Annotated in this window: 780 protein-coding genes, 31 tRNA genes, 9 rRNA genes, 14 pseudogenes, 7 riboswitches and 2 other annotated features (2 of these 843 only partly in view); of the genes and pseudogenes, 663 read left to right on the top strand and 171 right to left on the bottom strand. The window is 46.3% G+C overall.

Annotated features, from left to right (window positions below; genetic code table 11):
• Positions 1-306: the 3' portion of a GNAT family N-acetyltransferase gene (locus tag ACWGXJ_RS23095; RefSeq protein WP_039271600.1), read on the top strand. The gene continues 189 nt to the left of window position 1, outside the view; only the last 306 of its 495 coding nucleotides appear in the window; its start codon lies off the left edge, out of view; its stop codon occupies positions 304-306.
• A 96-nt stretch (positions 307-402) separates the two neighbouring features.
• Here ACWGXJ_RS23095 and ACWGXJ_RS23090 read toward each other — a convergent pair whose 3' ends face one another.
• Positions 403-951: a GNAT family N-acetyltransferase gene (locus tag ACWGXJ_RS23090; RefSeq protein WP_028540721.1), complete on the bottom strand. Its 549-nt coding sequence runs from the start codon at positions 949-951 to the stop codon at positions 403-405.
• Between the two features lie 84 nt (positions 952-1,035).
• The gene (locus ACWGXJ_RS23085) at positions 1,036-1,761 is read right to left on the bottom strand and encodes a hypothetical protein (RefSeq protein ID WP_039271598.1); all 726 of its coding nucleotides are present in this window, start codon (positions 1,759-1,761) and stop codon (positions 1,036-1,038) included.
• Between the two features lie 207 nt (positions 1,762-1,968).
• Between ACWGXJ_RS23085 and ACWGXJ_RS23080 the strand changes: the two genes are divergently transcribed.
• Complete coding sequence (locus ACWGXJ_RS23080; protein ID WP_250266836.1) at positions 1,969-3,648, top strand: glutamine--tRNA ligase/YqeY domain fusion protein; 1,680 nt, start codon at positions 1,969-1,971, stop codon at positions 3,646-3,648.
• Positions 3,649-3,828: 180 nt separating this feature from the next.
• Here ACWGXJ_RS23080 and ACWGXJ_RS23075 read toward each other — a convergent pair.
• Positions 3,829-5,051: pseudogene (locus ACWGXJ_RS23075) on the bottom strand (MFS transporter).
• A 197-nt stretch (positions 5,052-5,248) separates the two neighbouring features.
• Between ACWGXJ_RS23075 and mobA the strand changes: the two are divergent.
• Together mobA and ACWGXJ_RS23065 are read left to right on the top strand one after the other, a co-directional pair.
• Positions 5,249-5,929, top strand: coding sequence for a molybdenum cofactor guanylyltransferase (gene mobA, locus ACWGXJ_RS23070; RefSeq protein ID WP_039271594.1), 681 nt, complete (start codon positions 5,249-5,251; stop codon positions 5,927-5,929).
• Between the two features lie 85 nt (positions 5,930-6,014).
• Positions 6,015-6,629, top strand: a complete 615-nt coding sequence (locus tag ACWGXJ_RS23065; RefSeq protein ID WP_039271593.1) for a LysE/ArgO family amino acid transporter — start codon at positions 6,015-6,017, stop codon at positions 6,627-6,629.
• Between the two features lie 11 nt (positions 6,630-6,640).
• Here the strand turns inward: ACWGXJ_RS23065 and ACWGXJ_RS23060 are convergent, their stop codons facing one another.
• Together ACWGXJ_RS23060 and ACWGXJ_RS23055 are read right to left on the bottom strand one after the other, a co-directional pair.
• Positions 6,641-6,901 carry a DUF3592 domain-containing protein gene (locus ACWGXJ_RS23060; RefSeq protein WP_452567660.1) on the bottom strand — a complete coding sequence of 87 codons (261 nt, stop codon included), beginning with the start codon at positions 6,899-6,901 and terminating at the stop codon, positions 6,641-6,643.
• Between the two features lie 94 nt (positions 6,902-6,995).
• Positions 6,996-7,181 (bottom strand): annotated as a pseudogene (locus ACWGXJ_RS23055) (VOC family protein); the annotation flags it as partial.
• A 2-nt stretch (positions 7,182-7,183) separates the two neighbouring features.
• On the opposite strand from ACWGXJ_RS23055, the pseudogene ACWGXJ_RS23050 reads away from it, so the two are divergent.
• A pseudogene (locus ACWGXJ_RS23050) lies at positions 7,184-7,380 on the top strand (Lrp/AsnC ligand binding domain-containing protein); the annotation flags it as partial.
• Positions 7,381-7,484: 104 nt separating this feature from the next.
• On the opposite strand, the gene ACWGXJ_RS23045 reads toward ACWGXJ_RS23050, so the two are convergent.
• Genes ACWGXJ_RS23045 through ACWGXJ_RS23030 form a run of 4 tightly spaced genes read right to left on the bottom strand, consistent with a single transcriptional unit; the run spans position 7,485 to position 9,767 of the window.
• Positions 7,485-8,417: a 1-phosphofructokinase family hexose kinase gene (locus ACWGXJ_RS23045; protein WP_452567659.1), complete on the bottom strand. Its 933-nt coding sequence runs from the start codon at positions 8,415-8,417 to the stop codon at positions 7,485-7,487.
• 56 nt (positions 8,418-8,473) lie between these two features.
• On the bottom strand, positions 8,474-8,788 hold the full coding sequence (locus ACWGXJ_RS23040) for a DMT family transporter (RefSeq protein ID WP_013312355.1): 315 nt from the start codon (positions 8,786-8,788) through the stop codon (positions 8,474-8,476).
• Positions 8,788-9,129 carry a DMT family transporter gene (locus ACWGXJ_RS23035; protein ID WP_452567658.1) on the bottom strand — a complete coding sequence of 114 codons (342 nt, stop codon included), beginning with the start codon at positions 9,127-9,129 and terminating at the stop codon, positions 8,788-8,790. Before ACWGXJ_RS23035 ends, ACWGXJ_RS23040 begins: the two co-directional genes overlap by 1 nt.
• A 44-nt stretch (positions 9,130-9,173) precedes the next feature.
• Positions 9,174-9,767 (bottom strand): TetR/AcrR family transcriptional regulator, encoded by a 594-nt coding sequence (locus tag ACWGXJ_RS23030; RefSeq protein WP_348623754.1) that lies wholly within the window; start codon positions 9,765-9,767, stop codon positions 9,174-9,176.
• A 205-nt stretch (positions 9,768-9,972) separates the two neighbouring features.
• Here ACWGXJ_RS23030 and cls point away from each other — a divergent pair, with 205 nt between their 5' ends.
• Complete coding sequence (gene cls / locus ACWGXJ_RS23025; RefSeq protein ID WP_039271582.1) at positions 9,973-11,484, top strand: cardiolipin synthase; 1,512 nt, start codon at positions 9,973-9,975, stop codon at positions 11,482-11,484.
• Between the two features lie 34 nt (positions 11,485-11,518).
• Here cls and ACWGXJ_RS23020 read toward each other — a convergent pair whose 3' ends face one another.
• Positions 11,519-13,015, bottom strand: coding sequence for a phospholipase D family protein (locus ACWGXJ_RS23020; RefSeq protein ID WP_452567657.1), 1,497 nt, complete (start codon positions 13,013-13,015; stop codon positions 11,519-11,521).
• A 235-nt stretch (positions 13,016-13,250) separates the two neighbouring features.
• On the opposite strand from ACWGXJ_RS23020, the gene ACWGXJ_RS23015 reads away from it, so the two are divergent.
• From ACWGXJ_RS23015 to metK, 57 genes are all read left to right on the top strand, one after another.
• The gene (locus tag ACWGXJ_RS23015; protein WP_452567656.1) at positions 13,251-13,676 is read left to right on the top strand and encodes a DMT family transporter; all 426 of its coding nucleotides are present in this window, start codon (positions 13,251-13,253) and stop codon (positions 13,674-13,676) included.
• A 59-nt stretch (positions 13,677-13,735) separates the two neighbouring features.
• Positions 13,736-14,440, top strand: a complete 705-nt coding sequence (locus tag ACWGXJ_RS23010; RefSeq protein WP_452567655.1) for a Crp/Fnr family transcriptional regulator — start codon at positions 13,736-13,738, stop codon at positions 14,438-14,440.
• 56 nt (positions 14,441-14,496) lie between these two features.
• Complete coding sequence (locus ACWGXJ_RS23005; RefSeq protein ID WP_322158843.1) at positions 14,497-14,988, top strand: DMT family transporter; 492 nt, start codon at positions 14,497-14,499, stop codon at positions 14,986-14,988.
• Between the two features lie 349 nt (positions 14,989-15,337).
• Entirely contained in the window at positions 15,338-16,438 is a 1,101-nt protein-coding gene (gene fni, locus ACWGXJ_RS23000; RefSeq protein WP_452567654.1) for a type 2 isopentenyl-diphosphate Delta-isomerase, read from the top strand.
• Positions 16,435-16,926: a GNAT family N-acetyltransferase gene (locus ACWGXJ_RS22995; protein WP_452567653.1), complete on the top strand. Its 492-nt coding sequence runs from the start codon at positions 16,435-16,437 to the stop codon at positions 16,924-16,926. The genes fni and ACWGXJ_RS22995 overlap by 4 nt, the downstream gene beginning before the upstream one ends.
• A gap of 133 nt (positions 16,927-17,059) precedes the next feature.
• Complete coding sequence (gene ychF / locus ACWGXJ_RS22990) at positions 17,060-18,160, top strand: redox-regulated ATPase YchF (RefSeq protein ID WP_039271572.1); 1,101 nt, start codon at positions 17,060-17,062, stop codon at positions 18,158-18,160.
• A gap of 271 nt (positions 18,161-18,431) precedes the next feature.
• Positions 18,432-19,499, top strand: a complete 1,068-nt coding sequence (prfA, locus tag ACWGXJ_RS22985) for a peptide chain release factor 1 (protein WP_013312344.1) — start codon at positions 18,432-18,434, stop codon at positions 19,497-19,499.
• 3 nt (positions 19,500-19,502) lie between these two features.
• Positions 19,503-20,402, top strand: a complete 900-nt coding sequence (gene prmC / locus ACWGXJ_RS22980; RefSeq protein ID WP_452567652.1) for a peptide chain release factor N(5)-glutamine methyltransferase — start codon at positions 19,503-19,505, stop codon at positions 20,400-20,402.
• Between the two features lie 75 nt (positions 20,403-20,477).
• Positions 20,478-21,671: an FtsW/RodA/SpoVE family cell cycle protein gene (locus tag ACWGXJ_RS22975; protein WP_446675408.1), complete on the top strand. Its 1,194-nt coding sequence runs from the start codon at positions 20,478-20,480 to the stop codon at positions 21,669-21,671.
• Between the two features lie 256 nt (positions 21,672-21,927).
• Positions 21,928-22,620 (top strand): stage II sporulation protein R, encoded by a 693-nt coding sequence (gene spoIIR / locus ACWGXJ_RS22970; RefSeq protein WP_039271565.1) that lies wholly within the window; start codon positions 21,928-21,930, stop codon positions 22,618-22,620.
• A 155-nt stretch (positions 22,621-22,775) separates the two neighbouring features.
• Positions 22,776-24,023 (top strand): L-threonylcarbamoyladenylate synthase, encoded by a 1,248-nt coding sequence (locus ACWGXJ_RS22965; RefSeq protein WP_452567651.1) that lies wholly within the window; start codon positions 22,776-22,778, stop codon positions 24,021-24,023.
• 142 nt (positions 24,024-24,165) lie between these two features.
• Positions 24,166-24,726 (top strand): manganese efflux pump MntP, encoded by a 561-nt coding sequence (locus ACWGXJ_RS22960; protein WP_023990719.1) that lies wholly within the window; start codon positions 24,166-24,168, stop codon positions 24,724-24,726.
• Between the two features lie 104 nt (positions 24,727-24,830).
• The gene (locus ACWGXJ_RS22955; protein WP_452567650.1) at positions 24,831-25,415 is read left to right on the top strand and encodes a low molecular weight protein arginine phosphatase; all 585 of its coding nucleotides are present in this window, start codon (positions 24,831-24,833) and stop codon (positions 25,413-25,415) included.
• A gap of 78 nt (positions 25,416-25,493) precedes the next feature.
• Positions 25,494-25,575: riboswitch (ZMP/ZTP riboswitch) on the top strand.
• Positions 25,576-25,795: 220 nt separating this feature from the next.
• Positions 25,796-26,383 (top strand): TIGR01440 family protein, encoded by a 588-nt coding sequence (locus ACWGXJ_RS22950; protein ID WP_250268973.1) that lies wholly within the window; start codon positions 25,796-25,798, stop codon positions 26,381-26,383.
• Between the two features lie 120 nt (positions 26,384-26,503).
• Complete coding sequence (locus ACWGXJ_RS22945; protein ID WP_013312336.1) at positions 26,504-27,754, top strand: serine hydroxymethyltransferase; 1,251 nt, start codon at positions 26,504-26,506, stop codon at positions 27,752-27,754.
• Positions 27,755-27,928: 174 nt separating this feature from the next.
• Complete coding sequence (locus tag ACWGXJ_RS22940; RefSeq protein ID WP_061832037.1) at positions 27,929-28,810, top strand: carbohydrate ABC transporter permease; 882 nt, start codon at positions 27,929-27,931, stop codon at positions 28,808-28,810.
• Positions 28,810-29,646, top strand: a complete 837-nt coding sequence (locus ACWGXJ_RS22935; RefSeq protein WP_069290545.1) for a carbohydrate ABC transporter permease — start codon at positions 28,810-28,812, stop codon at positions 29,644-29,646. The genes ACWGXJ_RS22940 and ACWGXJ_RS22935 overlap by 1 nt, the downstream gene beginning before the upstream one ends.
• Positions 29,647-29,661: 15 nt before the next feature.
• Positions 29,662-30,927, top strand: a complete 1,266-nt coding sequence (locus ACWGXJ_RS22930; protein WP_452567649.1) for an ABC transporter substrate-binding protein — start codon at positions 29,662-29,664, stop codon at positions 30,925-30,927.
• Positions 30,928-31,108: 181 nt separating this feature from the next.
• Complete coding sequence (locus ACWGXJ_RS22925) at positions 31,109-32,854, top strand: ABC transporter ATP-binding protein (protein ID WP_452567648.1); 1,746 nt, start codon at positions 31,109-31,111, stop codon at positions 32,852-32,854.
• A gap of 17 nt (positions 32,855-32,871) precedes the next feature.
• On the top strand, positions 32,872-33,588 hold the full coding sequence (locus ACWGXJ_RS22920) for a S8 family serine peptidase (protein ID WP_254326146.1): 717 nt from the start codon (positions 32,872-32,874) through the stop codon (positions 33,586-33,588).
• A complete protein-coding gene (locus tag ACWGXJ_RS22915; RefSeq protein ID WP_452567647.1) occupies positions 33,585-35,726 on the top strand; it encodes a radical SAM peptide maturase, CXXX-repeat target family in 2,142 nt (713 codons plus the stop codon). Before ACWGXJ_RS22920 ends, ACWGXJ_RS22915 begins: the two co-directional genes overlap by 4 nt.
• Before the next feature lie 26 nt (positions 35,727-35,752).
• Complete coding sequence (locus ACWGXJ_RS22910; RefSeq protein ID WP_254326144.1) at positions 35,753-36,049, top strand: CXXX repeat peptide modification system protein; 297 nt, start codon at positions 35,753-35,755, stop codon at positions 36,047-36,049.
• Positions 36,050-36,491: 442 nt separating this feature from the next.
• Positions 36,492-37,121: a uracil phosphoribosyltransferase gene (upp, locus tag ACWGXJ_RS22905; protein WP_013312332.1), complete on the top strand. Its 630-nt coding sequence runs from the start codon at positions 36,492-36,494 to the stop codon at positions 37,119-37,121.
• A 110-nt stretch (positions 37,122-37,231) separates the two neighbouring features.
• Positions 37,232-38,401 carry a non-hydrolyzing UDP-N-acetylglucosamine 2-epimerase gene (wecB, locus tag ACWGXJ_RS22900; RefSeq protein WP_452567646.1) on the top strand — a complete coding sequence of 390 codons (1,170 nt, stop codon included), beginning with the start codon at positions 37,232-37,234 and terminating at the stop codon, positions 38,399-38,401.
• A 171-nt stretch (positions 38,402-38,572) separates the two neighbouring features.
• Positions 38,573-38,827 (top strand): AtpZ/AtpI family protein, encoded by a 255-nt coding sequence (locus tag ACWGXJ_RS22895; RefSeq protein ID WP_322172860.1) that lies wholly within the window; start codon positions 38,573-38,575, stop codon positions 38,825-38,827.
• Positions 38,820-39,200, top strand: a complete 381-nt coding sequence (locus tag ACWGXJ_RS22890; RefSeq protein WP_103047404.1) for an ATP synthase subunit I — start codon at positions 38,820-38,822, stop codon at positions 39,198-39,200. The genes ACWGXJ_RS22895 and ACWGXJ_RS22890 overlap by 8 nt, the downstream gene beginning before the upstream one ends.
• A 29-nt stretch (positions 39,201-39,229) precedes the next feature.
• Complete coding sequence (gene atpB, locus ACWGXJ_RS22885) at positions 39,230-40,054, top strand: F0F1 ATP synthase subunit A (protein ID WP_103047405.1); 825 nt, start codon at positions 39,230-39,232, stop codon at positions 40,052-40,054.
• A 103-nt stretch (positions 40,055-40,157) separates the two neighbouring features.
• A complete protein-coding gene (gene atpE, locus ACWGXJ_RS22880) occupies positions 40,158-40,382 on the top strand; it encodes a F0F1 ATP synthase subunit C (RefSeq protein ID WP_025683777.1) in 225 nt (74 codons plus the stop codon).
• Between the two features lie 113 nt (positions 40,383-40,495).
• Positions 40,496-40,984, top strand: coding sequence for a F0F1 ATP synthase subunit B (gene atpF, locus ACWGXJ_RS22875; RefSeq protein WP_023990709.1), 489 nt, complete (start codon positions 40,496-40,498; stop codon positions 40,982-40,984).
• On the top strand, positions 40,981-41,526 hold the full coding sequence (locus ACWGXJ_RS22870) for a F0F1 ATP synthase subunit delta (protein WP_061832042.1): 546 nt from the start codon (positions 40,981-40,983) through the stop codon (positions 41,524-41,526). Before atpF ends, ACWGXJ_RS22870 begins: the two co-directional genes overlap by 4 nt.
• 19 nt (positions 41,527-41,545) lie before the next feature.
• The gene (gene atpA, locus ACWGXJ_RS22865; RefSeq protein ID WP_013312325.1) at positions 41,546-43,060 is read left to right on the top strand and encodes a F0F1 ATP synthase subunit alpha; all 1,515 of its coding nucleotides are present in this window, start codon (positions 41,546-41,548) and stop codon (positions 43,058-43,060) included.
• Between the two features lie 218 nt (positions 43,061-43,278).
• Positions 43,279-44,145: an ATP synthase F1 subunit gamma gene (gene atpG / locus ACWGXJ_RS22860; protein WP_039271553.1), complete on the top strand. Its 867-nt coding sequence runs from the start codon at positions 43,279-43,281 to the stop codon at positions 44,143-44,145.
• 120 nt (positions 44,146-44,265) lie between these two features.
• Positions 44,266-45,666, top strand: a complete 1,401-nt coding sequence (gene atpD / locus ACWGXJ_RS22855) for a F0F1 ATP synthase subunit beta (protein WP_013312323.1) — start codon at positions 44,266-44,268, stop codon at positions 45,664-45,666.
• Between the two features lie 69 nt (positions 45,667-45,735).
• On the top strand, positions 45,736-46,149 hold the full coding sequence (locus ACWGXJ_RS22850; RefSeq protein ID WP_013312322.1) for a F0F1 ATP synthase subunit epsilon: 414 nt from the start codon (positions 45,736-45,738) through the stop codon (positions 46,147-46,149).
• Positions 46,150-46,494: 345 nt separating this feature from the next.
• Positions 46,495-46,746, top strand: coding sequence for a DUF1146 family protein (locus tag ACWGXJ_RS22845; protein WP_013373430.1), 252 nt, complete (start codon positions 46,495-46,497; stop codon positions 46,744-46,746).
• A 323-nt stretch (positions 46,747-47,069) separates the two neighbouring features.
• Positions 47,070-48,425: a UDP-N-acetylglucosamine 1-carboxyvinyltransferase gene (gene murA / locus ACWGXJ_RS22840; RefSeq protein ID WP_013312320.1), complete on the top strand. Its 1,356-nt coding sequence runs from the start codon at positions 47,070-47,072 to the stop codon at positions 48,423-48,425.
• A 226-nt stretch (positions 48,426-48,651) separates the two neighbouring features.
• The gene (spoIID, locus tag ACWGXJ_RS22835; RefSeq protein ID WP_452567645.1) at positions 48,652-50,091 is read left to right on the top strand and encodes a stage II sporulation protein D; all 1,440 of its coding nucleotides are present in this window, start codon (positions 48,652-48,654) and stop codon (positions 50,089-50,091) included.
• A gap of 70 nt (positions 50,092-50,161) precedes the next feature.
• The gene (locus ACWGXJ_RS22830; RefSeq protein ID WP_165177735.1) at positions 50,162-50,902 is read left to right on the top strand and encodes a M23 family metallopeptidase; all 741 of its coding nucleotides are present in this window, start codon (positions 50,162-50,164) and stop codon (positions 50,900-50,902) included.
• A gap of 201 nt (positions 50,903-51,103) precedes the next feature.
• Positions 51,104-51,391 carry a sporulation transcriptional regulator SpoIIID gene (gene spoIIID / locus ACWGXJ_RS22825; protein WP_007432737.1) on the top strand — a complete coding sequence of 96 codons (288 nt, stop codon included), beginning with the start codon at positions 51,104-51,106 and terminating at the stop codon, positions 51,389-51,391.
• A gap of 170 nt (positions 51,392-51,561) precedes the next feature.
• Positions 51,562-52,560 carry a rod shape-determining protein gene (gene mreB, locus ACWGXJ_RS22820; RefSeq protein ID WP_023990703.1) on the top strand — a complete coding sequence of 333 codons (999 nt, stop codon included), beginning with the start codon at positions 51,562-51,564 and terminating at the stop codon, positions 52,558-52,560.
• A 104-nt stretch (positions 52,561-52,664) separates the two neighbouring features.
• Complete coding sequence (locus tag ACWGXJ_RS22815; protein ID WP_103047410.1) at positions 52,665-53,549, top strand: flagellar hook-basal body protein; 885 nt, start codon at positions 52,665-52,667, stop codon at positions 53,547-53,549.
• A 13-nt stretch (positions 53,550-53,562) separates the two neighbouring features.
• On the top strand, positions 53,563-54,390 hold the full coding sequence (locus ACWGXJ_RS22810) for a flagellar hook-basal body protein (RefSeq protein WP_134902232.1): 828 nt from the start codon (positions 53,563-53,565) through the stop codon (positions 54,388-54,390).
• A gap of 10 nt (positions 54,391-54,400) precedes the next feature.
• A complete protein-coding gene (locus ACWGXJ_RS22805) occupies positions 54,401-54,613 on the top strand; it encodes a DNA-directed RNA polymerase subunit beta (RefSeq protein ID WP_061831651.1) in 213 nt (70 codons plus the stop codon).
• 899 nt (positions 54,614-55,512) lie between these two features.
• Complete coding sequence (gene fabZ / locus ACWGXJ_RS22800) at positions 55,513-55,959, top strand: 3-hydroxyacyl-ACP dehydratase FabZ (protein ID WP_013312312.1); 447 nt, start codon at positions 55,513-55,515, stop codon at positions 55,957-55,959.
• A 98-nt stretch (positions 55,960-56,057) separates the two neighbouring features.
• On the top strand, positions 56,058-57,776 hold the full coding sequence (locus tag ACWGXJ_RS22795; protein ID WP_452567644.1) for a phospho-sugar mutase: 1,719 nt from the start codon (positions 56,058-56,060) through the stop codon (positions 57,774-57,776).
• Between the two features lie 259 nt (positions 57,777-58,035).
• Positions 58,036-60,051, top strand: a complete 2,016-nt coding sequence (locus ACWGXJ_RS22790; protein WP_452567643.1) for a DUF5693 family protein — start codon at positions 58,036-58,038, stop codon at positions 60,049-60,051.
• A complete protein-coding gene (csaB, locus tag ACWGXJ_RS22785; RefSeq protein ID WP_250266820.1) occupies positions 60,027-61,163 on the top strand; it encodes a polysaccharide pyruvyl transferase CsaB in 1,137 nt (378 codons plus the stop codon). The genes ACWGXJ_RS22790 and csaB overlap by 25 nt, the downstream gene beginning before the upstream one ends.
• Positions 61,164-61,171: 8 nt before the next feature.
• Positions 61,172-61,933, top strand: coding sequence for a WecB/TagA/CpsF family glycosyltransferase (locus tag ACWGXJ_RS22780; protein ID WP_250266819.1), 762 nt, complete (start codon positions 61,172-61,174; stop codon positions 61,931-61,933).
• 137 nt (positions 61,934-62,070) lie between these two features.
• Positions 62,071-63,201, top strand: coding sequence for a glycosyltransferase family 4 protein (locus tag ACWGXJ_RS22775; protein ID WP_013312307.1), 1,131 nt, complete (start codon positions 62,071-62,073; stop codon positions 63,199-63,201).
• Between the two features lie 190 nt (positions 63,202-63,391).
• Positions 63,392-67,411: an S-layer homology domain-containing protein gene (locus tag ACWGXJ_RS22770; protein WP_250266818.1), complete on the top strand. Its 4,020-nt coding sequence runs from the start codon at positions 63,392-63,394 to the stop codon at positions 67,409-67,411.
• A gap of 352 nt (positions 67,412-67,763) precedes the next feature.
• Positions 67,764-70,901: an efflux RND transporter permease subunit gene (locus ACWGXJ_RS22765; protein WP_250266817.1), complete on the top strand. Its 3,138-nt coding sequence runs from the start codon at positions 67,764-67,766 to the stop codon at positions 70,899-70,901.
• A 19-nt stretch (positions 70,902-70,920) separates the two neighbouring features.
• Entirely contained in the window at positions 70,921-72,267 is a 1,347-nt protein-coding gene (locus ACWGXJ_RS22760) for an efflux RND transporter periplasmic adaptor subunit (RefSeq protein ID WP_452567642.1), read from the top strand.
• 544 nt (positions 72,268-72,811) lie between these two features.
• Positions 72,812-75,181 (top strand): copper amine oxidase N-terminal domain-containing protein, encoded by a 2,370-nt coding sequence (locus tag ACWGXJ_RS22755; protein ID WP_452567641.1) that lies wholly within the window; start codon positions 72,812-72,814, stop codon positions 75,179-75,181.
• Between the two features lie 99 nt (positions 75,182-75,280).
• Positions 75,281-76,819, top strand: coding sequence for a stalk domain-containing protein (locus ACWGXJ_RS22750; RefSeq protein WP_452567640.1), 1,539 nt, complete (start codon positions 75,281-75,283; stop codon positions 76,817-76,819).
• A gap of 45 nt (positions 76,820-76,864) precedes the next feature.
• A complete protein-coding gene (locus ACWGXJ_RS22745) occupies positions 76,865-77,443 on the top strand; it encodes a hypothetical protein (protein ID WP_452567639.1) in 579 nt (192 codons plus the stop codon).
• 142 nt (positions 77,444-77,585) lie between these two features.
• Positions 77,586-77,876 carry an alpha/beta-type small acid-soluble spore protein gene (locus tag ACWGXJ_RS22740; RefSeq protein WP_254328262.1) on the top strand — a complete coding sequence of 97 codons (291 nt, stop codon included), beginning with the start codon at positions 77,586-77,588 and terminating at the stop codon, positions 77,874-77,876.
• 331 nt (positions 77,877-78,207) lie between these two features.
• Entirely contained in the window at positions 78,208-79,410 is a 1,203-nt protein-coding gene (gene metK, locus ACWGXJ_RS22735) for a methionine adenosyltransferase (protein WP_013312298.1), read from the top strand.
• A gap of 128 nt (positions 79,411-79,538) precedes the next feature.
• Here the strand turns inward: metK and ACWGXJ_RS22730 are convergent, their stop codons facing one another.
• From ACWGXJ_RS22730 to ACWGXJ_RS22720, 3 genes are read right to left on the bottom strand one after another with little or no spacing between them, the layout of a single operon-like run.
• Complete coding sequence (locus tag ACWGXJ_RS22730) at positions 79,539-80,441, bottom strand: TetR/AcrR family transcriptional regulator (RefSeq protein ID WP_254326130.1); 903 nt, start codon at positions 80,439-80,441, stop codon at positions 79,539-79,541.
• 55 nt (positions 80,442-80,496) lie between these two features.
• Complete coding sequence (locus ACWGXJ_RS22725; RefSeq protein ID WP_254326129.1) at positions 80,497-83,613, bottom strand: efflux RND transporter permease subunit; 3,117 nt, start codon at positions 83,611-83,613, stop codon at positions 80,497-80,499.
• Positions 83,610-85,019 (bottom strand): efflux RND transporter periplasmic adaptor subunit, encoded by a 1,410-nt coding sequence (locus ACWGXJ_RS22720; RefSeq protein WP_254326128.1) that lies wholly within the window; start codon positions 85,017-85,019, stop codon positions 83,610-83,612. The genes ACWGXJ_RS22725 and ACWGXJ_RS22720 overlap by 4 nt, the downstream gene beginning before the upstream one ends.
• Positions 85,020-85,285: 266 nt before the next feature.
• On the opposite strand from ACWGXJ_RS22720, the gene ACWGXJ_RS22715 reads away from it, so the two are divergent.
• From ACWGXJ_RS22715 to ACWGXJ_RS22565, 31 genes are all read left to right on the top strand, one after another.
• On the top strand, positions 85,286-88,003 hold the full coding sequence (locus ACWGXJ_RS22715) for a stalk domain-containing protein (RefSeq protein ID WP_452567638.1): 2,718 nt from the start codon (positions 85,286-85,288) through the stop codon (positions 88,001-88,003).
• Positions 88,004-88,050: 47 nt separating this feature from the next.
• A complete protein-coding gene (locus ACWGXJ_RS22710; protein ID WP_013312293.1) occupies positions 88,051-89,211 on the top strand; it encodes a sensor histidine kinase in 1,161 nt (386 codons plus the stop codon).
• Between the two features lie 4 nt (positions 89,212-89,215).
• A complete protein-coding gene (locus ACWGXJ_RS22705) occupies positions 89,216-89,938 on the top strand; it encodes a response regulator (protein ID WP_007432713.1) in 723 nt (240 codons plus the stop codon).
• A 169-nt stretch (positions 89,939-90,107) separates the two neighbouring features.
• Positions 90,108-90,548, top strand: coding sequence for a hypothetical protein (locus tag ACWGXJ_RS22700; protein ID WP_061831630.1), 441 nt, complete (start codon positions 90,108-90,110; stop codon positions 90,546-90,548).
• Between the two features lie 200 nt (positions 90,549-90,748).
• Positions 90,749-92,863, top strand: coding sequence for a helicase-related protein (locus ACWGXJ_RS22695; RefSeq protein ID WP_452567637.1), 2,115 nt, complete (start codon positions 90,749-90,751; stop codon positions 92,861-92,863).
• A gap of 347 nt (positions 92,864-93,210) precedes the next feature.
• The gene (locus ACWGXJ_RS22690; protein WP_452567944.1) at positions 93,211-93,777 is read left to right on the top strand and encodes a ComF family protein; all 567 of its coding nucleotides are present in this window, start codon (positions 93,211-93,213) and stop codon (positions 93,775-93,777) included.
• 383 nt (positions 93,778-94,160) lie between these two features.
• Positions 94,161-94,631: a LysM peptidoglycan-binding domain-containing protein gene (locus tag ACWGXJ_RS22685; protein ID WP_452567636.1), complete on the top strand. Its 471-nt coding sequence runs from the start codon at positions 94,161-94,163 to the stop codon at positions 94,629-94,631.
• Positions 94,632-95,374: 743 nt separating this feature from the next.
• Complete coding sequence (locus ACWGXJ_RS22680) at positions 95,375-95,785, top strand: TIGR03826 family flagellar region protein (protein ID WP_044648603.1); 411 nt, start codon at positions 95,375-95,377, stop codon at positions 95,783-95,785.
• A 195-nt stretch (positions 95,786-95,980) separates the two neighbouring features.
• Positions 95,981-96,256: a flagellar biosynthesis anti-sigma factor FlgM gene (gene flgM / locus ACWGXJ_RS22675; RefSeq protein ID WP_039271505.1), complete on the top strand. Its 276-nt coding sequence runs from the start codon at positions 95,981-95,983 to the stop codon at positions 96,254-96,256.
• Between the two features lie 10 nt (positions 96,257-96,266).
• Positions 96,267-96,767: a flagellar protein FlgN gene (locus ACWGXJ_RS22670; protein WP_235306498.1), complete on the top strand. Its 501-nt coding sequence runs from the start codon at positions 96,267-96,269 to the stop codon at positions 96,765-96,767.
• Positions 96,768-96,785: 18 nt separating this feature from the next.
• Positions 96,786-98,354, top strand: coding sequence for a flagellar hook-associated protein FlgK (gene flgK, locus ACWGXJ_RS22665; protein ID WP_452567635.1), 1,569 nt, complete (start codon positions 96,786-96,788; stop codon positions 98,352-98,354).
• Positions 98,355-98,415: 61 nt separating this feature from the next.
• Positions 98,416-99,336: a flagellar hook-associated protein FlgL gene (gene flgL, locus ACWGXJ_RS22660; RefSeq protein WP_250266804.1), complete on the top strand. Its 921-nt coding sequence runs from the start codon at positions 98,416-98,418 to the stop codon at positions 99,334-99,336.
• A gap of 17 nt (positions 99,337-99,353) precedes the next feature.
• Positions 99,354-99,923 carry a DUF6470 family protein gene (locus ACWGXJ_RS22655; RefSeq protein WP_250266803.1) on the top strand — a complete coding sequence of 190 codons (570 nt, stop codon included), beginning with the start codon at positions 99,354-99,356 and terminating at the stop codon, positions 99,921-99,923.
• A gap of 93 nt (positions 99,924-100,016) precedes the next feature.
• Entirely contained in the window at positions 100,017-100,469 is a 453-nt protein-coding gene (fliW, locus tag ACWGXJ_RS22650) for a flagellar assembly protein FliW (protein WP_250266802.1), read from the top strand.
• A gap of 2 nt (positions 100,470-100,471) precedes the next feature.
• A complete protein-coding gene (gene csrA / locus ACWGXJ_RS22645) occupies positions 100,472-100,711 on the top strand; it encodes a carbon storage regulator CsrA (RefSeq protein ID WP_029514583.1) in 240 nt (79 codons plus the stop codon).
• Between the two features lie 151 nt (positions 100,712-100,862).
• The gene (locus ACWGXJ_RS22640) at positions 100,863-101,678 is read left to right on the top strand and encodes a flagellin N-terminal helical domain-containing protein (RefSeq protein ID WP_250266801.1); all 816 of its coding nucleotides are present in this window, start codon (positions 100,863-100,865) and stop codon (positions 101,676-101,678) included.
• A gap of 172 nt (positions 101,679-101,850) precedes the next feature.
• Positions 101,851-103,740 (top strand): glycosyltransferase, encoded by a 1,890-nt coding sequence (locus tag ACWGXJ_RS22635; RefSeq protein WP_452567634.1) that lies wholly within the window; start codon positions 101,851-101,853, stop codon positions 103,738-103,740.
• Positions 103,741-103,767: 27 nt separating this feature from the next.
• Complete coding sequence (locus tag ACWGXJ_RS22630) at positions 103,768-104,880, top strand: glycosyltransferase (RefSeq protein ID WP_250266799.1); 1,113 nt, start codon at positions 103,768-103,770, stop codon at positions 104,878-104,880.
• Between the two features lie 13 nt (positions 104,881-104,893).
• Positions 104,894-106,072: a class I SAM-dependent methyltransferase gene (locus tag ACWGXJ_RS22625; protein ID WP_250266798.1), complete on the top strand. Its 1,179-nt coding sequence runs from the start codon at positions 104,894-104,896 to the stop codon at positions 106,070-106,072.
• A gap of 61 nt (positions 106,073-106,133) precedes the next feature.
• Complete coding sequence (gene rfbF / locus ACWGXJ_RS22620) at positions 106,134-106,919, top strand: glucose-1-phosphate cytidylyltransferase (RefSeq protein ID WP_250266797.1); 786 nt, start codon at positions 106,134-106,136, stop codon at positions 106,917-106,919.
• Positions 106,920-106,949: 30 nt separating this feature from the next.
• Positions 106,950-107,645 (top strand): LbetaH domain-containing protein, encoded by a 696-nt coding sequence (locus tag ACWGXJ_RS22615; RefSeq protein WP_250266796.1) that lies wholly within the window; start codon positions 106,950-106,952, stop codon positions 107,643-107,645.
• 2 nt (positions 107,646-107,647) lie between these two features.
• A complete protein-coding gene (locus ACWGXJ_RS22610; protein WP_250268972.1) occupies positions 107,648-108,544 on the top strand; it encodes an NAD-dependent epimerase/dehydratase family protein in 897 nt (298 codons plus the stop codon).
• A 280-nt stretch (positions 108,545-108,824) separates the two neighbouring features.
• Positions 108,825-109,898: an FkbM family methyltransferase gene (locus ACWGXJ_RS22605; protein WP_235306486.1), complete on the top strand. Its 1,074-nt coding sequence runs from the start codon at positions 108,825-108,827 to the stop codon at positions 109,896-109,898.
• Positions 109,899-110,315: 417 nt separating this feature from the next.
• Positions 110,316-110,891, top strand: a complete 576-nt coding sequence (gene rfbC / locus ACWGXJ_RS22600; protein WP_235306485.1) for a dTDP-4-dehydrorhamnose 3,5-epimerase — start codon at positions 110,316-110,318, stop codon at positions 110,889-110,891.
• Complete coding sequence (locus tag ACWGXJ_RS22595; RefSeq protein ID WP_235306484.1) at positions 110,884-112,704, top strand: glycosyltransferase family 2 protein; 1,821 nt, start codon at positions 110,884-110,886, stop codon at positions 112,702-112,704. Before rfbC (ACWGXJ_RS22600) ends, ACWGXJ_RS22595 begins: the two co-directional genes overlap by 8 nt.
• Before the next feature lie 40 nt (positions 112,705-112,744).
• On the top strand, positions 112,745-113,836 hold the full coding sequence (gene rfbG, locus ACWGXJ_RS22590; RefSeq protein ID WP_235306483.1) for a CDP-glucose 4,6-dehydratase: 1,092 nt from the start codon (positions 112,745-112,747) through the stop codon (positions 113,834-113,836).
• A 255-nt stretch (positions 113,837-114,091) separates the two neighbouring features.
• A complete protein-coding gene (locus ACWGXJ_RS22585) occupies positions 114,092-114,481 on the top strand; it encodes a flagellar protein FlaG (RefSeq protein ID WP_165146235.1) in 390 nt (129 codons plus the stop codon).
• 12 nt (positions 114,482-114,493) lie between these two features.
• Entirely contained in the window at positions 114,494-115,996 is a 1,503-nt protein-coding gene (fliD, locus tag ACWGXJ_RS22580) for a flagellar filament capping protein FliD (RefSeq protein ID WP_250266794.1), read from the top strand.
• Between the two features lie 20 nt (positions 115,997-116,016).
• Entirely contained in the window at positions 116,017-116,409 is a 393-nt protein-coding gene (gene fliS, locus ACWGXJ_RS22575) for a flagellar export chaperone FliS (protein ID WP_235306481.1), read from the top strand.
• A gap of 3 nt (positions 116,410-116,412) precedes the next feature.
• A complete protein-coding gene (locus ACWGXJ_RS22570; protein ID WP_235306480.1) occupies positions 116,413-116,751 on the top strand; it encodes a hypothetical protein in 339 nt (112 codons plus the stop codon).
• A gap of 356 nt (positions 116,752-117,107) precedes the next feature.
• Positions 117,108-117,305, top strand: coding sequence for a cold shock domain-containing protein (locus ACWGXJ_RS22565; protein WP_013312263.1), 198 nt, complete (start codon positions 117,108-117,110; stop codon positions 117,303-117,305).
• 158 nt (positions 117,306-117,463) lie between these two features.
• Here the strand turns inward: ACWGXJ_RS22565 and ACWGXJ_RS22560 are convergent.
• Positions 117,464-128,538 (bottom strand): annotated as a pseudogene (locus ACWGXJ_RS22560) (DUF7507 domain-containing protein).
• A 435-nt stretch (positions 128,539-128,973) separates the two neighbouring features.
• On the opposite strand from ACWGXJ_RS22560, the gene hpf reads away from it, so the two are divergent.
• The 4 genes from hpf to ACWGXJ_RS22540 all read left to right on the top strand — a co-directional run bounded on the left by hpf (position 128,974) and on the right by ACWGXJ_RS22540 (position 134,966).
• Positions 128,974-129,534 carry a ribosome hibernation-promoting factor, HPF/YfiA family gene (gene hpf / locus ACWGXJ_RS22555; protein WP_013312261.1) on the top strand — a complete coding sequence of 187 codons (561 nt, stop codon included), beginning with the start codon at positions 128,974-128,976 and terminating at the stop codon, positions 129,532-129,534.
• Positions 129,535-129,946: 412 nt separating this feature from the next.
• A complete protein-coding gene (gene secA / locus ACWGXJ_RS22550; RefSeq protein WP_250260285.1) occupies positions 129,947-132,397 on the top strand; it encodes a preprotein translocase subunit SecA in 2,451 nt (816 codons plus the stop codon).
• A gap of 458 nt (positions 132,398-132,855) precedes the next feature.
• Positions 132,856-133,969, top strand: a protein-coding gene (gene prfB / locus ACWGXJ_RS22545) for a peptide chain release factor 2 (RefSeq protein WP_452567633.1) whose coding sequence is annotated in 2 segments (ribosomal slippage) — positions 132,856-132,927 and positions 132,929-133,969 — 1,113 coding nt in all. Because the reading frame shifts where the segments join, the coding sequence is not laid out codon by codon here.
• A 97-nt stretch (positions 133,970-134,066) separates the two neighbouring features.
• The gene (locus ACWGXJ_RS22540; RefSeq protein WP_069290526.1) at positions 134,067-134,966 is read left to right on the top strand and encodes a YitT family protein; all 900 of its coding nucleotides are present in this window, start codon (positions 134,067-134,069) and stop codon (positions 134,964-134,966) included.
• Between the two features lie 94 nt (positions 134,967-135,060).
• Here ACWGXJ_RS22540 and ACWGXJ_RS22535 read toward each other — a convergent pair whose 3' ends face one another.
• Positions 135,061-135,981, bottom strand: coding sequence for an SMP-30/gluconolactonase/LRE family protein (locus ACWGXJ_RS22535; RefSeq protein WP_452567632.1), 921 nt, complete (start codon positions 135,979-135,981; stop codon positions 135,061-135,063).
• A 416-nt stretch (positions 135,982-136,397) separates the two neighbouring features.
• Here ACWGXJ_RS22535 and argC point away from each other — a divergent pair, with 416 nt between their 5' ends.
• The 13 genes from argC to ACWGXJ_RS22470 all read left to right on the top strand — a co-directional run bounded on the left by argC (position 136,398) and on the right by ACWGXJ_RS22470 (position 152,754).
• Positions 136,398-137,447: an N-acetyl-gamma-glutamyl-phosphate reductase gene (gene argC, locus ACWGXJ_RS22530; RefSeq protein WP_452567631.1), complete on the top strand. Its 1,050-nt coding sequence runs from the start codon at positions 136,398-136,400 to the stop codon at positions 137,445-137,447.
• 103 nt (positions 137,448-137,550) lie between these two features.
• Positions 137,551-138,777, top strand: a complete 1,227-nt coding sequence (argJ, locus tag ACWGXJ_RS22525; protein WP_250260288.1) for a bifunctional glutamate N-acetyltransferase/amino-acid acetyltransferase ArgJ — start codon at positions 137,551-137,553, stop codon at positions 138,775-138,777.
• A gap of 118 nt (positions 138,778-138,895) precedes the next feature.
• Entirely contained in the window at positions 138,896-139,735 is an 840-nt protein-coding gene (argB, locus tag ACWGXJ_RS22520) for an acetylglutamate kinase (protein ID WP_061829941.1), read from the top strand.
• A gap of 53 nt (positions 139,736-139,788) precedes the next feature.
• Positions 139,789-141,051, top strand: coding sequence for an acetylornithine transaminase (locus ACWGXJ_RS22515; protein WP_452567630.1), 1,263 nt, complete (start codon positions 139,789-139,791; stop codon positions 141,049-141,051).
• Between the two features lie 48 nt (positions 141,052-141,099).
• Entirely contained in the window at positions 141,100-142,056 is a 957-nt protein-coding gene (gene argF, locus ACWGXJ_RS22510) for an ornithine carbamoyltransferase (RefSeq protein ID WP_452567629.1), read from the top strand.
• 63 nt (positions 142,057-142,119) lie between these two features.
• Positions 142,120-143,355, top strand: a complete 1,236-nt coding sequence (locus ACWGXJ_RS22505; protein WP_452567628.1) for an argininosuccinate synthase — start codon at positions 142,120-142,122, stop codon at positions 143,353-143,355.
• Between the two features lie 86 nt (positions 143,356-143,441).
• Positions 143,442-144,854, top strand: coding sequence for an argininosuccinate lyase (gene argH / locus ACWGXJ_RS22500; protein ID WP_013312248.1), 1,413 nt, complete (start codon positions 143,442-143,444; stop codon positions 144,852-144,854).
• 447 nt (positions 144,855-145,301) lie between these two features.
• Complete coding sequence (locus ACWGXJ_RS22495) at positions 145,302-145,553, top strand: hypothetical protein (RefSeq protein ID WP_452567627.1); 252 nt, start codon at positions 145,302-145,304, stop codon at positions 145,551-145,553.
• Positions 145,546-148,005 carry a glycosyltransferase family 2 protein gene (locus ACWGXJ_RS22490; protein WP_069290519.1) on the top strand — a complete coding sequence of 820 codons (2,460 nt, stop codon included), beginning with the start codon at positions 145,546-145,548 and terminating at the stop codon, positions 148,003-148,005. Before ACWGXJ_RS22495 ends, ACWGXJ_RS22490 begins: the two co-directional genes overlap by 8 nt.
• Positions 148,006-148,028: 23 nt before the next feature.
• On the top strand, positions 148,029-149,036 hold the full coding sequence (locus tag ACWGXJ_RS22485) for a glycosyltransferase family 2 protein (RefSeq protein WP_025721702.1): 1,008 nt from the start codon (positions 148,029-148,031) through the stop codon (positions 149,034-149,036).
• Complete coding sequence (locus ACWGXJ_RS22480) at positions 148,999-149,418, top strand: GtrA family protein (protein WP_025721701.1); 420 nt, start codon at positions 148,999-149,001, stop codon at positions 149,416-149,418. Before ACWGXJ_RS22485 ends, ACWGXJ_RS22480 begins: the two co-directional genes overlap by 38 nt.
• A complete protein-coding gene (locus tag ACWGXJ_RS22475) occupies positions 149,415-151,016 on the top strand; it encodes an ArnT family glycosyltransferase (RefSeq protein ID WP_452567626.1) in 1,602 nt (533 codons plus the stop codon). Before ACWGXJ_RS22480 ends, ACWGXJ_RS22475 begins: the two co-directional genes overlap by 4 nt.
• A gap of 103 nt (positions 151,017-151,119) precedes the next feature.
• The gene (locus ACWGXJ_RS22470) at positions 151,120-152,754 is read left to right on the top strand and encodes a hypothetical protein (RefSeq protein ID WP_452567625.1); all 1,635 of its coding nucleotides are present in this window, start codon (positions 151,120-151,122) and stop codon (positions 152,752-152,754) included.
• A 74-nt stretch (positions 152,755-152,828) separates the two neighbouring features.
• On the opposite strand, the gene ACWGXJ_RS22465 is transcribed toward ACWGXJ_RS22470, so the two are convergent.
• The gene (locus ACWGXJ_RS22465) at positions 152,829-153,617 is read right to left on the bottom strand and encodes an alpha/beta hydrolase (protein WP_452567624.1); all 789 of its coding nucleotides are present in this window, start codon (positions 153,615-153,617) and stop codon (positions 152,829-152,831) included.
• Positions 153,618-153,882: 265 nt separating this feature from the next.
• Between ACWGXJ_RS22465 and ACWGXJ_RS22460 the strand changes: the two genes are divergently transcribed.
• Positions 153,883-155,040 carry an S-layer homology domain-containing protein gene (locus ACWGXJ_RS22460; RefSeq protein WP_452567623.1) on the top strand — a complete coding sequence of 386 codons (1,158 nt, stop codon included), beginning with the start codon at positions 153,883-153,885 and terminating at the stop codon, positions 155,038-155,040.
• 71 nt (positions 155,041-155,111) lie between these two features.
• On the opposite strand, the gene ACWGXJ_RS22455 is transcribed toward ACWGXJ_RS22460, so the two are convergent.
• A complete protein-coding gene (locus ACWGXJ_RS22455; protein ID WP_452567622.1) occupies positions 155,112-156,530 on the bottom strand; it encodes a VanW family protein in 1,419 nt (472 codons plus the stop codon).
• A gap of 223 nt (positions 156,531-156,753) precedes the next feature.
• On the opposite strand from ACWGXJ_RS22455, the gene ftsE reads away from it, so the two are divergent.
• The 8 genes from ftsE to ACWGXJ_RS22415 all read left to right on the top strand — a co-directional run bounded on the left by ftsE (position 156,754) and on the right by ACWGXJ_RS22415 (position 168,626).
• Complete coding sequence (gene ftsE, locus ACWGXJ_RS22450) at positions 156,754-157,440, top strand: cell division ATP-binding protein FtsE (RefSeq protein ID WP_023990620.1); 687 nt, start codon at positions 156,754-156,756, stop codon at positions 157,438-157,440.
• Positions 157,430-158,347, top strand: coding sequence for a permease-like cell division protein FtsX (gene ftsX, locus ACWGXJ_RS22445; protein WP_013312238.1), 918 nt, complete (start codon positions 157,430-157,432; stop codon positions 158,345-158,347). The genes ftsE and ftsX overlap by 11 nt, the downstream gene beginning before the upstream one ends.
• An 85-nt stretch (positions 158,348-158,432) precedes the next feature.
• Positions 158,433-159,716: a peptidoglycan DD-metalloendopeptidase family protein gene (locus ACWGXJ_RS22440; RefSeq protein ID WP_452567621.1), complete on the top strand. Its 1,284-nt coding sequence runs from the start codon at positions 158,433-158,435 to the stop codon at positions 159,714-159,716.
• A 206-nt stretch (positions 159,717-159,922) separates the two neighbouring features.
• Positions 159,923-161,389 (top strand): S41 family peptidase, encoded by a 1,467-nt coding sequence (locus ACWGXJ_RS22435; RefSeq protein WP_061829953.1) that lies wholly within the window; start codon positions 159,923-159,925, stop codon positions 161,387-161,389.
• Positions 161,390-161,553: 164 nt separating this feature from the next.
• Positions 161,554-162,870, top strand: a complete 1,317-nt coding sequence (locus ACWGXJ_RS22430) for a PDZ domain-containing protein (RefSeq protein ID WP_134902711.1) — start codon at positions 161,554-161,556, stop codon at positions 162,868-162,870.
• 177 nt (positions 162,871-163,047) lie between these two features.
• Positions 163,048-163,605 (top strand): class I SAM-dependent methyltransferase, encoded by a 558-nt coding sequence (locus tag ACWGXJ_RS22425; protein WP_061829955.1) that lies wholly within the window; start codon positions 163,048-163,050, stop codon positions 163,603-163,605.
• Between the two features lie 273 nt (positions 163,606-163,878).
• The gene (locus ACWGXJ_RS22420) at positions 163,879-164,262 is read left to right on the top strand and encodes a hypothetical protein (protein WP_069290511.1); all 384 of its coding nucleotides are present in this window, start codon (positions 163,879-163,881) and stop codon (positions 164,260-164,262) included.
• A 302-nt stretch (positions 164,263-164,564) separates the two neighbouring features.
• Positions 164,565-168,626 (top strand): glycosyl hydrolase, encoded by a 4,062-nt coding sequence (locus ACWGXJ_RS22415; protein ID WP_452567620.1) that lies wholly within the window; start codon positions 164,565-164,567, stop codon positions 168,624-168,626.
• A 766-nt stretch (positions 168,627-169,392) separates the two neighbouring features.
• Here ACWGXJ_RS22415 and ACWGXJ_RS22410 read toward each other — a convergent pair.
• Entirely contained in the window at positions 169,393-169,773 is a 381-nt protein-coding gene (locus ACWGXJ_RS22410; RefSeq protein ID WP_452567619.1) for a helix-turn-helix domain-containing protein, read from the bottom strand.
• Positions 169,774-170,030: 257 nt separating this feature from the next.
• Here ACWGXJ_RS22410 and ACWGXJ_RS22405 point away from each other — a divergent pair, with 257 nt between their 5' ends.
• Positions 170,031-171,413, top strand: coding sequence for a DNA-binding protein (locus ACWGXJ_RS22405; protein WP_452567618.1), 1,383 nt, complete (start codon positions 170,031-170,033; stop codon positions 171,411-171,413).
• 232 nt (positions 171,414-171,645) lie between these two features.
• The gene (locus ACWGXJ_RS22400; protein ID WP_235306458.1) at positions 171,646-171,873 is read left to right on the top strand and encodes a Spo0E family sporulation regulatory protein-aspartic acid phosphatase; all 228 of its coding nucleotides are present in this window, start codon (positions 171,646-171,648) and stop codon (positions 171,871-171,873) included.
• Between the two features lie 233 nt (positions 171,874-172,106).
• Here the strand turns inward: ACWGXJ_RS22400 and ACWGXJ_RS22395 are convergent, their stop codons facing one another.
• Positions 172,107-172,922, bottom strand: coding sequence for a flagellar motor protein MotB (locus ACWGXJ_RS22395; RefSeq protein WP_013312222.1), 816 nt, complete (start codon positions 172,920-172,922; stop codon positions 172,107-172,109).
• Positions 172,906-173,733, bottom strand: a complete 828-nt coding sequence (locus tag ACWGXJ_RS22390) for a flagellar motor protein (protein ID WP_013312221.1) — start codon at positions 173,731-173,733, stop codon at positions 172,906-172,908. Before ACWGXJ_RS22390 ends, ACWGXJ_RS22395 begins: the two co-directional genes overlap by 17 nt.
• Positions 173,734-173,941: 208 nt before the next feature.
• On the opposite strand from ACWGXJ_RS22390, the gene uvrB reads away from it, so the two are divergent.
• From uvrB to ACWGXJ_RS22375, 3 genes are all read left to right on the top strand, one after another.
• On the top strand, positions 173,942-175,933 hold the full coding sequence (gene uvrB, locus ACWGXJ_RS22385; RefSeq protein WP_452567617.1) for an excinuclease ABC subunit UvrB: 1,992 nt from the start codon (positions 173,942-173,944) through the stop codon (positions 175,931-175,933).
• A gap of 171 nt (positions 175,934-176,104) precedes the next feature.
• Complete coding sequence (gene uvrA / locus ACWGXJ_RS22380; protein WP_430151737.1) at positions 176,105-178,966, top strand: excinuclease ABC subunit UvrA; 2,862 nt, start codon at positions 176,105-176,107, stop codon at positions 178,964-178,966.
• A gap of 410 nt (positions 178,967-179,376) precedes the next feature.
• Positions 179,377-180,588: a hypothetical protein gene (locus ACWGXJ_RS22375; protein WP_322172736.1), complete on the top strand. Its 1,212-nt coding sequence runs from the start codon at positions 179,377-179,379 to the stop codon at positions 180,586-180,588.
• A gap of 111 nt (positions 180,589-180,699) precedes the next feature.
• Here the strand turns inward: ACWGXJ_RS22375 and ACWGXJ_RS22370 are convergent, their stop codons facing one another.
• Entirely contained in the window at positions 180,700-182,325 is a 1,626-nt protein-coding gene (locus ACWGXJ_RS22370) for a nitrite/sulfite reductase (RefSeq protein WP_322172734.1), read from the bottom strand.
• A gap of 359 nt (positions 182,326-182,684) precedes the next feature.
• On the opposite strand from ACWGXJ_RS22370, the gene ACWGXJ_RS22365 reads away from it, so the two are divergent.
• The 5 genes from ACWGXJ_RS22365 (at position 182,685) to galU (ending at position 190,535) form a co-directional block, all read left to right on the top strand.
• Entirely contained in the window at positions 182,685-183,929 is a 1,245-nt protein-coding gene (locus tag ACWGXJ_RS22365; RefSeq protein ID WP_452567616.1) for a S1C family serine protease, read from the top strand.
• A 49-nt stretch (positions 183,930-183,978) separates the two neighbouring features.
• Entirely contained in the window at positions 183,979-185,892 is a 1,914-nt protein-coding gene (locus tag ACWGXJ_RS22360; protein WP_452567615.1) for a stalk domain-containing protein, read from the top strand.
• 193 nt (positions 185,893-186,085) lie between these two features.
• Complete coding sequence (locus ACWGXJ_RS22355) at positions 186,086-186,526, top strand: GNAT family N-acetyltransferase (protein WP_061829971.1); 441 nt, start codon at positions 186,086-186,088, stop codon at positions 186,524-186,526.
• 423 nt (positions 186,527-186,949) lie between these two features.
• Entirely contained in the window at positions 186,950-189,460 is a 2,511-nt protein-coding gene (locus ACWGXJ_RS22350; RefSeq protein WP_185156289.1) for a U32 family peptidase, read from the top strand.
• 193 nt (positions 189,461-189,653) lie between these two features.
• Positions 189,654-190,535, top strand: coding sequence for a UTP--glucose-1-phosphate uridylyltransferase GalU (gene galU, locus ACWGXJ_RS22345; protein ID WP_013312210.1), 882 nt, complete (start codon positions 189,654-189,656; stop codon positions 190,533-190,535).
• A gap of 83 nt (positions 190,536-190,618) precedes the next feature.
• Here galU and ACWGXJ_RS22340 read toward each other — a convergent pair whose 3' ends face one another.
• Positions 190,619-193,072 carry an O-antigen ligase family protein gene (locus tag ACWGXJ_RS22340; protein ID WP_452567614.1) on the bottom strand — a complete coding sequence of 818 codons (2,454 nt, stop codon included), beginning with the start codon at positions 193,070-193,072 and terminating at the stop codon, positions 190,619-190,621.
• A gap of 117 nt (positions 193,073-193,189) precedes the next feature.
• Here ACWGXJ_RS22340 and ACWGXJ_RS22335 point away from each other — a divergent pair, with 117 nt between their 5' ends.
• The 97 genes from ACWGXJ_RS22335 (at position 193,190) to ACWGXJ_RS21855 (ending at position 283,347) form a co-directional block, all read left to right on the top strand.
• Positions 193,190-193,981 (top strand): ABC transporter permease, encoded by a 792-nt coding sequence (locus ACWGXJ_RS22335; protein ID WP_452567613.1) that lies wholly within the window; start codon positions 193,190-193,192, stop codon positions 193,979-193,981.
• Between the two features lies 1 nt (position 193,982).
• The gene (locus tag ACWGXJ_RS22330) at positions 193,983-195,296 is read left to right on the top strand and encodes an ABC transporter ATP-binding protein (RefSeq protein ID WP_452567612.1); all 1,314 of its coding nucleotides are present in this window, start codon (positions 193,983-193,985) and stop codon (positions 195,294-195,296) included.
• Positions 195,289-196,194, top strand: a complete 906-nt coding sequence (locus tag ACWGXJ_RS22325; RefSeq protein ID WP_452567611.1) for a class I SAM-dependent methyltransferase — start codon at positions 195,289-195,291, stop codon at positions 196,192-196,194. Before ACWGXJ_RS22330 ends, ACWGXJ_RS22325 begins: the two co-directional genes overlap by 8 nt.
• A gap of 21 nt (positions 196,195-196,215) precedes the next feature.
• Complete coding sequence (locus ACWGXJ_RS22320) at positions 196,216-197,745, top strand: coiled-coil domain-containing protein (protein WP_452567610.1); 1,530 nt, start codon at positions 196,216-196,218, stop codon at positions 197,743-197,745.
• Positions 197,746-197,783: 38 nt separating this feature from the next.
• On the top strand, positions 197,784-200,012 hold the full coding sequence (locus tag ACWGXJ_RS22315) for a glycoside hydrolase family 99-like domain-containing protein (protein WP_452567943.1): 2,229 nt from the start codon (positions 197,784-197,786) through the stop codon (positions 200,010-200,012).
• A gap of 17 nt (positions 200,013-200,029) precedes the next feature.
• Positions 200,030-200,977 (top strand): glycosyltransferase family 2 protein, encoded by a 948-nt coding sequence (locus ACWGXJ_RS22310; protein WP_452567609.1) that lies wholly within the window; start codon positions 200,030-200,032, stop codon positions 200,975-200,977.
• A gap of 21 nt (positions 200,978-200,998) precedes the next feature.
• Positions 200,999-201,742, top strand: coding sequence for a sugar phosphate nucleotidyltransferase (locus ACWGXJ_RS22305; protein WP_452567608.1), 744 nt, complete (start codon positions 200,999-201,001; stop codon positions 201,740-201,742).
• A gap of 14 nt (positions 201,743-201,756) precedes the next feature.
• Entirely contained in the window at positions 201,757-202,296 is a 540-nt protein-coding gene (gene rfbC / locus ACWGXJ_RS22300; protein ID WP_452567607.1) for a dTDP-4-dehydrorhamnose 3,5-epimerase, read from the top strand.
• 43 nt (positions 202,297-202,339) lie between these two features.
• Complete coding sequence (locus tag ACWGXJ_RS22295; protein ID WP_452567606.1) at positions 202,340-204,442, top strand: DUF3329 domain-containing protein; 2,103 nt, start codon at positions 202,340-202,342, stop codon at positions 204,440-204,442.
• A gap of 35 nt (positions 204,443-204,477) precedes the next feature.
• Positions 204,478-205,449, top strand: a complete 972-nt coding sequence (locus ACWGXJ_RS22290) for a glycosyltransferase family 2 protein (protein ID WP_452567605.1) — start codon at positions 204,478-204,480, stop codon at positions 205,447-205,449.
• Positions 205,446-205,877: a GtrA family protein gene (locus tag ACWGXJ_RS22285; protein WP_452567604.1), complete on the top strand. Its 432-nt coding sequence runs from the start codon at positions 205,446-205,448 to the stop codon at positions 205,875-205,877. Before ACWGXJ_RS22290 ends, ACWGXJ_RS22285 begins: the two co-directional genes overlap by 4 nt.
• Before the next feature lie 15 nt (positions 205,878-205,892).
• The gene (gene rfbB / locus ACWGXJ_RS22280; protein ID WP_452567603.1) at positions 205,893-206,912 is read left to right on the top strand and encodes a dTDP-glucose 4,6-dehydratase; all 1,020 of its coding nucleotides are present in this window, start codon (positions 205,893-205,895) and stop codon (positions 206,910-206,912) included.
• A gap of 1 nt (position 206,913) precedes the next feature.
• Positions 206,914-207,789, top strand: coding sequence for a dTDP-4-dehydrorhamnose reductase (gene rfbD, locus ACWGXJ_RS22275; protein WP_452567602.1), 876 nt, complete (start codon positions 206,914-206,916; stop codon positions 207,787-207,789).
• Positions 207,790-207,917: 128 nt separating this feature from the next.
• Positions 207,918-208,154 (top strand): hypothetical protein, encoded by a 237-nt coding sequence (locus ACWGXJ_RS22270; RefSeq protein ID WP_452567601.1) that lies wholly within the window; start codon positions 207,918-207,920, stop codon positions 208,152-208,154.
• Positions 208,155-208,397: 243 nt separating this feature from the next.
• On the top strand, positions 208,398-208,490 hold the full coding sequence (locus ACWGXJ_RS22265) for a putative holin-like toxin (RefSeq protein WP_219727884.1): 93 nt from the start codon (positions 208,398-208,400) through the stop codon (positions 208,488-208,490).
• 370 nt (positions 208,491-208,860) lie between these two features.
• A complete protein-coding gene (locus ACWGXJ_RS22260) occupies positions 208,861-209,769 on the top strand; it encodes a glycosyltransferase family 2 protein (protein ID WP_348620727.1) in 909 nt (302 codons plus the stop codon).
• Positions 209,766-211,166: an undecaprenyl-phosphate glucose phosphotransferase gene (locus ACWGXJ_RS22255; protein WP_235306439.1), complete on the top strand. Its 1,401-nt coding sequence runs from the start codon at positions 209,766-209,768 to the stop codon at positions 211,164-211,166. Before ACWGXJ_RS22260 ends, ACWGXJ_RS22255 begins: the two co-directional genes overlap by 4 nt.
• 106 nt (positions 211,167-211,272) lie before the next feature.
• Positions 211,273-212,145: a phosphatidylinositol-specific phospholipase C/glycerophosphodiester phosphodiesterase family protein gene (locus ACWGXJ_RS22250; protein ID WP_452567600.1), complete on the top strand. Its 873-nt coding sequence runs from the start codon at positions 211,273-211,275 to the stop codon at positions 212,143-212,145.
• A 126-nt stretch (positions 212,146-212,271) separates the two neighbouring features.
• Positions 212,272-212,982, top strand: coding sequence for a heptaprenylglyceryl phosphate synthase (locus ACWGXJ_RS22245; protein WP_250266764.1), 711 nt, complete (start codon positions 212,272-212,274; stop codon positions 212,980-212,982).
• A gap of 41 nt (positions 212,983-213,023) precedes the next feature.
• Positions 213,024-215,348 (top strand): DNA helicase PcrA, encoded by a 2,325-nt coding sequence (gene pcrA, locus ACWGXJ_RS22240; RefSeq protein ID WP_069290489.1) that lies wholly within the window; start codon positions 213,024-213,026, stop codon positions 215,346-215,348.
• Positions 215,349-215,438: 90 nt separating this feature from the next.
• On the top strand, positions 215,439-217,454 hold the full coding sequence (gene ligA, locus ACWGXJ_RS22235; protein WP_452567599.1) for an NAD-dependent DNA ligase LigA: 2,016 nt from the start codon (positions 215,439-215,441) through the stop codon (positions 217,452-217,454).
• A gap of 378 nt (positions 217,455-217,832) precedes the next feature.
• Positions 217,833-219,388, top strand: a 16S ribosomal RNA gene (locus ACWGXJ_RS22230).
• A gap of 97 nt (positions 219,389-219,485) precedes the next feature.
• Positions 219,486-219,561: transfer RNA gene (locus ACWGXJ_RS22225), tRNA-Ala, on the top strand.
• A 242-nt stretch (positions 219,562-219,803) separates the two neighbouring features.
• Positions 219,804-222,729 (top strand): 23S ribosomal RNA (locus ACWGXJ_RS22220).
• Positions 222,730-222,805: 76 nt separating this feature from the next.
• Positions 222,806-222,922 (top strand): 5S ribosomal RNA (rrf, locus tag ACWGXJ_RS22215).
• The 16S, 23S and 5S rRNA genes sit together here with 1 tRNA gene alongside, the layout of an rRNA operon.
• A 162-nt stretch (positions 222,923-223,084) precedes the next feature.
• A complete protein-coding gene (locus tag ACWGXJ_RS22210) occupies positions 223,085-224,272 on the top strand; it encodes a GNAT family N-acetyltransferase (RefSeq protein WP_452567598.1) in 1,188 nt (395 codons plus the stop codon).
• Positions 224,273-224,809: 537 nt separating this feature from the next.
• Positions 224,810-225,274, top strand: a complete 465-nt coding sequence (locus ACWGXJ_RS22205; RefSeq protein ID WP_013312188.1) for a CtsR family transcriptional regulator — start codon at positions 224,810-224,812, stop codon at positions 225,272-225,274.
• A 69-nt stretch (positions 225,275-225,343) separates the two neighbouring features.
• Positions 225,344-225,868 carry a UvrB/UvrC motif-containing protein gene (locus ACWGXJ_RS22200; RefSeq protein ID WP_023990574.1) on the top strand — a complete coding sequence of 175 codons (525 nt, stop codon included), beginning with the start codon at positions 225,344-225,346 and terminating at the stop codon, positions 225,866-225,868.
• A gap of 28 nt (positions 225,869-225,896) precedes the next feature.
• The gene (locus ACWGXJ_RS22195; RefSeq protein ID WP_039274956.1) at positions 225,897-226,961 is read left to right on the top strand and encodes a protein arginine kinase; all 1,065 of its coding nucleotides are present in this window, start codon (positions 225,897-225,899) and stop codon (positions 226,959-226,961) included.
• A 44-nt stretch (positions 226,962-227,005) separates the two neighbouring features.
• Positions 227,006-229,450, top strand: coding sequence for an ATP-dependent protease ATP-binding subunit ClpC (gene clpC / locus ACWGXJ_RS22190; RefSeq protein ID WP_023990572.1), 2,445 nt, complete (start codon positions 227,006-227,008; stop codon positions 229,448-229,450).
• Positions 229,451-229,690: 240 nt separating this feature from the next.
• On the top strand, positions 229,691-231,064 hold the full coding sequence (gene radA, locus ACWGXJ_RS22185) for a DNA repair protein RadA (protein ID WP_013312184.1): 1,374 nt from the start codon (positions 229,691-229,693) through the stop codon (positions 231,062-231,064).
• 12 nt (positions 231,065-231,076) lie between these two features.
• Positions 231,077-232,153, top strand: a complete 1,077-nt coding sequence (disA, locus tag ACWGXJ_RS22180) for a DNA integrity scanning diadenylate cyclase DisA (RefSeq protein ID WP_013312183.1) — start codon at positions 231,077-231,079, stop codon at positions 232,151-232,153.
• A gap of 54 nt (positions 232,154-232,207) precedes the next feature.
• The gene (gene pssA / locus ACWGXJ_RS22175) at positions 232,208-232,954 is read left to right on the top strand and encodes a CDP-diacylglycerol--serine O-phosphatidyltransferase (protein ID WP_025723803.1); all 747 of its coding nucleotides are present in this window, start codon (positions 232,208-232,210) and stop codon (positions 232,952-232,954) included.
• Between the two features lie 194 nt (positions 232,955-233,148).
• Positions 233,149-234,234, top strand: coding sequence for a PIN/TRAM domain-containing protein (locus tag ACWGXJ_RS22170; RefSeq protein ID WP_039274953.1), 1,086 nt, complete (start codon positions 233,149-233,151; stop codon positions 234,232-234,234).
• 69 nt (positions 234,235-234,303) lie between these two features.
• Entirely contained in the window at positions 234,304-235,002 is a 699-nt protein-coding gene (gene ispD / locus ACWGXJ_RS22165) for a 2-C-methyl-D-erythritol 4-phosphate cytidylyltransferase (protein WP_061831389.1), read from the top strand.
• Positions 234,999-235,475, top strand: coding sequence for a 2-C-methyl-D-erythritol 2,4-cyclodiphosphate synthase (gene ispF, locus ACWGXJ_RS22160; RefSeq protein WP_452567597.1), 477 nt, complete (start codon positions 234,999-235,001; stop codon positions 235,473-235,475). The genes ispD and ispF overlap by 4 nt, the downstream gene beginning before the upstream one ends.
• Positions 235,476-235,514: 39 nt before the next feature.
• Positions 235,515-236,975 carry a glutamate--tRNA ligase gene (gene gltX / locus ACWGXJ_RS22155; RefSeq protein WP_452567596.1) on the top strand — a complete coding sequence of 487 codons (1,461 nt, stop codon included), beginning with the start codon at positions 235,515-235,517 and terminating at the stop codon, positions 236,973-236,975.
• Between the two features lie 486 nt (positions 236,976-237,461).
• A complete protein-coding gene (gene cysE, locus ACWGXJ_RS22150) occupies positions 237,462-238,142 on the top strand; it encodes a serine O-acetyltransferase (protein ID WP_235306431.1) in 681 nt (226 codons plus the stop codon).
• Between the two features lie 24 nt (positions 238,143-238,166).
• Positions 238,167-239,570: a cysteine--tRNA ligase gene (gene cysS, locus ACWGXJ_RS22145; protein WP_452567595.1), complete on the top strand. Its 1,404-nt coding sequence runs from the start codon at positions 238,167-238,169 to the stop codon at positions 239,568-239,570.
• The gene (locus tag ACWGXJ_RS22140) at positions 239,567-240,025 is read left to right on the top strand and encodes a Mini-ribonuclease 3 (RefSeq protein WP_069290482.1); all 459 of its coding nucleotides are present in this window, start codon (positions 239,567-239,569) and stop codon (positions 240,023-240,025) included. Before cysS ends, ACWGXJ_RS22140 begins: the two co-directional genes overlap by 4 nt.
• Before the next feature lie 55 nt (positions 240,026-240,080).
• A complete protein-coding gene (gene rlmB / locus ACWGXJ_RS22135; protein WP_013312173.1) occupies positions 240,081-240,827 on the top strand; it encodes a 23S rRNA (guanosine(2251)-2'-O)-methyltransferase RlmB in 747 nt (248 codons plus the stop codon).
• A 4-nt stretch (positions 240,828-240,831) separates the two neighbouring features.
• Positions 240,832-241,353: an NYN domain-containing protein gene (locus ACWGXJ_RS22130; protein ID WP_007432599.1), complete on the top strand. Its 522-nt coding sequence runs from the start codon at positions 240,832-240,834 to the stop codon at positions 241,351-241,353.
• A 162-nt stretch (positions 241,354-241,515) separates the two neighbouring features.
• The gene (gene sigH, locus ACWGXJ_RS22125; RefSeq protein ID WP_016324748.1) at positions 241,516-242,160 is read left to right on the top strand and encodes an RNA polymerase sporulation sigma factor SigH; all 645 of its coding nucleotides are present in this window, start codon (positions 241,516-241,518) and stop codon (positions 242,158-242,160) included.
• A gap of 334 nt (positions 242,161-242,494) precedes the next feature.
• Positions 242,495-242,644 carry a 50S ribosomal protein L33 gene (gene rpmG / locus ACWGXJ_RS22120; RefSeq protein ID WP_023990562.1) on the top strand — a complete coding sequence of 50 codons (150 nt, stop codon included), beginning with the start codon at positions 242,495-242,497 and terminating at the stop codon, positions 242,642-242,644.
• Between the two features lie 20 nt (positions 242,645-242,664).
• Entirely contained in the window at positions 242,665-242,856 is a 192-nt protein-coding gene (gene secE, locus ACWGXJ_RS22115; RefSeq protein WP_013312170.1) for a preprotein translocase subunit SecE, read from the top strand.
• A 22-nt stretch (positions 242,857-242,878) separates the two neighbouring features.
• Positions 242,879-243,412: a transcription termination/antitermination protein NusG gene (nusG, locus tag ACWGXJ_RS22110; RefSeq protein WP_007432596.1), complete on the top strand. Its 534-nt coding sequence runs from the start codon at positions 242,879-242,881 to the stop codon at positions 243,410-243,412.
• 73 nt (positions 243,413-243,485) lie between these two features.
• A complete protein-coding gene (gene rplK / locus ACWGXJ_RS22105) occupies positions 243,486-243,911 on the top strand; it encodes a 50S ribosomal protein L11 (protein WP_007432595.1) in 426 nt (141 codons plus the stop codon).
• Positions 243,912-243,998: 87 nt separating this feature from the next.
• The gene (gene rplA, locus ACWGXJ_RS22100) at positions 243,999-244,691 is read left to right on the top strand and encodes a 50S ribosomal protein L1 (RefSeq protein WP_013312169.1); all 693 of its coding nucleotides are present in this window, start codon (positions 243,999-244,001) and stop codon (positions 244,689-244,691) included.
• A gap of 68 nt (positions 244,692-244,759) precedes the next feature.
• Positions 244,760-244,911, top strand: a sequence feature (ribosomal protein L10 leader region).
• 74 nt (positions 244,912-244,985) lie between these two features.
• Positions 244,986-245,489, top strand: coding sequence for a 50S ribosomal protein L10 (rplJ, locus tag ACWGXJ_RS22095; protein ID WP_013312168.1), 504 nt, complete (start codon positions 244,986-244,988; stop codon positions 245,487-245,489).
• A gap of 68 nt (positions 245,490-245,557) precedes the next feature.
• Entirely contained in the window at positions 245,558-245,923 is a 366-nt protein-coding gene (rplL, locus tag ACWGXJ_RS22090) for a 50S ribosomal protein L7/L12 (protein WP_010348819.1), read from the top strand.
• Positions 245,924-246,071: 148 nt separating this feature from the next.
• Positions 246,072-246,674, top strand: a complete 603-nt coding sequence (locus ACWGXJ_RS22085; protein ID WP_061831395.1) for a class I SAM-dependent methyltransferase — start codon at positions 246,072-246,074, stop codon at positions 246,672-246,674.
• A gap of 356 nt (positions 246,675-247,030) precedes the next feature.
• Complete coding sequence (gene rpoB, locus ACWGXJ_RS22080) at positions 247,031-250,576, top strand: DNA-directed RNA polymerase subunit beta (RefSeq protein WP_250260335.1); 3,546 nt, start codon at positions 247,031-247,033, stop codon at positions 250,574-250,576.
• Positions 250,577-250,716: 140 nt separating this feature from the next.
• Positions 250,717-254,331: a DNA-directed RNA polymerase subunit beta' gene (gene rpoC, locus ACWGXJ_RS22075; RefSeq protein ID WP_029514492.1), complete on the top strand. Its 3,615-nt coding sequence runs from the start codon at positions 250,717-250,719 to the stop codon at positions 254,329-254,331.
• Positions 254,332-254,547: 216 nt separating this feature from the next.
• Positions 254,548-254,799: a ribosomal L7Ae/L30e/S12e/Gadd45 family protein gene (locus ACWGXJ_RS22070; RefSeq protein WP_007432588.1), complete on the top strand. Its 252-nt coding sequence runs from the start codon at positions 254,548-254,550 to the stop codon at positions 254,797-254,799.
• 144 nt (positions 254,800-254,943) lie between these two features.
• Positions 254,944-255,366, top strand: a complete 423-nt coding sequence (rpsL, locus tag ACWGXJ_RS22065) for a 30S ribosomal protein S12 (protein ID WP_007432587.1) — start codon at positions 254,944-254,946, stop codon at positions 255,364-255,366.
• A 50-nt stretch (positions 255,367-255,416) separates the two neighbouring features.
• Positions 255,417-255,887 (top strand): 30S ribosomal protein S7, encoded by a 471-nt coding sequence (gene rpsG / locus ACWGXJ_RS22060; RefSeq protein ID WP_007432586.1) that lies wholly within the window; start codon positions 255,417-255,419, stop codon positions 255,885-255,887.
• Positions 255,888-255,934: 47 nt separating this feature from the next.
• Entirely contained in the window at positions 255,935-258,013 is a 2,079-nt protein-coding gene (gene fusA, locus ACWGXJ_RS22055; RefSeq protein ID WP_029514491.1) for an elongation factor G, read from the top strand.
• A gap of 94 nt (positions 258,014-258,107) precedes the next feature.
• Positions 258,108-259,298, top strand: coding sequence for an elongation factor Tu (tuf, locus tag ACWGXJ_RS22050; RefSeq protein ID WP_023990558.1), 1,191 nt, complete (start codon positions 258,108-258,110; stop codon positions 259,296-259,298).
• Positions 259,299-259,636: 338 nt separating this feature from the next.
• On the top strand, positions 259,637-259,945 hold the full coding sequence (gene rpsJ, locus ACWGXJ_RS22045) for a 30S ribosomal protein S10 (RefSeq protein ID WP_005544556.1): 309 nt from the start codon (positions 259,637-259,639) through the stop codon (positions 259,943-259,945).
• Between the two features lie 32 nt (positions 259,946-259,977).
• Positions 259,978-260,601: a 50S ribosomal protein L3 gene (rplC, locus tag ACWGXJ_RS22040; protein ID WP_013312161.1), complete on the top strand. Its 624-nt coding sequence runs from the start codon at positions 259,978-259,980 to the stop codon at positions 260,599-260,601.
• Positions 260,602-260,627: 26 nt separating this feature from the next.
• A complete protein-coding gene (rplD, locus tag ACWGXJ_RS22035) occupies positions 260,628-261,251 on the top strand; it encodes a 50S ribosomal protein L4 (protein ID WP_013312160.1) in 624 nt (207 codons plus the stop codon).
• Positions 261,251-261,541 (top strand): 50S ribosomal protein L23, encoded by a 291-nt coding sequence (rplW, locus tag ACWGXJ_RS22030; protein WP_013312159.1) that lies wholly within the window; start codon positions 261,251-261,253, stop codon positions 261,539-261,541. Before rplD ends, rplW begins: the two co-directional genes overlap by 1 nt.
• A gap of 30 nt (positions 261,542-261,571) precedes the next feature.
• The gene (rplB, locus tag ACWGXJ_RS22025) at positions 261,572-262,402 is read left to right on the top strand and encodes a 50S ribosomal protein L2 (protein WP_013312158.1); all 831 of its coding nucleotides are present in this window, start codon (positions 261,572-261,574) and stop codon (positions 262,400-262,402) included.
• A gap of 72 nt (positions 262,403-262,474) precedes the next feature.
• Positions 262,475-262,753 (top strand): 30S ribosomal protein S19, encoded by a 279-nt coding sequence (gene rpsS / locus ACWGXJ_RS22020; protein WP_007432579.1) that lies wholly within the window; start codon positions 262,475-262,477, stop codon positions 262,751-262,753.
• Between the two features lie 36 nt (positions 262,754-262,789).
• A complete protein-coding gene (gene rplV / locus ACWGXJ_RS22015) occupies positions 262,790-263,122 on the top strand; it encodes a 50S ribosomal protein L22 (protein WP_013312157.1) in 333 nt (110 codons plus the stop codon).
• A gap of 13 nt (positions 263,123-263,135) precedes the next feature.
• Positions 263,136-263,801, top strand: coding sequence for a 30S ribosomal protein S3 (gene rpsC / locus ACWGXJ_RS22010; RefSeq protein ID WP_013312156.1), 666 nt, complete (start codon positions 263,136-263,138; stop codon positions 263,799-263,801).
• A 2-nt stretch (positions 263,802-263,803) separates the two neighbouring features.
• A complete protein-coding gene (gene rplP, locus ACWGXJ_RS22005) occupies positions 263,804-264,238 on the top strand; it encodes a 50S ribosomal protein L16 (protein WP_007432576.1) in 435 nt (144 codons plus the stop codon).
• Positions 264,228-264,425 carry a 50S ribosomal protein L29 gene (rpmC, locus tag ACWGXJ_RS22000; RefSeq protein ID WP_007432575.1) on the top strand — a complete coding sequence of 66 codons (198 nt, stop codon included), beginning with the start codon at positions 264,228-264,230 and terminating at the stop codon, positions 264,423-264,425. The genes rplP and rpmC overlap by 11 nt, the downstream gene beginning before the upstream one ends.
• Positions 264,426-264,475: 50 nt before the next feature.
• Complete coding sequence (gene rpsQ, locus ACWGXJ_RS21995) at positions 264,476-264,739, top strand: 30S ribosomal protein S17 (protein WP_007432574.1); 264 nt, start codon at positions 264,476-264,478, stop codon at positions 264,737-264,739.
• A 34-nt stretch (positions 264,740-264,773) separates the two neighbouring features.
• Positions 264,774-265,142 (top strand): 50S ribosomal protein L14, encoded by a 369-nt coding sequence (gene rplN, locus ACWGXJ_RS21990; RefSeq protein ID WP_007432573.1) that lies wholly within the window; start codon positions 264,774-264,776, stop codon positions 265,140-265,142.
• 36 nt (positions 265,143-265,178) lie between these two features.
• The gene (gene rplX / locus ACWGXJ_RS21985) at positions 265,179-265,532 is read left to right on the top strand and encodes a 50S ribosomal protein L24 (protein WP_013312155.1); all 354 of its coding nucleotides are present in this window, start codon (positions 265,179-265,181) and stop codon (positions 265,530-265,532) included.
• 31 nt (positions 265,533-265,563) lie between these two features.
• A complete protein-coding gene (gene rplE, locus ACWGXJ_RS21980; RefSeq protein WP_007432571.1) occupies positions 265,564-266,109 on the top strand; it encodes a 50S ribosomal protein L5 in 546 nt (181 codons plus the stop codon).
• A 76-nt stretch (positions 266,110-266,185) separates the two neighbouring features.
• Positions 266,186-266,371 (top strand): type Z 30S ribosomal protein S14, encoded by a 186-nt coding sequence (locus ACWGXJ_RS21975; RefSeq protein WP_010348808.1) that lies wholly within the window; start codon positions 266,186-266,188, stop codon positions 266,369-266,371.
• A 32-nt stretch (positions 266,372-266,403) separates the two neighbouring features.
• On the top strand, positions 266,404-266,802 hold the full coding sequence (gene rpsH, locus ACWGXJ_RS21970; protein ID WP_007432570.1) for a 30S ribosomal protein S8: 399 nt from the start codon (positions 266,404-266,406) through the stop codon (positions 266,800-266,802).
• Between the two features lie 33 nt (positions 266,803-266,835).
• Entirely contained in the window at positions 266,836-267,378 is a 543-nt protein-coding gene (gene rplF / locus ACWGXJ_RS21965) for a 50S ribosomal protein L6 (RefSeq protein ID WP_013312152.1), read from the top strand.
• Positions 267,379-267,493: 115 nt separating this feature from the next.
• On the top strand, positions 267,494-267,862 hold the full coding sequence (rplR, locus tag ACWGXJ_RS21960) for a 50S ribosomal protein L18 (RefSeq protein WP_007432568.1): 369 nt from the start codon (positions 267,494-267,496) through the stop codon (positions 267,860-267,862).
• A 27-nt stretch (positions 267,863-267,889) separates the two neighbouring features.
• The gene (gene rpsE, locus ACWGXJ_RS21955) at positions 267,890-268,387 is read left to right on the top strand and encodes a 30S ribosomal protein S5 (RefSeq protein WP_013312151.1); all 498 of its coding nucleotides are present in this window, start codon (positions 267,890-267,892) and stop codon (positions 268,385-268,387) included.
• Positions 268,388-268,399: 12 nt separating this feature from the next.
• Positions 268,400-268,585, top strand: coding sequence for a 50S ribosomal protein L30 (gene rpmD, locus ACWGXJ_RS21950; protein ID WP_013312150.1), 186 nt, complete (start codon positions 268,400-268,402; stop codon positions 268,583-268,585).
• A 43-nt stretch (positions 268,586-268,628) separates the two neighbouring features.
• Complete coding sequence (gene rplO, locus ACWGXJ_RS21945) at positions 268,629-269,069, top strand: 50S ribosomal protein L15 (RefSeq protein ID WP_013312149.1); 441 nt, start codon at positions 268,629-268,631, stop codon at positions 269,067-269,069.
• Entirely contained in the window at positions 269,069-270,367 is a 1,299-nt protein-coding gene (gene secY / locus ACWGXJ_RS21940; RefSeq protein WP_061831397.1) for a preprotein translocase subunit SecY, read from the top strand. Before rplO ends, secY begins: the two co-directional genes overlap by 1 nt.
• 90 nt (positions 270,368-270,457) lie before the next feature.
• On the top strand, positions 270,458-271,102 hold the full coding sequence (locus tag ACWGXJ_RS21935) for an adenylate kinase (protein WP_061831398.1): 645 nt from the start codon (positions 270,458-270,460) through the stop codon (positions 271,100-271,102).
• 5 nt (positions 271,103-271,107) lie between these two features.
• On the top strand, positions 271,108-271,647 hold the full coding sequence (locus ACWGXJ_RS21930) for a M24 family metallopeptidase (RefSeq protein ID WP_452567594.1): 540 nt from the start codon (positions 271,108-271,110) through the stop codon (positions 271,645-271,647).
• 9 nt (positions 271,648-271,656) lie between these two features.
• Positions 271,657-271,965, top strand: a complete 309-nt coding sequence (locus ACWGXJ_RS21925) for a KOW domain-containing RNA-binding protein (protein ID WP_013312145.1) — start codon at positions 271,657-271,659, stop codon at positions 271,963-271,965.
• A gap of 2 nt (positions 271,966-271,967) precedes the next feature.
• Positions 271,968-272,183 carry a translation initiation factor IF-1 gene (infA, locus tag ACWGXJ_RS21920; protein WP_006212898.1) on the top strand — a complete coding sequence of 72 codons (216 nt, stop codon included), beginning with the start codon at positions 271,968-271,970 and terminating at the stop codon, positions 272,181-272,183.
• 118 nt (positions 272,184-272,301) lie between these two features.
• On the top strand, positions 272,302-272,415 hold the full coding sequence (rpmJ, locus tag ACWGXJ_RS21915) for a 50S ribosomal protein L36 (RefSeq protein ID WP_003333770.1): 114 nt from the start codon (positions 272,302-272,304) through the stop codon (positions 272,413-272,415).
• A 21-nt stretch (positions 272,416-272,436) separates the two neighbouring features.
• Positions 272,437-272,805, top strand: a complete 369-nt coding sequence (rpsM, locus tag ACWGXJ_RS21910; RefSeq protein WP_007432560.1) for a 30S ribosomal protein S13 — start codon at positions 272,437-272,439, stop codon at positions 272,803-272,805.
• Between the two features lie 19 nt (positions 272,806-272,824).
• Entirely contained in the window at positions 272,825-273,220 is a 396-nt protein-coding gene (rpsK, locus tag ACWGXJ_RS21905; RefSeq protein WP_013312144.1) for a 30S ribosomal protein S11, read from the top strand.
• Between the two features lie 135 nt (positions 273,221-273,355).
• A complete protein-coding gene (locus ACWGXJ_RS21900) occupies positions 273,356-274,300 on the top strand; it encodes a DNA-directed RNA polymerase subunit alpha (protein WP_007432558.1) in 945 nt (314 codons plus the stop codon).
• 34 nt (positions 274,301-274,334) lie between these two features.
• Positions 274,335-274,700: a 50S ribosomal protein L17 gene (gene rplQ / locus ACWGXJ_RS21895; protein WP_013312143.1), complete on the top strand. Its 366-nt coding sequence runs from the start codon at positions 274,335-274,337 to the stop codon at positions 274,698-274,700.
• Between the two features lie 151 nt (positions 274,701-274,851).
• On the top strand, positions 274,852-275,637 hold the full coding sequence (gene truA, locus ACWGXJ_RS21890) for a tRNA pseudouridine(38-40) synthase TruA (protein ID WP_061831400.1): 786 nt from the start codon (positions 274,852-274,854) through the stop codon (positions 275,635-275,637).
• 183 nt (positions 275,638-275,820) lie between these two features.
• Entirely contained in the window at positions 275,821-276,258 is a 438-nt protein-coding gene (gene rplM, locus ACWGXJ_RS21885; RefSeq protein WP_013312141.1) for a 50S ribosomal protein L13, read from the top strand.
• Positions 276,259-276,278: 20 nt separating this feature from the next.
• The gene (rpsI, locus tag ACWGXJ_RS21880; protein WP_013312140.1) at positions 276,279-276,671 is read left to right on the top strand and encodes a 30S ribosomal protein S9; all 393 of its coding nucleotides are present in this window, start codon (positions 276,279-276,281) and stop codon (positions 276,669-276,671) included.
• Positions 276,672-277,918: 1,247 nt separating this feature from the next.
• Positions 277,919-278,611, top strand: a complete 693-nt coding sequence (locus ACWGXJ_RS21875) for a phosphoadenylyl-sulfate reductase (RefSeq protein ID WP_452567593.1) — start codon at positions 277,919-277,921, stop codon at positions 278,609-278,611.
• Positions 278,612-278,664: 53 nt separating this feature from the next.
• Complete coding sequence (sat, locus tag ACWGXJ_RS21870) at positions 278,665-279,834, top strand: sulfate adenylyltransferase (protein WP_452567592.1); 1,170 nt, start codon at positions 278,665-278,667, stop codon at positions 279,832-279,834.
• Between the two features lie 68 nt (positions 279,835-279,902).
• The gene (gene cwlD, locus ACWGXJ_RS21865) at positions 279,903-280,679 is read left to right on the top strand and encodes an N-acetylmuramoyl-L-alanine amidase CwlD (protein ID WP_061831403.1); all 777 of its coding nucleotides are present in this window, start codon (positions 279,903-279,905) and stop codon (positions 280,677-280,679) included.
• 59 nt (positions 280,680-280,738) lie between these two features.
• Positions 280,739-281,845 (top strand): Mrp/NBP35 family ATP-binding protein, encoded by a 1,107-nt coding sequence (locus tag ACWGXJ_RS21860; RefSeq protein WP_069290480.1) that lies wholly within the window; start codon positions 280,739-280,741, stop codon positions 281,843-281,845.
• 141 nt (positions 281,846-281,986) lie between these two features.
• Positions 281,987-283,347, top strand: a protein-coding gene (locus ACWGXJ_RS21855) for an IS1182 family transposase (RefSeq protein ID WP_452567247.1) whose coding sequence is annotated in 2 segments (ribosomal slippage) — positions 281,987-282,545 and positions 282,545-283,347 — 1,362 coding nt in all. Because the reading frame shifts where the segments join, the coding sequence is not laid out codon by codon here.
• A 114-nt stretch (positions 283,348-283,461) separates the two neighbouring features.
• On the opposite strand, the gene gerD is transcribed toward ACWGXJ_RS21855, so the two are convergent.
• Both gerD and pdaB read right to left on the bottom strand, forming a co-directional pair.
• Positions 283,462-284,208 (bottom strand): spore germination lipoprotein GerD, encoded by a 747-nt coding sequence (gene gerD / locus ACWGXJ_RS21850; protein ID WP_254327565.1) that lies wholly within the window; start codon positions 284,206-284,208, stop codon positions 283,462-283,464.
• 106 nt (positions 284,209-284,314) lie between these two features.
• Entirely contained in the window at positions 284,315-285,094 is a 780-nt protein-coding gene (pdaB, locus tag ACWGXJ_RS21845; protein WP_061831406.1) for a polysaccharide deacetylase family sporulation protein PdaB, read from the bottom strand.
• 98 nt (positions 285,095-285,192) lie between these two features.
• On the opposite strand from pdaB, the gene ACWGXJ_RS21840 reads away from it, so the two are divergent.
• The 33 genes and pseudogenes from ACWGXJ_RS21840 (at position 285,193) to ACWGXJ_RS21680 (ending at position 347,821) form a co-directional block, all read left to right on the top strand.
• Entirely contained in the window at positions 285,193-285,807 is a 615-nt protein-coding gene (locus ACWGXJ_RS21840; protein ID WP_452567591.1) for a stage II sporulation protein M, read from the top strand.
• 192 nt (positions 285,808-285,999) lie between these two features.
• Positions 286,000-286,230 carry a hypothetical protein gene (locus tag ACWGXJ_RS21835; protein ID WP_013312131.1) on the top strand — a complete coding sequence of 77 codons (231 nt, stop codon included), beginning with the start codon at positions 286,000-286,002 and terminating at the stop codon, positions 286,228-286,230.
• Positions 286,231-286,650: 420 nt separating this feature from the next.
• A 16S ribosomal RNA gene (locus ACWGXJ_RS21830) occupies positions 286,651-288,206 on the top strand.
• A gap of 103 nt (positions 288,207-288,309) precedes the next feature.
• Positions 288,310-288,426, top strand: a 5S ribosomal RNA gene (rrf, locus tag ACWGXJ_RS21825).
• A 38-nt stretch (positions 288,427-288,464) separates the two neighbouring features.
• Positions 288,465-288,541, top strand: a tRNA-Ile gene (locus ACWGXJ_RS21820).
• 21 nt (positions 288,542-288,562) lie between these two features.
• A tRNA-Ala gene (locus ACWGXJ_RS21815) sits at positions 288,563-288,638 on the top strand.
• Between the two features lie 180 nt (positions 288,639-288,818).
• A 23S ribosomal RNA gene (locus ACWGXJ_RS21810) occupies positions 288,819-291,744 on the top strand.
• A gap of 77 nt (positions 291,745-291,821) precedes the next feature.
• Positions 291,822-291,938 (top strand): 5S ribosomal RNA (gene rrf, locus ACWGXJ_RS21805).
• A gap of 19 nt (positions 291,939-291,957) precedes the next feature.
• Positions 291,958-292,033, top strand: a tRNA-Asn gene (locus ACWGXJ_RS21800).
• Between the two features lie 3 nt (positions 292,034-292,036).
• Positions 292,037-292,109, top strand: a tRNA-Thr gene (locus ACWGXJ_RS21795).
• 11 nt (positions 292,110-292,120) lie between these two features.
• A tRNA-Glu gene (locus ACWGXJ_RS21790) sits at positions 292,121-292,192 on the top strand.
• Positions 292,193-292,203: 11 nt separating this feature from the next.
• Positions 292,204-292,279: transfer RNA gene (locus ACWGXJ_RS21785), tRNA-Val, on the top strand.
• 55 nt (positions 292,280-292,334) lie between these two features.
• Positions 292,335-292,409: transfer RNA gene (locus ACWGXJ_RS21780), tRNA-Gln, on the top strand.
• Between the two features lie 4 nt (positions 292,410-292,413).
• Positions 292,414-292,489 (top strand) — tRNA-Lys (locus tag ACWGXJ_RS21775).
• Between the two features lie 11 nt (positions 292,490-292,500).
• Positions 292,501-292,581, top strand: a tRNA-Leu gene (locus ACWGXJ_RS21770).
• 10 nt (positions 292,582-292,591) lie between these two features.
• Positions 292,592-292,666: transfer RNA gene (locus tag ACWGXJ_RS21765), tRNA-Gly, on the top strand.
• A gap of 5 nt (positions 292,667-292,671) precedes the next feature.
• Positions 292,672-292,748 (top strand) — tRNA-Arg (locus ACWGXJ_RS21760).
• 20 nt (positions 292,749-292,768) lie between these two features.
• Positions 292,769-292,842 (top strand) — tRNA-Pro (locus tag ACWGXJ_RS21755).
• A gap of 9 nt (positions 292,843-292,851) precedes the next feature.
• Positions 292,852-292,922: transfer RNA gene (locus tag ACWGXJ_RS21750), tRNA-Gly, on the top strand.
• Positions 292,923-293,659: 737 nt separating this feature from the next.
• A complete protein-coding gene (gene ppc / locus ACWGXJ_RS21745; protein WP_452567590.1) occupies positions 293,660-296,452 on the top strand; it encodes a phosphoenolpyruvate carboxylase in 2,793 nt (930 codons plus the stop codon).
• Positions 296,453-296,643: 191 nt separating this feature from the next.
• Positions 296,644-297,210: an RNA polymerase sigma factor SigW gene (gene sigW / locus ACWGXJ_RS21740; protein WP_016818747.1), complete on the top strand. Its 567-nt coding sequence runs from the start codon at positions 296,644-296,646 to the stop codon at positions 297,208-297,210.
• Between the two features lie 150 nt (positions 297,211-297,360).
• A complete protein-coding gene (locus tag ACWGXJ_RS21735) occupies positions 297,361-297,984 on the top strand; it encodes an anti-sigma factor (protein WP_013312128.1) in 624 nt (207 codons plus the stop codon).
• 221 nt (positions 297,985-298,205) lie between these two features.
• Positions 298,206-299,039, top strand: a complete 834-nt coding sequence (cdaA, locus tag ACWGXJ_RS21730; RefSeq protein WP_013312127.1) for a diadenylate cyclase CdaA — start codon at positions 298,206-298,208, stop codon at positions 299,037-299,039.
• On the top strand, positions 299,036-300,505 hold the full coding sequence (locus ACWGXJ_RS21725; RefSeq protein WP_452567589.1) for a CdaR family protein: 1,470 nt from the start codon (positions 299,036-299,038) through the stop codon (positions 300,503-300,505). The genes cdaA and ACWGXJ_RS21725 overlap by 4 nt, the downstream gene beginning before the upstream one ends.
• A gap of 60 nt (positions 300,506-300,565) precedes the next feature.
• Positions 300,566-301,906: a phosphoglucosamine mutase gene (glmM, locus tag ACWGXJ_RS21720; protein WP_013312125.1), complete on the top strand. Its 1,341-nt coding sequence runs from the start codon at positions 300,566-300,568 to the stop codon at positions 301,904-301,906.
• Between the two features lie 631 nt (positions 301,907-302,537).
• On the top strand, positions 302,538-304,370 hold the full coding sequence (glmS, locus tag ACWGXJ_RS21715; protein ID WP_061832056.1) for a glutamine--fructose-6-phosphate transaminase (isomerizing): 1,833 nt from the start codon (positions 302,538-302,540) through the stop codon (positions 304,368-304,370).
• Between the two features lie 188 nt (positions 304,371-304,558).
• The gene (locus ACWGXJ_RS21710) at positions 304,559-304,873 is read left to right on the top strand and encodes a helix-turn-helix domain-containing protein (protein WP_452567588.1); all 315 of its coding nucleotides are present in this window, start codon (positions 304,559-304,561) and stop codon (positions 304,871-304,873) included.
• A gap of 1,784 nt (positions 304,874-306,657) precedes the next feature.
• Positions 306,658-307,541: pseudogene (locus ACWGXJ_RS21705) on the top strand (aminotransferase class III-fold pyridoxal phosphate-dependent enzyme); the annotation flags it as partial.
• 576 nt (positions 307,542-308,117) lie between these two features.
• A complete protein-coding gene (locus ACWGXJ_RS21700; RefSeq protein WP_452567587.1) occupies positions 308,118-323,102 on the top strand; it encodes an amino acid adenylation domain-containing protein in 14,985 nt (4,994 codons plus the stop codon).
• Positions 323,103-323,256: 154 nt separating this feature from the next.
• On the top strand, positions 323,257-326,565 hold the full coding sequence (locus ACWGXJ_RS21695) for a non-ribosomal peptide synthetase (protein ID WP_452567586.1): 3,309 nt from the start codon (positions 323,257-323,259) through the stop codon (positions 326,563-326,565).
• The gene (locus ACWGXJ_RS21690; protein ID WP_452567585.1) at positions 326,555-328,381 is read left to right on the top strand and encodes an ABC transporter ATP-binding protein; all 1,827 of its coding nucleotides are present in this window, start codon (positions 326,555-326,557) and stop codon (positions 328,379-328,381) included. Before ACWGXJ_RS21695 ends, ACWGXJ_RS21690 begins: the two co-directional genes overlap by 11 nt.
• Entirely contained in the window at positions 328,378-330,111 is a 1,734-nt protein-coding gene (locus ACWGXJ_RS21685) for an ABC transporter ATP-binding protein (RefSeq protein ID WP_452567584.1), read from the top strand. The genes ACWGXJ_RS21690 and ACWGXJ_RS21685 overlap by 4 nt, the downstream gene beginning before the upstream one ends.
• Before the next feature lie 229 nt (positions 330,112-330,340).
• Complete coding sequence (locus ACWGXJ_RS21680; protein WP_452567583.1) at positions 330,341-347,821, top strand: non-ribosomal peptide synthase/polyketide synthase; 17,481 nt, start codon at positions 330,341-330,343, stop codon at positions 347,819-347,821.
• A 1,020-nt stretch (positions 347,822-348,841) separates the two neighbouring features.
• On the opposite strand, the gene bglS is transcribed toward ACWGXJ_RS21680, so the two are convergent.
• Positions 348,842-349,555, bottom strand: coding sequence for a beta-glucanase (gene bglS / locus ACWGXJ_RS21675; protein WP_414126420.1), 714 nt, complete (start codon positions 349,553-349,555; stop codon positions 348,842-348,844).
• A gap of 386 nt (positions 349,556-349,941) precedes the next feature.
• Here bglS and ACWGXJ_RS21670 point away from each other — a divergent pair, with 386 nt between their 5' ends.
• The 6 genes from ACWGXJ_RS21670 (at position 349,942) to ACWGXJ_RS21645 (ending at position 357,333) form a co-directional block, all read left to right on the top strand.
• Positions 349,942-351,288 (top strand): cellulase family glycosylhydrolase, encoded by a 1,347-nt coding sequence (locus ACWGXJ_RS21670; protein WP_414126419.1) that lies wholly within the window; start codon positions 349,942-349,944, stop codon positions 351,286-351,288.
• A 306-nt stretch (positions 351,289-351,594) separates the two neighbouring features.
• A complete protein-coding gene (locus ACWGXJ_RS21665; RefSeq protein ID WP_414126418.1) occupies positions 351,595-352,572 on the top strand; it encodes a LacI family DNA-binding transcriptional regulator in 978 nt (325 codons plus the stop codon).
• Between the two features lie 164 nt (positions 352,573-352,736).
• Positions 352,737-354,062 (top strand): ABC transporter substrate-binding protein, encoded by a 1,326-nt coding sequence (locus tag ACWGXJ_RS21660; protein ID WP_414126417.1) that lies wholly within the window; start codon positions 352,737-352,739, stop codon positions 354,060-354,062.
• Between the two features lie 61 nt (positions 354,063-354,123).
• Positions 354,124-355,008 carry a carbohydrate ABC transporter permease gene (locus ACWGXJ_RS21655; RefSeq protein WP_414126416.1) on the top strand — a complete coding sequence of 295 codons (885 nt, stop codon included), beginning with the start codon at positions 354,124-354,126 and terminating at the stop codon, positions 355,006-355,008.
• Positions 355,008-355,835 (top strand): carbohydrate ABC transporter permease, encoded by an 828-nt coding sequence (locus tag ACWGXJ_RS21650; protein WP_069290469.1) that lies wholly within the window; start codon positions 355,008-355,010, stop codon positions 355,833-355,835. The genes ACWGXJ_RS21655 and ACWGXJ_RS21650 overlap by 1 nt, the downstream gene beginning before the upstream one ends.
• Positions 355,836-355,917: 82 nt before the next feature.
• Positions 355,918-357,333 carry a glycoside hydrolase family 32 protein gene (locus tag ACWGXJ_RS21645; protein WP_250260356.1) on the top strand — a complete coding sequence of 472 codons (1,416 nt, stop codon included), beginning with the start codon at positions 355,918-355,920 and terminating at the stop codon, positions 357,331-357,333.
• Between the two features lie 75 nt (positions 357,334-357,408).
• On the opposite strand, the gene ACWGXJ_RS21640 is transcribed toward ACWGXJ_RS21645, so the two are convergent.
• Positions 357,409-358,608: a macrolide family glycosyltransferase gene (locus tag ACWGXJ_RS21640; protein ID WP_250260357.1), complete on the bottom strand. Its 1,200-nt coding sequence runs from the start codon at positions 358,606-358,608 to the stop codon at positions 357,409-357,411.
• A gap of 202 nt (positions 358,609-358,810) precedes the next feature.
• On the opposite strand from ACWGXJ_RS21640, the gene ACWGXJ_RS21635 reads away from it, so the two are divergent.
• From ACWGXJ_RS21635 to ACWGXJ_RS21600, 8 genes are all read left to right on the top strand, one after another.
• Positions 358,811-359,005 carry an H-type small acid-soluble spore protein gene (locus ACWGXJ_RS21635; protein WP_061828963.1) on the top strand — a complete coding sequence of 65 codons (195 nt, stop codon included), beginning with the start codon at positions 358,811-358,813 and terminating at the stop codon, positions 359,003-359,005.
• A 19-nt stretch (positions 359,006-359,024) separates the two neighbouring features.
• A complete protein-coding gene (locus ACWGXJ_RS21630) occupies positions 359,025-359,195 on the top strand; it encodes a hypothetical protein (RefSeq protein ID WP_165179260.1) in 171 nt (56 codons plus the stop codon).
• Positions 359,196-359,445: 250 nt separating this feature from the next.
• A complete protein-coding gene (locus tag ACWGXJ_RS21625; RefSeq protein WP_250266738.1) occupies positions 359,446-360,678 on the top strand; it encodes a sensor histidine kinase in 1,233 nt (410 codons plus the stop codon).
• On the top strand, positions 360,675-361,325 hold the full coding sequence (locus tag ACWGXJ_RS21620) for a response regulator transcription factor (protein WP_322161437.1): 651 nt from the start codon (positions 360,675-360,677) through the stop codon (positions 361,323-361,325). Before ACWGXJ_RS21625 ends, ACWGXJ_RS21620 begins: the two co-directional genes overlap by 4 nt.
• A gap of 201 nt (positions 361,326-361,526) precedes the next feature.
• On the top strand, positions 361,527-362,918 hold the full coding sequence (locus ACWGXJ_RS21615; RefSeq protein ID WP_452567942.1) for an efflux RND transporter periplasmic adaptor subunit: 1,392 nt from the start codon (positions 361,527-361,529) through the stop codon (positions 362,916-362,918).
• Positions 362,915-366,025, top strand: a complete 3,111-nt coding sequence (locus tag ACWGXJ_RS21610; RefSeq protein ID WP_452567582.1) for an efflux RND transporter permease subunit — start codon at positions 362,915-362,917, stop codon at positions 366,023-366,025. Before ACWGXJ_RS21615 ends, ACWGXJ_RS21610 begins: the two co-directional genes overlap by 4 nt.
• Before the next feature lie 174 nt (positions 366,026-366,199).
• A complete protein-coding gene (locus ACWGXJ_RS21605; protein WP_069290461.1) occupies positions 366,200-366,661 on the top strand; it encodes a MarR family winged helix-turn-helix transcriptional regulator in 462 nt (153 codons plus the stop codon).
• Complete coding sequence (locus ACWGXJ_RS21600) at positions 366,648-367,685, top strand: threonine aldolase family protein (RefSeq protein ID WP_250266734.1); 1,038 nt, start codon at positions 366,648-366,650, stop codon at positions 367,683-367,685. The genes ACWGXJ_RS21605 and ACWGXJ_RS21600 overlap by 14 nt, the downstream gene beginning before the upstream one ends.
• A 225-nt stretch (positions 367,686-367,910) precedes the next feature.
• On the opposite strand, the gene ACWGXJ_RS21595 is transcribed toward ACWGXJ_RS21600, so the two are convergent.
• Positions 367,911-368,750, bottom strand: coding sequence for an AraC family transcriptional regulator (locus tag ACWGXJ_RS21595; RefSeq protein WP_452567581.1), 840 nt, complete (start codon positions 368,748-368,750; stop codon positions 367,911-367,913).
• 188 nt (positions 368,751-368,938) lie between these two features.
• On the opposite strand from ACWGXJ_RS21595, the gene ACWGXJ_RS21590 reads away from it, so the two are divergent.
• The gene (locus ACWGXJ_RS21590) at positions 368,939-372,247 is read left to right on the top strand and encodes a pectinesterase family protein (protein WP_452567580.1); all 3,309 of its coding nucleotides are present in this window, start codon (positions 368,939-368,941) and stop codon (positions 372,245-372,247) included.
• Positions 372,248-372,436: 189 nt separating this feature from the next.
• On the top strand, positions 372,437-373,654 hold the full coding sequence (locus ACWGXJ_RS21585; RefSeq protein ID WP_061828955.1) for a macrolide family glycosyltransferase: 1,218 nt from the start codon (positions 372,437-372,439) through the stop codon (positions 373,652-373,654).
• Between the two features lie 7 nt (positions 373,655-373,661).
• Here the strand turns inward: ACWGXJ_RS21585 and ACWGXJ_RS21580 are convergent, their stop codons facing one another.
• The 3 genes from ACWGXJ_RS21580 to ACWGXJ_RS21570 all read right to left on the bottom strand — a co-directional run bounded on the left by ACWGXJ_RS21580 (position 373,662) and on the right by ACWGXJ_RS21570 (position 376,838).
• Positions 373,662-374,888 (bottom strand): sugar efflux transporter, encoded by a 1,227-nt coding sequence (locus ACWGXJ_RS21580; RefSeq protein WP_061828954.1) that lies wholly within the window; start codon positions 374,886-374,888, stop codon positions 373,662-373,664.
• A 182-nt stretch (positions 374,889-375,070) separates the two neighbouring features.
• Positions 375,071-375,244, bottom strand: coding sequence for a helix-turn-helix domain-containing protein (locus tag ACWGXJ_RS21575; RefSeq protein ID WP_231109398.1), 174 nt, complete (start codon positions 375,242-375,244; stop codon positions 375,071-375,073).
• Positions 375,245-375,332: 88 nt separating this feature from the next.
• Positions 375,333-376,838 (bottom strand): alpha/beta hydrolase family protein, encoded by a 1,506-nt coding sequence (locus ACWGXJ_RS21570; protein ID WP_061828953.1) that lies wholly within the window; start codon positions 376,836-376,838, stop codon positions 375,333-375,335.
• 113 nt (positions 376,839-376,951) lie between these two features.
• Between ACWGXJ_RS21570 and ACWGXJ_RS21565 the strand changes: the two genes are divergently transcribed.
• Entirely contained in the window at positions 376,952-377,125 is a 174-nt protein-coding gene (locus tag ACWGXJ_RS21565; protein WP_452567579.1) for a hypothetical protein, read from the top strand.
• A gap of 12 nt (positions 377,126-377,137) precedes the next feature.
• Here ACWGXJ_RS21565 and ACWGXJ_RS21560 read toward each other — a convergent pair whose 3' ends face one another.
• Both ACWGXJ_RS21560 and ACWGXJ_RS21555 read right to left on the bottom strand, forming a co-directional pair.
• Positions 377,138-377,911 carry an alpha/beta fold hydrolase gene (locus tag ACWGXJ_RS21560; RefSeq protein WP_440723449.1) on the bottom strand — a complete coding sequence of 258 codons (774 nt, stop codon included), beginning with the start codon at positions 377,909-377,911 and terminating at the stop codon, positions 377,138-377,140.
• Entirely contained in the window at positions 377,868-378,515 is a 648-nt protein-coding gene (locus tag ACWGXJ_RS21555) for a methyltransferase domain-containing protein (RefSeq protein WP_452567941.1), read from the bottom strand. The genes ACWGXJ_RS21560 and ACWGXJ_RS21555 overlap by 44 nt, the downstream gene beginning before the upstream one ends.
• A gap of 154 nt (positions 378,516-378,669) precedes the next feature.
• On the opposite strand from ACWGXJ_RS21555, the gene ACWGXJ_RS21550 reads away from it, so the two are divergent.
• From ACWGXJ_RS21550 to arsC, 4 genes are all read left to right on the top strand, one after another.
• Complete coding sequence (locus ACWGXJ_RS21550; protein ID WP_452567578.1) at positions 378,670-380,259, top strand: alkaline phosphatase family protein; 1,590 nt, start codon at positions 378,670-378,672, stop codon at positions 380,257-380,259.
• Positions 380,260-380,338: 79 nt separating this feature from the next.
• Entirely contained in the window at positions 380,339-380,692 is a 354-nt protein-coding gene (locus ACWGXJ_RS21545; RefSeq protein WP_322161419.1) for an ArsR/SmtB family transcription factor, read from the top strand.
• Positions 380,693-380,780: 88 nt separating this feature from the next.
• A complete protein-coding gene (locus tag ACWGXJ_RS21540; RefSeq protein ID WP_302055486.1) occupies positions 380,781-382,070 on the top strand; it encodes an arsenic transporter in 1,290 nt (429 codons plus the stop codon).
• 25 nt (positions 382,071-382,095) lie between these two features.
• Positions 382,096-382,515, top strand: a complete 420-nt coding sequence (gene arsC, locus ACWGXJ_RS21535) for an arsenate reductase (thioredoxin) (protein ID WP_061828947.1) — start codon at positions 382,096-382,098, stop codon at positions 382,513-382,515.
• A gap of 41 nt (positions 382,516-382,556) precedes the next feature.
• On the opposite strand, the gene ACWGXJ_RS21530 is transcribed toward arsC, so the two are convergent.
• Positions 382,557-382,952 carry a winged helix-turn-helix transcriptional regulator gene (locus tag ACWGXJ_RS21530; protein WP_013373192.1) on the bottom strand — a complete coding sequence of 132 codons (396 nt, stop codon included), beginning with the start codon at positions 382,950-382,952 and terminating at the stop codon, positions 382,557-382,559.
• Positions 382,953-383,113: 161 nt separating this feature from the next.
• On the opposite strand from ACWGXJ_RS21530, the gene ACWGXJ_RS21525 reads away from it, so the two are divergent.
• Positions 383,114-383,674: an NAD(P)H oxidoreductase gene (locus ACWGXJ_RS21525; protein ID WP_452567577.1), complete on the top strand. Its 561-nt coding sequence runs from the start codon at positions 383,114-383,116 to the stop codon at positions 383,672-383,674.
• A 96-nt stretch (positions 383,675-383,770) separates the two neighbouring features.
• On the opposite strand, the gene ACWGXJ_RS21520 is transcribed toward ACWGXJ_RS21525, so the two are convergent.
• The 3 genes from ACWGXJ_RS21520 to ACWGXJ_RS21510 all read right to left on the bottom strand — a co-directional run bounded on the left by ACWGXJ_RS21520 (position 383,771) and on the right by ACWGXJ_RS21510 (position 386,991).
• Positions 383,771-385,021: an ABC transporter permease gene (locus tag ACWGXJ_RS21520; protein WP_452567576.1), complete on the bottom strand. Its 1,251-nt coding sequence runs from the start codon at positions 385,019-385,021 to the stop codon at positions 383,771-383,773.
• Positions 385,005-386,324: an HlyD family secretion protein gene (locus tag ACWGXJ_RS21515; RefSeq protein WP_452567575.1), complete on the bottom strand. Its 1,320-nt coding sequence runs from the start codon at positions 386,322-386,324 to the stop codon at positions 385,005-385,007. The genes ACWGXJ_RS21520 and ACWGXJ_RS21515 overlap by 17 nt, the downstream gene beginning before the upstream one ends.
• Before the next feature lie 133 nt (positions 386,325-386,457).
• Positions 386,458-386,991, bottom strand: a complete 534-nt coding sequence (locus ACWGXJ_RS21510; RefSeq protein WP_452567574.1) for a MarR family winged helix-turn-helix transcriptional regulator — start codon at positions 386,989-386,991, stop codon at positions 386,458-386,460.
• A 239-nt stretch (positions 386,992-387,230) separates the two neighbouring features.
• On the opposite strand from ACWGXJ_RS21510, the gene ACWGXJ_RS21505 reads away from it, so the two are divergent.
• Positions 387,231-388,406 (top strand): alanyl-tRNA editing protein, encoded by a 1,176-nt coding sequence (locus ACWGXJ_RS21505; RefSeq protein ID WP_452567573.1) that lies wholly within the window; start codon positions 387,231-387,233, stop codon positions 388,404-388,406.
• A 12-nt stretch (positions 388,407-388,418) separates the two neighbouring features.
• Here ACWGXJ_RS21505 and ACWGXJ_RS21500 read toward each other — a convergent pair whose 3' ends face one another.
• A complete protein-coding gene (locus ACWGXJ_RS21500) occupies positions 388,419-389,120 on the bottom strand; it encodes a YoaK family protein (protein ID WP_452567572.1) in 702 nt (233 codons plus the stop codon).
• 193 nt (positions 389,121-389,313) lie between these two features.
• Positions 389,314-389,832 (bottom strand): DJ-1/PfpI family protein, encoded by a 519-nt coding sequence (locus ACWGXJ_RS21495; protein WP_452567571.1) that lies wholly within the window; start codon positions 389,830-389,832, stop codon positions 389,314-389,316.
• Positions 389,833-389,981: 149 nt separating this feature from the next.
• Between ACWGXJ_RS21495 and ACWGXJ_RS21490 the strand changes: the two genes are divergently transcribed.
• Positions 389,982-390,374, top strand: a complete 393-nt coding sequence (locus ACWGXJ_RS21490; protein WP_039273904.1) for a winged helix-turn-helix transcriptional regulator — start codon at positions 389,982-389,984, stop codon at positions 390,372-390,374.
• A gap of 170 nt (positions 390,375-390,544) precedes the next feature.
• Here the strand turns inward: ACWGXJ_RS21490 and ACWGXJ_RS21485 are convergent, their stop codons facing one another.
• Entirely contained in the window at positions 390,545-390,880 is a 336-nt protein-coding gene (locus ACWGXJ_RS21485; protein ID WP_023990392.1) for a winged helix-turn-helix transcriptional regulator, read from the bottom strand.
• A 251-nt stretch (positions 390,881-391,131) separates the two neighbouring features.
• Between ACWGXJ_RS21485 and ACWGXJ_RS21480 the strand changes: the two genes are divergently transcribed.
• The 6 genes from ACWGXJ_RS21480 (at position 391,132) to ACWGXJ_RS21455 (ending at position 399,562) form a co-directional block, all read left to right on the top strand.
• Entirely contained in the window at positions 391,132-392,229 is a 1,098-nt protein-coding gene (locus ACWGXJ_RS21480; protein ID WP_452567570.1) for an FAD-dependent monooxygenase, read from the top strand.
• 81 nt (positions 392,230-392,310) lie between these two features.
• Complete coding sequence (locus tag ACWGXJ_RS21475; protein ID WP_446675586.1) at positions 392,311-393,075, top strand: GTP cyclohydrolase II; 765 nt, start codon at positions 392,311-392,313, stop codon at positions 393,073-393,075.
• Positions 393,072-394,172, top strand: coding sequence for a bifunctional diaminohydroxyphosphoribosylaminopyrimidine deaminase/5-amino-6-(5-phosphoribosylamino)uracil reductase RibD (gene ribD / locus ACWGXJ_RS21470; RefSeq protein ID WP_452567569.1), 1,101 nt, complete (start codon positions 393,072-393,074; stop codon positions 394,170-394,172). Before ACWGXJ_RS21475 ends, ribD begins: the two co-directional genes overlap by 4 nt.
• 523 nt (positions 394,173-394,695) lie before the next feature.
• Positions 394,696-397,614, top strand: coding sequence for a glycosyl hydrolase (locus ACWGXJ_RS21465; protein ID WP_452567568.1), 2,919 nt, complete (start codon positions 394,696-394,698; stop codon positions 397,612-397,614).
• Between the two features lie 346 nt (positions 397,615-397,960).
• Positions 397,961-398,083: a hypothetical protein gene (locus tag ACWGXJ_RS21460; RefSeq protein WP_348620648.1), complete on the top strand. Its 123-nt coding sequence runs from the start codon at positions 397,961-397,963 to the stop codon at positions 398,081-398,083.
• A 360-nt stretch (positions 398,084-398,443) separates the two neighbouring features.
• Positions 398,444-399,562, top strand: coding sequence for a slipin family protein (locus ACWGXJ_RS21455; protein WP_039273914.1), 1,119 nt, complete (start codon positions 398,444-398,446; stop codon positions 399,560-399,562).
• Positions 399,563-399,622: 60 nt separating this feature from the next.
• Here the strand turns inward: ACWGXJ_RS21455 and ACWGXJ_RS21450 are convergent, their stop codons facing one another.
• Positions 399,623-400,036 (bottom strand): chemotaxis protein CheW, encoded by a 414-nt coding sequence (locus tag ACWGXJ_RS21450; protein ID WP_452567567.1) that lies wholly within the window; start codon positions 400,034-400,036, stop codon positions 399,623-399,625.
• A gap of 275 nt (positions 400,037-400,311) precedes the next feature.
• Here ACWGXJ_RS21450 and ACWGXJ_RS21445 point away from each other — a divergent pair, with 275 nt between their 5' ends.
• The 15 genes from ACWGXJ_RS21445 (at position 400,312) to ACWGXJ_RS21375 (ending at position 413,789) form a co-directional block, all read left to right on the top strand.
• Positions 400,312-401,247 (top strand): sugar-binding transcriptional regulator, encoded by a 936-nt coding sequence (locus ACWGXJ_RS21445; RefSeq protein WP_023990386.1) that lies wholly within the window; start codon positions 400,312-400,314, stop codon positions 401,245-401,247.
• 208 nt (positions 401,248-401,455) lie between these two features.
• Positions 401,456-402,118, top strand: coding sequence for a deoxyribose-phosphate aldolase (gene deoC / locus ACWGXJ_RS21440; RefSeq protein WP_039273921.1), 663 nt, complete (start codon positions 401,456-401,458; stop codon positions 402,116-402,118).
• A 30-nt stretch (positions 402,119-402,148) separates the two neighbouring features.
• Positions 402,149-402,544, top strand: a complete 396-nt coding sequence (locus ACWGXJ_RS21435; RefSeq protein WP_023990384.1) for a cytidine deaminase — start codon at positions 402,149-402,151, stop codon at positions 402,542-402,544.
• Positions 402,545-402,619: 75 nt separating this feature from the next.
• Positions 402,620-403,798 carry a NupC/NupG family nucleoside CNT transporter gene (locus ACWGXJ_RS21430; protein WP_235306383.1) on the top strand — a complete coding sequence of 393 codons (1,179 nt, stop codon included), beginning with the start codon at positions 402,620-402,622 and terminating at the stop codon, positions 403,796-403,798.
• Positions 403,799-403,827: 29 nt separating this feature from the next.
• Complete coding sequence (gene deoB, locus ACWGXJ_RS21425; protein WP_190298005.1) at positions 403,828-405,012, top strand: phosphopentomutase; 1,185 nt, start codon at positions 403,828-403,830, stop codon at positions 405,010-405,012.
• 88 nt (positions 405,013-405,100) lie between these two features.
• The gene (deoD, locus tag ACWGXJ_RS21420) at positions 405,101-405,808 is read left to right on the top strand and encodes a purine-nucleoside phosphorylase (protein WP_013312036.1); all 708 of its coding nucleotides are present in this window, start codon (positions 405,101-405,103) and stop codon (positions 405,806-405,808) included.
• Between the two features lie 32 nt (positions 405,809-405,840).
• A complete protein-coding gene (locus ACWGXJ_RS21415; RefSeq protein ID WP_452567566.1) occupies positions 405,841-407,142 on the top strand; it encodes a pyrimidine-nucleoside phosphorylase in 1,302 nt (433 codons plus the stop codon).
• Positions 407,143-407,277: 135 nt separating this feature from the next.
• Positions 407,278-407,562: a hypothetical protein gene (locus ACWGXJ_RS21410; RefSeq protein ID WP_452567565.1), complete on the top strand. Its 285-nt coding sequence runs from the start codon at positions 407,278-407,280 to the stop codon at positions 407,560-407,562.
• Positions 407,547-407,867, top strand: coding sequence for a leucine-rich repeat domain-containing protein (locus tag ACWGXJ_RS21405; RefSeq protein WP_452567564.1), 321 nt, complete (start codon positions 407,547-407,549; stop codon positions 407,865-407,867). Before ACWGXJ_RS21410 ends, ACWGXJ_RS21405 begins: the two co-directional genes overlap by 16 nt.
• 27 nt (positions 407,868-407,894) lie before the next feature.
• Positions 407,895-408,389 (top strand): hypothetical protein, encoded by a 495-nt coding sequence (locus ACWGXJ_RS21400; RefSeq protein WP_452567563.1) that lies wholly within the window; start codon positions 407,895-407,897, stop codon positions 408,387-408,389.
• Positions 408,390-408,505: 116 nt separating this feature from the next.
• Positions 408,506-409,189 (top strand): hypothetical protein, encoded by a 684-nt coding sequence (locus ACWGXJ_RS21395; RefSeq protein ID WP_452567562.1) that lies wholly within the window; start codon positions 408,506-408,508, stop codon positions 409,187-409,189.
• A gap of 362 nt (positions 409,190-409,551) precedes the next feature.
• The gene (locus tag ACWGXJ_RS21390; RefSeq protein WP_235306377.1) at positions 409,552-410,616 is read left to right on the top strand and encodes a sulfate ABC transporter substrate-binding protein; all 1,065 of its coding nucleotides are present in this window, start codon (positions 409,552-409,554) and stop codon (positions 410,614-410,616) included.
• A 78-nt stretch (positions 410,617-410,694) separates the two neighbouring features.
• The gene (gene cysT / locus ACWGXJ_RS21385; RefSeq protein ID WP_235306376.1) at positions 410,695-411,528 is read left to right on the top strand and encodes a sulfate ABC transporter permease subunit CysT; all 834 of its coding nucleotides are present in this window, start codon (positions 410,695-410,697) and stop codon (positions 411,526-411,528) included.
• A 92-nt stretch (positions 411,529-411,620) separates the two neighbouring features.
• Complete coding sequence (cysW, locus tag ACWGXJ_RS21380; protein WP_452567561.1) at positions 411,621-412,496, top strand: sulfate ABC transporter permease subunit CysW; 876 nt, start codon at positions 411,621-411,623, stop codon at positions 412,494-412,496.
• Positions 412,497-412,658: 162 nt separating this feature from the next.
• The gene (locus ACWGXJ_RS21375) at positions 412,659-413,789 is read left to right on the top strand and encodes an aminotransferase class V-fold PLP-dependent enzyme (RefSeq protein ID WP_452567560.1); all 1,131 of its coding nucleotides are present in this window, start codon (positions 412,659-412,661) and stop codon (positions 413,787-413,789) included.
• 87 nt (positions 413,790-413,876) lie between these two features.
• On the opposite strand, the gene phnE (ACWGXJ_RS21370) is transcribed toward ACWGXJ_RS21375, so the two are convergent.
• From phnE (ACWGXJ_RS21370) to ACWGXJ_RS21355, 4 genes are all read right to left on the bottom strand, one after another.
• Positions 413,877-414,674, bottom strand: coding sequence for a phosphonate ABC transporter, permease protein PhnE (gene phnE, locus ACWGXJ_RS21370; protein ID WP_446675594.1), 798 nt, complete (start codon positions 414,672-414,674; stop codon positions 413,877-413,879).
• A complete protein-coding gene (gene phnE / locus ACWGXJ_RS21365; protein WP_322161381.1) occupies positions 414,671-415,525 on the bottom strand; it encodes a phosphonate ABC transporter, permease protein PhnE in 855 nt (284 codons plus the stop codon). Before phnE (ACWGXJ_RS21365) ends, phnE (ACWGXJ_RS21370) begins: the two co-directional genes overlap by 4 nt.
• The gene (phnC, locus tag ACWGXJ_RS21360) at positions 415,522-416,292 is read right to left on the bottom strand and encodes a phosphonate ABC transporter ATP-binding protein (protein WP_039273947.1); all 771 of its coding nucleotides are present in this window, start codon (positions 416,290-416,292) and stop codon (positions 415,522-415,524) included. Before phnC ends, phnE (ACWGXJ_RS21365) begins: the two co-directional genes overlap by 4 nt.
• A 133-nt stretch (positions 416,293-416,425) precedes the next feature.
• Positions 416,426-417,394 (bottom strand): phosphate/phosphite/phosphonate ABC transporter substrate-binding protein, encoded by a 969-nt coding sequence (locus ACWGXJ_RS21355; RefSeq protein WP_025722520.1) that lies wholly within the window; start codon positions 417,392-417,394, stop codon positions 416,426-416,428.
• A gap of 257 nt (positions 417,395-417,651) precedes the next feature.
• On the opposite strand from ACWGXJ_RS21355, the gene ACWGXJ_RS21350 reads away from it, so the two are divergent.
• From ACWGXJ_RS21350 to ACWGXJ_RS21335, 4 genes are all read left to right on the top strand, one after another.
• Positions 417,652-419,562, top strand: coding sequence for a bifunctional 2',3'-cyclic-nucleotide 2'-phosphodiesterase/3'-nucleotidase (locus ACWGXJ_RS21350; RefSeq protein ID WP_452567559.1), 1,911 nt, complete (start codon positions 417,652-417,654; stop codon positions 419,560-419,562).
• A 246-nt stretch (positions 419,563-419,808) separates the two neighbouring features.
• Complete coding sequence (locus tag ACWGXJ_RS21345; protein ID WP_452567558.1) at positions 419,809-421,215, top strand: DNA-binding protein; 1,407 nt, start codon at positions 419,809-419,811, stop codon at positions 421,213-421,215.
• Positions 421,216-421,412: 197 nt separating this feature from the next.
• Positions 421,413-422,222 (top strand): bifunctional hydroxymethylpyrimidine kinase/phosphomethylpyrimidine kinase, encoded by an 810-nt coding sequence (thiD, locus tag ACWGXJ_RS21340; RefSeq protein ID WP_013312022.1) that lies wholly within the window; start codon positions 421,413-421,415, stop codon positions 422,220-422,222.
• 237 nt (positions 422,223-422,459) lie between these two features.
• Positions 422,460-424,157, top strand: coding sequence for a M3 family oligoendopeptidase (locus ACWGXJ_RS21335; RefSeq protein WP_452567557.1), 1,698 nt, complete (start codon positions 422,460-422,462; stop codon positions 424,155-424,157).
• Between the two features lie 88 nt (positions 424,158-424,245).
• Here ACWGXJ_RS21335 and ACWGXJ_RS21330 read toward each other — a convergent pair whose 3' ends face one another.
• Positions 424,246-425,217 carry a ring-cleaving dioxygenase gene (locus tag ACWGXJ_RS21330; protein ID WP_061828937.1) on the bottom strand — a complete coding sequence of 324 codons (972 nt, stop codon included), beginning with the start codon at positions 425,215-425,217 and terminating at the stop codon, positions 424,246-424,248.
• A 250-nt stretch (positions 425,218-425,467) separates the two neighbouring features.
• Between ACWGXJ_RS21330 and ACWGXJ_RS21325 the strand changes: the two are divergent.
• A pseudogene (locus ACWGXJ_RS21325) lies at positions 425,468-425,998 on the top strand (GNAT family N-acetyltransferase).
• Between the two features lie 111 nt (positions 425,999-426,109).
• On the opposite strand, the gene ACWGXJ_RS21320 reads toward ACWGXJ_RS21325, so the two are convergent.
• The 7 genes and pseudogenes from ACWGXJ_RS21320 to ACWGXJ_RS21290 form a co-directional block, all read right to left on the bottom strand.
• Complete coding sequence (locus tag ACWGXJ_RS21320; RefSeq protein ID WP_452567556.1) at positions 426,110-428,662, bottom strand: ABC transporter permease; 2,553 nt, start codon at positions 428,660-428,662, stop codon at positions 426,110-426,112.
• Positions 428,646-429,323, bottom strand: coding sequence for an ABC transporter ATP-binding protein (locus tag ACWGXJ_RS21315; protein WP_336078235.1), 678 nt, complete (start codon positions 429,321-429,323; stop codon positions 428,646-428,648). The genes ACWGXJ_RS21320 and ACWGXJ_RS21315 overlap by 17 nt, the downstream gene beginning before the upstream one ends.
• Positions 429,324-429,448: 125 nt before the next feature.
• A pseudogene (locus ACWGXJ_RS21310) lies at positions 429,449-429,974 on the bottom strand (sensor histidine kinase); the annotation flags it as partial.
• A 309-nt stretch (positions 429,975-430,283) separates the two neighbouring features.
• Complete coding sequence (locus tag ACWGXJ_RS21305) at positions 430,284-432,842, bottom strand: ABC transporter permease (RefSeq protein WP_452567555.1); 2,559 nt, start codon at positions 432,840-432,842, stop codon at positions 430,284-430,286.
• Positions 432,839-433,516 carry an ABC transporter ATP-binding protein gene (locus ACWGXJ_RS21300; protein WP_452567554.1) on the bottom strand — a complete coding sequence of 226 codons (678 nt, stop codon included), beginning with the start codon at positions 433,514-433,516 and terminating at the stop codon, positions 432,839-432,841. Before ACWGXJ_RS21300 ends, ACWGXJ_RS21305 begins: the two co-directional genes overlap by 4 nt.
• 109 nt (positions 433,517-433,625) lie before the next feature.
• On the bottom strand, positions 433,626-434,543 hold the full coding sequence (locus ACWGXJ_RS21295) for a sensor histidine kinase (protein WP_452567940.1): 918 nt from the start codon (positions 434,541-434,543) through the stop codon (positions 433,626-433,628).
• Positions 434,540-435,217, bottom strand: coding sequence for a response regulator transcription factor (locus ACWGXJ_RS21290; protein WP_452567939.1), 678 nt, complete (start codon positions 435,215-435,217; stop codon positions 434,540-434,542). Before ACWGXJ_RS21290 ends, ACWGXJ_RS21295 begins: the two co-directional genes overlap by 4 nt.
• A gap of 325 nt (positions 435,218-435,542) precedes the next feature.
• Here ACWGXJ_RS21290 and ACWGXJ_RS21285 point away from each other — a divergent pair, with 325 nt between their 5' ends.
• The 7 genes from ACWGXJ_RS21285 (at position 435,543) to ACWGXJ_RS21255 (ending at position 441,563) form a co-directional block, all read left to right on the top strand.
• Complete coding sequence (locus tag ACWGXJ_RS21285; RefSeq protein WP_129550005.1) at positions 435,543-436,496, top strand: ABC transporter permease; 954 nt, start codon at positions 435,543-435,545, stop codon at positions 436,494-436,496.
• Positions 436,486-437,436, top strand: coding sequence for an iron chelate uptake ABC transporter family permease subunit (locus ACWGXJ_RS21280; protein WP_209940458.1), 951 nt, complete (start codon positions 436,486-436,488; stop codon positions 437,434-437,436). Before ACWGXJ_RS21285 ends, ACWGXJ_RS21280 begins: the two co-directional genes overlap by 11 nt.
• Positions 437,430-438,188: an iron ABC transporter ATP-binding protein gene (locus ACWGXJ_RS21275; RefSeq protein WP_452567553.1), complete on the top strand. Its 759-nt coding sequence runs from the start codon at positions 437,430-437,432 to the stop codon at positions 438,186-438,188. Before ACWGXJ_RS21280 ends, ACWGXJ_RS21275 begins: the two co-directional genes overlap by 7 nt.
• 12 nt (positions 438,189-438,200) lie before the next feature.
• On the top strand, positions 438,201-439,181 hold the full coding sequence (locus tag ACWGXJ_RS21270; RefSeq protein WP_061828929.1) for a siderophore ABC transporter substrate-binding protein: 981 nt from the start codon (positions 438,201-438,203) through the stop codon (positions 439,179-439,181).
• 33 nt (positions 439,182-439,214) lie between these two features.
• The gene (locus tag ACWGXJ_RS21265) at positions 439,215-439,958 is read left to right on the top strand and encodes an alpha/beta hydrolase (protein WP_452567552.1); all 744 of its coding nucleotides are present in this window, start codon (positions 439,215-439,217) and stop codon (positions 439,956-439,958) included.
• 156 nt (positions 439,959-440,114) lie between these two features.
• Positions 440,115-441,026: an aldo/keto reductase gene (locus tag ACWGXJ_RS21260; RefSeq protein ID WP_452567551.1), complete on the top strand. Its 912-nt coding sequence runs from the start codon at positions 440,115-440,117 to the stop codon at positions 441,024-441,026.
• A gap of 210 nt (positions 441,027-441,236) precedes the next feature.
• On the top strand, positions 441,237-441,563 hold the full coding sequence (locus ACWGXJ_RS21255) for a thioredoxin family protein (RefSeq protein WP_025721930.1): 327 nt from the start codon (positions 441,237-441,239) through the stop codon (positions 441,561-441,563).
• A gap of 134 nt (positions 441,564-441,697) precedes the next feature.
• Here ACWGXJ_RS21255 and bacA read toward each other — a convergent pair whose 3' ends face one another.
• Together bacA and ACWGXJ_RS21245 are read right to left on the bottom strand one after the other, a co-directional pair.
• Positions 441,698-442,495 carry an undecaprenyl-diphosphate phosphatase gene (gene bacA, locus ACWGXJ_RS21250; RefSeq protein WP_081112421.1) on the bottom strand — a complete coding sequence of 266 codons (798 nt, stop codon included), beginning with the start codon at positions 442,493-442,495 and terminating at the stop codon, positions 441,698-441,700.
• A 128-nt stretch (positions 442,496-442,623) separates the two neighbouring features.
• On the bottom strand, positions 442,624-443,994 hold the full coding sequence (locus tag ACWGXJ_RS21245) for a hemolysin family protein (RefSeq protein ID WP_069292024.1): 1,371 nt from the start codon (positions 443,992-443,994) through the stop codon (positions 442,624-442,626).
• A gap of 224 nt (positions 443,995-444,218) precedes the next feature.
• Between ACWGXJ_RS21245 and ACWGXJ_RS21240 the strand changes: the two genes are divergently transcribed.
• The 29 genes from ACWGXJ_RS21240 to ACWGXJ_RS21100 all read left to right on the top strand — a co-directional run bounded on the left by ACWGXJ_RS21240 (position 444,219) and on the right by ACWGXJ_RS21100 (position 482,143).
• Positions 444,219-445,019 carry a DUF1836 domain-containing protein gene (locus ACWGXJ_RS21240; RefSeq protein ID WP_254350666.1) on the top strand — a complete coding sequence of 267 codons (801 nt, stop codon included), beginning with the start codon at positions 444,219-444,221 and terminating at the stop codon, positions 445,017-445,019.
• A 204-nt stretch (positions 445,020-445,223) separates the two neighbouring features.
• Positions 445,224-446,165 carry a glycosyltransferase family 2 protein gene (locus ACWGXJ_RS21235; RefSeq protein WP_235309915.1) on the top strand — a complete coding sequence of 314 codons (942 nt, stop codon included), beginning with the start codon at positions 445,224-445,226 and terminating at the stop codon, positions 446,163-446,165.
• A 39-nt stretch (positions 446,166-446,204) separates the two neighbouring features.
• Positions 446,205-447,158, top strand: coding sequence for a glycosyltransferase family 2 protein (locus tag ACWGXJ_RS21230; RefSeq protein WP_322174868.1), 954 nt, complete (start codon positions 446,205-446,207; stop codon positions 447,156-447,158).
• A gap of 72 nt (positions 447,159-447,230) precedes the next feature.
• Positions 447,231-448,610 carry a lipopolysaccharide biosynthesis protein gene (locus ACWGXJ_RS21225; RefSeq protein WP_023990346.1) on the top strand — a complete coding sequence of 460 codons (1,380 nt, stop codon included), beginning with the start codon at positions 447,231-447,233 and terminating at the stop codon, positions 448,608-448,610.
• Positions 448,585-449,559 (top strand): polysaccharide pyruvyl transferase family protein, encoded by a 975-nt coding sequence (locus ACWGXJ_RS21220; RefSeq protein ID WP_023990345.1) that lies wholly within the window; start codon positions 448,585-448,587, stop codon positions 449,557-449,559. The genes ACWGXJ_RS21225 and ACWGXJ_RS21220 overlap by 26 nt, the downstream gene beginning before the upstream one ends.
• 299 nt (positions 449,560-449,858) lie before the next feature.
• A complete protein-coding gene (gene def / locus ACWGXJ_RS21215; protein ID WP_452567550.1) occupies positions 449,859-450,440 on the top strand; it encodes a peptide deformylase in 582 nt (193 codons plus the stop codon).
• A gap of 161 nt (positions 450,441-450,601) precedes the next feature.
• The gene (locus ACWGXJ_RS21210; protein ID WP_254329510.1) at positions 450,602-452,392 is read left to right on the top strand and encodes a cache domain-containing sensor histidine kinase; all 1,791 of its coding nucleotides are present in this window, start codon (positions 450,602-450,604) and stop codon (positions 452,390-452,392) included.
• On the top strand, positions 452,385-454,046 hold the full coding sequence (locus ACWGXJ_RS21205; protein ID WP_452567549.1) for a response regulator: 1,662 nt from the start codon (positions 452,385-452,387) through the stop codon (positions 454,044-454,046). Before ACWGXJ_RS21210 ends, ACWGXJ_RS21205 begins: the two co-directional genes overlap by 8 nt.
• 402 nt (positions 454,047-454,448) lie before the next feature.
• Positions 454,449-455,855, top strand: coding sequence for a cytochrome ubiquinol oxidase subunit I (locus tag ACWGXJ_RS21200; protein WP_069290415.1), 1,407 nt, complete (start codon positions 454,449-454,451; stop codon positions 455,853-455,855).
• Positions 455,842-456,855, top strand: coding sequence for a cytochrome d ubiquinol oxidase subunit II (cydB, locus tag ACWGXJ_RS21195; RefSeq protein ID WP_061828918.1), 1,014 nt, complete (start codon positions 455,842-455,844; stop codon positions 456,853-456,855). The genes ACWGXJ_RS21200 and cydB overlap by 14 nt, the downstream gene beginning before the upstream one ends.
• Entirely contained in the window at positions 456,855-458,615 is a 1,761-nt protein-coding gene (gene cydD / locus ACWGXJ_RS21190; protein ID WP_452567548.1) for a thiol reductant ABC exporter subunit CydD, read from the top strand. The genes cydB and cydD overlap by 1 nt, the downstream gene beginning before the upstream one ends.
• Positions 458,596-460,362: a thiol reductant ABC exporter subunit CydC gene (gene cydC, locus ACWGXJ_RS21185; RefSeq protein WP_452567547.1), complete on the top strand. Its 1,767-nt coding sequence runs from the start codon at positions 458,596-458,598 to the stop codon at positions 460,360-460,362. Before cydD ends, cydC begins: the two co-directional genes overlap by 20 nt.
• 55 nt (positions 460,363-460,417) lie before the next feature.
• On the top strand, positions 460,418-460,801 hold the full coding sequence (locus tag ACWGXJ_RS21180) for a cupredoxin domain-containing protein (protein ID WP_452567546.1): 384 nt from the start codon (positions 460,418-460,420) through the stop codon (positions 460,799-460,801).
• Between the two features lie 445 nt (positions 460,802-461,246).
• Positions 461,247-462,260, top strand: a complete 1,014-nt coding sequence (locus tag ACWGXJ_RS21175; RefSeq protein WP_446675610.1) for an ABC transporter permease — start codon at positions 461,247-461,249, stop codon at positions 462,258-462,260.
• Positions 462,261-462,275: 15 nt separating this feature from the next.
• The gene (locus ACWGXJ_RS21170) at positions 462,276-463,178 is read left to right on the top strand and encodes a carbohydrate ABC transporter permease (protein ID WP_023990333.1); all 903 of its coding nucleotides are present in this window, start codon (positions 462,276-462,278) and stop codon (positions 463,176-463,178) included.
• 74 nt (positions 463,179-463,252) lie between these two features.
• Positions 463,253-464,947, top strand: coding sequence for an ABC transporter substrate-binding protein (locus ACWGXJ_RS21165; RefSeq protein WP_348620615.1), 1,695 nt, complete (start codon positions 463,253-463,255; stop codon positions 464,945-464,947).
• A 106-nt stretch (positions 464,948-465,053) separates the two neighbouring features.
• Entirely contained in the window at positions 465,054-467,531 is a 2,478-nt protein-coding gene (locus ACWGXJ_RS21160) for a glycoside hydrolase family 95 protein (RefSeq protein ID WP_452567545.1), read from the top strand.
• The gene (locus ACWGXJ_RS21155; protein ID WP_061828910.1) at positions 467,528-468,874 is read left to right on the top strand and encodes a GH1 family beta-glucosidase; all 1,347 of its coding nucleotides are present in this window, start codon (positions 467,528-467,530) and stop codon (positions 468,872-468,874) included. The genes ACWGXJ_RS21160 and ACWGXJ_RS21155 overlap by 4 nt, the downstream gene beginning before the upstream one ends.
• A gap of 225 nt (positions 468,875-469,099) precedes the next feature.
• Complete coding sequence (locus tag ACWGXJ_RS21150; RefSeq protein WP_061828909.1) at positions 469,100-469,348, top strand: hypothetical protein; 249 nt, start codon at positions 469,100-469,102, stop codon at positions 469,346-469,348.
• A 346-nt stretch (positions 469,349-469,694) separates the two neighbouring features.
• Positions 469,695-470,678 carry a ubiquinol oxidase subunit II gene (gene cyoA, locus ACWGXJ_RS21145; RefSeq protein WP_061828908.1) on the top strand — a complete coding sequence of 328 codons (984 nt, stop codon included), beginning with the start codon at positions 469,695-469,697 and terminating at the stop codon, positions 470,676-470,678.
• Positions 470,679-470,703: 25 nt separating this feature from the next.
• Entirely contained in the window at positions 470,704-472,680 is a 1,977-nt protein-coding gene (locus tag ACWGXJ_RS21140; protein WP_235309930.1) for a cbb3-type cytochrome c oxidase subunit I, read from the top strand.
• Positions 472,680-473,288, top strand: a complete 609-nt coding sequence (gene cyoC / locus ACWGXJ_RS21135) for a cytochrome o ubiquinol oxidase subunit III (RefSeq protein ID WP_023990327.1) — start codon at positions 472,680-472,682, stop codon at positions 473,286-473,288. Before ACWGXJ_RS21140 ends, cyoC begins: the two co-directional genes overlap by 1 nt.
• Positions 473,289-473,624, top strand: coding sequence for a cytochrome o ubiquinol oxidase subunit IV (gene cyoD / locus ACWGXJ_RS21130; protein WP_013311980.1), 336 nt, complete (start codon positions 473,289-473,291; stop codon positions 473,622-473,624).
• 202 nt (positions 473,625-473,826) lie between these two features.
• Complete coding sequence (locus tag ACWGXJ_RS21125) at positions 473,827-474,948, top strand: NADH:flavin oxidoreductase (protein WP_322174744.1); 1,122 nt, start codon at positions 473,827-473,829, stop codon at positions 474,946-474,948.
• 158 nt (positions 474,949-475,106) lie between these two features.
• Positions 475,107-475,475, top strand: coding sequence for an ArsR/SmtB family transcription factor (locus tag ACWGXJ_RS21120; RefSeq protein ID WP_007432172.1), 369 nt, complete (start codon positions 475,107-475,109; stop codon positions 475,473-475,475).
• A 186-nt stretch (positions 475,476-475,661) separates the two neighbouring features.
• Complete coding sequence (locus tag ACWGXJ_RS21115) at positions 475,662-478,094, top strand: heavy metal translocating P-type ATPase (RefSeq protein WP_452567544.1); 2,433 nt, start codon at positions 475,662-475,664, stop codon at positions 478,092-478,094.
• Positions 478,095-478,401: 307 nt separating this feature from the next.
• On the top strand, positions 478,402-479,853 hold the full coding sequence (locus ACWGXJ_RS21110; RefSeq protein ID WP_452567543.1) for a PEP-utilizing protein: 1,452 nt from the start codon (positions 478,402-478,404) through the stop codon (positions 479,851-479,853).
• Positions 479,854-479,889: 36 nt separating this feature from the next.
• Positions 479,890-480,087 carry a hypothetical protein gene (locus ACWGXJ_RS21105; protein ID WP_322174755.1) on the top strand — a complete coding sequence of 66 codons (198 nt, stop codon included), beginning with the start codon at positions 479,890-479,892 and terminating at the stop codon, positions 480,085-480,087.
• A gap of 73 nt (positions 480,088-480,160) precedes the next feature.
• Positions 480,161-482,143 carry a heavy metal translocating P-type ATPase gene (locus tag ACWGXJ_RS21100; protein ID WP_452567938.1) on the top strand — a complete coding sequence of 661 codons (1,983 nt, stop codon included), beginning with the start codon at positions 480,161-480,163 and terminating at the stop codon, positions 482,141-482,143.
• A gap of 100 nt (positions 482,144-482,243) precedes the next feature.
• Here the strand turns inward: ACWGXJ_RS21100 and ACWGXJ_RS21095 are convergent, their stop codons facing one another.
• Complete coding sequence (locus ACWGXJ_RS21095; RefSeq protein WP_452567542.1) at positions 482,244-483,767, bottom strand: DHA2 family efflux MFS transporter permease subunit; 1,524 nt, start codon at positions 483,765-483,767, stop codon at positions 482,244-482,246.
• A 9-nt stretch (positions 483,768-483,776) separates the two neighbouring features.
• Positions 483,777-484,412 carry an HlyD family secretion protein gene (locus ACWGXJ_RS21090; RefSeq protein WP_025724158.1) on the bottom strand — a complete coding sequence of 212 codons (636 nt, stop codon included), beginning with the start codon at positions 484,410-484,412 and terminating at the stop codon, positions 483,777-483,779.
• 132 nt (positions 484,413-484,544) lie between these two features.
• On the opposite strand from ACWGXJ_RS21090, the gene ACWGXJ_RS21085 reads away from it, so the two are divergent.
• Together ACWGXJ_RS21085 and ACWGXJ_RS21080 are read left to right on the top strand one after the other, a co-directional pair.
• On the top strand, positions 484,545-485,099 hold the full coding sequence (locus ACWGXJ_RS21085) for an NAD(P)H-dependent oxidoreductase (protein WP_061828901.1): 555 nt from the start codon (positions 484,545-484,547) through the stop codon (positions 485,097-485,099).
• Between the two features lie 10 nt (positions 485,100-485,109).
• Positions 485,110-485,571: a hypothetical protein gene (locus ACWGXJ_RS21080; protein ID WP_452567541.1), complete on the top strand. Its 462-nt coding sequence runs from the start codon at positions 485,110-485,112 to the stop codon at positions 485,569-485,571.
• Between the two features lie 81 nt (positions 485,572-485,652).
• Here the strand turns inward: ACWGXJ_RS21080 and ACWGXJ_RS21075 are convergent, their stop codons facing one another.
• The gene (locus tag ACWGXJ_RS21075; RefSeq protein WP_061828899.1) at positions 485,653-486,384 is read right to left on the bottom strand and encodes a ZIP family metal transporter; all 732 of its coding nucleotides are present in this window, start codon (positions 486,382-486,384) and stop codon (positions 485,653-485,655) included.
• A 281-nt stretch (positions 486,385-486,665) separates the two neighbouring features.
• Between ACWGXJ_RS21075 and trxB the strand changes: the two genes are divergently transcribed.
• Both trxB and ACWGXJ_RS21065 read left to right on the top strand, forming a co-directional pair.
• Entirely contained in the window at positions 486,666-487,607 is a 942-nt protein-coding gene (gene trxB / locus ACWGXJ_RS21070; RefSeq protein WP_452567540.1) for a thioredoxin-disulfide reductase, read from the top strand.
• Between the two features lie 58 nt (positions 487,608-487,665).
• Complete coding sequence (locus ACWGXJ_RS21065) at positions 487,666-487,896, top strand: glutaredoxin family protein (protein ID WP_254350683.1); 231 nt, start codon at positions 487,666-487,668, stop codon at positions 487,894-487,896.
• A 180-nt stretch (positions 487,897-488,076) separates the two neighbouring features.
• On the opposite strand, the gene ACWGXJ_RS21060 is transcribed toward ACWGXJ_RS21065, so the two are convergent.
• Positions 488,077-489,249 carry an ROK family protein gene (locus tag ACWGXJ_RS21060; RefSeq protein WP_452567539.1) on the bottom strand — a complete coding sequence of 391 codons (1,173 nt, stop codon included), beginning with the start codon at positions 489,247-489,249 and terminating at the stop codon, positions 488,077-488,079.
• Between the two features lie 134 nt (positions 489,250-489,383).
• Between ACWGXJ_RS21060 and xylA the strand changes: the two genes are divergently transcribed.
• Positions 489,384-490,700 carry a xylose isomerase gene (xylA, locus tag ACWGXJ_RS21055; protein ID WP_013311966.1) on the top strand — a complete coding sequence of 439 codons (1,317 nt, stop codon included), beginning with the start codon at positions 489,384-489,386 and terminating at the stop codon, positions 490,698-490,700.
• Between the two features lie 57 nt (positions 490,701-490,757).
• Positions 490,758-492,281, top strand: coding sequence for a xylulokinase (gene xylB / locus ACWGXJ_RS21050; RefSeq protein WP_452567538.1), 1,524 nt, complete (start codon positions 490,758-490,760; stop codon positions 492,279-492,281).
• A 91-nt stretch (positions 492,282-492,372) separates the two neighbouring features.
• On the opposite strand, the gene ACWGXJ_RS21045 is transcribed toward xylB, so the two are convergent.
• Genes ACWGXJ_RS21045 through ACWGXJ_RS21035 form a run of 3 tightly spaced genes read right to left on the bottom strand, consistent with a single transcriptional unit; the run spans position 492,373 to position 494,831 of the window.
• Complete coding sequence (locus ACWGXJ_RS21045) at positions 492,373-492,549, bottom strand: FeoB-associated Cys-rich membrane protein (RefSeq protein ID WP_452567537.1); 177 nt, start codon at positions 492,547-492,549, stop codon at positions 492,373-492,375.
• Positions 492,550-492,585: 36 nt separating this feature from the next.
• Positions 492,586-494,595: a ferrous iron transport protein B gene (feoB, locus tag ACWGXJ_RS21040; protein WP_452567536.1), complete on the bottom strand. Its 2,010-nt coding sequence runs from the start codon at positions 494,593-494,595 to the stop codon at positions 492,586-492,588.
• Positions 494,586-494,831, bottom strand: a complete 246-nt coding sequence (locus ACWGXJ_RS21035) for a FeoA family protein (RefSeq protein WP_016820309.1) — start codon at positions 494,829-494,831, stop codon at positions 494,586-494,588. Before ACWGXJ_RS21035 ends, feoB begins: the two co-directional genes overlap by 10 nt.
• 280 nt (positions 494,832-495,111) lie before the next feature.
• On the opposite strand from ACWGXJ_RS21035, the gene ACWGXJ_RS21030 reads away from it, so the two are divergent.
• On the top strand, positions 495,112-496,239 hold the full coding sequence (locus ACWGXJ_RS21030; RefSeq protein WP_165179339.1) for a transglutaminase domain-containing protein: 1,128 nt from the start codon (positions 495,112-495,114) through the stop codon (positions 496,237-496,239).
• A gap of 47 nt (positions 496,240-496,286) precedes the next feature.
• Entirely contained in the window at positions 496,287-497,663 is a 1,377-nt protein-coding gene (locus ACWGXJ_RS21025; protein ID WP_069290396.1) for an MFS transporter, read from the top strand.
• Between the two features lie 118 nt (positions 497,664-497,781).
• Here ACWGXJ_RS21025 and ACWGXJ_RS21020 read toward each other — a convergent pair whose 3' ends face one another.
• Positions 497,782-499,248, bottom strand: a complete 1,467-nt coding sequence (locus tag ACWGXJ_RS21020) for an amino acid permease (RefSeq protein ID WP_069290395.1) — start codon at positions 499,246-499,248, stop codon at positions 497,782-497,784.
• A 134-nt stretch (positions 499,249-499,382) separates the two neighbouring features.
• A riboswitch (Lysine riboswitch) is annotated at positions 499,383-499,585 on the bottom strand.
• 121 nt (positions 499,586-499,706) lie between these two features.
• Positions 499,707-500,840 (bottom strand): virulence factor, encoded by a 1,134-nt coding sequence (locus tag ACWGXJ_RS21015; protein WP_250266684.1) that lies wholly within the window; start codon positions 500,838-500,840, stop codon positions 499,707-499,709.
• A 416-nt stretch (positions 500,841-501,256) separates the two neighbouring features.
• Between ACWGXJ_RS21015 and ACWGXJ_RS21010 the strand changes: the two genes are divergently transcribed.
• From ACWGXJ_RS21010 to ACWGXJ_RS20995, 4 genes are all read left to right on the top strand, one after another.
• The gene (locus ACWGXJ_RS21010; RefSeq protein ID WP_061831486.1) at positions 501,257-502,603 is read left to right on the top strand and encodes a cytochrome ubiquinol oxidase subunit I; all 1,347 of its coding nucleotides are present in this window, start codon (positions 501,257-501,259) and stop codon (positions 502,601-502,603) included.
• A complete protein-coding gene (locus ACWGXJ_RS21005) occupies positions 502,600-503,631 on the top strand; it encodes a cytochrome d ubiquinol oxidase subunit II (protein ID WP_452567535.1) in 1,032 nt (343 codons plus the stop codon). The genes ACWGXJ_RS21010 and ACWGXJ_RS21005 overlap by 4 nt, the downstream gene beginning before the upstream one ends.
• A gap of 6 nt (positions 503,632-503,637) precedes the next feature.
• On the top strand, positions 503,638-503,748 hold the full coding sequence (gene cydS, locus ACWGXJ_RS21000) for a cytochrome bd oxidase small subunit CydS (RefSeq protein ID WP_414126406.1): 111 nt from the start codon (positions 503,638-503,640) through the stop codon (positions 503,746-503,748).
• Between the two features lie 210 nt (positions 503,749-503,958).
• The gene (locus tag ACWGXJ_RS20995; protein ID WP_452567534.1) at positions 503,959-504,969 is read left to right on the top strand and encodes an MBL fold metallo-hydrolase; all 1,011 of its coding nucleotides are present in this window, start codon (positions 503,959-503,961) and stop codon (positions 504,967-504,969) included.
• Positions 504,970-505,188: 219 nt separating this feature from the next.
• Here the strand turns inward: ACWGXJ_RS20995 and isdG are convergent, their stop codons facing one another.
• From isdG to ACWGXJ_RS20975, 4 genes are read right to left on the bottom strand one after another with little or no spacing between them, the layout of a single operon-like run.
• Positions 505,189-505,542, bottom strand: a complete 354-nt coding sequence (gene isdG / locus ACWGXJ_RS20990; protein ID WP_452567533.1) for a heme oxygenase — start codon at positions 505,540-505,542, stop codon at positions 505,189-505,191.
• 1 nt (position 505,543) lies between these two features.
• Complete coding sequence (locus ACWGXJ_RS20985; protein WP_165179347.1) at positions 505,544-506,335, bottom strand: ABC transporter ATP-binding protein; 792 nt, start codon at positions 506,333-506,335, stop codon at positions 505,544-505,546.
• On the bottom strand, positions 506,332-507,330 hold the full coding sequence (locus ACWGXJ_RS20980) for a FecCD family ABC transporter permease (RefSeq protein ID WP_452567532.1): 999 nt from the start codon (positions 507,328-507,330) through the stop codon (positions 506,332-506,334). Before ACWGXJ_RS20980 ends, ACWGXJ_RS20985 begins: the two co-directional genes overlap by 4 nt.
• Positions 507,331-507,339: 9 nt before the next feature.
• Positions 507,340-508,320 carry an ABC transporter substrate-binding protein gene (locus tag ACWGXJ_RS20975; protein WP_452567531.1) on the bottom strand — a complete coding sequence of 327 codons (981 nt, stop codon included), beginning with the start codon at positions 508,318-508,320 and terminating at the stop codon, positions 507,340-507,342.
• 398 nt (positions 508,321-508,718) lie between these two features.
• Between ACWGXJ_RS20975 and isdC the strand changes: the two genes are divergently transcribed.
• The 8 genes from isdC (at position 508,719) to ACWGXJ_RS20935 (ending at position 519,183) form a co-directional block, all read left to right on the top strand.
• On the top strand, positions 508,719-509,234 hold the full coding sequence (gene isdC, locus ACWGXJ_RS20970) for a heme uptake protein IsdC (RefSeq protein WP_322174810.1): 516 nt from the start codon (positions 508,719-508,721) through the stop codon (positions 509,232-509,234).
• Positions 509,235-509,306: 72 nt separating this feature from the next.
• Positions 509,307-509,774 (top strand): NEAT domain-containing protein, encoded by a 468-nt coding sequence (locus ACWGXJ_RS20965; protein WP_025718712.1) that lies wholly within the window; start codon positions 509,307-509,309, stop codon positions 509,772-509,774.
• Between the two features lie 32 nt (positions 509,775-509,806).
• Entirely contained in the window at positions 509,807-510,304 is a 498-nt protein-coding gene (locus ACWGXJ_RS20960) for an NEAT domain-containing protein (RefSeq protein ID WP_452567530.1), read from the top strand.
• Between the two features lie 89 nt (positions 510,305-510,393).
• Positions 510,394-514,386, top strand: coding sequence for an NEAT domain-containing protein (locus ACWGXJ_RS20955; RefSeq protein ID WP_452567529.1), 3,993 nt, complete (start codon positions 510,394-510,396; stop codon positions 514,384-514,386).
• A gap of 158 nt (positions 514,387-514,544) precedes the next feature.
• Positions 514,545-515,504, top strand: coding sequence for a heme ABC transporter substrate-binding protein IsdE (isdE, locus tag ACWGXJ_RS20950; RefSeq protein ID WP_061831475.1), 960 nt, complete (start codon positions 514,545-514,547; stop codon positions 515,502-515,504).
• Between the two features lie 14 nt (positions 515,505-515,518).
• Positions 515,519-516,502 carry a FecCD family ABC transporter permease gene (locus tag ACWGXJ_RS20945; protein WP_069290386.1) on the top strand — a complete coding sequence of 328 codons (984 nt, stop codon included), beginning with the start codon at positions 515,519-515,521 and terminating at the stop codon, positions 516,500-516,502.
• Entirely contained in the window at positions 516,492-517,271 is a 780-nt protein-coding gene (locus tag ACWGXJ_RS20940; RefSeq protein WP_254350696.1) for an ABC transporter ATP-binding protein, read from the top strand. The genes ACWGXJ_RS20945 and ACWGXJ_RS20940 overlap by 11 nt, the downstream gene beginning before the upstream one ends.
• A gap of 283 nt (positions 517,272-517,554) precedes the next feature.
• Positions 517,555-519,183: an ABC-F family ATP-binding cassette domain-containing protein gene (locus tag ACWGXJ_RS20935; RefSeq protein WP_061831472.1), complete on the top strand. Its 1,629-nt coding sequence runs from the start codon at positions 517,555-517,557 to the stop codon at positions 519,181-519,183.
• Between the two features lie 156 nt (positions 519,184-519,339).
• Here ACWGXJ_RS20935 and ACWGXJ_RS20930 read toward each other — a convergent pair whose 3' ends face one another.
• Positions 519,340-519,525 carry a hypothetical protein gene (locus ACWGXJ_RS20930; RefSeq protein ID WP_029517162.1) on the bottom strand — a complete coding sequence of 62 codons (186 nt, stop codon included), beginning with the start codon at positions 519,523-519,525 and terminating at the stop codon, positions 519,340-519,342.
• Between the two features lie 410 nt (positions 519,526-519,935).
• Between ACWGXJ_RS20930 and ACWGXJ_RS20925 the strand changes: the two genes are divergently transcribed.
• Complete coding sequence (locus ACWGXJ_RS20925) at positions 519,936-520,805, top strand: cation diffusion facilitator family transporter (protein WP_452567528.1); 870 nt, start codon at positions 519,936-519,938, stop codon at positions 520,803-520,805.
• A 191-nt stretch (positions 520,806-520,996) separates the two neighbouring features.
• A complete protein-coding gene (locus ACWGXJ_RS20920; protein ID WP_452567527.1) occupies positions 520,997-522,163 on the top strand; it encodes a C40 family peptidase in 1,167 nt (388 codons plus the stop codon).
• A 125-nt stretch (positions 522,164-522,288) separates the two neighbouring features.
• On the opposite strand, the gene ACWGXJ_RS20915 is transcribed toward ACWGXJ_RS20920, so the two are convergent.
• On the bottom strand, positions 522,289-522,456 hold the full coding sequence (locus ACWGXJ_RS20915; protein ID WP_028541846.1) for a DUF1328 domain-containing protein: 168 nt from the start codon (positions 522,454-522,456) through the stop codon (positions 522,289-522,291).
• A gap of 260 nt (positions 522,457-522,716) precedes the next feature.
• Between ACWGXJ_RS20915 and ACWGXJ_RS20910 the strand changes: the two genes are divergently transcribed.
• The 11 genes from ACWGXJ_RS20910 to ACWGXJ_RS20860 all read left to right on the top strand — a co-directional run bounded on the left by ACWGXJ_RS20910 (position 522,717) and on the right by ACWGXJ_RS20860 (position 534,764).
• Entirely contained in the window at positions 522,717-523,238 is a 522-nt protein-coding gene (locus ACWGXJ_RS20910) for a DUF948 domain-containing protein (protein WP_069290384.1), read from the top strand.
• A gap of 51 nt (positions 523,239-523,289) precedes the next feature.
• Positions 523,290-523,808, top strand: coding sequence for a hypothetical protein (locus ACWGXJ_RS20905; RefSeq protein ID WP_452567526.1), 519 nt, complete (start codon positions 523,290-523,292; stop codon positions 523,806-523,808).
• Between the two features lie 96 nt (positions 523,809-523,904).
• The gene (locus ACWGXJ_RS20900; RefSeq protein WP_023990277.1) at positions 523,905-524,246 is read left to right on the top strand and encodes a general stress protein; all 342 of its coding nucleotides are present in this window, start codon (positions 523,905-523,907) and stop codon (positions 524,244-524,246) included.
• Between the two features lie 235 nt (positions 524,247-524,481).
• Complete coding sequence (locus tag ACWGXJ_RS20895) at positions 524,482-525,663, top strand: PP2C family protein-serine/threonine phosphatase (RefSeq protein ID WP_028541849.1); 1,182 nt, start codon at positions 524,482-524,484, stop codon at positions 525,661-525,663.
• Positions 525,647-529,366: a response regulator gene (locus tag ACWGXJ_RS20890; RefSeq protein ID WP_452567525.1), complete on the top strand. Its 3,720-nt coding sequence runs from the start codon at positions 525,647-525,649 to the stop codon at positions 529,364-529,366. The genes ACWGXJ_RS20895 and ACWGXJ_RS20890 overlap by 17 nt, the downstream gene beginning before the upstream one ends.
• Positions 529,367-529,445: 79 nt before the next feature.
• The gene (locus ACWGXJ_RS20885; RefSeq protein ID WP_235309957.1) at positions 529,446-530,315 is read left to right on the top strand and encodes a CheR family methyltransferase; all 870 of its coding nucleotides are present in this window, start codon (positions 529,446-529,448) and stop codon (positions 530,313-530,315) included.
• A gap of 19 nt (positions 530,316-530,334) precedes the next feature.
• Positions 530,335-532,005: a response regulator gene (locus ACWGXJ_RS20880; protein ID WP_452567524.1), complete on the top strand. Its 1,671-nt coding sequence runs from the start codon at positions 530,335-530,337 to the stop codon at positions 532,003-532,005.
• A 99-nt stretch (positions 532,006-532,104) separates the two neighbouring features.
• Entirely contained in the window at positions 532,105-532,443 is a 339-nt protein-coding gene (locus ACWGXJ_RS20875; protein ID WP_023990272.1) for an STAS domain-containing protein, read from the top strand.
• 18 nt (positions 532,444-532,461) lie between these two features.
• Positions 532,462-532,914: an anti-sigma B factor RsbW gene (gene rsbW / locus ACWGXJ_RS20870; RefSeq protein ID WP_061831463.1), complete on the top strand. Its 453-nt coding sequence runs from the start codon at positions 532,462-532,464 to the stop codon at positions 532,912-532,914.
• Entirely contained in the window at positions 532,911-533,684 is a 774-nt protein-coding gene (locus ACWGXJ_RS20865) for a sigma-70 family RNA polymerase sigma factor (protein ID WP_013311929.1), read from the top strand. Before rsbW ends, ACWGXJ_RS20865 begins: the two co-directional genes overlap by 4 nt.
• A 120-nt stretch (positions 533,685-533,804) precedes the next feature.
• Positions 533,805-534,764 carry a magnesium transporter CorA family protein gene (locus tag ACWGXJ_RS20860; RefSeq protein WP_452567523.1) on the top strand — a complete coding sequence of 320 codons (960 nt, stop codon included), beginning with the start codon at positions 533,805-533,807 and terminating at the stop codon, positions 534,762-534,764.
• A gap of 115 nt (positions 534,765-534,879) precedes the next feature.
• Here ACWGXJ_RS20860 and ACWGXJ_RS20855 read toward each other — a convergent pair whose 3' ends face one another.
• The 4 genes from ACWGXJ_RS20855 to ACWGXJ_RS20840 form a co-directional block, all read right to left on the bottom strand.
• Positions 534,880-535,356 carry a DUF5665 domain-containing protein gene (locus ACWGXJ_RS20855; RefSeq protein WP_250260433.1) on the bottom strand — a complete coding sequence of 159 codons (477 nt, stop codon included), beginning with the start codon at positions 535,354-535,356 and terminating at the stop codon, positions 534,880-534,882.
• 91 nt (positions 535,357-535,447) lie between these two features.
• Positions 535,448-535,849, bottom strand: a complete 402-nt coding sequence (locus ACWGXJ_RS20850) for a YtxH domain-containing protein (protein ID WP_023990268.1) — start codon at positions 535,847-535,849, stop codon at positions 535,448-535,450.
• Positions 535,850-535,899: 50 nt separating this feature from the next.
• Positions 535,900-536,157 carry a GlsB/YeaQ/YmgE family stress response membrane protein gene (locus ACWGXJ_RS20845; RefSeq protein WP_452567522.1) on the bottom strand — a complete coding sequence of 86 codons (258 nt, stop codon included), beginning with the start codon at positions 536,155-536,157 and terminating at the stop codon, positions 535,900-535,902.
• A 136-nt stretch (positions 536,158-536,293) separates the two neighbouring features.
• Positions 536,294-536,998, bottom strand: a complete 705-nt coding sequence (locus ACWGXJ_RS20840) for a phosphatase PAP2 family protein (protein ID WP_452567521.1) — start codon at positions 536,996-536,998, stop codon at positions 536,294-536,296.
• Positions 536,999-537,229: 231 nt separating this feature from the next.
• Here ACWGXJ_RS20840 and ACWGXJ_RS20835 point away from each other — a divergent pair, with 231 nt between their 5' ends.
• Together ACWGXJ_RS20835 and ACWGXJ_RS20830 are read left to right on the top strand one after the other, a co-directional pair.
• A complete protein-coding gene (locus tag ACWGXJ_RS20835) occupies positions 537,230-537,436 on the top strand; it encodes a pirin family protein (RefSeq protein ID WP_452567520.1) in 207 nt (68 codons plus the stop codon).
• A complete protein-coding gene (locus ACWGXJ_RS20830) occupies positions 537,372-537,947 on the top strand; it encodes a pirin family protein (protein WP_452567519.1) in 576 nt (191 codons plus the stop codon). The genes ACWGXJ_RS20835 and ACWGXJ_RS20830 overlap by 65 nt, the downstream gene beginning before the upstream one ends.
• A 196-nt stretch (positions 537,948-538,143) precedes the next feature.
• Here the strand turns inward: ACWGXJ_RS20830 and ACWGXJ_RS20825 are convergent, their stop codons facing one another.
• Positions 538,144-538,371: a DUF1128 domain-containing protein gene (locus ACWGXJ_RS20825; RefSeq protein WP_013373034.1), complete on the bottom strand. Its 228-nt coding sequence runs from the start codon at positions 538,369-538,371 to the stop codon at positions 538,144-538,146.
• A gap of 120 nt (positions 538,372-538,491) precedes the next feature.
• Here ACWGXJ_RS20825 and yyaC point away from each other — a divergent pair, with 120 nt between their 5' ends.
• Both yyaC and ACWGXJ_RS20815 read left to right on the top strand, forming a co-directional pair.
• Complete coding sequence (gene yyaC, locus ACWGXJ_RS20820) at positions 538,492-539,082, top strand: spore protease YyaC (RefSeq protein ID WP_023990265.1); 591 nt, start codon at positions 538,492-538,494, stop codon at positions 539,080-539,082.
• A gap of 88 nt (positions 539,083-539,170) precedes the next feature.
• Positions 539,171-539,965, top strand: coding sequence for an alpha/beta fold hydrolase (locus tag ACWGXJ_RS20815; RefSeq protein WP_452567518.1), 795 nt, complete (start codon positions 539,171-539,173; stop codon positions 539,963-539,965).
• 94 nt (positions 539,966-540,059) lie between these two features.
• On the opposite strand, the gene ACWGXJ_RS20810 is transcribed toward ACWGXJ_RS20815, so the two are convergent.
• On the bottom strand, positions 540,060-540,626 hold the full coding sequence (locus ACWGXJ_RS20810) for a pyridoxamine 5'-phosphate oxidase family protein (RefSeq protein ID WP_061831457.1): 567 nt from the start codon (positions 540,624-540,626) through the stop codon (positions 540,060-540,062).
• A 392-nt stretch (positions 540,627-541,018) separates the two neighbouring features.
• Here ACWGXJ_RS20810 and ACWGXJ_RS20805 point away from each other — a divergent pair, with 392 nt between their 5' ends.
• Both ACWGXJ_RS20805 and ACWGXJ_RS20800 read left to right on the top strand, forming a co-directional pair.
• Positions 541,019-541,675: a DUF6483 family protein gene (locus ACWGXJ_RS20805; protein ID WP_061831456.1), complete on the top strand. Its 657-nt coding sequence runs from the start codon at positions 541,019-541,021 to the stop codon at positions 541,673-541,675.
• The gene (locus ACWGXJ_RS20800; protein ID WP_025721769.1) at positions 541,662-542,876 is read left to right on the top strand and encodes a class I SAM-dependent methyltransferase; all 1,215 of its coding nucleotides are present in this window, start codon (positions 541,662-541,664) and stop codon (positions 542,874-542,876) included. Before ACWGXJ_RS20805 ends, ACWGXJ_RS20800 begins: the two co-directional genes overlap by 14 nt.
• Positions 542,877-542,956: 80 nt before the next feature.
• On the opposite strand, the gene ACWGXJ_RS20795 is transcribed toward ACWGXJ_RS20800, so the two are convergent.
• Positions 542,957-543,280 carry a hypothetical protein gene (locus ACWGXJ_RS20795; protein ID WP_013311916.1) on the bottom strand — a complete coding sequence of 108 codons (324 nt, stop codon included), beginning with the start codon at positions 543,278-543,280 and terminating at the stop codon, positions 542,957-542,959.
• A 144-nt stretch (positions 543,281-543,424) separates the two neighbouring features.
• Between ACWGXJ_RS20795 and ACWGXJ_RS20790 the strand changes: the two genes are divergently transcribed.
• The 32 genes from ACWGXJ_RS20790 (at position 543,425) to ACWGXJ_RS20635 (ending at position 563,387) form a co-directional block, all read left to right on the top strand.
• The gene (locus ACWGXJ_RS20790; protein WP_069290373.1) at positions 543,425-544,039 is read left to right on the top strand and encodes a DedA family protein; all 615 of its coding nucleotides are present in this window, start codon (positions 543,425-543,427) and stop codon (positions 544,037-544,039) included.
• A gap of 1 nt (position 544,040) precedes the next feature.
• Positions 544,041-544,610, top strand: coding sequence for a thioredoxin family protein (locus tag ACWGXJ_RS20785; RefSeq protein ID WP_061831455.1), 570 nt, complete (start codon positions 544,041-544,043; stop codon positions 544,608-544,610).
• 3 nt (positions 544,611-544,613) lie between these two features.
• On the top strand, positions 544,614-545,243 hold the full coding sequence (locus tag ACWGXJ_RS20780) for an MBL fold metallo-hydrolase (RefSeq protein WP_061831454.1): 630 nt from the start codon (positions 544,614-544,616) through the stop codon (positions 545,241-545,243).
• A gap of 242 nt (positions 545,244-545,485) precedes the next feature.
• On the top strand, positions 545,486-545,695 hold the full coding sequence (locus ACWGXJ_RS20775; protein ID WP_061831453.1) for a hypothetical protein: 210 nt from the start codon (positions 545,486-545,488) through the stop codon (positions 545,693-545,695).
• 80 nt (positions 545,696-545,775) lie between these two features.
• Positions 545,776-546,159, top strand: a complete 384-nt coding sequence (locus ACWGXJ_RS20770) for an ATPase (protein ID WP_452567517.1) — start codon at positions 545,776-545,778, stop codon at positions 546,157-546,159.
• A gap of 304 nt (positions 546,160-546,463) precedes the next feature.
• Positions 546,464-546,751 carry an Asp-tRNA(Asn)/Glu-tRNA(Gln) amidotransferase subunit GatC gene (gene gatC / locus ACWGXJ_RS20765; RefSeq protein WP_013311910.1) on the top strand — a complete coding sequence of 96 codons (288 nt, stop codon included), beginning with the start codon at positions 546,464-546,466 and terminating at the stop codon, positions 546,749-546,751.
• 27 nt (positions 546,752-546,778) lie between these two features.
• Entirely contained in the window at positions 546,779-548,236 is a 1,458-nt protein-coding gene (gatA, locus tag ACWGXJ_RS20760) for an Asp-tRNA(Asn)/Glu-tRNA(Gln) amidotransferase subunit GatA (RefSeq protein ID WP_023990257.1), read from the top strand.
• Positions 548,237-548,262: 26 nt separating this feature from the next.
• Positions 548,263-549,708 carry an Asp-tRNA(Asn)/Glu-tRNA(Gln) amidotransferase subunit GatB gene (gatB, locus tag ACWGXJ_RS20755; protein ID WP_013311908.1) on the top strand — a complete coding sequence of 482 codons (1,446 nt, stop codon included), beginning with the start codon at positions 548,263-548,265 and terminating at the stop codon, positions 549,706-549,708.
• Positions 549,709-549,839: 131 nt separating this feature from the next.
• Complete coding sequence (locus tag ACWGXJ_RS20750; RefSeq protein ID WP_452567516.1) at positions 549,840-550,301, top strand: GNAT family N-acetyltransferase; 462 nt, start codon at positions 549,840-549,842, stop codon at positions 550,299-550,301.
• Between the two features lie 98 nt (positions 550,302-550,399).
• Positions 550,400-551,113: an MgtC/SapB family protein gene (locus tag ACWGXJ_RS20745; RefSeq protein ID WP_254327111.1), complete on the top strand. Its 714-nt coding sequence runs from the start codon at positions 550,400-550,402 to the stop codon at positions 551,111-551,113.
• Positions 551,114-551,196: 83 nt separating this feature from the next.
• Positions 551,197-551,850 carry a hypothetical protein gene (locus tag ACWGXJ_RS20740; protein ID WP_254327112.1) on the top strand — a complete coding sequence of 218 codons (654 nt, stop codon included), beginning with the start codon at positions 551,197-551,199 and terminating at the stop codon, positions 551,848-551,850.
• A gap of 7 nt (positions 551,851-551,857) precedes the next feature.
• Entirely contained in the window at positions 551,858-553,261 is a 1,404-nt protein-coding gene (locus tag ACWGXJ_RS20735; protein WP_452567515.1) for a DUF4097 family beta strand repeat-containing protein, read from the top strand.
• 108 nt (positions 553,262-553,369) lie between these two features.
• A complete protein-coding gene (locus ACWGXJ_RS20730) occupies positions 553,370-553,801 on the top strand; it encodes a Fur family transcriptional regulator (protein WP_013311903.1) in 432 nt (143 codons plus the stop codon).
• 152 nt (positions 553,802-553,953) lie between these two features.
• Entirely contained in the window at positions 553,954-555,672 is a 1,719-nt protein-coding gene (locus ACWGXJ_RS20725) for a glycosyl hydrolase family 18 protein (RefSeq protein WP_452567514.1), read from the top strand.
• Between the two features lie 112 nt (positions 555,673-555,784).
• Positions 555,785-556,663, top strand: coding sequence for a nucleotidyltransferase-like protein (locus tag ACWGXJ_RS20720; RefSeq protein ID WP_452567513.1), 879 nt, complete (start codon positions 555,785-555,787; stop codon positions 556,661-556,663).
• A 452-nt stretch (positions 556,664-557,115) separates the two neighbouring features.
• Positions 557,116-558,671 (top strand): 16S ribosomal RNA (locus ACWGXJ_RS20715).
• Positions 558,672-558,981: 310 nt separating this feature from the next.
• Positions 558,982-561,909: ribosomal RNA gene (locus tag ACWGXJ_RS20710) — 23S ribosomal RNA — on the top strand.
• 68 nt (positions 561,910-561,977) lie between these two features.
• A tRNA-Asn gene (locus ACWGXJ_RS20705) sits at positions 561,978-562,053 on the top strand.
• Between the two features lie 3 nt (positions 562,054-562,056).
• A tRNA-Ser gene (locus ACWGXJ_RS20700) sits at positions 562,057-562,148 on the top strand.
• 17 nt (positions 562,149-562,165) lie between these two features.
• Positions 562,166-562,237 (top strand) — tRNA-Glu (locus ACWGXJ_RS20695).
• 68 nt (positions 562,238-562,305) lie between these two features.
• Positions 562,306-562,381 (top strand) — tRNA-Val (locus tag ACWGXJ_RS20690).
• Positions 562,382-562,407: 26 nt separating this feature from the next.
• Positions 562,408-562,484: transfer RNA gene (locus ACWGXJ_RS20685), tRNA-Met, on the top strand.
• A gap of 15 nt (positions 562,485-562,499) precedes the next feature.
• A tRNA-Asp gene (locus ACWGXJ_RS20680) sits at positions 562,500-562,576 on the top strand.
• Between the two features lie 37 nt (positions 562,577-562,613).
• Positions 562,614-562,686 (top strand) — tRNA-Phe (locus ACWGXJ_RS20675).
• Positions 562,687-562,708: 22 nt separating this feature from the next.
• Positions 562,709-562,784: transfer RNA gene (locus tag ACWGXJ_RS20670), tRNA-Thr, on the top strand.
• Positions 562,785-562,789: 5 nt separating this feature from the next.
• Positions 562,790-562,875 (top strand) — tRNA-Tyr (locus ACWGXJ_RS20665).
• A 7-nt stretch (positions 562,876-562,882) separates the two neighbouring features.
• Positions 562,883-562,956, top strand: a tRNA-Trp gene (locus ACWGXJ_RS20660).
• Positions 562,957-562,973: 17 nt separating this feature from the next.
• A tRNA-His gene (locus ACWGXJ_RS20655) sits at positions 562,974-563,046 on the top strand.
• 10 nt (positions 563,047-563,056) lie between these two features.
• Positions 563,057-563,131: transfer RNA gene (locus ACWGXJ_RS20650), tRNA-Gln, on the top strand.
• 7 nt (positions 563,132-563,138) lie between these two features.
• Positions 563,139-563,210 (top strand) — tRNA-Gly (locus tag ACWGXJ_RS20645).
• Between the two features lie 12 nt (positions 563,211-563,222).
• Positions 563,223-563,297, top strand: a tRNA-Cys gene (locus ACWGXJ_RS20640).
• 11 nt (positions 563,298-563,308) lie between these two features.
• A tRNA-Leu gene (locus ACWGXJ_RS20635) sits at positions 563,309-563,387 on the top strand.
• A gap of 256 nt (positions 563,388-563,643) precedes the next feature.
• Here the strand turns inward: ACWGXJ_RS20635 and ACWGXJ_RS20630 are convergent.
• Both ACWGXJ_RS20630 and ACWGXJ_RS20625 read right to left on the bottom strand, forming a co-directional pair.
• Complete coding sequence (locus ACWGXJ_RS20630) at positions 563,644-564,141, bottom strand: tyrosine-type recombinase/integrase (protein WP_452567512.1); 498 nt, start codon at positions 564,139-564,141, stop codon at positions 563,644-563,646.
• 685 nt (positions 564,142-564,826) lie between these two features.
• Positions 564,827-565,042, bottom strand: coding sequence for a hypothetical protein (locus ACWGXJ_RS20625; protein ID WP_025718898.1), 216 nt, complete (start codon positions 565,040-565,042; stop codon positions 564,827-564,829).
• A 219-nt stretch (positions 565,043-565,261) separates the two neighbouring features.
• Here ACWGXJ_RS20625 and ACWGXJ_RS20620 point away from each other — a divergent pair, with 219 nt between their 5' ends.
• From ACWGXJ_RS20620 to ACWGXJ_RS20555, 14 genes are all read left to right on the top strand, one after another.
• On the top strand, positions 565,262-565,783 hold the full coding sequence (locus ACWGXJ_RS20620; RefSeq protein WP_061829906.1) for a MarR family transcriptional regulator: 522 nt from the start codon (positions 565,262-565,264) through the stop codon (positions 565,781-565,783).
• Positions 565,764-566,540 (top strand): Fe-S cluster assembly ATPase SufC, encoded by a 777-nt coding sequence (gene sufC, locus ACWGXJ_RS20615; RefSeq protein ID WP_023990247.1) that lies wholly within the window; start codon positions 565,764-565,766, stop codon positions 566,538-566,540. The genes ACWGXJ_RS20620 and sufC overlap by 20 nt, the downstream gene beginning before the upstream one ends.
• A gap of 23 nt (positions 566,541-566,563) precedes the next feature.
• Positions 566,564-567,871 (top strand): Fe-S cluster assembly protein SufD, encoded by a 1,308-nt coding sequence (gene sufD / locus ACWGXJ_RS20610; RefSeq protein WP_425325611.1) that lies wholly within the window; start codon positions 566,564-566,566, stop codon positions 567,869-567,871.
• 43 nt (positions 567,872-567,914) lie between these two features.
• Positions 567,915-569,312, top strand: coding sequence for a Fe-S cluster assembly protein SufB (gene sufB, locus ACWGXJ_RS20605; protein ID WP_023990245.1), 1,398 nt, complete (start codon positions 567,915-567,917; stop codon positions 569,310-569,312).
• A 321-nt stretch (positions 569,313-569,633) separates the two neighbouring features.
• Positions 569,634-569,873 carry a NifU family protein gene (locus ACWGXJ_RS20600; RefSeq protein WP_013373004.1) on the top strand — a complete coding sequence of 80 codons (240 nt, stop codon included), beginning with the start codon at positions 569,634-569,636 and terminating at the stop codon, positions 569,871-569,873.
• Positions 569,874-570,187: 314 nt separating this feature from the next.
• Positions 570,188-570,739 (top strand): TetR/AcrR family transcriptional regulator, encoded by a 552-nt coding sequence (locus tag ACWGXJ_RS20595; RefSeq protein ID WP_039272741.1) that lies wholly within the window; start codon positions 570,188-570,190, stop codon positions 570,737-570,739.
• A 153-nt stretch (positions 570,740-570,892) separates the two neighbouring features.
• The gene (locus ACWGXJ_RS20590) at positions 570,893-572,119 is read left to right on the top strand and encodes an MFS transporter (RefSeq protein WP_061829901.1); all 1,227 of its coding nucleotides are present in this window, start codon (positions 570,893-570,895) and stop codon (positions 572,117-572,119) included.
• A gap of 127 nt (positions 572,120-572,246) precedes the next feature.
• Positions 572,247-572,558, top strand: coding sequence for a LiaF transmembrane domain-containing protein (locus ACWGXJ_RS20585; RefSeq protein ID WP_013311898.1), 312 nt, complete (start codon positions 572,247-572,249; stop codon positions 572,556-572,558).
• Positions 572,559-572,650: 92 nt separating this feature from the next.
• Positions 572,651-573,322, top strand: a complete 672-nt coding sequence (locus ACWGXJ_RS20580) for a PspA/IM30 family protein (RefSeq protein ID WP_013311897.1) — start codon at positions 572,651-572,653, stop codon at positions 573,320-573,322.
• A gap of 7 nt (positions 573,323-573,329) precedes the next feature.
• Complete coding sequence (locus ACWGXJ_RS20575; protein ID WP_013311896.1) at positions 573,330-573,818, top strand: PspC domain-containing protein; 489 nt, start codon at positions 573,330-573,332, stop codon at positions 573,816-573,818.
• Entirely contained in the window at positions 573,818-574,522 is a 705-nt protein-coding gene (locus ACWGXJ_RS20570) for a PspA/IM30 family protein (RefSeq protein WP_348620576.1), read from the top strand. Before ACWGXJ_RS20575 ends, ACWGXJ_RS20570 begins: the two co-directional genes overlap by 1 nt.
• 149 nt (positions 574,523-574,671) lie before the next feature.
• Positions 574,672-575,319, top strand: coding sequence for a cell wall-active antibiotics response protein LiaF (liaF, locus tag ACWGXJ_RS20565; RefSeq protein ID WP_076294256.1), 648 nt, complete (start codon positions 574,672-574,674; stop codon positions 575,317-575,319).
• A 16-nt stretch (positions 575,320-575,335) separates the two neighbouring features.
• Positions 575,336-576,415 (top strand): sensor histidine kinase, encoded by a 1,080-nt coding sequence (locus ACWGXJ_RS20560; protein ID WP_023990236.1) that lies wholly within the window; start codon positions 575,336-575,338, stop codon positions 576,413-576,415.
• A complete protein-coding gene (locus ACWGXJ_RS20555; RefSeq protein ID WP_013372995.1) occupies positions 576,393-577,043 on the top strand; it encodes a response regulator in 651 nt (216 codons plus the stop codon). Before ACWGXJ_RS20560 ends, ACWGXJ_RS20555 begins: the two co-directional genes overlap by 23 nt.
• 71 nt (positions 577,044-577,114) lie before the next feature.
• Here ACWGXJ_RS20555 and ACWGXJ_RS20550 read toward each other — a convergent pair whose 3' ends face one another.
• Positions 577,115-577,579: a hypothetical protein gene (locus ACWGXJ_RS20550; protein WP_452567511.1), complete on the bottom strand. Its 465-nt coding sequence runs from the start codon at positions 577,577-577,579 to the stop codon at positions 577,115-577,117.
• A 247-nt stretch (positions 577,580-577,826) separates the two neighbouring features.
• Here ACWGXJ_RS20550 and ACWGXJ_RS20545 point away from each other — a divergent pair, with 247 nt between their 5' ends.
• The 3 genes from ACWGXJ_RS20545 (at position 577,827) to ACWGXJ_RS20535 (ending at position 582,223) form a co-directional block, all read left to right on the top strand.
• A complete protein-coding gene (locus tag ACWGXJ_RS20545; protein WP_452567510.1) occupies positions 577,827-578,591 on the top strand; it encodes a YwmB family TATA-box binding protein in 765 nt (254 codons plus the stop codon).
• A 186-nt stretch (positions 578,592-578,777) separates the two neighbouring features.
• Positions 578,778-580,334, top strand: a complete 1,557-nt coding sequence (gene zwf / locus ACWGXJ_RS20540; protein WP_235308389.1) for a glucose-6-phosphate dehydrogenase — start codon at positions 578,778-578,780, stop codon at positions 580,332-580,334.
• 308 nt (positions 580,335-580,642) lie between these two features.
• Entirely contained in the window at positions 580,643-582,223 is a 1,581-nt protein-coding gene (locus ACWGXJ_RS20535; protein WP_013311888.1) for a peptide chain release factor 3, read from the top strand.
• A 150-nt stretch (positions 582,224-582,373) separates the two neighbouring features.
• Here the strand turns inward: ACWGXJ_RS20535 and ACWGXJ_RS20530 are convergent, their stop codons facing one another.
• The gene (locus ACWGXJ_RS20530; RefSeq protein ID WP_016819939.1) at positions 582,374-582,607 is read right to left on the bottom strand and encodes a small acid-soluble spore protein SspI; all 234 of its coding nucleotides are present in this window, start codon (positions 582,605-582,607) and stop codon (positions 582,374-582,376) included.
• A 160-nt stretch (positions 582,608-582,767) separates the two neighbouring features.
• Between ACWGXJ_RS20530 and ACWGXJ_RS20525 the strand changes: the two are divergent.
• The 5 genes and pseudogenes from ACWGXJ_RS20525 to ACWGXJ_RS20505 form a co-directional block, all read left to right on the top strand.
• Positions 582,768-583,433, top strand: a pseudogene (locus ACWGXJ_RS20525) (potassium channel family protein); the annotation flags it as partial.
• A 78-nt stretch (positions 583,434-583,511) separates the two neighbouring features.
• Entirely contained in the window at positions 583,512-584,300 is a 789-nt protein-coding gene (locus ACWGXJ_RS20520; RefSeq protein WP_452567509.1) for a TrmH family RNA methyltransferase, read from the top strand.
• 649 nt (positions 584,301-584,949) lie between these two features.
• Positions 584,950-585,267, top strand: coding sequence for a thioredoxin (gene trxA, locus ACWGXJ_RS20515; RefSeq protein ID WP_452567508.1), 318 nt, complete (start codon positions 584,950-584,952; stop codon positions 585,265-585,267).
• A 478-nt stretch (positions 585,268-585,745) separates the two neighbouring features.
• The gene (locus ACWGXJ_RS20510) at positions 585,746-585,985 is read left to right on the top strand and encodes an FAD-dependent oxidoreductase (RefSeq protein WP_452567937.1); all 240 of its coding nucleotides are present in this window, start codon (positions 585,746-585,748) and stop codon (positions 585,983-585,985) included.
• Between the two features lie 470 nt (positions 585,986-586,455).
• Positions 586,456-586,782, top strand: coding sequence for a thioredoxin family protein (locus tag ACWGXJ_RS20505; RefSeq protein WP_250266651.1), 327 nt, complete (start codon positions 586,456-586,458; stop codon positions 586,780-586,782).
• A 163-nt stretch (positions 586,783-586,945) separates the two neighbouring features.
• On the opposite strand, the gene ACWGXJ_RS20500 is transcribed toward ACWGXJ_RS20505, so the two are convergent.
• The 3 genes from ACWGXJ_RS20500 to ACWGXJ_RS20490 form a co-directional block, all read right to left on the bottom strand.
• A complete protein-coding gene (locus ACWGXJ_RS20500) occupies positions 586,946-587,116 on the bottom strand; it encodes a hypothetical protein (protein WP_452567507.1) in 171 nt (56 codons plus the stop codon).
• 26 nt (positions 587,117-587,142) lie between these two features.
• Positions 587,143-587,520 carry a DUF4158 domain-containing protein gene (locus tag ACWGXJ_RS20495; RefSeq protein WP_452567506.1) on the bottom strand — a complete coding sequence of 126 codons (378 nt, stop codon included), beginning with the start codon at positions 587,518-587,520 and terminating at the stop codon, positions 587,143-587,145.
• Between the two features lie 273 nt (positions 587,521-587,793).
• Positions 587,794-588,207 (bottom strand): Lrp/AsnC family transcriptional regulator, encoded by a 414-nt coding sequence (locus tag ACWGXJ_RS20490; protein ID WP_323873126.1) that lies wholly within the window; start codon positions 588,205-588,207, stop codon positions 587,794-587,796.
• Between the two features lie 143 nt (positions 588,208-588,350).
• Here ACWGXJ_RS20490 and ACWGXJ_RS20485 point away from each other — a divergent pair, with 143 nt between their 5' ends.
• The 4 genes from ACWGXJ_RS20485 (at position 588,351) to ACWGXJ_RS20470 (ending at position 592,316) form a co-directional block, all read left to right on the top strand.
• A complete protein-coding gene (locus ACWGXJ_RS20485) occupies positions 588,351-589,115 on the top strand; it encodes an MBL fold metallo-hydrolase (RefSeq protein ID WP_061829888.1) in 765 nt (254 codons plus the stop codon).
• A 186-nt stretch (positions 589,116-589,301) separates the two neighbouring features.
• Positions 589,302-590,486 (top strand): MFS transporter, encoded by a 1,185-nt coding sequence (locus ACWGXJ_RS20480; RefSeq protein WP_058830615.1) that lies wholly within the window; start codon positions 589,302-589,304, stop codon positions 590,484-590,486.
• A 134-nt stretch (positions 590,487-590,620) separates the two neighbouring features.
• Positions 590,621-591,133: a GNAT family N-acetyltransferase gene (locus ACWGXJ_RS20475; protein WP_103048882.1), complete on the top strand. Its 513-nt coding sequence runs from the start codon at positions 590,621-590,623 to the stop codon at positions 591,131-591,133.
• 697 nt (positions 591,134-591,830) lie between these two features.
• Positions 591,831-592,316, top strand: coding sequence for an OsmC family protein (locus ACWGXJ_RS20470; RefSeq protein ID WP_250266648.1), 486 nt, complete (start codon positions 591,831-591,833; stop codon positions 592,314-592,316).
• A 134-nt stretch (positions 592,317-592,450) separates the two neighbouring features.
• Here the strand turns inward: ACWGXJ_RS20470 and ACWGXJ_RS20465 are convergent, their stop codons facing one another.
• Positions 592,451-593,119 (bottom strand): ArsR/SmtB family transcription factor, encoded by a 669-nt coding sequence (locus ACWGXJ_RS20465; RefSeq protein ID WP_307353118.1) that lies wholly within the window; start codon positions 593,117-593,119, stop codon positions 592,451-592,453.
• A 497-nt stretch (positions 593,120-593,616) separates the two neighbouring features.
• Between ACWGXJ_RS20465 and ACWGXJ_RS20460 the strand changes: the two genes are divergently transcribed.
• The 18 genes from ACWGXJ_RS20460 to yunB all read left to right on the top strand — a co-directional run bounded on the left by ACWGXJ_RS20460 (position 593,617) and on the right by yunB (position 614,461).
• Positions 593,617-594,033, top strand: coding sequence for a cytochrome c biogenesis CcdA family protein (locus ACWGXJ_RS20460; protein ID WP_452567936.1), 417 nt, complete (start codon positions 593,617-593,619; stop codon positions 594,031-594,033).
• Positions 594,034-594,267: 234 nt separating this feature from the next.
• Positions 594,268-594,546 carry a rhodanese-like domain-containing protein gene (locus ACWGXJ_RS20455; protein ID WP_416145632.1) on the top strand — a complete coding sequence of 93 codons (279 nt, stop codon included), beginning with the start codon at positions 594,268-594,270 and terminating at the stop codon, positions 594,544-594,546.
• Between the two features lie 1,270 nt (positions 594,547-595,816).
• Positions 595,817-597,256: a 6-phospho-beta-glucosidase gene (locus ACWGXJ_RS20450; RefSeq protein ID WP_452567505.1), complete on the top strand. Its 1,440-nt coding sequence runs from the start codon at positions 595,817-595,819 to the stop codon at positions 597,254-597,256.
• A 276-nt stretch (positions 597,257-597,532) separates the two neighbouring features.
• On the top strand, positions 597,533-598,363 hold the full coding sequence (gene licT / locus ACWGXJ_RS20445) for a BglG family transcription antiterminator LicT (protein WP_446676000.1): 831 nt from the start codon (positions 597,533-597,535) through the stop codon (positions 598,361-598,363).
• A gap of 250 nt (positions 598,364-598,613) precedes the next feature.
• Positions 598,614-600,503 carry a beta-glucoside-specific PTS transporter subunit IIABC gene (locus ACWGXJ_RS20440; protein ID WP_452567504.1) on the top strand — a complete coding sequence of 630 codons (1,890 nt, stop codon included), beginning with the start codon at positions 598,614-598,616 and terminating at the stop codon, positions 600,501-600,503.
• A gap of 220 nt (positions 600,504-600,723) precedes the next feature.
• Positions 600,724-602,214 carry an alanine/glycine:cation symporter family protein gene (locus ACWGXJ_RS20435; protein ID WP_452567503.1) on the top strand — a complete coding sequence of 497 codons (1,491 nt, stop codon included), beginning with the start codon at positions 600,724-600,726 and terminating at the stop codon, positions 602,212-602,214.
• A 189-nt stretch (positions 602,215-602,403) separates the two neighbouring features.
• On the top strand, positions 602,404-603,009 hold the full coding sequence (locus tag ACWGXJ_RS20430) for a bifunctional transcriptional activator/DNA repair enzyme AdaA (protein WP_452567502.1): 606 nt from the start codon (positions 602,404-602,406) through the stop codon (positions 603,007-603,009).
• The gene (locus ACWGXJ_RS20425) at positions 602,990-603,532 is read left to right on the top strand and encodes a methylated-DNA--[protein]-cysteine S-methyltransferase (protein ID WP_452567501.1); all 543 of its coding nucleotides are present in this window, start codon (positions 602,990-602,992) and stop codon (positions 603,530-603,532) included. Before ACWGXJ_RS20430 ends, ACWGXJ_RS20425 begins: the two co-directional genes overlap by 20 nt.
• Positions 603,522-604,337: a radical SAM protein gene (locus ACWGXJ_RS20420; RefSeq protein WP_452567500.1), complete on the top strand. Its 816-nt coding sequence runs from the start codon at positions 603,522-603,524 to the stop codon at positions 604,335-604,337. The genes ACWGXJ_RS20425 and ACWGXJ_RS20420 overlap by 11 nt, the downstream gene beginning before the upstream one ends.
• 63 nt (positions 604,338-604,400) lie before the next feature.
• Positions 604,401-605,018: a DNA-3-methyladenine glycosylase family protein gene (locus tag ACWGXJ_RS20415; RefSeq protein WP_452567499.1), complete on the top strand. Its 618-nt coding sequence runs from the start codon at positions 604,401-604,403 to the stop codon at positions 605,016-605,018.
• 19 nt (positions 605,019-605,037) lie between these two features.
• The gene (locus ACWGXJ_RS20410; RefSeq protein ID WP_452567935.1) at positions 605,038-605,727 is read left to right on the top strand and encodes a DNA alkylation repair protein; all 690 of its coding nucleotides are present in this window, start codon (positions 605,038-605,040) and stop codon (positions 605,725-605,727) included.
• A 68-nt stretch (positions 605,728-605,795) separates the two neighbouring features.
• Entirely contained in the window at positions 605,796-607,391 is a 1,596-nt protein-coding gene (locus ACWGXJ_RS20405; RefSeq protein ID WP_452567498.1) for a response regulator transcription factor, read from the top strand.
• Between the two features lie 23 nt (positions 607,392-607,414).
• The gene (locus tag ACWGXJ_RS20400; protein WP_452567497.1) at positions 607,415-609,271 is read left to right on the top strand and encodes a histidine kinase; all 1,857 of its coding nucleotides are present in this window, start codon (positions 607,415-607,417) and stop codon (positions 609,269-609,271) included.
• 99 nt (positions 609,272-609,370) lie between these two features.
• Entirely contained in the window at positions 609,371-610,735 is a 1,365-nt protein-coding gene (locus ACWGXJ_RS20395; protein WP_452567496.1) for an ABC transporter substrate-binding protein, read from the top strand.
• A gap of 32 nt (positions 610,736-610,767) precedes the next feature.
• Positions 610,768-611,670, top strand: coding sequence for a carbohydrate ABC transporter permease (locus ACWGXJ_RS20390; RefSeq protein ID WP_069290350.1), 903 nt, complete (start codon positions 610,768-610,770; stop codon positions 611,668-611,670).
• Positions 611,671-611,672: 2 nt separating this feature from the next.
• On the top strand, positions 611,673-612,509 hold the full coding sequence (locus tag ACWGXJ_RS20385) for a carbohydrate ABC transporter permease (protein WP_452567495.1): 837 nt from the start codon (positions 611,673-611,675) through the stop codon (positions 612,507-612,509).
• Between the two features lie 83 nt (positions 612,510-612,592).
• Positions 612,593-613,525: an aldo/keto reductase gene (locus tag ACWGXJ_RS20380; protein WP_452567494.1), complete on the top strand. Its 933-nt coding sequence runs from the start codon at positions 612,593-612,595 to the stop codon at positions 613,523-613,525.
• A 129-nt stretch (positions 613,526-613,654) separates the two neighbouring features.
• A complete protein-coding gene (gene yunB, locus ACWGXJ_RS20375; protein ID WP_416381856.1) occupies positions 613,655-614,461 on the top strand; it encodes a sporulation protein YunB in 807 nt (268 codons plus the stop codon).
• Between the two features lie 46 nt (positions 614,462-614,507).
• Here yunB and ACWGXJ_RS20370 read toward each other — a convergent pair whose 3' ends face one another.
• Entirely contained in the window at positions 614,508-615,614 is a 1,107-nt protein-coding gene (locus ACWGXJ_RS20370) for a M23 family metallopeptidase (RefSeq protein WP_452567493.1), read from the bottom strand.
• Positions 615,615-615,861: 247 nt separating this feature from the next.
• Between ACWGXJ_RS20370 and lipA the strand changes: the two genes are divergently transcribed.
• Together lipA and ACWGXJ_RS20360 are read left to right on the top strand one after the other, a co-directional pair.
• On the top strand, positions 615,862-616,764 hold the full coding sequence (lipA, locus tag ACWGXJ_RS20365) for a lipoyl synthase (RefSeq protein WP_069290345.1): 903 nt from the start codon (positions 615,862-615,864) through the stop codon (positions 616,762-616,764).
• A gap of 24 nt (positions 616,765-616,788) precedes the next feature.
• Entirely contained in the window at positions 616,789-617,640 is an 852-nt protein-coding gene (locus tag ACWGXJ_RS20360; protein ID WP_452567492.1) for a YutD-like domain-containing protein, read from the top strand.
• A gap of 58 nt (positions 617,641-617,698) precedes the next feature.
• Here ACWGXJ_RS20360 and ACWGXJ_RS20355 read toward each other — a convergent pair whose 3' ends face one another.
• Together ACWGXJ_RS20355 and ylbJ are read right to left on the bottom strand one after the other, a co-directional pair.
• On the bottom strand, positions 617,699-618,502 hold the full coding sequence (locus ACWGXJ_RS20355; protein ID WP_013372943.1) for an NAD kinase: 804 nt from the start codon (positions 618,500-618,502) through the stop codon (positions 617,699-617,701).
• Between the two features lie 66 nt (positions 618,503-618,568).
• On the bottom strand, positions 618,569-619,867 hold the full coding sequence (gene ylbJ / locus ACWGXJ_RS20350) for a sporulation integral membrane protein YlbJ (protein ID WP_452567491.1): 1,299 nt from the start codon (positions 619,865-619,867) through the stop codon (positions 618,569-618,571).
• A 411-nt stretch (positions 619,868-620,278) separates the two neighbouring features.
• Here ylbJ and ACWGXJ_RS20345 point away from each other — a divergent pair, with 411 nt between their 5' ends.
• Positions 620,279-620,656 (top strand): globin domain-containing protein, encoded by a 378-nt coding sequence (locus ACWGXJ_RS20345; protein WP_023990208.1) that lies wholly within the window; start codon positions 620,279-620,281, stop codon positions 620,654-620,656.
• A gap of 42 nt (positions 620,657-620,698) precedes the next feature.
• Entirely contained in the window at positions 620,699-621,409 is a 711-nt protein-coding gene (locus tag ACWGXJ_RS20340) for a DUF2225 domain-containing protein (RefSeq protein WP_172828271.1), read from the top strand.
• Positions 621,410-621,501: 92 nt separating this feature from the next.
• Here ACWGXJ_RS20340 and ACWGXJ_RS20335 read toward each other — a convergent pair whose 3' ends face one another.
• Positions 621,502-621,738: a hypothetical protein gene (locus tag ACWGXJ_RS20335; protein ID WP_023990206.1), complete on the bottom strand. Its 237-nt coding sequence runs from the start codon at positions 621,736-621,738 to the stop codon at positions 621,502-621,504.
• Positions 621,735-621,905, bottom strand: a complete 171-nt coding sequence (locus ACWGXJ_RS20330) for a YycC family protein (RefSeq protein ID WP_013311864.1) — start codon at positions 621,903-621,905, stop codon at positions 621,735-621,737. The genes ACWGXJ_RS20335 and ACWGXJ_RS20330 overlap by 4 nt, the downstream gene beginning before the upstream one ends.
• A gap of 97 nt (positions 621,906-622,002) precedes the next feature.
• Here ACWGXJ_RS20330 and ACWGXJ_RS20325 point away from each other — a divergent pair, with 97 nt between their 5' ends.
• Positions 622,003-623,790, top strand: coding sequence for a M3 family oligoendopeptidase (locus ACWGXJ_RS20325; protein ID WP_452567490.1), 1,788 nt, complete (start codon positions 622,003-622,005; stop codon positions 623,788-623,790).
• Between the two features lie 454 nt (positions 623,791-624,244).
• Positions 624,245-624,646 carry a hypothetical protein gene (locus ACWGXJ_RS20320; RefSeq protein ID WP_013311862.1) on the top strand — a complete coding sequence of 134 codons (402 nt, stop codon included), beginning with the start codon at positions 624,245-624,247 and terminating at the stop codon, positions 624,644-624,646.
• Between the two features lie 121 nt (positions 624,647-624,767).
• On the opposite strand, the gene ACWGXJ_RS20315 is transcribed toward ACWGXJ_RS20320, so the two are convergent.
• Positions 624,768-625,004, bottom strand: a complete 237-nt coding sequence (locus ACWGXJ_RS20315; RefSeq protein WP_013311861.1) for an alpha/beta-type small acid-soluble spore protein — start codon at positions 625,002-625,004, stop codon at positions 624,768-624,770.
• Positions 625,005-625,094: 90 nt separating this feature from the next.
• Positions 625,095-626,060: an aldose epimerase family protein gene (locus ACWGXJ_RS20310; protein ID WP_452567489.1), complete on the bottom strand. Its 966-nt coding sequence runs from the start codon at positions 626,058-626,060 to the stop codon at positions 625,095-625,097.
• A 450-nt stretch (positions 626,061-626,510) separates the two neighbouring features.
• Here ACWGXJ_RS20310 and trpS point away from each other — a divergent pair, with 450 nt between their 5' ends.
• Entirely contained in the window at positions 626,511-627,500 is a 990-nt protein-coding gene (gene trpS / locus ACWGXJ_RS20305; protein ID WP_061829859.1) for a tryptophan--tRNA ligase, read from the top strand.
• Between the two features lie 43 nt (positions 627,501-627,543).
• Here the strand turns inward: trpS and ACWGXJ_RS20300 are convergent, their stop codons facing one another.
• Positions 627,544-627,711 (bottom strand): hypothetical protein, encoded by a 168-nt coding sequence (locus ACWGXJ_RS20300; protein WP_007431986.1) that lies wholly within the window; start codon positions 627,709-627,711, stop codon positions 627,544-627,546.
• 121 nt (positions 627,712-627,832) lie between these two features.
• On the opposite strand from ACWGXJ_RS20300, the gene ACWGXJ_RS20295 reads away from it, so the two are divergent.
• On the top strand, positions 627,833-628,054 hold the full coding sequence (locus ACWGXJ_RS20295; RefSeq protein ID WP_013311857.1) for an alpha/beta-type small acid-soluble spore protein: 222 nt from the start codon (positions 627,833-627,835) through the stop codon (positions 628,052-628,054).
• Positions 628,055-628,306: 252 nt separating this feature from the next.
• Here ACWGXJ_RS20295 and ACWGXJ_RS20290 read toward each other — a convergent pair whose 3' ends face one another.
• Entirely contained in the window at positions 628,307-629,290 is a 984-nt protein-coding gene (locus ACWGXJ_RS20290) for a metal-dependent hydrolase (protein WP_254350144.1), read from the bottom strand.
• 203 nt (positions 629,291-629,493) lie between these two features.
• Here ACWGXJ_RS20290 and cyoE point away from each other — a divergent pair, with 203 nt between their 5' ends.
• Positions 629,494-630,438, top strand: coding sequence for a heme o synthase (gene cyoE / locus ACWGXJ_RS20285; RefSeq protein ID WP_013311855.1), 945 nt, complete (start codon positions 629,494-629,496; stop codon positions 630,436-630,438).
• A 90-nt stretch (positions 630,439-630,528) separates the two neighbouring features.
• On the opposite strand, the gene ACWGXJ_RS20280 is transcribed toward cyoE, so the two are convergent.
• Positions 630,529-630,873: a toprim domain-containing protein gene (locus ACWGXJ_RS20280; RefSeq protein ID WP_235308411.1), complete on the bottom strand. Its 345-nt coding sequence runs from the start codon at positions 630,871-630,873 to the stop codon at positions 630,529-630,531.
• Positions 630,874-631,292: 419 nt separating this feature from the next.
• Positions 631,293-632,465 (bottom strand): MFS transporter, encoded by a 1,173-nt coding sequence (locus ACWGXJ_RS20275; protein WP_254326701.1) that lies wholly within the window; start codon positions 632,463-632,465, stop codon positions 631,293-631,295.
• 223 nt (positions 632,466-632,688) lie between these two features.
• Between ACWGXJ_RS20275 and ACWGXJ_RS20270 the strand changes: the two genes are divergently transcribed.
• The 7 genes from ACWGXJ_RS20270 to ACWGXJ_RS20240 all read left to right on the top strand — a co-directional run bounded on the left by ACWGXJ_RS20270 (position 632,689) and on the right by ACWGXJ_RS20240 (position 641,834).
• Positions 632,689-633,171 carry a hypothetical protein gene (locus tag ACWGXJ_RS20270; RefSeq protein WP_071558288.1) on the top strand — a complete coding sequence of 161 codons (483 nt, stop codon included), beginning with the start codon at positions 632,689-632,691 and terminating at the stop codon, positions 633,169-633,171.
• Positions 633,172-633,187: 16 nt separating this feature from the next.
• The gene (locus ACWGXJ_RS20265; protein ID WP_452567488.1) at positions 633,188-634,339 is read left to right on the top strand and encodes a transglutaminase domain-containing protein; all 1,152 of its coding nucleotides are present in this window, start codon (positions 633,188-633,190) and stop codon (positions 634,337-634,339) included.
• Between the two features lie 20 nt (positions 634,340-634,359).
• Positions 634,360-636,441 (top strand): peptidoglycan D,D-transpeptidase FtsI family protein, encoded by a 2,082-nt coding sequence (locus tag ACWGXJ_RS20260; RefSeq protein WP_452567487.1) that lies wholly within the window; start codon positions 634,360-634,362, stop codon positions 636,439-636,441.
• A 178-nt stretch (positions 636,442-636,619) separates the two neighbouring features.
• A complete protein-coding gene (locus ACWGXJ_RS20255; RefSeq protein WP_452567934.1) occupies positions 636,620-638,698 on the top strand; it encodes a peptidoglycan D,D-transpeptidase FtsI family protein in 2,079 nt (692 codons plus the stop codon).
• An 82-nt stretch (positions 638,699-638,780) separates the two neighbouring features.
• On the top strand, positions 638,781-639,530 hold the full coding sequence (locus tag ACWGXJ_RS20250; RefSeq protein WP_061829851.1) for a Cof-type HAD-IIB family hydrolase: 750 nt from the start codon (positions 638,781-638,783) through the stop codon (positions 639,528-639,530).
• A 51-nt stretch (positions 639,531-639,581) separates the two neighbouring features.
• Complete coding sequence (locus tag ACWGXJ_RS20245; protein WP_061829850.1) at positions 639,582-640,061, top strand: DUF456 domain-containing protein; 480 nt, start codon at positions 639,582-639,584, stop codon at positions 640,059-640,061.
• A gap of 138 nt (positions 640,062-640,199) precedes the next feature.
• Positions 640,200-641,834 (top strand): putative polysaccharide biosynthesis protein, encoded by a 1,635-nt coding sequence (locus tag ACWGXJ_RS20240; protein ID WP_023990189.1) that lies wholly within the window; start codon positions 640,200-640,202, stop codon positions 641,832-641,834.
• 17 nt (positions 641,835-641,851) lie between these two features.
• On the opposite strand, the gene ACWGXJ_RS20235 is transcribed toward ACWGXJ_RS20240, so the two are convergent.
• Positions 641,852-643,141: a DUF2515 family protein gene (locus tag ACWGXJ_RS20235; protein ID WP_235308419.1), complete on the bottom strand. Its 1,290-nt coding sequence runs from the start codon at positions 643,139-643,141 to the stop codon at positions 641,852-641,854.
• A gap of 141 nt (positions 643,142-643,282) precedes the next feature.
• On the opposite strand from ACWGXJ_RS20235, the pseudogene ACWGXJ_RS20230 reads away from it, so the two are divergent.
• The 9 genes and pseudogenes from ACWGXJ_RS20230 to ACWGXJ_RS20190 form a co-directional block, all read left to right on the top strand.
• Positions 643,283-643,363: pseudogene (locus tag ACWGXJ_RS20230) on the top strand (hypothetical protein); the annotation flags it as partial.
• Between the two features lie 13 nt (positions 643,364-643,376).
• Positions 643,377-643,721, top strand: a complete 345-nt coding sequence (locus tag ACWGXJ_RS20225) for a thioredoxin family protein (RefSeq protein WP_025723593.1) — start codon at positions 643,377-643,379, stop codon at positions 643,719-643,721.
• Positions 643,722-643,936: 215 nt separating this feature from the next.
• Positions 643,937-644,866, top strand: a complete 930-nt coding sequence (locus ACWGXJ_RS20220) for a COX15/CtaA family protein (protein ID WP_165179076.1) — start codon at positions 643,937-643,939, stop codon at positions 644,864-644,866.
• Positions 644,867-644,995: 129 nt separating this feature from the next.
• The gene (locus ACWGXJ_RS20215) at positions 644,996-646,762 is read left to right on the top strand and encodes a UbiD family decarboxylase (protein ID WP_452567486.1); all 1,767 of its coding nucleotides are present in this window, start codon (positions 644,996-644,998) and stop codon (positions 646,760-646,762) included.
• Between the two features lie 51 nt (positions 646,763-646,813).
• On the top strand, positions 646,814-647,539 hold the full coding sequence (locus tag ACWGXJ_RS20210) for a Cthe_2314 family HEPN domain-containing protein (RefSeq protein WP_452567485.1): 726 nt from the start codon (positions 646,814-646,816) through the stop codon (positions 647,537-647,539).
• Positions 647,540-647,664: 125 nt separating this feature from the next.
• Positions 647,665-647,804: riboswitch (SAM riboswitch) on the top strand.
• 136 nt (positions 647,805-647,940) lie between these two features.
• Positions 647,941-648,963: a methionine ABC transporter ATP-binding protein gene (locus ACWGXJ_RS20205; protein WP_452567484.1), complete on the top strand. Its 1,023-nt coding sequence runs from the start codon at positions 647,941-647,943 to the stop codon at positions 648,961-648,963.
• The gene (locus ACWGXJ_RS20200) at positions 648,960-649,628 is read left to right on the top strand and encodes a methionine ABC transporter permease (protein ID WP_013311839.1); all 669 of its coding nucleotides are present in this window, start codon (positions 648,960-648,962) and stop codon (positions 649,626-649,628) included. Before ACWGXJ_RS20205 ends, ACWGXJ_RS20200 begins: the two co-directional genes overlap by 4 nt.
• A gap of 74 nt (positions 649,629-649,702) precedes the next feature.
• A complete protein-coding gene (locus ACWGXJ_RS20195; protein WP_452567483.1) occupies positions 649,703-650,545 on the top strand; it encodes a MetQ/NlpA family ABC transporter substrate-binding protein in 843 nt (280 codons plus the stop codon).
• Positions 650,546-650,689: 144 nt separating this feature from the next.
• Positions 650,690-651,454, top strand: coding sequence for an SDR family oxidoreductase (locus ACWGXJ_RS20190; RefSeq protein ID WP_250260474.1), 765 nt, complete (start codon positions 650,690-650,692; stop codon positions 651,452-651,454).
• A 92-nt stretch (positions 651,455-651,546) separates the two neighbouring features.
• On the opposite strand, the gene ACWGXJ_RS20185 is transcribed toward ACWGXJ_RS20190, so the two are convergent.
• A complete protein-coding gene (locus ACWGXJ_RS20185; protein WP_013311836.1) occupies positions 651,547-651,792 on the bottom strand; it encodes a NifU family protein in 246 nt (81 codons plus the stop codon).
• Between the two features lie 87 nt (positions 651,793-651,879).
• On the opposite strand from ACWGXJ_RS20185, the gene ACWGXJ_RS20180 reads away from it, so the two are divergent.
• The gene (locus ACWGXJ_RS20180) at positions 651,880-652,137 is read left to right on the top strand and encodes a YuzB family protein (RefSeq protein ID WP_023990179.1); all 258 of its coding nucleotides are present in this window, start codon (positions 651,880-651,882) and stop codon (positions 652,135-652,137) included.
• A 117-nt stretch (positions 652,138-652,254) separates the two neighbouring features.
• Here ACWGXJ_RS20180 and ACWGXJ_RS20175 read toward each other — a convergent pair whose 3' ends face one another.
• Both ACWGXJ_RS20175 and mqnE read right to left on the bottom strand, forming a co-directional pair.
• Complete coding sequence (locus tag ACWGXJ_RS20175; RefSeq protein ID WP_061829841.1) at positions 652,255-653,322, bottom strand: NAD(P)/FAD-dependent oxidoreductase; 1,068 nt, start codon at positions 653,320-653,322, stop codon at positions 652,255-652,257.
• A 204-nt stretch (positions 653,323-653,526) separates the two neighbouring features.
• Positions 653,527-654,633: an aminofutalosine synthase MqnE gene (gene mqnE / locus ACWGXJ_RS20170; protein WP_023990177.1), complete on the bottom strand. Its 1,107-nt coding sequence runs from the start codon at positions 654,631-654,633 to the stop codon at positions 653,527-653,529.
• A gap of 372 nt (positions 654,634-655,005) precedes the next feature.
• Between mqnE and ACWGXJ_RS20165 the strand changes: the two genes are divergently transcribed.
• From ACWGXJ_RS20165 to ACWGXJ_RS20145, 5 genes are all read left to right on the top strand, one after another.
• Positions 655,006-655,365 (top strand): HesB/IscA family protein, encoded by a 360-nt coding sequence (locus ACWGXJ_RS20165; protein ID WP_452567482.1) that lies wholly within the window; start codon positions 655,006-655,008, stop codon positions 655,363-655,365.
• Between the two features lie 423 nt (positions 655,366-655,788).
• Positions 655,789-657,093, top strand: a complete 1,305-nt coding sequence (locus tag ACWGXJ_RS20160) for a radical SAM protein (protein ID WP_452567481.1) — start codon at positions 655,789-655,791, stop codon at positions 657,091-657,093.
• A 258-nt stretch (positions 657,094-657,351) separates the two neighbouring features.
• Positions 657,352-657,960 carry a response regulator transcription factor gene (locus tag ACWGXJ_RS20155; RefSeq protein ID WP_104497972.1) on the top strand — a complete coding sequence of 203 codons (609 nt, stop codon included), beginning with the start codon at positions 657,352-657,354 and terminating at the stop codon, positions 657,958-657,960.
• Positions 657,961-658,162: 202 nt separating this feature from the next.
• Positions 658,163-659,740 (top strand): ABC transporter ATP-binding protein, encoded by a 1,578-nt coding sequence (locus tag ACWGXJ_RS20150; protein WP_452567480.1) that lies wholly within the window; start codon positions 658,163-658,165, stop codon positions 659,738-659,740.
• Between the two features lie 407 nt (positions 659,741-660,147).
• Positions 660,148-661,725 carry a sigma-70 family RNA polymerase sigma factor gene (locus tag ACWGXJ_RS20145; protein ID WP_452567479.1) on the top strand — a complete coding sequence of 526 codons (1,578 nt, stop codon included), beginning with the start codon at positions 660,148-660,150 and terminating at the stop codon, positions 661,723-661,725.
• A 239-nt stretch (positions 661,726-661,964) separates the two neighbouring features.
• Here ACWGXJ_RS20145 and ACWGXJ_RS20140 read toward each other — a convergent pair whose 3' ends face one another.
• Positions 661,965-662,843, bottom strand: coding sequence for a LysR family transcriptional regulator (locus ACWGXJ_RS20140; RefSeq protein WP_069290331.1), 879 nt, complete (start codon positions 662,841-662,843; stop codon positions 661,965-661,967).
• 148 nt (positions 662,844-662,991) lie between these two features.
• Between ACWGXJ_RS20140 and ACWGXJ_RS20135 the strand changes: the two genes are divergently transcribed.
• From ACWGXJ_RS20135 to ACWGXJ_RS20115, 5 genes are all read left to right on the top strand, one after another.
• On the top strand, positions 662,992-663,909 hold the full coding sequence (locus ACWGXJ_RS20135; protein ID WP_452567478.1) for a DMT family transporter: 918 nt from the start codon (positions 662,992-662,994) through the stop codon (positions 663,907-663,909).
• 685 nt (positions 663,910-664,594) lie between these two features.
• The gene (locus ACWGXJ_RS20130) at positions 664,595-666,361 is read left to right on the top strand and encodes an RICIN domain-containing protein (protein WP_452567477.1); all 1,767 of its coding nucleotides are present in this window, start codon (positions 664,595-664,597) and stop codon (positions 666,359-666,361) included.
• 282 nt (positions 666,362-666,643) lie between these two features.
• Positions 666,644-666,970, top strand: a complete 327-nt coding sequence (locus ACWGXJ_RS20125) for a hypothetical protein (protein WP_322173156.1) — start codon at positions 666,644-666,646, stop codon at positions 666,968-666,970.
• Between the two features lie 18 nt (positions 666,971-666,988).
• Complete coding sequence (locus tag ACWGXJ_RS20120; RefSeq protein ID WP_013311821.1) at positions 666,989-667,279, top strand: hypothetical protein; 291 nt, start codon at positions 666,989-666,991, stop codon at positions 667,277-667,279.
• 313 nt (positions 667,280-667,592) lie between these two features.
• Positions 667,593-667,913 carry a hypothetical protein gene (locus tag ACWGXJ_RS20115; protein ID WP_014277849.1) on the top strand — a complete coding sequence of 107 codons (321 nt, stop codon included), beginning with the start codon at positions 667,593-667,595 and terminating at the stop codon, positions 667,911-667,913.
• Between the two features lie 157 nt (positions 667,914-668,070).
• Here ACWGXJ_RS20115 and ACWGXJ_RS20110 read toward each other — a convergent pair whose 3' ends face one another.
• The 3 genes from ACWGXJ_RS20110 to ACWGXJ_RS20100 all read right to left on the bottom strand — a co-directional run bounded on the left by ACWGXJ_RS20110 (position 668,071) and on the right by ACWGXJ_RS20100 (position 670,037).
• Complete coding sequence (locus tag ACWGXJ_RS20110; RefSeq protein ID WP_452567476.1) at positions 668,071-668,928, bottom strand: 1,4-dihydroxy-6-naphthoate synthase; 858 nt, start codon at positions 668,926-668,928, stop codon at positions 668,071-668,073.
• The gene (locus tag ACWGXJ_RS20105; protein WP_452567933.1) at positions 668,929-669,591 is read right to left on the bottom strand and encodes a futalosine hydrolase; all 663 of its coding nucleotides are present in this window, start codon (positions 669,589-669,591) and stop codon (positions 668,929-668,931) included.
• 200 nt (positions 669,592-669,791) lie between these two features.
• A complete protein-coding gene (locus tag ACWGXJ_RS20100) occupies positions 669,792-670,037 on the bottom strand; it encodes a hypothetical protein (RefSeq protein ID WP_007431922.1) in 246 nt (81 codons plus the stop codon).
• 312 nt (positions 670,038-670,349) lie between these two features.
• Here ACWGXJ_RS20100 and ppk1 point away from each other — a divergent pair, with 312 nt between their 5' ends.
• Positions 670,350-672,458, top strand: coding sequence for a polyphosphate kinase 1 (ppk1, locus tag ACWGXJ_RS20095; protein WP_235308432.1), 2,109 nt, complete (start codon positions 670,350-670,352; stop codon positions 672,456-672,458).
• On the opposite strand, the gene ACWGXJ_RS20090 is transcribed toward ppk1, so the two are convergent.
• A complete protein-coding gene (locus tag ACWGXJ_RS20090; protein WP_069290324.1) occupies positions 672,418-673,953 on the bottom strand; it encodes a Ppx/GppA phosphatase family protein in 1,536 nt (511 codons plus the stop codon). The two genes, ppk1 and ACWGXJ_RS20090, sit on opposite strands and share 41 nt — an antisense overlap.
• Before the next feature lie 217 nt (positions 673,954-674,170).
• Here ACWGXJ_RS20090 and ACWGXJ_RS20085 point away from each other — a divergent pair, with 217 nt between their 5' ends.
• Both ACWGXJ_RS20085 and sda read left to right on the top strand, forming a co-directional pair.
• Positions 674,171-674,827, top strand: coding sequence for a YheC/YheD family protein (locus ACWGXJ_RS20085; RefSeq protein WP_452567475.1), 657 nt, complete (start codon positions 674,171-674,173; stop codon positions 674,825-674,827).
• Between the two features lie 282 nt (positions 674,828-675,109).
• Positions 675,110-675,253: a sporulation histidine kinase inhibitor Sda gene (gene sda, locus ACWGXJ_RS20080; protein ID WP_007431918.1), complete on the top strand. Its 144-nt coding sequence runs from the start codon at positions 675,110-675,112 to the stop codon at positions 675,251-675,253.
• A gap of 160 nt (positions 675,254-675,413) precedes the next feature.
• Here sda and ACWGXJ_RS20075 read toward each other — a convergent pair whose 3' ends face one another.
• Positions 675,414-676,418, bottom strand: coding sequence for an NAD(P)/FAD-dependent oxidoreductase (locus ACWGXJ_RS20075; RefSeq protein ID WP_023990157.1), 1,005 nt, complete (start codon positions 676,416-676,418; stop codon positions 675,414-675,416).
• Between the two features lie 244 nt (positions 676,419-676,662).
• On the opposite strand from ACWGXJ_RS20075, the gene ACWGXJ_RS20070 reads away from it, so the two are divergent.
• Entirely contained in the window at positions 676,663-677,853 is a 1,191-nt protein-coding gene (locus ACWGXJ_RS20070) for an NAD(P)/FAD-dependent oxidoreductase (protein WP_452567474.1), read from the top strand.
• A 202-nt stretch (positions 677,854-678,055) separates the two neighbouring features.
• Here ACWGXJ_RS20070 and hemQ read toward each other — a convergent pair whose 3' ends face one another.
• Positions 678,056-678,835 (bottom strand): hydrogen peroxide-dependent heme synthase, encoded by a 780-nt coding sequence (gene hemQ, locus ACWGXJ_RS20065; protein WP_061830116.1) that lies wholly within the window; start codon positions 678,833-678,835, stop codon positions 678,056-678,058.
• A 345-nt stretch (positions 678,836-679,180) separates the two neighbouring features.
• Between hemQ and ACWGXJ_RS20060 the strand changes: the two genes are divergently transcribed.
• The 4 genes from ACWGXJ_RS20060 to uvrC all read left to right on the top strand — a co-directional run bounded on the left by ACWGXJ_RS20060 (position 679,181) and on the right by uvrC (position 684,374).
• Positions 679,181-680,698, top strand: a complete 1,518-nt coding sequence (locus tag ACWGXJ_RS20060; RefSeq protein WP_061830115.1) for a replication initiation and membrane attachment family protein — start codon at positions 679,181-679,183, stop codon at positions 680,696-680,698.
• Positions 680,699-680,738: 40 nt separating this feature from the next.
• Complete coding sequence (dnaI, locus tag ACWGXJ_RS20055; protein WP_452567473.1) at positions 680,739-681,686, top strand: primosomal protein DnaI; 948 nt, start codon at positions 680,739-680,741, stop codon at positions 681,684-681,686.
• Between the two features lie 125 nt (positions 681,687-681,811).
• Positions 681,812-682,129: a thioredoxin gene (trxA, locus tag ACWGXJ_RS20050; RefSeq protein ID WP_010347861.1), complete on the top strand. Its 318-nt coding sequence runs from the start codon at positions 681,812-681,814 to the stop codon at positions 682,127-682,129.
• 160 nt (positions 682,130-682,289) lie between these two features.
• On the top strand, positions 682,290-684,374 hold the full coding sequence (uvrC, locus tag ACWGXJ_RS20045; protein WP_446675978.1) for an excinuclease ABC subunit UvrC: 2,085 nt from the start codon (positions 682,290-682,292) through the stop codon (positions 684,372-684,374).
• On the opposite strand, the gene ACWGXJ_RS20040 is transcribed toward uvrC, so the two are convergent.
• Positions 684,343-686,073, bottom strand: a complete 1,731-nt coding sequence (locus tag ACWGXJ_RS20040) for a CPBP family intramembrane glutamic endopeptidase (RefSeq protein WP_452567472.1) — start codon at positions 686,071-686,073, stop codon at positions 684,343-684,345. The genes uvrC and ACWGXJ_RS20040 overlap by 32 nt on opposite strands.
• Positions 686,074-686,334: 261 nt before the next feature.
• Positions 686,335-686,487: riboswitch (cyclic di-AMP (ydaO/yuaA leader) on the top strand.
• 407 nt (positions 686,488-686,894) lie between these two features.
• Here ACWGXJ_RS20040 and ACWGXJ_RS20035 point away from each other — a divergent pair.
• Both ACWGXJ_RS20035 and ACWGXJ_RS20030 read left to right on the top strand, forming a co-directional pair.
• The gene (locus ACWGXJ_RS20035; RefSeq protein ID WP_452567471.1) at positions 686,895-688,235 is read left to right on the top strand and encodes a TrkH family potassium uptake protein; all 1,341 of its coding nucleotides are present in this window, start codon (positions 686,895-686,897) and stop codon (positions 688,233-688,235) included.
• 193 nt (positions 688,236-688,428) lie between these two features.
• Complete coding sequence (locus ACWGXJ_RS20030; RefSeq protein WP_452567470.1) at positions 688,429-689,106, top strand: potassium channel family protein; 678 nt, start codon at positions 688,429-688,431, stop codon at positions 689,104-689,106.
• Positions 689,107-689,111: 5 nt separating this feature from the next.
• Here ACWGXJ_RS20030 and ACWGXJ_RS20025 read toward each other — a convergent pair whose 3' ends face one another.
• Positions 689,112-690,017: a LysR family transcriptional regulator gene (locus ACWGXJ_RS20025; protein ID WP_028541456.1), complete on the bottom strand. Its 906-nt coding sequence runs from the start codon at positions 690,015-690,017 to the stop codon at positions 689,112-689,114.
• A 227-nt stretch (positions 690,018-690,244) separates the two neighbouring features.
• On the opposite strand from ACWGXJ_RS20025, the gene ACWGXJ_RS20020 reads away from it, so the two are divergent.
• The 9 genes from ACWGXJ_RS20020 to ACWGXJ_RS19980 all read left to right on the top strand — a co-directional run bounded on the left by ACWGXJ_RS20020 (position 690,245) and on the right by ACWGXJ_RS19980 (position 699,851).
• A complete protein-coding gene (locus tag ACWGXJ_RS20020) occupies positions 690,245-690,919 on the top strand; it encodes a succinate dehydrogenase cytochrome b558 subunit (RefSeq protein WP_061830110.1) in 675 nt (224 codons plus the stop codon).
• A gap of 92 nt (positions 690,920-691,011) precedes the next feature.
• Complete coding sequence (gene sdhA / locus ACWGXJ_RS20015) at positions 691,012-692,757, top strand: succinate dehydrogenase flavoprotein subunit (RefSeq protein ID WP_061830109.1); 1,746 nt, start codon at positions 691,012-691,014, stop codon at positions 692,755-692,757.
• Between the two features lie 19 nt (positions 692,758-692,776).
• Complete coding sequence (gene sdhB / locus ACWGXJ_RS20010) at positions 692,777-693,544, top strand: succinate dehydrogenase iron-sulfur subunit (RefSeq protein WP_013311795.1); 768 nt, start codon at positions 692,777-692,779, stop codon at positions 693,542-693,544.
• Between the two features lie 161 nt (positions 693,545-693,705).
• Positions 693,706-694,515 carry an aminoglycoside N(3)-acetyltransferase gene (locus ACWGXJ_RS20005; RefSeq protein ID WP_254329222.1) on the top strand — a complete coding sequence of 270 codons (810 nt, stop codon included), beginning with the start codon at positions 693,706-693,708 and terminating at the stop codon, positions 694,513-694,515.
• Positions 694,516-694,580: 65 nt separating this feature from the next.
• Positions 694,581-695,525, top strand: a complete 945-nt coding sequence (locus ACWGXJ_RS20000) for a metallophosphoesterase (RefSeq protein WP_250266607.1) — start codon at positions 694,581-694,583, stop codon at positions 695,523-695,525.
• Between the two features lie 105 nt (positions 695,526-695,630).
• Positions 695,631-696,371: a metallophosphoesterase family protein gene (locus tag ACWGXJ_RS19995; RefSeq protein WP_452567469.1), complete on the top strand. Its 741-nt coding sequence runs from the start codon at positions 695,631-695,633 to the stop codon at positions 696,369-696,371.
• A gap of 51 nt (positions 696,372-696,422) precedes the next feature.
• Positions 696,423-697,031 carry a GNAT family N-acetyltransferase gene (locus ACWGXJ_RS19990; RefSeq protein WP_165179098.1) on the top strand — a complete coding sequence of 203 codons (609 nt, stop codon included), beginning with the start codon at positions 696,423-696,425 and terminating at the stop codon, positions 697,029-697,031.
• Between the two features lie 182 nt (positions 697,032-697,213).
• A complete protein-coding gene (locus tag ACWGXJ_RS19985) occupies positions 697,214-698,218 on the top strand; it encodes a helix-turn-helix transcriptional regulator (RefSeq protein WP_452567468.1) in 1,005 nt (334 codons plus the stop codon).
• Between the two features lie 181 nt (positions 698,219-698,399).
• Positions 698,400-699,851 carry an MFS transporter gene (locus ACWGXJ_RS19980; protein WP_452567467.1) on the top strand — a complete coding sequence of 484 codons (1,452 nt, stop codon included), beginning with the start codon at positions 698,400-698,402 and terminating at the stop codon, positions 699,849-699,851.
• Between the two features lie 97 nt (positions 699,852-699,948).
• Here the strand turns inward: ACWGXJ_RS19980 and ACWGXJ_RS19975 are convergent, their stop codons facing one another.
• On the bottom strand, positions 699,949-700,836 hold the full coding sequence (locus tag ACWGXJ_RS19975; protein ID WP_452567466.1) for an NAD-dependent epimerase/dehydratase family protein: 888 nt from the start codon (positions 700,834-700,836) through the stop codon (positions 699,949-699,951).
• A 97-nt stretch (positions 700,837-700,933) separates the two neighbouring features.
• On the opposite strand from ACWGXJ_RS19975, the gene ACWGXJ_RS19970 reads away from it, so the two are divergent.
• Positions 700,934-701,689: an alpha/beta fold hydrolase gene (locus ACWGXJ_RS19970; RefSeq protein ID WP_069290312.1), complete on the top strand. Its 756-nt coding sequence runs from the start codon at positions 700,934-700,936 to the stop codon at positions 701,687-701,689.
• A gap of 173 nt (positions 701,690-701,862) precedes the next feature.
• On the opposite strand, the gene ACWGXJ_RS19965 is transcribed toward ACWGXJ_RS19970, so the two are convergent.
• From ACWGXJ_RS19965 to ACWGXJ_RS19955, 3 genes are all read right to left on the bottom strand, one after another.
• On the bottom strand, positions 701,863-702,603 hold the full coding sequence (locus ACWGXJ_RS19965; RefSeq protein WP_452567465.1) for a GTP pyrophosphokinase: 741 nt from the start codon (positions 702,601-702,603) through the stop codon (positions 701,863-701,865).
• Positions 702,604-702,758: 155 nt separating this feature from the next.
• The gene (locus ACWGXJ_RS19960) at positions 702,759-703,568 is read right to left on the bottom strand and encodes a histidinol-phosphatase (protein WP_235308446.1); all 810 of its coding nucleotides are present in this window, start codon (positions 703,566-703,568) and stop codon (positions 702,759-702,761) included.
• A 60-nt stretch (positions 703,569-703,628) separates the two neighbouring features.
• Positions 703,629-704,531, bottom strand: coding sequence for a LysR family transcriptional regulator (locus tag ACWGXJ_RS19955; protein WP_023990132.1), 903 nt, complete (start codon positions 704,529-704,531; stop codon positions 703,629-703,631).
• Positions 704,532-704,961: 430 nt separating this feature from the next.
• Here ACWGXJ_RS19955 and ACWGXJ_RS19950 point away from each other — a divergent pair, with 430 nt between their 5' ends.
• The 5 genes from ACWGXJ_RS19950 to ACWGXJ_RS19930 all read left to right on the top strand — a co-directional run bounded on the left by ACWGXJ_RS19950 (position 704,962) and on the right by ACWGXJ_RS19930 (position 709,744).
• Positions 704,962-705,420, top strand: a complete 459-nt coding sequence (locus tag ACWGXJ_RS19950; protein WP_061830098.1) for a chemotaxis protein CheX — start codon at positions 704,962-704,964, stop codon at positions 705,418-705,420.
• Between the two features lie 39 nt (positions 705,421-705,459).
• On the top strand, positions 705,460-706,239 hold the full coding sequence (locus tag ACWGXJ_RS19945) for an SDR family NAD(P)-dependent oxidoreductase (protein ID WP_254329216.1): 780 nt from the start codon (positions 705,460-705,462) through the stop codon (positions 706,237-706,239).
• 122 nt (positions 706,240-706,361) lie between these two features.
• Positions 706,362-707,753, top strand: a complete 1,392-nt coding sequence (locus ACWGXJ_RS19940; RefSeq protein WP_061830094.1) for a DEAD/DEAH box helicase — start codon at positions 706,362-706,364, stop codon at positions 707,751-707,753.
• 18 nt (positions 707,754-707,771) lie between these two features.
• A complete protein-coding gene (locus tag ACWGXJ_RS19935) occupies positions 707,772-708,518 on the top strand; it encodes an ABC transporter ATP-binding protein (protein WP_013311782.1) in 747 nt (248 codons plus the stop codon).
• A gap of 2 nt (positions 708,519-708,520) precedes the next feature.
• Positions 708,521-709,744 (top strand): ABC transporter permease, encoded by a 1,224-nt coding sequence (locus tag ACWGXJ_RS19930; RefSeq protein WP_061830125.1) that lies wholly within the window; start codon positions 708,521-708,523, stop codon positions 709,742-709,744.
• 116 nt (positions 709,745-709,860) lie between these two features.
• On the opposite strand, the gene ACWGXJ_RS19925 is transcribed toward ACWGXJ_RS19930, so the two are convergent.
• Entirely contained in the window at positions 709,861-709,977 is a 117-nt protein-coding gene (locus ACWGXJ_RS19925) for a YjcZ family sporulation protein (RefSeq protein ID WP_216637468.1), read from the bottom strand.
• A 206-nt stretch (positions 709,978-710,183) separates the two neighbouring features.
• On the opposite strand from ACWGXJ_RS19925, the gene ACWGXJ_RS19920 reads away from it, so the two are divergent.
• The gene (locus tag ACWGXJ_RS19920) at positions 710,184-711,461 is read left to right on the top strand and encodes an ATP-binding protein (protein ID WP_452567464.1); all 1,278 of its coding nucleotides are present in this window, start codon (positions 710,184-710,186) and stop codon (positions 711,459-711,461) included.
• A gap of 101 nt (positions 711,462-711,562) precedes the next feature.
• Here ACWGXJ_RS19920 and ACWGXJ_RS19915 read toward each other — a convergent pair whose 3' ends face one another.
• Positions 711,563-712,861, bottom strand: coding sequence for an aminotransferase class I/II-fold pyridoxal phosphate-dependent enzyme (locus ACWGXJ_RS19915; RefSeq protein ID WP_452567463.1), 1,299 nt, complete (start codon positions 712,859-712,861; stop codon positions 711,563-711,565).
• Between the two features lie 179 nt (positions 712,862-713,040).
• On the opposite strand from ACWGXJ_RS19915, the gene ACWGXJ_RS19910 reads away from it, so the two are divergent.
• Positions 713,041-713,826 carry a helix-turn-helix domain-containing protein gene (locus ACWGXJ_RS19910; protein WP_061830088.1) on the top strand — a complete coding sequence of 262 codons (786 nt, stop codon included), beginning with the start codon at positions 713,041-713,043 and terminating at the stop codon, positions 713,824-713,826.
• 171 nt (positions 713,827-713,997) lie between these two features.
• Here ACWGXJ_RS19910 and asd read toward each other — a convergent pair whose 3' ends face one another.
• The gene (gene asd / locus ACWGXJ_RS19905) at positions 713,998-714,795 is read right to left on the bottom strand and encodes an archaetidylserine decarboxylase (RefSeq protein WP_061830087.1); all 798 of its coding nucleotides are present in this window, start codon (positions 714,793-714,795) and stop codon (positions 713,998-714,000) included.
• An 88-nt stretch (positions 714,796-714,883) separates the two neighbouring features.
• A complete protein-coding gene (locus ACWGXJ_RS19900; protein WP_452567462.1) occupies positions 714,884-716,011 on the bottom strand; it encodes a YheC/YheD family endospore coat-associated protein in 1,128 nt (375 codons plus the stop codon).
• A 205-nt stretch (positions 716,012-716,216) separates the two neighbouring features.
• Between ACWGXJ_RS19900 and ACWGXJ_RS19895 the strand changes: the two genes are divergently transcribed.
• Together ACWGXJ_RS19895 and ACWGXJ_RS19890 are read left to right on the top strand one after the other, a co-directional pair.
• Positions 716,217-717,380, top strand: a complete 1,164-nt coding sequence (locus tag ACWGXJ_RS19895; protein ID WP_250260497.1) for a glycosyltransferase family 4 protein — start codon at positions 716,217-716,219, stop codon at positions 717,378-717,380.
• Between the two features lie 113 nt (positions 717,381-717,493).
• Positions 717,494-718,273 carry a WIAG-tail domain gene (locus ACWGXJ_RS19890; protein ID WP_452567461.1) on the top strand — a complete coding sequence of 260 codons (780 nt, stop codon included), beginning with the start codon at positions 717,494-717,496 and terminating at the stop codon, positions 718,271-718,273.
• 130 nt (positions 718,274-718,403) lie between these two features.
• Here the strand turns inward: ACWGXJ_RS19890 and ACWGXJ_RS19885 are convergent, their stop codons facing one another.
• Positions 718,404-720,203, bottom strand: a complete 1,800-nt coding sequence (locus ACWGXJ_RS19885) for a M4 family metallopeptidase (protein ID WP_452567460.1) — start codon at positions 720,201-720,203, stop codon at positions 718,404-718,406.
• 466 nt (positions 720,204-720,669) lie between these two features.
• Positions 720,670-722,448: a M4 family metallopeptidase gene (locus tag ACWGXJ_RS19880; RefSeq protein ID WP_452567459.1), complete on the bottom strand. Its 1,779-nt coding sequence runs from the start codon at positions 722,446-722,448 to the stop codon at positions 720,670-720,672.
• A gap of 560 nt (positions 722,449-723,008) precedes the next feature.
• Here ACWGXJ_RS19880 and ACWGXJ_RS19875 point away from each other — a divergent pair.
• The 18 genes from ACWGXJ_RS19875 to ACWGXJ_RS19790 all read left to right on the top strand — a co-directional run bounded on the left by ACWGXJ_RS19875 (position 723,009) and on the right by ACWGXJ_RS19790 (position 739,468).
• Complete coding sequence (locus ACWGXJ_RS19875) at positions 723,009-723,947, top strand: glycosyltransferase family 2 protein (RefSeq protein ID WP_452567458.1); 939 nt, start codon at positions 723,009-723,011, stop codon at positions 723,945-723,947.
• Positions 723,944-724,879, top strand: a complete 936-nt coding sequence (locus tag ACWGXJ_RS19870; protein ID WP_452567457.1) for a glycosyltransferase family 2 protein — start codon at positions 723,944-723,946, stop codon at positions 724,877-724,879. Before ACWGXJ_RS19875 ends, ACWGXJ_RS19870 begins: the two co-directional genes overlap by 4 nt.
• On the top strand, positions 724,876-725,676 hold the full coding sequence (locus tag ACWGXJ_RS19865) for a glycosyltransferase (protein ID WP_440723134.1): 801 nt from the start codon (positions 724,876-724,878) through the stop codon (positions 725,674-725,676). Before ACWGXJ_RS19870 ends, ACWGXJ_RS19865 begins: the two co-directional genes overlap by 4 nt.
• Positions 725,673-726,404 carry a sugar phosphate nucleotidyltransferase gene (locus tag ACWGXJ_RS19860; RefSeq protein WP_440723133.1) on the top strand — a complete coding sequence of 244 codons (732 nt, stop codon included), beginning with the start codon at positions 725,673-725,675 and terminating at the stop codon, positions 726,402-726,404. Before ACWGXJ_RS19865 ends, ACWGXJ_RS19860 begins: the two co-directional genes overlap by 4 nt.
• A gap of 72 nt (positions 726,405-726,476) precedes the next feature.
• A complete protein-coding gene (locus ACWGXJ_RS19855) occupies positions 726,477-727,937 on the top strand; it encodes a glycosyltransferase family 2 protein (RefSeq protein ID WP_452567456.1) in 1,461 nt (486 codons plus the stop codon).
• Positions 727,938-728,056: 119 nt separating this feature from the next.
• Positions 728,057-728,344 (top strand): hypothetical protein, encoded by a 288-nt coding sequence (locus tag ACWGXJ_RS19850; protein WP_013311765.1) that lies wholly within the window; start codon positions 728,057-728,059, stop codon positions 728,342-728,344.
• Positions 728,345-728,373: 29 nt separating this feature from the next.
• Complete coding sequence (locus tag ACWGXJ_RS19845; RefSeq protein WP_029518277.1) at positions 728,374-728,706, top strand: hypothetical protein; 333 nt, start codon at positions 728,374-728,376, stop codon at positions 728,704-728,706.
• Entirely contained in the window at positions 728,706-729,056 is a 351-nt protein-coding gene (locus tag ACWGXJ_RS19840; protein ID WP_250266586.1) for a hypothetical protein, read from the top strand. Before ACWGXJ_RS19845 ends, ACWGXJ_RS19840 begins: the two co-directional genes overlap by 1 nt.
• On the top strand, positions 729,004-729,363 hold the full coding sequence (locus ACWGXJ_RS19835; protein WP_061830076.1) for a FliH/SctL family protein: 360 nt from the start codon (positions 729,004-729,006) through the stop codon (positions 729,361-729,363). Before ACWGXJ_RS19840 ends, ACWGXJ_RS19835 begins: the two co-directional genes overlap by 53 nt.
• A 181-nt stretch (positions 729,364-729,544) precedes the next feature.
• Entirely contained in the window at positions 729,545-730,636 is a 1,092-nt protein-coding gene (locus ACWGXJ_RS19830; protein WP_061830075.1) for a CgeB family protein, read from the top strand.
• A 33-nt stretch (positions 730,637-730,669) separates the two neighbouring features.
• On the top strand, positions 730,670-731,803 hold the full coding sequence (locus ACWGXJ_RS19825) for a CgeB family protein (RefSeq protein WP_452567455.1): 1,134 nt from the start codon (positions 730,670-730,672) through the stop codon (positions 731,801-731,803).
• Between the two features lie 60 nt (positions 731,804-731,863).
• Positions 731,864-733,525 (top strand): glycosyltransferase, encoded by a 1,662-nt coding sequence (locus tag ACWGXJ_RS19820; RefSeq protein ID WP_452567454.1) that lies wholly within the window; start codon positions 731,864-731,866, stop codon positions 733,523-733,525.
• Between the two features lie 121 nt (positions 733,526-733,646).
• On the top strand, positions 733,647-734,738 hold the full coding sequence (gene wecB / locus ACWGXJ_RS19815) for a non-hydrolyzing UDP-N-acetylglucosamine 2-epimerase (RefSeq protein WP_452567453.1): 1,092 nt from the start codon (positions 733,647-733,649) through the stop codon (positions 734,736-734,738).
• Positions 734,731-735,717 carry a polysaccharide biosynthesis protein gene (locus tag ACWGXJ_RS19810; protein ID WP_235308463.1) on the top strand — a complete coding sequence of 329 codons (987 nt, stop codon included), beginning with the start codon at positions 734,731-734,733 and terminating at the stop codon, positions 735,715-735,717. Before wecB (ACWGXJ_RS19815) ends, ACWGXJ_RS19810 begins: the two co-directional genes overlap by 8 nt.
• Positions 735,714-736,568, top strand: a complete 855-nt coding sequence (locus tag ACWGXJ_RS19805; RefSeq protein WP_061830070.1) for a dTDP-4-dehydrorhamnose reductase family protein — start codon at positions 735,714-735,716, stop codon at positions 736,566-736,568. Before ACWGXJ_RS19810 ends, ACWGXJ_RS19805 begins: the two co-directional genes overlap by 4 nt.
• Complete coding sequence (locus ACWGXJ_RS19800) at positions 736,529-737,527, top strand: NAD-dependent epimerase/dehydratase family protein (RefSeq protein ID WP_452567452.1); 999 nt, start codon at positions 736,529-736,531, stop codon at positions 737,525-737,527. The genes ACWGXJ_RS19805 and ACWGXJ_RS19800 overlap by 40 nt, the downstream gene beginning before the upstream one ends.
• Positions 737,524-738,240 (top strand): glycosyltransferase, encoded by a 717-nt coding sequence (locus ACWGXJ_RS19795; RefSeq protein ID WP_061830068.1) that lies wholly within the window; start codon positions 737,524-737,526, stop codon positions 738,238-738,240. The genes ACWGXJ_RS19800 and ACWGXJ_RS19795 overlap by 4 nt, the downstream gene beginning before the upstream one ends.
• Positions 738,241-738,268: 28 nt before the next feature.
• The gene (locus ACWGXJ_RS19790; RefSeq protein WP_250260502.1) at positions 738,269-739,468 is read left to right on the top strand and encodes a glycosyltransferase; all 1,200 of its coding nucleotides are present in this window, start codon (positions 738,269-738,271) and stop codon (positions 739,466-739,468) included.
• Here the strand turns inward: ACWGXJ_RS19790 and ACWGXJ_RS19785 are convergent.
• Positions 739,465-739,851 carry a hypothetical protein gene (locus tag ACWGXJ_RS19785; RefSeq protein WP_452567451.1) on the bottom strand — a complete coding sequence of 129 codons (387 nt, stop codon included), beginning with the start codon at positions 739,849-739,851 and terminating at the stop codon, positions 739,465-739,467. The genes ACWGXJ_RS19790 and ACWGXJ_RS19785 overlap by 4 nt on opposite strands.
• A 160-nt stretch (positions 739,852-740,011) precedes the next feature.
• Between ACWGXJ_RS19785 and ACWGXJ_RS19780 the strand changes: the two genes are divergently transcribed.
• From ACWGXJ_RS19780 to ACWGXJ_RS19765, 4 genes are read left to right on the top strand one after another with little or no spacing between them, the layout of a single operon-like run.
• Positions 740,012-741,253 carry a sialidase family protein gene (locus tag ACWGXJ_RS19780; RefSeq protein ID WP_452567450.1) on the top strand — a complete coding sequence of 414 codons (1,242 nt, stop codon included), beginning with the start codon at positions 740,012-740,014 and terminating at the stop codon, positions 741,251-741,253.
• Positions 741,253-742,479, top strand: a complete 1,227-nt coding sequence (locus ACWGXJ_RS19775; protein WP_452567449.1) for a sialidase family protein — start codon at positions 741,253-741,255, stop codon at positions 742,477-742,479. The genes ACWGXJ_RS19780 and ACWGXJ_RS19775 overlap by 1 nt, the downstream gene beginning before the upstream one ends.
• 33 nt (positions 742,480-742,512) lie before the next feature.
• Positions 742,513-743,733 (top strand): glycosyltransferase family 4 protein, encoded by a 1,221-nt coding sequence (locus ACWGXJ_RS19770; RefSeq protein ID WP_452567448.1) that lies wholly within the window; start codon positions 742,513-742,515, stop codon positions 743,731-743,733.
• Between the two features lie 32 nt (positions 743,734-743,765).
• Complete coding sequence (locus ACWGXJ_RS19765) at positions 743,766-743,939, top strand: hypothetical protein (RefSeq protein WP_452567447.1); 174 nt, start codon at positions 743,766-743,768, stop codon at positions 743,937-743,939.
• Between the two features lie 87 nt (positions 743,940-744,026).
• Here ACWGXJ_RS19765 and ACWGXJ_RS19760 read toward each other — a convergent pair whose 3' ends face one another.
• Both ACWGXJ_RS19760 and ACWGXJ_RS19755 read right to left on the bottom strand, forming a co-directional pair.
• Positions 744,027-744,422 (bottom strand): hypothetical protein, encoded by a 396-nt coding sequence (locus ACWGXJ_RS19760; RefSeq protein ID WP_446676123.1) that lies wholly within the window; start codon positions 744,420-744,422, stop codon positions 744,027-744,029.
• A 25-nt stretch (positions 744,423-744,447) separates the two neighbouring features.
• Positions 744,448-744,795 (bottom strand): hypothetical protein, encoded by a 348-nt coding sequence (locus ACWGXJ_RS19755; protein WP_452567446.1) that lies wholly within the window; start codon positions 744,793-744,795, stop codon positions 744,448-744,450.
• Positions 744,796-745,031: 236 nt separating this feature from the next.
• Here ACWGXJ_RS19755 and ACWGXJ_RS19750 point away from each other — a divergent pair, with 236 nt between their 5' ends.
• From ACWGXJ_RS19750 to ACWGXJ_RS19740, 3 genes are all read left to right on the top strand, one after another.
• On the top strand, positions 745,032-745,679 hold the full coding sequence (locus tag ACWGXJ_RS19750) for a DUF1796 family putative cysteine peptidase (protein WP_446676125.1): 648 nt from the start codon (positions 745,032-745,034) through the stop codon (positions 745,677-745,679).
• On the top strand, positions 745,672-746,298 hold the full coding sequence (locus ACWGXJ_RS19745; protein WP_452567445.1) for a DUF1796 family putative cysteine peptidase: 627 nt from the start codon (positions 745,672-745,674) through the stop codon (positions 746,296-746,298). The genes ACWGXJ_RS19750 and ACWGXJ_RS19745 overlap by 8 nt, the downstream gene beginning before the upstream one ends.
• A gap of 131 nt (positions 746,299-746,429) precedes the next feature.
• Positions 746,430-747,362 (top strand): NAD-dependent epimerase/dehydratase family protein, encoded by a 933-nt coding sequence (locus tag ACWGXJ_RS19740; RefSeq protein WP_061830060.1) that lies wholly within the window; start codon positions 746,430-746,432, stop codon positions 747,360-747,362.
• A gap of 68 nt (positions 747,363-747,430) precedes the next feature.
• On the opposite strand, the gene ACWGXJ_RS19735 is transcribed toward ACWGXJ_RS19740, so the two are convergent.
• The 5 genes from ACWGXJ_RS19735 to ACWGXJ_RS19715 form a co-directional block, all read right to left on the bottom strand.
• Positions 747,431-747,757: a PTS sugar transporter subunit IIB gene (locus ACWGXJ_RS19735; RefSeq protein WP_061830059.1), complete on the bottom strand. Its 327-nt coding sequence runs from the start codon at positions 747,755-747,757 to the stop codon at positions 747,431-747,433.
• 30 nt (positions 747,758-747,787) lie between these two features.
• The gene (locus ACWGXJ_RS19730; RefSeq protein ID WP_452567444.1) at positions 747,788-749,224 is read right to left on the bottom strand and encodes a glycoside hydrolase family 1 protein; all 1,437 of its coding nucleotides are present in this window, start codon (positions 749,222-749,224) and stop codon (positions 747,788-747,790) included.
• A gap of 70 nt (positions 749,225-749,294) precedes the next feature.
• On the bottom strand, positions 749,295-750,590 hold the full coding sequence (locus ACWGXJ_RS19725; protein ID WP_061830057.1) for a PTS sugar transporter subunit IIC: 1,296 nt from the start codon (positions 750,588-750,590) through the stop codon (positions 749,295-749,297).
• A gap of 18 nt (positions 750,591-750,608) precedes the next feature.
• On the bottom strand, positions 750,609-750,932 hold the full coding sequence (locus ACWGXJ_RS19720) for a PTS lactose/cellobiose transporter subunit IIA (protein WP_223822139.1): 324 nt from the start codon (positions 750,930-750,932) through the stop codon (positions 750,609-750,611).
• Positions 750,933-751,100: 168 nt separating this feature from the next.
• Positions 751,101-753,026 (bottom strand): BglG family transcription antiterminator, encoded by a 1,926-nt coding sequence (locus ACWGXJ_RS19715; protein WP_452567443.1) that lies wholly within the window; start codon positions 753,024-753,026, stop codon positions 751,101-751,103.
• Positions 753,027-753,184: 158 nt separating this feature from the next.
• Between ACWGXJ_RS19715 and ACWGXJ_RS19710 the strand changes: the two genes are divergently transcribed.
• Both ACWGXJ_RS19710 and ACWGXJ_RS19705 read left to right on the top strand, forming a co-directional pair.
• Positions 753,185-753,589, top strand: a complete 405-nt coding sequence (locus ACWGXJ_RS19710) for an Rrf2 family transcriptional regulator (protein WP_061830056.1) — start codon at positions 753,185-753,187, stop codon at positions 753,587-753,589.
• A gap of 106 nt (positions 753,590-753,695) precedes the next feature.
• Positions 753,696-754,601: an NAD(P)/FAD-dependent oxidoreductase gene (locus ACWGXJ_RS19705; RefSeq protein WP_061830055.1), complete on the top strand. Its 906-nt coding sequence runs from the start codon at positions 753,696-753,698 to the stop codon at positions 754,599-754,601.
• Between the two features lie 112 nt (positions 754,602-754,713).
• Here the strand turns inward: ACWGXJ_RS19705 and ACWGXJ_RS19700 are convergent, their stop codons facing one another.
• Positions 754,714-755,742 (bottom strand): LacI family DNA-binding transcriptional regulator, encoded by a 1,029-nt coding sequence (locus ACWGXJ_RS19700; RefSeq protein WP_061830054.1) that lies wholly within the window; start codon positions 755,740-755,742, stop codon positions 754,714-754,716.
• Between the two features lie 246 nt (positions 755,743-755,988).
• Here ACWGXJ_RS19700 and ACWGXJ_RS19695 point away from each other — a divergent pair, with 246 nt between their 5' ends.
• The 4 genes from ACWGXJ_RS19695 to ACWGXJ_RS19680 are packed head-to-tail and all read left to right on the top strand — an operon-like array spanning position 755,989 to position 761,317.
• Positions 755,989-757,269, top strand: a complete 1,281-nt coding sequence (locus ACWGXJ_RS19695; RefSeq protein WP_452567442.1) for an apiosidase-like domain-containing protein — start codon at positions 755,989-755,991, stop codon at positions 757,267-757,269.
• Between the two features lie 33 nt (positions 757,270-757,302).
• A complete protein-coding gene (locus tag ACWGXJ_RS19690; RefSeq protein WP_452567441.1) occupies positions 757,303-758,337 on the top strand; it encodes a Gfo/Idh/MocA family protein in 1,035 nt (344 codons plus the stop codon).
• A gap of 11 nt (positions 758,338-758,348) precedes the next feature.
• On the top strand, positions 758,349-759,458 hold the full coding sequence (gene eutH / locus ACWGXJ_RS19685) for an ethanolamine utilization protein EutH (protein WP_452567440.1): 1,110 nt from the start codon (positions 758,349-758,351) through the stop codon (positions 759,456-759,458).
• Positions 759,459-759,463: 5 nt separating this feature from the next.
• Positions 759,464-761,317, top strand: a complete 1,854-nt coding sequence (locus ACWGXJ_RS19680) for a beta-glucoside-specific PTS transporter subunit IIABC (protein ID WP_254350266.1) — start codon at positions 759,464-759,466, stop codon at positions 761,315-761,317.
• Between the two features lie 83 nt (positions 761,318-761,400).
• On the opposite strand, the gene ACWGXJ_RS19675 is transcribed toward ACWGXJ_RS19680, so the two are convergent.
• From ACWGXJ_RS19675 to ACWGXJ_RS19660, 4 genes are all read right to left on the bottom strand, one after another.
• Positions 761,401-762,495, bottom strand: coding sequence for a glycosyltransferase family 4 protein (locus ACWGXJ_RS19675; protein WP_250260513.1), 1,095 nt, complete (start codon positions 762,493-762,495; stop codon positions 761,401-761,403).
• Positions 762,496-762,546: 51 nt separating this feature from the next.
• Complete coding sequence (locus ACWGXJ_RS19670; protein ID WP_069290281.1) at positions 762,547-763,641, bottom strand: tetratricopeptide repeat-containing glycosyltransferase; 1,095 nt, start codon at positions 763,639-763,641, stop codon at positions 762,547-762,549.
• Between the two features lie 58 nt (positions 763,642-763,699).
• Positions 763,700-764,791 (bottom strand): glycosyltransferase, encoded by a 1,092-nt coding sequence (locus ACWGXJ_RS19665; RefSeq protein WP_452567439.1) that lies wholly within the window; start codon positions 764,789-764,791, stop codon positions 763,700-763,702.
• Between the two features lie 191 nt (positions 764,792-764,982).
• Positions 764,983-766,287, bottom strand: a complete 1,305-nt coding sequence (locus ACWGXJ_RS19660) for an NTTRR-F1 domain (RefSeq protein ID WP_452567438.1) — start codon at positions 766,285-766,287, stop codon at positions 764,983-764,985.
• Positions 766,288-766,724: 437 nt separating this feature from the next.
• Between ACWGXJ_RS19660 and ACWGXJ_RS19655 the strand changes: the two genes are divergently transcribed.
• The 4 genes from ACWGXJ_RS19655 to ACWGXJ_RS19640 are packed head-to-tail and all read left to right on the top strand — an operon-like array spanning position 766,725 to position 770,891.
• A complete protein-coding gene (locus tag ACWGXJ_RS19655) occupies positions 766,725-767,840 on the top strand; it encodes an ABC transporter ATP-binding protein (RefSeq protein WP_452567437.1) in 1,116 nt (371 codons plus the stop codon).
• Positions 767,837-768,559 (top strand): ABC transporter permease, encoded by a 723-nt coding sequence (locus ACWGXJ_RS19650; protein WP_013311725.1) that lies wholly within the window; start codon positions 767,837-767,839, stop codon positions 768,557-768,559. The genes ACWGXJ_RS19655 and ACWGXJ_RS19650 overlap by 4 nt, the downstream gene beginning before the upstream one ends.
• Before the next feature lie 5 nt (positions 768,560-768,564).
• The gene (locus ACWGXJ_RS19645) at positions 768,565-769,956 is read left to right on the top strand and encodes a GldG family protein (protein WP_452567436.1); all 1,392 of its coding nucleotides are present in this window, start codon (positions 768,565-768,567) and stop codon (positions 769,954-769,956) included.
• The gene (locus ACWGXJ_RS19640) at positions 769,953-770,891 is read left to right on the top strand and encodes a DUF4340 domain-containing protein (protein ID WP_254350196.1); all 939 of its coding nucleotides are present in this window, start codon (positions 769,953-769,955) and stop codon (positions 770,889-770,891) included. Before ACWGXJ_RS19645 ends, ACWGXJ_RS19640 begins: the two co-directional genes overlap by 4 nt.
• A gap of 73 nt (positions 770,892-770,964) precedes the next feature.
• On the opposite strand, the gene ACWGXJ_RS19635 is transcribed toward ACWGXJ_RS19640, so the two are convergent.
• Complete coding sequence (locus tag ACWGXJ_RS19635; protein WP_223822138.1) at positions 770,965-771,162, bottom strand: YvrJ family protein; 198 nt, start codon at positions 771,160-771,162, stop codon at positions 770,965-770,967.
• A gap of 192 nt (positions 771,163-771,354) precedes the next feature.
• Between ACWGXJ_RS19635 and ACWGXJ_RS19630 the strand changes: the two genes are divergently transcribed.
• From ACWGXJ_RS19630 to ACWGXJ_RS19620, 3 genes and pseudogenes are all read left to right on the top strand, one after another.
• Positions 771,355-771,711: a hypothetical protein gene (locus ACWGXJ_RS19630; RefSeq protein ID WP_069290276.1), complete on the top strand. Its 357-nt coding sequence runs from the start codon at positions 771,355-771,357 to the stop codon at positions 771,709-771,711.
• Entirely contained in the window at positions 771,654-771,881 is a 228-nt protein-coding gene (locus tag ACWGXJ_RS19625) for a helix-turn-helix domain-containing protein (protein ID WP_081112418.1), read from the top strand. Before ACWGXJ_RS19630 ends, ACWGXJ_RS19625 begins: the two co-directional genes overlap by 58 nt.
• 75 nt (positions 771,882-771,956) lie before the next feature.
• Positions 771,957-772,624: pseudogene (locus tag ACWGXJ_RS19620) on the top strand (hypothetical protein).
• 115 nt (positions 772,625-772,739) lie between these two features.
• Here the strand turns inward: ACWGXJ_RS19620 and ACWGXJ_RS19615 are convergent.
• A complete protein-coding gene (locus ACWGXJ_RS19615; protein WP_069290274.1) occupies positions 772,740-774,317 on the bottom strand; it encodes an esterase/lipase family protein in 1,578 nt (525 codons plus the stop codon).
• A gap of 195 nt (positions 774,318-774,512) precedes the next feature.
• Here ACWGXJ_RS19615 and ACWGXJ_RS19610 point away from each other — a divergent pair, with 195 nt between their 5' ends.
• Positions 774,513-775,508: a YhcN/YlaJ family sporulation lipoprotein gene (locus tag ACWGXJ_RS19610; protein ID WP_452567435.1), complete on the top strand. Its 996-nt coding sequence runs from the start codon at positions 774,513-774,515 to the stop codon at positions 775,506-775,508.
• A gap of 105 nt (positions 775,509-775,613) precedes the next feature.
• Here the strand turns inward: ACWGXJ_RS19610 and nagA are convergent, their stop codons facing one another.
• The 3 genes from nagA to ACWGXJ_RS19595 are packed head-to-tail and all read right to left on the bottom strand — an operon-like array spanning position 775,614 to position 778,427.
• Positions 775,614-776,834 carry an N-acetylglucosamine-6-phosphate deacetylase gene (gene nagA / locus ACWGXJ_RS19605; protein ID WP_254329181.1) on the bottom strand — a complete coding sequence of 407 codons (1,221 nt, stop codon included), beginning with the start codon at positions 776,832-776,834 and terminating at the stop codon, positions 775,614-775,616.
• Positions 776,831-777,559, bottom strand: coding sequence for a glucosamine-6-phosphate deaminase (gene nagB / locus ACWGXJ_RS19600; protein WP_069290271.1), 729 nt, complete (start codon positions 777,557-777,559; stop codon positions 776,831-776,833). Before nagB ends, nagA begins: the two co-directional genes overlap by 4 nt.
• Before the next feature lies 1 nt (position 777,560).
• On the bottom strand, positions 777,561-778,427 hold the full coding sequence (locus ACWGXJ_RS19595) for a MurR/RpiR family transcriptional regulator (protein WP_452567434.1): 867 nt from the start codon (positions 778,425-778,427) through the stop codon (positions 777,561-777,563).
• 357 nt (positions 778,428-778,784) lie between these two features.
• Here ACWGXJ_RS19595 and ACWGXJ_RS19590 point away from each other — a divergent pair, with 357 nt between their 5' ends.
• The 12 genes from ACWGXJ_RS19590 to ACWGXJ_RS19535 all read left to right on the top strand — a co-directional run bounded on the left by ACWGXJ_RS19590 (position 778,785) and on the right by ACWGXJ_RS19535 (position 791,138).
• Positions 778,785-779,063, top strand: a complete 279-nt coding sequence (locus ACWGXJ_RS19590; RefSeq protein ID WP_235308490.1) for an acyl carrier protein — start codon at positions 778,785-778,787, stop codon at positions 779,061-779,063.
• A gap of 49 nt (positions 779,064-779,112) precedes the next feature.
• Positions 779,113-780,306, top strand: coding sequence for a radical SAM/SPASM domain-containing protein (locus ACWGXJ_RS19585; RefSeq protein ID WP_061828875.1), 1,194 nt, complete (start codon positions 779,113-779,115; stop codon positions 780,304-780,306).
• A 55-nt stretch (positions 780,307-780,361) separates the two neighbouring features.
• Entirely contained in the window at positions 780,362-781,738 is a 1,377-nt protein-coding gene (locus ACWGXJ_RS19580; RefSeq protein WP_452567433.1) for a peptide ligase PGM1-related protein, read from the top strand.
• A gap of 17 nt (positions 781,739-781,755) precedes the next feature.
• Positions 781,756-782,001: an acyl carrier protein gene (locus ACWGXJ_RS19575; RefSeq protein ID WP_013311710.1), complete on the top strand. Its 246-nt coding sequence runs from the start codon at positions 781,756-781,758 to the stop codon at positions 781,999-782,001.
• Between the two features lie 37 nt (positions 782,002-782,038).
• Positions 782,039-783,124, top strand: a complete 1,086-nt coding sequence (locus tag ACWGXJ_RS19570; RefSeq protein WP_452567432.1) for a hypothetical protein — start codon at positions 782,039-782,041, stop codon at positions 783,122-783,124.
• A 71-nt stretch (positions 783,125-783,195) separates the two neighbouring features.
• Positions 783,196-784,188, top strand: coding sequence for an ABC transporter ATP-binding protein (locus ACWGXJ_RS19565; protein WP_061828872.1), 993 nt, complete (start codon positions 783,196-783,198; stop codon positions 784,186-784,188).
• Positions 784,178-784,984 carry an ABC transporter permease gene (locus ACWGXJ_RS19560; protein WP_061828871.1) on the top strand — a complete coding sequence of 269 codons (807 nt, stop codon included), beginning with the start codon at positions 784,178-784,180 and terminating at the stop codon, positions 784,982-784,984. The genes ACWGXJ_RS19565 and ACWGXJ_RS19560 overlap by 11 nt, the downstream gene beginning before the upstream one ends.
• Position 784,985: 1 nt before the next feature.
• Positions 784,986-785,798, top strand: coding sequence for an ABC transporter permease (locus ACWGXJ_RS19555; RefSeq protein WP_061828870.1), 813 nt, complete (start codon positions 784,986-784,988; stop codon positions 785,796-785,798).
• A gap of 49 nt (positions 785,799-785,847) precedes the next feature.
• On the top strand, positions 785,848-787,380 hold the full coding sequence (locus ACWGXJ_RS19550; protein WP_452567431.1) for a hypothetical protein: 1,533 nt from the start codon (positions 785,848-785,850) through the stop codon (positions 787,378-787,380).
• Between the two features lie 17 nt (positions 787,381-787,397).
• Positions 787,398-788,558, top strand: a complete 1,161-nt coding sequence (locus ACWGXJ_RS19545; RefSeq protein WP_452567430.1) for a UDP-glucuronosyltransferase — start codon at positions 787,398-787,400, stop codon at positions 788,556-788,558.
• Entirely contained in the window at positions 788,555-789,643 is a 1,089-nt protein-coding gene (locus ACWGXJ_RS19540; protein WP_452567429.1) for a Gfo/Idh/MocA family protein, read from the top strand. The genes ACWGXJ_RS19545 and ACWGXJ_RS19540 overlap by 4 nt, the downstream gene beginning before the upstream one ends.
• Before the next feature lie 82 nt (positions 789,644-789,725).
• Positions 789,726-791,138, top strand: coding sequence for a type III PLP-dependent enzyme (locus ACWGXJ_RS19535; protein WP_452567932.1), 1,413 nt, complete (start codon positions 789,726-789,728; stop codon positions 791,136-791,138).
• 91 nt (positions 791,139-791,229) lie between these two features.
• On the opposite strand, the gene ACWGXJ_RS19530 is transcribed toward ACWGXJ_RS19535, so the two are convergent.
• Genes ACWGXJ_RS19530 through efeO form a run of 3 tightly spaced genes read right to left on the bottom strand, consistent with a single transcriptional unit; the run spans position 791,230 to position 795,322 of the window.
• Positions 791,230-793,053 carry an FTR1 family iron permease gene (locus ACWGXJ_RS19530; protein WP_452567428.1) on the bottom strand — a complete coding sequence of 608 codons (1,824 nt, stop codon included), beginning with the start codon at positions 793,051-793,053 and terminating at the stop codon, positions 791,230-791,232.
• A 24-nt stretch (positions 793,054-793,077) separates the two neighbouring features.
• A complete protein-coding gene (efeB, locus tag ACWGXJ_RS19525; RefSeq protein ID WP_452567427.1) occupies positions 793,078-794,442 on the bottom strand; it encodes an iron uptake transporter deferrochelatase/peroxidase subunit in 1,365 nt (454 codons plus the stop codon).
• Between the two features lie 4 nt (positions 794,443-794,446).
• On the bottom strand, positions 794,447-795,322 hold the full coding sequence (gene efeO, locus ACWGXJ_RS19520) for an iron uptake system protein EfeO (protein WP_452567426.1): 876 nt from the start codon (positions 795,320-795,322) through the stop codon (positions 794,447-794,449).
• A gap of 306 nt (positions 795,323-795,628) precedes the next feature.
• On the opposite strand from efeO, the gene ACWGXJ_RS19515 reads away from it, so the two are divergent.
• The 5 genes from ACWGXJ_RS19515 (at position 795,629) to ACWGXJ_RS19495 (ending at position 798,236) form a co-directional block, all read left to right on the top strand.
• Positions 795,629-795,856 carry a helix-turn-helix domain-containing protein gene (locus ACWGXJ_RS19515; protein WP_007431813.1) on the top strand — a complete coding sequence of 76 codons (228 nt, stop codon included), beginning with the start codon at positions 795,629-795,631 and terminating at the stop codon, positions 795,854-795,856.
• Positions 795,857-796,320: 464 nt separating this feature from the next.
• Complete coding sequence (locus ACWGXJ_RS19510; RefSeq protein ID WP_235308509.1) at positions 796,321-796,803, top strand: hypothetical protein; 483 nt, start codon at positions 796,321-796,323, stop codon at positions 796,801-796,803.
• Positions 796,804-796,945: 142 nt separating this feature from the next.
• Entirely contained in the window at positions 796,946-797,437 is a 492-nt protein-coding gene (locus ACWGXJ_RS19505) for a hypothetical protein (protein ID WP_013311697.1), read from the top strand.
• 85 nt (positions 797,438-797,522) lie between these two features.
• On the top strand, positions 797,523-797,786 hold the full coding sequence (locus ACWGXJ_RS19500; protein WP_235308511.1) for a hypothetical protein: 264 nt from the start codon (positions 797,523-797,525) through the stop codon (positions 797,784-797,786).
• A gap of 63 nt (positions 797,787-797,849) precedes the next feature.
• A complete protein-coding gene (locus ACWGXJ_RS19495) occupies positions 797,850-798,236 on the top strand; it encodes a hypothetical protein (RefSeq protein ID WP_452567425.1) in 387 nt (128 codons plus the stop codon).
• Between the two features lie 70 nt (positions 798,237-798,306).
• On the opposite strand, the gene ACWGXJ_RS19490 is transcribed toward ACWGXJ_RS19495, so the two are convergent.
• From ACWGXJ_RS19490 to ACWGXJ_RS19470, 5 genes and pseudogenes are all read right to left on the bottom strand, one after another.
• A complete protein-coding gene (locus tag ACWGXJ_RS19490) occupies positions 798,307-798,921 on the bottom strand; it encodes a methyltransferase domain-containing protein (RefSeq protein ID WP_250260534.1) in 615 nt (204 codons plus the stop codon).
• Between the two features lie 123 nt (positions 798,922-799,044).
• Positions 799,045-799,176 (bottom strand): annotated as a pseudogene (locus ACWGXJ_RS19485) (putative RNA methyltransferase); the annotation flags it as partial.
• Between the two features lie 245 nt (positions 799,177-799,421).
• A complete protein-coding gene (locus ACWGXJ_RS19480; protein ID WP_452567424.1) occupies positions 799,422-800,777 on the bottom strand; it encodes a dipeptidase in 1,356 nt (451 codons plus the stop codon).
• A gap of 191 nt (positions 800,778-800,968) precedes the next feature.
• On the bottom strand, positions 800,969-801,145 hold the full coding sequence (locus ACWGXJ_RS19475) for a YjfB family protein (protein ID WP_235308518.1): 177 nt from the start codon (positions 801,143-801,145) through the stop codon (positions 800,969-800,971).
• A gap of 56 nt (positions 801,146-801,201) precedes the next feature.
• Positions 801,202-803,181, bottom strand: a complete 1,980-nt coding sequence (locus ACWGXJ_RS19470) for a methyl-accepting chemotaxis protein (RefSeq protein ID WP_452567423.1) — start codon at positions 803,179-803,181, stop codon at positions 801,202-801,204.
• A 164-nt stretch (positions 803,182-803,345) separates the two neighbouring features.
• Here ACWGXJ_RS19470 and ACWGXJ_RS19465 point away from each other — a divergent pair, with 164 nt between their 5' ends.
• A complete protein-coding gene (locus tag ACWGXJ_RS19465; protein ID WP_446676149.1) occupies positions 803,346-803,762 on the top strand; it encodes a hypothetical protein in 417 nt (138 codons plus the stop codon).
• Positions 803,763-803,985: 223 nt separating this feature from the next.
• Here the strand turns inward: ACWGXJ_RS19465 and ACWGXJ_RS19460 are convergent, their stop codons facing one another.
• Together ACWGXJ_RS19460 and ACWGXJ_RS19455 are read right to left on the bottom strand one after the other, a co-directional pair.
• Entirely contained in the window at positions 803,986-805,113 is a 1,128-nt protein-coding gene (locus ACWGXJ_RS19460; protein WP_452567422.1) for a GDSL-type esterase/lipase family protein, read from the bottom strand.
• Positions 805,114-805,372: 259 nt separating this feature from the next.
• Positions 805,373-806,086: a GT-D fold domain-containing glycosyltransferase gene (locus tag ACWGXJ_RS19455; RefSeq protein WP_452567421.1), complete on the bottom strand. Its 714-nt coding sequence runs from the start codon at positions 806,084-806,086 to the stop codon at positions 805,373-805,375.
• A gap of 216 nt (positions 806,087-806,302) precedes the next feature.
• Between ACWGXJ_RS19455 and ACWGXJ_RS19450 the strand changes: the two genes are divergently transcribed.
• The 5 genes from ACWGXJ_RS19450 to ACWGXJ_RS19430 are packed head-to-tail and all read left to right on the top strand — an operon-like array spanning position 806,303 to position 811,342.
• Positions 806,303-807,010, top strand: a complete 708-nt coding sequence (locus tag ACWGXJ_RS19450; protein WP_452567420.1) for a glycosyltransferase family A protein — start codon at positions 806,303-806,305, stop codon at positions 807,008-807,010.
• 19 nt (positions 807,011-807,029) lie between these two features.
• Positions 807,030-808,010, top strand: coding sequence for a polysaccharide biosynthesis protein (locus tag ACWGXJ_RS19445; RefSeq protein ID WP_452567419.1), 981 nt, complete (start codon positions 807,030-807,032; stop codon positions 808,008-808,010).
• A 2-nt stretch (positions 808,011-808,012) separates the two neighbouring features.
• A complete protein-coding gene (locus ACWGXJ_RS19440) occupies positions 808,013-809,362 on the top strand; it encodes a nucleotide sugar dehydrogenase (RefSeq protein WP_442434764.1) in 1,350 nt (449 codons plus the stop codon).
• Positions 809,355-810,230 carry a class I SAM-dependent methyltransferase gene (locus tag ACWGXJ_RS19435; RefSeq protein ID WP_452567931.1) on the top strand — a complete coding sequence of 292 codons (876 nt, stop codon included), beginning with the start codon at positions 809,355-809,357 and terminating at the stop codon, positions 810,228-810,230. The genes ACWGXJ_RS19440 and ACWGXJ_RS19435 overlap by 8 nt, the downstream gene beginning before the upstream one ends.
• The gene (locus ACWGXJ_RS19430; RefSeq protein WP_452567418.1) at positions 810,227-811,342 is read left to right on the top strand and encodes a tetratricopeptide repeat-containing glycosyltransferase family 2 protein; all 1,116 of its coding nucleotides are present in this window, start codon (positions 810,227-810,229) and stop codon (positions 811,340-811,342) included. Before ACWGXJ_RS19435 ends, ACWGXJ_RS19430 begins: the two co-directional genes overlap by 4 nt.
• Here the strand turns inward: ACWGXJ_RS19430 and ACWGXJ_RS19425 are convergent.
• Positions 811,334-812,212 carry a DUF72 domain-containing protein gene (locus ACWGXJ_RS19425; protein WP_235308535.1) on the bottom strand — a complete coding sequence of 293 codons (879 nt, stop codon included), beginning with the start codon at positions 812,210-812,212 and terminating at the stop codon, positions 811,334-811,336. The two genes, ACWGXJ_RS19430 and ACWGXJ_RS19425, sit on opposite strands and share 9 nt — an antisense overlap.
• A 343-nt stretch (positions 812,213-812,555) precedes the next feature.
• Between ACWGXJ_RS19425 and ACWGXJ_RS19420 the strand changes: the two genes are divergently transcribed.
• From ACWGXJ_RS19420 to ACWGXJ_RS19400, 5 genes are all read left to right on the top strand, one after another.
• The gene (locus ACWGXJ_RS19420; RefSeq protein ID WP_235308537.1) at positions 812,556-813,341 is read left to right on the top strand and encodes a class I SAM-dependent methyltransferase; all 786 of its coding nucleotides are present in this window, start codon (positions 812,556-812,558) and stop codon (positions 813,339-813,341) included.
• A gap of 22 nt (positions 813,342-813,363) precedes the next feature.
• Positions 813,364-814,374 (top strand): MBL fold metallo-hydrolase, encoded by a 1,011-nt coding sequence (locus ACWGXJ_RS19415; protein WP_452567417.1) that lies wholly within the window; start codon positions 813,364-813,366, stop codon positions 814,372-814,374.
• A gap of 76 nt (positions 814,375-814,450) precedes the next feature.
• Positions 814,451-815,086: an NAD(P)-dependent oxidoreductase gene (locus tag ACWGXJ_RS19410; RefSeq protein ID WP_452567930.1), complete on the top strand. Its 636-nt coding sequence runs from the start codon at positions 814,451-814,453 to the stop codon at positions 815,084-815,086.
• Positions 815,087-815,306: 220 nt separating this feature from the next.
• Positions 815,307-815,945, top strand: coding sequence for a TetR/AcrR family transcriptional regulator (locus ACWGXJ_RS19405; RefSeq protein WP_250266543.1), 639 nt, complete (start codon positions 815,307-815,309; stop codon positions 815,943-815,945).
• A 105-nt stretch (positions 815,946-816,050) separates the two neighbouring features.
• Positions 816,051-816,842, top strand: coding sequence for an SDR family NAD(P)-dependent oxidoreductase (locus ACWGXJ_RS19400; protein WP_250266542.1), 792 nt, complete (start codon positions 816,051-816,053; stop codon positions 816,840-816,842).
• Between the two features lie 143 nt (positions 816,843-816,985).
• Here ACWGXJ_RS19400 and ACWGXJ_RS19395 read toward each other — a convergent pair whose 3' ends face one another.
• Both ACWGXJ_RS19395 and ACWGXJ_RS19390 read right to left on the bottom strand, forming a co-directional pair.
• Positions 816,986-817,423, bottom strand: a complete 438-nt coding sequence (locus ACWGXJ_RS19395; RefSeq protein WP_250260547.1) for a GNAT family N-acetyltransferase — start codon at positions 817,421-817,423, stop codon at positions 816,986-816,988.
• Between the two features lie 77 nt (positions 817,424-817,500).
• Positions 817,501-818,058, bottom strand: coding sequence for a phosphatidylglycerophosphatase A family protein (locus ACWGXJ_RS19390; RefSeq protein WP_039272599.1), 558 nt, complete (start codon positions 818,056-818,058; stop codon positions 817,501-817,503).
• A 151-nt stretch (positions 818,059-818,209) separates the two neighbouring features.
• Between ACWGXJ_RS19390 and ACWGXJ_RS19385 the strand changes: the two genes are divergently transcribed.
• The 3 genes from ACWGXJ_RS19385 to ACWGXJ_RS19375 all read left to right on the top strand — a co-directional run bounded on the left by ACWGXJ_RS19385 (position 818,210) and on the right by ACWGXJ_RS19375 (position 820,754).
• A complete protein-coding gene (locus ACWGXJ_RS19385; protein WP_023990027.1) occupies positions 818,210-819,268 on the top strand; it encodes a GerMN domain-containing protein in 1,059 nt (352 codons plus the stop codon).
• Between the two features lie 92 nt (positions 819,269-819,360).
• Entirely contained in the window at positions 819,361-820,122 is a 762-nt protein-coding gene (rph, locus tag ACWGXJ_RS19380; RefSeq protein ID WP_013311675.1) for a ribonuclease PH, read from the top strand.
• Positions 820,122-820,754, top strand: coding sequence for an XTP/dITP diphosphatase (locus ACWGXJ_RS19375; protein ID WP_452567416.1), 633 nt, complete (start codon positions 820,122-820,124; stop codon positions 820,752-820,754). The genes rph and ACWGXJ_RS19375 overlap by 1 nt, the downstream gene beginning before the upstream one ends.
• A gap of 169 nt (positions 820,755-820,923) precedes the next feature.
• Here ACWGXJ_RS19375 and asnB read toward each other — a convergent pair whose 3' ends face one another.
• Positions 820,924-822,768 (bottom strand): asparagine synthase (glutamine-hydrolyzing), encoded by a 1,845-nt coding sequence (gene asnB / locus ACWGXJ_RS19370; RefSeq protein ID WP_069290243.1) that lies wholly within the window; start codon positions 822,766-822,768, stop codon positions 820,924-820,926.
• Positions 822,769-822,931: 163 nt separating this feature from the next.
• Here asnB and ACWGXJ_RS19365 point away from each other — a divergent pair, with 163 nt between their 5' ends.
• On the top strand, positions 822,932-823,291 hold the full coding sequence (locus ACWGXJ_RS19365; protein ID WP_452567415.1) for a hypothetical protein: 360 nt from the start codon (positions 822,932-822,934) through the stop codon (positions 823,289-823,291).
• Between the two features lie 319 nt (positions 823,292-823,610).
• Here the strand turns inward: ACWGXJ_RS19365 and ACWGXJ_RS19360 are convergent, their stop codons facing one another.
• A complete protein-coding gene (locus ACWGXJ_RS19360; protein ID WP_016324668.1) occupies positions 823,611-823,904 on the bottom strand; it encodes a DUF4870 domain-containing protein in 294 nt (97 codons plus the stop codon).
• Positions 823,905-824,078: 174 nt separating this feature from the next.
• On the opposite strand from ACWGXJ_RS19360, the gene ACWGXJ_RS19355 reads away from it, so the two are divergent.
• The 3 genes from ACWGXJ_RS19355 to ACWGXJ_RS19345 all read left to right on the top strand — a co-directional run bounded on the left by ACWGXJ_RS19355 (position 824,079) and on the right by ACWGXJ_RS19345 (position 826,724).
• A tRNA-Arg gene (locus ACWGXJ_RS19355) sits at positions 824,079-824,152 on the top strand.
• 413 nt (positions 824,153-824,565) lie between these two features.
• Positions 824,566-825,489: an IS4 family transposase gene (locus ACWGXJ_RS19350; protein ID WP_452567414.1), complete on the top strand. Its 924-nt coding sequence runs from the start codon at positions 824,566-824,568 to the stop codon at positions 825,487-825,489.
• 332 nt (positions 825,490-825,821) lie between these two features.
• The gene (locus ACWGXJ_RS19345; protein WP_069290241.1) at positions 825,822-826,724 is read left to right on the top strand and encodes a PhzF family isomerase; all 903 of its coding nucleotides are present in this window, start codon (positions 825,822-825,824) and stop codon (positions 826,722-826,724) included.
• A 163-nt stretch (positions 826,725-826,887) separates the two neighbouring features.
• On the opposite strand, the gene ACWGXJ_RS19340 is transcribed toward ACWGXJ_RS19345, so the two are convergent.
• The gene (locus tag ACWGXJ_RS19340) at positions 826,888-828,231 is read right to left on the bottom strand and encodes a 6-phospho-beta-glucosidase (RefSeq protein ID WP_013311670.1); all 1,344 of its coding nucleotides are present in this window, start codon (positions 828,229-828,231) and stop codon (positions 826,888-826,890) included.
• 186 nt (positions 828,232-828,417) lie between these two features.
• Here ACWGXJ_RS19340 and ACWGXJ_RS19335 point away from each other — a divergent pair, with 186 nt between their 5' ends.
• The 3 genes from ACWGXJ_RS19335 to ACWGXJ_RS19325 all read left to right on the top strand — a co-directional run bounded on the left by ACWGXJ_RS19335 (position 828,418) and on the right by ACWGXJ_RS19325 (position 831,435).
• Entirely contained in the window at positions 828,418-829,392 is a 975-nt protein-coding gene (locus ACWGXJ_RS19335) for a LacI family DNA-binding transcriptional regulator (protein WP_061828852.1), read from the top strand.
• Positions 829,393-829,532: 140 nt separating this feature from the next.
• Positions 829,533-830,969, top strand: a complete 1,437-nt coding sequence (locus ACWGXJ_RS19330) for a helix-turn-helix domain-containing protein (protein WP_452567413.1) — start codon at positions 829,533-829,535, stop codon at positions 830,967-830,969.
• 298 nt (positions 830,970-831,267) lie between these two features.
• Positions 831,268-831,435: an aspartyl-phosphate phosphatase Spo0E family protein gene (locus ACWGXJ_RS19325; protein ID WP_080682975.1), complete on the top strand. Its 168-nt coding sequence runs from the start codon at positions 831,268-831,270 to the stop codon at positions 831,433-831,435.
• On the opposite strand, the gene thiE is transcribed toward ACWGXJ_RS19325, so the two are convergent.
• The 5 genes from thiE to ACWGXJ_RS19300 form a co-directional block, all read right to left on the bottom strand.
• The gene (gene thiE, locus ACWGXJ_RS19320; RefSeq protein ID WP_452567412.1) at positions 831,380-832,093 is read right to left on the bottom strand and encodes a thiamine phosphate synthase; all 714 of its coding nucleotides are present in this window, start codon (positions 832,091-832,093) and stop codon (positions 831,380-831,382) included. The two genes, ACWGXJ_RS19325 and thiE, sit on opposite strands and share 56 nt — an antisense overlap.
• Positions 832,090-832,920 carry a bifunctional hydroxymethylpyrimidine kinase/phosphomethylpyrimidine kinase gene (gene thiD, locus ACWGXJ_RS19315; RefSeq protein ID WP_452567411.1) on the bottom strand — a complete coding sequence of 277 codons (831 nt, stop codon included), beginning with the start codon at positions 832,918-832,920 and terminating at the stop codon, positions 832,090-832,092. The genes thiE and thiD (ACWGXJ_RS19315) overlap by 4 nt, the downstream gene beginning before the upstream one ends.
• Positions 832,917-833,759, bottom strand: a complete 843-nt coding sequence (thiM, locus tag ACWGXJ_RS19310) for a hydroxyethylthiazole kinase (RefSeq protein ID WP_452567410.1) — start codon at positions 833,757-833,759, stop codon at positions 832,917-832,919. The genes thiD (ACWGXJ_RS19315) and thiM overlap by 4 nt, the downstream gene beginning before the upstream one ends.
• Positions 833,760-833,833: 74 nt before the next feature.
• Positions 833,834-834,523 carry a thiaminase II gene (gene tenA, locus ACWGXJ_RS19305; RefSeq protein ID WP_452567409.1) on the bottom strand — a complete coding sequence of 230 codons (690 nt, stop codon included), beginning with the start codon at positions 834,521-834,523 and terminating at the stop codon, positions 833,834-833,836.
• A 138-nt stretch (positions 834,524-834,661) separates the two neighbouring features.
• A riboswitch (TPP riboswitch) is annotated at positions 834,662-834,764 on the bottom strand.
• Between the two features lie 92 nt (positions 834,765-834,856).
• Positions 834,857-836,578 carry an oxaloacetate-decarboxylating malate dehydrogenase gene (locus tag ACWGXJ_RS19300; RefSeq protein ID WP_440723107.1) on the bottom strand — a complete coding sequence of 574 codons (1,722 nt, stop codon included), beginning with the start codon at positions 836,576-836,578 and terminating at the stop codon, positions 834,857-834,859.
• 397 nt (positions 836,579-836,975) lie between these two features.
• Here ACWGXJ_RS19300 and ACWGXJ_RS19295 point away from each other — a divergent pair, with 397 nt between their 5' ends.
• Genes ACWGXJ_RS19295 through ACWGXJ_RS19280 form a run of 4 tightly spaced genes read left to right on the top strand, consistent with a single transcriptional unit; the run spans position 836,976 to position 841,448 of the window.
• The gene (locus ACWGXJ_RS19295; RefSeq protein ID WP_061828845.1) at positions 836,976-838,097 is read left to right on the top strand and encodes a glycosyltransferase; all 1,122 of its coding nucleotides are present in this window, start codon (positions 836,976-836,978) and stop codon (positions 838,095-838,097) included.
• Positions 838,098-838,101: 4 nt separating this feature from the next.
• Positions 838,102-839,367, top strand: a complete 1,266-nt coding sequence (locus ACWGXJ_RS19290; RefSeq protein WP_452567408.1) for a transporter — start codon at positions 838,102-838,104, stop codon at positions 839,365-839,367.
• Complete coding sequence (locus ACWGXJ_RS19285) at positions 839,351-840,577, top strand: glycosyltransferase family 4 protein (RefSeq protein ID WP_452567407.1); 1,227 nt, start codon at positions 839,351-839,353, stop codon at positions 840,575-840,577. The genes ACWGXJ_RS19290 and ACWGXJ_RS19285 overlap by 17 nt, the downstream gene beginning before the upstream one ends.
• Positions 840,537-841,448, top strand: a complete 912-nt coding sequence (locus tag ACWGXJ_RS19280; protein WP_452567406.1) for a glycosyltransferase family 2 protein — start codon at positions 840,537-840,539, stop codon at positions 841,446-841,448. The genes ACWGXJ_RS19285 and ACWGXJ_RS19280 overlap by 41 nt, the downstream gene beginning before the upstream one ends.
• Here the strand turns inward: ACWGXJ_RS19280 and ACWGXJ_RS19275 are convergent.
• Positions 841,416-842,120 (bottom strand): response regulator, encoded by a 705-nt coding sequence (locus tag ACWGXJ_RS19275; RefSeq protein ID WP_069290230.1) that lies wholly within the window; start codon positions 842,118-842,120, stop codon positions 841,416-841,418. The two genes, ACWGXJ_RS19280 and ACWGXJ_RS19275, sit on opposite strands and share 33 nt — an antisense overlap.
• A 45-nt stretch (positions 842,121-842,165) precedes the next feature.
• On the opposite strand from ACWGXJ_RS19275, the gene ACWGXJ_RS19270 reads away from it, so the two are divergent.
• The 3 genes from ACWGXJ_RS19270 to ACWGXJ_RS19260 are packed head-to-tail and all read left to right on the top strand — an operon-like array spanning position 842,166 to position 848,826.
• Positions 842,166-842,615, top strand: a complete 450-nt coding sequence (locus ACWGXJ_RS19270; RefSeq protein WP_023990008.1) for a hypothetical protein — start codon at positions 842,166-842,168, stop codon at positions 842,613-842,615.
• The gene (locus tag ACWGXJ_RS19265) at positions 842,612-844,345 is read left to right on the top strand and encodes an ATP-binding protein (RefSeq protein ID WP_452567405.1); all 1,734 of its coding nucleotides are present in this window, start codon (positions 842,612-842,614) and stop codon (positions 844,343-844,345) included. Before ACWGXJ_RS19270 ends, ACWGXJ_RS19265 begins: the two co-directional genes overlap by 4 nt.
• Before the next feature lie 50 nt (positions 844,346-844,395).
• On the top strand, positions 844,396-848,826 hold the full coding sequence (locus tag ACWGXJ_RS19260) for a hypothetical protein (protein ID WP_452567404.1): 4,431 nt from the start codon (positions 844,396-844,398) through the stop codon (positions 848,824-848,826).
• A gap of 42 nt (positions 848,827-848,868) precedes the next feature.
• Here ACWGXJ_RS19260 and ACWGXJ_RS19255 read toward each other — a convergent pair whose 3' ends face one another.
• A complete protein-coding gene (locus tag ACWGXJ_RS19255; RefSeq protein ID WP_452567403.1) occupies positions 848,869-849,564 on the bottom strand; it encodes a response regulator transcription factor in 696 nt (231 codons plus the stop codon).
• A 160-nt stretch (positions 849,565-849,724) separates the two neighbouring features.
• On the opposite strand from ACWGXJ_RS19255, the gene ACWGXJ_RS19250 reads away from it, so the two are divergent.
• A complete protein-coding gene (locus ACWGXJ_RS19250) occupies positions 849,725-851,083 on the top strand; it encodes a sugar phosphate nucleotidyltransferase (RefSeq protein WP_452567929.1) in 1,359 nt (452 codons plus the stop codon).
• Between the two features lie 197 nt (positions 851,084-851,280).
• Here the strand turns inward: ACWGXJ_RS19250 and ACWGXJ_RS19245 are convergent, their stop codons facing one another.
• The 4 genes from ACWGXJ_RS19245 to ACWGXJ_RS19230 form a co-directional block, all read right to left on the bottom strand.
• Entirely contained in the window at positions 851,281-851,796 is a 516-nt protein-coding gene (locus ACWGXJ_RS19245; RefSeq protein WP_452567402.1) for a thioredoxin family protein, read from the bottom strand.
• A gap of 332 nt (positions 851,797-852,128) precedes the next feature.
• Positions 852,129-853,985 (bottom strand): beta-glucoside-specific PTS transporter subunit IIABC, encoded by a 1,857-nt coding sequence (locus tag ACWGXJ_RS19240; protein WP_452567401.1) that lies wholly within the window; start codon positions 853,983-853,985, stop codon positions 852,129-852,131.
• Positions 853,986-854,219: 234 nt separating this feature from the next.
• Positions 854,220-855,062: a BglG family transcription antiterminator LicT gene (licT, locus tag ACWGXJ_RS19235; RefSeq protein WP_452567400.1), complete on the bottom strand. Its 843-nt coding sequence runs from the start codon at positions 855,060-855,062 to the stop codon at positions 854,220-854,222.
• Positions 855,063-855,295: 233 nt separating this feature from the next.
• A complete protein-coding gene (locus ACWGXJ_RS19230) occupies positions 855,296-856,267 on the bottom strand; it encodes a LacI family DNA-binding transcriptional regulator (protein ID WP_452567399.1) in 972 nt (323 codons plus the stop codon).
• A gap of 130 nt (positions 856,268-856,397) precedes the next feature.
• Here ACWGXJ_RS19230 and ACWGXJ_RS19225 point away from each other — a divergent pair.
• Positions 856,398-857,027, top strand: a pseudogene (locus ACWGXJ_RS19225) (glycoside hydrolase family 1 protein); the annotation flags it as partial.
• A 168-nt stretch (positions 857,028-857,195) separates the two neighbouring features.
• Positions 857,196-857,272: riboswitch (glycine riboswitch) on the top strand.
• Between the two features lie 18 nt (positions 857,273-857,290).
• Positions 857,291-857,385, top strand: a riboswitch (glycine riboswitch).
• Positions 857,386-857,545: 160 nt separating this feature from the next.
• Positions 857,546-858,964 (top strand): alanine/glycine:cation symporter family protein, encoded by a 1,419-nt coding sequence (locus ACWGXJ_RS19220; RefSeq protein ID WP_235308583.1) that lies wholly within the window; start codon positions 857,546-857,548, stop codon positions 858,962-858,964.
• Positions 858,965-859,021: 57 nt separating this feature from the next.
• Here ACWGXJ_RS19220 and ACWGXJ_RS19215 read toward each other — a convergent pair whose 3' ends face one another.
• The 5 genes from ACWGXJ_RS19215 to ACWGXJ_RS19195 all read right to left on the bottom strand — a co-directional run bounded on the left by ACWGXJ_RS19215 (position 859,022) and on the right by ACWGXJ_RS19195 (position 865,063).
• Complete coding sequence (locus ACWGXJ_RS19215; protein ID WP_452567398.1) at positions 859,022-860,194, bottom strand: iron-containing alcohol dehydrogenase; 1,173 nt, start codon at positions 860,192-860,194, stop codon at positions 859,022-859,024.
• A gap of 148 nt (positions 860,195-860,342) precedes the next feature.
• A complete protein-coding gene (locus ACWGXJ_RS19210; RefSeq protein ID WP_452567397.1) occupies positions 860,343-861,170 on the bottom strand; it encodes a carbohydrate ABC transporter permease in 828 nt (275 codons plus the stop codon).
• A gap of 22 nt (positions 861,171-861,192) precedes the next feature.
• A complete protein-coding gene (locus tag ACWGXJ_RS19205; protein ID WP_165179212.1) occupies positions 861,193-862,068 on the bottom strand; it encodes a carbohydrate ABC transporter permease in 876 nt (291 codons plus the stop codon).
• Between the two features lie 32 nt (positions 862,069-862,100).
• Entirely contained in the window at positions 862,101-863,384 is a 1,284-nt protein-coding gene (locus ACWGXJ_RS19200) for an ABC transporter substrate-binding protein (RefSeq protein WP_452567396.1), read from the bottom strand.
• A 197-nt stretch (positions 863,385-863,581) separates the two neighbouring features.
• The gene (locus ACWGXJ_RS19195) at positions 863,582-865,063 is read right to left on the bottom strand and encodes a PTS transporter subunit EIIC (protein WP_446676092.1); all 1,482 of its coding nucleotides are present in this window, start codon (positions 865,061-865,063) and stop codon (positions 863,582-863,584) included.
• A 316-nt stretch (positions 865,064-865,379) separates the two neighbouring features.
• On the opposite strand from ACWGXJ_RS19195, the gene ACWGXJ_RS19190 reads away from it, so the two are divergent.
• A complete protein-coding gene (locus tag ACWGXJ_RS19190) occupies positions 865,380-866,204 on the top strand; it encodes an MIP/aquaporin family protein (RefSeq protein ID WP_254350245.1) in 825 nt (274 codons plus the stop codon).
• A gap of 32 nt (positions 866,205-866,236) precedes the next feature.
• Positions 866,237-867,730, top strand: a complete 1,494-nt coding sequence (gene glpK / locus ACWGXJ_RS19185; RefSeq protein ID WP_446676091.1) for a glycerol kinase GlpK — start codon at positions 866,237-866,239, stop codon at positions 867,728-867,730.
• Between the two features lie 85 nt (positions 867,731-867,815).
• Here the strand turns inward: glpK and ACWGXJ_RS19180 are convergent, their stop codons facing one another.
• Positions 867,816-868,856 carry a LacI family DNA-binding transcriptional regulator gene (locus ACWGXJ_RS19180; protein ID WP_235308593.1) on the bottom strand — a complete coding sequence of 347 codons (1,041 nt, stop codon included), beginning with the start codon at positions 868,854-868,856 and terminating at the stop codon, positions 867,816-867,818.
• A 295-nt stretch (positions 868,857-869,151) separates the two neighbouring features.
• Here ACWGXJ_RS19180 and ACWGXJ_RS19175 point away from each other — a divergent pair.
• From ACWGXJ_RS19175 to ACWGXJ_RS19165, 3 genes and pseudogenes are all read left to right on the top strand, one after another.
• Positions 869,152-869,653: pseudogene (locus tag ACWGXJ_RS19175) on the top strand (carbohydrate ABC transporter permease); the annotation flags it as partial.
• Between the two features lie 23 nt (positions 869,654-869,676).
• Positions 869,677-871,023, top strand: coding sequence for a GH1 family beta-glucosidase (locus ACWGXJ_RS19170; protein WP_452567395.1), 1,347 nt, complete (start codon positions 869,677-869,679; stop codon positions 871,021-871,023).
• 11 nt (positions 871,024-871,034) lie between these two features.
• Positions 871,035-872,649, top strand: a pseudogene (locus ACWGXJ_RS19165) (hypothetical protein); the annotation flags it as partial.
• Positions 872,650-872,737: 88 nt separating this feature from the next.
• On the opposite strand, the gene ACWGXJ_RS19160 reads toward ACWGXJ_RS19165, so the two are convergent.
• Complete coding sequence (locus tag ACWGXJ_RS19160) at positions 872,738-873,502, bottom strand: exodeoxyribonuclease III (protein ID WP_165179222.1); 765 nt, start codon at positions 873,500-873,502, stop codon at positions 872,738-872,740.
• 405 nt (positions 873,503-873,907) lie between these two features.
• Positions 873,908-873,981 (bottom strand) — tRNA-Arg (locus ACWGXJ_RS19155).
• A 257-nt stretch (positions 873,982-874,238) separates the two neighbouring features.
• On the opposite strand from ACWGXJ_RS19155, the gene ACWGXJ_RS19150 reads away from it, so the two are divergent.
• From ACWGXJ_RS19150 to ACWGXJ_RS18930, 45 genes are all read left to right on the top strand, one after another.
• Entirely contained in the window at positions 874,239-875,147 is a 909-nt protein-coding gene (locus ACWGXJ_RS19150; RefSeq protein WP_013311626.1) for a hypothetical protein, read from the top strand.
• Between the two features lie 143 nt (positions 875,148-875,290).
• Positions 875,291-876,604 carry a trigger factor gene (gene tig, locus ACWGXJ_RS19145; protein WP_028541569.1) on the top strand — a complete coding sequence of 438 codons (1,314 nt, stop codon included), beginning with the start codon at positions 875,291-875,293 and terminating at the stop codon, positions 876,602-876,604.
• Between the two features lie 410 nt (positions 876,605-877,014).
• Entirely contained in the window at positions 877,015-877,605 is a 591-nt protein-coding gene (gene clpP, locus ACWGXJ_RS19140) for an ATP-dependent Clp endopeptidase proteolytic subunit ClpP (RefSeq protein WP_016324659.1), read from the top strand.
• Positions 877,606-877,617: 12 nt separating this feature from the next.
• On the top strand, positions 877,618-878,874 hold the full coding sequence (gene clpX, locus ACWGXJ_RS19135) for an ATP-dependent protease ATP-binding subunit ClpX (RefSeq protein ID WP_013311623.1): 1,257 nt from the start codon (positions 877,618-877,620) through the stop codon (positions 878,872-878,874).
• 110 nt (positions 878,875-878,984) lie between these two features.
• Positions 878,985-880,103, top strand: coding sequence for a flavodoxin-dependent (E)-4-hydroxy-3-methylbut-2-enyl-diphosphate synthase (ispG, locus tag ACWGXJ_RS19130; protein ID WP_025718670.1), 1,119 nt, complete (start codon positions 878,985-878,987; stop codon positions 880,101-880,103).
• Positions 880,104-880,317: 214 nt separating this feature from the next.
• Complete coding sequence (gene lonB / locus ACWGXJ_RS19125; RefSeq protein ID WP_452567394.1) at positions 880,318-882,045, top strand: ATP-dependent protease LonB; 1,728 nt, start codon at positions 880,318-880,320, stop codon at positions 882,043-882,045.
• Between the two features lie 110 nt (positions 882,046-882,155).
• Complete coding sequence (gene lon / locus ACWGXJ_RS19120; protein ID WP_061828821.1) at positions 882,156-884,492, top strand: endopeptidase La; 2,337 nt, start codon at positions 882,156-882,158, stop codon at positions 884,490-884,492.
• 18 nt (positions 884,493-884,510) lie between these two features.
• On the top strand, positions 884,511-885,122 hold the full coding sequence (gene yihA, locus ACWGXJ_RS19115; protein ID WP_061828820.1) for a ribosome biogenesis GTP-binding protein YihA/YsxC: 612 nt from the start codon (positions 884,511-884,513) through the stop codon (positions 885,120-885,122).
• Between the two features lie 290 nt (positions 885,123-885,412).
• Positions 885,413-886,000 (top strand): non-ribosomal peptide synthetase module, encoded by a 588-nt coding sequence (locus ACWGXJ_RS19110; protein ID WP_452567393.1) that lies wholly within the window; start codon positions 885,413-885,415, stop codon positions 885,998-886,000.
• A gap of 266 nt (positions 886,001-886,266) precedes the next feature.
• Positions 886,267-886,665: an adenosylmethionine decarboxylase gene (gene speD, locus ACWGXJ_RS19105; RefSeq protein WP_025365654.1), complete on the top strand. Its 399-nt coding sequence runs from the start codon at positions 886,267-886,269 to the stop codon at positions 886,663-886,665.
• A 249-nt stretch (positions 886,666-886,914) separates the two neighbouring features.
• Positions 886,915-888,309, top strand: coding sequence for a glutamyl-tRNA reductase (hemA, locus tag ACWGXJ_RS19100; RefSeq protein ID WP_069290219.1), 1,395 nt, complete (start codon positions 886,915-886,917; stop codon positions 888,307-888,309).
• Positions 888,310-888,325: 16 nt separating this feature from the next.
• Positions 888,326-889,153, top strand: a complete 828-nt coding sequence (gene ccsA / locus ACWGXJ_RS19095; RefSeq protein WP_061828817.1) for a cytochrome c biogenesis protein CcsA — start codon at positions 888,326-888,328, stop codon at positions 889,151-889,153.
• Between the two features lie 8 nt (positions 889,154-889,161).
• A complete protein-coding gene (locus tag ACWGXJ_RS19090) occupies positions 889,162-889,809 on the top strand; it encodes a precorrin-2 dehydrogenase/sirohydrochlorin ferrochelatase family protein (protein ID WP_061828816.1) in 648 nt (215 codons plus the stop codon).
• Between the two features lies 1 nt (position 889,810).
• Positions 889,811-890,737, top strand: coding sequence for a hydroxymethylbilane synthase (gene hemC / locus ACWGXJ_RS19085; RefSeq protein WP_061828815.1), 927 nt, complete (start codon positions 889,811-889,813; stop codon positions 890,735-890,737).
• Positions 890,738-890,741: 4 nt separating this feature from the next.
• Complete coding sequence (cobA, locus tag ACWGXJ_RS19080; protein ID WP_452567392.1) at positions 890,742-892,298, top strand: uroporphyrinogen-III C-methyltransferase; 1,557 nt, start codon at positions 890,742-890,744, stop codon at positions 892,296-892,298.
• 47 nt (positions 892,299-892,345) lie between these two features.
• Positions 892,346-893,344 carry a porphobilinogen synthase gene (hemB, locus tag ACWGXJ_RS19075; RefSeq protein WP_452567391.1) on the top strand — a complete coding sequence of 333 codons (999 nt, stop codon included), beginning with the start codon at positions 892,346-892,348 and terminating at the stop codon, positions 893,342-893,344.
• Between the two features lie 30 nt (positions 893,345-893,374).
• Positions 893,375-894,679: a glutamate-1-semialdehyde 2,1-aminomutase gene (gene hemL / locus ACWGXJ_RS19070; protein ID WP_452567390.1), complete on the top strand. Its 1,305-nt coding sequence runs from the start codon at positions 893,375-893,377 to the stop codon at positions 894,677-894,679.
• Positions 894,676-895,590 carry an RluA family pseudouridine synthase gene (locus ACWGXJ_RS19065; protein WP_452567389.1) on the top strand — a complete coding sequence of 305 codons (915 nt, stop codon included), beginning with the start codon at positions 894,676-894,678 and terminating at the stop codon, positions 895,588-895,590. The genes hemL and ACWGXJ_RS19065 overlap by 4 nt, the downstream gene beginning before the upstream one ends.
• 126 nt (positions 895,591-895,716) lie before the next feature.
• Entirely contained in the window at positions 895,717-897,048 is a 1,332-nt protein-coding gene (locus ACWGXJ_RS19060; RefSeq protein WP_069290217.1) for a LysM peptidoglycan-binding domain-containing protein, read from the top strand.
• Positions 897,049-897,457: 409 nt separating this feature from the next.
• Positions 897,458-900,124 (top strand): valine--tRNA ligase, encoded by a 2,667-nt coding sequence (locus ACWGXJ_RS19055; RefSeq protein ID WP_039272580.1) that lies wholly within the window; start codon positions 897,458-897,460, stop codon positions 900,122-900,124.
• A 36-nt stretch (positions 900,125-900,160) separates the two neighbouring features.
• Complete coding sequence (locus ACWGXJ_RS19050; RefSeq protein WP_452567388.1) at positions 900,161-901,537, top strand: bifunctional folylpolyglutamate synthase/dihydrofolate synthase; 1,377 nt, start codon at positions 900,161-900,163, stop codon at positions 901,535-901,537.
• A gap of 6 nt (positions 901,538-901,543) precedes the next feature.
• Positions 901,544-902,923, top strand: a complete 1,380-nt coding sequence (murC, locus tag ACWGXJ_RS19045) for a UDP-N-acetylmuramate--L-alanine ligase (RefSeq protein WP_250262179.1) — start codon at positions 901,544-901,546, stop codon at positions 902,921-902,923.
• A 166-nt stretch (positions 902,924-903,089) separates the two neighbouring features.
• Positions 903,090-904,283: an SPOR domain-containing protein gene (locus tag ACWGXJ_RS19040; RefSeq protein WP_452567387.1), complete on the top strand. Its 1,194-nt coding sequence runs from the start codon at positions 903,090-903,092 to the stop codon at positions 904,281-904,283.
• A 121-nt stretch (positions 904,284-904,404) separates the two neighbouring features.
• Entirely contained in the window at positions 904,405-904,647 is a 243-nt protein-coding gene (locus tag ACWGXJ_RS19035) for a DUF4321 domain-containing protein (protein ID WP_023989955.1), read from the top strand.
• A gap of 22 nt (positions 904,648-904,669) precedes the next feature.
• Entirely contained in the window at positions 904,670-905,278 is a 609-nt protein-coding gene (locus ACWGXJ_RS19030) for a Maf family protein (protein ID WP_250260582.1), read from the top strand.
• Between the two features lie 13 nt (positions 905,279-905,291).
• Positions 905,292-905,984 (top strand): RadC family protein, encoded by a 693-nt coding sequence (radC, locus tag ACWGXJ_RS19025; RefSeq protein ID WP_025722728.1) that lies wholly within the window; start codon positions 905,292-905,294, stop codon positions 905,982-905,984.
• Between the two features lie 105 nt (positions 905,985-906,089).
• The gene (locus tag ACWGXJ_RS19020; RefSeq protein WP_013311600.1) at positions 906,090-907,124 is read left to right on the top strand and encodes a rod shape-determining protein; all 1,035 of its coding nucleotides are present in this window, start codon (positions 906,090-906,092) and stop codon (positions 907,122-907,124) included.
• Between the two features lie 55 nt (positions 907,125-907,179).
• Complete coding sequence (gene mreC, locus ACWGXJ_RS19015) at positions 907,180-908,001, top strand: rod shape-determining protein MreC (protein WP_043882320.1); 822 nt, start codon at positions 907,180-907,182, stop codon at positions 907,999-908,001.
• A complete protein-coding gene (gene mreD / locus ACWGXJ_RS19010) occupies positions 908,001-908,531 on the top strand; it encodes a rod shape-determining protein MreD (protein WP_069290212.1) in 531 nt (176 codons plus the stop codon). The genes mreC and mreD overlap by 1 nt, the downstream gene beginning before the upstream one ends.
• 82 nt (positions 908,532-908,613) lie before the next feature.
• A complete protein-coding gene (minC, locus tag ACWGXJ_RS19005; protein ID WP_013311597.1) occupies positions 908,614-909,276 on the top strand; it encodes a septum site-determining protein MinC in 663 nt (220 codons plus the stop codon).
• A gap of 3 nt (positions 909,277-909,279) precedes the next feature.
• A complete protein-coding gene (minD, locus tag ACWGXJ_RS19000; protein ID WP_061828810.1) occupies positions 909,280-910,077 on the top strand; it encodes a septum site-determining protein MinD in 798 nt (265 codons plus the stop codon).
• A 303-nt stretch (positions 910,078-910,380) separates the two neighbouring features.
• Entirely contained in the window at positions 910,381-911,226 is an 846-nt protein-coding gene (locus ACWGXJ_RS18995) for a M23 family metallopeptidase (protein ID WP_322175506.1), read from the top strand.
• Complete coding sequence (locus ACWGXJ_RS18990; protein ID WP_254326832.1) at positions 911,219-912,097, top strand: M50 family metallopeptidase; 879 nt, start codon at positions 911,219-911,221, stop codon at positions 912,095-912,097. The genes ACWGXJ_RS18995 and ACWGXJ_RS18990 overlap by 8 nt, the downstream gene beginning before the upstream one ends.
• 48 nt (positions 912,098-912,145) lie before the next feature.
• Complete coding sequence (locus tag ACWGXJ_RS18985) at positions 912,146-913,330, top strand: Rne/Rng family ribonuclease (protein WP_061828807.1); 1,185 nt, start codon at positions 912,146-912,148, stop codon at positions 913,328-913,330.
• A gap of 98 nt (positions 913,331-913,428) precedes the next feature.
• Positions 913,429-913,516 (top strand) — a sequence feature (ribosomal protein L21 leader region).
• A gap of 13 nt (positions 913,517-913,529) precedes the next feature.
• Positions 913,530-913,841, top strand: a complete 312-nt coding sequence (gene rplU, locus ACWGXJ_RS18980) for a 50S ribosomal protein L21 (RefSeq protein ID WP_013311592.1) — start codon at positions 913,530-913,532, stop codon at positions 913,839-913,841.
• 13 nt (positions 913,842-913,854) lie between these two features.
• Positions 913,855-914,193, top strand: coding sequence for a ribosomal-processing cysteine protease Prp (locus ACWGXJ_RS18975; protein WP_013311591.1), 339 nt, complete (start codon positions 913,855-913,857; stop codon positions 914,191-914,193).
• 5 nt (positions 914,194-914,198) lie between these two features.
• Positions 914,199-914,516 (top strand): 50S ribosomal protein L27, encoded by a 318-nt coding sequence (rpmA, locus tag ACWGXJ_RS18970; RefSeq protein ID WP_039272574.1) that lies wholly within the window; start codon positions 914,199-914,201, stop codon positions 914,514-914,516.
• 145 nt (positions 914,517-914,661) lie between these two features.
• Positions 914,662-915,399: a Spo0B domain-containing protein gene (locus tag ACWGXJ_RS18965; RefSeq protein ID WP_061828886.1), complete on the top strand. Its 738-nt coding sequence runs from the start codon at positions 914,662-914,664 to the stop codon at positions 915,397-915,399.
• A gap of 13 nt (positions 915,400-915,412) precedes the next feature.
• Positions 915,413-916,723, top strand: a complete 1,311-nt coding sequence (gene obgE / locus ACWGXJ_RS18960; protein ID WP_061828806.1) for a GTPase ObgE — start codon at positions 915,413-915,415, stop codon at positions 916,721-916,723.
• A gap of 157 nt (positions 916,724-916,880) precedes the next feature.
• Positions 916,881-917,318: an ACT domain-containing protein gene (locus ACWGXJ_RS18955; protein WP_013311587.1), complete on the top strand. Its 438-nt coding sequence runs from the start codon at positions 916,881-916,883 to the stop codon at positions 917,316-917,318.
• Between the two features lie 42 nt (positions 917,319-917,360).
• On the top strand, positions 917,361-918,647 hold the full coding sequence (locus tag ACWGXJ_RS18950) for a homoserine dehydrogenase (protein WP_069290208.1): 1,287 nt from the start codon (positions 917,361-917,363) through the stop codon (positions 918,645-918,647).
• A gap of 27 nt (positions 918,648-918,674) precedes the next feature.
• The gene (thrB, locus tag ACWGXJ_RS18945; protein WP_069290207.1) at positions 918,675-919,643 is read left to right on the top strand and encodes a homoserine kinase; all 969 of its coding nucleotides are present in this window, start codon (positions 918,675-918,677) and stop codon (positions 919,641-919,643) included.
• The gene (pheA, locus tag ACWGXJ_RS18940) at positions 919,640-920,539 is read left to right on the top strand and encodes a prephenate dehydratase (RefSeq protein ID WP_029518431.1); all 900 of its coding nucleotides are present in this window, start codon (positions 919,640-919,642) and stop codon (positions 920,537-920,539) included. The genes thrB and pheA overlap by 4 nt, the downstream gene beginning before the upstream one ends.
• 17 nt (positions 920,540-920,556) lie before the next feature.
• Entirely contained in the window at positions 920,557-921,441 is an 885-nt protein-coding gene (gene ilvE, locus ACWGXJ_RS18935; RefSeq protein ID WP_254326837.1) for a branched-chain-amino-acid transaminase, read from the top strand.
• Between the two features lie 159 nt (positions 921,442-921,600).
• Positions 921,601-922,746 carry the 5' portion of a LysM peptidoglycan-binding domain-containing protein gene (locus ACWGXJ_RS18930; protein WP_452567386.1) on the top strand. It continues 426 nt past the right edge of the window, so only the first 1,146 of its 1,572 coding nucleotides appear in the window; it begins with the start codon at positions 921,601-921,603; the stop codon falls past the right edge of the window.

Genomic DNA, 922,746 nt, shown 5'->3' with positions numbered 1-922,746 from the left:
TGCGGCTATATTGGATTTCGTCCTCCAACGCTGTTGGCTAGTAACTGTCATGTACTCGAAATAAATATAGCTGTACATCCAGCTTATCATCGCAAAGGTATTGGGACGGCCCTCATGAACTCCATGAAGGACATTGCAGCTGCGGAGGGCATACGTAAGTTGAGTTTGCGTGTACTCTCATGCAACACGGAAGCCCTTATGTTTTATGAAAAAAGCGGTTTCGCGATTGAAGGACGTTTGCATGAGGAGTTTTACATAGCAGGCCAATTCGTAGATGATGTGTTAATGGCCTATTTCTTAAAATAGGCGGGAGGCTACAGACAGCAATTCGTTGTATGCCCGGCCTAAACCAACAACGCCGCAGACCTGATCAGGTCTGCGGCGTTGTTGTACAATACAATATTACCGTAGTTGCTTCCATTCATTTTGGAGCATACCGTACACTGCGTGGTTCATGTAGCCGTCGGGCAGCAATTCCGCTTCGCGTACAATGCCTTCGAGCACAAAGCCCAAACGTTCTGGAATACCGCGGCTGCGGCGGTTCGTAGTTGCGCAACGGATTTCGACCCGATGCAAGTCCAGCTCCATCAAAGCATATTCAACGAATACGCGGCAGGCGCTAGTCATTAGACCTTGTCCTTCGTACCCGTGTCCAAGCCAATATCCGATGCTAACGGAGCGGTGAGTCCAATTGATCTCATGGTAGCTGATGATGCCAGCAAGCTCGTTGTCTATCCAAATTCCGGCGGTCAGACTACCGTTCTCTGCGGCTTGTTTCAAGGCGCCCTGCACGAACTGCTCTGTGTGGCTGATTTCCGTGGTAGAGTCTACCCATGGAAGCCATTGACGCAGGCGGTCACGGGACATTTCGATCAGCTCAAACAGAGGCTGCACATGCTCCTTGGTGAGCGGCCGAAGGACTGTGCGTTCGTCCAACGCATATGTAAACATGATTGATCCCCTCTTTCACTCGGAAAATCGCTAAACCAGCCAGTCTAGCATTTAATCCCATGCTACCTTATTCTGCGAGAGTCGTCAAAAGGGAGAGGAAGCTTCAAATTCAATAGGTCCCACCCGGAACCGTTCATGCTCGTATACATATTTTAGATCCAAATCCCCTACAAATTCGGTTGGGGATACACTGCCAGATACAGTGGCTTGCAGAGGAAGCTGTTCAGCATCATACATTACGACAGAGCTAAAATCGAGATACTTTGTAAATTGGGCTGGATCATCGTAAAATACGGATGCTTTAGGGTTTATCGTGTGTGTAACACCATCAATCGTGACAGCAATATGAACCTGGCGGTTGTGGTCACGTAGCTCCACTGAGCTATGTACGCGCTGGGACACAGCATCTACTGCCGATTCGACCGCATATTCTTCCATCGTGCGTGCGTTAACAATATGCAATTCCTGCAATTCGACACCCGTTCCCGAGGCACGCGTGAGGATCACGACGGCTTCACGGACACCATCCCCGTTCACATCCCTGTAAAATAATTGTGGTGCGGTGGAGATATCCGCCGAGCCTGACCATCGGAATGTGCGGCGTTGCTGGCCGATTTCCAGTACAGCTGATTGGAATAATCCCTGTGACGGATTAACGGCATATAAGCGGACGGATGAGTCTTCTGGAGCGCTGGCTAGCGGACGAGATTGTACGGTTTCGTTCACTGGGTCCGATGAAGGATGGCCGGAAGTCATGACGGAAGAGGACAAAAGCATAGACAGCAGGATCACAATGAGCAGCTTAAACACGGGTGGGTCTCCTTTTCCGGGCAAAATAAAAGATATATACACTATAACGAATTTATTTGCCGAAAATGTTAACTCTTTTTCATAACTTGTCACTTTTTTTGCTGAAGAGAGCATAAGGATTTTCATTTTATTGAGTTATGCGGTGTGAAAGGGTATATTTAAGGGAACAGGTTTTACACAGATTATACGGAAGAAAGGTTGATTAGCGTGGAGAAGCCGATCACTCCCCCCAATTTTATTAAAAATGTTATTGAAGAGGATTTACGTACGGGTAAGGTAAAGGAGGTCGTTACACGATTTCCGCCTGAACCAAACGGATATTTGCATATTGGACATGCCAAAGCTATCTGGATCAATTTCTCGTTGGGAGATGAATTCGGAGGACGCACAAATTTGCGTTTTGACGACACCAATCCGGCGAAGGAAGACACGGAATACGTGAACTCCATTCAGGAGGACGTGAAGTGGCTCGGTTATGAATGGGAGGAAAAACATTTTGCCTCCAATTATTTCGAAGAAATGTACAAGCGTGCCATCCTGCTGATCCAAAAGGGTAAAGCCTACGTGGATGATCAAAGCGCGGACCAAATCCGTGAAACTCGTGGCACATTGACCGAACCGGGGCAAAATAGCCCTTATCGGGATCGCAGTGTGGAAGATAATCTGAAGCTGTTTGAAGAGATGCGTGCAGGCAAATACCAAAATGGTGAAAAGGTGCTGCGTGCCAAAATTGATATGGCTTCAGGAAATATTAATTTACGTGATCCGGTTATTTACCGCATTTCACACACAGCACATCACAATACAGGCGACACATGGTGTATCTATCCAATGTACTCCTATGCTCATCCGCTGGAAGATGCGATTGAGGGAGTAACGCACTCACTCTGTTCGCTGGAATTCGAAGATCAGCGCCCGCTGTATGATTGGGTTGTAGCTGAATGTGAGATGGAAAAGGTACCGCACCAATACGAATTTGGACGGCTGAACCTGGCTCAAACCGTAACCAGCAAGCGTAAGCTCAAGCTTCTGGTCGATGAAAAGCACGTAGATGGTTGGGATGATCCGCGTATGCCGACGATTTCCGGTTTACGTCGTCGCGGCTACACGCCGGAAGCCATCCGCAGCTTCGTATATGAGACAGGCATTTCCAAAGCCTACGGAGTCATCGATTTGCAGGTACTGGAGCATTTTGTACGTGAGGATTTGAAGCTTAAGGCACCCCGCACCATGGCAGTCATAGATCCGTTGAAGGTGGTTATCACAAACTATCCTGAAGGACAAGTTGAAATGCTGGAGGCGGAAAACAATACTGAAAATCCGGAACTCGGTACACGTCAAATACCGTTTTCCCGTGAGATTTATATCGAGCGTGAGGACTTCATGGAAAATCCGCCAAGCAAATACTTCCGTTTGTTCCCTGGTAATGAAGTACGTCTCAAGCATGCCTACTTTATTAAATGTAACGATGTGATTAAGGACGCAGACGGAAATGTAACGGAAATCCACTGTACCTATGATATAGAAACCAAGAGCGGATCAGGCTTTACTGGACGTAAAGTGAAAGGCACGATCCACTGGGTAGAGGCTACTCAGGCTGTACCTGCCGAATTCCGTTTGTATGAGCCTTTGATTAACGCAGAGAACACGGAAGAGATTGAAGAGGATGCATCGGAAAAAACATTCCTTGACCAATTGAACCCGAACTCTTTAGAAATTGCTCATGGTTATGTCGAGCCGAACATGAAAGAAGCTCAATCACAGGACAAGTTCCAATTTTTCCGTCATGGTTATTTCAGTGTCGATCCGAAGCTTTCCCAACCGGGTAAGCCTGTATTTAACCGTGTTGTATCGTTGAAAAGCTCTTTCCAATTGCCTAAGCAATAGGCTGGTGGAAAGTGTGGGAGAGATGGTAGCTTCGTGCGACCAAGTTGAAAAGGAGTCTGCCGTCGGCAGACTCCTTTATTTTACGCATGCACACTCTTTATACATGATCATTGACTTGACGATACTCTATTGTCTTTGCTAACGAGCCAGAAGGGAGGATAGCTCATTCCTCTAGTGTTGTTAAGGGGCTTCTTCTATTCGTTTGTGCCCGCTGGCAGTCCTGGCTGATAACCGTTCTTGTACAGCATATACCACATGATAGCGAATCCCGCAGATCCAAGTAGGGCGAAGAACACCCCTGCATGGTACATCATTTCTCCACCAAAGTTCTGGAATAGCCATCCTCCCGCAAAACCTGCTACGATACCGGATATACCACTCCAGGTCAAGGTATATACGGCCTGTCCGGATGATCGGTATGCTGCAGGGGTAAATAGGACGGTCAACTGGGTGCCTACATAGAAGTATCCACCGAAGGTGACGCAATGAAGTGCCTGAATGAACACAATCTGAATCGGGTCTGTGGCCAGAGCCATCAGTTCCCAACGTAAGGCAAACAGCAAACTGACGAGTGCCAAACAGCCAACCATCACAGTCATTCTTTTCTTCAAGAAGCGATCAAACAGCAAAAATACAATAATTTCGAATACCGATGACATAAAAACAGCAAAACCAAGCATCTGTTTGGACCCACCCAGCTCGGTGATGTACAGGGACATAAAGGCGCTGTTGATCGAATTCGGGATGGATACAAGGATGCCCAATAAAATAAAGGATATAAAGTATCCGTTCATTAAAACACTGCCAAAGCCGCGTAAATGGATGGTTGCTGTCTCCACAGTGCTTTTCAGTGGTGGAATCGACAAGGTGCAGATCAAAGCAGCCAGAAGAAGTACCGTAAAGATGGTGGATATGCTGGATATCCCCGTTTGGTCAATAACTATGCCGGCAACTGCTGCTGTCACTGCCCAACCGAAAGAGCCCCATATACGGAATGCACCAAATTTCCGGTCTGTGCCCTCAATATAACTGAGAATCAGGCTGTTGCTTTGCGCAAATAAAGGGCTTTGGAAAAAATAAAAACCAATCATCGACACATAAATCATGATATACGTATGGACATGAAACAAAGCTTGTAGCAATAACAAGGTACCTATAATCATAAATAGCAGAATACGTCGGAGGTTACGGCTCCGGTCGCTTGTATAGCCCCAAAAAGGGTTCGCAAATACGGATACAAAAGGCCCGATGGCCATCAGACTCCCGATCTCCAGCTTGTCCATGCCGATATCTTGCAGATACAACGGGAAGAAGCTGGAGAAAATGACCATAGCTCCATATAGAAAAAAATTATACAGTTTTAAGGAATATAGAGGAGTCTCTTGAATTTCTCTCTTTTGCAAGACAAGCCATTCCTTTCTTAGCCCGATAGAGAACTGCGCATCGATGCCGATCTGTGGGGAGGTTCTTTATTCCAATGTATCATGTGTTGAAAGGGTTAACAAACCAATAAATTAACAATTATGTAATAATTAAATTTTGTTCAAAAATTCATATGCATATTTGCAATTGTTTTCTGAAAAAAAAGGAGGATTTATTTATGAAAGTGACTGGTATTATCGTCGCAGGAGGACGTTCCAGCCGAATGGGACAGGATAAGGCTTTGCTTGAGATCAATGGAGCCACTATGCTTGAACGGACGTATACTACATTGCAGCAGGTTGCCCAGCGGGTTGTAATAGTCACTCGTGACAACCAAGGATATGGTCTGAGTGGTATGGAAACTGTGTCTGATGTTTTTCCAGGTATGGGACCCCTAAGCGGTATTCATGCGGGATTATCTGCATCTACTACGGAGTGGGGAATGGTTGTCGCTTGTGATATGCCTTTTATACAGCTAGAGGTGCTGCAAGACCTGCTCGTTGTAACTGAGAAATGGACGGAGTTGCATGGAACGACGGAACCAACATTGCAAGCAGTAATACCTTCTATGGATGGACGTATACATCCGTTGCTGGCTGTGTACCATCGGAGCGTGCTGCCGTCTGCCGAGGAATGTTTGCGCAATAGACAGCTTCGTCTCACCGATTGGTTGAACAAGCTGAACGTTCGTTATGCGACGGTAGAGGATTTGCCGCGGGTGAGTGAAGACATGTGGCATAAGGCCGCGTTCAATATGAATAATCCGCGGGACTACGAGCTTGCGTTAGAGCAGTTGAAGCATAGTGTACAACAGAACACGCAGAACGTGAAGAATTTAAAGGAAATACGAGAGGATTAGAAACGTACAAGCTTCCTGCGCGAGGACTATTTAGGAGAGCAAATACTAGAGAAATATGATGGACTAAATTTGGGGGAATATAATTATGCTGGAAGCTATTATCCATGCTGTTTTATTGGCATTGGGATTGATTTTGCCTTTGGGGGTACAAAATGTATTTGTATTTAATCAGGGGGCGTCCCAGTCGCGGTTTCGCAATGCACTGCCTGCTGTCATTACAGCGGGTGTCTGTGATACAATCCTGATCACGCTTGCGGTTGGGGGCGTGTCTCTTATTTTGCAGCAATTTCTATGGCTCACGAACGTACTCTATGCGGCGGGCTGTTTGTTTCTGCTGTATATGGCCTGGACTTTATGGAGATCGAAGGCAGCTTCCTCGGGAGAAAGTCAGGCGATGCGGCCGAAACGCCAGATGATTTTTGCCGCTTCGGTATCGCTATTGAATCCACATGCCATACTCGACACGGTTGGCGTAATTGGAACCAGCTCCCTCCAATATGACGGCGGGGAACGCTGGGCCTTTGGTCTGGCCGCCGTGTCCGTATCTTGGATATGGTTTATCGGTCTGGCAACGGCAGGGCGTCTCGTGGGACGTATGGATTCAGAAGGGAAGTTTGGGACTGTGCTCAACAAAATATCGGCACTGATTATTTTAGGCCTGGCAATGTATATGGCGATAAATTTTATTACCAGTATGTGATCCAAACCTGGTTAGAAGAAAAATTTCAATACAGCGAATACCCCGCTCAAAGCAAAGGGAACACCGATCAAAAACAGCATAAAGGCCAGACAGCCTGCACTATTTACACCGCCTGCAATTCGGGCGTCCCGAGGGTTAGATGGATTGTATAATACCTTAATCTTGCTGCCAACCCGGTTGAGGCTTAGGTTGGTGGTGCTATAGATGAGTAGCAGTCCAATCAGGCTGAACAATGGCATCAGCAAATCGGAACTAAAATGAAACCAATACACATTGAAATCAATTGAGATGATAATCTACTCCTTTAAACAAAGCGATAATCAATATATCGGATGTTTTTTAGGAATCGTTTAATAGCTATGAGAATTACTTATTGCTAGATAAGGACATATCAAAATCAACATCCTCGATAAATTCGATAACCTCACCATTGGGGCTGTGGACTAATGCATTTGTTACAACTAGAGGAGGTTCGCCAAGTGTAAGCTGATTGGGTTCCACAAAGGTTCTTGCTCCGTGGGTAAGGGCTTTTTGATATATTTCATCCACATTAAGAGTTGGTTGAATTTTGTAGAGAGGCGAAGGATGTTACCGATTATTTCGCATCAGTGGGGAATTTAATTATCTCATTAAGGTACAAACCGCGTCGGTAGAGGAAATTGCAGAGCTTCAGGATTCATTAGTTAAGCTGGGGCCTTCGAAGTCGCATATTTGTATGAAAAATATACTAGAAAACAGGGTTTTGCTGTAAGCAACTCGAAAAGCCACATTTGGAATATAGAGCATCCGGAATAACTGTATTTGTGAAATGAAGATAAGCGAATGCTTGGATGAAATAAAAAAAATGACGCTGAATTACAACAGCGTCACCGTAATGCCCTGCTCCAGACGCTTCACGTCCTGGAGCTCGATCTTCCCGGCCATGGCGTGCAGAGCTGCCGCTGTGCCGCAGGCCGCTCCCTGCCGTAGCATGGCAGGGAGATCCAGCCCCGTAGCTGCGCCGGTGACCAGCCCGGCGACCATAGCGTCACCGCTGCCGAGCGCGCTGACAATGTCCGCGTCTGGCAGGCTCACGCGGTAGCGCGCATCGTGCGTTACCGCCAGCGCCCCGCGCGCGCCGAGCGAGATGACGGCCAGCTGCGCTCCGGCTTCCAGCAGCTTCGATGCCGCCGCTTCAGCGGCATCCGGGCGCGCGGCGTCAATTCCCGCGAAGCGAGCAGCCTCATCCTCGTTAGGCTTCACGAGGTCGGGCTTTCCGCGCAGCCCCAAGCGCAGCGCCTCACCGCTCGCGTCCAGCGCCACCCGCGCGCCGCGTGCCTTCGCCAGCGTGCACAACTCGGCGTACAGATCGGGCGGGCAGCCGGGTGGCAGGCTGCCGGAGAATACGACCCAAGCCGATTCCTCGGCAAGGGTCTCGATTTTGCGCCGCAGTGCGGCTAATTCAAGCGGCTCAACGGTCGGTCCGCTCTCAATCAGCTCGGTCTGCGTGCGCGCGGACGGGTCGAGCACGGTAATGGCGAGACGGGTCTCCCCATGTGCCGTTTCAATGAAATCGGCGCTTACGCCTTCTGCGCTCAACCCGTCAATGAGCAGCCGTCCCGTGTGTCCGGCAGCAAACCCGGTCGCTCGTACTGGCTCGCCTAGCGTGCGAATGACGCGGGCGGCATTCACGCCCTTGCCGCCCGGCACCGTCAGGCCGCCTTCAATGCGGTGAACGGCATTCAAACCGAAGCCTGCAACCATGTAGATTTTATCCACAGCCGCGTTAAGTGTTACGGTGGTAATCACAAGGCATCACTCCTTTAAGATCAGCAATTTGCAATATTTGATGCCATTCGCTCATGCTAAGATATCAGCTTTAATCCCAACGCTGCGGCAAGAATCATGGCGATGAATAAAACACGCAGTACGCTTTTTTGTTCACCGTACAAGAACATGCCTGTAATTGTGCTGCCAACCGTTCCGATGCCTGTCCATACGGCATAGGAGGTGCCCATAGGCAAACTTTTCATGGCATAGCTGAGTAGAGAGAAGCTAAGAACAAAGGATAGGACCATAAGCACTAAGGACTTCCAGCCTTTGCCCACCGTAACTCCCTTCATACCAATGACTCCTAACACTTCCGAGCACCCCGCGATAACCAATGCAATCCAAGCCATTATGCGCCACTCCCTTCCTGAACATCACGGTCGGTAACTAACTTCAGGCCGACCACACCTGCCAGCAAAAGGGCGATTAATAGCGTTTTGGACCATTGAAACGGTTCTCCGAATAGCAGCATTTCGCCTACGACTGTTCCCCCCGTCCCTAGTCCGGTGAATACAGCATACACTGTGCCTACAGGCAGTCGGTTCGCAGCCTTAATGATTAAATAAAAGCTGGCCACCACGGCCAGCACGGTTACAATCCAGGCGAGTATAGAGTCCGCATGCTTCAAACCCGATACCCATACAACCTCAATCAGACCTCCAACAAAAACGTAAATCCAACTGCGATTCATGATGAATGTTCTCCTTAAAAATAAATTTTATAAGTTCGACGGCTTCACGCTTCATGAGGTGAGGTTAACGTAATCCCACGCCAAAAAATAGGCCATGCAGCGTTCAGCCTTCGGTGGTAGTTGATGCTTCCACTGTACAGGAGCTCCACCATGATTCCGTCCACCAGGGTCATGTAAGCCAAAGCCACATCCACTGGCTCCATATGCCCAAAGGGTTCCCGATCCCGTGTATTCCGGAGGCGGCGAGTTAATTTTCGCTCCATTTTATCCAGAAAAGGATTAACAATATCCAGCACCTCGTGATACAACGATACAGGCGGAAAGAAGGAAAAGCGAAGCATAAACTTGGCTGAGTCGTTGCTCTCATATTCCTGTCCCATCCAAAACAAGAAGTCATGCAGGGTATGCTTAAGCGGCTGATCTTTACGTTCCGTAAAGTATTCGAAAATACGTAAATTCTGCTCTTGAAAAGCGTACCTAGCCACCTGTAGAAACAGATCCTCCTTGCCTTGGAAATGCGCGTATATAGACGGTTTTCGGATACCAACCTCAGCGGCAATACAGCTCAAGGAGGCTCCCTCATACCCATTGGTGGCAAATTGAAAAAGAGCGGCCTTTCGAATCTCTTCCATCCCCATTATTGTCACCTACCTAACGTTCGTTAGTTTATTCTTGCACGAAAAAAAGCAAGTGTCAACCCAGCATCATTGCGTTTTGTATAAAGCTTTTCTTTGGATTTTTTTTATCAACATTTTAATAAAAAAGTGGGAAGAAATAAGGGGCTCATGTACAATATAATGAAGAATACTTGTCAAATGCAGTCCACTGGAAGTGAGGTTAGTTATGAGGCGAAGCTTACTGGCCGTATTGATCGCGGCTATGGTGTTTATTATTTATTATTTTGGCTTGTTTAATTACATCGGCAAAAATGAAGGAACTGTCATCAGTATTTTTTCCACCCTGACAGTGATCTCCATCAGTCTAATTATTTTTACGGAGAATCGTAATCCCTCCACTACGATGTCCTGGATTTTGCTGCTGGCATTGCTGCCAGTCGTTGGACTTCCTCTTTATTTTCTGTTTGGGCAAAATGTATTCAAGCGTCGCAAGTATGATAAAAAGGCATTGCGTGACCAACAGGCTTACGACCGCATAGAAAAGGATGCTTTGCGAGTCAAACGAGATCTGACCTGCTTTACAGGTGAGCAGCAGCAGTTAATGCGTTTGGCCCGCAGACTGGCCCGCTCCCCGATTTATTTTGCGACAGAAACTCAAATTCTGAACAATGGAGATGAAACCTTCTCCACTTTGCTGGAAGAACTGCGCAAGGCGCAGCATCATATCCATATGGAATATTACATTTTCCGGTCGGATGATATCGGTACCAGCATTCAGAAAATTTTGATCGAAAAGGCTAAAGCGGGTGTTAAGGTTCGGTTTATGTACGATGCGGTGGGCAGTATTCAGTTGTCGAAGTCATTTTTGAAGGAAATGAGAGATGCAGGAGTAGAGGTTGTTGCGTACGGCGGCGCTCGGATCTTGTTCTTCTCCAGCCGGGTAAACTATCGTAATCACCGTAAAATTGTAGTCATCGACGGTAATATCGGATTAATTGGCGGTCTAAATGTGGGAGATGAGTATCTCAGCCGCAACAAAGCCTATGGCTTTTGGCGTGATACGCATATGATTGTGAAGGGCGAAGCTGTACGGACGTTGCAGCTTATATTTCTACAAGATTGGCTTCACATGACGGGTGAGTCGGTGCTCGATAGCGAATATCTGTCTCCCAATATTGAACCAATTACGGACGGAGGCGTGCAGATTATTGCCAGTGGCCCGGATAATGAGCGGAGAGTGCTCAAAAATCTCTTTTTCTCCATGATCACGTCCGCCCGAAAATCAGTCTGGATTGCCACTCCTTATTTTATCCCGGATGAAGATATCCTGACTGCCTTACGGATGGCTGCTCTATCCGGCTTGGACGTTCGTATTCTGTTTCCCGCTAAACCGGATAAATGGCTACCGTTCCTCGCGTCTCATTCGTACTTCCAGTCGTTACTGGAGGTTGGAGTCAAGGTATATGAATATGAAAAGGGGTTCCTCCACTCCAAGCTCCTCATCATTGACGGGGAAGTTGCGACGATCGGGACAGCCAATATGGATATGCGTAGCTTTCATTTGAATTTTGAAGTTAACGCTCTGTTAATTCAAACGCACAGTGTGCAGCAGATGGTAACAGACTACGAACGAGACTTGCACTCTGCCAGTCTGATTGTACGTGAAGAATTCATGAAAAAACGTCTGTTCAAACGTTTGATGGAATCGCTCGCGCGGCTGCTTTCACCGCTGCTGTAAGCATAAACGAATTCACTACAGCAGTATCCCGTAGTTAAAATGTAGTAAAGCCTAAAATATCCTGTAGACGGTATATAATATCTTTCCAAAATGTTGAATGATCCTCGTAAGCTGCTAGATCCAAACTGTATTCAGCCCCCTGATTATTCCATAGCTTATCAAAATAGGCCGCAACCTGTCGGGTCAGCTTGCTGTCCGCCGGAGCGGCCACCCACAATTCATTTTCCAGATTCAAATCATCCAGATTACGGGGGGTCAGATTGGTAGAGCCACCCCAAATGATATGCTCTCCTTGCGCCTTGGCGATATAAATCAGTTTGGTATGGAACTGCTCATGGGTGGTATGATACCAGCGAATTTGAATGTTCCCGCCCGATTTATCGGACAACTCCTGGGCAACCGGACGATTGGGGATGCCGATTTTTTCCTGACCAAACGCGTTTTGATTGGGGTCCAGCAGCAATTGGATGTTTACACCGCGGGCAGAGGCATCCAGCAGGCTGTTCAATACTTTGCGGTCAGCCAAATAAAACATGCCCATATGAATGCTGTCACCTTTCTTCGTCTGCGCAATGCCATCCAGAACTGAGGTGTACACCTTGCCCTCAGTTAGATACTTGATCCGATAGCTGTCCTTACTCGATGGAACTTTGGGTTCGGCCTGTGGTGTATAGGCAGGAAGCTGTCCACCGCCCGAAAAGTCCAACACTGCCTGCTCTGTTTGTAAAATGTCTCCGATGATAGGCCCCTTCACCTCCAGCGCTACATTGGAGTGATAGGCGCTCGCGTCGTGCACGTTGCCTGTAGAAATGAGCGCTGTCTGTTCGTTGGCAACCAATTTTCGGTGATTGGCCTTGACGTTCAACAGCTTAAGATAGGAGCGAGCCGTAACATCAGGTCCGTCACTGGCCATCAGGTTGGGAATCCAACCTGTGCCCTGCTGCCCGAACCATTGGAAAAAGGTACGCCACACTGCCGAATAGATGGGGGTGGAGTCCCGCAACGGGTCTACATCGGTCTGCACGACTTGAATCCCTGCTCGCTTCATATTCTCCAACAAAGGATTGGGGGCAGAATTGTAGTTGGTATTGACTTCATCTGTAATGAAAAAGATAGGCATATCCGGATGAGCTTTCTTTTTGGCAATAAGATGATCGGTCATTTGTGCGCTGACTTGGGGGAAGTGCTGACCTTTATGCTTATAGTCATTGAACAGAAACAGGTCGATGACAATAAATTGTTGGGCTTCATCAATGATCCCGAGCATACGATTCAAAATTTGACCTTCATGCTGTGCAGTGCTTCCATCCCCGGTGGGATAGGTCAAATCTGTCCAGAAGTTTACCTCATGGGTCGAATACTCCTGACTCTCATAAGAGACGAACGGAGGCAATGGTTTATGGGTCTGATACAGCATGACGGCAATCAGCCAGAGGATAAGTACCAGAATGGCAATGTTAAAAGCCCGACCCTTTTTCTCAGTTTTTCTTTGATATTCCGGCACAGAATGCAGCGGATCACGTGTAGTCATATGACGATCAACTCCTCAATTGAATGCTGCATTCCATTTTATCGTGCCGGAACATGCAGTTTTATGATGGGATACTGTCAAGTTATTAACGCAAGTGTGCAGGATTGACGCGGATACTAAATGGAATGAATTGGAGGATGTTTTACTATTTGTTGAGGACATATGTCCTTTATAGGAAGTCTGCCCTATAATTTAATATATAGAAAAGTCATTTACATGGGGAGAATAACGATTTATGAGAGGAATCTTGTTTGCTTTTCTGGGAGGGGCGTGCATTACGCTACAGGGGGTAGCGAATACACGGATTAGTCAGGATATCGGTACATGGCAGGCGGCCACTGTTACTCAGCTAATAGGCTTTATTTTGGCAGCATTAGTCTGGATGTTTACAAGGGATGGCAATATGGCTGAACTGAAACAGGTAAAGCCGATGTATCTTTGGGGCGGTGCCTTTGCAGCAATTATTATATTTAGTGAAGTCACGGCAATCCAACATATTGGGGTTACGTTCACGATCTCGGCGTTGTTGATTGCGCAGTTGTGTTTAACCTTCCTGGTAGATATTAAGGGATGGTTCGGTATAGTGAAGCAAAAGATGAAGCTGCCACAATTTATAGGTATTGGTATGATGATCGCGGGTGTAATTATTCTGAAGCTTTAAAATAGAAATTTAACATGTAAAGAAAGCTTAGAATGTAGAGATTGAAGGTGAGCTTAGGAATGAGAGAAATTCAGGATCAAGAGCAGCTAAAATATTTTTTGCAGCTGCATGAGTTGGAATCCATACTCTACGAGCCACTACATCCTTATTTGTCGTTGCATCGTTTGGAGCAAGGGGAAAAGCTCTGTTTACAGGGGGACCCCATCGAGCATCTATATATACTGGTGCAGGGCAAGGTCAAGATTTATACCAGCTCTACAGAAGGGAAAACCCTGATCCTTTGCTTCAAAACACCGATCGAGGTTATAGGAGATGTTGAATATATTCGGAGTAGTCACGTCATCAACACAGTAGAGGCAGTGTCTCCGATCTATGTGATCGGTATTCACCACCAATGGATGAACAAATACGGCAGAGACTATGCTCCTTTGCTGCAATTTCTATTGGATATTGTCACGCGAAAGTTTTGCCTGGACTCCGACTTTTCCAGTTTCAATCTCATGTATCCGGTGGAAGTCAGGCTGGCGAGCTACCTGCTATCGGTTTCTTTTGACGAATCGAATACGGCTTTTCATGAGGAATTACGTGCATCCAGTCTGGTAGATGTGGCGAATTTGATCGGAACCAGCTATAGACATCTCAACCGTATTATTCGCAAAATGATTGAAGATGGATGGGTTGAACGGACAAAAGGCTACATTGTCATTCGGGACAGAAAAGGTTTGAGTGAACTGGCAGGACATAATATTTATGAATCATTGTAATATAGGCATTTATGAAAGCGGAAGAATATCAAGGATCATCAAGGGAGAGTTAACATATGTTATTAGGAATTGTATTGGCGATTATCGCAGGTGCCTTGGTCAGTCTGCAAACGATATTCAATAATAAGGTGAATGAACGGACAGGATCGTGGGCTACAACAACATTGGTGCTGGGAACAGGGTTCGTGGCTTCCTTACTCGGAAGTCTTATTTTTGAAGGGAAAAATACATTTACTTTACAGCATATGCAGCCGTGGTACTGGTTCAGTGGCATGATTGGTGTCGGTGTTGTGTTCTGTCTGGTGCAAGGAATGAAGCGACTTGGCCCGACCTATGCGATCTCCATAGTATTGACGGCGCAATTAGGCACGGCCCTGTTGTGGGATTCGTTAGGATGGCTGGGATTAGAAAAGATTCCGTTTACCTTTAACAAGTTGATCGGAGTATTGGTCATTATCGGTGGTATTCTGGTATTCAAATTTGGACATGGGCGTACGAAGGAACAAGCGGAAAGCATTTCATCTATACCTGATTCGATGAAGGGATGAGGAGAGTGTATGACCTTTATCTTGCTGGGATAGGGATCGTCCTTTCGAGTAGGCATTTTGCAGAAAAGCGGCAGCTCAATTAGGAGCGGCTTTTCTGTAGAGTTTCCGAAATAACTGGTTTATTGCGAATTTTGAACATGACCTATGGGTAAGAAAAAATGTTCACGATCGTGTATATATTTTTCCATCCATGATACAATGAAAGTATCTTAAAATAGCCACTTTAAGGGCTGCGATATTGGATATAAGAGACGATAAATAGATCGGTTACCGTGTTCGGGAACGGTCTTATTTGTGCTTCTTGAACTTGATGAAATAACAGAGTGACTTTGGATGAGGTGGGACATAGATGAGTAGTACGGAGAATATAAAGGGAGCATCTGACGGTTTTAACAGATCTGGCTCTTTGTTGCCTGCCGCGCGGACAGGCGAACGGAAGATTGAGCACGTCCGCCTTTGTTTGCAAGAAGATGTAGCCGGACATGGCATCACCAGTGGGCTGGAGCGATATGCCTTTAAGCACTGCGCTCTGCCGGAGTTGCATTTTGACGAGGTTCGTCTGGATAGTACTTTTTTAGGACGAGCTGTACGAACACCGCTGCTTATTAGCTCCATGACAGGCGGCAGCGCCGAGACAGGAGCGATTAATAAGCGATTAGCAGAGACAGCAGAGAGACGCGGCTGGGCATTGGGGGTCGGTTCGGTACGGGCTGCGGTGGAAAGGGAAGAACTGGCTTCAACCTTTGCGGTTCGCCGTCTGGCACCCAGTATCCCGATCCTTGCCAATCTGGGTGCGGTGCAGCTGAACTACGGATTTGGCGTGGACGATTGTCGCCGTGCAGTGGAAATTGCCGGAGCAGATATGTTGGTGCTGCATTTGAACGGATTGCAGGAGATTTTTCAACCTGAAGGGAATTTGGATTTTAGCGGTTTGCTTAAGCGCATTGAGGAGTTGTGTCGTCAGCTTTCAGTGCCTGTAGGAGTGAAGGAAGTAGGTTGGGGCATAGATGGCGAGACGGCATCGAGACTGTATGATGCGGGTGCAGCCTTTATAGATGTCGCTGGCGCAGGTGGGACAAGCTGGAGCCAAGTGGAGAAATTTCGCAATCCTGATCCTGTGCGTCGCGCGGCGGCGGAGGCGTTTGCGGATTGGGGCAACTCGACCGCTGATTGCATCGTGGAAGTCAGAGCCGCTCAGCCACATAGTGCTCTGATCGGCAGCGGTGGACTGAGAGACGGTGTCGATGCAGCGAAGGCGCTTGCTTTGGGAGCTGACATGGCAGGCTTCGGGCGTTCTTTGCTCGGTTCTGCGGTTGCCTCTAGTGAAGCGCTGGAGGCACGTTTGGAGCAGGTCGAACTGGAACTCCGCACGGTTATGTTTGGTATTGGGGTAGATGGAATAGAAGGACTCAAAGATACGACTCGACTAAGAAAGAAGGTAAACGGATGAGCGGACTTATTACATTGGTTCCGATGAATGCGGAGCAATATGATCGATTTGAACAACGCTCGCTTGCCGACTATGCGGATGAGAAAATCCAAGCAGGTACATGGACGGTAGAAGAAGCACCAGAACGTGCGGCAGAAAGTTTTGCTCGATACCTGCCACAGAGACTAGACACACCTCATGCTCACCTGTATATGTTGATGTTTTCCGATGCCGGGGAGCAGAGTCAGGAGGAAGCTGGCTACATCTGGTTCAATATTACGGACGGCGTGCAAGGAAAAGAAGCTTTTCTACTGGATATTCTTGTATACGATTCATACCAGGGGAGGGGTCTAGGCACGCTTGCGATGAAGGCTTTGGAACAGGAGGCTCGCAGGCTGGGAGCTGTACGCATCGGTTTGCATGTATTTGGGCATAATGAGCGAGCTTTGCATGTATATCGCAAGTCGGGCTATCGGATTACAGATATCCAGATGAGCAAAGAAATCTAAATAGGGATATAGCAATATCCTGAATTTCATAACCGTATGCTTGCCGCGTGTATAGGTTCTCATATATAATGTGGGTTGGTAAACTAACGGATGGCATAACGCATATTTTATATAAACGGGAGTTGTTCTGATTATGGCTTTAAAAGCGGGGATTGTGGGCTTGCCGAACGTGGGCAAATCAACACTTTTTAACGCAATAACGCAGGCGGGTGCGGAATCCGCAAACTATCCATTTTGTACGATTGACCCCAATGTAGGCGTCGTTGAAGTACCAGACGAGCGGCTGGATAAGCTGACCGAACTGGTTGTGCCGAATAAAACGGTGCCAACGGCATTTGAATTTGTTGATATTGCAGGACTTGTGCGCGGTGCGAGCAAGGGCGAGGGTCTGGGTAACAAGTTTTTGGCTCATATTCGTGAAGTGGATGCGATTGTACATGTGGTACGTTGCTTTGAAGATGAGAACATTACCCATGTGGACGGCAAGATTGACCCGATCAGCGACATTCAGACCATTAATTTGGAACTGATTCTGGCGGATATCGAAAGTGTAGACAAGCGTATTGAACGTTCCCGCAAAAACATGAAGGGTGGCAACAAGCAGTACACCCAAGAGGTAGAAGTGCTGGAGCGGATCAAGGAATCGCTGTATGCTGATAAACCTGCGCGTAGCTTAGAATTGTCGGATGAAGAACGGTTGATTGTACGCGATCTTCATTTGCTTACGATGAAGCCTGTACTCTACGCAGCTAATGTTAGCGAAGATGGCGTAACGGAAGCGGATAGCAATCCATATGTGCAAAAGGTACGCGATTTTGCCGTGGCGGAAAATGCAGAAGTGGTGCCGATCAGCGCCAAGGTAGAATCTGAAATTGCTGAGCTTGAAGGCGAAGACAAGGCGATGTTCCTCGAGGAGCTGGGATTGGCTGAATCCGGATTGAACCGTCTGATTAAAGCAGCATATCGCTTGTTGGGTCTGTATACGTATTTCACAGCAGGTGTGCAGGAAGTACGCGCTTGGACGATTCACAAAGGAACGAAGGCACCGGGTGCTGCGGGCGTAATTCATACGGATTTTGAACGCGGATTTATTCGTGCCGAGGTTGTATCCTACAACGATTTGGTCGCTGCTGGTTCGATGAACGGGGCTAAGGAACGTGGTCAGCTTCGTCTGGAAGGTAAGGAATATGTAGTGCAGGACGGAGACGTTATGCATTTCCGTTTTAATGTTTAATATATAATTTCCAGAATACAATACCTGATTCGGATATATAAAAGACGATGACTTCATGTATGTGTGTTCTGAAAGGTGCTAGATTACGTGGTCGCTGCCTATATTAGGGCGGCGACTTTTTTATTGTATTGCTGTTGTGTGGATTTTTGCAAAATCCTAAATTAGTCAGTATTTCTTGTAGCTAATTCATGAATTAGTTGGTATAATAAAGAGCTGTAGCCAGTGGAATTGAAGCTGGTTTCATATTAATTTAACTGAAGAGGTGAATCGCTTGTTGGACCGATTGCAATCATTGGCGGACCGCTACGATAAACTGAGCGAACTGCTCTGCGATCCGGATGTAGCGAACGATAGCAAAAAACTTAGAGATTATTCCAAAGAACAGTCTGATTTACAGCCTGCTTATGAAGCATATACCGAATATAAAAATGTCGTTGAAGAGCTGGAAGCTGCAAAAACCATGCAGGGTGAAAAGCTGGACGACGAGATGCGTGAAATGGTCAAAATGGAGATTGAAGAACTGAGTGTTCGCAAGCGGGAGTTGGATGAAAAAATCCGTATTTTGCTGCTGCCAAAGGACCCGAATGATGATAAGAACGTTATTATTGAGATTCGTGGTGCAGCAGGTGGTGACGAAGCGGCACTGTTCGCAGCTGACTTGTATCGGATGTATACTCGTTATGCCGATACTCAAGGCTGGCGTGTAGAGCTGATGGACGCGAACATGAATGATCTCGGGGGCTTTAAAGAGGTTATTTTCATGATTAACGGTCGTGGTGCATACAGCAAGATGAAATTCGAAAGCGGCGCACACCGCGTACAGCGGATTCCGACGACGGAATCAGGTGGGCGTATTCATACGTCGACATCTACAGTATCCGTTATGCCTGAGGCCGAAGAAGTGGATATTGAAATTTCAGATAAGGATATTCGCGTGGATACGTTCTGTTCCAGCGGTGCGGGCGGGCAGTCCGTTAATACGACCAAGTCGGCGGTGCGTGTAACGCATATGCCAACAGGTATTATGGCAACCTGTCAGGACGGAAAATCCCAGAACTCCAATAAGGAGAAGGCGCTGCAAGTTTTGCGTGCCCGTATTTCGGATATGTTGCGTCAGGAAGAGGAAGCCAAATATGCAGGCGAGCGTAAGAGTAAAGTAGGTACTGGAGACCGCAGTGAGCGTATACGTACCTACAATTTCCCGCAAAGCCGTGTAACGGATCATCGTATTGGCCTAACTATGCATAAGTTGGACCAGGTGATGAACGGGGAGATCGAAGAAATCGTATCGGCGCTCACGATTGCAGAGCAGGCTGATTTGATGGAACAAGAGGTTTAAGTTTTGGGGAACGAGCGCGATTGTGTGTATCGGATGTCGCCGGAACGGAACATGAGTGTCAGAGAAGCCTTAGTTGAGGCTTCTTCTTTTTTAGGAAGCTGTGGCGTTCTGGAGCCGCAGCATAATGCCCGTTTGCTGCTGGAGCATGTGCTCGGGTTGGAAGGTACGGCGTTTTACGCCGCTCTGGGTGATCCGTTCCCTTCCACCGCCAAGGAGGCGTGGGAACGGATCATAGCCCGCAAAGCTGCGGGTGAACCGGCGCAGTATATTATCGGACGGCAGGAATTTTATGGCCGCTCGTTCATGGTTTCGCCGTCGGTGCTGATCCCACGCCCCGAGACAGAACTGCTCGTCGAGGCGATACTCCAGCACGGCGATCGTCTGTGGCCAAGCGGCGCTCCGCAGGCGCTCGACATCGGCGCGGGCAGCGGTGCGATTGCCGTGACGCTGGCGGCTGAGCGACCGAGCTGGCGCGTGGCGGCAGGGGATATTTCGGCTGCCGCGTTAAAAGTAGCGGTTCATAACGCCGCTGCGAACGGCGCAGCCGTAGAATTCCGCGAGGGCGATCTGCTGGCGCCGTTCGCGGGAACGGCGGTGGACATTCTCGTGTCTAACCCGCCGTACATCCCGGCTGCTGACATCGCTGGCTTACAGCCGGAGGTCCGCGACCATGAGCCGCGGATGGCGTTGGATGGTGGTCCTGACGGGCTCGGCCCGTATCGGGCAATGCTGGAGCAGCTCGGACTCCTTCAGGCTCCGCCCCGGCTAATCGGGTTTGAATTGGGGATGGGACAGGCCAGAGACGTGGCTGACCTGCTGGAACAGGCGGGTCATTGGAAGAACATTATAATCGTTCCTGACCTTGCTGGGATCGAACGACATGTCCTAGGTGTCTCGGAGTAGTGCTGCATTTTCTTTTTGCGAGTCTTTCCTTTAGAATAAGAGGGGTATGACCGAGAAACGGCTCAGGGGGAAATCATGCTTCAGAAATTGAAAAAAATTGACGGTCCGGTTATCTTTATTCTGATTTTGCTCATGGCGATTAGTATTGTAACAGTATACAGCGCAGGTAGAGCTCCTACGAACCTGCCTGATCACGGCAACGATTACCAGAGGATGATTGGGTATTATATATTGGGTTTTGTGGCGATCTTGGGTTTAGCGATGGTCGATTTTCGGATATTCATTAAAAAAGCCCTGTACGTATATGGGGGCGGAATATTCCTGTTGGGTCTCGGATTTTTTGGCGGGACGGTTAACAACTCTCAGGGCTTTTTGAAAATTGGTGGCTTGAATCTTCAGCCTGCTGAAGTATTCAAGCTGGTCCTTATCATTTTTCTGACTTATATGCTGATCAAAAAGCGCAAGAGCAAGCTGTATTTTATTCAGGATGTTCTTCCAGTCGCTCTGGTGAGCTTTGTCCCGTTTGCCATGGTTATGGCACAAAATGACTTGGGTAATGCGCTCGGTTACATTGTCATCGTCATTGGTATGCTATGGATTGGTAATGTGAAGGCATCTCATGCGTTGATCGGATTCATCGTATTTGCAGTCGCCGTTGGCGGCGGGATCAAGGCTTATATTTCGTTTCACGATGAGATTGATTCCTTTATGAAGGGAATTGGCCGTAGTCACTGGGTTGAGCGTTTGGACCCTTGGTTGGTACCGGAAGAGGCAACCGCGAAGGCGTCTTATCATACCAAAAATGCCAAGCTGGCGATAGCCTCTGGCGGGATGATTGGCAAGGGCTTTTTGCAAGGAACCTCGGTACAGTCCGGGCGTGTTCCTTATACGTACGCGGATTCTATTTTTGTGGTCGTAGCGGAGGAATTTGGCTTTGTAGGCTCTTCAGTGCTGCTATTGTTATATTTTATTTTGATTCACCGCATGATCCTGATTTCGCTGGAATGCCGGGATCGCGCCGGACCGTATATTATTGTCGGGATTGTGTCCATGTTGCTGTACCAGATTTTTGAGAACATTGGTGCGTTTCTGGGCATTATGCCGCTTACGGGGATTACGCTCCCGTTCATAAGTTATGGTGGTACCTCGTTGCTTATTAACATGGCTAGTATCGGCTTGGTTATGAGTATTAAGGTGCACGGCCAAGAGCTGGAGGACGATCTGCCGCAGCCTTCCAGAGTAAGCTTGACGAAGGCGAAAAAAGCCTAGTGCAGGTGGATTTGGCTTGAAACTGATTGGTATTTGTGTGAGTTGAAACGGTGCAACCAGAGAGTCCAGATTGTGAAATCTGGGCTTTTTTATATGCCTCGGTGAGGGTCAGAAGCTTGGTGTAGCATGATTTGAGGGTGTATTGAAGAAAATCTGTAAAGTGTTCCTGAATCTTTTACAAGATTCATAGGTTTAGACTCTCCCAAACCGGACAGACTGATAGACATGATAGAGTTTGGGTTTGGGGGAGACGAAGATGAGAAATTGGATCAAGCAAGCTGCAATGATACTATTTTGTATTTCGATATTAATGATGTCTTGGGAAGGTCAAAAGACGGATGCTGCTATGACCACTGGAACAAGAGGAACCTTAGCATCAGGAGTAGCTACAACAGGGCTGAATGTGATTCCACATGACTCCATTCGACTGCGTATTTTGGCCAACTCGGATCGTCCGGAGGATCAGCTGGTTAAACGCGAAATACGGGACGCTATTGTACAGCAGATGAATGCCTGGGTGGGTGAGCTGGAAAACCCGCAAAGCTTAGATCAAGCTAGATCATTGATTGGTGCTCATTTACCTGAAATTGACCGTTTGGTAGGTACGGAACTGGCTCGTCGCGGCATTGCATATGATCATCAGGTGGAACTGGCGAGCGTACCTTTCCCGACGAAAATGTACGGTGGTCTGGTCTACCCAGCAGGGAATTATGAAGCGCTTCGGGTTACGCTGGGGCAAGGAAAAGGGCAAAATTGGTGGTGCGTGCTGTTTCCTCCGCTGTGCTTTATTGATGCAGGCAGCGGGGAAGCAGCGGCACAAACGGTATCAGCAAAAACGGATCACGGAGAAAGTCGGACGAATGCCGCTGACAAGGAGCCGGAAGTACGTTTTTTTCTGTGGGATGCACTTGCGGGACTGTGTAGCTGGGTGAGTGGCTTGTTTGCCTAAACGTTGAATAGTGTAAGTTTCCCCATATGCTATAATGGAGCTTACGATAGATATACACATGGCAGAGCCAAATAAACTGATCTTTCAAAGTAGCCTTAGAGGATCAAGCGAAATCACTGGCCTGTATATGACAATAAGATATGGGATGATCTGATATGAGTGATAAATCGAATCAAATGCAAGACTTGCGCGGAGATTTTGTGCAAAAGGAAAAATCGGAGCAAAAGCTGGACGAACAGGAAAATTGCGAGCTGAAGCAGGCATTGAGGTCTTCCCATACCCAATGGTGGGATGTAAGATGTTTGGTTCCTGTGAGCAACATTGACGGGGATGTTTCTGACGAAGTTTGGGCTGAACAGACTCGGATTGCGGCGGAAAAGGGCATACGGGAGGCCGGCGTACTCCTCCAAGCTGGAGAGACGGTAGCCTTTCCTACGGAGACCGTGTACGGCCTGGGAGCCGATGCTCGTAGTACAAAAGCGGTGGAGGCGGTATTCGCTGCCAAAGGACGTCCCTCCGATAACCCGCTCATTGTACATATTTCTGATGCTGATCAATTAGAGGGTATGGTAGCAGAAATAAACGATACAGCCCGAGCGCTGATGAATATGTTCTGGCCGGGACCGCTGACTCTCGTATTGCCGGTAGTGCCGCAGGCACTGTCATCGCGTGTGACAGCCGGGCTGGATACAGTCGGTGTACGCATGCCGGATCATCCGATAGCGCTTCGTTTGATCGCTGAAGCGGGTTGTCCACTGGCTGCGCCAAGCGCCAACCGGTCGGGAAGGCCCAGTCCCACCCTTGCACAGCATGTGCGAGAGGATCTGGAGGGCCGCATCGGCGGCATTTTGGACGGAGGTCCCACGGGGGTGGGGCTGGAGTCCACGGTGGTGCAGGCGGGTGACGACGGAACCGTCACCATCCTGCGCCCCGGCGGCGTGACGGCTGAGCAGCTCGCTGCGGTTGCTCGCGCCGTCGTGCTGGACCCGGCGTTGACTGTTACGCCCGGGGAAGACGCGGACAGCCCAGCGCCGCGCTCGCCGGGCATGAAGTACACGCACTACGCGCCGCGAGGCCGCTTGAGCGTGGTACAAGGCCCGTCGTCCGTTGAGGTGACGGGCTGGATTCGCGCCGCGCTGGCGGAGGCTTCCGCGCGCGGGGAGCGCACGGCAGTGCTCGCGTTCGACGAGCATGCCGCCGGCTACGCCGGAGAGCGCGTCTATACGCTAGGCAAGCTGGACGCGCTCCATGAGGCGGCGCAGCGCCTGTACGGCGTGCTGCGCCGCTGCGACGAGGACGGCGTCACCTACATTTTGGCGGAATCCTGTCCGCCGAAGGGATTAGGAGACGCCGTCATGAACCGCCTGCTTAAAGCGGCAGGTCACCGAATCGTCCGCTTGTAGCTTCTGTCGAATCAGAGCCTCTTATATTAAATTTTCCTCCCTCCTCGTCTCGGTATTGGGTACTTCCAGTACATGCTTGTACTGATTTGCCCCTTGTCCGCATAACGTGTACAAGAACAGACGGATAATGGAGGGATGGAGTATGCTGGCAGCCTCTGCCCATGCCGGGCAGGTTGTAACGATTCTAATCATGGCGGTAGCGCTAGGAATGGATGCGTTATCGCTGGGCGTAGGGATCGGCATGAAGGGGATACGCCTGCGAGACGTGCTGCGCATCAGTACTGTCATTGGCTTTTTTCACATTCTGATGCCATTACTGGGAATGTTCACAGGCCATTATATGAGTTCTTTATTAGGTCATGTGACGGCCTACTTCGCAGGGGGTCTACTCATCCTTTTGGGCGGGCATATGGTGTATAATTCCTTTAAAGGGGACGGCGTACAGGTATTGGATCATCGTTCGCCTTTAGGCCTTTTGCTGTTTGCACTTGGGGTGAGCGTTGACTCATTTTCTGTAGGAGTGTCACTAGGTATGTTCCAGAGTGATCTGGTGCTGTCCGTTCTGGCGTTTGGTTTTTGCGGGGGAGCAATGGCGATGCTGGGCCTGCTGCTGGGTCGCAAGGTCAGCCGTAATCTAGGAGATTATGGGGAAGCAGTGGGGGGTGCCATTTTGTTGGCATTCGGCTTTATGTTTATGTTTTGATTTTAGCGTAGACAGTGTAAAATAAGTGCAGGGTTATAGTAAAGGATTAGGATTATAGTAATCCTCTGTTTATATATTTTTTTAACATACGGGGGGTGAAAACGTTGAAGAATATCTTATTCGTATGCACAGGGAATACCTGTCGCAGTCCAATGGCTGAAGGGATGCTGCGTAAGTTGGCTGCTGAGCAGGGGCTAGAACTGGAAGTGCGTTCTGCGGGAGTAGCCGCGATGGAAGGCACGCCGATATCCCGACATGCAGAGGCGGTTCTACGTGATCACGATATATCCGATCAGATCACTTCAACCCCTTTGAGCGACGGGCTTGCCGGGTGGGCGCATCTGATCTTAACCTTGACGCAAGGACATAAACAGCACGTCATTCAGCGCTTTCCCCAAACGGCGGGCAAAGTATTTACGCTTAAGGAATATGTGGAGAACCGGGATGAGGTGTTGAATGATGTACAGGAGTTGGATGGGTTATATGCTTCACAGCAGTTGATGGCTTCACTCGGACAAGAGCTATCGGCGCAGGAGCGTGAACGAATGATTGAATTACACCAACGGATTCCGGGCTTTGATATTTCAGATCCGTTTGGCGGTTCGCGAGAAGACTACGATGTCACAGCTGCGGAAATCCGTACGGCGCTGCATAAGCTGCTGGACAAGCTAAAGGCTTCTTCCGAATAAAATTGGTATTACTCATCTGTTTTGTACGGAATCTGTTGATTTTCGGCGGCTAATCCGTTAAGATAAGGTGGAAAAATGAGAATCCGATGTAACTGGCGACAAAAGTGGGATTAACCACGATGGAGCATCGGATATACGGCCGGTCGCCTGGGCAAAAGAGCAATTCCACATAGGTGTGGACTGCTCTTTTTTTCATATACAAGTTGAGCCAGATTGTTAGCTGAGAGTTGATTCCTTTAAAGGTTCTTCCATTTTTTCTGCTCGAAATCTGAAACATCGGCTATAATATAGTCAGATTGTGATCAGGAGAGAGTGTGTTGAACTTGGGGCATGAGACCGTGCCTAGTCTCTGAGAGGCTGTTCAACCAAAGGAGGTTCCAATAGTGGGACAATTGGATCATGAGATTTCGCTAGAAGCACAGACCACTTCTGTTGTGCGGGAAATCGCAGAAGCAGCCAGTCTCAAGGCTGGCCGCCTGCTGGTTATTGGCGTTAGCACAAGTGAAGTGGCTGGAAGTCGGATTGGTACGGCGGGAGCGCTCGATGTGGCTCAGCAACTGTTGTCTGGAGTAGAGTCCGTTCGCAGGGAGTATGGCTTTGATGTGGCGTTTCAATGCTGTGAGCATTTGAACCGAGCGCTGGTCGTTGAACGGGCTGTGCTGGAGCGACTGGGACTGACGGAGGTTGCAGCTGTTCCTGTTCGTACAGCAGGAGGCTCTATGGCCACCGTCGCCTATCGTTCTATGAGTGACGCGTGTTTGGCGGCGAACGTGCAGGCCCATGCCGGGATAGACATCGGCGAAACGCTGATTGGCATGCATCTGCGATCCATTGCTGTTCCATTTCGCCCAAGTCTTCGCTGGATTGGCGAAGCACGTGTGACAGCGGCATTCACCCGTCCTCCACTTATTGGTGGACAACGGGCAGTGTATAGTCTGGAGCAAGAAGTCGGCGGAAACTGCGATTAGCATTTGGCATGGCGGCATGTTTGTACTAATCTTTTTTGCATTGATGATGAGGTACCCAACAGAGGAGCAGGCGTTTGCTTGTATACCCAACAATTGACTATGGAGAGGGAGTAATCAATCATGATGGAACACCTGCGTAAAAGTGACCCGGCAGTGATGGAAGCAATGGGACTTGAACTGAAACGACAACGCCACAATATCGAGCTAATCGCATCCGAGAACATTGTCAGTGAAGCAGTAATGGAAGCCATGGGCTCCGTGCTGACGAATAAATATGCTGAAGGTTATCCGAACAAACGCTACTATGGTGGCTGTGAACATGTAGATATCGTTGAAGACATCGCACGTGACCGCGCAAAAGAATTGTTCGGCGCCGAGCATGCTAACGTGCAGCCTCACTCTGGAGCACAAGCCAACATGGCGGTGTATCTGGCAGCTCTCAAACCTGGAGATACTGTACTGGGTATGAATTTGGCGCATGGTGGCCATTTAACACACGGAAGTCCGGTTAACGCTTCCGGCTTGTTGTATAACTTTGCTGCTTACGGTGTACGCGAAGACAACTTCCGCATCGACTACGATGAAGTGCGCAAGGCAGCCTTTAAGCACCGCCCTCGTCTGATTGTAGCTGGCGCGAGTGCATATCCGCGTACTATTGATTTTGAAGCTTTTGCTTCCATTGCCAATGATGTAGGCGCTCTGTTTATGGTGGATATGGCACATATCGCGGGTCTCGTGGCAGCGGGAATTCACCCAAGTCCAGTTCCGCATGCCCAATTTGTAACAACAACGACACACAAAACACTGCGTGGTCCGCGTGGGGGTCTGATTCTGACTCGCAAAGCATGGGCGCAAGCGATTGATAAAGCTATTTTCCCTGGTACTCAAGGGGGGCCACTGATGCATGTGATCGCGTCCAAAGCGGTTGCTTTGGGTGAAGCGCTCCAGCCATCGTTCAAAACCTATGCGCAAAACGTAGTTCGCAACGCACAGGTGCTGGCTGAAACACTGCTGGCTGAGGGGATTAACATTGTATCCGGTGGTACGGATAACCATCTGATGCTGTTGGATACGCGCAATTTGAATATCACAGGTAAAGAAGCAGAGCATGTATTGGATTCGGTGGGCATCACAGTCAATAAAAATGCGATTCCTTTTGACCCGACCAGTCCATTCGTAACAAGCGGAATTCGTATTGGTACACCTGCTGCAACATCTCGTGGTATGGATGAAGAGGCTATGGTCAAAATCGGTAAAATCATTGCTGAAACCCTTAAAAACCCGAAAGATGATACTGTATTGTCCAAAGCAAGCCAAGCGGTTGGCGAGTTGACAGATAAGTTCCCGATTTATCCAGGAACTCAATACTAATTCATCGACATTCATAATTTTTATGTATAGGCTGTTTTCCTTCCGTAAGCCGGAGGAGAACAGTCTTTTTTTTGCTTCCGAACGACTCGAAACATACATTTTTGGGTAATAAGCGATTACAGTAAGGGTTTATGCGCGCTATCCTTCATGATCTACGACAAAGGAGTGATTGCATTGAGTCAAAGAAAATCCGCGCAATTTTTGCAGCAGCTCGTATTTGTAGGACCGATGGCGTTGTTTTTTGTCTTGATTATGGTCATTCCGTTCCTGCTGGGGCTGTATTATTCTATGACCAACTGGGATGGAGTATCTGAAAATATCCGATGGCTCGGACTGGGGAATTACATTCATATTTTTAGGGATGATCCAGATTTTCGTAATGCATTCTGGTTTACGGTCCGGTTTACCGTATGTGGTGTCGTTCTGACGAACCTGATTGGCTTTTTCCTAGCCTATGCACTTACCAAACCGTTGCGTACCCGTAATGCACTGCGAACTGTATTTTTTATGCCCAATATGATTGGCGGCTTGCTGCTCGGCTTTATCTGGCAATTTATATTTGTACGCGGCTTTTCTGCAGTAGGTGAGGCAACAGGGCTTTCTTTTTTTAAACTGCCGTGGCTGGGTGATGGGCCAACTGCTTTTTGGGGAACTGTCATTGTGTTTGTGTGGCAATATGCAGGTTATCTCATGGTTATTTACATATCCTCGTTAAATAATGTCCCGCATGCCCTTATTGAATCGGCACAAATCGACGGTGCGAGTCGAAGACAGATTCTGCGTCATATTGTAGTGCCACTTATTATGCCAGCGGTGACCGTCTGCTTGTTCCTGGCGATATCCTGGTCCTTTAAAGTATTTGAGTTGAATTTGGCTCTCACAAAGGGGGGACCTTTCAAGTCGACGGAGTCTGTAGCGTTGGACATATATAATGAAGCGTTTACAAATAATCGACTTGGATTGGGGACTGCCAAAGCTATGATTTTCTTTGTGGTCGTTGCAATCATTACCAGCATTCAGGTGCGTCTCACGAAGAAAAAGGAGGTCGAAATGTAATGGGAAAAACGTCAAACTATCGTTTGGGCACGTGGGTTGCTGAAATAATGCTAATTGTGATCGGGTTAATCTTTCTGGTTCCGTTTTATTTTTTGCTCGTAAACTCCGTTAAATCCTTTGGCGACATTTTGGCCCATTCCGCTTCGTGGCCGACAACCTTCCGTTTTGAAAACTATGCTAACGCCTGGAATAAAATAAACTTTCCCACAGCACTGGGGAATTCACTGATTGTCACGATCGTCAGTAATGCGCTTTTGCTACTAATCAGCTCGATGGCCGCTTACCAGATGGTTCGGCATGACACTCGTTTTAACCGGTTCCTGTTCGGTTTGCTTGTGGCTGCGATGGTAGTTCCCTTTCAATCGATTATGTTGCCGCTTATGGAAGTGTCCAACGTATTGAGCTTGAACAACAGTATACCGGGACTGATCTTATGTTATCTGGGTTTTGGAGCGCCTTTATCCGTTTTTCTTTTTCATGGCTTTATTAAAACGGTACCTATTGAGATCGAGCAGGCGGCAAGGGTGGACGGTTCATCCCGGTACGGGGTGTTCTTTCGCATTGTTTGTCCGCTGCTGCTGCCTATGTTCGTAACCGTGCTTATCTTGAATACCTTATGGATCTGGAATGACTATCTGTTGCCTTCGCTCATTTTGAATGATCCTGAGCTGCGTACCATTCCGATTGCAACCTATATGTTGTTTGGTCAGTACACCAAGCAATGGGACTTGGCGCTGCCAGCACTGGTGTTGGGGATCACGCCAATTGTTGTGTTTTTTCTGGTGATGCAAAAATACATCGTTTCTGGCATTGCAGCCGGCGCGGTCAAAGGCTGAAGGGAGAGATAATCGATGAAAAAAACAGCGTTACTTGTCATCTCCTTGATGGTGCTGCTCGCATGTACACTTGCAGGTTGTGGAAATACGAAGGCTCAACAGAGTGAGACAAAAACGATACACATTTATCAATTCAAAGTAGAGATATCGGAACCGTTAAACAAGCTGAAGGCAGAATATGAAAAAACGCACCCTGGCATCAAGCTGGATATCCAATCTGTCGGTGGTGGTACGGACTACGGTGCTTCGTTGAAGGCTAAATTCGCATCAGGCGATCAGCCGGACATTTTTACAAATGAGGGCTACCAAGACCGCGATACGTGGTTGGAGTACTTGGAGGATTTGTCGGATCAGCCATGGGTGAAGGATCTGGACGATTTCGCTCGTAAGCCGATGACAGTTAACGGTAAGATTTATGGACAGCCTATGAATCTAGAAGGATTTGGATTTGTTTATAACAAGGATTTGTTTAAAAAAGCGGGCATAACCAAACTGCCTCAGACAATAGATGAACTGGAGGAAGCAGCCAAGCGACTGAAAGCGGCAGGGATTATACCTTTTGCTAACGGGTATGCGGAATGGTGGGTTCTGGGGAACCATTTTATCAATATCCCGTTTGCCAGACAGCCGAACCCGGAAAGTTATGTTGAGGATTTAAACAAAGGAACGGCTCGCATCCCCGGTAACCCCGTGTTCGATCAGTGGGTGAAGTTGCTTGATCTGACTATAAAATATGGGAACCACAATCCGCTCACGACGGATTATAATACACAAGTGACACTGTTTTCGACAGGTAAGGCTGCTATGATGCACCAGGGGAACTGGACGCAACCGCAAATGGATGGAATTAATCCTAACTTGAATTTGGGTATTCTGCCTGCGCCTATAGACAATGATTCCTCTACAGGAGGTAGACTCGCGGTGGGAGTGGCCTCGAACTGGGTGGTCAACAAAAATTCGCCTGTGAAGCAGGAGGCAAAAGAATTCCTCAATTGGTTGGTCACATCAGAAACAGGCAAACATTATATCACCAAGGAATTTAAGTTTGTTCCTGCCTTCAAAAGTATCACGTCCAGTGACGAGACGACAGGTGATCTAGGTGCAGAAATATCTCGACATGTGAGGGAAGGCAAGATATGGAGTTGGAACTTTCAACGCTTTCCGAAAGGGCTAAATCAGGATTTAAGCAGTAGTATGCAAGCCTATATTGCAGGGGTTATCACGAAGGACGAAATGCTTCGGCAATTTCAGGGAGCGTGGGATAATTTGAAGTATAGATAAACGTAGATGAGAAAGCTTTCCGATTCATTTATCGGATAAGCTTTTTAATTTGCATATTATTGTATATAAATTGCTTTTATTCAAAAAAATATTTATTTGAGAGAATGATCACATTAATATGGAATGAATTGTATTATTATTTGTTTATAGAGTTTAAAGTCACAAGGCGAGAGGCTAGATTATGGATTATATTAAACATCCAATAACCTTGAAATTACTAGGACGAATGTGGGTACTAATTCGTCCTTATAAATTGAAATTTTTAGTAAATATAGGTGTGATAGTAGTTTCAGTTATATTAAGTCTTGCTCAACCTTTATTATGGGCAAAAATTCTTACTTCCTTATATAATCAAAACTTAAATGAACTATATAAATTTACATTCTATTTTATAATATTCTTTTTAATTCAGACTCTAGTTAATCTCGGAAGAGCACACCTTTTTTCGTTTTTAAATGAATCTATTATTTTAAACTTAAAACAAACGTTATATAAGAAAATAATGAACTTATCAATTTATGATTTTGATAAAATAGGTGTGTCTGAATTTATTTCTAAATTACACAATGATACCGAGGTCGTTGCCGACGTCATTGTGGGTAAGTCGGTACACTTTATCGTGAATTTACTAACGTCTTTAGCTATAGGTATAACTCTTTTTTTCATTGAATGGAAATTAGCTCTCTTGATTGTTGCACTAATTCCAGTTTTATATTTGATTATAAAATTATTTTCTAAGCATATTAAAGCTAGAAGTACTGAAGCCTCCAGTATTAATGATTATATATATTTCATAGTTCAGCAGTCATTTATTGGTATTAAGGAAATTAGAAATCTTAATATACGAGATCAGAATTTAATTAACTTCGGCACAGCCACGGAAGAACTTAAATCAAAAAAAATTAGAATTGTACATTTACAGGCTATTTCTCAGAACCTTGCCCAGATTGTTAGCTTTATTATCCAAATCCTTATTATTTTGATAGGTGCATATCTTGTTGTTGAAACTAAAACATTATCTATAGAAATTTTTATTGCTTTAAACACATATTCATTTCAATTAATTAATTCACTAATGCAAGTTACAGAATTTAACACTGATTTTCAAAGATTAGTTGTATCACTTGAAAGAATATTTGCAGTTATGGATAGAAAAGAATACAAATTTGAATTTGAAAATAATGGAAATTCGGAAAATCTAAAGGGCAGTATAAATTTTAAAAACGTGTTTTTTTCCTATGAGACAGATCGTGTAATACTTGATAATGTAAGCTTTGAAATTGCACCTTTCTCCAAAACAGCAATTGTAGGAAGAAGTGGTGCTGGAAAATCGACAATTTTCAATATATTGCTTAGATTTTATTCGCCTATAAGTGGTCAGATATATATTGATGATTATGACTTGCAAGAAATAGATGAAATTAGTCTTAGGAAGTATATTACGCTTGTTCAACAGGCACCCTATTTTTTTGGTGGATCAATAAAAGAAAATTTGCTTGTTGCTAATCCTGATACTACTATTGAGGACCTTTATGAAGCTTGTAAAAAGGCCTACATACATGATGTTATTATTAATTTGCCAAATGGGTATGAGACTATAATTGGTGAAAACGGTACTAATTTATCGGGGGGGGAAAAACAAAGGCTTGCAATTGCAAGGGCTATATTAAGGAATACTAGAATTATTTTGTTGGATGAACCAACTTCTTCTGTTGACAATGAGTCACAGTATTTTATTAATAGCACACTTAACTTACTCTCTCATAATCATACAATAGTTATTATAGCGCATCATTTATCTAATGTTATTGATTGTGACAAAATTATCATTCTTGATCAAGGAAAGGTTATTGAGAGTGGTATCCATACTAGTTTAACTAATAACAAAAATTATATAGATCTATTTAATTCTGAAATGTCAATCTAATGATAAGGAGGAAGAGTGTGAGACAAACGAATACTTTTGCTTTTAGACCTGTCAAAATTGTGGTGTTGGATAGCGGAATAGACATAGACAAAGGGGGGCTCGTAGAACATGTAAAAGAATCTATACGTTTTAGCTTAGATAGAAATGGTACTGTATTGGAGAAAAATGAATTTTCATATAATAATGATCATGGTACAGCAGTTGCAATGGCAATAAAGCATATCACACCAAATATTGAGTTTATAAGTATGAACATATTAAATGAAGAATTAAGATCTGACGGAAGATTATTACTTTATGCTTTTAAGAGAGCAATAGAATATAATCCTGACATTGTTCATATGAGTCTTGGAACCAAAAGCTTGAGATATGCAAAACCGCTGAAAAGATTGTCTTGTGAAGCTCAAGACCATAAAATCTTTGTAGTAGCTGCTGCTAATAACGATAAAGTGAGATCTCTACCTGCTCGATTAGCGAATGTTATTGGGGTCAAGAGCACGTCTAATTTAGATCCTGAAAATTATTGTTATACTAATAAGTATTTTTATGCTTGCGATAATGTTAATAATGTGAAAAAAATTGATGAAATTCCTAATTATAAGCATCTAATTGGTTCAAGTATAGCAGCAGCTTTCATAAGTGGTCATATAGCCAGATTAATTAGCAAAATAGACTTTAGGTATGATGAAATAAATTCATTATTAAAAAGGGGAACTTTGGGAGGAAGAATATGAGTACACTGAACTATATGTTGGGTAAAACCGTAGAAGAGTGGAGATCAGAAGAAGGAAAACAAATTACTTTTTGCGTTACAGAGGACTGCAACTTAGCTTGTAAGTATTGTTATATAGTGGGTAAAAATCATAAAAATAAAATGACATTTGATGTTGCCAAAAAAGCAGTTGATTATATATTGAGTCATCCGGAAGATTTTCCGGAAAAAGCTGTGATTTGGGACTTTATTGGAGGCGAGCCATTCCTGGAAATTGATTTAATTGATAAAATTTGTGATTATATAAAAATTCAGATGTATCAATTGGATCATCTCTGGTTTAACAATTATCGTTTTAATTTCTCGTCGAACGGTCTTTTATACCATACACCTAAGGTTCAGAGATTTATTAAGAAGAATCATAGTAAGTTGAATATTGGAATTAGTGTAGACGGAAATAAGACCAAACATGATCTGCAAAGAGTTTTTCCTGATGGCAGTGGTTCATACGATCTTGTGAAGAATAATATTTCGTTATGGCAGAAACAGTTTCCAAACAGTCATACTAAGGCTACCTTTTCACACGATGATTTACCACACCTTAAAGATAGTATAATTAGTTTATGGGATTTAGGGATAAATGATGTATCAGCAAATGTAATATTTGAAGATGTGTGGGAGGAAGGAGACGACCAGATTTTTGAGAACCAACTCAAAGAATTAGCAGATTATATTCTAGAACACGATCTATGGAAGGATCATAACGTAAGATTTTTTGAAGAAAATTTAGGTAAACCACTTGATGAGGAAAAGCTTAATCAGAATTTTTGTGGAGTTGGAAAAATGCTTGCTATAGATTATAAAGGTGACTTTTTCCCATGTGTTAGATTCGTTGATTATTCTTTGAGCAATAGACCCGGATACTCGATCGGTAATATACACACTGGCATTGATAAAAACCGTTTAAGACCCTTTATGTTACTTAATCTTCAAAATCAAAGTAAGGAAGAATGTATCAATTGTGAAGTTGCAACTGGATGCGCATGGTGTGTGGGACATAATTATGATACGGCATCTACTGATACTATATTTCAAAGGGCAACTTTTATATGTAAGATGCATAAAGCAAATTGTAATGCAAATGATTACTTCTGGTACGAATTTGAGAAAAGAACGGGAATTAAACCAACTGTAACAGTACCGGATGGGAAAGAGAAGTACTTAATGTTTTTGGAGTCGGATCACATAACAACGCATTGTTCATACAAAAGTAAAATTAGATTAGAAAGTAAATATATGGCTGAGGAGACTTATAAGCTTGGGCTGGAGTTTTGTGAAAAACATAAATTGACGCCTATACTATTAGGAGATTTTCCTTACGCTGATGCTTCAATACTACGAATGAGTAAAACAAATTATCACAATGATAACAAGTTTATACAAATTTTTGACAACGACATATATCAAATTCAAAGAAAAATAGATAAAAATAATAATAATCAATTATGCATTCTCAAAATCAATAAAGGAAATATACCTAATATCGAAAGGTTTATTAAAGTTTTAAAGCTTGACTTTAATAGAATTAACCTTATTTTAGATGATATCGAACTTTGGAAGAAAGAAAATTTGGAGAATTATGAAAGAGAGTTAAGTAAACTCTCAACGTTGATAATTGAAAGTTATAAAGAGGGAAGACCCTTGGAAATTAATGTACTGACTGATATTTTAGAACTGGATAAAATGTGTAACTGTGGTGCTGGAGAGAATACATTCACACTTGCCCCCAATGGAAGAATTTATATGTGCCCTGCTTTTTACTTTGAAAACCCTGAAAAATATATGTGCAATCTTGATCTAGATACAAAACTGCAAACAAATGAATTAGTGGGCTTGGAACAATCACCCTTATGCAAGGGATGTGATGCATTCCACTGCAGCAGATGTAAATATTTAAATCATAAGCTCACTACTCAGATCAATGTACCTTCTGAAATTCAATGTATCATTAGTCATATTGAAAGGGAATGTTCAGTTCAGATTAAAAATTGTCTAGAGAAAGAAGGGATAATATTTAGAAATGCTTTAAAAAGCATAGATTATTTAGATCCTATTCATAATTTTTATAAAACAAAGTCAAAGCAATTGATTAATCAATAAATTTATTTAACTAAGGGGTGCAAATTATGAAAAACGAAATAGTAGGAGTCGTTCTGGAATCCGAAAAAGAAGAAATCTTACAAATGTATGAACGAAAAACTGCATTGCAAGAACTAATAAATACTTTTACCGATACTGCAATGATTCATAATGATTTATATGAGAGGATTGTGAAAGATCTCGGTCAGACTATGGTTGCTATGGAGAACTGGTGGACTTGTACTTCTAAAAAGTATCAATGGAAAAGGCACCCAAACTCTAACTGGACCATAGATTTTAATACTAATGAAATAAACTTGGTAATGAGTGAAGTTAATGCATAATGGTTTGATATTTACACCTGAAAGGAGGTGAAAAATATGAGAAACTTATTTTCCAAAAGAAATGTTGGAAATAGAGAAGATGTCCAAGGCTATTGTGGAACATGTAGCTTTTCCTGTACAGGTGGTTGTGCAACCACATGTACTTTTTCATGTAGTTCAAATTGCACGTATACATGCAGTGGGAAAGCGGTATGGTAATATTATAATTAATCAACAAATGCTTTGGCAAGAGACTGTCACTTGACAGTCTCTTGTTCATTGAGCTTTAAGATTAAGTAGTACCTATATAATGATATACTAATTTTAGTTTATGATTTTTGTACATATAGCCTTTAGTGTAAAAGCACGGTTAGAATGATATAATGATTAGGATTTATGAAGGATACTTGCTAAGTAATTAAAAATAACACAGTATCTGAAGAAGCAACGGAGGGAATATATTATGGCAAAACTGGTGGTTTGCGATCACCCTTTGATCCAACACAAGCTTACATTTATCCGCGATGTGCGGACCAACACCAAGGATTTCCGCGAGCTGGTGGATGAAGTAGCAACATTGATGGCTTATGAAATTACACGGGATATCCCGCTGGAAAGCATTACGGTGCAGACACCGGTTGCTGAGACAGAAGGTAAAGTGATTTCAGGACGTATGCTGGGTCTTATTCCGATTCTGCGTGCAGGCTTGGGTATGCTGGATGGCGTAGTAAAGCTGCTGCCTGCAGCAAAGGTAGGCCATGTGGGACTGTTCCGCGATCCTGAGACGCTGCAACCCGTAGAATACTATACGAAGCTGCCTACAGATGTAACTGAGCGCGAATTGATCGTGATTGATCCGATGCTTGCAACGGGTGGCTCGGCAATTGCGGCGATTGATGTATTGAAAAAGAGAGGCTGTACTCAAATTAAAATGATGAATCTGATTGCTGCTCCTGAAGGAGTCAAAGCTGTGCAGGATGCGCATCCTGATGTAGACATCTATGTCGCTGCATTGGACGAGCGTCTGGATGATCATGGATACATCATTCCGGGTCTTGGCGACGCGGGAGACCGCTTGTACGGAACCAAGTAGACTGCCCTTGGCGGTTCGGCAAAATCTATGGACGTTATGACAGGTCGTTTTTCTGAATAATGGAAGACCTGTGAAGCGGACATTTATTATGAAAAGGGGTTCAACAGAAAATGTCTAAAATCAAAGTGATGACAATTTTTGGTGTGCGTCCGGAAGCGATTAAGATGGCTCCTCTTATTTTGGAGCTTCAGCGTCACCCGGAGCATATCGAGTCCGTGGTATGCGTTACGGCTCAACATCGCCAGATGCTTGATCAGGTTCTGGAAGTTTTCAATATTCACCCTGACTATGATCTGGACGTAATGAAGGATCGCCAGACACTGAATGAAATCTCGATGCGGGTACTTCAAGGTCTGGAGCCTGTATTGCGTGAGGCCAAGCCCGATATCGTGTTAGTTCACGGTGATACGCTGACGACTTTCCTGGCCAGCTATGCAGCCTTTATGCAGCAGATTGAAGTAGGGCATGTGGAAGCGGGTTTGCGGACGTGGAACAAGCTTTCTCCATATCCTGAAGAAATGAACCGTCAGCTCACAGGCGTGCTGTCTGATCTGCATTTCTCGCCTACTTCTTTATCATCTGGAAATTTGCGGAAGGAAAACAAGCCTGAATCGCGAATATATGTTACAGGCAATACAGTAACTGACGTATTTCAGTATACGGTTCGCCAGGATTACGAGCACCCCGTACTGGACTGGGCTCAGGGCAAACGTCTGATTCTCATGACAGCACATCGCCGGGAATCCCAAGGGGAACCGCATCGTCAGATTTTTAATGCAGTTAAGCGAATTGCGGATGAGTTTGAGGATATCGCTATTGTTTATCCGGTTCATCCGAGTCCGGCTGTGAAGGAACCTGCATTTGAGATTTTAGGCAACCATCCGCGTATTAAGCTGATTGATCCGCTGGATGTCGTGGATCTGCACAATTTTTATCCACATACACATCTGATCCTTACGGATTCCGGTGGGCTTCAGGAAGAAGCACCTTCGTTCGGAGTACCTGTTCTGGTGCTGCGTGATACGACTGAAAGACCGGAAGGAATTGAAGCGGGCACCTTGGAACTGGTGGGTACGAGTGAAGAGAACGTGTACAATCGGACTAAGGCACTTTTGACAGATTCCGCGTTGTACGAATCTATGAGTCAGGCAGCGAATCCTTACGGCGATGGACAAGCGTCAGTAAGGATTGTCAATGCGATTTTGCACCATTATGGTGTTCAAACTGAACGTCCTGAGGAATTTCACACAATGTTCACAAAAGGTGTTCGTCCGATATAATTATTCTTTACAAGGCAAGCATACAGTTAAACTGTACGGTTACCAAGGGATACAGCAATTTAAGATGCTTTGTCGTTTGATTTTATACTTTAGGGCACTAAAATATCTCAATTGACAAAGCATCTTATATTTAAGTAAAATGGACTGGAATTGCAGGGGTGACATGGAAAAGTGGTCAAACCTTCCAAGCAAAACAACAACCGAAATAACACCGGAAATGCCTTTAAGGCTATAGGACTGGTGAGCGCGATCGGCATTGATTTGGCGATATGCACACTGGGTGGTTTCTATGTCGGAAAATGGATTGATGCCAAACTTGGTGGCTCCGGAATTTGGATTGGCGTAAGCGTTCTCGCAGGCTTGGTTGTAGGCGCATTATGTATTGCCCTTGTGATCGGAAAGGTACTGAGGGATAACCATGAATGAGATGACCCGTATGCAAAAAATGTTATGGATCGTAGCGCTTGGTATTATGGCTCTGTGTTTCCTGGTCTCCGCCTTCATGCCCCAACATCGTGACATTGCTCACGGAATCATTCTGGGAACGGGAGTAAGCTGTCTTAATGTGCTGTATATGGCCTACAAAATTCGACAGGTTGCGAGTGCAGCCGCCGGTGAAGGCAAGAAGAAAAAGGTGGGCATTGGCTTTGGCGTTCGAGTAGGGACCTCTATTTTGGCAGTAGTGCTGGCGCTAGAATTTCCGGCCTATTTCCATGAGATCGCTGTAATGGCAAGCCTGGTGACTGGACAATTTCTTCTTTTAATTATAGGCATCATATTCGCGCTACAGGAAAAATGATGGCTCAACTGAGAAAGGGGTGAGAAAACATGTTGCATGAATCACCGATTATCGAATTGGGCGGGTTTAACATTGACTTGTCCGTCATTATTATGCTTATTGTGACTTGTGCGATTGTATTTGGACTGGCATTTGCTGCAACCCGCAATTTGTCTGTGGACAATCCAAGCAAGCTGCAAAATTTTATGGAATGGGTCGTAGAATTCGTTCAAGGACTGATTACCAGCACGATGGATTTGAAAAAAGGGAAGCCGTTCCTCTCCTTGGGGATGACGCTGATCATGTTCATTTTCGTAGGGAATATGCTGGGCTTACCGTTCGGGATTGTGACCGAATTCGATAATGCGCAAAGTGCCCAAGTATTTGGACATGAAATCATTCCAGTCAAAGAAGCATTAGAACAAGCACAGGCGTCTCACCCGGGCGAAGTTGCCCATGTAGGCATCAGCTGGTGGAAATCACCTACCGCAGATGCAGGGGTATCCATTGGATTGGCTTTGATGATCTTTGTCCTGGTTCATTTCCTAGGGATCTTCCGTAATACCAAAGCTTACTTCAAGCATTACGTTCAGCCATTTCCATTCTTTTTGCCAATTAACTTGATTGAGCAGTTCTCAAAACTGTTGACACATGGTATGCGTCTATTCGGTAATATTTTTGCTGGCGAAGTTTTGATCAGTGTCCTGCTGAAATTGACAGCACTTGGTGTAGGAGGCTGGATTGCTTCCGTATTGGGACTCGTTGTCTGGCAAGGGTTTAGTATTTTTGTCGGCAGTATTCAGGCGTTCGTCTTCACCATTTTGACGTTCGTATATATTTCACAGGCAATTGACACGCATGAAGAAGAGCATTAGGTAAATTTAGTTTCGGGTTTTTAGTTAAGTTCAGGAGTACGCTTCGCTCTTAACTGCAAATACATGTATAACACAAATACACATCTCTAAGGAGGATTTTTAAATGGGAGCTTGGGCATTAATAGCAGCAGCTATCGCAGTAGGTTTGGGTGCGCTCGGCGCAGGTATTGGTAACGGTCTGATCGTAAGTAAAACAGTTGAAGGTATCGCTCGTCAGCCTGAGGCTAAATCAACTTTGCAAACGGTAATGTTTATCGGTGTAGGTCTGGTTGAAGCCTTGCCTATTATCGGGGTCGTTCTGGCGTTTATTTTCTACGCTAAGGCATAATAATTTGAAACTTGCAAGGTTTGGCGGGGAAGGCCACAGCCATCCGCGCCTTCTTTGTTGCTTGGCTTAAGAGATAACTAGGACCGACGTTCACCGGAAAGGAGTGACTTCAATTGAGTTTAAATTGGACAAGTATCGTTTTCACAATCATTGCATTTTTGATCTTGTACTGGTTACTGACGCGTTATGCATTCGGCCCTCTCTTTTCCGTTATGGAGAAGCGCCGTCAGCTTGTATTACAGCAAATGAATGAAGCGGCACAGACGCGTGAACAGGCTGCTGCTTATGTTGAGGAGCAAAAGCAGGCTCTCCAGCAGGCACGTAAGGAAGCGTACGACATTATTGAGCAGTCAAAACAAACAGGTAACAAGCAAGCGGAGCAAATTATTGTTCAGGCTAAAGACGAAGCTGTCCGCCTGAAAGACGAAGCTGTTCGTGAAATCACAAGCGAGCGTAATAAGGCGGTTGCCGAACTGCGCAGCGAAGTGGGTAAAGCTTCGGTACAAATTGCTTCCAAACTGATTCAAAAGGAAATCAAGGAAGACCAAGTCCAAGGAGAGCTTGTCGACCAATACCTTAAAGAGGTAGGAGGCAAAGCATGAGCCGGGATACGGTAGTTGCCAAACGGTATGCGAAAGCTTTGTTTGAAGTGGCAGAGCAAGAACAGACCATTATGGAAACCGAGCAGGAGCTACGTGCTTTTGTAGAGGCTGTATCGGGGGATGCTGAAATCCGTAAATTCATTAATTCTCCTAACATTACGGAAACGGTCAAGCTTCAAGTTCTGGCTAACAGTTTTGAAGGCAAGCTGTCTGCTTCGCTAATTAACACGATCAAACTGTTGATTCAGCGTAGTAGAGCAGATTTGTTCGAATCTCTCCTTGCCGGATACCTCGATATTCAGGAATATAAGCTGGGGCTTGCTCATGCAAAGGTGTATTCGACTTATGCTTTAAGTGATCAGGAAAAAACAGCGGTAGCCGAGCAATTCGGAGCCCGTGAACATAAAACAATCCGCGTGGAAAATATAGTGGACCCGAGTCTGCTGGGCGGATTGAAAGTGGTTATCGGCGATACACTGTACGACGGCAGTCTGGCCGGCAAGCTGGATCGTCTCGAGAAATCCTTTAACAGACGAGTATAGAAGATAGGGGTGAACACACTTGAGTATCAAACCTGAGGAAATCAGTTCATTGATTAAAAGTCAGATTGAACAATATAAAAATGATATCGAGGTCGTTGAAGTCGGCACTGTTGTTGAAGTCGGCGACGGTATTGCCCGCGTCTACGGACTGGAAAAAGTTATGGCCGGTGAATTGGTTGAATTCGACACTGGCGTATTGGGCTTGGCGCTCAACGTGGAAGAAAGCAATGTCGGTGTTGTTATTTTGGGTCAATTCTCCGACATTCGTGAAGGCGGTCAAGTAAAACGTACAGGTCAGATCATGCAGGTCCCTGTAGGGGAAGCGCTGATCGGACGTGTAGTTAACCCACTGGGACAACCGGTAGACGGTAAAGGACCGATTGCTACAACAGAATTCCGTCCGGTTGAAAGTCAGGCTCCAGGTGTTATGGCCCGTAAATCGGTACATGAGCCTATGCAGACGGGGATTAAAGCTATTGATGCGATGGTTCCGATTGGTCGTGGTCAACGTGAGTTGATCATCGGTGACCGTCAAACAGGTAAAACTTCTATCGCAATCGATGCAATTTTGAACCAAAAAGGCAATGGCATGAAATGTATTTATGTCGCTATTGGTCAAAAACAATCCACGGTAGCTCAAGTTGTTGAAACATTGCGTCGTCACGGTGCGCTGGAATACACGATTGTCGTTACGGCATCTGCTTCCGAACCATCACCATTGCTGTACATTGCTCCTTACTCTGGCTGCGCCATGGGTGAGTATTTCATGTACAAAGGCGAGCATGTCCTTGTTGTTTATGATGACTTGACTAAACAAGCGTCAGCTTACCGGGAATTGTCCCTGTTGCTGCGTCGTCCACCGGGTCGTGAAGCTTATCCGGGTGACGTTTTCTATCTTCACTCTCGCTTGCTGGAACGTGCAGCGAAGCTGAATGATGAGTTGGGCGGCGGATCACTTACCGCATTGCCGTTCATCGAGACACAGGCTTCCGACGTTTCTGCATATATCCCAACTAACGTTATTTCCATCACGGATGGACAGATCTTCCTGGAAGCTGACTTGTTCTATGCAGGGCAACGTCCAGCGATCAACGTAGGTATTTCCGTATCTCGTGTAGGTGGTTCTGCTCAGATTAAAGCGATGAAAAAGGTAGCAGGTTCCCTGCGTCTGGATCTTGCTCAATATCGTGAGCTTCAAGCGTTCTCCCAATTCGGGTCCGACTTGGATAAATCCACAAAAGCCCGTCTGGATCGCGGCGCACGCATGATGGAAATTCTGAAACAGGGCGTTAACCAACCGCTTGCTGTAGAGCAACAAGTAGTGAGCTTGTATACTGCAGTAAAAGGCTTCCTTGATGATATCCCTGTAGCGGATGTAAAACGTTTTGAAAAAGACTTCCTGTCTTTCATGGTGTCTGACCATCAGGACGTGCTTCAATCTATCCGCGACACGAAAGACTTGGTGGCTGATAACGAAGCGGCTTTGAAGGCGGCTATCGAGAAATTCAAAAAATCATTCGCCACGTCGGTTTAATACATTGGAATTGCCTGTTTATGATGAAAGATGTCCTAAGGAAGCGTGCCCTCCGGGTTTTGGCTTCCTTGGCATGTTTTACCCTCTATAACAGGCCCTTTAACATATGTCCGGCTGGATTTGAATCTTACGAAGTGCTTAGACTTGGTCCAAGCTAAGCTAAGGGATTGCTTACGAAGTTAGCTTTGGCTTTGCTAGAGCTTAAAGGTGGTGAAATCATGGCAAAAGGTATGCGCGAGATTAAACGTCAGATTAAAAGTGTGCAGAGTACGAAACAGATCACGAAAGCGATGGAAATGGTCGCTGCATCCAAGCTGAGAAAAGCTCAGGAGAAAGCGGAGTCGGCTCGTCCTTACTCAGAAAAGCTTAAGGAAGTTGTGAGTAGCATTGCTTCTGGAGCGAATAACATCAAGCATCCAATGCTGGAAACGCGTCCGGTTAAAAAGACTGCTTATCTCATCATTACATCTGATCGTGGTCTGGCTGGTGGTTATAACGCCAATATTTTGCGACAGGTTACGCAGACGATTGCTGAACGTCACCGTTCACAGGATGAATTTGTGATTTTCATCATTGGGCGAAAAGGACGGGATTATTTCAGACGTCGTGAATTTCCTATCGCTGAATCGGTAACAGATCTGTCAGATACACCTGCTTTTGCAGATATCAAAACAATTGCAAGCAAGGCTGTACAAGGCTTTGAACTTAAAGAATTTGATGAGCTTTATCTATGCTATAACCGCTTTGTCAACGCATTGACTCAAATTCCAACAGTTGACCGTCTGTTACCAATGGCAACACCGGATTCAGCTACAGCTTCATCCTCAATTAACTATGAGTATGAGCCTTCACCAGAAGGAGTGCTGGAAGTATTGCTGCCGCGTTACGCGGAAACGCTCATTTACGGCGCTTTGCTGGATGGTAAAGCTAGTGAACTGGGAGCGAAGATGACGGCGATGGGATCTGCTACGAAGAATGCTTCCAAGTTAATTGGTGAGCTTTCCTTGACCTATAACCGTGCTCGTCAAGCGGCTATTACCCAGGAAATTACGGAAATCGTTGCAGGGGCAAGCGCTCAGTCTTAATCAGGCTTGTTGCGACTGTTTTATAGCATGTCTACACTATTATGATAAATTGCGGGCGCAAAACAAATCAGAGTGGTTCGGATTTGCGGCTGTGCAAGCTTGTAGGAGGGAAACCAAAAGATGAACAAAGGACGCGTAGTGAGCATCATGGGTCCGGTTGTCGACGTTGAGTTCGAACGTGGACAGCTTCCGGAAATCCTGAATGCCATTCATATTGGGACTGTGCTGGAGAGCGGAGTCAAAATTGACCTGACGCTCGAAGCTTCAAAACATCTAGGTGACAACCGTGTGCGTTGTATTGCCATGTCTTCCACAGATGGTCTGGTTCGTGGAGCTGAAGCCATAGATCTGGGAGCACCTATTTCAGTACCTGTCGGCGAAGCTACTCTTGGACGCGTATTTAACGTACTTGGAACGCCAATTGATAATGGTGCTGATATGAGTGAAACGGCTAGAAATCCGATTCACCGTCAAGCTCCTTCTTTCGATGAGCTGACAACTCAAGCAGAGATGCTCGAAACAGGTATTAAAGTTATCGACTTGCTAGCTCCTTATGCCAAAGGTGGTAAAGTCGGATTGTTTGGTGGTGCTGGTGTAGGTAAAACCGTAACCATTCAAGAATTGATTAACAATATCGCTCAGGAGCATGGTGGTATTTCTGTATTTGCGGGTGTAGGTGAACGCACACGTGAAGGAAATGACTTGTATCATGAAATGAGAGATTCCGGCGTTATCAACAAAACAGCGATGGTGTTCGGACAAATGAACGAGCCTCCGGGTGCACGTTTGCGTGTAGCTCTCACAGGTCTGACGATGGCGGAATACTTCCGTGACCAAGAAGGCCGTGACGTGTTGCTCTTTATTGATAACATTTTCCGCTTTACTCAAGCAGGTTCTGAGGTTTCGGCCCTGTTGGGACGTATGCCTTCAGCAGTAGGTTACCAGCCTACGCTGGCTACTGAGATGGGTCAATTGCAAGAACGGATTACTTCTACTAAAAAAGGTTCTGTTACTTCCATTCAGGCGATCTATGTGCCTGCGGATGACTACACTGACCCGGCTCCTGCTACGACGTTTGCCCATTTGGATGCTACAACGAATCTGGAACGTAAAATTTCCGAAATGGGTATTTACCCGGCGGTTGATCCACTCGCATCAAGCTCCCGTATTTTGGCTCCAGACGTTGTGGGTGAAGAGCATTACAATGTAGCGCAAGGGGTAAAACAAATTTTGGCCCGCTACAATGAGCTTCAGGATATCATTGCGATCCTGGGTATGGATGAGCTGAGTGAAGAAGATAAAATGTTGGTAGCACGTGCACGTAAAATCCAGCGTTTCCTTTCTCAACCTTTCCACGTTGCCGAAGCATTTAACGGCTTCCCAGGTAAATATGTGCCGGTTAAAGAAACTGTACGAAGCTTCAAAGAAATTTTGGAAGGCAAGTATGACCATCTTCCAGAAGCGGCTTTCCTTTTTGTAGGAGCCATCGAAGAAGCAGTTGAAAAAGCTAAAACGTTGTAAACAACAGGCAAAGAATAGCCGAGCCTTACGAAGTGAGCTGTCTGCGGACAGCTTCCAGGAGGGATTCAAGTGAGCACGTATTTACTAGAGATTGTGACGCCGGAGCGCCTGGTCTATACAGAACAGGTAAACAGCATCAGTGTTCGCGGCTCGGAAGGCGATCTTGGGATTTTACCCGGACACCTTCCCTTGGTCACTCCCTTGAAGATTGCACCGATACGCATTAAAATCGGTGGTCAAACCGAAGTGATCGCGGTCAATGGGGGCTTTCTTGAAGTCCGCAAGGATAAAGTGGTCATTTTGGCTGAGAGTGCGGAACGTTCCGAAGAAATTGATGTGGAGCGTGCCCGTGCGGCAAGGGAGCGGGCAGAACTGCGGCTCCAGAGCAAACAGGAACAGATAGATCACCATCGGGCGGAAGTAGCTCTGCAACGGGCGCTTAACCGTTTAAATGCTACAAGCATCAGAACCAATAAGAATTAATATTGATTTTAAGTGGAATTTTAAAAGGGTTCGGCATAGTATACGGATGGAACGACAAGGAGACCACTTCATAACTTCTGCCAAAGAATGTCCGGTAGAAGGTGAGGGAGAACCTTGCTTCCTTCGATCACTGTGATCGGGCCCTTTTTTAGCTGTTATTACCAAATGTACAGTCCTATTTCTTGCCCGGTTGCTAGGTATTTAGTACCTTTTAAATTCACGAAACAGAAGTGATTAATCACATTTTGTCGAAATAAATGTCCTAAATGCAGAAATAGCACTGGCATATTAGGCGTTCGCCGAGTATTATAAAGAAGTCTGTGACGCAGATGGGAGGAATTATGGTTGAACGGGAAACAGCAATTGGCTGAACAGCTAAGTCAATCGGCGAGTATGACCGCGCTGATCTCCATGATCGTGTCGCTTATCTGTATAGCGTTAGCTTGGTGGGCTTTACAGAGCTTGAAGCTGGATTTGTTAATCCGGCAACCCAAAGGACCGCAGGGCAGATTGCTGCACTTGTTTCTTGCTATAATCTTGGGACAGTTGGTTTCTGGGTTCCTGTTGAGCTACATCTCTTGGAGCCAGATGCTCTAGAATTTGTTTTAACATGAAGTAGGCGGGTTATATGACCTTATGACTGTGTCTCTGCGGGAATTGTCGAATAACATCGCGTCATATTGTTAACAATGGTAAACAAAAGGACCATACATGTATAGCTGGCTGAATCAGTTAGAGTACAATGGTCATCAAGTACAAAAAACGCTTGTATACTTGTTTTAATCAGTGGTATGATGGCAGTTAGGGTATTAGTAAAACCTTGTTTTTTTATGTAATGAAAAAGCAAGGCATGAAAATAGCGGAATATGTTCTTTTTTTCCAGAATGGAAAAGGGAAATGACGCGCGGAGGGAACCATAGATGAGCAAATTTATCGTCCGCGGTGGCAACAGATTGACCGGGAGTGTCAAAGTCAGCGGAGCCAAAAACTCAGTTCTGCCGATCATCGCCGCTTCTCTGCTAGGAGAAGAAGGAGAAAGTGTTATTATTGATGCACCTCCTCTAGACGATGTGATGACCATTAACAAAGTGCTGGAGTCCTTAGGAGCAGGCGTTACATACCAAGATGAGGTCATTCGTGTTGACGCGCGGAAGATAATTTCCTGTGAAGCCCCTTACGAGTGGGTTAGGAAAATGCGCGCATCATTCTTGGTTATGGGCCCGCTGCTTACACGTTTGGGACGTACAAGAATCTCGCTTCCAGGCGGATGCGCAATCGGAACGCGACCAATTGATCAGCATTTAAAGGGTTTTGAGGCATTGGGCGCGGAGATTAGCCTGGGCCAAGGTTTTATTGAAGCTAAAAGTAACGGGCGTCTGCGTGGAGCTAAAGTTTATTTGGATGTAGCCAGCGTAGGAGCAACCGAGAATATTATGATGGCCGCTACTCTTGCTGAGGGCGTAACTACCATCGAGAATGCTGCTAAGGAACCTGAGATTGTTGATCTCGCAAATTTCCTGAATGGAATGGGTGCCAAAGTACGCGGTGCGGGCACGGGCGTTATTCGTATTGAAGGCGTCGAGAAGCTGCATGGTGTAAAACATACCGTCATTCCCGACCGGGTAGAAGCAGGTACTTATATGGTTGCTGCTGCGATCACAGGCGGGAACGTATATGTAGAAGGCGCAATATCCGATCATTTGGGACCGGTTATTTCCAAGATGGAAGAAATGGGTGTAACCATTCAACCTGATGAGAACGGAATTCGTGTCATTGCAGATAAGCCGTTAAAGGCCGTTGATGTTAAAACATTGCCTTATCCTGGTTTTCCTACCGATATGCAGTCTCAGATGATGGCACTTCAACTTGCCGCTGAAGGAACGAGCATTATTACGGAAACCGTGTTTGAAAATCGTTTCATGCATGTGGATGAATTTCATCTCATGAATGCCGAAATTAAGGTCGAAGGTCGTTCCGCCATTGTAACTGGTAATGCTAAGCTGACAGGTGCGAAAGTAACCTCTACAGATTTGCGTGCAGGTGCTGCGTTAATTCTGACCGGACTCATTGCGGAAGGTACAACGGAGGTATCCGGCGTACATCACATCGATCGCGGTTACGTTCATTTGGCTGAGAAGCTGACTGGATTGGGAGCGGACATTTACAGAGTGACCGTGGAAGAGTCCAAACTGGATCATTCACCCAGTACAGAGCGCGTAATGCCGGAAGAGACGTCGGGGAATCTGTTTAAGAAAATCCAGCCTTCCCTCGCCTAAGCCTTAACGTATGTAGCTTCATGTTGCATAAGTATATTCTTGAACAATAAGGAACCAAGTCCGAAAGGGCTTGGTTTTTTGTTGTTTACAGTCAGTCTTTTTCATTCTTTCAGTTCTCTTAAAATGGTTCTATCAAAGTGGACGACTTCATATGATTGAAAATATCTGCTGGAGTATATCTGTACTTCCAGCCGGACACTTAGCCCTTTGATGGAGGTTTCAGCCTATGAAAGATTCACAGGTTCGCATCCGTATACCCATTCATCATCCTAAGGAACATTGCCAGGCTTCACTTGCGGAGGAACGCTCTGGCTCTATAGCTACTTCGTTACAGAAAAATAAGCTTATGCAACAGCAGCCGGACACAAGAGGTACATTGCCGACTGGCGTCAAGCTTAATCGGCGTACAACAGCCGTGCCTTCCGCTGTGAACTCCGTTGATACGGCTCTGCCTATCGCTGGAGCAGCGGCCCATGACACACGCGCTGCAACCCCGCTGCAAGTGACGCTGCCGCACCTGCGTCCATCGGCCGGGCGTACCCCGCGCTGGGGCAGCAGACGCCCATGGCTGCCATTCGCTGCCATGGCAGGGGTGCTGGTGCTTGCCATGGCTGTGCCCGCGCTAATGGCGTGGCCTCGCCAGACGGCGCAGCCGTTGCCGCCGAGCAGTCGCACGGTAGCGCCAGCTGCGCCTAGCGTGACGGCAAAGGGCGAGATGCCCGTCACGCGCTTGCCGGGCGTCCCGCCGATACCGGCGGTGCCGGCTGCTCCAGCGCGCAGCGTGCCGGTGGCGGCAGAGCCGGACGTGCGCGTGTACGTCACGTCTACCGGTCGCACGGAGACGTTACCGCTGGAGCAATACATTGTCGGCGTAGTAGCCGCCGAAATGCCGCCCAGCTTCGAGGGCGAGGCACTAAAAGCACAGGCTATTGCCGCGCGTACCTTTATTGCCCGACGTTTGCTGGCTGATGACACTAGCGGTGCGCCGGCGGGAGCAGATGTGACGGATACTGTTAAACATCAGGCTTATATCTCCAAAGCCAAACTTACTAGAGAATGGGGGCGTTCTGGTAAATCCGCAGAGCTGGCTAAAATTCAGCAGGCTGTACGAGACACCAAGGATACGATCATGGTATATGAGGGGAAGCCCATTACCGCTTCTTTTTTTTCTACTAGCAACGGCTATACCGAAAATTCAGAGGATGTATGGGCGAAGCCAGTACCCTATTTACGAAGTGTGTCAAGTCCATGGGACAAGCAGTTGGCCCCGCGTTATACAGATACCGTCACACTGAGCCGTCAGAGTGTGTTCGATAGATTGGGACTGAGTCGTACTGCGATTGCTGCTTCTACTGGAGGAGGGGGTATGCCAGAGATTCGTATACTCTCCAAGACAGAAGGGCATCGCATCAAGAAGATTGAGGTTGGTGGTTCAGTCTTTACAGGGCCGGAAATCCGTAACAGATTGGGGCTGCGTTCGGCTGAGTTTACATGGAAGGCTGAAGGGGATCGGATTGCTATAACAACCTATGGTTATGGCCATGGCGTTGGTATGAGTCAGTGGGGAGCCAATGGAATGGCCAAGGAAGGCCATACTGCCACTCAAATTCTCCTTCACTATTATACTGGCATTTCTTTTGCGCAAGCCTCTCGTATTCTAAGTTAGTAAATATTTCGAAACTTTGAAGTATAAAAGAGTTGCACCCGGTAACACTGGTTACTGAGGTGATGAGCAAATGAATGAACAAAATAAAAACCAGAACCAAAACCATGAAGAAACACCCAAAACCTTTCAGGGTGGAAGAGCTTCACGGCCGTCTTCGTGGAAAAAGCTGTTGTCCAAAAGGTGGGCATACCCGGCAGCCTACATTGCCGCAGCAGCCATTATACTAACCTTAGTGTGGGTCTATCAGGATGCCAGCCAGAAGTCTTTCAAACCTGACCCAGCTAGTCCATCGGTACAAAGCACAAGTGCAGTGGATACCGATGTTAACGGACAACAGCCAGAAAGTGTGGAAGTAGTTGCCCAGTCGGAAAATATCGCATGGCCAGTGGCAGATGCTGGCGCAGTACAAGTCGTAAAGCCGTTCTTTGATGAGAACGCGACCGCTGATGAGCAGGCGGCAGCTATGGTAGAGTACGATAAAACATTTACCGCTAACACTGGAATTGATCTTTCCCGGGCCGATGATCAGGCGTTTGAAGTGAGAGCCGCCCTGAGTGGCAAAGTATCCCGTGTAGAACAACATCCGCTGGTAGGTAATGTCGTAGAAATCACGCATGATAATAATCTCAAAACGGTGTACCAAAGCTTGAGTGATCTGAAAGTAAAAGAAGGCGATCAAGTGAAACAAAACGATGTGATTGCTTCAGCGGGTCGTAACGAGCTTGAGAAGGATTTGAAAACACATCTGCATTTTGAAGTGTATCAGGATGACAAGCCGGTGAATCCAGCAGGTCTGCTTCCTAAAAAATAAATTTGGTCATGGCTTTGCATGCAAAGCGGGGAATCCATATTCCCTGCTTTTTTCTTGTGTAGTTTTTGTGCATAAGGTAAACATAAGCTGCTTTTGCCAAATAAATAGGCCTTCCGAAGCATGTCTTCCCGCCAAACCGCGAATATATAGGCACGCTCCTCATATAATGTACCAAACTATCCACAGTAGGGAGGCGGGAGCGTGCACGATTACATCAAGGAACGGACCATCAAAATCGGTCGCTGTATCGTGGAAACAAGGAATACGGTCCGTACGATTGCCAAGGAATTTGGTGTCTCCAAGAGCACGGTGCATAAAGATCTGACCGAACGGCTGCCTGAAATCAACCCGGATCTTGCCGATCAGGTGAAGCACATTCTCGAATACCATAAATCCATCCGCCATCTGAGGGGAGGAGAAGCGACGAAAATTAAGTACAAAAAAACGAGTGGCAAACGAAGGGAGATTCTCGTTTCCGGCAAGTCCTAAAAATATATAGTGAATTGGCTGGCAAAGCCATTGAATCAACCCCCTGAAGTATGATATGTTAAAAGATGGTACAAGACGAAAAATGACATGTAACCGTAGGTTTATACATATATTTGCCGCTTCTTGTCGAATCTTAGCTTTTAAAATATCACTTTGGGGGCCTTTTTAATATGTTCAGTAATGATATCGGTATCGATCTCGGTACGGCCAACGTGCTTATCCACGTCAAAGGGAAGGGGGTTGTTCTTGACGAACCTTCCGTTGTCGCGATAGAAAGCGATACAAAAAGAGTTCTGGCTGTCGGAGAGGAAGCGCGCCGTATGGTGGGACGTACTCCTGGTAATATCATAGCCATCCGTCCATTACGTGATGGTGTCATCGCCGATTTTGAAGTAACAGAAGCGATGTTAAAATATTTTATCAATCGGGTAGGGGGAAAAAGCTGGTACAGCCACCCTCGTATTCTAATTTGTGCGCCGACGAACATTACCTCAGTGGAGCAAAAAGCGATTCGTGAAGCGGCGGAGCGTAGCGGGGCCAAGGAAGTATTTTTGGAGGAAGAACCAAAAGCGGCTGCCATCGGGGCAGGAATGGATATTTTTGAGCCTAGCGGCAACATGGTAGTGGATATTGGTGGCGGAACGACTGACGTTGCAGTCCTCTCTATGGGGGATGTCGTAACAGCTTCTTCCATTAAAATGGCAGGGGACAAATTTGATACAGCCATCATGAAATATGTAAAAACGAAGTACAAGCTTTTGATCGGGGAACGTACGGCTGAGGATATCAAGATTGCTATCGGAACCGTGCATCCGAGCGGACGGCGTGCAGAAATGGACATCCGTGGACGGGATATGGTATCCGGATTGCCCAAAACGTTAAGTATTTCTGCGGATGAAGTGCAGGATGCGCTTAGAGATCCTGTGTCGGCGATTGTTGCTGCGGCCAAGTTTGTATTGGAGCAGACCCCACCGGAACTGTCAGCTGATATTATTGACCGTGGTGTTATTTTGACTGGTGGCGGTGCCTTGCTTAGCGGATTGGACGAGCTGCTTGCTGAAGAGCTGCGTGTTCCGGTACTAGTTGCCGAAGATCCGATGCATTGTGTCGTTAAAGGTACAGGAATTATGCTGGATAATTTGGATCATGTGGTTAAGAAAAAGTTCTAATCTGCCGATAGTGACTATAAGAGACTCGTGTGCGGTCAGACAGGTTGCCTGCCTCCGCGCGAGCATATGATTTTAGCAGAGTATAGGATTGGGGTGCACCATACATGTTGAGAGGTTTATATACTGCGGCCGCCGGATTGATGACACAACAACGACGCCATGACACCGTGACGCAAAATATTGCTAATATGAATACGACGGGATACAAACAGGAGAACAGTGTTCAGCGTTCTTTCCCCGAAATGCTTATTTCCATGACGGGTGGTAACCCTGATAACCCGGACCGTACGGTCGGCAAGCTCAATACTGGCGTTTTTGCTGAGGAAAGCCTCTCCCCTTACATTCAGGGAGCATTAAAGGATAGTGGACAAGCGACGGATTTTGCGATACAGTCCAATATTAATGTGAACGACCCAGCTACTGGTCAACCTATGGCTTTTGATCAGGCAGGGAAATTCGTCAATGCTAACGGTGAAGTCACCTACCGTCCAGAAGCGTTTTTTTCGGTGCGGGACAGTAATGGTAACGTTCGTTATACACGTGATGGACATTTTCAAGTAAATGGAGCGGGAGCATTGCTTTCATCGACTGGCTCAGCGGTGCTGGATACGAATGGAAAGCCAATTCAATTGACGGGGGCTGTCTCAGCGCTTAAAGTAAATGAGCGAGGCGAATTGGTAGATAGCCAGTCCAACCAGACATTAGGGACGACGCTCGGCATTAGTGTCATTGATCGTCCGTACCAGCTCGTTCGTGAGGGCAATGGGAATTTCCGCCTGAATGATACTGACGGTGCTACAGCTAGAATGATGACCGCTAATGATGCTGTGTCCGTTCGTCAAGGTTATCTGGAGGTATCTAATGTAGATGCTTCACAGTCGATGGTGGATATGATGGCTGCGTTAAGAGCGTATGAGGCGAATCAGAAGGTAATTCAATTTTACGATAAAAGCTTGGACAAGGCCGTTAATGAAGTAGGCCGTGTATAACAGGGGGTAAGTGATGAACAACTCCATGATTGGCGCAATGGTATCTATGGCCAGTGTGCAGCAGCGTTTGGATTTAATTGCCGATAATATTGCTAATATCAATACAGTTGGTTATAAGAGTAAACAGGGTTCCTTTGAAGATGTATTGGCCAATGTGCAGCAACAGCCTTCAACGTATCTCCAAAATGGACGGGCCATGCCGCTCGGCTATAATTTGGGTTACGGAGTTAAAACGGCCGCAATCATGAAAAATATGGAGCAAGGTCCGCTCAAGGAGACGGGACTTCCTACCGATCTGGCGATTCAAGGTAATGCCATGTTTGAAGTCCAGGGAAATGGGCAAAAAGCTTGGACCCGTGACGGTAGCTTTCATTTTGTTCCTGATCCGAATGATAGTGCGACGATGATGTTGACCACTGCTGAAGGTTACTCCGTGCTGGATAACAATGATGTTCCTGTGACTGCTCCAGCGGGTTCCAAGGTGGCTATTAACTCGGATGGCGAATTGCTGATTCGTGCTAATGGAATTGGGGCTCCGACAGTTGGTCAGAGAATCAAACTAATGGATGTACAGCGTCCAGAAGGACTGGAACAGCGGGATGATAACCTGTTCGTGTTGTTGAATGGTGTAACAGAGGCAAATGTATTCGGAGCTGCAGGTGTGGCAGGTGCTGTTCCAGCGGACGTATCTGTGCGTTCCGGTTATCTTGAGGAATCTAATGTGGATTTAGCGGGCGAAATGACGGATATGATGCAAGTTCAGCGGATGTATCAAATGGCGGCACGGGCACTAACTTCTAGCGATACGATGATGAACCTGGCCAACAATCTGAGGGCTTAAGGATTTGGTGATGAAAGAAGAACAATCTGATTCCCGTCCGGTGCCTGAAAAGACGAAGTCCCGCTGGCGTACTGCTCGTTATTTCATAGTTCCGTTGCTGCTCCTGTTATCGCTGTTAGGCGGCTTAATTGCAGGATATGTAATTGTAGGTAAGCAAGGGTTGTCAGGCGTGTTCGAGTGGAAAACCTGGCAGCATGTCATTGATCTTATATTTGCGCCTTAATTTTACTTTAAAAGAGTGGGGTGGCGGGAAAAGACCGCTCCGCGTGCAGATTGTTCTTCCGATTGCTGTTATCCCCAGATTCCTTTTGATTATAAAACATTGGAGGTTTGAATCCGGGGATAAAGGCAAACGCTGCGCTTCTTCAGAACAATTCTGCCCGCTCCGCTGGCTACCCGCCATTACGGCTACTCTTATTAAAATAAACCACCCGCAATTTGTGTGGGGAGTATAGAATAACAAAACCCTGTGCCAGTGGCGCGGGGTTTTGTTATATTTTCACCGCAGAACGCTTCAGTGTAGCACGCATGGATTGTGGCCAATGAAGGCCATCACAGAGGCCTTCGGTTTTCTCTGCCCTTCACGGCAAGCGAGCATTATTGAAGCGAGCTTTCTTTTTGAGCCAAAAGTAACTCGGCGGAGGGGATGGAATCGTTCTGAAGAAGCGATAGCGTTCGCCTTTAACCTCGGATTTTACCCTTGAATTCTTATACATTGAAAAAATCCGAGGTTAACAGCGATCGGAAGAATGATCCATTCCCGCAGCCCGTCCCCCTTGACTCAAATTGAAGCTCCGCTTCACCCCATAATCGGAGCACCCAATATGGTACTTCCGCGTAATTTTCTTTTTGCATCTGATAACTGTATAATGATGGGGAAGTTTATAACACTGCGGGGTAAAACCAAGCACGGGCAAAAGGGCTTCTTCACGCCTCAGGTTGCATTAACCGGCGGAAAAAGCCCCTTATCTCAACCTCCACTTCTGCAGTAGGTGAAGGATATCTAACATTGTTGCCGTTATGAGCTGTTTTTATGCAGCGTAAGCGGGGTAATATTATGCTTGCAGTAACTCATGACTGATACAGAGTCAAACCTGCAAGCGGGAGGAGTTATTAAGGTAAATGGACAAATTGCAATTGGATGTTAATCAAATTCAGGAGATTATCCCACATCGAGCGCCATTTTTATTGGTGGATCGTATTATTGAGCTGGAGGAAGGGAAAAGAGCAGTAGGCATTAAAAATGTAACGATGAATGAGCCTCATTTCATTGGACATTTTCCGGGGTATCCTGTTATGCCTGGTGTGTTGATCACCGAAGCACTGGCTCAAGTTGGGGCTGTCGCATTACTGCACCTAGAGAGCAATCGTGGCAAAATCGGGTTCTTGGCAGGGTTGGATGGTTTCCGTTTCCGTGGGCAGGTGGTTCCTGGGGATACGCTGACGCTTGAAGTGGAAATCACTCGTTCCAAAGGCGCATTTGGCAAAGGGAAAGCTACGGCTAAAGTAGGCGATACGGTAGTAGCTGAGGGCGAAATTATGTTTGCTTTATCTGACCCTCCCCAATAAATAAAGCTCTGCCGACATAAGCACGACGTCTGAACCGAGTGCATGTGTACATAGAAATCCTGTTTTGACAACCCAAAAATGGAGAGGGGAAATTCCGTATGACGCAGTTGAGTAAAAAAGCACTAGAAGGCATTGAGAGCTGGCTGCAAGACCCTTATATTGATGAAGAGACCAAACAGGAGTTGCGCGCATTGGAAGGCAACGAGCAGGAACTGGAGGATCGCTTTTACAAAGAGCTGGAATTTGGTACAGGCGGTCTGCGTGGAGTGATCGGAGCAGGAAGTAACCGAATGAACCGTTACGTCATTGGACGTGCGACTCAAGGGCTGGCTCGCTATATTTTAGAACAGCATGCTGGTAAAGAAGGCAAGCCTTCGGTTGTCATTGCACATGATTCGCGTCATTTTTCACCAGAATTTGCTCTGGATGCAGCTTTGGTGCTGGCGGGCAATGGTATCGTGGCTAAGTTGTTCCCTTCCTTGCGTCCAACGCCACAGCTTTCGTTTAGTGTACGTCATTTGGGAGCCAGTGGAGGGATTGTTGTGACAGCGAGTCACAATCCTCCTGAGTATAATGGATACAAGGTATACAACGATGAAGGGGGTCAGCTTGTTCCAGATCAGGCTGAACAGGTAATTGGTTATATCCGCGAGGTTCCTTCGTTTGCCGACATTCGCAGTCTGACACGTGAGGAAGCAGAGGCACAGGGATTGTTGGTTTGGCTTGGAGAAGAGGAAGATGAAGCGTTTGTAGATACGGTAGCCAGTGTGAGTGTGAACCGTGAGCTGATTGCAGCCGGACCAGGCAAAAACTTCAAAGTTGTGTTTACACCTCTCCATGGCACTGGAAATGTACCGGTTCGTCGTGTGCTGGAGAAAATCGGTTTTGAACAGGTGCATATTGTGCCTGAGCAAGAGTTGCCAGATGCTGAATTTTCGACTGTCAAGTCGCCAAACCCAGAAGAACGTGATGCGTTTAAGCTGGCAATTGTGCTGGGTGAGAAAATTGGTGCAGATCTGTTGATCGGAACAGACCCTGATGCTGACCGTATGGGTGCAGTTGTGAAAAACCGTGATGGCGAATATGTGGTATTGTCCGGTAATCAGTCTGGCGCGATCATGGTTTACTACTTGTTGAATCAACTGAAAGAAACAGGCAAGCTTCCGAATAATGGGGCTGTTATCAAAACCATCGTAACCAGCGAAATGGGTGCAGTCATTGCCGAACATTTTGGAGCAACCGTGTTTAACACGCTAACTGGCTTCAAGTATATTGGCGAGAAAATGAACCAATTTGACCAAACTGGCGAGTACACCTACCTGTTTGGCTATGAAGAGAGCTATGGTTATTTGGCAGGGAATTATGCTCGCGATAAGGATGCTGTCTTGGCGGCTATGCTGATCGCTGAAGCTGCTGCTTATTACAGCACACAAGGTAAGACGCTCTATGATGTTTTACAAGAGCTGTACGAGCAGTTTGGCTACTTCCTTGAGAAGCTGGAGTCTCGTACCCTTAAGGGTAAGGATGGAGTGGCACAAATTCAGGGCAAAATGACCGATTGGCGTAGCAACGCGCCTCAAGAGATTGCAGGCGTGAAGGTAGACAAGGTACTGGACTACTCACAAGGTCTGGACGGACTTCCACAGGAAAATGTACTCAAATTCTTACTGGAGGACGGTTCGTGGTTTTGCCTGCGCCCTTCGGGCACAGAGCCGAAAATCAAAGTATACTTTGCGGTACGCGGTTCCTCGCTGGCAGACGCGGAGCAAAGAATCAGCCATCTGGTCGATGCTGTTATGGCTCGCGTAGACGCTTGAGAAAAATCCCTTTATAATAGAATAGGTTAAGGTAATTGGATAAGATATAGTAATCGGTGACCTCTCACGGCAAAGGGCAGTACGCCGTGGAGGTCATTTCTGTATTGCAGAATAACCTGGAAGAGGCTTTGGGAAAATAGGCTTATTCCGGCAACGGAGGATTTTGCAAAATTCAATGAGTGACCTACCAAAAGGCTGAGTATGGCGAGGTGGGCAGCATTGAATTTTGCAAAATCCCGAATATTAAGGAGGTTCTTTGGTGTATCAGAAATGGCAGTATTGGAATACGGCTTCTCGAAAATGGTTATGGATTTTGGTGGCTGTCGGCTTGCTGGCTTCCATTCCAGTCATCGCCGATCGTGTGAAGACAGAATCCTCGAGTAAACAAGTAGAGATTGTATTCGATTATCGGGATTTGACAGAGGCAGCCTCGTATCAGGCTCACCCGCAGGACTATCTGAATGAGCAACTTGACCGCTTACAGCAAGCGGGTGTGAACAGCATGGCGATGTATGAAAGTACGTTGGATGATTTCCGTAAAGCGGGTCGCGTCGTAACCTATACGACTCAGAACGTTGCCGATATGGAAAAACGGCTTTCACCTGCAAATGAGAATTTTACGTATATTGTTTTCGCTGATAAAGAAAATGCCGAGGCATTAAAGCCGTTAATTTTACGTACGTTTACAAGCCTGGACATCAATGTAAAACCTTGGACTTATCAGGGACAGGAAGGGTTAGTTGTGGAAACATCTCCAGAGGATGCGTATCTCAAGCCCATGCAGCCTGACCCGATTGCGATGAAGCAGCTTCGGAGCAAAGGATTTTTTATTGTTCCACGGATGAGCGACAGTCTTCCTTACAACCAGGAGTTGACGGAAGAGATGCTTGCTTCCTTTCAGCAAAATGGTGTAAAACGCATTTTGTTTGAAGGTGATTCAGTCAAAGGCTTCACCGATAACGAGAAAGAGCATAGCTTAGCGGCATTTGCTAAATTGCTGAACAAATACGATATTGGCCTAGCTGCTATCGAAAACTTAAAAAAACCGCAAGCAGGCTTCAATAAGCTCGCTTACGATATCCACTATAACGTTGTGCGTTTATACTCATTGAGCGATAAAGATTCAACGCTCGATGTTGAAACGTTGGCCGATCGTTTTGCATTGGCTACCAAGGACCGTAATATTCGCATGTTGTATCTGAACACCGCGCCTAGCCGTAGTATTGCTGAAGCCAAGGTGAAGGATTCGGTAGATAACCTAATCCACAGCTTGGACAAGCCGGGTAACGCTGTACAACGGATGGAGAAAAAGGGGTTTGAACTCGGACAGGCTGAACCGTTCCAAGTCGTCGATTCGTCCATTCAGCGCTATCTGAAAATGATTGTCGTACTAGGTGCACTGGCATTCTTCTCCATTATGGTGTCCTATTTCGTCCCGGCATTGACTTTGCTGGCATTTGCACTTGGCTTGGTAGGTTCAGCAGGACTTTATGTTTTGAACTCTAGCTTGATGGAGCAAGGCCTGGCCCTACTCGCAGCGATTAGCGGACCTACGGTTGCAATGATCATCGCTGTGCGTACGATTAGAATTAAACGTGAACAGGGTGCTGAACTTTCTGTAGGTCAGCGTTTGATTCAAACGTTAATACTGTACGTGCAGACGGCGATTTTGTCGCTGGCTGCGGTGCCTTTCGTTATTGCGCTGTTGAACAGTATTGCCTACAGCCTTGTGCTGAATCAATTTAGAGGTGTAAGCTTGCTTCACATTCTGCCCATCTTCTTGGCAGCGATATATATTTTCTTTTATCGTGGCGTTTCTATACGGGAGGAAATTTCCAAGCTGCTACGTACGCCGATTACTGTATTGTGGGTTATCGCACTGGCTGTTATCGCAGCCGCAGGTTATTACTATTTGACTCGTACCGGAAATGCGGGTACAGTGTCGAACACGGAGTTGGTATTCCGGAACTTCCTTGAAAATGCGTTTGGTGTACGTCCGCGCAATAAGGAATTTTTGATGGCTCACCCACTGTTTATTGCAGGGGCATTCCTGGCTTTGAAATATCGCAAAGCAATCTATTTGTTGATTATAGCTGCTATTGGTCAAGCCTCTATGGTGGATACCTTTGCTCACATTCACTCTCCAGCGGCATTGTCGCTTAGTCGCGGGCTGTTAGGATTGGGCTTGGGCCTGGTGCTGGGAATCATCGCAATTGTCGTGTGGCAAGTGCTGGAAGGGTGTTGGAAGAAATGGTCACCACAGCTCAAACGATAATCATCTCGGGTTATTACGGCTTTAACAATAGTGGAGATGAGGCCGTGCTTAAGTCGATTTTGACAGCTTTAGAGGAGGAGAGTCGTCAGGCGGGGATTACAATCAAGCCTGTTGTTCTGTCTTCTGACCCCGCTTGGACACAGAAAATGTACGGAGTAGAAGCTGTACCACGGATGAGTCTGGGGGAAGTTCGTAGAGCGATTAAAAACAGCGATGGGCTAATAAGTGGCGGCGGGAGTTTGCTCCAGGATGCAACAAGCCCTAAAAGTATTCCGTATTATCTGGCGATTCTGAAACTGGCCCAATGGGCTGGAAAACCGACGTTTGTATATGCTCAGGGCATTGGTCCGGTACAACGGAAGATATTTTATCCTATGATCCGTTCTGTGTTTCAGCACTGTGAATATGTTTCTGTAAGAGATGAGCAGTCTGCCGCACTACTGGGTACTATGAAACTAAAGAACCCGGTTGTCGAAGTTGTTCCTGATCCGGTAATGGGGCTTCCATTGCCCTCGGGTTCCGAGCTGCATAAAGCAGCAACTGAAACGGATAAGGATAAACTTCCGATCGTTGGTGTATCTGTACGTTACTGGGATAAGGAGCGTCGCGATTTAACGGCTATTGCGGACGGCTTGAAAAAATTAGCTGCTGAGCGCCATGTACACTTACGCTTTTTACCTTTCCATCTGCCTGATGACGAGCAGGCTTCAAGGATGGTAATGGATTTGTTGGGGGATATTAGGGGGACGGGAAGCCTTGTCAGCATGTGCGATCAAGTCACCGATCCTCAACAGATGCTTTTGGAAGTCAGTCGTTGCAGTTTGATGATCGGGATGCGATTACACAGCTTGATCTATGCAGCATCCCACCAAGTGCCTCCGTTGGGGATATCCTACGATCCCAAAATTGATCATTTCCTCAGCCGTGTCGGTAGCCAGCCTGTAGGCACTACAGAGGCACTGGATGGACAAAAGCTGGCTAATGAGTCTATGCGGTTGCTGGATCAGCGAAGTCAATGGATCGAGAGCCAGGGAGCGGCCATTGCTTTGTTAAAAAGTGAGGCTCGCTTACCGGCACAGCATATCGTTAATTACTTGTGTCGCAAAGGATGATGGATACAGTGACAGTTCATAAGGTTACGAATGTGCCTACCGTCCCGATTTTCGGTGTTCCGGTATCAAGGCTTAATATGAAAGATACATTAAATGTATTAATTCAAGCAGTGGAGTCTCGCCAGCCCCATCAAGTGATCACTGCCAATCCGATTATGGTAATGGCTGCATTGGAAGATCCAGTGTACATGAATGTGATGAAAAAGGCAGAGTTGATTGTTCCAGATGGGACTGGCGTGGTCTGGGCTGCAAACTATGTAGGACATCCTGTACCTGAGCGGGTAGCGGGCTTTGACTTGTTACATGAATTACTTGCAGCTGGAGAAAAATATCATTGGAAGGTTTATTTACTGGGATCAACATCTGAGGTGATTCAAGCGACCGCGAAGCGGGTACATGAGCTTTATCCCCGGGTTACGGTTTGTGGCAAGCGTGATGGCTTTTTTGGACCTAAAGAGGATGAAGCGGTGATTGCAGCCATTCGTGAAGCAAATCCCGATTTGTTGTTTGTAGCACGTGGAGCGGACACACAGGAACCCTGGATTGGTAAATATAAGGAACAACTGGGTGTACCGGTGATGATGGGGGTTGGCGGTAGCTTCGATGTTATATCAGGCAGAACCAAACGCGCACCTAAATTGTTCCAAAAGCTACGGGCTGAATGGTTATATAGACTCCTCAAAGAGCCAAGCCGATACAAAAGAATGCTTGCGCTGCCGAAATTCGCCGCGAAAGTGATGCGCGAAAAAGAAAACGTCACAAAAGTGTGATAAATAGCTTGAATCTGCCTTCAAAACCCGCTAATTTGCCAGAATATGAAGCTTGGTATTTATTTTTGATCAGAGTATAATTCAATGCGGTTACATCTGAAAAGGGATTGCTTTAAAATTGGGGGTCGAATGATCAAATGTTATTGATCTATATTATTGGGTTCATCATGGCACTGGGACTTGCGCTGTTACTGACACCGCTCGTCAAGAAATTCGCTGTGAAGGTTGGAGCCGTCGATGTACCGAATGCCCGAAAAGTACATACCCGAATTATGCCGCGTCTTGGCGGACTGGGGATTTTCTTGGCATTTCTGTTGTCCTTATTGGCGGTGTTACCTTTTGTGCCTGACGGAATGCTGTCCTCTCGGGATATTAACTTTATCGCAGCCTTTCTGATTGGCGGCACGCTGATTACACTGATTGGTGCTCTCGATGATCGTTTTGATCTCAATGCAAAATTGAAATTTTTGGCTCAAATTGCCGTTGCGTGTATGGTCGTGTTTGCTTTTGATATTCGTGTAGATTTTGTAAATGTACCTTTTCAGGATGCATACTCATCTTTGGAAAGCTGGATTTCCATTCCGCTTACGATTTTCTGGATCGTAGGTGTAACGAATGCCATCAATTTGATTGACGGTCTGGATGGACTGGCTGCAGGTGTCTCAGGAATTGCGATTGGGACTATCTTTGTAATGTCGGTATTGATGGGCAATTACATGGTAGCTATGCTTTGTCTTGTACTGCTGGGCAGTATTATCGGATTCTTATTTTTCAACTTTCATCCTGCGAAAATATTTATGGGTGATACAGGGTCATTATTTTTAGGTTTCTGTCTGGCCATGCTATCCATGCTTGGTTTCAAGCAAATTGCTATCGTATCTTTTATTACGCCATTGATTATTATCGGTGTACCTTTGTCAGATACATTCTTTGCTATCATTCGTCGCAAGTTGCAGAAAAAACCGATTTTCTCTCCGGATAAAGGTCATTTGCATCACTGCTTACGCGAACTAGGTTTCAGTCACAGACAGACGGTGTTGATTATCTACGGTATTGCGGCATTTTTCGGTGTATTGGCCGTGATTCAATCGTCTGCTGCGCTTAATGAAGCGAACTGGGTCACCTTTGTCGTGATTTGTATTATGATGTTCTTCCTACAGATTGGTGCAGAGGTTATTGGTCTTGTTGGCAAAACCAAACGCCCAGTTATAAACACACTGATTCGCTTGCTGGCTAAGCCAGATTCCCAAACGCGTTCGAAATTATAATTTTAATTTAAAAGTAAGCCTTCAAGCTTGGCGGTATACCGCGGGTTTGAAGGCTTTTTTGATGTTTACTGTAAAAAAACTCCCTCCTTTTTTGAGAATTTACTAATTTTTTGTATGTTTACTACCGATAAAAAAAGTATTGAATGATTACGTACCCCAAGGTGCGACAGAATCAAAGGAGGACAATGATTTGAAACGATTGCTATCCATGTTGCTGACGGTTGGTCTCATCATTGGCTTGGTGCCGGCGGCCCTGGTAGGTACGGCTCATGCTGCGACGGGAACTTATTTTATTTTTCCAAGTGAAAAATATGATGTGGATTCGGCTAGAATGGTAAACACTGACCGAGTTACAGTTAATGGTACGATTAACGGAGTGAACGGAAGTACTATATCTTATAGTGTATTCCAACTCTCTAAAAATGGAACAAACCTTAACGTGGTTAATAAGAACGAGAGTCAAAAAGGCGGAATTACAGTCAGTGGCTCTACGCTTAAAGTTACAGACATTAAACTGTTTCCTGGTTTGAACCGGATTACATTTCAAAGTAGCCAAAATTCGGCTGATATGAAGGACTCCATTTACATTGAGTATCAGGATGGGCCTAAGCTTTATGATCTATCTGCTACGTTGAATGGTGAAACCGAGCAATTGCTTGAGAATCAGACAGCGGTGCTGACAGACGCACGCAATAGCGGTACGGATGATGTGAAAGTAGTCATTCAAGGTACGGCTCCTAATGCTGACAGTGTAACGCTCACGTCTGCAAAAAGCAGTAATACGTATACAGTTAACTCTTACACTGGCTATAAACTAACGGGTAGTGTTGTACTGAGTCCGGGTAAAAATATAGTGACCATTAAAGTGAATAACGGAACTCAGGCTCTTACAGTTACACGTGAAATTACGATTTATACGGGTAAACCGGAATTTTCTGATTTGACCCTGAATAAGGATGGGAATGTTTCTGCTGATTTGGCCACTTCGCCTGACTTTACCGTATCGTCTACAAGTGGTGTGGTTTTAAAAGGTAATGTTTTGGTGCCAGGCGGTGCAACCGATCCAGGAGTGGCCACAATCAATGCACGTTTTACCGATGTGAGTAACAATGGTAGTGCTGTGGGTAGTGCGACTGGGGTTGATGCCACAATTGATACTGCAAATGTAGTTACTTCAAATGGTTATAAAGTATATCCATTTCAGGTGACTGTACCTTCGGAAGCTGTACTTGATCATTTGACCAGAGCATCCCTGGGCATAACTTATACGGATAGCAGTACACCTCCAGCTCCATCGGCTGTCCAATTTACATTGCGCAGCAGCACTCAGCCGTATATTGATGATGTTAACTATCTTCCTGATTTTAATACTCAATTGTTGAACAGAACTAAAGGAAGCGGGTCTGATCAGGCAGCTGCCCTAGATGAAGCTATGAAATTAACAGGTAGCTCTATGAAGAACAAGACTACAGATGCTGCATCTGTACCTGTAGGTATGGAGTTTATCGTTGTTAATGGCGCACCTTCTTCAATTAGTGAGCTTTCTGGAGTATCGGTTCATACTGTAGGGCCAGCTCAAGATGTAATTCGTACAATCAATGGTAAGTCAACGCAAGTGAAGAAAATTGTTGCTTATGTAGACACTTTGCCTAAAGAAGGACAAAATGTACTGAATTTTTATCTGAATGGTGACTCGACCAAGTTAATTAAAGCAACGGTGAATCTGTTGCAGGGTCCGTTCATGAAATACGATACGATTTATGATGGGCAACAAATTCCGTTGAATACATCCAGCTCAAACTTGAATACCTATAAATTGACTCAACTGGGCTACTTTAAAGGTAAATTGCTTGATGTGAGCAATGCAGCAGATATTCATTACACTGGAAGTAACCGAAATGTCTTCCTGTATATTAATAATGTATTGGTTGATTTGGATGGTTCAGGTGCGGACTTCAAGCTTGCTGCTTCCTCGGACACAGCCGCAGCCAATGCCTTGGCGAACGGGAATAATGAAATCAAGTTTGTATACAAGCCAGGTATTGAGTATAGCAATACGGTAAAAGTAAACTTTACACAGACGAATATTCCAGTAATTCCTGTTCCCAACACACAAGGAATCATCCCTTTTACACCAGTTAGCGGCTTGAGTAATACGCCGAAATATAGCGAAATTGCTCCGAAATCAAAAGATGCTAATTTCACTAAAGTGGATGACACCAACTACAATACATCTCTGAAAAATATCAATGTATTTGGTACTTTCAGTATTGCTGATTTGGGTAAAGCAGATCAGGTAAATGGTTCGTTAAGTGATATTGCTAATAAAGATCAATATATTTTGGAGATTAAGGGATCGGATGACAGTGAAGTCAACTGGACACTGAGTAACGAGTTTTTCTCAGCAGAAGATGCTAAGACAACATACAATTCCGGTTCTACTACAGATAAATTTACAAATAAAGATTTAAAAGACCTGCTTGTGTACTACCATCCAGACAAAAAGTATTTCAGCTTTGTGTTGAAAAACCAAACTATTTCGCAAGATGGAACACCAATAGCTTATAACATTACCTTGTACAATAGCGGTAAGAGCGGACCATTTGCTACTTTCCGACTGCAAGTATCCGGTCAATCCACATCTTTTGATATTTTGCGTCCGCTCCCTGAAAAGAGAATCGTGAATCAAAACTTTGTGCAAGTTGTTGTAAATGCAGGTAATGCAGATAGTGTTACGGTAGGTAAAGAAACAGCAGTTCAAGAGGGTTTCGACTCTGATTATGATGGCACCATTGATTATCCATCAACTTACAAAGCCATCGTTACAGGTCTAAAAGCCAACAAAGATAATAAAATTGATGTAGTGGTTACTGTAGGCAAAGAAAAACTGAAACAGACCATTACTGTTAAATATGTGCCTACTAATATCCCTGGCGAGCAGTACATGGAAGCGATGAAAACATCGCACAAAGTGTTCGATGGTAATCTTACACTTGCTTTTGCAAAGGGAACGAGTCTGATTCGCCGGGATTACGATCAACCGCAACAGTTCAAAAACCAGGTATTCTCTGGTCACAATTTGTACTTTGCAATAGCAAATAGCGAAGATGGTGTGGTTGACCGTCATGAATTTGAAACTGAAAAAGCATTGTCCGATATGCAGAGCTTGATTGCAGATGGAAGTAGATACTTCAACAGAGATTTTCCGGCCCGCTTTAATATGTCGAGTCCGGTATTCTGGATTGATCCAGGTACAGCAGATGACATTAAAACGGATGGTTACGATCCGGTAACTTATGGTGCTGATCCTTATCAATTGGCTAACAAGTCGCAAAATGACAGTAGCAAGATCAAAAACTTCTACTGGCGCGACCCATCTAACGAGTTAGTACCATCCAAGCGTGCTACATTGACGCTGACGTATGATAGCAGTATTGCTCAGGATGCAGGGAAACAAATGACAGTGTTCTATTTCGATTCTGATCTTAAGGATTGGCAGAACATTGGTGGTGTGGTGGATCCGAAAAAACATACCATTAAGGTACCGTTTGATCGTTTTGGCTACTATGTAGTTGCTAAGGTTGGAGAAACGTATAGTGATGTCATTAAGCACAAATACGCTAGAGATTACATTGAGGCTATCTTGGCCAAAGGTGTCATGAACCCAATGGATCCAATTAATAGCTTTGGACCTGACAGCTACATTAAAAGAGGCGAATTCACGTCTATGATTGTCAAAGGTCTGCAAATTCCGCTTAATTTCAGTGGAGCGAAGCATTTCGACGACGTGTCTATTCCAAATACGATATCAGCAGATGCTCTATACGATTATCGTTATATTGAAACAGCTGCGCGTGCCGGTATTGTCAAAGGTTCACAACCAAGAATCTTTATGCCGGAAGATGTAATCACGCGTCAAGATGCAGCAGTCATTATTGCCAAGGCATTGAATTTGAAGCTTGAAACAGATCATGACAAGATCATGAAGAATTTGTCTAAAACCTTTAAAGATGCGGACAAAATTGATTACTATGCGCAGGCATCTATATTGGCTATCGCCAAGAAGGGCTTTATCACAGGGTCACCTGTGGATGCAAGTGATCTGAAAAAAGGATATATGTTTAATCCAACTTCCTTGACCTTGCGCGGAGATGCAGCGATTATTGTAGCTAAAGTTATGGCTGATAAAAAACTGCTTCCTAAAATCTAATCAACAAAACACCTGAATTTATTAAACATCCCTCCATGCGAAATGGAAATTCCCTTTCATATACATGAGAGGGATGTTTTTTATAAATCAGCTATTTGACTGGAATTAAGGGCCTATGCCATAATATCAATGAGGTAAGAACTTTGGATTAGCCTTACAACGTTTTTTATTTTGGATTTAGCTTAAACGTCTGTAATTAATTGCTTTTTTTTAAGCTTTTATCTCAAAATGTGTTTATTATTTTTTTATATGTTTTTTTTGCGCATTTATCTGAAACCTTACGCTTATTTCATCGTAGTAGTGGATGTGTGTGCTTAAATATTACATAGAGAAGTGAGTGGGGAGTGATGAGATGTCTCAGTTTTCAATACGCCGTCCTGTAACAGTATTTATGTTAATTATTGCTTTGTTAATCGGGGGCGGTATTTTTGCGTTAAGACTTCCTGTAGAGCAAATGCCGGATATGAAGCTGCCATTCGCTGCAGTGGTGACTAGTATTCCAAATGCAACGCCTACAGAAGTTGAGGAATTGGTTACTAAACCTATTGAGAAAAGTCTGGCTTCTATTGAGAACGTGGATAAAGTCATGTCCGAGTCTTCAGAAGGAACATCTATGGTCATGATTCAATTTAACTGGGGAGTAGATATCAATCAAGCAACCCTCGACATGCGAGATAAAGTTGATGGGGTTAAAGGGTCTCTTCCCAAGGCGGCTAATTCGCCGCGTGTCCTTAAGGTGGATCTCAACGCAACGCCGGTTATTACGCTCTCTCTTACAGGAGACCAGGATATTAACAAGTTGAAGCCTATTGCTGAAGATATTATTGAGCCGCGGCTTGAAAGAATTGCGGGAGTAGCTGCAGCCAACATGTCAGGTGGGCAAGCTCGGCTTGTGAAGATTACCGTAGATCAAGCCAAACTTCAAAGCTATGGCATTACGTTAGATCAAATCAGCCAAGCGCTATCGTCTAATAACGTAGCGGGTTCTGCTGGTTCGGTGTACCGAGGCAATACAGAAATCCAACTTCGGGTTCAAGGTGAATACAAAGCTGTTTCAGAAATGGGTGAAACGCCAATTCCAGTAGGGAAGGGAAGCATTAAGCTAAAGGACATCGCGAAAGTTGAAGATTCCTTGGATGATGTTACAACCATTTCTACCTATAACGGAAAGCCAAGTATCAATATTTCTGTTACTAAAGCTACAGGGGGGAATACCCTTTCAATCGCCGATTCTGTAAAGGATAGTTTAGATTCGATACGGAAGGAATTGCCTCCGGGAACTCAATTGGAGATGGTAACAGATGCATCCAAACCCATTAGCGACTCCGTACACTCATTAGTAGAGCATGCTATATTGGGACTTATTATCGCAGCTATTGTGTTGCTGTTATTTTTGAATAGTATACGTTCTACCATTATTGCTACTATCGTTATTCCAATTTCCTTCGTAGCTACGTTTATGATGATGTATTTCACCGGACAAACCATTAATATTATTTCACTGAGCGGTTTGCTTCTGGGGTTAGGATCCTTTGTCGATTTTGCTGTTGTTATTATTGAGAATATTTTTAGACAGCGACATGAAGGGAAAAGCATGCTACAAGGGGCTATTGATGGCTCCAAGCAGGTGGGTAATGCCGTTATGGCATCTGCACTTGCGCAGATCGTAGTATTTTTACCAGTTGTTTTTGTTGACGGAATTGCGGGAGTTCTATTTAAACCGTTGGCGTTAACCGTTATTTTCTCTCACATTGCAGCCTTGCTTGTATCCCTTATGATTGTGCCGATGCTGGGCTCACGTTGGCTACCTACCGTGCCAGATGAATCCATTTATTCTTCAGGTACTTATAAGGGTGTTAACCCTATTGTGTGGTTTAATATTGGCTTTGAGAAATTTAAGAGTGGGTATCGCCGTATACTGAAGTGGGGAATTAACCATAGAAAATCTGTGTTAATTATTACTTTATTAATGTTTGTGGCAGCTGGGGCTCTAGTTCCTTTTGTTAAGGCTGAATTTATCCCAGCATCCGATACTGGGGAATTCACAATTAACGTGAAACTTCCTAATGGAACGGTCTTGGAAGAAACGGAAAAGGTTGTTCAAGATATAGAAAAAGAAATTTTGAAAGTTCCGGATCTAGATAAAATGACAGTGACTGTTGGTTCTGGTGGCAATTCTGGTTATTCAGGGGCAGCTCCAACTAATTCGGCGGATCTAAGCGTAACGCTGAAGGATGGACATCAGCCAACAGATGGTGTAGTTGAGGGCCTTCGTAAAAAATTTGATAGCATTCCGGATGCAGAGATTACAATGGCGTCTACAACAGGTCTTTCAAGCGGAGCGGCTGTTAATATTAACTTAAAAGGTGACGATATTGACGTCCTGAGAGAACTCTCGGACAATCTCGTTGCGGACGTAAAAAACATACCGGGTACGGTCAATGTGAAAAGTACCTTGAGTGCCGTTCGCGAAGAATATGAGATTACCGTTAATCGGGAACTTGCAAGTCGATATGGCTTATCAGCGACCCAAATCTTATCTGCAGTGAATACGTCTTTTAATGGATCAGTCGCCACAAGCTATCGTACAGGTGAAGATCAGATTGATGTGAAGATATCGTTGCCAGAGCAAAACCGCCATGATTTGTCAAATCTAAAAGCCTTACGGATCACCACTTCGCAAGGTATTGATGTACCTTTGTCTTCCGTAGTAAGTATTGATAAACGGACTGTACCTGATACTGTTACTCGTGAAGACCAAACGCGTCAAGTGCAGATTACAGCTGATATTGATGGAACAGGGGATATTCTTGCTATTAATCAAAAAATAGATGCTCTTTTGAAGAGTACTCACTTCCCTGAAGGCTACAGTGCAGATACGGGTGGTGGACAAAATGAACAAATGCTGGAGTCCTTTACGAACTTGGCGATAGCTATTTTACTATCTGTCGTGCTCATTTATATGGTTATGGCAGGACAGTTCGAATCGTTGCTCACACCGTTTGTTATTATGTTTTCCGTTCCACCTACGGTAATTGGTGTGCTTATCGGTTTAGCTGTAACCGGGGCGAGTCTCAGCGTTTCAGCTTTGACGGGTTACATCATGCTCGTCGGTTTGGTCGTCAACAATGCCATAGTTATGATTGACTTTATAATTCAGCTCCGAAAAGACGGCCAAGATCGGGATGAAGCTATTATTCATGGAGCGTCTGAGCGGTTGCGTCCGATTTTGATGACCACGCTGGCTACTGTACTAGCTTTGCTCCCAATGGCATTCGCTACAGGAGAGGGTAACGAAACACAAGCACCGATGGCAGTTGTTGTTGTATTCGGGTTATCCTTCGCAGCTGTTATTACATTGATTCTTATTCCGGTAGTCTACGTCATCATGGATAATATGATACAAAAACGTAAGAATCGGAAATTAAAAAGACAAGCGAAGAGAGAATTAAAAAAAGAAGCGAAACTACAAAAAAGTGTTCATATATAAGGTGAGGTGGAGAAACATAATGAATAAAAAAAGTGCTCTGATTGCTACAACTTTGCTTTTATCAGTTGCATTAGCGGGTTGCGGTGGGGGAGAGGCCCCTGCCGCACCAACTACGGCGCAGCAAGCCATTCCAGTTCAAGTAGCCAAAGTGACCAAAGGTAGTATTAACGATTCAACAGGTATTATTGGAAGCTTTGCTCCCAAAGAGACAGCTCAGGTGTCTCCGAAAATTAGTGGTAAAATTCAAAGTATTAACCTTACAGTGGGCCAAAAAGTAAATAAAGGCGACACATTGTTTACTATAGACCAAAAGGACTTGCGGGACTCCATTAAGCAATCCCAAGAGTCGTATCAGGTTGCCCTGGCCAATTTAAAGCAGGCAGAGTCAGGTGCAGCGCAATCGGTGCAGCAGGCAGAATCCAGCGTGGATCAAGCCAAAAGTGCGCTTGTCCAGCAAGACAACACGATCACTCAAGCTCAGACCAGTCTGGTAGATGCTCAGAGTTCCGTGCGTGATGCTCAAAATACGCTTAATCGCAACCAACAGCTGTTTAGTGCGGGTGCTCTTTCTCAATCCGAGTTAGAGCAGTCTCAAATAGCGCATAGAAGGGCTTTAACTGCGGTGGAGAATGCACAGATCACACTTCATAATGCACAAACGTCTAAGGAAAGTGCGCAAACAACATATAATAATGCTCAAAAATCATTACGTCTTGCACAACAGAAAACGGGCATTGACGTAGCTCGTGCTTCTGTCAATCAGGCTAAGTCCAGTTTAGACACAGCTCGTAGTCAATTGGTGGATGCTGTAGTTAAAGCTCCAATCTCTGGCACAATATCAGTAGTAACAGGAACCCAGGGGCAAATGGTTAGTGCACAATCTGCGGTTGCTACAATAGCGAATACCAATCCTATTATTGCTAAAGTTAACGTTTCTGAAGCTGAGCTTCTAAAGTTGCAGGTGGGTTCATCTGTAACTGTAGGCGTGGACTCGTTAAATAAGCGAATTGAGGCCAAAGTATCGGCTGTCAATCCGGTAATGGATAATGATCTTAAGGCATATCCTGTGGAGATTTCAGTCCCTAATGGTTCTGGTGAATTAAAATCAGGGATGGTTGTAACTGTATACATGAAATCAGAAGCACCTAAAAATATTTTGGTATCGCAGGATGCCATTACAGAGCAGGCAGGGAAGAAGTATGCTTATGTAGTGGAGGGAACTGTTGCTAAGCGGGTAGAGGTGCAGACAGGCCAGGAAAGTGCCAAGCAGGTTGAGGTAACCAAGGGGCTTGCTGAAGGACAAAATGTTGTCGTTAAGGGCGTTAGTCTGCTTACGGATGGCGCGAAAATTAATGTAGTGAAGTAATTTGTCTCGGTTATATATACCGTAAATCACTGTTTCTCCGTCATTCCTACTACTTAAAGTGTATTAGAGTATTAGATTTCAAGAGAATCTATAGACTTTATGTACTTTATATATTCTATGGATAATTCTTAACGAATATACTCCATTAAAGACTGACTTAGATGTACGAAAATAATCCATGTACATTTAAGGTTGATAAGGTAAAAGTTGTAGGATGACGGAGGAACAGGTTCAATAGTATAATTATGACTGTGGAAAGCGGAATACATAATCAAAAAAAATAAAAAAAATTTTTTTGAAACGGACGCAACTTTTTGAACCCATGCTACGTCTAATTGGGTGAGTATGAAACAAAGGGGTACAAAAGCGTAAAGACAAAATTCGCTAAAAAAAATCTTTACTGCATTGTTATCACATTGTATAATACTGGAGTACGTCATAAATGGACGCTTTCTTTCAACTAGATTCCAAGCTTCTGTGATATTGTCACAGATATCATTTTATAAGGGTTCTCATAAAGCTCGGAAAGGAGGTGTAACGACTGATGAGTGACAAGATCCGACAAAAAGACAAAAATAATATTTCTGGTTATATTCAAGGAGGAGAAAAAAAGGTTATGACAAAGTTTAATAAAAAAATGATCAACGTGCTGGCAACAGCAACATTGGTTGCTGGTGTAGCAGCTCCAATCGCAGCATTGACTGCACCAACTGCAATTCATGCGGCTTCTAGCTATGTTGCTGTTAATACTCCTAGTATCAGCTCCAACCAACAAGATAATGCTACTTTGGGTAAGGCTAAAATGAGTGTTAGCCAAGCTTCTGTTGCTAAAGGCGCTACTTTCACTATTACATTGCCTAAAGGTTTTTCCTTCTCTTCTACGGATGCCAATGGCGCAGCTCTGAAAGGCGCAGTTGGTGCTACAACTTCCGCTAGTGAAGCTACTTATGGTTTGGGTATTTATGTTGACGCTGGTGACAATAAAGATGCTGCCGGTTTCCCTGACCAACCATTGAAGGTTGAACAATTGACTTCTAACTCTGCTAAAGTAACTTTTAATTTTGATAACTCTTTAGATAGTGCAGAAGTCTTTATGAACTTTGCAAGTATCAATGTTACTGGACCTAGCAATGGACCTGTAAAAGTTTCTATTGATGCTGCTTCTGCAAGTGGTGTGACAAGTGGTGAAGTAACAATTGCAAATGTAGTATCTTCCGGTCAAGTGTCCTTGTCCGCAGCTGATACTGTTTCCAGTGAAGATAACTTTACTGCAACTTTGAAAGTTAAAGAAGAAACAGCTGGTTCTTTGGGTAATAACAACATTAAGTTGAAATTGCCTAGCGGATTCAAATGGGATTCCGCTCCTAAAGATAAAGCTACTATCCTGATTGGAACTGCTATCAAACCGGAAAATGTAAAATATTCTACTGATGGCGATACTTTGACTTTGTCTTTGGATAAAGTTAGTTCCGAGCAAACATCTTTCCAATTGCCTGTAGGATTCTACGTTGATGATGAAACTAGCGCTAAAGAAGGCGACGTTACAGTTAGCATCTCTGGTAATGCAACAACTGACGTTAGCTCCCTCGTAGTTGGTAGCTATGGTCAAATCGGTGGTGGCGTTTCCGTAGCTACTCCAACAACAATTCTTGCTGGTCATGATGAGCAAAAAATTGGTGATGTTACAATTAAAGAAACTGTTGCTAAATCTTTTGTAAAAGGACGTACTGTAACATTGCGTCTGCCTGAAGGTGCTCGTTGGCAGTCTACTTTTGAAAGCAACAACCCTGGAAGCAGTTTCTCCGGTTCTATGGAGAACAGTAATGGATTGGGTGGAGCAGAAGTATCTTACACTGACTCTGACAAACGTACTTTGAAACTGACTTTCAACAATCCTAACAGCACAACTGACGCTGGAACTTTGAAACTGAAAAACGTTGAAGTTGCAACGCAACCAGGTTTCACTGGCGATCTGAACGTTGAAGTTGCTGGTAGCCAAGGTCTGAGCGGTACTGTTAAGGTTGCTACTGTGAAACAAGCAGTTACTCTGGCTGCTGCTTCCAAACCAACCCTGACAATCGGTCTGGGCGATCAACAAGTTGGCGATATCACAATCACTGAAGCTGCTAAAGAAGCTTTCGTTAAGAAAGACGGTAGCCGTGAAGTAATCTTGGAATTGCCAACAGGCGTACGTTTTGCTTCTACTCCAGAAGTAAAAGTTACAGCTGGTGACGTTAAAGTGAAGAGCGTATCTACTGATACTTACGGCGAAAGCAACAAAGGCCGTCTGAGCTTCTACATCGACAGCGAATCTGCTACTCCAAGTACAATCACAATCTCGGCTCCTAAGCTGACTGTTGACCGTACTGTAGCTCAAGGCGACATCGTTGCTAAGCTGAAAGGTAGCGCAGTTTCTTACACTGCATACAAAGGCGCAACTGACAACACTCAAAACTGGAAAGACAACAACACTGCAGCTGCTGAAGTAGCAATCGCAACTGTTGGAACTCCAGCTCCAGGTGCTACTAAAACTAAAGCTGTCTTCACACTGGGAAGCACTTCCTACACTGTGAACGGCGAAAGTAAAACTTCTGATGTAGCTGCTTATGCTGAAAACGGACGCACTTACTTGCCAGTACGTTATGCAGCTGAAGCTTTGGGTGTATCCCCACAAAACATCCTGTTTGACAAAGCAACTTCCACAGTTACCCTGATTAAAGGTGACCGGGTTGCTCAAATCAAACTGAACACAAACCTGTTGACTATTAACGGTTCTGTGGTTCGTATGGACGTTAAAGCTGTAACTAACAAAAACCGTACTGTACTGCCTATCTTCTGGGTGAGCAGAGCGCTGGATGCATCCATCAACTATGATGCAACTGCTAAAACAGTAACTGTTGAAAACAACAACTAATTTAAGAGCAACTCTTTTGAGTTAACTGAATTAGATTAGAAGAGGGTTCCTTTTGGAGCCCTTTTCTTTTATTAGTCTTATTGACAAAGGAGAGAAATTATGAAACGTTTTGGAGTGGCAGTACTGTCCACATTGGTTCTTTCTTCTGCGTTCGCCAGTCTTGCAGGAGCTCAACCAGGTGATATAAAGGTTATTATTAACGGTGTAACTCAGCAATATACCCAGTCCCCAGTTGTTAGTCAAAATACAACCTTGGTGCCTCTGCGTGGTGTTTTTGAAAGCTTGGGTGCGAAAGTCGATTGGGACAGCAAAGCTAAAAAAGTGACAGCATCTAAAAATGACGATACGTTAACTTTAAATGTTGGTTCTAAACTTGCTTATAAAAATAGTAATCCTGTACAGCTCGATGCAGCAACTCAAATTCAAAAGGGTCAAGTACTCGTTCCATTACGTTTTGTGAGCCAATCATTAGGCGCCAAAGTAAATTGGGATCAGGCTACACGAACAGTGACCATTTCCAATCAAGCTAATGGCAGTACTACTGACGACCAAACCAATAGTTTGTCCAGTAAGCCTCTCACAGCTCCTGTGACTCAAGTTACTTATGATACCTATTATAATGATTCGTTGACCTATAATGATGCAGTTAAACTGGCCGTAGCTGATAGCACTTCAGTTAAAACAGCTACAACGAATATCGATCAAGCTGGAAAAATCATGAAAGAAGCAGGCAAGAATATTGACTTTGTTCCAGCAGAAGCAGGTGATGAAGGTCAAGATAAGGCTTTCAAAGGTTATGCTCAAACGAACCTTAATTATGAGGCTGCTAAAAAGAACTTGGATATGACCAAAGAAGGCATTGAGTACAATGTGAAGGATCTTTACAATAAGCTTCTTCAAAAGCAGAATGCCGTTAAACTGGCTGCATTGAATATTGATGATGCTGAGCGCAAGCTGAAAGTTGCACAAATTAAAAGAGATAACCAAATGTCGAGTGATTATGAGGTTACGCAGGCAACTAATCAGTTGACTCAAAATCAAGCTGCTTTAGAGAAGGCAAAAAAAGATCTAGATAGTGCATATGTATCTTTGAACCAAGTGATTGGTTACAAACCAGAGCAACGTTATGAATTAAAGGATAAACCTGTATATTCTGAGTTTAAAGATAATGTGGAAACTAAAGTAAGCCAAGTACTTACCAGCAGCACGGCTATTTGGCTGAGTGAGCAAAAAGTGGATTTGGCTGAATTGAGCTTGAAGCTCTACAATTTTAGTACGCCAGGTAACACACCTTACGAAGCCGAACAGCTTAATGTTGAGAAAGCTCAGTATGCAACAGAGGGTACAAAGAGACAACTCGAAGAAGCAGTAAGAACAATCTATAACAACATCAAAGCATTGGAAAGCCAATATTCACAGATTCAAGCTGGCTTGGTGAGTGCTAGAAGTGCGGCTGATATGGCTAAGAAGCAATTTGATGTTGGGTTGGCTACAGAGCTTCAGGTTTATGAAGCTAATTTGAAAGTCACTACTGCTGAGCAACAGGCCGAAGATATAGTTACAAATATTGATACTTTGAAGTTGGCTTTTGATAAGCCTTGGGCTATGCAGGGTTCTTCTGGAGCTAGCGCACAATAATTAAAACTTAACTATACTTGCAATAACCTGCTGTAGGAGGACTTCATGAAATCACGCTATAAAGTATCGTTGGCTGCTGTTTTACTTGGTGGAGGAATTGTTGCTGGTTCCTTAATGAACAATTCAGTTAATGGTGCCTCGAGTTCTGGACAACCTGGCACAGCTGACGATCCAGTCGTAACCAAAAGCTATGTTGATCAAAAAATTGCTCAGGCCATCAAAGGTGGGGGAACTGCAAGCAGTACTAGTAGTAAAGCAACTAGCTCGACTGCTCCAGCAACAAACGCTACTTCTAACACAACAGCGTCAGGAACTTCTGGTTCAGGAAAAACTTCCACACAAGAGCAGACAGAGGCTTTAAAGGTAGTTGATGTAAAGCCAGGTCAAAAACTGATTGCCAAAGCAGGGTCAGAGTTTATTTTACGTAATGGTTATGCTGTTGTGTATAGTATGGATGCCAGTGGTGCTATTGATATTACTTCTGGAACGGAAATTGTCCATAATCAGGCTGTCGAAAAAAATCATTTATTATCCTTTCCTAGAGAAGGAAGAGGTATTCAAGTAAAAGAAGGTCAGAAGTTTGGTCTGGTCGTTATGGTACGAGGCGGTTATACTGTTCAGTAAACTGTTTTTGTATATAAGCTGCTTTCGGTGGCTCTTTTTCTTAAATACTGCTTGGGATAGCAAATTGTTCTTGGCTAAATTGAACCTAATCGCTGCACACTAACCCCATGAAAGACAATATGTTTAGTGGAGGGTGTATACGATGGCGTCAAGAGGTCAAAGACGATTAATTCCCGAAAGCCGTGCCAGGTTAGATGATTTGAAGTATGAGATCGCTGCTGAGTTTGGGCTACCAGTTTATAATCCTCAATATACTCATATACATCCCAATGCTGACAGTGAATTTGCTGCAGAATTGGGGGCGTTTGCGGGGGGCCAAAATGTAGCATGGCGTGATTTGACTTCAAGACAGAACGGTTCAGTTGGTGGTGAAATTACTAAGCGACTGATACAATCTGCTGAACGTAGCTTATCTGAATTTGGTACATTGTAAATAGCAATAATTTCTACAGTTTTTTAACATATAGTAGCGTATAGACTGGGGTTATTTACATGTGAATCGAAAATGATTTGCATGTAAACTTACCTCAATTTCGAATGTTGCAATTAGGCTGCACGAATTGACACCTTGTTTTAAATAGGATATCATGGCATTTGAGGCTTGTACGCAACCTTTTCCTAGCGGAAAAGGTTCATTTTTTATTAATAAGGTAACAAGATATCTCCCGCCATTTGTTGGCTTGAAGGTATCTGAATAATGCCATTGCCATGTCAGGATTTTTTAATAAATCCTCATGTATTTTAATTGTGGGAGGTTGAAATTCATGTCTGTAAAAGGCCGCCATTTGTTCACGTCCGAGTCTGTAACAGAAGGCCATCCGGATAAAATCTGTGATCAGATTTCCGATGCTGTATTGGACGCCTTTCTGGCTAATGACCCTAATGCACGGGTAGCATGTGAAGTATCGGTAGCTACTGGTCTCGTTCTCGTCATTGGTGAAATCAGCTCCAAATCGGAATACGTGGATATTCCATCCATTGTACGTAATACGATTAAGGAAATTGGCTATACACGTGCGAAATACGGTTTCGACTATAATACTTGCGCTGTATTGACTTCTTTGAATGAACAGTCGCCGGACATTGCTCAAGGGGTTAATGCTGCCTTGGAAAGCCGTGATCCTGCTGAAGTAGATAAAGAAACGGAAAACATTGGGGCTGGGGATCAAGGATTGATGTTTGGTTTTGCTACGAACGAGACACCTGAGTTGATGCCTTTGCCTATCGCTATGTCTCACCGTATTGCACGACGCTTGTCTGAAGTACGTAAGGATGGAACACTGAATTACCTTCGTCCAGACGGCAAAACCCAAGTAACGGTAGAGTATGAAAATGGTAAACCTGTTCGTATTGATGCTATTGTGGTTTCTACGCAGCATGCGGAGGATACTACTTTGGAGCAAATTCAAGCAGATATCAAAGAAAAGGTTATTTTGCCAGTTGTTCCTGCCGAATTACTGGATGAGCAAACCAAATATTACATTAATCCAACAGGACGCTTTGTTATCGGTGGCCCTCAAGGAGATGCAGGTCTGACAGGCCGTAAAATTATTGTGGATACGTATGGTGGTTATGCGCGTCACGGCGGGGGAGCATTCTCCGGTAAAGATCCGACCAAAGTGGACCGTTCCGCTGCTTACGCTGCTCGTTATGTAGCGAAAAACCTCGTGGCAGCTGGATTGGCAGACAAAGTGGAAATTCAACTTGCTTATGCCATTGGTGTAGCTACGCCTGTTTCGATTAACGTCGATACATACGGTACGGGTAAAGTAAGCGATGAGAAGCTAGTTGAATTGATCCGAAATAACTTTGATCTGCGCCCAACAGGCATCATTCGCATGTTGGATCTGCGTCGTCCAATTTATAAGCAAACTGCTGCCTACGGTCACTTTGGCCGTACAGATTTGGATGTGCCATGGGAGAGCGTAGATAAAGCTGAAATTCTAAAAGAACAAGCGGGGCTGTAATTCCTCGTATATTATCAAAATAAAAGCAATAACCCAAAAAGACTGTTCATGCTTTGCATGAACAGTCTTTTTTTGATGTGTTTCGCTGTTAAGTATGAATTTGCACCGAAGTACCGAATACTGAGTGACTACTCGGATATCGGTGCATGGTCCAATAAATTTTTAAGTAAACGACAAACCTTTTGCAGTTCCTTGTACTGCTCCAAATACGCAAAAAGGGCTTTCAGGAGGCCTTTTTGAGGGTTCGATTTCAGAGCCTCTTCCTTTAAATGAGCGTAGATTTGCTGACACTCCTGTTTCTCCTCTGAACTCCACGAAGACAGCAGTATACTGTCTTCCAAGGAGTGGAGAAGGCTGTTAATTTGACGGCCTTGGTCAAAGGGATTACTTAGAGCACTTTCAGGTAACCAGCCTTGCTTGCTCCAGAACAAATGTGGAGCTGAATCAGCATTGTTCAGGCTGGTTGCCAAGGAACTGGATAAGAAGATAATAAACTGTGTTAGATGTTCAATCGTTTCATCATTCATCCGATCGGCAAAGAAGCGAATATATTCAAACACAATGCTTTTAAGTACAAAGGTCATATCCCATGCATGATCTTCAATGCTCGGTCCAAAAATATCAATCAGGCAGTCGCGAACCCATCTGTACAATTTGTATTCATGATTCTCGAATGCGTAATTGAGTTGTTCATTCTGAAAAATAAGCATGGAAGGCTCAGGAAGATCCATCATGAGATACACTTTGTTTTCAACGAGATTTTTCAAGTAAAGTACAATAAAACCGTGCAGTTTATCGTGCTTAGAAAGATTAGGTTTGCTGTAGAGAGCCCGGATGTCTTGTTCAATGTTATTTTCCAGAATGATACACATTTCTAGAGGGAGTTCTTCTTTTCCTTGAAAATATTTATAGAAGGATGCTTTCGCCATCCCACTTTCTTTGGCTATTTCTTCAACAGATGTTGAATAATAGCCTTTTCTGGAGAACAGCCGAATGGCCGCCTGTAAAATATCATTTTTCTTACTTTCCATACATACTTCCCCCTAGGGACCGGCCAACTCGACAACATCGAATTCACTTCATACATCACAAAGGTTGGTCACGTGTGATAACTGTGTGCTGCTGTTTTTTGAGTTGACGGCGCATCTTGTACTTGGCCATGATCATATACAAGGAAGGCACGACAAACAAGGTTAACAAGGTCGAGAATAACAAACCGAAAATGACGGTAAACGCCAGTGGCTTAAAGAGCAGGCTTCCCAATAGTGCTAATGGAATCATACCTACAATAGCTGCCAAAGATGTCAATAAAATCGGTCTGAAGCGAGCAGCGGCCGCCTGTATTACGGCTTCCTTTAATTCCATTCCTTCATGTCGTGCATCCTCAATAAATTCAATTAACACAATCCCATTCCGCACAACAATGCCCGCGAGTGCAATAATTCCCATGATGCTCATAAAACCAATAGGCATACCGGTCAAGAAAATACCAATAATCCCGCCGGCTGCTGCCAGGTACACGGTCGTCATAATAATAATAGGAATGGAGAGAGAATAAAATTGCATAGTAATCAAGAGTAAAATGAGCAAGACTACAACGATCGCCAGCTGTCCTAAGTCCTTGAATATGGTCGATTGGTCAGAGGTTTCCCCACCAACCTCCCATTTGTAGCCTTCTGGGAACTTCATTTGTGCCAGCTTACTTTCAACATCAACCATCGCTTCGCTTGCAGTTCGTCCGTTCAAATCGGCTTCCACCGTAATCGTCCGCTCCATATTGTAATGCTTGATTTGCTGAATAGCAAATGACGGCTTAATCTGGACAAGCTGGTTTAATGGAATTTGCTTACCAGCTGCATTAACTACACTTAATTGTTGGAAAAGCTTACTTGGCTCCTCGTCGCTGTGATTCAAATACATTTTAATATCTACCAGACTGTTTCCAGTATCAAATTGGCTGACTTGGGCTCCTTCTTTTAATAGAAGCAGGGTGCGAGTCAAATCTGTGTAACTTACCAGGTATTGATCCATCGCTTGTTTGTTGACCTCAAGCTCCAGTGCATATCGTTCAATTCCTATATCATCCACGATGCCTGTTGTGCCCTCTACTGTCGCGATCTGCTCCTTTGCTTTTTGGGCAAGAGTTTGCAGTTCATTCAGATCCTGACCTGAGATACGAATAGAAACGGGCTTACCCACTGGAATCCCGAGACGAGGAACATACATCGTAACTGTAACTCCAGGGTAGGATTTCTTAACATGTTGTTCCCAAGCATCAACTGTCGTATTGAGATCGAATACGTTTTCTTTGCCGACGACAGCAATCTGCCCCACCGTTTCGTTATAACTAATATTTCCACCCGAACTATTAATGTCACTAAAAAGTTGTGGGGCAGTCCCTCCAGCGCTGTAGACGACCTTGGAAGTTTCAGGTTGCTTTTTCACCCAGCCTGCAAGGTCTTTAACGACCTGGTCGGTTTCCGCAATTGAAGTGCCTACAGGCATTTTTACATTTAGTGCAACATGAGGATCTTCCGACTCAGGAAAAAGTTCAACTGAGGTAAAGGGAACTAATCCATAGGCGGCTGTTCCAAGCATGAGTCCGACCATGGCTGTCAACAAGGGACGCTGAATGACCTTAGGCATCAGTTTTTGTGAATAGAGCTTGTTTAAAGAATGAATCTGCTGGCCGAGCAAGCCTGCTGGTTTAGACTTACCTTGAGGGTGACGAGCCTGTCTGCGCTTCTCATACCATTCTCGAAAAATAGGGATGATGGTGAGCGACATGATCATAGAGGCAAGCATGGTCAGGGAGACAATAGCAGGAATAGGTTTAATAAACGCACCTACATTTCCAGGAAGAAACAACAATGGCGCGAAAGCTGAGATGGTAGCCAGAGTTGCAACCAAAATAGAAAGCATGACCTCTTTGGTACCTTTTACAGCTGCGACTGAGGGAGATTCTCCTAATTCCGTAAGTCTACGCTCAATATTATCATTTACAACTACGGCATCATCCACGAGTATGCCGAGTACGATGATCAGACCGACAACGGAAATCTGATTTAGAGTGATGCCGAACATAGGCAAAAAGATAATGGCAATCGAAACCGAAATAGGAATGGCCAGTGCAACAAATGCAGAGGTGAGCAAGTTCAGCCCCAACATACAAACGAGAATAACGGCCGCAATCGCAAGAATCGTTTCACGCTTTAAGTCGTCAAAGATATGGCTTACCTGATCCTTTTGTGCAAAAAGAGTTTGAAAGTGAACACCTGCGGGAAGTGTTTTCTCCAGTTCTTTGAGCTTGGTATTGACCTTTTCGCTCATAGAAGGGATGTCTGTGCCTGTTTCTGCTCCAATACTTAGCGTAATGGCCGGTTTACCCTCTACATAGGCAAAGTATTCTGTATTAGGATGTGCCAGCTCCGTTGTGCCGACATCTCTCAAATATACAGGATTACCTTCTTTGGTGCGTGTCAAAAGGACCTGATTCAATTCATCAGCTTTTTCGGTCTCGCGAACAATAAGTTGATAGGTACGTCCGTTGTATTCAATATTACCAGTAGGAACCCGATCAATTTGAGACTGGATCGCTTGAGCTACTTGTCCCCATGATAGCTGGTATTGCTGAAGCTTCTGGTTGTCAATATGAACACGTACTTCTTGATCAGGGAGACCATTGAATTTGACGCTAGATACGCCAGAAATGGTGTTGAGCTGATCTTTCCAAGTTGTTGTTAAATCATTTAGTTTATACAGTGGTGCGGAAGAGTCAGCTGTTAGGGCATAGGAGCCGATAAAAGAGCTGGTTAGCTTGTCATTTACAACAGGCACTTCAGCGCCTTGAGGAAGATCAGCTTGTGCATCCTGCACTTTTTTACGCATATTATCCCAAACCGTTTGAGGATCAACTCCGTTTTTGGATTCGATTAAAATAGAGGAGAATCCGTTACCAGAAGTCGAACTAATCGTTTTAACACCTTCAACTTCCTTAATGCGTTTCTCCAGCTCTTTAGTTACGGTTTGTTCTACTTTTTGTGGTGAAGCACCAGGGTAGACTGTTGTTACCGTGGCATTTTGTATGGTGACATCCGGCATTTCCTGCTGTGGTAACTGGAAAAAGCCGAAGATTCCGACCAAAATCAGCATGACAAAAAACAGCAATGTAATTTTTCGTTTTTTTACGATGTACTCAATCATGGGCGTCCGCCTTCCTCCGACTGAATCGCATTTCCATCAAACAGGTTTTCTGCCCCTTTAACGATAATACGTTCGCCTTCACGAAGTCCCGATACGATTTGCAACTGATTATCTACAACCTGATTACCAAGTTCCACAGGGGTTTTAACAGCTTTTCCTTGAATGTCTTTGAAAATAAAAGGCTTGCTTCCCGTGTTAATGACTGCTTCGGCAGGAACGAGAATCCCATTCTTGTCGGTCACCTGTTGAGCAGCTTTAATGACCTGACCGGGTAACCAGTCTCGCTGTGGATTGTTTATAACAATCTCTACGTTAACCCTTCCCGTGTCGGTGCTGGTTGAAGGATAGACGTTAGACACCGTACCTTGACGAGTCTCTTCATAGAGCGCCACTTCTACTTGTTGACCCTTTTTCCAATCCTTAATTTCACTGTCTGGTACAGGAAGCAGTACTTTGAGGCGGTCGATGGAGCCTATGCGATAGACGGCTTGCCCTGACGCGACCAAATCACCTGTATTCACGATTTTGTCTAAGATTACACCGTTCACAGGAGAGATTAGACGTGTGCGTGAAAGTGCCAGTTCTGCCTGCCCCTTGGCAACAAGGGCTTTTTCGTAGTTGGCATGGGCTTGTTTTTGGGAAGCTGCAGCCTGTTCACTGGCCGCAAGGGCTTTGCTTTTACCTGCAAGCGCATCTTGAAAGGAAGCTTGGGCGGATTGATGATCTTCGGCTGTGGCTCCTTCCAGCAAAAGGGACAGGGATTCCTTGGCTTGTTCTAGGTCTTTCAGGGCTGCGGTAGCATTCAGGCGAGCATTTTCATTATCTGATGCGGTAGCAGCTCCTGCCTCAAATAGCTTCTGTGTACGCTCGCTATCCGTCTTGGCCTTGTTATAGGCGCTTTGTGCCTTATCTACAGTAGCTTGCGCTTGTTGTTTCTCTTGAGCACGTGCGCCTTTATTGACCTTGTTAACATTCGCGCGAGCTCCTGTAATGCCGGCATCAGCGGATTGAATCGCGGAGGTAGCAGCCTGTAAATTAGCCTGTGCGTTATCAATACCAGCCTGTGCCTCCAAGATGGAGGCTGTCGCCTGTGCTACCTGAAGCTTGTAGTCAGCGTCATCCAGACTAGCAATAACGGCGCCCTTCTGTACAGCAGTACCGACAGTGAGATATGCACTGGCTACAGTGCCTCCATTTTGGAAAGCCAGTGTGTTCTCCTCATAAGCCTGAAGAGTGCCTGACAAGTTATAGGCCGTATGAAGTGGCGTAGATTTGACGATTGCGGTGCGCACAACGGTTGGCTGTGCAGATGAACCTAGAGCGGCATCTTTTTTTTCTGTAGAACATCCGGTCATTGCGATGCTCAGGGATAAAGTGAATATGATGATGGCCCGTTGTTTATTCATGATTATCAATCCTTCCGATAGGGTCATAATTGGAGTTGTGAACTAATCAGTATTATTTGAACTAATAAGTTCAAATGTATTATAGTGCGCCGATATTGCATTCGTCAATTCATCGTTTTAGATTTTATGAATTAGTTGACGGGATTTTCGTAACTTTTGCCTATATAATAAGTCTATTAACATAAGAGGATTTTTTTGTTTATTGATAGAGTACACGTGCGGAATAAAACCGTTTGAATACACTGGAGATGGGAGCTATTATCCAAATGTTTTTAAGTAATAAGAAACAGAGTGAAGTGAAAGTAAATGGCAGAGGAATTGCTAAAAGATGGGCCGTGTTAACACTGGCAGGGGTATTATGGGTCGGTCCGGTTGCTGGAACTGGGGCTCTAATTCCCTTGAATGGTTGGATGTCTGCTCCAATCGCAAGTGCAGCCTCTGGTTCAACTGTAAAATTGGGCGAAGAGATCATTACTTCGGGTGCAACATTATTGAAATATCGTTTTAAAGGGTCCAAAGGAACAGCGCTGGCTGATATCATTCGAGTGGACTTACAAAATCCGTACGTCAAGCTGGATGTCATGACGGGGAAGAATGGACAGTTTACGACCCGTCAGAGTACAGGTGGCATGGCAAAAGAGACCGGGGCGGTTGCTGGTGTAAACGGAGATTATTTTAATACCTCCAGCGAGGGAGCGCCGATCGGTGGACAAGTATCCAAGGGTGTGTTGATGTCTACTCCATCTGATTTAACGGGTATGTATGCCTTTGCTGTAACCAAGGATGGTTCTCCGATGGTGGAGCAGTTTACTTTTGAAGGTACAGTAAAAGCTGGAGATGGGTCGTCCTTCTCTTTGGCGGGGATGAACAAGGCTTCGTATTCGCCTGAGACGAGTGGGGGCGGCTATAGCCACTCTAATGCTATGTATATTTATACATCTGCTTGGAAAGCGATTGAGCGGCCCAAAAACAGTTCGACAACGCCTACCGAGATATTGGTACAAAATGGTGTGGTTACACAAGTCTCCGACAATGCTACGTTGAATATGACCGTTCCGCAGGATGGCTATATTTTACGTACTCATGGTAAAGCTGCTGATTATGCCAAAGCGCATCTGACCGTGGGACAGACGGTAGAAACAAGCTATCACCTTCGAGTTAAATCGACAGGGAGTGAAGTAGATCCTTCTAACCTTCAAATGATGATTGGTGGACATACCATATTAGTAAATGACGGTCAGAAAACCTCTTTTTCTCGAAGCACAACAAGCATAGGCGGGACGCGTGCGCGTACAGCTCTGGGATATTCTCGTGACAAGCGTTACGCTTATGTCATTGCTGTTGAGAAGAATGGGAACAGCGTTGGTGTATCCTTGAGTGAGCTGCAAACGCTGATGAAAGATATTGGCGTCTGGAAGGGTATGAATCTTGACGGCGGCGGCTCTACCACCATGGTGACTCGTGATTTGGGAGATACGACAGCGGGGCTTACGTTCAATACAGAATATGGCACAGAGCAACGTAGTATTGTAAATGGAGTGGGGGTATATACCAATGCTCCTAAAGGAACGCTCAAAGGCTTCACCATCAAGGGCAATAAAACGCTGCTGATTGGACAAACCGGAAGCTATTCCTTCAAAGGTTATGACAATTACTACAATCCATTCGATACCTCGAAAGTACAAGTGACGTGGAAATCCAGCAATCCGGCTGTTGTTTCAGTGAGCGGCGGCGCTGTAAAGGGAGCCAAACCGGGAACTGCTACTTTAACGGCATCCAGTGGCTCAGCCAGCGCTACAACCAAGGTCACGGTGCTTGGAGCAGATGAAATTTCATCACTTACCGCTGGTACTGGAAGTGGCTCGCTAACCGCTGGAGCTAAAATCGCTGTACCGGTAACGGCAAAGACAAAAGATGGACAGAGTGTCAGCATTACGTCAGATGCGCTCAAATGGGAGTTCATCGGCTTTAAGGGAAGTGTCAAGGACAATCAGCTTACGGTAAATACGGTGGATGCAGGCGTAAAAACGGGCTATGCCATCGGTCGCTATGATGGTTTCAGCGCTGTCGTCTTCCTGTCTGCTGGCGGAGCAAGTACAAACAACTGGGAGAACTTTGAAAATGTCTCGTATCCGGTTGATTTTACTTCGAATGTGGAAGGTGTTACCGGCACAGCGGCTGTTGTGCAAGGAGATGGCGACCATGCCAATTCCAAAGTGCTAGAGCTGAACTACGATATGACGAACGGCAGTGGTAAAATGTATGCTTACGCTCAATTGAACGGCACATCCGGGAAAACGCTTGAACAGGCGGCTACTTCCATCTCGATTGATGTCAGAGGGGATAAGAGTCTGAACTGGTTGCGTGCGGAGTTAGAGGATGCTCAAGGCAAAACAGCATATATTGATCTCGCTAAAGTGATCGACTGGAACGGCTGGAAAACCATTAACGCAGATATGAGCGGTTTGAATATTTCGTATCCGGCGAAGCTGAAGCGTCTTTATGTGGTCAATGTAGCGGAGGGTCAGGACGAGCGTGCTAAAACAGGGAATGTTGCTTTTGATAATATTTCTTTTAATACACCGGGAACGGTCGGTACAGAAGGACTCAAAAAAGGAACAGCTCAAATGACGATTGGACAAAAATCAATGACGGTGAACGGAACGCCGACCACGATTGATGCCGCTCCGATGACTCGCGATGGTTCAACGTATGTTCCGATCAAGTATGTACTGGACGCATTTGGCGGACAAGCCAAATGGAATGCGGGCGATCAGCGGATCACCATTATGCGCGGCGGTGTGCTGATGGATTTGACCGTAGGGAAAAAAGAAGTTGTTCTGAACGGGAAGCGTCAAAGCACTGATGTTGCACCCATTGTGCTAGGAGGTAGGACTTTAGTCCCATTAAGACTCGTGTCTGAGCAGTTAGGAATGACTGTAAAATGGGAACAAGAAACGAAGACCATCACCCTCCAGTCATGATATGGTATGATATATACTTGAAATGCTAGGATTGGAGTAGAACATTTGTGGACTTTCAAGCCGATATCATAGACCGAGTCATTAAAAATGCCATCCAGGTGATGGAGAACAGCAAATATCAGATGTTCGAAATATTGGACACGGCCCGGACCGAGCTGGTCACGTTAAATCAGGAGCTCCAGAGCGTCTTGAAGGAAACAGCAGAAACGATCGAAAAGGTGGACCAGCTGGAAATGAACTATCGGCGGTCCCGCATTCGGTTGACTGAGGTCAGCCGCGACTTCGTTCGCTATTCGGAAGAGGATATCAAGCAGGCTTATGAGAAGGCAACACAGCTTCAACTCGATGTGATGATTTTCCGCGAGAAGGAAATGTATCTCAAAGCCAGAAGAGATGATCTTCAAAAGCGGGCCAAAAGTGTCGAGGCTTCTGTCGAGCGCGCCGAAACCATCGGTTCGCAGATGGGGGTCGTGCTGGAATATTTGTCGGGTGAATTGGGGCAAGTGACGCGGATCATCGAATCGGCCAAAAACCGGCAGTTTATTGGTCTGAAAATTATTTTGGCTCAGGAAGAGGAGCGCAAACGTATATCCCGTGAAATTCACGATGGACCTGCGCAGCTCCTTGCGCATCTAGTGCTTAGGACGGAAATTGTGGAAAGAATGATCGCCAAGCAGGAATTTAAGATGGTTCAGGACGAAATAGTAGACTTGAAGAAACAGGTTCGCTCCAGTCTTGAGGAAATGCGAAAGGTCATTTTCAATTTGCGTCCTATGGCCCTGGATGACCTGGGACTTATTCCGACGCTCCGGAAATATGTGCAGGATTTTGAAGAAAAAACGAAAATTAGATCGCTTTTTGAAACAAGGGGCAAGGAACACCGTCTCTCTTCCGCGATGGAAGCAGCCATTTACCGTCTGATCCAGGAAGCTTTGACCAACGCTGCCAAGCATGCTTATCCTACCTATGTGCTTGTTGAGATTACCTATCAGGCGCAGCTTGTAAAAATCGTGGTGCAGGATAATGGTTTGGGCTTTAAGCCAGAGCTTTTTCAGCAAAAAAGCAAAGATCATGGGCATTTTGGTCTGATTGGTATGCGGGAAAGGGTTGAACTGCTCGAGGGGAGAATGGAGATCGAATCAGCTGAGAATCAAGGCACCAAGATAGTGATTCATATCCCAACCAACGTGGAAAAGGGAAAGGAGTAACAACATGGAAAATCAGGAAATTAGCAATGCACCCATTAAAGTTCTCTTAGCGGACGATCATCAGTTGTTCCGTGAAGGACTTAAACGTATTTTGAATATGGAGGACGACATTGAGGTCATCGGAGAATGTGGCGATGGTATTCAAGTGTTGGAATTCTGTAACGTAGAGAAACCGGATATTGTTCTGATGGACATTAATATGCCAATTGAAAATGGTGTAGAGGCAACCGAAAAACTGCGTGAGATGTTCCCGGATGTCAAAGTTATCATATTATCAATTCATGATGATGAAAGCTATGTATTCGAGACGTTGCGCAAGGGAGCCAATGGTTATCTGTTAAAAGATATGGAGGCCGAGTCCCTCATTAATGCAATTCGTTCGGTTCATGAAGGATATGCGTTTATCCATCCGAAGGTAACGGGTAAGCTCATTCAGCAGCTTCGCCGAATGACCTACCTGAATGAAACAGGGGCTATGGCTGAAGGTCATACGAAGGAAGCCGGCGTGAAGTTTGTCGCAGGTGAAAATAATCCATTGACCCGTCGTGAAGCTGAAGTGCTGCGTCTGATGGCTGAAGGTAAGAGCAACAAGATGATCGGTGAATATTTATTCATTAGTGAGAAAACGGTCAAAAACCATGTCAGCAGCATTCTGCAAAAAATGGAAGTTGATGACCGTACACAAGCAGTTATTAACTCAATTAAATATGGATGGGTTACGCTGTAAAGTGTAGTCTTTCCATGCATTAGACGATGCAGCTGCTAATAGATATGAATGCTGTACCGCCTTTCTTTGGGAGCGATATGTCCGCTCATGCGGAAACCCAGTACATAACCGTGACACCTCTTCCTGTTATACGGCATATATTGTCGCTATAGGAGGAGGTGGAACCCTCGTGACGGCTCACTTGGTTTGGATATTGCTTATATACGGTGTGGGAGCCGCAGTCGTTCATCTTATGTATATACGACAGGCGGTTCAGGCTTATCACAATGGTGAAGATTCACGCGCAATATCTCCGGGTCATCGCGCGACTCGCTATATTGTGATTACGTCCAATGACGGAGATCGTGTGGAATGGGTGATGCGTTCGCTGAACATACTTGCCTGGCTACACCGGAGGCCGCTACATGTGACGGTACTGGATGATGAATCTATGGACGATACGCTACCGATTCTGACACGGCTACTACGCTATAGTCATATGGATGTTTCAGTCATTTCAAGTCGTTTTTCACCGGGGAACCCGGTCTTACCGAAGTCAGGCGGTGAAAAGCAGGTTGTTATTGATCTTAGAACGGTCAAGTCGTTGGCGGACGCCCCATTTGTTCCTTAGCGATAGGGGATTGTGGACATCGTGGTTAAAATCGGATATAAATGTTTTAAAACAGTTGCATAGGCAAGACGACAGGGATTTCGTTGAGATCTACTTGATGTGAAGCACACTTCAGGCTATTAGCCATAGGAGTGTGCTTTTTTGCTGTTCTCTGGGGTAACAAGAACCGCAAAAATCATGAATGGGAGGAGCAGGGGAAGGTGAAGATTGCAGTATATGCAGTGAGGTATAAAGGGAATTGGACTCTCCGATTATCTGCGGATATTCGAGTAGATATGACATGGTGGATGAATCAAGATGAGGGGCAAGAGAATGTTGTCGAAAGATGGGTGCTTTTAGGAGATGAGCTTCCCTTGTCCTGGGGGACAAGGCTGTGCGAAACATTTAAGGAATTAGCAAATATGGAGCGATGGGGAAAACGGCAGTGGTGGGCTTATATTCTCGCACAGCTAAAAAGTGAACTGGCTCTTGAGCCTTTTGATGGAGAACGAATTTTGTCTGGAGGAGTAGAAAATATATGCATTTGCGATCATGTACAAGGGTGGACTTCCTGCACAAAAGGTGGGGATGAGGGACGGGAAACAGACGGAGTTTTACGTTCTATTCAAAAAAGGAGTCTCATCACGGAAATTGATGGATTGGATAGGGAGTGTTTAACACGACAAGCGAATGAACTGGCTAATTTGTTGTCAGGACGCCAGTTACTCGTTCCGGAATTCGAAGCGCTGCTGGCAGAGGCAGCGCCAGGTTTGGAGCATACTTGGCGATCCGCTGCACAACTTGCATATCTGCAAGGCCGACTCAGCTTTGCTGCTGGCCTCGCTCCAGCACCACGTACGCGCTGGTCTGCCGCGCGTACGCATGAACTTCGCTGCAATCGTTGTGGCAGCGGGGTAGTGCACCGCACGAGCTGCGCATCGTGCGGACGTAAGGCGTGCGCTTACTGCGAGACATGTCTCGCACTCGGGCGCAGCCGTGAATGCTCGCTGCTGCTTCGTGGCGTAGCAAAACCCGTCCTGCCGTGCACAGCAGGCAGGGCCCCGGCGACGGAACTCGACCGCTGGGGGCTGAGCCCTGCACAACGTGCCGCCGCCGAAGCTGCGCTGCGCTTTTTGGCCGCACCGCACGGCGAAGTGCGGGGACGTTTTCGCCCGGAAGGCCGTGGGCTCCGGGCGTTGTTCCGGCGCGATAAGGTTGCGCGCCGGGGATCAGATGCTGCCGCTTCGCATGGCAGCACCCTTGCCCGCAGCAGGCAACCTTCGCCAAAACCTGGCGAAGGTGCGAGGCATAACGCTGATCGGCAGGTGCCTGATACCACGGTAGAACGTTTTCTGCTCTGGGCTGTAACAGGCGCAGGCAAGACGGAAATGATGTTTCCGCTATTGCAATATGTGTTGGACCACGGAGGAACGGCACTTGTGGCAACACCACGCCGTGATGTGGTACTGGAGTTAGCGCCTCGATTGGCCATTGCTTTTCCCGATGTGAGCTTGGTGACGCTCTACGGGGGAAGCGCAGAACGGTGGCAAAGGGGACAGCTTACACTGGCAACGACACATCAGCTATTGCGTTATCGTCAAGCCTTTGATTTGGTTGTGATTGATGAGATAGACGCGTTCCCTTATCACAATGATCCTATGCTTGCCTTTGCTGCACGAGCAGTATGTAAGCCGAAGGGAAAGTTTATCTATTTATCTGCTACACCACCGCAATCCTTGCAGAAAGAGGCTGCACGCGGTCTACTGCCACACGCCAAGGTTCCCGTTCGTTTTCATCGTTACCCTCTACCTGTCCCATTTCGTCTGGGGACTGCTTCAGTGCAACATTGGCTGCAAAAAGGTCGGCTTCCCCTATCCTTTATTCAACGCCTAAGCGTATCCATACAACGTGGGGCACAGGTTTTCCTGTTTGTGACACGAATCTCACATATTCAGGGACTTGTGAAGCTGCTGATTAAACAATTACCTGATGTACCTATTGCAGGCACCTCCTCACAGGATGAAGAAAGAACCGCTAAAGTGCGCTTATTTCGAGCTACTGAAATACGTGTTCTGGTTACAACGACTATTTTGGAGCGAGGGGTAACTGTTCCACGGAGTGATGTGTACGTATTAGACGCGGACAGCAGTCTTTTTGATGAAGCCTCTCTTGTCCAAATGGCGGGTCGTGCAGGAAGGTCCAAGGATGACCCATGTGGAGGTGTTATTTTTACATCCCCCCAATGGACTCGAGGTCAAAAGAGAGCAATTAGACAGATTAAACGTATGAATGCACTGGCTCGGAAAAGAGGATACCTGAAGGAGGCGAAGCACTAAATGCATTAAATAAAAAAAGTTTTTTTGGAAATGTGAAACCTGAAACAAAGTCGGTACGTAAACTACCAAGAAAGGTGCATTCTGGTATGAGGATGATTCCAACAACCCGTCTATTTTTGAATTGGCTATTCCATCGCCAGTCCCAAACATGTATGGCTTGCGGCACTCTCACAGGGCGTTTTTCCGAATTCCCCGGAATTTGTACTTCTTGTTCGCTTCAAATTCCTTGGGTTTACAATATTCGTTGTGTTTATTGTGGACGTCCGACGTCTTGCCCGGATTGCGTAAGGCTTGACCGATTAGTACGTTACTATGTGTGCAATCGGAGTGCAACCAGCTATACACCGATGATGAGAGAATGGATTGGGCAGTTCAAATATCGTGGAAATGAAAAGTATGGTTCCTTGCTGGGCGAGATCATGAATCGAGCCTATCAGGCGATGAGGTATGAGTTTGCAAGTCTTAAACATTCTCGTTTCAAGCAATCTTTGTGGAGTGTGGATGTAGTGACCTGTGTCCCGGTAAGTGAGAAGAGGCTGACAGAGCGAGGCTTCAATCAGGCTCAGATCTTGGCAGAAGAGATTGCTAGGCGGAATAAGCTCCCCTTCCTATCTTTACTTGCTCGTCCACAAGATACAGGCAAACAAAGTTTTAAATCCAAAAAGGAACGTATGAACACCATGAATAATGCGTTTTCTGTTAACCCCAATATGGCGAATTTGATGAAGTCTTTTATTTTAAAAGCTGAATCTCATCGTGCTACGGAGAACAAGCCTTCTGTTACCGTTTTGCTTGTAGATGATATTTATACAACGGGAAGCACATTGCAGGCGTGTGCACGTGTTTTGAGAGAAAAGGCATTAGAGAAAGGAATACATTTGACTATTTTTTGCCTGACCTTAGCAAGATCATAAGTCTAAACATCTAGTATTTTCCATGAAATTTTGCTTGAAACTATGAAAAAGAGGTTATAACTCTCTTGAAAGAAGGATTAAATGATAGAGCAAAAGTCTTTTAAGCCGTACAATCAGCAGGATTTGACAACGAGCTAGAGAGAGGTATATAATAAAAAATATAGAGACAAACAAAAAGTAAGGAAGTGAGGGATGAAAACAGAATATTTCAATTTAGAGGTTGATTTTTTTGGAAAAGAGGAGTACAATTTCTATCTGTTGATAGCTAACATGATTGGTAATAAGTGATTAGCTAATGACTAAAGAGCGGACATTGGGAGTGTCTCGCTCGGTAGTAAAGCAGTTAATTAAAATTTAAAGCTAAAAAGAGGAGAGAACAAATCATGAAAAACGTAATGAAAAAAGTAGCAGTATCTAGCATGCTGGCAGTTAGTTTAGGTGCAGTATCTTTGTTGAGCCCACTTGCAACAGGTCAAGTAATGGCAAAATCCAACGCAGATAGCAACAGGGATCATGCTGAAGAACAACTGATCATTAAGCAACAAGATGAAGCTCAAAAAGCATTTGAAACAAAACTTTTTGGAACTGAAACTACTGAAAAAGCAACAACTACAACACCAGCTCAACCAGCTACTGAGAACAACAATCAAACAACAACCACAAAACCAGCAACGACTACAACAACTGAAACACCAGCAACTGTAAATACAATCACTGTAAATGTTCAAGAGGGCGAAACACTGACTTCTATTGCTGAAAAATACGGTGTAACTGTTGAGGAACTGGTTAAAATTAACAACCTGATTAAAGCAGGCCAAGAACTGCAAGTACCGCAAACAAACACAAATAAATAATTATCATTATAAATGTATAATGAAGTGTGTTTTTTAAACCAAGCGTTTGACTATAGTATACGGGAAGGCCTCTATTAAAACAATGCTTTTTTGAATAATTATTTGTGAAATAGCTTGTTTTTTTGGGCTGCATATTTCCACTGATGCATCTAGCTTGTTTTCAGATAGGTTATAAGTTGAGATGATGTTAGGTCCATGAGATTTATGAATACCCACACTCCATGTGCGGAGCATTCGTATGGGCGCCGTTCCCCCGGATTTACAGGATTTCCTTGATGTCATTCGGGGCACAGGTGAACATGAATTCTTCTGAGGATTGTTTCGCCCGGTTTTTCCCTCATCTTGATAATTTCTACCTTTACTCATATTCATATATAGCTATTTTAATTGTATAATGAAGCGCTATTCCCGAAAATAACTGGAATGGCGCTTATTTTATTTTCTATCTAAAGTACGGTGTAATGTTTGACGATAAATAGATACATGCATTAGGCTGACTATTAGCTTTCATGGGCTTTCTTTATTTTTATGTCATTGCATATTGATGCATATAAATATAGAGAAACTATTACTGATGGATCATTCTCTCTTATACTTTTAAATATGATAACTTATAAAATGTGCAATTGTGTAAAATCTGAAAATCTTTTTTGAAATATTTGCTAGACGAGGCTCTTCATTATAAGTTAATGTAAGGATAAAAGTAATTAAAGATCGGAAATTGGAAAGGGGCGCTACAGAGGATGAATTTGGATAACTGTCCTCGCTGTGGAAAGCTGTTTATTAAGAACGTCAGGGGAATCTGTCAAAACTGTATTAAAGAAATTGAAATTGAATACGAACGCTGTGTCAAACATATACGTGAAAATAAGGGCATTCATATGCATGAGCTTTCAGAGGCTACTGAGGTATCTGTAAAGCAAATCACGACATTTATACGTGAGGGACGTATTTCCATTGCTAATGCGCCTAATATGACGTATCCTTGCGAGGTATGCGGGATACCGATTCGTGAAGGGCATATGTGCGATTCTTGTCGAACACGTCTGACTAAAGACCTGCATCAGGCTGTACGCGAAAGTAGTAATCAGGATCAAAGTAATAATATGGGCTCAGGTACCTACAGCGCGATTGATAAACTTCGTGGAAAGTAGTACAGGGGAATTAAAAACGCATTCAGCTATTCAAAAAGTTTCAAATACCGCCGATAATCTTTATAGAGCTTATCGGTTTTTTTATTTTTAGCAACATGCACAAAATAAAGAAGTCAGGCATAATACGAACCATGTTCGACGCTATGTCGTCTGATACATTCTGACCATATCAAATAACTAAGGAAGGTGGAAGTTATGAAAATTAACGAGACCAACCGCATCGGAGCTATTAATCCATATCAGCGAAATATTGAAACAGGACGTCAAGAGGAGCTTAAGAAGTCCCGCCGCAAGGATGAGGTTTCGATTTCTCCGGAAGCAATGGAAATGCTGAACCGCAGCAGTGATGCAGACCGTGTTAAGAAAATTCAGGAGCTTAAGCAGCAAGTAGCTTCTGGAACCTATCGTGTGGATGCCGATAAAATTGCAGAGAAACTGTTACCTTACTTCAAGCAGTCTTCTGAAAGCTAGGTGAAGGAGTATGCCTTTAGAGCGATTGATTGATGTGCTGGAGCAGCTAGACCAAAAGCATCTTATCTTGCTAGAACTAGCAAAAAGTAAAAAAAAGATTGTTATGGAAAATGATATGGATAGCCTGGTTCAGCATTTGAACCAGGAATCCAGGCTCCTTAAACAGGTGGAACAGCTGGAGGAAGCTCGTATGGAGGTTTCGTATGAGCTTCTTCGTGAACGTGGTATTAAGTCTCAGCTTAATTTGACTATAACTGAGCTGGCACGGCTTGTTTTTGATCCTGAAGATAAGAACAAACTCCTCAGTGTCCAGAGCCGCTTATCCCACACCCTTTCAGAATTAAAGGAAATTAATGCAATCAATCAAAAGCTCATCGAGCAATCGTTGGTGTTTATTGACTACTCGTTAGATCTACTTGTAGGTCGTCCTAATCAGGAGATGACGTATATGCATCCAGATCAGAAAAGTAATCAACTCGCACGACCTGGATTGTTCGACACTAAGGCTTGAGCCGAGGAGGAAAATAGAGTGCCATCCACATTTCATTCCATAGAAACAGCCAAAAGAAGCCTTTATACACAAACGGCAGCTTTAAATACAACAGGACATAACATAGCTAATGCCAACACAGAAGGCTATACACGGCAAACAGTTAAGATGAGAGCTTCTATACCCATGGAGGCTTATGGTATTAACCGTTCTAATGTACCTGGTCAGTTGGGAACAGGTGTTGAATTTGATGCTATTGAACGCATTCGTGAGAAGTTCTTGGACAGTCAGTATCGTGGAGAAAATACTGAGTTGGGCAGTTGGACGATTCGGAGTAACACACTTGATAAGCTACAACAGATTATGAATGAGCCGTCCGATACAGGGATTCGCAAGGTTTTGGATAACTTTTATAAATCTTGGTCTGATTTAAGCAAAGACCCAGAAAGTGTAACTGCACGAACTATTGTAAAAGAAAATGCACTTGCATTGACTGATGCAATGAATCATATGAGTAAACAGTTAAGCAATCTATCTGCGGATTTAACCTCAAATGTGGAGGCTAAGTCTAGCGAGCTACAAAGTTATGTGAATTCCATAGCGGACCTGAATCAATCAATTACTAAAATTGAAGGCTTGGGAGATAACGCTAATGACCTTCGTGACCAGCGGGATTTGATCGTCGATAAAATTTCAAAAATCGTTAATGTCACGGTAACTGATACTGATCAAGGCTACAACGTTAATATGGGTGGTCAAGCATTAGTAACTGGGTTTGCACCGACTACTGGAATTAACGGCGCTTTTTTACAAGCCGCTTTTGCCTCCAATGATTTACAAGGTGGAGAAGTACATGGAATGATCATCTCCAGAGATCAATTTGTAGCAGATTATACTGCGCAAATGGATAACCTTGCTAATACATTGGCAAACGGTGATATTTCTGTAACGCTACCTAAAGGCTCAGTATTGCCAGAAGGCACTGTACTGAATGGAGTGACTTATACTGGGACCAGCCGAACACTTCAATCGGATTTAACAGTTACAGTTAAAGGTCTTAATGGTTTGCATCAACTGGGTTATACCCAAGAAGATAAAGATGCTAACGGTAATATGGTTGCGGGTAAACCTTTTTTTGTAACTTCAAATAATGGTGGGACAATAACAGCAGGTAATATCACGTTAAACACTGCTATAGTAGATAATCCTAACGCTATTGCAGCATCCCTTCGGGTAACAGGCACTGCTCCTAATGAGGAATTGGTTAAGGGTAATAACACATTGGCATCCTTGATGTCCAATTTGAAATTAAGCAATTTCACTTCAGTTTCTACAGGGAACACGGCTACTATTGATAGCTTTTTCAGTTCTATGGTTGGTCAGTTGGGTATAGAGGCTCAAGAAGCAACAAGACAGACACAAAACTCGACAGCCCTCGTATCTCAGGTAGAAACTATGCGCCAGTCTGTGAGTGGTGTTTCACTGGATGAAGAAATGTCCAATATGATCAAGTTTCAGCATGCCTACAGCGCCGCTGCTCGGTTTATGACCACATTCGATCAGTTATTGGATAAATTAATTAATTCCACAGGTGTAGTTGGAAGATAAGAATGGGGATTAAATATCTTAGTCTGTATACAAGGGTATTTAATTACGGAGGGATATAATTATGCGAGTTACTAACAATATGCTAAGCTCACAGCTTTTGCTGAATTTGAATCGAAATTCTGAGCGTATGAATAATACGCAGAACCAGATGGCTACCGGACGTAAGCTGAACAAGCCCTCTGATGATCCTGTAGGGATTACCTATTCCTTAAGGTACCGCTCTGAATTGTCTTCAAATGAACAATACCAACGGAATGTGGACAGCGCAGTGTCTTGGCTTGATTTTAATGATACGGTCATGGATCAGGCAGGACAAATTATGCAAAGAGTACGTGAACTTACAGTACAGGCCTCTACGGGAACTAATCCACAATCTGCGCTGGACAGTATCAACAAAGAAATTGGTCAGCTTAAGGAACAAATGATTGATGTTGTGAACAGCCAATTGAACGGAAAATATATATTCAATGGTCAGACCTACGACAAGAAGCCTTATGACTTCCCTTTGAATGCTGATAATACGCATGATACGTCTGGAGCAGCATTAATTGCTACGGATACAGGTAATGTTAATTTTATAGTAGGTGAAAATGTAGCTTTGCCTATTAATGTTACTGGCAATGAAGTCGTAGGAACAAGCGCGGATACCGATAATTTATTTACTATTTTTAATCAGCTATCTGCGGCTTTGGCAAGTGGTGATATTAAAGCAAGTGGGGATCAACTGGCCAATATTGATACGCGTATGGACAAAATGCTGAAGGTCCGGTCGGAAATGGGGGCTAAATCCAACCGCGTTGAGCTAATGCAAAACCGTTTAAGCGATCTGGAAGTAAACTTAACGGACTTGCAGTCTAAAACGGAAGATGCGGATTACGCTGAGCTTTTAATGAATTCCAAGATCCAAGAGAATATTTACAATGCTTCTTTGTCAGCTGGAGCTAAAATAATATCCGCATCATTAGTTGATTTCTTAAGATAGTCTAAGGAGGGGGAAAGATGTCCATCATTCCGACGCTTCAGATCCGGCAAACTCCGGCTATCCTGCACATTGATGCTGACCCAGGGCAGTATTCGATTCGACAGCCCTCGGCAGATATGGAATTAACGACACGACGTGCTCAACTGGAAATTCACCAGTATAAGCCACAGCTGACCATAGATCAAAGTGCAGCCTTCTCTGCCTATAACGGTGGAAATTACCTTGAGATGAATAATCGAATTTATTCAGGGGTGCCACAGATTTTTTTACAAGCTCTTGCGCATAAAGTGGAGCAAGGTAACCGAATGGCGGATATTCACATTCCTGGGAATACGGTAGCTAATGTTTTTGGAGAGGATACTGGAACGCATGTGCTTCCTGAATTTAGGGGTCCAGCATCTATGGATAATGTCGATATTCGTGTTGAAACGCGTGCACCTGATATTACATATACACCTGCTGTATCGGAAATGCATGTTACCGTTAATCGTCCAGAGATTGAGTATACCCGGGGGAAACTGGAGATTTATATGCAGCAGTATCCATCAGTGGCCTATATTCCACCTGAAATTGATGTCGCGATGTAAAATAAGTTAAGGTTATAGAGGTTATTCAAGCCGTCTATAGCCTTTTTTTTATAATAAAATGTATATATCTGATTAAATATTGGAGGAATATTAGTGATTATATCCACATCTATATGGGGTGACATTGAAGTTAATGAAAAAGAAGTATATCGTTTTGAAAAAGGAATTCCGGGATTTGAGGAGACGACCGAATTTGTGTTGCTTGATCAGGATGAGGCTCCCTTTTACTATCTCCAGTCTCTTCAGCAGAAGGAACTATCTTTTGTCTTAGTGGACCCATTTATTTTTTATCCTGAATACGAGTTCGAACTCCCTGATAGTGAAACGGAAGAACTGGAGATTGAATCTAATTTAGTCGTACGCAGCATATTAACATTACATGAGCAGGTAGAAAACTCGACGATCAATCTATTGGCACCTTTGGTATTCAACCCTGATAATAGGCAAGCCAAGCAGGTTGTTTTGCACCAGTCTCCGTATTCGACCAGGCATTCACTGCAACCCACTAAGGAAGACGAAACCATCCGTTCAAAGGAAGGTGAATAATCATGCTGGTACTATCGCGTAAGAAAGGCGAATCTATTATCATTCAGGATCATATTGAGGTGACGGTGCTCGGAGTAGAGGGAGATACAGTGCGTATAGGAATTTCAGCTCCCAAACAGATGGACATCTTTCGCAAAGAAATCTATTTATCCATTCAAGAGTCCAATCGTGAATCTGCTGCCCATACGCAGTCAAATTTAGATGCTTTGCGCAAGATGATAAATAAAAATAACGAAAAATAAAAAAAATCCTAAAATGCTATTAAAAGTTCGACGAGAATGTCGATATATATAGTACAAGCTATTGCGGAGGGGCGGCCGACTTCAACGGATAGCTGTAACAACAATAAACCACATGGATGTGGGACATTTACCTTCAGGGAGGAAATTTAAAATGATTATCAATCACAATATCGCTGCAATGAACACTCACCGTCAATTGAACACAAACACTACTAACACAAACAAAGCAATCGAAAAACTGTCTTCTGGTCTTCGTATTAACCGTGCTGGTGACGATGCTGCTGGTTTGGCAATTTCCGAAAAAATGCGTGGTCAAATCCGCGGTTTGGATATGGCTTCCAAAAATGCTCAAGATGGCATTTCTTTGATTCAAACAGCTGAAGGCGCACTGAACGAAACACACAGCATTCTGCAACGTGTTCGTGAGCTTGCTGTACAATCTGCGAATGATACAAATACTGATGCTGACCGTGCTGAGCTTCAAAAAGAAGTAGGGGAATTGACAACAGAAGTAAACCGTATTTCCACAGATACTGAATTCAATACTAAAAAATTGTTGGACGGCGCTGGTGTCAGCGGAGCGGTGTTCCACATTGGTGCTAATATCGACCAAAATATTAAATTGTCTATTGGAAATATGGGTGCTGCATCACTGGGTATTAGTACAGTTGCAATTGGAACTCAATCAGGTGCCAATGCTGCAATTTCAGTTCTGGACGCGGCTATTACAAAAGTATCCTCTGAGCGTGCGAAATTGGGTGCAAACCAAAACCGTTTGGAGCACACAATCAACAATCTGGGAACTACTTCCGAGAACCTGTCTGCTGCTGAATCCCGTGTTCGTGACGTAGACATGGCTAAAGAAATGATGAACCAAACGAAAAACAATATTCTTGCTCAAGCTTCCCAAGCTATGTTGGCACAAGCTAATCAACAACCACAAGCAGTACTTCAATTGCTTCGTTAATCGTTTATTAATGGAACTGCTGAGATTATTCTCAGCAGTTTTTTTGTGTTTATATTTTACATATAAGGAATTGTTATTACCTTCATATTTTATAAGTCGAATCTAACTTATAATTATCAATTAACCGATATATATACTAACCTGATTCGTAAATGCGAAATGAGAGGAATGCATGATGAAAACTATAGCGTTATGTATGATTGTAAAAAACGAAAAAGAGTATCTTAGAAGATGTCTTGATAGCGTAAAAGATAAAGTAAATCAGATTGTAATTGTCGATACAGGCTCAACAGATGAAACTGTTAATATTGCTAAGGAATATACTAATGATGTATATCATATGGAATGGATCAATGATTTTGCAGCTGCCAGAAATGAGTCCATTAAATATGCAACTACAGATTATATTCTCATACTTGACGGCGATGAATATCTTGAGGAATCCGCTAATTTACAAAAGGAAATCGCATCAGGAGCGGATTACTACTTCACAAAAATATATAATGTTATGTCATCTGATAGAGGGATAACCCATTTAGCCATTCGCATTTTTGCTAACAATAAGGGCTTGCATTATCGTAATCGTCTTCATGAGCACTTAAATACGATGGAACAAGAAGATAAATTAAAGGAAGCATATGCTGAGCTGACTATTTTCCATACTGGTTACACAGATGAAATGATGAAGAGCAGAGAGAAGGCAAACAGAAATTTACCCCTCATGTTAAAAGAGGTGGAAGAGAATCCCACTGTCTATAACCTTTTTAATATGGGAAGGACGTACACATGGGTGGGGGAACATGAAAAAGCAATCAAGTACTTACAGAGAGCATACCCTTTAAGCAAAGAACTTACAATTGCTCCGGAGTTGATTTCAACATTATGTAGGAGTTTAGGTGAGTTGAAGAGATATGAAGAGGCTCTAATTATATTACAAGAGGCTACAACAATTTATCCTGGTGAAGTAGATTTAATTCACCTTCAGGCGCTGTTTTATATGGAAATTAATTACTATAAAGATGCAATAGCGAGAATGAATAAATGCCTTGAAGTGGGTGATCGAGGTATCACAGTCACTGAAGGCAACGGCAGCTATATTGCACATTTCAGACTTGCAGAATGGTATGAATCACGAAATGATTTGATGAAGAGCTATGAGCATATTTTAGAAGCTTTCAAGCTGAAAAAAGATTTTGTACCGATTATGGGGAAATATTTTAAAATTATAGAGAAAGCAAATGTTCCATTAGAAGAAGTATTTTCAATTACGCAACAATTGTATCCAATATCAAACAGTGGACAGCTAGAGAAGCTATTAGAGGTGATGTATAAGTTGAGACACCCCCTCTTGCAAAGATATCTGACAGAGTATAAGGTGACTGTTCAAGATAATGTCATGGCCACTGCGCGGCAATACACTAGGGATTATAATGGAGCGCAAGCCTTATGGTTGAAAATGGCGGATGTAGATGAGCAAAATGGGGAGGACATTTTATTATTATCCATTATCCTCAAAGATGAAACTCTATTTGGAAGGTTCAAATCACTGCTCAATCTAAGTCAAAAGGAACAAAAAAATTTATACAAAATTTTGATGAATGAAGTTTCTGAAGATGTAAAGTTAACATCACATCTCGAGAATATATTAGAGAGAGCATTGATACATCTAATTCGATTACAGGAATTTGAAACCTTTGAAATAATATCGAATTATTTGTGGCAAGGTGGCGTTGATGTAAAAATTAAGGTTTGTGAGCATCTTGCTGCCTATGGTTTCAACGAGATAGCTATCGATCTATTAGTTAAACTGTTTGAACAATATCCAAGGAATGTAAAGATTGTTGAAATGTTGGGTGATGCTTGCCTTAGGTCGAATTATATACAAGATGCACAGCTCTTTTATACAAAACTACTTGAAATTAGTGATGATTACGTGGCGTATGAGAGAGCTTACGAGCTATATGAAAAAGTGGATGATCAAATTGCAAAGAATTCTGTCCTAACTCAAATAAATCGTAAGTTCCCATTATGTGCATGGTCTAAACAGAATTTTAATAGATAATATAATGCTCAAAATAAGGAGTCTAGTATGGAAAATTTTACAGCAGGAACTAAACCTCGTCTGGTAGCTCTGTGGCCAGAATGTTTAAATGTTCATCTGACTAAAGATCTCGGAATGATACCGTTTATTCTTCATAAGTATCATAATTATGATTCTGCAATAGCATGTTATGGTATTGAGGATTTCCCTTATATAGAGGCAGAAGTTAAGGGTTTGAAGATTGATCCTGTTGAAAATGGAGGAGACATCTTAACAGATGGTAACGATTACCTCGAAAAACGAGCGAAAGAGATTGATATATTATTCTTAATGGGAATTTACCCATTTACACTGAGTTGGATGGAGAAATACAAAGCCCTTAATCCGAAAGGGAAAATATATTTAAAGCTAGACGCCAATGTCTACTGGATGAATAGTATTGACTTAACGGATAATCTATTGGAGACGCTTAAAAAGTGTGATGTGATCAGTGTTGAGAGTAAGAAGCTATACCATTATTTAAACAAAAAATGGCCCCTAAAAATAGAGTATGTTCCTAACGGATTTTACAATTTCCATTCGAGCCCAAGCGTGAGTTTTAATGAAAAGGAAAATGTTATTTTAACAGTCGGAAGAATTGGAACTCACCAAAAAGCCAATGAAATTATATTAGAAGCGTTTAAATTAGTTGCTTCAGAAATCCCTGACTGGAAGCTTAAACTTGTAGGAAATGTTGAGGAACATTTCATCCAATATGTTCATGAATTTTTCACTAAAAATCCTGAGCTTAGAGACAGGATTGAATTTGTTGGCCCAATTGAAAATAGGACGGCTATAGAAAATGAATATAGACAGGCTAAAGTTTTTTGTTTGACTTCGAGATACGAGGGATTTCCGTTAGTTTTCACGGAAGCTGCTAAAAGCGGGTGCTTTATCGTTTCTACTGAACTTGATCCGGCTTTTGATATTACCAAAGAAAGCGCATATGGAACTCTATTTCCTATAGATGACCCTTATAAATTGTCTGAAATATTACTTGAGGTTTGTAATGACAATGTAAGACTAGAACAGACATGTTGTGAAATTCAAAATTACGCAGAAACTAATTTTAACTGGACTAATATATGCGATAAGCTTGATCTTTTATTACATCTAAATTAATGGGGGAACTCCAGTGATCGAAATAACATTTCAAAATGATGAAGTGAAGTTAATAAATACACAAAATAATGTTTCGGAAACTGTTTTACATTTCGGTGGGATTCATAATAACCATACAACGATAAGTTCTCCCAAGCTGCTACAGGAATACATTCATATGTTGGAAAACTATTCAACTATCCAAAAGTACACTTACGGCGAAACTACCATGATTGATATCGTGGCACTTACAAGTCTTATATACAACGAATTAATGGCTGGAAAACATACTGAGATCAGGGCTCTAGAGGTAGGAAGTTGGTTCGGATGTTCAAGTTATTTCTTTGCAAATAGTCTCAAAACATTCTCAGATAGTAATATCTTATTCTGTATGGATACGTGGCAGGGCAGTCCGGATACAGCAAGCCATAATATTGCAAATTATGAAAATGCATTCGAACATTTTAAGAGTGTAATGAGATATACCGGTGTTTACGATAATATAAAGCCTATTGTGTGCGATTCAACGGTGGGCATGGACATTCTACAGGATGATTATTTTGATATTATTTTTGTGGACGCTAACCATACGTATGACTATGTTTATCAGGATATAATCAAAGGAATAAGAAAAATTAAAGTCGGCGGACTATTAATGGGGCATGATTGTGAGTGTTATGCAGATGAACTTCCTCCTCATCTTTTGCATGGTGACAACAAGCATTTAGACGGTATAGAGGGTTATCATACAGGAGTAATTAAAGCCTTGGATGATATTTTTGGCAGATCCTATAATCGGTTCAATCAAAGTCTTGTCTGGTATAAGAGAATAACTCAAGAAGACAAAGATATGTTATTAAAAATGGACTCAGTAGATCAAGAGGATACTTTACAATTGGTTGATTCTATGAAGGAAGCTATTCAATTTATATATAAAAACATTACAGAGGGAAAATCAGATATGCTTCAAATTCTTACTGCGGATACGATACAGGCAGCACATCAGCTGGAGAAAGAAATGATCCCGTATTGTGAGAAACTTTATAATAAAGACTTGAAAATTAAAACAAATGAGTTAAAGAGTTCCTTATTAAATTTTCAAGTTACCTATAATAATGATTTTCCGCGAGCTCTTCTTGTGCTGGAATCGAGAGTTATTGAGAGTTTCAATACATGGTTGGAATGTTTCCTTGAAAGTAGAAAAAAATATTAAGTTGATGTGTTTAGGTTGGTGGAGTACACAGGGTGAAATCTAAGCAAGGATGTGAGTGGAGATGAAAGTTGTTATTTTAGCAGGTGGCCGGGGGACGCGAATTAGCGAAGAATCCCATTTGAGGCCTAAACCCATGATTGAAATAGGTGATGCCCCAATACTTTGGCATATCATGAAGACCTACGCTTATTATGGTTATAATGAGTTCGTTATCTGCTTGGGCTATAAAGGTTATATTATTAAAGAGTATTTTGCTAATTATTATCGCCACATGTCAGAAGCAATTACCTACGACTTTACCTCTGGCAACACTGTAGAAGTTCACCAAAATTCAGTTGAGCCATGGAAAGTCACTTTGGTCGAGACGGGTTTAAATACAATGACTGGTAGCCGTATAAAACGTATTGAACCTTATGTAGGGAATAATCCATTTATGCTCACTTATGGCGATGGTTTGGCAGATATTAATGTTACGAAACTGGTGAAGTGTCATAGAGAAAGTGGCAAACTGGCTACGATTACCGGCGTACAGCCAGATGGAAGATTTGGTCGGCTTGAATTAGAAGGTGAGTCTGTTACAGGGTTTACTGAAAAAGTAAAAGGGGATGGCGGTTGGATTAATGGAGGGTTTATGGTTTGCCAGCCTCAAGTTTTCCAGTATATTCAAGACACGGAAAAAACAATTTTGGAGCAGGAGCCATTGCAAAACTTAGCGCGCGATGGGGAACTGAACGTTTTCAGACACCATAGCTTTTGGCAGCCTATGGATACTATACGTGAAAAAATTATCCTCGATGAGCTTTGGGAGAAGCAGAAGGCTCCCTGGAAAGTATGGCTGGATTCATAAAACAAAACAAGTTCTATGGAGTGGAGTAGCATGTTTAAACTAACTTTAACGACGGATGATCTGCAGAATTATGTTCGTCATCAGTTGAATAATTTTTATCCTGATAATGACTTATTATGTAAAGATATATTATTTGAAAATTCGTTTAATCATGCGCTTGAACGTACGGAGTACTGTTTTCAGCATATAGCCTTACAAGCCTATCATCACCAAGGGAGTACATTTTTCTCACATCTGCATTCAGATCAATACACGTTGTTTTTATGGTTTTTGTCTAATTCAGTATGGAAGAGATTTGAAGATTCTGAGTTGGCGTCTAAGCTTTTTTATTTAAATAAGGCTTTAAATGGGGTAGTATGCATGTACGATGCAAATATGCCTAACATTTTTCTCATCGTACACGGTGGTGTTGTATTGGGCAAAGCATCCTACAGTGATTTTTTTGTGTGTTATCAAGGATGCACGGTAGGTGCCATTGATGGAAACTATCCTAAGCTGGGAAAAGGAGTTATCTTGGCTCCTCAGTCATCGATTATCGGAAATTGCACTGTGGGGGATCTAGTTACAATTGGAAATCAGGCCTTGCTTAGAAATAGGAATCTGGATAGCAGGTCGCTGTATTATCGCCATATCGATACAGGGCAGCACGCTATTCAAAAGGCTAAAACACCTTGGGCCCAGTCGTTTTTCAATGTCCCAATCATACCAGATGGAGATGATCTTTGAGAGTGAAGACAGTCTTAATCAGCGGTGCAAATGGTTATATAGGGCTTCACATGGCACAGTTGCTGAAAAATAATAATTATAAAGTTATCACGGCCGCACGAGATTCGGATGGGGATATTATGATGGATTTCTCGGTTCCATCGAAGATATCACTCTTAAATTATCCTGGTATTGATGCGATGATACACACGGTTTCACCAAATGAAGATCTTTACAGACATGACCCTTATCACGCTTTATCAGAAAATGCAGCTGGAATACATGCAGCAATCGATTTTTGTAAGAGTAATAACATCCGTGATTTTATATATATCTCCAGTTTTCATGTTTTTGGTAAACAAGGTGGACTATTAAGAGAGGATTCTTACGTCACGCCAAGTAATGACTACGGACTAGCACATTATACAGCTGAACAAACTGTTAGAATGTTTGATCGTAACAAAGAGATCAATGCATGGATAATCCGTCCGTCTAATCTTTTTGGAGTCCCAGCAAACATAGAAAGATTCAAGAGGTGGAATTTGATACCTTTTCTATTTTGCAAGGAAGCAGTAGAGCAGCAGAAAATAACTCTTCTAACCTCTGGAAGTCAACTTCGTAATTTTGTAGGCATTTCTGATGTGTGTAAAAAAGTACTATGGATATTGAATAAAAGGCCGGTTGATCGTGTTTTACATGCTTTTGGAAAAGAAACTATAAGCGTTTTGCATTATGCACACCTTGTCCAAAAGGTTGCATTGGAAAACTTCGATCTTCCTGTGCAAATCATTCGCCCAGATGGAAATGAACAGGTCGTTCAATTTAAGTTTACAAGTTTATATAACGATCCAGAAATTTTACCAACAGATGATATAGAAATGTTTGTGGATGAAATGCTTAAAGTGCTTCTATCGAGTTGATAGAAGGGAATTGTCAATTATGATTTGCTGGATAATGAGTTTAATTGTTTACTAATATCAGTGTTTATGACGTTATTATTGATCACTATTGTCAAAAATACGTTTGAAAAGTGGTATAGTTTAATACTATCTGTTGATGAAATTCATACTCCCTCTCATGTCTGGGGTTCGTTGGAATGATCAGGAGTTTGGGATAGAATGGCCTTAGGTTGGACATGAAGGAACCATGGGATTACTAAATATTTTATCAAATAAAAATTATAGTAAAAGGAAGGTATTCATGGAATCATTAAATAAGCTAAATCAAGCTCTTCTATTAATTGGACAAAATGACGAATTAAGAAGTAAAACACTGACTTGGTTTAAGGAAATAGAAGAACTATTGCATTACCCGCAAGGTAGTATTAGGGATGAAATAACAGGTCCTATTTTAGATGCTATTTATAATGAAAATAATATATTTAGAAAGAAACTCTCCAATGGGTTGGTGTTTGATTTTTATTACAGAACTAAAATTGCAAGGGACTTTTTAATGTCAACTCCTGAAGTACCTGATCATGTTTGGGAACCTCAAACAACGAAATTATTATTGTTGCTGTCTAAAAATTTAAAACAAGTCCTAATTGGCGGCGCTTATTTCGGTGATCAGGCTATAATGCTAGCTAACGAAATTAAAAACAACAATGGAGTTGTACATGCATTCGAACCGAATTTGGATCAGTTCAATATGCTGAATCATAATGCTAAAATTAATGGTTTAAATAATTTAAAAGCATGGAGAATGGGGCTTTGGAAAGAGAGTGACAGTTCCTTTCGTCTTGTAGGAGAAGATTCGTTTGCTCATGCTGAATCTGTTGTGAACGAAACTATGCAGGTGGATAAAGATATTTTTTCTACGGTATCGATTGGTGACTATTTGGAGAGAGAACAAATAAGAAAACTCGATCTCATCATGCTTGATATCGAGGGGTTAGAATATTTTGTTTTACAGGGAGCTCAAAATCAATTGAATCTTCCAGCTTCGGAGGCACCAACCATTGTTTTTGAAGTACACCGGAGCTATGTTGATTGGAGTAATGGTCTTCATAACAGTGAGATAGTTCAATATCTGATGGGATTTGGATACTCAGTTTTCGCAATTAGAGATTACAATTCGAATGTTGATATGACAGATTTACCGATTGAAATTATTCCTCCAGATAGAGTGTTTCTTGAAGGACCTCCTCATGGGTTTAATATGCTGGCTGTTAAAGATACTTCAATACTTAACTCTACTTCTTTTAAAAAATGTTATGATGTTAGTCCTAAATTGTTAAAACATAAAAATTCCTATTTACATGAACCAACTAAATGAAGAGTTACAGAGCTAGTTGATTAAAATGCACAATAAAAGATCAATCAAATCTTATTAGCAAGGAAAGTGAGTAGTAGCCTTAGGTGAGTCGCTTTTTTCAGATAATCGATTGTCTCCTGAGGAAAAACGGTTTAGCCAGTCTTTTCATCAAGCACTAAACCGTTCGGGGTATTGTGGGGCATTTTGAGTTTACTAGCGTATACGAAAATCCCAGCCTCACGCCTAGCGACAAGTTGGAGACTGTTATTGAGTAAATGCTCAAAGTTCCTCTCACCAGATATGAGATCAACTCATGAAGCTTGGATTCATTAGAACACTGCTGATATTTTGGGGAGTTGATGTTGGACTAATCATGCCAATTTCTAAAGATTATCTACAAGCTTCTCGGAATATTTTTAAGCCATAAGGAGAGTAAATATGTTAGTTCAGCCAGCACCCTTGCATCAGGCAGCGGTGATTGAAATGGAGCCTATCCAGGACAGCCGCGGTTATTTTGCCAGAAGCTTTTGCAAAAAAACTTTTTCTGAGCATGGAATTTATTTTGATATGGTTCAATCCAATATGGCATTCAATCGATATCCTAATACGCTAAGGGGGATGCATTTTCAGCTACCTCCCTACTGCGAGGACAAGATCGTCTCTTGCTTTCATGGAGCCATCTACGACGTTATTATAGACCTTAACCGTAAAAGCCCTACCTTCGGAAAATGGTTTGGACTAACTTTGTCTGAGGAAAACCGTTTGTCTTTATATGTCCCGAAGGGTTTTGCTCATGGTTACCAGACGCTGACGGAAAACACGAGCATTCATTACATGGTCAGTGAGTACTATACTCCTTCTCATGAGTCTGGAGTTCGTTGGAATGATAAAGCCTTTGGAATAGAATGGCCTTTGGAGGACGGGCTTATTATTTCCTCGAAGGATGAGCAGTGGAAAGACTTTAATATAAGTACCGATGGAATGATTTTGTGTGAGGGAGTCGGACATGAATAATTATACAGCAACACAGATCCTTGAAACTTTACAGTCTGGACATGAGGCCATTTGTTATTTGGAAGATTGTATCCATCGTGGAGAGCTAAACCTATCCGACATCATAATATTAGATAATATGGTTGAGTTGCTGTATGCGCTCGAAAATGCCACGTCGAATGTGTCTGTGCCTAACCGTGTAAAAGAGATTAAAGCTAATATTATGTTCTATATTGAACATCTTAAACAGAATGCAATCAATGAAAATGTAGAGCGATTTTTATATGATTTTCGCTTTCATGTTAGATCTCTGTTCCGGATTTTGGAGTTTGAAATTGCTTATATCGTGGAGGATTTCGTTGACAAGAAGGACTATCCGCGTCTTTATCCAGAAGTAGGAATCGTTAATCATGGTGATATTGCGGCACTAGGGGAAAAAGCCAACTGTAAAGTTAGTGTCGTTTTGGTCGCGTATAATAATCTTAATTATACACGCGATTGTGTGGAGAGCATTTTAACGAACACAGACGATGTGGAGTTCGAATTGATTTTGGTGGATAACGGCTCAACAGATGGGACAAAAGAGTATTTTGATTCCATTCCTGGTGCAAAGGTGATCCATTTGAAGTATAACTTGCATGTTGTGAAAGGCTTCAATATAGGCCTAATGGCGGCAGAAGGTAAATATTCTGCTGCGGTATGCAACGATTTTATTTTTGCGCCAAACTGGTTAAAGAATTTAATGATTTGTATTGAATCAGATCCTGAAATTGGTTATGTGTCTCCAGGGGCGACTTTCATATCCAATATGCAGCAAATTCCAATCCCCTTCTCCTCCAAAGAGGATTTTCAAGAAAAGGCTAGAGAATACAATGTAAGTGACCCTACAAAATGGGAAGAGCGTGTGGTGCTATTGCCCAATGTTTTGTGTTGTCCCACAGCTCTTTTGGATCGGATTGGTTATTATGACACTCGCTTTTTCCGTGGTGAATTTTCAGACGATGACATCAGTTTCAAAATCAGACGCGCCGGATACAAGCTCGTTTATTGTGCGGACACAGTGACGCACCACTATGGGAGCTTAACCACCGCCAGTGATCATCAGACGAATTCCTTAGAAGAAGGAAGACAAACTTTTATAGATAAATATGGTTTGGACGCTTGGTTGGATGCACGTATGAGTGCGGCTTATATGAGGTTTGATTTTAGTCAGCTTTCTAATGTGAAATCTATTCTTGGAGTTGATGTAAAATGCGGAGCCACCTTGCTCCAAATTAAAAATCATATATGGTCAACTTATGGTATTAAACCACAACTATCTATATGTACAACAGAACAGAAGTACGAAGTAGATGCAAATTCCATTTCAGAAAATGTATTCTTACTCGATAATTTACGTTATATACCAGAAGAGCTTAATGGTAAGATCGACTTAGTCTATATTGAAAAGCCTCTTGATTGTTATTCTGACGATTTGGATACCATTTTCCATAATCTCTCCAAGGTTATGAATACTAACGGAAAGCTAATTTTTATGGTTAACAATAGCATAAGCATAGAGGCACTATATGAAATGCTCAATTCTTCGAATTCCATGCACAATCGCAGGATTTATATGCGGGATATGCTTTATTTGCAGGCAAGGATCCATGGTTTTGAACCAACCTCTTTCATTAATATTGCTCCGGAACGCAGCTCTGAGAGTAATCAAGTCGTAGAAGATCTGGCTAAGTTTCTAACTGGCGGAAGAGAATTAGAATCGAAATATTTGGAGTCATTATTACACTCTACTTTCGGAATCTATCAAATGAACTATCAGGCTACTTTACAATAGCCTTGATCAAAAAGAACTTTTATAAAAGTCAGGAGCACCTATGATGAAATCAGACATGGTGGATCGTAGTTTTTGGGCCGGAAAAAATGTGTTCCTTACAGGACATACAGGATTTAAAGGGAGCTGGCTTAGTCTGTGGCTTCGTAGCATGGGCGCAAAGGTGACAGGTTACTCTTTACCTGCTCCCACTAGCCCATCTTTATTTAAGCTAGGTAATGTAGAGAATGTTCTGGTGGAATCGACTATCGGTGATGTGGCTGATTTAGAGATGCTAAGACGGTCTTTGCATAAGGTAAACCCAGAGATCATCATTCACATGGCAGCGCAACCTTTGGTCCGAAAGTCATATGAAGATCCGGTTCAGACTTATAGAACGAATGTGATGGGAACGGTAAATGTAATGGAGGCAGCTCGTACCTGTAGTTCAGTACGGGTGATTTTAAATGTAACAACAGATAAATGTTATGAAAACCAAGAGTGGCATTGGGGATACCGTGAGAATGAACCTTTAGGTGGATATGATCCTTATTCGAGCAGTAAAGCGTGCTCAGAACTGATTACGTCAGCATATCGGCGATCCTTTTTTCAATCATCCGATATCAGAGTAGCTACAGCACGAGCAGGAAATGTGATCGGAGGAGGCGATTGGGCTGAAGATCGATTGATCCCTGACTTGATCAGAGCGTTGACGGATGGAGAACAAATTTTAATCCGAAATCCTGAGGCTATCCGCCCTTGGCAACATGTGCTTGAGCCCTTATCGGGATATCTACTGCTTTGCCAAAACTTATACCTAGAAGGCGGCGACGCTTTTGCTCAAGCTTGGAATTTTGGACCGCGAGACGTTGATGCTAGGTCAGTTGAATGGATAGTCGAACAGATGCTCAGCAAATGGCCTTATGAGCACCCTGGGTATCAGGTAATAAGACAGGATCGTATGCATGAAGCAAATATGCTCAAGCTGGACTGTTCCAAGGCGTTGAAGGAGCTTAATTGGGCTCCAAGGTGGCAGTTGGATAGAGCATTGGAAGCTACTATTCAATGGGTTGCTGGTTATTTGCAAGGCAGAGATATAAAGGAACTGTGTGAGCGGCAAATTGCTGAATATGAAGCAGATTGTTTGGATGGATAAAAGAAAATTATATTGCACAGTATGAAACTAATCTATACAAATGGCCATTACTTCTTTAGTTTTCATATGAAATAAAGGTAGAACCCTCAAGCGGACATTTTTTTTGGGGGGGTTACCTTTATTTTATATGTTAGAAATGAAAGGTTGCAGTTTCAATGACCCACATGTATAGAGTAATCAATTTTAACCATTCTATTCAAACTCATGCATTGGGAACCGATAAATATAATAAATAATCCCATCGGAGGTTGTAAGATGAATCTGCAATTCTCTCTTTCGACGAATGCGGTGAGTGGCAAAGCAAACGGCGTAAGCCAACATAGCGATGCTATAGCAAATCAGGATAGCCAGCAAATACAGGCCGTGAGAAATGGATCAGAATTAAGCAAGCTCGAAAGGCAGGGAGTTTCATTCTCCATGGGGGATGAACAGCTCATTAAGGCAATAGATAGAGCCGTTAAAGCTCTTCAGGGACCTACAACCACGTTAGAAATGAGTGTGCATGAAAAAACACATCAGATCTTGGTCAAAGTTCTCAATAAAGACACTGGGGAATTGATTCGAGAGATTCCTCCTGAAAAGACCCTTGATTTAGTAGCAAAGATGATGGAGATTGCAGGGATTCTTATCGATGAAAAAGTATAAGGAGGAAGTGAAATGCGTATAAATGGTTTCTCAGGAATGGATATAGACAGTATGGTGACCTCTTTAATGACCGCGAAGAAGTCTCCATTAAATAAGCTGAACCAGCAGAAGCAGACGTTAGAGTGGACGCGTGATAGTTACCGTGAATTAAATACTAAGATCGTTCAGTTTAGCGATAAGTTGCGCGATTTAATGACTAAGTCTGACAAAATGAACACTCAGAAAGCAACGTTAACTGGTAATACAACGGCTATTAAAGCGGAAGCTAATGCTGATGCTAGCTCTACACCTATGTCTGTAGTCGTCAACAAGTTAGCAACAATGTCCAATATGCAGACCTCTACAGGCCTACGTACAGCGGGCAGCAGTACGGCAGATGCCACTAAAAGTACCACATTGGAGCAAATTGCAGGGGGTAGTGCGTCAGATACTTATGAGTTAAATATAAATGACAAAACAATCACTTTTCTAAAAACCGATACAATATCTGCAGTGATGGGCCGCATCAATTCAGAAGGGGCGAATGTAACAGCGACTTTTGATGAAATCAGTGGTAAGTTCTCCATTACAGCTAAAGATTATGGGGATAGCAATAATATTAAATTAACTGGTGCTGATAAGCAGGTTAAAAGCAGTACGCTTATGGATTTATTCCAAATTAGTTCTACAGATGTAAAGGGGGCTGAGAAGGGAGAAGTTATAGTAACGAATACTGCGGATTCGAGTTCTAAAACTTATAATCCTGATAAGAACTCCCTTGTCGTTAATGGAGTGTCGCTGACTCTGTTAGAGACTACTGGAACTACTGGACCAGCTAAAATCACAACCCAATCAGATCCAACAAAAGCTATGGAGACCATTAAATCTTTTGTGGATACTTATAATGACCTATTAAGTACGTTTAATACGAAACTAAGTGAACAAAAGTATCGCGATTTTCCTCCACTGACAGCCGATCAAAGGAAAGACATGAAGGAAGATGAAATTAAGCAGTGGGAAGAAAAGGCGAAAAGTGGTCTTCTTAAAAATGACTCCATTTTAAGTTCTGCTGTGTCTTCTATGCGTATGGTTATTTCCAGTAAATTAGGCGATTTAAGTTCGGTTGGTATTACTACAGGTCAATATTTCGAAAATGGTAAATTACAAATTAATGAAGAGAAGCTGAAAGCCGCTTTGACGACAAATCCGGATAAGGTTTTGAATATATTCAAAGGGTCGTCTGATGTTGTAAACAGCAAGCCTCTCTTTAGCGAATTAAGAAGTAAGCTTGATACTACGTTAGACATGTTTGTAAAAAAAGCAGGTACATCAAAATTCGATACAAATGCTAGTATGACCTTAAAGGCTGACAGTATAATGGGAAAGCAGCTTAAAAACTATAACAGCGATATTACAGAGATGACCAAAAAACTTGCTGATGCTGAAAAACGGTATTATAAGCAGTTTTCGGCTATGGAATCGGCTATGAACAAGTACCAGTCGCAGTCGTCCAGTTTGACAAGCTTTTTACAATAGTTTAGAAAAGGGTGATTCGTTTGATCTCATCTCCTTATGAAAAATATAAACAGTCTTCGGTGCAGACCTCTACTCCGGGGCAGCTCATTATTATGTTATATGACGGTGCCATTCGCTTTGTAAAGGCCGGGCTTGATGGGATATCATCCAATGATATTGTTAAGACTAATATAAACTTGGTCAAAGCCCAAACCATTATTAGTGAGCTAATGTCCACATTAAACTACTCGTATGATATTTCCAAAAATTTATATGCTTTATATGAGTATATGAACTATTTATTGATTCAAACGAATATCAAGAAAAGGATTGAGTCAGGTGAAGAAGTCCTGGGTTATCTGCAAGAATTACGTGAAACTTGGATTGCAGTGAACAAGCTAACGGCAGGTATGTCATTGTCAACGGAACAGTAAGCTATGATAAATGACGCCTTATCTCAATTAGAGCAACTAACCCAACAATTCATACTTCGACTGAATGAGACAAATTACGAGGAAGTTGAGATTTTTGTCGAAGTTCGTCAAATGAAGGTGGATAAACTGCTGAGTGTCTTGAAAAATACGCCTATGACAGCGGAGCAAAAACAGAAATTAGAGTCTATTCTAAGCCACGATGCAATAATTGATCAGCATATGCAATCGCTAAAACAGGAAGCCCAAAATTGGCTTGTCCAAAGAAATATGGCCAAATCGCAACGCAGTGCTTATGAAACTAACTATACGCCTGATAGCTTTCTGATGGATCGTAGGAAATAAATTTAAAAAGCTCTCGCCCAACACGTTTTATTGTGTGGACGAAAGCTTTTTTTACATTTGTAAAGCCGTCACTAATTGAGTTTAAACGAAGAGAAAGACCTATACAAAAAAATCTATCAATTTATTGTTTCAGGCACTAAAATATAGTTTAAAACATGATCAGTAAGTCTACTTTAGTCCAAGTTCTAATAGTTCAAGGAACAAAGTTGTTGACTATTTACCCATTGTATTATATATGGAATAACTATACATGAAAACATTATCAATTCCAATTGACAATGGATAACTTTGGGTGGTATAGTCGGAAATGTGGGCGAGAGCTTCACTTCATTTGATGACGAAGGGAATGTTAGTGCATGCAAGGTAAAGTAAAATGGTTTAACGCAGAAAAAGGTTATGGTTTCATTGAAACATCTGACGGCGGCGACGTATTTGTACATTTTTCCGCAATTCAAACAGAAGGCTTCAAAACACTTGAAGAAGGACAAGACGTGGAGTTCGACATTGTCGAAGGCGCACGTGGACCACAAGCCGCTAACGTAACCAAATTATAATCATCCCCGGCATAGCCGACCTACATAATTGGTAAGATGGTTAGCAATGGATAACGCGCTAGCAACTGCCCTGGAATATATTCCAGGGCTTTTTTATGTTTTCTAATTACATAAAAAGCCCCTTACCCAGTGGTAAGGAGCTTAACACAATAGAACATTTACTCTAGAGAACCGTCAAAGTCAGCCATCTCCACAAAAATGGTATTGGAGGAGGCAGATTGTTTCTCTACGCTTCCGTCTGGATAACGGAATTGATAGCGCAGGATAACCTGGGCGATCAGATACGCGCGGAGCGCAGATTCGATGTCGAAAGAGAATACGATGACTGCTTTGTGGTTTGGATCAAGCCGACCTAACGGAATACCTTGGAGCAGGTTAGGATGCGGAAGTGGCACAGAATTCACGGTGACCGTTCGTAGCAAAATGAAATCTTCGGCTGCAAATGGTGCAGTGAGCAAGAGCTCTTCCAGTGGGGTATTTCCGATGTTTTCCACATGGACGGTAAAGGACAGGGTATCTTCTTGGCCGACACGCAAAGCGCTGGAGCTAAGCGTAAGTTTAGGGATGGCTGCAATAACGGTCACGCCGACGGTGTTGGTCTGGGAGGTTTCCTGAATGGTCTCTCCTCCACTACGACGTGAGGTATATTCGATGGTGGCCTGGTTGCTGAATGTTCCATCTGCAGGTGCTTCACGGATTTGTGCCTGTAATGTAAGGGTGAGCGTCTCCCCTGGTGCAATATCCGGGAGCGTGATACCTGCAGCGAGATTAGCGCCTGGCTGTGCTTTTTCTTGAATAGTCAGGCTGTTGGGTACATAAATGAGTCCATGCGGCAACGGGTCTGTGAACAGCGGATACTGCGCTGTGATCCCCCCTTTGTTAGTAATCTGTATGGTGAAGGTGAGTGTGTCGCCTACAGAGGCATCCGTGGTACTCACCTTTTTAACTAATTCGAGCAGTGGGAATACAACTGGGATCGTAACGGTATTGGTATTCAATGTCCCCGATACGACTCTTCCTCCAGGTAACGTAAACGAGTAGGCAAAGGCAGCTTGATTTACGATGTAGCCGGATGGAGGCGTCTCTAATACGGTCACTTGATAAGTCAGTGTCAATGACTGTCCGGGTTCCACAGACCCAAGGCTAACACCGACAGCAGAATCGACTCCCGACAGTGACTGACCGTTCAACTGTATGCTGTCAGGAATCAATAGAGTCCCGGCAGGAATGAAATGTTGCAGTGTAACTTCGGATGTCACGTTGCCAAAGTTGTTGAGCAGTACCGTATAAGTAAGGCTTTCTCCTGCGATGGCCTCTGTATTCTCCGTAGAGATACTTGCGGCAAGCTGTGGATCAAAAACAGTTATAGTCACGGTGTTGCTGGTAACCTCGCTCGCACCGTCACTGCCAGCATATTGAAGCCGTACGCTATTGTTTAGACGTCCTCCGAGAGGCAGAGACTGAACGTTCACGCTGTAGGATACATCCATTGTCTGTCCCGCCTGTAAGCTGCCGATAAATAATGGTTCACCCGGCTTGCTAGCAGCAGGTGGAGAACCGTTAATTCTCAAGCTATCCGGGTTTATGATGGTTCCATTCGGTACGTAATCGGCTAATACTACATCGGTAATGACCGAGCCTCCATCGTTAACAAGAGTCAGCTGATAAGGCACAGCATCCCCTAATGCGACAGTAGACACTGTTGTGCGTAGCACGGCTGACAAGGCTCCTTTAGTAGTAGGGGCTACTTTAACACAGACAGAAGGTGAAGCAGTTACCAGATTCGTGCTTCGTCCGTCGGGCAGCTGGTAGGAGTAAGCCAGCGAAGCTTGATTCACCAGTGTGCCAGACTCGGAGGCACGAATGACAAGCGCGGAGAAGACGGTAGTCGTTTTTTCTCCTGGTGCGATGGTGCCTAGGGCAATGCCTTGCCCTGGACTGACCCCATATTGAGGGATTCCATTAACCGAAACAGAGCCAGGAACAAAAGAAAGCTCCGATGGCATGAGTCCGTTAACAAGCCAAACGCACCGATATTTCCCGCATTTTCTGTGACGATAGAATAGGTGATGCTTTGGCCTGGCTGTACGCTCTCCGTGCTGGCTGTTTTCGTCAGTTTCACCACAGGCTGAAGTAAGGCAATGGTGACAGCATTGGACAAAACGGCACTCGCTTCTTCACCATTTGAGAGTAACAGGCGCGCCTGATTCGTACGTGGTCCTGGCTGTTCTGTCGCTGTGCTACGGACATCAAAGGATATGACAGTCTTGGTATTCGCTTCTAACGGTGGCAAAGGTATGCCAGTGCCGGGATCGCTTTCTGCCACCGTAGATCCATTAATCTGAACTGAACCTGTAATAAACTCGATGTCCTCTGGCAAAGTGTCCAGCAAACGGGCATCTTGCACGGTATTCGTATCCTCGTTGAGGATCACGAGTTCATACGTCAAGGTATCGCCAGTAGTGGCGAAAGGTGAGCTTACGCTTTTACTTAATGTGATGTCTAGCGGTGACACGGCTACCTCAACAATGTTGGATAAATGGAAACCGCCTGCCTTTCGTCCATCTGGTACATTAAAGAGATAGTCTACCTCAGCCTGATCGACTAGTAGTACGGTTGCAGGGATGGAGGATACCAGCACTTGGAAAGTGACGGTTGCCGATTGTCCTGGTGGTATGGCTGGAGTCGGGATGCCAGAAACCGGGCTTTCACCGGGAGCTGCAATGCCGTTAATCGAGACTGTGTTGGGAAGGAATACAGAGCCGTCTGGAATATTGTCACTTACAGTAGTCGAGGCTGCAATGTTACCCGTGTTGGATACGACAATCGTGTAAGTGATGATGTCTCCGACTGTGGCATTATTGGTATTACTTGTTTTGACTGCTGTCAGGATCGGCTGGAAGACCGAAATGGTTATCACATTAGATGTTGAGCTGCCAGTAAATACTCCGCTGGTAAAGCTAACGGATGCCTGATTAGTTAATTGTGCCGGTGTTGGCAAGAAGTCGACTCGAACCTGGAACGTAACGGTAGTAACAGCTCCTGGAGCGAGCGTACCGATGGCAATGCCAAAGCCAGGGTTTCCATCAGGGAAGGAAGTTCCGTTTATGGTAACACTGCCATTCACAAAGGAGCTTCCCGCCGCAATCATATCTGAAACCACTATATTACTGGCTGTACTGATCCCATTGTTGGAGACAGCCAGTGTGTAGGTAATGATATCGCCAATAATGGCGTCGGTAGCCGTCGTTCCTTTGACGATGCTAACGTCTGGTGAGGATACAGAGATACTAACTAGATTGGATACCGCAGATCCAGATACAGTTCTGCCATCTGGTGGTTGGAAAGTGAATGAGCCTGATGCCTGATCGACCAGTACCTGTGGATTAGGCAGAGTATTGATAACGGTTTGGAACGTTACAGATACCGTTCCGCCTGGCAGCACGGATCCAACTGGAACGCCAGTTTCGATGGACAATCCTGGTTGCGGACTGCCAGCAATGCTGACACTGTTGGCAAGGAAAGTCGATCCGGCCGGGATGTTATCGCTGATGGTAAGCGCTGCTGCAATATTGCCGCTATTCACGGCCGTAATCGTGTAGGTCAGTGTATCGCCGACGGAGGCGTTAAGAGTGCTGGATGCCTTAGTAATTGCAATTAACGGTTGGAACACAGGTACGATGAGTGGATCTGAAAAGGCAGTACCAGTGAACGTTCCGCTAGTAAATGTGACGGCTGCAATATCTGTGAGCAGTGGTGGCTGCGGCAAAGACTGGACAGTCGTTTGGAAACTGACGACGAATGTATTTCCAGGTGCGACGTTTCCAATGGCAATTCCAGCAACCGGAGAGGTATTAGGGAAGGCTACTCCGTCGATTAGGACACTGCCCGAAACGAAGGAGGTACCTGCAGGAATTGTGTCGGTTACAACAGTATCTGTGACTGAATCCACACCGTTATTCGTGATGCTCAGTGTATATCTGATCGTATCTCCGACTACAGCGGCTGCCAGACTGGATGTTTTCGTCACCTGAATATTAGGTGCAGACACAGCAACATTGACTGTATTGGATGTGACGGAACCACTCAGCACCCTACCATCTGGCGGTGAGTACGTAAAGTTTGCTTGCCCTTGGTCGGTCAATACAGGCGGAGTTGGCAGAGACGAGACGATAGTTTGGAAGCTCACTGTAACACTGCCTGAAGGGGCCAGTGATCCGAGCGTTATGCCTGTAACTGGCGAAGCTCCTGGTACAAGGATGCCGTTAACGACTACGCTGTTAGGCAGTAGTTCAGAGCCAGCAGGAATGTTATCCGACAGCACAGGTATAACGGCAATATTTCCGGTATTGGTGAGCGTCAGGGTATAGACCAATGTTGACCCGATCTGTGTGTTGACGGTATTGACGGTTTTGGTCAGTCCGATGATCGGTTGATAAACGGGCAAGGTGACTGGATCGGATTGCGAAGACGAGGTCAACGCGCCCGAAGTAAAGCTGATGGTCGCTTGATTGGTTATTTGCGGCGGTTGCGGCAGACTAACGACGGAGACCTGGAATGTAACTGCTGCCGAACCACCTACTGCAATGGTGCCTACAGGGATACCGGAGCTTGGCGACGCAGCAGGCACCGAAGTTCCATCCACGGTTACGCTACCCGGAACAAAGCTGGTACCGGGTGGCAGTTGATCAGATACAACGGCATTGACGACTTGACTGATTCCGTTATTCGTAGCAATCACAGTATACGTAATGGTATCTCCGACTACGGCATCTGTAGCGGAGGCAGTTTTGATAACGTCCACATCTGGCGAAGAGACCGAGACGGTCACAGACGGAGATACTGCACTTCCAGTCAGGACACGACCATCTGGAGGTTGATAGCTGTAAGCTGCGGTCGCCTGATTGACCAATGTACCTGATGCGGGCAGTGAGGTAATGACTGCCTGAAAGGTCAGAGTGACAGTCGTAGCTGCACCTATGATACCTAATGGAATCCCAACACTTGGATCTGAACCAGGTGCGGCGGTGCCATTGATCACTACACTATTAGGTATAAAAGCAGCCCCTGCCGGAATGGGATCACTAAGTACGGTATCTGCGCCGATGTTTCCAGAGTTCGTAACGGAGAATGTATAGGTTACAGTATCTCCAACCGTAGCTCTTCCCGTCCCCGCGCTTTTAGTTACAGTGACGATCGGTTGATACACAGGGATGGTAACGGGATTGGATACCGAAAATCCGTTAAATGCACCTGAAGTAAAGCTGACGGTCGCTTCATTGGTAATGGACGCTGGCGAAGGCAGTGATTGTACGTTAAGCAAAAAGCGAATGGTGGCTCCGCCCCCAGCTCCAAGCGTTCCGACAGGAATGCCGTTTTGCGGATTGGCTGTAACAACAGGTGTACCATTGATTGTAACGCTGCCCGGGACAAAGGCAGTTCCAAAAGGAATGGTATCTGTGACGATTACGTTAGTAACCGGATCGAGTCCGTTATTGAACGCAGTTATGACATAGGGGACAGAATCACCTACGACAGCGACAGCCACATCAGCTGCCTTCGTGGCGGTAACATTCGGTGATGAGATCGGAATGGATACAGGTAGGGCTGCACCATTTCCGGTCAGTGTTCGTCCATCTGGTAGCTGGAACGTGTAGTTCACAGTGGCCTGGTTGGTTAGTATGGAGCCAGGTGGTACTGATATGACCACAGCGCTAAACGAGACGATTACCGTCGCACCTGGGGCGACCGAACCGATATTAATGCCTGTAATCGGGTCTGCTCCGGGAATGGGCGAACCGTTGACCAGTACGCTATTTTGATTCAGGCTAAGCGAGCTGGACAACAGATCAAGCACGACCGTTTCTGCAGGCGCGTTGCCGGTATTGGTTACAGTGATGAAAAAGCCAAGTGTATTCCCTACGGTTGCACGATCTGCACTGAGGGTATTGGTCACATTCAGGATCGGCTGTAATACAGGCAGGCTGACCTGATTCGATGCGGATTGACCTGCGAAAGCCCCGGAATTAAAGGAGACCGTTGCCTGATCCGTTGACAAACCTGACGCTGGCAAGGATGTTACCGTGGTCTGGAAGGTGACCGCTACTGAGCTGGCGGCAGGGACAGTGCCTACGGATACGCCTGTGGCGATGTTGGCGCCCGGTATAGTGACACCATTGACTTGTACGGAGTTAGGTATAAAAGTAGTGCCATCAGCAATCGGGTCGATAAAGACAGTTCCCGTCACGGGTGTAATGCCGCTATTTACTGCATTAATGGTATACGTAATGGTATCGCCGAAGGCAACAGAAGTCTGATTGACCGTTTTGGTCACGGTGACATTCGGATTGGATACGGGAATGAACACCGGATTCGATTGTGCGCTCCCATTTAATGTGCGGCCGTCAGGTGGCTGGAAGGTGAATGTGGCCGAACCTTGATTTAATAGACCCAGACCAGCAGGGACAGCGTTAATGACCACTTGAAAGGTAAGGGCGACAGAAGCCCCTGCTGCAATGTTTCCGACCACTACCCCTGATTGAGGATTGGCTCCAGCAACAGGCAGACCGTTCACGGTGACGCTATTCGGTATAAAGGAGGAGCCTGATGGAATGGCATCGGTGAAGGTGGCGGTCGCTGCTAGATTACCTGTATTTTGGGCGGTGAGTGTATAGACTACGGTGTCGCCTACTGTTGCTTGACTCGTATTTGCGATTTTAACAAGACTGATAATAGGCTGGTAAACAGGGACGACGACTGTGTTGGAGAGTGATGCGAAGTTCAGTGTACCGCTGGTAAAAGAAACTGTAGCCTGATCACTCAGCTGAGGTGGCTCAGGCAGGCTGTTGACAGACACGGAAAAGGTGACGGTTGTTGACGCTCCAGCAGCGATGGAGCCGATTGGAATCCCCGTTAAGGGGCTGGCTGACGGCAATGTCGTTCCATTTACAATAACCGAGCCAGGAACAAAAGTGGAGCCCGACGAGATCGTATCGTTTACCCGAACATCCGTCACGGTTTGGACTCCGCTATTGGTAGCTGTAATGGTATAAGTTATTGTATCGCCGGGAACTGCGTCAGCTACCGAAGCACTTTTACTTACCTGCACATTGGGTGATGATACAGGAATTGTGACAATATTGGACGAAACATTGCCGTTAACAATCCGGCCATCCGGCGGTTGAAAGGAAAAGCTGATATTCGCCTGGTCGGTGAGTTGGGGAGGTAAAGGCACGGAAGTAATCACCACCTGAAAAGTTGTTTGAGTCACGGCTCCAGGTGCAATGGAGCCAATAGACAGACCTGTTTCGGGACTGGCACCGGGAATAGGAACACCGTTGACAACCACACTGTTCGGTACCAGTGCTGAGCCTGCGGGAATATTGTCTGTCAATGTGGCAGCAGCTGCAATATTACCGCTGTTGGTTACTGCCACAGAGTACGTTACGATGTTCCCGACTGTGGCTGATATAGGCTCAGCGGTTTTGCTTACGCTTAACACCGGAGCGTTCAAAGCCACTGTCACCGGGTTAGATACGGATACGCCTGAAAAAGCACCGCTGGTGTAGCTGACACGCGATTGATTGGTGAGCTGCGGCGGACTTGGCAATGGAGAGGATACCGTTGCCCTGAAAGTGATCGTAGCTCCCCCTCCAGCGGCAATGCTCCCAATTACGATACCTAAAGACGGATCTCCACTGGCTATTGTAGAGCCATTCAGCGTTACGCTACCCGCAGTGAATTGAGAGCCGGCCGGGATAGGATCGGAAACGACCACATTGCTCACGGTCTGGATTCCGTTGTTGAGTACGGTCAGGGTGTATAACACCGAATCACCCGGAATGGCGGTGGAACGGTCTGCAGTCTTCGAAATGGACACATTCGGCGCTGACACAGGAATGGATAACACGTTGGACGATGTGCTATCTGTTCGCACTCGCCCATCGGGCAACGTAAAGGAAATGGCAGCGGTGGCCTGGTCTGTCAGTTGGGATGGTGTTGGAAGAGAAGCCACTACAGTTTGGAATGTCAATGTGATAGGGCTTTGCGGCGACACGGTTCCGATGAAAATACCTGCTGCTGGACTGGCTCCGGGCTGACTAACGCCATTGATTACCACGCTGTTCTCCATAAATGTGGACCCGGCAGGAATAGCATCTGTCAGCGTTACAGTAGCGTTATAATTGCCGCTGTTCGTGACCAACAATGTGTACAGAATCGTGTCGCCTATCGTAGCGGCTGTTATATTTGCAGATTTGGCCACACTGATGCGAGGCTGATAAACCGGCACAGAGACGGTATTTGTCTGGGATGTTCCGGTAAAAGCACCGCTGGTGAAGCTGACACTGGCTGTGTTTTGCAGCGGCTGTACGGACGGAACGGCATTGACCAGCACAGCATAGGACACCTGTACGGATGCGTCTGCGCCAATGGTGCCGACTGGAATGCCACTTCTTGGGTCGGCTGTGCTCACAGGTGAACCACCGACGGTTACGCTCCCGGGTACAAATGACACGCTGCCGGGGAGTGGATCGGTGATCACGGTGTTTGTGATGGGGTCAATTCCGTTATTAACGGCGTTCACGCTGTAGGTCAGTGTTTCGCCAACACTAACGGATGTGAACCCCGCAGACTTGGTTACTGCTACGTTGGGAAGCGAAATCGATACGGAAACAATATTGGAAAGAAGCGAGCCCGAGAGGGTTCTTCCGTTTTGCAACTGATATGAATATTGGAGCAGGCCCTGATCGTTTAACCCACCCCCGGGTGGTAGGGAATCCACTGTCGTCCGGAATGAGACTGTAATTTGTGCACCAGGGCTTACGGTGCCCACTGAAATTCCCGTATTAGGATTGGCGCCTGGCACTGAGGACCCGCCGACAATGACGCTTCCGGGAATAAAGGTGGAGCCTGTCGGTACAGTTTCCGTCAAGGTCGTGTTTAATACGGCTGTTCCGGTATTAGCGATGAGAAATGAATAAGTAATCGTCCCGCCAACGCTGGCACGGTTGGAGCTTGCGCTTTTGGTAATCGTCGGCGCTGCAATAACGACTGGTATGGTTACAAGATTGGATAAAGATGATCCGGTAAAGGCCCCGGAAGTGAAGCTGACAGTTGCACGATTGTTGATCTGTGCAGGAGAAGGCAGAGAATTAATAGCTGCCCGAAATACAACCGTAACCGATGCGCCTGGAGCTAAAGTGCCGATCGGAATGCCGTTCACAGGTGTAGCAGTCGCAGAAACAGTTCCGTTCACGGTGACGCTACCAGGTACAAAGGCAACTCCGCTTGGCAGCGGATCGGTAACGACTACATTGGTCACAATGGCGATTCCGTTGTTTGTGGCGGTTATGGTAAATTGAACAGTCTCTCCGACTGCGGCTGCTGCCAGGGAAGAGGCTTTTGTCACGGTCACATTTGGTGAGGATACGGGAATGGTGAGCGTGTTGGACGTCCCGCTTCCGTTCAATACACGTCCGTCAGGCGGTGTAAAGGTATACGTGTAAGCCGCCTGATCGGTCAGCTTACCAGAGGCGGGGACCACGTTGACGAGGGTCTGGAAGGTCACGGGTATAGTAGCACCTGTATTAATCGTTCCTACTGAAAAACCAGTAGCGGGATTGGCAGCAGGCACGGAAGAGCCACCAATGGTCACACTGCCCGGTATGAAGGATGATCCGGCGGGAATGCTCTCCGAAAAGCTGAGATTTGCAGCAATGCTGCCTGTGTTGTATACCTGAAACGTGTACGTAATCGTATCTCCAACTGTAGCAGCCGTTGTATTGGCACTTTTAACCATACTGATGACGGGCTGGTAAATCGGTGTACTGGCAGTGTTGGACGGAACGTTGCCAGATATGACAGGCCCTCCAGGCACGGTTTGAAAGGAAAAGGATGCCGATGCCTGATTGCCCAGTTGGGTGTTTGCTGGCAATGAAGTGACGATTGCACGGAATGTAATGGTCACCGTGGAAGCAGGAGCTACACTACCCACTGTGATACCTGTAGCGGGATTGGCTGTTGGCTGGGCTGTGCCCGCGACAACAACACTGCCGGGTACGAAGGTAGCCCCGGCTGGTATGGTATCGGTAAGCACTGTGTTGGAAGCACTGACGAGCCCCGTATTCGAAATGTTAACCGTATAGGTAACTGTATCGCCAATAACCAAGCCTGTAGAGCTGGCAGTTTTGGTCAGGGTCACCAGCGGAGCATTGATATCAATTTGAATGGCATTGGCATTTACAGTGTAAATGTCGCCATTTGTTGTCAGCTGGAGGACGCCTGTGGTTTGGCTGTTGAGCAGCGTGGAGGAAATATCGACATTGGTAATGTCCCAGCCTTGCCTTCCGCCCGTCACCTGCGTTCCAGGTGCCCCATTCACGGCATTAGTTGTACCGAAGGTCCCGGTCGTGACCAATGTACCGTCGTCTCCGTTTATTTGAGAAGCGAAAAAATTAGTTGAAAAATTATTAGGCCCAGACAGCGCAGTCAAACTGGATGTGGTAGGTCCAAACAACGCACGGTCACCAGTGATGTCCACGTCACCCTCTTGGGCGCTAATCAGCGCCCTACCGCGCAAAGTCCCCTGTACGGGCGTGGCAAAGCCACTCACCACCACATTAACCGAGCCTGTAGCGGTACTGACCCCTTCACCACCAACGCGTAGAGACAGGTTACGGAAGGGCAGAGATGGGTTATTGTACACCACAGCCAGCGTCCAGCCGGCATGGTTGGTGTTGGTGGAATCGGGAACCGTGATGGTGCCCGTCACATTTCCGACCGTGTATGCCCCTGCACCGCCTTGAATGACCAGATTTGTGACATTCGCTGTTCTCACATAGGTACTGAGACTGGTGACGTTGACTGATGTTGCAGATTCAGGACTGACCGTAGTAGATAAAGCAGGTGTCTGAAATGTGACCGGGTTGTTGGTGCTGGACAATACATTGGTACTGCCGTTGGCATAACTTCCTCCCCAAATAAGCTCAGCGTACAGCACCGTACTGCCCGCAGGGAGCACAAGGAATGCTGTCGATGAGTTACTGGTAAAGGCAGAAGTCGTGCCAAATGGATACGTGCCGAAGCGAGAGGCTGTATTGGTTGTGATGAACGCGCCAATGCTGGTCGTTGTTCCCGGCACTCCTACCGAATTAGAGCGTGCCAGCCCAAGTGTATTCCCTATAAAGGTGACAGCCCCCGTCTGGTTCGTTACGTAACGCTGAATAAAAGCCATGGATTAGCTTCCTACTTTCCATCTCTTCCAAATCCGTTATCTTGGGATCTCCGTATAGGGAAGAGCCAGCTAGGCTGGGTGTAATAATCCTTTCGTATAAATGGCCTGCGTTGTAACCAGGCCTTGCATACCGCACAAGTCCATGTACCTGTCCAGCGGGAAAGGGACACCCCCTTTTTCGATAAAAATCGCTTAGCATGAAGCCAAAAATAGTTGTTTGTCATGACGTCAGCGGAGCAATATTCGTATATGCACTCATTATTCACATATGTATGCAAGTCGATTTTAAACATACCTGTTTTCAAAGAATGACGTTATCGGAAGCGTTTTAGCGAAAAAAGAAGAATTTTGTAAAATAGCTTCGGAATGTTGGTCTCTTTTTTTACTTGGCGTTAACATATGTGCTATACTGAAGGGGCAAAGGAGGCGTGCCCTATGAACTTAACAGTACGAGGTCAACAGATCGAGGTTACCGACGCTTTGAAGGACTACGTTGATAAGAAATTCAGCAGACTTGAAAAGTATTTCGATGCACCCCCGACGTCTGATGGAAGTGTAACGTTAAGCACAACCAGAGATTTGCACACTGTAGAAGTAACCATTCCTTTGCCGGGGCTTGTACTCCGTGCCGAAGACGAGAGCGATGACATGTATGCATCCATTGATGCCGTGGTAGACAAGCTTGAGCGGCAAATTCGCAAGCACAAAACCAAGCTAAACCGAAAATTCCGTCAGGAAGGTAGTTTGAAAACCCTTTTTGTGGAAGATCCGGCAGGTGGCGTGGCTGTTGCTGAAGATGAGGATGTAGAACTGGATGAGCTGGAAGTCGTCCGCACCAAGCGTTTCTTATTGAAACCTATGGATGTGGAAGAAGCTATTCTTCAAATGAACATGGTTGGACATAATTTCTTTGTATTTTCCAATATTGACAACGAAGAAGTTAACGTAGTTTACAAGCGCAATGATGGTAAATACGGTCTGATCGAACGGGAATAGCCTGTAAGTAGGAACTTTTCACATTTTAAAATGAATAGAACGATTTCGATTGAAGCATGCTTCATGGATATTAGGAAAATGAAAACAACACGAGCCTTATCCTTGCGAACCTGGCGGGATAAGGCTCTTTTATATGTTTTTTTTGTAAATGTAAGGAAAATTCAACTTGGATAAGTGTAACCAAGTTGTGTATTTCGTGCGTCAATTGTTTTGGTATCTTTAACCGGATGCAAATCTGGAGGCTGCTTGTGTTGCGGCATGTCCTACAAACTGTTACAATTTATGCAAAGAACATCGCACGATGGGCTGGTACAGCCGGGCCTGTCAAACATATCGGGAATCAATTTCATCATGGACCCTTTCTTATTGTGAAATTGATTCTATTAATTGTTTTGCGTGAAAGGGGTAAACCATGCTAGGAATTGTTAAGAAAATCTTCGGAGATACCAATGAACGTGATGTCAAGCGTTTAATGAAGACGGTTGAACTGATCAATAAGATAGAGCCGGATTTCGAAAAGCTCTCGGATGAGGAGTTGCAAGCGAAGACGGCGGAATTTAAAGCTCGGGTCGAACAAGGGACTACGGCTGAAGAAATTTTGCCGGAAGCTTTTGCAACGGTTCGCGAAGCGTCCAAACGGGTGCTGGGTAAACGTCATTATGACGTACAGTTGCTCGGCGGTATTGCGCTGCATGAAGGTAAAATTGCCGAAATGAAAACCGGTGAAGGTAAAACACTGGTAGGAACACTGCCGGTTTATTTGAATGCTCTGTTGGGCAAAGGCGTGCACGTGGTTACGGTCAATGACTATTTGGCGCAACGTGACAGCGGAGAAATGGGACAGATTTATAACTTCCTGGGCATGTCCGTAGGGCTGAATTTGGCCAATATGGATCATGCCGCCAAGCAGGAAGCGTATGCTTGTGATATCACGTACGGTACAAACAACGAGTTCGGGTTCGATTATCTGCGCGATAATATGGTGCTTTACAAAGAACAGATGGTTCAACGTCCGTTGTACTTCTGTATCATTGATGAGGTCGATTCCATTCTCGTCGATGAAGCTCGTACACCATTGATTATTTCAGGACAAGCTCAGAAATCGACAGAGCTGTATTTCGCGGCCGACCGTTTTGTGAAGAGCCTGAATGTTGAAGAAGATTACACGCTGGATATTAAGGTGAAGTCGGTTGCTTTGACCGAAAACGGAGTATCCAAAGCTGAAAATTTCTTTGGTCTCGAAAACTTGTACGATCAGGAAAGTGTTACAATTAATCATCACATTGTACAGGCATTGAAGGCTAATGCTATTATGCGTTTGGATGTGGATTATGTTGTAGCTGACGGTGAAGTTCTGATTGTCGATGAGTTTACAGGTCGTCTGATGGCTGGACGCCGTTATAGTGATGGTTTGCATCAAGCCATTGAAGCGAAGGAAAACATCATTGTACAAAATGAAAGCATGACGCTAGCGACGATTACATTCCAAAACTATTTCCGTATGTACCGCAAATTGGCGGGGATGACGGGTACAGCGAAAACAGAAGAAGAAGAATTCAAAAAAATATATGGTCTGGAAGTGCTCCAAATTCCGACGAATCGCCCCAACCAGCGTGTGGATATGCCTGACGTAGTGTACAAGAGCGTGAAAGGCAAATTCCATGCAGTGGTAGATGAAATCCTGGAGCGTAACAAAAAGAACCAGCCGATATTAGTAGGTACGGTTTCTATTGAAAACTCGGAGCTTCTTTCTGAAATGCTGAAACGCAAAGGCGTTCGTCACAAAGTGCTTAACGCCAAGTATCATGCTGAGGAAGCTGAGATTATTTCCCGTGCAGGTGAAGCTGGCGCAGTTACTATCGCTACCAACATGGCTGGACGCGGTACTGACATCGTACTGGGCGAAGGCGTATCAGAACTCGGTGGTTTGCACATCATCGGTACAGAACGTCATGAATCCCGTCGTATTGATAATCAGCTTCGCGGACGTGCAGGACGTCAGGGTGATCCGGGCTCTACGCAATTTTACTTATCACTGGGCGATGAGCTAATGAAGCGTTTTGGTGCGGACAACGTACTGAATATGATGGAGCGGTTGGGTTTCGAGGAAGACCAACCTATCGAGAGCCGTATGATTACACGTGCTATCGAATCAGCTCAAAAACGTGTCGAAGGCAACAACTTTGATCAGCGTAAAGTCGTTCTCCAGTATGATGATGTAATGAACCAGCAGCGTGCTATTATTTACAAGCAACGCCGTGAGGTGCTGGAATCAGAAAACATCAAGGAAATTGTGTTTGACATGATCAAGCCTGTCATTGAGCGTGTGGTGGAAGCTCATTGCGGTGATGACATTCCTGAAAACTGGGAACTTGAAGAAGTAGCAGAGTATGTGAACAACAACCTGCTTGAGGAAAATACACTTACACGTGACGACCTGTGGGGCAAGGAAAAAGAGGAGATCGTGGATATGATCTTCGAAAAAGTTACCAACAGATACCACAGCCGTGAAGAAATGATTGGCGAAGATATGGTACGCGAGTTCGAGAAAGTTATCGTACTGCGTGCAGTCGATAGCAAATGGATGGACCATATTGATGCTATGGATCAATTGCGTCAAGGTATTCACTTGCGTGCTTACGGCGGTACCGATCCGCTGCGCGAATATCAATTTGAAGGCTTCGAAATGTTCCATGCTATGATTGCTAGCATCCAAGAGGAAGTAGCGACATACATCATGAAAGCACAAATTGAATCCAATCAAGAGCGTCAAGCTGTCATCGACGAAGACAAAATCTCGACGAGTGGTGAACCCGCGGCGCCTAAAAAGAAATCCGCTCCTTCGCGTCCGCGTAGAAAATAACGGATTGAAATTAAGGGAGAGATCTTGAGATACACTATTCCCTGCAGTGCATATAATGGCAGGCGGCAGTTCAACCACTGACCGTCGGCCATTTTGTGCCATACAGGGGTGAGACTGATGTATTCAACTTAGAGTTCTTCTGTTTAAGGGTCAGTTTGAATATTGATGAATGGCTAGATTGCTCTCAATTCTTTTAAAACAATTATGACAAGCAAGCAGGTATCTGCTTGTTTGTCAGTTAATTCAGCAGTTAATCTGGCTCACATAACCAGAGCCAGTTATTTAAAAAGCAGTTTGGCTTTACGGCGTTTACGGCGGTCGGTAGCGAAGCGGAGGATTTGAATCTGGAGAAGCGTCAGCGATCGTAAGATCAAATCATTCGCGCAGCGTCTCCTCACCCAGCTGTAACTCACAACGCTCCACTCCCCCTAACCATATATTAAAAGGAGAATGACATCATGATTGATCCAAGTGTAAAGCATGATTTGCGAGAAATAGGCAAGAAACTAACAAACCTTAGGGGGTCTCTTTGACTTAGATCTCAAACAGGAAATGATCGCAAACTTTGAAGTAAAGATGGCTGCACCTGACTTTTGGGATGATAATGATAAGGCTCAAGGTGTAATTGCAGAAATGAATGCTGTTAAGTCTTCAGTGGATAGCTATGAACAGCTTCGTCAGGAATACGAAGACGCTGGCATGATGGCTGAGCTGGCTGATGAGGAAGGCGATGAAACACTGGCTGGAGAGATCGAGAACAGTGTCACTTCTCTGCTGAGCAAGCTTCAGGAGTTTGAATTGCAATTGCTTTTGAATCAGCCGTATGACAAACTTAATGCCATTCTAGAGTTGCATCCGGGAGCAGGCGGAACTGAGTCCCAAGACTGGGGACAAATGTTGCTACGGATGTATACGCGCTGGGCTGAAAAACGGGGCTTTAAGGTAGAGACCCTGGATTATCTAGCAGGTGATGAAGCAGGGATTAAGAGTGTAACACTATTGATTAAAGGCTATAATGCCTACGGCTATCTGAAAGCGGAGAAAGGCGTGCATCGGCTGGTTCGTATCTCTCCATTTGATTCCTCCGGCCGTCGGCATACATCGTTCGTATCCTGTGATGTGGTGCCTGAAATTGCGGATGATGTGGACATTGAAATCCGCACGGAAGATCTCAAAATTGATACGTACCGGGCCAGTGGTGCGGGCGGTCAGCATATTAATACGACCGATTCAGCCGTTCGGATTACGCATTTACCTTCCGGTATTGTCGTGACCTGTCAAAATGAACGTTCCCAGATCAAGAACCGAGAGCGTGCCATGACGATGCTCCGTTCCAAGCTCTACGAGCGTAAGATCGAAGAGCAACGTCAGCATTTGGACGAAATCCGCGGAGAACAGTCCGATATTGCATGGGGCAGCCAAATTCGCTCCTACGTGTTCCATCCATACAGCATGGTTAAGGATCACCGTACTAGCGTGGAGACTGGCAACGTAGGAGCTGTCATGGATGGCGATCTCGATCCATTCATCGATGGTTACCTGCGCAGCCAAATTAAGCTGGACGCAGAATAATAGCCTGTACGTTTTCCTACAGTCCGCAGACCATGTGCCTGCGGACTGTAGGAATTTTTGTGTAACGGTATTTTTTTACTAAAGGAGAACACGAATGATGTCTCAAATGAATCCTCCCGCTGTCCGCCGAAGACGACGCAAGCCTCTGATTGCCGCCAGCGGACCCGCACGCAACGTGACCGATATTTTACTGATTATACTCGGCTCTTTCATTACAGCGCTGACCTTTAACATGTTCTTGCTCCCAAACCGGATCGCATCCGGAGGTGTATCGGGCTTGTCTATCTTGGGCGAGGACCTGTTTGGCCTGGAACCCGCCTATACGCAGTGGGGAATGAATATTCCGTTATTTATCGCAGGGGTACTGCTGTTAGGGAAAAAATACGGTTTGCGTTCTTTGCTGGGAAGTATTATGCTTCCGCTGTTCGTTTATGTGACGAAGGACTGGGCAGTACCGACAACAAATCCGTTGCTGGCTTCGCTATATGGTGGAATCGGAGTAGGATTGGGTTTAGGTACCGTGTTTCGAGGCAGGGGCTCGACGGGTGGACTGGCTATTTTGGCGCAGATTATTCAAAAGTATACGGGTTTTAGTCTTTCTCTCTGTGTCATGTTGATGGATGGCACGGTGATCACACTGGCTGGTTTCGCCCTCTCGCCGGAACGGGCACTGTATGCATTGATCGGCTTGTTTGTAACGGGCAAGGTCATTGATGCCGTGGAAATGGGACTGAGCTACTCCAAAGTGGCTTACATCATATCCAATCAGAAAGAAACGATCACGCAGGCTATTTTGCAGGATTTGGACCGGGGATTGACAGAGCTGGCGGGACGGGGCGGCTACACGAACGAAGAACGTCCTGTGCTTATGGTTGTAGTTGGACAAAATGAGGTAACTCGCCTTAAAACGCTCGTCCGCTTGGTAGACCCAGAAGCCTTTGTGATTATTAGTAATACTCGTGAGGTATTGGGTGAAGGGTTTAAGAAGGAAAGCTGAAACCAAGAGAGCCTTCTGGAGGCATGCTCTTAACTGAATCAATGCAGGAGAGCCCACTAATATAGTAGGCTCTTCTCTCTTCAGAATGGCTTTACTAGATTCTTTTTACTAATCGTTCAAGCCAATTTGCCGTTTGTCCTTGATTGAAATACGAGGTTGGCGTCCCTTTTACGCCTGTTTTCACCATGAATAGACCGCCTGCTAAGGGTTGATCGGCACTATCATCATCTTGAGCAGTCGTAATATATAACTCATCCAGATGTTCACCGCCAAAAGCGCACGAAGTCACACAATTGACGGGGAGTGACACCTCAGCAATCACTTCTCCATGAGCAGGATGGATACGGGAGACCCGTTTACCGCCCCATCTCGCGATCCACAACATGCCCTCTGCATCGATTGTCATGCCATCTGGATACCCTTCACTTTCATCCAATCTAGCCACCAGTTGCTTATTCCTAATCGTGCCTTGTGCCACATCGTAATCGAAGGAGACGACCTCCAATGTTGGAGTATCAATGAAATACATTGTACGATGATCTGCGCTCCAGGCTAATCCATTAGATATGGAGGCTTTATCAACCAGTAAGGAGACATGGCCTTTTGTGTTCAAACTATACAATGCCCCTTGCGCGTGTTCGTCATTTAGGCTCATTGTTCCTGCTAAAAAACGCCCTGCAGGATCGCATTTTCCATCATTAAAACGATTACCTGGTCTACCTTCCTCTGGATCATGAATCAATACTTTGGCCCCTGTCTCAATATCCAAACAATATAGACCGCTAATCAGCGCTACGATCACTTTATTTTTGAGATAAGGTACAACTGCACCAATATGTTCACCAACAGCTATTGTACGATCTGTGCACGTAGAAGGATCGTAGATATGCAATTGAAAGCCTTCAATATCGACCCAAAATAAACGTTGAAACCGCTGATCCCAGCTAGGCCCCTCGCCTAACTTTGCTTTTGCATCTATAACGATATTCGCTGTATATGTTTCGATGTGTAGCACTCCTAACGTTTTGGTTTATTTTCGACCCCAATTATCCGCTTCAGCGGCTCCTCTGCGCAGATTCACTAGATGCAGCCCATGTGATTTGCTCTTGTGTGTAGTGCTACGTGTACTCCCTTCATGTTCAACAAGTTCATAAAGTGCAGCAAATGACCAATCGAGATGAATACCAATATGTGAAATAATTTAAAGGGAATATCCCCCTTTTCTTTATGCAAAACGGCAGACTGTATTCAGGAGGCCCTCTGTCTATTTTTTATTTCCTTTATTATAGCCTGTACTGCCTGCCCGTCAAAAGAATAGGTAAGAGCGCATATTTTAAATTTGGAGGAATAACATGACATGAGGTGTTGTATTTATATGAATAGAGTCGTATAATAATACATATTTCATAGGAACGGAATGGAGGAAGGTCTGTGAGCAGCAAGTTAAAAGTGGCAATTGTCGGTTCCACCGGGTATGGCGGGGTGGAGCTGATTCGTTTTTTGGTTCATCATCCGCAAGTAGAGATTGTATCTGTTATTTCTTCATCCAGCGCGGGTGTCCCAATCAGTGACGGGTTTCCACATCTGACGGACATTGTGGTGCAGGATTTAGACGGTGTCGAAGTCCACGAAATTGCTGCCAAGGCCGATCTGGTTTTCACTGCTACGCCATCGGGCGTTAGTACTAAGTTAGTGCCGCAGCTTCTTGATGCCGGACTGAAGGTCATTGACCTTTCCGGGGACTTTAGGCTTCGAAGCAGAGAAACGTATGAAGCATGGTATAAAAAGCCTGCGGCTTCACCCGAGTATCTCAAGCAAGCGGTATACGGACTCAGTGAGGTGTATGCAGAAAAGCTGGCGGGCGTTTCTTTTATTTCTAATCCAGGCTGTTATCCGACCGCAACATTGCTGGGCATTATTCCTGCACTGAAAGCGGATTGGATTGACCACCGGTCGCTGATTGTAGATGCCAAATCTGGGGTATCCGGCTCAGGTAGGGGAACAAGCCTCGTTTCGCATTATGCGGAAATGAATGAGAATTTTAAGGCTTATAAGGTGAATAAGCACCAGCACATCCCTGAGATCGAACAGGTACTGGGTGATATTGCGGGCGAGGACGTTACGATTACGTTTACGACACAACTTGTTCCCATGACCCGAGGAATTATGAGTACAATTTATGTCACGCTGAAGGGTAACCATACAGATCAGGATCTTATCGGGTTATACCGGGATTATTATAAAGGGCATCCTTTTGTCCGCGTACGTGGCGAAGGTATATGGCCAGCAACGAAGGAAGTATTGGGTTCGAATTACTGCGACATCGGTTTTGCAGCAGATGCTCGAACCGGGCGCCTTACGATTATTTCCGTCATTGATAATGTTGTGAAGGGTGCCGCTGGACAGGCGATTCAGAATTTAAATTTGATGATGGGATGGGAGGAGAACCTCGGGCTGGGCTTCATACCGGTATATCCGTAAGTAGCAAGTAACCGCAACATGGATACGGAAACGTCAGCGAGCGGTATTTCGAATACAGGCAGCTGTCATTCATCGAATATGTTGCGAACGAGGGCACATAATTATGGGCAAAGTAGAGTTTACAGTAGTAAACGGAGGCAACATCGTAACTCCGCGTGGCTTTACAGCCGGGGGATTACACTGCGGACTGAAAAATTCGTACCGCAACGATATGGGCGCCATTCGTTGCGAGGTAGAAGCGACAGCTGCTGCGGTGTACACCACCAATGTGTTTCAGGCTGCACCGCTGAAGGTGACCCGCGAGAGCTTGGCAGATGGTCGATTGCAGGCAGTAGTGGTGAACAGCGGGAACGCGAATGCCTGCACGGGACAACAAGGAGAGCAGGATGCCTACGCTATGCGTTCGGCTGCGGCTCATGAACTGGGTGTTGCTGAGAGCAATGTAGCCGTCGCCTCGACGGGCGTGATCGGCGAGCATTTGAAAATGGATTGTGTACTTGGCGGTATATCCTCCTTACCTGACCGTATGAACGGGGCAAACGATGGAGCAGAGCAATTTACGCAAGCCATTCTGACAACGGATTTAGTTAAAAAGGAAGCGTGTGTGGCGGTTGAAGTGGACGGTGTGACCGTACACATCGCCGGGGCGGCCAAGGGATCTGGCATGATACATCCGAATATGGCAACAATGCTCGCTTTTATGACCTGTGATGCAGCGATCGGACAGACGGCGCTTCATCAACTATTAAAGCAGGCAACGGATACCAGCTTTAATATGATTACGGTGGATGGGGATACGAGCACGAACGATATGCTAATCGCTATGGCGAGCGGACTGGCTGGCAATCGTGAGCTGAACGTTGGGCATCCCGATTGGGACGCTTTTGCCGAGGCGTTCACCTATATCTGCCGAGAGTTGGCGAAGGCAATTGCTCGCGATGGAGAGGGTGCTACGAAGCTGGTAGAGGTGTCTGTAAGCGGAGCGGTAAGCGATGCGTCCGCTCAAGCGATAGCTAAGACGGTGGTTGGGTCCAGTCTGGTCAAGTCAGCCGTCTTCGGAGCAGATGCGAATTGGGGACGGATTATTGCGGCCGTAGGGCGTGCTGGAGAGCCAGTTAATCCAGATACGGTAGATATTCGCTTGGGTGATATTGTTGTGCTAAGCCAATCGAGTCCGGTCGCTTTTGACGAAGAAGAGGCGCTAGCCTATTTGAGGGGAGATACGGTGCAAATTATTGTTGATTTGCATCACGGGAACGGAACTGCTACAGCATGGGGCTGTGACTTAACCTATGATTATGTTCGGATTAACGCTGCTTATCGGACATAGAGACCAGAATAAAATACGGATTGAATAAGGAAAGTAGATAATAGAAGCAACGAGCGGATGGAAGTCCAGTATCATTTGAAAATTGCACGGATATGCGGAGAAGAAAAGGAGAGATGATATGCAATCGGCAGTGGAACACGCGGATCAAGCGAATCATGCGGGAGTGGCACGTCGTAATTTTGTGATGAAATGCGGAGGAAGTACGCTGGCTGCGTTACCTGATTCCTTTTTTGAAGATTTGGCGCGTTTGCAGTCGGAAGGTCTTCAACCTGTCATTGTACATGGCGGTGGCCCTGCGATTTCCGACAACCTAGCGAAGCTGGGGATCGAAACAGAGTTTATTCATGGATTACGCAAAACGACCGAACCCGTGCTGGATGTCGTGGAAATGGTACTGGCAGGCAGCATTAACAAGCAGATTGTACGTAGAATAGGGATGCATGGGGGCCGAGCGTTGGGGTTGTCAGGCAGTGATGGCTATTTAATCGAAGCCAAGCCTGTGTCGAATGCCGCTGAGGTCGGTTGGGTCGGAGAGGTAACGTCCGTTCAAGCCTCGATTATTACAGGTGTACTGGATATGGACTATATGCCTGTTATTGCACCCATCGGGATTGATCGATCTGGTCAGCGTTACAACATTAATGCGGATACAGCGGCGGGTGCGGTAGCCTCTCATCTGGGGGTCAGTCGGATGATCGTCGTTACAGATGTACCAGGCATATTGAAGAAGTATGGCGGAGAAAAGAAAGTGCTGGATTCTATCACCGTACAGGAGATTGAGGATATGATCAGCACAGGTGAAATATATGGTGGTATGATCCCGAAAGTGAGAGCGGCTATTGCCTGTATCCATGGCAAAGTGAAGGAAGTCGTCATTGTGAACGGTAGCGAACCGCAGGTACTAAGCCGTGTGCTGGGCGGAGAATCGATTGGAACACGCATCGTGCGTATGCAGTAATTGCAATATATAGCTCGACCTATATAACCAAACGATAAAGGAGCGTGAACATAATGAGTAAGGAACCGAATACGCTGGTGAGCGAGGAAATGCCAAGTACGGATGGAAGCGGAGTGCAAACGGAAAAGGTGTCGGCAAAAGCGCAGACAGAAAGCTCCCTTTTTCCAACCTACGCAAGATACCCGCTTACACTCGTGAAAGGACAAGGAAGCTGGCTGTGGGACGATCAGGGCAAGCGTTATCTGGATTTCATGTCAGGCATTGCCGTTACCAATCTCGGCCATGCGCCTCAAGCAGTAGCTGAACGATTGAAAAAACAGATCGATGAATTGTGGCATGTATCCAATCTGTTTCATATTCCGGGGCAAGAACGGGCTGCTGCCTTGCTGACAGCCAATAGCAGCGCAGATGCCGTGTTTTTCTGCAACAGCGGGGCCGAAGCTAACGAAGCTGCAATTAAGCTGGCGCGTCGTTACCACCAGAAGGTAAAGCAGACCGGTCGCTACGAAATCATTACGTTCACGCAATCCTTTCACGGACGGACGCTGGCAACCTTGACCGCTACGGGTCAGGACAAAGTTAAAGAGGGATTTTTACCGCTTCCTGCCGGGTTCAAAAGTGTTCCGCTTCATGATCAGACGGCGCTTGAAGCAGCCATCAGTGAGCATACGGCGGCAATTATGCTGGAAATGGTGCAGGCCGAAGGTGGCATGTATCCGGTAGACCCTGCTTTCGTAGATGTGATTACAAAGCTGTGCCGCGAGCATGGTTTGCTGCTGATCATTGACGAGGTACAAACAGGTATGGGACGGACGGGCAAACTGTTTTCCTTTGAGCATTATGGTATAGAGCCGGATATCTTTACATTGGCGAAAGGACTGGGCAGTGGTTTCTCTGTAGGTGCGATGCTAGGCAAAGGATACTTGCGTGAAGCGTTCACAGCGGGCAGTCATGGTTCTACCTTTGGAGGTACGCCACTTGCTATGGCAGCGGTTCAAGCTACTATTGAAACGATTATTGATGATAAGCTACCAGAACGTGCAGCTGGGATGGGAGATTATCTCTTCCATAGTCTGCAAAAGCAGCTTGGAGATAGTCCTTTTGTAAAGGATATCCGTGGAAAAGGTCTGATGGTTGGTATTGAGTGTGCGGAACCGGTAGCGGAGCTTGCTTTGGCAGGACAGAAAAAGGGCATTCTGTTCATTACAGCAGGACCAAACGTGATTCGTCTGTTGCCTAACTTGTATGTAACGAAAGACGAAATAGATCAGGCTGTAACCTTGATTGCTGAATTGATTCGGGAGCATGTGGCTTAGTGTAAAGGCCAAATTATCATAGACTAGAGTGTAAAAGGAGACGATAGCATGAGCCAGAGCGGCGCACTGCAGCAGATGAATTTAAAAGGACGGGACTTCCTGGAGCTGGACGATTATTCTCCAGAGGAAATCCAGTATTTAATTGATCTCGCCATTGAAATTAAGCGTAAGCACAAAAACGGGGAAACTTATCAGCCGCTAAAAGGGAAAACGCTCGGACTGATTTTCGAAAAATCCTCTACACGTACACGGGTATCTTTCGAAGTCGGTATGTATCAATTGGGCGGGCATGCCCTTTTCCTCAGCAAAAATGACATTCAACTGGGACGCGGCGAACCGATTAGCGACATGGCTCAAGTCATGTCACGTTATCTGGATGGCATTATGATTCGTACCTTTGGACACGATAATGTGGTAGAGTTGGCACGTTATGCGTCCGTTCCTGTGATCAATGGTTTGAGTGATTTGGCGCATCCATGCCAAGTGCTGGCTGATTATCAAACCTTGTATGAGCAAAAGGGTAAGCTAAAAGGGCTCAAATTGGCTTACATCGGAGACGGTAACAATATGGCTCATTCCCTCTTAATTGGGGGAGCAAAGCTTGGAGTGCATGTGTCCATTGCAAGTCCAGCTGGTTACGAGCCCGACCCGAATGTGGTCGCAGCTTCCCGTGAAATTGCCAAACAGACAGGGAGTGAGATCGTTATAACCCAGAGTCCGCAAGAAGCAGTAAAAGATGCGGATGCGATCTACACAGATGTGTGGGCGAGCATGGGCTTTGAGGAAGAACAGAAGGAACGGGAGCTTGCTTTTGCCGACTTTCAGGTGAATGAGGAGCTGGTAAAGCTGGCGAAGCCGGATTATTTATTCTTGCACTGTCTGCCTGCGCATCGTGGGGAAGAAGTAAGTGCAGGCGTAATCGATGGTCCGAATTCGGTCATCTTTGATGAAGCAGAGAATCGTCTGCATGCGCAAAAAGCGCTGTTAGTTGCTTTAATGGCATAAGATTGATAGGTATTGATAGGTAAAGAAGATAAAGGCTAGAAGCATTCGGGGAGGACTTCAACAATGGCAAAAGAAAAAATCGTACTCGCATATTCCGGCGGTCTGGATACGTCGGTCATTCTGAAATGGCTCAAAGAAACTTATGATGCTGAAATCATCGCATTCACCGCAGATATCGGTCAAAAGGAAGAACTGGACGGTTTGGAGGAAAAAGCACTCGCTACAGGGGCTTCCAAAGTGTACATTGATGATCTGCGTGATGAATTCGCCAAGGATTTTATCTATCCGATGTTTCAGGCGGGTGCTTTATATGAAGGACAATATTTGCTCGGAACGAGTATTGCACGTCCATTGATCGCTAAGCGGATGGTCGATATTGCGATTGCCGAGGGAGCAACAGCCATTGCTCACGGGGCAACAGGCAAAGGTAACGATCAGGTACGATTCGAGCTGAACGCGGCGGCGTTGACGCCGGATATCAAGGTGATCGCACCTTGGCGGCTGGAAGAGTTCCGCAATCAGTTCCCGGGCCGTGCAGAAATGATTGCCTATGCGGAAAAACACGACATTCCGGTAACTGCTTCTGCAGCCAAACCATACTCCATGGACCGTAATCTGCTGCATATCAGCTATGAAAGCGGCGTGCTGGAGGACCCTTGGTTTGATCCAAGTGCTTCTGAAAATAAAGGAATGTTCTTGCTCAGCAACGCGCCTGAGGACGCTCCTGATGAAGCAGAATATTTGGAGTTGGAATTTGAAGCAGGTAACTGCGTCGCTTTGAATGGAGAACAGCTAAGTCCATTGCAAGTGATGGAAAAACTGAATGAGCTCGGCGGCAAGCATGGTATCGGACGTGTGGATATGGTAGAGAACCGTTTTGTCGGCATGAAAAGTCGGGGAGTCTATGAGACGCCGGGCGGTACGATCCTGTTCACAGCTCACCGCAAAATGGAATCCATCACGATGGATCGCGAGGTTATGAATCTGCGTGATAGTCTGATTACCCGTTATGCTACCTTGGTTTATAACGGTTTCTGGTTCGCACCGGAACGTGTCGCTTTGCAGGCCCTGGTTCATGAGAGTCAGAAAAATGTCAGTGGTACCGTGCGCGTGAAGCTGTACAAAGGCAACGTTATCGGCGCAGGCGTTAAAAGTCCGGTTAGCTTGTACAACCCGGACATTGCTACCATGGAAGCCGATCCGACACAAGCCTACGATCAAGGCGATGCAACAGGCTTTATCCGCTTGAATGCTCTGCGTTTAAAGGTCAACGCGGGCGTAACACAAAATCATAAATAATGATGTAACCTAAAAAATGTACGGGATGCGGGCCGTTCTTGTCCAAACGACGAGGGCGGCTTGTATTGCAGAGAGGGGATCATGCAATGAGTAAGCTATGGGGCGGACGCTTTACGAAGCAAACGAACAAGTTGGTAGAGGAATATACGGCTTCTATCGGGTTTGATCAGGCATTGGCGGAAGAAGATATTCAAGGCAGTTTGGCTCATGTGGCCATGCTGGGGAAATGCGGAATTATTCCGCAGGAGGATGCAGACACGATCAAGGAAGGATTGCACACGGTCCTGGAGCGTATCCGCCGTGGGGAAATTGAATTTTCCGTTTCGGATGAGGATATTCACATGAATATCGAAAAAAATCTAATCGAGGCCATTGGTCCGGTCGGAGGTAAGCTGCACACGGGGCGCAGTCGTAACGATCAGGTAGCAACGGATATGCACTTGTATTTGCGAGGACGTGTGGTATCGCTGGTGGGTATGCTGCATGACGTACAAGCTGCATTAATCGGCCAGGCAAAGGATAATCTGGACACGATTGTACCTGGATATACACACTTGCAGCGTGCGCAGCCTATTTTATTTGCCCATCATCTGCTGGCGTATGTGTCTATGCTGGAGCGTGATATTGACCGACTCAAAGACAGCTATAAGCGGATTAACGTGTTGCCGCTCGGTGCTGGCGCTTTGGCGGGGACCACTTTTCCGATCGACCGTCACTTTGTAGCCGAGCAACTGGGGTTTGATGGCGTATATGAAAATAGCCTCGATGCCGTCAGCGACCGGGATTTTATCGTAGAGTTCCTGGCTGGCGCCTCGCTGATTATGACGCATTTGTCTCGTCTGAGCGAAGAATTGGTGCTATGGAGTAGCACGGAGTTTGGTTTTGTCGAGCTGGATGATGCTTTTTGCACAGGCAGCAGCATTATGCCGCAGAAGAAAAACCCGGACGTACCGGAGCTGGTACGTGGTAAAACCGGACGTGTCTATGGAAACCTCGTGGGCTTGTTGACTGTATTGAAATCCTTGCCGCTGGCATACAACAAGGATATGCAGGAGGACAAGGAAGGGATGTTCGATACCGTTGCCACGCTGGAAGGAGCCTTGCAACTGTTTGCACCGATGATCGCCACGATGAAGGTGAACAAGGATCGTATGCGTCAAGCGGTCAATCAGGATTTTTCCAACGCAACGGATATTGCGGACTTCTTGGTCGGCAAAGGGCTTCCGTTCCGTCAGGCGCATGAGGTCATTGGCAAAACCGTACTGTATTGCATCCAGCATGGAAAATACTTGCTTGATCTGACACTGGACGAATTCCAGCAGTTTTCGGATCTGTTTGACGAGCGTATCTATGAGGTACTTCAACCAGAAGCGGTAGTGAATGCACGGAATGTATATGGTGGAACCGCTACCGGGCAGGTACAGGCAGCTATTGGGCGCAGTGAACAGCTCCTGGCGAATACATCAACATGGTTTGAAGGGCACAAGCCGAAAAATTAATCAGTAAAGAAAGATATTATTCTCTTGCATAGCAGCGGGATGCTGTGTAAAATCAAATTTTAAGGAATTAGCAATCTAAGCTTCAAAGGCACCGTTCGCGGTGTCTTTTGTGTTTTTTGGGGCATTAATTCATAGTTCCAAATACCTATTAGTACACTAGTGTGAAAGTTTCTAGAATTTACATTTTTGTATACTACACCTATGATGATTATGGTAGAATAGCACTAAGTTTTTCATCGAATTACCAATTCAATAGGACAAGAACTATATTCAATAAATAAATGTCAAGTTACTAGGGGCTCTTTTGATCAGGCGAATTTCATAAATGTGTAAATGAAGGGCTTGAATGAGAACATAGGTATGTCCTGGTTTTGGGAGAACGGTAAGTAAAAGCTCTAAAGTAGCGACGTAGCTGAAGGCAGAGTCGGGATGATCCAGGGAGGTATTATGAGAACTAAAAGGACGGCGCGTCAGTTAAAGAGCGCTTGGATCGGTTATCGCGCTTCTGAAGCCGATCAACTGATATCTTCATTGCATGAGGAACGGGTGCAAGCGGAGGAGTTACTGCGTGAGGAGCGGGAACTTTTCCACGCGGCGCTGGAACGGAAAAAGCAGCGGGATTCGGAGTTAAAGCAGCTGCTTGCGGATGCGCTTGCGGAAGAGCGGCGCTGGATTGAAAGGGCGGGAATTCATGGGTGACAAGCTTAGGTGGCAGGTTGGAGGAGTTTCAATTCGCCAAACAAAGAGAAGAATAAAAGAAGAGCGTCAGCGAATCGAACAACTGCAACAACAGCTAGAGGCTCAGCGGTCAGAGCAGGCCCCGGTGCTGTACAAGCTTGATTTTCATATCGAAGAGTTGGAACGGCGACTTCAGGATACAGAACTACGTATCCAGGCGATACAGAACGCCAATGATACAGCAGCAGCTGTGGAACAATTGCTGGATGAAGGGTTACAGGATGGACAGGTGCAGGAGGCTCAAGTCCAATATGCATCTGGGCAGGAACAGGTAGCGGCAGGAACCGCTATGGGCGCTGCTTCCAGTATCTCTGGTACGGAAGGCGAAGAGGCAGTAAGAGGAATGCAGAGCGGACGAAACGGCAAGGCCCGTCTGGGGGATCAACTGGTGGAGAACGGGATGATCACCCGCGATCAGCTGACAGATGCCATCCGCAACCAGAAGCGTTACGGTGGCAGGCTGGGCGATATTCTTGTAGAAATGGGCTTCATTACAGCCGAGCAGCTACAGGAACAGGTTGGCGGCGACGAGTCCAAGGAGCGCCTAGGCGATATGCTGGTTCGTTCCGGCTATATATTACCGGAACAACTGGAGCGCGCACTGGAGTTCCAGGCGAAGAGCGGCGGACTACTGGGAGACATCTTGCTGTCATTGCAAATGCTGGAACCTGCCGATCTGTACCGCGCGATTGCTACACAGAACCGAATCGGGCGTATTGGTGAGGAACTCGCACTGGATGCGGCGTACAAACTACCCGAGCAAGTGGCAATGGCTTACGGCGTGGTCGTCATCCATCAATATATGAACCGTTATATTGTGGCGGTCAGTGATCCGCTGCCAGAAGAGCGACGCTTGAAGCTGGAGGAAATTTTGGGAATGCCGGTAGAGCAGGTGCTTGCTACGAAGGAAGAGATGGAGCAGCTCTGGGGTAAAATCTACGGTGAAGAAATGATGCAGGAGAGCACGACCGGGCTATTGGAAAAAGAACCGCACAATTCGGCGCGGACGACTTTTACAAAGGGACAGCTTTGGGTGTTCGCGGCCATGGGTATGATTACACTGCTCGGTCTCTTATGGAACAGTTGGAAAACGGTGTTGATCATCAATATGATGATTCAGTTGTTTTATTTTGCGATGACGCTATTTAAATTTGGCATTATTTATCTCGGTTCCCGGCGTGGTGCGCAGCTTCGTTTCACGAAGGAAGAGGTTGACGCCATGGATGAAAAGAAACTGCCGATCTATACCATTCTTGTACCTATGTATAAGGAAGCGGGCGTGCTTCCGATGTTATTGCGGAATTTGGAGCAACTGGATTATCCAAAGTCCAAGCTGGATGTGCGGCTGCTGATTGAAGAGGACGACATAGAGACGATTGAGCTACTTCGGGAAATGAAGCTGCCGGCCTATTACACGACACTGGTCGTTCCAGACGGTTTGCCGAAAACCAAGCCGAAGGCATGTAATTATGGACTTATTCGGGCACGTGGCGAGTTTGTCGTGATTTACGATGCTGAGGATCGTCCCGACGCTGATCAGCTTAAAAAGGTCATTGCGGCGTTTGATTCACTCCCTGAGCATTATGCGTGTATTCAGGCGAAGCTCAACTATTTTAATAGTACACAAAATCTGCTGACCCGCTGGTTCACTCAAGAATATAGTATGTGGTTCGAGCTACTGCTGCCGGGTATTATGCAGTTAGATACCCCAATTCCGTTAGGCGGCACATCCAATCATTTTCGGGTATCTGTATTAAAAGATATTAATGCGTGGGACCCCTACAATGTAACCGAGGATGCCGATTTGGGCATACGTCTGTATAAAGGCGGCTACAAAACTGCTATTGTCGATTCCCGCACATGGGAGGAAGCTAACAGCCGCGTGGGCAACTGGATTCGTCAGCGGTCACGCTGGATCAAGGGGTATATGCAGACATGGCTGGTTCATATGCGCAATCCGGTTAAGCTGGTGCGCGAAGTGGGCTGGAAAGGCTTTTTCGGCTTTCAGGTGATGATTCTGGCAACTCCGATGCTGCCGTTGCTGAATCCGATTTTTTGGGGGTTGCTTATTTTATGGTTTGGCTGGGAGTTGTCCTTTATTCCCAAGCTATTCCCGGGTTATGTGTATTACCTGGCTAGCGCGGAGTTTTATATCGGTAACTTTCTGTTCGTATTCAGTAATGTGGCCGGAATGTATTGGGTCATCGGGGAACTGGAAGAGCGCGGTGAACGAACATTTTCATACGCGATGGTCAAATACGGGCTACTCTCGCCGTTATATTGGGTACTTATGAGTATAGCTGCGGTGAAAGCCGCTTGGCAGCTCATTACCAAGCCGTTCTATTGGGAGAAGACCACGCATGGTCTGACCGATATGCACGACTTGGATGATACCCCGGCACAGTCCTCCTGAATATGAAGAAAGAAGGAGCAAGAATGGAGACAAAAACACCTTTTTTATCCGTCGTCATTCCCATGTACAATGAAAGCTCGCATCTCGAGCGGTCGCTTAAGGTAATTGATGGGGTATTGTCTGTTGTCACCTCACGCTATGAGCTCATCATAGTAGATGATGGTTCCAAAGACGATACGTGGCTTAAGCTGTCCGAATTGTCCCGTCGTATGCCCTCTTTGCTCGCGCTCCGGCTGAGTCGGAATTTCGGTAAGGAGCTGGCGTTGTGCGCAGGTCTGGAAAATGCCTCTGGCGATGCGATTATTGTCATGGACGGTGATTTGCAGCATCCTCCTGAAATGATTGGAGAAATGGTACGTTTATGGCAAAATGAAGGTTATGATTTGGTCGAATGTGTGAAAGAATTTCGGGGAGAAGAGTCGGTGGGCAAAAAGCTCGGTGCTTCATTGTTCTACGCGACCCTGAACCGCTTGACAGGCTTTAATCTCAAGGATGCCTCCGATTATAAGCTACTGGATCGACGAGTGGTGGATGCCTGGATGGCGATGCCAGAGCGGATGCCGTTTTTCCGCGGGATGACAGCCTGGCTAGGTTTCCGTAAAACCCAGATCTCATTCCGGGTGGCTCCACGCGAAGAGGGGCCAAGCCGCTGGAGTCCGTTAGGGCTGATTCGACTGGCAGCAGAAGCGATCGTTTCGTTTTCGACAGTACCGTTGCGGGTAGTAAGTCTGATGGGCCTCATTTTTATGCTGATTTCAGTCGTATTGGGGATTCAGACCTTAATGCGCAAATTAACGGGTGACGCTGTGACCGGTTTTACCACTGTGATTTTGCTGCTCTTGATTATTGGCAGTGTACTCATGCTGTCGATTGGAGTGGTAGGAGAATATATTGCCGCCATATATCACGAAGTCAAAGCTAGGCCTCGCTATCTGATAGCAGATAAACGGGCGAATGCTGACCGATTGTGGGTGGACAGGGAGTTTAATCAACATGATCAGACGTTCATATCTAAAGTATCCAATCATTAAATACGGTATTGTGGGGTTGCTGGGTACAGGTATCCATGTTGGTGTGCTTGTGCTGCTGGTGGAGCTGTTTACGGTACCAGCAGTAACGGCTACTACAATCGGATTCGTGGTTACATTGCTCGTTTCGTATGTGCTGAACCGAAACTGGACGTTCGAGCCTACCGGCGAGGGAAGTCGCACCCAGTTTCTTAAATATTTATTGGTCTGTACCTGTGGCTTGCTCTTAAATGCCGCTCTGATGTACGTGACCATTCACTGGATCGGTTGGTCGTATCTGATCGGTGAAGTACTAACTACCATCATCGTGCCTGTTCATAATTATTTCTGGAACCGCTACTGGATCTTCTCCGTTCCGCAACAGCGTCAGAAAGAGGTTTCATGATTTTAAGAAAACACGGAAAATTTCTATCATTGTTTGCTTGTATTACTGCTCTTGAACTGGCCGTGGGTGTGTATTTTGCATGGTATCTTGGTTATATGCATACCGATGCGCTCAGTCGAGTGGCTAACGCATTTTATGTGCTATACAGTCGTGACCCACACTTGGGTGCTATCGGGTTTGTATGGAATCCCCTGCCCAGTTTGATGGAACTGATTGTGCTGTTGTTTTATCCTTTATTTCCAGTACTCGCTTCCCACGGGCTGGCGGCAGTAATTGTGAGCAGCCTGTTTGCAGGGGCGAGCGCGGCATTATTGTATGCGACGGGCAAACAGTTGGGGCTTCACGGTGCAACCAGCTTGCTGATTGCGCTATTATTTTCACTGAATCCATTTATGTTTCTGTTTGGCTTCAACGGCTTAAGTGACTCGCCATATATCTTTTTCATCCTGTTGACAGTGAGTCGATTTTGTATGTGGTTGAAGGATCGCAAGGCGGCGAATTTGATCGTATCCGGTTTTGCGCTTGCACTGGCTTTTTGGGTACGCTATGAAGCGGTTCCGCTTGGCGTTGCGATGGCTTTGGGTGTATTGCTGACGATCTTTTTTCTGCATAGGTGGCGTACAAACAGAGAGATGGTTAGAACGGAATTGTCTTTAAAAGAGCGCCTGTACAAGGTGGAAGCGACATGGCTTCTATTGTTGTTGCCACTTGTTTTTTCCGGCCTGCTGTGGCTCTTTTTTAACTGGATTATCATGGGCGATCCGCTTTACTTTTTACGCTCGCAATATTCCAATTCCACACAATCAGCGGCTTTGTTAGAGGATCAACGCTTTGTGGCCATGTTTGCCCACCCTGTGCTGATGCTAAAGTTTATCGGGCAACGAACCTTATGGTATGCTGCTCCGTTGATTGCCATTTTGCTCATACGATTGTTGGACAAACGTCTGTTGAGTTGGAGCACGCTTACGCTATTCGCAATCTTTTTATCGGTGCCTGGACTTCAGCTTTTGCTGATGCTCAAGCAGTCTTCTTTTGGGTGGTTCCGATATTTTATGTATGTGTTCCCGATTACGGTTGCCTGGTTGCCGTATGAGCTAAGTTTATTGAAGGGGAAAATGAGGGGGATCGGAATCTCTCTGGTAACAGCAGGAATGTTGGTAACAGCAGGCTTGTTATCCTACGCACTGACGAACCCCGCGATTGCAGCAGATGAACACAGCTATTTGACGCATAGTGGTAATGAAAGCTACGAACGTCAAATTATTGAGCGGAAAATAGCGCCGTGGCTGGATGAGCATTATGGTACATCTCTCATTTTGACAGATTCTTATGCCGCCTATCCGATCATTTTGAGCAGCAAAATTCCGAAGAAGTTTATGATTACGAGTGATTTTGATTTTGGGGAATCTTTAATGGATCTGCCTGCTTCCAAGGTGGATTATGTGTTGGTCACGCGCTTGGTGGATGGGGTACCGCTGGATCAAGTAAACCGGAGCTATCCTGATTTGTTCGAAAAGGGAGCGTCGTGGGCCTCACTGGTACATGACTTTGACGGGCAGTGGCGACTGTACAAAATAGAGCATGAAGAATCGAAATAATTATTATATTTTAGTGCATCGTAGCGGAGGGAAGCATACAGCTGTAGGGTGTGAGTGGGCTACAGCTGTATCACCGCAAGAAGTTTGAGGGGGAACGAGAGGAATGTCCTTTCGCAAATGGTCTGCAAGCAGATGGATGGCTATAGGTCTGTTTGTATTTATACTTGCATTGGAGTTGTCTGCGGGCATCTATTTCAGCTATGTTCTGGGATATATGCACACAGACGCGCTCAGTCGCGTAGCTAATGCATTTTATGTGTTGTACAGCCGTGACCCGCATCTGGGCGCAATCGGATTTATCTGGAATCCACTACCTAGTCTTCTGGAAATGGTGATTCTACTGCTGTATCCAATCTTTCCGGCATTAGCCACCTATGGATTGGCTGCTGTCATTCTTAGTGCTACCTTTGCCGCTTTGACCGCTATGTTGCTGTATCGGGCGGGGGTCAGAACAGGGCTTAGCTCAGGGATGAGCATCATGCTGGCACTGCTATATGCACTGAATCCGTTTATTTTACTGTTTGGTGCCAATGGGCTGAGCGATTCGCTATACATATATTTCATTATGATGACGGTGATTGAGTTTGCATTGTGGCTCAAGGATCGCATGACGGCAAGCCTGATTGTTTCTGGATTAGCGCTTGCCATGGCGTTCTGGACTCGCTATGAAGCGGTTCCTCTGGGCGTGGCAATGGCGGGTGGAGTGGTATTGGCGATCATGTTTCTACATCGAAACATGGGCAGACGTGAGCTGGCCTTGCGAGAAAAACTGCACAAGGTCGAGGCAACTTGGTTACTGCTTCTGCTCCCCGTGGTCTTTTCCGGGCTGTTGTGGATTTTCTTCAACTATCTCATTATGGGGAATGCTTTTTACTTCCTGAATTCGGAGTATTCGAACACAGCCCAATCGGCAGAGCTGCTGAATGATGATAAGTTTGTAGAGATTTTCTCCAATCCGCTGGTGGCCTTGAAATTTATTGCTTCCAAAACACTCTGGTATTCGGTACCGTTGTTTGCTATTCTGTTCATTCGTCTGTTGAGTGGACGCTTGTTCCGATGGGGAACACTGATTATTTTGCTGTTGTTCCTGTCGGTGCCGGGGTTGCAGTTTTTACTCATGATGAAGCAATCTTCGTATGGGTGGTTTCGTTATTTTATGTACGTGTTCCCAATTACTGTAGCTTGGTTGCCCTATGAGCTGAGCCAGCTTCAGGGACGATGGCGGAGGGCAGCCTTTGGCCTGGTATCCGTCAGTCTGCTGCTTACCGCTGGATTACTTTCCTATGCGTTGACTCGCCCGGATATTGCACCGGATGAGAACAGCTTTCTCACACGAATGGGTAATGTGAACTATGTGAGACAGGAGTCAGATCGTAAGATTGCCGTCTGGTTGGATGAGCATCTGCCGAAGTCTACCATTATGACCGATTCGGCTTCAGCCTACACCATGATTGTCTACAGCCAATATCCCAAACGCTTCCTGATCACCAGTGATTATTCGTTCAATAAGACATTAAGTTATCCGCAGGATAATCATGTGGATTATATCCTTGTACCTAAGATCATGTCAGGCATGCCACTGAGTAAAATCAATATGGTATATCCGAATTTATATGAAAAAGGCGCTCCATGGGTCCAGCTTGAACGTGAGTTTAACGGTGAGTGGCGCTTGTACAAGGTGCTACCCAAGTCACTAACTAAAGCCTCTCCCTCGACGGAGACCACGACAAATCCGTAATGTGCAAAAAAATCCCCGAGTCTATCCCTTCGCCATGGTGCGATGAGGGAAGCTGCGGGGATTTTTTAACCTGTTTAGTGCTCTTTGAGTGGTAGCCACGCCAGTACATCCTGAATTTTCGCGTCCCAGTATCCCCATTCATGAGCCCCAGGACCTTCTTCGTAGGTCAGCGGAACTCCGGTAGTATTACATGTTTCACGGAAAGTCTGATTCCCCTTATATAGGAAATCCTCCGTGCCGCAGCATTGGTAAAGCCGGGGAAGCGAGGTCCCCAAGGCAGCATGACGTTGTAACAGTTCCAGCAAGTCGTGATCCGTTCCACGTATTTCATCTGGACCAAAAATGTTAAGCCATTCCGCTGGACTCATCGCATTTTGCGTAGGATCGGTGCGTGATGCGTGTAAATCCATGACTCCCGAAAGGCTCGCAGCGGCTGCAAAACGCTCTGGATGCTGGAGTGCCAGTTTGAAAGCACCATACCCACCCATAGAAAGCCCGGCTACAAAATTGTCTTCACGCTTGTCGGACAGAGGAAAGAATGAACGTGCCAAAGACGGCAATTCTTCACTGATAAAGGTCCAATAAGCCACTCCTTGCTCCATATTCGTATAGAAACTTCGATGTACCTGGGGCATGACGACAGCTAGGCCCAATGAGGCGACATAGCGTTCAATGGAGGTTCGACGCAACCAGGTTGAATCATCGTCCGACAGGCCATGCAGCAAATATAGCGTCGGATGTGGCCCGGTTCCTTGCTTGCCCTCCAGTCCGATTTGCGAACGGGTTGCCTGAGGAAGAATAACATTCATGGATGTGCTCAGACCTAGAACTTCCGAATAAAACTGACATTGAATAAGAGCCATAAGAAGACCTCTTTCCTAGGGTTTTGTGACCTTATTGCGGTGTTCCAGCATATGACCGAGTATTCATTCAGTATACCTTAGCCTGTCTAAATATACATATCCAAGCGAATAACTAGGTATTAAGTCCTGTTTCTTATTTATCCTACATTAGGTGGGGGTATGGTTATATGGGACGATTTTTTTAATTTGGGGGTTATTTGGGTTTGATTTCTGGTAAAGTGTTTAAAAAAGAATGATGAATCCAATCAGAGGAGGAATTTATAGCATGGGAAAAAGGTTAAGAAACACAGTTACAGGTGTATTGAGTACAGGTCTTATTCTTAGCGCATTCAGCGCAGCGGCAGCTGCTCCCCAAACTACAAGTGGACATTGGGCAGGAGATCAGGTGCAACGCTGGTCAGCCACGGGGCAATTGGACGGGGCGGTAAAACCAGATGCGGCGATCACACGTGCCGAATTTATTGTTCTTTTGAATCGCAGCTTGGGAACGTTCACACAGGAAACTCCAGCAGTGACAGACGCAACATATGCGGGTGGTGTGAAAGTAAACGGTAATGGAAGCAGAACGTTCACAGATGTTCCAGCTTCGCACTGGGCATACAACGAGCTGACAAGTGCCGTGAATGCAGGCTACATAAGCGGCTATGCAGATAACAAGCTCAAACCAAATGGTAAGGTAACACGTCAAGAGGCTGCGGCTATCGTAGGCAAAGCTATTGGACTGACTGCGGGTAACGCAGCAGATGTTACTAAATTCATTGACTCCGACAAAATTGGGTCTTGGGCGAAGAAAAGTGTAGCGGCAGCTGCGGAGCAAAAAATCATCAACGGTTATCCGGATGGTAAATTCCAGCCACTGAAGTCGCTGACTCGTGCAGAGGCGATTGCTATTCTGGACGCCGCTTCCGGTTACAACCTGAGCTCTGTCGATAATCTGACGACGACTCCTGGTGGAACGGTGACGGACTCCACATACAGCAACGTGACAGATTCCACTTATGGTAACACGTCAACTACTTCTGGCAGCGAAACAGAAGATAGCAGCACAAGTACCAGCACAGATAGCACGACTACGGACAACTCTACAACAATAGATACCAACACAGATACCGACACAACTACGGATACGACTACGACTACAGATAGCACTACAGACACAGTTGCAACTACGGGAGCACTGAAAGTCAACAATGTGTATGATGGAGAAGGTACAATTACGGGGACAGCTAAAGCAGGTTCCACAGTAACCGCCTATTCCAACGAACTGCCTATCGGTAGTGCAGTAGCCAAAGATGATGGCACATTTAGTATCAGTGTGCTTGCTCAAAAAGCAACGGTTAGGCTGGTAGTCAAAGCTGAAGATGCAGACGGTAACGAAAGTGAGCCTGTAGAAATTTCTGTTTTGGGTAAACGCAGCGAGTAATTTATAGCTAAAATCCCCCTTTCACTCTGTCTGGAACAAGTCCAGCCGACAGTGGAAGGGGGATTTTTCGTTTATTCGCTTATACCGTCCTCGACAATAGATTTCTCGGGTTCACGTGTTTGTGGCTCAGACGATGTGCCACCGCCATAACTAGCTATAATGCGTTGCTGCGCTCGATACGTATCGCGGCTGATTCGGGTGCGATCTACAGTTTTTCCGGCTACCTTTTTTACCCGGAATGTTTCTACCACATACCCTTCTTTGCCTTGCCGAAGTACTTGATAGAAGCCGGGGGAAAGTGAGTCATTACGGAGTCTCTTCTCCGGTATGGGAAGTACGCGAACTGTATGGGATTCCAGTTCATACGAAACATTGGACGGAAATGTACCAAAAAATTTAACAGTAAGCGTTCGGTTTTGGACAGCGGCACGAAGCAGTAAATGCTTGCCTGTATTGTTTCTAAAACGAAAATTAATGGACCCTGTAGCAAAAGTCGCATCCTGACCTTTGGGCAGGTAGCTGACTGGCAAAGAATGGTTGCGGCGCTCAACAATGTCCAAGCCGACTCGCAGCGCTGCATTATACACCGTGCTGGATACCTGACAAATCCCGCCGCCTATGCCGGGCTCCAACTGACCGTTGACGATCACTGGAGCTTCACGAAAGCCATGAGTGCGCTCAGCCTTGGCAATCAATTGACCGTAGTCGAATATGTCGCCTGGCTTGAGAATTAGACCATCAACGGTGCTTGCCGCTGAATTAACGTTATACACGCGTCCTTCCGAGCTACTGCCGAGACTGGTGGAGAATTGGACGATTTTGCGCTCAATCCCTTCGTTCCGTAGACTGTCCACCGAAATGTTCGGTTCCAGCTGACGGAAAGGTAATTCCACTAGTACGGGCTCTTCCGAATCGGTAAAATCCTTGGGTAGCGCCTTATCTAGTGCGGCGTCCAATCTGGGCCAATCCAGGCGTCGGGCAGAACGCCCCGGAATATAACGAACCTGATCATTCCCGTCAATCTGACGCACAGCATTGATAGGCATGCCGTATCGTTGCTCCTCCCAATCGGCTCCGAATCGGGCCCTTAATATCTCCTCCTGTCGGAAAGATGTGATAGACCATTCCTTTTCGAAGCTAAAACGTGTCTGCACACGAGTCCATAGATGCTCCGAGCTGAGTGCTTTCACGGCATTCCGAAATGCCTCCGCTTTATAATAAATTCCTGCTTCCCCGAGTGTAAGTTTTATATCCTGTGCACTGCTGTCACTGTCCGTCAGAAGCAGTCGACGTTGCTTCAATGCATCCAATTTTTTATCCACCAGCCGAAGAGCGGCTGTATGATCCATGCTTCCTACGTTCATTCCTCCGACCCTCACTCCCTCCGGCAGCGTTTGTCTGTCGGCGTACAGATGAAGTCCTCCCCACAACATGGCCAGCGCCAGAACACCAGACCATATCCAAATGACAGATAAATGAATTTTTTTCATAATGCAGATGTCTCCTGTCTGATAAGCTTGATAGCGATTCGTGTGCCATAATATTCATATATATGTGCCAAAAGCAGAAAACTTTCGGTACTATTTAGGTAACAAATTTGTTACAATGATAAACGGTATGATGAAATAGAGAAGTTTTTAAAGGAAATGCATGGAATATGTCGAATGGATATTAGGTTATGCGTAATATGATTAAGCAACGGGAAGTGATCGAGTGATTGAAATGCAGGATGTGTGGAAGACCTATACTAACGGAACCCACGCACTTCAAGGAGTATCGGTCAGAATTGACCGTAATGAATTTGTATACGTAGTCGGCCCGTCTGGAGCGGGGAAATCGACTTTTATGAAGCTTATTTATAGAGAAGAAGTACCTACCAAGGGGCAAATTTCAGTTAATGGTTTTAATATTGGGAAGCTTAAGCAGCGTAAAATTCCCTACGTTCGTCGTAACATCGGAGTCATTTTTCAGGATTTCCGGCTTTTGCCGCGTTTGACGGCTTATGAGAATGTGGCTTTTGCTATGGAAGTTATTGAAGCTCCCAAGAAGCTGATTCGCAAACGGGTACCAGAAGTGCTTGAACTGGTTGGCTTGAAAACAAAAATGAATCGTGAGCCTGCCCAGCTTTCCGGTGGGGAGCAACAGCGTGTAGCAATTGCACGGGCGATCGTGAACAATCCTTCCGTGATCATTGCCGATGAACCTACGGGTAATCTGGACCCCGAAACATCGTGGGAGATCATGCAGTTGCTGGACGAAATTAATTTTCGGGGTACGACTATTGTAATGGCGACCCACAATAAGGACATCGTGAACTCCATGCGTAAACGTGTCATTGCCATTGAAAATGGCAACATCGTAAGGGATCAGGTAAGAGGGGAGTACGGATATGACTTTTAACACCTTCTTACGTCATGTGCGGGAAGGTTTCAAAAACATATTCCGCAATGGCTGGATGTCCGTGGCATCCGTCACCTCGATTATTGTGTCATTACTTATATTGGGCGTATTTATCATGCTGGTGCTCAACGTCAATTCCCTGGCTGATCAGGCAGATAGTCAGGTGGAGGTTAACGTATTTCTGGAGCTAAATGTAGAGCAGAACATGCGTGAAACGCTGCAAAAGGAAATTGCGGCGATGCCGGAAATCAGCAAAACGACCTTTGTGACTAAAGCTCAGGGTTTGGAGGAGCTGCGCAAAGATTTGGGAGACAGCGGCAAGGAGCTGCTGGAGGGTTTTGACAAGGACAGCAATCCACTCCCGGACAAAATTGTGGTAGAGGTAATTGAACCAACAACGGTTCCATTTGTGGCCGAAAAGATTGAGAAGCTGAATACGTTGCATCCAGAGAAGCCGATTTTAAAGGTTCGTTATGGAAAAGGCACCGTAGAGACACTCTTTACAATTACGAAGCTCATTCGTAATGTAGGCTTTATATTCGTCGCCGGACTGGCGATCATGTCCATGTTCCTCATCTCGAATACGATTCGCGTGACCATATTGGCACGACGCAGAGAGATTGGCATTATGAAGCTGGTCGGTGCAACCAACTTTTTTATACGCTGGCCGTTTTTTATCGAAGGTGCGCTTATCGGTCTCATTGGTTCCTTGATTACCGTAGGTATTTTATTTACGGGCTATCAGCGTTTGCTCACAGCCGTACAGGGTGATATAGCTCTGAATATGTTGAAGCTTATGCCACTTGAAGGCATTTGGATTCAGTTGAGTGCATTGCTGATTATTTTGGGGATGCTGGTCGGAATTGTTGGCAGTACCCTGTCCATGCGCAAGTTCTTAAAAGTATAAGAAGCGCGGGTTGGACGTCGTGGTCGATATCAATTAGTACGGGGAAGCCCGGTGTTATTTTGCGATAAAGGATGGGGAGTGCAAGTTGAAAAAAACAGGATCTGTGTTGGCCGCTACCTTGGTAGCCGCATTGCTAATCCAGCCTTCTGACGGATATGCCAAAAGCATGAGTGAAATCAATTCGCAGCTGAACAAATTGGAAAAGCAGGCCCAATCTGCCAAGCAACAACAGGAAAAGGCTGCTCAAGATAAACAGTATGCCCAACATTACAAAAATAAAACCGTGCAAAACCTGAAAATTGTGCTTGCTCAGATTAACAGCGTCAGTGATCAGCTGACTCGTGTTGCGGTTCAGATTGATCAAACGGAAGATAATCTGCGTGCGACCAAAAAAGATTTAGCTGAGGCCATTGATCGTATCCAGTCACGGGAAAAAATGCTGGAAACCCGTGTGCGCTTGATGTATACGGATGGAACCGTCTCATATATGGACGTGCTGATGTCTTCGTCCAGTTTTAGTGACTTTCTCAGCCGGGTAGATTCCCTGAAAACGATCGTGGAGCAGGATCAAATCCTGTTGGACGAGCATAAAAAGGACAAGGCATTGGTCGTAAGCAAGAAGAAACAGCTGGACACGGAATATAAAAATGCCAAGAAGCTGTATGCGCTCAAGCAGGACGCTAAAGCAGAACTGAATTCGAAGGAAAAAGAGAAGCAAAGACTGATTTCCAATTACGATCATGATATTGCTGAGTCAGATGAAATCAGCGAAGAGCAAAATGACATGCTGGTAGCACTCGCTAACAAACGTGTGGGTCTGGTGCAGGAGAAGAACAAGCTTAGAGCGGAGCAGGCTGCCAAAGCAGCACGCGCTAGAGCGGCTGCACGTGCGGCTGAAGCCAAACGATATGCATCTTCATCCTCAGGTGCCGCCTCGAATTCAAGCCATGCGGCAGCCAGTACGTATACAGGTGGAACAGGCACATTGGCTACACCTGTATCCCATTACCGACTTTCATCTACTTTTGGCATGCGGGTACATCCGATTACCGGTAAGCTTAAAGGCCACACAGGTGTTGATATGGCGGCTCCGCAGGGAACCGATATTCATGCAGCCGAAGATGGTGTTGTTATTGTTGCCGAATGGTGGAGTGGCTATGGAAACACAGTTGTGATTGACCATGGAGACGGACTATGGACCCTATACGGACACATTCGCAATGGCGGTACGGTGGTTCATACGGGGCAGACTGTGAAACGTGGTCAAAAAATTGCAGAAGTTGGTTCGACGGGCAATTCCACAGGACCTCACTGTCATTTTGAGGTGCGCGAAAATAACAAACCTGTAAATCCGATGAACTATTTATAGTAGATAAGGTAAGCCCTATTTATAGCCATTACGGTTGTAGATAGGGCTTTGCTGTAATGGTTAATATCCGATGAAGAACATGTGCATTGAGACACAGAGTAGGATACAATTAACATATTCCGTACAAGCTAGACGTATACTTCGTGGATGGACATGCGTTGTAAGGCAATAGGATACAAGATAATGAGAAGGCGGTGGACGATTAGATGTTGAAAAAAAGTACAGCGATACTCTTGATGGTGATCGGGCTGCTTGGCGGCAGTCTGCTCACTTTTGCCTATACTGGAACGACTACAGTAGGGAACAGCGCTCTGGGCGAAGGACTGCTGGCGAGTGTGACAGGTAGCAGTTCTACCTCCAGAAGTGATATCCGCAAAATTGAGACGGCGATGGACTTGATTCAGGGACAATATTATCAGGATGTGGATCGTACCAAGCTGGTGGATGGCGCCATCAATGGTATGATGGAGTCGCTCGGTGACCCGTATTCCTCTTATATGGGTAAAGAAACTGCACAACAATTCGAGCAATCCATAGAAGGTTCTTTTACCGGGATCGGAGCTGAAGTAGCAGCGGAAAACGGGAAAGTAGTTGTAGTCACGCCAATTAAAGGCTCCCCCGCAGAGAAGGCAGGATTACGCTCTAAGGATATTATTTTGTCTGTTAATGGTGAAACACTGGACGGATTGGATCTAAACAAGGCCGTTTCCAAAATCCGTGGACCTAAAGGCAGTCAGGCGAAAGTCAAAATTCAGCGCAGTGGCTCTCCTGATCCGCTCGAATACACGATTACCCGTGACAATATTGATATGGAAACTGTAACGGCTCATATGGAAAGTGACGGTGTAGGCGTCATCACGATCACCCAGTTCTCCTTGAATACAGCAGAACGCTTCAAGGAAGAGTTGGCGAAGCTCGAAAAGCAAGGGCTTAAAGGGCTCGTCATTGACGTGCGTAATAATCCGGGCGGCGTGCTTTCCGTAGTCATTGATATTGCACAGCAATTTGTACCTTCTGGCAAAACGATTGTACAAGTGGAAGACAAGAATCAGAAGCGTGAAGAAGAAAAATCCAAAGGTTCACGCAAAAATTATCCTGTGACTTTGCTAATGAATAAAGGTAGCGCAAGTGCATCCGAAATTCTGGCAGGTGCTCTCCAGCAATCAGCGGGTGCCGTGTTGATCGGGGAAAATTCCTTTGGTAAAGGTACTGTACAAACCAGCTATGACAAGCAAATGGGTGACGGTAGCCTGCTCAAAATCACGATTGCCAAATGGTTAACGCCAAATGGAACGTGGATTCATAAAAAAGGGATTAAGCCGAATATTGCGGTGGAACAGCCTGAATACTTCACAGCAGCACCGCTGAACAAGGAAAAGTCCCTGAAATACAATATGAATAGCAGTGATGTGAAAAATGCACAAATCATTCTACAAGGCTTGGGTTACAACCCAGGTCGCGAGGATGGCTATTTTGACAAAGTAACTGAAAGCTCTGTTATTGCTTTTCAAAAACAAGCGAAGCTGACGGCTAGCGGCATCATTGATGCGAAGACAGCAGCAGCGATGGAAGCCAAGCTGATTGAGAAAATTCGTGATCCGAAAAATGATAATCAACTCAAGCAGGGGATTGAAGAGATTCGGAAGGAAATGAAGACAAGCGTAGCGAAATAATAGTGAGGCTACAACAAGGGGGCTGGAAACAGCCTCCTTTTATATTGGGATTTATTTGCAGTCTGTCGGTTTGTCTTCCCTACGTTGGCAATTTCATATAGAATAAATGGATATGAAATGTACGTGATCCGCTATACAGCGGGCCAGGGGCATAAGGAGTGTGAATGGACTTGGAATGGGCATTACAATGGGGATGGAGCGTCTTAAATGCTTGCTTGTACCTGCTTTTGCAGCCGTTTTATTATATCTCAATACTCATTGTAGCACTTGGTTATCGTCGGCAAATGCTGCTGGAGCGCAAGCTATTTCATACCAAAATGCATAGCTGGGCTTCAGAGACCTGGCGTGTCGTATGGAGTGGTTTGCTTGCTGGAATGGCGCTATCTGCTCTGGGAATGTTCGTCAGCGTGCATCTGAACTCGGCTTCCATCGTATGCCTGTGGGTAGCGACATTACTGCTCATGCTGGTACGCGTCCGTTACCTGTGTCTCGCTTATTCGGTAGGTCTGCTAGGTGTGGTTCAATTTTTCCTAAACGTGGCCAGTGGCTGGCAACCTGGAGGAGCGCTCGGAACATCAGTAGCAGCTATCCGCGGATTGGATATTCCAGCACTGTTGGTGTTGGTCGCCGTGCTGCATGTGGCTGAGGCGCTGTTGGTTCGCTGGCAAGGGGGGAAGGCGGCCACTCCGCTGTTTGTCGAGGGCAAACGGGGAAGATTGGTTGGCGGCTATCGTATGGAAGACCTCTGGCCCATTCCGTTGTTGTTGCTGGTACCGACCCAGGGAGGATTTACGCTTCCCTGGACACCTTTGTTCGGCGGTGATGCCGGAACCGGGTATATGCTGGCAGCCTTGCCAGTCCTGATGGGCTTCAGCAGCGTGACGCTAGGCCAGCTACCACGACAGAAGGCGGTACTTACTTCGAACCGTTTGCTCCTGTACAGTGTGGCTTTACTTCTGCTGAGCTTGCTGGCTGCATGGTGGAGTCCGCTGATATTGTTAGCAGCGTTATTCTCCTTTCTGGCTCATGAGGCGCTGATCTGGTATGGTAATATAGAGGAAAGTCGTCTTAGCCCGATGTTTGTCCATCCGGAGCAAGGGATGCGTGTTCTCGCTGTGCTGCCAGACAGTCCGGCGACAGCCATGGGCATACTGCCGGGCGAGGCCATTTACCGCGTGAATGGGATTGTTGTGAATACCCGTGCCGAGTTACACCAGGCCTTGCGGATCAACTCTGCTTTTTGTAAGCTGGAGGTACGCAATCTGCAGGGCGAGAGCAAGTTTGTGCAGCGAGGCATGTACGATGGCGATCATCACCAGCTAGGGGTTGTGCTTGCACCTGATGCAGACGCGAGCTGGGCCGTATCCATACAGCCAGCCTCCATCTACCGGATTGTTGCCATGCACATAGGCGCACGCCGACGTAAAGCTGGACAGGCATCGCAGGCAGAGAAGGCACATTTGGATACCATGGACAAATAGATGTTACAACAAGAGGGTAGTCATTATTTGATTAGAGTCGAATAAGGCTACGCTCTTTTTATATGCCGACAGTAGCCTGCTTGAAATCAATATTCTGATCGGTATACAATGAATATGTAATAAGAAGCGTTGATGAACCGAATGCCTATCATGTGTGTCAAGCAGGGAGAGGAAAAGATGAACGCGATCCACTTTATTCGAGAGTACATCAGGCATCCACGCAGCGTAGGCGCTGTTATACCCAGTTCAAGACAGTTGGCCAAACAAATTGCCACACCGATTTACTTTGACAAAGCATCGTGCATTATTGAATATGGTGCAGGAACCGGTGTGTTTACGCAAGAGCTTATTTTGAACAAGCGTCCAGAAACGCTACTTTTAGTAATTGAAGCTAATGAATCGTTTTACAAAACGCTACAAAGCAAGTACGGACACTTGGAGAAGGTACACATTATTCACGGATCAGCTGAGCATGTAGCGCAGTATATACGACAGTATGAGGTCCCAAAGGTGGATTATGTCGTGTCAGGGCTCCCTTTCACCAGCTTGCCCGCTGCATTATCCAGCCTCATTTTGGGACAAACGGCTGAGGTTTTGGGCCAGGAAGGCAAATTTATTACGTTCCAGTACAGCAAGGTCAAACACAATTTTTTTCGCACCTTTTTTGCTGACATTCAGATTAAAAAGGTAAACTGCAATGTCCCGCCGGCTTATGTGTTCACTTGCAGCCTGTAACCTTGCAGCAATGTAGAGGATTAGAATAAATACGAATGTGAATATACGGATGATTATGAGAAGACTTGGTCAGCGTCATTAAGATGCTGAAACGGTCTTTTTTTGTTGTGCACTTTTATGGATATATAAGAAGGGGATATGTTAAAAAGCAAAATTCATTTAAGGAATCATATTTTAAAATGGGGCTTAACCTATATATTACATAAGATGGAACCTGCTAGATTTTTGTAAGATTCATGATAAATCTGAACTTTTGTTAAAGGAGATTTATATATGGTAAAACCGCTGATATTCATGCGTTGGTGTGAGTACTATAAGTTAAGTGACCGTGAAACGGATTTTGTGTCTTTTTTTATGATGAATTTCTCGGCTGCCCGTTCAGGCAATCAACCGAAGCTTAGGGAGCAGTTTGTTGAAATTCAGAAAAAAGCCTTTCCTGAGTACCCGTTTGATATTACCCCGGAAGAACTGGATTACTCCAAATTCGAAGGCTTGATGAAGCAAGTGTTGAAAATTCATTTTGACACGGCCGAGCTGCTATATTCCTTTTATCTCCAAAAACTGTGCGCACCTTTAGCAGAATACATTTTATCCACTGGAGAATCAGAGCCTGCACGCATCTATTATAAGCTTATTCAAAAGGATAAAGTGCGCTAGGGAAGACGAGTGTGGATGAGCAAGAGCTATTGGGATACTCAAGCTATATGGTTATTTAAGAAATTAATACTAGCTAATTAAAACAATAGTTAAAAATGTCAATATACCTTTGTGTTAAGGTAATATTATAAATCCAGTTTCAAAGAAAGAGGGTGTTGTTTTCGGCTGGAACATTTCAAGCACGGATATGACGCTGCAACGGAACGATAAGCTCGTTTGGGGACAGGGAAGGGGCCTTAAAGCCTCAAGGAGGGGCATTCGTATGGGTGCCGCTCTTTTTAAATTGAAGGGAGGAAAACGGCATGAAGGCGAAAAATAGTAGTATTTGGTCCAAACGTTCCAAATGGCTGCCTGTCGTCATGGCATGCACGATTATAGTAGGGGGTGCTCTACCGACTCCAACTGTAGTTCACGGTCAAACGGCAAAGACTGTTACCATTAAAGTCGATACATCCAAGGATCGTAAGCCTATTAGCCCTTATATTTACGGTACGAATCAGGAGTTGTCAGGCGATGAGAATCTGACTGCCAGACGACTTGGTGGCAATCGAATGACCGGATATAACTGGGAAAACAATATGTCCAATGCAGGAAGCGACTGGATGCAGTCCAGCGATAGCTATTTATGCGACAACGCCGGATTAACAAAAGCCGAATGTGAAAAGCCAGGTGCGGTGGCAACCTCGTTTCACGATCAATCGCTGAAGCAGGACACATATTCTTTAGTCACACTGCCGATGGCCGGTTATGTGGCCAAGGATGGAAACGGAAGTGTGCAGGAAAGCGAAAAGGCTCCTTCCGATCGGTGGAATGAGGTCGTAAACGCTAAAAATGCGCCGTTTCAATTGCAGCCTGATCTGAAAGACAATCAGGTTTATGCGGATGAATTCGTCAACTTTTTAGTGAAAAAGTATGGCTCTGCTTCAACAAAAACAGGTGTGAAAGGATACTCGCTCGACAATGAACCCGCTCTCTGGTCGCATACGCATCCGCGCATTCATGGTGAAAAGGTCGGAGCGAAAGAGTTGGTAGAGCGGTCGGTAAGTTTATCCAAAGCCGTTAAGGCGGTTGACGCGGGTGCGGAAATTTTTGGGCCCGTTCTTTACGGTTTTGGCGCCTATAAAGATCTTCAAACTGCACCTGATTGGAACTCTGTAAAAGGCAACTACAGCTGGTTCGTGGACTATTACCTCGATCAAATGCGCCTCAGTTCGCAAGCTGAAGGCAAGAGATTGCTGGATGTTTTCGATGTGCACTGGTATCCTGAAGCGATGGGTGGAGGCATACGAATTACGAATGAGGTAGGCAATGACGAAACGAAGAAAGCCAGAATGCAGGCGCCTCGTACCTTGTGGGACCCGACCTACAAGGAAGATAGTTGGATCGCTCAATGGAACAGTGAATTCTTGCCTTTACTGCCTCGATTAAAGCAGTCGGTGGATCAGTATTACCCGGGAACCAAGCTGGCCTTGACTGAGTATAGCTATGGCGGCGAAAATGATATTTCCGGCGGTATCGCTATGACCGATGTGTTGGGCATCTTGGGCAAAAACGACGTTTATATGGCAAACTACTGGAAGTTAAAGGATGGTGCCAACAACTACGTTAGTGCCGCTTACAAGCTTTATCGCAATTATGACGGAAAAAGCTCTACTTTCGGTGATATCAGTGTTAACGCGCAAACATCGGATATTGTTAATAGCTCGGTGCATGCTTCCGTAACGGATGCATCCTACAAAGAACTGCACCTCGTTGTCATGAATAAAAGCATGGACAGTGCATTCGACGCCCAATTTGATCTTTCCGGTGAGACGACTTACGGTTCCGGTAAAGTATGGGGCTTCGACAAAAATAGCTCGCAAATTAAAGAAGCAGCGCCAATTACGCAAATTTCAGGCAACCGCTTTACCTATACAGTACCGCCTTTGACGGCTTATCACATCGTCTTGACTGCTGGCAATGATACGTCTGTGCCACCTGTGGAAGGTCCTGAAAGCTTTGCGCTGAGGGCTGAGGCTGGCGATGGGAAAGTCGATTTATCCTGGGACGCTTCCAGCGGAGTTGTAAGTTACAGTGTACAGCGGGCAACGTATGAAAACGGTCCTTTTGCTGCTGTAGCATCCAACTTGGTCGAAACGTCTTATACGGATACGAACGTAACGAACGGCACTTCTTATTATTATAAAATAACCGCACAAACAAAGGCGGGAACGAGCGAATCCAATGTTTTGAAAGCGGTTCCGCGAACGCCTGTAGACGGACCGGATCGCTATGAAGCCGAAGATGGCGCGCTGAAGGGAACCATTGTGGAATCCAGCGGAACCGGCTTCTCCGGTACTGGTTATGTAACTAATTTCCACAATGCAGGGGATTCCCTGACGATGACGATTCAGGCAGAGGCGGCAGGCTTGTACAATCTTACAATCGGCTACCGTTCTCCTCATGATGACAAACGCACCAACTTCTCTTTAAACGGCAAAGCGTTTGGCGAGCTGATACTTTCGAAATCGGCTGATTTTAAAGAAACTTCCGGAGGCAAGCTTCTGTTGAATGCAGGGGCGAACACGATCGGTTTTGAAACAGGCTGGGGCTGGTATGATATCGACTACGTCAAGCTGGAGCCAGCTGCTGACCGTCCACCACATGCGGTAACCAAAACGCTCACCAATCCGAATGCGACGATAGAAGCAAGAGCATTGATGAACTATCTGGTTGATCAATACGGGAAGAATATGCTTTCCGGTCAAGAGGAAATAACCGAAATTGATTGGCTTCAAGCCAATGTAGGTAAAAAGCCGGCTATTGCAGCGCTTGACCTGATCGACTATTCGCCAAGTAGAGCGGAACACGGTCTTAGTTCCACAGAGACGGAAAAGGCGATTGAATGGGATAAGCAAGGGGGAATTGTTACCTTTGCATGGCACTGGAACGCGCCGAAAGGTCTGATCGATACGCAGGGAAAAGAATGGTGGAGAGGCTTCTATGCCGATTCGACTACATTCGATATAGAATATGCGATGAATCATCCAGAGTCCGAAGATTATAAATTGCTTATTCGCGACATCGATGTGATTGCAGGGCAATTGAAGAAGTTGCAGGATGCGAAAGTTCCTGTGCTGTTCCGTCCTTTGCACGAAGCGGAAGGGAAATGGTTCTGGTGGGGCGCTAAAGGTCCTGAGCCTGTTAAAAAATTATATATTTTGATGCACGATCGTTTGACTAATGTGCACAAATTGAACAATCTGATCTGGGTCTGGAACTCTGTTGCTCCCGACTGGTATCCGGGAGATGAGTATGTGGATATTTTGAGCTTCGACTCTTATCCGCAAGCAGGCGACTACAACCCGCAAATTGCAAAATACGAAGACCTTGTTACGTTGGGTAAGGACAAAAAGTTAGTTGCCATGAGCGAAAACGGACCTATCCCGGACCCTGATCTGATGAAGACGTATCAAGCCCATTGGAGCTGGTTCGCTACATGGTATGGGGATTTCTTGAGAGACGGCAAACAAAACAGTCTTGAGCATCTGAAAAAAGTGTATAATCATCCGAACGTCATTACGCTTGACAAGCTCCCGACCAACTTAAAAACGTATGGTATTACCGAGCAGCCATCAGTACCGGGCAGCTTCACGCTGAACGCAGCGGGCGAAACGGCGAAAGTAAAGCTGAGCTGGACAGCATCAGCGAATGCAGCAAGCTATGAAGTGAAGCGTTCGACGGCTGAAAACGGCGCTTTCGCCACAGTAGCGAGCGATGTATACGGAAGCAGCTATATCGACACAGCCGTAACGGCAGAAACGATGTACTATTACCAAGTCGTAGCGAAGAACGATGCAGGTCAAACGGTTTCGAACACGGCTAGCGCAGCACCGAAAGCGGATACTCAACAGCCGACAACGGGACTGGTGCTCCAGTATCGCACAGCGGATACAAATGTGAACGACAATCACTTGAACCCGCATTTCCAAATTGTAAACAAAGGCACAGCCTCTGTACCGATCAACGAGTTGAAAATTCGCTACTACTACACGATCGACGGCGAGCGCGCGCAGACATTCAACTGCGACTATGCAATGCTGAGCTGCTCGAAGCTGAATGGTAAGCTGGTTAAAATGGATAACGCTGCAACCGGTGCTGATTATTATTTGGAAGTCAGCTTCAACTCGGATGCAGGCGTGTTAGCACCTGGAGGAAGCACGGGCGGAATTCAAACTCGTATTCATAAAGCAGACTGGTCGCACTATAACGAAAGTGACGATTACTCGTATAAAGGCACGCAGACTTCATTCGCCGATCATACGAAAGCTACGTTGTATCATAATGGCGTACTTGTTTGGGGAACCGAACCGACAGCTAGTTAAAGAGGATTTTACGAGAATCCGCGAGAGCATCTCTCTTACAAGTGTGGAGAAGGAAACGCGGTACGTAGAGCAGTTGTAGCGAGCAGCCAGTCGCTGGAAATCCACCAGTGACTGGTTATTTAGTTTCGCTTGAATCCCAATTAAATTGAGTTACAGTAAGTGATATAATCTCGAACTGTCTATACAACGATTGTGTCGTTTTACACATGAGATTTTCGAGATAGAACGTTTTAGACTTTAATTTGAAATGAAACGAATTCGATGGGGGATGATCAGTGGGCACTCCTTACGGGACATGCTCATGGTAATGCCTTTTCCCTTTCCTACAGCTGGGTATACCTGAGATGTATATGCGCTGTCTTGACCACTGTGGAGCAGCACACTTACTCATTCGGGAAGTTGATTCAGTGTATCTAAAACAAAGGACGTATCTTGCTTACCCGCTATACTGTAAGCCACAATTTCCCCGTTGTACAGATCTAGATTACTGGAGAAGCACAGCATTTTACCCCCAATAGGTAGTAGGTGATGCCCGTGACGAGTTTAGACAGGGACGCCTCTGCATGAAATTGCCGCTTTCATATCTTTATTTCTAAGGGGTAACTCACTCCAGTAGTCAACGCAAAGCACCTCCAAGGTTATCCCCCAAACTTACGACAGGGTTGCTTTCTCTTGAAAGTGTTTTTATGTATCTCACGCAATGGAGGCAATCCTCCCCAGTCCCAAGTAGAGATTTTACTTTAGGTACATAGCAAATTGGGACAAATTAAAATTTCCCATATTCACCTGACTTATCTGAGTTGTTGTCTAAAAGCTCACTCTCTGGCGAGAAAAGTTCCTTTAAAATTCGATAAGCTTTATTTTGATCCGCTTCACTCTGCTGGGAAAGGATATGAATGCATTCCCATATCCAGGGCTGACTTTTGAGTTCTTTATAAGGATTAAAATCAAAAAATGCAAATACATTGGTGTCTAGTGCCTCTGCTATTTTCTCCAATGTCTTGATCTGCACATTGACCTCACCGCGCTCCAACTTGCCGATATAGGAACCTGTTGAATCGGATGCTTCTGCTAACTGTTCTTGTGTAATCCCCCGCAATTTTCGAAATTGACGGATTTTCGTTCCTAATAGTTTCGTTGTTTCCATAGACACCCACACTCCTATAGTAAGAGTGTAGACAAAGCTAGATTAAGCATGGAGGTAATTAAATTACCTTAATTATTCGATATTTAGTTCTTGTAAGAACTATTTTAATAAACATCAAATTCCATAATATAATAAAACAGTGTAGAAAAGGGGTTGACCGTCATCCAATTTATTCATATAATTTCTAGTATATTGTAATTGATTGTCGAGGAGGGTGATTTTTTTAAAATCCTCTGAATACGCCGGGGGTGTTTTTATTGGAAAATGCAACCACGATCCGTTCGGAAATTGAGAAAGAATTAAAACTAGGTGGCTACACTTTTAATAGTTTTGGACAAGCTACGGGGCTTAACCGGGGCATATTTAGTGCTATGCTTAACGGCAATCCGCCTAAACCTATCTCGGTAAGACAAATGGACCTGATTACCAAAGCGTTTAATTATCCAGAAGGCTGGTTGTATGACCTGTATGTGGATGAATGTTTTTATGATGGAAGACCACATTGGAAAAGGGTCAAGCCGTTCCTGATTCGTTGTGTTGAAGTGGGAAACCTGCGCTGTGTTGAAAAAGTGCTCTCACGCTTAATGGAAGATCTTAACCACATTCCAACAATCTTTGCTTTGGCAGAGGAGCTTTATGAAGAAGGGAAGTTAAAAGAGGCAATTCCTTTCTATGAATGTGTCATTGAAAATGAGAAATACCAACATTCAGAGAGGTTGGCAATTAGTCATTATAGAATTTTTTCAATCTCTGTTAGTGAAAGTATGGAAAGAAATTTGGAGGCCGCACTAAGATTTGTACCCTTTAGAAATCGGGTACCCTTAGAATATCATTTAGATGGTTTGCTTAAACTGTTAAATCTTTATCACAATTTGCATCAATGGAAAGAAGCGGAGCGTTATGCGGATGAATTAAGAGCGCTTACAACTATTGTATGTAAAAGTAGAGAAACTAATAAAAAGAGTTTTACATTGAAAACTGAAAGACATTTAGTTGTCTACTATGGTCAAGGTTATTTGATGAAGGGAATTGCATTGGAAAAACAAGAAAGATATGAGGAGGCCATGAAGTATATTTCTGGCTATGCTGATTTGAGTTGGTTTGAAGATTTAGGGAGAATTGGACAAAAAGAAGTAGAAAAGTTCACCCTTTGGGCAAATGCTAATCAACTTAGCTTGAAAATTCTTATGGGCGATACAAGTAGTTTACCAATGTATATTCAATTTCTGAAAAATAACCCACCCGAGATTTTGTTGGGTTTATTAACGATAGTAGAGTCGGCTAACAAGCACGGTTTTTTAATTGAACATATTCTCCAACAGTTTTCTCATGAATTGGCCTCATTTAATAATGAATTATCTATGAAAGCCAGCTACTATAAACAGTCATTTAGTTATGACACTTATGCTGATTTGTGTTACCAATTGGCCATATATATGTTTAATAACCTTTCCCATGAAAAAGGCATCTATTATGTTTTAAAAAGCTTGAAGAAATGTCTGGAAATCAGCAGTAAAGAAAAGTTTATGATTTGTACAGCATTATTTGAAAGGTTTAGAAACAAAGCAACAAAAGACCAAAAATCAGAATATGAAGGTATCATGGAGGAGGTTTTAATCAATGCGAGTAAAAAACCTTAAATACATGCTGATTATGGGTTTTTTTAGCTTTTTAGCATTCTCTCATAACATTGTTGTTTTTGGACATGGTGCAGGAGGTTAATAGTTATCAAAAAACCAGCCTTACTGAGGCTGGTTTTTTGATTCATCCCGTTAAAGGAATGAACTGGGTTTTATTATATTTTTAACCTGTAGGGAAGGTATCAGCTTGTAAACTAATGTAAATACCACACCGAACAGGAGGTTTATTGATGTGAAATGGAAACAATTGGAGGAATGCATCGAAGAAAAGCGGAAGGAACTAAATGATTTGGCGAATGAGGTGGGATTGAAGGATCGGCGGGTGTTAATCAAGTCCATGGAGTTGGATCGACTCCTTAATAAATATAGTGACTGGAAATATAGCTATCGTAGACAACAGAGCATACCCCAAAGTTCACAAATGCAAGAGAAGCAACACGAGCTTGTCCTATCTTATTGATTTTCAAGTATCATGACAAGATAAACCTAACTTCACCAGGGCTTCTAATACATAGTGGGATATAGAATAAACAAAATAATCTCTATTGCATCTCGTACGCCGCTCTTATCCACGTTGTTCGTACAGTTTATTGTTCTGCGTCTACATCAGAGGGGAAGCCATGTAACATGAAGATATGTATCAAAAAAACCTCCCGATTCACGTTATTGCGTGACTCAGGAGGTTTTTGGGTTTTACTGTTGAAGCTGGCGCAGCACAGTGATTTCGACACGACGGTTTTTTTGTCGTCCAGCTTCGGTGCTATTGTCACCAACCGGCCGGGTATCTGCGTAACCCGCATACTGAAATCCTGAGGGTGACAGTTGCTCTCTGTCGAGAAAGAATCGGAGTACAGATAGTGCCCGTGCGCCGGAAAGCTCCCAGTTGTCCTTATACGTCGATGAGTTCGAGGAGCGCGTGAACGGAATGTTGTCCGTATGGCCCTCAATGCTAATCGGTGTTTTCAAATCTCGAAATAGACTGGCCAACTTAGATAGCGTGTTGGCAGAGCCTTGCTTGAGTGCAGCTCTACCTTGATCGAATAAAAAGCGGTCATTCAGTGTAATGACAATACCACGCGGCTGATCTGACACGAAAATCTGGTTTTCCAGTTTGTTGTCCGTAATATATTCTTGAATGACACCCATTAGATTTTGCAGCTCTTTTTCCTGCGTGCGGAATGCTTGTTCACGTTCGGTGAGCTTTGTCGATCCAGCTTCCTTTTTATCGGCTGCCGGTTGCTTGGTCGTGGGTGGATTCTTGCTGGTGTAACGATCGGCAGTACCTGTAATGCCCGAGCCTTGCTCCAAAATAGAATCTCCCTTGTGGAACGTATCCTGGAGGGATTGAACAACGACATCGTATTTTTTAGCATCCAGACTACTCATGGCATACATCACAACGAAAAATATGAGCAGCAGGGTGATCAGATCGGCATAGGTAATCATCCAGCGGTCACGATGGTCTCCGCCGCCTCCTTGACCCCCACGGCGCTTACCGCGCGCTCTCATGGAAGTCCTCCTTTGGAGAAGCGTCCTCTGTGCGTGAGCGACGAGGCGGTTTACGATCTATATTTTGCTCTGAGCGGATAAAGAACTCCAACTTTTTGCGTACAAGCTTTGGATTCTCTCCGTTTTGGATAGCCAAAATACCTTGCAGCAGCAAATCCATAGTGATAATTTCACTCTCACTGGCAGCTCTTATTTTGGATGCGATGGGCAGGAAGATCAGATTGGCGCTAGCAACGCCATATAGTGTTGCGATAAAAGCAACAGCAATGGACGGACCAAGCGCAGTAGGCTCGGTCAGACTGCCCAGTACATGGATCAGGCCCATGACAGTACCGATAATCCCCATCGTAGGGGCATAACCGCCTGCGGATTCGAATATTTTGGCGTATCCTTCATGTTTGTGTTCAATGGCATCTAACTCAAGCTCTAAAATCTGTTTGATCTGCTCCTGCTCGGTGCCGTCGATGACCAACTGAAGACCTTCACGCAAAAATGCATTCGGATGCTCTGATGAAGTACGCTCTAGCGCAAGCACACCGGATCGGCGTGAGGTGGCAGCCATGGAAACCAAATCTTCTATATATTGCTTCGTAGGATTGTCCTCACGGCTAAATGCCATCCGTAGGGCGGTGGGGATCGTCTTCAGCTTGGAAGCTGGGTAGCTGATCACAACTGCGGCGAAAGTTCCCCCAAATACAATGAGAGCCGATGTACCTTGAAGCAGCCCTGTAAATTCGCCGCCTTCCCATAAGAAGCCACCGATTAATGCTATGATTCCGGCGATGATGCCCAATACGATGGTGATATCCAAAATTTAATTCACTCCTATTCAAGACTTATCGTTTGCATCCATGGTAAGAAAGAGGTATAATACGGGAACAAACATTCTTATCTAACCATATTTCCCAAGTATCATTGCTCGGGAAATATCGACATAGAGTTACAGGTAAAGACGTTAAAGCTCGACTGGTGTAAAATCATGATGTTTCCATTTTAGACGATAAGGGTGATGCAGGGCAATGAGTGATATCGTTGTTAGCGATAAGACTTTTGAAATTCAGTCGGAATTCCAACCTCAAGGCGATCAGCCTCAGGCCATTTTTGAATTGGTAGAGGGAATTGCAGAAGGAAAGAAGCATCAAACGCTATTGGGTGCTACGGGAACAGGTAAGACGTTTACCATCGCACAGACCATTGCCAAGTTGAATCGGCCTACGCTGGTTATTGCACATAATAAGACTTTGGCTGCTCAACTGGCGAGTGAGTTTAAAGAATTTTTTCCGAATAACTCAGTCGATTATTTTGTCAGCTACTATGATTACTATCAACCGGAAGCATACATTCCGTCTTCCGATACGTATATTGAGAAGGATTCCAGCATTAATGAGGAGATTGATAAACTTCGCCACTCAGCGACAAGCTCTCTGTTTGAGCGTCGTGACGTTATTATTGTAGCGAGTGTCTCCTGCATTTATGGTTTGGGTTCCCCGAAAGAATATTCAAGCCTGCTGCTTTCGCTTAGAGTCGGCATGGAGAAACCCCGCAATCAGATTTTGTCCCGCTTGGTCGATATTCAATATCAGCGGAACGATCTCAACTTCGTGCGGGGTACTTTCCGTGTACGGGGGGATGTTGTGGAGATATTCCCGGCTTCCCATGGGGAACACGCTATACGTGTAGAACTGTTCGGGGATGAAATTGAACGAATTACCGAGATTAATGTGCTTACGGGTGAATTGATCGGTGAACGTGATCATATTGCCATTTTCCCGGCATCTCACTTCGTTACTCATGAGGATACGATGAAGGTAGCATTGGTCAACATTGAACGTGAGCTTGAAGAGCGATTAGCGGAGTTGAAGGAGCAAGGGAAGCTGTTAGAGGCGCAACGTTTGGAGCAACGTACCCGCTATGATATCGAGATGATGAAAGAGGTTGGTTTTTGTTCCGGTGTCGAGAATTATTCAGGTCCACTGACATTCCGCGAGCGAGGAGCGACACCATATACGCTGATGGATTATTTCCCGGATGATATGCTGATCGTCATTGACGAGTCCCATGTTACGTTGCCGCAGATTCGTGCCATGTATAATGGTGACCAAGCACGTAAGAATGTACTGGTGGAACATGGTTTCCGTCTACCATCCGCATTGGATAATCGCCCGTTGAAGTTTGAAGAGTTCGAGGACAAGGTAAGTCAGATCATCTATGTATCGGCTACTCCAGGACCCTATGAGATGGAGAAATGCGAAACGATGGTACAGCAGATTATTCGTCCTACCGGGCTTCTTGATCCGATTATTGAGGTGCGTCCGAGCAAGGGGCAGATTGACGATCTCATTAGTGAAATACGGCTTCGCATAGAACGTGAAGAACGGGTACTGGTGACCACACTTACGAAGAAGATGTCTGAAGATTTGACTGACTATTTAAAAGAAGTAGGCATCAAGGTTCGGTATATGCACTCCGAGATTAAGACGTTGGAGCGGATGGCTATTTTGCGGGATCTTCGTCTAGGGACCTTCGATGTATTGATCGGGATCAACTTGTTGCGGGAAGGCCTCGATTTGCCGGAAGTATCGCTGGTCGCGATTTTGGATGCGGACAAAGAAGGCTTCCTGCGTTCTGAGCGCTCTCTGATTCAGACGATCGGACGGGCAGCACGGAACAGTGACGGTCGTGTTATTATGTACGGCGATAAGATTACCGATTCTATGGATAAAGCGATAAAGGAAACGGAACGTCGTCGTGCGATCCAAATTCAGTACAATGAAGAACATGGGATTACCCCACAAACCATCCGTAAAAAGATTCGTGATGTTATTGAAGCAACCAAGGTGGCAGAGTCTAAGAATGATTACCTTCCTAATGAGACGGGTAAACTTTCCAAGAAGGAGCGTCAATCACTCATTCAGCGTCTGGAAGCAGAGATGAAAGACGCCGCCAAGAACCTACAGTTCGAGCGGGCAGCCGAGCTGCGTGACGCTTTGCTGGAGTTACGAGCTGATTAAACATTGAGAATAAGCTAGAAGCAAAACATATGAAATAAAATGTTTGATTGCTTTGCTTTTAAAAATAGTGAGGGCGGCCTATGTGGTCGTTCTCTTTGCGATATATCACTTCCATGGGATAATCCAATGCGATATAGCATGACGTGAACTACGGCTAAGGAGATGAAACATTTGGCGAATGAAAGCATCATCATCAAAGGCGCACGCGCGCATAATCTCAAAAATATTGACGTGACAATTCCACGGGACAAGTTCGTCGTCCTGACAGGGCTTAGCGGCTCAGGTAAATCGTCACTGGCTTTCGATACGATCTATGCAGAAGGGCAGCGGCGGTATGTGGAATCTTTATCTGCGTATGCCCGCCAATTCCTCGGGCAAATGGAGAAACCAGACGTTGATTCGATTGACGGGCTGTCTCCTGCCATTTCCATTGACCAAAAAACGACAAGTCGGAATCCACGTTCTACTGTCGGAACGGTTACCGAAATCTATGACTACCTGCGGTTACTGTTTGCTCGGGTGGGTCATCCTCATTGTCCTGAACATGGCATTGAAATTACTTCACAGACCGTTGAACAGATGGTAGACCGCATTTTGCAGTATCCTGAAAAGACAAGACTGCAGATTCTGGCTCCATTGGTATCCGGCCGCAAAGGTGAACATAAAACACTGTTCACGGATATAGCCAAGCAGGGCTTTGTACGGGTACGTGTGAATGGAGAACTACGTGAATTGTCTGAGAAGATTGAGCTGGAAAAGAACAAGAAGCACTCGATTGAAGTGGTCGTAGACCGCATCGTAGTTAAAGAAGATGTGCGTGCGCGTCTGTCTGACTCTATTGAGACGGCACTGAATCTTTCAGGTGGGCAGTTGCTTGTAGACATTATGGGGCAAGAGGAGTTGCGGTTCAGCTCCAACTTTGCATGTCCTATTTGTGGATTCAGCATAGATGAACTGTCTCCAAGAATGTTTTCCTTTAATAGTCCGTTTGGCGCTTGTCCAGATTGTGATGGGTTAGGAGTTAAAATGGTAGTTGACCCTGATCTGCTCATTCCCGATCCTGAAAAAAGTGTGGAGGATGGGGCGTTTCAGGCTTGGAGTGGTGGAACTTCCACTTATTATCCTCAATTTTTACAGTCAGTATGCGAGCACTACGGTATTCCGCAGGACATTCCTGTTAGTCAATTGACGACAGAACAAATGAACCTCATTTTACATGGAACGGGTGAGCAGAAGATCCGTTTCCGCTATGAGAATGATTTTGGTCAACGTAAGGAAGCCTATGTGACCTTTGAGGGGATTATCCCCAATCTAGAGCGTCGTTATCGTGATACGGCTTCTGAAGGTATACGTGAATTTATTGAAGGCTTTATGAGTGCAAAGCCATGTAACACCTGTAAGGGACACCGACTGAAAAAAGAAAGTCTGTCGGTAACCATTCAAGAGCGTAATATAGCTTTTGTGACAGCTTTGTCTATCGGTGAAGCCTCAAACTTTTTCCATACACTGGAGCTGAGTGAGAAGGAGAAGTCGATTGCCAATCTCATTTTAAAAGAAATTAACAGCCGTCTGGGATTCCTCGTTAACGTTGGTCTGGAATACCTGACTTTAAGCCGTGCGGCAGGCACGTTGTCAGGCGGTGAAGCACAGCGCATCAGACTGGCGACACAGATCGGGTCCAGTCTGATGGGTGTGCTTTATATTTTGGACGAGCCTAGTATCGGTCTGCATCAGCGAGATAATGACCGTCTGATAAGTGCTTTGGAGCATATGCGGAACCTCGGTAATACGTTGATTGTCGTGGAGCATGACGAAGATACGATGATGGCGGCGGACTATATCATTGATATTGGGCCAGGAGCTGGAATCCATGGTGGGATGATCATGTCGCAGGGGACTCCGCAGGAAGTTATGGAAGACCCGAATTCCTTAACCGGGCAGTATTTGAGCGGACGCAAGTTCATTCCGGTCAATACCGAGCGGCGCAAGCCTGCTGATAAGTGGCTGGAGATTCGCGGAGCCAAGGAGAACAATCTCAAAAATGTGAATGTCAAAATTCCGCTGGGTGTTTTCTCAGCTGTTACTGGTGTCTCCGGCTCTGGAAAATCGACACTGGTCAACGAAATTTTGTACAAAACGTTAGCGCGTGATCTAAACCGGGCGAGAGTACGTCCAGGGCAGCATAAAGAAATTCGCGGACTAGAACATATCGAAAAGGTTGTTGAGATCGATCAATCGCCAATTGGCCGTACACCGCGTTCCAATCCTGCAACGTATACTGGTGTATTTGATGATATCCGTGATTTATTCTCGCAGACGAACGAGGCCAAAGTACGAGGCTACAAGAAAGGCCGCTTTAGCTTTAACGTTAAGGGAGGCCGTTGTGAAGCTTGTAGAGGCGACGGTATCATCAAGATTGAGATGCATTTCCTGCCGGATGTGTATGTTCCATGCGAAGTGTGCAAAGGCAAGCGTTATAATCGGGAGACCCTGGAGGTTAAATACAAAGGGAAAAGTATTGCCGATGTGCTGGAGATGACGGTTGAGGATGCAACGGAGTTTTTTGAAAATATTCCGAAGATTCATCGCAAGATCCAGACGCTGATGGATGTAGGATTGGGGTATATCAAGCTGGGTCAGCCTGCGACTACCTTGTCTGGCGGTGAAGCACAGCGCGTGAAGCTGGCCTCCGAATTGTATCGTCGTAGCACAGGCAAAACCATTTATATTTTGGACGAGCCGACAACCGGTCTGCATGTTCACGATATTGACCGATTATTGACGGTGCTGCATCGTTTGGTTGATTCAGGAGAGACGGTGCTGGTTATTGAGCATAATCTGGATGTGATTAAAACAGCCGATTATCTGATTGATTTGGGACCGGAAGGCGGAAGCGGCGGTGGAACGATCTTGGCTACCGGGACACCGGAGCAACTCGTGAAAGTCGAAGAATCCTATACAGGTCGATACTTAAAGCCGATCCTTGAACGGGATACCGAGCGTAGTCAATCGCTTCAGACAGTCGATCTATAAATACCATTTAACGTATGATTTAAAAACCCTGCACAGGCAGGAAGGCAGAATACGAACTAGTGTATTGATGCCTTCGTCTTGCAGGGTTTTATTTTTTTTGTAAAAAAAGAAAACTTTTATCAAATTCCTGCGTTAAAGCATGTGACACATAGTTTACCAAGCGCTGGAATAATAAATCTATACGTATATTCATCGACAGAAAGTCTCTGAGTAGTCTCTAAATTTTGGAGTTTTGGATGTTTAGGCTCGGGCTTGAAGAGGTAAATATATAATTTATGATTACTTAGCATCATACGGAGTTCCTTGCCCGCGTGACAACCATTACAAGTTGAAGCGAAACCGTCTGTAGTTTTATCACATCTAAGGTTCATACAACATCATTGAGGAAGTCATGAAGGGAGCTGGAACGCTTGAAGATTAAGCAAAGTAGAGTTTTACGTACACGTGTATATTCATGGGCAGCAGGAGCTGCTTTGGCGGCATGTTTGATGGGTTATAGTGCTGCACCGTCCTATGCCTCCGAGGTGTCTGAAGCGTTTGCGCCCAAACAAGCCGAAATCGAAACAAGTGCAGCAATTGGCAGTATTAAGGATTTAGAAAACGCTCATGATTACATTCAACCCGCAGCGAATGGTGGGTTTTTAATGCTGAACGTCGAGGACGATACAGAAGCAAGTGTAGTACACGTCACATATGGCAAGCTGGACAGTTCTGTGGAGGCTGTATGGAAACATCAGCAGGACCTGAACGTACAACCCGGGACAAGCAGCAGGGGAGTCCAGCGGGAGACGCCGGATAGGGGCTTGCTGTTTCTGATTGATTATACAAAACCGAACGGAATACGAGAGTTGCAGGCTTCCCGATTGGACGAGGATGGAAACACCTTGTGGTCCAAAACATTACCCACAGATGGCTTGATATCTCATGGGCAGGATTCTCAGGTTGGTTTGGAGACACTGGAGGATGGCAGTTTCCTGGTCTCCTATCTAAACCTTGCGGAGCAGTCCTTCACTGTACTCAAATACACTGAAACTGGCGATCTACAATGGAATCGAACGACGGCCGGAGTGACCTCGGGTTGGCTGGTCGGCAGTCACAATGGATATTATGCGCTTTTGAACAGCTCAGATGGTCCCGTTGGGGTACAAGCAGATGTATATGGTCGCGATATTCGTGACATCCATCTGGACTTAGGATCAGGTAAAGAAATTGCTGCAGTACGTGAGTTGCCGAGCGGTCATATTGCTGTAACAGGGCTTAAAGGAAACAGCAAGCGTACACAGTTGCTAAGTAATGGTCTGCAATTATTTGGTAATACAGAGGACTATGCGGCTGACCGGGTGTATCTGCCTGAGGAGCAGTTGTATGTCCAGTTCAGTGATCAATATGATCCACTGGGTAAAACCACGAAAATGCATGGAATCACCATTACAGGCCTAAAAGGAAACGGTACGAAGGTGTGGGAAACGAGGACTCATTATAAGGAGGATAATTCCTTCGGCATCCGATACGATACGGGATTGATATACAAGATACCTTCAGGCTACGTGGTGGTGACATCTACAACAGGTGCTCATAAGCCAACAGTACTAGATTTTGCGAAAATATTGATACCGGAGTAATCCGGTGTCTTTTTTTGTGGAATTGAGGGAAACGATATTGCGAGGTTGTATACGATAAGAAACAGCCTACTTGTATATGTGATACAAGCAGGCTGTTAATAGACTCTATATTTAGGATGCAACGTGGCCGGATTGTAAAATGGCAGACAGCTTTTCCTGGAAAGTCGGAATACCTACACGCTGTACATATGCGTAAAAGCTTTCGCCAGCGCTCCTGTTTTCTTTGTAGAACAGAATGAGCTCTGCCAGTACAGGTCCAACCTGATCCCCGCGTACGCGACCTTTGAGCGCCTTGTTAAACTGGGCGCCTGCTCCAAGCGCTCCGCCGACAGCGATGTCGAACGCGTCGACCAAGCCCTCCGGTGTCTTAATAAGCGAGCCTTGCAGACCAATGTCCGCAATATGCTTTTGACCGCAAGAATTCGGGCAGCCGATAAAATGAATGCGCACTTTTTCATCCAATTGTACGTGCTGATCCAAATACTCGGCAACGTCAACCGCCCGTTTTTTGGTTTCCACTATCGCCAGATTGCAAAACTCATTTCCTGTGCACGATACTGTACGGCTCATAAAATGCTTGGGCTGTGGTGTCAGGCGTTGCAGTACGGGGGCTTCCAGTAGTTCATCCACTTGCTCATCCGGCACGCCGCTCAGCAAAATATTTTGCGACATCGTGGTACGAATCTGACCATCGCCATAGCGGTCAGCCAGTTCGGCCAGTTCGTGCAACTCGTCAGCACTAAGGCGACCGACAGGCACGTTCAGACCGACATAGTTCAGACCTTTTTGAGCTTGAGGATGCACACCGTCAAAATAAGCGGCTTGCCAGCCAATCGTTTTGTCCTCGCCTCGTCCGGGCATTTCACCGATGTACTCGGTGAGCTTAGCCAGAAATTTGTCTGGGCCCCAATCGGCAACGAGGAATTTCAAGCGGGCATGGTGCCGCTTTTCCCGATAGCCGTAATCACGGAAAATGGTGGTGACAGCAATAGCAACCTTCAGTACTTCCTCAGGACGAACAAACAAATCCAGCGACTGTGCCATATGCGGCTTGGCGGACAAGCCTCCACCAACCATCACATGGAAGCCGATCACTTCTTTTCCGTCGAGGATCTTGGTGGCCGGAGTGAAGGACAGGTCGTTAATTTCAGCCTGTGCATTGTTGTACGTATTACCGGAGATAGACATTTTGTACTTGCGCGGCAGGTTGGAGAAGTCTCGATTCAATAAGAAAAATCGGTTCACTTCATCTACAATCTCCTGGGTGTCGACCAATTCATTGGGATCGATGCCAGCCAGCGGATTACCAACAATGGTACGCGGGCAGTCTCCACAGGCTTCAAAGGAATACAAATTGACTTTTTCCAGCCTTTCGAAAATATCGGGTAAGCTTTCGACCGTCAACCAGTGAAATTGAATTGCCTGACGAGTGGTGACATCCACAAGACCGCGTCCGTATAACGCGGATATGTCCGCCAAGGCATGTGCCTGTGCTGAAGTCATGATTCCTGTGTTGATGCGGACTCGCATCATGAAATGACCATCCTTGGGCTTTTGCTGATATACCCCTGCCCATTTGAAACGGTCCATATCGTCCGCAGAGATCGAGTCATAGCCTTCGTTGGCATAGTTTTCGATAATGGTACGGATAACGTCGAGACCGTCCTTTTCCAGCTTGACTAACTCGAATTTGTTAAGCTTATCGGGATGAGCGTTCCAGATTGGTTCGTAGGCCATTCTTTTAACCTCCTGTAGGTGCTTATTTATACTTTAGTGTTTTGGATAGAGGATTCATGATTTTATTCTTTATTTCCGACAATAAAACTAAGATATAATGTGATGGTATCATAGTTGGTTATGCCCGTAAACGAAGGAATGACCTAAACGGTATAACGATTATTTATCGTTTTTGCTTATTTTTTTGATATAAGGATTTGGAAAATTTATAATAGAAATAGCATGAGAGGACAGGGATGTAGCAAACGGCGCCTTTTAGAAAAAGATAGGGCTTAAAGCGATTGTATACGTGTCCCCTCTATGGTAGATTTGGACTAACTGATAGAACAGGGTCATGTAAGAGAGGAAATGGTGAGTATATGCGTAAGATGGGGAAAAGGGCAGTTGTTCTGGCTTTGGGCAGCGCTCTATGTGTTTCTGGAACGGCAGGTGCAGCCAGCAGTGGAACTGCGTTAAAGGCCAAAGTTATTAATGGTGGGGTCTATGTTAACGTAAGCGATATGAATAAAGCATTAGGAACCAGCGGCGCATATAACAGCGCAAATGGTACATATACGTTATCGGCCGATCGTGTGCCGCAGGTGGTTAAAAATGTATCTCCTTCTGTGGTCGGTATCATTGGCCGTTCAGCCACGGGAGAGACCGTAGCAGGAGGAGATCGATACAACCTGGCTCACGGCACGGGTGTTATCATTCGTACCGATGGATGGATTGTGACGAATGCACATGTTATCGAAGGATTAGGTGATGCCGTGGTCGTAACCTCGGACGGAAAATCTTACGGAATCACCGACAGCTACAGCGATCCGATCAGTGATTTGGCATTAGTCAAAATCAAGGCAAGCGGCCTCAAACCCGCCACCTTGGCAGCTTCAACGAACAGTCTACAGGTAGGAGAGCAGGTAGTGGCTATTGGTACGCCTATATCCTTTTCACTTCGCAATTCGGCAACCTCGGGTGTTGTTAGCGGGCTGAACCGTGGTGTCAACGCTGCTTATCGTTTGATCCAAAGTGATACCGCGATCAATCCTGGTAACAGCGGCGGTCCGCTGGTCAATCTCAAGGGTGAGGTTATTGGGATCAATACGATGAAATTCTCGGCGGTCGGCATTGAAAATATGGGCTTTTCGATTCCGTCGGATACGGTGAAATATGTCATCGGCCAATTTTTCAAATACGGAGAGGTTCGGCGTGCCAGTCTTGGTCTGAGTCTGGAAGAGAGCTGGTCAGCTATCGTTGGATTACCTACCGAGGACCCTCTGAAAGTTACGAAAATTACCTCAGCCAATGCCATTCAGGCCAAAATCAAGGAAGGCGATGAGCTGTATAGCATTAACGGTAAGCGTGTAGCTTCGGCCATTGATGTCAATGAGCTGCTTAAAAACTATCAACCAGGTCAAACGGTGAGTGTACTAATGCAGTCGGACGGTGATATTGTGAAGCGCAAGCTAGTACTGACACAGGATAATGGTGAAATCTATGAGTCCATTCAGTCTGGAGAAGATGGTGAAGATTCGAACGGTTCGGAGGCCGCTGAAGATGACGGCGTAGCGCTTCCTAAGGAAACATCGGAGCCAGCTCAAGGGGCAACTACTGGAAAGTGAACAATAACGGCTCTTGAATCTATAAAATAAAGCTAAAGGGAGATTTACTGTGAAGCATATTCAAAGAAAAATGATGCGTAAGCTGGGGGTCGGCGCTGTCGCATTGTCCCTTCTGCTTTCCGCTTTGCCAGCAGTTGCAGCAGATCATGATAAAACCATGCTGGAATTGCGGTTGCAAAGCGGCAGCAATAGAGCCATCGTGAACGGCCATAATACCAATATTACGAAGCCATATTCAAAAAGTGGTGCACTGATGGTTCCAGCTGGTATTTTTAAAAAGGCATTTAACAGCAAAATTCGATTGGCTGAAGATAATGTGGTTAAAATCACTAGCGGAACTCATGTTGTATCGCTGACCATTGGTAGCCGTACTGCTTGGGTGAGAGGTCACAAGGTGACACTTCCAGCTCCACCGGAAATGTCATCCGGTATTCTCATGGTGCCTCTGCGTCAAGTAGCAGAAGGGCTTGGCGGTAAGTTGGAGAAGAACGGCGCCGGAATCATTATTCGGATGGAAGCACAAGAAGAGGCGGGCACGGTAGCTGAAGAGACACCGAATATTGATAATGATGAGGGCAAGACGCAGATCGGGAACAGTTACTATGGCTGGTCTATGAACTATCCAACAGGTCTCGTCATCGGTCAGGGAGGTGGAGATGAGAGTATCTCCACTTTTATGGATGAGAACAGTGCCTACTATATGGAGGTGCACACAGCGTCACAGCCGGTTCCACTGAATGCGGACGATCTGTTGCAACAATTAGTGCAGGCAGCCAAGGAAACGGGAGAAACTGTGATCGATCGAAAATCCTTCCCGAAAGCGAAGGTACCTTATGCTCGTGTCATTACGAAGGATGGGGACGGCGTATTGTGGGAAAATCGTCAGTACTATGACAACGGACGATTGTATGTAGTTTATTTTTCCGATGCTAAAGCAACGAATTATAAAGATCTGGCCCAGTATGCGGGACTGTTAAATTCCTTCAAAACCTCCTTTAATGCGCAGGATAAAAGTATTAAAGACTTGTCCACTGTCGTAGGAGGCACACGCGAGGCCGGGAATCCAGACTACGGCGTGTCACTCAGCATACCCGCAGGCTGGAAAATGGACGATCAACGGATGCAATATGAAAGTAATGATGGATCGAGCTTCCGCATGAAAATAACCTCGGCTCCAGCGGATGGAAAGTTGGAGAACTGGGGCCAGCAACTGCAAAAATGGCTGAGCGATTCATTTGTGTCTACGGCTTATGAGGCACAGAAGACGTATCCGCTGGAGGTTGCAGGCGTTCAAGGATTAGTACAGGAGTACCGCTATAATTTTGGCGATGGATGGGTCAAAGAGTACAATGTGCTGATTCAGCAAAATGGATACCGCTATTTGGCTGAATACGCAGTGCCTGAAAAAGTAAGCAAAGGAAATGATCAGTTCAATGCGCTCATTTCCTCGCTTCAAATCGATTTTCAAACCGTAGCAAGTAACTTTGGACAGTTGGAAGAAGACGACTATTTGACGGACAAAACGAAAACGGTCAAAAAGACGTCAAAAGCCTATGAATATACGGTGAATATCCCACGATATTGGACCGCGATTAGCGATCAATTTGAATTGGGCGATGTAGAGTACCAGTTTACTGGAGGACGTTTTTCCATCAAAATCGACAACGACCAATCATTTGAACTAACGGTATCCCAGCTTAAGGATTTCTATGATAAGCAAGCAAAGAACTACAAAAACCTCAAAGTTGAGGAAGTTAAGGACGTAACGTTTGCTGGTGTTCCGGCAGTGTCCTTTACATTCCATCGTATAGAGGAAGGCATTGGCTACACAGGCCACCAATTGGTTTTGGAACGTGACGGAAAAACGTATACTGTGACAACAACATTAAATGATGCGAACAACACGGCTGTACAGTCTAACGCACTGGATTCGACGTTAAATTCGTTTAATTTTGTGAAGTAGAAGGTGTAGGTAAAAGATTAGCGAGGTTGTGGGGGAAGCGCTACGCGTGCCATTTGAGCCTACGATCGCTGACGCTTTTTCGGATTCAAATGGCCCGCTTCACTGGCGCCCGCCAAATACCACCAATCTTATAATGAGTGAAGTAAGTACTAGGGAAGTCTATACGGATTTCCCCGTATAGGAGGAATCCAAAATGATTACGCTAAAAGCAGTCGACAAACATAATTGGGAAGCATGTGCCGAACTTGAACCGACACCTGAGCAAAAAAGATTTATGGTATCCAACCTTTTTTCGATTGCGGAATGTCAGTTTTTAGATGGATTTTTATCTAAAGCAATTTATAATGATGACGAATTAATTGGTTTTACAATGTATGGTTTAGACCCGGATGACGGAAATTACTGGGTTTACCGATTTATGATTGACGAAAGATTTCAAGGTCAAGGTTATGGCTACAATGCGATGTTGCTGGTTATCGACGAAATAAGGAAAGCCAGTGATAGGACGGATGTTATCATGATTGGGTATAAACCAGACAATGAACTAGCTAGAAAGCTATATAGTAAAACAGGCTTCAGGGAGAAGGGAATATCACCCTGGGGAGAAATGCTTGCGAAGTATAGGTTTGCCTAGTTAATGATAGGATGACTCACCTCCAAAGCACCGCTTGACGGGATTGGAGGTGTTTTTAGTATTATTTTTTAAAGGAATCGCTTGGAAAGTGTAGAAGCTGAGGTCGCAGTCTGGTACACTAGATTAGTTACAAGATAAGAATGATTCTGCCGCAGATGTTTGTGATGCGGATTTTTTGAGTTGGATGTAATTCACGCGAGGAACCGATGGTTCAGTGTGTGGATGATCGGACAAGATGATAGAGACGGATAGGATTTAAAATATGATTCTTAGTAGGCTTCCATTCCCCTGACTAAACATGATCAGCTTTGGAATGAGTCTATGGAACATCCATGAGATTACCAAGTAAGCAGCATAGCTGCCCTGAAAACAACGATTATTCCTCGGGGGATCATTCGTTTTCAGCATATGGGGAGGGCAATAATGAAATCAGCAGTACGAAGAGAAGATGTTGAGCTTCTGGCACCAGCCGGTGACTGGGATTGTATGCGTGCGGCGGTGGCAAACGGGGCTGATGCGATCTTTTTCGGGGTGGAAAAGTTCAACGCACGAGCACGGGCGAATAATTTCCGCATGGAGGAACTGCCTGAAATTATGGCGTTTTTGCATAGCTATGGGGTTAAAGGTTTTTTAACATTCAATATATTGGTATTTGAAAACGAGTTGGAGGACGCTAAGGAGCTGGTCGATGCCTGTATTGATGCTGGAGTCGATGCTTTAATTGTCCAGGATATGGGCCTGGTGAAAATGATCCGCGACATTTCACCGGATTTTCCGATTCATGGTTCTACCCAAATGACGATTACCTCGCCGGAAGCGGTAGAGTTTACAAAACCCTACAATATGGAACGGGTCGTGCTTGGACGCGAAAACAACCTGAAACAGATCCAAAAGATAGGCGATCAGGCGAGGCTTCCAATGGAGGTATTCGTACATGGAGCGTTATGCGTATCTTATTCTGGTCAATGCCTGACTTCAGAAATGTGGGGCGGCCGCTCTGCTAACCGTGGTGAGTGTGCACAGGCATGTCGTTTGCCTTACGATCTAATGGTGGACGGAGAGCAGAAACCAATGGCAGATGTGACGTATCTGCTGTCACCTAAGGATCTGGCAGCGATTGACTTGATGCCTGAACTGATCGACGCGGGTGTTGTTTCTTTTAAAATTGAAGGGCGACTGAAAACACCTGAATATGTGGCAAATGTGGTCAGCAAGTACCGCAAGGCCATTGATAAGTATTTTGATGGCGATACGTCCAAGACCAGCAAAGAAGATATCCGCGAGCTGCAGCAGAGCTTTTCACGCGGCTTTACGCACGGTTTTCTCGAAGGGACCAATAACAAGAAGCTGGTTGACGGTACATTCCCGAAAAGCCGGGGAGTGTATCTGGGCCGAGTGGAACAAATCCTTCGTGATGGCGTAGTGTGCCGTATTGATGCTCCGCTCAAGCGTGGCGATGGGATTGTATTCGATGCGGGAGATCCCACGCAAAAAGAAGAAGGCGGACGCGTATATGATATCCGCCGCAAGGGCGTGAAGATTGAAGGCGAAGCCGGGGAAGGCTGGATCATCGATATCGTAGCGGGACGCAACGATGTGGATCTGCGCCGTGTGCACGTGGGCGACCGCATTTGGAAGACCAACGACCCAGCGCTGGACAAGCGTTTGCGCCAGTCGTACGACACCGACAAGCCGTACCGGGTCTTCCCGGTACATGTGCGGGTCAGCGGCTCCCCAGGGCAGCCGCTGTCGACATGGTGGACCGACGTGCAGAAGGGCACAACGGTCCGCGTGGACTCTGAGCTGGAACTCGAAATTGCCCAGAAGCGTCCGATGACGCATGAACTGCTCGAAGAGCAGTTCGGCCGACTGGGCGGAACGGTGTTCCAGCTGGAAGAACTGGACGTCCATCTGCATGGGGACGTCATCGTGCCGATGCGCGAGCTGAACGGTATCCGCCGCCAGGCGGTGGAACTGCTCGCGGGCGAGCGCCCCAAACCGCCCGTGTACACGAAGCGGACGGTCGAGGTGTATGACGATGCATCGACTCCGGCATCGTCTGTGGCACGCGGTCAGGCAGAGCTGACCGCGTTGTGCCGCAGCCTCCCTCAGGTGGAGGCTGCGCTGGAGGCCGGCGTGGAATTCATCTACGCCGACTTCGAGTTCATCAAGCAATTCCCGGCAGCTGTAGAGGCTGTGCACGCTGCAGGCCGCCGAATTGCGCTGGCGACCCCGCGTATTCACATGCCGGGTGAAAATGGCTACCACAACAACATCCTGCGCTTGAAGCCGGATGCTGTGTTGGTACGCAATCCAGGGGCACTGTATTTCTACTTGCGACATCGGTTGGAGAACCCGGACGCACATCACCCGCAATTGATTGGTGACTTCTCGCTGAACATAGCCAACCATAAAGCGGCTGATCTGTTCCTGGATTCCGGCTGCGACCTGGTTACGCCTTCGTACGATCTGAACATTCAGCAAATGGTCGATATGCTCAGACGTACACGTACTGATAAGCTGGAGATCGTGATCCAGCAGCATATGCCCATGTTCCATACTGAACATTGCGTATACTGTACCTTTATGAGTGAAGGCACCGACTACACTAACTGTGGACGTCCATGTGAGGACCATCGCGCATCCCTGCGTGATCGAATTGGTATGTCTCATCCAGTCCGTGTGGACGAAGGCTGCCGCAACACGGTGTACAACGCGATTGAGCAATCCGGCGCGGAATATCTGTCCAACTTCCTGGAGCTGGGCGTGTCCCGTTACCGCGTGGAATTTTTGGAGGAGACACCGGAGCAAGTGCATGAGGTTATTGATCTCTATAACCGTGCCCTGCGCGGAGAAATCAGTGGAACACAAGTATGGAAGACGCTGAAAGCGACGAATCAGTTGGGTGTTACACGTGGGCAGCTGGTGAAGTAAACAACTGTATATTTGTTCAGGAGCCAAATAGATTTTAGAAGCATAATATAATCATATAGTAAGTAGAGATTGAAGACATGTTCTCTTTAAGGGAAGATGTCTTCTTCTTTAACCTATAAAATTCATCTATCTTCCTGTTATAATCATAGACAGTTATCTATCCGTTATATTGAAGACAAAGGAGTTTTAACCTATGAAAATCCGTAAAGCGATTATTCCTGCTGCGGGATTAGGGACTCGGTTCCTTCCTGCTACGAAAGCGATGCCTAAAGAGATGCTTCCCATTGTAGACAAACCAACAATTCAATATATTATTGAAGAGGCTGTTGCATCTGGTATAGAGGATATCATTATCGTTACTGGTAAAGGTAAAAGGGCGATTGAGGATCATTTTGACTACTCCTTTGAGCTGGAGCATAATTTGACTGCGAAGGAAAAATGGGATCTGCTCAATGAAGTGCGTAAACCATCGGAGATGGCAGATATCCACTATATTCGTCAAAAGGAACCCAAAGGGTTGGGGCATGCCATCTGGTGTGCACGTAAGTTTATCGGTGACGAACCTTTTGCCGTCCTTTTAGGGGATGACATCGTTGAGTCTGAGAATCCGTGCCTCAAACAGATGATAGACGTGTTCGATGAGTATCAGCGTTCTGTTGTAGGTGTAAAACAAGTGGATTGGAACGAGGTACATCGTTATGGCATAGTAGAAGGTCATGCACTTACTTCCAAAATCTCTGAAGCGGAACGATTGGTAGAAAAGCCAAAGAAGGAAGAAGCAACCTCCAACTTGGCGATCATGGGACGTTATATCTTGACGCCTGATATTTTTGATATCCTGGGTCAGCAATCTGCGGGAGTAGGCGGGGAGATTCAGTTGACGGATGCATTGTCCAAACTGGGAGAAAAGAATCCGATCCTGGCCTACGAATTTGACGGGAATCGCCATGATGTTGGCGAGAAATTGGGATTCATTGAAACTACTATTCATTATGCTTTGCAGCATAACGAAATCAAGGATGAAGTACTGGCTTATATGAGACAGGTTATTGAAGATATTGACCAACAAAAATAAACATCTCATCAAACCACTCTTTCTCCAAATAAAAAAGAGACTACCGGATGATATAACATCATCTGATAGTCTCTTTTTCTATACTATTTCTCCGATTTTAACTGAGTAATTTGCTCCTTCTCCTTCGGATCAGCTTTAATCAGCTTATCGTACAATGCTTTGTCATCCTGTCCCTGCTGTTGCAGAGCGGCGATATAATAGCGGGCGACCTCACGATTCGTAGCATCACTCAAATCGTCCTTCAGACCGTTTTTCAGGATGCTAGCAGCCTCTGCGGGCTTACCCGATACAAATTGAATCTTACCTGCATTCAACGCAATCGATGGCGTGATCTCCCAAGACCGGCCTGTAATCTGAGTAGGAGGCAATGTCTTCAAATGAGCCATACCATCCAGAATACGCTGATAAGCACTCATCCCGGCATCAAAATATTTCTTCTCATGAACTGTATCCTTCGCCAAACGAGCTTTATTACCAAATTCAAACGCTTGGGTAATCAGCAGATTATGCCAATCCAGATCCCAGTTGAAGTTAGCACGGTTATTTTCCAAAATGGCAAATGCCTTGTCATTGTTTCCTTTAGCTTGCTCCAGTCGCATTTTGATAAACAGCATATTTCTATTATACGGTTCTGCCTGCAGCCCCAAATCAACAATGGTCATACCGCCTGTATAGAACTCTTCGCGTTTGGTTTGCTTGTAGACCTGATAATACATACTAGACAAACCGACAATTGAATCAATATGAGTTGGACGTAGATTCAAGTCCTTATTATAAGCAGCTTGTCGTTGTTCGAACGAATTGCTGCTTTCCAGCGCTTTTGCTTCCCAGGCAGCATTGCTGGCTTGTGCAAAGCGCAGCCCTACAAACAGAAGCACAATACTGAGAACACCAATAACGATACTATAAATCGGACGGAAACCTTCAGGCTTCATCACCAAGCGTTTTACAGGTTGTGCATCCATTGCTGCAGCCATACCCCCGAGTCCAATAAACACGAGTATACCCATGAACACATAACTCATATTAAAGTCCAATAGACTATGGAGCAAAATGGACATTGCCAAGATCAGGTAAAGGAAGTGGCTATCCCGCTTTTCCTCATCGCTCTTGATGTAACCTTTAATGTATTTATAGAAAATATAAAGGATAAACGCCATAAAAATAATGAATCCAAGAATACCGGCCTCTACCAGATACTGCATGAAAAAGTTATGTGCCTGTGCGCTTGTGTAGCCATAGTCTTGATATTTTCCATACAGCGTAGCCCAACCGCCGCCACCTGCGCCAATCAACGGATAATCAGCAATTAGCTTGGAAGCATCGCGATAAAAGGTTATACGTTCCAGCACACTATGCTGTTGGAAGTTGATATTTTCCAGACGTGTCTCTACATTGGCTGGTAGAAAAGTTCGTAGTCCTGTACCAATGAGCAGGAACGCAATTACACCAATCACGACCACAGAGCCAACAGGCAGCCACAGATTAGAGAGTTTACGTGAGGCTAGACCTTGCATCCCTTTTTCCAAACGAGATCCCAGAGAGGTTTGTATAAGCCATAGAACAACTGCAGTCACCAAGGAAGCCCCAAGAAGCAGTCCCCAGCCTTTAGCAGCCACAGCACCGTTGTAGGTCTGATTCAGCTGTAATCCCCAATTTGTAATAGGGCTCAAAATAGCAAGCGAAACGACACCCGCAATTGCGCAATGCAAAAGCCATAATATTTGCCGTGCTGGCTTAAAGAACAGAAGTAAAAGAACAAATACGATTGGCAACATAATGAGTCCACCACGTGAAAGTGTCAGGAACAGTGATACCAATATAGGCACCAACATAAAGGCGTGAGTCGCTTTACCATACCACGTCTTCGACTTCATCAGACAAAAGATAGCTGCGAACAAAAACGCCATTAAAAATGCCGCATATGTATTCGCGTACTGGAAGACGGATGTGAGACGCGGACCGTTAGAATCTACCTTTATGGCATCAACGTAGCGATTACCGCTTACCATTGATGAGAACCAATCCACGAGTCGTCCGGCCAATACCCACTGTCCAAACCAGTTGATGAGGCCAAAGCCTATAATAATATAAGCTACGGTCATAATCGCGGTTTGGATGATCTGGTTGCTCAACCGATCTCGCAAGGCGTACAATGTAATGATGAAGAACGAGGCATAAATGCACTGCACCACTACCATGTTCATCGCGAGATAATGAGAAGCAGCAGAAATCAATGAAAGCACGAACGTCAGCGGAAGTAAGATAACAAGCACCGCCAACCAGTCTCTTTGATCTTCCAATTTGAATTTCTTATAATAGGTTACGATTCCCAATATCAGCAGAATCGTGCTGATGATCAAAGCCCAATACAGAGGCTTCTCAAAATCGAGCATTTGCCCATTAAAAAGTGCAGCCTGGAAGGGGGCCCAAGCTAAAAACAGAATAATCCCAACAATTAACACCCATAATATAGCCGGCCTTTTATCGTCACGGGTCGACGTTTTGGCCTGTTTCCCGTATACTGGATTCGACAAGGTTTACAATCTCCTTTTCTTGTAGATACGTCAATATTTTAGCATAGAATGTTGTTTAGTTGAAATTTATAAAACAAATATCAATGATATAGTTATTAGTTAGGGGATGCTTGAGCAGTGAGCTATTTGAAAGAGTACATTTCTAAAAGAAGACTGATTATAGATCTATCAAAAAATGATTTTAACAAAAGATTTAAGGGATCCTACTTTGGAGCTATTTGGGCATTTGTAAATCCAGTTATAACAATTTTGCTGTATTGGTTTGTTTTTGCAATTGGATTTAGAAGCGGTAGTACACCGGAGGGATACCCCTTTGTATTATGGCTGATCTGTGGAATGGTGCCGTGGTTCTTTTTTTCAGAAGCCTTTATGAATGCAACATTGAGTTTTTCCGAGTATAGCTTTTTAGTCAAGAAAGTTGTATTTAAAATTAGTATACTCCCAATTATAAAAATCTTTTCGGCTCTATTTATACATTTATTTTTTGTTGTATTTTTTATAGCTATTTTATTTATTTATGGAGTTATGCCCACTTTATCATGGTTGCAATTAATATATTACGTTGTCTGTACAGTTGTTTTACTATTAGGTGTAACCTTTATAACCGCGTCAATACTGCCGTTTTTTAAAGATATTGCACAAATCGTTTCTGTGATAATACAAATTGGTTTTTGGCTAACTCCTATTGTGTGGAGCTTGGATATTGCTCCAGCTAACTATCAATTCCTGTTTAAGCTAAATCCTTTCTACTATATTGCTGAGGGATTTCGAGACACCTTTTTGTATAACAATTGGTTCTGGGAAAAACCCTTTCAAACTCTCTATTTTTGGATTGTTTGCGTAATTTTTCTTTCAGTAGGCTTAGTCATATTTAAGAAATTAAAACCTCATTTTGCAGATGTTTTATAAAATGATTCGTGTAGGAGATACTATGATGACCCCAATAATAGATGTAAAAGAACTGACGAAAATATACAAGTTGTACTCTAATCCCTCAGATCGGTTAAAAGAGTCGCTTCATCCAATGAAAAAAAGTTATCATAAAGAATTTTTTGCTTTGAATAACCTTTCATTTCAAATTAATAAAGGTGAATCAGTAGGGATTATCGGAAAAAATGGATCAGGGAAATCCACTTTGCTGAAAATTGTAACAGGTGTGTTATCGCCTACTACTGGAGACGTCCAGGTTCGTGGGAAAATATCTGCTTTGTTAGAGCTAGGTGCAGGATTTAATCCGGATTTTTCAGGGATCGAAAATGTGTATTTGAATGGTACTATGATGGGATTCAGTAAAGAAGAAATGGATGCTAAAATGGATGATATTATTCAGTTTGCGGATATCGGTGATTTTATTTACCAGCCTGTAAGAACCTATTCTAGTGGAATGTTTGTTAGGTTAGCCTTTGCGGTTGCGATTAATGTTGAACCGGAAATCCTTATTGTGGATGAGGCATTGTCTGTGGGGGATATTTTTTTTCAAGCAAAGTGTTTCAAGAAATTTTCAGAGTTTAAAGAGCAAGGTAAAACAATTCTCTTTGTTACTCATGATATGAGCAGCATTATGAAATATTGTGAACGTGTAATTGTAATGAACGAAGGCGAAATCGTTGAAGAAGGTTTACCCGGCCCTATGATTGATATATATAAGAAAATATTAGTTGGTATGTATGATACCAATAATAGTAGTGAATCTTCATTATCTAAACATACTAGGGATAATAACGAAATATGGAAAGATAAACTTAATATTAATCCAGGTTATTCGGAATATGGTGACAAACGAGCTGAAATTTTAGATTTCGCCATTTTTGATCACAATAATGATTTAACGAATGTAGTTTTGAAAGGAAAGTTTTTTAAAATTAAAATGAGAATTCGCTTCAATAACGACATAAGAGATCCTATTTTTGCCTTTAGCATCAAGGATGCCAGAGGAACGGAAATAACGGGCACGAATACGATGTTAGAATCTGTAAATATTGACAAGGTAGTACCTGGGAAAATTATCGAAATTAGTTTCACCCAAAACAATGATCTTCAAGGTGGAGACTACTTAATTTCATTAGGTTGCACGTGCTATGAAGGGAATGACTTTGTTGTTTTTCATAGATTGTACGATATTATGAATCTTCACGTTATATCTAATAAGAATAGTGTGGGCTTCTTTGATATGAACTCAACGATCCTCATTTCAGATTTCGAAAGGAAGGGGCAAGATGATTGAGTATATTGGAAGTGTGAAAATGAACTATAGTTATTATAATGGTGAAGATAGCTATTCTGATGGAAAAATAGAAGATGAACTATTGGACATGGTGTATAATGGCCGCGATTTAGGTCAAGTTCTTCGAAAAGATAACCGATGGCCGATTTTGTATCATTTTTCTCCTACTCGTCACAATCTGTTAGAGTGGTATCAATTTAGACCGGAAAGTGAAATTTTAGAAATAGGTGCAGGTTGTGGAGCTTTAACAGGTCTGCTATGTGACAAGTCAAAGAGTGTTACATGCATAGAATTATCAAAGAAACGTGCGTTGATTAACGCGAATCGTCACACAGACAAGAGTAATCTCGAAATTGTGATAGGGAATTTAAATGATATTAAACTCGATAAAAAATTTGATTATATTACTTTAATAGGTGTTTTGGAGTACGCAGCTTTATATACGGAAACTAACTCACCCTACGTTACGTTTTTGAAGAATATCAAAAAATTCCTTAAAAGGGATGGTGTTCTTATTATAGCCATCGAAAATAAATTAGGTCTTAAATATTGGGCAGGAAGTCGTGAAGATCATACAGGTGATTTTTTTGACAGTCTTCAAAATTATCCTTCAAACAGGGGGATGGCCACTTTCTCAAAGCTGGAAATAGAAAAATTGATTTATAATTCGGGATTTGGTGAAATGAAATTTTATTATCCGTTTCCTGATTATAAGATGCCTACACAACTCTATTCAGATAAGCGACTGCCTTGTGTGGGTGAATTAAGGAGCAGAAATACTAATTACGACCAAAATAGAGTGGTGCTGTTTGATGAGGAATCGGTCACGGACAACATCATCAATAACCAGCTATTTCCTACTTTTTCAAACTCATTTCTCGTTTTTTGTTCAAGTTAAATGAGGAGAGGAGGTTAAGATATGGAAACTATTTATTCAAAATATAGTCGCGAACGTGCTCCTGAATATCAAATAAAAACAAGTATACATCAAGATGAATTTATGTATGTTTCCAAAACTGCATTAACAGATCGAGCAGTGGATCATATTAAGCGGATTTATTCAAACTATGAGTTACTTAAAGCTGTATACCAGCCTAGTAAACTTGTCAAACCGCTTTCTTATGAGAAAGGGTCAGTACTATTTGAGTACTTAGAAGGTAAAAGCCTAGACCAACTGATTCTTGAAGCAGTGATAAATAAGCAAAGAGATCTAGTATACGAAATACTGGGTTTGTTTACTGATTTCTTGGAGACCGTTGCAGAAGGTCATTATTGTGAATTTAGTAATACACCCGAGTTTATCAGTGTGTTTGGAGAAAAAAGTAAACTATTAGGTTTGAATAGTTTTACCATTGCTAACATTGATCTTAATCTAGATAACATACTTTTGGGTGATGATAACCAGCTTAGTATCATTGATTACGAGTGGGTGTATCTGTTTCCGATTCCTCTAAATTTCATTAAGTTTAGGGCGATTAATAGTTTCTATTATTCCCATTATGCCAGCTTGCAGAGCTTTATTTCCATTGAGGATATGTTTTCCTATGTCGGGGTCTCACAGGGGGAGATTCCAGATTACATTGATATGGCTAATAAATTCGCAGATAGGGTCGGAACTGAAAAAGAACTGCTGTTTTTGCAAAAATATCTAAAAAAGGCAGTCCAATTCAAGTTTATCGAACCAGCAGAATATACAGCTCAAATTTTTATAAGTGCAAATCAAGAACTTACTGAAGATAAAAGCATGTATTTTGAGATAGCTGAACCCGATCAGACGATTGCTTGTGATTTAACCCAGAAGGGTCAGATTAGTTGTGTCCGATTTGATCCAATGGAAGGCAGAGGAATTGTACGTATTGGGGAAGCGAGATTAATAGATCTTGAAGATAACATAGTACAAATTAGAGAATTCTCTTCGAATGCTGATTGGGCAGGTGGTGGATACTATGTTTTTCTTGATGATGACCCGCAAATATATTACCAGGTAGAAAAAAAGGAATACAAAAGGATAGAGTTTTCAATTGTCTATATTGAGGAATTCCCAGAAGGTTTAATGAAGGAAGTTCAAAAGAAAAATAACTTACTTCAGAATGAGATTTTAATAAATCAGAGCAATTTGTCCGCTCAAGAAGAAAAAATCAGTGAGTTGGTAGTTGAGAAAAATGAGCTTCTAGACACTTTAGATGAAATGGGTTTGAACTTAAGTATTGTAAAAGAAAATCTTAGTGACAAAGTAGAAAAAATCAATGTTTTAAATCATAAATTGGATTCGTCAAATCAGGAAATAAGCTCATTGCATCAAGAAATTCATGGATTACAACGGCAAATGCAAGAACTAACATGCTTGTTGACAAGTAGAGAGCAAACTATAAATGATATAACAAGCACAAGATGGTGGAAAATTCGTCTTTTTTACAAAAGAATTCTTCGGAAAAGCGTGGATAAATAATAAATTTTATATTTTAAGGAATGATTTAATTGAGAGAGATGGAAGTCGTTAATTTATTAGATATCAATAAAAATGGAGATAAGTGGGAAAGTTTTGGTAATGACCCTCAGATTTATTTGAAGGGTTCGTTTAAAAAAGGTTGGTATAAGATTAATTGTGAAGGTTCTTCGGAATCATTGAGGTTTCTTAAGCTGTATATCGACTATGGGGCCGGTTTTAGTGAAGATAATTCTTGCATCATCGGAAAGCTAGATCGTCAGAATTCGAATGGCAGGCCTTTTGAGTTTAAGCAAGATGTAGTGTCTCTGAGACTGGATCCTGGTGACTCTCCCGGCGTATTTTACATACAACGGATTGTTATAGAGAAGGTTGGAGTGCTTTCGATCTTAAATCAGGCTTTTCACAGCTACAAAGAATTAAATTCGGGAAATAACTCCAATTTGTTTGTTAAAATGTTTAAAAAATGGAGGCAAAACGGATTTAAGTGGATGTGGAATAGGGCTATCACATTGATGGCAAATAGGAATGATAATCAGGTTGGGAGATTTGAACCATACACGTATAAGGAAGGCACCCAAATTACCAACGTTCAATACCCTGTCAGACATTTGTTCTCTATCATTATTCCCGTGTACAAATTAAATCAGGCCTATCTGGAGTTTTGTTTAAGTTCTTTAACTAGCCAAACGTATTCCAATTTTGAAGTAATTATAATTTCAAGGGAAGAGATTGTTGAAAAACAATTTACGAGTGGCTTTGATTTGAGCAAAGTTCAGTTTATTCATACTGCTAATAGTATGTTTTTAGATATGGTAAGAGAGGCTAGTAAGATTGCACAAGGGGATTATATTACGGTATTGGAACAAGAGGATTTTCTATCTATTAATACATTACACCATTTAGCTTTAAATTCTATAGATAGTGAAGACTTGATTTTTACAAATGAAGACAGATTCCTTGATAACGGTGATCATTTTGCTCCTTTCTATAAAGAGGAACATTTAACTTCCGTAAAGTTAAATTCTAAGTTAGCTGGATCATTTATTGTGGTTCAGTCCACACTTTTTAAAGAAAAGGTTTTGCATGATGTTAAGGACTATGATTCTTTTATGGAAGAACTAGTTGCAAGTGCAATGAAAGTAAAACATATTTCTGAGTTTAGTTATCACAGAAGATCTACAGCATCCGCTTGGCCGGAAAACCAAAACAAAACAACAAATATTGTTTCTTTTTATTTGCCTCAGTTTCATGCAATTCCAGAGAATGATGAGTGGTGGGGAGAAGGGTTTACAGAGTGGAGAAATGTTCGTAAGGCGACACCTTTATTCAAGGAACATTATCAACCGCATGTTCCTTCAGATTTAGGATATTACAATTTGGTTGAGGATAGTGACATTCAGAAACGTCAAATAGAACTTGCTAAAAAATATGATATTTTTGGTTTTTGTTACTATTATTATTGGTTCGATGGCAAGAGGCTTTTAGAGAAGCCAATGAATGCTCTATTGGAAAATAAAGATTTGGATTTTCCTTTTTGTATTTGTTGGGCTAACGAGAGTTGGACAAGGCGATGGGATGGCCAAGAGAAAGAAATGCTTATGAAGCAAGTGCACGATGAAGACTCAGATAACAGATTTATTGAAGAAGTTATTCCTGTTTTAAAGGACAAAAGATATATCCGTATTGATGGTAAGGACCCCATATTGTTGATTTACAGAGCTGAATTGTTTCCTAATCTGAAAGCAACAGTCCATACATGGAAAGAAAAGTGTAAAGAAGAAGGCATCCCAAATCTTCATGTATGCATGGTACAGTCCTTTGGTCAAGTAGATCCAACGATCTACGGTTGTGATTCAGCAGTCGAGTTTCCGCCGCATGGTGTTTATGCCAACGAAATTTCTAAAACTATGAATGAGCTGGTTTCTGACTTCTCAGGAAACATTTACGATTATCGAGAAGTGGTAGATCGTTCACTTCAGAAAAAGAAGGCTGGGGACTTTACATGGTTTAGAGGTACTATGCTAAGCTGGGATAATACAGCAAGAAGAAAAAGTGCAGCTAATGTCTTTCACTATGCGAATCCTGTAGAGTATGAAAAATGGTTGGTAGGCCTGGTTGATTATACTCGGAGGTTTAGTCAAGATTCGGAACAAATGATTTTTGTTAACGCATGGAATGAATGGGCTGAAGGTACACACTTAGAGCCAGATCAAAAGTATGGGCATCAATATCTAGAGGTAACTAAGAGAGCATCCCGGATCCGATAATATTTGAGGAGAAAAATATGAATAATCAAGATACGCCTTTAGTTAGTGTTATTGTGCCGTCTTATAATTATGAAAAATATATTGAGGCTGCCTTAAAATCCATTTATGAGCAAACATACGATCAGCTTGAATTGGTGGTGATTGATGACAACTCGAAAGATAACAGTTGTCATATCATAAATGAACTGATTTATAGTGAAGCTTTTTTGGAAAGATTTAATAATCGCATAAAATTCATTTCGCACGATCAAAATCAAGGTGCTCACAATTCAATTAATGAAGGTATAAGGGTCTCACAAGGAGAATATGTAACAATACTAAATGCGGATGACTTGTTTGAGTCAAATCGGATAACACAATTAATTAAACATTTATTCGGTTCAGATTCAGATTTCGTTTTCTCGAGGATTAAAGTAATTGATGGAGAAGGAAATGATATTAGCACTGTATCCGACCAGGCTATAAGCTTCATTAATACTCAAAATTCGATAAAAAACTTTCCCAGTGTAGGGTGGTCTTTGATACCTCACAACACTGCTATTTCAACAGGAAATATATTATTCAGCAGAGACATTTTCGATAAGCTGAATGGATTCCGAAATTTGAAATATTGTCATGATTGGGACTTTGCTCTAAGGTGTTTGCTTTTATCAGAGCCCTTATTTGTTGAGACTACGTATTATTACTATCGCTTGCACGGCAATAATACTTTTTTGACATTAAATGACGTGGTAGACAAAGAAGTGAAGACAGTGCTGGGCTCCTATTTTAAATCGTGCAGAAAAAATAATGTTCTCAATAAATTGGCTCCTTCTCCTCAAAATTGGCCTGTACAATTCTTTGAGATACTTAAGAATTCGTCTATAATAAACTTTTGGTATTATTCTAGAACTATTGCAAACTCTTTTTTGCAATTTAAACAGAAGCGGATGGATTACAAAGACATTAAAAAGAACATCAAATAACACTAAACCTAGGAGGCTATTATGAAAGGAATAATATTAGCAGGGGGAACTGGAACACGGTTATACCCATTAACAAAGGTTACAAATAAGCATCTTCTTCCGGTAGGAAAATATCCAATGATCTTTCATGCAGTATATAAGCTGAAACAAGCTGATATTCAGGACATACTTATTGTCACAGGTAAAGAGCATATGGGCGATGTAGTGAACCTTTTAGGAAGTGGAAAGGAAATGGGGGTTACTTTTACCTATAAAGTGCAGGACGAAGCAGGCGGGATCGCCCAGGCGTTGGATCTAGCAGAGCAATTTGTGGGAGACGATCAAATGCTTGTTATTCTAGGTGATAATGTATTCGAAGATGACATATCTCCATATGTTCAAAACTTCCGTAATCAAGTGTCAGGTGCTAAATTGCTTTTGCAGCAGGTAGAAGATCCAAAACGCTTCGGTGTTGCAGAATTACAGGGAGATCGAATTGTTTCAATTGAGGAGAAGCCTCAAAAACCCAAAAGTGATTATGCGGTAACAGGTATTTATATGTTTGATCACAGCGTTTTTGATATTGTCAAAACTCTCAAACCTTCAGCACGTGGTGAATTGGAAATCACGGATGTAAACAATGCATACATTGCAAAAGGTGAGCTAACATTCGACATTCTTCAAGGTTGGTGGACCGATGCAGGTACACATGTCTCCCTTGCTAAAGCCAATGAACTTGCCAAAGAAAAAATATTCAGCGACGAGTTTGGGAAATTAAAATTATAAGGGGGGTTAATAATATGAAAGTACATGAGTTAAAACTGAAGGGTGCTCTGCTTATTGAACCGGTGGTTCATGGGGATCACCGAGGTTTTTTTATGGAAAGTTACAATCAAAATGTGATGAACAGCTTAGGAATTAATTATGAATTCACTCAAGATAATCATTCATTATCTGCTGAACCAGGCGTCCTTCGTGGTTTGCACTATCAACTATCCCCCAAAGCTCAGACTAAATTAGTTCGTGTTGTTGCTGGTGCTATTTATGATGTCATTGTAGATATTCGACGTGATTCGAAAACATTTGGGCAGTGGGTAGGAGTAATTCTCAGCCAATATAATAAGAAGCAATTATTGGTCCCAAAGGGATTTGCTCATGGTTTTTGCACATTAACACCAAACACGGAAGTCTTGTATAAAGTTGATGAATATTACTCTTCAGCACATGACCGAGGTATTTTGTGGAGTGATCCTGCGCTCGGAATTGATTGGCCCGTATCTAAGCCTATACTATCTCAGAAAGATGAATGCCATCCTTTATTGGGAGCTGCTGAGATTTAAATTTCTTTGCTTCAAAATCGGAATATAGAGGATGAATTTATTTATGAAGTTGGAAATAAAAGTGGATGATAAGTATTTAAATATATACCGTTTAATTATCATCACTTTGGCCGTGAGCATGTATTTATACATGCTCAGAATTAATTATTTTGTGCCGTACTGGAATGATGAGTTTGCCTACAGCTTTATTATGGGTACAAATCAAAAGATTGAAAGTTTAACTGATATTTTTCAATCTCAAAATTATTTGTACCATAATTGGACCGGAAGAGTAATAGTACACTTTTTTGTACAATTATTTCTATGGTTAGGTAAAGACGTATTCAATATTGTAAATGCGTTTTTTTATGTATTGTTGTTGTTTTTAATCTGCTCCTTCTCAAAAATAAGAAAATTTAACACTAGAGAAGATTTGGGTGTTTTCTTACTCGTTTCTTTGATGTGCTGGTTTATGCTTCCTGTTTTGGGTCAAACAGCTTTTTGGTTAGCAGGTTCCGTGAACTATCTCTGGGCTACTGTCTTTATTTTAATATTTTTATTCCCATATAGATTTCTTATTGATAACAAATATGTACTAAAAAATAATTTAATAACAATACTGACAATGTTTTTTTTGGGTATTTTAGCAGGTTGGAGTCAAGAAAATACTGCTGTAATAGCAGTAGCATTTGTAGGTATTTCTTTTTTTATTGCTCTAAAAAAGAAAATTGAACTGCCTTTATGGTTTTTTAGTGGAATTATTGGCTGCTTTATAGGGTTTGTTTATTTGGTACTGGCTCCAGGAAACAAAGTCAGAAAAGAAACTATGTACTTTAACGTTGGTTTTAAAGATCAGATAATTAACTTTTTACAAACTATGAAAGGAATATTGTTGCAAGACCAGAGATATTTATTCCTAATACTTTTTGTAGCGATATTATTTTATGTTTACAAAAACTATAAAAGCTCTAAAAGGGTTCTCTGGATTGCTTTACTAATTATGTTCACAGGCTTCCTTTCTTATGTAGCAATGGTGGCTTCTCCCGAATTTCCTCTTCGTGCAGCTTTTGGTGGGGCTGTAATGATTATTATTTCAATAACTATGATAGTAAAACCGAACAAGAAGCTACTTGTTGTTGTGTTGGTTGCATCCATTATTCCTTTATACATTACAATGCATAATGTGTATACTCAATATAAATTAATTGCAGAGGAAAGTGCTCAAAGACTTCAAATCGTGAATAAGAATCTAGAACAGGGGGAAAGGGTTGTAAAATTTCCAAAGTTAACAGCCAAAGAGAATAGCTATGTTTTTATTTATGATATTTCTTTAAATCCGAGTTATACTTCCAATGATCATTTTGCAAAATATTATAATTTAGCATCTGTTAGCATTGACAAGCCAACGATGATAGTTGAGTTGGAGAAACCAAAAATTAATATGTACCAGCTATACTATGATATTGGTGATGGTATCAATGAAAAGGATTCATCAAAAGCATATATTTATAATCAAGCTGATGGGAATAGACTGTTCTTTGAACTGCCCAATAAGCCAATTTATAGTTTCAGATTAGATCCCGGTATTTTAACAAATCAGAATGTACAAATAAAGAGTATCGAATTCGATAATAATAATGTTCATCTGAAATATGATGCAAAAAAGTTGGAAGGTCTATTTTATCCACTTCATGATATTTCCAAGATAAAAGCAGAGAGTGGTATATTAAACATATACACTAATGGGTATGATCCGCAGTTGAAATTTATAAATGATTATACAGAAGATGTTGATATTCAGGTTGAATTTAAGGATCCTCAAACTGATATTTTTCAACTGTTTTATGACAAGGGGAATGGCTTTAACGAAAAGGATTCCATCAGTCAGCAACTAGATCATAAGAAAGTATTTAAAACTAGTATTCCATTAAATCATATTCAAAAGTTCAGATTTGACATAGGAACTACCCCCCATAAGTTAGTACCTATTAAATCAATTATTATTACAGAGAAAAATAAAAAAGCCTTGGTTCTTAAGGGGAGTGCGCTACGTAACAAAATCAAGGAAACTGCACAAGTTGAGTTAAAGGGTTCTGATGGCGATTTCACTAACTTATACACTGAGGGGGTCGATCCATATATTCAAGTTGGGGATTTAGATCACTAGAAGTAAGTAGGCTTGAATTAAGAGGGGATATAAGAATGAAATTTAAGATGTCATTAGTTGTACCTATGTATAATGAAATTGACAACATTGATTTTTTTTATGAACGTATTTCAGAAGTACTAAATAAGCATAACTATGATTATGAAATCATATGTATTAATGATGGTAGCAAAGACAATACGCATGCTAGATTAAGAGAAATTGCCTCTACTGATTACAGAATCAAGGTCATTGATTTGTCTAGAAATTTTGGTAAGGAAATTGCAATGAGTGCAGGTTTGAAATATTCTAGAGGGGATATAGTAATCCCCATAGATGCCGATTTGCAAGATCCACCTGAACTCATTCCCTTGATGGTTGAAAAGTGGCAAGAAGGATACGATGTCGTCTATGCAACAAGAACTAAAAGGGATGGAGAGACTTTCATAAAGAAAGCAACAGCCAGTTTTTTTTATAAATTTATAAGACGAATAACGAAAATAGATATTCCGGCCGATACTGGGGATTTTCGTTTGATGTCTAGACAAGTTGTTAATGCTGTAAATAACTTACCAGAAAGTCACCGATTTATGAAGGGGCTTTTTAGTTGGGTAGGATTTAAACAGACAAGTATATCGTATCTTCGGGATGCAAGATTTGCTGGGAAAACCAGTTTTAATTATTGGAAGTTATGGAATTTTGCTATTGAAGGGATTACATCTTTTAGCTTTGCTCCTCTACAACTTGCTATGTATTTAGGCTTCATTGTGTCAATTTTTGCATTGATCCGTGCACTTTTTTTAATGATAAATACATTAATATATGGAAATCCGGTTCCCGGCTATCCATCTCTTATGGTTACTGTATTGTTTTTGGGGGGAGTTCAGTTAATTACTATTGGAATCATTGGAGAATATATTGGTCGTGTATATGGTGAGAGTAAACGTAGACCGCTATTTCTTGTAAGAGAAACTATAAATATTGAAATAGAAGCTCAGCAACAAGAAAAAGAGCCCTATAATTTATGAATATTATAAAAAGATTTGAGTTCCTGAGATTTCTTTTAGTAGGGGTTATTAATACTTTAATTGGTTTGTCTAGTATTTATCTTTTTTATAATTTATTTCATTTTAATTATTGGATTTCAACAAGTTGTGGAAATATAATTGGTGGAATTTGTAGTTTTTTTCTGAATAGGAATTTTACTTTCAAGGTGAATGAATGGTATTTAAGTCAGACTTTGAAATTTACCTTTGTAACTATACTTTCTTATGTAACCTCTTATTTCATAGGGTATTTTTTAATGCCATTATTGGAGTATATGGATAAATTATTGATTTTAAATGTTATAGGAGTTGGGAACGTTTCGATTTTAATTGCATCGGGTCTCTACACAGTGTTTAATTACTTTGGGCATAAGTACTATACGTTTAATACTAAAATAATGGATAATTAAATTTAGGAGGTCAGTATGAAACTTCTTGTCACCGGCGGGGCCGGATTTATAGGCAGTAACTTTGTATTGTATATGTTAAAACAGCATCCGGATTATGAAATTGTAAATATAGATGCTCTTACCTATGCAGGTAACCTGGAAAATTTGAAATCCATTGAAAATAACCCCAAGCATAGCTTCATCAAAGCAGATATTACCGACGCACAAGCGATTGACCAACTGATGCAGCAGGGGATTGATGTGGTGGTTAATTTTGCAGCGGAGTCACATGTGGATCGGAGTATTCTGGAACCGGAAGTGTTTGTGAAAACAAACGTATTGGGTACGCAAGTGCTACTGGACGCGGCCAAGAAATATAACGTGACCAAGTTTGTACAGGTATCAACAGATGAGGTGTATGGATCTTTGGGAGAAACAGGCTTGTTTACGGAGGAAACTCCGTTGCAGCCTAATAGTCCTTATTCTGCATCCAAGGCAGGCGGCGATCTGCTAGTTCGTGCATATCATGAAACCTTCGGTTTACCAGTGAACATCACGCGTTGTTCTAACAACTACGGTCCATATCAGTTTCCTGAAAAATTGATCCCGCTAATGATCTCACGTGCATTGAGCGACCAACAGCTACCTGTATACGGGGATGGCTTGAACATTCGCGACTGGTTGTATGTAGAGGATCATTGCAGCGCAATTGATCTAGTCATTCATCAGGGTAAACTGGGTGAAGTATACAATATCGGGGGGAATAACGAGCGGACAAATGTGCATATCGTCAAAACAGTATTAGAGGAGCTGGGCAAGCCAGAATCTCTGATTTCGTATGTGCAGGATCGTCCAGGACATGACCGCCGTTATGGCATTGATCCAACGAAGACCATGAATGAGCTGGGCTGGAAGCCAAAGCACTCTTTTGAAACAGGCATTAAAGAAACGATTCGCTGGTATTTAGACAACGAAGAATGGTGGACTCGTATTCAATCCGGCGAATACCAACAATACTATGCTAAACAGTACGGTTCCCTCTTGGGGGATGCGTAAAATGAAGGTGCTGGTTACTGGAGCATCCGGTCAACTTGGTAAAGATGTAGTAAACGTTTTTCAGGATCAAGGACATGATGTTCTTGGATATGATCGGGAACAGCTGGATATCACGGATTTGGAGCAGGCTGTGAAGATCGTGGAACAGTACCAACCTGATGCCGTAATCCACTGTGCAGCGTATACGGCTGTGGATGCAGCGGAGACCGATGTAGACGGGGCTTATCAAGTCAACGCGGCAGGTACACGTAATATGGCAATGGCTGCGGAAAAGGTTGGAGCCAAGCTGGTTTATATCAGCACAGATTATGTGTTCGATGGAACGGCAAAACAGCCGTATCATGAGTACGATAATACCAATCCGCAGAGTATCTACGGAAAGTCCAAACGGGCGGGGGAGGTATTGACCCAAACACTTTCCTCTAGGTATTTTATTGTTCGTACATCTTGGGTATATGGATTGTACGGGAACAATTTTGTTAAAACGATGCTGAAGCTTGGACAGGAGAAGCCGCTCCTCCAGGTAGTGAATGATCAGAAGGGTTCACCTACCTATACGGTGGATCTGGCACGCTTTTTGGCGGAATTGATTCAAACGGAGAAGTACGGCGTATACCATGCATCCAATAGCGGCTCCTGTACCTGGTATGAATTTACGCAAGCTATTTTACAGGATGCGGCGGAAATATTAGATGCCAAGATTACAGCGAAATTGGAGCCATGTAGCACAGAGCAATTCCCCAGACCGGCAGCGCGGCCACGTAACTCTGTTATGGAGCATATAGCGATCCGGACAAATGGGTTACATGATTTACGTTCTTGGCGTGAGGGATTGCGGGATTTCTTAAAAGAGTATCTGGCAAGTTCGAGTAAGTAAAGGCACATTATATCTATAGCGATCTCCCATCATATCATGATTGGGAGATTTTATTATGTAGCCACATATGTCAATCAAGTTCAATGACATTCGATTATTACGCTTTTTGTCATCAGGGTGATGTATGGATGCCGAACAAACTTGCTCAGGCAGCTGACATCCCCCGACCTGTATCCTTCTATAATGCTCTCATTGAAAATGTATGTGTAGGTTGTACCGTGGTGATCAATAAAGAGACACTCCAACTCGTGAAAAAGGGAATTCCGACTTCTTTGGATAACATTATTATGCATGACTGGTGGATTTACTTATGCACCTCCTCTTTTGGTGAGGTTGTTTTTGACCCCAAGCCGTGCATTTTATAGGCAGTCACGGTTAGACAACTGGATTTATAAGTTGGTTTTCGTATTGAGGAAGTTATAGAGGTATGGAAAGAAAAAATATTGAAACTTTTTTCCATATATAAGCGTCAAATAGTCAAAGGTGCAAATGAATACTAGATAAAATACCATCGAATGCGTGTTCCTTTATGGAAAAATATAGTATAATTGAAACGTGCAACCGATAGAGCTGGCAAGGGCGGTCGGCTAACTCTCCCGAGGAGGGGGGTGAAGCCTGTGACAGTGTTTGAGGCGCTCAGTTTAATGCTGACGTTCGGGGCGTTAATCGTCACACTGTTAGAGTTTAACAAACGAAAATAGACCGCCCCCGCAAGGAAGGGTCTATTTTCGGCCTGATTGTTCCAAAACCGTCCGCTCTTGGAGCGTTGGTTGCGCAGGGCTGGCTGGCACCAGCCCTTTTTCCATGTATATCTTACCACGATGAATTTTAGACCTCAACCGAGGATTTTACAAAAATCTAATAAACGACTTCCAATGAACAATATATAGATCGAAATGGTTTCGTTTGTCTATATTTGCACTTTGGAGCCACTAGAATCGAATTTTTTGAAATTCTGCTAACTATGTAAGGTTACAAGTTATGTGCTTTTTTGCGCCCCGTGGTCTGCGCGGTATGCTATAATAGGCGATAGTAGAATAGATTACTGAATTTGTCAGGAGCGTTTTAAATATGGATGTAAGCATACTGGTCGTCAACTATAATACGTGTCGATTGACGCTGGATTGTTTGCAATCGGTGTATGCGTCAAAGTCGCAGTACCGATATGAAGTGATTGTGATTGATAATCACTCTAGTGACGGATCTGTTGAGGCTATTCGTGCTGCATACCCGGAGATTACGTTGATAGCCAATAAGAATAATACAGGTTTTGCCAAGGCGAACAACCAGGGGATGGAAGTAGCCAGCGGGCGTTATGTATTGTTATTGAACTCCGATACGTTGGTGCAACCGGACACGCTGGATACAATGATTCAGTTTATGGATACGCATCCGGAGATGGGGGCATCGGGCTGTAAGGTCATCTTGCCGGATGGATCATTGGACAAGGCTTGTAAGCGAGGATTTCCAACGCCGTCAGCTTCTTTTTACTACGCTTTCGGCTGGTCGAAGCGTTACCCGGATAACCCGAAGTACAATCAATATCAGCTTGGGCATCTAAGCCCGGATGATGAGTATCCAGTAGATGTACTGGTAGGTGCTTTTATGCTGGTGCGCCGGGAGACGATTGACCAGGTCGGTGGCTTGGATGAAACCTTTTTTATGTATGGTGAGGATATTGATTGGTGTTACCGGATTAAGCAAGCCGGGTGGGGCATTTACTACTACCCGCGCACATATATTATTCATATCAAAGGGGGCAGCGCTCGCCGTCGTCCTTTGAAAATTATTTATGAGTTTCATAGAGCTATGTGGGTATTTCATCGTAAGCATTATAAACAGCAATACAGTTGGATCACCAATATGGCTGTATATGCGGGAATTACCGTGAAATTTGGAATGGCCTTTCTAAAAAATAAGTTGTCCGCACCGGTCAAGCCGGACGGCGGGGAACAATCTCGTACTGAGGTGAAAGCATGATACGCAGAAATCAGCGTTTTTTAACCCAATTATATATTGTGGCGGATTTCGCGGTCATTCAGTTGTCCTTTCTGATCGCTTGGTTTTTCAAATTTGAAAGTGAATGGATCACCTATACAGAACCGCTTCCTATTCAAGTATATGGAGGCTGGAGCTTAATCTACGGCCTGATTGCCGTAGTGCTGGGGATGTTATTTTCGCTCTATTCGCCCAAACGCAAAAAACGATTTGCAGATGATGTATTTCGCGTCACCCAGATTCATATCGTTGGCCTGTTCGTGCTGTTGAGTGTGATGTTCTTCGTGAAACAAATCGACATTTCGCGGTCCTATCTGGCGATCTATATGGTTGGGAATGTGCTGCTTATTTTGTTTTACCGGTTCTTTTTAAAGCAAGTTCTTAAAGCTCTCCGTCAAAAAGGGTACAACAAGCAGTTCATGCTTATTCTCGGGGCGGGTACTCTAGGCCAACGATTTTATCATAATCTTGGACAGTATCCTGATCTAGGATACGAGGTCGTGGGTTTTCTGGATGATAAGCGGCATTGGAGTGAAGAGGAAGCGGCGCATTTCCGCCCGATTCTTGGAGGCTTAGATCAATTGGAGGCTACGCTGTCGCGTCTGATGATTGACGAGGTCATTCTGGCGCTTCCGTTGGATGCCCATGATAAGTACCCCAAGATTATCAACATGTGTGAAAAGGCTGGAGTGCGCACGCTTATAATCCCCGACTTTTTCGATTATTTGCCGGCTCGTCCGTACTTTGATAACTTTGCAGGTATGCCGATGATTAATGTACGGGATATTCCACTGGATGTGGCGGGGAATCGATTGTTTAAGCGTCTATTCGATATTTTATTCTCTTTATTCGCGATTCTTCTGACCTCTCCGATCATGCTGGCAGTGGCGATTGGTGTAATGATCACATCCAGAGGGCCCATCATTTTTAAGCAAGAGCGGGTGGGCTTGAATCGTCGCACCTTCCGAATGTACAAATTTCGTTCGATGAAGGTGCTGCCTCCTGGAACTGAAGATACGGGCTGGACGACTGCTAATGACCCAAGACGCACACGTTTTGGTACTTTTATTCGTAAAACGAGTCTCGACGAGCTGCCTCAATTTTTCAACGTTCTGCTGGGTGATATGAGTGTCGTTGGTCCACGCCCAGAACGACCCTATTATGTGGATCAGTTCCGTGAGGAAATTCCAAAATACATGGTGAAGCATCATGTTCGTCCTGGAATCACAGGCTGGGCACAGAGCAACGGGTTGCGTGGAGATACATCTATTGAGGAACGGATTAAGCATGACATCTTCTATATTGAGAACTGGTCGCTCTTATTTGATATTAAAATTATTTTCCGCACGATTCGCAACGGTTTCAAGAACGCGTATTAATACAGAAGCACCCTTCGGTTTAGCCGGAGGGTGCTTTTGCGTCTGGCAGTTGTTTTGAGCATGCGTATGTGGGGTATTGACCTGTACGAAAAGGATGTGACACCCCATGAAACGATTGATTGTTGCGGTTATTCTTTTAATGTTAATCGGCACATTTTTACTGGCATACAAAGGAAAATCTACAGAAGAACATACTGGCTTTACCGCGCACCGTGTGATTTCGCATGCCATGGGAGCCGTTGATGGTTTGGCCTATACTAATGCGCGTGAAGCGTTTGTGGAAAATTATAAAAAAGGCAGCCGCGTATTCGAGGTCGACCTGATGTTTACATCGGATGGACAATTGGTGGCGCGCCATGAATGGACAGAATCTTTTACAGAGCAAATGCAACAGGAACATGCAGTTGCTACGGAACAGGGCGGGAAACCTTGGAGCTATCATCAATTTAAGAACACCCCCATACACGGTTCCTATACCCCAGTAGATTGGAAGGATGTATTGGATTTATTGGAAACATACCCGGATGCTTATATTGTGACCGATACGAAAGAACAGGACCCTGTCCAAATCAAACAGTTGTTTGCACAACTGACCCGTCAGGCACAGGAGAAAAATCCCGAGCTTTTGTCCCGTATTGTTCCTCAAATTTATAATGAAGAAATGTTGCGGACGTTACGAAGTATTTATCCTTACCCATCCGTTATTTATACGCTCTATGCCACAGAAGATAAGGACGACCAGATCATTCGATTTGTACAACAAAATGATATAACGGCAGTAACTTTACCAGAGAATCGGGTGAGTGGTGCTTTAGTGGAAAGTTTGCGTCAGGCAGGGGCAGTGTGCTATGTAAATACCATTAATGAGTTGAAGGATGCGGCTGAGTATGAACAGATGGGTGTACGAGGTTTCTATACAGATAGTTTAACGGAAAAAGAACTTAGTGAACGCAGTTGGATGTATGCGCTACGACCATAAGTTGTCTGAACGGGGTGTTCCCATTTGATACGAACATTGACACCTTTTAAGCACTATCATAGACTTAGCATAGAACGCTTTTGGATATTGGAATTCGGCTCGCCTGGATCATGACAAAAGCAATGAATGCTGGAGGAATGTGTGTTGGCAGATTCAATTCAATCATGGAGGCATGTGTTTAAGCTTGATCCTGACAAGGAACTGGATGATGGTGCGCTTGACGCCGTGTGTATGTCTGGTACGGATGCGATTATGGTAGGAGGTTCCTCAGGTATTACCTATGAAAATACGGTGGATTTGCTGTCGCGAGTTCGGCGTTATGAGGTGCCGTGTGTGCTTGAGGTGTCCGATCTGGAGGCTGTAGTGCCAGGGTTTGATCTATATATGATTCCTATGGTACTGAATACTACTGACAGTAATTGGATTCTAGGGCAGCACCAACGTGCGATTGAACAGTTTGGTTATATGATCCCGTGGGATTTGCTTGTGGCGGAAGGATATATTGTTTTGAACGGTGATTCTACGGTCGCTAAGCTTACCGGAGCAGATACTTCGCTGGGTGCTACATCAGCCGCCTCATATGCACAGATTGCTGACAAGCTCATGCATCTACCGATTGTATATGTGGAATATAGCGGTGCTTTTGGGGATATGGAGCTGGTGCAGAAAATACATCGCAGTACGGAGCGCTCTCGTGTCCTATACGGGGGAGGTATCGTGGATAAATCTACCGCGTTACAAGCGGCTGCCGTTTGTGACACCATTGTAGTAGGAAACATCATTTATCGTGACTTGGCGAAAGCGCTGGAGACGGTAGCTGTGAAATTGGAAGTATAGAACGTGAATTTATGGAAGCTCAGGGAAAGGAGCATGCACGCATGCAATCAATAGATATACACGAGGCGGTAGCTCGCCTTAATCCGCCTCAGCGTCAGGCTGTGGAGGCGGTAGATGGTCCGCTGCTGATTATGGCTGGCGCAGGCAGTGGTAAAACACGGGTGCTCACGCACCGAATAGCCTACCTCATCGCGACCCGCAAGACGGCTCCATGGGGCATTTTGGCGATTACCTTTACGAACAAGGCCGCGCGTGAGATGCAGGATCGCGTATCCAAGCTGATTGGCCCACAGGGAAGAGATGTATGGGTATCCACCTTCCACTCGATGTGTGTGCGTATTTTACGTCGGGATATCGAGCGGATTGGATTTACCTCGAATTTCAGCATTTTGGATTCTACGGATCAATTGTCTGTCATTCGGAGCTGCATGAAGGATCTGAATATAGACACCAAAAAGTTTGAACCCAAAGCGGTCCAGTCTATGATGAGTACGGCTAAAAATGAACTGGTCACTCCCGAAATGTATGAACGCAAGATTGGCGACTATTTTGAGGGGATTGTGGCGAAGGTATATACCAAGTACCAACAACGACTCAAAAATAACAACTCTCTTGATTTTGATGATTTGATCATGGCAACGATTCAGCTTTTTAAAGAAGTACCTGAGGTACTGGACTTCTATCAGAAGAAATTTCAATACATTCATGTTGATGAATATCAGGATACGAACCGTGCGCAGTACATGCTGTGCAAAATGCTGGCCGACAAGCATCACCGGATTTGCGTAGTAGGTGACAGTGACCAATCCATCTATCGGTGGCGGGGTGCGGATATTAGCAACATTTTGAATTTTGAAGAGGACTACCCGGAAGCGCGCACCATTTTGCTGGAGCAGAACTACCGGTCCACCTCAAATATTCTCAATGCTGCCAACGAAGTTATTGGTCAAAATACAGGCCGCAAGCCGAAAAAACTATGGACTGACAAAGAAGGCGGAGCCAAGATTAAAGTTTATCGTGCTGACTCTGAGCATGATGAGGGCTATTTTATCGCCTCCGAAATTCATAAGAATATTAATGCGGGCAAAACCTATAGCCATCATGCCATTTTGTACCGTACGAATGCTCAGTCTCGGGTTGTCGAGGAAATTTTGATTAAATCGGATATTCCTTACCAGATCGTGGGCGGTATCAAGTTCTATGATCGGAAGGAAATTAAGGATTTGCTGGCGTATCTTCGCCTGCTCTCCAATCCTGACGACGACATCAGCTTGATCCGAATCATTAATGTGCCAAAACGAAGCATCGGAGACACAACCGTCGGCAAATTGCAGGCAGCTGCAGCAGAACGTGGAGTTTCAATTTTTCGTGTCCTTCAAGTTGTAGACGATTTGGGCTTTGCAGGACGTACGCGCAATGCGTTGGTAGAGTTTTACGATATGATCGAAGGTTTAAGTCGGATGGTAGACTACCTGTCAGTTACCGAGTTAACAGAAAAAATGCTGGAAACCACCCAGTATCGCTTGGAGCTGCAAAACGAGAATACACTCGAGTCGCGCTCACGTTTGGAGAATATTGATGAGTTCCTGTCGGTAACCATGGAATTTGAAAAAGGAGCGGAAGACAAGTCACTCGTCTCCTTCCTGACCGACCTTGCTCTGATTGCCGATATTGATTCCATGAATGACGATGAAGAAGAGCAAAGCGATGCGGTTGTATTGATGACCATGCATAGCGCCAAAGGATTGGAGTTTCCCATCGTATTTATTGTCGGTATGGAGGAGGGAGTATTCCCTCATAGTCGTGCCTTTCTGGATAACGAAGAGCTGGAGGAAGAGCGCAGATTGGCGTATGTCGGGATCACCCGTGCAGAGGAGCAACTGTTCCTTACATGCGCACAGATGCGCACTCTGTTTGGCCGCACCACAGCTAACCCGCCTTCCCGCTTTCTCGAAGAGATTCCGGACGAGTTAAAAGAGGATACGATCATCAAACGTGACCGCTACCGTCGTTCAGGCAATGTAGGCGGATCTTATGGTGGGCGCGGACTGAATAAAGGTAGTGGCAGCAACTTTGGTGGAGAACGCTCGTTTGATACGATGAGCCGTAGTGGTTCGTCCGCTTCCGCGTCACCCCGAGTAACAGTAACGACATCTTCATCCACGAAACCCACTCCGGCTGCTTCGGCAGGAGGTCCCTCCATTTTTGCTGCTGGAGACAAGGTACAGCATGGTAAATGGGGGATTGGAACTATTGTAGCTGTAAAAGGGACGGGCAATGATATGGAGCTTCAAATTGCTTTCCCGGCTCCAGTAGGGGTTAAACGACTGTTAGCTGGCTTTGCACCGATTACAAAAGTAGAATAAATCTCAAACATCATTAAATCTCGAACCTCATGAGTGGCAGCTTGGCTTAGGGCCTCTGCCCTGATGAAGTTCCCGGAGGGATACGCCTGCATGAACCCAATGCACAGGATGGAGCAGCTTGTTGCTGAACTGAACACATATAACTATCATTACTACACACTGGATGAACCCAAGATCAGCGACAAAGAATATGATGTGCTTTATGACGAGCTGGTAGCGCTTGAACAGACGAGCGGTCTTGTGCTGCCGGATTCGCCGACACAGCGTGTGGGCGGGGAGTTACTCAAAGGGTTTACACCGCATCGCCACCTTGCCCCATTATGGAGCCTTGATAAAGCTCAGAATATGGAACAGCTGCGTGCATGGAACGCGCGTGTCGTGAAGCTGGTCAATGATTACAATACCAAGAACCCAGAGCAACCTTTGCCATCTCCAGGTTATGCGATAGAACTTAAATTTGATGGTCTAACGCTGAACCTGACGTATACTGATGGACAGCTGGTACAGGCTTCTACCCGCGGTAATGGTGTGGTGGGTGAGGGGATATTGGCGCAGGTAAAAACGATTAAATCCGTGCCACTTACAATTCCTTTTCGAAATGGAACTATTGAAGTTCAGGGAGAAGGGATAATGAATCTCTCTGTACTGTCCAAATATAATGAGACTGCCGCTGACCCTCTTAAAAACGCACGCAACGCTGCAGCTGGCGCTTTGCGTAACTTGAATCCCAAAGTGACAGCAGAACGGCGATTGAATGCATTTTTCTACAATGTGGGTTATGCAGACCGTATCCAGTTTAACAGCCACCAGGAAATGATGACTTTCCTGCGTGAAAATCATTTTAAGGTAAACCCTTACCTGACTTACTTTGATAATTTTGAAGATGTAATGGAGCAACTGATTGAGATTGAAGAATCTCGTGCCGGATTGGATTACCTCATTGATGGGGCAGTATTGAAAATTACAGATATGCGCACACGTGAGGCTCTCGGGTATACCGATAAATTCCCACGCTGGGCGGTGGCCTATAAGTTCGAAGCCGAGGAAACAACTACGGTGCTTAACTCGGTTGAGTGGAATGTAGGACGAACGGGTAAAATCACCCCACTTGCGAGGGTAGAGCCGGTAGAACTGGCGGGAGTCACTGTACAAAATTGTACACTGAACAATGCTGGTGACATCGAGCGCAAAAACCTGAAGTTTGCTTTGGGTGCACGTGTGTTTATCCGTCGCTCAAACGATGTCATTCCGGAGATATTAGGAAAGGTAACATCTGAGCACGACGGAGAGGAAATTGTCGTACCAGATCATTGTCCAGCCTGCGGGTTTCCGTTGCAGCAGCGAGGTGCCCATTTATTTTGCGACAATAAGCTGGGTTGTAAACCACAAATTGTAGCTCGTATTTCCCATTTTGCATCACGTGATGCTATGGATATTGAGACATTCAGTGACAAAACGGCCATACAGCTGCATGACGAACTGGAAGTGCGCGAGCCTGCGGATCTGTATACACTCCAATATGATGATCTTGTGAAGCTGGAGCGGTTTGGTGAGAAAAAGGCCAGTAACCTCTTGGCAGCACTTGAAAAGAGTAAAGAGAGAGATTTGGCTTCTTTCCTTTATGCTCTAGGTATACCAAATACCGGTAAAGCAACAACACGCATGTTGGCTGAACACTACCGTGATTTGCACAAGACGATGTCCGCTACGGTGGAAGAACTGATAGAACTACCGGATGTGGGCAGGATTGTAGCCGAAAGCATTGTTGCTTTCTTTGCAGATCCATTTACTCAGGCGGGAATTGAAAAGATGCTGTCTCTAGGGGTGAAAGCTCAGGCCCCTGAAGCTCCGCAGGAGAAGAAGACAGACAGCTTTTTCAGTGGCAAAACGGTCGTGCTTACAGGTACCTTGCATCAGCTTACGCGTGACGAAGCTGCATCCAAGCTGGAGGCGCTGGGAGCCAAAGTTGCGGGGTCTGTATCGAAAAAGACGGATCTAGTCATAGCTGGTGAAAAGGCTGGGAGTAAGCTGGCTAAGGCCCAACAGCTCGGAATTGACACCATAGAAGATGAGGATGAATTTATCAGACTGCTGGAACAAGAATAATAGTTTTGCAATGAGTGCAGTCATTCCGCTCTGGGGCGGGGTGGCTGCCTTATTATCTGTTGTATAGTAGGAAATAAAATAGATATAAATAAATGCTTGCTAAATAACTTTAGGCATGATATATTATTAGACGTTGCTTTGAGAGTATCATTTCTTGAAGCGAGGTTGCTGAAAAGATAGTTGAAAAAAAGATTTGACAAGAAAGCAACCAACATGATATGATATAACTCCTGGCTCGTTGAACGAACGAGAACAGACAAGTTCTTTGAAAACTGAACAAATGGATGATGAAACAAAGATTTCTTCTTTTATAAAGAAGAATCGCTAGCATTAAAAATGAGCTTATCGCTCTTTCTATAAACCAACTTCGGTTGGTCTTTAATGGAGAGTTTGATCCTGGCTCAGGACGAACGCTGGCGGCGTGCCTAATACATGCAAGTCGAGCGGGGTTATGTAGAAGCTTGCTTCTACATAACCTAGCGGCGGACGGGTGAGTAACACGTAGGCAACCTGCCCACAAGACAGGGATAACTACCGGAAACGGTAGCTAATACCCGATATATCCTTTTCCTGCATGGGAGAAGGAGGAAAGACGGAGCAATCTGTCACTTGTGGATGGGCCTGCGGCGCATTAGCTAGTTGGTGGGGTAAAGGCCTACCAAGGCGACGATGCGTAGCCGACCTGAGAGGGTGATCGGCCACACTGGGACTGAGACACGGCCCAGACTCCTACGGGAGGCAGCAGTAGGGAATCTTCCGCAATGGGCGAAAGCCTGACGGAGCAACGCCGCGTGAGTGATGAAGGTTTTCGGATCGTAAAGCTCTGTTGCCAGGGAAGAACGTCTTGTAGAGTAACTGCTACAAGAGTGACGGTACCTGAGAAGAAAGCCCCGGCTAACTACGTGCCAGCAGCCGCGGTAATACGTAGGGGGCAAGCGTTGTCCGGAATTATTGGGCGTAAAGCGCGCGCAGGCGGCTCTTTAAGTCTGGTGTTTAATCCCGAGGCTCAACTTCGGGTCGCACTGGAAACTGGGGAGCTTGAGTGCAGAAGAGGAGAGTGGAATTCCACGTGTAGCGGTGAAATGCGTAGAGATGTGGAGGAACACCAGTGGCGAAGGCGACTCTCTGGGCTGTAACTGACGCTGAGGCGCGAAAGCGTGGGGAGCAAACAGGATTAGATACCCTGGTAGTCCACGCCGTAAACGATGAATGCTAGGTGTTAGGGGTTTCGATACCCTTGGTGCCGAAGTTAACACATTAAGCATTCCGCCTGGGGAGTACGGTCGCAAGACTGAAACTCAAAGGAATTGACGGGGACCCGCACAAGCAGTGGAGTATGTGGTTTAATTCGAAGCAACGCGAAGAACCTTACCAGGTCTTGACATCCCTCTGACCGGTCTAGAGATAGACCTTTCCTTCGGGACAGAGGAGACAGGTGGTGCATGGTTGTCGTCAGCTCGTGTCGTGAGATGTTGGGTTAAGTCCCGCAACGAGCGCAACCCTTATGCTTAGTTGCCAGCAGGTCAAGCTGGGCACTCTAAGCAGACTGCCGGTGACAAACCGGAGGAAGGTGGGGATGACGTCAAATCATCATGCCCCTTATGACCTGGGCTACACACGTACTACAATGGCCGGTACAACGGGAAGCGAAATCGCGAGGTGGAGCCAATCCTAGAAAAGCCGGTCTCAGTTCGGATTGTAGGCTGCAACTCGCCTACATGAAGTCGGAATTGCTAGTAATCGCGGATCAGCATGCCGCGGTGAATACGTTCCCGGGTCTTGTACACACCGCCCGTCACACCACGAGAGTTTACAACACCCGAAGTCGGTGGGGTAACCCGCAAGGGAGCCAGCCGCCGAAGGTGGGGTAGATGATTGGGGTGAAGTCGTAACAAGGTAGCCGTATCGGAAGGTGCGGCTGGATCACCTCCTTTCTATGGAGAATCGTTTCCTGCAACGGAAACATTCAAATATGAAGCGTAAGCTTCAAAAATCATCATTCCATTTGTTCAGTTTTGATGGAACTTGTGAGGGGCCATAGCTCAGCTGGGAGAGCGCCTGCCTTGCACGCAGGAGGTCAGCGGTTCGATCCCGCTTGGCTCCACCAATTACAATTTCATCTAAAACTGTATGAGAATCGTTAACTCTTTAGAGATTGACTGATAATCAAACAGCTTTGCACCTTGAAAACTGGATACCGAAACGAAATTGCGTTTTAGAATATTCCTTTAAGCTGATCTTGTGTAAACAAGTGAAATAAAGGTAGCAGGTAAGGAAAGATCTTTTGCCTTTGGCAAAAATCATTCTTTATCGAACATCGACATTTTCTTTCTTTGAAAGAAAAGTCTAGGTTAAGCTACAAAGAGCACACGGAGGATGCCTAGGCGCCAGGAGCCGACGAAGGACGTGGCGAACAACGATAAGGCCTCGGGGAGCTGTAAGCAAGCTTTGATCCGGGGATGTCCGAATGGGGAAACCCGGCTGTCTTCATCGACAGTCACTTTCTGCTGAATACATAGGCAGAATAGAGGCAGACCAGGGGAACTGAAACATCTAAGTACCCTGAGGAAGAGAAAACAATAGTGATTCCGTCAGTAGCGGCGAGCGAACGCGGATTAGCCCAAACCAAGGAGCTTGCTCCTTGGGGTTGTGGGACGTCTCACATGGAGTTACAAAGGAACCGGTTAGATGAAGAGGTCTGGAAAGGCCCGCCAGAGAAGGTAAAAGCCCTGTAGTTCAAAACTGGTTCTCTCCGAGACGGATCCCGAGTAGTGCGGGGCACGTGAAACCCCGTATGAATCCGGCAGGACCATCTGCCAAGGCTAAATACTCCCTGGCGACCGATAGTGAAGCAGTACCGTGAGGGAAAGGTGAAAAGCACCCCGGAAGGGGAGTGAAATAGATCCTGAAACCGTGTGCTTACAAGAAGTCAGAGCCCTATTGATGGGTGATGGCGTGCCTTTTGTAGAATGAACCGGCGAGTTACGTTCCCGTGCAAGGTTAAGGTGAAGAGCTGAAGCCGCAGCGAAAGCGAGTCTGAATAGGGCGAATGAGTACGTGGACGTAGACCCGAAACCGGGTGATCTACCCCTGTCCAGGGTGAAGGTGCGGTAACACGCACTGGAGGCCCGAACCCACGCATGTTGAAAAATGCGGGGATGAGGTGGGGGTAGCGGAGAAATTCCAATCGAACCCGGAGATAGCTGGTTCTCCCCGAAATAGCTTTAGGGCTAGCCTCGGAAAGAAGAATCGTGGAGGTAGAGCACTGATTGGGTGCGGGGCCCGCAAGGGTTACCAAGCTCAGTCAAACTCCGAATGCCATAGATTTAGTTCCGGGAGTCAGACAGTGAGTGCTAAGATCCATTGTCGAAAGGGAAACAGCCCAGACCATCAGCTAAGGTCCCCAAGTGTGTGTTAAGTGGGAAAGGATGTGGAGTTGCACAGACAACCAGGATGTTGGCTTAGAAGCAGCCACCATTGAAAGAGTGCGTAATAGCTCACTGGTCGAGTGACTCTGCGCCGAAAATGTAACGGGGCTAAACACACCACCGAAGCTATGGCTTGATGCTTGCATCAGGGGTAGGGGAGCGTTGAATGCGGGTTGAAGGTGTACCGTAAGGAGCGCTGGACTGCATTCAAGTGAGAATGCCGGTATGAGTAACGAAAAGATCTGTGAGAATCAGATCCGCCGAAAGCCTAAGGGTTCCTGAGGAAGGTTCGTCCGCTCAGGGTAAGTCGGGACCTAAGGCGAGGCCGATAGGCGTAGTCGAAGGACAACAGGTCGAAATTCCTGTACCACCGTAATCCGTTATGAGCGATGGGGTGACGCAGTAGGGTAGTGACGCGGACTGATGGATGTCCGTCTAAGCAGTGAGGCTGGTGTGTAGGCAAATCCGCACATCGTTAAGGCTGGGCTGTGATGGGGAGCGAAAATTGTAGTAGCGAAGGTCATGATCTCAGACTGCCAAGAAAAGCCTCTAGCCAGGAGAAGGTGCCCGTACCGCAAACCGACACAGGTAGGCGAGAAGAGAATTCTAAGGCGCGCGGAAGAACTCTCGTTAAGGAACTCGGCAAAATGACCCCGTAACTTCGGGAGAAGGGGTGCCTCGGTAGGGTGAATAGCCCGAGGGGGCCGCAGTGAAAAGGCCCAAGCGACTGTTTAGCAAAAACACAGGTCTGTGCGAAGCCGCAAGGCGAAGTATACGGGCTGACGCCTGCCCGGTGCTGGAAGGTTAAGGGGAGTGGTAAGCCTTCGGGCGAAGCTATGAACCGAAGCCCCAGTAAACGGCGGCCGTAACTATAACGGTCCTAAGGTAGCGAAATTCCTTGTCAGGTAAATTCTGACCCGCACGAATGGCGTAACGACTTGGGCGCTGTCTCAACGAGAGATCCGGTGAAATTTTAATACCTGTGAAGATGCAGGTTACCCGCGACAAGACGGAAAGACCCCATGGAGCTTTACTGCAGCTTGATATTGAATTTGGGTACGATCTGTACAGGATAGGTGGGAGCCGTAGAACTTTGAGCGCCAGCTTGAAGGGAGGCATCCTTGGGATACCACCCTGATCGTATCTAGGTTCTAACTTGGTACCGTGACCCGGTGCGAGGACAGTGTCAGGTGGGCAGTTTGACTGGGGCGGTCGCCTCCTAAAGAGTAACGGAGGCGCCCCAAGGTTCCCTCAGAATGGTTGGAAATCATTCGAAGAGTGCAAAGGCAGAAGGGAGCTTGACTGCGAGACCTACAAGTCGAGCAGGGACGAAAGTCGGGCTTAGTGATCCGGTGGTACCGCATGGAAGGGCCATCGCTCAACGGATAAAAGCTACCCTGGGGATAACAGGCTTATCTCCCCCAAGAGTCCACATCGACGGGGAGGTTTGGCACCTCGATGTCGGCTCATCGCATCCTGGGGCTGAAGTAGGTCCCAAGGGTTGGGCTGTTCGCCCATTAAAGCGGTACGCGAGCTGGGTTCAGAACGTCGTGAGACAGTTCGGTCCCTATCTGTCGTGGGCGTAGGAAATTTGAGAGGAGCTGTCCTTAGTACGAGAGGACCGGGATGGACGTACCGCTGGTGTACCAGTTGTTCCGCCAGGAGCACCGCTGGGTAGCTATGTACGGAAGGGATAAGCGCTGAAAGCATCTAAGCGTGAAGCCCCCCTCAAGATGAGATTTCCCAGTATGTAAGACCCCTTGAAGACGACGAGGTAGATAGGTTGGGGGTGGAAGTGCAGTAATGCATGGAGCTGACCAATACTAATCGGTCGAGGGCTTATCCTAAAAAAAACGCAAATGAGTTTCGGATCCGGTTTTCAGGGTGTAACCTTGAAAGTAGAATTTGCACAGCAAATTCATGTTTGGTGGCGATAGCGGAGGGGTTCCACACGTACCCATCCCGAACACGACCGTTAAGCCCTCCAGCGCCGATGGTACTTGGACCGCAGGGTCCTGGGAGAGTAGGACGTCGCCAAGCAAAAGTGAAAAGGATGATAATCTCAATGAGATTATCATCCTTTTTTATGCGTTTTTAGATGACCACCTGTTTCTAAGGTTGACAGAGAGAATGGGGTTTGCCACACTCTAAGTGTGTAATCTTTTTATGGATGTCCAAGTATACAAGCGAGGTGACGAAGTTATGGAGATCAGACAATTACAACGTAAGGAATTTGAAGCGGCTATTGAATTATCTCAATATGCTTTTCAGTTTACAATGTCCATGGAGGATCTGGAGAAAGCTAGGAAGAAGTTCAAACCAGAGCAAACATGGGGAATATTCGACGGACATGACTTGAATGCTAAACTGACTTTGTTACCGCTACAGGTATACATAAACGGTCAGGTTTTTGATATGGGAGGCATTGCTGGTGTGGCAACATGGCCAGAAAAGCGTCGCGGAGGCATGGTTTCACGTTTGTTGACGCATGCGCTTGAAGAGATGAAGTCTGCGGGACAAAGCCTTTCTTTTCTGCATCCCTTCTCCTTTGCCTTCTATCGTAAATTTGGATGGGAAACGTATATTGAATACAAAAAGTACGTCATTCCCATTGAAAAATTCCCTGCAAAACTTAAAACAGAGGGTACAGTCAAACGCGATGTCAAAGATATTTTAGAATTGGACCAAGTGTATCAAGCGTATGCATCTCGTTATAATGGCACGCTGGTACGAGATAAGGAATGGTGGCAAGAGCGGATTTTAAATGAGAATTATCGAACTGCGGTATATTACTCAGAAACAGGCGATCCTCAGGGATATGCACTGTACAAAATTGAAAATAAACAGTTGAATTGTGATGAGTTGGTTTATGAAAATGAGACGGCCCGTCGGGCTTTATGGACTTATTTTGCAAATCATGACTCCATGATAACCCATGGTAAATTTATTTACGTTCCAGCAGATGACAATCTGCCATTTTTACTTGATGATCCGCGAATTCAACAGGAGACCGTGCCTTATTTTATGGGCCGTATTGTGGATGCAGCTGCTTTTGTAGAAAGATACCCTTTTGAGCAGGTTGGAGAGGAAACACGTTTAACCTTAAATCTGACAGATCGGTATGCACCATGGAATGAAGGAGTATGGAGATTAACAATTACTACGGAAGGGAAAGGACATCTGGAGAGAGTGGATACAAGCAATTCATCTGAAAACGCTATGGTAGCTGACTTGAAACTTGGGATTCAGTCACTGACGACTCTGATGCTTGGCTACCAGCAGGCTGATGATCTGTATAAGTGGGGGCGTATTGAAGGGGGCAGTGAATCTGTGTCTGCGTTTAAACGTGTAATACCAGTAAAACAAACGTTCTTATTGGATTTTTTCTGATAAAGGCCCATTTAGATCTTCTTATGTTCCGTTTTTCAGGGATTATAACTTGTGTGATTATTATAATTTTCAAAACTCTTTCTGTAATTGGGAAGAGTTTTTTTATGGTATTGTATAAAACATAATTAGATTGCGAAAAATGGTATTGACCCCTTGGCAAAAATGAATAATGTGCTATAATATGAGTATAGTCAAAGAAAGTCAAAGTCAATCAAACCTCGTGAGGTTCTGTAGAGTATTTTGATGGATTGGCCGTATAAAGTAATTTTAATAGCAAAGAAGCAAACGAGGATCGAAATGATTTGCGTATAGTTAGGAACTGCCTTTTATGAAAATAAGAGAAGTGTATGACTAATCGCAAATAAAGGCCACACTAGAGACAAAACGGTACAATTCCAATGAGTGTAGAACAGGCAACAGCCTGAATACAGCTTAGATTCGTGACTTTACCGTTTGGTTAAGTTCAATATACGGCGGACTCTGTGGAGCGTGAAATGTACTTGAATACTTGCGTTTCCGTTAGTGGAGGATGATGAAATGCGCAATGTTTCCGATATTATTGAACAATATTTAAAGAGTATATTGCTGGAAAGTCCCCAAGGTTTAGTGGAGATTCAGCGCAATGATCTGGCTGACCGCTTTTCCTGCGTGCCGTCGCAAATTAATTATGTAATTAGCACCCGGTTTACGCTGGAAAAAGGCTATGTGGTGGAAAGTAAACGCGGTGGCGGGGGCTACATTCGTATTCAGCGAATTCAGCTGCCTGCACAGCATGCCATCCATACACATCTTCATCAGAGCATCGGGGAGGAAATAAGCCAATCGGCAGCAGAAGGACTGATTTATCAGTTAGAGGAAGCCCATTTTTTAAGCAAAAGGGAAGCTAACCTAATGAAGGCTGCTTTATCAAGGGATACATTATTACTGAAGCTTCCCTATCGTGATCAACTGCGAGCAAGATTGCTTAAGGCTATGCTGATCTCGTTGCTGGCGACCAAATAGTTTGTGAATAGAGACTAACGTTTGGATGTAGGGATTGGTATAAATCCTGACATTAAAGGAGGTGCTTTTATGCTGTGCCAAGAATGTAATATGCGGCCGGCAACTTTGCATTTCACCAAAATTGTGAATGGCGAAAAGACAGAGTTTCATATTTGTGAGACGTGTGCCAAGGAAAAAGGGGAGATGATCCCTGGAACACCTAACGGCTTTTCGATTCATAGCTTGTTGTCGGGGATGCTGGATTTTGACTCCAGTACAAAGAGCCAGTCTCCAGGCCACAGTGGTCCGCAAAACCTGCAATGCAAGGATTGTGGCATGACCTATGCACAGTTTAGTAAGCTGGGACGTTTCGGATGCCCGTCGTGCTATCAATACTTTGATAGTCGTCTGGACCCTCTGTTCAAGCGTGTGCATGGCAGTACGAATCATGTAGGTAAAGTTCCGGTTCGCACTGGAGGCCGCCTGAAGGTTAAACGGCAAATTGACGATTTGAAAAAAGAGATGCAACAGCATATTGTACAGGAAGAATTTGAATCAGCTGCTGAGCTTAGGGATCAAATCAGAGAGCTTGAAAAAGAAATGACTGAAGAGTAAAGTTTGTGAAGAGTAGGAGGGATGCGTAATGCCCAATATTCGGTTTACGGAGAAGCCGCTAAGTGACTGGATGCGTGGTGATGCTGCGGATTCGGAGATTGTCATTAGCAGCCGGGTGAGAATTGCGCGTAACTTGCAGCATCTGCCTTTTCCCATGCTTGCTACCAATCAGCAGTCGGAAGAAGCACTTCAACGCTTGACGGATATCCTTCAGTATGATGATTTAGGTGGTTTTGGTACTTTTCATACGTTGAAAATATCCGAGTTGGATGAGATCGACAAGCGGGTGCTGGTTGAGAAGCATTTGATTAGTCCTAATTTGGCGAACGAATCTCGTAACGGTGCTGTTTTAATTAGCGATGATGAATCGGTTAGTGTTATGATAAACGAAGAGGATCATCTGCGTATCCAGTGCTTATATCCGGGATGTCAGGTTAGGGAAGCTTGGGAACGCGCAATGATTATTGATGATGCATTTGAAGCGCATGTTGATTATGCATTTGATGATCGGAGAGGTTTTCTGACCAGTTGTCCGACGAATGTCGGCACAGGTATGAGAGCTTCGGTGATGATGCATTTGCCCGCATTAGTCATGACTCATCAAATCAATCGTATATTGTCTGCTGTTTCACAGGTAGGTCTTACGGTTCGCGGCATTTACGGTGAAGGTAGCGAAGCTGTCGGAAATTTGTTTCAGGTATCTAATCAGATTACACTAGGACAAACCGAAGCGGAAATTATAGAGAATCTACATGGCGTGGTGCTACAAATTATTGAGCACGAGCGTTCTGCCAGAGAACGGCTAATGAATGAATCTATGCTGCGAATTACAGATCGGGTGATGCGTTCATTCGGTATTTTGTCATATGCAGCAGTACTGGATTCCAAGGAGGCTGCACAGCGGCTGTCCGATGTGCGTCTTGGCGTAGATTTAGGGATTTTGGAGCGTCCTTCCACCGCAGCGATGAATGAGCTGAATGTGATGACACAACCCGGGTTCCTGCAAAAAAGCTTTGGGGATAAAATGAATACCGAAGAGCGCGATATGTACCGGGCGAAGCTGATCCGGCAAAAATTAGGCACAACCCTTTAATATATAGAATGATCTGAAATACACACTGTGGAGGTGCAGGATATATGATGTTTGGAAGATTTACGGAACGTGCACAGAAAGTGCTTGCTTTGGCTCAGGAAGAAGCTGTTCGATTGGGACACAACAACATTGGCACAGAGCACATTTTGCTAGGCCTCATTCGTGAAGGTGAAGGAATAGCAGCGAAAGCCTTAATCGGTTTAGGACTGGGACTGGAAAAAATTCAGGATGAAGTGGAAACGCTGATTGGACGCGGTCAAGAGCAACCGACGAACATTGCCTATACTCCACGCGCCAAAAAAGTCATCGAACTGTCTATGGATGAAGCCCGCAAACTGGGCCATACCTATGTAGGTACAGAACATATTTTGCTTGGTCTTATTCGTGAAGGCGAAGGCGTAGCAGCACGCGTACTGAACAACCTGGGCATCAGTCTGAACAAAGCGCGTCAGCAAGTGCTACAATTGCTCGGCAGCAGCGAGGCTGTTTCCAGCCATCACGGTGCTCCAGCTAATGTCAGCACGCCAACTCTGGACAGTCTGGCACGCGATCTGACGGCATCTGCGAAGGAAAACAACCTGGACCCTGTTATTGGGCGTAGCAAGGAAATTGAACGCGTAATTCAGGTGCTCAGCCGCCGTACAAAGAACAATCCGGTTCTGATTGGTGAGCCTGGGGTAGGTAAAACGGCGATTGCCGAAGGATTGGCCCAAAAAATCATAGCGAATGAGATTCCCGAAACGTTGCGCGACAAGCGCGTAATGACACTGGATATGGGTTCTGTGGTAGCAGGCACTAAGTATCGTGGTGAGTTCGAGGATCGTTTGAAAAAAATTATGGACGAGATTCGTCAAGCGGGTAATATCGTGTTGTTCATTGATGAGCTGCATACGCTGATTGGTGCTGGTGGAGCGGAAGGCGCAATTGATGCGTCCAACATCCTGAAACCTGCTCTGGCACGTGGCGAGCTGCAATGCATCGGTGCGACCACGCTGGATGAATACCGCAAATATATTGAGAAAGATGCTGCTTTGGAGCGTCGTTTTCAACCAATTACAGTGGATCAACCTTCTCCAGAAGAGGCGATTCAAATCTTGTATGGTCTGCGTGACCGTTACGAAGCGCATCACCGTGTAAAGATCACAGATGAGGCTATTGAAGCGGCCGTAAAATTGTCAGATCGTTATATCACCGACCGCTTCCTGCCAGATAAGGCTATTGACCTTATTGATGAGGCGGGCTCCAAAGTAAGGCTGAATTCTTACACTGTACCGCCAAACCTGAAACAGCTGGAAAACCGTCTGGAAGATATTCGTAAGGAAAAGGATTCAGCGGTACAAAGTCAGGAATTTGAAAAAGCGGCAGCGCTACGTGATACAGAGCAAAAAATCCGTGAAGAGTTAGACGTAACGAAAAACCAATGGAAAGAACAACAGGGTCGTACAGATTCCGAAGTTACCCCAGAGGATATCGCTCAAGTCGTTGCAATATGGACAGGTGTTCCAGTCAGCAAGCTAAAAGAGGAAGAAACACACCGCTTGTTGAATATGGAAGAGTTGCTGCATGAGCGGGTTATTGGACAGGATGAAGCAGTTAAGGCAGTAAGCCGGGCGATTCGCCGGGCACGTGCCGGACTGAAAGATCCGAAGCGTCCAATTGGTTCCTTTATTTTCCTCGGTCCAACTGGGGTTGGTAAAACAGAGCTGGCACGCGCCTTGGCTGAATCCATGTTTGGAGATGAAAATGCGGTTATCCGTATTGATATGTCTGAATATATGGAGAAACACTCCACGTCCCGTCTGGTAGGAGCGCCTCCAGGGTACGTTGGATATGAAGAAGGCGGTCAACTGACTGAGAAGGTACGTCGTAAGCCATACTCTGTTGTGTTGCTGGATGAAATTGAAAAAGCACACCCAGAAGTATTCAATATTCTTCTGCAAGTGCTGGAAGATGGTCGTCTGACAGATTCCAAAGGTCGTGTCGTTGATTTCCGTAATACACTCATCATCTTAACATCTAATGTTGGTGCACAGGCGATTAAACGTAACTCCACGCTTGGTTTTACAGCTGTAGTGGACGCTGGAGCGGATTACGATAATATGAAGGGCAAAGTGATGGATGAACTGAAGAAAAGCTTCCGTCCTGAGTTCTTGAACCGGATTGATGAAATTATCGTTTTCCATTCTCTCGAAGAAAAACATATTGCCGAAATTGTATCACTCATGTCTGAGGAGCTGCGTAAGCGTCTGAATGAGTATGAGGTGGACTTCGAGTTGACAGACAACGCTAAAAAATTCCTTGCCAAGGAAGGTTTTGATCCAGCGTATGGTGCGCGTCCTTTGCGTCGTGCAATCCAGAAGCATATTGAAGATCGCCTGTCCGAGGAACTGTTGACTGGCAACATTACTAAAGGTGACTCTCTCTTCATTGATGAGGAGAACGGTGCATTGACTGTAACCAAAAAGGATAATGTATCTGCCAAGTCCTAAAGCAGTTTACTAAATAAATAGTAGAAAAGGGTGTCTCGCAAGCTGGAAAGCTATTGCGAAGACACCCTTTTTGTGTATAAAACACGGTGAAAAGGTTGGGTAAATGCTTTGGGAAAGTTTGTGATATTGCTTTACGTCCGCCAAGCTTCAATGGTAAACTTTTATTGTTACAGCTCTTTCTGGGCTGTATGAACATAAATTTGACATCATCGTCGTCAATAAGGAGCCAGGGAACAAAGTATGGCTAAAGTGAAAACTAAATTTTCCTGTACGGAATGTGGTTATGAATCGCCCAAATGGTACGGAAAATGTCCTGGATGCCAGGCATGGAATTCCATGGTCGAAGAAACGGAAAGCGTTGTAAAAACTCAAGGAATGGGATCTTCCCTTCTTACTCATAGCACAAAAGACAAGCCACTCCCTATTATAGAGGTGGAGAGTGGCAAAGAAACACGAATTTTGACGGGAATTGGCGAATTGAATCGAGTACTCGGTGGAGGTGTGGTGCCGGGTTCACTCGTTTTGGTGGGCGGTGATCCGGGAATCGGTAAATCTACGCTCATGCTGCAAACATCTAATGAACTGGCTTTAACTGGTTTAAAGGTGCTGTACGTGTCTGGTGAGGAATCTGTCCGTCAAACGAAACTACGTGCAGATCGGCTCGGTGCCTTGTCCCCCAGCCTATACGTATTATGTGAGACGAATTTGGAGACGATTGAAGAAGCAGTGGACAGCTTGAAGCCGGAGTTTTTGGTCATCGACTCGATACAGACTGTATATTTGCCTGAGGTGACGAGTGCACCAGGTAGTGTGGCTCAGGTGCGGGAGTGTACTTCACGCTTTATGCGAATTGCCAAGGGGCTCGGTATTGCTACGGTATTGGTAGGACATGTGACCAAGGAAGGGGCCATTGCAGGTCCGCGTTTGTTGGAACATATGGTTGATTGTGTACTTTATTTTGAAGGAGAGCGTCACCATACGTATCGGCTTTTGCGTGCAGTTAAAAATCGTTTCGGTTCTACAAATGAAATTGGTATTTTTGAAATGGCTGAAAGCGGTTTGCGTGAGGTGTCGAATCCTTCTGAACTTTTCCTGTCTGAACGACCACTAGGTGTGGCAGGTTCTACTGTTGTAGCCAGTATGGAAGGAACCCGGCCTGTATTGGTTGAACTGCAAGCATTGATTGCAGCTACACATTTTCCCTCTCCACGCCGAATGGGCACAGGAGTCGACCATCATCGAATGGGATTAATCATAGCCGTGCTAGAAAAGCGGATGGGCATGTTTTTGCAAAACCAGGACGCTTATCTCAACGTAGCGGGAGGCGTGAAGTTGGATGAACCGGCGGTGGATTTGGCTATAGCTGTGAGTATTGCTTCCAGCTTTAGGGATGCTCCTACAAAGCCGTATGATGTGATTTTTGGCGAGGTGGGACTGACAGGTGAGGTGCGCGCGGTATCCCGAGCAGAACAGCGAGTACGAGAAGCGGAGAAACTAGGTTTCAAACGGGTGATCATGCCGGAGAAAAGCTTGAAGGGCTGGACACATCCGAAAGGGATACAAATTATAGGAGTAGGAACGGTGGCAGATGCACTGGCAGCCGCATTAGATTAGGGGGCATTGAGAATGAAAGAAGCGAGCCAACTGGATAAAATGAACGATTTGCTGCGGCTTGTGGCACCGGGAACTCCCTTTCGCGACGGGTTGGAAAACGTTTTGCGTGCCAAAACGGGTGCTCTTCTGGTCGTTGGCTACAGCCCAGAAGTTATGGAAGTCGTGGATGGCGGTTTCTCCATCAATTGTGATTTTTCGCCGAACTATTTGTATGAATTGGCTAAAATGGACGGCGCAATCATATTGAGCGAGGATTTAAAACGAATTTTATATGCCAATACACAACTGATTCCGGACTCCTCCATTTCTTCAATTGAGACAGGAATTCGGCACCGGACAGCAGAACGAGTTGCAAAGCAAACTGGCAAATTAGTTGTGTCTATTTCCCAGCGGCGTAATATTATTACCTTGTATCAGGGGACATTACGGTATGCGCTCAAGGAAATCGGAGTTATTTTAACGAAAGCTAATCAGGCTATTCAGACGTTAGAAAAATATAGATCCGTGTTGGGGCAAGCCTCTACGAATTTGACAGCATCTGAATTTGAAGAGCTGGTTACCATGCCGGAAGTCGTTAATGTCATCCAGCGGATCGAAATGGTGCTGCGCATCAAAATGGAAATCAAACGATTTATTAACGAGCTCGGAAATGAGGGCCGTCTGATTAGTATGCAGATGGAAGAGCTTGTCAGCAACATTGAAGAAGAAGCTTGGTTGCTGTATAAGGATTATGCCAAAGACGATAGCGACGAGAAGATTCGTGAAATTATATTGGGACTCAAACGTTCTACGGACGACGAATTGTTGGATGTGAATCATATTGTACGCTTACTAGGCTACCCTTCTTCAGCTGCGACATCAGAGGAGTATATTGCTGCACGTGGCTATCGGGTACTGAACAAGATACCGCGTTTGCCAAATGTGATTATTCATAATCTGGTGGAGCGGTTTGGACGTTTTCCACATGTCATCACAGCAACGATAGAAGAACTGGATGAAGTGGATGGTATTGGAGAGGTTCGTGCGCGTACGATTAAAGAAGGTCTTAAACGTTTGCAGGAACAAGTTTTCATTGACAGGCAAATGTAAATGTAATACAGTGAAAGGATTATAATGGAACAATTCATACATTGAGGTGAAGAGATGATTACCAAATCAATTCCGAACATGTGTACCTTAGGTAACTTGTTTCTCGGAATGATCGCCATTTTATTGGCGGTAGACGGAAAATACAGTCTTGCCGCTATTATGGTTATTGTCGCCATGTTGTTGGACGGACTGGATGGAAGGATGGCCCGGGTCCTGAATGCCCAAAGCGAATTCGGTAAAGAACTGGACTCCTTATCAGATATGATATCTTTTGGTGTTGCTCCCGCAGTTATTATGTACATGGTTGCTTTTCATGATGCGAATTCGGCTCTCGCTTGGACGGTTACTGCCATTTTCCCGATGTGCGGAGCGTTGCGTTTGGCTCGATTTAACGTACGTCCTGGTGTACCAGGTTATTTTACGGGGTTGCCAATTCCGGCAGCAGGTGGCGTATTAGCCACTTTGTCCTTATTCCATAACGATATTTCATTGTTATACATGTCGATTGCCATGTTGCTGGTTTCTTATTTGATGGTCAGCTCCATGAGATATCCGAATTTTAAAAAGGTCGGCCTTCCGAAAAAAGCGATCTGGGTTGCTCCATGGGTCGTAATTGCAGCGGTGGTGTTGGCTGTTAAATTCCCTGACCAGCTGTCGAAGCTGATTTTTGTGCCGCTGGTGCTGTATGCATTGTATGGTATGAAGCTGAACATTCGTAAGCTGTCACGCAGACGTGGACGTGATCGGGAGCGTTCCAGTCAGGAAGAACAGGACGATCAATATCGTCATTCACAGCGCTAGTATCAAGCAAGAACAAGAATAAGCATTTATTTCCTTGAATCATTTTAGGGAGATAAATGCTTTTTTTTTATGCATAAAAAGTGAAAACACAGGGTTAGTTATGTGGGAAATGGATCATACTGGTAAGAGAAATGCTATGTATCCAACAAGCAGCAGACTATATGCAAAGAAAATAAAGGAGGTATAGAGACTCAATGTGGAGAAAGGCTATTTTAACTTTTACAGGATTGTGCGGAGCATGGTTTGGCTATACGTTATACCAGCGGGTAGGAGGCATTGTATCGTGGATGCCACAATGGTTGAGTGATGGGTCTTTACCGGGAATGATTGTTTGGATGATGGCGGGAGCAGTGCTATTTATGGCTGGGTGTTCATTCGCAGGGGCATCCGTGGCAAATCGATTGCAGCAGGGCATTGAAGGCTTGGTACGAATTCCGATGAACGAGATGATGGCAGGTGTGATTGGTTTAGCGGTGGGATTGACGCTTTCCTTAGCAGTTTATCCGCTTTTTTCATGGTTGGGGGCCCCAGGTCAACTTATCCAGACCGCTGTTACCGTGATATGCGGATATGTAGGATTGATGGTTGGACTAGAAAAGCGGGACGAGCTGTCATCCTTTTGGAGTTCTGGTTTTTTTGGTCGGGGAACGGGTGTAGAAGAACGCAAGCTGGAGGAACATAAAATATTGGACACCAGCGTCATTATAGATGGACGTATTGCAGATATTTGCAAGACAGGTTTTATTGAAGGAACGATTGTGATTCCTGAATTTGTGCTGGAGGAGCTTCAGCATATTGCAGATTCATCAGATTTACTTAAGCGTAATCGTGGACGCCGGGGTCTGGATATTTTGAATAAAATCCAAAAAGAGCTGGATGTGAATGTGCTCATTTACGAAGGTGATTTTGAGGAAATTTCAGAGGTCGACAGTAAGCTGGTCAAGCTGGCAAAGGTGTTGCAGGGTAAAGTTGTAACTAATGATTTTAACCTGAATAAAGTATGCGAACTGCAAGGTGTATCGGTGCTAAATATTAACGATTTGGCGAATGCAGTGAAGCCTGTCGTATTGCCCGGCGAGGAAATTATGGTGCAGATTATTAAAGACGGCAAGGAGCATGGGCAGGGTGTAGCCTATCTGGATGATGGCACGATGATTGTTGTAGAAGGCGGACGTGACTATATTGGCTCTCTGATGGAGGTACTGGTCACGAGTGTACTTCAGACCTCTGCCGGTCGTATGATCTTTGCTAAACCAAAATTATTGGAAAAAGCTCAATAAACGCGGTATGATGAAGTAGATGTGTTATCATACGGATCGTCCAAAGCGATCAGGGCAGGAGTTATTTGAATGAACAATCGGGTAGGAGTTGTCATTGTGGCAGCAGGGCGCGGCTCCCGTATGGGGACGCAGGAGAGCAAGCAATTTCTGCTTTTGCGGGACAAGCCCATCTTCATACATACACTTGAAATATTCGCAGCTATGCCCGAAGTGGATGAAATGGTGATGGTGACTGGGACAGGAGATGTGGAACGCTGCCGAGATTGGATTCATCAATACAAAATCGGTAAAAATGTACGGGTGGTGGCTGGTGGCAATGAACGCCAGCATTCGGTTTATCGCGGTCTGCGCCACTTACAAGCGGATTGGGTGATGGTGCATGATGGTGTGCGTCCACTCATTCAACCTGAGCTTGTACGTTCATGCCTTGAGGCAGCCCAGCGTACTGGTGCTTCTGTAGCGGCAGTACCTGTAAAGGATACAGTCAAGCAAGTGAACGGGGATGGTATCATTACAGCAACGCCGGATCGCCGAAGTCTGTGGAGTATTCAAACGCCACAGACTTTTCGTCTTTCCGATCTGCTGCGAGCCTATGAGGAAGCGGAGCAGTCGGGATTCTTGGGAACAGATGATTCTATGCTGATAGAGCGGCTAGGAATTCCGGTTACTGTCGTTCAAGGCAGCTACAAGAACATCAAAATTACTACGCCTGAGGATTTGGATATGGCGGCGTTATGGGTAAAAACAGAGGGAGAGGATATCAAATGATCAGAGTGGGACAAGGATTTGACGTCCACCAGCTGGTGGAAGGAAGGCCATGCATCATCGGAGGTGTGAATATTCCGTATGAAAAAGGTTTGTTGGGCCATTCCGATGCAGACGTGCTGCTGCATGCCATTAGTGATGCTATCCTAGGCGCGCTTGGCTTGGGAGACATCGGGAAGCATTTTCCGGATAATGACCCAGAATTTAAGGATGCCGACAGTCTTAAGCTACTGGAGCATGTGTGGGGGCTAGCTAAAGAGCGAGGATATCGCTTGGGGAATATCGATTCTACGATTATCGCACAAAAGCCCAAAATGGCATCGTATATTCCGCAGATGAATGAAGTCATCGCACAGGCGCTGGAAGCAGAGGAGCTATCCCAGGTGAACGTCAAGGCGACCACGACAGAGCAACTCGGGTTTCCCGGACGGGGTGAAGGAATCGCGGCTCAATCGGTTGTCTGTCTTATCAAGTAAATGCTATCATCTTGAGTAATTCAATTTGGAGGAGATTATATGAGCACGGAAGTTCGTGTACGCTATGCACCAAGCCCTACAGGGCATCTGCACATTGGAAATGCCAGAACGGCATTATTTAATTATTTGTTTGCTCGCAATCAAGGTGGAAAATTTATTATTCGTATTGAAGACACAGATGTGAAGCGCAATATTGAGGGCGGAGAAGAAAGCCAACTTAAATATTTGAAATGGTTGGGTATGGACTGGGATGAGAGCGTAGACGTGGGAGGCGAGTTTGGACCTTATCGTCAGACGGAACGCTTGGACATATATAAAACGTACTGGCAGGATTTGCTGGATCGTGGTTTGGCTTATCGCTGTTACTGCACTGAAGAAGAGCTGGAGCGCGAGCGTGAAGAACAGACGGAACGTGGGGAGACACCACGCTATTCTGGAAAACATCGTGATCTAACAGAAGAACAGTGCCAGGCATTCGAAGCAGAGGGCCGTGTACCAAGTATTCGTTTTCGCGTACCGGAAGATCGTGAATATACGTTTGACGATATCGTTAAAGGTCAAATTACGTTTAATTCCAAGGAAAGCGGCGATTTTGTTATCGTCAAAAAGGATGGTATTCCGACATATAACTTCGCTGTAGCGGTTGACGATTATTTGATGAAAATATCGCATGTACTACGGGGCGAAGACCATGTTTCCAATACACCGCGGCAGTTGATGATCTTTGAAGCTCTCGGCTGGGAGCCGCCACGCTTCGGTCATATGACGCTGATTGTAGGCGAGGATCACAAAAAGCTCAGTAAGCGTAACGAATCCATTATTCAGTTCATGGAGCAGTATGACAAGTTGGGCTATTTGCCAGAAGCCATATTCAACTTCATTGCACTACTGGGCTGGTCCCCGGAAGGCGAAGAAGAGATCTATGATCGGGAACAACTGATTTCGATTTTCGATCCTAATCGTTTGTCCAAAAGTCCAGCTGTGTTTGATACCAATAAGCTTGCTTACCTAAACAATCACTATATTAAAAAGGCTGATCCTGAGCGAATTGCCAGCATGGCGATTCCACATCTCCAGGCAGCGGGGCTGTTGCCGACTGAACTGTCTTCGGAACAACTGGATTGGGCTAAGGCCCTTGTTCGTTTATACCAGGAACAGATGACTTCTGCATCCGATATTGTAGCGTTGTCTGAGTTGTTTTTCCGTTCACATCTGGAGCTGGATGCTGAAGCAGCAGCTGTATTGGCCGAAGAGCAGGTTCCTGAGGTACTTAGAGCTTTTGCAGGTAAAGTTGAAGCGAGTGAGGAATTTACAGCTCCACAAATGGCTAAGCTGATCAAGGAAGTTCAAAAGGAAACGGGTTTTAAGGGAAAACAACTATTCATGCCGATTCGTGTGGCTCTTACAGGCCAAACGCATGGACGAGATCTGAATGAAACCATCTTTTTGCTCGGACGTGACAAGGTACTGGATCGTCTCAAGGCACAAATTAAAGGCTGATATTTCTTGTCAATTTGTTGTCTTTTCGCTATAATGACTCCATTGATACGGATTGATATTTACGTGTAAAGGCTGCGAACAGGAGAAGTACACTGCATATGGGCATCTGCCAGAGAGGACGGTCGAGGGGAAACTCCAGGCTGAGAGCCGTCCAGATGACCTGCGGAGGAAATGCGCCTGGGAGCCGTGCGCCCGAACTTTCATTAGCGTCAAATGCTGATGTGACAAGGGCGTGCCGAGTCGTTCCCGTTACAGGACGCCAAAGACGGACTGTCTGCTTTTTATGCAGCAGATATGTTCGAAGCAGAGTGGGACCACGTTCATGCGTCTCTGCAGCTTAGGCTGCGGAGACGCTTTTTCTTTTTTATCAGACTCAGACTCGTTATAGATTGAAAAATGTCGAAGAGTGCTGGTGGATGCGAAAATTGGCGGAACGTGAAGTGTTGTGATGATGCGGCAAGGATATGAAGGGAATAGGAGGGCGACATGTTCAGACATTTCAAATCCGACATTCAGACTGTTTTGGATAATGATCCGGCCGCCCGGAGTAAGCTGGAGGTCATTTTTACGTATTCCGGCGTTCATGCCCTTTGGGCACATCGAATCGCACATTGGTTTTATTTGCGAAACTGGTGTACTCTAGCCCGTGTTATATCCCAGGTATCAAGGTTTATGACAGGCATTGAAATTCATCCTGGCGCTCGTATCGGAAATCGGCTGTTCATTGATCATGGCATGGGAGTTGTCATCGGTGAAACCTGTGAGATTGGCGACGATGTCATATTGTATCAGGGGGTCACACTCGGCGGGACTGGGAAAGAGAAAGGGAAGCGCCATCCGACCATTGGGAATAATGTTGTTATCGGCTCCGGTGCAAAGATATTAGGCTCTTTCACGATTGGGGCACAATCCAACATTGGCTCTAACTCGGTTGTGCTCAAAGAAGTTCCACCAAACAGTACGGTGGTGGGCATCCCGGGGCGAGTTGTCAGACAGGATGGTAGGCGTCCAGACCGACTTAGTCATCAATTGCCTGATCCGGTTGTGGACTCTATGCGAGAACTTCAACGGGAAATAGAACGTTTGCGTGCAGAAATGTCTGATTTGAAGGATGAGGCATCTGCTCAGAAACATCAGGTGACCCAAGAGAATAAATTAGAAAAATGATTTTCATGAGGGAGGAACATAACAATGCCGCTTCAAATTTATAATACAATGACGAGGAGTCGGGAGCCTTTTGTGCCACTGGAGCCTGGAAAGGTTAAAATGTATGTATGCGGACCTACCGTGTATGATTACATTCATATTGGCAATGCACGACCTGTAATTGTATTTGACGTGGTGCGCAGCTACCTGGAGTACTTGGGCTATGATGTAAACTATGTGGTGAATTTTACGGATGTCGATGATAAATTAATCCGCAAAGCTCGGGAACTTGGTATGGATGTTTCGGCAGTTGCTGAGAAATTTATTGCTGCCTACCATGAGGATCTGGCAGGATTGAATGTTCCTGCTGCCAGTATGAACCCTCGTGTAACAGAGAGCATGGACCTGATTATTGATTTTATTAAGGAATTGGTAGACAAGGACTATGCCTATGAGAATGATGGCGATGTGTTCTATCGAACCAAAAAGTTCAAAGATTACGGACAACTGTCAGGTCAAAATCTGGAAGAGCTTCAGTTCGGTATTCGCATCAATGTGGATGAGCGCAAGGAAAATGCTGAGGACTTTGTACTCTGGAAGGCAGCGAAACCGGGCGAAATTTATTGGTCGAGCCCTTGGGGAGATGGACGACCAGGCTGGCATATCGAATGCTCTGCTATGGCTCGCCATTATTTGGGGGATACACTGGATATTCATGGGGGCGGACAGGATCTGCAATTTCCGCATCATGAATGTGAATGCGCACAATCCGAAGCGATCACGGGTAAGCCATTATCTCGCTACTGGATGCATAACGGCTATATTCGCATAGATAATGAAAAAATGTCGAAATCACTCGGTAATGGTATTTTGGTTAAAGATTTGCGCGCTCATCACAAGCCGGAGGCTTTACGTTATTTTATGTTGTCGACGCATTACCGGAATCCGTTGAACTACAACCAAGAGACTATGAGTCAGGCAGAGAACAGTGTCGAGCGGATCGCCAATGCAGTTGCCAATGTGAAGCATCGTTTAGCTAATGCGCTGGAAGGTAATGGGGGAGTATCGACGGAACTGCAAACGAAGCTCGACGGAATTTTGCAGCAGTTTGGCGAAAAAATGAATGATGATTTCAATACACCTGATGCGATTACTGCTGTATTTGATTGGGTTAGCGAAGCAAACCATTTGTTGCAGCGAGATGTCGTACATCAGGCGGAACTACAAGCTGTATTGCATACCTTTCAATCGATGAATAACGTTCTTCGCATTTATTCGGAACCGAGTGAAGAGTTGCTGGATGACGAAATTGAGCAGTTAATTGCAGAACGTGTCGAAGCTCGTAAGACCAAAAACTGGGGTAGAGCTGACGAAATTCGCGATCTGTTGGCTGCAAAAGGCATTGTGCTTGAAGATACGGCGCAGGGTATGCGGTGGCGGCGAAAATGAGTGATAAGCCACTGAACTCAGGAGCATCGGCAGGTACGGGGAACTGGTTCCCGTACCCTGCGTCCAAGCCAGCTCGTTTGATGCCTCCCATTGCACTAGCTTATATTGGTGATGCAGTGTATGAGGTAGCTGTCCGGCAATATTTGTTGGCACAGCCCAACCTGCGTCCAAATCATCTGCACCGCCGAGCCACAGGGCTAGTCTCCGCCAAGGCGCAGAGTCGTATGTTGGGGCTATTGGAAAAGGTACTGACGGAAGAAGAACGCGATATTGTCCGACAAGGAAGAAATGCTAAATCAGGAAGTTTGCCTAAAAATGCTGATGTGCTTGAGTATCGTCATGCCACTGCACTGGAAGGGTTAATTGGATCTCTTTATTGTGATGGACATTTGGACAGATTAAGAGAGTTGATTACGTACGGAATTGCACAGATGGAAAATACAGAAAAATCATAAATGGGAACGGACTGGATGGAACAAGCATCGGCCGTGTCCCGGGAGGAAGCTAGAGATGGAAGAAGAATGGATTGCCGGTAAGCATTCGGTAACGGAGGCATTGCGTTCAGGCAGAACGATAAATAAAATATGGATTGCGGATAATGCACAAAAACATTTGACGCTGCCGATTACAGCTGAGGCCAAAAAAGCAGGAATTATTGTCTTGCAGGTGGACAAGCGTAAGCTGGATCAAATGGTTCCGGGCATTCAGCATCAGGGAGTGGTCGCGCAAGCTGCGCCTTTTGCCTATGTTGAAGTGGAAGAATTGCTCGCCACTGCTCGTGATAAGGGAGAAGAGCCGTTTTTAATTTTGCTGGATGAGATTGAAGATCCTCATAATTTGGGCTCCATCCTTCGTACAGCGGACTGTACTGGAGCACATGGTGTTATTGTGCCGAAAAGGCGCTCTGCAGCTGTAACTGTAACAGTGTCCAAAACATCGGCAGGTGCTGTGGAGTACGTCCCGGTCGCGCGTGTAAACAATCTGGGACAAACCATTGATCGTCTTAAAGAAGAAGGTGTATGGGTAGTTGGCACGGATGTTACAGCGACAGATCCTGTCTTTGGGAATGGAGTATTCACGGGGCCAGTAGCTATTGTCATTGGTAACGAAAATAAAGGAATGGGCCGTTTGATCCGTGAAAAATGCGATGTACTCGTCAAGCTGCCAATGGCGGGGCAAATTAATTCCCTTAATGCTTCTGTAGCTGCGGGTGTTGTCATGTACGAAGTATTGCGCGGACGACAGGCACGGGGCTAACGATATGGCTGACACGCGGGATGTTCTGCTTGTGGACGGTTACAACATGATTGGAGCCTGGCCCGAACTTTCCGCACTGGTACAATCTGGTATGCAGGAAGCGAGGGACAGACTTCTTGAACGACTGGCGGATCATCAGGCGTATTCCGGCAGAAGAGTCATCGTCGTATTTGATGCTTACAGGGTGCCAGGATTAGGTAAAACTTTTGCTCAGAGCAAAGTCCAGATTTATTTTACCAGAGAAAAAGAAACTGCTGATGAGTGCATCGAGCGATTGGTTCGGGAGCTGAGCAGTAAAAGAAGAAGTATTTACGTAGCGACAAGCGATCAGGTAGAGCAACATGTCGCATTTGGACAAGGTGCACTCAGGGTGTCGGCGCGGGAATTACTGATCGAGATTGAGGAGTCCGAAAGGGAAGTGCAGAAGCGAATCCAGCAGGATAGTGCCAAATTGTCCCGTAACTCGCTAGATGCCAAACTGAGTCCGGAGCTTCGAAAGTTGTTTGAACGATGGAGAAGAGAATAAACCAATAATTGGGGACTCCTCCATTTTGAAACCATTGACAATTTTGTTAGCGCTCTTCTTTTTTAGGTTGTTGTGGTTGACGGTATCAGGTTACATCGCGTATACTTGTCGTATATTTGAGAGAGTAACGGGTACCTTGCGTTGCAGCCGGAGGGATTGTTAGTGAGTGTGGACCTCAAGGATATCATGTTGTCAAAGTTTGATTACAAAAATGATGAAGACATTGTCGGAGCAGTCCATGAAGGTGATGGGGAAGCGCTGGAGTTTCTGATTAACAAATACCGGAACTTTGTGCGGGCCAAGGCCAGATCCTACTTCTTGATTGGTGCTGATCGCGAGGATATTATTCAGGAGGGCATGATTGGTCTCTACAAATCCATTCGTGATTTTAAGGGAGACAAGCTTGCTTCGTTCAAGGCTTTCGCCGAGTTGTGCATTACACGACAGATTATTACGGCAATTAAGACGGCTACACGACAAAAGCACATTCCTCTGAACTCTTACGTATCTCTGGACAAACCCATCTATGATGAAGAGTCAGACCGCACGTTGCTCGATGTGATTTGCGGAACACAAGTAAGTGACCCTGAAGAGCTGATAATCAATCAGGAAGAGTTTGTGGGCCTTGAGGACAAGATGTCCGAGATTCTGAGCGAGCTGGAACGCAAGGTACTTATGTTGTATCTGGACGGACGTTCGTATCAGGAGATTGCAGAGGATCTTGACCGCCATGTGAAATCCATTGATAACGCGCTGCAACGGGTCAAGCGTAAACTTGAAAAGTATCTGGAAGTAAGAGATAGTTGAAAGTAGAGGCTGACAGGGAAAAGGCTCGAGTCCGAGTCTTTTTTTATTCGTTATAGGTAGGCTATGCAGGTTTATAAGTGTTACAAATGATTTATACTAAAAAAGATGAATAATAGATATCGCCTTGATTTTTGAAGCAGCTTTTCAGAGAACAGTTTTAAAGGATGCACAGATGTTAAAATGCACCACAGCCGGGACTGCGAATTGTATGCAAACATTCGTTGACATGGAAAACCCCGTGTGATAAAGTGTTTTAGGTAGGCCTAAATTCGCGGTTTTTTTTAGGATCAATTATGAGACTTCCGGTGTTGGATGTCTTCGGGAGGTGCACATCATGCGGGTAATTATTACTTTGGCTTGTACAACATGCAAACAAAGAAATTACACAACGACGAAAAACAAGCGTAATCACCCCGACCGCATGGAGATGAAGAAATTCTGTAAGTCCTGTAACGAACAGACTTCTCATCGGGAAACCAGATAGTTTTTGGAGGTGTAGTCGGCGTGAAACGCAGTTTCAAGTCTCTGTTTTCCTTTTTCTCTGAAAGCTGGGCTGAACTCAAGAAGGTTCGCTGGCCCAATCGTAAAGAACTGACCAACTATACGTTGATTGTCATAGGGACAATTGCGTTCGTCACGATTTATTTTTGGGTTCTCGATATCGGCATTTCCGCTGTGATCGAAGCGATTATCTAGGAAGGGTTCCAGGTGGCTTGATATGGAAAAAAGATGGTACGTCGTTCATACCTATTCAGGGTATGAGAACAAAGTCAAAGCCAATTTGGAAAAACGCGTTGAGTCCATGGGCATGGAAGACAAGATATTCCGTGTTCTTGTTCCTATGGAAGAAGAACTGGTAACCAAGGACGGTAAGAAAAAAACCGTTATGCGTAAAGTCTACCCTGGTTATGTCTTAGTCGAAATGGTCCAAACCGACGACTCTTGGTATGTTGTACGCAATACACCAGGTGTTACGGGATTTGTAGGGTCGACAGGCTCGGGTTCCAAACCGACGCCATTGCTTCCAGAAGAAGTTGAACAGATTCTGAAGCATATGGGCATGGTAGAGCCGAAACCGAAGATTGAATTCGATGTTAAGGAATCCGTGCGAATTAAAGTTGGTCCTTTTGCGAATTTTGTGGGCTCCGTGGAAGAAATTTTGGTTGAGAAGAGCAAGCTTAAGGTTCACGTCAACATGTTTGGACGGGAAACCCCGCTTGAGTTGGATTATACTCAAGTGGAGAAAATATAGATTTTTCTTACAGGTTTCTTGTGGGAGGATCGATAGGTCCGTCTACCACTATTGAGTCAAGGAGGTGTCATCCATGGCAAAAAAGGTAATTAAAATGGTAAAACTGCAGATTCCTGCAGGGAAAGCTAATCCAGCGCCTCCAGTAGGTCCAGCTTTGGGTCAAGCAGGTGTCAACATCATGGCATTCTGTAAAGAGTTCAATGCTCGTACTGCTGATCAAGCAGGCCTGATTATTCCGGTTGAAATTTCGGTATTTGAGGATCGTTCTTTTACGTTCATCACCAAAACTCCACCGGCTGCTGTTCTGTTGAAAGTTGCTGCTAAAATCGAAAAAGGTTCCGGTGAACCGAATAAAACGAAAGTTGCAACTGTAAATCGCGCTGCTGTTCGTCAAATTGCAGAGCAAAAAATGCCTGACCTTAACGCAGCTTCCGTAGAATCGGCAATGCGTATGGTTGAAGGTACTGCTCGCAGCATGGGTATCACCATCGTAGATTAATTTTATTAATCTACGTGTGCCGGCAGTTTGACTGTCCGGCAAGTGTGGGAGGAATATCCGCTAATACCACATAAGGAGGAAAACATTATGGCTAAACATGGTAAGAAGTACCTGGAAGCTGCTAAGCTGATTGACAGCGAAGCAACTTACGAGCCTTTAGAAGCCGTTGAACTGGTGAAAAAGGCTGCGACTGCTAAATTCGACGAAACCGTTGAAGCAGCAGTTCGTCTGGGCGTAGATTCCCGTAAACAAGACCAGGCTGTTCGTGGTGTTGTTGTCCTGCCGCATGGTACGGGTAAAACACAACGCGTTCTGGTATTTGCAAAAGGTGACAAAGTGAAAGAAGCGGAAGCGGCTGGCGCTGATTTTGTTGGCGATCAAGATATGATCAACAAAATCCAACAAGGCTGGTTCGAATTCGACGTCTGCGTTGCGACACCTGATATGATGAGTGAGGTTGGTAAACTGGGTCGTTTGCTCGGTGGTAAAGGTTTGATGCCTAACCCTAAAGCAGGCACAGTTACTTTCGACGTTGCCAAGGCTGTTCAAGAAATTAAAGCCGGTAAAATCGAATACCGTCTCGACAAAGCCGGTCAAATTCACGCGCCAATCGGCAAAGCTTCCTTCAGTGCTGAACAGCTGAACGAGAATCTTAAAGCCTTGGTTGAAGCCTTGAACCGTGCGAAGCCAGCGGCTGCTAAAGGTGTATACCTGAAAAACATCGCTATTTCTTCGACTATGGGACCAAGTGCACGTGTGAACGCATCTGTTTACAGATAATATTTTGATTGACATGTTCAATCAAATTTGTTATTCTATAAAAGTTGTGAGTCCTTGTGACTGACCATTAAAGTTGAATATGCTTACCGTAGACAGTAGGTGCCTTTGGGCTTAATTTCCTACCGAGGTGTTATGATAGAACGTTTCATGTGACGGGCTTGTCCCGTCCATGTAGATTTATCAAGCCTTCGTACTCTACGGAGGCTTTTTTCATGCTTATGAAAGCAAGCTTTGTAAGATCACCAGAGTGGGTGCTTCGAACAAAGCGGATAAATTGATCAGGAGGTGTACAGTTTGGCAAATGCAAAGGTGATTCAAGCAAAACAAGAAGCTGTTGAAGTTGTAGCTGCAAAATTGCGCGAGAGCGTAACGACTGTGGTTGCAGACTATCGCGGTCTGAATGTTGCCCAAGTAACTGAGCTGCGTAAGCAGCTTCGCGAAGCCGGAATCGAATTTCAAGTGCTGAAAAACACACTGCTCCGCCGTGCAACTGCGGCAGCAGAATTGACTGAACTGGACGCAGTATTGACAGGTCCTACTGCAATCGCGTTCGGCAAAGATGATGCAGTGTCTGCAGCTAAAATCTTGAACGATTTCGCTAAGAAGAACAATGCACTGGAACTGAAAGGTGCAGTTGTAGAAGGTCGCGTTATCGGTGTTGAGGAAATCAAAGCACTGGCAGAACTGCCATCCCGCGAAGGTCTTCTTTCCATGCTCCTCAGTGTGCTTCAAGCTCCTGTGCGCAACTTCGCGCTTGCAGTTAAAGCTGTTGCGGAAAAAGAAGAGCAAAGCGCATAAGTTAGGGATTAAACCTGCTATATAGCAGTTAAGAACAAAAAAATAAGAATTTAAATGGAGGTTCAACCATGAGTAAAGAGCAAATCTTGGAAGCAATTAAAGGTATGTCCGTATTGGAACTGAACGATCTCGTGAAAGCAATCGAAGAAGAATTCGGCGTAACTGCAGCAGCTCCAGTAGCTGTAGCAGGTGGCGCAGCAGGTGGCGCAGCTGAAGCTGAGCAATCCGAGTTCGACGTAATCTTGACAAGCGCTGGCGCTTCCAAAATCAACGTTATCAAAGCAGTTCGCGAAATCACAGGTCTTGGCCTGAAAGAAGCAAAAGAACTGGTTGACAACGCTCCAAAACCACTGAAAGAAAAAATCGCTAAAGAAGAAGCTGAATCCATTAAAGCAAAATTGGAAGAAGCAGGCGCTTCTGTAGAAGTAAAATAATTGACTGCTTTCTAGCAGACAATGGACTAAAACAAACCCCTTGAGGTGATCTTCAAGGGGTTTGTTGCTGTAAAACGGTAGTACCAGCATGTCTGAAAGGTTATTGTAAAGGCTATGATGGTAGTACAACCGAAAGAGGTGGGCATGAATGGCTGATCATTATTACTCCAAGCGGCCAGAGACGGCGCATGAACGACGGAGCCTGGAAACAGTGCTGCGGGGGCGGTCATACCGTTTTGCCAGCGATTCAGGCGTTTTTTCGAAGCAGGGAATTGATTACGGGAGTCGTGTGCTGATTGAAGCGATGCAGCTTCCTGCACAAGCCTCGGTATTGGATGTAGGATGCGGTTACGGCCCGATTGGTCTGGCGGCAGCCGCGCTTGTCCCAGAGGGACACGTCACAATGGTTGATATTAATGAGCGAGCCGTTCAACTTGCGATAGAGAATGCGGAACGTAATGGGGTTAAGAATGTCACCATTAAGCAAAGCGATTTGTTTGCGGAAGTGAAGGATGAACGCTTTGACGTGATCTTGACGAATCCTCCTATACGTGCAGGAAAAGAAACAGTTCATACCATTTTTGAGCTTGCTTATGAGCATTTAAACGAAGGTGGAGCTTTGTGGGTAGTCATTCAGAAAAAGCAGGGGGCCCCTTCGGCGAGTGCTAAGATAGAGAGCCTTTTCGGTCATGTAGAGGAAGTTACAAAGGATAAAGGTTATCGAATTTTGAAGGCTGAAAAAAGTTTTTAAGAAAATGCAATAGGACCATTGACTTGAATCCTGGTCTGTGATATTATTATAAAATGTCAGTATTAGGATGCCCTCCATGGCTTTAGTTTGTTGAAATGTCAATAGATTTATGCGTAGTTAGGTATAGTATTTATCTCTATTACGTATAATACAACCATTTTGGGCAAATCTACAAGTGATGAAGATCTTCCGGTAAGAGGATTCTGCAGATACGGTGCTCTTTTTTCGAATGCATTCGAGTAAGGGCTTTTCTGTATTTGTAAGATTGAATCTTCTGTATGTGTCTTATTATAAGGTCACAAACAGAGGTTCGCAATGTATTTTTAAAGTGAGTAGACATGAGGGGTGAGTTTAAGTTGGCAGGACATCTTGTTCAATATGGTCGACGCACTCGGCGCAGTTATGCACGTATTAATGAGGTACTCGAGGTTCCGAACCTGATTGAGATCCAACAAAAATCCTATGATTGGTTTTTGGAGGAAGGATTAAGGGAAATGTTTCGGGATATCTCTCCAATTCAGGATTTCACTGGAAATCTGATTCTGGAGTTTATCGACTATTCTCTCGGAGAACCCAAATATACCGTTGACGACGCAAAGGAACGCGACGTTACGTATGCAGCACCGCTTCGGGTAAAAGTCCGGCTTATTAATAAAGAAACCGGCGAAGTGAAAGAGCAGGAAGTATTCATGGGAGACTTCCCGCTGATGACTGAAACGGGTACGTTTATTATTAACGGTGCGGAACGGGTTATTGTCAGCCAGTTGGTTCGCTCTCCCAGCGTCTATTTCAGCACAAAAGTCGACAAGAATGCGAAAACAACATACACCGCAACGGTAATTCCTAACCGGGGGGCTTGGCTCGAACTGGAGATGGATGCGAAGGATATTATCTATGTCCGGATTGACCGTACCCGTAAAATTCCGGTTACGGTGTTGCTGCGTGCGCTGGGCTTTGGCACTGATGCTGAGATTCTGGATTTGCTCGGCAATGACGAATATATCCGCAACACACTTGATAAAGACAACACGGATTCCACCGAGAAAGCGCTGATTGAAATTTATGAGCGTCTTCGTCCAGGTGAGCCGCCTACACTGGATAACGCAAAGAGCTTGCTAGTTGCTCGCTTCTTTGATCCTAAACGTTATGATCTGGCCAACGTAGGCCGTTACAAAATCAATAAAAAGCTTCACATTAAAAACCGTTTGTTCAATCAACGACTTGCTGAGACTTTGATTGATACAACAACTGGTGAAATCATCGCTGAAGCCGGTCAAATGGTAGATCGCCGCCTGTTGGACGAGATTTTGGCCCAACTGGAGGAATCAGTAGGACATCGTACGTATCATGTTGCGAGTGGTGTGCTAGAAAGCAATGATATTCCACTTCAAACAATCGATGTATTCTCACCAATTGAGGATGGTAAAGTAGTAAAATTGATTGCTAACGGAAATATTGATAAATCGGTTAAGAATATTACGCCTGCCGATATTATTTCCTCCATCAGTTATTTTATTAACTTGCTTCACGGAATCGGAAGTACGGACGATATTGACCATTTGGGTAACCGTCGTTTGCGTTCTGTAGGTGAGTTGCTCCAAAACCAGTTCCGTATCGGTTTGTCCCGTATGGAACGCGTAGTGCGCGAAAGAATGTCGATTCAGGATGCTAATGTAATTACGCCACAGGCATTGATTAACATACGTCCAGTAATTGCTTCGATTAAAGAGTTCTTTGGTAGCTCGCAGCTGTCTCAGTTTATGGATCAGACGAACCCGCTTGCTGAATTAACGCACAAACGTCGTCTGTCCGCACTCGGACCCGGCGGTTTGACGCGCGAACGCGCGGGCATGGAAGTGCGTGACGTCCATCCGAGTCACTACGGCCGTATGTGTCCTATCGAGACACCAGAGGGACCAAACATTGGTTTGATCAACTCTTTGTCCACTTTTGCACGCATTAACGAGTATGGATTTATCGAAGCTCCTTATCGTTGGGTAGATCCAAAAACCGGAAAAGTTACAGACCAGATTGATTACCTGACTGCTGATGAAGAAGATAACTACATTGTAGCTCAGGCGAATGCGGAATTGACGGAGGAAAACACCTTTAAGGATGAGGTTGTCATTGTCCGTTATAACAAACAGTCTGATAACATTATTCCGATGGCTAGTAGCCGTGTCGATTACATGGACGTATCGCCTAAACAGGTCGTATCGGTCGCGACTGCACTGATTCCATTCTTGGAGAATGATGACTCTAACCGCGCATTGATGGGTTCCAACATGCAGCGTCAGGCTGTCCCGCTTCTGATTCCGAAGTCTCCATTGGTCGGAACAGGAATGGAGCACAAGTCTGCAAAAGATTCCGGTGTTTGCGTTGTATCCAAATACAACGGAGTTATCGAACGTTCTTCGGCTAACGAAATTTGGTTGCGTCGTATCGAAACTGTAGATGGCACTGAAGTAAAGGGCGACATTGTTAAGTATAAATTACACAAATTTATGCGATCTAACCAAGGAACTTGCATCAACCAACGTCCGATTGTGAACAGAGGAGATATTGTCAAAGTTGGCGATATTCTTGCAGATGGTCCATCTACAGAGATGGGTGAGTTGGCGTTGGGACGTAACGTTGTCGTTGCCTTCATGACTTGGGAAGGTTACAACTACGAGGATGCGATCTTGCTGAGTGAGAAACTGGTTAAGGAAGATGTATACACCTCAATCCATATTGAGGAATACGAATCCGAGGCTCGTGACACGAAGCTTGGACCGGAAGAAATCACTCGCGACATTCCAAATGTCGGTGAAGAAGCGCTTCGCAACTTGGATGAGCGTGGAATCATACGTATTGGTGCTGAAATTGGCGCAGGTGACATTCTCGTTGGTAAAGTAACACCTAAAGGTGTGACTGAATTGACAGCTGAAGAACGTCTCTTACACGCAATCTTTGGTGAGAAGGCACGCGAGGTTCGCGATACTTCTTTGAGAGTTCCTCACGGAACAGACGGGATTGTTGTAGATGTAAAGGTATTTACACGTGAAAATGGCGATGAACTGCCACCAGGTGTAAATCAGTTGGTTCGTGTATATATTGCTCAAAAACGTAAAATCTCCGAAGGCGATAAAATGGCTGGACGTCACGGTAACAAGGGTGTCGTTGCTCGTATTTTGCCTGAAGAAGATATGCCGTTCCTGCCGGATGGCACACCAGTACAGGTCGTTCTGAACCCGCTGGGCGTACCTTCACGGATGAACATCGGACAGGTGCTTGAAGTCCATCTGGGTATGGCTGCAATGCGTCTTGGTATTCATGTGGCAACTCCAGTATTCGATGGTGCCAAGGAATATGACGTATTCGATACAATGGAAGAGGCAGGCATGCAGCGTAATGGTAAGACTGTGTTGTATGACGGACGTACGGGTGATCGTTTTGAACGTGAAGTTACTGTCGGTGTCATGCACATGATCAAACTGGCGCACATGGTCGATGATAAAATCCATGCTCGTTCTACAGGTCCTTACTCTCTCGTTACGCAACAACCATTGGGTGGTAAAGCTCAATTCGGTGGACAGCGCTTCGGGGAGATGGAAGTATGGGCATTGGAAGCCTACGGCGCAGCGTACACGCTTCAGGAAATTTTGACTGTGAAATCTGATGATGTGGTTGGACGTGTTAAAACTTACGAATCCATTGTCAAAGGTGAAAATGTACCTGAACCGGGTGTTCCAGAATCATTTAAGGTCTTGATCAAAGAGCTGCAAAGCTTGGGTATGGACGTGAAGATTCTGTCTGAAGACGAACAAGAGATCGAAATGAGAGAGCTTGATGATGAGGATGACACAACCGGCGATAAGCTGAGTTTGAATCTGGAAGGCTCTGAGGTTGGCGTAGAGTAGTTTGACTGCTGACTGACTCATATCAGCTTTGTTATATACCTTGATCCATTCTAGGATGGATCAGGTTTCTTGATACCGCCCGGTGCTGCTGGGCGGTATCAAACCTAAAAACTCAGGATTTGGTTAAGGAGGGTTGCTCCTTGTTGGACGTTAACAATTTCGAATATATGAAAATCGGGCTTGCTTCCCCCGAAAAGATTCGTTCTTGGTCCCGCGGAGAAGTCAAAAAACCGGAGACGATTAACTATCGTACGCTTAAACCGGAAAAAGAAGGACTATTTTGCGAGAAAATTTTCGGACCTACGAAAGACTGGGAATGTCATTGCGGTAAGTACAAACGTGTACGCTATAAAGGTGTTGTCTGTGACCGTTGTGGAGTAGAAGTTACTCGTGCTAAGGTTCGCCGTGAGCGTATGGGCCACATTGAGTTGGCTGCTCCTGTATCGCACATTTGGTACTTTAAAGGCATTCCAAGTCGTATGGGTCTTGCTCTTGATATGTCTCCAAGATCTCTGGAAGAGATCATTTACTTCGCATCTTATGTTGTAACCGATCCAGGAGATACGCCTTTGGAGAAAAAGCAACTCCTGTCCGAGAAAGAATACCGTAGCTACCGTGAGAAATACGGCTATGGCTTCCAGGCAGGTATGGGTGCTGAAGCGGTTAAAAAGCTTCTTCAAGATTTGGATATAGACAAAGAATTAGAATTCTTGAAAGAAGAGCTGCGTACAGCTCAAGGACAACGTCGTAACCGTGCGATCAAACGCCTTGAAGTTATTGAGGCATTCCGTAACTCCGGCAACCAACCGGATTGGATGATCATGGATGTACTTCCTGTTATTCCTCCTGAGCTTCGTCCGATGGTACAGTTGGATGGTGGTCGTTTCGCTACCTCTGACCTTAACGACTTGTATCGTCGTGTTATTAACCGTAATAACCGTCTGAAACGGTTGTTAGATCTAGGTGCGCCAGATATTATCGTGCAAAATGAAAAACGGATGTTGCAGGAAGCTGTTGACGCCTTGATTGATAATGGTCGTCGTGGTCGTCCTGTTACAGGTCCAGGTAACCGTCCTTTGAAATCCCTCAGCCACATGCTGAAAGGTAAACAAGGACGTTTCCGTCAGAACTTGCTCGGAAAACGTGTTGACTACTCTGGTCGTTCCGTTATCGTTGTAGGCCCGTACTTGAAAATGTATCAATGCGGTTTGCCAAAAGAAATGGCACTGGAACTGTTCAAACCTTTTGTTATGAAGGAACTGGTGAACAAAGGTTTGGCGCACAATATCAAGAGCGCGAAGCGTAAAGTAGAGCGTGTGAGTGCAGAAGTATGGGATGTGCTGGAAGAAGTAATCAAGGAGCATCCAGTTCTTCTGAACCGTGCCCCTACGCTGCATAGACTCGGTATCCAGGCGTTCGAACCGATTTTGGTTGAAGGCCGTGCGATTCGTCTGCATCCGCTCGTATGTACTGCATATAATGCCGACTTTGACGGTGACCAAATGGCTGTTCACGTTCCGTTGTCTGCGGAAGCCCAAGCTGAAGCTCGTTTGCTTATGCTAGCATCCGGGAACATTTTGAATCCGAAAGACGGCAAGCCAGTTGTTACACCTTCCCAGGATATGGTTCTTGGTTCTTTCTATCTGACTATGGATAACAAAGAAGAAGAAGGAAGCAATATGATCCTTCGCAACATGAATGAAGCTATATCGGCTTACCAACGTGGTACAGCTGGACTTCATGCTCGTGTAGCTATTCCGGTTAAAGCTTTGAATAAAACGAGCTTTACGGAAAAACAACAGGAAGCGATGTTGATCACAACGGTTGGTAAAATTATCTTTAATGAAATTTTCCCGGCAAGCTTCCCGTACATCAATGATGCTACCCGTGCGAACCTGCTTTATGGTACTGCGGAGGAGTTCTTTGTTTACGAGAAGGGTGTAAATCTTACAGAAGCCATTCAAAACGCTCCGCAAGCTAGTGGGGTAGGCAAGGATTACCTTGGTAATATCATTGCCCGTTGTTTTGAGACTTACCATACAACAGAAACAGCTGTAATTCTGGATAAAATCAAGCAGCTTGGCTTTACGTATTCCACTCGTGCAGGGGTAACCGTTGCTGTATCGGACGTAATCGTGCCGGTGGAAAAACAAGAGATTCTTAAGGGATCCGAAGATAAAGCGCAAGTTGTGACGAATCAGTATCGTCGTGGTCTAATTACGAATGAAGAACGCTATGACCGGATTATCGACATTTGGTCTAAAGCGAAAGATGATATTACCGAAGTATTGATGAAGTCCATGGATCGCTACAACTCCATCATGATGATGGTAGACTCCAAAGCGCGGGGTAACAAATCACAGATTACTCAGCTCGGCGGTATGCGTGGTCTGATGGCCAATCCATCCGGACGTATTATCGAACTCCCAATCAAATCAAACTTCCGTGAAGGTCTGACAGTACTCGAGTACTTCATCTCCACTCACGGAGCGCGTAAAGGTTTGGCGGATACAGCCCTTCGTACGGCTGACTCCGGTTACCTGACTCGTCGTCTCGTAGATGTGGCACAGGATGTTATCGTGCGCGAAGAAGACTGCGGAACGGATAAAGGCTTCACAGTAAGTCGTATCCAGGACGGTAAAGAAGTAATTGAGGATCTCTATGACCGTCTGGAAGGTCGCTATTGCTTTGAAACAGTACGTCATCCTGAGACTGGCGAGATTTTGGCTAGACGTAACGAATTGATTGACTCCGATAAAGCTGAAGCGATTGTTAAAGCTGGTGTACACAAAGTTCAGATTCGTTCTGTACTAAGTTGCCGTGCTAAACATGGCGTCTGCAAGAAATGTTACGGTCGCAATCTGGCTACTGGTAAACACGTTGAGATTGGTGAAGCAGTTGGTATCATCGCTGCACAATCCATCGGTGAGCCAGGAACACAGCTTACTATGCGTACGTTCCACACAGGCGGCGTAGCGGGTGACGATATTACACAAGGTTTGCCTCGTATCCAGGAGCTTTTTGAAGCACGTAATCCTAAGGGTCAGGCAACTATTAGTGAAATTGACGGTACAGTTAAAGAAGTTCGTGAAGGTAAAGACCGCCGTGAGATCGACATTCAGGGTGAAGCCGAAACGAAAACATACTCAGTAACGTATGGTTCCCGCCTGCGCGTAAGCGAAGGTATGACTGTTGAAGCTGGGGACGAACTGACGGATGGTTCGATTGATCCTAAAGAAATGCTGCGTATTAAAGGTATTCGCGGGGTACAGAACTATATCCTTCAGGAAGTTCAACGCGTATACCGGAACCAGGGCGTAGAAATCAACGACAAGCACGTAGAAGTTATGATTCGTCAAATGTTGCGTAAAATCCGTATCATTGATGCGGGCGACACGATCTTACTTCCAGGCTCCTTTGTTGATGTCCATGAGTATGAAAATGCAAACAAGATAGCGATTCTCAGCGGCCAAGAACCAGCGGTAGCCAAGCCGGTACTGCTCGGTATTACCAAGGCATCTCTGGAAACTGACTCCTTCTTGTCAGCAGCCTCCTTCCAGGAAACTACTCGTGTCCTGACTGATGCAGCTATTAAAGGCAAGGTCGATCAGTTGCTTGGACTGAAAGAGAACGTAATTATTGGTAAATTGATTCCTGCGGGAACAGGTATGAACCGTTACCGTAGCGTGAAATTTGCCCAACCGGAAGAGGGGCAGTCTCCATCTGAGGAGCTCGAACCAATTTCGGCCGAGTAATATAAAAATAGTATGATTGCCGGAACACCGTAGACATAAGCTTTGCATAAAAGCTACAGCAGACGGTGCTCCGGTGCTTTTCAAAAATGAATCGTACTATTCTGTTTAAATGAATTATAGTTTATAATTGTCTTGACATTACTTATAGTCAATGCTAATATAGCAAAGGTGCGTGAGCAGCCTATATGCTATTGGGTCTTTTCGGAGGAATGAGATATGTCTAAAGAACAAGGACTGCAAGATGCTCATGTCAAAATCGGTACCAAACAAACCATTCGTATGGTAGAATTGGGCTTTGCCTCAGAAGTATATGTGGCAGAAGACGCAGATCAGCGTCTCACTTCCAACATCATTGCTTTGTGCAACAAGCAAGGAGTCAAAGTGACTCTCGTAGACACAATGAAAAATCTCGGAGCTGCATGTGGGATTGAAGTGGGAGCCGCAATGGCTGCTATCGTAAAACAATAGGGTAAGGAACGTTTTTGTCTAAGGAATTGTTATTCTTGGCGGCAAAGACTTTTCATTTGTTCTTTTATGAACCGCCTGGGTCTGTGGGCTTAGATAAGGTTTGTAAAGTAACAGCAAAAATTGAGGAAGGGGGTGGCAACCAACATGCCAACTATTAACCAACTGGTTCGTAAAGGACGTCAAGCCAAAATCGAGAAATCGAAATCACCGGCTTTGCAAAAAGGTTTTAATGCCTTGAAACGTGAAGCTACCGACATCAGTGCCCCGCAAAAACGCGGAGTGTGCACTCGTGTAGGTACTATGACTCCGAAAAAACCAAACTCCGCACTTCGTAAATATGCTCGTGTTCGCTTGACGAACCGTGTAGAGGTGACTGCTTACATTCCAGGTATTGGACATAACCTTCAAGAACACAGCGTAGTGCTGATTCGCGGCGGTCGTGTAAAAGACCTTCCGGGTGTGCGTTACCACATCGTTCGCGGTGCTTTGGATACTGCAGGCGTAAACAACCGCATGCAAGCTCGTTCCAAATACGGCGCAAAACGCCCTAAAGCTAAAAAATCCTAATGAATATAAACCGCGTATGTCGGTTTAACATGTAAGAAAGGGGGATATCCATGCCACGCAAAGGTCCAGTTACCAAAAGAGACGTGTTGCCAGATCCGGTATACAACAGCAAGTTGGTTACCCGCTTGATCAACCGCATCATGCTCGACGGAAAACGAGGCGTTGCTCAAAGCATTCTGTACAATGCGTTCAAGCTTATCCAAGAACGTACGGGGAATGACCCGATGGAAGTTTTTGAAGCAGCTATCAAGAATATCATGCCAGTCCTGGAAGTTAAAGCACGCCGTGTCGGCGGTGCCAACTACCAAGTACCAATCGAGGTAAAACCAGAAAGACGTACGTCCCTGGGATTACGTTGGCTCGTAAACTACTCCCGCAACCGCGGTGAGAAAACCATGGAAGAGCGTTTGGCGGCTGAAATTATTGATGCTTCCAACAACACAGGCGCTTCCGTGAAAAAACGTGAAGACACGCACAAAATGGCTGAAGCGAACAAAGCGTTTGCTCACTATCGTTGGTAGGATTCAGCTCAAAAAAATAACTTCAATTTTGAAGGGAGACCCATTTCATGGCAAGAGAGTTCTCCTTGAAAAATACACGTAATATCGGGATCATGGCTCATATTGACGCGGGTAAAACCACAACAACAGAGCGGATCTTGTTCTACACAGGCCGTACGCACAAAATCGGTGAAGTTCACGAAGGCGCTGCGACAATGGACTGGATGGAACAAGAACAAGAGCGCGGAATCACGATTACTTCCGCTGCGACGACCGCTGCCTGGAAAGGTCACCGCGTCAATATCATCGACACCCCGGGGCACGTTGACTTCACTGTTGAAGTTGAACGTTCCCTTCGTGTATTGGACGGAGCAGTTGGTGTTTTCAGTGCGAAAGAAGGCGTTGAGCCTCAGTCCGAAACCGTATGGAGACAGGCTGATCGCTACGGCGTTCCACGGATCGCATATGTAAACAAAATGGATATCATTGGTGCCGACTTCCTGAATGTTGTCTCTGACATGCGTGATCGCCTTCAAGCGAACGCAGTTGCGATTCAATTGCCAATCGGCGCAGAAAATGATTTTACTGGTATTATCGATATCGTTGAACAAAAAGCTCATATGTACAAAGATGATCTTGGTCAAGATATCGAAGAAGTAGAAGTTCCTGCGGAATTCAAAGATCAAGTTGAAGAACTTCGTAATGAATTGATCGAGAAGGTTGCTGAACTGGACGAAGAATTGACAATGAAATACCTGGAAGGCGAAGAAATTTCGGTTGCCGAAATTAAAGCCGCTCTCCGTAAAGGTGTTGTAGAAGTTAAAATCTTCCCAGTTATCTGTGGATCTTCTTACCGCAATAAAGGTGTTCAGCTGATGTTGGATGCTGTTCTCGACTATTTGCCGGCTCCTATTGATGTGCCAAGTATTCAAGGGCATTTGGAAGACGGTACGGAAGTTGAACGTCACTCTTCCGATGAAGAGCCATTCTCCGCATTGGCATTCAAAATCATGACGGATCCTTACGTTGGTAAGTTGACATTCTTCCGCGTATACTCCGGTGTTCTTCAATCCGGTTCTTACGTATTGAATGCAACAAAAGGTAAACGCGAACGTATCGGACGTATTCTTCAAATGCATGCGAACAGTCGTCAAGAAATCACTGTAGTTTACTCTGGTGATATTGCAGCTGCCGTAGGTTTGAAAGATACAGGTACAGGTGATACACTGTGTGATGAGAAGAGTCCTGTTATTCTCGAGTCCATGAACTTCCCTGATCCGGTTATCGAAATCGCGGTTGAGCCTAAAACCAAAGCTGACCAAGATAAAATGTCTGTAGCTCTCGGTAAGTTGACTGAAGAGGATCCAACTCTTCGCGCTCATACTAACGAAGAAACAGGTCAAACCATCTTGGCGGGTATGGGTGAGCTTCACTTGGACATCATCATTGACCGTATGCGTCGTGAGTTCAAGGTAGAAACAAATGTGGGTAAACCACAGGTTGCTTACCGTGAAACGTTCCGTGCTCCAGCACGTGTCGAAGGTAAATTCGTTCGTCAGTCCGGTGGTCGTGGTCAATATGGTCACGTATGGGTTGAGTTCGAACCGCTCGAGCCAGGTACTGGTAGTCAATTCGAAAGTAAGGTAGTCGGCGGCTCTGTTCCTAGAGAGTACATCGCTCCTGCTCTTGCTGGTATTGAGGAACAAATGAAAAACGGCGTTATCGCAGGCTTTCCGCTTGTGGACGTTAAAGCTACAATCGTGGACGGATCATACCATGATGTCGATTCCAATGAAATGGCATTTAAAATTGCCGGATCAATGGCGCTGAAAGCAGCGAAAGACAAATGTAAACCAGTATTACTCGAGCCGATTATGAAAGTTGAAGTAACGGTTCCTGAGGAATATATGGGTGACGTAATGGGTATGTTGAACTCCCGTCGTGGTCGGATTGAAGGTATGGATTCCCGCAGTGGAGCTCAAATCATTCGTGCGAAGGTGCCTTTGTCCGAAATGTTCGGATACTCGACTACACTTCGCTCCGGTACACAAGGACGCGGCGTGTTCTCCATGGAACTCTCTCATTATGAAGAAGTACCGAAGAGCATTGCTGAAGAGATCGTTGCCAAAACCAAAGGCGGCGAGTAATACAATGTATCAGCTGACCGGTATGCTTAAGGTTTTACCAAAAAGGCATCCGGCAGCCTAAAATAAAACAAGTTATTGAGGAGGAATTGTTCAAATGGCAAAGGCGAAGTTTGAACGTAACAAACCGCACGTTAATATCGGTACTATTGGTCACGTCGATCATGGTAAAACTACTTTGACTGCTGCAATCACAACTGTATTGTCCAAAACTTACGGTGGTGCTGCTGTAGCATTCGATCAAATCGATAAAGCTCCAGAAGAGCGCGAACGCGGTATCACAATCTCCACTGCACACGTGGAATATGAAACACCTAACCGTCACTATGCACACGTTGACTGCCCAGGTCACGCCGACTATGTTAAAAACATGATCACTGGCGCTGCACAAATGGACGGAGCGATCCTGGTTGTATCCGCAGCTGACGGCCCAATGCCGCAAACTCGCGAGCACATCCTGTTGTCCCGCCAAGTTGGTGTTCCTTACATCGTTGTATTCCTGAACAAATGCGACATGGTTGAAGACGAAGAGTTGCTGGAATTGGTTGAAATGGAAGTTCGCGACTTGCTGAGCGAGTATGACTTCCCAGGCGACGACACTCCAATCACTCGCGGTTCTGCTCGTGAAGCACTGCAAAACCCAGATGGCGACTGGGCTAAGAAAATCGTTGAAATGTTCGAAACAATCGACACTTACATCCCAACTCCAGAACGCGACACTGACAAGCCTTTCCTTATGCCTGTCGAGGACGTATTCTCCATCACTGGTCGTGGTACAGTTGCTACAGGCCGTGTAGAGCGTGGTACAGTTAAAGTGGGCGACGAAATCGAAATCATCGGTATTCAAGAAGAATCCCGTAAATCCGTAGTAACAGGCGTAGAAATGTTCCGTAAATTGCTTGATTCCGCTCAAGCTGGTGACAACATCGGCGCACTGCTTCGCGGTGTAGATCGTGCACAAATCGAGCGTGGTCAAGTATTGGCTAAACCAGGTTCTGTTAACCCACATACAGAATTTTCTGCTCAAATCTACGTTTTGACTAAAGAAGAAGGCGGACGTCACAAACCCTTCTTCACTGGTTACCGTCCACAGTTCTACTTCCGTACAACTGACGTAACTGGTATCATTACTTTGCCAGAAGGTTCTGAAATGGTAATGCCTGGTGACAACATCACGGTTACTGTTCAACTGATCAACCCGATCGCAATCGAAGAAGGAACTAAGTTCTCTATTCGTGAAGGTGGACGTACAGTTGGCGCTGGTGCCGTAGCAACAATCTCCAAATAAGAAGGCTTTAGCCTTTAAATAGAGCAACAGTGTACTGTAACGAGTAACATTGTATTGGAACGAAGCTAAACGAGCCCCTGCCCTGGTGCGGGGGCTTTTCTCTTGAAAAAATCGCGAGCTGCGAGCACAACTGTATCTTTTGAAAATAAGATGCATTGTTTTTTCGTTTTTGCTTGCAATAGGCAGAACTATTCGATATAATAACTAATGTTGTTTGTGACTGTGCGATGATGTGAGAGGTTACTGACACACCCGGCCCCTTTGCCATGGGAGGGCTGTCGGAAAATTTTCACGGAGTATGTCCGATACCAAATTGGGCGATAGAAGGAGGGACTAAAATGGCAAAGCAAAAAATTCGTATTCGTTTGAAAGCTTACGATCATAGAATTCTTGATCAATCCGCTGAGAAAATTGTTGAAACAGCTAAACGTTCGGGCGCAGGTGTATCCGGGCCAATTCCGCTGCCAACTGAAAAACAAATCATTACTATTCTCCGTGCGGTACACAAGTACAAGGATTCCCGGGAACAGTTCGAAATGCGCACACACAAGCGTTTGATCGACATTGTTAACCCGACTCCACAAACTGTGGATGCCTTGATGCGCTTGGACCTGCCGTCCGGTGTAGATATCGAAATTAAATTGTAATATGTGATTAGGAAAAGAAATGAGGTGTCAACATGAAAGGTATCTTAGGAAAAAAACTCGGAATGACTCAAGTGTTTACCCCTGAAGGTAACGTACTTGCTGTTACGGTTATCGAAGCAGGTCCTTGTGTTGTTCTGCAAAAGAAAGATCTGGAAAACGATGGATACGAAGCTATTCAACTCGGTTTCTCTGATAAGAAAGAAAAAAGATCCAACAAACCTGAAGCAGGACATGCGAAAAAAGCAAATACTGCACCTAAGCGCTACGTTCGTGAACTTCGTGGCATCGACCTTGCTGCGTACGAGGTTGGCCAAGAACTGAAGGCTGATGTCTTCACAGAAGGCGAGTTCGTTGACGTAACAGGTATTTCTAAAGGTAAAGGTTTTGCCGGCGTTATCAAACGTTGGGGACAAAGCCGCGGACCAATGGCACACGGATCGCGTTACCACAGAGGTCCAGGTTCTATGGGTTCCATTCAAGCTAACCGCGTTCCTAAAGGTAAACACCTTCCAGGACACATGGGGCATGAAACGGTAACGATCCAACGTCTTGAAGTTGTTAAGATCGATACAGAACGTAATGTATTGCTCGTGAAAGGTTCCATTCCAGGGCCTAAAAATAGCTTCGTTAAAGTATTAGAAACGGTGAAAAAATAAACAACTGAAGAAAGGAGGAACACGAAATGCCAAAAGTAGCACTATTTAATATTAGCGGCAGCCAAGTTGGTGAAATTGAATTGAACGATGCAGTGTTCGGTATCGAACCGAATAAGCACGTTCTTCATGACGCTGTTGTTATGCAATTGGCTTCCCTGCGTCAAGGTACTCACAAAGTAAAAGGACGTTCTGAAGTACGTGGTGGCGGACGTAAACCTTGGAAACAAAAAGGTACTGGCCGCGCTCGTCAAGGTTCGATCCGTGCACCGCAATGGGTTGGTGGCGGTACTGTATTCGGTCCGACTCCACGCAGCTATGCTTACAAATTACCTAAAAAAGTTCGTCGTCTGGCGATCAAATCGGCGTTGTCATCCAAAGTGATTGAGAATGAAATTATCGTATTGGACGCTCTTACACTGAATGGACCTAAAACGAAAGAATTCGCAGCCATTTTGAATAACCTTAAAGCTGATCGTAAAGCATTGATCGTAGCTCCTAGCTATGATGATAATGTAGCACTGTCCGCTCGTAATATTCCTGGTGTGAAGTTTGTAGCCGCAGACGGCATTAATGTTCTTGATGTGCTCGGACACGACAAACTGATCATTACGAAGGAAGCAGTTCAGAAGGTAGAGGAGGTGCTCGCGTAATGAAGGATCCTCGTGATATTATCAAACGTCCGGTTATCACCGAACGTACGGCTGGTATGATGAATGACTTGAAATACGTTTTCGAGGTTGACATTCGTTCTAACAAAGTCGAAGTTAAAAAAGCAATCGAAGCCATTTTTAACGTGAAAGTAAGTAACGTAAATACGCTTCGTGTTCCTGCAAAACCAAAACGCTACGGACGTCATTCCGGCTATACGAGCGAGTGGAAAAAAGCGTTCGTAACGCTGAGCAAAGACAGTAAGCCGCTTGAGTTTTTTGAAACGGTATAATTGAAACTGTAAAGTAAGGAGGGAAACTCAGTGCCAATTAAAAAGTATAAACCAACGTCCCCGGCCAGACGTGCTATGTCTGTATCTACTTTCGAGGAGATTACAACTAATCAGCCCGAGAAATCGTTGCTGGCACCTCTGAGCAAGCAAGCTGGACGCAATAACCAAGGTAAAATTACAGTTCGTCATCAAGGCGGCGGACACAAACGTAAATACCGTATTATTGACTTCAAACGTAACAAAGATGGAATACCGGGCCGCGTTGCTACGATCGAATATGATCCAAACCGTACGTCCAACATCGCACTTATCCACTATGTGGATGGTGAAAAACGTTACATCATCGCTCCTAAAGGTCTGAAAGTAGGAGACGAAGTGGTATCCGGTGCAGGTTCCGATATCAAAATCGGTAACTCCTTACCATTGGAAAACATTCCAGTAGGTACGGTTATCCACAACATCGAATTGAAACCGGGTAAAGGTGGCCAACTCGTTCGCGCCGCTGGTACGGAAGCCCAGCTTCTTGGTAAAGAAGAAAAGTATGTTACAATTCGTTTGACTTCTGGTGAAGTTCGCCGCATTCTGAAAGTTTGCCGCGCTACAATCGGTTCTGTAGGTAACGAAGACCACGAACTGGTGAAGATCGGTAAAGCTGGTCGTAGTCGCTGGTTGGGACAACGTCCTGAAGTTCGCGGTGTTGTAATGAACCCTAACGATCACCCACACGGTGGTGGTGAAGGTCGCGCTCCAATCGGACGTAAATCTCCAATGTCTCCATGGGGTAAACCAACCCTTGGTTACAAGACGCGTAAAAAAGGTAAAGCATCTGATAAGTACATCGTTCGTCGTCGTACTAAGTAATAAAACGTGCGCTTAAGTCGCACGTTAACATATTAAGGAACGACTACGTTTTAACGAAGGGAGGATTCATAAATGGGTCGCAGTCTCAAAAAAGGACCATTCATTGATGGTTACCTGTTGAAAAAAGTAGAGGTTTTGAACGAGTCGGACAAAAAAGTGGTAATCAAAACTTGGTCCCGTCGCTCTACGATTTTCCCACAATTTATCGGACATACGTTTGGTGTATATGATGGTCGTAAACACGTGCCAGTATACGTAACGGAAGATATGGTCGGACACAAATTGGGCGAATTTGCTCCAACACGTACGTACAAAGGCCATACGGATGACGATAAGAAAACAAGAAGATAATCAACACAGCGTAGTGTTTGAGAGGAGGTAAACTCAATGGAAGCAAAAGCACATGCTAAGTCCGTACGGATTTCTGCTCGCAAAGTGAAACTTGTTATCGATTTGATTCGCGGTAAGCAGGTTGGTGAGGCGATCGCAATTCTTCGTCACACTCCAAAGTCCGCTTCTCCAGTCGTTGAGAAATTGTTGAATTCTGCGATTGCAAATGCAGATCACAACTACTCTTTGGACGTAAATAAATTGGTAGTATCTCAGGTTTTTGTAAACCAAGGTCCTACAATGAAACGATTCCGCCCGCGTGCAATGGGTCGTGCAAGTCGCATCAACAAACGCACCAGTCATATTACTCTGGTGGTATCTGAAAAATAAGGAGGGAAAACGTGTGGGCCAAAAGGTAAATCCCGTCGGACTCCGAATCGGTATTATCCGTGATTGGGAATCCAAATGGTATGCAGGCAAAGATTTCGGTGATCTTTTGCTGGAAGACGTTAGAATTCGTGAACATCTGAAAAAAAGATTGAAAGACTCCGCTGTATCCCGTGTTGAAATCGAGAGAGCAGCTAACCGTGTCAACGTAACGATTCACACTGCGAAACCAGGTATGGTTATCGGTAAGGGTGGTTCCGAAGTTGAAAATCTGCGTAATGAAATTACTAAAATCGCAGGCGGTAAAAAGGTACACATCAATATTTCTGAAATTAAAAATCCTGAACTGGATGCAATTCTGGTTGCTGAAAGCATTGCACAACAATTGGAACGTCGTGTTTCTTTCCGTCGTGCTTTGAAACAAGCAATTCAAAGAACTATGCGTTCCGGAGCAAAAGGAATTAAAACTCAAGTAGGCGGACGTCTTGGCGGTGCCGAAATCGCTCGTTCCGAAGGGTACAGCGAAGGAACAGTTCCACTGCATACGCTTCGTGCCGACATTGACTATGGTACAGCGGAAGCTCATACTACTTACGGTCGTCTTGGCGTAAAAGTATGGATCTATCGTGGAGAGGTTCTTCCTCCAGCTAAGAAACAAGCTCCTCAGGAAGGAGGCAACTAATCATGTTGGTACCAAAACGCGTAAAACATCGTAAACAACAACGTGGTCATATGAAGGGTCGTGCAAAAGGCGGTACTACACTGAACTTTGGTGAGTACGGTTTGCAAGCTACTGAACCTGCATGGATTACTAACCGTCAAATCGAAGCTGCTCGTATTGCGATGACTCGTTACATCAAACGTGGTGGTAAGGTTTGGATTAAAATTTTCCCTGACAAACCAATTACTCAGAAGCCTCTTGAGGTTCGTATGGGTAGTGGTAAAGGTAACGTAGAAAAATGGGTTGCAGTAGTGAAACCAGGCAAGATTATGTTCGAACTTGCTGGTGTTCCGGAAGAGATTGCTCGTGAAGCAATGCGTCTTGCCGCTCACAAACTGCCAATCAAAACTAAGTTTGTGAAACGTGAAGAATTGGGTGGTGAAGCAAATGAAGGCTAGTGAATTCCGCAACCTAACCACTGCTGAAATCGAACAAAAGATCTCCGGTTTTAAAGAAGAACTTTTCAACCTTCGTTTTCAACTCGCTACCGGTCAGCTTGATAACCCGACTCGGATCGGCGCTGTGCGTAAGGAAATTGCTCGTGCTAAAACTGTGATCCGTGAAAGAGAACTTGGGATTAGCTAAGATATCAGACCGGGTGGAAAATCCGCCTGTAATTAGGAAGGAGGCCAACAATGAGCGAACGTAATGCCCGTAAAGTATTAGTCGGTAAAGTAGTCAGCGACAAAATGGATAAAACGATTGTGATTGCTGTAGAAACTTACAAAAAACATGATCTCTACCATAAACGCATTAAAGTAACTAAGAAATTCAAAGCTCATGATGAAAACAACACCGCACAAATTGGTGATACTGTTAAAATCATGGAAACTCGCCCTTTGTCCAAAGACAAAAACTGGAGACTGGTCGAAATCGTTGAAAAAGCTGTTATAATCTAATGTAGTGTAGTTTTTCCGAAAGGAGGATAAATAAATGATTCAACCATTTACACGTTTGACTGTAGCTGACAATTCCGGCGCGAAGGAACTGATGTGTATCCGTGTGCTCGGTGGTACGGGACGTCGTACAGCTCAAATTGGTGACCTGATCGTTTGTTCCGTAAAACAAGCAACACCAGGCGGCGTTGTCAAAAAGGGTGATGTAGTAAGAGCGGTTGTTGTTCGTACTAAACGTTCTATCCGCCGTAAAGACGGTTCCTACATCGGATTTGACGAAAACGCAGCAGTGGTCGTTAAAGAAGACAAGAGCCCACGTGGTACTCGTATTTTCGGACCAGTTGCTCGCGAACTTCGTGACAAGGACTTCATGAAAATCGTTTCCTTGGCTCCGGAAGTGATCTAAACTCACCTTAAAATGTGCCCGTAGGAGGTGTACGAAATGCCAAAAGTGAAAAAAGTTCTGGAATCCCATAACAACAAGCTGCACGTCAAAAAAGACGACACTGTTCTGGTGATTACAGGTAAAGATAAAGGTAAAAAAGGTCGCGTTATCGCTGCTTACCCTCGTCAAAACCGTGTGCTTGTGGAAGGTGTTAACATGATTAAAAAACACCAAAAGCCTAATCAGCTGAATCCACAAGGCGGCATCATCGAGAAAGAAGCTCCGATTCACGTTTCCAACGTTATGCACATTGATCCGAAGAGCGGAAAAGTAACCCGTGTTGGTTACAAAGTTTTGGACAACGGAAAAAAAGTGCGCATTGCAAAACGTTCTGGCGAAGTGATCGACTAATTATTTTTTGAAGAAAGGAGGTATATGATTCATGGCTACAACAAGAATGAAAGAACGTTTCTTGAAAGAAATCACTCCTGCTTTGATGCAGAAGTTCAACTATACAACAGTGATGCAAGTGCCTAAAATCGAGAAAGTTGTAATCAACATGGGTGTTGGCGACGCAGTCCAAAACTCCAAAGTGCTTGATTCAGCTCTCAACGACATGCAGCTGATCGCTGGTCAAAAACCAGTAATCACTCGCGCAAAAAAATCTATTGCAGGTTTTAAATTGCGTGAAAACATGCCGATCGGTGTAAAGGTAACACTTCGTGGCGAGCGTATGTATTATTTCTTGGACAAATTGTTCAACATTACTCTTCCTCGCGTACGTGACTTCCATGGTGTATCAACAAAAGCTTTTGACGGACGTGGTAACTACACGCTTGGTCTGAAAGAACAGTTGATCTTCCCGGAAATCGAGTATGATCAAGTTGATAAAGTTCGTGGTATGGACATCGTTATCGTAACGACTGCCAAAACTGACGAAGAGTCCCGTGAGCTTCTGACTCAGCTGGGCATGCCTTTCGCAAAATAATGTTGGCATAACGTTTCGGGCGTCTGATTTTAAAGACACCCTGTTCTCCGAAACTATTTAGGAGGTGTCAGGCTAAGTGGCAAAAACTTCAATGAAAGTCAAACAACAACGCGCACCAAAGTTTAAAGTTCGTGCTTACACTCGTTGCGAGCGTTGTGGTCGTCCACATTCGGTACTGCAAAAGTTTAAGATCTGCAGAATTTGCTTCCGTGAATTAGCTTATAAAGGCCAGATTCCTGGCGTGAAAAAAGCAAGCTGGTAAAAAGTCCTGTTTGGGAAGGAGGTTTATACACAATGACTATGTCTGATCCAATTGCAGATATGCTTACTCGTATTCGTAACGCGAACACAGTTCGTCACGAAACAGTAGAAATGCCTGCATCTACAATGAAAAAACAAATCGCCGACATCCTGAAACGTGAAGGATTCATTCGTGATGCGGAATTTGTTGAAGATAGCAAACAAGGGATCATCCGTATTTTCTTGAAATACGGTGCAAACAACGAGCGTGTTATTACAGGTTTGAAAAGAATCAGTAAACCAGGTCTTCGCGTTTACACGAAGAGCAATGAGATTCCACGCGTACTGGGTGGACTCGGGATCGCAATCATTTCAACATCCAAAGGTATCATGACTGACAAAGAAGCGCGTCAGTCCAAAGCCGGCGGAGAAGTTGTTTGCTACGTTTGGTAAGATAACGTTTAAAAGATAGGAGGTGCAACAGATATGTCCCGTATTGGTCGTAAACCAATCACAGTACCAAGTGGTGTTGACGTGACTTTGAACAACACAGCAATCACAGTTAAAGGTCCTAAAGGAACATTGACTCGTGAGCTTCATAAAGACATGTCCGTTACTGTGGAAAACAATGAAATTAATGTAGTTCGTCCTTCGGACAACAAACTTCACCGCTCTTTGCATGGAACAACCCGCAGCGTTGTCAACAACATGGTAAGTGGTGTAACTGAAGGGTTTTCAAAATCTCTGGAGCTGGTTGGGGTCGGATATCGTGCAAGCAAATCCGGAGATAAAATCGTTCTGAACGTTGGATACTCTCACCCGGTTGAAATCACACCGGAAGCGGGCATCGAATTCGAAGTTCCTTCGAACACTAAAATCATCGTTCGCGGAATTGATAAAGAGCGTGTAGGTGCCTACGCTGCTAAAATTCGTTCCGTTCGTGAACCTGAACCGTACAAAGGTAAAGGGATTAAATACGAAGGCGAGCGCATCATTCGTAAAGAAGGTAAAGCCGGTAAGAAGAAATAAGTTTCTTACCGACTTTGTGCGGTCTTTCTGCTGGAAAGACTTCGTACTTCTTTTTTACCCAGTGCGTCTTAGTATAAAGTTTTAAAAGGCAAACTGAAGGGAGTGAAAACTTGAGATGATTACAAAACAAGATAAAAATAAAGCACGTGTCAGAAGACATCTGCGTGTACGTAAGAAAATCGAAGGTACGGCTGTACGTCCTCGTTTGAACGTGTTCCGTTCTTCCAAGCATATCTACGCACAACTGATTGATGATGTAGCTGGTGTAACATTGGTATCTGCATCCACTATGGATAAAGAACTGAGCAGCGAAATCAAAAACGGTGGTAGTGTAGAAGCAGCTCGTAAAGTTGGCGAACTCGTTGCTAAACGTGCGAAAGAAAAAGGTCATGCTAACATCGTATTTGACCGTGGTGGATACTTGTATCATGGACGGATTCAAGCTTTGGCTGATGCAGCTCGCGAAGCAGGCCTTGAATTCTAAGACATTTCTCAAAAGGAGGTTAACGACTTGCGTGTAGATCCGAATACTTTGGAACTGACTGAAAGAGTAGTAAATATTAATCGTGTAGCTAAAGTTGTCAAAGGCGGACGCCGTTTCAGCTTCAGTGCTCTGGTAGTAGTGGGCGACGGCAACGGCTGGGTAGGCGCTGGAATCGGTAAAGCTGGCGAAGTACCTGATGCAATTCGCAAAGGTATTGAAGATGCTAAGAAAAACCTGGTTCACGTTCCACTCGTAGGAACAACAATTCCTCACCTTGTTACAGGTAAGTTCGGTGCTGGCCGGGTTCTGTTGAAACCGGCATCGGAAGGTACTGGAGTTATCGCTGGTGGTCCGGTTCGTGCTGTACTGGAACTTGCTGGTGTAGGTGATATCTTGACAAAATCTTTGGGTTCTTCGAATTCCATGAATATGGTCAATGCGACTTTGGAAGGTTTGTCCCGCTTGAAACGCGCTGAAGAAGTTGCAAAATTGCGCGGCAAATCCATCGAAGAGCTGCTGGGCTAAGGAGGGAATATCATGGCGAAATTAGAAATTACCCTCGTTCGTTCGTTGATCGGCCGTCCTGGTAATCAGAGAACGACTGTTAAAACGCTCGGCTTGCGTAAAATCAACCATAAAGTAGTTCAACCCGACAATGCAGCTATTCGCGGGATGATTAATCAAGTTAGCCATTTGGTTTCTGTTAAAGAAATTGAGGCTTAAGAAATAAAGTATTTTAACAATAATCAAGGAGGTGCAACGAACGATGAAGTTACATGAGCTTTCCCCAGCTCCAGGCTCCCGCAAAGAACGTAAACGTTTGGGTCGTGGTCCTAGTAGCGGTACGGGTAAAACTTCTGGTCGTGGTCATAAAGGTCAAAACGCTCGTTCCGGCGGTGGTGTACGTCCGGGCTTCGAGGGTGGTCAAAACCCACTGTATCGTCGCTTGCCTAAACGCGGTTTCGTAAATCCTACTCGTAAAGAGTATGCGGTTTTGAATATCGAAGATTTGAACAGTTTTGCAGCGGGTACAGAAGTAAGCCCTGAGTTTTTGCTGAACAATGGCATTGTGAAAAACGCCAAATCCGGAATTAAAATTCTGGGTAACGGTGAAATCACTGTGAAGTTGACAGTTAAAGCGAACAAGTTCTCTCAATCTGCGGTAGAGAAAATTGAAGCTGCCGGCGGTAAAACCGAGGTGATCTAATGTTCAAGACCCTGAAAAATATATGGCGGGTTGAGGATCTTAGAACCCGAATCCTGTTTACCCTGTTTATACTCTTTGTATATCGTATTGGCTCCTTCGTGCCGGTTCCCGGCGTGAACAAGCAAGTCTTTACTTCTCAGGATCAGGCAGGAAGCGAGTTGTTTGGACTCCTTAACACCTTCTCAGGGGGCGCATTGTATCAGTTTTCGATCTTCGCCCTCGGGATTATGCCATATATTACAGCGTCCATCATTGTACAGTTGCTGTCAATGGACGTGATTCCGAAACTTGCGGAATGGGCTAAACAAGGAGAGCATGGTAAAAAGAAGTTGGCTCAAATTACGCGTTATGGTACGGTAATACTTGGCCTGATTCAAGCATTCGGAACGTCGATTGGCTTTAATCGTCTGTACGGTGCAGCGATGATTCCAGGAGCCACTTTTGCAGATTATCTGGTTATTGCCATTGTGCTTACAGCAGGAACTACGTTCCTTATGTGGCTCGGTGAGCAAATTACTGAAAAGGGAATCGGCAACGGTATCTCTATTGTTATCTTCGCAGGGATTGCGGCGGGTATTCCAAGACATATTCGGACGGTTGTAGAATCTCAGTTTATTCAGGCAGATCAGCTGTTTATGAATATTCTGAAGGCAATTATAATTGCCCTGGTGATTGTTCTGATTATTGTTGGTGTTATCTACATCCAGCAAGGTATTCGGAAAATCCCGGTACAATACGCGAAACGTGTAGTTGGCAACAAAATGTACGGTGGCCAGAATACGCATATTCCGATGAAAATTAATGCGGCAGGCGTTATTCCGGTAATCTTTGCGGTATCATTGCTGCAATTCCCGACAATTATTGCGAGTTTCTGGGCAGATCATGCTTGGGCTAAGTGGATTACCACTTACTTGTACTATGACAAGCCGCTGGGCATGGTTTTGTATGTCGTAATGATTATCGGTTTCACATTCTTCTATACCTTTGTACAGATGAATCCGCAGCAAATGGCCGACAATATGAAGAAGAACGGCGGTTATATTCCGGGAATTCGCCCGGGTAAGGCCACGGAGAAATACTTGACACGAGTAATGTCACGTTTGACAATGACAGGAGCTTTGTTTCTGGCAGTCATATCCGTTTTGCCGGTATTCTTCGGTTCGCTTTCGGGCTTGCCTCGTTCCGTGCAAATTGGCGGTACTTCATTGCTCATCATCATTGGTGTAGCATTGGATACAATGAAGCAAATCGAAAGCCAACTGATCAAACGCCATTACAAAGGCTTCATCAACAAATAGGCAATAGGTACCGGCTTAGGATGTTCGCATGCTTACCGGCACCTTTTGTGCTGTTTCTTGTGTAGGGGTCGTCTTGAGGAGTGACAGATTGTGAATATTTTGATCATGGGCCCTCCGGGGGCTGGTAAAGGTACACAAGCAGATGTCATTGTGAAGGAATTCGGCATTCCTCATATCTCGACAGGTGATGCTTTTCGCCTAGCGATGAAACAGGGAACACCTATTGGCATTAAAGCTAAAGAATATATCGACAAGGGTGAACTTGTTCCGGATGACGTAACAATCGGTATCGTTGAAGAACGGCTACAACAGCCAGATTGCAAGAAAGGGTTCTTGCTGGACGGTTTTCCAAGAACTTTGGCTCAAGCTGAAGCCTTGGATCAAATTTTGGGTCGTTTGAATACGAAGCTAGATGACGTCATCAACTTGAAAGTGGATAGTGACAACTTGTTGGCACGAATCACAGGACGGCGGGTTTGTAAAAGCTGCGGAACTAGCTATCATATTGTCTTTAATCCTCCTAAGGTTGAAGGCATTTGCGATAAAGACGGTGGGGAACTCTATCAGCGTCCTGACGATAATGAAGATAGCGTAAGAACACGACTTGAAGAATATAGTAATAAAACAGCACCACTCCTCACGTTTTATGAGAACCAGAATCTTCTGCGTCATATTGACGGAGAACAGGATATTGATGTGGTTTCCCAAAATATCGTGTCCTTGTTGCGGGGTTAGCTGTAATGATCATTTGCAAGTCGGGGACGGAATCAAGCTTAATGAGGAACGCTAAGAGAATAGATACGGAGACGGATCATCTCTTGGCAGGACACATCGAGCCCGGTATTACGACCGGTGAACTTGATCATTTAGCTGATCGGTATATTCGCAGTCAGGGAGCTGTGCCGTCTTTTAAAGGTTATAACGGTTTTCCTGCTAGCATTTGCGCTTCAGTCAACGAACAACTGGTGCACGGATTTCCCGGCAAACGCAAGTTAAACAAAGGCGATATCATCGCGAAAACTCGCCAGTTTACAATGTCGCATGCCATTCGGCAATATATTGAGAATCCAAACCGTGGTATTCCTGAGCAGGGGCCGAGGCTGAAAACCGGCATTGGGCTGGCTATTGAATCTATGATTCAGATAGGTTCTCACCATGTAGGGACGCTGGAAGACAACTGGACGGTCGTTACGATGAACGTAACCTCATGTGCTCATAACGAGCAAGCGGTGACGTGCGAAACGGGCGGCATGGACATTTTCACGAAACTGAGTGCGTAGGTGATTGGAATGATTCAGCAAGGAAACCTGCAAATCGGTCAGCTGGTGAAGATTCTGAAGGGCAGAGGTGCCGGACAGATTGCGGTTGTCGTTTCAGTAGCAGATAGCAGGTTTGTATATATTGCGGATGGGGATAAACGAAAGTTTGATCAAGCGAAGAAGAAAAATGTTCTTCATTTGGTGCCTCAGCCAAAGATTAGTAGCGAGATTGTAAACAGTTTAAACGAAAGCGGTCGGGTGACGAACGGAAAGCTGCGCCATGCAGTGAAAACTTTCCTGGACTCGTCCGAATACCAAGCTGAAGAGAAAGGAGACTGACTTTGGCCAAAGAAGATGTCATTGAGGTTGAAGGTACGGTAATCGAGCCACTACCGAACGCTACGTTCAAGGTAGAGCTGGAGAACGGTCATCAAATTCTTGCTCATGTTTCCGGAAAGCTGCGGATGCACTTTATCCGTATTTTGACAGGCGACAAGGTGGTTGTACAGTTATCGCCTTACGATTTAACCAAAGGCCGTATAACGTACCGCAAGTAATTCATGCAGGTTTTTATTAAACGTATGTCATTTAAAAAAACTTGTTTTGCTCTGCAAAACGATGTGAATGTTCACGAAGCGAGTTTTACCAGGGTAAAGCTTGGAGGAGGTAATCAACATGAAGGTAAGACCTTCTGTAAAACCTATTTGCGAAAAATGCAAAGTCATTCGCCGCAAAGGGAATGTAATGGTTATTTGCGAAAATCCGAAACACAAACAAAAACAAGGTTAATAGAAGGGGGTGTAGCGTAAAATGGCTCGTATAGCTGGTGTGGATTTGCCACGTGACAAACGCGTTGAGATCGCCTTGACTTACATTTTCGGAATCGGTAAAACGACTTCTCAGAAAATCTTGAAGGAAACAGGCATCAGTGCAAACACGCGTGTTCGTGATTTGACTGAAGATGAAGTGAGCAAATTACGTGAAACGATCGACAAAGAAGTTAAAGTAGAAGGCGATCTGCGTCGTGAAATTTCCTTGAATATTAAACGTCTGACTGAGATTGGCTGCTACCGTGGTGTTCGTCACCGTCGTGGATTGCCTGTTCGCGGACAACGTACTAAAACTAATGCTCGTACCCGTAAAGGTCCTCGTCGGACTGTAGCGAACAAAAAGAAATAAGAAGGGAGGATAACATTCAATGGCTAAACCGAAAAAAGTTGTACGTACAAAACGCCGTGACCGTAAAAATATCGAGACTGGCGTGGCACACATCCGTTCCACGTTCAACAACACGATCGTTACGATCACAGATCCACACGGTAACGCAATCTCTTGGGCCAGCTCAGGCGGCATGGGATTCCGTGGTTCCCGTAAATCTACTCCATTCGCAGCACAAATGGCCGCAGAAACTGCTGCTAAAGCTGCTATGGAACACGGCATGAAAACTGTCGAAGTCATGGTTAAAGGACCTGGTGCAGGTCGCGAAGCAGCAATTCGCTCTTTGCAAGCTGCTGGTTTGGAAGTTAACCTGATTAAAGACGTAACTCCGGTACCTCATAACGGATGCCGTCCTCCAAAACGTCGTCGCGTCTAATGAGATTTCTCCTCTGCGTGTAGTATAGATCCGGCACAAACTGCCAAGAATGGATGTTTAGGTATACTGCATGATAGACTATGGATAAGGTGAATGTTTCATATAGGAGCGACGTTTTGAAGGAGGGATATTGCAGTGATAGAAATCGAAAAGCCGAAAATTGAGACGGTTGACGTCAATGATGATGGCACCTATGGAAAATTCGTAGTAGAACCGCTGGAACGCGGATACGGAACGACGTTGGGTAACTCGCTTCGCCGTATTCTGTTATCCTCGTTACCGGGGGCAGCAGTCACATCGGTTCAGATCGATGGGGTTCTGCACGAGTTTGCAACGGTTCCCGGTGTGAAGGAAGACGTAACGGAGATCATTCTGAACTTGAAAGCTTTATCGCTTAAAATCCACTCGGATGAAGAGAAAGTACTCGAAATCGATGCGGAAGGCGAAGGAGTTGTAACGGCAGGAGATATCCGTGCGGATAGTGATGTGGAAATTCTTAATCCGGATCTTCACATTGCTACGCTCGGACCGGGTTCGAGACTTCACATGCGTATTTTTGCCAATCGCGGTCGCGGTTACGTTAAGCAGGATCGGAACAAACGTGATGACCAGCCGATCGGCGTCATTCCCGTCGACTCCATCTACACTCCGATTGCACGCGTGAACTACGGCGTAGAAAATACGCGTGTCGGCCAGGTTACGAATTACGACAAGCTGACACTTGAGGTTTGGACTGACGGAAGTATTCGTCCCGAGGAAGCAGTGAGCCTTGGAGCCAAAATTTTGACCGAGCATGTGATGTTGTTCGTGGGTCTCACGGACGAGGCAAAAGATGCTGAAATTATGGTTGAAAAAGAAGAAGACAAGAAAGAAAAAGTTCTTGAAATGACGATCGAAGAGCTGGATCTCTCCGTCCGTTCCTATAACTGCCTTAAGCGCGCTGGTATCAATACGGTACAAGAACTCACGACTAAATCTGAAGAAGATATGATGAAGGTCCGTAACTTGGGTCGCAAATCTTTGGAAGAAGTACAAGAGAAGCTTGAGGAACTTGGTTTAGGACTTCGTACGGAAGAATAGTACAGCAACGTTTTTGTGAAGGAGGGGAAAATACATGGCATACCAAAAATTGGGCCGCAACTCTAGTGCCCGTAAAGCTTTGTTTCGTGATTTGGTAACCGATCTGTTCTTGTATGAGCGTATCCAAACTACTGAGGCTAAAGCGAAAGAAGTTCGTTCTATTGCTGAAAAACTGATCACCAAAGCGAAAAAAGGAGATCTGCACGCACGTCGTCAAGTGGCTGCGTTCGTTCGCCGTGAAACTTTGGATGGTGAGCAGGATGCAATCCAAAAGCTGTTTAGCGAATTGGCTACACGTTACACTGAGCGTCCAGGTGGATACACTCGTATCTTGAAATTGGGACCTCGTCGTGGCGACGCCGCTCCAATGGTATATCTGGAATTGGTTGACCGCGCGTAGACAGGCGAAGATGAGGGAAGGGTGGACAGAATCGGCTTGATTCTGAACAACCCTTTTTTTCTCTTGGAGGAGTCCTTGAGGGACTTCTCCTTTGTTATGTTCGGTTATTCCTTGTAAGGCCAGAGACTACCCCTATAAAGGTGTGAGAAACATGCGGAACTTGTGCATGAAGGTGAACTATGACGGAACCCACTATGATGGCTTTCAGACGCAGCCTGACGGTAACACCATTCAGGACTGCCTTGAACATGCTATTTACTCATTGACGGGCGAGCGTCTTAAAATTACAGGCTCAGGCCGTACAGATGCAGGTGTACATGCATACGGGCAGGTATTCAATTTTCACACTGAATCGCCGATTCCGTTACAGCGCTGGTGTCTGGCACTTAATGCCTGGTTGCCTCGTGATATCATCGTTACGGATGCGAGAGAGGTGCCACTGTCCTTTCATGCACGCCGCATGGCGAAGCGGAAGACATATCGGTACAGTATTAATGCGAACCGGTTTCCGGACATCTTTCACCGTCGTACACAGGCCCATCATCCAACGAGACTGGATGTAAGAGCGATGGAGGAAGGGTTGGCTCATTTAGTGGGCACCTTTGACTATACTTCGTTCGCATCTCGACGTTCCCAAAAGACGAATCATGTTCGCACTATTTACGAAGCCTATATGACAGTAGACCATTCCTTTTCACGTCCGGGCTCGGATGATCAGGGAATTATCCATACTTATATTACAGGTAGCGGATTTTTACAGCACATGGTTCGGATTATTATGGGTACTTTGCTGGAAGTGGGAGAAGGCAAAAAATCGTCGGATGATATTCCTTCCATTTTGGAGGCGAAAAATCGTTCAAAGGCTGGACCTACGGCTGTTGGACACGCTTTAACGCTCTGGAATGTAGAGTACGACGAAAACATCAAAAAACATTGATTTTACCCTTGCGGAATTGATGGTTATCCTGTAATATAAAAGTTGTGTTTTCTTAATGGCTTTCCCACAGCCCCAATTAAGATAATCACTTTAAATTAACATCTAATCCATCAATAATGCAGCAACTTAACGAACGAAGATAAATGATGATTTCTGTTAACGAACTTAAGGAGGATACTTTTCATGCGTACTACGTATATGGCGAAGCCAAATGAAGTTGAGCGCAACTGGCACATCATTGATGCCGAAGGCAAAACGCTCGGCCGTCTGGCAAGCGAAGCGGCTGCGTTGATTCGCGGCAAACACAAGCCACAATTTACACCACATGTGGACACAGGTGATTTTGTTGTTGTAATCAATGCGGAAAAAATCGTATTGACCGGTAAAAAAATGGAGAACAAGAAATACTACCGTCACTCCCTGCATCCGGGTGGTCTGAAAGTAACGGTTGCACAAGAAATGGTTAAGAACAAGCCTGAGCGTATGTTGGAATTGGCTGTTCACGGTATGCTTCCTAAAACTCGTCAAGGCGAGAAAATGAAGCTGAGACTTAAAGCTTACAGAGGCACTGAGCATCCACATGCAGCACAAAAACCTGAAGTTTACGAACTTCGCGGATAATTAAAAGGGAGGACAGTTTCATGGCACAAGTACAATACTATGGGACAGGTCGTCGTAAACATTCGGTAGCTCGTGTTCGTCTCGTACCGGGTGAAGGACGCATTGTCATCAATAAGCGTGATATTAATGAATATTTTGGTTTGGAAACTCTCAAACTGATCGTAAAACAACCACTGAACCTGACAGAAACAGTTGGCAGCTATGACGTACTCGTTATCGCTCATGGTGGTGGTATCTCTGGTCAAGCCGGCGCAATTCGCCACGGTATTTCCCGTGCTCTGTTGAAAGCAGATCCGGAATTCCGTCCAGCTTTGAAAAAAGCAGGCTTCTTGACTCGTGACCCACGTATGAAAGAACGTAAAAAATACGGTCTCAAAGCCGCTCGTCGTGCACCACAGTTCTCGAAACGTTAATATTTCGAATACAGAAGAACCTTTTCCTTATGGAAAGGGTTCTTTTTTATTTAGTCATTTCCTGATCATTATCCACATGTGGATAAGTAGACCTACTCTAAAAGTTACAAGCTTCAGCATGTTTCAGCGAATACATAAATAACTGCATGCAAATGCACGGAATACGAAAAGTTATCCACCATGGAATTGAAGATGATATTGTTATACACAAATACAGTTTGCTATTTCAACGCAGTTTATTCTGTAATGTTTATAACCTGTGACTAAAAATATAATGTTCGGCTATTCAATATAGCCTTATCTTAATATTCTTTGCTAAGTGCTGTTTCACGAGGATACTTTGCTTTCACTTGTTTATGTAAAGTGCTCCTTGATATGTTCTGGCTGGCACTGTCTATGCCTCTTGTACAGCTGTTTTGGGCGTAGCTAGGGAATACGGCAAGGAATACCTCTCTTTATTTGTGTGCACGGAGCAGAAGGACGGTCCTTAGCCTAGCGGTGTCCGCTTCCTAGGCTACTGCAATTGCAACGGCGATGTACATGTTACTGGTAATAGAATTAGTCTACACAGCAATCGCTCCAAACTATAACCGGGAGCACCATGTATTGTCCGACTGTCTACCCTCATAATATCGCCCCTCATTGATGACAGGCTTTAAATAGGCTTCCAGTAGCGATAAGAGTCTTGCTTGTATCCAGTGATCAATTCCTCGGGAATTGCCGCTACGAGCGCTTTGGGATTGAATAGAGGTATAATAAGAGTTCAGCGCGCAGTCATTCCTTTTTTAATTTTCAGAATGAAGGCATCGCTGTCGCCAGAGCTCCAGAATAGTAGAGTGAAACCTAAAGTTGTTTTCAATTCCCTCGCTCAGCATCCTTCGATAATCTTAGATTCAGAAACGATGCTTGCTTTCTTCTACAGATGGTTCTTGCTTGATCAAAGCAACCCAAAGCTGTTCAACATTACCGATGGCTGCCGCGTACTGGGCCTATGGGCCATTTTCAAATGTTTGGTATAAGAATATTTTATATAAAGTCAATGAACTTGATTGGATACGCAAGAAAGCATTAAAGAATGCTGACAGAGCAACATTCCTGCAAATTTAGGTGGATAAATGCTTGCATCAGGACATTTTGCCGTGGATTGACAATGATTGTGAAAGTTTTATACTGTATTTAATCTTATTAGTTTAGTCGGTATTGGAGTGACACTTATTTATGAATCTTCATATGGAGGCGCATTGATAATGAATTTATTGGAGAAAGAAGCGTTGATTAGAGTCAAGGCAATTGAACTGGAAGAGGTTACGCCAGAGGAAATTATCCAGTATGCTGTTCTTACATTTCCCAATCTTACCTTTGCTTGTAGCTTCGGAGCAGAAGATGTAGTACTAGTAGATATGCTTCAAAAAATTAGCCCTTCCACCGACATTTTTTACTTGGACACCGACTTTCATTTTCAAGAAACTTATGATACGCGAGATCAGATGAAAGCAAGATATAACTTAGATTTTGTTAGGGTCTCTCCCTTAATTACTCCTGAAGAGCAAGCGGCTGAGCATGGGGAGGAACTGTGGAAAACAGATCCAAACACATGTTGTGGTATACGCAAAGTTGAGCCGCTGACACGTATTTTGTCACAATACGATGCATGGATTACCGGTATTCGCCGGGATCAGGCCCCTACCCGTGCGAATTCAAAAAAGATAGAGTATGACGAAAAGTTTGGACTCGTTAAATTTAACCCCTTGGCAAGCTGGACATCCGAGGATGTATGGAGCTATATCCGTACTCATGAAGTGCTGTATAATCCATTGCATGACCGCAATTATCCCAGTATCGGTTGTGAGCAATGTACCCGTGAGGTCCTACCAGGTGAAGATCCTCGTGCAGGTCGCTGGTCAGGCAATGAGAAAACGGAGTGTGGGCTCCATCAATAAAATGGTATTCAGGTAGCTATGAGTCATATTTATGAAGAGAAGGGAAGTGCATTATGACTGCAATTCTTCCGCATGGCGGAACACTTGTTGATAAAATCATTACAGGACCGAAGCAAAAAGCACTTTTGCAGGCCGCAGAGGAATTGTTCCCAATCCGTGTAAACTCATGGACCATTTCTGATCTGGATTTGATTGGAGTGGGGGCATTCTCTCCTTTGACGGGGTTTATGAATGAATCTGATTATCGGTCAGTGGTAACAGATATGCGTCTTGCCGATGGTACAGTCTGGAGTATTCCCATTACTCTTGCAGTTGCAGAAAGTGTAGCCAGTGAATTGAAATTAGGTCAGCAGGTGACTTTGGTGGGTGAAACAGATGGTACTATTTATGCTGTACTTGATATTGAAAGTATTTATCAGGTAGATCAGGCTGAGGAAGCCAGACGAGTATTCAAGACGGATGACCCGGCTCATCCTGGCGTAAAAAAACTGTTAGATCGACCTGCTACGTATGTTGGTGGATCTGTGCAAGTGCTGAATCGGCCTGAGCCCACACAATTTAGTGAGTTTTACTATACACCATCACAGACACGCGACTATTTTGCAGAAAAAGGCTGGAAAACAGTAGTCGGATTTCAAACACGAAATCCGGTACACCGGGCACATGAGTACATCCAAAAAAGCGCGATGGAGATTGTGGATGCTTTGTTTCTAAACCCACTCGTTGGTGAAACCAAGTCAGATGACGTTCCGGCAGATGTGCGTATGAAGAGCTATCTGGTGCTGTTGGACAATTATTATCCGGCTGATCGGACTTTTCTGGGGGTATTTCCTGCTGCCATGCGATACGCGGGTCCTAGAGAGGCCATTTTCCATGCTATTGTGCGAAAGAACTATGGCTGCACCCATTTTATTGTTGGAAGGGATCATGCTGGTGTAGGAGACTATTATGGTACCTACGAAGCACAGGAAATTTTCAGGCACTTTACACCTGAAGAGCTGGGGATTACTCCATTGTTCTTTGAACACAGCTTTTATTGCACCCAATGTGGAAATATGGCCTCAAGTAAAACATGCCCACATCCCAAGGAGCATCATTTAACGCTCTCGGGCACCAAGGTACGGGAATTGTTGCGCTCTGGGGTTTGCCCGCCACCTGAATTTACACGACCAGAAGTCGCTCAAGTGCTGATTGAAGGTATGAAAGAATTTGTTCATGCCTGAGTTGTACTATCTACACGCCTCGTCCCATATAGATTATTAGTATCTGTATAGGACGGAGGCGTTTTGTTATGCAAAAAAATAATCGTAAAAACGAGGTTACACTGTGGATTCGCTATCGGACGTTGCAAAAAATGCTGTTGGGCTGTTGTCTCGCCGTTCTATTTATTACACTGGCATTGTATGAGATACCTGCTTCGAGAGCTTGGACCCATTGGAGTTTACCCCTTACTGGTAAAGTAATTGCCCTAGATGCTGGACACGGAGGGCCTGATGGAGGGGCGGTTAGCAAAGAAGGGATTATTGAAAAGGATATTAATCTGGCAATCGCTTTTTATTTGCGGGATTATTTACAGCAAGCAGGTGCTGTTGTTGTCATGACACGTGAGGATGATCGCGACCTGGCGCAGCAAGAAACGAAAGGTTATTCCAGAAGAAAAACGGAGGATTTGAAGCAGCGTGTGCGTATAATTGAGGAGCAGAAAGCAGACCTCTTTCTAAGTATCCATATGAACAGTATTCCGTCGAGCCGTTGGAGTGGAGCCCAAACCTTTTACGTACCTAACCATGCAGATAACGGGAATTTGGCGTCTTTAATTCAGGAAGAGATCAAACGCAACTTGGAAAATACGGACAGAGTGGCTAAGACCGTGAACACAGTTTATTTATTGAAAGCTCTCAAAATGCCATCAGCCCTTGTAGAAGTAGGATTTTTGTCCCATCCTGAGGAAGCTAGACGACTTAGTGACGTGAACTATCAAAGGCAGGTGGCGGCGTCCATATATAAGGGGATTTTGCGTTACAGTGCCGGGGAAAAGGGGATCTCACCAGCACCTGAAGCAAGATAGTGGTATACTGTAAGTGTTTACCACTCCGTAATTCATTAAAGCAGAGGTGCTGATAATTCATGCAATCAAGAGAGCAAGTTATAGAGCTACTTCAACAAGTGCGGGAGCCTCATACAGGACGCCGTCTAGTCGATCTCCATTTTATTCGGGATGTGGTGGTTAAAGAGGATCGGGTATCCTTGACTGCCATTACCCTGAATAGCCAGGAAGAGACGCTGAAAGAGTTGGAACGAGAAATACGGCAGACATTAGAAGAGGCGGGATTAAGTCACGTTCATATTCGTATTCGTGAGGCATCTGAGCATGAAAAGTCTGCCCTTCAAAATGGAGAGGAGGCCGAGGAAGCGGCTGACCCGGTTTTGACCAAAGGACATGCTGTTGGCATGGAAGAACATGAGCTGCTTAGCCCAGCATCTGGCGTACGATTTATTGCCATTGCAAGCGGAAAAGGTGGTGTCGGAAAATCGACAGTAGCTGTAAATTTGGCGGCTGCTTTAGCTAGACAGGGGAAGCGTGTGGGTTTAATTGATGCGGATATCTATGGATTCAGTGTGCCGGATATGATTGGAGTAGAGGATGTGCCTACTGTCGAAGATGGTATCATTCAGCCAGTGGAGCGATTTGGTATCAAAATCATGTCTATGGGCTTCTTTGTTAGAGAAAACAACCCGGTGATCTGGAGAGGTCCCATGCTGGGGAGAATGCTCAGACAGTTTTTTAGTGATGTCGAATGGGGAAAACTGGACTATATGATTCTCGATTTACCACCAGGCACTGGCGATGTAGCGCTTGACGTACATCAAATGATTCCGCAGAGTGAAGAAATCATTGTCACTACTCCACATGCGACGGCGGCTTTTGTAGCTGCACGTGCAGGCGCAATGGCGCTTCAAACGGATCATAAGGTCATCGGCGTTGTGGAGAACATGTCTTATTATGTGTCCTCCACTGGAGAAAAGGACTATGTTTTTGGGCGAGGAGGGGGGGCTATGCTGGCAGACACTCTTCATACAAAACTTCTTGCTCAAATTCCGCTGGGTATTCCAGATAACCATCCGTCAGAGGCCGACTTTTCTCCATCTGTATATAAATCTGAGTCTGCCACGGGGACCATTTACAATGATATTGCTGCTCAGATTACGATCTTGCACACGGAATCTGAATAAAGAAAAAAGGCTGGTTTATTAAACCAGCCTTCAGGCTGTCGAGAAAGTCTCGACAGCTTTTTTTATGTTCATTTTATTTAAGACGACACCGCGTTAATGTTATATAATATAGGTAACTATTGTAGAACGGACGGTGTTGATATGCTGCGACCTCATCAAGACAAACAACAATCTTTTGAATTGGTTTCTCTGGAAGAACTGGTACCACAAGATCATCTGCTTCGTAAAGTGGATACATATATAGACTTCTCCTTTATTCATGAGAAGGTAAGCCCGCTGTATTGTGCGGACAACGGGCGTCCTGCCATTGATCCTACCGTGTTGTTTAAAATGATCTTTCTCGGTTATTTCTATGGCATTCGCTCAGAACGGCAACTCGAGCGTGAAATTCAGACGAACCTGGCTTATCGCTGGTTCCTGGGGCTGGGTTTAACGGATAAAGTTCCAGACCATACGACGATTAGCTGGAATCGTCGCACTCGCTTTAAAGACACCACGATCTTTCAAGATATCTTCGATGAAATTGTGCTGCAGGCGATCTCTCACCGAATGGTGGGTGGGCGTGTTCTCGTTACCGATTCCACACACGTCAAAGCCAATGCTAACAGGCACCAGTACACCAAAGAACAAGTGTTGCAGAATACCAAAGACTATATGGACGAGCTTAACGAAGCAGTGAAGGAGGACCGGAAAAACCACGAAAAAAAGCCTTGAAATCCCGAGAGGAAGTGAACGAAGAAAAAGAAATTAAAGTGAGCAAAACAGACCCGGACAGCGGCTATATGATCCGTGATGGCAAGCCTGAAGGCTTCTTCTATCTGGACCACCGCACAGTGGATATGAAGTACAATCTGATTACGGATGTGCATGTGACGCCGGGGAATGTACATGATTCTGTCCCCTATTTGTCCCGTTTGGATCGACAAAGAGAACGCTTTGGTTTTCAAGTAGAAGCTGTTGCGCTAGATTCAGGTTATTTAACGACGCCGATTTGCCGAGGTTTGCAAAACCGAAAGATTTTTGCCGTGATTGCTCACCGAAGATTCCATCCCAGACAAGGGCTGTTTCCGAAATGGAAGTTTGAATACGATGCCAAACGCAATGTGTATAGATGCCCAGCCCAACAGGAACTGCCCTACCGAACGACGGACCGTAAGGGATACCGGCAGTATGCCTCTGACCCAGCTCAGTGCCAGCATTGCCCACTGCTAGACCAGTGTACCCAGTCTCGAAACCACCGCAAAGTGGTGACTCGGCATGTCTGGGAAGACAGCAAAGAGTGGGTACGGAGCAACCGGCTAAGCCCATCCGGGAAACGGCTGTACCGCAAACGAAAAGAGACGATTGAGCGAAGCTTCGCGGATGCCAAAGAGCTCCATGGGTTTCGCTATTGCCGTTTGCGCGGTCTACCAAACGTCAGGGAACAAGCCCTTATGACGGCAGCCGTGCAGAACATGAAGAAGATGGCGATCCACCTGGATCGCCTGGAGAAACAGGGGTAACCCCCTATTTCTCCAGAGACCAGAGCCTTATGATGTAAAGAAAAAGAAACCCACGTCTCAAAAGACGGGGTTTCTCGACAATCTGAAGGCTGGTTTATTAAACCAGCCTTTTTATTATTGGCTTCCTCCTTGTTCTCCTTCGCCCCCACCTTCGCTGCCTCCACCACCTTGCTTATCGCCGCCTGCACCGCTTTGCTCACCACTTTTTTTCTCAACCTTGGGTTGAAGCTCCTCTTGTACGACGGTTTTGAGTAAATTCATAACCTCAAGTCGGAAAATTGGATTTTGCATGGCATCATGCATGACTGTCATAGATTGTTTGCGATATTCAGGGGTTTTAGTTAAGTCCATATACATTTTGGTTAATTCTGGTGACTTGAGCATTGCTTCAATTGATTTTTGATAAGAAGGGTCTTTTATAAGTTGCATATGAAGCTGTTTGCTTTGGCTGTTGATGGCTTTGGCAAATTCTCCGGCAAAACGCGGATCAGTCATAATCTTTTCGATTTCTTTTTTATATTCAGGTGATACCAAAGTATCTTTGACTGCGATCTTCATCTGTTCAGCCGATTGCATGGGCATAAGCATTTTCATTCCCATGCTACCACCAGATCCACCACCAGACCCACCCTCTTCACTGCTTTGACCGGATTGTCCTTCTTTGGATGAACTGTTTTCCCCGGTTAAAGCCTCCTCTACCGCTTTTTTTCCGTCATCGCTTTTCAGGATATCGACAACCATCGTTTTCATCTCTTTATAACTGTTCTGGGGGGGCGCAGAACCCTGATCCGAGCCGCATCCACTCAGTGCAACGCCCAGTACGCATACCGTGCTAACAAATCGCAAACGAGTCCAATTCATGGCCGTATTCCTCCTTCATCATGAATGTGGATAGTATGCGGATGAATGAAGAGAAATATGTCGATTTGCTTTTGGTTTTTAGCTGAGAACGATGTAAAATAACTCCTTAAAGACCCAGTGCCTGATCGCGTACCTCTTTGCCTTTTACTGTACCCTGTTGAAGCAGTTCAGATACAGTCACGAATTCATAGCCTTGTGCTCGCAACTTGTCGATAATGACCGGCAGGGCTTCATGCGTTTGTTTACAGGAATCACTGGCATGCAGAAGGACGATATCGCCAGGATGCGCTTTATTTACAACACGGTCGATTATGACCTGAGTACCAGGGTTTTTCCAGTCCAGGGAATCTGTATCCCACTGAATGGTTTTGTAGCCTAAAGTGCCGGCAACCTGAAGGACTCTTTTATCAAAGTCGCCATTAGGCATACGGATCAACTTCGGGGACTGTCCCGTCAGTTCGGTTAATGTGGTATGAGCAATTGAAATCTGCTTACGAATATCTTCATCGCTTAAGCTGCTGTAATTTTCGTGTTTATGGCCATGACTGCCGATCTCAAATCCGCTTTCTTTAATCTGATTCACAAGTTCCGGATGTGTTTTACTCCAAGGGGCAGAAAGAAAAAAGGTAGACTTGGTCACTTTTTTATCTTCAAGGACTTTTAAGATGGGGGCAGTACGCTTATCGCCCCAACTAATATCAAAGGTGAGAGCGATCAACTTTTTGTCCGTGGGCACACTATAAATAGCGGTTGGTGCTTCCTCGGAAAAAACTGTAACATTATCGGTTTCTACATAAATGACTCCGACAGTAAAGATGGCTGCAGCCATTACGATTAAGAATCGTTTGATTTTTTTACCGTTTAATACATAAAAAAAAGAATTCATGGTTAATAACGCCCCTTTCATCCTAGAAGTGCTTGTTTACTTAAAGCTATGCCAGGGGTTGTCAATTATTCCATTGGACTAATAGGAGGAATTATCAAATGGGACTAAACGCATTTTTTCATGATTTACACATGACAAGACGATTAATTTTAATCTCTGCACTTCTTTTCTGCACAAGTATTATAGTGGGGTGGTTAAGTACAGGCACTATTCAATCCATGCTGGCGCAACAAATGGAGGGACTGGGAGAAGTAGCGCAGCGCTTGCAGAATTCTGAGCATCCACAATGGAGTTTTTTTGTATTTATCTTTTTCAATAATGCAATTAAATGTGTGCTGGTTATATTTATGGGGGCTGTATTTGGAATCGTACCGTTTATATTTTTGATTGTGAACGGTATGGTTTTAGGGTTTGTAGTACACTTGCAGACAGATATGGGAAGAAGTATGTATGAAGTTGTTGTAAAAGGGTTACTGCCTCATGGTGTGATTGAATTGCCTGTTTTGATTATCGCCTGTGCCTTCGGATTGAAGTTTGGAATTAACATAATGTCTACTATAGGTACAAGCATAGGGCTAAAGCGCAAAGGAACTGGCCCATCGTGGAATGTATTTAGGAAACAAACGTTGAGGGTATCCCTATGGTCTGTCATCTTACTGCTTATAGCAGCTGCTATTGAGAGTGGCATAACTTATCGTTTATTGTCACAATAAAATATTATGGCCAATTATTTATATATTTCCTGAAAATTGAACATAACAAAGGGGAGAGCTTAAAGAGAAGCTGAAGATTAATCGGGGGAAGTTTGAAACCTTAGCAGTTGAGTTTAAAAACAGGTAAAGATTGGAACAATAGTTGAGCAAATATAAGTACTATATAATCTGCTGATAAGGGAGTTTGGTCATATGTTGGGAATGCTGTTTAACGAAAAAGAATGCAAGGAACTTGACTACGTTCTTCGTAAGGAGCTAGATGAAATGCTGCTTGATATGAGCGATACTCGATTGGATCAAGATATTCGCTACGCAATCGCACTTCGATATAAAACAGTCTTCCGCATGTATGCCCGTTTTGCACCCGCCAAGGAACTATCAAAATATGCTCGCAGAGGGCGAGTCCCACAAACCAAACAATAGATAGGTTAGAAAACATATCAGAGATATCAGGAAGTAAACTATTTTAAAAAGCTTATACTTTCTGATATCAAAAAAAGTATTGACTCTATTCAATATTCATGGTAAATTAATTTTCGTTCCTTTTTGAAGGATTTGCTCGAAAAAAGAAATTAAAAAAAACTCTTGCAAATTCTAAAAAGAGATGATATATTATAAAGGTCGCCACTGAGACGCGGTGACGAAACAAAGTAAGACATTATGCAAGTTTGATCTTTGAAAACTGAACAACGAGTGAGTACGGATTTTGTTTACAAAATCCAACGCAAAAATTTTGGTACATGCCATTAGGTTGTATGAAATGGAAGCGAAAATGAGATATTTTATCTCGTCAGTTTCAACATGAGCTTATCGCTCTTTCTATAAACTAACTTCGGTTGGTCTTTAATGGAGAGTTTGATCCTGGCTCAGGACGAACGCTGGCGGCGTGCCTAATACATGCAAGTCGAGCGGGGTTGTGTAGAAGCTTGCTTCTACACAACCTAGCGGCGGACGGGTGAGTAACACGTAGGCAACCTGCCCACAAGACAGGGATAACTACCGGAAACGGTAGCTAATACCCGATACATCCTTTTCCTGCATGGGAGAAGGAGGAAAGACGGAGTAATCTGTCACTTGTGGATGGGCCTGCGGCGCATTAGCTAGTTGGTGGGGTAAAGGCCTACCAAGGCGACGATGCGTAGCCGACCTGAGAGGGTGATCGGCCACACTGGGACTGAGACACGGCCCAGACTCCTACGGGAGGCAGCAGTAGGGAATCTTCCGCAATGGGCGAAAGCCTGACGGAGCAACGCCGCGTGAGTGATGAAGGTTTTCGGATCGTAAAGCTCTGTTGCCAGGGAAGAACGTCTTGTAGAGTAACTGCTACAAGAGTGACGGTACCTGAGAAGAAAGCCCCGGCTAACTACGTGCCAGCAGCCGCGGTAATACGTAGGGGGCAAGCGTTGTCCGGAATTATTGGGCGTAAAGCGCGCGCAGGCGGCTCTTTAAGTCTGGTGTTTAATCCCGAGGCTCAACTTCGGGTCGCACTGGAAACTGGGGAGCTTGAGTGCAGAAGAGGAGAGTGGAATTCCACGTGTAGCGGTGAAATGCGTAGAGATGTGGAGGAACACCAGTGGCGAAGGCGACTCTCTGGGCTGTAACTGACGCTGAGGCGCGAAAGCGTGGGGAGCAAACAGGATTAGATACCCTGGTAGTCCACGCCGTAAACGATGAATGCTAGGTGTTAGGGGTTTCGATACCCTTGGTGCCGAAGTTAACACATTAAGCATTCCGCCTGGGGAGTACGGTCGCAAGACTGAAACTCAAAGGAATTGACGGGGACCCGCACAAGCAGTGGAGTATGTGGTTTAATTCGAAGCAACGCGAAGAACCTTACCAGGTCTTGACATCCCTCTGATCGGTCTAGAGATAGACCTTTCCTTCGGGACAGAGGAGACAGGTGGTGCATGGTTGTCGTCAGCTCGTGTCGTGAGATGTTGGGTTAAGTCCCGCAACGAGCGCAACCCTTATGCTTAGTTGCCAGCAGGTCAAGCTGGGCACTCTAAGCAGACTGCCGGTGACAAACCGGAGGAAGGTGGGGATGACGTCAAATCATCATGCCCCTTATGACCTGGGCTACACACGTACTACAATGGCCGGTACAACGGGAAGCGAAATCGCGAGGTGGAGCCAATCCTAGAAAAGCCGGTCTCAGTTCGGATTGTAGGCTGCAACTCGCCTACATGAAGTCGGAATTGCTAGTAATCGCGGATCAGCATGCCGCGGTGAATACGTTCCCGGGTCTTGTACACACCGCCCGTCACACCACGAGAGTTTACAACACCCGAAGTCGGTGGGGTAACCCGCAAGGGAGCCAGCCGCCGAAGGTGGGGTAGATGATTGGGGTGAAGTCGTAACAAGGTAGCCGTATCGGAAGGTGCGGCTGGATCACCTCCTTTCTATGGAGAATCGTTTCCTGCAATGGAAACATTCAAATATGAAGCATAAGCTTCAAAAATTACTCACTCGTTGCTCAGTTTTGAGAGCTCAAACTCTCGAACGTTTGGTGGCGATAGCGGAGGGGTTCCACACGTACCCATCCCGAACACGACCGTTAAGCCCTCCAGCGCCGATGGTACTTGGACCGCAGGGTCCTGGGAGAGTAGGACGTCGCCAAGCGCAACCACTAAAGAAGAACTTCTTTGGTGGTTTATTATGGGCCCTTAGCTCAGCTGGTTAGAGCGCACCCCTGATAAGGGTGAGGTCGGTGGTTCGAGTCCACTAGGGCCCACCATATAACTTTATATTTCCTTTTGGGGCCATAGCTCAGCTGGGAGAGCGCCTGCCTTGCAAGCAGGAGGTCAGCGGTTCGATCCCGCTTGGCTCCACCAAAAAAGATTTATTATCATTGCACCTTGAAAACTGGATACCGAAACGAAATTGCGTTTTAGAATATTCCTTTAAGCTGATCTTGTGTAAACAAGTGAAATAAAGGTAGCTGCCTTGAATTCATTCACACATTCGTGTTGAACCGAAATTCAAAGCAAATCGTATTTACGATGTAAATACTAGGTCAAGCTACAAAGAGCACACGGAGGATGCCTAGGCGCCAGGAGCCGACGAAGGACGTGGCGAACAACGATAAGGCCTCGGGGAGCTGTAAGCAAGCTTTGATCCGGGGATGTCCGAATGGGGAAACCCGGCTGTCTTCATCGACAGTCACTTTCTGCTGAATACATAGGCAGAATAGAGGCAGACCAGGGGAACTGAAACATCTAAGTACCCTGAGGAAGAGAAAACAATAGTGATTCCGTCAGTAGCGGCGAGCGAACGCGGATTAGCCCAAACCAAGGAGCTTGCTCCTTGGGGTTGTGGGACGTCTCACATGGAGTTACAAAGGAACCGGTTAGATGAAGAGGTCTGGAAAGGCCCGCCAGAGAAGGTAAAAGCCCTGTAGTTCAAAACTTGTTCTCTCCGAGACGGATCCCGAGTAGTGCGGGGCACGTGAAACCCCGTATGAATCCGGCAGGACCATCTGCCAAGGCTAAATACTCCCTGGCGACCGATAGTGAAGCAGTACCGTGAGGGAAAGGTGAAAAGCACCCCGGAAGGGGAGTGAAATAGATCCTGAAACCGTGTGCTTACAAGAAGTCAGAGCCCTATTGATGGGTGATGGCGTGCCTTTTGTAGAATGAACCGGCGAGTTACGTTCCCGTGCAAGGTTAAGGTGAAGAGCTGAAGCCGCAGCGAAAGCGAGTCTGAATAGGGCGAATGAGTACGTGGACGTAGACCCGAAACCGGGTGATCTACCCCTGTCCAGGGTGAAGGTGCGGTAACACGCACTGGAGGCCCGAACCCACGCATGTTGAAAAATGCGGGGATGAGGTGGGGGTAGCGGAGAAATTCCAATCGAACCCGGAGATAGCTGGTTCTCCCCGAAATAGCTTTAGGGCTAGCCTCGGAAAGAAGAATCGTGGAGGTAGAGCACTGATTGGGTGCGGGGCCCGCAAGGGTTACCAAGCTCAGTCAAACTCCGAATGCCATAGATTTAGTTCCGGGAGTCAGACAGTGAGTGCTAAGATCCATTGTCGAAAGGGAAACAGCCCAGACCATCAGCTAAGGTCCCCAAGTGTGTGTTAAGTGGGAAAGGATGTGGAGTTGCACAGACAACCAGGATGTTGGCTTAGAAGCAGCCACCATTGAAAGAGTGCGTAATAGCTCACTGGTCGAGTGACTCTGCGCCGAAAATGTAACGGGGCTAAACACACCACCGAAGCTATGGCTTGATGCTTGCATCAGGGGTAGGGGAGCGTTGAATGCGGGTTGAAGGTGTACCGTAAGGAGCGCTGGACTGCATTCAAGTGAGAATGCCGGTATGAGTAACGAAAAGATCTGTGAGAATCAGATCCGCCGAAAGCCTAAGGGTTCCTGAGGAAGGTTCGTCCGCTCAGGGTAAGTCGGGACCTAAGGCGAGGCCGATAGGCGTAGTCGAAGGACAACAGGTCGAAATTCCTGTACCACCGTAATCCGTTATGAGCGATGGGGTGACGCAGTAGGGTAGTGACGCGGACTGATGGATGTCCGTCTAAGCAGTGAGGCTGGTGTGTAGGCAAATCCGCACATCGTTAAGGCTGGGCTGTGATGGGGAGCGAAAATTGTAGTAGCGAAGGTCATGATCTCAGACTGCCAAGAAAAGCCTCTAGCCAGGAGAAGGTGCCCGTACCGCAAACCGACACAGGTAGGCGAGAAGAGAATTCTAAGGCGCGCGGAAGAACTCTCGTTAAGGAACTCGGCAAAATGACCCCGTAACTTCGGGAGAAGGGGTGCCTCGGTAGGGTGAATAGCCCGAGGGGGCCGCAGTGAAAAGGCCCAAGCGACTGTTTAGCAAAAACACAGGTCTGTGCGAAGCCGCAAGGCGAAGTATACGGGCTGACGCCTGCCCGGTGCTGGAAGGTTAAGGGGAGTGGTAAGCCTTCGGGCGAAGCTATGAACCGAAGCCCCAGTAAACGGCGGCCGTAACTATAACGGTCCTAAGGTAGCGAAATTCCTTGTCAGGTAAATTCTGACCCGCACGAATGGCGTAACGACTTGGGCGCTGTCTCAACGAGAGATCCGGTGAAATTTTAATACCTGTGAAGATGCAGGTTACCCGCGACAAGACGGAAAGACCCCATGGAGCTTTACTGCAGCTTGATATTGAATTTGGGTACGATCTGTACAGGATAGGTGGGAGCCGTAGAACTTTGAGCGCCAGCTTGAAGGGAGGCATCCTTGGGATACCACCCTGATCGTATCTAGGTTCTAACTTGGTACCGTGACCCGGTGCGAGGACAGTGTCAGGTGGGCAGTTTGACTGGGGCGGTCGCCTCCTAAAGAGTAACGGAGGCGCCCCAAGGTTCCCTCAGAATGGTTGGAAATCATTCGAAGAGTGCAAAGGCAGAAGGGAGCTTGACTGCGAGACCTACAAGTCGAGCAGGGACGAAAGTCGGGCTTAGTGATCCGGTGGTACCGCATGGAAGGGCCATCGCTCAACGGATAAAAGCTACCCTGGGGATAACAGGCTTATCTCCCCCAAGAGTCCACATCGACGGGGAGGTTTGGCACCTCGATGTCGGCTCATCGCATCCTGGGGCTGAAGTAGGTCCCAAGGGTTGGGCTGTTCGCCCATTAAAGCGGTACGCGAGCTGGGTTCAGAACGTCGTGAGACAGTTCGGTCCCTATCTGTCGTGGGCGTAGGAAATTTGAGAGGAGCTGTCCTTAGTACGAGAGGACCGGGATGGACGTACCGCTGGTGTACCAGTTGTTCCGCCAGGAGCACCGCTGGGTAGCTATGTACGGAAGGGATAAGCGCTGAAAGCATCTAAGCGTGAAGCCCCCCTCAAGATGAGATTTCCCAATTAGTAAGACCCCTTGAAGACGACGAGGTAGATAGGTTGGGGGTGGAAGTGCAGTAATGCATGGAGCTGACCAATACTAATCGGTCGAGGGCTTATCCTAAAATAAAACGCAAATGAGTTTCGGATCCAGTTTTCAGGGTGTAACCTTGAATGTAGAATTTGCACAGCAAATTCATGTTTGGTGGCGATAGCGGAGGGGTTCCACACGTACCCATCCCGAACACGACCGTTAAGCCCTCCAGCGCCGATGGTACTTGGACCGCAGGGTCCTGGGAGAGTAGGACGTCGCCAAGCAGAGCTTTATGATTAATATTCCCTGATAGCTCAGTTGGTAGAGCACTCGACTGTTAATCGAGTTGTCACAGGTTCGAGTCCTGTTCGGGGAGCCATTTGCTCTCATAGCTCAGCAGGTAGAGTGCATCCATGGTAAGGATGAGGTCACCGGTTCGAACCCGGTTGAGAGCTTGTTATAGGATGGCCCGTTGGTCAAGGGGTTAAGACACCTCCCTTTCACGGAGGTAACAGGGGTTCGAATCCCCTACGGGTCATAGGATAGTATGGAGGCTTAGCTCAGCTGGGAGAGCATCTGCCTTACAAGCAGAGGGTCGGGGGTTCGAGCCCCTCAGCCTCCACCATTTTTCATCCTCTTACCTGGATGAAATCTTGGGGAATTGTGAATCATATGCATATTGGGGATTAGCCAAGCGGTAAGGCAACGGACTTTGACTCCGTCATGCATAGGTTCAAATCCTATATCCCCAGCCATTAAGAGCCATTAGCTCAGTTGGTAGAGCACCTGACTTTTAATCAGGGTGTCGAAGGTTCGAGTCCTTCATGGCTCACCATTGTATTACATGCGCGTGTGGCGGAATTGGCAGACGCACTAGACTTAGGATCTAGCGTCTTTGACGTGGGGGTTCAAGTCCCTCCACGCGCATCTTGTTTTTGCGGACGTGGCTCAGCGGTAGAGCATCGCCTTGCCAAGGCGAGGGTCGCGGGTTCGATTCCCGTCGTCCGCTCCATATTTGCGCCCTTAGCTCAGCTGGATAGAGCGTTTGACTACGAATCAAAAGGCCGGGAGTTCGAATCTCTCAGGGCGCGCCATATTTAAAAAAGTATAATATCGGGATGTAGCTCAGCTTGGTAGAGCACCTGGTTTGGGACCAGGGGGTCGCATGTTCAAATCGTGTCATCCCGATACTAATTTGCGGGTGTAGTTCAATGGTAGAACTTCAGCCTTCCAAGCTGATAGCGTGGGTTCGATTCCCATCACCCGCTTACCGATTACCTAGAAGCCGAAAGGCTTCTTTTTATTTTGTCCACATTACATTTACTTCTATGTATATAAGTTAATGCAGTTATGTCTCCTGTCATGCACAGTTGGGGATGACTTGTGCATATTGTACATAGGCTCTTGTTACTATGACGTCTAGATCCCGAATTTCCCCTCAAGCGTACCCCTTTTCTCCTGCAGTAAGGCTAATTTCGTGATCAAATCCTTTGAATATAGGAATCCTATAGCTATTATGGTACGAATTCATGGTGATAACTCTGCATCTGCTCTTGCGTTGTGCACATTCCCATTTATTTATGTGGGTAAAAAGCGAAGTCTTAAAGAGGAAATGCCCTAGAAACACTGAGGATATGGCTAATTTGTGTATATCTTTGTGGATAGAAGGATAATGGGGTTGACTTTGTTAACAATTAATAAACATATACACATCATGTTGCATGAATTTGCACCTTTAAAACCACACTCTTTATAAGAGACTGTGCATAATGTTTCACGCATCACTAGTGTATACATTCATTTCTATTATAAATTTCATCTTTTTGCATAAAAATCCAATATTTTCTCAAAAGAAGTATTTCAAAAACATGATTTTTTACTGTAAATTTTGCAGCTTTTCATGCGTTTTTATTGTATGATGTTAAGAAAGTGTCAAATTTCGTGTGTATACGTACCTTTGCTACAACTGTATATGGTGTGGAACAGATCAGATGGGGGGAAAAGCATGACTGAGCTTACGTTAACCGCTAACAAAAACCAATCCAACAATCTGCTGCGGCGGGACGTTCGTTTTCTAGGGAATATTCTTGGTGAGGTTTTGGTTCATCAGGGTGGCAACGAACTTTTGGATATCGTGGAGAAAATACGTGAGACAAGTAAATCGTTACGTGCCGGGTATCAACCGGAGTTGTATGAGGATTTCAAACAAATGGTCAGCGGACTGGATACGGATATTCGTCACCAGGTTATTCGCGCGTTTGCGATTTATTTTCAGTTGGTGAATATCGCTGAGCAAAACCATCGTATTCGTCGTAAGCGGGATTATGAGCATTCCGCTGGTGAAGATGTTCAACCTGGTTCCATTGAAAGTTCCGTTCAGGAGCTTAAACAAGGGGGCTTCTCCGCCGAGGACGTTAGCAACTTGCTGAATGAGCTCTCTTTGGAGCTGGTCATGACCGCACATCCTACAGAAGCGACACGACGAGTAATACTTGATATCCACAAGCGCATTTCCGAGGACGTCATGCTGCTGGATAATCCGATGCTTACCTTACGTGAGCGGGAACAGGTACGGGAGAATCTGCTAAACGAAGTAATTACGCTGTGGCAGACAGATGAGCTGCGTGATCGCAAGCCAACTGTATTAGATGAAGTAAGAAATGGAATGTATTATTTTCACGAGACCTTGTTTCATGTACTGCCAGATGTGTACCAAGAATTGGAACGATGTTTGGACAAATATTATCCCGAACAAAAATGGCACATACCCACTTATCTGAGATTTGGTTCCTGGATCGGTGGAGACCGGGACGGCAATCCGTCTGTGACAGCTCATGTGACTTGGGAAACGTTACGTATGCAGCGCAAGTTGGCTTTGAGAGAATATCAGCACACGTTAAAAGAACTCATGGGTTACTTGAGTTTCAGCACCAGCATTGTGCGAGTTTCCGATGATCTGCTGGCTTCTATTGAAGAAGATCGTACTCATATTACACTTAAAAAGATGGAAGTATGGCATAACGAAAAAGAGCCTTACCGCATTAAACTGGCATATATGATTGCTAAAGTGAACAACATCCTGGATGAAAGCAAACAGGGTACCCATGAGCGTTATAATTCTGCGGAAGAGCTCATTGCAGACCTAAATGTTATTGACAACAGCCTGCGTCATCATTTTGCCGATTATGTGGCAAACACATATATTCAAAAGATGATTCGCCAGGTAGAGTTGTTTGGATTCCATACAGCTACACTGGATGTGCGTCAGCATAGTCAGGAACATGAAAATGCGATGACTGAAATTCTGTCTAAAATGAATATTGTATCGGATTACAGTAAGCTATCAGAAGAGGAAAAAATAAATCTGCTGGAAAAGCTGCTGAATGAACCTCGTCCGATTACTTCACCGTATTTAAAATATAGCGATAGCACACAGGAATGTCTTGACGTATATCGTACGATTTATTTGGCTCAGGAGGAATTCGGCAAGCAGTCCATTACAAGCTACTTGATCAGTATGACTCAGGGAGCCAGTGACTTACTGGAGGTTATGGTCTTATCCAAAGAGGTAGGCCTGTTCCGCATCGAGAAGGATGGCACTGTTATCTGTACGCTGCAATCCGTCCCTTTGTTCGAAACAATAGATGATCTGCACGCTGCACCCGATATTATGAGAAGATTGATGAACTTGCCTGTATATCGACAATCTGTGGCTGCGATGGACCAGCTTCAGGAGATTATGTTGGGATATTCGGACAGTAATAAAGATGGCGGTGTGGTTACAGCGAACTGGGAACTTCGGGTCGCTATGAACAGCATTACGGAAGTAGTTAATGAGTTTGGCGTAAAAGTGAAGTTTTTCCACGGTCGTGGAGGTGCGCTGGGTCGTGGAGGAATGCCACTTAATCGCAGTATTTTGGCTCAACCTCCTCATACGATTGGAGGCGGAATCAAAATCACGGAGCAAGGTGAAGTGCTATCATCCCGATACTCGCTTAGAGGCATCGCGTACCGGAGCTTGGAGCAGGCAACATCGGCGCTGATTACGGCTGTGGCATATCATCGTTCCGGGAAGAAGGAAGTGTTTGAGGAGAGCTGGGAGGAGATTATCGCCCGCATTTCCCAAGTTTCACTGGATAAGTATCAAGATTTGATTTTCCGAGATCCGGATTTCTTCAACTTCTTCAAAGAATCTACACCGTTGCCTGAGGTGGGCGAGCTGAATATTGGATCTCGTCCGTCCAAGCGCAAGAACAGCGAACGTTTTGAGGACTTACGCGCCATTCCATGGGTTTTTGCATGGACACAAAGCCGTTACTTGTTACCTGCATGGTATGCGGCTGGAACAGGTTTGCAAAGCTTCTATCAAAACAATGAGGATAACCTCAAAGTGCTGCAAACGATGTTTAGGGACTCTGCTTTCTTCCGGTCACTTATTGATACACTGCAAATGGCAATCGCTAAAGCGGATTTACTGATTGCAGAAGAGTACGCTGGGATGTCGGATAACGAAGAGGCCCGGCAGCGTATTTTCGGGCAGATATCAGCGGAGTTCAAGCTGACATCTGAGTTGATTTTGAAAATAACCGGACAATCCGAGATTTTGGACGACGTGCCGGTTATTCAGGAATCTATCCGGTTGCGTAATCCTTATGTCGATCCGTTAAGTTACTTGCAGGTTCAATTGCTAAGTGAGCTACGGGAGCTGCGGGATCAGAACGGTGATGACACTGAAATGCTGCGTGAGGTATTGTTGACAATTAACGGAATTGCAGCAGGCTTAAGAAATACGGGCTGATATAGTACGGTTGTACGAAAACAGGCAATCGGGTACTCATGGGGTGCCCGATTGTGCTGTTTGTATATTGATGGCAGGCGTGCTTACAGTTAGTAACAATACTACAGTTGATTTCCGGATAAAATTAAACTACGATGAATAATCATAAACATGTAATAAGTAACCCATCAGCAAGTCTGGGGGAGTATAGAGTGGATAATATGGAAAGCCGCTTGGTAAGGCTGGTACAGAAAGGCGATCAGCGAGCTTTTGCGGAGTTAGTCGAGTTATATAAAGATCGGATTTTTCATCTTTCCTACCGGATGCTAGGTAATCGCCATGAGGCGGAGGATCTGGTGCAGGAAACTTTTTTGCGTGTGTATCGTAATTTGGAAAAATATGATCATGGACAGAAGTTCTCAACCTGGATTTATCGAATTGCTACAAATCTGTGCATTGATCGTCTGCGAAGGAGAAAACCTACATACTCACTTGATGCTGAAATGAATGATCAGGAAGGTGTCGATGGGTACGCCATGCTCGCCAGTGAAGAGCTTACCCCTGAGGGGAGTACGCTTCTGTCCGAAACGCAGGCTTTGATTCATGACGCCATTGACAGCCTTCCAGATAAATACAGAACGATTATGGTTTTACGGTACTTGCAGGAGCTTTCCTTACAGGAAATCAGCGATGTGCTCAATCTCCCAGTTACCACTATTAAGACAAGAGTACACAGGGGGCGGGATTTTCTGCGCAAAAAACTGGAGCACAAGCTATAGATCATACGCATAGATTCTAGGAGAAGAGTCTGCATAGATGTTTTTATGAAACATAATGCTCGTTGTAACGTATGTAAGATGAGCAAAGTTTCTAAGCCGGAGCATGTTATGTTGAGAAACACGGAAGAATATTAGAAAGGATTGGCTCATATGGATTGCAAACAAGCCGTCTCTTTTATGCATGACTATCTAGATGGCGACCTGTCTGAGCAGGACAAACATGAGTTGGAACAGCACTTGTTAGACTGCCCGGAATGCCGCATGCGTTTTAAAGAGCTGGAGCGGACGGATGCGATGCTTTACGGTACACGCTATCATCAAGTGCCGTGTGTATCGGATGAGCTGACATTTCGCATTATGAATGCTTTGCCGCCGCATAAAAGACAGACTGCGGTGCCTATGCTGACGTGGGTGAAAAGGCATCCCGCTGTAACAGCCGCTGCCTTCTTCCTTATTGTTATATGCTCAAGCATGGCCAGCTTTTCTAGCACGGACCATCAATTGGTAGTCAAAGGAAGCCAACTGGATCAAGTCGTTATTCAGGGTGATACTGTGATTGTGCCTGAAGGGAAATCCATTGCCGGAGATTTAACAGTGCAAAATGGTGAAGCCCGTGTATACGGTGATGTGGAAGGAAATGTAACTGTGATTGATGGTTCTTATTATCAAGCGTCCACCGCCCATATTGCAGGACAGGTTAAAAGTATTGATCAAACCTTGGATTGGATTTGGTACAAGGTTACTGATTTATTCGGGGGACCCTCTTCTCCATAAAAGAAGCTTGAAATGGCAAGGACAATATCGAGCGCCTCTTTCCGCTGGAAAAGGCGTTTTTTTGTATATGAAGCTGGCGAATTGTACTGTATTTTACTGATTTTAGCGGTTCTTTTGTCACACAGCTTGCAACGTGAGCCTGATCGTTATAACCTAGATAGAGAGAGCATACTGTGTACATATTACACCCACTCACTACAGAAAATTGCGGGGGCATGCGCATGTTGGATTATTTTGCGGACCTGACTTGGAAAGAGTCCATTAAAGATATTATCGACATTTTGATCGTAACCTATATTATGTATCAGCTTATTTTACTTGTTCGCGGAACGCGTGCAGTTCAATTGTTGAAAGGGATTCTGTTTCTGGTTGTCATTTGGGCGGTTAGCACCTGGTTTGATTTGTATACGCTCAAGTGGTTGATGAACCAGATGTTCACCTTTGGTGTGGTGGCTATCTTTATTATTTTTCAGCCTGAGTTGCGTCGTGCACTGGAGCAGTTGGGGCGTGGCAAATTATTTGGGCGTTCGTCTGCGGATGATGAAGAGATTAACAAGCTAATCGGAGAAATGATTAAGGCGCTGAATTATTTATCACGTAGGAAAATAGGAGCTTTGGTCGTATTTGAGCGCGAGACAGGGCTAAACGAATATACGGAGTCTGGTATCAAGACACAGGCCGTAGTCAGTTCTGAACTGCTAATTAACATCTTCATTCCTAATACGCCTTTGCATGATGGTGCGGTGATTATTCAAAATAAACAGATTGCTTCTGCGGCCTGTTATTTGCCATTATCGGAAAATCCGTTCATCAGCAAGGAGTTGGGAACCCGTCACCGGGCTGCGATTGGGGTGAGTGAGGTAACGGATGCCGTAACTGTCGTGGTATCGGAGGAAACAGGGCAAATTTCTTTGGCCATTAATGGACAGGTCGTGCGCGACATTAAGGAAGAATCCCTAATCTCCAAGCTGTATGAGGAGTTGCGGCCAACACCGTCTTTGAAGGAAAAACGCGGCTCATTCTGGAATCGGAGGGGAGGCCGTGGAAATTCATGATGGACAAATGGATTAACAATAATACGATTTCCAAGATATTGGCGCTTGCGGTTGCTATCCTGCTATGGGGAATGGTCCATCTAGATACAGGTACACCTTCATCTACGCTGACCGTTTCTTATAATAATAAAGTGATTGATAATGTGGGCATTCAGGCTAGTGGTCTGGATGATTCAAAATATGTATTATCTACCATGGATACTGACCATGTTAAGATGGAGGTCAGAGGACAGCGCTCTGTGCTGACTTCTTTTTTCGCGGATAATTATCAGGCAAAGCTAAACTTAAACGGCTTAGGAGCAGGTACTAAAACATTGTCACTCGAACCGGACTTGCCGGATGGAGTGGAGTTGGTGTCTATGACTCCTAACCGTGTTACAGTGACGATTGAGGAAAAACAAACGAAATCATTTAATGTATCTATAGTTCCTAAAGGAAACCCAGATGGGGGACTGCAGCTTGGGAAGCCTGTAATTGCTCCTCAAACTGTGAAGGTTACCTTGCCTAAAAGCCAGTTGAGTACCGTTACTGCCGTTCAAGGGGCTGTTAATACGGATGGTATCTCAGAAAAGTTTGAACAGAAGCGTGTAAAACTGAAGGCTTATAACAAAAAGGGACAGGAACTTACAGGAGCGGTCATTGAGCCATCCACTGTGTCCGTTGAAATTCCGGTAACTCAGCAGGCGAAATCTGTGCCTGTTAAGATTGTCTATGCTGGAGAGTTGCCAGACGGATTGGCGCTTTCTAAAGTCAATGCAAACGTGAAGGAAGCGGCGGTATATGCATCGCAGGATGTATTGAGCAGCCTCAGCTCTTACGTCACGGCTACATTGGATTTAAGTCAATTCACGGAAGCGGGGACTCGTACAGTTCAAGCTAATTTGGCAGCCCCCTCAGGTTCTGATAAAATCGAGCCAGGGTCAATACAAATTCAGGTGACCGTCGTCCCTTCCAATGAAGTCACAGATACGGAACGGACGCTGTCAGGCATCCCAATCGTTTTACAAGGTGCAGGAGATAAAGCGACTACGACTGTTACAGCACCCGTAGGTAAGACGATGGATGTTACTGTGAAGGGCCCGCAGGATATGGTAAACAATTTAACCAATGATGATATTAGTTTGGTGGCAGATGTAAGTGGCCTCGCGGCTGGTCAACACGAGGTTACTCTGAAAGTAGGCTTGCCTAAATATATTACGCAAGCCGGAAATGCTGGCCAACTAAAGGCAACGGTCAACATTGAGAGCCCTTCTACGCCTGCTGTAACGAATCCGAATAGTGAGAATGAATCAAACCCCTCTGGTAGTGGCGAAAAGGGGCAGGAGAGGCCACAGGAGGGGCAAGGCAGTCAAGGTGGGGACTCTGACGCTAAGACCGGGGACAACGCAGCTGCGGAGGATAAAACAAATCCTCATAACGGCGCAGATTCTTCTGCGAATGGAACCTCGGAGAACAGTCAGCCATAACATGTTTTATCTGTAGTAAATAATCAAGATTTATTAGACAAAAAAAGGGAGTCATTTTACATGGGGAAATATTTTGGTACAGATGGTGTACGAGGCGTTGCTAATCAGGAACTTACAGCCGAACTGGCATATAGCATTGGCCGCTGCGGCGGATATGTTTTAGCAGGTAATGTAGAGAAACCGACAGTTGTTATTGGTATGGATACACGGATATCCGGACTGATGCTGGAATCGGCTCTTGTAGCCGGTTTGCTGTCCATTGGGGCTAATGTGGTTCGTCTAGGTATTGTTTCGACACCTGGGGTGGCATATCTCACACGTCAATTGAAAGCTGACGCTGGGGTAATGATCTCAGCATCACACAATCCAGTTGAAGACAACGGCATTAAGTTTTTTGGCGGTGACGGTTTTAAATTGACAGACGAAACGGAATTGAAAATTGAAGAGCTCATGGATGCAAAAGAAGACCAACTGCCTCGTCCGATTGGCGGTGGATTGGGAACGGTTGTTGTAGACGAGCATTCTCGCTACGATTATCTGGAGTTCTTGAAAACAACAATTAGCCATTCTTTTGAAGGGTTAAAAATTGTACTGGATTGTGCTAACGGAGCAGCTTATGAGCTGGCACCGAAGCTTTTTGCAGAACTGGGAGCTGAGGTACACACCATTGGTGCCGAGCCGAACGGTTTGAACATCAATGATCATTGCGGCTCGACTCATCCTGAAAAGCTGAAAGAGGAAGTACGCCGCTTGAAAGCAGATATTGGTTTGGCCTTTGACGGCGATGCCGACCGTCTAATCGCGATTGATGAGAACGGGGAAGAGGTAGACGGCGACTATATTCTCTGCATTTGCGGAGATGCAATGAACCGTGCGGGAAAACTCAAGGACAGCACCATTGTATCGACAGTGATGAGTAATATCGGTTTTTATAAAGCTACTGAAAAGCTGGCACTCAAGACTGCAAAAACTGCGGTCGGGGACCGTTATGTGATGGAAGAAATGCGACGGGGTGGATTTAACCTAGGCGGTGAGCAGTCTGGTCATGTTATTTTCCTGGATCACAATACGACAGGCGATGGCATGCTGACTGGGATTCAGCTGGTAGATACCTTGAAAGCATCCGGCAAGAAAATGAGTGAGCTAAAATCGCTCATGAAACAGTATCCGCAAGTGCTCGTAAATGTGCGTGTGCAGGACAAACGCAATTACGAAGGGAATCCTGCCATTGCAGAAGCAATTGAGCAGGTGGAACAACAATTGGGCGATAATGGGCGTGTATTGGTCCGTGCTTCAGGCACAGAATCACTTATTCGTGTGATGGCCGAAGGCCCGGATAAGGACGAACTGGAGCAATTTGTCGGTCAGATCGTAGATGTCGTGAAGAAAGAATTAGTTTAAAATTTTGTAAACGTCGGTTGCCTGTGAAAAAGAAGCAGGCAACGGCGTTTGCGGTTATTTACTAACGATTTATGGCCTTCATGGTGTAATTATGAATAAAGTGTCATTGCCAAATGATACTTAGCTGAATATAATATAGGGATGCTGTGACTCAGATAGAGAAAGCGAGGGTTGTAAGGTAACGTAATACAAGCGCCAGAGCTTGATTTTGTGCGGGGGAACTTGGTGGAAAGCAACGGATTCAGTTGAGATAAAGTTGCCCGCAAATCGGTTCACGACAAAACAAGCTGACGAGGTGAAGGTGTTCGAAACATTCGGCGGGGACCTTCCGGTGAAGCATCGAGCCGTAAACCGGCAGCGGAAAATGAACAGGCAACTGTTTACACAACGCACCGGTAGATGCCTTTATTATTTTATAACCTAAATTATAAGATTCATTTCATGAATGTGCGGCCATCATCATTGGCGTGCGCGGTTTGGGAATTTCGTTACATTCGTGAAGAGATGCCTGTAAATTCTATAGTTATCATTGACAACTTCATAGATGAATGAACTTTATTCCACAATCTACCGCACACGTTAGTCCTGTGATGAGTCGTCTTGTGAAATGATGATCGGGAGGATAACGAATATGTGTGGCATTGTAGGATATATTGGTAATCAGAATACGCAAGAGGTATTGATTGACGGATTGAAGAAGCTGGAGTATCGCGGTTATGACTCTGCGGGTATTGCCGTGTTTACAGATTCAGGATTGCAAGTAGCCAAGGCTAAAGGTCGTCTGGCGAATCTGGAAGCTAAACTGGATGGTACGCCGTTGGTAGGCCATGCAGGTATCGGACATACACGTTGGGCAACGCACGGTAAGCCTTCTGATGAAAACTCCCATCCACATTTGGATGAGAGTCAAAAGTTCTCCGTAGTTCACAACGGAATTATTGAGAACTATCTGGAGCTGAAGGAGCAGCTGATCAGCGAAGGTCATACCTTTATTTCCGAAACGGACACGGAAATTATTTCCCATCTGGTTGCGCGTGAATATAAAGGGGATATCGTTAAAGCAGTACAAAAAGCAATTACCTTTATGCGCGGTGCTTTTGCACTGGGTGTGCTGACAGAGCACGAGCCTAATAAGCTGGTTGCTGTTCGTCAAGCTAGCCCGCTGGTTATTGGTGTGGGAGAAGGCGAGAACTTTATCGGTTCCGACATTCCGGCTATTCTGAAATATACACGCAATGTATTTATTTTGAACGATGGCGAAATGGCTGTTTTGACCAGTGATGCTGTCGAATTAATGACAATCGAAGGCCAATTTATTTCTCGGGAAATGATTCATGTCGAATGGGATGCTGTAACAGCGGAAAAAGGCGGCTATGAGCATTTCATGTTGAAAGAAATTCACGAGCAGCCTAAGGCTTATCGTGACACAATGTTGGGCCGTATCGATAAAGATACTAAAAAAGTTGTTCTTCCTGAGCTGAAGCTGACAGAAGAACAAATTAAAAATATCCGCAACATTCAAATTGTTGCGTGTGGTACAGCTTACAATGCTGGTTTGATTGGTCGTACAGTTATTGAAAGTCTGGCTCGTATACCGGTAGAAAATGATGTGGCTTCCGAATATCGTTATCGTTCACCTATCGTAACACCAGAGACATTGGTGATCGTGGTGAGCCAATCCGGTGAAACTGCTGACACGTTGGCAGCCTTGCGTGAAGCACAAGCAAATGGCGCTCATGTACTGGCGATTACAAACGTAGTCGGCAGCTCCATCGCCCGTGATGCAGATGATGTGTTGGTTACACTGGCAGGACCGGAAATTGCCGTAGCCTCCACTAAAGCATATTCTTCACAGTTGATTGCGTTCTATCTGTTTGGTTTGTATCTCGCTCAAGTGCGTGGCACACAAACGGATGAGCAAGTGGCTCATGTGCTGGCTGCTATGGAATCCCTGCCAGAGCAAGTGGAAGAGATGCTGGGTAAAGCAGATGCGATCAAAGCCTATGCTGAGCAAATTGCAAGCCACAAGCACCTGTTCTTTATTGGTCGCGGTCAGGACTATGCTGTAGTACAGGAAGGCTCCCTGAAGCTCAAGGAAATTTCCTACATTCATTCCGAGGCTTATGCTGCGGGTGAATTGAAGCATGGTACACTGGCATTGATTGAAGACGGCATTCCGGTTATCGCTTTGGTAACACAGGAATCCGTGTTGGAGAAAACCGTGAGCAACATTAAGGAAGTCAAGGCTCGTGGTGCAGATGTTCTTGCGATTACGTACGAAGAGCACGCAGTTGAGTTGCTGAAGTCCGTGGATCAGGTATTTGCCATTCCGAAGACACTTCCAATTCTGTCTGCTGCAATTTCAGTTGTATCTCTCCAACTGTTGGCTTACTACGCTTCTCTTGCACTGGGTCATGATGTTGATAAACCACGTAACCTAGCGAAAAGTGTTACTGTAGAATAAGCTTTAGTTGCTATTATGACTTTTTGTCTGATGATAAAAAAGTATGGAACCAGTAAAAAATGTGTGGAACCAATAAAGAAACTCTGGAACCAGAAAAAAAAGTCTGGAACTAGTCAGTATTATAGCCTTATAAACATCAAGAAAGATCCCGATGATATATCGGGATCTTTTTAGCTTAGGAGGGCATTATGTCTACAATAGGCCAACGAATTCGAACTATTAGAAAAACAAACAACTTAAATCAAATAAAGTTTGCAAATATAATTGGAATTTCTCAAGGAACGTTGAGTGAGCTCGAGCAAGATAAATACAGACCCTCTCTTGATATAATTATAGCAATTAAAGAAAACTTCAATTCCCATATAGAGTGGTTAATCTTTGGAGATACGCCTGTATCAAAGAACACTATTTTTAAATCATTACAAGGTCTTAACATAGAGACCTATTTACAGAGTGTGCAACTAATGAAACTTGCAAAAGAAATATTGAAAGACTATCCCTAAAAGTAAAACTTCAGCTAACACAAAGTTAATTAAATTGTAAAAGAAGGTGTGAGGCGCTACTTCTTTAAGCGAACTAATGGGTACTAAAATTTTCTATTTACTATATCTTTTCTTTAAAGGAGAGACAAAATGCTCCATTAAAAAGGTAATATTTTTACCGATTAGATTCAAATCTTCTTGTTCTAATACCTGCCCATTTAATTCAATTCGAAAACCAGAATTTAGAAATGCTAAAAGATCAAAGGATTTTTTGATTTTCTCGTTATTAAGGTCCGAATGAATTGTATCATTGTGTCCACACAGTAGGGGAACGTCATTTGATTAGCAATAAAGTAAATAATCGGTTGTAACATCAAAAACCTCTGCTAAAGATATTAAATGATTAATTTTTTCAGGTCGTGCTACATTTCGCTCCCAATTAGAAACAACCTATTTGGTTACCCCGATTTTATTAGCAAGTTCCTCTTATGTCCACTTATGGAGTAGTCTTAAATTTCTACATGGCTGTCCCAAAGTATTCATGAGTTCACCTCTATTGAGAATATCAAATAGGTTTTAACCCGACCCATCTGCTTACTAATTATACCTACTTATAGCCCATATTATAGCTTATTCATACCCTACTGTACCCTACGAGTAGCTATGAATAGGATACCAAGTAAAATATAGCTAAAAAATATTACTTTGCTATTGTATAAAGCTGTGAGTTGTTATATTCTACATTTGTATTTTGAAGTAAAACTAAAATATATCTTAGGAGTAGAAAAAGATAACTGAACTTTACTCTGATTTAGTAGTTCTAAAAAGATGGTGAATAATGAACAAAATTCGATCAAGTAAATCTATAGCATCTATTCAACGGAAAATCAAAGAAGGAAGAGGTCAAGGCCACTTTTCGGAATATAAACCTTGGTTGGAAAAGTGGTCGACTTCACCATTATCTGTCTGAACACTTTGAATTGGCACATCATTACCAAATGGAGTGGTCAGACAAGAGATTGATATTCGCGAACAATTTCCTTTATTACCCCTAGATAAAACCCTCTATATTGCACAAAAGTTAGGCATTAAACATCCAACTGACCCCAAGAATAAGCTTCCCATCATTATGACTACAGATATGTTACTTACAGTAAAACAAGAAGAAAGTATAAAATTTATTGCACATTCCGCAACCCGTAAAGCGCCAATGTATCCCCAAGAAGGATGCGGATCGGGCATACGAGATCATTCGAACGATAATGGAACGTCTGGAATTAACGTTACACCCGACCAAAACGCGAGTATCCAACGGATTTTCCAGCAGAATATCCAGCTGACATCCAGTCACGTTTCCAGCCAGGCTTCCAGAAATTCGTCAGGTAATCATGTTAAGTTATCGCAAAGCGCAAGGATTCGGAGCACCGGCAGAGAATGTCTACAGGGAGGATCTCCCAAATCGGCCGGCACCCCGCCTGAATGTCGACATGCGTCGAATTCCTCGATTGATGGCAAACCATTCCCAGCGTTTCTTCTCCATTCGCTCTTTTTAGGCAAAATATTAACACCGTGTTGACCAAATTTAACTGAAGTTTTACTATACATTATTGGAAATTTTGATATAATTCTACCTAGGTCAACTTTCCAATTATGATAGAAAATAGAATTGGATGGTTTTTATACCTAATCCAAGCTGTGTGCGAGAGACCAGTCCACTGGCTACCCAGCAAGCCGGCATGCGGAGACCGACAATTGTGGAAAATGACAGCCGAGAATATGTTTGATCCATGACGTCAGAAGGTGGGGACCTGCTATATTCTGAGGACGGAAGAGCATATATTGATTTTTTTGCAGGTGCCGGGGCACTGAATTACGGTCATAACAACGATTATATCAAGGACCGGGTTCTCGATTACTTGACCTCCGACCGGATTATGCACGGTCTGGATATGTATACAATGGCCAAGCGCGAATTCATCCGGAGCTTCTCGGAGCGGATCCTGGAGCCGAAGAAGCTGAATTACAAGCTTCAATTCTGCGGTCCGACGGGGACGAACGCGGTGGAAGCGGCCCTTAAGCTCGCATGCAAGGCGAAGAAGAGAACCGGGATATTCGCATTCATGGGCGGCTTCCACGGCATGTCGATCGGCAGCCTGTCGGCGACAAGCTCCAAGTCCATGAGGGAAGGGGCGGGGCTCCTCTGGGCGGAGTTACGTTCATGCCGCACCCGAGCGGGGCTTTCGCAGAAATGGATACGCTCGGCTATATCGAGAATATCCTGACTGATTCGCACTCCGGAATCGACAAGCCGGCCGCCAAGGCCGCTCTCGAGTTCCGGGACAGAGTCGCCCTGGAAGCCTAGGTGAAGCAGAAGGAAGAGTTTGTGCGCTCGTTCTTTGACAAAGAAATCAAGCCTCTGCATCCGTCCATCGCCATCCGCGGACTCGGCCTGATCTGGGGCATTGACGTCTCGGGCTTCACGGATGAAGCCGGGGCGAAGCAGATGACGGAGATCAGCTTCGAGAACGGGCTCATCATTGAAAGAGCCGGCAGAGGAGACAGCGTACTAAAGATCATGCCTCCGCTGACCGTCTCGATGGAGTATCTGGCCGCCGGCTGCGACATTATCAAGTCCAGTATGCAGCAGGTGATCTCTCAGGAGACCCAGGATTTGCTGGTAACGACCTAAGCTCGGCCAAGCCGGTGGCCGCCCCGGCAAGAGGCACGGAAGTGCCTTCCGGGGCCGTGCGGCCCTGATGTTAAGATAACGCTTTCACCCTCATGCAGCACCATCGTCACATCTAATCGTCAGGAAAAGCTCACTACCCCGCAGCCGGATCTTTAATTATCCACACCAGGCGGGGGAATATACAAATCGTACATAGAGTGTATCAATATCCCTTAAACATAGGCTTCGACAAAGGCAGCTCCGGTGCCGAATCCGGAGGTACGGCCGACTTCCTGCTGGCCGACCGGGATCCTACAGCAAGCCTTACATCGATGGGAGGAACATCCCTTGTTCACCCCCAAATCCAATTCCGAACCCAATGTTAAACCAAAGCCCGTCTTCGGGTGGCTCGTCCGCAGCAAGCATATTGAAGCAGAGGAGCCAGAAGCAGCCGCATCTCTTGCGTAGAACGATGCTCTTTGTTGTCTTTCACGCATGGGAGCCGAGCGGGACAGCTGCTAGGCAGAGGATTGCCGCATGCGATCAACCGGGCAAGCGAAGCGGTGACCTGGCGAAAGCCATTGACATTGTTGTCACATGTTTGAAAAGGCGGGGAGCGAGGCTGGAGCGTTGCTGCGGCATATGCCCCGCCGGATTGCTTTTACCGATGAAGAGAGGGGAACGATCCAGATGGCTTTTGAAAAAGAAACGTTGTTTTGGAACGAAAAATTCGGTAGCGACGATTATACCTTGACGCGGCTGCCTTACAGCAAAGCTCCAAGCTCCCTGGCGCCCATTATGACAACCGTCGGCGGGACGCTTTCGGAGGAAGTGGCGCAGCGCGTCCTTCAAATGAGCAAGGGCGCTCCGCTGGCCACTTTTATGATTTTGCTCGCCGGTGTTCAGTCGCTCTTGCATAAATATACAGGCGCTTCTGACATTCTGGTCGGCATGCCGGTTGTACGGAAACCGACGGAGACGCGCCGATCCGTTAATCATACGATCATTTTGAAAAACTCGCTTTCGGCGGGTGCGACTTTTAAAACGCTTCTGAGCGAGCTGAGGACTTCCTTGCCGGAAGCGATTCAGCATCAACATATTCCGTTCTTGAAAATGACGGAGAAGCTGGACCTGCAATATGCAGACGGGATACCCGTCGTCCATACGCTAGTATCCCTTAAGGAGCTGCATCTGGACGAAATCGGGCAAAACGTGGTCACGGATTGTTCCTTTGAATTCAGCTTAACCGGCGGGACGATACAGCTAGCGCTGTCATATAACGAGCACTTATATGACTCCGAGTTCATGACTCGGGTCGTCGGCCATCTGAATCGCCTGCTGGCCGTGGGGCTTCACGAGTTGGAGCTGGACATCGTGCGGGCGGACATGCTGTCGGAGGACGAGAAATTTCAATTGCTGCAAAGCTTTAACGATACCGAGAAGGACTATCCCCGTGATCGGACGATTCATCAGCTCGTGGAGGAGCAGGTGAAGCGGGTGCCCGAAGCGACGGCGGTTGTCTTTGAGGGGCGGCGGCTTTCGTACGCGGAGCTGAACGAACGGGCGAACCGGCTGGCGCGGACGCTGCGATCGGTCGGCGTGCTGCCCAATCAGCTGGTAGGCTTGATGGCTAGGAGATCGCTGGAGACGGTCGTTGGCATTCTGGCGGTTCTGAAAGCTGGCGGTGCCTACGTGCCGATAGACCCGGAATACCCGGAAGAACGCATCCGCTACATTCTGGAGAACTCGAACGCGCAGCTGCTGCTGACTCAAAGGGAGCTGCAGCAGCAGGTGTCGTTCGAAGGGACCGTGGTGGCGCTGGATGACGAGCAGGCCTACAGCGACGATGGCTCGAACCTGGAGCCGGCCAGCGGTCCGAACGATCTGGCTTATGTCATCTATACATCAGGTACGACGGGCAAACCCAAAGGGGTCATGCTGGAGCATCGCGGGCTGGTCAGCCTGAAACTGACGTTTGCCCATACGCTTCACACGACCGAACAGGATCGAGTGCTGCAATTCGCCAGCCTATCGTTCGATGCGTCGTGCTGGGAGATGTTCAACGCTCTGTATTTCGGGGCGACCTTATATATACCGTCAACCGAGACGGTTTTGGATGATCAGCTGTTCGAACGTTTCATGAACGAGCATGCAATTACGATCGCCACTTTGCCGCCAACTTATGCTGCTTATTTGAATTCAGACCGCCTGCCGAGTCTGAGCAGGCTCATCACGGCGGGCTCCGCCGTTTCAGCCGAATTCGTGCAGCAGTGGAAAGACAAGGTACAGTACTATAACGCGTACGGTCCGACGGAAGCCTCGATCGCCACATCCGTGTGGGCGGCGTCTACGCATGACACCGAACGCAGAGCGATACCGATCGGACGTCCGATCTGGAACCATCGCTTGTATATACTGGGCGCACAGAATCAGCTGGCGCCTATCGGAGTGGAGGGAGAATTATGCATCGCGGGCGTCGGCCTCGCCCGGGGATATTGGAACCGGCCGGATCTGACGGCGGAGAAATTCATCGAACACCCGTTTGAGCCCGGAGAGAGACTGTACCGGACGGGCGACTTGGCCCGCTGGCTGCCGGACGGAAATATTGAGTACTTGGGCCGGATTGACCATCAGGTGAAAATCCGTGGATTCCGGATCGAGATCGGCGAGATTGAAGAGCAGCTTCTGAAGATCGACTCCGTGCAGGAGACGATCGTAATCGCGCGGGAAGGCAAAAGCGGGCAAGAACTGTGCGCTTACCTGGTCGCGGGCCGCCCGCTTACGCTCGGCGAGCTGAGAAGCGCGCTGGCGCAAAAATTGCCGAATTACATGATTCCAGCGCATTTTGTTCAGCTTCCGCGGATGCCGCTCACGCCGAACGACAAAATCGACCGCAAGGCTTTGCCCGCTCCGGAAGGAAACGCGCTGACCGGCGGTGCGTACGTAGCTCCCCGCAATGAAGCCGAGCGGACGCTTGCCGATGTGTGGCAGGCGGTATTGAACGCCGATCGCGTTGGGGTAACGGATCATTTCTTCGAGCTGGGCGGAGACTCGATCAAGTCCATTCAAGTATCTTCGCGGCTTCATCAAGCCGGGTACAAGCTGGAAATCCGGGATTTGTTCAAATATCCGACTATCTCACAGCTCAGCCTGCATGTGAAACCGATCGGACGTACTATCGATCAAGGCGAAATAACGGGTGAAACGGCGCTGACGCCGATTCAGCATTGGTTTTTCGAGAGCTCCTTTGCGGACCCGCATCATTTCAGCCAGTCGGTGATGCTGTACCGGAAGGAACGCTTCGACGAAGAGACGGTACGTCAGGTGCTGCAAAAGCTGGCCGAGCATCATGACGCCTTGCGGATGGTGTTCCGCAAGACGGAACAAGGGTTTAGCGCGCGGAACCGCGCGATTCAGGAAGGCGGGCTGTTCACGCTGGACGTGTTCGACTTCAAGGATGCGGAGAATACCGCGCAGGTTGTGGAAGCGAAGGCAACGGACATTCAAGCGGGTATCGATCTGGAGAATGGGCCCCTCGTGAAGGCGGGACTGTTCCGGTGCGCGGACGGCGACCATTTGCTGCTCGCGGTTCATCATGCCGTGGTGGACGGCGTGTCTTGGCGCATTTTGATGGAGGATTTCGCTCTGGGTTACGAGCAGGCCGGCAAAAGCGAGGAAATTCGTTTCCCGGCGAAAACGGATGCGTACCGCACTTGGTCCGAGCAGTTGACCGCTTACGCGCAAAGCCCGGAGATGGCGAAGGAACGGGCCTATTGGCAGGCCGTGGAACAAATTGCGGTTCCGGCCGTGCCGAAGGATCTGGAGGCGGACGTTACGACGCAGCAGGACAGCGAATCGCTGTTCGTCCGTTTGACTCCCGAAGAAACGGAGCTGCTGCTGAAGCGGGTTCACCGGGCCTACAACACCGAAATGAACGATATTTTGGTAACGGCACTCGGCATAGCCGTTCGCAAGTGGACGGGACACGAACGGGTGCGGATCAATCTCGAAGGACACGGACGCGAATCGATCGGAACGGATATCGACATCACGCGCACAGTCGGCTGGTTTACGACCAAGTTTCCGGTCGTCCTGGAGCCGGAAACCGACCGGGATTTGGCCTATCAGATTAAACAGGTCAAGGAAAGCTTGCGCCGCATTCCGAACAAGGGGCTTGGGTACGGCGTATGCCGCTATCTCTCCAAATCGGAGGATGGCTTTGTTTGGGGCGCAGAGCCGGAAATTAATTTTAACTACCTCGGCCAGTTCGACGATGATGTCAATCAGGACGAGATCGGCATATCTTCTTATTCCAGCGGCAGCCCGGCCAGCGACCGGCAGGCCCGCAGCTTTGTGCTGGATATCAACGGCATGGTGCTGGACGGCGCTTTATCGCTCGATCTCAGCTACAGCCGGAAGCAGTATCGCAAGGAAACGATGGAAGCCTTCGCTCAGCGGCTTGAGCAAAGTCTCCGAGAGCTCATTACCCACTGCGCAGGCAAAGAAAACACCGAATTGACGCCGAGCGACGTGCAATTTAAAGGCTTGACCATCGCGGAATTGGAGCAAATCGCCCAGCGCTCGGGCCATCTCGGGGAAATTGAAAATATTTACTCGCTTACGCCGATGCAGAAGGGCATGTGGTTCCACAGCGCGCTTGACCGGCAAACGGCCGCTTACTTCGAGCAGACGCGGTTTACGATGCGGGGAGCGCTCGACGTCCAGCTTTTCGAGAGGAGCTGGATGGAGCTTGCGAAACGTCATCTGGTGCTGCGGGCGAATTTTGTGAAAGGACCGGCGGGCGAGCCGCTGCAAATCATATACCGCGACAAGCCGGTCGGCTTTGAATATGAAGAGCTGCTTCATTTGCAGGCGGACGAGAAACAAGCGTATTTGGATAAAAAGGCCGAGGATGACAAGCTTCGCGGCTTCGACATGGAACATGACGCGCTCGTTCGGGTTACGATCCTGCGCACCGAAGAGCAAAGCTATCATGTGCTGTGGAGTTTCCAGCATATTTTGATGGACGGCTGGTGCCTGCCGCAGCTGACGCAGGAGTTGTTTGAGACGTACTCGGCCTTGGCATCCGGCAAGCAGCCAGCGGGAGATAAGGGATCGGATTATGGCGCTTATATCGAATGGTTGGAGAAACAGGACGATCAGGCGGCATCCGGCTATTGGACGGCATTCCTGGCAGGTTATGAAGGGCAAACCGTACTCCCGGGACAAAAGGAACCGGCGCCAAACGGCAGATTTACGGCTGATCACGTCACCGCCGAGCTGGGCAAGGACTTGAGCGAGCGGATGGACCGGGTGGCGAAACAGCGCCTGGTTACGGTCAATACGTTGCTGCAAGCCGCTTGGGGCGTGATGCTGCAAAAATATAACGGAACAAACGATGCCGTATTCGGCAGCGTCGTGGCCGGAAGACCGGCGGAAATCCCGGGCATCGAGTCCATGATCGGGCTGTTCATCAATACGGTGCCGGTCCGCGTCACGAGCGAAGCGGACACCGTGTTCGCCGACCTGATGGCGAAGCTCCAAGAGCGGGCGCTGGAGTCCGGGCGTTATGATTACTATCCGCTGTATGAAATTCAAGCCCGCAGCGTGCAAAAGCAGAACCTGATCAACCATATCATCGCTTTCGAGAACTATCCGGTGGACGAGCAGATGGAGCAGGCGGGCGACCAGCAGCACGGCGACCTGACGATCGCTGACGTTCAGATGGAGGAGCAGACGAACTATAACTTCAACGTGACCGTGGTGCCGGGAGTCGAGATCGAAATTCGATTCGACTTTAACGCCGAAGTGTTCGATAAAGACAGCATCGAGTTGCTCAAGGGGCATCTCGTCCATCTGCTGGAGCAGGTGACGGATAACCCGGAAATTACCGTGGGCGAGCTGGAACTTGTGACGGAGGCGGAAAAGGCCGACCTTCTCGGACGTTTTAACGACACCACCACGGAATTTCCGCGCGGGAAGACGCTCATTCAATTGTTCGAAGAGCAGGCGGAGCGCATCCCGGATGCAGCCGCCATCTCCTTGAATGAGCAAGAGCTGACCTACCGCGAGCTGAACGAACGCGTCAACCGCCTTGCCCGTACCTTGCGTAGCCACGGGATATCCAAAGGCCGTCTGGTCGCCATTATGGCTGAGCGTTCCATCGAAATGGTGGTGGGCATGCTGGCGGCACACAAAGCCGGAGCGGCTTACGTACCGATTGACCCGGAATATCCCGAGGAGCGTATCCGTTTCTTGATTGAGGATTCGGGAGCGCAGGTCATGCTGACGCAAAGCCGCTTGCGCGAGCGCCTGGCGGGTTCGGACTCCGTGATCTTACTGGATGACGAGTCCTTCTATCACGAGGACGGCACAAATCTAAATCCGGGCACCGAAGCGACGGATCTGGCCTGCGTCATCTATACGTCAGGCACGACAGGCAAGCCGAAAGGCAACCTTGTTTCGCACCGCAACATCGTGCGGATCGTGCGAAATACGAATTATATCGACATCACCGAACGGGATCATGTCCTCCAGCTTTCGAGCTATTCGTTCGACGGAGCGATTTTCGATATTTTCGGCGCTTTGACCAACGGGGCGCGGCTGGTGCTGGTTCCCCGCGAGACTTTGCTGGAAATCGTCCGGCTGGCGGATCTCATCCAGCGCGAGCGCATCTCGGTCATGCTGATTACGACGGCTTTCTTCAACGTCCTTGTAGATGTGAACGTCGACTGCCTGCGGGATGTCCGGGCGATTTTGTTCGGAGGAGAGCGAGTGTCGGTCGGACATGTGCGTAAAGCGCTCGCCCATATCGGACCGGGCAGGCTCAACCACCTGTACGGCCCGTCGGAAAGCACGGTTTATACCACGTACCTTCCGATCGACTTCGTCGATGAGTCGGCGGTTACCGTACCCATCGGACGGCCGATCAGTAATACGACGGTGTATATCGTCGACAGCCGGAATAAGCTTCTGCCGATCGGCGTGGCCGGGGAGCTTTGCGTCGGCGGAGAAGGCTTGGTACGGGGTTACAATAACCGGCCGGAGCTGACGGCGGAGAAATTTGTGGACAATCCGTTTGTGCTGGGAGAGCGCATGTACCGGACGGGGGATTTGGCGAAATGGCTGCCGGACGGCACGATCGAATACGTGGGACGGACGGACGACCAAGTGAAAATCCGCGGCTTCCGCATTGAGCTGGGCGAGATCGAAGCTCAGCTTCAGAAAGTGGAGGGAATTCGGAAAGCGACGGTATTCGCGAGGGAAGACGCCTCCGGCGAGAAGCAGCTTTGCGCCTATTATGAAGCGGACCGCGAGCTTCCGGCGGCCGAGCTGAAGAGCGTGCTTTCCCAGGAACTGCCGGCCTATATGATTCCGGCGTACCTGATCCAGTTGGAGCGGCTCCCGCTGACGACGAACGGCAAGGTCGACCACCGATCACTCCCGGCGCCGGAGGAGAGCTTGCAGCCGGGCGAAGAACGTACTCCGCCTCGGACTCCGCTGGAAGCCAGCTTGGCGGGAATTTGGAAAAGCGTGCTCGGACTGGAGCACATCGGGGTTCATGACAATTTCTTCGACCTGGGCGGCCATTCCCTGCGGGCGACGACACTGGTGAGCAAGGTGCATCAGGAGCTGAATGTCGAGCTGCCTCTGCGCGACGTATTCCGCTACTCGACGATCGAAGAGATGGCTCTCGCCATCTCCCGGATCGGAGAGCAGTCGTTCTCGTCGATTCCGCTGGCGGGCGCAAGAGCATATTATCCGCTTTCCTCAGCTCAGAAGCGGCTGTTTATCCTGAATCAGCTGGAAGGGGCCGATCAGAGCTACAACATGCCGGGCGTGCTGCTGCTGGAAGGATCGATTGACCGGAGCCTGCTGGAGAAGGCTTTCCGCGGACTGATCGCACGGCACGAAACGCTGCGAACCGGCTTTGAGATCGTACAAGGCGAAGCTGTACAGCGCATTTACGAGAGCGTCGACTTTGCCGTCGAGTACCGTCATGTGAGCGAGGAAGAAGCGCCCGAAGTCGTGCAGGCCTTCATCCGGCCTTTCGACTTGGCGAAGCCTCCGCTGCTGCGGGCGGAGCTCGTAGAGCTGGCAGCCGAACGTTATTTGCTGATGTTCGACATGCACCATATCGTCTCCGACGGGGTTTCAATGGACGTGTTAGTCGAGGAACTCGTTCGTATGTACGGCGGCGAGTCATTAGAGCCTTTGCGCATTCAATACAAGGACTATGCGGTATGGCAGCAGTCGGACGAGCAAAAAGTGCAGTTGAAACGCCAGGAAGCTTACTGGCTGGACCGTTACCGGGGCGAGCTGCCGGTTCTGGAAATGCCGACGGACTATCCGCGTCCTGCCGTGCAGAGCTTTGAGGGACAAACGCTGACGTCCTTCGTGGACGAGGCAACGAACGAAGGCTTGAAGCAGCTGGCCGCTCAAAGAGGAACGACGCTGTATATGGTGCTGCTTGCGGCATATACCGTGCTTTTGCAAAAATACACAGGTCAGGACGATTTGATCGTCGGAACGTCGATTGCGGGCAGAACGCACGGAGACACGCAGCCTTTGATCGGAATGTTCGTCAATACGCTGGCGCTCCGCAATTATCCGGCTTCGGAGAAGACCTTCCTGTCGTATCTGGAAGAAGTGAAAGAAACGACCTTAGGCGCTTATGAGCATCAGAATTATCCGTTCGAAGAGCTCGTTGATAAAGTGCAGGTCAGCCGGGATTTGAGCCGCAACCCGCTGTTTGACACGATGTTCTCCCTGCAAAACTTGGAGGATAAAGAGTTTGAGTTGGAAGGGCTGAAATTGTCCCCGTACCCTAGCGAATACGGCACGGCCAAGTTCGACCTGAGTGTGGATGTTACGGAAGAAAACGGCGGCCTGGAGTGCAGCTTTGAATTCGCAACGGCTCTTTATAAAGAAAGCACGATCCGGCGGCTGTCGACTCATTTCGGACATTTGCTTGCGGCGATCGTAAGCCGTCCGGATGCGAAGATTGTCGAGCTGAACTTGTTGACGGCAGAGGAAAAAGAGCAAATTCTCGGCGCGTTCAACCCGGCGCAGCCGGAAGCGGCTCCTGCGGCCGCGTTCTACCGGCTGTTCGAGGAACAGGCGGAGCGCACGCCGGAAGCGGCAGCTGTCGTGTACGAGAATGACCGGCTTACGTATGCGGAGCTGAACGAGCGGGCGAACCGCTTGGCGGCTACGCTGCGTGCAAGCGGCATCGGCCGGGAGTCGATCGTCGGCATTCTCGCCGAGCGTTCGGTGGACTTGCTGGTGGCCGTGCTGGCCGTCTGGAAAGCGGGCGGGGCGTATGTGCCGCTCGACCCGGATTATCCGGCGGAGCGCGTGCGGTTCATGCTCGAAGACAGCGGAGCGAAGGTGCTGCTGACGCAAACGCCGCTGCGAGAGCGTGCCGAAGCCTGGCTCGGCGAAGAGAAGCTGGCGCTGGCGGCGGTGCTGTACCTGGACGACGAAGCGTCGTACAGCGAGGAGCGGGCGAATGCGTCGGTTGTCTCCGGCATTGTCTCCGGCAAGCTGACAGATGCTGTGGACGACGGCGATGAGAGCCATCAGAATGTTGGCACCGACAGCTTCCATGAAGCCCGTCCAGAGGACCTGGCGTACGTGATCTACACGTCGGGAACGACGGGCAAGCCGAAGGGCGTGATGATCGAGCACCGCAGCCTGGTGAATACGGCGGCGGGCTACCGGCGGGAATACCGGTTGGATCAGTTCCCGGTGCGGCTGCTGCAGCTCGCAAGCTTCTCGTTTGACGTGTTCGTGGGAGATATCGCGCGGACGCTGTACAACGGAGGCACGATGGTGATTGTGCCGAAGGACGACCGGATCGATCCGTCTCGTCTGCACCACTGGATGGAGCGGGAGCGGGTCACCATCTTCGAATCGACGCCGGCGCTGATCGTGCCGTTCCTGGAGTACGTGCACGAGCAGCGGCTGGATATGAGCTGGATGGAGTTGTTGATCACGAGCTCGGACAGCTGCAGCGTGGCGGATTATCGGACCTTGCAGGAACGCTTCGGCTCGTTGTTCCGGATCATCAACGCATACGGCGTGACGGAAGCGGCGATCGACTCCAGCTTCTACGACGAGGAGCGGGCGAAGCTGCCGCAGACAGGCAATGTGCCGATCGGCAAAGCGTGGCTGAATGCGAAACTCTACATCGTGGACGCGCATCTGAACCCGGTGCCGGTCGGGGTGCTGGGCGAGCTGGTTATCGGCGGAGTCGGAGTGGCGCGCGGGTACTTGAACCGTCCGGAGCTGACGGAAGAGAAGTTCGTAGACAGCCCGTTCGCCGTGGGCGAGCGGCTGTACCGCACGGGAGACTTGGCGCGGTGGATGGAGGACGGCAACGTGGACTTTATCGGCCGGATCGACAACCAGGCGAAAATCCGGGGCTACCGGATCGAGACGGGCGAGATCGAGTCGCAGCTGCTGCGGGTGGAAGGCGTGCGCGAAGCGGTGGTGCTGGTTCGAAGTGACGCGAACGGGCAGAAGGCGCTATGCGCGTATTACACGCCGGATACCGGAGCGGAGCTGGCGGTGAACGATTTGCGCAGCGCGCTGGCGCAGGAGCTGCCGGGCTACATGATCCCGTCGTACTTCGTGGAGCTGGAGCGCCTGCCTCTGACGCCGAACGGAAAGATTGACCGGAAGGCGCTGCCGGCGCCGGAAGGGGAAGCGGGAAGCGGAACGGAGTACGTCGCACCGCGCAATGAGCTGGAAACGAAGCTGGCGGCGATTTGGCAGGAGGTGCTGGGGCTTGCGAAGGAGATTGGCGTTCACGACAACTTCTTCGACATCGGCGGCCACTCCCTGCGGGCGACGACGCTGGTCAGCAAGATTCATAAAGAGTTGAACGTGGATCTGCCGCTGCGCGACGTGTTCCGCCATTCCACGATCGAGAGCATGGCGGCCGCCATTTCCCGGCTGGATGAGCAAACATTCGTTGCCATTCCGATGGCGGATGACCGAGAGGTGTACCCGCAATCTTTTGCTCAAAAACGTCTCTTTATCCTGAATCAACTGGAAGGCGCGGAGCTTAGCTACAACATGCCGGAAGCGATGCTGCTGGAGGGTGCTTTAGACCGGGCAAGGTTCGAAGAAGCGTTCCGTAAGCTCGTGGCGCGGCATGAAATGCTGCGCACCGGGTTCGAAATGGTGGATGGCGAAGCATCGCAGCGGATTTACCAGGACGTGAATTTTGCCGTGGAGTTCTATCGAGCGGATGAGCAAGAGGCCGAAGAGACGGTTCGCCGTTTCGTCCGTCCGTTTGATTTGGCGAAGCCTCCGCTGCTGAGGGTAGGCCTTGTTGAGCTGGCTCCGGAACGCCATATTCTAATGTACGACATGCATCATATTATTTCCGACGGCGTCTCGATGGAAATCTTTGTTGAAGAATTCGTCCGCTTGTACGGCGGCGAGCAATTGGAGCCTCTGCGCATTCAGTACAAAGACTACACCGTTTGGCAGCATTCGCAGGAGCAGAAGGAACGGCTTCAGCGTCAGGAGGCGTACTGGCTGGACATGTTCCAAGGCGAGCTTCCGGTACTGGAAATGCCGACCGACTATCCGCGTCCGGCCGTGCAGAGCTACGAAGGCCAAACGCTGGAGTTTTTCTTCGACGCTTCGAAAACCGACGGTCTGAAGCAGCTGGCCTCGGAAACGGGCACGACGCTGTTTATGGTGCTGCTTGCGGCGTATAACGTCCTTCTGCATAAATATTCAGGTCAGGAAGACGTGATCGTCGGTACGCCGATTGCCGGAAGGAATCATGGAGATGTGCAGCCGTTGATTGGGATTTTCTTAAACACGCTGGCTATCCGCAGTTATCCGGCTTCGGAGAAGACATTCCTGTCATACCTGAACGAAGTCAAAGAAACGACCCTCCACGCCTTCGAGCATCAAAACTATCCGTTCGAAGAATTGGTGGACAAGGTGCAAGTCACCCGTGATTTAAGCCGCAATCCGCTCTTCGACACGCTGTTTACGATGCAGAATACGGAGAACGAGGAATTTGAGCTGGAAGGGCTTCGCCTGATTCCTTATCCGAGCGCACTGGATACCGCGAAGTTTGATATCAGTTTGGATGTGGGCGAGGAGAACGGCGGCTTGGATTACAGCTTTGAATATGCGACGGCTCTCTACAAAAGGGAGACGATCGAACGGCTGGCGAAACATTACGAGCAGCTACTCGTAACGATCGTAAGCCGTCCGGATGCGAAGATCGCCGAGCTGAACTTGCTGACGGCAGAGGAAAAAGGACAAATTCTCGGCGCGTTCAACCCGGCGCAGCCGGAAGCGGCTCCTGCGGCCGCGTTCCACCGGCTGTTCGAGGAACAGGCGGAGCGCACGCCGGAAGCGGCGGCCGTCGTGTACGAGAACGACCGGCTGACGTATGCGGAGCTGAACGAGCGGGCGAACCGCTTGGCGGCTACGCTGCGTGCAAGCGGCATCGGCCGGGAGACGATCGTCGGCATTCTCGCCGAGCGTTCGGTGGACTTGCTGGTGGCCGTGCTGGCCGTCTGGAAAGCGGGCGGGGCGTATGTGCCGCTCGACCCGGATTATCCGGCGGAGCGCGTGCGTTTCATGCTCGAAGACAGCGGAGCGAAGGTACTGCTGACGCAAACGGCGCTGCGAGAGCGTGCTGAAGCCTGGCTCGACGAAGAGGAGCTGGCGCTGGCGGCGGTGCTGTACCTGGACGACGAAGCGTCGTACAGCGAGGAGCGGGCGAATGCGCCGATTGTCTCCGGCAAGCTGACGGATGCTGTGGACGACGGCGATGAGAGCCATCAGAATGTTGGCACCGACAGCTTCCATGAAGCCCGTCCGGAGGATCTGGCGTACGTGATCTACACGTCGGGAACGACGGGCAAGCCGAAGGGCGTGATGATCGAGCACCGCAGCCTGGTGAACACGGCGGCGGGCTACCGGCGGGAATACCGGTTGGATCAGTTCCCGGTGCGGCTGCTGCAACTCGCAAGCTTCTCGTTTGACGTGTTCGTGGGAGATATCGCGCGGACGCTGTACAACGGAGGCACGATGGTGATTGTGCCGAAGGACGACCGGATCGATCCGTCTCGTCTGCACTACTGGATTGAACGGGAGCGGGTCACCATCTTCGAATCGACGCCGGCGCTGATCGTGCCGTTCCTGGAGTACGTGCACGAGCAGCGGCTGGATATGAGCTGGATGGAGTTGTTGATCACGAGCTCGGACAGCTGCAGCGTGGCGGATTACCGGACCTTGCAGGAACGCTTCGGCTCGTTGTTCCGGATCATCAACGCATACGGCGTGACGGAAGCGGCGATCGACTCAAGTTTCTACGACGAGCCGCTGACGAAGCTGCCGCAGACAGGCAATGTGCCGATCGGCAAAGCGTGGCTGAATGCGAAATTCTACATCGTGGACGCGCATCTGAACCCGGTGCCGGTCGGGGTGCTGGGCGAGCTGGTCATCGGCGGAGTCGGAGTGGCGCGCGGGTACTTGAACCGTCCGGAGCTGACGGAAGAGAAGTTCTTAGACAGCCCGTTCGCCGCGGGCGAGCGGCTGTACCGCACGGGAGACTTGGCGCGGTGGATGGAAGACGGCAACGTGGACTTCATCGGCCGGATCGACAACCAGGCGAAAATCCGGGGCTACCGGATCGAGACGGGCGAGATCGAGTCGCAGCTGCTGCGGGTGGAAGGCGTGCGCGAAGCGGTGGTGCTGGTTCGAAGTGACGCGAACGGGCAGAAGGCGCTATGCGCGTATTACACGCCGGATACCGGAGCGGAGCTGGCGGTGAACGATTTGCGCAGCGCGCTGGCGCAGGAGCTGCCGGGCTATATGATCCCGTCGTACTTCGTGGAGATGGAGCGCCTGCCTCTGACGCCGAACGGAAAGATTGACCGGAAGGCGCTGCCAGCGCCGGAAGGGGAAGCGGGAAGCGGAACGGAGTACGTCGCACCGCGCAATGAGCTGGAAACGAAGCTGGCGGCGATTTGGCAGGAGGTGCTGGGGCTTGCGAAAGAGATTGGCGTTCACGACAACTTCTTCGACATCGGCGGTCACTCCCTGCGAGCGACGACGCTGGCGGGCAAGGTATTTAAGGAATTAAACGTCAACCTGCCGCTGCGCGATGTATTCCGTCACTCGACGATTGCGGCGATGGCCGAGGCGATCGCCCGGATGGAACGGCGGGAGCATGAGGCCATTCCTCAAGCGGAGGAGAGAGAGTACTACCCTCTGTCCTCCGCGCAGAAACGGCTGTTCATTCAGCACACGCTGGATGGAGCGGATCAGCTTTACAACATGCCGGAGCTGGTGCAGGTGGAAGGCGAGTTTGATTTAGACCGGTTGGAAGCCGCCTTGCGGAAATTGATAACACGGCATGAATCGCTGCGCACCGGTTTTGAAATCGTGAAGGCCGAAGCGGTTCAGCGGATTTACCCGCAGGTCGATTTTGCTATCGAGCATCATCAAGCGGATAAAGAGGATGCGGCTCAAATCGAGCAGATCGTCCGCAGCTTCGTTCGTCCGTTTGATCTCGGCAAGCCGCCGCTGCTGCGCGCCGGGGTCATCGAGCTGGAGCCGAACCTGCATATTCTCCTTTTCGACATGCACCATATCGTGTCCGACGGCGTATCGATGGCGATTGTGATCGATGAGTTCTCGAGTTTCTACGCCGGGGAAGAACTGCCGCCACTGCGCATTCAATACAAGGATTATGCCGTTTGGCAACAGTCGAAGGCCCACCGAGAGCGGATCGGGCGGCAGGAAGCGTACTGGCTGCAAACCTTCGAAGGAGAGCTGCCGACGGCGGACCTGCCGATGGACTACGAACGGTCTGCGGCTCGCAGCTACGAAGGCGCGCATCTGGAGTTCGAAGTCGAAGCTTCTCTCTCTGCGCGGCTGCGCGAATTGGCGGCCGAGCGTGAAAGCACGCTGTTCATGGTGCTGCTTGCGGCTTATACCGTGCTGCTGTCCAAGTACAGCGGGCAGGAGGACTTGGTCGTGGGTACCCCGGTGGCGGGAAGAACGAACGCCGATTTGGAACCGGTCATCGGGATGTTTGTCAATACGCTGGCGATCCGCAATCGTCCGTCGGGCGACAAAACGTTCTTGTCCTACCTGGAAGAAGTGAAGGAAACGGCTTTGGGTGCTTTCGAGAACCAGGATTATCCATTCGAGGAGCTCGTGGAGCGTTTGAATGTGAAGCGGGAGCCGGGCCGCTTCCCGCTGTTCGATGCCGTTTTCGACTTGCAAAATATCGAAGAACGAGACGCCGAGCTGGAAGGGGTCAGCCTGAAGACTTACGAGCTTGACCATTTGGAAGAGGCGAAGTTCGATCTGACGCTGTTTATGTATGAAAACAACGGGGCGCTGAGCGGGGGCTTCTTCTACGCCACCAAGCTGTTCAAAGAAGCGATGATCCGCACCTTGACCGAGGATTACCTGCGGGTACTGTCTCAAATTGCGGAAAATCCACAACTCGAGCTAAGCCGGATTGAATGTCATAAACCGGCGGCAGGCCCAAAGAGTGCCGTCGATACGATCGAATTCGCGTTCTAATCCTACAAGCGCGCCTCCGCCGTCAAGCGAAAGCGGCGCGCATCCCAAGGAAGACGGCGAACAACGTCCAAGCCCGTAAACGCGCAGGCCGAAAGCAAGCTTTTTCGGACCTGCGCCGGGGCATGCGGTCACTTCATTTTTAGGGGAGGTACAAATGAAATCTTTGTTTGAAAAGGAAGAACGGTACTGGAGCGGCAAGTTTGACGCCGATGACAGCCTGAGCTTCCTTCCCTACAGTCAATCCTCCAAATTATCCGCCGACGGGGAAGCTGCGGCCGAGCCGGGCTTGCTTCACCGTACTCTGCCGAGCGAACTCTCGGAGAAAATCATTTGCCTCGCCAACGGTTCGGATTTGGCTTTGTACATGATTGTTTTGGCAGGAGTAAAAAGCCTGCTGTTCAAATATACCGGGCGGGACCAAGTGCTGGTCGGCATGCCTTCTTATAGCGCAGACCCCGACGGGACTCCGCCGCCGCATGACATCTTGGTGATCAAGACGTCCGTAAGCCGCCAGACTACGCTGAAAACGCTGCTCGGGGGCATCAAAGCCTCCATCGGCGAGGCGCTGGAGCATCAGCACCTGCCTTTTCGGAAAATGGTGGAGCCGCTCCATCTGGACTATACGGGGGACGGCCTCCCGGTCGTCAACACCGTCGCATCCTTCGCCCCGATTCATCCGGAACCGCTGGGTAACCGGGTGGCGGCCGATACGGTTTTTCGCTTCGACCGCCAAAACCACTCCATCGAACTGGAAATAAGCTTTGACGGGCAGCGGTACGAGCGGGCATTTGTGGAACAGGCGGCCGACCATCTTGTTCGGCTGCTGTCCGTGCTTTTATTTCAGCCGGATCTGGAGCTCGGACAAGCCGATGTGCTGTCCCCAGACGAGAGGGAGACGCTGCTGAAGCGATTTAATGACACCGAAACCGGGTTCGAGCGGGAGAAAACGATTTACGGCTTGTTCGAAGAACAGGCGGAGCTTTACCCGGACAACGTGGCCGCCGTCATGAACGAACGGCAGCTGACCTACCGCGAGCTGAACGAGCGATCCAACCGCCTTGCGCGGAAGCTGCGGGAGACGGGAGTAGAAGCGGACCAGCTGGTAGCGATTCTGGCCGAACGCTCGCTCGATATGGTTGTCGGCATTCTGGCGATTCTCAAAGCGGGCGGAGCATACGTGCCTGTCGATCCCGACTACCCGGAGGAGCGCATCCGCTTCATGATCGAGGATTCGGGCGCGCCGTTATTGCTGATTCAAAAGCATCTGCACGAGAAGACCGACTTCGCAGGAACGCGCCTCGAATTGGACGATTTCGTTTGGGGCGATAGAGGGGCGGACTCCGCCGATGCGCTGGACGCTTCGAACCTGGAGCCGATTTCCGGGCCGGGCAACCTGGCTTATGTCATCTACACGTCGGGAACGACCGGCAGACCGAAAGGAACGCTGATCGAGCATAAGAACGTCGTGCGGCTCCTGTTCAACGACAAGAACCTGTTCGACTTCGGGCCGTCCGACACGTGGACGCTGTTCCACTCGTTCTGCTTCGATTTCTCCGTCTGGGAAATGTACGGAGCGCTGCTGTACGGAGGCAAGCTGGTCATCGTACCGCCGCTTACGGCGAAAAATCCAGCCGATTTCCTGGCGCTGCTGGGCCGCGAACAGGTCACGATTTTGAACCAGACGCCAACGTACTTCTACCAGCTGCTGCGTAAGGTCTTGGCGGACCATCCGTACGATCTGCGGATTCGCAACGTCATCTTCGGGGGCGAAGCGCTGAGTCCGCTGCTGCTCAAGGGCTTCAAGACGAAGTACCCGGAGACGAAGCTGATCAATATGTACGGCATTACGGAGACGACGGTTCACGTTACGTATAAGGAAATCACGTGGGTCGAAATGGAGGCGGCGAAGAGCAATATCGGCAAGCCGATCCCGACGCTGAGCGTGTACGTCCTTGATGAAAACCGCCGCCCTGTGCCGATCGGCGTAGCGGGCGAAATGTATGTGGCCGGGGAAGGCCTTGCGAGAGGATACCTGAACCGCCCGGATCTGACGGCAGAGAAGTTCGTCGATTCCCCGTTTGCGGAGGGGGAGAAACTGTACCGCTCGGGCGACTTGGCGGCTTGGCTGCCGGACGGCAACATCGAATACCTGGGCCGGATCGACCATCAGGTGAAAATCCGCGGGTACCGGATCGAGCTGGACGAAATCGAGACGCAGCTGCTGAAGATCGCCACCGTGCAAGAAGCCAAGGTGCTCGACCGCGACGACGCGAACGGCCATAAGCAGCTTGTCGCTTATTACGTGGCGGAAACGAGGCTGGCGGCGCATGAACTCAAGGAGGAGCTCGCCAAGCAGCTTCCGGGGTATATGATTCCTTCGCACCTCGTGCAGCTTTCGCGGATGCCGCTGACCCCGAACGGGAAAATCGACCGCAAAGCGCTGCCCGCGCCGGAGGAAGCCGCGGCCGGAGGAGCGGAATATGTCGCGCCGAGAACGCTGCTCGAAATGAAGATCGCCCGCGTCTGGCAGGATACGCTTGGCGTTCCGCAGGTCGGCGTAAAGGATAACTTTTTTGAGTTGGGTGGCAATTCGTTAAGTCTGATGAGGCTCGTTCAAGCCGTTTACGATGAAACGGGCATCGAGATACCGCTGAACCGCCAATTCCACAATCTAACAGTTGAAGCCATGGCTTTCGGCGAGGGGGATCTGGGCCTGGATAAAGGGGGAGACTCCTTCATTAAGCTGAATAAAGCAGGAGATCTGAACGTGTTCTGTTTCCCTCCGGGCAGCGGCTTCGGCATCGGTTACCGAGAGCTCGCAAGCAGGCTCGACGGCCGGTTCGTGCTCTACGGCATTGATTTTATCGACGATGCCGTCGATTACGAGGCCATGCTGAACCGTTATGTGGACGAGATCGTCCGCATCCAGCCGGAAGGACCTTACGTGCTGCTCGGCTACTGCTTCGGAGGCAACCTGACGTTCGAGGTAGCCAAAACGATGGAGAAAAGAGGGTATTCCGTAACGGACGTGCTCATGGTGGACTCGTGGATTAAGGACACGCTGACGCCTTCCGAAACGTCGGAGAAAGAGCTTGAAGAAACGCTTGCCGATTTCGACGAAGAAGAGAAGGAATTAATGAGCAACCCGCTCGTGCGGGAGCGGGTTCATCGGAAGGTCAAAGCGACCTTGGCGTACGAAGCGCAGCTTATTAATTCCGGCACGATCCCGGCCCGGATTTACGAAATGATTGCGAAGGACAGCGAAGCGTTCCGCCTGGAGCACCAATTGCCTTCCTGGCGGGGGGCAACGACGCAAGCTTACGCCGATTACCGGCTGGAGGGCGCGCACGAGGAATTGCTGGAACTCACGCGCGTGGAAGAAACGGCCGTCGTCATCCGGGACATCTTAGAGCAAGTCAAGCGGCAGATCGAAGCGGAGGCCGGGGTACTGCATGGAAGCTGAGCGCCAGCCGTCTGTTCTAGAACAAGGCACAGCGGCGCCTTCCAAGCGCCAAACCGCTTACGCCGCCTGGAAAGCGTTCCGCTGGCTGATGTCCTATGTAAGCCGTCACAAAGGCTGGATGATCGTCGGTATCTTGTCCGCGATTGCCGCCGCCGTTATTGAGATATGGATGGGAAGTTTGATCGAGCAGCTGACCACCCAGGCCGAGAAGGGGGCAGGGCCAATCGTTCTGCAAATCGTGTACACGGTCTTTGTGGTCATCTTGATCGGTGTGCCGGCGAAGTTTTTCATGAGCTTCGGCGTGGAGCGAAGCAGCGCCTCTGCGGTGCAGGATATCCGCAACCATGTCATGCGTCATATCGGCAAACTCCCGGTCTCCTACTTGGAAAAGCAGCACTCCGGCGACGTATTGTCGCGGATCAACAACGACCTGCAGCTGATCCAGCAGTTTATGATTCGGGACCTCGCCCAGTGGTTTTATCATCCGCTGGTGTTCATCGGCTGTTTCGCTTATTTGATCTACCTCCAATGGGAGCTGATGCTGTACAGCCTGCTGTTATTTCCCGTAGCACTGCTGGTTTCCCAATGGATCGGCAAGCAGTTGGAGCGGTTGACGGAGGAAGCCCAGGCGAACATGGGCCGAATGAACGTCAACCTCCAGGATACGCTTGGGGGTATGCCTATTGTAAAAAGCTACCTGCTATCCGGCATGTTATCTCGCTCCTACCAAGTGCTGCTGCAATTGACGGCCCAAAAAAAGCTGGCCGTGAAAAAGCGGGAAGCCTGGGTCAACCCGCTGCTTTCCACGCTGATGATCAGCCCGATCATTTTCGCCGTCAGTTATGGAAGCTATTTGATCTACAAAGGGCAGCTAGGCGCGGGAGAGCTGATCGCCTTCCTGTACTTGCTGAATCTGTGTCTGGAGCCGCTGGAGCATATTCCCGAGCTCATCACGCGGACGTTCGAAATGGCCGGTGCCCTGAGAAGGGTCTCCGAAATCGTCGAGCAGCCGACCGAAACGGAAAATGGCCGTTCGCTTCCGAAAGCGAGCGCCGCCCCCATCGAGTTTCAGAACGTAACCTTCGGATATGAGGAGAGCTCCCCGATCCTGCGGAATGTTAGCTTCTCGGTGCCGGAAGGGAAGACGATCGCGCTTGTCGGAGCGAGCGGCGGAGGGAAGAGCACGGTGTTTAAGCTTGTATGCGGCTTTTATCCGCTTCCGGAGGACCAGGGCGAGATCCGCGTGTTCGGCAGCCTGATCCACGGCGCCGATCCAGAGCAGCTTCGGTCGCATTTTTCCGTGGTAACCCAGGATTCATATTTGTTTAGCGGCACGATCGCTGAAAATATCGGCTACGGGCGGGAAGTAGCGTCGATGGACGAGATTATCGAAGCCGCCAAAGCCGCTCAGGCGCATTCCTTCATTATGCAGCTTCCCGACGGCTACCAGACGTATGTCGGAGAGCGCGGAGGCTTTTTGTCCGGCGGGCAGCGCCAGCGCATTGCAATGGCCCGGGCTTTTCTGAAGGATGCTCCCGTTATGCTGCTGGACGAGCCAACGTCGGCTCTTGATCCGGAGTCGGAAAGCGCGGTTCAGGAAGCGCTGGGCGTATTGATGAAGCAGACAACGACGATGGTTATTGCCCACCGGCTTTCTACAGTACAAAACGCCGACGAAATTTGGGTCATGGAACAGGGGAGTATTGTTGAAAAGGGCACTCATGAACAATTGCTGAAGATGAAGGGACTGTACGCCCAGTCGTACTATCAGGAATTTACCGAGTCTGCCGAACGCAGGGAGGTGGCGTACACATGAAAAAGGGCGGATGGCTCTCGCAAGTGAAAGAACTCGGCTACTTGCTGATGTTTATGAACCGCAAGCGCAAAACCCAGTACGCCATTGGCCTGGCCGTGACGGCGCTCACCCAGACATTGTTCCTGATCGCCTTCAGCTTGGTCGTACATAACTTGGTTGATTTCGCCGTGTCCCGAGATACGTCCCTGATGGTGGAAGCCTTTATTATTTTGGGCGCGGCCTTGTTCTTGGAAAATGTGATTTCTCCCTGGTTCATTTACTTATACCAGCGCAGTGTCGAGCTGACTGTGCTGAATATCCGCGAACGTCTTTATGACAAGCTGTGCCGGGTGCGGCCGAGATTCCTGGAGCAGACGCACCATGGGGATTTGCTGTCGCGGGTGAACAACGACGTAACGACCGTTGAGTTTACATTCTCGCAGGTTTACTTCGTTTTGCTGCTTCAAGTTGTCTTTTGCATCGGCTCCATTGTCTCCATGGTGTTGATCGATTGGCGGTTTGCCGGCGTATCCTTCGTCATTCTGCTGCTGTCCTCCGTGGTCAGCCTGAAATTTGCGCGGGATATTCGCGCCTTGTCCGAACAAGGCTTGCAAACGCTCGGTAAAATGACCGAAAAATTCAAAGATTTTATGGGCGGCATTCAAATTGTGAAGCTGTTCCGCATCCGCACGATTTACGGCCAGTACGAGGCGTTGAACGAACAAATGACGCAGACGCTTCGGCAAACCGCGCAGAAGAACGGCATGCAGGCTGCGGTGAATCATTTTATCAGCTACGTCACGTTCTGCGGCATCATCGTCATCGGCAGTCTTCTTTATGCCTACGGACTGATGGGAATGGGAAGCGTCGCTGCCCTGGCGGTTCTGCAAGTGAATCTGACGCACGCCTTGTTGAACTTGGGGATGGTTCTGTCGATGACCCAAAATTCAATCGCGGGCGCTCACCGGATTCAAGAGGTACTAAGAGAGGAAGAGGAACCGGAGCGTTTGGGATCTCCTCACAGCGAGCTCGTGTCGGAGGCTGCGGTGGAGTTTCGCGATGTGGAATTTTCCTATCAGGCGGATAAAAAGGTGCTTGTCGACATCTCCATGCAGGTGTTTCCCGGCCAGGTCGCCGCTATCGTGGGGGCCAGCGGCAGCGGCAAAAGTACGCTGATCAAGCTGCTGCTCGGCTTTTATCCTGTGGACAGCGGAGAAATCCTGCTCCAAGGCAAACCGTTCGGCCATTACACGCTGGACGAAATCCGCAGGCAGATTGCATACGTTCCGCAGGAGCCGTTCTTGTTTACCGGCACGATTGTGGAAAACATCCGCTATGGCAACCCGGAAGCAACGGATGAAGAAGTGATCGAAGCGGCCAAAGCGGCGTACGCTCACCATTTCATTCAGGAACTTCCTGAACAGTATGAAACGCCGGTGGGAGAGAGAGGAGCGTCGTTGTCGGGCGGACAAAGGCAGCGAATTGCGATCGCCCGGGCGATTCTCAAAAACGCCCCGATTCTGCTGCTGGACGAAGCGACTTCCGCGCTGGATAACGAATCCCAGCATTGGGTACAGCAGGCCCTGAACGTGTTGATGAAGGGGCGCACCACCATTCTGATCGCCCACCGTCTCAGCACCGTGGAACATGCGGATTTGATTACCGTCATGAACCAAGGGACGGTCGTCGAGCGGGGCCGCCATCAGGACCTGCTGGCGCTCGGGGGTTATTACGCCCGGCTGTACGGCTAGACCCGCTTTACGGCGGGCGGCTTCCTGCTTGCGAATGCGACAGAGTCTTTTAGTAATCCAAGGTATGACTTTATAACCGGTAGTTACCAGAAAACGTAGACACGAAAAAGGGGGCAGAGTCCGAAGGAGCCGTTCCGGGAATGGCCGCGCGGTTCTTCTAAGAGTGACTAAGTGACATCTAGGTACAAAGCCTATCTATAAAGAATCTCTAAACCGGGAGTGTGTCGATGTGAGAGAGAATACCAACGAGCAATATGGATTAACGCAAGCCCAGCGCCGAATATGGTTCATGGAAATTATGAATCCGGGAACGTCCATCACGATGCTTTCCGCGACCTACCAGATTACGGGCGAGATCAACACACAGCTTCTGGAGCAAGCGGTGGCAGAGATCGTCAAAACCTATGACGTTTTCCGAATCCGCATTAGCGGGGATTTGCAAAATCCAACGCAGTGGTTCGAAGAGCCGGAGAATGTCCAAGCTAGGATAAGCCGCCTCGAAATAGGCACAACCGAACAATTCTATGCTTGGGTGAAAGAAGTAAGCGAAAAACCGGCCAGCGTGTTCGACGAACACCTCTACCAATTTACGATTATCCATTTTGCGAACGGCCAAGTATGGCTCAATTTGACGGTAAATCATATTATCGCCGACGGCTTGTCCGTCAATGCTTTGCTGCATGCGGTGATGGAAAAATACCTGGAACTGCGCAAAGGCATCTCCAGCAGTTACCAGGCCCCTTCCTATCTGGATTATATTTCTGCGGAGCGTGAATATGAGCAATCGCAGCGTTATCAAAAAGGCAAGGAATACTGGCTGACGAAGTACAACACTTTGCCTGAAACGACCGGCATTAAATCGTATCCGCCATTCTCGATCGGCAGCGAATCCAATAAACTGGCCATCACTTTGGACGGTTCCCGGTATGAACGCATTCTGGCCTTCAGCGAACAATATCAGGTCAGCTTATATACGTTATTTCTGTCCGCCATGTACGCCTTATTGTACAAGCTGACCGACAGCACCGATGTTCCGGTCGGCACGGTTTTCGCCAATCGCACTAGCAAGAAGGAAAAAGAAACGATCGGCATGTTCGTCAGCACCGTGGCTACGCGGATTCGTCTGAATCCAGACAGGCACGTGCTTTCCTTGATCCAAACGGTTTCCAAGGAAAATACGGCGGATCTGCGGTATCAGAAATACCCTTATAACCAATTGATCCAGGATTTACGCGAACAACACGGCCGCAACGATCTTTCGGGTCTGTTCCGCACGTCTCTGGAATATCTGCCTTTGAAAATCGTGGAGTACGAAGAAATCAAGGTACGCCTGGAGGCTCACTTCGCTAGACACGAGATGGACGATTTGCTGCTGCGCTTCGACCATATGCTGAATGAAGGCCATGTAATTCTCCATGCTTCCTATCGTACCGGCCTGTTCGAGACGGCCGAGATTGATCGGATTATGGAACAGTATGTAACCGTTCTGGACCAGTTTCTTCAGACTCCCGAACTGCCGGTACGCGAGATTTCTCTGCTGAGCGATGAGGAGAGACACCGTATTCTCAACGTTTTTAACCCGCCGATGGCAGGGCTGAGCGAGGGAGAAGCGTTTCATCGGTATGTTGAAAAGTTTGCCCGGGAAATTCCGGATCATCCGGCAGTCGTCTACATGGACAAACAGCTGACCTACGGCGAATTGAACGAACGCGCCGAGCGGCTGGCTTCTCTCCTTCGCGAACAGGGCGTGGGAAGGGAGACGATTACGGGGATCTGGGCGGAGCGTTCAGTGGAACTGCTGGTCGGGGTGCTCGCCGTTTGGAAAGCCGGCGGAGCCTATGTACCGCTGGACCCCGATTATCCGGCAGAGCGGATTGAGTACATGCTCAGCGATAGCGATGCATCGGTGCTGCTTACGCAGCGTCATCTGTTGGAGCGGGCCGGAGGTTGGTTGGCCGATGACCGGCTGAAGCTTCAAGCTGTCTATGCCATGGACGATGAACAGATTTATAACGGGGATGTCTTAGCCGTGGAATTTGAATCTGCCGGCAGCGCCCCACAAGACTTGGCTTATGTGATTTACACCTCGGGTACGACGGGACGCCCGAAAGGCGTCATGATCGAGCACGGTAGTCTCGTGAATACGGCGGATGCGTACCGTCGCGAGTACCGGTTGGATCAGTTTCCGGTGCGGCTGCTGCAGCTGGCCAGCTTCTCATTTGACGTGTTCGTCGGAGACATCGCGCGGACGCTGTATAACGGAGGCACGATGGTGATTGTACCGAAGGATGACCGGATTGATCCGAACCTCTTATACGGCTGGATTCGGGACCAAAACATTACGGTATTCGAATCGACGCCTGCGCTCATCCTGCCGTTCATGCAGCATATTTATGAAGAAGGGCTGGACGTTAGCTCCATGCAGTTGCTGATTACCAGCTCGGATGCTTGCAGTGTCACCGATTACCGATTGCTGCAGGAAAGATTCGGCGGACAATTCCGCATCATCAACAGCTATGGCGTTACCGAAGCGGCCATTGACAGCAGCTTTTACGGTGAGCCGCTGGATAAGCTGCCGCCGTCGGGGCATGTGCCGATCGGCAAAGCTTGGCTGAACGCCCGGTTTTACATTGTCGATGCCGCGTTAAAGCCGGTTCCTGTAGGGGTTCCGGGCGAGCTTGTCATCGGCGGCGCCGGGGTGGCGCGCGGGTACTGGAACCGTCCGGACCTAACCGCTGAGAAGTTTGCGGACAGCCCGTTTGTGCCGGGCGAACGTCTGTACCGGACAGGCGATTTGGCCCGCTGGCTGGAAGACGGCAACGTCGACTTCATCGGCCGGATCGACTATCAAGTGAAAATTCGCGGGTTCCGGATCGAACTCGGCGAAATTGAAACGGCCCTGCTGCGTTTCCCGGGCGTCAAGCAGGCTGTGGTGACCGATCGTACGGATGAGCAGGGGCAAAAGTATTTGTGCGGCTACGTGGCGGCGGATGTTTCTTTGCAGCTGAGCGATCTGCTGTCCCAATTGAAGCAAGAGCTGCCGGCCCATATGGTCCCGGCCCGGCTGGTGTCTCTTGATAAGCTTCCGCTCACGCCGAACGGCAAAATTGACCGTAAAGCGCTGCCTGAACCGACCGGAGAGGTAGAAGCAGGCCGTGAGTATGTGGCTCCTCGCACAACGCTGGAAACAAGACTTGCTCTCATTTGGCAGCAGGTGCTGGGTATTGCGCGAGTTGGAGTCCAAGACGATTTCTTTGACTTGGGTGGTCATTCCTTGCGGGCCTCCACGCTGGTTTCCAAGATTCGGAAAGAGCTGCAAGTCGAGGTTCCGCTGCGGGAAGTTTTCCGCTACACCACGATCGAACAGCTGGCCCAAAGAATCGGCGGTTTAAGGCAACAGGAGACGTATGAGATTACAAAGGCGGCTGAGGCCGAGTACTATCCGGTTTCATCCGAGCAAAAGCGTCTGTACGTCCTGCGCCAGCTTGATGGGGCCGAGCGCAGCTACAATATGTCGGCGGCGCTTCTTCTCGAAGGCAAGCTGGACCGCACGCGCGTCGAGCACGCGTTCCGGGCGCTGATTCAGCGCCATGAGACGCTGCGTACCGGGATCGAGCAGGTTCAAGGCGAGCTTGTCCAGCGCATCTATGACGAGGTGGAGTTTGCTGTAGATTATTTTCAAGCGAGTGAGCGGGAAGTGGAGCAAGTGGTGGAAGCTTACTATCACCCGTTTGATCTGACCAAGCCGCCACTTCTCCGCATCGGCCTGATCGAAGTCGCCGAGGATCGCCACATTCTGCTGTTCGATATGCACCATATCGTCTCGGACGGCATTTCGACAGCGCTGCTCTTCGACGAGTTCAGCCGCTTGTATCGGGGCGAGGAGCTGGCCCCGCTGCGCATTCAATACAAAGATTATGCCGTTTGGCAGCATTCCGAAGCTTACGGGCAGCTGCTCCAGCCGCAGAAGGAGTATTGGCTGGAACAGCTGTCGGGCGAGCTGCCGGTCTTGGAGCTACCGACGGACTTCCCGCGGCCTGCGGTGCAAAGCTTTGACGGCCGAACCGTGAAGTTTTATATCGGGAAAGATCGGACGGAGAAGCTGAAAGAGCTGGCGGCACGGACAGGGACGACCCTGTACATGGTGCTGCTGTCGGCTTACACCATCCTTATGCATAAATATTCGGGTCAGGAAGATCTGATCGTAGGCACGCCGATTGCCGGAAGAACGCAGGAAGAAGTGCAGCCGATCGTAGGGATGTTTATCAACACGCTGGCCATTCGCAGCCGTCCGGAGCGTTCCAAGCCGTACCTTTCGTACCTGGAAGAAATCAAGGACATCACGCTCGGGGCTTTCGAACACCAAAATTATTTGTTCGAAGACTTGGTGGAAAGTCTTCACATTCCGCGCGCGACCGGCCGGAATCCGCTCTTTGACACGTTCTTCTCCCTACAAAATACGGAGAACGAGCAAATTGTCATCGAGGGGCTGGAGCAATCGTTTTATCCACTGGAAAACCAAACATCCAAGTTCGAGCTGCTCCTGGATATTTCGGAGCTGGACGGTCAGCTCGAATGCCGGTTGGAGTACGCTACGGCTTTGTATAAACAAGAGACCGCGGAGCGGTTCGCCAGACATTATGACAAGCTGCTCGAAACCATCGCAGCAGCGCCGGACGGGGATATTGCCTCGCTGGAAATGCTCACGGAGGAGGAAATCCGCGAGTTGGTGCGCGGTTTCAACGATTCGGAGGCGGACTACCCGCGGCAGCAGACGATTCACGGCTTGTTCGAAGAGCAGGCGGAGCTTTACCCGGACAACGTGGCCGCCGTCATGAACGAGCGGCAGCTGACCTACCGCGAGCTGAACGAGCGATCCAACCGCCTTGCGCGAAAGCTGCGGGAGACGGGAGTAGAAGCGGACCAGCTGGTAGCGATTCTGGCCGAACGCTCGCTCGATATGGTTGTCGGCATTCTGGCGATTCTCAAAGCGGGCGGAGCATACGTGCCTGTCGATCCCGACTACCCGGAGGAGCGCATCCGCTTTATGATCGAGGATTCGGGCGCGCCGTTATTGCTGATTCAAAAGCATCTGCACGAGAAGACCGACTTCGCAGGAACGCGCCTTGAATTGGACGATTTCGTTTGGGGCGACAGAGGGGCGGACTCCGCCGATGCGCTGGACGCTTCGAACCTGGAGCCGATTTCCGGGCCGGGCAACCTGGCATATGTCATCTACACGTCGGGAACGACCGGCAGACCGAAAGGAACGCTGATCGAGCATAAGAACGTCGTGCGGCTCCTGTTCAACGACAAGAACCTGTTCGACTTCGGGCCGTCCGACACGTGGACGCTGTTCCACTCGTTCTGCTTCGATTTCTCCGTCTGGGAAATGTACGGAGCGCTGCTGTACGGAGGCAAGCTGGTCATCGTACCACCGCTCACGGCGAAAAATCCGGCCGATTTCCTGGCGCTGCTGGGCCGCGAACAGGTCACGATTTTGAACCAGACGCCAACGTACTTCTACCAGCTGCTACGTGAGGTCTTGGCGGATCATCCGTACGATCTGCGGATTCGCAACGTCATCTTCGGGGGCGAAGCGCTGAGTCCGCTGCTGCTCAAGGGCTTCAAGACGAAGTACCCGGAGACGAAGCTGATCAATATGTACGGCATTACGGAGACGACGGTTCACGTTACGTATAAGGAAATCACGTGGGTCGAAATGGAGGCGGCGAAGAGCAATATCGGCAAGCCGATCCCGACGCTGAGCGTGTACGTCCTTGATGAAAACCGCCGCCCTGTGCCGATCGGCGTAGCGGGCGAAATGTATGTGGCCGGGGAAGGCCTTGCGAGAGGATACCTGAACCGTCCGGATCTGACGGCGGAGAAGTTCGTCGATTCCCCGTTTGCGGAGGGGGAGAAACTGTACCGCTCGGGCGACTTGGCGGCTTGGCTGCCGGACGGCAACATCGAATACCTGGGCCGGATCGATCATCAGGTGAAAATCCGCGGCTACCGGATCGAGCTGGACGAAATCGAGACGCAGCTACTGAACGTCGAGGGCGTGGAAGAAGCGGTGGTGCTCGCCCGTCAGGACGGCGGGGGCGAGAAGGCGCTTGTCGCCTACTTTGTGGCGGACCGGACGCTGACGGTCAGCGAAATGAGAACCTCGCTGGCCCAGGAAATGCCGGGGTACATGATCCCGTCGTACTTCGTGCAGCTGGAGCGCATCCCGCTGACGTCCAACGGAAAAGTGGACCGCAAAGCGCTGCCGGAGCCGCAAGGCGGCTTGCAAACGGGCGTCGAATACGTAGCGCCGCGTAACCGGACGGAGTCCCAGCTTGTGAAGATCTGGGAGGAAGTGCTGGGCTACTCCGGCATTGGAGTCCTGGACAATTTCTTCGAGCTCGGAGGCCACTCCTTGCGGGCGACGAACCTTGTCAGCAAGATTCAGAAGGAAATGAACGTCGAACTTCCGCTGCGCGATGTGTTCCGCTATACGACGATAGAATCGATGGCCGGGGCTATTGCCAGCTTGGAAGAAACGCGGCACAGCTCGATTCCGAAAGCGGAAGAGAAAGCGTACTATCCGGTTTCCTCCGCGCAAAAAAGGCTGTACGTCCTGCACCAGCTGGATGGCTCGGAGCTGAATTACAACCTCCCAAGTGCCTTGCAGTTGGAAGGGGCTTTGAACGAGGCCAAAGTGGAAAAGGCGCTGACAACTTTGGTGGCCCGGCATGATATGCTGCGCACCGGTTTTGAAATCGTGAATGGGGAGCCGGTTCAGCGTATTCATCCGCTCGTAGCTTTCAAGGTCGAGAAGCTTCAAGCAAGCGAAGATCAGGTTGCGGCCATTCTTGAAGGCTTCATTCAGCCTTTTGACCTGACCCAGCCGCCTTTGCTGCGCGCCCTGCTGATCGAACTGGAGAAAGAGAAATTCCTGCTCGCGCTGGATATTCATCATATTGGTTCCGACGGCCTTTCCATGGACGTGCTGCTGCGCGAATTCGTGCGGCTTTACAATGGGGAAGAATTGCCGGAGCTGCGGATTCAATACAAGGATTACGCCGTTTGGCAGCAATCCGAGGAGCAGCGCCAGCGCATCAAACGGCAGGGGGAATACTGGCGCGGGGTATTCAGCTCCGAGCTTCCGGTTCTTGAGCTGCCTCTCGACTTCTCCCGCCCGGCCGTCCAGCAGTTTGACGGTCAAACGCTCACGTTTACGCTGGATGCGGAGAAAAGCGAAGCTCTCAAACGGCTTGCCGGCGATTCGGGGGCGACGCTGTACATGCTTCTGCTGGCTGCGTACTCCGTATTGCTTCATAAATACGCGGGACAGGAAGATATAGTGGTCGGCACTCCGATTGCCGCCCGTTCTCACGCCGACCTGCAGCCGATTATCGGCATGTTCGTCAATACGCTGGCCCTTCGCTTGGGTCCGGAGGCGGAGCGGACGTTCCTGGATTACTTGCAGGAAGTGAAGGAAACGATGCTTGGAGCCTACGAGCACCAGGACTATCCGTTCGAGGAGCTGGTGGAAGCTCTTCAGGTGAGCCGGGATTTAAGCCGGAATCCTCTGTTTGACACCATGTTTTCTTTGCAAAAGCACGAAAGCTTGGATTTAACCCTGGAAGGCTTGCAATGGTCACTGTTCGACATCGAGGAAAAGACGGCAAAGTTTGACCTTAGCCTTGATATCGTGGAATTCGATAACGTGCTGGTTTGCAAGATCGAGTACGCTACCTCGTTGTTTAGACAGGAAACGATCGTACGGCTGGCGGGTCATTACGAGCAGCTTTTGGCGTCGATCCTGGCTCAGCCGGGTGCGCGGATTTCGGATTTGGATATCTTGACGGACAGCGAAAAGCATGATTTGCTGGTCGGGTTTGACGTGTCGTCTTCGGCTCTTGCGAAGCAACCCGCCGCAGAGGGTACAGGTTTGGAAGCGGATGAGTCGTGGAGAGAGAGAACGTTCCACGAGCTGTTCGAGGAGCAGGCGGAGCGCACTCCGGGAGCGCTGGCGGTTGTCTACGAAGACAGCAAGCTGACGTATGCGGAGCTGAACGCCAAAGCGAATCGTCTGGCGTATGCACTGCGGGCGCGCGGGGTGAAGCCGGAGCAGGTGGTCGGCATTCTGGCCGGCCGTTCGGCGGAGCTGTTGATCGGGGTGCTCGCCGTATGGAAAGCGGGCGGCGCTTATGTGCCACTCGACCCGGACTATCCGGCGGAGCGGATCGAGTATATGCTCGCGGACAGCGGGGCGTCGGTGCTGCTCACGCAGACCCGCCTGCTGGAGCAGGCGGAAGCTTGGCGCAGCGACGGAGCTCTAGTGCTGCAAACGGTGCTTGCGCTTGACGACGCCGCGACGTACAGCCTCGGAGCGGCTGTGGGCGTACAAGCTTTGGGCGAAGCAGGCGCAGAGGCGGAGGCTTTGGCGCAAGCGGAAACGGCTTCTGCCGAAACGTCCGCCACGGCAGAAGCCGAGAAGACCGTACTAGCGGCGGATCTCGCATCGAATCCGGCGAATGTGAACAAGCCGCGCGATTTGGCTTACGTCATCTACACCTCCGGTACGACGGGCAGGCCGAAGGGCGTGATGATCGAGCACCGCAGCCTGGTGAACACGGCGGCGGGCTACCGGCGGGAATACCGCCTGGATCAGTTCCCGATCCGGCTGCTGCAGCTCGCCAGCTTCTCGTTCGACGTGTTCGTCGGCGACATTGCGCGGACGCTGTACAACGGCGGCACCATGGTCATCGTGCCGAAGGACGACCGGATTGATCCAACCCGCCTCTACGGCTGGATTCGCGACTACGCCGTGACGGTGTTCGAATCGACGCCGGCGCTGATCGTGCCGTTCATAGAGCATGTGCATGCCGAGGGTCTGGACCTCAGCTCGATAAAGCTGCTGATCACAAGCTCGGATGCGTGCAGCGTAGCGGATTACCGCACCTTGCAGGAGCGCTTCGGCTCGCAGTTCCGTATTATTAACAGCTACGGCGTAACGGAAGCGGCGATTGACTCCAGCTTCTATGACGAGCCGCTGGAGAAGCTGCCGAAGACGGGCAGCGTGCCGATCGGGAAAGCGTGGCTGAACGCCAAGTTCTACATCGTGGATGCGAATCTGAAGCCGGTGCCGATCGGGGTGTTGGGCGAGCTGGTTATCAGCGGAGCGGGTGTGGCCCGCGGTTACTTGAACCGCCCGGCTTTGACGGCGGAGAAATTCGTAGACAGCCCGTTCGCCGCTGGGGAGCGGCTGTACCGGACAGGCGACCTGGCGCGCTGGATGCCGGACGGCAACGTGGACTTCATCGGCCGGATCGACAACCAGGTGAAAATTCGCGGCTATCGGATCGAGCTTGGTGAAATTGAAGCGAAGCTGCTGAGTGTAGGTGGCGTGAAGGAAGTGGTCGTCGTCGTCAGGGAAGATCAAGAAGGTCAGAAAGCTTTGTGCGCTTATTATACAGCGGAAGAAGGCTTGACGGCGGCGGACCTGAAGCGGGCGATTGCCAGCGAGCTGCCGGGGTACATGATCCCGTCGTACTTCGTGGAGCTGGAGCGCCTGCCTCTGACGCCGAACGGAAAGATCGACCGGAAGGCGTTGCCGGCACCGGAAGGCGGAGGCCGCGAATACGTGGCGCCGCGCACCGAACTGGAGGCGAAGCTGGCCGCCATTTGGCAGGATGTGCTTGTTCGGGAGAAGACAGTAGGCGTAACGGACAACTTCTTCGACCTCGGCGGACACTCCCTGCGGGCGACGACGCTTGTCAGCAAAATGCACAAGGAGCTAGGCGTTGAATTCCCGCTTCGCGACGTATTCCGCTACTCGACGGTTGAGGAAATGGCCGCGGTTATGGAGCGGCTAGAGATCGGCTCGTTCACGGCTATTCCGGCTGCGGAACCTAGCGAGTATTATCCGCTCTCTTCCGCTCAGAAACGTCTCTATATCTTGAACCAGCTGGAAGGAGCCGAGCTGAGCTACAACATACCGGGAGCTATGCTGCTCGAAGGGGAGCTCGACCGGCAGCGGTTTGAAAAAGCGTTCCGCGGGCTCGTAGCTCGTCATGAAACGCTGCGTACCGGCTTTGAGATGGTAAAAGGCGAAGCGGTTCAGCGGATTTACGAAGAAGCCGCCTTCCAGGTGGAATATGTGCAGATCAGCGGGGAGCAGGCGGAAGAAACGGTGCGCCAATTCGTTCGTCCGTTTGATCTAGCGAAGCCGCCACTTCTGCGGGTAGGCCTTGCCGAACTGGCGCCGGACCAGCACATTCTAATGTTCGATACGCATCATATCGTATCTGACGGCGTTTCGATTGACGTACTGATCGAAGAGTTCGTCCGCTTGTACAGCGGGGAGCAGTTGGAGCCGCTCCGCATTCAGTACAAAGATTATGCGGTATGGCAGCAATCGGACGAGCAGAAAGCTCAGCTTGCCAAGCAGGGAGCCTACTGGCTCGACATGTTCCGCGGAGAGCTGCCGGTTTTGGAATTGCCGACGGACTATCCGCGCCCAGCTATGCAGAGCTACGAGGGCCGCACGCTGCAATTGTTTATGCATAGCGAGCAAAGCGAGGGTCTGAAACGGCTTGCAGCCGAGAACGGCGCAACACTTTACATGGTTCTGCTTGCTGGTTATACAATATTATTGCATAAATATACAGGGCAAGAAGACGTGGTGGTCGGTACGCCGATTGCGGGAAGAAATCACAGCGACGTTCAGCCGCTGATGGGGATGTTCGTCAATACCCTGGCCATCCGCAGTTATCCGGCTGCCGGTAAGACGTTCCTTGACTACTTGAAGGAAATCAAGGAGACGACGCTGGGCGCTTTTGAACATCAGAATTATCCGTTTGAGGAACTGGTGGATAAGGTGAACGTGGCTCGCGATTTAAGCCGCAATCCGCTATTCGATACGATGTTTGCTTTGCAGAATACAGAGAATTTGGAAATCCAGCTTCCCGGACTCCATTTGTCGACGTATGCCAGCGAAGAAATTGTTTCTAAATTCGATCTCAGCTTGGACGTCACGGAGATCGAGGAAGGCTTGGAATATCTGTTTGAATACGCCACTGCTCTTTATAAAACCGAAACGGTGGAGAAATTGGCCGCTCACTACTTGCAGCTGCTTGAATCCATTCTCCGCAACCCGTCGGCGACTATTGCCGAGCTGGGCATTTTGACACCGGCGGAAAAAGAGCAAATTCTCGGCGCGTTTAACCCGGCGCAGCCGGAAGCGGCTCCTGCGGCCGCGTTCCACCGGCTGTTTGAGGAACAGGCGGAGCGCACGCCGGAAGCGGCAGCTGTCGTGTACGAGAGTGACCGGCTGACATATGCGGAGCTGAACGAGCGGGCGAACCGCTTGGCGGCTACGCTGCGCGCAAGCGGCATCGGCCGGGAGTCGATCGTCGGTATTCTCGCCGAGCGTTCGGTGGACTTGCTGGTGGCCGTGCTGGCCGTCTGGAAAGCGGGCGGGGCGTATGTGCCGCTCGACCCGGATTATCCGGCGGACCGCGTGCGGTTCATGCTCGAAGACAGCGGAGCGAAGGTACTGCTGACGCAAACGGCGCTGCGAGAGCGTGCCGAAGCCTGGCTCGGCGAAGAGGAACTGGCGCTGGCGGCGGTGCTGTACCTCGACGACGAAACTTCGTACAGCGAGGAGCGGACGAATGCGCCGATTGGCTCCGGCAAGCTGACGGATGCTGTGGACGACGGCGATGAGAGCCATCAGAATGTTGGCACCGACAGCTTCCATGAAGCCCGTCCAGAGGACCTGGCGTACGTGATCTACACGTCGGGAACGACGGGCAAGCCGAAGGGCGTGATGATCGAGCACCGCAGCCTGGTGAATACGGCGGCGGGCTACCGGCGGGAATACCGGTTGGATCAGTTCCCGGTGCGGCTGCTGCAGCTCGCAAGCTTCTCGTTTGACGTGTTCGTGGGAGATATCGCGCGGACGCTGTACAACGGAGGCACGATGGTGATTGTGCCGAAGGACGACCGGATCGATCCGTCTCGTCTGCACCACTGGATGGAGCGGGAGCGGGTCACCATCTTCGAATCGACGCCGGCGCTGATCGTGCCGTTCCTGGAGTACGTGCACGAGCAGCGGCTGGATATGAGCTGGATGGAGTTGTTGATCACGAGCTCGGACAGCTGCAGCGTGGCGGATTACCGGACCTTGCAGGAACGCTTCGGCTCGTTGTTCCGGATCATCAACGCATACGGCGTGACGGAAGCGGCGATCGACTCCAGCTTCTACGACGAGGAGCTGGCGAAGCTGCCGCAGACAGGCAATGTGCCGATCGGCAAAGCGTGGCTGAATGCGAAATTCTACATCGTGGACGCACATCTGAACCCGGTGCCGGTCGGGGTGCTGGGCGAGCTGGTCATCGGCGGAGTCGGAGTGGCGCGCGGGTACTTGAACCGTCCGGAGCTGACGGAAGAGAAGTTCGTAGACAGCCCGTTCGCCGCGGGCGAGCGGCTGTACCGCACGGGAGACTTGGCGCGGTGGATGGAGGACGGCAACGTGGACTTCATCGGCCGGATCGACAACCAGGTGAAAATCCGGGGGTACCGGATTGAGACGGGCGAAATCGAAGCGAAGCTGCTGAGTGTAGGTGGCGTGAAGGAAGCGGTCGTCGTCGTCAGGGAAGATCAAGAAGGTCAGAAAGCTTTGTGTGCTTATTATACAGCGGAAGAAGGCTTGACGGCGGCGGACCTGAAGCGGGCGATTGCCAGCGAGCTGCCGGGTTACATGATCCCGTCGTACTTCGTGGAGCTGGAGCGCTTGCCTCTGACGCCGAACGGAAAGATCGACCGGAAGGCGCTGCCGGCACCGGAAGGGGGAGCAAGCGCAGGCCGCGAATACGTGGCGCCGCGCACCGAACTGGAGGCGAAGCTGGCCGCCATTTGGCAGGATGTGCTTGTTCGGGAGAAGGCGGTAGGCGTAACGGACAACTTCTTCGACCTCGGCGGACACTCCCTGCGGGCGACGACACTTGTCAGCAAAATGCATAAGGAGCTAGGCGTTGAATTCCCGCTTCGCGACGTATTCCGCTACTCGACGGTTGAGGAAATGGCCGCGGCTATGGAGCGGCTGGAGATCGGCTCGTTCACGGCTATTCCGGCTGCGGAACCTAGCGAGTATTATCTGCTCTCTTCCGCACAGAAACGTCTCTATATCTTGAACCAGCTGGAAGGAGCCGAGCTGAGCTACAATATACCGGGAGCTATGCTGCTCGAAGGGGAGCTCGATCGGCAGCGGTTTGAAGAAGCGTTCCGCGGGCTCGTAGCTCGTCATGAAACGCTGCGTACCGGCTTTGAGATGGTAAAAGGCGAAGCGGTTCAGCGGATTTACGAAGAAGCCGCCTTCCAGGTGGAATATGTGCAGATCAGCGGGGAGCAGGCGGAAGAAACGGTGCGCCAATTCGTTCGTCCGTTTGATCTAGCGAAGCCGCCACTTCTGCGGGTAGGCCTTGCCGAACTGGCGCCGGACCGGCACATTCTAATGTTCGATACGCATCATATCGTATCTGACGGCGTTTCGATTGACGTACTGATCGAAGAGTTCGTCCGCTTGTACAGCGGGGAGCAGTTGAAGCCGCTCCGCATCCAGTACAAAGATTATGCGGTATGGCAGCAATCGGACGAGCAGAAAGCTCAGCTTGCCAAGCAGGAAGCCTACTGGCTCGACATGTTCCGCGGAGAGCTGCCGGTTTTGGAATTGCCGACGGACTATCCGCGCCCGGCTATGCAGAGCTACGAGGGCCGCACGCTGCAATTGTTTATGCATAGCGAGAAAAGCGAGGGTCTGAAACGGCTTGCAGCCGAGAACGGCGCAACACTTTACATGGTTCTGCTTGCTGGTTATACAATATTATTGCATAAATATACAGGGCAAGAAGACGTGGTGGTGGGTACGCCGATTGCGGGAAGAAATCACAGCGACGTTCAGCCGCTGATCGGGATGTTCGTCAATACCCTGGCCATCCGCAGTTATCCGGCTGCCGGTAAGACGTTCCTTGACTACTTGAAGGAAATCAAGGAGACGACGCTGGGCGCTTTTGAACATCAGAATTATCCGTTTGAGGAACTGGTGGATAAGGTGGACGTGGCTCGCGATTTAAGCCGCAATCCGCTGTTCGATACGATGTTTGCTTTGCAGAATACAGAGAATTTGGAAATCCAGCTTCCCGGACTCCATTTGTCGACGTATGCCAGTGAAGAAATTGTTTCTAAATTCGATCTCAGCTTGGACGTCACGGAGATCGAGGAAGGCTTGGAATATCTGTTTGAATACGCCACTGCTCTTTATAAAACCGAAACGGTGGAGAAATTGGCCGCTCACTACTTGCAGCTGCTTGAATCCATTCTCCGCAACCCGTCGGCGACTATTGCCGAGCTGGGCATTTTGACACCGGCGGAAAAAGAGCAAATTCTCGGCGCGTTTAACCCGGCGCAGCCGGAAGCGGCTCCTGCGGCCGCGTTCCACCGGCTGTTCGAGGAACAGGCAGAACGCACGCCGGAAGCGGCAGCTGTCGTGTACGAGAATGACCGGCTGACGTATGCGGAGCTGAACGAGCGGGCGAACCGCTTGGCGGCCACGCTGCGTGCAAGCGGCATCGGCCGGGAGACGATCGTTGGCATTCTCGCCGAGCGTTCGGTGGACTTGCTGGTGGCCGTTCTGGCCGTCTGGAAAGCGGGTGGGGCATATGTGCCGCTCGACCCGGATTACCCGGCGGAGCGCGTGCGGTTCATGCTCGAAGACAGCGGAGCGAAGGTACTGCTGACGCAAACGCCGCTGCGAGAGCGTGCCGAAGCCTGGCTCGGCGAAGAGGAGCTGGCGCTGGCGGCTGTGCTGTACCTGGACGACGAAGCGTCGTTCAGCGAGGAGCGGGCGAATGCGTCGGTTGTCTCCGGCATGGTCTCCGGCAAGCTGACGGATGCTGTGGACGACGGCGATGAGAGCCATCAGAATGTTGGCACCGACAGCTTCCATGAAGCCCGTCCGGAGGATCTGGCGTACGTGATCTATACGTCGGGAACGACGGGCAAGCCGAAGGGCGTGATGATCGAGCACCGCAGCCTGGTGAACACGGCGGCGGGCTACCGGCGGGAATACCGGTTGGATCAGTTCCCGGTGCGGCTGCTGCAGCTCGCAAGCTTCTCGTTCGACGTGTTCGTGGGAGATATCGCGCGGACGCTGTACAATGGAGGCACGATGGTGATTGTGCCGAAGGACGACCGGATCGATCCGTCTCGTCTGCACCACTGGATGGAGCGGGAGCGGGTCACCATCTTCGAATCGACGCCGGCGCTGATCGTGCCGTTCCTGGAGTACGTGCACGAGCAGGGGCTGGATATGAGCTGGATGGAGCTGTTGATCACGAGCTCGGATAGCTGCAGCGTGGCGGATTACCGGACCTTGCAGGAACGCTTCGGCTCGTTGTTCCGGATCATCAACGCATACGGCGTGACGGAAGCGGCGATCGACTCCAGCTTCTACGACGAGGAGCTGACGAAGCTGCCGCAGACAGGCAATGTGCCGATCGGCAAAGCGTGGCTGAATGCGAAACTCTACATCGTGGACGCGCATCTGAACCCGGTGCCGGTCGGGGTGCTGGGCGAGCTGGTTATCGGCGGAGTCGGAGTGGCGCGCGGGTACTTGAACCGTCCGGAGCTGACGGAAGAGAAGTTCGTAGACAGCCCGTTCGCCGTGGGCGAGCGGCTGTACCGCACGGGAGACTTGGCGCGGTGGATGGAGGACGGCAACGTGGACTTCATCGGCCGGATCGACAACCAGGTGAAAATCCGGGGGTACCGGATTGAGACGGGCGAAATCGAAGCGAAGCTGCTGAGTGTAGGTGGCGTGAAGGAAGCGGTCGTCGTCGTCAGGGAAGATCAAGAAGGTCAGAAAGCTTTGTGTGCTTATTATACAGCGGAAGAAGGCTTGACGGCGGCGGACCTGAAGCGGGCGATTGCCAGCGAGCTGCCGGGTTACATGATCCCGTCGTACTTCGTGGAGCTGGAGCGCTTGCCTCTGACGCCGAACGGAAAGATCGACCGGAAGGCGCTGCCGGCGCCGGAAGGGGGAGCAAGCGCAGGCCGCGAATACGTGGCGCCGCGCACCGAACTGGAGGCGAAACTGGTCGCCATCTGGCAGGACGTGCTCGGACCGGTCACGATTGGCGTGACGGACAACTTCTTCGACCTCGGCGGGCATTCCCTGCGGGCGACGACGCTGGTCAGCAAGGTGCACAAGGAGCTGAGCGTGGACCTGCCGCTGCGCGATGTGTTCCGGCACTCGACCATCGAAGCGATGGCCGAAGCGATCAGCCAATTGGAGCGGCAGGAACACCTCTCCATTCCGGTTCTGGATAAGAGGGATTACTATCCGCTTTCCTCCGTGCAAAAACGGCTGTACATCCAGCAGCAGATGGAAGGCGCCGAGCTTAGCTACAACATGTCCGGCATGACGGTTCTCGTCGGGCGCTTGGAACGGAATCAATTCGAGGCGGCGCTCAAAGGATTGATAGCTCGTCACGAAATTTTGCGAACCGGCTTCGAAATGGTCGACGGCGAACCGGTACAACGAGTTTATCCGGACTTGAAGTTTGCCGTCGAGTATACGAAAGCGACGGAAAGTGAAACGAAGAGTATCGTAGACGGCTTTGTGCGCGTCTTTGATTTGGAACGGCCGCCGCTGTTGCGTGTGGGCTTAGTCGAATGGGAAGCGGAACGGCATCTGCTCATGCTGGACATTCATCATATCGTCACGGATGGCATGTCGATGGGCATCTTCGTCGAAGAGCTGCTGCGCCTGTATAACGGCGAGAATCTGGAACCGCTTCGGATTCAATACAAGGAATTCGCCGCTTGGCAGCAGTCCGAACCTGTAAAAGAGCGGTTGAAACGTCAGGAAGCCTACTGGCTGGACGTGCTGGAAGGCGAACTGCCGACGCTTGAACTGCCTACGGACTTTGTCAGACCTGCCGCTCGCAGCTTTGAGGGAGATGTGCTGCCTTTCAGCATCGACAAGCAGATGACCGACAGTTTGCAGCGCATCGCCGATGAGAACGGTGCCACCCTTTATATGGTGTTATTGGCGGTCTATTCAATCCTGCTCAGCAAGTACTCAGGACAAGAAGACTTCATTGTAGGGATACCGGTTTCGGGCCGCACACATGCCGACCTGGAGCCGCTCATCGGAATGTTTGTCAACACTTTGGCGATTCGCCATTATCCGTCCGGGGAGAAGATGTTCCTCGCTTACTTGAACGAAGTCAAAGAAACGATGCTGGGGGCCTACGACCACCAGGATTATCCGTTCGAGGAGCTTGTGAAAAAGCTGCAGGCGCCGCGAGATCAAAGCCGCAATCCTGTATTCGATGTCATGTTTGTTCTGGAAACCAAGGAAGATAATGTTCAAAGCTTCGGGGATATCAAGATCGAATCTTATCCGGAAACTCATACGATTTCCCAATTTGATCTTACCTTGGTCATTTCGTTGCTGGATGAGGGAATGAACGGGCAGTTTGAATATGCCACCAAGTTGTTTACGCGCAATCTGATCGGCAATTTCGCTCAGGACCTGCTCGTGATCATCACCCAAATTTGCGAACAGCCTTCGGTGCTGTTGAAGGATATTTCCTTGAACGGGCAATCCGAACAGGAGCAAGATGTGCTAGAGGCCATTGATATTATTTTCTAATCCCTTACCCGGCTTGGGTGTATGCCGTATTTCTCTCGGTACGCATCCTGCCGGGTGTTTTTTTCCAAATGAAAGGGAAAAATCCACCACAGGAATCTGACGTCAAGTGCCGCTGAGTAACTATTTAAATTTATTGGAAAATCGACAAAACACAACAGAAATCGTAGTTTACCTTTGGTATACTAAGAATCAAACCATTCCATAAGTATCAAGCTATCATTCGAACAAAAAAAGAGAATTAATAAACTAGCTAGAGATATAATGGCACAGCACTTCTTGAACTCTCACGAACTACAGGGCGGTTAGTTCAAATATATGGACAATGGACTAAAGATGGACAGATTATTAGAGATAATTCTTTGAAAAAGAAAATTGATCATTTAAGCACGTTATATGCGACATTCAGTATATTGAGGAAATGGTTATTAAAATTATATTATCGTAATAGTACAAGTTTCTAACTTTCTTTTTATGGTAATTTGTGGTGGTTTCAGACTTTTTTATCACCTGACAAACTATTGTTTAGTTACATTAAAGTTGGTACCTTTGTACATCGGGCTTTTTTATTAAATTCAGAGACTACAGCTTTGGCTCAATCAGTGCGTAGTATAGTTACATGAATCCTTTCCTGTATTGGTGTTTTAAAGTAATTGAAGCAGATGAATTTCAATCACCTACAAACGTATGGGGTAAACTGAGGAGTTATTAAATCCCTGATTATATTCAAGCTGCGCATCGATGATCGCCAGCTTTGAATAGATTTCCGGTGGTTTTCTTCATGGCCGAACATGGCTGACTCAATGCATCATCAAAAAAAACAGCCCCTACAGGGCTGCCAGAGGACTTTTCGACACTTCTATTTTTATATGGTGAGACGCATCTTTTAAAACAAAAATCGATTTAAAACGATCTGAGGACCCTAGTTTTTAGACCACTAAGACAGTTTTAAACCCCCTGCAAAAAAACAGGGGGTTTCTCGACAGCCTGACAGCCCCTACAGGGCTGCTTTTGTACTACGGGCTAATTGCTCGTGTATTTTACCCAATCATATTCAGCGTATAGCGGATTCACTCCATTATACGAGCCCAGCCAGTCGTCAACGCCAGTACCATTCCATAAATTCATCATAATCTTGCCTGGCGTGCTTGGTAAGTTTGTAGTTGCCGTATGCTTTAAAACCCCGTCAACATACCACTTAATGTACCCTGGCTGCCAGTCGAAAGCATAGGTGTGGAAGCCTCTTGATGCATCAAAGCCCAGATCAACAATCTTCTCGTGACCACCGACCCCGTTTGTATAATAGTTGAATTGCACTTTTGTCGTGTCTTTGCCTAAAAATTCAATATCTATTTCATCCCATTGCGTGCCATCAGTAGGTCCCGTATACGTAAAGAAGGAAGATACGATCCCAGTATTTTTAGCAGGCTTCATGCTGACCTCGTATAAGCCGTATCTGTAAGTGTTCGTCGATCGATACTCTCCACAGTCAAATTTATTGTACGCAGAACTTGTTAAGCCAAGCTTCATTTTGCCATCGTTCGTAAAATTGACATTATTGGCACGCCAAGTGCAATTAAACATGTTCCCATTGGAATATCCATCCGCCTTTTGCCATGCACCAGAATTGAAACCATTAAGTGGTTCCCAAAAAACATTCCCCGCATAAACGCTTACCGAAAAAAACAGAGAGACAATACCCGTGACCATTAAAGTGAACCAAGATTTCTTCTTCATTTTACACCTCCATAAAAGATTGACCAAACATGAAAGAAACGGCTGGCAATGATACATTATTTCAAGTATTGGCCGGCTTATCGAAAAAATATAAAAGACTTCCATATTTGGTATCTTCATTGTAGCTTGAAATTGAGGCGTAGACTATAGCAAACTTAACGATTGAAAAATAATCTCAAAAAAAACTAAATTTTATCAAGTTGTGGTTTGGAAATGTAAGTTATACAATTAGATGCAAGAAATACAAATAAACGTTATAATTTTCCATTAAGGGAGATGATGATTTTGCAATAGGATAGACTCAGGAAGCGGTGCCACTACATGTTTATACCATTTTATTCTTTTGGCATAATAGTCAATTAAATTTTTGAGGAGGAGGCCTTTCTTTGAAAAAATTAGGTATGGTATGTAAAATAGTTCTGATACTTGTATTCATATTGCCTTTAAAACCGGTGTTTGACCAACATATAGATGCATGGTCAGGTATGCCCATGGGAGAGCTCCATGTCAGGGGCAATCAATTGGTGAACAGCAGCGGAAAACCTGTTGTTTTGAGTGGCTGGCATCAGCCGTCGGGAGCATACTGGACCTATCAAAACAGTAATTATTATCTCAAATTGAATGGTAACAATCGTCATGCAGCAATGTTGGCTTATTTGAAGGATATCACCGACACCTTTACAGACACCAGACCGAAGTATGGAAGCAACCACGGTTGGTATATGAATCAGGTCCGATTGTTTATTGACCGCCAGGATATGGGAGATGTGGCCGCAGGGTCATACAACTTCGCCGGTTTACAGGCAGTTACACAAAATGTGATTATTCCATACATCAATTATGCGAAAACAAAGGGCGTTTATGTTACCCTTGGTCTTGATTTCACTTTGGCTAACGATCAGGGTACAACACAATCCAATTTGGACAAATTTAATCAAATCTGGGGGTATCTTGCCTCGCAGCCTGCTATTAATAGCGCGGATAACGTCATGTTTGAACTGATCAACGAGCCAATTAAGTCGTATGCGAATGGGCATTGGGGAGGCTATCCCGGCGAGAATGATTTTCTTGACCATTGGAATGATCTGAGAAGATTCCAGAACTCTATCATTTCCACGATTCGAAGTAAAGGAGCGGATAATGTCATCTGGGCTGCAGGACTTGGATACAACCAATTTTACAGCCCGGTGGCAAAACACCCGCTGACAGACCCTTTGAACAACTACGGCTATGCTGTCCACTGGTATCCAGGCTACGGAGCTTATGATAACAAGGACAAGCTGCAATCGCAATGGAATTCCAACATTAAGGCGGCAGCTCAAGCCTATCCAATAAATATTACAGAATTTACCTGGTTCAAAACACAGCCCGGCGATTCAGAGTACTGGAATTTGTTTAACGGTTCTAATGATGGATTTGGGAAAAACACGAAGTCCATTTTTACAGCAGCCGGTAATGTCAGCATGACCGCACACATGAATGGCTTTCTGCTGGAATCTGGAGCAAGGAGTTCATTTGCGGACCCAACAGCAGGGTTAAAGTGGGATGGCGATACCCGACGTCAGGCGATGGCCCGCTTCTTGTTTAACTGGTACTATGAGCGTGCACAGGCCTATCCGAGAGCACTACTCCAGAACAGTGAATCAGCAACGGATAATGTGCCTGCGGATGCACCGACTGATGTGCTTACAGATACATACATTAATGCACCGACTGACGCACAATCAGAATGATGTTAATTCTTTCAGCTACCGACAGCCTATCCAATTGGATAGGCTGTCGTATTATTTTATAGAAATGAGAACTCAAAATCACTCAGCAGGCGGTGAACAAATGGAAGAAGAAAGCTCTTCGCGAATTATGTATGAGGATCAGTTTATGAAGTTAGTAGAACTTACTGTAACCTCTAATTTGGGATTCGCAAAGTTCAGTCACCTAACATTTACGTCCATCTTTAGGCTTCCGTTATGTAAGGTTGTTGAAATGATGAGGAGAGAGTATAGTTTGTATGTATTTATTTTGTGCGGGAAGAGGTTAATATGGCGACAATTCATGATGTAGCATTAAAAGCGGGCGTGTCGGTCACAACAGTATCCCGTGTAATGAACAACCGGGGATATATTAGCGAAACTACACGCAAAAAAGTGTTCGACGCAATGGAGGAACTTAATTATCAACCGAATGAAATAGCACGATCCCTATTGCGTAAGCAGTCTAATATTATTGGCCTGATTATTCCCGATGTCTCGCATCCTTTCTTCAGTGAGCTTGCCAATCAGGTTGAGTTCTATGCCTATCAGCAAAACTGCAAGGTCCTGCTGTGCAATTCCCATATGGATCCCGTGAAGGAAAAAGTGTATATCGATATGTTGAAGCGGAACCGGGTGGATGGCATCATTATGGGTAGCCATACATTAGAAGTAGAAGAGTACCGACATTTGAATTCACCGATTGTGACATTTGATAGACAGATTGACCCGTGTATTCCTTACATATCCTCGGATAATTATCGCGGAGGCGAGCTGGCTACGGAGCTGCTCATTAGCAAAGGCTGCCAGAAAATTGCGCATATATGCGGAAATCTGGAGCTGAACATGCTGTCCAATGAGCGGACCCAAGCATTCCGGGATGTCGTGGACAAGCATAATATCCAGCATGTGATCGTTCAAACTGACATGAATGTGTTCGACCAGAAGGAGTACGAGCGAATCATTTCAAAACTCGTTCATGAACATCCCGATGTTGATGGAGTGTTCGCAACAAGTGATATTATTGCGGCTTTTGCGCTGAAAGAATATATTCGCGCTGGAAGGCATGTGCCAGAGAATGTGCGCATTGTAGGCTTCGATGATGTAAGCGTTGCTTCCTGGCTGACGCCGGAACTTACATCGGTAAGACAGCCGATTGCAGACATCGGCAGACTGGCGGTCGAGCTGATCCGCAGGCAGGCGGAAGGGGAGCAGGTACAACCTGTCAATCTGCTGCCTGTTGAACTAATTGAGCGTGCAACGACCTGAATGAAAATCTGTTCCTCTAACAAGGGGAACAGATTTTTTTTAGTACATGTTAAAAATTCAACATGTCAAACGATTGACACAAGTTAAACCCTTGACATATAATCCGTTTGTAAGCGTTTTATTTAAGTGTTCAGAGCCATTATATAAATAAGGGGATGACAACAATGAGGAAATTCAAAAGAGTTCAATGGATGGTAATGCTGCTCCTTTTGGTTATGGTGGTGTCTGCATGCAGTGGCTCCGGAGGAGAAGGTAATTCGGCTTCTGGAGGGGGATCAGGGGATTCGAAAAATGTGAAAATTACGCTTTTGAACTCCAAAGGTGAAATCCTTCCACAGCTGGAGGAAGCCGCGAAGGCGTTCCAGAAAGACAATCCGGGCATTACTGTTGAAATCCAGCCGGTTCCGACTGGTGGATCTCCTTTTGAGCGTGCCTCTGCCTTGTATGCATCAGGAAACCCGCCGACCATGATCATGCTAGATACAGGTGATGTTGAGAAATTTAAGGACCGTATCCTCGATCTAAGCGGGGAAAAGTGGAATGCGGACACTGTTGAAAGCGCTACCACCGCTACGACATTTGATGGTAAAAATTACGCGTTTCCACTGGCTGTTGAAGGCTACGGATTCATTTACAATAAAGCCGTTGTAGATAAAGCGGTAGGCGGAAGCTTTGATCCCACCACAATTAAAACCCGAAATGACCTTGAAAAACTGTTTCAGCAAATCGAGACATCCGGAAAGAAAGCACTGGTGATTTCATCAATGGACTGGTCCCTGGGCGCTCATTATTTGCCTCTTGCTTATGCAGGCCAGAACAAAGACATGGCTGAAGTGGACAAATTCATGGCGTCACTAAAAGCGGGCCAGGCGGACTTGGCTAATAATCCTGTATTTAACGGACTTATGGATACATTCGACGTCATGATGAAATACAATATCGATCAGGCTTCTCCGCTAGCAGGAACTTATGAACGCGGACCGGAACTGCTCGGCAAAGGTGAAGTTGGCATTTGGTTCATGGGCAACTGGGCATGGCCGCAAATCAACAGTTTTGATACCGCTAACAAAGAATATGGTTTTCTGCCTGTACCCATCAGCAACAATGCCGATGACTACGGCAATCAGGAAATTTCGTCTGCTGTATCCAAGCGCATTGTTATTGACAAGGAGAAGGCTACTCCAGAACAGCAAGAGGCGGCGAAGAAGTTCCTGAACTGGATCGTCTATGAAGAGAAAGGCCAGGATTTCCTCGTGAACCAAGCAAACATTATCCCGGCGTTCAAAAATATTACACTGCCTGCGGCCGATCCGCTTGGCAAGTCCATCCAGGATTATATCGCAAAAGGCAAGTCAGAGCAGTCGATGAGTATGCTGCCTGCCGACCACTGGTCCAAGACAGGATCTTCCATGCAAAAGTATCTGGCGAAACAGGGCGATCGTGCAACACTGGTTAAAGAAATCGAAAACTACTGGAAGACCGTAAAATAAGGTTGTTTTCAAATTACCCGGAATAGAGAGAGAAATCAGGGACAAAGAGAGGGGGGTCATCATGATTGCGGAAAAAGGAGTATGGAATCGGCTGCGGACGCGGCTGCTGTTTACCGGACCAACCTTGTTTGCCTTCATAACGGTAATGATCATTCCATTTTTGTACGGCATCTATCTGACGTTCACAAACTGGGATGGTATTTCCACCACACTATCGCTGGTTGGCGTCCAAAACTATCTGGCTGTTTTTAGAGATATTGAGTTTTGGACATCGTTCAGCTTGACGCTCAAGTATGTGTTTTATACCGTTGTTCTTATCAATGTGATCGCTTTTATGCTGGCTTATGTGCTGACAAAAGGGTTAAAAGGACAGAGTATTTTCCGGGCGGGATTTTTCCTGCCCAACCTTGTCGGCGGCATTGTACTCGGTTTTATATGGCAGTTTATATTCAACAACGTGCTTGTCTATTTGGGACAACATGCCAGCATACAGTCGCTCAGCACGACTTGGCTGGCTGATCCCGACAAAGCGTTCTGGGCACTCGTGATTGTAACCGTGTGGCAGAACGCAGGTTACATGATGGTCATTTACATCGCAGGGTTGACTGGTGTCCCGAATGATATTATGGAGGCCGCAAGCATTGATGGGGCAAACAGCTGGACCAGACTGCGGAAAATGGTGCTGCCCTTGATGGTTCCTTCTTTCATCGTATGTATATTCTTGTCCCTGCAGCGCGGATTTATGGTCTATGACGTGAACCTTGCGCTCACGAAAGGTGGGCCGTTTAGCAGTACTCAAATGGTGTCGATGCATGTGTATGAAAAGGCATTCCTTTCCCGTGATTATGGTGTGGGGCAGGCAGAAGCATTCGTGTTGTTCCTGATGGTTGCTCTCATCACTCTGCTTCAGGTTTATTTTAGCAAGAAGTTGGAGGTGGAGGCGTAATGACAAGAAAAAGAATTGCTTCCTCCGTGATCAAATTCATTGTGCTGACAGTCATACTCATATTGTTCATCGTACCTTTCGTCTTTTTGCTGATCAATTCGTTCAAGGAAAACATGGCCATCACCTCAAATCCGTTATCGCTTCCAGAGAGCTTCAGTACGGTCAATTATATGAATGCATTTGATAAAATGAATTACATCGCTGCCTTCACCAACTCATTGGTCATAACGGTGTTAAGTGTTCTGTTTATTTCACTGTTTGCGGCGATGACGGCTCATTATTTTGTCAGAAACAACACCAAGTTCAACCAATATACATTTATGCTGATGGTTGCATCCATGATCATTCCATTCCAGGCTATCATGATTCCATTGGTGAAAATCTACGGATCACTTGATCTACTGAACAGCAAGTGGTCGCTGATTTACATGTATATCGGTTTTGGCAGCTCGCTGGCCGTCTTCATTTATCATGGTTTTGTAAAGAGTATTCCAAAGGAACTGGAGGAAGCGGCGCTAATTGACGGCTGCACGCGGTTTCAGACATTCTTCCGGATTGTGTTTCCGGTACTGATGCCCACGACTGCCACCATTTCCATTCTCAATGTACTGTGGATCTGGAATGATTTTCTGTTGCCGTCCCTTATTCTTGTCGATCCGGAGCAAAGGACACTTCCGTTGTCCACGTACAACTTTTATGGAACCTATACAGTGGATTATGGTCCATTGATGGCAAGTTTGGTACTGACGATATTTCCGATCATTATCATCTATCTGTTCGCCCAGAAGTATATTATTCAGGGTGTTATGCAAGGCTCGATTAAATAACTGCAGGGGAGGATGCTTTATCAAACAGACTAGAACGTATACGAGAGAGCGTGCAGATCAATTTATTTCCCAATCGAAGCATATGCTTCGGCCAGATTATCGGCTGCACTACCATTTAATGGCTGAATTGGGCTGGATGAATGATCCGAACGGCTTCATTCAATATAACGGGCAATATCACTTGTTCTATCAACATTACCCGTATAAATCAGTATGGGGACCGATGCACTGGGGACATGCAGTCAGCCGCGATCTTATGAAGTGGGATTATCTACCGATCGCTTTGGCACCGGACGGTGAGTTCGACCAGGATGGTTGCTTCTCTGGCAGTGCGATTGAGCAGGACGGAAAGCTTGTCCTGATGTATACCGGACATGTTGTAACCGGGCCTGACAAAGATCAGGATTACAAGCAGTCGCAGGGAATTGCAGTATCAGAAGACGGAATAACGTTCGAAAAGTGGGAGGGCAACCCAGTTATCGGTTATGACGCTATACCGGACACGATCAGCCGTAAAGACTTCCGTGACCCTAAGGTGTTCAGGCACGAAGATCAATATTACGCCGTTCTCGGTTCTAATGATGCCAAAGGGAACGGACTTGTACTGCTTTACCGTTCTGAAGACCTGAAAAGCTGGACGTATGTCAATGTACTAGCCGTGAGTGACGGACGCTTTGGCGATAATTGGGAGTGTCCAGATCTGTTCCCGCTCGGTGGTCGGCACGTATTTATGCTATCCCCGCAGCGCATGCCTGCACAGGGAGAGGCTTACCGCAATCTGCATTCAACCATGTACGGTATAGGTGATTTCAATTCCGCTGCCGGAACATTTACGGCAGAGCGGTATGCTCAGGTGGATCACGGATTCGATTTCTATGCCCCACAGTCAACCTTGGATTATAAAGGGCGGCGTATCGTTATCGGATGGATGGATATGTGGGAGTCGGAGATGCCGACTCAGGAGGGGCACCATTGGGCTGGTGCGATGAGTCTTCCGCGGGAAGCGGTTATCGACGGCGCCAGGCTGCTGTTCCGGCCACTTGAAGAGGTAAAGAATTACCGATGCAATCTGTTCGAGCAGCGGGATATCTTACTGACAGGTGAGCAAATTATGGACACGCGCGGAGATAGCTACGAACTGAAGGTCGTATTTGAGTTTGAGTCCAGTAACACCGATGAATTCGGTTTGAAACTGCGGGTGGGTAACGAAGAGGAGACTGTACTGTCGTATCGTCCTGATGACGGTCTGTTCCGTTTTAACCGTGAGCGTGCCGGTATCGGCCCGGGTGGAGAGAGAAGAGTGCCTTTGGGCTTAAACGAGGGCCGCCTGGAGCTTCGGGTTTTTGTCGATAAAAGCTCGGTTGAAATATTCATCGGCGACGGTGAATACGTCCTCACAGGAAGAGTGTATCCCGGAATGGAATCAACAGGTATTCGTGCATTTGCGAACGGAAACTGTACGATTGCCTCGTTCCAGAAGTGGGATATCCTCGCATAGAATCGCATACAAACAGGAACCTGACCGTGGATGGTCAGATTCCTGTTTTTTTGTGGCCATTTTGCTCGTGTGATTTTAGGCGCGCTTATGTTGCAGATAAGCATCAAGATAAGCATCAATTTTTGCGAGAGCTTCTTTTGTACCGCCGGATTGCTGGAAGCTGTCATTTATTTTTTGTACGCCCTCTTTATACGCTGCGTTTGACACTACCTCATGTACGGCATCTCTTAACGTTTGTGTATTGATTTGATCCTTAGTTATTCGATAGCCCGCTTGAAGTTCCGTTAACCGCTGCGCGACCATGGGCTGATCCTTGTCCTGAGGCAGCACGACCAAGGGTACATTAAAGTGAATTCCTTCATTTACACTGTTCATTCCACCATGAGTAATAAATACATCTGAATGACGTAATACCTCCAATTGAGGAACATAAGACGAGATGATAAAGTGCTCAGGAGCCGGGTTAATTTTGGTAAAGTCAGCTTTCTCGCCAGCTGCAATCACGACGATGCCTTCAAAATCGGAAAAAGCCTCAATGCAGGTGTTAAAAAAGTCTTCAGTGTGGTCCAGCACAGTTCCCATCGAAATATATAAAACCTTTTTACCCTGTAGTCTGTCCAGCGGGAATGAATTTTCTCCTTTGCGCTCCGGGAAGCTGGGGCCAATAAAAAGATGCTCTTCCCCAAATTGTTCACCATTCGGTTGAAAATATCTGCTCGTATATACAACATTCAAAGCTCCTGAATTGTTCATAAATTGAACCAGATCTTTGGGAGCAACACCGAACCTTTCTTTCATGAGATGCAGTGAAGACGTGACTTGTTCATCAGGCTGAAACGGTACTTTAGCGTCGGAGCGGAAGAGATTGGCAGCCATCAGATGATTTGAAATGAGAAAAGATGGGGATGAAGAAATGCCTGGAATATTCAAATAATCTCTTACTAATTCACCAGCTCCGAATCGATCATAGAACACCAAGTCAAATTGAATATGCTCGGACAGCTCCTGAGTGATGGCTAAGATGTCCATCGAAGTCTGGATATGAATATTCATAAATGCGTTCAGTCCTGCCGGAGTGTTGGTATCAATGGAAGCAGTCCTGACCAGATCAGGATGCAGGTGAACCTTCGCTCCAACTGCTTCGAGTCTATTCTTGTATTTCTCAGTTGTAATGTAATGAACCTGATCCCCTCGTGCTGCAAAGGCTTGCGTGATCCCAAGCGTGGGGTTTACATGTCCTTCTGCCGGAAAGTTAACCATTAATACGTTTAACATTCATCATTACTCCTTTCCTTCTCTTTCATTTAAGATGCAGTTTTCACTGAATCTCTTAATCCATAATAACAATAATATTTATTTTTTCAAATGATATCCTTTCATGATCGTGAAACACATGTTGGCATGAAATGTGTATAACAAATATTTAACTCGTGCATAGTAAAGGCGAACTCTACTTAGCAAGGGAGGTTTTTTCTAAGTGAATGTTCAAAGAGCGCAAGAAATAGCGTCCTCTTCCATTATGGCGAATGTGTTGTGTGATGGGTTACCCATTTATATTCAGCATGTGAACGAGCAGAGTGAGACGGCACGCATTTATGCGCTGAACAATCCGGAAGAGGAACGGGAAGTACCTTTGTACACGTTAACGGAACGAGATCAGGCACTGGAATAAGAAAGGAGCGCTATGAATAATGAAACCCAATCAACAGAAAGAAATCGAGGCAGACCGCTTGAATTTTCGTGACCAGACGGATGATGTGGTTAGAGAAGTACCGGCCACGACGGATGCCAGCGAAGCCGTTGCAGCAATAACTTCACATATCAATAAATACGATGTACCGGATGAGTTGGAGGAGAAATAGAGAATGACCAAGCGCGCACAGGATAACCTGTTGCGTGCTTTTTATATGACACATATTTGGCTGGAGTCGAACAAATAGTATTTAATGCCCAAACGTACAAATGATATTGCCCATGTGTACGTTTTTTTCTGTTTGTTTTTTTGTAAAATAATAATAAATGATTTCTGTCCAAACTAAATTGACCAGGTCGTCATAGCGGCGTTGTCTCTAATAAGTTGAAAAGCCGAATTCAGAATTGTAGGAGGGAATTATGATTGATGTATTCAATGAACAGATTCAAAATCTAGATCCGGAAATAAGTGAAGGTGAATTTGAGAAGAAAGATATTTCAAAAGTATTAACTATAATATGGATTTTTATAATTTATAGTGAGTCTGTCATTCTTCAACATTTGTCTAGTGGTCTAAATCTGCTGCAAAGTGTCTTATTCACTGTAATCATCATATTGCACATCCTCTTGTACTTGCATGCTCATAGAGTTGCAAAATATTTTTCATGGGCTTATTTTGTTGTGCAAGGGGGATTGATCTTTTCAAGTGCATTTCTTCTACCTGACAGTTTTTCGATTGTACTGGTTGGGTTAATGCCAATTTTGGTGGGTCAGAGTATAGGTATTTATTACAAGCCGCTTAAGGTCATTCTTGTATTTTTGATCTCCTATGTACTTTTTTGTGTAGCTGTGGTCTGGCATAATGATGGCAGGCAGTTTGTGTTGTTCATCCCGCTATTTTTTCTAATTGCAGTTGTTATAGTAGCTTATGCCGTTCTTTTTCTCAAACAAGTCAAAGCACGAATCCGAACGCAAAACGTTCTTAAAGAACTTGAAATCGCACATCAAAAGGTCGAAGAACTTACAATTGCTAACGAACGACAACGTATGGCCCGTGATCTTCATGATACGCTGGCTCAAGGGCTTGCTGGGCTAATCATGCAACTTGAAGCCATTGATGCCCATCTGACAAAAGGGAGTACGCAAAGAGCTCAGGAGATCGTCCAACAATCGATGTCACAAGTGCGAAGAACATTGTCTGATTCAAGGCGAGCTATAGACAATCTGCGTTCGAAAACCATCTCGGAAGTTGATTTTGCAGAAGCAGTGGAGGAAGAAATACAGCGATTTACAATGGCTACGAGCATTCGTGTAATACGCAACATCAAAATTAAAGCTTCCGTCCCCAGACTGTTGTTCGAACATGGATTGTTTATTATAAGCGAGTGTTTAACCAACGTAGCGAAACATTCACATGCTAATACCGTATGGATTCATATTTTAGATAAAGAAGGCATGATTGAAATTGAGATTCGCGATGATGGAAAAGGATTTGATACGGATATTATTGCCAAGCAAACAGGGCATTACGGAATAATAGGCATACATGAACGTGTACGGATGCTGGGTGGAAAAATCAATATCAGCAGTATATTTCAAGAAGGTACAGCTATAAAAATAGAGGCGCCTCTTACTAAAGGAGACCTATCATGAAATACAAGATTTTAATCGTCGACGATCATTGGGTAGTTAGAGAAGGATTAAAGCTGGTGCTGGAGACCAATGACAGTTATGAAGTGATTGGTGAAGCTGGAGAAGGTGTAACGGCTCTTAAATTGATCGAAGAACTTCAGCCGCATGTCATATTGTTGGATTTATATATGCCACAAATGAGTGGTTTGGAAACCATGAAAGCCCTCAGAGAAAAACAAAATGAAACACCAGTCATTATCCTGACGACCTATAACGAAGATGATTTAATGATTAAGGGACTCTCTTTGGGGGCAAAAGGATATTTACTAAAAGATACCAGTCGAGAAAACTTATTTCGCACTATTGAGTCTGCGCTAAGGGGTGAAACGCTGCTTCAGCCAGAAATAACAGCAAGGGTATTTGCTGCTACGAATAAGAGAGAAGCTGAGATAGAATCACACGAAAGAAACTTAATTCTGACTGATAAGGAAAGACACATATTAAAGTCTGTTGCACATGGTTTTAAAAGTAAGGAAATTGCGTTTGATATGGGAATTTCCGAGCGTACCGTAAAGGCACATTTAACGAATATTTATAACAAGCTTGGTGTTGATTCCAGATCCGAAGCCGTTGCCGTTTCGTTGGAACGTGGTATTTTACAGCTTTAGAAATAATAACTGAAAATATGTTATTTATTTGCCCAGTCGTACATAAGGTGCTTGCCCCTTTGTACGATTTTTTTGTTTGTTCATTGTTATAACATGAAAAAAGGATGAAAAAGTTTACTTGACCCACGGGTTGCTGATAGCACCTTTAGAAGAGAGAATCAGAGAGGATGACATTAGTTGAAGAGAAAAGAAATCAGGATAATGATTGCAGGGGTTGCATTAGCTTTAGTAGCTTCCGGTTGCTCCAGTGCATCGGAGAACTCTGTAACAGAAGCCAGTCACCCGGTGAAAATTGAGAAACTTGCAATGAAACCTTTGGCCAATGATTTTAATTTGGCGGGAACATTGCAGGCAAGTAATGAGGCTAATGTTTCCTTTGAAGCGGATGGACGTATATTGAACACTATGGTCGAAGTTGGGGATTCAGTAGAAAAAGGGAGTGTCCTTGCGAAGCTAGATACATCTGCTTACCAGTTACAGCTAGATCGGGCAAAGGCAACCATGGAAAAGGCAAAGGCTGGTGTTAGCCAAGCGGAGGCTACTGTCCAATCGGCCCAGGCGGGCATTCATAGTTCACAATCCCAGGTCAACGCGGCCCAATCCAAATTGCAGGAATTGAACAATGGCGCCAAAAAGCAGGAGATTGCACAGTCTCAAAATGCGGTTACTGTAGCAACTAATAATTATAACAAGAAGAAAGCGGATGCCGCACGGTCCCAAAGTCTATTCCAGGCAGGTGCAGTATCATTAACGGAAAATGAGAATGCGCAGCTGGAATTAGCAAACGCACAAAAAAGCTTAAGTGATGCGCAAGAGAAATTGTCTCTTTTGCTTGCAGGGGCATCCCAGGAAGAGCGTGCCCAAGCTTCGGCCGGCGTAGATCAGGCCAGGGCAGGGCTGGAATCGGCTAGGGCTACTATACAACAAGGGCTAGCCAGTAAAGCTCAGGCGCAGGCTACCTATGAAGATGCATTGGCTGCTTATGAACAGTCATCCTTATCACTGAAAAAAGCTACTTTAACTTCCCCGATCACGGGTGTTGTGATTGAAAAAAAGATATCTGATGGTCAACTGGGCTCCAGCGGGAGTGAGGCATTTGTTGTCGGGAATATCAAGACTTTAAAAGTACTCCTCCCCGTACCGGACAGTGAAATCTTATCGTGGAAGAAAAACCAAAAAGTAAATATATCTCTCTACGATGAAATTAGAACAGGGACCGTTACTCAGATCTATCCATCGACTAACTTCAAAACGGGAAGCATCAATGTGGAAGTTAGCATTCCCAATCCCGAACTGAATTGGAAACCTGGTCAAGTCATAAGCGCATCTAAAAGCATGAATCAAAACGAAGCGCTTTTAGTGCCCGTAGAGGCCGTAATTAGTACGGGAAATGATCCTTATGTCTTTAAAGCTGTAAACGGAAAAGCCGTCAAAACACCGATTAAACTGGGGAAAGTGACTAATAATCAGCTCGAAGTGGTCTCTGGATTACAGGCAGGCGATCAAATCGTTACACAAGGAGCAGGAACCTTATTTAATGGTGATTTAATTGGGAATGACGTACTTGAGAAATCGGAGGAGTCGTCCGAATGATTAAATATATCGTTAAAAAACAAAAAATTACACTCATTTTCTTTGGCATGTGCATTGTGCTAGGGCTCTACAATTTTACATCGTTACCTAAACAAGAGCAGCCCGATGTTATTCCCTTGTCAGCCAGTGTTACAACCATCTATCCGGGCGCCTCACCCGAAAGAATCGAGCAAACCATTACTAAGGTCATGGAACAGAAAATTAAAGCCGTACAAGGTGTCAAAACGATTTCTTCCACTTCATCTAAAGGCCAATCCAGTATAACTGTAGAAGCTTTTGAAGATGCAGACCCGACAAAGGTATGGGCTGATCTTCGTACAAAGGTACAGGATGCACAGTCCGAGCTTCCAGATGATGCGATGCAGCCGGTTATCAATGATAGCATGACAAGCTCTTTCATTGGTTCATATGCGATTACTTCTGATAAAATTGAGAATTTATACTCGTTGAATGAATTGATGAACAAATGGAAAGATCAATTAAAAACGGTCTCGGGTGTTTCGCAAGTTAATATTCAAGGAATACCAGATCAAGAAGTACGAATCAGTTTAGACACACAAAAGATGCAACAATATAACATCTCCTGGGAGCAGGTTGTTCAAGCAATCAAAAATGAGAATGAAAGAGTTCCTACAGGTAGTATGGATTTCAATGAGCGTACTTATCAGCTGACGGTAAATGCCTCTACCGATCCATCCATTCTAAATAACGTCCAGATTTCAAGCAATGACGATGGATTCCCGATATCTCTGAAAGATGTAGGGACAGCCTCACTTGTTTTTAAAAAAGCAGCTAGTTATACGTATGTGAATAACAAGCCTGCTATTTCGATCAGTGTGAGCGGAGATACAGGCACAGACGTGCCAACAGTATCTAAAGCGACTACAGCCAAAATCAATGAACTTGTGAGCAGTTTGCCGAAGAATGTACATTTTGAGCTGCTTTTTGCGCAAAATGATCGAGTAGATGAAATGTTTGGAAACCTGACCAAAGAGATGATCATCGCTATTATATCGGTCATTGTTATATGTACATTAGGTTTAAATTTGCTGACTTCTGCATTTGTGGCCTTGGCCATTCCTGTTTCCATCGCCATCGGCTTTATTTTCTTGCCCACAACAGGAATCACGCTGAATCAAATTTCAGTCATCGGATTAATCATCGTGCTAGGGATATTGGTTGATGATGCCGTCGTGGTCAATGACAATATTGAACGCCGACGCACTGAATTTGGGGAAGATGCTACGGAGGCAGCCATTAAAGGAACGAAAGAGGTATCCTTATCAATCATTACAGCTACACTAGCTACGGTTGCAGCATTTGCCCCGCTTTTATTCCTGCCGGGCACCATTGGTGACTTTATTAAACCGATACCTACCGTTATTTCGTTAACGATGCTGGCTTCCATGATTATGTCATTAACGATCATTCCTATTTTCCGTCAATGGTATGATCAACGTCGTAAAGGAAAAGAGAGTAGTAGGACAGTTAAGCCACCTGGACTTCTGGGGAATCAAATCCAGTCTCTATCCAATGTGTACTCTAAAAACTGGATGCCAAGAATACTGCGCCGCCCACTTTTAACAGCGCTTATTGGTCTTATGATGGGTACAGCAGCTTATGGACTACTTGCTGTTGTTCCTATTGAGTTATTTCCGGATTCCGATCAAGCGGATGCCACGATCAGTGTAACGATGCCAGAAGGAACATCGTTGCAGGCAACCAATCAGGTTATTAACGAGATTGGCATGTGGGTCAAAAAACAGCCAGAAACAGAGCGGTTGGCGGCAACGGCAGGTGGAGGAGCGCCTCAGCTGTACAGCGATGTTGCAGGTGGTCACGGCTCTGGGGGAGCGGTAAACGGCCAAATTGCTGTCGTTGGAAAAGAGGGGCTATTTGATCTCAAAAAAACAGTGGATAACTGGACCCATACGCTACAAGCTAAATATCCATCTGCATTAATCAGCATTCGCGTTCCCCAATTAGGTATTCCGGTCGGCAGTGCGGTGTCTATCCGTATAAAAGGAGAAGACATGGATAAGCTGCAAAACATGACAACTAAAGTCAAAGAAATCGTTGCGGGAACCCCCGGAGCTGTAGATGTGACCGATAATATGGGTATGCAAAGCTATAATCTGAATTTCCAAATTAATCAGCAAGCCTTGGATAAATATCAGGTTAGCTATTCCGATTTAACGCGTACTTTGCTATTAATGGGTGACGGTGTGAACGTAACGGATTTTGATACGGGTAAGGAATTGCTTGATGTCAATATATACATGAACAAACCAAACCATGATCCTGAGGTATTATTCCAACAATTAAGTGTGAACAATGCGGCAAGGGAGCAAATCCCCTTATCCCAATTAGCCACGATGAAACCGGACTTTTCCATCCAACAAATCCACCGCTATGATCTGGAACGGACGGTAACGATCTCAGCCAATGGAAATGGGCGTACAGCTACAGAACTCACTAATGATATCCGTAGCAAACTTACAAATACCCAGTTTGAACCAGACTACACCTGGGAGATGGGAGGGGAAACATCCGCGCAGTCTGATATGTTTAAGGATTTGGGCAAATTAGCTGTGATTGTTATTTTTCTTATTCTCCTCTTAATTACCATGCAGTTTTACTCGGTTTCCACACCGCTCATTATTATGACCACTGTTTATCTGGCAGCGGCAGGGGGAATCCTTGGAAGTTTTATTTCGGGGATGCCAATTGGATTCATGAGTATTATGGGTATCATTTCACTTGCTGGTATTGTCGTGCGAAACGGTATCGTGCTGATAGAGTTTATTGAAGATGCGCGGCGTGAAGGCGCTGATTTAACAGACGCCATTCTAATGGCATGCTCTGCCCGTTTCCGTCCGATCTTGCTTACTTCGCTAACTGCGATTGTGGGTATGATCCCTATTGCCACAATAGGCGAGATCTTGTTCAAACCGTTGGCAACGACCATTATTTTCGGACTGATTTTTTCAACTATTTTAACTTTGTTTGTAGTTCCGACGCTGTATATGGTCGTAGCTCATCTGAAGCTGAAACGGAAGCATAAGAAGGAAAAGGCTATAAATAGCGATAGCTCAATGACCTTGTAGGTAAATATAGAAAAGAATATACTTCATTATCTCCTTATTACTATGAAATCGTGCATTAGACGAGTGTCTTAATGTACGATTTTTTCTTTGTCGATATTGATTATTATTTCATTGACAGAGTCCACAAAAATCATTACTATAATTGTTGCAAAAGTCCACTAAATTGGGGGAGTTATGATCAATATAGATGCTAATATCATAGCGGATATGAGGCGTTTTAATCGATTCTATACGAATATACTGGGTGTTTTAGATAGACATGTGCTGGATAGCGGATATTCCTTTACCGAGGCCCGTGTCATTATAGAGATCGGGTTGATCGAGCCCTGTATTGCGAATACTCTAGTCGAATCTCTTAAAATTGATCGCAGCTATATGAGTAGGATCATTGCAAAATTTTGCAAAGAGGGCTTTCTTGTTAAGGAAAATTCAACGTTGGATAATAGAACAAATCTGATTCGTTTGACTCCTAAAGGAAAAGTGTTCTACAACCAACTGAATGAAAGGTCTGATGAACAAATTCTAAAATTAGTTCAAGGACTTTCAGAAGAAGAGATTAAGGAATTACATGCTTCTATGTTGTTAATTCAGAAGAAATTGGATAATTTGGAGAGGATACAGAATGATACGATTTGAATGCGACTATACCGAAGGTGCTCATGAGCGCATATTAAAGCGACTACTGGAGACTAATGATGAACAAACTCCAGGTTATGGTGTCGACGATCATTGTGAAAAAGCCAGAGCATATATTAAAGAAGCATGTGACTCCCCAAATGCGGATGTACACTTTTTGGTTGGAGGTACACAGACCAATACCACCGTCATTTCTTCTATTCTGCGTCCGCATCAAGGCGTCGTTGCTGCAGTTTCTGGACATATTGCCGTACATGAGACCGGAGCGATTGAAGCTATTGGGCATAAAGTACTTACTTTGCCAAGTGATGATGGGAAAATTCGGGCCGAGCAGGTAAAGGAGCTATATGACGCTCACTGGAATGATGCCGCTCCTGAGCATAGTGTACAGCCCGGGATGGTTTATATTTCCCAACCTACTGAAAATGGAACGATTTATAGCAAATCAGAGCTGGAAGCATTAAGTAGAGTCTGTCAAGAGTGTGGTTTACCACTGTTTATAGATGGAGCCCGATTAGGCTATGGCTTGGTGGCCGAAGATAGCGACGTATCTTTAGCAGATATAGCAAAGCTATGCGATGTATTTTATATTGGCGGGACCAAAATTGGAGCCTTGATGGGAGAAGCAGTAGTCATTCTAAATGATACATTGAAAAAAGATTTTCGATATATGATCAAGCAAAAAGGAGGACTGCTGGCTAAGGGAAGAATGTTAGGCATTCAATTCGAAACTTTGTTTGAAGACGGTTTATACGTTGAAATTTCCAAACACGCTATAGATATGGCAATGCTGCTTCAAAACGGATTATCTGAGCAAGGTTTTTCTTTTCAATACCGTTCTACAACCAATCAGCAGTTTCCGATTTTGCCAGATCGTATACTAAAGACATTGAGTGAAAAATATACTTACTCCTTTTGGGAAAAGGTTGATGATGCACATAGTGCTGTTCGATTCTGTACCAGTTGGGCTACAAAGAAAGAAAATGTTGCAATGCTGATTCAGGATATTAAAGCATTGCGATAAAGGTCATAGAAAGAGTAATTTATATAATTTTAAAGATGTAAAATGACTATGGAATAGCCATACTTCGTTGCATGCATTGCAGCGAAGTATGGTTTTTTTTGTGCATTTTACTTATTCCAAAGCGGCTTGTCTTTAGTTCCATGAAAGAGCAAGTGGATATAAAAATGGAAAAACAAGACAAGAGCGGATGTATAAAGTCGGCGTCTAATTCTTTACACTGAATATCTACCGAACCTGCTTGCGGTACTGAAGAGGGGAGAGCCCAGTTATTTTTTTAAAGATTTTATTAAAGTGGGAAGCATGACCGAACCCCACTTCCTCTGCAATATCCTGAATTTTGTCTTTGGTGGTTCGAAGTCTTGTTTGGGCCGCTCTGACCCTCACTACGCGGATGTATTCGCTGAAATGAAAACCAGTCAACTTTAGAAAGATACGGCTTAGGTAAGCTGGACTAATGAAGAAGCATGCGGCCACTTGTTCGAGAGTTAACGGTTCATTGTAATGATCCTGGATAAAAGAAGAAATTTCCGTGATTTTTTGATGCATGGGATGAGAGGAAACAGGTTCACTACGCTCGATTGCTTCCGATCGGTGCACCAGGATCAGCATTTCTAGCAGTAAATGCTGTACGCAACGGTCATGGAGAGGCTGCTTATTCCTGCATTCGGTATTCATCTGTAGGAATAAACGTTCAACCTCCACTTGCTCTCTCGCAGGTAAGCGAAGTAGCGAGGATTGCTGATACGGCGGCAGGTCAAGAATGTCATGATCCTGCTGTGGGAGAAACGTCGGAGAAAAATGAATCAAAATGCGCTCTGTTTCCTGCAATTGCGTACTGGCAGTAGAGTGCAAGTCATGAGGAAGGATGAATATCAGATCCCCCTTGCGAGCGGTGTATACCTTGCCATTCATAAAATAGATGCGTTCGCCTCGCAGTAAGAGATACAGCTCATAGTTCTCGTGGACATGAGGCCGGGGCATAACTGTGAAACCGGTACGATAGATGTGATGAATGGAGAATTGTTGTTCGCCAATGACATATTTATCTTCTTTCATTTCATTCATGTGCTTCTTCCTTTACAAATTAAGATAAGTAAGCGCATTCATATACCACCAGTATATATGACAACCTGCCAATGATAAAAGCAGAAAAGATTGATGAAAGGAGGTGAAGGCGCTTCTGAACGTCTCGGGTCGTGTTTTTATAAAAATATGCGCTGATGTGGAAGAAAATCTTAGGGAGGAAACAGAATATGAGCAAGCAGCGTACATGGAAAAAGGTGCTATGTAATGTGGTTGTGGGTTCATTGTTGTTGACCTTGTGCCCACCACTAATCCAAGCGGAGACTGCGGTAGGAACAGAGAACGCAAAGGTGTCAAAAGTGGCGACGGATATTCCGGCGTTTCCGGGGGCTGAGGGTGGCGGTAAATATGTTACCGGTGGACGCGGAGGTGAAGTGTATGAGGTTACCACGCTGGCAGACTACGGCAAAGGGGAACAGATAATACCCGGATCTCTTCGTGCAGCGGTCAGCTCCGATAATCGGACGGTCGTATTCCGGGTAGGTGGAACGATTCATCTCAAGGAGCCACTTAAAATCTTGGGAAACAACCTGACGGTTGCGGGTCAGACAGCTCCTGGCGATGGTATAACTGTAAGCGATTACACAACAGGGATTGATGCAGATAACGTCATTCTCCGTTACCTGCGTTTCCGATTGACCGACCGTTACCCCAGTGAGGATGACGCATTAGGAGCCAGATACCATAAAAACATAATGATTGATCACTGCTCCTTTAGCTGGTCGGTGGATGAGGTACTGAGCCTGTATGACAACGTCAATACAACGGTACAATGGTCCATTGCGTCCGAAAGTATGCTAATGACCACGCATCAGAAAGGTCGCCACGGCTATGGCGGCATATGGGGCGGACGAAATTCCACCTATCATCATAATTTGTTGGCTCACAATGCAAGTCGTAATCCGCGTTTTCCAACCGATAAAAAACAAATCGACGCTGTGGAAATGACCAATAATGTCATTTATAACTGGGGATTTTTTTCTTCATACGGTGGCGGTGAAGGATCGTATAATGTGCTGAAAAACTATTATAAGTATGGCCCCAACACATATGAGGACGTTCGCGGTCAAATTTTTGTAGACGTAGGTAGTAAAAAATATAAAACACGCATCTTTATTGGTGGTAACTACATGTACGGCAATGACTCGGTTACGAAAGACAACTGGCAGCTTGGCACATCCATTGGGTCAATTATTGATCCTTCCACCCGTTTGGCGGAGCCGATTGAAGTCAGAGGGGAATACGACAACGGAATTTCACCGGATGCGTATGGTCCATATCAAGCGACAGATGCACAAACCGCATATACGGAGGTGCTTGCCGGCTCAGGAGCCACGCTGCCAAGAAGAGATGCGGTGGACGCCCGAATTATGAATGATGTGAAGAATGGAACGGGTGCGTTTATTAACTCTCCGCGTGAAGCAGGGTGGATTTACGACGATTCTAACGTAACGACGACGGAGCTTTCTGACAGTGACCATGATGGAATGCCGGATGAATGGGAACGTGCCCATGGGCTGGACCCCAATAATGCAGATGATCGTAACGGTCAATTGCTTGCCGGCACAGGGGCGTATGCTCATTTTGCCAAGGGTTATACAAATCTGGAGGTCTATTTAAATGATCTTATTGAGAAGCTGTCGAATGGAAATGAGGTGGATAATCCAGAGGCCGTCGTTCAGGTGTCGGATGCAAACGGACGTTCACTAAAGCATAACGATATTTTGGAAGCAGGCCGTGATGCGACCATAACAGCAACAGCCAAGGACAAAGATGGTATTGCTCATGTTGAATTTATCATTGATGGCAAACTTGTTGGTAAAGTAGAGACCGCGCCTTATCATCTCGATTGGAATCATGTAACAGACGGTACCCATAATATTATTGTACGGGTGACCGACCGCATGGGGACTGCTGCATTTTCCAATCCTGTTACCATTCACGTCAATACGACTGCGCCATCGGGAAGTTGGCTCAGCGAAGAGATTGGCTCTGAGGGCAACGATGGTTATATAAAAGGGCATACTCAGGTCTTAAAAGAAGATGCAAGCGGCAGCAGTATACGACTGAAGTCAGCGGGAGACGTTGACGGTAAGGCAGATATGTTCCATTATGCTTATCAAAAATGGGAAGGTGACACTGAAATTACAGCCCGTGTGGAACAAATAACCCCGGTGGATGATAATGCCGAAGCGGGTGTAATGATTCGTGAATCGCTGAAGTCTGGATCAAAAATGGCTTTTATGTCTTTAGCATTTGTTAAATATGGCAAACAGGGTATTCTTATTAGTCGTGATCAAACGGATGCCAAGACGAAACGTGCGTCAATGGAGACTTTTATTGCAACGCCATATTCGGTTCGTCTGGTACGACAAGGACAAAAGGTTACCGGCTGGGTATCCGCAGATGGTGTGACGAACTGGGAGAAGGTTGGTGAAACTGTTATAGATGTGCCGGATAATCAGCCGCTATTGTTCGGGTTGGCCACCGATGCATCCAAACAACAAAACGATGTATGGAATTACAATACGTCGGAATTCAGCAATGTCACCATCCGCAACCTGACAGACTCAGGAGGGACTCATCCCACTAGTGTGGTGGTAGCGACCTATGGCCCTGCTGACTTTACATCTCTCCAGGCAGCGATTGACGCAGTCCCTGACGACAGAAACACAAGGACAGTTATCCATCTCAAAAACGGTACGTATCGTGAAAAAATAAAGGTGAATTCCTCCAAAAAAAATCTGAGTATTATCGGAGAAGACCGCGACAAAACGATCATTGCTTTTGATGATACGGCCAAAACGGTGGTGGACGGAAAAGAATTAGGAACAAGCAACAGCTATACAATGCGTGTGCAAAGTCCCGATTTTGTGTTGGAGAATGTCACGGTTGCCAATACAGAAGGAACCGGGCAGGTGCAGGCTGTAGCGTTATATGCCGAAGGTGATCGTGGTAAGTATCATAATGTCAAAATTACCGGCCTACAGGATACGTTGCTTGTGAACCGTGGCAGACAGTATTTTAAGGACAGCTACATCAGTGGTAGTGTAGATTTTATATTTGGCAATGCACCTGCCGTGTTTGATAATTCGATCATACACAGCCTGCGTGCTGGATATGTGACAGCAGCTTCAACAGAAGAGAACAAGCCGGGCTTTGTATTTATTCAATGTCGTCTGACAACAGAAAATGGCTTGACAGGCAAGGTAGATCTTGGACGGCCATGGCGCCCTTACGCTCATGTTACTTTTTTGAAGACCTATATGGATGACCATATCAAGCCGGGCGGCTGGAACAATTGGGGCAAGGAATCCAATGAGCAGACCGCAAGATTTGGAGAGTTTGACAACTTTGGACCAGGTGCAGGAAGTAGCGGGCGTGTATCTTGGGCCAAACAGCTTACCGCTGATGAAGCAAGTCAGTACACCGTTGAAGCTGTTCTGAGCGGGATAGATCATTGGGATTGGCGTCTTTAAATTTGATGTTCAGTGGTTAAGCGGGGCAAGCGCTTCTAGCGTTCAGCCTCGCTTATTTCTATAGTTTGAGTAGAGGATACATACTTAATTTTCGGTATTGAAAATACTTGTTTATATGGTAAATGTTTGCTATGTTAAAAGTGCATTTATCTCAAATTGAAATTTATTATTGATTTGGAGGTGTAGGATATGGCACGTGTGTTAGTAGTGATCACGCCAGCTGAAGGTCATGTTAATCCGACATTAGGATTAGTAAAAAGGTTGGTAGACAGTGGGGAGGATGTTGACTACGTGTGTACGGAAGAATATCGTACGAGAATTCAACAGACAGGAGCACAGATGATCACCTACCCTTTTGTTGATGATGCTTTTTCTAAAGACTCTGATTTAAAGCCAGCAGAATACAAACATCATTATCAATTTGTGTACATGATGGTAAAAGGTATGATTCTTCCGATTATTCCAGAGGTTTTGAGAGTTATTGAAAACAGAACCTATGATTATTTAATCTATGATTCTTTGATGGGCTGGGGAGGCACGATTATTGCTGAGAAGCTAGGAATCCCTGCTGTGTGCTCTATCGCTTCTTTTGCTTTCGTAGAGCCATTGGGATCGGGGCAAGGCATGAATGACAATGATCCGGAGGTAAAGAAGTTGTACACGGCTACGATGCAAATAACGCATCAACTAGCTAATGAGCTTCAGGTTGAGGCTCCAGCTATAGAAAAGATTGCTCCTCATGGCGGACACTTAAGAATCGTTTATACAAGCCGCTATTTTCAACCGCAAGCTGAAAAACTGGATCACAGTTTTATTTTTACAGGTCCTTCTATTGTACCGCGTAAAGATGCTCCATCTTTCCCGTTCGAACAACTTCGTGTTCTGCATCCACAGGCGGTTTACATTTCGATGGGTACTATTTTGAATAAAAACTTGGAATTTTATAAGCTTTGTTTTGCAGCATTTCGCGATTTGCCTGTGCAGTTTGTGCTGTCTTCAGGCAATTATACAGACATGGAGCCATTGGCCCCATGTATCCCTGACAATTTTATAATCAAGCCTTATATTCCGCAATTGGAAATGCTTCAGCATGTGGACGCTTTTGTTACACATGCGGGGATGAACAGTACAAGTGAAGCCTTATATTACAATGTACCGCAGGTCATGATTCCTTTAACATCGGATCAGCCGATCGTAGCTAGTCGGGTGCAGGAACTGGGAGCGGGTGTTGTTGTGGATAAAAATAAGCTTACACCCGCTAGTTTGAGAGCTGCCTTATTAGAGGTATTGAGTCATCCAACCTATAAAGAACAGGCTCATGTGATCGGCGAATCATTACGCCAGGCTGGTGGGTACAGACATGCGGCAGATACAATTATGAGTCATTTCTCCATCATAGAAAAATAAGCGCAGTCTATATACTGTGATTCCTTTCTTTTAAAGCAGCAGATTTTTCAAACTCTAATTTCTTCGAAATTGCCAGGAGACCCAGGGAGCAGATGATTAGGGCCAAACATACCCAATAGGTGTTTCGGTAACCCATCCATTGAGCGGTTAATCCGCCCATTAAGCTCCCCACCAATCTTCCGATAGTTGTCGCATTGGAATATAGCGTCGATGCGTACCCTGGAAGAGAGGGCAACAAATCCTGCATGTAACTAATGCCAATGGCAGAAATCACTGCAACAAAGAAGGCTAGAAGAAGTTGCCCCACGAATAGCTGCCACATCTCCGTAGACATAAGGACAAGGATATAATAGACAACTCCTGTTAATGCCCCTAAAAATACAAGCAAACGGTTGGAGTATTTAGCTGCTAGTACGCCTAGCATAAGCATCAAAGGTATTTCTAAAATGGCGCAAATACTGGATACTAGAGCAACGTCACTCGTGTCACCTTTTAAATTGTGAATGATGAACAAGGAAATATTTAAACTATTCATCCAGTGAGACGTATAGAGCAGAGTAAGAACTGAGAAAGGGATCAGAATCTCAATATTTTTATGTAATGTAATGTTATGAAGTGAAAGTTGATTCTTATGTTTAAGCTGAGCGGGAGGCTGCTGGATAAAAAAGAATAAAAGAACAGCAATGAGAACAAAAATAGAGGTCGTTCCCATAAAGATACCTTTAAAGCCCGTATGTGCAATCAAAAAGGAACCAAAAAGCGGCCCGGTAATAAAGCCGAGAGAAAACATAGACCGAAGCGTTGAATTAGCAAAGGCGTGATCCGCAGATTTACTGCGATCTACTGCTTCACGTGCACTGGCAAATAACTGCGGCATCCCAGGAGCACCAATGGCCGTAAAGATCGTCATATAAACAAAAAGTACATAAAAATTTTGGATTACAAGATATCCTGCAAAGGCTATGGCATTAAATAACGTACAAATCACCAAAATTTGTTTGCGATCTAATCCGGTATCAGAACGTTTGGCAATCAGAGAGCTTATCCATATGCCACAAATCAAAGTTACCGCTGTAAACACACCAAAGGTTCCCACAGATACACCAAGTGTACTTGTAAAATATACAGCCAAAAAAGGGGCGCTGATGGATATAGCCATGCCTTGCAATAACATGCAGATCATGAACAATGGGTAGTTAGGGATAACAAAAAGATTCTGAATACGCTTTAGCATTTCATTTTTACACTCCTTCCGAATACATACCTATCCTAACCAAACTATATATGACTTTAGCATAATTTGTATATTTACATGGTGTAAAATATTATATATTATTTTTTGCTTTGATGAGCAGGACAATATACAGGCAAAGATACTGTCTATTCGTTCCTGATGATTGGTAGACCGCCCCTTGCTCATAGCTTTCGCTTCCCCATTCCGTACAACTCATAGCGATGTCGCCATTTCACTAAGGTGGTAACGCTGATGTTATGTTTTTTGGCTACTTCCACACGGCTGCTCTGTCCTGCTTTTAACTCCTGTATGATGGCTAGTTTCTCAATCGCATTGTATTCGTTCTTCTTAGACAAAGGAAAACTCCCCTTCAAGTAGCGGTTTATTTATTAAACCTGCCTACTTGAAGGGGAGCATATCAAAATCGGTAGCCTGTTCCGTAATTTATAATAGCGAGGTTACGAACTTCACCTCCGGAAAGCGGCTATCCGGTCCTTTCATTAAGATTCCGCCTTGATTTTTCAGATACCTATCGAAGAAATCCAGCATATAGGCATTGATAACGGAGTTCGCTCTTTCGGGTGCAATCTTTCCTGTAATGCCCAGCATTTCGAAAATCGGAGAAATAAACTGTACGTCGGCAAAATTCAAATGCTCCGTATTTTCGATATAGAGGACTTGTCCCCCTTCGTCGACCGCTTCGCGCATCCGTTCAAGCTCCAACTTTTTATCTTCCGTTACTTGATCCTCCCACTCTCTTGTTGAGCCCATACGGTTAAGCTCTGCATCCGTGTAGACCCGGTTATCCATCACCATTTTTAATTTTTCGAAATAGCTTTCCGAGTTGATGAACAAAAACGGCTTTCGCAGACCCTCTCTGTCACGCAGTCGATAAAGCCCTCCATCAAGGTCTATTCCAACCGCGATTCGCGGATCGTAAGAAGCGTCATAGGCCGTCGCTCCGCCGATGGAATGACCGAACACCCCGACATGACCGAGATCAATCCTCCCTTTTAGATGACTTGGAAACTGCCCCGATTGGATGAGCTCGAATTGGTCCAGCGCAAACGCCACATCGCCGGTTAAAACTTTTCCCAACTTGTCACGATTTCCTCTACTCGTCTGGTAATCATGGGCGGGCGAGAATAAGTCGTTGGTTGTGCTGGTCGTGATTCGCCCGTCCGGAAACTCGGTTGCAAATGTATTGTAGGTGTGGTCGATCACTGCCACGATATATCCATGACTCGCGAGATTTTCGGCTTGCGACGTGTGGAGGAACCTGGAAGAGCCATTGCCGGGATTCGCAAGGATCAGCGGGTATGAAGTCTGTGCCGAAGAGACTTCGGCCCCCGAATAAGCATGACTGGATACGTACTTCAGGTGTTGAAAAGTAAACTCAGGAAGGCCATAGTCCGCGGCCATATAACGTAAAATCTGGGTATCGGGAATAAAGGGAGCGTACTTGTCGGTGCCAGCTTGAGCCGGATACCATACCTGAACCATCAATTCCCTTTTGCCTGGCGCGGTTTTGCCAAATGTCTCCTCCCGGCTTGGATCGATGAAATGAAAGACTTGCGTGCCTACCTTCAACTCGCCGGTTGGCGCCGGAAAGTCGAATACGGGAAACACATAGAGGAAGCACGCCGTTGCGATTAGCCCAATCACGATAAAAAGGCGGCCCAGCACCCTACGGATTCGCGAGGCAGTCCGAACGACTTTCAGCGTTATGAAAACGTCTATAAGCGAAAGCATAAGCATCAGGATCGTAAATCCGTATAAAAATAAAAGCTGAACCCTGTATCCTTCGACAAGCAAATGTATCACTAAAAAAATGGAGCCTGCTCCGCTTGTCAGGAGCAAAGCTGGTTTTCGGATACGTTGATTGATAATGAACAGGAGTGCCAACAAACAAGCACTTGAAAAGAATAGCAGCATTTCAAAAAACCTCACGCCAACTCCCCCTTAAAAATAATCCTATCAATGGATTAGTATAGAGGAGCAGCTAGGTTGATACCATTGATCTAGATGACAATTGCCTAACACTCTTGTAAGGTTGCGCGACGATGGCGCAGAAAACAGCATGTAATGTGCTGATTCCTGCCTTTCGGCCGGGGTCCGGAAAGGAATGCCCCATCCGCCGCATGTCATGGCCAACGGATGTTGAACAGGTGGGTGGCTATTTGACGCTTAACGTAACAGAAGTGGGATGTAGATATGTATATGGAATTATCCTGTAGGATTTTTTTGCCTTAAAGGTTGAACCGATCTACGAACTGCTTGATCAGTTCATTCAATAATCCGGCGGCCTTCGTAGGAAGGCGATGATCAGCTTTCTTAAGGAAAACCAGCTCACTATTTGGTAATTGTTGATGCAATATTTTGGCATAGGGATGAAAGTGCTTATCTTTTTCACCATAAACGAGCAGGACAGGAAGATGGATTTCCCCGAGCCGTGAGGTGCAGTTGTACTTCAAGCTGTATCGATAATATTGTTCGACATTCCTGGGATTTCCCTGCTTCGCATCGTTGAATAACTTACGGAATAAAGATAGCTGTTTCGTTTGTGACCAAGCATTAGAAAGGGCAATCGTACCGATTGTGCCGATTTTGGAAAGAGCAACGCCCACAGAAATTTTATTTCTTAGTCGCCATTCGTTTACTTCCGACATTCCACTGATAACAATGCCTCCCCATGCCCGATCTGGATAAGTCAAGAGGAATTCAAGTACTATCGAGCCCCCGGTAGAATATCCACACAGAAATACTTTATCAAGGCTCATCCGGTCCATCAAATGTTTAATATCCAGGGCGATGAGAGGGTAAGTAACCGTTTGCTCGGAAGGCTGACTTTTACCGTGTCCTCTGATATCAAAAGCTATAGTCCGAAAATGGGGCGAGAGTCCTTGGATTTGGTATGTGAAATTTAAGCTTGTGAGTACTGGAGGGTGAATGAATAGGATGGCGAACCCTTTTCCGGAATCAATATAATGCATCGAGTATCCGTTTATGCTTGTGGTAGTCATCGTTATATTCCTCTCCCTTTGAAGAATTTGGTTTTACTGAAAAAAATAACTCGTGATATAAAAAACATTTTCGGAATCGTTTTATGACTCTACAATCATAATTCTGATCTCTAAACAATCGAATATATTCTTTTTCATTACGAATATACTCCCCGTTGTCGTACCATTTCATAAACCAGTTACATAGCGGTTTTTTCTTGGATAAACATGGTTCCATAACGATAATGGTTCCGTTAGGCTTTAGAATTCTTTGAAATTCCTTCATGTAACTTGATATTTCATCCGAAGAAATGTGGTGTAATACAGCGATAATAAGTATGTAGTCGAACGACTCATTATTAAATGGGAGCTTCTTACTATTTAAAACTTGAAATGCATGGTGGCTATATAATCGCTTTGCATAACCAATTCGTTGGGTGTCAGGATCAATCCCAACATAATACAATGGGTGAAACATGGAGCAATTTGCTCCAGTGCCGCAGCCAAAATCCAGTACAGTTTTTCCATCAAAAGAAAAATGGGAATGTACATAATCATGGATATATTTTTTAGTAAACCATTTCGGACGGACAAACCAATGATAAAGTCTAGGTGAGAACGGAATGTTAATGGGGATTCACCATCTTTCTAATTATTCGAGTCACTAGAGATAATTTGGCCTATTAGATCAAAAAAATTCATTTCGGAATAATTTTTTTTAGTGTAAGCAAAAATAAAAAAATCAAAGGAAAGTGTTTTTCAAAGAAGGGGATACACAAATGGGAATAAAGTGTAAAATTGCGATTGTACTAGTGCTAAGTTTAAGTTTACTACTCGTCGGTTGCAGGGCGGACTCCAGTCAACAGCTCAATCAACAAAGCATCAAGTCCCATATCCCAGTGAATAATAAGGCCAAACCGGTCATATTCATCATGATTGATTCTTTAATGGATAAGCCTTTGCAAGATGCGATTCAAGCAGGCCGCGCACCGGCAATGCAATATCTTCTCAAACAAGGGCAATATTTCCCGCAGGTAGTGAGTTCATTTCCCACGATGTCTGTGACAATCGACAGTACATTATTAACGGGAACGTATGCAGACCAACATCATGTGCCTGGACTCGTTTGGTACAGCGACCAAAAGAAACGCATGATTCTCTACGGCAATGGTGCCAAAGAAGCCTTGAAGATAGATCAAATGCAAGTATTTATGGATGCTATTTATCAGTTAAATCAAGTTCATTTGAACAAAAAAACAAAAACAATTCACGAAGAGCTGGCCGACAAAGGAAAAGAATCGGCATCAATCAACGCTATTGTTTTTAGAGGAAGAACGGAACATGACTTAAAAGTACCTCGCTTTATAACGAACAGCAATCGTGTGCCAGAACAATTGAGAATAACAGGACCTAAATGGTTTTCTTATGCAACTTTTGCACAACTGGATCCAAAGAATAGCTGGAATACTCCTCCGTGGAAAAAATTCGGGATGAACGACGAGTTTTCCGCAAAAGATACCGCTTTTCTAATCAATCAAAAAAAACTTCCAAGCGTAACTGTCACATATTTTCCAGAAAATGATAGTTCGGTGCATAAAAAAGGCCCGGCTCAGTTGGAAGGAATTGAAAAAGCGGATCAAGCGCTGCAAACCGTGTTGAACGCATACGGTTCGTGGGAACAGGCTGTAAAAAATGCGATATGGATTGTCATGGGTGATAGTGCGCAAAGCGCGGTTTATGATGATCGACAGGTAGCGACTGTTGAGATAAAGCCGCTGTTAAACCATTACCGCATAGCAAAATTAAATCAATCAGTAAAAAAAGAAGATCAAATTGTCATTTCCGCTAATGAACGGATGGCTTATATCTATGCCATAAACGATGATGTGGAATTATCCAATGTGGTGAAGTTTTTACAAAATGAGGACAAGCTCGACATTATCGCTATGAAAGATGGTAAAAACAATATTCATGTTACAAGGGGGAAAAAGGGTAAGCTGTTTTCTTATCATCCTGGTGGAAAATACACCGATGAATATGGACAATCATGGACATTATCGGGCGAAAAGGACCTTGTGGATATTACGATAAATAACAACCGGATCAAGTACGGAAAATATCCTGACGTTTTGGCGAGGTTATACGGGGCAATGAACTCTCATGAAGGAAAATACATTGTCGTCACGGTCCAACCCGGATATGAACTCGTCAGTGAAAGTTCTCCTACCCACATCGGAGGGGGAGCTCATGGTTCGCTGCATGAAAAAGATTCCCTTGTCCCATTAATTATTTCCGGAACGAATACACGCCCCAAAACACTGCGAATCGTTGATATAAAAGACTGGATTATGCAATTGGTGAATGGATAAGTATTATTGTTCTTGATATTAAAAACATACTCCATTAGTATATAAGCATACAGTTATATAAATGAAAGGAGGTTACACATTGGAGCAACTTGGTTATGTAGCCGATCATTTAAAGCTACTGGGGGATAAAACCCGCTTGGCTATGCTTTCCCTGCTAAGAGAAAGAGAATGGTGTGTTTGCGAATTTGTAGATATCTTTGATATGTCGCAGCCAGCAATTAGCCAACATTTGAGAAAATTAAAGTCGCAAGGAATTGTAAAAGAAGAACGACGAAGTCAGTGGGTATACTATTCCTTAAATGTAGACGACAAGCCGCATATTCAAGCCGTTCTTGAGCGTATGCCAGACTCCAAGCAGATTTTAAAATGGCTGAATAAAGAGGAGCCGATAGCATCTTGTGCACCGGATTCATCGGCTTGCTGCTCATCCTAAAGGCTGTTCCGTTTATCTCCTTGGGGGATAGACGGTGTTTTTAACATAATTATATGTTTATAAGGTAATGTGATGGAGGTTTAAAACATTGATTTTGTTGGCATGCATTATATTTTTAGCCACTTTAGTGCTGGTGATCTGGCAGCCTAGAAATCTGTCTATCGGCTGGTCTGCTTGTGGAGGTGCCATACTCGCCTTGCTGGTGGGTGTCGTCGATTTGCATGATGTTTGGGAAGTTACTCATATTGTCTGGAATGCGACACTGGCTTTTGTAGCCATTATTCTGATTTCGTTAGTGCTTGATAAAATCGGCTTCTTCGAATGGGCGGCGCTTCACATGGCACGAGCTGCACGAGGAAGCGGAACCCGGATGTTTGTTTATGTGACCCTTCTTGGCGCCGTTGTTGCTGCTTTTTTTGCGAATGACGGTGCGGCCTTAATACTGACACCGATTGTACTGGCGATGGTTCGGGCACTTAAATTGGATGAGAAAATGATTTTTCCTTTTATCATAGCGAGCGGTTTTATTTCAGACACGACGTCGCTTCCGCTTGTGGTCAGCAACTTGGTCAACATTGTGTCAGCCGATTTCTTTGGGATCACCTTTATGGAATATGCGAGTCGCATGATTGTACCTAATTTATTTTCTTTAGCAGCCAGTATAGGAGTACTGTATCTTTTTTTCCGCAAAAGAATTCCGAAAACGTTTGATACGGCACAATTAATCACGCCTGCGGAAGCGATTAAAGATCCAAAAATGTTCCGTATGTCTTGGATCGTTCTCGCGGTTTTGTTCGTTGGCTACTTTGCATGCGAATTTTTTAACATTCCCGTTTCGGTGGTGGCCGGTATTATTGCTATCTTTTTCTTATTGATGGCGCGTAGAAGCCCTGCAGTGCCGATGAAAGAAGTCATCAAGGGCGCTCCATGGGCCATCGTATTTTTCTCTATCGGGATGTATGTTGTGGTGTATGGTCTACGTAATGCCGGTTTGACGGATCTGCTGGCCCATGTGATTCAAGCGGCTGCCGATCAAGGTATGTTTGTGGCCACCATGGGCATGGGTTTTATTGCGGCGATTATCTCGTCGGTCATGAATAACATGCCTACGGTCATGATTAATGCGCTTGCCATTGATGCCACCCATACAACCGGTATGGTCAAAGAGGCGTTGATTTATGCTAACGTCATTGGTTCTGATCTGGGGCCGAAAATAACTCCGATCGGTTCATTAGCCACGTTGTTGTGGCTGCATGTGCTTCGTTCGAAAAACGTGAAAATTTCTTGGGGGACTTATTTTAAGACAGGCATTGTCTTAACCATTCCTACACTTTTTATGACCCTACTGGGCTTATATCTATGGTTAATCATTTCATAATTGAACATTGAAGGAGACGGTAATGATGGAAAAGAAGACAATTTACTTTTTATGCACTGGTAATTCTTGTCGCAGTCAAATGGCAGAAGGCTGGGCCAAAAAATACTTGGGAGACCGTTGGAATGTATACAGTGCGGGCATTGAGGCACACGGCCTTAACCCTAAAGCGGTGCAAGCGATGAATGAAATAGGGATCGATATCTCCGGACAAACTTCAGATATTATAGATCCTGCTTTGCTGAACAGCGCGGATTTGGTTGTGACCTTATGCGGAGATGCTGCAGATAAATGTCCTATCACACCTCCGCACGTTCGTCGTGAACATTGGGGGTTTGATGATCCGGCTAAAGCACAAGGAACAGAAGAAGAGAAATGGAGCGTGTTCCAGCGTGTACGGGATGAAGTCGGGGCTCGTATTCGGAAATTTGCGGAGACTGGTGAATAAACAAGGTGCACAGCTATAGTATTTCAAACAAGCACGCCTCCTTAAAGAGGTGGTGCTTGTTTGGCGTTTTTTTCCTTCACAGAATACTCTTCCAGCACCTTTGTTTTATCTCCATAGATCCTATCCAAATGATCTTCTCCCCATAAGCAAAAACGATCAAGCAGATCTTTAAAATCCCATCCATATTCACTAAGCTCGTACTCCACTTTGGGTGGAACCTGGTTATAGATGATGCGGTGGATGATTCCATCCTTTTCAAGCTCTCTAAGCTGTTGGGTAAGCACTTTTTGGGTGATTTTCGGAATGAGTTGACGAAGTTCGTATGTACGTTTTCTGCCGCTGGTTAAATGATGCAGGATGATGCCTTTCCACTTTCCACTGATGACCTCCAAAGTTGCCTCGATCCCGAGCATATAGGTTTTGGCTTTGTCTTCCATAGACTTTCCCCCTCTCCGATCTGTAGTACAAAAGGCACTAAGGAACCTTCAAGTACCTACAGTACATTGAAGTGCGTACTTCACACTCTAATGTATAACATCCATAATAGCATCTGTAGACAGGGTTCAACAATTATGAGGAGAAAGAAGGTTACGGATACATGAAAGTTCTATTGGTCGTCACGCATCCTAGAGAGGATTCACTTACCCTTGCGGTCATGAATCGTTTTGTAGAGGGATTGAAAGAGAATAAGCACGAGGTAGATATTTTGGACTTGGATCGGGATGGGTTTAATCCGGTATATAGCGCGGCAGATGAGCTGGATTGGAATACGCCTCATAAACAATATGCTCCTGAAACACGGAGAGAGATGGACAGAATTGCTGCTGCGGATGCTTTGGTCTTTGTGTTTCCTCTATGGTGGTATAGTGTTCCTTCCATGCTAAAAGGGTATCTGGATAAAGTGTGGAACATAGGTTTACTTCAGGAATTTACGAAGAAGCAGGTGTTGTGGATGTGCTTGGCGGGAGGGACGAAAGAACATCTGATCAAGTATGAATATCACGATTTGGTTACTAATTATTTGAATAAAGCCATTGCTGGTTACGCAAGAGTAAGAGAGTCCAAGGTGGAGTTCTTCTATGATACTTTGTCCGAGTCGAAAGAATACATTGCAGGTTTACTGGAGCACGCCTATCAATTAGGTCGGGCATATAAGTGAATTTTATTATGATAACAATGGGAAGTTAATATTATTGAAAAAGGGTTAAGGCTCGTTAGACGGCACTTAACCCTTTTTTATTTTACAGACGAGACTCTATCCTTTTATAGGCTCGTGCATAGGTGCTGACGGTGTCCCTTGCATAGATAACCCGCTGCCAGTTGTGCTTGCTGGAACAACGGGATGTGGTGAGCCTTTTTCAGAAGCAGAACCCGCAGTTTGCTTGGCCAGCTTCTGTTTTTCCCACAGGGCCCTGGCGATCACCAGCATGGAGAGCACACCCACATATAGTAACAGAGAACCGAGTTCGGGAAGCATCTCCTGCAAAGGTGCACCACGCAGACCCATGGTGCGCAGGAATTTATACATCCATACAAAGGGGAAGAAATCACCGATTTGAATCGCTAAAGGTGGAAACAGTGATCTGGAAAGAACAGCCCCCGATAGAACAAAAGCAGGCATGAGTATCATCACCATTCTGCCAATGGCTATTCCTGGATGTGCAGCGCCCCATGCAACCAGGACATTGATACAAACGGTACCGAATACATACAGGACAACCGGAATTATAAAGAGAATTGGATTGGCCTCGAAACGGCCTCCTCCAAACACTTTAAGCATCCCGAGAGAGAAGATTAAGCCAGCCGTCGAAAACAGCGTATAAGGAAGCATACGCAGCAGGATGTTGAATGGATTTTGCAGCTCAGCAGCCAGCCTCTTGGAAACCCGGAGTCTGGCGACCAGAGGTAAGCTATTTATATTGAGTATCATAAAAGAGAACATACAAGTGAATGCAAGTATCGTCGTATTCTGATAGTCATTAGTTGGATTAAACAGGGAACGCACTTCCAAGGCGATACCATTGAGGGCCCCTTGAGCCTGTTCTGCGTTCATCCCGGTTTTCAACATAGCTGGAACAGACAATTCCATATTCTCAGAAACGCTAATTTCCTGCATGGCTGTACGAATCGAGGTAATAGATTGAACATTGGTATTATCGAGAATGAGACCCACACGGCTGGAAAGGGAGCGATTGTGATTATCCTCTAAACCATGCGGCAAGGAAATAACAGCCAAATATTGCTCGTGATAAAAATACTGTTCTGGGTTGTCCGTATACGAAACAATCTCAGCTACGTTCATATACGGGGAAGCATCTATTTTCTGAATGAACTCACGGCTGTAAGCTGTGTTATCTTGATCCACCACTACCACGTTAGCGTCGTTAATTTGGCTGCTTGGGAGCAACAGTGAATACCCCAGTACGGCAATCAACGGGAAGATAATAGCTATGATCGGATACTTGGAGTGAACCAGATACGACCATTCATCACGAAGAGATTTCATTTGTATTCACCTCAACTGTCATGCCTGGTAGCAAAGCTGCTTCTCTTGTTACATATACACGTACCTGGAATGTAGCGGTATCTGCTTCTCCTTTTTCACGGGACATCTTCACATTAGCGAATTGTGGTGCAGCAGTTACATAGCGTACCGTACCTTTCAGGTCCTTATTGAGACCAGAGATATGAGTTTTAATTTCTTGATTGGCCTTGAATTTCCCCGCTTGTTCTTCATTCACATAGAGATCGTAATATAAATCATTGGTTTCCAGGGTAATCACAGGAGCCCCTTGCGCCACATTTTCGCCGACTTTGGTACTAATCGCAGTAACCTTGCCATCCTGTGGTGCTTTTAACACCAGGCGTTCTTTTTTGAGCAGCAACGTTTTAAGCTGAACTTCCTGTGTGTCTTTTTGTTGCTTTAAGAGGTCAATAGCCAGCTTCTGATCTGCCAACTGTTGACGACTCTGCTGAATGGTTTCCAGCTGGGTCTTGGAACGATCGACGGACAATTGGGCACCGCGAATTTCTTCCTCGGCTTGTTTTACCGAAACGGCTGCTTGTGTCGTCTGTTCACTGGCCTGCATACGTTCTTCGGAAGTGGCACCATGAAGTAGTTTTTGAAGAGACTCTTTTTGCTGGCTCAACTGATTTGTCGCTAAAGTCAAAGAGGATTCGGCATCATCCAACGCTGCTTTGGATGCACTTCCTGCATCATAGAGTGCTTTATTACGCTTATAGTTGGTCTGCGCCGTCTGAACGTTTTTGGTGGCTGAAGCTACGGCAATTCGTTGCTGCTGAACATCTTCATCCCGAGCCCCGTTATTGACCTGTTGTTCTGCAGCAGTGGCTTGACGCTCAGCCGCTTGTGCCCGCTGCAATGCCGCCTGACTTTTACGCTCAGTCACTTGAGCTTGCGCGATATCTAGCTGTGCCTGTTTTTCCTGAGTTGCTGCTCGTGTATACCCTAAATGGATGGATTGTTGTTGTTGGCTGATTTGCGTATTGAACTGGGCGATTTGTGTCCGCAGCTGCTCAATTTGCAGATCCACATCTGTGGATTCCAAAGTCATAAGGACAGTTCCTTTTTTCACCTTAGTTTCTTCTGTTACCGGGATGTTCTGGATTTTGCCTCCTACTTGTTCAAACGATACATGAATGCTATCTGCATTTAGTGTTGTGCCTTTAACGGATCGAGAAGCATTGACTTGATCTTGTCCGTTGGTCTGGAGTAGGAACCCCCCGCCGATAAGACAGGCGATAGAAATGAGAGGGATGATGAGGCTGGTGACTTGTGTGCGATTCATGAGTAATACACTCCTTAAATTCATAAAATGAGTTAAACATAGATTGAATAAATATCCTGGTATGTACATTTTATTTATTCTTTTATTTAATAATTTAAAAGTTAGTCGGCTAACTAAAACGCAAAATTAAAACTTATTCTGGTTTTGCTGCTTTATATATCTCTTTTGCTTGAGGGATGCCGCTTTCTATTTTTTGCAGTAACGTCAGGAGCAGCTCTTTTTCATCGGTGGACAGGTGGCTCATCAGTGTGGAAGTGCTTGTAAAATGCATAGGCAGCAATCTTTCCATCATTTCTGTTCCTTGATCGGTCAGTTTAACAATGCTCATGCGGCGGTCGGAAGGATGAACAGATCGAATAATAAGCCCATCGCGTTCCAGGCGGTCAAGCAGACCGGTAACGGTAGGCTTGCTAACCCCTACTTTCTCCGCAAGCTCTGTAGCCAGCAATCCTGTATGGATGTTGCGATACAGAAGAATTAATATCGAAAATTTACCATGAGATATACCGAACTTCTCAAAACCCTCAAAACTGACTTTAAAGACGCTGGAAGATACCCGCATAAAAAATAACATAGCTTCCGTCGCTCTTACATCAATCTCGGGGATACGCTTAGAAAATTCCTGTAGCGCCTCACGAGTGGGCAAGTCCCGTAAATCAAAATCCATAAGGTTCTCCTTTCTTCTTACAGTATGTTCCAATCGACAAATTAGTTAGCCGACTAATCTTAATCTATTCAAAAATGAATTTCAAGCTAAATTTTGTTAATCGTCATGCGATTTTTCACCATATGGAGGTTGTTCGTGCAATGGTTCAAGCTTTTCCCTACATTGATATTTACAATGAAGTGCTTGATAATAAGTGGATATCGTACGAGACCAAAAACTCCCAAAGTGAGGAACCTGGAATGACGACAAAATTATACTACACTGCTCCAAATCTTACGGAGTGGGACACTCATATTACACAGAGCATGGAAAGAGACGGAAAATATTTGGTTATGCTGGAGGAAACGGCATTTTATCCGCAAGGTGGAGGTCAGCCTTGTGATACAGGAACAATTCAGGGCATCCGTGTATTAGATGTTGTTCTTGAGGATGGGGATATCTGGCATCAGGTAGAGCGTTTGCCGGAGGATAGGAAAGTAGCCTGCCAATTGGATTGGGAGCGCAGATTTGATCATATGCAGCAGCATAGCGGACAGCACTTGCTGTCAGCGGTTTGTCTGGAGTTGCTGGGTGCGCGTACTGAAAGCTTTCATCTGGGACAAGAATATGCCACGATTGATGTGAACTGTTCGGATGTAACGCCTGCGCAGCTATCGGCAATCGAGCAGGAAGTAAATCAGCAAATCTATAGTAATCGCAGTATAAAAAGTTTTTTTGTAACCAGTGAGCAATTGAAGGATATTCCGCTGGTGAAAATGCCCAAAGTGACAGAAAATATTCGGATTGTCGAGATCGAGGGCGTTGAATATAATGCTTGCGGCGGCACACATGTAGCTCAGACCGGGGAAATTGGGATCATTAAATGCTTAAAATGGGAGAAGCAGAAGGGGATGGCAAGAATCCATTTCAAATGTGGCGTTCGCGCACTCCAGGATTTTAACGATAGTGTTCAGATATTGGACGTGTTATCTACGAAGTTCAATACCGGGCGAAAAGATATTTTGACCCGATTCGAAAAATGGGAGCAGGAGCATAAGCAGCTTAAGGCGCAAGTGGAGCTCCTACAAGAGGAAAATGCTTCGTACCAGGCGAAAGAGTTGCTATCTGCTGTGCAGGGGCATGTTCTTGCTCATGTATTCGAACAAAAATCCCTTCAGGACATGCAGCAATTGGCTACCAAGCTGACAGCTGAGCATGATCTGCTTGTTTTATTTGCCACAACAGCAGAAAACAAAATCATTTTGGCACACAACGGTACCCAATCTATTAGCTGCGGAGCGTTTTTAAAGGAAAATCTGGGCGCGTTTCACGGTAAGGGGGGCGGTAGCAACCAATCTGCTCAGGCAGCATTCTCGTCCCGCAATGACCTCTTGAATTTCTTTGAAACGGCCCAGCGGCAGTTCATTCAGGGCTGATGTAATGGAGGATTAGTGACGCAGCGGCAGCTTCCACTTTTCCTTTTCTGTAAATAAAATAAAAGAAAAAATAAGTGCAACAACAGCACCCCAAACGGCTTTATCTCCAATCGTCAAAGTCAGAAATCCCCCCAGCAAAGCCCCTACCAAGAAGGCTGCCAAGATGACACCATAACGCATCGCTCGAATAGCAGCGTTCGTGTCCTTGGTCGTTATGGCGACATACACAGCCTCGATAGCTGATCGGAGGTTACCGGTGCTGACCGTAGAGGTGTACGGCACATCAATGAGCTTGCGGAAGGAAGTCATTTGTACGGAAGCGACGAACGAGACGATCACCACCACTACCGTATTGGGAACTCCTTGCGGAATCAGTCCCACGATGAAAAAAATTGCAATTTCCAATAAAATAATTGCGCGGGTCCAGTCCGGAGTTAGACGGTGGGTTGATTTTCGTTTAATCCCTTCAGCAACAAAAACGCCCAGTGAAAAGGCGATCAGGGGTGGGATATAGGATAACGCCTGAATCCAGTGCCCCTGAATGACTTTGACAGCCAGCAGCACGATATTGCCTGTCTGTGCGTTGGCGAAAACACCGCCTCTTCCAACAAAGGTATATGTGTCCAAAAAGCCCCCTACTAATGATAGTAAGGCGCCCAGTCGTAACGATTCGGACGTTACCTGATGTAAATGGATTTTGCCTTTCATAATCACGGCATATAAGCCTCCTATGCTAAACGTCGATTCTTTAAAGCTAACACGAAAATCCAGGACCATACAATTAAATTAGTCACTTTAGCATGAAAATGACACAAAGAAGCCACATCAGGTCCCATACAATAGAAAGGACGTGATGCGGCTTGTTGCAGTGTTGTTTAAAGTGCCACCTTGAAGTTCGAGAATGTGCTTATTGCAGAGCTTGAACGAGGGCTTTACCAAACTCCTCAGCACCATCCGGGCCATCGGCCGTGATAATATCGCTATGCGCAACGACATGCTGCGCCACATATTCGGCTTTATGCGATTGGAGCTGATCTTTTTGTACATCCACTGGATAGCATGTAGCCGTTCTACCAGAGAGTAGTCCGGTTTGAGCCACGGCTACAGAGCCTGCGCAGATGCCAGCCACTAAAGTCTTTTGCTCATGAGTTTGTTTTAGCAGAGCTTGGAGATCCGCGTTATTCCACAGATGGTCATTCGTACCTGATCCGCCGATCACAGATACTACATCATAATCAGCCAGCACAGCGTCTGTAAAAACAAGATCAGCTGTCGCTTTACCGTTGTAGTCACCCGTGATTTCGCCTGTTTTTGTACTAGCTAGCGTCACAGTAACACCTGCTTGCTCCAGTGCTTCCTTGGGTTTAAACAATTCATCCTCATTAAAGCGCTCTGGGGGTATAATAAAAAGAGCTTTTTTACTCATACTTTATTCCTCCTTGAATGTGTAACGTTATCTACTATTGTAGGGTGGCTTCGTCAGGCTGTGAAGAATGCACTTTCAAGTACGGAGGTTACCTGCAGGTTACTATTAGAGTGCAAGACCATGATGATTTAAAAGGAGTTAGTTGATATATGACTGATACGCTGAGAGAAGAAATACGGGAAAAGATCGTTAACGGAGACTATAACTGCGAAAAGGAACTAACCTTGTCAGTGTTAAGCGGAAAATGGAAGGTCGTCATTTTATGGCATCTGGGTGTGGAAGGAGCGCACCGTTTCAGTGACCTGCAAAGGCTGTTTCCGAAGCTGTCGCATAAAGTGCTGACCAATCAGTTGCGGGAGTTGATGGAGGACGGTATTGTGCACCGGGAAGTGTACCCCGAGGTACCTCCAAAGGTGGAGTATTCGATGACCGAGCTGGGAATGACGATCTTACCCATTGTGGAGATGATGTATGACTGGGGGAAAAAACGGGTGCAATCCATTCGTGAGGAAATGCAACGCAGCGGTGAGGGGAACGTCTAAGATCTTGGATGCCTATCTAAGGTGGACATTATCGCTTTGTCATATGAAAAAAAGAACGCCTTGCACTATGAGTACAAATTGCACTTAGAGCAAAGGCGTTCTTTGGCATGTTAGCAGTCTGTGTGTGTTTATCATGTTAGTTTAGGAAAAATAGCTGTAGTCCATATAGATCATTGCTTTTCTAGTGCTGGTAGAACCTCAATCCAGCGTGTAGCCCAAGTACCGATATGGTCAAACAAAGGAGCTAAATCGCGTCCCTTATCTGTAAGAGAGTATTCAATCCGTACAGGCTTCTCAGGATAAACCATACGTTGTATGATCCCTTCTTCCTCCAGCTCTTTCAAACGGTCGGAAAGGACCTTTCCGCTTAAATTAGGAATTGAATTCTCAATAGCGACGAAACGTTGCGGACCATTGGTTAGTTGAAATACGATCAACACCGTCCAACGCTTACTCAGTAGCTCCATAGCTTTTTCAAACCGTGGGCACATCTGCGGAATGTTCATGTGATCACCTCATGCTCTTATTATTAACGATTCACTGTTAAAAGTAAATGACTTTACTTTACATAAATTTATTACTTGACGAAACGACATGATATAAATATACTTTGTTACATAAAGTAACTTATTAGCTCTGATACGGATATCCATATATGAATACTTAAAAATTGAACTTGTTTTGATATGATTAATGATAAAATGAACAGGTACGAACGAATCGTTGTGGTTATGGTTTGGGCGCAGGGGGAAGTCGGATGAAGCTGGAATGTGAAGTGTGTGTAGTTGGGGGAGGACCCGCAGGGACTTTGTTATCCTGTCTACTGGCGGAGCAGGGTGTTTCCACGATATTGGTTGAGCGGCAGAGCTTGCCCGGAAAGGCTTTCCGCGGTGAAATTTTAAATGATGAGGGTCAGGAAGTGATCCAAAAGCATAAGCTGCTCGAACAAATTCATGAGGACTACGTTCTTGCCTCTACAAGAATCGAATATTGGGAGCACCAGCAGCAGGTAAAAACGGTCAAGCCGGGTTCAGTAAATGGTAATGTAGGGGTTCATATTCCACAGCCTCGATTTTTGGAGGCTCTGCTCAAGCAGGCGTCAACCTACGAGTCCTTCCGTTACCTGGCGGGTACAACGGTGACTGCGTTGGAAGGTAATAGTGAGCAGGGGTACACGGGCTTGATCGCCCGCGATAAGAACGGTCATGAGATCACGATTGACAGTTCGTTGATTGTAGGGGCAGACGGTCGCTATTCGACTGTGCGCAAGCTGGCTCAGATGCCTGTGACGAACATTCGACACGGCTATGATCTGTTATGGGCGAAAATTACGGCACCTACTGGGTGGGAGCCCGTCACTCGTCTGGCACGGGTCAACGGAGGGCAATTGGCTTTATTCTCGCAGGCTGAGGGCTATATTCAAATTGGCTGGAATGTGGAGGAAGGTAGCTTTTCAACCCTGTTTAAGCAATCCTTTGAACCATTTATACAACTGTTTACCGAGGCTTTTCCAGATTTGAAGCATAGTGTGCATGATCACATTCGTTCATGGAAGGACTTCGTACCGTTGGATATTTTCAGCAGCCGCAGTGACACCTGGACACAGAACGGACTGGTCCTTATTGGAGATGCGGCGCATACCATGACACCTACCGGAGCTTTTGGCTTGAATGCTGCTTTGAAGGATGCCGATGTGCTAGCCAGTGAGCTTCTTCGTTTACGACAGAAGAGCTATACCGCAGGAGACCTAAAGGCGTTCCAAGACGGACGACGACAGGCTGTCACCGAGCTTCAGGAACGGCAGCTGACGATGGAATCCACGTTTCATGAACATTTCTTACACATAGTTCAATGATTTATACCCTGACAATAACGATTAGCCTTTGAAGAATAGGCATTTTCTATATAGAGTTCATATAAAGGATGGTGCAGATAGATGAACCAAAAAGATGTAGCTACGCTACTTAACGATAAAATTCAAACCGTTCGTGGAGAGCAATCTTCGACGATTTTGGTAGGACCGATCAAGCTGCCAGTTAATATGGAAGGAGAAACGGTTGTTTTTCAGTGGTACTGCTGGTTGCCTGTACGGGATGAGGAAGATCGTCAGGACTTACTGAATGCCACCGCTGAAACGATTGTGAAGCGATTGTCCACACTGGATTTGGCAGAGGGACAACAGTCAAGCGTTTTGGTGTACGGTGATCTTCAACAGTCGGAAAATGCATTAGTTCGCATGCATAGTATTTGTCATACTGGAGATATTTTTGGTAGCAAGCGTTGTGATTGCGGATTTCAACTCCACCAGTCCATGAAAATGATCGTGGAGCATGGAACGGGTGCATTGTTCTATCTGGCTAACCATGAAGGCCGCGGAATCGGTTTGTTTAGTAAAGCAATGGCTTATATTCTGCAGGAAGAAGGCATGGATACTGTCGAAGCCAATCATCAATTGGGTTTTGAAGATGATACACGCAACTATGCGGATGCCATTAGTGTGCTCCGTCACCTGAGACAAAAACCGGTAACTTTGATTACAAATAATCCTAAAAAAATGGATGCCTTGAAGAAGTCGGGTATGAATGTGGCGGGTCGCATGCCGCTCTGGGGCGATGTGTCGCAATATAATGAACGGTATTTGAATACAAAAGTGGAACGATCCGGCCATTTGCGGGATTCCGATCTCAGGGAGGTTCTATGACCACTCACGAAAAATATATGCGCCTGGCACTGGAAAATGCCAGAAGTGCTAAAGGGCAAACAGAACCTAATCCGCTCGTCGGATCAGTCATTGTCAACAACGGTCGTATCGTTGGGATCGGCGCTCATCTGAAGCCCGGCGAGCCACATGCCGAGATTCATGCGTTGCGTATGGCGGGTGAACACGCTCAGGGAGCGACGATTTACGTAACGCTGGAGCCGTGTTCCCATCACGGCCGGACAGGCCCGTGCGCGGAAGCGATTGTGAAGGCTGGCATTCGTCGAGTGGTGATTGCAGCGCTGGACCCGAACCCGCTGGTTTCCGGCAGAGGGGTACAGATTTTGAAAGATGCGGGCATTGAGGTCATTGTCGGAGTATGTGAGCAGGAATCCATCCGCATGAATGAAGTGTTCAATCAATATATCGTGAGCAAGCGTCCTTTTATTACGATCAAATCGGCAGTAACGCTGGACGGTAAAATTGCGACCCGGACCTCGGAAAGCAAGTGGATTACATCTGAGGCTGCACGGGAGGATGTGCATCGTCTTCGTAACGAGCATGTGGGAATCCTGGTCGGTGTACAGACGGTGATTCACGATAATCCTCAGCTTACGACTCGTCTACCGGAAGGACGGAATCCGATTCGTATCATTTTGGATAGCAAGCTTCGAATTCCATTGGATGCCCGTGTCATTACAGATGGGGAGGCACCTACCTGGATATTCACAGGACGCACTTATGATGAAAGCAAGCGAAGCGAGTTGGAACAGCTTGGTGTGAGGATATATCCGACACAGGATGAAAACAGCGATCGGGTGAACCTGCCGCAAATGCTGGATATTCTGGGGACAGCGGAGGTGTCATCGGTGTTCGTGGAAGGTGGAGCCGAGGTGAACGCTTCGTTCGTGCAGCAAGGGCTGGCAGACAAGCTGGTGCTGTATATGGCACCAAAGCTGGTTGGAGGGCGCGCAGCCCCGGGCTTTCTCGGGGGAGAGGGCGTATCTGCGATGAGCGATGCGGTGGCATTGCAGGATTTGAGCGTAACGCAGGTGGGCGTAGACTGGAAACTAGAAGGGTATTTTGAGCGGGAAAAATGAGTGTTGTTTGCGGGTGAAGAAGGCGCTCCGCGAAGGGGTTGATCTTCCGATCGCTGTTGCAGTGGGATTCTTCGGATTGTATAAGATATTTAAAGGTAAGAATCCCACGGCAAAGGCACTCATTTTTTCGAAATGTTAGGAGCATGGGGGAAGGGAAAAGTACTTAAATACTCAAAAGCTCATATACTTAAAAGAACAGAGAATCTGAAGGGCTAAAAGGCCTGGAGGATTCTTTTTTTATATGCTAAACGTTTATTAGGGTGAATGGTTAATGGGATAAATAACTCATAGGGTGAATGTCTAATGGGGTGAATTTGAGATAACATAATTACGCAGGCTTGGGCTTTTCGTCCTGGTTTCTTATGTATTTTTAGAGACTTTCACCTCGTTTAGTTAGAATATAGAAATAAAAGGATTGACCTGGAAATTGGGATCGAGCACAATGAAGTTGAATTCAACTTGGAAGAGAAGGGAAAAGCCTTGCAGTGAAAGGGATTAGAGAAATCAAAGGAGGATGTAGGTTGTGAAAAAAACGATATTATGCTTGTTAAGTGCCAGTCTGATATTTTTAGCTGCACCAGTTTCTACTAAAGCCTTTTCGGGTGAGGTCACACAAGGCGCTGGCTCATATTCAACCACACTACCTACCGGAGCAGCAACACCGCAAAACGAGATTTACAAAACAGCGAATGTAACCAGCCCAATGCCTACCAATGACTGGTGGAGCAGTCTGGCCTGGGTACCCTACTCCGAGGCTCAATATCCGCATCCCCTTGCCTTGAAAAATCAGCAAAACGGTTTACGCATCTTTAACCCGAGTGGGAAAATTACAGTAAATCCTGGATACATCGCAGGCTGGATGGATGATGTGAACGATTTTACCGTCGGCCATTCTGTAAGCGCTTCATTTTCCGATGCCAAGGTGGATGGTTTCAGCGACTGGTTTGTCAAATCATTATTTCAAAGCGGCAGCAATAAAATGAGTGCTACCTATGGACACGGCTCCCCCTATGTTTTTTTTGAGTTTGGCGGTGGCAATCCCAAGCTTTCATTTAATGGGGTACCAGAGGTATGGTCTGGGTCAGCTAGTTCTCCTGTGCTTGGCATTACGGTTAATGGCTCACACTATGGTCTGTTTGCTCCTTCAGGCAGCACTTGGTCTGGCCTCGGAACGAGTACTCTGATCAATCAATTGAACGGGAAAAACTATTTTACAGTGGCGGCTTTGCCTGACAAAACAAAAGCGACATTGGACAAGTTTCAGCAATACGCTTATTCTTTCGTTACAAACTCCAAAGCACAGTACAGCTATAACGAAGCCTCTTCCGAGGTAACGACCACCTTTAACGTTGCAACCACAGCGAAGGAAGGCACACAAAGCGGCACTATTTTTGCCTTATACCCGCATCAGTGGAAAAATTCATCACAACCCCTGCTAGGCTATACGTACAATTCTGTGCGCGGTCTGATGAAAACAGCAGAGGGTGCGTCTTTTCAAACGAAAATGAAATTTACAGGAGTACTGCCTTCCTTGCCCGACTTGGGGTCCTACGATAAAAATACGCTCAACAATTATATAAACGAAGCGAAAGCAGAAGTCTACTCCGGCGATAGAGATACGTACTGGACTGGAAAACGTCTGGGCAAGCTGGCAGCGCTGGCGCCGATTGCCGACCAGGCTGGCAATACCACAGCAGCGACCCAGTTCCGCAATGAGATCAAAAGCCGACTGCAGGACTGGTTTAAGGCCAGTGACAGCTCGGGGAATCTGAAAAGCTCCAGTCTATTTGTGTATAACAACCATTGGGGGACATTGATCGGTTATCCTGACAGCTTTGGCAGTGCGGTAGAATTAAATGACCATCACTTCCATTATGGATACTTTATTAAGGCTGCGGCCGAAATTGCACGTGTGGACAAGAGCTGGGCATCCGATTCCCAATGGGGACAAATGGTGCAGTTGCTCATTCGCGATATCGCCAATACCGACAGGTCTGATTCAAAATTTCCGTATTTGCGTAATTTTGATCCCTATGCCGGACACACTTGGGCTTCCGGCCATGCCAAATTTGGCGACGGCAACAACAATGAATCCTCCTCGGAGGCGATGAATGCTTGGGCCGGTCTTATTTTATGGGGCGAGGCGACGGGAAATACTCAAACTCGTGATCTCGGCATCTATCTATACACAACGGAAATGAATGCCATTAACGAATACTGGTTTGATGTGCATGGCACAAACACTCCTGTAGGGATGCAAAGCGCGACGGCAAGCATGATCTGGGGCGGTAAAACGGTAGGGAATGCAACATGGTGGACCGATAATGCCACAGAGGTGCATGGTATCAACTGGCTCCCGATTACCTCGGCCTCCTTGTATCTGACGCAATATTCGGAGTATGCGGCTAAGAACTATAACGATCTCCTGCGAAAAAGCGGTGGGAATTTCAGTCCATGGGAAGATATTGTGTATATGTACAGAGCAATCTCGAACCCGTCCGATGCCAAGGCCAAATTCAGTGCACGCGTAGCGGCCATGACACCGGAAGCGGGGAATTCCAAGGCGAATGCCTACCACTGGATCTACAATTTGGATGCTTTAGGCAACATCGACCGCAGCATCACCGCTAATTCACCTATTTATGCTGTATTTCATAAAAACGGTGTAAAAACTTATGTGGCCTACAACTTTACAAACCAGGTCAAAACGGTAACCTTCTCAGATGGGCACAGTATTACTGTGCAGCCGAATAGCTTTAATACCGGAAATGGAAGCGGCGGTGGCAATCCGCAACCTGATACGGAGGCTCCATCCATCCCGGCGAATGTTCGAGCTACGACCAAAACGGCTTCGGTAGTCACTCTGGAGTGGGATGCAGCTACAGACAATGTTGGCGTTACGGGTTATATCGTTTATAAGGACGGGGCTCAGGCAGCAGAGATAAGCGGTACTTCCGCTTCAATTACAGGGCTGAATGCAGCTTCCACTTACAGCTTTACCGTTAAGGCTCGCGATGCAGCTGGTAACCTATCTGCAGCAAGCAATTCCGTAGAGGTAACGACAGAGCCAGCATCTGGTGGTAATGAGGGTGGCGGAGAAACGGAGGATTATAAAGTAGGAGCTCGCTTTGTCAGCGATCGTGAAGCATTGCTTCAATTTACACCCAAAACAGCCTCAGCCTATGTTGACGTGCATTATACTTTAACGGGTGGACAACAGCTCAATTACCGGATGACAAATAACGGCGGTGTCTGGGAGCAGCGGGTTACAGACCTCGATATCGGGAAGGCTGTCAGCTATTGGTTTACCTATGAAAAGGCGGGATTGCAATACGAGACCCCTTCATTCAGCTATACACACCAGCAGACTGCTTCTACAACAACAGACGTTCCACAACTTCCACTACCGAGCGTTGATCCCGTTTTCGAAAAAACATCCTAGTGGATCAGACCTAAGATACGAACGCGACAGTTAATTATAGAAAGAAAGACACAAGGGAAGCACATGCGCTTCTCCTGTGTCTTTTTTTTATAGGGTCGTAATACTTTCGCCATGTTCGTGAGTTCCAGGTTGCGCGATAATGATAAAGGCTGATACAGGAAGATATTACCGAGGCGTGGATTTCCAAAGGTCCCGCAGTGCCTACCCTGATGGGGTCAGGTATCCTGTAAATCTGATGTATCCACCAACATTAGGGTTCAATTCCCAATCGCCTTCCACGCGACTTCTGGTAGAGTATTCGAATGATCGAATAAAAACAATGAAAAGACCCGGATGAGAGCATCCCATGTCTGGTCTCGATGACAGATATCGGGGCGATGGCTATGCGGCCAGTGGATACCGGAGAGAGCAAGCGCCGACAGGCTCCGAAGCTTCGGGAGATGCGAGTTCACAGTCGATGTTGGGCTGATGAATCCCATCCCTAGAACACGGAAACAGGCGGTATCTTCCTTTTTCCTCAAGCTTGACCCCGCCGTCCACACCGAAGGGATGCTCTGCAAGGGTCCTACCCCTACTACAACGAATAAAAATAAAAAATCCTCATTTTAAAAGTGTGTTGATTTTAAGGCGGATAGCAGCGGAGCGGCCCATTTGAATCTGAAGAAGCGAAGCGTTCGCCTTTGCCACTGAATTTTAACCCTTTAACGGGTTCATCCATTCTAAAAATTCAGTGGCAACAGCGATCGGAAGATCAAATGGACCGCGGAGCCGCCACACATAGAAAGAAGCATACTTTTAAGTGGAGGATTTTAATACTAGGAGTGATACGATGTTTAAGAAGATAACGATTAAATCTGATGAGCGCGGGCTGCTGTTCAAAAAAGGAAGCTACCACAAGTTGTTGCACCCAGGAACTTACCTATTGAAGACATTTCAGCAGGAAGCAGTTGAAATTTTGAATGTAGCCGAACCATTTTTTGTACCGGATCATGATATTCGTTTGTTTTTGACAGATCCCCTATTGCTTGAACAATTGAATGTCATCGATGTAGAGGACCATGAATATGTATTGCATTATGAGGATAATCGGTTTGTGGGGCTTCTGACGGCTGGGAAATATGCTTTTTGGAACATGCTTAAGGAGCATCGTTTTGTTCGTGCAGATACTCGGCAGCCTGCAATTGATAAGGCATTGGGGCAAGCATTCTTGTCCAAGACACCGGGCTTCTGGAAGGCACTTCAGGTGGCCAGCTATGAAATGGGCTTTTTGTATTACGATCATGTGTTGCAGGGTGAGCTGAAACCGGGCAAATATTATTTCTGGATGTCCACAGTGAATACAGAGATCAAAACGATAGATATGCGACAGCAGCAGTTGGACCTGATGGGACAGGAAATCATGACAGAGGACAAAATCACGCTGCGCCTCAACTTTGTCTGTCAGTACCGTATCATCGACCCGTTGCGGGCGTTGGAATTCCGAGCATACGAGGAACAAATGTACATTATGCTTCAACTGCTGCTGCGCGAGTACGTTGGCACGATGAAGCTGGATGATTTGCTGAAAATGAAGCAGGAGATTGCGGAATATGTTTTGACTCGACTAAATGAGCAGAGCGGCGAATATGGAGTGACTTTTACGTCAGCAGGGGTGAAGGATATTATTTTGCCAGGGGATATCAAGGATATTCTGAATACCGTGCTGTTGGCAGAGAAGAAGGCACAGGCCAACCTTATCACACGACGTGAAGAGACGGCATCCACTCGTAGTTTGCTCAATACGGCCAAGCTGATGGACGAGAATGCCACCCTCTATCGTCTTAAAGAACTGGAATTCATGGAAAAAATCTGCGAGAAGATTGGCACGATTTCGCTGACTGGCGGGAATACGTTGCTGGAGCAGCTGAACACGCTGGTTCACATGAAAGAGGGGCAGGGACTCCAATAACTGAAAATACTCCCGAACGATGAGTGCAAGCCAGCTCAAGGTTCGGGAGTATTTTGCGTTTTAGTTCGTCTTGGTGGATGCAAGAAAAGCGTCCATATCGATCACCGGAATGAGGGTACCCTGATGCTCCATCACAGTAGGGAACAACTCGCGCTGCCATTCTTCCTCATTGCTTTGTAGCTGACTGTCCTCGGCAGAAGCCGTATCCTCTACCTGATCGACAAGCAGAGCAATCTTCGCACGGTTGAGCAAAATCATTTTGTCTTCGGAGGAATCGCTTGATGCAGGAAGAAGCAGTTTTTTGCGTAAATTAAGGATTGTAAAGACACCACCGCGGATAGTCACCATTCCTTCATGCCACGCTTCGGAAAAGGGAAGTGGGGTCCCTTTTTTGGCATTCATGACTTCTTCTACTTCCAGAAAGTTTAAAGCGAACTTTTTGTCCGCCAGACTGCACACAATAAATTCAGACATAGCAATTCTCCTTACATATTCAGATAAGCCATCACAGGTTGTGAATGAGCGGTAAAATGGGTTAGCTATTGCGTTTTGACAGATGGAACGATAAAGTTGAGGATGCGGTAAAGTAGTTGTAGTTAATCACAGAATATCACAAACGAGCAGTTAAATCTTCCAAAATAACAACCATACGGCCAAGGCGTGGCTTCAAGTTTCCCTTCATATATAATGTTTGGGACTAAAGCTGTGTCCGATGGCACTACATTTTAAGATAAGCGGGTTGAGGTAGAATGGATCATGAAAAGCAGCGATTAAGTATCGAGGCAGCCAGATTATACTATCTAAACGACTACAGTCAGCAAGATATCGCGGTCAGACTCGGGGTTTCGCGTCCTACGGTATCGCGGTTACTTCAGGCTGCCAAGGAACAGGGATACGTGCGGATCAGTATTGTGGACCCGATGGAGGATATGGACGCGCTCGGAGAGCAGGTGAAGAAGAAATACGGACTGGACACCGTGCTAGTCTGTTATTCGCCGTTAAATGAATATCAGGAGATTAAGAAGCATATTAGCAAAAAAGCAGCCGATTATTTGCATGAAACGGTACAGGATGCTGATATTATTGGAGTGACATGGGGAACAACAATGCATGCCGTGGCGCTTCATCTCCAACAAAAGCAGGTCAAGGGTGTTGAGGTGGTTCAGCTCAAAGGAGGCGTGAGCCATTCGCATGTCAACACATATGCCGTGGAAACCGTGAATTTGTTCGCAGAAGCCTTTCATACCATAGCAAGGTATTTACCGCTGCCTGTGATTTTCGACAGTCACGCCGTTAAGAAAATGGTTGAAGAGGATCGGCATATCCAGCGCATCATCGAACTTGGCAAGCAGGCGAACATCGCTGTGTTTACGGTGGGGACGGTCAAGGAGGATGCGTTGCTGTTCCGATTGGGCTATTTTAACGGGGAAGAGCAGAAGCTACTGCAAAGAATTGGCAAGGGCGATATTTGCTCGCGCTTTTTTGACGCTGAGGGCAATATATGCAGTCAGGAAATCAATAGCCGTACCGTCGGGATTGATTTGCCTGATTTGCGAAAGAAGGAGAAGTCCATTCTCGTCGCTGGAGGCCAGCGTAAAGTGGAGGCCATTCGAGCATCGCTGCGTGGCAAGTATGCGAATATTTTGGTGACGGATCAGTTTACGGCTCAAGCACTTTTACAATAGAGCAAGTCGTCTCAACCCAGCAAAATATACGGTTATGGCGTGTCCCTACAGGGTAATATGAATTGTAGGTGGCGCCTTGTGCATAAGGTTGAACATAATTTCAAAATGTGTTTTACATATGTTCAAAGCCGTGCTATGATGGTCTCATCACAGAGAAATAAATGACTTTTGTCTTCACACTATTTATCTAATGAAGGAGCTTTTAGATATGAACATTGCAGCATTAATCGACCATACATTGTTGCGTGCAGATGCGACGAAGGATGAAATTACGAAATTGACTGCCGAAGCCAAAAAATATCAGTTTGCTTCTGTATGTGTGAACCCGGCGTGGGTAGCTTATGCAGCAGAACAGCTCTCAGGCACAGGCGTAGCCATCTGTACAGTTATCGGTTTCCCGCTGGGAGCGAGCACGTCGGCAACAAAAGCATTTGAAACGAAAGATGCTATTGCTAACGGTGCGACTGAAATTGATATGGTTATTAACATAGGCGCTTTGAAGGCACGTGATGTACAGCTCGTCGAGCAGGACATCCGTGCGGTCGTGGAGGCAGCTGCCGGTACACTGGTAAAAGTGATTATCGAAACATGCTTGCTGACAGACGAAGAGAAGGTACTGGCATGTGAGCTGTCCGTCAAAGCGGGAGCGAATTTTGTGAAAACCTCGACAGGCTTCTCAACAGGTGGAGCTACTGCGGAAGATGTGGCTTTGATGCGCAAAACGGTAGGACCTGAGATTGGTGTTAAGGCTTCAGGCGGTGTACGCAGTCTGGAAGACGTGCAAAAATTAGTAGAAGCTGGCGCAAGTCGGATCGGTGCAAGTTCCGGTGTGAAGATCATCGAGGGCGAGCAGTCTACATCTTCCTACTAAGTTTATTTTAAAGTCATGGAGGGATTCGCGATGAAGGATCAATTGATTCAGAAAGCGCTTGAGGCGCGTAAACAGGCATATGTTCCGTATTCGAATTTTCAGGTGGGTGCTGCGGTTCTTGGAAGCGATGGCACGATTTATCACGGATGTAATGTGGAAAATGCCTCCTACGGCTTATGCAATTGTGCAGAGCGGACAGCGATTTTTAAAATGGTATCCGAGGGCTGCCGTCAAATTGATTCGATTGCGATAGTAGCTGATACGGAAGGGCCTGTGTCTCCATGTGGGGCCTGTCGTCAGGTTATTTCCGAATTTGCTCATCAAGATACCAAAATTTATCTGACAAACCTTCATGGCAACACGGAAGAGTGGACGGTGGATCAATTACTGCCGGGTGCTTTTAGACCTGCGGATCTGGGAAAATAAAAAAAAGAATGCCTCTTTGGAGCGCATTCTTTTTATAGGGAATGTAAGCGCTTAATGTAATGAGGGGGAAATTAAATGAAATATGTAATCGCTCTGGTGGGACTGCTCGTTGTATTTGCACTTACTTACGTTGCCAGCAGTGACAAGCGTAAAATCAGGTATCGTCCGCTGATAGTTATGGTTGTTCTGCAAGCAGCGCTTGCTTTCGTATTACTGCATACAGGAATTGGCGAATTTTTGGTCAAAGGCTTTGCAGAAGGTTTTAATAGTCTTTTGGCATATGCAACTGAAGGGATTAACTTCGTTTTTGGCGGAATTGCGAATGAAGGAGCAGCACCGTTCTTTATCGGTGTACTGCTGCCAATCGTGTTCATATCCGCACTGATTGGCATTTTGCAATATGTAAAAGTGTTACCTTTTATTATTAAATATATCGGGCTTGTCTTGAGCAAAGTAAACGGAATGGGTAAACTGGAATCCTACAACGCTGTAGCTTCGGCTATCTTGGGTCAATCTGAGGTGTTTATTTCCGTTAAGAAGCAAATTGGTCTGCTGCCAAAACATCGGTTATATACGCTGTGTGCGTCTGCGATGTCTACGGTGTCCATGTCGATTGTGGGAGCTTACATGCAAATGTTAAATCCCAAATATGTGGTCACAGCTTTGGTATTGAACCTGTTCGGCGGCTTTATTATCGCTTCCATTATTAATCCGTACAAGATTGAGAAGGAAGACGATTTACTGGAGGTTCAGGAGGAAGAGAAGCAGTCCTTCTTCGAAATGCTCGGGGAATATATTATGGACGGTTTCAAGGTTGCTATTACGGTAGCTGCAATGCTGATCGGTTTTGTGGCGCTGATTGCCATGGTTAACGGGATTTTCTCCTGGTTGTTTGGAATCAGCTTTCAGGCGTTGCTTGGATATGTGTTTGCGCCTTTCGCTTTTGTCATGGGTATTCCGTGGAACGAAGCCGTTCAGGCGGGCAGCATTATGGCTACCAAACTCGTATCCAACGAATTCGTGGCCATGCTGGATCTGACCAAGCAAACAGGCTTGTCGGAGCGCACGGTCGGGATCGTATCGGTATTCCTCGTATCCTTTGCTAACTTCTCATCCATCGGTATCATTTCCGGGGCGGTGAAGGGGTTGCATGAAAAACAGGGAAATGTGGTGGCCCGCTTTGGTCTGAAGCTGTTGTACGGAGCAACGCTGGTTAGCGTGCTGTCGGCAACGATTGCAGGGTTGTTTTTGTAAAAAAAACAGCGAGTCAGGAAAGGATTTTTATGATGTCTAAATTCAAACGGATTCACTTGGTGGTTATGGACTCGGTTGGTATCGGCGAAGCGCCGGATGCTGCCCAGTTTGATGATTACGATGTAGATACGCTCGGTCATATTGCCCGCGAACGCGGTGGCCTGAAGATGCCGAATATGGGTAAGCTCGGTCTGTCCAATATTCGTTCCATAGAAGGAGTGGCAGCGGCCGACAAGCCGCTCGCGTATTACACTAAGATGCAGGAAGCGTCCAATGGTAAGGATACGATGACGGGCCATTGGGAAATCATGGGCTTGAACATTGCGGTTCCTTTCCGTGTATTTCCTGATGGGTTCCCGGATGAGCTGATTCAACGCATTGAGGAGCACACAGGTCGCAAAGTTATTGGCAATAAGCCTGCTAGCGGAACGGAAATCATTGATGAACTGGGCGAAGAACACGTGAAAACTGGAGCGCTCATCATCTATACCTCGGCGGACTCTGTGCTGCAAATTGCGGCGCACGAGGAAGTTGTACCTTTGAAGGAGCTCTATGAGATTTGCGAGTTCTGCCGTAAAATCACGCTGGAAGATCCGTACATGCTGGGTCGCATTATTGCACGTCCGTTCGTAGGCGAGGCAGGGAACTTCTCCCGTACCTCCAATCGACATGATTATGCGCTCAAGCCGTTTGGTCGCACCACCATGAACGAGCTGAAGGATGCAGGTCTGGATGTGATCGCCTTGGGTAAAATCTCTGACATTTATGACGGTGAGGGTGTGACGAAGGCGGTGCGTACGGTGTCCAATATGGACGGCATGGATAAGCTGGTGGCTACGCTCGATGAGAATTTCACCGGATTAAGCTTTCTGAATTTGGTGGACTTTGACGCTGTATACGGTCACCGTCGTGATCCGCAGGGATATGGTCAAGCTTTGGACGATTACGATGCGCGTTTGCCAGAGGTTTTTGCCAAAATGACCGATGACGATCTGCTGATCATCACTGCAGATCATGGGAATGACCCGACGTATCGTGGAACGGATCACACCCGCGAATATGTACCTTTGCTGGCATATTCCCCGCGTTTTACAGCTGGGGGCAAGGAGCTTGCGGTTCGTAAAACCTTTGCTGATATTGGAGCGACTGTAGCGGATAACTTTGGTGTAAAACTGCCTGAACACGGAACGAGCTTTTTGGCAGAGCTTCAGTAATCAAAGACCAGCAAGAGTAAGCAAGATTACTAGTAACGATATAAATAACGATACAAGCATGGACAATTGGGACGGAGGAATAAAAAATATGAGTGTACACATTGGAGCTAAACCCGGAGAAATTGCAGAAACGATTTTGCTGCCAGGAGACCCGCTACGGGCAAAATTTATTGCTGAAACGTATCTGGAGGACGTGACCTGCTACAACGAGGTACGCGGAATGCTCGGATTCACGGGGACGTACCAAGGCAAACGCCTATCTGTGCAGGGAACCGGGATGGGGCTGCCTTCCATCAGTATTTATGTCAACGAACTGATTAGCGAATACGGTGTGAAAAACCTGTTCCGCGTAGGTACATGTGGCGGAATGAAGGAGCATGTGCACGTTCGTGACGTCATTTTGGCACAAGCATCCTGTACGGATTCAGGTATGAACCGCCATATCTTTGGCGGCTACGACTACTCGCCGATTGCCAGCTTCGATCTATTGAAGGGCGCTTATGATCGTGGTGTTGCCAAAGGTCTGAACATGCATGTCGGTAATGTATTCAGCTCAGACAGCTTCTACCGTGATGACAAATCAGTGGTACAAAAGCTGATGGAATACGGCGTGCTGGGCGTAGAGATGGAAACTTCGGCTTTATACACGTTGGCAGCCAAGTTTGGCGTAAACGCACTGACGATTCTGACGGTAAGCGATCATTTGCTGACGGGGGAAGAAACGACCGCAGAAGAACGGCAAACAACCTTTAAAGAAATGATGGAAGTTGCACTGGATACAGCAGTATCTCTGTAAACGATCATACGCACAGTGAGGAGAAATGACATATGAGAATGGTAGACTTGATTGAGAAAAAACGTGACGGAAAAGAACTGAGTACGGAGGAAATTAATTTTATTATCCAAGGCTACACTCAGGGTGAAATTCCCGATTATCAAGTCAGTGCATTGGCGATGTCCATTTTCTTCAAAGATATGACTGAACGCGAACGCGCTGATCTGACGATGGCGATGGTTCATTCGGGTGATACCATTGATCTGTCCGCGATTGAAGGTGTAAAGGTCGATAAGCATTCCACTGGCGGTGTGGGTGATACAACAACGCTTGTACTGGCTCCACTCGTAGCGGCCTTGGACATTCCGGTAGCCAAAATGTCAGGCCGCGGCCTCGGACATACCGGAGGAACAATCGACAAGTTGGAGGCTATTGCAGGCTTCCACGTCGAAATCAGCAAGGACGAATTTGTGGATTTGGTGAATCGCAGCAAAATTGCGGTCATCGGACAAAGCGGTAACCTGACACCTGCGGACAAAAAGCTGTATGCCTTGCGTGATGTTACGGCGACAGTCAACTCGATCCCGCTGATTGCCAGCTCGATTATGAGTAAGAAAATCGCTGCCGGCTCCGATGCCATTGTGCTTGATGTAAAAACAGGTGCAGGCGCATTTATGAAAACCGTAGATGATGCCAAAGCACTGGCACATGCCATGGTGAGCATCGGTAACAATGTGGGTCGCAAAACGATGGCAGTCATTTCCGATATGAGTCAACCGCTGGGTCTGGCCATCGGTAACTCACTGGAAGTAAAAGAAGCGATTGATACGCTGCGCGGCGAAGGACCGAAAGATCTGGAAGAGCTGTGTATGGCTTTGGGCAGTCAGATGGTATTTTTAGCAGGGAAGGCAGAATCCCTTGAAAACGCCAAAGAGAAGCTCAGAGAAGTCATTCGCAATGGCAAAGCACTGGAGAAATTCAAAGAGTTTATTGCCAATCAGGGCGGTGACGCTTCTGTGGTGGATCATCCTGAACGCTTGCCACAAGCACAGTATCTTATTGAGGTGCCTGCGAAGCAGGATGGTGTGGTAGCTGAAATCGTGGCTGACGAAATCGGTACCGCAGCGATGTTGCTTGGAGCAGGACGTGCGACCAAAGAATCCGAGATTGATCTGGCTGTCGGCTTGATGCTGAACAAAAAGGTCGGGGATGCTGTTCAAAAAGGCGATTCGCTAGTTACTATCCATGCGAACCGTGAAGATGTAGCCCAAGTGCTGGAGAAAATCTACGCGAACATCCGTATTGCGGATCATGCGGAAGCACCAGTGCTGATCTATGGAACAGTGACAGAGTAAGCGGTAAGCCCTATTCAAAAAGTCGTATTGGGTGTCTTTGATCAAGTTTGAAAAATATGACAGCTGGACTCATAATAGATATGAGTCCGGCTTTTTTTATTGTAAGAGCGAAGGGCAGCACAGAGGGGGAGAGACATGTTCAGATTATACAGCGATGTTCGGGGAGCAGCCTATGAAAGACTGATTGATTATGCTATGGAACGGGCAGACACGTTTATGCTAGGCATACATAAATGGGCGACAGAGGATGAGAATGGAGTGATCGACCAGGATACTCTGTTCAAGGAATTACTACAGCAATTGAATCCTTTTTTACTGTCCACACACTCATATGAGGAAATTAGGGGCATGCACTCCATTCCCTACACACTGCTATTCGGCATCAACCGGATCGAGTGGAGCTTATGTCGTTTGGCTTGAGGGAGATACCGAAACGGATTAGAGAACTGCATTCTCTGAAGCATCTGACCATTTTCGAGCAGGATATACGAACACTACCGCATGCTTTGTTCGAATTGGAATCGTTGGAGTCACTGACGATACAAGTAGCGGATTTGGAAGAGCTACCGGCTGATATTGCCAAGCTGACCCGGCTCAAAAGCCTGAGGATCAGCTGTGGATGCTATGATCGCCCGGCACCCGACTTTATATATAAAATGACTTGGCTTGATCGCTTCCTTATAGAAGATAAGCCGTTCCATCTGTGCAATCACGGTGACGACTGAAGATAGATAAGAAGAGGAGGAAATCAAATGGTGGAGAAATGGGTTTGGATGGGGGTTGCAGGGGCAATTGTGGGTTATGCCACTTTTGCTAATATGAGCGTTCCTACATCAACTATTACAGAAGTAAATCAGAGTCATTCGACTGTTCCGCTTAGTATGCAGAGTAAGCAAGGAAGTGCAGCGAAACGCGTTGTACATGACCAGGAGATGCAATTTGGAGGACAAGGACAAACGAGCTTTAGATTTGAAGAGGGGCACAAGTTGTACATCAGTATCAAGAATACAGGAAAGCAACCCGTACAATACAAGCTCAATAGTGCGAATGGATTAGACTTGCAAGGGTCAACGAGCGGGTTTTCCAGCCAAACGTTGCAGCCGGGAGAACGCCACGATCTGCTGTTTGTAAAGCCAGAGGGGCAGGATGAAGCTGCAAATGACTCCTTGAAAGAGATGATTTTGAAAGTAAGTACGGACGATGGATCGCAAGGAAACGTTAAAACCTTCGCATATATTACACTGTAAGCCCCTTCCAGAAAGGGTGCGACATGCGGTCATTAGTCTACTTATGTTACAATAGAACGGTTGAAGACTTAATGAACAGAATAGGTCAGAGCAGAAAGCAGAAAGGATGACCCGTTGTGCCCAAAAACCATGAATTCGGTAATCAAAAGATGTCACGGAGGCTGTCACTCACAGCCATTTTACTTACACTTACTTTTGTAGCACTTACTGGCTGTGGTCAGGATAAGAATGCTGAAACCATTGATACTGGAAGCAGTACAAGCGTGATCGAGAACGGAGCCGGTGGTAATCGTAGCGGTTCAGCCCAAAGTGACAAAGCAGCGAAAGAGAGTGAGAGTGCAGAAAACAGCGGTACGGATGCACAAAAGTCAGCTCCTTCGGCTCCAGCTGCTTCAACGGATACATCTTCTTCTCCGGCAGTCTCCAATCCATCGCAAAATCCATTTGAGGTAGCAGGTATTCAAGATCCTAAAGCGTTTTTGAAGACGTTCAAAGCGCTGCAGAAGGCAGTTGCCGACAATGACAAGGAGAAAGTGGCCGATTATATTTTGTACCCTCTGCGTGTTAATGATAGTGAAAAGTCGCTAACGATTCCGAATAAGAAAGATTTTATGGCCAAGTATGATCAGATTTTTACGGACGCAATTCGCGAGGCGCTGGTGAATCAAAAGACAGATGATTTGTTTGTTAATTATCAGGGAGTCATGGTGGGTTCCGGTGAACTGTGGTTGAGAAGAGCTACGGACAATCCGAAGCTTTTTGGAGTCTTTTCGATTAATCTTGAAACGGTTGCCAACTAAGTCGTACTCCGTGTGTAAATGACCTCTAAACGGTCGGAAACATATATCATGTTTCTGACTGCCCCCCTTTAAAGAAAGAAAAGTACAGATGATACATACCAAAAAAAGGTTTGACATCACTCCTAAACTCTCGTATTATATCCATATAACTCATTAAACAGGTAGGAATTAAAGAATTAAAGAATTAAAGTATGATCTCGCCATTTTGGCGGAGAACCTCTAGGAACAGCAGGCAGACACTGTCCACGCGACAGGTTTGACCTATCAGAGCTGCATCAGGGAATTCTCCGCTCTTTTTTTGATTATGTCTGTAAATAACAGGCGTAAATGAATACAAATTACATAGAATGCGGGGTGTCTTGATGAAAAGGCAATGGAAAAGTGGACTTATTCTCGGACTATCTTTGGTTTTAACGATTATGCTGAGCGCTTGCGGGGCAAGCAAGGGAGGGACGCAGGCGGATGGTAGTTCTGCTGCCGGTTCCAAGGAAGTGGAGTTGCTCAATGTTTCTTATGATCCGACCCGTGAGCTGTATGAGGCATATAATAAAGCGTTTGCCGCCCATTGGGAGAAGGAAAAAGGACAGAAGGTTACGATCAAGCAATCTCATGGAGGATCTGGCAAGCAAAGTCGTTCTGTGCAGGACGGGCTGGATGCGGACGTGGTAACTCTGGCCCTGGGCTACGATATTGATGCGCTACAGGAAAAAGGATTTGTTAAAGAGGGGTGGCAAAGTAAATATGAGCATAACAGCGCCCCGTACACTTCAACCATCGTGTTACTGGTGCGCAAAGGGAACCCGAAAGGGATCAAGGACTGGGACGATTTAATCCGTGGCGATGTGCAAGTTATTACACCGAATCCTAAAACTTCGGGCGGGGCACGTTGGAACTATCTTGCAGCCTGGGCCTATGCGCTCAAGAAGAACAATAACGATGAAACTAAAGCCCAGCAGTTTGTACAGGACCTGTATAAGCATGTGCCCGTACTGGATAGCGGAGCACGTGGAGCGACAACGACTTTTGTAGAGCGTGGAATTGGCGATGTGCTGATTGCATGGGAAAATGAAGCATTGCTCTCCGTGAAGGAGCTGGGTGCGGATAAATTCGATATCGTATATCCATCGATCAGTATATTGGCTGAACCTCCGGTAGCAGTAGTCGATAAGGTGGTAGATAAAAAAGGTACACGCGAGGTGGCGGACGCGTACCTGAAATATTTGTACAGTGAAGAAGGGCAGACCATTGCTGCCGAAAATTATTATCGTCCAACACTGGAGAGTGTGACGGCAAAGTTCAAGGATCAATTTCCTAATTTGGAGCTCGTAACCTTGAAGGATGTATTCGGGACATGGAAGGAGACGCAGCAGAAGCATTTCAGCGACAAAGGCATTTTTGACCAGATTTATGTACCCGGCAGTTCATAAAATAGGTGGACTGTGTAGGCGATTGATCGGTAGCCGCGAGTGTCATAGTGAATGGATTCAGAGAGGGATGAACAGAACATGAGTCAAGTGCAAGCCACCCGAAAACGCGTACTTCCCGGGTTCGGGTTAACAATGGGTTATAGTGTGCTGTATCTCAGTCTGGTGGTGCTGGTGCCTTTATCGGCACTGCTTCTGAATTCAACTGGACTGACGTGGGAAAAATTTTGGGACGTGGCGACTGATGTCAGGGTGCTGGCTTCCTACAAGGTAAGCTTTTTGTGTGCCGCGGCTGCGGCGCTGATCGACCTGTTTCTCGGTTTATTGATAGCCTGGGTGCTGGTGCGTTATGAGTTTCCAGGGAAACGAATTTTTGATGCGGTGATTGATCTGCCCTTTGCTTTGCCTACTGCCGTAGCGGGGGTTGCTTTGACTGCTCTGTATGCGCAGAACGGCTGGATCGGTTCATTGTTTGAACCGCTTGGATGGAGGCTGGCATACTCACAGACGGGAATTACGCTAGCATTGATGTTTATTGGCATTCCGTTCGTCGTACGGACAGTGCAGCCGGTTTTGGAGGAGCTGGATAAGGATGAGGAGGAGGTCGCTGCTACGCTGGGAGCTGGCAGATGGCGTATCTTCTGCAGCGTTATTGTGCCGGAGCTGGTGCCACCGCTGCTGACGGGTTTTGCGCTCGCCTTTGCCCGTGGTATTGGCGAGTACGGTTCTGTCGTCTTCATCTCTGGCAATATGCCGATGAAAACGGAAATTGCTCCATTGCTCATCATGTCCAAGCTGGAGCAAAATGACTATGCAGGAGCTACGGCGGTAGCGTTGATGCTGTTGGTGATTTCATTCGTGCTGTTACTCGTGATTAACAGCATTCAGCGCTGGTCACGGCGCCGTGCAGTTTAACGTAACTGCCTAAACGCAACTGTCTAATGTAATTATCTAACGTTAACATGCAGGGCTGCGCATGATACCCGCATTCTAAGGAGGGATACACCATGTCACAAGCAATAACTGGGCAGGAGATTGCTTCTGCACCAGTGCCTTCATCCGCACCGCCCAACAGGGTCACGACCGAGGCCACTTGGGTGAAGTGGACGCTGATTGGTGCTGCTTTTTTAGCTTTGCTCTGGGTGCTGGTATTGCCGCTAATCGTCGTGCTTACCGAAGCGCTCAAGCAAGGATGGGGCGTCTACGTCGAAGCGTTACGGGACCCAGATGCCATGTCTGCATTGCGGTTGACGCTGCTGGTGGCGGCGATAACAGTACCGCTGAATACGGTATTTGGTGTAGCTGCCGCTTGGCTGATCACGAAATTTCAATTTCGCGGCAAAGGCTTGCTGGTCACCTTGATTGATTTACCTTTTGCCATCTCTCCTGTCGTCGGAGGGCTGATGTATGTATTAGTGTTCGGCGCACAGGGCTGGCTTGGACCGTGGTTGGACGAGCATGATATTAAAATTATATTTGCTCTGCCTGGTATTATTTTAGCGACGCTGTTCATCACCTTTCCATTTGTGGCGCGAGAACTCATTCCAATGATGGAAGATCAGGGACAGCAGGAGGAAGAAGCGGCAGTCACGCTGGGCGCGCGCGGCTGGCGCATTTTCTGGAAAGTGACGCTGCCGAATATCAAGTGGGGTCTGCTGTATGGCATCATTTTGTGTAATGCGCGAGCCATGGGTGAGTTCGGTGCAGTGTCCGTCGTCTCTGGACATATCCGGGGAGAGACGAATACACTGCCGCTGCATGTAGAAATTTTGTATAACGAATATCAGTTCTCGGCATCTTTTGCGGTGGCCTCGTTGTTATTGTTACTAGCTCTGGCTACTTTGGTGCTTAAAAGCTGGTTTGGACGCAAACGCGTGCATTAATTTATGATTTTGTATATGATTCCTCAGGGCCTCTCTTTGCGTCTATCGTCTGTTAACGGCGAGAAGATGGGAAGAGAGGCCCTTGTTCTAAGGTGGCTTATATGGATAATAAAATGATCATATCAAGGCACGTTAGTGTGCCCAGGAGGAGCGAAGGGAAAAATGAAACATCCGTTTCAGTCCTACCGTCAGCTGTTTCCAGTGCTGTCCTCACATATCCATGTAGGGAGCTGTTCCCAGGGGGCCGTATCAAGGCCAGTTTCCGCTGCCATTGAGGAATATCATCGAAGTTTGCTGCAACACGGTCATAACGGCGATCTGTCTATGGCACGTTTGGAGGAGGCTAGAGGGCATTTTGCCAAGCTCATTGGGGCGGAGCCTGACGAAATTGCGGTCCTGTCCTCAGCCTCTGAGGCGATTGCCGGGGTGGCCACAGCCCTTCCTTATGTACCGGGAAAAGAAGGCATTATGTATGCGGACACCGACTTTCCGACGGTGGGACACATCTGGCAGGCACAGGAGATGTTCCGGAATCACATCTGCTGTATTCCCTCCATCGAGGGAGAAGTGACGATAGAGCAGTATGAGGAGCATGTTACGCAGAAAACTGCACTCGTTATGGTGTCACAAGTGAACTATACCAACGGATTTCAGCAGGATTTAAAATCCATTGCCGATATAGCCCACCGAAATCAGGCGTTGCTATTTGTGGATGCTTATCAGTCTGCAGGGATCGTTCCAGTGGATGTAAAGGCAATGGGCGTAGATATTTTGGTCGCGGGAGCACGCAAATATATGCTTGGAATTCCGGGCGTGGCTTTTCTTTATGTAAGCAAGGACCGAATAGACCGCTTCAAGCCCCGTCTTACAGGCTGGCTTGGGCAGGAGCCCGCTTCCCGGTTTGATATTGCTCACCCGGTTCCGGCGGCGGGAGCCCGACGCTTTGAGACGGGATTGCCTTCTTTCATTAGCATTTTTGCCGCCAATGCGGCCTTAAAGCTGCTGCTGGAGATTGGAGTCACGAGTATTCAGGCCTATATGAGTGAGTTGTTGGATTTTTCCGTTGAATATGGACGGCGCAAAGGGTTACACATACGTGTACCTTACAGGGGAGGCACATTACCAAGCCTGCTCGCTGTTGAAGTAGCCGACGTGTCGGCTGTGGAAAGGAATTTGAGAAGCCAAAATATGATCGTTTCAGCACGAAAGGATGTTATCCGTGTGGCTCCGCATTTTTACAATACGGCTGAGGAAGTCCGACGAGTCATAGATGAATTGGCAGGGCGATGTTGAACGAACGGCAAAAGCCTCTTCCGAGTGAATGGGAGTATAACATCCCTTTTTACACAGGAGAGGCTTTTTGGACGTTTAGAATTCTAATTATACGATCCGTTTGCGCAGCCAGCCGGAAATCAGATCCGTCAAAATGATCAGGACCACAATGCCGAGCAAGATAACGCCTACACGGTTCCAGTTGCGCATTTGGAGTGCAAACAGTAGCGGAGTACCGATACCACCTGCACCGACCAGACCGAGCGTGGTAGCAGAACGGATATTAATTTCAAAACGGTAAAGCGAATACGAAAGAAACTGTGGAATCACCTGCGGTAGCACGGCGAAGAAAATCACCTGCCAACGGTTGGCACCGCACGCGATCAAAGCCTCTTGGGGCCCGTGATCGACACTTTCGATCGTTTCCGAGAAAAGCTTCGCCAGCATGCCGATGGAGTGAATGCCGAGGGCAAGCACACCCGCAAACGAGCCGGGGCCAACGGCTTTGATAAACAAGATGGCGACGATCATTTCTGGAAAAACCCGGATGACACTAAGCACAAATTTCCCGCTACCCGATAAGGGACGTAGACGGGTCATATTGCTGGACGCCCAAAAGGCGAACGGAAGGCAGACAAATGCGGACACGAAGGTTCCGAGCACTGAAATGACCAGCGTATCCAGCAACCCGCGCAGCAAATCCTCTCCCTCAGGGATGTAGACGAACGACCAGTCGGGATGAAGGAAGCCGTCCAATATAGCGATAGAGACACTTTTGGCCGTTCCCTGTAATCCTTCAAACTGCATCCCGCGAAAAGCCCAAATATAAATGATGATTAGCAGAATAGCTATCGCCCATAGGCGTAGGCGGGAGCCAATAGGTCTGCGAAGCGTAGGATCATTCATAATAATTTCCTCCGTAGCAGGTTACTGCCGTAATCAATCGCAAGGACGATGACGAGGGTCAGTAGAATAATGATGCTTGCCCGATCATATCGGAACAGCCCCAGAGAACGGTCAAGCAACAGACCGATACCGCCAGCCCCGACCAGGCCCAGAACGGAAGCCGCGCGCACATTAACCTCAAAGGTATACAGTAAGTACGACACAAAATAAGGAAGAGCCTGCGGAACCACACCAAAGGCGATGACTTGAATGCGGCTCGCGCCAACAGCGGTCATGGCTTCCAGCGGCCCGGGATCAATGGCTTCAATCGCCTCAAAGGTCAGCTTGGCTATGATGCCAAAGGAGAAGAAGAGCAGGGCGAGCATCCCTGCAAACGGCCCGATGCCGAACACCGCCACAAAGATTGAGGCAAACAGCAAATCAGGAATTGTCCGTACTAGGTTCAGGATCGTGCGCATTGGCAGCGAAATCAGTTTGCGCGGCATCACATTATAGGCACACAGCAACGCGACAGGGATCGCCAATATGGCTCCCAGTGTCGTGCCAACAATGGCGATCTGGATCGTTTCCAGCATCGGTTTCCAGATGGTAGGCAGATAGCTCCAGTCGGGTGGAAACATTTCGCCCAACAATTTGCCCATCTCCGGCAAGCCGACGATCAACTGGTAAGGTGTGGCATCCGTATGAATGGAGCAGGCTACCAGCACCACGATAAAAATCATCCAGGTGGCATAACGCTTGTAACGTCCTGGCAAAGGTGGCCCTGCGGGCGGCTTGCTTGGCTGCGGCGGTCCAGCATGCGGTGACGGTTGCGTCGAAGAGAGCGGCTGGGCAGTAGAGCCGGGCTTCATGATCCCACTCCCAGCAGCTCATCATGCTTGATGGCTCGGCCGTAGATCTCCGCAAAGGCCTCATCCGTAGCTTCCTCCGGTGTGCCGTCAAAGACCACTTCCCCGGCGCGCAATCCGATGATCCGCGTTGCATATTCGCGCGCGAGATCAATGAAATGCAGATTGACGATGGTCGTAATCTGCATTTCACGGTTGATGCGCTGGAGGTCATCCATGACCTGGCGGGTGGTCAGCGGGTCCAGCGATGCGACAGGCTCGTCCGCCAGAATGATTTTAGCCTCCTGCGCCAGGGCGCGGGCGATGGATACGCGCTGCTGTTGGCCACCGGACAGTTCATCTGCCCGGCTGTAAGCTTTTTCGCGGATGTTCACGCGCTCCAGCGCTGTTAGTGCCAGTTCGATATCCTCCTTCGGGAAGAGACCGAGAATGGTCCGCAGCGTCGAATGATAGCCGACGCGGCCGGAAAGTACATTGCGGAGCACTGTCGAACGCTTAACCAAATTGAAGCTTTGAAAGATCATGCCGATATCACGGCGAATGCGCCGCAACTCGCTGCTTCCAGCAGACGTGACGGACCTGCCACCCACGACAATGTCGCCGGACGTAATGTCATGCAGTCGGTTAATGGAACGCAGCAGGGTAGACTTACCCGCACCGGATAAGCCGACAATGACGACCATTTCTCCCTCCTGAATCGTCAAATTAATATGGTTCAACCCTTTGGTGCCGTTCGGGTATGTTTTCGATACGTTACGGAATTCGATCATATGCTCCCAACTTTCTCCCCCGATGGGGTGGAATGAAAACAACACCGCCATGAATACATGGACGGTGCTGCCCTGTCATTCGTAAAGCCTGTTTCGTAGCTGTTACTTCATTACAGTATCTTGTTTGCTCCGATTACTTAACAGCTTGGCCAACGGCTTCAGCGTATTCACGCACGGAGTCGAAGTTTTTATCGTCGCCCTTTTCATAACCTACATGGGTGTAAATTTCTTTAATGATCTCGCCGCCTGCAGGGTCTTTGGCAATGTCAATAAAGGCTTGGCTGATCTTGTCTCTCCACGCTTGATCCATATCAGAACGTACGCTGACGGTGTCATTTGGAATTTTAGCTGTGTAATGAATGACGCGAGTTTTTTCAAATACATCCGGGATTTCCTTCTTCACCGTGTTACGTGCATCCTGGAAAACAGCTACCGCATCAACTTGACCGTTCAGCAACGCCAGAATAGCAGCATCGTGGCCTTTGATTGTCACACCCTGCACATCCGTGTCCGGGTCCACGCCAGCTTTTTTCAGCTCTGCTGCAGGGTACACGTAGCCTGCGGAGGAGGTTACATTTTGCCAGCCAACCTTCTTGCCTTTCAGATCAGCTAGACTTTGAATCGGAGAATCCTTTTTCACCACGATCATTGCTTTATAAAAGTTTACTTTTTCAGTCGTGTCCTTGCCTGTAGCATCTTCAATGCCGTAGCGTTGAGCTTGCAACAGCAAATCGGCTGCTTTACGGTTATCGTGGGCCAGTACATAAGCATTCGGCGGAAGGAATCCTACATCTACCTGCTTGGAAGACATGGCTTCCACAATTGTATTGTAGTCAGGAGATACCGTTACTTTCACCGGGATTCCAAGCTTGTCACCGAGTAGATTTTCGAGCGGTTTGGCTTTGGCTTCGAGCGTATCTGCATTTTGAGAAGGAACGAACTGTACCTTTAACTCCTTAGGAACATAGGCTGTGCTTTCGTTTTTAGAGCCATCTGTACCCGGAGTGGACGCGCTGTTGTTATTGCTTGCATTGGAGCCACAAGCGGCTAGGCCCGCTGCCAGTGTGAAGGTCATGCACAAGGTCAGTGCTTTTTTGAACAAAATAATTTCCCCCTAAACATCGTAATAACGAAAATAAAATTAAAAACCTGTAAATGCTGTGACAAACCAAATCTTAACAGCTAGTCCCACAGCTAGGGTTAAAACCACTCCTGACTTTGGTAAAAATGATGTAAAATTTATCGTATGGTAAAAACCGTTTTCTGGATTTATGCGAAATGTTTATTTTAACATTCTCTTAACAGTGCTCTGTTAGACTTGTTCAAGCTCTATGACCGAAGCTGAGGGAGAGAACAAGATTGGATATTTTGGATATTAACGAAAAGGCAGACCCAGACAATGTAAGCCTTGTGAGAGTGAAATTCCGCATTATGGTTACAACCGATTTGCATGTCAGTTTGTGGAATTACGATTATTATACGGATCAGGAAACGCTGCATTACGGTCTGGCGCAAACAGCCAGCTTGATTCAAATAGCCCGGGCGGAGGTGCCCAATCACCTGCTGCTGGATAACGGAGATGTGATTCAGGGGAATCCAATGGGAGATTATGCTGTACAGCGAATCCAACAGGACCCAAGCGCGGTGCATCCCGCCTATAAAGCCATGAATCTGCTTGGATATGAGGCAGGCAATATCGGGAATCATGAATTTAACTACGGACTGGAATACTTGCAGACTTGCCTTCGAGGAGCGCAATTTCCTTATGTGAATGCCAACATTTATATAGCGGGAGAACAAGAACGAAATTACTTTACACCTTATCTATTGCTGGATAAGACGGTAGAGGATGAAGCAGGTGGTAAGCATCTGTTGAAGGTGGGGGTCATCGGCTTTGTCCCTTCGCAAATTATGCAATGGGACAAGGCGTGGCTGGAGGGAAAAATCATTGTCAAAGATATGCTGGAAACGGCAAGACGGTTTATTCCAGAAATGAAGGCAGCGGGAGCCGATCTCATCATTGCTATGCCCCATGCAGGCTTAGAGGATATTCCCGAAACGCTTGATATGGAAAATGCGGTGCTGCATCTGAGCAGGGTGGAAGGGATTGATGCCATTGTGTTTGGTCATGCACATAAAGTATTTCCCGGACCTTCGTTTATGGGGCAAACAGGTGTTGATCTAGAGCGAGGTACCATCCACGATATTCCAGCAGTGGAGCCGGGCTTTTGGGGGGATCATCTGGGTATCATTGATCTGGAGCTGGCCTTTAATGGAGGGAAGTGGCAAGTGGCTGCATCTGCTGCCGAGGTACGCCCGGTGTATGATCCGATACGCAAGGAGGCGCTGGTACAACCGGATACTGCCATTCAGTTGGCGGTAGCAGAAGAGCACGTCGGAACACTGGAGTATATTCGTGCACCTGTAGGTCAGACGACGGTGGCGGTGAACAGCTTTTTTGCTCAGGTGATGGATGATGCTTCGGTTCAGCTGGTGAATGATGCGCAAATGTGGTATGTGAAGCAGCAAATGCAAGGGAGCGAGTACGAAGGATTGCCCGTTCTGTCGGCAGCAGCTCCTTTTAAAACAGGCGGCAGATATGGCCCATCATACTATACCCATATTCCGGCGGGGACGTTGGCGATCAAGCATATCGCCGATCTGTACAATTTTCCGAATACGCTGCATGTCGTTCGACTGACCGGTACAGAAATTCGGGAATGGCTGGAGTGGTCCGCTGGACAATTCCGGCAAATTGATCCTTCAGCAGAACAAGAGCAAGAGCTGATTAATTCTGATTTTCCAAGCTTTAATTTCGATATCATCGACGGCATCAGGTATCAAATTGATGTAACACAGCCAGCCAGATATGATGCTGACGGGGGTCTAAAGGACCCAGATGCACACAGAATCATTCAGATGTCTTTTGATGGCGAACCGATGGATATGCAGCGAAATTATCTGGTTGTTACGAATAACTATCGCGCGTTTTCCTCTGCGCTGGTCAATCCGGGTGGAGAGCGAATTATACTTGCTTCACCGGATGAGAACCGTCATGTGCTGACCGAGTACGTGCGGCATATGGAGACGTTGACGCCAAAAGCTGACGGCCATTGGTCCCTCGCCCCATGGTCAGGGCGTCCGCATGTGACGTTCCTGACCTCGCCGCAAGCAACGGATGCCGCTAATGCCTATTCGGAGTTGCTTTATGAAGGGTTAACGGTAGAGGGATACGCTAAGTTTGCCATCGATTTCGGACGTTCACGGTAGAACTGCTAACTTGTTTTTGTCCTATAAGTCCACAGCATCAAAATAATAGAAATAGACTGTCCCGCAGAGGACGGTCTTTTTTCATAAAACAGTTTTAAAATCGTACAAAATTCGTGATTTTATATGTCCTGAGTCGTGTTTAAAGTTATTGACCTCTCGTATAAATAGACATATACTTTGATTAAACAAATTTTGGTTTAAAAGGTAATGAAAAAGTCACCATCATTCGTTTGAGGGGGTGTCCCTTTGGAAAAAAACACCACGATCCGCGCAGAAATAGAAAAGTATATTCAAAGTGAAGGCATTTCAATGCAATGTTTTGCAGATGCTTCCAAGGTAAATCCGGGTACACTTAGCGGTATACTTAATCGGAATCCACCACGGCCTATCTCAGTCAATCAGCTTGATCTGATTACCGAGGCCATGGGATTGGAAGAAGGATCTTTGTTCGAGATGTATGTGGATGAATGTTTTATTCATTCCTTACCACACTGGAGGAGGTTGCGTCCGTTTCTCCTACGTTGCTCAGAGTTGAACAAGCTGGAGTGTATACGCAGTGTACTTGGCTATTTGATGGACGATTTATCGAACGTTCCTGCTATTTTTGAGACCGCAGAAGCGATGTTTGAGGATGGCAGACATGAAGCCGCCATGCTTCTGTATGATTGTGTCATCGAGAGTGAGAAGTATACCCACTCTGAACGGTTGGCGATCAGCTATTTCCGTATATTCCAGATTCAGATTAAGGATAACCAACGGAACTTGAAGGCTGCTGTACAATTCCATTTGTACCGTAGTCGTCTACCGGAAATTTACGCACTGGAAGGCTTACATATGCTATCTCAAGTGTTTGCTTTAAAAATGCAATGGTCCGAGATGGAAATGTATGCGGACGAGCTAAGAGAGCTGGCGCAGGCATTGTATCGCAATCGGAACCGTTTTGGAGATGAGCACCTGGAGCTGCTTAAACCGCTCGTTTATTACTATGCTCAGGGGCATCTGCTCAAGGCCAGCTGCTATGAGTTTCAGGGCAGATATGAGGAATCCAAGCAATGGATTGAGGGTTATGCAGATTTGAGCTGGTTTGAGGGTTTAGACGAAGAAGGCTGGAAAGTGGTCAACCTACATCGTGTATATGCACAGGGCAACCGACTTTGTATTGAAATTAAAATGGGCAACACTTCTGCAATCTATGAATATATTACTTACCTGCGTGAGCATCCGGATGAGACACTGGAAGGCTTGAACACCTTGCTCGAATCGGCGAACCGGTTCGGTTATTTCGTGGATGCCGAACTGGGACTGTTTAGTCAGCAACTCAAGAGCTTCTGGGAGCTTGCACCGGAACGATGGGACACTCATTATCGCAAGCACTTTAATGCATTTCGCTTTGCATCCTTTTGTAAGGTGTATGCGGAATATTATTTCCGAAAAGGCGATTACCCCGAGGGAGTGGGACAAATACTGCATTGCTTGCAACTGTCTGTTGATAATAGCTATGCCGAACATATCATTGGTTGTATGGCTTTATTTGAGCAGCATCGGAATTTTGCTACACCGGAACAGCAGCAGCTGTATCAGAGTCTGTGTCTGGGCGTACGTGCAAATGAAAAGAATCATGCCTATGATCACAGTACCGGTGGATATTTATAATTCCAAATTTCTTTCGAATTCTTCATATAACACGTTATTGCGAGGATGTTCCTGTTTCAAAAGGGGATGTTCTCGTTTTTTAGCTGCTGCTGTCGCTTGTGACTTTTAACATAGAGAGGACCGTTTTGCGCGTTGACAAGTTTCGCAAGCGGGATTAGGATAAATGCAGCACAGAAAGTGAAGGAGAGCATGTACAAATGACGATTCCCAAAACATTAACGATAGCGGGCTCCGACACAAGCGGTGGAGCGGGTATTCAGGCAGACCTGAAAACCTTTCAGGAGCTTGGCGTATATGGCATGACCGTATTGACAACCGTAGTAGCGATGGGTCCTAAAACCTGGGATCATCTTGTATATCCTGTTGCGTTGGATGTGGTAGAAGCGCAGCTGCGTACTGTATTGGAAGGTATCGGTTTTGATGCGATGAAAACCGGTATGCTTGGTTCTGTTGAAATTATCGAGCTGGTAGCCAGCCATTTGAAAAAGCATGATCTGAAGCGGATCGTAATTGACCCGGTTATGGTCTGCAAAGGCACGGATGAAGTGCTTCAGCCGGAAAATACAGAGGCGATGCTGGAATTGTTGATTCCTGGCGCTGACCTGGTAACACCGAACTTGTTCGAGGCTTCGCAACTGGCGAAGAATGGACCGATCACGACACTGGAGCAGATGCAGGAAGCGGCTGCGATTATCCATGAGCGTGGAGCTAAGCATGTACTGATCAAGGACCGTGGCAAAATTCGCGCAGGTAAAGCGATGGATCTGCTATATGACGGAATCACTTTTGATTGGTTTGAAGCCGATGTTGTAAAAACAAACTTTACCCACGGTGCAGGCTGCACCACTTCGGCAGCGGTAACGGCTGGTTTGGCTCAAGGGCTGACTGTACGTGAAGCAGTGGATCAGGCCAAGAGATTTATTACACAGGCCATTGAAGGTAGCTTCAAGCTGAATGAATTCGTCGGTCCGACCCTGCATGCGGCACATCGTTTGCAAAATCAATAAAGCATGAAGGTCTGCGATCTTAGAAAGACTTATAAATCTCCATCAGGCTGAATATATATTAGATTGTTTTAGATCATGACTTTTTTGATATATAGAGTTAGATGAGGCTTAAAAGCCGCAATACATAGTATTGCGGCTTTTGAGGTTGTATTTTTTTGGAATTGCAGCTTCCAGTTTGGTCTACTCGTACTGTATAATAGGCATCAGATTTATTACATTTAAGGAGGAACCGAAGCAATGACATTATTCAGCCAAATGGCTTACAGTCGACCAGAGCAACCTGAAATTGAACAGCGGTTTAAAACGCTGTTGCAGCAGTTTCGTGAAGCAGACAGCGTAGAACGTCAAAATGAAGTGATTCATGCGATTAACAAGCTGCGCAGTAATGTGGAAACACAATTGCAATTGGTGGAAGTTCGGCACTCCATTAATACGGAGGATACCTTTTACAAAGCGGAGCAAGAATATGCTGATGATTTCATGCCGGTTATTCAGGAGTATGTAACCGATTACTACCGGGCATTGGTGGATTCTCCATTCCGAACCGAGTTGGAGAGTCAATGGGGCAGCCAGCTTTTCAGTATTGCCGAGGTAGCACTCAAGTCGTTCCATCCGGATATTATTGAGGATTTACAGCAGGAAAATAAGCTGACCTCGGAATATGCTCAATTGATTGCTTCAGCGAAGATCCCGTTCGAGGGAGAAGAACGCACATTGTCGCAGCTCCTGCCTTTTGAAATGGCTACCAACCGGGAGACACGCAAACAGGCCTCCGAGGCTAAATATCAATTTATGAGTGAGCATGAGGACGAGCTGGACCGGATTTATGATGAACTGGTGAAGGTACGTACGCGCATGGCACACAAGTTGGGCTATGACAACTTCGTAGAATTGGGCTATGCCCGCTTGGGACGTACAGATTACAATGCCGAAATGGTAGCCAATTTCCGCGAGCAGGTGCTGAAGCACATCGTTCCTCTGGCAACCAAGCTGAAGGAGCGCCAGCGCGAACGGATCGGAGTAGATCAGCTTCGCTATTATGACGAGGGCTTCAACTTCCTGTCAGGCAATCCTACGCCTAAAGGTGACCCGGAGTGGATCATTCGTAATGGAGCACGTATGTATGAGGAACTTTCAGCGGAAACACATGAATTTTTCAGCTTTATGATCGAACGTGGATTGATGGATTTGATCAGCAAAAAGGGCAAGCAAAGCGGAGGCTATTGTACATTTTTGAGCGAATATGGCACGCCGTTTATTTTCTCCAATTTCAATGGTACATCCGGTGATATTGACGTATTGACGCATGAAGCAGGTCATGCCTTCCAGGTCTATGAAAGCCGACATTTTGAAATTCCTGAGTACCATTGGCCAACTATGGAGGCGGCTGAGATCCACTCTATGAGCATGGAGTTTTTCGCATGGCCTTGGATGAATCTGTTCTTCGAAGAAGATACGGACAAATATCACTTTGAACATCTATCCTCATCGTTGCTGTTCGTACCTTACGGCGTAGCCGTGGACGAATTCCAGCATGCCGTATACGAACATCCAGACTGGACCCCAGCCGAACGTAAAAGCGCATGGCGCTCCATTGAACGTAAGTATAAACCGCATCTGGATTATGAAGGCAACGAGTATCTGGAGCAGGGCGGATTTTGGCACAAACAGGGTCATATTTTTCAATCCCCGTTCTACTATATTGACTATACACTCGCGCAACTGTGCGCGTTCCAATTCTGGAAACGCATGAGTATCGACCGGGCAGCTGCGTGGGAAGATTATTTGAAGCTATGCCGTGCCGGAGGAAGTCGATCTTTTACCGGATTGGTTGAGCTGGCAGGACTCATCTCGCCGTTCCAAGATGGCTGTATCGCCTCTGTAATCGGAGAAATCGAAGCATGGCTGAACAGTGTGGATGATAAAAAGCTGTAAGCATAACTAAAAAGGGCATTTCGCTTACCTGTCAAAGCTAAAAAGCTTACAGATAGCGGAATGCCCTTTTGTGTAAATGAAACTTCAATTAATGTTTGGTGTTAAGCGGTTTGAGATTGGCTTCAATAGATGCGCGGCGCGATTCCAAAAATGGCGGTAACGCCAGCGATTCACCCAGAAACTCGAGTTCTTCATCCGTATCAAAGCCGGGTCCATCGGTTGCCAATTCAAACAGAATGCCGTTCGGCTCACGGAAATACAATGAACGGAAATAAAAGCGATCTACAAAACCAGAGTTGGAAATTTGCAGCTGCCCAATACGGTCTACCCACTGTTTGAGCTCTTCCTCAGTTTCAACACGGAAGGCTACGTGATGCACACTGCCGCGTCCTGGTCGCTCTTGTGGCAGATCGTTGCGCTCTTCCAGATGAACTTCGGTTCCTGTACCGCCTTCACCCGTTTCATAGATAACCACATCCGGTTGTCCAGCAACAGGAGAAGGATAGGAGCCCTTTTTGCGGAAGCCCATAACCTGTTCAAGAATAAGAATGGTATTCTCCGCTTTGGGAATAGTCAGATGAACCGGTCCAAGTCCTACAATGCCGTATTCGGCAGGGACAGGGCTTTTCTCCCAAGGCGTGCCGCCGCGCATTCCGTGATCATGCTCATCTGAAACGAGGAAGAAGCGTTGTCCTTCAAAATCCTCGAACGAAAGTGCCAAGCGTCCCGCTTGATCCGTAATTTCACCATGTTTTACATCCAGCTGCTCGAAGCGGTTTTTCCAGTAATCCAGTGCCTTGTCATTCGGTACCCGTAGGGAGAGAGCTGAAATGCTGTTATTTCCTGTACGAGTTTGTCCCGCATGTGGAATTTCAAAGAAAGTGACTTCTGTACCCGCAGTTCCACGCTCATCTCCGTAAAAAAGGTGATACACACTAACATCATCTTGGTTCACCGTTTTCTTGATTAGCCGAAGTCCCATTACCTGAGTATAAAAATCAACATTTTTAGCCGCTGCCGCTGTAATCGCCGAAACGTGATGCAATCCTAATAGTTTCATGTCATTATCCTCCTTGGTTTTTATATGATTAGGTTTTTCTAAACAAAATAAACAGTCGAAAAACTTTTCTTTATATTTATTATCTTGATATTAAGATATATTATTTTTGATTGTTTGTCAACTTAAATTACGGTCTTGCTTCAAAGACGGACAAAACTAGAAATTCGAAATAGTGCAAAAGCAGATACAATAAAGCTCAATATAGCCCAAAGTAGATAGAATGAATTTTATTATAAAAGGAGTGTACTAAATGTATACGGATAAGGATTTAACGATTAGGCCTGTTACAGAAGAAGACCTGCCGGCTCTTTGGACGTTAACTTTTAAAGAAGAAGCACCGGAATGGAAGCAGTGGGATGCACCCTACTATGAACATAAGCCACTTTCTTTTGATGATTATTTAAAAGAGAAGGAAAAACGAATCGGACAAGATGACTTTTGGATCATTGAAGTGGAAGGCAAGGTCATTGGATCTGTGAGCTATTATTGGGAGCATTAGCCTTCACAATGGCTTGAAATGGGAATAGGTATCTTTGATTCGCAGTATTGGAGCGGTGGGTATGGTACGAGGGCGCTTCGACTATGGATCACACATTTGTTTAATACATTGCCTCTAGTAAGAGTAGGCTTTACAACCTGGTCAGGAAACCATCGGATGATGAAGGTGGGAGAGAAGCTGGGCATGACCCTCGAAGCCCGGCTTCGAAAGTGCAGATATTATAATGGAGAGTATTATGATTCGATCCGAATGGGGCTTTTACGGGAAGAGTGGAGGTTATAGTTGTTCTGCAACTAAAAACCTTTCTAAGCATAAAAAGATGACCTCTGAATGGATTAGAAGTCATCTTTTTTGACGCGTATGGGTATTTTACTTTCTTATTTTTAGGTGCATCTACTCTGATTCTCGAAGTCGCTCCACAATACTTTGTTTGTTGTTCATAGAATAGACTGCTACTGGAATAAGTATCCCAAGCAATAACAGTAAAGGCAATGAGACAAACAGTGGCCAAATTATAAAGTGATAGCTTAAAAGCCATAGCAGGCTACATAACGGTTTCACAATCAAAAGAGAAAATAAGATTGCCAATAGAATAGAGGTTAGGCTAGTAGCCCCAACATAATATAGTCCTTCATAAATCAGCATTCCGCGCAATTGCTTTTTGGTCATGCCGATACTTTGCAGCATAGCGAATTCTTTGCGGCGGGTCAGTATGCTGGTTAAAATCGCATTAATAAAGTTCAGGATACCAATCAAGCCAATAATCAAGCTGAGCAAGCCGCCGATCATTATAACAGTAGTTTGCATACCTGATAAAGCGTTTCTGGATGTAATCTTGGATTCATAGCTCATCATTGGTTCAATTGTTTCTGTGTATCGCTTCAAAAAGCTCTGCATGGACGTTTCCTGATTTGAAGATACATTAAAGGCATAGCTCATCATAGCAGGCTCTTTTACAAGTGATTTGTATATTTCCGCCGGGAGGTAAAAGCTATTATAGCTCGAAATGCGATTTGAATTGGTGGATTTGATACCCACATGGCCAAGCACTGTAAACTTTTGTGTTAAATACTCTCTACCCAATGGAGCATCATTTGCTGTTCTCACATAACTATGCAAAGTAACGTTTTCGCCCACTTTATGATGAATGCTTTCCATGTAAGGCTTGTCGTTGTCGTTCAGTTCGACTCCCTCCAGAATATACTTACCTGAGGCCATTTTCTTAAAATCAAGCTCACCATCAATCAACTGCAGCCGATGCAGGGGCAAATCTTCCAGCCCATACACGTCTACAAGGAAGTTGCCGTGAGCGTCAGTGTTCTGGGTATCATCCGTAATTCCCTTTGTATTTTCAGCCGTGAAAGCTGTTGGGTCACCGTATAATCGGCCGCCTTCTTCGAAGCCTGGTTGTGCCTGTACAGCCTTAATAAAACTTTCACTGGTTTCATTTTCATGCCCACTAAAACTACTCGGAACCTGGAAATATCCAGCATGAGCAATGAGAAAATCGGTATCATTAAATTTGGCTAAAAATTTATCCATATCAAAACTCTGAGACAGCGTGAATACTGTATTTAGAAGCACCAAGCTTAAAGAAAGACTAATCACCACTAAAATAGTGCGGTTTTTATTACGCCCCAGGTTGGAACGAGCCATGAGGTGGATTTTTGCACCTCCGGTTGATTTTTTCAGCTTACCATTGCTCTTGTTTGCCCCGCCTGTGTATCTGACTGCTTCTATCGGTGATACGGATGATGCAACTCTGCCTGGCTTGAAAGTGCTGATCATTACGGTAATGAGCGCGAACAAAGCAGATCCGACAAAAATCCATGGGTTAGGAGATACCGATATCATGGTACCGTTAAAATTACTCATATTTATAATAAAAGGCACGAGCGATTTACCAATAAAAAAACCTGCTATCAATCCAATCGGGATTCCTAGAACTGATAGAATCAGCGCTTGTCTGCGGATGATCCTGCGAATTTGTTTACTGCTTGTACCGATCGTCTTTAAAAGACCGTAAAAACGGATATCTCGCATTACCGATATTTGGAATATATTATAGATGATCAAATAACCGGTAAATATGATCAGTAACAGGGCAGAAGTTAACGCTATGATGGTCTCTGTATCTAGACTAAAATTGGTTGAGATGTATGCCCAATTTACATTACTCGCGATATAGTTCGGTGCATCTTCGTCAAGCGAATATCCACTTTTGGTAATCACTTTATTGAGCTTTCCTCGCAAATCAAAACTATTGTCGAACATCATATATGCACAAATGGCTCCTGTATAGAAGTGATCCTTTTTATAGGTGCTTTGTAATTCCTTGGCATGAGCATCGACATAGGCTTTAGAAGCGAATATTTGCCCTACCTTAACTACAGGATCACTTTTCCACCAGCCAGAGAGGACAAAATCACGCTGTACTTCTTTACCTCGTATGTTAAGCTTTATTCTCAAAGGTGCTCCAATCTTCAGTGGAACATCCAATAGCTGCAACGTCTTGGAGTCTGCAATCACTTCATTTTCTGCGACAGGCTTGTGTCCCTCTTTAAGCTCAATAAAACCGAGCTTCATCCCTACATCATCGTAATACCAGAACTCTGTACGGCGTTTTAGGAAGTTATCGTTTTTAACTCCATCGCTTAATATACGGTTATAAGCAATTTCCTTGATCAATGGATGATTCTTGACATGATTAAATTCATCATCCGTTATATATTTGAGTACGGCATGTCCATCTCCACCGGCCTGTCGCATAGTTGCCCGTTGTAAGTTTTCAACAGCACCGAGCCCCAAGGTGTACAAAGTCGTAAATAACAATGAAGTGAGAGCTATGGCAACAATAGCAAAGAGGTTACGGGCTTTGTTTACTTTGAAACTCTTATCTGCCAGCTTGTGGATTTGTTCTTTACTTTGATCATTGGGGCGCACCACCTACTATTTTACCGTCCTCAATGCGGATGATGCGGTCTGCCATCTGTGCGATTTCTTCATTATGAGTAATCATTACCATCGTTTGGGCGAACTGTTTACTGGATACTTTGATCAATCCCATCACATCCAGACTGGTTTTACTGTCCAGGTTCCCGGTGGGTTCATCTGCTAAAACAATTGCAGGTTTTGCTGCCAATGCTCTGGCGATGGCTACGCGCTGCTGCTGGCCCCCCGATAGATGGTTGGGCAGGTTATCCAACTTTTGGTCAAGACCCAAGGTATGTACAATTTTGTCTATGTGGGTTTTGTCTGGCTCTTTACCATCTAGTTCAATAGGAAGCACAATATTCTCGTAGACATTTAAAACGGGCACCAGGTTGTAATTTTGAAAAACAAAGCCAATCTTTCGTCTGCGAAAAATAGTCAATTCTTCGTCCTTCAGTGTGAAAATATCCTTGCCGTCAATCGTAACGTTTCCACTGGTTGGACGATCAAGTCCACCCAGCATATGGAGAAGGGTAGATTTGCCGCTCCCGGACGTACCGACAATGGCCACGAACTCTCCGCTTTCCACCTCCAGGTTCACACCGTCTAAAGCATGAACAGTATGATCCCCGTTACCATAATACTTTTTCAACTCCTGTGTTTTTAATAGAGCCATATACGTTCTCCTTCACAAAAAAATGTCTGGACCGTAGTCATCTACAGTACAGACACTAACACACTAATCTTTCTACAATCTTTCTGGAATCTAACAGTGTTGAAAGAATTAAGTATCCATAGAAAGAAAATAGAGAAGGTAGAGCCACAGCCGCAGTATGAATGTACCTTGATGTAACCACCCGCCACAGCGATGATTTCTCTAGCTAAAAACAGTCCAATCCCGACACCCTCCTGCGTGTTAACGGTGGGGGAGCGATAGAAACGGGTAAAGATTTGACCTTTTTCTTCTTCTGCAATCCCTATGCCGTTGTCAGTGATATCAATTCGGCAAAACGATTCATATGCCATCACTTTTATAGTCATGCTTCCGCCTGTCTCTGTATATTTTATAGCGTTATCCATAATGTTATAGACAGCTTCACTGGTCCACTTTAGGTCATAATAAGCATGAATAGCGGTATCTCCCATAACAACTGAAATCCCTTTGGCATTATTTGCTCCAGTGCAGCATCAGGGAGCCTTTGAACAGATTCCCGCCTTAGCGATACCATGATAATCCCCGTTTCAAGCCGTCAAGTTTTCACTAATGCATGATCAGAAAGTTAAGCTTTTCGGCCTGTGCAGATAAAGCTTTCACACAAAAGCTTGTACAAATACGTTGTTAGGTTCTTTAAGAGCAAGAACAATCCCGTTACTCAAGGCGATATCATCCTCGACAATTAATATATAGTTCATCATTCTCCTCTTGTATTTTGGTTAAACAAGTCATTGAATTCCGAGCTCTAACAACCGCTCACAATAAAAATGTAAATGAGAGCCGCCCAATTCTCTATTTCTATTTTACAGGATATACTCTTATTTGCTCATGGTTCAGGGAGCAGGTATTAAACTACTGTTGAATAACCAAGAAATGACCCAGCCAAAAGTTTTGACCAGGTCATTTTCTTTACAGGGGGATTTATTCTGCTGTTCGCAGTCGTTCTACGATAGTTTTCCTGTCGCTCAGAGAATAAATAGCGAGAGGAAGACATATCCCAAGAGCGAGCAGAACAGGCAGCACGAGGATCAGGGGCCAGATAATAAATCTATAACTCATAAACCATATTTGAGTACTCAAGGGTCTCGCAATTAAGACGGAAAATAGGCTTCCTAATAAGATGGAGCATATGCTGGTGCCGAGCACATAGTACATGCCCTCATAAATAAGCATTGTTTTTAATTGTTTGTTGGTCATGCCGATGCTTTGTAGCATAGCAAATTCTTGATGCCGGGTCAGAATACTAGTTAGAAGCGCGTTTGCAAAATTAAGAATGCCAATCACCCCAATAATAATACTGAGCGTACCGCCGATCATCAGAATTGTTTTTTGCATACCTGAAAATTCGGCAATTACGGTGGATTTGGACCGATAGTCCATTACTGGCTCTTCTGCTTTGCTATAATTCTTTATAAAGCTCTCCATCATTTTTTCTTTACTATCGGATACATTAAAGGCATAACTCATCACCACAGGCTTCTTCACAAGCGTTTTGTAAATATCCGCCGGGAGATAGAAGTTAGTATAAGTAGGAACGGCTACACCAGAATTGGTTGATTTTACGCCAATATGACCAAGCACTGTGAATTCATGGCTAGTATACTCTTGGGTATTTGCTGTGCCCATATAGTTATGAAGAGTAACCTTTTCACCTATTTTGTATACGGATAGTTCCATATCAGGATGATCGTAATCGTCTAACCAAACCCCTTCCAAAATATACTTTCCCGAAGCTAGCTTGCCATAATCAAGCTCACCATCAATTAATTGTAGTCGGTGAAGGGGGAGATCTTCAAGCCCATACACTGGTGCAGATAAGTTGCCGCGAGCGTCAGGAGTGACGATTTCCCCGTACAACTTCATCCCCTCTTTGTTCTCTTTATACTCGACAGTGAATAAATTGCCGCCACTGTACAATCGTCCACCTTCTTCAAAACCGGGTTGTGCCTGTATGGCCTGAATATAGCTTTCCGTCGTCGCATTGTCAGGGCCTGTGAAATGTTCTTGAAAATAATCAGCATGTGCAATCAGAAAGTCAGTGTCATGGCTTTTAGACACATACTTATTCATATCCAGACTTTGGGATAATGTAAAAGTAGTATTCAGTAGCACTAGACCTAGAGAAAGGCTAAGCACCACCAAAATAGTCCGCTTCTTATTGCGCCCTAAGTTGGCTCGAGCCATCAGCGGCATTTTAGCACCGTTAGTTGATTTTTTTAGTTTTTTCTTCCCCTTTTGGGTAGCTCCGTCTACGTATCTTACTGCCTCGATCGGAGACACAGTCGCCGCAATTCTACTAGGCTTATATGCACTGATCATAACTGTCATGACTGCAAACAAAGCGGAGCCGATAAAAATCCATGGGCTGGGGGATATAGTTACCTCAGCATTTGCGTGCATAGAAGTGTTCATAAGCAGCAGAGGGATAAGCGATCTGCCGACTAAAAAACCTGCGAGCAAGCCGATAGGAACCCCGATCAAGGAAAGAAATAATGCCTGTCTGCGGATAATTCTGCTGATTTGCCTGCTGGTTGTGCCAATGGTTTTTAGAAGACCGTAGAAACGAATATCACGCATCACCGAGATTTGGAAAATATTATAGATAATCAGATAGCCAGTAAGCATGATCAGTAACAGACCAGTTGCTAGGGGAAAGACGGCTTCAGGGTTCGAACTAAAAGTGTTGGAAAGATACGCCCAGTTAACATTACTGTTAATATAGTTCGGTGCATTTTTGTCCAGAGAATAACCGCTTTCTGTAATCACTTTATTAAGATTTTCCCGCATGTTCGAGCTGTTATCGAACATGATATCTGCATTGATGGCTCCGGTCATATCATGATCCTGCTTATATGTGTAGCGTAATTCTTCGGCATGGGCATCTACATAAGCTTTAGAAGCATAAATTTGACCTCTGGCTATCACGGCGGCGGGGTCACTCTTCCACCAGCCGGAGAGGATAAATTCACGCTGTACCATTTTGCCGTGAACCTCAAGCTTTAAGGACAATGGGGCGCCCTCTTTCAGGGGAGTACCCAGTAACTGTAGGGTCTTAGAGTCCGCGATAACCTCATTTTCTGCCACCGGTTTGTGGCCTTTTTCTAGCTCAATCAATCCTAGCTTCAGCCCTACATCGTCATGATACCAGAACTCCGCACGACGCTTTAAAAATTGCTCGTTTGTCACTTTTTCACTTAACAAGCGGCTATACGCTATCTCTTTAATAAGAGGGTGGTCTTTGATGTGATTAAATTCCTCATCGTTGATATACTTGATAAAAGCATGCGCTTTCCCACCAACCTGCCTCATCGTTCCCTGCTGGAGATTTTCCATCGTACCACTCCCCATAGTAAACAGAGATGTAAATAACAAAGTGGTTAAGGCAATAGCGATAATCGCAATAATATTGCGGATTTTATTGGCTTTTAAACTTTTATCTGATAAATTACGAACCGCCTTACTGTTCTTTACTTTGATCATCGGGTCGCACCACCTACTATTTTACCGTCCTCAATTCGGATGATCCGGTCTGCCATTTGCGCAATTTCCTCGTTGTGAGTAATCATCACTATCGTTTGGCGGAACTGCTGGCTGGATACCTTGATCAATCCCATCACATCCAGACTGGTTTTACTATCCAGGTTCCCAGTGGGTTCATCTGCTAAAACAATCGCAGGTTTCGCTGCCAATGATCTGGCGATGGCTACGCGCTGCTGCTGGCCCCCCGATAGATGGTTGGGTAGGTTATTCAACTTTTGGCCAAGACCCAAAGTATGTACAATTTTATCTACGTGGGCTTTGTCCGGTTCTTTACCGTCCAGTTCAATAGGGAGTACAATATTCTCATAGACATTCAAGACAGGTACCAGGTTGTAATTTTGAAACACGAACCCAATCTTTCGTCTGCGAAAAATAGTCAATTCTTCGTCCTTCAATGTAAAAATATCTTTGCCGTCAATCGTAACGCCTCCACTTGTTGGACGATCAAGTCCACCCAGCATATGGAGAAGGGTAGATTTGCCGCTCCCGGACGTACCAACAATAGCGACAAATTCTCCGCTTTCCACCTCCAGATTCACGCCGTCTAAGGCATGAACAGCAGTATCTCCGTTTCCGTAATGCTTCCTTAATGCCTGAGTTTTCAATAGAGCCATATTACGTTCTCCTCCACAAAAAAATGTCTGGATCGTAGTCATCTACAGTACAGACATTAACACACTGATCTTTCTACAATCTTTCTGAAATCTAACAGTATTGAAAGAATTAAGTTTCCATAGAAAGAAAAATAGAGAAGGTGGAGCCACTGCAGTAGCGTGATCGTACCTTGATGTACCCCCCCTCCGCAGCGATGATTTCTCTAGCTAAAAACAACCCAATCCCGACCCCCTCCTGCGTGTAAACGGTGGGGGAGCGATAGAAGCGGGTAAAGATTTTACCTTGTTCCTCTTCTGCAATCCCTATGCCGTTGTCAGTGATATCAATTCGGCAAAACAATTCATATGCTATCACTTTTATAATTACGCTTCCGCCTGTCTCTGTATATTTTATGGCGTTATCCATAATGTTATAGACAGCTTCACTCGTCCACTTTAGGTCAAAATAAGCATGAATAACGGTGTCCTCCCTAACAACTGAAATCCCTTTGGCATCTGCTTTTGGCATAATTTGCTCCTTTGCACTGTGCAGGAGCTTTTGAACAGATTCTCGTCTTGGCGCTACCGTGATAATCCCCGTTTCAAGCCGCGATGTTTTCAACAATGCCTGGATCAGAAAGTTAAGCTTTTCGGCCTGTGCAGATAGAGCTTTCACACAAGTGGAGGTATCCTGTGATAGTTCGTATTCGCTAAGTAGTTGGGAATAAAGCAGGATGTTGGCCAATGGTGTTTTCGTTTGGTGTGAAATATCGGAAATCAGCTCATTTATTTTATTCTTTTCAGCAAGCAGATTTTTGGAGGACACGGAACAAATGGAAAGAAATCTCACAAATTTAGCTTCTATTGAAGAAAGAACGGATTCATCAAAGACATCCTCTGAGAAGCTGCCATTTATCGCGGCATCAAGCATGTTCTCAATGGTTTTCATTGTTTTACGGATGCTCCTGCGATACAGCATAATAGCACACACAGCGGTGCATACAGCAACAATGGCAATTCCAATACATATATATAGGAGTGTTGTCATTTCAACGCCCATGTGTAGCCCAGCCCATAAACCGTTTTAATATATTGTGGGGAGGAAGGATGATCCTCGAGCTTGTCACGTAGCCTTTTTATCGTAACTGACAAGGCATTTTCACCTACATATTCAGCCCCGTCAGTCCAGATGCTGTCTATCAAATGATCACGCGAAACGGTATTTCCTCGATTGTTGATTAGGATGCGTAACAATTTTTGCTCAGTTTTACTTAGTTCAATAGGTGTACCATTCTTAATAAATTCCATTCTCTCGAATGAAAAAGAAAAATTGTCTAGCTGAATGGAGTCTGCAAGCGAGTATCTGGATTTCTTTAGCTGAACGCCAACTCTTGCTCTCAGTACCATAAGACTGAAGGGTTTGGTGATGTAGTCGTCAGCACCCAGCTCAAAACCAGTGACGACATCTGTTTCCATATCATTCGCAGTCAGAACGATGACGGGTATAGTTGTTTTTTTCCGTATATCTGTTAAAAGATCAAGCCCGTTTCCATCCGGCAAATTTACATCAAGAATCATTAGGTCAAAGGCAGTGACGTTCAATTGTTCTTTTGCAGTAGCTATGTCATACGTTTGCACAAATACGTTGTTAGGTTCTTTAAGAGCAAGAACAATACCGTTACTCAAGGCGATATCGTCCTCGACGATTAATATGTGATTCATCATTTTCCTCCTGTTTTTTGATTCATCAAGTTAATGAATCCCGAATTCCAAGAATTGCTTACAGTAAAAATGAGAAAAGGGTAATCCTAAATCTTCCACCTCTATTTTACAGGATATTGCTCTTATTTGCTCATTCACTCTTCAGACTATTCAGGTTTTGCTAACACCTTTTTTGATATGGCTTATTCATTGCAAAGAATTTGACAGATACAATATCACTGATATAATTTATGCTAGTTGATTTTTGATAATGATTATCATTATTGGAGGGGAGGACAGGGCCGAAGCTTGGTAGAGGTTATTGGACAGGCTCCCTTAGTTAGAGATGAAATTGCGTTATTTAATACTGGCTTTTCTGGTACTGGCTTTCGCCTCGGTGTTTATTGGTGTTCATGATGTAACTCCACTTGATTTGTTCCACTTAACCAACGATCAGGCGCAGGTACTCCTGATTAGCAGATTCCCACGATTGATCAGTATCATTATCGCAGGGGCGAGTATGAGTATCTGTGGATTGATCATGCAGCAGCTTACCCGGAACCGATTTGTATCGCCCACCACCGCAGGGACGATGGATGCGGCACGATTGGGTGTGCTGATGGCTATTATGGTGTTTGGAGCGGCAGGATTTTGGACGAAGATGCTGACGGCTTTTGGATTTGCTCTAGGGGGAACACTGATTTTCATGAAAATACTGGATAAAATCCGTTTCAAGGACCCGGTATTTATCCCGCTTGTCGGTTTGATGTTTGGAGGCATTTTAAATTCGGTAACGACCTTTTTTGCTTACAAATACAATCTGATCCAGGGCATTTCTTCGTGGATGCAGGGGGATTTTTCTCTAATCATGAGTGGTCGCTACGAGATGCTATATCTTAGTGTTCCTTTGGTTGCGTTGGCGTACATATATGCGAATCGTTTTACAATTGCAGGCATGGGTGAGGATTTTGCGGCCAACTTGGGTGTACATTACAAGCGCACCGTCAATGTCGGTTTGGTGATCGTGGCTTTGGTTTCCTCTGTTGTCATCTTAACGGTCGGGACGATTCCCTTTTTGGGGCTGGTTGTACCCAATCTGGTCAGCATGTATATGGGGGATAATCTGAAAAAAAGTCTGGCTCATACAGCGATCCTGGGCGCCGTCTTTGTGCTGTTTTGCGACATTTTGGGACGGGTGATCATTTATCCGTATGAAATTTCTGTAGGGCTTACGGTTGGTGTGATCGGGAGCGCGTTGTTCTTGTATTTGCTGCTGAGGAGAAGGGCTTATGAATCCTAAATTAAAAATCGGAATATTAGCCGCTGCCGCGCTTGTGTTGATTGCTGCTTTCGTGTTTATAGATCTTCCGCATACCTGGCATTACGCGCTGCCACGACGATTAAAAAAGATCGCAGCCTTCATTCTGACAGGTGGCTCCATTGCTTTTGCAACCGTTATTTTCCAGACGGTTACGAATAATAAGATTTTGACTCCCGGTATTATCGGACTGGATTCACTGTATATGCTGATTCAGACGACGATTATTTTTGCATTTGGTTCCGTCCCTTTCATTTCGACCAGCAAAGAATTGAACTTTTTGATATCGGTGGGGCTGATGGTGCTTTTCGCAGGACTGCTATACAAATTAATTTTCCGCAAAGATGGACGCGGGATTTATGTACTTTTGCTGATTGGTCTGGTGTTCGGCACGCTGTTTAACAGTTTATCTACCTTTATGGAGGTACTGATTGATCCAAACGAATTTGCGAAAATCCAAGACAAGAGCTTTGCTAGCTTCAGTAACGTAAATACCGAGCTATTGTGGCTTTCTGTATTCATTCTTGTTCTCGTATTCGCTTATGCGTGGAGATTCATCAAGTATCTGGACGTGCTGTCGCTGGGACGGGAGCATGCGATTAACCTGGGTCTTCCTTATGGTTTTATCATTAAAAGGCTACTGGTAATCGTAGCGATTCTCATTTCCATTTCTACAGCGCTTGTCGGGCCGATTACATTTCTCGGATTAATTGTGGCCAATGTGGCTTATCAGGTGATGAAAACCTATCAGCACCGTTATATTATTCCGGCCTCCATCTGTGTTAGCGTCATTGCATTGGCAGGGTGCCAACTGCTGGCAGAAAGAGTATTCGACTTATCGACAACGGTCAGTGTCATTATTAACTTTATCGGGGGGGTGTACTTCCTGTATCTTTTGCTGCGGGAGAATAAGTCATGGTAGAAGTCAGAAACGTATCCAAACGCTATGGGAATAAAAATGTGGTGGATCAGGTATCCGTCACTGTACCTAAAGGCACCATTACCTCCTTTATTGGACCTAACGGCGCTGGAAAAAGCACCTTGTTGTCGATGATTAGTCGCCTGACTGACAGTGATGAGGGGGAAATCCTCATTGACGGGCAGGCCGTGAGCCTGACGAAAAGCGAGGAGCTAGCCCGGAAGATATCTATTTTAAAACAGACCAATGATGTCAATATTCGCTTAACCGTGAAGGAGCTGGTCAGCTTCGGCCGTTTTCCGTATTCCAAAGGCAGATTGAACAGCGAGGATCGCAAAATGGTGGAGCAGTCTATGGCCTACATGGGACTGGAGGATATGAAAGACAAGCATATTGATTTGCTTAGTGGGGGACAGCGACAGCGGGCTTTTATTGCCATGATTCTGGCTCAGGACACAGAATACATCCTGTTGGATGAGCCGCTGAACAATCTGGATATGAAGCATTCGGTTCAGATTATGAAGACGCTGCGCGGTTTGGTGAATGATCTCGGCAAAACGATTCTGGTTGTGTTGCACGACATTAATTTTGCCTCCTGCTATTCAGACTATATTGTAGGGATGAAGGATGGCAGGTTGCTAAAACAAGGAACGGCTGACGAGATGATTGATAGTCAGGTATTAAAGGATTTGTACGATATGGATATTCCGATTCAACAGATCGGTGACCATAAAATTTGCGTTTATTTCACTTAGGGGGAATGTTAAATGAAGAAAAATATGATGTTTTTAACGCTAATGCTTGCATTGGTACTGATTGTGTCGGCCTGTGGCACAGCAGCTCCGGCAACACCGGAAGCGACTGGAAACGGCTCCTCTGCTGCAACAACGGAATCCAAAACCATCTCGGTCAAACACGCATTGGATGAAAACCCGGTCCAAGTCAAAGTTAATCCAAAAAATGTCGTTGTCTTTGATTTCGGTTCATTGGATACGCTGGATAAGCTGGGTGTTGACGTTGCGGCAGTAGCGCAGCAGGATCTTCCTACGTATCTGAGCAAATTTAAAGATTCCAAATATGCAAGTGCGGGCACGCTGTTTGAACCGGACTACGAGAAAATCAGTGACCTGTCTCCTGAGCTGATCATCATCGGTGGCAGACAAGCTGATGCATATAAAGAGTTGAGTAAAATTGCACCGACCATTTCGATGGCTGTAGACACCAAGGATTATATCAATTCCTTTAAGAAAAACGTTGAAACACTAGGTCAAATCTTCGACAAAGAGGATGCTGCCAAGCAGGAACTGGCTGCGATTGATAGCTCCATCAAGGCCGTACATGACAAGGCCGTAGCGAGCAAAGCTAAAGGACTGATCGTGCTGACGAATGAAGGAAGCCTGAGCGCATATGGCTCACAATCTCGCTTTGGTATCATTCATGATGCTTTTGGCGTAACTCCTGTAGATCCTGGCATTAAAGTATCCACGCATGGACAAAAGGTTTCTTTTGAATATGTACAGCAAAAAAATCCAGATTATATTTTTGTCGTTGACCGTGGGGCTGTGGTGGTCGAAGAAGGCAAGGAACAGGTTACAGGCAAACAAACCATGGAGAATGAACTGGTGAAGAAAACCAATGCGTTCAAAAACGGTCATATTGTATACCTTGATCCTAACTACTGGTACCTGTCAGGTAATGGTCTGGAATCCGTATCTGAAATGATCAAGGAAATGGATGCTGCACTGTAATGAATACATTCACATCATGGAGGACTGTGTAGGATGAAAGGTCATATAGATGAAATTCTATTAGATGGGTACCTTGTGCACGTCTATACACCTCCCGTCTCCATGAATCATAATGAGCTGTATCCTGTGCTATATGTGCAGGATGGCAGCTCTTTATTTCTAAGCAGGTTGGATGAGCTGGAAAGAGGTTTTTCTACGGGAGAGCTGCCCCGTGTGGTGCTGGTAGGTATTGAGCCCGTAAATCGACTGGATGATTACACGCCTTGGAAGGCAGCGGCTTTAGTAGAAGGAAGACCTGCTTTTGGCGGTGGCGGAGATGCCTATCTGGCGTTTGTGGTTACAACAGTAATGCCGTATGTCGAGGGGGGATATCCGGTACAAACCGGACCGGAGCATACGGGGATCATTGGCGCCTCATTGGGCGGATTAATTTCCATGTATGCCGTATTCAAGTATAAGGATGTATTCGGACGCATCGGTTCGATCTCGGGCTCGTATTGGTATCCCGGTATGATCGATTATATGCAATCTGCATCATGTGCAACTGTGAGGGATGGGACACATCGCTTGTATATATCTGTCGGGACCCGTGAAGGTGAAGGGAAGACGAATGTACAAAAAGATATGGTTCCGCTGACCCTCCAGGCACACCAGGTGCTGCGGACACAGGGACTGGATGCAAAAGATGTGCTTCTTGAGCTGGATCAGGATGCGGTACATCGTGTGGATTGTTTTCAGCGTCAATTTCCTAAGGCTGTCCAATGGCTGTTCGGATAGCATGAATGGAATACGAATCTCATACAACAACCTCAAAGGATTGGAGAGCGTGGAGTCTCTATGTCTTTGGGGTTGTTTTTTTTGTATATTTTTTTCGTATAATAGAGAATATTAAAAATTTAAAGTTATACGTTGTTGGAAGTGAGGGGATCATAAATGAAAAAAAACCGCCTGGGATCATCGGATTTGCTGGTAGGTGAAATTGGTTTGGGATGTATGTCGGTCGGTACGGAGGAGCAGCAAGGTGTTTACTTGATTCATGAAGCGCTAGACAGGGGCGTAAACCTGTTGGATACGGCAGATTTGTACCAGCACGGACGCAATGAAGAAATCGTGGGTGCAGCGATCCGTGGACGGCGGCAGGAGGTCATCCTGGCGACCAAGGTCGGCAATCGGCGTCTACCGGGGCAGGAGGGCTGGGGATGGGACCCATCCAAGAAATATATTCTGTCTGCTGTTAAAGAGAGCCTGCGGCGCCTTGGAACGGACTACATCGACCTGTATCAGCTGCACGGAGGGACGATTGACGATCCGATGGACGAAACCATAGAGGCTTTTGAGCAACTACAGCGGGAGGGCGTTATTCGTTACTATGGTATTTCCTCCATTCGCCCTCATGTCATCCGTGAATATGTTGAACGTTCGAATATCGTTAGTGTTATGAATCAGTATAGTTTACTGGATCGGCGTGCAGAGGAAGAGGTACTGTCTTTGCTTCAGGAGCGGGGAATTAGCGTGATTGCACGTGGGCCTGTGGCCAGTGGTGTATTGGCTGACGAAGGGGCAGGGAAGATAGCCAAGGGATATCTGGACTACAATGAAGCAGAGCTGCTGGATGTGCGTAAGCAATTAAAGGCATTTGCAGGGTCGGACCGTAGTATGGGTCAGACAGCGATTCGTTATAGTCTTTCACATCCGACTGTCGCTGCTGTGATCCCGGGTGCAAGCTCTTTGGGACAATTGGAGCATAATATTTCTGCGGCGGATATTGCACCGCTAACTCAACAAGAGCGGCAGACGCTACAGCAAATCAGCCGAGCCAATCGTTATGATGCGCAATACCGCTGATAAGGGCAATGATGGTACAAAAGTGTGTTCATCTGTTGCTCCTAACTATAAACGCTACATTTCAGTCTATAACCGAAGTACACGCTTGAACATGTACCTATCCAAGTTGCAATTTATAAAAGAACCATTACAATATAGGAATAAGCCTCGGTTTATAATTCATATGTTAATATGGAGACGTTATAAATACACTCTAGGAGGGACCAACGAATGGAACGCATCGAATCTCAGCAGCAATATCAGGATTTAATTAACGGTGACGGTCTGACCGTCGTGAAATTTGATACAACCTGGTGTCCGGATTGCAAGACACTGGATAAATTTATGGACGGCATTATTGAGGAAAACGCGGATAAGCGCTTCTTTGCGCTTGATGCAGAGAAATTTCAGCCGATTGCCGACGAAAATCAAGTGCGCGGCATTCCGAGTCTGCTCGTGTTCCGTAATGGCGAAAAAATTGCTCATTTGCACAGCAAATACGCTAAAACGCCAGCTCAAATTTCGGAATATTTGACTACGCTGGAATCCAAACAATAATCAGAACGCATGATAGGGATAGTTCAGTACGATCTATCCTTTCCGCAAAATAGTAAAAGGGATATCCAAGGCTGATCATTCAGACCCTATGGATATCCCTTTTTAGTTATTGGTTATGGGTACCAAACAATGGCTTATAAAATAATGAAAAAGAACACAGCCGCCAGCACGAAGCGGTAAATGGCGAACGTAGTCAGGCTCAAGCGTTTGAGCAGACCAAGGAATGTTTTGATCGCCAGCATCCCCACGATAAAGGCAGTAATAAAGCCGGCCGCGAACACTGGAAAATCACTCATAGACAGATGATCCATACTTTTGATCATATCAATGCCCGATGCACCCAGCATGATCGGAACCGATACGAGGAATGTAAATTCCGCGGCTGCCGTATGACTTACACGTGCGAATAGGCCCCCAGACATGGTTGAGCCTGAACGGGAGAAGCCTGGCCACAGAGCTAGGACTTGGAACACACCGATGGTAAATGCTTGTTTGTACGTGATCTCATCCAGCGTATGTGATCTAATAGGCGGATGGAATTTCTCAGCCGCGATCATGAGCAGGCCCCCGATCACCAAACTATATAAAACCGTTTCAGGACCAAACAGGTATTGCTTAATTACATCACGGAACAGTACGCCAATCAGGCCCGCAGGGATCATGGCTAAAATAATATGTAACAGGTTTAGACGTGGCTGACTCGAGATTTTGCGTCTGAAATCAAACAGACTCAGGAATCTGCGCCAGTATAATACGACGACCGCCAGCACAGCACCTAATTGCACGATAACCTCAAACGTTTTGACCGTATCATTCTCTGTGTTTAATCCTAGAAGATTAGCCGTGAGGATCATGTGACCCGTCGAAGAGACCGGCAAAAACTCTGTCAGTCCTTCAATAATTCCCATAATAATAGAAGATAAAATATCCACTTTACTAGCTCCTCCTTACACGCGTGCAGGGCAAACGACCTAAGTCGTCTGCCCTGGGAATATGTCATTTCAGTAGGAGTGAACGCAAGTGTCACAAGTGCAAAGATAAACGCTCAGGTCACACGGGTTCACTCCCGGGAAGAAGTGTCCGATTCTGCTTCCAATTCAGATGCGGGGGATGTGTGGTGTAAAATAATCTCCACCCGACGAATACGATTTTTACCCATTTCACGAATGATAAATTTCACATCATCTTCTATGAATTCCTTGCCCTGTCTAGGTTCCGGAACCCGGCTATACACCCACCCTCCGACAGTATCCACGTCTTCATTGTCCAATGTCAAGCCAGTCAGATCACTCAGATCGGAAAGCATTACTTTACCATCCATCAAATAACTGTTCTCCGTCAGTTTCTCGATTTCCTTCCGTTCATCCTTATCAAATTCGTCCCGAATTTCGCCAACAATCTCCTCCAAAATGTCCTCAATGGTAATGAGGCCGGAGGTTCCACCGTATTCATCGACCAGGAGAGCAATATGAACTTGCTCCTTCTGCATACGTTTCAGCAGCGTGTTGACGGGGATAACTTCCGGAACGGTCAAGATCGGTTGAATCAGGCTGTCGAAAACAAGCTCGGGATTGCGATCATACTCAAGGAATAGCTGTTTGGTATTAATCATACCAATGATCTGATCCTTGCTATCTGTCGCCACCGGAAAACGGGTATACTGCTCTTCGTGAATAGTCAGCATGTTTTCTTGTAGCGAGCGATTCGTAAACAAGCATACCATATCTGTACGTGGCACCATAATTTCTTTGGCAACGGTCTCGTCAAAAGCAAAGATACGATTTACGTAGCCATATTCGGTGTTATTGATCTTACCACTTTCCACGCTTTCGGACAAAATGATCTGAATTTCTTCCTGAGAGTGTGCTTCTTCATGCTCACTAGCCGGTTGAAGACCAAACAGACGAACCAGACGATTGGCCGATCCGTTAAGGAGCCAAATAAACGGATACATAATCCGGTTAAACCACACGATGACTGGAGAGGTTAACAGACTGACAGCTTCCGCTTTGCGGATCGCCAATGTTTTGGGAGCCAGTTCACCGATCACCACGTGCAGGTAAGTTACAATGACGAATGAAATAATAAAGGCCAGGATATGTGAAAAATCCCCATTGATGTTGAGCTGTTGAAAGATAGGCTCCAGCAATTTGACTACGGTCGGTTCACCGAGCCAGCCGAGTCCCAACGCTGTAATCGTAATACCAAGCTGACAGGCGGACAGGTAGCCGTCCAGATTATTGACGACTTTTTGTAGCGCCAGTGCGTTTTTACGGTTCTCCACGACCAGCTGATCGACCCGGCTGGAACGGATTTTAATAATCGCAAACTCGGTAGCCACGAAGAAAGCACTAAATAAAATCAACACCGCAAACAAAAATAGACTGACACCTATACCCATATAATTTTCACTCATCCCTTTTTCGTTCAATTTTTTAAGGAACTCCATTTTAAGTTCACTTGAACTTATTTTAAGAACTTAAAAGGAAATATACAAGGTTCATATGGAATCGTAGCAGGTCACCTACCTCCAATTTACACGGAAAATAAGGCATAATAGAACCCGCACGGCTCATTGCTTCGCTTTACAAGCCTAGTTTGAGGGCGTATGATGAGTTCATATGAACTTGAAATGTAAGAAAGGGAGGAAAGCAGATGGAGTCTTTTACCCTTACTCGTCGTGATATGGCCCATTTGCTGCTGGCCATGGAAGGTCGCCGCGAATTGCAGCCTTTGGCCGTTCTTCAGGACGCCTGGAGGCGCACTCATAGCCATCTTGCCCGCTCCGGGAGCACGATGCCGACATTTTTATACACCGACGTGACACCTGTGCTAGATAAAATCATCAAGGGTAAGCATAGCGCAGCCTTTTCGCTGCAGGAGATTGTTTCCCTGGGTCAACTGGTCGAATACAGCCATGTCTCACTGGCCTCTATGCAAAATTGGGTCAAGCGCGACTTCAAGGAATTTCTCGGCGCTCCGAAGATCGGCAAAAAATACTCGGTCAACCAGGCAGCTATATTGCTCATTGTAGAAGATTTAAAATCATGTCTTGATTTTGAATCCATCCGTCAGCTATTTCATATCCTGTTCCAACAACCCGAAGATGATACGGACGATCTGATTCAGCCGGTCGATTTGTACGCCGCCTATTCAACTTTGTTTGAGGAGCTGGATGCGAACGGAGATCAACTGCTTGATGTGGCAGTAGCAGGCTTTGCAAAGGACAACGGAATTTCCGTTACAGGACAGCAGCGTCAAGAAGGTGCGACAGAGGAGTTGCTGGTTCAGGCGGCTGATCAATACACCAGTCGTTTACAGCATTTGACCCCTAACCAGTGTGAAGCGGTGCGTAATACTTTGCTGGTGGCAGCAGTAGCGGTACAAAATAGTTATTTTTTGTCCATGGCACGTCGGTATGTGAATGCGACGTTGTTTCTGGACTTCCAAGGGTAAATCAGGATTGGCACTAGAAGCCAATCCTATTTTTTTTCTCTTTTTAGAGGATTGTCTACCCTTTTGGAGACTGAAAAAGTATACAAAAGAGGTATATACACTAAAACGCTGTCAAAGATACAATAAACATATATAATCCAGCAATTGGAAAAACTTTGAATATCTCTTCCAAAGCATCTGGATACACACACAGGAGGTAATGGCATGTCCGATGTCTCCATCATCATTTGTACCCGCAACCGGATCGAAGACCTGACACGCTGTATACAATCTATTGCAGTACAGCAGCAATTGGAGCATACGGCTGTAGAACTGCTAATTGTTGATGACGGCGATATTTCCGACCAACAGATCGAGCAGTACCGTCACATGGTATCCGGATTGCCTCAAAGCGTTTTGAAATATTATAAAAAAAGTCGTCCCGGCGTTTGGTTATCCCGCTATGAGGCCTTGTCCCTTGTGCGGTATGATATTGTGCTGTATTTTGACGATGATGCAGAACTGGACGATAAACTCTATATCCGGCGCTTGCTCGATACCTATGATCAGGATGAAACGATTGTGGGTGTTGGAGGGATTGCAAAGGGATTACATTCGAGCCGGGCAGGAAAGCTGCTGGGCGTTTTGACATTTCAGATGTCTCCATCCCTCGGCAAGCTCTCGCCTAGTAGTCTGGCAGGTTCTTTGCTGCGTTGGGGCGAAGCAACGGAGGTTTTCGATACAGAATTTTTCCATGGCTGCAATATGTCATTTCGGAGGGATGCACTTCGGGACATGAAGCCGTATCCGTGGATGACCAGTTATGCCGTGGCTGACGATTTGTACATGTGCCAGTTAGCGAGCCGTTACGGCAAATTGGTTATCAATCCTGACTTAACCATCATTCATCATGAATCTCCAAGCTCGCGTGATAAGGCGGGCAAAGTAGCCAAGGCAACAGCGATTAACCACTATTATTTTCTTGCCTTGAAAAAGGCTGGAGTGATTCAGTATGGAGCCCTTTTATGGACCTTATCCTACTTGATGCTCAAAGAAACGCTGCGTCGCAATTTTAATGCCGCAGATGGATACAAGCAGGGGGTGTTGTTCATTCTGAACCCGCGTAAGCAAAAATATAACGAATATTTAGGCCCGGCGGTTCAGTAATCCGTTTTATACACATTGACAGGATAAAGGGGGAGTATGATGTTAAGCTTGTCCATTGCTCTGTGCACCCGAAATCGGGTTGATGATCTGACCCGATGCATCAATTCAATTGCCATTGGGGGAGCACCGGAGGCATGTGAAACCGAGCTATGGATTATTGACGACGGAGAACTGCCGAAACATGTGCTGGAACGTTATGAGCGTCAGTTGGGCAGAGCGGGAATTACCTACCGATATCATCGCAAGGAGCAGCCGGGATTATGGTTATCTCGTGTAAAGACAGCTGAACTTGCGCAGGGTGACATCATTTTGTTCCTTGACGATGACGTTGAGCTGCCGAGCAACTACTTGAATGAGTTGATGCGTACCTATGAGGCTTACCCGCAGGCCGCTGGTGTCGGCGGTATTGCACAGGGAATGAGTAACAGCTTCATGGGAACGATTCGATGCTTGCTGTCATTCCAGCAGTCTTTGTCCAAAGGAAGGCTATCCCTCAGCGGTCAGTCCGGCTCGATGTATAACTGGCATAAGGCCAAGAAGACGTTTAGAACCCAGTTTTTCCATGGCTGTAATATGTCATTTCGTCGTGAAGCGATTCGCGGTCTGGAGCCGGTACCTTGGTTGCAAAGCTATAGCGTAGGCGAGGACTTATTACTTTCGCGCATCGCGATGAAAAGCGGTCCGTTATACATTAACCCGGCGCTTACGCTACTTCATCACGAATCGCCGTCCTCACGCGACAATATGGAGCAGGTTACTTATATGCGGGTGATGAATCATATTCATCTTCTGCGTGAAGAGGGATCTGGGCCGATCGGTTATGCAGCACTATACTGGACGACGTTGTATCAGATTTTGAGAGAAAAGCCCAAGAAAAATCATACTGCCATTCAAGGCTATAGAAGAGCGCTGAAAGCGATCTTTTCAAGTCCGAAGGAGCCTGTTGGCGGGGGACAGTTGCCTGAACGTAATTCCAAAAAAACGGTAGGCTGATGGAGGTGCGTCATAAGACGCGATTGAGCATAAAGACGAGAGGCTTAATAAGGAACAGGAGTTGGACGTAACATGAGCACATGGACAGCAGCAAGGAAAGTATTCACGGGTGACAGTCTCGCTAAAACGATCATGCGCACGAGCTTTAACAATTTTTTTGTGCTAATCGTCACGACCCTGACTTCCATCCTGACCGCACGTATGCTCGGAGTAGAGGGGAAAGGAGAACTGGCGGCAGTTCTGTTCTGGCCTACGCTGATCGGCAGTGTGTTGAGCTTCGGATTACCAACGTCGTTAATTTACAACATCAAGAAGAAAACAGGCACGACGGAAGAACTGCTGGCGTTGTCGCTCTGGATTCAGTTGCCTGCCAGCTTGTTGGCAGGGGCTGTGGCCTGGATATGCATGCCGCTGTGGCTGAATGGTTATGGTGCGGACATCATCCAGCTGTCCCAGCTTTATTGTGCGGCAGCCATACCACTGGCAGTGCTTACAGCGCTGACGACAGCATTGTCGCAAGGACTGGATCGGTTTAGCGTATATAATGGTCTGTTGTTTTACTACCCGTTACTGAATTTCATCGGTCTGGTGACACTGTGGCTGATGGGCTTGCTCAATGTGCAGCTGGCTGGGGCAGTGAATTTTGCCGCGAGTTTCCTTGCACTAGTGTGGGCGTTCCTCCGTTTGCGCAAGTATATGAATGTGCGTGCTTTCCGCCCATTTACCAGCCGCCAAGTGCTTCGTCCTTATTATAGCTATGGAGCGAGGGTTTACGGGATGGAGCTGATGGGGACGCTGTCCACACAAACGGACAAAATCGTTATTGTGGCGCTGCTATCACCCAAAGCGTTCGGTCTGTACTCTGTCGTCTATGCCTTGTCTCGTGTGTTCAATGTGGTGCAAAATGCCGTCACTAACGTAACCTTTCCAAAGGTGACGGGGATGGAGCACAGCAAGATTGTCGAAACGGTAGGTCGGGCTTTTCGCATCTCTATGGCTGCGATGCTAATCGTCATTGTGCCTGCTCTCTTCATTGGACGATACATGCTGGGTTTGCTGTACGGCCCCGCTTTCCTGGAAGCATCGCTAACGTTCTACCTGCTGTCACTGGAATGTATCATTGGTGGCGGCTCATGGATTCTGGCCTCGGCCTTTAACGCGCTGGGACGTCCGGGACTGGTATTGTTTCGGCAAATTGTAGCCTATGCGATCACCGTCGGTCTATTTTTTATTTGTACACCGATCTTCGGTCTGGACGGCATTGCGATTGCTTTGCTTGTAGGCGCTTGTGTACGATTGGCGTTCTCACTGTTCTCATTCCCGATGTTTTTCAATGTTCCGCTATCACGGATCATTTTTGATAAAAGTGATATTACATTTGTCATTCAGACTATACAAAAGAAGCGCAGGAAGGGAGAACTGAAAGATGCCGAATTTGCATCCCATGGCTAAACTGAAAAATAAGCTGAGCGTCATTCTCGACGTAGTCCCCCAAGGTTCGAATATCATTTATGTCGATTATCCCGTCTATAATAACGGTGGGGATGTACTCATCATGAAAGGCACCGAAGCGTTCTTCAAGGATAATGGCATCCGTGTCCGTGCCCGTTATAGCGCTATGGATATTCCCGATCGGCTCCAAATTCCGGGTGACTGGATTATCGTGTGCCACGGCGGCGGCAACTTCGGCGATCTCTATTCAAATCACCAAAATTTGCGAGAACGCATCGTTCGCGATTTCCCTAACCACCGAATTGTGATTATGCCGCAGACGATCCACTTTCAATCTGAACAGAAGGCTAATGAAGTCGCTGCCTTGTTCAATGCTCATCCGGATCTACATATGTTTGTGCGGGATACACGCTCTTATCAGTGGGCTAAGGACAAGCTGAACCAGTGCAGTATCACACTATGTCCTGATATGGCACACCAGCTCTGGCCATTGAAGCCGACTACGGAAACTGTGAAGGATGTATTGTATTTCCTGCGGACTGATATTGAAACGGTGGGTGGACAAAAGAAGTTCGATGACGAGGCAGATGCCGCTCACCGGCTGGACTGGGATACTTTGTTCACTCCGCTGGAAGTGAAGGGAATTGTCTATTTCCAGAAGTTTTATCGACTGGATAAGAAAATCGGTGGCCCGTTACCTACGCGTACATTCTGGTACAAGTACACAGACCATCTCATGAACAAAGCGGTTACGCTGTTCAGCTCTTACCGCGAGGTTCGCACTTCACGGTTGCACGGTCACATTCTGGCCTGTCTGCTTGATATGCCGCATGTTGTCATTGACAACTCCTACGGCAAGAACTCGCAATATTATAATACCTGGACACAGCCGAATCCAAAGGCGCAGCTGTTTAGTGAAGCTCCAAGTGCGTTGGAGCAGCCATCTTAATAGTAAGAAAAGATACGTAGATTAATTTCAAAGGTATGATAACGGCAAAAAATCTCCTGACCATTTCATTGGTTAAGGGGGTTTTTCGTTTAAGGATATATAGAGCATCAGTATAATTGTTAATTAGATAAACCATTAAGGCAATGAATATTTAATGGCTTAAATACCGCTTCATTTTGACAATTCATTTCATGAATAGATATAATTTATGGGATAAAACTTGTAGGAATATTGGGAACTCCCTAACTTTTGCAGAATAACATGAAAGTATATTTATTTAAATGAATCGAGGCTGACGAATGAGTAATCAATCGATGGACATGCTTCTCACGAAGGATATCGTGCGTGAAGGGGAACCGATTTTGCGCACAAAGGTTGAGCCGGTATGCCTGCCGCTGTCTGAAGAGGACCTGCAACAGATGCAATGGATGCTAGATTATCTGAAAAATAGCCAAAATGAAGAGCTGGCTGGCCGCTATGATCTGCGCCCGGGTGTGGGGTTATCTGCGAACCAGGTAGGTTTGAACAAAAGAATGTGCGCTATTTATTATGAAGATGGGGACAAAACGGTAGAGTATGCATTGTTTAATCCGAAGCTGGTCAGTCACTCCACGTCCATGATTTATTTGGAACAGGGTGAGGGGTGCTTGTCTGTAGATCGGTACGTAGCCGGATATGTACCGCGTTACGAAAAAATTCGTATTAAGGCCACTTTACCAGACGGAACACAGGAGCTATTGACTTTCAAAGGTTATGCAGCGATTGTCGTGCAGCATGAAATGGACCATTTGGACGGCATTATGTTCTATGACCGTATCAACCCGGAAGATCCGCATAAGCTGCCGCAGGGAGTGCATATCGAACCTTTTGTACGTAAATAGTTTAGGAATCGTAAAGTGTGGTGACTCCGTTCGCCACATTTTTAAATTTTACAAAAATATAGATATAGAGGTTGCGAAGCTTTAAACTGAAACGTGTAGATTGTGATAGAGAATGTGAAAATACATAAAAATGTAAGCGCTTATCTTATAGGAGGGATGGCATGAATCGTGGAGTACGGCTTTTGATGAATAATATGCGTATGCGGAATAAGCTGCTGTTCTCCTACGTACTGATTGTCATGATCCCGGTGCTGGTGGTGGGCGGCTGCGTTACTTTTTATTTGCGAGAGCAGGCATTGAATAGTGCAATTGCCCAGACGGTAAACAATGTGGAAAAGATCAAGAGCCAGACGGCAAATTTACTGCGTGTGCCAACGGATATTTCAAATGGGCTCATGTTCGATAAAAGGCTGAGGGAGATGGCGAACCGACGGTATCCGGGTATGGTAGAGCTGATGAATGCGTATCATCAATACAAGGATTTTAATGAGTATACTCAGCAATATAGAGAAGTTGCTACCATCCGGTTCTATTCGTACAATCCGACGCTTGTCAATAATCTGGAGTTTATTCCAGTGGACTCTAACATTGAGCGGCAGCAGTGGTTCCAGACGGCTTTGAAGGGGACGGCGATTAACTGGTTTTACATTCAGGATAAGGAAGATAACCCGGTTAATCGCCTGAGCCTGGTACGGCAAATTCCATTTCCTGAATACAATACCAAGGGAGTTCTGATGATATCGCTGAGCCAGACCGAGTTGAATCATATGCTGAGCAAGGAGCCTTTTGAAACATTGATTACGGATCGTAACGGGATTGTGGTCGCAGCTACTCATCCACAGTCGGTGGGCCAAACGTTGAGCGATTTACATTTGGGCTTTGACGTCCAGCGTGCGGGTAAGGGGATATATGAAGCGAAAATCAACGGAGTGCCCTCCAACATCATCGTGGATGAGCTGCTGCCCGCCTCCAGTGTGAGCGGATTTACGATTATTTCAGTGTTTTCGACGGAGCATATTGTACAGGGAGCCAACCGAATCAGCCTGATTGGTGCTTTATGTGTTCTTGCAGTGCTGGTTATGGCACTGATTCTAATCACCATCATTTCTTGGCTGATTACCAAACGACTACAGCGGTTGAGCTATGAGCTGGGTAAGGTAGCCGCGGGCGATTTTCATGTGGTATCGAGTGTGGAGGGAAAGGACGAGATCGGGGATTTATCCCGCCGTTTCAACTATATGGTGAGTAGTATTCGCCAACTCATGGCGCAGGTCTATGAGACGAGTGAGCACAACAACAGGCTGGAATTGGCACAAAAGGATATCAAGCTAAAAATGATGGCCAGCCAGATTAATCCGCACTTTCTGTTTAATGCGTTAGAGTCCATTCGAATGAAAGCACATCTGAATGGGGAAGCGGAAATTGCAACGACGGTGCGTTTGCTTGGCAGGCTGATGCGCCGGAATCTGGAGATTGGCAGTGGTAAAACGACGGTACTACAGGAGCTGGATATGGTGCGATCCTATTTGCAAATTCAGCAGTTCAGATTTGGAAATCGTTTGATCTATGAAGTGAATTTGGAAGAAAGCGCGACGGACATGTCGATTCCTCCCTTAATCATACAACCGCTGGTGGAAAATGCAGTCATTCATGGCCTGGAAAATAAGGAAGAGCCAGTTACCGTGAAGGTAGATATTACAATAGAACAAAGAGAGTTGAAAATTAAAGTAGAAGATGACGGGATCGGCATGGAAGCTGGGCAACTGACCCGTCTGCTAGATCGGATCAGGGGGGCGGATGAGCCGGAAGGGAGCAGTATTGGCCTGCGTAATGTACATCAACGTCTGACATTGATGTACGGCGAACGTTATGGACTACATATTGAAAGCGCATTACAAGTAGGAACAACCGTATACTTTTCCATACCAAGGGAGGAAGAGTCAAATGTATAAAGCAATGATTGTAGATGATGAGCCTGCGATTCGTGAAGGATTGTCCTCTATTATTGACTGGGGGAATTGTGGCTTCCGTATTGTCGATACGGCAGGGAACGGACGCGAGGCTCTGGATAAGTTCGGAGAGCATCGGCCGGAGCTGGTCATTGTAGATATTCGTATGCCCGGGATGAGTGGACTGGAGGTCATACGAAGCATACGTGAAAAGAACGGAGAGCCGTTTCATTTTCTCATATTAAGCGGATATGCAGACTTTGATTATGCACGGCAAGCCTTGGGCTTCGGGGTAGATGGCTATCTACTGAAGCCAGTTGATGAGGAAGAAATGACGACAGAGTTGAAACGGGTATGGCAAAACATTGAGGACGAGAAAGAAGACGGCAAATGGGGAAGTACGCCTTCCCATGAGCGTAATTGGATCGAAGCACTATTGTTTCCGGATCATCGAGAGCATGCTCGTAATGCTGTGGAAAGCAGTGATTCTCTGCACAGAGCATCCAAGCAAGCTGAACATCAAAGCGGTAACGGAAAACATGGACAACAGCCCGCGTTACCAGCGTTGGACTGGAGTAGCTATCAGGTTATTCTGCTGGATTTACGTATTCCTGACTGGGATCGGCAAGCTCGGCAGTCGGCAGCAAAGCAGCGGCTAACGGAATTGTGCCATGAGCAGGGCAGAGGTATCGTGTTTGAGGCTGGAATATATATGGGTCTTTTGCTTCCCGCCACGTTAAAAACGGAGAAAGACGCTGTTCAGTTACTGGCTACTTGGCGACAGGAGCTAAAGCCGTGGGCAACGGAAATTTATGTGGCTGCCGGTGATCCTGTATCCATTCTTAACGAAATTCCCAGATCTTTTGAGCAGGCACTACGATTGTTAGAACGTACGTTTTTGTTCCGGGCAGAAAGAGTCATGCTTTCCGGAGACCTATACGAATTGGAGACAGTTGAGACTGAAATGAGTGGAGCGTCTGATCGTGCTACAAATGATCCCCTACGTTATGCAGAAAAGCTGTACTATGCGCTAGATATGGCTAATAGTGAAGCTGCAACCCGTGTCATTAAGGAAATGGAAGACCAATTTCCACGGATTTATCGCACAGAATCTGCAATCAAGGCGGCGTTCGCCCAAACATTCACACTGGCGTTGAACAAGTATGCAGCCGGACAGGATCACAGCAGAACCGTGCTGGAGGAGCACTCCAGCTTTATAACCGATGTATATGCTTATTCCACATTGGGCGAGCTGGTGGATCACTCGCTGGAGCATGTGTTGCAAAAATGGATTGGCCAGACTGAATCTGGTGGCAAGGGCATCATCATGAAACAAATGATTGACTTTATACATAGTCATTATGATGAAAATTTGCGACTGGAGTTACTGGCAGATATGTTCAATTACAATAGTGGCTATTTGGGCAAACTGTTCAAAAGTCATACTGGCGAGGCCTTTAATGCCTACCTGGATAAGGTGAGGATTGAGCGAGCAAGGGAATTGCTTGCACAAGGAATTAAGGTACACCAGGTGGCGGAACGCGTGGGATATGCGAATGCAGATTATTTTCATAGTAAATTTAAAAAGTATGCTGGAATGTCACCTTCCTCCTACCGTAATCGGGTTCAAAAGAATGGAGGAACAGATGGCTGTTGATAGATTCCTAGATTTAACGCTATGAAGTCTCTCTTGCAGATGTCGGAGGTATAACCTTCGAACGAAGAGAGGCTCTTTTTTTATGGTGAAAAAATGGATAGATCAATCGAAAATGTCACATTTATTATGGAGTTTAGGGTGTTTTCATCAAATCGACACCATTATGACACAGCTTCGACACGATGTTCACATTTTCGATTCTATTTTATTTAAATTTATTCTATATAATGGGGATAATCTGAAGCCGGATCATGACAGCCATGGTGAAGGTACGGAGTGAGTCATTTTCTAAAAAGTGACCGCTGCATATGTAAGAATGTGAATACTATCACAAATGTAGAAGACTTCAGATTACAGACACTATAAATAATTGTTAAGAGAAGTGCAGGGGGGAGCAACATCATGGACGTATTGGATTTGGCACGGTTGCAGTTTGCAACTACAACGATTCTTCACTTTGTTTATGTGCCGATCTCTATTGGATTGTCGTTATTGGTGGCAATTATGGAGACGATGTATGTTATCAAGAAAAATGACTTGTACAAAAAAATGGCTCAATTCTGGGGAACGTTTCTGCTGATTAACTTTGCACTGGGCGTAGTCACCGGGATTTTGCAAGAATTCCAGTTCGGGATGAACTGGTCGGACTTTTCCCGTTTTGTCGGTGATGTATTCGGTACGCCGCTGGCGATTGAAGCATTGCTTGCATTTTTCCTGGAATCGACGTTTATCGGATTATGGGTATTCGGTTGGGAAAGATTGTCCAAAACGGTCCATTTAATCTGTATGTGGTTGGTATCAATCGGTACGATGTTATCGGCATTGTGGATTCTAGCTGCTAATTCATTCATGCAGCGTCCCGTAGGATATGAGATTCAAAATGGACGTGCAGAAATGAAAGATTTTGCCGCTCTGCTAACGAACGAACAACTGCTATGGGAATTTCCGCATACGCTGTTTGCTGCTTTTGCGACAGGAGCATTTCTGATCGCAGGTATCAGTGCATGGAAGCTGATGCAAAAAAAGAATATGGACTTTTTTAAACCTTCTTTCAAATTGAGCATTATTGTTGCCTTAATCAGCGCCATAGCTATTCCTTTGTTTGGTCATGGTCAGGCTCAATATTTAGTGAAAACACAACCGATGAAGATGGCTGCCAGTGAGGGCTTATGGGAGAACAGCGGTGACCCCGCTCCTTGGACAGTTATCGCATGGATTGATCCTGGAAAAAAGGAAAATACCTTTGAGATTAAAGTTCCTTTTGCTTTGAGTTTTCTATCCTATAGTAAATTTACCGGCTCTGTGCCTGGTATGAATGAGCTTCAGGCAGAATATGAGAAAACCTATGGTCCGGGAGATTATATCCCGCCAGTAAGAACCACGTTCTGGAGCTTCCGCATTATGATTGCGGCGGGATGTGGCATGATTGCACTCGCTTTATACGGAGCTTACCTGACGTTCCGTAAAAAGTTGGAAGGTTCACATCGCTGGTTCTTCCGTCTTATGATATGGGGGATATCCCTTCCATTCATTGGGAATACTTCAGGTTGGATCATGACTGAAATAGGTCGCCAACCGTGGACTGTATTTGGTTTACTTCAAACGAAAGATTCTGTTTCGCCTACTGTTGTGGCTGGAGAAGTGTTGTTCTCGTTCATCTCATTTACCACATTGTATTTAATTTTAACAGGTGTGCTGGCGTTTCTGTTTTACCGTACGGCTCGCAAAGGTCCAGATATTGAGCCGCATCAACAAACGGTAATTCATGATCCTTTTGCTCAAGGGGGTGACACCATTGTCGCTAAATGATTTATGGTTCTTATTGATCGCAGTGCTGTTTACTGGCTTCTTTTTTCTGGAAGGCTTTGATTTTGGCGTAGGAATGGCCACAGGATTGGTGCCGCGTAATGACCAACAAAAACGTTTGATGATCAATACGATTGGTCCATTCTGGGATGCCAACGAAGTGTGGCTGATTACAGCAGCAGGTGCGATGTTTGCCGCATTCCCGCATTTTTATGCAACCATGTTCAGCGGATATTATCTGGTATTTGTCTTTATTTTGCTAGGTTTGATCTTGCGTGGAGTTTCTTTTGAGTTCCGCGGCAAGGCTGAAGGGAAATGGTGGACTGGAACGTGGGATGCCTGCATTCTGATTGGCAGCTTTCTACCGCCGATGCTGTTCGGTATGGCTTTTGCGGCTTTGGTGAAAGGTGTACCTATTCAGCAAAACATGGATTTGAAAGCTGGATTTTCCGATGTATTCAATGGATACACCGTATGGATTGGACTGACAGTGGTCGGAATGTGTCTAATGCACGGGCTGACGTTTATTTCCCTGCGGACGATTGGAGAAGTACGGGATCGCGCTCGTGTGATCGCGTCCAAGTTTCTTCCGGTATTGGGTATTTTACTCGCGGGCATGGTGGTATGGACCTATTTTGCAACGGATTTATTTGCACGTCGCGGTCCCTTTATGTATGCTGCGGTTGCGGTGGGAATTGTCGCCTATGTGCTGACATGGTACTTCCTGAAACAGCGCCGCGAAGGATGGGCCTTCGGGATGACAGGTGCAGTGATTTTGCTGACCTTCGTTTCGTTATTCGTCGGTTTGTTCCCAAGATTTATGGTGAGCTCGATTAACAGTGCTTTTGATTTAACGATTTATAATGCAAGCTCCAGTCATTACACACTGAAAGCCATGACGATTGTTGCAGCAACGCTTTTACCCTTTGTGTTGGCTTATCAGGCATGGAGCTATTTTGTTTTCCATAAGCGTCTCAGTGAGAAGGATCATTTGGAATACTAATGGATAAGGCATGGTTTGAATTAAAGGGCATTCGGCCAGTGATGCTGCTACTGGCTGCCCTTTCCCTGCTCCAGGGGGCCGCTGTGATTGCGCAAGCAATCTTCTTAGCAAAGGCTGTTACGATTTTATTTGATAAAAATCCGCTGGTGATGGCTTGGCCGTCGCTGGCGTTGTTTTTCGCAGCTTTTGCAATGAGGCATACGGTGATCTGGCTACAACGCCGGACAGCCGGCCGTTTTGCCGAAGCTTCAGGCGCTTCCTTACGGGAGCGTCTGCTTGCACGTTTGTTCGAACGGGGGCCGGGTTTTGCAGCGCAGGAAGGCAGCGGCAAGTTGGTGACGCTAGCGCTGGACGGTATGGATCGTTTTCGCACGTATTTGGAACTGTCTATTCCTCGTATGATTGACATGATGGCTGTAACTATACTTGTGCTTGTGTATGTTTTCACATTGGATGTCATTTCAGGTGTGATTTTGACGACTACGATGCCAATCTTGGTAGGCTTCTTTATTTTGCTCGGCTTGGCGGCGCGGAAGCAGGCAGACAAGCAATGGCGTTCCTATCGTCTGTTATCTCATCATTTCACGGATTCGCTCCGTGGACTTCAGACACTAAGATTTTTGGGTCGTAGCCAAGAGCATGGGGAAACGGTTGGGAAGGTTAGCGACCAATACCGCACGGCAACGATGCGCACGCTGCGGGTAGCGTTTCTTTCCTCATTTGCCCTTGATTTTTTTAGTATGCTATCGGTCGCTTTTGTCGCGGTAGGCTTGGGTTTGCGCCTGATTAGTGGCTCGGTGGGTTTGGAGGCAGCGCTGGCGGTGCTTATTTTGGCGCCAGAATATTTTATGCCTATACGCCAGTTGGGATCAGACTATCATGCTTCACTGGATGGTAAGGAGGCTTGGGGAGCAATGCGCTCCATTCTCAGTACAGAGGATGATGCGACTAAGCCGAATAAACAGGCAGCTAACGATAAAGGATTGGACATCACGGGACAGGACATTCTTGAGCTGTCTGATGTGTGCCTCCTGAATGAAGACGGTTCGGCTCGGCTTGAACATGTGTCAGCACATGTTGAACCGCACATGAACATGATCGGCATCGTTGGAGCTAGCGGTGCAGGTAAAACGACGCTGCTTAGTCTGCTTGGCGGCTTTGCTGATCCGACTTCAGGCGAGCTACTCCTGAATGGATGCGGATTGGGTGGGGAAGCCAAAACTGAATGGCAGCGTCATATTGCCTATATTCCACAGCATCCATACCTGTTTAGCGCATCTTTGGCAGATAATATCCGCTTTTATGAACCTGAGGCATCCAACCAGCAGGTAGAGTGGGCGATTGACGCGGTTGGACTGCGTGAACTGGTAGACGGTCTTCCGGGTGGAATGAATGAGCCCATTGGTGAAGCGGGTAGGACACTGAGCGGAGGGCAGGCGCAGCGGATTGCATTGGCACGGGCCTTGCTCAGTAACCGTCCGGTCATTTTATTGGATGAGCCTACGGCGCATCTGGATATTGAGACAGAGTGGGAGCTAAAACAGACGATTTTATCGGTTTTGAAACACAAAAGAGTGTTTCTTGCCACCCACCGGCTACATTGGATGCCAGATATGGACTGTGTCTGGATGATGAATCAAGGTCGTCTGGAAGAAGTAGGTTCCCATCAACAATTGATTGCCCGTAAGGGGGCATATTACCGATTGCTGACGGGGATTTCGGAAGGAGGGAACGGACGATATGAGAGTAACGGACAATAGCAGACAAGGCTGGTTTGTGACGTATCTGAGACAATATTTTTGGGCCTTTCTGGTAGCTGCTCTTTTGGGTGCATTGGCCATTGGATGTGCGGGCGCGTTGCTCTTTACGTCCGGTCATCTGATTACCCGTTCGGCCTTAAAACCGGAAAATATATTAATGGTGTACGTTCCAATTGTGCTTGTGCGAACATTTGGCTTTAGTAAAGCGGTTATTCAGTACCTGGAGCGCTTGGTAGGACATGATGCAGCATTGCGCCTTGTGTCGCGTATGCGGGTACGCTTATATCGGGCAGTGGAACCGCAGGCGCTGATGATTCGCAGCAAATTCCGTACAGGGGACCTCTTGGGACTGCTGGCAGAGGATATTGAGCAGCTTCAAAACATCTATTTGAAGCTAGTTTTGCCTGCGCTATCGGCTTTGCTGATTTATGCAGCAGGCATCTGGGCGCTTGGACGGATGGACGGAACCTTTGCCTTGCTCATGGCACTATATGGCGGATTTTTGCTTTTTATTGCCCCAGCTATCTCACTATGGACCTCACTCGCCAAACGGCGAGTGTTTAAGCAGGAACGGAGTAAAGCCTATCAGGAGCTAACGGACGCTCTGTTCGGCATGAGTGATCTGGTGCTGAGCGGACGGACTGGGCATTTCCTGAGCATCTTTACACAACGACACAATAGGGCTGCCGTAATGGAAAATTCACTTCGCCGGAGCGAGTGGCGTTCTCATTGGATCGCACAATGCGTTGTAGGTGGCGGGGTTGTGATTATGACTGTGTGGGCCGGAGGACTGGTAGCACAGAATCGTATAGAAGCCACATGGCTGGCATCCTTTGCCCTTGTGGCTTTTCCATTGCTGGATGCCTTCGTGCGCGCTGGAGAAGCGGTGGTTCATGCGCCGGAGTATCAGGATTCACTTCGACGGTTAAAGGATTCGGAGAAAGACACACCTACACTTGGAGCAGGCGGAACAGCAGATATTCTAGAGGAACAGGCTACCGCTATGCGATTGGGCCACGGAGGAGACCTGCTGCTGAGCAACGTAAGCTACCGCTATGCGGCAACACAGGAATGGAGCGTTCGTGATATCTCTTTGCATGTACCACAGGGGGGCAAGGTTGCATTGCTTGGCCGCAGTGGTGCAGGCAAGTCCACGCTACTGAACCTGATTCAGGGAGCATTGCAGCCTGATGAAGGTAGCGTCACTGTCGCAGGGATTCCCGTATATACAGGTGGAGCATACTCCAGTCTATTTGCAGTGCTAAACCAACAGCCGTATTTATTCGATACAACGGTAGCGAACAATATTCGGCTGGGACGACCCGATGCTACGCTGGATGAGGTTCGTGCAGTAACAGAGCAGGTAGGGCTTGGAGCCCTGATTGATTCTTTGGCGGAGGGCTACGATACCCGAATGCAGGAGACAGGTCTTCGTTTTTCCGGTGGAGAAAAACAGCGAATTGCACTGGCGCGGATTTTGCTGCAAAATCACCCGATTGTTTTACTGGATGAGCCGACAGTGGGGCTTGACCCGCTGACAGAGCATGAGCTCATGCAGACGATGTTTCGAGTGCTGGAGGGTAAAACGCTCATCTGGATCACGCATCATCTGACGGGGATGGAGCATATGGACGAGGTGATCTTTATGGAAAAAGGGGTCATTTCCATGCGAGGAAGCCATGAACAGCTGTGGCAGGAGCAGTCCCGATACCGCAGCCTGTATGAGCTGGATCATCCGAGCCTGTGAAATGAGGTATTTAAAATTTTGATTAACAGCACTTATCTCTAAGCATTGGCATTTGATGCTGATTGGTTTTGTAGCCCTGAGTATGGGCGGGTTTGTCTTGTTTTATTTTCAAGGGAGCGTGTCGTCGTTTCCGGCCAGTCAACCTAAACAAGCTCAGGAAGAGCCCGACAAGACCAAATATGAGATTGTTACAGTGGGTGTAAAAGGGGACGGTTTCTATCCTAAAAATATTGAAGTGAAAGCTGGCGTTCCAACCAAAATCAATTTCAAGAAAATGACATCCTTTACTTGCATTGATGAAGTGCAGTCGTTGAAGATCGGAATGGACGTTTACCTGGATCACGAAAATAATTATTTTACCGTCAAGGACTTGAAGCCGGGGGTATATGAGTATAATTGTGGCATGTACATGTACTTTGGGACGATCACGGTAAAATAAATCAAAATAGCTTTCTAGCACATTGATGCTAGAAAGCTATTTTTTTCCTTTAATCAATTAGGTTAATTGCGACAGTCTGTATATACCATCATCCACCTGTGGTGCAATATGCATTATCCTTTACCACTGATCAGCTTACATTGCTGATCTTTTGTTTTTTACAAGACTTCTCTCAGAAAATTTACATGAGAACGGAGCAGGCGGAATGGTGCTGGACAAGCGAAGCGGTCGCCTTTGTCCCCGGATTTCTACCTTTGGTTGCTTATTCAAGAAATCCGGGGACAACAGCGAGGGAAGCACCATCCGCATGCGTAGTGGTACGAATGTAATTTTTTTCATCCCATATATCTAATTTTGAACTGATTTTTCTCCTAATTCGTCGGGTACCCGCTTTCAAGCCAGCAAAGTATGATAATAGTTATCTAGAGATGAGGAGGAGCTTGTTATGGGATCTTCAACTGAAACCGCTTCCAGTAATGGAGCTGTGATTCCTGAATCCAACCGGGGAAGACCGCGCAAGGCTCGCGGCCCGAAGCCTGAACGTGGTAGAAAAGGCTTGTGGGATAGTGTGAAGCAGCAAAAGTATCTTTATTTTATGTCTATTCCTTTCGTCATATGGGTGTTTGTTTTCAGCTATCTTCCACTCTGGGGCTGGACGATGGCGTTTCAAAATTATAAGCCAGCCAAATCTTTTTCGGACCAGAAATGGGTAGGGCTGAATAACTTTATTGAGCTATTTCAGGATGAACGATTTTATCTGGTATTACGCAATACGCTAGCGATGAGCCTGATGGGGATTATATTTGGTTTTGTCGTACCGATCTTCTTTGCAATTCTATTAAATGAGCTGCGTGGTATGCTGTTCAAACGGTTTGTGCAGACAATATCCTACCTCCCGCATTTTGTATCCTGGGTAGTTGTAGCCGGTTTGGTCACCAAGATGCTGTCCATTGACGGAGGCATTGTCAACGATATATTGGTAGCGCTTCATATTGTGGATGAACCGATTCAGTTCATGGCAAAGGGGAGCTGGTTCTGGTACATTGTAACCGCTTCCGACATCTGGAAAGAGACGGGCTGGAATACGATTATTTATTTAGCTGCAATCACCGGAATTGATCAAGAACAGTATGAAGCATCGCGCGTGGATGGAGCGGGACGCTGGAGACAGATGTGGCATATTACACTGCCGGGTATCCGCTCGACGATTGCCGTTCTGTTCATTATGGCGATTGGACATCTGGTGAGCAACGGTTTTGAAAAGCAGTTCTTGCTTGGCAATAGTCTCGTGACGGATTATTCCGAGGTGCTGGATCTGTACGCGCTCAATTATGGGATTAATTTGGGTCGCTTCTCTTATGGGACGGCAATTGGTATTTTCAACTCGCTGGTTAGCATTCTGCTGTTGTTTACGGCGAACGGTATATTCAAAAAACTAACTAAAGAAAGCATTATGTAGGGAGGGAGAGGCGAAATGACGAATAAGGCATTTAATGCTACACGATCTGAGAAGCTGTTTGATCTGTTCAATTATATCCTCATGGCTCTGATCGTGGTGTTGACGCTGTACCCGTTTCTGAACGTACTTGCGATTTCCCTGAACAATTCAACGGACACGGTTCGCGGTGGTATTTATATATGGCCCCGCCAATTTACGCTCGAAAATTACAAAACGATTTTCCAGTACGATGGCCTTCTTCAGGGACTGCAAATATCTATTCTTCGTACTTTGGTCGGGACGGTACTCGGATTGATCTGCGCGTCAATGCTTGCTTTTACATTGAGTCGGGTCGAGTTTCGCGCTCGTAAGTTTATTTCTACGTTTTTGGCGTTGACGATGTATTTTTCCGGCGGGATGGTGCCCGTGTTTATTTTGATGCGTGATCTGCATCTGCTGGGTTCGTTTTGGGTGTACATTTTTCCAGGCTTAATTAGCGCATTTAACGTGTTTGTTATTCGTTCCTTTATGGACGGTTTGCCGTATGCGCTGCAGGAGTCAGCCAAACTCGATGGGGCGAATGATTTTACGATTTACTGGAGAATTATTTTGCCGCTGTGCAAACCAGTATTGGCAACGATTGCTCTTTTTCTGGCAGTAGGTCAGTGGAATGCTTGGTTTGATACGTATTTGTATAATGGTGGGGCGCCGCAATGGACGACGCTACAGTATGAGCTGATGAAGATACTGCAAAGTACGCAGCAAGGCGGCTCCAGTATGACGAATAGTAACGATATGGCTAAGCAAATGGCCCAAATTTCACCAGAGTCGATTAAAATGGCAATCACGATTACGGTTACGCTCCCCATCCTGATGGTGTATCCATTCTTGCAAAAATATTTTGTAGGCGGTATGACGCTGGGGGCAGTGAAATCATAAAAATCGGGATACCGGTAGTGAAATAGAAGTTATTTGCAGGAGAAGTCATCATAGGAATATAGGAGGATTTATACATGAACAAACACTGGTCCAGATTTGCACTGATTCCCTTGCTCGCGGTGTCTCTTACCGCACTTGCAGGTTGTGGAGGAAGCGATAAAGCAGCGAAGGAAGGCACGTCCAGCGGCACAGACCCGATTACGTTTAGCTTCTTCGGAGCAGATACAAGCCCGCAATGGAATGGAATGAAGGATGAAATAGGCAAGGAAATCACCAAGAAAACAGGTGTAACCTTGAATGCGGAATTTGATGTCAGCGGTGGAGGTGGAGATGACCGAATTGCTTTGATGGCAGCAAGTGGAGAATACCCGGACTTGGTTTCTCCTAAAGCGAATATTAACAAGCTTGTGGATGCGGGGGCCATGATTGATCTGACAGATCTGATCAACGATCACGCACCCAACCTCAAAAAGCTATATGGACCCTATATGGATCGTTTGAAATACAGTAATAAAGATCAATCTATCTATGTCCTTCCTACGTATGCAGGTGTGGGACAGGAGAGTTTTGACGCGACGGGCGGATTTGAAATTCAGCATAAGGTGCTCAAGGAGTTAGGTTATCCAAAGGTAAGAACGCTACAGGATTATGAAAACGTACTCAAAACCTATACAGCCAAGCACCCAACGATCAATGGCAAAAAAACGATCCCACTCACGCTGGATGCAGACGACTGGAGAATTATGATTACCGTAACGAATCCTGCCTTCCAGACGACTGGAGCGCCAGATGATGGTGAATATTTTATTGATCCCAAAACATTTGAAGCGAAGCTTCATTACAAACGTCCTGAAGAAAAGGAATATTTCCGCTGGTTGAACCACATGTACAATGAAGGGCTGCTCGATAAAGATTCGTTTGTGCAAAAAAGTGATCAATACAAATCCAAAATTGCCAGCGGCCGTGTCCTCGGTCTGATTGATCAGGAGTGGGGGTATCAGGATGCCGAAAATGCATTAAAAGCTTCAGGCAAGGCCGATTCCAGCTACGCGCATTTTCCAGTTACACTTTCGGAGAAATACAAGGATAGCTCCTTTCAGGATACGGGCTTCGCGTCCGGTTATGGTGTAGGGATTACGGAAAATTGCAAGGACCCGGTGCGGGCTATTAAATTCCTTGATTATTTAGCTTCCGATGAAGGACAGGTGCTAGTGAACTGGGGGATCGAGGGCAAGCATTATGAGATCAAAGACGGCAAACGCGTCATTCCGGCTGATGTACTGGAGCAAAAGACGAACAATACAACCAACTTCAACAAATCCACGGGTATAGATTTGTACACGCTTATGAGCGGACACTATGGTGACGGCGTGAAGGACCCTACAGGTAACTACTATACAGCCAAATTCCCGGAACAAATTATCGCGGCTTATTCGAAGCCAGAGAAAGAATCACTTAAAGCGTATGGCGTAAAAACGTGGAAAGATCTGTTCCCGGACAAGAAAGAATTTGATGTAAAGCCTTGGGGCGCAGCCTATAACCTGACAACAGACAATGAATCCAACTATAACGTTACATTCAAAAAAACGACAGACATTATCCGCAAACGTATACCCGAAGCTATTTTAGCACCAGCTTCCAATTTTGATACGGTATACGACAACATGATTAAAGAACTGGATGCCGCCGGAGCTGTCCAAATGGAACAGCAATACACGCAACTGGTAAAGGACAGAGTGGAGTTATGGAGCGGTAAGGCTTCTAAATAGCTGACTGCTTTTAACGAAATTTTGAATGCCGGAATGACAGAGCGCTTGTCCTTATGGTCCATACGGGATTAGCGCTTTGTTTCATCTTGATGGGGGAGGGTTTGATGTGACGAAAGGCAAAAGACCACAGTCCCTGCGTTTATGGTATCGCCAGCCTGCTGAGGTATGGGAGGAAGCATTGCCAGTCGGCAATGGAAGACTGGGAGCTATGGTATTTGGCGGAATCAGAGAGGAGCATTTGCAATTAAACGAGGATACGCTCTGGTCCGGGTTTCCCAGAGACGGCGTTCAGTATGATGCTTTGCGATATTTGCAGCCTGTCAGAAAACTGATTGCAGATGGAAAATACAAGGAAGCGGAACAACTGATTAATGCGAATATGTTAGGTCGCGATACGGAAGCCTATCAGCCTTTGGGAGATTTGTGGATTACGCAGGAGGGCCTAGGGGAAATTGTGCATTATGAGCGAGAACTGGATTTGCTGACCGGAACGGCAGCGGTCACTTTTCAAAGTGATGGAGTCCGCTATACCCGTGAAGTTATCGCCAGTGCGCCAGATGGAATCATGATGGTGTCACTGACTGCGAATAAACTTGGGAAGATCCATGCATCTGTGCGCATCACTTCCCCCCATCCTTGTGAAGACGAGGTTGGAGAGGATGCACATTTTGGTGATTCATCCAAATGGGATAGCGATAATGGCGATCCATCCGATGAGCCGATCAGGGACTTTATTACGTTGACTGGGCGAGCGCCCAGTCATGTGGAATCTAATTATCACGGCGATCATCCACAGGCTGTCGTTTATGAAAATGATTTGGGGATGGCTTTTGCAGTTCAGGCGAGGATTATTCCTGAGGGAGGAACCTTGACGAAGGGTGCTGATGGAGCACTGATCATCTCGGGCGCGGATAAAATCACGGTGTATTTGGCAGCAGCTACCGGATTTCAGGGATTTCACGCTATGCCGAATAGTGATGCAACGGAATCAGTAGAAGCATGTCAAGTCATTTTAGACGGAGCAATTTCGCTGGGAAGTGAGCAGGTACGGCAACGCCATGAACAGGATCATCGAAAGTTGTTTGACCGCGTTGCATTAGAACTGGGAGGTGATACTCTAACCGACGACTCCGTTCTACCGACCGATCTGCGATTGGAACGTTATCAGAAAGGTCAGGCCGACCTGGGGCTGGAGGTGCTGTTATTTCAGTATGGCCGCTATTTGCTCATGGGCAGCTCGCGTCCGGGGAGTCAGCCCGCCAATCTTCAGGGCATCTGGAATGACCGGGTGCAGCCACCGTGGAACAGTAATTATACAACCAATATCAATACGCAGATGAACTATTGGCCCGCAGAGGTATGCAATCTTGCCGAGTGCCATGAACCATTGCTGCACATGATTGGAGAAGTGGCTCGTACGGGACGGAGGGTAGCCTCCATCCATTATGGTGCTCAAGGGTGGGCAGCTCATCACAATGTAGATGTGTGGAGATACGCCGGACCTTCAGGAGGCCATGCCAGTTGGGCGTTTTGGCCGCTTGGGGGTGTATGGCTCACTGCTCACCTATGGGAGCGCTATCTGTTTACCCTGGATACAGCCTATCTGGCAGAACAAGCTTATCCCCTCATGAAGGGGGCGGCAGCCTTTTGCATGGACTGGCTCGTGGAAGGCCCGGAGGGTCGGCTTGTGACATGTCCATCTACATCACCTGAAAATAAATTCAAAACGCTGGACGGCGAGGATTGCAGTATCTCTATGGGCTCCACCATGGATATGACGCTGATTCGGGAGCTGTTGGGTAACTGCATTCAAGCTGCGGACCTGCTGGAATTAGACGATGAGTTCCGCACCCGCTGCGAGGAGACACGGGACAGGTTGATGCCCTATCAAATTGGCCGTCACGGTCAGTTACAGGAATGGTTTGTCGATTTTGAGGAAGCGGAGCCTGGGCATCGACATGTTTCGCATCTATATGGGTTATATCCCGGTCGACAAATTCACATCCGTGATACCCCGGAGCTGGCTGAGGCAGCCCGCATATCGCTGCGTCGACGGCTTGATCACGGTGGTGGGCATACCGGATGGAGCTGTGCCTGGTTGATTAACCTGTACGCTCGGCTGGAAGATGGCGACGCCGCACATCGGTATGTTCGCACGTTGCTGTCGCGATCGACCTATCCTAATTTATTCGACGCTCACCCGCCTTTTCAGATCGACGGTAATTTTGGTGCGACGGCGGGGATTGCAGAAATGCTGTTACAAAGCCGTCCGGGAGAGCTGACGTTACTGCCTGCCTTGCCAACGGCATGGTCGGAGGGAAGGGTCAGTGGATTGAAGGGACATGGCGGGATGACGGTCGGCATGGAATGGTCTGGTTCCAGGCTCGTCCGTGCTGAATTGACCGCGTCTGTCCAGACGGGAAGCTGCACGATTCGCTATTCCCATCCGTTTAGCGCAGACGCTCGTCAGGCTCTGCCTGATCCTGAGCATGGAGGATTTATTTTGTCATGGATTTTTACCAAAGAGCAGGAAATAACGAACCAACATACGATTATAATTGAAGGAGAGGAAGAGACAATATGACCATTTTTCAATTTCCGCAGGACTTTATGTGGGGGACCGCGACGGCAGCCTATCAAATCGAGGGAGCTTATGAGGAGGATGGGAGAGGTTTGTCGATCTGGGATACCTTTGCCCATACACCTGGCAAAATATTCAACGGTGATAACGGCAATGTAGCTTGTGACAGCTATCATCGCTACGAGGAAGATATCCGCCTAATGAAGGAACTGGGCATTCGTACATACCGTTTTTCAGTGTCCTGGCCGCGTATATTTCCCAATGGTGACGGTGAAGTCAATCAAGAAGGATTGGACTATTATCATCGCGTAGTCGATTTGTTGAACGAAAATGGGATTGAACCGTTTTGTACACTGTACCATTGGGATCTGCCTCAAGCGCTTCAGGATGCTGGAGGATGGGAGAATCGTCGCACGATTCAAGCGTTTGTCCAGTTTGCAGAAACGATGTTCCGCGAGTTTCACGGTAAAATACACCATTGGCTAACATTCAATGAACCATGGTGCATCGCCTTTTTATCTAATATGCTGGGTGTTCATGCCCCGGGTCTGACAAATCTTCAGACAGCCATTGATGTAGGACATCATTTGCTAGTTGCGCATGGTCTTTCTGTGCGCCGTTTCCGCGAGCTGGGCACCAGTGGCCAGATCGGTATCGCTCCCAATGTCTCCTGGGCTGTTCCTTACAGCACATCTGAGGAAGATAAAGCCGCTTGTGCGCGCACTATTTCCCTGCACAGTGACTGGTTTCTTCAACCTATTTATCAAGGCTCGTATCCTCAGTTTTTGGTAGACTGGTTTGCGGAGCAGGGGGCCACCGTGCCTATTCAGGATGGGGATATGGATATTATCGGCGAGCCTATTGATATGATCGGTATCAATTACTATGCTATGTCAGTTAATCGTTTTAATCCTGAAGCCGGGTTTCTTCAATCTGAAGAAATCAATATGGGGCTACCTGTAACGGATATCGGTTGGCCAGTGGAGTCGCGTGGGCTGTACGAGGTACTGCATTATTTGCAAAAATACGGTAACCTCGATATTTATATCACAGAGAATGGGGCTTGTATCAACGATGATGTCGTGAATGGCAAGGTTCAGGATGACCGTCGTATTTCGTATATGCAGCAGCATTTGGTGCAGGTACACCGGGCTATTCATGACGGCCTTCATGTCAAAGGATATATGGCATGGTCACTTATGGACAATTTTGAGTGGGCAGAGGGATATAATATGAGATTTGGCATGATTCATGTCGATTTCCGCACACAGGTCCGCACCCCGAAGGAAAGTTACTATTGGTATCGAAATGTAGTAAGTAATAACTGGTTGGAGACCAGACGTTAAACGATAAACGAAGAGATGTGTTTTGAAAATAAGGCAGATTTAGGCCTGTCTCTGCTCCCTTTTGTTTGAACACTGGGTCTTCCGGGGTAATAATAGTCAAGATATGCAGAGGGTTGTTTCAGGTATGTAGAGACCAAGGGAATAAAGAAGCAAGATATGTGCATACTGACAAAAATACCAGACGAGGGCGCTAAAAATTATTTTAGACCGAAGGGAGTGGAGGGTATGGCTGCAAATTTTAGGAAATCAGGATCAACTGACGGGCAAATGAGCCGGACGGTATCTGTTATCGCTTGGATCGCCTGTATTGCAGGTATTATCCTTATTTTGCTTGATATAGGTAATTTAACTGATCGGAATATATATTTAATGACAGGCATTGGCTGCGTTGTTGCCGGGATTTTTATTTTTCTAGTTGGGAAATCATTTGTCATTGCACGCAAGAAGGAAGACCAGGAAAACGGCCGCAGTTAATACAATTTAAAAATGATTTAAAGCAAAGATATGCCGAAAACAACAATGTGGGGCTTCGAGCAGTGTAGGATGATAACTGTAAGGAGTCCCGCTTTTTTCTTTAATATAACTTCTTTAAGATACACAAATAACGTTTTTATTATGTCATCTTTGTATTAATAAGAAATTTTGAATTTGCAAGAGAAATTTTATTTTTAGAGATGTTTTTCACAAAAAACGGACAAATAATCGACAATTCTGTTAACAATAAAAAAAGTGGCCACTTTTCTGCTATCTTATATAGGGGCAACATTACAGGAGTTCGTAAAGTTTTGAGTAATTTATTATTTAAGGAGAGGGGAACAACATGAACAAAAAACCAAAAGCGATTATTGCGTTGGTTTTGACCGTGCTCACGGTAGCATTGCTCATTTGGACGTGTTTTTATGCTGGCGGAAAATACGTTGTTTTCGATCCGAAAGGACCCGTTGGGCAAGCACAAAAAGAGCTGATCATTCTTACAACGGCATTGTCTGCGCTAATAATTGTACCGGTCATGATTTTGACTTTCTTCATCATTTGGCGGTATCGTGATACACCGACAAACAAGGTGAAGTATCAACCCCACTGGGATGACAGCAAAAAGCTGGAGACCACATGGTGGGCTATTCCAATTATCGTTATCTGTATTATTGCTGTCATTACTGCAAGATATACCTACTTGCTGGAGCCTTCCAAGCCGTTGGCAAGTACGCAAAAGCCAGTAACCATTCAAGTGACTTCACTGGACTGGAAATGGCTCTTTATGTACCCAGAGGAAGGTATAGCTACAGTTAACCAAGTTCACATTCCTAAAGGTGTTCCAGTCCGTTTTGAACTGACTGCTGACGCCCCGATGAACTCATTCTGGATTCCGCAATTGGGCGGACAAATCTACACCATGTCAGGCATGGCTATGAAACTGCATTTGCAGGCCGATCACGAAGGAACTTACTTTGGTTCGGGTGCAAACTTTAGCGGTGAGCATTTTGGACAAATGCGTTTTGATGTAGAAGTCCAGTCGGATGAAGAGTATAAAAACTGGGTCGCTGACATCAAAAAGCAGTCTAAGCCGCTGACGAAAGACGGCTATTTGGCGCTTGCAAAACCAGGTTTGTCCCAGCCTGATGAGTATTCTTCGATTCCAGATGGCTTGTTCAAAGACATTGTTAACAAGTATGTAGTGGAGGGCGCTTCTAACCCACATGCTGGACATGGTGAAGCTACATCCACAGAAGGTTCTTCTCAGTCCGGCACAGAAGATCATGCGGCAATGGACATGAGTCATATGAATATGAGCGGACACAATTAAATGATTATAGGGAAGGAGGCCCCCAATGCTTGACAAAATAAAAGAGTTTGCATCCACTTTCTTCGTTACTGGAGACCCAATGATCTATGGAGCGGACGTCTCCATCGCATTAGCGACGATCGGGATCGTGTTTGTGCTCACTTATTTCAAAAAATGGGGCTGGCTTTGGAAAAACTGGTTGACTACTGTTGACCATAAAAAAGTCGGTATTATGTATATTCTTGCGGCCATCTTGATGTTATTCCGCGGAGGCGTGGATGCATTATTGATGCGTGTTCAACTGGCTACACCGGATGTTACACTACTGCATCCTGAGCATTACAACCAGATTTTCACAACTCATGGCACGATCATGATCCTGTTTATGGCGATGCCGTTGATGTTTGGTTTGTTTAATATCGCTGTACCCCTTCAAATTGGTGCGCGTGACGTTGCGTTTCCTTTCCTGAACGCATTGAGCTTTTGGCTTTTCTTTATGGGAGCGATGTTGTTCAACCTGTCCTTCGTTATCGGCGGTTCGCCAGATGCAGGTTGGTTGAGTTATCCACCGCTTTCAGAACTGCAATTTAGTCCAGGCGTCGGTCAGAACTTCTATATCTGGGGTATTCAGATTTCGGGTATAGGTTCATTGGCTACGGGTATCAACTTTATTGTTACTATTATTAAAATGCGTGCACCTGGTATGACTTGGATGAAAATGCCTGTCTTTACGTGGTCCGTATTTTCGTCATGTGTTATTATCATTTTCGCATTCCCGATTCTGACGGTTACTTTGGCATTGCTGTTCCTTGACCGCTTCGGAGGAGGACACTTCTTTACGCTTGATTTCGGCGGTAACCCAATGATGTATATCAACTTGATCTGGATGTGGGGTCACCCTGAGGTATACATTGTAGTTTTGCCTGCCTTCGGTATTTATTCCGAGGTTATCAGCGTATTCTCCAAAAAGAAATTGTTTGGATACAAGTCCATGGTTTACGCCATGTTCATTATTGCGATCTTGTCCTTCTTCACCTGGGCGCATCACTTCTTCACGATGGGATCAGGCGCAGATGTTAATGCATTCTTTGCGATTTCGACGATGGTTATCGCAATACCGACAGGGGTTAAAGTATTTAACTGGCTGTTCACGATGTATCGGGGTAAGATTACATTCAAGACTCCTATGATGTGGTCAATTGCTTTTATTCCGAACTTCTTGATTGCTGGTTTGACAGGCGTCATGTTGTCTGTAGCGCCTGCTGACTTCCAGTTCCATAACAGTTACTTCCTGATCGCTCACTTTCACTCCGCTCTGATTGGTGGTGTAGTGTTCGGTTACTTGGCAGGTCTGTACTATTGGTGGCCTAAAATGTTCGGTTTCACATTGCCTGAAACGCCTGGTAAATGGGCTTTCTGGTTCTGGAACATCGGTTTCTATGTATGTTTTATTCCGCAATATTCTCTCGGTCTGATGGGTATGACGCGTCGTCTGAGCACTTACGGCTGGGATACCGGCTGGCAGCCGCTTAACCTCGTTTCGACCGTTGGGGCATTCTTGATGGGGATTGGTTTCTTGTTCCAGGTTCTTCAAATTCTTCTGGGCATCAAGAATTACCGTAAGCTGAAGGATACAACAGGCGACCCTTGGGGTGGTCATACGTTGGAATGGTCGATTCCTTCACCTGCACCAGAATACAATTTTGCTACCATTCCACAAGTAGAAGAACGTGATGACTGGTGGGCAGAAAAAGACCAACGTGCAAAAGGTATTTTCAGAAAGCAACCGCCAATTGAAGCGATTCATATGCCGAAGAACTCGGCGATTCCATTCATTATGTCGGTATTCTTTTTCATTGCAGGTTTCGGGTTCGTATTCGGATGGTCGTTCTTCTATATTCCAGGGCTGATCGGTGTGGCAATTTGTATGATTTGCCGTTCGTTCTTCTCCTATGATGGCGACTACTATATCCCTGCGGATGAAGTAAAACGCACGGAAGCGGCAATAAGGGGGTCTGTATAATGGCACAAGCAGCAGCACACCAAAGCCATGATCATGACCACGGGCATCACGATCCGCAAGAATTGAAGATGCTTGGTTTTTGGATCTTCCTCGTAACGGACGTAATCCTGTTCAGTACCTTGTTCGCAACCTTCGTCGTCCTTCGGAACAACACAGCCGGAGGACCGGGTGGCGCAGAGCTGTTTAACATGACGGGCGTTATTATTGAAACGTTCCTCTTGCTCACGAGCAGCTTCACAAGTGGTCTGGCTGTGTTGGCCATGAACAAAGGAAGCATGAAGGGATTAATTAACTGGTTAATCGTGACGGCGATCCTAGGTCTTGGCTTTATCGGTTTTGAGGTTTACGAGTTTGTTGAGTTGGTACACGAAGGAGCCAATTTTGGAACCAGTGCGTTCTTGTCGGCATTCTTCACTTTAGTCGGAACGCACGGACTTCACGTTTCGTTAGGTCTGGTTTGGATGATTGGACTCATGTTCCAGTTGAAAAAACGCGGGCTTACACCAGAGACGAAGGGGAAAGTTTCGGCATTGAGCTTGTACTGGCACTTTTTGGACGCTGTCTGGATCTTCTTGCTGACAGTCGTCTATTTGATGGGGGTGATGTAGATGGCACAGCATCAAACAGGAGCGGGTTCGCATGGTCATGATGATTCTCACGGTTCAGTGAAATCCTATGTTATCGGGTTTATTCTGTCCATCGTACTGACCATCATTCCTCTCGGTGTGGTTATGAATCATATGTTGAGCCGCACTTCGACCATGGTTGTTATTTTAGCCGCGGCAGTGCTGCAATTTCTGGTTCAGCTTTTCTTCTTCATGCACATTCGTGAGAGCAATGGACCACGCTGGAATGTCATGACTTTGATTTTCGGGGTAGTTATCCTGTTGACCGTTGTTGGTGGTTCTGTATGGATTATGGAATACAACATGGTAGCACACTAATAAGTAGGATTTTTGCAAAATCACTCAAGTACAAACGAATTAGGAAAGAAGAAGCGGACTTAGAGCCGCTTCTTCTTTTTTTGTGTAGCTTATTAAAATAAAAACTGTGGCTTCTTGAACTCAAGTTTACATATGTGTAAAATGGAATTGTATAACAGTAGAGTGAAAACGATAATACTAGTGGAGAGCGGAGGAAAAAGTAATGAACACAGAATTACTGTTTAAACCTTTTAAGTTAGGTAATTTATCTCTTCCCAATCGGATTGTTATGGCGCCAATGACACGGAATTTTTCTCCTCAAGGTATCCCAGGGCCTGATGTGGCCGCGTATTATCGTCGCCGTGCGGAAAATGCAGTTGGATTGATTATTACAGAGGGAACTGCTATTAATCATCCCGCAGCTGTGGAGCACACAAGCATTCCTAATTTTTATGGTGAGGGATTAAAGGGGTGGGCCAAGGTAGTTGAGGAGGTTCATGCGGTAGGTGGCAAGATTATACCGCAGCTCTGGCATGTGGGTACGGCCCGTAAAATAGGTGCAGATAATCAACCGAATCCCGAGGCATTGCCTGTCGGTCCGTCCGGTATCTCTCCCGCCGGCGAAAAGGTGGTTGAGCCATTGACGGAGGCTGAGATTGCGAATATTATTTCAGCTTATGCACAGGCCGCTGCCGATGCCCAGCGAGTGGGTTTTGACGGCATTGAGCTTCATGGAGCACATGGCTATTTAATCGATCAATTTTTCTGGGACAAAACCAATAAGCGCACCGACCAATACGGAGGCAACTTGGTCCAGCGTACTCGGTTTGCGGTGGAGGTCATTGAGGCTTGTCGTCGTGCAGTAGGGCCGAATTTCCCAATTGTATTGCGATTCTCCCAGTGGAAGATGTACCATTATGAAGAAAAGCTGGCCCAAACACCACAGGAACTTGAACAGTTTCTCACTCCATTAGTGAAGGCCGGGGTGGATGTATTCCATTGCTCAAGCCGCCGTTTTTGGGAACCGGAATTTGAAGGGTCTGATCTAAATTTGGCAGCTTGGACCAAAAAGATAACAGGCAAGCCAGTGATTACTGTGGGCTCGATTGGTTTAGAGAAGGCCTTTTTGAGTGATTTTGAAAATAATAATCGTCAAACCGATCAATCCAGTAATGTAGAGACAAGATTAGAACAACTCGTGGGGCAAGTAGAACGAGAGGAAGCTGATCTGGTTGCGGTTGGGCGTGCTTTGCTGGTTGATCCAGCGTTTGCGGTGAAGTTACGTGATCAACAAATAGATGAAATTATTCCTTACAGTGATGAAGTATTAAAAACGTTGAATTAAGCTTTATTAGGCTCTAAGTAGTGTAAAGCTATAGTGTTAGGCAAGCATTGTGACTTGGAAGTTTTCTGTTACAGGGCAAGCTGTAATATAAGCTATTCGTAAACTCTACGAATTTGCTATAATAGGAGCATCAAGTCGAAATACACGGGGTGAAAAGGATGAATTCTGAAACGGAAGCTTTGGATTGCGAGCCGGCTTGTCACGGTTCAGATCAGGAAATTGAGCGCATAAAATCTTCCCTTGTTGAGGATTCCATCGCATACAAAATGTCGGAGCTGTTCAAAGCACTGGGTGACCCGACACGAATCAAGCTGATTTATGCCCTGGCACAAAAAGAACTGTGTGTTCATGATCTGACCCAGGTGTTGAACATGGGACAATCTGCGGTATCCCACCAGCTTCGTTATTTGCGCAATCTGCGTATTGTCAAACGACGCAAAGAAGGCAAGACGGTGTTTTATTCACTGGATGATAATCATGTGGAGCAGATCTTTTTGCAAACCCATCAGCACATATCACATCAATAATTTTGGGATAAAACAACAGAGGGCGCCAAGCGATTGGCGCTCTTTTGGCGTTCGTTCCGTTGAAGTCGATTTTTTTGTTAAAAAGGGCTAGAGTCATTGACTTTTGACCCTGATCCTGAATATAATGGCCTTAACAAATAATATATGAACAGTTGCTCATATATAGTTAATTGGAGGCCAATGACTATGGATGCTCTAAAAAGAACGGAACGGCATGAATGGATTTTGGAAGGTTTGGATTGCGCCAACTGTGCTCTCAAGATTGAAAATGGAGTCAGTAAAATAGAAGGGGTCATGGATTGCTCGGTCAATTTTGTTACGAAAACGTTGACGATGACCACAAGTTCGGATCAAAAAGAAGAGATATTTCGTCAAGCCGAACGGAAGGTCCACAGACTTGAGCCGCATGTTCGAATGGTTGTAAAAAATGCTCGTGGACGCCTGCGTGAAGACAGCCGAAGCAATGCTGGTGCAGTACAGCCAGACTGCACAGATGGTTGTGCATGCGGTCATGAGCATCATGGTGAAGGTGAACACGAGGTCGGGCAACATGCTTCTCACAGCCACGCTGGTCATCATCATGGAGCACATGGCAAGCAAGCCCATACGCACGATGGACACGACCACGGGGATCATGCACACGAGCATCACAACCACCATGCAGAGCACGAACATGGTGAAGCTACCCACACTCATTCACATTCGCATGGAGATGATAGCCACGCTGGGCATACGCATGATCACGGTACGGACGGTATGCGCCGCATGATTGCGCGTTTGGCTATTGGTGCGGTCGTTGCGGCTGTTGCCTGGTGGTTACCTGTCGAAGGTGTAGGCAAGTTGGCCCTATTTTTACTGGCATATATCATCGTTGGCGGTGATGTTGTCTTGCAGGCTGCACGCAGTTTGGTACGTGGAATGGCCTTTGACGAATACTTCCTGATGACGCTGGCTACTGTTGGTGCATTTGCGATTGGGGAATACCCGGAAGGCGTAGCTGTCATGTTCTTTTATCAAATCGGAGAACTGTTTCAAGGCATTGCAGTTAACCGTTCACGTAAATCCATCAGTGATCTGATGGATATTAGACCGGACTATGCCAACCTGAAGACGGCTGAGTCCGTACGGAGAGTGTCCCCAGAAGACGTTCGCATTGGGGATTTGATTGTAATTAAGCCGGGCGAGAAGATCCCGCTGGATGGTAAGGTTATAGATGGTAAATCGCATGTGGATACCTCTGCGTTGACTGGTGAATCCGTGCCTCGTACCGTAGAGCCGGGAAGCAACGTGTTGAGTGGGTTTATCAATACGAACGGACTTCTAACGGTAGAGGTTAGCAAAGAATTTAGTGAATCGGCGGTCTCGAAAATTTTGGAATTAGTGCAAAATGCGAGTGCCAAAAAAGCGCCGACTGAAAAGTTTATCACGAAATTTTCCAGATACTATACTCCAGTAGTGGTTATTGTAGCGCTGTTGTTGGCGGTTGTTCCACCGCTTGTTGTGCCGGGTGCACATTTTGCAGATTGGGTATACCGTGCGCTTGTTTTCCTCGTTATTTCTTGTCCTTGTGCGCTGGTAGTATCCATTCCACTGGGCTTCTTTGGGGGAATTGGGGCAGCCTCCCGTTCAGGTGTCCTGATCAAGGGCGGGAACTATCTTGAAGCTCTGAATCATGTGAAATACGCTGTTTTTGATAAAACAGGCACACTCACCAAAGGTGTTTTCCGTGTAACAGGGATTTATCCTGCCGGAGATTTTACAAACGAAACCCTGCTCGAAACCGTCGCTTTGGCTGAGCTGCATTCCACACATCCTATTGCTGCTTCTCTGCGTGAATCCTACGGTAAAGAACTCAGAGCAGAACGGGTTCAGCAATATAGTGAAATATCCGGTCACGGGATTCAGGCACAAATTGATGGTCGTCTGGTATCAGCCGGGAACGCCAAGCTGATGGAGCGGGAGCATGTGGCTTTTAACGTGGCGCAGCAAGCAGGGACGCTGGATGAAGGAACGGTCGTACATGTGGCTGTAGACGGAACGTATGCCGGGTGCATTCTGATTTCAGATGAGGTTAAGGAAGACGCAGCCCAAACGGTTGCTTCACTGAAAAAGTTGGGTGTGTTGAAAACCATCATGCTGACGGGTGACAATCGGACTGTTGCCGAGGCCGTAGGACGACAGTTGGGTTTGGATGAAGTACGGGCAGAACTGTTACCTCAGCACAAAGCCGAAGCCATCGAGCAGTTGTCTGCAAGTAAAAAAACGAGCGACAAAATTTTGTTCGTAGGCGATGGGATTAATGATACACCCGTACTGGCGCTGGCAGATGTCGGTGTAGCGATGGGCGGTTTGGGATCGGATGCTGCGATTGAGGCGGCAGATATCGTAATTATGAACGACGAGCCTTCAAGGCTGGTTACGGCGATCCATATCGCCAAGCGCACACGTCGTATCGTATGGCAAAACATTATATTTGCACTAGGTGTCAAAGCTGTGTTTCTTACGCTGGGAGCATTCGGTATTGCTACGATGTGGGAGGCTGTATTTTCCGATGTAGGTGTAACATTGCTAGCTGTATTGAATGTGATGCGTGTATTGAAGGTTCGTTCTTACGAGTAAAAAAATAGACACCTCTGGGTTAGCATCGGATGTATAGGCATCCTGTGAAAACCGGGGGTGTTTATTTTATAGGTTCCTTTTTCGAGTGATCTTGTACCAGCAGGATAGAGATTTATTTTGGGATGTAGGGTAGTTTGCCGAAATGTATAAATGTGTGGCGTGCCTAATACGTTAAGGTAGGGGCTTTACAAGTAAGGCCCATGTAAGATTCGGTTGCTCCATTATGGGTAAGCGTTTTCTTTGTTTGGAGGGGTACTCGAATTCGTGTGTGCCAACTTGCTGACGGAAGAAAGGATGGATTAATAGCATGGAGGCTAAACTGATGCATGTATTCGCAGAGCTGTTGGGTGGCAAAAATAGCCGGGATCTCAAAGTTCCAGAGCCGGGTATGGAGGCTGCTGCACAGAGGTTGGCTATGGAGACGCTAAAGGCAGGCAGCCATGAAGTATCTGCTACGCAGGAGGAAGATCCGTTGGGCTGGCTGGTTGGTTTAGCTGAGCAGGGCGTAATCAGTCGAGCAGAGGCTTTGATGGCTGCGAATCCGGAATTACTTGGGGAAACGATGCTGAATAACGGCAACGATATTGGGCAAGCAATGGGCACACTCCTAAAATGGAGCGATGAATACAGGCGCACCTCCATACGGATTTATGCCGATGCTCCTGCAAGTTTGAGTCGTATAAGCACAGAGACAGCATCAGAAATAGGCAGTTATGACGGTTATAGTCTTCTGCATGGTCCCTTGTCACAGGCATCTGGCCGTGTAGGGAAACTATGCTATGCCTATCTGGACGTAGCAGAGTCTGGACAGACGATTCATGCCCCTGACGGGGAGCCTGATCCCATCCTTATTCCCGGTTCACGTGCATCTGACACGTACAAAACCTTTAACCAGGCATCTGGCCTGCCTGGATTGTGTGAGCATTTGTCCCGTCGAATTATCAGTTTGCTGGAAACACAATATGAAAGCTTATTCGAGTCTTTGAACGGATCACCACTCACTATAGCCCTAATTGAGCAGAACAATGCAGTGGGTATTGGAAGCTTGCAAGATATGCAGCTGGAGGCATTACTGCGTGCGGCGTTGCGGAGCGTGCGGCAGGGGGGAGAACCCAAGCTGGAGATTATAGTGCGCAATCCGGCTGACGTGGACGAATTCCGGGCAGCGCGAGACTGGATTGACGGCGTTGCAGAGCAGACTTTATGCGGGCGTCTTCGGTGCATTCCATATCGGGTAGGCGTGCTTTTGACAGTTGACCCGTCTTTGGTGCCTAACGTAAGTCAGACAGGGCACAGGCAAGCCGCACGGTCGGGGGAGTCAGCCAATTCCAATAACATGTCCGAAGTGAGCGCACGACAGATCAAGCAGGTGGCTCAAGCTGCAGATCTGGCACGTTTTGCCGATACGGTCATTTTAGAAGTCATACCAACTCCATCCGATGACATTAGGGCTGAGGATCAGTTGATTCCATCCGGTGTCGATGGTCATGAGAATAATAGTGATACGATAAAATGCATAATGGAAGCTGTTCGACGTGTAAAGCCTGAGCTTCCTTTATGGGTAGCAATAGATGAAATTAACCATTCTCTGGATAGGATTTCGATCTGGGAGAATGAACTGACGGGGGTCATTTGCCCGGACACAGCGGTTCCCACTGCACGCCTTGCGGCTGCGCGTTTGGGACTGCAACAGCCCGCAGATCGTCAGCACACTTCAGGAACTGCACACAATCATGCGTGGAAGTTTCCTTTAGCCTGAAGATAACCGGAATTCTTGGAATAGGATGCTTTAAATATGGAAGATACCTGCGGTGTTTGCGCGGGTATCTTTTTTTATTTAGGCCATTGCTGGTTTACAAGTGGAAAAGAAAAGGTATATAATAAAACAAAAGTTTCTCTAATCCAAAATAATTGTATAGATGCAAAAATGATTATCATTCTCATTGTCAAACATGCTGCTTCGGACTTCCCGAAGCAGCATGTGCTATTTTAGGGCACTTAACAATGGATATCATTCTCAATGAAATGCTAGTACAAGGACAAAATATGGAAAGGAACGTGACATGATGCAAGCTGCTCAACGATTACAAGATACATTGTCTCCCTCTAACCGAACCCTTTCAAAAAACAGTGGCAGCGGACGACCCGGTCCGAATCGCAAGCCGCAATTTCAGCTTAAAAGCATGCTGAAAAATAAGGAGATGCAAGCTGCTCTAGGTAGTGGATTGCTGATGCTGATGGCATGGGGAGTCTCCCATTGGTGGCAATGGCTATCGGTCATTCTGTATGTAGTGTCCTATGCCCTTGGGGGCTGGTCCAAAGCCAGAGAAGGGGTCGAAACACTGATCCGAGAACATGATCTGGATGTTAATCTGCTCATGATCGCTGCCTCCCTAGGAGCTGCGGCCATTGGCTATTGGAATGAAGGAGCCATGCTGATCTTTATTTTTGCACTCAGCGGTGCGCTGGAGAGCTATACCACCGAGCGTAGTAGTAAGGATATTTCTGAGCTTATGGCGTTGAAGCCGGAAACGGCTTTGCGCTTATCTCGTGAGGGGATGGAAACAGTCGGCATTGAACAGCTGTTGCCAGGCGACCTGCTGCTGGTGAAGCCGGGCGAACTGATTCCGGCGGACGGCCGAATCTCCAAGGGCGTTTCGGCAGTGAATCAGGCATCGATTACCGGGGAGTCTGTTCCGGTAAATAAGGTGGAAGGTGACGAAGTATATGCGGGCACCATTAATGGAGAAGGCGTGCTATATGTAGAGGTTAGTCAGTCCTCGGAGGACACTTTATTTTCAAAAATCATTCGTATGGTGGAAGAGGCTCAGACCGAAGTTCCTGATTCCCAGCGGTTTATTAAAACGTTCGAATCGGTGTACGCCCGAATTGTTGTTGCTGTTACGCTGATGGTCATTGTCGGTGCACCCATCGCATTAGGCTGGACGTGGGCAGCAGCGTTCTACAAGGCTATGGTGTTCCTCGTCGTGGCCTCACCCTGTGCGCTCGTGTCATCCATTATGCCAGTGATGCTATCGGCCATTTCCAACCGTGCTCGACGGGGCATCCTGTTCAAAGGTGGAGCACATGTGGAGAATATGGCATTGACTTCTGTTGTTGCTTTTGACAAAACAGGCACGTTAACGATGGGGTCACCTGTCGTCACGGATTGGATTACCGCCGCAGAATACGATGCCGATGAGCTATTGCAGATTGTTGCCACAATTGAAAGTTATTCTTTGCATCCGCTGGCGCGAGCGATTGTAGCCAAAGCCGAAACTGAATGGGGACAGAGAGATCCTCTCCCAACCGAGCAAGTACAGGCACTCACTGGATGGGGGATGGAAGGCATCATAGGCGGGGTGAAATGGAAAATCGGTCGCACAGATGTGCTGGATGGACCTAGTCCTCTGGCAGAGCCAGAGTGGATGGAGAGTCGGGCCCGGCTGGAAGCTGAGGGCAAAACCGTATCCATCATCCTCGCGGATGATCGGATTGCTGGAATGCTGGCACTACGCGATGAGTTGCGTCCGCAGGCTCAAGAGTCCGTGAAACGCCTGCAAGCGCAGGGTATCCGGGTTGTCATGCTAACCGGAGACCGTCCAGAAACGGCCGCTGTGATCGCGGAGCAGGCCGGAGTCGACGCTGTATATGCTGGCTTAATGCCAGAGGACAAAGTCAGCCATATTCGCATGCTGCGGGAGCAGTACGGGCATGTCGTCATGGTCGGCGACGGTGTGAACGACGCTCCTGCGTTGACAGCAGCAACCGTAGGACTAGGCATGGGGATGCATGGCAGCGGAGCAGCGCTAGAGGTCGCAGACGTGGTACTGATGAACGATGGAATCGAGGAGATCGCTCCGACGATAGCACTGGCGCGCAAGGCGCAGCGGGTGGTCAAACAAAATATGATCTTCGCGGTAAGTGTCATTTTCCTGCTTGTGATCAGCAACTTTGTGCAGGATATAGCCTTGCCATTTGGGGTTATTGGGCATGAAGGCAGCACATTACTGGTCATTTTGAATGGCCTGCGCTTATTGCGGTCATAGGACTAAAAGTTACAAGATGACAAACAGGAAGGAGCATTCATACCTCTTAAAATCCAAGGGGTGAGTGCTCCTTCTTTTGCAGCCTCGCAACGCTGTACGTCTATCTTCGGCGCGGCGTAGATCGTCGTAAAAACAGGGAAAACAATAGCCCCGCCAGCGCAATCCCTGTAGCAATGATAAAGGCATCATTAATGCCATGGATCGTCGATTCTGTAACGGCATTTCGGTACACCTGTTGTAGCGCCAACGATGAACCACTTTCTGTTGAAATGCCCGCCGTTTGCGCGAGGGTTTGTCCCAACTGTGCTACCCCTTCGGTTAAAGGAACATTGGCGGTGGTAGCGACATTCGCATAATCCGCTACATGAATTGTCGTTCGGCTGCTCATTACAGTAATGAGCCAAGCGGTACCGATAGACCCGGCGATTTGCCGTACTGTGTTGGACATGGCTGTACCGTGGCTACCGAGATGGGCAGGTAATTGGTTTAGCCCTTCCGTCTGGACGGACATCATCAGCAATGACATTCCGAAGCTGCGAATCGTATAGATGATCATAATATGTCCGTAGGTGGTGGCATCGGTCAGCAGACTGAATTCCCAGGTTGTGACTGCTGTAATAATCAGTCCAATGATCGCCAACGGCCTTGCGCCTATACGGTCAAATACTGCCCCTGATATCGGTGACATCACACCCATCAGCAGTGCACCCGGCAACAGCAGCAGACCGGATTGCAGCGGCGTAAAGCCACGTATATTTTGCAAATAGATCGGTAGCAGCAGCATCCCGCCAAACATCGTCATGTTGACGGTAGCCCCGACTAAGGTCGATACGGTAAAAATATCATATTTAAACACACGGAACTCCAGCATCGGCTGTACCATATTCAGCTCGCGCACGATAAACAATACAATAAACACAACACCGGCAGCGAGTGTAAGTATTACCGTATTGCTGTCCCAGCCCTTGTCTCCAGCTGAACTAAAGCCATATAGCAGGAAGCCAAAGCCCAATGTGGAAAAGATGGTTCCCAACAGGTCAAAGTTCGGTTTCGTTAGCTTGGATACATTTTTGAGCCAGCGTATGGCAAACAGAATATCAATGATTGCCAACGGAATCACCAGCAAAAATAGCAGTCTCCAACTATAGTGCTCCACAATCCAACCGGATAAAGTCGGTCCAACCGCCGGGGCAAACATCATGGCAATCCCCATGGTCCCCATAGCAGCGCCTCGTTTTTCGGGGGGAAACACAGTCAGGAACACGTTCATGACCACAGGCATGATAATGCCCGCTCCGCTGGCCTGAATAACGCGTCCAACCAGCATAGGCGCAAAGCCGGTACTGGTAGCACAGACGACAGACCCGGCCGTAAATAACCCCATCGCGGAGATGAATAGCGCACGTGTTCCGAATGACTCAATCAGAAAAGCAGTGATAGGAATCAGAATCCCGTTGGTTAGCATATATCCGGTGGATAGCCATTGAACGGTTGTTGCAGATACATTAAAATCATTCATCAAATGTGGAATGGCCACGTTGAGCAGCGTTTGATTCAAAATCGAAATGAAGGCGCCTAGCAGCAGCACGGACAGAATACGTCCGACGGACATTTTTTGATCCATGACAGCCTCCTACTTGTGAACTCTGATGGTCGCACTCATTCCCGGGATAATACCCAGCCCTTTGTAACCTTGAATGGAAATATTGACAGGCACGACCTGTGTCACCTTGGTATAGTTGGCAGTGGTGTTAGAAGTGGGCAGTAGTGAAAAAGTTGATGCGGTCGCCAGGCCGATCTTTTCGAGTTTACCGCTCAGGGACGTATCCGGGTAAGCATCAATATATACATCTACCGTCTGTCCTACTTGAAGATCCTGTACAGCCGTTTCGTCAATATTGGCGGTAATCCATAAATTATTTAGATCAAAAGCCTTCGCTAAGGGTGTGCCTGCCCCAACAATCGAGTTGTTGACTGCAGATTGCTGTACGATGGTACCATCGGTTGGAATCGTAACGCTAATTCGGCTTCCTCCCCCTTCTACATTACCAAGCGTGCTTCCAGCGGTGTAGGTCTTACCAACTTCAGCATTCCAGCCTGTGAGTTTGCCAGCGCCTGGAGAGGCAACGGTAACTGCTTGTCCGCTCACTTGGGCATTATCGGTTTTTATGTAGTTGGCGGATTGATTGTAGTAATAGGCGGCGGCTCCACCACCTGCCAGAATAATGATAATAACTAGCAGGTTGACTAATATGGCGCGTGAATTCATGTTTACATGCCTCCCTAGTTCTTGGATTTTCAAAGTATGCGTCAAATGATTCATAATATTCAGATGGGTTTTGGGCAAGGTTAAGAGCGCATGCGAAAAAGATGATTTTGCTGACAAAGGATGATGCGCATAATGACGACCAGAATCATGATTGTATATGACAGTGAAAATGGGCATACCGAACGTCTCGCTCGCTCGATCGCAGAAGGAGCACACCTTGAGCATACGGAAGTGTTGTTAAAGCATGTGAATGAGGCCGATGTGAATGAGCTAGTGAGTGTGGATGCCATTATATGGGGTTGTCCCGGCCATTTTGGTACCATCAGCAGCGGTCTGAAAAGCTGGATTGATAAGCTGGGGTATCTGTGGGCGCAGGGCAAGCTGGTAGATAAAATCGGCGCTGTGTTTTGCACAACAGCTACCGTTCATGGTGGATTGGAATCTACGCTTCTGAATTTGATTACTCCGATGCTTCATCAAGGCATGATTATTGTAGGACTGCCCGCTAATATTACGGAAAATGCATTATACGGCTCCTATTACGGCGTAGGGGTAACATGTCCAGTGGAGACAGACCCCAATGGTCCGCCTAATCTTCCAACGGGTGATGATCTTGCACTAGGTCGTTCTTTGGGCAAACGGGTCGCTGAGATAGCGGGACGGTACCGTAGCGCTGAAAGGGAATAGGAGGCTACCGATGACCATTGCTTTTATCGTAGTAGCTGCGGTTGCCTTTATTTTTTTGCTGGTATTTAATACAAAGATGACGCGCAAATCCTCTCCCAAAACTCGCCCCGCGGAAGAGGAGTCACGGCAAAGAAGCAAACGTCCTTATCCTGTACAGGTGGAACCCGAGGTGCGTGAAAGGATAGATTCTACGCGAGAGATGCCGCATAAGGATATCGACGTCGAAGAACATCATGCGGAGGAACAACACAAGGTGCCTGATATCCAGACGGATAAGAAGGTAGAAAAGGATCGCGAGAACATCAAGGATGCTTACGGAGATCAGGATTATCGTGCGGCTTTACGTGGTTTTGCCAAAAAAGACCAAGAAAAGGATAGACGTTCCCAAATATCCAATGGAGAGAAGGAGACTCACAAAAGTGAGGACGAGCAGTATCGTGAAGCACTGCGCTCCATGAACCCAAAAAAATGAGGTATCTCCATGTGAACATGCCAAAAAGGCTGCTTATCTGTCTGAATTACAGGCAGAAGGCAGCCTTTTTGTGTTGCTCGGCTATAGCCATTCGGTTAGCCCAATCATCGTAATTAAGCCGAGAATAAAAGAGAATGTGGCGATCCGCTGGTTGCCATCCCCGTGACTCTCGGGAATCAATTCCTTGTAGACAATAAACATCATGGCTCCGGCGGCAAAAGCAAGGCCGTAAGGTACCAGTCCGTTCACCCAGCTACTCAAATAAAACCCGATCAGACTCGTAATGATTTCCACGGCTCCGGTGAGGGTAGCAATGCCCAAGGCCTTGAAACGGCCGATATTTTGATTCACAAGGAACAACGCTACGATAAAGCCTTCCGGGGCATTTTGCAGGCCGATAGAGAAGGCGATCAGATTGCCGAGATTTTGAGTTTCACTTGCATAGCTGACCCCAACAGAGAGTCCTTCTGGCAAATTGTGCAATGTAATAGCTGCGATAATGAGAAAAGATTTGGACTCCAGTTGAAAGGTCTTGGAGTCTGGGTCCTCCAAATCCGCATGGGGAATGTACATTTCCATCACTAGTAATACGAGACAGCCGAGCAGGATTCCCGCAGTCAGCACGAACCAATTGGAATGCTGGATTGCTTCGGGAATGAGGTTATACACGGATGCAGAGGTCATAATTCCTGCGGCATAAGCCAACAGAACATCGCGAAGTCGATGCGTGATATTGCGCATAAACAGTATGGGCACGGCGCCGAGTCCAGTGGACAGGGCAGAAATAAAGCTACCTAAAAAAACGTCATTCATAATCGGGATAATCCCTCCATACCTGATTTATCTTTATACTTCGCTTCATGAAAACTTCATTTGACTGTTTACAGCTATTTCCGCATAATGAAATTAGGATTTAGAATCAGTCTAAGTCATAAGAGGCTACAAAACAAGTGATTCGTTTTTGCAATATCCGGGTGTCCACATTTTGGGATAAGCTTCTGGTGGAATTACTTTTAGAGTATATGCAGCTGCCCAGCGCCCGGTGCCGAAAACTCGTTATATAATACTTATGATATTTTAGGAGGAACCAAGATATGTACAAGTCCATTATTATAGGTACCGGCCCTGCCGGTTTGACCGCTGCAATTTATCTGGCACGCGCTAACATGAGCCCACTGGTGATCGAAGGACCACAGCCAGGCGGACAATTAACTACGACTACGGAAGTCGAAAATTTCCCAGGTTTTCCTGAAGGAATCATGGGGCCCGATTTGATGGATAATATGCGTAAGCAAGCGGAGCGTTTTGGCGCTGAATTCCGCACAGGATGGGTAAACAAGGTAGACACAACGGCTCGTCCATTTACATTGGATGTAGAAGGTTTGGGTGAACTGGTTACCGATACACTGATTATTTCCACAGGGGCGACTGCCAAATATCTGGGTATTCCCGGTGAACAGGATAATATCGGACGTGGCGTAAGCACTTGCGCAACATGCGACGGCTTCTTTTTCCGTGGCAAAGAAATTGTTGTCGTCGGCGGTGGAGACTCTGCCTTGGAAGAAGCCAATTTCCTGACTCGATTTGCCTCCAAAGTGACATTGGTGCATCGTCGTGAAGAAATGCGCGCCTCCAAAATTATGCAGGATCGTGCTCGTGCGAACAACAAAATTGAATGGGCGCTTAATCGTACTCCTGTAGAAGTGATTGCGGACGAGAACGGAGTCACTGGCTTGAAAGTGCTGAATAATGCAACAGGTGAAGAGGAAGTTATTACAGTTAGCGGCGTGTTCGTGGCGATTGGTCATCATCCGAATACAGGCTTCCTCGAGGGGCAAATTACAACGGATGCGAACGGTTATATCGTCGTAAATCCGGGTACTTCCGAAACAAACGTGCCTGGCGTATTCGCTTGTGGTGACGTACAGGATACTCGCTACAGACAAGCGATTACCGCAGCAGGTAGTGGCTGCATGGCTGCTATGGACAGCGAGAAGTACATCGAAAGCCTGGAGCACAGCGCACTGGCCCTGTAATGATCCTTGGAAATATGAATAAATATGTTGTAACAAAATAAATGATGAGGTGATATTCATGAAAAAAGCAATAGTATACACATCTACAAACTGCCCGCATTGCCGTCAAGTAAAAAGCTATTTGAGTGAAAAAGGCGTAGAGTACGAAGAACGCAACATTGAAACCAATGAAGCTTTTGCACAAGAGGTTTGGGATATGGGCATTCGTGCCGTTCCATTGACTTTGATCGGGGAAGAACGTATTTCCGGTATGAACAAAACCAAGTTTGAAAAAGTATTGAACGCTTAATCCAACCTAAGAGCAGACGACGGTCCTGTGGATCGTCATAGGGTATAGATAAGGCCTCCATCGCAGTTACATACTGCGATGGAGGCCTTTTTATAGTCCCTAATCTTTTTATAGGATTTTGCAAAATTCCGGGAAAAGTGGGCGTACAGGAACCTAAGTGTTCCCGTACGCTTTTTTTTCTTATAAAGACACGCGTACTCGCCCCAGAAAAGGAGCTGTTGCTGCATAGGCGGCACCTAGCATCGTCGAACGGCTGCCAAGCGTGGAGAAACGAATCTGTAGTTGCCGACGGTGATAGGGCAGGGCACGTTCGTCAATCACATCACGCATGCTTTGTTCCAACCAAGGTCTGGCTTCCGCCAGTGGACCGCCGATGATAAGCATTCCGGGGTTGAGGCTGTTCACAATGTTGGTAATACCCACACCCAAATATCGCCCAATATCATCAAGGACGTTTAATGTACTAGCTTCACCTTGCTGAGCAAATGGCAGTAATTCCGCTGTATTCTGTGCAGGTAGTTTCAATGTGGATGCTACATACGCCTTCTCTGAAGCATAGAGTTCCCAGCAGCCGCGACTACCGCAGGAGCAGAGTCGTCCGTTCCAATCAATGGTCATATGACCCGTCTCTCCGGCGTACCCCCAAGCTCCTTGATACGGTTTGCCATCGATGATAATCCCGGCTCCGATCCCGGACCCTGCACTGATGTAGACCAGATCCCGCACCTGCTGTCGGTGATCGCCGTCCATCCCATAGTACAACTCGCCCTGTGCGCCGACGTTAGCTTCGTTATCCACTACGACGGGCAGACCTAGCTCGGCCTCAAGTTGCTGCCGCAGCGGAACCTCTTCCCAGCCCAGATTGGGTGCGAACAAAACGGTTCCGGTTTCATCCACCATACCCGGCACCCCCAGCCCAATGCCGACAATACCGTGAGGGGAGGGAGGAGCGGCCTGCATGAGCTCCTGAACGAGCTTTCGAATCTGTTCCATAACAAAGGCGGGATTATGCTGAGTAAGGGAAAGGGTAAGCTCAGTTTCAATGGTACCTGCCAGATCAGTCAGAGCGCCCTTGATGTACTGTACGCTTACCTCAATACCGAGTACAAAGCCTGCACGGCTGTTGAACAGCAGCATTAAAGGCTTACGCCCGCCGCTGGATTCCCCTAACCCCGTCTCATATACAAGTCCATCGGTGATGAGCTCTGCCACCAGATTGGAAACGGTAGCCTTGTTTAATCCAGTTTGACTGGATAACTGTGCCCGGGATAGCGGAGCATGAAGGCGAATACGCTCCAGCACAATGGATTTATTTAGCTTTTTGACAAGCGCCTGATCGCCAGTGACATTCATGGTTAATTCACTTCCTGTTGGTGTAATTCCTGATATTATATCATAAAAACAAACTTAGTTTAAGCAATAGACAAAGTCTTTTGGCTGTGCTAGAATCGTTTTTGTAAACGTTTACTACAAAGGAGGAACTTATAATGGCTTATTTTGAACAGGTATCTAAAATTAACTTTGAGGGCAAGCAATCCGACAATCCTTTTGCGTTCAAATTTTATAATCCACAGGAAATTGTAGCGGGAAAAACGATGGAGGAGCATTTGCGTTTTAGCATGGCCTATTGGCATACACTGGTTGCAGGCGGCTCCGATCCTTTTGGTGTAGAAACAGCGGAACGTCCATGGTCCAAGTTTACCGGGCTGGATTTGGCAAAGGCACGTGTGGAGGCTGCCTTTGAGCTGCTGGATAAGCTGAATTTACCTTATTTTGCTTTCCATGATGTGGATATTGCACCAGAAGGCGCGTCATTGAAGGAATTTTACAGCAATCTGGATACTATCGTGGATCTGATTGAGGAACATATGAAAGCTACGGGGAAAAAATTGCTGTGGAACACGGCGAACATGTTTAGTCATCCACGTTATTTGCATGGAGCTGCGTCGACTTGCAATGCAGATGTATACGCACATGCAGCTGCTCAGATTAAAAAAGGACTGGAAGTGGGCAAACGTCTGGGCGCAGATAACTATGTTTTCTGGGGAGGCCGTGAAGGCTACGAAACACTGCTGAACACGGATTTGAAGCTGGAGCAGGACAATTTGGGACGTATGTTCCATATGGCCGTAGACTATGCGCGTGAAATCGGCTTTGATGCTCAGTTTCTGATTGAGCCAAAACCGAAGGAGCCAACGAAGCATCAGTATGATTTTGATGCGGCGACGACGATTGCCTTCCTGCAAAAATATGATCTGGATCAGCATTTCAAGCTTAATCTGGAAGCTAATCATGCAACTTTGGCGGGTCATACTTTTGATCATGAAGTACGTGTAGCACGGATTAACGGCATGCTGGGATCACTGGATGCAAATCAGGGAGATTTACTGCTGGGCTGGGATACGGACGAATTCCCGGTGGATCTGTATGATGCCACACTAACCATGTATGAAGTGCTGCAAAATGAAGGCTTGGGCCGTGGCGGTATCAACTTTGATGCCAAGGTGCGCAGAGCATCATTTGAGCCGGAAGACTTGTTCCTTGCGCACATCGCAGGTATGGATACGTATGCGAAGGGGTTGAAGGTAGCTGCCAAACTGATCGAGGATCGTGTGTTTGAGGACTTTATTGAGAAGCGCTACAGCAGCTTTAAAGAAGGTATTGGAGCAGACATCGTATCCGGAAAAGCAACGCTTGCTTCTCTGGCTGAATATGCTTTGGCGAACGAAACACCACGTAAAAACGTATCCGGTCGTCAGGAATATCTGAAAGCAACATTAAATCAATACATTTTGGCTGACTAATACCAGGACTTATATATGAAACAACGGCTGCACGATGACAAGGAAGGAGGAACTCCAATGCAGGAGAAGCTAAATCAGGAGCAGGAACGCTATGTCATTGGCGTAGATTTGGGTACCAGCGCGGTCAAAACGGTGCTGGTTAACCGCAAGGGGCAGGTGGCCTATGAAACCTCCCAGTCTTATCCGCTCCATCAGCCGAAGGCAGGGTATAGCGAACAGCACCCTGAGGACTGGGTCAGTGGCACGTTAGCATCACTGAAACAGCTTGTGGAGAAGGCCGGAATCGGCGACACAGATGCCGTAGACGGTATTAGCTTCTCGGGACAGATGCATGGGCTTGTGCTGACTGACAAGGAAGGCCAAGTGCTTCGTCCAGCTATTCTGTGGAATGACACGCGTACAACAGCACAATGCCGTCGTATTGAAGAAAAGCTCGGGGCGAAGCTGCTGAACATCGCACGTAATCGCGCGCTGGAAGGCTTCACGCTGCCCAAGCTGCTGTGGGTGCAGGAGCATGAGCCAGACGTGCTGGCTCGTGCGGCACATTTTATGCTGCCCAAGGATTATGTGCGCTACTATCTGACAGGAGAGCTGGCGACGGAGTATTCGGATGCGGCGGGCACGCTGCTGCTGGATATTGCGAACAAGCAGTGGAGCGAAGAGATCGCTGCCGCGTTTGACCTACCGTTGTCGCTGTTCCCGCCGCTGGTGGAATCCTTTGATCAGACGGGTACGCTACTGCCGGAGATTGCGGAGCAGAGCGGGCTTTCGCCTGAAACGAAGGTCTTTGCAGGTGGTGCCGACAACGCATGTGGCGCGATTGGCGCTGGCATTTTGAGCGAAGGCCGCACCCTGTGCAGCATCGGCACCTCAGGTGTTGTACTTTCCTATGAGGAACGCAAGGATATTGATGTGCAGGGACGGGCACATTTTTTTAATCATAGTGAGCAGGATGCTTATTATATTATGGGGGTTACGCTCGCGGCCGGATACAGCTTGACTTGGTTTAAGGATACCTTTGCACCAGAGCATTCTTTTGATGCACTGTTGGCAGATGTGAACTCTATTGAACCAGGCAGCCAAGGGCTGCTGTTCACGCCTTATATCGTCGGCGAACGTACACCTCATCCAGATGCAACCATTCGAGGCAGCTTTATCGGGATGGATGCGGGGCATAAGCTTGCGCATTTTACACGGGCAGTACTGGAGGGAATTACGTTTTCGCTCAAGGAATCCATTGATATTCTGAGAGGAACGGGCAAAACGGTGAATGAAGTGATTTCCATCGGCGGCGGTGCGCGTAATGAGGCATGGCTGCAAATGCAGGCAGATATTTTTAACGCGGATATCATTAAGCTGGAAAGCGAACAGGGACCTGCCTTGGGGGCGGCCATGCTGGCTGCTTATGGTAGCGGCTGGTTTGAATCTCTGCAAGCGTGCGCTGAAGCTTTTCTGCGTGAAGCAGCGAGATATTCCCCGAACCCGGAACGTGTGGCACAGTATGAAGGCTTATACGACCTGTATCGTGAAGTTTATCTGCACACGCGGGAGCTAAGTGAGCATTTGGCAGTATATCGGTGAATACGGTGAGCTTTAAGCGTAAATAAGAAGCGGCTTCGGGTGTAAGAAACCCCCGAAAGCCGCTTTTTTCATGTAATGATGAGTTTTTGAATTAAATACTTTTCTTGATTTTCGCATGATCTTCATTCATAGAACTCACGGCACAGCCAGGACATGACTTGCTCGACGAACACCCCACACAGGCGCCTTGACGGCTTTTTCGCAAAAATCTTACCAGCACCCACGCACTATAACCGAGGATCGCCAATAAAATGATGATATTGATCATGGAATTCACTTCCTTTTATTTACTATAGGGCCTGACTTAACCCCAACCTAATAATCTGCCACATTGATAGATCAAAACGGCGATGATATATGCGACGGTCAAAGGATAGATCACAGAAAATGCGGTCCAACGCCACGAAAGGGTTTCTTTACGAATGACCGCTACCGTAGCCAGACACGGAACATACAGCAGAATGAACACCATAAAGCTAAAAGAGGCAAGCGGTGTAAAGGCCTGTCTGACTTGTAGTTCAAGTCCCTGCATATCGGGAACGTGGTAAATAATATTCATCGTTGATACGACAACTTCCTTGGCCATAAAGCCTGTGAGCAGGGAAGCTCCTGCTTGCCAGGTGCCAAAACCGAGAGGGGCCAGTAATGGAGCGAACCAACCTCCAACGGTGGCAAGCAGGCTGTCATTCATTTCTGCCCCGAAGCCCTGCGGACCGAAATTGGACAAGAGCCAGATGCCAACGGAACCTGCAAGAATAATGGTTCCGGCTTTACGGACGAAGCCTTTGACCTTCTCCCATGTGCTGCGGAATAGTGTAAGAGCCTGCGGCACTCGATAGGGAGGAAGTTCCACGATAAAGAGGGAGGGCTCACCCGACAAAATGGATACTTTGGAAAAAATTTTGGCAAGTATAAGTGAAACGATGATTCCTAACACATACATCAGCATGATAATGCTTGCCGCATGTGTTGGGAAAAACACACCCGCAAACAACGCATATACCGGCAGGCGGGCTGAACACGACATAAAGGGCACCAGCAATGTGGTAATGAGGCGTTCTCTGGGCTGTTCAATGGTGCGTGCCGCCATAATCGCAGGGACATTGCAGCCAAATCCGATGATGAAGGGAATGAAGCTTTTCCCGTTCAAGCCAACGGCTTGCATCAGGCGATCCATGAGTATCGTGACCCGTGCCATATACCCGGAGTCTTCAATCACAGAAATTATCAGAAATAAAATAGCAATTTGAGGCAGAAAAACAAGCACACCCCCGACTCCAGCCACGATGCCGTCCACGACTAGACTTTGCGTAAAAGCAGACGCGTTCAAGTGAACGAGTAACTCAGAAATCCAAGTGCTGAGTGTCCCTGAAAAAAATCCATCCAGCATATCTGAAAGGATCGTACCCGCCCAATCGAAGGTGAACTTGAAGGTAGCGTACATCAACAGCAAAAAGATCGGAATCCCCAGATATCGGTGAGTTAATAGTGAATCCAGCCTATCCGTCAGGCTGTGCGGTCTGAGTTTGGAGGTGTCGAGTGCCTTGGTGCACAGATTAGCAATCCATGCTGTTCGTACAGAACGAATATGCTGAGCAGGGGTGATGGCATGGCCTTCACCGAGAAGTTCTTCCTCGCAACGGTGGATGCGTGCAGTTACTTGTTCACGCTGTACCTCATTCGTCATCCATTCCATGACGACAGGATTGCCTTCCAGACATTGCAGTGCGGCCCACCGCAGTTGCGGCACAGGTGCATTTGGCAGCAAGTCGCAAATATCGGTAATAGCAGCTTCAACGGCAGGGCCGTAGTCCAATTGAAAAGCATTGGATGTACGTCTTACCTCCCGAAGAGAAGCGAGCATTTGCTTACTTCCACTGCCTGTACGCGCCACCATAGGAATGATGGGAACGTTCAATTGATCAGCTAACAATTCCTTGTTTACACGAAGACCCGTGGCATCGGCTACGTCAGTCATGTTTAAGCCAAGTACAAGCGGACGGCCATACTCCAGTAGTTGTACGGTTAGATAGAGATTACGCTGGAGCTGGGAGGCATCCACAATGTTAATCAGGGCCGTAGGAGGTTCTTCCAGCAAATATCGAGTTGCGACACCTTCATCCAGCGAAAGAGGGAGTAAAGAGTAGGCGCCCGGCAAATCCACCAATACGGCAGACTTGTCACGCAGGATGCCTGTTTTCTTTTCCACTGTGACGCCGGACCAGTTTCCTACTTCTGCATACGTACGAGTCAGCTTGTTAAATAATGAGGTTTTTCCTGTGTTGGGATTACCGAATAGAGCGATCATGTCCATGTTGGAACAACCTCCAGTTGTTTCACCTGATTTTGGCGAAGGCCGACCAGCTGGCCGTTGCATTCAATGACAATAGGACCGCCCAATAAACTGATTTTTTTTAACCGTATGATGGAACCTTCGTTAATGCCCATGTCTGTTAAGCGGCGGCGCAATGAGGGATGAAGAGGGGCGAGAGATTGCAAACGCACAGTCTGACCCAGTGGCGTACGAAGGAGTGAGATACATTCTGGCATGGTGCTCAGCCTTTCTGATCTAGAATGAGAATCAATATCATTTACTTCCGATGCCAGTACCATATCATGAGGAAATCTAGATTGCTGTGATAAAACTCTCTACGAACGACATGTTTGCTCATTATCCGATCTGTTATATAGCCGAGTATGATGTCACAACCTGTCTTGAACTGCACCCTTACTCGTCTGCAACCGACAAAACTAGAGCGTTTGGGGCAACTGTTTTTATGGTAAGATATAGCTGTTTACAACTATGCTAAGAAGGGCAGGAACGCTCTGTATGAACAGAAAAATCGGGGTTAGGCTTGTAAAATGTCTGGTTGCGGGTGCAGCGCTGGCTGTGTTGCTGCCGCAGGCTGTGGAGTGGGGCAGCAATGTGTATGCGACGTCGGTTAAGCCGGCTCCATCCGTATCATCGCAGCAGCTTCAGAACAAGCTTTTACAGGCAATGGCTACGCGGAGTGAAACGCTGACCTTTACATATCAAGGGCGAGTGAACGGTCTCAAGCAGCAATTACAGACGGCCATCCAACAGGCCATGGAGAGCGATCCGTATGTGAATTATACGATCAAAAGCTACGCATTCAGCTATACAGGCACAACGACCTCCGCTCAGGTTACGATTCGTCTAAGCTACCGGGAGACGAAGGAACAGACAGCATATGTGGATAGCACAGTTAAAGCGGTGCTGGGGGATATTATTACGAAGGGAATGACGGATCATGAGAAGGTAAAGGCCATTCATGATTGGATCGTCGTTCGCCTGAAGTATGATGAAGCACAGCAAAAGTACACAGCCTATGATGGCCTGAAAACGGGAAGCACGGTCTGTCAGGGTTATTCACTGCTGGCCTATAAAATGCTGGAACGTGCAGGCATTACGAACCGGATTGTGGAAGGAAGAGCAGGGGGCCAGCTGCATGCATGGAATCTGGTTTTATTAGATGGTCGATGGTATCACATGGATACGACATGGGATGATCCAACCCCGGATCGCGCGAACGAGGTAAGCACTTCATATTATCTGCTGACGGATACCGAAATGCGGCGGGATCACTCATGGGTTAAGCCGTATCCTCAAGCGAATACATCGTATCGGGAAACCTTATCAGCACTGGTAACTGCCGGAGGATCAAAGGCTGCTGTGTATCAAAAACTGTACAATACCCTCGAATATCCGCTGCAAGACGGCAAGGGTCTGGTTAAATCATCCGCCGACATTAAGGAACAGGTACGTAAGATTGTAAATAAGGGAGGGACGACACTTACCTTTGCCTATCAGGGAACGGAGCGAAGTCTCAAGGAGGATTTACAATCCTTATATCAACTCGGTTTGAAATCCATTTCCTATCAGATTACGGATCTAGGAAGTACCGGCAATCTTCGTGTAACCCTGAAATGGACCTAATCATCTTGCTGTAAAAAGCTACATTAACAAAGGAGTATTTTATTTATATGCACAAGCGTTCCTTTACCTATTTGCTTGGCACGCAGACCATGTCTAATGCGGCCGACATTCTTTACATTATGGCACTTGTGTCTCTGGTTTTTCATGAAACGGACTCCATCTTCTCTTCGGTGCTCGTTCCGTTGCTGCGAATGGGAGCACAGATGATCAGCGGCTTTTTAGCACCGCTCATTTTGGCCCGATTCCAGCTTCCTTTTATTTTATTCGTTTCTCAGTTCGGACAACTGGTTTTCTTCGCTGTTCTGCTGGGCCACTTGTGGTCAGCGGGTACGGAGCCGATATGGGTGATTGTGTTTACGTTGGTGACAGCCATGTCCTTTCTGGATGGATGGACCACGCCTGCGCGTAATGCACTGATTCCTCGCCTTGCGTCTGGGGAAGGACTCATGCGGGCAAACAGTCTGGTGTCGGTCAGCGATCAGACGGTGCAATTAGCGGGGTGGGGGCTTAGTGGGGTGCTCGTAGCCATGCTAGGCTCGGAAAAAACACTGCTAGTGGCTGGTGGACTCTATATGGTAGCAATGATCTTCACCAGCTTGATCCGAGATCCACTAGAGGGCAAAGCCCATTATTTGCTGCAACCTGGAACAAGGGTGCGAGGTGGAGATGTTTCGGTTTCCGAAACTGGTACTGAGCCCGGGCAAGGGCATCATGACTTGCCCCCTTCACAGCTGGAAGATACACTGTATGGCCCGGAATCAGAGAGCCCTGCACTACCTCCCAAACGTAAAAAGGAAATACTTCGTGAAGGCTGGAGCCTTATCGGAGCCAGTCGCAGACTGAAAGCTCTTATTTTTATGGATATGATTGACCTTCTAGGGGGTTCGGTTTGGGTAGGCGCGTTCACGCTTGCTTTCGCCCAGCAGGTTTTGCACAAGAGCGAGGCATGGTGGGGATACATCAATGCAGCGTATTTTGCAGGAGCGATTGGCGGCGGCATCGTTGTCCTCGCCTGCGTCAAGCATTTGCAGCGCAGGCTGCTGCCCGCCATGTTAGCGGGGATGGCAGGCTACGGGCTGCTGACAGCATGGTACGCACTGAACACATTACCGCCGCTGACGCTGCTTATCGTGTTGTTGATGGGACTACCTGCGGAAATGTCTGTCGTATCCCGCCGCACGATGATGCAGATGAGTGTGTCTGTACATGATTTGCCCAAGGTGCTGTCTGCCCAGGCCACACTGACAAGTTTGACCTTTTGTATTTCGCTCCTGTTAATGGGCTGGATTGCAGATCATCTGGGCATCGTTAATTTGTACTTGTTTTCTGCAGTGCTGACGCTGATTGCTGTTATATACGGTGTTTTTAGTCGTCGTGCCTTATCCATGTCTTTGTCAGCTTCATTGGAACCTTCCTCCAAATAAACAGAAAAAGCCCGTCTCCGGGCATATACAGGTGAAAATGCGGATAAATGGTCTTGGACCAGGCTTACCAGCGTGTTTTCCCTGATATGTGGAGACGGGCTTTTTTTACTGTTTTCTATTATTTATCCGAAGAAGCATCTGGACTCAAATCACATTCTTTTAACGGAACGATTTTAGTACGTTTGATCCATTTGTAGCCGAGCCACAGCAGAAGGAACAGCGGCACACTCATATACGTAGCGATCATCGTTTTCCAGTCAATCTCCTGTCCGGTGAAGGCATCCGCCCCTTGCCCGATAATGACAATGATACACAGAGCGAAGGCAAACAACGGCCCAAACGGGAACCAGCGGGCTTTGTATGGAAGCTCACTCAGACTGTGGCCCTGTGCAGTAAAGGCACGGCGGAAACGATAATGGCTGACTGCAATCCCGACCCACGTAATAAATCCGCACATTCCAGAAGCATTCAGCAGCCAGTTATAGACTACACCGTCTCCATACAGGGAGGCGAGAAAGGCTAGCATACCGACAGCGGTCGTGATCAGCAGCGCGTTCATAGGAATGCCGCGTCTATTGATACGTCCGAGGAAACGCGGGGCTTTACCTTCCCGTGCCAAAGCGTATAGTACCCGAGTTGCCGCGTACATACCCGAGTTACCTGCCGATAATACGGAAGTCAAAATAACGGCGTTCATAACAGAAGCAGCAATCGCAAGCCCTGCTTTTTCAAATACGAGCGTGAACGGGCTGACCCCGATGTCACTGATATCTCCCCGCAGCAGATTTGGATTGGTGTATGGAATGATCAATCCAATCACGAGAATCGCGAGAATATAAAAGAACAGGATGCGCCAAAAGATTTGACGGATGGCGCGCGGCACATTTTCACGCGGATTTTCGCTCTCTCCAGCGGCTACCCCAATCAGCTCCGTTCCCTGAAAGGAAAAGCCGGCTGCCATGAATACGCCCAATACAGCAAAGAATCCGCCATGGAACGGGGCGTCTCCTACTGTGAAGTTGGCAAATCCAACCGCAGGACCACCCATAATGCCGAAGATCATCAGCACACCTACGGTCAAAAAGATGACCACGGTCACAATTTTAATCATGGCGAACCAGTATTCAGACTCACCGTAGCCTTTGACTGTCAATGCGTTCAACGCGAAGATTACGGCTAGGAATAACAGACTCCACCAGGCAGAGTGGCTTTCCGGGAACCAATATTTGATGAGCACGGTCGCTGCTGCTAATTCGGCAGCAATCGTCACCGCCCAGTTGTACCAGAAGTTCCAGCCCATGGCGAAACCAAAAGCCGGATCGACGAAGCGACCTGCATAGGTGTTAAAAGAGCCTGATTCAGGCATAAATGTAGCCAACTCACCGAGGCTGGTCATAAGGAAGTAGACCATGAGGCCAACTGCTGCATAAGCCAGCAGCGCACCGCCGGGTCCAGCTTCGGCAACCGCGCCTCCACTGGCGAGGAACAGGCCCGTACCGATAGAGCCGCCGAGGGCGATCATCGTCATATGGCGGGCTTTGAGACTTTTACGCAAGGTTGCGTCAGGTGTTGCTTTGTGTTGCACGTTCAAACACTCCTTCATGAAATTGTATTTCATGTCAGGGCAAGAGCCAGAAGGAGGGGGAGTATATAAATCAAAAAACCGCAGGGAATACGCCTGCGGTTTTGTCTATGCATTCCGCACCATACCTTCTTCCATAACAAGATAGCTCAACACACGTGTCTGTGTTAGGACAGCGTGTGACAGTTCTGCTCCTTTCGGTTAGCAGCCCCAGCATTCGGAGTATTTACAAAGAGTCAGCTCCGCATACTTCGGCGGGTGTACCTTTCCACTGGAATCTCAGACGGCTCTTATCGTCTCCTCCGGTGTACTGATTACATCCGCGACCTCTACCTCATCATAAAACAGGGTTGATGAGGTGTATGACATGATATTTTATTGTATAGCGAACTACAGTATATCGTACCTGTACATCTTCTGACAATCGACAATTTTTTGAAAATCACTCGTAAAATCTTAAATTAAGAGTTCCGCTTGGCCATCTGCTGCCAAACTGTGCCCGCGGCTTGTTCGCCTGATTCGATGCGTTCCAGCGCCATTTTAGCCTGCAGACTAACCTCGAATTCGGGGTCATCGACCGCCTTCTCCAGCGCATCACGTGCATCCTCGGTTCCAACCTCGTATAAAAAACGTGCCGCCCGCCAGCGCACCAACTTGCTGCTATCCGACAGGGCTCCGATCATTGCGCTGGTAGCGACCGGGTCGCCGATGTCCGACAACGTGTCGCCTGCGGTGCGGCGTACTGCCGCTGAAGGATCGCGCAGCGCCTCGGCTAGCAGATCCATCGCCTCTGGTGAGCGAATATCGCCCAGATAGACGACGCCCAGCCGCCGCAGCTGCATTTTGTCGTCATGCAGCGCTTGCCGGATAAGCGGCAAATGCTCAGGCGTCGGCTCCAACCGATCCAGCGCAGCGTAGCGTGTGCGCCAATCCTCGTGCTGCAGGGCTTGCTCCAGCTCGGCATCGCTCCATTCGCGGCGTTCCTCTACGAATTCGCTGTTGTTTGCGCCGTGGGCAATCGCCTGTTGGATAATCTGCTCCAGCCGCTCTTGCGGAAAGGCTGCCTCCAGTTCCTGCTCGACCTCGCGTGCAATGTCCGGCAGTTCACCGTAGCGGACGCCGTAATCGCTCAGCTTGCGTTCCTTGATCAGCGTTGCACTCGCTACACGGGTAACGGCTTGCACAAAGCGGTCGGACAAGGAAATTCGTTCCTCTTGCTGCCCCGCCTTGACTCGAATTTGCATTGGAATACCACGGAAAAATTGCACAAAGACCTGCGCCTCGCCAAATGCTTCTCCAGAGGTTTCCTCTGGCAAATCCCAATTGGCGTCAGCGCCTTCCTCGCCTAGCTGATCCCGGACTTGACCCAGAATGGTGGACCAATCTGCATTCCCTTTGCGGTCAAGGGCTACAAAGTCGGTCGTGTGAAACACGCTTTTGACCCCTTCAATGCCCAGCATGCGCCGGATAAATGGGGGAGCGGAACGCTCATTGTCCCGTGTATATGTTCTGCGGATACCCGCTTCCAGTCGCTCATCCAGATGCAGCATCATGGTGTTCGGACTGGGAGTAGGCTCGATAGATGTTATTTTCATAGCTCAGTACAGCCTCCTGTTCAAAAGTTCTCCATATATAGCTTATCTGTATTGTAACTCATTCTGCGAATGTCTCCAAAGATAAGTTCGCGTATACGAGAAAAACACAATGACATATCTCACACTAATCCAGGTAAACACTAAAAAGAAATACTGCTACATTCAATGCAGAAGCAGGGTTAAAACTCGATAGAATGAACCAAACTGTGAATAGGTTACCAAAATGCGCCAATAGATAAGTGAAGGAGGCGTTCCTATGTTCCGCAAGCAGGAAAGAACGCTCATTATTGTATGTATAGTAATTGCGGCCATCATGCTATATGCCGTAATTAAAAGCATAGCTCGCTTGACTCCTTAGTTGGTAATCCAGAGTGATCTGCGATGTTTAAAATGTGAAATGAAGGAGTGAAACCCATTTGTCTTCACTGGACCCTGTATTGCTAAGCCGGATGCTGACCGGAATTACCCTGTTTGTTCATATCGTATTTGCATCCATCGGCGTCGGCGTACCCTTAATGATTGCACTAGCAGAATGGCGCGGGCTGCGAACTGGTGATCCGCATTATACACTGCTGGCCCGACGGTGGGCGCGAGGGTTTGTCATTACCGTTGCCGTGGGTGTCGTTACAGGCACCTCCATTGGTCTGCAACTCAGCTTGCTTTGGCCCACCTTTATGCGTGTGGCTGGACAAGCGATTGCGCTGCCCTTATTTTTGGAGACGTTTGCTTTTTTCATCGAAGCTATATTCTTGGGCATCTACTTGTATACCTGGGATCGGTTTAAAAGCAAATATTTTCACCTGATGCTGCTCATCCCGGTAGCGATTGCCTCGTCTGCCTCAGCGGTTTTTATTACGACTGTGAACTCGTTCATGAACCAACCTCAAGGCTTTACACTCAAAAATGGAGTCATGACAAATATTCATCCCATCGAGGCTATGCTAAATCCGGCTACGCCAACCAAAGTGTCCCATGTATTGGCTTCTTCGTATACATTGAGCGCTGGTGTGCTGATGGGGCTGGCTGCTTACAGCATGCTGCGAGGGCGTAATCACCCTTATTTTAAAAAGGCGCTAAAGCTGACTGCCACCTGTACCATTGTGTTTGCCATCAGCACCGTGATGATCGGAGACGCATCCGGTAAATTTCTGGCCAAATATCAGCCGGAGAAGCTGGCTGCCGCCGAATGGCATTTTGATACGATGACGCACGCCCCCTTTGTATATGGCGGATACATGGATAAAAACGGTGAAATCAAATATGCCTTGAAAGTGCCTTATGCACTTAGTGTGTTGGCTGGTAATTTGCCCAGTACGGAGGTTAAGGGATTAAATGACTATCCGGTGGAGGAGCGTCCGCCGCTGTCTATTCATTATATGTTTGACCTCAAAATCACCACAGGAGTGCTGATTCTCGTCATCCCACTGCTGTATCTGATCCGTAAGCGCCTGCCAGGCCGCAAACCGTACCCCAGATGGCTGCTGTTGGCGCTCATTCTGGTCGGGCCGATGGCGATGGTAGCTATTGAGCTCGGATGGATGTTTGCGGAGGTCGGTAGACAGCCGTGGATTTTACGCGGATATATGAAGGTGTCCGAAGCAGCAACCACTTCTACGAGTGTCGGGTGGATGCTGGTGTTGTTTGTTATTTTGTATCTGGTGTTGTGTTTCTCGGCCATTAAGGTACTCAGCAAGCTATTCCGCAATAAGGATGCGGTGGAAGAGATAAGGCAGCTGGGCCTGGAAGGGGCTGAAGGCAAGTGAGCTATGAAATTGTAGGTATCGCCATTTTGTGGACGTTCCTATTCGGATATTTGCTTGTGGCATCCATTGATTTTGGTGCAGGTTTTTTCAGCTTTTACAGTGTGTTAACAGGCCACCAGAACAAAATCCACAATATCATTCAACGGTATCTATCCCCAGTGTGGGAGGTAACAAACGTATTTCTCATCTTTTTTGTGGTGGGATTAAACGGGTTCTTCCCGGATGCAGCATATTACTATGGTACGGCGTTACTCGTTCCCGGCAGTATTGCGATTGTGCTTCTCGCCATCCGGGGAGTGTATTATGCATACAATACGTATGGGCATTCCGGTAAAAATAATATCGTCTACATGGCGTTGTACGGTGCGACAGGGTTACTGATTCCGGCGGCACTGTCCACAGTTCTCGCTATTTCGGAGGGCGGCATTATTGTAGAAAACAGTACAGGTGTACACCTGCAATGGGGTCAGCTATTAAGTAATCCCTACACGTGGGCGGTTATTATTCTGGCGCTGGTGAGCGTGCTGTATATCTCGGCGATGTTTTTGGCCTATTATGCCAAAAGGGCGGGAGACAAGGTCGCTTTTGAAATCGTACGGGGATATGCGCTGCTTTGGAGCGGTCCAACGATTGTTGCGAGTCTGCTCGCATTTTTTCAGATTAACAAACAAAATCCAGATCATTTTACCAATATGCTGAACATAGCCTGGATGTTTGTTGCATCCTTCATATGCTTTGCGGGAGCAGTTTATCTGGTATGGCAGCGGCGGCATCTGGGGGTTTCATTCATATTGGTAATGCTGCAATTTGCATTTGCCTGGTATGGCTACGGCCGCTCGCATCTCCCGTATGTTCTGTATCCCTACATTAATGTCTACGACAGCTTTACAAATTCTACGATGGCGTATGCGTTGATTACGGCGTTTGTTGCGGGTCTGCTGTTGCTGATCCCTTCGCTGATCCTGATATTAAGATTGTTTCTGTTCGATGCAAAATATGTGCGCGGACATGAAGGGAAGAAAGGGTGAGTTAGAGTGGCTGCTTTCGAGCATTTTACGATTATGTACGAGTCACCTATCATTATTGTCGTGGCGATAGCGTTTTTGTTTATTTATTCGGCACGCTTTAAAAATCCACAGGACTGACAACTACAGGTAGAACAGGCCTTCCTGATTGATACGGGAGGTCTGTTTTGCTGTATTATCGCAGAATTTCCTTTACAGACGTGATTGAATTATACTTTACATATATCAGGATGTTGCATCATTTTATGTTCACACTCGAGTGACAATATATAGTTAAATTGAACCGCTGTGTTTTTTGGAGAACGGGTTCATCAGGGAGGGAGCTGCATCATGCCCAAAGTACGTTTTAACAATATGGATCATGTAAATACCGATAAAACAATCAAGCAATTCAGACAATGGCGGCAGGAGCGACGCAGCAAAACAAAGGATTATACATTCGTTGTGCCAAACCATCCCCCGGAGCTGGAATTTCTGCATAGCAATCGGGAGATGGCGACAGCCACCTGGGTGGGACATTCCACCTTTTTCATCCAGTATCTTGGGCTGAATATCGTCACCGATCCGGTATGGGCAGAGCGTATGGCTTTTGATAAAAGGTTGGCTCCGCCCGGCATTCGTATTCAGGATGTACCACCACTGGACATCATTCTGCTGTCTCATTCCCATTATGATCATTTACATTTAGAATCGTTGCGGAAATTATACCGTGCAGATACGCTGATGCTCGTACCCACGGGATTAAAGGCGAAAATGATCCGCAAAGGTTTTCGTAACTGCCATGAGCTGCAATGGTGGGAGCATTTTACGGTAGGAGGGGTACGATTTACGTTTGTTCCAGCCCAGCATTGGACACGACGCACGCCGTTTGATACGAACACTTCGCATTGGGGGGGATATGTTCTGCAAAGTGAACAGCAGGTGATTGGCTCTGCCACGTCCGTCACGGAATCCCATCCTCATTCGAATACAGACTCAAAGGATGCACCAACGTTGTATTTTGTGGGAGACACCGGATATTTTCGTGGGTTTAAAGAGATTGGCGAGCGCTTTGCCATTGATCTGACCTTTATGCCGATTGGCGCGTACGAACCGGAATGGTTCATGACCTCGCAGCACGTGACACCGGAGGAGGCATTGCAAGGGTTTGTAGATTGCGGCGCAGATCAGATGATTCCGATGCACTACGGAGCCTTCAAGCTGGCGGATGATACGCCAAGAGAGGCGCTGGACCGGCTCGAAGCGGAGCGTGAGCGTATGGGTATTGCGAAGGAACGCATTCATGTTCTTGGGCACGGAGAGACGCTGAAAATTGGACGTCGCTGCTCAACTACAATCTGAGGAATTCGACATAATCCTTATATAAGAGGATTTTGCAAAAATCCAATAAGCGACTTCCAATGAATAAGATATAGATCGAAATGTTTTAGTTCGTCTATATCTTGTACTTCGGAGCGACTGGAATCGAATTTTGTAAAATCCTGATAAAAAAAGCGGCTCGGCGGACAATTAATTTTGCCTGCCGAGCCGCTTTTTTTGGTTTTTAGCTATAATGCAGGATTAAACTGCTTCGGAATCACTTGCCAAAGAGGAGGAGTCGCTGTTGGCGATGGGATGACGAACGATTTTAACTTCATAGAACGTGATTTTATTTTCAATAATATAGTCCGGAATTTGACGATGGCTATGGGATTCGCGGAATGCTTCGCTTTTCGTCCAGCCTTGGAAGTTCTCTTTTTCTTTCCAGCGTGTACTGATTGTTACTTCCTCATAATCTTTCGTGTTTTCAGTCAGCAGTACTTCCAGACCGAGAAAGCCTTCCATTTTTTCAACTTTTCCTTCTTTGTTAAATCTTTCGATGAGTAAATGTGCATTGCCCGGTGTGATTTTAGATGTATTTGTAACGATAACCATATTAAATTCCTCCTGAATGATGTGGTATGGTCGGTATAATAACCGGATAGCCATCCTCAAATTTGATGGTAGCGTTCATTTCATAAATGTCGCGAAGAAAAGCAGACGTCAAAATCTCACGGGGTTCGCCGGCAACGGCGATTCGTCCCTTTTTAAGTGCAATCATATGATGACAATAGGCCGCAGCTTGCTGCAAATCATGCAGTACCATAACAATCGTCAAGCCGGACTCGTGATTGATACGCCGCAGCATATCCATAACTTCAAATTGGTGGGCGATATCCAGAAAAGTGGTCGGTTCATCGAGCAACAGAATACCTGTTTGTTGGGCCAAAGCCATTGCAATTCGCGCTTTTTGTTGTTCACCTCCTGATAGAGTATGGAACATTCGATCTGCATAGGGCTGGATGCCCGTGATCTTCATGACATGGTCCACGATTTGCTGGTCCTGTCCGGTATGGCGTACCCTCAAGCCTTTGGCATGAGGAGATCTCCCGTAAGCGACCAGCTCGCGGACCGTCAATAACGGCAGCATGTCCTTCATTTGCGGCAGCATTGTAATCGTCTGGGCAAAATCACGCCGCTTGTATTCCTGCACGGGTTTGCCCAGGACGGAAACCTGACCCTGATCCTGCTTGAGCAACCGGGTCATAATCCGCAAAAGCGTGGACTTGCCTGAACCGTTCGGTCCGACAATCGCGGTGAGCTGACCAGCGGGCAAGGTGATATTCACATCGTCCAGCTTGAAATACCCACGTTGTAAGGAGATATGCTCACCCTGAATGGCTGTCATCCGAAATTCCCCCGTTTCTTGAGCAAGATTAAGAAGAACGGTGCCCCGATGACGGCCAACAAAATACCTACAGGCAGTTCAATCGGGTCAAACCAGGATCGTGCCACCGTATCTGCCAGGACAACCAGTGTTCCACCGCCTACCATGGAAAGGGGGAGGAGGAAACGATAATCTTCCCCGATTAGCAGCCGTATGACATGGGGAACGACCAGCCCTACAAAGCCGATTAGCCCGGCTACACTGACCGCTGTACCGGCGAGCAGGGCAGACAGCAGGATAATGAGCATACGTTGAAGCTCTACTCGCTGACCAAGCAGCTGTGCTGAATCGTCGCCCAGCAGCAGTAAATTAGCAGGTTTAATTGCAAAGAAAGAGGCGATTAATCCAATGATGGCGTAAGGCGCCATAAACTCTAGATGATGCCAGCTTCTTCCGTTTAATCCGCCGGATAGCCAAGGAAGAACGGCCTGTACGCGGTCGCTGTACATGACCATTACGCCGTTAGTGAGTGCGCCCAGCAGCGCGTTGATCGCAACGCCAGCGAGCACAATTTTGACAGGCGATGCCCCTCGGTCCCAAGCCAGCAGATAAATGACGATTGCGCTCAGAAAGGCTCCCAAAAAGGCGGTTATCGGAAGAAGGTAGCTGAGCTGTGGAAGCATCACCATCGTAATGACGGCGGCAAGTCCACCTCCAGCCGATACACCAATAATGCCAGGGTCAGCCAATGGATTTTTCATCACACCTTGAAGAAGTGCTCCGGAAGCTGCAAGACAAGCTCCCACCAGTAAACCTACTAATACTCTAGGTAGCCGGAGATCCATCAGGATCGTGCGATATGTAGATTCATCATTATGTAGCAAAACATGATAGATTTCTTGAAGTGGAATTGACACCGAACCGTAGGCCAGACCGTACACAGAGACGGCCAGCAGTAGAATCGGAAGGGTAATCCAGGCGATGGTGCGTCTTCTGGCGCGCTGTAGTTTGTTCATCTCCATCGCCTATTTCGCCGGATACAGCTTTTGATGCATCAAATCCAGCGCTTTAGTGACACGTGTGCCCGGATTCGTACCGAACAGATCTGAAGGTAAAACCTCGACCTGATTGTTTTTGACTGCTCGGATTCCGTTCCAAGCTGCATTTTCCTGCATTTCTTTTATAAATGCGGCTTTAACATCTTCCGTATTGCCATGGGTCATGATGAAGATGTAGTCAGGGTCAGCCTGTATGATGCGTTCTGTGTTCAGCTGCGCATATTGCGGAAAATTTTGCAGGCCCGGAAAATCAGCGGCGATGTTCGAGCCACCCGCAGCTTCCAGAATGTTTCCACTTAGTGAATTTGGCAGTGCCGCCATATACGTAGCCGGGGCTCCGTAGACCAGCAACACCTTCGGTTTGGAGGCAGAAGCGGTTTCCTTTTGCAGCTTAGCTACTTGTTGGTCAATTTGCTGATTTAGCTTCATGGCCTGAGCCTGCTTTTGCAGTAATTGTCCGAACAGCGTAATTTGCGACTGAATATCGTGAACTGAATTGGCTCCCGTCAGCAGCAGCTGTGAACCGACTCCTTCAATGGCTGGGATGTCTTTTTCATTCATAGGATAGTTGCCTAGTACGACATCCGGTTTGAGCATCGTAATTTTCTCCAGATCTACTTCATGAGTGGAGCCTATTTGCTGAACGTTTTCAGCAGCAGGTACGACGGAAGGTCCATTGGAGTTGGGTCTGCCCACGGCTGTCCCGCCTAATGCGTAAATAATATCCAGATCGCCATTGCTGAGCGCAACGATATGTTGAGGGACCTTTTGAAAGGCCAACGTCCGTTTTGAGAAATCAGTAACTTGAATCGTCGCGCCACTTCTCGTGCTTGAAGCGGTAGATACGGAAGCACTGGCTGGTTTGTGATCTGCGGTCGAGGTACCATTACTGCATCCGGTAACTGTTAATAAAAGCGCTGCGGATGACCACAACACATAAGATTTCATGTTATTCCTCCTGCAATTTTCAAGTTAAACAATAATGATAATCATTTTCATTTATGTATAAGAGAATGATAATGAATATCACTGAGGATTGTCAATTGAAAAAAGCAAATTTTTAAATAAATTTTGAACTAAAAATAAAAGAGAGTAATTCGAATTATAGAAGAAGGAACTACAAATTTTTATTAAAAAATAGCATATATCAAGGGTTTACGTACACACAAATACATATTGACATTTTTGAAAAGTGTAAGATATATTGGTGATGGGTTTACTTGATTTTGCGAAATTATGGAATAGAGAGGTGGGGAGACAAGCTCGAAAAGAGCTATTTTTTTTAAATTATCAATTGAGAATGATAATCAATTAGTTTATTCTCGTGGGGAGGGACTGCTGTCAAAATGAAGAAGGGGTATTCTGCAATTATTGCTGTGTTTCTGCTGGTGAGTGTGCTGAGCTTTTGGCCAACTTCGTCATCTGTAGGAGCCGCTGCGGCTTCTCCAAAATTGGCGGATGGTACATACACGCTCAAATACAATATCCTCAAGGCAGAAAATGATTCGGTGTCCATGGCTAATGATTATTTTGAAAAACCAGCTAAGTTGTATGTAAAAAAAGGTCAAATGACCATGCAAATTAAGCTGAATCATAGCGAATGGACAACTGGGTTTAAAGTAGATTACAAAGGCAAAATCATCGATACAAAGGTTATCCATAAGGATGCCAAAACCGATACCCGCACCGTACAATTTCCAATTACGAGTGTGAACAGCCCGTTAATCTCTAAAATCCATGTTACTGTCCCTGCGTATAACTACGATCATGACTATACGATCCGCTTCGCTTTTGATTCCAAAAGCGTCAAAAAAATAGCAGCCGTCCAGTCAGCAAAATCAACTAAATCTTCCAAGAAGTAAATTCAAGCCATCTTTATCGTTCATAAAATCAACACAAATTAACGCATAAAAAATGGAGGAGTGTGTGTAGATATGAATATGGTAATGAATCGCTTTGAGCAATTTTCTTTTAAGAAGGTATTTGTAGCATTGATCATGACAGCGCTTGTTTTTGCACTCGTTGCTCCATTCTCAGCTAAAGCGGCAGCAGCCGACGGCACGTATAACGTAGACTATACCGTTCTGAAGGATCAAACCAATGAAACTTCTCGATTGGATAGCTACCTGACGAAGCCTGCTCAGGTTACGGTAGCTAATGGCAAAAATGTCGTTCGTCTGACTGTGAAAAGCAGCAATCTGATTACAACGTTCAAAGTAGAGCAAAATGGCGTACTGCAAGATGCGACTGTGGTAAGCACAGATACTGCGAACAACACTCGTGTAGTGGAATTCGAAGTTGCTGATCTGAATGCAAAAGTGAATGCTTACGCTGAAATCACAATTCCAGTAATCGGCTACACAGGCAAGTACGATGTACAACTGCAATTCGACGAAATCTAATCCAAAATAAAACGTAAAAGGAGATTAAGAACATGAACATGATTATGAATCGTATGGAAAAATTGTCTTTGAAAAAAGTAATGCTTACTGTACTGATGGCAGCGCTTGTTTTTGTGGTACTAGCTCCATTTTCTGCCAATAGAGCGAATGCGGCTTTGCCTAATGGAACGTATAACGTTGATTATACAGTGTACAAAGATGGTACCAATGAAACCTCATACATGGACTCAAACGGTTATGTCGCCAAACCCGCTACATTAATCGCTAATAATGGTCAATACAAAGTTAGAGTAGCTATTACTAAAAGTGCTTGGGTCACTGAATTCAAAACGCAACAAAACGGCCAGTATGTGAATGCGGCTGTGGTAAGTACCTCAGGTGATACAAGAATAGTAGAGTTCCCTGTAAGTAGTTTTTCCCAAAAATTGAATGTTAAGTTGCATGTAAGTGTGCCTAAAGAATACACGGGTGGAATTCCATATGATCACGATTACACTGTTCAATTTTTATTTGACGAAGATTCCATCTAATAGTGGAGTAATTATACATTGATCTTATACTCATTTGGAATTCTATTGAGCTCCAAATGAGTATATTTTAAGTAGGGGGATTAATACACTTGAAAAGGCAATTAAAAAAATACTTAATGACGTTTGCAGCTATTGTTATGCTGCTCTCAGTTGTTTTCCCATTTGCTCCGACCGTATCTGCTTCTGATGAGACAAGCTCATCAACAGAATCTGGTGTATCCGAGCCCTCTGTGACGCAAGATGTATATCCGGTAGAGCCAAGTCCAGAAGAAGTGGTTCCAACAGTAGATGTGGCAAGTGCGTACACAGGAGCAGCCGCAGACTCACAGAGTTCCAGCACTGTGAAGGATACTAATGAATATTCTATTAGCTACGTTGTTAAAAGTGAAAGCAAGGTGTCAGGGGTAGTGACTTCCCCTTATAATGATATGTTCCTAAAGCCAGCTACGTTGACGGTTGAACAGAGTTCTACTGTAGGGCAGGCTACGTATCATGTTTCTTTAATTCTCGACAATCCTAATACTCCCTTTACAGATATCGAATTTAGACAAAACGGAGAAACCGTTCCTGCCCATATTTCAGATTTAGTAAAAGGGGAAAAGACGTATGAACCACGAACAGTAACATTTGATGTGTATAATTTGGAACAAAAAATTGATGTGAATTACAATTTAAATAATAGACTCAGACAAAACTGGATTGAATTTGATCCATCAACTATAGCTGTAAAAGAGGGACCCGTAACTCCCCCTACCCCTTCACCTGAGCCGGAAGTTCCCTTGAAACCGGGTGTCCTTAATTTTACAATACTGAAGGACAAATCAGAAGAAGTTTCTGTGATGGACGGTTACGCCTCAAAGCCTGCAAAGCTCGTTCAAAAAGGAGATAAATGGTATATTCAACTGACGTTTAATAACAGTAGCTGGATTCCTTCATTTCAAACAGAGCAAAACGGTAAATTTGTAGAAGCAGCAACTATTTCAGAGGTTAGTGATGCTAATCAGCGTACGGTTGAGTTTGAGGTAAGCAACTTATCTAATAAATTGAATGCTTACACTCATGTGATTGTGCCTGGTTTGGAACTGGGAGGAGTACCATACGATCATTGGTATCATGTTCAAATCAAGTTTGACACATGTATTACACCTGACCCTAGTGCACCACCGACCTTGGCGGATGGAACGTACTCTATTAACTTTAATGTGCTGGATGCAACAAAAGATCAAGCATCGAGAATGGCGCAATATCTGGTGTCTCCAGGGACTTTGACGGTATTGAAGGGGCAAAAAGAAGTCTCCTTCACCATTAAAGACAGCACTACAGTAACGGAATTCAAAACAGAGCAAAATGGAACGTTGACGGATGCGGATATTGTAAGTGAGGACAAAACAGCCAATACGCGTGTGGTGAAATTCAAGGTAGCGAATCTGGATACAGTTTTGAACGCACAAGTCCATATTCTCATGGGTACGTATAGTGCAGACCACAAAATCCGTCTTAAATTTGACCAGCCAGGAACGGACAACGGTTCAACTCCAGTAACGTCAAATCTAGACTTTACGCTGTTAAAAGACGGTTCAAGTGAAAAGTCCATGATGGATGGATATACAGAAAAACCGGGTACCCTGGTTGAACGTAAGGGCAAGAAATATGTACAGTTTACTTTGAAAAAGAGCAAACAGATTGACGGCTTTAAAGTAGAACAAAACGGAGTATTGACCAATACTGCCGTAGTAAGCGAAAATCAAACGGCGAATACACGTGTTATCGAATTTGAGGTTAAAGAAGTGCCTGCCAAGCTGAACGCATGGGTAAGCATCAACTGGCCTGAGTTAAATTATGTGGAAACATATAATGTCGATCTCCAATTAGGAACGGCAACATCCCCGGTTGATCCTGGGACGCCAGGTACGCCCGGGAAGGTTTTAGCTGATGGAACGTATTCAATCCATTTTGATGCATTGCACGCAACAAAGAATCAAAAATCGGCAATGGCGCAATATTTATTATCTCCAGCGACACTGACGGCATTGAAAGGCAAGTATGAAGCTTCCTTTACCATCAAAGACAGCGCCACAGTGACGGAGTTCAAAACAGAACAAAACGGAACGTTGACAGATGCGGATACTGTAAGTGAGGACAAGACAGCCAATACGCGTGTTGTGAAATTCAAAGTAGCGGATTTGGACGCGATTTTGAATGCACAAGTACACGTGAGCACGACCTATCCAGGTGGGGTTTATGAGATGGATCATAAGCTTCGTCTGCAATTTGACCGCAGCAGCATTGCGGTAAAAGGAACAGACGGCGGCACAACTCCCGTGACTGAAAACGGCAGATACAGCATTGATTTCTCCGTCCTCAAAAATGGAAGCAATGAAATATCTGTGATGGATGGCTATATGCAAAAACCAGCCACGCTGTTAAGACAGTCCGGTAAAAATGTGATTCAGATCAAAATGGACAAGAGCAGCTGGATCAAAACCTTTAAAGTAAATGGTGCAGAAGCTCCGGTGGTTGAGCAATCGACCTCCGCAGATACACGAACAGTACAATTTGAAGTGCCAAATCTCTCGGATAAAGTGACAGTGAATACACATGTGATCGTACCTGGATTGGATTTGGGTGGCATCCCATATGATCACGTATATGATGTGCAATTTCAATTCGAGCCTGCTACTATTCGCAGCTTTGTCGAGCCTTCCTCTACAGGAGCTACAGATCCTATCGTCAAATTGGATTTTGACAAGCTTGTCAATGGCAAATATGCTTTGAAATTCAGTATTGTATTGTCAGATGGCTCAACAGCAGTGGATTCTCCGGCTCAACGCTTCATCACTGACGAATCGGCGCAATTGGTCGTGGAAGGCGACAAACGGTTTGTAGGTCTGAAGCTGCAAAACAGTAATGAAGTGAAGGCGTTGCGCATTTGGGACAATGCAAGCGGGGACTACCGAGACGCAGAAGTGACCCAGGAAGATGCAGCAAGCAATACGAAGCACGTTCGTTTTAGCGTAAATGACTTTAAAAACAATGTGAAAGGCCAACTGGTTGTCTATGAAGCCCCTAAAGTGGCAAGTGCCACTCCGATGGTCTTTAAGACTGAGGATCGGGTAGAGAAGGTATACGATTTTGAATTTAAATTCGATACCAGTAATGTATCTTATCACAACGAAACCAAAGCAGACGAAGTAGAACAGGGGAAAAATAACTTAGCCGATGGAGAGTACACTGCGAACTTCCGTGTGCTTGCAAACGGAACGGATAAGGATTCTTTGGTGGCTCCATTTGTACAGAGTCTGGCGAAGTTGATTGTAAAAAATGGTAAGGTCCAGGCCCATGTAACCGTAACGGACAATCAGGCTTTGAAATTATTCCAAACGGACTTTGAAGGCCGCTATGCTAATCCAACGATTGTGGCTTCCGACACAAAAGGTGACACGCACACTATTGCGTTTGAAGTGCCTGATCTGGATAAAAAGTTGAGTGTGTACACACAGGTATATCTGCCTGAGAAATACATTCTAAATGAGAAATTCGGCGGACAGATTCAATTTGACCGTGCATCGCTTAAAGGTGAGGGGGTCAATGCAGCTACAACTGCAACCGCAACTGAACCAACAGCAGCTTCTACGGACAAGGCAGCAGAAACAACTGCATCTGTGGCTGAAACAAAACCAGTAGTTGAGCAACCGGTTCAAACGGCTTCCGAGAAGCAATACACGATTAATTACAATGTATTTAAAGATAAAACGAGTGAAGCTTCCGTTATGGACGGTTATCTCGACAAGCCAGCTACACTGATTGAAAAGGGAGACAAGCGCTATATTCAAATTACTTTGAAAAATAGTTCCTGGATGCCAGCTCTCCAAGTGGAGCAAAACGGTACCCTGAAAGATGTGGAAGTAATCTCGACATCCGGCGATACACGTGTCGTTCAATTCGAGGTAGGGGACTTGTCTCAGAAAATTGGTGCTTACACACACGTCATTGTGCCTGGTTTGGTCCTTGGCGGAGTGCCGTATGATCACTGGTATACAGTTCAGTTCCAATTTGATGAAGAAAGCCTAAAAGCGAAGTAGCCTCAGGTTGTGATAATTAATGAAGTCTGAATAACAGCAAAGTTTGTATGCGAGCAAGTCTTGGTGCCCCGGCATCAAGACTTGTCAGCATTTACATACCCAAAAAGTTGGGGCTCCTACTGTTTTTCTATATTTTGAATTGAGGTGACTGGATTTTCATGAAACGATATATAGCATTGGCTCAAGGAAAAACATTTGGTTTGTATATGTTAATCGGCATCGTGATCTTGTTGTTGGCTGGATGTTCGGGAGGGGCACAGGCCGGGCAGAACCAGAGCGATGGTTCGAAATCAGCGGCAACATCTAATGCAACCGGAAAGTCGTCTGACGGTAAAGCTCAAGCTCCTCGTATTGTGGCGACTACGGTAGCCATTGCGGAAATTACGGATGCGCTGGGTCTGGATTTGGCAGGCAAGCCGACAAGCACGAAAGTGCTGCCTGATCGTTACAAGGATGTGCCTGATGTGGGTAATCCGATGAGTCCTGATATGGAAAAAGTGATGTCATTGAAGCCGACGGACGTACTGTCGGTGACGACACTGAAATATGATCTGGAGCCTAAATTTAAAGATTTGAAAATCAATGCCGAATTTTTAAATTTTGAAAGTCTCGCGAATATGCAAAAAGAAATTCAAAAGCTGGGAGACACGTTTGGCAAAGCCGATAAGGCCAAAGAGATTAATGGAGCTTTGGATGCGAAAGTAGCCGAGATTCAACAAAAGATCAAAGGGAAGAAATCCCCTAAAGTATTGATTTTGCTGGGAGTACCGGGAAGCTATCTGGTGGCTACCGAGCATTCCTATATTGGGGATCTGGTTAAAATTGCAGGCGGAACCAATGTGGTTCAGGGCGAGAAGGTGGAGTTCATTGCCCACAATACCGAAGCCTTGCAGCAATCCAACCCCGATATCATTTTGCGCGCTGCACACGGGATGCCGGATGAAGTAGTGAAAATGTTCGATGAAGAGTTCAAAACTAACGATATCTGGAAGCATTTCAACGCTGTGAAAAATGGGCATGTCTATGATCTGCCTGAACCGTTGTTTGGCACAACAGGGAATTTAGCGGCAAACTCGGCGCTGGATGAGCTGATGAAAATGCTGTATCCTTCGAATTAAAGGAAGCTGATGACATGTCCAAAAAAGGTTGGAGCCTTATTGTTGTAATTGTCTTGCTCGTTGGCGTCATGCTGTATTCAGCGATGACAGGCAGTCTCAAGGTGGATTTGAGTCAGTTGGTGACCGGATTGTGGACAGGTACAGATGATCAGGTGAATGTGGTCAAGGACCTGAGACTACCGAGAATTTTCGTGTCCGTAATGGCAGGTGCAGCACTTGCAGTAGCGGGTGTTTTGCTGCAAGCCGTCATGAAAAATCCGCTGGCGGATGCTGGGGTTATCGGCATTTCTTCGGGAGCGGCATTGATCTCGCTGATTGCGGTGACGGTCTTTCCGGCGCTTTATTTCTGGATGCCGTTCTTTTCATTTATTGGCGGTGCGTTAGCCTGCCTAATGGTTTATGGGTTTTCGTGGAAATCTGGCTTGCATCCGATTCGTCTCATTCTGATCGGGGTAGCTGTGAACGCTATTTTTTCCGGTCTAGGTCAGTCGTTTAACTATCGAGGCAGTTATGCGGTCACCAGTATTAACCAGGTCACTACATCAACCTTGTCTATGAAAAAATGGGTAGATGTCGAGGTTATTGTGACTTATGGCGGGATTGGGCTAATTTTAGCCATGCTCGTGTTCTCTTGGTGCAATTTCTTGTCCCTTCAAGATAAAACAGCTAAAAATCTAGGATTCAATGTAACGCGCGCACGACTTTTGATTTCTGTGATTGCAGTGCTGCTTGCAGCAACGGCTACAGCCATCGCAGGAGTAATTGCCTTTATCGGCCTGCTCGTTCCGCATTGTGCCCGCTACCTGGTTGGCTCGGATCATAAGTGGCTGATTCCATTTTCCGCATTATGCGGCGGCTTGCTGTTGCTGCTCGCGGATACACTGGGGCGGACAGTGCTTGCTCCCAATGAAATCCCGGCTTCTATTATTATGGCCGTCATTGGCGGGCCGTTCCTGATATTCCTGATCAGAAAGGCGGATCGCACCTATGGACATTAAGGATATAACCTTCTCATATGATCGGAAAACGGATCGTCTGCACGCTATTAATACTGTTATTGAGTCGGGACGGATTACGACCATAATTGGTCCCAACGGATGCGGCAAATCGACGCTGCTCAGCGTGATGTCCAACAATGCTGTTCCCCGCTTGGGCCAGGTGATTCTGGACGGCAAGGAGATAGCCCACTACAAGCCCAAGGAGCTGGCCCGTCAACTGGCAGTAGTCCATCAGCAGAATGAGGCACCTTCCGACTTGACTGTAGAAAAGCTCGTCAGCTTCGGCAGGTTGCCGCATAAGAATATGTTCACAGCGAGACGTGATGAGGATGAGGAAGCGATCGAGTGGGCGATAGCCTGTACTAATCTGAACGAACGTAGAACTCGCACGTTGGATCAGCTCTCAGGAGGAGAACGACAGCGTGTATGGATTGCAATGGCCTTGGCACAGCGGACGCCAATTTTATTTTTGGATGAGCCGACCACCTATTTGGATATGTACTACCAGCTTGAAATTTTAGAGCTCATTCGGCAGTTAAACCAGGAACATGGACTGACCATCGTGATGGTGCTGCATGATATCAATCAGGCTATTCGGTATAGCGATGTGATGATTGCCATGAGGGAAGGGCGTATTATAGCGAACGGCCCACCTACAGAGGTCGTTACATCTGAGCTGATCCAGGCGGTCTATGACGTGGAGGTCGTAATCAAACAGGATGATGAAGCGGGCATGTACCTCATTCCGATAGGTGTCGGGGTTTCCTGACGTTTACCAGCGCACAGAACAATCAATGCTGCGACTGAATAACGCGTCTGTCCTCACGGCATCTCAACGAATTTAAAACATGAAAATGGTTCTGGTCCATGTGTTTGTCACGTGACAATCGTGGAGACAGAAGCGTTTTTTATTTTATTTATAAGATATTGGATGAGATTCAGGGACGGTTATGCTTATACTACGGTTCGAATCCGATCTTTTGTGTGTTATACTATTGCCGTCGGTAATTTTGTGTTTAGCACTTTACTAATGATAAGGATGGTATGCTTATATGATCAGTACAAGCGGCGTAACGCTTCGTTATGGTAAACGCCCACTTTTTGAAGACGTAAATATCAAATTTACTCCTGGGAACTGCTACGGCCTGATTGGGGCGAATGGCGCGGGTAAATCCACCTTTTTGAAAATTCTTTCCGGTGAAATCGAAGCCAATTCTGGTGAGGTTCACATGACACCGGGCGAACGGATGGCAGTCCTCAAGCAGAACCATTATGAATACGATGAATTCCCGGTTCTGGAAACCGTTATTATGGGGCACACGCGTCTGTATGAAATCATGAAGGAAAAGGATGCGCTGTACGCTAAAACGGAGTTTTCCGAAGCAGACGGTTTGCGTGCCGGTGAACTGGAAGGCGAATTTGCAGAGCTGAACGGTTGGGATGCCGAGCCGGATGCAGCTGCATTGCTGATCGGTCTTGGTATTCCGCGTGACCTACATGATAAAAATATGTCTGAGATGAGCGGGAACGACAAGGTACGCGTTCTCTTGGCTCAAGCGTTGTTTGGTCGTCCGAACAATTTGCTGCTTGATGAGCCTACCAACCATTTGGATCTCGAATCCATTCAATGGCTGGAAAATTTCTTGATGGACTATGAAGGCACCGTCATCGTTGTATCCCATGACCGTCACTTCCTGAACAAGGTATGTACGCATATTGCGGATATCGATTTTGGTAAAATCCAGATGTACGTCGGCAACTATGACTTCTGGTACGAGTCCAGCCAGCTTGCGCTTGCATTGACTCGTGATGCGAACAAGAAGAAGGAAGAAAAGATCAAGGAACTGCAAGCCTTTATTCAGCGCTTTTCCGCGAATGCTTCCAAGTCCAAACAGGCAACTTCACGTAAAAAGCAACTGGATAAAATTACGCTGGACGATATCCGTCCTTCAAACCGTAAATATCCGTTCATTAACTTCAAGCCTGAGCGTGAAGCGGGCAAACAACTGCTGACCGTAGACAGTCTCAGTAAAACCGTTGAAGGCGAGCAAGTGTTGAACGAGTTCAGTCTGGTTGTGAACAAGGGCGATAAAATCGCGTTTGTGGGTCCGAACGGTTTGCCTAAAACGACGCTCTTCCAGGTGTTGATGAACGAGATTGAAGCAGACAGCGGAGAATTTTCTTGGGGGATTACAACTAGCCAGGCTTATTTCCCGAAAGATAATTCCACCTATTTTGAAGGTGTGGACATGAATCTTGTGGAATGGCTCCGTCAATATTCCAAGGATCAGGACGAAACGTTCCTGCGCGGCTTCTTGGGACGTATGCTTTTCTCTGGAGAAGAAGCGCTTAAGAAAGCAAGTGTGCTGTCCGGGGGCGAAAAGGTTCGCTGTATGCTGGCGAAAATGATGCTGAACGGTGCCAATGTGTTGCTGCTGGAAGAACCGACCAACCACTTGGATCTGGAGTCCATCACAGCGCTGAACAATGGTCTGATTGATTTTGATGGTACTATATTGTTCACATCGCATGACCACCAGTTTATTCAAACGATCGCGAACCGCATCGTGGAAATTACACCAAACGGCGTAATCGACCGTACGATGAGCTATGATGAGTACTTGGAAAATGAAGAAATCACAAAGTTGCGTGAACGTATGTATCCGGTAGAAATCGGCTAACTTCAGCAACTAGATAAACGAAAGAGGAGCTCCTTCAGGCCATTAAGATGGCAGGGAGACTCCTCTTTTTCGTTTTTGTACCATGCCCATAGCTTACTTGGTTTTGGCAGTGAGGTACGCCAGACCTTTGATACCCTATTAAGGCTATGAGGTGGATTATGATCCGCCTGTACGACGGCGTTGGTTGTTCGGCTTCTTCGTATTTTGGCTTTTCAGTGTTTTGGTGGAACCGCCTTGAAAGCCGCCCTGCTGTGAAGCGCCGGACTGCTGTTTTTTTTGTGCCAGCTTTTCCCGAATGGCATCTGCGAGATTAACTTTACGTGGTTCATTGGCATCGCTCATGAATAAATTCCTCCTGTTGCCGCCAGATTCATGTCAATCATGCTGGATTGAAGAAAAACGCGGCTGTGTCCTCATTTTATACGTTTTTAAAAGAAGGGACAAGGGCAACAATGATAACACACATCTCGGGTGGGGTGGAAGAGAAAACGTCTGTTTTTTGTGTGAAGGAAAAAATGTTTTGTGTAACCTACAGGAATGGGGTCTGGCAATACTTTTTCGTTGTTACTACAGCGATGCAGAGCGGAAAGACTGTTTCTCTAGACCCACACAAAGTTCGTCTGCTATCCTGAAAATAACAGTTAACCAAAGACAAATTGTTATTATTCAGGGCAGCGATGCTGCTATTTTTATTTTGGGCCCGGTGAGATCGTTCTGCTGGAAACTATATATTTGAAGGAGTGTCCTACGTTGTGGTAAATGTCTATGAAGAAATACGAAAAGGTGAGCGTGGGGCGTGGGTGAGCATTGCTGCTTATCTCTTGCTGTCCGCCTTTAAGCTGATTAGCGGATATATATTTGCTTCTAGCGCGTTGCGGGCGGATGGCTTCAATAATGTCACCGATATTGTCGTGTCGGTGGCTGTACTGGTGGGGCTGAGAATTTCCCAAAAACCACCGGACTCTGACCATGCCTATGGACATTTTCGGGCAGAAACGATCGCGGCGCTGCTGGCGTCCTTTATTATGGCTGTCGTCGGTTTGCAGGTGCTTATTGATGGGATCGGGAGCATTTTTAAGGGCGGAAAGCAAATACCGGATATCACCTCCGCGAGTGTAGCTGTGATTTGTGCGGTGATTATGCTGGGAGTGTACCTTTACAATAACAGACTGGCACGGCAAATTAACAATAAGGCTTTGCTGGCAGCGGCCAAGGATAATCTATCGGATGCACTTGTTAGTGTTGGGGCAGCAGTTGGTATTATCGGCGCACAGTTCGGGCTACCCTGGCTGGATACTGTAGCTGCGATCGCGGTAGGATTCATCATATGTAAAACAGCGTGGGATATTTTTAAGGATTCCACGCACAGCTTGACCGATGGATTTGATGAGCAAGAGCTGTCTGACTTACGGAGTACGATTGCCTGTATACCTGGAGTAGAGGGGATTCGGGACGTTAAGGCACGTGTACACGGCAATCATGCGCTGGTGGATGTGGTCATTGAGGTGGATCCGCAACTCAGCCTGATTGAAGGGCATCGGATCAGCGACCGGATTGAGGAACGCCTGCAAGAGGTTCATAACACGATGCATGTCCATGTCCATGTAGAACCCAAATTATAGATTAATTATTAAATAGTTAGTATTAAAAGTGACTTTAGACCTATATGCAAAAGGCGTATACGCTTCCTTTTGTGACGTTTGGATTATATCTCTCTTCCTGCTGCTTTTACTATAATGAAGGCATGTCCGGCTATATTCGTCGGAATTGGATATGCTCTTCAAATTCGTAAAAACAGCCAGGAGGTGCAACATTGAGAAGACGCGTGATGGGAATGCTCATGACGTCAGCCGCGCTGTTGGCAGCAATTCATGTGGCGCCGGGTCAGGTTGACGCAGCGGCATCAACAGCATCCACAGGACAGAAGGCGGTTATTCAGGCGGCTGTAAAGCTTAGATCCGGTCCTTCGACTACAGGGGATGTAGTCAGCTTTATGAAGCAGGGAGAGGCCGTAACGGTATTGGAGAAAACGAACAGCTATTGGTATAAGATCAAGACTTCTGATGGAGTAACCGGATACACTAGCAGCTCCGACAAGTACATAAAAGTTGGCGCTACCAGCGTCGCTGCTGCTGTCACCCCGTCTACTACTCGTAAATCGGAAGCCACAGAGTCAGTTAAAAATGTTTCAGCTAAAGAGGCAGTGGCCTCAGTGAATAGTTCTGCCGGTCAAACGAAAGCCACGATTCAAACGTCCGTTCGTTTGCGGGCGGAGGCATCCACTTCTTCCGAGGTTTTGGGCTATTTGAATGCAGGGGATGTCGTAACGATTACCGACCCAAGTAATGCTTATTGGTTCAAGGTTACCGAAGCTGATGGTACGGTGGGCTACGTCAGCTCGTCTCCACAGTATATTCGTATTGGTGAGGGCGTTGTTGTGCAGCAGCCTGTGTCTGCCCCGGTGACAACCACTCCTGATACTACCGTAATACCTGCGACAGCCTCTCCTGTGTCAACTATGAACATGTTTTCCGGTGATGCAGCGGCTGCAATAGACCAGGTTATTAACACGGGGATGACTTATCTCGGAACTCCATATGAATATGGTTCAGATCGTAACAGTACGGCTACTTTTGATTGCTCGGCATTTACCCGTCAAATTTTCCGTCAGGCTGTAGGTATCCAGCTTCCGGCAGATTCTCGTTCACAGGGTGAGTGGATCAAGCAAAACAGTCAGCCGAATACGGACATGACTACGCTGAAGCGTGGCGATTTGCTCTTCTTTACAAATTATAATGCATCTTCCGGGGCGTACACGTCCTTGGATAACTCCTCCCAAACGATTACACACGTAGCTGTATATTTGGGAGACAACAAGCTTCTCCATACGTTTTCTGTAGCGGGTGGCGGTGTAAAAGTTACGGATTTCAGCAAGCCTTGGCAGGATCGTTTCCTGTTTGGGGGCAGCGTGATTCAATAAAGCGCCGCTAACTGTTAAAAAGCTGCATCAAAAAAGGATGTTCCACAGCCCTGTTAACCAGGGTGGGAACATCCTTTTTTTATAAACATTTAGAATATTGCTCTTGTGCAACTAGCATCCGATAACTATGAAACCCGTTTTCTTCCGGTAAAGAGTGAAATGACGAACAACACCAGAAATATCACAAATAATATTTTAGCGATTGTAGCAGCTATGGACACGACGATACCAAAAAAACCTAAGATCCCGGCGATCACAGCAAAAATTAAGAATAAAGCGGACCATTTTAGCATGTTCTGTATCCTCCTTTAATTGTATATAATGTGGCATACTCACGCTCCGATAGAGCGTGGTTGCAGATGACAATGACTTCTATAGATTATTCGTGGCTGTGCCATCGTTATATGGTGTTTTAAACGGTGCGAGAGTCCGTGAATCATAACGTTTGGAGCGGAGAAGAAGCCAGCATGGACGTTGTTTCGTGTCTGAATCTAAAGGGTAACTATGCAGTAATCATAAACATCATCGTGAAAGACGAAAGAGAGGTTACGCTATGTTAACACAGGTCAGCATTTTTATTATTGCTATCGCATTTGCAGTTCTCGTTATTTTCCTCATCAAAACGTTAAAAGCAGCACAAGGCTCTCTGGATAAGGTGACTCAAACCTTGCAGGATGTACAAAAAACGATAGATGAACTGAGTTATGAAGTAAAACAAACGGTTCGACATGCGAATGACATCACCGCAGACGTTGATCATAAATTGAAGCAAGTGGAGCCAGTAATGGAATCGGTTAGAAACTTGGGAGAGGTACTCAGCGAAGTGACGCTGGCTGCCAAGCAGGCTTCAACAGCGTTAATGACACGGTTTCAGAAATCGCATAGCGCTGCGAGTAATACCTCCAGAACGGATCACGCGATCAAGGCAACGACACCGAATAGACCTTTGACCGCAACGGAGCGGACGGTTCAGAGCTACAATGCGACTTATGAGGAGCCTGCGGCCAAACCGGGTAAAAACTGGTTGGGTTATGTAGACATCGCTGCTGGAGTGTGGCAGAAAATGCGTCAGTAGCATAGTCGCTGAACCGTAAACTACAGGAAATTCATTGAAAGGGTGAGATTTATGATGAAGACGTTATTACTAGCTGCTGGTTTGCTCACTCCCTTTTCCGGACAGGATACGGTTCAGCAAACCGTTTCCCCGCAAACAGCGGGGCATATGGTTAGGACTGTGCAGACGATACCCGCTCCACATGCTGTACCAGCAGATTTTCATACCTTAAATGGCATATCTCTGGATGATACCCGTGCGGATGTTTTGAAGAAGCTAGGCAAGCCACAACGAGTCAAAAAGGATATGCTGCTGCTTTCTACAGAATACCAATATCCAGATGTTGTCGTAGGTATGCGTGAGGACGTCGTTTCTTATGTGCATGTAGATCCTGCTGCTGGTCGAATCAAGGTAAATGATAAGTGGCTGCCGTTTCAACGAAAAACGCTGGATCAGGCGCTGGGTGGCTCGCAATTCACGGCGGAAGACGGAGAGGTCTATGTACGCGGACAACGTGCAATCAAAGTGTTTATGGATGAGACGACTGATAAACCTAAGTATGTTGAGTTTTTTGATGAAACGGAGTGGTAATCGTTTTTTTTGAGGCGTGACATAACATGGAAGTTTCAAATGGATATGTGAAGTGTAATAGTCAGAGAAGTCAATCCTTAAAGGAGCGTGAGAAACATGAATCAGACCAATCATAAATCTTATGCCAAAGTGGTAGATAACGGTGTACAAGCCGTTGAAGCAGTAAATGAGTTGCGTAACACGGGCTATCGTTATGAGGATGTGTTCGTGCTCGCTCATGATCAGGATCGGACAGATCGTATTGCCGATACGGTGGATGCCAAGGAAATCGGGATTAAGGAAGAGGGCGTTTTCGATTCATTAGCCAACTTGTTCCGTTCCCGTGGCGATGAGCTTCGCGCTAAAATTACTTCTTTGGGATTTACAGATACCGAAGCTGACTTTTATGAAAAAGAACTGGATCAGGGTAAAGTGCTGGTCATTGCTAAAAAAGCGTGATATTGCTGTTCACCATAAAAGCTGAGTGACATTAGATTCGAAAAAGGGGAAGTTGACCGCACCACAAGTGTTTCGCGGGTCCTCCAAAAACATAGATAAGGAATGGGGTTTTAGCCTCATTCCTTATCTATGTTTTTGGAATGCCTTCTTACGGAAACACTACTTCCAATCAACAAGGGTGTTGCCGTATAAGCAGGTATAGTATAATACATGAGTTACAGATAAGGAGAGGCCAATGAGAATTCTAATTGTTGACGATAACCCGACGAATGTCATTATTATTCGTGAAATACTGAAAAAAGAAAATTATCGGGATGTGATCTCTGCTAGCTCGGCCGCAGAAATGTTGGAGCATCTGGGAATCGGCGACCGTACCATTAGTCTTAGGCCCCGTCCTTCCGATATTGATCTGGTGCTGTTGGATATGATGATGCCTGAAATGGACGGCATTGAAGCTTGCAGTATTGTGCAGGAATATGAGCATTTAAAAGATATCCCGATTATTATGGTAACGGCGGTAGGAGATTCCAAAAAATTGGCCGAAGCTCTAGATGTGGGAGCCGTCGATTACGTCACGAAGCCGATCAACAAGGTAGAGCTCATGGCGCGAATCCGGTCTGCCTTGCGTCTCAAACAGGAGAAGGACTGGCATAAGGATCGGGATCAGCGAATTCAGGATGAGTTGAAGCTGGCCGCGATGGTGCAGCAGGCGGTGCTTAGTCCTGCCATCCATGACCCAGTGCTGCAAGTGAATGCGCTCTATCAGCCTTCCTTTGAACTGGCAGGGGATTTATATTCATGGTATCCGTTAGGGGAGGGGCGATATGCCATCATTTTGCTTGATATGATGGGGCATGGCATTTCTTCCTCGTTGTTCTGCATGTTCATTGCGTCTGTACTTAAGGATACGGTGACCACATATGTGGAGCCTGAGAAAGTCATACAAGAGCTGAATCGTCGTTTTAATCAACTGGATCTGGGCAAGCAGCTGGTACAGTATTATTTTACGGCGATTTATATGGTGATTGATACCCGTTCACGGCGAATTGACTATGTAAATGCGGGACATCCTCCCGGTTTGCTGTTCAACCAGGATGGCAGCATTACTAAATTTGACCGTGCATGTAGCCCGGTTGGTTTGTTTGATAAGATTGATGCAGAAATGCACACGATTCATTATGAAGGAACTGGACATATCGCTTTGTATACGGATGGCTTGCTGGAAGCGGTGGAAGGTGAATATGAGGAGCAGTTGGAGTATCTGACTGAGTGTCTACGTAAGTATGAGGAATGGAACGAAGAAGCGATGCTGGATGCATTTTTTCGTAATGAGACGCCACAGGATCGCGATGATGATAAGTGCCTGATCTGGATTTCATTGAAAGAGGGAGAGAGCTTGCATGAAAATCAGAAATAAACTGCTGATCGGCTTTGGATCGCTTATGGCGATCCTCCTTGTGCTGACGCTAATCAGCTATGACCGGATGGGGAGCCTGAATGAACAGCTAAACCAGGTTTATCAGGATCGATATATGAAGGTCCGGAAAACAACAGCTATTCGCGGGCAGGTGAATGATATGGCCAAAGTGATGGCCAATCTGATCTTGAATCCAGGTTCCTCCGTTAGTGAGGCCAAACGCGAGCTGGACGATATTTCGGCTACTGGAACGAAAGTGCTGGCTAGTCTGCAAACGAATTCCGGCACCAGTGAAGAGCAACAGCAGGTTGATCGGGTAGCCGTCGCGTGGAATGAATTTTTAAGTTACGAACAAAGACTGGTTTCTTTGTTGGGGCAAGATCGTATTGATGAGGCTAACGCTTTCCGCAATAGTACTGGTTTGCCTGCCCAAGAAGAGGCGATGGATAGTATTAATGCCCTTGCCGTTTTTCAGGATCGGGAAATTGATAGCGACATGAAGCAGGCCAATTTGGCGTATGAAGAATCTGTGCAGATTACCACAATTCTGATGGCCGCCGGCCTGATCATGGGCTTACTGGTTATTTTGTGGGTGCTCCCAAGCATTGCCAAAGGTCTAAATGTCGTGAATCTCATGATTAATGGTTTTGGCAAGGGAAAGTACAGGGCCATCAGCCGAATGAGTGTTGCCTCCAAAGATGAAATTGGTGAGGTCGCTCGTGTATTTCAACAAATGGCCGGAGACTTGGAAGAAAAGCGGAAATTTGAACATTCCGTCCTTCAAACGCAGAAGGATCAAACTTGGCTTAATGCCAATACTGCTCGGGTGACTGAGCTGTTCCGTGGTGTGAATTCACTGGAGCAGGTTGCTCAGATGTTCATTAGTGAGTTTACGCCCATCCTGGGAGGCAGCTATGGAGCCATCTATTTGCAAGGGAAAGATGTAGAAGACAACCGTTTTAAGTTATACGGCTCCTATGCAAAGGTGACTGGCGAAAATTCGATTAGGGACGTTATCCATGTGGGCGAAGGCTTGCTCGGACAATGTGTTCTGGATCGTAAGTCGATCTTGATTACAGAGGCTCCTGACGGATATTTGTCCATAGGCTCTGCCTTAGGAGAAAGTAAGCCCGTGGGAATTATGATTTTCCCTATTTTGTTCGAGGATGAGTGTATTGGTGCTGTAGAAATAGCGTCACTGGATCGCTTCAGTGATCTGGAAACCAAGCTGTTTGCTCAATTAGTAGAGAGCTTGGGGATCATTCTGAACAATATCAAGGGACGGATGCGTGTAGAGCAATTGCTGCGCGAATCTCAGGCACTTACTGAGGAATTGCAATGCCAATCCGAAGAACTACAAACTCAGCAAGAGGAACTCAAGCGCTCCAACGAAAATTTGGAGGAGCAAACAGAAGAACTCAAGCGTTCAGAGGAATTGTTACAACGTCAACAAGAAGAATTGGAGCATTTTAATACTGAACTGATTGCCAAAACGAGAGCTCTGGAAGAACAAGTTCGAGAAGTGGAAGAAAAGAACGACGAGATTGAACATGCACGAGCTCAGTTGGAGCAACAGGCAATGCAGCTAGGAATCACAAGCAAATACAAATCCGAGTTTTTGGCCAATATGTCTCATGAGCTGCGTACTCCGCTAAATAGCTTGCTTATTCTATCTCAGCTCTTGTCTGAGAACAAGGAAGGCAATCTCAAGCCAAAGCAAGTGGAATATGCACAAACCATTTATATGTCAGGCGCGGATTTGTTGAAAATGATTGATGAAATTCTGGATTTATCCAAAGTGGACGCTGGAAAAATGGATATTAACCATGAAGCGGTCCACTTGAAGGAACTGGAACTGTTTGTGGAGCAGAATTTTGCTCCGGTCGCAGCCCAACGTGAGCTTCAACTGCATACCGAGATTGAAGAGAACCTGCCAGATGTCATTATCAGTGACGGTTATCGTCTCAAACAAATTTTACGTAATTTGCTGTCCAATGCGTTTAAGTTCACCACGGAAGGTTCTATTCGTTTCAATGTATCCCGGGCAAACGGAGAGCAGCTTCCTGGTCTGCTAAATCCAAGAAGAGCCTATCTGGCTCTATCTGTGCGTGATACGGGCATTGGGATTGCTTCCGATAAAACGGATCTGATCTTCGAAGCCTTCCAGCAGGTAGACGGTACAACCAGCCGGAAGTACGGAGGGACAGGACTAGGTCTGTCGATCAGCCGCGAGCTTTCCAGATTGTTGGGCGGCGTTATTACGGTGGAATCCGAGCAGGGACAGGGCAGTTGCTTCACATTGTATTTGCCGGAACAAACGCCAACGGCTGAGGATATGGATTCTCATTCGAGAGAGGAATTTAACGGTACGGTTGTGAATTCGGATTTTGAGAATGTCGCAGCCTCGGCAGAAACGGATCTTCCCATGATTATGCCTGCTAAACGTTTGCCATTATATCAGATGCCTTCGAAAAACAAAGCAGCGGACATTATACATCCGGGGGACGACCGAAACGAGATTACCTCACAGGATAAAGTGCTGCTGATTATTGAGGATGATATTAATTTTGCTAATATTTTGTACGATATGGCCCGTAGCCGGGGCTTTAAGGCCCTGATCGCTCTCCAAGGAGACGATGGGCTCAACATGGCTCAGTCTTATTTGCCGGACGCTATTATATTAGATATTCAATTACCTGTGATGGATGGCTGGTCCATTTTGGGCGAGCTAAAAGGAAATTCATCGACACGTCATATTCCAGTGCATGTTATTTCGGTCATAGATGATGTGAAGCAGGGCTTGATGATGGGTGCGATTGCCTATCTCAAAAAGCCATCTTCGAAGGAAAGTTTGGATAAAGCATTTTCACATATCAAATCGTATACGGACCAGATGGTCAAACGTCTTCTTGTGGTTGAAGATGATGATAATCAGCGTAAATCCATTATTGAGCTGATCGATCATGATGATGTTGCCATTACGGCGGTATCGACAGGTCAGGAAGCACTAAATGAGCTGGCTACCCAGCGGTATGACTGCATGGTACTGGATCTGATGCTGAGCGATATGACTGGTTTTGAACTGCTGGATCGTATTCGAGAGAATGAACAGCTAACTGATCTGCCGATCATTATTTATACAGGCAAAGATCTGGATAGCAAAGAAGAAACGCAACTTCGTAAATATGCAGAGTCTATTATTATTAAGGATGTTAAATCGCCGGAACGGCTTTTGGACGAAACAACGTTGTTCTTGCATCGTGTAGAGGCGAACCTTCCTGAGGACAAACGCAAAATTTTGCAGAAGCTATACAACAAGGAAGAACTGTTTGAAGGTAAAAAAATATTGTTGGTAGACGATGATATTCGCAATGTATTTGCTCTGTCCAGTGTGCTGGAAAGCTATCGTATGGAGGTTACCTTTGCGGAAAATGGAAGAGAAGCACTGGAACTGCTGGAACAGACACCTGATTTTGATCTGGTGCTGATGGATATGATGATGCCGGAAATGGATGGATATGAAGCGATGCGACGTATCCGGCTAATGCCACAATTCGAGAAGATGCCTATTATTGCCCTGACAGCCAAGGCCATGAAGGATGATCGTTCCAAGTGTATTGAGGCAGGCGCTTCCGATTATGTGAAAAAACCGATTCAAACCGAACAGCTTTTATCATTAATGCGGGTTTGGTTGTATTCGTAACCCAAAAAAATGGGTAATATAAATCGACACATGATTGGAGCGGCATAGGCAAAACCTATTTAGGAATTGGAGAGAGATTATGACATCTAAGGATATGGCGGATAATGCTGCTAATGAAGTGAAATCGAATGATACTGAGCGGGAAATGATTGAGATTGAGCTGTTGCTGGAAGGTATACATCGGCTGTACGGCTACGATTTTCGTAACTATGCTCTGCCTTCGATTAAGCGGCGTGTTTATTATCATGCGCAGTCCGAGAATGTAAGCACGATATCAGGACTACAGGAGAAGGTGCTGCATGATCGCAGCGCCTTCGATAGACTGGTACAAAGCCTTTCCATTCCGGTGACCGAGATGTTCCGTGACCCGGAGCTGTTTCTGAACTTCAGGCAGAAAATCATTCCTATTTTGCGAACGTATCCGTACATTCGAATCTGGCATGCAGGTTGTTCTACTGGTGAGGAAGTATATTCTATGGCGATCTTGCTGCATGAAGAAGGCTTATATGACAAGGCTCGCATTTATGCGACGGATATGAATAACCTGTCTTTACAGCAGGCGAAGGAAGGCGTATACGGGATCGACCGAATGAAGCTGTATACCAAAAATTATTTGGAGTCCGGGGGCACACAATCGTTCTCTGAATATTATACAGCCAAGTATGATTCAGTGATGTTTCATCCTTTTTTACGGAAAAATATTATTTTTGCGGAGCACAACTTGGCGACAGACCGGTCTTTTAACGAGTTCAATGTGATTTTTTGCCGGAATGTCATGATCTATTTTAACGACGAACTTCGCAACCATGTACATGGGTTGTTTTATGATAGCTTGAGTCATTTTGGTGTGTTGGTGCTTGGGGCCAAGGAATCCATACATTTTACCGATTATAGTGATTCCTACGAGCCGCTGGACCGGATAGAAAAAATATACCGGAAGATTAAATAGAGATGCTTAGGAGGATTCCATGGGGCTTCATGAACCGATTCATATATTGCTGGTAGATGACAGACCTGAGAACCTGCTCGCTCTTGAGGCAGTGCTGGAGAGTGAACAATATAATCTGGTAAAAGCCACATCCGGGGAAGAAGCGCTGCGATGTCTATTAAAAGATGAATTCGCACTTGTAGTCCTTGATGTGCAGATGCCGGGTATGGATGGAATTGAGACTGCGAAGTTAATCAAGGCCAGAGAGAAAACAAAGGATATTCCGATTATCTTTATTTCAGCTAACAGCAAGGAAGCGGAGCATTTGTTTGCGGGATATTCAGCTGGTGGTATTGATTATATGGTGAAGCCGTTCATCCCTCAAATTCTCAAGTCTAAAATTGAAGGCTTCGTGCAAATGTATCTGACAAACAAACGCTTGAAGACACAGTCCATGCTGCTTCACCACAAGACGCAGGAGCTCGAGAAGATGAACAGCGAACTGATTGCCGCCAAGGAGGCAGCAGAGATTGCTGCCAATGCCAAAACGGAATTTCTGGCAATGATGAGCCATGAGATCCGCACACCTATGAACGGCGTTATTGGCATGATTGATCTGCTGATGGAGACAGAGCTGCAGACCGATCAGCAGGAATATGCTGATATCATCCGTCGTAGCGCAGACGCGCTGGTGGCGGTCATTAATGATATTCTGGACTTTACCAAGCTGGAGTCAGGCAAAATGGAGGTAGAGGAATATCCTTTTGATCTGGTTTCCTGTATCAAGGAAGTTTTCAGCCTGTTTACGGTAGAAGTCAACCGAAAGAATTTGGAGCTGGTTTATTTTCTCGATGAACAGATGCCACCGGTGTTATATGGAGATATGGGGCGATTGCGACAAGTATTGATTAACCTGGTATCCAATGCCGTCAAATTTACAGACCGAGGCGGGGTATATGTCTTCGCATCTGTCAAAGAGCAAAGTGACAATGGACTTACCGTTGAGTTTTCTGTGAAGGATACAGGCATTGGCATTGAATCGGCTAAGGTCGAAAGGCTATTTCAGCCCTTTTCCCAACTGGATTCTTCAATGACGCGTAAATATGGTGGTACCGGGTTAGGACTTGCCATTTGTAAAACCTTGGTGAATATGATGGGCGGAGATATTCGTGTAGATACGAGTGGAGAACAAGGCGTGACGTTTCATTTTACAATGAAGCTTGGCTTTGCTGAGGAAAATGAACTGGAGGGGGAGTCCAGCCACGATTGGGAAATTCCACATCAGGAGTCTCCAAGTCGTAAACCTGTACTGGTGGTGGATGACCATCCGATCAACCAGAAGCTAATGGTTAATATACTGGATAAGCTTGGTTTAGCTTCAGATGTGGCAGCAGATGGGCAACAGGCGCTTGATATGGTCATGGCGAATCAGGACTATGACTATATCTTTATGGACTTGCAGATGCCCGTGATGGACGGTCTGGAATGTACGGGTAGAATGCGTAAACAATTGGCGGGAAGATCCCAACCTGCCATTATCGCCATGACGGCTAACGTCATGGAGGGTATTCAGCCTCGATGTATTGAAGCTGGGATGAACGATTATATTAGTAAGCCCGTTAAAATCAGCAGTGTAAAACAGGCGTTGCTACGGCATTCTCCGGACCATTTTCCAATGCAGCCGGGTAAAGATCAAATCAATGAAGCCTAGATGGTGGCATTTGGTAGTGTTTAAAAAGTTATACCGTGATTCAAACGCTCGTATAATGGGTTAGTATGTAGGGAAATCTTTTTTCGGGAGAGTAGGCCTATGAATACAAATAAAAATGAGAAATTTAATGCAATTACAGAAACAACCGATGGCGTAAATACCGTTTATCTGAGTGGAGAGTTGGATCTTTCGGTAGCACCTGATTTTCGTCTGGTGATGGAGCCTTTGGTGGGGGAGTCCAGCCAAGATTTGATTATTAACTTGAGAGACCTTAAATACATTGACAGCACGGGTATTGGTATCTTGTTATCCATTTTAAAAGCAAGGCATGGGATGGAGTCTCGCTTTGCTGTTCAAGAGGTACCGCCTCAAATTCAAAAGCTGTTTGATATGACCGGTATTGCCAAATTCTTTGTCCCCCAGGAGAATTCCCAATAGGAAAGGAAAGAAAAAGAAATGAATGCTCAAATTCAAAAAGTAGTTCTTAATTTGCCGGCAACTGCTGACTTTGTTGATATTGTAAGATTAAATTTATACGGTATTGCCGCGAAAATGGGATTCTCTTATGAGGATATTGAAGACATGAAAGTGGCTGTATCGGAAGCCTGTAATAACTCTGTCCTTTATGCATATGGTCATGAGGGGGGAGTCGTGGAAGTGACATTTGAATTTGATGAAGCTTCGTTGTCCATTCGTGTCAAAGATGAAGGGGAGAGCTTTGAACGTGTGGAGGACCCGTCCCGTATCGCATCCTTGCATGACAAGGAGTTGAATGATGCGCAGATAGGCGGATTAGGCTTTTATCTCATGCAGGCGCTTATGGACGATGTCCATATCTTGAATGAGACAGGAAAAGGCACCGAAGTGGTGCTGGTAAAGCGCCTGACCAGAAGTGAGGAAAGAGTATGAATGAAAAGGTAACTCCCCCGGAGTCGATGGATGAAGCCGTTGGTCTAATCTGGGAGTACCAGCAAACAAAAGATAACGAGATTGCTACCGTGCTGATCCGCAAGTATGAGCCGATGGTCAAGATGGCTGCCGGGAAGATCTCCCGTAACCGTCCGGACTTATACGAGGATTTATATCAGACCGGTCAGATGGCTTTGATACGTCTGCTTCAGCAATACGATATCAGCTTGGGTATCCCATTTGAACCGTATGCTATGAAAAGTATGCTGGGACATATGAAAAATTATTTGCGCGACAAATCCTGGTACATCCAGGTTCCTCGCCGTATTAAGGAAAAGGGTGCGCTTGTTCAACATGCTATTGATGAACTGACCGTTAAATTGGAACGCTCACCCAATGTAGACGAGATTGCGACCTATTTGGATCTTACCGTAGAAGAAACGATCGAGGTGCTTGCTGGTCGTGAGTGCTATCACTATGTTTCACTGGACTCGCCTTTATCTCAGGAAGAGAGTGCAGCTACGTTAGGCGAGCTCATTAGCTCGGATGCTAACGATTATGACACTGTGGAAAAACGAATGGATTTGCAGCAGGCTTTAAGCCAACTGAAGGAGCAGGAACAAAAGGTGCTTCTTCTAGCATTTCAGGACGGTCAATCTCAACGTGCGATTGCACAGACGTTGGGCGTATCGCAGATGAGCGTTTCCCGTATTCAGAAGCGGGCAACGGAAAAGCTGAAGCAGATTATGTCTAATTCCTCTATTTCATGAGAAGACTGCGGAATTCTTGGCTTAACATATTTGACGTCACATCGTAAGGACACGTTATTCCGATATGGGAAGCGTGTCCTTTTTATAAAGCGAAAAAAGTTGGGAGGAAGGTTGGAATCCATGACAGCATTTGAACAGATTTCTTCCTTTCGCGGAGGATGGGAATGGTGGGACATCAGTGCTGGGAATTGGCAAGATTCGGTCATACAGCACTTGAAGGAGAAGCTCCCAGAAGCCGCAGATTGGCTGGACAAGGTAGAGGACATTCCATCCAGCTTTATATCTGTGCGCTTTCCAGATGGCAATCAACCCTTAATGTACGGGTCGTTGATTTACTCCGTTCAGGAGGAGATCGACAGTCAGCGTAATTGCAACAAGTTTTATTTTCTGGTTCTAAACCAAAAGTTAGTGACGTTAAATCTGGATCAAAATACCCGTGAAATCATGCACACCGCGGAACGCCAAAAAATGCTGGAACAGTGTGAGGATGCAGCTGACGGCATGTTTGTATTGGCGAGAGCCGTGCTTCATTATTTTCATACAGGTATGGATAAGTTCGAGATCAACCTGAGAAGACTGGAAGAGGAGATGGAGAAAAGGAATGCCCGTACGCTGATGGATTCTATATTGAATGCACGTTTCGAGCTGTTGTATTGGAGCAATATGTTCATTCCTTTTTCAGAGCTGGTGACGGCTTCTCGGGAGGCATATCTGGATCAACTGGAGGAGAACCGCTTTTTCAAGCAGTTACTTTACCGTGTTACTCGGATGGAAGGACTTTTCCTGCATTATGAAAAGGAAATCGACACATTGATATCCATTGACGACGCCATTTCCGCATTTAGGGGGAATGAGATTACGAAGACGCTCACCATTGTCACCGCCGTATTTACACCAGCAACCGTAGTGGGCGCTATATGGGGCATGAACTTTGAAAATCTGCCTTGGATTAAAACAGGCTGGGGTTTTACCACCGTGATTATTGCCACATTGCTAAGTATGGCGGGAATGTACGGCTGGCTGATGATGAAGGGGTGGACAGGAGACTTATTGAAGGCTAACAAGCGCAACAAATTGTAGCGGTTGATTACAGCTGTTACAATTTACAAATAAAAAACGATCCATCGTAACTGGAGGCTCTTTGAGGAGTCTGTTACCGGTTACGATGGATCGTTTTTAAATGAGATAGGGACAATTACTTAGTACCTTGGCTCATTTTGATATATCCTAATAATTCGGCGATGAAATCTCCGATGACCGGAAGATTTAATTGCACCAGGAAACTGAGCAACCAAGCGAGCAAGGCGAGTATGACCACTGTACCCAGCGTAAGACCGAGACCACGTGCAATGCCTGCGGTCAGATTGCTCATAATTCTTCTTTTAGTGCTAGAGTAGTTCTCCAGAATATCTTTGAATTCTGCTCTTTCGAGCGTATCTGCTATTTGATCTAAGCGTTTGTTAAGCCGCTTGACCTCATGGCGCAGCTCAAAAGGATGCTCATTTACATCAAAGTCTCTCTCCTGATCATGTGTTTTAACATGATTATGAGTAGAAGAAGTCTGCTTGGATGAAACTTCATCTGGCTGATCTTGAGTCTGTAGGGGATGAAAGGTTCTTTTGTTGTTCGCGGTAAGATCATCTCCATAGGAATTTGGCTTGTTCATTGTCATCCCAGCCTTTCTATCATTTAAAAACAGCCAGCTTCTTGCATGCTGGCTGTTCAGTGTAGGGCTTATTTTTTGCCATCAGAATGTGTAGCTGTTAGGAATTTGCATTCAATTGTTTTTGCGTATCCTTGGCCGCTTGAGCCGTTGCATCCATGACTTCTTTATCCGCTTTGGCTGCTTCATTAGCGACATCTGCAGAAGCTTTGGTTACGCTGGATACGATGTTGTCTTTGCTCTCGGATACCGTTTTGGCTACATCTGCTGTTTTGGTGGAAACGGTTTTGGCCAAATCTGTCGCTTTGCTGCTCACTACAGATGCCACGTCCTTTGTTTTATCGGAGACGACTGTAATTTTATCAGACAGATCACTACGCAAATCACGACCCGGCTTCGGCGCGAACAGCAGGGCTGCGGCAGCACCAATCAAACCTCCAATAAATAAACCTTTTGCAAAACCTGAAGTACTTGCCATATTTTGATTGTCAATGTTACTCATGTTATATCACTCCTCTTATAGAATTAAAGAATAAAAGATATATATAAATGTTAGGTAGCCCTTCTTAATAGCCTGGACGCCAGTCCGAGCAAGAACACGAACAATGCGGTTCCGAGTATGGCTGGAATGACTGCAAAATCTCCGATGACCGGGCCCCAGTCTCCCAATAGCATGACACCTAGCCAAGCTCCTACAAATCCAGCAATCATAGAGCCGGCAATGCCGCCAGGCATTTCATGACCAGCCAGTGCATCGCCAATCAATCCGATAATAATAGCCATTACAATACTTAGTAAAATTCCCCACACAAGGATCGCCTCCCTTATCCTAAGTTCACAAAACCATAACGTTTTTGATGAATGCTGACTTCGATATTGCTGTGCCTTGCTTACTTCGTATATAAACGTCGTGACCCGGAGTGAAACAAAAAGCCGTCTCGGACATTTACCGGTGGGGGGTGGAAGGAAGCTGCATGCGCGCTTGCCAATAGATCACAGGAACGGTAAACACCAGCCAAATTATACCTGCAATATAGCCACCCACAATATCTGTAGGAAAGTGAACGCCTAGATATACGCGGCTTAATCCAATCAAAAGAATCAGTAGTACACCCAGAGCGCACGGAAGAAAGAGCGAACGCCCACGAATCTTTCGTTCTATGGCCCAAATGGCAAATATCATTCCGAAAAATCCCATGGAAATCATCGCATGACCGCTGGGAAAACTATAACCCCCGGCTTCAACCAAATGTTGAAGTGACGGGCGTTCCCGTTGCAAAATTTCCTTAATGAGCGTATTTAGCACCCACATCGCCGTAAAGCTGCTTAGGATCGCAAAGGAATAAGCTTTTGAACGAAGGCTGACCCAACACAAGGTAGCAGCACCGAGGGCGATGATCAACGACATGCGGAGTGAACCTAAAGATGTAATGAATATAGCGATGGTTAGCAGTTGGTAACGAGCAGCTGCTGTGTCTGGAAAAACGGCATCCTGTATGCGTTCATCCCAATATAGAAAAGGAGCTGTGCCAATCCATTTCACAGAGTAGGCGATGAGAAGCAACACAGCGATCATGATAATAGATGCATACAGACTACGGAGCAAATAGCTTGGTAGGAACCGGGATGATTGGGGTTCATGAGATAGCATATGTAATAAATCTCCTCCTTATGGCTGTGATAGATTCAATTTTTCGTACTATTAACTTAACTAATAATGAACTTAAGAGCAAAACCCGACGGAGACGACAGGCTGATTGAGGCATATAAGCCCGGGGTAAAGGGATCGTATCACAGCGTTTGTAATGCCAGGGCCGGAAGTGGAATAGTCATCACGAAGCAAAGCTGCTTTACGGAACTGTAATCCATGGAGGTGTTAAGGATGATTAAAATAGTGACATCGGCAGAAAGACATACCTCAAATAAAGGATGGATTCATAGTGAGTTTAGCTTTTCGTTTGCCGATTATGAAGATCCGAGCAATGCCCATTTTGGCTGTATGCTAGCCCATAATGATAACGAGCTTGAACCGCAGCAAGGCTTCAAAAGACATCCGCATCACGATTTGGAAATCGTCACCTGTAATTGAAGGCCAATTGCATCATAGCGACAGCTTAGGACATGAGCAGGATTTGAAAAGCGGCTCGATCCAGGTTCTGAGTGCAGGCACCGGAATTGAACATGAAGAGCGAAATACTGGGGATGAAAGACCGGTTCGTTTTTTGCAAATGTGGTTTTTACCCGAGAGTCCTGGTATTCATCCTTCTTATCAGGTGCAAAGATTCAAGCACAGTGAACGTCTAAATCGGCTTCAGCCTGTTGTGTCTGGTTCAGAAGTGGAGGGAGCGTTATCCATCGCGCAGGATATAAATCTGTATCTGAGCAGATTGGAAAAAGGACAGCAGCTTGAATATCCGCAGCAAGAGGAGCGCCGCACCCACATCTATGTAGTTAACGGTCATGTGGAAGTTACGTGCCAGGATGGGGATTTTCAGTTAGGGCCTGGCGATGCCGCGCGAATTCAAAAAAGCTGTACATTAAAGATACGAGCTACAGGCAATGAGGATATATCTGAATTGGTGTTAGCGGATTTGCCTTGAAGCATCCTTGAGTGAGTGAAGAAGTGTATGGAAATGCGTATATGCAATCGAAAAAATAAAGCTCGTATCCCGTTGCACGTCTGTTGAGACGAGCGGGAATACGAGCTTTATTTACGCTGACAGGGCTACTATCATGAAGGCTGTTGTTCATGATGATAGGTTGTAATACAGCTAAGCTGTATTCCTATAAGCTAATTCAGGAGGACTTACGCAATCTACCCAGTTCAGAAACAATAGCTTCAACCTCTGAAATGCTCAGGTTAGGCTTGCTTATCACCATATCATAGACATCATGGATGTCCTCGTATTGCTCCAGCGAGAAAGCGGATGCCTGCATAGCAGCACCACTCGCCATACGGAGCTTGGTTTTAATACCCTCAATCATATACTCAATGTTGGCATGAGACGGTACAGACAAATCCATCGTTAATTTTCCATCCTTTCATAACAGGGGAAGTTGCCTGTATTGTATCATGTTTTTGTTGTAGAATGTACTGAAAGCCAGATTACCGATATACAACCGAATCAAGGAGGATGGACAAAGTTGTCTTTGTATAATCGAGCTTCCGCACCCGGTCGCTCGTCCTTAGAACATAATGTAAAGAAAACAGATCGAGATGGACTCGCGCCGTTTTTCCGAGAAATTCATCATCAGCATGCTATAGATAAGTTGACTTTTGTTTGCATCGGTACAGATCGCTCCTCGGGTGATTCACTCGGGCCACTGGTAGGCACCATGCTCAAGGAGCAAGGCTTTCCGCACGTGATTGGCACAATGACGGAGCCCTGTGATGCAGATCATCTGGTTTCATACTTGGAGTGCATTCCCCAAGATCATCATGTGATCGCCATTGATGCTTGTCTTGGACAGCACGGCTCAACGGGAATGTTTCTTATTGCGCGTGAACCGCTAACTCCTGCGCGATCGGTGGGGCTGTCTCTGCCGTCTGTTGGTCATTATAGTGTTGCAGCGATTGTGAATGAGCGCAGTCCCAAACCCTATTGGACACTCCAAATGACGTCGCTTCACTTGGTCATGACCATGGCTGCGCATATTGCTAATGCGGCGGCTTATGAATTTGGCTTAAAAACAGCTTCGCAAGATTTTCCAGAGGGTTACCGTTTCAGATATTGATGGTCTGCTTAATAATATACATCAGCATGTTCTACTCACTAATATATTCAGATTCAATAGATTATATACAGAGAAGGAAGGGTTCCACATGGAAAAGGTATTATGCGAAGGAACGACGATCTGCTATGCCGAACAGGGAAAAGGAGATCCGATCATTCTATTGCACGGATTTTGCGGAAGCTCTTCCTACTGGGATGAGGTTGTTCCCTTGCTATCCCCAAGCTATCGTTGTATTGTTCCAGACTTGCGTGGACACGGACGCAGCGATGCTCCACTAGGAGCCTATACTATTGATCAAATGGCAGATGATGTGCTTAAACTTCAAGAACAATTGGACATTCCTCAGGCTGCCTGGTTTGGTCACTCCCTAGGAGGCTATCTTGCCCTTTCGGCAGTGCAGAGACATGCAGAACGCCTGACAGCCTTTGGACTGATTCATTCCACAGCATATGCAGATACGGATGAAGGTAAAGAAAAGCGGAATAAGGCTGTATCCACCATCCAAACGGAGGGGATTACGACCTTTGTAGATGGACTCGTACCGGGACTGTTTGCTCCTGATCATGTGGAGTCGATGTCCAGCCAATTACTTAAAGTCAAAGAAATTGGCTACAAAACACCACCACAAGGAGCCGTAGGAGCATCACTGGCTATGCGCGAGCGTACTGATCGGCGGGATGTGTTGTCGGCTTCTGCATTGCCAGCCCTTTTAGTAGCGGGTGAGCAGGATCAGGCGGTTACTCCAGCGCGGACGTTTACAACAGATCGGGCCGGAGTAACTCAGGTTACCCTACCGGAAGCAGGTCACATGAGTCTGTTCGAGGCACCGGAGTTATTAGCGAACACCATCTTGACATTTTTAGAGCAACACTTGAAAAGGTAGACTAAGGTAAGCCCAAAAACCGGAACCTTCTGATGTGATAAACAGAAGGTTCTGGTTTTTTGTGTAGTCAATTATTTTTAGGTGTGTAAGGTGTCTAATTTATATTGCTTTTGTTAAAGGCAAACGCTGTCGGCAAACCGTCAATACTCTCCAGATTTTTCTCATAGGCATATTTTTTAAGTGCTTCTTCTCCCATCTGAATCGAGACTTCCTTCAGCTTTTCCCGTTCGCTCGTGTATGTCATGAAGGGAACCGCAAAACCACATGAATTCTGCACCATGTGAACGTCCACAACAATGATTTGTCTTGCACCGGGAAGCGGGTTGAAGAGAGGGTACAGTTCATTCCATTGCTTAGTATCGGGCAGCGCGACGGTACCAGTACCATAGAGCTTTAGTACACTGGGAGCACCCTCAAATGCACAAAACATGATTGTTACCCGTCCGTTCTCGATAATGTGGGCGCTTGTCTCGTTGCCGCTTCCCGCCAAGTCGAGATAGGCTACCCTTTGGTCCGATAGAATACGAAAGGAATCATATCCCTTGGGGGAAAGGTTAACGTGCCCTGTCTTGGATAGCGGTGCTGATCCTACAAAGAAAATGTGCTGCCGCTGTATAAACTCTTGATGTTCCGGTAATATCGAGCTAAATTGTTTACCCAAACTCCATCATCCTTTCTCACAAAAATATTCATATGAATTTTGTTTCTAAAGAAAATAATTATTATGATTATTTTATGGAATGTTTAAATATACTGATTATTTTTTGTTTCGTATGAAACAAAAATATCACAACACTAACGAAGAAGCAATATTGATTAAAAAAACTCGTCATTCGCTAGTCACATGATCAGCTATAAAGTACTGTACCGTAGGAATTCACTACCATACGTGAGCATTCTGACTTCCTGATCATTGATGTTATTAACTGAGGGTGAAGGTTATAAGTGGTATTTCTGCATGGTAGGGCATTTGGCTTTTAGACAAGGATGTCATACAATCAGAAGACAGAGTTTCTGGTTGTCTAGGCATCGGGATGAAAGGAAGGGAACGGCTTGCTTAGAAAAGATTATTTGCTTAGTATGATGGAAGAATTGACATCGGCAGTAGCATCGGTGCTCGGTCTAAGGCGTGAAAATAAACATGTCGAAGCGCTAAAACAGTTAGATGATCTGCTCAACAAGCAGTTTCGTCTTCGTTCAGATCTGCTCAGACGATTGCCGCCGGAACAAATTATTGAGCTTTTCCGATTGGGCCCTGGAATTGAAGCGGATAAGCTTCAGCAGGTGGCTCGCATTTTGGAAGAAGAAGCCGTGATTTACCTGGAAACCAGCAGAACAGACGAGGGCATACGAATCTTGATGAAATCTCTTCATTTATATTTGTACAGCGATACGAATGGCGCGACTCGTGATCTGCAGGTCCTGCCTGAACGAATAGCGTGTATCGTGAAACTGGTGCGTGAGTATGAGCTTCCCCCTGAAACCAGCAAACTGTTGGCTGTTCATTACGAGCGAGAAAACAGGCTGGACGAAGCCGCCGATGTCTGGTTTGGATTGGCATGGGAGCAGCCAGAGCTTCTATCCGAAGCGGAGGCGTTTTACAGTCACTTACTGGATAAGACCAATGCAGAGCTGGAGCTGGGTGGAATTTCACGCCAGGAAGTCACCGAGGGTTTGACCGAGATCACCCAATTACATGAAAGAAAGTGAGATGTACCTTTTGGATTCACTGCGCGAACTTATATACCAATTGACTACGGGAGGATCCCTCATAACAGCGACGCTGAGTCAGCTTCGCAAACGGGAGGATGCTTCTTTTACTAAAGTACAAATCAAACCAGTGGAATTGAAAAACAAGCTGCATTACCAGTTTGCTTTTCATTACAGCAACAAAGTCATTCATGAAAATCTGACCCCTGACGAAGCTAATGAGCGAATGACTGCCTTGTTTGAGGACACGTTCCGCCAAGGACTTCTATGCGCCAAGGATGCAGACTACCAAGTGCTGATCAGTAAAAAATATAAAGTATCCATTCTGACAAAGTCACCGAGCAAAAGTAAAGCCGACCTGTCTCATAATCGCAAAAAGCAATATGTGCTCGAAGAAGGGGAGCGAATTCCTTTCCTGATTGAGCTTGGGATTATGAATGAGGACGGTAAGGTACTGGCCCGCAAGTATGATAAGTTTCGTCAAATTAACCGGTTTCTCGAAATGGTGCAGGATGTATTGCCCAGCCTTCCGGTAGGCCGCCCATTGACGATTGTGGATTTTGGTTGTGGCAAATCGTATTTGACCTTTGCGCTGTATCACTATTTGGCTGTACAGCAAAAGCGACCATTGCAGATCGTTGGTTTGGACTTGAAGGCAGATGTCATTGAAACCTGTAATGTTCTGGCTCAAAAGCTGCAATATCGACAGTTGGAGTTTCTGGTCGGTGATATCGCAGACTATAACGAACTGGAACAGGTGGATATGGTTGTTACCTTGCACGCTTGTGATACAGCAACAGATGCGGCGCTGGAAAAGGCCGTCCGCTGGGGAGCATCCGTTATTTTGTCGGTTCCGTGTTGCCAGCATGAGCTGTTCAGCCAACTAGAAAATCCAGTATTGGAGCCTTTGCTTTCCCACGGTATTTTAAAGGAGCGTTTTTCTGCACTGGCAACGGATGGAATCCGGGCCAAACTGCTGGATATGATGGGATATCGGACACAGCTATTGGAATTTATCGACATGGAGCATACACCTAAAAATATTCTGATTCGTGCCGTCAAAGGGCAGGCGGGAGAACAATCCGTTTTGTGGCGTGAATACACAGCATTTCGGGATTTTATTCATGCTGATCCTTATTTGGAACGCGCTTGTGCGGATTTGCTTCCCGAAGGAGCGGGGAAGAAGCAGACACATAGCTAACAATATAGTAAAAGTGGAACCACTGCGGGGTGGCTCCACTTTTTTGTAGTTTACAGTTCATGGTTGCAGTACGCCAATATCTATCCGCCATAGGCGCTTCTAAAAGCGGTGCACAAGACATCGCGATCCACCTTCCACAATGCCGCGAGCTCCTCGCTGACATCTTCGTCCCACCAGTCGCATAGTAGTTTGCGATTACTATGGTTTTCCGCAATCCAGATAAGGTGTCCGACGACCTTGCGGCAGTATAGCTCCTCGCCCTGCTTGACCAGATCAGGAGCAATGTGAACAGGCAGACGTTTGCAGGTTCGATACAACTCTTTGGTACATGCGCGGCGGATACCACGAGCCGTGGGTAAACGGGATTGTGAATTGTCATGTTTGGGGAATTTGCCGGGAGGCATATTGTACCCCCTCCTCTCTCTCCCAACTTATGCGGGCAGAGGAGCCGGGGTCACTGACCTCCCTATTTGGTCGAAGTGGCGACTTGTTCTGCCGCTGTGATACACTAATGAAAATAGAGAAACAGGCAGGGAGTGGGAAGAGAATTGGACCAAATATCTAGTATCATTAATTATTTGTTTGAGATCATTCGTAGTCTTGGGTATTTTGGTATTATGCTAGGCTTGATGGTTGAGGTCATTCCAAGCGAAATTGTCCTCGCTTATGGTGGCTTTTTAGTATCCTCGGGTCATATTAATTTTTTTGGCGCAGTCGTTTTTGGAACGATTGGCGGGGTTCTGGCCCAGTTGTTCATTTACTGGATTGGACGCTATGGCGGCAGACCGGTATTAGATAAGTACGGGAAATACATACTTATCAAAAAAAGTCATGTCGACCATGCTGAAGCCTGGTTTAACAAATACGGCACAGGGGTCATTTTCACAGCTCGCTTTATTCCTGTTGTGCGTCATGCCATCTCAATCCCTGCCGGGTTGGCTCGAATGAACGTATGGCGCTTTATTATTTTGACAACGCTAGCGATTATACCTTGGTCTGTTTTGTTTATATATTTAGGTATGCTGCTAGGAGACAAGTGGGAGCAAATTGACGAAGTGGCAGCACCTTACATCAAACCGATTTTGCTGGTTGCCCTTGCGCTCTTGATCATTTATTTTGTTATCAAATGGATTTTGTCCAAAAACAAAAAAGGAAGTGTATAACATGAGCCGTACTAATGTATCGCAATACTTCGGAAAGGGCTTAAGCCCTGAACAGTTTATGGAGGGCATGGAAAAGAACAAAGAAGCCTTCCGCTCTGGGTACGATCAGTTTGTGTGGAATCGCGAAGAGGATCGAGAGTATTTTGAAAGCCTGAACCATCGGGATGATCTGCGCGTGCTTATTTTGGCTGCCGACTGGTGTGGGGATGTGGTACGTAATGTGCCAGTTGTGTTCCGTGCCCTGGAGAATAGCGGGATTCCGACCGAAGTATTAATCTTGGAAAACCATCAGGCGCTGATGGATGACTTCCTGACAATGGGCGGACGTGCTGTACCGATTGTGATTTTTGCGGATACAGGAGGTCACGTACTTGGCCACTGGGGACCACGCCCTGCACATGTCCAACAAATTATGATCGAATTCAAACGTGAAAATCCAGATCGGGAAGCCGATGATTATCAAGAAAAAATCGCAGTTGCTCGTAAAGAAATGGCTGAAAAATATGGGGAGGGAACCGAGGTCCATCCTGTGATTGTTCAGGAATTACGTGAGCTGATCTCGGGATTTTAACTTATGGTGCTATCTATTCGCAGCTTTAATCTCGGTCCACTTCAGACGAACGCTTATTTGCTTCAAGGGGATGATCCACAGCGCGCCATTATTATTGATCCAGGAATGAATCCGGGTCCTTTGCTGAGGGCGATTGAGTCTCTGACTATTGAAGCTATCCTGCTGACCCATGCCCATTTTGACCATATTGGAGGGGTGGAGGAGATTCGCAATGCCAAAGGATGTCCGGTGTATTTGCACGCCTTGGAGCAAGACTGGCTCACATCTCCTAAGCTGAATGGCTCCTTGATGTGGCCAGAGGCATCTCCACCAATCTCAACCGGTCCTGCCGAATATGATTTGGCGGAAGGTCAACAATTGAACCTGATCGGGCACACGTTCAAGGTGTTCCATACACCGGGCCATTCACCCGGAAGTGTCAGCTTTTTGTGTGGCAAAGATCTTTTTTCCGGGGATGTGCTATTCCGTCAGGGCGTTGGACGCACGGATCTGACGGGTGGGCGGGAACGGGATCTATACGATTCTATTCAAAACAAATTGTTCCCGCTCGGAGATGACGTTACAGTCTATTCCGGTCACGGTCCCAAAACGTCCATCGGTTATGAGAAAGCTAATAATCCGTATATCCGGTAAATGTGATGAACCTTTCAGGAGGGGCAAAATTAAAGGTGTGACAGGTTTTGCCCCAATTCGACAACAAATTATAAATTATGTATAGACAAAGGTTTTTATTTTTGTTAACATGAATTTATTAAAGTTACATACTAAACTCGCGAAGCACGCAAGCTGTGGATGAATCCCGGTTTGCGTTCTTTTTTTTGCCCATTAAGAGGATAAAGAGGCATGAGGCCGTCAGATCACAAGGGGGAGCAAGAATGAAAAGAAAACATATATATGGGGTACAACGTGAGATTGGAGGTAGTTTCCGTGTTCCCAATATAATAGATATTGAAGATTCTGTGGTAGGTTCCGAACCGAAGATCATAACTTGGAAAAAGGTGAAACGACGGGGCGGAATCCCTTCACAAAACTGGCATGTGAGATTGAATGAACATAGGTTGGGACGTGGAGACGGTCGATTATGAAGATACATAGATGATATAGACAAGCTACTTTTTTTTTAGTAGACTTAGCAGATAAGTTCAGACAAACGGGGGGGCTAACGATGCATCATTTAGGAGCTAGAATTATGATCGTCGCGGATGCTTTTGAGCAGAATCTTCCTGTGGGCGAACATGGTTATATCATTGCTTACGACCGTAATGCGGACAATGCTTTTGACTATGTCATTCGCGTACCGAAGGTGAACCGCAATTTTTTTGTACCATCCGGGGACATCGAGCTGGAGGAGAGTATTCTCAAGCTAGAAGCCGAGCGGATTGAGCGTGAAGCGCTGATAGATTACGCCCTTGCTACTCATAATGAGCAACTGTTCAAGCATGTAATGAACGGTGGTCTTGATTCGGTAGAGACTGAAGAAGAAACCGCGGCAGAGTTGTTGTCACAGGCTGATTTTATCAGACAAGTCAATTTGCGTGCTTGGATATAGGGGTCGGCTACTGCCGACTCTTTTTAAAAATATATAATGGGCACAATCTCAGCTCTTATAGTTATCTCGAAAGAGCACCGAGAGGTGCTTTTTTTATATTCTTTTAGCAACATTTCCCTCATTGATGTACAGTTTGCTTCTGTACCGCGTCAAAGATTGAATTGTAAAGGGTTCTATCCTATAATTAAAAACGTTATTTCAAAGTTCGGTGCAGCATTTTTTAATATCAGGATTTTGCAAAATTCGATTCCAGTCATTTATTGGACTTTTTGCAAAATCCTCATATACATGAGGAGGGTTTTGTATGAACATTTCCACGGAAGATGTCCGTCACGTAGCCAAGCTGTCTAGGTTGAATCTGACCGCGGCTGAAGAAGAAACGATGACAGGACAATTAAACGCCATTCTCCATTATGCGGAGAAGCTGAATGAGCTGGATACGGAGCAGGTAAAACCGACCACTCATGTGCTGCACGTCAGCAATGTCATGCGAGACGACGAAGTTCGTGAAAGTTTGACACATGAGCAAGTGATGCGCAATGCACCTGAAGAAGAAGACGGACAGTTTAAGGTTCCTGCTGTTCTGGAATAGATCTCATATTTGAAAGGAGGATGCAAATTGAGCTTGTTCAATAACACATTGCCCGAGATACATAACAAGCTGCATCAAAAGGAAATTTCCGTGAGTGATCTGGTGGGACACGCTCTGGAGACAATTGGTGCGCGGGAAGACAAGATCAGAGCTTATATTACCGTTGACGAGGAACAGGCCCGTGCATCCGCACGTCAGCTGGATGATCAGCTGATTTCCGGAGAGGAAAGAGGATTGTTGTTTGGTCTGCCGGTTGGTATTAAGGATAATATTGTGACAGAAGGGCTGCGTACAACATGTGGCAGTCAGTTTTTGAAAAATTTTGATCCTGTTTACGATGCCACAGTTGTTAGCAAGTTGCGCGCAGCGCAAACTGTGACACTCGGTAAAATGAACATGGACGAATTCGCCATGGGCGGCTCTAACGAGAACTCCAGCTTTTTCCCTGCACGTAACCCTTGGGATTTAGAACGTGTTCCCGGCGGTTCCAGTGGCGGCTCGGCTGCGGCTGTTGCAGCGGGGGAGGCTTATTTCACGCTCGGTTCGGATACAGGTGGTTCCATTCGCCAGCCCGCTTCTTACTGCGGTGTAGTTGGCCTGAAACCAACCTATGGTCTAGTATCCCGTTTTGGACTGGTGGCTTTTGCCTCCTCTTTAGACCAAATTGGACCTATTACTAAAAATGTTCAGGATTCGGCCTATGTCCTACAAGCTATTGCAGGTTATGACCAGAAGGACTCCACTTCTGCAAAGGTAGACATTCCTGATTATTTGAACGCTTTAACCGGGGATGTAAAAGGACTTCGTATCGCTGTGCCTAAAGAGTATCTTGGTGAGGGCGTCGATCCACAGGTCAAGGAAAAGGTGCTCGACGCACTGAAAACGCTGGAAGGATTGGGCGCGGTATGGGAAGAGGTATCTCTTCCGCACACGGAATATGCGGTAGCGACTTACTACCTGTTGGCTTCATCCGAAGCGTCGTCCAATCTGGCCCGCTTTGACGGCGTACGCTATGGTGTGCGTTCTGACAATCCGGACAACCTGCTTGATCTTTACCATCAGTCCCGTACGCAGGGTTTTGGTCCCGAGGTGAAGCGTCGGATTATGCTGGGTACCTATGCACTCAGCTCCGGGTACTACGATGCTTATTATTTGAAAGCTCAAAAAGTGCGCACACTGATTAAACAGGATTTTGATCGTGTGTTTGAACAATATGATGTAATTATCGGACCTACTGCACCGACAACTGCTTTCAAAATCGGCTCACAAGTGGATGATCCATTGACGATGTATTTGAACGACATTTTGACGATTCCGGTGAGCTTGGCTGGCGTGCCAGCCATCAGCATTCCTTGTGGTCTTGCAGATGGAATGCCAGTCGGACTACAAATTATCGGAAAAGCCTTTGACGAGTCTTCCGTGCTACGCGTAGCTCATGCTTTTGAACAAAATACCGAATTTCACAAGCAGCGTCCGCAGCTGTAATTTGCTAAAAAGGAGGGAACCTATTCATGTCTACAACTACATCCAAATATGAGACGGTCATCGGACTTGAAGTGCACGTGGAATTGCATACGAAGTCTAAAATATTTTGTGGATGCTCGACATCCTTCGGAGCACCACCCAACTCTCATACATGTCCGGTCTGTCTCGGTCATCCAGGGGTGCTGCCGGTATTGAACCGTCAGGCCGTTGATTATGCAATGAAAGCAGCAATGGCGCTGAATTGCACCATTGCTGATGTGAGCAAGTTTGACCGTAAGAACTATTTTTACCCCGATTCACCTAAGGCTTACCAAATCTCACAATACGATCAACCCATTGGCGAAAATGGCTGGATTGATATTGAAGTGAATGGTGAGACAAAGCGTATCGGTATTACCCGACTGCATCTGGAAGAGGACGCAGGGAAATTAACACATGTTGATGGTGGCTACGCATCTTTGGTCGACTTTAATCGGGTCGGCACACCATTGGTCGAGATCGTTTCGGAGCCGGAAATATCTTCGCCGGAAGAAGCCAAGGCCTATCTGGAAAAAATACGTGCCATTATGCAGTATTGTGACGTATCCGATGTGAAGATGGAGGAAGGATCACTTCGCTGCGACGCGAATATCAGTCTTCGTCCGCATGGACAAAAAGAGCTGGGAACTAAAGCGGAACTGAAAAACATGAACTCCTTCCGTGGCGTACAGCGCGGACTGGAATATGAGCAGTTCCGGCAGGAGCAGACGCTGGACGAAGGCGGAACGATAGTACAGGAGACACGTCGTTGGGATGAGGCGCAAGGTAAAACCTTATCCATGCGTGGTAAGGAACAGGCTCATGACTATCGTTATTTCCCAGACCCGGATCTGGTTACATTGCATATAGATGAGGAATGGAAAGAACGCATCCGTGCTTCGATTCCTGAATTGCCTGACCAGCGTAAAGCACGCTACACTTCGGAATATGGATTACCTGAGTATGATGCGCAGGTGATTACGTCCTCCAAGCCATTGGCCGATTTGTTCGAGGATAGCCTTCAATTCACCAAGGATGCCAAAGCAGTATCCAACTGGATTATGGGGGATCTACTCGGCTATTTGAACAGTGCCGGTGTAGAGCTGTCGCAGGTTAAATTGACCGGTCGGGGCTTGGGCGAAATGATCGGACTGCTGGAGAAGGGAACGATCAATAGCAAAATCGCCAAAACGGTCTTCAAGGAAATGCTGGAAAGTGATAAACTGCCACAGCAAATTGTTGAAGAAAAAGGGCTTGTACAGATCAGTGATGAGGGTGCAATCTTGACCATTGTCGAACAAGTTGTAGCAGCTAACCCGCAATCGGTCGAAGATTACAAAGCCGGCAAGCAAAAGGCCATCGGCTTCCTAGTCGGTCAAGTGATGAAGGAGAGCAAGGGAAAGGCAAACCCTGGCCTTGCTAATAAGTTGCTGACGGAAGTGCTGAACCGCTAATGGCATAGATTTGACAGGGGGCTTGTCTTTTAGGGACAGGCCCCTTTTGCATAGACGCTGAGAACGATTGGCGCGAACAAACTTTAGAATCCTGATGGCATTTTATGAGTTTCCTTAGGAGGGAAAACAGCATGGTTACCCTATGTTCATTGGAAGATGATGATATCGTCAGTCAGATATGGCGTCTACAGCACGTTGCCTATAGGTTGGAAGCTGAGCTGATTGGGTTTGATGAGATTCCTCCACTGATGGATACATTGGATACGCTGAGAAGCTGTGGAGAGTCTTTTTATGGGTGGCTGGAGGAAGGTGAATTGCTAGGGGCACTGGCTGTGCAGTCTGAGTCGCCCGATTCGCTTACCCTTACACGTATGATGGTTCACCCAGATCATTTTCGAAAAGGTATTGCAGACTCTTTAATGAAGCATGTTTTGAATGAATATCAAATTATCCCGTTGTTTATCGTCTCTACAGGAACTTTAAATACTCCTGCGGTGACATTGTATCGAAAACATGGCTTTCGCCCCGTATCTGCGGCGGAGGTCGCCCCAGGCGTGGAATTAACCACCTACCATCTGCATAAGTTGGAATAGCATTGAGATATCATTAAATTGGCATTAAAAATGCACATAAGCCCACAAACCGCGCACCCGGAGTGGGAAGTACGACATAACCGGGAGGAGTGACTTGAATGAATAATCCGTGGATTATAGACGATTCACATATCATTTTACGGCTTTTGCTGTCCATGCTTCTCGGTGGATTCATTGGCTTTGAACGCGAACGTTCCAATCACGCAGCTGGTTTGAGGACTCATATTATGGTCAGTCTTGGTTCGACGCTGATCATGCTACTCTCCATTTACGGCTTTGCCGATTTTATTAAAGAAGCTAATGTACGCATAGATCCCGCTCGTTTGGCTACGGCTGTAATCACTGGCGTAGGCTTTTTGGGTGCAGGGACGATTATGTTCACAGGTAAATCCATTACCGGACTAACGACTGCGGCTTCCATTTGGGTCGTGGCTGCCATTGGTCTTGGGGTCGGAGCAGGCTTTTATTTCCCGTCTATAGCGGCGACAGTGCTCGTATTTTTAAATTTATGGGTGTTTAACAAAGTCGAACTTCGGTATATGCGTGGACGCAAGCGTCATCTTATTACATTGTACGGATTGTCGTCTCACGGATTGCTGGAACAGATTTCGACTTATTTAGAGCAAGAAAAAGTGGATATACGTAAAATAATGATTAAAGAACATGAAAATGTCCCATTTCACGAATTACATCCAGATCGGCAGAGTATGGAGGTTTCCCTAGAGGTGCTGTCCCGTCATGATTTTAATCCCGTACGTATTGCAGCTGATTTACGACAATGGGAAGATATAGCTGCAGTCTCTGTTGAGTAATAGTCTACCTTTTTTTAACAGTTACTCTTAAATCCGATTGGGGTACTATGTAAGCATTGAAGTATTTTTCAGCGGAGCCACGCATGGGATTCAAAGGGGAGGATGGCATGAACTCGGAACAACCGTTACCGTCTGGAGAGGCTGGGCAGCTACAAGCGCCGGAACAGCGGGAACAACTCAGACAGGGGAAGCGTCTAAAATACGCTAAATTTCGCAAAGTGATTGCCATTATCATGGCCGCATTGTTACCCGGACTGGGACATCTTTTTCTAGGGCTGTTTATTAGGGGGCTTAGTTTTATTGTGTTGCTCCTGCTAGATATTTTTGCGATGCTGTATGTTTCTTCTGATGGCTTGAGGATTAACATCCCATTACTTATTTTGCTTGGATTGTTCATACCCGTTTTATATTTTTATAATGTATATGATGTCTTACAGTCAGCAGATTACATGGTTCGTTATCGGCGTAAGCCAGATCGTTATGCACGGATGGATGCTAAAGGCCAGCAAAGTAGTCCTTTTTATGCATGGGAGAGAGGTTTTGCTTTTGCTGTGCTGATGGTGGCAGGCGGTGGGCTTATGATTTTGTTTCGCATGAAACCTCGCTGGTTGAGCAATTTCTTTGAGGATTATGGATTCCTGACGCTGGCCATTTTATTAATGATGATCGGTTTATCCCTTTTTCTAAGGGAAGCCTTTCTGTCCTTTAAACGTAAAAAGTTGAAAGAAAGAGGGTGAAGCTGGCGTGCACCGTAAAATAAGAGTCGGTCGCTACACCTCTTCGCTTCTGTTGATGGCTGTAGGCATTTTGCTTATTGTAGATGTGTTTCAAAATACTGAATATATGCTTCAGCTCCTCGTTTGGTGGCCCGTAATCTTCGTGCTTTGGGGACTGGAGTATCTGATTTTTTTTGCTGTGTACTATCATAAAGAAGGCAAGTCTGACAACGGAAGGCGATTCAGACCTGACCTAAAGGGGATTCTGTCCGCTTTGGTAGTGGCAGCCTCGGTTTTTATCGTGACCCAGCAAAATCATTATATGTATCTGTGGAACCGGGTCAGTCTCAATCTGACGTCAGCCTCTATGGATTTTAGTCAGGCTAAAGAGAATCGGTATGATATGGGTGGTGTACTGGTACCTGTAACTATGCAGACGTCCGATTTAGTAGTTGATTCGGTTAATGGTGATGTAACACTGATCAGACGGCCTGTGTCCAATATAGAGGTACGTGGGACTCTATGGGTGGATCAAGCGCCTGCTGCCGAAGCGGACAAGATTGCTCAGGCTTCTTCACTGACTTCTACCGACGGCAAGACTATCCAGATTCGTCCGGAGGCACAGTCATACGGAGCTTCAAGCAAACGTCAGCCCCGTGTGAACATGCTGATCACCGTGCCGGAGGACCGGCGGTTCAATGTGCAGATTAGAACCTCCAACGGGAATATTACCCTGAATGGAGTTGATGCTATTAATAGCATTCGACTCGAGAGCGGTAATGGAAATCTCACCGTTAATGACGCTATCGGCAATGTCAAGGGAGGCACGCTGAACGGTCAGGTTAAATTGCATCGGATTTCTGGAGATGTAGATGTGCGCACGAACCGTGGCGATATGCAGGCAGGAGATATTGAAGGAGCTGTGACACTACACACCATGGTAGGTGATATTCAGCTCGCTCGTTCGGAAGGGGACATCACCGTAGATACTCAGAATGGTGACATGAATGTGCTGAATTCTACAGCCAAGCTGAATGCAAATTCGCTTAATGGCTCTATCAAAGTGCATAGCGAGCAGGTGGGCGGAGATTGGAAAATATACAGTGCTGTCGGTGATATCGTATTGGATCTTCCGTCGAATGGAGATTTTCAGTTAGAGGGTTCAAGCAGTTATGGTAATCTTCAATCCGATTTTCCATTTAAAATAGATAGTAAAAGTATCTCAGGCCAGAACGGGACAGGTAAGTATGCGATCAACGTAGAGGGTAACAGCGATTTAACCATTAAAAAGTTACTGATGCCGTCGTTACCCGACTTGGATGATTCCGGGGGTACGACTGCGCCCGATACATCTGAAAGCTCTCCGACTGAAACCGGAGCTCCTGAGTCAGATACCTCTATAGGAACATCCGGCGACAATACGGCGCGTTGACAAGAAACTTGAGTAGACCGTACAATGTGAGTAGGTTTAGAAGTAAGTTGTAAATAGATGCGTGGTAATTGATAGGATCGTAAGTAAGGGATAAGGCGGTGGACATATATGGCGGCACGCGTCCAGCATGCTTTGGAACTTCTGAAGAAGACAGGTGTACGCATAACACCCCAGCGTCATGCCATATTAAACTATTTAATGGAAACTATGGGGCACCCGACTGCAGATGAAATATATCGAGCGCTTGAGTCCAAGTTTCCAAGTATGAGTGTGGCTACGGTTTATAATAACTTAAAGATGTTTATAGAAGCGGGTATGGTACATGAGTTGACCTATGGAGATAACGCCAGTCGTTATGATGCCAATATTTCGGAGCACTATCACATCATTTGCGAAAAATGCGGAAAAATTGAAGATTTCAGTTATCCCTATTTGGCTGATGTGGAACGCCATGCCGCGTTGGAAACAGGCTTCGAGGTGCATGGACATCGTATGGAGTTACACGGAGTATGCAAAGCTTGTAGTAATAAACAAACGTAACGAAACAAGGAATAGAAGTTTTTTGTGCGGTATGTATATATTGTAATGGATTGGAAACGTGAGGAATTCCCCATAAGCGGGGATTTACCGCGTTTTTTTATTTAAATCACTTTATTTTTGTAATTCAAAGTTCATACAATGGAGGTTCAATATTGGTCAGAAATCATTCCAGACGCCGCCGTAAACGTTCACGATTCAAAGGAGCGGCAAGCCTGCTATTATTTGCAGCGATTATATGCGTAATTACTGTCGTATGGTTTGGTAATCCCCTTCACGAGAAACCCGATTGGCAGGGCAGTGTCCGTCCTATTTTTATGCAGGGCAAGTTGACTGGGTATGAAGCTCAAAGCTCGGGCAAGAACATGCTGATGCCGTTTAAATTGGTGCAAAGTCAAATTGATCCTACGGTTCGCTATGAGGATGATAGCCAAACCGTCATTATGGCGACGAGACAAAGCCTGCTCTATATGAAGGTTTCGAAGGCACAAGGGGAATTGAATGGTAAGACATATGCGCTTAGCGTAGCCCCTCAGGTGATCAGTGGAGAGGTATATATCCCGATAGAGGCTGTACGTGAAGTATACGGCATTTCTATACACGAAGACCCTGTAACTGGTGCTGTCATCCTAATGAAAGCTGGAGAGAAGGTCAGGCTGGGGAGTGTAGAAAAGAAGGATGGCCCACAGGATGCTAGAATTGCCTTACGTAAAGAAGCCTCTAGCCTATCTTTCATTTTGACAGATATATCTCAGCGGACGAAGGTGCGTATTTGGTCCAAACAAGGAGATTGGTATTTTGTTCAATTAGACAATGGCTATGCGGGATACATTAAGTCAGACCATATCGCTGAAGGAGAAGAGCTTGTGACCCCTTCGGCTAAGGACGATTTGTCCATCTCGGAAAAACATTGGGAGGGTAGGCCAGTTAACCTCGCTTGGGAAGCCGTCTATAATCGCAAGCCCGATCCTTCCAAGTTTGATCCTATGCCTGGAGTAAATGTGGTGAGTCCTACGTGGTTCAGTGTCGTCGATCATGAGGGCACTGTAGAAAGCAAGGCAGATCCTGCCTATGTCAGCTGGGCACATCGCAAGGGGATGGAGGTTTGGGGCTTGTTGAGCAACAGCTTTAATCCCGAATTAACAACTGAAGCATTGTCTACCTTTGAACGTCGAAAGGCGATTGTTGATCAGATGATTTCACTTGCCCTAGAAAATAATCTGGATGGTATTAATATTGACTTTGAAAATGTTCATACGAAGGATGGCCCCAATGTCACCCAATTTTTGCGGGAACTTAAACCGATGGCTCGGGAACATGATTTGATACTGTCCATTGATGTTACGCCTAAATCTCAAAGTGAAATGTGGTCAGCTTTTTTGGATCGAAAATCATTGGGCACCATCACAGATTACCTCATGGTAATGGCTTATGATGAGCATTGGGCGGCTAGTCCAAAGGCTGGTTCTGTCGCCTCGCTACCATGGACGGAAGCGTCAATTAAGCGAATTATTCAGGAAGATGAAGTGCCGCCTCAAAAAGTGATTTTAGGTATTCCGTTATATACTCGCGTGTGGTCCGAGACTCCCAAAGAAGGGAAGATTAAGGTCACCTCCAAATCACTTGGTATGAAGTCAGCAGCTGGTATCATAGCCGAATTTAAGTTGAAGCCCAAGTTTAGAGCTGCCGAAGGCCAGAATTATGTCGAGTATACAGAAGACGGCGTGGTCAAAAAGATTTGGCTAGAGGATCAGGTATCTCTGAAGGCAAGAGTAGAACTTGCCAAATCGCTGAAGCTCGGAGGAATTGGGGCGTGGAATCGAACCTTTGCAGATGAAAACGCTTGGGTAACACTGAATAAAATAAGTGAATAAGATAAAAATTTATACAATTGAAGAAGGAAGTTTCTTATTTATGTAGAAATGATCACATGTATCCAAATATCCAATTTGCGGTCATAGCCGCCTTGCAGGTATGGAGGGAGAAGTGCAGCTAACCAAATTAAACCTAATGTATGATGAATTGTTGCAGGAAGATTCAATAGGTATTATTTCGTACAGAAAGCCGGGAGAGTATTTTCACGGTTCGATGTTGTATGACTTTGATGAACTCATTCTAATTATTGGAGAAGGCACCAAGCCGGTTCGTTCTATTCAACACTTATTTATGAATGGCTTAAGATGCCAAGTGTTGTACGCAACGCTCAGTTGTCTGAAGGAATGGATTATCGCTAGTGAACAAGCCAACATTATAGATTATGTGCTAGAAGGTCGTATTGTCTGGGAACGGGATGACAGGGTCCGTCTTTTAAGACAGGAAATTGTTGATTTTAACGATCCACTACGGGAGCAGAAGCGATTTCATGAGTTCTCCCGCTTTCTGGTCAATTACGTTCATGGTAAAAGAGCGGTGCGAGAAGGGCGGATCATTGACGCTTATCAAAGTGTTCTGAAAGCATTGGATCATTGGGCATCTATTGAACTCATTGAACGGGGGATTTATCCAAAGACTCACTTATGGGTTCAGGTACAGCCTCTGGATCGAACGATTGACAAACTGTATAACGAACTCACATTAAGTACAGAAACCTTGGAACAACGGGTTGAACTAGTATTGCTTGCTTGTGAATTTTCAGTTATGTCAAAAATGGAGGAGTGCTCATCTCCGCTATTCCGTATATTAGGCAGCAGACGGGAACCCTGGTCTATAAATGAACTTATTAACCATTCAGAGCTAAAGAATCTTCAATTGGATCTTACCGTCGTGCTCCGTAAACTGGTATATCGTTCACTTATTAGAGAAACAGCTGCCGGGGATTTTAGGGATCGTGGGCAAAATCGTGAACTGCGTTACTCCCTTATTTGATGTGCAGGGTTGATTTGTCAGGAAGAAAGGTTGTTAAATCGACTTTTCTTCCTTTTTTGTACGTGATTTAGTGTTTATAGATAGTTATAAAATATAAATTATTAATTTAGGTTGACGAGTATATAAAATATGTGCTAAGTTATAACTCGCCCCATTAAGCAGCATGAATAATTTAGATCTGTTTAAAGCAGGATAAACTTGTTGCTTCAAGCGAAAAAATAAATTTTCAAAAAAAGCTTGACGAAAAATGAGGTTATGTGTTACATTATTTAAGTCGCCGCTGAGACGCGGTGGTGAAACAAAGTGAGACATTATGCAGGTTTGATCTTTGAAAACTGAACAACGAGTGAGTAAAACGATTTTGTTCGCAAAATCAAAACAAGAGATATTTTTATCTCGTCAGTTTCAAAATGAGCTTATCGCTCTTTCTATAAACCAACTTCGGTTGGTCTTTAATGGAGAGTTTGATCCTGGCTCAGGACGAACGCTGGCGGCGTGCCTAATACATGCAAGTCGAGCGGGGTTATGTAGAAGCTTGCTTCTACATAACCTAGCGGCGGACGGGTGAGTAACACGTAGGCAACCTGCCCACAAGACAGGGATAACTACCGGAAACGGTAGCTAATACCCGATATATCCTTTTCCTGCATGGGAGAAGGAGGAAAGACGGAGCAATCTGTCACTTGTGGATGGGCCTGCGGCGCATTAGCTAGTTGGTGGGGTAAAGGCCTACCAAGGCGACGATGCGTAGCCGACCTGAGAGGGTGATCGGCCACACTGGGACTGAGACACGGCCCAGACTCCTACGGGAGGCAGCAGTAGGGAATCTTCCGCAATGGGCGAAAGCCTGACGGAGCAACGCCGCGTGAGTGATGAAGGTTTTCGGATCGTAAAGCTCTGTTGCCAGGGAAGAACGTCTTGTAGAGTAACTGCTACAAGAGTGACAGTACCTGAGAAGAAAGCCCCGGCTAACTACGTGCCAGCAGCCGCGGTAATACGTAGGGGGCAAGCGTTGTCCGGAATTATTGGGCGTAAAGCGCGCGCAGGCGGCTCTTTAAGTCTGGTGTTTAATCCCGAGGCTCAACTTCGGGTCGCACTGGAAACTGGGGAGCTTGAGTGCAGAAGAGGAGAGTGGAATTCCACGTGTAGCGGTGAAATGCGTAGAGATGTGGAGGAACACCAGTGGCGAAGGCGACTCTCTGGGCTGTAACTGACGCTGAGGCGCGAAAGCGTGGGGAGCAAACAGGATTAGATACCCTGGTAGTCCACGCCGTAAACGATGAATGCTAGGTGTTAGGGGTTTCGATACCCTTGGTGCCGAAGTTAACACATTAAGCATTCCGCCTGGGGAGTACGGTCGCAAGACTGAAACTCAAAGGAATTGACGGGGACCCGCACAAGCAGTGGAGTATGTGGTTTAATTCGAAGCAACGCGAAGAACCTTACCAGGTCTTGACATCCCTCTGACCGGTCTAGAGATAGACCTTTCCTTCGGGACAGAGGAGACAGGTGGTGCATGGTTGTCGTCAGCTCGTGTCGTGAGATGTTGGGTTAAGTCCCGCAACGAGCGCAACCCTTATGCTTAGTTGCCAGCAGGTCAAGCTGGGCACTCTAAGCAGACTGCCGGTGACAAACCGGAGGAAGGTGGGGATGACGTCAAATCATCATGCCCCTTATGACCTGGGCTACACACGTACTACAATGGCCGGTACAACGGGAAGCGAAATCGCGAGGTGGAGCCAATCCTAGAAAAGCCGGTCTCAGTTCGGATTGTAGGCTGCAACTCGCCTACATGAAGTCGGAATTGCTAGTAATCGCGGATCAGCATGCCGCGGTGAATACGTTCCCGGGTCTTGTACACACCGCCCGTCACACCACGAGAGTTTACAACACCCGAAGTCGGTGGGGTAACCCGCAAGGGAGCCAGCCGCCGAAGGTGGGGTAGATGATTGGGGTGAAGTCGTAACAAGGTAGCCGTATCGGAAGGTGCGGCTGGATCACCTCCTTTCTATGGAGAATCGTTTCCTGCAACGGAAACATTCAAATATGAAGCGTATGCTTCAAAACTCAGGTTTAGGCCTGTTACTCACTCGTTGCTCAGTTTTGAGAGCTCAAACTCTCAAAAAAAGCTGGTTGTTTACAGCTTTGCACCTTGAAAACTGGATACCGAAACGAAATTGCGTTTTAGAATATTCCTTTAAGCTGATCTTGTGTAAACAAGTGAAATAAAGGTAGCAGGTAGGGAAAGATCTTTTGCCTTTGGCAAAAATCATTCTTTATCGAACATCGACATTTTCTTTCTTTGAAAGAAAAGTCTAGGTTAAGCTACAAAGAGCACACGGAGGATGCCTAGGCGCCAGGAGCCGACGAAGGACGTGGCGAACAACGATAAAGCCTCGGGGAGCTGTAAGCAAGCTTTGATCCGGGGATGTCCGAATGGGGAAACCCGGCTGTCTTCATCGACAGTCACTTTCTGCTGAATACATAGGCAGAATAGAGGCAGACCAGGGGAACTGAAACATCTAAGTACCCTGAGGAAGAGAAAACAATAGTGATTCCGTCAGTAGCGGCGAGCGAACGCGGATTAGCCCAAACCAAGGAGCTTGCTCCTTGGGGTTGTGGGACGTCTCACATGGAGTTACAAAGGAACCGGTTAGATGAAGAGGTCTGGAAAGGCCCGCCAGAGAAGGTAAAAGCCCTGTAGTTCAAAACTTGTTCCCTCCGAGACGGATCCCGAGTAGTGCGGGGCACGTGAAACCCCGTATGAATCCGGCAGGACCATCTGCCAAGGCTAAATACTCCCTGGCGACCGATAGTGAAGCAGTACCGTGAGGGAAAGGTGAAAAGCACCCCGGAAGGGGAGTGAAATAGATCCTGAAACCGTGTGCTTACAAGAAGTCAGAGCCCGATCTATGGGTGATGGCGTGCCTTTTGTAGAATGAACCGGCGAGTTACGTTCCCGTGCAAGGTTAAGGTGAAGAGCTGAAGCCGCAGCGAAAGCGAGTCTGAATAGGGCGAATGAGTACGTGGACGTAGACCCGAAACCGGGTGATCTACCCCTGTCCAGGGTGAAGGTGCGGTAACACGCACTGGAGGCCCGAACCCACGCATGTTGAAAAATGCGGGGATGAGGTGGGGGTAGCGGAGAAATTCCAATCGAACCCGGAGATAGCTGGTTCTCCCCGAAATAGCTTTAGGGCTAGCCTCGGAAAAAAGAATCGTGGAGGTAGAGCACTGATTGGGTGCGGGGCCCGCAAGGGTTACCAAGCTCAGTCAAACTCCGAATGCCATAGATTTAGTTCCGGGAGTCAGACAGTGAGTGCTAAGATCCATTGTCGAAAGGGAAACAGCCCAGACCATCAGCTAAGGTCCCCAAGTGTGTGTTAAGTGGGAAAGGATGTGGAGTTGCACAGACAACCAGGATGTTGGCTTAGAAGCAGCCACCATTGAAAGAGTGCGTAATAGCTCACTGGTCGAGTGACTCTGCGCCGAAAATGTAACGGGGCTAAACACACCACCGAAGCTATGGCTTGATGCTTGCATCAGGGGTAGGGGAGCGTTGAATGCGGGTTGAAGGTGTACCGTAAGGAGCGCTGGACTGCATTCAAGTGAGAATGCCGGTATGAGTAACGAAAAGATCTGTGAGAATCAGATCCGCCGAAAGCCTAAGGGTTCCTGAGGAAGGTTCGTCCGCTCAGGGTAAGTCGGGACCTAAGGCGAGGCCGATAGGCGTAGTCGAAGGACAACAGGTCGAAATTCCTGTACCACCGTAATCCGTTATGAGCGATGGGGTGACGCAGTAGGGTAGTGACGCGGACTGATGGATGTCCGTCTAAGCAGTGAGGCTGATGTGTAGGCAAATCCGCACATCGTTAAGGCTGGGCTGTGATGGGGAGCGAAAATTGTAGTAGCGAAGGTCATGATCTCAGACTGCCAAGAAAAGCCTCTAGCCAGGAGAAGGTGCCCGTACCGCAAACCGACACAGGTAGGCGAGAAGAGAATTCTAAGGCGCGCGGAAGAACTCTCGTTAAGGAACTCGGCAAAATGACCCCGTAACTTCGGGAGAAGGGGTGCCTCGGTAGGGTGAATAGCCCGAGGGGGCCGCAGTGAAAAGGCCCAAGCGACTGTTTAGCAAAAACACAGGTCTGTGCGAAGCCGCAAGGCGAAGTATACGGGCTGACGCCTGCCCGGTGCTGGAAGGTTAAGGGGAGTGGTAAGCCCTTCGGGGCGAAGCTATGAACCGAAGCCCCAGTAAACGGCGGCCGTAACTATAACGGTCCTAAGGTAGCGAAATTCCTTGTCAGGTAAATTCTGACCCGCACGAATGGCGTAACGACTTGGGCGCTGTCTCAACGAGAGATCCGGTGAAATTTTAATACCTGTGAAGATGCAGGTTACCCGCGACAAGACGGAAAGACCCCATGGAGCTTTACTGCAGCTTGATATTGAATTTGGGTACGATCTGTACAGGATAGGTGGGAGCCGTAGAATCTTGAGCGCCAGCTTGAGAGGAGGCATCCTTGGGATACCACCCTGATCGTATCTAGGTTCTAACTTGGTACCGTAATCCGGTGCGAGGACAGTGTCAGGTGGGCAGTTTGACTGGGGCGGTCGCCTCCTAAAGAGTAACGGAGGCGCCCCAAGGTTCCCTCAGAATGGTTGGAAATCATTCGAAGAGTGCAAAGGCAGAAGGGAGCTTGACTGCGAGACCTACAAGTCGAGCAGGGACGAAAGTCGGGCTTAGTGATCCGGTGGTACCGCATGGAAGGGCCATCGCTCAACGGATAAAAGCTACCCTGGGGATAACAGGCTTATCTCCCCCAAGAGTCCACATCGACGGGGAGGTTTGGCACCTCGATGTCGGCTCATCGCATCCTGGGGCTGAAGTAGGTCCCAAGGGTTGGGCTGTTCGCCCATTAAAGCGGTACGCGAGCTGGGTTCAGAACGTCGTGAGACAGTTCGGTCCCTATCTGTCGTGGGCGTAGGAAATTTGAGAGGAGCTGTCCTTAGTACGAGAGGACCGGGATGGACGTACCGCTGGTGTACCAGTTGTTCCGCCAGGAGCACCGCTGGGTAGCTATGTACGGAAGGGATAAGCGCTGAAAGCATCTAAGCGTGAAGCCCCCCTCAAGATGAGATTTCCCAATTAGTAAGACCCCTTGAAGACGACGAGGTAGATAGGTTGGGGGTGGAAGTGCAGTAATGCATGGAGCTGACCAATACTAATCGGTCGAGGGCTTATCCTAAAAAATAAAACGCAAATGAGTTTCGGATCCAGTTTTCAGGGTGTAACCTTGAAACAAATACTTAATATTCCCTGATAGCTCAGTTGGTAGAGCACTCGACTGTTAATCGAGTTGTCACAGGTTCGAGTCCTGTTCGGGGAGCCATATGGAGAGGTGTCCGAGTTGGCCGAAGGAGCACGATTGGAAATCGTGTAGGCGCCAAAAGCGTCTCGAGGGTTCGAATCCCTCTCTCTCCGCCAGAATTATTTTATTGCATGGCCCGTTGGTCAAGGGGTTAAGACACCTCCCTTTCACGGAGGTAACAGGGGTTCGAATCCCCTACGGGTCATAAAAATATCATAAAAGGGCTTGCAATAAAAAGTTCATTATGGTATAATATGAGAAGTGCTTAATTGTGGAGGCTTAGCTCAGCTGGGAGAGCATCTGCCTTACAAGCAGAGGGTCGGGGGTTCGAGCCCCTCAGCCTCCACCATTTGAAAAATTAATATTTATTATTGTCGCGGGGTGGAGCAGTTCGGTAGCTCGTCGGGCTCATAACCCGAAGGTCGCAGGTTCAAATCCTGCCCCCGCAACCAATTAAAAATTATTATGGAACTGTGGTGTAGAGGCCTAACATGCCTGCCTGTCACGCAGGAGATCGCGGGTTCGAATCCCGTCAGTTCCGCCATTAGTATTTTAGCGTGTAATGAAGAGCCTTAGAATAAGGCTCGGTAGCTCAGTCGGTAGAGCAGAGGACTGAAAATCCTCGTGTCGGCGGTTCGATTCCGTCCCGAGCCACTTTTAATTGAATATTTTATGTGCCGGTGTAGCTCAACTGGTAGAGCAACTGACTTGTAATCAGTAGGTTGGGGGTTCAAGTCCTCTCGCCGGCACCATTTTTGGAGGATTAGCGAAGTGGCCAAACGCATCAGACTGTAAATCTGCTCCCTTACGGGTTCGGTGGTTCGAATCCATCATCCTCCACCAGTTTTATAGGGGCATAGTTTAAAGGTAGAACAACGGTCTCCAAAACCGTTGGTGTGGGTTCAATTCCTGCTGCCCCTGCCAATTATTCATTACTTGCGGCGGTCGTGGCGAAGTGGTTAACGCACCGGACTGTGACTCCGGCATTCGTGGGTTCAAGCCCCATCGGCCGCCCTTTACTTATTGGGGATTAGCCAAGCGGTAAGGCAACGGACTTTGACTCCGTCATGCATAGGTTCAAATCCTATATCCCCAGCCATCTTTATGCGGACGTGGCTCAGCGGTAGAGCATCGCCTTGCCAAGGCGAGGGTCGCGGGTTCGATTCCCGTCGTCCGCTTTGTTACACTATGGCGCCATAGCCAAGTGGTAAGGCAAAGCTCTGCAAAAGCTTTATTCCCCAGTTCAAATCTGGGTGGCGCCTCCATAATTGAATACGCCGGCGTGGCGGAATGGCAGACGCGCTCGACTCAAAATCGAGTGGGAAACCGTGGAGGTTCGAGTCCTCTCGCCGGTATTAACTAAAAGAGTTCATTAGAGACATTCTCTAGTGAGCTTTTTTTATTCGAGTTTTAGTACCTCACTCATTGTTTGAGCTGAAGATACTTTCGAGTTGTACTCCAAATGCGAATAAATATTGGCTATTATTGCGTAATCACTGTGACCTGCCATTCCTGAACTTCTTTCATGCTTACCCCTAATACATCTACATAAATATACTCCAGGTATTCAAGACAATAAGAATTGTCAGAAGATAAGCGATAGGATTCCTGTTATTCCTTCATACGAATCAGAAGCTCATAGAACGTGTCCACCAGTGGCAGTATACGGCGACTGGCTTTATTCTTGGTTCGGTCCTTTTCAATTTCAATATATCTACCATTCAAATTGCCCGATGTGGCGGTATGTTTAATATTAATAGTCCAATTCAATAAATCAATAGCCGACCATTTTAATCCTACGACCTCGCTTCGACTTAGCCCATAAAAGGCAGCCAGGATAACGGAAAACTCAATTCTTTCGCCTCGGATTACTGCGAGGAGTTGATTCAGCTCCTCGGCATTGTAGAAGCTCACGACGTAATTGTTCTTTTTTGGGCTTTCAACTAAGTCAGGGAGATTCGCCACAATCGGCTTTATTTTCACGGCATACTGAAGGGTTCTGCAAATGTTCGCGTGGTAATGAATAACGGTATTGGCGCTGACACCTTGCACATTCATTTCATGGGTATACAAGGTCTGAAAATCCTCTGTAGTTAAATCATCAAGCAATACATCCCTTTCTCTCGGAAAAAGGATCTACGCGGCCTTTTACAGTGTCGGAATAGGAGATATAGGAGATAAGCCCGAAGCCCGATACTGTTTTCATCATCTCTAGCCATTGAAGCATAAAGTCTGCGAACAGCCTTTTGCTATTACCGGATGGAGTAGCCGCTTTTACTCTTACAGCATATCTTCGTTTTCAACCGCGAGTGCTTGTCCTTCCATATGATAATTCTTCCTGGCTTCCTGAAGCAAGATTTCAGCTCTTTTCTTGGTTCCTTTTATCTTAGCCCCGTAGGGATCCATTTTGGTTATCGTTTACCATTCTCATCTTTACAGTTAGGCGGATGTCCCGTTGCGCTTTCTCCTCTTCCAACAACTCCAGAGGGTGAACCCGATCCTTTTTCAAATACCGGTTGAGCTTCGGAATGGATTTGCTACAAAAGTGGTAGCTAATCCGCCGATGGATTGCTTTAGCGCCCAGAAGGTACATTTGATTTTGAACCGGGCGGTATAAAGTTCGATGATCTAAGTCGCCTCCAGTGTCAGATCGGTGCTGGCTAGAATGGAGCATCGCCTGTTCGGATTCACCAGCAAAAACCACAGTTTTTGGTATACTCTTTGGCCCCATAACATATCCAGACACAGGTAACTGACGGATTATTCTTTGCCATACATGCTCACGATAGCGTACTCATACGCGGCGATACGGCTTTAAAACAGCTCGGCCAAGCACCACCTTTGTCCTCTTTTTACGGTAGCGACCCCGGTCTGTGGCAGGTGTACCATGACGTTCATAGGCAACGGTATTGGACTTGGCTTCGGTTACCAGATCCATCCGGGTGCTGCCGAATTGGTTCCATTGTTCAACCCCCGCAAAGCAGGATTGATCAGAGGTAGGCAAAACCATTTCCGGGACGTGCCCTAGTCAAAACACAGCATGAGGCCGATGACAATGACAACAAACCCATGAAAAGCCCCTCAAAATTGCGTCACATTTAACACAATTGATATTGATTATCAATATCAATTGTGTTAATATGATTTTGTTCACTAGTGAACAAAAAATAATCTAATGGTGATACTGAACTTGGTCTGCAACTACTACAAGAGAGGGGAGATTGGGAAATTGGAGTTTCAAAATCATTTTAAAGGTCATCTTTACGAGCAATATATTAAAATGCTACATCTGAATGAGCTGTATACTGAACAAGAATTTAACTCGTTTCGGCAACAGGCCAGAAAGTACGAGATTGACATGCTCTCTAACAATATTACTAGTGTACACGTTATTGATTGCATTGGTGATTATGAACCGATAAATCATACCGGGATTGTGGAGAAGATGGGGTTGTCCAAAGCTAGCATTACTAAAATTAGTGCAAAGCTGCTGGAAATGGGCTTCATTATGAGAAGTCAACTGAACAGCAATCGTAAGGAGATTTACTTTAGTTTAACGGATAAGGGAAGACACGTTTATCATTTGCATAAAGAACTGCACAAAGAAAAAGAAGAAAGGTTTTACCAATTCATTGAATCCTATTCAGAGGTTGAGCTGCAGACTATTGGAAAATTTATGAGTGATTTGGTGGCGCGTGCCGAAGAATACTCCGAAGGGAAGTTTACGATAAATGACGACATTAAAGATTGAGGAATTAAGATCCAAGATTGAAGGGAAAGAAATTTTAAAAGGGCTCACACTGGAGATTCATGGCGGAGAGATTCATGCGATTATGGGGCCTAATGGGACGGGAAAAAGTACATTGGCTTCAGCTTTAATGGGCCATCCCAAATATGAGGTTACTGGCGGTAAGGTGACATTGGACAATGAAGACCTTTTGGAGATGGAGGTGGATGAGCGTGCACAGGCAGGCTTGTTCCTCGCTATGCAATACCCAAGTGAAATTGCTGGCGTGACCAACTCGGACTTTCTCAGAAGTGCCATCAATGCACGGCGTGAAGAAGGCGATGAGATATCCTTAATCCGTTTTATCCGTGAAATGGAGAGCAAAATGAAGGGGCTGGAGATGAACCCGGAATTTGTGCATCGTTATTTGAATGAGGGATTCTCTGGCGGTGAAAAAAAGCGGAATGAGATTTTGCAAATGATGCTACTTGAACCCAAGTTTGTGATCCTGGATGAAGTGGACTCAGGGCTTGATATTGATGCACTGCGTATTGTGGCCAATGGCGTAAATGAGATGCGCAGCCCGGATAGAGGCTTTTTAATCATCACCCATTATCAACGACTGTTGAATTATATTACCCCGGATTTTGTGCATGTCATGATGCAAGGCCGGATAGTTAAATCTGGCGGTCCGGAGCTTGCACACCGTTTGGAGGCTGAAGGGTACGATTGGGTGAAGGAGGAACTTGGGATTACGGATGAGACGGTAAGGGAAGCTTAAAAGCCGGAGAGGAGGAACAGCACGTGGATATACAAGCTAGAGTTTCAATGAATGTGGACGATTTACGCGCATGGTCAAGCGCTAAGAATGAACCTCGTTGGCTGATTGAACGCCGCGTTCACGCACTCGAACTGGCAGGGACGCTGGAGTTGCCTAAAGTGGAGAAAATCAATCTCGAAAAATGGGATATCTACGAAAGTGGAGATTACAAAGCTGAGAATGCGTGGTCTAGTTTGGAGGAAGCGCCGGAGGTTGTTCGAGGTTTGGTTGCTTCTCCGGTGAAAGGCGGACTAATCGTTCAGTTCAACTCGGATGTAGTGTATACGAAATTGTCCGAGAGCTTAGCCGCCCAGGGAGTCATTTTAACGGATCTGCATACTGCGGCAAAAGAGCATGAGGAGCTGGTTCAACGTTATCTCTTTCAGGCAGTAAAGCCAGAAGAACATCGTTTATCTGCTGCACACAGTGCCTTATGGAGTGGTGGCGTTTTTCTATATGTCCCAGACGGTGTAGAGGTTGAAGCACCTATTCAAGCGATCTTTCTTAACGATACAAGCGGTGTGTGTTTTGCTCCTCACGTCTTAATTGTGGCAGGAAGCAACAGCAAGATCACTTATGTGGATAATTGTGTATCGAGTGGTGATGATGTCAAGGTATTGCATAACGGTGTGACGGAGGTCTTCGCGGGGGCGGGCTCAAAGGTGCAAGTAGCTTCGGTTCATCAGCTTGCTGCAACTACAACAGATTTCACCCAGCGACGGGCGGTCGTTCTTGCTGATGGGGGTGTGGAATGGATTATCGGTGAGATGAACAATGGTTATACCGCCAGCGATACCAAGACTTTGCTACAAGGCAACGGGGCGGTCTCCGACAATAAGGTGATTGCTATTGGCACGGGCAATCAAAAATCGAGCTATACAACTCAAGCTCAGCATTTTGGCAGAAGCTCGGTAAGCCAGATGATTACGCGTGCAGTCATGCTTGAAGAAGCTACGGCCATTATCAACGGCATTACAAAGATTGAAAAAGGTGCAACCCATTGTGATGGTCAGCAAACAGAACGCGTGCTTATGCTAAGTCCTAAAGCTCGCGGCGATGCCAATCCGATCCTGCTGATAGATGAGGATGATGTAACCGCGGGTCATGCTGCATCCGTGGGGCAAGTAAATGCAGAGCAAATCTATTATCTGATGTCGCGCGGGATATCACGGAGTGAAGCCGAACATCTTGTTATTTTCGGATTTCTCGCTCCTGTCATTTCGGAGATCCCGCTGGAAGGTGTTCGCAGTCGCCTAAAAGATTTAGTGGAAAGCAAGCTCGGCAGATCATAGCAAATCAAAATGAATCTTGAAAGGTTAAAAAGGAGTGATACTAATGGCTAAAAAAGCACCAGATATGGGCGAATATAAATATGGGTTTCGCGACAAGCACCAGTCTATTTTTCAATCTGGAAAAGGTCTGACGGAAGAGATTGTCCGGGAAATTTCCCGGATCAAGGAAGAGCCGGAGTGGATGCTCAATTTTCGGTTGAAAGCTTTGAATCAATTCTACAAAATGCCGATGCCTGAATGGGGAGCGGATTTGACCGGGCTAAATCTTGATGACATCCAGTATTACGTTCGCCCTTCTGAAAAACAGGGAAAGACCTGGGAGGAGGTTCCTTCCGAGATCAAAGCAACCTTTGACAAGCTGGGAATCCCTGAAGCGGAGCAAAAGTTCCTGGCGGGCGTATCCGCTCAATATGAGTCGGAAGTAGTTTATCACAGCATGCGGAAAGAACTGGAGGATCAGGGCGTTATTTTCCTTGATACGGATAGTGCATTAAAGCAATACCCCGAAGTGTTTAAGCAACATTTTGGGACGATCATCCCTCCCGCCGACAATAAATTTGCGGCGCTTAATAGTGCGGTTTGGTCAGGCGGTAGCTTTGTATACATTCCGAAGGGTGTTCAGTGCGAGGTTCCTATACAAGGTTATTTCCGTATTAATTCTGAAAATATGGGTCAATTCGAGCGGACATTAATTATTGCCGAAGAGGGCAGCTTTGTCCATTATGTTGAAGGATGTACAGCACCTATTTATAGTACCAGTTCTCTGCATAGTGGAGTTATTGAAATTATTTGCCGGAAAGATTCCCGTGTCCGTTACACGACCATTCAGAATTGGGCTCCTAATATCTACAACTTGGTAACCCAAAGGGCTGTGGCAGAAGAAAATGCGACAATGGAATGGGTGGACGGCAACATCGGCTCCAAGGTAACAATGAAGTATCCGGCAGTATTATTGAAAGGACGGGGAGCCAAGGGGTCCATCCTGTCTATTGCCGTAGCCGGTAAAGATCAGCATCAAGATGCTGGCGCGAAGGTAATTCACCTTGCTCCCGAGACAACATCTACGATTATATCCAAATCCATCAGCAAGCAGGGCGGAAAAGTAAACTACCGAGGGTTGTCCAGCTTCAGCCGCGATTCCGCAGGGTCCAAGTCCAATATTAAGTGCGATACGTTGATATTGGACAACATGTCAACCTCAGATACGATTCCGTACAATGAAATTAAAAACGATCAGATTACTTTGGAGCACGAGGCAACAGTATCCAAAGTGTCCGAGGAACAATTGTTTTACTTAATGAGCCGCGGGCTTACAGAACAAGATGCTACACAAATGATTGTAATGGGCTTTATTGAACCGTTTACCAAAGAATTGCCAATGGAATATGCCGTTGAAATGAATCGGTTGATTCAATTTGAGATGGAAGGAAGCATCGGTTGATTCATTAATTTAATAGATCAAACCTTTATCATTCTTTAAAGAAGTGCGAGGTGCTAGTAATGAAGAAAAATAATTCGGACGATTCAGAACTAGCTCAAATTACCCGAGAGATACGAAAACTTCAGTTCTGCTTCTATATGCTGTCAGGATTGAGCGCAAGTTGTGGTGTGATGATACCTTTAGACTCTATTTATACGCTTATAAGGGAACTTTCGGATCAAGAGGTCACTCTTAGGCAAAAAGCAAAGGATCACTCAGACGATCTGGGGTGAAAAAAGGTCTGAATTGACGGTTGGTAAAACAATGGGAGGAGTTGACATAATGGATGAAAATGGAGTTTTATTCGATGAAGTATCGGAAGTTCTTCTCAAACTACGTCCTTTCTTACTGCGTGACGGTGGAGATGCTGAACTGGTCGAGGTTGAGAACGGTATAGCAAAATTAAGATTTTTGGGAGCTTGCAATGGTTGCCCAAGTGCTACGATTACGTTAAAGGTTGCTATTGAGCGCGCAATTCTTGAGGAAATTGATGATATTAAAGAAGTTGTACAAGTATTCTAAAATTTTCACTTCATCAAACAAGGTATTATCAAGATTGTATTCGGTATCGAGTGGGAAACCATGGAGGTTGGGGTCCTCTCGCCGGTATACAAAAAGGATGATAAAATGCTTAAAAGCATTTTATCATCCTTTTTATTATTCATATTCATGATTTAAGGAACAAAACTAACTTGGATTTAGATTAGTTGAGGGAAGAACTTTGCTTAGGTTTTCTAAATAGATTTAAATTTGACCCGGTCTTTGATCTTATAGTAAGATGGTGGTACTGAAAAAACATTTTTAGTTTATTAAGTACAAGAGAAATGAGGACGAATATGCAGGAAAGAATTTTGGAGGCTTTTGTAGATGAAGTTCATGAAAATGGATTGAAATTTACGATGGATGATCTTGCGAAAAGACTCGCCATTAGTAAGCGTACATTGTATGAAAATTTTTCGTCTAAGACGCTTATTTTAGAAACACTTATTGAGCGTACAAATGATGATATGATTCGAAAAACTGAGCAAATTATCGAAAATAATGAGTTATCTTTGTTAGACAAGATTAAGCAGTCGATTAGGGTCATGCCTCTGTATTATAAGTTTTACGATTTAAGAATATTGGACCAGATGAAAAAGTATTATCCTGAGCAATGGAAAAGGGTACATGCCGATTTAAATGACTGGTCTCCGATTAGAACATTAATTCAGGAAGGCATCCGAGAAGGAATTATTGTGAACAAAAATGAGGCTCTGATCATGAAGCTTATTATTGAATCTGTAAATTTAACGCTTGATCAGCGTTTCTTTCTGGATAACAGTGTGACGGTAGAGGAAGCAACTTATTCTATTGTAGATATTCTGTTATTCGGATTGGTCGAAAAATAAAAAAATAGCCTCAACAATATGCTGCATATTTGAAGAGGCCATTTTTTTATATGAAAACTAAGAAAACAATTTTAGTTTCAATTGTTTTTGAAAAAGAATAATGAAGTTTACCTGATGTTGAATAAAGAGATACGGAAAAGGAAGGGTGGAAATATGTCTATACTCACAAGAAATCGAGGAGCAATGCTATTATTGATGCTTAACATTTTTTTGGCATTCATGGGGATTGGATTAGTTGTCCCTGTGTTACCTAAGTTTATAAGTGAGCTAGGGATGAATGGTTCCTCGATGGGACTGATGGTTGCAGCTTTTGCGTTGACACAGCTTTTGTTATCACCATTGTCAGGAAAGTTGTCTGATCGTTATGGACGTAAAAAGTTGATTGTTTCTGGGATGTTCATCTTCATGTTATCAGAGCTTGTTTTTGGACTGGCGAATTCCATTCCTACCCTGTTCATAGCACGAATCATGGGTGGAGCAGGGGCAGCGTTGCTTACTCCTTCTATTATGGCCTATGTTGCTGACGTGACCTCGTTTGAGGAAAGAGGCAAGGGAATGGGAATGATCAATGCAGCGATCAACACAGGCTTCATAATCGGGCCAGGGATTGGCGGATTGCTTGCCACATATGGAATACGCATTCCCTTTTTTGCGGCAGCAGGAGCTGCGGGAATAGCAGCTATCTTGTCTCTGTTAGTACTGCCTGAGTCTTTAAGCAAGGAAAAGCAACAATATAATAGAGAGCTTCCACGTCAAAAAGAAAATCTTTTGCAGCAATTTGCCAAGTCATATCAATCTCCATATTTCATGGGTTTACTCATTGTATTTGTCGTTGCTTTTGGGTTAGCGAACTTTGAAACAGTATTTGGACTGTTTGTTGACCATAAATATGGTTTTACACCGATGGATATTGCCATCATCATAACGACAGGCTCCATTTTGGGAGCAGTTGTCCAAGCGACTATATTTGGATGGATCATTAATCGTTTTGGAGAGAAAAAAATAATTCACCTCTGTTTGGCTATTGGGGGCCTGTTCATTTTTCTAACCCTATTTGCTGAACAGTACGTGATGATTATGCTGACGACCTTCATCATTTTTCTGGCTATGGATATCCTTCGTCCGGCAGTAAGCACTTCTCTATCGCGGCAGGCTGGAGATGAGCAAGGCTTTGTGGCAGGCATGAACTCGTCCTATACCAGCTTGGGTAATGTGATTGGACCGCTTGTTGCGGGATTGCTATTCGATGTTCATATTAATCTGCCTTATATGGTTGCAGCTATAGCGTTACTGGCTTGTCTCGTCCTTTCACTACGTTCCAAGCAAGCGGGTGAGCAACACTCGATAGCCCATGCAGCAGAACAGCATAGAGGAGGATAGCCGCAGGTCTATACTCATCCCCGACTTAGGTCTAGGTTCAAAAACCGTCTGGGGTCCGTTTTGTCAAACGCTTGTTCAGCGTACAATAAGGACATAAGCAAGACACAGTGAAAGGCGGTGAGAGATGATGAGAGTTAACAAAGGGAATGGGTTAGCCATTGTACTGATCGTGTTGGGTTCTATTATGCTGCTCGGTAAGTTTACTCCGTTTTTCGGTCACTTTTTAGGACATCTGATTGGTTACTTAATTCCGATAGCTATGGTCATGCTAGGCTACTACGGTGTGAAAAAAGGAAATGCGCTCTTCGGCTGGATCGTACTTGTACTTGGGGTACTGATTTTGCTTGGCAAACTGTCCTGGCTTCTGGGACCGCTACTGGCAATCGGGTTAATCATATTTGGTGTTTCCCTGCTGAGTGACCGCAGAAGACGTTACTGATTTTAGCAGTTTGGCGAATGAAGAAAGATTGCAGTAACGAAGTGTTGAATTGTTGAATTATGGGATACGAATTGTGAAAGGAGCAGACGCAAATGAGTGTTTTTCGAAGAATGCGCGATATCACGGTAGCGACCTTCAATGAGCATTTGGAACAAAGCCAAGACCCAGTGCAACTGATTGACCAGTTCTTGTATAATACCCGCCAGGAAATTGCCGAAGCGGAAAAACTCCATCAACAGTATGCGATGCATACAAGACAGATGAAGCAGCAGTTGGATCATGCATTGTCCATGCAGACCAAACGGGAGGAACAGGCGCTACTGGCTTTGAAGGCTGATGAAGAACATATCGCGAAGCTGGCCCTTCAGGAGAAAATGCTATATGCAGAAAAAGAAGAGCAGTATAGAGAACTGTGGGAGCAGAGCCGTGAATCACTACGTGAGCTAGAACAACAGCTAGATACGTTAAAGACAGAATATCAAACGGTACACAGCAAGCGTCAGTATTATGCGGCACGTGTACAGACGTTGAGACTCCAGCAGCAAATGAACGAACGGGCTGGTACATACGGTGGACGGAATGTTCCCCGAATGTTCAACCGCTTGGAAGACCGGGTAGCCGATATGGAAGCAGAAACGATGAGTCTGCGTGATTTACGTCGGGGTGAGGGCGACCATGCACAGGATGCCCAAGGCGGTGGATCGCTGCTCGAACAAGAGTGGGCGAGACTGAAAAGCAAGCTGAACAACAGCGGGAAGGAGTAATTTGATAATGACCCGAATTTACAGATCAAGCCGGGATAGAGTAATAACAGGTGTATGTGGCGGTCTTTCTGACGCAACAGGAATGGACTCAACATGGATTCGTATTCTGGTTGTGATCAGTTTCTTTATTACAGCAGGAACCACATTTATGATTTATGTAATTGCGGCCCTGGTTATCTCCAAGGAGCCGAGATCTCCTTTCGATGGAGGATTTGGCCCTGACAGCGGTCCCTACAATCAACAGGATCCACGCTATTATGGCAGTAACAATACAAGATCGCAGTATGGGCAGGGAACTGGTTACAACCAGGGCGGTGCATATGGCAATTCGAATCCGTTTTTTGGTCAAGATGCCCGCAACTCATCTAAATTTAACACAGGTCAGAACAGTGACCTGGATTCCATGATGGAAGATATCGAAAAAAAGGCAATGAAAAAAGAATTGGCAGAGTTACGCAAAAAAGTAGAGCAATTTGAGAAGGGAGATCGTAAATAATGGGGATCTTTAAAAGAATGAAGGATATGACAAGAGCATCGGTGAATGAAGTGTTGGATAAAGTGGAAGATCCGATTATTATGTTGAATCAATATCTGCGCGATATGGAGGCGGAAATTCACGAGGCTGAGGTAACGGTTGCCAAGCAAATGGCGAATGAACGACGTATGAAACAGCGTTTGGAGGAAGCGGTACGTGTATCCAATGAGCGTGAGAAACAAGCTGAATCCGCATTGCGAAATGGTCAGGAAGAAGTAGCGCGCAAGTTGTTGGGAGAGAAGATTTATTTTGTGCAGAAGCAGGACGAATACCGCGACTTGCATACACAAGCTGAGCTTCAAGCAAAAGAATTAGTACAGCAGCTTCACGACATGAAAGATGAATTCTATAAAATGCGCAACAAGCGCAATGAGTTGGTATCCCGTGCTCAAATGGCGAAAGCCAAAAAGCAAATGTCTCAAATCAATAGTTTGCACACGATTGAAAGTGGGTCTGCTTCATTGGGCTTCCACCGTATGGAAGAAAAAATCATGCAAATGGAAGCTGAAGCTGATGTACTGCGTGCTCCTTACCGTCAAGCTCCAGGAGAAGCATATGTTAATCCGGCTGAGGCTGAAAAACAGTTTAAAGTGGATGAGCAGCTTCAACAGCTTAAGTCCAAAATTCAGACAGGTGCTAAAGCAGTCGATATGAAGAAGGACTGACTACTCGGAAACAAGACATTATGATATGCTGTATGGAATGGACATTGGTCGATGATCGTGCCTAATCTGTATGGTTCAGGAAAGCCATATGGCGGAATGTTGCGCCACTATGGCTTTTCCGTCCTGTATAAACAAAAAGGGGGTGCAGCATGGAGAGAAAAAAATCAGCCTTGGCACTGGCAGGGATTGGCATCGGGATTATCATTTTATTCGGTCAGTGGATTGGGTTCCTCTCCGTGGTTGCACTGATCCTAATGTTGGCCGGAATATATAAGATCCGCAATTCCAAAATCAAAAAGGGCTACACGATGCTCGCGATTGGTGCTGGATTGTTAGTGCTGGATCATTTGTTCCTGTTTGTGGTAGTTACACTAGCATCATTAGCTGTATTCTATTCACGTTCAAGGAAGCTGCATAAAGGTCAAAGCTCCATATTCAAACACAATTTTATATCCAATCATAAATGGGATGAAGTGCCTTGGAGCCTGCGCAGCACAAGCATATGGCATGTGGTTGGGGACGTGGATGCCGACCTGACGTTGGCTCTCCCAGAGGAACGTGAGCCCGTCATATTTTTGCAGGGGATCTTCGGTGATATTGACATCACCCTACCGGATAATTACGGTGTAGAGGTGGAGATGTTCATATTGTTCGGACAGATTCAGTTTGACCGTGACCATGAGGCGGGGATGCTCAATCGACTGGTTTGGAAGTCCCCCCATTTTGAGCAGAGTGAGTATAAAGTGAAGTTTGTCGTTTCGTACTTGGCGGGCGATGTCCGCGTCCGATTTTATTGAATCAGGAGGAGCCGGGATGAATCATAAAAAAACGTCCAACATGGTAACCCGCAGTATGGGTGAAGGTATCCTCCTGTGTGTTGTTGTGGGCGTAGTTGTCTTTTATATGCTGTATACATATGGATATGTGAAGTCGTTCCCAACCTGGGGAATGATATTGAAAGTTGCAGGAGCCGTTATACTGGTGTTGATTGGTACAGGGGCAATGTACGGATTTTATGAAAGCTACCGCTTTAAAAGCAGACTGGAAATGTTGAGAGAGACGTTGCTGATGTGGGAAAAGGGAACGCCAGCACGTGAGTTGCCGCCCCTAGGGCATGATGAGCTTGGCAGGCTGGGTGAGCAGCTGGAACGGATTGGGCGTAAATGGCAGGAACAAGTTACGTCTTTACAACGCTTATCCACGGATAATGCTCAGCTGGCAGAACAAGCACGGATGACTGCGATTGTGGAGGAGCGGCAGCGGCTGGCCAGAGAGTTGCATGACGCCGTATCACAGCAATTATTTGCTATTTCAATGACGGCGACGGCTGTGGGGAGGACGCTGGATAAGGATTTTGATAAAGCGCAGCGGCAAGTTGCGCTAATTGAAGAAATGTCTTCCGTGGCACAATCCGAAATGCGGGCGTTACTACTTCATCTGCGGCCTGTCTATCTGGAAGGGAAACGGCTTGAGCAGGGTTTGCGTGATTTGGTACAAGAGTTGCAGGCAAAGGTACCGATGGAGATTGATTTTGAAATTGAAAGCGGAGTACAGTTGGTTAAAGGCATTGAGAACCACTTGTTTCGCATTGTTCAGGAAGCGATGTCTAATACATTGCGCCATGCCAAAGCAACCCGCATGGAAATTCGTATCGTGCAACGCCCGGATTCTATCAGGCTGACGATTCGGGATAACGGTATTGGTTTTGAACTGGATGAGAAAAAGCAGACTTCATATGGATTATCCACAATGCAGGAGCGGGTCAGTGAGATTGGGGGAGCTATTCAGTATATAACGGCTCCGGGAAAAGGAACACGGATCGAGGTGTCCGTGCCAGTTATTAATGATGAAAGCGGAAGGAACGATGATCATGGAAACGGAATTACCGATTAGCGTACTGCTGGTAGACGACCATGAAATGGTACGGATTGGTCTTGCGGCGGTGCTGGGGACGGAAGAAGGTATTGAAGTGGTCGGCGAGGCCGGAAGCGGAGAAGAAGGCATACGGTTGGCTTCCGAATACAAGCCAAATGTGATTTTGATGGATCTGGTCATGGATGGCATGGATGGCATCGAAACGACACGCCAAGTAACTCGCCTGCTTCCAGAGACCAAGGTGATTGTGCTGACGAGTTATTTGGACGATGAGAAAATGTATCCGGTCATTGAGGCAGGGGCATTTAGCTATTTGCTCAAAACGTCTCGTGCTTCCGAGATAGCGGATGCGATCCGTGCAGCTGCACGCGGACAGTCCGTACTAGAGTCACAGGTGGCCTCCAAGATGATGAATCGATTCCGCCAGCCACAGGCTGAGGCACCCGCGCATACGGAGCTGACTGATCGTGAGATGGAGGTGCTTCGCCTGTTGGCACAAGGGAAGTCTAACCAGGATATCGCAGATGAGCTGATTATCGGGATTAAGACGGTAAAATTCCATGTCACGAACCTTCTCGCTAAATTAGGAGTGGAAGACCGTACACAGGCGGCGATCTATGCCTATAAGAACGGATTAGCAGAGTAGAAGTAGAATAAACGAATACAAAGAACCGGAGACGACAATAGTCCTCCGGTTTTTTTGTGTTCTGTAGATGTTTAGATCAGGAGGAATAAAAAGGCGATTAAAGCCAGATCTAGTGCAAGCCCTGCCCCGTATCCATATCTGCCGTACCCGCCGCGATATCCTGCTCTGCCATTTCCATAACTACTATAGCCATTTCCAGCAAAGCCGCCTGCGTCATAAGGAAAGGATGGACTCAGAGGTGCGTTGGGCGGCTTAATTAAGGCATTTAGTTTGGCAGAGGTACGAGCTTTGTTTGTAGGATTCCTTTTTTTCTTTTTAGAGGAAATCTTTTTGGGGGATTGTTTTCCTTTGTTACTGTAGCTCCCGGCATAAAGACTGCCAGGAAAAGAAGGTGGATATCCGTTCAACATCAGCTTGCCTTTGCTACACCCACTTAAGATGCCGATGTGTCGTGTACCATCACGCATAACGGCACAGACCAGACGTCCACCATGAGGTGCCACATTGGCTTCATTTACAGGATAAATCGGAAACATGATTTCACCTCTTTTGGTGTAAGATGCATTGTGATCATAGTCTATTCTTACGGTGCCTACGATGTATGGTCGAACACCCAGTAGGCAGATGAATATTTTAGAAGGGCTTGGCCGTAGTGCTGTGTGTATAAAACCTCTGACAATGGGAATGCTATTGATAGATTCATAGATTTCAATCCAGCCGAAAAAGAAAGTATCCAGAGCGTAAGTGTGGGAATCGGATGGTTGTGGAGCGGGGGGAACGATAATGTTAAAAGCAGAGCTGATTAAAAAGGGGATTATTGCAATTTTGGTATTAGGAACGGTGCTGGTACTAGCTGGCTGGCGTTACGGAACCCTTCAGACAAACCGAAATGACTCCCGCGAGGCAGAAACGGCTTTACGCTCATTGTTAATCATCTCGGATCAGACCCCGGGTACGTTGGATAAGCTGATTGTGAAGTGGCAAGGCGATTGGATTTCTAACCATGAAGAGCCAGCAGATGTGGCGGCACAGATAGCTGATCAGCTGAATATACCCACAGTAAACAAACTCGTAGAAAATGGACACACGGTTTATCGTTCTGTTCGTGATAGTGAGGATCTAAGAATCCGCTTAAATGTGATGGAACGTCAAACTGGACAATGGTATGTAGTTGTTCAACTGGAGAGCAATGATGCAGGACGTGAGCGGTTAATTCAGCTTCATAAGCTTTGTGCTGAGCAATTAAAGTCTATGGGAATTCAAACACAGTGGAATACGGCCTTTCAGCGTTCGCTGCATACAAAGGAATCCAAAGATCAACTGTTGAAACTGACAGAGGCGAGCTTAGCAGGGAATATCTCGATGCAGGCCAAAGAAAGATATACGGATGCGACTACTGTGGCTATATCCTATGAAGCTCCAGAGCTGCCGTTAATGATTCAAAGCGGTGAGCATCAGGTCCAGATGCAGATGGCTGTACATGAAGATAGGGAGCAGCAGGATACACGTATAACACTCGGTTTCCCGCTCATCACGATTGAATACTGACTTATAAGGTAAATTTATGATTCATCGGATAGCTTATCCATGTAGGATATGATAAAATATCATCAATCTTTAGTTCCATGTTTTTCGAAAATCAAGTATGATCTTGTATAAATATACACAATACTACATGCAGATTTCGGGGATTGTGGATTGCGGAATCTAGACATGGGAAGAATGAGGTACTTCATGGCTGACATACCTGTTAAAGAATCTGTTGTGACGCAAGGCGCAGTTCTGTTTATTTTTGGCGCTACGGGCGATTTGGCTCGTCGCAAGCTTTTTCCTGCTATTTACAGCTTGTACCGCGAAGGCAAGCTTGCTGACGATTTTGCCGTTATTGGTGTAGCAAGGCGTCCTCGCACAGAGGAAGAATTCCGTAATGACCTGTACGCTTCCATACAGGAGTTTAGTCGCTACAAAGCAGAAAATGATCAAGAATGGCAGGCATTTGCCGAGCATTTTGAATATAAATCGCTGGATATCAACAATGTCGAAGGGTTCCATGAGCTGAGACAGCAGACGGAGTCTATAGAAAGCAAGTTTAACATACCGGGAAATCGGTTGTTTTATTTGGCCTTGGCTCCTGAGTTATTCGGAAGCGTGTCGAAGAGTTTGAAAGATGGCGGCATGATGGATGGAAAGGGCTGGAATCGCCTGGTGATTGAGAAGCCATTCGGTTATAACCTCGAATCTGCACAAGAATTGAACGTTGAAATACGAGAAGTATTTGCCGAAGAAGAAATTTATCGGATTGATCACTATCTTGGCAAGGAAATGGTACAAAATATTGAGGTGATCCGCTTCGCGAATGCCTTCTTTGAACCACTGTGGAATAATAAGCATATTGCCAATGTGCAAATTACGCTTAGTGAAACGGTAGGGGTGGAGGAACGCGGAGGTTACTACGATCATTCCGGCGCCTTGCGGGATATGGGACAGAACCATATGCTGCAAATGCTAACGATGATTGCGATGGAGCCACCTAGTCGTTTGTTGCCTGAGGATATCCGTGATGAAAAGGTAAAAGTGCTGCGTTCGCTGCGCCCTTTTGAAACGTCTGAGGATGTGAAAACCAATGTGGTGCGTGGTCAATACACCGATGGCAGTTATCGCGGTCAGCAGTTGCCGGGGTATCGCCAAGAAGACAAGGTTGATCCACAGTCGAACACAGAGACTTATTTTGCTTCACGCGTGTTTGTTGATAATTTCCGTTGGGCTGGCGTACCGTTCTATATTCGTACAGGCAAACGTCTCCCTGTAAAAACAACGGAGATTGTTGTGGAATTTAAGAGCATGCCAACGAACGTGTACCTCGGTCAAAAGCATAAGCTGGAACCGAACTTGCTCGTGATTCGGGTCAATCCAATGGAGGGCATTTACATTAAAATCAATGCCAAGAAACCCGGTTCGGAATCAGATATTGAGCCACTGGCTATGGATTTTTGCCAAAGCTGTATGGTGGGTATCAACTCACCGGAGGCTTATGAACGGTTGCTGATGGATGCAATTGAGGGTGATTCGACGTACTTCACACGTTGGGATGAGGTTGCCACGGCATGGGGATTCGTCGATCGAATCGCCAAGGCATGGCAGCAGACCCCGGATACGCTGGAAACCTATGCTGCAGGTTCATGGGGACCGGAAGGTGCTCACAAGCTATTGGAGCAGGATGGCTTCAAGTGGTGGCCGGTTAGCGGTCAGGATGAAGATAATGTCATCTGGCGAGTAGGCGGCGTTCAGTAATCCCGATTTGTCCTGCATCCCCCTATGTCCTGTTCAGGACGTAAGGGGATGCTTTGCGTTCGGAGTATGCTATAATAGCTTAGTCTCAGGTTTTCAGTTTGCAACTGATTATAAGTTAAAGGCAGGCTAAAACATGTAAATAGATCGTATTTATAATGAATATGGTAACGGAGTACGCCGAATACTGGAGCTAACGGCAATATAGCCGATAGAGCCGATGAACTTATGAAAACAGGCGTGCATCATGGCCTTTTTATGAATAGCTTGAACAGTAATGCAATGGATTTGATCATGAAGGGATATGTGAAATGAGTAAAACAACAGATATACTTCAACAGGAAGTCGACAAACGGCGTACGTTTGCGATTATTTCTCACCCGGATGCGGGTAAAACGACACTGACGGAAAAGCTGCTGCTGTTCGGGGGCGCGATTCGTCTTGCGGGTTCAGTTAAAGCGCGTAAAGCAAGCAAACACGCCACGAGTGACTGGATGGAGATTGAAAAACAGCGGGGGATTTCTGTAACATCCTCAGTAATGCAATTTGATTATAATGGTCACCGCATCAACATTCTGGACACCCCAGGTCACCAGGATTTCAGTGAAGACACGTATCGTACATTAACAGCAGCAGATAGTGCAGTCATGCTGATTGACGTAGCGAAAGGTGTGGAAGCGCAAACGATTAAGCTGTTTCAAGTTTGTGCGAAGCGTGGAATTCCGATTTTCACCTTCATTAACAAACTGGATCGTGAGGGACGCAGTCCTTTTGATTTGATGGAGGAGCTGGAGCAGGTGCTTGGCATCCGTTCGGTGCCTATGAATTGGCCGATTGGTACAGGACGCGAGCTGTGCGGTGTCTATGACCGTGTCAAAAATCAGGTCGAGCTGTTTCAGGGAGATGATCATTCCACGATCAAAGTACAGAAAGTGGAAGATTACAATGATCCGATCATTCGTGAGATGGCGGGCGAATATTTGCATGACCAATTATGCCAAGACTTGGAGTTGCTTGACGTCGCGGGTGACCCTTTTGACATGGAGAAAGTACAGCGCGGAGAATTAACACCTGTATTCTTCGGCAGTGCGATTAATAATTTTGGTGTACAAACATTTTTGGAAAACTTCCTTCAGCTTGCTCCTAAACCGGAGCCGCGCCGTAGTACAGCTGGGGAAATTGAGCCAACAAACGAAAAGTTTACCGGCTATGTATTTAAAATCCAAGCGAACATGAACCCGGCTCACCGTGACCGTATTGCATTTTTGCGTATTGTCTCCGGTAAGTTTCAACGCGGGATGAGTGTTAAGCATGTACGGATGGGTAAGGAGATTAAGTTGTCTCAGCCACAGCAGTTCCTGGCACAGGACCGTGATATTGTCGAGGAGGCTTTTCCTGGCGATATTATAGGATTATTTGACCCGGGTATTTTCCGTATTGGTGATTCACTCAGCCAAGGTAGCGAGGTTGTGTTTGATGAATTGCCGACCTTCTCGCCTGAGATTTTTGCCAAGGTAACGGTGAAAAATGCCTTGAAGCACAAACAGTATCTGAAGGGTATTGATCAGTTGACCGAGGAAGGTATGATTCAGGTGTTCCGTACGGTGAGCTTCGACGATACGTTACTGGGTGTTGTCGGTCAACTGCAATTTGAAGTATTTGAGTACCGCATGAAGGGTGAATATGGCGTTGATGTACAGCTTCAGCGTATGCCATTCCAATTTGCACGTTGGATTGTGGATGATCAGATTGACCCGAGCAAGTTCCGTATTAACTCTACGCTGGTAAAGGATAAGAAAGGCAATTATGTCGCCTTGTTCGAAAACGAGTATGCGATGCGTACGGCTATGGAGAAAAATCCGACAGCTAAGTTCTTAGAAATGGCTCCATAAGATTGAATAAGCAGAACAGTTTGATCTCAGTCATTTAGTGTATACCACGAATAGTCCACTCGATGTTAATGCGAGTGGACTATTCTCATTTTCAATACAGGTAAAATAATGAGCACAATCAAATCGGAACCAAATGTTAAATAGCTAGAGCTAGGTTAAGGGTACGGGTTTGATTTTATCGATTTGTTCATGTGCCAAATGGACGAAATCGTGCTGCTGGTTTGGACTCATATGCTTCCAAGCAATTTCAAGAATGACACCCAACCCAGGCAAAGCGGCCTCCGGTCCGTCCACTGACCCAATAATCATGTCCGTAAGATCAGCTTCTGATTTGCCGTGTACTTTGTGAACAATTGCTTGTCGTAAATCCATTGTAATGGGCATGTGTACCTCCCGTATGTTGTAGTAGTGGTCGAATGTATTATGGCTTGGGCTGTTGTCCAGTATACATGGAGAAGCATTTGGCATAAGTATGTCAAAATTTATGTTTGTAGCATGATATGCTATACTATGACGGACAGTATGGTGATCGGGAGGTAAAGAAGGAATGGCAAAAAAACAGTATGCGGTCATTGGTATGGGCCGTTTTGGTTCCAGTGTTGCCAGTGCGCTGAGTGAGATGGGTTTTGATGTGCTGGCTATTGACTCGGACGAGCAGCGTACACAGGAAATGTCGAATATTGTGACGCATGCGGTGTCTGCCGACTCGACGGATGAGGAAGCGCTGCGAGCGCTGGGTATCCGTAATTTTGACGTAATCGTAGTTGCGATTGGTGAAGATATACAGGCCAGTATTCTGACGACATTGATTCTCAAGGACATGGGCGTACCCGCTCTTGTGGTCAAGGCACAAAATGAACTGCATGGGAAAGTGCTGCAAAAAATAGGTGCGGATAAAGTCGTTTATCCTGAACGGGATATGGGGTTGCGGGTAGCCCATCATTTGACATCTCCCAACATTTTGGATTATATCGAGCTGTCCAAGGACTACAGTATTTTGGAGATGAGAGCCGCCGATTCCATGATTGGAAAAAATCTCAAAGAGCTCGACATACGCGCACGCTTCGGCTGTAATGTGATGGCGATTCGCAGAAATCAGGAAATGAACATTTCACCTTATGCCGAAGATCGTCTGGAGTCGGGTGATGTGCTGGTCATTGTAGGCCACAAGGATGATCTGACCAAGCTGGAGCTGGCTTTTGCAGCCTAATGAGGCTTGGTGTTAAAGCAAAAGTGATACATCATTTATGTTTAAAGAAAAGGACCAAAGAAACGGAAGGTTAAACGAATGGAAATCATTTCACCGAATAATGCGCGTGTAAAAGAGTGGGCGCAACTGCTGGAGAAAAAGCATCGCACACGGCAGCATAAATATATTGTCGAAGGTATTCATCTGGTGCAGGAAGCGCTGCGTTCGGACGTGGCTGTCGAAACCGTCGCCTATGATTTGGACAAGGGCATTCCCGCCGAGCTGAATGGCCTAGATCAAGCCGACCAGCCGGTGGAATGGGTTCCCGTGTCAGCGGCGGTCATTGCAAAATGCACCGATACGAAGACGCCGCAGTCGGTCTTTGCCATCGTGCGTAAGGAGGAGCGCAGTGCATTCCCGGCATTGCTGGAGCAGCCGGATGCACTGGTGATGGTGCTGGACGGGGTGCAGGACCCCGGCAATGTAGGCACCATCATCCGCAGCGCGGACGCTGCTGGAGCCGCAGGCGTAATATTGGGTCATGGCTGCGCCGACCTGTACAATCCCAAAACGATCCGCTCCACGATGGGATCGTTGTTTCACTTGCCGGTGATTGAAGGCAGCCTGGAGGAGCTTTTACCGCAGGCCAAAAGTAAAGGTGCCCGCTTGCTCAGCACCTCGCTGGATGCGAGCTTGTCATGCTATACCATAGATTTGCGCGCTTCCACTTGGCTTGTAATCGGAAACGAAGGCCAAGGGATTTCTGCTGCTACCACTCGCATGGTGGATGAGTCGGTATTCATTCCGATGCAGGGGCAAGCGGAATCACTGAACGCAGCGATGGCTTCTACGGTGCTATTATTTGAGGCGATGAGACAACGAAACTAAGAGAAGAACACGGGTGCAGGTGTGCGGTTTATATTATCAATTGAGACAACTTATAACACCAAAGTGAGACAATATAAGTGCCCGTAAAGCCAGTAAAGACGGGGGAAGTTTTCCCGTTGGAACAAGCTAGTGAATCATACGAGAAAATGATGTCAGCTAAGACACGATTCCGTGCCGTATTGAGTATGACTAAATGATAACTCATTCCCAACTTTGACGATTTAAACGTTATGGACCTTAAGCCTGTATTGGCTTTGAGGTCCTTTATTTTGCGAAAACGATAGGTTCGTACGTTGGATGATATATCTGAGCTTATTATCAACGGGAAAACTAGCTAGCTGGCTGCTGTAGGTAATAAAAATGAGATGGCCAGAAAAACAATTAGTCTGTTAAGTAACGAACAGAAATACCTAGAAATGAGAAACGCTTATGTAAACAAAGCTCATTTAAATTTTAGTTCAGATCAAATCACAAGTCACAATGAAGGGATATATAACCGTGTGCTTGAAACTAACAGAGGTGCTTCACCAGGAGAGAACCTTCAGAGATATGTGATTCACTCTTGACAGAAGAAGAGTATAGATTTATAATTCAACTAATCAATTGAATAATTGTTAATGATAAATTATATTTAGTGGGGGGATCTCCAGTGGGAGCAACTGCATTGACAAAAAATACGTTTTCAAATCAAATCCAGTCTGGCGTGACCTTGGTAGACTTTTGGGCTCCTTGGTGTGGACCTTGTAAAATTCAGCTTCCTATTGTGGAAGAATTAGCTGATGAGCTGAAAGGACAGGCAACGTTGGCAAAAGTTAATGTCGACGAGGAAACCGAATTAGCTTCACAATTTGGTATTCGAAGTATTCCAACTTTGTTGCTTTTTAAAGATGGTAAGCTCGTTGATACTATAGTTGGTGTAAATCAAAAAAATGTCCTTAAAGACAAAATTCTTAAATTGGTTAATTGATGTGAAAATCGACAACATTATAATGAAATAATGTTGTCGATTCTTTTTTTGTTCTGAGAGCGCTCCCTTCAACGTAGCGGATGCAGTTTGAGAGTGACTCAATATCATCATATAGAGAAGATAATCTTTTAACATATGTGACTCCCTGATGAAACATGGATGAAGGAGAGAAACAATGAGAAACCAAGTTGAAAAAAATGCTCCGGTGATAATCGTTGGAACTCGGAAAATTCGATCTTGGACCTACATGGTTCTGCCACACTATGAGAAAATTATTACTCAATTCACAAAAGAACTGGGTTTGGAGACATTTAATCAATTTAACAAATAACAAAGGACGAATGCTCTTAGAACGTTCCCAACATGAAACACCACAACACGTCTTTTGCCAGATGAGGCAATGGAGCCCTCACTAAGATTTGTTGGTGGAGTACAGTCTATGATTGAGGCGATAAGTGCTACTTTGCCATAAGGAGCAATCCAGCTTAACACACGTGTAACTTCGATTCATCAAGAAGAAGACGGTACAATCTGCTTAGAAGCCAATGGGAAACAATTTAAGACAACTGTAGTTACTATTGCTATTCAACCACGGCTAGCTGAAAAGAATATTAAATTTGAGCCAAAGCTTCCTTATGATCTGCAGTCATATTTAGTTGATAAACCAACATGGATGGCCGGTCAAGCTAAAGTTATTGCAATTTACGGACCATTTTGACGTGAAGTTGGACTCTCCAGTTTTACATCAAGTTGGGTGGGACCTCTACAAGAAATTCACGATGCTTCACCAGGTACAGGGACAGGTGCCCTTTTTGGATTTTTGGTTTACCAGTAAAGGAGCGGCAGACTTTGGGAGAAGATAGACTCATGTAACTTGTGTTGGAACAATTGGCTAGACTTTATGGGCCTGCTGCCGAACCACTTCGTGACTAACCAAATTATGGACCCGTTTACGTAGATAATTGGGGAGAGGGCATATTTTTTACGGGCACTGAGACGGCTGATCAACAGGGAGGACATTTTGGAAGGGGCAATTCTCAATCAGCTGATCAAATCGTAGCCAGATTTCTAGAACGATACACACAATAATGAGAAAAAAACTTCTACTTTTGTAAATATTTTTTGTCTGGAAAAAGGATTTAAACAATGAATATGAAATGGTCATTTTAAGAGAGGAGAAATTTGAGCGTGCGTTTAGTGGACTTAACCTCAATACAAGAAATAGAATCCTTCATCGGAAGTAATCCTTTGAGTATGTTATACGTATCTCAAGATGATTGTAATGTATGCCATGCCATTTACCCTAAGCTCAAAACAATGCTTAATCTATACCCTAAATTGGCACTTGCTCATGTTGATGCTAGTCAAGTGGAGGAGATCACAGGAAGGTTTTTAATTTTTTCTGTGCCGACGATCTTGGTTTTTCTTGATGGGAGAGAATATCTACGCGAAGGTCGTTTTGTTCAATTTGAACAATTGAAAAAACAATTACAGTTATTGTCAGATGTAGTTTAAATCTTCGATTAAAAACAAAAGGCACACCTTCAGTATTATGTCCTTTCTTAGGCGTTTTATTGAAGGTGTATTTCAAGTAATGGCCAATTCTGTTGTTAGAAAAACCACCTTTACCAAGTAAAAGGTGGTTTTTCTAACAACAAAACATGCGTTATATGTTCTTTTATGTTGATTTTCGTTCCACCAAAGTAAACTCTAGTGAATTTAGTGCGTTTTTCGTCTGGTTAAGCTTATTATGAATAATAATAAAGGCATTGTCGGCCTGAAAGTCAACAGGATAGTTAATCGTTGTCAGATCCAGCAAAGGAGCGAGTACGGAATTATTAAACCCCATAATGCCCCGTCCGTAAACCGATTCCTTTATATGTTCCCACTCCTGGCTACGATGCAGGTCATGCTGGCATAGCCATTCCGCATCTCTTGTGAATCTTGAACGGTATTTTCTCGAAAGCCAAAAAATTCTCGGATTTGAGCGCGGTGATATTTGATCATCCGACCGTTCCAATCGTATTGTGCATACAGTTCTGCGGGCACTTCGATTTGCTTGGCGATGTATGAAATGACGGTCTTAGGTACTTCAAATTTATGGAACGGAAATCGTGCCTCGTATTGGAAGAACTTAAACATGACCGCGAAACCGATCCTCGTCTCACTGCTCTTATTCCCCATTTGCTGCATTTCGTTCGGGAGAAAGGTAAAATGCTCAATCAGCTCGTCCAGTTCCCAATTTCGCTTCATGTAATCCCTTCCGAATAAAGTTCCTATTACTGTGAGTAACGGAACTTAGCACTTGAAATAAGTATATCCAAGCTGTATATGTTAGACAATATGTGTCTCAAATAACTCGAAGTTCCATATACAAAAAAATAATTGGGAACTTTTATTTATTCATGGGGACTAGGCTAACGGGCAGGTTAGTTTAAAAACCTTCTTAATATACTCTTTTTAAGGGTGGATCTTTTTCTGATGGGTTCGTTTATCAGAAATAAAAGTTTTTTTGTACGTTCTTTTTTACAAGGTTTTCTCGATTACAATTGATAATTTGTAGTTAGCGTAATTGTTTAACTCTAATAAAAATTGGTTTAACGCTTCATTACTTGGAAACCTACATTCAAGCAGATAGCATCCATCACCGCTTATTTTGTAATTATTTAGGATGTGATCCCTTTTAGAATGAATGAATGAAAGAAATGGTTGATGGTGTGTATCTTTAATATAGATATTTAGAAATGCATACGTAAAACATCCTAATTTTGCGTGATTAACTTTAATGCTGTATCCCTCTATAACTCCAGTATCCTCAAGTTTTTCTAGCCGGGCTGCTGCTGCAGGTCCAGTTAGGTGCACTCTTTCCCCTAATTCTTTCATGGTAATTCGACTATTTTGACTCAGCTCTTCAATAATTCGTTTATCTGTTTGATCCAAATCAAACGCATCTCCTTTAAAAAATAAAGTAAAAAGACCAATACACTTTATTTAATCTGTGTATTTGAAGGTTACATCTAGTATAAACTTATCATTGTCAACAAACAAAATTTAAAAAAACAGAAGGAGAATTATATATAAATATGCACATTCAACAAGTTCGAAATGCAACAATCATTGTTCACTATGCAGGTAAAAAGTTCCTAGTCGATCCATTACTTGCGTACAAAGGTCTGTATGGTCCATTCCCGGCGGGGATCAGAGAGGATTTGAGAAATCCTATAATTGATTTGCCAATGTCCGTTAACGACATCATTAAGGATGTCGATGCTGTTATTCTGACTCATTTGCATCTAGATCACTACGATGATATAGCAAAAGCAGTGCTTCCAAAAGGCACTAAAGTTTTTGTACAAAACGAAGAAGATGCTAAACAAGTTGAAAGTGACGGTTTTCAACAAGTAGAAGTACTTGCTGAAGATACGCTTTTTGAAGGTATTCAGTTAATTAAAACAAAAGGCGAGCACGGCAGAGGGAAAGATTTATTAAAAATGATGGGTCAGGTATGTGGTGTTGTCTTCAAACATGCCAACGAGAAGACGTTATACCTAGCCGGAGATACAGTATGGTATGAAGGTGTCGAAAAAGAAATCATTTCCCACACTCCTGAGATTATCGTGTTGAACGCTGGAAATAATAGTTGGCATGATTTGGGCTCACTTATAATGGGCAAAGAAGATGTTTACGAGGTGCATAAGGCGGCTCCTAACGCCAAAATTATCTCAGTCCATATGGAAGCAGTTAATCATTGGACATTATCTAGAAAAGAACTAAAAAGCTTTGGAGAAGAAAAGGGATTCACCTCTAATTTATTAGTTCCCGAAGACGGCGAATCGTACACTTTTTAATGTGCACTGCGAAAGGTTGGAATATGAGTCGCATTGGAGATTGTGTTGTTCAAATAATATGAGACCTTCATATGGGTCTCATTTTATTATGAATTTTTATAACAAATTATTTATTCCTTTAATGCAGAATATTAGCTCACTTGCACATCAAGTATTTACCAAAATCTACAGACAGGAGAATATGCTGTGAACCAAACGAATCCTAAATTGTGGACGAAAAACTTTATTATTCTTTCGTCTGTCAATTTCATTATGACATTAATTTTCTTTTTATTAAACGCGACAATCACTCTTTATGCAATTAATGAATTTGATGCATCAACCGGCCAAGCTGGTATCGTCGCAGGTATTTTTATTATCGGTTCATTATTAGGGCGTTTGTTTACAGGACGTCTTATACATTCCAAAAAAATCTTGATGACCAGCTTGTTTTTATTAATTTTAACAACATTACTTTATTTCGTTCATCTTAATGTTAACTTTCTCATATTAAATCGGCTTTTAAACGGTATCACAGTGGGTATTATATCTACAATTGTGAGTACGGTTGTTGTATTTAGCCTTCCTGCACCACGAAAAGGTGAAGGGATAAGTTATTTTGCAATTAGTACGGCCTTGGCCACAGGAATCGGTCCATTTATTGGTTTAGTTTTGAGTCAAAACTCAAACTTTGAAATGATTTTTTCTTTAAGTCTATTGCTTGGAATTTTTAGCTTAGTAATCGCATTTTTTCTTAAGTTTCCCGCAACGTACAAGACTGAGAAGAACAATAAAAAGGGAATAAAAATCTCTGACTTTGTTGAGCCAAAAGTAATGCCGATAGCAATTATTATTTTTTTCATGACTTTTTGTTTTTCCGGCATAGTTTCATATTTAAATATTTATGCTTTGGAGTTAGGGTTAATAGACACAGCAAGTTTCTTCTTTATGGTATATACTGTTTTTGTCTTAATATCACGACCTTTTACAGGACGAATAATGGACAAAAAAGGTGCTAACATTATCATATATCCGGCTCTTATTATATATGGAGTAGGGATGCTTCTTTTAAGCTCAGTTAACAGTAGCTTTACATTGTTATTGGTAGGAGCATTAGTTGCTCTGGGATTTGGTAATATTTCTTCCATAACTCAAGCCATAGCCATCAATTTAGCCGAACCTCACCGAGTTGGCTTAGCAACTGCGACGTTCTTTATATTCTATGATCTAGGGAACGGATTTGGCCCATCGATTATCGGTTTGATAATTCCAGCTACAGGATATAGTGGTTTGTATGTAATACTCGGATTAATTGTATTAGCTACACTTTTTCTATATTACATGTTGTATGGAAAGAAAGAAGGTAAAATTCAAAATCAAGTGGTAAACTAAAGAGCACTTAAAGAGAGGATCCTGAGAATTTGAACTGTGACCTGTAAGAGATAGACATATATATAATTTTTTTCATATAAAAGCGATTGGCATAAGTACGAAATCTTCTTAAAAAATAGAGCGAGGAGAAATTTATGACTGTAGTATTAAAAAGAGTTAATAACGAGAATATTGATGAGATAAAAAAAATCTATGATGATTCGTTTCCTAAAGAAGAGATGGTCCCATATAATAAATTGGTAGAGATAAGCAATGATACCGACCATTTGTTTTATGGAATATATGATGATTACACGCTGGTAGGAATGAATTATCTAATCGTAAAAAACGATATGCTTTACATATTGTATTTGGCAATTAGTAAAGCATATCAAAATAAAGGGTACGGGAAAGCAGTTGTTAATGAGATAATAAATAAATACTCTAACTATCGGATTTGCCTGAATATTGAAGAAGTTAACCCTAAATTTCTTAATAATAATCAAAGAATTAAAAGGAAAAGTTTTTATCAACTCTTAGGTTTTGAGTCTCAGGATTACTTGTTTTCAAATTATGAAGGCGTAACTTTCGAAACGATGTCAATAAATGGGGATGTATCCTATAAAGAAATTCATGCGTTATTCGATTATTTTAAAAAGCTAAGATAGACTGAGAATAACACGGACGGGTAGCAAGAAAATTATCAAAAGAACGGTATCTAACTGTAATATGTTGATGGCGTGTGCATATTGGGGTAAAAGCTAATATGCACACTTTACTATATTTTCTTGATGTCATGATGAAGAAATAAGTCAGATCATTAAACTAACGGGAAACGATAGTTCAATCTCCAACTAAGACTAGGCTGCCGATCAATGTCGGCAGCCTAGCTCTGTCTTTGCCCAGTGACAGCGACGCTGGTACTACCCCGTTTGACATGTGAAGCATTACATAAATTACAGTGTTATATCAATGAGGGCTTCAATATGAAATAAGGTATGAAAGCGGTAACTATTGGTGGGAGTTCAATTACAAATACATGAATATTTATAATTTTTCACTTTGTACCTTAGTTGTATACTTGACGTTAGTAAAATTATATAATAAAATTCAATTGATCGATTGATTAATTGATATATTAAACGAGCGATACATAATTCAATTGGAGGTTTGATTTCTATGGCAAAAGCATAGCTTCAAATTACATTGAAAATTAATGCACCAGAACGCGAGGCGGCTGTAAAGGTTTTATAACAACTTATAAAAGAGCTGTTCCTTAGTGAGAAATTTGTCAAATCTCATAGAGTAATGAATCTTAACCTTAACGAAGTTTTGGACTTACAATATCTAAAAGGGGATGTTAATATGGCAGAAAAAACAATTAACATGAATACGGTTTGGTACAAAGATGCAAAGGGTGATGGACGCATTAAAAGTGACAATCTACAAACTCAAATTGCAATTCCAGTCCCCAAAGGGGGAAGTGGTAAAGGGGCTGACCCACAACAACTTCTTATCTCTTCTGCAGTAGCTTGTTACACGATGACCTTAGCATATATGTTAGATAAAAATAAACTTCCTGTGACAGGATTCTTTATGGATACAGAAGGTAATATAACTCATGGTGATCAATTAAGTATTACCCATCGCCCGCATGTTGTTCTGAATCCAGGAGCGACCAATGAAGACATAAGCATGACAGAAGCTTTGATGCAAAAAGCAGAAGAAAATTGCCATATTGGTCAATTACTGATAAAGGCCGGCATTCCCGTAGGAACTCAAGGAAAAGTAACTATCGATTCTGGAGAGGATCTTACAAGTAGCTATATTGCAGCACACGGATTGGAATAGTAAAGCTAAATGTCAATGAGTATTATTCGCTCTAATCAAGTCGTATAATGTCCAGGTTTGCATTATTCACAAAAAGACTTCAAAGTCACAAATATGTGGGCTTCGAAGTCTTTTTTAGATGAGGCTTAGATTGGTTAATGTAAATGAAAATGTTCCTGCCACTCATTCACTCCGTCTTCCATACGATACGCCTTGAATCCCTCAACTTGCAATTTTTGCGTAGCAAGTGCCGAATAAACGCATAATGGCCCTCTACAATAAGCGACCACTTCAGCTTCCTCCGGTAACTCTCCCATTAATACGTCTAGATCTTCCATCGGCATTGAAATTGCTCCTTGAATATGTCCTGTTTCAAACTCTTCTTTGGGGCGTAAGTCAACTAAGATAATGGAGTTTTCATCTAGTTTTTTCTTTACTTCATCCATGGATAGAGTATGGATGTCATTCAAGTTGTTTAAAAAGTCATCTTTCATTCTCCTGATATCAGGAATTTGCTTCTCACTAATCTTCCATAGTGAAGAGAGAAAGTCAGTGATCTCAGGATCTGCTAGTGAGTATATGGCGTAAGTTCCTTTCTTTGTGAACTTAACAAGCTTAGCGTCCAGTAAGACCTGTAGATGACGAGAAACATTAGCTATATTCATTTCTGTACATGCGGCTAATTTCTCCACTGTTCTGGGACTTTGTGATAGTACATTCAAGATTTCAAGACGTTTGTCACTTGATAGACATTTACCTATTCTAGCCAGTTGCTTATATAGATCTTCCTTGAAAAGCTTTGCACACTTTAGCATCTCTTCCATTCATTTATAACCTCACTTCAACTTGGTGATATATGTTAAGGATCCTACACTATATGTTTTGACCAATATGGCAAATCAAAAATGCTTCTCCATACACTGAAAAAAAACTATGAAACCAACAATCTCTTCATAATAAGTACTATATCAATTGATGAATAGAATTTTAACATGTGTAGAGACGAAGTCAAGTTTAGTCCATTATTCTGATAAAAATAATAAGATAAAATTGCAATACTGTTTGCGAGCGACACTCTGATTTAATGAATAGGGGAGAAGTTGGAGGAGATAACGTTATTAGTAGTATTTGCAGCAGGCGTACTCTCGTTTTTGTCGCCTTACGTATTCCCTCTCCGGCCGGCGTATGTTTCACATATATCCGACACGATGATTGCAGGGGTCGCTTTGTCGTGAATCGTAAAATTCTGGTCGTACGTTCATTGGGCTTCATCCTTGTGATTTAGTGTTATCTTTGTGATCATGGGGCTACTGCCTCCGCTATAGGTAATTTTGTCTCCTTACGCAGGGATCTGATTGAGAAGGTTGACGGACTATTGATTGTGGTGTTTGGCCTACAAATGATGGGGATACTCAAACTCAAGTTTTTAATGAGTTCTAAGCAGTTGGGAAACGGAAAAAAATACGGTGGCTGGCTTGGTTCATTTATCCTTGGCTTGGAAATTGGGGCGGGTTGGACGCCATGTGTGGGGCTCGCACTTTCCTCGATACTTGTTTTGGCAGGGTCGTCCGAATCATTGTACCAAGGGATAGGGCAGTTAGCGGTATATTCGTTGGGTCTTGGAATTCCATTCTTGCTCATTTCGCTGCTTGTTACTTTCTCTCTATCGATGGTTAAACAAGTCAATAGATTTTTTCCCGTCCTGAGCATGGCGAATGGAGTTATTATGGTCATCTAAATTGAATGTAGTACGTCTCGGAATAATAGGAACTCGAATAATTCCAATAAATGAGCTTCGCATATATCTTAATATCTGCTGAGCTTAGGATGGAGGAAGTATAGTATGATGACAGTGATTCGTCATTTCAATTGGACTGTTTAGTTTATGGTTAATAATACAATCGTGGCCTCTACGATCCCTTACTAATGTGAGTTTTGAAGATTGGGACCTATCTCATCACCGCTTGCAAATGTGAAGATTCTAGATGTCAGGGATGTCAGTAAATATTCGACTGGACATATTCCGAGTTCATTAAATATTTCCTTTGGCAGACTCCCGTTAGTATGGAGCAAGAATCTTGCACCGAATGATAAAGTGATCATATTTTCCAGCAGCTTGGTTCAAAGGAAAAGCTGCTCGAATTTTGGCGTGTGGCGGGTTTCGTCACTGTATGTCGTTAAAGGGTATTATCTTTCAATGACTAGTAGGGTGAGCTGGAATTATCACCATAAAGAAGGTTATTGTAAATAAAGGGTGATGGGAGTCAAGTTAACGAAAGAACGAAACTGGTAGTTGGAGAAACTTATATAGGGTGAGGATTGTCAAGGCGGCTGACCGGAGCACGCACGCTCCATGCCGATCCGACTTACGGACGGCAATGAGGCGTCCATTATGTGAGGTGGCGAAAATGCCAGGTGCCTGTCAGTTTGCGGACTTCGGCGATCAACGTGCCGATCCCATACGTTCTGCAAATCGTAGGCAAAGGGAAAGGACAAACGATACTCGAGAATAGCGGTCTTTTATGCGTTGTTAACCTTTCTAGTCGGTTTCATTACTCACGAATTCGTAGCTGAGGCTAAAAGCATATAAAAAAATTTAATACCTGCTCTTGCATCCCATAAACAAATACTGGGGAAAATTGGTAGTCTACTGGTTTAGGTTATGATCTTAAATTGCGGTTTATATAGTAACCATCTTAATAGAGTATGTAGCCTTTCTTGTAATAGTTTACTTGTGGTATTATATAATATATTTGCTCTTATCATAAACAATTGGAATTTCGAATAATATTCTCTAAAAAGCTATTTCATTTGATTTCCAAATAGAAAGGTATTTGATTATGATATTCATTAACAAAAAAACTATTAATAAGCTAACTGAATCGCATAGAGAACCTAACATGCTTATCTGCTATTCAACTCCTCAAAGCCTTTCGGCTTGGACAAGTCGAGCTATATTACTCCTAAATAATGATAAAATTATTATCCTTTTCCTGAATCTATTTTCCACTAAAGTAGTACAAAAAGTTGAATTTGAAGTAGCTGATTTACAAGAACAAAAATATCATTCCATATATCTGTCTTCTGCAATATGGTCATTTAATAGTAAAGGACAGCATTGGAGGTTCAAGATAATCAAAAAAATTATACCTCTTGGCTCTATGCAAAAGGATTTTCTAAATTTCTTGCAACAAAATATTTTAAATTAGCGACTGAGTAGATTTCGCAAAGTCATTTATCTGAGGTCTCTTTCATGGTTCTTTTCATTACCCAATAGGCGATTGAAGTAATGTTGTTGGTTTGTTAATTGCGTGTTATTATATCAAATGAATTTGACAGGTTCCCAAATCTTTGTTAGAGTTTCAATCAAATACGTATAACCTTTTCATGGGATGTTACCGATAGGGCATAACCTGAATTGGCTTGTTTACACTGTAAGTGTATACAGGCTGGTTTGGGTTTTTTTATTGTCTATCACCCTTCGCTACCCCTTTTATCACACATTTGGAAGGAGAATGTTTATGTCCAGTTATATTTTTCCTAAAGACTTTTTATGGGGAGGTGCTCTTGCTGCCAATCAGGCCGAGGGCGCTTATTTGGAAGACGGTAAAGGATTGAGTCTAGTGGATCTGCTGCCTACCGGAGAGAAGAGAAGAAGCATAATGAAAGGAAATGTTCCCTCGCTGACTCCACTTGAAAGCGAATTCTATCCTTCCCACGAAGCCATTGATTTCTATCATCACTATCGCGAGGATATTGCGCTATTTGCAGAAATGGGCTTCAAGGCGCTGCGTGTTTCCATTGCCTGGGCTCGTATTTTTCCAACGGGAGAAGACGCTACTCCCAATGAAGCAGGTTTGCAATTCTACGATGATTTGTTCGACGAGTTGCATAAACATGGCATTCAGCCAGTCGTTACCCTCGCTCATTTTGACGTGCCGGTAGATCTGGTCGAGAAATATGGAAGCTGGCGGAGCCGGAAGCTGGTAGGCCTGTTTGAAACCTATGCCAAAACAGTATTCACCCGCTATAAGGATAAAGTGAAATACTGGATGACATTCAACGAGATTAACATGCTTCTCCATTTGCCGTTTCTCGGTGCCGGGCTTGTTTTTCAAGAAGGTGAAAACGTTAAACAAATTCAGTACCAGGCTGCACATCATCAGCTTGTCGCAAGTGCGCTGGCTGTTAAAGCGTGTCACGAGATTATCCCGGATGCCCAGATTGGCTGTATGCTTGCTGCCGGCAGCTTCTATCCGTATACATGTAATCCCGAAGATGTATATCAGGGCATGGAAAAAGACCGCGAGTCCTACTTCTTTATTGATGTACAGTCACGCGGCGAATATCCTGGTTATGCGAAGCGCTTCTTCAAGGACCATGGATTAAACATTGAGATGGAATCAGGCGACGCAGCCATTCTGAAAGATCATACCGTTGACTATATCGGATTCAGCTATTATTCGAGCCGGACGACCAGCACAGACCCGGAAATCGTCAAGAACATGACCAGTGGTAATGTATTTGGCTCCGTAGCCAATCCATATCTGAACAAGTCCGAATGGGGCTGGACGATCGATCCCAAAGGTTTCCGCATCACAGCCAACCAATTGCATGACCGTTACCAAAAGCCACTGTTCGTAGTGGAAAACGGTTTTGGTGCCAATGATGTGGTTTCGCCTGAAGGAGAAGTTAACGACGATTACCGGATCGACTATCTCAAGCGGCATATTGCCGAAATGGGTGAGGCTCTTCAAGACGGAGTCGAAATTATCGGTTACACAAGTTGGGGGCCTATTGACATTGTCAGCGCTTCCTCAGGAGAGATGAAAAAGCGCTATGGTTATATTTATGTGGACCGTGACAACGAAGGCAACGGTTCGTTGAAACGTATTAAAAAGAAAAGCTTCCACTGGTACAAAAATGTAATTCATTCCGACGGCGAAAATCTGGGCGAATAATCGTACCACAAGTAAATAGGATCGGACGTCCCGGGCCCACGGGGATTTCCGATCTCCGTTTCTTCATTGAAAGCGTTGACAATCGTTCCTCTTCGGGCTATACTTGACGCAATTCCATCATTTTTAGGATTGTTACTGCGTAGCAGGCAAAACCTAAGCCACGAATAAGCGGATGTTACAGTCTTGTTTATTTGGCGTGCTTCGGTTTTTTTCTGTTTACAATAAAGAGGATGGAGCATGTGTGGCTCTTGCTGGCATATGGAACGGGGGATCGAGATGAACATAGCAAAGGTCATTAACAACAATGTAATCAGCGTCTACCAGACGGACGGCACCGAACTCGTGGTGATGGGTCGGGGGATTGCTTTTAAGAAAAAGCCTGGAGACAAAGTGGACGAAACCAGAATTCAGAAGGTATTTGCTCTGAAAAACAAGCAGACGTCCGATAACTTTAAAATGCTGTTGCGTGAGGTACCGCTTGATTTGATCGTGATTGTGGAGGAAGTCATTAATGAGGCCAAGCATAATCTAAACAGAAAGCTGAACGAAAATATTTATGTTTCACTGACTGATCATATCAATTTCGCTGTTGAAAGATACCGGGAAGGATTGGAAATCAAAAACGCGTTATTGTGGGAAGTCAAGCAGCTGTACAAAGAAGAATTCGCGATGGGTCTGAAAACGTTGGAACAAATCAAACAAAGGCTCGGTATTGAACTGCCTGTGGACGAAGCGGCTTATATTGCGATTCACATCGTGAATGCTGAAATGAACGAGGAAGTCATTACGACCATGAGTATCACGAAGTTTATCCAGCAAATTATCAATATCGCAAAATATCATTTTAAGGTGGAGTTCGACGAGGACTCTCTGAGCTATTTCCGTTTTATTACGCATCTGAAATTTTTCGCCCAGCGCGTATTTAAGGGAAATCACTACGAAAATAACTATGATCATTTGTATGACATGATTAAGGAAAAGCATAAGGAAGCGGCTGCTTGTACAGAGAAAATCGGAGCTTTTGTGCAAAAAGAATACAACCACGAATTGACGAACGAAGAAAAATTGTATCTGACCGTGCATATTGAACGGGTGGTGAACAGATAAGTCGAACGTTTTCAACGAAAAAGGACCAAGAATAGACGATTAAAAGTTTTTGTTGACAAATATGGTAGAATGATTATATTATGAGAGTAACAGGAATTTAATAAGTTTTAACTGGGATTGTTACTGGTTATGCAGGCAAAACCTAAGTCATGAAAAATCGCGGGACTCAAGTGCCCACCATTTTTCAAGGCTTAGGTTTTTTGTGTGCCTAAATATGTAAAAAGCCCCTTAGAACATGGAGGTGTCCATCATGAGTTATGAAAAACTGGCTAAGGAAATTGTACACCTGGTAGGTGGCGAAAAAAATGTAGTATCGCTCGTTCACTGCGCCACACGCCTGCGTTTTGTGCTAAAAGATGAGGCAAAAGCAGACAAGGGAAAGTTGGAAAAAACCGACGGAATTATCACTGTGAAGCAGAGCGGTGGTCAGTTCCAGGTTGTAGTCGGCAACAAAGTACCAGAGGTATATAATGCAATCGGCAATGTATCCAATATCTTGAATGAAACTGGAAAAGAAGATCATTCAGCTAAAGGCAACAAAGGATTTGGTGCCGTAATCGACGTAATTTCCAGCATTTTCGCACCTTTGCTCGGAGTTATGGCGGGGTCCGGTATTTTGAAAGGTCTGCTGCTGATTGCGAGCAACCTTGGCTGGTTGCTACCGAAAGACACTACCTATATGATTTTGTATGCTGCGGCCGACAGCTTGTTTTATTTCCTCCCTCTCTTGTTAGCGGTTACAACGGCACGGAAATTTGGAGGTAATATCTTCGTTGCCCTGACCATTGCCGGAGGGTTGCTTTACCCGACCATTGTTACGCTAAAAACGGAAGCTACACCTACGGACTTTTTCGGTATTCCTATTGTTATGATGAGTTATTCCTCTACCGTTATTCCGATCATTTTAGCCGTCATCGTCATGAGTAAGCTGGAAAAATGGTGCAATCGAGTGATCCACGAGAGCGTCAAAAACTTTATTACACCTTTGATTCTACTTGTAATTATGCTTCCTCTAACCCTGATCGTGTTTGGTCCAGTCGGGGTGTATGTGGGCAACGCGATCGCTACTGCACTCGTTGCTGCATTTAGCTTTAGTCCATTGCTAGCTGGAGCAATCCTTGGTGCTTGCTGGCAGTTGCTCGTTATTTTCGGTGTTCACTGGGGTCTTGTACCTGTATTCATTAATAATATTGCTGTTAATGGCAGAGACGGAATCAAGCCTTCCGCTGCGGCTTCCATCTTTGCTCAAACCGGCGCTGCGTTCGGTGTTATGCTGAAAACCAAAAATAAGAAGCTGAAAACTTTGGCGGGTTCCGCTACACTTACCGCTTTATTCGGCATCACGGAGCCAGCAGTTTATGGGGTTACGCTGCCGCTGAAACGTCCGTTTATTGCAGGTATTATCGGTGGTGCTGTCGGTGGTGCCATTATCGGTCAAGCGGGAACGCAAGCATTTGCCTCCGGCGCACCTGGATTGCTGACCTTGCCGATCTTTTACGGCCCTGGTGGACAAGGATTCCCGGGATTGATTTTAGGGATTACCGTTTCATTCCTGGTGTCGGCCATCTTGACTTATATTTTAGGTTTTGAAGATCCAGTTGAAGAAGAGGAAACTACTAACAATTCGGCTAAAGAATCGACCTCTACAGTTGTTGTTTCTAATGAAGAGGTACTCAGCCCAATTGAAGGAACTGTGGTCGCTTTGTCGGAGGTTCCCGATCCTGCATTTGCTTCGGAAGCTATGGGCAAAGGGATCGCCATCCAACCGACAACGGGCAGAGTCGTGGCCCCGTTCGATGGAACCATCACCGTGGCGTTCAAGAAAAAACATGCGCTTGCAGTTGTTTCGCATCATGGCGCAGAAGTTCTGATTCACGTCGGAGTAGATACGGTCAAGCTGGACGGTAAACATTTTACGTCCCATATCAAAGAAGGCGATCAGGTGAAAGCTGGGGACCTACTGCTTGAGTTTGATGTTGAGCAAATCAGGGCAGAGGGTTATCCTACGATTACGCCAGTTATCATTACGAATTCTTCCGAATATACTGAAGTCCTTCCAATCGCTCAAGGAGAGGTAACGGAGCAGGCTCCACTGTTGAAATTGTCTAGTGCTCTGAATGAGAAAGAAAGCATTGCCTAAATGTCTTAAGGACAAGGCTCTGATGATCCATATTCTCGGATCATCAGAGCTTTTTTGTCGTCATTTTATGTAGCTGGTAAGCCGACTTGTAATTGACAATATGTCAATTAAATTAACTTGTATGGGGGTAAAAACTAATCTATAATTTTTTGTAATTATGCAAATTTTCTGAAAACATAGACAAGAAAATCAATGGATTGATCAGGGGGAAATACAAGGAATGTTAGAGCAGTGGGCAGAGGCAGTAAACGGCGTCATTTGGAGCAATCCTGTGATATATGTCTGTTTGGGTGTGGGACTATTATTTTCGATCATGACTCGATTCCTGCAAATCAGGCATTTCAAAGAGATGATCCGCCTAGTATTTAAAGGGAAAAGTTCCGAGGCAGGTGTATCCTCCTTTCAGGCCTTTACGATGGCACTATCGGGGCGTGTAGGGACGGGGAATATTGCTGGGATTGCTTTGGCGGTTGGTATGGGTGGACCTGGGGCGATATTTTGGATGTGGGTCATGGCCTTTATCGGGTCGGCTACAGCTTTTGTAGAATCCACACTGGCTCAGGTGTATAAGGTAAAGCGCGATGGTCAGTACCGGGGCGGTCCAGCCTTCTATATTGAAAAAGGGACAGGCTTAAAATGGTTTGCCGTCATTTTTGCGGTTGCTGCGTTGGTCGCGATGTGTTTACTGATGCCGGGAACTCAATCGAACTCCATTGCTGTAGCTTTTCACAGTTCGTTTGGCATGGATATGAAGGTTTCGGGGATTTTAATAGTCGTGTTGCTGGCGCTTATCATTTTTGGTGGTGTAAAAAGGATTGCCAATGTGGCTCAGGTTGTCATTCCGTTTATGGCACTCGGTTACATCCTCGTCTCTTTCTACATTATGATGACGAACATTACTGCACTTCCCGATGTATTTTCGCTGATCTTTCGTAGTGCCTTTGGCGTGGATTCTGTGTTCGGCGGTATGGCAGGGACGGCGATTGCTTGGGGTGTAAAGCGGGGGATTTATTCCAACGAAGCCGGACAAGGCTCTGGTGCGCACCCGGCAGCCGCCGCAGAAGTGTCCCATCCAGCAAAACAGGGGCTAGTTCAGGCGTTTTCCGTGTATGTGGATACCTTTTTAGTCTGTACATCTACGGCTTTTATGGTCCTGTTTACTGGTATGTATAATGTGAAGGGACCTGGTGGCGATTTTATTGTGCAACATCTCCCGGGTGTTGAAGAGGGAACCCAATATACACAGGCTGCTATTGAATCGGTATTTCCCGGTTTTGGATCGAGTCTGCTGTCCATTACCTTGTTCTTTTTCGCATTTACGACCATTATCGCGTATTATTACATCGCAGAAACGAATATGGCCTACCTGGTTGCCGACCGTAAAGCCAAATGGCCTATGTTCGTCCTAAAGCTGGTTATTCTGGGTTCGACGTTCTATGGAACGGTCGTCAAGGAATCGGCTCTGGCGTGGACACTGGGGGATATGGGTGTCGGCATTATGCTTTGGGTGAATCTGATGGGTATGATTCTGTTGGCCAAGCCTGCTCTTCTTGTGCTTAAGGATTACGAACAGCAGCGGAGGCAAGGGCTGGACCCGGTGTTTGACCCGAAGAAGGCAGGTATTTCAAATGCCGAGTACTGGTCAAAGGAATATCAGCCTCCTTCAGATGAGTTGACGATCACCGCCAAACCGAGCAAGCTTCAAGCCTAAATAATAAGATAGATAAGTAAGATCAAAGGTGGCTCCGCGGGGAGTCATCTTTTTTTCGTTATCTTGCCTTTACATCCCAAGAAGGGTACATATGTTCACTATTTAGTCTATAATTTAGACAGAAGGATTTTGAATAATTCTGCCATGGATATGTGGGGAGGCCACATTTGCATTAGAGAGGTGATTTGAATGAGTACATCCGATTTATCCATAACTGACGACAAGTGGAACGCTATCGTAGAAAACGACAAGTCATATGATGGGGTATTTTTGTACGCTGTGAAGACAACGGGAATATTTTGTCGCCCCTCCTGCAAATCCCGACCTCCCAAAAGAGAGAACATCCGTATATTTAAAACAGTAGAGCAGGCATTGGTCGAGCATTTCCGTCCATGCAAAAGATGTAAACCGACAGGACAACGATTGCCTGATCATGAATGGATCGCACTGGTTACAGAATACGTGAATTCTAACTATATGAAGGACTTAACATTGCACATCCTGGCTGAAATAAGCCATGGAAGTCCGTATCATTTACATCGTACCTTCAAGCGGATCATGCATATGACTCCAATGGAATATATACAGCAGACCAGGTTGGAACAAGCGAAGAAGCTGCTCATTTACTCAGATATATCTGTTGCGGAAGTGGGGGAGAACGTAGGTCTGTGCAATGCACCTTACTTTATTACGTTATTTAAAAAGAATACAGGCTACACCCCATTGCAATATCGCCAACTCAAATTGAAAGCAACACAAAATGGAGGTACACAGCATGGCACAGCAAATAAATAAAACGATCTATTGGTCATTGTTGACACATGAGGATTGGAATTTATATATTGCAGCTACATCGGAAGGACTATGTTATGTAGGTTCGCCCAATCAACCTGTAGAGGAATTGTTTTCATGGGCGGGAAGACGATTTCCCGGCAGTCCTTTAGTTGAAGAGGATGCTGCTTTACAGCCCTATGCCAAGGAGCTGATTGAATATCTCCAAGGGAAGCGCGCCCAATTTACATTGCCCTTTGATTTTCATGGAACTGCGTTCCAGATGGCGGTTTGGAATGCATTGTGTGATATTCCGTATGGGGAAACACTATCCTATTCAGACATTGCCAACGCTATTCAAAAGCCAGCCTCTGTTCGTGCGGTGGGGACTGCCATCGGTGCTAATCCGATTTTGGTCACAGTCCCTTGTCATCGGGTCATCGGTAAAAATGGAGCTATGACCGGATATCGTGGTGGTTTGGACATGAAGGTGAAGCTTTTGCAGCTCGAAAAGGAAAGTGTGGCATCGGTTCAGTATGAAAAATGAGTATTACAAATCCCCCAAGACTCTTTTGAATAAAGGGACCGGCTTCTTGTCAGGGTATACACATTCGTTGAACCCGTATACAGGTTGTACCTTTGGTTGCTCGTATTGCTATGTACGCCAATTGCCAGTCTCCACATTTCGGAAGGAGGCGTGGGGGACATGGGTTGATATTAAAAATCAGGCTGCAGATATTCTTCGCAAGGAGCTTCGTAGAGCCAAATCCAAAGGTAAAGTCACGATTTTCATGTCGTCAAGCACAGATCCTTATCAGCCTGCCGAGTACAAGGAAGAGGTGACCCGGTCTCTGCTGGAGGTGATGGTGGAGGATCCCCCGGATTTTCTCTTTTTACAGACGCGCAGTCCACTGGTACGGCGGGATACTGATTTACTGCTCCGATTGGGGGATCGTGTACGTGTGAGTATGACTATAGAAACAGATCGTGAAGATATACGCAAACATTTTACCCCGGAGGCTCCTCCCATCCAGGCTCGTCTCCAAACGCTACATCTCTTAAAGGAGGCAGGTGTACCTACGCAAGCTACGATTGCTCCGATGCTTCCAAGCAGTGAACATTTTGCAGACAAGCTTTTGCCTCTGGTCAACCGTGTCTGTATTGATGATTATTTTATGGGAGATGGCAGTGGGGGGAGACGAACGCGTAGCTTGAAAATGGGTGTGCTGTACGAGTCATTGGGGCTGGAAGAATGGTATCATCCTGCTGCCTATAAGGCGGTTTATGAGCGTTTTCTTCATGTTTTTCCGAAGGAACAGCTCTACGTGAGCAAAGAAGGTTTCGAACCTTGATGTAAAAGCAGTCCATGCCATTGAATCAAGAGTGAACCATATAAGGGGGCAACGGGAGAACGAATGCAAACCGTAATGACCAAAAACTTTGACTATGGGGAAAAGGAAATCAATTATCTAAAAAACGTAGACACCGTACTTGGTGCAGCGATGATGCAAATGGGCAAGGTAGAACGTGTGATCATTCCCGACCTGTTTGCGGCGCTCGTTCATGCGATTGTGGGACAGCTTATATCGGCCAAGGCGGTTCAGACCATATGGGCAAGGATGCAGGAGAAGTTAGGCGTGATCACTCCACAAAATATAGCTGTTCAGTCGGCTTTAGATATTCAAAGCTGTGGCATCACCATGAAAAAGGCCAGATGTATTCTTAATATAGCCCAAACGATCGGGCAGGGCCTGTTGGATTTACAGGAATTATATGAGCTTTCCGATGCACAGGTGATTCAGAAATTGTCCTCGCTGCAAGGAATAGGACCTTGGACGGCTGAAATGATGCTGATTAATTGTATGGAGCGTCCAGATGTCGTCAGTTGGGGTGATATGGCTATTCGACGGGGAATGATGAAGTTGTACCATTTAGATACCTTGACCAAGCAGCAATTTGAGGAGTACCGCCGAGTCTATTCGCCTTATGGTTCGGTGGCCTCCATTTATTTATGGAGTATTTCATTTCGTTAAGAATCAGGGAGTGGAAATGATGGAGAAAACAATTAGAGAACAGATACTGTCATATGTGGATGCAGATTTTCAGAAATTTACGGCTGCATTGCTTCCGACGATTAATAATGTGCTGGGTGTACGTCTGCCAGTGCTGCGTAAGCTTGCTCAAGATATTGCCAAAGGGGATTGGACCCTCTACCTGGAGACCGCTGAAAGTGAACACTTCGAAGAAGTAATGCTGCAAGGTATGGTGATTGGTTCTGTAAAAACGGATATAGAGGAAGTTTTGAGTTATACCGCCAAGTTTGTTCCTAAAATTGATAATTGGTCCGTATGTGATAGTTTCTGTGCCGGATTGAAAATCACGAAACATCATAAAGAACGGGTGTGGGAGTTTATTCAGCCCTATCTATTCTCCAAGAAAGAATATGAAATTCGGTTTGGTGTAGTTATGCTTCTTAATTTTTATATTGAGGAACAGTATATGAAGCGGGTGTTTACTTTACTGGATCAGACCCATCGCGAGGATTATTATGTACAAATGGCGGTAGCATGGGCGATATCGATCTGTTATATCAAGCTACCTGAGGTAACCATGGCGTATTTAAATCATAATACATTAGATGATTTTACCTTCAACAAAGCACTGCAAAAAATCACGGAATCATATCGGGTGGATCAGGCCACAAAAACGACCATCCGCAGTATGAAGCGAAAAAGAAAATAGGATCGGCTCCCACCTGTAAGTGTTATACTGAAAAAAATGCGTGTATGAAAACGACAGGAGGGGAGTCAGTGAATTCGATCCCGCTGGGAGTACTTGTTGTGGATGATGAAACTAGACAGCGTCGAGGTCTGGCTGCCATGGTCAGGGATCTACGTCCCGAATACGAGGTATGGGAAGCCAAGAACGGGAAAGATGCTCTGACCATTTCGTTATCCAAAACGATCCAAATCGTTTTTACAGATATTCAAATGCCGATCATGAATGGACTTGAATATCTTCAACAATTGAGAACATTCGGTCAGCATGAGACTAAAGTTATTTTAGTGACAGTCTACCAGGAATTTAGCTATGCACAGCAGGCGGTGAGGTATGGGGCGAATGATTATTTGGTGAAACCGGTGCAATCACAGCAACTTATTGAAGTGCTTCAACATATGGAGAAGATCATTGTAGAGGAACAGGAAACACTGAGTGGGAATCAAACAGCGTTGAATCAGATTGAGCAGAGTATGCCTGCATTTGTGGAGCATTTGTTTAGCAGATGTGTGACAGACAAATTACAGCCTAGCGAGAAAAGCCTATTAAAGAGTCACTTTGGATGGCATGGGGTAGGAGAAGTTCTCGCGTTGGGAGCATCCATAGCCCACCCGGAGGATATACATATGTGGGATTCTCAGCTCCGTAATACGGTTGTTGAAATATTGCGGCCTTGGGCGTCTTCTGTCGTGTTTCCACTTGAAACCCATAAAGACCATGTGGTTGCAGTGGTGAATTGGAAGGATAGGGCTGAAGGCAAGGAGGCCAAAAGCACACTTCAAGCTGGGCTGAAAAATTTGGAGCAACAGCAAGCGATTTCAATCTGGTTTGCTTGGGGTCAGCCTTTTAATTTTAATGAAATGCAAATAAGCCAATCTCACGAAAAGGCCGTCGGTCTGATCTCCTTGCGCTTTTATAGACCTCACATCAGATGTCTGAACCTTGTCATTTCAGAAGATGAGCAGCCAGTACAAGAAATGAGCGCATACGAACAAATGGCCTTTTTTAAATTTATTGAAAGCGCTATCTCTATTGGAGAGTCAGATCAGCTATTGGATCGGGTGCAGAATTTCATTGGACAAATGACGCAAGGGTATCCTGCACCTGAAGCGCTTAAAGCAAAATTGGTACACCTTCTGTTGGTTAGTTTACAACGGATTAATATAGGGTGGAGTGAGGAAGTCTACTCACGTTTCTCGGAACGTTTGAACAAAGCTGTCGAAGAGGCTACCTGTCTTCGGAATCTTGAGGATGGTGTTGCAACATGGTTAAAAGAGCTGATTCTTGAGCTTCATAACGGCTCCAAAGGCGATCCCATTATGAGAAAGTGCAAGGAATTTCTAGATGCACATCTACATGAAGACCTTAGTCTGGAGATCGTGGCCCGGCGCTTCCACTATAATGCGTCCTATTTTAGCATTCTGTTCAAAAATTATTTTGGGCTCTCGTTCACGGAATATATGGTGAAGCTCAGAATGCAAAAGGCTCAGCACTTACTGCTGCATACAGACGCCAAGGTCGCAGAAATTAGCAGACAAGTTGGTTATAAAGATATCAAGTACTTTTTTAAAGTGTTCAAAAAAAACGTATTGCACACACCGGAAGAATTCCGTAGGAAATTCAACTGATTGTTAGGTGAAAGGAAGATACGATGCGCCAAGTTAAATATATGTATCAAAAATTTTTGGACAGTAGCTTTCGTACGAAATTGATGCTGTCCTATTTTTTGTTGTCTGGTTTTATCGTTTTGCTCCTAGGTTTCGTTTACTTTGAAACGAGCGCACGGAATATCACTACAAATGTAACAGATAGCGTTACAAGCGTTCTGCGTAGTAATAACCAGTTGCTGGATAACAAGCTGACAGCTATTCAAAAAACCGTAGATATGATTCCAATCGATCATGACCTTCTTCAAACTATTACGAACGTGGATACTTCGGATTCTTCATCACTGTTACGAGCTGATCGCAGCATTACAAAAATTTTGTACAGATATTTTGGCAATATGGAGGAAGTATACGCTTCCCAAATTATGACACAAAATTATGCATATGGAAGCACTGATCGGATGTATATTCCTGTTCAGCCGTTCTATTCTTCTCCGTTGGCAACAACGGCGGTGGAAGCAGAGGGGGCTACCCAATGGATTCCCGCTTATTCGTATGCCGATACATTCCATCAGCAGGATTTAAAACGAGGCTCTTATGAGTTTAGTTCTTTATTTGCTGTGGTAAAGCAGCTCCATTTGACTGCATTAGATGATGCAGGAACCTTCCATACGCTTCCGGAGGGAAAGGAAAAACCTATACTTATATTGAATTTTCGTCCTGACTTGTTAAAAGGGGGTTTTGAAGATTACGCAGCCCGTAGCGGATTTGCACATCTATCCTATGGCATGATTCATGATAAAAACGGGATGGTCATGAGTTCAGATAGACAGCAACAAGTAGGGGAACCCGTGGCGGATTGGCTTAAGGATGCCATTACTTCGGAACAAGGGATGAAAATGGTAAACGTTAAAGGTCAAAGCATATTACTGGTTTACGAAGCCATGAAGACGACGGGCTGGGTATCTTATATAGCCATACCTATGGAAGATGTATTGGGACATCTGTCAACGATTCGCACCTACACGGTGTTTTTTTTAGGTTTTATGATGCTCGTTGCTGTTATTCTTGCTTATTTACTGTCTGTTTATATCAGTAAGCCCATCACGGATATGAAACAGGCGATGAAAGTAATGGAGAAGGGACATTTTGATATTCGAATTCCTGTACGTGGCTATGATGAATTGGGAGATCTGGTGATTCGCTTTAATCAAATGAATGAAAAAATTAAAGATTTAATTGAGGAAAATTACAAGTCACGTCTACGAGCCAAAGAGTCGGAGTTAATGGCACTTAATTTACAGCTTAACCCCCATTTTTTGTATAACACCTTAACGACCATGTATTGGATCGCGTTAGAACATCAACAGCAGGAGCTGGGCCAATTGATCATTAGTCTGGCGGAAATGCTGCAAATTACTACTCGAAACAAAAACGATACATGGAGCTTGGAAACCGATCTGAATTGGCTGGAAAAATACATTTATATTATGCAGAATCGCTTTGAGGACAAGTTCAAGGTGGAATATGATATTGATCCCATTTTGCTTCAAATGGAAGTTCCCAAACTTTTCTTGCAGCCTTTTGTGGAGAATTCAATTATTCACGGCTTCGCGGAAATGGAATCAGGAGGTCTGATTAGAATCACAGCCTGGATTGAGAAGCAATTGGTGTGTTTTAAAGTAGAGGATAACGGATTAGGAATTCAGGAAGATCATATACGCCGAATTCAAGCTGGAGAAATCAGATCAACGGGCATTAAAAATGTAGACAGAAGAGTACGGCTATTATATGGAATGGAATATGGCGTTACGCTCCACTCGCCAGCAGGTAAGGGGGCATTCGTCCAGATTCGCATCGGGGAAATTCATAGATCTAATCAAATGACACCAATCCAATGAGAGTACGACTTTTAAAAATGTAAGCGTTTGCTAAAATGAATTTAGTGACGAAGCAACAAACGAAAAGATAAAAAAATAACCGGTTTGGGGGCGTTACTCATGTTAAAACGAAAATTATGGATCGTCTGCATGTGCTTGATCGTTGGGCTTATGTCAGCCTGTAGTTCAAATGAGAGCAGCAGCAAACCAGTTGATTTGCAGGGTCACGAGCAAGTGACACTGACCTATGCCAGTTGGGGTAGCACCAATGAAAAGAAGGTTCAGCAGGAAATCGCTAAAAAATTTACAGAGAAATATCCGTGGATCAAAATCAACTATATGCATATCCCCGGAGATTACGTTACCAAATTAACGACGATGTTTGCTGCCAATCAGGCACCCGATGTATTTCCCATTTATAAAGCACAGGCTCTGCAATGGGCTGAACAAGGCAAACTATATAATTTAAATGAATTTTTGAAGGAGGATAAGGAGCTAACGAAGGAAAGTCTTATTCCTAATTCAGTCATCTATTGGGATAAGGACAAAGTGGCAGGGGTCAAGGTAACTGAGGAAGCTTTCGCCCTCTATTACAATAAAGATTTGTTTGATGAGGCTGGTGTTGCTTTGCCACCAGTAAAGGCTGAAGAGGCTTGGACATGGGAGCAGTTTTTAGAGACAGCACAAAAGCTCACCATTGATAAAGCGGGAAATAATGCGCTCAGCCCCAATTTCGATGCAAGTAACATTAAACAGTATGGAGTTCGGTTTGATACATGGATGTGGCATTTGCTTGTGCCTTCCAATAACGCAAGTGTCATTTCAGACAAAGGGGACTCACTTAATCTTGAGAGCCCTGATGTGATTGAAGCTGTTCAGAAAATGGCTGATCTGATCAATGTTTATTATGTGGCACCGTCGCCGACGCAGTCCAAAAATATACCTTCCCCGGCCGTAGCACTGCAAAGTAAGCGTGTAGCGATGGATCTGGATGGACAGTGGGTTCAATTGGATCTTGGAGAATCGAAGGTGAATTTTGGTGTAGGCGTGTTACCTAAACTGAAGAGCAGCAAAACGATCCTGTTTGGCGAACCGGAAGTGATTTCTGCCAAAACCAAACATCCTAAAGAAGCATGGATGTTTTATAAATTCTTGCTGGATGCTGAAAGCGGACTTGACATGCATTCCAGCGGATTGTGGATGCCTGTCATGAAAAAGTGGTACACCGAACCAGACTTGATTAGCAAATGGGCCGATGTCAAACCAGGTCATGCCGATGGTTACCGTGATGCTGTCATGAACCAAACGCTGCATAACGGTGTTAATTCTTACGACTATTATCTGAAAAACTCGGAAAAAATCAATGCCATCATTAACCCGGCGCTGGATCAGGTATGGCTAGGAAAGAAAACGGTGGAGCAAGCATTTAGGGAGGTTTCCGCAAAGGCCAACGCGGAATTTAAGGGGACGTATCCAAAAGAATAAGGTGAGTGTTTTGACAGAAAGAGAGGGATAGAATGCAATCATTATCTTCTATTCGTAAGAAGGAAAATGGGTTGGGGTGGCTTTTTGCCGCCCCTGCTATTCTCGGCTTTGTCATTTTTGTTCTGGGACCGATGATCGCTAGTCTCTGGTTCAGTCTTACCGATTACAAGGTTGCTTCACAAGCCCATTTTATCGGTCTGGATAATTACGTCCACTTATTTGACGGTACGGATCAATTTTTTTATAAATCACTCGGGGTTACGTTTTATTATGTGTTTCTAAGTGTGCCCCTGCAAATTATTGTAGCTTTCTTTTTAGCGATATTACTTAATCAAAAGGTAAAAGGTCTGGCTTTTTTCAGGACTGTTTTTTATCTCCCTACCATTGTGCCACTCATAGCATCGTCTATGATCTGGATGTGGCTGTTTGATCCGGATCTTGGTTTGCTAAATGTGGTGTTGCGTGCGCTGCATTTGCCCGAAAGTCAGTGGATCTATAGCGAAGGGTCGGTAGTTCCTACGCTGGTTTTAATGAGTTTGTGGACCGTTGGAGGAACCATGATTATTTTTCTGGCAGGCTTGCAAGATATACCTAGACATTATTATGAAGCCATTGAAATTGACGGTGGAAATGCTCTTCATAAGCTTATGTATATTACAATTCCATTGACATCGCCCACTATTTTTTTTAATACGATTATGGGCTTCATCGGTGGGTTTCAAGTGTTTGTTCAGCCTTACGTCATGACTCAGGGCGGACCCAATAACTCCAGCTTGTTTTATACCTTTTATTTGTTTCGCGAGGCATTTACCTTTTCGAATATGGGTTATGCCTGTGCTATTGCTTGGGTGCTCTTTATTGTCGTTTTGGTATTCACTGCCTTTCTGTTCAAGACGGCCCGAAAATGGGTGTATTACGAAGGCGGGGGGGCATGAAGATGAAAAAACGCGGTTGGAGTGGGAGCAGGGTGTTACTCTACACAGTTCTCATAGTGGGCTCCCTGTTTTGTATGTTTCCTTTTTATTGGCTGGTGCGAAGCTCCATGATGGATTTAAGTCAGATTTTTTTGATTCCGCCGAAATGGATTCCAGAGCCTTTTGTACTCGAGAATTTTTTACAGCCGTTTGAAGAGTTATCGTTTGGACGCTATTTCGTGAATACATTTCTCGTCGTTGCGGGTACTTTGGCGGGTGTACTTCTGTCGAGTACCATTTCTGCCTATAGCTTTGCGCGAATGAGATGGAAGGGAAGAGATAAGGTATTTGCTCTATTATTAAGCAGCATGATGCTGCCGTTTGCAGTCACGCTGATTCCGTCGTTTATTGGTTGGCAGGCATTAGGCATGGTTAATTCGTACGTTCCATTGGTATTACCTTCGTTTTTTGGTGGAGGCGTTTTTAATATTTTTTTGCTAAGACAATTTTACATGACTCTACCACGAGAACTGGATGAAGCTGTATTTGTGGATGGAGGCAATCATTTTACGATTTTTACCCGTATTATTTTGCCTTTGTCGAGGTCGGCAATTTTGGTCATTGGATTATTTACGTTTCTGAACACATGGAATGATTTTATGGGGCCGCTGGTTTACCTTAATGATGAGAGCAAATTTACGTTGGCGATTGGGCTACAGCAGTTTCAGGGAATATATTCGGCTCAATGGGGCGTTTTGATGGCCGCATCTTTAATTGTAGTCTTGCCTGCTATTATTCTGTTTGCCATAGGACAGAAGTATTTTATGGAAGGGATTGCGTTGACGGGGATTAAAGGATGAGGACAACTGCCAGGTACGCACTTTGCTTTTTTTGGAATCTAATAATAAAATGGAAGTAACTTTCGAAAAGGAGATGACGTGAATTGGCAGAGCAAGTGCGTCTTGGTAAAACAGATTTATATGTAAAACCAATCGGTTTGGGTGCAAATAAAGTGGGAGGACATAATCTCTTTTCCGATTTGAATGATGAAACGGGCAAAGAAGTCGTTCGCACAGCTTTGGATAACGACATCAATTTTCTGGATACGGCTTTTATTTATGGACCTGAGCACTCGGAACGGTTGATTGGTGAGGTATTGAAAGAGCGTGGTCAGCGTGATAAAGCTGTTATTGCCACGAAGGGTGCACACAAATTCGTAAACGGAGAGGTCGTTTTTGACAACTCGCCTGCTTTTTTGCGTGAATCCGTCGAATCCAGTCTGAAAAGATTGCAGACCGATTATATTGATCTGTTTTATATCCATTTCCCGGACGAAGCTACACCGAAGGCAGAAGCAGTCGGAGAACTGAAGAAGCTCAAGGACGAAGGCAAAATCAAGGCCATTGGTGTATCTAACTTCTCCATTGAACAACTTAAGGATGCGAATAGTGACGGTTATGTAGATGTGCTTCAATCCCAATATAATTTGTTTCAACGGGAAGCTGAGAAGGATCTGCTGCCTTATACCAAGGAAAATGGCATTTCGTTTGTGCCTTATTTCCCGTTAGCTTCGGGATTGCTGGGGGGTAAGTATACGAAAGACATGACCTTCTCGGACATCAGAGCGAAAAATCCATTGTTTCAGGGCGATGCATTTGCTCGTAATTTGGACAAAGTGGAGCAGGTACGGGAGATTGCCAATGCGTTGAATGCAGAGGTTGCTCATGTTGTACTCGCATGGTATTTGACCCGTGATTCGATTGATGCCCTCATTCCAGGGGCGAAGGGGCCGGAGCAGGTGCTGTCGAATCTGAAGACGCTAAATGTCCAATTGAGTCAGGCTGATATCGAAAAGATTGACCATATTTTCAAATAATGAGTGCACCTTATATTTGCAATTATATATTTGTTCCATCTAGAGAAGCTGCCGGACGGGCGGCTTCTTTTTCGTGTACAACTCGCATATCCTTGTAGGGTAAGTTCAACGCTGCGGGGGGATCGGATGATGAGAAGACCGCAATGGCACAGCGCACCTAACAGAAGGCGACGCGGCAGACGTAGGTTTTTTTTTATTGTGGCACTGGCGCTGCTGGTAGGGATCATACAGATGGCTGCTTATGTGGAGCAGCATTTGAAGCCGCCTATGATGCACCTGGCAAAAGTGCGGGTTAAACAAATGGCGACGGAGGCTATTAATTCAGCAATTACAGCACAGGTAGAGCAGGGGAAGACAGCTGATAATTTGATCGAATGGAGAACGGATGCACAAGGGAGAACCTCCGGTTTTGTTCTGAATTATGCGGAACATATGAGAATTACGTCAGACACGCTCAAAGCAGTCAAGGCAACGATGGACAGCATGAGCCATTTTGATGAGAGTGTTCCGATTGGTCAGGCATTGGGCAGTCCACTGTTGGCAGCTTATGGACCAACGGTCCCCCTAAAGGTGGAGCCGCATGGAGCAATCAAGGTGGATTTAAATACCCGTCAACAGGATGCGGGCATAAACATGATCTTGGTGGAAGTGTACATTCGAATTACGACGGAAGTGTCCGTGGTTATACCGTTTGAGATGCAACCTCAGATTGTGGAGACGGAAATTCCGGTTTCTTATTTATTAGTGGTAGGCAACGTTCCGATGTACTACTATGACAATCAGGGTAAACCAGTGGGTAAAAATGGTGCAGCCGCTCCGCAGTTGGCGTTGCCTCCCCATTCTATAGAGAGTAGCGGCGCTATAGATCCCAGCACAGTAAGTGTTCCAGAGGCACAGGAAAACCAAAACACCTCTAGCCAGTCCCCAACGCCATAGAGCGGAGGGGACTGACGTGAGCTGCCTAGGAAAAACAAAAGGGCCCCTATGAGGAGGTCCCTTTTGTTTTTCCTGTTTTGAGCGCTTTGCGTTCGGACTGCTCCCACTGTCTTAATAACGGATACGGGTCAAAGGACCAATCTGCCCAACCATTGTCCCGATATATACCATAGTGCAGATGCGGTGGAAACTTGCCTTGGGTACCGGGTTTTCCATAGCCCGAGCTTCCGACCCAGCCAACCGTCTGGCCGGGTGTAACGATGTCTCCGTTGTGAACGGTTTTGTCAAAGCCGGAAAGATGCGCATAGTAGTGATAGCGGTTGTTGAGATCTCGGATTCCGATTCGCCATCCGCCGAAGGGATTCCAGCCCTTCATTTCAACTACACCGTAGCAGGTACTGCGAACTGGAACTCCATAGCCAGCAAACAGATCAGTTCCTTCATGTATCCGGAAGCCGCCCCAGCTGCGACGGCTACCCCATGTGCTGCGGTAGCTATAAATGCTGCCTAAAGGAAGGGGGAAAGCTTGACTGACCAGATCCAGCTTGCCATACGTTCGATACAGCTTAGCAAACTGCTGAACTCTTTGAACTGCGCGGCTGTTATGGTAATATTCCCAAACGGCAATACCAAATTCATCCTCGTTGTTTCCATACTTTCCGAGATAAGATGCGATGCTGAACAGCAGATCCTTGTCATTATTACGGTCAGCGATTCCATCACCCGAACCGTCTTGTCCCAGCCCGGAAAATAGTTCAATGGAACGCGGATTTTGATCCTCCGAATCAGGGTTCATCATGCCGGACCAGACTGGTCCCGTGATGAAAATACCTATGATTCGTTCCGCATGCTTCCGATCCTTGGGATGGGCCACCGTAAGTGTGCGTTCATACTGGTCGATGGCGGCCAGTCTGTACCAAGGAACTCCAGTCAGGGCTTCGATGGAATGATATAAAGCCAGCCTGGACGTATACGACGAAGACTGAGCATGTGAAGCATCTACATTTGCGGTCAGGCTGCTTCTGGCGGACGAGGACTGTAAGTGATTGGCAAAGGCATGGGCAGGAAGCGGACAGGCCGTTGTCAGTGTAGTAGCACATAACAGCAGCGATAACAAACGAACAGCTCGGGCTGTCCGCGTAGGGTAAGGCACGTGAACCGACCTCCTATAGAAGGGCTTGATCGCCCAATAAATTCTAGGCCCGTATACAATAGCGTGAATAGGGCGCTTTTGTTTAGATTGAGCCATATCCGCCGCTTTTATCCATGTAAAGAGTTTACTTTTTCCGGCATCAATGTCATATCAAAAAGGGAACAATGAATGGAGGTTTTTCCATGGCTTTCATGTTATAATGTATGGCAATGACAGCTTAAGCTTATCAGAAAGAAGGTCTATGCCATTGTCTAGAAAAGTAAAGGAAGCTAAACCCGACTGGATTCGTATTAAACTTACGACAGGCGATAACTATCAGGAAATCAAGAGCATGATGCGTTCCAAGACATTACATACCGTATGTGAGGAGGCACGATGCCCTAATATATATGAATGCTGGGCCAATAGGACAGCTACATTTATGATTTTGGGTGATATTTGTACGCGTGCGTGTCGTTTTTGCGCAGTAAATACGGGAATGCCTACGGAACTGGACTTGCAGGAGCCTGAACGCGTCGCGGAAGCGGCTGAAAACATGAATTTGAAGCACTGTGTCGTTACCAGTGTGGCTCGCGACGATTTGAAAGATGGGGGCGCTACTATATTTGCAGAAACGGTTCGTGCGATTCGCCGCCGATTACCTCTTTGCAGTGTAGAAGTATTGATTCCCGATTTTATGGGCGATATTGAATCGCTGCGAATCGTCATGGATGCCAAACCAGATATTCTGAATCATAATATTGAAACGGTGGAGCGTATGTCCGACAAGGTTCGGGCTAAAGCGAAATACCGTCGCTCTCTGGAGCTGCTTCAACATGCGAAGCAATTAAATCCGGCTATTCCAACGAAATCAAGCATCATGCTAGGTGTCGGAGAAGAGTGGGACGAGATCTTACAAGCCATGGATGATCTGCGTAAAGTCGATTGTGACATTCTGACAATTGGTCAATATTTGCAGCCGTCCGAGAAACATTTATATGTGCAAAAATATTATCCACCGGAAGATTTTGCGAAGTTAAAGGAAGAGGGATTACAGCGGGGATTCAGCCACGTTGAATCTGGACCGTTGGTCCGCAGCTCCTACCAAGCGCATGAGCAGGTGAAGTCAGCCGCTCAGCATAAGGAAGAAGGCGCCCTTTCGCAGGCTTGATCCGGGAAAGGCGGTCAGAATAGCTTGTTTCAAATCGGTGGTAAAAACTATGAATTGTTGCAGGATCACAAGAACGGGTGGAATCCCGAAGCGTTTCGTGATCGGTATAGTGAAGTGCTGGATCGCTATGATTACATTATTGGTGATTGGGGTTACAATCAGCTACGTCTCAAGGGCTTTTATCGAGACGGTCATCCCAAAGCAAATAAGGATACATCTATAGTGGTACTGGACGATTACATTAATGAATACTGCAATTTTGGCTGTGCCTATTTTGTGTTGCAAAAAAGCCGTGAAGTGGTTAATAAAAACGGCGTCAATGATGAAATCATTGCTCCAGATATTCAGCAGTTGGTAGATGCTCAAAGGGAACAAGCGGGAACGTTAGAACCCGAAGAGCAGCAAGAAGTATTGCAACATACAGCTGAAGAACAGGAGTGGCCGCAACCACAGCAGGATTCCACAGCTACAGAGGAATCGCGAGTGGAGCAGCCTCGAGAATCCCGAGAACCACGTGAGTTGCAACGTCGGGAACCGAAGGATGCCCAGGAAGTACGTGAACGACAGCCGCGTGAAGCTCGCGAAAGCCGTCCATCCAGAGAAAGACGTGAAGCAAAGGATGGACGGAATCCGGGTGAAGGGCAGCAAACCCGTGAACCACGTAGACAGCGCAATCAGCAGGGAAGTTTCGATAAAAAGGAATCGCGTGGACCACGCTATGAGCGTCAGTCAAAGGAAAATCGGGAGGGACGGCAAGTACGTGTCTCTCGTGAACCTGAGGGCCAGCGTCAGACCCAGCCAGCTGCTAAAGCCGAAAGAGCTGAGGGTAGTAAAAAGAATAAGACATTTACAGCTCCACAACAAAACGGTTCCTGAATTTTCAGGAACCGTTTTGTTTGTAAAAAAAGAGCCAGAGTCGGCTCTTTTATAGGTTCTAATTAAGAAAAGCGTTGCGTACTCGATCCCAAAATGGGAAAGGACGGTAACGAGCGAAGCTGATCTTCTGACTTGCGACCTGACATCGAACAGAGATTAAGTCATCGACAGGAAAGTTCAGGTGATCTACTGTCAATAAAAGACGCTGATCTTTCCGTGAAAAAATATCACAATGATGGTGTTTGGGCAGTAGCAATGGCGATCCCAGTGTCCGATACACGCGGTTATTAATGGAAGCGATCTCAGTCAATTGCAATGCTTCAATGGTGGGGTGAACCATAGCTCCGCCAAGTGCTTTATTATAGGCGGTCGTTCCTGAGGGGGTAGAAACACATATACCGTCACCGCGAAACATTTCAAAGGTGATATCGTTAATATCTACTTGGGCAACGACAGTGCCATCCACCCCTTTTAACGTAAACTCATTCAGGGCAATAAAAGAAGCATTGCCTGACTTCTTGTGAATTTCCAACTCAATCAGTGGATACTTAACGATTCTCGGGTTAAGCGGTCCCTCAGATCCGCTTTGGCTCATCAGGTGGATTAGCTCCTCCAGCTCGTCCGCACGCCAATCAGCATAAAAGCCCAGATGACCGGTATGTACACCAACAAAGGCAATATCCGGAATGCGGTCGATGAAGGTATGAAACGCATGAAGCATCGTACCATCGCCTCCAATAGACACGACGATTTCCGGCGATTCGGCATCCAGCTTGAAATTCTTTTCTTGGGCAAGACGGTGAAATTGCTGACTCAAGTCCATGGAGTGCTGATCCCCGCGATCCAGAACATAATATCTCAAGATGAAAAGCTCCTTTGTCATGGGTATATATCGATCATAATCAATTATGAGCAAGAACACAATCGTTCATTGCCTGTGTGTTCTTCTCAAACGTACGTATAAGCGACTTGTACCCACACTCAACCATGAGAGACTAAGCATTCCAGCCAGTACAAAGGCAAGAACTAGCAGACTTTGCAACAGCATGGCGGACGAGAAGCCAGGAGACCACGCGATGTCGTATATTGGAGAAAAGACTGGAGAGCTTCCCTGTCCCATCAGAGGCTGCCATAACACGAGAGCTAGCAGTGCTGAGATGATGCCATGCGCAGCCCGGGCCAACAAAAATGGCATATAGCGGAGATTTGTCATATTTAAAATACTTGCAACCTGTGCATGAACCGACAGCCCGCCCCAGGAGAGAACAAAAGCGGCTGCGGCTACCTTGAATGGTAACGCTGCTGCCGTGGCTTCACCTGCGGCTTGCGCTCCTAAAGTGACTTCGAAAATACCACCCACGATGGACTCCGTTAACGTAGGAGGAAGACCACATGCAGTCAATAGGCTTGCCGTAAGCAGATGAAGCCCGCTCATTAAACCGGAGTTCGTCAAAGCTTCTAAAATGACGCAGAAGAATACAACTAGCCCTCCTACGACAATAATAAGGCGTAGGGAGGAAGTAATCGCCTGACGAAGTAACTCACCCAATGGGCGACCATCTTCCAAACGAGCTGTGTGCATGGCATATAATGCTTGGCGTAGGGGGCCAGGCTGCCTATTGCGACCTGCTGCTTTTGTATTCGTGGACTTCGACCAGGCTTTTTGAGTAGGTTGAGGCCGGTCGCTGCGAGTATCTGTTTCTCCTGAACGGGAACCGTGGAAGCGCATAAGCAGCCCGATGATGAGCACGCCACCATAATGGGCCGCGCCCAGTACGAGTGCAATTTCTGGTTGATGGAAGAAGCCAACGGAAACTGCACCGATCAAAAATATCGGATCAGAGGAAGTGGTAAACGCGACCAAACGCTCTCCTTCAATGCGTGTGATCCATTTTTGCTCCCACAGCTTGGCTGTTAGTTTAGCTCCAATCGGGTAACCGGATGCGCAGCTGACCGCAGCGACAAAACCCCCACAGCCAGGTACACGGAATAGAGGCTGCATCAGCGGATCCAACAGCGCACCTATGAAATGAACAATTCCGAAACCGAGGAGAAGCTCGGAAATAACGAAAAACGGGAATAAAGACGGAAACAGCACGTCCCACCAGATGGCAAGCCCCCGAAGCCCGGCATTCAGAGAAGACTGCGGGTATACAGCCATAAGCATAAATAGGAAAAGCAGTGTAAGGATGAGCAGAGGAAGCGAGTAACGACGGTATAGCGACATAGAGGCCCCTCCTTTGGAGTTGTACTAATATACCTATGTCGGGGATGGACAAAGAGTACAAAAAAATCAAAGAAAACGATTACATCTAATACTGTATTTTTGTAAATAGTATGTTAAAATAGGAAAACAACGATCCATAACCTTAAGGATGGAGTGATCAGGATGAGTATCGTTGCCGGTCTGTTCGTATGTGCTTTTGTGTATGTTATTCGTGCCTCTCTCGTCCATCCCGGTGAAGAGGATTGGCGGAGTTATTAGTTGTGTTTATAGAATGACGAAGCTGTGTGCAACGAAGCACACCCTCTTCATATGTTAAATTGATAAAATGACGCTTATTTTTAGCGTCATTTTTTGTTTTTTGTTATAATACGGGTGTATATTTATTACCATAGCACAGAAAGTTGGAGAAAAGTGAATCCTAGCCTGAGCATTTATGACAACCTTGGGGGTGCGGAAGGTGTTCGTGCTATTATTGAGGCCTTCTACCCGAGAGTTTATAAAGATCCGTTGTTAAGTCCCCTGTTTCCTAAAGACATGGAACCAGTTAAGGAAAAGCAGTATATGTTCCTGAGCCAGTTTTTTGGAGGACCGTCTCTTTTTTCTGATGCATATGGTCATCCGATGTTACGTGCCAGACATATGAAGTTTCCCGTAACGGAGGAGCGAGCAGAGGCATGGTTGTCTTGTATGGCAGGTGCGTTAACGGATACGGGCATTGAGGAGCCGCTTCGTTCAATCATACTTAACCGTTTGTCTGGTCCTGCGCATCATTTTGTAAATACCCCGTAAGCTTTCGGGGATTGCCGAATTTTGGAGAGGGTTGTAAAAACATTGGAACTTGAACCGTTATATCAGATCAAAATCGCTTGCCCACATTGCGAAGAAGAATTTCAGACATCCCGTGTCAGACCAAGCCTAAAGAAGGCCATTCGTACGGATTCAGATTTTTGTGCTTATTATAAGAATGAAAATCCGGATTTTTATGTCGTAAGGGTCTGTCCTCATTGTGGATTTACCTCGACAGAGCACTCTACCGTTCAGTTAAGCGATCAGCAAACCAAGATATTTAAGGATAAAATCGGTAACCGCTGGCAATCTCGCGAATATGGCGGGCATCGTAGCTGGGAAGAGGCATTAGAAACGTATAAACTGGGTTTACTCTGTGCCCAGGTCATCGGAGAAAAGGAACGCGTAGTAGCCAGTCTATTACAGCATATCGCATGGATGTACAGATACCAGGGAAATGAGGAGCAGGAGCTTCGCTTTCTCAAATTTAGTCTGGATTCGTATGTTCGGGTCTATGAGCTGGAGGGTGTCGGGGCGAATAATGCCAAACTGCTTTATCTGATTGGTGAACTGCATCGACGTACAGGCAACTTTCACGAAGCGGTACGCTGGTTTTCGCGTGTTATTAATGACAAAAAGATTATGGATGCAGCCATGATCCGGGCTTCCCGTGAACAGTGGTCTGTACTGCGAGAACAAATGTTGGCTAAAAATTTCCAACTGCCGGAGGAAATGCAGGACGCAAGCTCCTCTTGAAGAAATAAAGGTGTGCACTATGGCCGATTTAGGCTCATGGTTCACACCTTGTTTGTAAAACGGGTTATCTTATCTTACAACTGCCTCATGAATTAATGATGACGCAATGTGGTATCTGACAGCAAATAATCGTCATCACAATCCACCAAAGTAACCTTGTTATGGCAGCATGGAAACACAAGCAACTTTTTCATACCTTCGTGTATGAGCTTAAGTTCTTTTGGCTTCAGGGGCAGCAAAACATTATCATGGTCGCAAAACGGACAAGACTGTACATAAACGTCTCCCATGACGATGTCATAAGGCCAGGTTTTATGAAAAGGGATCATGATTTGTTCGATTCTCCGCCGTTCGGGTCAGCGGTTTCTTCTTTAGCCAGTTCGGCCAGCTTTTGCATCAAAATGTGCTGGGGTGTATGCATAAGGTGTTCCAGCGGAATGCCGAGCTTTTCGGATAATTTCACAGCCGTTTCCGGCGAAATTTGTAAGGGTCTCATCCTGTTTTCCTCCCAATTGTAGTGATTTACTATCACGATGTAGCTTTATTGTATATGAAACCACATGAATTCGCCAAAAAAGAAAGGTGGAACTATTATGAAAACGCCGTTAAAGCAAACATGGGATCTGGAATCTATTTTTAGCGGAGGATCTTCCTCTGCCTCATTTCATGCATTTTTGGAAGAAATGGAGAGCAAGGTCCAACAGCTGCAATCCCAGCTTAAAGCAGCTAAAGTACCACAGACGGTATTGGATACCGAGCGTCTGGATAGTGTACTTAATAGCATACAGGAGCTGTTTAATGGTGCGTCGCAGGCGGGTTCCTTTGTCTCTTGTCTAACTGCTCAAAACCAGCACGACAAGCTGGCTGTTCAACTGGGGGCGCGTGTCAACACGCTGTATGCCCAAGGGAAAAGTGCTTTAGTATCTTTCCAGAACTTGCTGGCACAAACCAGTGAAGACATTTGGCAGAAATGGATGGAGCGCGAAGCTATCCAGCCGATTTCTTTTGTCCTGACTGAATATCGGAACGAAGCACGTGAAAAAATGGCTCCTGAGCTGGAAAGCCTTGCATTGGATCTCGCAGTGGATGGCTACCATGGCTGGGGCGACTTTTATGATACCATTGTCAAAAATATGACGATCCCCGTGCCGGAAAATGGCGAGATCGTAAACCTGTCTGTAGGTCAGGCTGCTAATAAGCTGGATGAAGCAGATCGCAGCGTACGTAAAGACGTGTTTGCACGTTGGGAAGAGGCATGGACTCAGGTAGAGGACTACTGCGCGGATACATTGAATCATTTGGCAGGCTTTCGTCTGAAGCTATATGAAAAACGAGGCTGGACAGATGTGCTTAAGGAACCGTTGGAAATCAGCCGTATGTCTGCACAAACGCTAGATACGATGTGGCAGGTTATTAATGAAACAAAGCCTATTGTAGTCAAATACTTGGAGCGGAAAGCAAAGCTGCTGGGCTTAGAGAAGCTATCCTGGCATGACATTGAAGCTCCGCTGGGGACGTCAACTACTAAAATCCCTTACGACGATGCTGCTGTAACGATTGTTGAGCAATTTGGTAAATTTAGCTCGAGAATGGCTGACTTTGCCCAAATGGCTTTTGAGAAAAGCTGGATCGAAGCAGAGGATCGTCCAGGCAAACGTCCGGGTGGTTTCTGTACATCTCTGCGTCTGAGCAAAGAGACCCGTATTTTTATGACCTATGCCGGATCACCATCCAACGTTTCGACACTGGCCCATGAGCTCGGACACGGTTATCATCAGCATGTGATGAATGAATTGCACCCATTGAATCAAAACTATGCCATGAACGTAGCTGAGACGGCATCGACGCTGGCAGAACTAATTGTATCAGATGCTTTGCTGGAAGCTGCCGAGGGTCAGGAGAAGGTCGCTTTGCTGGAGGATAAAATTCAGCGTGGTGTAGCCTTCTTTATGAACATTCATGCTCGTTTCCTGTTTGAAACCCGTTTTTACGAGCTGCGGAAAAAAGGAGTTGTGGGAGCACAACAATTAAGCGAGTTGATGGAACAAGCGCAGCGTGAAGCGTTTAGTGGTATCCTGGATGAGGCTCATCCTCATTTTTGGGCATCCAAGCTACATTTCTATATTACGAACACTCCTTTCTACAACTTCCCGTACACATTCGGGTATATGTTCAGTGCAGGAATTTACGCTTTTGCGAAGGAAAATCCTGACGGCTTCGCCGACCAATATGATGCCTTGCTGCGTGATACGGGTCGCATGACAGTCGAAGAATTGGCTTCCAAGCACTTAGGTACCGATTTAACACAGGCTGACTTCTGGCGTAATGCCGCGCAAGTTACTGTTCAGGATATTGAGCAATTTTTACAAATGACAAAATAACGGATTTACACTTTTGAAAGGTCTCCCATAAGGGAGGCCTTCAGAGTGTCGAGAAAGTCCAGAGGACTTTTCGACACTTCTATTTTTATATGGGGAGACGCATCTTTTAAAACAAAAATCGATTTAAAACGATCTGAGGACCCTAGTTCTTAGACCACTAAGACAGTTTTAAACCCCCTGCAAAAAAACAGGGGGTTTCTCGACAGCCTGAAGGTCTCCCATAAGGGAGGCCTTTTTTGTGATTTTTGCAGAAGATGATGAACAAAGTCGCAAAATGTCGAAGTGTAATTAACATTACCTTTTGGCGAAATTTAAAATGATGGATATACTTAGAAAATAGTTATAAATACCCAATTATGTTGGTTTTGATTGTAAGGTTAAAAATCTTCGCATATAATTGAGACGTAAGACCTATTAAATATTTCTTGATAAGGTATATAGGAGGGTTTTTGTGATGGACGAAGTAGGTCAATTGTCGTTAGCAAGGCAGATGGATATCGTTTTAAAAGAACTGGATAATGAACTGGCGGGTTTGTCGTCAGGTATCGTATTTGTACAAATACGTAACAATGTAGTTGGGAAATTTGGGATTCGTCATAACCCACTTGCAGGTAAAGGGGGCACATTTGCAGCAGTAGAACCGGGGTTATCAGCAAAGCATCGGGAGGATTTTCGGCGTATGGCTCTAGAAACGCTAAATCATAAGCGTAGCTGGACTCATGGTGAGATTGCTTTCGATTTTGCCATTAGACAAGGAACGATTTTGGTAGATGCAACACTGGAGTCCAACTACAACATGGCGAATCTCATGATCCGCTATAACAAGCCTACATACCGAGCGGCTAATTCCGAATAATTCAATTAAAAAAAGTAAAGAAAAGGCGGCCATCCTAGGGAAGACCGCCTTTGTTATATACCCGTTATAACACATTTTGGTAAATTACGATGAACGGAATGCTCATGTGGAATAATGACGCTTATTGACCTGAACGACCTGATAATTGCTGTTCGGCCAGCTGTACCAAGCGTTTAGTGATATAGCCTCCCAGAGAACCAGCTTCACGGGATGGCATGTCACCGTAGTAACCATCTGCCGGAATGGTGATGCCCAGCTCTTGTGCAGCTTCATATTTCAATTGTTGCAATGCGTTGTTGGCTTGAGGAACAACTAGGTTGTTACTGCGACGGCTTCTGCCTTGATTAGCTTCATTCATGTGTAGTCACCTCCTTCGGCTGTGATGAGGTTAGTATGCGACAGAGTTATGAAAATATGCGCCGAAGGAAGAAAAGTGACTAGAGGAAAATTACGGATATATGATATGAATCTGAGTTTTGAGATCGATGGATTGCTGAGGCTCCAAACGGATCAGTCCGGCTTCCCCGACAGGATCAGGTGAATTGGGCGCATCAGGCAGACATGTATAAGGCTCAATGCAAAGATACTGGTCGCATTCACCTTTGGTATATAAAACCCAATACTTATAATATTGCTCATCTGCTGTGTAGCGGATTTGATAACCGTCGTCACGAGTCAAAAGAGCTTCAGCAGGGCCTTCCGTTGCCCGCAGCAGAGTGTCTAGATTTGTTCCTTTCAGAGAAAGTCCCGAAGAGAGCTGTTCCAAGTCATCTAACGAAGTAATGATACCTGTAGGTAGTTGTTCAGCATCCTGCTCATATACGCCGTTCACAGGTAGCTTTAGACGCCAGCGCTCAGGTTCTCCGTCCACCATAAACCAAGTGTGATATCCTAAGCCAAATGGGGCTGCTTTTTCGCCCAAATTCGTTACGCGCAGCGTTTGACTTAATACAGCACCCTGCAAGCGATACGTCATCTCCAGACGTAAGGGAATGGGGAATTGTTCCATCCAGTGCGGATCACTTTCTGTTAAAAGCTCGGTAGTAACACTGCAACCTTCTTCATCCTCTTCAATATCACTGCAGCGCCAGGACTGATTACGATGCAGACCGTGTATATGATTGTCATTGGCTGTATTTCGGTCGAACTGATAAGGAACACCGTCAAACTCAAATTGTCCCTTGCGAATTCGGCCTGGAGGAATCAAAATGGGCAAGCCAAAATGATAAGGCTTTTGTAAATAGAAAGCCAATTCTTCCTCACCGGGCCGACGTACGATATCCCGGTTGAGCTTCAGATCACGCACTGAAATAATATTATTCCCGAGGCGAGGGATCATCGTAACTTCCAGTTCACCACTATGTAAAACATACGTGTCGTAACCGTTCCAGTGTTCTTTGGTCACTTGTTTCATATCCATGCTCCTTTGTCCACTATAATCGGTTGAAGCTTCGTGTCATTATGATAACAGATTTTTGGTCGTAGGGCACAATCGTCATTTGACAATAACATTATGCGGAATTATCATTAATGTAGTTTAGAAAGTAATGACATGGATAACGCGATGATGAGGACAAGTAAGCTTTCGCATAAGCTCTTCAGAAAGCCGGTGGTGGATGGGAACCGGTGAGCCTGCACTGCTGAATGGACCTTGGAGTGCCGCACAGAACAGGAATTTACTGTCCTCAGTATGACGGCCGATTGCTCCCCGTTAACGGAGCCTTAAGATTGCAGGCAGCCCGGAGCATAGCTCCGACAAGTAATAGGCTGACGGCAATGAATAAGGGTGGTACCACGGTCTCGCGTCCCTTGAGGATGCGGGGCCTTTTTGCGTTCTAATTTTGAAATACTGAGGAGGAAAAATATGAAAACTGTACTTTCAGGTATTCAGCCTAGCGGACAACTTACTTTGGGCAATTACATTGGTGCCATGAAAAACTTTGTCAAATTGCAAGAGGATCATCAATGTTACTTTATGGTCGTAGACCTTCATGCAATTACCGTACCTCAGGAACCGGCTCAATTACGTGAGCAGTCGGAGGCGGTAGCAGCATTATTTATCGCAGCAGGTATTAACCCGGAGAAATCCAATGTCTTTTTACAATCCCATGTTCCTCAGCACGCTGAGTTGGGATGGTTGATGACAACACTGACGAATATGGGCGAGTTGGAACGGATGACTCAGTTTAAGGACAAAGCAGCAGGCAAGGACTCTGTAGGAGCAGGGCTGTTCGTATATCCATCGTTGATGGCAGCTGACATTTTGCTCTACAACGCGGATCTCGTCCCGGTAGGCGACGATCAGAAACAACATCTGGAGCTGACACGCGATTTGGCGGGTCGCTTTAATCACCGTTATGGAGATTATTTTACTGTTCCTGAACCGTATATCCCTGAAGTAGGGGCGAGAATTATGTCCCTGGATGATGTATCCAAAAAAATGAGCAAGAGCAATCCGAATGCAGGCAGCTTTATTGCGCTACTAGACGAACCGAAAGTCATACGCAAGAAAATCAGCCGCGCTACTACCGATTCCGGTAGTGAGGTTAGATATGATCCGGCCAATAAACCGGAAATTAGTAATCTGATGGGCATCTACAGCCAGTGTTCCGGTTTGTCACTCCAAGAAGTGCAGGATCGCTATGAAGGTCAAATGTACGGAACATTTAAAAAAGAACTGGCAGAGACCGTTGTAGCTATGCTTGAACCGATTCAGCAACGCTATCGCGACATCCGGGAATCCGGTGAGATTGGACGTATTTTAGCCCAATCCGCAGAGCGCGCACAAGAAGCGGCTGAAGTCACGTTGTCTGCGGTCAAAGAGCGCATGGGCTTTCTGCCACGTGTACGCTAAAGCATATTGAGACGAAACGGATTAGGCCTTTTAAAGGATTGGATTAGGAGCGGCGTTGTCGGGCTTTGACCACGAAACCCCAGCCGATATTGCCGACAGATAATAGCCCCAGTAGAATGGCAAGCCATGCGGAATAACTGATGGATATTGCGGCCGCGGTCAGTAGGACAATGGATGAAACGGCAAACCATAGGGATAAACCTTTGCTCATTGGTAAAAACCTCCAGTGTTCGAATGTTGAATTTCAGGAATAAGTAGTTGTAAGCGAGCCATAATAATCTTGCAAGCTTGCAATGAACCTCACTCACAAAGAACTGAAAGGAGATTCAAATATGAGCAGACGTCGTTCAAACAACCTGCAAGTACCGCAGGCCAACGCCGCTTTACAACAATTAAAATATGAGGCAGCTCAAGAACTTGGCATCACGATCCCTCAGGACGGTTACTTCGGTAATGTTGTTTCCCGCGAAACAGGTTCTCTTGGGGGATATATCACGAAAAAGCTGGTCCAACAAGCAGAACAATCCTTGTCGGGCAGCAGCCGTTTGCAGTAATACACATAAACACTCCATCTTGGAAGCTGTATTATGAGCAACTGTGATGAAGAAAATCCGGAGCGATCATGCTCCGGATTTTTTTACGCATGGCTTATCACCATTGTGAATCACGCAAGTCCGCTTCGTCAAGAGGGCGCTTTCATGAGATGTGATTTATTACGCGTATGGCCAAAAAAACAGCAAGCTCCAGATGAAGGGAGACTTGCTGTCTGTTGTTCATACGGCTTGTTGTTAGCTTGTAGGCAGGTTTTAATTCGTATGCAGGGAAAGGCGTTTTTGCATCTTTTCGTCACTGAGCCATCCAATATAGCTGTTGATCAGTCCGAACTGCTTATCCATCGCGACCACAGCCACGAATGGATATTGTCTCCGGTGTCGATACCTGACGTCTCCCCATCGCACAATGTAGCCCCATTCCAGTTCTTCCACCTCGGCAACGGCAAAAGAGGAAAAATAGCGAAATGCTTGCACATCGCGATAGGATTTGGATGCTTCTACGGCAGGATGTGTGGATGGAATTGCATGTTTCGTCCAAAATAAGTGTTTGCCATTTAAACCGCCAATGTCATAACTTCCATTCTGATGAGCTTTTACCACATGCCACCGGTTCCATGATACGGTGGGAATGATATAATAGATGTCGCCCTTCTGACGCTCATTGTCCATATCACGTACCGCTTTTCTGGTTATAAAATGACTCCAGGTTCGCCAAATGTAATATAGGCCAATAATAACGTACAGCGTAATAAACAAGGGAGCGGGTGGAATCAATCCGGTGACCCACAGCATAATCGCAGCAACATGGGTGCCAAAAATAAAGGGATCGAAAATATGGATGATATTCCAAGATATCCACTTGTTTGTAAACGGCCGGAATGCCTGTGTTCCGTACGTATTAAATAAATCAGTGAATACATGCAGGCAGACAGCAATCGTTACCCATAATGCTACATGACCTGGGGGCACATCTCTGAAGATCAGGCAAATTAGTCCTGTTATGGACAAGATCCATATCAACCAGAAGGGAATTGAATGCGACAGTCCACGGTGATTGCGAATGTAGGCTGCATTATTTTTCAACCGAAGCAAAGTGTCAAAATCCGGAGCTTGTGACCCTACGACTGTAGCGAGCAGTACGACTGCGGCCAACTTTGGATCTCCGGCGACGACAGGATCAGTGTAGGCCAGCCCGGCCAATCCGATTCCCATGACAAAGTGTGTGGCTGTATCCATATCTGTCGCTCCTTTTGTATTGTTTCCTGTACTTATTACTACCCAAATTTACTGTAAACGATCAGCAGGGGCGATTTGCCATCGGAATTGTGAACGTTTTGTGCGTTTTCTGTCAAACTTTTTGGGGTAGGTATATGATAAAATTTATATCGGAGTTCAACTTACTCCCGAATTCATACATCTCTAAGGGGGAGTTACTCACAATGGATAATATAAGTTATAAGACTTCTTCGGATGCGGCTACCTATTCTGTAAAATCTAAACCACCCGGCAAAGCGGGCACTTGGAAAGATTTTATTACAGTTACCAAGCCAGGCATCCTTCGTACCAATCTGGTTGCAGCCTTTGGTGGTTTTTGGTTAGCATCGCAATGGGACGTTGATTATATAAAGCTAATTCTTACACTTTTAGGTACAATGCTGGTTATGGCGTCTTCTTGTGTTTTTAACAACTATTTTGACCGTGAGCTGGATTTGAAAATGGAACGTACACGTAATCGCTCACTGCCAACAGGGCGTCTGACCCCTACAACGGTGTTGTCATACGCTATTATTTTGGGTGTTGTCGGGTTAGCTGTTCTATTCTTCTTCTCTGGTGTAAAGGCAGGATTACTGGGATTACTTGGTATGTTCGTCTATGTCGGTATTTATACACTTTGGTTAAAACGTTCATCTACATGGAGCACATCCATCGGCGGTATTTCTGGTGCAATGCCTCCTGTGATTGGTTATGTGGCCGCTTCGGGTCGTATTGATATGGGCGCTTGGCTCTTATTCGCTCTCCTGTTCTTATGGCAGCCGCCTCACTTCTGGGCACTTGCTATTCGCAGAGTTGAGGAATATCGCGCAGCAGGATTTCCGTTGTTGCCAGTCGTAAAAGGTATTCATCGGACCAAAATCCAGATGATTCCTTATATTGTATTGCTGATTCCGGTACCCATCCTTATGTATGCTTATGGATATGCCGGTATGATTTTTATGATCGTGTCCGTGTTACTGTCCGTGCTGTGGGCATTCTACGCCTTTAAAGGTTTTACGATTAAGGAAGAAGAAACGGATTCCTGGGCAAAAAAAGTATTTTTCTTTTCCATTAACCATCTGACACTCAGCTTCTTGCTGATGATCGTCGATACGGTTCATAAGTTCTAATGTCATTTTAGAGGCATTTTATAGTGCACCATATAGCTGTCCAACAGGCATGAAAGCAGCCTGAGGACAGCTTTTTTGTTATTTTCAAGACTAAAGAACAGGTGGCGGGTATATAATGTATTCTTCCAACCCTGCTTTTTCCAATTGAGCGATCACATATTCGTCTGGAGTGCCTTCTACGCCAGCGTATCCTTTGCGGGTATACATATGGCAGGCATCCGGAAAAGAGTCTGCAAGCACACCCCTTATTTTCTTCCCTGAGCTGTCATTGTCCATAAATAAAAATATTTCGTCGTGCTTGGCCCGCTTGTGGAGGGATTCCAGTTTTATAGAGTTGAGTGTACCGAAGGTGCATAAAATGTGGACCTCCGGGTCAAGTAATCGGCGAAGTTTGCTGCGGTCATTTTTCCCTTCAACAATCACGGTTATCGCCATTTAAGCTCACCCCTTGTATGATACATATGCTCGAAATTCCCCGGGAAATGAAGAATATGTGTATAGTGTAGCTCCAAATAGGGTTCTCATGCAAAAAATAACAAAACAGCCTGCCAGAAGTGGCAGGCATGGGTACAAGGGACAACATGTTAGGGCAATTCAGACATTAAATCCAGCAAGTACGGAGAATGATGACGAGCAAAATATAAAGAACAAGAATGGTGCCAGTTGAAGTTCCAAAAACAGGGCAAGGGCTTACAGGATGACAGTGGCTCACAGGCTGCACCTCCCTTTGTTAGTGAATGTTCAGTCAAAATAGTCTATGTGGATAGGGGGATAGTGTACTGTGCATTTGCCCTCTGAAACGACATTTTGGGCTTTAAAGGTAGCATATTAGCATACCACTGCCCTCAGACTAGCTAGGAATGATAAGGTCCTGAGGCAGACAGTGGCGGCGTCGGAGATAATCGCTTAATAGGAACGAATAGCAGACCAGCCATCAGAATTAGAAATGCGATGAAAAAAGGAGAAATGTGATCGGGTAGCTGACCTGCCAGTACAGGTCCGGCAAAGGAGCCGATAGATGTTGCAATAGACTGTAGTGCAAAGGTTTTGCCCAGTCGCGCACCTCCAATTCGTATGAAAAGGGAGGCTAGCGCTGGGAAAATGATGCCTTTGGCAGTTCCCAAAATAAAAAGTATAATACCCATCGCCGCTTCGGGCGTGGTGGCGAGTGCGTAAAAACTTAGAGACATCAAAATAATGCCACAAAGTAGTCGCACCATTGGTGAATATTTGTTCAGAAACAGCAGGCTGAGCGTACAAAGTGCTCCCAAACTGATGATGGAAAAGAGCAATCCGGTGGACATCATGGACGCAGAACCGTTATTCCGTAATGGAATTTCGTAAAATAAAATGCCTTGTGCACACGCCAAAACAAAAGGCAGGAGCAGGTAACGCCAATTGAATGGTAAGCGCGTCTTCTGTGCCCCGGATAGCGGAGCAGGTGTCGCATGACCATCAGATAATTGGGCCTGTGGAGCGGGTGCTGTTTTGGGCAAGGTGAAATAAGCCATAAGCCCCGTGACTACGAGAATGATGCCAAGGGAACTAAACGTCTCACTAAAGCCGAAACTGGCTACGATAAAAGCGCCAGCGGCTGGAGACAGGACAGAGGCCAACGTGTGAACGACACCATGTCCCGACATATATTTGCCCTGCGTAACTGGATGATCGGATAGCTGTGCCAACATGGCTAGACAGGCCGGAGATAAAAAGGCCAACACAAAACCGCTAATCGCCCGAAGAAAAAGTAATTCCCACGGTGTGTGGATGTATGATTGAATGACAAGAATGATGCCTGCGGCTGTTAGGCTGAACATAATATATCGGCGGCTGCCGTGTTTGTCGACCTTGGGGCCGGCCATCAAATTACCAGGCAGATGAGTTAGAGAGTAAATCCCCATCATCCAGCCAATAAAAGTAGGTGCCGCACCCAGGGAGATAGCGAATGGTGTCAAAATAGGATATTGTGCATGCAGATCGAAAAAAGCAATGAATAAAAAGAGATACAGCCAGAGGGCTGTTTTCATGGGATGACCCCCTTCCCTAATGTAAACTTTCATGTGGCACGACGTATTGGCCCTTCCTAAGTTGTACGCTGGAGTGGACGAACATAGACCACTTTGTATGGACAAGAATTGAATAACAAGGTATGTACAAGAGCTAAGCTGACAGGGCATCACGTAATCATGTATAATTACAGAGACAATTTTGTGATTTAAATGATGTAGTTGAAAACGGGAGTGTAGCAAAATGGATAAGGGCGTCTGGACAGAGTTTTTGGAACATAATTGGCAGATCGTTCAGGATAACTGGATGTATATATTAATTGGGCTTGTCCTACTGTTAGTCATATTGAAGATTGTAAGAACTCTCGTAAAATGGCTGATTGTCATTGTCGTCATTGCAGGCTTGCTTATCTACAGTGGCATTTCCTTTGAACAGGTCGGCAAGGTCGTTACTCAGGCAAAGGATGATGCGATTAACAAGGTTCAGAGCGAGGCTTTGAACATGATGATCAAAGAGGGACGGGATGCCCAATACACATCCAACGCGGATGGTACGTTTTCGGTAACCAGCTCCAACTTGGAAGTGAAAGGTCCATTTGATGGTGACAAGGTCAAGGTATGGTTTCAGGGGATGTCGCTGGGCGAGTGGAGTATGGGCGATACCGTCAAGAAATATATCGAAGGTGCGAAAGGCTCGGCTGTAACACAGTCGCCACAGTCGCCGTAGAGACAGGAGGAACACAATGAAACCATCCTGGCTGGAGCCTATTCTTCATTGGAATGGCGTGACGGTGTTTTTGATTGTCATTGTACTGCTGTCGTTGATTCAGGGCTGGAGACGAGGAGCTTCCAGATCTGTAGGGGCGCTGTTCAGTCTTATTGTAGATGGCATACTGACTGTGGCGGGTATTTTGTGCTCGCTCGGATTTGCCATGTGGCTTTCACCGAAGGTACAACAATGGCTGGCGGCTTACATGGAACATTTGCCTCAGCGAGAACTAAGTGGGATTGAGCAATTTTATTATACGTTGGTGGCAGGGTTAGAGGGGTTTCCGCTGCTGCGGTTCGCCGTATTGTTCATGCTCAGTTATGCGATCGCCCAATTTGTACTACGTGCAATTTATGTGTTGATGGTAGGTGGCAAGTCAGATTCTTCTTTCCATGAGCATGAAAAAAAATCAGGCTTTTTCAGCAGGGTGGCAGGGGCTGGAATAGGTACTCTTATTGGTGGAGCACGCGCTATCATGGTTATAGCCCTGCTATTCATCGGCGTAAGTCTGTATCCAGACAGCGGGTTTAGCAGCTACGTCCAAGCTTCACCGATTTATAAGCAGGGAGCGCAATCTGTCATTGAGCCGTTGTCCGGTACACTGATTAAGGATAAATTGCCCGTATTTACGCAGGCCGTTACCAAGGAATTAAACGGTATCCTGCAGCGTAAATACGAAATGATTGACCGGGAAATTCCGAACGATATCGGTCAGGCGTCAGCCAAGATTACGCAAGGGATGAGCGGTGATGAGCAAAAAGCCAGAGCGTTGTATGAATGGGTAGGTACTCGTATTAGCTATGATTTCAGTAAGGTAGAGGCCTATGAGCAGCGTGGTGACTGGCATGAACAGACCCCTAGAGATACGTTTGATACACGTAAAGGAGTCTGCATTGATTATGCCCGCCTGTATGCGATGATGGCTCGGTCGCAGGGACTGCAGGTCAAGGTGGTGACAGGGCTTGGTTATAACGGACAGGGAGGCTACGGTTCCCATGCATGGAATGAAGTGTATTTGAGCGCACAGGATCAGTGGGTACCGCTAGACCCGACCTGGGCGCAAAGTGGGGACTGGTTTAATCCGCCTGGTTTTGCCCAAACACATATCAAGGATAAAGTGATTTAATAAGGAGTGGAAAAGGGCACATGAGAAAGATAGACAACGAGCAGGGAAAAGACAACGAGGCGTCTGATCGAAAAAGATTCAGCTTTCGGATCAATCTGTTCTTTTTCAGCTCGTTCATTATATTTACGGTCATTATTGTAAGACTGGCGATACTTCAATTTGTAGATGGACCTCAGCTTAAGCAGCAGGAGGCCAGTAATGTTACCAAAAATGTTCCACTTACGCCGATTCGCGGAACGATTTATGATTCCACCGGGCAGAACAGACTAGCGTATTCTACACCTGTACAATCGCTGTATATCACGCTCTCCAAGAACTATAGTGACAGTATGGAAAAGTTACGTAATCCTGATAAAAAGCTGTTGCCTGAGCTGGAAAATATGACGCAAAAGCTGGCAAATCGGTTTGCTCAATATGGCAATAAAGATGAACCGAAAATGACGGCAGAACAAATTATGGACGCTATGGACCGGAACTATCAGCGATTTAGCGGTTTTACGCCGCGTCTGATTAAAACCAATCTTAATAAAGATGAAGTTGCCTATTTTATGCAGCATAAGAGTGAGTTTCCGGGCGTAGATGTCGTAGAGGAAACGGTACGTCATTATGATCCTGATACGGTAGCTGTTCAAACGGTTGGCTACATTAAAAGCTATAAAAGTGCGCGTGAAACGTTGACTAAATATAAGAATATTCAAAAATCTATGTCAGCTGAAAATGATCCGGGTCTCATCTATATGGATAACGAATCGGTTGGCTTTGATGGACTGGAATTCCAATATCAGGAACAGTTACGAGGGAAAAATGGCTATAAAACCGTTCCGATAGATCCGCGTAATATGCCGGAAGGTGTAGATTCTGTTACTCCTCCGCAAAAAGGAAATAATGTCTATTCCACGATTAACAAAGAAATTCAGGTTAAGACTGAAAATGCCATTATGGATCAATTGAGATGGCTCCATTCACACGCTGTATCTGGCAGGACTCATCCTTATGCGAAAACAGGCTTTGCTGTCGCGATGGAAGTGGATACAGGGAATGTAGTCGCGATGGCCAGTATGCCGGATTATGATGCGAACTATTGGCAAACCGGTACAATTTCAAAAGACAAATATGAAGAAATAAAACATGTGTATCAAAACGCTACAATAAAGAACGTTGGCTCAGGCCAATCTGGACAGCACCCAGATTCTACCGTGCTTCTCGGATCAACTATTAAACCGCTGTCTGTTCTTATTGGATTGGAAGAAGGACTATTTACGACAAATACGTACTATCAAGATACAGGGGCGGCTTATTTCGGACGTAACAACTCCTCACGGGTGCGCAACTCTTCTGGTCATGTGTATGGTTCAATGGACCCGGCTACCGCTATTCGCCATTCCTCCAATGCCTTTATGGTCGATATGGTTGGCAAACGCTTATATAACAAATACATCAACAATGCCGCAGAAGACCAGGGCGTTAACGTATGGGATCGTTATATGAAGGAGTTTGGATTAGGTGTTTCTACTGGAGTAGACTTGCCCGGTGAGTTCCGGGGTTGGCGGGAGTACACGAGTAAATCAGAGTCAGCACTTTCTAAATTGGCATATGCATCCTTTGGTCAACAAGGTAAATATACACCTATGCAACTTGCCCAATACACAACGATGATTGCTACCAAGGGCAAACGGATGGAGCCGCATTTGGTCAGTCAAATTAAAGATACCAACGGTAATGTAGTTCAAACAATTAAGCCGAAGGTACTGAATGAAGTGAAATTTCCGGATGCTTATTGGAATGAAGTTATACGCGGGATGTCAACAGATGTCAGCGCATTTAAAGGTTTTCCTTACGACTTTGCTCGCAAAACGGGGACATCGCAGCAAAGTGTAGGAAGAGAATTGAAAGATAATGGAGTATTTATCGCCTTTGCACCACGTCAGAATCCCAAACTTGCAGTAGCGGTTGTTATTCCTGAAGGGGGCTTCGGGGCTTGGAGTGCCGGACCTGTGGCACGCAAAATCTTTGATGCTTACGATGAAGTGTACGGTCTGGACGGTGTTCCAAAGAAAAAGGATGAAACAGCAACCGATCCTAATGCAATCAAACAGCCATAATCCTTTTATACGATGTCATTTCATGAAAGCTTCCCTTAGCCTTTGGGCTGAGGGAAGCTTTTTTATGTTTTTTCTACGTTTTCTTACAAAATTGTCATCTTAGAATTCATCGTTTATTGTTTTAGATATGGTAGGATCAGGGAATATGAAACCTATTGGAAGGAGTAATGCAGCTAATATGGACAAAGGAAGTTTGGATAAAAAGTTTTCATTCAAAAAGAAAAATCATGAAGAGGATGAAGAGTCACGAAAAAAACGGACGGTTTTACGAACCAACCTACTGTTTTTTAGTGCTTTTGTGCTGTTTGCCCTGATCATTACCAGACTAGCTGTATTGCAGTTTGTACAATCGGAGGAGCTGAAGAGTCAGCAGCAATCCGTAAATACGAAAAATGTCCCGTTAGCCCCGAGTCGCGGCACGATTTATGATTCCACAGGTACGGTTAAGCTGGCGTATTCGACTCCAGTACAGTCCCTATATGTAACTTTATCTAAGGATTATAGCAAGCGCACAGAGAAAGGCCGCAAGCCGGGGGAAAAGCTGCTCCCTGAGCTCAATGCTTTTGCTGCCAAGCTTGCTGCCAAATTAAACGAACTGGATCGTAACGAAGGAGAGCAGCTCAATGCAGAGGAAATAAAAAAGCGACTGGACCCGGACTATAATCAATATAGGGGATTTACCCCACGTTTGGTCAAATCCGACCTGAGTCGGGAGGAAATCGCTTATTTTCTGGAGCATCGGACAGAGTTTCCTGGTGTAGAGGTTGTAGAAGAAAGTGTACGCCATTATGACCCGGATCGGGTGGCGGTACAAACGATTGGATATATGTACAAGTTCAAAGGAGCCCGTGCGAACCGAACCAAATATAAAGAGCTGTACCAAGCTAATTCGGAGGTTCTAAGACCAGAACAGGTTTACCTGGAAAGTGAAACGGTTGGATATGATGGCCTGGAGCTGCAATACCAGGACGAGTTGAGAGGAAAAAACGGATATAAAACGGTAGAGGTCAATCCTCGCAGCATGCCGGAGGGCATTGAATCCATTACTCCTCCTGAAAAAGGACATCATTTATATTCCACCCTCAACAAGGAAATTCAGCAGAAAACCGAACAGGCCATTATGGATCAGCTTCGCTGGCTTCATACTCATGCCGTATCGGGGAAGCTTCATCAAGACGCTACCACTGGCTTCGCTGTAGCGATGGAGGTAGAGACCGGAAATATCGTGGCAATGGCCAGTATGCCGGATTATGACTCTAATGTATGGAAAAGTGGAAGTACCTCGCCTTCGGTATATGATGAAATTCAGCATAAAATGGGAAATGGAACAATTAAATCCGTGCCTAGCGGAAAAGCGGGTCCACATCCAGAATCTTCGGTGCTTCTGGGTTCAACCATTAAACCGCTAACCGTGCTGATCGGGTTGAAGGAAAACCTGTTTTCTCCCGGACAAACTTATCTGGATACGGGAAGTGCGTACTACGGCAAAAATCGCTCCAGCCGGGTTGGGAATTCTAGCGGACATGTGTATGGTTCTTTGACACCTAGCAGGGCAATTGAGGTCTCGTCGAATACGTTTATGGTAGATATGATCGGCAAGCCAATGTATGACAAATACGGAAGTAATGCAGGGGTGCATCAGGGAATTGACGTATGGGACAAGTATATGAAGGAATTTGGATTAGGCGTACCGACAGAAGTAGATCTGCCGGGTGAATGGGCGGGGAGACTTGAGTATACGAGCAAGCATGAAAGTGCGCTGACACGATTGGTGCAGGCATCCTTTGGTCAGCAGGGAAAATATACAGCCATGCAGTTAGCCCAGTATACAACTGTGCTGGCAACAAAGGGCAAGCGTATGCAGCCTCATTTGGTCAGCAAAATTGTAGATGATCAGGGGAATCTCGTACGTGAGTTTAAGCCGCAGGTGCTGAATGAGGTCGCCTTTTCAGATACGTACTGGAATACAGTGATTCGGGGTATGGCTACGGATGTTAAAGCCTTTAACGGATTTCCTTATGATTATGCCCGCAAAACGGGAACTTCTCAGCAGGTGGTGGGGCGTACGGTTAAAGATAATGGGGTGTTCATCGCTTTTGCTCCCCGTCAAAATCCGAAGCTGGCGGTAGCGGTCATCATTCCTGAAGGGGGCTTTGGTGCGACGAGCGCGGGGCCAGTTGCACGTAAAATATTTGATGCGTATGACGAAGTATATGGGCTAGATGGTACTCCTAAAAAGCCTCTGGTAGCAAAGTGAGGACTTGAATTTTTTTGTGGGCTTCTCTTTTTCATGGTAAAATGTCGTTGGACATAAGGGACATACAGGAGGAAGAGAGACTATGGGAGAAAACCAATATAAATACAAACTGCTTGCGCTCGACATGGATGGAACCTTACTGAATGATAATCATGAAATTTCCTTGGAAACGATTAACTGGATTAACAAGGCGATTCAGGAAGGGATCCATGTATGCTTGTCTACTGGACGTGCAGCGATGCATGCTCTGCCTTACGGTCAGCAACTCGGCCTGGAGACGCCAATGGTAACTGTAAACGGCAGTGAGGTGTGGAAATCACCCCACGAGTTGTGGCGCCGTTATTTACTTGATAAGGAGCTCGTTCGTAAGATGCACCAGATTGCCGTAGAAACAGGCTCTTGGTTCTGGGCTTACTCAACGGAGGAATTATATAACAGAGATCGTTGGCCGGATACATTGGACACACAGGAGTGGCTTAAATTCGGTTATAATACGGAAAATGACGAAATTCGCCACCAAATTTTGCTTAAGCTTCAGGACATGGGTGGACTTGAAATTTCCAATTCTTCGATGACAAATTTGGAAATTAACCCGGCTGGTATATCCAAAGCCAGTGGAATCGCTGAAGTGTGCGATCTGCTTGGCATTACTCTGGAGCAGGTGGTTGCCGTTGGCGACAGTCTGAATGATCTGGCAGTGATTCAAGCGGTTGGACTCGGCGTAGCGATGGGGAATGCTCAGGATACGGTAAAAGAAGCCGCTGATGTGGTCGTGGCTTCGAACAATGACGACGGCATTGTAGAAGTGATCCGTGATTATGTGCTTGTGTAATGAAACGAATGATGCAGCAAGCAAGATGAATGAACGAGAAGGAGGAGGCCCATGGACGTTGTAGGCTGGATTGTTGTCATTGTGCTGTTCATTGTGGGCATGGCTGGGGCGGTATATCCCGTATTGCCGGGGGCGCTCGCCATCTATTTTGCATTTTTTGTATACGGCTGGTTTTTCTCGTTTGCTCCATACAATGCATTGTTTTGGATTATACAAACACTAATCGTTGTTGCACTTTTTGTTGCAGATTATGCAGTGAATGCCTGGGGAGTCAAGCGATTTGGCGGCTCGCGTCTGTCGGCGATCCTCAGCACTGTCGGGATTATTATTGGTCCCTTCGTTATTCCGGCATTTGGTCTGATTTTGGGGCCATTTATCGGCGCTGTGCTGGGTGAGCTAATTGGCAAAGCCCCGCTGGACCGAGCTATTAAAGTGGGCTTTGGCTCTGTATTAGGCCTTTTTACCAGCACCGTGATGAAAGTGATTTTGCAGCTTGCCATGATTATTGTATTCTTGATTTGGGTGTTATGACCCGAAATTCGTTTTCGTTTATTATGATTTGCAGAGACAGAATCGACATGCGGCTCCGCACCGGTGATGGCTCAGGCCATGACTGTTTGTGCGGGGCTTTTGCATGCGTGTGAACAGCAAGAAAGAAGGGAACGCATTTTGTCCAATAAAGAAACATTCCTTAAAGGTACGCTTATTTTAGCCGCTGCTGCCTTGGTGGCCAGAGTGCTTGGTCTGGTACAGCGTGTTCCATTGGAGCATCTGCTTGGTTCCGTTGGGAACGCCTCGTTTACCATTGCAAACAACGCTTATTTGATGCTGCTCACAGTGGCTACGGCCGGTATTCCAAGCACATTGAGCAAAATGGTTTCAGAACGTTATGCACTGGATCGGCCTTCGGAAGCGCGACGTGTGTATCGTGCGGCTTTGATATTCGCGGCCGCGGCAGGCATTATCATTACAGCGCTACTGTATTTTGGAGCACCTTACTTTGCCGAGCATGTAGCAGGGGTTCCACAATCCGCTTTGGCCATTCAGGCTTTGGCACCAGCATTACTGCTGTTCCCTGCCATTGCCATGATGCGTGGATACTTCCAAGGGCGCGGTAATATGACCGCAGGCGGTATTTCACAAATTGTGGAGCAGGTTGCACGGGTAGCGACTGCTATTGTACTCGCTTTTATTATTTTGAAGCTGGGTTATGGAGATCGCGAGGTTGCGGCCGGGGCCTCCTTTGGAGGTGTCATGGGAAGTCTTGGCGCTCTAGCGGTCATGTTGTACTACACGGTGAAATTGCGCCGCCAGGATCGACAGGACCGCCAAGATCAATTCCAAGAGGAAAGCTCCGCGCTACCGATGATGCGCATTTACAAAGATATTTTCAAGCTTTCCATTCCCATTGTATTGTCGTCTCTGACGGTTCCGGCGGTCAACTTTATTGATACGTCGATTGTGGTGAGACTGCTATCTGGTCAAGTGGGATTGGATCAGGCGACTACTCAGTTGGGTTATCTAGGCTCTCGGGCACAGAGTGTGGCGGGAATTCCGCCGATTTTGGCCATTGCGCTCAGCCAATCGCTCATTCCGATCATTTCAGCGGCATTTGCTCGTAAGGATGAGCAGCATTTACAAAATCAGATGACGCTGGCCTTGCGTATCTCTATTTTGACTGGAATGCCAATTGTGTTAGCTTTATGTGTAACCGCCTATTCTATTAATGGTTTACTGTTTAGCTCGCTTGGAGGCAGTGGTATCATCGCTGTTCTGACACTCGGAACGATATTTCAGATTACGATGATGACTTCTAATTCAATACTGATCGGTATGGGCAAGCCGCGTATTTCAATGGTTAATGTCATGGTCGGTATCGTTGTCAAGTTTGCAGCGAGCTGGCTGCTGGCTGGTTGGCTTGGGATTTACGGGATCATTGCCGCAACCGGATTATGTTTCCTCGTGATCACGTTACTGAATTTACGTGTGCTTAAAGGGATCGTCTCCTTTTCCATCATGGGCCGTCGCTGGGCAGGGTTCTTAACCGCAGTCGTCGTCTCGGGAGCTATCGGATACGGTGTAAATGAAGCCTGTATTCTGCTGGTGCATCTGATGCCTGCGCGTGTGGCCTTCTTGATCGCGTGCTGTATTGCCGGGGCAGCTGTACTGGTATGCTACTTGCTGTTGCTGGTTGTACTGCGCGTATTGCGCAGGGACGAGCTAGGCAACTACCCACGTATGTTGCAAAAGGTACTGCGTCCGTTAATGCGCCTACAGCGTGAATCCACAGGACAACGAGGCTAAAAGAGTCCTCTAGTCTATCAGTGGAAAGGTTGCAAGCTGTTATGGGCAACGTGGGCCATTGCTGTTTTTTGGATGCCGTGGCGATGCTCATGGCGCATGGCAAATAACAGGGGTCGCCTTGGTTCGCTCAGATGCCCAAGTGTGGAGCCGTCCTGAAACCAATCATAACGGGGGATTGGATCATAAGCTGTATCGGACCAGACGGCGTTCAGCTCCGGGCTGTACAGACGTTGTCCTGGCGGTAGCCATTCATGTGCTAAAAGCGTTGCACTTTCATCTGGAGAGTGCAGCGCTTTTTGTTCATTCGGGGTGAACAATCCGGGCCAATAGTCGCTGCGTGAACCCGTATGTGGCACACTGTTAGCGAATGCTGATACCTGGTCCAGCACCTGCTGATGGCCGAAGAGCATAGCATAGAGACTTTTGCCAAAGCCGATCCGCTCGTCCAAATGGCCGAAACGCTCCATCACTAGTCCAGCAAGTCCACCGTTCAGCCCAAGTGGAAATATAACCTGATTAAGTTGGAGCCAGTCATGCAAATAAAAGCCCGGCTTGTGTGTCACAAATTTTTGAAAATACGGATCTTTTACCACACGTCCTTCAATATAGTTTTGTTCATTAATGATGAGCGCCACAGTCAACAGAGAGCTATCCCGCCAAGCCCAGAAGCGTTCCCAAAAGGGCTTCATGAATGGCGAAATGTGAAAATAAGGCAACAAATGAAAGCAACTCCGACCCAAATGACGGCTGTGCATGTAAAGTTGCAACTGCGGATAAGCGTCTTGAAAAATAAGGGCATTACAGCGCTCCAGTAGCCGATACAGCCATTCCTTTTCCTGTTCGCCGAACAGGTTGCCAATCAGTCCCCCTTTCAGATCGGTCATATTATAGCCGCCATTACGAGAAACCAGGTGGGCCAGTAATGCCCAGTGTAACTCCGGGTAGCCACGATAGCATTCAAGGTAAGCGGCCGTGCGGGTGACGTTGCTTCGATTCTCCTGTGCTGTATCATTTTTGATCCGCTCCAGCAGCTCACAGTCTGTTTCGCATAAGGGCATATTCAGAGAAGATGGACGCGTAGCGGGTCCGTTCACCAGCATTAACGCTTCAGCTTCATTCATAGCGGCCTGTGCTGTATGATAATCCCACGCTAGTTCACGCAAGGGGTAGCGTAATTTGCGGGATTCGGTCCAAGCCGCCCGTTTGCCCTCCCAAGCTTCCTCTGCAACACGAGGAACGGAACCCAGTAACTTTAGCCCTCCTTGAAGCTGTCGAGATGCTGTATGGAGCCATTCGGTAAGAGACATGACTAAATAACCTCCTTTCCAATTGCAAGCATCCCCGTATCCTGCCAAGTATGTTGGGTATGCTGTTAGGATGTCGTGCTTGTGTGGATTCTTAAGTGTATCTTTAGTATGCCTCAATGAGAGGGCTTCCAATCGGCATGTGAGCAGAATGGGGGAGTGTGCAAAAGCTTCACTTGGCGTTACAATAAAAAGTGCAATCTTTTCAGCATAAAAAGAATTTAAGGAGGAATCATCCATGCAAAAAATCGTCTCTCATGAAGACTTTAATAAGGCAATATCTACTCCCGGCGTAACGGTGGCTGTATTTAAGGCGGACTGGTGTGGGGATTGTCATTTCATTGATCCGTTCATGCCTGATGTGGAACAACAATATGCAGATAAGCTTACATTAATTGAGATTGATGTAGAACAGGCCGAAAGCGTCAGTCAAGAGCAGAATGTATTGGGTATTCCTAGCTTTATCGCTTACAGTGAAGGCAGAGAACTGGTACGTCTGGTGAACAGACTGCGCAAATCCCGCGAGGAGATTGAGCAATTTTTGGATCGGGCTGTTGAAGTCCATGCGAGCTTGGCAAAATAATGAATGCTGTGCATGCATGAAGGTTTCAAAGTGAATTTTAAACATCAAGACATTCAGAAAGCCGCTTCCTTCTAAGGGGGCGGCTTTCTCACGGACACGTTCACATTTTGTCAACAAAGCTCGTATGTCAAGGAACGATATATCAGTTATAATTACTTTAAGTGATCATTTCACAACATATAAAGTGAATAAATATTATATTTGGAAGGATACGGGTGAATTTGAATAACAAAATTAGAATATTAAAATGGCTGGCACTCGTAACATGTATTGTCATGTTTTTGGCTACCTTCGGTGGAGGTGTCGTGACACGGACGGATTCAGGTCTTGGCTGTGGCCGGGAATTCCCGCTTTGCAATGGCAAGCTGGTTCCGGCACATACGATCGCATCCCTTATTGAGTTCTCTCATCGTTCCGTTAGTGCCATGGCCGGGATTCTTTCTATCGCCTCATTTGTTGGCTTTTTGCTGTTTATGAAGCATCGGAAGGATTTACAGCTATTCTCGCTGCTCACGCTCTTGTTTGTCATCATACAAGGTGCCATGGGGGCGTTGGCTGTTATTTTCTCCCAATCGGCTGCAGTCATGGGACTGCATTTTGGCTTTGCGCTTATCGCCTTTGCCAGTGCAACTATGATGACGCTGGGGGCCTGGCAGGAGCACGCGGACTCTCGCCACACTCCGCGTCTGATTCCTGGGCGTGTCAGTCGGGGCTATCGCAACTTTATATGGCTATCGACGATCTATACCTATATTGCTGTTTATTCAGGGGCGCTGCTTAGTCACTCGGTCATCCAGAAGGTTGTAAATATTGGGGGCTTCATATCTCCACTGCTGCTTCATCAGATTTCAGCCGGTCTGCTGTTCGTCATTATCTTGGCTGTGGGTCACTACTCATACCGTTATCACCCGAATCACCGAGATATCCGTATATTGGGTGTCGTATCAGTCTTGTTAATTTTGCTTCAAGTGGTGATTGGAATTATCTTGTTGTACGTCAACAGACCTGAAATCTATATGTTTATCGTGCTGGGACATATGCTGGTGATTGCATCGTTGTTCTCCATTTTGGCTTATCTGAGCTATCGTGTATGGCAATTGTCACCAGACCGCAAGCTTGTTCCGACCCAAGCACAACGTACCTAAGCATTTCATAGATCATAGTGAAGCGGATTTTTGCCCAAGAGGCGTTTAAACACGTATAATAGCATATAAGAAACAAACCAGGCCCACGAGTTTCTCGAGGGCTTGATTTGCTTAGGAGGAGTCGTCCAGTTGATCTACCAGAATTTGCGCCAATTTATTGAAGCGCTGCGTAAAGAAAATCATCTTAAAATTATAGAGGCACCTGTCGATCCTTACTTGGAGCTGGCTGAGATTCATCGAAGAGTCATTGAGGAAGAAGGGCCGGCACTGCTGTTCACGAATGTAAAAGGAACCCCGTTTCCTGTAGCCAGTAATCTGTTTGGCACGAATCGCCGTGTGGATATGGCTTTTGGCCCGCGACCAGAGCAACTGATGAATGCGATTGTCGGAGCCACCAAAACATTGTTTCCACCTACACCCAAAGCATTGTGGAATGAACGTGGCCTGATTAAGGACATGCTAAAAGTAGGGCTAAAAACAGTATCTCATAGCGAGGCCCCTGTATTGGGAGTTCGCCGTACAGAGGCTCCTTTAGCGCCACTGCCTAAAGTGACCAGTTGGCATGAGGACGGGGGGCCGTTTATTACGCTTCCACTTGTGTATACCGAGAAGCCAGGTCAGCCCAAGGATCATAATCTGGGGATGTACCGCATTCAGATTTATGACGATCAGACGACTGGCATTCACTGGCAAATTCATAAAGGCGGCGGTTTCCATTATCATGAAGCGGAGCTGCGTAATGAGCCATTGCCTACGACGATTATCATTGGTGGCCCGCCTGCCCTGATTGCGTCCGCCATTGCTCCAGCACCGGAAAACTTGCCTGAGCTGCTGCTGGCTTCGCTTATTATGGGAGGCAAGCTGCCCATGACAGAAGACCCGCTTGGGGGTCACCGGATTCCAGCAGAAGCAGAATTTGCAATCAGCGGTTATGTGCCGCCTCATGAACGCCGTCCGGAAGGCCCGTTTGGCGATCATTTTGGATATTATTCATTACAGCATGATTTCCCTGTATTTCATGTCAAACATATGCATCACCGCAAGGATGCCATTTATCCGGCAACCATTGTAGGTAAGCCTCGGCAAGAAGACTACTATCTCGGTGAGTTTTTGCAACGTCTGCTGTCGCCTGCATATCCGCTTGTGATGCCTTCCGTCAAGTCCCTGTGGGCATATGCGGAAACGGGCGTACATGCGCTGGCAGCGGCAGTCGTACGTGAAAGCTACTCCCGTGAAGCGCTTGTATCCGGTTTTACTATTTTGGGTCAAGGTCAATTATCGTTGACCAAGTTCCTGATGCTGACGGATCGAGTAATTGATTTATCTGACTTTAACCTGCTGCTGGAAACCATTCTGGAGCGATTTAATCCAGCAACGGATTTATTTATTTTCAATCACACGTCACACGATACACTCGATTACACAGGCCGCAAGCTGAATCATGGTAGTAAGGCGATCCTGATGGGGATAGGTGAGCCTGTACGTGAATTGCCTCGTGCTTATGAGGGAGGCGATCTGCCGGGAATTCGTGAAATTAAGCCCTATTGTGGAGGTTGCCTCGTCATATCGGGTGCGTCTTTTGAGCAGGAACCTGAGCTGGCGGCACGTGTTTTGGAGCGACTAGCAGCGGGTGAGCAAGAGTGGCCGCTCGTCTTCATTGTGGACGATGCCAAAGAAGTTGTTCGCTCTCAAGCCTCGTTCCTGTGGACAGTGTTTACACGCTTTAACCCGGCTACGGATATGTACGCGGACAGCGAAGTGCGTTTGCATCATCTGAACTATAAGCTGCCGATTGTAGTGGATGCGCGTATGAAGCCGGGGTATCCGGATGAGGTGTTACCGCGTGAGGATATTGTTAAGCTTGTAGATCAACGATGGACGAGTTATTTCGCTTGACGCCCTAATGAAACCTACAGCCGGATTTTACATTTATAAGGAGGCGTAAGCATGATACGCAAGCTACTGGGTGAGCCGCCACGTGTGAACAAGGGCATCTTGCTGGATGCCATGAATAGCATGTCAGATATGTTGAACCTGCTGGAGCGGCAAATTCAGGCTGGTGGAGATCCGACCCACGATTTTCGGAAGGCGGATATTTTGACACGCGGTCTAATGTCATCTCTGGATGAACTGGAGCAGAGCCATCATGCTGCCGCCTTTTTCCGTATGAATGTGAAAGCCGGATATGCTGAAGATATGAGCGAGGATGAAAAATCCGACTATGCATTATATGTTTTCTTTTATAAAGATGGGTTTGTGAGGGTATTCTCCATTTTAGATAAGCTGGGCAACTGGATAAATGATCTATGTGATTTAAAAACAGGGCAGTTTAAGGCTCATTATTCGTATTTTACCGTGTTGCGGCAGCTCAAGTATCTCAAAATGCATCCTGTATTGACCGATAATTTAATTGATATCAAGGACACATACAACGATGCCATCAATCGGCTGCGTAAGCGTCGGAATACGGAGATACACTATATGAATACGGAAATGCAGGATGATCTCTGGCAACGACACCGAGCTTTGTATGGAAAAATCCAACTGGAGGACCTCGATCACCATTTGGAAGATTTGCAGCAGGGCTTGGAAATGGTGTGTCGGTCGCTGGCAAACGCCTTTACTTATACTGCGAAACAATGGGAGAACCGGGCAGTACGCCCAAAAATATGATAGAAAATATCCTTTGACAAAGCTATGTAAACTATCTATACTGAAACCTAGTTTCAGAAAAATGCTTGAATTATATTTTTTTATATAAACTTAACGGACAGCTAAAGCTGGAGTTTAACATATTTTTCTTATCCAGAGAGGTGGAGGGACTGGCCCGATGAAGCCCGGCAACCCGTTCTTTCCCGGTGTAATACACTGGGAGGGAACATGATGGTGCTAATTCCTACAAAACCGCTAGAGTTATAGCGATTTTGGCAGATGAGAAAAGGTTCGCAAGGTGGGGCCCTTTTCATTCTGTGAAAGGGGCTCTTTTTTGTATAAATAAATAGCGATTTTATACAATCCTGAGAGATGACAACTGGTTAAAAGGGTAAGGAAGAAGTGAAGGGGGTCGCAGCACGTTGATAGAGCTTAAGCAGTTAACCAAGCATTATGGCAAAGGTAACCGACGCGTTAATGCGCTGTCTGGGTTGAATCTTTCTATAAAGCGTGGAGAAATATTCGGGGTGATTGGTCACTCCGGGGCGGGGAAAAGTACATTGATCCGCTGTATTAATTTATTGGAACGCCCTACTTCAGGTGAAGTATGGGTAGACGGGGTAAACCTCACCACTGTGAGTCAATCCCAATTACAAATGCAGCGCCGAAAAATCGGAATGATTTTTCAGCATTTTAATTTGTTGTCCTCGGCGACGGTGTATGACAATATTGCATTTCCATTGCGGCTGGTAAACACGCCCAAGCAGAAGCTGGACAAGAAGGTTCGTGAACTGCTGGAATTGGTGGGTCTCGAAGAACACAGTGGAAAATATCCGTCACAGCTCTCAGGTGGACAGAAGCAACGGGTAGGAATTGCACGGGCGCTGGCTAGTGATCCTCATGTATTGCTGTGTGACGAAGCGACTTCAGCGCTTGATCCGCAGACGACGGGGTCTATCCTGAAATTGCTGCTGGATATTAATCAGCGCTTTAATTTAACCATCGTACTGATTACACATGAAATGCATGTCATTCAAAGCATCTGTGATAAAGTTGGCGTCATTCATCAGGGCGACATCGTGGAGCAAGGTCCGGTGGCGGAAGTATTTTTGAAGCCGCAGCACCAGGTAACCAAGGACTTTATCCAACGGGAGTCAGAACATCCCGAAGAGTTACAAGCAGCGATTGCGGCAGCAGGTGGCCGCGAGTCAGCGCAGGTGGTGCGTATCTCCTTCTTGGGCAGCAAAACATATGATGCGATTCTGTCGCGTACGGCTCGAAGTACTGGTGTTGATTTTGCGATCTTGCAGGGAACCATATCTACGATTAAAAATGTACCCTATGGACAGCTAATCGTTCGTTTTGAAGGAAATCATGAGGATATAGAGCATACGCTGCGCGAAGTGTCTGGGCAAGGACTTGATGTGGAGGTGATTGGACAATGAGCGAACTTGATTTTTCACAAGTGAGTTGGGAAGAGCTAGGGAATTCTACGCTGGAAACCCTTCAGATGCTTGGGGCATCGGCATTGTTCACCCTCGTTATTGGTTTGCCGCTCGGCATATTATTGTTTCTGGCGAGTCGCTCCTCGTTAACTTTGATGAAGGTGATATACATTGTATTATCATTCATCGTTAACATTTTACGTTCCGTACCCTTTATCATTTTGATCGTTGCACTTATTCCTTTTACACGATCGCTGGTAGGTACCTCGACCGGGGTGTTGGGAACCATCCCACCTTTGGTTATCGGGGCTGCTCCATTCTTCGCACGTCTTGTCGAAACGTCTCTGCGTGAAGTGGACAAGGGCGTCATCGAAGCCGCACAAGCGATGGGTGCCTCGACAGGACAAATTATCCGGCGGGTGCTGTTACGTGAGGCACTTCCGGGTCTGCTCGCTGCATTAACCATTACCGTCGTTACACTCGTATCCTACACGGCAATGTCCGGGATGATCGGGGGCGGTGGACTAGGTACACTGGCTATCAACTACGGCTATTATCGTTATGAAACGGCTGTCATGATCGTTGCGGTCGTGCTGATGGTTGTATTGGTACAATTGCTGCAAATGGCGGGAGATCGCCTCGTGCGGCATTATACTCGAAAATAGGGAAAACATATAGATATCCTTATTGATCAGGACGTCTGCTCCTGAATATTACAAATTATTGGAGGGGTAATAACATGAAGAAATGGGTATTGGCTGTATTAAGCTTGACATTAATTGCGGTGCTGGCTGCTTGCGGTACAAAGAGCACAACATCGGATACAAACAATGCGAACGAAAATACAGGCGGATCACCACGTGAAGTGGAGCTGAAAGTTGGAGCTTCTCCTGTGCCACATGCGGAAATTTTGGAAGCAATCAAGCCTCAGTTGGAAAAAGAAGGGGTTCGTCTCCAAGTTGTTCAGTTTAACGACTATGTACAGCCGAACGTTCAATTGTTTGACAAGCAGCTGGATGCTAACTTCTTTCAACATGTACCTTACTTGGATGTGATGAACAAAGAGCGCAAAATGGATTTGGTTTCTGTTGGCGCGGTTCACCTGGAGCCTTTCGGCATCTACTCCCAAAAATATAAAAAGCTTGATGAACTTCCAGATGGCGCAACTGTAGCCATTCCGAACGATGCGACAAACGGAGGCCGTGCTTTGCTGTTGTTGGAGAAACAAGGTCTGATCAAGCTGAAAGACGCAAGCAACATTGAAGCTACGGTAAAAGATATTACAGAGAATCCGAAAAATCTGGAATTCAAGACTTTAGAGGCGGCTATGCTGCCACGTCAGTTGCCTGAAGTGGATATTGCGTTGATTAACACGAACTACGCTTTGGAAGCGAAGCTGAACCCTACGAAGGATGCACTGGCACTGGAAGACAAGGATTCTCCATATGCTAACGTTCTGGTAGCACGTCCTGATAATAAAGATTCCGAAGCGATTCAGAAGCTGCTTAAAGCTTTGCAATCTCCAGAAACTAAAAAATTCATTGAAGATAAATACCAAGGCGCAATTATCCCGGCATTTTAAGTAGGGAACGAGAACGCATTGCACGCAACCCCCAGATTCTCTTGAACAAGAGGACTGGGGGTTTCTTTTTGAATGGAGTTGTAGGGGAAGCTTAAATATTTTATACTTGGGGGTGACCGATCTCTGTGAACAGGAGGAAAATTGTTGAGAGATAAAGTCGCATTCATAACGGGCAGTGCCAAAGGTTTAGGTAAAACGACCGCTCTGCGTCTGGCGGATGAAGGCTGTAATATTGCGCTGAATTATGTGCATAGCCAAGCAGAAGCTGAAGCGCTTAAGCGGGGGATTGAGTCTAAGGGAGTACGCTGCTTGTCTTTACAAGGGGATATTTCTGTTCAGGAAGATATTACGAGGCTGATTGGTGAAGTACAGGATCGGCTAGGCGGAGTCGATATTATGGTGAATAATGCCGGACCGTTCATCCGGGAACGCCGTCTGTTTGCGGATTACAGTGTAGCTGAGATTCATGCCATGATACAAGGGAATCTGGTCGGTACCATGTTGCTGGATCATTTGGTATTGCCTCACATGCGGAGCCAGCAATGGGGACGTATTATTCATTTTGGCTTTGGTCATGCTGGAGAAGCAAGGGCTTGGCCGCATCGCGCCGTCTACGCAGCCGCCAAGGTGGGGCTGGTGTCTTTTACGAAGTCACTGGCTGTGGAGGAAGCTCCTAATGGCATTACGGTCAATATGATCTGTCCAGGGGATATTCGAGGAGCAAATAAGGAAATGTCAATTGCCGATGTCATCGGTATGCAGGATAAAGAGACACCGCGTGGACGTCCGGGGAGCGGAGAGGACATTGCGCGAGTGATCGCCTATTTGTGTGAGGAGCATTCGGATTTTATAACAGGTAATATTATGGATGTATCGGGAGGATTGGACCCCATTCGGCCAACCATATAAGCTTGAGTGATCCCTCAGACGCTGTAACACAAAAAAGAGTCTTGAGCTTCGTTACCGAAGTCAAGACTCTCATGATCATTATGCATCAAGCATTAGAATACTTGTACCACTTCTTGGACGCCGTCGACTTCTTCGAGAAGAGCACGTTCAATCCCTGCTTTCAGCGTGATCGTGGAACTTGGGCAACTGCCGCAAGCGCCTACCAGCTTCAGCTTAACGATGCCGTCTTCAACGTCAACCAGCTCAACGTCGCCACCATCGCGTTGCAGGAACGGACGGAGCTTATCCAGTACATCAGCTACTTCATCATACATTTGAACGCTTTGTGTTTCGCTCATTAGAATTCAACTCCTTTCCTATACCTTTATTATTATATTACAAAGCGGGCCAAATTAAAATGCCCGTCATCCAAAGCAGGTGAAAAAATGTTAAGACCTATTATTGAGTTTTGCACCAGTAATATGCATTGGGGTACCGATGAAATCATGTCCAAGCTGGAACAGAATCCAGATTATGATGTGATTGAATACGGCTGCCTAAGCAATTGCGGTCAGTGCAACGCCGAACCCTATGCGATGGTCAACGGCGAGATTGTATCCGCAGATTCAGCAGAGCTTCTGTACGAAGTGATTATGAACAAAATTAAGGAAGCTGAAGCATGGGATAATCTAGATTTGGATTGAAATAAAATGATCCGTTTAGCCAGCTTCCTTTTGTATAGGGAATATATAATCCATTCATGCAAGAAACAAAGAAGACCTGCTCTGCGAGCGGGCCTTCTTTGTTTGTTTAGCATGTGATCAGCCAAAATGGCGTTTGGACTTCCAGAGCACACCGCTTTTAAGCAGGCGTGGTACTCGTCCGCGCAATGAGGTACTACCCATAAAGCCATAGCCGAACCCGGCCTTCTTGCCAAGTGCGCCTAATGTACCACGCAGCTTTAAAGGATGCGGATGAGGCGTTTGACCTTTCCACAGGTCGCGTACAATGTGTGCGATCTGCTCCCCTTGCACTTCTGCCGCTTGAGCGCTTGGAGAGTAGGGAAGGCTCGCACAGTCTCCGACCACATACACCTCAGGATGGTCCGGTATTTGATAATATTCGTTGAGCACGATGCGGCCCTGAGGATCTTTAGGGACAGCTAAATCCTGCACAATTTTTACCGGCTGAATCCCGGCCGTCCATACGACTGCATCCGTTACAATTTGCTCGTCACGGTTATAAATAGCCCCCGGCTCAATACGGGAAACCGCAACATGATTCAGGGCATTAACCTGATGCTCCTTGAACCAAGCATGTACATAGGCAGACAAACGTTGCGGGAATGCCGACAGCACCCGCTCGCCCCGATCCATAATGGTAATATTCAAATCTGTACGGCTTTCACGTAACTCCGCAGCAATCTCAACACCGCTAAGACCGCCGCCTACAATATGGACATGTCCATATGGCTTGATTTCGTTCAAGCGCAGATAGGTTTGGCGGGTATGGTTAAACGACTGGATCGTACAGCTGTGTTCTTCAGCCCCCGGTGTATTGTGAAAGCGGTCGGTACAACCCAACGCAATGACAAGCTGGTCATAGGACAAGGGTTCACCGTCTTGAAAATGGACCATTTTATTCTCCAGATCCATCGAGGTGACCTCTCCATATTTGCGAATAAGACGTTGCTCATCTGGAAAATGCACCCGTAAATCAAAATCAGAAACCGTACCAGCCGCGAGGGCATAATACTCTGTTTTTAACCCCTGAAAGGGCATTCGATCCACTAAAATAACTTGAACATCGTCGGGAATGTGTTTATCCAGCAATTCTTTGGCAATGGTAAGGCCGCCATAGCCGCCCCCCAGAATAACGAAATTTTTCATCAAAATCCGCCTTCCTTTCGCTACCGTGTCCCCGGCAAATGGTCTGGTGTCTCGTTGATCTAACACAAGTTTTTGTTGTTATAAAACCCGAGAATCGGGCCTGCCTTTGGCAGGCAGACCAGCGTATTCCGAGGCAGCATGATGCTGCATGGTGTGAGTAATGGGGATGAAATGCTCGCGGGAAATCTGAATCCGATATTACATTTATTCGAAAACTTCGATTTCGTTATAGAAGGTGTCCCGTTCAACAGGTATGCGTCCGGCACCTTTGACCAGCCAGATCAGCTCTTTACGGGTCAATCCGGCAGGGGTCAAAGCACCTGCGGCGTGGCTGATCTGCTCGCGCACAATCGTGCCATGCACGTCTGATGCGCCAAAGGTGAGAGCGACCTGCGTCAATTGCGGGCCAATATTAATGAAGTAAGCTTTGACATGGTCGATATTGTCCAGCATCAGGCGGCTGATCGCAATGGTTTTGAGATCCTCGTAAGCGGAGTTCCGGCGCATGATGTTGGCGTTTTTGCTTTTCGGCTGCATGGACAGTGGAATAAATACCATAAATCCGTTCGTTTCGTCCTGCAATTCACGAATTTGCAGCATATGTTCAATACGATCCTGATACGATTCGACCGAACCGTACAGCATGGTCGTATGAGTTTTCATGCCGAGATTGTGGGCCGTGCGATGTACTTCGAGATAGCGGTCCACGTTGGCTTTCGTAACACGCATCTTCTTCCGATATTCGTCGGACAAGATTTCCGCGCCACCACCAGTCAGGGATTGAAGTCCAGCCTTTTGCAGCTCCTGAAGCACTTCTTTAATACTCAAGCCGCTTATGCGTGTGAAAAAGTCAATTTCCGCTGCTGTGTAAGCTTTCAATGTAACGTGGGGATACTTTTCATTCAGCGCCTTCAAGGAGTCTACATAGTACTGGAAAGGCACATGATTATTATGACCACCGACGATATGGAATTCTCTTACTCCCGGATGGATGTGTTGCTCTACATAATCAATCATTTCCTGCCCGGACAACGTATAAGAGCCGTCCTCCCCCTGATCCTTGCGGAAATTGCAGAACGCGCAGCGCGCTTCGCATACATTGGTGAAGTACAGGCTCATGTTTTCGATAAAATAAACCTTTTTTCCGTTCTTACGTAAATTAGCTTCGTTAGCCAACTGACCCAGTGTGAGGATATCGTCAGTTTCATACAAATATATACCGTCTTCAAGGTTCAAACGAATACCGTTCTGTACCTTTTCTACAATTTCCGCCATTCTGCGGTCTGTAAAAGGTGTAACTAATGTGGACATGCCTATTCCTCCTTCAAGTTGCTCTGTGCGAGGCTGTCCGCTAAATCAGCGGCACAAGCGCTAGGTGCGCACAGGATGTCCCGTTCCGTCGGTAAGAATCCGGCAGCGCGGATATACGATATGTGAAAAATGTTACAATGCCAGGCTACAATGATGAATGTCTCAAAATATCGCCTTTGAAATGACAAATTTCCGACAGTTTCTTTTACACACTCTTCACCTATTATAAACCTCACACCACCGGTGTTCAATACAAACGAATAGAAAAACAGGTCTTTAAGCCTGTAAGGGAAGGACATTCCATGACTTGAGCACCTGCTAATAGTGGAGTATACTGAAGGAGAACATGAAGTAAAAGAGGAGGATGGAGCTATGATTAACATCACCGAATCCGCTGCTGAGCGTTTGAAAGATATGCTGGAGCAGCAGGAAACGCCGAATATGTTTTTACGTCTAGGTGTTACGCCGGGCGGTTGCACCGGATTTTCGTATGCAATGGGCTTTGACGACAACGAGACGGATCAGGATATATATATGAACGTACAGGATATGAAGATTGTAGTGGAAAAGGAAAGCATCCGCTACCTGGACGGTCTGGAAATTGACTTTGAAGAGTCCGGAATGTCAGGCGGCTTCACGATTCATAATCCGAATGCTGTAGCTACATGCGGCTGTGGTTCAAGCTTCCGTACGGCTACGGATGCCGGAAAACCGAACGAAGAGCCTTGTTAATTCAGGTTTTTCGAGTGGTGGTATGAAAATAAATCTGAATGATGAACGCTAACAATTAACGAAATGGTAATATTTGTTTTAGGGTTGTAAGTTAAGACCTCCAGCGGTATAGTCGCATACTATATCGTTTTGGAGGTTTTTGTGTTTTCGTTTCTGTCAGTGGGTAGAAATAGAGGAACTAGGGGGCCACTTTTGTTGAATAGTCTGTCTTACACTCTATGATTTTATCTTTGCTTTATTTATAATTTGCGGTTAATTTGCGGTGATTTTTAAGAAAGGTAATGGTAAAATATAATTAAATAGATGAATGAATGGTTATTGATTAGTCGGATGTAAAATGATGTAATAAATAGTTATTTAGTTCGGTACATTGTGGAAGTAGGTCAATCTGGTACTTAATACTAAATGATAGAAGGGGTACACATGAAAATTTCTTCTTACAACGAGTACTTGAAACTGAATGAGGAAGGATGTGGTAAATACTTAATATATAATAGCCTGACTAACGGTTTAGGAGAAATAAAGAAGGACTTATACGAGGCCCTCGTTAATGAAGATTTTTCCTATCTAACGAATTGTGAAGAGTTAGAACACTTAATACAAGGACGATTTTTATATCTGAATCCCGTTAATGAATTAGAGATAATGGAGAAGTCATTCACTACAACTAGATATCAAAAAAGCACATTACACCTTACAATTTTACCTACGTTTAATTGTAATTTCAGATGCTCTTATTGCTATGAGAATTTGACTGAGAAAACAGGTAATCATTCTTTCACTGATCAAGTTCAGCAAGATATTTTGAGTTATATAAAAAGTGCAATGGAAGCTACAGATTTGAAACATATTACTGTCAATTGGACAGGCGGAGAACCATTACTTGAATTTAAAAAGGTTACTCGGCTCATGGATCAAATGAATACTATGGCAGCCGCAAAACATATTGAAATAGCGCACTACATGGTTAGCAACGGATATTTACTAACTAAAAGTCGTGCCGTTATTTTAAGGGATTTGGGTTTGAAAAGTATTCAAATTACGATCGATGGTAATAAGGTGAATCATGATAAAAGAAGGGTTTTGGCGAACCAACAAGGGACATTTGATCAAATAATAAAAAATATTAGAGATTCATGTGATTTTGTTCACATTAATATACGCTCAAATGTAGATTTGAACAACGTAGCTTCAATGGAAGATTATATGGATTATTTAGGGCAGCAAGACTTTAGGGGAAAAGTGAATATTTATTTTTCTGCCACTACTGATTATGTGGCAGGAGGTTGTTCAAGTAGTAATAGCTGCTTTGCCAATCAAGAATTCTCTGGAGTTATTCTGAGCTTGTATGAGAAAGCATTGGAAAAAGGGCTTAATATTTCTTATTACCCTCAATATGTACCTGTTGTTTGTGCTGCTATTGCAGATAATTCAATTGTAGTGCAGCCAGATGGCTGGATTCAAAAATGCTGGAATACGGTAGGAAACTCAAATTATGCGATAGGTCATATTAGTAATGGTATATATTCTAATGAACGTACGGAGAAGTGGCTTAATTATTCCCCATATAAAATTGAAAAATGCCGAAGTTGCTCAGTGCTGCCCTTATGTGGCGGAGGTTGTGCCCAGCAAGCGTTTGAAAGTATCGACAAACAGCCTGTTTGTTGTGAGTACAAGTACAATTTAGGTGAAATGCTTAAATTTAATTATCACCGACTTGAAGTATAAGTATTAACTTTCTATTATTTCGCTCTTTTGTAGTTTTGAAAGGAGGTGAGAAATATGCGTTGGATTGTAGAGCCAAAAGCAGCCCAAAGTTCTGTTGAACCTGCCAGTACTTGTTGGTATTATCATGGTTGTATTATTTTCTCCTGGTAATCTTCTTTATTATGAAACCGCCTGTTTATCTTTAGTAGACAGGCGGTTATTTAGCTACTTTGTCGAGAATTATATTAGTAAGTATAAAATACGCAGGAGGTTAGTCAAATGTACAGCATTTTACTTATTGATGATCATCCTGAATCAGGAGAGGTTACCAAGTCGTGGATTGAACAAGATCAATATATACATGTCACACTTATCAGAACTATTTTGGAAGCAAAAGAGAACTTAACTAAATATAATTTTAATCTATGTATCTATCATTTGAATAAAATGCTTCCTGTAGATTTGGAATGTATCCATCTAATTCAGGATATACCCATACTATTTATTGGACAGGTCCATACATATACAATGATGGATAAACTCTTAAACCTGGGCGTTATAGCATTTATTGAAAATGATCCTTCGCACGATCAACTAATTTGGACTATAAGAAACGTGTTAAACGGTATTTCCGTTTTACCCGTAACCTTACTGAAACAGCTTCATCACCGTGAAGGAGTAATGGACTATGTAGTGCTTAACAACAAGGAACGATCTATTTTGGAATGCGTCGCAGAGGGGAAAAGTAATAAGGAGCTCGCTGTCATTTTCTGTGTTAGTCAAAGGACTGTGGAATATTATTTAACTAATATTTTCAATAAATTTGAGGTGCATTCGAGATTAGAAGCTGTAGTTGCTGCCAAAAATAGAGGGATGATTAATGTGTGAAAATTTAAATTTCAGGCAAAAATATATTCTAATGGGGGTTAGTGATGAAGCTTTTTTTGTTTAAGTATAGATTTCAGTTAATATTACTTATCATTTGCATCACTTTATCAAGCCTCATGAATATGTATATGGCTTTTATCTTTAAGAAATTGGTAGACACTGTTACAACGGAAGTGAACAAGAATTTGTTAAATCAGCTTTTTTGGCTGTATTTTTAATCATTCTGGGTGCAATACTTCGATTACTAACGAATTTATCTCATGCTTCTTATATGAGGAAGACCATGCTTAATCTAAAAGAAATTGTATTTGGGCATATTTTAAATAAAAGTCTAACACAATTTTCTTCAAATCATAGCGCCAAGTATATTTCTATTTTTAGTAATGATATAAAGATGATTGAAGATGATTATTTTAAAAATATATTCTCGTTAATTGGGACATTTATATCTTTTTCAGCATCTTTGTTAGCGATGTTTTTACTCAGTCCTACAATTGTCATAGCCCTTGTCTTATTAACACTGTCATCTATGTTTATCCCTCGAATGTTTGAAAAGAAACTTGTAAATTGTAAGAGAAAAGTAGTTGAAGCTTTAGAAAAATTTATGATTCATACGAATGATATGTATTCAGGATTTGCAGTTATTAAAAGCTTTGGTATTGAGGGGCATGTACATGGGCAATTTGATGGTATTAATCAGGAGACGGAAAATCAAAAATATAGATTTCAGAAATTGAGTGCTTGGGTTGCCTCTATTAGTGAAGTATTTGGTGGATTTATGTTTATTTCAGTATTTATTATTGGGAGTTTCCTTACTTTACGGCAGCTTATCACGTTGGGAACTATGATTGCTTGTGTTCAACTAACTAATAGCATCGTTAATCCGATACAAATGAGTATTCAATATATAACTCAAATCAAGTCGTTACGTGATATATCGGCAAAGATTACACAACTTTTACATACAGAGCGACAGGACAAGATTTACATTCGCAAACCGACTATTCAGGATAAAGTATCGTTAAAAGAAGTGTCTTTTGGTTATAAAGATGACTGCTATAATGTACATGGATTAAATATGGATTTGGAGTTAGGAAAGAAGTATGCCTTAGTCGGGCCGAGCGGGTCAGGAAAATCAACGGTATTACGGCTTTTAATGAAGCAATATGAGAACTACAAAGGCAGGATCAGTATTGATGAAGTAGATTTAAAGGAAATCAATATGGAGGATTGGTGCAGACTGGAGTCTGTCCTGCATCAGGATGTTTTTTTATTTGATAGTAGCATTAAGGAAAATATTGTATTACATCAGATATATTCTGATAAGGAAATTGAAGATGCTATTCAAAAATCTGGTCTGAGTATGCTAATTAATAAGCTACCCAATGGAATGGAGACACAGGTTGGAGAGAAAGGAAGTTTTTTGTCTGGAGGTGAAAAGCAAAGAATAGCCATAGCAAGGACGTTAATACGCCGCACTCCCCTATTGTTAATGGATGAGCCGACTTCGTCACTTGATCAGGAAACAGCAAATGCTGTTGAAGAAACAGTTCTGAATTTAGAGAATACTACATGCGTGATGGTTACTCATCGGTTATCAAAACCAGTATTAGAGCGCTATGATATGATATTTGTATTCGCTGATGGAGCAATTATAGAGAAAGGGACATTTTGTGAATTAATAGAGCTTCAGGGTTGCTTCTATCATATGTATGGATTGGCAGAAGAGTCGACAATGACACAACATAAAGACAGCCCAATCTCTTACGTGGTAAATTAATTAGTTTTTAAATTGACTCACTAAATGAGTGTTTGGCCAATTAAAGGCGGGCACCTTTTAGTGTTTTTTTATGGCTGTACATTTAATCAGCAGTTGTTATTGCATAACTTCTTATAGTGATAATTTATCTTCTCTATAATTTTAGTATGCGCTTTTAAATGCAGAAGGATAGGGATAATGGAATTGAGCTTAACCTCGTGAAAAATAAAAGATGATATATTTCTGTTGGAAACTAACAGTTGTAACTACATTATGCTTCATTTGAGAAAGAATCTGTTAATATGTTTGCTGTGTTCAGTGACGCTATTTATCAATCATTTCATTTTTCCATCAACATGATTTGTAACCTTCCCCCATGGAGTTGGCACTTAAGAATAAGAACACGAAAGAAAAGAGGCTAGGGACGTATGAGGGAGTGGGTTGAAAAGGCGCGGCTAGGTGATGCGGAAGCGTTTGGGCAGCTGATGCTGCATTTTCGCGGAATGGCATATGCCGTGTCCTATGACATGCTGAAGGATGTTCATCTCGCGGAAGATGCCGTGCAGGATGCGTTCATAGAGGCTTATCAGAATCTGGAGAAGCTGCAGACCCCGGCAGCTTTTCCAGGCTGGTTCAAGACCATTGTCGTAAGACAGTGCCAGCGGACGCTGCGGCGCAAGCATCATTCGGTGCTTCCTCTGGATGAAGCTGTGCAGGTATCGGGAGGAGTACCGGGTTTGGCAGAAATTGCGGAGCGTAGAGAGGAGAGCCAAGTTCTGCAACAATCGGTGAAGGCACTGTCTGCCAAGCTGCGCGTGCCTCTGCGGCTGTTTTATTTTTACGGTTACTCTCTTCAGGAAATTTCCGATTATCTGGGCACTCCGGTTCCGACGCTTAAGAAGCGGTTGCACGATGCCCGCCGAAAATTGAAAGGTACACTCCCGGTGGCCGACCTCGTCTCCGTGTTCAATCATTTGTATGAGGGAGGGCAAAACATGCTGCATATTGTTAACGGTGATGTTGTAGGTGACATGTTGAAGCAGGGTGTTGTACAAGGTGACGTGCTTGTATGGAGAGAGGTATATCCGGCAGGACCGATATTTGCAAATCCAGCGGGGGCTGAAGAACGGGCACTGCGGAGCCGGGTCCTGGAGGAAACAATGGGTATTCCGGCCAGCGAATTTATTACGGCATGTGAGGAACAAGAGCAGAAACTTCGTGAATTTATCAAGTTTGATGAAGTCGTATTGTGGTTTGAGCATGACCTGTTTGATCAGAGCATGCTCGCCTATCTGCTCCACTGGTTCAAGAAACAGAAACTGGGCCGTACAAAGCTGAGCCTACTCTGTATTGGGGAGTTTCCGGGAATCGAACGATTTCATGGTCTGGGACAGCTCACTCCGGCACAGCTTCAGACATTATCTGGGACCTGGCGAACTATTGAACGGCAAGAGATGGAGCTCGGAAGCGAGCTTTGGCAGGCGTATGCTTCTCCTGATCCTGCTCAAATGGCTAATCTGCTGGAAGACAAGAAGGCAGAACTGGCAGCATCTGGCCTACCTTTTGCCTATGAAGCCTTCACAGCACATCTCAAGCGGTTGCCCTCGGAGCGGAATGGTCTTGGCATTGTGGAACAGACCACGCTTCAGACAGTCCATAATGGAGTAGATACGCCATTGGAATTATTTCGTCAGGTAACAGACGTTCTGCATGTGCTTGGCATGGGTGATCTCGAATACTGGAAATTTATTCGTGCTTTAGCGCAAGGCGAACATCCTTTGCTGATCATTGACGGGGATAAGGTCGGTTTGGATTTCAGACAAATTCCGGATTTTCTGAACCGAAAGGTAATTCTGACAGAGTTGGGTAAAGAAGTGCTGAATGGATCAGCGGACCGCATTGCAGTTCAAGGAATCGACGAGTGGTTTGGGGGGCTGCATCTCCATGGACATGAGGTTTCTTGGCGATGGGATGATGTAGCCGGAGAATTGGTGGTCCGACATTGAACAAGCTGTAGCAGTAAATAGCTTAACGTGCGAAGGAGTTTTCGGTTTATGGGAAACTCCTTTTTATTTATTTAGTACACCATATTAAAACAAGAAAAATCACCGGGAATAGGTTAGGAACTTAGCTATCCGGTCCAATGAATTGAGTTTCCTGTATATGAATAGACCCCCCTTAGGATAATGATTCAAGTAATTTTAGGAAACGTTATACACCTGCCAAAATCTCGTTATCAGTGCTTCTACTGCTTCGAATCTGTAAACAGCTCCTGCGCGGTCCGCACAAATAACTGTACAGCAAGTGAAGCATTATGCAGGGATGGTACAGCGATACCGATTTGGCGTGTGATCAGAGGTGAAGTCTCCTTGACGGTCAGATCATGGGGGAACGTGGACAAGGCGAGTGAAGAGACAATACCCATACCTAGTCCCTGTCGAACCATGCTGACCAAGGTGCTGATATTATGAGTAATGAACTGTGCCTGCAACTGACTTTGCTCGCGTTCAAAACCTTCCATAATGGCGACCTCATGTCCACCTTTACAAAAGATCATATCCTGCTGATTCAAGTCTCGAATGGCGATTTTATTGTGCGATTGTAGAGGGTGACCGTCTGGCAGGAGAATAACCATGTCATCCTGACATAAAGGGATGACATCTACCTGAGGGTCTGGTAACAGGATGATACCCGCTTCGATTTCTCTGGTATGAACCCACTCCTTGACCTCATTCGTGGAGCCTTCATGTAGGTCGAAAACAAGGTTCGGATAATGCTGACGAATATGATGAATAATCGGGGGCAGAAAATAGGCTGAGGCAGAAGGAAAGGCCCCGATCGTGATCGTGCCCACGTCTAGACCTTTTTCAGCAGCCACCTGCTGCTGTACCTTTTCCATGCTTTGCAGCATCATGCGGAATTGCAGCAGTACCTTGTGCCCGATATCGGTCAGCAGCACTCCTTTTTTTCGGTCGCGCAGCAATAGCTGAACATCCAGCTCGTTTTCGATGCTTGCGATGGCATGGCTAACCGCGGGCTGCGTCATATGCAGCTCATGGGCAGTTTGGGTGAAGTTTAGCGTTTCAGCTACACGAACGAAGATCATAATTTGAGTAATGGTCATAAGTGAAAAGTTATCTCCCTCATTGAAAACATTCATTTTATTTATTAGTGACCACAGTATACGCTAGTAAAGCAAAACTTTGCAAACGGCTATTCATATTTTAGTCGTAAGCAATGAACGATGAAAATCTAAGGGAGAGAAGATATCTATGAAAAAATTAACACCTAAAGCCACGCTGTGGCTTGTCTTGATATTAGTAATGGTATGGGGGATCAACTGGCCGTTGACCAAGCTGGCTTTGCCAGATACGCCGCCGATATTTTTTTCAGGACTCCGTACCCTACTGGGTGGTGTGATTCTGCTGTTGTTCGCTATGCGTCATCGGGAAACCTTACGCTTTAGACAGAATGGGTGGACTTATCTGGTGCTGGCCATATTTAATATTGCAGGCTACTATGGCTTGCAGACGGTAGGGTTGCGTTATTTGCCTGCTGGGTTGTTTTCCACTTTAGTATTCCTTCAGCCGATCCTGTTAGGATTATTCTCCTGGATGTGGTTGGGGGAGCGTATGTTTCCCCTGAAGGTCATTGGACTGGTGCTGGGTTTTGGCGGGGTGATTGTGATTAGCTCTGGTGGAATGGCAGGGCATTTATCGGTACTGGGCATTGTGTTGGGGCTAGCTTCAGGACTGTGCTGGGCGCTCGGAACGATTTATATGAAGAAAAAAAGCCAACAGTTGGATTCCATTTGGGCGGTGACGATGCAGCTCGTTTTGGGAGGGATTATACTTAATGGGATTGGATTTACGACCGAGAAATGGAGCGATATCCACTGGACAACCTCCTTTATCGCGATTTTATTGTTTATTTCGATATTCGTGATTGCGATGGGCTGGATGATTTATTTTAAACTAATCGACAACGGAGATGCGGGAACCGTCGGCTCCTATACGTTTATGATACCGGTGTTGTCCACGGTCTTTAGTATGGTAATGCTCAAGGAATCACTAACTTTGACGTTTGTTGTGGGGCTGGTGCTGATTGCAGGCAGTGTGTATCTGGTAAATACTAAAGAAAGAATAGAGTTATCAACCAAGTATCAGAACGGTGAGACATTTGAGGATTAACGGGGGCGATGGATCAAGAAGAACTTCAATAACTTCTATCACGCACGCATGTTGGAAACACCAATATAGCGTGCTTTTTTTAACTATGATTTTCAAAGAACTCATTTGCTATGCTATTCAAGATCATCGAAAAAATTAAAATTTATGGTAGAGGTTGTCGTGCAAAATTAGCTAACAAGATATGATGTTATAAAAAACATTTGAATAACAAAATAATATTGAATATTTTTGTGTTTTTCGTACTTATGTAAAAAATGAATGAATATAATTGTTTTATAGCAAAAATAGAGATAATTTATGAAGATTGGTATTCAATATTACTAATTTGTTATTTTAATAGAATGTTTTTTTTTTAATAATCATTGTGGTTTTACAGATTTTTGTTATGCTAACAATTGACATTTCGTATAACGTAAACTAGAATGTGTAAGAATTCATTTCCCAATCACATAATTAGTTTGGAACAATTGAAAGCGTTTACCTAATATTAGGATAGAGCTCTTTTTGGTTCTTTTTTCTTTTTCGAATTATGGCCGGGAGGGAGAGATCATAGTACGTGCCTAAGGGATGGAAATTTGAATATATAAGCTAAGGGAGAGGTGTATGTTGAGATGCGGTTAAATAGAAATGTTGGAAACTTCGAGCAAACGGTGAATTGTAACGCTGGTTACCTGGAGGGTACAAAATGAAGAAATTATTGTCGTGTTTGATCTCGTTAGGAATGCTTGTTTATATATTGCCGACCACTATTGTAAGCGCTAACAATGATGGAGTTACTAATCTAACGCTTGATCCAACACCGTCTGCCCAATCGGATATGATTTCAGATGCTGTTTACAAAATTACAGCACAGCATAGCGGAAAAAACTTGGAAGTTGAAGGGGGATCCAAGGATGACGGAGCGAATGTTCAACAATGGACCGATAACGGAAAGGAGCAACAGAAGTGGAGAGTGGTCGACGTTGGTGATGGATATTATAAGCTGATCTCGCAATCTAGTGGTAAAGCATTAGATGTAGCCGGCGGTAATACCCATGACGGAGCGAACGTTCAACAATGGACCGACAACGGGAACGCTCAGCAGAAGTGGAAAATCATTGACGCTGGTGGTGGATATTATAAGCTGATCTCGCAATCTAGTGGTAAAGCATTGGATGTTGTCGGTGGTTATACCCATGACGGTGCAAACGTTCAACAATGGGCCGACAACGGTAGCGCTCAGCAAAGGTGGAGATTCACGCAGATGGATACGACAGCAGATACGACACCACCAACCGCCCCAACAAACCTCCAAAGCACATCCAAGACGAGCACATCTGTCACTCTTACATGGACGACCTCAAAAGACAATGTAGGTGTAACTGGCTACGTTATTTATAACGGAACAGATCTGGTAGGCACGAGCACCACAACAAGTTATACAGTGACGGGTCTCACTGCGAACACATCCTACAATTTCACTGTAAAAGCGAAAGATGCAGCAGGCAATGTTTCGGAACCAAGTAATGTCTTAAAAGTAACAACAAGTTCCGACTCCTCTCAAAATACAGGATTTTATGTTAAAGGTACGACGCTTTATGATGGCAAGGGAAATCCCTTTGTCATGAGAGGAATTAATCACGCTTACACTTGGTACAAAGGTCAAGAGTCGGTTGCGATACCTGCAATTGCCAAAACAGGAGCGAACACGATTAGAATCGTGCTGTCAGACGGTCAGCAATGGACGAAAGATGATTTGTCAGCGTTGCAAAACCTGATCACTTTATCAGAACAAAACAAATTGGTTGTTATCCTTGAAGTACACGATGGTACGGGAAGTGATAATGCTGCTGTGTTGAATAAAATCGCAGATTACTGGATTGAAATGAAGAGCGCACTGATTGGAAAAGAAAATACAGTCATTCTCAACATTGCGAATGAATGGTTTGGTACTTGGGATGGAAACGGCTGGGCACAGGGGTATAAATCAGTTATTCCAAAGCTAAGAAATGCTGGCATCAAAAATACCATTCTGGTTGACGCCGCTGGTTGGGGTCAATATCCGAAGTCGATTTTTGACTACGGAACGCAAGTGTTTGATGCCGATCCGCTTAAAAATACGATGTTCTCCATTCATATGTACGAATACGCTGGAGGAAATGCCGAAACAGTAAAAAGCAATATTGACAATGTATTAAACAAAAATCTAGCTGTCATCATTGGAGAATTCGGAATCAAGCATACAAATGGTGATGTTGACGAGGCCACCATTATGAGTTACGCCCAACAAAAAGGTGTAGGTTATCTTGGGTGGTCTTGGAAAGGAAATGGATCGGGTCTAGAATATTTGGATATGTCAAACGACTGGGGAGGATCGAGTTATACTGAACAAGGACGTGCCATTATTGAAGGTCCGAATGGCATCAGAGCAACATCCAAGTTAAGTACGGTTTATAGTAACGGTAAACAGTAAAAAAGATTCATATTGTTGTAGCAACGGCCTTTTCTCGAAATTCTAATGGGGAAGGTCGTTTAGTTTGTCTGGAATCAAGTAAAAGCCTGTACAAATACATAGGAGCAAGGATTAGGATAAATATACTAGAATATCAAAGGAGGTCATAGTAAAATATGACTATAAGTCTGTTGAGTTAGTGGAAATGATGGTTCAGAATTATCCGCTTGGTAAGCGGCACTTTTAAACTTTTCGGTCGGCAATTTTTCTTAAGGATTGTAAGATGAGCGGGGGAGCTAACAAATGGACAGATATACACCTACAGCGAGGGAACGCTGGCAGATGAAGCAGAGTGAGCCGCAGCCGCAGGGATGGTTGCTCGCTTTCTTTGGCTGGATTTTTGCAGGTTTGGGGTTCATATTTAGTTTTTTTGTCTTTGGAGGATTGTTGGGTGTCTTAGGTTTGGTTTTCGGAATTTTAACGAAACGAATGGAGCAAAGAAACACGCAGGGCATTTTCATTATTGTAATCAGCTCCGTTGCTATTGGCATCGGCCTATTGATTTTTATGATTTTTTTTGCGCAAGGTTTTGTAGAGGGTCTGAGAGAAGGGTATAATGAGCATTATTAGGTCAGGGAGGTAACAGCATTGAGCGTCATTATTTCACAGCAGATCTCGGCAACGGGCGTGAAGGAATATACGAAGGTGATGAAAACATTTGATTCCCAGTTTACACCTTTGGTTGGACAGAAAATCAGGGATACGGCATTTGGCGATATGCAATATTATGATGTCGAGGACGTATTTATTGATCTAGCGGAGAATGAATATTGGGTAATTCTACCTGCCGTTTTGCTGCATTCTGATGATATTGAGGATATACGAGACGCTGTGCGTGAGTATCGTTCACACGGTTGGGAATGTACGAAACCTCTGTAAATGCTTACCACTTAGGCATCTATACGGAAACGTCTTTCTTTTGCGAGATAGGCGTTTTTTTGTGTATTTGTGTATAAACTATTTCTAATGATTGGCATGAAAAGAAAGAATTTATGCTGAAAATGCGCAAATTGTATCATTTTTTATCATAAAACGACAAGTTGGGAAATGAAAACGGCCTTAATGTGTTATACTTAGTATATCAAAGGACAAGAGTCTAAAACGACCGGTAAGGCCCTTTCTTTGAAGAGCCTCTGAAAGGTTCAACGTTTATCCAAAATAAATGGTCAAAAGGAAAAGGGGAAATGCTAACGTGAGAGTGAATTTGAAATTTACTAACAAAGGGCAAGTTGCAGTTGAGAAGTTCAACAATGAGGAGCTTATCGAAATCTTTACCCGCTACATTAAAACGTTAAGCAAGAAGTATGATATCTCGGTTACCGTACCGGAGGATCTGAATGAGCAGATCTTGGCAGAGGGCACCGTGAAGGTCGTGTTGGATAAGATTAATTGTGACATGGACGCTTTTTTCAAGGAGCTGAGCCGGGATATCAAGGTGCCGCTGGTCAAAAGATTGGGTACCAAATTGGATAACGTATTTAAGACCGAGGTTGTGGAGCAGGAACAGAACTAAGAATAAGGATCAAGCGAGTCCGAATGAGGATTCGCCATATGAAATGATAAAACCTCCCGAATGGGGCGCACGGCTAGGCCATGTGCTCGTTCGGGAGGTTTTATATGTTTAAACTACTCTATTCAGCAGGAAAACATGCATGGCATGTCTGTCCCTTTTAACGTGTTGTTGTGGAAGTAGGGCGCAGTTGGGCTAAATCAAACGAAGGTACCAGCCCTTCCTGCGCAGCGCGACCAAGCAAAGCTTCGATGGCGGCATATCCGCTGTCGCCCAGATTGGCGGTAAAATCGTTAACATACAGGTCGATATGCGATTGGGCGACATCGGGTGAAAGCTCCTGCGCATGAGACAATACATATTCACGCGAAGCTTCTGGATGCTTCCAAGCGTATTCGACAGAGGCACGTATCCAGTTTGTGATCGCATCCAAATCCAGCGTACGGCGGGCAATAATGGCTCCGAGCGGGATCGGCAGCCCTGTATCTTCTTCCCACCAGTTCCCCAGATCGACTTGCTTACTAAGTCCGTAGGACGGATACGTGAACCGTGCTTCATGAATGACCAGCCCGGCATCTATCTCCTCGTCACGGACAGCAGGCATGATTTGGTCGAACGGCATCACGACGATCTCGCCGACACCCCCAGGCACATGCTTGGCTGCCCACAGGCGGAACAGCAGATAGGCAGTGGAACGTTCACTCGGAACGGCTACACGCTTGCCGGATAGGGCTTTCGGGCCTTCGACGGTGGAACCTTCCTTGGTCAGCACGAGCGGACCACACCCCCGGCCCAGTGCGCCTCCGCAAGGCAGCAGGGCGTATTCATCCAGCACCCAAGGGAGTGCAGCATACGAAATTTTCATGATATCCAGTCCGTCTGGTGTGATCGCCAGATTGTTGGTGATGTCGATATCGGCAAATGTAATGTCCAGCGCGGGTGCGGCCGGAATCAATCCATGCGCCAGGGCATGGAAGACAAAAGTGTCGTTGGGACAAGGTGAAAAAGCAATTTGCATCTATATAACCTCCGTTAATGTAGAAAATGCGGCTTCCAACGCTTGCAAAGCCTCTTTGATCCGCCAGGCTGCACGGTCACGTGGACCGACAGCATTGGAAATCGTGCGGATTTCCATCGTCGGCAGTTTCAGCCTATTTGCCGCCACGGCTACGCCGTAGCCTTCCATCGCTTCGGCAGCAGCTCCGGGAACGCGCTTGGCCAGCCGTTCCGCTGTTGCCGCCGTACCGGTGGCTGTGGAGACGGTCAGGATCGGCCCCGCGACAGCCGTCTGTCCAGCAGCGCGCAGCGCCTGAACGAATCGCTGCGCGGTGGCAACGTTCACGGCAATCTGGCTTGAGCCGAAACCCAGCTCGTCCACGCTGCTGAAGCCCTCTGCCGTCTCGGCTCCTAGGTCGGCGGCAATGATCGCGTCAGCAACAACGACGCTCTCCAGTGCAGCGACCTCCACGAAGCCGCCACCAATTCCGGTGCTGATGACCAGACGGTAGTCACCGGCCGCCGCCAGTGCTAGCGCGGTTGAAGCCGCTGCGGACGATGCGCCCACGCCAGCCAGCTCGACCACAAAACGGGTATCGCCTTGCAGGCCCCGCAGTACAGCTTCCCGTTCGGCTTCAACCGCGGTCATAACCAAGATGCGCCCATCTGATGTTGTATGCTCCATCGGTTGATTCCCCTTTAAATTTAGGTAATATGCTCCCTTATCATACTGCTTTTCGAAACGATGTTCAAAAAAAGTCGACAAAAAAAGCGCTCCGAGGCGCTTTTTGGAAAATCTGCAAGATTCAGCAGATATCAAAATCGGTAATTGTAATATAAAACAATTCTAATCTGGAAGAACAGCGCAGGCATAGCATATAATAATTATATCGGCTGATCCTTCGTGATTAACTGAAACATGGTGATATTGCGGTCATAATGGCTTGGGGTTCCATCTTGATTGCGCACCCGAATCATCTCGCTACTGAATAACTCGATATATCCACAGCCAATCTCACAGTATACACCTGTAGGGTCCTCTTGCCAGACCGAAACGAGGTGTTGAGATAGCGCCGCGGTGAAAAATTCGATGTTTTTTTGCAGTACGCGTGGCGTTTTCTTGGGTTCCATAACGTAAATCCTCCCTATATCATGCCATTTGAAAATCAGCAATTGAACGTGGCTACTAAGTGATTACTACACATCGTAATGAACATAAACAACTGAAAAAGGAACGGTTCGTCAATCTACTCTACTCTATGAAACAGACGTAAACACTGTACCGCTTAATGCTATTTTTGTAAAGCGTCCGATTGACCTTTTCATACATCCAGTTTGTGTTTACACACATTTTACATTGCGTTTACACTGCTGTGATGCTAGTGCGTTTCATCTAATAGTACAATAAAGGGATACTATACTGCATGAATTGATGGAGGCCATATGTTGATAGAGAGTCAGAATAAGGATAAAGCCGGGTCAGAACGTTACTTTAACCGAGATTTAAGCTGGATTGAATTTAATCGCCGTGTGCTTCAGGAAGCTCAGGATGCAGATACACCGTTGCTGGAGAGAGCCAAATTTTTGGCGATTGTATCTAGCAATTTGGATGAGTTTATGGCTGTTCGTGTTGCAGAGACGCGCGAGAAGATCAAGGCGGGTTTTATGCAAAAGGATTTTACGGGATATACCCCTTCCGGTTTGTACAAACGCCTGATCAAGCGTACCGTCTCGATGGTATCGGAACAATACCGGACCTATCGTGATATTTCTCGCCTCTTGACGAAAAAAGGTCTTTTACTGCTCGAATATGAAGACTTAAATACAACACAGCGCAAGTCGCTGGATGCATATTTTCATGAAATTATATTTCCAGTACTCACGCCGATGGCGGTCGATCAGAGCCGTCCTTTTCCACTGGTTCATAATAAATACGTATATTTAGCGGTCGTCTTGAGACGTCCCGGGGATACGGAGGAGGATAAACCGCTTTTTGCCATTGTGCAGGTGCCTTCGAATATTCCACGTGTTGTTACGGTGCCTTTGCGGTCGAACAGCAAGAAGAAATCATTTATTTTAATTGAGGAACTAATCAAGCATCACATCCAAACGCTGTTCACTGGATATGTTCCGGAGGCGGTTCATGCCTTTCGTGTTACGCGTAACTCCGATTTATCCATTAATGAAGAAGAGATCGAAGATTTGCTCGAAGAGATTGAAAAAGAGCTGCGTCGAAGACGCCGGGGGGCGCCGGTTAGACTGGAAGTAGAAAAAGGGATTCATCCCTATGCCCTGATGGAGCTTCAACGCGAATTCAAGCTGTTCGATCATGTGTTTGAGATGGACGGGCCGCTCGATCTGACGTTTTTGTCGTCTTTTGCCGATCATTTGGAGGGGTATTCGCATTTGAAATTTCCGGCAATCAAACCACTGTATCCGGAAGAACTGCCCCCGCAAGAGGATATTTTCAACGTACTTCGCAAACGGGACGTGCTCGTGTACCATCCGTATGAATCATTCGATGCGGTAACTGATTTTATCATTGAGGCATCAGAGGACCCGGATGTGATGGCAATCAAAATGACCCTGTACCGTGTCAACGGGGAATCGAAGCTGATTCCGGCATTGGCACGTGCGGCCGAATCGGGCAAACAGGTAACGGTGGTGGTGGAGCTGAAAGCCCGTTTTGACGAGGAACGTAATATTGCCTGGGCGCGTAAGCTTGAAAAAGCAGGCTGTCATGTAGTGTATGGGTTGGTTGGCTTGAAGACGCACGCCAAAATCATTCTTGTCATACGTCATGAGCGCAACGCACTCAAACGATATGTGCACGTAGGCACAGGCAATTATAATGAAAGCACGGCGCGCGTGTATACGGATATCGGATTGTTTACGTCAGATCCGGTACTTGGCGAGGATGCCTCCGAACTGTTTAATGAAATCACGGGATTCTCTGCGCTCAAGACTTTGCAAGCTTTTACGGTGGCTCCAACGGGAATGAAGAACAAGCTGTTTGAACTCATCCGTAGGGAAGCTGAGCAAGCATTGGCAGGTAAGCCCGCCCGGATTATTGCCAAGATCAACTCCTTATCCAATCAAGAGATGATCGATGAACTATATGCAGCTTCCCAGGCAGGTGTGAAGATTGATCTTATCATTAGAGGGGTTTGTTGTTTGCGTCCCGGTGTGGAAGGATTCAGCGAGAACATACGTGTCATCAGTATTGTAGACCGCTTCCTGGAGCATTCCAGATTGTTTTATTTTGAAAATGGAGGGAACTCCGAGTTATTTTTGTCCAGTGCGGATTGGATGACGCGCAATTTGACCCGCCGAATTGAACTGATGTGCCCGATTTATGATGACGGGATCAAAGAAATGCTGGCAGATATTCTGCATTTATCGTTAAGGGATAATGTGAAGGCGCGCCAGCTTTTGCCTAATGGCAGCTATCAATTTGTATCCAGAAACGACAAAGAGGCTCCCATTAGAAGCCAATCTGAAGCGATGAAGGTTAGAAATTGGAAGAAGGTAGAATGGACCACGACAATGTAAGGTTCCACGCCTTTTGGAAATCCTTGGCAACCGATTCTAGCTCCCGTTGTTCTAATATGGGTTCACTCTTGCTTTCCAGACGAAGATGCAGTGCGTCATCCCCTGTAGTGGGATTGATGCTGGTAATCATTCCTGACTCACTCCGATCCATGCCAATCGCGAGCTGGAGCAACGAGCCGAGCCGATGTACACGTTCCTCGTCGGAAGGCTCCAAAATATCGGCATGTGTGCGTAGCAAACGGGGAGTCCGGTTCTTGGGATGGTAATCCGCGATCAACGCGGCTAGTACCGTTTCCCTATGGGACAGACCGCCAATGCCTGCATGTAAAATCCAGAATACGGAATTCTGGCGAAAATGATAGTAATTCAAGGCAGCCCCCGTTTTGTAAAGAGTTGCTGCGGTCAGTAACAAGCGCTTGTCCATAGCAGCTGAGGTTCCGTTAGCCAATGTGTCATAAAGACGGACGGCGTACTCGTTAACCCGCTTGACATGCGCTTCGCTAACCGGGACAGCAAACGAAAGGATATTGCGAATGGATGTGATAAGCGGATTAGCTACCACGGGCTGTTCAGCGTTGACCAGCTCATGAAATAGGCCGTCTCGCAGACCCGCTCCACTGACCAAATACGCGGAGCCTTGAGCAGCTTCAAATATCGTTTTCAATATAATAAGACCCGGTACAATGATGTCGGCTCTGTCCTTGGACAGGCCGGCTGTTTTTTTGCGTTTTTCATAGGGAAGATGGGGCAGGCTGCCATAGAAGTAATCGACATCTTCTATCGTCATTTCGTAATGGTGCGTCACAGGAAGTGAGTAATCCTGTCGCTTCTGATTGATTTTAGCCAAAGTACGCAGGGTTCCGCCCAGCCCGATGAATGGCAGACCCGGATTGGAGAAGATCCAATCATGATTTTGCAGTGAAGAACGGACAAAGCTCTCCATTTCCTCAATCTGCTGAGGAGACCATTCGCCATTCTTAACCTCACGTCCAAAGCGCCAATTCATATTGACGGCGCCAAAGGGAAATGACACCGTATGCAGTCGCTTTCGATCGCGGAACAGCGTAATTTCGGTACTGCCACCCCCGATGTCAATAATGATTCCGTCACTCACATTCATAGTGTTCACTACGCCCAGAAAACCGGCATAGCCTTCTTGCTCCCCGCTCAGTATTTCCAGTGTTAAATTTGTCTCCTCCGCGATCCATTGGACGATTTCGTCCGAATTCGTTGCATTGCGGATGGCTGCTGTTGCTGCTGCACGCATACGGACAACCCCGTGCATATGGCATACCGCCATAAATTGGCGTAACAATGGAGCGATGCTTCGAATCGCCTCCCGTTCCATACGGCCGTTGGCCCCAACCTTTTCGCTCAGTCGGGCAGCTTCTTTGCATTCCTGCACAATTCGATAGGCTCCTGTCTCTGTCATTTCATAGATCACCAGACGTATGGAGTTTGAGCCAATGTCCATGATGCCAATTTTGCTATTCATGAGTTGACCTCCTTGTTGAAAAAACGATTTGCCGGTAATTTCCGTTGCTCCGTGCAAATGGTAGTAGATTATTGTCATTGTACCAGTGATGTTCGGTGCATGCTACCGTTCGCCATGATCTTGTCGAAATAGGCACATGCCGCGGACAATCATCCAAGAATAGAACATTCCTGTTGAGTATGTATAAGTATAACTGACGGCGAAAGGAGAGGGTTAGATGAGACAACTTGCAAGCAAATGGCTAAAGACGAAGGCGCTGCTCCACCATCCACATACCGCCGTTTATATACCGGAAACCTGTCTATATAGTGAAGAACAATTGCGCATGATGCTGCGGCGGCATGCTTTTGTATTTATAAAACCAGTGAAAGGAGGCGGAGGAGTCGGAGTCATGCGTGTGGCAAAGGAGCGTAGGGGATACACCTGTACGCGTATGGAGCACACGCACCGGTTCAGTCATTTTAGAGCGCTTGTAATCGGAATCCATAAGCTCCGAATCCAACGTCCATATCTCATTCAACAAGGCATCCAACTGGCAAGTATTCAAGGTAGACCTGTCGACTATCGAGTCAAAGTTGTGAAGGAAGGGCAGAGATGGGTTTTCCGTGCGGTGGTTGCACGTCATGCTCGGCCTGGGCTGGTCATTACGAATCTATGCAAAGGGGGAACTTTGCTAAAGGGAACAGAGGCGCTTCGGATGATATATCCCCGGCGGCTTGCTACTCAAAAGCGGCGAGAGATCATTGAACTTACACGACGCTGTATTCCTGTACTGGAAAGAAGATTTCCTGGGATCGGACAACTGGGATTTGATTACGGGCTTGATCAGAGTGGACGGGTATGGATTTTAGAGGTTAATACAAGACCGCAATAAATTTCTGATTTCTTTAAAAAAATTCCAATATAATCTATTAACAAGACGCTAAATATAATATATTTGTATAAATAATAAAAATATTTTTTTTGTGTTCGAGCGTCAAAATTCTGTGTATAAATATTGTCCACATTATCCCCTGTCACATATATGGGTTAACGACACTTACCAACAATTTATACACAGGATTTCCACAATCGACTGTGGATAACAGAACGCTTGTTCCGATTTTGGTATTTTGATAGAATAGATTTTGAAATAAAAGGAAAGGTTGTGTCGAGGATGGCTATGCTGACGGATGAAATGCTTTTGGATTCCTATCAGATGGCAATCGAGCTTAAACTTGAATGTGACTTCATTGCACTGTTGCTGGCTGAGATTCACAAAAGAAATCTAGAGATGAATACAGCCGTAGTCCTTCATTAGACCGGACAAGCTCTCGTACTGCGACTGTAAAGTCATTCAGGGTTCGAATGACTTTACAGACAATCACTGCAACGAATAGGCACACCGTAAAAAAGGGTATTTCACTCCAAAGATTCAAATTTGGAGTAAAATACCCTTTTTTGTCATAGTCTAAACTAGACTACAATTTCATGTTACTGCTGTGGCCGGGAGACAACTTGGCATCTGGATCTACATAGACCTTGGCGTTGTTGACTGCCGTAGGAGCTTCACCAAAGCCGACCGCAATCAGCTTGAGCTTGCCTGGATAGGTCGTAATGTCCCCTGCGGCGAAAATGCCGGGAATATTTGTTTCCTGGCGAGAGTCGACCACGATAGAGTTACTTTCGATTTCAATTCCCCATTCAGCAATCGGGCCAAGTGTGGATACAAATCCAAAGTTAACGATCACATCGTCCACTTCAATTTCCTGTGTTTCTTTGGTTTTTACATGAGCAAGAGTGACTTTTGTAATCGTGTCTTCTCCATGCAATTCTGTAATTTCCGTTGGTGTAATAACGTTTACTTTGGAAGCGAGGAGGTTTTCGACACTGTGTTCATGCGCACGGAATTTGTCACGGCGGTGAATCAATGTAACCTGTTCTGCAATCGGTTCTAGCATAAGTGCCCAGTCTACAGCAGAGTCACCACCACCACTGATTAGCACTTTTCGGCCTGCAAATTTGCTCAGGTCGCTGACAAAGTAATGCAGGTTCGTTTTTTCAAAACGCTCGGCACCTGGAAGCTCCAGTCTGCGCGGCTCGAAAGCACCAACGCCAGCGGTAATAATAACCGCTTTACCATGATACTCGCCACCTTTGTCTGTTTTTACGATGAAGTGGCGTTCTTCCTTTTTCTCTAACGATACGACTTTCTCTTCTAGCTGCACCTCTGGATTAAAGTGGTTCATTTGTTGAACCAAATTGTTAACCAGTTCTTGTGCAGTCACTTTAGGAAAGCCAGCAACGTCATAAATATATTTTTCAGGATAAAGGGCTGCAAGCTGGCCGCCCAGTTGGGGCATACTTTCAATTAAGGTGACGGATGCCTGACGCATTCCTCCGTAAAAAGCGGCGAAAATACCGGCTGGACCGCCTCCGATAATAATCAGATCGCGGATCTCCGCACCTGTGGATTGAGCTGTCACTCTAAAAACACCTCCGAAAGGGATAGTATGGGATTTGTAGATATTGAATCAGCCGCATAGAGGTTCAGATAGCCGCCGAACGCATGATTCACTGTTTATCATTATAAACTGCTGGGTTCCGCTTGCAAAGTTAAAGCGATTAATATTTGATGAAGACTTTTCTGTGAGTATCAATTAACCGTTTTGAGAGAACAGCTGTGAACAATTAATGATTATGATTATGTATATCGGAAGGGGTAGAAGCATGAGCAGTATTCCCAAAATTGTCATTGTGGGCGCCGGATATGGCGGTATATTGACGGCTCAGCAATTGCAAAAGGAGCTCAAGCACAATGAGGCGGATGTCACGCTGATCAACCGTCATGATTACCACTATATTACGACACATCTTCATATGCCTGCGGCAGGTACAGATACGATTGAACATTCAAGGATTCCGATTGCGCAGCTAATCGATGAGTTCAAGGTGGATTTAGTCAAAGGAACGGTTAAGGAAATCATACCAAAGGAGAAAAAAATCGTGCTGGAGGATGGCTCGCTGTCCTACGATTATTTGGTCATCGGACTAGGCGGGGAGCCAGAAACATTCGGTATTCCGGGGATGGAAAAGTTCGCGCTGACGATTCGCAGTATTAACTCGGTTCGCCTGATTCGTGAGCATATTGAATACCAACTGGCCTTGTATAAAAATGATGGTAAGCCAGGTCGCCTCAATTTTGTCGTTGGGGGCGCTGGTTTCAGCGGGATTGAGTTTGTAGCGGAGTTGGCGGATCGTTTGCCACAGCTCGCTAGAGCGTATGACATCGATTTTAACCGGATTCAAATCATTAACGTCGAGGCAGCTCCTACGGCACTGCCAGGGTTCGATCCTGAACTGGTGGAGTATGCGATGGATGTCCTTAAGCGTAAAGGGGTCACCTTCCGCATTGGAATTCCGATTAAGGAATGCTTGCAGGATGGTGTAATCGTTGGTGAGGGTGAGAAAATCGAAGCCTGCACGGTGGTCTGGACGGGAGGGATTCGTGGGAACGGATTAATCGAGAAAGCCGGATTCGAAGTGATGCGCGGAAGGGTGAAAATCGACGATTTTCTGCGTGCACCGGGCCACGATGATATTTTTATTATCGGGGACAGCTCCCTGATGTTTAATCCCGAAGGACGTCCTTATCCACCGACTGCCCAAATTGCGATGCAGCAAGGGGTCCTTTGTGCCAAGAATCTGGCCGCTACTCTTCGCAAAAAGGAGCTGCACAAGTTCGTATTTTCCAACAAAGGGACGGTTGCTTCGCTTGGAAAAGGCGAAGCCGTCGCCGTGGTGGGCAAACGTAAAATAAAAGGCTGGGTGGCCGCACAATTGAAAAAAATTGTGGATCTCCGCTATCTGTTCATCATTGGCGGAATTCCACTGGTACTGAAAAAGGGACGGTTTTTCTAACCTCAGACGAGTAGTCAACATGCAAAAACAATACGAGCAGAAAAAGGTTTCCACAGCTCTTATACAGGAGCTCGGAGGCCTTTTTTTCATTGTTCTTGTTATCTATTATAGTTTTAGGTCTTATAAAAAAGGATTCCGTCGTCCCGAAAGTGGGAGTTCACGAAATCCTCGGTTCTATTCAGTAAGAGTTGATGTCTGCGTCTTACAGCTTCAACATGTCTTCAAATGTCTCTTCATTCAACACGCTGCCGACATAGAAGGAGCCGAATTCACCGTAACGGGCACTGACTTCATCAAAACGCATTTCGTAGATTAGCTTCTTGAACTGAAGTGCGTCATCGGAGAACAGTGTTACACCCCATTCCCAATCGTCAAAGCCGACAGAACCGGAAATGATTTGCTTTACTTTGCCAGCATAGCTGCGTCCAATTAAACCGTGGCTGCGCATCAAGGTGCGACGCTCGTCCATCGAAAGCATATACCAGTTGTCGTCCAGGTCACGTTTTTTGTTCATTGGATAGAAGCAAATATAACGCGCCTTGTTTAATACGGGCTTCAAGCGTGCAACGATTTGTGGATTTTGCATTGGATCTTCATCTTTGCTCAAATAATTACTTAGTTCCACCACACTCACATAAGAGTAGGTTTTGGTTGTATATTTGGCGAAGGTTGTTTTGTTAAAGTCATTTTCCAGTTTATTGAGGTCTTCCAGCGTTTCGCGCAGGTGCATCATGACAAAATCAGCCTTTTGTCCGACTATAGTATAGACAGCTGAGCTGCCCAGACCCGCTTCCTCGGTAACGTTCCATTCCTTCATAAACTCTTGAAGCTCGTCCAGTGCTCCGGCGCGCTCTTCATCGTCTGCGGTCTTCCATGCTGTCCAGTTGATGGACCGGAAATCGTGAAGCGCATACCAGCCTTCCAGTGTGGAGGCTACTTCGTTGGGTGTTGCTGGGGTTTGTTGTGGTTGATGTTGACTCACGATCTACACTCCTTTACGATCTGTAAATGATAATCGGCTTAGCCGAAATATGTGTACTTCCTTATATCTTTCCTGTATCCAATACGTGATGCTTAACCATTATATTGTAGCTCAAAGTAAAGCTTTTCACCAATGAAAGAAGTGTGAAGAATTTTATATTTACCATGATGCAGGTCACAAAGTCATAAAATAGTTAGTATTCTCGAAAAAAGTAGAACTCAGACGAATATGGCTGCCAAAAAGGAGAACAATTGCCCTTATTTTGTTGGTCCCACGAGAAGGCAAGTATGATAGAATAGAAAAACATCTTGGAGACCGTTATGTCAGGAAAGGAAGAATGTTGGAATGCGGATGAAAAACCTGCTGCACTATACTGAGAACCACCGCTATTGCGTTTATCGGGAATTTGGCTTGAGCGCACTGGATGAATTGATGCTGGGAAGCGTCTATCAGCCGATGGTAGGCGCATTTGCGGTCAGTCTGTATCGACTATTGTTCCAGCATGTGCCAGTTGGACAAATCGGTTATTCGCCGTTGGAACAGCAGCGTCGCCTTTTTCTGACACTGGGACTGGAGCCGAGTGAGAAGGGACGCAAGTATTTGATTGAACAGACCTCCAAGCTGGAGGCCGTCGGTCTGTTACAGACGTCCAGGCTGTATGCACCCGAAACGGACGACTATATGTACGAATATGAGATGCAGCCACCGCTTGCACCTGCTGAATTTTTTAGAACACAGCATCTCACCCTTTTGTTGAGAGACAAAATCGGTAAGTTTGCAGTGCTCTCTCTTAGAGAATCGTTGTGGAGCAGGGAATCTAGCGAATGGTCGCAATCTTCCTATAATAAAGAGAATATTTCGATTCCTTTCTACGAGTTATTTGAACTGAATACCCATGTTATAGATTATGAACTGGAGCAGGCGCTGTCCGAGGTGTCCACTAGTCGTCAGACTGGAGCACTAGCGTCAGAATCGGAGGAAGCATTGAATTATGCAGATATTATTCTCCGTTTTCCGCGTGAATCTGCCAATCGTAAGCACGTGGAACGTCTTCGGTTTGAGCACGAGCAGTTAGGCATGGTCAATTACGTTGTTCGCAAATTTGACCTTTCTGTACAGGATATCAGTCGCTTGCTGGATGAGGATGGTATTTTTACCGAAGCAGGCGATTTGTTGCTCGATGAGCTTCAGCTTCGAGCTAGTCAGCACTCCAGACAGGATCGGAAGCGTCAGGAGGAACAGCAGGTACAGGCCGCCAAAGTGGTCGCCTTGCGCCAGAGGGAAACTTCCACATCTGAAGAGCCGCCTGCAGAACAGGCTGTGGAAATGGAATTTTATGTGGAGGTTCCACCACAATTCACAGCCAAATGTGACATTCACCAGTATAATATGATGTTGCGCAACGAGCCTTATCGTCGTTTGCTGCAAACCTTTTTTCCCGGCACGGTTCCCGGTAACCTGCTGGATATATTCGAGAAAATTGATATCAGCTATAAGCTGCCCGGTGAAGTCATCAACGTGCTGATCCATTATTTAATGTCACTGCTCGTATCTGGGAGCGATCAGCGGATTAACCGCAACTTTGTCGAGGCCGTTGCTTCCAACATGCTGCTTAAGCAGGTAAACACTTACGAAAAAGCCGTTCAATATATAAGGGATCAAGCCAAGGTAAAAGGAAAACAGTCCTCTGCTTCTCCTTCCGGCGGTCGATCCCGCGCATATGCCAAAAATAACGGGCCAGCCAAGCCATCCATTCCAATCGTTCAGGATCATCCTTCCGAGGAGTCTGTATCTGAGGAAGAATTGGATGAACTGCTGCGTCTGGCCGAACGAATGCAATCCGGAAAACAGAAAAAGGTGTAGGTGTCCATAGCTCTGCACATTTTAGAAAGGAGGAGCGTTCTTGGAATCACTGGGCGATTTGCTACAGCAGATGCAGAACCCTTCGTTTCGCCAGCGCACTCGCAATGTAGCCGATCAAGTTCTAAATGATCCGCTCGTGCAGGAGTTTTGTGCTGCTCATCCTGATGTGGACGAAACACAATTGCGACTCAACATGAGCATGCTCTTTCAGTATTCCCGGGATCGTCGAAATTGCGACAATTGTCCGGGGCTGGAACGATGTCCTAACGATTTTCAGGGCCACTTTTGCAAGCTGGGCGTGGAATATCCGAATGGAACAGCCGAAATCGTGGACATTTGGACCCCATGTGCGAAGTTGGTTGCTTCCCAACATGAACAACGGGTGCGTCAGCGAATTAAAAGCTTTTATGTGGATGAACGCGCCCTTCTGGAGGGATATAACGCTCTTGAAATTGCGCGCAAAGATTCACAACGTATGCCTGCCGTCACACAGCTATTCCGTTACATTGAAGAAACGAAAAGTCAGGGTCTATCCAAAAAAGGACTGTATCTGGAAGGTACATTTGGTACGGGTAAAACTTTTTTGATGGGCTATCTATTGCACGAGCTGGCCCTGTCGGGTCTGAACGGTGTGATCGTGTATATGCCTGATTTTGTGGAGGACTTAAAGTCCATGATTCAGGACGGGCAGAAGCTGAAGGAAACGACCGAAATGCTCAAAAATTGTGATCTGCTCGTATTTGACGATATTGGTGCTGAAAATTTAAGCCCGTGGGTACGGGACCATGTGATGGGCTCCATACTGAATTACCGAATGAATCGCAAACCGACCTTTTATACTTCCAATTACTCATTGCAGGGGCTGGAGAAGCATCTCAGCTTCACGAGCAAGGACGGAGAGGAAATGTACAAAGGACAACGCTTGATGGACCGGATTCGTCCTTTTGTAGATGTCATTACCGTAAAGGGAAAAAATCAGCGGGGGTAAGCGTTTTTCCGTCTGCTATTTTGATATCTTACAATTAAAAGACTATTGTGATATAATTAAAAGGTGTCGAAACAGACATTACAGGTTATAATAATCTTGACTTTTCTATAAAGGAGGAACATACAATGGCAATTGTTAACGTGTCCGATCAATCCTTCAACGCAGAAGTCGAAGGCACAGGAACCGTTTTGGTTGATTTTTGGGCGCCATGGTGCGGTCCTTGCAAAATGATCGCTCCTATTCTGGAGGATCTGTCCACAGAAGTTGGCGACAGCGTCAAAATCGCGAAGGTGAACGTGGATGAAAATCCAGAGTCTGCTTCCCGTTTCGGCGTGATGAGTATTCCTACCCTGATCGTCTTCAAAGACGGACAGCCTGTCGATAAAGTGGTAGGTCTGAACTCCAAAGAAGCACTGAAAAGCATGCTTACTAAACACCAATAATCATCGCATGTGACCCATGCTCCCGCGGGGGCTTGGTGGAGCGGCCATGAAAGGTCAATGCCTCCGGTTGTAAATACCGGGGGCGTTTTTGTGTACTATTCCTATATATTATAAATAGTTAGTTGAGTAATTATTAAGAATGGAAGGAGGAACCGGGCGAATGAAACCTTATGCGGAGGACTTGCAGAATCAGGAGAAGGCGCTGGAGAACATACGGCACAAATTAGCGTTACTGCCGGATGCATCAGGCTGTTACCTGATGAAGAATAGCGAAGGCACCATTATTTATGTCGGCAAGGCCAAAGTGTTGAAAAACCGGGTCCGTTCCTATTTTACAGGTAGCCATAACGGCAAGACGCAGCGATTGGTTTCCGATATCCGTGATTTTGAATATATCGTTACAGGAAGTAATATGGAGGCGCTCATATTGGAGTGCAACCTGATTAAAAAGTACCAGCCACGTTATAACGTGCTGTTGAAGGATGATAAAACCTTTCCGTATTTGAAAATTACGAACGAGGCACACCCCAAGCTGGAGGTGACCCGTCGCGTTCTGAAAGATAAAGCAAAATATTTTGGACCATATCCGAATTCCTACGCAGCACATCAGACGAAGAAGCTGCTGGATCGTATGTATCCGTTACGCAAGTGTGGTGTAATGCCCAAGGAAGTGTGCCTGTATTATCACATGCATCAATGTTTGGGGCCTTGTGTGAAAGAGGTCGAGAAGGAAACGTATGACCAGATTGGTCAGGAGATTGGTTCCTTTTTAAGCGGGGGACATGAGGAAATTAAAAAGGATCTTCAGCGTAAAATGCAGGAGGCCGCAGAGGAATTGTATTTTGAGCGGGCCAAGGAGCTGCGAGATCAGATTATCAGTATCGACGCGATGATGGAAAAGCAGAAAATCACCACATCGGATGCGAAGGATCGAGATGTATTCGGTTTTTCAGTAGATAAGGGCTGGATGTGTGTACAAATCCTATATGTCCGCAAAGGTAAAATGATCGAGCGCCATATGTCGACTTTTCCTTTCTACGGTGAAGCTTACAGTGATTTTATGTCCTATGTGACGCAATATTATAGTGACAACCCGGCAGTGCCGCAAGAAATATTGCTTCCAGATTCTCCTAAGCTGATGCAGGCGGAACAGGTCAATGTCGATCAACCGGTTGCGGCAGAAACTGTACTCCACAGTGCAGCTACAACCGATGCTACCGGACAGACAGATGAGAAAGCGATACAAACGGAGACAGAGCCTTCTGCTGACTCATTGCTGGTGGCTGAAGAACGGGCAACTTATGCAGGAGCAACAAATCAAGACCAAGTTGGTGACCAAGATACCGGAGTAAAGGAAACAGAAACCCAACTATCCGGTGGACTGGAGGACCCGAGTACGGCGGCTCTCGCTCTGGCTGAATGGTTGGATGTAAAGGTACTTGTACCGCAGCGTGGACTGAAAAAGCAAATGACAGGCATGGCGACGGAAAATGCACGTGTTGCTTTGGATGAGAAGTTTAAGCTGATCGAGCGGGATGAGGAACGGACATCCAAAGCTGCAAGCAATCTCGGGCGTGCCATTGGACTGGATAGCTTGCACCGGGTGGAGGCGTTTGATAACTCCAACATCCAGGGTTCCGATCCAGTCTCAGCCATGATCGTGTTTATTGATGGCAAGCCTGCCAAGAAGGAGTATCGAAAATATAAAATCCGTTCTGTGCAGGGACCCGATGATTATGAAACAATGCGTGAGGTTATCCGACGTAGATATGAACGTGTGCTTAAGGAAAATTTGGAACGTCCCGACTTGATCGTTGTCGATGGTGGACGTGGACAAATTAAGGCGGCGACCGATGTATTGCAAAATGAGCTGGGTTTGTTCATTCCTGTGTGTGGTCTGGTGAAGGATGCCAAACATAGAACTTCCCAACTATTAGTGGGAGAGTCCTCTGAGGCCGTGACACTTGCACGCAATAGCGAAGAATTTTATCTGCTGCAACGGATTCAGGACGAGGTTCACCGTTTTGCCATTACGTTCCACCGCGAGCAACGCGGCAAATCTATGGTAACTTCCCGGCTGGACTCTATTCCAGGCATCGGCGAGAAACGGCGTAAGTTACTGCTTAAGCATTTTGGATCGCTCAAAAAAATAAGAGAGGCCAGTGTCGAAGACTTCCGGCCTCTCTCTATTGGGGATAAGCTTGCGCGTCAGATTATAGCTGCCCTTCGGGAGGAGGAGTCGTAGAATACGGCTCCTCTTTTTTTATAGGTTCAAACATAATTCGATTTGGCTTTTTAGGACTAAACCAATAAATGATGTAACCCACGATGGCTGGAAGTAAGATCCAGAATAGACCAGCGCTCACATTCACAGTGTCTCCCAGACTCATCACACTAAGTCCCATTAGAATGCTGTCAAAAATAACGTGGCTGAACATGGCGGCAATAAAGCCGTAACGCAGAAACACAAAACTGAACAGCAAACCAAGAAAAGTCAGCTCAATAGGTCTGGAAATCACCGGATAGATTGGATAAAGTGTATGTCCCAGTGCCCAAATCAGCGTGGTGATCAGACAAGCAACAAAAGTATTTTTTACTATTTTTTTGACCATCGGAATACCAAACAGACGGTAGACAGTCTCTTCTCCAATACCTGCCATCCAGGCCATAATCGGCAGTAGCCATGGATAAGCCATATTGTAAGGGGATTGCGTGGCATCTGTGGTGGAGAATGTATTAAATGTGCGCTCCAGTATAAAGAACAAAATGGATTGTACCCCGAGCAAAATAAAGGCCCACAAGTAGCCAACATACATACTGCGAAGCACATACAGCCCGTAGCCCGGCTCTTTCGCACGCGGCCATGCATTCAGTCCAACCTGACGCATAAGCCCGTCACCGCCGACCAAGGAGAAGTAGAGCGCTACAGCCATGAAAAAGGTAACACCAATCTGGAAAACCATAAGAAATATAAGCATGCCCTTACCGCCTGCTTCTGCTTGCAATAAAGGCAGCATGTTCATGGTCCCAGCTATACTAGCAATAAAGTATACAACGGATAGAACAATGCCGCGTACAAATGAAGTATGTCGTCGGGTGAGTGACGCATACACAATGGCAAGTACACCCAGTACAAAGCTAAATAGGGCATAACCCGCATAGGTCATCAAATTCGCCCAAAATGTTTGCTTTTCGATATAATCGGTATAGGACGACGGGGCCGAAAAGCTTTGGGTGAAGGAGCGAACATCACCTTCTTCAAAAGTAAAAGCCAGTGTAAGTACCGAGGCGCCGATTTTTTTATCGTCTACGGTATACTTTAATCCGCCTTCTTGTTCAGTGGTCGCAAGCTTCAAATCCGACGGCTTAAAGCCAAAGCGCTTGACCCATACTGCGGCCGCCTGCTCCTTGGCTTCGAGCGTCATGCCGTCCTCAGCCACACGTACAAGCCTGTTACGTGCTTGTTCATCCGTAGAAATATCAGCCTGTGTGTAATTGGTGCTGAAGGTGATCCGTTTAAAGCTAACGACCTTGCCAGTGGATAAATCCACATGAATTTGCAGTTTACTCTTCGCTGAGGATTCAGGCAGATCGACCCGAAAGGTTTCGTAAGGGTAACTTTTTTTCCATGTACGGTCGTACTGTTGAAGTAGTTTTTCTCTAGATAAATAACCGTACAAATCTGTTTCGGCCTGATAGGTCACGACAGGCTCCTCAGGCTGTGATTCAGTATAGCCCAGCTCGGAGCGGGCGAAGTCCAATGCGTGTATGACCGCTTCTTGTTTGCTGATGACCTTTGCGTTCATTACTGATTCTGGACTCGGATTGCTAAGCGAGGGAATAAGCAATTGAAAGATAAAAAAGCAAATCAGGCCAATCCCGCCCAGCAAGCCTAATTTTTTGAAGTTGGCCGTGAGCACGACCGGTTTCCCGATAGGATTCATGAGTTTCCTCCTTAATCTGTAAATAAGAACATCCATTAAAGATATCATACTGCACAGGTTCCCGCCAACAGACAAGCGATATTCATGAAAATAGAGTGAAAGCACTTTAAAGTTCCAATAAAATTAGATAAGCTGCGATTAAACGATGCCCATTCGCAAAATAAAGCCAATTTCACGTTTTTTCGGCGAAATCGGTTTTGTGATCTGGATATAGAAGGATTATAATCTTGAGGCAATGCCTATGAAATACATAGGTAATGATATACAGTTGAGCCGAATTTCTATGGGAAAACGGGGGAACCATGTTACTGGGGTGAATTTTACAACCGATCCTGCTGGATCGGAAGTGTAAATAGGGCATACTGTGCTGCCCGAATCCGTCAGCTAACCTCGTAGGCTATGAGCAGGAACCAAGTCAGGCACTCGGTTTTCCGGTGTCTTTTTTTGTGCGTATAAAAGTGTTTGGATTGGTTAGACCGCTGCGGGTGCAGATTATTCTTCCGATTGCTGTTATCCCCGGATTTTTTGATTGTATACCCCCTTTAATGGTTAAAATCCGGAGATAAAGGCAAACGCTTCGCTTCTTCAGAACAATTCTGCCCCCTTCGCTACTGCCCGCCAATAGCACAGGAGCCGAGTAGTGCTTGACATGCATTCTTCCTGTATTCAGGGAATGCTAATTACAGTTAACTAAGGTTTGGAAAAATCAAAAAATTCAGGGGCAACGACGATCGAAAGATCAAATGGAACGCGTAGCGAGCTTACACCGTATTAAATCACTGATTTATAGTTTTAAGGATTAGGAGAGAAGTGATGAATAGATGAATCCCAATGCAAGCTGGCTCCGGCTTTCTCCACCGCAGATATTCGTTGCGGGCTTTGCCATTATCATTCTAATAGGTAGTTTATTGTTAATGCTGCCGGTCTCCAATACAACAGGAAAGCCACTTGCGTTTATAGACGCTTTGTTTACTGCCGCCTCTGCGACCTGTGTAACCGGGCTTGTCGTTAAGGATACAGGGACCTTTTTCACAACCTTTGGTCAAGTCGTCATCGCTGCACTCATTCAGATTGGCGGTCTCGGCTTTATGACTATGGCTACCTTGATCGCGCTGGTGTTCAAACGTCGGATTTCCTTGCGGGAGCGCCTCATTTTGCAGGAAGCGATGAATCAGACTTCTGTAGAGGGAATTGTCGGGTTAATCCGTAAGGTATTGCTGTACTCACTGGTTATTGAAGGCGTATGTGCTACGATATTCTCGGTTCGCTGGTCCTTTGATATGCCCGTAGGCAGGGCGATTTATTTTGGAATCTGGCATGCCATCTCCATGTTTAACAATGCTGGTTTTGATTTATTCGGTGAATTTCGCAGCTTGACAGGTTATGTATATGATCCGATTGTTAATTTTACCGCAATGTTTCTAATTATTTCTGGCGGCATTGGTTTTGTAGTGATGTCAGACCTGGCAGAATATCGCAAGCGCAAGAGACTGTCCTTGCATACCAAGGTGGTACTCAGCATGACGGGCGCTATGATTGTAGTCGGCACGCTCGTGATTTTTGTATTTGAGTTTACGAATCCAAAGACTCTTGGCTCGCTTGATTGGGGTGGTAAGCTACTGGGATCTTTATTCCAGTCCGTTACCCCCCGTACCGCAGGTGCCAATACGCTGGACATCGCAGGCTTGCGGCAGGCTACGCAGTTTTTTATCATCATACTCATGTTTATTGGGGCTTCCCCTGGCTCCACTGGAGGCGGGATTAAGACCACAACATTCGCCCTGCTCATTGGAGCAGTGATTTCGATGCTGCGGGGGCGGGAAGATATTGTGCTGTTCAAGTACCGACTTGCGCAGGGACGAATTTACAAGGCTTTGACCATTACACTGCTGGGGTTGCTGTTCGTGATCGGGGTGACCATGATTTTGTCGGCAACCGAAGATCATCATTTTCTGATGATCTTGTTTGAGACGGTGTCTGCGTTTGGTACGGTGGGGCTGTCGATGGGGCTTACACCTGATTTAACAGTCATAGGCAAGCTGGTGATTACCCTGACGATGTTTGCAGGTAGACTGGGGCCACTCACGCTAGCTTATGCACTGGGGCCGAAAAAGGGTAAAGAATTGTATCGTCATCCGGAAGGCAAAATGATTATAGGATGAATCATTTCATATACATTTCGTTGGTTTAATCATTTCAGGATTTTGCAAAATTCGATACCAGTCGCTTCGAAGTCAAGATATAGACGAACTAAACCATTTCGTTCTATATCTTCTTCATTGGAAGTCGCTTATGGGATTTGTGCAAAATCCTCATTTATGAAATTGATTCAGATAAGGGAGTTTTCGAGTAGATATGAAAACGCAGCAGTTTGTAGTTATTGGCTTGGGGCGGTTTGGCTCAAGCCTGGCTTTGCAATTGGTGGATATGGGGTGCGAGGTGCTAGGCATTGACCGGAATGAGGATGTTGTGGACAGTATGAGTGAGATGTTGACACATACTGTCGTGGCGGACGCTACCGATGAAGACTCTTTGCGATCACTGGGCATCCGTAATTTCGATTGTGGCATTGTTGCTATTGGTGATGACATTCAGGTAAGCATCCTCACCGCCATTTTGCTGAAGGAGCTGGGTGTGAAAAAAGTTGTAGCCAAAGCCATATCTGTGCTGCACGGGCGTGCGTTAGAAAAGCTCGGTGTGGACCGGATTATTTATCCAGAACGGGATATGGGTATCCGGGTGGCTCACCAGCTAGTCACGCCTAATTTGCTCGATTATTTAGAGTTGTCTAAGGAATACAGTATTGTGGAACTCAATGTACCTGCATGTCTGAATGGCAAAACGCTAGCAGAGCTAAATGCCCGTACCCGCTTTGGTTGTAGCGTCGTGGCGCTTCATACGGCGAACGGTATCCTGATCGCACCGACGGCTATGGATCGGCTAAAATCAGACGATATTATGGTCATCATCGGCTCGAATGACAATATCGGTCGCTTTGAGGATGAGGTTGTTAATGTTAATGAAGAGGATTAAACCCTCTACACCATACGGTAGCCTGCAAACGACGCACGTGTCTCGCTAATCCAGCGTCGTGCTGTCGGACCGAGATCGGTCGTCTCCGAGTAAATGAGGGAGGTCGTTCGGCGTGTCTCCTTCAAATCGGGCAAGTATAATGCAGTGAGTCCATTATCCCGTAATAGTTCGCTGCGCAAATAGGATTTGGGTAGTAAGGCAGAAGCCTTACAGGTTGGAAGCAGGCGTACAATTGCCTCGAAGGAGTCGATTTCCATGCGGATATCCGGCATGATGCCGCTGCGCTGGAACAAGTCATCCGTCAGACTGCGGTACCAGGTTCCTTTGGAGAAAATAATCATCGGCAATCCTTGCAGATCTTTCATCGAGGCCGTTCCTGTCTTGACGGTTAATTCATGTCCAATGGGAACAACGAGCTCCAAATGATCATCAAATAGCGGAATGCAACGCAGTCCGGCTTCATGAATGGCAGACCCGACAATACCGGCGTCTGCTTTTTTGTCACGTACAAAGGCGACGATTTCATGGGTTTTACCGGTGAGCAGCTTTAGCTCGGTTTGAGGATGCTTGCTCATGAAAGCTTCGACGAGGGTAGGTAGCGTCGTTTGGAGTGTCGTGAGACTAGCCCCGAGTGTAAGCATACTCTGGGCTTCATTTTTGTGCTGGGACAGCTTTTGTAAGAAGCGAAGCTGTCGTTGCCGTTGCTCTAGCGCGAATGTATAAACAAATCGGCCAGTGGACGTAATTTCGAGCCGTTTGCCCCGACGATCAAAAAGATTCACACCCAGCTCTTCCTCCAGCTTCGCAATTTTGCGAGACAGGGCAGGTTGGGACAGATTCAGCAGTTTGGAGGCTTTATTCAGGCTGGACTGCTCGACAATGACGGCAAAAGCGTTCAAATCCTCAAACAAATCATCCACTTCCTCTCTATATGCAAAAAAGACATAATAATTAATACGTATATTGCAATTCCATTATAAGCCGAAAAGGAGTAACATGAAAGCGACACAAGATGTTCACACTTTTGTTTTTCCTTATAAAGGGACACCTTGTTGGACATTTCCTGTCGGAAACTGTCAATTTATATGTTATATTACTATTGAAAACGCTATTATTGGGAGAAGGGAGCATGACCTAGATGAGAGGATTTTATTCCAGAAAGCTGCATTCGCTTCTTGGCGTCATTCCGCTGGCTCTATTTTTTGTTGAGCATTTGGTGACGAACTTCACAGCGGTGGAGGGCGGCAAGGAAGGATTTAATCGCAGCGTGGCCTTCCTGAATGGTTTGCCACTGGTTATTGTGCTAGAAACGTTATTCATCTACTTGCCATTACTGTTCCACGGAATTTATGGCTTGTATATTGCTTATCAGGCTGACCCGAATGTCAAAAGATTCGGCTATTCACGTAACTGGCGCTTTCTGTTCCAGCGTATTTCCGGCGTCATTACGTTTGTGTTTATTATCTGGCACGTATACGACACGCGCTTTCAGGTGGCTCTGGGTAATGTAACCCATGAGGAGCTAGGCGGAGTCATGCATGGCATCGTGACGAACCCGGTTTATTTCATTTTGTATTTAATCAGTGTCGTTTCGGCATCCTTTCACTTTGCTAACGGACTGTGGGCATTTATGGTCAGTTGGGGGATTACCGTGGGACCACGTGCGCAAAAAGTATCTTCTTATATCTGTATGACCCTGTTCGTGGTGGTGTCTATCGGCTTCATCGCTTCCCTGCTTGCATTCCGCAGTGCGGAATTTCAGGAAACGGCAACTGCCTTGGTGCAATGCGGCGCTTTTAAACAGCTACTATAAACGACTCATATCAATTATACATCGTGTTGAGATTCTATTTTCAAACGTAAAAGGGGATTTGGTTAAAATCCTAAAAAAAGGAGTGAGCAGAAATGGCAGCATCCAACATTATTGTCGTGGGCGGCGGTCTGGCAGGTCTAATGGCTACGATCAAGGCGGCAGAGGCGGGAGTTCACGTTCATTTATTTTCTTTGGTTCCGGTCAAAAGGTCCCACTCCGTTTGTGCTCAAGGCGGCATCAACGGTGCGGTAAATACCAAGGGTGAGGGAGACTCACCCTGGATTCACTTTGATGATTCAGTCTATGGCGGGGACTTTCTGGCCAACCAGCCTCCGGTAAAAGCGATGTGCGAAGCGGCTCCGGGGATCATTCATCTCATGGACCGCATGGGCGTCATGTTTAACCGGACACCGGAAGGACTGCTGGACTTCCGCCGCTTCGGCGGTACCCAGCATCATCGGACCGCTTTTGCCGGTGCGACGACAGGACAGCAGCTTCTGTACGCTCTCGATGAGCAGGTACGGCGCTGGGAATCTGCGGGTTTGGTGACCAAGTACGAGAACTGGGAGTTTTTACAGGCTGTACTGGATGATGAAGGCATCTGTCGAGGGATTTGCGGGCAGGATTTGCGTACGATGGAAGTGAAGACTTTTGCGGCGGATGCAGTTATTTTGGCGTCTGGTGGCCCCGGGATTATTTTCGGTAAAACCACGAATTCCGTCATTAATACGGGCACGGCTGCCGGTGCGGTGTATCAGCAAGGCGTACGCTATGCGAACGGTGAGTTTATCCAGATTCATCCGACGGCTATACCAGGTGATGACAAGCTGCGTCTCATGTCCGAGTCGGCACGGGGAGAGGGCGGTCGTATTTGGACGTATAAGGACGGTAAGCCATGGTATTTCCTCGAAGAAAAGTATCCGGCTTACGGAAATCTGGTCCCTCGCGATATTGCGACACGTGAAATATTCAGTGTATGCGTTGATGATGGACTGGGTATTAATGGCGAGAACATGGTCTACCTTGATCTGTCACACAAGGACCCGAAAGAACTGGATGTAAAGCTGGGCGGCATTATTGAAATTTATGAAAAATTCGTCGGTGACGATCCGCGCAAAATCCCGATGAAAATATTCCCGGCTGTTCATTATTCAATGGGCGGTATGTGGGTCGATTACAATCAGATGACGAATATACCGGGCTTGTTCGCGGCTGGTGAGTGTGAATTCCAATATCACGGTGCGAACCGTTTGGGTGCGAACTCGTTGCTGTCAGCCATTTACGGCGGGATGGTGGCTGGACCTAAGGCTGTGGAATACATCAAGGGCTTGAAAAAATCTGCACAGGATATAGCTACCTCCGTATTTGATGCAGCAGTTCATCAGCAGACGGAGAAATATGAGCGTATTTTGCATATGGACGGAAAAGAAAATGCCTATGTTCTTCATAAAGAGCTGGGCGAGTGGATGACGAACAACATGACTGTGGTTCGTTATAATGACAAGCTGGAAGCTACGATCCACAAGATCAAGGAGCTGAAGGAGCGTTACTCTAACATTAACATTAATGACGCTTCGCGCTGGAACAATGCGGGTGCGGCGTTTACACGGCAACTGTGGAATATGATGGAGCTGGCTGAAGCGATGACCAAAGGTGCGCTACTGCGCAACGAAAGCCGCGGGGCCCATTACAAACCAGACTTCCCGGATCGCAACGATGAGGATTTCCTGAAAACAACGATTGCGGACTGGACACCGGAAGGACCACAAATCTCGTATGAAGCGGTGGATGTTTCGCTGATCAAGCCGCGTATTCGGGATTATTCCAAGAACAAATAACGGAAGGGAGTGTATTTAGATGTCGGAGCAAGCAGTGAAGTCGAATAAAACAGTGAAGTTCGTTGTGACCCGTCAAGCTGATCCTAAAGCCAGTCCCTATACGGAAGAATTCGAATTGGCTTATCGTCCGGGGATGAATGTGATTAGCGCGCTGATGGAAATTCAGCGTAACCCGGTGGACAGCCACGGTAAAGAGACGGCCCCGGTATGCTGGGAGTCGAATTGCCTGGAGGAAGTATGCGGAGCATGCTCCATGGTGATTAACGGCAAGCCGCGTCAGGCCTGTGCGGCGCTCGTCGATAAGCTGGAGCAGCCGATTACGATCGCGCCGATGAGCACGTTCCCGGTAGTTCGGGATTTGGTCATCGACCGCAGCCGGATGTTTAATGCACTCAAGAAGGTCAAAGCGTGGATTCCGATTGACGGTACCTACGATCTGGGCCCTGGTCCTAGAATGGCAGAGAAAAAGCGTCAGTGGGCGTATGAGCTGTCCAAGTGCATGACCTGCGGTGTCTGTCTGGAAGCTTGCCCGAACGTCAACGAGAAGACGACGTTCATCGGACCTGCGGCGATATCTCAGGTTCGTCTGTTTAACAGCCATCCGACAGGGGAAATGAATCAGGAAGAGCGGCTGGAGGCGTTAATGACGGACGATGGGCTGGAAGGGTGCGGGAACTCGCAAAACTGCGTACGTTCTTGCCCGAAAGGCATTCCGTTGACAACTTCTATTGCCGAAATGAATAAGGAAACGACCAAGCATATGTTCAAGCGTTGGCTGACTGTATAGCAAATAGGTTATGCCCAAACAGGCTTTTTCTCAAACTGGAAAAAGCCTGTTTTTTTGCGCTCAGAAAAGATGGAGGGTAACATGGAGGAAGGAGCGCGGATAGCAGTTATGGTATAATTATGGTATTGTGTATCGTTTTTGGAGAAAAGGAGGCTGGACAGGTGACTGTGCAACCGATAACGAATCGACCTGTCACTAGGTCGGATGTCATGAAGGGATTAAAGGAGCTGGGAGTTCGGAGCGGCATGACATTGCTTGTTCACTCGTCGATGCGCAGCTTTGGACGCTTTATTCCAGGCGGGGCCTCGGCCATTCTTGCCGCGCTAACCGAAGCGGTTGGCCCGGAAGGGACGCTGGTGATGCCGACACAGTCTCATGACTTGACTGATCCTTCGACCTGGATGAACCCGCCTCTGGACGAGTCATGGTGGGAATTGGTACGCGAGGAAATGCCCGCTTATGATCCGGCCTGGACGCTGACCGGGGGGATGGGCATCATTGTAGAAACGTTCCGTGGCCTGCCGGGAACCAAGCGCAGCGGGCATCCGCATGTTTCTCTGGCGGCACGTGGACCTGCTGCTTTGGGATTACTGACAGATCATCAGCTCGACTATGGTCTGGGTGAGCATTCGCCTTTGGCAAAGCTGTATGAGGCAGATGCCTATGTGCTGCTGTTGGGCTGCGGACATGACAGCAACACGTCCTTGCATTTGGCGGAATATCGAACAGCCTATAATGGACGAGAAGTGATCACGCATCAAGCTCCTATGATGGTGGATGGAGCAAAAGCGTGGGTATCTTTTCAGGATTTTAATATTACCTCAGATGACTTTGAGAAGCTGGGACTTGATTTTGAACGGGACTGTCCCTCAGCCTTTACGCGAGTGAACATTGGGGAGGCTTCATGTTTTTTCGCGAGGCAACGTGATTTGGTAGACTATGCGGAGCAGTGGTTGTCCACCCATCGCTAAAGCTTCTGGACAGTAAGAATTTCTAAAAAGTGAGATCAAGGAATAGATCGCAAGGGGGAACGCATATGGAGAAGACGCCGCACACCCGCCGCGAGAGTCAGGATGGCCCGCATCAGGGGGCCGCTATCCCTCCCGGTTCTTCGCGGCGTTCCGTTTCAAATGAACCAGCCAATCCTTCGCGCCGTCATTTTTTGAAAAAGGCGGCTTTAGCCACAGCCGGAACCGCGCTTCTGGCTGGAGGATATGCTTCCTTATGGGAGCCTAATCATTTGGAAATTACACGCTTCAACTTGACTCTCCCTCGTCTTCCGTCTGCTTTTGACGGAATCAGGGTCGTACATTTCAGTGATGTGCACTTGGGTTTTCATATGGATGAGCAGGATCTGCGCGAGCTTGCGGACCGTATAGCAGGTCTGAAGCCAGATTTGCTCTGTTTTACAGGCGATATTGTAGATGACTATGCAGTATCCATGAAGGCTGCTGTTCCAGTTATGGCTTCGATGCACGCCACACTTGGCAAATTTGCTATTCTGGGCAATCATGATTATAGAGGCTTACCAGCCGGAGTTCAGGAATTATACCCGAAAACCGGATTTACGTTGCTGAGAAACGAGCATGCGATTGTAGAGCTTGCGGGACAGCGTGTAGCCATGGTCGGTTTAGAGGATAACATTATGGGCAAGCCCAATCCGCAGCGTGCCATCCACGGACTCCCTGATGAGATGTGCAAGCTCCTGCTGATGCATGAGCCGGACTATGCAGATGTGGCGGCACAAATGTCCTTTGATCTTCAACTGTCGGGGCATACGCATGGAGGACAGGTACGCTTGCCGGTCATTGGAGCACCAATGCCGCCTCCGGGTGGACGCAAGTACATCCAGGGGTTATTTCATGTGGGAACAGAGAGAATGCCGCTGTATGTCAGCCGAGGCATTGGCATGACACATTTGCCGATTCGCGTGCTGTGCAGACCGGAGCTTAGTGTCATTACGCTAAAATCCGGCCAATAGGCCATGATCTTTTTTTCATCTTTATCATATATGTTGGAACTACATAAAGATGGCTTGAATGTAGTGTAGAGATGTAGTCGTTTCGGACAAAGGAGTGAGGTTCAGATGGATCGTATTGCTGTCATTTCAGATATTCATGGCAATTGGCCTGCCTGTGAGGCGGTGCTGGAGGATATTGCTTCCCGAGGCATTAGCCGTGTGTTTTGTTTGGGGGATCTGATCGGCAAAGGGCCTAGCCCGTGCGAGGTTCTGGATGCTGTCCGTCAACGTTGTGAAGTGGTCGTGCGGGGGAATTGGGATGAGCTGGTTAGTATTACGGATGATCTCAATTTTAGCTGGCAAGCCGAACGCTTGGGGGCAGAACGAGTGCAGTATTTGGCACAGTTACCGTTTCATTATGATTTCAGAATGAGCGGACGCCGTATCCGTCTGGTGCATGCCTCGCCGCAAAGTGTATATCACCGTGTGCAGCCATGGGATGAGCCGGAAAAACGGCTTGCCATGTTCGATCCATTAGAAGAAGAAAATGGAAAAGTTGCTTTTGCTCCAGATGTTGTGGGATATGGTGATGTGCACAATGCTTTTATCCAGCATTTTCAGGGAAAAACCCTTTTTAACGTCGGCAGTGTCGGGAATCCGTTGGATGTTACGCAGGCTTCCTACTGCATTTTAGAGGGCAAGATGGGAGAGGAGCAGCCTACGTCCTTCTCCATTCATTTTGTACGTGTACCTTATGATATAGAACTGGCAGTAAAACAAGCGGAGGAAGCTGCTGTGCCTTCTTTGCCGTATTATATTCGAGAGCTGCGCACAGGAATTTACCGCGGGATTCAGGACCTGGATTAAGTATGGAAACATTCATTTCTAAAAGCCAATCCATCCGCAGGGGGGAACATTGTGCTGACCAGAGAAATGCTTCGTCTTGGGCTACCGGAGCTTTACACCCGCCGAGTCCGATTGCGCCAGCTAAGAACGGAGGATTATCCCGCGCTGGAACGGATTCTATCCGATCCATTGGTGATCCAATATGTGAATCGAATTCGCAAACCAGTCAATACACGAATGCGGCGTCTGGTTGCGCAAATTAAAATATCTGCTGATTCACTAGATTCCCTGCATTTTGCGGTGGAATGGCATCAGAGAAATACAGGAGAAAGCAATCTACTTGGTGAATCCAATGAGCTTACCTCCTCACCGTTGCTCGGTATCGTCTCTTTTCAGCAATGGAATGAAAGAACGGGTGAGGCACAACTGGGCTATATTCTGGATCGTCCTTTTTGGGGACAGGGGCTGGCTACAGAAGTGGTGGGAGAAATGCTGAATTTTGGTTTCGGATCTTTGAAGCTCAAGCGGATCGAAAGTCGTTGCCAAGAGGATAATCAGGCTTCCATGCGCGTACTTATTAAAAATAAGATGCGCCTGCTGCGTACAATTGGTGCTTATGATCCCTCAGGAGAGGTGCCGAGTGTATTGGTATTTTCGATGAACCAAGGAGATTATGCATAGAAATGGCAGTGGAATATTTTGTTACAAAGATGAAATATAACTGCAAAACAACTCTAACACAGGACGGGTACAATACAGACATGACCCCCTTTTGAATAATAAATGTTGCTGGGACCCGATGATTCGGGTCCTCTTTTTTTGTTATTCTATAGTTAGGACTGAACAGGAAAGAAGGGCTGATATTGGCTTTGAATATATGGAGTGCAGATATACATCATTTATTTGACCAATTCACGGAGCTTGTGGATGGTCGTATTCATCATAAAAAATGGGAGCAACAACTCACGCTTCCCCCGCATATGGGCAAGGGAAGCATGACACGCACACAGATTCGCCCAGGTATGGAAATCGTGGTCACGGATCTCACCTTTGAACAGAATATGAAGCTTCATATTCAGGAGGCTTGTCCGCTCTTTGAACTCAGCTATTGCTTAAACGGTGAAATATACTGTGAATGGAACGGCAAAGAAAGTCATACCAATCGTTTGACCGGGAATGTTTTATATTTAGAGGATGAACTGGTTTATGAGGAAAAGAAGGCAGGAGTTCGCCATCAAATGCTGGAAATACGATGTTCTCCACAAGAGCTTTTTCATTATGCCGGAGATATCGCAGAAAAGCATAGCATGGAAACATGGTTACAGCGTTACAAGGGGAATATTGACTCTTATGCGGATACGCCAGCCATGCATAAGTGTGTTTTTGACATGATACATTGCAACTACAATGGGACGATGAAACGGTTATACATGGAAAGCAAGGCAATGGAGTTTATTGCATTATTTGGGGAGATGGATGGACATGAAACAAGGGGGACAAGCCATTTTATAAGTCGTGAAGATATATCCAAGCTCCAAAAGGCTCGTGAATTCGTCATTCTTCATTTTGAACATCCCCTGTCTATTCAAGCGCTGGCCCGAAAGGTTGGGCTTAATGAATTCAAGCTAAAGAAAGGATTCCCCCATGTATTCGGAATGACTATTTTTGAAATGGTGCGTAAGCAAAGAATGGAAAAAGCACTCTGGTACTTGGAAGTTGAACAATTAAACATTGGAGAGACTGCCTTTTCAATCGGGTACAGCAACGCCAGCAATTTTACGACAACCTTTCGAAAGTATTATGGTTGTAATCCTAGCGAATATATCAAGAAAATACGTAACCCAGATACATTTTCGAATAAATCTTAATGAAACCAATCCTTCAAGCATGTCCATCATGTTTGGAGGATTTTGCATTTGTGCTCCTTCTATAGGGATAGAAAATACCTCCGTAGGTAGAGCCTCCTTCCTTTATAGATGATAATGGTTATCAGTGGAGATGAGAAATGAAAAGATCAAAGATAACCATTATAGAGTTGGAGGAACTACCATGAAAGATCGTTTTGCCATATCCATGACTAATCCTCAAGCAGTACAGCAGGTAGACTCGCGTCGCTGGTACGCATTAGCTCTTATTTTACTTCCCACTTTGTTGATTTCATTGAATACCTATATGATGCAGGTTGCCCTTCCGATGATGCAGGCGGACCTGCACGCCAGCTTTTCGGAGGCACAGCTCATATTTACGGGCTATTCTCTGGGATTGGCTGTAGCCTTGATATTGGGTGGCAAACTAGGAGATATGTATGGTAGAAGACGCATGTTATGCATCGGGGTGTTGGGTTTTACATTAATGGCTTTGTTAGGAGGGATCGTATCGCACCCTACATTAATCATTATGATCCGTGTGCTTCAAGGGATATCAGCCGCCATGATTCAACCCCAGGTTCTATCTATCATGCAAAGCAGCTTTCTTCCCAGAGAGAAAGGGCTGGTATTTGCGATTTATGGAGCTATCATTGGGGTTGGGTTTACACTTGGTTTAATTCTGGGTGGATTTTTGGTAGACTGGAACCTTTTTGGCCTGGGCTGGCGCATTATTTTCTTTTTTAATGTCCCCTTTGGGCTGTTAGTGTTACTCTTTTGTCCTATTATTTCGGAATCCTATGGCAGATCCGTGCCAAACATGGATTGGGCAGGGGCCTTTCTGTTGCTTCTTGGTTTATTGCTGTTTGTCTATCCGTTGACAACCGGACAAAAGCAGGGCTGGGCTTCATGGACATGGGGTTGTCTGCTGTTGTCCATTCTGGTTTTGGTTGCTTTTATAGTTACGCAAATGGGAAAAGAAAAGAAGGGAGGCTCGCCTTTTATTCGTCTATCTATATTTAGAAAGAGTTCATTCGGCGCAGGGATATTGACGGTAATTGTCATCTATCTTAGTATGTTTTCGTTCTTCTTTATTTTGAATTATTATGTACAATCCGGTTTGAAATACAGTGTTCGATCCACAAGTATGGTCTTTTTACCGCTAGGTGTTGGCTTTTTTCTTACCTCATTATGGTCGTCCAGGCTGGTTAAGGGGTGGGGGAGCAAGGTGCTGAAATCAGGTATGCTAATCATGGGGATTTGTAGCTTTCTGCTCATTGGATCGTTACATCTAGATGCGTTCCACCTATTTCATATTCAAAATATCATGATACTAGGTGTATATGGTTTGGGTCTCGGGATGGCCACAACGCCACTGGCTCATGTCGTCCTAGGTGCTGTATCGGCTGAAGAGGCAGGAACGGGCTCAGGCTTGTTCACGACCTTTATGTACTTGGCTAATTCGTTGGGAGTCGCTTTGATCGGGTTCTTGTTCTCTTTCTCGCTTCATCACACGCTTTCAGAAGCTAAATTGTCAGATTATATTAGGGCATTCTCTATCTCTGTGGCGGCGAGTGGCCTTCTTGCCTTGGCTGGGCTCATTTGTATTTCAGTTTGTTACAAAAATGAAACATAACTGCAAAGTTACTTTAACATAGAGTGGGTACAACATAGATATGACCCCCTTTGAATTATATATATTGCTGGGACCCGAAGCTTCGGGTCCTCTTTTTTTATGATTCATAGGAACGGTTCAGGCTGGTTACTAGCTCTGGAAGCCATTCATGTAGGGAGAGAAATGAGTACCCCTCTGACTGGGCTTTGGACGTATCCATGTACCACGATTGTGTAATACCAAATGGAGACATGTGCTCATCTGCTGTTTTTTCTTTCACCACAGCTTGTTTTCCCGTTATCTGCTCAATGATCGAAATGATCTCTCCAATTCTCACTGTACCGTCGGAGCAAGCATTTACGGGACCAGTTAAATGAGTGTGACCAAGCCAAAAGAGAAAATCTGCGGCTTCATCGGAACGAATAAATGAGATTTGTGCTGCGGAATTAGGGACTCCGATTTCTATCCCTTCACGAATATGTTCGATATGAAAATGAAGTCTTTTCGTATAATCGTCTGTCCCCAATACAATCGGAAAACGAACAGCAACTACAGGGAATGTAGCTTGCTGCATAAAAACTGCTTCTGCCTGCCGTTTAGCCTCCTGATATGTAAAATCGTCCTTCCCGCCCTTGCGAACCGGGTAAGCCTGAGGATCAAAGATGCTCTCTGTCAGCACTTCCGGGCTCGAATCATAGACGGATAGGCTGGAGGTCACAATATACCTCTTAGCTTTAGCGTCAAAAATGCGGCAGGCTTCGCTGGCTTCATCTGGAGAAAAGCAAATATTATCATAAACAACGTCCCACACTTGCTCACCTACCGCCTCAGCGAGCGCTTGCCGATCGGTACGGTCTGCATAGATTCGCTTAACGCGGTCACCAAACGAATCGCTTGCTTGGCCCCGTGTGAGGATGGTAACGGAGTTCTCGGAACTCTCCAGCAGACGTTCCACCAGTCTCCTGCCAAAAAAGCGCGTTCCACCCAAAACAAGTATCTTTTTCATACTTACATCACTCCTCCTGAAATGGTTTTCATTTATATTAAGATAGACGAAATAATGATTGTAAATGATACGGAGCGACTGAAAAGGGGAGGATCATATGCCATACGTAGAGATTCAGAACTTAGAAATGTATTATGAAAAAATGGGGGCAGGAGAACCCGTCATATTTTTGCACAGTCATTATTCAAGAGGAATTCTAGCTTTTTCATCGCAATTACTTGATTTTCAGCAAAAGTATACATGTTATTTTCCCGACCACAGGGGTCATGGCAGAACAAAATGTGATAGCCTGGAATGGAGCACCCCTCAACTCGCAGAAGATGTAATTGATTTTATGGAGGCGCTACATATTTCCAAAGCCCATCTTATTGGGTACAGCTGCGGAGGCAATGTGGCTTTATACTGTGCGGTGAAGCACCCTCAAATGTTCGCTACCGTTACGACCATAGGCTGTAGTGGAGTCGCATGTCCTGAGGGGGCAGATGAATTTGAACCAGAGTGGCTCATCAAAAACGAACGTTATGAAATGATCCATCAAATGATGGATCGGCATGAGGAGGCACATCAGGGGAATTGGCAAGAATTTATGCGTCAGAGCGCACAGGATTGGCGCCAATATCCGCAATTGACACGTAGTGAGTTAAGCAGCATTACGTGCCCTGCATTATTTATCGCGGGTGAACATGATGATTTCGCCACAGAAGAGCAACTCCTGGAATTATGCTCAAGGGTCCAAGACTCACGTTATCTAATTGCTCCGGGTTGTAGTCATCGACCGCACATGCTTAGAGAGAAGCCGATCTTAATCAATGATTCTATTCTTCAATTTTTGAGCAAACACGCGATTCGTTGATCATAAATTTGTATCCTGCAGGCGGAGTGTAGAATTTGAATCTGGAGAAGCGCAGGCGTTCGCCTTAGCAATGGGATTCTACCCTTTAAAGGGCTTATACCATCCAGTGAATCCCGTTGCAACAGCGATCATAAGATCAAATCATTCGCATAGTGGTGGAGCACCGCCTAATCTTACTCTCCTAGAAGCTTCAAGAAATTGGCCGGCACCGTAATTTGCTGATTATTAATCATAATCTTCCGAAGCTCCTCTATGGAGTCCTCTTCACCTCTAGCGTCTTTAATCTCCTTAATTTCACGATGCAGTCGCTCCATTTGAAGATCGAGAGCATTAGCGGAATCTGCTGCGTTCTTTAATTCACGTGTCAGGTTTTCGGGCACAGACTGGTTGTATTTATAAAAGATTTTATGCTCCAGGCTGGCCCAGAAATCCATCGCAATGGTTCGAATTTGCACTTCTACGCAGACTAGCTCCTCACAATCCGACATGAATACAGGAACTTGAACCAGCAAATGCAGGCTCTGGTAACCGTTCGGCTTGGGATTCTTGATGTAATCCTTAATTTCCAGTACCTTCAAGTCACTTTGTCTCTGAAGCATGTTACTGACATCATAAATGTCAGAAATAAAAGAGCAAGTAATACGCAAACCTGCGATATCCTTGATATGATCTTTGATAGCATCCAGCGATAACTCGCTATTTTTACGAATCATTTTATTCATGATGCTCTCAGGAGATTTAAGGCGTGATTTGGTATGCTCAATAGGACTGTAATCGTGCAATGCTTGGAATTCCTGCTTTAATATTTCAATCTTGGTTTCCATTTCGTCGAGCGCAAATTTATAGATGAGCATAAATCGCGTGATGTCATGCTTTAGCTTTTTAAGCTTGTCCATAGGATCTTCCAAGTGCATATGTAATTCTCCTCACACATAGATGTCATAATCTTGCTAAGCGTTCGCCTTTGCAATGGAATTATCACTTTATAAATTACAATCCCCAATAATCCCATTGCAGCAGCGTTCGTAAGATCAAATGATTTGCGGAGCGGCGATCCCCACCTTGAATTTTAAAGCGCCACAGGAATTTTACGTTTTTCTTTAAAATAGACCCATTCCCGGAAGCCGATATCCTTCAGCATTGCCTTTACTTCTTCCCAGTCATCGCCTACCCGCGAAGGCTTATGGGCATCCGAACCAAAAGTAACCTCCACACCAAAATGGTGCGCTCTTTCTAAAATAGAAGCAGACGGGTACCATCCACCACTCAGCTTGGTTTTACCCGAAGTGTTAATTTCAATCGCCACATTGGATTCCGCAATTACCTGCAAGGTTTCATCAATGGCTTCATCGGCAGGAATGTCTGAAAAGGCAGGAAAGTTTCCCTTCATTGCGTCAATATGACCCAAAATTTGAAACATGCCGCTTCGCGCAGATTCCTGAATGAGCGCATAGTAGGCTTGTTTGACCTCGATTTTACGAGCGTCGCTTAATTTGTTCCAACGGTTACGGTTAAAAATGCTGTTCCCTTCGACATTGTGAATCGACCCAATGAGGTAATCAAATGGATAAGGAGCCAGAGTGGAACGATATAATTCAGCAAAATCAGGAAAATAATCCGTTTCCAATCCGAGGAGCACGTCAATACGGCCTTCGTATTCCTTTTTAAGCTGTTGTACCTCTTCTACGTATTCAGCAAGCTGTGACTTAGCCATATAAATTTTAGGAAAAGCCTGATCCTGTTCGCTGCCCAGGAAAGGGGAATGGTCCGAAATACCAATCGCTTGTAAGCCCGACTGAATGCCTGCTTCAATGTAATCTCGAATGTTTCCGTCTGCATGACCGCAGCGGAAATGATGGGTGTGCAGATCAAATTTCATAGCCTGTCTTCCTTTCGTAATCAGGGTTTATATTTCGTATGGTGTTCATAGCGAATTACGTTATTCAGAACTGGTGAAATTCGTCTCCGGCATCCCCTTCAGATCACTTAAAAATTGCTGCATGGCTGAGTTTAGATATCGGCCGGATTTATAAATCACTCCTACCGGATGACTAACTTCCAGCTCGGGAATATGGATCATTTTTAATGTGCCTGCACGCAGTTCAGAAGTGACCGACAGTCTGGAAATAATGGCAGCACCGAGATTAATTTCGACCATCCGTTTGACTTCCTCGCTGCTGGACAACTCGATCACGACATGAGGTACGATTTGGTGCTTTTTAAATACATCATCCACGAATTTTCGTCCCACCGTATCGGGAGAGAGCAGAATCAACGGAATTTCCCGAAGGGCTTCAATGGTAGCATGTGGTTGTGAGGCCAGTGGATGAGTAGGAGACACGACTAGCTCAAAGGAATCGTAGTACAGAACCGAAGTGCTTAAATTGGGATTACGTTCAATCAGATAACCGATGCCAACATCAATAAGTCCGTTCTCCACCTGCTGATAAATCATTGAGGAAGCCATGGATTGAATGGAGGTTTTGATGAGAGGGAACTGATCCTGAAAGTAGGAAAGCACGCGCGGTAAAATTTGAATAGCGATGGATGTTGTGGTGCCCAGCGCAATGTGACCCTGCGGTGTTTCGTTTAGATCGTATAATTTTTGTCTTAATTCCTCAACAACCTCTAATATGCGCTCGGCGTGTTCCAAAAAAACAGCTCCCCGGTCGGTCAGGGTGACAGGCTGGTTGCGGTCAATCAGAATGGTTTTGAACTCATCCTCTAGACTTTTAATTTGGGCGGACACCGCCGGCTGCGTCAAATTGAGAAGTTCTCCGGCTTTGCGGAAGCTCATCGTTTTGGAAATCATGATAAGTGTTTCAAGTTGACTGATGTTCATGAAGTTCCTCCTCTCTTTTCTTAATCTTGTCGCAGCTGTATAGAATGAATATTTTTAGCCAATCCATAGGTTCATATGTAAAACCGTCGTTATGCTTTATTTCATTAAATTATAGGTTATTCGAGCAGGAAGGGCAATGAATCGAAGCAGAGCACCTTAAAGTGTGGTATATTGGGGAATAAAGACTAAAGTCCTGATATCCTTCAAAAATAATCAATCTAAAACCGGTAAGAAGCAAAGATATAGGACATTATTCACATTTTTTTGTGATTTAGCTATAAAAAATTACCGGGTAGCTGTCGATAAGTGATATAGAGAGCATTTTATTGAGGATCGATTCGTTTTACAGTAATATTTAATTAAAAAATTCTAATTTAAATGGGACTTTTGTTGTATGTCTAAAAGCCCATCGTAAAGGGGCGCTTTGATCGTGAAGGCAGAAGTGATAAATCCTTTTTTGGAGTCGGCGCGACGGGTCATTGAACAATTGATCCAAGTATCTCCTTCACCCGGAAATCTTGGTGTGAAAAATGTCGAGCTGGTGGACGACCACATCTGGATTATGATCGGGATGACCGGACAGCTTAGCGGAAATATTGTGTTCGGCCTGAATGAACAGGTGGCGCTACGTATGGTATCAGCGATGATGGGCGGATTTGTGTTGACTGAAATTGATGAGATGGGAAAAAGCGCAATTTCAGAATTGGGCAATATGATTAGTGGGAATGCCAGTACGATTTTGTCCAGTCAGGGAATTGTTGTGGATATTACGCCTCCGCAGGTCATGAAATCAGAAAACTTGACCACTTTTGTGCCTCAGCGTGCCCTTTATATTCCGCTTACGGTGGAAGGAATCGGTGAGCTGGATATTCAGGTGATGATCTCTTAATATTAAAGGAGCAAGTTTCTTTAATATGGAGGGATGACCGTGAATATACTACAGGACAAGATAGTTGTGATTACAGGTGCATCCAGTGGAATTGGCGCCCTTTGCGCTCAGTTGTTAAGCGAAAAGGGCGCGATTCCTATTTTAACAGCACGCTCGCAGGAGCGACTGAAGCAAGTATCTGCGGGAATCAGCGGCAGACATGAGCTTATCCAACTGGACGTCACCCGCCAGGAGCAGGTAGAGGCTGTTGCTGCACGAGTATTGGAACAGTACGGACGGGTCGATATATTGCTTAACAATGCGGGCTACGGAAAGTTTGAGTATTTTAATGAAACCGATCTGACGGAGTTTGAACAAATGATGGACGTGAACTACATGGGTGTTGTTCGCTGCATCAAGGCGTTTCTGCCGCAAATGACAGAGCGGGGCCATGGACAGATTGTCAATGTAGCATCAATGGCCGGGAAAATCGGGACAGCCAAATCGTCTTCTTACACGGCGACGAAGCATGCGTTGCTCGGTTTCAGCAATGCGCTCCGGCAAGAGCTGCGCGGGAGTGGAGTGACTGTAACGACGATTAATCCGGGGCCGATTGACACACCGTTTTTTGAACTGGCAGATCCTTCAGGAGGATATGTTCGAAATGTAAGCTGGTTTATGCTACAACCAGATAAGGTAGCACGGCATATCGTAAGAGCGATGGAGCTTCGCAAGGAGGAGGTTAATCTGCCACGGTGGGTATCTCCTTTTCTCAAGCTGTATCAGTTAGCTCCCAGACTGACCGATAGGCTGGGTCATGGTGTGATGAATAAGAAATAAAAGATGTCCCGTAAGCCATTAGCTATGGTGAGGGACATCTTTTATTTTTGTGATTTGGTAACAAGGCTATTTTCGCATATAATGGAGAGTAACGAATTTACGTATAGGGGTTGGACCTTTTCATGACATTGAATTTTGAATCGCTCGGCGTTGAACAAGATCTGTTGGACAAACTGACTGAGCATGAAATTACACAGCCTTCGCCAGTTCAGGCAGAGGCTATACCGGAAATAATGAAGGGAAAGCATGTATTGGCGCGCTCACAAACTGGCACAGGCAAGACACTGGCTTATTTGCTGCCGCTGTTGCAAGCGATTGATCCACAGAAAAAGGCTACGCAAAAGCTGATACTAGCTCCAAGCCAGGAGCTCGCTATGCAAATTGTACGTGAGGGTCAGCGCTACGGAGAGCATCGCGGAATCCGTGTACTCGGTCTGATTGGTGGGGCGGCTATCAAACGTCAAATCGAAAAGCTCAAGGATCATCCACAGCTTGTCGTGGGTACACCAGGACGTGTACGGGAACTCATCGCTTCGAAAAAGCTGAAAATGCACAATATTACAGCCATCGTCATCGATGAGGTGGATCAGATGTTCCAGCTCGGTGGAGCAGGCGATGTAACCAACATATTGGGCACCGCCCAACGTGATCGTCAATTGGTATTCCTGTCCGCAACGCTGAACGATGAGATTCAGTCGCTGGCAAAACGGGAGATGCGTGAATACGTAGAAATTGGGATTGATCCCGACCAAAAGACGGCTAGTGGACTGGAACACTATTACTTTGTATCTGAAGAACGGGATAAGGTGGATATGCTGCGCCGTCTGGTGCGTCATTTTAATCCGAGAAAAGCGCTGGTGTTCGTGAATACGACCAATGCCATTGGGGAGATTGAAGCCAAGCTTAAGCATATGGGGCTGACTACGGCGTCCTTGTATGGAGATGCGGATAAAGTTACGCGTAGCAACGTGTTGGCCAAATTCCGCGAGGACAAGCTCAAAGTACTGGTCGCTTCGGATGTGGCAGCTCGTGGTCTGGATATTGAGGGACTTGAAATGGTCATTCATTTTGACCCGGCTACGGATAGTCAAGCTTATGTTCACCGTGCAGGACGGACAGGACGGATGGGACGCAAAGGATTAGTGGCATCGGTTGTCACCGACCGTGAAACGTTCATCATGCGCAAGTTCTCCCGTGAACTGGGCATTGACATCGCAGAGCGTGCGTTGCATGGAGGTCGAGTAGTTGTGCCGCGTCCGGCGGATGCCAAGCGTGCACCTGTAAGACCATCCGAGGCTAGATCCTTATCTAACGGAGCATCGGCGGAGGACCGAAAGGCACCTGTTCGTGCCGAAAACGGACGTCCTGGCAGAAATTCCGCGAACGGTTCAGCTCCAGGAAAGAGCAAAGGAGCAGCCTTGTCCAAAGCAGGAAAAGCACAGCGCGAGCGTGATCGCAAAAACAAGGGTGCACCAAGATGGCTGAAGGAAAAAGGATCAAAACCGAACGAGTAAGGGAGAAGAGGGGGAGCCATGGAACAACAGCCTGTGTTGCAAATTAACGGACTGACCGGCGGATATAGCGCCAAGCGCCCGGTGCTGCATCAAATTTCGCTGGATGTGAAACCGGGCGAAATGGTAGGACTGATCGGTCTGAATGGGGCCGGGAAAAGTACGACCATGAAGCATATTTTGGGCCTGATGACACCGCAGGCCGGAGAAATTCGTGTGCAGGGGCATAAGCAGGATGAGAATCCAGAGGAATATCAGGGAGCCATTGCTTTTGTACCTGAATCTCCAGAGCTGTATCCTGAAATGACGGTGATGGAGCATATGGAATTCACGGCCAGAGCGTACGGAGTTAGCGAAGCAGATTTCCGCACGCGTAGTGATCAAATGCTAGACTTGTTCCGTATGCGGGATAAAAGTGGGAGTATGTCAATGCATCTGTCTAAAGGGATGCGCCAGAAAGTGATGATTATGTGTGCATTTTTAGCGGGACCGCCGTTGTATGTCATAGATGAACCTTTTTTGGGTTTGGACCCGCTGGGTATTCGTTCCCTGCTTGACTTTATGTTAGAGATGAAGCGTTCGGGTTCGTCCATTCTGCTCAGTTCTCATATTTTGTCCACGATTGAAAATTATTGTGATCGTTTCATTGTACTTCATCAGGGTGCCATTATTGCACAGGGTACGCTGGACGAAGTGACAGCACAGGCGGGTAAGCCGGGCATGCCGCTGGAAGATGCATTTTATGAGCTGGTACAGGGCAGGGAATGAGCATGGATTTGCAACGTTTGCATAAAGAAAGACGTGTAGCGTTCTGGGGACAGGTGCTGCCCTATCTGGGCTATGTCATTCAAAGCGGTCTGGCGGTGGTCTTCGGCTTTGCGCTGATTGCCTTTGCCGCATGGTACACGTCGCTACTAATGCATACTCCACCGGATTTGCCCATCCGCTGGATCATGCTTATTGTGGCTATTCCGATTGCTCATGCGAGCTTTCGTACGTATTTAAACGCAGCGGATATTGTTTTCCTCCGTCCACAGGAGCACGCGATGCACCATTATTTTAAGGCCAGCCGGATTCGGGGTGTGGTGTATAAAATATTCGGTTTGCTATTGCTGTCTATTATTGTGTGGCCGCTGTATATTCGCAGTGATGCGGCGCCTAAGCCGTTGCTACTGACCCTGCTACTGTTTGTGCTGTTAAAGCTGCTATTCAGTTACGGCGGCTGGCAAGAGCTTCGCATGGTATCGATTGGCGGGAGTGTAGGCTATCGTCTGCTTCGGTGGGTGTTGGCTGTGCTGATGGTAGCCGCATGGCTATGGCAGCCTCCACTACACAGCGTGCCATTTATCATATTGGTCGGTGTGGTGTACGTGCTTGTTCTGCGTTTTCCGGTCAAGCTGCTAGTGGCTTGGGAAAAGCTGATTCGTACAGAGGGTATGCAGGCTGCTCGGGTGATGCGCACTTTGGGCTGGTTTGTCGATGTGCCCGCCCTTACGCAGAGAGTGACGCCACGTCGTTGGCTGTCCTGGTTGGGAGGTAACATACCTTGGAACAGAAGGGGAGCGTATCGTTACCTGCTGTTTAAGACATTCCTGCGTACAGAGCCAGCAGGTATTGTCATTCGGCTTGGAATTCTGGGGTTGTTAATTATATATATCACCCATGCTAGCTGGATTGGGATTGCAGTATATTTATTTTTCATATTCCTCATTGGTGTACAGGTTACTTCACTAAAGCAGTATCACAAGGATTCGTTGTGGCTTCAGTTATATCCGATTCCTGCGCATAGTCGTCGTGCGTCTTTTCTCGACTTTGTTGTTCGGTTGACGTTGCCGGCTGCTGTGGTTCTGTGGCTTCCTTTTCTGGCAAAAGGAACGGAAGATCTACTGTCTACACTGCTCACGCTGCTTGGGGGAGTTGCAGTAGTGTTCTTGTTACGAGGCGCTCAAGCCAAAAAATGGCGTTTGGACGGTCAGGATGAGGAAGAAGTGTAATTTGTATCTATGTGAATAAAGTAAAGGCTAATTCGCAAGCAGCAAGAGCTGTCTGCGAATTAGCCTTTTTTGTACGCTCGCTGTTATCGTAGCCGTGGGTGCAGATTTCCGCCTGCTTATATAAAGAGCGTTTTGCTGATGATAACTAATAAAATGAACAGTACCAGAATTGTTCCTGTGCTTGTGAATGCGCCGTAACCACCGTAACCGCCTCTTGTTTCTTCTGCTCCCATGCTCATTCTCCTCTCGGTCATTGTGATAAAGGATACATCGTATCTTATGAATTGGATTTTCAGATTGCGTGGGCCAATGCTCAGGTGCGTTGCCGAATCGCCTTATATTTTTCATCAGATGTAGGGGAGGATAGAGGAAAAGACACGTATTATCGAGAATAGAAGAAGTACGTAGTCATTATCACTTGGAAAGTGGGAAAGACGAGATGCTGGTAGATAAGCTGCTCGTGAACATATTTCTTGTGTTTGTACCGTTATTGGTATATAGCGCTTTGTCAGATCATCGGCATAGGAAACATACCCCGTTGCTTATGGGAGGGGTGCTGGGTGTGTCTTCTGTGCTTTGCCTTATGTTTTCGTACATTTGGTATGGATTATATTGGGATCTCCGATATGTTCCTTTGATCCTCTCTGTTTTATATTTTGGTCCTAAGGCAGGGCTTCTGAATATAACGCTGATGGTGATGGCTCGTATGTATATAGATCCTGAGTCTATGGTGGTGAGCTTTCCCAGCATGATGTTGTGTTATTTGGGCCCTCTCTTGGTGAGAAAAAAGTTTATACAGCTCAATAGTATGTTGCTTCGGGTGGGCATGAATATGCTAATGAGTATATGGACCAATATTGCCATGCTTATATTTCTGTTAATACATTCCTGGGCCAATGGCAGGCTGGATAAGGATGAGGTCGAGCTGATCCGGGCAATACTCTGGTTCGGTGTGATTCAATTCCTAAGCATTGGAGCCTCCTCTTTCTGGATGGAGTTTAGTTTGGAACGGGAAGAAATGAGAAGAAAGATTAAATATGCTGAGCATCTGAATACGTTAGGTGAACTGGCTGCCTCTATGGCTCATGAAGTACGGAATCCGTTGACCGTGGTTAAAGGGTTCCTGCAAATGGTTCAGTCAGGGCTAGAAGGGAAAAATCGCAGATATATTGCTTTGGCACTAGCAGAGGTCGATCGGGCTGAAAGAATTATTAGCGACTATCTGAACTTATCCAGACCACAGATTGGGAACACAGAGCTTATGGATCTGTCTGGCATGGTTCAACAGATTGTTTTGCTTTTGAAACCGATGGCGACCAAGCAAGGCGTAAGACTGTATACTGAGCTAAGGAATGAAATATACGTACATATGGATCGTAATCAGCTGTTACAGGCGTTAATACATGTGACGAAAAATGCGATCGAAGCTGCGGATGATGGGGGCAGGGTATACATAAAGCTGGCGATTCAGGAAGAAAAGGCATGTCTGCATATTAGGGATACGGGAAAAGGCATGAGTCAGGAGCATCTAGAGCGAGTGGGTACTTTGTTTTTTTCAACCAAAGAGGTAGGAACGGGACTGGGAACGGTCGTCTCCTTTCGAATCATTGAAGCTATGAACGGAAGTATACACTATGAGAGTGAGCCGGGAGTCGGAACCGAGGTCGTCATCCTGCTGCCACTCGCACAGAAATCTTTGCTCGCTGCTGAAGGATAGTTTGTTGCGAAGTGTGACTTACAATGGTTCAGCTCATTAAAAAGCGGTATGCCGCAACATCCGGCATACCGCTAATGATGCTATATTTAATCTGTTACCTATTAGGCGTTCAACAAATCTTGTGCGCCACGGTAAACAATGTCATACAGGTCTTCCAGATACTCTTCCTCGATACATGAGAATGCGATTCGGAGATCATATTCACCCAGCGCAATCGTCCCTACCCCATATTGTTCCAGCAAATGTGTGCGCAGTCGTTCAGCGGACAAGCCGTTCAGCTTGAGGCACATAAAATAACCCGAATTGAAAGGATAGTAGCTCCATACATCTCCGTATTTTCCACTATCGAGCAACGCTTTGACTTTATTAGCCCGACCCTTCATAATCTGGAACTTTTCTTTCTTCTGTTGTTCAAAGTCTGTTGACTTGAGGGCATCCAGGACGAAGGTTTGAGATGGGTGAGGACCGCTCGAAATCGTTGCCCGAATAATCCCTAATGTTTTTTGTTCCAGTGCGCTCAGTACATCCTGATGTTCCGAAGCAAAGGTAATAAATCCGACACGGAAGCCCCAAACAAATTCTTCCTTGGTAGCTCCGTCAATTTTGACGGGTAGAATTCTCGGATGAAGTCCAGCTAACTGACCGAATAGTGATTCGTGCAGGGAGTCCTCGAAGAACAGACCAAAATAAGCGTCATCCGTCACAACTACGACATTGATGCCTGCTTCCGCGGCTTCCTGGATGGCAGCAATAATTGCTTTACCCTCTTCGACTCCCGGTGTGTAGCCTGTCGGGTTATTCGGGAAGTTCAGCACAACGATCGCTTTGCCGTATTCTTTCTGTGCCAGTAGAGCGTCGCGTAATCCTTCACTATTAAAACGTTGATCCTCTGTGAACAACGGGAAATTCACCAAACGTCCATGACGGCGAATACCGAAAGTCAGCTCATAGTTTTCCCAGTTTTTGTCTGGGTAAATGACAGCATCCCCTTCATCCGTGAACAGGTCGGCAACGATGCTCAAACCGTGGGTCAGCGCGTTCGTAACTACGGGAAGACCGTAACTTTTTCCAGCCAACGAAGGGTTTTCCTTCAGCATTTTGTCGCGCCATACACTACGTAGTTCAGGTTTGCCCGCAGGGGGAGCGTAAGGGTATAAATCCTTGGGATTGTAAGCGGACAGCTTTTCCTGAATGACCTCCAAATGCATAGGACCATTGCCTTCTGTAGCAATGCCAATCGTAGCGTTGTACTTTTTAGCAAGCTTCCCTGCTTCTGCGGATTGACTCAAAATCCCTTCTTTTGGGAAATAAATTTCTTTCCCTAAAAGAGAAAGCATTTGATATACATGCTCGTTGCCTGTCTGAATGTTTTGGTTTAACTGCGCTGCCAGTGGATTCATTCCCGTTTCATCCTTCCAAGTCATTTTGATTACATATTATAGCATTACACACGGTAAGCGTCACGCAAAAGCATCTGGAACATAAAAGCGCATTTTTTTGCTTAATGACGGCGCTGAGCTTATATTATAAATTAACGGGATAGAGGACAACCAAAGATTAACAAAAGGAGGTGCAGATTTTGCTGGATACATCTGCGTCATCGTTTATCCTGTTGTCGGCCTTCGCCAAAATTGTGTGCGAGCCGGGCTGGAAGTGGCAGGTACGCGAGAAGCCGATGCCAAACTATGATTTATTTTATGTATGGAGCGGAGAAGGAACAGTGGTCTTAAACGGGACGTCGTATCCGGTGAGCAAGGGGAGCTGCTTCCTGTTCAAGCCGGGGGATGATACCCGTGCCACACATAACCCGCAAAAGCCGCTCATACTTACCTATATTCATTTTGATCTTATCGAACAACCAAAGCTAATTCCTGCAAGCTACCGTATGCTGGAGGAAACGTTCGAGGTAGAGCATATGCTTGCCAGATACGTTAGACTACGCCTAGAGCGTGCTTACGGAGCTGATGAGGAAGGCAAGCTGATCCTGAAACAACTGATGATTCATCTGCTGCGTGCGGACCGTAAGGAGCCTCAGGAGCAACAAGCCAGTAACCAGCTCACCGAGGTCATTCGAGAAACGGCCAACTATGTGCGTCAGCATCCGGGACTTCCTCATCGCGTCGAGGATTTGGCTGCACGAGCGGGGCTGTCACCGCGTTATTTTTCAATTAAATTCAAGGAGCTACTGGGTGTTTCCGCGCAATCTCATATTATCAGCATGCGGATTGAGCGTGCACAGCATCTATTACTACATGCCGGAATGAATGTGACCGAGGTGGCAGAGGCTTTGGGGTACCGTGACATCTTTTTTTTCAGCCGCCAATTCAAGCAGTACACGGGGAAAAGTCCGTCTGAGATCCGGTAATGCTATGGACGGTGGACAAGCTGTTTCGGATTTAGGCGTGAAGAATATAATGGATAAATTCCAAAAAAGGACCCGGGCAGTTACGCCGGGTCCTTTTTTATATGAGCAATTTAACATCATCCGATCCCAATGCTCATATGTGTAGCTATAATCCTGTTATGATAAATTCACTTATGCTTTGGGATCGTGTCGAAAGCAACCCAGACGTTGTCCCATTTTCACCGCATCCCCCAGCTTCAATGCGGGGTCTGGCTCAAACGTGCCGTTTTCAGTTAGCAAAACGACAGTTGATCCAAATTCGAAATAGGCGAGATCGTCTCCTTTTGTCCATGAGACGGCCTTATCATCCGTATATTTGATGCTACTCACATTCATTGCGCCAACCTTGACGACCGCCACCTCACCATATTCGTGGGCAATGTACGTAATCTGTCGTTCATTGCGGCTAAGAACTGCTCGCATATGTTGCAAGCCGAAGTCATTCACTGGGTATACCTTGCCGCGCAGATGCTCTTTTTCTACCAGCGTACCGGATACTGGTGCATGAATGCGATGATAATCCGTCGGGCTGAGATAGAGCACAAAAGCATAGCCGTGTGTGTATTTTTCAAGACGCGGAGAGCGGTTAAGAAGCTCTTCCAGCGTATAGTCCTGCCCTTTGACATTTAAAAGAGTGCCGGACGTAATTGGGCCAGTGAAAGTAATCCGTGCATCCACCGGACTGGTCATCACCTCGGCGTTCGTATCAATCGGGCGCATGCCCGCTTTTAATTTGCGTGTAAAATAGGCGTTTAGAGAACGGTATTCCTTCCATTCCTGTTCCGCCTCATGCGTCTGGATCTGGTACGTACGTATAAAGGTGGGGATAAAAAGTCGGCTTGCACCGCTTTGCGCGAAGGAGCCTACAATCCGGCACACCCACTTGCGCGATGATAGCTCCGTCATGAGCCGCAGCCACTGTTTTGCCATTACAGATCCCCCTTGTTCATTTCCGAGCCGTCTTGGCCGGAACCTGTCCGGCCGCTCTGAACTATATTGACACAGAATGTGACGTAAATCAATACAGTGGACGGTTTGGTGAACGTTCGGTGTCTGACGAAGGCATCCGTTCGAGAAGCCAACGAGCGTAAGCCATCGGCTGAGAGTATGTTTCTTTCCAGACATTGTGCATGCCCGCCTGGCTGAAGCCATAGCGCTGGTCACGACCGTTGCATTCAATAAAAACAATCTTGCCTTCATGGGTAATTCCCAGATCCAGACCGACGTCGGCGAGACGGGGAAGGGTTTGTGCCAGTCGGTGCACGATTTGTAATGAGAGTCGCTCCAGTTCATTCATCAGCCGGACTGCGTTCGAAGTCTGAACTGTCTCTGTTTGTGATAACACTTCTAGTAAGGAACGGGCCGTACCGCCCTGTGCCACATTGGAGACGAAGGTGTGGGAAGGAGCAATTTTAGCATACATGCCTGTCACACCCCAGATACCGCCATATCCGCGCTGAACCGACACACGGACATCAAACGGACGATTGTTGTACAAAGCAAGCGGTATGGTTTCCTGTACGATATGGGGCACCTGCAGCAGTCGCTTGTGCAGAAATAATGGGAGTTCTCCGACATTCAAACGTAGGGTGGACCAACGCTCAGGTATAGCCGGATGAGCGCATTGCAAAGTCCAGCCTCCGCGGGAATGCCGCAGACGCATAATTCCTCTACCCACGCTACCGCTACTGGGTTTAATTACAACATCTCCGGTTTCTTCCATCAAGGTATGGATGGAGGAAAGGTTGCCTTGCAATGTTGTGGGAAGGTGGATGCGTAGCAAAGGGTCTTCCTGCAGAATTGCATGTATATGGTCTTTGTGGAAACGGTTTTGTTCATTAAAAATATAGAACCCCTTTTGTACAAGCTTGCTGATATCTCTAGCATTTTCATTTTGCCGATAGAGAGTCCGATTGTGGATGACCGGCGGCAACGGAAGAATCATCTGCCGATACTCGTTGCCGTGTTTAACAAAAGCCCGGCATGTTCCGGTCGCTATATGAATATCCTCCAGACGAAGAAAGCAGGGGATAAGCTCGTAGCTTAACCCGGCGTCCTCGTAATTGGCGATAGATTCATATCGCGTCCTCATGGCGGGGATGCCCCGGTAGGTTGCCGGGTTGAGCATGACGCCGACATGCAACATGAGTATGTCCGCCCTCCTTGTAGTCACTCCAACTGATCATACTGTGATTCTAGTCCATCATATGTATCAAAGATCGGCCAGGCATGGACGCTTGCCTTGCGGTAAGCCCAAAGTTAGAAGCGAGGCACATTTCAGCGAGGCAGACGATATGATACAGGATGAGTGTTGAAGAGTGTTGGAATAAGCTCAGAAAGTAGGTGAGGTGATGCAGAGGCCGAAGGTAGCAGTCGTTACACCGGGCTCCTTTGTTATACCTTCGCCCCGCAGCAGTTCTGTGGAGCGGGTAATTGCCCGCATGGTACCGCTGGCTAGTCATGAGCTTCAAGCGCAGATCTATGGCATAAAGGGAGCTGAGGCACCGGATCATGGCGATGTCGACGGAATTCCCTGCATGCGTTATACGCGGGGAACAGGTTATATTTCTGAGGTGATTGCCGATTTAAAGAGATGGTTACCAGCGGTAGTAGATGTACACAACCGCCCGGCAGTTGCGTATGCAATTCGCGAGGCTTTGCCCGATAGCCGAGTTGTGCTGACTTTGCATTCGACCACGTTCATCCGGGAGCCTTACCTCAAACGGAAGGATATGGGCAGGCTGCTGTTGTCGATGGATCGCATTATCGTGAACAGTGCATATTTGGGGGCAATCGTAGCTTCTGACTGTCCCGAGGCCGTCAGAGAGCGCATCGTCATAAACAAGCTGGGTATCCATCCCGGCGATTTCCTGCCACGGTGGACTCCAGCAGCAGAAGCAGCCAGATCGGCGCGATTGGACGATTTCGGCTGGTCAGGCCGCCAAATCATGTTATTCGCGGGCAGACTGATGCCAGGGAAGGGCGTTCACCGGCTGCTGAAGGCCCTGCGGCATGTGGTCCGCGCCTGCCCGGACGTACTGCTGCTCATTGCAGGTAGTGCCTATTACGGGCATGACCGTCTCACGCCATACACGGCGTCGTTGCATCGGCAGATGCGTAAACTAAGGTTGGGGAAGCATGTGCAATTCCTGGACTATGTTCCGCATCCAGCATTGGCCTCGCTATATCAGCTAGCCGATGTGACCGTTGTTCCTTCAGTGAAGGATGAGGCCTTCGGGCTGGTCAATCTGGAAGCCATGGCGGCAGGAGTGCCTGTGGTCGCTTCACGAATCGGCGGTATTCCAGAGGTTGTACAACACGGCGAGACAGGCTGGCTTGTGTATCCGTCTCACGGTGAGCAGGAAATGGCCGATGCCATCATCAGGCTGCTCCAGCAACCAAGCTTGCGACGACAGATGGGAGAAGCCGGGCTTGGCGAGGTACGGAGACGATTTTTATGGCAACACTCAGCACAACGCTGGGCACAAATCATAACGGACTGCGTAGCGGAGTGACGTAGGTGCTGTTACACGCATAGGCTATCTTATAGGCATTAGCCATGATTCCCAGCCGGGTGAATGAAGCGGAGCGACCGCTGGTTCACTCCTGTGCCAAAGGAGCGGTCACCATGAACCATCGTACGAACCATAGCCCTAAGGATAAAAGAACAGCACGGCGTAACCTTTCCCATGCGGTTCCCTCCCCCCGTGTTAACAAGGAGAAAGCGACTTCGACTTCCGGCAGTCATAAATCGAACCAGCGTGGAACGGCAACGGTCCCTGCCCCCGTAGAGAAGGACACATCGGTTCAAGCTATAGAGGAAGCGGCATGGAAGAAGCATAAGCTCCCCAAAACGCTAGAGGAAGCGATGCAGATGAATCGAGCATCTGTACTGCTGTTGTCAGTGCCTGAGTCAGATACGGAATACAGGACGGATAACGACAAACCGTCTATTACGACGGAAGATCAGTCAGAGCAAGATTCGTTACTGGATTGTTCCATAACCAGTATTCACATTGCTGAAGGAAGACCGCGCCCAAAGCAACGCGTGGTTTTGTCTGAGCAAGATATCGATCAAGCTTTCGATACGGCGAAAGAATTAAACTTGAATGTCATTCACGACGGATCAGCGACCAGTGACGAGGCTTCTGACGATCATATAGCTTCACCTCAATATGGGAGCATTCCTTTTCACCTCCCCGCACAAGCGGATAGGGGTGAAGTGAGCGTTGTATTTGAGAAGCCTTTTATAGATACACAGTATGTAATCACAGCCAATGCGAGTATACCGGGAGTGATGGTATCCGTCACACAACGTCTGAGGTATTCAGCAGTACTTACTGTGGAACGCATACACTCAGGTCCGCTATGTGAAGGGTTGGTCCTTTGGATTGCGATGGGGCAATAATAAGAGGCCGGAAATATAATTACCAATAATCAACTTTATACTAGAAAAAAGGCGTCCCATAGTGGGACGCCGTATACATAAGAGACAAGGGGGGAGACTTGTAATACCGGGGAAATTTATATTATTTCACTTATCTCACACCTACAGCGTCAAAAGACTTCATAGCAGAGGTTACGGCTATTGAATTTTCACCATAACTATCTTTGGCCGCTTGGATCACAGCGGCACGCGCGGTGGAGAAGTTAGACGTGGAAGTCAGATAATTGGTGAAGGCATTATAATAAATATATACGGCTGCATCACGTCCAATTCCATCTACCTTGACACCATGGAAAGTGCCTCCTTGTGCCAGTAGATAGTAGGCTTTATTAATAATACCACTATTAATGTGGGCTCCACCATAATCCTCGTTGTTAGGATCAGGATAGAGATTGCTGTAGTGATCGACTTGACCGTATTTGACAGGATCGGAAAGGGAGCGAATGGCGTCGCCCTTAATATTAGGGGTATAAGCGACTTTGCCGAAATCCCAATTGGTGCGCTCAATGTCGTTGCCTATAATATCTGAGATGGCTTCACTTAATGCACCAGATTCAGCGAAATACACGAGCCCTGATGAATGCTCGGTTACACCGTGTGTCAGCTCATGGGCAACAATTTCAAGGTCGCTGCTAAAAGGGGCAAATAACGTGCCGTCTCCGTCTCCATAAAGCATATGAGTGCCGCCCCAGTGGGCATTATTGTAGTTCTTTGCGCCGTAATGGACTGCCGAAGCGATGGCCATGCCATGCCCGTCAATGCTGTCGCGTCCAAATCTATCCTTGTAATAATCATAAGTGCGGATAGCGTAAGCGTGGGCATCCACTGCAGCCGGATCTTCCCATACGTTATCGGAATCTGTATACAGGGTGCCGGGGAGCGTCTCGGTGTTGTGGACGTTATAAGTTAGGATTCCTTTACCACGAGTCATATCTTTTAGTTGATACTTCTTACCCGAAGCTGTTGTGTCAAATGTTTTGGTATCACCGAATACACCGCGCCCTGTGCCGATCACTTCGTTAAGAATGTCATACTTGAATACGATTTTTCCGTCATTAGCGTCAATAAAGTAACGTGTGCGCAGCAGAGCGGGCTGTAAAGTATTAACTTCGGTTACATAGACGAGACGTGTTGAGTCTCCATCGGGATAGATGTACAATTCTGCTTTAGGGTCTACACTTGGTTCCAGATTGGCAATCTTGGGGATAGAGGATGCAGGCTCTACCACTTCCAATTTACTGTTCTCCAGTTCAACTGCTTTATCCAAATCTAAGGAGTCCTTATCGACAGAGATTGATAATTCATTGTTAGATGCCTTTTCGTAAGTGTCTTTACTTACACTACTTGTATCCTCGTAAGGTTCAGGAACGATTTGGACGGAGGAAGAGAGAGAGTGAACCCGTATAGCTGCATCTTCATATGCGGTATATACAGCCTCAGTAGCACTGATTTTTGGAGTTGTATTTTCTTTGGCATCGGCTTGTTGATCTTCTGAAATGACCGCTCCCAAATAAGAGGTGATTTGGCCAGACTTGTTCACATGGATGGTCTGTTCGGCTCCAAATACGGGAATTCCGTTTACATATTGTTTTAACCGATAATGCTTTGTACCAAATTTGTCACTGGTGCGATCCACGATACGAAATTGCTCGCGCACATGGGAACCGATGTGGGTATCGTCCAGACTCAATAATGTTTTTTGTTGTCGATTTAAAAAGCTCCAGACCAGATTGTCGCCTGTTACCGTTGAAGGAGACTTCCAGTTCACCGTTTGGAATGTTGGTGTAAACTGAGTCGGATCGGGAACAGAATTTTCAGCTGCGGAGGCCCCGGGCGCTATAGATCCTAATAACATAGCTCCTCCTAGAAGTGAAACCCATACTTTCTTCAATTCATACTCACTCTCCCTAGTTAATGTTGAGGTAAAAAACACCCTGTTTGAAGAAGTCTTGCGTCATATATGTAAGTCTTGTTGCTCCTTTGAAACGTGAAGAGGCTGGATAAAAATGACCTTATGTAAAATATTAAGGTTTATTTTTTTTGCAATTTCATCGTCCTGGCTCTGATATTAGCACAGAGGTTGTCGAACGAGAAGATTAATTTTACAAAATACCCCAAAATGAATCTTTAGTCCCTGATTTACTGTTTATTTGTCTTATCTAGTCGAAAATGATCGGAAAGGACTCAATGAACAAGAAAAGGGCGCCCCTTTGAGGGAACGCCATAAATAAGGGGGGAAGGGGCGCAGACTTGTACACTGCACCCCTATTTTTTCGTCCATTATGAGCAGGCCTAAGTGACAGTTGCACAACGGCAAAGGTCTATGGACGGGATATGAGGGTTATAGCGTATATGATTTAGTTTACGCCTACAGCGTCAAAAGATTTGGCAGCTGCAGTTGCTTGTGCCGAGTTCGCACCGTACAGATCATTTGCTGCTTGGATCACAGCAGCGCGTGCGTTGGAGAAATCGGAAGAAGAAGTCAGGTAGTTCGTAAAGGCACTATAGTAAATTTGGACCGCTGCATCGCGGCCAATTCCATTTACTGCTACACCATGGAAAGTACCACCTTGTGCCAACAGATAGTAGGCTTTATTGATAATGCCGCTGTTCGTATGAACGCCACCGTTATCGGAGCTGCCTGTATACAAGTCGGAATAGTGATCTGGTTGATCATACAGCGTAGGATTGGACATAGAGCGCAGAGCATCGCCTGCAATGTTTGGCGTATAAATATCATCGCCTACAAGCCAGTTTTTACGCTGAATGTCATTGCCGATGACGTCCGAGAAAGCCTCATTCAATGCACCGGACTCTCCGTAATATTCCAAATTCGAAGTATACTCTGTGACACCGTGAGTAAGTTCATGACCTACCACATCGGGGTCCCCACTGAATGCGATAAATGTACTACCGTCCCCATCTCCATAAGTCATTTGGGAGCCATTCCAGAAGGCGTTGTTGTAGCGGCTACCGTAATGGACTGTCGAACGGAGTTGCAGCCCGCGTCCATCAATGCTGTTGCGTCCGAATTTGGATTTATAGTAATCATATGTTTTGGCAGCATACGCATGGGCGTCCACGCCGGCTGGATCATTCCATACATTATCGGCATCGGTCAGAAGGGTACCTGGGATGCTTTGACGGTTGGAGGCCGTGTAGGTCACAATACCATTACCGCGTGTTGTATCTTTTAACTGGTAGCTACTACCGGAAGCCGTCGTGGTGAATGATTTGCTATCACCAAGCACACCTTTACCTGTGCCTGTCGCTTCATTAATGATGTCATACTGGAATACGATGCTGCCATCATTGGCATCAATAATGTAGCGAGTACGCAGTGGAGCAGGTTCTAAAACATTGACTTCTGTTACATAAACCAGCTGCAGGTCATCCCCTTTAGGATAGAAGTACAGATCAGCTTTAGGATCTACTTCTGGCTGCAGATTAGCGATTTTGGCAATGGAACTTTTTTCTGTCTCCACCGCCTCAATTTTGCTATCTTTCAGGGCAGATGCTTTATCAAGACTCAGCTCGTCCTTATCAGTAGATAGCGTTTTTCCGTTGTTAGCTGCTTCGGAGTAAGTGTCTTTGCTTACACTGCTTTGTTCCTCAACATCTTTAGAAATCGTATCGTCGGAGGTAGGGAGGGCTTCAATCCGTGCAGCTGCTTCTTTATATGCAGTGTAGACTGCTTCAGAAGCGCTGATTTTTGGAGTTGTACCTTGCGTAGCTTCAGCTTGCTGATCCTCAGTAACCACCGCTCCTAAGTAAGAGGTGACCTCACCAGATTTGCCCACATGAATAGTCTGTTCAGCTCCATATACGGGAATCCCGTTTACATACTGTTTCAGCCGATAATGGCTCACACCGGACTTGTCGCTTGTGCGATCAACGATTCGGAATTGTTCACGTACACTAGAGTTGTCCGCACCCAGCAACGATTTCTTTTGCCGATTCAAATAGCTCCATACAATGTCGTCCCCGGATACCGAGGAAGGGGCTTTCCATTGCTCGGCGTGAAAGGTCGGTGTAAGCTGAGTTGGTCCCGAAACGGAACTCTCCGCTGATGCACCAGACGCGACAGACCCTAATAACATAGCTCCTCCAAGAAGCGAAACCCATACTTTTTTCATTAAAAATTCACTCTCCTCGATTATTGTCAGGATGAATCATCCTGTCTTGAATAAGGCATTGCGCCATTTATGTAGGTCGTGTTGTCGTCTGGAATAGAAGAAAATGGAACATGAAGAGAAATACCGAAGTGTTATTCATGAAGCGTACGTGAAAAGAGGGTACTGCAGTATGAAGCATGTAGCTTAAAAAGGTGACAAACTCCTCCTTTCCTGTCGTATAAAAAGAAAATAGAATAATGGTGGATAATGGAAAAATATTGACTTATGCAAAAAAAACAAATGTTGATTTTTTGAACTCCCATCATCTGGCTCTGATATTAGCACAGAGAATGACGAACGAGAAGATCTATGTCACAAATTTATCCAAAATGATTCTTTAGACCCTAATAACTCATTTATTTAATAGGATTAATAAGTTATGTAAAATAAAGTCGAAAATTGCTGTGTCGAAAAGACTCCACGATTGCCGTTACACACGGCTTTTGGACCGCATAGGTTATGTTGAACTGTCCTAATCATGCTGTCCATCTATACAGCAGGAAGGGAGGTGAGACGGGAGCATGAAGAAGAAGGGAAGAGCTGGATACAAGATCAAACGGAGGCGGCATTCCGGCGCTTACTATCATTCTAAGATGTGGCTGCCGTTACGAATGCCGAACATGCATAAGAATCCGGTAGCCCCTACCATGAGGGAGGTACTCGACACGGAGAGAGGGGCACAGATCGGCGAAGAGCGACCATCTGAACCGTCATCAGTGGGAAGGTTTTTCGTATCTGTCATTATTCCGGCCATGAATGAGCAAAAAACAATCGGAGCTGTGATTCGCGAAGCGCGCCGTGTCCATCCACATACAGAGGTTATCGTCGTTGAGAACGGATCACACGATAGAACGGCGAAGGTGGCAGCAGCGGCGGGAGCTCGTGTACTTTCCTTCCCGGAACCGCTCGGACATGATGTTGGCCGTCGTATTGGAGCGGAGGCGGCATCCGGACAGATCCTGCTTTTCCTGGATGGGGATATCGTCATTCCCTGCGTTAGACTCCGACCGTTTATACACGCCATATGTGCAGGGGCGGATGTGGTGCTGAATGATTACCATGGACCTGTGAATCGTACGCCCGTACACCCTGTAGTGGAGGCAAAGCATGTATTGAATATCTTGTCGAATCGTGCTGATTTAGGGGGAGCATCTATGACTGGCATTCCACACGCCATAAGTCAAAAGGCTCTAAAGAAAATAGGTCTAAAGCCCTTGGAGAAGCCTCCTTTATTTCAAGCTATGTCCATCGCCTCCGAGTTACGAGTGGTGACTGTATATGGAATAGCTGTCGGAAAAATAAATGCGACACGTAAAAAACAGAACGGCAAGGACCCGCTGGCAGATGTAATTGTTCAGGATCATCTGGATGCCATTGCCTGGCTTACATCGCGTCTGGGAACGCGTGCGGGATATACGGATTTGGAGCGCAAACGGATCAGAGACGAGGTGAAACTGTGAATAGACAGTATCGCAGAGGGAAGCGTGAAGAACCGAGTTGGGGCATGAGACGTGTTCAGCGAAAACGAGGAACGACGACTTCAATGCATAGCCGTAGGATGAGAAAGCCCACACCTCGGGCGAAAGGAATGACCGAAGTGACTCCGCCTGTGGAACGCGAAGTTCCGGGAGATATTGTGTTACAGGGAACGGCAGCGGCCGTGGTCAGCGCCTGTAATGAAGAGTCAACGATTGACCGGGTACTGGGCGATCTGGAAAAACTTCCGCTTACGGATATCATTGTCGTATTGAACGGCTGCACGGACGGCACGCGCTCCACCGTAGCCAAACATCATCCCAGTGTGACTCTTGTCAACGTGCCGGATCGACTGGGGCATGATGTTGGCCGGGCGGTAGGCGCGCGTATGACGCAGGCTGATATTGTGCTGTTCGTGGACGGAGATTTGCCGATTCCAGCATCTGATTTGCTGCCTTTTCTCCACGCGGTGGATCAGGGAACGGATGTTGCGCTTAATGATCTGGGCAGACATTTGCCGCCCTATGCCCAGCAGGACAGCGTGACACGGTGCAAAGCATTCCTGAATCGCGTACTGCGCAGGCCGGATTTGGGAGCAAGCTCATTGACCGCCGTACCGCATGCATTATCTCGGCGTTTACTGGATCAGCTTGGCTCAGCCGTGCTTGCCGTACCGCCAAAAGCCCACGCCATGGCAATTTTGCATGGCATGATCGTGGCGGCAGTACATGCTGTCGATGTTATTAAAACAAACCGTAAGCGGACCTTCAATGTTGGCAAAGGGAACGCTATGGAACAGTTGATCGTCGGTGATCATGCAGAGGCACTGACGACGGTGTTTCAGGTAGCCGGGTATTCCCCGCTCGGGCCTGTTCCAACACGGGTAGACGTTGCCAAAGGGAGGAATGCACAATGAGTCTGACGAGCATCATTATTCCGACTTATAACGGCCTCCATCTGTTAAAGCCGTGTATTGAGGCGATTCGGACACATACGATAGATGTACCGTATGAGATCATTGTTGTGGACAACGCTTCGAATGACGGAACGGATGATTTTTGCGCATCCGAGCGGCTGATCAGCATACGTCTTCCTGAAAACAGGGGCTTTCCAGCAGCATGTAATATGGGGCTCCGGCTGGCTTCGGGTGATCAGTTCGTTATTTTAAACAATGATGTGACGGTTACGCGGGGATGGCTATCGATTATGTTGGCTGCATTGCAGAGCGAAAGCATGGTGGGATTGGTGGGACCGGTGACGAATTACGTCAGCGGTATTCAGCAGATACACGGATTGGAAGGAGATTTGGCCAGTTGTCTGAGATATGCGGAGCAGAATAATGCAAGTAATTCCTCCAGATGGCAAGAGGTCAAGCGGTTGGTCGGGTTTTGTTTGCTGTTCCGGCGCGATCTGATGGAACGGATCGGATTGCTGGATGAACGGTTCAGCCCCGGACATTATGAGGATGACGATTATTGTCTGCGCGCACGCGTGCATGGCTACAAGCTGCTCATGTGCAACGACTGTTTTGTCTATCACGAGGGGAATGCGAGCTTCTCACGCTCGGAGACTTCCTGGATTGAAGAGCTGATCGAGCGGAACTATCGTTTGTTTATAGAGAAATGGAGCATAGATCCCAGAATGTTCATCGAAACTGGAAACACTGGGGTTGCATGCACTGAACATGCTGTCGAAGGAGGAAGGAAGATATGAAAGGGGTTATTCTCGCAGGAGGAACCGGATCGCGCCTTCATCCGTTGACTACATTACTCAACAAGCATCTGCTTCCGGTCGGCAAGTATCCCATGATCGTATATGGTATCGAGAGGCTACGACAGGCTGGAATCACCGATATGCTTATTATTATTGGTAAACAATCGGCCGGGCTGTATACCGATTTTTTGGGCAGTGGCAGTGATTATGGTGTCCAACTGACATACCGGATTCAAGAAAAGGCGGGCGGCATTGCGGAAGCACTCGAACTGGCAAGAAGCTATATGCAATTAGAAGAGAAATTCACTGTTTTGTTAGGTGATAATTTGTTCAAGGAAGACTTGGGACCTGTGATCGAACGGTTCAAGCAACAGCCCTCGGGGAGCGCCAGAGTGTTGTTGAAAAAGGTGGCAGATGCTCGTCGTTACGGGGTACCCGTATTTGATCCTGAGCGCCCGGAGAGCATTACGCGGATTGAAGAAAAGCCGCAGCACCCCCAATCCAAATATTGCGTTACGGGTATCTATATGTACGATACTGCCGTGTTCGATAAGATCCGGCAAATTACACCTTCGGCACGCGGTGAGCTTGAGATCACGGATGTTAACAACTGTTATGCTGCTGAAGGCAAGCTGGAATATGATATTTTACGGCGCTATTGGAGCGACGCAGGAACCTTCGATTCCCTTCAGGAAGCTGGAGTGAAAATGAAAGGACTTCTACCCTGATCTCAACGAAACACCATCCGGCCGGGCCAGGCATATAGTATAGGCATAATGCCACCCGGAGGAGTGAACGGCATGAAACGCCTGAGTATGCAAAGGAAACACAGCAAGCGGCTCGGAAAGAAAGGCTATTGGTCAGGATATAAAAGGGGCCAGGAGCAGGGCAACAAGTTGGGCCAGGCTTCGTTCGGCAAGGTTTTTGAAGGTGTCAGTATTATCATTCCGTCCTGCAATCAGCTTCAGCAGCTCCGCGCATGCATTCACCGTATTGAGGAGAATACGAGCCATCCTCACGAAATTATTGTGGTGGACTGCGGATCGACGGACGGGACATCCACCTATTTGCTCCGTAAAAGCATCGCTGTGCGTTATGCGCTGTTAAAAAAGGATGTTCAAATGATAGGTAGCCTGAATCAGGGGCTGATGATGGCAAAAGGCACAACTATTGTGGTACTGGATCAAAACTGCTTGGTGACCCCCGGCTGGTTGGATCGGTTATTAGGGTGTTTATACAGCGATCCGCGTATTGGTGTTGTCGGGCCTGTAACGAATGGTCCATTCAAAGAACAGCAGATTGAGGTTCCTTATATGAACGAAAATGGAGCCCGTCCATTTGCCATGAGCTTCAATATTCCCAATCCGGATGCATGGCGAGAGGCCGAAAGCTTAGCCGGATTTTGTTTATTGCTGCGCAGAGAGACATTGGAAAAAACGGGCTATTGGGACGAAGGCTGCCACAGTACTGAGGAAGCCCATGCAGATTGGCTATTGCGTGTGCGTTTGTTGGGGATACGTATGGCAATTGCCGGAGATGCTTTTATCCATTATGAAGAAAGAGATCGGGATACGGTGTATGGTTTTCCTCAAACGACCGAAAAAAGCGGTTCAATGGAGGAAAGCAGCCGGAACCGATCCTTTTTTGTACAAAAGTGGGGGGACGCGGATAAGCTGTTCCGCAATCTGAAATTCAGTACAGCGGAGACGGACGGCCAGATATCAACAGGTAAGGAAACACACGTATCAGCGGCAAGCTTTTATCCCATCGGAGCGGTTGTTCAGGGACCGTCCGGTGCAGTATTTCGGTTAGAGCCGGGAAGAAGGCGGTATCTGCATGGAGTCAGTGCTGCGGGAGGTGAAAATGTGTGCCCTGTTAGAGTGTCTCAGCTGGATTTGTTGGTGCTTCCCTTGGTAGGGAAGCCGGAGGCTACAGTTTCCGGCAACATTGATGCACCTGCAGCTGAGCTGCCAGAGGAACCCATTCCTGTACTGGCGGCTCCCGATCTGGAGAACATGTCCATGCTGCCCACACTGAATATACCGGCTCAACGCAAGCGATGGATCGAGGTATTGTATGCTGAGGGCGGGCAACTGTATCAAATCGGTAACGGCTGGAAAAGGCCGTTCCTTACCCTGTACGCTGCGATGAGCTGGCGAGCAGAGGACTACCGAATTCAGCTTTTGTCTCCTGGAGATTTGTCGGCTTTGGTGGAGAAGCAGCCTATTATTGCTCCACCGGTGCTGCACGGGCATCTGTAATGATCTGAATAGGCGCTTTTAGGCGGAACCGACTACTCGTTGCGGCATACGCTGTAGTAGCGGAAAGCCCGTAGGTAATTCGTGCGTTCCGCACGGCGGAGCACATAAAGGAGGGGCTTATGCATAACGAGTTAGATGATTTGCTGATCCACATTTCGCACTCGCAGCAGCAGATGTCAAGGTTGTTGGATGCGGAACGGCAGGTGGTTGTGCGCATGGCGCAGATCATACATGAACTGCCAGATGAGGAGCCGCGTTTTGACGGAATTCCGGGCATTCTCGACAGCTCGGGACAAGTAAACAAAAGCATTGTTGCCTACTTGAACGGTATTGCCGATCTTCAGGAAGCAATGGCTGAAATGCTCGTTCGTGTCGTGAAAGAGACGGCATACCCGGAAGAGGAGTAACGTACCAACCGAGGGCAGGGAGTGAACACATGAGTAGGGAACAAGCAATGATTCACATGCTGGACGCAGCCTCCAAAATGCAGCGGAATGTGTCTATGATCCTGGAGGCCAAGGCGGTCGAAGCAGAAAAAGTGCGTAATTGGGCGTTGAACCATCTGGCACCCCACGCATTTGACACCGATGAAGAGCAGTTGGGACGGCCTTTGGAAATTCACGAGCAGATGGTGGAAATGTTGGAGGGATTAACGCGGCTTCAGACTGGACTTTGCAGCAATCTCAAAGCATTGCTGGATCAGGATGAGCAGCAGGGTGGCGGCATGGAAGGGATGATGGGAGGAATGGGCTCGGGGGATATGAACTAATGAGCATGAGGCGTGAACGTGAGATCAAGCTGGATATGATGGAGTCTATTGCTGCCAGCCAGCACGCCGTTGCTCGGATGCTGACCAGTCTTGCGGACTTGACGCCCCATGCGGATATGTCGGCTACCCGTCTGGAAGAAACCATTCGTATACTCAGCAACTACCAGGGCGAAATCACGCAAATGTTGGCGGGTATTCCATTAAGACGGCAGGTATATGGAAAACCGACTAAGCCGTGGCTCCATGTGCCTGTTCAGAAAAATGAAACCAACACGAGAAAGCAAAGGAGGAATGGAAATGAGTACAAGGTGGGAACGCGCCACTCGGGACAAAGCCCGCAAAAGACGTAAAGATGCCCGGCGTTCCAGCATTCGCAGATTAAAACGGAGAAGAAGACGTCTGCTTGCTCTAAGACGCCGTAAAAGGGGACTTTATTCTGCACGTAGAAGACATCCTCATTTGCGGCGGCGGAAAAAACCTCAAGCTAACCCGGTGGCAGCCCCTTCTGCGGAGAATCCACAACCCGGGACTGTTGCATTGGAGCATGATCCGCAGGCATTTCAGCAGGGATATGATGCAGCTTACAACGAGGGTTTCAATTCAGGTTTTGCCAAAGGTTATGAAGATGGACACCAGCTCGCTTACAAAGCTCAGTAAACTGGGCAAATCATTCTATTACTGTTCACCCCCGAAGCTAACAGCTTTGGGGTTATTTGCGGTTCGGCAGTTGGACGGGCAAACGCCAATTTTGTCCGGGCAGTGGCAGTCGTCCATGATGCGTTTGACCCCTCCGCATATAGTTTAGGAGTGACAGAAGTTTATCCTACAACAGGACAGGGTGAAGGATGTGAACGATCAACAAAGCGGAAATGAACGCGAAGCGTACCGATGCGGCTATCGGGAAGGACGCAGAATGGGCGGTTGCACGGCTGCTCTGTCACAGGTCGTGGCAATACAGCCTGCTGTTCGTCATTTGAAAGTGTTGTATATTCCGCAAGGTTTCGCAGCTATAGACACAGGTGTGCAAGAGGCATTAGGCCAAATATGCAGCTCTTGCGTCATCGGTACGCCTGCTACGATGCTAGCTGACGCCGAGGCTCAACGTCCAGACCTTGTGCTGGTCATGAACGGGCTGCATGTTTTTCCGGCGGATCATCTGGAGCAGGTGCAGCAAATACGAGCCCTAGGCATTCGGACGGCCATATGGTTTGTAGATGATCCTTACTTTACGGAGGATACGGCGTTGATCTGTCAATCCTACGATGTCGTATTTACGCACGAAATTTCTTGCCTGCCGTTTTATCGCGATCAGGGTGTAACGAGGGTTCACTATTTGCCGCTGGCTGCGTCAGCTCGTATCTTTTATCCCCGAAGGGTAGAGCGGGAGCATCAGCATGATATTTGCTTCATTGGAAATGCCTTCTGGAACCGTGTGAAGCTGTTCGACCACCTTGCTCCCTTCTTGGCGGACAAAAGAGTGCTGATCGTAGGTGGGCACTGGGATCGGCTGACCCGGCGGGATGTGCTGGAACGCTTTATCCGTCCGGGTTTTATGGAGCCGGAAGAGACCGCTCAATATTATAACGGCTCCAAAATTGTCATCAATATGCACCGCCCGACAGACCCCGGACTGGATAATCGGAATACACACCAGCTTTCAGCGGAGTCCATCAATCCTCGGACATACGAAATTTCTGCTTGCGGCACGCTTCAAATGACGGATGTTCGGAAGGATTTGAGCCGTTATTACCGACCAGGCTATGACATTGAAACCTTCTCTGGAGCAGAGGAACTGAAAGTGAAGCTGGACTACTATCTCAAGCATGACTGGGAACGCGAACGTATGGCCTGGCGCGCATTGTACACGACTATGCAAAAGCATATGTACTCCAATCGCATGGAAGAACTGTTGGACAAGGCGATGGCCTAAAGTAAACACCATAAATAGTGAGGAGTGAAAGTGATGACGATATCTACGACAGGACCGTATGACCCGGCTGTTCACCAGACAGCGGCAGCCTCCTGGGAAAGGGGGAGAATTGCGGGAGCGCATGACGGATACGACGAAGGATATCTGCGCGGACGTGCTAACGCAATTGTTGCGCGGATGAAAGCAGCTTTCCCTTTTCGACAAGTCCATGTACTGTATGTCGTCTCAGGCAAAGGCCTTCCGTATTCTCCGCTGGATGAGGCGGTCATTACCACGTTGCAAAGCATGACGGCTCAGGTTACCGTAACAGACCCACGTCAGCCGGTAGGAGATATTGCCGCTCAGCTCCGTCCGAATCTGATGCTGGCCCTGGATGGAATGGATCTTCCGTTGGAGCAGGTTACTGCGGTACGCCAGTTGGGCATCCCCACCGCCATCTGGCTAACGGACGATCCATATTACACCGACACGACGACCAAAATTGTTACGAATTATGATTATGTGTTCACGTTAGAAATGAACTGCATGGAGCTGTACCGTCAGTTAGGTTGCACGTCTGTGCACTATTTGCCCTTTGGAGCATTTCTGACTCACTATTTCCCACTCAGCTCGCCCGCTTCGGTACGACGTGAGATTGGGTTTACAGGCTCAGCCTACTGGAACCGCATCTATTTCTTCAATCCGATTATGCCGCAGCTCATGGCTCGTAACATTAAAATCAACGGAATCTGGTGGGATCGTCTCCCGGATTATCAGTCATATGGTGACAAAATTGAGCTGGGTCGCTGGATGTCTCCGGTCGAAACCAATGATTCGTATAACGGCAGCAAAATCGTAATTAATCTTCATCGTTCCCATCAGGATGATTCGGTGAACAACAACTCACTGAAAATTCCGGGGGCTTCGCCCAATCCGCGCACGTTTGAAATTTCTGCCAGTGGCACGTTGCAACTGACAGATACAAGAGATGATCTGGCTCGTTTTTATAAGCCGGGGGAAGAGATAGAAACCTACAGCTCTCAGCAGGAATTGCTGGAGAAGGTTGAGTTTTATTTGACGCATGAAAAAGAGCGCCATGAAATTGCCCTACGTGCTCTGGAACGAACCCTGCGGGAGCACACGTATGGTCACCGGATTGACCAACTGTTGTCGGTCATATTTCCATAAGGTGATTCACACGTCCGATGGTTGCTATTTTAAAGGAGGTGAACTCCGATCAAGCCGAAAATGATGCTATTCAGCCATGTTAGCAATGTCCGCAGTATTACGGGGGCAGAGAAGCTGCTATTGCAATTTTGTCTAGACATGCGTACGTACTTCGATTGTATTCTCGTAACGCCTGGTGAAGGGCGGCTGACCTCAATGGCCCGCAAGCGCGGAATCACCGTTCTGACACAGAACCTGTTCATGCTGCATGGCATGTATACCCCATATGAGGGATTGGCGCAGGATGCGGAGAATTTGCGGACCCATGTGGCGTATGCACCGTTGTTCCAGATGCTTCGGCATGCTCGACCTGATGTGGTGCTGGTCAATACCTGTGTGAACGTCATGCCTGCAATGGCTGCCCAAGAGCTTAATATTCCGGTGATCTGGAAAATAACCGAGGTCATTAACCAGAATGCGTATACGCCAGTTTCTGTTTCTATCATTGAGCGCTATAGCCAATGGGTCATCGGCATTTCGCAAGCAGTAATGCGTCCTTTGCATGGTGGGGGACTGACACGTCCGCATACGGTGTTGTCTCCCTGCCGGGATATGGATATGCCATCTCCCAAAGAGCATGTGCTGGAACGGAAAAGGAAACGTGAAAAACTGGGGCTGCGGGATTTCCATATTTGCATTGGTTATATTTCTTCCTTTATTTACGAAGCCAAAGGGCTGTTGCCTTTTGTCCAAATGGCTCTAAAGCTGTGCGAAACCAATTCACGGTGTCGTTTCTGGATCATCGGCAGCTCGGTGGACTCGGAATATTACGTAAAATGTGTCTCTTTAATCCGCCAATCTCGTTATAGCCGCCGCTTCCAGTTCAATTCATTCGAGGAATCCGTATCAACGGCCTATAGCGCAATGGATATTGTTGTAATCCCAAGTATGGTGGAGGAAGGCTTTGGCCTGACCGCCCTGGAAGGGCTGGTTTACGGTAAGCCCGTGGTAGCCTTTGCGCAGGGTGGACTTGTGGAGTTGATGGAGGCGACCGGAAATACAGATTTTTTGGTAGAGCCGGGCAACAGCGACATGCTGGCGCAAAAAGTGGGCTATCTGCTCGATCATCCCGAGGAAGTGGAACGGATTGGTGTGCGTAACAACAGTGCGGCTACACGTGTATACGGACCTGATTCCTACCGAGGTAGTTTACACCTCATGGTCAGTCAATGGGTATGTCATCATCCGCATTGGTTCCCGTTGATTCAGCAGCCGGGTGGACCTGTATGGACGAGGGAAGGCGAAGGGTTGCGTCAGGTCACCGCTATACCGGAGGGATATACCAGCACGATTCGAGAATTTCCCGAATCGGTAGTGTGTCAACTGCCTGTGCTGGGTCTGCCGCCAATCGAATATGCAGCTATTCAAGGCTTGCCACAACCAGTATCCCCTTTACCTGACTCACCACCCGAATTGCCCCGCGGCAAGCGTAGTATTCGGGCGAGATGGCCAAAGGGCCGCAAGCGTACCCGACTGCAGAATCGCAGGTATAAGAGAAGCGGCGGCAAGAGTCGCCTCAAGAAAATTCACGGGTCCCCGTTGTCGAAGGGACTTTATCCGAAAACCAAGTCCAGACAGAAACTCAAGCGGAAATTCAAGCACCGGTCACGGCGACACAACACGCACAAGCAGAAGCGAGTCACGCTCAAGGCTGGACAGCATACAAAACGACGGTCCGGGTGAACCTACGCCGGACCGTTGAGATGAACGTTAAGCTGGAGCACAGCCAGTCTGCTGGATGGCTATCCTTCATTGAACGCTACAATTCAATGAAACAACGACAGCAAAGGTGGGTTCCAAAACCATGAAAATATTGACCGTGCTCGGCACAAGACCGGAGATTATACGGCTCAGCCTGATCATTCCGAAGCTGGACCGCCATGCAGATGAACATGTGCTTGTGCATACGGGCCAAAATTACACCGAAAGCCTGAGCGGGCAGTTCTTTCGCGAGCTGGGACTGCGTGCCCCGGATTATGTACTTCAGGAGAAAGCGGGGACACTGGGCAAACAGTTGTCCGCCATGTACTCGCAGATGGAGGATATTTTAAACAAGGAACGCCCCGATCATGTGCTATTGCTCGGTGATACGAACAGCGCTTTATGTGCCTTACTTGCGGAACGTATGGGTTATCCGGTCGTGCATATGGAGGCGGGGAACCGCTGCTATGATCTGGATGTGCCGGAGGAGAAGAACCGACGTGTCATTGATGCGATATCTACCATTAATATGCCTTATACGGAGCAAAGCAAGCAGCACCTACTACGCGAAGGCTTCCCAAGCCAACGAATTATACTGACTGGAAATCCGATCTACGAAGTGATGCAGCACTATAAGAAAGAGGTATCGAGCAGTGGAATTTTGAAAAAGTTGGGACTGTCGCCGGGAGAATATTTCCTGGTCACTGCCCACAGAGCTGAAAATGTGGACCATCCACCGCATTTGCTGGCTATTTTAGATGGTCTTAACCGGGTAGCCCAGCAGTTCGGACAGCGGGTCATTTGCAGTATTCATCCCCGCACTGCCGCCCGAATCGCAAGCCACCCGCCGATCCAGCTTGATCCGCTAGTGGAATTTCACGAACCGTTCGGTTTTTTTGACTTCGTTCTGCTGGAGCGGCATGCCCGCTGCGCTTTGACGGACAGTGGTACCGTACAAGAAGAATGCTGTGTCATGGGGGTGCCGACGGTTACGATGCGCCGGACGACCGAACGGCCGGAAACGGTAGATTGCGGCAGCAATATCGTGTCTGGTCTTGATGGCGAGGTTATAGCAAACGCGGTAGCCATAATGACCGGGATGACCCATAAGTGGCAATGTCCCGCGGGCTATCTGGCGGAAGATGTGTCGGATAAGGTAGTTAAATTTCTGCTTGGAGGGAAACGGCATGTTTGAAAACCAACGTATCTTGGTTACCGGCGGTACCGGCTCCTGGGGGCATGAGCTGGTTACCCAGTTACTGCCGCGTAACCCCAAAGAGGTCATTATCTTTTCACGCGGAGAATCCAGCCAGGTTGCCATGAATAGGCAGTTTGAGGATGAACGGCTCAGCTTCTGTATTGGCGATATTCGGGATAAGGATGCGCTGACTACCGCTTGTCAAGGAGTGGACTATGTATTTCATTTGGCAGCTCTCAAGCACGTTCCCGTCTGTGAGGATCAGCCCTATGAGGCACTCAAAACCAATGTCGTAGGCACCCAAAACGTGATCGAGGCAGCTGTGGCCAATCAGGTAAAGAAAGTCATTTATATATCGACTGACAAGGCAGCGAATCCGTCCAATTTTTACGGCATGACGAAGGCGATTGGAGAAAAACTGATGGTTTACGCCAATCTGCTGAATAGCGATACACGTTTCGTGACGGTGCGCGGCGGTAATGTTTTGGGCACCAACGGAAGCGTGGTGCATCTGTTCCAAAGCCAGATTCGCCAAAAAGGCAAGGTTTCGATCACAGATATGAACATGACCCGCTTCTTCCTGACCTTGCGTGATGCGATCAGTCTCCTGTTCAAAGCCTCGGTGGAAAGTGTCGGCGGGGAAATTTTTATCATGACCATGCCAACCTGCCGTATTGTGGACTTGGCTGAGGTGCTCATTGAGGATTCAGGTGTGGAAAACGTAGAAATTGTAGAAAAAGGTGTGCGTCCCGGCGAGAAAATTCATGAGATTTTGATGAGTGACTTTGAAAGCCTGACGACGGTAGTCTATGACGAGCAATATTTGGTCATTCTCCCAACGCTGAATATTCCTCAATTAAAGGACCGCTATAATCAGTGCCCTCCCGTGTCATTCAGCAGCTTTAGTTCGGAGTTTAATTTGATGTCGAAAGAGGAGATTCGCAGCATTCTCCAAAGCGGGGGGTTCATCAAATGAAGCTGCTTATTTTGGGTGGTAACGGCATGGCGGGCCATGTTCTGGTTAAGTATTTCCAAAACCAGAGCGGGTATAACGTGTTCTACACCACCCGTGATCCCGAAAATAAAGGCGGTCTGCTGCTGGATGTAAAGGACAGCTTTATGGTGGAGCAACTGGTACGGAGTGTACGGCCAGACGTTATGATTAACGCGGTAGGCGTACTGAATCAGCATGCCGGAGAGGATCAGATTGCAGCATACCAAATCAATGGCTTGCTGCCACATCTTCTCCGGCGGATAGCGGACAGTATTGGTGCCCGATTGATTCATATCAGCACGGATTGCGTATTCGAAGGAAATCGAGTACCTGGTTTATATAAGGAGACGGATCAACCCGATGGGACAAGTGCCTATGCTTTGACGAAAATACTCGGAGAAGTAAAGGCCGCAGGGCATCTGACTATCCGTACCTCCATTATCGGGCCGGAAATTCGGCCGGGAGGCATTGGTCTGCTGCACTGGTTCTTGCAGCAGAGCGGAGACGTTAACGGGTATCGCCGAGTCTTTTGGAACGGGGTTACGACGTTGGAATTAGCGAAGGCGATACAGGTGCAGATGAATGAGCCGCTGGACGGACTCATTCATCTGGTTCACCCTGAACCGATCAGCAAGCATGATTTGCTGCTGCTGTTCAAAGACACCTGGAAAAGGGAGGATATTCGGATCGTGCCGAAAGATGAGCCGGTGCAGGACCGGACGCTTCGTTCTACCCGGGCCGATCTGCTCTACGATGTTCCTCACTACAGCATCATGCTGAAGGAGCTGCTGGAATGGACGGAAGCACAGCGGAACAACGTCGGCCTGTCATAGTCATTACCGGAGCGGCGGGCTATACCGGGATGCATGCCTGCCGCCATTTTGCAAAGCTCGGTTGGGAGGTAGCGGCGCTGACTCGCACTGCCGCTTCCGTCCCAGAACTGATCTTACTGGCTCACGATGCTGAAAATAACAGCTCAGAGGCGGAGACCCGTAGCTGTATTACGCCTTATGTGTGTGACTTGCTCGACAAGAATCGTCTAGGCGAAGTCATTAGACAGATTGCTCCGGATTACGTGCTTCACCTAGGTGGTAAAAATTCCGTCCCTGAATCTTGGCAAAGCCCCCTTCTATACATGGAATCCAATGTACTGTCCACTCTGTATCTGCTCGATGTACTGCGACCTTTCCCCAAAGCCAGAATTGTCGTGGCGGGTTCTCGGCTAAAGACGGCTTTGCAAGCACCGTATCATCCAACGCATCCATACAGCCTTAGCAAAAGCCTTCAAGAGGCAGTCGCGCTCTCGTGGGGCGCGCTGTTCGAACAATCCGTCATGCTGGCAGAGCCTTGTAACTTGATCGGTCCGGGTCCATCTACCGGATTTTGTGCATTACTCGCGGGGTATATCGTTCAGACGGAACGTCTGGAGGGGCAGTCCGTAACTGAAACTGCCCCGTTCCGGGTATCTTCCCGACATGCGCAACGTGATTTCCTCGACGTTCGTGATGCCGTTCGCGCATACGGTGTGCTATTGGAACAGGGTGTGCCAGGCCGAGTTTACTCGGTCTGCACAGGCCGCATTGTGGAACTGGGCAATATCGTAGAACGTATGGTTGGGCTGGCCAAAACATCTATTCCTATACAATGGGGGGATGTGGCAGAGTCAGCATCCACCGAGGCATACCGTGCGAAAGAGCTGGAGGACATGGGCTGGAAGCCGACCATACAGCTGGGGCAATCGCTGGAGGATATGATTCAATACCGCCGAGCTGGAAAGGAAGGAACGATATGAGACCGAAAGTAACGATCGTCATTCCCTTTTATAACTGTGCATATGTGGATCAGGCTTTGCAAAGTGCACTAGAGCAAACTTATGGCCCCCTCGAGATTATTGTCGTCGATGACGGGTCCACGGAACATGTTGATATGCTTCAGCCCTATCGTCCATATATACATTATTTGGGCAAATCCAACGGTGGAACAGCCAGCGCCCTGAATCATGGTATCCGACATGCCAGCGGGGAGTATATTGCGTGGCTCAGCTCCGACGATACCTATCATAGGGACAAAATTAATAATCAGGTTTCTTTTATGGTGGAAAACGGTGCGTACATCTCCCATACCAATTTCAATTTCATCAATCAATACAGCCAAGTCACAAGCTACCAGGCAGCCGCCGTGTTTCCTTCTATGACGGAGTTTTACCGTTTTTTTCAGCAAGGAAATCCGGTCAATGGATGCACGGTTATGTTTAAAAAGGAGCTGTTTGCACATATCGGTTTGTTTGATGAACTGCTGCCGTACACACATGATCTGGATATGTGGTACCGAGTGATGCTGGCGGGATATCCATTTCCTTTTCTGAACGAGTCATTGGTTAACTACCGCTGGCATGATGAAATGGGAACCAAAAAACATTGGCCCGCTGTGGAGCGGGAGTACAACATAACCCAAGCACGTTATCGAGATCGCTTCAGTCAGGTGTTGAGTGGTTTATCCTCATGAAGCCGAAAGTCTGTCAGGGGGGATTGATATGGTAGATACGGGGATTGTTATGCCACTGTACAAACAGGATATCGGCTATCTGCAAGCCGCGATCTCATCCGTACTAGCCCAGAGCTACAGGGCATTTCGCTTCATCATTGTTATTGACGGAGCGCCGGAAATGGTGGGACCAGCGCTCCACGCAGCAATGGGAGACCCGCGCGTTCAGTTGGTTACGCTCCCTCAGAACAAAGGAGTATCCCATGCCCTTAACTGGGGATTCGATGAGTTGTTTAAAGATCCAGCGATCAAGTATGTGACCTGGGTATCCAGCGACAATGTTTATAATTCTTCCTTTATTGAACGATTGCGGCAGGAGCTGGAGCAGGGGCCGGACTCACTCGGCCTTGTGTTCTCTACCTTCCGCCAGGTTGATGCATATGGGAACCCGTTGTATGACGAGCAGCATCAACAAGCTTTGATCCGGTACCAAGGCCAGCCGCATCATGAACTGCTGAATGCCAGCATTGTCGGGGTTTCATTTATGTACAAAAGCAAATATGCCCGCCAGATTGGCGGCTATCGGCTGCAACCAGTTGAGGATTATGATTACTGGCTGCGGCTGACCGAGACGTGCAGCATGAAATTCATCCCGGAGATCCTGATGGATTACCGGGTGAATTCCACATTTAGTGTATCGGCTGGTTTGCACAGCCAGAAGGAGCACCGACGCTGGCGGCGCGCATTCCAAATCGCCAAGTATGAGGCAAGAGCACGCCGGGGCATCCCACTTGAAATGACCATTTTAATGCCTGTCACGGATATGGCTCAAGCTGAATCATTGCTGGATAATCTGCTGGAGCAGCACTACAGCAATTGCGTGGTACGGTTGCTGGATTTAACGCCAGAACAGGGAGCCAGCGCTTTCCTGTCGATGATGCTCGATCCTCGGTTAACCGTAACGCCACGTCAGCATTATTCGGTCCAAGAGGCACTGGTTCAGGCTATTGGTGAAACAACGACCCGCTTTGTAGTATGCTTCGGTGTCAAACCATATATTGCTGTGACGGATTTGCTGTATCTTACGGATTTGTTGCGCCCATTACAGGATACACATGCCTTTTCCTACTACACAGATGACCACTCAACCATCGGCAGCGGCCGAGGGGTTCAGTCTGTACCACCGGAATGGAATTACGTGTATTACACCCACAGATTGCATCAAGCACTGGAACAGGGCAGCTTTTAAATAACAGGAGACAGCGCCGGGATTGTGGTCAGCTCTGACTGAAGAACACGGTGTTCCTGTACAACATTACCAAACTGATCCAGTCCAAAGTTGGAGAGCACAACATTCGCTGGAGCAGCGGAGACCACGTTGTATTGTACCTCATAGGCAAGAACCCCTTGTATAAAGAAGGTACGTCGGGCAATGGAGTTTGCAGGTAAGTTAACCGATGTCACATACAGTGGTGTCTTGGTATCCGGTACAAGCGAGAAAAAAATTTGGATGGTCACGGTTGCCGCGTTCACAGTATCCTCGTTGACCAAATTTACAACGACATTGGAGCAGGCAGTACCAAAATCTCTAGTGTTGGTCATATATCCGGTTGTAAAAGCCAATCGAATCATCCTCTCAAAAAACAGAATATTGGAAAACCCCTGAAGGGATGCTTCTATACTATGAATCTATTGAAAAGAAAGCTTGTATGGTTGTCTGTAGGCTGTGCTGAAAAAAGTACATTTTGATAGAAATAGCATGTCCATTTATATAATGAAGGGAATGCTCGCGATGCCTTTGAATTTTCAGGTGACACCCAGCGGGTTGCCCAAATTTGAGCCCAGTGTCGCCGTTAATTTGTTGAATCCGAATATTGTTGTGGCTGTCGCTGTTGACTTTAGCAGCGGGCCCCCGTTGATTGGACTGTATCGTTCCTTGGACGCCGGGGCGAACTGGACTGATACTTTACTGCCAATTCCACCGGGATATACAGGAGCCGAGGCAGGAATGGTAGCCTATCTGTTCCCGAATATTTTCATCATATCCGCACATGTGTTTCCGGGAAATGAGAACGGGGCTGTCGTGATCTATCGCTCTACGGACGATGGAGCCACCTTTGATCCTCCAGTGGTCATTAATCCGGGCTATGGAGATTACATTAATAATGACTGGACCAATATCACGACGGATAACGCCGGGGCAAGTCCCTATCTGGGGCATGTCTATGTTACGTATAACCGTCAATATAATGTGGATTTTAATGCTCGTTCTGCGGCGTTCTACCAGCGTTCCATCGATGGAGGACTAACTTGGGATCGACCGTTATTGCTTTCGAATATCCAATCTTCTACAGAACGACCTGAACCTGCGGTTGACAAATATGGCAGTGTCTATGTCAGTTGGATTCGTACGGGGCCACAAACACCGGCTTTTTTTATTCGGAGATCCTTTGATGGAGGGGCAACTTTCAGCGGGGATATTCTCGTATCCAATATAACGCTGGTGCCCAATCCTTTGCCCGTCCCCGGTTATGACTTTCGGATATTGAATTTCCCCAGCTTGGCCGCAGACTGCTCGGGTGTGCCATCCACAACAAATACGCTATATGCCGTTTGGCAGGACTTTGGTCAGGGATACAGCAATATTTTGTTGTCCAAATCAAGCGATTTCGGCGGTACCTGGAGTGCTCCGATCATCGTGACGGACAGCCCGCCAGGCTCGCAAAATTTCTTTCCTGCGATTTCGGTGTCGCCTAAGACGGGTCTGGTCGTTGTCGTGTACTATACCAATCGCTTGGACGGCTTTAATCTGGATGTGTTCGCCGCCCAATCGTTAGATGGAGGCAACACCTTTACGAACAGTCGTCTCACAACGACCTCCTTTAATCCGAATGTCGGTGGAGGCGAATCAGAACTGATCGGCGACTATATTGATGTCGCCATTGTACCGCCGAATAGTTACATTTCCGTCTGGACGGATACGCGCACAGGCAGTTTGGCAATTTTTGCTGGTGTACCGGGAGGGGGGGACTGATGCCGAACGTACAGCTTACTCCTAACGGAAGGCTGGCGCAGGAGCCGAGTGTAGCTTTCAACCTGCTCGACGGTACCATTGTGTCTGCGGCGACTGATTTTACGACAGGGCCGCCGTTGACGGCGGTATACCGTTCAGGTAACGGCGGTGTCTCTTTCACCCAGCAGATTTTACCGCTACCAGCCGGCTATGTAGGGGCGGAATCCCATAGCGTCAGCTACGGTTTTCCCAACTTGTTTGTCATAGCCTGTCACGTATTTACCGCAGACGGCTTGAACGGTACCATCGCTACCTATATGTCGAGAGACAACGGTAATACATTTGATCCGCCTGTGATTACCCAGCGAGGGTATGGGACATTTGTCAATAATGTTGAGGTCAGCGTGAAATTTGATACTTCTCAGGTCAGCTCCTATACCGGAAACATCTATTTATGTTATACGCATCAATACAATCCTAACTTTTTCGGCGGGTCCGTCATGTTTTTCCAGCGCTCACAGGATGGAGGGATCACGTGGGATACACCCGTGGTGCTCACCGCTGGTTCTAATCAGATCACGCGGGGGGAAATCACCGTGAGTATTACTGGGGTGATTTATGTCGGGTACATTGTAACGAATCCGGTTAACCAATATCAGGTCATTGTGTCCTTCAATGGGGGGACAGCATTCAGTTCTTCGCTGCCTGTGTCTTCTGTTGTCCCGGTTCCGAGTCCGTTGCCCGTGGTCGGCTTTGGCTTCAATGTGCTGCCGATGGCCAGCATTGCGGTGGATCGCTCTACTAGCCCGAATCAGGGAACACTTTATGCGGTCTGGCAGGATAATCGGGCAGGATATGCGGATGTACTGCTCGCCCGGTCGGTGGATGGTGGATTAAGCTGGACTGCACCGCAATCGGTGACAGGAGCCAGTGCCGGGGCACAGCATTTTTTCCCGGCCATTGATGTTTCGCCTGTGACCGGTGTGATTAAGATCGTATATTATACCAATCAAATAACGACCTCTTTATTAGACGTATTTGTGGCCGAATCAACGAACGGAGGGAATACATTTACGAACCTCAGAATAACAAACAGCTCCTTTAATCCTAACGGGATTAGTCCGGTTCCAGTCGTTACAATCGGTAATTTTATTGATGTAACGATCGTGCCGAATAATGGATTTTTTGCGGTCTGGACAGATGTGCTATCGGGCTTCCAGCAAATTTACGGAAGTAACGGAATGTAGCTCAGCGTACGAGACAGAGGAGGTGAGGCTGTTTTGAAAATATTGTTGGCTACGTACTGGCCGATTCCTCATTTGGGTGGCGTATGGCCCTTTATGCTGCAAATTAAACGGAGGCTGGAGCTACTGGGTCACACGGTAGACTTGATGGGGAACGGACCGGATACACCTAAATACCATATTGTTTTTGAAGATAGGGAGCTACTGAAGGATCAACTGCTGCCCCTGCTGCATACGAAGCTGAATGAATCGGCTGTCCCTGTATTACATCTGGATTCATGGGTGCAGACGGTGGAAAAGGATCGATACTGTATGGAGCTGGCAGCGGCGTATTTCGGGGTTGAGCAGTATGATGTTATTCACACGCAAGATGTTATTGCGACGCGTGCTCTAAGTCGGGTCAAACGTAAGGACAGTGCGTTGGTAGCGAATATTCATGGCTCGCTGGCTCGTGAAGTCATGATGGCTCTGGAGCGGGATCATGAGGAGGGTTACCGTGAGACGCTGATGTGGAAATATTATTGGGCGCTGGAGCACTATGGTGCTCTATCCGCGGATATTACCATTACGTCTACAAAATGGATGAAACAGACGCTCGTGCGTGAGTTCGAAGTGCCTGAGCAGCAGATTGTCACTTTCCAATACGGATTGGATACCGAGCACTTCTGGGAAGTCCACGCCCGGGGAACAGACGTCGTACGACCTGAGGGGAAAAAAGTTATAATTTGTCCTTCAAGGCTGGTCTATATCAAAGGGCTGCATTATTTAATAAGCGCTCTTGGCCTACTGAAAGCAAGTCGTACGGATTGGGTTTGCTGGATTGTCGGGGAGGGAGATAAAAGGGAAGAGCTTCAAACACAGGCGAAGGAGCTAGGGCTGGAGGAAGACGTGGTCTTTCTGGGGCATCGTGAAGATGTACCTGCTCTTTTACAACTGGCGGACCTTTTTGTTCATCCGAGCATACAGGACAATCAGCCGTTTTCGGTCATGGAGGCGCAGATTTTGGGGCTTCCGGCAGTGGTATCGGATGCGGGCGGATTGCCGGAAATGGTGAAGCATGAACATACCGGACTGGTCTCCCCGGTTGGCGATGTGGAGGCACTGGCAGCTCATTTGCAGCATTTGCTGGCTCAGGATGAAGTGCGGATAGCTATGGGAAAACGTGCCAAAGCATGGGGGACCGCGCATTGGTCTCTGGATGTTATGATTGAGCGGCTCGTGAATATTTATGGGCAAGCGCTGAATCAAGTACGTTGAATACGTTGATTCTTATAGTTAGGAGGGAGAGCATGACTTTTCCTGTCGTTGGAGACTTGTACAACCGTATTTTTGAAATCCAGCAGTCGCACCCAGATCTGAAGGTCAATTACGCAATATGGAACCGAATTAACACCTCATTGCCGGAAGATTATAAGCTGCCAGACGCTGACATTTTGGAACGTCTGAAACAATCCACACCATGAGGGCACAGACCATATAAAAAGGCAGGTCGGGCTTAAACTCCCACCTGCCTTTAGCTTATTTCAGCTCATTGTCCATCCAGGTTTTCGTTAATCTTCATAAACGGAGCCGCGAATTATGAGCGGTCCCGTAACAACAGCACGGCGGTCAGCTGATTGTACGGTCAAGCAGTATACATAAGGCTCTGCCTGTTTTCCCGTTTCCTCATAGCTTAACTCGGCAAATCCCTCCTGATAACAGGAATCCTGCAACCAATCCAGCATAGGTCCCCGCTCATCATTGCGACGCAATCGAATGTCTAGCTCCCCGATATCCCAGTTGAGCAGCGGATTTTCCCATGCCAAAGAGACTTCAATGACAATATGTCCTTCAGATTCACTTGCAGGAATGATTAATGTAGAGAGCACGCTCTCCTGCTCGGTGACCTGAAAAGGCAGTGCATATGTGCCTGGATCAGCTTTATTTTGAACTGAATATTTCAACATACCATCTTCCTCCTCTGCCCGTTCATTAGGGCGTCACGGTAAAATGACTGGCTGTACGCTTAGCGACAACGTTCCCGTTTTCCAAAAATTCAGCCAGGATAAACAGCGTTTCCGGATTGTAAATACTCGTCACTACTCGCAGGTAAAAAGGATGTTGGGCGGTCTCCATATCCTTGAGTTCTAGCACGGAGCCAGCTTCGGGAGAAGGGCTCAATCGAAGGAGCTGCCGTCGGAAAACGCCACTGTCATTTCCCATTTCCAGCAACACATCGACGGCTCTCTTTTCACGATTGAAAAAGGTCACATGGCAGCTTTCTATATGGGCGCTGTGGTAAGCGAGATGGTGATCGACGGTTAAAAGAAACACGGACATATGATGATGCCTCCTTGAATTCCGTTAGGTTACCAGCCTTAATATGATATGAAAAATAACCGGGATTGGACTGGATAGTTGTACGCCTCTTTGACAAAAAGCGCATTGGTGTCCAACCCTTTTCGCCGTGCTGTGCATGTAATGTAGAGTGGAACAAACTACGGCCTGAAGTCCCTTTTCGACTACAGAAGAAGGGGCGCTGAGGGAAGGGTCGTATTAAAAAAGGAGGCACGGCTATGAGACTCGCACAGCTGGCAGGGGAATATGAAGCGGTCTTCAGTCTGGGACAAAACTGTACACCTGCCATTCAATTGGAAAAGAACCGTTTGCGGCCGTTTGCCGGGGTACTGGATTGGATGATGTCTGACACGCTGTCCGATGTGAACCGCTTGCTAGAAAATCGGTTTGCCGGATTTATGGATTTGCCCAATTTAAGTGTCGTTGGTACGAGCCAACTGAATTATATGGTCAGAGATATCGCTTATAATGTGATCTCGGTGCATGATTTTCCACAGGAACGCAATACGTCCTCAGATCTGGTGACCTATCCCGAGTTCAGGGAAAAGATAGACCGTCGTATCGAACGTTTTTTTGCAAAAACACAGATGGCGAAGCGCAGCTTGTTCGTCCGTATGCTGGGAACCTATGAAGAAGTAGAGGAACTGGAACGTATCTTGTCAGACATGGTAGCGAATGAATTTCGTTTGTTGGTGGTGAATTGTTCCGGTGTAACGGAGTTGACGGAGGTGGATTGGCAGCTTCCACATGTATGCGCGGTGGAAATGCCTTTTGCCGATGTATGGAATTACAAGAGTGATCCGCACTGGCGTACTCTTTTTAAAGGGATGACCTTGTCTTCGGAAAGGGGAGGGCGTCGTGCTTGAGCGGTTGCAGGGGGATTATGATGCTGCATTCAGTCTGGGTGGACATTGCTTGCCTTCCATTCAGCTGGATAAAAACGGACTGCGTCCCTATGCGGGTCCGCTGGACTGGATGATTTCCGGTAACTTGTCACAGATCAGTCGCTTGCTGAACGCTCGTTTTGCCGGTTTTATGGATGTTGATAGTCTGCGTGTCACGGGGCACGATTACGGCGAGCATAACTTCATGGTCGAGGATGCAAACTATGAGATTACAGCGGCACACCATTTTCCGGTTAGAGAGAATACATCGGAGCAGCTGACTTCCTATCCTGCATTCAAAACGACGCTTGATCGTCGCATCGCACGTCTACTGGATCAATTCACGCTTGCGTCCCGTCTGCTACTGGTTCGTGTCGGGGGCAGTCGGGAGCAAGCGGTGGGACTACATGATGTGTTATTGCAGAGGATTACACATGATTTTCGCTTGTTATACGTGGATTATACAGGGAATGATGGTGTGACGGAGCTGGATTGGGGATTGGAGCGGCTGGTTTCAGTGGAGCTGCCGCCTGAGGATATATGGAAGGGTCAAGATGAGATGTGGAGTTATATGCTGGAAAATGTCAGGCTGCATGTCTGAGGTGCTGAGATTCTAGAGACACACTATAGATTGTCTTCGGACTGTGCTTGTGCCTGCGCCAAGCTATAGGGAGTCGCATAACATGATGCGAAGGGAAGTCATATGCTTCGGTTCAAAAGGAGGGTGAGCTAGTGAAGGCTTTGGTCACCGGGGGAGCCGGATTTATTGGTTCTCAGCTGGTACGTGCGCTTGCTGATTCGGGCATCAGAGTGCATGTGCTGGATAATCTGACGACCGGGAATATCGCAAATGTGGACCCGCGCGCAGTCATGCATATTGCGGATATTCGCAGCTCTGAAGCTAGGACGCTGCTGATTCGGGAAAGCCCGGATATTGTGTTTCACTTGGCCGCACAGGCGGATGTACAGCAATCCATCCATCAACCCGATGAGGACGCGGATGTGAACGTGCTGGGGACGATCCATTTGTTGCAGGCTTGTCATGAAGCCGGTGTGTCAAAATTTATATTTGCGTCCACGTCCGGTGTATATGGAGAGCTACAAAAGCAATGTATACAGGAAGACGATCCCGTGGAGCCGATTTCAGGCTACGGACTGTCCAAGCTGACCGCAGAATCGTATATTCGACTTTTTTATCGGCTGTACGGAATGAACTACACGATTTTGCGTTATGGAAATGTGTATGGTCCCGGTCAGGCTGCGAAGGGAGAGGGTGGTGTAGTCGCTCTCTTTATGGAGCGGCTGAAAAAAGGAAGCCCCTTGCTCATTCACGGTGATGGGACACAAACCCGCGACTTTGTGTACGTCAAGGATGTCGTTCGAGCGAATATGGCGGCTATTCATGCAGCGGATCAACGCACAGTACATGTAAGTACGGGACGAACGACGTCCATCAATCGACTGGCCTACGATTTACTAAAGCTGCATGGTTCGTCTGTCCGTCCTGTATATTCACCGGCGCGAGCGGGAGACATTCACCATAGCTGTCTTAGTAACGCAGTCGCCAGACATTGGCTTCGTTGGGAACCGCTATACGGCATTTCTGCCGGTTTACAGGAAACGTATGTGAGCAGTATGGGTTCAGGCAAAGAAGGTATGTCTTGATCAAAAGCGCGCGGATATCAAGAAAGAGACTGAGGAAATACTCAGCCTCTTTTTCATTTGAATAGCAATTAGATGTTCTCGCCAGCCAGCTTCAAGGCTTGATCCAGGACTGCTGCACCGTTTCCTCTACCATAAGCCAACGTGTCAATGACATCTACAGGAATGCTATAGGGAGCAGCAATTTCGGTTACTGCCTTTTTACGCATCCGTACTTGAGGTCCGAGCAAAATAGCAATCACAGAATCTGTAATGCCTTCCAGCTCTTCCTTAATGGTGCTTTCGGGGATGGCTTCGATGTTCAGCTCTATGGATCTTGCTGCTGCTTCTTTTTTCATTTTAGAAACCAAAATAGATGTGGACATACCCGCAGCACATGCCAGAATAATTTTTTTCATCGTTGAGCGCCTCCAGAAATTCATTTTTAACTATTTATACTCTTCATCCAGATCAGCAACAAACGAGCGTTCCTTGATAACAGCTTGATACCAGTAGCCGGATTTCTTCAAATGCCGACTTCGATCATTGTCTAGGTTAATTTCCACCAGTCCGTAGCGATTTTTAAAAGCATTCATGGGAGAAACGTTGTCTGTAAAGGCCCACAGCATATAACCTGTACAGTTGGAGCCTGCTTCTACAGCTTGTAACGTGTAGTATAAATGCTCAGTTATAAAGTCAATACGATAGTCGTCCTGAATGATGTGTTCCTCATTTTTGAAGGCAACCTCATTCTCAATGCCCATACCATTTTCTGCGACAAACCACTCGATATTGTGATATTCGTTCTTGATACGCATTCCCATATCGTAAATGATTTTCGGATAAATCTCCCAGCCTCGTGACTTGTTCATTCTTTTACCCGGAAGATCAAAATGCTCATAGTAGTAAGAGGGGTGGAAGGGGGTGTTTTCGTTCCACGCTTTACTCTGCGCTTTGACCCGGTGGGGATAATAGAGATTGATTCCGACGTAGTCAACGGTATTTTTCTTAATCACGGCCAGCTCTTCCGTTGTAGCTTCAAATGCAATATCATGCTTGCCCATGAGATCAAACAATTCTTGTGGGTATTCGCCTTTAATAAGCGGGTCCAGAAATACTCGATTGTAAAATAAATCATACACATGCGCCGCGTGTTGGTCATGAGGGGCGCTTGATCGGGCATACGTGACTTCGGGATTCAGAATAACGCCTATTTTAGCCCCGTGCTGACTATAGTTTTTTGCTTTGAAAAGCTGTACACACTTCGCGGTAGCCAGCGTTTTATTATAGTTCCATTGCATCCACTTCCGCGTATTTTGTTCATAGGGATAGCGGAGGGCATCTAGATAGACACGCGTTTGTACAACAATGGGCTCATTAAATGTAAACCAGTGCTTGACCCGATCCCCGTACCGTTCAAACACTTTTTCCACATATTTTACAAACAGTTCCACTACATGCTTGGAGGACCAGCCCTCATATTTATCCATCAAATAAGCGGGTACCTCATAGTGCTCCAGACAAAGCATCGGCTCGACTCCGCTTGCAATCAGCTCATCAATGACTCGGCCCATATAATCCGCATACGCTTCATCCACCACTACATTCTCATAATCCGTTAAGAAGCGGGACCAATTAATAGAAGTACGATAATGAGTTAAGCCAATCTGCTTCATCAGCGCAATATCTTCGGTATAGCGATTATAAAAGTCGGTTGCAACCGCGGGTCCATATCCATTGTGCCAGACATAGCGGTCATTTTTGTACCATTGGTCTAGGTATGAGTCCTGACCTTCTTTTTTACCGCTCCATCCCTCTGTCTGCCAAGCGGAAGCCGCTGCACCCATGATGAAATTCGACGGGATTTGTATCGTATGTTTAGCCATGACATGTTTCTCCTTTTCATTGTATAAAGAATGCCTTTTCAATTAATTGATGTATTTCTATAGTAACGCATTATTCAGCCATTCGCTTGTTGGCAATTTTGACGAACGGGAAATAAATGATAATGGCTACCACAATACAAATGATCTGAGTTACGACGGCGCCAATGCTTCCACCTGTAGACAGGTAGGCATTAATAATAGGCGGAGTAGTCCATGGAACCATGACGACGGCTTTACCTGCAAATCCAAGCAACGTCGAGAAGTAACCAATCGTTCCTGTGATGAGCGGAGTAATAATGAAAGGGATAGCCATCAATGGATTCAACATAATCGGAAGTCCAAAAATGACAGGCTCATTAATATTAAACAGACCCGGACCCAACGAAAGCTTTGTTATTTCCTTCATATCTTCACGCTTGGAAGCGATCATAATACAAATCAAGAGAGCCAGCGTAATTCCTGAACCACCGATACTCATGTATACGTCCCAGAAAGGCATCGTAATAATGTTCGGAATGGGCAGTCCTTGCTCATAAGCAGTCATGTTGACGGTAATCGCGCCAAGCAGCAGGGGTTCACGAATGGGCTTTACCATTTGGTTCCCGTGAATACCGATCACCCAGAAGATTTGCGCAACCAGCATCAGCACCAGTATACCTGGCAGTCCCTGTACTACGGTCTCCAGAGGTTTTTGCACCACATTATAGACGGCATCGTACAGGTAGAGACCTGTAAACTTATGAAAGAAAAATCCGAGCATTGAGAAGACTGTCACCGTTATGATGGTTGGTATCAATGCAGAAAAAGAAACGGCCACATTGCTGGGAACACTTTCAGGCATTTTGATTTTTAGCTTATCGGACTTGCCCAACTTACTGTACAGCTCAACGGATAGGATGCTTATGAAAATACCTAAAAACAAGCTCTTGGTATCCGTAAATTGACGGGCTAAGACGTCTGTTACTTTTTGCATGTCACCGTTAACCATCAACTCTATCGTGGTTGGTGTCACAGAGATAAAACAGATTAAAGCAAGCAAACCGGGGAAGAGATTTTTCTCACCGTTAATTTTTCCTAGCTCCAGACCAATCATGAAAATAGCCAGAATGGTAAGGATATTCAAGCTGGCATAGTTAATGCCCGAGAAAATCGGTTTGTACTCAGCCAGGAATGAGAACGGCTTAAAATGCGCAAGGCCATTGACCGGGTCCATGACCATATTAGAAATCAATACAGCAAAGGCACCGACAATAATAACAGGCATCAATGTGATAAAAGCTGATTTGATCGCTATAATATATTTAAAATTATTGATTGCATTTGCTACCGATGTGAGGCCCTCGACCAGTTTGTCTTTGAATGCCATGGGATAGCGTCCCTCCCTCTACGATTTCGGTACGAATTGATCAATGCGTTCATACAGGTCTACAAACTCTGAGGCCATATCGCGAATGGTGATGGCATTCATCAGATGATCTTGAGCATGTACCATCATGACGGACATCTCTGTTTTTTCACCCGCTGCTTCCTTGCGGATAATTCTGGTTTGAATTTTGTGGGAGGACACCAGTTCTTTTTTTGCTGTGGCTAATTCATCTTTGGCTTCCCGAAATTTCCCCGCCTTTGCAAGCTCAATCGCCTCCATGGCCGAGCTGCGTGCATTCCCTGCGTATAATATAATTTGGAATACAATCTCTGTATCATCCATGTCCTCCATGTTCACGTCGTGCTCTGTAGATTCATCATTATTCACGTGATCCTCTCTCCTTTCAATCATCCTCGTCGTATGGCTATTATAATTTGGAATCGCTTTCAACATAACGCACATTATTTCCTCTTCTTAACGGAAATAAATTGTTCTTCATACTCCTCATGTTCAACAATTTTTGTGCAACACTTCTATGAATTCTGTATATGATTTGCAGCGAATAAGCTGCTGGACGAGCTGTTCATTATTTAAAATTTCAAGCAAAATATGATACATAGTCTGTAAATCTTCTGATTTGGTGCGCTGTATACAGAGCATACAAATAAACTGGACCGGCTTGCCATCCCAATCGATTGCTTTTTGTAATGTACAGATGGCCCAAAACGTAGAATCTGCGAAAGGTTCCATCGGATGCGGGATCGCGACCAAGTTGCCAAATGAAGTGGGGGAAACGGCTTCACGCTCTATTACAGATTGCAGGAGGGGGCCTTTTACAAGATCTGCTTCGTGTATTTTTTCGGCTATAAATTCAAGCACTTGGAGTTTGTTCTCAAACTTCTGCTGAAGAAAGACCAATTTTTTTCGTACATACTGCACAGCAGGAAGTCTGGCCTCAGAAATGGCTTGCTCAATTTTAGTAATATCGGAACCGCCCAAAAATGTATTCACATGGATCATGGGGATAGAAAGCGGTTCTGAAATGGGGATCGTGCTAATGACAAAGTCCAGTGTATCCAACGGCATTTGTTTCAGCTTATAAAATTCAGTGGTTCCTACGATATCCAACCTGGAACCGAAGACCGATTGAAGCTTATAATACAGCAGCTTAGCGCTGCCGAGTCCAGAAGCACATACGATCATACATCTTTTGGGCGCGTCCTCCATTTTCTTTCTTTCCATCGCGACTCCGATATGAATGGCTAAATAACCAATTTCATTTTCCTCGATGTGTATATGAAGCCGCTGCTTGATGACTTCCGCAGCAATGATACCTGCTTCAAAGGCAAGCGGGTAATTGGCTTTGATTTCATCCAGCATAGGATTACGCAAATTCATTCCGTATTGATAACGGTTGATCACCGGTTTGAGGTGAAGGCAAAATGCAATCAGCAATTCTTGATCGTTATGAATGTTCATCTTCAACTGCTGATCAATTTGGTTTAGTATTTCGATAGTCAGTTCGTAGATATCTTTATCAATGATCTTTTTAATCTCCACCTCATCCATACGGGCACTAACGACGGTCCTTACACCCAACAGGTGAACAGCAATGTACGCAACTTCAACAAGTGGAAAGGAGTGCTTCATGATTTGTTCCAAGGCGGATACGATCTCAGTCGCCACCCTAAACTCTTTCTGCGCTTCGATTTTTTTCATCTCTTGCGGATAATACGACACATACCTTTCTTCGCGAATACGCTTACATGCTATAGCAATATGAATGACCAGATTGTTCAGGGCAATGTCTGACAACTGAATATCATGGATTTCAATACGATCCAGAATCACTTCTCTTATGAATTCCATCTCTTCGTTAGAGATCAGAAGAGGGGGTGACACCTGCTGCTCGCCTATTTCATCTAACCTGTTAAATATATAGTCGGAAATGCAATAACGCAGTTTGGCCTCATTACCTTTGACTCGAATACCATGATAGGGTCTATTCTCCAGAGATAGTCCGTAAGTTGCCAGTAACTTGCGCAGTTCTTTGAGGTCATTCTGTAAAGTAGATCGACTAACATACAGGATCTCGGCTAAATCATCAAGTTTGACATATGCATTGGTAAGCAACAGCTTTTTCATTAAAAAACGGTTTCTAGCTTCAGAAGAACTCGCTAATGGATAGGGCACATGATGATCATAATCCTTTAATTGCTTCAGTAGATGATGAAATGCTTGTTCGTCCCGAACCTCTAACTTGTATCCTGTTCCTTTAAGGGGCTTAACTGCTGCTCCATGCTTTGACAACAACGCACCCAATTCCTTTAAATCCGTTCGTATCGTTCGAGAAGATACCTTCAATGCATTTGCCAAGTGTTCTCCTTTGACCATCTGTTCTGCAACCAGTATACGAAGAATATCAAAAATACGCACAACGAGCCCCCTTTCTTAGCTGTTCTGATGAACAGTATACAACGGTTAGAGCGTAACCAAAAGAAGGATTAACAGCAGCGTGAATGCTAGATGACCTTGACACACTAGCAGATTCGGGGATATAGTGGATACAATAAGTCTTTGATTGAGGTGTAGTTATGAAATTTACAAAAGCAACGAATTATGCTCTGCACACTATGCTCATGCTCGTTACTGATTCGTCGGTGAAGCCGGTAGGTGTTCAGCAACTAGCCGAATCCCAAAATGTTTCACCAACTTATCTTTCGAAAATTTTGACAAGGCTTGTGAAGGCTGGGATGATCGAATCGGTTTCTGGAGCCAATGGAGGCTATCGACTTTCTCGTCATAAAGAGGACATTACCTTTTTGGATATTATCCATGCCATTGAAGGAACCAATTCTTTGTTTGAATGTGATTTTGTCCACGGCTCCGAGTGCCTGATTCAAGCTGTAATGAGGGAAGCAGAGGAGAAAATGGAACGACATCTTAAAAATACGAAATTGTCCGATTTGGCGCAAAAGCAAACGCAAGTTTCAAAGTAAGCGACTTTATATAGAAAGAGGGTGGTTGCCAGTTATGTAAAGCTTTTTTTTTGTTTTATTGCAGACATAAAGAGTCTTTAATATCTCTTAAAAGGAGTTGGGTGTTATGCTGTACGATTGCGCTATTATTGGCGGAGGGCCCGCCGGATTGAATGCAGCCCTCGTGCTTGGCAGGGCCAGAAGAAGTGTGGCTTTGATTGATAATAATCGGCCCAGAAATGCGGTTACGCATGCGTCGCACGGTTTTATTACGAGAGACGGCGTAACGCCGGCCGAGTTCCGCCGTGTAGCTTATGAGGAAGTGTTGCGTTATCCGTCTGTCCATCATCTGCAAACCGAGGTTGTTTCGATTACAAAAAACGAATCTGGCTTTGAGGTACTTGATTCGTCAGGCCATCGCGTTCAAGCGCGGAAATTGATATTGGCGACGGGCGTAAAGGAGATATTCCCCGAGATTGAAGGTTTTTATCCGTTATACGGGAAAAGTTTATTTAATTGCCCTTATTGCGACGGCTGGGAGTTGCGGGATCAACCGCTTGTCCTCGTCTCTGAATCGGCAGCTATATTTCATACAGCCAAACTACTCCTTAACTGGAGTAAGGATTTGATCGTCTGTACGAATGGTCAGGCATCCCTGTCGGACGAGCAAAAAGAACGGCTCTATTCTAAAGGAATCATCGTAATGGAGCAACCTGTTGCGGCGTTCATCGGTCACAATGGAAAGCTTGAGCATGTGCGCTTTACGGATGGCACTCAAGTCCCGAGGGTCGGCGGCTTTGTGTCTCCCCAGTTTGTACAAAGTGCACCGTTTGGAGAACGTTTGGGCTGTGAAAGAACGGAGTCGGGCGGGATCAAGACGGATGAAGCGGGGAGAACCTCCATACCTGGTGTATATGCTGCTGGGGATTCATCGTACTTCATGCCTTCCCAGTTGATTTTTGCCGCGGCCGACGGCAGTCGAACCGCTGCGAGCGTAAATATGGATTTGACAGAGGAAGATTTCAACGAATAACGATAAATTTGAATATCCCATATGGAGTCCGAAAATAGAAATGGCCGCCAACACGGCGGCTTTATTCTAAAATCATAGAGAGAGCAAGCAATAATAAACCAATGATCATAGGTCATTTCAAGGCTACACAAGATCTTCTTTCAATAACCTCCGTATTCACAAGAACCTGGGTATGATGCCCCTGATGATTGTTAAGCCTCTCCATAAGCAAGTTTACAGCAGTTCGGGCCAAAATATCCTTTTTCACATGAATGGTTGTGAGTTCCGGGCTAATCACCTTGGCTTCATGAATATTATCAAATCCCATGACGGAAATTTGCTCAGGCACTCGAATATTCATTTCTTGAAACGTTTTAATGGCACTGATCGCCATATAATCATTTTCACAAAATAGGGCCGAAGGTAGCTCATTCAGTTCATGAATAGCTGTTTTAAATGCGTCCTGTGACATCACAAGCATGGGATGCATATCAAATGTAAGCCCATTTTCTATGGAAAGATTGTGCTCCTCTAAAGCAGCCATAAACCCTTCCTTTCGTTTTGTAAAGTTAAGAATCCTCGTACTGGATTGTACGTATCCTATCTTTCTGTGTCCTGACTGAATTAAATATTGGCCTGCCTGATACCCACCAAGATAGTTGTTAATAGATACGAAACTGGCATCGACGTGTTCAAAGCAAGTATCCAGAATCACAATATTGGAATGAATGGATTGTATGGAATGAATAATCTCAGAAGTTAAATTGGTACCGAGCAGAAGTATGCCTGAAGAAGGCTGATCTTTTTCCAAAGCAGATAATTCTTCTTCGAGGCTATGGCTATCAAAAGAAGAAAAAATCAAGGTGTTTCCATGTTCTCTCACCTGATTGGTAATATGATGAATTAACTCATTGAAAAATGGAAGTGAATCATAATGCTCTGTTACGATGTCTGTATTTTTACAGGCCACAAAGCGTATCACATGATGATTTTTAATAACTTCCTTGCTTGTCTTCATGGTGCGTGGTTTATATCCATGCTCTTGGGCTATTTTTAGAATTTGCTCCTTGGTTTCTTCACTGACTCCGGGTTTGTTATTAAAAGCAAGAGAGACAGCAGATTTTGAAACACCTGCAAGCCTTGCAATATCATCAATTTTCAATGTGGAACCCCCTATTGAACTAAACTACATAAATTATATCATTACTCTGCAAGAAAGTTTAGCTTATAAACTAAACTAAACTAAATAACTGAAAATAAAAATTTGTTGACCGTTTATGATTTAAAGTGTTAATATTCAAGTGTAAAGCGCTTTAATTTAGTTTATATTGCGAAATGATCATATAAATTTAGTTGTTTATTTAGTTTTGTTTAGAGAAAGTTTTGTGAATACAGCAAGAGAGGAAGGGTGATTTATTTGAGTTTAAACATGGCTGAAAATCAAAGAAGTTTTACAAAAGAGGAAAAACCTTTTTTTTATTTGGCAGATACGGTTTGGAGTGTATTTACCAACGCGACGATAGAGGAGTGGAGCGATTATCTTGACTATCGGAAGATGCAAGGTTTCAATGTGTTGCAAATCAACATGCTCCGACAATGGGATGCAAGTGAATCGGATCTGAATCTACAGCCGTTTGCATTACTGGAAAATGGGGATTTCGACTACCATACATTAAACGAAGCTTATTTTGACCGGGCAGAAATCATGTTGAAAATGGCTGTAGAGCGTGGATTTGTTCCGGCCCTGGTTCTATTGTGGTGTAACTATGTGCCGGATACATGGGCTGAAATGTTCCAAAAGGGTAATAAAATGCCGTTTGAATGCGTTGAACCCTATGTAACGTACGTCGTAAACCGTTTTTCTCCATTTGATCCTATTTTTCTGATCAGCGGGGATAGTGATTTTCCGACCGAACGTGCCAATTCCTATTATTTAAAAGCACTGGAAATTGTACAACAATTAAGCCCTGCAAGCTTAACTACGCTGCATATTCAAGGAAGATTGAGAGAAATTCCTCCAGCCTTTGAGAAACACCAGGGTCTTGGATTTTATATGTATCAATCAGGACATAATTCCGAGTTTCAGCATGTGGGCCATGAGATTGCTCAACATTTCTACCATAAGCCGGATATACGGCCTGTCATTAATGGAGAGCCATGTTATGAACAAATTAGTTATAGCCGCAATGTGTATGGCAGATACACAGCACTGGATGCCAGAAAAGTAGCATGGCAAAGCCTCCTTGCAGGCGGGGGTGCGGGCATTACCTACGGAGCGCATGGCATTTGGAGCTGGCACAAAAAAGGAAAGAAATTCGGCATTGTAGAAGGGGAAGGATTCGATAGTCCCTATGATTGGAGAACAGCATTACGATTTGAGGGCGCATGGGATTACTCCTTTATTAAATATTTGTTTGAAATGTATAACCTGATTGGCGTAAAACCGTTGGATATTGTTTTAAACAAGACAGAGGAAATTAGAGCTGCGGGGAACGAGAATACCATTGTCTTGTATGTCCCGGTTAACACGAAGGTACGGCTAAGTATCAACGTGCAGGATTACAAGTTTACAACGATTGATTTAGCCGGGAAGCGGTTTGCCCAAACCGATGTGTCCGTCCAAAAGGATCAATCGGTGATAGACATGCACAGCTTTGAAAGTGATGTTGTCATCATCGGAACGAAATAAAAACAGAGAAGAATGTGGATGGAGTGAAGCAACATGTGGAAAATCGGCGTCATTGGAACGGGATATTGGTCGGAAAAACATATAAAAGCATGGCAGTTTATCTCGGATGTGGAAATCCAAGGATTTTGTGATCGAAATAAAGGCTTACTTTTTGAAAAAGCAGCTCAATTCCATATCCCTACTGAATATTGCTATACCAGTCTGGAGGAAATGCTAAGCGAAGCGGATATTGATGTCGTGGACATCATTACACCTCCTGAGACACATCTGGAACTGGTTCGACTGGCGGCCGCAGCCGGAAAACATATGATGTGTCAAAAACCTTTTGCACGTTCTGTAGAGGAAGCTGAGCAAATTGTAGGTATTGCTGAAGCAGCAGGAGTCAGACTTATGGTGACCGAAAATTGGCGTTGGCTTGAGCCTTTTCAAATTATAAAAAAATTGCTGGCAGAGAATATCGTTGGGAATATGAATGTTATACGTTATACGCATACCGATTTTTATTCGCCGAGGTTTGCTCCGGAAAAAGAGCTGCCGCAGCCATTTTTCAGAGATATGCCCAAGCTCTTGTTTTATGAAATGGGAGTTCATTGGCTGGATACTTGGCGTTTCTTATTCGGTGAACCTCAGCGTTTGTATGCGGAAACCAAGCGAGTCAGCCCCTACACACAGGGAGAAGACACGGGCATTATTATGTTAGGTTATGAACATTATTTTGGTCTTATGGACATGAGCTGGGCGACTCGTAGGGAACTGAATGGGCAGCTTCCAGAGCAGGTCCTTCCCGATCATAAAGAACAGCTGGTGATTGAAGGCGATGAGGCTAGCCTAAAACTGTATAACACAGGTAAATTATGTCTCATTAATAATCAGGGAGTCGAAAAAGTATTGGTTGAAAAGACTGAATTAAACTATGAGGAAAGCCATAAAAAGCTACAGGCTCATTTTATAGATTGTCTCAACACGGGAAAAGAATTTCAAACGAGTGGTCACGACAATATCAAGACCCTTCAGCTTGTATTCGACACCTATGACAGCGCAGAAAATCATAAAGTTCATGTGTATTAAGAGGCAAAAGGATGTCCATTAACGATATTGTGATGTATGTTATCGCTCTTTTTTTAGTGCTGGGTGCATTGGATCAATGCTTGGGAAATCGCTGGGGGTTGGGACAAGCCTTCAACAATGGGCTCATGACCATGGGTTCTCTTGCTCTGGTCATGATAGGAATTGTTTCTTTGGCTCCTGTACTCGCCTCATGGTTGATTCCTATTGTTTCACCATTATATGTGGCAATGGGTGCCGATCCGGCATCCTTTGCCAATACGATATTGGCGGTAGATATGGGAGGATACGCGCTTGCGGCAGAAATGGCGCACAGCCAGCAAGCGGGTTTATTTTCCTGGGTTTTTCTGGGGACCATGTTTGGCCCAACGCTCGTATTTACGATTCCGGTTGCCCTCGGCATTTTGGGAAAAGAGGATCATCCATATTTTGCAAAAGGTATCTTGATCGGTATCAGTACAATTCCCGTTGGTTGTTTCATAGGGGGAATAACCGCTGGTTTTGACGTGATAATGATTTTAAAAAATCTGATTATTCCCATGCTTCTTTCAATAATCATTATGCTGGGTTTACGTCTATTTACGGAGCTTACGATCCGATTGTTCAAGTGGTTTGGTAACGGCATTAGGCTTCTATCCCTTGTCGGTTTGGCAGCGATTGGGGTCGAAACCTTAACTGGATTTGTGATCATTCCCAATATGGCTCCGTTGTCTGTCGGTGTGCAAACGGTTGGAACGATTGCTATTGTATTGGCTGGTGCGTTTCCGTTGGTTGCTTGGATTACAAAAATATTTAAAAATCCGCTTCAACGGGCAGGACGTTTGCTAAACATAGATCCATCGGCTACTGCGGGTCTGGTAGCTAGTCTTGCTCATAATATTCCTACGTTCACTTTAGTTAAAGAGATGGAGCCCAGAGGAAAAGTGATCAGTATTGCTTTTGCTGTCAGTGGATCTTTCGTTCTGGGGGGACATCTTGGCTTTGTAGCAGGAATGGACAAGAATATGGTGATTGCCATGATCGTGGGTAAACTTGCAGGCGGGATCAGTGCCGTAATTGTCGCAGTTATAGCACATCCAGCTACTACGAATAGAAAAATAGAAAGCGCATCCAAGAAGGAGTGAACATGATGGATCATAAAAAAACAGCCAAAGAAGTATGGAGTGCCGTGGGCGGAAATGAAAATGTGAACAGTGTCATTCACTGTGTCACTCGATTGAGATTCAAATTGAAGGATAATCAATTGCCAGATAAAGAAAAGATCAAGCAGATTGACGGTGTCATTACCGTTGTAGAAAGTGGTGGCCAATTTCAGGTGGTCATCGGGAATGAGGTTCCCAAAGTTTATGAAGCTCTTTTGGATACAATGGGAGTAAAGCATGGAGATCAGATGGTTGAAGATGATCAAAAGAATGAAAAAGCGAGCCTATTCAGCCGCTTTGTCGATGTAATTTCAGGTGTGTTCATGCCCGTTGTGGGTGTGCTCGCTGCTGTGGGGATTCTAAAAGGACTATTAGCCTTATGCACATCCCTGGGCTGGATGACTGATCAGATGGGCACGTATAAAATTTTATATGCGACAGCAGACGCAATGTTTTATTTCTTTCCGGTTATTCTAGGGTTTTCAGCAGGTAAAAAATTTGGAGGAAACCCGTATCTGTCTGCCGTTTTGGGAGCAGCGATGGTGTACCCGACCATTACTTCCGCCTTTACGGATAAAACGGCGCTGTCCTTTTTGACCATACCTGTTGTTCTGATTAATTATACTTCTTCTGTTATACCTATCATTATTGGAGCGTTCTTGGCAGCTAAGGTCGAAAAAATGATAAGTAAGTATGCACCTGCTTCCATTAAAATGTTCATGGTGCCTTTTCTGACCTTGGTCATCATATCACCGCTTGTTTTTCTGGTTGTCGGACCGATAGCAACTATAGTCAGCGATGGGTTAGCCAAAGGCTCTATGTGGATCTACCAGTTAAGTCCGGCTGTAGCTGGCCTCGTTCTGGCCGGGTTCTGGCAGGGCATTATTATCTTTGGTCTGCATTGGGCATTCATTCCAATTCTCCTGAATAATGTAGTTACAAACGGGTTTGATCCGATTAACGGTATGCTCTTCTGTACGACTTTTGCGCAAACAGGTGCGGCATTTGCCATCGCTTTGAAATCACGGGACCCTAAATTAAAACCTATCGCCACTTCTGCCACAATTGCGGGTTTGATGGGGGTTACTGAACCAGCTATTTACGGGGTTACTTTACCCGCCAAAAAACCGTTTATTTTAGCCTCGATCGCTGGAGGTATAGGAGGAGCTGCTGCAGGCTTACTCGGCTCAACGGCATATGGATTTGCCTCAGGCGGCATTTTTGGTATACCTCTATTCATTAATCCAAAAGGCATGGATGCAGGCTTCATCGGCTTTATTATATCTTTGGTAGTAGCTTTTGTAGTCGCTTTTATTTTGACCTATCTTTTCGGTTATAAAAATGCAAAACCTGCGTCTGAGATTAAAATTGCAGATGAAAACAAAGAAGAAGAAAAAGCGGTATTCAGTCCTCTACACGGTGAATTGATTCCTTTAACCACAGTAAAAGATGAAGCTTTTTCCAGCGGTGCGATGGGCCAGGGGGCCGCAATTATTCCGAAAGAAGGAGTAGCCTATGCACCATTTAACGGAACTGTTGTTACCGTTTTCAAAACCAAGCATGCCATCGGTCTTATTTCTGAGGATGGAGTTGAACTGCTCATTCACATTGGGATTAATACGGTCAGCTTGAAAGGAAAACATTTCACTTCCTTTGTGTCTGAAGGGGATACGATTCAAAAAGGGGACAAGCTGGTTGAATTCGATCCCAAAGCTATAGGGGATGAAGGATATGATATTACCACATCCGTCATTGTAACCAATACAGCCGTGTACACGGATATTTTAGTTGAAGATCCCAAGGATATTCATGCAGGAGACCGCTTACTAAAGATTAGATAGATTACAATATTCCATAATAAAAAGGCAAGTTAAAGCTGACGATGGCCCGTATATAAAAAGGGTTGTCGTCAGCTGTTTTTTAGTTACCTCACACCCAGCGTGTTCATCATCTGCCGGAAGGAGCGCACATATTTATCCGGTGCCAACAGACTAACGATTCGCTCCAGCCCTTTCCTGCGGATAGATTCGCGTTGAGGTACGTTGTTCATCAGGTCTAGTCCTTGCAGTATCGCCTGCAAGATGTCTCCCTGCTGATAAAATTTACCTGTTTCGTTGTGGTCAATGAATGCTCGTACTCCGTCTGAATCAGAGCTTAATACCGGGCAACGACAGGCCATCGCCTCAGCAACCGCATAGCCGAAGCCCTCTACCAGCGAGGTCGATAGCAGGTAGCCGCCTGAGTCGCCAATCATGGAGTAGTACAGGGGCATTTGGGCATGAGGGACGCTTTTAAAACGCTCGATAAGGGAGGACATACCAAGCTGAGCAAGCATGTTCTCGAATTGTATTTTATCCTCCGGTTGAGACAAGGTGTCATCATAAAACATCCAGATTCGAAGATCCGCTCGGTTTTGCAGCATCCAGTAAGAAATGTCGACAAAATGCCTCCAGTTCTTGTTGGGCTCCAACCGCCCAACCCAGGCAATAATCGGATTGATCGGAGGAGTGTTAGGTACATAATTAAATACGCTGGTATCCAGTACGTTTGGAAATACATAACGATTAAGCCATGGACACATGTCGGTAAATAGCTGCACCAGATGAGTTGTATTGGGCAAGAGCACCGCGTTGGCATGTCTCTGAAGATACGGAACTGCATCCGCGACCACCCAAGCAGCCTCTTCGTGAGAACCAAAGCCCTGCGATTCATAGATTAATACCCCCTGATAGCCCAACATTCGCAGTCTGGGGAGCATAGGATAATCCGATGAGACGATAATTGCATCATAGCGGTTAGTAATTACCAGCATTCGAATTTCTTCTTCAGAGGAAGTCATGAATACAGGAATATCGCCGTTCAGGTTTTGCATCCCTGTACCTTGCTGATAATAGAGAAGATGACATTCAATCCCGTCCTGCATGAGCACTTTACAGCGTTGGCGGTTCAAGGTTTCTACGCCGCCGCTCGGTATATAAAAAGTAAATAGAACTTTGATCTCAATAACCTCCTTTGCCAATCAAAAGCTCCTATACCAAGTTATTCAACTAACAGAACGGGGTGTGGGTTTCTATGGAAGCCTAGATTGAATTAGCGCATAATTATGGCTAAGGCGAGAATCGTCCGGGGAGCGCTCTGTTGCTTCTCTCGCAAATTCACAAGCTTTGTGTAAAAGGCCTAACTCGTAGCAAGCGAGGGCACCAAGATCATACAGTGTGGCGTCCCAGCAAAAATCTTCTTGCATGTACGTATCGGGTCGTGTTGAAATACGCAACGCTTCTTCAACCATATGATAGACGGCGGACCAGTTCCGTGTATGATAAGCCAGCTGAGCCATTTCCGTGTAAGGTTCACGTAAATACGGCGCTTCCGCAATAGCCCGGTATAACCAACGTGTTGCCTCCTGCCATTGTTCACTTGCTTTATAGGCTCTAGAAATAAAGCGCATCGAAGCGCTGCGTTCATCTGCCCAGCGTGCCTGCGGCATGGCAAGATGTTGTTGCAATGTAGTAATGCACTCATCCCAGCGGCCATGATACATATATTCTCGCCCCAAGTAATGCATGTTGCGGTCATCCTCGGGAAACTCGCGCACAGACTGCTCCAGCAGCGGAAGGTATTGGCTGCGGGATTTGTGCGGATCGGGATCATGATACAAGCGGAGCTGATCGGATCGAATGCTACGTTCTTCACCCTCCCCGATATATTCAAGCACCTCGTGAACCGGGCGTACCCAGCGGTAACCGTGACGAGTGTGTATTTTTTCTTTCCAGAACCATGTATAAACGGTATCTTGCCCAGGCTGTCCATGCGTAAAGGCATATAGCATCCGGGTAGTTCCTTCCTTCCAGTTACGTTCCAGCCGCGACCGCCAACCTTCCTCCCAGACTTCGTCCAGATCCGTACAGACACAAATATCTATATCGTCAGGGACCAGCCGCAGGGACTCATTGCGAGCCTTGTCAAAACGCCAAGGATTTACCTCGATACGATGCACCTCTGCACCCGCTTCGCGTAGCAGGGAAACAGTATCGTCTGTAGAGCCGGTGTCCGCTACAATGACAACATCGGCTTCACGCATGGTGTGCATCCAGCGTTTGGCGAATCGGGCTTCATTTTTGCTAATGGCATAGACAGCTATCTTGTACCGATTCGATTGTTGCATTCCGCTTGCTCCTCCTTTGACTTACTTAAAGATTGAGGGGTGAGTATGGGAGACATCTCTATTGGGGAGGATTCAGGATTGAGCTGAAAAATTGCCGATTATGCAGGACATGCGGGTCGTTGGGAACGTACATTGCAGCTTGTTCGTTGTGCCAATTCGCACGTGTGTAATCCTTCATTCGAAAATGGCAAATGCATAGCTGGATATGAGGAAACCACGTTTGGTACGCGTCCTGCACCGGGCCCATCGTGTCGGGAGGATTTAGAGTGGTAGCTATGTCGTACCAATAAATAGCTTTGGAGATCTCATTTTTATGCAAAAAATAATGACCTATCCGACAGCATAGATCTGCCCTGGGCGTATCGAAGGTCAAACTATGGAGAGCCGCGGTAATACTTTGCTCCAGCTTGCCAAGTTTTTGCAGACAGTCGGCCATTTTGCTACATGCACTAATCGCATCCTCTACCCAGCACTGTCCGGTATCCAGAAAATTCTGGTAAGCCTGCACGGCTTGCTCATATCTTTCATTATCTCTTAACTCGTTAGCGTAGTAGTAGAGGTCACGAGGAGAGAAGGCATGACCTTGGGCGAGCAACTTCTCATAAATTCGCAGATTTCTTCCTGGAGAGACTGTATGTGTTCTGGTGTGAGTTATGGCGATATCGGCATGTTGAATATTCCCGTCTACGGCGAGGTACTCATGCACGGCTCCGTGCCAACGGAATCCGGCTGACCTTCTGATCAAGCGGTTTCGGCGAAAATGTAGGGTGACATTGCCATGATCATCAAAGCCATAATGATAATTCATAGACACGGAATCGACGTTTGGTACGGCTGAGGAATCAAGGGTTTGCTTCAGCTCAAGCAGCTTGACGGCATCCTGCTCCTTCAAAATATCATCGGCATCAAGCCAGAGAATGTACTCCTGCGTAGCTTGCTCAAACGAATAGTTACGTGCAAGGGCAAAATGATCTACCCATTCAAATGGAAAAATTCGATCTGTAAAGTTGCGACATATGTCAATGGTCCGATCCTGTGAACCTGTGTCCACGATGTTGATTTCATCCACAATAGGATGGACCGATTCCAGGCAACGGCCAATCGTATTTTGATCATTTTTGACGATCATGCACAGGCTGATACTGATCAATTGAGCATCACTCCTTTGGGAACCATCTAAGGGTTCAGGTCAAACATAAAGTTGGATTTAAAAGAGGTCTGATTTATAGAAGCCCTGCCACAATCGCGGCAGGGCAAGGATGACAAAGCTTTTAATATACTGTGTGGCTTTGTCGATAAGGTATGGTACATCGCTTAAACATGATGTGGTAGAAAAGGAGGTTAGAGTCCGGTAGGCCCCGTAGGTCCAGTCGGCCCCGTAGGTCCGGTAGGCCCAATCGGTCCTTGTGGACCAGTGTCTCCTGTTGGCCCAATCGGGCCAGTAAATCCAAACGGTCCGGTAGGTCCAGTCGGCCCTGTAGGGCCCGTGTCGCCCGTAGGTCCGACAGGTCCAGTAGCGCCTGTGTCGCCGATAGGCCCGATAGGTCCAGCAGGTCCTGTATCACCCGTGGCGCCTGTAGGTCCGACAGGTCCGGTAGCACCTGTATCACCCGTGGCACCCGTAGGCCCGACAGGTCCGGTAGCACCTGTGTCGCCCGTAGCGCCCGTAGGCCCGACAGGTCCGGTAACGCCAGTGTCGCCCGTAGCGCCAGTAGGCCCGACAGGTCCGGTAACGCCAGTGTCGCCCGTAGCGCCAGTAGGCCCGACAGGTCCGGTAACACCAGTGTCGCCCGTGGCACCCGTAGGTCCGACAGGTCCGGTAGCGCCAGTGTCCCCCGTGGCACCCGTAGGTCCGACAGGTCCAGTAACACCTGTGTCGCCCGTGGCACCCGTAGGTCCGACAGGTCCAGTAACACCAGTGTCGCCCGTGGCACCCGTAGGCCCGACAGGTCCAGTAACACCAGTGTCGCCCGTGGCACCCGTAGGTCCGACAGGTCCGGTAACACCAGTGTCGCCCGTGGCACCCGTAGGCCCGACAGGTCCGGTAACGCCAGTGTCGCCCGTAGCGCCTGTGGCACCCGCAGGCCCCGTAGCACCTGTAGCGCCACTAGCGCCTGTAGCACCAGTTGGGCCGGCAGGTCCGACTGGACCCACAGCTCCAGCTGCACTTGCTTTAACAAGAGCAACGGCATCAATAGCTACATCAGCGGTGTTAGCCAAGGCATTTTTACTAATAATCAAAAAGGCATAGGCTGCGTTGGCTGGTACAGGAGCTGTTACTTCATACAGGCTTTGCCATGTTCCGTTCACAGCGTCTGGCAATGTACCTGCACTCAAATAGGTAGTTAGCCCCGTGCCAAGGAAGCTAAAGGTTGCGTCATAGTAATACAGAAAAATGTTAACTTGAGGACTGGATAGGCCTCCTATTTTTGCAGCTGAAAGGCTTAACGTATAACTTTCGCCTGGTGCAGCAAAAACGACCTGGGAAAGAGAAGCATCTACTGCGCCTCCTGCCAGGATCGCGCTATAAAAGTTTGTCTTTTTTACAGATAAGTTAGTGACAGTCACATTGACAGAGCTCCAAAAAAGGGTTGATCCGATCTCGAAGTCGCCGTTAGAAACTAGATTGGTAAATAATACACTCATCGCTTTTATACACTCCCTTCACACGTTGTAATGATAGTAGATGCGAATCCATACCTTAGCGAACCGTACAAGTTTCTGAGGGTAGATGTGTAATTTTGTGTTCACATTTCAGACACATTATTTTAAGCTTCTATTTAAGTGACGTTAAGCTGGAGTTATATGTGGGGGATTATTATTAGAATTTAAAAGTGTAGCATAAGGTGCGAGGAGACCGCTCCGCGAAGGCTTTGGGCTTCCGATCGCTGTTGCCGTGGGATTTTTCTGTGATTAAATAAGACATGTAAAGGTAAAAATCCCAAGGCAAAGGCGAACGCTGACGCTTCTCCAGCTCCAAATCCTCCGCTTCGCTGCTACCCGCTACTCATGCAACATTTTAGGTGGGAGGGAAGTAGGGGAGCAGCAGGGAGAAGATTACGATAAAAGAAAGGGTGGAACATGTGCTCAAAGTGCAGCAGGTGAGCAAGTGGTATGAGGGCAACCGGGGTGTACATAAGCTGGATTTTGAAATGCAGCGCGGTGAAATTGTTGGTTTCCTGGGGCCGAATGGTGCGGGTAAAACGACGACGATGCGCATGATTACAGGATATCTTCAACCCAACGAGGGAGTGATTACGATTGATGGTATCCCGATTCAGGATAAGGGCAGACAGGCCCGTTCCAAAATCGGTTATCTGCCGGAGACTCCCCCTTTGTATGAGGATATGTCCGTAAGATCCTATTTGAAGTTTGTAGCTAGTATTCGGGACGTGCCTGCGAGAGAGCAGAAGCTACGTATTTCGGAGATGATTTCCAGGCTAGGACTGAATGGGCGGGAAAAACAATTAGTCCGCAGTTTGTCCAAAGGGTATAAACAGCGCTTGGGACTGGCAGGTGCGATTATTCATAACCCGGATTTACTGGTGTTGGATGAACCGACTTCGGGTTTGGACCCCAATCAGATTTTGGAGATTCGTCAGCTCATTCAGGAAATTGGCGAAAATCATACGGTATTGCTTAGCACGCATATATTGCCTGAGGTGGATGCGTTGTGCAATCGTGTTCTCATCATTCATGAAGGGAAACTGGTCATGGATGGGCGCCCTGACGCGCTCGGCGGTTCGATGGAAGATGGATTCAAGGTGAAGGTGGAGGTCAGAGGGAAGCGTGAGCAGGTGCTGGATGTCCTGCGTACTTGGGGAAAAGTAGAGGTTGAATCTATGGCGGCCACGCAGCCTCCAGCGAACACGAAGCTGACTGCCGCAGAGCCAGATATGACCGGATTGCTACTCACAGGAGCCTCCGGTGAGGATTTTCGCGAAGAACTATTTTATGTGCTGTCTGATGCGAAGCTTCCGATTTTGGAGATGAAAAAAGAAAGCCTTAGCTTGGAAAATATCTTCCAGCAGTTAACGACCCGCGAGACGGAAGAAGGTCAGATCAGCGATCCAGCAGTACAAGACTTACATTCCTCGGAGAATGCAGCCCCTACGGCTATCACGGTGGAGCATGGAGATGCTGCGTCCGGCGACGATAAGGCTGAAGAAGATAAGGATACAGGAGGTAATCGGTCATGAGGCGTTTGTTCGCGGTCTGTCAAAAAGAGCTGCAAGCCTATCTGTGGACACCAACGACCTATTTTGCGCTTGCAGTGTACATGCTGCTGACGGGGTTGCTTTTTTATACAAATTTTGTTATGTATCAGCCTAGCATTCTGGACTATCGGCTGGTACTCGGTGACACCTTGTCCATGCTGGTGTTCGTCGTCCCATTACTCACGATGAGGCTGGTTGCGGAGGAATTCAGGCAAGGTACGGATGAGCTGCTGCTTACCTCCCCTGTGAGTGTGACGGAAATGATCGTGGGTAAATTTTTGGCGTCGCTAGGTATGTTGCTCATATTAGTGCTGTGCAGTCTAGCGTATCCGGTCGTGATGTCCTTTTATGGGTCGCTGGATTGGACACTGGTATTTACATCTGTGATCGGTCTATTTATGCTTGGCGCAGCCATGATGGCGATCGGCTTATTCGCTTCGACGCTTTCACAGCATCAGATGATGTCAGCGGTCGTCGGTTTTATTATTTTACTTGTGTTCTGGATGCTGGATTCGTTTGGTGGACAGACGGGTGCATCTGCGGCGGTACAGCAATGGCTGGAACCTTTTTCACTAACCGCACGGTTTGACAGTTTTACCAAAGGATTGCTGAATGGAGCCGATGTGATGTACTACGTGACAGTGGCGGTGCTCTTTTTGCTATTCAGCATCCAGGTGGTTGAACGGAAACGGTGGAGGTAATGAATATGAAAAAATGGCTGGGTCATACCAATAGTGTGGTACTATCAGTTGCTGCTATAGGTATTTTTATTTTATTGACGTTATTTCTGCGGTCGTTAGGGGGCTTTCAACTGGATCTGACGGCAGGCAAGCAGTATACGCTGTCTGACCAAACGTTGACGACCATCCAAGGTGTAAAGGAAGACGTACGGCTCATTGCTTTTACCGTATCCACTTCGCAGAATCAGAAGCTGAACCGGGATGTTACGGACATGTTGAATGAATATGCCAAGCGTAACAACAAGCTCAAGGTCGAGCAATACGATTTGAATCAGGAACCGATACTGGCTAAGCAGTATGGTGTTACTGCTGCCTCCATTGTGCTGGTGCAGGGGGAGAAGAAGCGGGTTATAGATATTGGGAGTCTATTTACGCAAGCTCAGGGGAGTGGTGAAGGGGCATACCAATTTACCGGGGAAGAAAAGCTGACTAGTGGACTGCTGGGATTATCATCTACCCGTCAAGGGAAAGTGGTCTTTCTGACTGGTCATGAGGAAATCCCATTGTCCCAAATGACTGAATTAAGCAGCTCACTGTCACAAGATAATGTGAAAACAGAGGAAGTTCAGCTTAATCAGGCGGGTAGCGTGCCCAAAGATGCGTCTGTATTGGCTATTGTCGGACCAGAACGTGATATCAGTGCAACGGAACTGAAGAGTATTCGTACGTATCTGAATGATGGCGGAAAGCTTTTTATGGCACTAGGCTTTCACCCGAACATGGGGTCCGATTGGAAAAACCTTGATGCATTAGCAGCTGATTATGGAGTGAAGGACACTCATGCCATCGTGGTGGATCAGGAACAGACGAATACACTTGGACCTCTATGGACGGTCCCTACCTTCGGCAGTCATGCGATCACCGATAAGTTGGCAGCTTCCAATCTGTACCCGGTTCTTTCACTGTCTATTGCTTTGCAGGCAGGAGAGCAGAAGGATTGGAAGACGACGCTTTTGATGAAATCTTCTGCAGCCAGCTATGGTGAAACGAATATCCAAGGGCTGCTGAACAACGAAACGCAGAAGGATGACAAAGACCCGCAGGGGCCGCTGAATCTCGGTTATGCGGTAGAAGGGAAAGACGGCAAGCCCAAAGCCGTTATTCTCGGAACGTCGGCCCTCTTAAGCGACACTGAGATCAGCACAGGAGGCAATCGAGACTTTGTGCTGAACAGTCTGAATTATGTGCAGGAACACTCTGATGGGCTCACCATTCGTCCTCGTCAGGAGCAGGATTATAAGGTAGCTTACTTGACTCCTGCACAAGCGAAAACGATATTGACCATATCTGTCATCGGATTGCCGTTGCTGTTCGCGGTCATCGGAATCTTATTATGGTGGAGGCGAAGAAGAGCATGAGAAAATGGATACCCACAGTGCTACTGTTAGTTGTATTGGGAGCGGGTATAATCTATGCAAAGAGCCAAAACTTCTTTCGTGAAACAGCGCCAGCGGCTCGCCAGCTGGTTCAGCTTACGCAAGAGAATATTACGTCTTTCGCGATCACTGGAAAGGACGGCAAGTCGGTGGAACTTGAACAGCATGATGGCCAATGGAGTATGAGCAAGCCACGGACTTACCCATTAAACCAATATACAATAGACAATTGGCTAGCGGCGATTCAAAATGTAAAGTTGGGTGAAGTGGTGGAATCTTCTCCTACAGACGTAGCCAAATATGGGATCAGCGCTACCAATGATCAGATTGAGATTAAGACCAAGAAGGGTGACGTTCGTACCTTTGCCTTCGGTGAAACGTTGCCTTCCGGAGATGCTGTTTATGTATTATCAGACAAAAAAGAGATAGCTTCTGTACCTATCGATACACTTTCAGGGTTGTTGCTGGGTGCTAATGATTTTATAGATACAACACCGTTCGATTGGGACGATACCAAGCTGAGCGGAATAGAGTGGGAAGGCCAAAATGCTTCATGGATGCTCAAATCCTCCGGTAACAGCGGAACCGGAGACAGTGCTTCCACATCTTGGACGCTGAACGGAAAGTCAGTAGCCAGTGACACGGCGACTTCCCTCTCACAGCAAATCAAAAACCTGGCCAGCAGTCAGGCCTTGCGCAAAGCCTCTGAGCTGAACAAGCCTGTTCACCGCTTTACGCTGAGCGTATCGCTGGGTAAGGATGATTCCCAGCTGGTCTATCAGGGCTGGACGCTTAACGATGATCCAGATACCGTATGGATTGTACCGCCACAAAGTAACTGGGCTTATGGTCTGTCAGTATCTGACGTGAACCGTGCTGAACAGAATGGACACGACCAAGCTCAGACTGGAAAATAATCATTAGAATTAAATTAGCGCACAAAGAGGCTCCAACGGCGGATGATCGTCGTCTGGAGCTTCTTTGTGTTCGTTACTCGTCAGGTTTGCTGCTTTTGGAAGAAGAATTGTTAGTGTCGTTTAATTCTTGGATAACCTGAATCAGCTCATGAAGTGAGAGATCCAGCTTGTCCAGCTTTTCCTCCATCGTGTGCAGGATGTGCCGCAACAAAATAAAACAAAGTCCAGCCGGAAAGCCTACGTTGGTAACCAGAGAAAGAGCATCATCCATTTGCAATGTATTCCCTCCTTTTTAGCCATATATAAAGGAAGGTAAATTAAAAGAACCATATACAACTGATTGTAAAAATAGTATAATAAATAAGAACAAGTGTTCTGATTTTGGTTGTAGAATAGGTTTGGAAATTACCCTATAGTATGAGGATTAGAAAAAGTCAAATCCAAAGAGAAAGGGTGATTTACAATGGATCAGTCTCAGCTAACATTGGTAGAACAATATCGAAAGAAGCTGTACCGCATTGCCTGGAGAATCCAGTATCGTGCTCGGGTACAAACCAATCATGAATTTGTAATGGAAAAGAACGAAGCCGTCAGCGCCCCATCTTTTACAGAATCTTCAAACTCTAATATGTACACATTACAGCTTATCAACTCTCTATCTTCTGAGATCGGAAAAATGATCATCTTTGACCTTTACATACTAGACAAAACCGAAGCACAGATTGCAAAAGAGTTAAAGCTATCCCAACAGGCGGTGAATAAATGGAAAAAGAAAATGCTCAAAGAGTTATTTCGGATGCTGAGTTCGTCCAATTGCTAAAATTAGTACGAAGTGGAGATCAGGAGGCCATGTATAGGATACTTCAATTGTTCGAGGAAGACATTCAAAAGACCAGTCGGTATATTCGTATGTCCCGTGAAGATGCTGTCCAAAGCATTGTAACTGATTTTATAGAAGAACTGCGACAAGAGTTAAAAACAGTTCAATAGAAAAGTGGACAATGGATATAGCCTTGGCTATCCTTATCCGTAGGTTTACTTATTTAACGGAGGGCTTATAAGTTTATGAGTGATAACAGGGCTTCTTTTGAGAAAAGTATGAAGATGTACCCAGTCAACAGTATTCGTTCCAATGTCATCATTCTTGTTTTATTACTGTTAGATCTGTTTCTGGTTATCCCCTTAGTGGGAAATCCATACATTGCAGTTTACGTTTATGTACTGTTGCCACCGATTGTTATGATAAACATTTGGGCTCTAGTACTGGTCATCATGCCACGCAAATTGCAGTTGAATTACATTTTATTCCGTGGGGTATTTGGTTTGATTTGTTCTATAGGCTTCATGATCATGACACAAAAGTTTGCTTATGGCATGTTGGGTCTGGATACTTCATGGTATTTTATAGGATCCTTTGCCCTTTATGGAGTCGCCTTGTATTCCTTTATAAAATATAATTTGGCGAAATTCAAAGATCCTTCAGAACATAAGAAGAAACCAAAAGTTAAGGAAAAAAACAAGAGAGCGCCTGTAGTGACGATCACCACATTTACTGGGGCTGGTTATCTGATAGCTAATGTTTCCCTCGGATTTGCTACACAACAATTAGTTGCCACAGTATTGATCAGTGTATATACTCCATGCTGGCATTTGTTCTTTTCCATTTTATTATGGATTTACACCGCTACTATTGGCTTCATAAGCTGAGGAATCAGAATCAAACAACCGATTGAACACAAGAATGGGATTACAAAGTATTACCACTATCAAGAAGTTTTGTAATGAATAATAGCCTGCAAACGCCCCATATATGTAGGGGTTCGCAGGCTTTTTAGGTTGTAGATTTATTTAGTCAACATACTTATTGCCGTCAGCATCAATATAGATGGATTGAACAGCTGTGCGCCGGTACGGATAACCTGCCTCTGTGGTGCCGCTAATTTCATAGGTTACAGAATAGATGCCGGGCTTGTCCGCTTTGGATAGCTCTATTTGTCCGGTAGGGTTAACGGTTTTTTGCTGTACCGTCAAACCTTTGGAGGCAGAAGTGACTCCTTGCTGCGGATCACCATAATATTGAACTTGGTAGGTGACTTGTGTAACGCTGTCCGGGGCATCCTGTGGTTTCAGGTTTAGCTTCGGGCCCACTGCATTCAGATTGTATTTCAGCTCAGGAACTTGAACAGCCTGGTAACGTGCAATCAGGAGATATGCTCCTTGATCAGGAACCGTGACGTTCAGTTTATAGGTGCCCGGTTTTGGATTTTGAATGACGGCGTTATGATGCCAGGCACCAGCGAAAATATCGTCATCATAGCCTGCTTTCAGATTAATAATTTCACTGGTACCGTCAGGCTTGGTTAGTTCCAGCTTACTCACACGTTTATCGCTGATCCAGTCCAGATCAATGGATTTGACACCATTTTCAACAGTGAGGGTTTCTGAGGCTTTTCCATTATAATCGCCGCCTCGGATAAAGTATGAATTATCGATCTCGTTATAGGTGGATTGTACAGCAGAAGCAGTCAGGGAAGATGCTGAAAGTGCTTCAGTTTCCTGATTCAATGCTGGAGTGTTCGCTTGGAGGTAGGGTTGGATCAGGGAGAAGACGTAAGAACCGGTACGAACCTTGGCATGATCCCAAGATCCGATTTTAACTACACGTCCGCCGGGGAGCTTAGAGTTGTCGACTGTGACCACCCCATCATTTTTACCAAAGGTTGAGAGGTAAAGTCCGCCGAGTATGTAGGAAGCAGTGCCGTCAGACCAGTTATCACCAGCAAACGTGAAGAATGGAATTGTAGTTGCGTTGCTGAGTGCATCGGTCTTGGATCGGAAATACTTCATATAAGATGTTTGTAAAGTGGAGGTACCGGGATTTTGTGAGCCGACGATGTCTGCCAGCCATCCGGCCCAGCTGCTGTAGGCGAGATCTGCAAGTTGTGAGCCATGATGGGGACTGCTAAGGGTGATGACACGTTGAACATAAGGAGCAGCTCCGTTATATACGAGAGCGGTTTGAGTATCCACTCCACCTTTGCTGTGGGCGATGACAATGAGCTTTTTTCCAAAGTGATTACTGATGACCTTGATTTTGTCGGCTAAAAGCTTACCATTGTCCCACATATCCTGGGATGTACCATTTGTATCGTACAGATTAATGGTGGCCGTCTGGTATCCGGCGTCACGTGCGCGATGAAGCATGTCGTTATTATTTTTGGTCCAGACTTCAGCGCTACTGTTCAAACCATGTACGAATAATAATGCAGGTTTGGCAGGATCAACGCGATTAGGTGGTGGGCCTTCTGCCCAGCTTCCGGCGGGATCTTTCGGGGGTTGGGGGGTAGTGGAGCCTGCAAAAGCGCCGACGGGTACAAGAGTAACGGATAACATAAAAATGAGCATCAAAACAGTGATCTTTTTCAAATTGAAAATCCTCCTTTGTAAAATAAAGTATTTTTCAAGCTTATTATACATGCCATCTTGTGGTAAATCATCAATTCTATTTCATATTTACATTAAAATTTTATTTTTTTAGTCATTTTTTAGTCAGGATATCCCTATGATTCATAGCGCATGATAATCTCGTCACACATTTTATAATGTATGGAGGATGAATTCATGCCAGGAACTAAGAAGGTCATCAGTTTTACGATTTCTGCTGCTTTACTCGCCAGTATGGCTGCTTTGACCGGGTGCGGAAATGCCGATCATAACGTTCGTACGAACAGTACACGCTATAACGCGCAAAGCACACATCATATGGATGGTGTGAACCGTAATGGTATGGATGGTGTGAATCGTTATGGGGTTAAGTCCAATGGTATGGACGGGATGTCATTGAATGAAAATGGCAACCGAACCGGACATCCAGTCCGTAATCTGCAAGTCGATCGCAGTTTGTCCAAACGTATATCTGAGATGCCGGATGTAAAGTCTGCGACAGTGCTGGTCGGTGAACGACATGCCTATGTAGCCGTTTCCTTGAAAGACCAAGCCAACGGAACAGGTGTCGGTGCTCCAAGTATTGACGGTACTCCAAGTATTGATGGTACTCCAGGTGCTAATAGTATTGGACGTAACGGTAATGTACCGAGTGTGAATGGCGTTAATGGCACTAGAGGAAACCGTACTACGGATACTACGACGCCTGGAATGACAGACAATGGAGTTGCCGGAAATGGAGTTACCGGGAATGGAACACCTGCGCGTCGTGATGACGGTTTATTCGGTACGATGGGTACAGGCTCGTACGGTATGTTGCGTGGCTTGACGGACAACAATCGCGGAGATAACGGAAACACCACAATCGAGGGAGCAAGAACTGCATATGAACCAAGTGATGCAGTCAAGAGCCGTATCGCGAATAAAGTTAAGCAATTTGCACCTTCGATTGAACAGGTACATGTATCCGCTAACCCGGATTTTGTCAAACAAGCCACTGACTTTACACACAGTGTGCAAAATGGTCATCCGATTAGAGGCTTGAGCAATCAAATGGTGGATGTGATTGAACGTGTATTCCCGACCTCGGCGGCTGATACAAACCGTCCAATGGAAAATACAGCACCCACACGCCCACAAAATCATACGCCCGCGCCGATGAATCATCGCTAATTCAAACCCTATAAGTGTGTGCAATGCCAAAGAAAGAGCTATCCATCTCAGCGAATACGCTGGTGGATAGCTCTTTAGTTTTGGGGAATGATAACTATAACTGAATTATTTGCGCAATCCTTTAATCCATACGCCTTGCAGCTTCAAGTCTCCATCCAGTAACAGGATATCTGCTTGTTTACCAGCTTCAAGCGAACCTGTACGATCAGCAATGTGCAAGGATCGAGCCGGATTCAGGCTGGCCATTTGTGATGCCGCGGGAATACTCATACCCACATGTTGAACCAAATAGCGGAAGCCTTCAATCATCGTTAGTGTGCTTCCTGCCAAAGTGACCCCATCCTCCAGTCGTGCTACACCGCCCTGCACGATCACCGGCAAATCGCCGAGCGTATATTTCCCGTCTTCCAGACCCGTAGCAGACATGGCATCTGTGATGAGAATGAGATTATGATCCTGCTTTAACCTAGCGAGCAGGGAAATGGCGGCGGGATGCACATGAATGCCGTCCGCGATGATTTCTGCTTCAATGCGCGGATCAGCAAGTACGGCTCCGGCGGCTCCCGGCTTGCGATGATGCAGCGGAGTCATAGCATTAAACGCATGCACCGCATGGTTCAGCCCCGCCGTCGCTGCCTGTTCAACCTCTTCATACGTAGCATCTGTATGACCGAGAGCCGCGGTAATGCCATGGCTGCAAAGCCATGCAATCAGTTCCAGCGCTCCTTCCCGTTCGGGCGCAAGCGTAAGCTGGCGAACAAGGCCTGGATAGCGCTGCTCCCATTCTGCCACCCATGAGAGATTCGGTGGCACGATATGTTCCGGGTTTTGCGCTCCCGGCCAGTTCGGACTGATGAACGGCCCTTCTAGATGTACGCCCTCCAACTGAGCATAGGGCATAGGTAGTGCCATATAAGCGTGAACTTCACTCAATACTCGGTCAATCTGTTCCTTGGGCGCGGTCATGGTGGTAGCCAGCATGGCCGTCGTTCCTTGTGAACCGTGAAAGGAGGTGATCGTATCCAGCACCTTTGGACTGGAGTCCATAAAGTCCTCACCGTTACCGCCGTGAACATGAATATCAATAAAGCCTGGTAGCAGATAGCCTCCTTCCAGACGCACAATTTTTACCGCTCTCGCTGCACTTTCTTCCTGATTTGCCAAGACTACCGATGTCCAATCGGCGGGCAAATTTCCCTCGGAACCAGCATAAACAATGGACTGCCCCTCAATGACGACAACCCCTTTTTCAATGATGTCATTTCCAACGACAACTTGCCCATACAGTAGCTGGGGTACGTTACCACTCATTTCATCTGACTTCAATTGAACCATCCTCCCGCTTTCTGATCCAGTAAAATAAGTACGTTGGGGTGACATTGCAGCAAAGAAGCCGGACACTCAGTCGTGACAGGTCCAGTTAAAGCCTGCTTTATAATGTCGGCCTTATCCGCACCAAAAGCCACCAGTATAATTTGCTTCGCCTTGAGAATCGTGCCTACTCCCATCGTAACTGCTTGCCTGGGTACAGCATCTATTTCGCCAAAAAATCGAGCATTCGCTGAGCGCGTACTTTCTTTCAAATCTACAACATGTGTGGCTCCAGCCAAGCTGTGACCGGGTTCGTTAAAGCCGATATGCCCATTATGACCAATGCCAAGCAACTGCAGATCCACGGGGCCATGATCCAGAATAGCCTGCTCGTGCGCTGCACATTCTGCTGCCAGATCTAGTGCATTCCCGTCAGGAACACGTGTATGGGATATGGGAATGTCGATATGCTGGAACAAGTGCTCATTCATAAAGCTTCGATAGCTCTGCGGATGTTCTGGGGGAAGACCAACATATTCATCAAGATTCACGGAATAGGCGCGTGCAAAACTGACCTGTTCCTTGCGGTACATATCTGCAAGATGTTGGTAAATGCCAATCGGCGTACTACCGGTGGCCAGGCCAAGCATAGCCTGTGGTTTGGATAGTAGCAAGCTAGCGATCACAGCGGCGGCAGTAGCGTTCAGGTCTTCACGGCTGTTCAAAATGCGTATGTTCATCTTAGTGACCCCCTGGTTGTTTTTTGAGCTTGCTCACTTGTTGATATGAACCTTCCAATCTTGGAATATATTTGTCAAAATCCGAGCTCACCATACCTGTAAACAGAATATCTATAATATGAAGCTGGGCGATGCGAGAGGCCATATCCCCACGTCGCATTCCTTCCTCCAATGAAGAGGAAAATAGCGCAATATCCGCAAGGCCTGCCAGCGTATTGTTTCCGAAGGAGGTTAGGGATAGTGTCTTGGCCCCCTGTTCCTTTGCACAGCGTAGAGCCGCAATGGTCTCCTGGGTTTCCCCTGAATAAGAGACGGCAAAGGCGACATCTTCCGCTCCGAGCGAGGAGGCAGAGGTGATTTGCATATGGGAATCTGCAAAGGCAGTGCTGTTCTTGCCAATACGGATGAGCTTCTGGTAAAAATCCTGGGCCACAATCGACGATGTCGCCATGCCATAAAGATCAATGCGGCTCGTGGCTGACAGCCATGCAATGGCCTGCTCCAGCTTGCCGAAATCCAGTAGTCGGGTCGTGTCTGCAATGGATGCGGTATGGTTCGCCTGAATAGCCTGCACGATTCGGAAAAGTGAATTTCCGGCGACAATATCCTGATAGGATTCTTCACCATTACGGTTGGAATGAGACAACTCGGCGGCCAGCTTCATTTTGAAATCGGGATAGCCTTTAAAATGTAGTGATTTGCAAAACCGCGTAACGGTCGCCGCACTTACACCACAACGCTCTGACAGCTCCCGAATACCCAGATGCAACACATCTTCCGGGGATTGCAGGATGGATTCCGCCAGCTTGCGCTCCTGTACGGGCAGCTGCTCCAGTCTATGGGCTAATGTATGAAGAATGGGGGACATGAGCTGTGCTCCTTTGGCTGTAGAGTGTTTGTTTGAAAATAAGTATCGTATATAAGGAGTATTTAGAGAAAAACATTTTCACGTGTATTGTAAAATAATTCTGCTGCTCATGCAAGAGATGTGAGAAGAATTTTTATTAGATTTTGCGAAAAAATAGCCAGCGAAAATTGTAGAAGTTATCATACATTAATTTACATATTGCGAGTTTTACTTACAAAACAACCTATTGACTTGTCTCTTCATTGGAGGAGTATAATTGAATAAAGTTCCAGTGAAGGAATTTTTCTAGGAGCTTTCTTTGCAGAGGGCATCGTTGGGTGGAACGAACAGAATCTCATTCACAAGGAGGAGTTTGCTATGCAAAGCCAAGTGATTGAAATGATCAGCGCGGTTAAGGAAGATCCTGAACTGGTCGCTAAGCTGGATGGACATTCGGACATTATTCATGATGCGGGACTGGATTCGTTGCAGTTGGTTCATTTCATGCTGCAAGTGGAGGATGCGTTTGATGTGGAGATTGATTTTGATTCCTTTGAGCTAGAGCATTTGAGCTCGGTAGATGCGTTTTGCAGCTACATTCAGGGGATCAGCGATGCGGAACAAGCGCCGTATCTGGAAGGAATGGAGACGGTCTGACGTACAGCTAGGTACATGTGCCTGAAAATCCATTAAACGAGGTGTTAGCATGCAGCCCAAAAGCAATGTGCTGATTGATGAGAAAGCGTTCAAGCTCATCAAGCGTAACCTGAAAAACGCTTCTGTATCTTACCGTAACGCCACACAGGACCCTACTTTCAAAACGGACATGCCCCAGACGATCGGCATTAAGCTGACTAACCGCTGCAACCTGAGATGTACACACTGCTTTGAATGGAACGAGGAAGGCTACCATCACCAAATGGATAAAGAAGAACAAAACATGGATCTTGCTCCGGACATGCTCCGGCAAATTTTGAGCGAAACCAAGGAAGCCAAGTCCAGACTGTACATGTGGGGCGGCGAACCGATGTTTCATCGACGTTTTGATGAAATTTTGGACGTGCTGGCGGAAGATCGGCGCGAAATGACCTTTTGTACAAATGGGTTACTTATTGATAAATATTTGGACCGGATTTTGGATTTGTCCGAAAATCTGGAGTTATTAATAGCGATTGAAGGTTTTGAAAGAGAACACGATTTAATCCGCGGTAAAGGCACTTTTCAAAAAACAATGCGGCAGATGGATAAGCTGATTGAACTGCGCGACCAGGGATTGTACAAGGGACGGGTAACTGTCCATGCGGTCATTAACGATAACATGATCGGACGGATGTACGAATTTCTGCAAATGCTTGAGGACAAAAGGCTGGATCTGGTGCTGCTGACGTTCCCCTGGTACATTTCCAAAGAAACCTCCCTCAAAATGGATGAATATTTTACACGTAATTTCTCCTGGCTCCGACAACTTGAAGAAAAAAATATTAGTAGCTGGCATGCTTTCAAATATAAAATCAACCCGGATAACATCGATCCTCTGATGCAGGAACTACAGCGGATCAATGAGCGAGTATGGAACATTCGCGTGCGCTATCAGCCCGGTTTGGATTATGAGGAAATTGATAAATTTATCCATGGCGAGGAAATGGTCAGTCGTTGTTCCAATCATTGTTTGGCGCTCACCTCCAGAACAGATATTTTACCAGACGGGAAGGTCATGCCTTGCAAATTTTTCAGTGAATTCACGATTGGAAGCATGCGTGAGCACAGTCTGAAGGAGATATGGAACTCGGATGCGTATGAGAAAACTCGTCAAAAGATTAATCATGAAGGATTGACTCCGGTGTGCTCCAAATGCAGCGTATTGTATCTGCATGGGGCAGGCTCTCTGAAGTACATTTAGTTTTCTATGGATGTTGTTTGTTACTGGATGGAAGAGAGAGGGATGATGACAAGACGTGACGACTAAAACGATTAACCTTGTGGAAGCGCTTGCGCATGAACGAGACCATGGAGTCCTGATTTGGCTGTTTAATATCGGCGCAGAGCAAGTGTGGCATCCATCCCCCCGCAAGGGGGGCATGGCAGATCGGGATGAACAGCAAGTCGTAAACCGAATGGAGGAAATGAATCTCCTGCTATGTCGAAGTCAGGATGTCATTGTACTTCGGGAACAGCCGGATAAGGCGTTTCTGGACATGCTTCAACGGTTGGGCTTTAGCCTGCCGCGTATTGAGGTGCCGGAGCCTTCTGATCCGCTAACGCCGATTTCAGAGCTGGTGCTGGCGGATGAGGCGCTTTTGGCACGACTGCGTACGGTTGCAGATGCAGGCCACAGCAGCGGCGGAGCCAAAGCGTGGCTCGTCCCCTATGCGGTCACACCGCAGGAGGAAGCGATCGCGGAGCTTTGCGGGCTGGAGCTGATCGGCGCTCCATCCGCGGTCAGTGCTCAGGTGAATGATAAAATATTCAGCCGCCTGACCGCGCAAAAGCTTGGTTTTGCTGTCAGCGAAGGCGCTGTATGTGCAGACGAATCGGCGATCCGCAGGGAGTGTGCCAGACTGGCTGACTTATCGGATGGACCTGTGAAGCTGATTATCAAGCAGCCGCACGGTGCCTCGGGACAAGGCATGTATATGCTGGACGAGCTGTCCAAGCTGGACACGCTGCTGAGTGTGATGAGGCGCTTTGGCGGCTCGTCGCCATCTTCCGGCGGCTGGCTGGTGGAGCGCTGGCACAATAAGCAGATGGATCTGAACTACCAGCTCTGCATTGACGAGGGCGGTGGTGTGACGATGTTTTCGCTAAAAAGACAAAACGTGGATGGCACCGTATATATCGGATCTCAAGTGCCGGCTGAGATTGGCGATGCGCTGGAGGAAGAAGTGAGACGTTGCGCCTACCAGCTGGGTACGTATCTCTATTCCATTGGGTACACAGGAATGGCCTCTATTGACGGTTTTGTTGACGAAGAAGGTTTGCTGGTTCCAGTCATTGAGATTAACGGTAGGTTTACGTTGTCTACCTATATTTCATTCCTGTCATCCGTCCTGGGAGAACAGCATAAAACATTATCCCGTTATTACCGCAACGTTACCGCTACGCCTCTCACTTACAGCCGCTTGTGCGGGCTGCTCGCAGAGGAGGGCTTGCTCTATACGCCCGAACGTCCAGAAGGGGTGTTTGTATATACGGCGGGTACATTGTCTGGTATTCCTGTGAAGCGGGGCTATGTGAACCGGATTTTCACACTTATTTTGGCAGACAGCTGGCAGGAAGCTGATGCTTATGCGCACAAATTGGAAGGTATCATTGCTGGATTAGGATGCTCATAAATGGGAGGGAATCAAAAATGAAAACAGATGTATACCATGTAGTACCCTTGCTGGAAAAGGTTTTGAAGCTGGCTCCGGGAGAGCTGGAACAGTTGACTCCGGATCAGGATCTGCGAACCTTGGGGCTGAATTCCTTATCCGCTGTGGAATTAATTGTAGAGTTGGAAAATGAGCTTGATATTACGATGGAGGACGACGATCTAGTGCTGGAGCATCTATCTACACTGCAAGGCATTGAGCGTCTGCTGAGCAAATATGCATAAGGGCGCTGAACAGACAAGGTTGATGCAGGAATCCGATATGAAGACACGTCATGATTCCGTTGTGGACTATGGTGCAGAAGAAGTGGCAAACGCTCTTCCAGGGAAACATTGTGTATATTCTTCCCTGCGTACCTCATTGCGGAGGTACGGGGTGAACATGGCCGAATCCGAGCTATTCATGCTGTGTGGGAGTATGTGCGCAGAGTACGGTGGAGATTTGAAGCGCTTCGGACCTGAGAAATATCCAGAGCAGCTTCAAGAAATGGCAGCCAGTGGCGGACCTGTTATTCGGGTGGAACCGTGGGTCGCTGGTGTCAGCGATGAAACCGACCTGTTGCGGGTACTCACATCGGGCTACGGTACCATGCTGCATACGTCGAGCACCGCTTTAACCTATCACGATGTATATGTGAAAAATTACCCAAGGGGCCACGTGATTGAGTTGTGCGGGTTGGACTTGCGAGAACGTACAGCACAGGTGAATGATAGCTTCCTGCTCGATTCCTCGGGACATGCCATGACTTATGTGGGCTCAGCCCGGCTCGACGATCTGATGCAGGGCATTATTGAGTATGCATGGCTGGTGGAGCAGCCTGCCCCGCTTTCGCCAAGTGAGATGCATGCTGCGTGTGCTCATCATATTCGACAGTATTTGACTGGACACGAAGCCATCTGGAGAGGCGTACCTACGTCTAATGAGTCGGAAAGCCAAACGGGGAAAGCTGTAACAGGCAAACAGGTCAAGCGGGGAGATGAGGGGTACCGGGCATTTGTCGGTGACTTCCGTCTGTTGGCAGACATGGCGGATCAGGATTTTCGGACGTACTGTCATGAAATCTATTACAATCTGCGATTGGGCAGTGCCCTTCATTTGACGGATTATACAGCTGATTATTGCCTGCTGCATCAAGCCACGCTGGGGCCACAAACACAGCATGTAATTGAATTGGCACAGGGGCTGTACGCGGATTGGCACAAGCTTAATCTGCATATTTACAAAACAGGGCTTCAACTGCGCAAGCATCGGATGCCTGAGATTATGGAACGAGCTTTGCATTTAATTGAAAGACAGCGGCATATGCTGGAGGAACTGATGATTTTAGCAGAGCAAGCAGCCGAGTAGTCCAGAGCACTCGGCCTTATCAGGCACGTTCATCCAGGGGTTACGCGCAGAGGAAAGAGGAGGGGAATTGATTGCCGTCCATTACATTAAACCAATTGTCGAAAACATTTACGTACTACAAAAAGGAGCCGGGCGTGCGCAAATCGTTACAAAACTTGTTCAGGCGTCAGCAGCTGACCAAAGAGGCTGTACAAAATGTCAGCTTTAGCATTGAGGAAGGCGAAATTGTCGGATTTCTCGGTCCAAATGGAGCGGGCAAAACAACGACGCTCAAAATGCTGTCTGGCATTCTCCATCCCACGGACGGGGAGGCATCCGTACTCGGCTTTACCCCGTGGAAACGACAAAAAGAGTTTAAACGTCAGTTTTCCATTGTAATGGGACAGAAAAACCAGCTCTGGTGGGATTTGCCTGCAAGCGAGTCATTCGAGCTGAACAAGCTTATCTATGAAATTGATGAAAACCGTTACAAAGAGGCGCTGGATGAACTGGTCACTCTGCTTGGGGTGGAGGAGCAGCTTCATGTGCAGGTTCGGCGGTTGTCTCTCGGCGAGCGTATGAAAATGGAACTGATCGCCGCGCTGCTGCATCGTCCACGGGTCATTTTGCTGGATGAGCCGACCATTGGACTGGACCTTGTTTCTCAGCGGCGGATTCGAGAGTTTTTCAAAGCCTATAACCGCACGCACCGGACGACCATCCTGCTGACAAGCCACTACATGAAGGATATTGAGGATTTGTGCAGTAGATCCATCATTATCAGCGGGGGCAGATTGGTGTATGACGGAGACTTACACAAGGTGAATGAGGTCATCGGTGCCCGTAAATTACTTAAGGTTCGACTGGAGATCCCCGTATCCAACCTAACATTGGCGAGCCTCGGCAAACTTCGCTCCAACTCGGAGATAGAGGCGGTATTTGAGCTGGATGCAGAAGATACCTTGGCTTGGTCCAAAAAGATTTTGGACGCACTGCCTGTCGTTGATTTTACGATTGAGGACGTCCCGCTGGAAGAGGGGATAGCCAATTTGTACGATGGGGGCAGGCTGGCCGATGCGAAATAACAAATATGTGAAGGTACTCCAGCTTGGCATGCAAAACGAAATGGAGTATCGGGCTAATTATTGGCTCCAAATGGCGGGATTTATGCTGCCGATCATGACGCAAATTTTTCTCTGGCTAGCTGTATTCGGTTCTTCGGGACAAGCAAGAGTGTTGGGCTATTCTCTGCCAGAAATGCTGGTGTATGTGGTCATGGCGGGAGTAACTGGAAAACTGATTGCTACGGGCTTTGAATACGAAATTGCTACAGATATCAAGGAAGGTGGACTGGCAAAATTCATGGTACAGCCTGTGCATTATTTCGCTTACCGTTTTTGCCGGTTTATCGGAGGCAAAGTCATACAGTCCGCGGTCGTGCTGCTGGCGGCTGCTATTTTGCTGTTATGTCTTAGCCTGGAAGGACAAATCAGCTTCGGGCTATCGTACATCTTGCTTTACATATTGGCGTTGCCGGGAGCGCTTGTGCTTAATTTTGTGGTCTATTATGCGCTGAGCGGCATAGCCTTTTGGGTGACGGAATCGGCGGGGCTATTTTATACGTTGTCGCTTGTCATTTACGTAGCTAGCGGTACCGTGTTTCCGCTGACGATTTTTGGAGATGTTTTGGCCCGTCTGTTCAGTCTGCTGCCGTTCAGCTACACCGTATTTTTTCCGGTGAATGCGTTAACGGGCAAGCTGACTTTGCTGGAAGCCGCTAAAGGCATTGGCGTGCAATGGCTCTGGATTGTAGTGCTGGCGGCCGTATCACGCTGGGTGTGGCAAGCCGGGGTCAAACGCTTTGTCTCGGTGGGGGGTTAACATGAAAAATGTTTTCCGAAACGTTAGGCGCTACATCAGACTGTACTGGAAGTTTGTCCAGTTTTCCGTCATGTCGCAGATGGAATACCGCATTAATTTTATAACGGCATTTCTGGTTGAAACAGCTTATTTGCTTATCAAGCTGCTGTACGCATCGGTTCCATACCGCGCCGGGACGGACATTAATGGCTGGTCTCCTGACGCCATATTGTTATATATCGGCGTGTTTACGATGATGAGCGGATTTTATAGTGGATTGTTCTACAGTAATTTTACAAGCCTGCCTGACAAAATTCGTACCGGCTCACTGGATGTGCTCATGACCAAACCCGTATCGCTGCAATTTATGGTGACACTGCGTCAATTTGAGCTGGGCTATACCGTGCCGAATGTAATTGGCGGCGGAATTATGACAGGGATCGGCTGGTATCGGCTCGGATTGCCATTTAATTTTGAAACCGCAGGAGGGTTCTCTGTGCTGCTCGGATGCGGAGTGCTTACGGCATACTCCGTATTTTTGCTCCCCCAACTGCTGGCCTTCTGGATTATCCGCACGAACGGCGTTACGGAGCTGTCCAACAGCATTTTCGAGACAAACTATGTGCCGATGGCCGTGTACAGTAATCTGATTCAGCGTATCGGTTTGTTCGTGCTTCCAGTGTTTGTCATTTGTAATTTTCCGCCCATGTTCATTCTCGGCAAAATGGATACCGGGTTGGTGGTATGGGCATTTCTCGCACCTCTCTGGCTGCTGGCGATCATCCGCCTGATATGGCAGTTTGCTCTACGTGATTATACGAGCGCGAGCCAGTAGCGCTACCGTGTAGTGGGCCAATAATGAAGCAGGAAAGGAAGCGAATCATATGAATGCGATACCGAATCAGCGTCATTTGTATATGGGAACGTTCGAAGCGGAGGCTTACTGGCGGGATGCCCAGTTAGCTTCCCTGCCAGCCCTGCCTGACCGGGCTTCTTCTGCGATTGTAGCAGCCATGGATGAACTGCTGTTCAGCTTTTGCCAGCCAGGAGATGCGTTATTGACCCGTTATGCTATTTCGCCTGTACATCGTCAGTATATCGCGCAGTTGGGCTTTCATCCGGCTGTCAACGAACGAGATTTGACCGACGGTATGGAGCGTGCAGGCAACGTATCGTCCGCTTCAGTATTCGAACTGCTGGGCAGTCGTAAGGCCGATGCTGGAGAGGGGTTTCCTCAACTGGAAGGCTGTGTACTTAGCCCGTTTGCGGGTTTACCGCATGTGGAGGAGGCTGCACGTGCTTGGGGTATAACACTGCATCAGCCACCGCTGGAAACGATTCGCAAGGTAAATGCCAAAACGTATTCCTCTGATCTGAAACGCAGTCTCGGTCTGCGCAACCCAGGCTATATCGTGACTTCGTTTGCAGATGTCGCTGAGGCGGGGCGTAAGCTGCTACGGGATGGAAGCTTTTTAATCAAGGATGATTTTGGCGTATCGGGCAAAGGAAACCTGCACATTACCTCGACACAAATGCTGGACCGGATCGTATCGTATTTACGTGGACAGGAGCGTAAAGGCAAACAGGTGCTTTTCCTTTTGGAGCCTTTTCAGGAGAAAGAGCAGGATTTTTCATGCCAATTTGCGATTGGTGATGATGGAAATGTCAATATCCTATCTGTACAATGGCTGGCTAATACACAATTCTCCTATCGGGAATCCTTGTCGCCGGACGGGGCTTTTTTAGAGCGGCTGGAGCGCGAGGGCTATTTTAGTTTAATGCAGGATGTGGGACGGCAATTGTATCAGGATGGTTATTACGGCGATGTATGCATTGATTCCATGACACTTCGTGGTGGGAAGCTGGAGCCTATTATCGAAATTAATGCTAGAAAGTCGATGAGTTTGATCAAGCATCAGCTCGATACCTTTCTGGCCGGGAAAAATATGCGTGGTACGCTGACGAATTATTCACTGTCCCATGATGGCAGTCTATCCTATGAAGAACTGCTGGAAGGGCTGAAAGGTGAAGGATTGTTGTTCACAGGTGAACGTGAAGAAGGTGTCATGCCTCTGGGTGCCAATACATTATATGTGAACACAGGTGGACGAGATGGTGAGAACAAGATTGTGGGCCATACAAGCACGCCAAGCAGAAATGCAACTGGGCGCGGAGGCAGATCGCCTGCCAAGCAGGTTCGTGTGAGCGGGATTGGGGCCAGCGATGGCGGATCAGAAGGGAACGGCATAGCTAAGCCGGACTTGAATGGTAACAAAGAAACTGCTGGAAGCGAACGGGCACGAGGCAAGGGGCGTCTTTATTTGGAACTGGTTGCTGCGAGCGATGAGGAAAAAATGCGATTGACTACAAAGCTGGAGCGTTTTTTGGCAGAGCATCATTTTACAGTGCTGAATTAAACGGGAGGCGTATGAGCATGCGTAAGAGTACGGATAAGCTTATGAAGGTAACGATTTTGTGTTCCGGTTTCGGATTGGGCTTTTATACCCCTGGCTTGTTGTTGCAAGCGGGTCTTCGCAGGCTGGGCGTGGATACGGCGATTCATGTATTTGAAAATGTGCTGCCAGAATCGGCTCGTCTCAAGGTCGACAAAAGCCGCAAAGCTTACCATGACAATTTTGCGGTGGCCTTAATGTCACAAAAGGTTCCGCAGGATATGCGTAATTCACTGGATCTCGCTGCGATGGAAGTGCTGCTGAACCAATGGATGGAGGAGGAGCGGCGGTATTTTATATGCTTATCCGGTCATTGGATGTATGTACTGGAGGAGTATCGTAAGCGCAGAGAACCGGAGTCGGTGCATGTGGACATCGTGTACATGGATTCGACACCTTCTCCTTCCTGGAAAAATCTAGCCAAGCATAACCCGCGTTTTGCGGAGGGCTGTGGAGAAACGACCTTTTTTGAAAATGATAAGAATAGAGTCAGCCACTATATTGATGTGCCGGCCGTGGAGTATGTACCGTTTGAAGCACGGCAATCCCGCTTATTCGTACATGGCGGCGGTTGGGGGATGGGCACCTACCGTGACAAGGTTGGACGGTTGGAAGAAGCGGGCTGGGAGCTGGATCTGCTGTTGTATGATCAGGATCAACCGGATGAACAGCGGGACAGTATACGCTATTTTCAGATGGACCCGCAGTGGAGGACATGGCAGCGTAATGAAGCCGGGGAGCATACATTTCCGCCTTTCGGAGAGGTAAAAAAGGGCGAGAAGACAGTGTATCAGGTCGGACCGGATTACCATAGCATGCTGGACCAAGCATGTCGTGTCCAGGCCATTGTCAGCAAGCCAGGTGGTGGCAGCCTAACCGACTCGTTCGCTACGGCCACTCCACTCATTATGCTGGAGCCATTTGGTGTGCATGAGAAGCATAATGCGGATCTGTGGGAACGTTTGGGATTAGGTATGCGCTACGAGACGTGGATTGAAACCTATAGTGGTAGTGCTCAGATACTAGAGGATATGCATCGGAGGATCGTAGAGCTGCGCAGTCGGACGCCGCGTTATATAGAGTCGTATGTGAATAGCATACAAATGCAGGCAAGAGCATCGGGAATGGAGCAGGGATTATGAACGCTGCGGCGGCTGCGCAAGAGCCTGCGATGCGAGATATTCGCTTTGGGATCATTGGCTGTTCTGCCATTGCTCCCCGTGCGTTGCTGGAACCGATCCGACATGTTGCAGGGGCACGCGTGACCGCGCTTGCGAACCGCACGGTTGCCAAGGCAGGAGAAATGGCAGATCGTTTTGGCGTCAGTGTCGTTTATCGGCATGCTGAGGATATGCTAAAGGACCCGGAGATCGATGCTGTATATATTGCGCTCAGCAACGACTTACATGCCGAGTGGATTGACAAAGCACTACGGGCTCATAAGCATGTGCTGGTGGAAAAGCCGTTATGCCTGAATACGGCTGATTTGGCTCCCTTGGCAGCAACAGTCGAACAGAGCAGTGCTTACCTGCTGGAGGGAGTCATGGTGCAGCACCATCCTTGGCAGCATGAGCTGCGGAGGATCGTAGAATCGGGGCGTTATGGTCGCTTACGCTCCATAGAGACGAGTCTATGCATTCCGGCAAAAGAAGGACATGCGGACAATTACAGATCTCGTCCGGAGCAGGGTGGGGGATGCTTTTGGGATCTGGGCGTGTACTGGCTCCAGCTGCTTCAAGCCGTCGTTGGATTAGAGCAGGCGGAATTCCACAGTCAATCGGATTTCGATGGTCCCCATGGCTGTGACTGGACATTTCGTGCGCAAGCCCGTTATCCAAGCGGATTGGAGGCATCTGCCCTCTTTTCATTCGAGCGGCCTTATCGCTGTGCTCATGTACTGACCTTTGATTCGGCAGTGGTCACCTTGAAGGACTGCTTTCGGGCCAATTTAGGTTTTTATAAAATGACACTCAAGACAGAAATAAAGAAGGATATCATGCCGAATATAACAGATGTGGACGCACTGCCTGGGTTATCACAGACATCTTCGCATACCAAAACGGTTTTCGAGCCTATGAACTATTATGTCAATCAGTTGAATACCTTTTGTAGCATCATCCGGGGGGAAGCGGAGCCCGTTCCATTTTGCGAGGCGGCAGAACGCGTCAGACTGCTGGCAGCCATTCATGAAGCAGCACGCTCGGGCGAGACGATTTATGCAGTATGAGTATGATGTGTTTTCGAGCGGAGGGAAGCGAATGATGCAAAATACTGAGTATCAAGGCATAGAGAGGAGGGGAACTCAGGTGATGGATAAAAAGGACGAAGCCTTACTGGAGCGTTTCGGCGAGCATCCGACGCCATTTTACTATTATGACGGGGACGCGCTGCATGCCCACGTCAGCTCGTTGCTATCCCGATTGCACCCGGCCGTGCGTGTACATTACGCGCTCAAGGCTAATGGTAACGTAGCCTTGGCTGGATTGCTGTGTTCGTTAGGTTGTGGTGTTGAGATTGCTTCGGCTGGAGAAATGTTCGTCGCTATGGAGGCCGGGTATGCTGCGGAAGACGTGCTGTACGCCGGACCGGGAAAAACAGTAGCCGAGCTGAACGAGGCGATAGCCTATGGAATTGGCTGTATTCATGTCGAATCGGTGAGGGAGCTGCGTCTGTTGGAGGACATTGCTGCCCAAGCGGGCCAGCTTGTTAGGGCAGCGGTTCGCATCAATCCCGATAACGATCTGTCTGGAGCAACGATTAAAATGGGTGGTGTTCCGCGCCCCTTTGGAGTGGATGAAGGGCAGCTGGATCACTTTTTTAAGGTGCTGGAAGATTGCCCACACGTCCATTTTCAAGGTATTCAGGTATATACAGGTACGCAAATGTTGAAATCGGATCAGATTTTAGCTTCATTTGCGAATACGCTGCAGCTGGCAGAACGGGTACAGGCTCAGTATGGTGTGGCAATGCATACGGTCAATTTGGGCGGCGGGTTTGGTGTACCTTATTTTGCTCATGAGCAACCACTTGATATGGATCACGTCATTGACGGACTGAACGCACTCGCGGAGCAGACCCGAACCCGCATGCCCGGGGTTAAGCTAATCATCGAAAGCGGCAGGTATCTGGTTGCTCAATCGGGCATGTATGTCTGCCGGGCATTGTATACAAAGGAATCCAAGGGGGAGAAGTTTGTCGTGGCTGATGGTGGCATGAATCACTACGCCGCAGCTACTTTTCGAGGACGCCGTATTAGGGACAACTACCCGGTGCGAATTATGCGCAGGCAAGCGGGAGAATCAAAAGAACCCAAAGAACGAGAAGTGGAAGCAACCCTACGGATGGGGCAGAGAGACGCTTCTGCTCAAACGGCTGTTACTGTCGAACAATCATTAGAAGAGGTTGCAAGCCGAATAGGGGAGCCTCCGGAGGAAGCATCCTTGGAGCTTGAAACGGTAAGTATTGTTGGTCCGCTTTGTACACCCGAGGATTGTATTGTGAAAAAAGCGCAGCTTCCTCCGATTCACGAGGGCGATTATATTGCCTTTCCGAATGCAGGTGCCTATGGATTAAGCTATAGTCCACTACAATTTCTGGGACATGCTACCCCGGCGGAGCTGCTCGATTTTCGTGGGGAGGTGCATGTCATTCGTGAACACGGTGACCGCACAGACCTGCTGCATCATCAGCGCATGATTCCGTTGCCTGAGGATGTGTTGTAAGTATGTAAAAAAACGCCAAACTCATGGGAACCGATACAAATCGGACCTGTGATTTGGCGTTTTTTTACATGATGAGTAGGGTAGTATCGACTCAATGTTGCTTGGAGCTGCGCATTTCCTGACGCACAAGCTGCCATACCATAAAGATCAGTACAGCGATTTGTGGGACAAAGGTTTCCCAAGTTGGATACATTCCCAGCCAGCTAATGGACGGAAGCGAGGAGGCAGTGTGCCCCGGAAGCTTGCCAGCCACCTGAAGCGAATGAATACTTTCGCCCAGAAATCGGAATACGAGATAGTAAATCAGTACAGTCGCAGTCAGGAAAAAGGCACGAATCGGCAATCGTACACTGAACTTAATGATCGCAAACGCCAGAATGACTAGAACAACCGTCGCCGAGCTAATGCCGAGCAGCAATTGCGAGGTTTCGATGGCTGGAGCCATACCGACATAAAAGATAGCTGTCTCGGCTCCTTCACGCAGAATTGCGAGCGCAGAAACCGCAAATAGCGACCACAGACTTCCCCGTGCCAGCGCGTTGCCCACGCTGTTTTCCACAAAGCGGTTCCACGCGGCAGCATTAGATTTGCTATGCAGCCAGCTACCAACGGTCAGCATCAGCACGACCGCCACCAGCCCGGTGACACCCTCCAGCAACTCACGCATGCTGCCTGATGCGGCAGCTGCCACCAGTGTGGTGAACAGTACTGCCAGAATTCCGCTCAGCACCAGCCCCGTTCCGGCTCCTGCCCATATCCACCGTCCAGCCACGGCTTCGCCGCTTTTTTTGGCATACGCCAGCAGAGCTGCGAGCACGAGGATGGCCTCCAGGCCCTCACGCAGCAAAATCAGCGCAGCATCCCACGCAGTGTAAGAACGTTCTTCCGTCAACGGACGGAGTCTGTCCAGCATCTGATCAAGAGTCTGAATGGCTTTGTCCGTATTCGGTGGAGAAGACAGCAGATATCCTGAAGTCTCGGTCATTTCATTTTCAATTGCAGTGTAAGACGTCGGATCGGCAATTTGTACATGTCCTTCGACAGAAGGCCACAGAGCGATAAACTGCACTACCTTGTCAGCCGCTTGCTCTGATTGATTAGCTACAGCATCTTGGCGTGCGGATTCGAGCAAGGTGACTGCATCGCCTAGGGAAGCTACCGAACCATTCGCCGTTCCGGCAATCGTATTGCCTGCATTCGTTCCTTGACCTGTGTTCATAGATTTACCCTGACTATAATCAGACAGCAGAGTCGTTAATTCCTGCATTTCCTTGAGAGCCTGTTCTTGGCGAATGGGCTCAGCTTGCATGGAGATGCGGATGAGACTGATTTTAGTTTCGAGCGAACTGTATACCGGAAAATTGTCCAAACGAATCGGTGTTTCTACCTGATACCAGTCTTTGACGATTCGATCGTAATCCACCCGGGCAGCAGCCCAATCGCCTTTTTGCATGGCGGCCAGACTGCCCTTCGCCATGGGAAGCAGTTTTTCCGCTGCTTTGGCTCCAGCCGGGGCTGGTTTGTCCCCTTCGGCAGCAGTGACGTACTCATTGACCGAGCGCGCCAGCACGGATAAGGCAGCTTTCGCTGATTCCCCGCCACCACTGGCGAGTGTTTGTTCCGCATCGGTGAGTGCTTGATCTACAGCCGCGATGTGAGCTGAATCTCCGCCATTTGTTTTGGCGGCCTCCCACAGCGTGCGGAATTCTTTCAGATCCTTGGAGGCTTCCGTCCATTGGGCTTGTCCCGCCTCCACTAGTGCTCCGCCCACTACAGGCATTAGCTGATCATGGGTGACAGCTTTGGCATCTGTTTGTGCAAAAGCGACCGACCCGGAAATGAACGGAGCTACGGTCAGCAGCAGAGCTGCCACCAGCACAAACACCCATCCCAAGCTTTTATTGCGCCGATTCATATAAATCCCCTTCCTTGCCTGCTGTTAAAATAACGTATCCCCGATGTAGCCGCCTTGCGATACACCTGGGAAGCAGGCGAACACCGCACTGCCTTTGTGTACAATGTATTCGTTCAGCTTGTCATTGCGTGCAAGCTTCTCCTGAATATGAACGAACTGCTTGAACAGATCACGCTGGTAGCTGATGAACAGCAGCCCAGCATCCAGCTGTCCTGTTTGCTTGTCCAATCCGCTTGAATACGAATAAGACCTCCGCAAAATATTAATGCTTCCGTCCCCATGAGCCAAAGCCACATGAGAGGTGGGAGGTGTAACCGGCTTGCCTTCTGGGTTTTTGGCCGCCAGATCAAGCTTGTCGAACTCCTTGACCTTACCGAGTGGGGCACCGCTGCTGCGATGACGTCCAAAAGTATCCTCTTGGTCGCCCAATGTTGAACGATCCCACACCTCTACCCGCATGCGTACACGGCGAACAGCCATATAGCTGCCGTTGCCCATCCATGCTGGTCCGTCACTGGTCTGTGTCCACACCAGCCGATTCATCTCGTCTGCCTTGGAGGTGTCGGGGTTCCCTGTACCGTCCTTGAAGCCCAGCAAATTGCGCGGTGTGCTTCCCGCAGGATCGGCCTGTGCTGTCCGCTGGAAGCCTTCCTGCGTCCAGCGAAGCACCGCCGTTCCTCTGGCGATACGTGCCAAATTACGCAGGGCATGGAAAGCTACCTGCAAGTCATTGGCACATACTTGCACTCCGATGTCGCCGCCGCACCATTGCTCCTCCAGGGCATCCCCTTGAAAACGGGGCAGTTCACGGAACCCGGCAGGTTTAAGCCCGGCCAGGCCGTATCGTCCATCAAAAAAGGATGGGCCCACACCAAAGGTGATCGTCGTGCGGGATGGCGACAATCCTGCCGCCTCGCCCGTATCGGAAGGAGGGAGGTTGAGGTTTTCATTATCGTTGCCAAGCAGCACGCCAGAAGTCATTGTAGCGCTTGCTTCCGTCCAGGCTTTGAAAAGGCTGCGCACCTGTTCCTTGTCGCTGGTTGTTAGATCGAAAGCGGCGAAGCAGATGAAATCCTGGGCCGGAGTCACAATACCTGCCTGATGCTTACCGTAAAAAGGGATTACATCTTTGGTATCCGCATCCGTCATCATGCTTTCGAGACGTTGACCGGCTGACAGCATGGCTCCCACGCCCCCGCCGCCAAGCAGGAGGCCTAGTCCACCTACCCCGGCCAGCTTCAATAGGTCTCGGCGTGATACGGATTTGCTTTTTCCTGACGGCTCATCTTCCACTAGCTTGGCATCCTTTTTTACCAGATCGCCCTGTTCATTATGGGATTCCGCATACTGCGGCTTTTCTAGCCCTTTTTGCCGCTTAAAGCCTTTCATATCATTACACTCCTAACAATTTCCCCATTTGGGACAACGGTTCTGCCAAGGCATCGAGGTTTTGACTCAGCTTTTTAACTTCTTCCGGTTTCAGTTTTGTATACGATACATAGCCTTCTCCGTCCTTAAAAGGAGCCAACTCCTGCTGTAAGGCCGTAAAGCGCTCACCGATTTGTTTTTCCAACGCCGCATCTTTTTGGTTCAGATCTGTTTTCAAAATGTCATATATCTTTTGTGCGCCCTCCACATTGGCTGCAAAGTCGTACAAATCTGTATGAGAATATCGTTCCTCTTCACCGGTCACCTTCGAGGTGGATACTTCATTCAGCAACTCCACTGCACCCGTTACCATCAGGCTGGCGTCAATATTAACTGTTTCTACTTTGGCACGCAGCAGCTTGGCATCACTCAGCAGTCGGTCGGAAAACTCGTCCATTCCTTTGGTTGTGTTTTCTTCCCATAATGTTTTTTCAATCCGGTGAAAGCCGCGCCAATCCGCTGCATCCACATCACCGTCACGTGCATCAATATTCGGGTCAAGATCACCCAGCGCTTCTGCAATCGGTTCAATCCGTTCATAGTACATACGTGCAGGGGCGTACAGTGCCTTGGCTTTATCCAGCTCGCCAGCTTTGACCGCGTTCGTGAATTCTTCTGTCTTCTTCACAAACGTATCGCATTGCTCGATGGCATAGGTGCGGTAAGCTGTTACCGCTTGATCAAAATTGGGGGTAGAAGCGGCAGGAGTCGTTGTCTGTGTTGCTCCTGCATCTTTGGTCGTTGCAGCAGGCTGCTGAGTAGCAGTTCCGGTTTGTCCGCAACCTGCGAACAGAATAGAAGAGACCAGCACTCCGGCCGGTACGGCATAACGTAGTTTCATAATCAATGAACACCCTTTCTGGCCAAACTGGCCTTGAACCATAGTCTGTTGCGCGATATCTATATCGAATTTTTATTTTGATAATGATTATCAGTCGCGGTTTTTCTTATCATAAGGCTGGCCCATATGCCTGTCAATACATAAATTAGACGCAGAGTCCAACCCTCCATCGAAGGGAGTTAGTAAGGTGCCTATGCCCATTTTTATCCGCATATTGAACCATACCTGAGCACATGACATAAAATGTGTTGACTGTATCCCTTAACCTTGTTACACCACACAAAACCCGAGCAAGGAGGGGTGAAATTGACGAAGGGTAACGACCACAAAAACAAGTTTTTGTTAACTCACCGTGAACGTGAAGTATTTGAACTGCTCGTGCAGGACAAAACAACACGTGACATCGCCGGACAGCTATTCATTAGCGAAAAAACGGTCCGAAACCATATTTCCAATGTGATGCAAAAATTGAACGTAAAAGGTCGTTCACAGGCGGTCGTGGAATTAATCAGGCTTGGAGAATTAAAAATCTGACCTCTCGTTCCTTGCGGGGTACAAAGTCTTCTCGATGATCCTTCGACAGTGAAGGGTGGTCGGGAAGGCTTTTGTTTTGTGGTATGTAAAAAAGTGAAACGATTAAACCGCTGAAATATGTGGGAATTTGCGTGTAAATGATGTACTATATATAGAAGGAAGAAACTACCATTAGGGATCATGGTGCAACTAACAGGAGTGATCAAAACATAAGACTGTACCACAAAGTTATACTAAGATAGAAATGCATCTGGTGATAGTCTAAGAATATAAATCCCTACAAAAGCAGTATTCAGCATGACGACAGGATGGAAGATGGATCAGGTTTTGAGCTATACTTTTATATATAGGTGTTGAAGAAGAATCACAAGGCAGAAAAAGCTCATTGCTTCAGGTAGTAGAAAGTAGCTTTTGCCTAGAGCTACCTGTGGTATATTCTTGATCGGAGGTGAATGTTAAGACATATGACACCCAACCAACACTTGATGACTTATACGCTGAACAGCGGTATAAAGGGAACGGTCGACCTAACCAGTAAGCAGGTGCAGGAATGGATCAAAGCATATCGAATTGGCAGCAAATTTGTAACGGTTGTGGGGAAACAGTATTTTGGTTTAAACCCTGAGTTGGTAGCAGATTTCAAGGTACATAATGAATACTCGGAGCAGAGAGAACACATATCCATAATACAGCCTGTAATAGAACGCAAAGCTGTAGAACTGGACCCACTGGTAGAAGCGTACAGCCAGTATAAAACATTAATTCAGGTAGAATGTAAATGTGGTGCTTCCTATATAGAAGAGTCACCGCACAAAAGAACCAAGTGGTCATGCAAGGAGTGTAATAACATTGTGTTCCTGGATCGTAAAAAGGGCATGGTGGATACGGATAAAGGCAAGGCATGGTACATGACCAACAAATACTATGTGGAAAGACAAAGCAACTGACAGATTGTCAGTTGCTTTCTAACTATACACTCACACCTCTGGTGTGCCTACTAAAATGATATTAGGTCTTTTGCCAAATAATAAAATTGATGTTTTTTACGCTTTGTAGTACATTATCAAGTGTATTATAAGGAGGCTTCTCATGTACGGACATAGACAAGATGATACTTTATACATCATGACTTACACATTAAATAGTGGTATCAAGGGCACAGTGCCTTTGTCTAATCAACAGATACAGGAATGGCTTGAGTGTTACAGAATCGGCAAGAAATTTGTAACCGAGATTGGCAAAGAGTACTTTGGACTGCATGCGGAACTGGTGGCTGATTTTAAAGTGCATAATCAGTATTCAAGCTATCAGGAGGTTATTATCCCGATTCAACAGCCGGATACTGGCCTAAAAGAGTTGTCCCAGGCTTACAAATCAACTGAAACCTTAATTAAAGTAGATTGCAAATGTGGTACATCGTATGTAACAGAATCTCCCTTTAAGCGGACCAAGTGGTACTGCACCAAATGCCGGGAGATTGTTTTTCTCGACAACAAAAAGGGAATGGTGGATACTTCCAGAGGCAAGGCCCATTATATGACCAATAAGTATTTTGTAGAAAGAGAAACAACTGGCGTATAAGCCGGTTGTTTTTTTTCGAAAGGTTTGTATACGTCCTGACTTTTCAAAGCCGATTGCGCTATAGTGAAAAAGGGGGCTTATGGAAATGTGGAGTATTTTGCTGAATCACGTTTTGTTGATAGGATTTGTGGCTGTTTTGATTCAACGGATCTACAAGCATCGCTTTCATCAGCAAAATGGTAGCAGTTTTCTGCTATGCTTGTGGGGGATCTTGCTTAATCGGTACAATAGCTTGTTTGAACTGACCACGTTATATACGGTGTATACCGTTTTTTTTGCTGTAGGAGCATTGTGGTTTGGAGGTTGCTGGCTTGTGCAGCTATTGGAAAAGGGGAAAGATAAAGCTTGATATAACGATAGTCAGGTGGTGAACGTCATCCGGGAAGATCATACGAATGGTGCAAGAAACCGCATGAGCACGAACAATGTGTACATAAACGAAACGCTCCATATGGAACAAATCATAAGTGACCTGCGGGTGATGGGTTATGTGGCTTTTCATCATCATCCGCAAATCACAGGTGAGCTTGAAGAGCTGGAGGCGTTAAAAGAGCAACTATTGTCGTTTTTTCAACAGCATCATGTATTGTGGATTGAGCTTGACCCGCTAACGCAATATGTGGTGGTGAATAACACGGGGAAGGCCACGGTGCTCAAACTCATGGGTCGGAAAATGAACCCGCTCCGGGATCTGAGAGCAAACGCTGCTTTGGCTGGACAGCCGCTGCATGAGTTGGATCGGGAGATAGAACGGCTCAATCGGCTGGCTCACCTGTTGCGCTACACCCGTTTTTCTTAAGCGACGGAACTAACGTAAAAAAGCATTCACGAAGTATGGATGATCCCATGCTGTGAATGCTTTTTAGTATCTATTTTTTACCGCATAAGATGAGCAAATCTACTGTGACATACGGTAAATTTATTTCCTGCACTCGCTGCCAGTCTGCTTCCGTAGCTCCCCACGATAAGGGAGTCATATGGAGCAAAGGTTTCAAGAGGTCGGCATTTAACATAAAACGATAGGTTACCCGTTCGGCGGATAGAAGTTTAAAATGATCTTTAAATCGGCTTAATATATTGTCATTCGAATAAGCAGGCGTGTTCCTTTTTTGTTCATACAAGCATCTCAATTCCCGAAGATAATATTGTTCGGGAATAACTTTCAGGACGCAGCCGTCCTCCGAAAGAATTCTTGTAAATTCAGCATAATTAGAAGGGGATAAAATATTGAGTACACCGTCAAATTGTTGATTTGAAAATGGACAATGAGCCAGATCGGCAACACACCAGAGGGGATGAGGATATTCTTTGGCTGCGGCCACAATACCTTCTTTAGACAGATCCATACCTACGCTTGTAAGCTCGGTGATTCCCTTCCAAGTCAGCTTATCCTGAATGTGGCTCAAATGAGTGCCTTCCCCGCAACCTGCATCGAGCAAGTAAAGGTGTGATTTTTGATCAAACAGCGGCTTCATAAATTTCATTATAGTGCTGCTTATCGCTTCATTTAAGGGATCGAAAAATCCGCTATTGCACATCATTCTTCTGGAGGAAAATAGTTGTTTATCATATTTGGTCTTATAGGACCGGGCGGCTAAATGTAAATACCCGTATTTTGAAAGATCATAGCAATGCTGACTCGTACATAGGAGGCTTTTACCTTCCACCATACGCATCGGTTGAGAGCATAGAGGACACCTAAAGAGATGTTCATGCTTACCAATCAGGCCAGCCTTCATCTCGTGTTTATTCCATTTGGACACAGAAAAGCACCCCGTTCATTCGTATTTGGTGAATGAAAAAAGGCACAGCCAAATAGACCCAACCCATTTTCGAAAAAAATGGTTGAGTTTTCATGAACTGTACCTCACATTACCGTAAACGAATAAACTGAATAATCATATTATGTAGCGCTCCTCCAAAAAAAATAGAAAGGGCTTTCGCCCTCTCTATTGTAACTTAACCATAAGAAGTTGTCATGTGCTTACACCGATTTCAAAAACTCTACAATCGTCAGCAGACCCTTATCAAAATTATCCAAGTTAAAATGCTCATTAGGCGCATGCAGGTTCTCATCTGGCAAGCCGAAGCCCATCAGCACGACTGGGGCAGTCAGCACACGGGAGAAGGTTTCCACGATTGGGATGGAGCCTCCATCCTTGGTAAAGAGGGCACGCACACCGTATACCTTCTCAAAAGCATCGGCTGCCGCTTGCAGAAACGCGTGTGACGGGTCGATGTTAAAGGCGTTTGCTTTTTCACCCTGTTGAATATCCAGAGTAGCTCCTGCCTGGACATGGGCGCGCAAATGGAGTTCGATTTTGTCCAGAATGTCTTGCGGATTCTGGTTAGCCACCAAGCGGCACGTGATTTTAGCATGAGCTTCTTTCGGAATGACCGTTTTCGTGCCTTCCCCTTGGAAGCCGCCGTATACGCCGTTCAGCTCCAGTGTCGGACGCGCCCCAACACGCTCAACGAAGCTGAATCCTTCTTCGCCATAGAGGGAATCAAGTGCAAGATCTTGTTGCAGCTTGCTCTCATTGAAGCCTTGCTTCACAAATTCTTCTCTCATCTCTGCCGATAATGGAGCGACATCGTCGTAGAATCCTTCGACGCTAACCCGGCCTTTGTCGTCATGCAGGGTTGCCAACAAGGACACCAGAGCATGCAGGGCATTCGGCACGCCACCACCGAAAGAGCCGGAATGTAGATCTGTGTTCGCCGTGTGAATGGCGACTTCCAGTGAACATAGTCCACGCAAACCTGTGCAAATGGCAGGCTTCCCTTTTTCGATCAAGGAAGTGTCGGACACCAGTACAGCATCGGCAGCCAGACGTTCAGCTCCAGTTTGTAAAAACTCAAGCAAGTTCGGACTGGACACTTCTTCCTCGCCTTCAATGCAGAATTTGATGTTCAGCGGCAATTTGCCTTCCTGCTTCAAAATGGCCTCAACTGCCTTAATGTGCAAGAAAACCTGTCCTTTATCATCTGTCGCTCCGCGCGCATACAATTTTCCATCACGGATGGATGGCTCAAACGGCGGCGTTTCCCACAGGTGAAGCGGGTCTACGGGTTGTACATCATAGTGTCCATACACGAGGATCGTTGGTTTACCAGGTGCGTGCAAATGATCGGCATATACCAGCGGGTGCCCTTTGGTTGGAATGATTTCAACGTTTTCCAGACCGGCAGCAGTCAGTTTGGCAGCCAGCCAATCAGCTGCTTGGTTAATGTCCTTTTTGTGCTCCGATAATGCTGAGATACTCGGAATGGACAACCACTCCTGTAACTCGCCCAGTTGTTGCTCTCTGGCTTTTTCAAAATATTCGGAATAACTCATAAACTATGTATCCTCCTTTTTCAATGTAAATCGTGTGAATGTTGCGCTATCCTCCGAACCGAGGTTGTGGACGATATGTCTAGTTTACTACGTTTTGTGCTGAACGAAAAATAGGGAGATAAAAAAAACGATTCTACCCGGGTCTGTTCAGACCTGAGCAGAATCGCCCCTAACCAAGCATATGGATGCACTTATGCGCGAATGTCCAGTTGACCCCCGAGATGAGGCTGTACGCTTTTTTCCATCATCTGCACTAAAGCCTGTCCTTGTTCACCGGCCTGATCCTTAGCCATACTTAATACTTTCACACTTACGGCTTGAGCTAAGCTGGCCTGACTCATACCTGTTGATAATGCTGCGATATCCATGTTCCAACCCTCCTTCATTGTGAAGACTCTTTCTCTGTATTTATCGGTTGGAACGGTTATTTTGTTTCATCTAATTGGAATTGTGTCAGTAAATCTTGAAGCTGCTCTGCCAGACGGGTCAAATCTGCGGCAGACGAACCGATCTCTTCCATGGAGGCGAGTTGCTCCTCTGCGGCTGCGGACACGGTTTCTGTATGGGATGCCGCTTCTTCAGCGATGCGTGTAATTTCCTCCATGCTGCTGACAACTGTACTCGTTCCATCTGCGACGCCAGCGGTAGAAGCTGCGACGTTATCAAGCTGCTTCGCTGATTTGGCTACTGCTCTACGGATACGAGAGAAGGAGCGACCGGATAGGTCAATGGAATTGATACCATCATTTACGCGTTCCTTCGCTGATTCCATAGCAACCAGAGCTTCAGACACACCGTTCTGTATCCCTTGAATTTGTTCACGAATTTGTTGTGCGGAATGAGCTGAGTTTTCAGCCAGCTTGCGGACCTCTGTCGCCACGACAGCAAAACCTTTGCCATGCTCTCCTGCGCGTGCTGCCTCAATGGAAGCATTCAATGCGAGCAGATTAGTCTGGCTGGCAATTTCCGTAATGACAGTGACGATCGTTCCGATTCGTCCAGATCGGTCACTCAAAGCACCGATAATCGTATCCAGTTCTTCCACGGTAGTACGAATGCCGTCAATGGAGACGACGCTGTTACCGATATGCTCACTGCCTGCATCCGACGCCTGAATGGCCTGTGTGGAGTAAGTGGTCATTTCAGCCATAGTTTCAGTCATCGCGGTGATGTCTGTTGCCATGTCGCTAACCCGTGTCTGATTAGCTTTAGCGCTGCCCACTTGGCGTTCGCTGCCTGCGGCCACATCTTGAATGGCTATGGTCACATGCTCGATAGCCCGGGTCGTTTGTTCTGCACCTGCTGCAAGCTCCTGCGAGGATGCCGACAAATTGCCTGTCATCGCTTGAATTTCTTTAATCATATTACGAAGGTTATCTACCATTTGTTGAAAATATCTTGATAATTCACCAATTTCATCTGTGCTGGTCGTAGCTACGTTAATCGAAAGATTACCTTTGCTGATGGCATCCATAGAATTACGTAATCTTTGGATGGGCTTAAGTATACTGCTGATTAGCCACATTGCGAGTACACCAATGATGATGGCTGCAATCACCAACACGATGATCGTTGTGATAAGAATCGGCTGGGCGGAGGCACTGGTTTCTGCTTTGTCCATCGTTCCGGCAATTTTCCAGCCCGTCAGCGCATTAGTTTTGAAAATCAGGTGTTTGTCTACGCCATTAAAATCGTAACTAAAGCTACCTTCCTCGGAGGCAAACAGTTTGGGTATCGTTTCCCCCACTTTGGTACTTCCGCTGACTTCTGTCGGGTGGGTTACGATACGTTTGGTACCATCCAATATCATAATAAAACCATTTTGTCCTATTTTTAACTTTGTGATTTCTTTTAAATTATTCAGGTTCAGGGAAAGACCGAGAACGCCGCTGTTGTCGGGAAGTGTGCGTGAAATATACACAACGGGGACCTTAGCCGTATTGAGTCCAACCGGGCTGATTACGGTTTGTCCGGGTTTCTCCATGGCCTGTTTGTACCACGGACGCTCACGAGGATCGTTTGTGGAGCCTACGGCTTTGCCAATAATGAGTTTACCTTCGGGAGTTCCTACAAACATATCAACAGCTTCTGCATGCATTTTTAAATATACTTGTAATTTTTTCAGAATGGCATCATCCGCTTCAGCACTGTTATCACTAACCGTCATCGTTGTAGAGTAATATTCGAGATCAGCAATTTTGGCCTGAATCGTTTGAGTAACAGCACGATCAGATGCGGTAACGCTAGACGTTGCACTGTCCAGTAATTGGCGATCTGTCTGGTTGTACGCTGCCTGATAGGAGAAAGAGCCCACAATAATACTAGGAACAAGCATGACCAGTAGAAATGCTGCTGTCAATTTCTTGCGTAGTGTTAATGTTTTCAGTCGTTTCAGTTGTTTCATCAAACCCCTGCTTTCTATCTACATATTCATTTCTGATATTTATACCATATGTAATTACTATCGGTTATTTTGAGCTGAATTGATAGATTTATTACTAATTTGTCCAATACGCTAAAGAATTCCTTGCATAGCATGGAGTATCTTGCAATTTGGAGGGATAAGTTATGGGTTTTTTTCTGGATATGAGAAGCTCCACCAATTCATCAAAAACAGGTGAGGGTCCCGATATACAGCTGGGTCCTATACCGGAGCGGTTCGGTTTGATCACCCTGCGAACCTTTCTTGTACCGGGTCCGATTGTAACTTTTAGTGGTTCCATTGGTCTGATCGGTGAGCTTGGCGATACGTATGCGGTTGAAATCGTGCGTGGAGCCGACTATAATCCGAGCGAAGTAGTCTACCGCGCCGAGGGGGTACTGGGCGTGACTGGGGCTAATGAAACGCAAGCTTTTAATGCACAGGATCTGTCCGCTCCCTGGGCAATACAAACCGTATATTCTTCTTATATTTCTGGTGTATCGACCACTGTTCGTAATGGTCCAGAGGTATTCACGGGCATCGCTTCGACTCCGTTTTTGTAAATATATCAGACAAGGATTTTTTATTAAGAATTCACTGACTGTTCATAGTTCTCCTGTGATTAGGTCGCTGCGCTCTGAGCTTATCACCCACGAGTCTGGGGCAGACATTTGCCGCAGGCTCGTGGCCATGATTTTAACCACAACACCCAGAACACAATGGACCTAGTTGTTGTAATTTCCTTTATGAGGTGTTCAACAGAGAGTTGATTGTGTTTCTCGGATTCTATTTCTGTAGAATCTCTCGCAAATACACTGTCAACTCGTCTGCTGCTTTGGCATGGGCTGAGAGCCCGGGATGGCTGCGAGATCCTATCGTTTCTTCCGTCGTGTTAGGCAGTTGGAATACGGACACATTCCGATCCATCGTTCTTTTCTTGTATGCGTCTACCGCTCGGTAGATTGAGGGCATCATCGGAGTACCCAGCATCCCATAGGCCCACACAATATGGGCAGCAGGATTGTAGGTCCGAAGCTTGACAAGAAAACGTTCGATAGCGCTTTCAAAATCTTGTAAATCCTCTTCATTGAATGTACCGTCCTCGTTCAAGCGTTGCTTGTACACTTTCCCGCTTGCTGGGTCCGTCCATGCAGGAGAATAAAAGGCTCCCCCGTCATTAGTCCCCAAATTCACTACGACCACGTCCGGCTGCCATGAGGTAAAATCATGATCTGAAAATGCCCCTAATGCTTCATTTCTCTCACCGGTTAGCACACCACATACCTGCTCATAATATGCGGGTATGTTTGCATGCGGATTATTATCCCAGCTTGTTAGGACACCCCATCCGCTTTGTGATAACACTCGGTAGTCCGCATTCAGTGCTTCGGCTGTTATGGCTGTATAATTGCGTAGTGCTGTGAACAGCATGGGAACCCAGTCTGTCTCCTCCTTCGCTCCAATCGTTCCTTCTCCCGAGGTAATGCTGTCACCGATAAATTCCACCTTGAGGGACTTATCAGTGACTGGCAGTAATTCCCCGTCCACCTTCAGGGCATGGATTTGCAACAAGCAGCGCGAGTCCGAACTCATAGGCTGGACATCCTTGACCACACGGACATTTTTGACCGTATCAGGGTTCAACCCTCTCAAAACACAGATCCAATGTCGTCCTGCGGTCACCATCAGGCGACTCATCGGAACACCATTGATGACAATACTGATCCAGGGTTCATACACCTGGTAATCGGCCTCAATTTCAATCCACAGCTCTGAGCCTTTGATATTCAATTCAATGCCACTGCCTGTCCAAAACAGAGTAAGAGGTGTACGTGTGTGGTTAGTTCGACCATGAACCTTTACATGCTTTGCTTTTGTAAGTGGGTATGTCTTCAATCTCTTGTTATGTGACATTTCAACACCCTCCTCATGATATCTAAATGAATGCTAGTTTCTGTAATATTGTAAAAGAAGTGACAGGAAATCTCAAATTCTATTTCTAAACAAGCAAGGGTTCAAGGCTTTATATGGATTATTCTTTTCGATCACGGACTTTAGAACAACATATGATATCAAAGAAGCACCAGCCCATTGAATTTTGCTGGTGCTTCTTTGATATACGGAGCAAAGATTACTTGCTAAGTGGATTTTTTCACAAATATTATTTTATCTATTAATTAGCTTTGCCAAACATGACGATATTAATCGCCTTGCCGAAGTCTATACCTATTTTTCCAGTTAGCTCTGCTGTTTTTTGTGCTAACACGACGGCATTGACACCACAAGAGAACAGCGCAATATCAAAGTCATCTTTGTGTGCTGCGATCCATTGGAGTGTTTCAGGCATTTGTTCATATTGATGAAATGCCAGCGTGTGCGCGATATGCAGCTTGTACGGATCGGCCTCAAGAACAGGCTTTACTTCAGCGGCCGTCCGGGTGACCAGCAGAATGCGTCGATTTTTCAGCATGTCCCAGAAAGCGGGTGTCTCAGCCAAATACCGATTCAGGCAGGCGTGACAGGTCAGCGCGGGGGAAAGAGCATAGTGAGCAAAAACCTGATCGGTCAGCTCCCGCTTCATATAGGATGGTGCTTTAATAGATTCGTCATCATATGGCAAAATGCCAGCAATGCTGGCTTTGCTCACTGCCTCAGCCACCGCGTCCCGTAGTTCCGTATTCGGTAGAAACAGTCCCTTTTGACCGAGATTGGCTTTGACCGCCCAACGTTCCTGCAATACCTTTTCCATCGGCCAGACGGTGTCCTGCGCCAACACCAAATTTTCACCATCCCCAATACGAATGAGCGAAAAGGACTGGTGCTGATCAAGTGCCAGCTTCAAACGTTTCAGTACCTCGTCAATCTCCAGATACTTTGGATTCGTCATATCATGTTACCTCCCTGTCGTTCCCTGCTTGTTCAACTTTTCAGATGGAGTAAAAAACTTTGTATTCTATCATATGTCGAAAGCGAAAAGGTTTTTGTATGAACGGCTATTCTTTTTGGATTCTACCTATTTTTACAAGATTCGTTGCATCTGTACGTGCCGTTTCAAAAGCGTCTTCATAACTTGAGAGAAGACGGTTGAAAGGGAGGAAGATCAATGAAGCGCAAGATTGTAATTGAAATTAATTTTAATAACTATGGGATGAATCCCAACCGCCTAACACATGAGTGGATCAGCGAGCGACTGGATATATTCAGAACCTTTACGCTGCGTAGTTTACTCAGTCAGACAAATACGGATTTCTTATCTGTCGTCAAGCTGGCGGGCGGATGCAGTGACATTGTGGAAGAGGAACTGGCCAAGCATGAGCCCATTCCCGACCACATTCGTTTTGGTACGAGCATTGAAAGTAAACGTCGTATCAATGCGTATATCGAAGACGCGGACGAACTGCTCATTGCTCGAATTGATTCTGACGATTTGTATCACCAGTCATTTGTACAACAGTTGCATGATTACAAGTTTCAACCGGAGACGGTTGCGTTGGTGAATCAGATGGGTTACCTGTGGGATGCGGTTGAGGGGCAGATGGCACCGGTGTTTCACCGTTCGCCTTCTTTTTATGTGTTTCGCTATCAAGTGGAGGATTATCTAAATGATTACCGTGTCGTCATTCCTGGGAAGGGTACGCACGGATATGTAACGGAGCTGCCGCATGAGGTCATTCCGCTTCGCAACTATGTGAACGTCATTCATGCCGCCAATACTTCGGTGAAAAAAGTGCCAGAGAAGGATCGGCTGTCAGAAAATGAAATGAATGCTGTGCTGGCTGAATTTCTGGGAACAGGCATTGCCAATTCGTAACGGTCAGGAGGAGATTATATTGTTCAAAGGAAAAAAACTGCTGGTGACCGGAGGAACAGGATCTTGGGGGCAACGCCTAACGGCTGAATTGCTGAAGGAGGGACCGGCGGAAATTCGTATTTTCTCACGCGGTGAATTTGCACAGATTGCCATGCAGCGGCAATTTCAATCTGATCCGCGCCTGAATTTCATGATTGGAGATATTCGAGATCTTCAGGCATTGCAGGAGGGATGTCGCGGAGTGGATTATGTATTCCATTTGGCGGCATTAAAGCATGTCCCCGTGTGTGAGAGACAGCCGGAAGAGGCTTTCAAGACGAACGTACACGGTACGGAAAATGTGATCCGGGCCAGTATTGAACAGGGAGTCGCCAAGGTAATTGATGTCTCTACAGACAAGGCGGTAGACCCGGTGAATGTATATGGCATGACGAAGGCGATAGGTGAAAGACTGATGATCCGCGCCAACACTTTAAGTGAGCGTACTCGCTTTGTGTGTATTCGTGGCGGCAACGTGCTGGGGACGAGTGGAAGTGTCGTGCCCCTGTTCAAGCGCCAGATCGCGGAAGGGCAGGATTTAACGCTGACGAGTCCAGATATGACACGCTTTTTCCTCACGCTCGGAGAGGCGATTGGCTTGCTGCTGAAGGCTTCTGTCACGGCGATTGGGGGAGAGACACTTGTGATGAAAATGAAGGGCTGCAATATTGCAGATCTGGCAGAAGTGATGAAAGAACAGGCGGGGAAGCCTGCGTTGAAAGTGAAGGAGATTGGTATACGTGGTGGGGAAAAGCTGCATGAGGTGCTGATTTCGCCCTATGAGGTGCCGCACACGTATCGTTATGATGATCGTTATTTTGTTATTCTTCCCCAGCAAGCAGACGAACGCTTACTGAGCCAATATGGTGGATTGGAACGAGTGAGCTTCGATCAATATCGCTCGGACGATGAGTTGATGAACCGCGCTGGAATTGCTGAGCTATTGAGAGGCATGGAGTAACGATGAAAGAGGTGGGTATTTTGCAGCTTATGGAAAAAATAACTAAAGGAACTGTAAAGGTTGCGGTAATCGGCCTCGGTTATGTAGGGCTGCCCATGGCAGTGGAAATGGCAAAGGCTGGTTATGATGTATATGGTGTGGATTCCGATCCCGTCAAAGTAGCCAAGCTGCTTCAAGGAAAGTCGTACATCATAGACATTGGCGATGATGCATTGGAAGGTCTAATCGGGCAGCAATTGCATCCGGTTACGGATATCAAGGTGCTGGAGCATGCGGATGTCGTTGTCATCTGCGTGCCTACGCCACTGACGGACGGACACCAGCCGGATACATCCTATATTGAAACGGCTATTGATCAGGCCATACCTCATTTGCGTAGACAAACACTGTTGATTCTGGAAAGCACGACCTATCCGGGAACGACCGAGGAACTGATTCGGCCGGTGATAGAGCAGCGCAGGGGCTGGACAGTAGGTAAGGATTTTTATGTGTGCTTTTCACCGGAGCGTGTTGATCCGGGCAGCGTTCATTTTAACATTCGCAACACACCCAAGGTGATCGGCGGTTGCACACCGGATTGTCTGGCAGCGGGAGTAGGTTTTTATGGGTCCTTTTTGGACCAGATTGTACCAGTCAGCTCGACAACCGTGGCGGAAGCCGCCAAGCTGTTCGAGAATACATTCCGCAGCGTCAACATTGGAATGGTTAATGAGCTGACAGCCGCCTGTGAGAAAATTGGCATCAATATATGGGAGGTACTGGATGCGGCGGCAACCAAGCCATTCGGTTATATGCCTTTTTATCCGGGACCTGGGATCGGGGGGCACTGTATCCCGGTTGATCCGCTATACTTGTCATGGAAATCCGAGCAGCATGGTTTTCCACTGGAATTCGTGGACTTGGCAGATCGCATGAATCGGCGTATGCCGCTGTATATCGCGGAGCGAATTGAAGCCATGCTCGCTCAGAAAGGTAAAGCCATAAACAAAGCCAAAATTATTCTGGCAGGTGTGGCCTACAAAAAGGACATTGATGATGTTCGGGAATCCCCAGCTCTTGTCCTGTTTGAACATCTAATAAAACTGGGAGCTTCGGTGAGCTTCACCGACCCGTATGTATCGAGCTTTAAGCTGAACGGTGAAGCAATCTCCTCTCGAACGGCAAATACCCAGTTATGGGAAAGTGCAGATATCGTAGTCATCACGACAGACCATTCTGTGGTGGATTACCAACAGCTGGTCGACCATGCCCCGCTGGTCTTCGATACACGTAATGCGACTGCACATTGTACAGGTGGACATGTCGTCATCTTGGGGCATCCCGGTGATGGAGGGGGCGCCGCTGTTGGCTAACCGTGATCAGGTAAATGAACGTTATTACGGGCAAATCAATTCGGAAGAGTCCCATGAAGCCACCCGCAATAGAATTCACTGGATTTGCCGCCATGTACAGGGCCATACTGTGCTGGATGTTGGGTGCAGTCAGGGCATAACGTCCATTTTGCTTGGGCGGGAAGGATTTAAGGTAACGGCCATTGATTTGGAAGAGGGCAGCATTTCTTATGCAAAAAAAGAACTTCGCCAGGAATCCGCACCCGTCCGGGGAAGAGTCCACTTTCAGTTAAAGGACATTTCACAATTTGAGCGTCCTCCCGGTGGATTTGACACCATTATTTTAGGGGAGATTTTGGAACATTTTGCGCATCCCGACACCCTACTGGCTCATGCTTATCGCTTGTTGAATAAAAAGGGAACGCTCGTCTTGTCTGTACCTTATGGATACCATCCGTTTCATGATCACAAGCGGACTTACTATGCCGGGAGCCTCTCCCGTGTGTTGTATCCTTATTTTGATGAAGAAGCGCTGGAGGTGCATCACAAATATTTGTGCTTTGCCGGCCGCAAGAAGTCGAAAGAACTGCGTGAGGCCAAACCAGGGGTAGAGCATCTGAATGAGTGGATGAAACTGGACGAGGAGCAATTTCGACTGGTGGAGCAGCAGCATGTCCGCAAAATGAATCAGCGAAAGGCCGCACTCGACAAGGCGGTACAGCGAATCCGGCATATGGAGGAACAACTTTTGCCGTTGCAAAGGTATTCACGTGTCGAACAGTTAGACAAGACGCAGGCTGAAAGGAGAGGTGCATATACTGATGGCGAGTCTACCGGAAAAACGACGGCAGAATCAGCCAAAGGTAAAGGGGATGACGTGAAGTCATGACTGAGCATCCAATGACTATCAGCTTGTGTATGATCGTAAAAAATGAGGAGCAGACACTGGCCCGCTGTCTGGATTCGGTCGCAGACCTGATGGATGAAATTATCATTGTGGACACGGGATCGACGGATCAGACGAAGACGATAGCAGCCCGCTATACGGATCGGCTATATACGTTTGAATGGAGGGATGATTTTGCAGCCGCCCGTAATGAATCGTTTGACAAGGCGAAGTGTTCCTACATCATGTGGCTGGATGCGGACGATGTGCTGCTGGAGCCGGACCGTGAGCGCCTGCGTGCCTTGAAGCGGCGTTTGTCTATGGATATCGACGCAGTGGTAATGCCACTTCATTTGGCAGAGGGGGAGCAGGGTGAACTGTTGTTCACCTCACGCCGTATCCGTCTCGTGAAGCGTGAGCGACAATACCGCTGGGAAGGGCGTCTGCATGAGGATCTGGTGATACCTCAGGGGCAAATCGTGTATTCGGATGTGGCAGTAACTCACCGCCGAATGCAAGACCACACGCTCCGTAACCAACGTATTCTCGCCCGGTGGATCAGCGAAAGCGGCAAGCTGGAGGGGCGTCTGCTGTATTTGCACGCCAATGAATGTTTTGACCGTAAAGAATATGCCGAGGCGGCAGAGGCGTTCAACCAACTGTTGGAGGAGCCAAGCGGCTACCGTGAGGATCGGATTACCGCTTGTGCGCGGTCGGCGGAATGCTATCTTCACCTCGGGAAGCCGGAGCAACAGCTGGATAGTCTGTTACGCTCCTTTCGATACGGTGTACCGCAATCAGACTTGTGCTGCATGATCGGTGACTGGTTTTTCACACGAAACGAATGGACCACCGCCGCATACTGGTATGAAAAGGCATTGGAGCAACAGCATCACCTTCCGGGTATGCGACCTGTTCCACTACCATGCTACTCCTGGTTACCTCATGTGCGGCTTAGCCATTGCTATGCCCATGTAGGTCAGCTGGACGCTTCGTATGAGCATAACCAAACCGCTTTACGCTATTTGCCCGACGACCCGCATTTACTGGATAGTGCACGCAAGCTCAAGGAGGCTATTTCCAACTCCCCACCCTCAGCCCGTTCCTCAAAATAGTTCAAGCTGTTCCGGTCCGTTATCCTCTTCGGGTGGCTTGCGAAGGGGAAAAGGTTTAGGGTCCATGCCAAGCATGGTCATGAGCTGCTTGGCGTTAGCAGCGGCGTCTCCACCTGAATTGTTATTGAAAATAACACACACCTCACGGCTTTGCTGTTCCAGCTCCAGCAATCTGTCTCTCCATTCGGTCAATTCTTGTTCATTGTACCGATACAGATAACGAACCTCCCGCCAATTAGGCGCGGAGCTTTGATTCCAGCCCGATATGTTCCGTCCGTGGAGACGTACAACTGTCAGATTGCCGTCTGTAGCCAACGGTACAATGGGAACCGACCCCGGTCCCGCCTGCGGCTCGTCGCATACGCTGTGTATCCAGCCTTCTTCACGCATGAATGCCAGCGTTTGTTTCCGAAAATCAGGTGTGAACCAGCTTTGATGTCTGAATTCAAGTACGGATGGGACCTCTCCCATCCTTTTTTTCGTGTCTCGCAGTACAGCGACATTCTCACGTGTACAGTCGAACCAGGGTGGGTACTGAAACAGCACGGCTTTGAGCTTGCCCGCTTCGCGAAGAGGTTGTATAGATGCATGCAGTGCTTCGTACATGGCATCTATTGTTTTGAAGTAAGGCTGCTTGCCGCGGGTATGCCCAGTCATGCCTTGATAGGCTTTGACGAGAAATGAAAAAGAGTCAGGGGTTTCCGCCGCCCAGCGTGCCATACGATCTGTGGGCTGCACCGCATAGAAAGAACTATCCATCTCTACTACCGGAAAATGGCTTCCATAGACGCTTAGTTTTTGGTTAGCTTTGGTGCCGGTTGGATACAAGTCATCATGATCGCCCCAACCCGTAAGTCCAATTTGAATCATAACTTCCCCGCTCCTTTCTCTTATGAATCCTTCTAAAGGCGTTCCCATGAATCATTTTAATGATAAAATGGGGTGAATCACATGAAGTTGGTATGAAGTTCCTATGAATATTTAAGCTCAAATGAATCCATTTCATAAATGATTAAACCATTTTGATCTATATGTACTCTTTATTAAAGCTACTGAAGGTATTATGAAATGGATTCAAATAACGATTATTGTAACATGTTTGTTGTTCAGGATTTTTTGTAAAACTCTTATTCGTAATGCTTTTGAGTTTCCAGTTTGAAAAAGCTAATATAGTATGTAATAGAGCGAAATGAGTTCATGGAGGAGAAACGATATGGCAGAATGGTACGAGCAAAGCTTTGGGGAAGATTATTTATTGGTATACAAGCATCGCGACTTTCAGGGAGCCTATCAGGAAGTGCAAAAAATGATCTCCTGGCTCAAATTACCGCAAGGCTCCAGCGTATTGGATTTATGCTGTGGGATGGGCCGTCATTCGCTTGCGCTCGCAGATGCAGGTTATAAGGTGACAGGTGTAGACCTTTCCAATGTGCTGCTGAGAGAGGCTCGTGCAGCTGATTCCGAAGGGCGGGTAAGTTGGCATCAAGGGGATATGAGAGAGGTGCCGCTGGATGAAAACTATGACGCGGTGATGAATTTGTTCACCTCCTTTGGTTATTTTGAAAAGGATGAGGAGCAGCTTAAAGTATTAAAGGAAATATATCGGCTGTTGAAGCCGGGAGGACGCTTTATCATAGATTATTTGAACCCTGCTTATGTAACCGCTCATTTGGTACCGCATTCGTCACGGGAGGATGAAGGGAATTGGATTGAGGAGCATCGGGTCATTGAAGATGGCTTTGTGAAAAAACAAATTGCGATTCGGTCAGCTGCATCCGTTGCGGGCACTGAGGCAGCTTCTGCTCTGGGCACGACTCCTACTGAGGGAGAACCTGCGCGCGTGTATCATGAACGAGTGAAGCTATATCCATATGAAAAGTTTCGTGGATTGCTAGAACAAGCCGGACTATCTGTAGAGCAGGTACACGGAAGCTATAATGAAGATCAATATATTGAAGATGCTTCGCCTCGAATGATTTTTGTCGGCGTGCGGGCTTAAAACAGAAAGGCGGATGGAAGCCATGAAATTGCCAGAGCTTACACCGTGTGAGCGAATAGACGGAGGCTTTCAGGTCAAAATATCCATGTCCTTTCCGCTGCGCTGGGTGAATAGCTATGTGCTCAAGGGACAGCACGGTTTTACGATTGTAGACCCGGGGCCGCGCAATATGGACACTGAGGCAGAATGGGCGCATGTCTTCCAACAGCTGGGGATGTCTTTTGGGGATATCTCTGACATTGTGGTGACTCATCATCACCCCGATCATTACGGATTGGCGGGCTGGATGCAGCAGCAAAGTCAGGCTCGTGTACATATGTCAGCTCGAAGCCATAAGGAAGCGATGATGATGTGGGACGCTCCAGAGTCGACGGTCGCTATGGAGAACAGGCTTCCCAGCTTTTTTGTCCAGCATGGCTTTCCTTTGGAGCTAGTGTCGGCCTTGGAATTACATATGCGGCAGGCATATTTGCAAGTAAATCCACAGCCTGAGATTACCGTTATTCCTACCGGGATGGACGCTCGTCTGGAATGGGGTGAACGCAGTTGGCTCCCCGTCGAGACAGGAGGACATGCGCCCGGACATGTGTCCTTATATGACCCGAATAGCGGCGTTATCCTCTGCGGTGACGCAGTTTTGCCGCAGATTTCTCCTAATATCAGTCTGCTGCCAGACAGTGATGCCCAGCCGTTGAAGTCTTATGTAGACGGCTTGCAGCGTCTAGGCGAGCTGGAGGTAGCGTGGGCATATCCGGGGCACCGCAATCCGTTTGGTTATTTTCGGGAGCGGACGCAAGCGTTGCTGGCGCATCATGAAGAACGGCTGGAGAAATTCCAGCAGCTGATCCAACCGGAGGGCAGCACGGCCTATGAGCTGTGCATGGCCATGTTCGGTGGCAAGCTGGGTATTCACCAGCTAAGGTTTGCCATGTCCGAGACGCTGGGTCATCTGGTGGAACTGGTGCGCCGTGAACGGGCCTCTATGAGCGAGACGGACTCAACCACGCGCTTCTATCCCCTTTGCCGTCAATAGTCGCGGAAAGTTAACCAACAAAGTGACATGACGAAGCAACATGACAAGCGGCATGCATGCCAGAAAAGAGGATTTTATGAATTTGCTGCTGCTGGGAGCTACCGGACGCGTAGGACGGTACATATTAGATTATGCATTAGCGGACGGACATGCCGTTACGGTCCTTGTTCGTTCACCGGACAAGCTGGAGGATTACGCACCCGGATACGGGAATCAGCTGCAAATCGTACAAGGCGATGCCACTAATGCAGAGAACGTAGCACAAGCGCTGAAGGGTGGGGCGACGACCGTGATCAGTGCGCTGAATACGGATGGAACGACTACCTTATCCGCTAATATAGCCCTGCTGATCCGGCTCATGCAGGAGCAGTCCATTTCCCGGCTCATTACGGTAGGAACGGCAGGGATTTTACAAAGCCGGACCGAACCGGACCTGTATCGGTACGAGTCCTCCGAGACCCGGCGACGCAGCACTCGTGCGGCTGAGGAACATCGGCGAGTGTACGAATTGCTGCGTGAATCAGCACTAGACTGGACAATCGTATGTCCAACCTATCTGCCGGATGGAGCGCGGACAGGGATTTATCGTGTGGAAAAAGATTTTTTGCCTGAAGGTGGCTCACAAATTACCACCGCGGATACGGCTGATTTTACCTATCGTCAATGCAAGAGTTACGAATTTATCCGTACACGGGTAGGCATTGCCTACTAATCATGGAACGCCAAACAAAGCTTCATTTTTAAGTATTCAACCAGAGCGCGGTAAGTGTACCTACTCATTGCGTTCTTTTTTTAATTTGACAAACACTCAGGCTTAGAATACTATGATTCTTAACGGAAACACTGTTTCCTAAAATCTTGTGTAGATCTTTAATTTATTATAGTAGCATCAAGCGACAGTTCTTAATAAGCAAAAGGAAGTGTATTGAATCATGTCCGAGCCATCGCATCCCTATAAAACCTATTCGGAAGTGAAGCTACAGCAGCAGCAATTGCTACGTAAAAATGTCATCGATGCGGCATGCATCCTTCTTGCGGAAGAAGGGCCAGAGGCCGTGACCGTGCGGCGAGTTGCGCAGAAATTAAGCTGTTCCACCAAGATCATTTACAGTATTTTTGGCAGTAAGGACGGTCTTGCCAATGAGATGTACCTGGATGGATGTCGGCTATTGGCTGAATCCTTCCAGCAAGTACCTGTTACCGAAAGTGTACTCGTTGATCTTGAAGCTCTATGCTGGGCGTACTGGGAATTTGCGCAGCTTCATTCAGCTTATTACAAAATGATGTTTGGCGGTGCATTATCTGATTTCAAGCCGGATGAACAGAGCTTGGAGGGTACCACAACGGCATTGTCACGAATTCTGCACACCGTCACACATGCTATGGAGATAGGGGCACTGAAAGAGGAAGATCCGCTGTTGGTTGTCCGAATGCTGTGGTCTGCTTTACATGGAGTCATACATCTTCAGTTTGCAGGTCATTTTTCAGATGTAGATATGGCTCAAGGAGTGTATACATTTACACTGAAGAATACGCTCGTAGCATTTAAAAAATCCTCATCCCCATCGTAAATATGAAGTGTACTGAGGTCGTCATAGTAGATGACTTCAGTTCATTATAGAGTAGTGGTAACAATGTTTCTAAAATAAAACTATGATACTATGGAGGTTATCATCATGTTTATGTACGCAAACAAAACAGCTCTGATCACAGGGGCTTCATCAGGGATTGGCGAGGCCTTTGCCTATTCGCTCGCAGCTAAGAAATGTAATCTCATTTTGGTTGCACGCAATGAAACGAAATTAGAGACGCTGGCTAAAGAACTCTCAGCTAAATATAACGTAAAAGCAACGGTGATTGCGATGGATCTTTCCACACCAGGAGCACCACAAGCATTGCATCAGGAGGTTCAAAAGCAACAGCTAAAGGTAGATCTCTTGATTAACAACGCCGGTTTTGCCACCTATGGATACTTTGAGCAGGTTTCAGGAGAACGACAGCATGAGGAAGTGATGCTCAATGTGGCTGCTTTAGTCGACATCACACATGCATTTATGCCTGATTTATTGCGTAAGCGGGATGGTGGATTAATCAATGTTTCTTCCACAGCTGCATTTCAGCCCGATCCTTATATGGCGGTGTATGGAGCAACCAAAGCATTTGTGCTTTCTTTTACTGAAGCGCTATGGGCCGAAAATCGGAAACGGGGGCTTAAAGTTCTGGCCCTTTGTCCAGGCTCAACAGAAACGCCTTTTTTTGATATTGTTGGCGCAAGTGAAGCGTCAGTTGGAATTAGGGAAACTCCCCAAACCGTTGTGAAGAACGCGTTGAGAGCATTTGAAAAGGGGCGTAGTCACGTCATTTCCGGTCGCCAGAACTATTGGGTAGCTCAGGTGTCCCGGTTATTCTCTCGTCAATCCACGCTGGGAATTGTAGAACGTGCACTGCGTCCAAAAAATGGATTGTAATTTATGAATGAAGGTAATCTGGGCTTGAAATGTCAGGATTGCTAATCAATATGTTGTGAGTTTTATGCACCGGGTCTGATCGTTTCTAACTCGACTTGAATCAGACCCGGCGTTCCTATTTGTATAGATCAAGCACTTAGACCCTATTCAAGCCCTCGGGAATATAGTAAAATTCCATCCCGTTTCTCCCAGCCGTTAGCTGACCAGAAGCGTTGACCCCCTGCGTTATGCTCCATTACAAACAGATGACATTTATCAATGCCTTCTCTCAGCAAAGCAGATAACGCCTTATCCACCAGTCTGGGCGCGATCCCTTGACCACGATGTGCTGTGGCTACACCCAGATGATACAAAAACCCCCTGCGAGAATCGTGACCCGCTAAAATCGTGCCTATAATGTTTCCGTTGTACTCACAGACAAAGCTAAGTCCTTCGTTCCGTTGTAAAAAGCGTGCAATCCGCTCCGGTGAGTCGGCCTCGCTTAATCCTAATCCGTCTAAGCCATTCCAAAGCTCAATGGCCTGATCATAATCGTCAGCCTGCATCGTACGGAATGTATATCCTTCAGTTACGTTTGCCATGTCTAGTTCTCCTCTAAGCTTGTCTATATCTGTTATATTCCAACTTGTTGTTTATAATTTAGGGTGTTGTTGTTTTTTTAACGGGTTGTATTCGGTGCACTTTCTTCCCCAAGTTCCTGCTCGCGCTCTGCCTGTTTGCGATGGGCGATACGGCTGCTGGCCGAAGCTGCGATAGCGCCCACGATGTCGTCCAGGAACGTATGGATCGGCCCGAGGCTTTTATCATTCAGGCGTTCCAGCACACCGGGTTTGAGTTTATCAACATAACCGTAATTGGTAAATCCAATGCTACCATACACATTTACGATGGAGAAGGCCAGAATCTCATCCACCCCGTATAATCCCTCATCATTCTCAATCATGTCCTGCAATGGGGGAAGAAGAGCGCCCTGTTCGGCAAGGATATCCAGTTGGATGCCCGTGAGCACTGCATTTTGAACCTCGCGCTTCATCAGCACCTTGTCCACATTCTCAATACATTCTTCCATCGTTAGGGTCGGGTAATATTTCTTTTGTAAAAGCATGACCAGTTCTGCGATTTCAGTCAGGTGTACACCACGCTTGTGCAGCAACTCGCGGGTGGCATCGGCTACCTTTTTACTATTCAAGCTGTATGGTGCTTTTTTCTTGTCCATAAAGTTGAAATTCCCTCCTCGTATAGATCCTGATTTCTACTGCAATTATGACCAGTGTGTCCAGTCTGCTGAAAAAGTAGTTATTTTTTACGCGAGGCTCGTATACATATTAGTACAATCTGTACAAAATTGTTAGGGAGGAACTTCACTTATGAATATAAAACACCCATGGCGTATGACCTCTGTAGCTGGACTGCTATCCCTACCCCTGTTGTTGTCGGGCTGCAGCCTTTTCGGCAACGAATCGGCATCCATTGACCCCCCGCCGTCCACGACAGAGCAGTCCATGATTAAGGCTGTAACCGGAAAAGCACCTGCCAGTACAGGGCAACTGAGGGCTGTTTTTTTGCAAGACCATAACGGTTTGCTGGCCCCGGTATCTTTACCGATTGCTACAGGTGATGTGCAGGCAGATGCCAAGTCAGCGCTGGAAACATTGGTTGAGGGCGGGCCGTATGCTGGATTATTACCAGAGGGATTTAAAGGGGTAATACCCCAGGGTACAGAAGTAAAAAGTGTTACAGTGGACAAGAACAACAAGCTGGCTGTTGTCGAATTCAACAAATCTTTCGCCAACTATAAGCCACAAGAAGAACGAAAATTAATGGAGAGCTTGACCTGGACCCTAACCGACCGTCCCGATATTGAGAGCGTACAGATCTGGGTGGATGGCAAAAAACTGAACGAAATGCCTGTTGGCGGCACACCGCTGGATCATCCATTGACGCGTGCAGTAGGTATTAATTTGGAAATTGGTCATGGCGTGACACCCCTGGATTCCAGTCCAGTCACTGTGTATTTCTCTTCTTCTTCTCCTGCTGGAGTTCAATACTATGTACCTGTAACCCGGTTGGTTAGCCCTGAGAAAGATCGTGTCCAGTCAGCACTGCATCAATTGATTCAAGGGCCGCAGACCAAAGATGGGTTACAAGAAGTGATGACAGGGGAGACGGCGCTGAAATCGGTAGAACGCTCCAAAGACAACGTAATTACGGTATCTCTCTCAGATGATATGTTTGCTAAAGGAGAAGCTGTGCCTGCTGAATTTTTGGAATCGGTTGTGCTGACAGCGGCAGACAATTCAGATGATGCGGTCAAAACAAAAATTCGGATTGAACTGAATGGTGAAAAAAGCGTAATTGGACAAAATAATCAAAATTATGGAGAGCCTGTAGCCAAGCCGCAACATATTAACGAAATTCCTCTTTAAGGGCGGGAATCGTCCTTGGGGTGCTTTTGCCTGCACACTTTGGTAAAATAAACATATAAGAACAGGTTGCATACGACGTAGGAGGAAAAAGCATGAGTAGATCTAACGGACGAAACGGTGATGAGCTGCGCCCGATGAAATTGACAGCAGGAGTAAATAAATACGCGGAGGGCTCTGTTTTTATAGAGGTTGGCGAGACGAAAGTCATTTGCACGGCTACTGTAGAAGAACGTGTACCCCCCTTTATGAAGGGACAAGGAAAGGGCTGGGTGACCGCAGAGTATTCCATGCTTCCGCGTGCGACTCATAGCCGTAATCAGCGTGAAGCTGCTCGTGGCAAGCTGACAGGCCGCACCATGGAAATTCAGCGTCTGATTGGAAGAGCGTTGCGTTCGGTGGTCAATTTGCAGGCGCTTGGTGAACGGACGATTACGTTGGATTGTGACGTCATTCAGGCGGACGGCGGAACACGCACAACCTCAATTACCGGTTCTTTCGTAGCGTTGGCGATTGCGGTTAATAAAATTGCCACCCAGCACAAGCTGCCTGTTTTTCCAATTACCGATTTCCTGGCTTCCGTCAGCGTAGGGGTTGTTGGTGAAAAAGCGTTGCTGGATCTGAACTATGAAGAGGATTCCAAGGCCAAAGTAGACATGAATCTTGTCATGACTGGCAGCGGAAAATATGTTGAGCTGCAAGGTACAGGTGAAGAAAGCCCATTTGACCGTAACGAATTGGATCAACTGCTTAGCTTAGGCGAACAAGGGATTCTGCAAATGATTGAGCGCCAAAAAGAAGTGCTTGGACCGATTGCTGATAAGATCGGTGCTGGACGTACAGGAGCTGGCGCCTAATGCGGCTGGATGGCCCGATCGTCATTGTCGCTACGAAAAATAAAGGAAAGGTGCGGGAATTTGCGCATGCTTTTGCGCCGTTTGGCAAGGAAGTCAGAAGCATGTACGATTATCCCAACATTCCTGATGTCGTTGAAGATGGCAAAACCTTTGCCGAAAATGCACTGAAAAAAGCTAAAGCGGTTGGAGATGTGCTCGGATTGCCCGTACTGGCCGATGATTCCGGCCTCTGCGTGGACTTGCTGGACGGTGCACCGGGGGTATACTCTGCCCGTTATGCTGGAGAAGGTGCCAGCGATCACGAAAACAATATTAAGCTGCTCGACGTTCTAGAATCGAAGCAACTGGGTGATGATACGGGACAGCCTTTGCTAAGCCCGGCTCAATTCGTCTGTACCTTGATTCTGTATAATCCGCAGACTGGCGAGACGTTGGAATCGACAGGCTCCGTGGAGGGCTGGATTACTACTGAAACCGCCGGCAGCGGCGGGTTTGGGTATGATCCGCTGTTTTATTTGCCAGAGTTTGAAAAGACAATGGCCGAGCTGACGTTGGAACAAAAGCAGGCTATCAGTCACCGAGGGATAGCTCTGCGTGATTTGGCAACAAAGCTGGGTAATCCACAGGCATAGCATTGGTAACAGGGGCGAAATCATCCCCCATTCACATAACGAAAAAAAGGCTATCCGTCAGTCATAAGCTGCGGATAGCCTTTTTGGTACTTTCTGTTCCCCATATAGTACACAGCGAAAAATTGCCGCTGCCGCTTAGAAGCTCTATTGCTTCAGCATTCAGCGTAGCTTATCGAATAGCAACCTTGTAAGTGCGTAACCAGTTATCCACTTGAGCCAAGTAGGCGAACAACTGGGGACCCGACATCAGCTGACCAAACCAAGGCAGATTGGTGGATGCCTCCGGTGAGGCGGCAATATCACGTACCTTTTGCGCATCGATCAGTTTGAGCAGTGGGGAAGAGGAATCATCCAGCAGTTGCAGCGCCTGCTTTTTCACAGCCTCAAGATAGGAAGGGTTATGCGTTTTGGGATATGGGCTTTTTTTGCGATACAGCACATCATCCGGCAGTACGCCCTCCAGCGCCTTGCGCAAAATACCTTTTTCACGTCCGCCTGTCATCTTGATACTCCACGGAATGTTCCATACATATTGTACCAATCGATGATCGCAATACGGCACCCGCACTTCCAGTCCGGCCCCCATACTCATCCGATCCTTGCGATCCAGTAGAGTAGGCATAAAGCGGGTGATGTTCAAATAGGACATGACGCGCATTTGCGCAGCTTTTCCTGTTTCCCCTGGTAGCTTCGGCACTTCTCCTACCGCTTCTGAGTAGCGATCGTTCAAATACTCCAGCGGCTTGATCCAGTCCCGTACCTCAGGAGACAACAGACTGGCTCTCATATCGGGTGCAACTGCCCACGGGAATGTACCCGAATTCAGCATATCCTCCCGGTGGAACCAAGGATATCCGCCAAAAACTTCATCCGCAGCCTCGCCGGAAATAGCGACCGTAGCTCCTTTTTTAATCTCCCGGCAAAAGAGATACAGCGACGAATCGACGTCCGCCATTCCGGGTAAATCCCGCGTTAGCGTGGAGTTGTTCAGAGCTGCTACGACTTCTGGCGTATCGAATTCAATCCAGTGATGATTTGTCCCTAATTCATCCACCATCCGCTGAATCCAGGGGGCATCGGCTCCGGGTTGAAACGCATGGGCTTTAAAATGCTTGTCGTTATCCACATAATCGACCGAATACGTATGAACTTGTCCCTGCCCGGTACGTTTGTAATAATCGACAGCTAATGCGGATAGAGCGCTTGAATCCAGCCCGCCAGACAATAAGGTGCACACTGGAACATCCGAAATGAGCTGCCGCTCCACCGTATCCAGCAACAGTTCTCTTACCTTAAGTGCCGTTTCTTCGGTGTTATCCTCATGCGCGATGCTTTCCAGTGTCCAGTAGGCATGGATGCGCACGCCGTCGCGGCTGTAGGTTAACGTATGCCCGGGGCGTAGCTCCTTCATAGACGAATAGACGCCGTGTCCGGGGGTACGTGCAGGCCCTATGATAAAAATTTCGGCCAATCCCTCGGCGTCCACTGCTGCCTCTACCGCTGGATGCTGGAGCAGTGCTTTGGGTTCTGAGCCAAATACGAATACTTCTTCGGTTTGGCTATAAAATAGCGGCTTCACTCCCAGCCGATCCCGTGCCAGAAATACCTGCTCCCGCTCGCTATCCCAGACCGCAAACGCAAAAATGCCGTTTAACCGATCCACACATTCAGGGCCCCATTCGATATAGGATTCGAGTAGCACCTCCGTGTCGCATTGTGTACGGAAAAAATGCCCGCGCTGTTGCAGCTCTTTTTTCAGCTCAGGCGCGTTATATATTTCCCCGTTATATACAATTGTATAAGTGATATCCTCCAGCTGCCGGATCATGGGCTGAGCGCCATTTTCCGGGTCCATAACGCTCAATCTTCGGTGTCCGAAGGCACACGGGTTGGATATCCAGGTACCCGCAGCATCCGGTCCGCGATCGGAGAGCGTTTGTGTCATATTCAGCAGCAGCTCAGATTGATGCATTAAGTCTCCGTTCCACTGTATGAAACCTGTAATTCCGCACATGTCTGTTCATCCTCTCTTTGTCGTGTTCATCCAGTGTTGGAATGAATCAAAAACTAAATCCCCAGTTCATCAGTATATATGCCGAAAAGAAGCATAAAATGTCTGTCCGTTCCGAAAACTACAGATGGGGCAACCCGTCTACTCGTAAGGAAGGAGGGAGACCATGTACTACATCAAGGATGCCAAAATACGCCGGTTCACTGAACTTGACGGAGTGCGCTGCGCTGAGGTAGAGGTGCGGCCCGGTGCCGCAGATGACCCGGAACTGCTGGTCTATATTACGGCCAAGGATCAGACGGATGGTCAGCATGACTATGACATGGTACGGATCATCCGCAATGACGCCGATCTGGAGCTGGATTGGTATGACAATAATCTGCATTCAGCATTTGAGGAAGTGACAGACAAGGCTTTTACCGACTCTACACACATTACTGCTGATGAGGAGCGAGAGAAGTTTAAAAAAGAATTGCTCTCCTATGGGCAGCTCAGCACAGAGTTCGCCAAGGAGTTCGGGGCATGAGGATATGGTGTGCTATGCCTCGGCTTTTGTTGATTTGGGCCCCGGCGCCATCGCCGGATCAGCGTGAAAGGAGGGGGAAATCATAGACAGCAAAGCGAATTATAAGAAAAATAAAGGCAGCAGTTATATTCATAACAATGAGTTCGCGGAAGAAGTGCTGGAGAAAAACGTAAGACATGAAGTACGGAGAAGTCCTAAACGCTTTGGGAATAAATAAGCAGCCATTGAACCAAATAGCAACAGCAACTCATCAAAAATGAACCTAAAGAAGCCTCCGTATCCCGCCAAATTAGCGGTATGTAGGAGGCTTCTTTTTGAACTAAGCCGCTTCACGCAGCGTCATAATCCCTTTGTAGATGTTATAAACAAAAACTCCGAGATAGACCACTACGAATAGCAGTACAAAACCGATCACTGAACCTGCATGATTCGCGGTAATAATAAAATACACTAGCGGAATTGCCGCAATAATGGGGAAAATATGCGATAAAATAGCTTTTTTTGCATGTCCCTGAACATATTCGTCCCGTACTGCAATCCACACAATGACAGGCACTAGAAAAGGTGCGAAGAAAATGCTGAAATAACAAAGTGACGACAAAAGACCTCTCACGGCTCAACCCCTCCTTTATGCATGGTTCTTTGTACATAATACCCCGTTAGCGTCCAAATGATTCCTTTTGCAGCCCACTTCCCTACATCATGAAAAAATGCTTTTGACAGTTGCTCGAAATGTGATATAATAATCAATGCGCTGAATACATAAGGTATTATTGATCAGCATCTTGTCCCAGTAGCTCAGCTGGATAGAGCAACGGCCTTCTAAGCCGTCGGTCGGGGGTTCGAATCCCTCCTGGGACGTCGAAGCGTTCAGATATGTAAAGTTTGAACGAAATTAAAAATGCTTCAAATCCTTGATATATAAGGGTTTGGGGCGTTTTTTCTTTTATTGGGGTTACGATAGAAAACGTTAGAAAAAGGTGTGATCAATACACCTGTTTACTCAAATTATACACACGATTTTTACACGCTATATAAATGTTCAAAAATGTCTGTTGTTTTGAATCCTGTTCACGTAGCTCTTTCATAAGGTGGGCATATGTAGAGGTAGTGATATCTAATGAGGCGTGACCAAGCCGCTCCGAAACATACAGTAAACTAATACCTTTATATAGTAGCACGCCTGTTGAATAACCACAAAATGGTAGAAAAAAGATCGTCTTTTCTGTAGAATCGTTGGTACCATCCAAACGAATCCGTAAGAAGACGATCTCATGAAAAATTCTATCACGATTACATCTATCCTTCAATCCATGCTGACTCCTGAAGAAGTTCAAAGGGTTGTGAAGTTAATAGGTTATGAAGACAAAGCCCGCAAGTTTACGGTGTACCATTTACTCCAATACTGGTGCATGGCTGCGTTGGAACAATGGGGTAGCTATCGATCCAGCGTAGATTATGCGGCTCTCTGTGGCTTGCCCGTCGTCCACTACTCACGCTTTTCAACCAAAGCCGCCGAAGTCCCGTTTTCCGTATTTAAGGAACTTTTCCATCTACTCGCTTTACGATCAGAAAATGGGCAACCCCTTCAGGTGGTCGAAACGCTGGGCTCCAAGCATGATGGCCCCATGAGTGAAGCGTTGGCTCAACCGGACTACATTTTGGTGATGGACCGTGCTTATGGGAAACTGGAGCGTCTGGATCACTTCAAAACCCATGGACAATCGTTTGTCATTCGGCTTCGCGATAACGTCCATTTGGAAAAGCCTCATGCGCTACGTCGCCTTACGAAGCCAGATTCATCTGTCATTCGGGATATCACTTGCCAGTTGGGGACCCCTCAGTGTCGTTCCAGACAACGTCATCGTGTGGTGATGTTTCGGGATTTTGAAGGTCGGGAAATTCGGGTGGTTACCGATTTAATGCAGGTGACCGCAGAACAAATCGCACAGATCTATAAGGCTCGATGGCAGATTGAAGTCTTCTTTCGTTGGATCAAGCAACATTTGAATATTCCATCGCTGTTTGGTACGACTGAAAATGCGGTCTATGGGCAATTATTCTGTGCTCTAATCGTCTATGTCCTGCTCAATTGGCTATTTGTTGCTGCTCAGACTTCATGGTCCCAACATGCCGTTCTTTCCTTTGCGCGATTTTCTCGTCTATTTCTTCTTCAAAACTACCTGTTGAATGGCTGATTCAGATTCAGCGCGTTCTTCTTCAGTGCACCTCTTGTTTCATGAATTGAGTTACTTATTTTGGTTATTCAACAGGCGTGGCAGAATCTAAAAGTATCTATAATCATAAAGATTTATTCCACTTTTAGATAAGGATTGAGAAGACCATTTCAGCTAATTGCGGCTTTAGTTTAATAACAATCTTCCATAAAAGAGCGCGATTCTATAATAAGGATCAGTTCGTTTTCATTAAAGGGCCATATTATATCTTTTAATTTAAGTGAAACTGCCTAAAAAGTATGTTAATATCAGATTTAACAGACAGACAAACTAGTATTTATAGAGGCGAAATTATGAAAAAATATAGAATATATCAAGTAGACTCATTTACAAAAAATAGATTTCATGGTAACCCTGCTGGAGTTGTTCCAAATGCAAATGGACTTACAGATGAGCAGATGCAGAGAATTGCAAGAGAATTAAATAATTCGGAAACTGCATTTATTTTTGAAACAGATTCTTCAAATTATGATGTTGAAGTAAGATTTTTTACTCCAACAACAGAGGTTCCAATTTGTGGTCATGCAACAGTAGCAGCACATTATATTTATGCAATTGAGAGAAAAGCTGAAACTGGAAGAATTATTCAAAAAACAAAAGCAGGTATATTGCCTGTTGATGTTATAAAGTATGAAGATGACTATTCTATTGTAATGACACAGGGAGAACCTTCTGTATCAGAGCCTTTAAATGATGAAATAAGAAGTCAGATTGCAAATGCGTTAGGTATTTCTTGTAAAGATATTTGCATGGAATATCCAGTTGCAATATCTTCAACAGGTCATTCTAAGGTAATGGTTCCGATTTACTCCAATGAAATACTACATAGTTTAAAACCTGATTTGCAGAAGCTTACAGAAATCAGCAAGCATATTGGATGTAATGGATATTATGTTTTTACATTAAATCCACAAGAGGATATATTGGTTCACGGAAGAATGTTTGCTCCTGCAATTGGAATAGCTGAAGACCCGGTGACAGGAAATGCAAACGGACCGCTTGGAGCCTATTTGGTACACTATAACATTTTGCAAAATGAGAATGAGCAGTCTTTTGATTTTGATATTTTACAAGGTGAGGCAATCAAAAGAGAGGGAACAATGCATGTTCATGTGAAAAAGGAACAGGGAAAACCCGTATTAGTTCAAATTACGGGGAAAGCGGTTATTGCTTTTTCAACGGAGATCATACTTTAAAAAAGTCTAACAAATTTATCAATAAGCTTAATGACGGATTGTCAAGCCAAGTACAAACCCAATAACACCAACGTCCCAGCAAGTACTCCTGGGACGTATAGCAAAAAGCTTCCTACATGTAGGAAGCTTTTTTTGTGTTCCAGCAGGATAATTGATTCTAGCTTTATACCGTCGCCTTCTCCTTATGAGCAAAGAATTGAGGTAGATGCTCTTTGTGTGCTTCTAGCAATTCATCCAGTACGGTTTGAGCAATGTCCCCGCTTGGTACGAGCGGATTCAGGGTGAAGGCTTGCAGTGCTGTTGCATAGTCACCGGTGACCGCCGCTTCAATCGTCAGCTCTTCCATTGCCTTCATTACTTGCAGCAAGCCCCGCTGTGCAGGTGGGAATTTGCCAAAGTTGACAGGTTCGGCACCGTGGGCGCGAATAACACTGGTCACTTCGATGGCGCTATCATAAGGAACATCATCAATCGCACCATTGTTACGTGTACTAACGACCATCAATGTGCCTTTGTTGTTATAAATGGAATTAATGATTTCACAGGCTGCATCGCTGTAATGCGCACCACCGCGTTTGGATAATTCCTCTGGTTTGTAATCCAGATTCGGATCTTTATACAGTTCGAACAGACTTTCTTCCAGACGTTTGACCACTTGGCCCCGAGTTCCTTCGTTTTTGGCTTCCTCTAATTCTTCCTTGAGCATGTTATCCGTCATATAGTAATACCGATGGTAAGGACAAGGCAGCATTTTCAATTGACGAACTTGATCATACAGGAAGCGCATGTTCTTAATATTTTCAACGACTTTCTCTGGTTTTGCACCCGGAGCGTACAGTCCTTCAATAACTTGCTCTGTTAATTCGGCCCCTGTTTTGTCATAAACCTTGTGCCAATGAAGGTGGTTAATCCCTGCAAATTTAAAGAACAGCTCTTCTTCCGGTTTGTCCAGCACAGCTGATGCACTCTTGATCGCGCCGATTGGAACATTACATAATCCGATGACTTTATCCCACTGACCATAACGAAGCACGGCTTCGGTGACCATACCCGCAGGGTTGGTAAAATTAATCAACCATGCATTCGGACATAGTTCTTTCATATCTTCGACGATACTGAGGATAACGGGTATGGTGCGAAACGCTTTGAACATTCCTCCGGCCCCATTGGTCTCCTGACCGATCATGCCATGTTTTAACGGAATACTTTCATCCTTAATCCGGGCTTCCAGCAAGCCTACCCGAAATTGGGTCGTTACAAAATCGGCGTCCTTCAACGCTTCCCGACGATCCAGCGTCAAATGTACCTCACAATCAATGCCTGCGGCCTTCACCATCCGTTTGGCCATAGCACCTACGATCTCCAATTTTTCACGTCCTGCCTCAATATCTACCAGCCACAATTCCCGAATGGGAAGCTCTGCATAACGTTTGATGAAGCCTTCTACTAGTTCTGGTGTATAGCTGGAGCCTCCGCCAATGGTTGCAATCTTTATGCCTTTTTTCATAGTTAGTGCCTCCTAAGTATGTTTTGTAAACCGCTTTCTTAAGCACAAATTCACTGTAATCCCTGTAATGCATTACAGGTCAAGCGCTTTTAAAAAACTTATTTTGGGAAGGTGACAATTATAGGGCGGACACTACGAACATGCTAGACACGAACATGCTAAAATAGAAAGAACGAGGTGAGAAAAATGGCGAATATTCATGAAATTGCAAAGCTGGCGGGGGTATCCTCGGCTACGGTATCCCGTGTCATTAACAACCATCCGTACGTGAGTGAACCCACAAGGCAGCGTGTGCAGGAGGTCATAGATCGGCTGGATTATGTTCCTAATTTAAATGCGGTATCTTTAAAAAAAGGCATGACCAAGCTCATAGGGATTATTTCACTTTCTTTTAATGATTCATTGGGTTTATTTGTGCGTGGATTTACAATGTATGCCCAGGAGCATGGCTTTAATATAGCGCTGTTTATTACGAATGGGGAGAAGGGGCGAGAACTTGAGGCGCTGGAAATGTTGCGGAGAAAGCAACTGGACGCCTTGGTCTGCATGATTCGCGTCAATGAGTGGAGTGTGATTGAGCATTATACAAAATATGGTCCGATTGTGACCTGGCAGCGTGTAAACATTGAGGCAATCCCGTCTGTATTTATGGATCAGTATCAGGGCTATACGCTGGCATTGGAACATTTGTACGCCCGAGGATATCGGAAAATTGTGAATGTGTACGGCAGCATGCGGGGGTTGAATACAAAAGAACGCATTCGAGCTTATCATGACTTTTGCGAAAAATATGATTTGGACGCTGAGGCCTTCCCGCATTTTTATGATTTAAATTCAATAGCAGCTGGTGAACAAATAGCTCATTGGTGGGCAGAACGAGCACAAACTGACAGGCCGGACGCCTTTGCCTGTTCTACCGATTATTTGGCAGCAGGTCTTTTGACTGAAGCGCGTAGGCTAGGTGTTTCTGTACCGAGTGATTTTGCAGTAGTAGGCTTTGACAACACCGAAATCTCGCATTTGCTTGATTTAACTACGATCCATTACCCGATAGACAAGCAAGCTGAGAATGCGTTCATTATGATTCGAAATGCCCTCGAAGGGCTGGATGAAACGATACATCATCTGGAATTCAAATTAGTAGAGCGAGCGACCACCTGATTCCAAAAGGGACTTCATGTTAGTGGTTATTAATTTCCATATTCAAGTTTATATAGTATGAATAATGGAAGAAAAATGTTGACACATGTTAAAACTTGGTGAATAATTTGAGGTGAAAGTATAAAATTTGGATTTTTTGTATGAAGGGTGGTTATGACTTGGGACATACACCTACGATTTTGACGAAGTTAGAGGATTATTTAGGGGAAAACAATTTGACGCTGGCACAATTTGCCGAACATTCAGGTGTTCATCAAAGAACACTTAATAATTGGATTGCCAAGCATCGTCCTGTTGCTATACATCAGCTTGATCGAATCACTTGGGCTATGGGACTACCAGAAGGTTTTTTTTACGAACTATACATAGATAACTACATCATTGAGCGTTCCCCGGATTGGAGGCGAATTGAGCCGTTGTTGTTTCGCTGTGCGGAACTGGACAAGTTGGATGCTATCCAGCTTGTAGTGGGACATATTATGGACAACCTTCTATATTCCCCAAAGTTATTTGATGCAGCAGAAAAATTATTCGCACAAGGTCAGCACAATGCTGCATTGTTGCTCTACGAAGGGATTGCGGAAGGCGAGAAGTACCAGCATTCTGAACGTTTGGCTATCTGTCAGTATCGTCTGTTTACCATTCAGGTGGGTAACAATCAGATTCGAAATCTCAAGGCGGCTACACGATTTGAACCCTTTGTCGAACGTCTGAATGAAATAGATCAACTCGATGCGTTAAAAGATTTGGCGAATGTGTATCGTTCTCTGCGTGAATGGGACAAGCTCGATGCAACTGCTCGAAAAATGAGAGCCAAAGCGGAGATCCAATATTCTTTGAAACATCAACAGAAAAAGCGAGAGTGGGAGGAGTCTGAAAAGAGGCTGAGTCGCCCGATGTTTGTGTACATTACCTATGCTGATTTACTGTGTGCGAGTGTCTGTGAAGCCCAAGGCGATTATCAGCAAGCACTACAATTTACAAATGCCTACGCAGATTTAGATTGGGTGATCGAGACAGACCAGAAAACTCAACACTGGGTCAACTTGTTCAAGCATTGGGCAGAAGGTAATACTTATGTAAATAAACTCCTATCTGGAGATACGAATGTGCTTCCTCATTATGTTGAATATATTGCATCCACATCAATCACTACCGAGAATGAAAAGCTATCCAAGTTGCTGAACGTTATGATAGCTGCTAACCGATATGCAATAGATATCAATGATGTCCTTTCACGTTTTGAAGTGGAGATTAATTCTTTTGCTCTGCTATCACAATCTACTGATATGTACACCCAACAAGTGATGCCGGATTATTTTGCATGGTTTGGTTATGAACTGGCTTATTACTATTTAAGACGGGGAATGTTCAAAGATGGCTTTAAACACTTAATATATGCATTGGTAAAAGCCCACATACTAAATAATGAGACTTATTTTATAAACTGTACGGGACTTTTTGCACATTTCCAAGCACATGCGCTTCCCGAAACAAGGGAAGAGTATTTCAAACTATTAGAAAAGGTGTGGTTAGACAATGTTGAAAAAAATGATTCTGCTGGTCATCGCAGCTAGCTTCTTGTTTATTTTATCAATGCCTGTTCAGTCGCATAACCAAAATCAAAGAATAACGCCTCAAGTACAAATTGGAGGTGCTTAAAACGGTTAGGTTGTATGTTCTAATATTCATTGAATCTTTTTATGAAAAAGAGCCTCGGTCCCGCTTTATTAGTGGAGACGGAGGCTCTTTTACGTGGATTTTGGGGTTTCGCTGTTTATGCAAACTTTTGGGATGTTCTTTTTTTATTAGGCGCATTATTTGAAAATCCAAAAAACGTCTTTTTGTTATAAAATATGACATATAGGAGGGATCATGCTGATGAATCAAAGTGTGACTTTACTTTGTGTCGAAAGAGCTAGGAAGAAACTGTACCAGGTCCAGAAAAAGTATGGATTTTTAACACATCCCAAAGTAATAGAACAATCTAAAAAGCTGGATGATCTGTTGAATCAATATCAAACATGTAGATCGGATCATTGAGAAATGAGACCATATTTTTCTTTAATTCCTTGACCGCACCTCTAACCTGCTCTGTCTGTGTCACGGCTGAAATCACCGCTACACCATCTGCACCTGCACGTGCGACTTCCTCAACACGGTCCACTGTAATACCTCCGATCCCAACAATCGGCACATCAATTCCCGCTTTACGCATCTCATATAAAATTGCCGGTCCCTGTACGGCACGGGCATCATCTTTCGAGATGGTGGGATAGATGGGCCCGACGCCGAGATAATCAGCACCTTGCAGGATGGCTCGACGTGCTTCCTCAATGGTATGGGCGGAGACGCCTAAAATTCGATTTCCGATTCGCTCGCGGACGGAATCGGCGGATTCATCGTCCTGACCGATGTGAACACCGTCGGCGTCGAGTTCAAGAGCCAACTCCACATTGTCATTGATGATGAAGGGGACACCAGCGTGACGGCACAGTTCCTGTAGCTGGCGCGCGAGTTCGAACATAGGAACGCCCGTTAACGCGCCGAGACCCTTTTCTCGGAACTGGACCATGGTTGCCCCGCCAGCCAGAGCCTCCTGCACGACCCAGCCTGGTTCCGCGAGGCAATTCACGCTTCCAAGCACCAGGTATATCTGTAGATGGCGGCGCACCACCTCTGACAATATTCTGCCGCTCATAGAAGCATCTCCTGACGACGGCGGTAGGCCCAATGATTGGTTGGGCCGTGTTCCTGTCCCAGAGACAACGTATCCTCAATCGCCGCCTGGATGAAGGCTTTACCATTCGAGATAGCCTCCGGTACGGACATCCCTTTCCCTAATTCCGCGGTAATCGCTGCCGAGAAAGTGCACCCTGTTCCGTGTGTATGAACAGTCCGTACTCGCTTGCCGCTCAGCTCTATAAAGGCGGTTCCGTCAAAAAGCAGGTCAACAATCTGTCCGCTGCTCTCGCTCTCGTCAGCGTGACCACCCTTGATCACAACGAATTTTGGTCCCATACTGCTAATATGTCTCGCAGCCTCGCGGCGATCCTCCATCGTATGGATACTGATCCCTGTCAGGGCTTCCGCCTCCGGGATATTCGGTGTAACGACCAGGGCCAAGGGGAGCAGGTCGTCCTTCAAAGCCTGCACCGCTTCCAGCTGCAGCAGTTCAGCGCCTCCCTTGGCAATCATCACGGGATCGACGACGACCTTTTTCCAGCCGAACTTTCGGATCTGCTCGCTCACAAGACGGATGATGCCGGCATTAAATAGCATGCCAGTCTTCAGGGCATCCACTCCAAGGTCTAATCCTACGGCTTCGATCTGTTCCGCTGTTGCTTCCTCTGGTAGCGGATATACGCCGTGGACTCCTAAGGTATTCTGTACGGTAACGGCTGTAATAGCCGACATGCCGTACACGCCAAGTTCTTGAAAGGTTTTGAGATCAGCTTGAATTCCGGCCCCGCCGCCACTGTCCGAACCAGCAATCGTCAGCGCTCTGGGTACACGAACGTCTGTCATCGCGCACCACCTGCTGCTGTTGTTCCGGCTTCATGGATAGAGACATGCCCCTCTAGTGAACCTGTATGCAGTTTGGCCAGCTCGTCGAGAAAGGCAATCTGGAAGCTGCCGGGCCCCAGCTCTGCGGTACGTGCTGCGGCTCGAGAAGCTGCTGCACCGTAAAATGCCAAACCTGCTGTACCTGCGAGCAGCAGGTTGGGTTCAACAGCTGCAAAGGCACCTAACACAGAGGTCAGCAGGCAGCCTGCTCCGGTTACCTTCGTGAGCAGCGCGTCTCCGCCGCTAATCATTCGTGCTTCGGCCCCATCGGTGATGACGTCCTCTTTTCCAGTAATGACAACCATCGTATTGAACGTTCGAGCAACCCGAATTGCCAGATCGACATGGCCGCTGTCAGCACTGTCACCGACATCTACGCCTTTAATCTCACGCGCTTCTCCAACAAGATGTGCGACTTCGGCTGCATTGCCCCGCACCAATGAGATTTTGACTTCACTCAGGATTCGCAGTGCCGATTCAGTTCTAAAGCTCGTTGCTCCCGCACCGACCGGATCTAGCAGCACCGGAACACCGTGTGCATTCGCCGATTGTCCAGCAATGATCATGGCATCCACCAGTTCGCGGTTCAGTGTACCGATGTTTAACACGACGGCGCCTGCTATTTTTGCCATATCTGCTACTTCCTCAGGTGCATAGGCCATCACCGGGGAGGCGCCCAATGCATACAGACCGTTGGCCGTAAAGTTGGTGACTACCACATTGGTCATATTGTGAACGAGGGGTTTGCTGTTTTGTACCTTCGTCAGGAGATCCGAATAACTTTTTTTCCATGTACTCATAATGATTATCCTCTCTATAGTTGGTGGTTCAACAGGGCATTAACCGTACTTCACACATTGAATCGCCAGGCTGACTATTCCAAGACCGCTGCCTGCATCTGGACCGGCCATTCTTCCTGCTTATAAGCCATATCCCAGAACTTATATTCCAGCTGGCAGCTCAGTATAAAATGCTCAATCATCCGCTCCCGCTCAGCAGCCGTTGCGTCTTTCGCCCAAGCATCTACACGTTCTCGGAACTTGTGTGTTGTATCATCAAGCTGGTCTCCATAGAAGCCCATCCATTCATAGAACGGATGAGACTCATCCGGCTTTACTTCATCCAGCAGCCTGCGACCAATCTCGGCATACGTCCACATACATGGCAGCAGCACAGCCAAGATCTCGCCCAGGCTACCCTCATGCGCAACTGTCAGCATGTGACGGATATAGTGATGAGCCGACGGAGCGAGCGGATATCCCTGCAACTCTTCATAGGTCACCCCTGCGACAGCACAGAAATTTTGATGCGGATGAACCTCGCTGTGGAGAATAAAAGAGATTTGTTCATTAAATACAGCCATATCCTCCCGATTCGTGCATTTGGAGATTGCGATACCGTATATCCGCATGTAGGCGTTCAAATATTCAAAGTCCTGTTTTACATAGTGAATCAGCTGTCCCCTTGTCAAACTTCCTTCAGCAATACCTCTCACAAAGGGGTGCTCAAAAATCGCTTGAAAAATGCCGTCCGCCTGCCGACGGAGTTCTTGTGTAAAACTCAATTTCCCCACCTCCATCAAATTGAAGAGCAAGAAGTCCTGTAAGAATATAATTCCGGAACAACGCTAAAAAGCCGCCCCGGAAAAATGGGAGCGGCTTCAACAATAGGCCCAATACGCAAAAAAACGTTTGAAACCTTATATACGAAGGCTCCACTTTCCTACGCTAGTACGAACTAGATCAGGTTCAAAGGGTCCAAGATACGTTCTTGTCTCAGCCATAGCGGCTCCCCTAGTGGACTTCTATTCTTTTGACTATTACTGTACATACGTTCATACGCTATGTCAAACATAGTGTGCAAAATATGAAATTTCCTCTAGTTAGGTGTTTTGAGCTTAGTGAGGGTGATGAATTACACTTTCCACAGCTTTGACCTTGGCATATTCCGGTTTCCACATTGCATCTCGTATAGCTTGTTCCACATCTGAAATGTGCGCCTGAGCTACCTGATCCTGTATCGCGGCTTTTGCAACCGCAATCGCAACAGCGTACGAAACTTCGCGTAATTTTCGGATATGAGGGAGTAGCGCACCGCCAGGCGTATTCGAATCTACACCATTGGCAACAGCAACTGCTGCCGCTGTAAACATCGCAGGGGTAATCCTTTTGGCTTTAACCACAATCGCACCCAGACCCAGTCCCGGAAAAACAAAGGCATTGTTCGCCTGTCCAATCTCAAATTTCGTACCGTTATAGGTGACGGGCTCAAAAGGACTTCCGGTTGCAATCAATGCTTTGCCATCGGTCCACCGTATCAAATCCTCGGGTACTGCTTCTGCAAGGTTTGTAGGATTGGACATGGGCATAATGACCGGGCGTTCTACATGTTTCGCCATCTCCTTGATGATCTCTTCAGAAAAGGCACCTGCTACACCGGAAGTTCCAATCAATATCGTAGGCTTCACCTGACGAATGACCTCTAGCAGTGGTATTTTGCCGTCACCCGACCGGGTCCATGAGCTGACTTCATCCTTTTTGCGCACATATGGTTTCTGATACTCCAATACGTCTTCCATATCTTCCATTAACAGCCCGCGATAATCAAAGGCCCAAAAGGACTTGAAGGAATCTTCTGCGGAAAGGCCGTCCTCGATCATAGCACCCCGAATTTGATCAGCATTACCGATTCCTGCTGCCCCTGGACCGAAAACAAGTATTTTTTGTTCACGCAGCGGAGTCTTGGTGACACCCACCGCCGAAAGAATCGCAGCCAAGGTCACCGCTCCTGTACCTTGTATATCATCGTTGAAGGTGAGTATACTTTGACCGTATTTTCCTATAATATGGCGTGCATTTACGCTACCCACGTCTTCCCAATGTAAAAGCGCCTTTGGGAATTGCGCTAACGTTTTGCTGATAAAAGTATCAATAAACTGGTTATAGGCTTCTCCGCGAACCCGTTTATGGCGGTTTCCGATGTACAGTGGATCATTCAGCAGCTTTTCATTATTTGTACCTACATCTAGTACAATTGGCAGCACCCGCCCGGGATGAATGCCTGCCGCAGCCGTATACACTGCAAGCTTGCCGATAGCAATGTTAATCCCCCCGACGCCCCAGTCACCAATCCCTAAAATACTTTCGGAATCTGTCACGACGATCAGATCCACATCATGACCACTCAAACCAGAATTATGGAATGCTTGTCCAATACCGTTCGGGTTATCTATCGACAAATATATGCCTCCAGGGCGGTTGTACTCGTGACTATATTCTTGAATCGCGGTTCCTACGGTCGGCGTGTAGACTACGGGCAGCATTTCACTCAAATGATCGGTTAGCAGCCGGTAGTAGAGTACGACATTTCGGTTGTGAAGGTCGTTGAGAGAAGCGTTTTTTCGCAGCATGGTGGGTTGCGCCAGAAACTGCTGATATGCCCGTACGCTCTGTTTCTCCAATGAAAGGACGGTTGGAGGAAGGATTCCTTCCAAACCCAGCTCCTTGCGTTCTTCTTCTGTAAAAGCGACACCTTTGTTCAAAAGGGGATTTGCCAACACATCCTTTCCCCGTAATGGAGTAGATAATGACCCATCGCGATTGACATAAAATGCTTCCATAGAAAGACCTTCCTTCTCTTCATTTTCATAACTATTCATAACGAAAGATGACATGTTGTCCATAGTATGGACGTGCAAATATGTTTTATTCTTGCATTTATCTATGACAAAATAACCATATTTGTTTCTTTCTAATGATATATAAGAACTAACTTTCAATATAGATTCGCTAACCATTCCTGATGACTTTGGTTCTAATGAATCAGGTCTAAATGCTCTGTTTTTATCAAATATGAAAATTAGTTTTTCTTCTCTTATCTCCATATATATCATGGAGTGTCAGTTATTTTGTTAAGAAAATATGAAGCATTTGGACATTAATTTAATCCCTATAAGCAAACATTCTTAATTCTTTTTCAACAAAATAGAACTATTCGGAGGAAAAGGAGAGGTTTGTGTGCAGGGACCTATAGCCATTTTTAGCGATAACGACAGGGCTATTGATTATCCCAATGTGATTTGTTTTTACCAATATATACAGTGCGAGGACACGGAGGCAGCTTCAGTCTACGAGAACGCATGTTGTTGCCTGATTGATTATAGGGAGCCGGGGCAGGCAGTGCGGAAAGCCAATCAGATCCGTAGCCAATTTCCGCAAATGCCATTGTTACTGGTGACGGATGTAACATTTCCGTTCAGTGATCAGCATATGGTGCAAATCATCGGAGTAGGTCGTTTGCGGCTGCTATTTTGGCAAGCCAATGACAACGAAGAAATGCTTTCGGAAATACAAAGCTTGCTCTATCCCGAGTATTCGACCAAAAGCCAACATATTGCATTTATCTTGTCTGTATATAACGAAGAGCAACGTTTTGTTCATGTCAAAACCTTTGCTGAACGATTGCAGGTCTTTATCCGCAGCCATATTATTGAAGGTTCGATTTATCTCATTGATGATGGCAGCTACGATGGTACGAATGCCTTGATTAAAGCGCTGGAGGCAGCCACGGACTTGTCCGTAAACCGGATTAATCAGAATCTTAGCCCGCTGCTTCAAACAAGGGAATTGGGACGCAATACACGTAAGGCAGGGACGTATCTGGAAGGGATGCGGACCATTGGTGCGGATTACTACGTATTTGTGGACGCAGATGACTCCTTTTTTATTGAGGATATTGCCAGAATGATTAATGTTGTTCAGCAGGGCTATTATGATGTCGTGATCGGAACCAAGGATATGACTGCTGAGAATCGATCTTTATTGCGATCTGTCGTCAGCTTTGGTAAGCGAGTCATTTCCCGTCCTTTTTTACCCACAGGTGTGGTGGATTCCCAGACTGGGCTTAAAGTGATGAGTTCGGTTGCAGTGAAGCGAATGTTTCCGCATTTAAAGGAACAGCTGGGACTGGCGTTGGATTTGGAAATGATGTTTATTGCCAAGCGACTCCAGCTTCGTGTGCTGCAATTACCCGTCAAATGTATTGACCGGGATGGCTCGCACATCCATGTCTGGAAGGATTCTATTCGTTTTTTGCGCTCCATCATTGATATTTGGCGACTGGATCGGCGGGTGAGATAACAACGTGAACAACCGAGTACGATCGTTGATGTTTCCTCTCTTTAATGTGCTGCTTAACGGATTTAATTTTTTCTTCCACATTGCAGCGAGCTGGTATCTTACCGGACAAGCTTATGGCCAGGCGAATGCGCTGCTGGCGCTTTTTGCGCTTTTATCCGTTTTGGGTTTATCCATCCAGCTATTAACTGCCAAACTGGTCTCTAAGGGAGACCAGAAGCTTGCGCTACGAAGCTTACCGCTCGGTTCTCTATTACTCAAAGCACCTCTGGTACTAACCGTGCTTGCCGTGATCATTCTACTCATCTTTCATCCGTTACTGCGTTCGCTATTAGGCGTCGAATCCGGCCCGCTGTTCATGCTGTATGGCTTGATCGGACTGCATATTCTGGTGAGTTCGTGCCGCGGAGATTTACAGGGCAGGGAACGCATGTTGGCGCTCAATGTGAACTATTACATTGAGGTATTAGGGAAGCTGAGCCTGTTTTTTGTTCTGGCTGCACTGGGGTTAAAGCTGGAAGCGCTACTGTTGGCGAGCTGTGGGGGAATGTTACTGTCGCTGCTCCACGGCTGGATCGTTTCGGCTCGTGGCTTGTCCTTATTCACATACGGTAGAGAACATATCCCTTCTGGGCTATGGAAATCATTGAGTCAGGATTTCACCGATAGCCTTATGACGAATTTATTCATTTTGTTTTGTATCTCCATCGACATGTTGTATGTACAGCATTACTTTCCCGAGCAGGCCAGCAGCTATGCCATTGCGCTGAAGTACAGCCAGTTGGTTTATTACGTTTCGTATAGCCTCATTGCTGCATTTATTCCAAAGATCGGTGCGCAGGGGCATGACCGCCAAGCTTTGGGTAAGTTGATTGCCGTCTATGCCGGGTTAATGGCTGTAGCTGCGATCTGTGTATATGTGGGCACGACCTTTGTGTTCCCATCCTCTATTCCCATATTATTCGGAGCCTCTTACCAATCGGCCGAGGCCTATATTCCATGGGGTGGCTGGGTGTACTGGCTATTTTCCATCGTGCTGTTTTTTGTACATGTGCACGTATTGGTGGGCAGACGCAAATTTATGTTCAGTCTGATGGCAGGAGCCGCGGCTTTATTAGTAGCCTTTCATATTGCCCACACAGATCCGGTAGATTTTTTGCTATCTGAGTTCATTGTTTACGGGGCTATGGCTCTCTACTTTGTGGTAGACGCCTATGTACATTTGTTCAAAATAAAGATAAAGGGGGATTTACCCCATGAATACCATACATGAACAGGACGGTAAAACCGTAGTTCTATTGCTTTCCTGGCGTGACATTCGTTCACCTAAAAGCGGGGGAGCAGAAATTTTCACCCACGAAATGCTTAAACGCTCACAGCAAGGCCGCTTCCAGTTCATTCATTTTTCACCTCAATTTGAGGGGATGCCTGAGCATGAAGTTATTGACGGTATTACGTATATTCGAAAAGGGAACATATACAGTGTCATTTATTATGCGATGCGCTATTACCGTCGTCATCGAAGGAAGATCGACTATGTGATTAACCAGGCAAATACGCATCAATTCTTTACCCGATTTTGGGTGGAGGCATCCAAGCGGATCTTTTTCATACATCAGCTAACAAGGGAAATATGGTTTGAGAACGCCAAATTCCCGCTAAATGTTATTGGGTTTCATATGGAGCCCTTGATGCTTAAGCTGGCTCGTAAGGATCGGACGCTTACGGTATCTCCGTCTACTCGATACGATCTACTTAAGCTGGGCTTTCACCCGGATCGTGTCCATCTTTTACCGGAAGGCATTGAGTTTGATCATTGGCCGCGCGAACAATTTTTAACGAAGGAGCCTAATCCGACCTTCATGTATGCTGGGCGCTTCGTCAAATATAAAGGCATTGATCTGGTCGTTGAGGCCTTTGGGCAGCTCAAGGAAAAGTTCCCTCAGGCTATGTTATGGATTGCCGGAAAAACCGATAAAACCTATGTGGCAGAACAATTGTTGCCGATTATGAAACGATATGGATTAACATACGGAGAACCGGATGAACAGGGGCAATCGCAAGCCGATATTACCTTTTACGGATTTGTTTCAGCAGAGCATAAGCTGGAGTTGATGAGTCGTGCCCACGCGCTGGTGTTTCCTTCCTTACGTGAAGGCTGGGGGTTGACGATTACCGAAGCGGCAGCCGTTGGAACGCCCAGCATTGTCAGCAATTCACCGGGGCTGGTGGATGCAACGGATTTCGGAAAAAGCGGGTATCTATGCTTTCACGGCGACATCCGGGGATTATCTGAACAAATGGAAAGAGCAGCGAAGGGCGGCGAAGATTACATGGCCATCCGTGAGCGGGCGTATCAATATGCGTTAAGATTCCATTTTGATCATACGGCTGCTGCGTTTGAGCAGTTGATGGAAGATTGGGTAGAGGAGGCGCAACAGAGTGGACAAAGTGGTCATTCTCTTCTCCACGTACAACAATGAGCGGACGATAGAGCCTTGTTTGCGAAGCTGTATGGGGCAAAATTACAAGGATCTGCATATTGTAATTGCTGATGATGGCTCCAATGATCGGACCGTCGAGACGATTCGTATGCTGTCGGCAGGGAGTTCAGTACCCGTAACGGTACTGGAGCTTCCCCATGGGGAGCGGGGAGTCGCCAGGGTCAGGGCGGTTGAGGAAGCGAAACACTTGGGGGCCGAATACATATTTGTATTGGATTCCGATATGATTTTAGCCGAACATCTGATTCAGCAGAGCATCGACTTTTTTGACGATCATCAGGATATTGGCGCCTTGGTCATTCCGGAGGAGGCGTATTCGGAAGCAGACAATTTTTTTTCCAAAGTGAAAGTTTTTGAGCGAAATGTGATTAATAACGCGGGTGAAACCTTGGGAAAACGCTCCATTGAAGCGGCACGCTTCTGGCGAATGAGCGCTTACGAATCGACGGGCGGGTTTAATGCGGAGCAGATTGCTTTTGAAGAAATACAGCCAACCTTGCGTTATATAGAGTCTGGCGGAGTTATTCGCCGGGCGGTATTTACACGGGTATACCATGATGAAAAACAGGTGTATCTGCACGATGTATTACGTAAAAAAGCCTACTACTTTTCGGTGATGGATCGTACGATGTCATCTGAAGAGGGCGGATTGCGAAAGGCGCTGGAACGTTGGTACTTCTTCCGTCCGGTGCTGTATACATGGGGGAATTTGAAAAACTATATCCGTCACCCCTTGCTGACGATGGGGATGTTGTGGATGTATGTATGCCTGACTGTGATTGGGGTAGCCGCCGTGTTAAAGGGCGGCCCCCGTCACTCAGGCGATCTCGCTAAGGCGGATAAGGCGTAACGATGAATGGCCGAGGGTCAGCGTATCCAGCGTGTACAGGTCGGGATCGGAAGATTCCGACTCCTCATACGGTATATATAATGAATGCGTGGTTAACTGAATACCTTCCCCGTCAGGATGACGTAGTGAGCAGCCGACAGGATACAGCTCAGCGAGTGCAATGTGTACAGCGGTTACGATATCTTGTTCATTCAGTAGCACATAGGGTCGGTACGGAGCGTTCAAAATGCTGTCTATAAATGCTGACAGGTCGGAAGCTACGTTCTGTTCTGCATGCAGGCTATTTCGGTTGAGTTTGGCCTGATCAAGCGCCTCATACAGTATTTTCTTTAGCGTATCATCATCCAACTCCAGCGGTTTCGTCAAAAAACGGAACACACCGACTTGATTAATCGCCGATAAAATGGACTGCGTATGCAGGTGACCAGACAAAATGATTCGTACGATATGTGGATAATCCTTCTTAATCATGCGAAGGAAGGTAATCCCATCCAGACCAGGCATGAGCAGATCGGAAACGACCACATCAATCGGGTGCTGTTCCAGCACTTGTAAGGCTTCTTTGGGTGTGTGAGCGGTATGTAAGGTAAATGCTTCTTGCGTCAAGGTCCGTTCGAGCAGGGACAGAACCATAGGGCTGTCGTCAACAAATAGAATGTTTTGGGGTGTCATAAGAACTGCGCAACTCCAATCAGGAAGTAAGAAATGAGGAACTACATGTATAATATCAGCGTTTTGGCATTTTTGAAAGATGTCAATACAGAACGGGCGTTGCGTCTTTTTTGTGAACGATTTGATTCGGCTGAACATGCCCTCTGGGAAAAAGGTATGCGTCTCCTTCATCAGTATCATGCTGCACGGCATACAGGAGTGACCCTGGCTGTCTCCAGCGCACTTCAGCATATGGACGATCGCCATGATATTTACGTTGTTGATCTGCGAGAATACGGGGAGGAAGAGTTGGATCGCTTATATATCGCAAAAACATGCGAGTTGATCCTACTGACGGACGGGGCAACGGAAACCGCTGCGAGGTTTGCTGCCCTCCAGCGTCGCACTCCCCGGTTGCTATGCGCACGGCTACCGCTGGTCAGCTACGAGCTGGAATGCCTGATGCAGGCTATTTTGAGCCGTCTTGAACAAAATGGAGGGGACAGGGAAGCATGAAACAATGGGCTTTGTTGAAACCAGGTTGGCAAAAGCTGATCCTGTACCTGATCGTTCTGGGTGTGACAGTGTTTTTGGCCGCCGTGCTTCAATGGTTTGTCGTGCGACAATTCAGTGTTCACTTGGCGGAGATTCAGAACGAACAGCTCCAGTATGAGGTACAGGAACTTTCTAGCAGCATAACCGAGCGTTATGCCGCATGGCAGGCTGAACTGAAGGAGCTGTCGTCCAGTCTGGGCAGAGATATGCTGAATCAGGGAACACGCCAGTATCCTGAGGGTTTTAAGCGTGAAAGCGGGGCCTTTTATGTGCTGGATGAGCAGTACCATGTGATGGTCGGACGAGACAATCGTGAGATGAAAAGTGTAGTCCAGCAGATTAAATGGCTGCAAAATGGTTGTGCAGTAAGCTCTTTTGTGACAGAGGATCATCAGCCTGCCCAGTATATAGCATGCAGGATTCAAGGGGCGCAGATGGGCGGTTTTATGGTGCGCACGGTTGACGCTGATATGCTCAGCGGGATTATTAAAAGTAAACCGATTAACCAGCATGAGACTTTATTTTATAACGGTCAATTTAAGGTCGTAGCTTCCCGAAGTACTTCGGATATTAACCGAACGGACATCACGGGCGTAACCCGTAGGCTGCTGGAAGGCAATACAGGTATCATCGAAGATGGCGGAGAGAAACACGGAATAGGATTCAGCCGCATTGGGGAAGAGGCCCTTTACATATCGGTTAAGGATGTCAGTGAGGATACAGCTCAGCGAATCAGCTCCTTTCGCAAACAGTTATGGATGGTCATGGTTTTGATATTGTTCATTCTGTGGACCATGCTCGTACAGTTCCGCAAACGGATTGTAAAGGATGCCATCGTGAACAATCAGGTGCGTGACCAACGGCGAGATGAAGATATGCGACAGCAGCAGGACACCTATTATTTGCCGTTAATGCAGACGATTGAGCAGCAACTACAAGAGCTGCAAGAGCAGACTAGCCGTCTCACAGGCGGTGATGATTTGAAGCTACTGGGATTTTATCATGATCTAGCAAACCGCTTTGAAGCGGCTTCGAGTCAGGGAAAAGGAGCCTCTCATGAGGAACTGGAGTATTTTCGCGAGTTAAATGAAAATTTCATCCAGGGTCGTCTCAGACAGGAATCCTCACTGGGAGAGTTACTGACGGGAGTTCGTAGCTTGCGCGATGAGCTGGAAGAGAAGATGCATGATAATAGTGGAATTAGCTTTACAGATATGAATGAAGTATTGTCTGAGTCGCTGAAATGGGCGAACCGTTCATTGAACATGAACAACATTCAAGTGATCTTGCGGCAAGAGCCTGTTCCATCAATTGCAGCACAAGCACCCATGCTGTACAAAACGATTCAGGGGCTGCTGGAAAATGCAGTGCAGGCCATGGGCCAAGGTGGGGAGCAGCCTGAGAATCAGGAAAAGGGCCGAACAGGTCTGCGGTCCAAGCGGCAATCTCAAGTGCTTAAGGTTAGTTCACGGCTGGAAGAAGGAGAAATTATTATTAACATTGAAGACACGGGCGGCGGTATTGATGATAAAATGCGTTGGAGCTATTTCCAGCCAGACTATTCCCAAAACTCGCAGGAGCATGCGTTCAGCCTGTATCATATGGATGCATACCTGAAGACCATAGGCGGTCGTTTAAAGCTGCGTAATACCGATCAGGGCTTGCAGGCAATCGTTCGTTTGAGAAGATAGGCCCAAGATAACCGACAGATATACGAGAAGTTCAAGAGAGGGGGACAAGCATGAAAAAATGGATATTTCGCTACCGCTACGATATGGCGGCAATGATGTTGATGCTGATTGCGATTGTTGCATATCTTGCACCCATCTATGGACCAGGGCAAATTGTGTTTAGCGACATTGCTTTTGGAGCCACCTCTCATCGGTATCTGGAGGAAATAACCGGAGTATGGAACGAGCGATGGTCTACCTCGACCTTGTTCAATGCTCCACGTATCCTGTACATCTTGCCCTTCTATGGACTGTCACTCTTATTTGACGAAAGCGGCCCGGTCTTGCTCAAGTCGTTTATTACAGGCTTGTTATTTGTTTCGGCATTTTCGATGTATGCCTTTGCCAAGCGTCTGGTTAGCGTGTATTATTCACCAAGCTTTACGAAGACCCGTATTTTTGCCATCATGGTCGGCTCGTTGTTTTATGCGCTGAATCCGTGGGTTATTTTCCGCATTCAGCATATTTATTTGCTCTGTGGATATAGTCTGTTTCCGTTAATGCTGCGATTCTTCTTTAGTGCGGTGGACCCCAAGTTTCAAATTCAACAAATAAAAAACTATCATCCTCACAAGCTGTATCAACGGAACTGGATCGACCTGTTCCTGTTGGCTGCGGTATTTACCGTTAGTGCCGCTGCCATTCATTATTTTTTCTTTGGCATGATTTATTTGGGATTGTTCACCATGTTGCTATTGATCAAACTAACCTGGGCCCACCGTAAGGCTGGTCGCAGCTATTTGCAGCCGTTATACGGCAATTTTTTGCGTAAAGGGATCATTTTTGGCGTCTTTTTTGGTCTGCTCAGTTTTTATTGGTTGTCTCTATATGTTGGTAGCATGTTGATGGACGCTCAAGCGTCTCAGCATAATATCAACGTCGTGGATACGTTGTCTCTGTTCAGCCGCAACAGCAGTTTATATAACGTAGGTTATTTACTGAGCTATTGGTGGCCTATGTTTTCCTTGTCCTCACTGCCTAGCATGTTTTATGTAGGAGGGGGATTTTTGTTGCTATTGATCGGGTATGCGATGGTGACACGTTCACATAAAAATCCGATTATTCTAATCTTCTCGCTACTTACGTTGCTATTTCTGGTTACAGCTACCGGGACGACGTTCCCATCTATTGCCAAGTGGTTTGTCATTTTGGTTACGAAAACCCCTGTGATTGGTTCGGTTTTCCGTGACCCTAACAAATTTATTGGACTGATTGCCCTTAATTTCGGGGTGTTGCTGACCTTTGGTGTCATTCAATTTATGGAATGGTTCGGATCATCCCCATTGCAACGTGTATATAAAAGGCTGGCGGTTGTTATCGTCGTCTTGTGCCTGGGGGTGTATTTTGCTCCCTTGCGCACTCAGTTTATAGAGGGATACTACAAGCCGGTACAAGTGCCGGAGGCTTATAGTCAAATGGCTGAAAAGCTGACTGACCCGGATCGTTTCGATAGCAAGGCATTATACTTTCCGATTGCTGACAATATGATCCAGAGCTATAACGGAGTAGCCACGCCCAAATGGAATAAAGGGAAGACTGCAAACGAAAAGGCAACCGGAGATTTTCAGGTATACTCTTCTCCTAAAAATACGATCTTTCATCATGAGGGGAATGATCCCGGCATTACATACTATATGAATTTTCTGCAGTATGTTATGGACAACGGATTAAGCTCCCGATTAGGCTGGTTGTTCTCTACCTTTGGGGTCAACCAGTTGGTCTACCATGATGAATATGTGGGCCAGGAGAAGCGGCAGGATTTCCACCTGTCTCAGCTGGAAGGTCAGACCGGGTTGAAACGTACGTACCAAAACGGGCTATTTTCCATATTCAATCTCGATCAGACACCGCCCTATATGAACATCCTTGCGAGTAAAATTGTAACACCTTACGGTTTTAGCCGACTGGAGAGCTACAGTCATCTGCCTGGTTTTGATTTTAACCGCTTTGGAGTGCTGTTCAGTGCGTTAAGGCCTGAGCTAAAAACCATCCAGACGATTAACAAAGGGGATTATGTGGAAGCGGCGTCCTTTAATGACTTGCTGTTGTCACAGCTTCCAGCAGAGGATTACTTACGGTCTTTTGATGCCATTGAGGATGGTAATGCCTTTTTAAAATGGTCCAAAACCTTTGCCTCGACCAACGATTGGTTATGGTATTTATCCTCCCAAAATATACGGAACTTTCCGTTCGATATGGAAATGGATGCAGGGATTGCGGTTACCTTTGCCAGTAAGAAGCTGGATCTGGCCCCGTATCAGATGAGCAGCATCGAAGGGAAGACGGTCGTGGACTTTGATTCCATGTTGCGGACCGAAACCTTCTTCAAGCCGGATAATCCGCAGTTGTTCAGTGTGCAGGCTAATCCCCGTGAGGAATTGAATGATGTTCCCACTCTGCACGGCGAAATTATGAAGGGAGACCCGAGTAATATATGGCAGGTCGCTAGATCAGGTTTGCTGGAAGCCAAGGAAAATAATCCGTATCAGTTCCAAATTACTGTTTCCGGTCGCGGGACGAACAAAATGCATGTAAAAATGAGATTTTATGATAAGCAAATGCGTGAGCTGGGGGTTAGCTATGTCGTGGCACCTTCGGAGGGATATAATTTTGACAGTGTAAAATTTTACGGGGAATACGTTTCGCCGCCCGGCAGCTATTGGATGCGAATGGATTTGTTAACCTTACAGCGTCCACAGCAAAAAAATTACTGGTGGATTCATGATATCCAGCTGCGTGATTTGGGGCAATACAGCAAGCCTAACACATTTACGATGCACAAAAAACTGGATCAACCTCAAACCTCGCATGTGTATGCTAGAGTGTTTATGAATACGGCAGGTGGGAAATTACAAGTCACACTACCGGACAAAGTGGTTAGTATCAAAACTCAGGATGATGGCTTGAACCAATTCCAATGGGTCGATCTGGGAGTGCATGCCTTTCCCAAAGGAGATACCCCGGTCACGGTTAGTAACCTGCAAGGCTTTAATGCGGTCAATCAATTTGCGATTGTGCCTGTGGATCAGCTAGATCAGTTATCTTTTCCAGTGGAGCAGGCATTGAAGCGGGGCAAGCTCTTTTTCACCTTGGAGGCAGAGAACGATTTTAACGCCCAAGGGAATGTGCAGACGGAGCGTGCTTTGCCAAGACTTAGTATGGGGCGGGGGATCAGCTATCAGAAGGGGACGTTAAGCAGGGATGTGGAAGTCGCCAAAACGGGAACCTATGCCACAGCTATTTTGGCTAATCTACCTGCAGGGTACCATGGGTCATTAACGATGAAGTGGATGAATGAAGAGACGGGAGAGGTGCTGACCAGAACGATTCGTACGGAGGAGTCGTATAAGCGGTTACCTGCTACCTCTTTATCCGAAAAGCAGGTTATTGAAACGGTGCCCAATCAGGATGGTTTTGCAAAGAAAATCATACAGATTCCCGGTCTGCTGAACGACTATGGCCGAGTCGAATTTAAAAATCTGTTCCTAACCAAGGGAAAGTATCGCTTAACCCTTGTCCTGGATAGTCAGGTGCCTTCATTGAGCCGTTTTGGAGATATTCATCGAATGGGAGGGCAGGAAGTGACGGTGATGCCGGGGGAGGATACGAAGGAATCATTGAGCACGACGGATGTCGGATGTGTAGCGGATATACGACCTGGCCAGACGAAGCTATCAATCATGGACGAAGGGCTCTCTATCCGTTACGCACCTAGCTATTCTTGTGACTGGAATATTTATGCGTCCAAGAAAATGAAGGCCGAGCCGCTGCAAGAGTATGCCGTGCAGTTGGATGCGCGATCCGAACAAGTTGGAAGTCGGCACATGAAGGTCATTTTTTTGAATAAAGCGTCCCAGGTTCTCCAAACCTCCTATATTGATGAGGTGGAGGAGAGAGATAAGGAACAATGGAATCATTATGATCAAATTGTGAAGGCTCCGGCAGGCACCGCCATGATGCAGTTTCAGATTTTAGCGCATGCGCACAAGAAGCAGTCAGGCTTATTTCAAATGAAGCAATATTCCATCATCCCTTATCAAGCGATGATTACAGTAGATCAATTTACATTGTTTGAGGGAACGGATATGGATACCTTTTTTATGGTTCCACATACTTCGGAAAGCATTCAGGCTACTCGTGAAAATTCCATGGAACGCAGTTTTACGCTATATAATCCAACACATCAGCAGGTGCTGATCCGGGAGACTGAATCACCCAATCCACTGTGGGAGTTCAGGCTGGGTAGCGAAAATCAGCGAGCCCGTCTGTCCGTCAATGGAGTGACTACCGGATTCATTACCAATGGTAACGGGAACGGGAAAGTCGTCGTTATTCTGGCTTCCGCCTACCGTTTTGGCTGGGTGCTGTTCCTCATAGGGATACTGGGTGGAGCAGCTTGTTTTCTTCCTTATCGGCGATGGAAGAAGCGAAATCTTCCATAAAAAGCAAGCTGCTCAGTGGGGAAATGGGTAGCCATGATACGACTACATCTCATATTTGTAGCCTCTGCCCCATACAGTACGGATGTGCTGAGGATTTTTAGGGTCACGTTCTATTTTTTTGCGGAGACTGGAAATATGTACGTCGATAGTGCGATCCAGATAAGCGCCATCTCCGCCTTTGATCCGATCCATCAGCTCACTGCGGGTAAAGACTTTACCTGGATTGCAGGACATCTCTTTTATAATAGAAAATTCGATTTGAGTGACTTCTATTTCTTGGTCATCGACTAACAGGCAATGACGGTAATCATTCACCCAAACTCTTACCTTTTTAATCTTTTGAGTTACCGTTTGCGATTCAGTGAGCATGTTGCGGCCGCAGCGGCGCAGCAGGGCTTTGATGCGGGCATTTAACTCTATCAGACTGAACGGCTTGCATAAGAAGTCATCTGCTCCGTCATCCAGAGCCTTTATTCTTATATTCAGCACGGTGTTATTAGAGATGACCAGCATAGGGACTGTAGTAAATTGACGGATTTGGCTGATCAGCGCACATTCGACTTTACCGGAAAACATTAGAGCGGTCACAATAATATCCGGCTTAAAACGCATAAGTGTAGGAATTGCAAGTTTAGAGTCATAAATAAGCTCGGTATGATAGCCTTCCTCCTGAAGGTGAAGAGCAATCATATCTGCCAAACTTTTTTGATCTTCAATGACGAGTATTTTTATGGGCATGACTGACATCTCCTGTACAGACAAAGATACAATAGCAGTGCATAATCATGTATTTTCCACGATAATACATACTTATGTATTCGGCAGAAATGCGAAAATTGAACAGTCCTATAATGAAAGAAAAATATTAATTTACAGGAAGAAGGTTGCATCTTTGCGAATGATTTTATTATCTGGAGGTTCGGGTAAACGTCTATGGCCCTTATCCAATGTGAACCGTCCCAAGCAGTTTCTTTCCATACTACGTCACGACGAACGGCCCGAAAGTATGCTGCAACGAATATGGAGACAATTAGATGAGGCGAATTTGGCAGATGAGGCCTATTTTTCGACGAGTGGAACTCAGGCCGAGCTGATCCGGGGGCAAATTGGCGGAGGTGCTGTAGTCATTGAGGAGCCGACTCAGCGGGATACCTTCCCGGCCATTTCCCTGGCTACGGCCTACTTGCATGACGTTGCAGGCGCATCACGCGACGAGATCGTAGGGGTCATGCCTGTGGACGGGTATGCGGGGGATGAATTTTTTGAGCATCTGCGCAGGCTTCCTTCAATATTAGAGCAATCAGGAAGCCATATCGCATTAATGGGGGCTGCTCCAACGGAGCCTTCTGATAAATACGGATATATTCTGCCTTCAGCCTCTTCTTCACTTGACCAGCCATATTATAGAGTTAGTTCATTTGTAGAAAAGCCGGATCTGATCCGTTCAGAAGCATTGATCCGTGAAGGGGCCTTATGGAATTGCGGGGTGTTTGCTTTTAGACTGGGCTTTTTGTTGGATATTCTGGAGCAAATGGGTTTACCAGCCGACTACAATTCTCTTTCGACAAATTATGCAGACTTGCCTAAAACTAGCTTCGATATTGCAGTAGTAGAGCATACTCATAAGCTCTCCGTGCTTCCATACCATGGAGAGTGGAGAGACTTGGGCACATGGGATTCGTTGGTGCGGGAAGTAAGTTCGAAGCTAAGTGGCCCAGGATATATTTCAGAAGCTTCACATGACTCGCATATCATCAATGAACTGGAGATTCCGGTTAGCATCTGGAATGTCCCGGACATTATTGTCGTTGCTGGTCCAGATGGCGTGCTGGTTACGGACCGACAGTCGTCAACAGGAATTAAGGATATGGTGGCGGAAATTGAAATCGGCCCGCGTTTTGAAGAGCGCTTCTGGGGAAAGCAAACTGTATTATCCCATCAGCAGGCGGCAAGTGGATTGCAGACAGTGACCAAACGCGTGGTCATATCGAACGGAAGATTTATCAGCTATCATGAGCACCAGTACCGTAAAGAAGTATGGACCATAGTTTCTGGAACCGGAAGTGTCTCTATCAATGGCGTGACACAGATAGTCAGCCCAGGTGAGGTTATTGTCGTAGAACCCGGTACAAAGCATTTTATAGGGGCAGTAGAGGGAGATTTAGAATTCATTGAGTCACAAATCGGACATATCGTATCCGAAACAGATATTATCCGATATGAATTTCCTGATTCGATTGACGACCATACTCTATAAGTGCCTACCATTATAGGGACTGATAGATACGAACGAGGTTTATCAGAAGGCAGTGAAGAGTAGGAGGAACTATTTTTTATTAGAGCTTAGATGACCTGTGCATTCCTAAGAAAAGGTATTCATGTATTATAGACATGAATACCTTTTTTTGCATAAACAGTTCTTTTTGTTTGTAATAAGATGAATAGAAAAGAGACTTATAAAATAATTTTCTTGGAAGTCAGCCACTCTTTTACGGCGTCCGTACTGAGGTCTCTTTTAGGCGTCCATTCTATTTTATCAACCAGTTTGCCGTTTCTGAATTCTGCAATGGTGGGGGTGTATTTAACGTTGTAATCCTCTTTGAATTTATTCCATTGGGACTTGTCCTTATGGATTTTGTGAACGTTCAAAAAAGTAATTTTAGAGCCTAGATTATACTGCTCAATCATCTTGTTAAAGTTAGGCTCAAACCGGTTGCAGTCGCCACAACTGGGTCTGCCGACATAGACAAGTACACTTCGATCCTGTTGAATTAAACTCTTAAAATTTTCAAATGTAACCGCATTCAAGTGGTCATATATTTCCGGGTAATTGCTTTTGCTCGCTTGGATTTCTTTGTCTTTTTGTTGAACAACCTGCTCTATGTCTTGAAATTTAGCTAGAGCTGAAATAGCGATACCAATGATAAGTAATACAATGACACTTAACCCAGCGATATATCCTTTTTTCACAGAAATCCTCCTTTTTTTACAATCTTACACTTACAGTAAATGATATTTCCATTTCTAGCTGTAACACTTGTCTCATTATGTATAAAAAAAGAAGCTTTCCATTGTTGGGAAAGCTTCAGGCTGTCGAGAAACCCCCTGTTTTTTTGCAGGGGGTTTAAAACTGTCTTAGTGGTCTAAAAACTAGGGTCCTCAGATCGTTTTAAATCGATTTTTGTTTTAAAAGATGCGTCTCACCATATAAAAATAGAAGTGTCGAAAAGTCCTCTGGACTTTCTCGACACTCTGAAGCTTTCCATTGTTGGGAAAGCTTCTTTAGTCTGATAGTTAAAACGTTAGACCACAACAGTCAACAAGTAATCCTCACGCTTCACTTCAGTTTCCATTGTGTTCAACACATCCAGGTATTGAGCGGAATTTGTTACGATAATTGGTGTAGCTGTAATATAGCCTGCCGCCTTAATTTGCTCGATATCAAATTCAAGCAACAGTTGTCCTTGCTTAACCACATCGCCTTCCTTGACGCGCTTGTCAAAGAATTTTCCTTTCAGCTTCACTGTATTCACACCCACGTGAATCAGAATTTCTGCTCCGTCATTGGAAGTAATACCGATTGCATGTCCGGTCGGGAATACTGTTGTAATCGTTCCATTGACAGGAGATGTCAGCACACCCTCTGTAGGATCAATGAGGATTCCTTTCCCCATAGCACCTGAAGCAAAAGCAACATCAGAAGATTGTTCCAAAGGCAATACTTTACCTTGCAGTGGGCTTACGAGAATTTCTTTCTCGATTGCCACTTCTTTCTTTACGGGTGCAGCTTCTGTTTTTGCAGTTTCTTCTTTTGGATCTTCAAAGCCCAAAATCATAACCAACACAACTGCGAGTACAAAGGCAACGAGCAAACCGATGACTACCCACAAGAATCCAGCTCCAAAATAAGTTGGCAACGCCAGTAAACTAGGCAGGGAGAAGGATTTTGCAGTCGCTCCGCCAGAAGCGATAATAGCGCCCCCAATACCACCGGAAATACAAGCATAAATGAAAGGCTTTTTCAATTTCAAAGTTACACCATAAATCGTTGGTTCAGTAATCCCGAATACAGCTGCCAGTGTAGAGGAACCAGCCAAAGCCTTCATCTGGGTGTTCCGGGATTTCAGGAATACCCCCAGTGTTGCACCGGCTTGAGAAAGTACAGCTGCTGTAAGCATCGGAAGCATCGTGTCATACCCCAATGTTGCAATATTGGACAGCATGATAGGAACAAAGCCCCAGTGTACGCCGAAAATAACAAATACTTGCCAGAATGCTCCGGCAACAGCTCCGGCGATCAATGGGCTTAAATTGTATACCCATGTAAAACCGTTCGCCAAGCCCTGACTGATCAGGTTACCGACTGGACCAAAGGCCAAAAACGTCAACGGAACAACGACCAGTAGTGATAGCATAGGTACGATAATGTTTTTAACTGATTGATGGATAAAGGAATTGAACCAGCGCTCCACATAGGACTGTACCCATACCGCGAGAATAATTGGGATTACGCTGGAACTGTATTTAATTAAAATGATTGGAATCCCGAAAAAAGCCAGTTTTGCCGGATTGTCCACCGCCGCAATAACATCCGGGTAGACAAGGGCTCCAGCAACTGCGACAGATACAAAGGCATTTGTCTTAAATTTACGGGACGATGTAATAGCCAGAAATAGAGGTAAGAAATAAAATACACTGTCTGAAGCGGCGTTCAGAATCAGATACGTACCGCTTGTATTATCAATCCAATGGAGCGACAAAATTAATGCCAGAATCCCTTTGAGCAAACCTGCCCCTGCAAGAGCTCCCAAAAGAGGAGAAAAAATGCTGGAAATGATATCGACCGCTTTTCCAAGGAAATTCGTTTTTTCGGAAGACTCTTCCTTTTTCGCATTTGGATTGTCTGCATCCTGCAAATTCGTTTCTGCCATCATATGCTCAAACACTTGACCTACATTGTTGCCGATAACCACTTGAAACTGGCCGCTGCTTTCCACTACTGTAATGACACCAGGGGTTGCTTCCAGTGCGGCTTTGTCTGCTTTTGTACGATCATTTAATTTAAATCTCAAGCGTGTAGCGCAATGGAATACCGAATTGACATTCTCTTCGCCACCAACGAGGGTCACTATTTTTTTAGATAGTTCTTTATCACTCATGTTCAGAACTCCTTATGGGTTATTCTTGCTACTGATAGGATTTACTGTTTACAGCTGTTGCTAAGATACGCCGGCGTGCATCTTTTTTTAAACTTGTAAACAAGAAAAACCTAAACTCGTGGTGAAAACTACGCACTCTCTCCTATAGAGGAACGTCGATTTCACCATCAGTTTAGGTTTTGCCTGCCTTACCAGTCACAATCCATGAACGATGAAGGTATGAAGTTGTTAGTCTTATATGTTATTACGTTCAGTTACGCGATGAATATGGATAGTTAGATATACGTATTCATCCTTGCTTAAATATTGATCGTATGTTTTTTCCAGATATTCATTGATCTTTTGGGCACAAGCAAAAGCTTCGGTATACGTCTGCTTTACCTGGTTATACAAAAATTCTTCACCACTGTGAATGACTTCTTTGCGAATCACTCGCATCGCAAAATATTGCAAATGTGTCAAAAATCTCGAGTAGCTAAAAGAAGACTCATCCAGCACAATTCCGTAATGATACGTAATAATGTTCAAGATATGTTGAACAATCTCGGTCATTTTCAGTGTGGATTTCATTTCGTTACCGTCGATCCGTGCATTCACCACATGCAATGCAATAAATCCCGCTTCATCTTCGCCTAATTTTACTCCGAGCGTATTTTCAATTTTTTGGAGAGCATCCAGCCCAACTGCAAATTCTTTTTTGTAAAAGCGTTTAATTTCATACAGCATCGCGTTTTGGAGTGCCAGTCCTTTTTCTTGCCGTTGTATGGCAAAATGAATATGGTCGGTCAACGTTAAATAAATATTATCGCTTAACTCCGTATCCAACACTTCCGTTGCATGGGTTACGATTTCATTCACGACCTCCAGATGAGATACAGGAATATCGTTCAGCAACTCGGTTAGTTTGGCCGTGAACTCGTTTTCATTTAACATGAAAATCTTATCTATTTTATCATCATCGACTTGATCGCCAGCCACCTTTTTGAAGGAAATACCTCTTCCCATCACGATGACCTCTTTGCCTTTATCGTTTTTAGTCAATAGGACGTTGTTATTGAGCACCTTCTCAATAATCATTGAAGTTCCCCCTCCCATCCTTTACCAATAAAAAATGCCTAAGCACAATTCAATACTATTGTTAGCAATAGCACTCAATTGAACTCAGGCATTGCCCGCATCACCGGTCACAATCCTTCGATATAGTGCTATTGTAGCACAAAAAAAAGCGATTTCAACATATTTTATTCTCTTTCGACAAAAAATATTTCATATCAAGGCCCTTTTGCCTAATTTGCAAGTACATCGTTACCTTATGTAGTCGTACGTTCAATGAGGCTGTACTCTAGCGAATGAAGCTTCATTTGGCGTCCAATCAGCTGAGGGGAAAGCATGAAAAAGGCATTTTGTGCTTGAGCCATGATAGGATTTTGAATCGTTGTAATCCCCAGCGTATACGCCAGCTCCGTGTTATCAAATCCAACAATTGCCAGATCTTCCGGTACGTTCAGTTTTTGTCTGCGTGCTTCGCAGAGAATGCCCACTGCTACATAATCGTTAGCACATAAAATAGCCTCTGGAAATTCGTCCGGATGCTGTAACAGATCCCGTACGACCTGTTCGCCATCACGGATATTATAAATAGAAGAGTGATTCCAGTGTTGCAACACGGGCAGATTGTGCTCACTCATGATCTGTTCGTAGGCTCGTTGTCTACTATGGGTATTAATACTGCTCGGACGGCCAAAAGCATTGGCTATACGAGTATAACCTTTTTGTATCAAATGTTTGAGCGCTAACATATATCCTTCATACTGATCCATAGCGACGGAGCGAATATCGGTATGCTCCATTCGTTGCCACGACACGATCGGGCCATATTTGCAATAGGTGCTCAAAAAATCAGTGTCATTCACGCAGGAAATGATGACCAGCGCATCGACTCTTTTTCTTTTTAAATCCTCAAAGGCTTGAAGCTCTTTCTTTTTGTCTTCTCCCGAAGTATAAATAATGGTTTGAAATTCATATTGGCCTGCTACTTCCACAAAGCTGTCCAGAAAAGCGAGAACAATTTCATTAATAGTTGAAGTAATGATACCGATCTGAAGCGTCTGACCCTTGGATAGAGAAATGGCATTTCGATTAGGAACATAATCTAATTCCTGCATGATTTTCAAAATCTTAGCTCTTGTTTCGTGACTAACATGGGGGGACTGATTTAATACTCTGGATACCGTAGCTTTGGAAAAGCCCGCCAGTTTTGCAATTTGATCAAGATTCGACATGGTGCTTCTCCTCACATAAGAAAAAATACTTGACATGAAACGCGTTACAACGATTAGGATGCTTATGAAGGCATTACATCTATTTTAAAGTATCTGTCAATGCATTTCAAAGGAGAACGGTTATCGTTAGGTTGCATTGTTCGCTGAAATGGGCTTCAAAGTATTCCGTATGTCCAACCACTGGTCGCGGATTTTCCCGTATGGCTATGATGCCGAGCCGAATGAAGCAGGATTGCAATTCTACGACAATGTATTTGATGAGCTGCGCAAGTATAATATTGGCCGCTGGTAACATTGTCACATTATGAAACACCGCTAGGTCTGACGCAGAAGTATAATGGCTGGCTGGGTCGTGAAGTCATACAGCACTACGTAAATTATGCCGAAACGGTGTTTACACGCTATAAGGATAAAGTAAAATACTGGCTGACCTTTAATGAAATCAATGTAATGACCATGAGTCCGTTCACCGGTGGCGGTGTGGTTATTGACCTCTGTGCATGACACGTATCGAATTGATTACTTGCGTCAGCATATTGCCCAAATGAAGGAAGCGATTGCCGACGGTGTTGATCTGCTTGGCTACACCAGCTGGGGCCCTATCGACCTTGTGAGCATGTCTACTTCCGAAATGTCCAAGCGCTACGGATTTATTTACGTTGATCTGGATGATGACGGTAACGGAACGCTCAAACGCTCCAAAAAGGACTCATTTAACTGGTATAAAAATGTGATAGCAACCAATGGTGAAGAATTGTAATTCCATATCATCTCGGGCGGGTATAGCAGAGGACATCCTAAGGATGAAATTTGCTGTATCTGCTTTTTTGATAGACACAATAATAATATTTCAGAGGGCTTCACAAACTTTTCACTTGTAATAAGCTGAAAGTTTTCTGTATAATAAATAAAAATTTCATATGTCTGGTTGATGTTTGCGGGAGATGGAACGAAAGTTCCGACCGAAGGGGCAAAACTCTCAGGTGCTTAGGCTGGTTACAGCAACAAGCGGGGACCGTAAACGGACAGAACTCTGGAGAGACCCTTAATTGGGCGCCGAAGGTGCACCGCAGAAAACATCTGCTTAAACTCTCAGGCAAAAGGACAGAGACGCGAATAACCTGTGACAGGGAATGCCCCTAGGCTTTTTTATGAGCTATTAGAGGTAGAAACCTGCACAAGATGGTTGTATTTTTTCGTGCCTTTAACCTCTCCAGGAGTCGAATCAGCTGATTTGACTCTTTTTTGTTTTCTAATATGCTGGAGGAGCGGGTTGAAATGAATTTGGTACATGTATTAGAAACGATTGACAGCTGGATATGGGGAGCGCCGCTTCTTATTCTTGTAATGGGCACTGGGTTGTGGCTAACGATCCGTTTGAAGCTGCTCCAGGTTATTCGATTGCCTTTGGCGCTCAAGCTAATTGGTAAAGCGCCGGACGAAGGTAGCGGAGATGTAAGCAGCTTCGGAGCATTGAGTACGGCACTGGCAGCTACTGTAGGTACAGGAAGTATTGTCGGCGTGGCAACAGCGATCAAACTGGGTGGGCCCGGTTCATTATTCTGGATGCTGGTTGCAGCTTTTTTCGGGATGGCAACCAAATATGCGGAAGGATTATTATCCGTTAAATACCGTGTTAAAGACCGGAACGGACAATTTTCGGGTGGCCCGATGTATTATATTGAAAACGGGCTTGGCCGCCGTTTCAAGCCGCTGGCGATGTTGTTTGCCTTTTCTGGTGTTCTTGTAGCCCTATTTGGAATCGGTACTTTTCCGCAAGTAAAGGCTATCGTTTCTTCGACGGAAAGTAGCTTTGGAGTGCCAACGGTAGTTACAGCGATCATTATTTCCGTGTTAACGGCTGTTGTTACGATTGGAGGACTCAAAAGTATTGCCAAGGTATCCACAAAGATTGTTCCATTCATGTCGGGGCTCTATATCGTAGTTTGCTTAATTGTACTCATTAAGTTTGCAGGAGAGCTTCCTCATGCGATTGCTTTAGTATTACAAGGGGCCTTCTCGACCACATCTGCAACGGGTGGATTTGCCGGAGCAACGATTATGTTGGCGATGCGAAGCGGAGTTGCCAGAGGTATTTTTGCTAATGAAGCCGGTTTGGGAAGTGCGCCAATTGCAGCAGCAGCTGCTAAGACGAAATGGCCTGCAGAACAAGGGCTGATATCCATGACAGGCGTATTTATCGATACGATGATTATTTGTAATCTGACGGGATTTACGTTGCTGGTTACGGGAATATGGAGTGGAAATGACGATGGAGGTCTGATGACCCAGCATGCGTTTTCCAGTGCCTTTCCGGCTGGTGCAGAACTCGTGACGATTAGCCTTATTTTATTTGCATTCACAACGATACTGGGCTGGAATTACTACGGGGAACGTTGTGTTGAATATTTACTGGGTGTCAAATGGATTAAACCATACCGTTATTTGTTCATCGCACTTGTGGCAGGAGGTGCGTTCATCAAGTTGGAAGCCATTTGGCTGCTGGCAGATATCTTTAACGCAATGATGGCTTTCCCGAATCTGATTGCACTGCTTGGCTTATCGGGAATCGTAGTTGCAGAAACCCGAACCTATATGGATTCTCTGTATCCTAATAAGAAAAAGGGCATTCTTGCAGGTGCCAATGTAGGGGCTGCTATTCAAGTAGAAGAAAAGGGACAAACGGTTAATTCATAAATTCCAAAAGGGAGTGCCCTCAGCCATCACAGGCTTGAGGACACTCCCTTTTGAATGTTACAACGATGCACGCAAAATAGCTAAAATATCTTCTTGATTCAGCTTTTTATAATTACCAAATCCTCCGTACTCCATTTCACGGGCTGCAATGTCCGCGATTTTTTCCAATTGCTCATCATTAATATTGTAATCGGCCAGCGTAGAAGGGGCACCGAGACTTGTCCAGAATGCACTAAGACGGTCAATACCTTCCAAGGCGATTTCTCTATCTGTTTTACCTACGGTGTCTAAGTCAAACATGCTGAGCATCAGCCGCTTCATGCGTGCAGCATCCTGATCCACTGTATGTCTCATCCAGTTGGGAAACAGAATTGCCAGACCGCCAGCATGAGGAATATCATATACAGCGGATAATGCATGTTCAATCGTATGCGAAGCCCAGTCCCCGAAGTAGCCCATTTGCAGTGTTCCGTTAAGAGCAATCGTTCCGGCATATAAAATCGTTTCACGATGCTCGTAGTTGTGCAAATCCTCTAGCAGTTTAGGTGCAGTTTCGATCACGGTTTGCAGCACGGAAAAGCACATACGATCTTGCAACGGTGTATTTTTAACATTGTGAAAATACTGTTCAAACACATGGCTCATCATATCCACCATGCCATATACCGTCTGATCACGTGGCACAGAAAAGGTATTTTTAGGGTCCAGAATGGAGAATTTCGGATGCGTCACCGCACTGCCCCATACGTATTTTTCGTTCGTTTCCCAGTTGGTGATGACAGAATCCGGATTCATTTCTGAACCGGTGGCGGCGAGTGTGAGGATGGTGCCGAATGGTAGAGCCTCGGTCGGCATGTGCTTTTTGTTGATAATATCCCACACATCGCCGTCATATTTAGCCCCTGCTGCGATGGCTTTGGTGCAATCAATAACGCTTCCGCCGCCTACTGCAAGTAAGAAGTCGATGTTTTCATTTCGGCAAATGTCGATGCCCTTCTTAACGGTGGACAAGCGCGGATTCGGCTCTACGCCGGACAATTCATGAATATTGAGATGTAGCGGCTCTAACGCGTCTAATACCTGGTCATACAGACCATTTCGCTTGACACTTCCGCCTCCGTATATCAGTAAAATATTTTTGCCGTAATTCAGCAGCTCCTGCTGCAGTTCTTCAATTTGATTGTCTCCAAATATTAATTTGGTGGGGTTATAATATGTGAATTTGTTCATCTGGAAAGTTCCCCTCAGTTCATAGTTCATGTTCAAATCGTAAATCGCTTAACCTGATTGCCTGTTGGATACCTAACTTCATCATGTAAGCTATTTGAAATGACGATTAACCATTATACATGAAATGAATAAGGGAATTCAAGTAAATCTAATCTTTGACCGCTCCAGCGGCAAGATCGGAAATAAACTGGCGGCTAATGAAAAGAAACAAAATAATAAGTGGCAGTACAGCCAGCAGGGTGCCCGCAATGACCATCGCATAATCCGTATTGTAAATTCCGTTCAATTGTGACAGTGCAATCTGGAGCGTGAATTTACGCTCATCCGTTAAGACGATTAGCGGCCATAAATAATCATTCCAAGTTCCTATAAAGGTAAAGGCGCCGAGAAAAGCGAACGCAGGACGTAGAATAGGCAGTGCTACATTCAAGTACAGTCGAAAAAAGCTGCATCCGTCCATCCGGCCCGCATCCAGCAGTTCCTTTGGAATGGATTCTTCCGCATATTGACGAATCCAGAAAATGCCGAAGGCATTTACCATCCCCGGGATGATAAGCGCTTTGAACGTACCTACCCATCCAAAGGAGGCCATCATGACAAAGGAGGGGACAAGCGAAAGTTGTGAAGGGACCATCATCGTAGCTAGCAGAACGATAAATAGCACTTTTTTGCCCGGAAAATCAAACTTGGCGAATGCAAAACCTGCCAGTGAATCGAAAAACAGAACCAATAGGGTAACAGAACTGGCTACAAAAAGGGTATTAAAAAAGGCTCCGACAAAATTAATCTGCTGTAATACTCTCGTTATGTTATCCAAGAAGTGGCTGCCAAACCACAATTGCGGTGGAAAACGGTAGATGTCTGAAGTGGTACGAGTTGCCATGACGATCAGCCAGTAAAATGGAAACATCGACAGGATGATTCCCACCAACAATCCGGCATATAAAAAAAAGGATTTTGCGCGTGTCTGCATCATGTTGTGAAGCTCCTTCCCATCGTTATTTTTTACCTTGAACGAGTTTCCAGTTTATGATGGAGAATAGAGCAATGATGAGGAACATGCCCCATCCGACGGCTGCACCATATCCAAAATAGTTGTTAATGAACGACTCGCGGTACAGGTATAAAACGATGGTCATGCCACTTGCCCCGGAACCGCCGTCATTACCGACCAGGACCTGTGGCTCGGTGAAGAGCTGCATACCGCCGATGGTGGACGTAATGACCGTAAACAGAATGACTGGGCGCAGCATGGGGATAGTGATGCGGAAAAAAGCTTGCGCTCCGGTTGCCCCGTCTATTTTGGCGGCCTCATACAGCACATGCGGAATACTCTGGAGTCCGGCCAAATAGATGATTGCGTTATAGCCCATCCATCTCCATACGACCATAGAAGAAATGGCAATTTGGATACCCCATGGCACATTCAACCATTGAACCATGGGTAGTCCCAAGAGTTGCAGAAGGTAGTTGAGAAATCCAAAATTGTTGGCAAATAAGGCACCAAATATGATGGCAACAGCCACAATAGACGTCACATTGGGCAGGAAGAATCCAACTCGCCATAAGGTGCGCATTTTCACAAAAGGGGCATAAAGCAGAAAGGCAATAATCAGTGCGAAGAATAGCATCGGAATCGTTGCATACACCCAGATCACAAAGGTGTTGCCTACAGCCTGCCAAAATTCATTGTCTGTCACAAGGTAGCGAAAATTGCCCCAGCCGTTGTAGGTCATGTCTCCGATCCCGTCCCATTTGTGAAACGCTAGATATAATGAAAAGCCAATCGGAAACAGTCCAAAGATACCAAACAGCAGATAAAACGGCGAGATCGCAGCATAAACGGCACGGTGCTTCCAGATTTCTCTCAGCATAATGTCCACACGCCTTTTTTGAATTTTGTTTTTTATCGCTGTAATTCCCGTTCGATTCGATCCATGGTTTCCGTCCATAATGCATCGGGATTGGCATCCTGCTTGGCGACATTAGCAAGGCGACGGGTCACAATGCCGTGGATGACAGGATAGCGCTCGCCGAAATAGCTGCTTTTCACATGACGTGCGGAAGTGGCAAAGATGAGTCCGGTGGCCTGACCACCAAAGAAAGGCTCGGGTGTCTCCATGATAGGATCGTCATAGACGCCGGGAGTGGACGGGAACAGTCCGATTTTGTGGTAGGCTTCCAGCTGGTGTTCCGGGTTTTGCAGCCAGGTCAGGACTTCAAAAGCTTCTTTGGGATGTTTGCTGGATTTGAGGATAGAAATGAATGACCCTCCCAGATTGCCGTCTCCTCCAGGAGCACGGGCGACTCTCCATTTACCCGCTGTATCCGGCGCGGCCTCTGTGAGAACTTGCTTCATCCAGATAGCCCCTACAAAAGAGGCAATTTTGCCGTTATTGACCGAAGCGTTCCATTCGGGAGTCCAGCCATCTGCGTTGGCGAGCAGATGCTTCTTGTGGAAATCGACAGCAGTTTTCCAGCCCAGACGGATATCAGGAGATTGATTGCCGATGTAGCTGCCATCCGGCTTGAAGTAAAGGTTTGTGTGCTGAGCGAGTACCTGATTGTAAACGTTTACAATATTATCAGCCAAAAATGAACGGCTTCCGAATTTCTGCTGAAGTTGTTCTCCGGCTGCCATGTAATCATCCCAGGTGCGGATGGAGGCACTAACCTTTTCAGGATCACTAGGCAAGCCTGCTTGTGCAAACAGATCACTTCGGTAGAAGAGGGCGGTAGGCCCAGTATCCATGGGAAATGCAATCATTTTACCATCAGGAGTGATCCCTTGATTCCATTTCCATTCCAAATATTGATCCTTCAAGCGGTCTGCTCCGAGTTCCCTTAAGTCATAAAAACGATCCGCACTGGGGAACAGCTCCACCATCCAATCGTTCAGAGCTACGATGTCTGGTTCACCGGAACGAGCTGCGAGCGTTGTCTTCAGTTTGGCTTTGAAGTCACCGCCTATTTTTTGAGTTTTTAATTCAATGTTGGGAAATTGTTTTTCCGCCTGGGCGAGTAGTTCATCGTCAATTGAACGGTTCCAGTACCATAATGTAAGCGTTATCTTTTTTCCGTTTGACAAATTAGTTTCAGATGATTGACTTTCAGAGGACGAGGGTTCACTACAAGCACTGAACATCGTGAGAAAAGCAAGACATAGTACCAGCCATTGTACTGTCTTCACATCATTTCCCTCCTTGCTGTCTGAGATAATCTGCCTGCTAAACAAGTTGTAAATGGTTTAGCTCCATCATATGAAGCTGTTACCCATTTATGTGCATTGCCTTAACCAAAAACAAAAAATTTGAAACGTTTATTACTAAAAAAAAGCACGCGCGTCTGTTATATGAAGAACGCACGTGTTTAAGTTAGGGATTCAGCCTATGACATCAGCCGCTGTATTTCATCTTTCAGAATTTCGGACCGAGTCCCGAAAATAACCTGTAGGGTACCATTACCAAGCCTGATGATTCCCGACGCTCCGAGCTGCTTGAGAGCTTGATCATTAACCGCTTTGTCGTCTTTGACGACAAGACGCAGCCGCGTGATGCAGGCATCAATGCTTTGGATATTGTCTGAACCGCCGAGATAGGTTAGTATTCTGCCTGCCTGACTGGATTGAGTGTCGGATGTGGTGCTTGCCTTTCCATCGGATATAGTTTCGTTAACCTCAGACAGGAGACTGTCTTCTACATCATCTTCACGCCCAGGAGTTTTTAGGTTGAATTTGAGAATGATAAATCGGAACAGAAAGTAATAGATGAGAGCGAAGACCAGCCCGACCGGAATCATTCGCAATGGGTGGGTGGAGAGTTTCATATTGACCAAATAGTCAATGAGTCCTGCTGAAAAAGAAAAGCCAAGTTTGACATCCAGTAGGTATACGACCAGGCCACTCAGGCCTGTCAGCAGAGCATGAACGCCGTAAAGCAATGGTGCAATGAACATAAACGAAAATTCGAGGGGCTCGGTAATTCCGGTCAGGAACGATGCCAGCGCAGAACCGATGAAGATGGAAGCGACGGCTTTACGTTTTTCCGGTTTGGCGGTATGGATGAATGCGAGGGCTGCTGCTGGCAGCGCGAACATCATAATGGGGAAGAAGCCGGACATGAATATACCCGCCGATGTATCGCCTGCAAAAAAACGCGTCAGGTCACCATGAACGACTTCACCGGCAGCATTGGTGTAGTCACCAATTTGAAACCATGCGATCGAGTTCAACACATGATGCAAACCGAGCGGGATCAGCAGCCGATTGGCAATCATGAATACCATTGATCCGATTCCGCCAAAGCCGACAATCCAGTTGCCGAAGACTGCAATCCCATCTTGTACCGGACTCCAGATCATACCGAGCAGAATGGCCAGAATCATGGTCGTAAAGGCGGTGATCATGGGGACAAAGCGTTTGCCTGAGAAGAAGCCAAGCCAATCTGGAAGTTGAATATTGTGATATTTTTTAAACAGAAAAGCAGACCATCCACCGATAAAAATACCCCCCAATACGCCCATGTCCAGCTTGACGTCGTCTGGAATATATGCAAATATACCCGGCACTGCCGCCAAAATACGGGTCAGCACCATATAGGCAATGACTGCCGATAATGCGGCTACTGCGTCGCCTGCCAGACCAATGGCAACACCAATGGAGAAAATGAGCGCAAGGTTACCGAAGATGGCCCCCGCCCCCTCGTTCAGAAAAGGAGTGATATAATGATTCAGAAATCCGCCAACTCCGGGACCAAGTGGTATATCCGTTTCATAATTAATCAGAGCTAATCCTTGCAAGATCCCTGCAGCGGGTAGAGTGGCTACTGGAAGCATTAACGACTTGCCGATTTTTTGCAGAAATTTCAGCATAACATTCTTCCCTTCTTCATCGAGTTTGGGAGTGTCGTATTCATCCTGAAATCCTCACATTAAACCATTTTTTCACATCATAAATCGGAGAATCTAACATGGTCAACGATTATTTTAAGCTATGAAAAACGTAAATCCGCAGTTGACATCGCTTACATGCTTATATAGTATCAAATTTAAGTTAATAATCGTGACGGAGACAAGAGAGCCACGCAGACATCCCATGGTACAGCACAGGGTTGGTTTGTGATGGCTTTTCTTTTTTTGTGCGATGAAAGCGATCAAAATCGGATGATCTATTGAGGAGGTAGGTTGTATGTCGCCATACGCAGCCGAATTCATAGGGACAATGATTCTTATTGCCCTAGGTGGCGGAGTGTGCGCAGGGGTGTCCCTGAAAAAGTCATTTGCCCACGCTTCCGGCTGGATTGTGGTCGGAATGGGTTGGGGGCTCGCGGTAGCTATTGCGGTGTATGCAGTGGGTCAAATCAGCGGAGCGCATTTGAATCCGGCAGTTACACTGGCGTTGGCATTTCAGGGTAGTTTTCCATGGCAAGATGTTCCCGGCTATATTGTTGCTCAGCTTCTCGGGGCCATGGCGGGTGCAGTGATCGTTATTTTGCATTATTGGCCCCACTGGAAAGAGACGGAGGACACAGCAGCCAAACTCAGTGTATTCGCGACAGGACCAGCTATTGATCATCCGTTTGGCAACGTGCTTAGTGAAATGATAGGTACTTTCATCTTTGTTCTTGCTTTACTGTCGTTTGGTGCCAATTCATTTACAGATGGCCTGAAACCACTGATTGTTGGTTTTTTAGTTGTCAGTATCGGTTTATCTCTTGGAGGAACAACGGGCTATGCCATCAATCCAGCGAGGGATTTTGGGCCGCGTCTGATGCATTATTTACTACCGATTCCCGGTAAGGGGGCGTCCAACTGGAAATATGCATGGGTGCCCATTATAGGACCGCTATTGGGGGGATCTTTCGCAGGGCCATTTTATCAGGCCGTTTTTAAGGGGAGTGTGACTCCGGCTTTCTGGATTTTGCTAGGGGTCATCGTGGTTGTCCTCTTGATTACCTTCCGTATGAGTCGAACTTATAAAAATCATAAAATGGATCACAAACTTACAGCGTAAAAACGATGGATTTACACGGGGAGAGATGAACAATGGGAAAATATATTTTGTCACTAGATCAGGGAACGACAAGCTCAAGAGCGATTTTGTTCAATAGCGAAGGAGATGTAGTGTACTCGGCTCAGCGAGAATTTCCGCAGTATTTTCCTCATCCGGGCTGGGTAGAGCAGAATGCGAATGAAATCTGGAGCTCTATTCTCGGGGTCATTGCCTCCTGTCTTTCCGAATCCGGTGTAAAAGCAAATCAAGTGGCTGCCATCGGCATTACCAATCAGCGAGAATCGGTGGCTGTATGGGACAAAAATACAGGAGTGCCCGTGTATAACGTACTCGTATGGCAATCACGCCAAACCTCGGACATCTGTGAAGAATTGAAGCGGCAAGGGCACGAGGAGCTTTTTCACAGCAAAACAGGCCTGTTGATCGACCCGTATTTTTCAGGCACTAAAGTAAAGTGGATACTGGACCATGTGGAGGGCGCGCGGGAAAAGGCGGAACGAGGTGACCTGTTATTTGGTACGATTGACTCGTGGCTGATCTGGAAACTATCCGGCGGAACGGCACATGTAACGGACTACTCCAATGCAGCCAGGACGCTGATGTACAACATTTATGAACTAAAGTGGGACGAAGAGCTGCTGGACATTCTGGGTGTTCCGAAAATCATGCTACCTGAGGTAAGACCTTCTTCCGAGGTATATGCGCACACTGTGGATTATCATTTCTTTGGTCAGAATGTACCGATCGCTGGTGCAGCAGGTGACCAGCAGGCAGCCTTGTTTGGTCAGGCATGTTACGAAAAAGGGATGATCAAAAACACTTACGGCACAGGCTGCTTCATGCTGATGAATACGGGGGATCAACCAGTGGAATCCAAGCACGGCCTGATTACGACCATCGCTTGGGGACTGGAGGAAGGCAAAGTGCAATACGCACTCGAGGGGAGTGTGTTTGTAGCGGGGTCGGCGATCCAGTGGCTGCGAGACGGGCTGCGTATGTTCCGTGAAGCGAAGGACAGTGAACCTTATGCCGCCCGTGTTTCGTCTACGGAAGGAGTGTATCTTGTACCCGCTTTTGTCGGACTGGGCAGCCCCTACTGGGATAGCGAGGTGCGCGGAGCGATGTTCGGTTTGACACGCGGGACCACGAAGGAGCATTTTATCCGCGCCACATTGGAGTCACTCGCTTATCAGACCAAGGATGTGCTTACAGCCATGGAGATTGATTCAGGTATTGCAGTGAAATTGCTGCGGGTGGATGGAGGAGCTGTATTGAACAATTTTCTGATGCAATTCCAGAGCGATATTTTGGATGCAACAGTGGAGCGGCCAGTTATCCATGAGACGACGGCACTGGGGGCTGCATGTCTGGCAGGTTTGGCTATTGGATATTGGAAGAGTACGGATGAACTTCGCAAGCGGGTGAGGGTGGAAACCTCTTTTGCCCCGAATATGGATGAATCAACACGTGAAAGCTTGTATGAAGGCTGGAAAAAGGCTGTGAATGCGACGATGGCCTACAAGTAATAGATTAAGCGATGGGTCTCAGAATATTAAACTGCAAAAAGATGACTTCTGAATTTATCAGGAGTCATCTTTTTTAAGACATATGCTAACTCTTGACCTTCGTATGGTCCCAATGTTGCCGGGCTCCGCAGGAGCTACGAATGACTAGTTCCGGCTCTACTTTAATACATTTCGTATCCATTTGTTTATTCATCAGGTCAAACAGCACCATAGCGGCTAGACGGCCTATTTTTTGCTTGTCTTGTTTTACAGTCGTCAGTGGAGGCTCGGTATAACGACAGGCTTCTATATCATCACATCCCACTACAGCAATATCCTCGGGTACCCTCAAGCCGCTTTCCTTGAAAGCACGTATGGCACCAAAAGCAAGCAGGTCGGTCGCCGCAAAAATAGCTTTTGGTAAATTTCCTTGCTGTATCCAGGCCTTCGCGACCTGGTATCCATCTTCTGCCGCGTAGTCCTTACCATACACGACCCATTCAGGTCTAACGTCAAGACTAAACCGCTTTAGTGAGGCGATAAAGGCTTCCTCTCTCTCTTTAATAACCAAAGAGGGGCGTTCAATGCCTATAAAACCCATTTCGCGGTATCCATTCATGTAAAAGTGCTCAACAACCTTCATTGAAATCTTCTGATTGTCGGACATGATATAGCAGGAACTAGCTCCGGTTAGCTCAATATCGACACCGATGCAGGGGATAGGGCTGGCATCGAGATCAAAAACACTCTTCTCCACCTCATCTCCAGCAATAATAATGCACCCGTCCACTGAAAAATATTTCGAGCGAGCCAAATAGTCCTCTCCATTATCCAGAAATTTCTCATTTGAGAAAAATAGCAGATCGTAACCGAGCAAGCCAATCTGTTTTTTGAAGACATTAATGATATCTACAAAAAAAGGATGACTAAAATCAACATTCAGCTTGCCGGCAAATATAACGCCTACCAGATTAGATTTTTTGGTAGCAAGCGTTTTAGCCGAGGAGGAGGGTCTATAGCCTGTTTCCTCCATGATTTTAAGTACCCGCTGTCGGGTTTCCTCACTGATGTCTGTGTAATTGTTAATGATTTTCGAAACCGTTGCCACTGAAACGCCTGCCATGCTAGCTATTGTTTTTATATTCATGGAATCCTCCGTAACTAAACTGATTTAGTTAAATTGACTTTTCTTTTCAAACTTAATGATTACTCGTATTCTATGCTACCTCATAGAAGTGAGTCAACCGTGTGAATAAAGGATGTTGCCTAATATTTTAAGGAGTAAAAACGGTGATTTATGTTTTATTTGATAATTTACAATTCTCTATTTACAAATACAGGCTATCCGATACATAATAGTAGCTGTAATCAACTAAACCGCTTTCGTAAAAGTGAATGCATTTATTCTAAGAGTACAGGGGGAATTTTACAATGCTGAAAAAGTGTTTTTCCTGATATCCATGTATCTCCCGAATCCGGCTGATTCCGCAATTTGCTCTCATTAATAGCCTGGGACTTTACAATACCCAGCTTGGGTTTTATTTTGCTGAAAACAACAGGTACCGGCATCGCTTTTCTGATGTTTGTGGGGTATATCAAGTCTGTCTCCCGAGAGCTGGATGAAGCGGTTGCCATGGACGGGTACGGATATTCACGATATTTGTTTACAATTCTTGTCCCGCTGATGAAGCCGGTGTTGGCAACAGGCATCATTTTGACAGCGATTGGAGCGTGGAACGACATTATAGGTCCTACTATTTATTTGTCTGATCCTGCTTATCAGCCAGTGACCAAGGGATTGTTCTCCTTCTACGGACAATACATGAACACTGGCCGCTGCTCGCTTGCGGCATTCTGATTGTTACACTACCGCTCGTTATTTTGTATATTTTCCTCCAGCGCTTTATTGTCGGCGGTGCAATGGCCGGAGCTGTGAAGTCTTGATTCCTGAAAGGATGATACCGAGTATGAGTGAGAATACCTATACATTCCCCACCACGTTTATGTGGGGAACTTCGACCTCTTCTTATCAAATTGAAGGTGGCGTGGATGAGGAAGGAAGAACGCCTTCTATTTGGGATACTTTCTGTCGAGCACCTGGAAAGGTGATAGGAGGGGACTGCGGAGATGTGGCTTGTGACCATTTTCACCGCTTTAAGGAAGACGTGCAATTAATGAAGCAACTTGGCTTTTTACATTACCGTTTTTCCGTGGCCTGGCCGCGCATTATTCCCGCACCCGGCGTGGTTAACGAACAGGGGTTGCTCTTCTATGAGCGTCTGTTGGATGAGATTGAGTCGGCCGGGCTAATTCCAATGCTGACGCTGTATCATTGGGATCTACCGCAGTGGATTGAGGATGAAGGCGGTTGGACGCAGCGAGAGATTATCCAACATTTTAAAACGTATGCTTCTGTAATCATGGATCGATTTGGACAGCGTATAAGCTGGTGGAATACGATAAATGAGCCCTACTGCGCCTCTATTTTGGGCTATGGCACAGGAGAGCATGCCCCCGGCCATGAGAACTGGAGGGAAGCCTTTACTGCCGCTCATCATATTCTGATGTGTCACGGGATAGCCATCAACTTACACAAGGAAAAGGGCCTGACGGGCAGCATCGGTATTACGCTGAACATGGAGCATGTCGATGCAGCCTCTGAACACCCGGAAGATGTAGCCGCTGCTGTCCGGCGGGATGGTTTTATTAATCGATGGTTTGCCGAACCATTGTTTAACGGGAAATACCCTGAGGATATGGTGGAATGGTACGGGGCGCACTTGAATGGATTGGATTTTGTACAGCCTGGTGATATGGAGCTGATTCAGCAGCCAGGGGATTTTTTTGGCATCAACTACTACGCCCGCAGTATCATTCGAGCGACTACAGACGCTTCGTTGCTTCAGGTCGAGCAGGTTTCCATAGAGGAACCGGTAACGGATATGGGATGGGAGATTCACCCTGAATCCTTTTATAAGCTGCTAACGCGGATTGAGAAGGATTTTTCCAAGGGATTACCCATCCTGATTACGGAAAACGGAGCAGCGATGAAGGACGAACTGGTGAATGGAAAGATTGAGGACATTGGACGTCAGTATTACATTGAGGAACATTTAAAGGCATGCCATCGCTTTATTGGGGAGGGAGGTCAGCTTAAGGGCTATTTTGTCTGGTCATTCCTCGATAACTTTGAATGGGCCTGGGGATACAACAAACGTTTTGGTATTATACACATCAATTACGACACGCAGGAACGGACACCCAAACAAAGTGCGCTGTGGTTCAAGCAAGTGATGGCGAATAACGGGTTTTAAATAGAAAAGGCGTCGAAGACTTGGTTTCACAGCAGCCTGTGACGACGAATAAAGTGCCTTGTGGGTTTAGCGGCTACACAGCACGACTAGCAGCAGGTACTGCCGTCAATCATTGTACGATCATCGGGCATGTGAATGATATTCACTCTATCAATGAACGGATTACGGAAATCGCAACCATGCCTTATATCGAGCGGAAGGCGGAGGAAGCCAAAGCGTTGATCGAAGAGTTGACGGATGAAATGGCAACGCGGACATCCATTCCGTTATTTGACGAATACTGCCGTCAGAACTATCTGGATAACCTGTTACGTGGTGGTTATCCATTGCTGCTGGACAACAGCACTGAGCAACCATTTGTATATCATGTATTTTCACGCAAGCATGGGGATCTGGAACGGGACTATAATTTCTTTAAGCTCCAGGCGGGATATTATTCTCAAGGAAATGGTAATTTTCGCGATGCAAACCAGAACCGGAGAAATGATGTGTGGTTTAACCCCGGCATAGGAGATTTCAATATCCGTTTGTTTATGAGCCTGATTCAGCCGGACGGCTATAATCCGCTTGTTGTAAAGGGGTGTAGCTTTCAAATACGAGAGCTGGAACCGTTGCTGGGACAGGTGGCAGATCATTCGTCTTTGCGTGCTTTTTTTCAATCGTCGTTCACCCCGGGTGAGCTGATTCAACATATCATTCATGACAACATCGCGCTAAAGCAAACGGTTGAGACGTTTGTAACATTTATATGAAAAGCTGCTGTCATTGGCAGCCATCAAGCTGTCCACGCTGGACCCGGAGGGCTTGGGAATTGAGATGGAGGCGGGCAAGCCGGGATGGAATGATTCCATGAACGGACTTCCGGGGCTGTTTGCTTCTGGATTCAGTGAACTGTGTGAATTACAGCGACTTGTAAGATTTTTAATACATGCACAGGTGAAGCTTTCGGGCGATTCTGTGCTACGGTTGCCGCGAGAAGTTGCTAAGTTGATCCAACAGCTGAAGCTCGCAATGGAGGAATACTACCACGATTCGGATGAGGCTGATTGCAGGGATGAAAGTAAGGATTACAGCTTCTGGTCACGAATTTCCTTCTTTTATTATGAAGCCAGAGAATTCGAGGTACAGGAGGATGACTGCGGGGGCAAGCTCGTAAACATACATTCCTTCGAACGTAAGGATACACCATATTTTCTAGAGGGACCGACCCGGGCTATGAAAGTGGTTGGCGACATTGTAAATGGGCAGGAGCTATATCGGCAAATCAGGCAGAGTGGGCTTAACGACAGGAAGGTGGGTATGTATAAGGTGAATGAAAGTCTGGCGGGGCAGCCGTTTGGCAACGATCATAGGGGCCTATCCTTGAGGCTGGAGCCCAAGCTGCCAGGCTGGCTGTTCACAGCTACAGGTGAGCTATCTTTCTGTTTTCTCGGAAGCTGCCAGGTGACCTATTTTAATACGGATCGTAAGGATACTTATGCACCGGAATGCAGAGTGACCCAATATGTACTGCATTACGTCAGTGGCGAAAAGAAGACGATATGCCAGGCTGTATTAGATCAAAAAGAAGCGCAAGATGTGAGAGAGCGGTTGATTTCTCGTATCGAGGTATACTTGGGGGCATAGCTCCATTAATTAAAGCCGTCATGCTGCCATAACAGAGCATAACGGCTTTTTAAGGTTTCATAAATCCTTGTGTCAGGACAGGGGGGGCCTATGCTGAAATATCTTGCAAATCCAATATCACAGGGCAGTGGTCACTGCCTGTAATATGACAATCAATGCTCGCATCCATCAAAAGCGGACGAAGTCTCTCCGAGACGAGGAAGTAATCAATCCGCCAGCCGATATTTCTTTCTCTCACCTTTGGCATGTAGGACCACCAGGAATAAACATCCGTTCGGTCAGGATAAAAGGATCTGAAGGTATCTATAAATCCGGCGTCTAGCAGCTGTGACATGCGTTCCCGTTCCTCAGGCGTGAATCCGGCATTTCCGTAGTTAGCTTTGGCATTTTTGAGGTCGATCTCCTGATGAGCTACGTTCAAGTCTCCACAAACGATGACAGGCTTCAAAGCATCCAGTTGTTGCAGGTAGCTGCGAAAACGGTCTTCCCATTCCAGTCTGTAGGGCAGTCGGGATAAGTCCCGTTTGGTATTCGGTGTGTACACATTGACGAGATAAAATTTTTCGAATTCCAGAGTTATGGTTCGGCCCTCTGGTTCTTCGTTTTCCTCAAGTCCATAATGCACAGAGAGCGGCTTGATTTTGGTGAAAATAGCCGTGCCGGAATATCCTTTTTTCTCAGCGTAATTCCAGTATTGTGTGTATTCCTCCATGTTCTCCATGAGGATTTGGCCTTCTTGAAGCTTCGTTTCCTGTACGCAAAAAATATCGGCATTTGTTTCTTTTAGATAAGTATAAAACCCTTTGGTCACACAGGCTCTTAAGCCGTTTACATTCCAAGATATTAATTTCATTTGTTAATCTCCTTGCTAATTCACGCGGTCAAGCGATGTGATTTGTGTGTCCTTTGTTGACATAAGCTTATAAATATCTTCTAACTGGACTTCAAAGGTTTTTCATCAAAATGGTCCTGAAATGGTGCAACATGATAGATGATAGCAATTTCTGCGTTTTTTTGAAAGAGTAGAGACTTGAAACCAGCGCCTAAAGTAGCGTTGGGCAGACTAATCTTTCTACATTATTTATAATGAAAAAAAGCTCCCTTGCGGAAGCTATTTTTGGTGTAATTTATCAAGAGAGATACTCTCCCTATGGTCGGCTGCGAAGTATAGGCTAACGATAGCGATGACCCGACGTTCCCCCGTGGTTTATCTCATGAGAACAAAAAAAGCCTCCATTATGGAAGCTTCTTGTTATGACGTCCCAGGAGGGATTCGAACCCCCGACCGACGGCTTAGAAGGCCGTTGCTCTATCCAGCTGAGCTACTGGGACATAAAATTCAAGCGAATATTAATATATCATATGGATAAAAGAAATTCAAGTCTTATTTTGCATATATCGCTTATTTAGGCTTTATACAGCATAAATTCTGAGTAGACGTAGTTTTTTTTGCCTTATAAAAGGGTATGTTAGAATACAGGTGAATATGTGTAAGACGAGTGGTTGGACTTCGGCTACTGTTTCTCATATAATCTACAAATACTTGAGCTTGCGAAGGAGAGGGGGTGCCTTGAATAAAGGACTCCAAGGTGACGACAAAAGAAAATAATATTGTATTGTTTCCGAAGACACTGGACTATTATCAAATTCAACTTACTGTGATGCTTGAAAACGAACGTTACGGAGAGGCGATGGCGATGCTGCGTTTTTTAATGCAGTGTCAGGGACAGGAGCAGAAGCAATACGATGAATGGAACGCTCTATTACAATGGCTGGAAGCTGCATTTCCACAGTACGCTGACAGCGGGGCGGTAACGGACGCTGTGGAAGAAGAAGTCAGTGAAGTAGAGTTAGCTCGCCGTCATGCACGCTTTAAGCAGGAGCAGGATGCAGGCTACGGCAACAAGCTGTTGCGGATGGCTATGGATGAACCCTTATCCGAACAGACGATTTTAGCGTTGGAGCAGTTGTCCTATCTGGAACTGCCAGAAATCGACGATGCCTTGCTTCGCTGGATTACGGAACGGGAAATCCATCCTTTACTTCAATTCCGTGTTCTACAGACAATGCGACGACGCGGAATGGAAGGGACGATAGAAATCAGACGGGGTGATGAACAAGCGGAAATCGACATTGAAACGGTTCCGTTACAGCCAGGTGATTTTCCAGAGTCGATTATGCGTATTTTGGAACGGGTGGCCGATCAGACTGAGGTGCACGAGCCTACACTATTCTATTTTGCACAGGAGCTGTGGTCACAGTTTGTGATGGCAGTATACGGTACGAAAGATTATAGATCAATGTTGGTGGAAGAGGACGGAATGCCGGATATTTGGGCTGCAGCACTCCATCAGACGGTTTCAGAAAGTTTGAACGGAAATAATAATGAGGAAGAAACCCGTGCTATATATGGCATTACAGATGCCCTTCGCTTCCGTTTTGAGCAGGCGTATCGGTCGATGCGACTATTCGTAGCGGCGGGAATGAACACTCCTTAATGACCGGAAACGTTTACCTGTGAAGCATTCAAAGGGCTGCTCTTGAAAAAGACAGTAATGTTAGATATACTATAGTGGTTATTTTGTGTGCGTTGATTGTAATGAAAACTAAGTGAAGATTTTGTTGGAGGGGAAAGCATAAAATGAAAGCAACTTGGGAGAAAATAGAGAAGAACCTTGGGGTTCTTGAAGTTGAGGTTGACGCGGATCGTGTAGCCGCTGCACTCGACAAAGCTTTTAATAAAGTGGCAAAACAAGTAAGTGTACCAGGATTCCGTAAAGGTAAAGTACCACGTCCTATCTTTGAAAAACGCTATGGTATTGAAAGTCTGTACCAGGATGCAATTGACATCCTGTTGCCAGAAGCTTACAGCCAAGCTGTAGAGCAAACAGACATCTTCCCGGTTGACAGCCCTGACGTTGAAATTGACCAATTTGCTAAAGGCGAATCTTTCAAATTCAAAGCAAAGGTTACTGTTAAACCTGAAGTGACTTTGGGCGATTACAAAGGCGTAGAAGTGCCTGTAAGCAAACTCGAAGTAAGCGACGAAGAACTGGCTCAAGAACTGGAGCGCCTGCAACAACGTCATGCTGAATTGGTTGTCGTTGATGAAGATGCTGCTCAATCCGGTGATACAGCTATTATTGACTTCGACGGTTCCGTGGATGGTGTACCATTCGAAGGCGGACAAGCTGAGAAGTATTCTTTGGAACTGGGCTCTAACACATTTATCCCTGGTTTTGAAGAGCAAGTGGTTGGTTTGCACACTGGCGATTCCAAGGACGTTGAAGTAACGTTCCCTGAGAACTACCATTCTGCTGACCTCGCTGGCAAACAAGCGGTATTCAAAGTGAAAGTTCACGAACTGAAACGCAAAGTTCTTCCTGAACTGGACGATGAATTTGCTAAAGATGTAAGCGAATTTGACACACTGGCTGAATTCAAGGAAGACTTGAAAAAGCAATTGTTGGATCGTAAGGAAAACGAAGCTAAAGCAGCCCGCGAGGGTGCTGTAGTGGAGAAAGTTGCTGAGAATGCAACAATCGACATTCCTGAAGCAATGGTGAAGAGCGAAGTGCAAAACATGGTTCGCGATTTCGACAACCGTTTGCGTAGCCAAGGTATGAACCTTGAAATGTTCCTCGGATTCTCTGGTCAAAGCAAGGAAGACCTGGAAGAGCAAATGAAAGCTGATGCTGAGAAGCGCGTACGTAACAACCTCGTGCTGGAGCAAGTGGCTAAAGCAGAAAACATCGAAGTTTCCGAAGCGGAAATTGATGAAGAACTGAAAAACATGGCTGAAGCTTACAAACGTTCAGTTGAGGAAATCCGCAGCATTCTGGAAGGTAACGGCTCGTTCGCTAACCTGAAAGAAGAAATTTCACTGCGCAAAACGATTGCTTTGTTGGTGGAAAACAGCAAAGAAGTAGAAGCGCCAGTTGAAGCTGCTGAATAATTCAGACGATAAAATATACGGAGTATGCTGTAACAAGCTGCAACGTAGCAATTAGATAGGGATAAGGCACGTAGTGAAAGTTACGTGCCTTATTTTTACCTTTGGTAACCCAAATTTTAGTCGTTTATGGAAAGTGCTGTGAGTCGTGTTTTTTGTTTTACATAAGTCACTACCGTATATTTGCACATACATACGAAACATGGTTAAATATGAGAAGGTCTCGGCAGAGTGTACTGTAAACAGCCCGCACTGCATATATGAGCGCATGCAAATATGACACGAGACTCTGAACATGTTAAAATATTTTGTAAGGTGTTCACGTTTCATGCTTGCTGCTTCCGTTTTAATGGGACATAAGGAAGCGGATGAATACAGGTGTTCATTTTAATAAAGAAAAGAGGTTGGTCGTGATGAGTCTCGTCCCTATGGTTGTGGAACAAACGAATCGAGGAGAACGATCTTACGATATTTACTCGCGGTTGCTTAAGGATCGTATTATTTTCCTAAGTGGCCCGATTGATGACGATGTCGCCAATCTCGTCATTGCACAGTTATTGTTCCTTTCTGCGGAAGATCCAGAGAAGGATATTAATTTGTACATTAACTCGCCAGGCGGTTCTGTAACTGCGGGCATGGGTATATATGATACAATGCAATTCATTAAGCCGGACGTATCGACGATCTGTGTAGGCATGGCTGCAAGTATGGGTTCGTTGCTGCTCACAGCGGGTGCGCCAGGCAAGAGATACGCGCTTACCAACAGTGAAGTCATGATCCATCAGCCGCTCGGTGGCATTCAAGGGCAAGCCTCCGATATGCTGATTCATGCGGACTGGATTATCAAAACACGTGCTAAGCTGAATCAAATCTATGTAGAGCGTACGGGTCAGCCCCTCGAAAAAATCGAACGTGATACTGACCGGGATTTCTTCATGGAAGCGGAAGAGGCAAAAGCATACGGTATCATTGACCAGGTGCTGTCTAAACCGATTAATCTGTAAAGGGGTGGCTCTATGTTTAAATTTAATGATGAAAAAGGACAATTGAAATGTTCTTTCTGTGGTAAATCTCAGGATCAGGTTCGCAAGCTTGTTGCTGGACCGGGCGTATATATATGTGACGAATGCATTGAGTTGTGCACGGAGATTGTAGAAGAGGAATTGGGTCATGAAGAAGAAGTAGATCTGAAAGACATTCCGAAACCAATGCAAATCCGTGACATTCTGGACCAATATGTCATTGGTCAGGATCAAGCGAAAAAATCGTTGTCTGTAGCGGTATATAATCACTACAAACGTATTAATACTCAAAACAAAATTGATGATGTGGAACTGCAAAAAAGTAACATTTTGATGCTTGGACCTACAGGTTCGGGTAAAACGTTGCTTGCGCAAACCATGGCTAAAATTTTGAACGTTCCTTTTGCTATCGCAGATGCCACTTCCCTTACGGAAGCAGGTTATGTGGGTGAAGACGTTGAAAATATTTTGTTGAAACTGATTCAAGCTGCCGATTATGATGTGGAAAAAGCCGAACGCGGCATTATCTACATTGACGAAATTGATAAAGTAGCCCGCAAATCCGAAAACCCGTCCATTACGCGTGACGTATCGGGTGAAGGTGTACAGCAGGCGTTGCTTAAGATTTTGGAAGGCACAGTTGCTTCTGTACCTCCGCAAGGCGGTCGCAAGCATCCACATCAAGAGTTCATTCAAATTGACACCACGAATATCCTGTTTATTTGCGGTGGTGCCTTTGATGGTCTGGAGCAAATGATCAAACGCCGTATCGGTAAAAAGGTTATCGGCTTCAACGCTACTAGCGAACAAAAAGATCTGAAACCAGGCGAATATACTTCAATGGTATTGCCTGAGGATCTTTTGAAATTCGGCCTGATTCCGGAATTTGTAGGACGCTTGCCAGTAATTTCTACGCTGGAGCCGCTTGATGAGAACACATTGGTTCGTATTCTGTCCGAACCGAAAAATGCGTTAACCAAGCAATACCAGAAGCTGCTTGAGCTGGATAATGTGCAACTGGAGTTTAAGCAAGATGCTCTGGAAGCCATTGCTCGCGAAGCGATCAAGCGTAACACGGGTGCCCGTGGCCTTCGTGCGATCATCGAAGGTATTATGCTGGACGTAATGTATGAGGTTCCTTCCCGTGAGGATGTGACTACTTGCGTCATCAATGAGCAGGTTGTAAAAGACAAAATTGCACCGGAACTCGGTGGTACAGATAAGGATAAAAAACAAGAAGAGAGCGCCTAAGGATTGATACTTCGCGATCTCTAAAACATGAGAAGCCGGATCTCCACTTCACTAAACCTGTATGAGGTTTTAAGGGGTGGAGGTTTGGCGTTAATGGGAGAGAAAAGTACATGTTCTTAAGACAAGACACACGTCCCGTTAAAGTCGGGAATCTGACGATTGGCGGCAGCAATGAAGTCATCATCCAAAGTATGTGTACAACCAAAACAGCAGATGTAGAAGCGACTGTAGCCGAGATTCTTCGCTTGGAAGAAGCTGGATGTCAACTGGTGCGGGTTACCGTCAACAATGAGGAAGCTGCCGCTGCCATTAAGGAAATAAAAAAACGGATTCATATTCCGTTGGTTGCAGATATTCACTTTAATCACAAGCTGGCTCTACTGGCAATTGAAAATGGAATTGATAAGGTTCGCATTAATCCAGGTAACATTGGACGACGTGAAAAAGTGGAAGCTGTCGTGAAGGCATGTAAGGAAAAAGGGATTCCGATTCGGATTGGTGTGAACGCCGGGTCACTGGAACAGCATTTACTGGATAAGTATGGCTACCCTACGCCAGAAGCGATGGTAGAAAGTGCACTGTATCATATCGGGATACTGGAAGAACTTGATTTCCATGACATTATCGTGTCACTGAAGGCGTCTGATGTTCCTATGGCGATTGCAGCTTATACGAAGGCCGCTGAAATTATTAAGTATCCGCTCCATCTGGGTATTACCGAAGCGGGTACGCTCTTTACTGGTACGGTTAAAAGCGCGGCAGGTATGGGCGCTTTGCTGGCCTCAGGCATCGGCTCTACAATGCGTATTTCGCTCAGTGCCGATCCGGTGGAAGAAGTGAAGGTAGCACGTGAGTTGCTCAAGACATTTGGATTGATCACAAACGCAGCTACACTGATTTCTTGTCCGACTTGTGGACGTCTGGATATAGATCTGTTCTCTATTGCCAACGAGGTGGAGGACTACATTGCAAAACTCAAGGTACCGATTAAAGTATCAGTACTGGGTTGTGCAGTAAATGGCCCGGGTGAAGCGAAGGAAGCTGATATCGGAATTGCTGGGGCACGCGGTGAAGGCCTTTTGTTCCGTTATGGAAAAATGATTCGCAAAGTACCAGAGGCTGATATGGTGGACGAATTGAAAAAAGAAATTGATATCATCGTCAAGGCTTATGAGGAAACAGGGAAAATCCCTGGACGTGAAGAACGTCATACCGCCGAGAAGGTGTAGGCAAAGCAGTATATAAAGAGGCATAGTCATAATCTATTGTCATCATTTAAACGCCGTGGAGAGCAGCTCTGCTACAGAACTGTTCTTCACGGTGTTTTTGTATTTCTCTCTGATCTTTTGAAAGACCGCCGTTTAGCTATCGCGGAAAAGGAAATACTGTTTTTCATAGAGCGGCATTTTTCAAATTGCTGAGATGAGAAACGGAGGAAATACGATGGACTTGACTATGATATTGTTATTGGTGCAAATGTTTTTCGGGATTGTTATTGGTCTGTATTTCTGGAACCTCCTGCGGAGCCAGAAAACGAACCGTAGTGCGGTGGATCGGGAATCCCGCAAGGAATTGGATAAGCTGCGCAAATTGCGTTCTATTTCACTTACTAAGCCATTGGCTGAACGCACACGTCCTGCCACATTACAGGATATCGTGGGTCAGAAGGACGGACTGCGCGCACTCAAGGCAGCGTTATGTAGTGCGAATCCGCAGCATGTCATTATTTATGGCCCGCCGGGTGTAGGGAAGACGGCTGCTGCACGCGTGGTGCTGGAAGAGGCTAAGAAGAATCTGTCCTCCCCGTTCAAGGGAGATGCCAAATTCACGGAGATTGATGCTACGACGGCCCGCTTTGACGAGCGCGGTATTGCGGACCCGCTGATAGGTTCAGTGCATGATCCAATCTATCAAGGGGCAGGAGCGATGGGGGTGGCGGGAATCCCGCAGCCTAAGCCCGGAGCTGTGACGAAGGCGCATGGGGGTATGCTGTTCATTGATGAGATTGGTGAGCTGCATCCAACGCAGATGAATAAACTGTTGAAAGTACTGGAGGATCGCAAGGTGTTTTTGGAGAGTGCGTATTACAACTCGGAAGATTCGAACACTCCTGCTTATATCCACGATATTTTCCAAAACGGTTTGCCAGCCGATTTTCGTTTGGTAGGTGCGACGACCCGTTCGCCGCATGAACTGCCACCTGCGATTCGCTCCCGGTGCATGGAGATTTATTTCCGTGCCTTGCAGCCACAAGAGATTGCTCGTATTGCAGAGGATGCTGTCCACAAGCTAGGCTTTGGCCCTTGCCCTGAGGCGGTAGAAGTTGTACAGCGTTACGCAACGAACGGTCGGGAAGCGGTCAATATGATCCAGCTGGCTGCTGGTTTGGCACTTACCGAGAAAAGGGAGCGTCTCAATGCTTCCGACGTGGAATGGGTAGCGGGCAGCAGTCAAATTCAACCACGTCCTGACCGAAAAATACCGGGCTTGCCGCAAATCGGATTCGTTAACGGATTAGCTGTATATGGCCCGAACATGGGGATGCTGCTGGAAATTGAAGTTACAGCAGTTCCGGTTCCTGAGGGAAAGGGAATTTATAATATTACGGGGGTCGTGGATGAGGAAGAAATTGGAGGTGGGTCCCGCACGCTGCGCCGTAAGAGCATGGCTAAAGGTTCTGTGGAAAATGTTTTAACCGTTTTGCGTACGCTCGGATTATCTCCATCGAATTACGATTTGCATATCAATTTCCCTGGGGGTACGCCAGTAGATGGCCCGTCCGCAGGAATTGCAATGGCAACAGCCATTGCTTCCGCGATGCGGGGAATTCCGGTGGATCATGAAATTGCTATGACTGGCGAAGTTAGCATCCATGGTCGTGTCAAACCGATTGGTGGTGTATTAGCCAAGGTTGAAGCCGCTTTTCAGGCTGGAGCCAAAAAGGTGATCATTCCGCAGGACAACTGGCAAGCTCTTTTTGACGGTATTGAGGGTTTAAAAGTCATTCCTGTACAGTCGGTTACCGAAGTGTTCCGACATGTGTTTGGGGAAGAGATGACGTCAGATTTGCCTGTGCATGCGCCAATTGAGACTTTTCGCTCATCCCAATCTTCCTTGTTACAGGCTGATGGAACGCATAACGGGACGATATCAGATACAGGATCTTGCTGATGAACCACCCTTTCATTGGTTTTTTCATAAAACATTTGATAAAATATGAAAGATAACAACGTGAGGATTGTAAAATCCGGAACCTGAGAATCACTGGAGGTGCGAAAGCGATGGGACCCACCAAGACAAAAGGTCGTCGTTTTCCTTTGCTGCCTTTAAGAGGACTTCTGGTCTACCCGAGCATGGTTCTGCATCTCGATGTGGGCCGGGAAAAATCGGTCAAGGCTTTGGAAAAAGCGATGGTTGAAGACAATTTGATTCTCCTGTGTTCTCAATCAGAAGTAAATATTGAAGAACCCACACAAGAGGACATCTTTCGAGTCGGCACGGTAGCCAAGGTACGCCAGATGCTCAAGCTTCCTAATGGAACTATTCGAGTATTGGTGGAAGGGCTGGAACGCGCCGAGATTATTCAATATACGGACAATGAAGAATATTACGAGGTAATGGCGAAGGAGCTGCACGAGGCAGAAAACGTACAGCCTGAGACGGATGCGCTTATGCGCACTGTATTAACTCAGTTCGAGCATTATATCAACTTGTCCAAAAAGGTAACACCGGAGACTCTCGCTGCGGTATCCGATATTGAGGAGCCGGGACGGCTTGCAGACGTGATCACAAGCCATCTAACGCTCAAAATTAAGGAAAAGCAGGATATACTGGAGACGGTCGACGTTACTCAGCGTCTGGAGAAGCTTCTGGATATTTTGAACAATGAGCGTGAAGTACTGGAGCTGGAACGTAAAATCAACCAGCGTGTGAAGAAGCAAATGGAGAAGACGCAGAAGGAGTATTATCTGCGTGAACAAATGAAGGCGATTCAAAAGGAACTTGGCGAGAAGGAAGGCCGCGCAGGAGAAGTTGAAGAACTGCGCAACCAGCTAAGTGAACTGGAGCTACCTGTTCCGGTGAAGGAGAAGGTCGAAAAGGAAATCGATCGTCTGGAAAAAATGCCGGCAAGCTCTGCCGAGGGTGGCGTCATCCGTAATTATGTTGATTGGTTGTTAAGCTTGCCGTGGAACAAGTTTACCGATGATGACCTGGATATCGTCAAAGCGGAAGAGGTACTCAATAACGACCACTACGGACTCGATAAACCCAAGGAACGTGTATTGGAGTATTTGGCTGTGCGCAAGCTGGTGAAGACCATTAAGGGACCGATTCTGTGTCTCGTAGGCCCGCCAGGGGTCGGCAAGACCTCGTTGGCCCGTTCGATTGCCAAATCCATGGGTCGGGAATTTGTTCGCATTTCTCTGGGAGGTGTGCGGGATGAAGCGGAAATCCGTGGTCACCGCCGGACTTATGTTGGCGCGATGCCGGGGCGGATCATTCAAGGGATGAAGACCGCAGGAACGTCTAATCCGGTATTTTTGCTGGATGAGATTGATAAAATGGCTTCCGATTTTCGGGGGGATCCATCGGCAGCATTGCTCGAAGTGCTTGATCCTGAACAAAACAATACGTTCAGTGACCATTTTGTCGAGCTGCCGTTTGATCTGTCCAATGTGATGTTTGTAACGACAGCCAATGCTGCACACAACATCCCGCGTCCGCTAATGGACCGTATGGAGACACTCTATATTCCAGGCTACACCGAATTGGAGAAGCTGGAAATCGCCAACCGGTACCTATTGCCCAAGCAGAAGAGAGAGCATGGCTTGAACGAGGAACAGTTGGTCATCGGGGAGGATACGCTCCTGCGTGTCATTCGTGAATATACCCGTGAATCCGGTGTGCGGAATCTAGAACAGCAAATGGCTTCTCTGTGCCGCAAGGCAGCGAAGTCCGTTGTATCTGGTGGCGAAGGGCCGATTCAAATCACACCGGATAATCTGAAGGATTATCTGGGTATCGCTAAATTCCGTTACGGTGTTGCAGAACTGGAGGATCAGATCGGTACGGTTACAGGCTTGGCATGGACAGAGGTCGGTGGTGAAACACTGATGATTGAAGTGACGGTCGTACCTGGTAGTGGTAAACTGATTCTTACGGGTAAATTGGGAGACGTTATGAAGGAATCTGCCCAGGCGGCATTCAGCTACACTCGTTCCAAAGCAGTTGATCTGGGCATTGAACTGGACTTTTATGAGAAAAATGATATCCACATTCATATTCCTGAGGGTGCGATTCCGAAGGATGGTCCATCTGCGGGAATTACTATTGCTACCGCATTAATTTCAGCTTTGACCAACCGTCATGTATCCAAGGATGTAGCTATGACGGGCGAAATTACTTTGCGCGGCCGAGTATTGCCGATTGGTGGTTTGAAAGAGAAGTCGCTGGCTGCCCATCGGGCAGGCTACAAAAAAATTCTGCTTCCCAAAGATAATGAACGGGATTTGAAGGATATTCCCGACAGTATCCGGCAGGATGTTGAATTTGTCCCCGTTGCCCATATGGATCAGGTGCTAAAGCATGCTTTGGTTGAGCAGGCAAGGGTACATTAGAGAGGAATTAAGAACACAATGAAAGTAACAAAAGCAGAATTTATAATAAGTGCGGTTGGCCCCGATCAGTTTCCTGTGGACGCTTTGCCAGAGATTGCTCTGGCGGGGCGCTCCAATGTAGGAAAGTCTTCACTGATTAATCGGTTGATTAACCGTAAAAATTTGGCGCGTACCAGTTCTACGCCAGGTAAAACCCAGCAACTCAATTATTACCGGATTAATGATGATCTTTATTTTGTCGATTTTCCCGGTTACGGTTATGCCAAAGTATCCAAAACGTCCCGCAAGGCTTGGGGGCAGATGATTGAGTCTTATTTGCTGGAGCGTGAGCCACTTAAGCTGGTGCTTCAAATGGTAGATTTGCGCCATCCGCCGTCCAAGGACGATATCATGATGCACGATTGGCTGCGCCATCACGGGCTTCCAGTCTGCGTTGTAGGCACTAAGGCAGATAAAATCCCTAAAACGCGGCGAGAAAAGCATTATAAGGTAATCAAGCAGGAACTCGGAATACTTCCCGGGGGATTGTTTATCCCCTTTTCATCCGAAGAAGGTATGGGCAAGGAAGAGCTGTGGTCTGTCATCTCCAGCTATATAGAGAATGACGACGAAGAGCAGACGGAATTGTAAGGTTAGGGACGTCCTTGAGGGCGTCCTTTTTTCATGATTCGGGCTTCACAAAATATTAAACTCACTAAAATGGTGGGAATAATATATAATAACTAAAGGAACTCGTGGAATTTAAGTAGAAGAGTGAGGATATGGGGTATAATGCAGTCTCAACCCTATCATTTTCCGTTTATTTCCGATGTATGGCGGAAATTTATGATTTGATGTGCAAGAAAAGCGTTGTAGGTCTGATGTATAATAAAGCATAAAGCTTAAACTTATAGGTTCAGGAAAGAATTGAGGAGATTGGTATGGCTCAGCGGTTAGCCACAGAGTATGTTAAAACCACTTTGACCTTGTCGGAAACTCAAATGGACGAATTTTTGCGGGCAGTGGATGATCCCCAGGTGCATAACTATATTAAAGTTCTAGATAACGGAAGACAGGAAATCGTTCTGGAGCATAGTGCGGGTGAGGAAGTTCATTTGTTTTTTGAAGCCCAAGAGGGAGCGTTTGTGTGTGAATTGACTTGCCGCTTAATTCATCCGCAACTAACCCTGTTTATACGCAAACTTTTTGTTCGTTTTAAGGGCGAAGGCATCGTTTACCGAATGTATCAAGGATTCACTATGGTGTATTTTTATAATGAAGGTACGGTTCGTAAAATTATGGAGAAGAATGCCGTAGGCTCCAGGGTGGTATTTGAATATAAAAATACGGTTCAGGAACTGCAACAGCTTTTTCAGCATCAGAACGTCGAAAATGAAATATCAGACGTATATCATCTCATTAATTCGTTGCTTGACCAGCGAAATTTGGCGCGTACTTTCTCGGAGTTGGAACAGATTGACCACAAGCTTCGAATGAGTTGCTCGAAATTATTTGCACTGGAAGCTTAATAAGGCATGAATACATGGAATGAATCGTTATGCAGTGTAGTCCCTTTCTTTACCGAAAGGGGCTTTTTTATTCAAAAAAATGATTGCATTTGCTTCACATAGATGTTATTTTTAATCTCGTTGAAAATGAATATAGGAACCAGGATTCACTCAGGACATTGAATGTTGCGAGAGGTTATTCCCTCGGGAAGTGAATGACGTAGGTCCTAGCGGATGAAATTTTTTCAAACATTTTATTCCTAGGAAGGGGGAACCGAAAGATGGAATTGGAGTACTCAACTTTCGGAAGACACGTTGCCGTAGATACTTGGGGTGTTGAGTTTGAATTACTGAATGATGCGCAGTTTTTGGAGGCTCAATTAGTTGAAGCAGCTGAAGCTTGCGGAGCTACGGTGATGTCCGTTCAATCCAAGCAATTCGAACCACAGGGAGCTACCGTGCTTGTACTGTTGTCGGAGAGTCATCTCTCTATTCATACGTATCCTGAGAGAGGATTTGCCGCTATTGATTGTTATACTTGCGGTGAGACTGTCGATCCGCAGCTAGCTATTGATTACCTGGTATCCGTTCTAAAACCGAAAAAAACATATGCGAAGAAGCTGATTCGCGGCTTGGGAGAACTTCAGGTGGAATCACCGGAGTGCAAGCTGGCCGAGTTGGTGTAAATCGTTCTTTTATGGAGCCATTTGTGCGTCCTATATTATAACCATGGAACATTTCCATGGTTATTTGTTTTAAAAGTGGTTTACACTAAATCAAATCCTACAGAACGTGCTAGATATTCATGAACGCCATCCAATTTTCATAAACAATTCATAAAACAGCCGGAGGACATTCGGACTTCTGTGATATAATTAACATAGTTTATGATAACAGTGGTTATTCTTATTACAGTTTAGGCAGGTGAATTTGCAATGCACATCGTCGTTGTTGGGTTGAATTATCGTACGGCGCCTGTGGAAGTCAGAGAGCGTTTTACATTTGCAGAAGAAGATTTGCCAAAAGCGCTGGAACAACTCAAACTTACCAAAAGTGTGTTGGAGGGCGTAGTTGTCGCAACCTGCAATCGGACTGAAATATATGTTGTGGTGGACCGCCTTCACATGTGCGGTTATTTTATACGCAGTTTTATGGAGCAATGGTTTGGCATTCCGCGTGATCAATTTACACAACATTTATATATATATGAGGACGAGCAGGCGATTCGGCATTTGTTCCGTGTGACTTGTGGCCTTGATTCTATGGTAATCGGAGAAACACAAATTTTGGGACAGGTAAAGAACGCTTTTCTTCAGGCTCAATCCCAGAAAATTACGGCAACGTGGTTTAATATGTTGTTTAAGCAGGCCGTCACATTGGGCAAGCGTGCCCATTCGGAGACGTCTATTGGAGAAAGTGCCGTATCTGTCAGCTATGCAGCAGTTGAGCTGGGCAAACGGATTTTCGGGATGTTTACCGATAAAAAGGTACTGATTCTCGGTGCTGGTAAAATGAGCGAGCTTACTGTTAAGCATTTGTACAGCGGTGGAGCAGCTGAAGTTATTGTAGCAAACCGAACCCTGTCCCGTGCGGAAGACCTTGCCTCCAAGTTCCATGGGACGCCGGTTACGATGGAGGAAGGCATGAATCGGTTGGCGGATGTGGATATTGTCATTAGTTCGACAGGTGCCCAGGGTTATATTTTGGATCGGACTCGGGTTGAAGCAAGTATGAAACGTCGACAGTCCCGTCCTTTGTTTATGATTGATATTGCGGTTCCGCGTGATCTCGACCCGGCTATTGGTGAATTACAGAATGTTTTCCTGTACGATATTGATGATCTGGAAGGGATCGTGGAGAGCAATTTGGAAATGCGCCGTACCGAAGCTACAAAAATCGAGCATATGATCGAAGATGAGCTTAGCGAGTTTTATCAATGGTTGAAAACGATGGGAGTGCGTCCGGTGATTCGTGCATTACAGGAAAAAGCGGAGTCTGTACATCAGGATACGTTGGAAAGCTTGTTCAATAAGCTTCCCGAGCTGGATGAACGGCAACGCAAAGTGATTAGTCGCTTGACGAAAAGTATGCTGAATCAGATGATGCATGATCCGATCAATCGGGTAAAAGAACTGGCTGTCCAAAAGCAGGGAAATGAGGCCCTAGACATGTTTAGCCACATTTTTGCTCTGGAGGATCGTTTGGATGACGCCGCTCAGAAAGTAGATAAAAGCGATGCATCTGCGTTAATGAAACCGGAAGCCGGTGTTCATGAAAAAACCGTTCAGGCTCAGGCTTTGCCAGCGTCGTTTGCGCCGGCCAGCCTGTAAAGGTGGGTGAACAGAAGTGGCTTCAGGCATGCTTATATATGATTCAATGATTTATGTTTTTGCCCTGAGCCTTCTGTTTGTATTCTCGGATGGGATTCGTCGCAATGCGAATGCTAAACGGACAGGTACAGGGCTTCTTGTTGTTGTTCTGGTGCTCCAGCTTGCTTATATGGGGATAAGAACCTGGAATGAAGGGCATCTTCCTATTTTCGTGACCTACGATTTTCTATTTCTGTTCTCAGTTATTTTGGTACTGATTTCTTTGATTCTGACACGTTATCAGCGATCCGAATTTGCGGTATTGTTGCTTAATATTATTAGTTTTGCAGTGCTAGTGCTCAACAATATATGGATGGAGCCTCTCGACAACCCGCTTGGAAATTGGCATACCGTGCATGGACTGCTCCTGATTCATATTGCGCTGGCTAATCTTGGTTTTGTAGCGATGACGGTAGCAGCTGTATTTTCGGGCTTATATCTGTTTTTGCATCGTAAATTGAAAGTAAAGAAATGGAATGACACGATCAGACGCCTGCCAAGTCTGGAAATGATGGACCGGTATACGCATATGGCGCTGTTGATTGGTACTCCTTTGTTGGGAGTCTCTATTGTAGTTGCCGTTATTTCTATTATTGCCGAGGAACGCTGGCGTCTCTTGCTAGATACCAAGGTGCTGATGACAGCGATTGCCTTGTGCGTGTATATTATATTTTTAGTGAGCAAAAGATTGAATCAGCGTTCAGGGCTAGTAATGGCAAAGTGGGCATTGGTGGGCTACACGCTATTGATTCTTAATTTTTTGCTGAATTCCTGGTCTGTATTTCATCAGTGGACGGGAGAGTGAAAAGCCTTTTGCAGCATTTTGTCCCGATTTCGTTGAATTGTAAGAATAAGATCTGTTGTGTTGTAGGTGGCGGTAGGATTGCGGAACGAAAGGTAAAGGGGATGATGGAAAGTGGGGCATTCATTACCGTCATTAGCCCGAATATAACGCCGGATTTACAGGTTCTGGCGGATCACAAGCAGCTCCACTGGGTAAATCGCGTATATCGCGAGGGTGACCTCCAGGGAGCCTTTCTTGTATATGCGGCGACGAACCAGAGAGAAGTGAATTATGAGGTTGCGCATGAGGCCAGACAAAGGGGTATACTGGTAAATGTGGCGGATCGATCGGAAGAGGGAGACTTTATAACGCCGGGTACCATTCGACGAGGAAGACTGACGATTAGTATTTCCACAGAAGGGGCTGGCCCTGCTGTGACCACTGATATTACATCAGCTTTGAATACGTTGTTTGGTAGCGAATACGAGCCATATCTGGATTTCATGCACGATATGCGACAGATCATCAAGCGTAAGATAAGTTCCCCACAGCAAAGAACCAAACTACTGAGGCGCTTGGCGAGTAGCGGAATTTTGGATCAAATACGGCGTCATGAATTCATGGCTTGGACCGAAAAAGAAATAGACCTATGGATTGCGCAAAATCAGGAGGAATAACATGCGAACAATTGTGGTAGGCAGCAGACAGAGTGCGCTGGCGTTAACTCAGACCGGGCATGTCATTGAAGATTTGAACGCGCTGTGCGCGAAGCATGGAATGGATTTGCAATTTGTCGTGAAGAAAATCCTGACCAAGGGTGATCGAATATTGGATGTAACCTTGTCCAAAGTGGGTGGCAAAGGGCTTTTTGTCAAAGAAATTGAACAGGCCATGCTGGCTGGTGAGATTGATATGGCAGTACATAGTATGAAGGATATGCCTTCCGAATTGCCGGAAGGGCTTGTCAACGGCGCTGTGCCGCGCCGTGAGGACCCACGTGATTGCCTGATCACATTGGGCGCCAAGAGCCTGGAGGATTTGCCTCAAGGGGCAAAGGTGGGCACGAGCAGCCTGCGCAGAGCCAGTCAAATCAAGTCCATGCGACCTGATCTACAATTGGAGCCTGTGCGTGGTAATATTGATTCCCGTCTGAAAAAGCTGGAGACGGAAGGTTTTGACGCTATCATTTTGGCGGCAGCAGGCTTGCATCGGATGGGCTGGAAAGAGCGAATTACGTCCTATATACCGGAAGAAGACTGTTTGCCGGCGGTTGGGCAGGGAGCGCTAGGTATTGAATGTCGTGCGAGCGATGAAGAGCTATTGGCCTTGCTGCGCCTTTACAACGACCGGGATACCTCGGCTACCGTTGCGGCAGAACGAACCTTTCTAGGCGTGTTAAATGGGGGGTGCCAAGTGCCGATCGGGGCTCATGCGGTCTGGGCTGGTCAAGAAATCAGCCTCACGGGCATGGTAGGCTCGCCAGATGGCGAGGTTATTTTGAAGGAAACGCTCCAGGGAAATGATCCGCAAAAGCTGGGAGAAGCGGTGGCGGCCAGTTTGATAGCCAAAGGAGCGGAACAGATTCTTGCGCAGGTGAGGGGATGATAGCATGGCAGGAAAAGTATATTTGGTAGGTGCAGGACCCGGAGACGCAAGATTAATTACGGTCAAGGGTTGGGAATGCATTCAATTGGCCGATGTCATTGTATACGACAGACTGGCAAGCCCGCGCCTCTTGGGATTGATGAAGCCAGGTGCCCAAAAAATCTATGTCGGCAAGTTGCCAGATCGTCACACCATGAAGCAAGAGGAAATTAATCAGCTGCTGGTGGATTTGGCCTTGGAAGGAAAAACAGTTGTTCGTCTTAAAGGGGGAGACCCCACTATATTTGGACGAGTCGGCGAGGAAGCCGGGCTACTGCGTAAACACGGTATTTCCTATGAAATTATACCCGGCATCACATCAGCAATCAGTGTGCCCGCCTATGCGGGCATTCCAGTCACACACCGGGATATGGCCTCATCGCTGTCTATCATTACAGGTCATGAAAGTCCCGATAAACTCGACAAAAGTATTCATTGGGATAAAGTGACGAACGCAACGGGCACACTGATCTTTATGATGGGTGTAGCCAAGATCGGCTATATCAGTGAACAGCTGATAAAACACGGCAAGCCGTCAAATACTCCTGTTGCCTTGATCCGTTGGGGGACCCGTGCCGAGCAGGATACGCTGGTGGGTACGCTGGCGGATATTGAAGCTAAGGTGAAGGCCGCGAATTTTCAACCTCCCGCCGTCATCGTTGTCGGAGAAGTGGTCAATCAACGTGAACAGTTAAAATGGGCTGAGGACATGCCTTTGTTTGGCAAACGGATTTTGGTTACTCGCGCGCGTGCGCAGGCCAGCAGTCTGGTTCGCCGGATTGAGGAGCTTGGTGGCGAGCCATATGAATTTCCAGTTATTCAGACGGTCGCCCCTTCGGACGAGCCAACCAAACAGGAAATTAAAGAGGCATTTGCGCGACTACCTGAATATGATTGGGTGTTTTTCACCAGCGTTAATGGAGTTGAATACTTTTTCACGCACTTAAAGGAACAGGGCAAGGACGTACGCATGCTGTTCAAAGCTCGTATTGCCGCAGTCGGACCAGCTACAGCAGCAGCGCTTCGGACACACGGAATTGTGGCAGAACAGATCGAAGGCCCTTTTCAGGCAGAAGGCTTGCTCGAAGGGTTTGAGCAGGATTTGCAGGCAGGGCAGAACGTATTTCTACCTCGAGGTGATCTAGCACGGCCGTGGCTGCCAGAAAAGCTGAAGGAGATGGGGCTTCATGTGACCGAGGCTGATTTGTATCAAACTGTGCTGGCAGCCAACACACAGGATGACGAGCTCCTCAAGCTGCTTGAGGAACGTGCCATTCATGCGATTACGTTTACGAGTTCCTCAACCGTCACCTTTTTTCTGGAAGCGCTCAGGCAAATGGGGATCCATGATCCGTTGTCGCTGCTGGAGGGAGTTACGATTGCTGTAATAGGTCCTTTGACCGGTGAGACAGCTACCCAAGCCGGTTTGACTGTGAGTTTTATGTCAGAGAAGGCAACCATTGAAAGTCTGATCCAATCGTTATGTGACTGGAAACGATCAAGTACTCTTATGACATTATAATTTTTTGTTTTTGCTAATGAATGTATAAAAAATGGAGGTTTGTATTCATGAGTGTTCCTTTTATTAGACATCGTCGTTTGCGCCAGTCGGCTGCAATTCGCAGTATGGTGCGTGAAACGGTATTAAATCCCGCTGATTTTATCCAACCGATCTACGTAACATTTGGCACTGGGGTGAAACAGGAAATTAGCTCTATGCCAGGTGTATACCGTTTTTCTCTGGATCGGCTCGAGGAAGAACTGAAAGAGATTAGTGAGCTTGGCATTCCCGCCGTGCTCCTGTTTGGCATACCGGAAACAAAAGACAGTGTAGGGACTTCGGCTTTTGTGGACGATGGTATTGTTCAGGAAGCTACTCGTTTGATCAAGTCTCGTTATCCCGAACTGCTGGTTGTGGCTGACACTTGTTTGTGTGAGTTTACGGACCATGGACACTGCGGTATGGTACACATGCATGAGCATGATGGTGAGGTATGCGGTGAAGTATTGAATGATGAATCTCTGGAGGTGCTGGTACGTACAGCCGTTTCTCAGGCCAGAGCTGGTGCGGATATTATCGCGCCATCTAATATGATGGACGGTTTTGTACAAGCGATTCGGCAGGGGCTGGATCTGGAAGGCTTTTCACATATTCCGATTATGTCGTATTCCGTCAAATATGCGTCTGCTTTTTATGGTCCTTTCCGGGAAGCCGCAGATTCTGCGCCGCAGTTTGGTGACCGCAAATCCTATCAGATGGACCCTGCCAATGCACGTGAAGCATTGCGAGAAGCGGAGTCTGATGTGCTGGAGGGTGCGGATATGCTGATGGTGAAGCCTTCTCTTTCTTACCTGGACGTGATGCGCACGATTAAGGATCAATTTGATCTGCCTATGGTGGCTTACAACGTTAGTGGTGAATATGCCATGGTCAAGGCAGCCGCTCTTCAAGGCTGGATTGATGAAAAAGCAATGGTGCTGGAGATTCTGACAAGCATGAAGCGTGCGGGTGCAGATATGATTATTACCTATTCGGCCAAGGATGCGGCAAGATGGTTGAAGCAATAAGTCTATTTTCAGAAGATAGGAGTGGTCAGATTGATCGACGAACAACGGAAAGTGCGCAAGGATACGAACTCCAAAGTAGCCTTTGATGAGGCAAAACAATATATTCCGGGTGGCGTTAACAGCCCGGTACGGGCTTTTAAATCTGTTGGGATTACACCTGTATATATTGACCATGGCGAAGGATCGCGTGTATATGATATTGATGGTCAATCCTATTTAGACTATGTATGTTCATGGGGACCGCTTATTATGGGCCATGCACATCCCGAAGTGGTTAAAGTTTTACAGGCTGCTGTTGTAAAAGGAACCAGCTTCGGCGCACCAACGTTGGCAGAAACCGAAATGGCCAAGCTCGTATGTGAGCGTGTTCCTTCTATGGACATTGTACGTATGGTTAACTCCGGAACTGAGGCGACTATGAGTGCGATTCGACTCGCACGCGGATTTACGAGCCGTAGTAAAATTCTTAAATTTGAGGGATCATATCACGGTCATGCGGACAGCTTGCTGATTAAAGCAGGCTCTGGTGTTGCGACATTAGGTTTGCCCGATAGTCCGGGTGTACCTGAAGTCGTAGCCACCCATACCATCACCGTCCCTTATAATGATTTGGCTTCGGTGAAGCTAGCTTTTGAGAAATTTGGCGAAGAGATTGCCGCAATTATTGTCGAGCCAGTAGCAGGCAATATGGGAGTTGTACCGCCACAGCCTGGATTTTTGGAAGGTTTGCGTGAGGTAACCCAGCAGTACGGAAGTCTGCTGATTTTTGATGAAGTGATGACTGGATTCCGGGTTGGACTTCATTCGGCTCAAGGCCGCTTTGGTGTGACGCCGGATCTTACCTGTCTGGGTAAAGTGATTGGTGGTGGACTCCCTGTAGGTGCTTACGGCGGACGTCGCGATATTCTGGAGCAGATTGCTCCATCGGGGCCAATTTATCAAGCGGGTACGCTTAGCGGAAATCCGCTGGCTATGGCAGCAGGTTATTCGACACTTAAATTGCTGACGCCAGAAGTATACGATCGTCTGGAAGAGCGGGCAGCAAGACTTCAAGCTGGATTCGAACGTAATGCGAGCGAGCTGGGTATCCCTGTCACGATCAATCGCGTGGGTTCCATGGTTTGTCCATTTTTTACAGAAGAAAAGGTTGTCAATTTTGACACAGCTAAAACGAGTAATCAGGACCACTTCCGCCGTTACTTTACTGAAATGGTGAATGAGGGAGTCAGTGTGGCACCATCTCAATTTGAGGGTATGTTTGTGTCGGGCGTGCATACGGTAGAGGATATTGATGCCACCATTGAGGCGAACTATCGCGCGCTCAAACGTCTATGAGCTGGCAAGGTGGCTGGAAAAGAAGAGGACCGTGGCTGGAAGTCACGCCAGGACGGGAAATCACAGACGGGGAAAAAAACAATGCTGATGCTGTAGATCAGTGGTTGCTGAATCGTTTGGAATTACCGGAAAAGCTGTGGCGCAGACTGCGTCATGCAAAAGAGATTGAACTTACAGGGGACCGGCTGCGGCTGGCCCTTTTTCCTGTAATGAACCTTGGAATCACCCCTCGTTGGTATGATTTGAAGGTACTGTTTGAAGATGATTTTTGCCTGGTAGTGCATAAACCGGCAGGTATGGCAGTACATCCGGACGGCGCTGTGCAGGATGGTCCGCTGACGTTGGATCATGCTGTCGCATCCTACTATGAGATGAATGGCATTCATGCGGCGGTACGGCATGTACATCGTCTGGATGTGGATACGACGGGCCCAGTGCTATATGCCAAAAATGAATTTGCGTTGCTCAAGCTGGACGAGCAAATGCGAGCTAAGGATATAGGCCGCAGGTATGTAGCTTTGGTACGAGGGAAAGTACCCCCATCGCTGCGAACGTTGGATTGGCCGATTGGCAAGGACAGGCATCATAAGCAGCGCCGTCGTGTATCTCCAACTGGGCAAAAGGCGGTTACCCATATTGAACTCGGGGAAGTATGGGGAAGCGGTCCAAGTGCAGTGAGTCTCGTATATCTGACGCTGGAGACAGGCCGGACGCACCAGATTCGCGTACATCTTAGTCATGCTGGCTACCCGTTGCTTGGGGATGTATTATACGGGGGGCGGGCTACTGATTTTGGCAGGCAGGCGCTGCACGGAGAGCGTCTTACCTTCTGTCATCCGCTGAGTGGCGAAACGATTACCGTGGAGGATGCTTGGCCGGATGATTTTCAAAAGCTACACAAACAGCTATAAAAGATGGCATGCCTTCTATTTTGGCGCATATACTTGAACCTAGAAACGGTTTGCAATATGGAGTTTCCGTGCGCCTGACCAGAAGTCAGAGGATGTGCGGAGACTGCCCAAAGGAGGATGCCATCCTTGAACAAACAACAGAATGATCAGCCGCAAGGCTTGCGTTTTGATATTTATGAACGCATTCATTTGACGGAGGAAGCTGCCGGGATTGCTGAGTTGGAGGAAATTGAGCTTCTGCCACGCATTCAGGTTGTAACCCACGGCGACCATGCCGCTTTGCGAGGGCATTTGCTGCTGGAGGGCGTGTACCGCACACCTGAACAGATCACGAGCGAGCTTCATCATTTGATCCCTGTGGAAATTACCATTCCGCTAAACCGCGTAGGGAGATTGGAAGATATCTCTGTCGAGATTGAAAATTTTGATGTGGACCTGCTTTCTTTACGTAGTCTAAACATTACAGGCGTTCTTTCTTTGCATGGCGTGGAAAGCTCGCACGCGGAGGAGACGGCGGTTTGGCTGGATGAGGAATTTACCGTAGTGCATGCACCTGAGCATCCGGTTCAATCCCTTTCCGCCGATGGAGAGCATCATCATGCAGAGGCCTATTCTACCAATGACTCGTCCTCCGATCACGTTACAGATCCTGAAACTTCCTACAGAGTGCCATCACAACAGGAGTCCGTTTCTTGGGAACAGCCGTCTGAGGACCATGAGGAACAGAAGTCATTGTCGGAACAGCAAGCTTATGAGTCGGCAGTAGATCCTAACCGATTCTATGAGCCTTGGACGGGCAAAGCAGTTGAAGACAGCTCTCCCGAGGTCAAGCATGAGCATGGGTCTCCGGAAGTGTGGGGATTTCAGCAAGAGGAAGCATGGGCAGGGGGAAATGAGCCCAAAGTATCTTCCGCATCTCCTAATATAGTATATGAACCTTTGCTGTCTGAACCGCATCCTGGCACGGAGTCCGAGGTCTATCTGGAGACACAGTTGGAAGCGAGTCAAGTAGATAACTTCGACTTCAGGCCTGAAGCGTCAGAACAGGTTAACCACGAGGCCCATGACACCTTTACTGAGGATAAGCCAGAGATGCGTGTAGCGCTCAACAGTAAAAAGGATGAAGGGGCAGACGAGCCAGACCCGGTTGTCTACTCATCATTGCTCCAATCCAGCCGTTCGGTGAAGGAAGCCGAATACCAGCAGCAGTTGGAGCAGGAGCCGCAGAATCAGGATCAGAAAGCCGAAGAAGAGCGAGAGAATGCCAAGTGGAAGAACCTTTTTTTTCATACACAAGATGAAACACCTTTTCGCAAGGTGCGGTTATGCATTGTACAGCGCGAGGATACACTGGAAACCATAGCTGACCGTTATCAGCTCAGCACACGTGAGCTTCAACTGTATAACAGATTGGCGGAGCATCATGTGGAAGAAGGACAGGTATTGTATATCCCTTGATCCGGTTGCTGAAAAATGCACGGCGGGTGTTGACTATAGTCAATGGGAAATGTATGATGTGGTATAGTTATTGAAAGACTGAGATCGGGAAGAGTAGGCAGCAAGCCCTTCAGAGAGTGGAATTGCAGCGCTGTGAGGTTCCGCAGGAAGCTACTGGCCGAAGTCACCCGGGAGTCGCCTGTTTGAACGGTTCCTCATTTAATTCCTACGGAAGATAAGAGGCTCACGGTAGAATAAGGCCGGTCCGCAACCGTTATCTGCATAAAGTGTCACACCATGTGTAATGGATCAGTGGATACATACACAAGGGGTGAAACAAAGGTGGTACCGCGAGAGAACAGCCTTTCGTCCTTTGAGGATGAAAGGCTTTTTTTATTTGCCAATTGAAAAATCATGGAGGTATCCTGATATGTCAGAACAAGACAACAAGACAACCTTGGAAATGCCAACAACGTACGATCCAAAATCAGCAGAACAAAAATGGTACAAAACGTGGATGGAGAAGGGCTATTTCCGCGCTGGACAACATCCAGAGGCAGAGCCTTTTACAATCGTTATTCCACCACCGAATGTTACAGGTATGTTGCATATTGGACATGCTCTTGACTTTACTTTGCAGGATATTATTATTCGCGCTAAGCGGATGCAGGGGTATGATGCCTTGTGGCTACCAGGGGCAGACCATGCGGGTATTGCTACCCAAACAAAGGTAGAGCAAAAGCTGCGTGAAGAAGGCCTGACACGTTATGATTTGGGCCGCGAGAAGTTTTTGGAGAAAGTGTGGGAGTGGAAGGATCTTTATCTAGATAATATCCATAACCAATGGGAAAAGATGGGCTTTTCTCTCGATTATTCTCGTGAGCGTTTTACGCTGGATGAGGGACTGTCCCAAGCGGTACGTGAGGTATTCGTTAAACTGTACAAGAAAGGTCTGATTTATCGCGGTAAACGCATCATTAACTGGGACCCTGCTGCACGTACTGCATTATCGGACATTGAGGTGGAATACAAAGAGGTGAACGGAAATCTGTATCACCTGCAATATCCACTGAAAGACGGTAGCGGATTTATTACGGTAGCCACTACACGTCCTGAAACGATGCTGGGCGATACAGCTGTAGCTGTACACCCGGAAGATGAACGCTACAAGCAAATGATCGGCAAAACACTTGTGCTCCCAATCATCGGACGGGAAATTCCGGTCATTGCGGATGATTATGTTGATAAAGATTTCGGTAGCGGCGCGGTTAAAATTACACCGGCTCACGACCCGAATGACTTTGAAATGGGACAACGTCACCAGCTGCCACAAATTACGGTGATGGACGAAACGGGAACGATGAATGCCGAAGCAGGCAAATATCAGGGCCTTGATCGTAGCGATTGCCGTAAGCAAATCGTCGCTGATCTGAAAGAGCAGGGCGTACTGATTCGTATTGAAGAGCACGTACACCAAGTAGGCCACAGCGAACGTACAGGTGTAGTTGTTGAACCTTATCTGTCCACACAATGGTTTGTGGAAATGAAGCCTCTGGCAGCTAAAGCGATTGAAGTGCAGAAGGCTGGCAACGGTGTAAACTTTGTACCGGATCGCTTTGAACGTACTTATCTGCATTGGATTGAAAATGTGCGTGACTGGTGTATTTCCCGTCAATTATGGTGGGGACACCGCATTCCGGCTTGGTACGACGAAGAAACTGGAGAAGTTATTGTATCGGCGGAGGACCCTACAACTTTGCCTGAGTATGCTGGCAGAAAGTTAAAACAGGATGAGGATGTGCTGGATACTTGGTTCAGCTCGGCTTTATGGCCGTTTTCGACACTGGGCTGGCCTGAGCAGACAGAGGACCTCAAACGCTACTATCCGACTAATGTCTTGGTTACAGGCTATGACATTATTTATTTCTGGGTATCGCGTATGATTTTTACCGCGTTGGAGTTTACGGAAGAGATTCCGTTCAAGGACGTACTTATGCACGGGTTGGTTCGCGATGCGGACGGTAGAAAAATGTCCAAATCCCTCGGCAACGGTGTTGATCCGCTCGACGTGATTGACCAATATGGTACCGATGCCATGCGTTATATGATTTCCACCAGTAGCACGCCTGGGCAAGACCTTCGTTTCCGCTGGGAGCGGGTGGAGCAGGCCCGTAACTTTGCCAATAAAATCTGGAACGCGTCACGCTTTGCGCTGATGAATCTGGAAGGCGTCACTTCGGCAGATATAGACATTACTGGTGACTTGAGCACCGCTGATCGTTGGATTTTGCATCGTCTAAACGAAACTTCACGCGACATCACGCGTCTAATAGATGCTTATGAATTTGGCGAGACAGGCCGCCTTCTGTATAACTTTATTTGGGATGATTTGTGCGACTGGTACATCGAGTTTGCGAAGCTTTCCCTATATGGCGAAAATGCAGAGGCGAAAAAGAAAACGCAGTCCGTACTTGCATATGTATTGGATCGGACACTGCGCATGATTCATCCGTTCATGCCGTTTATCTCTGAGGAAATATGGCAGCATCTTCCGCATGAGGGAGAGACGATTACACTGGCCGCTTGGCCTGTTTATGATCCTTCTTTTGAGGATAAGGATGCAGTTGCAGAAATGAATTTGCTGATCGACGTAATTCGCGCTGTGCGCAATATCCGTGCTGAAGTCAACGTGCCGATGAGTAAAAAAATTGAATTACTCATAAAACCCGGTGATCAAGCCGTTCTCGATATCATTAACCGCAATGGGGAATATGTACGTAGATTCTGTAATACGTCTGAATTCGACGCGGGATTAGAATTCACCGTTCCAGATAAAGCGATGACATCTATAGTTAGCGGCGCAGAGCTATACCTGCCGCTGGCCGGACTGCTTGATATTGCCCAGGAAATTAGCAGACTGGAAAAAGAACTTCAGCATTTGAACAGTGAAGTGGAGCGCGTGGAGAAAAAGTTATCTAACCAAGGCTTTGTGGCGAAGGCACCAGCTAAAGTCATCGAGGAAGAGAAGGCCAAGCAAGCCGATTACTCAGATAAGCGCGCTAAAGTTATCGCACGTATTGAAGAACTCAAGGGATAATTTCACTCACAATAAAATGACCTGAAGGTGAAGAGGATGTCAGATACGATCAGGGGCGGAGACACGGCTCCTTTACAAAGCTATGATGAAGCAGTGGAATGGATTAACGGCTTGATTCCGTTTGGTATCAGACCCGGATTGGAACGAATTGAACAGCTGATGAGTAAATTGGGTGATCCGCAACGACATCTGAAATTTGTGCATATTGCGGGAACCAACGGTAAAGGCTCAACTTGTGCCTTTCTGACCTCTGTGCTACTGAAATGTGGGTACGATGTCGGAACTTTTACGTCTCCGTACATCACCCGATTTACGAACCGTTTTCAATTCAATGGGACCGATATTCCCGATGAAACGCTGGTTTTGCTTGCCAATCGCTTGTATCCGTTGGTGAAAGAAATCGCAGATAGTGAATTGGGATCACCTACGATGTTTGAGGTATCGACAGCATTGGCTATTTTATACTATGCTACGGTATCTTTCCCAGATGTTGTGGTATGGGAGACAGGTCTCGGGGGAAGGATGGATGTAACTAATATCGTGAATCCAATCGTCTCAGTTATTACGAATGTCGGCTATGACCATACGGATATTTTGGGAGATACGCTCGAACAGATTGCAAGGGAAAAGGCCGGTATCATCAAACCGGGTGTACCTGTCGTCAGTTGTGTTTCCCAACCCGAGGCTATTAAGGTCATTCGTGAAACGGCGACAAAGCAAGGAGCTACCTTGTACCTGGCAGGAGAACAGTTTACGTATGAACGGCTAAATGGGAATGAAACAGCTCAGACCTTTTCATTCGCGGGGCCCTTCCGACATATGGAAATTGACATCACGTTGTTAGGCGAGCACCAATGTTCTAATGCGGCAGGAGCTATGATGGCACTTGAGGTCCTACGTCAGTATATGGCTTTTGTGTTGGATGATGCAGAATTGCTGGAGGGCTTTAGGCAAACTGCCTGGGCAGGGCGTCTCGAACAAGTCAGTACCTCGCCGAGGATTGTCCTTGATGGAGCTCACAATCCAGAAGGAGCACAGACGCTGGCCAAGAGTCTTCCTCAAGTGTATTCGTACAAAAAATTGGTTTTAATGATGGGGATGCTGTCAAACAAGCATCATGAAGCATACTTGCAGCATATACTGCCACTAGTGGATACGCTTATCCTGACCGAGCCCGATTTTCGCCGCAAAATGAATGCCGCTGAATTGGCTCATCTCGTGGAGAAGCTGCGGCCGTCTTATGCCAAAACGGATTTAAAAATAATTGTAGAAGGTGACTGGAAAAAGGCTCTAGGCCTGCTTCAGTCACATACGGAAGCGGAAGATCTGGGGGTGGTGTCCGGCACGCTGTACCTTATTGCGGATGTACGGGCTACCCTTATGTATCAAACCGATTCGGAAAAAGGTTGGTGAAATTTGTTGATTACTTCGGAACATGTTCATTTTATCGGTATCGGCGGCTACGGGATGAGCGCGATTGCTCGGGTCATGCTGGAGATGGGTTATACCGTGACTGGCTCAGATGTGGCATCACAGGAGCTGACAGAAAAACTGGCGGCAAAAGGCGCAAAAATATATATTGGACACACACCTGAGCATATTGCAGGCGCGGATATCGTCGTCTATTCAACAGCATTGTCACGTGACAATGTGGAGCGGGTGGCAGCGGAAGAATTGAATATTCCAACTCTGCATCGTTCGCAGATGCTGGCTCGCTTGCTTAACGAACGTAAGGGAATAGCTGTTGCGGGTGCGCACGGTAAAACGACAACCTCTTCCATGATCGCTCTGGTTATGGAAAGATGTAACGTTGATCCAACGTATATTATTGGCGGCGAAATCACGAATTTGGGGACGAATGCCAAAGCAGGTAAAAGCGAGTTTGTCGTTGCTGAGGCGGATGAGAGTGATGGTTCTTTCCTGCAATATCATCCTTGGCAAGGCATTGTAACCAATATTGAAGCGGATCATTTGGAAAATTACGATGGCGACTTTAATCGTCTGAAAAGTGCCTATGTACAGTTTTTGAGTCAAATTCGACCGGATGGGGCGGCTATTGTATGCGCAGATGATCAGAACATCCGGGAAATGTTGCCTCAGCTCCAGACTCGGGTCATTACTTATGGAGTGGAGCATGAAGCGGATTATATGGCGACAGATATCCAATTAGGTGACCGTCGATTAAGCTTCACTATGAGCCGTAAGGGAACAGCACTCGGAACGATCGAACTATCTGTACCAGGTAAACATAACATGTATAATGCGATGGCTACTGTGATATCCTGTTTGGAAGCAGGGATTCCATTCGATCAAATCGCTGCTACTATTGTAGAATTTCACGGAGCGAAGCGTCGTTTTCAAGTACTAGGTGAAAGCAATGACATACTGATTATTGATGATTATGCGCATCACCCAACAGAGATTGAGGCTACGATTAGCGCAGCGAGAGCGACTGGCAAGCGTATTATTGCTGTATTCCAGCCGCAACGCTATAGCCGCACCTTTTTCCTGCTCGATGCGTTTAGCCGGGCATTTAGCGAGGCTAATGAAGTCATCATTACCGATATTTATTCACCAGCGGGAGAAAAACAGATTGAAGGCGTGCATTCTTCCAAGCTCGTGGATTTAATCGTCCAAAACAGCAATGCTAATGCAATCTATTTGCCGACCAAAGAAGCCGTGATCGAGGAGTTGAAAGATCGATTACAGCCGGGTGATCTTGTGCTGACGATGGGAGCGGGAGATATCTGGAAAGCAGGTGACGCGTTAGCGCGCCATCTTCGCGGACAGCAAGTGTAATACGTATAAAAATGAGCTGTTACGCCAATGAATTACATTTATTCAAGGGTATTCCGAACACGACTGTGTTTCGGGATACCTTTTTTTGTAATGCTGGGGCATATATTCTTAGCTTGACTCATACAACAGACTATGAGGAAGTATGGGACAAGGAGGGAGTGCATCCATGAACAAGACCAAGATGACATTCCGGTTCGACCAACAGTTGCCGGAGACAAGCCGGGAGGATAAGCTACAGGTGCTTCCGTACAAAAACGAGTCGATTACGAACGAACAGCGTGAAACGATTAGAGGAATGAATAAAAATGCTGTAACTACGCAAGAAGCAGAGCTCAATGAGCCTGAGGATCTGAATAAACGCATTTCAAGTCGGCGCTTTGCTCCGACATTAAGAGTACAAGAGGGATGGGATGACCCCTTTGGCCGTTCGGCGGCTTCTTGGTCAGATGCGGACGTTCTACCAGATAGCCTAGAAGAGAATGAGGAAGCTTATCATTCTGGCCAAGAGTACAGAAAACGTCCGCCCCACCCTTCTAGATGGAAACTGGTTGGTTCTGTAGCCAGCGCACTGGTGACCGGGGGGATGTTTGGATATATTATGTTGTTACTGTTTAACGGAGGAGGCATGGTCCCGGGAGCAGATCCCTCAGTAGAGGAGGCTGTACCGGTCTTTAAAGAATCCGTTGGTGTGGATGCAATATCTGCAAAAGAGAATTCTGTCCCTGTCACTGTCATAGAGGCTCAGGTACCTCCACAAACCTACTATTTGCTGCAATATGGGGTTTTCAGCACTCCAGAACGGGCCTTACAAGCAAAAGAAGAACTGTTGAAGGCAGGCATTGCAGCAGGAGGGGATACCGAGGACCAAAACCGGGTATATGCAGGAATATCACCGGATAGGGAGCAAGCTAAGTTACTCAGCAATCAGTTGAAAACACAAGGAGTCGAATTGTATGTTCGTGAGCTTGAATTGCCTGGATTCGAAAAAGCGGCATACGGAGGCGAAGGCGATAAACTCACTGGCTTTTTTCAGTTAAGTAGTTCATTGGTGGGTAAGTTGAGCGGACTTTCCTCAACCTTGCTGGGAGAAGGAGGTCCGAATACGGTGCCAGCCTCCGACATGAAGGAGCTGAACGACCTGCATCAGCAGTGGACACAAAATATCACTGCACTTCCTACCGGTCTTCCAAAGGAAGCGGTTGCTTCCGCAACCTCACTTGAAAAGGCGATGAACAGCGCGATCTCTGCACTTGGGGAATATAATAAGAATACAGCCAAGGAACACATTTGGGAGGTTCAGTCCTCCATGATGGAATATGTTTTGCGTGAGAAGGAATTTATCCAATTCATAAAACAATAGACTAGCCATATTTTCCGGCAAGGAACTGGAAATAGTTCCCCATGCCGGATTTCTGTTTGTATTGCAGTACAAATCACCGTATAATAATGAAGGTGTCAAAAAATGGCGAGGGAAGATCAGGATGAAAAAAAATGTAGGAATGCTTATACTGTTTTTGTTGCTCGGTTGGCTCTTGGGTGCATGGATTGCCAAAGCCCTTCAATCGATCAAATTCCTTTCCTTTCTGACCCACCCCACTAGGATATCTTGGTCGCCGAGAGCGGACCTGGATATTATCAGCTACAACATAACGATAAATTTTGAATTGAGCCTGCTTAGTCTGATCGGCATCATTGCCGCGTTCTGGCTGTACCGCAGGCTCTAACTGATGAAAAGGAGCTTCCCTTATGGACGGGAAAATTACGCCCCGCATTATTCTGGCATCGACTTCACCAAGAAGGAAGGAATTACTCGCATTTTTGAGACTCCCCTTTGAGGTGGTGCCGAGTCATGCGGATGAGAGCACGCCTGAGAGCTGGACGCCTCAGCAAATCGTGGAGACCCTTGCGGCACGCAAAGCCGAAGCGGTCGTGAACACCGCCACTCAGTCGAAGGAAGCCGGACTGGTGATTGGCAGTGATACCATTGTCGTGCTGGATGGTTCGGTATTGGGCAAGCCTGCCGACCATGCGGACGCGGTTCGCATGCTGACTTCATTGCAGGGAAGAACACACCGTGTGTACACCGGGGTAGCCTGCATACATACCGGAACCGGCGAAATGCTTGTCAGACATCGCCAAACGGAGGTTACAATGAAGCCTCTGAGTCAAGAGCAAATTGTGGCATACGTGAATACTGGTGAACCGTCTGATAAAGCAGGAGCGTATGGCATTCAAGGCATGGGTGCTACGCTGGTGGAATCTATTCAGGGTTGTTATTTTAACGTCGTAGGATTGCCGCTTTCCTTGCTGTCGGACATGCTGTCCGATTTTGGAGTGAATGTGTTGCGTCCATAAAGGGGATAAACATATGCTGGAGTCGCCAATACTGATGCTTCGCGACCTCCCCCATGAAGAACGACCAAGAGAGCGCATGATGACATATGGGGCGGATGCCTTAAGCAACGCGGAGTTGCTGGCAATATTGCTGCGTACAGGAACGCAAAATGAGTCTTCGGTGCATTTAGCGCAGCGTATTTTGCAGCAGGCAGGAAATTTGCGTCAACTGGTGGATATGAGCTTGAGCGAGTTGACCCAGATTAAGGGCATTGGGGATGCTAAAGCGATACAGCTAAAAGCGGGTATCGAACTGGGGCGTCGATTAGCATTGTCTCGCCATTTGGAGACCCCGGTGATTAGTTGCCCGCGGGATGTGGCAGATCTGCTGTTTGAGCAGCTTCGTTATTTGCAGAAAGAGCATTTTGTATGCTTGTTCCTTAACACTAAAAATCATGTCATTGCTCAGGAAACACTATCTATGGGTAGCCTGAATTCTGCCATCGTGCATCCTCGTGAAGTATTTCGGGCAGCAATCAAATGCAGCAGTGCTTCAATAATTTGCGCTCATAACCATCCGAGCGGTGATCCGAAGCCAAGCCCAGAGGATGTTCAGTTGACTCGTCGCCTGATGGAAGCGGGCAACATCGTGGGTATCGACGTGCTTGATCATATTGTGATCGGGGACGGGACCTTTGTAAGTTTGAAGGAACAAGGTCTGATATAATATAATATTTAAATCAAACATTTAAACACGACCGGATAATCCGGCCTGAATAAACCGTTTATACATGGATAACAGATTTCAGGGAAGAGAAAAGGAGATTACATCATGCTGGGTGGCTTTACAAAAGATTTGGGAATAGACTTGGGGACGGCAAACACGCTTGTATACGTAAGAGGTAAAGGAATTGTGGTTCGTGAACCATCTGTAGTTGCTTTGCGTACAGATACAAAAACCATTGAGGCTGTTGGTGAATCTGCGAAAAAAATGATCGGTCGCACACCGGGAAATATCCGTGCGATTCGTCCGATGAAAGACGGTGTCATTGCTGATTTTGATACAACAGCAACGATGATCAAATATTTTATCCGTCAGGCGCAAGCCCAACGCTCTTTGTTTCCACGTCATCCGAACGTGATGGTTTGTGTGCCTTCAGGCATTACTGCGGTGGAGCAGCGTGCTGTTGAAGATGCGACGAAGCAAGCAGGTGCAAGAGAGGCATATACGATAGAGGAGCCGTTTGCAGCAGCAATTGGCGCTGATCTTCCTGTATGGGAGCCAACAGGAAGTATGGTTGTCGATATCGGTGGTGGTACAACCGAGGTGGCAGTCATCTCCCTGGGCGGGATTGTAACAAGCCGCTCCGTGCGTGTGGCAGGTGATGAAATGGACGAGTCCATCATCCAATACGTAAAGCGTCAATACAATCTGATGATTGGTGAACGGACTTCAGAGCAACTGAAAATGGAAGTTGGCTCAGCTATGCCATTAGAGCAAGTGGAAACCTCGGAAATCCGCGGACGTGATCTGGTAACAGGTTTGCCGAAGACGATTACGATTACTTCTGATGAAATTAGCGAAGCATTATCGGATACAGTCAATGCAATCGTGGATGCGGTCAAAGTAACACTGGAAAAATGCCCTCCCGAGTTGGCAGCGGACATCATGGATAGAGGAATCGTACTGACTGGTGGTGGAGCACTTCTGCGTAATCTGGACAAGCTGTTGGCAGGTGAAACCGGAATGCCGGTGATCGTAGCAGAAAATCCTCTGGATTGTGTGGCAATCGGTACAGGCAGAGCGCTGGAAAATATTCATTTGTTCAAATCGCGCAGCAGTTCTGCCGTCCGTTCCAAACGTTGAATCGGGGGTGTAGGAACTGTTTAAGCTGTTTGGCAATAAAAGACTATTTGTTCTATTGATCGGAATCGTTCTGTTTATTGCCCTTATGGGGATTACACTTGGACAGAGAAATTCCTTAACCTGGCCCGAGAAGTTCGCCAGAGATTCAATTGGCTTTGTGCAAGGTATCTTTTACAGGCCCGCTTCAGCAATAGCGGGCTTCTTTGAAGATATCGGAAATATGCGCAGCATCTACGAAGAAAATGAACGATTAAAAATTGCTGTGGCAAAGCTGACTCGTGACCAGATTCAGACCCATAATTATGTTGAAACAAATGCCAGACTGCAGAATGAACTGAAGTTCACCCAAACGCAAAAGGCGAAAAATAATTATGATTATCGTGTTGCTCAAGTGAACAGCGTCAGCAATGATTCCAAAACGCTTGTGATCGATATTGGTGAGAAGGACGGAGCGAAGGTTGGTCAGGAAGTCAGTTCGCTTGAAGGATTTGTAGGAGTCATTAGTCGTACGGGGAATTTTACGTCCACCGTTACGTTGTTGACTACATTGGATCCTAAAAATCCGAATTCTTATGCCATTGCAGCGACAGTCTTGGGCAAGGAGAATCAATCGTTTGGTATGATTGAAAGCTATGATCCGGGTACGAACAGATTTCAAATGACTCGCATTGAAGAAAAAGACCCAATCGCAAAGGGCGATCAGATTATTACATCTGGTGCAGGTGGGAAATTCCGCAAAAACCTAATGATTGGAACGGTAGAGAAGATTCAGGTTGGGGAATTTGGCAAAACACGGACAGCGATTATTAAACCGGCAGCCAGCTTTGTGGATTGGAAAGAACTGCTCATCCTTTATACTCCTGAGGTACCGGAATAATGAAGATGCGCGGTCAGGTTCTAATACTGCTGCTGTTTGTACTGTTTATAGCTGAAGGGACGATTCTTCCGTGGCTTCTTCCGGATAGTTGGCATTCAAGAATGGTTCCGAATTTTGTATATGTCGTGATCTTGTTTGTGTCTGTGTATTACAGTCGTCATACAGCATTGGTGCTAGGTATTGTTTTTGGACTTATTCATGATGTAGTGTTCTACGGGTTTATCATTGGGCCTTACTCTTTTGCAATGGGGTTGTCTGCATACTTATTGGGGCTTGTTTTTACAGCCAGGCGTGCGCCGATGCCTATTATGATGGCAGCCGTGTTGATTGGTAGTTTCCTGCTGGATTCTATGCTTTTTGCTATTGATCAGCTGTTCCAGCTGAATCATCAGACTTTCAATTGGGCACTTGCTCAGTATATGATTCCTGATTTATTTATCCATTTTCTGTTCGCCCTCATCATTTATGTCCCGGTTCGCAAGCAATTGCAGCGTTTGGGTACCCGTGTGAAAAAGGAAGAGGCCGTCTAGGTCTTTTTACACACATTTTGTCCGGGTTAGCAGGGATTTGACGTCCCGGGGACGAAATGATTGAGATAGGAGGGACAGGCTAATGGCGGTGAAATCGAATCATGTCACGATTAAAGGCATCAAAGATGGCCTGGTATTCCTGCTGGACGATCAATGCGAGTTTGAGGATTTGCTAGGTGAGCTGCGTTTTAAGCTGGAGCACAGTCATCAAAATATTTTAACAGGCCCGATCATTCATGTGGATATTAAGCTGGGAAGCCGAGAAGTGACAGAGGAACAGAAGGAAAGTATTCTGGAGATCTTGAAGCAAAAGGGGAATCTGCTCATCAGGTCTGTAGAATCACCTGGACTGCCTGTGGAAGTGCAGGGAAAGCCCCCTATTCACACGGTGACAGGGATTATCCGTTCTGGTCAAGTGCTTCATCACAATGGGAACCTACTCTTTTTGGGAGATGTAAACCCGGGCGGAATTATAACATGTACTGGTGATATTTATGTCCTCGGTGCTTTGCGAGGCATGGCGCATGCAGGGATGGAGGGAAATAGTGAAGCGATTATTGCGGCTTCCTATTTTGCACCGACACAGCTGCGAATTTCCGAAATGATCAGCCGTCCACCAGACGAATGGGAGACACGTGAATCCGGTATGGAATTTGCGTATCTCAAGGATGGCGCTATGCAAATAGATAAAATGAGCAATATTGTGCGTCTGGGCCGCGATTTTAACGTGTTCAAAGGGGTGTAGCACATGGGAGAGGCTATCGTCGTCACTTCAGGAAAAGGCGGCGTCGGCAAAACGACGACGTCAGCCAATATAGGAACAGCGCTTGCACTGCTCGGCAAAAAGGTATGTTTGGTGGATACGGATATCGGGTTGCGTAATCTAGACGTTGTGATGGGTCTGGAAAACCGGATTATTTATGACCTTGTTGATGTAGCGGAAGGTCGTTGCCGTTTAAATCAGGCACTGGTTAAGGACAAGCGTTTTGAGGAGCTGTATATGCTGCCAGCCGCTCAAACCAAGGACAAGAGTGCTGTTACGCCGGAGCAGGTTAAGGATATTATTTTGGAGCTTAAAAAGGATTTTGAATATATATTGATCGACTGCCCTGCGGGTATTGAACAGGGCTTTAAAAATGCCATTGCCGGGGCCGATCAGGCCATTGTTGTGACCACCCCGGAAAATGCAGCCGTACGCGATGCAGACCGGGTAATTGGTTTACTGGAAAGCTCACATGTGGTATCACCCAAGTTGGTGGTTAACCGCATTCGCAATAGCATGGTTAAATCCGGAGATATGTTGGATATTGATGGGATTTTACAAGTGCTTAGCATAGACCTTATTGGGATTGTGCCGGATGATGAAATGGTAATTAAAGCCGCTAATACAGGGGAGCCTACCGTTATGAATCCAGATTCACAGGCCGCGATTGCTTATCGTAACATTGCGAGACGAATCTTAGGCGATACAGTGCCCCTCATGCAGCTGGACCAAAAGAAAAGCGTGATGACACGCTTTAAGAAGTTTTTTGGTATGGGTGGATGAGGAAAACAGGAAGTTATGGCTGGTAAATTGCTTCCACACTTCCTACGTAATTTTCCATCGGTTCTAAGGTAGGAGCTGTAGTCGTATTCATTTGTAATACTAGACACTTAAATAAGTGATAATCTTATTTAAGTGTTTTTGGTTTTAGGGTCACTACATAACTATCATAAATACAAAACATATCCGGTGCGCTAGCGCCGGTTTTTTTGATTTTTAGGTGCGTAATCCCGAACCGGACAACATAAGTTGAAGCCCGTCCTCATAAGATGTATCAAACATACCTCGCTGAGGGGGCTGAACAGGATGAATAAAAATTCCGGAATCAAGCAGCGTAGAGAAGAACGTATACAGCAGCTAATCGCGGGAAGCAAAGCGGAGACGTATCCCTCTGGCATATATCAGAACAGGCACGGGGATAAAGATATGAAGTCGATGCCTATAGTCAGTGCCAACTCGCCCAGAGACCCAGAAACTGAGTGGAAAAATGAGCGGCAACGCTGGCAGCAATCTTTTGGGACGAATCGTGGTCCGTCTTTTTGGATTTCTTTTTGGCGAAGATCAGTCATAGCAACGGTGTTATTTGGAATGGTATGGGGAATGTTTCGTTGGGATATTCCCTATGCAGTGAATTTGAGAATGTTTATTGCGGATGCCTTGAATAAGGATATGGATTTTGCAGCCGTCGGACAATGGTATGAAACTTATTTTGACGGAGCACCTTCCTTTTTGCCGATTTTTGGCGAGGAGCATGAAACGCACAAGGTAGACGCAAGTCGAAAGGGCTCTCCACCGATTGAAGGCAATATAACACAGCCTTTTGTTCTGAGCCTTAAAGGGGTAGAAATTACGCCGAATGTTACCGATAACGGGGCAATCGCTGTTAAAAGTATAGATGCAGGTCGAGTATTAGACATATTAAATCATCCCCAAAGCGGGATTTCGATTACAATTCGACACACTGGCGGTATCACAGCAACTTACGGAAGGCTTTCCCGTTCTACCTTAAAAGTGAACGACTGGGTTCAGGAGGGAGATGAGATCGGTGTACTGCCAGCAAGTCACAGCGGCAGCGAGGCGGCAACTTTGTTTTTGGCAGTTCAGAGAGGGGATCAATACATTGACCCGTCGGAAGTGGTAGCCCTTGATTAATGTCCGAGGGGTGACCTTATCACTACATCCACTGTTTGTATTGGTTATGCTGACCTCTATATTAACTGGACATTTTATCGAGATCATAACTTTATTTACATTGGTGTTTATTCATGAGCTAGGTCATGCGACAGCTGCTTCGTTGTTGGGCGCGCGGGTGCTTTCCATACAGATGTTACCCTTTGGAGGAGTGGCGGTCATTGAGGATCAGGGGAAGCTCAATGCGTGGAAGGAGATTGTCATTGCGCTAGCGGGGCCCCTACAAAACGGAATCATGATCATCATCCTTTTGTGGTTCAGAAATGTGAGTGGGCTGGAGTATGATTATGTAAATTATATCATTCAGGGGAATGTAGTTATTGCACTGTTTAATTTGCTGCCCATTTTACCACTTGACGGTGGAAAAATATTGCAGGTACTGATTAGCTTATCTTGTTCTTATCACCGCACATTAGTGTGGACTTTTAGAGCCAGTATCGTAACGAGTTTGCTATTTTGTATATATGGTATTTCGCCGTTGTTAAGGCAAAATGGACCTATCCATTTAAATCTGCTGGCGGTAGGGATTTTTTTGCTTTATTCTAATATTGTGGATTATCGGAATATCCCTTACCGTTTTATACGGTTTTTGCTGGGGAGGGACGAGCTTTTTTACCGCGAAGTAGCTAAGGGAAGTATTGCCTTACCTATTGTATCCCTGCCAGTGAAACATTTGGAGCCTATTTTGCGTCTTTTCAGAAGAGATCGGTATCATATGGTTTATGTTATGAATGAACAGGGACGGATTGTAGCCGTACTGCCGGAGCAGCGTCTTATTCGCTCTTATTTTGCGACACGCCCGCCAGATGGTGGAGAACCCAAGCCCAAATAATGTTTTATGAGTTAAGGAAGAGGCTGTATCCAGAGAGGTTGAAAAACCATGAAGCAAATGATTGTACAATGCCAGCAGCAGATGACCCAAATGGCGCTGTTGGAAGAGGGACGATTGGTTGAATATGCGGCTGAACTACCGCGAAAACGGGGAATTCTAGGTTCTTTTTTCAAAGCGAGGGTGGTCAATGTGCTACCAGGTATGCAAGCCGCCTTTGTTGACATTGGACAGCGAAAGAATGCCTTTTTGTATGTAGATGACGTACTTCATGCTCATTTGGACAAGCAGCCGGAGGTAAAGCCATCCATTTCTGAAGTGTTAAAGGTAGGGCAGGAAATTGTAGTGCAGGTATTAAAAGAGGCTGTTGGTAGTAAAGGAGCCAGGGTCACCACTCATTTTTCACTTCCGGGTCGCTGGATCGTATATATGCCCCGTGCTGATTATGTGGCCGTATCTAAGAAGATCGAACGTGAGGGCGAACGTACCCGTTTGAAAGCAATGGGAGAGCAGCTACGCACAAGTGAGGAAGGACTCATAATCCGTACCGTTTCGGAGGACATGAGTATAGAGGCGATTGAAAATGATTTAAATCAACTGCGTAAGCAGTGGGTGGCTATTCAGCGTAAAGCTGGTGAACACTCGGCTCCGTGCGAATTACACCGGGATTTAAGTATTGTTCAGCGGTTGATTCGGGATGTGTTTACACCTGAACAGGATGAACTGGTCATTGACAGTGAAGAGCAAGCAAAGGATGCAGAAATAATGCTGCAACAGATTGGTCCTGCGAAAGCTCATGTAAGTATATTTCGTGGTCCAGAAGAAACAATTTTCAAAGCTTATGGCGTTCATGAGCAGCTGGAACGCGATTTTGCGCGAAAGGTATGGCTGCAGGGCGGCGGATACATTGTCATTGATCATACGGAGGCATTAACCGTCATTGATGTGAATACCGGGAAGTTTACGGGAGGCAGTAATCTGGAAGAAACGGTGACCCGGACTAACATTGAAGCAGCTGAAGAGATTGCCCGCCTGGTACGTGTGCGTGATATTGGTGGTATCATCATCATTGATTTTATTGACATGGAACAAGAGGAGAACCGTCGGGAAGTATCCTCTGTGCTGGAAGCAAGATTGAAGAAGGATCGGACCAAATCTTATGTTGTCGGTTGGACGCGGTTAGGTTTGCTGGAAATGACCCGCAAAAAAGTGCGTGAGGAAAAGACGCTCGTGTAGAGCGATGCGTAACCAAAAATCATTTTAAAACTAAAGGTTGAATGTGTACCAAGCTTGTGCTACAATCATTTAGTATGTGTGATGCGTAAGATTGGCTGCACATGCTGTAACCGCTCCAATCAGGTACTGAAGTGCAGTATCCTAAGGGAATCTGCCACCTGCTATTAGGCGAGTCTGAGACATAAGGAGGTGCAAGCAAATGTACGCAATTATCGAAACAGGTGGTAAGCAATACAAAGTTCAAGAGGGCGACGTATTGTTCATCGAGAAGTTGGAAGCTAATGATGGTGAAACTGTAACGTTCGATCGTGTTCTGGCAGTGTCCGGCGACAATGGCTTGACAGCAGGTACACCGCTTCTTTCTGGAGCTTCTGTAACAGCTAAAGTTGAGAAGCATGGTCAAGGTCAAAAGGTCATCGTATACAAATACAAACCTAAAAAGAACTACCATGTGAAGCAAGGTCATCGTCAACCGTACACGAAAGTGACGATTGAAAAAATCCAAGCGTAAGAGGGTGCGATAAGTGATTATCGTGCGTATTACACGACTGGAGGATGGCAGCATACAGGGGTTTTCCGTTAAAGGACATGCAAATTTCGCTAAATCTGGCGAGGATATCGTATGTGCTGGCGTTTCGGCGGTAACAGTAGGAACTGTCAATTCGATTGGAGCTCTTACGGACGTTGAGATGGAAACGGAAATGGAAAACGGCTTTTTAAGCGCGTATCTTTCTCCTGAAAGTTATCATGATGCGAACGCACAGGTTCAACTGTTGCTGGAGTCCATGGTGATTATGCTGACAAGTATTGCTGAATCATACGGTAAGTATATTCAAATAGAAAATAATCAAAGAAGGAGGTAGACATCATGTTGAAATTGACATTGGATCTTCAATTATTCGCATCGAAAAAAGGTGTAGGTTCCACAAAAAACGGACGTGACAGTAAATCGAAACGTCTTGGAGTGAAACGTGCTGACGGTCAAGCAGTTACCGGCGGTAGCATTCTGGTTCGTCAACGCGGAACGAAAATTCACCCGGGCACGAACGTGGGCATCGGTAAGGACGACACTCTGTTCGCGAAAGTGGACGGCGTTGTGAAGTTCGAACGTTGGGGCCGTGATCGCAAAAAGGTGAGCATCTACCCGATCGACGTTGCTCCAGTAGCAGCTACTGTAGAAGCTTAATAGCGGCTTAGACACGCTGAAAAGCCTCCGGCACTTTTGTCGGAGGCTTTTTTGCATGATGGTAATGAACTGGAAAGTTAGTCTGTGCTATACTGGATTAAGGTTCTTTAATAATCCATTTAATTTCGCAGAACGGAGAGAAGCCATGTTCCAGCGGATAAGAGCGCCTTATCTGGCGTTGGGTTCCATTCTGATTCCTTTGGTTTTTTCACTGCTCTATCCTAAAGTATTAACGATTATCTTATTAGCAGTATGGTCTGTAGTTGCTGCATGCTTTGGTATGTGGTATACGCAAAGACAGGTTGAGTATGAACGGAAAGCTGCTTTGCGTTCTTTTGAGCGTACAGCGATTTCAATGCTTAACCATCATCGGCATGACTGGATGAATGACTTGCAGGTGCTTTATGGATATATTCGTATGAATAAGCATGATAAATCTGTTGCTTATGTGGAAACAATAAAAGGGCGCGTGGCGGAAGACAGTAAAATATCTAAGTTGGGTATTCCCTCACTGGTGTTTTATTTGCAGTCTTTTCGCGTGAACGCCGGTAATTTACAATTGTCGGTACAGGTTGAGGAGCAGTTAAAGTTAGACGCTGTCATGTCTCCCGAAGACGGCGAGTCGCTTGCCTCGGCCGTCATAGAAACGGTGCGTGCGTATCAATATGGCGGGGGCCGGTCGTCCTGGGGAGAAGTGCGCAGATTGACACTTTTTTTCGGTATGGATCAGAATGATGTTATCGTCCGTTTTGAAGGAAGTGACATACCTGCGGATTTGAATATCCTAAAGCAGGTCAGATCCGTACCCGGAAGTAAACGCATTCGAACAGAGAAGCTTCCTACGGGCGAAATGCTTCAAATTCGGATGCAGTGCCAGACATAAGGAAGGTGTAACCATGTTTGTAGATAAAGCGAAGATTTTTGTTAAAGGCGGTGACGGTGGAGACGGATTAATTGCGTTTCGCCGTGAGAAATACGTTCCTGAAGGTGGCCCAGGTGGTGGTGACGGAGGGAACGGTGGAGATGTAATTTTCCGTGTAGATGAGGGTTTGCGTACCTTGATGGATTTTCGGTACCAACGTCATTTTAAAGCCCAGCGTGGAGTAAAAGGTCGCAACAAAAGCCAACACGGAGCCAATGCGGAGCACATGATCGTACGTATACCACCGGGAACGGTCATCATAGATGATGATACTGGTGAAGTAGTAGCAGATATGACACGTCATGGTCAACAAGTCGTCGTAGCTAAAGGAGGACGTGGAGGACGCGGGAACATCCGTTTTGCTACGCCGAGTAATCCAGCGCCTGAGTTGGCTGAGAACGGCGCAGAGGGACAAGAACGTTATATCACGCTTGAGTTAAAAGTAATGGCTGACGTAGGCTTGGTCGGGTTCCCTAGTGTTGGGAAGTCTACCTTGTTGTCGGTTGTTTCTTCTGCAAAACCGAAAATTGGGGCATACCACTTTACAACGATTACTCCAAATTTGGGTGTTGTGGATGTGGGTGATCATCGTAATTTTGTGATGGCGGATTTGCCTGGTTTGATTGAAGGAGCTCATGAAGGTATTGGGCTGGGACATGAATTTCTGCGGCACATTGAGCGGACGCGTATTATTATCCATGTCGTGGATATGGCGGGCTCCGAAGGACGTGACCCGTTTGAAGATTGGACTAAAATTAACGACGAATTGAAGCAATATAATGCAGCATTGGCTGAGCGTCCGCAAATTGTGGCGGCCAATAAAATGGATATGCCAGAAGCTGAAGAAAACTTGGCTCACTTCAAAGAGCAGATTGCTTCTATACGTCCTGATCTTGAAATCATGCCTATTTCCTCACTGACACGTCAAGGTGTGAAGGAACTGCTCTACCGGGCTGCTGATTTGCTGGATCAAATACCGGACGAGCCAGTTGTTGAGGAAGTAGCAGAAGTCAATGAACGTAAGGTATTTAAGCTGGATACAGCAGAAGACGATGGCTTTACAATTGTACGTGAAAACGACACATTCGTGGTGCAGAGCCCTAAAATTGAGCGCATGATGAAGCGCATGCAGTTGAACTCGCATGATGCCATTTTGAAATTAGCAAGAACGTTACGCCACATGGGTGTGGATGCTGAGTTACGCAAGCGTGGCGCCAAAGATGGTACATCTGTACGCATTGCTGATTTCGAGTTCGAATTTGTTGAAGGCAGCAGCTACTACTAAAAATCAAATAAAGGTCTAAAACCTGAACGGTTACTGTACTATAGGAAACTCTATAGAAGGCAGTAGCCGTTTTTTGCATTGTTAGCTTGCCGATTTTCATGAGTTTCGATATAATGTCCTCTATACAAAAACATAAGTCTTTGAGGAGAGGACGTTCTTGAAAGAGCGCTATTACTTGGTACGGGAAGATATTTTGCCTGAAGCTATTGTTAAGACCATACAGGTGAAACTGCTGCTGGCTTCAGGAGATGTTAAAACCGTGCATGATGCCGTGGAGCAAGTTGGGCTGAGCCGAAGCGCCTTTTATAAATATAAGGATGGCATACATTTGGTTAACCAGCTGGAGCGTGAGCGAATTGTCAATATCTCTATTGATTTAGAACATCAATCCGGAATGTTGTCCAGGGTGCTTGGCAGAGTGGCTGATTTCGGAGGCAATGTGCTGACGATCCAGCAAAGTATTCCACTGCAAGGCAGAGCCAACGTAGTTATCTCGGTAGAAATGTCCAGACTCAGTGAAGAGTTGGGTGTTCTACTGGAGGGCTTGGAGGACATCTCTGGAGTCAAACGTGTTCGCCTGATTGGGCAAGGTTAAGGCAATACAGTTCATTAGATATAAGTTGCGGGAGGGGAATGGATGAAACCGGTCAAAGTAGGATTGTTAGGTTTAGGGACGGTAGGAACGGGAGTCGTTCGAATCGTAGAAGGCAATCAGGAAGATTTGAGCAGACAAGTCGGTTCACCGATCATCATTGAAAAAATAGCTGTAAAAAACATAGAAAAATATCGTTCCATTGAAGTGGACACGGCCAAGCTTACTGAGGACCCATGGGAAGTTATTCGAGACCCTGAAATTGATGTAATTATCGAAGTCATGGGCGGGGTTGATCAGACGAAGGAGTACATTCTTGAAGCGTTGGAGCGGGGTAAACACATCGTAACAGCTAACAAGGACTTAATGGCTTTGCACGGTTCTGAAGTATTAGCAAAGGCGCAGGAAAAGCAATGTGATATTTTTTATGAAGCTAGTGTAGCAGGCGGTATCCCGATTATTCGTACACTCATTGAAGGTTTCTCCTCCGACCGTATTACCCGCATTATGGGGATTGTGAACGGTACGACCAACTTTATTTTAACAAAAATGAGTCAGGAAGGGGCCTCGTACGAGGAAGTTCTCAAGGAAGCGCAGGAGCTTGGGTATGCTGAATCCGATCCGACCTCAGACGTGGAAGGACTGGATGCAGCTCGTAAAATGGCAATTCTCGGCACGCTCGGTTTCCGCTCTAATGTAGAGCTCAAGGATGTAAGTGTCAGCGGCATTTCAAAGGTAACCAGTGAGGATATTGCTTTTGCTAAAAAACTAGGATATGAAATGAAATTGCTCGGCATTGCAGAGCGTCAGGGTGATGAATTTACGATTAACGTTCAGCCGACCATGGTACGCAAGCAGCATCCATTGGCTTCGGTGAACGGGGTATTCAACGCGGTGTATGTGCATGGTGAAGCAGTGGGTGAAACCATGTTTTATGGTGCGGGTGCAGGTGAAATGCCGACGGCAACATCGGTTGTAGCTGATTTAGTAGCTGTAGTGAAAAATCTCAAACTTGGTGTCAATGGGCTTAAAGCCATCGTTCCTTACAACCCTAAAAAAATTAGTAACGACGAAGATGTGTATTTCAAAAACTTCGTGCTTCTGCATGTGGATGATAAAGCAGGGGTGTTGGCACGGATTACGCAAGTATTTGCTGAATTTAATGTCAGTCTGGCATCTGTTGTGCAGCAACCGAATGAGGTTAACCCCGATGCTGAAATTATTATCGTGACTCATTTAGCCAGTAAAGCGAGTATGAAAAAGGTTTTGGAGCATTTTGAAACTTTAGACGTCATTCGTCGCATCAAGAGCGTATATCGAGTAGAGGGATAGTCAATAAAAGCAGGAGGAATTGTCTGTATGACCGTTTTAAAAACAGCAAGAGTGCGTGTGCCTGCGAGTACGGCCAACTTGGGTCCCGGCTTTGATACATTGGGCATGGCATTGTCCTTATATGCATGGATTGAAATGAAGGAGGCCGAACAGACGGCTTTTCATTTATACGGAGATGAAATGAATGGTGTTCCCCAAGATAAAACTAATCTGATTTTCAAGGTAGCACAAATGGTTTTTCGGGAAGCAGGTGTATCTGTTCCTGAGCTCGATATTTCGATGTACTCGGATATTCCGCTCACTCGTGGTTTGGGCAGCAGTGCTTCTGCCATTGTGGGCGCCTTGGTCGCTGCCAACACGTTGATTGGCTCGCCTCTGCCGAATTCCAAGCTGTTCGATATGGCAAGCGCCATTGAAAAACATCCGGACAATGTTGGAGCTTCCCTGTTTGGTGGTATTATTACAGCGATGTGGGACGGCGAGCATGCTAGGCATTTACGGCTTGAACCAGATGCCAATCTGGAGGTTATGGTAGTTATTCCAGATTTTCAGCTGTCCACGTCGAAAGCCAGAGAGGTTCTACCCGCTCATGTATCGTTGAAGGATGCTGTATATAATATAAGTCATGCTTCGATGCTGGTAGCAGCATTGGCGTCGGGACGAACCGATTTAATCGCCGAAGCGATGCGTGATCAGCTTCATCAGCCTTACCGCGCGGCACTTGTGCCAGGTATGACAGAGATCTTGCAGGATGCGCACCATTATGGTGCTTTGGGTGTGGCTCTAAGTGGGGCTGGACCAACGTTGCTGGCATTGACAGATCGGCGGGAAAATCGGAAAGCAGAGCTGGAGCAGTATTTAACGGATACCATGAACAAAGAGGGGATCACTGCTTCTGTTTTAAAATTGCGCCCTGAGAATGAAGGAGTTAAAGTATATACAGAAGGGAATACTCTCCCTTTTATGGATATGATTAAAGGGGAACTTACGATATGAAACGAATTGCACTTCTTCCTGAGGGGACTGTTTCTCATGAAGCGATTAAGTATTTGTTAGGAGATACGTCCCATGAATTACTTTTTTACAAACATATTGCGGACGTATTTCAGGCAGTAGACAAGGGTCAGGCAGACTATAGTGTAATTCCCATTGAAAATACGATTGATGGCTCTGTAAGTTTGCATATGGATTGGCTTGTACATGAAGTAGACATTCAAATGCAGGCGGAATGGGTATATCCTTCAATTCAAAATCTTATTGGTCATCGTAGTGAATTTACGAAGGATTTGGACAAGCTGGATTTGAGCAAAGTGGTCAAAATTATGTCTCATCCTGTGGCGCTTCCCCAGTGTAAAGAATTCATACAGGCTTCCGCTCCTCAGGCCGAGTTGGAGAGTGCAGGAAGTACGGCAGAAGCCGTCGAAATTGTTAAACATAATCCCGGTAAAGGCTGGACCGCTCTCGGAACCAAGCTTGCGGCTGCCAAACACGGATTGGATATTTTGGCCAGCAAAGTGACGGATCACGATAACAACTTTACCCGCTTTGTCTTGATCGGTCATCAACCTATAAGTCTCCCGGGTACGCCTGAAGGTCAGCGAACCAGTATTTTGGTCACGCCGCCGCAGGATTTCCCGGGAGCGCTGCATCAGGTTTTATCCGCATTTGCATGGCGCAGGTTAAATCTGTCCCGTATTGAATCGCGTCCGACCAAAAAGCAATTGGGGAATTATTATTTTTACATTGAAGTTTTGGAATCTCTGCATTCCGTGCTGCTTCCGGCAGCCTTTGCAGAGATCGAGGCTTTGGGGTGCCATGTACGTGTTCTTGGCTCTTATCCAAGCTACAAGTATGTTGAAGCAGCGATCGAACCTATTTTAAAGGAACATTAATCGGAGGTGTGGTTTTAATGGCAGAACAATGGATCTATCTGGATGGGCAGCATGTGACTAAGGAAAACGCAAAGGTTTCCGTATATGATCATGGATTCTTGTACGGAGACGGTATATTTGAGGGCATTCGTATCTATAACGGGAATATTTTTAAATGTAAGGAGCACTTGGAGCGTCTGTATGATTCTGCGAAATCCATTCAGTTAAACATTCCGTTGTCTCCTGATGAAATGTTGGAAGCAATGGCTGAAACGATTCGTCTTAACGAAATGCGTAACGGATATATCCGTCTGATTGTATCCCGAGGTGCAGGAAATCTAGGTTTAGATCCTCTTCGTTGTGCGAAGGCGAGTGTCATCATTATCGTGGAGCAGCTCGCCATTTACCCGGAAGAAGCTTACTTGACTGGCCTGAAGACAATTTCTGTCTCTCAGCGTCGCAACATCCCAGACGCTTTGAATCCGAAGATTAAATCATTGAACTATCTCAACAATATCCTCGTGAAGATCCAGTCTAACTATGCTGGTGTAGGTGAGGCTATTATGCTCAATTCCCAAGGGTATGTGACGGAAGGCTCTGCGGATAACATTTTCATCGTCAAAAACGGAGTGTTATATACACCTCCTTGCTATTTGGGGGCGCTTGAAGGGATTACTCGTAATGCTATTATCGATTTGTGTGCTAAGCTTGGATACTCCCTTAAGGAACAACCTTTTACACTGCATGATGTATATGTTGCGGACGAGGTGTTTTTTACAGGAACTGCGGCAGAAGTTATTGCAGCTTATGAAGTGGATGGTCGTACGATCGGCTCCGGCGTTGCTGGCCCAGTGACTTTGGAGCTCCTGTCTGAGTTCCGTAAGATTGTGGATCAGGATGGCTACAAAGTGTGGCAGGACTAAAATAAAACCGAATCCTTTTAACTGAATGCTCGCGTGAGTATTCGGTTGAGAGGATTTTTTTGTTTGTATGGGGTCATTCGCCCGGGAGGTGCATAGGATGTAATAACAGAAGCCGGGCGTTTATCCCGCCCGAACGAAAGTCTAGGAGGTTTGTGACCTGTGAAAATACACATCGTCAAAAAAGGTGACACTCTGTACTTGCTGGCACAGAAGTATAATGTGACGCTGGAGAAAGTTATTGCCGCCAATCCCCAATTGGCAGACCCTAATCAGTTGAGTATCGGCGAGAAAATTAAAATTCCAACAGACCCTGTTACGATGGAAACACAGCCGTCAACGGTATATCAACACAAGGTTAAGCAAGGAGATTCATTGTGGAAGTTGTCCAAGGCGTGGAATGTACCGCTTAAGCTAATTATTGATGCCAATTCCCAGCTTAAAAACCCGAACGCACTTCTGGTTGGAGAAACAGTTAATATTCCACACTACAAAGAAGAGGCGTCTGATTTTACTGAGAATAAAAAAAATACCGCAGTCAAAGAAGAGATGACACAGCCTAAACCTGAATCCCCAACCAAGCAAGAACTTACCCAGCCCAAGGAGGAGTTGACGCAGCCTAAGCAGGAAAATATGCCTAGCCCCAAAGAAGAGATGACACAGCCGAAAGAAACAGTGAATCCTCCTAAGCTCCCTGAATTAAAACTGCCTGAAGTTCCTATGGCACCCGTAAATCCTGCTCCACCTCAAATGCAGCCCATAGTTACTCCACCTGCTCCACCTCAAATGCAACCTATAGTTACCCAACCCATCGCATCTAAGCCACAGCTTCCTACAACTGTTGTGAAGCAACCTGTAGCTGAAAAATTTTGCGGCTGCACAAAATCGGAGCCGATGGTAAATTCCGAGTGGTCGATACAACAGCCAACATTTGATTATAGCCCACAAATAAATGCAATGCCGAACTCGTGGTATCCGGGGATTGAGTCTCCTCAAACTTGGGGGAATGCGCCTATAAATACCTCCTTAGCAGAACACGCCTCTCCTACTGTAGTTTCTGATCAGGGCTATCATCATGATTGTGAGCATCCATGGTGCTGGGGGCCTGTGCAGACACCACCTATAAATGCCCATCCAACACCTTATCCTGCCTATTCAGATTGCTGCGCCCCTGGATATTATACGAGTCATGAGGTGTCTGAAAATGCATCCTACCCGGTCTATCCTCCATTTATCCATCAAGGGCATCCACAGCAGTATCCAGAGAGTACAGTCCAGGGCAGTCAATGGAGCCAGGCATGGGGAGGA

This window comes from Paenibacillus sp. S33 (assembly GCF_053615415.1).
Note: the sequence above shows the minus strand (reverse complement) of the source record. Positions and strands in the feature narration are given on the sequence as shown.

Excerpts from the sequence above, each read along its gene's own strand:
- ACWGXJ_RS23090 (WP_028540721.1), bottom strand. The coding sequence starts at position 951 with ATGTTTACATATGCGTTGGACGAACGCACAGTCCTTCGGCCGCTCACC.
- mobA (WP_039271594.1), top strand. The coding sequence starts at position 5,249 with ATGAAAGTGACTGGTATTATCGTCGCAGGAGGACGTTCCAGCCGAATG.
- ACWGXJ_RS23065 (WP_039271593.1), top strand. The coding sequence starts at position 6,015 with ATGCTGGAAGCTATTATCCATGCTGTTTTATTGGCATTGGGATTGATT.
- ACWGXJ_RS23040 (WP_013312355.1), bottom strand. The coding sequence starts at position 8,788 with ATGGCTTGGATTGCATTGGTTATCGCGGGGTGCTCGGAAGTGTTAGGA.
- ACWGXJ_RS23035 (WP_452567658.1), bottom strand. The coding sequence starts at position 9,129 with ATGAATCGCAGTTGGATTTACGTTTTTGTTGGAGGTCTGATTGAGGTT.
- ACWGXJ_RS23030 (WP_348623754.1), bottom strand. The coding sequence starts at position 9,767 with ATGGGGATGGAAGAGATTCGAAAGGCCGCTCTTTTTCAATTTGCCACC.
- cls (WP_039271582.1), top strand. The coding sequence starts at position 9,973 with ATGAGGCGAAGCTTACTGGCCGTATTGATCGCGGCTATGGTGTTTATT.
- ACWGXJ_RS23020 (WP_452567657.1), bottom strand. The coding sequence starts at position 13,015 with ATGACTACACGTGATCCGCTGCATTCTGTGCCGGAATATCAAAGAAAA.
- ACWGXJ_RS23015 (WP_452567656.1), top strand. The coding sequence starts at position 13,251 with ATGAGAGGAATCTTGTTTGCTTTTCTGGGAGGGGCGTGCATTACGCTA.
- ACWGXJ_RS23010 (WP_452567655.1), top strand. The coding sequence starts at position 13,736 with ATGAGAGAAATTCAGGATCAAGAGCAGCTAAAATATTTTTTGCAGCTG.
- ACWGXJ_RS23005 (WP_322158843.1), top strand. The coding sequence starts at position 14,497 with ATGTTATTAGGAATTGTATTGGCGATTATCGCAGGTGCCTTGGTCAGT.
- fni (WP_452567654.1), top strand. The coding sequence starts at position 15,338 with ATGAGTAGTACGGAGAATATAAAGGGAGCATCTGACGGTTTTAACAGA.
- ACWGXJ_RS22995 (WP_452567653.1), top strand. The coding sequence starts at position 16,435 with ATGAGCGGACTTATTACATTGGTTCCGATGAATGCGGAGCAATATGAT.
- ychF (WP_039271572.1), top strand. The coding sequence starts at position 17,060 with ATGGCTTTAAAAGCGGGGATTGTGGGCTTGCCGAACGTGGGCAAATCA.
- ACWGXJ_RS22975 (WP_446675408.1), top strand. The coding sequence starts at position 20,478 with ATGCTTCAGAAATTGAAAAAAATTGACGGTCCGGTTATCTTTATTCTG.
- spoIIR (WP_039271565.1), top strand. The coding sequence starts at position 21,928 with ATGAGAAATTGGATCAAGCAAGCTGCAATGATACTATTTTGTATTTCG.
- ACWGXJ_RS22965 (WP_452567651.1), top strand. The coding sequence starts at position 22,776 with ATGAGTGATAAATCGAATCAAATGCAAGACTTGCGCGGAGATTTTGTG.
- ACWGXJ_RS22960 (WP_023990719.1), top strand. The coding sequence starts at position 24,166 with ATGCTGGCAGCCTCTGCCCATGCCGGGCAGGTTGTAACGATTCTAATC.
- ACWGXJ_RS22945 (WP_013312336.1), top strand. The coding sequence starts at position 26,504 with ATGATGGAACACCTGCGTAAAAGTGACCCGGCAGTGATGGAAGCAATG.
- ACWGXJ_RS22935 (WP_069290545.1), top strand. The coding sequence starts at position 28,810 with ATGGGAAAAACGTCAAACTATCGTTTGGGCACGTGGGTTGCTGAAATA.
- ACWGXJ_RS22930 (WP_452567649.1), top strand. The coding sequence starts at position 29,662 with ATGAAAAAAACAGCGTTACTTGTCATCTCCTTGATGGTGCTGCTCGCA.
- ACWGXJ_RS22925 (WP_452567648.1), top strand. The coding sequence starts at position 31,109 with ATGGATTATATTAAACATCCAATAACCTTGAAATTACTAGGACGAATG.
- ACWGXJ_RS22915 (WP_452567647.1), top strand. The coding sequence starts at position 33,585 with ATGAGTACACTGAACTATATGTTGGGTAAAACCGTAGAAGAGTGGAGA.
- ACWGXJ_RS22910 (WP_254326144.1), top strand. The coding sequence starts at position 35,753 with ATGAAAAACGAAATAGTAGGAGTCGTTCTGGAATCCGAAAAAGAAGAA.
- upp (WP_013312332.1), top strand. The coding sequence starts at position 36,492 with ATGGCAAAACTGGTGGTTTGCGATCACCCTTTGATCCAACACAAGCTT.
- wecB (WP_452567646.1), top strand. The coding sequence starts at position 37,232 with ATGTCTAAAATCAAAGTGATGACAATTTTTGGTGTGCGTCCGGAAGCG.
- ACWGXJ_RS22890 (WP_103047404.1), top strand. The coding sequence starts at position 38,820 with ATGAATGAGATGACCCGTATGCAAAAAATGTTATGGATCGTAGCGCTT.
- atpB (WP_103047405.1), top strand. The coding sequence starts at position 39,230 with ATGTTGCATGAATCACCGATTATCGAATTGGGCGGGTTTAACATTGAC.
- atpE (WP_025683777.1), top strand. The coding sequence starts at position 40,158 with ATGGGAGCTTGGGCATTAATAGCAGCAGCTATCGCAGTAGGTTTGGGT.
- ACWGXJ_RS22870 (WP_061832042.1), top strand. The coding sequence starts at position 40,981 with ATGAGCCGGGATACGGTAGTTGCCAAACGGTATGCGAAAGCTTTGTTT.
- atpG (WP_039271553.1), top strand. The coding sequence starts at position 43,279 with ATGGCAAAAGGTATGCGCGAGATTAAACGTCAGATTAAAAGTGTGCAG.
- atpD (WP_013312323.1), top strand. The coding sequence starts at position 44,266 with ATGAACAAAGGACGCGTAGTGAGCATCATGGGTCCGGTTGTCGACGTT.
- murA (WP_013312320.1), top strand. The coding sequence starts at position 47,070 with ATGAGCAAATTTATCGTCCGCGGTGGCAACAGATTGACCGGGAGTGTC.
- spoIID (WP_452567645.1), top strand. The coding sequence starts at position 48,652 with ATGAAAGATTCACAGGTTCGCATCCGTATACCCATTCATCATCCTAAG.
- ACWGXJ_RS22830 (WP_165177735.1), top strand. The coding sequence starts at position 50,162 with ATGAATGAACAAAATAAAAACCAGAACCAAAACCATGAAGAAACACCC.
- mreB (WP_023990703.1), top strand. The coding sequence starts at position 51,562 with ATGTTCAGTAATGATATCGGTATCGATCTCGGTACGGCCAACGTGCTT.
- ACWGXJ_RS22815 (WP_103047410.1), top strand. The coding sequence starts at position 52,665 with ATGTTGAGAGGTTTATATACTGCGGCCGCCGGATTGATGACACAACAA.
- ACWGXJ_RS22810 (WP_134902232.1), top strand. The coding sequence starts at position 53,563 with ATGAACAACTCCATGATTGGCGCAATGGTATCTATGGCCAGTGTGCAG.
- ACWGXJ_RS22805 (WP_061831651.1), top strand. The coding sequence starts at position 54,401 with ATGAAAGAAGAACAATCTGATTCCCGTCCGGTGCCTGAAAAGACGAAG.
- fabZ (WP_013312312.1), top strand. The coding sequence starts at position 55,513 with ATGGACAAATTGCAATTGGATGTTAATCAAATTCAGGAGATTATCCCA.
- ACWGXJ_RS22795 (WP_452567644.1), top strand. The coding sequence starts at position 56,058 with ATGACGCAGTTGAGTAAAAAAGCACTAGAAGGCATTGAGAGCTGGCTG.
- csaB (WP_250266820.1), top strand. The coding sequence starts at position 60,027 with ATGGTCACCACAGCTCAAACGATAATCATCTCGGGTTATTACGGCTTT.
- ACWGXJ_RS22775 (WP_013312307.1), top strand. The coding sequence starts at position 62,071 with ATGTTATTGATCTATATTATTGGGTTCATCATGGCACTGGGACTTGCG.
- ACWGXJ_RS22765 (WP_250266817.1), top strand. The coding sequence starts at position 67,764 with ATGTCTCAGTTTTCAATACGCCGTCCTGTAACAGTATTTATGTTAATT.
- ACWGXJ_RS22760 (WP_452567642.1), top strand. The coding sequence starts at position 70,921 with ATGAATAAAAAAAGTGCTCTGATTGCTACAACTTTGCTTTTATCAGTT.
- ACWGXJ_RS22755 (WP_452567641.1), top strand. The coding sequence starts at position 72,812 with ATGAGTGACAAGATCCGACAAAAAGACAAAAATAATATTTCTGGTTAT.
- ACWGXJ_RS22750 (WP_452567640.1), top strand. The coding sequence starts at position 75,281 with ATGAAACGTTTTGGAGTGGCAGTACTGTCCACATTGGTTCTTTCTTCT.
- ACWGXJ_RS22745 (WP_452567639.1), top strand. The coding sequence starts at position 76,865 with ATGAAATCACGCTATAAAGTATCGTTGGCTGCTGTTTTACTTGGTGGA.
- ACWGXJ_RS22740 (WP_254328262.1), top strand. The coding sequence starts at position 77,586 with ATGGCGTCAAGAGGTCAAAGACGATTAATTCCCGAAAGCCGTGCCAGG.
- metK (WP_013312298.1), top strand. The coding sequence starts at position 78,208 with ATGTCTGTAAAAGGCCGCCATTTGTTCACGTCCGAGTCTGTAACAGAA.
- ACWGXJ_RS22730 (WP_254326130.1), bottom strand. The coding sequence starts at position 80,441 with ATGGAAAGTAAGAAAAATGATATTTTACAGGCGGCCATTCGGCTGTTC.
- ACWGXJ_RS22725 (WP_254326129.1), bottom strand. The coding sequence starts at position 83,613 with ATGATTGAGTACATCGTAAAAAAACGAAAAATTACATTGCTGTTTTTT.
- ACWGXJ_RS22720 (WP_254326128.1), bottom strand. The coding sequence starts at position 85,019 with ATGAATAAACAACGGGCCATCATCATATTCACTTTATCCCTGAGCATC.
- ACWGXJ_RS22715 (WP_452567638.1), top strand. The coding sequence starts at position 85,286 with ATGTTTTTAAGTAATAAGAAACAGAGTGAAGTGAAAGTAAATGGCAGA.
- ACWGXJ_RS22705 (WP_007432713.1), top strand. The coding sequence starts at position 89,216 with ATGGAAAATCAGGAAATTAGCAATGCACCCATTAAAGTTCTCTTAGCG.
- ACWGXJ_RS22690 (WP_452567944.1), top strand. The coding sequence starts at position 93,211 with ATGATGAGAGAATGGATTGGGCAGTTCAAATATCGTGGAAATGAAAAG.
- ACWGXJ_RS22685 (WP_452567636.1), top strand. The coding sequence starts at position 94,161 with ATGAAAAACGTAATGAAAAAAGTAGCAGTATCTAGCATGCTGGCAGTT.
- ACWGXJ_RS22680 (WP_044648603.1), top strand. The coding sequence starts at position 95,375 with ATGAATTTGGATAACTGTCCTCGCTGTGGAAAGCTGTTTATTAAGAAC.
- flgM (WP_039271505.1), top strand. The coding sequence starts at position 95,981 with ATGAAAATTAACGAGACCAACCGCATCGGAGCTATTAATCCATATCAG.
- ACWGXJ_RS22670 (WP_235306498.1), top strand. The coding sequence starts at position 96,267 with ATGCCTTTAGAGCGATTGATTGATGTGCTGGAGCAGCTAGACCAAAAG.
- flgL (WP_250266804.1), top strand. The coding sequence starts at position 98,416 with ATGCGAGTTACTAACAATATGCTAAGCTCACAGCTTTTGCTGAATTTG.
- ACWGXJ_RS22655 (WP_250266803.1), top strand. The coding sequence starts at position 99,354 with ATGTCCATCATTCCGACGCTTCAGATCCGGCAAACTCCGGCTATCCTG.
- csrA (WP_029514583.1), top strand. The coding sequence starts at position 100,472 with ATGCTGGTACTATCGCGTAAGAAAGGCGAATCTATTATCATTCAGGAT.
- ACWGXJ_RS22640 (WP_250266801.1), top strand. The coding sequence starts at position 100,863 with ATGATTATCAATCACAATATCGCTGCAATGAACACTCACCGTCAATTG.
- ACWGXJ_RS22635 (WP_452567634.1), top strand. The coding sequence starts at position 101,851 with ATGATGAAAACTATAGCGTTATGTATGATTGTAAAAAACGAAAAAGAG.
- ACWGXJ_RS22630 (WP_250266799.1), top strand. The coding sequence starts at position 103,768 with ATGGAAAATTTTACAGCAGGAACTAAACCTCGTCTGGTAGCTCTGTGG.
- rfbF (WP_250266797.1), top strand. The coding sequence starts at position 106,134 with ATGAAAGTTGTTATTTTAGCAGGTGGCCGGGGGACGCGAATTAGCGAA.
- ACWGXJ_RS22615 (WP_250266796.1), top strand. The coding sequence starts at position 106,950 with ATGTTTAAACTAACTTTAACGACGGATGATCTGCAGAATTATGTTCGT.
- ACWGXJ_RS22605 (WP_235306486.1), top strand. The coding sequence starts at position 108,825 with ATGGAATCATTAAATAAGCTAAATCAAGCTCTTCTATTAATTGGACAA.
- rfbC (WP_235306485.1), top strand. The coding sequence starts at position 110,316 with ATGTTAGTTCAGCCAGCACCCTTGCATCAGGCAGCGGTGATTGAAATG.
- ACWGXJ_RS22595 (WP_235306484.1), top strand. The coding sequence starts at position 110,884 with ATGAATAATTATACAGCAACACAGATCCTTGAAACTTTACAGTCTGGA.
- rfbG (WP_235306483.1), top strand. The coding sequence starts at position 112,745 with ATGATGAAATCAGACATGGTGGATCGTAGTTTTTGGGCCGGAAAAAAT.
- ACWGXJ_RS22585 (WP_165146235.1), top strand. The coding sequence starts at position 114,092 with ATGAATCTGCAATTCTCTCTTTCGACGAATGCGGTGAGTGGCAAAGCA.
- fliD (WP_250266794.1), top strand. The coding sequence starts at position 114,494 with ATGCGTATAAATGGTTTCTCAGGAATGGATATAGACAGTATGGTGACC.
- ACWGXJ_RS22570 (WP_235306480.1), top strand. The coding sequence starts at position 116,413 with ATGATAAATGACGCCTTATCTCAATTAGAGCAACTAACCCAACAATTC.
- ACWGXJ_RS22565 (WP_013312263.1), top strand. The coding sequence starts at position 117,108 with ATGCAAGGTAAAGTAAAATGGTTTAACGCAGAAAAAGGTTATGGTTTC.
- hpf (WP_013312261.1), top strand. The coding sequence starts at position 128,974 with ATGAACTTAACAGTACGAGGTCAACAGATCGAGGTTACCGACGCTTTG.
- secA (WP_250260285.1), top strand. The coding sequence starts at position 129,947 with ATGCTAGGAATTGTTAAGAAAATCTTCGGAGATACCAATGAACGTGAT.
- ACWGXJ_RS22540 (WP_069290526.1), top strand. The coding sequence starts at position 134,067 with ATGTCTCAAATGAATCCTCCCGCTGTCCGCCGAAGACGACGCAAGCCT.
- argJ (WP_250260288.1), top strand. The coding sequence starts at position 137,551 with ATGGGCAAAGTAGAGTTTACAGTAGTAAACGGAGGCAACATCGTAACT.
- argB (WP_061829941.1), top strand. The coding sequence starts at position 138,896 with ATGCAATCGGCAGTGGAACACGCGGATCAAGCGAATCATGCGGGAGTG.
- ACWGXJ_RS22515 (WP_452567630.1), top strand. The coding sequence starts at position 139,789 with ATGAGTAAGGAACCGAATACGCTGGTGAGCGAGGAAATGCCAAGTACG.
- argF (WP_452567629.1), top strand. The coding sequence starts at position 141,100 with ATGAGCCAGAGCGGCGCACTGCAGCAGATGAATTTAAAAGGACGGGAC.
- ACWGXJ_RS22505 (WP_452567628.1), top strand. The coding sequence starts at position 142,120 with ATGGCAAAAGAAAAAATCGTACTCGCATATTCCGGCGGTCTGGATACG.
- argH (WP_013312248.1), top strand. The coding sequence starts at position 143,442 with ATGAGTAAGCTATGGGGCGGACGCTTTACGAAGCAAACGAACAAGTTG.
- ACWGXJ_RS22495 (WP_452567627.1), top strand. The coding sequence starts at position 145,302 with ATGAGAACTAAAAGGACGGCGCGTCAGTTAAAGAGCGCTTGGATCGGT.
- ACWGXJ_RS22490 (WP_069290519.1), top strand. The coding sequence starts at position 145,546 with ATGGGTGACAAGCTTAGGTGGCAGGTTGGAGGAGTTTCAATTCGCCAA.
- ACWGXJ_RS22485 (WP_025721702.1), top strand. The coding sequence starts at position 148,029 with ATGGAGACAAAAACACCTTTTTTATCCGTCGTCATTCCCATGTACAAT.
- ACWGXJ_RS22480 (WP_025721701.1), top strand. The coding sequence starts at position 148,999 with ATGATCAGACGTTCATATCTAAAGTATCCAATCATTAAATACGGTATT.
- ACWGXJ_RS22475 (WP_452567626.1), top strand. The coding sequence starts at position 149,415 with ATGATTTTAAGAAAACACGGAAAATTTCTATCATTGTTTGCTTGTATT.
- ACWGXJ_RS22470 (WP_452567625.1), top strand. The coding sequence starts at position 151,120 with ATGTCCTTTCGCAAATGGTCTGCAAGCAGATGGATGGCTATAGGTCTG.
- ACWGXJ_RS22465 (WP_452567624.1), bottom strand. The coding sequence starts at position 153,617 with ATGGCTCTTATTCAATGTCAGTTTTATTCGGAAGTTCTAGGTCTGAGC.
- ACWGXJ_RS22460 (WP_452567623.1), top strand. The coding sequence starts at position 153,883 with ATGGGAAAAAGGTTAAGAAACACAGTTACAGGTGTATTGAGTACAGGT.
- ACWGXJ_RS22455 (WP_452567622.1), bottom strand. The coding sequence starts at position 156,530 with ATGAAAAAAATTCATTTATCTGTCATTTGGATATGGTCTGGTGTTCTG.
- ftsX (WP_013312238.1), top strand. The coding sequence starts at position 157,430 with ATGACTTTTAACACCTTCTTACGTCATGTGCGGGAAGGTTTCAAAAAC.
- ACWGXJ_RS22435 (WP_061829953.1), top strand. The coding sequence starts at position 159,923 with ATGTTGAAAAAAAGTACAGCGATACTCTTGATGGTGATCGGGCTGCTT.
- ACWGXJ_RS22430 (WP_134902711.1), top strand. The coding sequence starts at position 161,554 with ATGGACTTGGAATGGGCATTACAATGGGGATGGAGCGTCTTAAATGCT.
- ACWGXJ_RS22425 (WP_061829955.1), top strand. The coding sequence starts at position 163,048 with ATGAACGCGATCCACTTTATTCGAGAGTACATCAGGCATCCACGCAGC.
- ACWGXJ_RS22420 (WP_069290511.1), top strand. The coding sequence starts at position 163,879 with ATGGTAAAACCGCTGATATTCATGCGTTGGTGTGAGTACTATAAGTTA.
- ACWGXJ_RS22415 (WP_452567620.1), top strand. The coding sequence starts at position 164,565 with ATGAAGGCGAAAAATAGTAGTATTTGGTCCAAACGTTCCAAATGGCTG.
- ACWGXJ_RS22410 (WP_452567619.1), bottom strand. The coding sequence starts at position 169,773 with ATGGAAACAACGAAACTATTAGGAACGAAAATCCGTCAATTTCGAAAA.
- ACWGXJ_RS22395 (WP_013312222.1), bottom strand. The coding sequence starts at position 172,922 with ATGAGAGCGCGCGGTAAGCGCCGTGGGGGTCAAGGAGGCGGCGGAGAC.
- uvrB (WP_452567617.1), top strand. The coding sequence starts at position 173,942 with ATGAGTGATATCGTTGTTAGCGATAAGACTTTTGAAATTCAGTCGGAA.
- ACWGXJ_RS22370 (WP_322172734.1), bottom strand. The coding sequence starts at position 182,325 with ATGGCCTACGAACCAATCTGGAACGCTCATCCCGATAAGCTTAACAAA.
- ACWGXJ_RS22365 (WP_452567616.1), top strand. The coding sequence starts at position 182,685 with ATGCGTAAGATGGGGAAAAGGGCAGTTGTTCTGGCTTTGGGCAGCGCT.
- ACWGXJ_RS22355 (WP_061829971.1), top strand. The coding sequence starts at position 186,086 with ATGATTACGCTAAAAGCAGTCGACAAACATAATTGGGAAGCATGTGCC.
- ACWGXJ_RS22350 (WP_185156289.1), top strand. The coding sequence starts at position 186,950 with ATGAAATCAGCAGTACGAAGAGAAGATGTTGAGCTTCTGGCACCAGCC.
- galU (WP_013312210.1), top strand. The coding sequence starts at position 189,654 with ATGAAAATCCGTAAAGCGATTATTCCTGCTGCGGGATTAGGGACTCGG.
- ACWGXJ_RS22330 (WP_452567612.1), top strand. The coding sequence starts at position 193,983 with ATGATTCGTGTAGGAGATACTATGATGACCCCAATAATAGATGTAAAA.
- ACWGXJ_RS22325 (WP_452567611.1), top strand. The coding sequence starts at position 195,289 with ATGATTGAGTATATTGGAAGTGTGAAAATGAACTATAGTTATTATAAT.
- ACWGXJ_RS22320 (WP_452567610.1), top strand. The coding sequence starts at position 196,216 with ATGGAAACTATTTATTCAAAATATAGTCGCGAACGTGCTCCTGAATAT.
- ACWGXJ_RS22315 (WP_452567943.1), top strand. The coding sequence starts at position 197,784 with ATGGAAGTCGTTAATTTATTAGATATCAATAAAAATGGAGATAAGTGG.
- ACWGXJ_RS22310 (WP_452567609.1), top strand. The coding sequence starts at position 200,030 with ATGAATAATCAAGATACGCCTTTAGTTAGTGTTATTGTGCCGTCTTAT.
- ACWGXJ_RS22305 (WP_452567608.1), top strand. The coding sequence starts at position 200,999 with ATGAAAGGAATAATATTAGCAGGGGGAACTGGAACACGGTTATACCCA.
- rfbC (WP_452567607.1), top strand. The coding sequence starts at position 201,757 with ATGAAAGTACATGAGTTAAAACTGAAGGGTGCTCTGCTTATTGAACCG.
- ACWGXJ_RS22295 (WP_452567606.1), top strand. The coding sequence starts at position 202,340 with ATGAAGTTGGAAATAAAAGTGGATGATAAGTATTTAAATATATACCGT.
- ACWGXJ_RS22290 (WP_452567605.1), top strand. The coding sequence starts at position 204,478 with ATGAAATTTAAGATGTCATTAGTTGTACCTATGTATAATGAAATTGAC.
- ACWGXJ_RS22285 (WP_452567604.1), top strand. The coding sequence starts at position 205,446 with ATGAATATTATAAAAAGATTTGAGTTCCTGAGATTTCTTTTAGTAGGG.
- rfbB (WP_452567603.1), top strand. The coding sequence starts at position 205,893 with ATGAAACTTCTTGTCACCGGCGGGGCCGGATTTATAGGCAGTAACTTT.
- rfbD (WP_452567602.1), top strand. The coding sequence starts at position 206,914 with ATGAAGGTGCTGGTTACTGGAGCATCCGGTCAACTTGGTAAAGATGTA.
- ACWGXJ_RS22270 (WP_452567601.1), top strand. The coding sequence starts at position 207,918 with ATGCCGAACAAACTTGCTCAGGCAGCTGACATCCCCCGACCTGTATCC.
- ACWGXJ_RS22260 (WP_348620727.1), top strand. The coding sequence starts at position 208,861 with ATGGATGTAAGCATACTGGTCGTCAACTATAATACGTGTCGATTGACG.
- ACWGXJ_RS22255 (WP_235306439.1), top strand. The coding sequence starts at position 209,766 with ATGATACGCAGAAATCAGCGTTTTTTAACCCAATTATATATTGTGGCG.
- ACWGXJ_RS22250 (WP_452567600.1), top strand. The coding sequence starts at position 211,273 with ATGAAACGATTGATTGTTGCGGTTATTCTTTTAATGTTAATCGGCACA.
- ACWGXJ_RS22245 (WP_250266764.1), top strand. The coding sequence starts at position 212,272 with ATGCTGGAGGAATGTGTGTTGGCAGATTCAATTCAATCATGGAGGCAT.
- pcrA (WP_069290489.1), top strand. The coding sequence starts at position 213,024 with ATGCAATCAATAGATATACACGAGGCGGTAGCTCGCCTTAATCCGCCT.
- ligA (WP_452567599.1), top strand. The coding sequence starts at position 215,439 with ATGAACCCAATGCACAGGATGGAGCAGCTTGTTGCTGAACTGAACACA.
- ACWGXJ_RS22210 (WP_452567598.1), top strand. The coding sequence starts at position 223,085 with ATGGAGATCAGACAATTACAACGTAAGGAATTTGAAGCGGCTATTGAA.
- ACWGXJ_RS22205 (WP_013312188.1), top strand. The coding sequence starts at position 224,810 with ATGCGCAATGTTTCCGATATTATTGAACAATATTTAAAGAGTATATTG.
- ACWGXJ_RS22200 (WP_023990574.1), top strand. The coding sequence starts at position 225,344 with ATGCTGTGCCAAGAATGTAATATGCGGCCGGCAACTTTGCATTTCACC.
- ACWGXJ_RS22195 (WP_039274956.1), top strand. The coding sequence starts at position 225,897 with ATGCCCAATATTCGGTTTACGGAGAAGCCGCTAAGTGACTGGATGCGT.
- clpC (WP_023990572.1), top strand. The coding sequence starts at position 227,006 with ATGATGTTTGGAAGATTTACGGAACGTGCACAGAAAGTGCTTGCTTTG.
- radA (WP_013312184.1), top strand. The coding sequence starts at position 229,691 with ATGGCTAAAGTGAAAACTAAATTTTCCTGTACGGAATGTGGTTATGAA.
- disA (WP_013312183.1), top strand. The coding sequence starts at position 231,077 with ATGAAAGAAGCGAGCCAACTGGATAAAATGAACGATTTGCTGCGGCTT.
- pssA (WP_025723803.1), top strand. The coding sequence starts at position 232,208 with ATGATTACCAAATCAATTCCGAACATGTGTACCTTAGGTAACTTGTTT.
- ACWGXJ_RS22170 (WP_039274953.1), top strand. The coding sequence starts at position 233,149 with ATGTGGAGAAAGGCTATTTTAACTTTTACAGGATTGTGCGGAGCATGG.
- ispD (WP_061831389.1), top strand. The coding sequence starts at position 234,304 with ATGAACAATCGGGTAGGAGTTGTCATTGTGGCAGCAGGGCGCGGCTCC.
- ispF (WP_452567597.1), top strand. The coding sequence starts at position 234,999 with ATGATCAGAGTGGGACAAGGATTTGACGTCCACCAGCTGGTGGAAGGA.
- gltX (WP_452567596.1), top strand. The coding sequence starts at position 235,515 with ATGAGCACGGAAGTTCGTGTACGCTATGCACCAAGCCCTACAGGGCAT.
- cysE (WP_235306431.1), top strand. The coding sequence starts at position 237,462 with ATGTTCAGACATTTCAAATCCGACATTCAGACTGTTTTGGATAATGAT.
- cysS (WP_452567595.1), top strand. The coding sequence starts at position 238,167 with ATGCCGCTTCAAATTTATAATACAATGACGAGGAGTCGGGAGCCTTTT.
- ACWGXJ_RS22140 (WP_069290482.1), top strand. The coding sequence starts at position 239,567 with ATGAGTGATAAGCCACTGAACTCAGGAGCATCGGCAGGTACGGGGAAC.
- rlmB (WP_013312173.1), top strand. The coding sequence starts at position 240,081 with ATGGAAGAAGAATGGATTGCCGGTAAGCATTCGGTAACGGAGGCATTG.
- ACWGXJ_RS22130 (WP_007432599.1), top strand. The coding sequence starts at position 240,832 with ATGGCTGACACGCGGGATGTTCTGCTTGTGGACGGTTACAACATGATT.
- rpmG (WP_023990562.1), top strand. The coding sequence starts at position 242,495 with ATGCGGGTAATTATTACTTTGGCTTGTACAACATGCAAACAAAGAAAT.
- nusG (WP_007432596.1), top strand. The coding sequence starts at position 242,879 with ATGGAAAAAAGATGGTACGTCGTTCATACCTATTCAGGGTATGAGAAC.
- rplK (WP_007432595.1), top strand. The coding sequence starts at position 243,486 with ATGGCAAAAAAGGTAATTAAAATGGTAAAACTGCAGATTCCTGCAGGG.
- rplA (WP_013312169.1), top strand. The coding sequence starts at position 243,999 with ATGGCTAAACATGGTAAGAAGTACCTGGAAGCTGCTAAGCTGATTGAC.
- rplL (WP_010348819.1), top strand. The coding sequence starts at position 245,558 with ATGAGTAAAGAGCAAATCTTGGAAGCAATTAAAGGTATGTCCGTATTG.
- ACWGXJ_RS22085 (WP_061831395.1), top strand. The coding sequence starts at position 246,072 with ATGGCTGATCATTATTACTCCAAGCGGCCAGAGACGGCGCATGAACGA.
- ACWGXJ_RS22070 (WP_007432588.1), top strand. The coding sequence starts at position 254,548 with ATGTCTAAAGAACAAGGACTGCAAGATGCTCATGTCAAAATCGGTACC.
- rpsL (WP_007432587.1), top strand. The coding sequence starts at position 254,944 with ATGCCAACTATTAACCAACTGGTTCGTAAAGGACGTCAAGCCAAAATC.
- rpsG (WP_007432586.1), top strand. The coding sequence starts at position 255,417 with ATGCCACGCAAAGGTCCAGTTACCAAAAGAGACGTGTTGCCAGATCCG.
- fusA (WP_029514491.1), top strand. The coding sequence starts at position 255,935 with ATGGCAAGAGAGTTCTCCTTGAAAAATACACGTAATATCGGGATCATG.
- tuf (WP_023990558.1), top strand. The coding sequence starts at position 258,108 with ATGGCAAAGGCGAAGTTTGAACGTAACAAACCGCACGTTAATATCGGT.
- rpsJ (WP_005544556.1), top strand. The coding sequence starts at position 259,637 with ATGGCAAAGCAAAAAATTCGTATTCGTTTGAAAGCTTACGATCATAGA.
- rplC (WP_013312161.1), top strand. The coding sequence starts at position 259,978 with ATGAAAGGTATCTTAGGAAAAAAACTCGGAATGACTCAAGTGTTTACC.
- rplD (WP_013312160.1), top strand. The coding sequence starts at position 260,628 with ATGCCAAAAGTAGCACTATTTAATATTAGCGGCAGCCAAGTTGGTGAA.
- rplW (WP_013312159.1), top strand. The coding sequence starts at position 261,251 with ATGAAGGATCCTCGTGATATTATCAAACGTCCGGTTATCACCGAACGT.
- rpsS (WP_007432579.1), top strand. The coding sequence starts at position 262,475 with ATGGGTCGCAGTCTCAAAAAAGGACCATTCATTGATGGTTACCTGTTG.
- rplV (WP_013312157.1), top strand. The coding sequence starts at position 262,790 with ATGGAAGCAAAAGCACATGCTAAGTCCGTACGGATTTCTGCTCGCAAA.
- rplP (WP_007432576.1), top strand. The coding sequence starts at position 263,804 with ATGTTGGTACCAAAACGCGTAAAACATCGTAAACAACAACGTGGTCAT.
- rpmC (WP_007432575.1), top strand. The coding sequence starts at position 264,228 with ATGAAGGCTAGTGAATTCCGCAACCTAACCACTGCTGAAATCGAACAA.
- rpsQ (WP_007432574.1), top strand. The coding sequence starts at position 264,476 with ATGAGCGAACGTAATGCCCGTAAAGTATTAGTCGGTAAAGTAGTCAGC.
- rplN (WP_007432573.1), top strand. The coding sequence starts at position 264,774 with ATGATTCAACCATTTACACGTTTGACTGTAGCTGACAATTCCGGCGCG.
- rplX (WP_013312155.1), top strand. The coding sequence starts at position 265,179 with ATGCCAAAAGTGAAAAAAGTTCTGGAATCCCATAACAACAAGCTGCAC.
- rplE (WP_007432571.1), top strand. The coding sequence starts at position 265,564 with ATGGCTACAACAAGAATGAAAGAACGTTTCTTGAAAGAAATCACTCCT.
- rpsH (WP_007432570.1), top strand. The coding sequence starts at position 266,404 with ATGACTATGTCTGATCCAATTGCAGATATGCTTACTCGTATTCGTAAC.
- rplF (WP_013312152.1), top strand. The coding sequence starts at position 266,836 with ATGTCCCGTATTGGTCGTAAACCAATCACAGTACCAAGTGGTGTTGAC.
- rplR (WP_007432568.1), top strand. The coding sequence starts at position 267,494 with ATGATTACAAAACAAGATAAAAATAAAGCACGTGTCAGAAGACATCTG.
- rpmD (WP_013312150.1), top strand. The coding sequence starts at position 268,400 with ATGGCGAAATTAGAAATTACCCTCGTTCGTTCGTTGATCGGCCGTCCT.
- rplO (WP_013312149.1), top strand. The coding sequence starts at position 268,629 with ATGAAGTTACATGAGCTTTCCCCAGCTCCAGGCTCCCGCAAAGAACGT.
- secY (WP_061831397.1), top strand. The coding sequence starts at position 269,069 with ATGTTCAAGACCCTGAAAAATATATGGCGGGTTGAGGATCTTAGAACC.
- ACWGXJ_RS21930 (WP_452567594.1), top strand. The coding sequence starts at position 271,108 with ATGATCATTTGCAAGTCGGGGACGGAATCAAGCTTAATGAGGAACGCT.
- ACWGXJ_RS21925 (WP_013312145.1), top strand. The coding sequence starts at position 271,657 with ATGATTCAGCAAGGAAACCTGCAAATCGGTCAGCTGGTGAAGATTCTG.
- rpmJ (WP_003333770.1), top strand. The coding sequence starts at position 272,302 with ATGAAGGTAAGACCTTCTGTAAAACCTATTTGCGAAAAATGCAAAGTC.
- rpsM (WP_007432560.1), top strand. The coding sequence starts at position 272,437 with ATGGCTCGTATAGCTGGTGTGGATTTGCCACGTGACAAACGCGTTGAG.
- rpsK (WP_013312144.1), top strand. The coding sequence starts at position 272,825 with ATGGCTAAACCGAAAAAAGTTGTACGTACAAAACGCCGTGACCGTAAA.
- rplQ (WP_013312143.1), top strand. The coding sequence starts at position 274,335 with ATGGCATACCAAAAATTGGGCCGCAACTCTAGTGCCCGTAAAGCTTTG.
- truA (WP_061831400.1), top strand. The coding sequence starts at position 274,852 with ATGCGGAACTTGTGCATGAAGGTGAACTATGACGGAACCCACTATGAT.
- rplM (WP_013312141.1), top strand. The coding sequence starts at position 275,821 with ATGCGTACTACGTATATGGCGAAGCCAAATGAAGTTGAGCGCAACTGG.
- rpsI (WP_013312140.1), top strand. The coding sequence starts at position 276,279 with ATGGCACAAGTACAATACTATGGGACAGGTCGTCGTAAACATTCGGTA.
- ACWGXJ_RS21875 (WP_452567593.1), top strand. The coding sequence starts at position 277,919 with ATGAATTTATTGGAGAAAGAAGCGTTGATTAGAGTCAAGGCAATTGAA.
- sat (WP_452567592.1), top strand. The coding sequence starts at position 278,665 with ATGACTGCAATTCTTCCGCATGGCGGAACACTTGTTGATAAAATCATT.
- cwlD (WP_061831403.1), top strand. The coding sequence starts at position 279,903 with ATGCAAAAAAATAATCGTAAAAACGAGGTTACACTGTGGATTCGCTAT.
- ACWGXJ_RS21860 (WP_069290480.1), top strand. The coding sequence starts at position 280,739 with ATGCAATCAAGAGAGCAAGTTATAGAGCTACTTCAACAAGTGCGGGAG.
- gerD (WP_254327565.1), bottom strand. The coding sequence starts at position 284,208 with ATGAATTGGACTCGTTTGCGATTTGTTAGCACGGTATGCGTACTGGGC.
- pdaB (WP_061831406.1), bottom strand. The coding sequence starts at position 285,094 with ATGAATTCTTTTTTTTATGTATTAAACGGTAAAAAAATCAAACGATTC.
- ACWGXJ_RS21840 (WP_452567591.1), top strand. The coding sequence starts at position 285,193 with ATGGGACTAAACGCATTTTTTCATGATTTACACATGACAAGACGATTA.
- ACWGXJ_RS21835 (WP_013312131.1), top strand. The coding sequence starts at position 286,000 with ATGTTGGGAATGCTGTTTAACGAAAAAGAATGCAAGGAACTTGACTAC.
- ppc (WP_452567590.1), top strand. The coding sequence starts at position 293,660 with ATGACTGAGCTTACGTTAACCGCTAACAAAAACCAATCCAACAATCTG.
- ACWGXJ_RS21735 (WP_013312128.1), top strand. The coding sequence starts at position 297,361 with ATGGATTGCAAACAAGCCGTCTCTTTTATGCATGACTATCTAGATGGC.
- cdaA (WP_013312127.1), top strand. The coding sequence starts at position 298,206 with ATGTTGGATTATTTTGCGGACCTGACTTGGAAAGAGTCCATTAAAGAT.
- ACWGXJ_RS21725 (WP_452567589.1), top strand. The coding sequence starts at position 299,036 with ATGATGGACAAATGGATTAACAATAATACGATTTCCAAGATATTGGCG.
- glmM (WP_013312125.1), top strand. The coding sequence starts at position 300,566 with ATGGGGAAATATTTTGGTACAGATGGTGTACGAGGCGTTGCTAATCAG.
- glmS (WP_061832056.1), top strand. The coding sequence starts at position 302,538 with ATGTGTGGCATTGTAGGATATATTGGTAATCAGAATACGCAAGAGGTA.
- ACWGXJ_RS21710 (WP_452567588.1), top strand. The coding sequence starts at position 304,559 with ATGTCTACAATAGGCCAACGAATTCGAACTATTAGAAAAACAAACAAC.
- ACWGXJ_RS21700 (WP_452567587.1), top strand. The coding sequence starts at position 308,118 with ATGTTTGAAAAGGCGGGGAGCGAGGCTGGAGCGTTGCTGCGGCATATG.
- ACWGXJ_RS21695 (WP_452567586.1), top strand. The coding sequence starts at position 323,257 with ATGAAATCTTTGTTTGAAAAGGAAGAACGGTACTGGAGCGGCAAGTTT.
- ACWGXJ_RS21690 (WP_452567585.1), top strand. The coding sequence starts at position 326,555 with ATGGAAGCTGAGCGCCAGCCGTCTGTTCTAGAACAAGGCACAGCGGCG.
- ACWGXJ_RS21685 (WP_452567584.1), top strand. The coding sequence starts at position 328,378 with ATGAAAAAGGGCGGATGGCTCTCGCAAGTGAAAGAACTCGGCTACTTG.
- bglS (WP_414126420.1), bottom strand. The coding sequence starts at position 349,555 with ATGAAGAAGAAATCTTGGTTCACTTTAATGGTCACGGGTATTGTCTCT.
- ACWGXJ_RS21665 (WP_414126418.1), top strand. The coding sequence starts at position 351,595 with ATGGCGACAATTCATGATGTAGCATTAAAAGCGGGCGTGTCGGTCACA.
- ACWGXJ_RS21660 (WP_414126417.1), top strand. The coding sequence starts at position 352,737 with ATGAGGAAATTCAAAAGAGTTCAATGGATGGTAATGCTGCTCCTTTTG.
- ACWGXJ_RS21655 (WP_414126416.1), top strand. The coding sequence starts at position 354,124 with ATGATTGCGGAAAAAGGAGTATGGAATCGGCTGCGGACGCGGCTGCTG.
- ACWGXJ_RS21650 (WP_069290469.1), top strand. The coding sequence starts at position 355,008 with ATGACAAGAAAAAGAATTGCTTCCTCCGTGATCAAATTCATTGTGCTG.
- ACWGXJ_RS21645 (WP_250260356.1), top strand. The coding sequence starts at position 355,918 with ATGCTTCGGCCAGATTATCGGCTGCACTACCATTTAATGGCTGAATTG.
- ACWGXJ_RS21640 (WP_250260357.1), bottom strand. The coding sequence starts at position 358,608 with ATGTTAAACGTATTAATGGTTAACTTTCCGGCAGAAGGACATGTAAAC.
- ACWGXJ_RS21630 (WP_165179260.1), top strand. The coding sequence starts at position 359,025 with ATGAAACCCAATCAACAGAAAGAAATCGAGGCAGACCGCTTGAATTTT.
- ACWGXJ_RS21625 (WP_250266738.1), top strand. The coding sequence starts at position 359,446 with ATGATTGATGTATTCAATGAACAGATTCAAAATCTAGATCCGGAAATA.
- ACWGXJ_RS21620 (WP_322161437.1), top strand. The coding sequence starts at position 360,675 with ATGAAATACAAGATTTTAATCGTCGACGATCATTGGGTAGTTAGAGAA.
- ACWGXJ_RS21615 (WP_452567942.1), top strand. The coding sequence starts at position 361,527 with ATGATTGCAGGGGTTGCATTAGCTTTAGTAGCTTCCGGTTGCTCCAGT.
- ACWGXJ_RS21610 (WP_452567582.1), top strand. The coding sequence starts at position 362,915 with ATGATTAAATATATCGTTAAAAAACAAAAAATTACACTCATTTTCTTT.
- ACWGXJ_RS21605 (WP_069290461.1), top strand. The coding sequence starts at position 366,200 with ATGATCAATATAGATGCTAATATCATAGCGGATATGAGGCGTTTTAAT.
- ACWGXJ_RS21600 (WP_250266734.1), top strand. The coding sequence starts at position 366,648 with ATGATACGATTTGAATGCGACTATACCGAAGGTGCTCATGAGCGCATA.
- ACWGXJ_RS21595 (WP_452567581.1), bottom strand. The coding sequence starts at position 368,750 with ATGAATGAAATGAAAGAAGATAAATATGTCATTGGCGAACAACAATTC.
- ACWGXJ_RS21590 (WP_452567580.1), top strand. The coding sequence starts at position 368,939 with ATGAGCAAGCAGCGTACATGGAAAAAGGTGCTATGTAATGTGGTTGTG.
- ACWGXJ_RS21585 (WP_061828955.1), top strand. The coding sequence starts at position 372,437 with ATGGCACGTGTGTTAGTAGTGATCACGCCAGCTGAAGGTCATGTTAAT.
- ACWGXJ_RS21580 (WP_061828954.1), bottom strand. The coding sequence starts at position 374,888 with ATGCTAAAGCGTATTCAGAATCTTTTTGTTATCCCTAACTACCCATTG.
- ACWGXJ_RS21565 (WP_452567579.1), top strand. The coding sequence starts at position 376,952 with ATGGCGCAGAAAACAGCATGTAATGTGCTGATTCCTGCCTTTCGGCCG.
- ACWGXJ_RS21560 (WP_440723449.1), bottom strand. The coding sequence starts at position 377,911 with ATGACTACCACAAGCATAAACGGATACTCGATGCATTATATTGATTCC.
- ACWGXJ_RS21550 (WP_452567578.1), top strand. The coding sequence starts at position 378,670 with ATGGGAATAAAGTGTAAAATTGCGATTGTACTAGTGCTAAGTTTAAGT.
- arsC (WP_061828947.1), top strand. The coding sequence starts at position 382,096 with ATGGAAAAGAAGACAATTTACTTTTTATGCACTGGTAATTCTTGTCGC.
- ACWGXJ_RS21530 (WP_013373192.1), bottom strand. The coding sequence starts at position 382,952 with ATGGAAGACAAAGCCAAAACCTATATGCTCGGGATCGAGGCAACTTTG.
- ACWGXJ_RS21525 (WP_452567577.1), top strand. The coding sequence starts at position 383,114 with ATGAAAGTTCTATTGGTCGTCACGCATCCTAGAGAGGATTCACTTACC.
- ACWGXJ_RS21520 (WP_452567576.1), bottom strand. The coding sequence starts at position 385,021 with ATGAAATCTCTTCGTGATGAATGGTCGTATCTGGTTCACTCCAAGTAT.
- ACWGXJ_RS21515 (WP_452567575.1), bottom strand. The coding sequence starts at position 386,324 with ATGAATCGCACACAAGTCACCAGCCTCATCATCCCTCTCATTTCTATC.
- ACWGXJ_RS21510 (WP_452567574.1), bottom strand. The coding sequence starts at position 386,991 with ATGGATTTTGATTTACGGGACTTGCCCACTCGTGAGGCGCTACAGGAA.
- ACWGXJ_RS21505 (WP_452567573.1), top strand. The coding sequence starts at position 387,231 with ATGACGACAAAATTATACTACACTGCTCCAAATCTTACGGAGTGGGAC.
- ACWGXJ_RS21495 (WP_452567571.1), bottom strand. The coding sequence starts at position 389,832 with ATGAGTAAAAAAGCTCTTTTTATTATACCCCCAGAGCGCTTTAATGAG.
- ACWGXJ_RS21490 (WP_039273904.1), top strand. The coding sequence starts at position 389,982 with ATGACTGATACGCTGAGAGAAGAAATACGGGAAAAGATCGTTAACGGA.
- ACWGXJ_RS21485 (WP_023990392.1), bottom strand. The coding sequence starts at position 390,880 with ATGAACATTCCGCAGATGTGCCCACGGTTTGAAAAAGCTATGGAGCTA.
- ACWGXJ_RS21480 (WP_452567570.1), top strand. The coding sequence starts at position 391,132 with ATGAAGCTGGAATGTGAAGTGTGTGTAGTTGGGGGAGGACCCGCAGGG.
- ACWGXJ_RS21475 (WP_446675586.1), top strand. The coding sequence starts at position 392,311 with ATGAACCAAAAAGATGTAGCTACGCTACTTAACGATAAAATTCAAACC.
- ribD (WP_452567569.1), top strand. The coding sequence starts at position 393,072 with ATGACCACTCACGAAAAATATATGCGCCTGGCACTGGAAAATGCCAGA.
- ACWGXJ_RS21460 (WP_348620648.1), top strand. The coding sequence starts at position 397,961 with ATGTCTGGTCTCGATGACAGATATCGGGGCGATGGCTATGCGGCCAGT.
- ACWGXJ_RS21455 (WP_039273914.1), top strand. The coding sequence starts at position 398,444 with ATGTTTAAGAAGATAACGATTAAATCTGATGAGCGCGGGCTGCTGTTC.
- ACWGXJ_RS21450 (WP_452567567.1), bottom strand. The coding sequence starts at position 400,036 with ATGTCTGAATTTATTGTGTGCAGTCTGGCGGACAAAAAGTTCGCTTTA.
- ACWGXJ_RS21445 (WP_023990386.1), top strand. The coding sequence starts at position 400,312 with ATGGATCATGAAAAGCAGCGATTAAGTATCGAGGCAGCCAGATTATAC.
- deoC (WP_039273921.1), top strand. The coding sequence starts at position 401,456 with ATGAACATTGCAGCATTAATCGACCATACATTGTTGCGTGCAGATGCG.
- ACWGXJ_RS21435 (WP_023990384.1), top strand. The coding sequence starts at position 402,149 with ATGAAGGATCAATTGATTCAGAAAGCGCTTGAGGCGCGTAAACAGGCA.
- ACWGXJ_RS21430 (WP_235306383.1), top strand. The coding sequence starts at position 402,620 with ATGAAATATGTAATCGCTCTGGTGGGACTGCTCGTTGTATTTGCACTT.
- deoB (WP_190298005.1), top strand. The coding sequence starts at position 403,828 with ATGATGTCTAAATTCAAACGGATTCACTTGGTGGTTATGGACTCGGTT.
- deoD (WP_013312036.1), top strand. The coding sequence starts at position 405,101 with ATGAGTGTACACATTGGAGCTAAACCCGGAGAAATTGCAGAAACGATT.
- ACWGXJ_RS21415 (WP_452567566.1), top strand. The coding sequence starts at position 405,841 with ATGAGAATGGTAGACTTGATTGAGAAAAAACGTGACGGAAAAGAACTG.
- ACWGXJ_RS21410 (WP_452567565.1), top strand. The coding sequence starts at position 407,278 with ATGTTCAGATTATACAGCGATGTTCGGGGAGCAGCCTATGAAAGACTG.
- ACWGXJ_RS21405 (WP_452567564.1), top strand. The coding sequence starts at position 407,547 with ATGTCGTTTGGCTTGAGGGAGATACCGAAACGGATTAGAGAACTGCAT.
- ACWGXJ_RS21400 (WP_452567563.1), top strand. The coding sequence starts at position 407,895 with ATGGTGGAGAAATGGGTTTGGATGGGGGTTGCAGGGGCAATTGTGGGT.
- ACWGXJ_RS21390 (WP_235306377.1), top strand. The coding sequence starts at position 409,552 with ATGAAAAGGCAATGGAAAAGTGGACTTATTCTCGGACTATCTTTGGTT.
- cysT (WP_235306376.1), top strand. The coding sequence starts at position 410,695 with ATGAGTCAAGTGCAAGCCACCCGAAAACGCGTACTTCCCGGGTTCGGG.
- cysW (WP_452567561.1), top strand. The coding sequence starts at position 411,621 with ATGTCACAAGCAATAACTGGGCAGGAGATTGCTTCTGCACCAGTGCCT.
- ACWGXJ_RS21375 (WP_452567560.1), top strand. The coding sequence starts at position 412,659 with ATGAAACATCCGTTTCAGTCCTACCGTCAGCTGTTTCCAGTGCTGTCC.
- phnE (WP_446675594.1), bottom strand. The coding sequence starts at position 414,674 with ATGAATGATCCTACGCTTCGCAGACCTATTGGCTCCCGCCTACGCCTA.
- phnE (WP_322161381.1), bottom strand. The coding sequence starts at position 415,525 with ATGAAGCCCGGCTCTACTGCCCAGCCGCTCTCTTCGACGCAACCGTCA.
- phnC (WP_039273947.1), bottom strand. The coding sequence starts at position 416,292 with ATGATCGAATTCCGTAACGTATCGAAAACATACCCGAACGGCACCAAA.
- thiD (WP_013312022.1), top strand. The coding sequence starts at position 421,413 with ATGACGATTCCCAAAACATTAACGATAGCGGGCTCCGACACAAGCGGT.
- ACWGXJ_RS21335 (WP_452567557.1), top strand. The coding sequence starts at position 422,460 with ATGACATTATTCAGCCAAATGGCTTACAGTCGACCAGAGCAACCTGAA.
- ACWGXJ_RS21330 (WP_061828937.1), bottom strand. The coding sequence starts at position 425,217 with ATGAAACTATTAGGATTGCATCACGTTTCGGCGATTACAGCGGCAGCG.
- ACWGXJ_RS21315 (WP_336078235.1), bottom strand. The coding sequence starts at position 429,323 with ATGGCTCTATTAAAAACACAGGAGTTGAAAAAGTATTATGGTAACGGG.
- ACWGXJ_RS21305 (WP_452567555.1), bottom strand. The coding sequence starts at position 432,842 with ATGATCAAAGTAAAGAACAGTAAGGCGGTTCGTAATTTATCAGATAAA.
- ACWGXJ_RS21300 (WP_452567554.1), bottom strand. The coding sequence starts at position 433,516 with ATGGCTCTATTGAAAACTCAGGCATTAAGGAAGCATTACGGAAACGGA.
- ACWGXJ_RS21295 (WP_452567940.1), bottom strand. The coding sequence starts at position 434,543 with ATGACAACACTCCTATATATATGTATTGGAATTGCCATTGTTGCTGTA.
- ACWGXJ_RS21290 (WP_452567939.1), bottom strand. The coding sequence starts at position 435,217 with ATGAATCACATATTAATCGTCGAGGACGATATCGCCTTGAGTAACGGT.
- ACWGXJ_RS21285 (WP_129550005.1), top strand. The coding sequence starts at position 435,543 with ATGAAATTGCGTTATTTAATACTGGCTTTTCTGGTACTGGCTTTCGCC.
- ACWGXJ_RS21280 (WP_209940458.1), top strand. The coding sequence starts at position 436,486 with ATGAATCCTAAATTAAAAATCGGAATATTAGCCGCTGCCGCGCTTGTG.
- ACWGXJ_RS21275 (WP_452567553.1), top strand. The coding sequence starts at position 437,430 with ATGGTAGAAGTCAGAAACGTATCCAAACGCTATGGGAATAAAAATGTG.
- ACWGXJ_RS21270 (WP_061828929.1), top strand. The coding sequence starts at position 438,201 with ATGAAGAAAAATATGATGTTTTTAACGCTAATGCTTGCATTGGTACTG.
- ACWGXJ_RS21265 (WP_452567552.1), top strand. The coding sequence starts at position 439,215 with ATGAAAGGTCATATAGATGAAATTCTATTAGATGGGTACCTTGTGCAC.
- ACWGXJ_RS21260 (WP_452567551.1), top strand. The coding sequence starts at position 440,115 with ATGAAAAAAAACCGCCTGGGATCATCGGATTTGCTGGTAGGTGAAATT.
- ACWGXJ_RS21255 (WP_025721930.1), top strand. The coding sequence starts at position 441,237 with ATGGAACGCATCGAATCTCAGCAGCAATATCAGGATTTAATTAACGGT.
- ACWGXJ_RS21240 (WP_254350666.1), top strand. The coding sequence starts at position 444,219 with ATGGAGTCTTTTACCCTTACTCGTCGTGATATGGCCCATTTGCTGCTG.
- ACWGXJ_RS21235 (WP_235309915.1), top strand. The coding sequence starts at position 445,224 with ATGTCCGATGTCTCCATCATCATTTGTACCCGCAACCGGATCGAAGAC.
- ACWGXJ_RS21230 (WP_322174868.1), top strand. The coding sequence starts at position 446,205 with ATGTTAAGCTTGTCCATTGCTCTGTGCACCCGAAATCGGGTTGATGAT.
- ACWGXJ_RS21225 (WP_023990346.1), top strand. The coding sequence starts at position 447,231 with ATGAGCACATGGACAGCAGCAAGGAAAGTATTCACGGGTGACAGTCTC.
- ACWGXJ_RS21220 (WP_023990345.1), top strand. The coding sequence starts at position 448,585 with ATGCCGAATTTGCATCCCATGGCTAAACTGAAAAATAAGCTGAGCGTC.
- def (WP_452567550.1), top strand. The coding sequence starts at position 449,859 with ATGAGTAATCAATCGATGGACATGCTTCTCACGAAGGATATCGTGCGT.
- ACWGXJ_RS21210 (WP_254329510.1), top strand. The coding sequence starts at position 450,602 with ATGAATCGTGGAGTACGGCTTTTGATGAATAATATGCGTATGCGGAAT.
- ACWGXJ_RS21205 (WP_452567549.1), top strand. The coding sequence starts at position 452,385 with ATGTATAAAGCAATGATTGTAGATGATGAGCCTGCGATTCGTGAAGGA.
- ACWGXJ_RS21200 (WP_069290415.1), top strand. The coding sequence starts at position 454,449 with ATGGACGTATTGGATTTGGCACGGTTGCAGTTTGCAACTACAACGATT.
- cydD (WP_452567548.1), top strand. The coding sequence starts at position 456,855 with ATGGATAAGGCATGGTTTGAATTAAAGGGCATTCGGCCAGTGATGCTG.
- cydC (WP_452567547.1), top strand. The coding sequence starts at position 458,596 with ATGAGAGTAACGGACAATAGCAGACAAGGCTGGTTTGTGACGTATCTG.
- ACWGXJ_RS21180 (WP_452567546.1), top strand. The coding sequence starts at position 460,418 with ATGCTGATTGGTTTTGTAGCCCTGAGTATGGGCGGGTTTGTCTTGTTT.
- ACWGXJ_RS21175 (WP_446675610.1), top strand. The coding sequence starts at position 461,247 with ATGGGATCTTCAACTGAAACCGCTTCCAGTAATGGAGCTGTGATTCCT.
- ACWGXJ_RS21170 (WP_023990333.1), top strand. The coding sequence starts at position 462,276 with ATGACGAATAAGGCATTTAATGCTACACGATCTGAGAAGCTGTTTGAT.
- ACWGXJ_RS21165 (WP_348620615.1), top strand. The coding sequence starts at position 463,253 with ATGAACAAACACTGGTCCAGATTTGCACTGATTCCCTTGCTCGCGGTG.
- ACWGXJ_RS21155 (WP_061828910.1), top strand. The coding sequence starts at position 467,528 with ATGACCATTTTTCAATTTCCGCAGGACTTTATGTGGGGGACCGCGACG.
- ACWGXJ_RS21150 (WP_061828909.1), top strand. The coding sequence starts at position 469,100 with ATGGCTGCAAATTTTAGGAAATCAGGATCAACTGACGGGCAAATGAGC.
- cyoA (WP_061828908.1), top strand. The coding sequence starts at position 469,695 with ATGAACAAAAAACCAAAAGCGATTATTGCGTTGGTTTTGACCGTGCTC.
- ACWGXJ_RS21140 (WP_235309930.1), top strand. The coding sequence starts at position 470,704 with ATGCTTGACAAAATAAAAGAGTTTGCATCCACTTTCTTCGTTACTGGA.
- cyoC (WP_023990327.1), top strand. The coding sequence starts at position 472,680 with ATGGCACAAGCAGCAGCACACCAAAGCCATGATCATGACCACGGGCAT.
- cyoD (WP_013311980.1), top strand. The coding sequence starts at position 473,289 with ATGGCACAGCATCAAACAGGAGCGGGTTCGCATGGTCATGATGATTCT.
- ACWGXJ_RS21125 (WP_322174744.1), top strand. The coding sequence starts at position 473,827 with ATGAACACAGAATTACTGTTTAAACCTTTTAAGTTAGGTAATTTATCT.
- ACWGXJ_RS21120 (WP_007432172.1), top strand. The coding sequence starts at position 475,107 with ATGAATTCTGAAACGGAAGCTTTGGATTGCGAGCCGGCTTGTCACGGT.
- ACWGXJ_RS21115 (WP_452567544.1), top strand. The coding sequence starts at position 475,662 with ATGGATGCTCTAAAAAGAACGGAACGGCATGAATGGATTTTGGAAGGT.
- ACWGXJ_RS21110 (WP_452567543.1), top strand. The coding sequence starts at position 478,402 with ATGGAGGCTAAACTGATGCATGTATTCGCAGAGCTGTTGGGTGGCAAA.
- ACWGXJ_RS21105 (WP_322174755.1), top strand. The coding sequence starts at position 479,890 with ATGGAAGATACCTGCGGTGTTTGCGCGGGTATCTTTTTTTATTTAGGC.
- ACWGXJ_RS21100 (WP_452567938.1), top strand. The coding sequence starts at position 480,161 with ATGCAAGCTGCTCAACGATTACAAGATACATTGTCTCCCTCTAACCGA.
- ACWGXJ_RS21095 (WP_452567542.1), bottom strand. The coding sequence starts at position 483,767 with ATGGATCAAAAAATGTCCGTCGGACGTATTCTGTCCGTGCTGCTGCTA.
- ACWGXJ_RS21090 (WP_025724158.1), bottom strand. The coding sequence starts at position 484,412 with ATGAATTCACGCGCCATATTAGTCAACCTGCTAGTTATTATCATTATT.
- ACWGXJ_RS21085 (WP_061828901.1), top strand. The coding sequence starts at position 484,545 with ATGACGACCAGAATCATGATTGTATATGACAGTGAAAATGGGCATACC.
- ACWGXJ_RS21080 (WP_452567541.1), top strand. The coding sequence starts at position 485,110 with ATGACCATTGCTTTTATCGTAGTAGCTGCGGTTGCCTTTATTTTTTTG.
- ACWGXJ_RS21075 (WP_061828899.1), bottom strand. The coding sequence starts at position 486,384 with ATGAATGACGTTTTTTTAGGTAGCTTTATTTCTGCCCTGTCCACTGGA.
- trxB (WP_452567540.1), top strand. The coding sequence starts at position 486,666 with ATGTACAAGTCCATTATTATAGGTACCGGCCCTGCCGGTTTGACCGCT.
- ACWGXJ_RS21065 (WP_254350683.1), top strand. The coding sequence starts at position 487,666 with ATGAAAAAAGCAATAGTATACACATCTACAAACTGCCCGCATTGCCGT.
- ACWGXJ_RS21060 (WP_452567539.1), bottom strand. The coding sequence starts at position 489,249 with ATGAATGTCACTGGCGATCAGGCGCTTGTCAAAAAGCTAAATAAATCC.
- xylA (WP_013311966.1), top strand. The coding sequence starts at position 489,384 with ATGGCTTATTTTGAACAGGTATCTAAAATTAACTTTGAGGGCAAGCAA.
- xylB (WP_452567538.1), top strand. The coding sequence starts at position 490,758 with ATGCAGGAGAAGCTAAATCAGGAGCAGGAACGCTATGTCATTGGCGTA.
- ACWGXJ_RS21045 (WP_452567537.1), bottom strand. The coding sequence starts at position 492,549 with ATGATCAATATCATCATTTTATTGGCGATCCTCGGTTATAGTGCGTGG.
- feoB (WP_452567536.1), bottom strand. The coding sequence starts at position 494,595 with ATGGACATGATCGCTCTATTCGGTAATCCCAACACAGGAAAAACCTCA.
- ACWGXJ_RS21035 (WP_016820309.1), bottom strand. The coding sequence starts at position 494,831 with ATGCCAGAATGTATCTCACTCCTTCGTACGCCACTGGGTCAGACTGTG.
- ACWGXJ_RS21030 (WP_165179339.1), top strand. The coding sequence starts at position 495,112 with ATGAACAGAAAAATCGGGGTTAGGCTTGTAAAATGTCTGGTTGCGGGT.
- ACWGXJ_RS21025 (WP_069290396.1), top strand. The coding sequence starts at position 496,287 with ATGCACAAGCGTTCCTTTACCTATTTGCTTGGCACGCAGACCATGTCT.
- ACWGXJ_RS21015 (WP_250266684.1), bottom strand. The coding sequence starts at position 500,840 with ATGAAAATAACATCTATCGAGCCTACTCCCAGTCCGAACACCATGATG.
- ACWGXJ_RS20995 (WP_452567534.1), top strand. The coding sequence starts at position 503,959 with ATGCCCAAAGTACGTTTTAACAATATGGATCATGTAAATACCGATAAA.
- isdG (WP_452567533.1), bottom strand. The coding sequence starts at position 505,542 with ATGGTTATCGTTACAAATACATCTAAAATCACACCGGGCAATGCACAT.
- ACWGXJ_RS20985 (WP_165179347.1), bottom strand. The coding sequence starts at position 506,335 with ATGACAGCCATTCAGGGTGAGCATATCTCCTTACAACGTGGGTATTTC.
- ACWGXJ_RS20980 (WP_452567532.1), bottom strand. The coding sequence starts at position 507,330 with ATGAACAAACTACAGCGCGCCAGAAGACGCACCATCGCCTGGATTACC.
- ACWGXJ_RS20975 (WP_452567531.1), bottom strand. The coding sequence starts at position 508,320 with ATGAAATCTTATGTGTTGTGGTCATCCGCAGCGCTTTTATTAACAGTT.
- isdC (WP_322174810.1), top strand. The coding sequence starts at position 508,719 with ATGAAGAAGGGGTATTCTGCAATTATTGCTGTGTTTCTGCTGGTGAGT.
- ACWGXJ_RS20965 (WP_025718712.1), top strand. The coding sequence starts at position 509,307 with ATGAATATGGTAATGAATCGCTTTGAGCAATTTTCTTTTAAGAAGGTA.
- ACWGXJ_RS20960 (WP_452567530.1), top strand. The coding sequence starts at position 509,807 with ATGAACATGATTATGAATCGTATGGAAAAATTGTCTTTGAAAAAAGTA.
- isdE (WP_061831475.1), top strand. The coding sequence starts at position 514,545 with ATGAAACGATATATAGCATTGGCTCAAGGAAAAACATTTGGTTTGTAT.
- ACWGXJ_RS20945 (WP_069290386.1), top strand. The coding sequence starts at position 515,519 with ATGTCCAAAAAAGGTTGGAGCCTTATTGTTGTAATTGTCTTGCTCGTT.
- ACWGXJ_RS20940 (WP_254350696.1), top strand. The coding sequence starts at position 516,492 with ATGGACATTAAGGATATAACCTTCTCATATGATCGGAAAACGGATCGT.
- ACWGXJ_RS20935 (WP_061831472.1), top strand. The coding sequence starts at position 517,555 with ATGATCAGTACAAGCGGCGTAACGCTTCGTTATGGTAAACGCCCACTT.
- ACWGXJ_RS20930 (WP_029517162.1), bottom strand. The coding sequence starts at position 519,525 with ATGAGCGATGCCAATGAACCACGTAAAGTTAATCTCGCAGATGCCATT.
- ACWGXJ_RS20915 (WP_028541846.1), bottom strand. The coding sequence starts at position 522,456 with ATGCTAAAATGGTCCGCTTTATTCTTAATTTTTGCTGTGATCGCCGGG.
- ACWGXJ_RS20910 (WP_069290384.1), top strand. The coding sequence starts at position 522,717 with ATGTTAACACAGGTCAGCATTTTTATTATTGCTATCGCATTTGCAGTT.
- ACWGXJ_RS20905 (WP_452567526.1), top strand. The coding sequence starts at position 523,290 with ATGATGAAGACGTTATTACTAGCTGCTGGTTTGCTCACTCCCTTTTCC.
- ACWGXJ_RS20900 (WP_023990277.1), top strand. The coding sequence starts at position 523,905 with ATGAATCAGACCAATCATAAATCTTATGCCAAAGTGGTAGATAACGGT.
- ACWGXJ_RS20895 (WP_028541849.1), top strand. The coding sequence starts at position 524,482 with ATGAGAATTCTAATTGTTGACGATAACCCGACGAATGTCATTATTATT.
- ACWGXJ_RS20890 (WP_452567525.1), top strand. The coding sequence starts at position 525,647 with ATGAAAATCAGAAATAAACTGCTGATCGGCTTTGGATCGCTTATGGCG.
- ACWGXJ_RS20885 (WP_235309957.1), top strand. The coding sequence starts at position 529,446 with ATGACATCTAAGGATATGGCGGATAATGCTGCTAATGAAGTGAAATCG.
- ACWGXJ_RS20880 (WP_452567524.1), top strand. The coding sequence starts at position 530,335 with ATGGGGCTTCATGAACCGATTCATATATTGCTGGTAGATGACAGACCT.
- ACWGXJ_RS20875 (WP_023990272.1), top strand. The coding sequence starts at position 532,105 with ATGAATACAAATAAAAATGAGAAATTTAATGCAATTACAGAAACAACC.
- rsbW (WP_061831463.1), top strand. The coding sequence starts at position 532,462 with ATGAATGCTCAAATTCAAAAAGTAGTTCTTAATTTGCCGGCAACTGCT.
- ACWGXJ_RS20865 (WP_013311929.1), top strand. The coding sequence starts at position 532,911 with ATGAATGAAAAGGTAACTCCCCCGGAGTCGATGGATGAAGCCGTTGGT.
- ACWGXJ_RS20860 (WP_452567523.1), top strand. The coding sequence starts at position 533,805 with ATGACAGCATTTGAACAGATTTCTTCCTTTCGCGGAGGATGGGAATGG.
- ACWGXJ_RS20855 (WP_250260433.1), bottom strand. The coding sequence starts at position 535,356 with ATGACAATGAACAAGCCAAATTCCTATGGAGATGATCTTACCGCGAAC.
- ACWGXJ_RS20850 (WP_023990268.1), bottom strand. The coding sequence starts at position 535,849 with ATGAGTAACATTGACAATCAAAATATGGCAAGTACTTCAGGTTTTGCA.
- ACWGXJ_RS20840 (WP_452567521.1), bottom strand. The coding sequence starts at position 536,998 with ATGCTATCTCATGAACCCCAATCATCCCGGTTCCTACCAAGCTATTTG.
- ACWGXJ_RS20835 (WP_452567520.1), top strand. The coding sequence starts at position 537,230 with ATGATTAAAATAGTGACATCGGCAGAAAGACATACCTCAAATAAAGGA.
- ACWGXJ_RS20825 (WP_013373034.1), bottom strand. The coding sequence starts at position 538,371 with ATGGATTTGTCTGTACCGTCTCATGCCAACATTGAGTATATGATTGAG.
- ACWGXJ_RS20815 (WP_452567518.1), top strand. The coding sequence starts at position 539,171 with ATGGAAAAGGTATTATGCGAAGGAACGACGATCTGCTATGCCGAACAG.
- ACWGXJ_RS20800 (WP_025721769.1), top strand. The coding sequence starts at position 541,662 with ATGAAAGAAAGTGAGATGTACCTTTTGGATTCACTGCGCGAACTTATA.
- ACWGXJ_RS20795 (WP_013311916.1), bottom strand. The coding sequence starts at position 543,280 with ATGCCTCCCGGCAAATTCCCCAAACATGACAATTCACAATCCCGTTTA.
- ACWGXJ_RS20785 (WP_061831455.1), top strand. The coding sequence starts at position 544,041 with ATGAGCCGTACTAATGTATCGCAATACTTCGGAAAGGGCTTAAGCCCT.
- ACWGXJ_RS20780 (WP_061831454.1), top strand. The coding sequence starts at position 544,614 with ATGGTGCTATCTATTCGCAGCTTTAATCTCGGTCCACTTCAGACGAAC.
- ACWGXJ_RS20775 (WP_061831453.1), top strand. The coding sequence starts at position 545,486 with ATGAAAAGAAAACATATATATGGGGTACAACGTGAGATTGGAGGTAGT.
- ACWGXJ_RS20770 (WP_452567517.1), top strand. The coding sequence starts at position 545,776 with ATGCATCATTTAGGAGCTAGAATTATGATCGTCGCGGATGCTTTTGAG.
- gatC (WP_013311910.1), top strand. The coding sequence starts at position 546,464 with ATGAACATTTCCACGGAAGATGTCCGTCACGTAGCCAAGCTGTCTAGG.
- gatB (WP_013311908.1), top strand. The coding sequence starts at position 548,263 with ATGTCTACAACTACATCCAAATATGAGACGGTCATCGGACTTGAAGTG.
- ACWGXJ_RS20750 (WP_452567516.1), top strand. The coding sequence starts at position 549,840 with ATGGTTACCCTATGTTCATTGGAAGATGATGATATCGTCAGTCAGATA.
- ACWGXJ_RS20745 (WP_254327111.1), top strand. The coding sequence starts at position 550,400 with ATGAATAATCCGTGGATTATAGACGATTCACATATCATTTTACGGCTT.
- ACWGXJ_RS20740 (WP_254327112.1), top strand. The coding sequence starts at position 551,197 with ATGGGATTCAAAGGGGAGGATGGCATGAACTCGGAACAACCGTTACCG.
- ACWGXJ_RS20730 (WP_013311903.1), top strand. The coding sequence starts at position 553,370 with ATGGCGGCACGCGTCCAGCATGCTTTGGAACTTCTGAAGAAGACAGGT.
- ACWGXJ_RS20625 (WP_025718898.1), bottom strand. The coding sequence starts at position 565,042 with ATGGTTTTGCCTACCTCTGATCAATCCTGCTTTGCGGGGGTTGAACAA.
- sufC (WP_023990247.1), top strand. The coding sequence starts at position 565,764 with ATGACGACATTAAAGATTGAGGAATTAAGATCCAAGATTGAAGGGAAA.
- sufB (WP_023990245.1), top strand. The coding sequence starts at position 567,915 with ATGGCTAAAAAAGCACCAGATATGGGCGAATATAAATATGGGTTTCGC.
- ACWGXJ_RS20600 (WP_013373004.1), top strand. The coding sequence starts at position 569,634 with ATGGATGAAAATGGAGTTTTATTCGATGAAGTATCGGAAGTTCTTCTC.
- ACWGXJ_RS20595 (WP_039272741.1), top strand. The coding sequence starts at position 570,188 with ATGCAGGAAAGAATTTTGGAGGCTTTTGTAGATGAAGTTCATGAAAAT.
- ACWGXJ_RS20590 (WP_061829901.1), top strand. The coding sequence starts at position 570,893 with ATGTCTATACTCACAAGAAATCGAGGAGCAATGCTATTATTGATGCTT.
- ACWGXJ_RS20585 (WP_013311898.1), top strand. The coding sequence starts at position 572,247 with ATGAGAGTTAACAAAGGGAATGGGTTAGCCATTGTACTGATCGTGTTG.
- ACWGXJ_RS20580 (WP_013311897.1), top strand. The coding sequence starts at position 572,651 with ATGAGTGTTTTTCGAAGAATGCGCGATATCACGGTAGCGACCTTCAAT.
- ACWGXJ_RS20575 (WP_013311896.1), top strand. The coding sequence starts at position 573,330 with ATGACCCGAATTTACAGATCAAGCCGGGATAGAGTAATAACAGGTGTA.
- ACWGXJ_RS20570 (WP_348620576.1), top strand. The coding sequence starts at position 573,818 with ATGGGGATCTTTAAAAGAATGAAGGATATGACAAGAGCATCGGTGAAT.
- liaF (WP_076294256.1), top strand. The coding sequence starts at position 574,672 with ATGGAGAGAAAAAAATCAGCCTTGGCACTGGCAGGGATTGGCATCGGG.
- ACWGXJ_RS20560 (WP_023990236.1), top strand. The coding sequence starts at position 575,336 with ATGAATCATAAAAAAACGTCCAACATGGTAACCCGCAGTATGGGTGAA.
- ACWGXJ_RS20555 (WP_013372995.1), top strand. The coding sequence starts at position 576,393 with ATGGAAACGGAATTACCGATTAGCGTACTGCTGGTAGACGACCATGAA.
- ACWGXJ_RS20550 (WP_452567511.1), bottom strand. The coding sequence starts at position 577,579 with ATGTTTCCGATTTATCCTGTAAATGAAGCCAATGTGGCACCTCATGGT.
- ACWGXJ_RS20545 (WP_452567510.1), top strand. The coding sequence starts at position 577,827 with ATGTTAAAAGCAGAGCTGATTAAAAAGGGGATTATTGCAATTTTGGTA.
- zwf (WP_235308389.1), top strand. The coding sequence starts at position 578,778 with ATGGCTGACATACCTGTTAAAGAATCTGTTGTGACGCAAGGCGCAGTT.
- ACWGXJ_RS20535 (WP_013311888.1), top strand. The coding sequence starts at position 580,643 with ATGAGTAAAACAACAGATATACTTCAACAGGAAGTCGACAAACGGCGT.
- ACWGXJ_RS20530 (WP_016819939.1), bottom strand. The coding sequence starts at position 582,607 with ATGCCCATTACAATGGATTTACGACAAGCAATTGTTCACAAAGTACAC.
- ACWGXJ_RS20520 (WP_452567509.1), top strand. The coding sequence starts at position 583,512 with ATGGAAATCATTTCACCGAATAATGCGCGTGTAAAAGAGTGGGCGCAA.
- ACWGXJ_RS20500 (WP_452567507.1), bottom strand. The coding sequence starts at position 587,116 with ATGGGGTTTAATAATTCCGTACTCGCTCCTTTGCTGGATCTGACAACG.
- ACWGXJ_RS20495 (WP_452567506.1), bottom strand. The coding sequence starts at position 587,520 with ATGAAGCGAAATTGGGAACTGGACGAGCTGATTGAGCATTTTACCTTT.
- ACWGXJ_RS20485 (WP_061829888.1), top strand. The coding sequence starts at position 588,351 with ATGCACATTCAACAAGTTCGAAATGCAACAATCATTGTTCACTATGCA.
- ACWGXJ_RS20475 (WP_103048882.1), top strand. The coding sequence starts at position 590,621 with ATGACTGTAGTATTAAAAAGAGTTAATAACGAGAATATTGATGAGATA.
- ACWGXJ_RS20470 (WP_250266648.1), top strand. The coding sequence starts at position 591,831 with ATGGCAGAAAAAACAATTAACATGAATACGGTTTGGTACAAAGATGCA.
- ACWGXJ_RS20465 (WP_307353118.1), bottom strand. The coding sequence starts at position 593,119 with ATGGAAGAGATGCTAAAGTGTGCAAAGCTTTTCAAGGAAGATCTATAT.
- ACWGXJ_RS20450 (WP_452567505.1), top strand. The coding sequence starts at position 595,817 with ATGTCCAGTTATATTTTTCCTAAAGACTTTTTATGGGGAGGTGCTCTT.
- licT (WP_446676000.1), top strand. The coding sequence starts at position 597,533 with ATGAACATAGCAAAGGTCATTAACAACAATGTAATCAGCGTCTACCAG.
- ACWGXJ_RS20440 (WP_452567504.1), top strand. The coding sequence starts at position 598,614 with ATGAGTTATGAAAAACTGGCTAAGGAAATTGTACACCTGGTAGGTGGC.
- ACWGXJ_RS20435 (WP_452567503.1), top strand. The coding sequence starts at position 600,724 with ATGTTAGAGCAGTGGGCAGAGGCAGTAAACGGCGTCATTTGGAGCAAT.
- ACWGXJ_RS20430 (WP_452567502.1), top strand. The coding sequence starts at position 602,404 with ATGAGTACATCCGATTTATCCATAACTGACGACAAGTGGAACGCTATC.
- ACWGXJ_RS20425 (WP_452567501.1), top strand. The coding sequence starts at position 602,990 with ATGGCACAGCAAATAAATAAAACGATCTATTGGTCATTGTTGACACAT.
- ACWGXJ_RS20420 (WP_452567500.1), top strand. The coding sequence starts at position 603,522 with ATGAAAAATGAGTATTACAAATCCCCCAAGACTCTTTTGAATAAAGGG.
- ACWGXJ_RS20415 (WP_452567499.1), top strand. The coding sequence starts at position 604,401 with ATGCAAACCGTAATGACCAAAAACTTTGACTATGGGGAAAAGGAAATC.
- ACWGXJ_RS20410 (WP_452567935.1), top strand. The coding sequence starts at position 605,038 with ATGGAGAAAACAATTAGAGAACAGATACTGTCATATGTGGATGCAGAT.
- ACWGXJ_RS20400 (WP_452567497.1), top strand. The coding sequence starts at position 607,415 with ATGCGCCAAGTTAAATATATGTATCAAAAATTTTTGGACAGTAGCTTT.
- ACWGXJ_RS20395 (WP_452567496.1), top strand. The coding sequence starts at position 609,371 with ATGTTAAAACGAAAATTATGGATCGTCTGCATGTGCTTGATCGTTGGG.
- ACWGXJ_RS20390 (WP_069290350.1), top strand. The coding sequence starts at position 610,768 with ATGCAATCATTATCTTCTATTCGTAAGAAGGAAAATGGGTTGGGGTGG.
- ACWGXJ_RS20385 (WP_452567495.1), top strand. The coding sequence starts at position 611,673 with ATGAAAAAACGCGGTTGGAGTGGGAGCAGGGTGTTACTCTACACAGTT.
- yunB (WP_416381856.1), top strand. The coding sequence starts at position 613,655 with ATGAGAAGACCGCAATGGCACAGCGCACCTAACAGAAGGCGACGCGGC.
- ylbJ (WP_452567491.1), bottom strand. The coding sequence starts at position 619,867 with ATGTCGCTATACCGTCGTTACTCGCTTCCTCTGCTCATCCTTACACTG.
- ACWGXJ_RS20335 (WP_023990206.1), bottom strand. The coding sequence starts at position 621,738 with ATGATCCCTTTTCATAAAACCTGGCCTTATGACATCGTCATGGGAGAC.
- ACWGXJ_RS20330 (WP_013311864.1), bottom strand. The coding sequence starts at position 621,905 with ATGAGACCCTTACAAATTTCGCCGGAAACGGCTGTGAAATTATCCGAA.
- ACWGXJ_RS20325 (WP_452567490.1), top strand. The coding sequence starts at position 622,003 with ATGAAAACGCCGTTAAAGCAAACATGGGATCTGGAATCTATTTTTAGC.
- ACWGXJ_RS20320 (WP_013311862.1), top strand. The coding sequence starts at position 624,245 with ATGGACGAAGTAGGTCAATTGTCGTTAGCAAGGCAGATGGATATCGTT.
- ACWGXJ_RS20315 (WP_013311861.1), bottom strand. The coding sequence starts at position 625,004 with ATGAATGAAGCTAATCAAGGCAGAAGCCGTCGCAGTAACAACCTAGTT.
- ACWGXJ_RS20310 (WP_452567489.1), bottom strand. The coding sequence starts at position 626,060 with ATGAAACAAGTGACCAAAGAACACTGGAACGGTTACGACACGTATGTT.
- trpS (WP_061829859.1), top strand. The coding sequence starts at position 626,511 with ATGAAAACTGTACTTTCAGGTATTCAGCCTAGCGGACAACTTACTTTG.
- ACWGXJ_RS20300 (WP_007431986.1), bottom strand. The coding sequence starts at position 627,711 with ATGAGCAAAGGTTTATCCCTATGGTTTGCCGTTTCATCCATTGTCCTA.
- ACWGXJ_RS20295 (WP_013311857.1), top strand. The coding sequence starts at position 627,833 with ATGAGCAGACGTCGTTCAAACAACCTGCAAGTACCGCAGGCCAACGCC.
- ACWGXJ_RS20290 (WP_254350144.1), bottom strand. The coding sequence starts at position 629,290 with ATGGATACAGCCACACACTTTGTCATGGGAATCGGATTGGCCGGGCTG.
- cyoE (WP_013311855.1), top strand. The coding sequence starts at position 629,494 with ATGGATAATATAAGTTATAAGACTTCTTCGGATGCGGCTACCTATTCT.
- ACWGXJ_RS20280 (WP_235308411.1), bottom strand. The coding sequence starts at position 630,873 with ATGGCGATAACCGTGATTGTTGAAGGGAAAAATGACCGCAGCAAACTT.
- ACWGXJ_RS20275 (WP_254326701.1), bottom strand. The coding sequence starts at position 632,465 with ATGAAAACAGCCCTCTGGCTGTATCTCTTTTTATTCATTGCTTTTTTC.
- ACWGXJ_RS20270 (WP_071558288.1), top strand. The coding sequence starts at position 632,689 with ATGGATAAGGGCGTCTGGACAGAGTTTTTGGAACATAATTGGCAGATC.
- ACWGXJ_RS20265 (WP_452567488.1), top strand. The coding sequence starts at position 633,188 with ATGAAACCATCCTGGCTGGAGCCTATTCTTCATTGGAATGGCGTGACG.
- ACWGXJ_RS20260 (WP_452567487.1), top strand. The coding sequence starts at position 634,360 with ATGAGAAAGATAGACAACGAGCAGGGAAAAGACAACGAGGCGTCTGAT.
- ACWGXJ_RS20255 (WP_452567934.1), top strand. The coding sequence starts at position 636,620 with ATGGACAAAGGAAGTTTGGATAAAAAGTTTTCATTCAAAAAGAAAAAT.
- ACWGXJ_RS20250 (WP_061829851.1), top strand. The coding sequence starts at position 638,781 with ATGGGAGAAAACCAATATAAATACAAACTGCTTGCGCTCGACATGGAT.
- ACWGXJ_RS20245 (WP_061829850.1), top strand. The coding sequence starts at position 639,582 with ATGGACGTTGTAGGCTGGATTGTTGTCATTGTGCTGTTCATTGTGGGC.
- ACWGXJ_RS20235 (WP_235308419.1), bottom strand. The coding sequence starts at position 643,141 with ATGTCTCTTACCGAATGGCTCCATACAGCATCTCGACAGCTTCAAGGA.
- ACWGXJ_RS20225 (WP_025723593.1), top strand. The coding sequence starts at position 643,377 with ATGCAAAAAATCGTCTCTCATGAAGACTTTAATAAGGCAATATCTACT.
- ACWGXJ_RS20210 (WP_452567485.1), top strand. The coding sequence starts at position 646,814 with ATGATACGCAAGCTACTGGGTGAGCCGCCACGTGTGAACAAGGGCATC.
- ACWGXJ_RS20200 (WP_013311839.1), top strand. The coding sequence starts at position 648,960 with ATGAGCGAACTTGATTTTTCACAAGTGAGTTGGGAAGAGCTAGGGAAT.
- ACWGXJ_RS20195 (WP_452567483.1), top strand. The coding sequence starts at position 649,703 with ATGAAGAAATGGGTATTGGCTGTATTAAGCTTGACATTAATTGCGGTG.
- ACWGXJ_RS20185 (WP_013311836.1), bottom strand. The coding sequence starts at position 651,792 with ATGAGCGAAACACAAAGCGTTCAAATGTATGATGAAGTAGCTGATGTA.
- ACWGXJ_RS20180 (WP_023990179.1), top strand. The coding sequence starts at position 651,880 with ATGTTAAGACCTATTATTGAGTTTTGCACCAGTAATATGCATTGGGGT.
- ACWGXJ_RS20175 (WP_061829841.1), bottom strand. The coding sequence starts at position 653,322 with ATGAAAAATTTCGTTATTCTGGGGGGCGGCTATGGCGGCCTTACCATT.
- mqnE (WP_023990177.1), bottom strand. The coding sequence starts at position 654,633 with ATGTCCACATTAGTTACACCTTTTACAGACCGCAGAATGGCGGAAATT.
- ACWGXJ_RS20165 (WP_452567482.1), top strand. The coding sequence starts at position 655,006 with ATGATTAACATCACCGAATCCGCTGCTGAGCGTTTGAAAGATATGCTG.
- ACWGXJ_RS20160 (WP_452567481.1), top strand. The coding sequence starts at position 655,789 with ATGAAAATTTCTTCTTACAACGAGTACTTGAAACTGAATGAGGAAGGA.
- ACWGXJ_RS20155 (WP_104497972.1), top strand. The coding sequence starts at position 657,352 with ATGTACAGCATTTTACTTATTGATGATCATCCTGAATCAGGAGAGGTT.
- ACWGXJ_RS20145 (WP_452567479.1), top strand. The coding sequence starts at position 660,148 with ATGAGGGAGTGGGTTGAAAAGGCGCGGCTAGGTGATGCGGAAGCGTTT.
- ACWGXJ_RS20140 (WP_069290331.1), bottom strand. The coding sequence starts at position 662,843 with ATGACCATTACTCAAATTATGATCTTCGTTCGTGTAGCTGAAACGCTA.
- ACWGXJ_RS20135 (WP_452567478.1), top strand. The coding sequence starts at position 662,992 with ATGAAAAAATTAACACCTAAAGCCACGCTGTGGCTTGTCTTGATATTA.
- ACWGXJ_RS20130 (WP_452567477.1), top strand. The coding sequence starts at position 664,595 with ATGAAGAAATTATTGTCGTGTTTGATCTCGTTAGGAATGCTTGTTTAT.
- ACWGXJ_RS20125 (WP_322173156.1), top strand. The coding sequence starts at position 666,644 with ATGGACAGATATACACCTACAGCGAGGGAACGCTGGCAGATGAAGCAG.
- ACWGXJ_RS20110 (WP_452567476.1), bottom strand. The coding sequence starts at position 668,928 with ATGCAAATTGCTTTTTCACCTTGTCCCAACGACACTTTTGTCTTCCAT.
- ACWGXJ_RS20105 (WP_452567933.1), bottom strand. The coding sequence starts at position 669,591 with ATGGAGCATACAACATCAGATGGGCGCATCTTGGTTATGACCGCGGTT.
- ACWGXJ_RS20100 (WP_007431922.1), bottom strand. The coding sequence starts at position 670,037 with ATGGAACCCAAGAAAACGCCACGCGTACTGCAAAAAAACATCGAATTT.
- ppk1 (WP_235308432.1), top strand. The coding sequence starts at position 670,350 with ATGTTGATAGAGAGTCAGAATAAGGATAAAGCCGGGTCAGAACGTTAC.
- ACWGXJ_RS20090 (WP_069290324.1), bottom strand. The coding sequence starts at position 673,953 with ATGAATAGCAAAATTGGCATCATGGACATTGGCTCAAACTCCATACGT.
- ACWGXJ_RS20085 (WP_452567475.1), top strand. The coding sequence starts at position 674,171 with ATGAGACAACTTGCAAGCAAATGGCTAAAGACGAAGGCGCTGCTCCAC.
- sda (WP_007431918.1), top strand. The coding sequence starts at position 675,110 with ATGGCTATGCTGACGGATGAAATGCTTTTGGATTCCTATCAGATGGCA.
- ACWGXJ_RS20070 (WP_452567474.1), top strand. The coding sequence starts at position 676,663 with ATGAGCAGTATTCCCAAAATTGTCATTGTGGGCGCCGGATATGGCGGT.
- ACWGXJ_RS20060 (WP_061830115.1), top strand. The coding sequence starts at position 679,181 with ATGCGGATGAAAAACCTGCTGCACTATACTGAGAACCACCGCTATTGC.
- trxA (WP_010347861.1), top strand. The coding sequence starts at position 681,812 with ATGGCAATTGTTAACGTGTCCGATCAATCCTTCAACGCAGAAGTCGAA.
- uvrC (WP_446675978.1), top strand. The coding sequence starts at position 682,290 with ATGAAACCTTATGCGGAGGACTTGCAGAATCAGGAGAAGGCGCTGGAG.
- ACWGXJ_RS20040 (WP_452567472.1), bottom strand. The coding sequence starts at position 686,073 with ATGAATCCTATCGGGAAACCGGTCGTGCTCACGGCCAACTTCAAAAAA.
- ACWGXJ_RS20035 (WP_452567471.1), top strand. The coding sequence starts at position 686,895 with ATGAATCCCAATGCAAGCTGGCTCCGGCTTTCTCCACCGCAGATATTC.
- ACWGXJ_RS20030 (WP_452567470.1), top strand. The coding sequence starts at position 688,429 with ATGAAAACGCAGCAGTTTGTAGTTATTGGCTTGGGGCGGTTTGGCTCA.
- ACWGXJ_RS20020 (WP_061830110.1), top strand. The coding sequence starts at position 690,245 with ATGAGAGGATTTTATTCCAGAAAGCTGCATTCGCTTCTTGGCGTCATT.
- sdhA (WP_061830109.1), top strand. The coding sequence starts at position 691,012 with ATGGCAGCATCCAACATTATTGTCGTGGGCGGCGGTCTGGCAGGTCTA.
- sdhB (WP_013311795.1), top strand. The coding sequence starts at position 692,777 with ATGTCGGAGCAAGCAGTGAAGTCGAATAAAACAGTGAAGTTCGTTGTG.
- ACWGXJ_RS20000 (WP_250266607.1), top strand. The coding sequence starts at position 694,581 with ATGGAGAAGACGCCGCACACCCGCCGCGAGAGTCAGGATGGCCCGCAT.
- ACWGXJ_RS19995 (WP_452567469.1), top strand. The coding sequence starts at position 695,631 with ATGGATCGTATTGCTGTCATTTCAGATATTCATGGCAATTGGCCTGCC.
- ACWGXJ_RS19980 (WP_452567467.1), top strand. The coding sequence starts at position 698,400 with ATGAAAGATCGTTTTGCCATATCCATGACTAATCCTCAAGCAGTACAG.
- ACWGXJ_RS19975 (WP_452567466.1), bottom strand. The coding sequence starts at position 700,836 with ATGAAAAAGATACTTGTTTTGGGTGGAACGCGCTTTTTTGGCAGGAGA.
- ACWGXJ_RS19970 (WP_069290312.1), top strand. The coding sequence starts at position 700,934 with ATGCCATACGTAGAGATTCAGAACTTAGAAATGTATTATGAAAAAATG.
- ACWGXJ_RS19965 (WP_452567465.1), bottom strand. The coding sequence starts at position 702,603 with ATGCACTTGGAAGATCCTATGGACAAGCTTAAAAAGCTAAAGCATGAC.
- ACWGXJ_RS19960 (WP_235308446.1), bottom strand. The coding sequence starts at position 703,568 with ATGAAATTTGATCTGCACACCCATCATTTCCGCTGCGGTCATGCAGAC.
- ACWGXJ_RS19955 (WP_023990132.1), bottom strand. The coding sequence starts at position 704,531 with ATGAACATCAGTCAACTTGAAACACTTATCATGATTTCCAAAACGATG.
- ACWGXJ_RS19940 (WP_061830094.1), top strand. The coding sequence starts at position 706,362 with ATGACATTGAATTTTGAATCGCTCGGCGTTGAACAAGATCTGTTGGAC.
- ACWGXJ_RS19935 (WP_013311782.1), top strand. The coding sequence starts at position 707,772 with ATGGAACAACAGCCTGTGTTGCAAATTAACGGACTGACCGGCGGATAT.
- ACWGXJ_RS19930 (WP_061830125.1), top strand. The coding sequence starts at position 708,521 with ATGGATTTGCAACGTTTGCATAAAGAAAGACGTGTAGCGTTCTGGGGA.
- ACWGXJ_RS19925 (WP_216637468.1), bottom strand. The coding sequence starts at position 709,977 with ATGGGAGCAGAAGAAACAAGAGGCGGTTACGGTGGTTACGGCGCATTC.
- ACWGXJ_RS19920 (WP_452567464.1), top strand. The coding sequence starts at position 710,184 with ATGCTGGTAGATAAGCTGCTCGTGAACATATTTCTTGTGTTTGTACCG.
- ACWGXJ_RS19915 (WP_452567463.1), bottom strand. The coding sequence starts at position 712,861 with ATGAATCCACTGGCAGCGCAGTTAAACCAAAACATTCAGACAGGCAAC.
- asd (WP_061830087.1), bottom strand. The coding sequence starts at position 714,795 with ATGGCAAAACAGTGGCTGCGGCTCATGACGGAGCTATCATCGCGCAAG.
- ACWGXJ_RS19900 (WP_452567462.1), bottom strand. The coding sequence starts at position 716,011 with ATGTTGCATGTCGGCGTCATGCTCAACCCGGCAACCTACCGGGGCATC.
- ACWGXJ_RS19895 (WP_250260497.1), top strand. The coding sequence starts at position 716,217 with ATGCAGAGGCCGAAGGTAGCAGTCGTTACACCGGGCTCCTTTGTTATA.
- ACWGXJ_RS19890 (WP_452567461.1), top strand. The coding sequence starts at position 717,494 with ATGAACCATCGTACGAACCATAGCCCTAAGGATAAAAGAACAGCACGG.
- ACWGXJ_RS19880 (WP_452567459.1), bottom strand. The coding sequence starts at position 722,448 with ATGAAAAAAGTATGGGTTTCGCTTCTTGGAGGAGCTATGTTATTAGGG.
- ACWGXJ_RS19875 (WP_452567458.1), top strand. The coding sequence starts at position 723,009 with ATGAAGAAGAAGGGAAGAGCTGGATACAAGATCAAACGGAGGCGGCAT.
- ACWGXJ_RS19865 (WP_440723134.1), top strand. The coding sequence starts at position 724,876 with ATGAGTCTGACGAGCATCATTATTCCGACTTATAACGGCCTCCATCTG.
- ACWGXJ_RS19860 (WP_440723133.1), top strand. The coding sequence starts at position 725,673 with ATGAAAGGGGTTATTCTCGCAGGAGGAACCGGATCGCGCCTTCATCCG.
- ACWGXJ_RS19855 (WP_452567456.1), top strand. The coding sequence starts at position 726,477 with ATGAAACGCCTGAGTATGCAAAGGAAACACAGCAAGCGGCTCGGAAAG.
- ACWGXJ_RS19850 (WP_013311765.1), top strand. The coding sequence starts at position 728,057 with ATGCATAACGAGTTAGATGATTTGCTGATCCACATTTCGCACTCGCAG.
- ACWGXJ_RS19845 (WP_029518277.1), top strand. The coding sequence starts at position 728,374 with ATGAGTAGGGAACAAGCAATGATTCACATGCTGGACGCAGCCTCCAAA.
- ACWGXJ_RS19840 (WP_250266586.1), top strand. The coding sequence starts at position 728,706 with ATGAGCATGAGGCGTGAACGTGAGATCAAGCTGGATATGATGGAGTCT.
- ACWGXJ_RS19835 (WP_061830076.1), top strand. The coding sequence starts at position 729,004 with ATGAGTACAAGGTGGGAACGCGCCACTCGGGACAAAGCCCGCAAAAGA.
- ACWGXJ_RS19825 (WP_452567455.1), top strand. The coding sequence starts at position 730,670 with ATGACGATATCTACGACAGGACCGTATGACCCGGCTGTTCACCAGACA.
- ACWGXJ_RS19820 (WP_452567454.1), top strand. The coding sequence starts at position 731,864 with ATGATGCTATTCAGCCATGTTAGCAATGTCCGCAGTATTACGGGGGCA.
- wecB (WP_452567453.1), top strand. The coding sequence starts at position 733,647 with ATGAAAATATTGACCGTGCTCGGCACAAGACCGGAGATTATACGGCTC.
- ACWGXJ_RS19810 (WP_235308463.1), top strand. The coding sequence starts at position 734,731 with ATGTTTGAAAACCAACGTATCTTGGTTACCGGCGGTACCGGCTCCTGG.
- ACWGXJ_RS19805 (WP_061830070.1), top strand. The coding sequence starts at position 735,714 with ATGAAGCTGCTTATTTTGGGTGGTAACGGCATGGCGGGCCATGTTCTG.
- ACWGXJ_RS19800 (WP_452567452.1), top strand. The coding sequence starts at position 736,529 with ATGGACGGAAGCACAGCGGAACAACGTCGGCCTGTCATAGTCATTACC.
- ACWGXJ_RS19795 (WP_061830068.1), top strand. The coding sequence starts at position 737,524 with ATGAGACCGAAAGTAACGATCGTCATTCCCTTTTATAACTGTGCATAT.
- ACWGXJ_RS19790 (WP_250260502.1), top strand. The coding sequence starts at position 738,269 with ATGGTAGATACGGGGATTGTTATGCCACTGTACAAACAGGATATCGGC.
- ACWGXJ_RS19785 (WP_452567451.1), bottom strand. The coding sequence starts at position 739,851 with ATGATTCGATTGGCTTTTACAACCGGATATATGACCAACACTAGAGAT.
- ACWGXJ_RS19780 (WP_452567450.1), top strand. The coding sequence starts at position 740,012 with ATGCCTTTGAATTTTCAGGTGACACCCAGCGGGTTGCCCAAATTTGAG.
- ACWGXJ_RS19775 (WP_452567449.1), top strand. The coding sequence starts at position 741,253 with ATGCCGAACGTACAGCTTACTCCTAACGGAAGGCTGGCGCAGGAGCCG.
- ACWGXJ_RS19765 (WP_452567447.1), top strand. The coding sequence starts at position 743,766 with ATGACTTTTCCTGTCGTTGGAGACTTGTACAACCGTATTTTTGAAATC.
- ACWGXJ_RS19760 (WP_446676123.1), bottom strand. The coding sequence starts at position 744,422 with ATGTTGAAATATTCAGTTCAAAATAAAGCTGATCCAGGCACATATGCA.
- ACWGXJ_RS19755 (WP_452567446.1), bottom strand. The coding sequence starts at position 744,795 with ATGTCCGTGTTTCTTTTAACCGTCGATCACCATCTCGCTTACCACAGC.
- ACWGXJ_RS19750 (WP_446676125.1), top strand. The coding sequence starts at position 745,032 with ATGAGACTCGCACAGCTGGCAGGGGAATATGAAGCGGTCTTCAGTCTG.
- ACWGXJ_RS19735 (WP_061830059.1), bottom strand. The coding sequence starts at position 747,757 with ATGAAAAAAATTATTCTGGCATGTGCTGCGGGTATGTCCACATCTATT.
- ACWGXJ_RS19730 (WP_452567444.1), bottom strand. The coding sequence starts at position 749,224 with ATGGCTAAACATACGATACAAATCCCGTCGAATTTCATCATGGGTGCA.
- ACWGXJ_RS19725 (WP_061830057.1), bottom strand. The coding sequence starts at position 750,590 with ATGGCATTCAAAGACAAACTGGTCGAGGGCCTCACATCGGTAGCAAAT.
- ACWGXJ_RS19720 (WP_223822139.1), bottom strand. The coding sequence starts at position 750,932 with ATGGATGATACAGAGATTGTATTCCAAATTATATTATACGCAGGGAAT.
- ACWGXJ_RS19710 (WP_061830056.1), top strand. The coding sequence starts at position 753,185 with ATGAAATTTACAAAAGCAACGAATTATGCTCTGCACACTATGCTCATG.
- ACWGXJ_RS19705 (WP_061830055.1), top strand. The coding sequence starts at position 753,696 with ATGCTGTACGATTGCGCTATTATTGGCGGAGGGCCCGCCGGATTGAAT.
- ACWGXJ_RS19690 (WP_452567441.1), top strand. The coding sequence starts at position 757,303 with ATGTGGAAAATCGGCGTCATTGGAACGGGATATTGGTCGGAAAAACAT.
- eutH (WP_452567440.1), top strand. The coding sequence starts at position 758,349 with ATGTCCATTAACGATATTGTGATGTATGTTATCGCTCTTTTTTTAGTG.
- ACWGXJ_RS19680 (WP_254350266.1), top strand. The coding sequence starts at position 759,464 with ATGGATCATAAAAAAACAGCCAAAGAAGTATGGAGTGCCGTGGGCGGA.
- ACWGXJ_RS19670 (WP_069290281.1), bottom strand. The coding sequence starts at position 763,641 with ATGCAACAATCGAATCGGTACAAGATAGCTGTCTATGCCATTAGCAAA.
- ACWGXJ_RS19660 (WP_452567438.1), bottom strand. The coding sequence starts at position 766,287 with ATGAGTGTATTATTTACCAATCTAGTTTCTAACGGCGACTTCGAGATC.
- ACWGXJ_RS19650 (WP_013311725.1), top strand. The coding sequence starts at position 767,837 with ATGAGGCGTTTGTTCGCGGTCTGTCAAAAAGAGCTGCAAGCCTATCTG.
- ACWGXJ_RS19645 (WP_452567436.1), top strand. The coding sequence starts at position 768,565 with ATGAAAAAATGGCTGGGTCATACCAATAGTGTGGTACTATCAGTTGCT.
- ACWGXJ_RS19640 (WP_254350196.1), top strand. The coding sequence starts at position 769,953 with ATGAGAAAATGGATACCCACAGTGCTACTGTTAGTTGTATTGGGAGCG.
- ACWGXJ_RS19635 (WP_223822138.1), bottom strand. The coding sequence starts at position 771,162 with ATGGATGATGCTCTTTCTCTGGTTACCAACGTAGGCTTTCCGGCTGGA.
- ACWGXJ_RS19630 (WP_069290276.1), top strand. The coding sequence starts at position 771,355 with ATGGATCAGTCTCAGCTAACATTGGTAGAACAATATCGAAAGAAGCTG.
- ACWGXJ_RS19625 (WP_081112418.1), top strand. The coding sequence starts at position 771,654 with ATGGAAAAAGAAAATGCTCAAAGAGTTATTTCGGATGCTGAGTTCGTC.
- ACWGXJ_RS19610 (WP_452567435.1), top strand. The coding sequence starts at position 774,513 with ATGCCAGGAACTAAGAAGGTCATCAGTTTTACGATTTCTGCTGCTTTA.
- nagB (WP_069290271.1), bottom strand. The coding sequence starts at position 777,559 with ATGAACATACGCATTTTGAACAGCCGTGAAGACCTGAACGCTACTGCC.
- ACWGXJ_RS19595 (WP_452567434.1), bottom strand. The coding sequence starts at position 778,427 with ATGTCCCCCATTCTTCATACATTAGCCCATAGACTGGAGCAGCTGCCC.
- ACWGXJ_RS19590 (WP_235308490.1), top strand. The coding sequence starts at position 778,785 with ATGCAAAGCCAAGTGATTGAAATGATCAGCGCGGTTAAGGAAGATCCT.
- ACWGXJ_RS19585 (WP_061828875.1), top strand. The coding sequence starts at position 779,113 with ATGCAGCCCAAAAGCAATGTGCTGATTGATGAGAAAGCGTTCAAGCTC.
- ACWGXJ_RS19575 (WP_013311710.1), top strand. The coding sequence starts at position 781,756 with ATGAAAACAGATGTATACCATGTAGTACCCTTGCTGGAAAAGGTTTTG.
- ACWGXJ_RS19570 (WP_452567432.1), top strand. The coding sequence starts at position 782,039 with ATGAAGACACGTCATGATTCCGTTGTGGACTATGGTGCAGAAGAAGTG.
- ACWGXJ_RS19560 (WP_061828871.1), top strand. The coding sequence starts at position 784,178 with ATGCGAAATAACAAATATGTGAAGGTACTCCAGCTTGGCATGCAAAAC.
- ACWGXJ_RS19555 (WP_061828870.1), top strand. The coding sequence starts at position 784,986 with ATGAAAAATGTTTTCCGAAACGTTAGGCGCTACATCAGACTGTACTGG.
- ACWGXJ_RS19550 (WP_452567431.1), top strand. The coding sequence starts at position 785,848 with ATGAATGCGATACCGAATCAGCGTCATTTGTATATGGGAACGTTCGAA.
- ACWGXJ_RS19545 (WP_452567430.1), top strand. The coding sequence starts at position 787,398 with ATGCGTAAGAGTACGGATAAGCTTATGAAGGTAACGATTTTGTGTTCC.
- ACWGXJ_RS19540 (WP_452567429.1), top strand. The coding sequence starts at position 788,555 with ATGAACGCTGCGGCGGCTGCGCAAGAGCCTGCGATGCGAGATATTCGC.
- ACWGXJ_RS19535 (WP_452567932.1), top strand. The coding sequence starts at position 789,726 with ATGGATAAAAAGGACGAAGCCTTACTGGAGCGTTTCGGCGAGCATCCG.
- ACWGXJ_RS19530 (WP_452567428.1), bottom strand. The coding sequence starts at position 793,053 with ATGAATCGGCGCAATAAAAGCTTGGGATGGGTGTTTGTGCTGGTGGCA.
- efeB (WP_452567427.1), bottom strand. The coding sequence starts at position 794,442 with ATGAAAGGCTTTAAGCGGCAAAAAGGGCTAGAAAAGCCGCAGTATGCG.
- efeO (WP_452567426.1), bottom strand. The coding sequence starts at position 795,322 with ATGAAACTACGTTATGCCGTACCGGCCGGAGTGCTGGTCTCTTCTATT.
- ACWGXJ_RS19510 (WP_235308509.1), top strand. The coding sequence starts at position 796,321 with ATGACACCCAACCAACACTTGATGACTTATACGCTGAACAGCGGTATA.
- ACWGXJ_RS19505 (WP_013311697.1), top strand. The coding sequence starts at position 796,946 with ATGTACGGACATAGACAAGATGATACTTTATACATCATGACTTACACA.
- ACWGXJ_RS19500 (WP_235308511.1), top strand. The coding sequence starts at position 797,523 with ATGTGGAGTATTTTGCTGAATCACGTTTTGTTGATAGGATTTGTGGCT.
- ACWGXJ_RS19495 (WP_452567425.1), top strand. The coding sequence starts at position 797,850 with ATGAGCACGAACAATGTGTACATAAACGAAACGCTCCATATGGAACAA.
- ACWGXJ_RS19490 (WP_250260534.1), bottom strand. The coding sequence starts at position 798,921 with ATGAAATTTATGAAGCCGCTGTTTGATCAAAAATCACACCTTTACTTG.
- ACWGXJ_RS19480 (WP_452567424.1), bottom strand. The coding sequence starts at position 800,777 with ATGAGTTATTCCGAATATTTTGAAAAAGCCAGAGAGCAACAACTGGGC.
- ACWGXJ_RS19475 (WP_235308518.1), bottom strand. The coding sequence starts at position 801,145 with ATGGATATCGCAGCATTATCAACAGGTATGAGTCAGGCCAGCTTAGCT.
- ACWGXJ_RS19470 (WP_452567423.1), bottom strand. The coding sequence starts at position 803,181 with ATGAAACAACTGAAACGACTGAAAACATTAACACTACGCAAGAAATTG.
- ACWGXJ_RS19465 (WP_446676149.1), top strand. The coding sequence starts at position 803,346 with ATGGGTTTTTTTCTGGATATGAGAAGCTCCACCAATTCATCAAAAACA.
- ACWGXJ_RS19460 (WP_452567422.1), bottom strand. The coding sequence starts at position 805,113 with ATGTCACATAACAAGAGATTGAAGACATACCCACTTACAAAAGCAAAG.
- ACWGXJ_RS19455 (WP_452567421.1), bottom strand. The coding sequence starts at position 806,086 with ATGACGAATCCAAAGTATCTGGAGATTGACGAGGTACTGAAACGTTTG.
- ACWGXJ_RS19450 (WP_452567420.1), top strand. The coding sequence starts at position 806,303 with ATGAAGCGCAAGATTGTAATTGAAATTAATTTTAATAACTATGGGATG.
- ACWGXJ_RS19440 (WP_442434764.1), top strand. The coding sequence starts at position 808,013 with ATGAAAGAGGTGGGTATTTTGCAGCTTATGGAAAAAATAACTAAAGGA.
- ACWGXJ_RS19430 (WP_452567418.1), top strand. The coding sequence starts at position 810,227 with ATGACTGAGCATCCAATGACTATCAGCTTGTGTATGATCGTAAAAAAT.
- ACWGXJ_RS19425 (WP_235308535.1), bottom strand. The coding sequence starts at position 812,212 with ATGATTCAAATTGGACTTACGGGTTGGGGCGATCATGATGACTTGTAT.
- ACWGXJ_RS19420 (WP_235308537.1), top strand. The coding sequence starts at position 812,556 with ATGGCAGAATGGTACGAGCAAAGCTTTGGGGAAGATTATTTATTGGTA.
- ACWGXJ_RS19415 (WP_452567417.1), top strand. The coding sequence starts at position 813,364 with ATGAAATTGCCAGAGCTTACACCGTGTGAGCGAATAGACGGAGGCTTT.
- ACWGXJ_RS19410 (WP_452567930.1), top strand. The coding sequence starts at position 814,451 with ATGAATTTGCTGCTGCTGGGAGCTACCGGACGCGTAGGACGGTACATA.
- ACWGXJ_RS19405 (WP_250266543.1), top strand. The coding sequence starts at position 815,307 with ATGTCCGAGCCATCGCATCCCTATAAAACCTATTCGGAAGTGAAGCTA.
- ACWGXJ_RS19400 (WP_250266542.1), top strand. The coding sequence starts at position 816,051 with ATGTTTATGTACGCAAACAAAACAGCTCTGATCACAGGGGCTTCATCA.
- ACWGXJ_RS19395 (WP_250260547.1), bottom strand. The coding sequence starts at position 817,423 with ATGGCAAACGTAACTGAAGGATATACATTCCGTACGATGCAGGCTGAC.
- ACWGXJ_RS19390 (WP_039272599.1), bottom strand. The coding sequence starts at position 818,058 with ATGGACAAGAAAAAAGCACCATACAGCTTGAATAGTAAAAAGGTAGCC.
- ACWGXJ_RS19385 (WP_023990027.1), top strand. The coding sequence starts at position 818,210 with ATGAATATAAAACACCCATGGCGTATGACCTCTGTAGCTGGACTGCTA.
- rph (WP_013311675.1), top strand. The coding sequence starts at position 819,361 with ATGAGTAGATCTAACGGACGAAACGGTGATGAGCTGCGCCCGATGAAA.
- ACWGXJ_RS19375 (WP_452567416.1), top strand. The coding sequence starts at position 820,122 with ATGCGGCTGGATGGCCCGATCGTCATTGTCGCTACGAAAAATAAAGGA.
- asnB (WP_069290243.1), bottom strand. The coding sequence starts at position 822,768 with ATGTGCGGAATTACAGGTTTCATACAGTGGAACGGAGACTTAATGCAT.
- ACWGXJ_RS19365 (WP_452567415.1), top strand. The coding sequence starts at position 822,932 with ATGTACTACATCAAGGATGCCAAAATACGCCGGTTCACTGAACTTGAC.
- ACWGXJ_RS19350 (WP_452567414.1), top strand. The coding sequence starts at position 824,566 with ATGAAAAATTCTATCACGATTACATCTATCCTTCAATCCATGCTGACT.
- ACWGXJ_RS19345 (WP_069290241.1), top strand. The coding sequence starts at position 825,822 with ATGAAAAAATATAGAATATATCAAGTAGACTCATTTACAAAAAATAGA.
- ACWGXJ_RS19340 (WP_013311670.1), bottom strand. The coding sequence starts at position 828,231 with ATGAAAAAAGGCATAAAGATTGCAACCATTGGCGGAGGCTCCAGCTAT.
- ACWGXJ_RS19335 (WP_061828852.1), top strand. The coding sequence starts at position 828,418 with ATGGCGAATATTCATGAAATTGCAAAGCTGGCGGGGGTATCCTCGGCT.
- ACWGXJ_RS19330 (WP_452567413.1), top strand. The coding sequence starts at position 829,533 with ATGAAGGGTGGTTATGACTTGGGACATACACCTACGATTTTGACGAAG.
- ACWGXJ_RS19325 (WP_080682975.1), top strand. The coding sequence starts at position 831,268 with ATGCTGATGAATCAAAGTGTGACTTTACTTTGTGTCGAAAGAGCTAGG.
- thiE (WP_452567412.1), bottom strand. The coding sequence starts at position 832,093 with ATGAGCGGCAGAATATTGTCAGAGGTGGTGCGCCGCCATCTACAGATA.
- thiD (WP_452567411.1), bottom strand. The coding sequence starts at position 832,920 with ATGACAGACGTTCGTGTACCCAGAGCGCTGACGATTGCTGGTTCGGAC.
- thiM (WP_452567410.1), bottom strand. The coding sequence starts at position 833,759 with ATGAGTACATGGAAAAAAAGTTATTCGGATCTCCTGACGAAGGTACAA.
- ACWGXJ_RS19300 (WP_440723107.1), bottom strand. The coding sequence starts at position 836,578 with ATGGAAGCATTTTATGTCAATCGCGATGGGTCATTATCTACTCCATTA.
- ACWGXJ_RS19285 (WP_452567407.1), top strand. The coding sequence starts at position 839,351 with ATGAATACCATACATGAACAGGACGGTAAAACCGTAGTTCTATTGCTT.
- ACWGXJ_RS19275 (WP_069290230.1), bottom strand. The coding sequence starts at position 842,120 with ATGACACCCCAAAACATTCTATTTGTTGACGACAGCCCTATGGTTCTG.
- ACWGXJ_RS19270 (WP_023990008.1), top strand. The coding sequence starts at position 842,166 with ATGTATAATATCAGCGTTTTGGCATTTTTGAAAGATGTCAATACAGAA.
- ACWGXJ_RS19265 (WP_452567405.1), top strand. The coding sequence starts at position 842,612 with ATGAAACAATGGGCTTTGTTGAAACCAGGTTGGCAAAAGCTGATCCTG.
- ACWGXJ_RS19260 (WP_452567404.1), top strand. The coding sequence starts at position 844,396 with ATGAAAAAATGGATATTTCGCTACCGCTACGATATGGCGGCAATGATG.
- ACWGXJ_RS19255 (WP_452567403.1), bottom strand. The coding sequence starts at position 849,564 with ATGCCCATAAAAATACTCGTCATTGAAGATCAAAAAAGTTTGGCAGAT.
- ACWGXJ_RS19250 (WP_452567929.1), top strand. The coding sequence starts at position 849,725 with ATGATTTTATTATCTGGAGGTTCGGGTAAACGTCTATGGCCCTTATCC.
- ACWGXJ_RS19240 (WP_452567401.1), bottom strand. The coding sequence starts at position 853,985 with ATGAGTGATAAAGAACTATCTAAAAAAATAGTGACCCTCGTTGGTGGC.
- licT (WP_452567400.1), bottom strand. The coding sequence starts at position 855,062 with ATGATTATTGAGAAGGTGCTCAATAACAACGTCCTATTGACTAAAAAC.
- ACWGXJ_RS19230 (WP_452567399.1), bottom strand. The coding sequence starts at position 856,267 with ATGTCGAATCTTGATCAAATTGCAAAACTGGCGGGCTTTTCCAAAGCT.
- ACWGXJ_RS19220 (WP_235308583.1), top strand. The coding sequence starts at position 857,546 with ATGAATTTGGTACATGTATTAGAAACGATTGACAGCTGGATATGGGGA.
- ACWGXJ_RS19215 (WP_452567398.1), bottom strand. The coding sequence starts at position 860,194 with ATGAACAAATTCACATATTATAACCCCACCAAATTAATATTTGGAGAC.
- ACWGXJ_RS19210 (WP_452567397.1), bottom strand. The coding sequence starts at position 861,170 with ATGATGCAGACACGCGCAAAATCCTTTTTTTTATATGCCGGATTGTTG.
- ACWGXJ_RS19205 (WP_165179212.1), bottom strand. The coding sequence starts at position 862,068 with ATGCTGAGAGAAATCTGGAAGCACCGTGCCGTTTATGCTGCGATCTCG.
- ACWGXJ_RS19195 (WP_446676092.1), bottom strand. The coding sequence starts at position 865,063 with ATGCTGAAATTTCTGCAAAAAATCGGCAAGTCGTTAATGCTTCCAGTA.
- ACWGXJ_RS19190 (WP_254350245.1), top strand. The coding sequence starts at position 865,380 with ATGTCGCCATACGCAGCCGAATTCATAGGGACAATGATTCTTATTGCC.
- glpK (WP_446676091.1), top strand. The coding sequence starts at position 866,237 with ATGGGAAAATATATTTTGTCACTAGATCAGGGAACGACAAGCTCAAGA.
- ACWGXJ_RS19180 (WP_235308593.1), bottom strand. The coding sequence starts at position 868,856 with ATGAATATAAAAACAATAGCTAGCATGGCAGGCGTTTCAGTGGCAACG.
- ACWGXJ_RS19170 (WP_452567395.1), top strand. The coding sequence starts at position 869,677 with ATGAGTGAGAATACCTATACATTCCCCACCACGTTTATGTGGGGAACT.
- ACWGXJ_RS19160 (WP_165179222.1), bottom strand. The coding sequence starts at position 873,502 with ATGAAATTAATATCTTGGAATGTAAACGGCTTAAGAGCCTGTGTGACC.
- tig (WP_028541569.1), top strand. The coding sequence starts at position 875,291 with ATGAAAGCAACTTGGGAGAAAATAGAGAAGAACCTTGGGGTTCTTGAA.
- clpP (WP_016324659.1), top strand. The coding sequence starts at position 877,015 with ATGAGTCTCGTCCCTATGGTTGTGGAACAAACGAATCGAGGAGAACGA.
- clpX (WP_013311623.1), top strand. The coding sequence starts at position 877,618 with ATGTTTAAATTTAATGATGAAAAAGGACAATTGAAATGTTCTTTCTGT.
- ispG (WP_025718670.1), top strand. The coding sequence starts at position 878,985 with ATGTTCTTAAGACAAGACACACGTCCCGTTAAAGTCGGGAATCTGACG.
- lonB (WP_452567394.1), top strand. The coding sequence starts at position 880,318 with ATGGACTTGACTATGATATTGTTATTGGTGCAAATGTTTTTCGGGATT.
- lon (WP_061828821.1), top strand. The coding sequence starts at position 882,156 with ATGGGACCCACCAAGACAAAAGGTCGTCGTTTTCCTTTGCTGCCTTTA.
- yihA (WP_061828820.1), top strand. The coding sequence starts at position 884,511 with ATGAAAGTAACAAAAGCAGAATTTATAATAAGTGCGGTTGGCCCCGAT.
- ACWGXJ_RS19110 (WP_452567393.1), top strand. The coding sequence starts at position 885,413 with ATGGCTCAGCGGTTAGCCACAGAGTATGTTAAAACCACTTTGACCTTG.
- hemA (WP_069290219.1), top strand. The coding sequence starts at position 886,915 with ATGCACATCGTCGTTGTTGGGTTGAATTATCGTACGGCGCCTGTGGAA.
- hemC (WP_061828815.1), top strand. The coding sequence starts at position 889,811 with ATGCGAACAATTGTGGTAGGCAGCAGACAGAGTGCGCTGGCGTTAACT.
- cobA (WP_452567392.1), top strand. The coding sequence starts at position 890,742 with ATGGCAGGAAAAGTATATTTGGTAGGTGCAGGACCCGGAGACGCAAGA.
- hemB (WP_452567391.1), top strand. The coding sequence starts at position 892,346 with ATGAGTGTTCCTTTTATTAGACATCGTCGTTTGCGCCAGTCGGCTGCA.
- ACWGXJ_RS19065 (WP_452567389.1), top strand. The coding sequence starts at position 894,676 with ATGAGCTGGCAAGGTGGCTGGAAAAGAAGAGGACCGTGGCTGGAAGTC.
- ACWGXJ_RS19055 (WP_039272580.1), top strand. The coding sequence starts at position 897,458 with ATGTCAGAACAAGACAACAAGACAACCTTGGAAATGCCAACAACGTAC.
- ACWGXJ_RS19050 (WP_452567388.1), top strand. The coding sequence starts at position 900,161 with ATGTCAGATACGATCAGGGGCGGAGACACGGCTCCTTTACAAAGCTAT.
- ACWGXJ_RS19040 (WP_452567387.1), top strand. The coding sequence starts at position 903,090 with ATGAACAAGACCAAGATGACATTCCGGTTCGACCAACAGTTGCCGGAG.
- ACWGXJ_RS19035 (WP_023989955.1), top strand. The coding sequence starts at position 904,405 with ATGAAAAAAAATGTAGGAATGCTTATACTGTTTTTGTTGCTCGGTTGG.
- ACWGXJ_RS19030 (WP_250260582.1), top strand. The coding sequence starts at position 904,670 with ATGGACGGGAAAATTACGCCCCGCATTATTCTGGCATCGACTTCACCA.
- radC (WP_025722728.1), top strand. The coding sequence starts at position 905,292 with ATGCTGGAGTCGCCAATACTGATGCTTCGCGACCTCCCCCATGAAGAA.
- ACWGXJ_RS19020 (WP_013311600.1), top strand. The coding sequence starts at position 906,090 with ATGCTGGGTGGCTTTACAAAAGATTTGGGAATAGACTTGGGGACGGCA.
- mreD (WP_069290212.1), top strand. The coding sequence starts at position 908,001 with ATGAAGATGCGCGGTCAGGTTCTAATACTGCTGCTGTTTGTACTGTTT.
- minC (WP_013311597.1), top strand. The coding sequence starts at position 908,614 with ATGGCGGTGAAATCGAATCATGTCACGATTAAAGGCATCAAAGATGGC.
- minD (WP_061828810.1), top strand. The coding sequence starts at position 909,280 with ATGGGAGAGGCTATCGTCGTCACTTCAGGAAAAGGCGGCGTCGGCAAA.
- ACWGXJ_RS18995 (WP_322175506.1), top strand. The coding sequence starts at position 910,381 with ATGAATAAAAATTCCGGAATCAAGCAGCGTAGAGAAGAACGTATACAG.
- ACWGXJ_RS18985 (WP_061828807.1), top strand. The coding sequence starts at position 912,146 with ATGAAGCAAATGATTGTACAATGCCAGCAGCAGATGACCCAAATGGCG.
- rplU (WP_013311592.1), top strand. The coding sequence starts at position 913,530 with ATGTACGCAATTATCGAAACAGGTGGTAAGCAATACAAAGTTCAAGAG.
- rpmA (WP_039272574.1), top strand. The coding sequence starts at position 914,199 with ATGTTGAAATTGACATTGGATCTTCAATTATTCGCATCGAAAAAAGGT.
- ACWGXJ_RS18965 (WP_061828886.1), top strand. The coding sequence starts at position 914,662 with ATGTTCCAGCGGATAAGAGCGCCTTATCTGGCGTTGGGTTCCATTCTG.
- obgE (WP_061828806.1), top strand. The coding sequence starts at position 915,413 with ATGTTTGTAGATAAAGCGAAGATTTTTGTTAAAGGCGGTGACGGTGGA.
- ACWGXJ_RS18950 (WP_069290208.1), top strand. The coding sequence starts at position 917,361 with ATGAAACCGGTCAAAGTAGGATTGTTAGGTTTAGGGACGGTAGGAACG.
- thrB (WP_069290207.1), top strand. The coding sequence starts at position 918,675 with ATGACCGTTTTAAAAACAGCAAGAGTGCGTGTGCCTGCGAGTACGGCC.
- pheA (WP_029518431.1), top strand. The coding sequence starts at position 919,640 with ATGAAACGAATTGCACTTCTTCCTGAGGGGACTGTTTCTCATGAAGCG.
- ilvE (WP_254326837.1), top strand. The coding sequence starts at position 920,557 with ATGGCAGAACAATGGATCTATCTGGATGGGCAGCATGTGACTAAGGAA.